Source organism: Streptomyces sp. 2114.4 (genome assembly GCF_900187385.1).
In the GTDB taxonomy this organism is placed as follows: domain Bacteria; phylum Actinomycetota; class Actinomycetes; order Streptomycetales; family Streptomycetaceae; genus Streptomyces; species Streptomyces mooreae.
This window is the reverse complement of sequence record NZ_FYEY01000001.1, coordinates 1606689-2529434: the sequence shown is the minus strand read 5'-3', so window position 1 is coordinate 2529434 and position 922746 is coordinate 1606689. Positions and strand designations below refer to the sequence as shown.

The following is a 922746-nucleotide window of genomic DNA, read 5'->3' as shown; positions in this document are numbered from 1 at the left end:
CCGCCGACGCCGCGGGCCACGACGGCGGACGGCACGCACTGCAGGGCACCAAGCCCCTGTGGGCCACCCGGCAGGCCGACCGGGGCGACACCTCCGCTTCTGCGGGCGTCACCGCCCGCGTCTACCTGGCGGGCCGTGACGCCAAGGGGCTCGCGGACTACGCCAGGGCCGTGTCCGACCCGCACTCCGCCGCGTACGGGAAGTACCTGAGCCCCGGCCAGGTGCGGGCCCGCTTCGGTGCCACGCACGAGCAGATAGCCAAGGTGACCGACTGGCTGAAGAAGTCCGGCCTGACGGTCACCGGCACCACCAACCGGTATGTGACGGTCAAGGGCGATGCGGCCGCCGCCGAGCGCGCCTTCGCCACCGACCTGCACAATTACCGCAAGAGCGGCCATATTTACCACGCCCCGTCGACCACCGCGTCCGCGCCCGCCGCGCTGGCCGACGCGGTGCTGACGGTCACCGGCCTGGACAACGCACCGCGGATGGCCAAGCACCACTCCAGCGAACTGCCGCCGCCGGAGGGCGTCTTCCGCAACTCCGGCCCGTTCTCCTCGTACTACGGCTCCAGGACGGACAAGAAGCTGCCGTCCGCTTACGGGAACAAGGCCCCGTACGCGATCAAGGGCTACACCGGCAAGCAGCTGCGCGCCGCCTACGGGGCGAAGAAGTGGACCGGCAAGAACGTCACCGTCGCGATCACCGACGCCTACGCCTCGCCGACCATCGCCCAGGACGCGGACACGTACGCCGCCCGTAACGGCGACCCCCGCTACCGCCGCGGCCAGCTCTCCCAGGTGCTGCCCAAGGACTACACGCACATCGAGGGCTGCGGCGCGGCCGGCTGGTACGGCGAGGAGACCCTTGACGTCGAGGCCGTCCACGCGGTCGCTCCCGATGCCGGCATCGTCTACGTCGGCGGCGCCTCCTGCATGGACGACGACCTGATCGACTCGCTCGGCAAGGTCGTCGACGGGCACCTCGCCGACATGGTCTCCAACTCCTGGGGCGACCTGGAGGCGAACGAGACCCCGGATTCGGCGGCCGCCTACGACCAGCTCTTCCAGCAGGGCGCGGTGCAGGGCATCGGCTTCTACTTCTCCTCCGGCGACGACGGTGACGAGGTCGCCAAGACCGGCACCAAGCAGGTCGACAGCCCGGCGAACTCCCCCTGGGTGACCGCGGTCGGCGGTACCTCCCTGGCCGTCGGCAAGTACGACGCGTACCAGTGGGAGACCGGCTGGGGCACCCAGAAGGCGCTGCTGTCCAAGGACGGCAACGACTGGACCGGCTTCCCCGGCACCTTCAACGGCGGCGCCGGCGGCGGCACCAGCAAGAGCGTGGCGCAGCCCTTCTACCAGCGCGGAGTCGTCCCGGACGGGCTCGCGAAGGCGAACGGCGGCGGCGCGATGCGCACCGTCCCGGACATCGCCGCGGTCGCCGACCCCAACACCGGCTTCCTGGTCGGCCAGACCCAGACCCTGCCGGACGGAAAGCTCGGCTATGACGAGTACCGCATCGGCGGCACCTCGCTGGCCGCGCCGGTGATCGCCGGCGTCCAGGCGCTGGCCCAGCAGGCCCGGCACGGCGTCGCCATCGGCTTCGCCAACCCCGCCATCTACCAGCGCTACGGCACCGCCGCGTACCACGACGTCACCGACCACCCGCTGGGTGCCGGCCGTGACCTGGCCGTCGTCCGCGTCGACTACGTCAACGGCGTCGACAGCAGCAAGGGCACCACGACCTCGCTGCGCAGCCTGGGCAAGGACAGCTCGCTGCACGCGGGCGTCGGCTACGACGACGTCACCGGCGTGGGCTCGCCGGGCGCCGGATACGTGAGCTCCTACCGCCCCTGACACGGGCGCGCGGCACCGCCGGCCCGCGCCGTCCGTGACCCCGGTGGGACGGCGGCGGGAGTGAGGCGTCACGGGGGCGGGGCCCGCGTTGGGGGAATCCTCAGCGCGGGCCTCGTACGCCCTGCGGTACCCTGACGCCATGCGTGCCGTACGCCTTCTGCTTAGCGGGCCGCGCTGATCAGTACCGACGGATGACAGAACCCGTCGGAATCGGCGCGGCGTCCCCTCCTGTGCGAGGGGTCTTTTTGTTTCCGGCGTGCCGGGATTGTGGCGCGTTTCCGCAGGCAGAGACGATCGATGGAGCTTTGAGGACGATGAGCGAGACGACCACTGCTGCCGAGGTGGCAGCACCGCACCGCTATACGGCAGCGCTGGCCGCCGACATCGAGGCCCGCTGGCAGGACTTCTGGGAGACGGACGGGACCTACGAGGCCCCGAACCCCGCTGGGGAACTGGCCGGCGACGCCGCGGTGGCGGCCCGCCCCAAGAAGTTCATCATGGACATGTTCCCGTACCCGTCGGGTGCGGGCCTGCACGTCGGCCACCCGCTGGGCTTCATCGCCACCGACGTATACGCCCGCCACCAGCGCATGACGGGTCACAACGTCCTGCACACCCTGGGCTTCGACGCCTTCGGCCTGCCCGCCGAGCAGTACGCGGTGCAGACCGGCACCCACCCGCGGGTCTCCACCGAGGCCAACATCGTGAACATGCGGCGCCAGCTGCGCCGCCTGGGCCTGGGCCACGACCAGCGCCGCTCGGTCGAGACGATCGACCCGGCGTACTACAAGTGGACCCAGTGGATCTTCCTGCAGATCTTCAACTCCTGGTACGACCCGGAGGCGGACGCGGCCCGCCCGATCGACACCCTGGTCGCGCAGTTCGAGGCCGGCACCCGCCCGACCCCGGACGGCCGGGACTGGAGCGCCCTGAGCCCCATCGAGCGCGCCAACATCCTGGGCGAGTACCGCCTGGCGTACGCCTCCGACGCGCCGGTCAACTGGTGCCCCGGCCTGGGCACCGTACTGGCCAACGAGGAGGTCACCGCGGACGGCCGCTCCGAGCGCGGCAACTACCCGGTCTTCAAGGCCAAGCTGCGCCAGTGGAACATGCGCATCACCGCCTACGCCGACCGGCTGCTGAACGACCTGGACGCGCTGGACTGGCCGGAGGCCATCAAGCTGCAGCAGCGCAACTGGATCGGCCGCTCCGAGGGCGCCCGGGTCGACTTCCCGGTGGGCGACGACAAGATCACCGTCTTCACCACCCGCCAGGACACCCTGTTCGGCGCGACGTACATGGTGCTGGCGCCCGAGCACCCGCTGGTCGCCGGCTCCGATAACGGCACCGGCACCGGATCGATCGTCCCGGACGCCTGGCCCGAGGGCACCCACGACGTCTGGACCGGCGGGCACGCCACTCCGGCCGACGCCGTCGCCGCCTACCGCAAGCAGGCCGCCTCCAAGTCGGACGTCGAGCGGCAGGCCGAGGCCAAGGACAAGACCGGCGTCTTCACCGGCGCCTTCGCGACCAACCCGGTCAGCGGCGCGCAGGTCCCGGTCTTCATCGCCGACTACGTCCTGATGGGCTACGGCACCGGCGCGATCATGGCCGTGCCCGCGCACGACAGCCGTGACTTCGCTTTCGCCCGTGCCTTCGAGCTGCCGATGCGCTGCGTGGTCGAGCCGTCGGACGACCGTGGCACCGACCCGTCCACCTGGGACGACGCCTTCGCCTCGTACGATGCCAAGATCGTCAACTCGTCGGGCGCAACGATCTCGCTGGACGGCCTGGGCGTGACGGCGGCCAAGGCGAAGATCACCGACTGGCTGGCCGCCGAGGGCATCGGCGAGGGCACCGTCAACTTCCGGCTGCGCGACTGGCTGTTCAGCCGACAGCGCTACTGGGGCGAGCCGTTCCCGATCGTCTACGACGAGGACGGCGTGGCACACGCGCTGCCCGCGTCGATGCTGCCGCTGGAGCTGCCCGAGGTCGAGGACTACTCCCCGCGCACCTTCGACCCGGACGACGCCGACACCCAGCCGGAGACCCCGCTGTCCCGTAACGAGGACTGGGTCCATGTCGACCTGGACCTGGGCGACGGCAACGGCATCAAGCGCTACCGCCGCGAGACCAACACCATGCCCAACTGGGCGGGTTCGTGCTGGTACGAGATGCGCTACCTGGACCCCCGCAACACCGAAGCGCTGGTCGCCCCGGACATCGAGCAGTACTGGATGGGCCCGCGCGAGGGTCAGCCGGCCGGCGGCGTCGACCTGTACGTCGGCGGCGCGGAGCACGCCGTGCTGCACCTGCTGTACGCCCGCTTCTGGTCCAAGGTGCTGCACGACCTGGGACATGTCTCGTCCTCCGAGCCGTTCCACAAGCTGTACAACCAGGGCATGATCCAGGCCTTCGTCTACCGGGACAGCCGCGGCATCGCCGTCCCGGCCGCCGAGGTCGAGGAGCGCGACGGCGGCTACTACTACCAGGGCGAGAAGGTCAGCCGCGTCCTGGGCAAGATGGGCAAGTCCCTGAAGAACGCCGTCACTCCCGACGAGATCTGCGCGGAGTACGGCGCGGACACCCTGCGCCTGTACGAGATGGCGATGGGCCCGCTGGACGTGTCGCGGCCGTGGGACACCCGGGCCGTCGTCGGCCAGTACCGCCTGCTGCAGCGCCTGTGGCGCAACGTCGTCGACGAGGCGACCGGCGAGGTCACCGTCGTCGACACCGAGCCGGACGAGGCCACCCTGCGGGCCCTGCACAAGGCGATCGACGGTGTCGGCCAGGACCTGGCGAACCTGCGCTTCAACACCGCCATCGCCAAGGTGACCGAGCTGAACAACCACCTGACCAAGACGGGCGGCCCCGTTCCGCGCACGGTCGCGGAGCGGCTGGTGCTGTTGATCGCCCCGCTGGCCCCGCACATCGCCGAGGAGCTGTGGCGCAAGCTGGGCCACACCGACACCGTGGTGCACGCGGACTTCCCGGTGGCCGACCCGGCGTATGTCGTCGACGAGACCGTCACCTGCGTCGTGCAGATCAAGGGCAAGGTCAAGGCCCGTCTGGAGGTCTCCCCGTCGATCTCCGACGCGGACCTGGAGGCCACGGCACTGGCCGAGCCCGCCGTGGTCGCGGCGCTGAACGGCGCGGGCATCCGGAAGGTCATCGTCCGGGCGCCGAAGCTGGTGAACATCGTCCCGGCGTAGGCCGGTGGCGGGCGCCCGGGAGTGGTTCCGGGCGCCCGGGTGGGGGGCTTGCACGTGGTGCCGCCCCTTGGCCGGGGCTTTAGGTCGTGTGCGGTGCCGCTGCTGTTGCCGCGCCGGTGCCATGGGTGGTTTCCCCTACGGGCAGGTTGGGGGTTCGTCCGGAACCCGTGACCTGCCCGAGCCGTTTACCGTGGAGGGACAAGGGCGCGGGCGAGGAACCGGCGCCGCCGACACGTCTGGAGAGCGCCCATGGAAGCTGCTGTCGCCATCGTCGGGCTGCTCTTCGTGTTGTTCGTCCTGGCGGGCGTGTTCGTCACGGTCAAGGCGGTGACGGCGGCCAAACGCGGCGTCGACCGCACGGTCGCCCAGGCCCGCAGAACCGTCGAGGACACCAGCCTCCGCGCCCGGCAGCTCGCCCAGCCCGGTGTGGTCGGCGAACTCGCACAGCTGCGTCTCTCGCTGCGGATGTCCATGCGCGCCACCCAGGAGGCGCTTCGCGGCGGCTCCTCCGACGACGCCTCCCTGAGCGAGGCGATCGGGCTCTTCGAGCGGCTGAGCGCCCATGGCCATGAGCTTGACGACGAACTCAAGCGGCTCGAACGCGAGCCCGACCGGGCCACCATCGCCGCGCGCCTCCCGGAGCTCAGGGAGCGCACGGAACGGATCACGCACTCCGCGGAGTCGCTGCGCTGGGCCGCCCGGGACCGCGCCCGCAAGTTCGCGGACGACGATCTGGCGGCGCTGAGCGACCAGATCGATGTCGAGGCGGGGGCACTGCGCCACTGGACCCGGGTCGAGGACGCCGCGGACCCACTGCGGGAGCCCGTACAGCCGCCTGTGGACGGGGCGTCAGGGGCGCGTGCCGCCGACGGGGCCCCGGACGACGGCGTCCGTACGGGCCGGCCTTCGGCGTCCGAGGGCGGCCACCCCGCGGGGCAGGTCCCCGAGGGCCCGCAGGCGCTGACCGCCCGTGACCCGCGCACCCAGCCGTCCTACCCGTGGGAGAAGGCACCACGGACACGGACGTCGCGGCCCTCACGGGCGCCACGGACGGAGGGCACGACCAACGGAGGGCACGACCAGGTGAGGCCGTAAGAAGACCTCGGTGAGGTGAGGGGTGGGCGGGGGCGGGGCCCGGGGGAGACGGAGAAAAAGCCCGGAGCGTCAGCGGCGTCGCGCGGATCCCGGGTCCGCGGACGGGGACGAGGGCGTGGACGGGGACGGGGACGGGGACGGCATGCTCCGGCGCCCTCTTGGCAGAGCCTTGGGGAAACCTGGAAGATCTTGGGGAGGGGCCCGCACTGTGCGGCGTCCGGATCCCCGGATAACCTCCCATTCATGTCCCGCCATGTCGCGATCGTCACCGATTCCACGGCCTACCTGCCGCGGACGGCTGTCGAGCGTCACCGCATCACGGCCGTTCCGCTGACCGTCGTCCTGGGGGACCAGGCCTTGGAAGAGGGCACCGAGATCTCCGCGAGATCCGTCGCCCAGGCACTCCAGAAGCGCCGGCCGGTGACCACTTCCCGGCCCGCCCCCACGATGTTCGCCGACACCTACCGCAAGGTTGCGGCGGCCGGCGCGAGCGGCATCGTCTCGCTCCATCTGTCCTCGGAGATCTCCGGTACGTACGACGCGGCGGTACTGGCGGCCAAGGAGGCGCCGGTACCCGTACACGTCGTGGACACCGGCATGGTCGCGATGGCCCTCGGCTTCTGCGCTCTCGCCGCCGCGGAGACGGCGGAGGCGGGCGGGGACATCGACGAAGCGGTGGCCGCCGCGGAGAAGCGTGCCGCTGCCACCTCCGCCCACTTCTACGTCGACACCCTCGACTATCTGCGCCGCGGCGGCCGTATCGGTGCCGCCCAGGCGCTGCTCGGCTCCGCGCTCGCCGTCAAACCGCTCCTGCAACTGGCCGACGGGCGGATCGAGCTGCTGGAGAAGGTCCGTACGGCGTCCAAGGCGATCGCACGGCTGGAGGAGCTTGCCGCGGAGCGGGCCGGCGAGGGCCAGGTCGATATCGCGGTGCACCATCTCGACGCGGCGGAGCGCGCGGATGCGCTGGCCCAGCGGCTCCGGGAGCGGGTGCCGGGACTCAACGAGCTCCTGGTGAGCGAGGTGGGCGCGGTGATCGGCGCGCATACGGGTCCGGGGCTGCTGGGGGTCGTGGTTTCGTCGCGGTGAGGGGGAGCGGGGGCATCTCCTGTGGGTGACGGAGTTGTCCACAACTCGGCCTTCGTCCACCGGAATTGCGGCAGCTCGGCGAGATCCGCGGGACGTGCTTAGCGTCGATCGGTATGAACTCCTTTCGAACTGTGTGGGTGGCTTCCCCGGCCTCATCAGCTGCTTCCGGATCTGCTTCCGTCCCGTCGCTTTCGCCGGCCTTGCCGGCCCCTTGGGCCTCGCCGCGTCCGGCGTTCTCGGTCGGGGCTTGGGGTCCTCCGGGGCTTCCGGGGCCTTCGGGGCCTCCGGGGCCTTCGGGGCCGGTGCCGTCGCTCTCGGCGTCCTCGGGCTTGACCTCTTCGGGTGTGACCGTTGCCTCCGTTTCCCCGTTCACCGCCGCTGGTTTGCTGGCTCCGTCCGGTGCGTCGGAGCGGCGGGAGCCGGAGCGCGAGCGGGTACGGGACCGGGTCGCGGCAATCTTCGGTGACGTGGGCGCGGGCGCGGATGCGAGTGCGGGGTCGGCGGGGCCGGGTGCCGGGCCTGGGCCGGGTGGGGAGGGGGCTGCGGTGGCCGGGGGTGACCCGCCGCCTCCGGGGCACGGTCCGCCGCCTCCTGGGGGCGATCCACCGGGGCCGCGACGACGCGAACGGGTGTGGCCGGCCCTACGCGAACGGCTGCCGCTCTGGGTGCAGTTACGGTGCGGCGCCGACCCGAAGACGCTCGCCGCCCTGGTGCTGGTGCTCGTGCTGGCACTGGGATGGGCCGTACAGCACTTCTGGGCCGGCCGCCCCGAACCGGTACGGGCCCCGGCGGCCGAACGGCCCGCGGCGTCCGGACCCGCGCCGCACCCGCCGGCGCTGCCGTCGTCGTCCGCCGCCGCCATGGCGCACGGACCGTCGGGCGGCGCGGGCCGGCAACTGGTCGTCGATGTCACGGGCAAGGTCCGGCACCCGGGCATTCACCGGATGCCGCCGGGGTCGCGGGTGATCGATGCGCTGCGGGCCGCCGGCGGGGTGCTGCGGGGAGCGAGCACCGGTGGGCTGAACCGGGCACGCCTGCTGACCGACGGCGAACAGATCGTGGTCGGCGCGGCCGGTGGCGCAGCGGGTAGCGGGGGCGCTGCCGGGCCCGCCGGCCCGGGGGCATCCGGGCCGGGAAGCGGGTCGCCAGGGGCCGGAGGCGGCCCGGCCGGACCGGTCAGCCTCAGCACGGCGACCGAGCAGCAGCTCGATTCGCTTCCCGGAGTGGGGCCCGTCCTGGCCCGGCACATCGTCGAATTCCGTACCCGGCACGGCGGGTTCACCTCGGTGGACCAGCTCCGTCAGGTGACCGGCATCGGTGACCGCCGCTTCGCCGATCTGCGCCCCCTGGTTCAGCCGTGACCGGTCTCCGCGCCACCGTGCACGCCACGGCGTCGTCGTCGCACGGGGCCTCGGACCCGCATCAAGAGGGCCCGGCCGATCTGCGGCTGGTCGCGCCCGCGCTGGCCGCCTGGGCGGGGGCGGTGATCGGCCTGGGCGCCCCCGGCGGGGCAGCGGCGGTGGTCTGCGGTGCGGCCGTGGCGCTCGCGCTGTGCGCATGGCGGATGGCTGTGGTCCGGCGCGGGGCGGAGGGCGCCCCGGAGCGGGCCGGGCTGCCCTCCGCCGGGTCCGAGGCGGGAGCTGCCCGCCGAGGGCCGGGGCCGCTCCGGCCGCGCTCTCCCCGCGGCTGGTCCGCCGGGGCGTTCGTGGCCCTGGCCGGGGTGCTGCTGTGTGGTGCGGCGGGGGTCGCGACCGCGGCGCTGCATGCGTCGGATGTGCGCCGCGGACCCTTGCCGGCCTTGGCGGAGCGCTACGCGGGACTCACGGCAGAGCTGGAGGTGAGTGGTGATCCACGACTGACCCGCCCCAAGGTGCGAGGCTCCCAACGGACGCCCCCGGTACTGGTGTTCACGGCCAATGCCGTCCGGGTCACGGCACCGGGCGGTGCGGTCACCACCGTACGCACCCCGGTGCTGGTGGTCGTACAGCAGCGTGGAAGGGGAGACGAAGCGCACGGCCCCGGGGCGCGCGAGAGCCTGTCGTCGGCGTGGCGCGGGCTGCTGCCGTCGACACGCATCCAGGTGATGGCGCGCGCCGCGCCACCGCTCTCGCCGGCCGACCAGGTTGCCGCCGTGCTCCGGGTCACCACCGAGGCGCCACCGGTCAAGGTCGGTGCCCCGTCCCCCTTGCAAAGGCTGGCAGGGCACCTGCGTGCCGGGCTGCGCGAGGCCACCGACGGGCTGCGCCCCGATGCCCGCGCCCTGCTGCCCGGCCTCGTGGTGGGTGACACCTCACGTGTGCCGCCGGATCTCGACGACGCCTTCCGTGCCACCGACCTCACCCATCTGCTGGCCGTCTCCGGCAGCAATCTGACGATTGTGCTCGCCCTGCTGATCGGGCCGCCCCACCTCGCGACGCGCGCCGAGCGCCGCGGGCTGGCACCACGCCTGGGACTGTCGCTGCGTGGCACGGCTGTCATCGGCGGTGCCCTCGTCCTGGCCTTCGTCGTGGTCTGCCGCCCGGACCCGAGCGTGCTGCGGGCCGCCGCCTGCGGCCTGATCACACTGCTGGCCATTGGCACCGGCCGCCGTCGCTCGCTGCTCCCCGCCCTCGCCGCCGCGGTGCTGCTGCTGCTCCTCTACGACCCTTGGCTCGCCCGTAGTTATGGCTTTCTGCTGTCCGTCCTGGCGACCGGCGCACTGCTGCTGCTCGCGCCACGCTGGAGTGCCGCCCTCCAACGGCGCCGCGTACCGCCCCGGATCGCCGAGGTGATCGCCGCCGCGGCGGCTGCCCAGGCGGTCTGTGCACCGGTGGTCGCCGTGCTGGCGGCCCGGGTGGGCCTGGTCGCGGTGCCCTGCAATCTGCTGGCGGAAGTGGCCGTGGCACCCGCGACGGTGCTGGGCTTCGCGGCCCTCGCCGCCGCCCCGGTCGCGTTGCCGGCCGCGCAGGTGCTGTCGTGGTGTGCGGGCTGGCCGGCCGAATGGATCGCCGACGTCGCCCGTACGGGGGCGACGCTGCCGGGGGCGGAGTTCGACTGGCCGGGCGGCTGGGGCGGCGGGTTGGTGCTGGCGGCTGCCCTGGTGGCCCTGGTACCGGTCGTCCGCGGAGTGCTGCGCCGTCCCTGGCTGTGTGTGCTGTGCGTGCTGGCAATGATCTTGGCGGTGTGCCGCCCCGCCCCGTTCACCCGCGTCCTCACCGGATGGCCGCCGCCGGGATGGCGGGCCGTGGTGTGTGACGTGGGGCAGGGCGACGGCCTGGTGCTGGCAGCCGGGGACGGTACGGCGCTGGTGGTGGATACCGGCCCCGAGCCCCGGGCCATCGACCGCTGCCTCACCGACCTGGGTATCCGCCGTATCCCGCTCCTGGTCCTGACGCATTTCCACGCCGACCATGTGGACGGGCTCCCGGGGGCGCTCCGCGGCCGTGCGGTCGGTGCGATCGAGACCACGACGCTGCAAGACCCTCCGGGTCAGGTGCAGTTCGTACGCACCGCGGCAGCGGCGGCACGGGTGCCGGTCATCCGCGCCGCACCCGGGGAGCGGCGCCACCTGGGCCCCCTCACCTGGGAGGTCCTTTGGCCACCGGCTCCCCCCGCTGCCCCCGGCCCCTCCAGCCCCTCTGGCCCCTCTGGCCCCTCCGGCCCCGACGATCCCACCGGCCAACCGGTCGGTGCCGACGACCTCGACGGCCCCAATGACGCCAGCGTCACCCTGCTCGTCCGTACGGGCGGCCTGTCCCTCCTGCTGTTGGGTGACCTCGAACCACCCGCGCAGCGCGCACTGCTGGCGGCCCACCCGGAGCTGGGCGGCGTCGATGTCCTGAAGGTGGCGCACCACGGCTCCGCCTATCAGGACCCGCCGCTGATGCATCGGCTGGCGCCGCGCCTGGCGCTGATCTCCTGCGGTACCGGCAATCCGTACGGCCATCCGGCGCCCCGCACCATCGCGGCGCTGCGCGCCCAGGGCGCCCGGGTGCTGCGCACGGACACCGACGGAGCCATCGCGATCCTGGGCACCACGGCCAGGCTGTCGGCGACGGTCAACGGCCACCGGAGCAAGGCCGGTCCGGTCCCCGGCCGGAGAACCCGGTCCCGCCCGGTAACGCACCGGAGAGCCCCGGCACGTCCAGGCGGCGGCGGTCCACCCGGCGGCCGTCTGCCCCGCGGAGGTCCATCCGGTGTCCGCCTGCCCGGCCGCCGTCGATCCGGTGGCTATCGGCCCCGCCCCCGAATACACGGCCTTCCGGGGGCCGCCACGCCTCAGGAGTCCGCGCCCGCGCCGGACCGCGACCCCTCCCTGCCCCTCCCCGAACCCAGCCCTGCCCCTCCCCGAACCCAGCAATGAAGCCACGTGGGCGGCGGCAGCGGAGAAGGCCGTGCAGGCGGCGGCCGGTGGGGCATGGCGGTGCACGAGGCCATGGGGTGAGCAGGTGGCGCAGGCCGGGCGTAGCGCGAATGCTGCTGAATCCGGATCTGTAGGATCCGGGGCATGAGGACGAGGACTCACCCCTGATGGACACTGCTGCTGCCGACGCCTACCTCGACCGGATCGGTGCCGTCCGCGCCGCGGCCCCGGACGCCGAGGCGCTGCGTGCGCTGCACCTCAGCCATCTGCGGACCGTCCCCTTCGAAAACCTCTCCATCCACCTCGGCGAAGAGATCGTGCTCGCGGAGCAGCCGCTGCTGGACAAGATCGTCCGCGCCCGGCGGGGCGGCTTCTGTTACGAACTCAACGGCGCTTTCGCGCTGCTCCTGGGCGCGCTCGGCTATGAGGTCGAGGTGCTTTCCGCCCGCGTGTTCGGCGCCGACGGGCCCGGAATCCCGTACGACCACCTCGCGCTGCGTGTACAGACGCCGAGCGGGCCATGGCTGGCGGACGTCGGCTTCGGCAGGCACAGCCACTTTCCGCTGCGCTGGGACAGCCGCGCCGAGCAGGCCGATCCCGGTGGGGTGTTCCGGATCGAGGAGACGCGGGAGGGAGACCTCGATGTCCTGAGGGACGGCGACCCGCAGTACCGCCTCGAACAACGACCGCGCGCCTATGCGGACTTCGAGGCCGGCTGCTGGTGGCACCGGACCTCGCCCAAGTCGCACTTCACCCGGTCCCTGGTGTGTTCACGGCTGACCGAGAGCGGTCGGGTCACGCTCTCCGGTCGTACGCTCGTGACCACCGGGGCGGATGGTGCACGGGACGAGCGCGAGCTGGGCGAGGGAGAAGTCCTCGCCGCCTACCGGGAACACTTCGGGATCGTTCTGGAGCGGGAGCCCCGGGTCGGAGCGGTGCGGGTGCCCGGAGGCAGCGGCACTTAGGCGCGCGGCCCCCGCGGGCCCTGGGCCCCACGGTCTCCGGCCCCACGGCCCCTGGCCGACACGGGCCCTGTCGTTACTCGGCCTCGCGCCAGCCCTCGTACTCCGCAGCGAGGTCGTGCAGCCGCGCCGGGTCGTGGGCGGCGTCCGGGTCTTCGACCACCACCAGCCACTGGGCGTCCTCGGCGTCGTCCTCACCGGCCAGGGCGTCCCGTACGAGCTGGGGATCCTCGGCGACACCGAAGCGTTCGGTCAGGGCCTCGGCCACCTCCTCCGCGGCATCGCGGTCGGGCAGTACCAGGACGTGCCGGAGGTGCGGTGGGTGTGGGGCAGCATCATTCACCCGGCCATTGTCCGACATGGCGATGGCGCCACTGTCAGGCAGGGGCCGAGAGCGGCCCGGCGCAGGCACCGGAGCGGGGTCAGGGCCGGGGCGTCAGAGCGGACCGGGCCGGGCCGGGGTGTCAGTGGGGCGTGGGATGCTGGACGCGATGGCCAGGAAGACAGCTCAAGACGACCCGCTCGCCCCCGTCACGATCGCGGTGGGCCAGGAAGACCTGCTGCTGGATCGCGCGGTGCAGCAGGTGGTGGCGGCTGCCCGGGCGGCCGATGCGGACACCGATGTGCGCGACCTCACTCCCGATCAGCTCCAGCCCGGCACCTTGGCCGAGCTGACCAGCCCCTCGCTCTTCGCCGAGCGCAAGGTCGTCGTGGTACGCGCCGCCCAGGACCTTTCCGCGGACACCATCAAGGACGTCAAGGCGTATCTCGGTTCGCCCGCAGAGGAGATCACGCTGGTGCTGCTGCACGCCGGCGGCGCCAAGGGGAAGGGGCTGCTGGACGCCGCCCGCAAGGCCGGGGCGCGGGAAGTGGCCTGTCCCAAGATGACCAAGCCGGCCGACCGGCTGGCCTTTGTGCGGGGCGAGTTCCGTGCGACCGGGCGGTCGGCGACGCCCGAGGCCTGCCAGTCGCTGGTCGACGCCATCGGCAGCGACCTGCGTGAGCTGGCCTCGGCCTGTTCGCAGCTGGCCGCCGATGTCGAGGGCACCATCGACGAGGCCGTCGTCGCGCGCTACTACACGGGCCGGGCCGAGGCATCGAGCTTCACCGTCGCGGACCGTGCCGTCGAGGGCCGGGCCGCCGAGGCGCTGGAGGCACTGCGCTGGTCCCTCGCCACCGGCGTCGCCCCCGTCATGATCACCAGCGCGCTCGCTCAAGGCGTCCGCGCCATCGGCAAACTGGCCTCCGCCCCGCGCGGCGCCCGCCCCGGCGACCTCGCCCGCGAACTGGGGATGCCGCCCTGGAAGATCGACCGGGTACGGCAGCAGATGCGCGGTTGGTCGGCGGACGGCGTGGCCACGGCGCTGCGCGCGGTGGCAGCGGCCGACGCGGGGGTGAAGGGCGGCGGGGACGATCCGGCCTACGCCCTGGAGAAGGCCGTCGTGGCAATCGCCCGGGCGGCCCGTTCGCGGTGACAGCCGGCTCCTCGCTGTGGGCGAGGGCGTTCAGCAGCGCGATCAGATTCAGTGCGGTGCCGGCGGCGGCGATGGCGTCGGGGCCGGCACCGGCGTCGGTATGGGCGTCGGCGTCCGCGTTGGTGTCGGCGTCCGCGTTGGTGTCGGCATTGGCGTCGGCGTCGGCCCGTGGGCAGGCCAGACCTTCACCGAAGAAGGTCGTCGGCGTGATCAGCGCCCTGGGCGCAGCCGCCTGAGAGTTTCCGTCGCGCTGCTCTTCAGCATCGTGGCCACGTCGGTGGCGGTCGGCTGCTTGCCGCTGTCGCTGCCACTGCCGCTGCTCGCCGTATAGCTCGACCACGTCGACTGGTACGTCATCCAGCCGTCCCGGACGCCGAGGATCACATACGAGCTGCTGCTCGTGCTGCTGTCGTCCTTCCGGGTCACCAGATAGGCCTCGTCGCCGAGTCCCGGTACGGCCTCGACCCTGTAGCCGACCGAGGTGTCCTGCTTCTCGTACGAGCGGTAGCCGTCGGCGAATTCCCGCGTCGGGTCGGTCTGCTTGTGCAGCGTGGCGGTGTTGTAGAGCCAGGTGGAGGAGTAGGCGGAGGTGCTTGCGCCGTCCTGCTCGAACGAGATGTTGCACGTCATCGTGTCCAGCGACTTCAGCTGGGCGCCGCTGTGCTGCGGATTGGCGTCCTTCGAGGCCGTTCCGGTGCTCACCTTGGTCTTGTAGCGGGCGTCCTCGAAGGGGGCCATCGCGGTGTCCGCACAGAGATCGCTCGTGTAGGCGTAGCCCGCGAGGTCGGGGCTGGGCTCGGAGGAGAAGCCCCCGGTGGCGAACAACAGCGAGGCCCAGATCGCGGACGCGGCGACCACCCCGCCGACGGCCCAGAGCCAGCCGGACATGCCACGGCCCGCGCCCCCGGGTGTGTCGACGGATGCCCCCGCGGGTGGCCGTGTGGGCGGTGCGGGTACGCCGGGCGCGGGATAGCCGTATCCGCCGGTCTGCCCCGGAGGTATGGCCTGCTGTGGGTAGGGAATCTCCGGTGCGTGGGGATTCCGCGGTGCGTAGGGATTTTGCTGTGCGGGCACCGGATTCTGGGGTGCGGGCACCTGGCCGTATGGGTTCGGCTGCGGTTGGGCGTACGGATTGTTCTGGTCCCCCGAAAAAGACATGGACGCAGCGTAGCGGACCCCGCGGAAAGCGAACCCGGTTCTGCGGCACCGGAATTTCCCCCGTGGTGAGCGGACCGAAATGCTGCCCATCCGCCCCCATCCGTAAGCTCACCCCGCCTTCGCCCCTGCCGCGAGCCGGGTAACTGCCGCCTCAACTGCCCCAAAGCGATATCCCCGCAACAATGGCGCCGCAGTAATGCAGCAATCGCACAGCAGCAATCACGCGGCAGCAATGGCCCCACAGCAATGGCCCCACAGCCGGAGCCCGGCGAGGGAACACCGCAACACATTCCGCCGTCCACGCCTCTTCGCAACAGAACCCCACAAGAACCCCCGCGAAAGAACCACGTGAAAGAACCCCCGTGAAAGAACCCCCGTGAAAGAACCCCAGTAAAGACCCCCGAAGAAACCTCGAAAGAGAACTCCACAACGGAGGCCCCACGAGAAAGCCCCGCACCAAAAGCCCCCACCACCACCGAACGAAAGAAAGCCCCGCCTCACCCCCGGGGAAGGGGTGAGGCGGGGCCTCCATATCAAGCTGTTGCGGCCTGGTCGGCGGAGTGCGCCGAGTGGGCCGGGTGTGCCGCACCCGCGTGGCGAACGCAGGCCGTGTGCGGCACGGTGGTGCATCGGTCAGGGAGCGGAGAGAGGGGCCGCTGGGTCCCTGCCGACAAGGGTGCTTCGGGTACTGCGGGTGGAGGAAGATCAGGCCTGGACCGGCCGGTGACCTCCTCCGGAGGAAGATCAGGCCTTGAGGGACGCGACCTTCTTCGCCAGCGCCGACTTCTTGTTGGCGGCGGCGTTCTTGTGGATGACACCCTTGCTGACGGCCTTGTCGAGCTTCTTGGCAGCCGCGGCCTGGGCGGTGGCGGCCTTCTGCAGGTCACCGGCCTCCACGGCCTCGCGGGTGCGACGGATCGCGGTCTTCAGAGTGGACTTGACAGCCTTGTTGCGCTGACGAGCCTTCTCGTTGGTCTTGATCCGCTTCATCTGGGACTTGATGTTCGCCACGAAAGAGCCTTTTCAGGTTCGTTGGAGTTTCGAGTGGCGCCTCGTACGAGAGAGGGCACGAAGCGCAGTGGACCAGGCTACCAGCAGGGTCTACGGCCACCCAAACCGGGCCGCTGCCCTCGCCCGAACCGGACCGGGCCCCTCGGTCATGGGACCATGGGGGAGACGTCATATACCCGAGTCCCGCCTACCCGCGTTCACTGAATGGACCCTGCGTGCCCGCGACCCCTACGAACGTGCCGGAGCCGAGCCGTACCGATCCGGCCCTCCTCCGTAACTTCTGCATCATCGCGCACATCGACCATGGCAAGTCGACGCTCGCCGACCGGATGCTCCAGATCACCGGTGTCGTCGACCAGCGGCAGATGCGCGCGCAGTACCTCGACCGCATGGACATCGAGCGCGAGCGTGGCATCACGATCAAGTCCCAGGCGGTCCGGCTGCCCTGGGACCCCACCGAGGGTGAAGAGGGAAGTGGGACGACCCACATCCTGAACATGATCGACACCCCGGGCCACGTCGACTTCACCTACGAGGTGTCGCGCTCGCTCGCCGCGTGCGAGGGCTGCATCCTCCTCGTCGACGCCGCACAGGGCATCGAGGCCCAGACCCTCGCCAACCTCTACCTGGCGATGGAGCACGACCTCACGATCATCCCCGTCCTCAACAAGATCGACCTGCCGGCCGCCCAGCCGGAGAAGTTCGCCGCCGAGCTGGCCAATCTGGTCGGCTGCGAGCCCGAGGACGTGCTGCGGGTCTCCGCCAAGACCGGCGTCGGCGTGGCCGAGCTGCTGGACAAGGTCGTCCGCGAGGTGCCGGCCCCGGTCGGCGTCAAGGACGCCCCCGCCCGCGCGATGATCTTCGACTCGGTCTACGACGCCTACCGCGGTGTCGTGACCTACGTGAAGGTCGTCGACGGCACGCTCGGCAAACGCGAGCGCATCAGGATGATGTCGACCGGCGCCGCTCACGAGCTGCTGGAGATCGGCACGAACTCACCCGAGATGAAGGCGGCCGACGGGCTCTCCGTCGGTGAGGTGGGCTACCTGATCACCGGCGTGAAGGACGTCCGGCAGTCCAAGGTGGGTGACACGATCACCCAGCTGAACAAGGGAGCCGAGGAGCCGCTGGGCGGCTACAAGGACCCCAAGCCGATGGTGTTCTCAGGGCTGTATCCGCTGGACGGCTCGGACTACCCCGAGCTGCGCGACGCCCTCGACAAGCTGCAGCTCAACGATGCCGCGCTGGTCTACGAGCCCGAGACCTCCGCGGCCCTGGGCTTCGGTTTCCGCGTCGGCTTCCTGGGCCTGCTGCACCTGGAGGTCATCCGCGAGCGCCTGGAGCGCGAGTTCGGCCTCGATCTGATCGCCACCGCACCCAACGTGGTCTACCGCGTCGACATGGAGGACGGGGCCGAGCACGAGGTCACCAACCCGAGCGAGTTCCCGACCGGCAAGATCGACAAGGTGCACGAGCCGGTCGTCCGGGCCACGATCCTGGCGCCCAGCGAGTTCATCGGCGCGATCATGGAGCTGTGCCAGAACCGCCGCGGCAACCTCCTCGGCATGGACTACCTCTCCGAGGACCGGGTCGAGATCCGCTACACCCTCCCGCTCGCCGAGGTCGTCTTCGACTTCTTCGACCAGCTCAAGTCCAAGACCCGCGGCTACGCCTCGCTGGACTACGAGCCCACCGGCGAGCAGATCGCCGACCTGGTGAAGGTCGACATCCTGCTGCACGGCGACAAGGTCGACGCGTTCTCCGCGATCTGCCACAAGGACAAGGCGTACGCGTACGGCGTGCGGCTGGTCGCCAAGCTGCGGGAGCTGATCCCGCGGCAGAGCTTCGAGGTGCCGATCCAGGCCGCCATCGGCAGCCGGGTCATCGCCCGTGAGACGGTCCGCGCCATCCGCAAGGACGTCCTCGCCAAGTGCTACGGCGGTGACATCTCCCGTAAGCGGAAGCTGCTGGAGAAGCAGAAGGAAGGCAAGAAGCGGATGAAGATGGTCGGCAGCGTGGAGGTCCCGCAGGAGGCCTTCATCGCGGTGCTGTCCTCGGACTCCGACGGCGACGCGAAGTCGAAGAAGTAGGAAGAGCAAGCGGAAGAAGGCGGAAGGCAGGGCGCGGGTCCCCGGGCAGGGGGGTCGGTGCCCTGTCGGCTTTCCTCCGGAGCACGGCTGCCGGCCGGTCCGGTTCCCGGTCCCCGGCGCTCCGCTGCGGACGCGCGCCGCGGCCCCTATCGGACATTGCGCGTGCTACGTACACCTATCGCACCGGTCACATCCTTAACCAGTCGGTCGTAGCCTCTTACGCGTCGGCGCCTCGCGCTCTAGTCTGATCACTGCTCAAAGGTTACTCGCGAGTCACCAGCATCGAAGCGGGCCCCGGAGGACGCCGTGACGGACACCCACACGCTGATCGAAAACCGGCCGCCTTCGGTGGCGCACCTCTTCCTGGAGCGGGTCGCGGCCACGCCCGATATCGAGGCCTATCGCTATCCCGTCCCGGCCTCGGGACCGGGACCGGACGACTGGAAGTCGATCAGCTGGGCGCAGGCCGCGGAACGGGTCTACGCCGTGGCCGCCGGGCTCATGGCGCTCGGCATACTGCCCGAGGAGCGGGTGGCGCTGGCCGCCGGTACCCGCGTCGAGTGGATCCTCGCCGACCTCGGCGTGCTCTGCTCCGGCGCCGCCACCACCACGGTCTACCCCAGCACCAACGCCGAGGAGACCGCCTACATCCTGGCCGACTCCGGCAGCCGGGTGCTGATCGCGGAGGACGCCGGACAGCTCGCCAAGGCGCGCGAGCGGCGCGCCGAGCTGCCCGAGCTGGCGCATGTCGTCGTCATCGACGAGGCGGGCGCGGAGCCCGCCGAGGGCGATCCGGAGGGCTGGGTGCTCACCCTGGCCGAGCTGGAGAAGCGCGGCACCGCCTATCTGGAGGACCACCCGGACTGCGTCAGGGAGCGGGTCGCCGCACTGCGCGCCGACCAGCTGGCCACGCTGATCTACACCTCCGGGACCACCGGCCGCCCCAAGGGCGTACAGCTCCCGCACGACTGCTGGGCGTACATGGCGCGGGCGATCCCGGCCACCGGCATGGTCACCGAGGAGGACGTGCAGTACCTCTGGCTGCCGCTGGCGCACGTCTTCGGCAAGGTGCTCACCGCGGGCCAGATCGCGGCCGGCCATGTGATCGCCGTGGACGGCCGGGTCGACAAGATCATCGAGAATCTGCCGGTCGTCCGGCCCACGTACATGGCGGCGGTGCCGCGGATCTTCGAAAAGGTCTACAACGGTGTCGCGGCCAAGGCCCGGCAGGGCGGCGGCGCCAAGTACAAGATCTTCCAGTGGGCGGCGGAGGTGGCCCGCGAGTACGCCAAGGTCTCGCAGGACAACTTCCGCCGCACCGGCAACGCCTCGGTGCCGTTCGCGCTCGCCGCCAAGCACCGGATCGCCGATGCCCTCGTCTACGCCAAGCTGCGGGAGGCGTTCGGCGGCCGGCTGCGCGCCGCGGTCTCCGGCTCGGCCGCGCTCTCCCCGGAGATCGGCTACTTCTTCTCCGGCGCCGGTATCCACATCCTGGAGGGCTACGGCCTGACGGAGTCCAGCGCCGCCAGCTTCGTCAACCCCGGCGAGGCCTACCGCACCGGCACGGTCGGCAAGCCGCTGCCCGGCACCGAAGTGCGGATCGCCGAGGACGGCGAGATCCTGCTGCGCGGCCCCGGCATCATGCAGGGCTACCACGGCCTGCCGGACAAGACCGCCGAGGTGCTGGAGGAGGACGGCTGGTTCCACACCGGTGACATCGGCGAACTCTCCCCGGACGGCTATCTGCGGATCACCGACCGCAAGAAGGACCTGATCAAGACCTCGGGCGGCAAGTACATCGCGCCCGCCGAGGTCGAGGGCCAGTTCAAGGCGGTCTGCCCGTTCGTCTCCAATGTGCTGGTGCACGGCGCCAACCGGAACTTCTGCACCGCCCTGATCGCCCTCGACGAGCCGACGATCATGACCTGGGCCAAGGAGCACGGCCTGGAGGGCAAGACGTACGCCGAGGTCGTCGCGACCGAGCAGGCCCGCGAGCTGATCGACGGCTATGTCGAGCGGGTCAACGAGGGGCTGCAGCGCTGGCAGCAGATCCGCAAGTTCCGGCTGCTGCCGCGTGACCTGGACATCGAGCACGGCGAGGTGACCCCCAGCCTCAAGGTCAAGCGGCCGGTGGTGGAGCGGGTGTTCAAGGACCTGCTCGACGAGATGTACGCGGGGACGCGCGAGGCGTAGCCGCAAGGAGGACACGGCGGTACGGGGCGGGTCGGCGCGTTCCGTACCGCCGCGCTCGTACGGGCCGGCGGGTCGCGGTGGCGGGGCGTCGCGCTCGTACGGGACGGCGCGTTCTCGCCCGTACGGGGGTGTCGCATGCCGCCGCGCCCGTACGGGTGAAGACGGCGGCCGGCGGGAACCGTGGCCGCCGCCGGGGGCCTTCCTGCAGGTACCCCCGGGCGCCGCTTGGTGCGCGTCGGCCAACTCCCTCGGCGCGTCAGCCGAATTGGACGCCGTGACCACCCACTTCTGTGACTCCGTGCTTATGGCTGCGCTCGTTCTGTCACTCTGTCGTTGGCGCATCCGGCGCTGTAGCGGAGCTGGTCGGGAGTTGCTCAATGCGGACGACAACTTCGTCGCCACGGGACGACGGTGTCACGGCGACGCGCATGGCGAGGGCGGGCGGGTCCCGTGGCGGACCCGCGGCCGGGCCTGCCGAGGGGGCCGCGGCCCGTTCCCGGTGGGCCAGTCTGCCCGGTGATCCGCAGGCCGCTGCCGCCGCCCGCCGCTTCGTCCGGGCCGCCTTCGCCGACTGGGCCGACCAGGGGCTGGCCGGCGCGGAGAGCCTGACCGGCCGGCTCGCGGACGAAGCGGTGCTGCTGGTCAGCGAGTTGGTGACGAACGCGGTGGTGCACGCGGGCACCACCGTCGAGCTGCGCTGCCGCCTGGAGCCGGAGCGGGAGCCGGGCGCGGAATCCTCGGGGAGCCGGAGCGGGGAGCCCCATGAGGGCCGGAGCGGGGAGTCCCGCGGGAGCCGGAGCGGGCAGCCGTACCCGGCGCCGCTCGCGTACGCCCCCGGCGCGGGCCTCGACGGCACACCCGGCACCGGCCTCGTCATCGAGGTCTCCGACCACCACCCCGCCCAGCCGGTCCGCGCCCACGAGGACAGCGCCGCCTCCGAGAACGGCGGCCACGGCCTCCAGCTGATCAGCGCCGTCGCCGAATCCTGGGGCATCACCTACCGCCGGGCCATGAAGACCGTCTGGTTCCGGCTGCCCGTCGGCGCCCGCGACGGCGCCGGGCCCGAGCCGGAGCTCGCCTTCGACGGCCAGCTGCTGCGGCACGGGCTGCGGGCCGCCGAGCTCCTGGCCCCGGCGCCGCGCCGCTCCGCCCGGCCCGACCACGACGCCGGCTGGGTCGACAACGGCGCTCTCTCCTTCCTCGCCGAGGCCTCCGACCTGCTCTCCGGCCAGCTCGACGCCGATCAGGTCGCCTCGCTCGCCGCCCAGTTGATCGTGCCGCGGCTCGCCGAATGGTGCGCGGTGTGGCTCTACGACGGCGACAGCGGCGCCCCCGGCCGGGGCATCGCCGCCGACGGCGAGGAACAGCGGCTCGCCCGCGTCTGGCACGCCTCCGAGAGCCGGATCGACGCGCTGCGCACGGCGCTGGAGAAGCAGCCGCCGGAGCTGCCGGACGGCGCCGCGCCCAGCGGTGCGCCCGGCGCGGTCCCCTGGCCCTGGCCGTACGAACCGGGCGGCTACGGGCCGGGCGGCGCCGCGCTCGCCTGCCCCCTGGTCGCGGGAGGCCGCCGCCTCGGCACCCTGCTGCTCGGCCGGAGCGGGCTGCTGCGCTTCCCCGACGAGGTGGTCGGGCTGATCGAGGACCTGGGCCGCCGGGTCGCCCGCGCCGTCGCCACCGCCCGCGCCTACAGCCGCCAGGAGCGCATCAGCCAGGTCCTGCAGCGCCGGCTGCTGCCGCGCGGGCGGGCGCAGGTGCCCGGCGTGGAGTCGGCGGTGGTCTACGAACCGCGCGAGGGTGCCTGGGCGGGCGGTGACTTCTGGGACCTCTTCGACGCCGGGGACGGCCGCTGGTGCTTCGCCCTCGGCGACGTCTGCGGCAGCGGCCCCGAGGCGGCCGCGGTGACCGGGCTGGCCCGCCCGGTGCTGCGGCTGCTGGCCCGGGACGGCTTCGGGGTGGCCGCGGTGCTCGACCGGCTCAACAAGACCATGGCGCGGGAGGCCGCCGACTCGGTCGCGGCGGTCGCGGCGGCGGTGGCGGCGGCCGGTGCCGGTGCGGAGGCCCCGGTCGAGATCCGCGAGGAGGGCGAACAGGCCCGCTTCCTGTCCCTGCTCTACGGCGAGATCGTCCCGTACCCCGGCGGCTCCGGCGGCGCCCGCTGCACCCTCGCCAGCGCCGGCCACCCGCTGCCGCTGGTGCTGGGCACGGACGGCCGGGTCCGGGTCGTCGCGGCGCCGCAGATGCTGCTGGGAGTGGTGGAGGACGCCGCGTACGTCAGCGAATCGTTCGACCTCTGCCCGGGTGAAACGCTTCTGTGCGTCACCGATGGGGTGACCGAGCGGCGCTCGGGAAGGCGGCTCTTCGACGACGAGGACGGTCTGGCCCTCACCCTCGCCGCGGGCGCCGGCCTGGGCGCCACCGCCCTCGCCGACCACATCCGCAACACCGTCCACGCCTTCGGCCCGGTCCCGCCCGACGACGACCTGGCCCTGCTGGTCCTCCAGGCGGCCGGGCCGGGGGAGCCATAGGCCCGAGGCGGCGTAGGCCGGGGGAGTCATAGGCCCGGGGTGCCGTAGGCCGGGGGGCGGCGCAGTTCCGGGGTGCCGTAGGGCACACCGCGCCGGGACCGCCACCGCCCCGCCATGACGGACAATGGTTCCCATGCCTTCCGCACTGCCCGATGGTGAGCCGATGCCCGAGGACGGGGCGCTGCCCGGTCATACGCCGGCGGCCGCCGCCGGCCGGCCCCTGGGCTTCTATCTGCATGTGCCGTACTGCGCGACCCGCTGCGGCTACTGCGACTTCAACACCTACACCGCGAGCGAGCTGCGCGGCTCCGGCGGCGCCCTGGCCTCCCGCGACAACTACGCCGACACCGTCGTGGACGAGATCCGGCTGGCCCGCAAGGTCCTGGGCGAGGACCCGCGCCCCGTCGAGACGGTCTTCGTCGGCGGCGGCACCCCGACCCTGCTGCCCGCGGCGGATCTCGGCCGGATGCTGGCCGCGATCCGCGAGGAGTTCGGCCTGGCGCCGGGCGCGGAGATCACCACCGAGGCCAATCCGGAGTCCGTCGACCCCCGCTACCTCGACGGGCTGCTCGCGGGCGGCTTCAACCGGGTCTCCTTCGGCATGCAGAGCGCCCGGCAGCACGTCCTGAAGATCCTCGACCGCACCCACACCCCCGGCCGCCCCGAGGCCTGCGTCGCCGAGGCCCGCGCGGCCGGCTTCGATCACGTCAACCTCGACCTGATCTACGGCACCCCCGGTGAGACCGACGACGACTGGCGGGCCTCCCTCGACGCCGCGCTCGGGGCCGGCCCCGACCATGTCTCCGCCTACGCCCTGATCGTCGAGGAGGGCACCCAGCTGGCCCGCCGGATCCGCCGCGGCGAGGTCCCGATGACCGACGACGACGTCCACGCCGACCGCTACCTCATCGCCGACGAACGCCTCGCCGCGGCCGGTTACCGCTGGTACGAGGTCTCCAACTGGGCCACCACCGACGCCGCCCGCTGCCGCCACAACGAGCTGTACTGGACCGGCGCCGACTGGTGGGGCGCAGGCCCCGGCGCCCACAGCCACGTCGGCGGCGTCCGCTGGTGGAACGTCAAACACCCCGGCGCCTACGCCCAGGCCCTTACCGAAGGCCGCTCCCCGGGCGCCGGCCGCGAACTCCTGACGGACGAGGACCGCCGGGTCGAACGCATCCTCCTGGAACTGCGCCTGGCGGACGGCTGCCCCCTGGACATCCTCGCCCCGGCGGGCGCGCGTGCGGCGGCCCGCACACTGGCCGACGGCCTGCTGGAGCCCGGCCCGTACGAGGCGGGCCGCGCCGTCCTGACCCTCCGGGGGCGGCTGCTGGCGGATGCGGTGGTGCGGGATCTGGTGGACTGAGATGCCGCTGTGCTCGAATGAGTGAACCAATGCGAGCCCGGTGCCTGCCTGCCTACGCTCTCCCTAGGCTGCTGCCAAATGCACGCGGCGTGATGTGGAGGACCACGGAGATGACCGCTGTGGATGACCGACCGACCACGGGCAACGTGGATATCGAGCCGACCACGAGCAACATGGTGAAGTTCTTCGAGAGCCTGGAGGTTCCCGAGGACTTCAAGGTGGAGCTTCTGCGGGGGGAAATCGTGATGATGGCGGGGCCGGATCTGGTCCACAACCGGATCGTGCTGAGGGTTCTGCGTCAGATTCCGGACCAGAAGTGGGACTGTCTCCAGACCCAGGACATCGATCTGCTGAGCGAGACCAGTGAGCCCCAGCCTGACCTCGTCGTGTTGGAGCGCGATGCGGGGCCGGAGTCGGGTCGGCTGCTGCCGGCCCAGTTGATCACGATGCTGGTCGAGGTCGTCTCCAAGAACAGCGTTGACCGTGATTACGGCGTCAAGCGCTCGATCTACGCGGCGGGAGGGATTCCCGCCTACCTCGTCGTCGACCCCATCATGGCTCAATGTGTCCTGTTCACCGAGCCTGTCGGCAGCGGTGAGGATGCTGACTACCGGGCTCAGCGGATCGGTAAATTCGGCGAATCCGTGCCGTTGGCGCTGCTCGACGTCGACTTGGACACCAGCGAATTCGGCACCCTCCCCAACGTCAGGCCGCACCGCCGGCCGTGACGAAGTCGATCAGCTCCTCCACCCGCCCCAGCAGCGCCGGCTCCAGGTCCTTGTAGGAGCGCACGCAGGACAGGATGCGCTGCCAGGCGGCGCCCGTGTTCTCCGGCCAGCCCAGCGCCCGGCACACCCCGGTCTTCCAGTCCTGCCCGTGCGGAACGGACGGCCAGGCCGCGATCCCGACCGAGGACGGCTTCACCGCCTCCCAGATGTCGATGTAGGGGTGGCCCACCACCAGCGCATGGTCCCCGGTCACCCCGGCCGCGATGCGCGACTCCTTCGAGCCGGGCACGAGGTGGTCGACGAGGACGCCGAGGCGGGCGTCCGGGCCGGGGGCGAAGCCGCGGACGATCGTCGGCAGGTCGTCGATGCCCTCCAGGTACTCCACGACCACGCCCTCGATGCGCAGGTCGTCGCCCCACACCCGCTCCACCAGCTCGGCGTCGTGCCGGCCCTCCACATAGATGCGCCCGGCGCGGGCGACCCGTGCGCGGGCGCCGGGCACGGCGAGTGATCCCGATGCCGTACGCGCCGGCGCGGTGGCCGCCGGCCGGTCATGGGGGCGTACGAGCGTGACCACCCGCCCCTCCAGGAGGAAGCCGCGTGGCTCCATGGGGAAGACCCGGTGCTTGCCGAAGCGGTCCTCCAGGGTGACCGTCGGGCCCTGTGCCGTCTTCTCGCAGCGGATCACGGCGCCGCAGAAGCCCGAGGTGACCTCCTCGACGACCAGATCGGGCTCGGCCGGCACCTCGGGCGCGGGCCGCTGCTTCTTCCACGGTGGGGTGAGGTCGGGGCTGTAGCGCTTGCTCTGCATCGGGTGGGCCTGTTCCGTCGGGGAGGGCGGGCGGTGGTGTGTGGAGGCCGGAAGCGGTGGTGTCGAGACCGGAAAGGGGCGGCGGGCCGGCGGGCAGTGGTCAGGAAGGCGCCACGCCGAAGCGGGCCGCCAGGGCGTCGCGTTGGGCGCGGACGAAGCGGGCGTCCACCACGGCGCCATGGCCGGGAACGTACCGTGCCTCCTCGCCGCCGAGGGCCAGCAGCCGGTCCAGCGCGCCGGGCCACTGCCGCGGCAGAGCGTCGGGGCCCGCCTGGGGCTCGCCGGACTCCTCGACCAGATCGCCGCAGAAGACGATCTCCGGCTCGCCGCCCCGGCCCGGTACCAGGACCGCCAGATCGTGGGCGGTGTGCCCGGGGCCGACGTTGGCGAGCAGCACCTGCCGGTCGCCCAGCTCGACGGTCAGCTGGCCGTGCACCTGGTGGTGCGGGGCGACGAGCAGATCGGCGGCCTCCGCGGCGGCGTCCCGCGCGACACCGTGCCGGATCGCGTCGTGCCGCAGCTCGTCCTTGCCGCGGCGCAGCAGCTCGCCCAGGCCGGCCGCCCCGAACACCGCGACGCCCGCGAAGGCGGCGGTGCCCAGCACATGATCGAAGTGGGGGTGGGTGAGCGCGATATGCGTCACGTCCCGGCCCAGCACCCCGCGGATCGTCCGGCGCAGCTCCGCACCGTCGCGCAGGGTCGCGCCGGTGTCGACGACGATGACCCCGGTGCTCCCCGCGATCACCCCGACCGTCTCGTCCCAGCCCGGCATCCGGCGCCTGGCGACGCCGTCACCGAGTCGTTCCCAACCGGCCTCTTCCCAAGCTGTACGCATACCGAGACGCTAGCGCCATCGCGATAGCGTTGCCCGACAGATCGGCCGAACACGGTCATCCGGCGAGCACTCCGCGCGCCCGCCCTTGCCGCGCCCGTGCTACCCGGCCGTACACTGGCTCAAGGTCTGGCACTCGGCCCGTGTGAGTGCCAGGAGAAACGAAGCGGCGGACGGCCGGACTGGAGGTGCGCGGGATGCTCAGTGAACGCAGGCTGGAGGTGCTGCGCGCCATCGTCCAGGACTACGTCGGGACGGAGGAGCCGGTCGGCTCCAAGGCGCTCACCGAACGCCACCGGCTCGGGGTCTCCCCGGCCACCGTCCGCAACGACATGGCGGTCCTGGAGGACGAGGGGTTCATCGCCCAGCCGCACACCAGCGCCGGGCGGATCCCGACCGACAAGGGCTACCGCCTGTTCGTCGACAAGCTGGCCGGCGTCAAGCCGCTGTCCAGCCCGGAGCGGCGGGCGATCCAGAACTTCCTGGACGGCGCCGTCGACCTCGACGACGTGGTGGGCCGCACGGTCCGGCTGCTGGCGCAGCTGACCCGGCAGGTCGCCGTCGTGCAGTACCCGTCCCTGACCCGGTCCACGGTCCGGCACGTCGAGCTGCTGGCCCTGGCCCCGGCCCGGCTGATGCTCGTACTGATCACGGACACCGGCCGGGTCGAGCAGCGGCTCATCGACTGCCAGGAACCGTTCGGCGAAACCTCCCTGGCGGATCTGCGGGCCCGGCTCAACAGCCGGGTCGTCGGCCGCCGGTTCGCGGATGTGCCGCAGTTGGTGCAGGATCTTCCGGAGTCCTTCGAGCAGGACGACCGCGGCACGGTCTCGACAGTGCTGTCGGTGTTGCTGGAAACTCTGGTGGAGGAGACCGAAGAGCGCCTGATGATCGGCGGCACCGCCAATCTCACGCGCTTCGGGCACGATTTCCCCCTGACCATCCGGCCGGTGCTGGAGGCCCTTGAGGAGCATGTGGTGATGCTCAAGCTGCTCGGGGAGGCCAAGGACTCGGGCATGACCGTACGCATCGGGCATGAGAATGCCCATGAAGGCCTGGCGTCCACATCGGTCGTCACGGTCGGCTACGGTTCGGGCGACGAGGCAGTCGCCAAACTCGGCGTGGTCGGACCGACCCGCATGGACTACCCCGGAACGATGGGAGCGGTACGCGCAGTGGCACGTTACGTCGGACAAATCCTCGCGGAGTCGTAAGTGGCCACGGATTACTACTCGGTCCTCGGCATCGGCCGCGACGCCTCGCAGGACCAGATCAAGAAGGCCTTCCGCCGGCTGGCGCGCGAGCTGCACCCGGACGTGAACCCGGATCCGAAGACCCAGGAGCGGTTCAAGGAGATCAACGCCGCTTACGAGGTGCTGTCGGACCCGCAGAAGAAGCAGGTCTACGACCTCGGCGGGGACCCCCTCTCGCAGGCCGGCGGCGGCCAGGGCGCGGGCGGCTTCGGCGCGGGCTTCGGCAACTTCTCCGACATCATGGACGCCTTCTTCGGCACTGCGTCGCAGCGCGGACCGCGCTCGCGCACCCGCCGTGGCCAGGACGCCATGATCCGGCTCGACATCGAGCTGAACGAAGCCGCCTTCGGCACCACCAAGGACATCCAGGTCGACACCGCCGTCGTCTGTACGACCTGCAGCGGTGAGGGCGCGGCCCCCGGCACCTCGGCGCAGACCTGCGACATGTGCCGCGGCCGCGGTGAGGTCTCCCAGGTCACCCGGTCCTTCCTCGGCCAGGTCATGACGTCCAGGCCGTGCCCGCAGTGCCAGGGCTTCGGCACGGTCGTGCCGACGCCGTGCCACGAGTGCGCCGGCGACGGCCGGATCCGCTCGCGCCGCACGCTCACCGTCAAGATCCCGGCCGGTGTCGACAACGGCACCCGCATCCAGCTCGCGGGCGAGGGCGAGGTCGGCCCCGGCGGCGGCCCCGCCGGTGATCTCTATGTGGAGATCCACGAGGTGGCGCATCCGGTCTTCCAGCGGCGCGGCGACGATCTGCACTGCACGGTCACCATCCCGATGACGGCGGCGGCGCTGGGCACGAAGTGCCCGCTGGAGACGCTGGACGGGGTGGAGGAGATCGATGTCCGGCCCGGTACCCAGTCCGGCCAGTCGATTCCGCTGCACCAGCGCGGCGTGACGCATCTGCGCGGCGGCGGCCGGGGCGATCTCATCGTCCACGTCGAGGTGATGACGCCGTCCAAGCTCGACGCCGACCAGGAGGACCTGCTGCGGCGGCTGGCCAAGCTCCGCGGGGAGGAGCGGCCCACGGGGCAGTTCCAGCCGGGGCAGCAGGGTCTCTTCTCGCGTCTGAAGGATGCGTTCAACGGGCGATAGCCCCAGGTGAGCCCGGGGGCCGGAGCCGTTCCCCGGGCGGCGCTGCGGCCTCGGACCCGGTTCGGAACGGCGCGGTGGGCGTGACACGATGTGCTCATGCCCACCGCACTGACCGATCTCTGCCGCCATCCGATCGTGCAGGCCCCGATGGCGGGAGGCGGCTCCGGACCCGAGCTGGCCGCCGCCGTCTGCGGGGCCGGCGGTCTCGGCTTCCTCGCCGCCGGCTACAAAACCGCCGACGGCATGTACCAGGAGATCAAACAGCTGCGGTCGCTGACCGACCGGCCCTTCGGCGTCAACCTCTTCATGCCGCAGCCCTCGCTGGCCGACGGCTCCGTCGTCGAGGCCTACCGCGAACAACTCGCGGGCGAGGCCGCCTGGTACGAGACCGAGCTCGGTGACACCGACGGACCCATCGACGACGGCTACGAGGCCAAGCTCGCGACCCTGCGGGACGATCCGGTGCCGGTGGTGTCCTTCACCTTCGGCTGCCCCTCGCGCGCCGTCCTCGACTCCTTCGCCGCGGTCGGCACGTACACGGTCGTCACGGTCACCACCGCCGCCGAGGCGCAGGCCGCCCAGTGGTCGGGCGCCGACGCGGTGTGTGTGCAGGGCGTGGAGGCCGGCGGCCACCAGGGCACCCACCGGGACGATCCGCATGCGGACGGGACCGGCTCGGGGCTGGGGCTGCTGGCGCTGCTCGGCCAGGTCCGTGAGGCCGTGCAGATCCCGGTGATCGCCGCGGGCGGGCTGATGCGCGGGGCGCAGATCGCGTCGGTGCTGGCCGCCGGGGCGAGCATGGCGCAGCTGGGCACCGCTTTCCTCGCCACCCCCGAATCGGGCGCCAACCCGCTGCACAAGCAGGCGCTGACCAACCCGCTGTTCACGCATACCGAGCTGACCCGGGCGTTCTCCGGGCGGCCCGCCCGCGGACTGGTCAACCGCTTCCTGCGCGAGCACGGCCCGTACGCCCCGGCCGCCTACCCCGCCGTCCACTACCTCACCTCCACGGTGCGCAAGGCCGCGGCCAAGGCGGGCGACGCGCAGGGCATGAGCCTGTGGGCCGGACAGGGGCACCGGCTGGCGCGGGAGCTGCCCGCCGGGCAGCTCGTGGACGTACTGGCGGTCGAACTGGACGCGGCGCGCGCCGCGTTGAGCCGCCCGCGCGCCGGCGGTGCCGCATGACCGCTCCGGTGTTCCTCGTCGATTCGCTCGCGGACGTACGGGCCGGCGGCACGCTGACCCTGGACGGCCCCGAGGGCCGGCACGCGGTGTCGGTGCGCCGGCTGCGGGCCGGTGAGGAGGTCGTCCTGACGGACGGCCACGGCACCGGCGCGCACGGCACGGTCGCCGCCGTCGAGGGCAAGGACCGGCTCACCGTCGCGGTCGCTGAACTGCGCACCGAGGCGTCGCCGGAGCCCACCATCACCGTCGTCCAGGCGCTCCCCAAGGGCGACCGCGGCGAGCTGGCCGTCGAGACGATGACCGAGACCGGTGTGGACGCCATCGTGCCCTGGGCGGCGGCGCGTTGCGTCACCCAGTGGAAGGGCGAGCGGGCCGCCAAATCGCTGGGCAAATGGCGTGCCACGGCCCGTGAGGCGGGCAAGCAGTCGCGCCGGCTGACCTTCCCCGAGGTCGCGGACCCGCTGACCACCAAGCAGGTGGCCACCCTGCTCGCCGACGCCGACTTCGCGGCCGTCCTCCACGAGGAGGGCAGCTCCCCGCTCGCCACCGCCGAACTCCCCGCCGAGGGCCGGATCGTGCTCGTCGTCGGGCCGGAAGGCGGGGTCTCCCCGGAGGAGCTGTCCCTCTTCGCCGAGGCGGGCGCCAGGCCCTACCGCTTGGGGACGACCGTGCTGCGCACCTCCACGGCGGGCACCGCGGCCACGGCGCTGCTGCTGGGGCGCACGGGGCGCTGGAGCTAGGGGGGCTCCCCCTAGGGAGACGCGGTCCCCGTCCGGGTCCTCGGGGTGACGGGCGCTCCCGTGCGGTGTGCGGCCCGGCCGGCGCGGGGACCGCGCGGCGGGGGGTGGGGTGGGCGCCCCGGTACGGCCTGCCCGGTAGCATCCGAGGCCGTGCGCACCGTGCGCAGGACGGATGACCCGGGAGGAGCCACCGGTGGCGGGAGAACCGCAGGCCGACTGCCTGTTCTGCAAGATCGTGGCGAAGGAGGTTCCGGCGACGATCGTCCGGGAGACCGACACCACCGTCGCGTTCCGCGACATCAATCCCCAGGCGCCCACCCACGTCCTGGTGATCCCCAAGGTGCACTACCCGGACGCGGCGAGCCTGGCCGCCGCCGAACCGCAGATCATCGCCGACATACTGCGCGAGTCCCGCGAGATCGCCGCCGAGGACAAGGTCGAGGACCGGGGCTACCGGGTCGTCTTCAACACCGGCGCCGGAGCGGGCCAGACCGTCTTCCACGCCCACCTGCACGTGCTCGGTGGCCGCGGCCTGCAGTGGCCCCCCGGATAACGCACCGTGTCCGTACGTGAATTGGTGGTCCTCGGCACCGCGAGCCAGGTCCCCACGCGGCACCGCAACCACAACGGCTACCTGCTGCGGTGGGACGGCCAGGGGCTGCTCTTCGACCCCGGCGAGGGAACGCAGCGGCAGATGCTGCGCGCCGGGGTCGCCGCCCACGACCTCCACCGGATCTGCGTCACGCACTTCCACGGCGACCACTCGCTCGGCCTGGCCGGGGTGATCCAGCGGATCAACCTCGACCGGGTGCCGCACCCGGTCACCGCCCACTACCCGGCCAGTGGGGAGCACTTCTTCGACCGGCTGCGCTATGCCACCGCGTACCGGGAGACGGTCCGGCTGGTCCAGCGGCCGGTGGCCGTGGACGGGGAGCTGGAGCGCTCGGCGGCGTACGTCCTGGAGGCGCGCAAGCTCTCGCACCCGGTCGAGTCGTACGGCTACCGGCTCATCGAACCGGACGCGCGCCGGATGCTGCCGGAGCGGCTGGCGGCGCACGGCATCGCCGGACCGGACGTCGGGCGCCTGCAGCGGCTCGGCGAGCTGAACGGCGTCACCCTCGACGAGGTGAGCGAGCGGCGCCCCGGCCAGCGCTTCGCGTTCGTCATGGACACCCGGCTGTGCGACGGCGTCCATGCGCTCGCCGAGGGGGCGGACATGCTGGTGATCGAGTCGACGTTCCTGGACGAGGACGTCCGGCTGGCCACCGACCACGGACACCTGACCGCCGGGCAGGCGGCGCGGGTCGCGGCGTCGGCGGGGGTGCGGCACCTCGTGCTGACGCATTTCTCGCAGCGCTACGACGACCCCACCGAGTTCGAGCGGCAGGCCCGCGAGGCGGGCTTCACGGGCGAGCTGACCATCGCCAAGGACCTGATGCGGGTGCCGGTGCCCAAGCGGCGCTGAACGCCCGGCGGAGGTCCGTCCGCCGGGCGTGCGCCGTGCCACGGGGAGCGTGCGCCGCGCCCCGCCGGGGTGGAACCCCTGCCTACGGCAGGAAGTACATCGGGTTCGGCAGCTTGAACGTCCGGTCCCCGGCGCCGCCGTTCAGATCGCTGTACTGGTCACCGAAGTTGGCGACGACGCGGTAGCCGAGGGATTCGATGTGCTTGCGGGTGCCCGACTTGTACTCGACCGTCGTGCAGGTGGCGCCGCAGGGCAGGTAGGCCGGCGGGTGCTCCTTGTTCTTCAGGTAGACGTGCCCGGCGTCCAGGGGCACGTCGTAGCCGACGTTCTTGAGGTTGCGTACGCTCCAGTCGCGCTGCGCCTCCTTGCGCCCGGTCAGGAAGAACACCTCGGCGCCCTTGGCGTGCGCCCAGTTGACCAGCCGGTTCATGCCGAAGACCGGATCCATGTCGTGGTGGGCCAGGTACTTGTCCTGGCTCTCCTCGGTGTAGTGGAAGCCGACCTGGAGCTCGTAGTTGTAGGTGAGCAGGGTCGTGTCGTCCATGTCGAGGACGATGGCCGGCTTGGGCTGCTTGCCCTGCTTGCCCGTCCGGCCCTGCTGCGCAAGGGCCTTGGACAGGTAAGTGCGGGCCTTGGCCTCGATGCCGCGGACCTGGCGGGCGTAGTTGCTGTGCGGGGAGGCGTAGTGCTCGCCGTCCGCCGTCACCGTGTCGCCGTAGTACGCCTTGATCTTGTCCTGCACCTGCGTGAGGTTGGGGATCTCCTTGTCGGTGCGCGGCACGGAGTGTTCGGCGGTGGCCTGGCCTATGCCGAAGACCGCGGTGCCGGTGACGAGAGCGGCGACCGTCGCGGCGCCGAGCCGGGCCTTTCGGGTGAGGGCGGGGCGGAAACGGGCGGGGCGGGGCATGCGCGGCTCCTTGGGAGGCATCAGTGGACTTCGTAGGTCTAACAGAGCATCAAGTCGGTATCTACGCGCGAAGATTCAACGCTTGGTAAAGGCTCATGGGCGCTGGCCGTGGAGATCGCCGCGGTCCGGACGCCGGCCTGGCGGCGGAGGGCACCCGAGAGGGCGCGCGGCCGGCGGCCCCGGACCGGAGATCACGGACCGGCCGTGGTCCTGTGCGGGGTGGCCCGGCACGCGTACGGTGAGGCACGGATCGGTGGCGGTGCGCCACAGTGGTCCCGTACGTGATCTTTGAAAGGGGCTGTTCCGATGGCACAGGAAGTGCGCGGCGTGATCGCGCCGGGGAAGAACGAACCGGTCCGGCTGGAGACTGTCCTGGTGCCGGATCCGGGCCCCGGCGAGGCCGTGGTGAAGATCCAGACGTGCGGGGTGTGCCACACCGATCTGCACTACAAGCAGGGCGGCATCAACGACGACTTCCCGTTCCTGCTCGGACACGAGGCCGCCGGCGTCGTGGAGTCGGTCGGCGCCGGGGTCACCGATGTGGCGCCGGGGGACTTCGTCGTCCTGAACTGGCGGGCGGTGTGCGGCCAGTGCCGCGCCTGCCTGCGGGGCCGCCCCCAGTACTGCTTTGACACCCACAACGCCCGGCAGAAGATGACGCTGAAGGACGGCACGGAGCTGTCCCCGGCGCTGGGCATCGGCGCCTTCGCCGACAAGACGCTGGTGGCCGCCGGACAGTGCACCAAGGTCGACCCCCGGGTGGCGCCCGAGGCGGCCGGACTGCTGGGCTGCGGGGTGATGGCGGGCATCGGCGCCGCGATCAACACCGGAGGCGTCGGGCGGGGCGACTCGGTCGCGGTCATCGGCTGCGGCGGCGTCGGCAACGCGGCCGTGGTGGGCGCGCGGCTGGCCGGTGCGGTCACGATCGTCGCCGTGGACATCGACGACCGGAAGCTGGAGACCGCGCGCTCCATGGGCGCCACCCACACGGTCAACTCCCGTACCGCCGACCCCGTCGAGGCGATCCGCGAACTGACCGGCGGCTTCGGCGCGGATGTCGTCATCGACGCGGTCGGCCGCCCCGAGACCTACCGGCAGGCGTTCTACGCCCGCGATCTGGCCGGGACCGTCGTCCTGGTCGGCGTCCCCACCCCGGACATGACCCTGGAACTTCCCCTCCTGGACGTCTTCGGCCGCGGCGGCGCGCTCAAGTCCTCCTGGTACGGCGACTGTCTGCCCTCCCGCGACTTCCCGATGCTGGTCGATCTGCATCTGCAGGGCCGGATCGACCTGGGGGCGTTCGTCACCGAGACCATCGGCATCGCGGACGTGGAGCAGGCCTTCGCGCGGATGGAGTCGGGCGATGTCCTGCGTTCGGTGGTGACGCTCTGATGGCGGCCCGCATCGACCACCTGGTCACCTCCGGAACCTTCTCCCTCGACGGCGGCACCTGGGACGTCGACAACAACGTATGGATCGTCGGCGACGACGACGAGGCGATCGTCATCGACGCCTCCCATGACCCCGACGCCATCCTCGAAGCCCTCGGCGGCCGGACACTGCGCGCGATCGTCTGCACCCATGGGCACGACGACCACATCGACGCGGCCCCGGCGCTGGCCTCCCGCACCGGCGCCCGGATCCATCTGCACCCCGCCGACCTGCCGTTGTGGAAGATGACCCACGCGGACACGGCGCCGGACGCGGAGCTGGCGGACGGCCAGGTGCTGACCATCGCCGGTACGGATCTGACCGTGCTGCACACCCCGGGCCACGCGCCCGGCGCGGTCTGCCTCCACGCCCCCGACCTGGGCACCGTCTTCACCGGCGACACCCTCTTCCAGGGCGGCCCCGGCGCCACCGGCCGGTCCTTCTCGGACTTCCCGACGATCGTGGCCTCGATCCGGGACCGGCTGCTGACCCTGCCGCCCACGACCCAGGTCCGCACCGGACACGGCGACTCCACGACGATCGGGGCGGAGGCCCCGCATCTGGACGAGTGGATCAAGCGGGGGCACTGAGGGGCGAGCGGGGCACCGAGGCCGCGAGGGCCGAACGGCGGCGCGCGGGGCCATTAAGGGGAGGGGCGGCCGTATCCCGTAAGGGTTGCGGGCGCCCCTTGCGGGCCACAACGCGGCGGAGGCGGAGGGTATTCCGGCGGAGGACGAAGGGCGGCGACGCCACCTCAGGGGCCCCTTCAGGAAGCCCCCTCACGCCTCCCTGGCCGCCCGTTCCAGGATGCGGGCGGCCACCGCGGGGGAGTCCACCAGCGGATGCAGCGCCAGCGCCCGCAGCGCGGCGTCCCTGTCCTTGTAGACCGCCGCCTCCACCGTCGCCCGCTCCACCGCCTTGACCTGCAGCATCAGCCCCAACTGGTCCTCGGGCAGCGGCGCGCAGGGCAGCGGCCTGGCGCCCTGCGACGTCACCTCGCACACCGTCTCCACGATCGCGTCCGGCGCCAGCTGCGGCACCGTCGTCCCGTTGCGGACGTTGAGGATCAGCCGGGTCCCGCTGTCGCCCACGATGGCGTGCATCAACGCCAGCGCCACCCGGTCGTAGCCACCGCCCTCCAGGTCGTGGCTGTCGCGCTGCCAGCCGCCACTGGCCGCCCTGCTGTGCGCCATATACGTCTCCTCGCGCTCCAGCCGGGTGCGCTCCCACAGCTCGTACGCCCCCTCCGGACCGCCGGCTGACGCGGCCCGCTCGAAGAAGCCGCCCTGCTGCTGGTCGAGGAATTCACCGCGGGTCTCGGCGGTGTCCCGTACGGAGCCGAGGGTTTCGCGGCGGAAGTAGTAGTAGTGCAGGTACTCGTTGGGCAGTGCGCCCAGGGTCCGCAGCCAGTCGGCGCCGAAGAGCCGGCCCTCCTCGAAGGAGCCCAGCGCGGCGTCGTCGGCGAGCAGCCCCGGCAGCAGCTCGGTGCCGTCCAGTGTCAACGACCGCAGCCAGCCGAGGTGGTTGAGCCCCACGTAGTCGTAGCCGACCCGGCCGGTGTCGTCGAAGGCCGCCGGGTCCACGCCGGCCGCCCGTGCCGCCCGGCGCACCAGCCCCACCGGCGAATCGCAGATCCCGATGACCCGGTCGCCCAGCACCTGGGACATCGCCTCGGTGACCGTGCCCGCCGGGTTGGTGAAGTTGATGACCCACGCCTCGGGGGCGAGAACCGCGATCCGCTCGGCGATGTGCAGGGCCACCGGGACCGTCCGCAGGCCGTAGAGGACACCGCCCGCGCCGACCGTCTCCTGGCCGAGCACCCCCTCGGACAGCGGGATCCGCTCGTCGCGGATCCGGCCTGCCGTGCCGCCCACCCGGATCGCCGAGAAGACGAAGCCGGCCCCGGCCAGCGCATCGTCCAGCCGGTTCTCGACCCGTACGGGCACCGGCGCCGGATGCCCCCGCGCCAGCCGCGTCAGCACCTCGGCGATCACCGCCACCCGGCGCGGATCGGTGTCGTGCAGCACCACCTCGGAGACGGCGTGCGCCGGGTCGTCCAGCAGCGCGCGGTAGACCAGCGGCACCCGGAAGCCGCCCCCGCCCAGAATCGTCAGCCTCATGGGGCGGAACGTACCGCAGCATCAGGCACACTGGCGGCACGTGCCGATACGAGAGGAGCGAGCACGGTGAGCAGCCGACGCGATGACCTTTTGCCCGCGGGACCGGCCGCAGTGCCACCGGCCCTCGATCCGCTCGCCGCGGTGCGCGCCGACGGCGATCCGTACACCGACGTCTATCTCACCGGCACCGTCTTCCTGGACATCATCTTCACCGGCCTGGACAGCGCCCCCGTCCGCGGCACCGAATCGTGGGCCCGCGGTATGGGCTCCAGCCCCGGCGGCGTCGCCAACATGGCCACCGCGCTGGCCCGGCTCGGCCTGCGCACCTCCCTGGCCGCCGCGTTCGGCGACGACCACTACGGCGAGTACTGCTGGGAAGCGCTCGAACAGGGCGAGGGCATCGACCTGGCGCTGTCCCGCACCGTCCCCGGCTGGCACTCCCCGGTCACCGTCTCCATGGCGTACGAGGGCGAGCGCACGATGGTCTCGCACGGCCACGAGGCGCCGCCGCCCGACTTCGCCTTCGACGGCAAGCACGCCCCGGGCTGCCCGCCGCCGTCCCGCGCCTGCATCGCCTCGCTGGTACCGGGCCGCCGGGAGGGCTGGCTGGGCTGCGCGGCCGGCCGCGGCAGCCGCATCTTCGCGGACGTGGGCTGGGACGACACCGGCCGCTGGGACCCGGCCGACCTCGCCGACCTCGAACACTGCGAGGCGTTCCTGCCCAACGCCGAGGAGGCGATGCGCTACACCCGCACCAACTCCCCGCGCGACGCCGCGCACAAGCTCGCCGACCGGGTGCCGCTGGCGGTGGTCACGCTGGGTGCCGAGGGCGCCTACGCGGTGGACGGGCGGACCGGGGAGAGCGCCGAGGTGCCCGCCATCGCCGTGGAGGAGCTGGATCCCACGGGCGCCGGCGATGTCTTCGTGGCCGGATTCGTCACCGGCACCCTCGCCGACTGGCCGCTCGCCGACCGGCTCGCCTTCGCGGGGCTGAGCGCCGCGCTGTCCGTCCAGGAATTCGGCGGCTCGCTGTCCGCACCGGGGTGGGCCGAGATCGCCGGCTGGTGGCAGCAGGTGCGCGCCTACGAGGCGGGTGCGCCGGGCGCGCTGCGCCGCCAGTACGCCTTCCTCGACGAGGTGCTGCCCGCGGCCTACCGGCCCGCTCCGCTGGCCCGCGCCGTCCCCACGATCGGCTTCCGCCGCCCGGCCTGAGCGGCCCCCGGGCCGGACCGGACGCGCACCGGCCATCCCCTGGGCAGCTCACCGGCCCCCCGGCAGCGCACCGGCCCCCCGGATGCGCACCGGCCGCCCCCGGCAGCGCCCCGGCCGCCCCCGGCAGGAAAAGACCTCAGGCTTGTCAGTGCCCCGTCGTACTCTTGTATCCCAAGGAGTCGAGTGCAGGTCATTGCAGGCAGGCACCTCATACGAGCAAAGGATGGGGGTTGAGCAGGCCACCGAGCCGCCCCATGACGCAGACACCCATGCAACCGCCCGCGCGCGCCCAGTTCACCGTCCCGGCCAAGCACCCGATGGTCACGGTCCTGGGATCCGGAGACTCCCTTCTGCGCGTGATCGAAAAGGCCTTCCCGGCGACCGACATCCATGTCCGGGGCAACGAAGTCAGTGCGGTCGGCGACGCCGCCGAGGTCGCTCTGGTCCAGCGCCTCTTCGACGAGATGATGCTGGTGCTCCGCACCGGACAACCGATGACGGAGGACGCAGTGGAACGCTCCATCGCCATGCTGCGCGCGGCGGAGGACGGCGAGGGAGCGGTGAGTGAGACACCCGCCGAGGTGCTCACCCAGAACATCCTGTCCAACCGCGGCCGCACGATCCGGCCCAAGACCCTCAACCAGAAGCGCTACGTCGACGCCATCGACGAGCACACGGTGGTCTTCGGCATCGGCCCGGCCGGCACCGGCAAGACCTACCTCGCGATGGCGAAGGCCGTGCAGGCGCTGCAGGCCAAGCAGGTCAACCGCATCATCCTGACCCGCCCCGCGGTCGAGGCCGGCGAACGGCTCGGTTTCCTGCCCGGCACCCTCTACGAGAAGATCGACCCGTATCTGCGCCCGCTCTACGACGCGCTGCACGACATGCTCGACCCCGACTCCATCCCGCGCCTGATGGCCGCGGGCACGATCGAGGTCGCTCCGCTGGCATATATGCGCGGAAGAACGCTCAATGACGCGTTCATCATCCTCGACGAGGCACAGAACACGAACCCCGAGCAGATGAAGATGTTCCTCACCCGCCTCGGTTTCGACTCGAAGATCGTCATCACCGGCGATGTCACCCAGGTCGACCTCCCCGGCGGCACGAAGAGCGGTCTGCGCCAGGTCCGGGACATCCTGGACGGCGTCGACGATGTGCATTTCTCCCTGCTCACCAGCCAGGACGTGGTCCGCCACAAGCTGGTCGGCCGTATCGTCGACGCCTACGAGAAGTACGACAGCCGCAACGGCAAGTGAGTGCGGGCCGGCCGGGACCACCGGCCGGCCCGTGCCCGGCACACAGAAGCGAGAAGCGACTCCCCCATGTCCATCGACGTCAACAACGAGTCCGGCACGGCCGTCGACGAGCAGGCCATCCTGGATGTCGCCCGCTACGCCGTCGCCCGGATGCGTATCCACCCGCTCTCCGAGCTGTCCGTGATCGTCGTGGACGCCGAGGCCATGGAACAGCTCCATCTCCAGTGGATGGACCTGCCGGGACCGACCGATGTCATGTCCTTCCCGATGGACGAGCTGCGTCCGCCGGCGAAGGACGACGAGGAGCCCCCGCAGGGTCTCCTCGGCGACATCGTGCTGTGCCCCGAGGTCGCCAAGAAGCAGGGCGAGGAGGCCCCGACGGGGCACAGCATGGACGAAGAGCTCCAGCTGCTCACCGTCCACGGCGTGCTCCACCTCCTCGGCTACGACCACGAAGAGCCGGACGAGAAGGCCGAGATGTTCGGCCTGCAGGCGGCGATCATCGACGGCTGGCGGACCGAACAGGGCCTGACCGGGCCCTCGCCGGCCCCCACTGTGACCTGACGGGACGCCGTGATGACCACCCAGCTGATCGCGGTCGCGGTCCTGCTCGTCGTGATCGCCTGGCTCGCCGCCTGTGCGGAAGCCGGTCTGGCCCGTACGACGAGTTTCCGGGCCGAGGAAGCCGTCCGCTCCGGCCGCCGCGGCAGCGCCAAGCTCGCCGCGGTCGCCGCCGACCCCACCCGCTACCTCAATGTCGCCCTGCTGGTGCGGGTCGGCTGCGAGATGGCCGCCGGTGTCCTGGTCACCTACGCCTGTCTGCGCTCCTTCGACAAGACGTGGCAGGCGCTGACGGTCGCCATCGCCGTGATGGTGCTGGTCTCCTATGTCGCCGTCGGCGTCTCGCCGCGGACCATCGGCCGCCAGCATCCGCTGAACACCGCGACCGCCGCCGCCTATGTGCTGCTGCCGCTGGCCCGCGTCATGGGCCCCGTCCCGCAGCTGCTGATCCTCCTCGGCAACGCCCTCACCCCGGGCAAGGGCTTCCGCAAGGGCCCGTTCGCCTCCGAGGCCGAGCTGCGCTCGCTGGTCGACCTCGCGGAGAAGGAGTCGCTGATCGAGGACGAGGAGCGCCGGATGGTGCACTCCGTCTTCCAGCTCGGCGACACCCTCGTCCGCGAGGTGATGGTGCCGCGCACGGACCTGGTCGCCGTCGAGCGCTTCAAGACCATCCGCCAGGCGCTCACCCTGGCCTTGCGCTCCGGCTTCTCGCGCATCCCGGTGACCGGCGAGAACGAGGACGATGTCGTCGGCGTGGTCTACCTCAAGGACCTCGCCCGCAAGGTCCACATCAGCCGCGACGCCGAGAACGAGCTGGTCTCCACGGCCATGCGCCCCGCCGTCTTCGTCCCCGACACCAAGAATGCCGGTGATCTGCTGCGCGAAATGCAGCAGGACCGCAATCATGTCGCGGTGGTCATCGACGAATACGGCGGCACCGCCGGCATTGTCACCATCGAGGACATCCTGGAAGAGATCGTCGGCGAGATCACCGACGAATACGACCGGGAACTGCCGCCCGTCGAAGATCTCGGCGACGGGCGCTATCGCGTCACCGCCCGGCTGGACATCGGCGACCTCGGCGAGCTGTACGGGCTGGCCGAGCTGGACGACGAGGACGTCGAAACGGTCGGCGGGCTGCTCGCCAAGCTCCTGGGCCGGGTGCCCATCGCCGGCGCCACCGCTGAGGTCGACCTCTCCGAGGACGCGTCGGACCCGGGCCTGAAGGCGCTCCGGCTGACCGCGGAGTCCCCGGCCGGCCGCCGCAACAAGATCATCACGGTGGTCTGCGAACCGGTGCGCAGCGAGGGTGCGGACGTGTCCGAGGAGCCTTGGGCGGGCGGCCGTTCCGCCGGCTGAACGGATGCGGAATTCACCGCGTAATTCTTTGTGGCGACGGGAATGATTCTCGCCATCGAATCCACAAGGCTACTTATCTCCAGTGCACCGGAAATGTTCTGCAAGCCATCTCCGGTGGGGCTGGATTCTTTCGTGTGCCGCATGGAAAGATCTTCGGGCGGTCGCTGGAAGCGCGGCCGTCACGCGTGAGAGAAATCGTCACAGAGATCTTCCCGCGCGGGCTGCCCCGGAGCGGGGGACCGGGGCAGCCACCTCTCCCTTCCGCCGCGGCGCCGCGCGCGCATCGTCCGCGGCGCCGGACCGGCCGCCCCCTTTCCCGCCGCCGTCCGCGGTCCCGCATATGCTCGCCCGTATGAGCGAAGCCGCACCGCTGGACCCGGAAGACCGCAAGATCATCACGCTTGCCCGCTCGGCGCGGGCCCGTAACGGAGTGCCCGAGGGCGCCGCCGTCCGCGACGAGACCGGCCGCACCTATGTCGCCGGCACCGTCGCCCTGGACTCGCTGCAGCTCAGCGCGCTGCAGACGGCCGTGGCGATGGCCGTCGCCAGCGGGGCCACGTCCCTGGAGGCCGCGGCCGTGGTCACCGACGCCGAGCGCGCGGCCGACGCGGACCGTGCGGCCGTACGGGACCTCGGCGGGCCCGCGACGCCCGTCCTGGTCGCCGGCCCCGACGGCACCCTGCGCAGCACCGTTCCGGCGGGCGACGCACCGGCCTGAGCGCGGGGCGGTACGGGCGGACGGGGCACGGGTGCCGTACGGGCGGAGCGCGGACGGCGTGCGGGGGCCACGGGTTGCGGCCCATCGGCCGCGGCGGGCCGCCCCGTCCCGGCCGTCCCCTCCCGGCCGCCCCGTCCCGGCCGCCGCGGCCGTTTGGTCGGAGCCGCGTCCGGCATCGGGGAGAATGGGCGCCATGAGCGTTCGTACAGAGTCCTCCGCCGCGCACCGCGCCGGCTTCGCCTGCTTCGTCGGCCGCCCCAATGCGGGCAAGTCCACCCTCACGAACGCTCTCGTCGGCACGAAGGTGGCCATCACCTCCAACCGCCCGCAGACCACCCGCCACACGGTCCGCGGCATCGTGCACCGCCCCGAGGCGCAGCTGGTCCTCGTCGACACCCCCGGTCTGCACAAGCCGCGCACGCTGCTCGGTGAGCGGCTGAACGACGTCGTGCGGACCACCTGGGCCGAGGTGGACGTGATCGGCTTCTGCCTGCCCGCCGACCAGAAGATCGGCCCCGGCGACCGCTATATCGCGGCGGAGCTGGCGGGCATCAAGAAGACCCCCAAGGTCGCCATCGTCACCAAGACCGACCTCGTCGACTCCAAGGCGCTGGCCGCCCAGCTGATCGCCATCGACCAGCTCGGCAAGGAACTGGGCATCGAATGGGCCGAGATCGTTCCGGTCTCGGCGGTGGCATTGGAAGAGGCGGGGCGCAGCCCCTCGGACAAGGGCGGTGGCGGGCGAGGGGCCGGCCAGGTGGCGCTCCTCGCCGACCTGCTCGTGCCGATGCTCCCGGAGAGCCCGCCGCTCTACCCCGAGGGCGATCTCACCGACGAGCCCGAGCAGGTCATGGTCGCCGAGCTGATCCGTGAGGCCGCGCTGGAGGGCGTCCGCGACGAACTGCCGCACTCCATCGCGGTGGTCGTCGAGGAGATGCTGCCGCGCCAGGACCGCCCCGCCGAGAAGCCCCTCCTCGACATCCACGCGAATGTCTACATCGAGCGCCCCAGCCAGAAGGGGATCATCATCGGCCCCAAGGGCAAGCGCCTGAAGGAGGTCGGCATGAAGTCGCGCAAGCACATCGAGGCGCTGCTCGGCACGCCGGTCTTCCTGGATCTGCACGTCAAGGTCGCCAAGGACTGGCAGCGCGACCCGAAGCAGCTGCGCAAACTGGGCTTCTGAGCCCGGCCGGCTCCCGGCCGCTGGGCGCCGCGGCCCTCAGAGGCCACGCCCCGGATGCCGCGCACCGCTCAGGCCACGCCCCGGATGCGGCGCACCAGCAGCGCCCCCACCAGCCCGACCGCCGCCGCGACGGCATACAGCATCCGGTAGCCGCCGAGGTGATGGACGATCGGCGCGGCCAGCGCGGGGGCGGCCACCTGCGGCAGCGCGTTGGCGATGTTGATGACGCCCATGTCCTTGCCGCGGTGCGCGGCGGCCGGCAGCACCTGCGTCATCAACGCGAAGTCGACGGCGGTGAAGACGCCGAACCCCACCCCCAGCAGCGCCGCGGCGCACAGCGCACCCGGCCAGGTCTGCCAGCCGGCCAGCAGCCCGGTCGCCACCGTCATGATCACCCCGGACCACAGCACGAACGGCTGCCGCCGCCCGGCCCGGTCCGACCAGAAGCCCCCGACGACGACCGTGCCCAGCAGGGTCACGCCGTTGACCGCGGTCAGGATCAGCACCCCGCCGCCCGGGTCGGGACGGTGCAGCACATCGCGCAGGTAGTACAGCAGGTACAGCAGGGCCAGTGCGTTGCCCAGGTTGATCAGGAAGCGGGTCAGCCAGGCCCATCCCAGATCGGGATGGCGGCGCGGACTGATCCAGAACCCGGCGGCCAGTGCCCGGACGCTCAGCCGCGGGCGCCGTCCGGCCGGCAGCACCGGGTCCCGGTGCCCCAGCACGTACGGCAGGGTGCCCAGCACCACGAAACCGGCGCAGGCCAGATAGCCCGCGGTCACTCCTCCCGTGGCCCCGCCTCCTTCCGCCGCACCTCCGGCGGCCACGCCCCCCGCCACCGTCGCCAGGCCCGTCCCGGCCACCACGCCCAGGATCTGCGCGGCACCCAGCCAGCCGCCCACCGCCCCACGCTGCCGACGCGGCACCCGGTCGGGCACCGCCGCGGTGATCGCCGCGAAGGCCGCATTGAGGGTGAGCTGCACCAGACACCACCCCAGCACCATCACCGCCACCGAGCGCGCCCCGGCCAGCAGGGCGAGCGCGCCGGCCCCGCCCGCGACCCCCGCGGCGATCCACGGCGTACGCCGCCCGAACCGCGAGGCCGTACGGTCCGACAGCGCCCCGAAGAGCGGGTTGGCCACCATCGAGACGACGGCGCCCGCCCCCGTCACCCACGCCAGCACCGACTCCTTCGGCGTCCCCGGCGGCGCGAGCTCGGCGGCCTGCAGCGCCAGCAGGATCTGCAGCGGCCCGTACCACCCGACCCAGATCGCCCCGTTGGCCAGCGACAGCGCGGCGGTCCACGCCCGCCCTGCCGGCTGTGACGGCTCCGCAAGCGCCTCGGGAGCCGCCGGGCCGCTCATCCCCGTGCCTGCTCCCGCAGCACGCCTTGCAGCCAGCGGTACGAGGCCTTGGGCGTCCGCTTCAGCGTCGCGTAGTCCACGTGCACCAGGCCGAACCGCCGGGCGTACCCCTCCGCCCACTCGAAGTTGTCCATCAGCGACCACACGAAGTAGCCCCGCACGTCCACCCCGGCCGCCATCGCCGCGTGCAGCGCCCGCAGATGCCCGTCCAGGAACGCGATCCGCTCCCGGTCCTCGATCCCCTCGTACGAGCACCCGTTCTCGGTGATCACGACGGGCGGCAGCCGGTCCCCGTACCGCTCCCGGAACGACACCAGCAGCTCGGTCAGCGCCTCCGGTACCACCGGCCAGCCGAAATCGGTGCGGGGGTAGCCCTCGATCTCCCGTGGAGCGAAGGGAAGTTCGGGCGGCAGCCGGATCCCGCCGAAGTCGGTCCCCGCGGCCTTTCCCGCCCCCGTGGCCTCATCCGTCCCCGCGGCCCCCTCCGCTGCCGGGGCTCCCACCAGCGTCGGCTGGTAGTAGTTGATCCCGTACCGGTCCACCGGCTCCGCGATGACCTGCAGATCCTCCGCGACCGGCCCCGGCAGCAGCGCCGCCAGCTCCTCGTCCGGATACCGGCCCAGCAGCACCGGCTCCGCGAACAGCCGGTTGAGCAGCAGGTCGTAGAGGCCGGCCGCCGCGGTGTCCGCCTCCGATGCGCTCGCCGTCCAGGTCGGCCCGTGCGAGTTGGCGATCCCGATGTCCGTCGCCCCGCGGGCCCGCAGGGCCTGCACGGCCAGCCCGTGTCCCAGCAGTTGATGGTGCGCGGCCGGCAGCGCGTCGAACAGCAGCTGCCGCCCCGGCGCATGCTGTCCCAGCCCGTAGCCCAGCAAGGTCACCTCGGCGGGCTCGTTGAGCGTGATCCACCGCTCCACCCGGTCCCCGAGCCGCCCCGCCACCACGTCCGCATACGCCGCGAAGCGCTCGGCGGTCTCCCGCCGGAGCCAGCCGCCGCGCTCTTCCAGCGCCTGCGGGGTGTCCCAGTGGAAGAGCGTCGGCACCGGTGCGACGCCCGCCGCCAGTAACGCGTCCACCAGCCGGTCGTAGAAGTCCAGCCCCGCGCCGTTGACCGCCCCGTCCCCGTCCGGCACCACCCGCGGCCAGGCCACCGAGAACCGGTACGCCCCGACCCCGAGCTCCCGGAGCAGCCCCACGTCCTCCCGGTAACGGTGGTAGTGGTCGGTCGTCACCCGGGCGTCCGACCCGTCCTTGATCCGCCCTGCCCCCGCCGCGAAGACATCCCAGACGGAGCGCCCCCGCCCGTCTTCCTCCACCGCCCCCTCGATCTGCGGGGCGGACGTGGACACCCCCCATAAGAAGTCACGGGGGAAGCGGGGCAGCGGGGCGGGCACCGGTTCGGTCGTCATGCGCCGGATCTTTGTAACCGGCGGTAACGGTGTCAAGGGGGTGGGCGGCGACGGGTAGTTGGGACGCCGCGCAGACTGCCCCCGGCGGGTGGTGGGACGCCGCGCAGACCGCCCCCGGCGGGTGGTGGCGCCCCGGCGGCTACGCCCCTTCCTTCATCACCTTGGTGATCAGCTTGCGCTGTTCGTCCGTGAGCCGGGGGTCGGAGCAGTAGACCGTCCTGCCGTCGACGGTGATCTGGTAGCTGAAGCCGTCCGGTACTCCGACCGGGGGCTCGGTGCGGCCGGTGGCGACGGCATCCTTGGCCAGGTTCTGCCAGTCCTCGGCGTCCGGGCGGCCCGCGGTGTCGACCTCGGCGCGGCGGTCGACGCCCGCAAAACCGCCGGTGCGATGAACGTGAATGCGCATAACGACTCCTCCGACGTCACGACTCCTCCGACGTCCTGCGACGGACTTCTACCCCGTACGGCCACGCTAACCGTGCGCGGGGCGGGCGCGCCTGCGGGCGGCGCCCGCCCCGCGGACCTCGTGGCGCCGCTACTTCGGGGTCACACCGACCTGCGTCCAGGCCTTGACCACGGCCTCGTGCTCGTCGCCGGCCCCGAAGCGGGCCTGCGCGGCCTTGATGGTGAGGGCGGCGAAGTCCGCGAACTGTGCGTCGGTGGAGAGCTTGCCGCCGGTCAGGACGTCGTACCAGACCTGCCCCGCCCGCTCCCAGGCCTTGCCGCCGAGGGCGGTGGCGGCCAGGTAGAAGGCGTGGTTGGGGATACCCGAGTTGATGTGGACGCCGCCGTTGTCGTCGGTGGTGCGGACGTAGCCCTTCATCGTGGCGGGCTGCGGGTCCTTGCCCAGGACGTCGTCGTCGTACGCGGTGCCCGGGGCCTTCATCGAGCGCAGCGCCTTGCCGGTGACGTTCGGGCCGAGGAGGTCGGCGCCGATCAGCCAGTCCGCCTGGTCGGCGGTCTGGCCGAGGGCGTATTGCTTGATCAGCACGCCGAAGACATCGGAGACGGACTCGTTGAGGGCGCCGGGCTGGCCCTCGTAAGTGAGGTTGGCGGTGTACTGGGTGACGCCGTGGGTGAGCTCGTGGCCGATGACGTCGACGGGGATGGTGAAGTCCTTGAACAGGTCGTTGTCGCCGTCGCCGAAGACCATCCGCTCGCCGTCCCAGAAGGCGTTGTCGTACTTCCGGCCATAGTGGACGGTGGCGTTGAGCGGCAGGCCGGCGCCGTCGATGGACTTCCGGCCGTAGATCTTGAGGTAGAGCTCGAAGGTGGCGCCGAGGCCGGCGTGGGCGCGGTTGACGGAGGCGTCCTTGACGGGGCCGTCCTTCTCCGTGTGCACCTTGTGACCGGGCAGGTTCTCCGTGTGCCGGGCGTCGTAGACGGTGCGGTCCGGCTTGTCGGGGGAGGCGCCGGGCTCGCCCGGGGTCAGCCCGCCGCGGGCGGCGAGCTCGCGGCGCTCGGTGCGCCGTACGTGGTCGTGCTCCAGGGTCCGGCGGGCGGGCTCGTGCCGCTCCGGGTCGTCGGACTGTGCCAGGTTGTCGAGGATGTGCGGCGGGATGATCGTGCAGAAGACCGGGGTGTGGCCGGTGGCGTGATCTGACTGCGCGTCGTTGAGGTCCATGAACAAACGGTGGCACTGTGTGATGCGGCTGTCACTCCCCGCGTCCAAGATTCCTGAAAAAGTGTGGTTGGTCGCATTTGGGGAACAAAGTCCGCCCGGTCCCGCATACTGATACGCGACCGCCCTCCAGGGCCGACCTCGGCTAAGGTGCTGTGCATCATGCGTTTCGGGCTGCTTCTCCTTAGCTGCCGCGGTGAGGGCCTGTAGTCGTAGGCCGACCCCCTCCCCGCGGAGTTCGGTGTTGCGATCTTTTCGCCCCGTCGGCCCTCCCTGACTCCCCAGGAGCAGGGGGACCCCAGCGGACACACGAGGAGCCCCACGCACCATGACGAATCCGTCGAGCCCCGCAGGCCATCCCGTCGGCCGGCCCACCCCGGTCACCAACGCGACGCAGCTGCAGCGGCCCTCGGGCATGCCGGTCCACAAGTACGGCCGCTACGAAGCCGTCGACATCCCCGACCGCACCTGGCCCGACAACCGCATCACCGCCGCGCCCCGCTGGCTCTCGACCGACCTGCGCGACGGCAACCAGGCGCTGATCGACCCGATGTCACCGGCCCGCAAGCGCGAGATGTTCGATCTGCTGGTACGCATGGGCTACAAGGAGATCGAGGTCGGCTTCCCGTCCTCCGGTGAGACCGACTTCGCCTTCGTCCGCTCCATCATCGAAGAGGGCGCGATCCCCGAGGACGTGACGATCTCCGTCCTGACGCAGGCCCGCGAGGAGCTGATCGAGCGCACCGTGGAGTCGCTGCGCGGCGCCCACCGGGCCACCGTGCACCTGTACAACGCCACCGCGCCCACCTTCCGCCGGGTCGTCTTCCGCGGCTCGAAGGAGCAGGTCAAGCAGATCGCGGTGGACGGCACCCGGCTGGTGATGGAGTACGCCGACAAGATCCTGGGCGACGAGACGATCTTCGGCTACCAGTACAGCCCGGAGATCTTCACCGACACCGAGCTGGACTTCGCACTGGAGGTCTGTGAGGCGGTGATGGACGTCTGGCAGCCCGAGGAGGGCCGCGAGATCATCCTGAACCTGCCCGCCACCGTGGAGCGTTCGACGCCGTCCACCCACGCCGACCGCTTCGAGTGGATGTCGCGCAACCTGTCCCGCCGCGAGCACGTCTGCCTGTCGGTGCACCCGCACAACGACCGGGGCACCGCCGTCGCCGCCGCCGAGCTGGCGGTCATGGCGGGCGCCGACCGTATCGAGGGCTGCCTGTTCGGGCAGGGCGAGCGCACCGGCAACGTCGACCTGGTGACGCTGGGCATGAACCTGTTCTCCCAGGGCGTCGACCCGCAGATCGACTTCTCGCAGATCGACGAGATCCGTCGCACCAGCGAGTACTGCAACCAGATGGAGATCCACCCGCGCCACCCCTACGCGGGCGATCTGGTCTACACCGCCTTCTCCGGCTCCCACCAGGACGCCATCAAGAAGGGCTTCGACGCCATGGAGGCCGAGGCCACCGCCGCCGGCAAGACCGTGGACGACATCGAGTGGGCGGTCCCCTACCTGCCCATCGACCCCAAGGACGTCGGCCGCTCCTACGAGGCCGTCATCCGCGTCAACTCGCAGTCCGGCAAGGGCGGTATCGCCTACGTCCTGAAGAACGACCACCACCTGGACCTGCCGCGCCGGATGCAGATCGAGTTCTCCCGGATCATCCAGGAGAAGACCGACACCGAGGGCGGCGAGATCACGCCCACCGCCATCTGGTCCGCCTTCCAGGACGAGTACCTGCCCAACCCGCACAACCCGTGGGGCCGTATCCAGGTCAAGAACGGCCAGACCACCACCGACAAGGACGGCATCGACACCCTCACCGTCGAAGCCGAGGTGGACGGTGCGGAAACGGTGCTGGTCGGCACCGGCAACGGCCCGATCTCCGCGTTCTTCCACGCGCTGCAGGGCATCGACATCGACGCTCGGCTGCTCGACTACCAGGAGCACACCATGAGCGAGGGCGCCTCCTCGCTGGCCGCCTCGTACATCGAGTGTGCGATCGGCGACAAGGTGCTGTGGGGCATCGGCATCGACGCGAACACCACGCGTGCCTCGCTGAAGGCCGTCGTCTCCGCCGTGAACCGCGCGGGTCGCTGAACCGGCAGCCGCACCGTCCCGCACGCGCCCCCGTCGCTCTCCCCGAGCGGCGGGGGCGCCGTTGTACGACCCCGCCACCTGAAGGTGGGGTTTGAACCCCCTCCACGTCACGGTGAGTAAAAACGTCAGTACTTTTGGTGACTCGGCGCTCGTCGGACAGGCCGCGACGCCGGACACCAAGGACGTGCAGATGAGCAGACACGGCATGCCCGTACTCTCCCGGCTCCTCGTGGCGGCGGCCGCCTCGCTGGCCGTGGTGGCCTCGGCCCTCGCCCCGGCGGCCGCGGGCGCACCGGCTCGCGCGGCGGACCGTCCGGAGTATGTGGCGCTCGGCGACTCCTACAGCGCCGGGGTGTTCGTCCGCCCCTGGGAGGAGGACGACGGCTGCGGCCGCTCCGCGCGCAACTATCCGCACCAGGTCGCCCGTCAGCTGGGGTTCCACCTGACCGATGCGACCTGCGGGGCCGCCGAGGTGGTCGACGGGGTCCTGGGGCCCCAGCCGGCCGCCAAGATCTACGGTCCGCCGTCGGTCCCGCCCCCGGGCGGCTGGTCCGATCTGCCCCCGCAGGTGGAGGCGCTGTCCCCCACCACCGACTACGTCACCGTCGGCATCGGCGGCAACTCCCTCGGCTTCGGGTCCATCGTGAGCACCTGCCTCGAACTGGGCATCACCAAGCCCCTGCAGACCAAGCCCTGCACCAACCACTACACCGGCACGGGTGCGGGGGCGAGCTGGCTGGAGGAGCGGTTCGCGCAGCTCGACGCCGACTTCGACCGCATGATGACGGTGATCCACCGGCGCGCACCACAGGCGAGGATCGCGGTCGTCGGCTACCCCGCCATCGTCCCGGACGGCTCCGGCTGCTCGTTCCTGCACTGGAACCAGCTCGGCAGCGTCAAGAAGGGCGACATGCCCTGGCTGGACGGGCTCGAAAAGCGCCTGAACGGGCTGCTCCACCGGCACGCCGAGGAGCACGCCGCGCTCTACGTCGACACCTACGGGCCCAGCCTGAACCACGGGGTGTGCCACAGCGGGGACGCGAAGTGGATGTACGGGGTCCGGGACAACCTCACCGGTGACGGCGACCAGACCGACACGCCGTCGGAGCTGTGCAAGACCATCCCCGGCTCCGGCGAGGCCTGCACCTTCGTCCCCCCCAACGCCCGCGGCCTGGACAACCAGGCGCACCAGGTGACCCGCGCCCTGACGACCTCGATGGGGTGACGGGAAGCCCGGTGCGCTCCCGCACTGCCCTCACCGTTTTGGCCAAGCCCGGCCCGCGGCACCACCGGGGCCCGCGGCCGCCTCACCCGCCGTCCGCCTCCTGACAGCCACGCAGTTCACGGCGCCCACAGGCCTCTGCCCCTCCCGTGCAAGGGGCAGAGGCCTTCGTCATCCGGCCAGTTGTCCGGTACGAGGTGCTGACGCCACATCATGTATGTGGCTAACATCACGTCCCATACGGCGAGGGCGCCATGGGGTACTCCCTGGGAACCCCACCCGTACCCGGAGGGCTACGGGGGAGTTACGGAGGGCTGACGTGAGGCACAAGGTGTGTGTGATGGGTGTGCGCACGTCCTGGCGCACCGTCGCCGATGGCGAGTTCTTCTGTCCGGACTGCGGCGGGGACCGCAACTACCTCCGCCGGACCGGCCGTCGCCGTCTCACCGTCCTCGGCGTCCCGCTCCTGCCCCGCGGTGCCACCGGCCCGGTCCTGGAGTGCTCGGCCTGCCGCGGCCACTTCGGCCCGGACGCCCTCGACCACCCCACCACCGTCCGCTTCTCCGCGATGCTCAGGGACGCCGTCCACACCGTCACCCTCGCGCTGCTGGCCGCCGGGGGCACGTCCTCCCGCGCCGTCCGTGACGCGGCAGTCGACACGGTCCGCGCGGCCGGCTTCGCGGACTGCTCCGAGGACGAACTGCTGACCCTGCTCGCCGCCCTCGCCGCCGACACCGGCCGGCTCACCGGCACCTACGACGCGGTGACCGGCGGCCACTGCGCGCCCCAGGGTCTGGACCCGTGCGGCACCGCGCTGGCCATAGAGCTCCACGAGGCGCTGGAACCGCTCGCCCCGCACCTCGCCCCCGCCGGCCGGGAGGCGATCCTCCTCCAGGGCGCCCGTATCGCTCTCGCGGACGGCTCCTACACACCCGCCGAGCGCGAGGTGCTGAGCACCGTCGGCAGCGCCCTGACGCTCCGCCCCGCCGACACCAGCCGGCTGCTCGAGGCGGCGCGCACCCCGTCCTGAGGGGCACGGCGGCCGGCCCGATGCGCCGGCACCCACGTGACCGGCCGCGACGCGACGGCCGCACGGGAGCCGGAACGACCCCGCCACCACAGCAGGGCGACGGGGTCGGACACCAGCAGCGGCCGGGCGGTTCAGGCCGGCGTCAGACGCACCGGCAGGCTGCGCAGACCGCCCGAGATGAAGCCGTCCGTCGGCGCCAACTCCTCCGGTGACACGGCCAGTTGAAGCCCCGGGAAACGGGCGAAGAGGGCCGGCAGCGCGATCCGCGCCTCCATACGGGCCAGCGGAGCGCCCAGGCAGTGGTGGACGCCGTGGCCGAACGCCAGGTGCTCCTGACGGGTGCGCCGGACGTCGAAGCCGTCGGCCCTCTCGCCGTGGAACGCGGGGTCACGGCCGGCCGCCGCGTACGCCGGGAGGATCGCCTCGCCCTTGCGGATGGTGGGGCCGTCCGGGATCTCGATGTCCGCCACGGCGAAGCGCAGCGGGAGCGCGGCGATGCTCGGGGCCCAGCGCAGCGTCTCCTCGATCACGTCGTTCCAGTGCACCTCGCCCGACAGCACCAGCCGGAGCTGTTCGGGGTGGGTGAGCAGGGCGTGCACGGCGTTGCCGAGGAGGTCGACGGTGGTCTCGTGACCGGCCCCGATGACGAGCAGGAGGGTGTCGAGCAGTTCCTGCTCGGTCATCCGCTCGCCCTCGTCGTCCCGCGCGGAGACCAGCAGGCTCGTCAGGTCGTCGGCCGGGTGCTCGCGCTTGGCGGCGACCAGGCCGGACAGCAGCGCATGGACGGCCGCGCCGGTGGCGGCGGCCTGCTCCGGGGTGGCCGTGGTGTCCATGATGGCCGCGACGAGGCGGGCGAGTTCGGCGCGCTGCTCGCCCTCCGGGAAGCCGAACAGCTCGCAGATCACCTGCATCGGCAGCGGGTGGTTGAAGCGGGCGCGCAGGTCCACGGGTTCGCCCGCGGGGTGCCCGGCCAGGTCGTCCAGGAGGGCCGCGGTGATGGCCTCCACGCGCGGGAGCATGGCGTCGGTGCGGCGGGCGGTGAACGCCGGGGCGATCAGCTTGCGCAGCCGCCGGTGGTCGGCGCCGTACGCGGTGAACATGTTCGTGACGCCGATCCACGACTGCAGCCAGCTGCCGCGGATGTCCTCGCGCTGCCACAGGGGCCAGTGCTCCCGTGGGTTCTTGGAGACCCGGTCGTCGGTCAGCAGCTGCTTGAGCAGGGTGTGGCTGGTGACCGACCAGGCCTCGATGCCGCCGGGGAGCTCGGTGCGCGCCAGTGGGCCTAGCGCGCGGAGACGGGCGGCCTCTCCATGGATGTCGCTTCCGACCGGGTCGATGACGTAGGGCTGCTGTCCCTGTTGTGCCATGGAGTGGCTCCTGCCTGGTCGGGGGTGATCGGGGTGAAGCGGGCCGGGAGCGCGGCCAGCGCCCTATGGAACGCACCGTTGCGCCACTGCAACTCGCTCGCGTCCACGGCGAGTTCGATGTCCGAGAGCCAGGCGGTCAGCCGCTCGATCGCAGTGGTGGCGATCAGCAGCGCATGCCGCTTCACGGGGCAGGCGTGCGGGCCTGCCGCCCAGGACAGGTGCGAGCCGCCGCCCGAGCCCGGGCCCGTCTGCCCGGTGGTGTCGAACTGGCTGTTGGCGGCCGCGTACGACACCATCACCAGCTGCCCCTTGCGCACCCAGGTGCCGTGGAAGAAGACGTCACGGACCGGGAAGTGCGCGGAGTAGTTGGCCAGCGGCGGGTCGTTCCACAGCACCTCGTTGAGCGCGTCGTGCGCGGTCAGCGCGCCACCGGAGAGGGTGTGGTAGTAGCGGTCGTCGGAGAGCATCCGCGACAGCGCGTTGCCGATGAGGTTGGCGAGCGGTTCGTTGCCCGCGCCCATCGTGAGGATGACGTTGTGGATCAGTTCCTCGTCGTTGAGCGCGTTGGGGTGGTCCATGAACCAGGAGGTCAGGTCCGGCCCGCGCTCGGCCTTCTTCATACCGACCAGCTCCATGATGTAGCTGGTGTAGGCCTCGTTGGCGGCCGCGGCCTCCTCGGGGGAGTTGCCGTCCAGCATGCCCCCGATGGCCGTGATCAGCCGGTCGCTGTACGAATCCGGCATCCCGAAGAGGTTGTTGAACATCAGCAGCGGGATCAGCCGCGCGTAGTCGGCGATCAGGTCGACCTCGCCGTGCGCGCCGAAGCGCCGGATCAGGGAGTCCGCGGCGTGGTGGACGCGGGCGCGCAGCTCGTGCGGCTCGACGAGCTTGAAGCTGTCGACGACCACGTCCCGGTAGCGGACGTGCGCCGGCCCGTCGGCGTAGAAGATGTTGGGGCGCCACATCAGCATCGGCATGACCGGCGAGTCCGCCGGGACCGTGGTCATCCACTCACGGGAGTCCTTGGACCAGGTGGCGTCGTCGTGCAGCAGGTCGAGGGCGGCCCGGTAGTCGGTGACCAGCATCGCGGTCACCTCCGGCGCGATCTCGACCGGCGCCAGCGCACCGTACTGGCGCAACTGGTCGTAGATGCGGTGCGGATCGGCGGCGAAGTCCGGTCCGTAGAGCTTCACCGGGGTCTGTGCGTCGGGCTGCGCCGGCGGGTACTGCTGCGCGGGGGCGGCGTGCGCCGGGCAGCCCGGTGGCGGTGCGGCTCCCGGCTGGTGCGGGGAAGTCACGGGTTCGGGTTCTCCTCGGGGGTGTGGGCCAGGACGTGCCCGACCAGCGAGATCAGCGCGTCGACGGACTGCTCCCGGTCGCGGGCGTCGCACAGCACCAGCGGCGTTTCGGGGTGCAGATCGAGCGCTTCGCGGAGCTTTTCGACGCCGTACTGGGGCGCGTCGGGGAAGGTGTTGACCGCCACCGCGTAGCGCAACCCGGCCTCCTCGACGATGTCCATCACCTCGAAGGAGTCCGCTAGGCGGCGGGTGTCGGCGAGGACGAGGGCGCCCAGCGCGCCCCGGGCGATGTCCTCCCACAGGGGGCGGAACCGTTTCTGCCCGGGGGTGCCGAACAGATACAGCACCAGGTCCCCGGGCAGCGTCAGCCGCCCGAAGTCGATGGCGACGGTGGTGGTGGTCTTCTCCCGGACGCCGGCGAGGTTGTCGACGCCCGCGCCCGTCTGGGTCATGACCTCTTCGGTGTGCAGCGGCGGGGTTTCGGACAGCGCGCGGATGAGCGTGGTCTTGCCGACGCCGAACGGCCCCGCCACCAGGAGTTTGACCAGGGTCTGGTGCTCGCCGGAGAGGTACATGCTGCCGGTGCTCGCGTCGGCGTGGGCGCTAGGACTTGAGAGAGCGGAGTCCATCGAGAACCCTCTCCAGGATCTGTCGGTCGAATTGCTCGGCTTCGGGAATGGGGACACGGGCGTGCAGCCGCCCGGCATCGACGAGGTCGGCCACCAGCACCTTCACCACGCTCACCGGCAGGTGAAGGTGGGCGGCGACCTCGGCCAGAGACAGCGCCCCGGGCTGCAACAGCTCCAGGATGCGGTGCTCCTCCGGGCGTACCTCGCTGGTGATCGGCATCCCGACGCTGTGCAGCAAGGTGAGCCGGTCCAGGGTGTTGCGGCTGGGGCGGGCGCGTCCGCCGGTGGCCAGATAGGCCGGTACGAGGCGCCTGCCGCTGCTCTGGCGCGGGGTCATACGGGGTTACCCGAATCCCGTGCCGGGCTGTTCATGACCTTGTTGCCCAGGGTCGTCACCTGGATCTGCATGTGGTGGGCGACGACGCCCATGTTCACCTCCGGACCGGCGAAGACGGCGAGGCAGGTGTTCTCACCGGCGGGTATCGCGAAGACGAAGCCCTCGTCGGACTCGATGACCGTCTGCCGCAGCCGGGTGTCGTCCTTCCCGGCGAACGCCGCGGTCACGGCACGGCCCGCGCCCTGGAGCGCGGACATCATCGCGGCGACACCCTCGCCGGAGTCACGCTGCAGGCCCGGTGAGGCGCCCTCGATGAAACCGTCACCGGAGATCACTGCTGCGTGAATAACATGCGGCAACTCCATGAGGGGCGCCAGCACCCAGGACTTGTCCTCGGCGACGCGGCGGCGGGTGGGGCTGTTCATGACTGAGCGTTCCCTTCGGGACTGCGAGGGGGTTCTGACTGGGCGGCTGCCCGGCCGGTTTCGGTACCGCGCTGGAGCGCGGCCCAACGGGTTCCGGTCTCTTCCGGGGAGCGCGGGGGAGCCGACTCGGTGCGCGGGGCACTCTCGTCGAGTTCGGAGACGGGCTTACGGCGGCGCCGGCGCGGGAGTTCCCCGTCGGCCTGCTGGGCGGGTGCCTCGTAGGAGGGGGCGGGCTGCGCGGCGGGTGCGGGCTGCGCGGCGGCCGGGGGCGGCGTCGCGGAACCGGTGGGCAGTGCGGAGGAGGAACGATCCGGCACCCCGGAACGGTGCGGCAGGGGAGCCATCACGGACATCGGCTGGGCGCTCTCGTCGAGGACGGTGAGGAGGGGGTCACCCGGGATGTACACGACCGCCCGCACACCGCCGTACGGCGACGGCTCGACGTGCACCCCGAAGCCGTACTGGCGCACCAGCTGTCCGGCCGCCGCGAACCCGGACCGCGGCGGGTCGCCGAGCTGGGTGAGCAGCAGGTCGTCGTCGCCCGACAGCAACACCATCGCGGCCTTGATCTCGTCGTCGTGCATACCGACGCCGTAGTCGTCGACGATGACCGAGGCGCCGCGGTTTCCCTGCTGCAGCGTGATGGTGACGGGAAGTTCACGGTGCGAGTGGTGCAGCGCGTTGGCCAGCAGCTCGGTCACCACGATCGCGACCGGCTCCACGGCCCGCGCCACCACGGCGACCGGGTCGCGCAACTGGTTGCTGACCTGCACCCGCTCGTAGCCGCGCAGCCGGGAGGTGGCGCCGACGACCAGCTCGGCGAGGTAGGAGTCCTCACGGGTCAGCCCCGGCCACGCGCCGCAGACGACACCGGTGGCCTGGATGCGCCGCAACGCCTGCTCGTTGAGGAAGTCGGCGTTCAGCAGGTCCTGGGCGACGTTCGGGTCGTCGTAGCGGTGCTGCATCTCCTGCAGCGCCGACTGGAGCTGGTAGAGCAGCGCCTGGATGGTGGTGGTGGCGCCGCGCAGGGTGGACTGGGCGGCGGCGTCGACGCGCGCCCGCTCCTTGGTGATCGCGTCGCTGACCTGCTCCAGTACGGCGTTCAGCGCCTGGTCGGTCTCCGTCCCGGCGAACCGGGCGTCCAGCAGCCCCGGTACGGGCACATGCGGGTGGGCCAGCGCCAGCGTCAGGTCGGGGAGCCGAGTTTCGGCCAGGTGCCGGATCTCGGCCTCGGTGGCGCGCAGCCGGGCCGACAGCTCCGTATTGCTGTGGAGCGTGGCGCTGTTCTGTTCCTCAGCGGCGGACAGGCGCGATCTCAGACCGGCGCGCTGCCCGCGCGCGCGGATCGAGAGCGCCGCCAGGACCACGGCGGCGGCCGTACCTGCGCTGAGGCACCACAACAGCGCCTCCGGTATGGATGTCATCGAGATCCTCAATTGGGGGTACTGACGGGGTCGGCCGGCCTTCACGGCGTTGTGCTGCCGATCATCACGGGATGCTACCGGGCTGTTGACGTGCCGTGAGGGCCACTTCCCCCGGGGGACGGAGAAGTGCGGAAGGTCGCCTTCCGCCCGCGATGCCCCGGACGATAACGTGATGTGGCCCCGTCATCCAGTGGGACGGCGGGGCCTTTGTGTGCCTGGTGTGTACGCCTGGTGAAAGACAGTCAGGCGGCTGCGAATTGCCCGTCCTTGACGGCGTCGATGAACGTGGTCCAGCGGGTGGCCGGGACGGTGAGCACCGGGCCGGGCGAACTCGCGCATCGTCGGAAGCCTTCCGCCGCCGGTTCGGTCAGGGACAGGGGGCCTCCGGCGACAGCGTGGCGGCCCTGAACAGATCGTAAGCCGCCTGTGCCCGCTTCACCACGGCAGGATCGTCCGGCGGCGTCTCCAATACACGCCCTTTGTATAGCGGTTGGCGGTGTGTCATCGAATGGGATGAGATCCAGGGGGCTCGACCCGTGGGATTCCCGCCCCGGTTGGTGTGGCGCGTCGGCCATGCGACTCCCTTTTCTCCGCCTTTCCTCCGCGAGCTTCCCTGCGGCTTCTCTGCAAGGCGGCTGTAGAGCTCATCTCATTGCGCAGCCCGGATCCGCAGCGTCACGCTCTGAACGCGAACAGTGAAAGCGGTGAAAGGCGGGGACGAGATGAAGCGGATCAACGAAACGGGAAGTGCGACGACCGCCGCCCGGCGGCTGGCCGATGCCCGGCGAGGCGACGCCGCGTACGAGGCCGCAGTCGGGCCCGGCGCCCGGCACGAGCGCCGCGGTGGGCCGGAAGGCGGCGGCCCCGCCGCCATGCGCGAGAATGGCGCCATGAGTCTGTTCCGCGACGACGGCATCGTGCTGCGCACCCAGAAGCTGGGTGAGGCGGACCGGATCATCACGCTGCTCACCCGGAGTCACGGCCGGGTCCGTGCGGTGGCGCGTGGGGTGCGGCGGACGAAGTCGAAGTTCGGGGCGCGGCTGGAGCCGTTCTCGCACGTCGATGTGCAGTTCTATGCGCGCGGCAGCGAGCTGATCGGGCGCGGGCTGCCGCTGTGCACGCAGAGCGAGACGATCGCGGCGTACGGCGGCGGGATCGTCACGGACTACGCCCGCTACACGGCCGGCACGGCCATGCTGGAGACCGCCGAGCGCTTCACCGACCACGAGGGCGAGCCCGCCGTACAGCAGTATCTGCTGCTGGTCGGCGGGCTGCGGACGCTGTCCCGCGGCGAGCACGCGCCGCATCTGGTGCTGGACGCCTTCCTGCTGCGCTCGCTCGCCGTCAACGGCTATGCGCCGAGTTTCGACAGCTGCGCACGGTGCGGGATGCCCGGTCCCAACCGGTTCTTCTCCGTGGGGGCGGGCGGGGTGACCTGCGGTGACTGCCGGGTGCCGGGGAGCGTCGTACCCTCCTCTGAGGCCATCGGGCTCCTCAGCGCGCTGCTGACCGGCGACTGGGAGACCGCGGACGCCTGCGAGGCCCGTCATGCCCGGGAGGGCAGCGGGCTCGTCACGGCGTATCTGCACTGGCATCTGGAGCGGGGCCTGCGTTCCCTCCGGTACGTAGAGAAATAGCGAACACCACCCTCAAGACGCATACACCCCTCAAAACACATACGCCCCTCAAGGCAAAAACGCCCTCAAGACACATAGGAGACGTGGGCCGCATGGCACGACGCGGGATTCTGGGCCGTAATCGACGTGAGTACGTGACGCCCGAGCCGCACCCTTCCGGTGCGCGGCCGCCGAAGATCCCCGGTGAGCTCGTCCCGAACCATGTGGCGGTCGTCATGGACGGCAACGGCCGGTGGGCCAAGGAGCGCGGGCTGCCGCGCACCGAGGGCCACAAGGTCGGCGAGGGTGTCGTCCTGGACGTCCTCAAGGGCTGCATCGAAATGGGCGTGAAGAACCTTTCGCTGTACGCCTTCTCGACGGAGAACTGGAAGCGGTCGCCCGACGAGGTGAAGTTCCTGATGAACTTCAACCGCGATGTGATCCGGCGGCGCCGGGACGAAATGGACGCGCTGGGCATTCGCATCCGGTGGGTCGGCCGGATGCCGAAGCTGTGGAAGTCGGTCGTGCAGGAGCTCCAGATCGCCCAGGAGCAGACCAAGAACAATGACGCCATGACGCTGTATTTCTGCGTGAATTACGGCGGGCGGGCCGAGATCGCCGATGCGGCGGCGGCCATCGCGGCGGATGTGCGGGCCGGAAAGCTGGACCCGTCGAAGGTGAACGAGAAGACCGTCGCGAAGTACATGTACTACCCGGACATGCCGGATGTGGATCTCTTCGTCCGGCCGTCCGGTGAGCAGCGGACCTCGAATTACCTGATCTGGCAGAGCGCGTATGCCGAGATGGTCTTCCAGGACATTCTGTGGCCGGATTTCGACCGCCGGAACCTGTGGCAGGCGTGCCTGGAGTACGCGAAGCGGGACCGCAGGTTCGGCGGCGCGCAGCTGGCGGAGGGCGAAACCGCGACGTAGGGGCGGCGGACAGACGCCCAAGGGCCGCCTCCGGTCGTCGGAGGCGGCCCTTCGCGCTGGCGTGTGCGTGCTGTCTGCCGCTACTGCTTCTCGGCGGCCCGCTCGGCGCACTCCCCGCAGGTCCCGAAGATCTCGATGGTGTGCGCGACGTCCCGGAAGCCGTGCTCCGCGGCGATCTGGTCGGCCCACTTCTCCACCGCGGGGCCCTCGACCTCGACGGCCTTGCCGCAGGCCCGGCACACCAGATGGTGGTGGTGATCGTCGGTGCTGCACCGGCGGTAGACGGCCTCGCCCTCGCTGGTGCGCAGTACGTCGACCTCACCGGCGTCGGCGAGGGACTGCAGCGTCCGGTAGACGGTGGTCAGCCCGACCGAGTCGCCCTTGTGCTTGAGCATGTCGTGCAGCTCCTGCGCACTGCGGAACTCGTCGACCTCGTCGAGTGCGGCCGACACCGCGGTCCGCTGCCGCGTCGACCGGCCGCGTACCGGAGATCCCGCGCTCGTCGCCACCGTTGCCTCCCTAGGACGTCAGGACTTCCCCCTGCACGTGCGTCCCGCCATTGTGCCAGGTGATGGCCGGACCAACGGGGGGACGCTTACGCGTACGCCGCTGTGTTCACGCTACCTGCCGACACCTGCCTGCCCGCGCTCATCCGGCCACGCTCACATCGTCCGGGGCGGCGCGGCCGCCGGGTACCTCCAGGGTGCACCCCTCGGAGCCCTCCGCGGCAGCCCTGACGCGCTTTTTCGCGAGCGGCGCGGCGAGCGCCGTGAAGAGCACGAACAGTCCGATGGCGAACAGCACGATCGTGGCGCCGGAGGGCACGTCCACGTAGTACGAGGTGGCGGTGCCCGTAAGGGTGACCGCGACACCGATCGCGACGGCCACCGCGAAGGTGAGCGCGAAGCTGCGGCTGATCTGCTGGGCGGCCGCGACCGGGATCACCATCAGGGCGCTGACCAGCAGCAGTCCGACGACCCGCATGGCGACGGTGACGGTGACCGCGGCGGTGACGGCGACCAGCAGATTGAGCAGCCGCACCGGCAGTCCGGTCACCCGGGCGAACTCCTCGTCCTGGCAGACGGCGAACAGCTGGCGGCGCAGGCCGATCGTGATCGCCAGCACCAGGGCGGCCAGGATGTAGATCGTCGTCATGTCCTGGGGCGAGACGGTGGTGATCGAGCCGAAGAGGTAGGTGCCGAGGTTGGCGTTGGAGCCGGCGTCGGAGAGGTTCATCAGCATCACGCCGCCCGCCATGCCGCCGTAGAACAGCATGGCCAGCGCGAGGTCACCGCGGGTCTTGCCGTACCAGCGGATCAGCTCCATGACGACGGAGCCGGCGATGGCCACGGCGGTGGCCACCCACACCGGGCTGGTGTTGAGCAGGAAGCCGAGGCCGACGCCGGTGAGCGCGACATGGCCGATGCCGTCGCCCATCAGGGCCTGGCGGCGCTGGACGAGGTAGATGCCGATGGCGGGGGCGGTGACGCCGACGATCAGGGCGGCGATCAGGGCCCGTTGCATAAAGGCGTAGTCGAGGATTTCCATCAGCTCAGCAGCCCCGTCCGGATCGGTTCCGCCGCCGCATCGGCGTGCGGGTGGACATGGTCATGGCCGGGCAGCGCATGCTGGCCCACGGCCTCGGGCGGCGGGCCGTCGTGGACCACGCAGCCGTCGCGCAGCACCACCGCGCGGTCGATCAGCGGCTCCAGCGGGCCCAGCTCGTGCAGCACGAGCAGGACGGTGGTGCCGCGGCCGACCTGTTCGCGCAGTGCGGAGGCGAGCACTTCCTGGCTGGCCAGGTCGACGCCTGCCATCGGCTCGTCCATGATCAGCAGGTCCGGTTCGCCGGCCAGCGCGCGGGCGATCAGCACCCGCTGGTGCTGTCCGCCGGAGAGCGCGTTGACGGAGTCCTTGGCGCGGTCCGCCATGCCGACCAGTTCCAGGGCGTGGTGCACCGCGGCGCGGTCGGCCTTGCGCAGGATCCCCAGCTTCGTACGGGCGAGCCGGCCGGCCGTGACGACCTCGCCGACGGTGGCGGGGACGCCGCCGGCCGCCGTGGTGCGCTGCGGTACGTACCCGATCCGGGCCCAGGCCCGAAAGCGCCGGAACGGCGTGCCGAAGAGGGCCAGCTCGCCGCCGGTGAGCGGGACCTGGCCGATCACCGAGCGGACGGCGGTGGACTTGCCGGAGCCGTTGGCGCCGAGCAGTGCGACGACCTCGCCGGTGTGCACCGTCAGGTCGACGCCGCGCAGCACGGGCCGGGCGCCCAGGGAGGCGGTGGCCCCGCGCAGGTCGATGACCGGCTGGCCGGGCGACTGGTTCATGGTGACCTCCGTCACGTGTGGTGCGGTCTCCGTCACTTGCCGGCGTCCGTCACTTGCTCCGGTGTCCGCCGTTCGTCGGGTGTCCGTGGCTCGTCCGGTGTCCGTCACTTGCTGCCGAGCGCCTTCTGGAGCGCGGCGAGGTTGGCGCGCTGCACCCCGAAGTAGTCCCTGCCGCGGGACTTGCCGTTGATCCCCTCGAGCGGGTCGAGGACGTCGGTCTTCAGGTGCAGGTCGCCGGCCAGGGCCTTGGCGGTGGCCGGGTTGGCGATGGTCTCGAAGAAGACGGTCGAGACGTGGTGCGCGGCGGCGAGGGTGTGCAGGTCCTTGATGCGGTGGGCGCTGGGCTCGGACTCGGGGTCGAGGCCGCTGATGGCCTCCTCGGTCAGGCCGTAGCGCTCGGCGAGGTAGCCGAAGGCCGCGTGGGTGGTGAGGAAGGTGTCCGAGGACCGCTTCTTCAGCCCGGCCCGGAACTCCTGGTCCAGCCCGTCCAGCTTCTTCACCAGCGCGTCGGTGTTCTTCTGGTAGGCGGCCCGGTGGTCCGGGTCGGCCTTGGCGAGGGTCTTGTTCACGCCCTTGGCGACCTCGGCGTACTTCACGGGGTCCAGCCAGATGTGCGGGTCGGCGCCGCCCTCGGCCTCGGAGTGCGAGTGGTTGTCGCCGGTGGTGTGGTGGTGGCCGTCGACCTCGGTGCCGTGCTTTTCGAGGGAGGTGAGCGCGGCGGCGTCGGCGACGTGCTGGTTGCCGGACTGCGCGACGGCGTCGTCCACGGCGGGCTGCAGGCCCTTGAGGTAGACGATCGCGCCGGAGTCGCCGAGCTGACCGGTCTGCTTCGGGGTGAGCTCAAGATCGTGCGGCTCGACGCCCGGCTTGGTGAGGTCGGTCACCTCGACGTGCTTCCCGCCGATCTGCTGGGCGAGGAATTCCATGGGGTAGAAGGACGCTGTCACCCGCAGCCTGCCGTCCTCGGTGCGGGCCCCGCCGGCGGGGGAGCAGGCGGAGAGGGCCAGCAGGCCGAGCACCGAGACTCCGGCGAGGGCCGCGGTGGATATGTGACGGCGTATGTTCATGACACTCATTTTCAACAAAGTTGGAAACGATTGTCAACAACAGGTGCATGGGTGTGAGCGGGGCGACAACGGGGCCGGAACCGATTTGATCCAGAGGGTGCGGCCGCCGGTACCCTGAACTATTCGCCCACCCGTCTCCCGGCCTGCACCCCCCAGCGAGACGTTCGGGCGCCGCCCATCCATCGTTCGTCGTCGTAATGAAGAGAGCACCGTGGCCGCCGACAAGATCGATACCATCGTCAGCCTGAGCAAGCGCCGTGGCTTCGTCTACCCCTGCAGTGAGATCTACGGCGGCTCCCGCGCTGCCTGGGACTACGGTCCGCTGGGCGTCGAGCTCAAGGAGAACATCAAGCGCCAGTGGTGGCGCGCCATGGTCACCTCCCGCGAAGACGTGGTCGGTATCGACTCGTCGGTGATCCTGGCCCCCGAGGTGTGGCAGGCGTCCGGCCACGTCGCCACCTTCACCGACCCGCTCACCGAGTGCACCTCCTGCCACAAGCGCTTCCGCGCCGACCACCTGGAAGAGGCGTACGAGGCCAAGCACGGCAGGCTTCCGGCGAACGGCCTCGCCGACGTGAACTGCCCGCACTGCGGCAACAAGGGCGGCTTCACCGAGCCCAAGCAGTTCTCCGGCCTGCTCTCCACCCACCTCGGCCCCTCGCAGGACACCGCCTCGGTCGCCTACCTGCGCCCCGAGACCGCGCAGGGCATCTTCACCAACTTCGCCCAGGTGCAGCAGACGTCGCGCAAGAAGCCGCCGTTCGGCATCGCGCAGATGGGCAAGTCCTTCCGCAACGAGATCACGCCCGGCAACTTCATCTTCCGGACCCGCGAGTTCGAGCAGATGGAGATGGAGTTCTTCGTCAAGCCGGGCGAGGACGAGAAGTGGCAGGAGTACTGGATGGCCGAGCGGTGGAACTGGTACCGCGACCTGGGCATCCGCGAGGAGAACATCCGCTGGTACGAGCACCCGGCGGAGAAGCTTTCGCACTACTCCAAGCGCACCGCCGACATCGAGTACCGCTTCAACTTCGGCGGCACCGAGTTCTCCGAGCTGGAGGGCGTGGCCAACCGCACCGACTTCGACCTGTCCTCGCACGCCAAGGCGTCCGGCCAGGACCTCTCGTACTTCGACCAGGAGGCCGGCGAGCGCTGGACTCCGTACGTCATCGAGCCGGCGGCCGGTGTGAACCGCGCGATGCTCGCCTTCATGCTCGACGCGTACATCGAGGACGAGGCGCCCAACGCCAAGGGCAAGATGGAGAAGCGCACCGTCATGCAGCTCGACCCGCGCCTGGCGCCGGTCAAGGTCGCGGTGCTGCCGCTGTCCCGTAACCCGCAGCTGTCGCCCAAGGCGAAGGGGCTGGCCACGGACCTGCGCAAGAACTGGAACATCGAGTTCGACGACGCGGGCGCGATCGGCCGCCGCTACCGCCGCCAGGACGAGATCGGCACGCCGTTCTGCGTCACGGTCGACTTCGACACTCTCGACGACAATGCGGTGACCGTGCGCGAGCGCGACACCATGAAGCAGGAGCGGGTCAGCCTGGACCAGATCCAGGCCTACCTGGGCGCGCGGCTGCTCGGCTGCTAGTCCCTCACGGGGCGGGCCGCTTTTCGCGGGGCTGCGCCCCTGCGCGTGACCTCAAGCGCCGGCCGGGCTCGGATTCTTCCGGGGCCGGCCGGCGCTTTTGTGCTCTCACGTCCGCCGCGACGTGAGCCAGGCGCACAGGCCCGCCAGGGGGAGTTCCGCCCCGACGGCCATGGCGAGGGCGGTGGCCAGCTCCGTGCCGGGGGCCGCGGTGGCCAGGTCGAGGCAGGCGTCGGCGAGGAGCAGGACCGCCGCGGCGGCCGCGGGCGCGCGGTGGCGCGAGTCACCGCGCAGCAGCCGGGTGCCGGCGGTGAGGAGGGCGGCAGCCTCCAGGGCGTCCAGGACGACCCAGGCGGCGGCCTCGGCGGGCGGGAGGGTGCCGGCGAGATAGCCGAGCCAGGGGAGGAGGGCGAGCCCGGCGCCGGTCAGGATCCTGCCCTGCAGGCGGCGCGCCGCGGTGAGCCGTACGGGGCCGCCGGCGCCGCCGACGGCCGGGCAACTGCCGCTCTTGAACGGGGCGTTGAAGGCGGTCAGAGTCATGGAAAGGGTCGCTTTCGAAAGTCGTGAACCCGGCCCTCGGGCTCGTGATCAACACTCCGGTTTTCGCGGGCCACCGTCAGTAACGTCGCTGTCCGACTTGGGGTGGCACCAGCTACACCCCCGATGCGGACCCTGCTGTCATGGCCGCCGGGCGAACCCGCCCCCTACGGTTGGATCATGACCGTCCCGCCCCGGCTGCGCCGGGCTCTCGTCCGTATGCGGCGTGACATCGCCTTCATAGCCGCCGGGATGACCCTGCATCTCATCCCGCTGGCGCTGCACGTCTGGGTGGTGATGCTGGCCCTCGGCACCGCACTCGACCCGGACCCCGGGACGCCGGTGGTGCTGGCGTTCACGCTTCCCCTGCTGGTCGTCGCGGGCTGGGGGCTGACCGAGCCGCAGCGCCGGCGGTTCCGGGCGCTGTGCGGGGTGGAGCTGCCACGGCTGCGGTTCAAGGAGCTCAAGCGGCAGTTCGGCTACAACTTGCTGATCGGCCCGCTGTTCGGGGTGCTGGAATTCCTGCTGCTGGCACTGCTCTTGGCGGCGCTGGTGGCGTCGTCGGTCCTGGTGTGGGTCTGGGCGGTGTCGTGGCGGTGGCGGGCCGGCCACCCCGGCTACCTCACCACGGCCTCCTTCCTCACCGTGCTGGGTCTGGTGGCGCTCGCCGCGGTCCCGGCGCTGGCCGTCGGACTCGTCCGGCTGGAGATCCTGGCCGGGCAGGCGCTGCTGGGCGTGAGCCGGTCCGACCAGCTGGCGCGCCGGGTCGAGGACCTGACCGAGAGCCGGGCCGGTGCCGTGGACGCCGCGGATGCCGAACGGCGGCGTATCGAGCGGGATCTGCACGACGGCGCGCAGCAGCGGCTGGTGTCGCTGGCGTTGAATCTGGGGCTGGCCAAGGCCACGCTCACGGATCTGCCACCGGAGGCGCGGGAGGTCATCGACGCCGCGCACCGCGAGGCGAAGGACGCGATCGAGGAGCTCAACAGCCTGGTGCGCGGGCTGCATCCGGCCGTTCTGGACGAGCTGGGGCTGGACGCCGCGCTGTCCGGACTCGCGGCCCGCGCCCCGCTGCCCGTCCGGCTGCGGGTGGACCTGCCGCCCGGCCTGCCGCAGCGCGCGGCACCGGCCGTCGAGACGGTCGCCTACTTCGTCGTCTCCGAGGCGCTGACGAATATCGCCAAGCACGCACGGGAGGCGACCCGGGCGGACGTGACGGTCACCCGGCTCGGCGGGATACTGCGGGTGGTGATCGCCGACGACGGTGTGGGCGGCGCCGATCCGTCCAAGGGGAGCGGTCTGAAGGGGCTCGCCCAGCGTGTGCGGTCCGTGGACGGAACTTTCCGGATGAGCAGCCCCGTGGGGGGCCCGACCGTGATGAACGTGGAGCTGCCGTGCCCGATGTGAGGCGTGCCGTGATCGCCGAGGACTCCGTGCTGCTGCGGATCGGGCTGGTCAAGGTGGTGGAGATGGCCGGGTTCGAGGTGGCGGCCGAGGCGGGGGACGCGCAGGAGCTGCTGGCGGCGGTCGAGGAACACCGGCCCGGCCTCGCGGTGGTGGACGTCCGGATGCCACCCGGCTTCACCGACGAGGGTGTGCGTGCCGCACTGTCGATACGTCAGAAGTATCCGCAGACAGCGGTGTTGATGCTCTCCCAGTACGTCGAGGAGCGCTACGCGGCCGATCTCCTCGCGACGAACACCAGCGGCGTCGGCTATCTGCTCAAACAACGGGTCGCGGATGTCGAGGAATTCATCGAGGCGCTGCGGAGGGTGGCGGCCGGCGGGACGGCGCTGGACCCGCAGGTCGTCGCCCAGTTGCTGGTGCGGCGGTCCAGCGATCCACTGGAGCGGCTGACGGCCCGCGAACGGGACGTGCTCGCCCTGATGGCCGAGGGCCGCTCCAACGCGGGCATCGCCGCACAGCTCGTGGTGAGCGAGAGCGCGGTGGCCAAGCACATCAACAACATCCTCGCCAAACTGGACCTGCCCAGAGCGGACGCCGATCACCGCCGGGTGCTGGCGGTGCTGCGCTTCCTCGGGGTGGGCGGTTAGGGAGACATCCCCTGGGGGCGGCGAACGTCCGGTAGTTGCGTGCGGTGGGGCATCTAGTAGGTGAGCGAGGCGAACCAGTTGCCCCGGCCCTGGCGGGTGAGGTCGAGCAGGTGCCATACCGGGCTGAGCAGGTCGATGCCTCGCTGGTCGATGTCGTCGGACATCCGCGGGTGCACCGAGTAGACGTGGCGGACCGACCCGGTGTCGTCGCGGGTGAACACGGACACCGTCGAGTCCTGGTTGCCCTCGGCGTCCTCGCTGCCCAGGTCGTATTTGAAGGTGCCGGCCCCGGCGCTGAGCAGACGCAGATTCGTCCACTTCCGGTCCCGGGCGTGCGCGCGGAGCGCGGGCAGGCCGGCCGCGGCGACGATCGCGAGGTCGAGGTTCTGCGCGAGGTGGCGGGCCACGCCGTTGAATCCGTCGAGCCACATCGTGCACATGGGGCACGGCTCGGTCTGCTTCTTGCCGTACATGAGGTGGTAGACGACCAGGTCACGCCCGGACCGGGTGAAGAGTTCACTCAGCCGCACGGTCCGTGCCGGCGCGTCACCGGCCTCCAGATCAGCAGGGCCCTCCTCGAACACATAGTCATCGACGGCCGGGCCCAGCGGCAGTCGCCGGCGCAGGTCGGCGACGCGTTCACGATGGCGCATCAGCTCGATCTCGGCTTGCCGCAGCTCCTCGCGGGCGCTGACGTAGTCGGCCGTCTCCCCGGTGAGATTGGTCTGGCGCATCGCTACCCCTGGCTCAGCGGCTGTCTGGTTCTGGTGGGCACCCTCTGCTCCGGCGCCTCCGGCTCACCAAACGTATGTCTGCGCACCGGTTCACGAGGCTGCGAAACGACAAGGACCGGGGCGGTGCACTCCTACGGATCAACCGAGGTCCACCGGGCGCGGCCTCGCTGCGGGTGGGTGGGCGCGGCGCCTGGCGGGTGGACGTGGCGGCCTCGTGGGCGGGCGCGGGGTCTCGTGGGCGGGCGCGGCGCCTGGCGGGCGGGTGCGGTCCGGCCCTGGGCGGTGGCTGTCCGGAGCGGCCATTGCCTCGACCCGTCGTGATCAGTAAGGTCATCCGGGTGACTACCGGGTCGGCCATGGGCCATGCACGAGTGGGGTCCCCGGCCTCGGCGTGAGCGCGAGGCGGGCCAGAGCCCCGCCCCCTTCTTCGAGTCTTTCGCCTGGCGCCCCTGCGCGGCGCCTCCTTTCCAGCGGATCCCAAGACCGGAGACACCCACCCCTTATGCCGCACGAGCTGAACGAACCGCACGAGCTGAACGAGCTGAACGAAGCAACCGAGCAGCAGTACCCGCAGGAATCCGAGCCGCCGACGACTTCCGTGCAGCTGAACCACACCGCCGTGTACGCCAGGGACCGGCAGCTGTCGGCCGAGTTCCTGGCCGTGATACTGGGGTTGACGGTCGGCGCTCCCTTCGGGCCGTTCCTTCCCGTGGACCTCGGCAACGGCGTGACGCTCGACTACTACGAGAAGCGTGACGAGCCGGTCCAGTCACAGCACTACGCCTTTCTCGTGCCTGACGAGCAGTTCGACCACATGATCGCCCGTCTGGAAGCGGTCGGGGTCACCTACTTCGCCGACCCAAGCCACACCGAACCCGGCCGGATCAACCGCCTGTTCGGCGGCCGCGGTGCGTACTTCGCCGACCCGGACGGCCACAACATGGAGATCATGACCCGGCCGTACCTCCGGCCCTAGGGGGAGACACCCCCTAGCTCGAAGAGGTACGGGAATCCTCTTGCTGAGCCAGGCCTGGGCCTGGCCCGGTCACCTCAGGAAAATGCGTTGCCCGGGTGTGGGGCGGCGGGGGAGGCTTCCGGCATGTCTGACCATCAGTCGAGTGGTTCGCAGGGGGTGGCCTCCCTCTTTTCCCGGGGGCGGCTGACGGCGATCCCGCGGAAGGCGGCCCGCCGCGAGCAGTTGCTCGTACATCTCGCGGGGACGCTGTTCGAGCGGGACCGGGAATACAGCGAGCGCGAGGTCAACGAGGCGCTGCTGACGGTGCACGAAGACTGCTCGGCGCTGCGCCGCTACCTCGTCGTGGCGGGCTTGCTGGCCCGGCCCAAGGATGGCAGCAGCTATCGGAGGGCCGGGTAGCACCTCTCCCGCCGGGCCGGGTATCCCGGGGGCGCCTGCCATTGCGTCCCCGGGCCCTTGCAGACAGGTGACAGGTCCTCCGACAGGCTCTCCGACAGGTCCTCGCGGGCCCCGAAGCGGCGGCCGGTGTCGATAGGGTCGTTCCACGTACGGATCCGGAGGAGCAATGAGAGCCCTGCAGACCGTCACGCTCCTGGTCGCGACCCTCGGCGCGGGCCTGATGGCCGGCCTGTTCGCCGCCTTCGCCTATGCCGTGATGCCCGGCCTCGGCCGGTCCGCCGACCGCACCTTCGTGCAGGCCATGCAGAACATCAACCGGGCGATCATCAACGGCTGGTTCCTGCTTCCCTTTCTGCTGCCGGTCCCCCTGCTTGTCCTCGCCACGGTCCTGGCCTGGAGCGGGCCCGGGCAGGTGGCCCTGCCCTGGATCCTCGCGGCGCTGGTGCTGTATTTGGCGGGCTTCTTCGTGACCGGCGGTGTCAACGTCCCGCTCAACAAACAGCTCGACAACCAACTCGACCACGTGCCGGACGACGCTCTCGACCACGCGGCGTCGGAGGGGAGCCCTCCTGGTGCCCCGGCCGGCCGCCCCGGTGCGCTCAAGGCCGCGCGGGAGAGCTTCGAGGGGCGGTGGGTCACCTGGAACATCGTGCGCGCCCTCGCCCACACCGCCGCCTTCGGCACGCTCACCTGGGCCCTCTTCCTGCACGGCACGGCCGGCACGGGGTGAGGTAGCCGCCCGAGGGCCGTGCCTTTGGACAGTCGACGGGCACCAGCAGGCGGGCCCCACCCTCTTGCGGCACGCCTGGCGGCGCGGCCTCATGCCCTTGCCCTGACCCTTGCCTTTGCCGTGGTGCTTGATCAACTGCCGGCGCGTCCACCGTGGCGCCCGCGCCGCCCGGATCATCCCGCGCCGACCGGCGGTAAGTTCGGGCCTTATGACTTGGCTGCCTGACGACTTCGTCCACCCCGTCCACGTGCCCGTGCCCGGCACCACGGTTCACCTGCGGCCGATCCGGGAGGCGGATACCGCGCTCGACTACCCCGCCGTGATGGGCTCCCGCGAACGCTTGTGGGAGATCTTCGGCCCGGCCTGGGGCTGGCCCGCGGAGACGATGACCTATGAAGCGGACCGCATCGACTTGCTGCGGCACGAGAAGGAGATAGCCGCGCACCAGTCGTTCAACTACGCGCTGTTGGACGAGGAGGAGACGGCGATCCTCGGGTGCGTCTACATCGACCCGCCCGAGCGCACCGGTTCCGACGGAGAAGTCTCCTGGTGGGTGGTGGACCACCTCGTCGGCAGCGAGGTGGAGCGCGCGCTCGACGCGTTGGTGCCGCAGTGGATCGCCGCCGACTGGCCCTTCCAGCAGCCTCGTTACCTGGGCCGCGACATCACCTGGCAGGACTGGCTCGCGCTGCCGCCCGCCTCGTGACACGCCCGAGGCGGGAGCGGCTGAACCCACTGATCCCACAGACAGGCGCTAGCCGCGCAGGCCTCGGAGGACCAGGTCGCGGACGGCCTCGAAGTCGGCGGTGATCCCGGGGCGGGACCACTCGGGGGCGTAGCACGGGTCGTGGAAGCGGCCGGTGGCGTCGAAGACGGCGCGGGCGGTGGTGGCGGGGGAGGGGGTGTGGAAGGTGCCCTGGCTGACGCCGGCTTCGATGATGGTGGTGAGCTGGGCTTCCAGATCGGTGACGTGCCGGTCGACCACGCCGCCGCTCTCGCCGATCAACGTCATGTAGGTGGCGAAGAGTTCGGGATCGTCACCGGCCTTGTGCCGCTTGGCCTCGAACAGGGCGGTCAGCCAGCGGTCCAGCCGCTCCGGAGCCGGCCCTTCCGTCGCGACGATGACCGAGAGTTCCTTGCTCGTACGGTCCAGCCAGCGCTCCGTGACCGCCTCCCGCAGCGCCGCCTTCGTACGGAAGTGGCGGTAGACGCTGCCATGGCTGACGCCCAGGGCGCGCGCCACATCGACGACCGTGGCCTTGGCCGGGCCGTAACGGCGCAGTACCTCCTCGGTGGCTTCGAGGATGCGCTCAGGTGTCAACGTCTCGGGCGGCATGGGGCGGTCGGCCTTTCGGGAGGGGCGGGGTGGGGCGGGCTGGGCCTGCGAGCGGTCCCGGTGGCGCACCAGGTGGGTGCGCCGGTTCCGGCACCTGCGCCGGTCCGTAGGTGCTTGGGTACCTCGGATCCGCGGGCCCCTACGGATCCGTGCGCCGGGTCCTTAGGGACGGTACCTGTCCCTGCCCCGTACCCGCTCCGTCGGTCACGCTGCCGCCCCCGGGGTCAGCGCTCGCTGTCCAGGTGGGCCATCTGGTCGGTGGGGTAGCGGTCACCGGCGGCGGCGTTCGGGGGGACGGCGCGTTCGATGGCGGCAAGATCGTCGGCGTCGAGCGTGACCTCCAGTGCGCCGAGCGCTTCGGTCAGCCGGTCGCGGCGGCGGGCGCCGACCAGCGGAACGATGTCCTCGCCGCGGGAGAGCACCCAGGCGATGGCGGTCTGCGCGACCGAGATGCCCTTCTGCTCGGCGATCTTGCGCAGTGCGTCCACCAGGTCGAGGTTGCGGTCGAGGTTCTCGCCCTGGAAGCGCGGGCTCCTGCCGCGGAAGTCGTTCGCGGCGAGCTTGCGGTCCCGGCTGAAGTGGCCGCTGATCAGGCCGCGGGACAGGACGCCGTACGCGGTGACGCCGATGCCCAGTTCGCGGGCGGTCGGCAGGATCGCCTCCTCGATGCCGCGGGAGATGAGGGAGTACTCGATCTGGAGATCGGAGATCGGGGCGACGGCGGCGGCCCGGCGCAGGGTCTTCGCGCCGACCTCGGAGAGGCCGATGTGCCGGACGTGTCCGGCCGCGACCAGCTCGGCGATGGCGCCGACGGTCTCCTCGACCGGGACATCCGGATCGATCCGGGCGATCCGGTAGATGTCGATGTGGTCGGCGCCCAGGCGCTGGAGGGAGTACGCGGCGAAGTTCTTTACCGCGTTCGGCCGGCCGTCATAGCCGGTGAAGCCGCCTTCGACCGTGCGCAGCGCGCCGAATTTGACGCTGATCTGCGCCTTTTCGCGGGCCGCCGCGGGGGCGGTGCGCAGGGCTTCGTTGATCAGCAGTTCGTTGTGGCCCATGCCGTAGAAGTCGCCGGTGTCGAGCAGGGTGATGCCCGCGTCGAGGGCGGCGTGAAGGGTGGCGATGGACTCGCTGCGGTCGCTGTCGCCGTAGAGGGCGGACATGCCCATGCAGCCGAGGCCGAGGGCGGAGGTCTGCGGGCCGGTGGTGCCCAGGGTGCGGGTCTGCACTGCGTGCTCCTGGAGGGCGGGAGGGATGGGGGAGAGGCGAGGAGGGGTGCGGATGAGGGCGGTTGGCTGCCCTGCAATCACTATGACATGACGGCTGACAGATTTCAATATTTGTCAGCCGTCACGTGAAAGGTTGCGTCCCGTCCCTGTCGTTCCCTCCCGCTTCAGTCCAGGTCGGCCCAGGTCAGACCAGGTCAGACCAGGTCAGCGCACCTGGCGGGGCAGGCGCAGGGCGAGCGCCGTCGTGCCCGCGACGATCGCCAGTTGCGTCAGCAGGGCGGCGAGCATCGCGTCGCGGATGCCGAGGGACGGCATCAGGGCGAGGAAGAGAGTGCCGAGGGTGGCCACGCCCAGCGCGAGGCCGGACTGCTGGGTGGTGACCATGACGCCCCCGCCCACACCTGCCTGTGCCACCGGCAGTTCGCTCAGCACGATGCGCATCAGCACCGGCAGCACCAGGCCCTGCCCGAGGCCCAGCACGGCCATGCTCGACGCGAGGGCGGCCACCGATATCCCGGGCCAGCCCGTGTGCACGGTGAGTGCCAGGGCGATCAGGCCGGCGCCCTGGATCAGCGAACCGGCGATCACCACCCGCCGCCCGAACCGCATCACCAGCCGCGGACCGGCCAGCGAGGCGAAGAAGAACGTGACGCACAGCGGCGCCAGGGACAGCCCGGCCGCGAACGGGCCGTAGTGCAGCCCGTTCTGGAGGGCGACGGCGACGACGAACATAAAGCCGCCGAATCCCAGCGTGAACGGGATGATCATGGTGAGTCCGCTGTTCACGGAGGGGATGCGCAGCAGTGAGGGCGGGACGAGCGGGGTGCGGCCGGCGCGTTCGGCCCGGTGCTCGACGAGCAGGAACGCGGCGGCGGCGAAGGGGAACACGGCCAGCAGGACCCAGGACCACACGGGCCAGCCGGCCGCCCGGCCCTCGGTCAGCGGCAGCAGCAGGGTGATCAGGGTAGCGGCGAGCAGCGCGGTACCGGGGCCGTCCACCCGGCTCGGGTGCGGCGACCGGGTCTCCGGGACCGTACGGGCGGCCAGCAGCCAGGCCGCGACGGAGAACGGGACGTTCACCAGGAAGACCGCGCGCCAGCCGGTGCCCGCCAGGTCGGCGGAGACCAGCAGGCCGCCGAGTACCTGGCCGAGGGCGCTGGCGATACCGGCGGTGCCCCCGTACAGGCTGACGGCCTTGGCGCGCCGCTTGCCCGTGGTGGTGGCCTGGATGGTGGCCAGCACCTGCGGCAGCAGCAGCGCGGCCGCGGCGCCCTGGGCGACCCGGGCGGCCACCAGCGTCCCGGCATCCGGCGCGAGACCGCAGGCGAGTGAGGTGAGGCCGAAGGTGGCCAGGCCCCACAGGAACAGCCGACGGCGGCCGATCATGTCGCCGAGCCGGCCGCCGAGCACCAGCAGCATGGCGTAGGCGACGCCGTAGCCGGCCACCACCATCTCCAGCATCGCGGCCCCCGCGTGGAGGTCATGGTCGATGGTCGGCAGCGCGACGTTGACGATAAAGAAGTCGATCATGGGTAGGGCCGCGCCCAGCAGCACGGTCAGCAGGCCGAGCGGGGTCAGCACGGTCGTGGCCGGCTGCGGCTGCACGGCGGGGCCGGGGGCGGCCGGTACCGCTGGGGCCTCCCGGGTCTCCGGGGCGGTCGGTGCCATCGGTGCGGCTGTGGCCCCCGGGGCCTTCGGGATCGCGGCATCCGCAAGGGCGGCCGGGGCTCCAGAGGGCGCGGCCGGGGCTTCCGCAGTGGTCGTCAGTGCTCGGGTATCGCTCACGGAACCGACGATCGTCGACCGCTCAGGCTGGTACCAGAGTGTTCTTATCCTGGTACCGGTGCTACCTGGCAACCGGCTCCGGACTGCGGCACCCTGGAGCCATGACCGTGGACACGCCCCTGACGCAGCCTGCCACAGGCCCGGCCGGCCACACCGCCTCGCGGCCCGCCGCCCCACGGCCCGCCGCCGCCCCGCGCGACGACGCCGCCCGCCGGGCCGAGTTGGCCGCGTTCCTGCGCAGCCGCCGGGAGCGGATCACACCCGAGCAGGTGGGGCTGCCGCGGGGCACCCGCCGTCGTACCCCCGGACTGCGCCGCGAAGAGGTCGCGCACCTGGGCGCCGTCGGGGTCACCTGGTACACCTGGCTCGAACAGGCCCGGGACATTCACGTCTCGCCGCAGGTCCTGGACGCGGTCGCCCGTGCGCTGCTGCTCGACCGCGCCGAGCGCAGTCATCTGTTCGCGCTGGCCGGGGCGATCGACCCGACACCGGGCACGGAGTGCACCGGGGTCACGCGCGAACTGCGGCAGATGCTGCGCCAGTTGGAGCCGTTCCCGGCCGTCCTCCAGAACAGCCGCTTCGACATCCTCGCCTACAACGCCACATACGGCCGTCTGATGTGCGACCTCGACGCGCTGCCCGAAGAGGACCGCAACTGCATGTGGCTGGCGTTCACCCACGCCGAGTGGCGGGCGAGCGTGGTCGACCTGGACGCCACGATGCGGGTGATGGCCGCCAAGTTCCGGGCGTCGATGGCCGAGCATGTCGCGGAGCCGGCCTGGAAGGCGCTGGTCGCGCGGCTGACGGAGGCGTCGTCCGAATTCCGGGAGATCTGGGCACAGCATGAAGTCATCCGCCCGATGAGCGCCGTCAAGCTCTTCCGGCACCCCCGGGTGGGCACGCTGCAGCTGTCCGCAACGAGCCTGTGGACGGGGCCCAATCCCGGCCCCAAGCTGCTGTCCTACACACCGGTCGACGAGGTGACCCGGGAGCGGCTGGAACTGCTGGCGGCGGAGGCGGCGGAGGCGGCGCGGTCGGCCCGGTCGGCGGAGCCTCCGGCACTCGTCACGGTCTGAGGGGCACCCGGAGAGGCACCCCCGGGCCACAGCCCCCGGCCACAGCCCCCCAGCCCCCTGCCCGGCCCCCGGCACCCCGGCCATCCGCCCTACGGCTACGACCGTGCGTCCGCCGCCTGCTGCCCCCGTGCCCCGTCGCCGAACAGCGTCGCCGTGCGGTCGGCCGTTGCCTTCGCCCACCGGCCCGTGGTCAGGGCCCCGAGCAGCAGCACGGCCGCACCGCAGCCGGCGATGATCCACCACGCCGGGCGGCCGGCCGCGACGAAGGCGTCCGCGGAGGCGGCGGCGTGGGCCCCGCCCGCCAGTACGGCGCCGATCACCGCGACGCCGAGCGACTGCCCGACCTGCCTGCTGGTGGAGGCGACGGCGGCGGCCACGCCTGCCTGGGCACGCGGCATACCGGACACCGCGGTGTTGGTGATCGGCGCGTTGACCAGGCCGAATCCGATGCCGAACAGGACATAGCCGGTGAACAGCAACGCATTCGTGGCCTGTGCGTCGAAGGCCGCGAAGAGCAGCCCGCTCGCCCCCATCGCCATACCGGCGAGGAGCAGCGGCAGCCGGGGCCCCCGGTTGCCGACCAGCCGCCCCGATACCGGCGCGAAGATCAGCGTCATCCCGGCCATGGGGAGCATGTAGAGACCGGCGTCCAAAGCGGACAGACCGCGGATGTTCTGCAGATACAGCGTGTTGATGAAGAGGAAGCCGGCGAGCGCGGCAAAGGCGCACACCGCCACTACCGTGGCCCCGCTGAACGGCACGCTGTGGAAGAACCGCAGGTCGATGAGGGGTTCACGTCGGCGCCGCTCGTAGGCGATCAGACCGGCCAGGGACGCCAGCGCCACCACGACGAACACCAGGATCTCGGGGGACGTCCAGCCGGCATCCGGGGCCTCGATGATCGCGTACGTCAGCGAGCCGAGCAGCGCGATCACCAGCAGCTGGCCGACCGGGTCGACACGGCGCGGCTGGGGAGCGCGGGATTCCGGGACGTAGCGCAGGGTCAGGAAGAACGCCAGCGCCCCGATCGGGACGTTGATCCAGAAGACCGAGCGCCAGCCGACGCTCTGCACCAGCAGCCCGCCGATCACCGGCCCGGCCGCCATGCTGATGCCGACGACCCCGCCCCACACCCCGATCGCGCGGGCCCGCTCCCGCGGGTCGGTGAAGGTGTTGGTGATGATCGACATGGCGACCGGGTTGAGCATCGAGCCGCCGACCGCCTGCACCATCCGGAAGACCACCAGCCACCCCAGCCCTGGCGCCAGGCTGCACAGCAGCGAACCGACCGCGAAGACCACCAGCCCCACCAGGAAGATCCGGCGCCGGCCGAGCCGGTCGGCGGTGGAACCGGACAGCATCAGCAGCGCCGCCAGGACCAGCGTGTAGGCGTCGATGGTCCACTGCATACCGGCGACCGAAGCGTGCAGCTCGTGCTGAATGGACGGCAGGGCGACATTGAGGATGGTGTTGTCGAGGCTGACGATCAGCAGGCTCATGCAGCAGATCGCCAGCACCAGGAGACGCCGACGGCGGCTGAGATCAGGCATGGTTGAACGCTACAACGATCGCGGGTGCCCGGTCCCGGCAGGGCCGCTCCCGCGGTGCGGGACAATGGGAGATCGCGGTGGCCGGACCGCCCGTACGGCCGCGGCCCGCCCGTCCCGCCGAAGGAAGCCGAAGAAAGCCGAAGGTATCGCCGTCATGACTCTGCTGCAGATCGGTCCGCATGCGGTGCAGCCGCCCGTGGTGCTCGCGCCCATGGCCGGGATCACCAATGCCCCGTTCCGGACGCTGTGCCGGGAGTTCAGCGGCGGCAAGGGCCTGTTCGTCAGCGAGATGATCACGACGCGGGCGCTGGTCGAGCGCAACGAGAAGACCATGCAGCTGATCCACTTCGACGAGACCGAGAAGCCGCGCTCGATCCAGCTGTACGGCGTCGACCCGGACACCGTCGGCAAGGCCGCCCGCATGATCGCGGAAGAGGACCTTGCCGATCACATCGACCTGAACTTCGGCTGCCCGGTCCCGAAGGTGACCCGTAAGGGCGGCGGCTCGGCGCTGCCGTACAAGCGGAACCTGCTGCGCTCGATCCTGCGCGAGGCGGTGGCGAACGCGGGGACCCTGCCGGTCACGATGAAGATGCGCAAGGGCATCGACGACGACCACATCACCTACCTCGACGCGGGGCGGATCGCCGCCGAGGAGGGCATCACGGCGATCGCCCTGCACGGGCGGACCGCGGCCCAGCACTACGGCGGCACCGCCGACTGGGACGCCATCGCGCGCCTCAAGGAGCACGTCCCCCAGATCCCGGTGCTCGGCAACGGCGACATCTGGTCGGCCGACGACGCACAGCGGATGATGCGGGAGACCGGCTGCGACGGGGTGGTCGTGGGGCGCGGGTGCCTGGGGAGGCCGTGGCTGTTCGGCGATCTGGTCGCCGCCTTCGAGGGCACGGGTACCGGGGGCGACGCCTCCGAGGGGTACGCGCAGCCCACCCTCAAGGAGGTCGCGGCCGTGATGCTGCGGCACGCCACCCTGCTCGGCGAGTGGATCGGCGACGAGACCCGCGGAGTGATCGACTTCCGTAAGCATGTCGCCTGGTACACCAAGGGCTTCTCGATCGGCTCCGAGATGCGCCGCAGCCTCGCGGTGACCTCCTCGCTCGACGAGCTGGACGCGCTGCTGTCGGAGCTGGACCTGGACCAGCCGTGGCCGGTGGGCGCGGACGGCCCGCGTGGCCGAAGCTCCGGCCGCAACCGCGTCGTCCTGCCGGACGGCTGGCTGGACGACCCCTACGACTGCGCGGGCGTGGACGCCGACGCGGAGCTGGACACGTCGGGCGGCTGACGCCGGACCCTGGTGCACGGAGCCCGGCACCTCCCCCATACGGCGGAGGTGCCGGGCTCACTTTCGTGCTGAAGGCCGAGGCGCCCCCACTGGCGTGCGGTGCACCCTTGCCGCAGGTACTCACGGGGTACTGACCGGCGCCTCACCGGCCGGGGCTTGACCCTGACGTTACGTCAGGCAGCAGCCTGAGTGCGGCGCGCCCGTGGCCGCCCGGAGGAACCGGTGACCCTCCGCCGGGCCCGTACGGGGGACGGGCCCGGCGGAGCAGCGGCGCCACTTCCCCCTCGTACCGGACAGGGGGCACCGGGAGGCACCCGGGGCGGCGTGCGGGGCGTGTCGGCGGGCGGACGACCACCACCCGCCGCTACCGTTTGAGTCCATACCGGCACTGGGTGTCACGGCTCGGGCGCATGCGGGCGCCGGGCCATATGGACCGGGCGGAAGCCGAGGGAGCTGTTGTGGTGAGCGGGCACCGTTCCCTCGCGGACACGGAGAAGGCGGTCCAGGCCAGACTCGGCGACACCCCCGTCCCCGTCTGTCACGAGCGGATGGCCGCGGTCGCGAGCATCTATCGCGCCGCGGCCGCCGTGCGGCAGTACTTCGAGAACTCCGTACTGCGCGACGCCGGGCTGACCTGGACCGCCTTCGTCGTGCTGTGGGTGGTCTGGATCTGGGGCGAGCGGGAGACCCGGCGGGTCGCCGAGGACGCGGGCATCTCCAAGGGCACGCTCACCGGCGTCGCCCGCACGCTCCAGGGTCGCGGCCTGCTGGAGCGCAGGACCCATCCGGCCGACGGGCGGCTCGCCCTGCTGTCCCTGACCCCCGAGGGCGAGCGGCTGATGATCAGGGTCTTCCCGGAGTTTCACACCGAGGAAGCCTTTGTCACCGAGCCCCTGAGCGATGACGAGGCGCTGGATCTGGCGGATCTGCTGGGCCGGATCGTGTTGCAGGTCGGGACCCGGGGCGCGGACCGGCGTCTGGAGCTGCTGGACGGCCAGGACCCCCGGCCACGACGGAGCGGACGCCGGGCCAAGGGGTAGGGCGAAGGGGGAGAGGGGGAGAGGGGTGGTGGGCAACCAGGGGTCGAGAACTTGGCCCGATGGCGATGCTCGGATCCGCCGGCCGCAGGGGATCGGGTGCGCGTCCCGGCGGATGTCTTCCGTGGACAGGCCGTGGAGCGAGAGACTGAAGAGGGTCCAAATGATGGGACCGGGTCACACATGAGCGCGTGATTCTCGCCACCCCTGATAGGGGTTGCGCTCAGATGAGCACCCCTAGCGGGGCTCCACCTCTCCAATGGTGGCACCGGGTGCCATGCGTCATGCGTTCGAGTGATTACGCCATTCGTTGCCCTGAGTAGCACATGGTCGCCATTTCGACTACGTAGCGGAGTGATGCATTCAGGTAATGAAGCTACGTCCAAATGCATGATCACTTTCGATCCAGTGGCGGACGGCTGGTTACGCACGCATGTCGACCAAGTGGACGTACCCATGCGCCTTCGATCTGGGTATGTTCCTCGCCGTCAGGGCAGCCCGTCGGCGAGGAGTCAGTGCCGTGCCGGAAACGCAAGATCCCCACGTAACCCAGCCTTCGTCCGTGAAGTTCGTCTACGACTTCACCGAGGGCAACAAGGAGCTCAAGGACCTCCTCGGCGGCAAGGGTGCGAACCTCGCCGAGATGACCAACCTGGGACTTCCGGTCCCTCCCGGCTTCACGATCACCACTGAAGCCTGCAAGGTCTACCTCGAGAGCGGCGCCGAGCCCGCGGCACTGCGTGCCGAGGTCTCCGAGCACTTGGACGCCCTTGAGCAGCAGATGGGCAAGAAGCTCGGCCAGGCCGACGACCCGCTGCTCGTATCGGTCCGTTCCGGGGCGAAGTTCTCCATGCCCGGCATGATGGACACCGTCCTCAACATCGGCCTCTCCGATGCATCGGTTTCCGGCCTCGCCGCGCAGGCCGGTGACGAGCGGTTCGCGTGGGACTCCTACCGCCGCCTGATCCAGATGTTCGGCAAGACCGTGCTGGGCGTGGACGGCGAGCTCTTCGAGGAGGCGCTGGAGGAGGCCAAGCAGGCCAAGGGCGTCCGCGTCGACATCGAGCTCGACGCCGCCGACCTCAAGAGCCTGGTCGCGCACTTCAAGGACATCGTGTCCAAGGAGACCGGCCGGGACTTCCCGCAGGAGCCCCGCGAGCAGATGGACCTCGCGGTGCGCGCGGTCTTCGACTCGTGGAACACCGACCGCGCCAAGCTCTACCGCCGCCAGGAGCGCATCCCCGGCGACCTCGGCACCGCGGTCAACGTCTGCTCCATGGTCTTCGGCAACCTCGGCCCGGACTCCGGCACCGGCGTCGCCTTCACCCGCGACCCCGCCAGCGGCCACCAGGGCGTCTACGGCGACTACCTGCAGAACGCGCAGGGCGAGGACGTCGTCGCCGGTATCCGCAACACCGTGCCGCTCGCCGACCTCGAGAACATCGACAAGGCGTCGTACGACGAGCTGATGCAGATCATGGAGACGCTCGAAACGCACTACAAGGACCTGTGCGACATCGAGTTCACCATCGAGCGCGGCAAGCTGTGGATGCTGCAGACCCGGGTCGGCAAGCGCACCGCCGGTGCCGCCTTCCGGATCGCCACCCAGCTCGTCGACCAGGGCCTGATCGACGAGGCCGAGGCCCTGCAGCGGGTCAACGGCGCGCAGCTGGCGCAGCTGATGTTCCCCCGCTTCGACCTGGGCGCGAAGTCCGAGACGATCGGCCGCGGCATCGCCGCCTCCCCGGGCGCGGCGGTCGGCAAGGCCGTCTTCGACTCGTACACCGCCGTCAAGTGGTCGCGCTCCGGCGAGAAGGTCATCCTGATCCGCCGCGAGACCAACCCCGACGACCTCAACGGCATGATCGCCGCCGAGGGCATCCTCACCTCCCGCGGCGGCAAGACCTCGCACGCCGCCGTCGTCGCCCGCGGCATGGGCAAGACCTGTGTCTGCGGCGCCGAGGAGCTGGAGGTCGACACCAAGGCCCGCCGGATGACGACCCAGGAGGGGACCGTCATCGAGGAGGGCGACGTCGTCTCCATCGACGGCTCCACCGGCAAGGTCTACGCCGGCGAGGTGCCGGTCGTGCCGTCCCCGGTCGTGGAGTACTTCGAGGGCCGGATGCACGCCGGCGCCGAGGACGCCGACGAGCTGGTCAAGGCCGTCCACCGGATCATGGCCTACGCGGACCGGGTCCGCCGGCTGCGCGTACGGGCCAACGCCGACAACGCCGAGGACGCCGGCCGCGCCCGCCGGTTCGGCGCCCAGGGCATCGGCCTGTGCCGCACCGAGCACATGTTCCTCGGCGAGCGCCGCGAGATGGTCGAGCGCCTGATCCTGGCCGACACCGAGACCGACCGTGACGCCGCGCTCAGCCAGCTGCTGCCGCTGCAGAAGGCCGACTTCATCGAGCTGTTCGAGTCGATGGACGGGCTGCCGGTGACCGTCCGGCTGCTGGACCCGCCGCTGCACGAGTTCCTGCCCGACATCACCGAGCTGTCGGTCCGGGTCGCGCTCGCCGAGGCCCGCAAGGACGCCAACGAGAACGACCTGCGGCTGCTGCAGGCGGTGCACAAGCTGCACGAGCAGAACCCGATGCTGGGCCTGCGCGGTGTGCGCCTGGGCCTGGTCATCCCCGGTCTGTTCGCGATGCAGGTGCGCGCCATCGCCGAGGCGGCCGCCGAGCGGAAGAACGCCAAGGGCGACCCGCGTGCGGAGATCATGATTCCGCTGGTGGGCACCGTCCAGGAGCTGGAGATCGTCCGCGAGGAGGCCGAGCAGGTCATCGCCGAGGTCGAGAAGGCCCACGGCGTCAGCCTCAAGCTCACCCTCGGCACGATGATCGAGCTGCCCCGCGCCGCCCTCACGGCCGGACAGATCGCCGAGTCGGCCGACTTCTTCTCCTTCGGTACGAACGACCTCACGCAGACGGTCTGGGGCTTCAGCCGCGACGACGTCGAGGCCAGCTTCTTCACCGCGTACCTGGAGAAGGGCATCTTCGGCGTCAGCCCGTTCGAGACCATCGACAAGGACGGCGTGGGCTCCCTGGTCCGCAACGCCGTCGCGGCCGGCCGGGCCACCCGCCCGGACCTCAAGCTCGGGGTCTGCGGCGAGCACGGCGGTGACCCGGAGTCCGTCCACTTCTTCCACGAGGCCGGACTGGACTACGTCTCCTGCTCCCCGTTCCGTATCCCGGTCGCACGGCTGGAGGCGGGCCGCGCGGCCGCGGAGTCCAAGGGCAGCGACAGCCGCTGACCGCGCCGGGGGCGGTGAGCGCCACTGCCCCCACCGGTCACCGTGGGCGCCGAGCGCGCCCGCGGTGGCGTGAAAGACCCACCGGAGCCCGGCAGTACGGGCACCGACCCTCAGCCGCCCGGCTGTCGGCTCCGGCACCCCAAGAGGGCGGCACCTGTGCGGAGGTGCCGCCCTCGGTCTTTGGTCCGCGGACGCCCGTTCGCCGTGGCCCCGGTGCCGCCGCGGTGCGGCGTACGCAACGCCCCGGCACCGGTAGGAAGGTGAAGGACGGCCGAAGGGCAGCCGAAGGCCGGTGGCGGGCCGGCCGCAGGCCGGTCGGAAGGTCCCGTTGGTTAGATCACAGAAAAACCCGCGGCAAAGAGGGCAACTGCCGGGTATTGCCCCGTTTTACCTGCTGCGGGTGAGGTGGGAGCACTCGCGAGAAGTAATTTTTTCCTTGTTCTTAGGCCTTATATCGGTCATAAGATCCCAGGTATCCCGCACGTCTGAGCGCCACGCTCACGCGGCGGATTCCCTTCTCTTTGACCAGAAAAGGTCTCTAGTGAACCTTCGCCGTACCCTCGCGACCGCCGCTGTCGCCGCCGTCACCGCACCTGCGGTCCTGCTCTCCGCGAGCACCGCCTTCGCCACCCCGAAGGCCCCGGCACAGACGCAGCAGAAGCCGACCTACGCGGAACTGAAGAAGGCCGCCGACGACGCGAAGAAGGCGTACGAGGACGCGGTTGCCGCCGAGAAGGCCGGCCGCGAGAAGATCAAGACCACCATGGAAGCCCTGGACCAGGACTCCCACCCGCTCAAGGCGGCCTACCTCGCCGCGGACAAGGCGGCCAAGGCCGCCGACGCCGACAAGACCGCCGCCGACAAGGCCGTCACGGACGCCAGGGCCGCGCTGGACGAGGCCACGGACGAGGACGGGAAGGCCAAGGCTCAGGAGGCGCTGAGCGCCGCCGAGGCACAGGCCAAGACCGCCGCCGACGCCAAGGCGAACGCGGACGCCGAGCGCAGGGTGGCCAAGGACGCATGGGACGACGCCAATGTCGCGGCGTTCCGGGAGTGGAACAAGGTCCTGACCGCCTCGGCCGAGGCCCGCAAGGCCAAGGACGCGGCCGACAAGGCGCTCGCCGCTGCCGCCGAGTGCGTACGCGTGCCGGGCCTGACCGTCCTCGCGAACCGCCTGCCCGCGAAGGTGGTCGCCGGGACCACGGTCGGCTTCTCGTTCACCGTGGCCAATGCCACCGACCGCACGCTGGACGTGGACCCGCTGGTGTTCTTCCGTCTGAACGCCAAGGACCAGGAGCAGCACTTCATGAAGGTGCAGTGGGCCGATGGTGCCGGCTGGCACGAGCTGGACTCCAACAGCCCCTCCCACCCCATGCACCTCAAGGGCATGAAGCCCGGGGCCCGCACCGAGGTGAAGATGCGGATGACGCTCGAAGCGGCGGCCCCGGCCATTGATGGCTTCGCCCTCCTCGCGGGTGACGCCTCCGACGCGTACCACCCGTGTGTCCTCGGCCCCATGAACAACTACCCCTTGAAGGTGCTGCCGGCCGGCAGCAAGCCCGGCACGGTTGGCGACGCGAAGCCCGGCAAGGTCGAGGACAAGGACCGCCCGAAGCCGAAGTCGACGCCGGCCGCGCAGGCCGGTTCCCCGGCCTCCGCCGGCTCCACCGCCTCCGCCCAGCCGGCGTCGGCAGCCACCGGCGGCAGCCTCGCCTCGACCGGTGCGTCGCCCGCCGTGCCGCAGCTCGCCCTCGTCGGCGGCGGCGCCGTGCTCCTCGGCACCGGGGCGGTCTTCGCCGTACGCCGTCACCGCGGGGCCCGGGGCACCCACTGATCCCGGGCAGCAACCGCCCCGGGCGTCGTCAACTGCCCCCGGGCATCGACTGATCCCGGGCGCCAACTGATCCCAGGCACCGAAGAGGGCCCGCATCCGAGTGCTGGATGCGGGCCCGTGCGGCTCCTGCCTGTGTGGCGTCTTCGCAGGTCAGACTTACGAGGGCGGCACCTGTGCGGAGGTGCCGCCCTCGCTCTTTCCGGACTCCCCCCTCGGGAGCTGCCGTCACCCCGGTCGGCGCGGGGTGCGGCCTTCAGCGGGGCTGGCGAGCGGCCGGGTGGTTGCCCATCACCCCCCACGGGATCGAGCAATCCGGTCCGTTCGCACCGCCGCTGAATTGAGTACAAGCTTTCCTCCACCCGGCCCGGTGGCGCGACCACTTTCAAGTCTGGCCAAAAGGGCATGGTGACCGCACGTGTTGGCGTGCATACTCAGGCGTGCCGGGGGCCGACTGAGGAAACCAGAGGTGGGGGTTTCGGTGTTACGCGTCCATTTCAGTGGACTCGATCTGGCCCGTGTGCGCATTGCGGCACGCCCGGACGCACTGTGGGAGACCGTCTTAAGCTTTCACCGGCTGCGCGACCGACGGGACGATTCGGCGTTCGGCAAATGGCGATCGGAAACGCGCGGAAGGTTGAATGGCGAAGCGCGACTGCTGGCGCCGCTCGTGCCCACCCGCGGGTATTTTCCCGATTTCCTGACGCCCGCCGAAGGGCTCCTCGGCATGACCGACGCGCTCGCCGCGCTGCGCGAGACGCCGTCCGCCCGGCTGCACGAGGAACTGTCCCGGCTCTCCACGGCCACCCGCCCGTTCCCGTCGTGGATACGGGCGATGGCCGAGGGCGACACCCGTGCCCTCGGCCGGCTCGCCGGGATCCTCCAGCGCTATTACGAGGCGGCCGTCGCCCCGTACTGGCCGCGCGTCCAGTGCCGTATCGAGGCCGACCGGGCCGCCCGTGGCAGGGCGCTGCTCGACGGCGGCGCGGACCGGCTGCTCGCCTCGCTCCCGCCGATGATGCGCTGGCGCCCGCCCGTACTGGAGGCCGACTATCCGGTGGACCGCGATCTCCACCTCGGCGGCCGGGGGCTGTTGCTGCTGCCGTCGTACTTCTGCCGCCGCACCCCGGTCACCTTCCACAACACGGATCTGACGCCCGTGCTGGTCTATCCGGTGGAACACCCGGTGCCGCGGATCACCCCGCCGGTGCCGCCGGAACGTTCCCTCGGCCGGCTCGTCGGCCAGACCCGCTCCGCGATACTCCAGGGCATCGGCGTCGGCTGCACCACCAGCGAACTCGCCCGCCGGGCCGATGTCTCGCTGGCCTCCGCCAGCCAGCATGCGACGGTGCTCCGCGATGCCGGCCTGCTGGTCACCCTGCGGCAGGGCAACGCGGTGCTGCACACCCTCACCCCGCTGGGCGCGGCCCTGCTGCGTGGTGCGCGTCCGGCGGAAGCGGCGGCGTACGAACGGCTGGGGTGAGCGGCGCCGGGCACACCTGCGGGCGCGTGCGGGACGCCGTGCCGCGCGACGGGTACGCCATGCCGCCTGCCGGGGATGCCGCGTCGCGCGCCCGGTGTGCCGTGCCGTGCGCCCGGGGCCTCCTGCCGCACGTCGGACTCCTGCCGCATGTCGGGCTCCGGGGGCCGGTCCGGCTCCGGCTGTCGCCCCTCAGGTGCATCCTGACGGGCGGCGCAGATACCGGGCGCGCGGTCAGTAGGGGCGGTCGCCCGCGATGGCGACCCGCTCCGCGACTCGGCGGTGCGTTCCGTAGTCGTTCACCGCGTAGTGCTGGGTGGCACGGTTGTCCCAGAACGCGAGGTCCCCCGCCTGCCAGCGCCACCGCACCTGAAACTCCGGCACCTGCGCCTGCTGGAACAACACGCGCAACAGCCGGTCGCTCTCCACCTCCTCCAGGCCCACGATCCGGGTGGTGAAGGAGGCGTTGACGAACAGCATCCGCCGCCCGGTCTCCGGGTGCCGGCGCACCACGGGATGCTCGACCGGAGGGAACTGCTCCTGAAATGGCGCCAGTTGAACGGTGGAGTAGAAGCGCGAGAAACCCGGGAGATAGTCGTGCACCGCCCGCGCCCCATTGACCCGTGCGCGGATTTCCGGAGGCAAATTGTCGTATGCCGCGGCCATATCGGCCCACAGGGTGTCCCCGCCCGCGGGGGGCACCTCCCGCAGTTGCAACACCGCACCCAGCGCCGGGCGTTCGCGGAACGTGACATCCGTGTGCCATACGTTCTCGAACGTCGGGGCCCCGCCTGCCGCCTTGTCGAACCGCACCACATCCTTCGAATCGCCCCACGCCAGCAACGGGTTGGTCTCCAGCTCACCCCAATTGCGCGCGAATTCGCGCTGAGCCGCGGAGCTCAGATGCTGCCCGCGGAAGAACAGCACCTTCCACTCCAGCAACGCCCGGTTCAGCTCCGCGCGCAGGCCGTCGGACAGCGGACGGGACAGGTCCACCCCACGGATTTCGGCCCCGATGGTGGCCGCCTGCGGCACGACCTCGAAGCGCTCATAGGGCCGGTCCTCCCAGTGGTCGGGAGTGCGGCGCAGGACGCGGTGCCCTTCGTAGAGGCCGTCGGCGGGGATGCGGTGGGGGCGCAGGACGGGGGTGGGCACGGGGGCGGGGGAAGCCGCGGAATCGGCGAGCGTCGTCAACTGATCCTCCTGATCGGGAGAAGGGGAGGCGGGTGGGGGAGGAAGGGAGAGGGGAGCCATGTGCCTGGCGGCCGGGGGGTGGGGGTGCGGCCACGGCGGACGCGGTCGTCGGACGGACCACCGCCCGCCGCACGTCAGGGCAGGAACCCGTCAGTGCAGGTGGCCGTCAGCCCGTGAACCCGTCGGTGCATGACGCCGGCAGCGCCTGAAGCTGCTGATGCGGGAAGCCGTCACCGCGGAAAGCCGTCAGGCCGTACAGGAACAACCGGCCGGGGGAGATCCCACCCGGCCGCGGCGGCGCAGAAAGCTCAGGCCGCGGGGCGCGCACTCGCCGTGGGGGCCGCTCTCGCGCGGGGCCACCTCACGGACGGTCGGGTGCGTGCTCATGCCATGCACCGTACCCCCTCCTGACGGGCGGGCTCAATGCCTCAGTCGTCGATCCCGCTGCGCTCCACCCCCGCCACGATGTACCGCTGGAGCAGCAGGAAGACCACCACCAACGGGGCGATCGAGACCGCCGCGGCCACGAACAGCTCGTGCAGATTGAGGTTCTGCGCGGTGGTGAACGTCGACAGTGCCACCTGTACCGTCCAGGCCTCCTGGTCCTGCCCGATCACCAGCGGCCACAGGAACGCGTTCCAGGCACCGATGAAGACGATGGTGGCGACGGCGGCGAAGACCGGCCGGGCGTTGGGCACCACGATGCGCCAGTACGTCCGCCAGTAGCCGAGCCCGTCGACCCGTGCCGCGTCCTCCAGCTCCTTGGGGAAGCCCAGGAAGTACTGCCGGAAGATGAAGCAGGCGAACGCGCTGAACAGCGTGGGAATGACCAGGCCCCGCAAAGTGGAGATCCAGCCGAGCGTCGACACCAGCACGAAGCTCGGCACGAACGTCACGGCCGCCGGGACCATCAGCGTCCCCAGGATCGCGTAGAAGACGACATGGGCGTGCCGGTAGGGGATCCGGGCCAGACCGTACCCCGCGAGCGAGGCCAGCAGGACCGTACCGACGGTCGTCGAGACCGCGATCAGCGTGGAGTTGAGCAGCGCCCGGCCCAGGGGGAGGTTCGGATCCCGGAAGACCTCGGTGAGATGCGACCACTGCAGCTCGTGCGGGAAGAACGTCCAGTCAGGGGAGGTGATCTCCCGCTCGGTGGCCAGCCCGTTCCGCACCAGCAGGTAGAAGGGGATGAGAAAGAGCAGCGCGAGGGCGATCACGGTGACGACCCGCAGCGCGCGCCCGGCTCTGGTCAGCGCGTCATGCATCGGTGCTCACTCCTCCTTGCGGCCGAGGCCGAACCAGCGGGCCTGGACGACCGTCGCCACCGCGATGATCAGCGCCAGGATCACCGCACCCGCGCTGCCCAGTCCGAGATTCTGGTCCTGTCCGAGCGCCGTGTAATACAGATAGACCAACGGTGGCCGGGCGTAGGGCGGATAGCCGCGCGCATCGCTCAGCAGGTTGTAGAACTCGTCGAACGCCTGGAACGCGTTGATCACCAACAGCAGCACCACCGCCACGGACGTGGCGCGCAACTGCGGAAAGGTGATGTGCCGGAAGACCTGCCAGCCCGGCCGCGCCCCGTCCATCGCCGCTGCCTCGTACAACTGCGGTGAGATCCGCTGCAGTCCGGCCAGGAACAGGATCATGTAGAACCCGGCCTGCAGCCACAGCCGTACGGTCACGATGACCAGCCAGTACCAGGGCGGATCGGTCGTCGACAGCCAGGCGGTCTGGTCCGCGCCGAACCACCCCAGCACGGTGTTGGCCAGCCCGAACCGCACCCCGTTGAAGACCGACAGCTTCCAGATCACCGACGCGACGACATAGGAGCAGGCCGTCGGCAGGAAGAACACCGACCGGAAGAACGCCTGGGCGAAGCGCAGCCGGTTCACCATCAGCGCCAGTGCGAGCGACAGCGCATAGGTCGCCGGCACGATGAACACCGTGAACAGCGCAAACGTGCCCAGGCTGCCCAGGAATGCCGGATCGCTCAGCATCGTGCCGTAGTTGCCCAGCCCGACGAAATCCGAGCCGGACGGACTGACGGTGTTGTGCGCGTCGAAGAAGCTCAGGTAGACGCTCCACACCAACGGCACGTACGTGAACATCCCCAGCCCGATCGCGAACGGCCCGACGAAGACCCAGAACCAGAGGTTCCGCCGCTGTGGGCCGAGCCACCGGGCGCCGGGCGAGCGGGGCTCGGCTTCCGGCCCCGCCGCGGCACGGGGGGCCGGTACGTCTGTGACCGCCTCTTCGGTCCCGCCCGCGGTCACTTCTTCTTGACCCGCTGGAGCTCGGCATTGACCTTGCGCACCACGCTTTTCAGCTCGCTCTCCGGGTTGGCGCCGTCCTTGATGATCCGGCTCAGCGCGTCCTGATAGGCGGTACGGTCCGCGGTCGTCCACAACAGCGGCTCGGCATAGCCGTGATCGGTCGAGAGCCGCACCGCGTCCGCCGCCGGGCCGGACTGCAGCTGCCGGGCCTTCTTCGCCAGTGAGATCCGCGCCGGGATATGGAATCCGTACGACAGCGCGAAGTCCTGCTGGAAGTCGGTGCGGTCCACCCACAGCCACTTCGCGAAGGCCTTGGCCGCCGCCTTGCGTGCGCTGCGCGCGCTGACCGCGGAGCCATAGGCACCCACCTGAACGGAGGGTTTCCCTCCGCTCCCGTCCTTCGGGAACGGCAGCACCCCGAAGTCGTCCCCCAGCGCCTTCTTGATCTGCGGCAGCGCCCACAGCCCCGACCACTGCATCGCGGTCAGCCCCTGGATGAAGGCGGCCGGATCGGACCAGTCCGTGGGCGCACCCAGCAGCAACGACTTGTCCGCGTACAGCTGCCGGATCTTGCCGAGGGTGCGCGCCGCGGCCGGATCGTCGAACCCGACCTTGCCGTCCGGGCTGATCAGGCTCAGCCCGGCGGCGAACAGCGGCGTCCCGCCGAGCACGCCCACCCCGCCGTCGTTCCCCAGGAACAGCCCCTTGGACTTCTTGCCGCTGAGCTTCCTCGCCCCGTCCACCAGCTCGTCGAGCGTCTGCGGCGGCTGCACCCCGGCCTTCTTCAGCAGGCTCTTGCGGTAGTACAGCAACTGCATGTCGACGACCTGCGGGATGCCCCAGATCTTGTCCTGCCAGATCTTCGGCGCCAGCACGGCCTGATGGAAGTCGTCCTTCACCGGCTCGATCTCGGCGGTCAGATCGACCACTTGACCGCCCTGGATCTGGTCCAGCAGCGGCCCGTTGGCCTCGAAGACGTCCGGCCCCGAGTCGGTGAGCAGCGCGGCCGCCGTCTGCCGGTCGTAGTCACCCGGCCGCCACTGCACCGAGACGTCCGCCTTCCGGTACGCGGCGGCGTACCGCTTCACGGCCTGCTGGGTCCCGGGCTCCCCGTACTGGTGGTACCACTGGCTGAGCGCGGGCCCCGAACCGCCGCCGCCCCGCCCGGTGTTGGACCCGCACGCGGTCGCAAGTCCCGCGGCAAGGGCCACCCCGCCGCCGGCCGCCAACAGCCGCCGCCTGTTGATCTCCGTCATGGCACGTCGCCCCCTGCGCTCGTAACCTATCGGTGATCGACGATCACCGACGGTGCGACCGTCCACTCTGCCGCACGACGGTGAAGCGCGCATGGCATCTACACGAAACGGGGGCGGGGCGGGGGCTGGACGGGGCCTCCAGCACGGGTGGCAGCCCGCAGTCTGGCAGCCCGAGGGTCTGGTACCGCCCCTTACGGAGGGGCCTGGCGCTGCTTGCGGTAGAGCTCGATGGCCGCCTCGGTGGGGAAGTTGGGCACGGTGACGGTTTCGCCGGTGTCCTTGGCGACGATGATCTTTGACCCGCCGGGCGGGGCCGGCTGCGGGGGGCCCGATGCGTCCGGTGTGCGGGGGGAGGCGGCGTAGACGAGGTAGCCGATGTCGAATGCGTGGACGTGCAGGGGGGCGGGGGAGCCGTCCGGCAGCTTGGGCTCGGCATAGCGGCTGCGGACGATGGCGAGCGCTTCCTCGGGGGTGGTGGGCGGCGTGTGCTGGTCCTGCGAACTGGTCATTTTCTGCTCCCGTCGCGCCCCGTCTTGCCTGAGCACCGGTGGGTGTCAGGTGAGAAATGCGCCGACCCATTCCGGATCATCTGAAACGCCCTCAATCTTCCGCGGGAGCCTCAGGAGGTCCGGCGCCTGTAGTGGCGGTGGTAGAGCTCCACCGCCGATTCCGGAGGGAAGTTGGGCACGGACGACACCTCGCCGTCGATCTTGGAGATGACGACGTGACTGCCGCCGGGCTCCGCGGGAGGCGCGGTGGGGTCCTCGGGGCACGGCCAGCTCGCGTGGATCAGGTAGCCGATGTCGAACTCATGGACGTACAGGCCGGTAGGACCGCCGGGCGAGCCGACCTCGGGGAAGTGTTTCCGGCCGATCGCCAGTGCCTCGGCCTGGTTCGTCGGCAGAGGCTCGGGGCCGAGCCGCGGACGGTACGGGGGAGGCGGGGGAGGCAGGCCGGGAGTGCTGCCCGGCGGCTGGTCGGACTCGGTCATGGGGCTCTCTCCTCGGGTGGGTCGGGTCGTGTGGGCCGTGCCTGGGGGCGAGGCCAACTTAATCCACGCGCCGGTGGTCTGATGGGGGCGTCTCCGGGGTGGGGCACGGCGGGGCGAGGTGAGCGGGGTGAGGTGAGGTGGGTGCCGGCCGGGGCCCCGGTTCTCAGCCGAACAGCACGCGTGCCAGCCAGAACTCCAGCAGTTCCGCGTCGCCGGTGATCTCGAAGGTGTCGTGGTCGGCGGGGGTACGGCCGTAGATGAGGAGCAGGAGGTCGGTCAGCGGGGCGCGGACGGAGACGGCGGCCGGCTCCTGGACGCGGCGCCAGGCGAGGGTGTCGCCGGTGAGGTCGACGAGCCAGTCGGCGGCGGCTTCCGGCGGGGTGTCCGTGGCGTGGAAGTGGAGGGTGCGGCCGGGGCCGAGGAGTTCGCGCCGGTCGGGGTGGAAGTCGAACATCTCGGGGAGGGAGCCGAGTTCCATCCATTCGTCGAGGGTGTCGAGGGCGAGGCGTGGGTCGACGGTGAAGTCGCTGCCGAGCGCCAGCGTGACGTCGGCTCGGTGCATGACCGTCTCGTGGGCCATGCGGCGGGCGAAGAAGCGCGGGGAGCCGGAGGGGAGCGGGGTCCAGATCCGGACGTCGGGGCCCGTGGAGCGCAGTGTGTCCGCAAGGCGCCGGGCGCCCTCGAGGAGCCAGGCGGCGGCCTCGGCCGGGGACTGGGTGGTGTCGCGGGGCAGGACGCGCAGGGCGGTCTCGGGCGGGGGTTCGGTCGCCCGGGTCCGTACCAGGTCCTCGACCCAGCGATGGGCCTCGCCCAGATGCCGGAGCAGCTGGGCGAGGTTCCAGTCCGGGCACGAGGGGACGGTGGTCGTCAGGTCGGCGTCCCGCTCCGTGAGGCAGGACGCCAGGAGTGCGGCCTGGTCGACGAGGGCGGCGCAGTGACCGTCGTAATCCATGCTCATGGCGGGGTGTGCGGAGTTCATGACCTCACGGTAGGACGCACCACTGACAACGGAGCGTCACGACGAGCGGTTCCGTGTCACGAGCAGTGAGCAGTCCCGCATCACGAGCGGTGGCCCCGACAGGAGCAGTTGCGCATCACGAGTCGTTCCTCTTCCCGAGTCGAGCTGTTCCCCTCCCGCTCAGTGCGGTGTCACGAGCGGGCGCTCTGTTGCTCCAGGCGGAACCGCAGCCGGCAGATGACCGCGTCCGTGTCCCGGCGCACCGCGCGGGCGACGACCGCGCCGCGCTGGTTCTGCAGCAGGCGCTGCCAGAGGTGGGCGGGCTCGGCCTCCGGGATCAGGACGGTGATGCGGGTGGTGGGGCGCCGTGCCGCCAGGCCGGTGACGCAGGCGGCTATGGGACGGCCGAGGGAGCGGGTGGCGGAGGGCAGTTCGAGGAGTTCCACGCCGGGGTTCCACAGTTCCCAGTCGCGGCGCAGGGCCTCGGCGGCCGGGCGGTCCTCGGGGGCGTCGTGGGTGACGGTGACCGCCACCACCTCATCGCCCAGGGACACCGCCGCGTTCAGGGCCTCGCAGGTCAGCCGGGAGAGGTACGAGACGGGGACGATGACGAGGGAGGGGGCACGGTGCAGGGGGCCGGGGACGCGGCCCAGGCCGAGGCGTTCGCCGATACGGGCATAGGCACGGTGTACGGCTTCGAAGGTGAGGACCAGCAGCGGCAGGGCGATGACGAGGAGCCAGGCGCCCTCGGTGAACTTGGTGGCGGTGACGACGAGTGCCGAGACACCGGTGAGCAGGGCGCCGAAACCGTTCAGCAGGGCCTTGCCGCGCCACCCGGAGGAGCGGTGGCGGCGCCAGTGCCGGACCATGCCGATCTGGCAGAGCGTGAAGCCGACGAAGACACCGATGGCGAACAGCGGGACGAGGGTGTTGACCTCGCCGCCGGAAACGAGCAGCAGCGCCGCGGCCACGGCGGCGAGGGCCAGCACGCCGTGCCGGTGGACCTGCCGGTCCGCCTTGAGGCCGAAGACGTGCGGCAGGTAGTTGTCCCGGGCGAGCAGGCCCATCAGGACGGGCAGCCCGCCGAAGGAGGTGTTGGCGGCGAGGGCCAGCAGCACCATGGTGGCGAACTGGACCACGTAGAAGGCCCCGTTGTGGCCCAGGGAGGCGTCCGCGAGCTGCGCGAGGACGGTCACGCCCGCCACCGGCTGGAGGTGGAAGCGGCCGATCAGGACGGACAGCCCGATCAGCATCACGCCGAGCAGGGCGCCGAGCGCGACCTCGGTGCGCTGGGCACGCCTGGCCGCCGGCGCCCGGAAGGACGGCACCGCGTTGGCCACCGCCTCGACACCCGTCAGCGCCGAGCAGCCGGACGCGAAGGCCTTGAGCAGGAGCAGGGCGCCGACGGCGGTGGCGTTCTGGGCGAGAGCGGAGGGGTGACCATAGGTGGTGACGGTCGAGGCGGGGGCGTCGCGGAGGAGGCCGGCGACGATCACCGTCAGGATGGCGCCGATGAAGACGGCGGTGGGGACGAGGAACGCCTTCGCCGAGTCGACGATGCCGCGCAGGTTGATGCCGGTGATCAGCAGCAGCACCGTCAGGCAGATCGCCGTCCGGTCGTCGTAGAGCGCGGGGAACGCCGAGGTCAGGGCCGCTGCACCGGCCGTCACGGAGACCGCGACATTGAGGACGTAGTCGAGGAGGAGGGCGGCGGCGGCCACCAGGGCGGCCCGGCGGCCGAGGTGCGTCCTGGCCACCGCGTACGAGCCGCCGCCGTCGGGGAAAGCCGCGATCACCTGGCGGTACGACGCGACCAGGACGGCCAGCAGCGTGGCGATGGCGAGTGTGACGGGCAGCGTGAAACCAAGGCCGTAGCTGCCTGCCGCGGCCAGGACCAGCACGATCGACTCGGGGCCGTAGGCGACGGACGCCAGGGCATCGAGGGAGAGGGCGGCCAGGCCCTGGAGTGTGGTGAGCCGGTGGCGGGGATCGGGCTCGGCGGCGGGCTCGCCAGTGGATTCACCAGCGGGCTCGCCTGTGGGTTCACCCGTGGGCTCACCGGTGGGCGTACGAGCGGGTTCGCCGGCGCCGGTGGGGGCGCTGCCGGTGCGGGTGGTGGTATCCGGCGGTTCCTCGGGCCGGCCACCGGGCCGGGACACCATCGGCATTGTGCGTCGTACCTCCGTGCGGCACCGTGTGGGACCAGACCAGCGTGCGGGGCAGGGCGGCGGCCGCCCCTGGGCCTTGGCGTCCCCTTGGCGGGCAACGGGGTGATCTTCACGGGGTCTTGACGCGGGGGGCGCGGCCGGCGCGCCCACGCGGGTGAACGGGACCAGTGGGCAGGCGGATCGCCAGTACAGGGAACGGCCGGCACGGGAACGGCCGGTACAGGGAACGGGCGGCTCGGGGGGCCAGTACAGGGATCTGCCAGTACAGGGAACGGCCCACCGCGCCGCACCCGTCGGTCAGAATGCCGCGGCCGGCCGTGAGAAGTCGTAGTGGACGCCGGTGAGCTCTTCCGACGCGGCCCACAGGCGCTCGCCGGCTGCGTCCTTCTTGGTCCAGGGGGCGCGGAAGGACTGGGCGGGGGCGCCGCGCAGCCCGTTGCGCGGCCCGATGAAGGAGTCCGGCCGCATATGGGGCGCGGTGGCCGCGCAGAGGGTGCCCAGGGCGCCGCCGTCCGGGGACTGGCCGATGAGGCCGGTCCCGAAGTCGATGATCCGCTCGGCGGAGGTGCGGCCCTCCATGCGGACGCCCGCGGTCATGAGGTTGGTGGAGGCGTATCCGGGGTGCGCGGCGGCCGCGACGACCTGGGAGCCGGCCGCGGCCAGCCGCCGGGCCAGTTCGTGGGTGAAGAGCAGGTTGGCGCTCTTGGAGCGGCTGTACGCGATCCAGCGGCGGTAGGAGCGCGCGCTGTTGAGGTCGGTGTAGTCGAGGTCGGCGAGGACGTGCAGCATGCTGGAGACGGTGACGACCCGGGCGCCGGGCGTGGCGAGGAGCTTGGGCAGCAGCAGCCCGGTCAGCGCGAAGTGGCCGAGGTGGTTGGTGCCGAACTGCATCTCGAAGCCGTCGGCGGTGGTCAGGTACGGCAGTGCCATCACGCCGGCGTTGTTGATGAGCAGGTCGAGGCGGTCGCCGTCGAAGTCGTCGAGGGCGGCGGCGAAGTCCCGTACGGAGGAGAGATCGGCCAGGTCGAGGGGCCGGAACTCGGCCTCGGCGGCGGGGACGTCGGCCCGCAGCCGGTCCAGGGCGGCCATGCCCCGCGCCTCGTTGCGGCAGGCCAGCAGTACGCGGGCGCCGTGCCGGGCCAGTTCACGTGCCGTGGCGTAGCCGAGTCCGCTGTTGGCGCCGGTGACGACCGCCGAGCGGCCGGTCTGGTCGGCGATGTGGCTGGTGTTCCACCGGGTCACGCCTGTGCTCCTCCGTACGGGGGCGACCAGAGTACGTGGGAGGGGCGGCCGGGACCGGAGAGGGCTGGAGGAGGGCCCGCTGCCCGCCCTCCGTCGTCCTCCGCGCTCCGTCCTCGCCTTTGCCCCCGGGCGTCGCGCCCGTGCTCACTCCTCCTCGGCGAGGCGCTTGATCGCCGAGAGACGGGTGTCCCAGACGGCGGCCACCCGGTCCATCCACCGGGCGGTGATCCCCAGCCGCTCCGGTATGACCCGGTAGCGCGCTTCCCTGCCCTCCCGGTGTCCTGCGACCAGACCGGCGCGGTCCAGGATCCCCAGGTGTTTGACGATGGCCTGGCGGCTGACCGGCAATTCGGCCGCCAGGACCGTGGCGGTCGCCTCGCCGTGCGCGGCGAGGGCGTCGAGTATCCGGCGGCGGGTCGGGTCCGCCAGCGCGGAGAAGACCTCCGCCACGGCGTCCGAGCCCGCCCCCGAGCCTGAGCCCGCCCCCGAGCCCGGACCGGCGCCCTTGCCGCCCCGGCCCGAGCCCTGACCGGCGCCCCCGCCCGGCCCCCCGCCCGCCTCTCCAGCCCTCGTCATGCCGCGAGCTGCTCCGTGTACCGCCGGATGTTCTCCACCTGGCCGGTCCAGCCCGCGGAGTGGCTTTCGTACCCCGCGGTCTTCTTCCGGTCCTCGGGGATGCGGAGGCCGGCGAATCCGCTCTCCACCACGCGCAGGTGGGTGCCGTCGCCCTCCTCGGTGAGGGTGAATTCGACGAGGGTGGAGTTGCCCTCGACCGCCACCTCACCGGGGTGCGCACTGGCCCAGCGGTACGAGAAGTGGTGCGGCGGGTCCACCTTCACGATCTTGGTCAGGAACTGGCCGTACTCACCGTGGTCGAGCTCCATGATCCCGCCCGGCCGCAGATCGACCGGCGCCGGCTCGCCCTGGCCGAACCAGGAGCCGACGTGCTCCGGCTCGGTGAGCACGGCCCAGACGCGCTCCACGGGCGCGGCGATGCTGATCTCCCGCTCGATGCGGTCGTGGGCGCCGCCCGCGCCGCCGTCCTTGTGCTGATTGCTGCCGGTGCTCATGGGGGTGCTCCTCCTGTCGTGCCCTTCCGATGCTCACGTGCTACCTGATGGTTGCACGTGAGGCCAGGAGGTGCAACCGGTGGGTTGCGCTTATGTCTCCCTGTGCCAGGGGCGGGGGAGGGGCGCGGCGGGCCTCAGGAGTCGCGCTTCCCGCCCCGCGTCCGTACGGGATAGGCCGCCACCGCGACCTCCGGGTCGTCCAGGCAGTCCCCGGATGCCAGGTCGAAACGCTGCTTGAGCAGCGGCGATGCCACGAACGCCCGGCCGTCGGCCGAGCCGGTCAGGCCGCGGGAGAGGACTTGGGCGCCGGTGAACGGATCGCGGTTGGCGATCGCATACGTCTGCCCGGCGCGGTCGGCGAAGAGCGCGGCCTGGGTGCCGTCCGGGAGGAGGGCGGCGACCCCGCGCCCCGGGGTGAGGTCGTCCGTCGTGCACACCGCGACCCAGCCCTGGGGGCAGCGGATCTCGACCGTGGCGGCCGTGGCGGATGCGGCGGTCGTGGCGGAGGCAGTGGCCGCGGCGCCGGTGGCGGGATGGGTGAGGGAGGTGAGGGAGTCGAGAGGGGTGATCGCGGTGGCCATCAGACGGAAGTCCCTTCCAGAGTGCGAACGGGCAGAGTGGGGCCGGCCAGCAGCGTCAGATCCGGCTTGACCTGGTCGCGCTCCGGTACGAAGCGGACCGACGGATCCGGTGCGCCGGGCGCATTGACGAAGGACACGAAGCGGGCCAGCCGTTCGGGATCGGCGAGGGTTTCGGCCCACTCGTCGCGGTAGTGGGTGACATGGGCGGCCATCAGGGCCTCCAGCTCGTCGCACAGCCCCAGGGAGTCGTGGACGACGACATCCCGTACGTGGTCGAGCCCGCCCTCGATCCGCTCCAGCCAGGCCGAGGTGCGCTCCAGGCGGTCGGCGGTGCGGATGTAGAACATCAGGAAGCGGTCGATCAGGCGGATCAGCCCGGCGTCGTCCAGGTCCTGGGCGAGCAGGTCGGCATGGCGCGGATCCGCGCCGCCGTTGCCGCCCACGTACAGGTTCCAGCCCTGGGAGGTGGCGATGACGCCGAAGTCCTTGCCGCGGGCCTCCGCACACTCCCGCGCGCAGCCCGAGACCGCGGACTTCAGCTTGTGCGGGGAGCGCAGGCCCCGGTAGCGCAGCTCCAGTTCGATGGCCATACGGACCGAGTCCTGGACGCCGTAACGGCACCAGGTCTGGCCCACACACGACTTCACGGTGCGCAGCGCCTTGCCGTACGCATGCCCCGACTCGAAGCCGGCGTCCACCAACCGGGCCCACACCTGCGGGAGTTGATCCACCCGGGCGCCGAACAGGTCGATCCGCTGGCCGCCGGTGATCTTGGTGTAGAGGCCGAAGTCGCGGGCCACCTCGCCGATCACGATCAGCTTCTCCGGGGTGATCTCCCCGCCGGGGATGCGCGGCACGATGGAGTACGAGCCGTTGCGCTGGAGGTTGGCGAGGAAGTGGTCGTTGGTGTCCTGGAGGGCGGCCTGCTCGCCGTCGAGGACATAGCCGTCGGCGCCGACGGCCGGCGCGAGGGAGGCGATGATCGAGCCGACGGTGGGCTTGCAGATCTCGCATCCGTCGCCGTGGCGTGCCTCCGGGCGGCCGTGCGAGTCCAGCAGCTCGGCGAAGGACGTCAGCCGCAGGGTGCGCACGATCTCGTACAGCTCGGCGCGGGTGTGCGGGAAGCAGCCGCACAGCCCGGTGTCGAGGCTGACGCCGGACGCGGCCAGTTCGTCGTTCATCACGGCGGTCAGCGATTTGACGCAACTGCCGCAGCCGGTGCCGGCCTTGGTGCACTTCTTGATCTCGGGGAGGGTGCCGCAGGAGTGCTCGGTGACCGCGGCCCGGACCGTCCCCTTGGTCACGTTGTGGCAGTTGCACAGCACCGCCTCGTCCGGCAGTGCGGACGGGCCGAGCGCGCCGCCGCCCCCGGCAGCCCCGGCGGGCAGGACCAGCTGCTCGGGTGCCAGCGGCGGCACGGTGCCGGTCAGCGGCCGCAGCATGCCGTACGCCTCGGCGTCGCCGACCAGCACCCCGCCCAGCAGCTCGCCCGTGGCGTCGATCACCAGCTTCTTGTAGACGCCGCTGCGGGAGTCGGCGTAGACCACGTCCAGCGCGCCGTCCGTCGCACCGTGCGCATCGCCGAAGGACGCGACGTCCACGCCGAGCAGCTTGAGCTTGGTGGACAGATCGGCACCGGTGAAGCCGTCGGGCTGCCCGGTGTCGTCACCGAGCCGGGCGGCGATCTCGCCGGCCGTCACCCGCGCCATGTCGTAGCCCGGGGCGACCAGGCCGTAGACCCGGCCGTCGGCGGCCAGCGCGCACTCGCCGATCGCGTACACGGCCGGGTCGACGGTGCGGCACTGCTCGTCGACGACGATGCCGCCGCGCTCGCCGACCGGCAGTCCGCAGTCCCGGGCGAGTTGGTCACGGGGGCGGACGCCGGCCGAGAAGACGACCAGATCGGTGTCGATCCGGGAGTCGTCCGAGAGCCCCATGGCGGCCACCGCGCCGCTGCCGTCCGCGACGATCTCCTTGCCGCCGACACCGGTGTGCACCTCCAGGCCCATCTCCTCGATGGTGCGGCGCAGCGCCCGGCCGCCGCCCTCGTCGACCTGGAGGGCCATCAGCCGCGGGGCGAACTCCACGACGTGGGTGTGCAGCCCGAGCCCCTTGAGCGCACCGGCCGCCTCCAGGCCGAGCAGCCCGCCGCCCACCACCACACCCGTGCGGGCGTTCTTGGCGTACTCCTCGATGGCCAGCAGGTCGTCGATCGTGCGGTAGACGAAACAGCCCGCGCTGTCCTTGCCGGGCACCGGCGGCACGAACGGATACGAGCCGGTGGCCAGCACCAGGGTGTCGTAGCGGACGGTCAGCCCGGAGCGGGAGGTGACCGTGCGGGTGGTGCGGTCCACGGCGGTGGCCGGGTCGCCGAGGTGCAGCTCGATGCCGTGCCGGGCCAGGAATTCCGGGTCGGCCAGGCTCAGGTCGTCCGGGGTGCGGCCGGCGAAGTACGACGTCAGCTGGACGCGGTCGTAGGCCGGGCGGGGCTCCTCGCACAGCACGACCACCCGCATCCGCTCGGTGACACCGCGGTCGGCCAGCTCCTCCAGGAAGCGCTGGCCGACCATGCCGTGGCCGATCAGGACGAGGGTGGGTGTGGTGCCGGGCGCGGCATCTGTGGTGGCATCCGGGTGCGGCGGCATCGAGGTCATGCCCCTCACACTGGGGCGTGGCTGTTACCCGCCCGCATCTGCTCTGTTTCCCGGGCGGAACGCTGCCCTCAGTGGCGCGGCGGCCGCCGTGTGAGGGCGGCCGCCGCGCGGGCGGCCGCCCTCCGGCAGATCAGCAGGTCAGCCAGGATGCCGGCCGGTCAGCCGTTCAGCTGCGCCGGGCACAGCCGCCGCGGCTGCCGGTCGGTGGCCAGCTCGGCATCCACACAGCCGCCCGGCAGGCCGCCGTGGGCCTTGCTGCCGAAGTTGGCGGTGACGGTCAGCGCGCCCTTGCCGAAGACCGTGCGCTGGACGCTGCGATCCGCGGTCAGCCACCGGAACGAGGTCAGCTGCTGCGTGCCGGCGGCGCGGTGCAGCGGCGAGAAGAACTTCTGCAGCGCGGCGAGCTGTGGCCCGTCCTTCTGCAGCGTCGGGCCGTCGAGAACGAAGTTCAGCGGGGTGTTGTAGAGCATCGCCAGCAGCGCCCGGGTGGTCTTCTGGGCCGGCAGCTTCTGGTACGACAGCTCCCAGCGCTCCACGTTCACCAGCGAGCCGTGCAGCGCGGTCTCGTAGAGCGGCGCGCGGTACTTGGGGTCGTACATGGCGGTGGCCATCCGGGCGGGCAGCCGGACCGGCTTGAAGAAGGCGCCGGGGGCCTTCTCCGGCGCGTAGCCGCCCCACGTCTTCTTGTCCCGCTCCAGGGCCCACAGGCCGTCGTCGACCGGGGTGCCCGAGCCGTGGTTGTAGGCCAGCACCTTGTTGGCCCACGCCTGGGCGCCCTCCGACCCCAGGACGAGGTTCTTCGACAGCCGCACCATCCGGGCCAGCCGGCTCGCGCGGTCGCCGGCCTTGGTCATCTCATGGCCCTTGCCGTGATCGCGGAACAGCTCTCCCGTCGCATCCACGTCGAGGAAGTAGCTGTCCGCGCCGTTGGCGACCATCGTGCGGGTCCGGTCGGCGAGGTAGTGCTTCGCGGGCTCGGCCTTCTCGAAGGCGCGCGAGCTGAGGTAGCAGCCGCGCTTGCCGAAGCCCGGCTGCGGGGTGCCGTCGGCCCGGCGGACGCAGAAGTCGGGATAGACCCGGTCCGGCCAGACGGAGGTGGGGCTGTCGGCCTTCTCGGGGTCCTGGCCGTTGGCGAAGGTGTCGTACGGGCCGACGAGGTAGCCCGCCTTCTTGGCGGCCCGCACCGCCGGTCCCTTCATCGGGTCGGGACCGGAGTCGTAGCCCAGCCACATCCGGTCCACGCCCAGCTTCTTCAGCGCCTCGACCCCGGGGGCGGTGCGCGCCTCGCCCCACACATAGGCGTGGAACGCACCCAGCAGCTTTTCGGTGGCCGGGTTCTGCCGGATCTTCTTGCGCAGGCTGCCGAGCCGGCCGTGCTGCGCGAGGTAGGAGCGGTAGTCGGCGGCCGGGGCGACCGGATTGCCGTCGGTGAGGGCGAAGGAGACCTCGTAGTCGCGGGTGCCCTCACCGGCGTCGAAGGCATGCTGGGCCGTGGTGCGCAGCCGGCCGCCGGCGGAGGCGAACCGCAGCGAGGTGCCGAGGTCGGTCGGGGTGAGGTAGCTGACGCCGCTCCCGCCGCCCGCCCCGCCCATGGAGTAGCCCCACAGCGGCAACGAGAGGGCCTCGCCCATGTCGACGGTGCTGCCGGCCAGCCCGCCCTTCTCCGGAGAGGCGTTCCAGAACGCGTCCCGCACCGGGATGTCCAGCCCCTCGCCGCGCGGTACCTGGACGGCGGAGGCGGCCCGGTCGGTGCCGGTCACCGGCCAGTCGACCGACCCGTCACGGTCCGACCGCAGCTTGATCCGCAGCCGCCCGCGCTCCGAACTCGCCGTGACCTGAAGGCCCTTGTCGGGGTAGCTCCACCGCGCCCCGTCGGCCGTCTGCGTCACCGGACCGGGCTTGCCCAGTCCGCCCGCGGCCCCGTCGGACAGCACCAGCTGCCGCCCGCCACCGGTGTGCGCGGTCACCGCGAGGGAGTCGGTGTCGACGACCGCCGTGCCGCCGGATACGGGGAGTTGGAGATGGCTGCCCTCCAGCGTGCCGGCGGCGGCGCGGTCACATCCGACGACGCCGAGGGTGGTCGCGGTCAGCGCGAGCGAGGCGGCCAGCACGCGGGTGGGACGGCGGTGTCCCGCGGTCTTGTGAGGGTTGGAGTTCATGAAGAACTGAATACGCATCAGGTGTAAGAGAGTTCTAAGAACCGTGTTCCACGTACCGAAAATTACGTGCCGAGTTCCACGTCGTATGTCGACGCCCCCGGATGTGACGGGGAACTCCGCTCTCCACGCCTGCCCCGGCGCCTCAGCTCACCTGCGTGGTCGCCCCCGGCGCCCAGCTGTCAGCGCAGGGCGACCGCGGCGCCCGTTCGTTCGGTGGCGATCCTGACGGCGAAGCCCGCCAGCGCGGTGCCCATCACATAGCGGTGCAGGCGCTGCCAGAGCGGGTGCCGGGCGAAGAACCCGGCGACGGAGCCGGCCGTCACGATGAAGAACGCGTTGCCCGCGACCCCCACCGCGATCTGGGTCAGCCCCAACAGCAGCCCCTGCAGGCCGACATGACCGCGTGCCGGGTCGACGAACTGCGGCAGCAGCGAGATGTAGAGGATGGCCACCTTGGGATTGAGCAGGCAGGTGAGGAAGCCCATCAGGAAGAGCTTGCGGGCCCCGGCCTGCGTCAACTCCTGGGGCGCGACAGGGGATCGGCCGCCCGGCCGGATGGCCTTCCAGGCCAGCCAGAGCAGGTAGCCGGCTCCGGCCAGCTTGATCGCCAGGTAGATCTCCGGCACCAGCGCGAAGACGGTGGCGATACCGGCGGACACCGCGAAGAGATAGACCAGGAAGCCGAGGAAGACCCCGGCCAGCGAGGTCAGCCCCGCCCGGCGGCCCTGGGCGATCGAGCGGGAGACCAGGTAGATCATGTTCGGCCCCGGCGTCAGCACCATGCCGAGCTCCACCATCGCGATCCCCGCTATTGCTCCCAGCCCGATCACAACACTGCCTCCGTACGCACGTTCGCCGAAGCGCAACCTAGCAGCCCACGGCCGTGTGCGGCTCAGTGCGCCGAGCAAGAACGGGGCGGCCCTCCGAGCTCTGAGAACCGTCCCGGCGCGCCAGCCGCGCCCGCTCCTCCTCGGGCGTGAACCCCGCCGTCAGCGGCGGCTCGCCGCGCGCCCGGTCCCAGGCCAGGACGTCGGCCGCGGTCACCTCCAGCGGGGTCGCGGGCAGCCCCGCCGCCCGCGCGCGGGCCGGGCTGCGCTGCTGCGTCGCCCAGTCGTCCCGTACCAGCGGGAAGAACAGCGGCAGGTCGTCGTCCGGCACCCGTACGAGCTCGATCCGGCTGCCGGCCACCCGCGCACAGGTCTCGATCAGCCCGCCGAGCGTGACCGGCTCGGCCGGCCCCACCGCGTGGAAGGCGCCCGGACGGTCGTCGACGAGCAACTGCACGACGAGGCGGGCCAGATCCCGCGAGTCGATGACCTGCACCGGCTGCCCGGGATCGGCGGGCAGCGCCACGCGTCCGCCCCGGGCGGCCCGGCGCACCCAGTACGTGAAGGTGTCCGCCGTATCGTGCGGCCCGGCCACCTTCCCGGCCCGCACGATCGTCGCCCGCGCGCCGTACCGCGCCAGCACATCGTCCTCGCAGGCCACCTTGCACGGACCGTAGGTGGCCTCGGTCAGCTCCTCGGTGTCCCGTACGGGCGGGCGGCGCGGGGTGTCCTCGTCGGAACCCGGACCCACCCCCTCCCGCTGGTAGACCGCATGGCTGGAGAGGAACAGATACCGGCCGACCCGGTCGCCCAGTGCGTCCATCGCCTGCCCGACATGCCGCGGGACATAGCCGCTGACATCCACGACCGCGTCCCAACTGTCCTCGCCCAGCGCCCCGTAGTCGCCGGTGTCCCGGTCACCGATCAGCCGGGTCAGCTCCGGGAACAGCTCCACCCCGGTCCGGCCCCGGCCGAACAAGGTGACCTCGGCCCCGGAGCGCAGGGCATCTTCCACGATGGCGCGGCCCACGAAGGACGTACCGCCAAGAACGAGAATGCGCATGGGAGTTGACGCTATCGGCGGGGCCTGCGGGGCGGCACAGGTTTTCCGCGTCAGGCGGAGAACTCCCCGCCTTTCACAGCAGCTATGAATGACGACCAGCCGTCGGCGGGGAAGACGAGGGCCGGGCCGTCGGGGTTCTTGGAGTCGCGGACGGGGACGACGCCGTGGACCTGGGTGAGGGCGGGGGAGAACTCGATGCCTTCCCCGCCGTTGGCGTCGCTGTACGAGGACTTGACCCACGCGAAGTCGCGGGAGAACAGCCCGGGGCGCGCCTGCGCTGCCGCGACGATCAGTCGAGCCAGCGCGAAGCGAGCCCGGCGAGGTAGGAGAGCGACAGGGCGGTGGTGGTGAGCTGCAGGGCGACGGTTCCGCCGGCCCATTGCGTGAGGGCGGTCATGGCGGCGGCCACCCAGATGCTCGTACACCAGCTGCAACTGACCAGGTAGGAGGGTTTGGAGTCATCGCCGAAACGGTCGGCGATCCAGGAGCGGAATCCCCCGGCGAGAGTGTCCTTCGTAATGAATCGGGTGAGGCGGCACGTGGCGCCGAGGGAAAGCAGGAACTCCAAAAGGCTCATGGGGGAGTGCGTCCTCTCACCGTGAGTGGCCCGAGGCGGAGTGGTGGTCGTCTCTCGGGTCGGCGCATGGCGTTCATTGAGGGCCGAGGCCGGCCGTTTTCCCGGTCCGCTGGAGGGGAAGACGGCGGCCTCGGTAGGCGAATTCCGCTACTGATTGATGATGACGATGCTGCCGCCGCCGCCCGCTCGCTGGTTGGCGGCCTCGGCCTCTTGCCAGGTGTAGAACTGGCGCGCGGTGCCGTCGGGCAGGTTCAACTGGTAGACGGTGACGGTCGGACGGGCACCGCCGCCGCAATTGCAGCCCATGTCGCACTCCTTCTGTGTCTCTCTTTTGCGAGGGGTCCCTCGTCGCGTGACCCGTGGGCCCGAGGCGCGTCCCGGGCTCAACCCGGCGTGCCACCGTGCCGCAGGGCCTATCCTTGTGGCCCTGCAGCCGTCCCCCGTAGTTGCGTTACGGGGGACGGCTGTGTTGCCGGGCCGCTCAGCAGCCCTGGGCCGGTTTCACGGGTTCAGGCGGGCGACGGCACGCTGTTGACTGTGCCGCATGCGCGCCGGTGGGGTCAGGAGAGGCAGGGCCCCAGGGTGCTGGTGGAGGCCTGCGTCCCGCTGGTCGCGGTGTAGGTGACGAAGACCAGCTGGAAGAGGCTGAGGGTGGCCGTGCAGGTGGCGGTGCCGCTCGCGTTGGCCACGGCGGTGCACGCCACGGGTCCGTTGGGCCCGGTGCCCAGGTGGAACGTGACCGTCGAACCCGGCGTCGCGCCCGTCGCAGTGAACGTGGCCTGGGCGGTCAGTGTGGTGAGGTCCAGCCGGTAGCAGGCCGGCTGCGCCGTGAGCACCGCCGCCGAGCCGACGGTCACGGTCGTGGTCGCGCTCACGCCGATGCAGGAGCAGGTGGTGGTGGCAGCAGCAACCGTGGCCGTGACGGTGGTGGTGCCGGGGGGCAGCAAGCTGGTGGTCGTGGTCGCGGTGCCGGTGGCACCGGTGACGCCGACTCCGATCGGGCCGCCGGGGGTGGTGAACAGGACTGCCGCGCCCACGACGGGGGCGCCGCCGCAGGTGACGGTGGCGGTGAAGGTCACCGGCGTGCCGGCGGCGACCGGGCTGGGGGGCGCGGAGGTCAGCGTGACCACGCAGCTCGGCGGCGCGGTGACGGTCACGGTCGTGGTCGCGGAGCCCCCGATGCAGGTGCAGGTGGTGGTGGCAGCAGCAACCGTGGCCGTGACGGTGGTGGTGCCGGGGGGCAGCAAGCTGGTGGTCGTGGTGGCGGTGCCGGTGGCACCGGTGACGCCGACTCCGATCGGGCCGCCGGGGGTGGTGAAGAGGACTGTCGCGCCCACGACGGGGGCGCCGCCGCAGGTGACGGTGGCGGTGAAGGTCACCGGCGTGCCGGCGGCGACCGGGCTGGGGGGCGCGGAGGTCAGCGTGACCACGCAGCTCGGCGGCGCGGTGACGGTCACGGTCGTGGTCGCGGAGACGCCGATGCAGGTGCAGGTGGTGGTGGCGGCGATCACGGTGGCCGTGACGGTGGTGGTGCCGGGGGGCAGCAAGCTGGTGGTCGTGGTGGCGGTGCCGGTGGCACCGGTGACGCCGATTCCGATCGGGCCGCTTGGGGTGGTGAACAGGACCAGCGCGCCCACGACGGGGGTGCCGCCGCAGGTGACGGTGGCGGTGAAGGTCACCGGCGTGCCGGCGGCGACCGGGCTGGGGGGCGCGGAGGTCAGCGTGACCACACAGTTCGGTCCCGCGCTGACGGTCAGCGTCGCTACAGCTGCCCCACTGAGCGTACCGACGGCAGCCACCGGTCCCGTGGTGGTCGCCGTGAAGGTGGCGGACGCATTACCCGCGCCGTCAGCGGCCACTACTACTGGAACTGCCGCGTCGTAGGTGAAGGTGATCAACTCTCCCGATGTGGCACCGGCGGCCGTTGCTGTGAAGGTCCCGCCCGCCGCTACGGTTGACGGGGTGAGGGTGAGGGTGAGTGCCATGTTGGACAGCCCCTTTCGAAGGCTCCACGAAGGAGGTGGGGGCTGCGGCACGCCGGAGAAAAGGAAACCTCCGCACATGCTCACCTGTCGGGGGTGCCCTGAAGAACAGGACGGAATTGCCGCATGACGGCTAGTCGTCCCTGGTCCCCCGACAGGGGATGGGCACCCCACCGTCGGTAGCACCGATTGAAGTGACCGGCCGGACGACGCACCACAGTTGGCGCGCCAATTCGCCCGATCGGCGCAGCGCACTTCGGTTGCGGATTCCAGCCCGCGCCCGTATGCGGCGGGCAACGTCGCAGGCACGCCCGGTAATTGGTGGCATGTTTCCGCGGCCCGGCGGCCGGAAATCCCCCCGGCACGGGCGCGCGCGGTCCTTAAGATCACCTGGTGCCCGCTGATATATCGCTGTTCACCCTGACCCTGCTCGCCCTGGCAGCCCTCGCGGCGGGCTGGATCGATGCCGTCGTGGGCGGTGGTGGACTGCTGCTGCTCCCGGCGCTGCTGGTCGGCCTCCCGCACACCCCGGCCGCCTACGTGCTCGCCACCAACAAGTCCACCGCCATCGTCGGCACGACCGCGGCCGCGGTCACCTACGTCCGCAAGGCCCCGATCGATGTCCGGACGGCACTGCGGATCGGCCTGGCCGCGATGGCCGGTTCACTGGGCGGGGCGTTCTTCGCGGCGGGCATCAACAGCGCGGTGCTGCGCCCGCTGATCATGGCCGTCCTGCTGGGGGTGCTCGCCTTCGTCCTCTTCCGCCCGGCCTTCGGGACCGCGCCCGCGCCCTCGGGCCCGGTCTCCCGTCGGCGCGTCGTGGCGGCCGTCCTCGTCGCGGGCCTGGGCATCGGCTTCTACGACGGCCTGATCGGGCCCGGGACCGGTGCTTTCCTCGTCGTCGCGCTCACCGCGATCCTGCACATGGACCTGGTCAGCTCGTCGGCCACCGCCAAGGTCGTCAACGTCTGCACCAATGCCGGCGCGCTGGCGATGTTCGCGGTCCAGGGCACCGTGCTGTGGCAACTCGGCGCCCTGCTGGCGCTGTTCAACCTCGTCGGCGGCCTGGTGGGCGCCCGGATGGCGCTCAAGCGCGGCGCCGGCTTCGTACGGGGCGTCCTGGTGGTGGTCGTCGTCGCCCTGCTGTGCAAGCTGGCCTACGACCAGTGGCTGGCGGCCTGACTCCGGCACCGGGTGCCGGTGCGGTTCCGCCACCGGCATGGTGTGGGCCCCCGGGGAGGGCCGGTGATCAGCCGGCGGATCCCGGGAAGGGCGAAGGGGCCACGTCTGGCGTTCGATGGGCCCGGCCCCTGTTGCGTTACTGGCGCACGGCTCCGGCCGCGCGTACTTCGGCGAGCGCTTGCCGTGCCAGCGGGCCGAAGTCCTCGCTGTTGTCGGTGTCGATCCACTGATCGAAGGCGATCTCCCAGACGAGCGTGCCCAGTTTCGCGGCCACCCGCGCGGTCAGGCTCGGGACTCCGCGGTGGTGGAGGGCCTCGATCATCGAGGCGGTGAGGTCGATCCTTTTCAGGGCTTCGCGTTCACGCAGTTCCGTATGGGCGTTCAGCACGGCCTGGCGCCGGCGGCTGAACTCGCGGCGGTCGGCGGTGAAGAACGTCCGGCCGAGCCCATCGAGGGCGTCCGCCACCGCGTCGAGCGGACCGGCCGCCGGCGGCGCCGAGGCGATCCCTTCGACGAGCAGACCGGTCACCGTGCCCCTGCCGAAAAGCACCTCACGCTTGTCCGGGAAGTACCGGAAGAACGTGCTCTTGGTGAGCCCCGCGCGCTCCGCGATCTCGATCACGGTCGTGTTCTCGTAGCCGTGCTCCTCGAAGAGGTCGAGGGCGGCGGCGGCGAGTCGTCCTGGTGCGTCGGGTTGCCAGCGAGCCATGGGAGCAGTGTACGGGACTTGGTCCCATCACTGAGGTAGGGTCGATGAGACCAAGTCCCATCACTGGCCAGGAGAGGTCACCGATGAGTAGAGCTGTCCGTTACCGGCGATTCGGCGGTCCCGAAGTACTCGAACTGCAGGAGATACCCGAGCCGCACGCCGCACCGGACGAGGTGCGCGTCCGGGTCACGGCAGCCGGGCTGAATCCGATGGACTGGCAGATCACCACCCAGCCCGACATGGCGGCGCGGTTCGGCATCACCTTGCCGGCCGGGTTCGGCAGCGACTTCGCCGGAGTGGTGGACGAGGTGGGCGCCGACGCCACGGGATTCGCGACCGGCGACCGGGTGTACGGGGCTGCGATCGGCCGGTCCGTCGCCGATTTCGTGCTGGTCAAGACACCCGCGGCAACGCTGTGGCCCACCCCGGAGGGCATCGGCGACGAGGTGGCGGCCACGCTTGTGGTGTCCGGTCTGACGGCCTCCGCCGCGCTCGCCGCGATCGGGCTCCGCGCCGGGGACACCGTCCTGATCGGTGGGGCGGCGGGTGGCGTGGGCGTCTTCGCCGTGCAGTTGGCGAAGCTTGCGGGTGCCCGGGTGCTCGGCACCGCCTCCGAGAGCACGTTCGGATTCCTGCGCGGGCTCGGCGCCGAACCCGTGGCGTACGGCCCCGGCCTGGCGGACCGGGTGCGGGCCCTGGCGCCCGAGGGGATCACCGCCGCAACCGACCTGTTCGGAAGGGAGGCGGCCGAGACCGCGCTCGAGCTCGGCGTGGCACCCGAGCGGATCACCGTCGTGGCCGACGGCCCCGCCCCGCCGCCCGGCGTGCGCACGGCGGGTGCCCTCGATGCGGGTCCGGGCGCCCTGCAACGGATCGCCGACGCGATCCATTCCGGCGAGATCACGGTGCCGATCGCGGCGACCTTCCCGGTCGAGCAGATTCGCGCAGCCGTGACGACGCAGGCCGAGAGGCATGTTCACGGCAAAATCGTGGTCGCACTGTGAACCGGCACAGGGTGGACTCGGCGACCAGGATGACGGCTCGACCCCTCGGACAGACCCCGGCCCGGGGTCACGGCTGCGCCCCTACCCCGGTGCCCCCGCCGCGGCCGCCGTACGGCGCTCGCTCAGCGGGACTCCGGTGACGGCCGTCAGCACCACCGCCGCGTTCTCCAGGGCCAGCAGCCCGTGCCGTTCGCGCGGGAGCATCGCGACCTGACCGGCCTTCAGCTCCGGACCGCCACCCTGCCCGGTCAGCCGGACCCGGCCGTACAGGACGTGCAGGCTCGCTGCCGGGGGAGTGTTGTGCTCGTCCAGCTCGGTGCCCGCGGTCAGGGCGATCACGGCCTGCCGCAGCGGGCCGTCGTGCAGGAAGAGGTGGGCGCTGCGTCCGTGCGCGGAGGTCCTGGCTTCGTCGAGCAGGTGACGGGCGAGTGCATCGAGATCGTCCATGAGGCCGGCCTTTCGCGTGCGGACGCGGCGGAGCTTCCTTTCCATCGTTGCCGGTGCGCCCCGGGACGCAACCGGGGAGCGCGACCACGGGCCGGGGGCCGGCCGGAAACCGTCCGGGAGCCGGCTCGTGGAGGGGGCGGCGTCCGGGTGCATACCCGCTGCCGGGCGGGCCGGTCCCTTCCGGGATGATCATCTCGGTCCGTACGATGCGGAGCGGTTCCGTGGCCGCCGGGCGAGCCGGTTCGGCGGCGGCGCGGACCCACCGTCCCGTCTGTCCCGATCCCTCCCGCCCCCCACCGCGAAGGATGCACCTGTGGCCGACCCGACCGAATCGACCCGACCACCCGGATCCGCCGGGCACCCGGACGCCCGGTTCCTGACCGTCATGACCACCGTCGACAGCGAGGCCAAGGCCGTGGGCCTGGCCCGCGGCGCGATCGAGCAGCGGCTCGCCGCCTGCGCGCAGATCAGTGCGCCGGTGACCTCGGTGTACCGCTGGGACGGCGCGATCGAGACCGGCCAGGAATGGCAGGTGCTGTTCAAGACGGCCCAGGCGCGCTACCCGGCCCTGGAGGCCTACCTCCTGCAGGCGCACGACTACGACACCCCCGAGATCATCGCCACGCCGGTCACCCACGGTGGCGCCGGCTATCTGTCCTGGGTCGCGAAGGAGACGAGCTGACGTGGAACGCAATACCACCGGGCGCGGTGCGGCGACGCGGCACGCGCAGAAGCGGCCGGTCCGGCGGCGCTGGATCGCGGCCGGGACCGCGGTGGCCGGTGTGGCGGCGTGTCTGACCCTCGCCTCCGTGGGCCATGCCGCCCAGGACGCCCCGCACACGGCGGCGCACGGTGACGGGCCGAGCCCCAGCCCGCGCCCCGGTGCCACCTGGACCAGCCGGGACGCCGCCGCCTACTGGACGCCGGACCGGATGGCGGCCGCCGCGCCGGCCGACCCCGGGCGCGGCACCTCGGACCGGGCCGCCCACGCCCGGTCCGCGCCCGCCACCAAGGCCGCCCCCGCCGCCAAGTCGGCCGCCACCGCGCGGCACTTCGACGGTGTGCCGTCCGTCGGCGTGCTGTTCTCCGTGGACGGGGACGCCCGCGCGCACCACTGCACCGCCAGCGTGGTGCACAGCCCGCACCGCAATCTGATCCTGACCGCCGGGCACTGCAATCCGGGCACCAGGGCGGCTTTTGTCCCGCAGTATCGTTCCGGCGCGGACAAGCAGCCGTACGGTGTCTGGGCGATCGAGGACACCTTCGCCTACCCCGGCCGTGGCACCACCGGCGCCGGGGCGGACCTCGACTTCGCCTTCGCCACCGTGGCACCCGGCGAGGACGGCCGGCCCGTCGAGGAGACCACCGGCGGCAACACCCTCTCCCCGACGCCCGGTTACGCCAATGACGTCACCGTCGTCGGCTACCCGAACGTCCGTCACGACCCCCAGGACAAGGCCGTACGCTGCGCCACGCGCACCAGCCGGCTGTCCGGCACCCATGAACTGCGCATGGACTGCGGCGGGTTCTACGGCGGCACCTCCGGCAGCCCCTGGCTGGCCGACTTCGACGAGGACAGCGGGACCGGCCGGGTCATCGGCCTGATCGGCGGCCTCAACGGCGGCGGCCCCACGGGCCCGGACAGCGACCGCGTCTCCTACAGCCCGTACTTCGGCGAGAAGGTCCTCAACCTCTACGCGCGGGCGTCCCAGGCGTGATCGTGCTTGAGGGGGTGGCGGGGCGCTGACGCAGCGCCTCCGCCACCCCCTTCTCGTGCGGTCCGAGGAAGTGCGGATCGGGCCGCAGCAGCGCGTCCGCCGCTGCCTTCCCGGCCGCGAAGATCTCCCGGACACCGCCGTAAGCCCAGGTCACATCGTGCTTCGCGGCCACCCCGACGCCGTACGAGTCGACCCCGGCCGCCGTGCACAGCGCCAGCGCGCGCCGGATGTGGAAGCCCTGGCTGACCAGTACCGCCCGGTCCACGCCGAAGACCCGGTGCGCACGGCTGCAGGAGTCCCAGGTGTCGAAGCCCGCGTAGTCGCTGACGATCTTGCGGGCCGGGACGCCGTGCCGCAGCAGGTAAGCGCGCATCGCATCCGGCTCGTCGTAGTCGTCCCGGCTGTTGTCGCCGGTGACCAGGACCGCGCGGACCGTGCCCCGGTCGTACAGCGCGGCGGCCGCGTCCAGCCGGTGGGCGAGGTACGGGGACGGCGCGCCGTTCCACAGTCCCGCGCCGAAGACGATGGCGACGGGTGCGGCGGGCGCGTCCGCGACACTGCGCACCCGGGGGCCCGCCGATGCGTTCATCCAGGTCGCGGGCGCCAGCGCCAGCACCGTCAGGGCGACGACGGCCTGATAGGCGCGGCGCCGGTCACGCCGGGTCCGCGGCAGCCGTATCCGGCGTATTCCGCTCTGTGCGCGCTGCCGTACGCGCAGCCCTGCGCGCCGCACCGGCCCCGGTTCCTGCCCTCGCATCCGTGCCCCCGTTTCCGATCTCGCCTGTCGTGATCGATCTCGCAGGCTGCGACGCCTGCCGCGCCGTGTTGGTTGCGCCGGCGGCCTGGCATCGTGGCAGAGGGAGCACCCCGGCACGGAGAGGAAGCACCGCCATGACCACCGAGCCCGAGCGGCTGCCGTTCTTCGTCTACGGAACGCTGCGCCCGGGTGAGGCCAACCACGCCTGGGCCCTGCGCGGCCGGACCGCGGCCGAGGAACCGGCCCATATCGGCGGCGCGCTGCTCTACGACGGCCCCGGCTACCCGTATGCGACAGCCGGACCGGCCGGCGCGGTGGTCCACGGCGACCTCGTCCTGCCCCACGACACCGACTACGACGAGGTGTGCGCCACCCTGGACCGGCTGGAGGACTACGCCCCCGGCGACCCGGAGAACCTGTACGAGCGGGTGCGCACCGACGCCGTGTGCGCGGACGGCAGGACCGTACGGGCCTGGGTCTACCTGGCCGCCGACCGTCTCGCCGCCCGGCTGCGCGCCACCGGCACCCCCATCGAGGGCGGCGACTGGCCGGCGTCGAGAGCGGCGGCGGCTGACGGCTCCGCCGCAGAACGCACCCGTCCTCCGCCGCTGGGACGCAACCGGCGCGCGGGCGGGCAGGGCGCCGCCGCGGCACCGGCCACCGGCCCGGATAACCTGGCGCCTCCTCGCCGGACGGGCCCCTTCCGGTCACCGGCCGAGGCCCCCGTAACCGCTGACCGCTGACCGCAACCCTTCCCGTACCGCTACGACTTCCCGGACCGCAGAAGACTTCGAACCGCAGAACACTTCCGAACCGTAGAACCCTTCGAACCGCAGAACACTTCCGAACCGCAGAACAGGTGTGACCCGCGTGGCTTCCTCCCCGTCCTCCCCCTCCGCCGCAACCGCCCCCGCGCCGCTGCCCAAAGCGGAGCTGCATCTGCACATCGAGGGCACCCTGGAGCCCGAACTGGCCTTCGCGCTCGCCGAGCGCAACGGCGTCGCCCTGCCGTACTCCACCGAGGACGAGCTGCGCCGCGCCTACTCCTTCGACGATCTGCAGTCGTTCCTGAACCTCTACTACGCGCTGATGGCCGTACTGCGCACCGAGGACGACTTCGCCGACCTCGCCCACGCCTACCTCGCCCGCGCCCGGGAACAGGGCGTACGGCACGCCGAGATCTTCTTCGACCCGCAGGCGCACACCGCGCGCGGCGTCCCGATCGCGACGGTCATCAACGGCCTGGCCCGCGCGCTCGACAGCGCCCAGGAGACCTACGGCATCAGCACCCGCCTGATCATGTGCTTCCTGCGCGACGAGAGCGCCGATTCCGCCCTGGCGACGTTCGAGGCTGCCCGCCCCTTCCTCGACAAGATCACCGCCGTCGGCCTGGACTCCGCCGAGGTGGGGCACCCGCCGTCGAAGTTCAAGGAGGTCTTCGCGCTGGCCCGGGAGGCCGGGCTCAAGTGCGTGGCGCACGCGGGGGAGGAGGGGCCCCCGGCGTATGTGTGGGAGGCCCTGGACGTCCTCGGCGTGGACCGGATCGACCACGGGGTGCGCTCCCTGGAGGACGAGCGGCTGGTGGCCCGACTGGCGGCCGAGCAGGTGCCGCTCACCGTCTGCCCGCTGTCCAACGTCCGGCTGCGGGTCATCGACGACCTCGCCGACCACCCGCTGCCCGCGATGCTGGACGCCGGACTGCTGGTGACCGTCAACTCCGACGACCCGGCCTACTTCGGCGGCTACGCGGGCGACAACTTCACCGCCGTACGCGACGCCCTCGGCCTCGATGCCGAGACGCTGCGTACCCTCGCCCGCAACTCCTTCCGCGCCTCCTTCCTCGACGAGGCGGACCGCGCGGCGTATCTGCGGGAGGTCGACGCGCACGGGGCGTAGCGCGGGCGGGAAGCGGGCGGGAAGCCGGCGGCGGGGCCCGAACGGCCGGGACCCGAACGGCCGGGGCCCGTGCGGGGCGAGCCCTGCCCGGGACCCGGCCGCCGGCCCCGCCCGTCCGCTCAGCCCGTCCTTCCCGCGCGGCCGGGGCCGCCGCCGGCCGGAAGGAACACGGAGTTCGCCGCGGGGAAACGGCACCGCAACGCGCGCCTGCCACGCTCACGGCATGACGGCGCCGATACCGCACCCGCCCTCCGCATTCCCCGGCCCCCTCGGCGCGGGAGACCTCGCCGCCGAGATCAGTGCACAGCTCGGCACCCGGCTCGGCCGGGTCCGGCTGCACGGCTTCCGCCGCCCGGCAGCGCCGCCCCCCACCCTTGTCGCCGTGGCGCACGGCAGCCGGGACCCCCGCGCCCTGCCCACCGTCCGGGCGCTGCTCGACCGGGTCCGTGCGCTGCGCCCCGGGCTGCCCGTACGGCTCGGGCACATCGAGCTGAACCGCCCCCTGCTCGCCGACACCCTCGCCGAGCTGGACGGTGCGGCCGTCCTCGTCCCGCTGCTCTTCGGCCGGGGCCACCACGTCACCCACGACCTGCCCGCCGCTCTGACCGGCGCACCCCACCTGACCGGCCGGGTCGCCGAACCCCTGGGGCCGCACACCCTCCTCGCCGAGGCGCTGCACGGCCGCCTCCTGGAGGCCGGATTCCCCGACGGCCGCTGCCCGCGCGGCGCCGTGGTCCTGGCCGCCGCCGGCTCCCGTGCCCCGCGGTCCGCCCAGGACACCGAGCGCACCGCGCAACTGCTCTCGGCCCGCCTCGGCGGCATGCCCGTACTGCCCGCGTACGCCTCAGCGACCGCGCCCACCGTCCCCGACGCGGTCGCCGCGCTGCGTGCCCGCGGCCATGACCGGATCGCCGTCGCCTCCTGCTTCACCGCCCCCGGACGCTTCGCCACCCAGTGCGCGGCCGCCGCCCCCGGGCCCGCCTCCGCACCCCTGGGCGACCACCCCGCACTGGCCCGTCTCGTCCTGCACCGCTACGACCAGGCGCTCCTCACGCGCAGCGGATCCGGCCCCGAGAGCACCAAGGCGGCTACCGTCGCGGTATGACGGGCACCTCGACGGGCACCTCACCCACCCTCCCCGGCTACACCACGGCCGACACCGAGCGCTGGGTTTCCGAGCCCGACAAGCGGCCGGGACGCACCGCCTTCCAGCGCGACCGCGCCCGGGTGCTGCACTCCGCCGCGCTGCGCCGGCTGGCCGGCAAGACCCAGGTCGTCACCCCCGGCGCCCACACCCCCGCCTGGGACGCCAGCCCGCGCACCCGGCTGACCCACTCCCTGGAGTGCGCCCAGGTCGGCCGGGAGCTCGGTGCCGCCCTCGGCTGCGACCCGGACCTGGTCGAGACCGCCTGCCTGGCGCACGATCTCGGCCACCCGCCCTTCGGGCACAACGGCGAGCAGACGCTCAACGAAGTCGCCGCGCCCTGCGGCGGTTTCGAGGGCAACGCCCAGTCGCTGCGGCTGCTGGCCCGTCTGGAGCCCAAGCGCTTCGTGCCCGCCGCGGACGGTTCGGCGGTCAGCGTCGGGCTGAACCTCAGCCGTGCCGCCCTCGACGCGGCCACCAAGTACCCCTGGCCGCGCGGCGCCCACCCCACCGACCCCGCGTCCCCGAAATTCGGGGTCTACGAGGACGACCTGCCGGTCTTCGAGTGGTTCCGGAGGGATGCGCCGGCCGGTGCGCAGAGCTTCGAGGCGCAGGTCATGGACTGGTCCGACGATGTGGCCTACTCGGTGCACGACGTCGAGGACGGGCTGCACGCCGGACACCTCGACCCCAACCTCCTGCTCGCGGACGCCGAACGCGCCGAGATCTTCGCGGTCGCCGGCGAGCGCTATGCGCCCGGCGCCGGACCCGAGGAGCTGGCCGCGGCGCTGGACCGCCTGCTGGATCAGGAGTGGTGGCCGCACGGCTACGACGGCTCCGCACTGGCCCAGGCCCGTCTGAAGGACGCCACCAGCCAGCTGATCGGCCGCTTCTGTCTCGCCGCCGAGGCCGCGACCCGGGCCAGGTGGGGGACCGGGCGGCTCACCCGCTACGGCGCCGAACTGGTGGTTCCGGCCGAAACGCGGTGGGAATGCGCCGTTTTGAAAGCCGTCGCCGACCGGTACGTCATGCAGCGCCCCGACCAGGAAGCGCTCCGTGCCGAGCAGCGCATCGTCATCGCCGAACTGGCCGAGGTGCTGCTCGCCCGCGCCCCCGACGGCCTTGATCCGCAGTTCCGTTCACTGTTCGACGCCGCCTCCGACGACACCGCACGGATGCGTGCGGTCATCGACCAGATCGCGGCGCTGACCGACACGTCGGCCCGCTCCCTGCACGTCCGCCTCACCCGTCACCCTGGTCACGCGCCGGGCAACCGAGGGTGACCCTAGGGGGAAGCCCCTCATCCCCCTCATGCTCTTCCCCCCTCATGCTCCGTGCGGGACGCTCGAACCCGACCGCTTTCGAACGGAGCACCCTGACAACAGTGAACAGAGAACCCTGACGACGGCGAACGGGAACCCTGACCACCGCGAACGGGAACCCCGGCGGCACCGAGGGCATCAAGAGGGGGAGCAACCGGGGGCACAACAGGGGGGGCGTTTACGGACGCGGACGCGGACGTACGGCACCGCAACGAGGAGGAAAACAAGTGGTCGACGCACACCAGACGTTCGTCATCGTCGGGGGTGGCCTGGCCGGCGCAAAGGCCGCGGAAACTCTCCGCGCGGAGGGATTCACCGGCCGGGTGATCCTCATCTGTGACGAGCGCGACCACCCGTACGAGCGCCCCCCGCTCTCGAAGGGGTTCCTGCTCGGCAAGGAAGAGCGCGACAGCGTGTTCGTCCACGAGCCCGCCTGGTACGCCCAGGCCCACATCGAGCTGCACCTCGGCCAGCCCGCCATCCGCCTGGACCCCGGGTCCAAAACGGTCCGCCTCGGCGACGGCACCCTGATCGCCTACGACAAGCTGCTGCTGGCCACCGGCGCCGAACCCCGCCGCCTGGAGATCCCCGGCACCGGCCTGGCCGGCGTGCACCACCTGCGCCGCCTCGCCCACGCCGAACGGCTGCGTGGCGTCCTGGCCTCCCTCGGCAGGGACAACGGCCATCTGGTCATCGCCGGGGCCGGCTGGATCGGCCTGGAGGTCGCCGCGGCGGCCCGTTCCTACGGCGCCGAGGTGACCATCGTCGAGGCCGCCCCGACCCCGCTGCACGGCATCCTGGGCCCCGAACTCGGCGGTCTGTTCACCGATCTGCACCGTGAACACGGCGTCCGCTTCCACTTCGGCGCCCGTTTCACCGAGATCGTCGGGCAGGACGGCGTGGTGCTCGCGGTGCGCACCGACGACGGCGAGGAGCACCCCGCCCACGATGTGCTCGCCGCGATCGGCGCCGCCCCGCGCACCGCGCTCGCCGAACAGGCCGGGCTGGACCTCGCCGACCCGGAAGCCGGCGGCGGGGTGGCCGTCGACGCGGCGCTGCGCACCTCCGACCCGTTCATCTACGCCGCCGGGGACGTCGCCGCCGCCGATCACCCCCTGCTGGACACCCGGTTGCGGGTCGAGCACTGGGCCAACGCCCTCAACGGCGGCCCGGCCGCCGCGCGCGCCATGCTCGGCCAGGACATCAGCTACGACCGCATCCCGTACTTCTTCTCCGACCAGTACGACATCGGCATGGAGTACTCCGGCTACGCCCCGCCCGGCTCGTACGCCCAGGTCGTCTGCCGCGGCGATGTCGCCAAACGGGAGTTCATCGCCTTCTGGCTCGGCGCGGACGGCCGGCTGCTCGCGGGGATGAACGTCAACGTCTGGGACGTCGCCGAATCCATCCAGCAACTGATCCGCGGCGGGGCACGGTTGCGGCCCGAGGCACTGGCCGATCCGGAGGTTCCGCTGGCCTCGCTGCTCCCGTAGCGTGCGCGTATGACGCAGAACCACCATGGTTTCACCGGCTCCGACTCCGGCGCTGCTTCTGGCTCCGGCTCGGGCTCCGACCCCGGCAGCGCCGGCGTCCCGGCCGTCACCTTCGACGACGTCCGGGACGCCGCCCGGCGGCTGGCAGGCGTGGCCCACCGCACACCGGTCCTGCGCTCCCGCACCCTGGACGCGCTGACCGGCGCCGAGGTCCACCTCAAGTGCGAGAACTTCCAGCGGGTCGGCGCCTTCAAGTTCCGCGGCGCCTACAACGCCCTCTCCCGGCTCTCCCCGCAGCAACTGGCCCGCGGCGTCGCCGCCTACTCCTCCGGTAACCACGCCCAGGCCGTCGCCCTCGCCGCCCGGGAGCTGGGCAGCCACGCCGTCATCGTGATGCCCGAGGACTCCCCGAAGTCCAAGCAGGACGCCACCGCCGGATACGGCGCCGAGATCGTCACCTACGACCGGTACACCGAGGACCGTGTCGCCCTCGGCCGCAAGATCGCCGAGGAGCGCGACCTCATCCTGATCCCGCCGTACGACCATCCGCACATCATCGCGGGCCAGGGCACCGCCGCCCTGGAACTGATCGAGGAGACCGGCCCGCTCGACGCCCTGCTCGTCCCGGTCGGCGGGGGCGGCCTGATGGCCGGCGCCGCCACCGCCGCGACCGCCTTGGTCCCCGGCATCCGGATGATCGGCGTGGAACCGGAGGCCGGCGACGACACCCGGCGCTCACTGGCCGCCGGCCACCGCGTCACCGTGCCCGTCCCGCGCACCATCGCCGACGGCCAGGCCGTCGAAACCCCCGGCGAGCTGACCTTCTCCCTCAACCGGTGGCTGCTCGACTCGGTCGCCCTGGTCAGCGACGACGAGATCCGCGAGGCCATGAAGCTGGCCTTCGAACGCCTCAAGATCGTCACCGAGCCCAGCGGCGCCACCGCCCTGGCCGCCCTGCTCGCCGGGCGCATCGACCTTCCACCGACGCCTGAACGGCCGGGACGGCTTGGGCGGCCTGGGCGGTCCCCCCACCCGCCCCGCGTCGGCGTGATCATCTCGGGCGGCAACGTGGGCCTGCAGAGGTTCCTGGAACTACTGGGGTGAACGGCGATGCGGCCTGGTGGGCGGTCTCCGGGGGTGGGGGCCGGGGGGCCGGGTTCCCCGGCCTTGGGCGCTTCCGGCCTTCCGGCCTTCCGGCCTTCCGGCCTTCCGGCCTTCCGGCCTTCCGGCCTTCCGGCCTTCCGGCCTTCCGGCCTTCCGGCCTTCCGGCCTTCCGGCCTTCCGGCCTGCTCCGCTCCAGTCCGCTCCCCCGCCCCCTTCCCCCTCCTCCCCCTTCGGGGGAGGGGGCGGGGGTGGGTTCGGGGGTGGGGGGAGAAAAACGATCAGCGCTCGCGGAACCTCCAGGCCACTCGCCGACGCGTCCGGGCCACCCGCGGAAGATCTCCCGGCCACCCGCCGACGTCCCCCGACGCCTCCGGCCAGGAGTGTCCGACCCCGGCCGTAGAATTCACGCGTGGCAGGCAGGATCAACGATGACGATGTGAAGGCGGTGCGGGACGCGGTCCCGATCGACGCCGTCGTGTCCGAATACCTCCAGCTCCGCAACGCCGGCGGCGGCAACCTCAAGGGCCTGTGCCCGTTCCACGACGAGAAGTCCCCGTCCTTCCACGTCAGCCCGGCCAAGGGGCTCTACCACTGCTTCGGCTGCCAGGAGGGCGGCGACACCGTCGACTTCATCATGAAGCTCGACCACCTCTCCTTCGCCGAGACCATCGAGCGACTGGCCTCCCAGGCCGGCATCACCCTGCGCTACGAGGAAGGCGGCTACACCCCCGGCCGCCAGCAGGGCGAGCGCACCCGCCTGGTGGAGGCCCACAAGGCCGCCGCCCAGTTCTACGTCGAGCAGCTGGACGGCCCCGAGGCCGAGATCGCCCGCAAGTTCCTCGCCGAGCGCGGCTTCGACCAAGCAGCCGCCCAGCACTTCGGCGTCGGCTACAGCCCGGCCGGCTGGGACCACCTCACCCGCTTCCTGCGCGGCCGCCGCTTCAGCGACCAGGAGCTGGTGCTCTCCGGCCTCTCCCAGGAGGGCCGCCGCGGCCCCATCGACCGCTTCCGCGGCCGCCTGATGTGGCCGATCCGCGATATCGCCGGCGAGGTCGTCGGCTTCGGCGCCCGCAAGCTCCGCGACGACGACAACGGTCCCAAGTACCTCAACACCCCCGAGACCCCCATCTACCGCAAGTCCCAGGTCCTCTACGGCATCGACCTCTCCAAGAAGGAGATCGCCAAGACCAACCGCGCGGTCGTCGTCGAGGGCTACACGGACGTCATGGCCTGCCATCTGGCCGGAGTCACCACCGCCATCGCCACCTGCGGCACGTCCTTCGGCGAGGGCCACATCAAGATCCTCCGCCGCCTCCTGATGGACAACGCCGGCTCCGAGGTCGTCTTCACCTTCGACGGCGACGCCGCGGGCCAGAAGGCCGCCCTGCGCGCCTTCGAGGACGACCAGAAGTTCGCCGCCGAGACCTCCATCGCCATCACCCCCGGCGGGATGGACCCCTGCGACCTGCGGCTCGCCAAGGGGGATGCGGCCGTCGCCGACCTCGTCGAGGCCCGCACCCCGCTCTTCGAGTTCGCGCTGCGCCATGTCGTCTCCCGGCACAACCTCGACACCACCGTCGGCCGCGCCGCCGCCCTCGACGAGGCCGCCCCCATCGTCGCGAACATCAAGAACAGCTCCATCCAGCACGAATCCGCTGTCCAGCTCGCCGGCATGCTCGGCATCCTGGACACCCAGTTCGTCGTCCGCCGGGTCAGCCAGCTCGCCCGCTGGGCCCGTGAGCGCGGCCGCGACGGCGGCCCCGAACAGGGCCGTCAGCAGCGCCGGGGCCAGCCCCCGGCCGCCGAGCAGCCCCGCCCCGCGCCCGGCCCGCGCGGCCCGGCGCTCAACCTCCGCAGCCCCGCCCACCGCGTCGAGCGCGAGCTGCTGAAGCTCGCGCTGCAGCGCCCCGACCTGGTCTCCCCGGCCTTCGACGCCTACGGTGCCGACGAGTTCACCGCCCCGCCCTACGCCGTGGTCCGCCAGTGCATCGAGGCCGCCGGCGGCGCCGCGGCCGGCGCCGCCGACAACGCGTATGTCCCCCGGGTGCGGGAGGCCGCCCCCGACGACACCGTCCGCGCCATGGTCACCGAGCTCGCCGTCGAACCGCTGCACACCCGCCGCGATCCCGACGAGGCCTATGCCGGCGTCCAGTTGGTCGCCGTCCGCCTCGCCGCCGTCAACCGGCGCGTCACCGAAATCCGCGGCACCCTCCAGCGTCTCGGCCCCCGCGCCGACCCCGAGCACCTCGCCGCCGTACAGAACGAACTCTGGGTCCTCCAGCAGTACGGCCAGTCCCTGCGCGAACGCGGCTACGCCGCCCTGTAGGACGTCCTGTCGGGGGCGCGTCCGGGGGCGTCCGGGACGCGTCCGGGGCGACCCCTCAGGGCACACCGTGAGGCCTCCTAACACCCCCGGACACTCCCCGCGGTAGCCGTCCGGTCACGGACCGGACTCAAAAAGTGGTCGCACGCCCCTCGTGGCGGGGGTGTGTCGTACTCCACACTGAGAAGCGGTGCCTGAGTCCTCGGAGCGCGGCGGGCCCGGTCGCACCGCGCCGGAATCCCCCGCACAACCGCTTGTGACGTACGGGACGGACAGCGGCTCGGCCGCAACCGTGCCCGACCTTTCTGCCGCCTCAGCAGCGATCACCCTGGAGGTCGCCCCCGTGCAGACCCAGACCCTCGCCGACGCGCCGCCCGCAGCAGAGCCGGTCACGGAACCGGACGCGGAACGGGATGCGGAACCCGACGCCGAACCGGACGCGGAATCGTTCCCGGCACAGCTCCCGGAACAGGCCCTGGACCCGCTCACCGTGCCGCAACAGGCAGAACCGCCCGCCGCCGAAATGATCATCGAGGAGATCATCCCGGAGCCGGCACCGCGCCCCGAGGCCGGCAGCCCGTCCGCCGATCTCTTCCGCCAGTACCTCCGCGAGATCGGCCGGATCCCCCTGCTGACCGCCGCCGAGGAGGTCGAGCTGGCCCGCCGCGTCGAGGCCGGCCTCTTCGCCGAGGAGAAGCTCACCACCACCCCCGACCTGTCCTCCCAACTCGCCCACGACCTCGACCGGTTGGTGGTGCTGGGCCGGATGGCCAAGCGCCGCCTGATCGAGGCCAACCTGCGTCTGGTGGTCTCCGTCGCCAAGCGCTATGTCGGCCGCGGGCTGACCATGCTCGACCTCGTCCAGGAGGGGAACCTCGGACTGATCCGCGCCGTCGAGAAATTCGACTACGCCCGCGGCTACAAGTTCTCCACCTACGCCACCTGGTGGATCCGCCAGGCGATGTCCCGCGCGCTGGCCGACCAGGCCCGGACCATCCGCGTCCCGGTCCATGTCGTCGAGCTGATCAACCGCGTGGTGCGGGTCCAGCGCCGGTTGCTCCAGGAACGCGGCCACGAGCCCACCCCCGAGGAGGTCGCCGCCCACCTCGACCTGACGGGGGAACGCGTCAGCGAGGTGCTGCGGCTGGCCCAGGAACCGGTCTCGCTGCACGCACCCGTCGGCGAGGAGGAGGACGTCGCGCTCGGCGACCTCATCGAGGACGGCGACGCCGCCTCACCCGTCGAATCCGCCGCGTTCCTGCTGCTCCGCGAACACCTCGACGCGGTCCTGTCCACCCTCGGCGAACGCGAACGCAAGGTCGTCCAGCTCCGCTACGGCCTCGCCGACGGCCGCCCCCGCACCCTGGAGGAGATCGGCCGGATCTTCGGTGTCACCCGCGAACGCATACGGCAGATCGAGTCCAAGACCCTCAACAAGCTCCGCGACCACGCCTTCGCCGACCAGCTCCGCGGCTACCTCGACTGAGGCAACCCGGGCCGCGGGACCGCGGGGCTGTGGCGCCGTGGGACCGCCGGGCCGCCGGAGCACTCGGGCGCCGGAGCACTCGGGCGCCGGGCCACGAGCCCCGGCCGCCGGACCGCGGGCGCACCCCGCCGCCGGGCCGCGCGAGGGCCGGGCCGCGCGAGGGCCCGACCACTGGGCTCCCGGACTATTGGCCCGGCGGCTCCCGCCCCCGCTCACGCCGACCGCTGGAACGCCCCCGGATGGGCCTCGTCACGCACCGTCGTGTACTGCTGGCGCACGGCCTGTCCGACCGCCAGCTCCTCACCGGGCTCGAAGACCTGGCTCGCGGCGGCCGGCCACTGCGGCGGATCGACCCAGGCGGCCCCGCCGCCCGGGCCCGTCTCCGCACCGGGTGCCGGGGTGAGCGTGCCGTGCGCCACCCCCCACGCCCAGGCCGCCTGCCGCGCCGCGCCCAGCGCCGCGTAGTCGGCCGGCTGCGGCACCACGACCGGCACCCCGAACAGCCCCGGCGCCACCGCCTGCACGGCACCCAGCTCGGCGGCCGCCCCCAGCAGGAACACCCGGCGCACCGCCACGCCCCGCCCGCGCAGCACATCCAGCGCGTCCGCCAGCCCGCAGAGCATGCCCTCCACGGCCGCCCGCGCCATGTGCTCCGGCTTCATGCTCTCCCGGCGCATCCCGTGCAACGACCCGGCGGTGTGCGGCAGATGCGGCGTCCGCTCGCCCTCCAGATACGGCAGCAGCACCATGCCGTACGCACCGGGCGAGGACTTCAGCGCCAGCTCGGACAGGCCCTCCAGATCCGTCCCCAGCATCTCCGCCGCACCGCGCAGCACCCGCACGGCGTTGCTGGTGTGCACGACGGGCAGATGCCGGCCGGTCGCGTCCGCGAACGAGCTGATCGTCCCGGTCGGGTCGGCCAGTGCCTCGTGATGGATCCCGAACACCGACCCCGAGGCGCCCAGCGACACCACGGCGTCACCCACCCCGACACCGAGCCCGAAGGCCGCCGCCATCGTCTCGCCCGTACCCGCCGAGATCAGCAGCCCCTCCGGGGTGAACCCGGCCGTCCCCGACGGGCTCAGCACCTCTGGCAGCCGCACCTGATGGCCCAGCGCCAGCTCCACCAGATCCGGCCGGTAGGTCTCGGTCGCCGCCGACCAGAAGCCCGTCGCCGAGGCCCCGCCGCGGTCCGTCGTACGCCGCGCGGGACGCCCCAGCAGCTGCCATGCCAGCCAGTCGTGCGGCTGCATGATCTCCGCGATCCGGGCCGCATGCGCCGGCTCCGTACGCGCCAGCCAGCGCATCTTCGTCACCGCATGCGTCGCCTGCGGCACCGCCCCGACGGCCTGCGCCCACGCGCTGCGCCCGCCCAGGGCGTCGATCAGGTCCGCGGCCGCGCTCTGTGCCCGCTTGTCATTGCCCACCAGCGCCGGGCGTACGAGATTGCCCTCGACATCCAGCGGGACCAGGCCGTGCGGCTGCGCGGAGACACCGATCGCCTGCACCCCTTCGAGCAGCCCCCGGCCCGCCGCCTCGCCGAGTGAGATCAGCCACGCCTGCGGATCGGCCTCGGGCCCCTTCTCGACAGGGTGCGGCGCATACCCCTGCCTGATGACGGCACCTGTGTCCGCATCGCAGACGACGATCCGTGTGCTCTCGGACGAACTGTCCAATCCGGCGACTATCCCCATGCACCCAGATGATGCCCCATACGACGCATAGGAGCAGCGTCAGGGTTTGCCGCCGGGGGCCCCGGCTCAGGTATTGCTCGTGCCCCAGTCGTCCTCGTCGGGGGAGCGCTGCTCGCGCAGCGAGCGGACCCGCGCGCTGACCGAGTCGGGCAGCCGGTCGCCGACCTTGGCCGACACCGTCCCGAACGCCTTCGACGCCGCCTCGCGCCCGGTCAGCGCGGCGGACTCCGCGGTGTTCCGGACCGCCGGATTCTGCGTGACCCGCTGGGCGGCCTTGCGGAGCTGTTCGTACCGTTCCCGGCCGGCCCGTGCGCCGAGCACATACCCCGTGGCCAGTCCCGCGATGAACGTGAGCCGGTAGCGCATTGCTCCACCTTCCTGTCGTCGGACCCCTCCGGCGCCGGTACGCACCGGAGTGTCTGGCTGTGACGCGCGCCTACCCTCCGGGGCCGGAGATCACCCGAGGTGACCTGAGGCGATACCGATTGGCGGAGCACCCCCCTGCTTGCGCTAATGTATGTGTCGCAGCGAACGCGCGCCGTCCGGAACCCCGGACTGCGGTGCATTCGAGGCACACAGAGCAATCCCCTGTAGCTCAATTGGCAGAGCAGCCGGCTGTTAACCGGCAGGTTACTGGTTCGAGTCCAGTCGGGGGAGCTCGGTCCCCTGTAGCTCAATTGGCAGAGCATTCGGCTGTTAACCGGAGGGTTACTGGTTCGAGTCCAGTCGGGGGAGCAGAGAGAAGAGGGCCCCGCAAGGGGTCCTTTTTCTTGTGCCGTGGAACCGAACGACCCGTGATCGAAGTCCTCTTGGGCGTGCGTGGTCGCGCGACGGCAGCCCTCACGGGCAACAGATCGTATGAGCGGCTATGCTGCGGCAGACGGCGCGCACAAATGTGCGCGACGCGCCGTGGGGGGCGGTAGCTCAGCCGGTTAGAGCAGCGGACTCATAATCCGTCGGCCGTGGGTTCGAGTCCCACCCGCCCCACCGCAGCACCCAGGGCGAAGCCCCTTTCTACCTGGGGAAACGTCAGAACGGGGGCCACCGCCACAGTGCGGCGGCCCCCGTTCAGCCGTTCAGACCAAGATCCAGTGGACGCGCAGGGGACGCGCAGGGGCCATGTAGGGGACACCGACACCCAGGGCCCGCCGGGTCGCACGGAGGCCCGGGGCTGCCTTCCCTCACCCATGGGGGAGTTGGGAGAGCGCGCTGCCCCTCGCCGACTGCCCGGCCTTCAGATCCTCGCCCCGCAGGGCCCCGGCCTCGACTGGCGCAGCGGCCGCGCACCCCCTTGAGAACCGAGCCGGCCGCGAGCTCCTGGCGCCGGCTTCCGCCGGAGAAGGGGCGTCAGTGCGTTCAGCCGGTCGGCCAGAAGAAGCCGGCGCGGATGTGCTCCGTGAGGCTGTCGAGGATTTCGCGCAGCCACGGGCTGCGGACGGCCGGCAGCCGGACCAGGGCGTGCCGGAACGCTTCCGCGTCGGCCCGGAACGGGTGACGGGGGCGTGGCGCGGGCGGGTCGTCGCGGAGGACGCCGTCGGGCATGCCGCCCGACGCGGGGACGGGCAGGTGCGGTTCGGGGAAGGCCAGCCACAGCCACACCCCGAACGGCAGCGGCACCGGGTACGTCGAGGCGGCCGGGCCGGCCGGGGCCCATGCCTCCCCCGTCTGTGGGTGGGTCGGCACGAGGAGGATGTCCGCGTCCGCGTCGGGGGCGGGCCGCCCCGGTCCCGCCAGGACGGCGTGCCGTGCCGGTGGACCCACGGGCAGCAGGGCGTCGAGGGCGCGTTGGAACACGTCCGCGATCAGGCCGTCCGGGACCGTCACCGGCCGGCCTTCCGAGGCCGCCAGCAGGTGGGCGAGCGCGCGGCCGGCTGCCGCCTCCCACTGCGGGCTCCATAACCACAGGCGGTCCGACCCCGGCCGCGATCCCCACATGGCGATCGGCTCGAACGGAGGTGTGCCGGTCCCTTTCGCCGTCAGCTCCGCCCAGGAGAGCGGTGCGGCGTCGGCGTCGTCGACGGGGCAGCGGCGCACGGCGTTCGGGTCGAGCCACACCGCCTGCCAGAGCGAACAGTCGTCGATCCTGCTCGCCACGGGCAGCCCGCACGCCTCGCAGGCCACGTTGGGGCCCTCGGCCCCGTCGAGGCCGCAGCAGTAGCCGCCGCCTTTCTCCGGGATCAGCCGGGTGCCGCGTGCATCTCCGGGGGCGATGACGATCGCGCCGGACGCGCCGTCGGACAGGGCGTGGACCGGCGCATGGATGCCGCGAGCCGCCGCCTCGTCCTGACCGATCTCCTCCCACGCCCGCCATGGCGGCCCCGAGGGCTCCGGGTCCACGGCGAACGTGCCCGACTCCATGAGTACCGGGAGCTGAAGCCCGTTCCCGTACTTCTGATGGGCGTGCACCGGCAGGGCAACCTGGGACAGCGGGGTGGTCAGCCTGGCGCCGCACCCCCCACACACGAAAGCGAACACATGTCCTCCGCTGAGAAGTAGGGGCATCGTCGCAGCCCGGCGACTGCCGGCCCACGTGTTTTCCGCCCGCCGCGGGGCCGGAGCGCCGCCATGGAGTGGAGCATCAGCTCCCACGCGAACGGGTACCGGCTGTCGCCCACGTCGGCGGTGAGCGGGGGCAACGTCACCCGTCCCGCGTCAAGGGGTCGGTGACGTGAGTTGACGGCAGATCAGCTCATGGGCGAGGCGCGCCGTCGTCAGCAGGTCCTCGCGGGAGGTGCCGAGGTTGGCTCGCACGGACAGTCCGTGCACGACGGACTGGACGAGTCCGGTCAGGGCCGCCACGTCGGTCCCGGCGACGAGTTCGCCGTCCTGGGCCGCTCGCTCGATGCGTGCGTGGAGGGCGCGCTCGTTCCAGCCGTGGAGTTCGGCGTAGTGGGCGCTGGTGTCGAGCGTGTTCGTGCTGTCGGTCATCGCGGCGCTGCTGAGAAGGCAGCCTGGATGAGCGTCGCTTGGCTGGGTGAACTCGTGGACCGAGTTGATGAGGATCTGGTCGATGACGGTCCGGAGGTCCTTCTCGGCGACGGCCTGCCGGTAGATCTCCCGGTAGCGCTCGGCGTAGGTCCGCACCGCTTCCTCGAACAGCCCGGCTTTGCTGCCGAAGGCGGCGTAGAGGCTGGAGGTGGAGAGTCCGAGGGCCGCGGTGAGGTCGCGGGTCGACGTCCCGGAGTAGCCGCGTCGCCAGAAGAGGCGGGCGGCGTCGAGGATCGCGCGGTCGCGGTCGAAGGCTCGTGGGCGTCCACGGATTGGCTGAGGCACCCTTGCATTGTAGAGCGTTTGCTCCATAATGGCTTTATGGAGCAAACGATTCAGAAAAGGCTGTCGGTCGGCGGAGGCAGTTGGGTGACGGTCGAGGTCCACGGGGAGCCTGACGCTCCGGGTCTCGTGGTCGTCCCGGGCGCGATGAGCGACGCTCACGGGTGGCGTCGTGTCGCGGCCGCCGTCGACGCCTGGCCGTCGGTGACGGTCGTCAACCGCCGGGGCCGTGCCCCCTCGGGGCCGTTGACCAGCGCTTACTCGCTGCAAACGGAGGTCGAGGACCTCGGCGTGATCCTCGACGAGTGCAAAGGCGCGCAGGCGCTCTTCGGCTGGAGCTACGGCGGCCTGATCGCGTTGCTGGCCGCCAATGATCGTCCGCTGCGCCAGGTGATTGCCTACGAGCCGGTGATGCGGCCGTTCGGCGCTCACGTGCTGCCGGAGCTGCGGGCCGCTGAAGAGGCGGCGGACCGGGAAGCCACCGTCGAGATCGTGAGCCGGCGGATCGCCGGCCTCGACACGGCGCAGGTCGAGGCCCTACGGGCCGACCCTCAGGAATGGGCGGCCCTACGGGACTTGAGCGGGCCGGCGCACGCCGAGCTCGCCGCGCTCAACTCGGCGCCGCCACCGGATGAGATGGCACGGCGGGCGGGCCGTGTCGACCTGATCATCGGCCAGTGCAATCACGGAACGGCCCCCTACGGGACGTCGTTCGACGACGTCCGGCGGCGCGTCACCCGTGCCGAAGTCCATGTGCTCCCCGGTCAGGGGCACCTGGCCCATATCCAGGCGCCTGAAGAGCTCGGCCGGCTGATCAATGGCCTCGCCGCTGACCGCTGACCGCTGACCCCTGACCGCTGTCCACCCGGCGAGCCCCCTCCCGACCCCTCCCGCCGACACGGAACCAAGAAGGTCCGCTACCCCGGTACGACACCGGTACGCCACCGGTACGGCACCGGCGCGACGCACCAGGACGGCGGACCTTCCGCTTCACGGGCCCCTGTCGGGCGTGTCTGCTTTTGCGCCGCCTCCCGCCGGAGTCGCGCGGAGCAGGGGCGGCGCCGTCGCGGTCGGTGCCCCTGCCCGCGGCGCCGCCGCCGGCCGACTCCGACCCGCCAGAGCGCTATGTCCTCTTTGCGTAGATATTCTGTGAAGTGTGATCGAGTCTGAACGGCCGCGGCTTCGTCGTCGCCGCGGCCGGGGGAGTCTGGTGCGGCTGTCGCCGGTGATCCTGACCGTCGTCATCGCCAGCCTGGCATATGCCACTCCCCCGGAGATGGCCTTCAGTCGCCTCCTGCCCGCGGCACCGGCCCTCGCCGCCGCCATGTGGCCGGTGCTCCCCACCGTCCTGCTGGGGACGGTCTGCCTCTTTCTGATGATCGGCCTCAGCATCGTGTTCCCCGGTCTGGGGACGTGGTGGACGGCTGCCGGGATCATCGCGGTCACCGTGGCGGCCGCATACGGCAGCCACGTCCGGCTCCAGCGGGAGCGGACCCTCTTTCAGGTGCGGCTCGTCGCCGACGCGGCGCAGCAGGTGGTGCTGAGCCCGATGCCGCGCCGCTTCGGAAGCGTCGAGATCGAGTCGCTGTATCTCGCGGCCGCCGCGGAGGCCCGTATCGGCGGGGACTTCTACGAGGTGGTCGACACGCGATACGGGGTCAGGCTGCTCATCGGCGATGTGCGGGGCAAGGGCCTGCCGGCAGTGGGGGCGGCCGCGGCGATCGTCAACTCCTTCCGGGAAGCCGCATACGGCGAGGCCGATATGGTCAGCGTCGCGCGCCGGCTGGACGCGAGCAGCGCCCGCTACAACGCCGCCTTTCCCCCCGAGGGGCCGATGGAGCGCTTCGCCACCGCTCTTCTCGTCGAGATCCCGCACGACGGCGGGCGCATCGAGATCCTCAACTGCGGACACCCCCCGCCGCTGCTCAGGAACCGCGGGGAACTCCGGGCCCTCGAGCCCACCACCCCCTCGCCGCTGCTCAACCTCGCCGAGCTGATCGGCGATCACTACACCATCGACACCTTCGACTTCGCCCCCGGCGACCTGCTTCTCCTCTACACCGACGGGATCGCCGAGGCCCGCGCCCGCGACGGCGGGTTCTTCCCGCTGGCGGCCTGGATGCGCCGACAGCCCCCGACGCCGCCCCACGAGCTGCTGGCGGCTCTTCACCGCGACCTCCTCCGCTACAGCAAAGGACGCCTGGACGACGACATCGCCGCCCTCGCGGTACGCCTGCGGGAACCCTCGGAGTAAACCCGGCCCGGACCGGAGGGCGGCGCTGCGCGGTCTTGGGTTGGCCGGGTGGTGTTGTGCGTCCAGGTAGGGGTGTTGCGGGGAGGCGGCACGCCGTTGGGCCCCCGCGTGGCCATCATGGGCACCCGGTCCGCCCGGCCTCAGGAGCGCGGGGCGGGAAGGGGAAGGTGATGACGGTGGAGTTGTTCCCGCCGATCCCGTTCGCCGAGTGGCGGGACACCAAAGAGACGCTGCATCGCTTCGCTCAGATCGTGGGGAAGGTCCGGCTGGCGGCCGCTCCGCGGCGCAACCACTGGTGGAACGTGCCGTTCCACCTCACCGGACGCGGCATCACCAGCCGGCCGATGGGGCAGGTCGACGGTAATCCGGTCTTCACGGTCGATTTTGACTTCGTCGGTCATCAGCTGGTCGTCGCGGCGCTGGACGGCCGGTCGTTCTCCATTCCGCTCATCGGTCAGTCCGTGGCGTCTTTTTACGCCGCGGTCATGGAGGCGCTGGCCGCGCTGGGCGTCCGGGTGGAGCTCGCCGTCCCCCGGCCGTTCGACCTGCCCGATGCCGGCCGGCCGTTCGCCGAGGACACCGAGCATGCGACGTACGACGCCGGGCATGCCACCCGCTACTGGCAGGTCCTCAGCCAGGTGGCGTCGGTGCTGGAGGAGTTCGCCGCGGGCTATGCGGGGAAGGTCAGCCCGGTGCATCACTTCTGGCACACCTTCGACATCGCCCACACCCGGTTCTCCGACCGGCACATCGACCAGCCCGCGAAGGTCGACCCGGTGACCCGGGAGGCGTACTCCCGGGAGGTCATCAGCTTCGGTTTCTGGTTCGGCGACGACTCCTTCGCCGCGCCCGCGTTCTACTCCTACACCGCTCCGGAGCCCGCCGGCCTGGCCGAGGAGCCGCTGGAGCCCGCGGCGGCACAGTGGGCCGACCGCGGCGGCAGCCACTTGGCGGTGCTGCCGTACGACGAGGCCCGCGCCGCGGCCGATCCCCGTGCCGCCGTGCTCGGTTTCTACGAGAGCGCGTATCGGGCCGGGGCCCGCCGTGCCGGATGGGACCGTGAACGGCTCGCCTGCCCGGGCGGGGTGACGGACCCGTGTCTGCGGGGGGAGGACACGGGAGGGGCGGCCCCGTAAGGGACCGGGAGGAGTCCCTGAGGGACGCAGGGGAGACTCCCTAGATGACCGGAGGCCGGCCCAGCCTCGTCATGCGCCAGACGGTGCGCCAGCGCATCGGCCGCCGCCGTCCGCACGGGGTCCGTACCCCCTCGGCGAAACCCGCGGCCCAGGCGCGCAGGCCCGCCGCCGAGGGGCTGCGGACGGTCGTCAGCGCGGCCCATACGCCGAGGTAGAGCGGCACCAGGAGCGCGGGGAGATGCCGCTTGGCCAGCCAGACGCGGTTTCTGGCGACCATGCGGTGGTAGACGGCGTGCCGGGTGGGCGAGGTGTACGGGTGCTGGAGCACCAGTTCCGGTGCGTAGCGGATGTGCCAGCCGTCGTCCAGGGCCCGCCAGGCCAGGTCGGTTTCCTCGTGCGCGTAGAAGAACTCGTCCGGCCAGCCGCCGATTCTGTCCAGCATCGGGACGGACAGCGAGTGCCCGCCGCCGAGGAACGTGGTGACCAGACCGCCACGTGCCGGGTCGCCGACGCGCAGGCGGGGGACGTGCCGGCGCTGGGTGCGGCCCCGCTCGTCGGCGACGCGGAAGCTCACGATCCCCAACTTCGGGTCGCCGGTGTGCAGTTCCGCCAGCCGGCTGAACACATCCGGGCTGATCAGCAGGCCGTCGTCGTCCAGATCGACCACGAGGTCGAGGTCCCCGAGCTTGCGCAGTTCGTCCAGGGCGACGTTCCGGCCGCCGGACACTCCCAGGTTGTCGCTCAGCTCGATGCCCACGGCACCGTGCGGCAGCGGGGGGAGCGGCGAGCCGTTCCCGATGACCACGATGTGGGCCGGCGGGAGGTCCTGCTTGGCGACCGAATCCAGCAGCGCCTGCAGTTCGGCGGGACGGTTTCCCATGGTCAAGATGGCGACGCCTACGCGCAGATGACGCACAGAAGAATGCTCCGTTCTTGGCGGTCCTTTCGCGATGCTAGCCGCCGGGGGAGGCGATTGCGTGCTACGGCACCTGCCCGGCGACATCCCGTCGGAGGGCCGTGGTGGAGCTTTGCGGAGCTCTTCCCGCGGCCCGCCGGTCCCGGTGGCCGGGGGTTCCGGTGCGGCGCACCATGGAAGGACCGGGGGTATGCCCGGATGGCCAGGTGGTCCGCATGGCCAGGTGGCCGGATGACCAGGGGGGTGGATGGAGGAAGCCCTCATGATGGAAGTCAAGACGGTCGACAAGCCGGATGAACGGCGCGACTTTCCCCGGGGCCACCTCGAAGCCCTGCACCTCACCGGACTGGACTTTGCCGTGGCCACCTTCGAGCCCGGCTGGCACTGGACGGAGTCGGTGGGGCCGATCGTCGGGACGAAAAGCTGCGAGGTACACCACAACTGCTACATGGTCCAGGGCCGGATGCGTCTGCGGATGGACGACGGCGCGGAGTCCGAGGTGGGCCCCGGCGATGTCTTCGTCTGCCCGCCCGGTCACGATGCCTGGGTCGTGGGGGACGAACAGGTGATCCTGTACGACTTCGCGGGCGGTATGGCGACCGACTACGCCAAGCCGAAGAGCTAGGAAGAGCTGGGGGTGTCTCCCCGGGTGGTGGCGAGGGTGCGCTTCGGGGACGGCTGCGGGTGCGATGCGGTGTTCCCCGGGGCGCGCCGGAAGGGGAGATCCAGTGGGGGCGGGGGTGCCCCGGGGGCCGTGGTGAGCCCGGTGGACGGCGTGGCGATTCCCACGTGCATCGCGATGTCTAGGAACGCGATCGTTGGGCAGGGGTGCGGGACGGTCCGGCGTGCGGAATACGTCACGGGTTGTGCCCGTTACCGCAGCCGGAGACCGACTGGCAATCGTCGACAGATCCGGAAGCAGGGAAACACGCATGAGCACCATCGAGCTCACCAAGGACAACTTCGACGAAATCGTCTCCGGCAACGATTTCGTCCTCATCGACTTCTGGGCCGAGTGGTGCGGGCCGTGCAAGCAGTTCGGCCCGGTCTTCGAGAAGTCGTCCGAGACGCATGACGACCTGGTCTTCGCCAAGGTCGACACGGAGGCGCAGCCCGAGCTGGCCCAGGCCCTCCAGATCCAGTCCATCCCGACCGTGATGATCGTCCGCGAGAACATCGCGGTCTTCGCCCAGCCGGGCGCACTGCCCGCCGAGGCCCTGGAGGACGTCATCGGTCAGGCCCGCGCACTGGACATGGACGAGGTCCGCGCCTCGGTCACCGAGGACCGGCAGAACGAGCAGGCCGAGGCCGCCGAGCAGGGGCAGCAGGCGCAGGGCTCGTGAGCGACCTCCTTCTGGTCCGGCACGGCGAGACCGAGTGGAGTCGGGACGGCAGGCACACCAGCTGGACCGACCTGCCGCTGACCGCGGCCGGTGAGGAGCAGGCCCGCGCACTGCGGCCGCTGCTGTCGGACCGGAAGATCGGGCAGGTGTACGCCAGCCCGATGAAGCGGGCGCTGCGCACCGCCGAGCTGGCGGGCCTCGCCCGTCCGCAGACCGATGCCGACCTGCGGGAATGGGACTACGGCGGCTACGAGGGCATCGCCACCGCCGAGATCCACCGCAGCCGTCCCGGCTGGTATCTGTTCACCGACGGTGTCCCCGAGGGGCCCGACGGGCACCCCGGGGAGTCACCGGAGCAGGTCGGGGCACGTGCGGACCGGGTGCTGGCGCGGATCGTGCCGCAGCTGGCCGCCGATGAGGGGGATGTGGCGTTGGTGGCGCACGCCCACTTCCTGCGGGTGCTGGCCGCCCGCAGGCTCGGGCTGCCGCCCGGCGCCGGCGGGCTGTTCACCTTCGAGACCGGGGCGGTGGGCGTCCTGGGCACGGAGCACGACCGGCCCGCCGTGGTGGCCTGGAACGCCCGGAGTCTGTAGGCGGCCGGGGGCTGTAGGTTCCGGTAGCGGGCTGCCCGGCCCGGCCTGGCCCGGGAGACGGAAGGCTGACCGGCGCGGCCTGCCCGGCGCGTGCGCGTCCCCCTACGGGTCCATCGCAGCCCCCTACGGGTCCATCGGAGCCCTTACGGGTCCATCGGATCGAGGTGCAGGGGTTGCACCTTGCCCTCGATCATGGCGCCGAGCCCCATGACGGCACAGGTGGCGGGGCGGTCCGCGGTGTGCACCGGCATGGTGGTGGCCTGATGGATCATCGGCTCCAGTCCGGGGATCAGCGCGCTGCCGCCCGCGAGCACGATGCCGCGCTCCCCGAGGTCGGCCACCAGATCCGGCGGGCAGCGGCGCAGCACCGACCCGATGGCGTCGAGGATCGCGGTCAGCGGGGTGGTGATGGCGTCCCGGACCCGTTCGGTGTCGACGTGCACGGAGCGCGCCATCCCGCTGACCACATCCCGGCCGTGCACCTCGGTGGAGCCGGGGGTCATGCCGTCGCCGCCGGAGAGGATCAGCTGCAGTGGACGTACCGCCTGGCCCGCCAGCATCAGCTCGTGGTGCAGCCGCAGATGCTGGATCACCGCGTGGTCGATGGCGTTGCCGCCCACCGGGACGGTCTCCGCCGCCACGATCGAACCGAGCGAGAGCACCGCGACCTGCGTGGTTCCCGCGCCACACACCACGATCATGGTGGCCTCGGGCTGCTCCACCGGCAGCCCGGAGCCCACCGCGGCGGCGACCAGGGTGTCGACCAACTCCACCCGCCGTGCCCCCAGCCCCGTCATCGTTTCCACCGCCGCCCGCTGAGCCAGCGGCTCGCTGCCGTACGGGAGGCAGACCGCGGCCCGCGTCGTGGGGCGGCGCCGCCACGTCTTGCGCAGCTTGTCGCCGACCAGGGTGCGCAGCAGCCGCTGGGCCATGTCGATGTCGACGATGGTGCCGTGGGAGACCGGGCGCACCACCCGGATGTAGTCGGGGGTGCGCCCGTCCATCACCTCGGCCTGGGCGCCCACGGCCAGCAGTGCCCCGGTACGGGTGTTGATGGCGGCGACGGTCGGTTCATCGACGACCAGCCCCTGGTTCTTCACGTACACCCTGGTCCGGGCCGCTCCGAGGTCGACGGCGGCCGAGCACCGCCGCAATTGGGCGAGGCTGATGGTCATGGGTGATTCCTCCCCGACGGGCCGGTATGGACGAAAGCGCTCGTGCGGCCTGTTCGCAGGGACCGCTCGTGCGCCATCCTCCGGTCGCGCGCGGCCGCCCGCCCGCTGGAAAGGTCCGCTCGGGGGACGGGCGGAGGACGGACCCGGGGCGGTTACGGCGAAGGAGTGAGGTCGCGGCCGCCGGCCGGTGTGGCGGGGGCCGAACCGGTCAGCCGCTGGTAGAGCCCCCAGGTGAATTCCGCGACGATGTCCTGGGGCGTGCCGTCGGGGCCGGGGGCGGTGCAGGCCAGCTGCCAGCGGGTGGGGGCGCTGCCCTCTCGCGGGCGGGCCGGTGCGAAGGCGCGGGCGACCTCGTCGACCGTGCACGACCAGGGCATCAGATCCTCGGTCGTGCGCAGGTCAGGGGCCCTGGCGCCGGGTGCCCGGACGAGCCAGGCGTTCCACACGGCCCCCCGGGTGCCGGTGAGGACTTCGAAGCGCAGATCGGGCCAGAGCGGAACGGTCCAGGCCAGGGCCTCGCAGGTCAGGTCGCCGATCCGGCGGGCGGTGACGGTCTCGGGGGTGCCGAGCAGCGCACGATACGGCCAGGCGCCGCCACGCGCCCGCGGGGCGTGCATCCGTGCCTGCCAGCGGCGGTTGGCCTCGCGCATATCGGCGCGGGAGGCCCGCAGGGTGCGCAGGGCGTCCTCGACCAGGCCGGGGTGGTGGTCGGCCATCCGGCGCAGCAGGACGAGCTGGAAGGCGACCGGTCCCGGCAGGCCGGAGGGGACTCCGGAGCCGGCGGGCGGGTCGGTGTCAGCGGTGCCGTTCATGAAAGACATGGTGGTGGACGGGGCGGGATCCGGGGGAGGGGCCGGGGCCCGATCCGGGATCGGGGGGGCGGGAGGCGCGGGGCCCGGGGCCGGCCGCCGGGCGGGGCACTCAGCCGGCATCGCCGGCATCGCCGGTATCACCGCCGTCACTGCTGTCACCGCCGTCCCTGGCCCCGTCGCCGGCCGCCCCGCTCCCGACGAGCGCTTCCATGCCGTCCAGCAGACGGGCCAGTCCGAACTCGAAGAGCGAGTCCTGGTTCACCACGTCCTCACCCATCGCCGAGACCCCCGCGTACATGGGGTAGGAGCCCGAGGTGAGGATCCCCTCGAACGTCGGCTCCATCGTGGCCATCCACTGCGCCTGGTCCATGCCGGTCTCCTGCTCGGCCTCCAGGTCGTCCTCGAATCCGGCGGCGGTGGACAGCACGAAGCCCAGCAGTGTCAGCGCCATGTGGATCAGCGTGACCGGGTCCATCCCCCGGACCCGCGCCATGGTCCACTCGACCAGCGCCATCGCCCGCGGCATCGGCTGCGGCCGGGTGATCGACAGGTACTGCGCCAGCCAGGGGTGCCGCCGGTAGAGCTCCCACTGCAGCCGCGCGCCCGCCTCCATCCGTGCGCGCCAGCCGTCCGGCGCCGGTTCGGGCAGCTCGACGTCGAGGAACGCGGCGTCCGCCATCAACAGCACCAGCTCCTCCTTGCCGGCCACATGACGGTAGAGCGCCATCGAGGACACCCCGAACTCGGCGGCGACCCGGCGCATCGACAGCGCCCGCAGTCCCTCGGCATCGGCGACCTTGATCCCGGCCCGTACGACGCTCTCGCGACTCAGCCCGCTGTCCGTCTCGCGCGGCCGCCGCTCTCGCGCGAGAGCGCCGCTGCGGCCGGTCCGCTGCGGCTCGGCCACGACCGTGCCCACCCCCGGTACGACCCGTACGAGTCCTTCCTGCCGCAGCGTCGTCAGCACCTTGGTGGCGGTCGCCATCGCCACCCCCCACTCCTGGGTGATCCGCCGGGTCGAGGGCACCCGGTCGCCCGGCGTCAGCTCGCCGGTGGCGATACGGCGCCGGATCGCGTCAGCGATCTTGCGGTAGGGCGGTGGGGGCGACTGCTCCACGGTCACGGGAGACCTCCGTACTAGTGCACCAGGGGAATTCAGGGTAGCTCTGCGGGGCGCGAGGGGAGCAACGTGCACTCCACCAGGGCAGTGCACCAAGACTGGTGCACTAGTGTGACGCATCGCCAATTCCCTTGTCAGGGCTATTGTTTGCACCGTAAGCGCAACCTGCTTACCGTGTCATCCATGTCGTTTACTCCGTACACATCCAAGCCGGTGGCCGGCCGCCGGGAGTGGACCGCCCTGGGCGTCCTCCTGCTGCCCTGCCTGCTCGTCTCGATGGACGTCTCGGTGCTCTACTTCGCGGTGCCGTTCCTGACCGCGGAGCTGAAGCCCAGCAGCGTCCAGCAACTGTGGATCCTCGACGTCTACGGCTTCGTCCTGGCCGGGCTGCTGATCACCATGGGCGCGCTGGGCGACCGCATCGGCCGCCGCAAGCTGCTGCTGTCCGGCGCCCTGCTCTTCGGACTCGCCTCCGGGGTCGCCGCCTACGCGCGCAGCGCCGAAATGCTCATCGCCGCACGGGCGTTGCTCGGCATCGGCGGTGCGACGCTGATGCCGTCCACCCTCGCGCTGATCCGCAACCTCTTCCACGACGCCAGGCAGCGCGGCAAGGCGGTCGCGATCTGGTCGGCGGCGGTGACCGGCGGCATCGCGGTCGGCCCGGTGCTCAGCGGGGCGCTGCTGGAGCACTTCTGGTGGGGTTCGGTGTTCCTGGTCAATGCCCCGGCGATGGTGCTGCTGCTGGTCTGCGGGCCGCTGCTGCTGCCGGAGTTCAAGAATCCGGCGGCCGGGCGCTTCGACCTGCCCGGCTCGCTGCTCTCCCTGCTCGCCATGCTGCCGGTGGTCTACGGCGTCAAGGAGATCGCCCGCGACGGCCTGGCGGCACTTCCCGTCCTCGCGCTGGTGACCGGCCTGATGGCCGCCGCGGCCTTCGTCCACCGTCAGCGCACCGCCCGTCATCCGATGCTCGATCTGGAGCTCTTCCGGCACCGCGGATTCAGCGTCTCGGTGCTGATGAACCTGCTGGCGATGTTCGCGATCGTCGGCTGCGCGGTGTTCTTCACCCAGTACCTGCAGTCCGTACGAGGCATGAGCCCCATGGAGGCGGCGCTGTGGAATCTGCTGCCGACCCTCGCGGTGGGCGGGATGGCGCCGGCCGCCACCGCGCTCGCCCAGCGGATGGACCGGGCCTATGTCATCGCCATGGGCTGCGGCATCGCGGCCGGCGGTTTCGTCTGGCTGTCCTGGCTGAAGCCGGGCTCGGCCCTGTGGTTCGTCCTGGTGGCCTCGGCGGTCTACGCCTCGGGCCTGGTGATGGTGATGTCGCTCGGCAACGAACTGGCCATCGGCCTCGCGCCGCCCGAGCGGGCGGGCTCCGCCTCGGCCGTACTGGAGTCCGGCACCGAACTGGGCGGCGCGCTGGGCATGGCGGTCCTGGGCAGCATCGGGAGCGCGATCTATCGCGGTGACATCGGTGAGGCGTTGCCCTCCGGCCTTCCGGCGGGCGCGGCGGACGTGGCCCGGGAGACGCTGGCGGGAGCCGCCGTGGTGGCGAGTCAACTCCCGGGCCGGGCCGGGGAGATGCTGCTGACCGCGGCCCGGACGGCGTTCACCGACGGGCTGCGGACGGCGGTGCTGGGTGCCGCGGGCGTCATGGTCGTGGCCGCGGTCCTGGCGCTGACGCTGCTGCGGGGGCTGCGGACAGCGGGAGTTGCGGGGGAGCCGGACGTTTCGGGGGCGGCGGACGTTTCGGGGGCGGCGGCCGGTGGTCGGTCGTCGGTCCGCCATCGGCCGTAGGCCGGCTCACTCGGGCGCGACGCCCAGCATCCGCTGGAGCAGTTCCTTCAGCAGCGTCCGCTCGGCGACCGTCAGACGGCCGAGGGGTTCGCGGGCGAAGTGGAGCGAGGTGCGCAGCGCCTCGGCCGTGCGCGCGCCCTCGGCGGTCGGGGCGGCGAGCTTGACGCGGCGGTCGGACGGATCGGGGCGGCGCTCGACCAGACCGCGGGACTCCAGGCGGTCCACGATGCCGGTGACGTTCGACGGCTCGCACTTCAGGCGCTCGGCGACCTTGCGCATGGGCAGCGGTTCAAGGCTGAGCAGGCTGAGCACCCTGGCCTGGGCGCCGGTGAGGGAGTGCTCGGCCGCGGCGAGCTCGTACTCCTCGTAGTAGCGGGCGACGACGGTGCCGATGAGGTCGACGACCTCGACGGTCAGGGAGTCTGCGCGGGGGGTCATACGCACGAGGATACCCATTTACTTGACAACATGAAATATCGAGGAGCATGGTTGTTTCAGCACCTGAAGCTTTAGGAGGATCGCGCTTATGTCCGCACTGCCCACGACCAGCCGCGAATGGCACCTCGTCGCCCGCCCCCACGGCTGGCCCACTCCGGAGGACTTCGCGCTGCGCGAGGCCGCGGTGCCCGAGCTCGGCGAGGGCCAGATCCTCGTCCGTACGCAGCACTTCTCCGTCGACCCGTACATGCGCGGCCGGATGAACGACGTGAAGTCCTACGTCCCGCCCTTCCAGCTCGACCAGCCGATGGACGGCGGCGCGGTCGGCGAGGTCATCGCCTCGCGCGACGATTCCCTCGCCGTCGGCGACCATGTGCTGCACGGTCTCGGCTGGCGTGAGTACGCGGTGCTGGACGCCAAGCGCGCCGCCAAGGTGGACCCGTCGCTGGCTCCGCTCACCGCCTACCTGGGCGTGCTGGGCATGCCGGGCCTGACCGCCTACGCGGGCCTGCTGGAGGTCGCGTCCTTCCAGGAGGGCGACGCCGTCTTCGTATCCGGCGCGGCCGGTGCGGTCGGCAGCGAGGCCGGCCAGATCGCCAAGCTCAAGGGCGCCTCCCGCGTCATCGGCTCGGCCGGCTCCGACGACAAGGTCAAGCTCCTGGTCGAGGAGTACGGCTTCGACGCCGCCTTCAACTACAAGAACGGCGACGTCGCAGGGCAGCTCAAGAAGGCCGCGCCGGACGGCATCGACGTCTACTTCGACAACGTCGGCGGCGACCACCTCGAGGCGGCCATCAGCTCCCTCAACGTCCACGGTCGTGCCGCCATCTGCGGCATGATCTCCATGTACAACGCCACGGAGCCGAGCCCCGCCCCGCGCAACCTCGCGATGGTGATCGGCAAGCGGCTGCGCCTCCAGGGCCTGTTGGTCAGCGACCACGCCGCGCTGCAGCCGCAGTTCGTCGAGGAGGTCTCCGCCTGGATCCGCTCCGGCGAGCTCAAGTACAGCGAGACCAAGGTGGCCGGCATCGAGAACGGCGTCGAGGCCTTCCTGGGCCTGCTGCGCGGCGAGAACACCGGAAAGATGATCGTGAGCCTCGACAGCTGACGACGGCTCGACGTCTCCGGCTCCCGGGTGACCGCCAAGGTCGGCATCGGCAAGATCCCGGACGGCGGCTTCGGCCTCACGGTCGAGATCTCCGCCGCGATCCCGAACGTCGACGCGGTCACCGCCCGCGACCTCGTGGAGAAGGCGCACCAGGTGTGCCCGTACTCCCACGCCACCCGCGGCAACATCGAGGTCACGCTGACCGTCGTCTGACACCCGGCGCCGGAGGCCGCGGCGTCGCAGAGCGAGGGCACCGGAGGCCGCGGGCGCCGGGGGCGAGGGCGCCGGGGGCGAGGGCGCCGAAGGTCGCCGAACGCCGCGAGCGCCGAAGGCCGCGGTACCGGAAAAGTGAGCCGGGGAAGCAAGGAAGGCCAGGGGCCGCATCCCGTGAACGGGGTGCGGCCCCTGGTGCGTGGTGCGTCCGCCGGTTCCCCGCCGACGCGGCGTCAACTCGCGCTATTCTGGCGGGGCTTCACCACGTTCCTCCCCACAGCTCCGTCGGCGGCCGGCCGGCGGGGGCCCTGGCCTCCGGGGCCTGTCCGGAGGAGCGAGGAGGAGCGATGGACGATCAGGACACGGAGCAGCAGAGCGACCGGTGGGCGCCGTCTGACAGATGGCAGGTGGTCATCGGGGTGCTGGGTCTGCTGGTGGCGATCGTCGCGTGTGTGGGGCAGTTCGCCCGGTAATCGCCGGCGGGGCCCCGTGGGTCCGGACACGGCCGGTGTCCGCCGTCGAGGCGGGACGGCCAACGGGGGAGTGCCCGGGCTCGACAGGCCCCGCGCCCTCCCGTCCTGCGAGTTGACGCATGGCGTGACGTACGACGTGATGACGTACGACGTGTTGGCGACTACGTGACGACGACGTTCCGCGTGATGTGACGCAGCCAACATTCACGCCGTCTTGACGCACGCCCCGTGTAATCGATTTCGTAGCCCCCGCGAATCCCTCACGAAATCGATTACACATCGATCACGCGAAGCCGCTCCCCGCACCGGAAGCGCTCGCACGGACAGAACGGCAACGGCGCCATGGCGAACATCAAGGATGTGGCAGAACGGGCAGGGGTCTCCGTCGCCACGGTCTCCCGGGTCCTCAACGGGCACAGCCCGGTCGCGGAGACCCGTGAGCGGGTGCTCGCCGCCGTACAGGAGCTGGGCTACCGCCCCAACAACGTCGCCCGCGCGCTGCGCACCGCACGGACCGGCGCGCTCGGCCTGATCATCAGCGACCTCACCAACCCCTTCTTCACCGAGCTGGCCGACGCCGTCGAGGACGAGGCCCGCAGCCTCGGCTACAGCCTGGTGATCGGCAACGCCGGCGAGCGCCCCGCGCAGCAGGACGACTACATCCGCACCCTGCTCGACCGCCGGATCGACGGCCTGCTGGTCAGCTCGGCCGGCACCGGCTCGGCGATGCTCCGCGAGGTCGTCGCCTCCGGCACCCCGCTGGTCCTGCTGGACCGCGCCGTGCCCGGCATCGACGCCCCCTGCGTACGCGCCGACGGCCGCGCCGCCCTCACCGAGCTCGCCGCCCATCTCGCCGCCCTCGGCCGCCGCCGCCCGGCGATCATCGTCGCCCCGGCCGGCACCCCGACCGGTGACGAGCGCCTCGCCCTCTTCCGTACGGCGCTGGCCGGATACGGCCTCACCCTGCCCGACGAGCGGGTCGGCGCCACCCCCGACCTCCAGCACACCGGCGGCCGGCAGGTGATGAGCGCCTTCCTCGACCTCCCCGAACCGCCGGACGCGGTGCTGGCCACCGACAACCTGATGGCGCTGGGCGCGATGGACGAACTCCGCGCCCGCGGCCTGCGGGTCCCCGACGACGTGGCGCTGGTGGTCTATGACGACGTGCCGTGGTTCACCCACACCGATCCGCCGCTGACCGCCATCGCCCAGCCCACCCGCGGACTCGGGCGCGCCGCCGTCCACACCCTGCTGGAGCGCATCGAGGGGCGGCACGCCGACTCGGTGCTGCTGCCCGCCCGGCTGGTCACCCGCCGCTCCTGCGGCGAGGCGCCCGCCCCCTGAGCAGGCCCGCCCGGCGCCCGGGACCGGCACCCCGGTCCCGGCTCCCCCGGCCGGGCGGGCCACCTAAGTCAGTCACCGCACCACCCACCCGAGGAAGAGAGGGGCAGCGCATGACCGGCGTCAACGACGACGAACCGGGCGGCCGCGAACTGCTGCGCGTGGAGGGGGTGACGAAGTCGTTCCCGGGCGTCCGCGCGCTGGACGGCGTGGACCTGACCCTGCGTACCGGTGAGGTGCATGTCCTGCTCGGCGAGAACGGAGCGGGCAAGAGCACCCTCATCAAGATGCTCTCCGGCGCCCACCGCCCCGACGAGGGCCGCATCCTCGTGGACGGCGACGAGGTCACCATCCGCTCGGCGCAGGACGCCGAACGGCACGGCATCGCCACCATCTACCAGGAGTTCAACCTCGTCCCCGGGCTGACCGTCGCCGAGAACATCTTCCTGGGCCGCCAGCCGCGCACCGCGCTCGGCCTGGTCGACCGGAAGACGATGCGGGCACGGGCCGCCGAGCTGCTGCGGCGCGTACGGCTCGACGTCTCCCCGAACACCCCGGTCGCCGAACTCGGCATCGCCCGCCTCCAGATGGTCGAGATCGCCAAGGCCCTCAGCCTGGAGGCGCGCGTCCTGATCATGGACGAGCCGACCGCGGTCCTGACCTCCGAGGAGGTCGAAACCCTCTTCGCGATCGTCCGCGAGCTGCGCGACTCGGGCGTCGGCATCATCTTCATCACCCACCACCTGGACGAGATCGGCGCACTCGGCGACCGGGTCACCGTCCTGCGCGACGGCCGCTCCGTCGAGGAGGTGCCGGCCTCGACAAACGAGGACGAGCTGATCCGCCTCATGGTGGGCCGGGACATCGCCGAGCAGTATCCGCGGCAGCGGCCCGAGGAGCCGGGCGCGCCTCTGCTGCGCGTCCGCGGTCTGACCCGCAACGGCACGGTGGCCGGACCGGTCTTCGAGGACATCGGCTTCGAGGTGCGGGCCGGTGAGGTCGTGGGCCTCGCGGGGCTGGTCGGCGCGGGCCGCACCGAGGTGGTCCGGGCGATCTTCGGCGTGGACCGCTACGACGCGGGGACGGTCGAGATCGACGGCAAGGAGCTGGCCCGCGGCGACGTCCGTGCCGCCATGCGCGCCGGGCTCGGCCTCGTACCGGAGGACCGCAAGGGCCAGGGCCTGGTCATGGACGCCTCCCTCCAGGACAACCTCACCCTCGCCCGCCTCGACCGCGACACCCGCGGCGGGCTGGTGGACCGGGGTGCGCAGCGGCGCGAAGCGGCCACCGTCGCCGGGCAGTTGAAGGTCCGGATGAGCGGGCTGGGACAGAGCGCCCGCACCCTCTCCGGCGGCAACCAGCAGAAGATCGTCATCGGCAAGTGGCTGCTGGCGGACACCCGGCTGCTGATCCTCGACGAGCCGACGCGCGGAATCGACGTCGGAGCCAAGGTCGAGATCTACCAGCTCATCAACGAACTGACCGCGTCCGGCCGCGCGGTGCTGATGATCTCCAGCGATCTGCCCGAGGTGCTCGGCATGAGCGACCGGGTGCTGGTGATGTCGCAGGGCCGGCTGGCCGGAGAGCTGTCGGCCGACGAGGCCACCCAGGACGCCGTGATGGAGCTGGCGCTCCAGTCCCCGCACGGCACGAGCACGAGCACCGAGCACAACGACGAGAGCGCGATGGAGGGCTCCGATGTCCACTGAGGTGAAGACGGGAGCCGCCGCCGAGGCGGTGGGGCGGGCACCGGACCGCGACGGCGCGGGAGCGTGGTTCTCCCGGGCGGTGCTCAGAAACGGCCCGCTCGGCGGACTGATCGCCCTGGTCGTGGTGATGGCGGTGCTGTCCAGGGACTTCCTCAACGGCCAGAACCTCCTCAACGTCGGCGTCCAGGCGTCGGTCACCGCGATCCTCGCCTTCGGCGTCACCTTCGTGATCGTCTCGGCCGGTATCGACCTCTCCGTCGGCTCGGTCGCCGGTCTCTCCGCCACCGTCGTCGCCTGGGCGGCCACCAACGAGGGCCTGCCCGTCTGGACGGCGGTCCTGCTCGGCCTGGCGGTCGGCGCGGGGGCCGGTCTGGTCTCCGGCGCGCTGGTCGCCTACGGCAAACTGCCCGCCTTCATCGCCACGCTGGCGATGCTCTCGGTCGGCCGAGGTCTGGCCCTGGTCATCTCCGGCGGCACGCCGATCGCCTTCCCCGGCGCGGTCGGCGCGCTCGGTGACACCCTCGGCGGCTGGCTGCCGGTGCCCGTCCTCGTCATGATCGCCATGGGGCTGATCGCCGCGCTGGTCCTGGCCCGTACGTACACCGGCCGGGCGATGTTCGCGATCGGCGGCAACGAGGAGGCGGCCCGGCTCTCCGGCATCCACGTCAAGCGCCGCAAGCTCGTCATCTACGCGCTGTCCGGGCTGTTCGCCGCGGTCGCCGGCATCGTGCTCGCGGCCCGGCTCACCTCCGCCCAGCCGCAGGCCGCCACCGGCTACGAGCTGGACGCGATCGCCGCCGTCGTCATCGGCGGGGCCAGCCTCTCCGGCGGCTCCGGCAAGGCCTCCGGCACCCTCATCGGCGCGCTGATCCTCGCCGTCCTGCGCAACGGCCTCAACCTGCTGAGCGTGTCGGCGTTCTGGCAGCAGGTGGCCACCGGCCTGGTCATCGCGCTGGCGGTGCTCCTGGACACGCTGCGCCGCCGGAGCGCGCGATGAGCGCCCGGAGGACCGAGGAAAGGACCGAGGGGATGACCGTGCGCCGGACCGCCCGGCTCCGGATGCCGCTGGCGGCCGGGCTGGCCGCGACCGTCGCCCTGGGGCTGACCGGCTGCGACCGCGGAGGCAACACCGACCTGGGGCTGGCGCTGTCCACGATGAACAACCCCTTCTTCGTCGGCATCAAGAAGGGCGCCCAGGCCGAGGCGGACGCCCGCCATCTGCACCTCAACATCACCGACGCGCAGAACGACCCGACCCAGCAGATCAACCAGATGGAGACGTTCACCAGCCAGAACGTCAAGGCGGCCATCATCAACCCGGTCGACTCGGACGCCGCCGTCCCGGCCGTCGGCGTCGCCAACCGGGCGAAGGTGCCGGTGATCTCCATCGACCGCGGCGTCAACGGCGGCAAGGTCGGCTCGACCATCGCCTCCGACAATGTCGCGGGCGGCCGGCTCGCCGCGAAGACGCTGGCCGAATCGCTCGGCGGCAAGGGCAAGGTGGCCTTCCTGGAGGGCCAGGCCGGCACCTCGGCCGCCCGCGAGCGCGGCCAGGGCTTCGAGGAAGGCATCAAGAAATACCCCGGCATCCAGGTCGTCGCCCGGCAGCCCGCGGACTTCGACCGCACCAAGGGCATGGACGTGATGACCAACATGCTGCAGGCGCACCGCGACATCGGCGGGGTGTTCGCCGCCAACGACGAGATGGCGCTGGGCGCGTCCAAGGCGCTGGGCGGCCGCTCGGGCAAGGACGTGAAGGTGGTGGCGTTCGACGGCACCCCGGACGGCGTCACGGCGGTCCGCAAGGGCACACTGACCGCCACCGTCGCCCAGCAGCCGGAACTCCTCGGCAAGCAGGCCGTGGACTGGGCGCTCAAGGCATCCCGCGGTGAGAAGCTGCCCCGGTCGGTCCGAGTGCCGGTGGTGCTGGTGACGGCGGAGAACGCCGCGAAGTTCGACGGCTGAGAATGCGGCCCGGCGGGTCGCCTGGCCACGACGGAGGAGAGAAATGGGAGAGCGGCGCATGTATGACGTCCTGGTGGTCGGCTCGGCCAACGCGGATCTGACGGTGCGGGTCGAGCGCCGGCCCGGCGCGGGCGAGACCGTGACCGGCACGGATCTGGTCGAGTCGGCCGGCGGCAAGGGCGCCAACCAGGCGGCCGCCGCGGCCCGGATCGGCGGACGCACCGCGCTGCTGGCGCGGGTCGGCGGCGATGCCTACGGCGAACTGCTGCTCGGCGCCCAGCGCGACGCGGGCACCGATGTCACGCCGGTGATCGTGGACGACGGGGCCCGCACCGGCACCGCCATGATCCTCGTCGACCCGGACGGCGACAACAGCATCGTGGTCTCGCCCGGCGCCAACGCCGCCCTCACCCCGCAGGACGTGGCGGCGGCGAAGGACACCATCGCCGCCGCCTCGGTGGTCTCCCTCCAGCTGGAGATCCCCATGGAATCCGTACGTGCCGCCGCCGCGGCCGCCGAGCAGGCCGGCACCCGCGTCGTCCTCAACCCCTCCCCGGCACCCGAGGCGGCCGCCCTGGTCCCCGAACTCCTCGCGGCGGCCGATCCGCTGGTGGTCAACGAGCACGAGGCGCGGCAGCTCTCCGGGCTCGCCGACGGCACGCCCGCCGGGTGGGCGCAGGCGCTGCGCGAGCGGGGCGCCCGCTCCGTGGTGGTCACCCTCGGCGGCGACGGCGCGCTGGTCCTGGACGCCTCGGGGACCACGGACGTCCCGGGCGTACGGGTCAAGGCCGTGGACACCACCGGTGCCGGCGACGCCTTCACGGGCGCCCTCGCCACCCGCCTGGCCCGTGGCGACTCGCTGCCCGAGGCGGCGCGCTTCGCCGTACGGGTGGGCGCCGCGGCCGTCACCAAGCCGGGCGCCCAGCCGTCCTACCCCACCCCGGCCGAGTTGGACGTGCTGGCGCCCGAGGCGGCGCAGGGCTGAGGCCGGCCCCGTCCGGCCGGAAGGACGGCCGGACGGGGCCGGCCGGGCAGGTAGGGGGGAAGGCTGGTCCGGGAAGCGTTCCACCGGGAGGAGCGCCGAACCGTAGGCGCCGGACTGCGAGGCGCCGGACTGCGAGGCACCGGACCGCGAGGCACCGGACCGTCAGGCGCCGGACCGCGAGCCGATCCGTTGCTTACTGCCGGTTTATGGGTCCTTTGGGCAGGATGGGTGCTGTGGGGCAACTGTCGTGTGCCTTACGGGATCTGAGGAAGGACCAGCAGTGCGCCTAACCCCCGTCCCGGTATCGGTCGCCGTGCCCGCATCACCGGGTCTCCGGGGCTGATGACCGTGACCGTCTCCACCCCGCCGTCCCCGTCCTCCCCTTCCTCTTCGTCGCCCCCGCCGGTGGCCGCGCCTCCGCAGCCCACCCGGGCTCCCCGGCCGCCGGACCACCGTCCGGCACCGTGGCTGCGGCCCACCATCCGGATACGGCTCGCCCTGCTCTACGGCGGCATGTTCCTGATGGCGGGGGTCGTCCTGCTCGTCATCATCTACTTCCTCGCGGCCAGGACCCTCAAGGAGGGCACCCCGGAATTCAGGGTGTTCGGCAGCAACGTCCGGCTGGGCAACATCAGCTGTCCCGATCTGCCGTCGGTCGCCTCGCTCGACGAGATCAACTCGGCGCTCGGCCGCTGCCTCCGCAACCAGCGCGCACAGGCCCTGCACGCCTTCCTGAACAGCTCCGTGCTGGCTTTGCTGGGTTTGACGGTGGTGGCGTTCGCTTTCGGTTATGCGATGGCGGGGCGGGTGTTGTCGCCGTTGGGGCGTATTACGCGGACGGCTCAGCGGGTGGCGGGTTCGGATCTGCACCGGCGGATCGAGTTGGGGGGTCCTGATGACGAGCTGAAGGAGCTTGCGGACACCTTTGACGAGATGCTGGACCGGCTGGACCGGGCGTTCGAGTCGCAGCGGCGGTTCGTGTCGAATGCGTCGCACGAGTTGCGGACGCCGTTGGCGATCAACCGGACGTTGCTGGAGGTGCAGCTGGCGGATCCGGGGGCGTCGCCGGAGCTGGCGCAGTTGGGCAAGACGCTGCTGGCGACCAATGAGCGCAGTGAGCAGTTGGTGGAGGGGTTGTTGCTGCTGGCGCGCAGTGAGAACAAGGTCGTGGACAAGAAGCCGGTGGATGTGGCGGAGGTGGCGTCGCAGGCGGTGGAGCAGACCCGTGAGGAGGCGCAGGCCAAGGGGGTGGCGCTGCGGGGGGTGCGTGAGCAGGTGTTCGTGCAGGGTAACGGGGTGCTGCTGGAGCGGATCGCGCTGAATCTGGTGCAGAACGCGGTGCGCTACAACGTGCCGGAGGAGGGCTGGGTGGAGGTGACGGTCCAGCCGCAGCCGGGGTGTGCGGTGCTGGTGGTCTCCAATACCGGTCCGGTGGTTCCGGCGTATGAGGTGGAGAACCTTTTCGAGCCGTTCCGGCGGCTGCGGACCGAGCGGACCGGGAGTGACAAGGGGGTCGGGCTGGGGCTGTCCATCGTGCGTTCGGTGGTGCGTGCGCACGACGGCACGATCACGGCTCGGCCCCGCGAGGGCGGCGGACTGGTGATGCGGGTCGTCCTGCCGCTGTAGGCGCGGGACCGGGACGGGGTGGGACGGGGCGGGACGCGATGCGCCGGGCCGTCGCCCCCCGCTCGCAACGTGGTTGATCTACCAGCCGGCCGATTCGTGCGGGTTGGCCTCGGCGCCCTCGGTGTTGAGCAGCACGACCGTGCGGGTGCTGTGCTCCGCCAGTGCCGCGCGGCGTTCGGCGGCGGAGGTCAGGGCGGCCCGGGCACCGGCCAGCGAGGCGGCGCCGCAGGGACCGGAGGAGAGTCCGAGCGCTGCCAGGTCGCGGGCCGCGCGGGCGCTTTCGGCGTCGGTGACGGCGACAGCGGCGTCGAGCCCGTCGCGCAGCAGGGGCCAGGCGGAGCTGGAGGGCGTGCCGCAGTTGAGCCCGGCCATGATGGTGGCGCCGGTCCCGACGGTGGTCGGGCGGCCGGCGGTGAGGGACGTCAGGACACCCGCGGCGGTGTCCGGTTCGACGCTCAGCAACGACGGCGGCGGGGCGTCCCGCGGGGCGCGGTAGTGGCTGACGGCGGCCTGCGCCAGTGAGCCGACGCCGACGGGGACGGCCACCAGCCCGGCGGGTCCGGCGCCCAGCGCGCGCAGTTGCGCATCGGTCTCGTCGAACAGCGTGGCGTAGCCCTCGATGATCCAGCCGGGTATCCGGGTGTAGCCGGGCAGGGCGGTGTCCTGGACGAGGACGGCGCCGGGTGCGCGCGCGGCGGCGTCGGCAGCCCGGTGTACGGCGTCGTCGTACGCCCCGTCGACCCGCGTCACCCGGGCGCCCTCACGCGCGATGGCGGCGGCCGCCGCCGGGTGCACCGCGGTGGGTACGAAGACCTCGGCGGTCAGGCCCAGCAGCCGGGCGGTGCGGGCCACGGCGCGACCGTGGTTGCCGTCGGTGGCGGTGACGAGTCGGCCGCCCGGCGTTTCGGCCAGGGCCCGGTGGATCGCCCAGGACGCCCCCAGGATCTTGAACGCGGGCAGGCCGAGCCGGGCGGACTCGTCCTTGACGAACACCCGGTGGACTCCCAACTCCTCGGCCAGCACGGGCATTTCGCGCAGCGGCGTCGGAGCGTAACCGGGCAGGGTGGCGTGGAATCCGATCGCCTCACGCGGCGCGGGCTGACAGGTCCAGGAACGGGCGGACGGGCGTGCGTACCAGTCAGTGGTGGGCATGGGATGCACGCTGCCGTACCGCCGTCCCAACGGTCCAGCGCATCTTTTCGAGCGATAATCGTCGGAAAATCCGAATGGTTGCGAAGGGAAGGGCGCGGGACCGGACATGCTCGATCTTCACCGGCTGCGGCTGCTGCGCGAGCTCAAGCACCGCGGCACCCTCGCCGCCGTCGCGGCGGCCCTCTCGTACAGCCCTTCCTCGGTCTCGCAGCAGCTCTCGGTGCTGGAGGCCGAGGTGGGCGTCGCGCTGCTGGAGCCGGTGGGGCGGCGGGTACGGCTGACCGAGCAGGCCGAGATCCTGGTGGCGCACACGGAAGTTCTGCTGGAGCGCCTGGAGCGGGCCGAGGCCGATATCGCCGCCTCGCTGGCCGCCGTCACCGGCACCCTGCGGGTCGCCGCCTTCCAGACGGCCGTGCTGGCGCTCGTCCCGCCGGCGCTCACCCTGCTGCGCGAGGAACACCCGGGCCTGCGCGTCCACGTCGTACAGGCGGAGCCGGAGGCGGCGCTGCCCGCCCTGCTCGCGCGGGATGTGGACCTGGTCGTGGCGGAGGAGTACCCGGGGCACGCGGTAGCCCGCCCCGCCGAGGTGGACGCGGTGGAGCTGTGCGGCGACGAGATGCGGCTCGCCCTGCCGCCCGACAGCGCCTCCCCGGCGGATGAGCCGGCGGCGGCGCTGCGCGCGCTCTCCGGACGGCCGTGGGTCATGGAGCCGGCGGGTACCGCGTCCCGGCGGTGGGCGACGGCCGTGTGCCGCCAGGCCGGTTTCGAGCCCGACGTACGGTTCGAGTCGCCCGATCTGCTGGTGCAGCTGCGGCTGGTGGAGCAGGGGCACGCCGCGGCCCTCCTGCCCGACCTGCTGTGGGGCGGGAGCGCACCGACCGTTCCGCTGCTGCCGCTGCCGGACGGCGGCCGCACCCGGCGGCTCTTCACGGCCGTACGGCACGGCAGTGAAGGCCACCCGGCGGCCCGGGCCTGCCGTGCGGCGCTGCGACGCGCCGTCGAACGTGCCCGCTGCCTGCCCTGAGCACCCGGCAGGCCCGGTCTGCCGTCCCCGGAACCCGTGACGGGAGTACTACCTCCGCGCGCCCCGCGCCGCCGCCGTCTCCGAGGCCGCCACCGTCAGGATCGCCCGTACCTGCTCGGTGATCGCGACCCGGTGGTGGACGAAGTCCGGGTCGGTGACCTGGCCGTGCGCCGGGTCCGTGTTGCCGGGGCCGAACTCCAGCACCGGGGTGTGCAGATGTCCGCCGGGGAGCGCCGGGCGCACCGCGTCGCGCAGCAGGGTCGCCCGGTAGGCGATCTCGTTGGAGAGATAGTCCCCGCCGCCCCCGGCCCGGGCCGTCGACCCGGGAGTGGGGCCGTCCGGCCGGTCGACCGGCCCGGTGCCGCCCGCCGGGATCTCCGTGACCTCGGTGTCGTCGACCACGGGGAAGGGCCCGGTCCCGGCCGCCACGATCCGGGCGTACGGGAGGCTGGTGGTCGTCCACTGTGGCTGCGGCCGCACGGTCGGCACCCCTGCCGGAATCGGCACGGTCTCCGTACGGGATTCCCGCGCGTTGTCCGGATAGCCGCCCCGCCAGGCCCCGTTGGTCCGCTCGACATCGAACCGGCCGGGCCGCCCCTGGCTGATCGTCGTGAACAGATCGGCCTGCCGCGGCCCGCTCCGGAAGTGCGGGAGCAGGGTGCGCTCCACCGTGCCCTCCGCGAAGTCGGCCCACCGTACGGGGAAGACCGCGGTCTCGATCCGGGCCGGCTGTCCGGAGGCGGTGCGTACCGTCGTCCCGTCCAGCGCGAGCGCCGCCGCCCCCGACGGGTTGCTGCGCCGTGCGTCGGCGTCCAGCTGGAACGGGTCGAATCCGGTCACCACGATCCGCAGGACGTGCTGGTCCGCGGGCAGTTCGACCGAGTCCTGGCCGCGCGAGCCCCGCTCCAGTGACCCGAGGAGGGCGGCGCGCGCGGACTCCGTCAGTCCGAAGTCCGGCTGCCACTGCCGTAGTTGTCTGGTCATTCCCAGCCGCGCCCAGTACAGCGGCCGGTCGTCATCCCGGCTCAGGTCCCCGCGGCCGGGCCCGCGTCCCTGCGCCCGGTCCACGGCCCGCCGCCACAGCGCCCGCCCCTCGGCGGCGACATAGCGCCGGGCTTCGCCGTAGGTGGTCACCCGTGCGAGCCCCTGCCCGAACTCCCGCTCCACCGCGTCGAATCCGCTGCGCCGCAGGACCTCCTGCGGCGCGGTCTGTGTCAGCCGCCCTTCCTCCACCGTGACATCCGCCGGGGCGGCCGCGGTGGCCGGTGCCGGGAGGGACAGTGGGGCGGCGGCCAGCAGCGCGACGGCGAGCGCGCCCATCCTGGTGCGTATGCGAGTCATGGGGGCGAGTAAAGCGGTGTGCGCGCAGGGGCGGTAGAGGGAGGGGGCGATGGCCTACCCCGGGGCGCCCTGCCTCTTGCCTCTTCCGCTTGCCTCTTGGCCCCTGTCCCCCGTCCCTTGCCTCTTCCTCTTTGCTCCTGCCCCTGCCCCCGCCCGCCGAGCGGCCGCGGATAGGGTTTCTGATTCGGTCCGGTCCGGCTCACCACCGCGTCCGGCGACAGGCACGAGACTCAGGGGGATCTCTGTGGCCACCCCGCCACCACCGCACGGCCCGTACCCGTACGCTCCGCCGCCCGCGGAGCCTTATGCGCAGCAGCCCGCCGGCCCGTATGCCTCGCAGCCGTACGGCCCGCAGCCGTACGTTCCGCAGCAACCGGGGCACCCGGCACAGGCTCCGCACCCGTACGCGCAGCAGCACCCGTACCCGTACCCGTACCCGCAGCCGCAGCCGCAGTCGCCTCCGCACCCGTACGCGCAGCCGTACGCCGCTGCCCCGGGTTGTTGTCAGCTTTGCGGTGCCCAGCCCGCCGTGCAGGCCACCGTGCGCGGGCACCAGGGCATCCTCTACGTGATGCGGTTCCTCAGCCGCAAGGGGATGTTCTGCCGCTCCTGCGGGCTGGCCACCTACCGCGAGATGTCCGCGAAGACGTTGTGGCAGGGCTGGTGGAGCCCGCTGTCCGTGGCCATCACCCCGCTCACCCTGCTGATGAACCTCGGTCCCCGGGGCCGCTTCCGCAAACTGGCCGCCCCCGCGGGCGGCTTCCGGCCCTCGCTCGACCCGGGCAAGTCGCTGCTGCGCCGGCCGGAGGCGATGCTGTTCCTGGTGCCGATGGCGCTCGTGGCGGTGACGGTCCCGGCCCTGCTCGCACTCGGCCTGTTCGTCGACGGGGCCGGCATCGGGAAGGCGCCCACCCTCGCCGTCGGTGACTGCGTGCGCAACGAAGGTGACTGGCAGGACCAGGACCTGGAGATCGTGGACTGCGGTTCGGCCGACGCGCAGTACAAGGTGACCCGCAGGCTCGACACCTCGAAGGCCCACTGCGCCGGCGGTGACATGCTCGCCGATCCCGAGTACAGCCCGGACAAGGCGACGATTTCCTGCCTTTCCCCCGCCCGGTAGAGGCGCCGGAAAGGTCACTCCACGCCCGGCTCCACGCCCGGCTCCTCGCCGGATCCGCCGCCGCCCTGCCCCTCCGTTCGCCCCAGGAGCGCCAGGAAGTCCCGGAACGCCGCCGGCATGTCCACCTCCTCCGGGTCCAGCAGCCACTGCAGTTGCAGGCCGTCCATCACGGCGGCCAGCAGCGGCGCCGCCCGCTCGGCGGACAGGCCGCCGGGCAGCGTGTCGCCGTACTCGGCCCGCAGCACCTCGGCCATCGAGGCCCGCACGGCGCGGAAGCGGGATTCGAAGAAGGCGCGGGCGGGGTGGTCCTCGGTGACGCTGTCGGCGGACAGCACCGTGTAGGTCTGGACGATGCCGGAGCGGGTGGCGTTGTAGTCGACGAGCTGGGCGAGGGCGTCGGTGCGCAAGGTGCCGGACGCCGCGGCGGCCGAGGCCAGGTCCCAGCGGTCGCGCGCCTCCAGCACGCCGACCAGCAGCAGCTGCTTCGTCGGGAAGTGGTGCAGCAGCCCCTGCTGGGTCAGTCCTGCACGCTCGGCGACGGCGGCGAGTGAGGTACGGCGGTAGCCGCGCTCGGCGATGAGCTCCATGGCGGCCTGCAGGATGGCCTCGCGCCGCTGCGCGCGACGCGCCTCCCGCCCGCCACCTCCGAGCCGGGCGCCCGCTCCGCCACCGTGGGATCTGTCCTGGTCTGGTGCACTCACCGGCCGAGCGTAACTCCCGCGTGGAGATCCCGTACGGCTGGTGTATCGGAAAAGTAACGACGCCTACCAGCCGGGAGGTAGGACGGCGAGAATCGCGGCGAGGGGGGCCGCACGTCCATTCAGGGAGCACCGGAGAACCGCATGACCGACACCCAGCCCCACCACCCCACCGACGCCGGCCACCGTGCCCGCGGCGAGGCGCACGACTACACCGCAGTGGTGGAGCGGGCGCTCGCCGCGCTCGACCTCGACACCAAGGTCCGGCTGCTGTCCGGCCAGGACATGTGGACCCTGCCGGCCGTGCCGGCGATCGGGCTGCGGTCGCTGGTGATGTCGGACGGCCCGGTCGGTGTGCGGGGCCGGGAGTGGAACGCCGAGGACCCCTCGGTCACGCTGCCCAGCCCCACGGCGCTGGCCGCCACCTGGGACCCCGCGCTCGCCCGCCGGGCCGGCCACCTCCTCGCCCAGGAAGCCCGCCGCAAGGGCGTGCACGTACTCCTCGCGCCGACCGTCAACCTGCACCGGTCACCCCTGGGCGGCCGCCACTTCGAGTGTTATGCGGAGGACCCGCTGCTCACCGGCGCGATCGGCGCCGGGTATGTGCGCGGGGTGCAGGAAGGCGGCGTCGGCACGACGGTCAAGCACTTCGTCGGCAACGACGCCGAGACCGACCGGTTCACCGTCGACAACCGCATCGGCCCGCGCCCGCTGCGCGAGCTCTATCTCGCGCCCTTCGAGCACATCGTCGAACACGCCCGCCCCTGGGGCGTCATGACCGCCTACAACCGGGTCAACGGCGCGACGATGACCGAACACCGGGCGCTGGTGCAGGACGTGCTGCGCGGCGAGTGGGGTTTCGACGGCGTCAATGTCTCCGACTGGACGGCCGCCCGCGACACCGTGCGCGCCCTGCGCGGCGGCCTGGACGTGGCGATGCCGGGGCCCCGTACGGTCTACGGCGCGCCCCTCGCCGAGGTCGTCCGTGCGGGTGAGGTGGCCGAGTCGGAGGTGGACGACGCGGTGCGCAGGGTGCTGCTGCTCGCCGCCCGGACCGGTTGCCTGGAAGGGGTGCCGGCCGCGGTCGGTCCGGCCGGTGTCCCGCAGGCCATCGACGGCCCGGCGATGGCCCGCGAGATCGCCCGGCGGGGGTGTGTCCTGCTGCGCAACGAGCCGGTGGGCGGGGCACGGCGGGCCCTGCCGCTGGACGCCGCGGCTCTGCGCAGGGTCGCCGTCATCGGGGCGGCCGCCCGCGAGGCCAGGGTCCTCGGCGGCGGCTCCGCGACCGTCTTTCCCGACGCGGTCGTCTCCCCGCTGGAGGGGCTGCACGCGGCGCTCCCCGACGACGTCGAGGTGACCTTCGCCGTCGGCGCCGATCCGCGCACCCGGGTCCCGCACGCCCGCGACGGCTTCACGCTGCGCGCCCGCTACCTGGCCGCCGACGGCAGGGTGCTGGCGGAGGCACCGCAGGCCGACGGCAAGGTGCAGCTGACCGGCCGCCTGCCCGGGGGCGTCACCCGGCAGGACCTGAGCGCCGTCGAGCTGACCGGGAGCTACCTCCCGCGGCTCACCGGCAGCCACACCCTCGCGGTCTCCGGCACCGGCGAGCTGCGGCTGACCATCGGCGGTGCGGTCCTCTTCGACGGCCGTCTCACGCCCGAGGGCAGCGATCCCTTCGAGGCGTACCTGCGCCCCGCCCAGCGGTGCATGACGGCGGAGCTGAGGGCGGGCGAGAGCGTCGAGGTCACCCTGCGGTGCGCGGCGGACGAGCCGCAGACGGGCGACAGCCCGGCCTGGCCGGCCTTCGCCCTCGGCCACGGCGAACCGCAGCCGGACGCCGATGCGGAGATCGAGGAGGCGGTCCGCGCCGCGGCCGGCGCCGATGTCGCGATCGTGGTCGTCGCCACCACCGAGGAGACCGAGTCCGAGGGCTTCGACCGTGGCGATCTGCGGCTGCCCGGCCGTCAGGACGAGCTGGTCACCCGGGTCGCCGCCGCCAACCCGCACACGGTCGTGGTCGTCAACTCCGGCTCCCCGGTGGAGCTTCCGTGGCGTACCGAGGTCCCCGCCGTGCTGCTGAGCTGGTTCCCCGGCCAGGAGGCCGGTGCGGCGCTGGCCGACGTCGTGCTCGGTGCCCATGAGCCGGGCGGCCGGCTCCCCACCACCTGGCCGGCCCGGCTCACCGACGCCCCGGTCACCACCGTGACCCCCGCCGACGGTCAACTCACCTACTCCGAAGGGGTGTACATCGGCTATCGCGGCTGGCAGCGCTCCGCCCCCGCGCCCGCCTACCCCTTCGGCCACGGTCTCGGCTACACCGACTGGGAGTACGAGTCGCTGGACACCACCCCCGACTCGGTGCGGGTGCGGATCCGCAACGCGGGCGACCGGCCCGGCCGCGAGGTCGTCCAGATCTACCTGGCGCCCACTGCGGACGCCGCCCCTGACGCTCCGGAGCGCCCGGCCCGCTGGCTGGCCGGCTTCGCGGTCGTCGAGGCCGGTCCCGGTGAGAGCGCGGAGGCCGAGATCCCGCTGCCGGACCGGGCCTTCGCGGTCTGGGAAGCGGGCGACGGCGGGGAAGCGGGCGACGGTGGGGGAGCGGCGGACGGCGGCTGGCGCCGGGTCAAGGGCGTCTACCGCGTGGAGGCGGCGCACAGCGTGGCGGACCGCAGGCTGACGGCGGAGGTCACCGTCGGCTGACCCGGCCGGGGACGGGGGCGCTCCGGCCCGAGAACGCCCCCGGCGGTTCTCCCTCATGAGGTCATCACGGACACATCACCGCCGCTCGTCCGTGCCGTCACCTTGTGCGGGGAGCCGTCGTCCGTCGGGACGGAGACCTTGCGGGTGCCGCCGCTCGTCGAGGCGTCCACGGCGTAGGAGCCGCCCTTCGGCAGGCGGATGGTGACGCTGCCCCCGCTGGTCCGGCCCGACACCTCGTCGGGTGCCGTGGACAGCGCAAGGTCCACGTCTCCGCCGCTGGTCTTCGCCTTCGCCGTGCGGGCCGCGGAGTCCGTGACGGTGATATCGCCGCCGCTGGTCTCCGCGGCGATGCCGCCCGAGGCGCCGCGGACGATGATGTCCCCGCCGCTGGTCCGCAGATCGACCGAGGCGTTGCGCGGAAGCAGGACCCGGTAGTTCACCGCGCACTTGCGCCCCATGCCGCACTCCTCGGCCTTGAGCGTCAGCCGGCCGTCCTTGACCCCGTGCTCGGGGGACGGCTTCTCCTTGTTGTACTCGTACTTCTCCGTCACCTTGACCGACCCGCCGGCGTCGATCGGCACCACCTCGATGTCCCCGCCGTGCGTCGTCGCCGAGAGCGCGGTGACCTTGCCCGGCACGGAGTACGTCCGCGCCGCCTCCTTCGTCGGGCCGAAGCCCGAGAGCGAGCAGCCGGTCACCAGCACGGTCAACGCCGCACAGGACAGGACGAGATGGGGAACGCGAAGGCGGGCCATGGCGAGAGTTCTCCCGGGGCAGACGGCGGACGAGGTGACCGGATCTCCGGTCACTCCTCATCGTTCCTGCTCCGCCGCCCCAGCGCGTCAGCGCACAGGATGACCTCTTCCGGCCCCCGCCCTTAAGGGTTTCCCGCACTCCTGGGGCCTGACGACAGGCCCGAGGGGCCGCCTGCCTCAGGCCCGAGGGGCCGCCTGCCCTCAGGCCCCAGGCCGCACCGAGAACGCGTAGACCGTCTGTGAGCGGTAGGTCTCGCCGGGCCGCAGCACCGTGCCGGGGAAGTCCGGGCGGTTCGGCGAGTCCGGGAAGTGCTGGGTTTCCAGGGCCAGGCCGGCCGCGGGTCCGTAGGGGACGCCCGAGGTGCCGGTCAGGGTGCCGTCGAGGTGATCCGCGGTGTAGAGCTGCAGACCGGGCTCGGTGGTGGCCAGTTCCAGGACGCGGCCCGAGCGCCGGTCGTACAGCTCCGCGACGGTACGCGGCGCGGCGCACACACCGCCGTCCAGCGCGAAGTTGTGGTCGTAGGAACCCGCCACCGCACGCGCCGCCCGGAAGTCGAAGCGGGTGCCGGTGACGTCGGCGGGCGCACCGGGCACCGGTATGCCGGTGCCGTCGACGGGCGTGTACCGGGACGCCGTCAGCCGCAGCTCGTGGCCGGTGGCGCTGCCGCTGCCATCGCCCCCCAGATGGAGGTAGGTGTGGTTCGTGAGGTTGACGACGGTCGGTGCGTCGGTCGTCGCGTACGAGGCGATGCGCAGCGCGCCGGCCGAGAGGGTGTACGTCACGCGGACGTCCAGGGCGCCGGGGAAGCCTTCCTCACCCGCCGGGCTGACCCGGTGCAGCTGCACACCCCCGTCGACCTCCCGGGCCTCCCACACCACCCGGGAGAATCCCCCCGGCCCGCCGTGCAGACTGTGCCGCCCGTCGTTCGGCGTCAGCGTGTGGACCTCGCCGTCGAGCGTGAAGGATGCCCCGGCGATCCTGTTGGCGTACCGCCCGACCAGCGCGCCGAAGTACGAACCGCCGTGCGCGGCGTACGACGCGAGGTCGGCGAAGCCCAGTGCCAGCTGCCCCCGCGCCCCGTCCCGGTCCGGCGCCTCCACCGTCTGGATGATCCCGCCGTAGGTGAGGATGCGGACCCGCAGCCCGCTCGGGCCCGACTCCAGGGTCCAGCGGTCGACACGGGTGCCGTCGTCCAGTGTGCCGAAGGATTCCCTGCTGACCTGCGTCGTCATACGCATGAGCCTATGCCCGGCGGCTACGGCTGCGCCCGGGTGATCACGCGCAACGCCAGCGACGCCAGCTCCTTCTGGCCGCGGGTGCCCGGGTGGAACCAGTCCCAGGTGCTCAACTGGTGCCCGGTGAAGCGGTAGTCGAAGACCGACTTGTCGAAGCGGCACAGCGGATCCCTGCCGCACACCTCGGCCAGCGCCGAGTTGTAGGCCACCACCCGTTCCCGCACCGTCGCCCGGCGGTCCTGCGCCGCCTTCGTCAGATCGTCCGGATCGCGCAGCATGGACCCGCAGATGCCCAGCTTCCACACCTGCTTCCCGAGCGGGTTCTTGCGCCCCTCGGACCACAGTCGCAGCAGGTCGGGGACCGCCGCGACATACACCTGGGTGTGCGGCAGGGCGCGCCGCAGCCGCTTCATGGCGCGCGCGAAGTCGGCGCGGAAGGCGGCCGTCGGGGTCATCGCCCCGACATCGCGCCGGCAGGCGTCATTGGCGCCGATCAGGACCGTGACCAACTCGGGTTTGCGGTGGACGGCCGCGGTCATCTGGTCCGGCAGGTCGCTCATCAGCGCACCGGTCCTGGCGAAGTTCCAGCTGTGGGTGGCGGGGTGTTTGACGAGCCGTCGGGCGACGCTGCCGACCTTGGGGTCGGTGCCGGTGGCCCAGGAGACCCGGGGGCATTCGGAGAGCAGCGTGCAGGCGTCGAAACCGACCGTGATCGAGTCCCCGAGCGCCGCGACCGAGCCGGGATCGGTGTGCCATACGGGCGTCGGCTTGGGGTGCGGCTTCTCCGGGTGCCCGCCGCCACTACAGGCGGTGAGGGTAATCACCAGGGCGGAAGCGGCGGCGACGGTGCGTGAGAAGCGGCGTACGGAGCGGCTGCGCCGGGGGCGAACAGGCCGGCCGATCTGCTTCATCCCCTGTCCCCTCCGGCGTGCGAGTGATATCTCTTCGGGTACCGACGGTACGTCACCCCCGGGCCGGCACCGCACGGTAGCTTTGCCCCGTGCCTTCCGGGCGGTGACCCAAAGTGGCTGGTGCAGTCGGCACAGACCAAATTACATCACGTCATTTCCTGTCCCTTTTGCGGCAAATTCCGCCTAATGGTGTTTACTGTAGGTCACCAGCATGCTGGTGCCGAAGTGGTCACTGGGGCAGAATGACGACTGTCCCGGCCGCAACCGGAACGGGCACGAGGCCGCTGGGGAAGGCGAACCTCGAACCGCACTGGAGGTCCCGGTGACGACACGTGGAGTTCTGTACGTCCACTCCGCTCCGCGCGCGCTGTGCCCGCATGTCGAATGGGCCGTCGCGGGCGTCCTCGGTGTGCGCGTCAATCTCGACTGGATCCGCCAGCCGGCGTCCCCGGGCACCTGGAGAGCCGAGTTCTCGTGGCAGGGGGAGGCCGGCACGGCCTCCAAGCTGGCCTCCGCGCTGCGCGGCTGGCATCTGCTGCGCTTCGAAGTGACCGCGGAACCCTGCTCCACCGCCGAGGGCGAGCGCTACAGCTCCACCCCCGACCTGGGCATCTTCCATGCCGTCACGGGCATCCACGGCGACATCCTCATCCCCGAGGACCGGCTGCGCGCCGCGGTCGCCCGCTCGGCGCGCGGCGAGACCGAACTCGCCGCCGAGGTCGACAAGCTCCTCGGCAAGCCCTGGGACGACGAACTGGAGCCCTTCCGGTACGCGGGCGAGGGCGCCCCGGTCCGCTGGCTCCACCAGGTCGTCTAGAGGCGCCGGAGCCGTCCGACACGCGGCAGCAGTTGCCCTGGAGTGCGCTCCACGGCCTAGCGTGCCGTCATGGCCGACAACAACTCTCCCGACGCCCCGTCAGTAGCGGTGCTCGGCACCGGAATCATGGGCGCGGCGATGGCCCGCAACCTCGCCAGGGCCGGTCTGGACGTCCGGGTCTGGAACCGCACGCGCGCCAGGGCCGAGCCGCTGGCCGCTGACGGGGCCCGCGTCACCGGCACGCCCGCCGAGGCGGTGGACGGCGCCGATGTGGTCCTCACGATGCTCCTGGACGGGGAGGCCGTCCTGCAGGCGATGCGGCAGGCCGCGGGCGCGCTGCCGTCCGGCGCGCTGTGGCTCCAGACGAGCACGGTGGGCACCGAAGCCCTCCCGTCGCTCGCCCGGTTCGCCGACGAGCACCGCCTGCGGTTCGTGGACGCCCCCGTACTGGGCACCAGGGCGCCCGCGGAGAAGGGGGAGTTGACGATCCTGGCGGCCGGCCCGCGGGACGTCAGGGAAGGCGCCGAGCGGATCTTCGGCATCGTCGGGAGCCGCACCCAGTGGGTCGGTGAGGACGCGGCGGGCGGGGCGGCAAGTCATCTCAAGCTCGTCGTCAACAACTGGGTGCTGACGGTCATCAACGGTACGGGTGAGTCCCTGGCGCTCGCCAGGGCGCTCGGCGTGGACCCGCGCGACTTCCTCGGTGCGGTCGCCGGCGGCGCGCTCGACATGCCGTATCTCCGGCTGAAATCCGAGCTGATCCTGTCCGGGAACTACCCACCGAGCTTCACGGTGTCCGCGGCCCGCAAGGACGCCCGGCTGATCCTGGAGGCCGCCCGGGACGGCGGTGTGCGCATGGACCTGGCCCAGGCCTGTGCCGAACGCTTCCGGAGGTCCGAGGAGCAGGGCCACGGCGAAGAGGACGGCGCGGCCGCCTACTTCGCGAGCTTCGGGAGCTGAGCGGCACGCGGGAGGAACGCCGAGGGCCCGTCCGGTGAAGTCTTCACCGGACGGGCCCTCGGTACGTGCGTCAGACCGTCCGGAAGGCCAGGACCACGTTGTGGCCACCAAAGCCGAACGAGTCGTTCAGGGCCGCGATCCGGCCCTCGGCGGGCAGCTTGCGGGCCTCGCCGCGGACGATGTCCGCGTCGGCCTCCGGGTCGAGCTGGTCGATGTTGATCGTCGGCGGGGCGATCCGGTGCTTGAGCGCGAGGACCGTGGCCACCGTCTCGATGCCGCCCGCGCCGCCCAGGAGGTGGCCGGTCATCGACTTCGTGCTGGTGATGGCCATGTGGTCGACGTCGTCACCGAACGCCTTGCGCAGTGCCCGGAGCTCGCCGACGTCACCGGCGGGCGTCGAGGTGGCGTGCGCGTTGACGTGCACGATCTCGGCGGGCTGGAGGCCGGTGTTGTCGAGCAGGTTCTGCAGCGCCGCGGCGATGCCGTTGCCGGACGGCTCGGGCTGTGTGATGTGGTGGGCGTCGGCCGAGATGCCCTGGCCGACGGCCTCCGCGTAGACGCGTGCGCCGCGGGCCTTGGCGTGCTCCTCGGACTCCAGGACGATCACGCCCGCGCCCTCGCCGAGCACGAAGCCGTTGCGGTCGACGTCCCAGGGGCGGGAGGCGCCCTGCGGGTCGTCGTTGTTCTTGGACATCGCCATCATGTTGCCGAATGCCACGATCGGCAGCGGGTGGATGGCGGCCTCGGTGCCACCCGCGACGACGACATCGGCGCGGCCCGAGCGGATCATCTCGATCGCGTAGCCGATGGCCTCGGCGCCCGACGCACACGCCGAGACCGGCGTGTGCACACCGGCGCGGGCGTTGAACTCGATGCCGACATTGGCGGACGGCGAGTTCGGCATCAGCATCGGCACGGTGTGCGGGGAGACGCGGCGTACGCCCTTCTCCTTGAGCACGTCGTACTGGTCGAGCAGGGTCGTCACACCGCCGATGCCGGAGGCGATGACGGCGCCCAGACGGTCGGGGTTGACCGCCGTGTCCTCGCCGGCCTTGGCGGTGAAGCCCGCGTCCTTCCAGGCCTCCTGGGCCGCGACGAGCGCGAACTGCGCCGAGCGGTCCAGCTTGCGGGCCTGCGGACGCGGAATGGTCTCGGTGGGCTCGACGGCGATCTGCCCGGCGATACGGACGGGCAGCTCGGCGGCCCAGTCCTGTTCGAGGGTGCTGACACCGGAACGTCCGGCGAGCAGGGCCTGCCAGGTCGAAGCGCTGTCGCCACCCAGCGGTGTGGTTGCGCCGATACCGGTGACGACCACGGTGCGATTGGTCGCGTTCACGGGAATTCTTACTCCACGGGTAGAGGGGTCTGAATCGACGGCGCCACCGCGGGGTGGCGACATGCGCGGGAGCTGGATCAGCTCTGGTGCTTGAGGATGTACTCGGTCGCGTCGCCGACCGTCTTGAGGTTCTTGACGTCGTCGTCCGGGATCTTCACGTCGAAGCGCTCTTCGGCGGCGACGACGACCTCGACCATGGACAGCGAGTCGACGTCCAGGTCGTCGGTGAAGGACTTGTCCACCTGGACGTCCTCGGTGGGGATCCCGGCGATCTCGTTCACGATCTCGGCGAGACCGGCGACGATCTCTTCCTGAGTGGCGGCCATGATGGCGCTCCTTCGGTCATTTTATGGGGAACTGCGTTACTTGCGGTGAGGATCCGTGCGACGGCCGAGACATCCGGGGACGTACGGCCCTGCGCAGATCTTGCCTAGGGGAGGGTAACGACCGTCGCGGCGTAGACGAGACCCGCCCCGAAGCCGATGACCAGCGCGGTGTCGCCGCTCTTGGCCTGCCCGGTCGCCAACAGCCGCTCCATGGCGAGCGGAATGGAAGCGGCCGAGGTGTTGCCGGTGGTCTCCACATCGCGGGCGACCGTCACGCTCTCCGGCAGCTTCAGAGTCTTCACCATCGAGTCGATGATCCGCATGTTGGCCTGGTGCGGGATGAAGACGTCCAGGTCGTCCGGGCTGACGCCGGCCGCGTCCAGCGCCTGCTGGGCGACCTTCGCCATCTCGAACACCGCCCACCGGAAGACCGACTGGCCCTCCTGCGTGATGGCGGGGTACCGGATCTCCTCCGGAGCCGGGCGGCCCTCGGGGGCGTCCCCTCCGGGGAGGGGGGTGGAGCGGTAGACGTCCCAGCCCAGGGTCTGCTTGATGGTCTCGGACTTGTCGCCCTCCGAGCCCCAGACGGTCGGGCCGATCGCCGGCTCGTTGGCCGGGCCGACGATCACCGCGCCGGCGCCGTCACCGAAGAGGAAGGCCGTCGCGCGGTCCTCCAGGTCGGTGAGGTCCGAAAGCCGCTCGACGCCGAGGACCAGGACGTACTCCGCCGAGCCCTCGGTCACCAGGCCCTTGGCCAGGGTCAGGCCGTAGCCGAAGCCCGCACAGCCCGCCGAGATGTCGAACGCGGCCGGCTTGCCGGCACCGATACGGTGCGCGATCTCGGTCGCGATGGCCGGAGTCTGCTTGAAGTGCGACACGGTGGAGACGATCACGGCGCCGATCTGCTCGGGCGTGATGCCCGCGTCGGCGATCGCCTTGCCCGACGCCTCGACCGACATGGTCGCCACGGTCTCGTCCGGCCCCGCCCAGTGGCGGGTCGCGATACCGGACCGCGAGCGGATCCACTCGTCGGACGAGTCGATGTGCTGGAGGATCTCCTCGTTGGGCACCACACGGGTCGGGCGGTAGCCGCCGACACCCATGATCCGCGCGTACGGGGCGCCCTTCGAGGGCTTGATCTTCGAGGTCATGCGCTTCGGACTCCTATTCGGCCGGTGCAGCGTTGTCGGCGTGTCCGGCGATCAGCGTGCGGGCCGCGTCGAGGTCGTCGGGCGTCTTGAGGGCGAGGGTCCGCACGCCGGGCAGCGCGCGCTTGGCCAGACCGGTGAGCGTGCCGCCGGGAGCCGCCTCGATGAGCGTGGTGACCCCGAGCTCCTTGAAGGTCTCCATGCACTGGTCCCAGCGCACGGGGTTGGCCACCTGGCCCACCAGCCGCTGCACCAGTTCCCGGCCGTCGGAGACCAGCCGCCCGTCCTTGTTGGAGACGTAGCGCGTGTGCGGATCGGCGACCGACACCTGAGTGGTCGCCGATTCCAGAGCCGAGACAGCGGGTGCCATGTGGTGAGTATGGAACGCGCCGGCCACCTTCAGCGGTACGACCCGGCGAGTGCCCTCCGGCTTGTTCTCGACCAGTGCGGCGATCTGCTCGGTGGTGCCCGCGGCGACGATCTGTCCGGCGCCGTTCACATTCGCCGGGGTCAGGCCCAGCTGCTCCAGATGCGGGATGACGACGGCCTCGTCGCCGCCCAGCAGTGCGGCCATACCGGTCTCGGTGACGGCGGCGGCCTCGGCCATCGCCTGGCCGCGCCGGCGCACCAGCGTCATCGCGGCCTCGTCGGAGATCGCGCCGGTCAGCGCGGCGGCGGCGAGCTCACCGACGCTGTGGCCGGCTGCCGCGCCGACCTGCGCGGCGATGTCGTCGGCCGTCGCGAACAGCTGCCGGGCGGAGATCAGGGCGGAGGCCACCAGCAGCGGCTGGGCCACCGCGGTGTCGCGGATCTCCTCCTCGTCCGCCTTGGTGCCGTAGTGGACCAGGTCCAGGTCGATGGCGTCCGACCAGGCACGGAGCCGGTCCTCGACACCGGGGAGGTCGAGCCAGGGAGTCAGGAAGCCGGGCGTCTGAGCGCCTTGGCCGGGAGCGACGAGTACGAGCACCCTCACACTCTCTCTTGTGGGTGGTTCCGCCCGCCCGTGGGGACAAGGACGAAGAACCATCGGGGGAATTGTTGATGTCCGACAAAAGTCTAGGGCTGGGCCTCACCGTCAGCCAGGCGTCCCAGAATCAACGCGATACGGAGGGTGAACGCCGAGCGCACATCGGAGGGTGACCAGCCGGTGACGTCGGTCACACGTCGGAGCCGATAGCGCACGGTGTTGGGGTGCACGAACAGCATCCGCGCGGCACCCTCCAGGCTGCTCGCCTGCTCCAGGTAAACGCTCAGCGTTTCCAGAAGTGCCGACCCCGCCTCCTCCAGCGGTCTGTAGATCTCCTCCACCAGCTGCTCGCGGGCGACCGGGTCCGAGGCCATCGCGCGCTCCGGCAGCAGGTCGTCGGCGAGCACCGGCCGCGGCGCGTCGGGCCAGGCGGCGCAGGCCCGCAGGCCGGCCGCAGCGGCCTGCGCCGAGCGGGTCGCGGCCAGCAGATCGGCGACCACGGGGCCGGCCACCACGGCACCGGCGGCATACGGACCGATCAGCGCCTTCGCGGCCTTCAGGGGGTTGTCCGAGCCGCCCGCGATCACCACCAGGCGGGAGCCCAGCACACCGGTCAGCACCTGGAGCTTGGCGTGCCGGGCGGCCCGCCGGATCGCCTCCACGGTCAGTTCGCTGTCCCCGTCGGGGGCGGTGCCCAGCACCACGCACACATGCTCGGGGGAGTTCCAGCCCAGCGCCGCGGCACGGGAGACCGCGCCCTCGTCCGCCTCGCCCGACAGCACCGCGTTGACCACCAGCGACTCCAGCCGGGCGTCCCACGCGCCGCGGGCCTCGGCGGCCTGGGCGTAGACCTGGGCGGTGGCGAAGGCGATCTCCCGGGCGTAGACCAGCAGCGCCTCGCGCAGTACGGACTCGTCGCCCGGGGCCGCGACCTCGTCGATCGCGGACTCCATGACCTCGATGGTCGTCCGCACCATCTCCACGGTCTGCCGCAGCGTGATCGCCCGGGTCAGCTCGCGCGGCGCCGTGCCGAAGACGTCGGTACTGATCGCCTGGGGGGTCTCCGGGTGCCGGAACCACTCGGTGAACGCGGCGATACCGGCCTGGGCCACCAGGCCGATCCAGGAGCGGTTCTCCGGAGGCATCGCGCGGTACCACGGCAGGGTGGCGTCCATGCGGGCGATGGCGGCGGCCGCCAGTTTGCCGGACGAATTCTCCAGACGCCGGAGGGTCGCCGAGTGCGGGTGCGCGTCGCGCGATGCGGGTTCAGACACGGGACAAGCCTGCACTATCGGGGCGGAGAGGTGAGGGGGCGGGGCTACGGTGGGCCCATGATTCAGGTGCGCAGAGGCCATGAACGGTATCCGGGCGGGGACGCGGAGGCCGGGATCGAGTCACTGCACGCGTTCTCCTTCGGGCCTCATTTCGACCCGGACAATCTGCGCTTCGGCGCACTGATCGCCTGCAACGAGGAGCGGCTGGCGGCGGGCGCCGGATTCGACGAGCATCCACACCGCGACACGGAGATCGTGACCTGGGTGGTCGAGGGCGAGCTGACCCACCGCGACTCGGCCGGCCACGAGACCACCGTACGCCCCGGTGATCTCCAGCGGCTCAGCTCGGCCGGCGGCGTACGGCATGTGGAGCGCAACGACGGCGCGCGGCCGCTGCGCTTCGTCCAGATGTGGCTGGCGCCGCGGGAATTCGGCGGCGAGCCGTCGTACGAGGTGGTGCGCGGCATCGCCGACGGCACGCCGTACGCCGTCCCGCGGGCCGGGGCCCTGCTGCATCTGCGCCGCCTCGCCGAGGGGGAGCGCACCGCGGTCCCGGATGCCGCACGGGCGTATGTGCAGGTGGTGCGCGGCGCCGTACGGCTCGGCGCGGAGCGCCTGGAGGCCGGCGACGCGGCGCGGATCACCGACGGGTCGGGCCTGGAACTGCGGGGGCTGACGGCGGCGGAGTGCCTGGTGTGGGAGATGGAGGCGGAGCCGGCGTACGGGTGAGGGCGGCGGGTCCGGAGCCGGCGCGGGCCCGGAGCCGGTGGTGGCGTGCCACGCCGGTGTGTCGCGCGTCCGGCTCCGGTTCCGGCTCCGGCGCGTCCGCGTGCCGCCCGCGCCCCCGTCAGGCGGTCTGCGCCAGCTCGGCCAGCACCGCGTCGGTCAGCGGCGGCCAGGCCTCGACGGCCCACGGCCCGAAGGCCCGGTCGGCCAGCGCCACACACGCCGCGCGCGCGTCCGGGTCCACCCACAGGAACGTCCCGGACTGGCCGAAGTGCCCGAAGGTGCGGGGCGAGGACGCGCTGCCCGTCCAGTGCGGTGACTTGCCGTCGCGGATCTCGAAGCCCAGCCCCCAGTCGTTCGGCTTCTGATGGCCGTAGCCCGGCAGCACCCCCGTCAGCCCGGGGAAGGCCACCTGCGTCGCCTCCGCGAGCGTCTGCGGTGCGAGCAGCCGCGGCGCCTGCAGCTCGGCGGCGAACCGGACCAGGTCGGCGACGGTGGAGACGCCGTCCTTGGCGGGCGAGCCGGGCAGTTCCGTCGCGGTCATCCCGAGCGGTGCGAGGACCGCCTCGTGCAGATACTGCGGGAAGGGGATGTCCGTGGCCTTGGCGATGTGGTCGCCCAGCGCCTCGAAACCGGTGTTGGAGTAGAGCCTGCGGGTGCCCGGCTCGGCCATCGTGCGCTGCTCGTCGAAGGCCAGCCCCGAGGTGTGGGCGAGGAGGTGACGGACCGTGGACCCCTCGGGTCCGGCCGGTTCGTCCAGCTCGACGGCGCCCTCCTCGATGGCCAGCAGGGCGGCGTACGCGGCCAGCGGCTTGGTGACGGACGCCAGCGGGAAGCGGTGCTCCTGGGGGCCGTAGGATCCGGCCACCGACCCATCGGCTCGTACGACGGCGGCCGCTGCGGTGGGCACCGGCCAGTTCTCGATCATCCGCAGGCTCTGCATGCCCACGAGCCTAGGCGGTGTCCCCTCCGCGCTGTCCGGGAGGTCCCTGGGTCCCCAAATCCCGGTCAAGTCTTCCCGTGATCCGCACTTGCCTGGAGTGCACTCGAAGTCTCTAGCGTTGAGGACGTCGAGAGGCACCCGGCGAAAAGGCCGGGGGACATCCGGCGATCCAGGGGAGACGGGGCATGACGGTAACGCAGAGCGAACCGGTCACGAGCGGGGCAGCGGCCGGGAGGCTGCCGGCGAGGCCGCGCGGATGCGCCCCGACGCTCACGCACCCGCGGCCCGCCGGCCGGGACCAGTACACGATCAGCGAGGTGGCGGCACACACCGGACTCAGCGCGCACACCCTGCGCTGGTACGAGCGCATCGGTCTGATGCCGCATGTGGACCGCACCCACACCGGGCAGCGGCGCTTCACCAACCGCGATCTGGACTGGCTGAGCCTGGTGGCCAGGCTGCGGCTGACCGGTATGCCGGTCGCGGACATGGTCCGCTACGCCGAGCTGGTGCGGGCCGGGGAGCGCACCTTCGCCGAGCGCGAGGAGCTGCTGACCGCGCACCGCGAGGACGTACGGCAGCGGATAGCCGAGCTGCAGAGCACGCTGGACGTCCTCGACTACAAGATCGACATCTACGCCGACGCCCGCCGGGCGTCCGAGAGATTCTGAGGGCTCCATGGGTAACAACAAGATCGAGACGGTCGAGCTGGGCACCGGCGGGCCGCGGGTCGGGGTGCAGGGCCTCGGCTGCATGGGCATGAGCTTCGCCTACGGCCCGACGGACGCCGACGAGGCGCGGGCCACGCTGGAGCGGGCCCTGGAGCTGGGCGTGACTCTCTTCGACACGGCCGACATGTACGGCCTGGGGGAGAACGAGAAGTTCATCGCCCCGTTCATCCAGGCCCACCGCGACGAGGTCGTGGTGGCCACCAAGTTCGCGATCTCCCCCGACCCGGACCACCCGGACGACCCGTTCAAGCGCGTCATCCGCAACGACCGGCCGTACATCCGCCAGGCCGTCGAGGGCAGCCTGAAGCGTCTGGGCGTCGACGAGATCGACCTGTATTACATGCACCGGCGCACGGCGGACGTCCCCCTGGAGGAGTCGGTCGGCGCGATGGCCGAGCTGGTGGCCGAGGGCAAGGTCAAGCACCTGGGGCTGAGCGAGGTGACCGCCTCCGAGCTGCGCGCGGCGCAGGCCGTACACCCGATCGCGGCCCTGCAGTCCGAGTGGTCGCTGTTCAGCCGGGACATCGAGGACGGCGTGGTACAGGCCGCGGCCGAGCTCGGCGTCGGCCTCGTCCCCTACTCGCCGCTCGGCCGGGGCTTCCTCACCGGTGCGTTCGTCAGCGCCGACAAGGAGCTCACGGAGGGCGACTTCCGGCGGACCCAGCCCCGCTTCACCGGCGACAACGCCGCCGCAAACGCCGCGCTGCTGGAGCCGGTCCGCACGATCGCCGACGCCCATGGCGCGACGCCCGGCCAGATCGCGCTGGCCTGGGTGCAGCACCAGGCCACGGCCCGCAAGATCGCCGTCGTGCCGATCCCCGGCACCCGTAAGCGCAGCCGCGTCGAGGAGAACACCGGCGCCACCCGGATCTCGCTGACCGAGCAGGACCTGGCGCTGCTGGAGCCGATCGCCGGACAGGTCGCGGGGGCGCGCTACGCGGACATGACGCACACCTCGGCGGGACGGCCGTAAGGCCCGCGGGGCGGCGGGGCCGGTGGTGCGGTTCTCCGTACCGCCGGCCCCGCCGCCCTGCCGGGTGCTCACGTCAGCCCCAGCGCAAAGGCGGCGAACCCGGCGGCCAGGAGCGCCGCGGCGGCCCGGCCGGCCCGGGTGACGCCGGTCCACGGTGCCTCGAAGCGGCGGGCGGTGCGCCCGATGAGGAGCAGCGCCACGCCGAACACCGGCAGCCAGGCCAGCCGGACGAGAATCCAGCCGGGGGTGTCGGGCCGCGTGGTCAGCCCGGCGATCTCGCCCAGGAAGGACGCGGGCACGGCCGCCGAGAGCATCGCCGTCTGATGCCAGCACAGGACCGTCATCGCCGAGAGGTTGACGATCGTGACCGGCGCCCACAGGGCCGGCCGGCGCAGGAGACGGGCGAGCCGGTCGCGGAGCAGGACGGCGGCGCCGGACTGGGCCGCCGCCAGCGCCAGGACCAGCAGCGACGGCGGGTGGGAGTTCGTACGGTCCTGACCGGGGACGCCGACCATGCTCATCGGGTAGTGGAAGAACAGCAGCAGCGCGGCGAAGAGTGCGGCGCCCCCGAGCAGCAGCGACCAGGCGGTGCGCCCGCCGAGCCGCCGCTCGCCCCAGGACACCCCGAGCTGATAGGCGAACAGCCAGCCGGGCAGGAGATTGACCAGGCCGATCCACCCCGGCATGACATCGGCGAACGGCCCGTAGCGCAGGAAGTCCACCGTCGCGACGGCGGCCGCCAGCGGTGCCGCGGACCAGGCGCCCCACCGCCGGGCGGCCCGCAGGCAGTACGGCGTGAGCGCGGTCACCGCCGCATACACGCCCACGAACCACAGCGGCTGGATCACCAGCGTCGCCCCGGTCCGCAGGGTCGCCTCGGGCACCCCCAGGCCGTACACGACGGGGAGCAGCACCGCCCACACGGCCGTCACGCCGAGCACCGGGCGGCCCAGCCGGAGGATCCGGCCGCGCAGCCAGACGCCGGCCAACTCGCCCCGCTCGGTGGCGCGCCGGAGGGAGCGCACCGACGCATGGCCGCCGACCAGGAAGAAGATGCCGAGCAGCTGCAGCACCCAACTGGCGGGCGCGAGCGCGCCGAAGGTGGTCAGCAGGCTGGTGTTGTGCAGTGCGCCCCCGGCATCGAGGGTGAATCCCCCGATCAGCCAGTGGCCGAGGGGCACGGCGAGCAGGGCCAGCGCGCGCAGCCCGTCGAGGGCGCGGTCGCGGTCCGCCGGCGTGCGGTCCTCGATGGTGCGGACCGCTTTGTGGGCGGCGCTTCTGAGAGGCGGGAGGAAGGCGATGTCCATGAGGCGTCCTTGAGTGGTGGAGCCGAAGGGTGAGGAGCGGTCGGAGCGCGGGCGCCAGGCGGCCGGTGAGTCGGCGCCCCGGCCCTCCGGGCGCACCGGCGTCAGCGCACGGCGCCGTAGCGGCCCAGCACGATGGCCGCGAAGTTCCGCAGGGAGTCCGTACCGGGGGCGAGATAGCCGGCGTGCCCCACGGCCCGCACGGCGGAGACCCGGCGGGCGCCGAAGGCGGGGTCGGTGGGGTCGGTGCCGTGCCCCAGGCCCCACAGTTCGACGTTCGGGACATCGCTGATCCAGTCGGACGCGTCCCGCGCCGCCCAGACCCGGGCCGAGGTGTGCAGCTGTGCCACGTTGTCCCGGCGGACGCCGGGGGAGCCGAAGAGCACCAGGTCGGCGATGTCGCCGCGGGCCGACTGCGAGGCGGCCAGCCCGCAGACCACCGAGCCGTAGCTGTGGCACAGCACGGCCGGGGCCGGGGCCCCCACGGCGGCCAGCCCGGACAGGAACCGGGCCAGCCGCGGCGCGCCGGCATCGGCGAGCCGGCCGGTCATGGCATCCGGGCCGAGACCGACCGGCGTGGTGTATCCGGCCCAGGCGATGACCGCGGTACGGGTCCCGGGTGCGTCGGCGGCCAGCCGGGTCCGCAGTGACCTGGCCATGCCCGCCGGTGTGCCGTACGGCTGGTGGTCGCGGTCGAAGGAGGTCAGGTCGATGTCCGACCCCGGCACGATCACGGCGGTGCGCTCGGCGGTGGCCAAGTCGCCGTAAACCTCGGCCACTTGCCCTCGGCCGCGCGGATCGTAGGCGAGGATGTGACGACCGGGGGAGAGCAGCGAGGCACAGCGGGCGGCCGCCTGCCTGGCCTGCCGGTGCTCCTGGAGGGTGCCGGCCGGATCGGCGGCGCGGGCCAGCCGGCGGTCCCGTTCCGCCGTCAGCGCACGGGAGTTGGCCGCGTACCGCACGGCGGGCGGCACCCCGTCGAGATTGCCGACGGTGAGCGGGTGCCGGGCCACCAGGGCCTGCCGCTGCCCGCCGGTCAGCGAGGCGAAGAAGCGGGTGACGTCGGCGGGCCGTGCGGTCGCCGGGTCCGGCAGCCGGACGCCGAGGGAGTGGTCGGCGCGCCAGGCGGCGGCGCCGGGCGCCGGGCCCGTGACGGCGCTCTGTGCGGTGCCGGCCGCCCAGCCGCCGGTGCCGGCGGCCACGGTCAGCGCGAGCGCGGCGCCGAGGAGCGTGCGCCGGCCGCGTTGAACGATGCTTCGCAGCCTGGACATGGTGGTGTCTCCCTCTCCCGTTGGTGTGGCGGAGGGAAACCTAGGAAGCGGGCGTATGACGCGGCGTCACACCGCGGAGCCAACTGCCGGGTGATACCCCGGTAGGGGGGAGGCGTCTTTCTCCTCCTCAAGGAGGGGCAGCGCGGGAGGTCACGCCCGGGGACCCTCCGGCCGCTGCTGCTCCCGGCCGGCTACTGCTCCCCGGGCGTGACCAGTCCCGACTCATACGCGAAGATCACGGCCTGGGCGCGGTCCCGCAGCGCCAACTTGGCCAGCACCCGGCTGACATGGGTCTTCACGGTCTGCTCGGCGACGATCAGTGCGGCGGCGATCTCCTGGTTCGACAGACCGCGGGCGATCAGTTCCAGGACCTCCGTCTCGCGCGGGGTGAGGCCCTTCAGCTGCAGCGCCGCCCGGCCCTTGCGGGGCGCGGGCCGTCGGCGGGCGAAATCGGCTATCAGCCGCCGGGTCACGGACGGGGCGAGCAGCGCCTCCCCGGCCGCCACGACCCGGACCGCGGAGATCAGATCACCCGGCGGCGCGTCCTTGAGCAGGAAGCCGGACGCCCCCGCCCGCAGCGCCTCGTAGACGTAGTCGTCGACATCGAAGGTGGTCAGCATCAGCACCCTCGGGCGGTGCAGCACACCGGGGGGCGGATCGAGCAGCTGCCGGGCCGCCTCCAGCCCGTCCATCTCGGGCATCCGGACATCCATCAGCACCACATCGGGGTGCGTCCGGCGGCTCAGCTCCACTCCCCGCACCCCGTCCGGCGCATCGCCCACCACCTCGAGGTCGCTCTGCGCGGCGAGCAGCGCGGCGAAGCCCGCGCGCACCATGGCCTGGTCGTCGACGATGATCACGCGCGTGGTCATACGGAGTCGGAATCCTTCGGTCCAAGGGGAGCCGCCGGGGCGGGCGGCGGCGAAAGGGGGAGCTGTGCGGCCACCCGGAACCCGCCGTCGGGCAGCGGCCCGGTGTCGAGCGAACCGCCCACCAGCCGCACTCGTTCCCGCATGCCGATGAGGCCGTGGCCGGTGCCGTTGGTCTCCAGCGGCGCGGCGGGCGCGGGCGGCGGGGAGTTGACGACGAGAACGGTCAGCCCGGAGCCGTCCGCCGCCGTCGTCACCGACACCCGGGTCGGTGCGCCCGGGGCGTGCCGTACGACATTGGCCAGCGCCTCCTGCACGATGCGGTAGGCCGACAGATCCACCGCCGGTTCGAGCGGTATGCGGTCCCCGGGCAGCGACAACTCCACCGGCACACCCGCCCGTACGGTCCCCTCGACCAGCTTCGGCAGCATGCCGATGCCGGGCTGCGGAGTCTTCTCCGGGCCGCCGTGCCGCTCCGCCTCCTCGCTGCGCAGCACCCCGAGCAGCCGGCGCATCTCCGCCAGCGACTCCCGTGCGGTCGCCGCGATCGAACCGAACTCCTCCTGCGCCTCCCGGGGGATCCCGCCGATGCGGTACGGGGCGCTGTCGGCCTGGACAGTGATCACCGACATGTGGTGGGCGACGACATCGTGCAGCTCGCGGGCGATACGGGTGCGCTCCTCCAGCAGCGTCCGACGGGCCCGCTCGGCCTCGCTGATGGTCTCCTGCTCGATCAACTTCCGCCGGGCGTCGCCGCGTTCCCGCAGGGTGGCGCCCATCATCAGCACCACTCCGGTCAGCACGAACAGCAGTACCCAGGTGCTGTTGATCCGGTCCGGGGGGGCCGGGGAGCCCGGGGTGACCGGGGTGACCGGGGTGACCGCCTCGGAGAGGATGCCCGCCACCCCGGTCGTCAGCCAGACGGCGATCAGGGTGCGGCCGCGCTCGCGCAGGGACAGTGCCAGCATCAGCACGAGATAGCCGACGATCGCCGTGGGCGGCCAGGGCCAGGAGCGGCCCGCGACACCGTCCGCGCCGGTGAGCGCCAGGGCGCAGACCACGTCCGCCGTGAAGATCACCCACCAGGCCTGCAGCGGCCGGGTCACCGCGAGCAGCAGTGGCGCGGTCTGTGCGGTGGCCAGCGCGCCGGACAGTCCGCCGGCCAGGCCGTAGTCGTGGCTGAGGAGGGTGATGGTCGTCGGCAGCAGGGACACCGCGCACACGAACGCGACCAGATACGGCAGTCGGCGCAGCCAGGCGCTCCGCACGCTGGCGAACAGCGGGGTGCCGGGTTCGGTCGGCGTGCCGAGCTCGACGGCGAGCAGGTGCGGCGCCTGCCGTACGGCGCGCAGCACCCGCCGACGGGCCGGCTCGGGTGCGGGGAGGGAAGAGGGTCGGGTCATCGCACCCCCCATCCAAGCGGAGCACGGCGGCCGTGACGTCATACCCGGGGCCGGACTTCCACCCCCTACCACGGTATGAGCCCCCGGATCCCGCCTCCGGGTCGGACCCTGAGCCGCTACAGCTCCGCCAGCAGCTCGGCCTTCTTCGCGCTGAACTCGTCGTCGGTCAGCAGGCCGGCCCCGTGGAGCTCGCCGAGGTGCCGTATCCGGTCCGCGATATCCGCGGGGTCCCGCCGCGCGTCCCCGGTCCGGCGGCGCGGTTCGCTCTCCGCCGTCTCCGGCGCCGGCTCGGCGGCGCGTACGGCCTGCAGCACCGAGGCCGCGAACGGCAGCGACTCGTGAACGGGGCCGTACCCGAGCCCGAACACCACCGTGGCCGGATCCTGGTCCGGCTCGCCGGTCCCCGGCTCACGGGCACCGCGCTCCAGCAGACGCAGATACCCGTTGAGGATCTCCGGCGACCGCCACTCCACCCCGGCCAGTTCGCCGACCGGGAAGGTCTGGTCGCCGCACTTCCACTTCGCCGAGCTCGCACCCGTCCAGAACCACCGGAAGGCGACCGCACGGCCGTCGAAGGACGCCTTGCCGTCGTACGCCTTGAAGTGCAGCGGCGGCTCCGGCGCGGCCACCAGGTGGCGGTCGGCGGGTTCCTTCGCATCGGGGCCGAGCGCCGTGCGCAGCTCGTCGGCGTAGTACTCGGCCAGCGTCCCGCGCTCGGCCGGCAGCACCAGCCGGTACGGATCGGCGTCCTCCTTGAGCTGCCCGTCCGCCGCCTCCATCAAAGGATCGGCACCGGGCCGGGGCACGGCATGCAGCACCACCGTGCCGCGTCTGCCTCCGGCCACCTCGACGGAGCTCAGCGCCTCGTACGGAATACGTCGCTCGCCGAGCGCCTGGAACAGCTTCGGCCTGCGGATCCCCCGTTCGAAGCGGATGAGTACGGAGTCCGTGTCGAACTCCCAGACGGCATGAAAACCGGCCAGCACATCACCCATGTGGCTCATCGTATGCGGGCGGTCGCCCGCCCGTCCCCCTTCCGGACACCTCGGGGGCGTCCGCCGAAGCTACGCGCGTCACTCCGGCCACCCGCTGCGTTCCCTGTCTGGTGGACGTCCCCGGCGCGGGGTGCGGTTCCCGCGGGCACGGCCCGTCCCCGGGCGCCGGGCCGTGCCCGCGGAACCAGTCGTACGGGCCGACGGCCCTCAGGCCAGCCCCGAACTGCAGTGCGGGTCATCGGTGGCGCAGGAGACGGTGCTGGTCGCGCCCACCCCGACCAGGGCGAAGTTGCGCAGGCTGCGGGTGCCGGGCGCGAAGTAGCCGGCGTGCCCGACCGCGCCGTCGGCCGACAGGACCCGTGAGCCGAAGGACGGATCGACGGGGTCGGCGCCGTGGCCGAGCCCGCCGACCTCCAGGTTGGGCACGTCCGCGATCCAGTCGTCGGCGTCCCGCATGGCCCAGACGCGGGCATGGGTGCCCAGCCCGGAGAGGTTGCCGGCCCGCATGCCGGGGCTGCCGGCCACCGCGATGTCCTCGACGTTGGACGGCAGGTCACGGGCCGCGACGCCGCAGACCACGGACCCGTAGCTGTGGCAGAACAGCGAGACGGCGTCGGAGGAGGGCAGCGAGCCCACCAGGGCGCGCAGCCGGACCGCGCCGTCCGCGGCGAGCTTCCCGGTGGCGGCCTCGACGCCCATCCCGGCCGGGGAGGTGTAGTCGGCCCAGGCGATCACGGCGGTACGGGTGCTCGGCCGGGCTTCGCGCTCGGCGCGGTAAAGGGACCGCGCCATGCCGACGGGGGCGGTGTTCGCCCGCGCGGTGCGCTCGAAGGTCGACAGGTTGGTGTCCACGCCGGGCACCACGACCGAGACCCGCTGCGCCGCCGGGAGGTTGCCGAAGACCTCGGCGGCCCGGCCGTCGCCGGCCGGATCGAAGGCCAGGATCTGCCGGGCGGGGCTCATCATCGACTCGAAGCGGTGCATCAGCCGGCCCGCCTCCTGGCGGCCGACGGGGGTGAGCCGGCGGTCGCCCATCCGCTGTTTCTCGATGCCGCGGGCATCGTCGATGGCCATCCGGTTGGCGCGGTAACGCAGCGGTACCGGGGCGCCGTTCATATTGCCCACGACCAGCGGAAAGCGGTCGGCGAGCTGCTGCTTCTCGGCACCGGTGAGCTTGGTGAAGAAGCCCCGGAGCGCGGCCGGCGAACCGTCGGGGTCGGGCAGCGGGCGGCCGTGGAAGGTGGCGTGCTGCCAGGCGGCCTTGGCGGTGGCCAGCGGATGGGCGTCTTCCTTGGTGCCTCTGACGGCCGTCCAGCCGGTGAGGGCAAGCATCACGAACACCACCGCCAGGGCGAGCGCGGCACGCCAGGCGGAGGACTGCAGGAAGCTGGAGGAGGGGCCGAGGCTGCCCGGAAAAGAAGTCACCGCGTGCCACCCTAGGAGACGCGGAAGGGTGCTTGCTGTGACCGTGAGTGAGATCACGTTTCACGGTGGGTATTTCGACCAAATCGGACACTTGTCATCCGTTTTCGGTGCTCAGTCGTGCAGACGTGGCCTCAGGGGACGCGCGGAATGATCGCGTAAAGATGGATTCCCGTTACGGGGAGTAGCGCATGGTGCGGGCGCGCTCACCTCGCCCGCCAGTCGCCCTCCATCGCCGGCCCGATGTGGTCCAGATAGGACTGGGTGAGCTCGCGGATGGACGCCACGCTGCAGTCCTGCCCCTCGCTCCACACCTTGCCGGCCACCCGCATCACCCCGCTGAACGCGGCAACCAGCACCCGTGGCCGCGGATCCGTTTCGACGTCCAGCCCCTCGCGCCGGGCGATCAACCGCGCGATCTGCTCCTCCAGTTCGGACGAGCGCCGCAGATGCGCGGCGACCAGCGCGGGCGTCGACTCGATCATCTGGAACGAGCGCATGTGCAGCTCCACCGGGATCACCGACTCGATGGCGCTGCCGATGTCGTCCCAGGCCACCATCACGGCGGTGCGCAGTGCGGTGAGCGGTGCCTCCGCCGCGGGCCGTGCGTTCAGCTCGTCGAGGAAGCGGGCCTCGACCATCTCCTGGACGGCGAAGGCGACGTCCTCCTTATTGGCGAAGTAGCGGAAGTACGTCCGCTGGGAGACGTCCACCGCCTCCGCGATCTCGTCGATCGTCGTCGCCTCGTACCCCTGCTCCGTGAAGAGTTCGAGTGCCGCGCGGATCAGCGCGTCGCGAGTGCGCTGCTTCTTGCGTTCCCGCAGGCCCGTGGGTGCCGTGTGCGGCGTCGGGTCCGCCATCCTGAGCCGCCTTTCCGTGGTGTTCTCGCTGCTCAGGTTACCTGTGAGCGAAATGACAGTTACCGACTCATGATTTGCTTTGTCAACTGTCAGTGGCTGACATTAGCCTCGTCGTATGAGTTCTCAGACGCCGGTCGCCGTCGCTGCGCCGGACCTTCCCGCACCAGAGCCCTCGAAGGGGCTGCGCGGCCATCCGTGGCTGACCCTCTTCTCCGTCGCGATCGGCGTCATGATGGTCGCCCTGGACGGCACGATCGTCGCCATCGCCAACCCGGCCATCAAGGAAGACCTCGGCGCCTCGCTCGCCGACGTGCAGTGGATCACCAACGGCTACATGCTCGCGCTGGCCGTCTCGCTGATCACGGCCGGCAAGCTCGGCGACCGCTTCGGCCACCGCCAGACCTTCCTCATCGGCATCCTCGGCTTCGCCGCCGCCTCCGGCGCCATCGGGTTCTCCCACGAGGTCGCGCTGGTCATCACCTTCCGCGTGCTGCAAGGCCTGTTCGGCGCGCTGCTGATGCCCGCCGCGCTGGGGCTGCTGCGCGCCACCTTCCCGGCCGAGAAGCTCAACATGGCGATCGGCATCTGGGGCATGGTCATCGGCGCCTCCACCGCCGGCGGGCCGATAGTCGGCGGACTGCTGGTCGAGCACGTCAACTGGCAGTCCGTGTTCTTCATCAACGTCCCGGTCGGTGTGCTGGCGCTGGTCCTCGGCCTGGTGATCCTCAAGGACCACCGCGCGGTGAACGCCCCGCGCTCGTTCGACATCCCGGGCATCGTGCTGCTCTCCGGAGCGATGTTCTGCCTCATCTGGCCGCTGATCAAGGCGTCGGAATGGGGCTGGGGCGACATGAAGACCTGGGGCTTCCTGATCGCCGCGGTGGTCCTCTTCGCGCTGTTCGCCGTCCTGGAGACCAAGGTCCGCGAACCGCTCATCCCGCTGCGGATGTTCCGCTCCCTGCCGCTCACCGCCGGCACGGTCCTGATGGTGCTGATGGCCTTCGCCTTCATGGGTGGCCTGTTCTTCGTGACGTTCTATCTGCAGAACGTCCACGGCATGACCCCCGTGGACAGCGGACTGCACCTCCTCCCGCTCACAGGCATGATGATCGTCGGCTCGCCGCTCGCCGGCGCCCTGATCACCAAGCTCGGCCCGCGCATCCCGCTGGTCGGCGGCATGGTCCTCACCGCCGTCGCCATGTACGGCATGTCCGGGCTCGACACGGACAGCACCACCGGCCCGATGTCCCTCTGGTTCGCGCTGCTCGGCCTGGGCCTCGCGCCCGTCATGGTCGGCGCCACCGAGGTCATCGTCGGCAACGCCCCGCTGGAGCTCTCCGGCGTCGCCGGCGGCCTCCAGCAGGCCGCGATGCAGGTCGGCGGCAGCCTCGGCACGGCCGTGCTCGGCGCGGTGATGGCCTCCCGTGTCGACAACGAACTCCCGGGCAACTGGAAGTCGGCCGGCCTCCCGCCGGTCCCGCCCGGGCAGGCGTCCCAGCTCTCCGACGCGGTCTCGGCCGGTATCGCCCCGGTCCCGAAGGGCACCCCGCCGGCGTTCGCCCAGAAGATCGTTTCCGTCGCGCACGACACCTTCGTGTCCGGCATGGGCCTGGCCTTCACCGTCGCCTGCGGCGTGGCGGTCGTCGCCGCCCTCGTCGCCGTCTTCACCAAGCGCGGCGCGAACGCCGAGGCGGGAGCCGGGGTCGGCCACATCTGACCCCGCACCCCGGCTCACGGCGCGCGGCAGGCGCGAGGCTCGTCCTCGGCCGGCCGCGCGCTGTTGCGTGGTGCCGGTGCGCGGCCCGCGTGCTGTCGTCAACGGCGGGCGTCAACCGGCCTCCCCGGCCCCCGCCCCGCCCCTCCCGTCATGTGCCGGGCGGGAGTTGGCCCCTGCCGGCGGGCCGAATCCCTCATCCGGATGAGCCGACCGGGGAACCGAACCGGCCACCGGCCTCCTCCGGGACGTCAGCCGCCTCCCGGACCCCGGCAGGCCAGGGGGCGAACGGTTTCCGCACCCCCACCCCGCCGGTCCGTCCCACGTCAACGCCGTGCACCGAAGGCACCGCGCCGGGCCGTTCCGGCTGTCCACATCCCTGATCCGGGTGGCCGTGCCGCCACGGCCTTGGCAACCGCGCCGCGCCCTCGCGAAGCTCGACACCGCAGCACCCGCCGCGGGCAACCCGCCCACGGCAATCACCATCGTCGTACTTCACGGGGGAGAGATTCCTATGCGTCTGCGTCTGCGTACGTCCCACACCACCGCGCTCCTCACCGGCCTCGCCGCGCTCACCGCCGCCCTCGCCGTCCCGCCGGCCCTCGGCACTCCGGCTGCGCACGCGGCCCCGGGCGGCCGTGCCGGTGCCGCCTCGGGCCCCTGCGCGGCAGGACAGCTGTGCCTGTGGCCGAAGGCGGACTTCGGCGGCACGCGGCGGACCTACGAGCTGTCCGACACCGATATCGAGAGCTGCACCCCGCTGCCCAAGGGAACCAGCGCCGCCGCGCTCGCCAACCGGACCGGCCGGCCGGTGACCACCTACCAGAGCGAGGAATGCGCCGAGACCGCCGAGTTCGACACCTACCCGGGCGGCGGCAGCTGGGTGCCCCGGTCTCCGTACCAGGTACGGGCGTTCAAGGTATGGGAACGCTGACCATGCCACGCCGCCGCACCCGCCCTGCGCACCGGTACCCCGCGTCCGCACCACAGCGCCCCCCGGCCGGCGAGGAGCGCTGGTCGGGGGGCGCGGCGGAAGCGGTGCGGCAGTCCGCCGCGGAGAGGTCAGGCGTCGCCGCCGGCCTCCCCGGCCTCGGCGGCCGTGACGTCCAGGAGCTGGTAGCGGTCGATCGCCTGCTTCAGCAGCGACCGGTCGACCTTGCCCTCCTTGGCGAGCTCGGTGAGCACGCCGAGGACGATGGACTGCGCGTCGATGTGGAAGAAGCGACGGGCCGCGCCACGGGTGTCCGCGAAGCCGAAGCCGTCGGCGCCCAGCGACTGGTACGTGCCGGGAACCCAGCGCGCGATCTGGTCGGGCACCGCCCGCATCCAGTCCGAGACCGCGATCGTCGGACCCTCGGCACCCTGGAGCTTCTGCGTCACGTACGGGACGCGCTGCTCCTCCTCCGGGTGCAGAAGGTTGTGCTCCTCGATCTCCACCGCGTCGCGGCGCAGCTCGTTCCAGGAGGTCGCCGACCAGACGTCGGCCTTGACGTTCCACTCGTCCGCGAGGATCTGCTGGGCCTCGACGGCCCACGGCACCGCGACACCCGAGGCGAGGATCCGGGCCGCGTGCTCGCCCTTCTCGCCCGCCTTGATGCGGTGCAGACCCTTGAGGATGCCCTCGACGTCGACGTCGGCCGGCTCCGCCGGGTGCTGGATCGGCTCGTTGTAGACGGTCAGGTAGTAGAAGATGTCCTCGGCGTTCTCGCCGTACATCCGCCGCAGACCGTCCTTGACGATGTGCGCGATCTCGTAGCCGTAGGCCGGGTCGTAGGAGACACAGGCCGGGTTGGTCGAGGCCAGCAGCTGGGAGTGGCCGTCGGCGTGCTGCAGACCCTCACCGGTCAGCGTCGTCCGGCCCGCGGTCGCGCCGAGCACGAAGCCGCGCGCGAGCTGGTCGGCCATCTGCCAGAACTGGTCGCCGGTGCGCTGGAACCCGAACATCGAGTAGAAGACATAGACCGGGATCAGCGGCTCGCCGTGCGTGGCATAGGCGGAGCCCGCCGCGATCAGGGAAGCGGTACAGCCCGCCTCGGTGATGCCGTCGTGCAGCATCTGGCCGGTCGGCGACTCCTTGTACGCGAGGAGCAGTTCGCGGTCGACCGACTCGTACTGCTGGCCCAGCGGGTTGTAGATCTTGGCCGACGGGAAGAACGCGTCCATACCGAAGGTGCGGTACTCGTCGGGCGCGATCGGCACGAAGCGCTTGCCGATCTCCTTGTCCCGCATGAGGTCCTTCAGGACACGGACGAACGCCATGGTCGTGGCGATCTTCTGCTGGCCCGAGCCCTTCTTGGCACCCGCGTAGGCCTTGTCGTCCGGCAGCTTCAGCGGCTCGGCGCGCACGACACGGGTGGGCACGTAGCCCCCCAGCCCCTTGCGGCGGTCGTGCATGTACTGGATCTCTTCGGAGTTCCGGCCCGGGTGGTAGTACGGCGGCAGGCCGTCCTCCAGGTCCTTGTCCGGGATCGGCAGGTGCAGCCGGTCGCGGAAGCCCTTGAGGTCGTCGACCGTCAGCTTCTTCATCTGGTGGGTCGCGTTGCGGCCCTCGAAGTTCGGGCCGAGCGTCCAGCCCTTGACGGTCTGCGCGAGGATCACCGTCGGCTGGCCCTTGTGGGCCTTGGCCGCCGCATACGCCGCGTAGATCTTCTTGTGGTCGTGACCGCCGCGGCCCAGGTGCAGGATCTGGTCGTCGGTCATGTTCTCGACCATCGCGCGCAGCCGCTGGTCGTCGCCGAAGAAGTGCTCGCGGATGTACGCACCGGTCTCGGTGGCGTACGTCTGGAACTGACCGTCGGGCGTGCTGTTGAGCTTGTTGACCAGGATGCCGTCGCGGTCCTGCGCGAGCAGCGGGTCCCAGCTGCGGTCCCACACCAGCTTGATGACGTTCCAGCCGGCGCCGCGGAACTGCGACTCCAGCTCCTGCATGATCTTGCCGTTGCCGCGGACCGGGCCGTCCAGGCGCTGCAGGTTGCAGTTGACGACGAAGGTCAGGTTGTCCAGGCCCTCACGGGCGGCGATGGACAGCTGGCCGAGCGACTCGGGCTCGTCCATCTCACCGTCGCCGAGGTAGGCCCAGACGTGCGACTTGGAGGTGTCGGCGATGCCGCGCGCCTCCATGTAGCGGTTCATCCGTGCCTGGTAGATCGCGCCGAGCGGGCCGAGGCCCATCGAGACGGTCGGGAACTCCCAGAAGTCCGGCATCAGCCGCGGGTGCGGGTAGCTGGACAGGCCGTTGGGGGCCTTGGACTTCTCCTGCCGGAAGGCGTCGAGCTGGGCCTCGGACAGCCGGTCCAGGAGGAAGGCGCGGGCGTAGACACCGGGCGAGGCGTGGCCCTGGAAGAAGATCTGGTCGCCGCCGTCGCCCTCGTCCTTGCCCCGGAAGAAGTGGTTGAAGCCCACGTCGTAGAGGGAGGCGGAGGAGGCGAAGGTGGCGATGTGCCCGCCGACGCCGATGCCCGGGCGCTGGGCACGCGAGACCATGACCGCGGCGTTCCACCGGGTCGCGTTCAGGACCTTGCGCTCGATCTCCTCATTGCCCGGGAAGAACGGCTCGTCCTTGGTCGCGATGGTGTTCACGTAGTCCGAGCTGCGCATCTCGGGCACGGCCACCCGCTTCTCGCGCGCGCGCTCGATCAGGCGGAGCATGAGGTAGCGGGCACGTTCCCGGCCCCGCTCGTCGACGGCCGCGTCGAGCGAGTCGAGCCATTCCTGGGTCTCTTCGGGATCGAAGTCCGGGACCTGGCTGGGAAGGCCGCCAATGATGATCGGGTTTCGATCGGATCCGGAAGCCACGCTGTTCCTTCGTGTTCGGTTCGTTTCGTGCTCTGCAAGTGATTGCTGCGGTGCACGGGACGAATGCTGTCGCTGCCTTGGTGTCGCGCCGTCTTCCATCGTGTACCGAGCCACTGGGATACGTCACCTCTACCGATGGGTAACCCATCCGTAGAGAGATGGCGCTGAAAAGGCCGATTTCTCGGGTCGGCCAAATCGCAACCATACGCCCATGTCGAAAGTGCTTCGCGTACGGACGTGCGGGCCCCGGAACCGGGTCCGGGGCCGGCCGCCGCCCCTCGAAGGGACCAGTCCCGCGCAAGTACCCGATAAACTTCACAGAAAGCTGTGGCGTGAATCACTACAGCCTGGCCTGCGGGGGTCGTGCTTGCGGCGAGACGCCTCGAAACGTCACCGTTTCGGCGGTCTGGACCGCCGGGTACTTGCGCGATCCGCCCGGCCCGTGTGGACTACGCCCAATGCTCCGCGCACGCGCGGGGTCCCCGAGCATTTCCGAAACATGACAGGAGGCAATCCGTGAGCGCGACCGCGGACCACGCGGAGGAGCGGACCAACCCTGCCGCCAGGCTGGGGTTCGAGCCCGGACAGGTGGTCCAGGAGATCGGCTACGACGACGACGTCGATCAGGATCTCCGCGAAGGCATTGAGACCGTGATCGGCCAGGATCTCGTCGACGAGGACTACGACGACGTGTGTGACGTCGTGCTGCTGTGGTTCCGCGACGAGGACGGCGACCTCACGGACGCGCTGGTGGACGCCATCGGGCTGATCGACGAGGGCGGGCAGATCTGGCTGCTGACCCCGAAGACCGGCCGTGACGGCTACGTCGAGCCCAGCGACATCAATGAGGCCGCGCAGACCGCGGGTCTGTCCCAGACCAAGAGCATCAACGCGGGCAAGGACTGGGCAGGCAGCCGACTGGTCACGCCCAAGGCCGGCAAGCGCTGAGCCGCAGGGTCTCACCGTCCGCCACCGAGCCCCCTCCGCCTGTTCCGGAGGGGGCTCGGCCCTGTTCAGGACGGGTTCCCCGGACGTGCACCGCGGCGCGTAGGGTTGGCCGCGTCCTGTTGAGCGTGAGCGGAAGGGAACCACCCATGGCGATCGAGGTCGGCACGAAGGCTCCGGATTTCGAGCTGAAGAACCAGCACGGCGAGCTGGTCAAGCTCTCCGACTTCCGCGGCGAGAAGGCCGTCGTCCTCCTCTTCTACCCCTTCGCCTTCACCGGCGTCTGCACCGGCGAGCTCTGCGCGCTCCGTGACGAGCTGCCGAAGTTCGTCAACGACGACGTCCAGCTGCTGGCGGTCTCCAACGACTCCCCGTTCTCGCTGCGCGTCTTCGCCGAGCAGGAGGGGCTGGAGTACCCGCTGCTGTCGGACTTCTGGCCGCACGGCGAGGCCTCGCGGGCGTACGGCGTCTTCGACGAGGAGAAGGGCTGCGCGGTGCGCGGCACCTTCATCATCGACAAGGAGGGCGTGGTGCGCTGGACGGTCGTCAACGGCCTGCCCGACGCCCGTGACCTGAACGAGTACGTCAAGGCGCTCGACACCCTCTGAGGCGGCGCACTCTCCCAGGCGCCCCCTCGTGCCTCCTGCGCCCACCGGGCCGAATCCGCGCTGATCCAGGTGCGATATCTGCAATCGGTGGGAACCGGTCACTAGGATCAATTCGTTGATCCGATGCCATGCACGATGGGGGCGCAAATCTTTACGTACCCCTCGAATCTATGGGAGGACTCGTGGGAGTCAGCCTCAGCAAGGGCGGCAACGTCTCGCTGACGAAGGAAGCCCCCAATCTGACCGCCGTCGTCGTCGGTCTGGGCTGGGACGCGCGTACGACTACCGGTACGGACTTCGACCTGGACGCCAGTGCCCTGCTGACGAACGACCAGGGCAAGGTGGCCAACGACCAGAACTTCGTGTTCTTCAACAACCTGAAGAGCCCGGACGGTTCGGTCGAGCACACCGGTGACAACATCACCGGTGAGGGCGAGGGCGACGACGAGCAGATCAAGGTGAACCTGGCCGCGGTGCCGGCCGATGTCTCCAAGATCGTCTTCCCGGTGTCGATCTACGACGCCGAGACCCGCCAGCAGAGCTTCGGCCAGGTGCGCAACGCCTTCATCCGCGTGGTCAACCAGGCCGACAACAACGAGCTGGCGCGCTACGACCTGAGCGAGGACGCCTCGACCGAGACCGCCATGGTCTTCGGCGAGCTGTACCGCAACGGCGCCGAGTGGAAGTTCCGGGCCATCGGCCAGGGCTACGCCTCGGGGCTGCGCGGCATCGCGCAGGATTTCGGCGTCAACGTCTGACCGACCGGAGCCGACGGGACCCGTGGGGATCCGACGGGATCTGTCATCGGACCGTCGACGTCCGGACCGGGCAGCACCACCACAGGGGCTGCCGGGTCAGGAGTGACCGCGACCGGCGCCGTACGCCCCGCCCGGGGAGTGCGGCGCCGGACGTGCAAGGGACGCGGGCCGCGCCGGACACGGCCCGCACGGACACAGGGGAGGAAGCGCACGATGAGCGTCACGCTCGCCAAGGGGGGAAATGTCTCCCTTTCCAAGGCCGCTCCGGATCTCACGCAGATCATGGTCGGCCTCGGCTGGGACGCACGGTCCACGACCGGGGCACCCTTCGACCTCGACGCCAGCGCGCTGCTGTGCCGGTCGGGCCGGGTGCTGGGGGACGAGTACTTCGTCTTCTACAACAACCTCAAGAGCCCCGAGGGCTCCGTCGAGCACACCGGGGACAATCTCACCGGCGAGGGAGAGGGCGACGACGAGTCGGTCCTCGTCGATCTCTCGCAGGTGCCCGAACAGGTCGACAAGATCGTTTTTCCGGTCTCGATCCATGAGGCCGAGGCGCGCGGCCAGAGCTTCGGCCAGGTCAGCAACGCCTTTATCCGGATCGTCAATCAGGCCGACGGCAGCGAACTCGCCCGTTACGACCTCAGCGAGGACGCCTCCGCCGAAACCGCAATGATCTTCGGCGAGGTGTACCGCCACAACGACGAATGGAAGTTCCGGGCGGTGGGACAGGGGTACGCGTCGGGTCTGCGGGGCATCGCTCTAGACTTCGGGGTCAACGTTTCGTAAAGCGCCGCGCGCTGCGCGCGGGGGACCCCATACAGCGAGGGATTGGGTAGGCAGTGCTCCTGAAAACCTTTGGCTGGTCGTTCGCCATCACGGTGATAGGCCTCGCCTTGGCGGGCGTGCTCTGGGGGTGGCAGGGGCTCGCGATCGTCGGGATCCTGTCCGTCCTGGAGATCTCGCTCTCGTTCGACAATGCCGTGATCAACGCAGGCATCCTGCGCAAGATGAACGCCTTCTGGCAGAAGATCTTCCTCACCGTCGGCATCCTCATCGCGGTGTTCGGCATGCGGCTGGTGTTCCCGGTCGTCATTGTCGCGATCACCGCGAAGCTGGGACCGATCGAGGCGGTCAGCCTCGCCATCAATGACAAGGCGCAATACCAGGAACTGGTCACCAGCGCGCACCCGGCCATCGCGGCCTTCGGCGGAATCTTCCTGCTGATGATCTTCCTCGACTTCATATTCGAGGAGCGCGACTACAAGTGGCTTTCCTGGATCGAGAAGCCCATGGCCAAGATGGGCAAGCTCGACATGCTGTCGGTCATCATCGCGCTGGTCGTCCTGCTGGTGAGCGCGATGACGGTGGCCACCGACGCCGCGCACGGTGCCGGTGACAAGAGCGCCACGGTCCTGCTGTCCGGGGTCGCGGGCATGATCACCTATCTCGTCGTCGGCGGCATCTCCGGCTACTTCGAGGACAAGCTCGAGGACGACGAGGACGAAGAGGGCGAGGAGGCCGCGGCGGCTCCCGCGAAGCAGGGCACCGGCGCGGCCGTGGGCCTGGCCGGCAAGGCCGCGTTCTTCATGTTCCTCTACCTCGAGGTCATCGACGCGTCCTTCTCCTTCGACGGCGTCATCAGCTCCTTCGCCATCACCAACGACATCTTCATGATGGCGCTGGGCCTGGGCATCGGCGCGATGTACATCCGCTCGCTGACCGTCTTCCTGGTCCGCAAGGGGACCCTGGACGACTACGTCTACCTGGAGCACGGCGCCCACTACGCGATCGGCGCGCTGGCCCTCATCCTGCTCGCCACGATCAAGTACGAGATCCCCGAGGTCGTCACCGGCCTGGTGGGCGTCGCGCTGATCGGCCTCTCCTTCGTCTCGTCCATGGTCCGGAACCGGCGCGAGGGCAAGCCGGGAGATTCCTCCGAGGCACCGTCGGAAGTCGCGCACCGCGTGTGACGCGACGCTGATTGAGGAACGCTCTTGGCGGGGCGGCTGCGAGGTGCGGACCTCGGGCCGCCCCGCAGCGATGTGGGGCCGAGCTATGGGGTGGGCAGAGTGTCGTTCCTGGGGAATCTGTGGCGCGGTGGCGCCGCGAAGTTCGACTTCGACAGCGGCGGAGCGTCGTACGTCGTCGAGCTGACGAAACGCAATCCGGCCGTCTCCCTGACCAAGCAGGGGGCGGCCACCGGACATCTGCGGGTCAATCTGCACTGGCAGATGCGGACCTCGGACCTGCACGAGCGGAGCGGGCAGGGCAGGGGCGGCCTGCTGCGGCATCCGGGCAAACTGTTCAAGCCCGAGATAGTGCAGGCGCAGGGGCCGGCCGTGGTCAATGTCGACCTGGATCTGGCCTGTCTGTACGAGCTCACGGACGGCACCAGGGGCGTGGTGCAGCCGCTGGGAAACTTCCTGGGCGATCTCAACGGGGCGCCCTTCGTCAAGCTCAGCGGTGATGACCGCTTCGGTTCGGGATCCGGCGAGACGCTGTACATCAACCTGGACCACCGCGACGAGATCAAGCGCATGCTGATCTTCGTCTACATCTACGACGGCACACCGGCCTTCGACCGTACGCATGCGGTCGTGACGCTCTATCCGAGCAGCGGACCGCGGCTGGAGGTCAAGCTGGACGAGCGGGCGCCACAGGCGCGCTCCTGCGCCGTCTTCATGCTGGAGAACGTCAAGGGCGAGCTGACGGTGCGCCGCGAGGTGAAGTACGTCTACGGCTTCCAGGCGGAGCTCGACCGGCTGTACGGCTGGGGGCTGCAGTGGGGGCGGGGCTACAAGACGAACGCCTGAGCCGGGCGCGCCGCGGCCCCGCCGCCGGTGCGGCGCGCCGCTGGTTCCGGCTCCGGCCCCCGCGGCCGCCGGTCCGTGCCGCGCCCCCGCGGGCTCGCGTCCGTCCGCGCCCCCACGGCTATACGTCCGTGCCGTGCCCCCGCCGCCGGGGGCATCCGCCCGGTCTCCCTACCGGCGCTGGAACTGCGGGCCCTGGGGCGGCAGGACGAAGGACGGGTCCGGCACGAAGGGCTGCTGCACCGGGTAGCCGTACGTCGACGCCGGCGGATGCTGCGTCGGGTGCGGAGCGCCGTACGGGGACGGCGGCTGCTGCGGCTGGTGCTGGGGCGGCGGTCCCGGGTAGCCGTAGGCGGGCTGGGCCGGGGGTTGCGCCGGCGGTGGCGGAACGTTCTGCGGATAGCCGTAGCCGCCGCCCGTGGGCGGAGTCCCCGGCGGCTGGGGCGCCACGGTGGGTGGTGGGGGCAGCGGTGCGGACGAAAGGGGCTCCGGCATGGCGTCCGGCACATGCTGGGTGACCGCCTCCGGGTCCGATGCCGAAGAGGCCTGGGGGGCCGCCGCGGACGGGGGGCCAAAGGCCTCCTCGGGCCAGGTGCTGGGCGGCGGGGTCGCGGCGGAGGCGGCGGGGCCGGTCACCGCCGGGCCGGGGCCGGGCTGGGCGGGGACGGTCGGGTCGCCGGACGGGCCGGGCTCGCTCCCGGGGGCCGGGGCGGTGGCCGCCGCCGGCTCCGGGCCGGGGGGCGCCGACACCGGGGCTTGTGAGGCCGGCGGAGCGTCGGCGGCGGCTTCGTTCTCCTCCACCGAGATCCCGAACTCCGTCGCCAGGCCGACCAGTCCGCTCTCGTACCCCTGCCCCAGGGCGCGGAATTTCCAGCTGTCGGCGCGCCGGTACAACTCCCCGCAGATCAGGGCCGTTTCCTCGCCCGTTTCGGGAACCACATCGAAGACCGCGATCGGCTCGCCGTCGCTCTGCGCCGCGTCGTACAGCACGACCCGCAGGTCCGTGACGCCCGCGAACGCGCCACCGTCCGACGAGGCGGCCAGCACGACCCGGTCCACCGACGCGTCCAGCGCCGACAGATCCGCCTCGATGGTGTCGGTCAGGCTCTCCGCGAGCCGGGTCTTGGGCAGGTGCCGCACCAGCCCACTGGGGTGCCGCGGTTGGTTGTAGAAGACGAAGTCCTCGTCGGAGTTCACACGCCCCTCGGGTCCCACCAGCAGGGCCGAGGCATCGACATCGGGGACACCGGCGCCGGGGGTCCAGCGCAGGACGGCCCGGACCGCCGTGGCATCGAGGGGTACGTTCGACCCTTTCAGCATCGCGTGCGTCATGCCGCAATCCTGCCTTCCCGGAGGTCGCAGCGACAACGCGGGGGGCCGCGATCCGTTCCCGGGGCGCGGCAGCGGACACCCGGGCGCCTCGTGGGGGTTAGGTGATTTTCCTGCACGCGGGAACTAACCGTGCCCCCACACACGTACGATTACCGGCTGGATCCAGACAGCGAGACGCAGCGGGGGTGCCGGATCCCGCAGGGAGACGGGGAGTTATATGCGCCATTTTGGGCACCTTCCGCCCGACAGTCGGAAGGCACTGTTCCACCAGGAGCCGGTGGAGTTCACCGCCGGCTCTCCGGCCCGCACGCTCGCGGTCGCCCTGGGGGCGACGCTCTACAGCCCCGCCACCCGCCCGCGACTCGCCGCCGATGTCCTCAAGCAGGCCGCGCGTGGCGTGACCTCCATGGTCCTGTGCCTCGAGGACTCCATAGGTGACGGGGATGTCGAGGCCGGCGAGGAGAACCTGGTGCGGCAGCTCGGCGTTCTCGACGAGGCGGCCACCGCGGGCGCCGGTCTTCCCCTGCTGTTCATCCGCGTCCGCACCCCCGGCCAAATACCGGATCTGGTCCGCCGGATGGGCACTGCCGTGCACAGGCTGTCCGGATTCGTACTTCCGAAGTTCACCGAGGAGCGTGGCATCCCGTTCCTCGAGGCGCTGAACGAGGCCGAGGGCGACTGCGCCCGGCGGCTGTTCGTGATGCCGGTACTGGAATCGCCGGAGCTGCTGCACCTGGAGAGCCGCGCCGACACCCTTGCGGGCATCGCCCGGACCGTGGACAAATACCGGGACCGGGTGCTTGCCCTGCGGCTCGGCGTCACGGACTTCTGCTCCGCCTATGGCCTGCGCAGAGCCCCCGACATGACGGCCTACGACGTCCAGATCGTCGCCTCCGTGATCGCCGACGTGGTGAATGTGCTGGGGCGGGCGGACGGCACGGGGTTCACGGTCACCGGCCCGGTGTGGGAGTACTTCCGGCTGCAGGAGCGGATGTTCAAGCCGCAGCTGCGCCGCAGCCCGTTCCTCGGACGCGCCGAGGAGTTGCGCACGGCCCTGATCGAGCACGACATGGACGGCCTGCTGCGGGAGATCGAACTCGACCGCGCGAACGGTCTGCAGGGCAAGACCTGCATCCACCCCTCGCATGTCGCGCCGGTCCACGCCCTTTCGGTCGTCAGCCACGAGGAGTTCAGCGACGCGGTCGACATCCTGCGGCCCGAGCAGGGCGACGGCGGGGTGCTGCGCTCCTCGTATACGAACAAGATGAACGAGGTGAAGCCGCATCGCGCCTGGGCCGAGCGGACCCTGCTGCGCGCCGAGGCGTTCGGGGTGGCCCGGGAAGGCATCGGGTTCGTGGAGCTGCTGACGGCGAGCCTGCCGCAGACGTGAGCGAGCGGGCGTGGGCAACATGAACAGAACTGAACAGACATGAGCAGGACTGACCTGCGGGAAAACAGATGAACGGTACGACCGAGGAGACGGAACACGTGGTCTGGACGGGAGAATGGGTCGCCGGCCGGCTCGGGGTCTCGCTGAGCGGCGGGGACGAGCTGCCGGAACTGCTGGGGCTGGCGCTGCGGCGTAACCCCAAGCGGGCCCATTTGCTCGTGTCGAACGTGCTCGGCAAGCACGTGCCCCAGCGGCCGGATGTGGTCCACGGCGCAGGCGTCGGGCTGGGGCGCCGGGTGCGGAAGCTGCTGGGCGACGAGGCCGCTGCCCGCTCCGTCGTCCTCGGCTACGCCGAAACCGCCACCGGCCTGGGGCATTCGGTGGCCGACGGCCTGGCCCTCGCGCCGTATCTGCACTCCACCCGCCGGCCGGTCGCGGGCGTGGCGCAGGTGGGCGGGTTCGAGGAGGAGCACAGCCACGCCACCTCACATCTGCTGCTCCCGGAGGACCGTGCACTCCTCGCCGGGGACGGGCCGCTGGTGCTCGTCGACGACGAGTTCTCCACCGGCCGGACCGTCCTGAACACGATCACCGCGCTGCATGCGCACTTCCCGCGCGAGCGGTACGTGGTCGTCGCCCTGGTGGACATGCGCTCCGACGAGGACCGCGACCACCTGGAGAAGTTCGCGGCGGAACTGGGCGCCCGCGTCGACCTCGTCACACTGGCCGCGGGCGGCGTACACCTGCCTGCGGACGTCCTGACCCGCGGACAGGAGATCGTCGCCGCGCAGGAGGGCCTTGCGACGCGGGCGGCCGCAGACCTCCCGGCGGCGCCCGGCGCGGACGTCGTACGGGTCGGTCTCGACTGGCCCGCCGGGCTGCCCGACGGCGGCCGGCACGGCTTCACACCGGCGCACCGCGCCCGGCTGGAGGCCGCTCTGCCCCACATGGCGGCCCGGATCGCCCGGCAACTGGACGGCGCCCGCCGCATCCTCGTCCTCGGCAACGAGGAGTTGATGTACGCGCCGCTACGGATGGCCGAGGCCCTGGACACCCTCCTGGCCGAGGAGGCGCGCGGCGCCGAGCCGGCGCCGCAGGTCTTCTTCTCCACCACCACCCGGTCGCCGGTGCTCGCCGTCGACGACCCCGGATACGCGATACGGACCCGGCTGTCCTTCCCCGCTCACGACAGCCCGGCCGACGGGCCGGGGGAGCGGTACGCCTACAACGTGGCGGCCGGAGCCGACCCGGAACGCGGCTTCGACGCCATCGTGGCCGTCGTGGACTCGCACGGGGACTGCCCGGAACTGCACGCCACCGACGGCCTGCTGCACCGGCTCGCCGAGCACACCGACCGGCTGCTGCTCGCCGTCATCCCCTCGTACGCCCCGCAGCCGCAGCAACGGCCCCACCCTCATCCCGTACCGCAGGCCCGTTCCCTGCCCCTCCCCGAACCGCTGCGCGGCCCCGCCTTCTCCTCCTACACCGCTGACGAGGTCGGCTGGCTGCTGCAGGACCTCTCCGACGTCACCCTGGAAGCGCCGACCGAGGAACGCGAGGAGGCGATTCAGCGCGGCGGAGCCCACTACGCCGAGTCGCTGCCGGTCGAATACCAGCCGAGCGAGCGGTACCAGGAGCTGTTCCACAGCGCCCTGCGGACCTCCGCGAGCCGGATCGCCCGGGCGGTCGGGACCGTCACCGGGACCGTGCTCGCCGAACGCGGCCCACGCCCCGTGCTGGTGTCGCTGGCACGGGCCGGCACCCCCGTCGGGGTGCTGATGCGCCGCTGGGCGCTGCACACCCACGGCGTGGAGCTGCCGCACTACACCCTCTCGATCGTCCGCGGCCGGGGCATCGACACCACCGCGCTGCGCTGGCTGGCCGACCGTCACGATCCGGCGGATGTCGTCTTCGTGGACGGCTGGACCGGCAAGGGCGCCATCACCCGCGAACTCGCCCAGGCCCTGGCGGACTTCCCGGGCTTCGACCCGCGGATCGCCGTGCTCGCCGACCCCGGCGGCTGCGTCGAGACCTATGGCACCAGGGACGACTTCCTCATCCCGTCCGCCTGCCTCAACTCCACCGTCTCCGGCCTCATATCCCGTACCGTCCTGCGCGACGACCTCGTGGGGCCGGACGACTTCCACGGCGCGAAGTTCTACCGCGACCTGGCGGCGGCGGATGTCTCGCACGCGTTCCTGGACGCGGTCACCGCCCGCTTCGACGACGTGGCCGCGGAGGTCGCGGCGGAGGTGAAGGAGCTGGCCGCCGCCGACCGGAGGCCCACCTGGGAGGGCTGGGCGGCCGTCGAGCGGATCAGCGAGGAGTACGGCATCCACGACATCAATCTCGTGAAGCCCGGTGTCGGCGAGACCACACGTGTCCTGCTCCGCCGGGTCCCCTGGAAGATCCTGGCCCGGCAGGGAGCCGGGGCCGATCTCGATCATGTGCGCCTCCTGGCGGAACAACGGGGCGTGCCCGTCGAAGAGGTGGGCGAACTTCCCTATACCTGTGTGGGGTTGATCCACCCCCGCTTCACCCGTGGGGCCACGGGCGCCGACGGCAAGGCGGTGGCCTCCTGATGAGCGGCCGGCCCCTCGCCCACCACCCTTCCCTGGAAGCGCTGCGCGCTGCCCCTCTTTTGGTCGCCAGCGACCTCGACCGCACCCTGATCTATTCGGCCGCCGCCCTGGGGCTGGCCATGCCGGACGCCGAGGCTCCGCGGCTCCTGTGCGTCGAGACCTATGAGCGCAAACCGCTGTCCTATATGACGGAGACGGCCGCCGCCCTGCTCGCCGAACTGGCCGGCACCACCACCTTCGTCCCGGCCACCACCCGCACCCCCGAGCAGTACGGCCGTATCCACCTCCCCGGGCCCGTCCCCGAGTTCGCCGTCTGCGCCAACGGCGGCCATCTGCTCGTACGGGGCGAGTCCGACCCGGACTGGCAGCGCACCGTCGCCGGACGCCTCTCCGCGCAGTGCGCACCCCTGGACGAGATCCGTGCGCACCTGGTCCGCACCGCCGACCCGGCCTGGCTGCTCAAGGAACGCGTTGCCGAGGACCTTTTCGCCTATCTCGTCGTGGAGCGGCGGCTGCTGCCCGACACCTGGGTGAAGGACCTGACCGGCTGGGCGGACGAACGCGGCTGGACCGTGTCCCTGCAGGGCCGCAAGATCTACGCCGTGCCGCGGCCGCTGACCAAGAGCGCAGCCGTGGCGGAAGTGGCCCGCCGCACCGGGGCGTCCCAGATCCTCGCGGCCGGCGACTCCCTCCTCGACGCCGACCTGCTGCTGGCCGCGGACCGCGCATGGCGGCCCGGACACGGCGAACTGGCGGACTCCGGCTGGCACGCCCCTCATGTCACCGCGCTCGACGAACGAGGCGTCGCCGCGGGCGAGGAAATCGTGCGGGCCTTCCTTCGCGGGTGAGGCCGGGGAGAAGAGGAGGCACGAGAGGAGGGAGCGACCGGAAAGCGGACGGTGAAGGGGGCGGCTCGGTTAGTCTCGCCGAGGCGGTTGGCTGCATCGTCCGGTGATCGCCCGAGACCGCGATCCTTGACCCAGGGGAGAGCCAGTGACCGAGTCCAAGAGCACGCCGATCACGGCGGAGATGTATGACTACGTCCTCGCCCACAACCCACCGTTGAACGCCGCGCAGCGGGACATCGTGGAGCTCACCCGGCAGCAGTTCCCCGAGGCGGCGGGGATGCAGTCAGCGGAGGAACAGGGGCCCCTGCTGGCGTTCCTGGTGCGGCTGACCGGGGCTCGGCATGTCGTCGAGGTGGGCACGTTCACCGGGTTTTCGGCGCTGTCCATGGCCCAGGCGCTGCCCGCGGACGGCACGCTGATCGCCTGCGACGTCTCCGAGGAGTGGACGGCGTACGGCCGGGAGGCATGGGAGAAGGCCGGTGTCGGGGACCGCGTCGAGCTGCGGATCGCGCCCGCGCTGGAAACGCTGCGGGCGATGCCGGCCGAACCGCATATCGACCTCGCCTACCTCGACGCGGACAAGGGCGGCTACATCGCGTACTGGGAGGAGCTGGTGCCCCGGCTGCGGCCGGGCGGCCTGATCGTGGCGGACAACGTCCTGTACCACGGGGAGGTCGCCGACCCGGCGGCGACCGGGTCGGCCCTGGCGATCAGGGCCTTCAACGACCACGTCGTGGAGGACTCCCGTATGGAGGCGGTCATCCTCACGGTGGCGGACGGCGTGACCCTGGCACGCAAGAGGTAGCCGCCGGGGCCCCGCCCCCCCGCAGTTGCCGTCAGTATGAGCCGCCGCAGCAGCCGCCCCCGCAGCAGCCGCCGCCCCCGCCTCGCGGGGCGGCAGCGGTCGCGGAGCCGCCGACGGCGACCGTGGAGAGGAGCTTCACGGTGTCCGCGTGGCCCTCGGGACACACGGCCGGGGCGGAGGACTCGGCCATCGGCCGGTTCAGCTCGAAGGTGGAGCCGCAGGGGCGGCACCGGTATTCGTAACGAGGCATGGGCACAGGTTAGCCGCGCCGCCGCTCAGCGGACGACGGTGCCGGGCGGCGCGCCCAGCATGCCCAGCTCCGCACGGGTCGGCGCGCCCTCCCAGTCGCCCGGGGACGCGACCGCGAACGCTCCCGTGGTGACGGCCCGCTCCAGGCAAGCGGCCGGCCCGTCACCGTCCAGCAGCGCCGACAGGTAGCCCGCCACGAAGGCGTCGCCGGCCCCCACGGAATCGACGGCCCGTACGGCCTTGGCGGACCGGTGCAGGGAGCCGTCGTGGGTGAAGGCCATTGCCCCCTCCGCGCCGAGTGTGACCACGATCTCGCCGACGCCCAGCTCCCGCAGCCGCCCGGCCTGCGAGGCGATGCCGGCGGCGGAGCCACCGCCCGCGTCCCGGGGCGGCAGGCACAGCAAAAGCTCGTCATCGGAGGCGATGAGGAGATCCACGGAGGGGAGCCACTCACCCAGGACCGCGGCGGCCTCCTCGGCCGTCCACAGCCGGGCGCGGAAGTTGACGTCGAGGCAGACCGAAGAGCCGTACTCGCGGGCCAGTCGGAGGGAGTGCAGAGCTGCCGAGCGAGCCGTGGAGCTCAGGGCCGGGGTGATGCCCGTCAGGTGCAGGATGCGGGGCGGGGCGGCGCGGAAGGCGCGCTCGATCCCGTCTGCCGTGAGCCGCGAGCCGGCCGATCCCGCACGGTAGTAGTGCACCCGGGTGACGTCGGGCAGCCGCGGCTCGAAGAGGAGCAGCCCGGTCGGGGCACCCGGGTCGGCCGAGGCACCGGACACCTCGACGCCCTCGGCGCGCAGCGTACGCAGCACCAGCTCCCCGGCCTCGTCCTCACCGACCGCACCCGCCCAGTGGACCTCGTGCCCGAGCCGGGCCAGCCCGATCGCGACATTGCTCTCCGCTCCGGCGATGGAGACCTGCATCGTGCCGCCGAGCTTCAGCGGGCCGCTGCCGCGCAGCGCGACCATGGTCTCGCCGAAGGTGAAGACGTCCGGACGGCCCGGTTGCCGGGGAGCCCGTGGACGGCCCGGGGCCGTGGTCCCGGGGCGGGCATCGGCGCCGCCGCAGCGCTGCGGGTCCCCGTCCCCGCCCTCCTGCCCGTCCCCGTGATCGTCCCCGTCCCGCTGAGTTTCGCCGCCCCCGGCGGCCGACTGCCCCGTCATCGTGCGCACACCGCCCTGAACTCCGCCGCGCGCTTGCGCAGCCCGTCCAGGTCACCGCCGTCCGCCGCGTCCCCGACCAGCGGCGAGCCGACACCCACCGCCACCGCCCCGGCGGCGAAGTACTCCTGCGCGGTGGCCGCGTCCACGCCTCCGACCGGCACGAACGGCAACTCGGGGAAGGGCGCACGCAGCGCCTGCAGATACGCCGGTCCGCCGGCCGACGCCGGGAACAGCTTCAGGGCCGAGACGCCCAGCGCGTCCGCCGCGATCACCTCGGACGGCGTCATCACCCCGGCGAGCGTCGGCAGCCCCTGGCGTACGGACTCCTCCAGGCCGGCCCCGAGGCCGGGGGTGACGATGAGATTCGCCCCGGCCTCGGCGGCGCGGCGGGCGTCCGGTGCGGTCAGGACGGTGCCGGCGCCGAGCCAGGCGGCGTCGCCCAGCTCGGCGCGTGCCCGTCGGATCACGGTGAGGGCGTCCTTCCCGCTCAGCGAGATCTCGATCAGCGGAAGACCCGCCTCCACAAGCGCCATGACGGTACGGAAGGACGCCTCCGCATCTCTGCCCCGGATGATGGCGAGCAGCCGCTCGGTCCGGAGCGCTGTGCTGAGGTCCATGGCGTTTCCTGCTTTCTCCTGCACCCCGCCGCGTGGATGACTGCGCTGCTGGGTCGTTCGGGCGCGCGAGTGACACCCTCGATTATTCCGGGCCGCGCCGACAGGTGTATCGGGCGTGCCGGATGTACCGGGTGGCGGATGTGCGGTGCCTGCCGTGCCGTCCGTGGCTGCCGTGCGTGCCGGATGCGCCGGGGCTGCCGGGGGGACCTCCCCTCACCATTCGGCGAACGACCCGTCGTCCTGGCGCCACACGGGGTTCCGCCAGGCGTGACCCCGCTCATCCGCCGCCCGCACCGCGGCCTCGTCCACCTCCACACCGAGCCCGGGACGCTCGGTCCGCAGCAGTGACCCCCCGTGGAAGCGGAACGGCTCCGGATCCGCCACGTAGTCCAGCAGCTCGGCGCCCCGGTGGTAGTGGATCCCGAGGGACTGCTCCTGGATGAGGAAGTTCGGGGTGGTGAAGGCGACTTGGAGGCTGGCGGCGAGCGCGACCGGACCGAGCGGGCAGTGCGGGGCGAGCTGCGCCCCGTACACCTCCGCGAGCGCGGCGATCCGGCGCAGCTCGGAGATGCCGCCCGCATGCGAGATATCGGGCTGGAGGATCGCGATGCCGGCTTGGAGGGGAGCCAGGAACTCTCGCCGGGTGAAGAGACGTTCACCGAGTGCGAGGGGGATGTTGGAGGCGTTGACGAGGTCAGGGAGGACTTGCGGGTAGTCGGAGAGGACGGGCTCCTCGACGAACATCGGCGCGTAGTCGGCCAGCAGGGGGAGGAGCCTGCGGGCGTTGGCGGGCGAGACCCGGCCGTGGAAGTCGAGGCCGAAGTCCCGTGCGTCGCCGAGGACTTCGCGGGCGGTCTCGGCGCGCAGCAGGCATGCCCGTACCTCGGCGCGGGTGGCCACCGGCGTCATCCGGCCGCAGCCGTTCATCTTGACGGCGGTGAAGCCCGCCTCGATCTGGGCGGTGACCGCGTCGCGGACGGCGTGCGGCTCGTCGCCGCTCACCCAGGCGTAGGCGCGGATCTTCTCGCGGACCGGCCCGCCCAGCAGCTGGTGGACGGGGACACCGTGCCGCTTCCCCTTGATGTCCCACAACGCCTGGTCCAGGCCGGCGACGGCGGACGACAGGACGGGCCCGCCGCGGTAGAAGCCGCCTTTGGTCATGACCTGCCAGTGGTCCTCGATGCGCGCCGGATCCTGGCCCAGAAGGTACTCGGACAGCACCTCCACCGCCGCCCGTACCGGCTCGGCCCGCCCTTCGACCACCGGCTCACCCCAGCCGACGACGCCCTCATCGGTCTCCACCCGGACGAACAGCCAGCGCGGTGGCGCCAGGAACGTCTCGATGCGGCTGATCTTCATGGTCCGGCTCCGTCCTGTCGGGGTGCGGGGCGGCCCCCCGCCCACGAGCGGAGTCCGCTCCACCGGACCGACGACTTCCCGCCCAGCCCCTGCGGATGCTTCCGCCCCAGCCCTGCGGATGCTCCCGCCCCAGCCCTACGGATGCTCCCGCATCAGCCCCTACGGATGCTCCCGCGCCGACAGATCGAGCAGTTCGAGCATCGCCATATAGGCCCCGTCGACGTCCCGGCTCCGTACGGCCTCGACCACCGCGGCATGGGCAGCATGAGGATTTTCGAACGCGCCGTCCGCGGCGAGCACGGCCCGGTCGCGCTGGACGATCACCGGCACGATCACCCGGTGCATCTGCGCGTAGAAGCGATTGTTCGAGGCGATCAGCATCGCCGTGTGGAACGACGCATCGGCGCGTATGCGCAGCGCCGGATCGGTGTCGGTCGTGGCCATCGCACCGAGCGCGGTGTCCAGTGCCGCCAGATCCTCCTCCGTGCGGCGCTCCGCGGCGAGCGCGGCCGCCGCGGGCTCGATGGAACGGCGCAGTTCGAGCACATCGGCGAAGAAATCGGACGAGACACCGGCCGCGAGCTTCCAGCGCAGGACGTCCGGATCCAGCAGGTTCCAGTCCGCCCGGGAGCGGACGAACGTGCCTCGCTCCTTGTCGGCATCGAGGAGACCCTTCATGGTCAGCACCTTGACCGCCTCACGCAGCACGGTCTGGGTCACGTCCAGCTGCGCCATCACCTCCGGCAGGACGAGGCTGTCGCCCTCACCGTAAGTGCCCTCGACGATCCGCCCGGCGAGCGCTTCGACCGCCTCGTGCTGCACCCCGTGCCCGCCGGCGGGGGAGGCGGTGTGCTCCGAACGGCTCATCGTGTGCTCCCTGCTCTCCCCGTGTCCGCCGACCTGCCGCCCCCGGCGACCCACGCGGTGCCACCGGGCCGCCGTACCGGCCTGCCCCCTCCCGCCCCGCACACCGCTGCTGCCCCCCGCGTGCTTGCCGGCCTGCCGGCATGCCCGCCGCTCGGACGGCACAGCGCACCTGCCCTGCCGTCCGGTTCCCGTCATCAGCCGTCAGGGCGTACCGAGCACCCCATTCCCACCTCGGTACGCCCTGACGTCTCTCCTCGCCCCGGCTCAGGGCCTCTTGCCGGCCGTACCGGCGTCCGTGCCGGTGCCGCCGGAGCTCGTGTGGGTGCCGGAGCCCGCACCCACACCCCTGGGACCGGAGGAGGCAGTACCCGTTCCCGTGCCCGTACCCACGCCCCTGCGGGATCTGCTCCCGCTGGTGCCGGCGCCGAACGAACCGCGCCCGGCATGCGAGGCGCCTTGGACATTGAGCCGCGCCGCCTGCCGTGCGGCGGTCATGCCGGAGACGGGACGCAGCTGGCCGCGGTCGAACCGTTCCGCTTCCTCCGGGTGCCGGGCGCGCCAGTACGGATTGTCGTGCGAGAGGCCGCCGCTCACCCGTCCGTACATCCCGAAGACCAGCAGCATCAGTCCGACCACAAAGCTGAAGAGGACGTTCTGGAGCCGGAAGGCGAGGAAGTTCGCGCCGGTGTCCAGCAGCGCCAGGTTCACAAAGCCGCTCAGGAGGAAGAGGACGCCGAACACGATGTTGAGGGTCGAGGCGAAGTTCCCGCCGATCACCATCCCGGCGGCGAGGATCGCGCCGACGACGATGGAGAGGATGCTCAGGGAGCCGTTGGTGTTCAGCCCGGCAACGGTGTCGCCGCCGGTGTCGAAGAAGCCGATGTGGTGGGTCAGCCCGAGGATGCCGAAGGCGATCAGCACCAAGCCCATCAGCCCCGCGCCGATGCGGTAGACCTTGCTGAGACGGTGGTCCACGGGCAGATGCTCATCGAGCCGGGTGTGAGGCGTCTTCGTCCGGTGAAAGGGGTTCGAGGGCCCGTGCAGGGTCTGGCCAGTAGCCCCAGTAGCCATCTCCGGCCTCCTTCGCGCAGGTGTGCCGCCTGGGCCGTACTTCCCTCCAGGATCCGCCCACGTGCGACATCACGCCATTGCACCCGGGGTGACGGGCGGGTGGCCGCGGTGATGAGCGCATACGTGGCATCCGGGCTGGGGACCGCCCGCCGGCCTGCTCCGGAGCCTCAGCCACCCTCGGAGCCTCAGCTGCTTCGTCTCTCTCCGCAGTCCCAGCCGTGGCCCGGAGGCATCAGCCGCCCCGAAGCCTCAGCTGCCCCCCGCGCCACCCCTGGCCCCCCGGATCTCCTGCACCACCCGGGCCGCCGTCTCCCGTACCGCCTCGGTCTCCGTCAGGAAATGCCACCAGTCCGGATGCCGCCCCTCCAGGCCCGCGACCGCACGGTCCAGCCGCGCCACCGCCTCGTCCAGGGGGCCGGCATGCCGCGGATCGGGGGTGCTGCGCCCGGCCATCGCCAGTCGCTGCGCATCCCGGACCGCGAAGCGCGTCCGTTCGACCTCCTTCTGCCGGTCGAACGACACCGCATCGAGCCGCTGCAGCCGGTCACCGGCCGCCGAGACCGCCTCGTCGGTGCCGTCCAGCAGCGCCCGTACGGTGGCCAGCAGGCTCGTGGCATCCGCCCAGCGCTGCTCGTCCCGCGCCTGCTGGGCCTCCCGCAGCTTGACCTCGGCCTGCCGGACGGACTGCGCGGCCTGTTCCGGTACCTGCTGCAGGTCCTGCCAGCATGCCGCGCTGTACCGCCGCCGCAGCTCGCTGAGGACCGGGTCGACCTTCCCGGCCCGCGTCGTGATCGCCTGCGCCCGGGTCCGCAGCGACACCAGCCGCTTGTCGATCTCCGCCGCTTTCTCCGGCAGCCGCTCGGCCTCGGTCCGCACGCCCTCGGCCTTGCGCAGCATGTCGTCGGCGCGCCGGATCGTCTCCTGTACGCCGTGCTGCCCGGCGCCCTGATTGAGCCTGGTCAGCTCGGGCCCGAGCGCCGCCAGCCGGGTCGCGAGATCATCGGCCCGCAGCCCCCGCGCACGGACCGCGTCCAGCGCATTGCTCGCCGCCAGCAGCGCCTGCCGCGCCCGCTCCACGGCAGGGGCCAGCCGCGCCAGCTGTGTCTCGGCGGTCTGCAGCAACGGCCCGAGCCCTTGCGCGAACCGCTCCAGCTCGCTCCGGACGCGATCCAGCTCCTCCCTGGCCCGCGTCAGATCCGCTCGCGCCCGCGCCACCGCGGCACCGTCGAGATCGTCACGGTCCAGATCGTGGGAGTCGACCGCGGTGATGTACTGCTGGCTCACCTCGTCGATCCGCCGGCCGAAGCCCTCGTAATCCTCCGCGGCCTTCCGCGCGGCCGGCGAATTGTCGACCGCGGTGATCGTCTCTATGGAGATCCGCAGGTCACGGTGTGCGGTGTCCAGCTCGTAGAACGCCGCCGCCGCGGCATCCTTCGCGGCCTGCGCATCGGCCCGCTGACTCTCCCCGCGCCCGAACCAGCGACGGGTCCCCCCACCCGCGAACGACACCGGCACCATCGCCACCAGCAACGGCAACGGCAACAACACGAGCCCCACCACATCCCGGAGCGGACCCCCACGGACGCGACGGCGTTCTCGCTGCTCATGCGGCTGCGTCTCTGTCGCCGTCACTTCCCTCTCCCGATCGGATCGCCCCAGGACCGAATATCATTCTCCCACTCACCGGAAACGAACACACCGGCCGGTAAGTTCGGACTTCGCGTACGGGTTTGCCGTTCAGCCCCGAAGGCAAGGTAGTCTGTCGGCTCGACCAGGGCGCATAGCTCAGCGGTAGAGCGCTGCTCTTACAAAGCAGATGTCACAGGTTCAAATCCTGTTGTGCCCACAGAGAAATAGCAGGTCAGAGGGCCCTTTGCGTCGACACGCCGAGGGCCCTCCGCCTTGCGGTGCACATGCAGTACACCGTGGCCGGTACCCCTCGGCGAGATCAGGCCGCCGGAGACGGGCGGCTGTCAGTGATCTTGCGAAGGGATCATGCCGCGGGAGCTTGGTGCATGTGAACGGAGGCGGGTGGCTGCATGCAGCCACCCGCCTCCTCGCTTTCTCCGGCGGCTATCGACCCTTGGCGCAGGCGCGCGTCCAGTCGATCAACTTCTGCAATACCTCGATCATGACCCTCTGCTTCCGTTCCGGCATGAAGGGCCAGCAAATCCACGCCGGCGCCGACAGCAAGACGAACAGCAGCAGGGGCAGGAGCGAGAGCGCAGGGAGAAAGATCCTCAACACACCAGGAGTGGGCACGACGTGTCCTTTTACTCGAAGGATTCGAAGTGCGACACCACGGCCCACCCCTTACCAACTACCTTGCCGCAGCACCATTTTGGCGCTCCTGACCAGGAGAGCGCTGCGAACTTGGGCGCATTGCAGGCGGGTTGGAGACTGCATGGCTGAGGGCGGCAAGTCCGTGCAGGTGCTTGGGTCCTGGCCGACTGCCGCCGACGACGCCACGAGCGCGCCGACGGGGGCGCTCCTTTCGCTGCCCGTCCAGCAATCCGCCTGCGGCAGGCGGGGGAGGATCCGAAAAGCGCGCCCCTCAGCAGTCCTTCCTAGTCCTCGCCGGTGGCGACGATGACCACGGCATGGCCGTTGCCGATGCCGACCACGGCCGCGTCGAAGGTGGCCTCGGTGACCGAAGCCCAGGAGTATCTGGGCTGTCGGGCCTCCCGGTACGCGGCGTAGCCGTTGGCGCGCCAGTCTGCGTCCGGACCGAGCAACGTGATCAGTCCGTTGGCGAGGGCGTCGGCCACGGGGCGCATCGGGCCGCCGTCGCTCCAGTAGACGAGACTGCGGATGAGCGTGGCGGATATCCAGGGCGACAGCTCGTCCGGGGGGATCCGGATGCCCAGGGCGGATTCCATCTTCTGCGGGTTTCGTGGGCCGCCATGTCCGTGCTTGCAGTGCCCGCAGTGCGGTGCGAGCAGTGCGGTGGGTGCCAGGGTGTCCCAGCACAGCTGTCCGTGGCTTCGGCCGTCGTCCGGCCCCAGGTGAACGATCCGGTCCGCGTACTCGGCCCATTCCGTCAGCCACATGCCGAGGTCCGGATCCGGCCCCAGGTCGTACGGCGGTGGTGGCTCGAACGACAGATTCATGATTTTTCCTCCCCCTGTGCGGCCACCCTAATCGAGCTGGTGGCAGCCACAGGGGGCCCTCGTGAGGGCGGGCCTGTGTGCTGCGTCTCTCTACCTCCGTATCAGCGAGTTGCCGGATCAAGGCGGTGCGCTGTCGGATCAGGTGGACGGGGAATGTGACGGTCGCTGCTGAGAGTTGACGTGGCGGCGGCCGGTTCGGCCACCTGAAGGGGTGGCGGTGTCCCGGCGCCACTACGGGCGCCGGGGACGTCTGCGGGGCATGGAGCCCACGCGCCTCAGGAGTTTGGCGTGGCAGGCTCGGCCGAGTCCGCCTGCTCCGTCGGCCGGGTTCGCTCTGACCGCTCTGCCCGTTCTGCCCGCTCCGCCCAGCGCTTTTCGACGCCGGCCAGTCGCCAGTACGCCAGTGCAGCGGCCCACACCACCACGAACAGGCCGACGATGAGGAAGCCGACATTGTCGAGGTCGAGGCCGGAAATCCAGCCGGTCAGCGGGTCGTTGAGGGCAAGTTTCTCGTGCAGCACGGTCACCAGCTCGATCGTGCCGATGAAGAAGGCGACGGCGATCGACAGTCCGGTGATGGTGAGGTTGTAGTAGACCTTGCGCACCGGGTTGGAGAACGCCCACTGGTAGGCGAAGTTCATGAAGGTGCCGTCGAGGGTGTCGAAGAGGCTCATGCCGGCGGCGAAGAGCAGCGGCAGGCACAGCACGGCGTACCAGGGCAGGCCGGCCGCGGCGCCGCTGCCCGCCATCACCATCAGCGTCACTTCGGTCGCGGTGTCGAAGCCGAGCCCGAAGAGGAAGCCGAGCGGGAACATCTGGCCGGGACGGGAGATCGAGCGGGTGAACCGCCCCAGGAAGCGGTTCATGAAGCCGCGCGAGTCGAGGCGCTGCTCCAGCTCGGCCTCGTCGTAGTGGCCGTTGCGCATACCGCGGAAGACCCGCCAGATCCCGGCCAGCGCGATCAGGTTGAGGGCGGCGATGAGGTAGAGGAAGCTCCCCGAGATCGTGGTGCCGATCGTGCCGAGGATCTGGTGCGTACGGGACTCGTTGTTGAGCAGAGCGCCGGCGAGCTGGGCGCCGCCCGCCACCAGGGCCGCCATCACGACGACCACGCTGGAGTGGCCCAGGGCGAACCAGAAGCCGACCGAGACCGGCCGCTTGCCGTCGGCCATCAGCTTGCGGGTGGTGTTGTCGATGGCGGCGATGTGGTCGGCGTCGAAGGCGTGCCGCATCCCGAGGGTGTAGGCGGTGACGCCGAGGCCCACGCCGAAGACCTGGCTGCCCACGGCGTAGTGGTACGGCACCACGAGCAGGAAGAGCACGCCGAAGGCGATGACGTGGAGGCCGGCTATGACGGCCATCAGGCCCGCGGTGCGGACGGTGTCCTGCCGGCGCCAGCGGAACGCCGCGGAGGCAGGGGTGGTCGGGGTATCGGTGGACAGGGCCATCCGGCGGTCACGCTCCAGCACCTCGTGGATCACTTCGTGAGATGCCGTGGCCGGTCTCCTGGCTTACGGGTGCACGCGCCCGCCCCGCCTTCCCGGCCGCGGGTCGCGGTCAGTGGCGCCGCAGGCGCACCGTGCGCCTGCGGAAGGGGCGGAAACTCCCCGATCACAGTGGCGAGGGCCGCTCCGGCCTGGGACCCCAAGGTCCGTCACCGGCTTCCCGAACACCACGGCCCGGTCACTCTAGCTGCCAAGGGGTGGTCGCTGCGGCCCCGGTCGCCTTTTGTGCCGGCGGCCCCGGGGGCGGGGGCCGTGGTCCGCGGCGGCGCAGTAGACCGCGGCAGTCCTTCAGCAGTCCTCAGCAGGCCGCAGTGGTCCCCAGTGGTCCCCAGTTGGTCCCCAGTGGTTCACAGCGGCCCTCAATAGCCCTCAGTAGTCCAGGGAGGAGAGGAAGGCGTGGAGTTCGTGGTCGAAGAGTGCGGTGTTCTCCAGATTGACCATATGCGCCGCGCCCGGTATCCGGACTCGTCGGGCGCCGGGAACGGTCAGCGTGATCGCATGGGCATTGGCGGAGATGTCCCTGCTGTCGAGGTCGCCGTCGAACACGACGGTGGGCACCCGTATCTCGCCCAGGCGGTCGGCGGCACCGGCTTCCAGGGGCATACCGGCACCCGTACCCTCGGCATGGACCTCCACATTGGCCTCGGCCGAGGCGCGCATCCGCGCACGGAATCCCGGGTGCACCGCAAAGGGCTCGCGGTGCGGTCCGTCCACCCACATCCGCAGGAAGTGCTCGACATAGCGTTCCGCGCCGTCCGGTGCGCCGATCGCCGCCACCTGCGCCTTGATGTGTTCCAGGAGGAAGGGGTCGGTGAAGGCGCGGCCGCTGATGCCGGGGGAGGCGAGCGCGAGGGCCGTCACCCGCTCAGGGCGGGCTATGGCCGTGTCGAGCGCGACCCGCGCGCCATGGGAGAGGCCGACGAGGACGGCGTCGGGAACATCGAGGGCGTCGAGCAGGGCGCAGAGGTCGTCGTGGTTCGCGTAGTCCCCGGTGACGGTGGAGGACAGGCCGTGGCCGCGGAAGTCATAACGGATCGCGCGCAGGCCGGAGTTCACCAGCCAGGCGAACTGCTCGTCCCACATGTGCTGGTCGAGCATGCCGCCGTGGAGCAGCACCACCGCGGGGCCCGAGCCGGCCGTTTCGTAGAACAGCTCACCGTCGTCGACCGGCACGAGCCCGTTGTCGATCTCGGACCAGTCGGTGATTCCTCGGGTCATCTTGCGGGCCGTCCTTTGTGTACCGGATGCGATGAGGTGGGCGTGATGCCATTGTCGTCGCTCTTGCCGCTGCTGCCGCAACTGCCGGTTTTCTCCGGTGTCACGCGTGAGCCGTCCGCCAGCTGCCGGAACTCCTCTCCGAGTCGGTCCAGGACGTGCAGCGTCGTACGGACGTCCTCGGCGGACAGGTCGGTCAGTCGCTGCCGCAGTTCGGCCGCCTCGGATTCCCGGACGCCGCGTATCGCCTCCGTGCCGTCGTCGGTGAGCCGGATCAGGGACGAGCGGCGGTGTGCGGGGTTCGGGGCGGTCACGACCAGGCCCAGCTCCATGGCGTGGTTCACCCAGCGCTGCACCGGCTGCCGGTCGAGCCCCATCCCGCGCGCCAACTGCGGCACGGTGCACGGGCCTTCGGCGCGCAGCGCGTCCAGCAGCGCGTGCTCGCCGGCGGTCATGCCCGTGCCCGCCAGCTCGTGTTCCACCGCGCGGGCGACCGTGCGATGCAGCGGCCACAGGCGGCGGAGGACGCCGTACAGCAGGTCTTCGGTGGGCGACGGCTCTCCGCCGTCGGCGTCTTTCGCGTCTCCCGCAGGCTTCTCACTGACACTCATGATGTCATGATGACATCACTGATGTCGTTTGGGAAGGGGGCCTTCGCGGAAAGAAAGGGAAAGGAAGGGAAGGGGAGAAGGCAGCGGGGGTGACAGGGGCTCGTGCGGCCGGTCGACGGGAGCAGTCGCCGAGAAGCGACGAGAGAAAGAGAAGGGGACGGTGGATGAAGGTCGGTTTGTTGCGTGCGGTCGGGGTGGCCACGGCCGTGTACGGAGTGGCGGTGGCGGCGCTGCCCGATCTGCTGGCCCGGCCCTCCGGGCTGGCCGACGCCCGAGGGCGGACCGGGCCGGCGACTCGTACCGCACTGCGTCCGCTGGCCTGGCGGGACGCGGTGAGCGGGCTGGCGATGACGCTGGCTCCGGAAGGGCCGGCTCTGCGTACCGCCGCGTATGTGCGGATCGCGGCGGACTTCGGGGACGCCGTCCTGCTCGGTGCGACGCTGCCGGGGCGCGGCCGGAAGCTGTCGGCGGTGGCGGTGTCCGTCGGGTGGGGTGCGCTGTCGGTGGCCGGGCTGCTCGCCGACCGGCGGCGGTGGGGGAGCGGGGTCATGCGCTCGGTGGAGGTGGGGCCTCTTCGGGTGCGAAGGTGATGACGAGGTCGGCGCGGTCGCGGGTGGCCGCCACCACACGGGCGTTGGCCTCGTCCGAGGTGTGCACGAACCGCTCGGCGTCGGCGCGCGGACGTCCGAACCGCTCGTGCCGGCCGACCAGCCGCCGGATCCGTTCCGGGGTCTCCAGCTCCACGTACCAGACCTCGTCGAGCAATGCCCGGACCCGCGGCCACGGGGCGGAGTCGAGGAGGAGGTAGTTGCCCTCGGTGACGATGAGGGGAATGTGGGGCGCCACGGGGATGCTGCCGGCCACCGGTTCCTCGATACGGCGGTCGAACGCCGGGGCGTAGACGGCGGTGTCCGGTTCCGGGGAGCGCAGACGCGCCAGCAGCGCGGCGTAGCCGGCCGGGTCGAAGGTGTCCGGCGCGCCCTTGCGGTCCGTACGGCCCAGGCGGCGCAGCTCCGCCTCGGCGAGATGGAAGCCGTCCATCGGGACGAGCGCCGCCTGACCGGCCAGCTCCGCCACGAGGTGGGCGGCGAGAGTGGACTTGCCCGCGCCGGGCGGGCCGGCGATGCCGAGCAGCCGCCGCCGGCCGGGGGTCGCGGAGGCGGCGAGCCGGCGGGCGCGGGAGAGGAGGAGCCGGGGATCCATGGTGCGTCCATCGTGCCTGACGGGGCGCGTTCCGGTGCCTGACGGGGTGTGTCCCGCGTTCCTGACGGGGTGGCCCACAGGTCCTGACGGCGGGGGTGCGTTTCTCGTGCCCGGGACGGGGTGCCGATTCGGACTTGCGGTTTCCGCCGCGTCAACTTCTACGGTCATTCGTGGGGCCGGAAAGACCGGCCCGGCGAGGGGAGGCACGGCAATGGCCTGGTCGATCGCGGAAGTGGCCCGGATGTCCGGGGTGACGTCCCGGACACTGCGGCATTACGACGAGATCGGTCTGCTGCCCCCTGCGGGGACCGCCAGTAACGGGCACCGCTACTACGAGGAGGCCGATCTGCTGCGGTTGCAGCAGATTCTGCTGATGCGGGAGCTGGACCTGGGACTGCGGGAGATCCAGGCGGTTCTGGACAGCCAGGTCGACCGGGTGGCCGTACTGCGCGAGCACCACCGGCGCCTGCTGAAGGAACGGGACCGGCTGGAGACGCTGGTCCGCACGGTCGGGCGGACCCTCGCCGAACTGGAGGAAGGCAAGGACAACGAGATGGCAAAGATCAACAGGCCGGAGAACCTGTTCGAGGGCTTCGAGACCTCGGACGCCGAGGCCGAGGCCGAGGTGCGCGAACGGTGGCCGGAGCAGTGGGAGCAGGCCCGGCAGGCCAAGGAGGCCATGACCCCCGAGGAACAGGAGCGGTGGCAGCGTGAGGTGACGGCGCAGATGATCCGCATAGCGGAGTTCATGATGGCCGGCACGCCGGTTGCCGATGCCGCGGTGCAAGCCGAGATGCACGCCCACTACCAGGGCGTCTGCCGGTTCTGGACCCCGAACGCGGTCGCCTACAAGGGTCTGGCCCAGACCTACGTCGACGACCCGCAGATGCGGGCGAACTACGACTCGATCGCCGAGGGGCTGGCCGTCTACCAGCAGCAGGCGATGGTCGTCTACGCCGAGGCCCGGCTGAGCTGAGCCGGCCGAGCAGGCCGAGCTGACCGGGCCGGCCGAGCTGACCGGGCAGGCCGAGCCGGTTGAACCGGCCGACGGCTCGCACTGCCGGGGGGCTGCAGACCCCCGGCGGCAAGCGGCTCTCGTCCCCGAGCGGCTCTCGTCTGCTCCCCGCGCTCGGACCGTGCGGCCCGCCGGACGTCCTCAGGGAGTGCCGGACGTACCCCGGTCCGCGGTGCCCAGGCGCCACAGGGAGGTGACCTCGGCCGCGCGGGCCACGTGGAGCGGGTCGGCGGTGTCGCGGGCACGCGGATGGCGCGGGGTGATGTCGTGCCGGCCCAGGATCGTCAGGCCGGCCTTGGCGAAGGCGTCCAGCAGCTCGTCGTGCGTGCGCAGGCCGAGGTGTTCGGCCAGGTCGGAGAGGATCAGCCAGCCCTCGCCGTCCGGTGTCAGATGGTCCGCCAGACCGCTCAGGAAGCCGTACAGCATCCGGTTTCCCGGGTCGTACACCGCGTACTCGACGGGTGAGGTCGGCTTCGCGGGCACCCACGGGGGGTTGCAGACGATCAGCGGGGCGCGGCCGGCCGGGAAGAGATCGGCCTCGACCACTTCCACCTGTCCGGCGACGCCCAGCCGTTCGGTGTTCTCACGGGCACAGGCCAGCGCGCGGGGGTCCTGGTCGGTGGCCACGACCCGGCGGACGCCGCGCCGGGCGAGGACCGAGGCCAGTACGCCGGTGCCGGTGCCGATGTCGAACGCCAGCTCGTCGCCGGGCAGCGGAGCCTCGGCCACCAGGTCGACGTACTCGCCGCGGGCCGGGGAGAAGACGCCGTAGTGCGGATGGATGCGGTCGCCGCCGAGCGCCGGGATCTCGACGCCCTTCCTGCGCCATTCGTTGGCGCCGATGAGAGCGAGGAGTTCGCGCAGCGAGACGAGTGAGGCGGTCGGAGCCGTGCCCTCGGCGGCGGTCGCGGTGGCCTCGGTCTCCCCGGCGGTCTCCCCGGTGGCGGGCTCGACGGGGCCGTACGCCCTGGTGCAGGCCTCGCGGACATCGGGGGCGCGGTGCAGCGGGACGGCGAGCGTCGCATCGAGCGGGACCAGCAGCATGCCCAGGATGCGGGCGCGGTGATTCTGCGCGGCGCGGTGCACATGGAACGCCTGGGTGACATCGGCGGGCGGCGCCTTGCGGGGGCGGCGGTCGATGCGGCGGGCCAGCGCCGTCAGCAGCTGGCGGGCGTTGTGGAAGTCGCCGCGCCACAGCAGCGCGGTGCCCTCGCAGGCGGCTCTGTACGCGTCGTCGGCCTTCGTCCGGTCGTCCGCGATGACGACGCGGCGGGGTGGCGGGGTGCCGTTCTCGGAGCGCCAACGGGCGGAACGGGGCGTGTCGGCCTCGGTCCATTCGACGACCGGCGGTTGGTTCACCGAAATGTGCCTCTGTGTGTGATGCGGGCCCGTCCCAGGGGTGCCGCTGGGGTGCGGCGCCGGTCCGGCGCCGGAGGGAGCGGCCAGGCGCTCGCGGGAGACGGTGGGCGGGGTGGTGGACGGTCGACTTTACTCCGTATCGGCCTCGGGACCTGGCCAGGGCCGGGGTCAGGCGATGCCGAACGCCGCGGCGTAGCGCACCGTGCCGCGCGGGGGCGGGGAGCCGTCCAGGGACAGCGCCATGAAGGCCTCGTCCGGCCAGGGCTGCGGGGGCAGGATGCCGAACCGGGTGGCGGCCGGTGCGAACCCGAAGCGTGGGTAATACGGCGGATGGCCGAGCACGATCGCGGTCCGCTCGCCGGTGTCCCGCGCCGCCTGGAGGAGCGCCCTGATCACCGCGCCGCCCGCACCGCACTTCTGATACCCGGGCAGCACCGCGCACGGGGCCAGCGCCACGGCCGGGACGTCGTCGATGTGACAGCGCGTCAGCAGCGCATGGGCGACGGGGGTGCCGTCCGGTGCCTCGGTGACGTAGGACAGCCCCGGCAGCCAGGCCGCCGGGTCGCGGCGCAACGCGTCGACGAGGTCCGCCTCCCCGGCGGTCTCGAAGGCGGCGAGGTTGATCCGGCGGACGGCCGGTATGTCGCGGGCGGTTTCGGGGCGGGGATGCCAGGTGCCGGGGGCCGGGGCGCGAGGGGTGGTGGCGCCGGGGGAGGTGGCGCCGGGGGTGGGCGAGCCGTCGCTGTCGTGGGTGCCGCTCATGTGCTTCATCGTCGCACCGGGGTCTGACAGCGGGCCAAGGATTTCCGCTCCGGCGGGCGGTGGCCGGTGGCCGGCGCGTGGCGGTCAGTCCAGGCCCCCTCCCGGTCTGTCGGGCTGTTGGCCTGTCGGTCTCCGGGTCTGCCGGCCGCGCATCGTCCCCGTCAGTCCGCGGCCCCGTGTTCCGGACGGCGTATCAGGAAGGCGGCCGCGGACCCGGCGGCGAAGAGGGCCATCACGGAGAGGGCGGTGCCCACCCAGGACGTGCCGAGCCATCGCCCGCCGAAGTAGCCGAGGCTGACGCTGTAGGCGGCCCAGGCGAGGGAGGCCAGGGCGGACCAGGGAAGGAACTCGCGGACCGTACGGTGCGCGACGCCGGCCCCGAGGCTGACCACGGAGCGCCCGGCGGGTGCGAAGCGGGCCAGGACGACGATGCCGCCGCCGCCTCGCGTCAGCGCCGCGCCGAGTCGTTTCTGCGCCGCCGTCAGGCGGCGGGAGCGGCTGACGGCGCGGTCGAAGCGGTCGCCGCCGCGCCAGGCGAGCCGGTAGGCGGCCAGGTCGCCGAGCACCGAGGCGGTGGCCGCGCACAGCATCAGGGAGAACATCTCGGCCGGGTGCGTACCGGTGTGGACGGATGAGGTGACGTCGACACCGCCCACCGCCTCCGCCGCGGTGCTGGTGCCGGCGGCCGTGGTGGCCGCGGCGATCACCAGGACTCCGCTGGGCAGGATCGGCACGAACACGTCGAGCACGATCGACAGACTGACGATCACATACACCCAAGGGGTGCCGCTGAGGGACCCCAGCTTCTCCAGCAACGCCCTGCTCCCGGTCCGAACCCGCCGCGACGTCGCTCGGTGCGGCAGGGGCGGCCCTACAGCCATACAGCGTACGCCTGGGCTCCGGGGAGGTCCGGCGGGGGTGGACGGGCGCTGTCCGTGGCCCGTACGGCGCGGCAATGCCGCACCGCCGGTACCGCTGAGACGCCGCGCGGCCCGTACGACGGAGATGCCGTACGGACCGAGGGGGAGGGGCGGAGCCGGGGTCCGCCGGCTCCGCCGGTGCGTGCGTCAGGCGGCGGAAGGCTCCTGGCGCGCGGTCGAAGGCTGCTCCTGCCGGCCCTCGCCGAAGAAGACCCGGTCGAGTGCCCACGTTCCGGGGCCGGAGAAGAAGATCAGCAGGAAGGCCCAGCAGAACATCACGGAGGCCTCGCCGCCGTTCTGTATCGGCCACAGCGCGGAGCCCTGGTGCATGGAGAAGTACGCGTACGCCATCGAGCCGGAGCTGATGAACGCCGCGGGGCGGGTGCCCAGGCCGAGCATGACGAGGATGCCGCCCGCCAGCTGGATCACGGCGGCGTACCAGCCCGGCCAGGCGCCGGTGGGGATGGTGCCGCCCTGGCCCATGGCGCCACCGAGGACGCCGAAGAGGGAGGAAGCGCCGTGGCAGGCGAAGAGCAGGCCGACGACGATGCGGAAGAGCGCGTGCACGTGCGGGGCTGATCTCTGGATGAGCGAGGACACGGGCGTGGACATGTGGGGACTCCTACGGTTTCTGGGGACGAGGTAACCGCCGGAGACAGAGGTTAGGGACACCTAAGCAGTGCTTGCAAGTTCAACTTCTGGCCGAATCGGACCTTTGGCTGGAAACCGCCGCGCCGGCCACGGTGACCGCGCCCGTCCCCGTCTTTGTTCGCCTGGCCGCGCCCTCCCCCGTGACCGGGTCCGACCCCCTTCCCGACCCCGTTCCCGCCCCCGTCACAGCCGCCCGCAGTGCCGCCCGTGCCACGGCGTCCGTGTCCGCCAACGTGACCGATCCCACCCCGGGACGGGCCCCGGCCGCCGTCACCCAGTGCACGCCCTCCGTGGGCACCCCGACCGCGAAGCGCCGCGGGTGGCGCGCGCCGTCGGCCGCGACGAGGTGGTACGGGCTCGGCGACACATCGAGGCCGCCGGTTTCGTAGCCGTCCGCGGTGTGCGGCCGGCAGCCGCCCTCGGCCAGCAGCCGGGCCAGCAGCGGGTCCGCGGTGTGCCGCAGACCGGGTTCCGGCAGCCGCGCCTCGATCAGCGCCGTCGCCGTCACCTCCGAGCCCGCGACGTCCGGCGAATGGGCCGTGAAACCGGGCCCGCGGCCGTCGGCGCCGCCGAGCCGGACGGTCATCCGGGGGCCGATCACCTCCAGCACCCCCGCCTCGATCAGCGCGGTCATCTCCTCGATCCGGCGCCGCGGCGGCCCGATGGACAGGAACGCGTTGAGCGGGGTGTACCAGCGGTCCAGGTGCCGGTGGCGGGAGGCGCCGGCCAGCCCGCCGTGGTCGACGATCTGCCGCAGCTCGTTGCGCAGATCCCGCAGCACGTCGAGGGCCGCCTTGAGCGGGCCGGACACATTGTCCTGCCGGGCGTGTGCGACGTCCTGGCGCAGATGTCCCAGCAGCCACTCCCGGAACGCGGCCCGGTCGGCGAACGACCGCTCCGCGTGCGGCCGGGCGACCCGGTCCCAGTCCCAGCGATCGGCCGGTGCGATCCCGGAGGCGTCCAGGGTGGCGGCCTCGTCGGTGCCGCGGTGTGCGTTGCTCAGGAAGCGCTCCCGGAAGCGGCGGCGCGGCTCCCCGCCCGCACCGCGCCGCCTCAGCAGCGCCTCGTAGTAGACCGCTTCCACCTCCTTGGCCACCAGGGGCCAGACCTCCGTCAGGAAGTCGGGCGGATCGCCGGAGTCCGCGCGCTTGCGGAAGGCCGCTATCACGTCCGGCGTCAGCAGCAGCGGCAGATGACGGCCGTGCGCGCCCTTCGCGTTGTCGCCGCGTGCGTGGTACGGGATGCCACGGCGGGAGCCCGCGTACAGCCGTGGCTCGCGGCCGGACGGCAGATAGGTCAGTGCCCCGTCCCCGCCGTTGACGAACCGGCCGCCACGGGCCGTGGTCAGCAGTGCCATGTGATCGAAGAAGTTGAGACCGAGACCGCGCAGCAGTACCGGGCGGCCCGGGGCCAGTTCCGCCAGAGGGGCGGAGAGATCGGCGGGGTTGGCGGGCGGGAGGTAGTGCAGGCCGTGCCCGGCGGCGTAGTCGGCCAGGCGCTGTTGCTCGGGGCCGGCCACGGCCGGCAGATGGCCCTGGGCGAGCACCACCGCCCCCAGCCCGTGCAGCGTCCGCCCGTCGTCGAGGGTGAGCGACTGCGAGCCGTCGGCGGCCTCGGCCAGGTGCACCGCGCGGGCCCGGTGCACCACCACCGTCACCTCGTCGGGAGCGGTGCGCACGGTACGGCCGAAGACCCACTCCAGATAGCGGCCGTACAGCGCGCGCCCCGGATAGTCGTCCGGGCCGACCTCACAGCCCTCCCAGGCGTACAGGCTCGGCCCGGTGCGTATCGGCCCCGCGCACTCGACGCTGTTGTCCGTGAAGAGCGTGACCTGCGAGGCCACGGTGTTCATCAGCAGCTCGGGGGGCTGGGCGGTGCGCCACACCTGGCCGGCGCCGGGCGGGGCGGGGTCGACGACATGGACGGTCAGCCGGGCGCCCGGGGCCAGTTCGGCGGCCGAGGCGCAGATCCGCTCCAGCACGCTCGTCCCGCGCGGCCCCGCACCGACGAGGGCGAGAGCGGGCCGGGGCTGGCGGTCGAGATGGTCGGCGGCCAAAAGGGGCTCTCCCTGGGGCGGCGGACGGCCGGCCGCGCGGGCGCGGCCGCCCGAGAGTGCGGGCGACGGGCAAAGGTGCGCCCCATCATCACCGCCCGATCCGCCGTTGCAGCACCCGGGGGTGGGCAAAAAATACGCCGGAACCCCGGGGTGATCGCCCGGCCGCCCCGCCCTGCCGGACACCCGCCGAACGGCTACCGGAACCGGAGCGTCCGGATCATCCGGCCTTCGGTCGTTCGGTCCCCGGGGCACGCCCGCCCGCACCACCCGATTTCCCGGCAACCCGCGCATCGGACAACGCCGCCCGCCAGACCGTGACGAGCCGGACGCCGCCCCGCTTCTCCCGGCGGGCCTGGTCCAGGGCGAGGCGCGCCGTCCGGCCCGCCAGGGTCAGCGTCATCAGCTGATTGCCGAACCACGGGCCGCCCGTACGCCGCCACTTCACCGCCGGCCGGGTCAGCCGCCCGTGCCGGGCCAGCAGCTTCCCCAGCCAGCGGCCCGACCGGCTCCAGCCGAAGCGGAAACCGGCCTGCAGCGAGCCGGGGATGCTGTTGTGAACGGGGGAGCAGGTCAGTTGCAGCACCCGGCTCGTGGGGTGCGGTCCGGCGCCGCGCCAGCGCGGCTCGGCCACATAGGCGTGGTGCACATCCCCGGACAGCACACAGACCGTCGCCGGAGCGTCCGCGCCGCCACCGGCCTCGGCGATCAGCTCGGTGAGCGCGGTGAACGAACCGGGGAAGGCCGCCCAGTGCTCCAAGTCGGCGCGCTGGCGCAGGAATTCGCTCCTGCGGGCCCAGCGGGGGCCGCGCTCGCCGGCGCACAGCGCGGCGTTCCAGCCCTCCGCGGCGTGGATGAGATGCGGCAGCAGCCAGGGCAGCGAACTGCCCAGCAGCAGATGGTCGTAGCCGCCGCGCCCCTCCAGCACCGCCTGCCGCAGCCATTCGCCCTCGGTCTTGTCGAGCATCGCGCGGTTGCTCTCGTCCAGCACGCGGGTGGCCCGGGTGTCGATCATGACCAGCCGCACCCGGCCGAAGTCGCGGCGGTAGCTCCAGCGGGCGCAGGCCGGATCGGCATCCGCGCCGGCCGCGAACTCCCGCACCGCCTCCGTCGCGTCCGGCACCGCCCGCACCCGCGCGTACAGCTCGTCGGCGGCCAGCTCGGCGGGCGAGAGATTGCCCAGGTGCTGGTGGACCCAGTACGACATCAGGCCGCCGAGTATCCGCTCCCGCCACCAGGGGGTCGCCCGCATCCGGGCCACCCAGGCCGCCGAGGTGTTCCAGTCGTCGATCACATCGTGGTCGTCGAAGATCATGCAGCTGGGGACCGTGGACAGCAGCCAGCGGACCTCCGGGTCGAGCCAGGACTCGTAGTAGAGGTGGGTGTACTCCTCGAAGTCCGCGACCTGCTTCCAGGGCGGCTCGCCGAGGTCGCGGCGGCCGGCCAGCACGCGGGCGGTCGCCTCGGAGGTCTGGTCGGCGTAGACCTGGTCGCCCAGCAGGAGCAGCACGTCGGGGCGCGGCCGCCCGGGATCGGCGGCCAGCGTGGCGGCGAGGGTGTCCAGGGCGTCCGGGCCCACCGGGTCGTGCGCCGCGTTCGAGGGCGTCGCCGACCAGCGGCAGGAGCCGAAGGCGAACCGCAACGGCTCGTCGGGGGAGGCGGGCAGCGTACGGATGGCGCTCGCCGGGAAGCGGCTGCCGGGCGGCGGCCAGACCTGCTCCCCGCCCTCGCCGGGAGAGGCGTCCGGCTCGTCCAGCAGGACCTGGTAGGGCGTCTCGGTGCCGGGGGTGAGGCCGGTCACCGGGACCAGCGCATAGTGGTGCCCGGCCACCTGCCAGGTCCGTTCCGCGCCGGCCGTCCCGTCGTCGCAGCGGATGTGCACCACGCACGGCTCATCGGTCTCCACCCACACCGTCGCACTCCGTGCGTCGACGTAGCGCAGCAGCGGCCCCAAGCGCAGTCCGGCCATCGGTGTCTCCCCACTCGTCGTGGTCAGAGGATAGGAGCACACCGGGCGCTGCGGGGGGCCGGGGCGGCGGCGCGCCCGCCGGCCGGCGGTTCCGGCCGGGGCGGGCGCGCAGGACCTCTCCCGCGGGCCTCCGCGGGACCGGGTCGCTCAGCAGCCGTCCAGGATCTTCTTCAGCGCGGCCTTCTCCGCCGAGTCCGCGGTCATGCCGTACTCATGCTTCACCGACACCCACATCCGGGCGTACTCGCAGTGGTACGAGGCCTTCGGCGGCAGCCACTTCGCCGGGTCCTTGTCGCCCTTCTCCTGGTTGAGGTTGTCGGTGACGGCGATCAGCTGGGAGTGCGTGAGGTCGTTGGCCAGCTCCTGGCGGCGCGCGGTGGTCCACTGCGCGGCGCCCGACTTCCAGGCCTCCGACAGCGGTACGACGTGGTCGATGTCCAGGTCGGCCGGGTCGGTCCAGGTCGCGCCGTCGTAGGCGGAGACCCACTTGCCGCTGGTCGTCGTGCAGCTGTCGTCCTGCTTGACGTCCGTGCCGTCGCGCTTGAGCACCACTTCGCGGGTGTTGCAGTTCTTGCCCTGGTCGATCCAGTGCGGGAACTTGTCGCGGCTGTAGCCGTCCTGCGGGCCCTCGGGCTGTTCCTTGATCTGGGTGAGGTACGTCCGTGCGGTGGCCGCATCCGGCGGGCTGGGCGGTGCCGCCTGGGCGGTCTGGCCGCTGAGTGCCAGTGTGCAGACCAGCGCCGCCGCCGATCCCGCGGCGAGGGAAACTCGACGCGCGTAGACCTTTTTCATCGAAACTCCCGGATTGTGGGGGGAAGTTACCGTGCGGTGCCGCCTCATCGTGGCGACGTGGGGTTTCCACGAGATGGGCACCAGGTAACAGAGTGGCGACATGCCCACGTCAGTTCAAGGGGATCTGACGGGGCACCACAAATGCATCACGGCACTCCGGTTGACCTGCTCCCGCGTGTGCGCCCCGGTCGCCGCCTTACAGTGAGCGCGTGCTGCTGCCGGTCAACGTCACCCTCGGGGTCGTCCTCGCCGTCCTGCTGGCCGCCGCGGTGGCCGTTGCCGCGCTGGCGCGCCTCGGCCATGCGCGGGCCATCGCCGTCGCCGGACTGCGCGCCGCCGCCCAGCTCGCCGCCGTCTCCTACCTCATCGGCTGGGTGGTGCACGCCCTGCCCTGGCTGCTGAGCTTCCTCGCGCTGATGTTCGCGGTGGCGGTGCGGACCGCGGGCCGCCGGATCACCCGGAACCGCACCTGGTGGTGGGCCGCCGCACCGATCGCCGCCGGGGTCGTCCCGGTCGTCGCTCTGCTGCTGCTCACCGGTCTGGTGCCGCCGCGCGGACTGACCCTGATCCCCGTCGCGGGCATCCTGATCGGCGGCGCGCTGACCGCCACCGTCCTGGGCGGGCGGCGGGCACTGGACGAGCTGACGATGCGGCACGGGGAATTCGAGGCGGGACTCGCGCTGGGGCTGGCGGACCGCGAGGCCCGGATGGAGGTCGCCCGCCCGGCCGCTTCGGACGCTTTGCTGCCGGGGCTCGACCAGACCCGGACCGTGGGATTGGTCACGCTGCCCGGAGCCTTCGTCGGCATGCTGCTGGGCGGTGCCTCCCCCGTACAGGCGGGCGCGGTGCAGCTGTTCGTGCTGGTCGCGCTGTTGGCGGTGCAGGCGGCGGCCTGCGCGACGGTGCTGGAGCTGGTCGCGCGCGGACGGCTGCACCGCGTACCCTTGACGGCAGCAGAAGGGGAGTAGCTCTCTGCCGGACCGTCGACATACTGCCCTCCCGTTGCCCGCCCGCCCTTCCAGGCGGAGCGCCTGACCGGCGCTGGGACGACGGGGGAGCCGGCGCCCGGAGCCAGGTACGCACGCGTACCGGGCCAGCGAGACCTTCGGCCGCAGTGTCTGACGCTGCCGTGCCGAAGCGACCCCTCTCCCGGGCCCCTTTGGTGCGGCCCGACCGATCGAGGTATCCCACCCCGTGTTCAGCCTTACCGTCGCCGCAGTCGTCTTCGGCGTCGTCTTCCTCGCCGAACTACCCGACAAGACCGCCCTCGCCGGCCTGATGCTCGGCACCCGCTACCGCGCCTCGTACGTCTTCGCCGGCGTCGCCGCGGCCTTCCTGGTGCATGTGGCGCTCGCCATCGCCGCGGGCAGCGTGCTGACGCTGCTCCCGCACCGCTGGGTCCAGGGTGTGGTCGGCGTCCTCTTCCTGGCGGGCGCCGCCGTGCTGCTGTTCAGGAAGGACGACGACGAGGAAGAAGTGAAGAAGCCCGCCGACCAGAGCTTCTGGAAGGTCTCCGGGGCGGGTTTCATGATGATCCTGGTCGCCGAGTTCGGTGATCTGACGCAGATCATGACCGCCAACCTCGCGGCCCGTTACGACGACCCGCTCTCGGTCGGCACCGGCGCCGTCCTGGCCCTGTGGGCGGTGGCCGGACTGGGCATCCTGGGTGGCCGGACGCTCATGAAGTACGTGCCGCTGAAGCTCATCACCAAGATCGCGGCGGGTGTGATGCTGGTACTGGCGGGCTTCAGCCTGTACGAGGCGGCTTCCGGCTGAGCCGTGTGCGGGACGGGGCGGGCGGGGGCTCCCGGTGAGTGCTCCCGCTTCGCCCGCTCGTCGCTCCGCGTTTCTCGTCCGGCGAGGGGCTCAGACCGTGAGATGCACCGCGATCATGCCGTCCGCCAGCGCCTCGACGCGGATGCCGGTGAGGTCGCGCACCTGCACGGTGGGGGCGAAAGCGGCAGCCCGGTCGCCGACGCCGACCACCCGCATACCGGCCGCCCGGCCCGCCTCGATGCCCGCCTCGGAGTCCTCGAAGACCAGGCAGTCCTCCGGCGCGTAACCCAGCTCGGCCGCGCCCTTGAGGAACCCCTCCGGGTCGGGCTTGCTGGCGCTCACGCTCTCCGCCGTGATCCGCACGGCGGGCATCGGCAGCCCGGCCGCGCCCATCCGGGCGTCGGAGAGCGGGATGTCGGCGGAGGTCACCAGGGCGTGCGGGACGGTGGCGAGGGCGGCCATGAAGGCGGGCGCGCCGGGTACCGGCACCACGCCGTCCGTGTCGGAGGTCTCCTGTGCCAGCATCCGGCGGTTGTCGGCCAGGTTGAGTTCCATGGGACGGTCCGGCAGCAGCGCGGCCATGGTGGCCCAGCCCTGCCGGCCGTGGACGACCTTGAGGACCTCGTCCGCGTCCAGCCCCTGCTCGTCGGCCCAGCGGCGCCAGCAGCGCTCGACGACCGCCTCGGAATTCACGATCGTGCTGTCCATGTCCAGCAGCAGGGCGCGGGCGGTGAGCGTGGTGGTGGCCGGCATCGGCGGGCTCCTGGGCGCTACGGGCATACGTACGGATGGTGCCGCGGTATGCGGACGGTCATACGGATGGTGCCGCCGCTTGCGGACGGGTCATGCGGACGGTGCGGATCGCACGGTGAACACAAGTGGCTCCGCCCGCCGGTCAGGGAGTGCGGGCGGAACCACTTTGTTTCTTCACGATACAAAACGCATCCGGGTGCCGACAACCGGGCCTGGTCAGCGCCTCGCGCCGGGGCCGGTCCACCGGGTCAGGACGGGGCGCCCGCCAGGTCAGGGCGGGCCGCCCGTCGGCTCGCGGGTGCGGGACTCCAGGGACGCCCGGGTCGGCGCGCCGTAGACGCCGTCCGGGTCGCCCGTCACCCCGTAGGCCCGCTGGTAGCGGGATACGGCGGCCCGCACCGCCGTGCCGTAGCGGCCGTCGTCCGGGCGCGCGTAGAAGGCCAGCTGCCGCAGCCGCTCCTGCAGCTCGGTCACTTCCGGGCCGGCCGCCCCTTGGCGCAGCACGAGCGGCCCCGTGGGCGGGGCGCTGGGGACGGCGCTCCCGGGGGAGGGCGTCGGGGAGCGGGTGACGCTGCCGGCGGCCCGGGTGGGAGCGGGGGCCGGTGCCCCGCCGGACCGGTAGCGCTTCCCGCCGGCCGTGGGGCGGGGGATGCCGGTCGCGCCCGGCGACGGCGAACGGACCGCGGACCGGGAGGGGGCGGCGCTGCCCCGCGCGGGGGTGGAGGCGTCGCCGCTGGGGAGGCCGGCGCTGGGGGAGGCGGTGCCGCGGTCGGGCGCCGCCGCCCGGTCCCGGGGACCGACGGACAGGGCATCGGTGGTGATCAGGACCGCGGCGGCGGCCAGCGCGGCCCCGGCGGCCGCGAGTACGGCGGGGAGGGCACGCCGGCGGCCGGGAGTGGCGGGGGAGGCGGAGGCACCGGCGGGTGCGAAGCCTTCCGCGGGTACCGGGCCTTCCGCGGGCGCGAAGCCTTCCGCAGCTACGGAGCCTTCCGCGGGTACGGGACCTTCCGTGGGCGCGAAGCCTTCCGCAGCTACGGAGCCTTCCGCGGGTACGGGACCGTCGGCCCGGTGCACGGCGGCGTCCACCCCGGGTAAGTCGTCCAGCCGGTCGCCCCGGCTCGCAAAGAGGGTGTGCGACCCGCCGTAGACCTCCCGCGCGCCGCTGTACGCACCCTCGCCCTCGCCCCCGTCCCGGCCCGAGCCGTCACCGGTGTCCTCCTCCGCGTCGCCGGGCAGTGACACGTACGGCCGAACGCGCAGCGGATCAAAGTCGTCCGCATCGACCGCCGCACACAGACAGGCCGGCCGGCCGTCGCCGCGTACGGGCGCGGAGCAGTGCGGGCACAGCGGTGCCGTCACGAGCGGTCCCCTCCCTGGAGGCATCGAACCGGCAGCGATTATCCAAAGAGCGCCCCCGTTCGCGCAGGCGCTCGAAGACATCCGTACGGCATACCCCGGGTGTCCCCCGGACGGCCCCGGATACCGGACGCCGTCCGGCGCGCCACATCCGACCGAACCGCCCAGGATGGGAGGAGCTCGAAGGGCGCTCCGCGACGGAAAGGGCGAGCCGTCTGACCTGGCGAAGTGAACCTGCCCGAAGCCGAGTTGACGGCTCGGGGCCGCCGACTCGACGGCTCAGGCCGCCGTCGGGGCCGGCGCCTGGCTGATGCGTGCGCACACCCGTCACGGAGTTGACGGCCCCGGAGCCTCCCGGCCGGTCAACGCCCCTCGTCCAGCCGCTTCTCGAAGAAGACCTCCGCGTACGGGTCCTCGTGGTACGGATCGATCTCCACGAAGCCGTGCCGCCGGTAGAGCGCGACGGCCTCCACCAGATCCCGCCGGGTGTCCAGCCGGAGCCGCTCGGCGCCCAGCTGAGCCGCGACCCGCTCGGCGGCCGTGAGCAGCACGCCCGCACCACCCCGGCCGCGCCGGTCGGCCCGTACGAACATCTGCTTGAGCTCCGCGGTCCGTGCGTCCAGCATCCGCACGCCGACGCAGCCCGCCGCCACCGCGCCGTGACGGGCCACCAGCAGCCTGCCGTGCGGCGGCGTCAGATCGGTGCTGGGGTACTCGGCCACCCCCTCGTCGATCTCCTGCGGAGTCGAGCGGCGGCCCTCGTGCAGGACGAAGTAGCGGTCCGCCACCTCGGTGTAGTACTCGCGCAACAGCGCCTCGGCATCCGGCGAGCCGACCGGCTCCGCGGAGACGGCCCAGGGAAGGCGGAGGGCGGCGGCGTCACTCATGCCGTCATTGTGGCGGCCGGTGCGGCACATGGCGCAACGGTTTTCCGGGTGACGCCGCCGAGAGCACTCACCCCTGCTTCGGGCCGGTCTGCTGCACCACCTCGAAGGACCACAGGGTGGACCCGGACGCGGCAGGCTTGGGCCGCTCGCCGCCCGCGGTGCCGCCCTGCTGGTGCGCCCAAGCCGCCATTCAGCTATAAGGCGGTGGCCGACGGCGAGCAGATTCCCAGCCGCCTCTGGCATGCCAACTTGCGGACAGTCGGTGAGAAGCATGGAAATGAAGTCACCTACCACGTGGAAGTTCAGAAGCGGTACGACTGGGGAATTCCCAGCGAACACCGCAAAACTCAGGAAGCATTTGGCGGACCGTTCAAGATGTCATTGGAGCAGGCGGATCTCGCGCACCTCAACACCACTGGACTGGGCCGGGACTTCGATGTGAAAGGGAGTTCAGGGCAGATGAGGACAACAGTATGAAACCTCTATACGTTGGCCGTCACACGGGTAATCCGCGGGAGCCACGGGATCCGAATCGCTCGAAACAGTCTGCGCCTCAGATGAGGAAAGGGCGTCTCGCCGCCATCAAGCGACACAAGGGCGCAAAAATAGCATTTTGGGTAGGAATGTTCGCCTGTCTTGTGTTTTCGCTCGTGGTGATCGCGGGCCTTGTCCAGGGCTATTACGAGATGGGCCATCCGCCCGGCGGCTGGTGTCAGGACAATTCCCCCAAGTGTGTGAAGCCCTGACCAGGGTCAGCCTGGCCGGTCTGGCAGATATGGGGCGCACGCTCGCGCCCATGTCGCATGAGCTGGCCAGGACGAACCTGGTCTTCCTTTCCGGGTCTGTGAGATGGCGGCGCGTACGGCTGCACCTTGACGCAGCCGTTGATGCAAGCGTGGTGGTCAGTCTCTGCTGAATGGCCGGATCTTCTCGGACTCGCGGCCGCCATCTGCTGCTACAAGCGGCTCGACCACCTCACGGAAGGCTTCCGCTCTGCCTGGGGCGCGGCGGAATCGCCGAGTGGTTCCGTCACCGCGCATCGGAACCCGGTGTGTCCGGTACGCCCTGCATGCCGCAGGCACCACACGTCCTGCCCCTCGGCTTCATCCGCCGCACCCGAGTTGTCACCGCAGGGCATGCACTCCTGCATGCAGATCGGTCCGCTGCCCGAGGTGCCGACCATCAGGACCCAGTCGGTGAACCACCAGACCGACCGCGCCGGCGTCACCGGAGCTCCCGGTCACCGCGCCAGACCGCCAGCTCATCCCGGTACTCACACGCAGCGGTCGCCCCGATTTGAAGACCAGCGTTAAGGTCGGCTGGCCTGCTCCGCGCTGGCCGGAACGCATCGCCTTCACCTCTCGTCGTTCGCCACGCAGACTCACTACGTCGCCGCGCCGCACGCGCGCTGCCAAAAGGCGTCCCATTGCCACGCATCACCCTTCATTGCCTGCCGTGTCAGATCGGCACGCTTGCCTTGTGGATGCGCGCGCCGGCCCTTCAGCCGTCAAGGGAGCGTGAGCCAAGGGGCCGCGCCCGGCCAGACATGGTGGTGCTCCATGCCTGGCAGTGGGCCCGCCCGCGGCCCTACAAGGTCGAAGCGGCAGAACACTGTTCTTCCCCCCGCCTCTTCCAGCGACCCCCACAAGGTTGTCCGCCAGCACCCGAACGATCTTCAGATCCCGCCCAGAGTCAAATAGCGCCGCCTTGGGCGGATTGCTCACCAGCTCAGGGAAGGAGGTCTCCCCGAGTGAGAACATCGGTGGGGAGGAGTTCTCATCGGTCACCCCGAGGAAAGCCACTTGGGTCATTTCGTGAGAGTGACATCGAAACGGCGAGGAGCAGCCGGCACAGCCAGGCCGTCGTCAGGAACAGCGTGGTGGACCTCGTTGCTCACAAGCCCGGACGTGCAGAGCATGACATCGTCGACGAGAGCAACCAAAGCCCAGTCTTCGAGCGCTGAGCGGACCATCTTTCGCGTTGCTTGCACGGTGTTCGATGACTCCGCGAACACGGTCAGCGCTCGGAACTGCTCCACTGCGTGGCGCCATATGGAAGAGCCATGACCCACGGCCTCAAGGCCGAGCGAACCACTCTCCGAACGCCCATCGTATTCCCTCTCGTTACCGACAGCGCGCCCTCGCTGCCGTGAGAACAGTCAAGGGCAGGCCGGGCGGAAGCGGGAGTGTTCACCAGGGGGTTCACGTGAACACCACTCTTCCCGACGGGCCACGCGCACGATCACCGGCGTCGACGCTAGCCGAAAGAGTCCGTTCTCCCCGAAGCGGATCAGCTTCGCCCCTCTATCTTTGAGCCCCGCAGCTCGGCACGCGGCAGCCATCACCCGCGCCGCTCCCGCCGATGTGGACCCCTCTTCCGACCCCTAACAGCATCAACTGCCATGCCCGAACCAGCTCCCTAATCGCGCGCGATCAACCGGCACACGCTATGGCGACCAACCTGCCTGTGCCGGACACACCAGACGGTACCCACCAACAAGCTGCGAAGCGACGAGACGGCGCACCAGCCAAATCCAGCCATCTGGCGGACGGTTCGCACGAAGTCGGGGACACCTGGAACCACGGACTCCTAGGATCACAGCACGGGGCGAGAAGGAGTATCACGTTGCTGTCGGCTGGAATGTTTCGAGGCATCACTGATCTGAGTGGACGCCTGCTAGAGATCTACAAAATGAAGCGGGATGGCTCGTACTTCGATCAGCAAGCGTTCGCACATCTCTTGCGTGAAGATGAAGCGGCTGTTGCCGAGGTCAGAAATGCTGAGCGAGAAGAGCGCGCCGCTGCAATTAGAGCCGAAGAGGCGAGCCGTAATAACCAATATGAAGTCGACAGGGACTGGCGTCAGGCGCAGATTAGCATCCAGGTCAAAGCTGCTCAAGACAAGTTCGATCGCGATATGGCGAACGCTCCTTTCTCGTACTCGCCTGAGGAGCTTCGGGAGCTCGTTCGCGAGTCAACAAATGATGGATCTCGTCCAGCGCTCTTGGTTGCTCCGTTTTTCCACGATGAACTAAACAGAGAAGGGAATGACGACGGTCCTCACGCTTTTCGAGTTGCAATTCGACGAGCTTGGGTAAACTCGCCTTGGGCGGCTGATGTTTGCTCTATGGATGGCACCATGAATCGCCCTCTGAGGCAAACTGATCTTGATGTCGCACTTCTCCAAAGAGCTCTTGGTGACCTTCCGGTAATCCTCATCTACGGAGATGTTCAAGCTGGCAGGAGAGTATGGCCTACTCTCACAGCTTGGAACATAGTAAGTTCCGCGGAATTGCAATCCGTGCAAGTGAATTTTCCCCCGCTGTCCCTCCCGCCGGGTAGTTCAGACGAAGAGATTCAGCGTTCAAATCGTCTAGCTTTTGAGGACGAACTAGGTTACTCAACAGCCCTCACAGTCGGGCTGCTGGGAGAATGGTTTCATTTGGCTAACTACGGGCGCCCCCCGTACATCCATAGAACGCTTCCAGATAATATGGGACTTGAGCGACGGGCAATGGCGCTTGGACTGGTTGCTGCCTACGAAGTCGCAATTCAGAGAGGTAGAGTTGAAGGAGCTCACGGACGTATCCAACAAGCGGCTTTGTATAGGGATGCGCAATTCGTGAATGAGGCGAGAAGTTTTGCGCTCAACGCCTTGAATACGCTCGAAGGGCGTAATTCCCCTTGCGTTGACACATCCAACATTCGACTTCTCTTTGATGTGCTAACAGGTGTGGGGGATCCGTCGCAGGTCGCGAGGGCGTCCAGTCTCTTGGAATCCGTTGCGCACCGTTCAACTATGCGATCTCTGGGGTGGTGACATCTGTGAAGAAGCAGAAGGTTGCAGTTGCCGTTGACTTTGGTACACACGGCACGGGATATGCGTGGACGATCATTGATGAGGTTAAGAGCGGGAATCAGCGGCGAGACATCCACCCTCGGATGCAGTGGCCCTCGCATCCGATTCCCTATCCGAAGAACCTGACTGCGCTATTCTTTAGCGAGAAGGGTGAATTGCAGGCTTGGGGTTATGAGGCACGCCGGCAATTTAACTCGCGTTCTGCTGGTGACGGCACTCGTTACGTCAATTCCTTCAAGATGTCACTGGCCCCGACATCTTCAAAGGAGCCGGGGCGGCCTGAGCTCCCATCCGAGGCAATTTCTTCGGAAGAGGCGAAGGAACTGGTCGCCCTCTACCTCAAGAAGATCTTCCAAGAGGCTATGGCTGAGATCACGCGGAGCGGGTTTTCGGAGGATGAAATCCGTTGGTGTGTGACCGTCCCTGCTATTTGGGGTGACTACGAGAAGCAGCTGATGCGTGAAGCTGCAGAAACCGCCGGGTTGCCGAAAGACCCCAAGCGTCTACTGCTGGCTTACGAGCCAGAAGTGGCTGCCCACTACGCGCGCGTCTCTGGCGTACGTACAGCCAAGTTGACGGGAAAACGTGCCAACTTGCTATCCCCTGGCTCGCGATTTCTGGTTGCAGATTGCGGGGGTGGGACGGTCGATATTACTGCCTACCGGGCGATCTCTGGCGATAGCCTTGAGGAGATCGGGCGAGAGTGCGGCGGAAAATTTGGCTCAGAGTATATCAATCGTGCATTCGTGGAAGATATCCTTGTGTCGCGATTTGGGTCTTTCGATGCTCTTGATCGTATTAGGGAGCAGCAGCCTACCGCCATCATCGATCTGATTGATGATTGGGAGAAGGCGAAACTTCACTTCGCCATGGGCCAGAATGAAGAGATAAATATCCAGATTTCCTTGGCTCTCGACCGATGCCTTGATGAAAGTGCTCGCGCCGCGCTGGCGAAGTCCCAGGATGGGTTTACGGACGCCATTGTCATCTCGCCGGATGAAGCGCGTAGTGCGTTCGAGGTTGTAGTACCCGGAATTCTTGAGTTGGTCGATCGGCAACTAGATGAGATGAAGCGGCAGCGACGGAACGCTCGCGGCAAGGAGCTAATAGTTCTCGTTGGAGGGTTCGGTAATTCTCCCTACCTTAGGAGCAGGCTAGAGCAGCACTTGGAAGGTCGAGCGGAGGTGATTACACCTCCGGATCCACAGGTTGCCGTTCTGTATGGAGCAGTCTATTTCGCCTGCAACCCGCAAGTACGGATTAGGCGAGCCCGGCTGACGTACGGATGCAATACGTCCAGGACGTTTCGACCGCGAATCGATCCTCCAGAGTTCAAGTTCACTGGGCCTGAAAATAGGGATAGGTGTAGAAATCGATTCTGCGTCTTCGTAACTCACGGCCAGAAGGTAAGGGTGGATGAGGTAGTTGAGCATTCGCTGGCCCCAGTCTGGGATACGCAGCGGGACATCGTCATTGAGGTATATGGCACGCGTAGCGTGTATCCGCAATACGTCACAGAACAGGATTGTCAGAAGATCGGGAGCGTCACTGTCGACCTTTCTAATGTGATGCATCTAGACTTGGGTGAACGTGGGGTAAATGTTGCTATGCAGTTCGGCGAGACCGAGATAAAGGTAACAGCGACGGTCAAGGAGACCGGAGACGTCGTGCAGGCAGACCTGGACTTTGTTCCGTTGTCGTGAATGGGTGACGAGCGCTATGGCAGATGAACCTGATTACATGGGCGACGAAATTTTTCCCGATGGCGAGTTCGAAGATCCGGACGCTGCCCAGCCCGGCGCAGTCATGGAAGATGGCACTTCTGAGCTGGAGTGGGAAGTTAGATTACTTCAAGAGGCGATTCAAGAAGCACAGAGGGAGATAGCCGCACTTCGGGTTTCTGTGGAGGAGTCAGATGCTCGAATCGATCGCATGTTGTCGCAATGGACGCGACACCGGGACGACCTTGACTCTCTGCAGTCTGAGGGGCATCGGCTGCTCGCGGAGAAATATGTAGGATTTGTCGAGCAAGCTTTGTTCGGGCTGGCGCGAAAATCGGTTGCGCTACACCCTAAAGAGGATTCTGGGGACGCCATTTCTCGGACCGTCCAGAAGCTCTGTCTTGAGATTTTTGGAAGAGCTGACGCCAGCGAGGTTCGGCTTAGGCGCATTGTAAAAGCCCGGTCGACTGATGCATTGGCCTCGCACGTGAGTAATGTCTTCCATCAGGGCATTGCTTTGCTTAGGGAGGCTCGATCGATGAGGGCGAGAGGGTACTGGGACTTCGAATGCTCCGAGGGTGAGCTAGTAGAGGCTGATCGGCATCAGGTCTGGGGTAAGTCGGACCCCGACGGGCTGGTGCGTTACGTCGTCGCACCTGCGTACATGGCCAATGGGGTGCGCTATTGCCTGCAACGGGTTGTCACGGTCGAACGTGCGTAGTCTCGTTGCCGGAGGACTGGGCAGAAACATGGGCACGTGCCCCGTACCCAATGGGGATACGGGGCACGTTCCGTTCGTGCATGATTATTTCGGGCTACGTTGACAGCCTGGGCTCGATGCGGGAGCTATTAGCCCTTAGGAGCTGCCTGCTGCACGACCTCGAACGACCACACCGTGGAGCCGCTGGCGGCGGGCTTCGGCCGGTCGCTGCCGCCCTGGTGGGCCGTCTTCATGGGGCCCTCCATCCACGCCTGGAACGACTCTTCGTCGCGCCAGCGCGTGTACACCAGGTAGTTGTCGGTGCCTTCGACCGGGCGGAGGAGTTCGAACCACTCGAAGCCGTCGGAGTTTTCCACCGCGTGGGCGCGCGACGCGAAGCGCTTCTCCAGCACCTCGCGCTGCTCGGCGGGCACGGTCAGTACATTGATCTTGACTACGCTCATGGCTTCATCTTGCCGCACGGCCGCCCCGCGGCAACGAGCGAGGCGCGCCGGCTCCGCGACGGCGATTCCACGGGCAACTTCGCGGCAAGGCCCGCAGGCTCGGTTGTTCGGTTGTTCAGTCGTGCAGTTTCAGGCCCTTGGTGATTTTGTCGATGATGCCGCGTGGGCCGTGGACGGCGAGTCCCACCAGGTCGAGGTCGGCGACAGCCACCGCCCGTACCGCTGCCCGGTTGTCGTCGTCGTTTCCCGTGCGGAACATGTCGGCGGTGTACAGCGCGGTCGGTACGCCGCGGCTGAGGGCACGGGCGTGGGTACGGGACAGCGCCCGGGAATCGGCGGTGTAGCACAGCACCGGCTCGCGGAACAGCGCCAGGTAGTCCTGTCCGGAGGCGTCCTCGTAGGGCTTGCCCATGATGTCGTCACGGGCGTGTGCGATACCGCTGGCGAGGAAGGCGGTGACGTTCAGCTTCTGCCAGACGGCGAGTTCGTCCCGGACGATCACGGCGATCTTGGTGTCGAAGCGGGCCGGGGCCGGGGCAGTGTCGGGGGATGCGGTCGGGGTCGTGCCGGGGGATGCGGTCGGTGCAGTCGTCATACGGGGAGTGTCGTCCGGCATCCGGACGGCCGTCTTGAACGCTGGTGCGGCGCGGCAGACTGGCGTGATGAGCAGGCAGCACGGCGGGGACTGGGCGCGCTACTGGCGCGACCCCGAGCGGCCCCTGGAAGCGATGCATGCGCACTTCGTCCGCCATGTCTTTCACCCGCACAGTCATGACGCCTACTCGTTCGCCGTGACGGAGACCGGCGCCCAGCGCTTCACCTGCCGCGGTGCGGGCCACACCAGCGCGGCCGGCATGGTGATGGCGTTCAATCCGGACGACCCCCACGACGGCGAGTCCGCCGTCGAACTCGGCTTCACCTACCGGATCATGCACATCGGCCCGGACGTGGTCCGCGACGTTCTCGACGATGTCACCGACGGCCGGGGCGCCATGCCGCTGTTCGCCCGTCCGGTCGTCGACGACCCGGTGCTGGCCCGCGCCCTGCGCCGGCTGCACCCGGCACTGGTCGGCGGCGCGGACCCGTTGGTGCGGGAGGAACGGCTCACCGCGGCCGTCGAGGCCATGGTGCGGCGCAACGCGTCCCGCGGCACACCCGCCGGACCGCGCGAACTGCCCCCGGGCGCACAGGTACCGGCGGCGCGCCGCGTCCGCGAGCTGCTGAGGGCGGCCTACGACCAGCCGCTGTCCGCGCAGGATCTCGCCGATGCGGCGGGCTGCAGCCGCTTTGCGCTCTACCGGGCGTTCCGGGCCGAGTACGGCATGGCGCCCAGCGACTTCCAGCGGCTGCTGCGGCTGCGCCGCGCCCGCACGCTGCTCATCGACGGCCGGCCGGCCGTCGAGGCGGCCACCGAGGCCGGCTTCGCCGACCAGGCGCACTTCCACCGTTGGTTCGTGCGCTGCTTCGGTGTCACGCCGGGTGCCTTCCAGGGGGCCGGCGCGCGGACGTGAGGCGCCTGACGTGAGGCGCCTGACGTCAGGTCGCAGGCGTGTGGTCGCGGGCGTGAGGCCGTACACGTGAGGCAGCAGACCTGGGGCCGTAGACCTGGGGCCGTAGACCTGAGGCCGTACACAGCACTCCGCCCCGCCGGCTGGACCGGCGGGGCGGAAGGAAGCGGCAGTGGTGAAGGACCCGATCGGGCCGTCGTCTGCCGGGGCGCGCGGTGCGCTCGTGCGGTGTGCGGTCAGGCTGCCGAACCGGCCGTGGCCGCGCTGCGGACCTCGCGTGCCTCCGCCTCGGTCTCGACGGCCGGCGGGGAGCCGGGCAGCGGCTTGCGGGCGCTCTCCGTCATGAGCAGGACGGCGATGCCGCCGATCACGGCCGCCGCCATCATGTAGTAGGCGGGCATCATCTTGTTGCCGGTCGCGCCGATCAGGGCGGTGACCACCAGCGGCGTCGTGCCGCCGAAGAGCGACACGGACACGTTGAAGCCGATCGACAGCGAGCCGTAGCGCACCTTGGTCGGGAACAGGGCGGGCAGCGCGGACGGCATGGCCGCGGTGAAGGTGACCAGCAGCAGTCCGAGGGCGGCCATGCCCAGCGCGATGGCGGCCAGCGAACCCTGCCGGATCAGCAGCAGGGCCGGCACGGACAGCACCAGGAAGCCGACGCAGCCCGCGCCGATGACCGGACGGCGGCCGAAGCGGTCGGTGAGCCGGCCCGCGAACGGCTGGACGCCCATCATCAGGACCATCACCGCGAGCACGACCAGCAGTCCGTGCGTCTCGTCGTACTTGAGCTCCGAGGTCAGGTAGCTCGGCATGTACGACAGCAGCATGTAGTCCGTGACGTTGAAGACCAGGACCAGTCCGACGCAGAGCAGCATCGACCGCCACTGACCGAAGATCATCTCGCGGATGCCGATCCGCTTCTCGGCCTCGCGGCGCGCCTTCTCCTTGGTCCGCGCCTCCTTCTCCAACTGGGCGAAGGCCGGGGTCTCTTCCAGCCGCATCCGCAGGTAGAGGCCGATGATGCCCATCGGTCCGGCGATCAGGAACGGGATGCGCCAGCCCCAGGAGTTCAGGTCGTCGGTGGACAGCAGCGCGGTCATCAGCGTGACCAGGCCGGCGCCGCCGACGTAACCGGCCAGGGTGCCGAACTCCAGCCAGCTGCCGAGGAATCCGCGCTTCTTGTCGGGCGCGTACTCGGCGATGAAGGTGGAGGCGCCGCCGTATTCGCCGCCGGTGGAGAAGCCCTGTACCAGGCGGGCGACGAGCAGCAGGATGGGTGCCCCGACGCCGATGGAGGCATAGGACGGGATCAGGCCGATGGAGAAGGTGCCGGCGGCCATCATGATCATGGTGATCGCCAGGATCTTCTGCCGGCCGATCTTGTCACCGAGCGGCCCGAAGACCATGCCGCCGATGGGGCGGACCAGGAACGCCGCCGCGAACGCCCCGAACGTCGACAGCAACTGCGCGGTCGGATTCCCGGACGGGAAGAAGACGTGTCCGAGGGTGACCGCGATGTAGCTGTACACGCCGAAGTCGAACCACTCCATCGCATTGCCGAGCGCGGCCGCCGACACGGCACGTTTGACCATCGCGGGATCGACGACGGTCACCTCGCCCGATGGCTGCTGTGCCGAATCTCCGGCCCGCTCACGCTGCGGATCGGATGCGGTATCGGCTCGGCTGCCGACGGGGTTACGGGGCCCGGGGGCGACGGTGGAATGCGTCGGCACGTGCTCGCTCGCCTGCGCTCTCTTTGGACGACAACATGACCTGGCCCGCCACGGAGCGGCGGGCCCAAGCCCACCATGGAGCGGCGGGCAAAGGTCGACCATAGGGGCAGACCGGATCATCACGGACAGTGCGCGGACGACCGCGCAGGTGGCCGTATACCCGCTCCTTGCTGGGTAAACGTCCTGTCGCGCAGCAATCCACGGCACTTATGTCTGTGATCCATATCGCGATGATCCGCTGCAACCTTCGGTGGATTGTGAGGTGTGCCACGTGTAGGTGTGCCATGTATACGCGTGGAGGAGGGGTGGGACCGGACGGTCGGACAGAGGGGCGCCGCGGCGGGCAGGAAGGCGGTGCGGGCCGGCAGAGGAGCGGCACGGCCGGTGGGAAAAGCGGCACGGCCGGTGGGGAAGCGGCACGGCCGGTGGGTAGCGGCGCGGGCCGACATGGAAGCGGCGCGGCGGCACACTTCCGACCGCCGCGCCGATGTGGATCGTCGCGTTCCCTCAAGGATCAGCCATGCCCCCCGGCCCCGCCACTCGGGCGCGGGCCCGGCCCCCCCCCGCCACGGCCCGCGGCCGCACCGCCACACCTCCTGGCAGCCACCGTCCCGGACAGCCGCGCCTCACGGCATCCACGCCTCGTACGACATGACCTCCCCCGACTTGATCCTGAACTCCGGCACGTCCTTGGTGAAGGTGATCTCCAGCCCCAGGAGTTCGCCGGTGCGCGGATCGAGGATCACCATCTGGCGGGTGGAGTTCGCGGCGCCGTCGGGCCCGTCGTACACATACGCCTGCCCGCGCCGGCCCAGCCGGTCGGTGACCACGCCGGCCTGCCGCAGCCCGTCCGCATCGGCCAGCATCCGGACGATGGCGGCCGTCTCGCGCCGCCCCGGCGTCCACTGCTGGCGGAGGGAGGAGAGCGCCGACAGGAGCTCCGGAGTCGTACGGGTGCCGCCCGGACCGCCGTACAGCCACGACAGCTGTTCGCGCAGTGCCGCGGGGTCGGTCGACGGCCTCGTACGGGAGGCGAGGCCGCTGTGCTGGGCCTCCGAGCCCGCCGGATAGGTCTTGCGGTGCAGCACCTTGCCGTCGCTGACGGTCTGCCAGTGCCCGTCGTTGTCGTGGATCACCGGACGGCCCGGGTGCCGCGGGTCGGTGGCCACGACCAGTTCCGAGCCGCTGCCGTCGTCGTGCCAGCGGGTGATGCGCTCCTCGGGCACGGTGACGGGCGGATCGGCGTCGGGGCCCGACTCCATGCTCATGTACCAGCTCTGCAGATGGCTGCCCCGGCTCGGCCCGTCCGAGGAACCGGCCGCCCGGGCCCTGGCCTCCGCCCTGCGGGCGAGGACGTCCAGGGAGACGGACGGCGCATCGGCGTGCAGGGCGAGGGCGACGGGCGCCGCGACGGCGGGGCCGCTGCCGGCGCCGGAAAAGGTGAGTACGAGCGCGGCGACGACGGCCGACGACACGGCGGTCAGGCCCAGTACCAGACGGCGACGGCGGACGGGACGCGGACGGCCGGGGGGGATCGCGCTCGCGCCGGCCGTCAGTGCCTGCAGACGGGCCTCGGCCGACGCGGTCAGCGGGCGGTCGCGCCAGGGCCCCTCATCGGCGGCGACGGGGTCGGCCTGCCGCAGCAGCTCCAGTTCCTCAGTCATGGCGGCGGCCTCCGGCTCGGGTCGGTACGGGGTGGTGGGTCACTCTGGGCGGCGTGGCTGGTGCGGGGACCTGCGCGGCCGGGGAGGGGGGCTGCGCAGGGGGAGACGGTGGCTGTGCAGGGGGAGAGGGTTGCTGCGCAGGAGGCGCGTCGAGTCGTGACGGGGGCGCGTCGGGCCGGGCAGCGCCTCTCTGCCGCATGCGCTCGATCTGCGTACGGAGCCGGCCGCGCGCCCGGTGCAGCCGCATGGCCGCCGCGCTCCGGCCGCAGCCGAGCGTCACCGCCAGCTCCTCGACGGTCAGTTCCTCCCAGGCCGTCAGGCGCAGCACCTCCCGGTCGGCGGGGGAGAGCCGGGCCAGCGCCTCGTGCACCCAGGAGCCGGGCCGCTCCGCGTCCGGGCTCTCCACGGTCTGCCGCTGGTGCGCCGCCTCGTGGTTGCCGAGCCGGTGCAGCAGCCGCCGGTAACGGCCCAGCCCCCGCACCGTATTGGCGAGACAGTTCCGGGCCACCCCGTACAGCCAGGGCAGTGGCGCGTCGGGGAGATCGGTGCGGCGTCTCCAGGCTATGGAGAAGACCTCCGCCACCACTTCCTCGACCTCGTGTGCCTGCCCGTCCAGCCGTCGCGCGACGAAGCGGCTGACCGCCCAGTAGTGCGCGCGATAGGCCTCGGCGAAGGCGTCGTCCGTGCTCATGGCCCCTTGGTGTCCGGCATGGCTTTGATCGTCACACCTCCCCGGGGTGAGACTTGCCACCGGCCGTCAGGGCCCGTCGTTCCCCGCGCTCTGTGACGTCCGCTGCGGCTGCGGACACCTACGGGGCATGAGATCCCCCGTGAAGTGGCTGACGACCACCGACCACAAGACGATCGGCACGCTGTACCTGGTCACCGCCTTCGCGTTCTTCTGCGTCGGCGGAGTGATGGCGCTGCTGATGCGCGCCGAGCTCGCCCGTCCCGGCCACCAGCTCCTGTCGAACGAGCAGTTCAACCAGGCGTTCACGATGCACGGCACGGTCATGCTGCTGATGTTCGCGACGCCGCTGTTCGCCGGCTTCGCGAACTGGATCATGCCGCTGCAGATCGGCGCGCCCGATGTCGCCTTTCCCCGGCTGAACATGTTCGCGTACTGGCTCTATCTCTTCGGTTCGCTGATCGCGGTGGGGGGATTTCTGACGCCTCAAGGGGCGGCGGACTTCGGCTGGTTCGCGTATGCGCCGCTCTCCGACGCCGTGCATTCCCCCGGTATCGGCGGCGATATGTGGATCATGGGTCTGGCCTTCTCGGGCTTCGGCACGATCCTCGGTTCGGTCAACTTCATCACGACGATCATCTGCATGCGGGCTCCCGGCATGACGATGTTCCGGATGCCGATCTTCACCTGGAATGTGCTGCTGACCGGTGTGCTGGTCCTGCTGGCCTTCCCGGTGCTGGCGGCGGCGCTGTTCGCGCTGGAGGCGGACCGTAAATTCGGGGCGCATGTCTTCGATGCCGCAAATGGCGGCGCATTGCTCTGGCAGCACCTCTTCTGGTTCTTCGGCCATCCAGAGGTGTACATCATCGCCTTGCCGTTCTTCGGGATCATTTCCGAGGTCATTCCGGTGTTCTCCCGGAAGCCGATGTTCGGTTACATGGGTCTGATTGCGGCGACGGTGTCGATTGCCGGTCTGTCGGTCACGGTGTGGGCGCACCACATGTATGTGACGGGCGGTGTGCTGTTGCCGTTCTTCTCGTTCATGACGTTCCTGATCGCGGTGCCGACCGGTGTGAAGTTCTTCAACTGGATCGGCACGATGTGGAAGGGCTCGCTGTCCTTCGAGACGCCGATGCTGTGGACGATCGGCTTCCTGATCACCTTCACCTTCGGTGGTCTGACCGGTGTCATCCTGGCGTCGCCGCCGATGGACTTCCACGTCTCGGACTCGTACTTCGTGGTGGCGCACTTCCACTACGTGGTGTTCGGCACGGTCGTCTTCGCGATGTTCGCCGGCTTCCACTTCTGGTGGCCGAAGTTCACCGGCAAGATGCTGGACGAGCGGCTGGGCAAGATCACCTTCTGGACGCTGTTCGTGGGCTTCCACGGCACCTTCCTCGTCCAGCACTGGCTGGGCGCCGAGGGCATGGTGCGGCGTATCCCCGACTATCTCGCCGCGGACGGATTCACCGCCCTGAACACCGTCTCCAGCATCTTCTCCTTCCTCCTCGGGCTCTCCTTGCTGCCGTTCTTCTACAACGTCTGGAAGACGGCGAAGTACGGCGAGAAGGTCGAGGCCGACGACCCGTGGGGCTATGGCCGCTCGCTGGAGTGGGCGACGTCCTGCCCGCCGCCGCGGCACAACTTCCGTACCCTGCCGCGCATTCGCTCCGAATCCCCGGCGTTCGACCTGCACCACCCGGAGATCGCCCAGGAGGCCGGTGCCCTGACCGATACCGGTAAAGCGCCCGTCGCCGGAATCGGAGCACGCATATGAACGAGGGCACACGGAGGCGTGAGGACATGCCACTCGATCAGGACCGGGCCATCAACGAGATCGAGGGATTCCTGCTCCGGGAGGCGGAGAAGGACCGTGCGCGCAGCCGTGCGCGGGCCTTCTGCGACGGCCTGCCCTGGCTCACCGATTCCCAGCGGCGGGAGGTGGAACGGAGCTATTGCCAGGACCAGCGCGACACCTCCCGGGCGTACCTGGAGCGCATCGCGGTCCGCAGCGCCGCCCTGCGGACCGAGTACGAAGGCGTCTACCGGGCCCTGCGGCGACGGCTTCTCACCGCATTCCTGAGCGGCACGGTGGCGGTGGTGGCGCTGCTCACCGTGGCGGCCGTCGGCCTGGTCGTCCGCTGAGCGGACGGCGGCCCACCCGGGAACGGGGCGGTCGGCCGGCCGACCGCCGGCCGGCCGGTCGGTCGCTCAGCCCGTGACGGTGATCTGCGAGGCGGGATCGGTGGTGTCGGCCACCTTGTAGGTGGCGTTGAAGGTCGAGGTGGTGGCGCTGGTCGGGCAGCCGAAACCGCCCGTCACCTTCACCGGCACCTGCGCGTTGGTGAAACCGAGGGTGGAGGGCGCGCCGTTGGTCCAGGTGCCGTTCACCGTTGCCGCCGAGGCGGGGGCCGCGGCCACCGTGCAGGACGCCAGGCCGCTGGTCTTGAGGACGAAACCGCCGACGGGGATGGTCAGTCCGGCGGTCACCGGCGCCCCGTTCTGCATGGCCACGCCCCAGGTGCCGCCGGTGGTGACGCTCGCGCTGACACCCGGCATGCTCGTCGAGCAGGAGCTGTAGGTGGCCGGAGTGATGGAGCTGCTGACCGGGCCGGCCGGGTTGTGGTTGCCGGGCGCGGCCGGAACCTGTCCGCTGGAGGAAGAGACCGTACAGGTGACGGTCACCGAACCTGCCTTGAAGGTGGCCTTGCCGCTGAGCGCGGCGGTGAAACCGTGGCCCGCGGGACTCACGGTCGTGGACGCTGCCAGGGCGGACGGTGCGGCGGCGGGCTGTGCCGCCGCCGAGCCCGTCATGGCGAGCGACAGACCGAGGGCCGCGACGACCCCGGTACCGGCGGTGAGTAAGGCGCGCTGACGGGGTGTGTGCCGGGCAGGCTGCGTCATGGTCATCGTGGGTCTCCTTCGAGGGGTGGGGTGCCGGGGGGATGCGGATGGGTGCCGGAGGGGGCGGTGCGACGGGTGGTGCGAGGCAGCGCTCCGGTTCCGTACGCGGGCAAGGCATGGGGATGTGCGTACGGGGGTGCGCTTACGGGCGGACGCCGACGGGGGCGGCGGGCTTACGGTTCGCTGGGGGCGGGCGCGCTGCCGCCGGGCTCGGCAAGGGCCCCGGGTTCGGCAACGGTCCGGGGTTCGGCAACAGTCCCGAGTTCGGAAACGGTCCCGGGTTCGGAAACGGCCCCGGACTCGGCAACGGCCGTGGGAGCAACGGCGGTTGCGGTGGTGGCGGCCATGGCGGTGTCGGCGGCGGTTGCGGGTTCCGTCGGGGTGACCGGCTGCCAGGCAAAGATCATCGAGCCGCCGAGAATCCCGATGATGGTGCCGATCAGAAAGCCGCCGAGGTTGGACATCACCAGCGCGGCCGCCGCGCACAGCACGGTGAGCACACCCGCGAGGCCGCGGTAGTGCGGCGCGAACCACGCCGAGAGCCCCATCACGATCATCACCAGCCCCATCAGCACCGACGGGATACCCGCGATGCCCTGCTGCAGCATGATCTTCAGCGGTGCCAGCGGGATGGCGCAGATCTCGGCGCCGGCGAGGACGGCCGCCAGGCCGCCCCAGAAGGGCCGCCCCCTCCGCCAGCGCCGCCAGGTCAGAAGCATTCCTTCTTGCCCTTGGAGATCTTCATATTGAGGCCGGACAGCTTGAAGGTCCCCGCGTTGGTGGCCCACGCGGTCTGCCGGAGGCTGCTGATGTTGATGTCATCGGCCTGCTGGGCGAAGAGGTCCTGCATGCCCTGGGCGCTGTCCGGCCCCTTGTCGAGGGTGGAGGCGTCCCGGCCGATCTCGATCTGGTGGAAGGTCGCATTGCCGGAGAGCTGGGTGGCGTCCACGAAGAGATTGGTCGCCTCGACGGGCTTGCCGCCCGTACCGGCGCTGAGGTTGAGCGAGATATCGCCGATGACCGGCAGGTGGGTGACGACCGACTGGCACAGGTGGTTCATCCGGGCCGACTTGATGGCGGTGACGGCGACCGGCAGGAGATCTCCCCTGGCGTTCGCGTCCACACCGCCGTACTGGGCGAACCCCTCGCCCGCGAGGCTGTCGGCGGAGACCTTGAACTGCTGCCCCGAGACGGCGAATGATGCCGCCAGCGCCCCGTTGGCCAGGGCGATGCCCAGGGCGGCGGTGCCGGCGAGGGCCGGAACGGACAGCACGGCGAACTTCCGCCAGCTGATGCGTCCCGTGACAGGTCTGCCGTGTGCGTCCTTCATGATGGTATGTCCCCTTCGGAGAGCGGTGGAGCGCACTGTCGAACGTGTGGGGGTGCGGGTGCGCGAGGTGCGGGTGGTGCTGGAGTCGCGTGGGGAGCCGGTCTGGGCATCCATGGGGGACGTCGTGCGGCTCGGGGTGCGCGGTGTCGAGCGGTGCGCGAAAAGGATGAACTGCCAATTGTTACTGGCGAGTTGAATGTAAGTCTGCCCATGGCGGCTGGCAAGGTTGAGGGCGGAACCGTTTTCGGACATACCGCCGGTCCGGCTTTCGCCGCTCGCCGCCGGCCGTTGGCTGCCCGCCACCGGCCGTTGCGCCCGTCGTCCGTTGCACCCGTCAGCTCAGCCGTAGTGAACCTGAAGCTCCTTGACCCCGTTGATCCAGGCCGAGCGGAGCCGGCGCGGGTCGCCTGCCAGGCTGATGTCGGGCATGGCGTCGGCAAGGGCGTTGAAGATCAGGTTGATCTCCAGGACCGCAAGGGACTTGCCGAGGCAGAAGTGCGGCCCGCCGCCGCCGAACCCCAGGTGGGGATTGGGGTCGCGGGTGATGTCGAAGGCCTCGGGGTGGTCGAAGACCTCCGGGTCGTGGTTGGCGGAGGAGTAGAAGATCCCCACCCGCTGGCCCCTCTTGATCTTCGCCCCGCCCAGTTCGGTGTCCTGGGTGGCGGTGCGCTGGAAGGAGACCACTGGCGTCGCCCACCGCACGATCTCCTCGGCCGTCGTCCCGGGGCGCTCGCGCTTGTAGAGCTCCCACTGGTCGGGATGGGTGAGGAAGGCGTGCATCCCATGGGTGATGGCATTGCGCGTCGTCTCGTTGCCGGCCACCGCCAGCAGCAGCACGAAGAAGCCGAATTCGTCCGAGCCGAGATTCCCTTCGTGCTCCGCCGCGACCAGCCGGCTGACGATGTCCTTGGCCGGGCACTCCTTGCGCGCCGCGGCGAGGTTCATGGCGTACGAGATCAGCTCCATGGCCGCGTTGACGCCGACCTCTTCGGTGATGGCCAGTTCGGGATCGTCGTACGCGATCATCTTGTTCGACCAGTCGAAGATCCGGGCCCGGTCGCCCTGGGGGATGCCGATGAGTTCCGCGATGGCCTGGAGGGGCAGTTCACACGCGATATCGGTGACGAAGTCACCGGAGCCCTTCCGGCGCGCCTCGGCGACGATACGCGCCGCCCGCTCGCGCAAGGCGTCCTCCAGGGCGCGGATGGCGCGCGGGGTGAAACCGCGCTGGACGATCTGGCGGACCCGGGTGTGCTCGGGCGGGTCCATGTTCAGCATGATCAGCTTCTGGACGTCGATCTGGTCGCGGGTCATGGACGCCTGGAAGCGGATGATCGAGGTGTTGAGGTTCGCGGAGAAGAGCTCCGGCTTGGTGGACACCTCTTTGACGTCCTGGTGACGGGTGACCACCCAATAGCCGTCGTCACCGAAGCCGGCGATGCCGTGCGGCTGGGCGTTCCACCACACGGGTGCGGTCTGCCGCAACTGCGCGAACTCCGGGAGCGGAACGCGGGACTGGTAGACGTCGGGGTCGGTGAAGTCGAACCCTTCGGGCAACGCGGGGCATGGCATCGGCGACTCCTGGTCCATCCGGCGGCCGGCGTCCGGTGTATCGATGTCTGACGGAGCGTCAGATATGGGTCGCGGTGAAGGTAGTGACGAGTTCCGCAACTGGCAAGGGCCGTGGCGACTCCCTTTCCGGACAACAGCGTTGCATGCCCCTTGCGCCCCGGGGGGTGGCTCATAAGACTGTGGCAGAACTAGAACGCGTACTAGTTCTTCTTTCCGTGGGTGCCGGGACGCCCCGCGGACGCGAGGAGAGGACGAGTCAGTCATGGCCGCGGAACCCGTCATCGTCGAAGCAGTACGCACCCCGATCGGCAAGCGCCAAGGCGCGCTCGCCAACCTCCACCCCGCCTATCTCCTGGGCGAGACCTACCGCGAACTCCTCGCCCGTACGGGCATCCAGCCCGACTGCGTCGAACAGATCGTCGGCGGCACCGTCACCCACGCCGGTGAACAGTCCATGAACCCGGCACGCAACGCCTGGCTGGCGATGGGCCTCCCGTACGAGACCGCCGCGACCACGGTGGACTGCCAGTGCGGCTCCTCCCAGCAGGCCAACCACATGGTCGCCAACATGATCGCGGCCGGCGTCATCGACATCGGCATCGGCTGCGGCGTCGAGGCTATGTCCCGGGTGCCGCTGGGCAGCGGCTCCAAGCACGGTCCCGGCAAGCCCTGGCCCGACGAGTGGAACGTCGATCTGCCCAACCAGTTCGAGGCGGCCGAACGCATCGCCCGCAAGCGGGGGCTGACCCGCGGGGACGTCGACTCGCTCGGCCTGCGCTCCCAGGAGCGGGCGGCCGCGGCCTGGGCCGAGGAACGCTTCAAACGGGAGACGTTCGCCGTCCAGGTCCCCACCACCGAGGACGAACAGGCCGCGGGCCAGGGCATGTGGCGGCTGGTCGACCGCGACGAGGGGCTGCGCGACACCAGCCTGGAGGCCCTGGGCGGCCTCAAGCCCGTGATGCCGACCGCCGTCCACACGGCGGGCAACTCCTCGCAGATCTCCGACGGCGCCGCCGCGGTGATGTGGGCCTCCAAGCGCATGGCACGCGCCCTCAAGCTCAAGCCGCGGGCCCGCATCGTGGCCCAGGCGCTGGTCGGCTCCGATCCGCACTTCCATCTGGACGGCCCCATCGACGCCACCCGTGCCGTGCTCGGCAAGGCCGGGATGTCCCTCAGGGACATCGACCTCGTCGAGATCAACGAAGCCTTCGCCTCCGTGGTGCTCTCCTGGGCGCAGGTTTTCGAGCAGGACCTGGGGAAGGTGAACGTGAACGGCGGCGCGATCGCCCTGGGCCACCCGGTCGGCGCCACCGGCGCGCGGCTCCTCACCACCGCACTCCACGAACTCGAACGCCGGGACAAGGAGTTCGCCCTGATCACCATGTGCGCGGGCGGGGCACTGGCTACGGGGACGATCATCCAGCGGCTTTAGGGGGCGTCTCCCCGATCTCCGTGGGCCTGCGACGCTCCCCCAGCTAACGCTGGGAGGTGCCCCCAGGCACCGCACCTCGCCGCGTTGTCGGACCATCCCCGTACACCCAGTACGGGGACGATCCTCCGCCTTGCCATGCACGGCACCGGACGCCGCTCAGCCCCAGGTGAGCGGGTCGAGATGGAGGTAGAAGCGCAGGCGGTCCTGGTCGATGGCAATGCCGTACCTCTCGGCGAACGCCGCGTCCGCAGCCCGCGCCCCCTCCTCATCCGGCCATGTCTCCCGCGCGTTGGTGAGCAGGAGCGCCAGGTCGGCGTAGCGGTCGGCCAGCCCAAGGCGTCCCAGATCGATGAAACCCGACACGTCCAGGGTCTGCGGGTCGAGGACGATGTTGGGCAGGCACAGGTCTCCGTGGCAGACGACCGTGTCGGCGGCCTCCTGGCCCTGTCGCCGCGCGACCTGAGGGACGAGGCGGGCCAGCAGCTCCGAGGCCGGCGTGTGCTGCTGCTCGACAGGGAGGAACTCCGGGTTCACCGCGCCACGGGTCACCACGTCGCGCGCCACGGCGACCATCTTGTCCAAGTCCCGGCGGAACGGGCACTGCTGTACGGGCACCTCGTGCAGCCTGCGAACCGCATCCGCGATGCGTTCCCAGGAGGCTCGCAGGTCCGCAGGGGACACTTGGTCGGCGGGTATGCCGGAGACGGCACCGGTCACAAGGCAGGCACCCGCATCACCGCAGTGCCAGTCAAGCACTCGTGGCCCCGGGACACCCTGGTCGCTCAGCCATGCGACCCGGTCACGCTCAGCCTTCAGATCGGCTGCGTCCGCTGCCACTACACACTTGGCGTACCGGGTGCCGTCCGCGCTGCGGAAGACGGCGGCATCCGACTCGCCCGCGGTGACGGGCAGCCAGTCACCCAAGTCGCCACCCCCACCCAGCAGCACTGGCGACACAGTCCGAGGTCCGGGACGATCCCTCATAGCGGCCACTCTAAGCGAATGGATGCAGCACCTGACTTCGCCGTAACCGCTCAGGGGGAGACACCCCTAGGGCTGTTTCCCGCCTGCGGGCTCGGAAGGGAAGGAGACGGGGACGTCGAAGGCTGCGCGGCGGGTGGCGCGGCGCAGGGCCTTGAGGACGGTGCCGCCCAGCGTGCAGGTGAGGAGCACGGTGACCAGGGCCCGGGGGACGTCCCAGCCGAGGGACGTGGCGAGGCAGTAGGCGAGGTAGCGGGCGAGGTTCTGGTCGAGCGGGTCTCCGGGGACGAAGGAGACCCCCGAGGCCATGCCGCCGATGTAGGGCCAGCCCTGAAGGTTCATGACCAGGCCGTAGAGGAGGGCGGAGACGGCTCCGTAGGCGGCGAGCACGGCCAGTTCACGGCGGCCGCGCAGCCTCCCCCAAGCTCTCGGCTTCGCTCGAGCAGGGGGGTCCCCCATGGCCCCCGGCAGCAGGCCGGCGCCCATCGACACCCACCCCATCGACAGCATCTGGAACGGCATCCACGGGCCGACACCGCCGGTCAGCAGCGCGGACGCGAACATCGCCACCGACCCCAGCACGAACCCGAAGCCGGGGCCGAGCACCCGCCCCGACAGCACCATCAGAAAGAACATCGGCTCGATACCGGCCGTCCCCGCGCCCAGCGGGCGCATCGCGGCCCCGGCCGCGGCCAGGACGCCGAGCATCGCGATGGCCTTGGCGTCCAGGCCGGTGTCGGCGATGGTCGCCACGACCACGGCGAGCAGCATCGGCAGCAACGCGGCGAACAGCCAGGGCGCGTCCCGGGAATGGGCGAGCCCGGAGGCGGAGTCGGCGAGCAGCGGCCATCCGAAGGCCATCACGCCGATGGCCGAGACGAGGACCAGCGCGGCGACGGAGCGGGGGCCGAGCCGTACGGCACGGGCCTGGCGGCCGGGCCCGGTGCGCGGCTCGTCGCCCTCCGGCAGGTGCGGGTGTGCGCTCATGCGGGGCCTCCAGGGCGTGGGCTCACGTGGCGGTCTCCAGGGCGTGTGCTCACGTGGCGCTCTCCAGGGCATGCGCTCACGTGGCGGTCTCCAGGGCGTGTGCCACCTGGGGAACGGTCAGCCAGGGCAGCGGGGAGAGCACCTTGGCGACCTGCGGTGCGAAGGAGGGAGAGGAGACCACGACCTCATCGGTGGGACCGTCGGCGACGATCTCACCGTCGGCCAGGAGGACGACCCGGTGGGCCAGTTCGGCGGCGAGTTCCACGTCATGGGTGGCCAGGACGAGGGCGTGGCCCTCGGCGGCCAGTGCCCGCAGCACCTCGATCAGACGGGCCTTGGCGGCGTAGTCCAGGCCACGGGTGGGCTCGTCGAGGAGGAGCAGCGGAGGCCGGGCGGTCAGCACGATGGCCAGGGCCAGGGCGAGGCGCTGGCCCTCGGACAGATCGCGGGGGTGGACGGAGTCGGGGACGTCCGGCAGCAGCCGGGTGACCAGGGCCCGGCAGCTGCCGGGGGCGGCGTCCGCGTCCTGGTCGGCCGCGGTGCACTCGGCCGCGACGGTGTCGGCGTACAGGAGGTCGCGAGGCTCCTGCGGGACGAGGCCGGCATGCCGCAGGAGGGCCCGCGGGCTGGTGCGGTGCGGGGTGACGCCACCGACCCGCACCGTCCCGGAGAACGGTGCGTGCATACCGACGAGGGTGGCGAGCAGGGTGGACTTCCCCGCGCCGTTCCGCCCCATCAAGGCCAGCATCTCGCCGCCCCGCACGGTCAGGTCCACGTCGTGCAGCGCCTCGGTCCGCCCCCGGCGGACACTGAGCCCACGGACGACCGCGGCGGCACCGGCGGGGGAGCCCGCGGAGGCCGGCGTGGCCCCCAGGCCCGCGCCCGTACCCGTGCCCCCGCCCGTACCCGTACCCGTCTCCCGCGCCGGCGGCCTGACTCCCGCCAGCCGCTCGCGCAGGGGTGCGGCCTTCCGGCGGGCGTCACGTACGGACAGCGGGAGCGGCGACCAGCGGGCCAGGCGGCCCAGAGCCACCACCGGGGGGTGGACGGGGGAGACGGCCATGATGTCGGCGGGGGTGCCGATGACCGGGGGCGCGCCGGGGGACGGGAGCAGGATGACCTGGTCGGCGTACTGGACCACCCGCTCCAGGCGGTGTTCGGCGAGCAGGACCGTGGTGCCGAGGTCGTGGACCAGGCGCTGGAGGACGGCAAGGACCTCTTCGGCGGCGGCGGGGTCGAGTGCCGACGTCGGTTCGTCAAGGACCAGGACCTTGGGGTGGGTGGTGAGGACCGAGCCGATCGCCACCCGCTGCAGCTGGCCGCCCGAGAGGGTGGTGAGGGCGCGGTCGCGCAGTTCGGCCAGGCCCAGCAGATCCAGGGTCTCCTCGACACGGCGGCGCATCACGTCGGGCGCGAGGCCCAGCGACTCCATCCCGTAGGCGAGTTCGTCCTCGACGGTGTCGGTGACGAAGTGCGCCCGCGGGTCCTGGCCCACGGTGCCGACCACATCGGCCAGTTCACGCGGTTTATGGGTACGGGTGTCCCGTCCGTCGACGCTGACCCGGCCGCGCAGGGTGCCGCCGGTGAAGTGCGGGACGAGGCCGCACACGGCGTTCAGGACGGTGGACTTGCCGACGCCGGAAGGGCCGACCAGGAGACAGAGTTCGCCCTCGGGGACGGTCAGGTCGATGCCCTGGACGGCGGGCGCCGCGGCGTCCCCGTAGGTGACCGAGACCTGCTCGAACCGGATCACTGGGTGGGCTCCTTCGTGTGCGGATCGCCATCGGGGGCACGGCCACGGGACGCGGCCCCGGCTGCCCCGCTTGCCTTGCTTGCGCTGCTCGTCCCGTCGGTTCGGTCCGCCCGGTCCGTCCCGTCGGTTCGGTCCGGCCGGTCCGCCCTGCCGGTTCGGTCCGCCCGTTCCGTCCGGTCCGCCCGGCCCGTGCCCGGCGGGAGCGGGGCGACGAACGCGGGCAGCAGCCCCAGGAGAACGGAGGCGGCCGGCCAGAGCGGGAGGACGGGGGCGGTGAGCGGGACCGCGGGCGGGTGGAGGGCGGTGGCCGCGTAGTCGTTCGCCCAGATCATCAGGGCGGCGACGGCGATACCGGAGCCCGCGACCAGCCAGGCGCGGGCGCCCCACCGGTCGGGCCGGTAGCGGCTGCGCACCGACCGCCGGCCGCCGAGCCACAGCCCGGCGAGCGCCGCCGCCAGCCCGGCCAGCAGCAGCGGCAGCCCGTAGCCGCCGCCGGCGTCGCCCAGCAGCCCGTACGTCCCGGCGCAGATGCCGAGCAGCCCGCCGAGCGTGAGGACGGAGGTGAGGTGCCGTACCGCGGGTGGCACTTCGGCGCTACGGCCGTAGCCGCGCGCGTCCATGGCCGCGGCCAGCGCCACCGAGCGCTCCAGCGCGCCCTCCAGGACCGGCAGTCCGACCTGGAGCAGCGCCGTGACACCCCGGTCCGGGCGGCCGCGCAGCCGGCGCGCGGCCCGCAGCCGCTGAACATCGGCGACCAGGTTCGGTGCGAAGGTCATCGCGACGACGACCGCGACGCCCGCCTCGTAGAGCGCGCCTGGCAGCGACTTCAGCAGCCGGGCAGGGTTGGCCAGCGCATTGGCGGCGCCCACGCAGATGAGGAGAGTGGCCAGTTTCAGCCCGTCGTACAGCGCGAAGACCATGCCTTCGGCGGTGACCCGGCCGCCGATCCGGACGCCCTTCGCCCAGTGGGGCAGCGGCACTTCGGGCAGCGTGACCAGCGTGTGCGTACCGGGGATCGGCGAGCCGAGGACGAAGGCGAAGACCAGCCGGACGGCGATCACGACCAGCCCGAGCTTGACGAACGCCCCGTACGAACGGGCCCAGGGCGCGTTGGTGCGGCGGGCCGCGACGACATAGCCGGCCACCCCCACCAGCAGCCCCAGCAGCAGCGGATTCGTGGTGCGGGAGGCCGCGGTGGCCAGTCCGAGCGCCCACAGCCACCAGGCGCCGGCGTGCAGCGCGGTGGTGCGGGTCGCCTGCGGGGCGCTCATCCGCGTCGGCGGCGCGCCTGCCACACCGCCGCCGCGCCCAGTACGACGACGGCCGCGACCCCGCCGACCAGCCCGGCCGACGGGCCGCCGTCGCCCGCACCGCTCGCGTCACCGCCGCTGCCCACGTCACTCCCGTCCGCCGCCGCGCCCGAAGACGGCGCGGTGGGCGACGCGGGCTCCTTCGCGCCCTCCTTCGCGCCCTCCACTTGTTCCGCGCACCCCGCCTCCGGATAGCCGGCGATGGCGCACAGCAAGGCGCGGGAGTCATAGCGCAGCGGCCGGGCGACCGCCGCCAGCGCCTCGCCCGCCGAGGCGTCCCGTGCCACCTGGGCGCACTCGGTCCGGGGCTTCGGCGGCCGCTCCCCGCCGGGCGCATCCGCCGCGGTGCCGAAGTCGATGACGATGCCGACCCGCTTGCGGCCGTCCTTCGCGGGGGTGCCGTGGCAGATCGCGTCGAAGCCCGCGGCCGTACGGGGCTTTCCGGCCGCGGCCGAATCGGCGCTGACGGCGAAGCGGAAGCCCTCCACCGCGCCGTCGGCCGGCCGCAGCGTGGCCGGCCCTTCGGTGGCATACGCCCAGGAGCTGCCCTTGCCCTGCCAGAAGGACCAGTAGCGGTACTCCTGCGCCTGGGCGGGCCCGGCGGCCAGGCCGGTGACCGCACCGGCCAGCAGCGCCGCTCCGGCGATCCTGGTACGCCGCATCGGACGGGACCGCCGCAGGGGACGAGGCCGCCGCATCAGAGCTGGGTCTTCTTACGGCTGCTCAGCAGGAAGCCGATGCCGGCACCGATGGCGAGGCCGATGCCGATGATCCACACCAGGCCGAAACCGCCGCCCTTGGAGCCGTCGGCGTCCTTGCTGTCCTTGCCGTCCTTCGTCGCCCCGGCGGCCGGCTCGGGGCCGGTGGCGTTGAGCGAGGCCACCAGATCGGTGCCGCCGAAGGAGCGCGGATCGGTGCCGGTGGCGTGCGCGGCCAGCACCAACTGGGCATACGCGGCGGGGCCGTTCTGCTTGGCCCAGGACGCCGCGTTCTTCTCCAGCCACTTCAGCGGCTTCGCGGCGGCGGTGGGGTGCGCGCCGGCCGCCAGCGCCACCACGGCGTCGGCGGTGTTGCCGACATCGGGCTGCTCCTTCGCGCCCGGCATCGCGGAGAGCAGATGCTGCCCGTTCTTGTCGAGCTGGGCGACGAGGTAGCCGGCACCGCCCTGGGCCGCCGCTGCCACATCGCTGCCGCCCGTCTTCTCGTCGTCACCGTCCTTGCAGCCCAGCGGCTTGACGGGAGTGTCCGCGCCCTTGCCGGCCGGCTCGACGACAAAGCCCTTGCCGAGCGCTCCGGTCGCGGCGGCAGCGGTGGCGTCCGCATTGGGGGCCGCCCCCTTGAGCTGGAAGGTGAACGCACCGCGCGCGTCCGCCTTCGCCTCGCAGCCCAGCCGGAAGGTGAGCAGCGCGTCGTAGGGGGTCTTACCGCCCTTCTTCGAGGTCACGGACCGCGGCTTCTCACCGGCGGCGGCGAGCGCGCCGATGACCACGGAAGTGGAGTTGGCGTCGCTGGCCGCGCCGGCCATCGAGCTCCAGCCGCCGTCGTCGTTCTGCACCGATTTCAGCCAGCTCACGGCCTTCTTCACGGTCTCCCCGTGCCCGCCGAGCGCGGCCAGCGCCTGCACCGCGGCGGCCGTCTGATTGGTGTCCCGCGAGGTCTTGGCGTCGCAGGGCGTGCCCGGCTCGGCCCGGAAGGCGGTGAACGAGCCGTCGGCGCACTGCTGTCCGGCCAGCCACCGCACGGCGGACGCCGCGGGGCGTATGCCCACGGTGTCCTGGGCGAGCAGCGCGAGGGACTGCCGCCAGACCCCGTCGTACTGCGGGTCCTTGGTGCCGTACAGCCCGGCGGGCAGCTTCTTGGGGGAGGCGGAAGCGGAGCCGGCGTACGCGGCGGGGGCAGCGGCAGCGCCCAGCACCGCCACGGCCGCCAGCGCCGCGGCGGCGCGGCGCGCCAGGAAGGCGGCGGAGTGCGTCAAAGGGGCCGGTTGAGCCATGGAAGCCATGGGGGCCATCGGGTCGGTGCCTCTCGGGTCGGGTCGCGGCGATGCTACGCAGCCGCGCTCGGCCGGCCACTCGCGCGCCGATGCGCACATCGGCCGCGGTGGCACCGGGCTCAGCTCCGTATACCTCGACGGTGCCGCGCACCGGACTTCCGCACGGGCGGGTGGTTCGGTGGCGGGAGCCTTGGTCGTGCCCGGTCGGGTGCTCCGGCTCGTACGGCCCGCCACGCCGGGCCGGGGGCACGGTGCGGGCGGGGCGTCCTCACGGTTGCGGGTCAGCGCCGGATTTCCACCGGCTTCCCCCGATCGGGTACGGATGAAGTTGTCCCGCACACCTTAACCGGCGCCCGCCGGACCACTCGCTCGCCCGTACGAGCCGGCCCCGCGCCGGGGAGCGCCGGGAGCGCCGGGAGCGCCCCTGAGCCTGCCGCTGCCGCTGCCCTGAGTCCGCCCCTGCCTCCGCCCTGACCCGGACCCTGCTTCTGCCCCTGAGCCCGTCTCCCTCACACCGCCTGGTACCGCACCGGACCGGACCCCGGCACCTGCTCCGCCCGCCCCTGTTTCACCAGTCGGCGCAGATGGGCCTCGGCCTCCGAGACGGCGATATTGCGGGAGGCGTAAGGGAGCTGTTCCCAGGGACGGTTCCACTCCATGGCCATGGCGAGCTGCCAGGGGGTGCGGGGCTCGCGGAGCAGTTCCCGCAGCCGGCGGAGCCGTTCCTCGTGGTGCGCGATGAGCTCGCGTACCCGCCCGGTGGCGTCGGTGAAGGCGTGCTGATGGGCGGGCAGCACCTCGGCGGGGGCGAGCTTGCCGACGCGTTCCAGGGAGTCGAGATAGTCACCCAGGGGGTCGTGGATGCCGGCCCCCTCCGGGCCCTCAGGCTCCTGCGCGCCCTTCGGATCCTGCGCGCCCTTCGGATCCTGCGCGCCCTTCCGGTCCTCCGTGCCCTTCGGATCCTCGTACAGGCCGATGTGCGGGGTGATGCCGGGGAGGAGGTGGTCGCCGGAGAAGAGCCGGCCGAAGCCGTCGGCCCGCCCCGAGGGGTGCTCCTCCTCCAGGTGGAGGCACACATGCCCCGGGGTGTGTCCCGGTGTCCAGAGGGCGCGCACCCGGCGGCCGGGCAGGTCGAGCAGTTCACCGGGGCCGATGTCGCGGTCGGGCAGGGCGGCTCCCTGTCCGGGGTACGTCCGGCCGCGGCCCTGCGCGCGGGCCTCCCGCAGCGGTGCCAGATGCTCGTCGGGCGCGCCCGCCGCCGCGAGCCTGGCGGTCAGGTGGTCGAGCCACCGGCCCGGTTCGGCCTCGCGGGTGCGGCGGACCACGGTGGTGTCCGCGGCATGCATCGCGATCCACGCGCCGGAGGTCTCCCGCACCTTGCCCGACAGGCCGTGGTGGTCGGGGTGGTGGTGGGTGATCAGGACGCCGTGGAGCTCGGCGGGCGCGAAGCCGCAGGCGGTGATGCCGGCGACGAGTGTCGTCCAGGAGTCCGGGTCGTCCCAGCCGGTGTCGATGAGCACCGGTCCGCGGCCGGTCTCCAGGAGATGGACGAGGGTGTGTCCGAGCGGGTTGTCCGGGATGGGGACGGCGATGCTCCACACCCCGCCCTTGTGGTCGGTCACCTGCGGCGTCATCCCGGTCCCCTCTCGGTGTGCCGTACACCCGGTACCCGGCCTCACTATAACTAGAACTGGTTTCAACGTGACTGCCCTGCGGGTGAACCCTCCCTCGTCCTCTCGCGAAGTAACCAGCGCTGCTGCGGGAGTGGGGATTCGGCCTCGCGCCGTGGACTCCTGCAACTAGAACTGGTATCAGTTCCTGGGGTGATGGGCAGTCCTGACGCGGCGTGCTGTGTGCGGTATCCCGCACGCGGCATCCGGCAACGGAAGAACCCCCGGAAACCTCTGGAGCTCCAGAAGCCTCAGGAGCTCCAGAAGGCCCAGGGACTCCAGAAGGCCCAGGGGCTCCAGAACTCCCAAGAACCCCACGAACTCCCGAAACTCAAGGAACCGCGAAGAGCGCCCAGCACCCCCGAAACCGTCAGGGATCGCCGAACAGGCGGCCAACCCGCAGGAGGCGGCAGCGATGAGTGACCTCGTCGAGCACGGAAAGCTCTACATAGGCGGTGAGTGGGCCGATCCGGCCGGCCAGGACGTGATCGAGGTCGTCTCGCCCCACACCGAACAGGTCATCGGCCGGGTGCCGCACGCCTCGCGGGCCGATGTCGACCGTGCGGTGGCCGCGGCGCGTACGTCCTTCGACTCCGGGGTGTGGGCGAATGCCCCGCTGGCGGACCGGATCGCGGTGGTCACCCGTATCAAGGACGCTTTCGCGGCCCGCAGCGAGGAGATCGCCAAGGTCATCAGCTCCGAGAACGGCACGCCCGTCACCTCCGGCGTCATGGTGCAGTCGCTGGCCGCGATGCTGGCGTGGGACGCGGCGCTGACGGTGGCCGGTGACTTCCCGTTCGAGGAGCGGCGGGCCGGGGTGCTGGGGCCGCTGCTGGTGCGGCGGGAGCCGGCCGGGGTGGTCGCGGCCGTCGTGCCGTGGAACGTCCCGCAGTTCACCGCCGCCGCCAAGCTCGCACCGGCGCTGCTGGCCGGCTGCTCGGTGGTGCTGAAGGTGTCGCCGGAGACCCCGTTGGACGCGTACCTCCTCGCGGAGATCGCGGCCGAGGCCGGGCTGCCGCGGGGCGTGCTGTCGATCCTCCCGGCGGACCGCGAGGTGAGCGAGTACCTCGTCGGGCACCCCGGCGTGGACAAGGTGTCGTTCACCGGATCGGTGGCGGCGGGCAAGCGGGTCATGGAGGTCGCGGCCCGGAACCTCAGCCGGGTCACGCTGGAGCTGGGCGGGAAGTCCGCCGCGGTGATCCTGCCGGACGCGGATCTGGACGCCGCGGTGGCCGGCATCGTGCCGTTCGCCTGGATGATCAACGGCCAGGCGTGTGTGGCCCAGACGCGGATCCTCGCCCCGCGCAGCCACTACGACGAGATCGCCGAACGGTTCACCGCGGCGGCGTCCGCGCTCACCGTCGGCGACCCGCTGGATCCGGCCACCGAACTCGGCCCGCTGGTCGCCCGCCGCCAGCAGCAGCGCTCGCTGGACTACATCGAACTCGGCCGGAAGGAGGGCGCCGAGGTCCTCACCGGCGGCGGCCGCCCCGAGGGGCAGCCGACGGGCTGGTATGTCGAGCCGACCCTCTTCGGCGAGGTCGCCAACTCCATGCGGATCGCCCGCGAGGAGATCTTCGGCCCGGTCATCTGCCTGCTCCCGTACGACGACGAGGCCGAGGCGGTACGGATCGCCAACGACTCCGACTACGGGCTCTCCGGCTCGGTGTGGACGGCCGACGTCGACCACGGCGTCGACCTCGCGCGGCAGGTGCGCACCGGGACGTACTCGGTGAACACCTTCAGCATCGACATGCTCGGCCCGTTCGGCGGCTACAAGAACTCCGGTATCGGGCGGGAGTTCGGGCCCGAGGGCTTCGGTGCCTACCTGGAGCACAAGATGATTCACCTGCCGGCCGGTGCCTGATGGGGGACCGCTGGCAGGTGGAGGTGGACCGCGGCGTCTGCATCGGGTCCGGGATGTGTGCCGCGGCGGCGCCGGACGGCTTCCGCCTGGACTCGGCCCGGCAGTCGCACCCGGTGGCGCCGGAGACGGAGGCCGGTGAGGGCGTGCTGGCGGCGGCCGAGGGGTGCCCCGTGGAGGCGATCACCCTGACCGTGGCCGGCAGCGGCGAGGCGGTCTTCCCGCCGGAGGAGTGAGCGGGCCGGGTCGGGGCGAGGGGGAGGGGCCGTAACGGGAGAGGTCCCGTAAGGGGCGGGGGCGGCGGTCCCGTAGGGGTGTGGAAGGCCCCCTACGGGCCAACTACCCAGGTGGCGGGCGGGGTTAACGCTCCGCGCCGGGCACGCCGGGGGCACCGGAAGCACCGGGCGCGCCGGAAGCACCGGGTGTACCCGGGCCACCGGAAGCACCCGGCGCGGTGAGACCGATCAGCCGGCACACCGTCTCGATGTCTATTTTCACCTGGGCGATCGAGGCCCGTCCCGACAGCCAGGTGATCAGTGCCGAGTGCCAGGTGTGCTCGATGACCCGGACCGCGGAGAGCTGTTCGGGGGTGGGCGAGAGGGAGGGGCGCGCCGGCTCCTGCGAAGGGTGGTGGTGGGCGACGGGCGGGGCCATCGCGTCGAGGATGATCGCGGTGGTCAGCCGGGAGACGGTGTCGACCTCGGGGCTGACGGAACGGTCGGCGAAGGTCAGCGCGCGCACCATCGCGTCCGCGAGATGCGGTTCGCGCTGCAGTGCGCGGAAGGCCCGCATCAGGGTCTGGGCGACCCGGGCGCCTGGGTCCTGCTCCGACGGGGGGCGCTTGCGCAGCGTTTCGTGCATGTGCTGGAGCTGGTCCTGCATGGTGGCGACCAGCAGATGCACCTTGGAGGGGAAGTAGCGGTAGAGGGTGCCGAGCGCGACGCCCGAGGACTCCGCGACCTCGCGCATCTGCACGGCGTCGAAGCCACCACGGGACGCCAGCTTGGCGCTGGTGTGCAGGATGCGGCGGCGCCGCGCCTCCTGACGCTCGGTCAGGGGAGGACTCGCGGGAAGGGTCGGTCTGGCCGCCTTGGATTCCGTAGTCATATTTCCCATTCCATGGCATTCCGTCCGCGATGCGGTGAGTGCCGGTGGTGTGCTCGGCACAGCATGGCAGGGGGGCGGGTGGTGGCGCGAATCACCTGGTGCGGCTCTTTTCGCCTCGTTCTCGGCCGGTAGATTCGAAGCTGGTTGAACTGATGAGTAGCTAATCAGTTCTGAAACTTGTTCTAGATTACCGCCAGCGGTTACGCTCCGGCGAAAGTCCAGTGAGAAGGGGGCCGAGCGTGACCGCAGAGGCCGTCCAGGCAGCCGCGCTTCGCCCCGCAGAGGCCTTCCCGGCCTCCGCCCCGTCGAACGGTGAGCGTCCCCTGCGCATCGCGATGCTCACGTACAAGGGGAACCCGTTCTGCGGCGGCCAGGGCGTCTACGTCCGCCACCTCTCGCGCGAACTGGCCCGCCTCGGCCACACCGTCGAGGTCATCGGCGCCCAGCCCTACCCCGTCCTCGACGACGGGGTGACCCTGACCGAGCTGCCCAGCCTGGACCTCTACCGCCAGCCCGACCCGTTCCGCACGCCGAAGCGCGGCGAGTACCGCGACTGGATCGACGCGCTGGAGGTCGGCACGATGTGGACCGGCGGCTTCCCCGAGCCGCTGAGCTTCTCCCTGCGGGCCCGACGCCACCTCGCCGCCCGCCGCGGCCAGTTCGATGTCGTCCACGACAACCAGACCCTCGGCTACGGCCTGCTCGGCGGGCCCGGCGCGCTCGGCGCCCCGCTGGTCACCACCATCCACCACCCCATCACCGTCGACCGCCGGCTCGACCTCCAGGCCGCCGACAGCTGGCGGCGCCGCGCCTCCGTCCGCCGCTGGTACGGCTTCACCCGCATGCAGAAGCGCGTCGCCCGGCGGCTGCCGTCGGTGCTGACCGTCTCCGGCTCCTCCCGCCAGGAGATCGTCGACGACCTCGGGGTGTCCGCGGCACGGATCCATGTGGTCCCTATCGGCGCCGACACCGACCTGTTCTCGCCGGATGCCTCGGTGGCCGAGGTGCCGGGCCGGATCGTCACCACCTCCAGCGCGGATGTGCCGCTCAAGGGCCTGATCCACCTGGTCGAGGCGCTCGCGAAGGTGCGCACCGAGAACCCCGACGCGCATCTGGTGGTCGTCGGCAAGCGCGCCGACGACGGGCCGGTCGCCGCCGCCATCGAACGGCTCGGGCTGTCCGGTGCCATCGAATTCGTCAAGGGCATCACCGACGGCGAACTCGTCGACCTGGTGCGCAGCGCCCAGATCGCCTGTGTCCCCTCCCTCTACGAGGGCTTCTCACTGCCCGCGGCCGAAGCGATGGCCACCGGAACCCCGTTGCTGGCGACCACCGGCGGCGCGATCCCCGAGGTCGCCGGGCCGGACGGCGAGACCTGCCTCGCGGTGCCGCCGGGCGACCCCGGTGCGCTGGCGGGCGGACTGCTCCGGCTGCTGGGCGACGAGACCCTGCGCCGCCGGCTCGGCGCGGCCGGCCGGGAACGGGTGCTGGCCCGCTTCACCTGGCGCCAGGCCGCCCTCGGCACCGCCGAGCGCTACCGCGAGGCCATCGCCCTCCAGGGCGGCCGGGACGCCGCCCGTTCCTCCTTGCGGGCCCCGTCCGGCAAGGCCGCCGGCGCCGCGCCCGCGCCGAGCACCGCCGGGCACGTCTAGCGGCCCGGCCGGCCCCGCCCTCTTTCCGCAGCCACACCGCCACCAACCGCCGGACGAAAGCAGAACGCCGTGCTGACCGTCGACTTTTCCCGCTTCCCGCTCGCCCCGGGCGACCGCGTGCTCGACCTGGGGTGCGGCGCCGGCCGGCATGCCTTCGAGTGCTACCGGCGCGGCGCGCAGGTCGTCGCCCTCGACCAGAACGGCGAGGAGATCCGCGAGGTCGCCAAGTGGTTCGCCGCGATGGAGGAGGCGGGCGAGGCCCCGGCGGGCGCCTCCGCCACCGCCATGGAAGGCGATGCGCTGAACCTGCCGTTCCCCGACGACAGTTTCGACGTCGTGATCATCTCCGAGGTCATGGAGCACATCCCGGACGACAAGGGTGTGCTCGCCGAGATGGTCCGGGTGCTGCGCCCCGGCGGCCGGATCGCCGTCACCGTCCCGCGCTACGGCCCCGAGAAGGTCTGCTGGGCGCTCAGCGACGCCTACCACGAGGTCGAGGGCGGCCACATCCGCATCTACCGCGGCGATGAACTCCTCGGCAAGATGCGGGAAGCCGGACTGGAGCCGTACGGCACCCACCATGCGCACGGGCTGCACAGCCCCTACTGGTGGCTCAAGTGCGCCTTCGGGGTCGACAACGACAAGGCGCTGCCGGTGCAGGCGTACCACAAGCTGCTGGTCTGGGACATCATGAAGAAGCCGCTGGCCACCCGGCTCGCCGAGCGGGCGCTCAACCCCGTCATCGGCAAGAGCTTCGTCGTCTACGCGACCAAGCCGCACCTTCCGAAGGCGGCCGCCGCCGAGCCCGCCGCCACCGCGGAGAGCGAGCCCGCCGAGGCCGCCGCCCCCGGCCGTAAGCCCGCCCGGAGCACCAAGGCCGGCGCCAAGTCCGGCGCCAGGAAGACCGCGGGTGCCGAGACGGCCGCCAAGTCCGCCGCCAAGAACTCCACCGGGGCCGCCAAGTGACCAGTCCCGGGCGTACCGAACGGCTGGTCCTGCCGGGGGTGCTCACCGCCGAAGAGGCGGCCCGCACGGTGGCCGGCATCCTGGCGGTCCAGCGGCCGGACGGCGCGATCCCCTGGTTCCGGGGTCACCACCTCGACCCGTGGGACCACACCGAGGCCGCCATGGCCCTGGACGCGGCCGGCGAGCACGAGCGTGCCGAGGCGGCGTACGACTGGCTGGTACGGCATCAGAACCCGGACGGGTCCTGGTACGCGGCCTACGCCGACGGTGACTCCGAGGCGCCCACCGACCGCGGCCGGGAGACCAACTTCTGCGCCTATATAGCGGTCGGCGTCTGGCACCACTACCTCTCCACCGGCGACGACACCTTCCTGGACCGCATGTGGCCCGCGGTCCACTCGGCGATCGAGTACGTCCTGGAGCTGCAGCAGCCCGGCGGCGAGATCGGCTGGAAGCGCGAGGACGACGGCACACCCGTGGGCGACGCGCTGCTGACCGGCTCGTCCTCCGTCTACCAGGCGCTGCGCTGTGCGCTCGCCCTGGCCGCACAGCGCGAGGAGCCGCAGCCCGGCTGGGAACTGGCGGTCGGCAGCCTCGGCCATGCGATACGCAGCCACCCCGAGCGGTTCCTCGACAAGGCCCGCTACTCCATGGACTGGTACTACCCGATCCTGGGCGGGGCGGTCCGCGGTGCGGCGGCCAGGGAGCGTATCGACGCGGAGTGGGAGCGCTTCGTGGTGCCCGGTCTGGGCGTGCGCTGTGTGCTGCCCAACCCCTGGGTCACCGGCGGGGAGAGCGCGGAACTGGCGCTCGCGCTGTGGGCGATGGGGGAGTCCGAGCGGGCCGTACAGATCCTCAAGTGGATCCAGCACCTCCGCGCCGAGGACGGCATGTACTGGACCGGTTACGTCTTCGACGACGACGCGATCTGGCCCCGCGAACGCACCTCCTGGACGGCCGGTTCGCTGCTGCTCGCGGTGGCCGCCCTGGGCGGCGACGAGGCCACCACCTCGGTCTTCGGGGGCGAGTGGCTGCCGACGGGGCTCGACCCGGACTGCTGCCGGACGGCGGCCCCGTAGGACGGCGCGCCCCCCGGAAAGGGAGCGAGGGGAGGGGGAGGGCGCACTACTGTTCGCCGCATGACACTCCAAGGATCCCTCACCCACGAGGAATACTGCACCCAACTCCTCGCCGAGACCGACGCGTTCCGGACGATCGTACGGACCGCCGACCTCTCGGCGACCGTGCCGACCTGCCCCGACTGGACGCTGGCCGATCTCGCCCGGCATGTGGGGGGCGCGCACCGCTGGGCCGGCGCGCTCGTCGCCACCCGCGCGGCGGAGAGCGTCGACCCCGCGGACGTCCCCGAGGGCGCCGGGCCCGGGGGCGAGGACGCGGCGGCGCTCGACGCCTGGCTGGCGGCGGGCGCCGAGCGGACCGTCGCCGCCCTGCGGGATGCCGGTCCCGATGCGGAGGTCTGGAGCTGGACGACGGCGCGCAACTCCGGGTTCTGGGCCCGCCGGATGACCCATGAGACGGTCGTCCACCGGGCCGATGCGGCACTCACCGCCGGTGTCCCCTTCGAGGTCCCCGCGCCGGTCGCCGCGGACTGTCTGGAGGAGTGGCTGCAGATCTCCGAACTGCCGATGGTGGTGGCCCGCTTCGCCGAGCGCGGCACGTCGCTGCTCGGCCCCGGCCGGACGATGCACGTCCATGCCACCGATGCCCCGCCCGGTGTGGACGCCGAGTGGCTGCTCGACCTCACGGGGGAGGCGCCCACCCACCGCCGCACCCATGAGAAGGCGGCGGTCGCGCTGCGCGGCCCCCTGACCGATGTGCTCCAGGTCCTCTACCGCCGGCTGCCTGCCGACAGCGACCGGGTCGAGGTGCTGGGCGAGCGCGCCCTGCTCGACCAGTGGCTGGAGTGGGCGTCCTTCGGGTGAGCGGCCGGCCGGGGTCAGGAGTTGAGCTCGGCCAGTACCCGTAGCGTGTGCGGGTCCGGGGCGGTGACCAGCAGATCCGTGACCGGGCCCGCGCGCCACAACTCCAGCCGCTCGGCGATCCGTTCCCGCGGGCCGACCAGGGAGATCTCGTCGGCGAAGGCGTCCGGAACGGCGCGGACGGCCTCCTCCTTACGGCCGTCGAGGAAGAGCCGCTGCACCCGCCGGGCCTCTTCCTCGAACCCCATCCGCGCCATGAGATCCGCGTGGAAGTTCCTGGCGGCGTGCCCCATCCCGCCGATGTAGAAGCCGAGCATGGCCTTCACCGGCAGCAGCCCCTCGGCGAGGTCGTCACAGACCACGGCGCGGGCCATCGGGGCGATCAGGAAGCCTTCCGGTGCGTCGGCGAGCGAGGCCCGGTAGACATCGGGGCGCTGCGGTGACCAGTACAGCGGCAGCCAGCCGTCCGCGATCCGGGTGGTCTGGGCGATGTTCTTGGGGCCCTCGGCACCGAGGAGGAGCGGAATGCCCGCCCGGAGCGGGTGGGTGAGGGACTTGAGCGGTTTGCCGAGGCCGGTGCCGTCCGCGCCGCGGTACGGGTGCGGGTGGAAGCGCCCGTCCGAGGCCACCGGCTGTTCGCGGCGCAGGACTTGGCGGATGACGTCCACGTATTCGCGGGTGGCGGTCAGCGGGCTCTTGGGGAAAGGCCGGCCGTACCACCCCTCGACGACCTGTGGTCCGGAGAGCCCCAGGCCCAGCAGCAGGCGTCCGCCGGAGAGATGGTCGAGGGTCAGGGCGTGCATCGCGGTGGCGGTGGGCGTGCGGGCCGCCATCTGCGCGATACCGGTGCCCAGTTTGATGCCGGAGGTGTGGGCGGCGATCCAGGTGAGCGTGGTGAAGGCGTCCGACCCCCAGGCCTCCGCGGTCCACACCGAGTCGTACCCCAGCCGCTCGGCCTCGCGGGCGAGTTCGAGGTGCCGGGGGTCGGGGCCGCGGCCCCAGTAGCCCAGTGCCAGCCCCAGTCGCATGCCGATCGCCCCTCCCGGACGCGGTGACCGCTCCGCCCTGACGGTGTGTCAGGTCTCGTGCGTCCGGTGACTGTACGGGCGGGGCGCGGACATGGCAACGGCCCCCCGCCCGCAAGGGTGAGGGGCCGCGAAAGGACCGGTGCGCGTCCGGTGTCAGCCGCGCTGGATGCCGGTGGTGTCCTGCAGCACGCCGCGACGGCCGTCCTGGGTCTGGGCGATCAGGGCCTGGCCGCGCTGCTCCACCGCGAGGTACCAGGTGCCGGGCGCCAGTTCGGCGATCGGCGCCGGCGAACCGTCCTCGCCGTACAGCGGGCGGGCGACGGGCACCGCGAACCAGAACGGGGCGAAGTCCGTGGGGGCACCGGCCGCGGGAGCGGCCCCTGCGGGGGCGGCTGCCGCCTGGCCGCCGGCCGTGGCCTCGGCCGGAACCTGCTGGCCGTAGGGCTGGCCGGGCTGCGGCTGCTGCTGGCCGCCCGGGTAGCCGTAGCCGTGGCCCGCCTGCTGCTGGGCGCCGGGGTAGCCGTAACCCGGGTTGGGGCCCGCGCCGTACGGGGCGGCCTGCGGCTTCGGGGCGCTGATCAGGGCGGCCTGGAGCGGCGGCACGAGCGGCGTGGCGACGGCGCCGCCGGCCAGGACCAGGGCGGAGATCAGGCCGAGGATCAGGCCGGCGCCGACGCTGGGGAAGGAGAAGAGGGTCCACAGTTCCGTCCAGGCCGCGAAGACGGTGAGGGCGACGCCGAACTGGGCGAGGTCGAGACCGGCCACCTTGCGCGGCTGCGACTGCGGCAGCGCACGGCCGACGACGATGATCGCCGCGCCGATCACTCCGGCCAGGTACACGCTCATGAGGAGACTCAGCGATTCCCAGGCGTTGACGCCGGAGTAGCTGGAGAGATCGAGGAACGAGGCGATGAACAGCAACACCGCTGCTCCGATCACCACGCCGTCGCCTCGAGTGAGGGAGCGGATGTTCACGTAAGGGTCCTTTGTCGGTTTCGTGGGTCCGGTCGTCGCTGTCGCGGTGCGCAGTGCGAGGCACGGCGGTGGCCACCCATCGTAAAGGGGAACCTATCGCCGAATCCTGTGGGCCGTCCTCTTCGTTGGCCGCGCTATCGGTGCGGCGTATCCGAGCCGGTATCGGGTGGGTTTCGCGGGCGCGGCCGGCGCTGCGGTCAGTGCGTCAAGAAGTCCGTAATGCCCTCGGTGATCCCGCGGGCCGCTTTCTGCCGCCACCGGGGGTCGGTCAATTGCGCGGCGTCCTTCGGGTCGCGCATATTGCCGCACTCGAGGAAGACCTTCGGCACCGTGGAGAGGTTGAGACCGCCGAGATCGGAACGCACGTCGAGCCCGGTGCCGTGGCCGATGTAATTGGAACGCGCGCTTCCGGTGACCGTGTGGAACCGGTCGGCGAGCCGTTCGCCCAGCTTCCGCGAGGGCGCCACGATCGCGGCGGTGTCGGCCGGGCCGTCCGTGACGCGCGCGGGGAGGATGACGTGGAAGCCGCGGTTGCCGGCGCCCGAGCCGTCGGCGTGGATCGAGAGCGCGGCGTCGGCGTGTGCCGTGTTCCCCAGGGCGGCGCGCTTGTCCACGCACGGCCCGTACGGGCGGTCGCCGTCCTGGGTGAACACGACCTTGGCGCCCGCCTTCTGGAGGAGGGTACGGGCGCGGCGGGCGACGTCGAGGGTGAAGGAGGCCTCGGCGTAGCCGTCGTTGGTGGAGGTGCCGGTGGTGTCGCACTCCTTGCGGTCGTTGCCGATGTCCACCTGGCGGGCGATCTCCCGGCCGTGATCGTTGTTGTGCGGATTGTGGCCCGGGTCGATCACCACGACCTTGCCCTGCAGGCTGTCGTGACGCTTCTTGTCCGCTTCGCCGCCCCGCGCGCCGTGGCCGCCGTCCTCGCCGGCCGGGCCGTGGCCGCTGCCGTGCCCGGATATGCCGCCGGTCCGTGGTGGCGCGCCGCCGGCGCCCGCAGACCGCCAGACCAGCCAGCCCCCCAGGCCGACGACCGCCACGGCGGCCACCACGACGAGGAGGGTGCCGCGCAGGCGGCGGGGCGGAGAAGGAGTACTGCCGTTCGACACGTCGGCGATGGTAGCCCGCTCAGATGCCGGCGCCGGTGCGCCGCAGTACGCGCAGCGACCGGTGGGCCGATATCTCGCTGAAGGCGCCGGACTCCAGGGCCCTGCGGTAGATGCGGTACGGGGCCTGGCCCGTCCACTCGTCGACCGGGTCGGGGAACACGTCGTGGATCACCAGCAGCCCGCCGGGCGCGACATGCGGCGCCCAGCCCTCGTAGTCGGCGGTGGCGTGCTCGTCGGTGTGCCCGCCGTCGATGAAGACCAGGCCCACCGGCGCCTGCCAGACGGCCGCGGCCTGCGGGGAGCGGCCCACCAGGGCGATCACCTGGCCCTCCAGGCCCGCGGCGTGCAGGGTGCGGCGGAAGGTGGGCAGGGTGTCCATCCGGCCGACCTCGGGGTCGACCACGGTCGGATCGTGGTACTCCCAGCCGGGCTGCTGCTCCTCGCTGCCCCGGTGGTGGTCGACGGTGACGGCCATGACCCCGGCGGCGCGGGCGGCGTCCGCGAGCAGGATCGTGGACCGGCCGCAGTAGGTGCCGACCTCCATCAGCGGCAGCCCGAGCGCCGCCGCCTCTGCCGCCGCCGCGTACAGCGCAAGGCCTTCGTCCACGGGCATGAAGCCCTTCGCCGCCTCGAACGCGGCGAGGATCTCCGGCTGCGGAGCGGTCGGAGCCGTGGGAGCGGACATGGCTGCCTCCTGATGGTGCGGTCAGGGCCTCATCGTGCCGTACGGGCCGGGACGGGCGAGGCGCGGGTCTCCCTTATGGACATTCGGATATCGGAACGGCGATCCTCCTTTCCGCGCGTCGGGGGTTCTCGCTGGTTTCTGCTGGTTCCCCTCGGCTTTCCGCCGGTGTCCTGTCCGTTCCCGGCGTTTTATCGCCGGTCGTTTCCCCGATGCCGGAAAGCGGGCGAATGCGACGGAGAACCGGGCGGAGGGAATGGCGGCCCTCCCCGTGTCATCCCGCGAAGAGCAAGTACCGGAATTCACCGGGCCGATTCCTGTGCGCCTCCCCTTGGATCCCCGTGGGTCCCCTTGCATCCCCGTGGGCCCCTGAGGAATCCCGGCGGTGGAGTGGCGCATCAGCTGTCCCGCAGGAAGCCCAGCGGTCCGCGGAGGTCGGCAGGCTCGCGGTGGTGCACGCCGGTCATCCCGAGCCCGGCCGCGGCTTCGATGTTCTCCAGCCGGTCGTCCACGAAGAGGCACCGGTGCATGGCGGCCCCCGCCCGCTCGGCCGCGATCTCGCAGATCGCACGCTCCAGGCTTGCCGGCTCCGTCATGTCGTAGAAGCGGGTCACGTTGTCGAGGTCGCACCTGTTTCTGACCTACCGTCAGAATGTAACGTGTTCTAGTCTGTTGCGTATGGGCATCGGAATCACCGCAGACCACCGTGACCTGGCCGAGGCGGCGGGGGGATGGGCCGCGCGGGCCGTGCCGCCCGAGGAGGTGCGCAAGCTGCTCGATGCCGCGCACGGACCGCAGGGGCGGCCCGCTTACTGGGGCCAGCTCGCCGCCCAGGGCCTGCTGGGGCTCCACCTCCCCGAGGCCGACGGCGGTGGTGGCGGTGAACTGCTCGATCTCGCCGTCGTGCTGGAGGAAATGGGCCGCGCCGCGCTCCCCGGCCCCTACCTGCCCACCACCCTCGCCGCCGAGCTGCTGCACCGCGGCGGCGGCCACCGGCCCCTCGTACGGGCCCTGGCCGAAGGGGAGCGCATCGCCGCCGTCGCCCTGGGGCCCGGCTCCCTCACCGCCAGGGCGCACGCCGACGGCTACGTCCTGGACGGCACCGCGCCCCCGGTCCTGGCCGGCGCCGACGCGGATCTGCTGGTGCTGGCCGCGCGGACCTCCACGGACACCGTCTGGCTCGCCGTCGACGCCGGGACCCTGTCCGTACGCGTCCAGGAGAGCGCCGATCCGACCCGGCCGACCGCCGAGGTGAGCGCGGACGCCGTGCCGGTGCCCGGCGACCGGTTGCTGGCCGTCGACAGTGACCTCGTCCGCGACACCGCCGGGGTGCTGTTCGCCGCGGAGAGCTGCGGAACGGCCGCCTGGTCGCTGCACACCGCAGCCGAATACGCCAAGGTACGCGAGCAGTTCGGCCGTCCGATCGGCCAGTTCCAGGCGGTCAAACACCTCTGCGCCGATATGCTCGTCCGCTGTGAGCAGGCCCGCGCCCTGGTCTGGGACGCGGCCCGCGCGCTGCACGAGCCGCCCGCGGTCCGCGCGCTGGTCGCGGCGCTGGCCACCGCGACCGCCCTGGACGCCTCCTTCAGCTGCGCCAAGGACTGCATTCAGGTGCTCGGCGGGATCGGCTTCACCTGGGAACACGACGCCCACCTCCATCTGCGGCGGGCGACCGTGGCCCGCCAGCTGCTCGGCAGCGGCGACACCCACCTGCTGCGCGCCGCCCGCCACGGCGCCGACGGTGCCCGCCGCGCCCTGCACCTCGAACTCCCCGCCGCGGCACAGGAGTACCGGGCCGCGGCCCGCACCGTCGTCGACGGCGTCCGCGGCCTCGACCCCGCGGCCGTACGGCGCGCACTCGCCCCCTCCGGCTATGCCGCGCCGCACCTCCCCAAGCCCTACGGACTGGGCGCGGGCCCCGTACAGCAACTGGCCATCCAGCAGGAGTGCGCCGCGGCCGGCGTCCGCATCAGCGATCTGGGCATCGCGACCTGGGTGGTCCCCTCGCTGATCGCCCACGGCACCCAGGAGCAGCAGGAGCGCTACCTGCTGCCGTCGCTGCGCGGCGACCTGCTGTGGTGCCAGCTGTTCTCCGAGCCCGAAGCCGGCTCGGACCTGGCCTCCCTGCGCACCCGCGCCGAGCGGACGGACGACGGCGGCTGGCGGATCAACGGCCAGAAGGTGTGGACCTCGGCCGCCCAGGGGGCGAGCCACGGCATCCTGCTCGCCCGCACCGACCCCAAGGCCCCCAAGCGCAAGGGGCTGACCTTCTTCGTCGTCGAGATGAAGACCCCCGGCATCGGCGTCCGTCCGCTGAAGGAGATCACCGGCGACGCCCTCTTCAACGAGGTCTACTTCGACGATGTGCTGCTGCCGGCCGACGCGGTGGTCGGCGGGGTCGACGACGGCTGGAAGGTGGCCCGTACCACCCTGGACAACGAACGCGTCCACATGGCCGACCAGTTGACCTTCGACACCGGCCTGGAGGCGCTGCTCGACCGCGCCGCGGGGCTGGACGCGACGGTGCGGGCGAAGGTGGGCGCGCTGGCCGCCGAGGCGCACGCCCTGGGCTGCATCGGGCTGCGCACCACGCTCCAGCAGGTATCGGGCCTGGAGCCGGGGGCGGGCGCCAGTATCCGCAAGCTGGTGCAGACCCCGCACCAGCAGAAGGTCGCCGAGCTGGCGCTGGAACTGCTCGGACCGGACGGCGCGGTGCGGGAAGGGGCCGGCGGACGGGCGCTGCACGGCTTCTTGATGTCGCGCTGTCTGACCATCGCCGGCGGCACCACCCAGGTGCAGCTGAACGTCGTCGCGGAGCGGCTGCTCGGCCTGCCCCGGGACCCGGAGCCCCGCCCGCTGATCTGAGACTTCCCCGTATCCGGCCGCTTCCAGGAGGACATCCATGGCTGGCAAGGCGTACGTCGTAGGCGTCGGGATGACGAAGTTCGAGAAGCCCGAGACCCGCGCATGGCAGTACTGGGACATGGCGAAGGAAGCGGGCTCCAAGGCGCTCGCCGACGCCGGGATCGGCTACGAAGCGGTCGAGCAGCTACCGGTCGGCTTCTGCTACCAGGCCTCGACGGCAGGCCAGCGCGCCGCCTACGAACTGGGCCTGACCGGCATCCCGGTCTACAACGTCAACAACAACTGCGCGACCGCCTCGACCGCGCTGATGATGGCGCGCCAGTTCGTCGAGGCCGGGATCAATGACTGCGTCATGGCGCTCGGCTTCGAGAAGATGAAGCGGGGCGCGCTGGGCGGCGGCGCGGACGGCGGCGATTTCCAGACCTCGCCGGTGGCCCGCCACTACGGCGTGATGGCTGCCGCCCACGGCTTCGAGATGACCCCGCCCACCGCCCAGATCTTCGGCAACGCGGCCCGCGAACACATGGAGCGCCACGGCACCACCGCCGAACAGCTCGCCGCGGTGGGCGCCAAGAACCACCGGCACTCCGCCCACAACCCCCACGCCCAGTTCCAGGACGTCTACACCGTCGAGGAAGTCCTCGCCGCCAGGACCATTCACCGGCCGCTGACCAAGCTGCAGTGCTCTGCGACCTCCGACGGAGCGGCCGCGGCCGTGGTCGCCTCCGAGCGGTTCGTCCGCGAACACGGCCTGACCGACCGGGCGGTGGAGATCGTCGCGCAGGCCATGACGACCGACACCGAGGAAAGCTTCTCCTCCGGTTCCTGCATCGATGCCGTCGGCAAGCCCATGACACGGGCCGCGGCCCGGCAGGCCTTCGCGGCCGGTGGCCTCGGCATCGAGGACGTCGACGTCATCGAGCTGCACGACTGCTTCTCCATCAATGAGCTGCTGACCTACGAGGCCCTGGGTATGTGCGCGGACGGGGAGTCGGGAAAGCTGGTCGCCGACGGTGCCACGACCTACGGCGGCCGCTGGGTGGTCAATCCGTCCGGTGGCCTGATCTCCAAGGGGCATCCACTGGGCGCGACGGGCCTGGCCCAGACCGCCGAGCTGGTCTGGCAGCTCCGCGGCACGGCGGGCCAACGCCAGGTCCCCGGCGCCCGCGTGGCCCTGGCGCACAACATCGGCCTGGGCGGCGCCGCGGTGGTGACCTTGCTGCGCAGGTGACCGGGTAGCTGGGTGATCAGGTGGCCGGGTGATCGGGTGGCCGGGTGACCGGGTGGTCTTTGCGACCGGGGCGAGGCGGACGGAGGCGATGTGCCCGGGGCGATGTGCCCGGGGCGATGCGATCGGAGCGACGTGATCGGAGCGACGTGATCGGAGCGACGTGATCGGAGCGATGTGATTGCGCCGGTGTGATCGTTTCGGTGTGCTTGCGTCTGCGTGGTAACTGGGCCCCTAGCATGGGTAGTTGGTCTGCTGGGGGCCTTCCCGCCCCTTAGGGGCCCGCCCCTACGGCCCCGGCCTCCTGCGGCCTCACCCCGCCGCCCGCCCCTGAGCCCTCCCCTCTGCCGTGCCCCTCCTCCCCCCCCCAGGCCCTCCGCCTCGCGTCCTAGGTCTCCAGTCAGGTGGTCCATGCACCGATATACCGATGCGGGAGCCAAGGGGTGAATGCGAGCATGGGCGGCATGCCGCCGATAGCCGCCTCCGCGACCATGCCCGAAACCACGCGCCGGACGGCCGCACCGGCGTGGCTGGTGATGCTGCTGGTGTGTGCGGGGCAGTTCCTGGTCGTCCTGGACGTTTCCGTCGTGAACGTCGCCCTGCCCGCCATGCGGACCGGCCTGGGCCTGAGCGAACTGGGCCTGCAGTGGATCGTCAACGCGTATGTGATCACCTTCGCCGGCTTCATGCTGCTCGGCGGCCGGGCCGCCGACCTCTTCGGCCGTAAGCGGGTTTTCGTCCTCGGGCTGGCGCTGTTCACCGTCGCGAGCGTGGGCGGCGGGCTGGCCCAGCAGCCCTGGCAGCTGATCGCGGCCCGGACGGTCCAGGGCGTCGGCGCCGCCGTGCTCTCACCGGCCACCCTCACGATCCTGACCACGTCGTTTCCGCCCGGTCCGGCCCGTAACCGGGCCATCGCCACCTGGACGGCGGTCGGTGCCGGCGGTGGCGCGGTGGGCGGCCTGGTCGGCGGGGTGCTCACCGAATACCTGTCATGGCGCTGGGTGTTGCTGATCAATGTCCCGGTCGGGGCGCTGGTGCTGACCGGTGCGGTGTGGTGGCTCACCGAGAGCCGGCAGGGCACCGGGCGGCGGCTGGACGTGCCCGGCGCGGTGCTGGTGACCGCCGGGCTCGCGCTGGTGGCGTACGGGATCGTGCAGACCGAGACGGACGGCTGGACCTCGGCCTCCGCGCTGCTGCCGCTGGCCGCCGGACTGGTCGTGATCGCGGTGTTCCTGGCCGTCGAGGCGCGCGCCAAGGCTCCGTTGATGCCACTGGTGCTCTTCCGGGTGCGCTCGGTCTCCTCGGCGAACGGGGCGATGGTGCTGGCCGGCGCCGCGATGTTCTCCATGTGGTACTTCCTGTCGCTGTACGTGCAGAACGTGCTGGGCTACCGGCCCCTGCAGGCCGGGCTCTCCTTCATCCCGCACTCCCTCTCCATCGTGCTGGGCTCCAAGATCGGGCCGCGGCTGATGAACCGGGTGGGCGCCAAGACCCTGGCCGTCACCGGTGCGGTGATCTCCGCGTCCGGTATGGCGTGGCAGGGGGCGATGGACGTCCACGGCACCTACCTCGGCACGATCCTCGGCCCCGGCATCCTGATGGCCCTGGGGGCGGGGCTGACGGCGACGCCGATCGCGGCGATCGCCACGTCCGGCGCCGACCCCGCCGACCAGGGGCTGGTCTCCGGCCTGATCAACACCTCCCGCCAGATGGGCGGGGCGCTGGGCCTGTCGGTCCTGTCGACCATCGCCGCGGCCCGCATCGCGGCGGGTCACGGCGGTCCGAAGGCTCTGGCGGACGGCTACGGTCTGGCCTTCCAGGTCGGCTCCATGATCCTGCTGGGCAGCATCGTGCTGATGGTCCTCGCGCTGCCCCGGCGACGCGAGGACGCCGCCCACGGCTGAGTTGCGCACGGCCGAGCCGGCTACGGCTGAGTTGCGCACGGCGAAGCACGGCTACGGCTGAGCCGCCCACGACCGAGCCGGCCACCGCCGAGCCGCCCACGGCCGAGTCGTCCGCGGTGCCTCAGGTCCGCTGCCTCCCCGTTACAACCAACCGTTCCGCCGCGCCGCCCGCACCGCCTCCATGCGGTTGCGGGTGCCGGTCTTGCCGATGGCAGCGGAGAGGTAGTTGCGGACGGTGGCTTGGGAAAGGTGGAGTTTGGCGGCGATATCGGCGACCGTGGCGCCGTCCACGGCGGTGCTGAGGACGTCGCGTTCGCGCTGGGTCAAGGGGTTGGGGCCGGCGCTCAGCGCTGCCGCGGCGAGGCCGGGGTCGATGACCCGCTCGCCGGCGAGCACCCGGCGGATCGCCGCCGCCAGTTCCTCCACCGGGCCGTCCTTCACCAGGAAACCGGACGCCCCGGCCTCCATCGCGCGGCGCAGATAGCCGGGGCGGCCGAAGGTCGTCACGATCAGCACCTTGCAGGACGGCAGCTGTTCGCGCAGGTCGGCCGCGGCGTCCAGGCCGCTGCGGCCGGGGAGTTCGATGTCCAGGAGGGCGATGTCGGGGCGGGCGTCCAGGGCGGCGGCGACGATCTGATCGCCCGCCGCGACCTGGGCCACGACCTGCATGTCCTCCTCCAGGTCGAGCAGCAGCGCCAGCGCGCCCCGCATCATCCCCTGGTCCTCCGCCAGCAGGACCTTGATCACCTGGTCAACTCCTCCACGTCCGCTATATCACCCGTGCCGACCGGCAGCTCCGCCGTGACACGGAAGCCGCGGCGGCCGTCCGGGCCGCTGCGCAGGGTGCCGCCCGCCGCGGCCAGCCGCTCGGCCAGTCCCTTCAGCCCGGTGCCGCCCACCGGTCCCGAAGGGCCGGACGGCGCCGTGCTGTCCGGCTCCCCGGAGCCCGGCGCAGCAGGTTCCGGGCGGCCCGTGCCGTCCGGTCCCTGTGCCCTGCCCGTAGCGCTCAAGCCGTCCCTCACCCCGTAACCGCCCGGACCGCCGTCGCCGGGACCGCCGCCGCCCGGATCGTTCCCGCCCGGATCGCCGCCGCGCCCGGGGACGCGGTCGCGGAGCCAGGCCAGGCCGGGCGCCGGGGCAGCAGCACCGGAGCTTACGGGACCGCGGCCGTCGTCCGTGAGCGTCAGCCGGACCCGCTCCTCGTCGGCGTGGACGTCGATCTCGCAGCGGGTGGCGCCGCTGTGCCGGACGGTGTTGGTGACGCCCTCGCGGACCACCCAGCCCAGCAGCGCTCCGGCCTGCGGGGGCAGCGGCGGTCCCGCCTGCCGTACGACGGGTTCAATACCGGCCGCCTCCAGCACCGAACGGGCCCGGTCCAGCTCGGTGGTCAGACTGCCCTCGCGGTAGCCGGTGACCGCCTCACGGATCTCGGTCAGCGCCTGCCGTCCGACCGCCTCGATGTCGGCGGCCTGGTCGAGCGCCGCATCCAGATTGCGCGGGGCCAGCCGGCGGACCGCCTCGGCCTTGACCACCACCACGGACAGGGTGTGCCCCAGCAGGTCGTGCAGATCGCGGGAGAAGCGCAGCCGCTCCTTCTCGACGGCGCTGCGGGCCAGCTCCTGGCGGGTGGTGTTCAGCTCCTGGATGGTGTCGAACAGGCTGAGGACCGTGGCCGTCACCATGCCGGACAGGAAGGTGCCGTACCCGATGCCGAACGAGCCCCACGGGTCGGGACCGTGCCGGCCGACCAGATACCCGGCCGTGCCGCTGAGTGCGATCAGCCAGAGGGCGAGCTTCTTGCCGCGCAGCGCGCGCACCGTGCCCGAGGCCAGCGACAGCAGCGGGAAGAACAGGAACCAGTTGCCGCCGAACCCGAGCGCGATGGCGAAGGTGACGGCGGTCAGCAGGCCGAGGGCGTACACCGGGTGGCGGGAGTCCCGCAGCCGTGGGTTGAAGGAGGACCAGATGACGGTGAGGTAGAGGGAGTTGAAGGCGAGCAGCCCGAGGCCGGCCAGCCACGGATTGCCCGTCTTGCCCTGGATGATGTTGGAAAAGGCGCCCAGGCCCATCAGCAGCCACGGCAGGAAGGCGTACTTGCCCGGCCCCCGGTCCGTCTTCCTGCCCGGCCGCTTCGGCCGGCACGAGGGCTCGCCGGCGCCTTCCGCGCCGCCGGGCCCGCCGTCACCCGCGGCCCGCTGCTTGCTGTGCTGCACTGTCACTTCCCCGGTCTGCACCATCGTCGATCACACCGTTCGTGCGGCCCGACGGTACGCGTACACGGCATATCCGCCGAAGAGTGCCAGCCAGGCGGCCAGCACCGCTACTGTGCCCGGGCCCGGAGCGCTGCCCTGGGTGACGCTCTGGCCGAGTTCGGCGAAGCGGTTGCCGGGCGTCCAGGAGGACAGCGAGCGCAGCCAGGCGGGGAACAGCTCGGCCGGGAACCACAGGCCTCCGATGATCGACAGCAGCAGCATGCAGCCCGTGTTGACCATGCCGGTGGACTGCGCGGAGAGGCGGTAGCCGTTGCCGAGGCCGAGCAGGGTGAAGGGGGCGGTGCCGATCCACAGCAGCCCGGCCAGCGCGGCCCACTGCCAGGCCGGCATCCGGACGCCGTTGACCAGCGCGCCCACCAGTAGTACGGAGGCGATGGCCGGCAGTACCGTCACCGAGCCGGTCAGCCCACGGCCCACGACCACCCGTATCGGGCTCAGCGGGGTGATGCGCAGCTGCCGCAGCCAGCCCAGCTGCTTGTCCTCGGCGACGCCCGTGCCCGTGCCGATCGCCGCGCCCAGCGCGCCGTATGCGGCCATGCCGACCATCGACGCGGTCTTCCACTCCATACCGGCGCCACCGGGACCCGCACCGATGTTGGTCATCAGCACATACATCAGCACCGGCATTCCGATGCCGAAGATGACGAAGCTCCGGTCGCGCAGGGTGCGACGCACTTCGAGGCGGATGTAGTCGAGCATCACGCAAGCTCCTTCGCGGACCGGGTGGCGGTGGTGTGCGCCGGGGTGTGGCCGGCGGCGTTGCCGGAGGTGAGGGTGAGGAAGGCGTCCTCCAGGCCGGTGGGGGTGACCTGCAGTGCGCGGACGAGCCCGAGTCCGGCGAGGGCCACGACGGTCGCGTCGGAGTCCGTCGTCCGCAGCAGCGCGCGGTCGCCGCGCACCTCCACGGCGCTCACGCCGGGCAGGGCGGCCAGCGGCTCGGTCGCCGCGCCCGCGAGGTCGAAGGAGACCAGCGTGCCGCCGGCCCGCCGCTTGATCGCCTCGCCGCTGCCGTCGGCGACCACCCGGCCGCCGTCCATCACCACGATCCGGTCGGCGTGCTCATCGGCCTCCTCCAGATAGTGGGTGGAGAACACGATGGTGTTGCCGCGGCGGGCGTACGCGCGCATCGAGCGCCAGAAGGCGCGGCGCGCCTCGACGTCCAGCGCCGCGGTCGGCTCGTCGAGCACCAGCAGCTCGGGGTTGCCGGCCAGCGCCACCGCGAAGCGGACCCGCTGGGCCTGCCCGCCGGACAGCCGGTCCACCCGCCGTCCGGCGCATTCGCTCAGGCCCGCCAGCTCCAGGGCTTCGGTGACCGCCATGGGGCGGGGGTAGGTGGCGGCGACGAACGTGACCAGTTCGCGGACGGTGACCCGCGGCAGGGGCTTGCCGTCCTGCAGCATGGCGCCCACCCTGCCCGCCCGTACCGCCGTCTCCGGGGTGCCGGCGAACAGGCGCACCGATCCCGTACCGGGCGGCAGCAGCCCCAGCAGCATGGTGAGGGTCGTGGACTTCCCCGCACCGTTGCGCCCGAGCAGCGCCACCGTCTCGCCCGCCGCGATCTCCAGGTCCAGCCCGTCCACGGCCCTGACCGCGCCGTAACTCCGGGTCACCCCGGAGAATGCCACCGCCGCGGCGCCGCCTGTCGTGTACGCAGTGCTGACCGGCTCTTTCGTCCGTGCCATTCCCACCCCCGCCTCTCGTTCGATGTCTTTGACATTACGGAGAGTTGCTGCAGGGCGTTAGAGGCGAATGTATGTGATCCGCCCTGACAAATGTCACGGCGGGGCGCGACGGGGGCCGGGTCGCCGGCACGCCGGCGCAGGTGATCCGGGGGAGATCCGACGGGAGCCGCGGGGATCAAGGCGCATCCGAACAGAACTGACGCGGCGTCAGGGGGCTTCCGGGCGTGGGGCGGATCGGCTATACATGAGGGCCATCGGCTAGAACGCGTTCTAGAAGTGCGAAAGGTATGCCGACGGAGCGCGGCCGCGCCGACCAGGTACGACCCCGGCACGGTCGACGGTGCGGACGGCCGGGCCGGGGTCTTCGCAACGTGGTGAAGGAGCAAGCAGCCCCATGCCCATCGACGCCGCCAAGGCCACCTCCGCCGAGCCGCGGACCACCGAACTCGCCTGGGACCACAAGGACGTCCAGCTCTACCACCTCGGCATCGGGGCCGGCGCGGCCACCCCGGAGAAACCTCACCCCGCCACCGACCCGGACGAACTGCGCTACACCCTGGAGAGCGCACTGCACGTCCTGCCCTCCTTCGCCACCGTCGCGGGCGGGGGAATGGCCCTCGCCGGCGGGCTCTCCGCCCCGGGGATCGACGTCGACCTCGCCGCGGTCCTGCACGGCGGCCAGACCGTCACCGTGCACCGCGCCCTCCCGGTGAGCGGTCGCGCCACCCAGACCTCGTCCGTCCCCGCGGTGTACGACAAGGGCAAGGCCGCCGTCATCGTGCTGCGCTCCGAAGTCGCCGACGACGACGGGCCCTTGTGGACCTGCGACACCCAGATCTTCGTCCGCGGCGAGGGCGGCTTCGGCGGCGACCGCGGCCCCTCCGCCCGCCTCGACCTCCCCGACCGCGCCCCCGACCTGCGCACCGAACGCCATATCCGCCCGGACCAGGCGCTGCTCTACCGCCTCTCCGGCGACTGGAATCCGCTGCACGCCGACCCCGGGTTCGCCAAGCTCGCCGGCTTCGACCGGCCGATTCTGCACGGGCTGTGCACCTACGGGGTCACCCTCAAGGCCGTGGTCGACACGCTGCTCGGCGGCGACGTGGCCCACGTGCGGTCGTACACGACCCGTTTTGCCGGGGTGGTCTTCCCGGGGGAGACGCTGCGGCTCGGCCTGTGGCAAGAGCCCGGCCGGATCCAGGTCTCGGTCACGGCCGCCGACCGCGACGACGCGCCGGTACTGGCCGACACGGTGGTGGAGCACAGCTAGCGAGACACCCAGCAGCGAGACACCCAGTGGGAGACACCCGGTAGCGAGTGCCGTCCGGGGCGCGTCGTCGCCCCGGGCGGTCCGGGCGGGGGCGGGATTGCCGTACGTACGAGAGGAGTCGTGACATGCGCGCAGCCGTACAGCACGAGAGTGGGCAGGACAAGCTCGAAGTCCTCGATGACGTCGAGGCGGTGGGGTTTGGCCCCGGCAAGGTCAGGATCCGGATCCGGGCGACCGGTCTGTGCCACTCCGACCTCTCGGCGATGAGCGGGGTACTGCCGCAGCCCGCCCCCTTCGTCCCCGGGCACGAGGGCGCAGGGGAAATCCTCGACGTCGGCGACGGCGTCACCGGGCTCGACCAGGGCGACCGCGTCCTGATGTGCTGGCTGCCCGCCTGCGGCAGCTGTCCGTCCTGCAAGCGCGGCCAGACCCATCTGTGCCTGGCCGGGTTCATGAACGCCGGCACCCCCAACTTCCGGCGCGCCGGCGGTGACGTGTTCGGCTTCGCCGGCACCGGTACCTTCACCGAGGAGGTCGTGGTCGCCGCCAACTGCGCGGTCCCCATCCCGGACGACGTTCCCTACGAGATCGCCGCGCTCATCGGCTGCGGCGTCACCACCGGGCTCGGCGCCGCCCTCAACACGGCCGAGGTGGAGGCGGCTTCCTCGGTCGCGGTGATCGGCTGCGGCGGCGTCGGCATCTCCGTCATCCAGGGCGCGAAGGTCTGCGGTGCGGCCCAGATCATCGCCGTCGACCCGGTTCCCGCCCGCCGGGAGGCCGCGCTCCGCTTCGGCGCGACCGAAGCCGTCGCCCCGGAGGAATTCGCCGACGCCAAGGCCCGGATCACCGCGGGGGAGGGCTTCGACTACGTCTTCGAGGTGGTCGGCAAGTCCGCCACCGCCCGCACCGCCTACGAGATGACCCGGCGTGGCGGCACCCTGTGCGTGGTCGGCGCGGGAGCCATGGACGACACCTTCCAGGTCAATATGTTCGAGCTGTTCTTCGACGAGAAGCGGATCCTGCCGTCCCTGTACGGGGGCGCGGATGTGCTGCGCTCCTACGAGCGGACCATCGCCCTGTGGCGGGCCGGCCGGATCGACCTCGAAGGCCTGATCACCCATCGCGTCCGGCTCGCCGAGATCAACGACGCGCTCGACCAGATGCGCTCGGGGACCTCGCTGCGCACCTGCATCGAGATCTGACGCCCGAGCTCACGACGGTCACGACGCTCACAGCGCTCACGGCACTCACGGCGTGCACCCCGCGCACCGGACCCACCGCACCGCACCCCACCGCACCCCACCGCGCTCCGAGAAGACTGGAGAGGACAGGAATGGCACAGCCACTGGAGGGCCTGACCGCGATCGTCACCGGTGCCGGGCGAGGCCTGGGCCGCGCCGAAGCCCTCGAACTCGCCCGCCTCGGCGCATCCGTCGTGGTCAACGACTACGGACAGCCGGGCCGCGACGGTTCGGGCGAGGCCTCGGCGGCGCCCGCCGAGGACGTCGTCGCCGAGATCCGTGCGGCGGGCGGCCGGGCGGTCGCCCACCTCGGTGACGTCGCCGACCACGACGATGCCCGCGCCCTCGTGCAACTGGCGGTCGAGACCTACGGACGGCTCGACATCCTGGTCAACAACGCGGGCATCCTGCGCGACCGGATGGTGTTCTCGATGACCGAGGACGAGTGGGACTCGGTCATCCGCGTCCACCTCAAGGGCCACTTCAACACCACCCACTTCGCCGCCGCCCACTGGCGTGAGCGTGCCAAAGCGGCCGGTGGCCCGGTGCACGGCCGGATCATCAACACCTCCTCCGAGGCGTTCCTGGCGGGCTCGGCGGGCCAGCCCAACTACGCGGCGGCCAAGGGGGGAATTGTCGGCCTGACCACCTCCACGGCCCTGGCGCTGGGCAAATACGGCGTGACCACCAATGCGATCTGCCCGCGGGCCCGTACCCGTATGACGGAGGACGTCTTCGCCGGCTTTCCCGCACATCCGGGGGGCGGGGAGTCCGGGGAGGGGCGCGAGGGCAAGGGGGGCGGGCTCGATGTGCTCGCGCCCGAGCATGTCGCACCGCTCGTCGGCTATCTCGCCTCGCCGGCCGCGGCCCGGGTCAACGGCCAGTTGCTGGTCGTGCACGGCGGCATGGTCGCCATCGCCGAACGCCCGCGGATCGCCGCCAAGTTCGACACCGGCAAGGATCTCTTCAGCTTCGAGGAGCTGGATGAACTGCTGACCCCGTACTACGCGCAGCGCCCGCCGGACGAGACCTTCGCGGCGGCCGAGGTGCTGGCCCTCAAGCACGACTGACCCGCCGCGCGGTGCGCCGTGCACCACGGCCGTGGCCGCCGCCCGCGATGATGCGGTGCGGCGGCCACGGCCGTTCGTACGGTCGGCGGGCGGGGCGCGCCGGACCGGCCTTACGCGTCCTGCGGCTGCTTGTCCCGGCGGTGCCGGCCATGGGGGGCGGAGTGGGACTCCTCGGCGGCGGCCGGGCCACGGTGCTTGCCGGAGCTTGCGGCCGCGGCGGCCTGGGCGGATGCCTCCTGGGGGCGCGCCTGGGTCGTGTCGGTTCGGGCTTCGGACATGGAAAGAGTCACTCCGTCAGATTGCTTACAGCTGTACGCGTCGGGACCTCGCCCGACGACCGCCAAGGCTGACCCGAGCGGCACTGTCGGTGGCCGGTCAACCGGCTGCGTAGCCCCCGCCCGAAATTCTAACGGGGCCGGAAATCGCGCTTCACCGGGTCTACCGGGCCGCCTGAGGTGCCTGTTGCAGGGGAACTGGCCTGCACATTCCAGGATGTGGGGGAAGGCACCGCGGTTCCGCGGGTGCGGGCCGGGGTTGTGCAGATGCTGTGGAGCGGTTGTCGGTATCCGCCGCATCCGGGACAATCCCCCCGCCGCTCCCGGCGGCCGCCACGGGCACCGCCCCGGAAGGCGCCTCCCGCATCTCCTGCACCTCCGGTGCCTCCTGCACCGGCTGTTGTGGCGGCACCGGCTGCGCCTCCTGCACCGGGGGCTTCTGCTGTACCGGCTGCGCCTCCTGCACCGGGGGGTGCTGCCGCACCGGCTGCACCGCTTGCTCCGGCGGCTCCACCAGCCGCTCAGCCATCACCGCCGCCACCGGCTCCACAGCCCCCACCGGCTCCACCGGCACAAAGGCCCGCGCCACCCCGCACGGCTCCGCCCCCGTCGCGTACGGCAGCAGCAGTTCGCCGTCCGCCGTCCACAGCCCGGCCCCCGCCAGCCACCCCGCCGGCGCCGGATGGTGCCGCAACTGCCGCTCCGCGGGCCGCCAGACACCCAGCCATGTCCCGTTCGCCGCGGCCACCCGGAACGCCACCGCACAGCTCTCCGGCGCCAGCATCCGTCCCGGCTGCATCGCGAACGGGGTGAGAGCCGCCTGCGCGGGACGCAGGCACTCCGGGAAGCGCACCGGCAGACTGCTGCCCAGTACGCACCAGCCCAGCCGGTCGTGCCCCGGGGCGTCCGACCGCAGGAGCAGCAGCCCGCTGTCCGGATCGGCGAGCAGCAGCCGATCGTTGCTCTCCTCGGTGATCTGCAGCAGCGGACCGGTCTCGCCGCCCCGCTCCAGATCGACCACCACGGTCTTCGTCCGGCCGTCCGTCTCCCGGTCCAGCGCCAGCAGCCGGCCGCCGCGGTCCAGCCAGACGCCTCCCGTACAGCGTCCCGGGATCCTGGCGACCCGCTCGGGCCCTTCCGCGCCGCCGTGCAGCAGCCACAGGGTGGTGCGGTGCTCCTCGGGGGCCAGGGCGTAGCCCCGTTTCCCGCCGGGGGCGGGCGGCAGCAGGGTCAGCTCGGGCGCGTGCACAGCGCCCAGCAGGAGTTCACCGGTGCCGGGGCCCGCCGGGTAGAGCAGGGAGACGGCGAAACGGCCGGCGACCCGACGCAGGATCAGCACCCGTCCGTCCGCGAGCGGCAGCAGCGCACTGTCCGGCTCCTCGGGCTGGTTGCCCTGCAGTGGCACGGCGTACGGCTCGGGGCCGCTCAGCGTCCAGCGCTCCGGAAACCAGCTCCCGGCGGCGTCGTGACGGGCGAGCCGGGCGGCGTACGAACCGTCCGCGGCGATCGTCAGCGCCGCACGGTGCGTGCGGTCCCGCACGTCCCGCATGTCCCGCGCACTGGCGTCCTCAGTGGCACAGATCGTCATCGCAAGGTCACCTCCAGTCGGCAACCGAAGCTAGTTTTCGCACGTCCGGCCGATCGCCGGGAGGTGCCACACTTCACGCATAAGGGTGGCGATTGTCCGGTTCGCCGGTTCCCGGTGGGAGGGTTGTGCTTCGGATCTCCGGCCCGGGCGGTGCGGATCTCCGGCCCGTGCCGGTGCGGATTTCCGGCACGGGCGGTACGGATTTCCCGCATGGGCCGGGCGGCAAAGGGGCAGGGGCGGAGGAGACGACCCGAGGGCCCCGCGCCATGTCACAGCTGGGAGGTAATCTTCCACCCGTGCCCGTACTGTCTGAAGTCCTCACCGCGCTCGACGCCCTCTGGCCCCCCGAGCGGGCCGAAGGGTGGGACGCCGTCGGCACGGTCTGCGGAGATCCCGGCGCCGAGGTCCGCCGGGTGCTGTTCGCCGTCGACCCGGTCCAGGAGATCGTCGACGAGGCGGTGAAGCTCGGCGCCGACCTCCTCGTCACCCACCACCCGCTCTATCTGCGCGGGACGACGACGGTCGCGGCCTCGACCTTCAAGGGCAAGGTCGTGCACACGCTCATCAAGCACGACATCGCCCTGCACGTCGCGCACACCAACGCCGACACCGCCGACCCCGGTGTCTCCGACGCTCTGGCCGGCGCGCTGGACCTGCGCATCCTCGGCCCGCTGGTGCCGGACCCGAGCGATCCGGCGGGCCGCCGGGGCCTGGGCCGGATCTGCGAGCTACCGCATCCGATGACGCTCGCCGAGCTCGCCGCATACGCCGCGGAACGGCTGCCCGCCACCGCCCAGGGCATCCGGGCGGCCGGCGACCCGGACCGCGAGATCCGGACCCTCGCCGTCTCCGGCGGCTCCGGCGACAGCCTCTTCGATGACGTACGGGCGGCCGGTGTGGAGGCGTTCCTCACCGCCGACCTGCGCCACCACCCGGCCTCCGAGGCCACTCAGACCACCGGGCGGAACAGCCCGCTGGCGCTGCTCGACGCCGCCCACTGGGCCACCGAATGGCCGTGGTGCGAGCAGGCCGCGGCCCAGCTCGACGCGGTCTCCGACCGGCACGACTGGGGACTGCGCACGCATGTCTCCCGTACGGTCACCGACCCCTGGACCGCCCACGCGGCGTCCACCCCCTTCTTCGCCCCGACCCACACCACAGGAGCCCCACGCTGAACGCCGCGCCCGCCGACCAGATCCGCCTCCTCGACGTCCAGGCCCTGGACGTGAGGCTCACCCAGCTCGCCCACCGGCGTAACAACCTGCCCGAGCTGGCCGAGCTGCAGACCCTGGAGGCCGACCTCATCCAGCAGCGCGACCTGCTCGTCGCCGCGCAGACCGAGGAGAGCGACACCAGCCGCGAGCAGACCAAGGCCGAGCAGGACGTGGACCAGGTGCGCCAGCGTGCCGCCCGCGACCAGAAGCGCCTGGACTCCGGTGCCGTCACCTCCCCCAAGGACCTGGAGAACCTCCAGCGCGAACTGACCTCGCTGGCCAAGCGCCAGGGCGACCTGGAGGACGTCGTCCTGGAGGTCATGGAGCGCCGCGAGAGTGCCCAGGAGCGGGTGACCGAGCTGACCGGCCGGGTCGACGCCATCCAGGCCAAGGTCGATGACGCCGCCGCCCGCCGGGACGCCGCCTACGCCGAGATCGACGCCGAGCGCGGCACGGTCGCCAAGGAGCGCGAGCTGACCGTCGCCGACATCCCGGCCGATCTGCTGAAGCTCTACGACAAGATCCGCGCGAAGGAGGGCGGCGTCGGTGCGGCCCGCCTCTACCAGCGCCGCTGCGAGGGCTGCCGCCTGGAGCTGAACATCACCGAGGTCAACGACGTCCGTGCGGCCGCCGCCGATGCGGTGCTGCGCTGCGAGAACTGCACCCGCATCCTGGTCCGTACGCCCGACTCGGGTCTGTAGGCCGTGTCGCGCGCGCTGATCGTCGAGGCGGACGGCGGCTCCCGGGGCAACCCGGGACCGGCCGGCTACGGCGCGGTCGTCCTCGACCCGGAGTCGGGCGAGGCATTGGCCGAGGCCGCCGAGTTCATCGGCACCGCCACCAACAACGTCGCCGAGTACAAGGGCCTGGTGGCCGGTCTGCGGGCGGCGCATGCGATCGATCCGCAGGCCCGCATCCGGGTGCGGATGGACTCCAAGCTCGTCGTGGAGCAGATGTCGGGACGCTGGAAGATCAAGCACCCGGACATGAAGCCGCTGGCGGCCGAGGCCGGTTCGGTCTTCCCGCCCGGCCAGGTCACCTATGAGTGGATCCCGCGCGCGCAGAACAAGCACGCGGACCGGCTCGCCAACGAGGCGATGGACGCCGGGAAGATCGGCCGGCAGTGGGAGCCGGGCAACTCCACGGCGGCGCTCGCCACCGCGGCCGCGCCCGCCCGCAGCGCCGCCGCCCGGGCAGCCGACGAGGCGGTGGCGACGGCGGAGGAGGCCGCGTCCTCGGCCGTCCCGGCGGTCGGCTGGGGGTCCCCCGACCTCGGTCCGCCCGCGACCTTCGTCCTGCTGCGGCACGGCGAGACCCCGCTGACGCCCGAGAAGCGGTTCTCCGGCAGCGGCGGCACCGACCCCGCGCTCTCCGCCGCCGGCCGCCGCCAGGCCGAGGCGACCGCCGCCGCGCTCGCCGCCCGGGGCACGATCCAGGCCGTCGTCAGCTCTCCGCTGCGGCGCTGCCGGGAGACCGCCGGTGCGGTCGCGGACCGGCTCGGCCTGGAGGTCCGTATCGAGGAGGGCCTGCGCGAGACCGACTTCGGGGCGTGGGAGGGGCTGACGTTCGCCGAGGTGCGCGAGCGCCACCCCGACGACCTCGACGCCTGGCTCGGCTCCGCCAAGGCGGCGCCCACCGGAGGCGGCGAGTCCTTCGCGACGGTCGCCCGCCGGGTCGCCGTCGCCCGCGACAAGCTCCTCGCGCGGTACGCGGGCAAGACCGTCCTCGTGGTCACCCACGTCACCCCCGTCAAGACACTGGTCCGGCTGGCGCTGGGCGCCCCGCCGGAGTCGCTGTTCCGGATGGAGCTGTCCGCGGCGTCGCTCTCGGTCGTCGCGTACTACTCCGACGGCAACGCCTCGCTGCGGCTGCTGAACGACACCTCGCATCTGCGGTAGCGGCCGTGGCGCGACAGCGCGGCCTCGGCCCCATGGCGACGGCGACCGGGCCCGGCACCTCGTGGACCGAGGTGCCGGGCCCGTCGTCTACGCGACCGCCTCAGGCCGCCAACGCCGCCGCCTCCCGGGCGAGTCGGCGCACCCGGGCCCAGTCCCCGGTGGCCAGCGCCTCGGCCGGCAGCATCCAGGTGCCGCCGACACAGCCGACGTTCGGCAGCGCCAGATAGGACGGCGCCGAGGCCAGGCCGATGCCCCCCGTCGGACAGAAGCGGGCCTGCGGCAGCGGCGCGGCCAGCGCCCCGAGATACGCGGTGCCGCCCGCCGCCTCGGCCGGGAAGAACTTCATCTCGGTGACGCCCTCCGCCAGCAGCGTCACCACCTCCGAGGCCGTGGAGACCCCCGGCAGGTACGGCACTCCGGAGTCCTGCATCGCACCCAGCAGCCGCGGCGACCAGCCGGGGCTGACCAGAAAGCGGGAGCCGGCCGCCAGGGCCGCCTCGACCTGGCCGGGGGTGAGCAGGGTGCCTGCGCCGATCACCGCGTCCGGGACCTCGTCGGCAACGGCCCGGATCGCGTCCAGCGCGGCGGGCGTCCGCAGGGTCACCTCGATCGCGGGCAGCCCGCCCGCGACGAGCGCCCGGGCGAGCGGTACGGCATCGGCCGCGTCGTCCAGCACGACGACCGGGATGACGGGGGCGAGCCCGAGGACCGAGGAGGGGGCGGCGCGAGTCACGCCGCCCATAGTGGGCCCGCTCGCCCACTCTCCGCAACGAGCGTTGCACATGCTGCAACCATGGCCCGCTCGCTGTCCGCCGGGCGCTCTTGCAGCCGGCCCGCCCCGCCCGTCCGCCCCTGTCCTGCCCGGCGCCCGCCCTACAGCTCCGTCACGATCACATCGACGGCCCAGGCCTTGCCGTCCTTCGCCGGAGGCTCCGCCTCCACCGCATACCCCAGCCCCCGCAGCGCCTCCACCAGCTCCGCCGGATCCGCCGGCGCCAGGCCCGCCGACAGCAGATCCCGCACCAGCCGCCCCTTGGTCGCCTTGTTGAAGTGGCTGACCACGGTCCGCTTCTCCACGCCGGCCACGGTCTTCGACTGCAGCACCCGCACCGTCGCGGTCCGCCCGGCCACCTCGCCCTTGGGCTTCCAGGCCGTCGCATACGCCGCCGAGCGCAGATCGAGGACCAGGCCGTCCCCGGCGGCCTCGGGCATCACCTCGGCCATCGGCGCCCGCCAGTACGCGCCCAGCGCGCCGAGCCCCGGCAGCTTCACGCCCATCGAGCAGCGGTAGGACGGAATCCGGTCGCCGATCCGTACGGCGCCCCACAGCCCTGAGAACACCAGCAGGGACCGCTCGGCCCGCTTCCGGGCCGCCGCGTCCAGGGACGCCAGGCCGAGCGCGTCATAGAGCACCCCGGTGTAGATCTCCCCGGCCGGCCGCGTCCCTGCCGTCCGCAGGCCCGCGTTCTTGGCGATCTCGCCCTTGAGGCCGTCGCTGAGTCCCAGCACCTCCTGGGCCTTGGCCTCGTCCGCCGCGCACAGCCCGACCAGCTCCTCCAGCACCGCCTCACGCGCGTCGGTCAGCGCGGGCAGCGACAGCGCACCGGCATCCAGCGGCGCCCCGGCCGCTCCCGCGGCCTTCCCTTCGGACGGCGGCAACAGCACGAGCACGGTGGTTCTCCCTCACGGCGGTACGGGCGGTACGGCGGGGCGCGGCCCCGGCACAGGGTATGGCCTGCGGCGGACGGGCCGAGAACCCGCGAGGCGCCGTCACCCGGGCCCGGCCCCGCACGTCACCCCGGGCCCGGCCCCGCACGTCGCCCCGGTTCCGTTTCCGCCCGCTCCCGGCCCGGCACCCGCACGCCGCGCCGGGAGCGGCCGCCCGCCATACGCTCGATGACATGCCCCGTCTCCATATGCATGTGACCGACGCAGCCGAGGCCCCGCTGCGGGTCGCGCTGCATGAGCTGCGCGAAAGGCTGGAGATCCCGGACCACTTCCCGCCCACGGCCCAGGCCGAGGCGGAGAGCGCCGCCCGCGCCCCGCGCATACCGGCCGCCGACGGCGCGGTGGCGACCGAGCACACCCTGGAGGACGCCACCGACCTCCCCCTCTTCACTCTCGACCCGCCCGGCTCCCTCGATCTCGACCAGGCCATGTTCCTGTCCCGGCGCCCCGGCGGCTATCGCGTCCACTACGCCATCGCCGATGTCGCCTCCTTCGTGACCCCCGGCGGCGCCCTGGACGCCGAGGCGCACCACCGGGTGATGACCCTCTACTTCCCCGACGAGCGGGTGCCGCTGCACCCCCATGTGCTGAGCGAGGGCGCCGCCAGCCTGCTGCCCGACCGGGACCGTCCGGCCGTCCTGTGGCAGCTCGACCTCGACGCGGACGGCGCCCTGACCGCTGCGTCCGTACGCCGCGCCCTGGTCCGCTCCCGCGCCCGGCTGGACTACGCCGGCGTCCAGCGGATCCTGGACGACAAGACGGCCGAGGAGCCGCTTGCCCTGCTCCGCGAGATCGGCCTGCTGCGCGAGGAGCTGGAGGTCGCCCGGGGCGCGATCTCCCTCAACGTCCCCGAGCAGGAGATCGTCGAGCGGGACGGCCACTACACCCTCGAATACCGTGCCCCGCTCCCGGCCTACGGCTGGAACGCGCAGCTCTCCCTGCTCACCGGCATGGCGGCGGCCGACCTGATGCTGGCCTCCGGCACCGGCATCCTGCGTACCCTCCCCACTGCCCCTGACGGCTCGGTCGCCCGGCTCCGCCTGACCGCCCGCGCGCTCGGCGTCGACTGGCCGCACCACACCTCGTACGCGGCGCTGATCCGCACTCTCGACCCGCGGCGCCCCGCCCACGCCGCGTTCCTGCAGGAGTGCACCGCCCTGCTGCGCGGCGCCGGCTACACCGCCTTCGACGGCACCGCGCCACGGGCCTCTGAGGCGCTGCACGCCGCGGTCGCCGTCCCGTACGCGCATGCCACCGCGCCGCTGCGGCGGCTGGCCGACCGCTACACCTCCGAGCTCTGCCTGGCCGCCTCGGCCGGCGCCGAACCGCCCGGCTGGGTGCGCAGCGCGCTGCCCGCCCTGCCCCGCGAGATGCAGACCGGTGCCCAGCGCGCCCACCTGGTGGAGCGCTCCTGCGTCGACCTGGTGGAAGCGGCGCTGCTACGGGACCGGGTCGGCGAGATCTTCGAGGCGCTGGTCGTCGACATCTGGGAGAAGGACCCCACCCACGGCACCGTCCACCTCTACGACCCGGCCGTCATCGGCACCGTCGAAACCGCCCCGGAAGGCCCCGCGCTGCCCCTGGGCCACCGCATCCCGGTCCGCCTCGCCGAAGCCGAACCGGGCCACCACCCCGTCCGCTTCACCCCTGCCTGACCGCGGCCCCGCCCCTCTCCGGCGCCGTGCCTTCTCCCGGCGCCGTGCCTTCTCCCGTCCCCGGCGCCGAGCACCCTCCGGACCCCGTCCCCGGCCCCGTACCCTCTCCCGCCCCCGCGTGCAGCGCCGCCAGTCGCGCCCGCAGGGCCGTCACCGCCACCCGCGGGTCATCGGCATGGAACCGCACCGTACGCACCGTCTCCCGCCGCCCCAGCAAGCCGACGGCCACGACCGGTTCGGACAGCTCGACGGTGACCGAGGTCTGATCGCCGACCACCAGCTCCACCACCTCGCTGCCGTCCTTCGCCGGCTCCCGGACGAACCGGAGGTCGTGACGCACGGAGGTGATCAGCTCCAGCGGGATCCGTATGTCCCGGCGCGCACCGGCCCGTAGCCACAAAATCTCCGCCCCCAGCACATGCGGCCGGGTGACCGCCGCCGCCTGCAGACCCAGTACCACCAGCACCGTGTAGACGTCGAGCACCAGCATCACCGTGTGCGCCACCGGACGGTCCGCCAGCAGCACGCTGACCCCGACCGACTCCACCACACACACGAACGCCAGCCCGTACACGAACGCGGCCTGCGCCCCCGCATACTTCAGAGCCCGCTCACCCGGCGCCACCCCGATCCGCCGCCGCGCCACCCACCAGCCCAGGCTGACCAGCCACCGCGCCTCGTAGGCGGCCAGCCGGCGCAGCGCGGCCCCCCGGCTCACCGCGCACCCTCCGCGACCAGCCGGATCGCCCGGCGTACGGCCTGGGCCTGCGCGGGCGCGAAGTGCGCGTAGTACGCCGCCGTGAACGCACCACCGGACTCCGTGGCCGCGCGCTCCCAGTGCTCCTCCCCGCCGACCGCGGCGACCACCGCCTCCGGAATGCAGTCCGCCAGCGCCCGCGCGGCCGCTTCCACCCGCGGATCGTCCGCCGCGGCCTCCGCCAGCGCGTCGAGCAGGCCGTACACCTCGTACATCTGCTGCATCGCCCCGGGCGCCGCGATCGCCTCCCCCAGCAGAGCCATCATCCGCTTGTTCCCCTCCGCCTCGCCCGTCGATTCGAGCAGCGCCAGCACCTCCCGCTCCTTCGCCGCCATCGCGGGCTCCGGCCCCGGGTGCGCGGCGGACGCGCGGGCCATCTCCGCGAAGAGCGCCGCCAGTTCGTCCGACACCGGCCCCTCCGCGGGCAGCCCGCCGTGCTCGTCCGCCTGCCGCCGCACCGCCGCCAGCCGGGCCCGCCGCGACCGGATCTCCTCCTCCTGGCGGGCCAGATCCGCGTCGAGCTCGGCCAGCACCTCGTACAGCTCACGCCCCGCGTCGTCGGCGAGGACGTCCCGCACCTCGTCCAGCCCCAGCCCCAGCTCCGTCAGCCGGCGCACCCGGGCGAGCGCGACCGCGTCCCGCAGCCCGTACTCCCGGTAGCCGTTGGCGCGGCGCTCCGGCTCGGGCAGCAGCCCGAGGTGGTGGTAGTGGCGTACGGCGCGGGTGCTGACGCCGATCAGCCCTGCGAGCTCTCCGATTCTCATGCGCCCAGTACAAACGTTGCCGCTGCGACAAGGTCAAGGCCCGGACATGGAGGGAAACGGGGAAGCCCGAGGGGACGGGGAAGCCCGGGGTGGAACCGGGAAGCCCGGCGAGGACCGCCTTCCCCTACGGGTAGCATGGTCACCACGGCGGACGAGCCGGCCGGACGGCCGCGTGGGGATCACTGATCCCCCCGAGGAACGTCCGGGCTCCACAGGGCAAGGTGGTGGGTAACGCCCACCCGGGGTGACCCGCGGGACAGTGCCACAGAAAACAGACCGCCGGAGGCTTCGGCCTCCGGTAAGGGTGAAACGGTGGTGTAAGAGACCACCAGCCTCCGAGGTGACTCGGAGGGCTAGGTAAACCCCACCTGGAGCAAGGTCAAGAGGAGGCATCGGCTGATGCCTCTGCGCGGACGACCGAGGGCTGCCCGCCCGAGTCCGCGGGTAGACCGCACGAGGCTGCCGGCAACGGCAGCCCTAGATGGATGGCCGTCTCCCCCCGGCCCGCAAGGACCGGAGGCGACAGAACCCGGCGTACAGGCCGACTCGTCCGCCCTTACGACCCTGTACAGGGCCGTGATGCGTCATGGCGCTCCGCCGAGGCATCAGGGCGCGGGCTCCCGGCGGGGGCAACCGTCCGAAGCCAACGATCAACGGGTCTGCGGCGGTTGGAGCACGGCGGGCGCGACGCGGGGGGCTTTGATGGACATCACGGGATATTCCAGCGAATTCATCACCGATCACGCCTTCCCGGAGGCGGTGAAGAGGTTCGCCCTTCGCCAGGCCCGTCGGTGGCCCGGGTTGCTTCTGGACGGTCGGTGGGTGGCCGCGGAATCACTGGGGGATTGGCACCTTCCAGAGAATGCGGAAGATGACTACTCCAGCATTGTCACCTTCTCCGGGAGTCGCGCCATGGAGGAATTCTGGGAGTGTCACGGGTACGCGCTGAATGACCAGGGTGAGGGTCCGTTCTCCGTTCTTTACAAGCGTTACCCGGGCGCACTCCGCGCCCACCGGGTGTCCGGAGCCCAGCTCGCCGATCCGGAGAATTCAGCGGTGGTGGAGGGCGCTTCGCTTCTCTTGTCCGAGTGTTTTGCCGTCAGCCTGGTCACTCCCGAAGATCCCGGAACTGATCCGTTCTCCGGTGGCGTCCTTCGTGATTTCCTCGATTCGTTCAGCCGGTGATCGGGTCCAGGCGTACCGATGAGTGTTCTCTGACTGACTCACTGACTGGACTGCCTGCCGGCGAGCTCCATCAACCGCCGGTGTCGCCATGTGAGGAGAGCCGGGGCACCATTCCTCGTTCCCGTATGTGGTGGGAGTGCAGGAGGTAGCCGAGGTGCAGCCGGTTTCTTGCTCCCAGCCTTCGCATGAGGTCGGAGACATGGCGCTGGCAGGTCCGTAAGGACATGCCCAGGCGGCGGGCGATGACCTTGTCCTCGAGACCCTCTGTCAGCAGATGGGCAATCGTGGTCTTGATGTCGTCCAGGACTTGGTCGGCGGTCACCGGGTCGTACCTGGAGGGAAAGGGAATGGCCGTGCTCCAGGCCGGTTCGAACGAAGTCCGCATGAAATCGACCACATGGGGATCCCGGACGATCAATGCGCCGTACCGGTCGTCGCACAGCGAGGTCACCGCCACCTTGCCGTCGAAGAGGAGCAGCTTCATGAATCCGTCGCTGCGGGTGCGGACTTCGGCTCCCCGCCCGGTGACGTGATGGACGAATTCCGTGGTCGCGGGGCTGAATCGCGCGGTGTGCTGGTAGAGGGTCCGCAGCCGGATGCCCCGGTCCAGTAACTCGTCGGTGCGCTCCAGCGATTCCTTGAGCGCTTCGGCCGGCCGCGCTCCGCCCGGCTGAGCGGTGATCACTTCCTCGGTGGCCTCGGCGGCGAGCTGGGTGAGGGCCCGGCGGACCGAGGGGAGGTCCGGAATGATCTCCAGCGGGCTCGACCCGGCCTCGTGCAGCGTGGCGCTCTCGTAGACCTGCGAGAGTTCGGAGTACACCTCGCGGATGGCGTCCACCTCACGCTGACGACGGGTGAGTTCCCTGACGATCGGCCAGACGAACTGCACCCTGGCGCTTTCGGGTGAGAGGGCCCGCAAGGTGCCCTTTTCCCACGAGGACCTGCACAGCAGCCTGAGCGTCATCAGCTGGTCTATTGCCCGGTCCAGGCACTCGTCGGACATCCGCGTCCGGGTACGCACCTCGTGGGTCGCGATGCCTTCGGGGGCCTCGGCCAGGAACCGGTACACAGCCCGGACTTCCTCGCTCAGAACAGGCCCTTCCCCTGTGGCATGAAGGCCGGATACCTCCACGTTGCACACCCCCGGTGTGTCTGAGCCGCGCGGCACATCGATACCTGGCACGCCGGAGGCCGACTCCGGAGGCGGAGCACCCGGGAGCGGCCTCGATTACCCCATCACTCATACTTTATGCCGAGTTAAGGAATTCTCAGTACTCGCTTCGATGTTCGCCACAATTGGCTGGTTTCAGCGGAGTGGCGAGGTAGCGGAGGAGCGGACAGGACGGCCCGGTGCGCGGACCGGATCGCTCCGTTCCCCGACCCCAGCTCCGTTCACCGCCCCTTGACGTATCTGCGCCAGACGCAGACACGACACCCCGTGTGTGTGTACGCACCGCCCGTTGTCACGCAGGCTCATTACGGTGCCGGTCCCCTGAAGACACGGAGTGGTCATGACGCTCACCGCACGATGTCCGGCTGTACCCGTACACCACGCCCTGACCAGCGGCCCGTCGGCTCTCGGCCTTGGCATGACCGCCGACCTCGGCTGGGGAGACTGAACGTTCCTCCTCCCCGGCAACCGTCCGCTGACAGGAGTTCCGTCCGTGAACGCAAGGCGCTATTCGCTGACCCCGCAGATGGCCCAGTACGACGACTTCGTCGACCGCGGGGAGACCCGCTGGGTGCCCTACCTGATGTACTTCCACCGCGCGGACTACCGCTCCGGCGTGGTGAACACCGACCGTCTCGGATTCCGAATCTCCCACGGCGCCACCGGCACCGCCTCCGTTGCCGACGCACCCGCCGACGGCACGGTCAACGTACTGGCGGGCAGCTCCACCGCATTCGGTGTGGGCACCACCACCGACGCCGCCTCGATCCCGTCGCGTCTGTGGACCCGGCACGCGACCTCCGCGCCCTGGCTGAACCTCGGCGCCCGCGGATACTGCTCCACGCAGGAGATGATGCTCTACCTGCTGCACCGCGAGATGCTGCCGCCGGTCGACCAGCTCGTCATCCTCTCCGGGCTGAACAACCTTGCGCTGGCCGGCCTGCCCCGGGCCCTGCAGGGCGATTACGGGGCCTTCTTCTTCTCCGGCGAGTACTACCAGCAGATGGAGGAGCTGCGCGCGCGCCACCGCAAGGCCAAGCGCACCGGCCGGTTCGGGCGCGGCGAACGCCGGTCCGCCGAGCCGCCGCCGGCCCCCGCCGACGAGGCGCCGTTGACGCTCGACGAACGGCTGACGACCGCCATCGAGCGCACGGCGCTCGACCTGGAGCGCTTCAAGCTGCTGGTCGGCACCTCCGGCACCCGGATCTCGTTCGCCCTCCAGCCGCTGGCCACCTGGGTACGGGAGACCCCCTCGTCCGAGGAGGCCGAGCTCTTCCGTGAACTCGACGGCAAGCAATCGACGTTCTGGCAGCTCTTCGGCGAGATCGCCCCCGCCGAGGTCGGCCGCCGTTACGCCGAGGGCATCGCGCAGGCGTGCGCCAAACACGACGTGGCGTTCCTGGATCTCAACCCGCTCGTGGCGGATGCCGCAGATCCCGGACAGTGGCTGTTCGTGGACCGCGCGCACTTCACCGACGAAGGCTACGACCTGGTCTCCGGTCTGCTGGCCACGGGCCTGGGCCTGTCCTGACCACGGGCCCGGCAACACCGCAGCGGCCGGCCCTGTCCTGGCCACGGGCCCGGCGCACCCGGCGGCCGGTCGTCTCCTGACCGCGCCGACGGACCCCCGCATCGCACCCGCCACTCCTGAAGGGAACCTCCCATGGCACTGCTGCGTAAAGTGCTCGGCTTCTTCCAGCGCAAGCGCAAGACCAAGTCCAAGGACGACGCCTCCATCTACCCGATGTTCTGACACCCCGGACCCGGAACCGGAACCACAGGAGGAGCGTCGATGCAACGCCAGCAGGCGGCGGCCGGCACCGCAGGCCGCCGGCCCCGGGCTGTCGCGGAGGAGTGCCGCACGCTGTACGTAGAGGCCGCGGACCCGGAGGGGTTCCCCCCGAGGGTGGCGCTTCCCGACGAGTACTCCCGTGCGCTGACGGCATCCGCGCGGACCCTGGAGGACTGGGAGCGCCGGGCCGGCGCATGGTCGGCCCGGGCCGGCGACGACTACCGGGCGCTGGCGGCCCGCGCCGCCGACCAGGAGTCGCGTGATGCCCTGGTCCGTCGGGCGGCCCTCGGCGCGGCCCCGCTCGCGCTGGTCTCGGGCGCCTGGCTGCAGTGGCTGAGCAGTCCCGGCAACGGCGACAGCGAGCTGACGATGCGTACGCTCGCGCTCTACGCCCAGGACCTGGGCGCCGGGCATCCCGGCGCCGACCGGGGCAGCGCGTACCGGGCCCTGCTGCACCACCTGCGGCTCGCGGAGCACGCCGCACCCGCCACCCGGCTGACCCAGGACCCGCAGGTGTCGGACCTGGCCTTCGCCCTGCCCGGCCCGCTCCTGGCCATGAGCCGACGGCCCGACGAACACCGCGCGGAGCTGGTGGGTGCCGATCTGTGCCTGCGGGCGGTCGGGCTGCTCCCGCCCCTTGCCCTGGTGCGTGCACTCCTCCCGGCGGCGGCCGACTGGGCCGCCCTGGACCCCGGGGCCGCCCGCCGGGCGGATACGCCGACCGGCCTCGCGCTCGCCCGTGCTGCCGCCGCCGCGCTCCCGGCCAAGAGCCCGGATGCGCCGGGGCTGATCGCGGGATTCCGCTGGGCCCTGGACATGCTGCAGCGGTGGAGCAGCGGCCTGTACGAGGAGGTGTCGGCGGCCCTGGACCCGGCACATGACATGGCGGAGCTGCTGAGGCTCAGGGCCCGCGAAGCGGCCCTGTACCACCAGGAGTTCAAGGTCGAGGGCCGTCCGCTCGGCGACTGGTTCGCCGAGGCCCGTACCGCACCCCACGGGCTGCTCCGGGCACTCGCGGCCAGCCGGCTCGTCAGGCCGGGGAGCCCCGAGCGCAGCCCTCTGCTGCGCGGCCTGATCTCCGAGAACGGTCCGATGTTCCGGATCTTCTCCCCTGCGGACGAGGCCGTGATCCGGCGCTGGATCCGCTCGCTGCCCACGGCCGTGGTTGCGGCTGCGGACCGCGACGGACAGGCGACGGGCGCGGACGCGGACGTCCCGGTCACGACCACGGACACGGCGACGGACAGGGACACCGTCACGGTCACGAACACGGCCATGGACACGGACACAGCCATGGACACCGTCACGGCCATGGACACCGTCACGGTCACCGCGACCGTGACGGACCCGGACCCGGCCCCGGCCACCACGCGGCCCCTCCCCGCCCCGGCGGGCGCAGGAGCCCCGGCCGCGCGGCGCGACCGGGCCCCCGGCACCCTGCGCGAGGCGTACCACCTCCTGCTCAGCCGCGGTGACACACCCGCGCTGCGCCGGTACGCCACGGGGTACGTACACGGCTGGCTGGCGCGCTCCCGCGTGGACTGGGACACGGCCGGGCATCTGCCCCCGGACCACTGGGATCCGCGGGGACTGCGCCCGTGGCTCCAGGAACAGCACGACCGGCACGGCCGGGAATTCGAGCAGGGCGCGGACGCACCCGTGCCCGCCAAGGAGGCGCTGGTCGACGCCACCGTGCAGCTCGCGCCCCTGACCCTGATAGACGGCAGCTGGCTGCAGGGCTTCACGGACTACGGCCATGCCTCCTCGGACGTCGGCCATCTGCTGTTCTCCACCTACTGGGACGAACTCGGCAACGGGGACCTCGGCCTCAACCACCCCCTGATCTACCGCGAGGTGCTGCGGGAGATGGGCGTCGAACTGCCGCCCACCGCCTCCCGCGAGTTCGCGCAGTGGCCGGGGTTCCGCGAGGAGTCGTTCGAGCTGCCGGTGTACTGGCTGTGCATCGGCCGGCTGCCACGCACCTTCCTGCCGGAGGTGCTGGGGCTGAACGTGGCGATGGAGCTGTCCGGCGTCGGCGGCGGCTACCGGCGTGCCCGCATCGGCCTGGAGGCGTACGGGTTCAGCACCCGTTTCGTCGACATCCACAACACCATCGACAACGTCGCCACGGGTCACTCCGCCTGGGCGGCCGACGCGGTGGACGCCTATATGGCCACCGTGCCCTCCGTGCTGGGTCCGGGGTGCGAACCGGGGATCTGGGAGCGCGTCAGAACGGGCTACCGGTCGTTGAACCCCCCGGGCGGACGGCGCGCCAGAAGGGCCGCCCGGCATGCCATGCGCGTATATGAGAACAAACGGCCCTACAGAAACAAGGGAGAGGTTCATTGAGTCACGTCCTGGCCTTCATCGCCATCGCCCTGGTGGTGAATCTGACACCGGGGCCGGCGATGCTCCACTGCGTCGCGAGCAGCGTCAGCAGGGGGCCGCGGGCCGGTATCAGGGCAGCTCTGGGCGTGGAACTCGGGGTCTTCGTCTACGTCGTGGCGACCGTGACCGGGCTCGCCGCGCTCCTGGTCTCGGCCCCGACCGCCTACACCGCGGTGCAGCTCATCGGTATCTGCTTCCTGGCCTACATGGCCTGGACGAGCATTCCCCGCGGCAAGCAGGGCGACGGGGAGGACGACGTCACCCAGCGGGGTTCCGGTGGCCGCCCGTTCGTCAAGGGCTTCCTGCTCAATGTGTCCAATCCGAAGATCGCCTTGTTCTTCCTGACCATCCTTCCCCAACTGGTGCCCTCCGGAGCGAGTTCCTGGCAGCTCCTCGCCTTCGGCCTGGGCTTCAACCTCTCCGGATTCACCGTCAACACCCTGGCGGGCCTGCTCGGCCACCAGCTCGCCCCGGTCACCGACCGGCTCGGCCCCGTGCGCAACGTCCTGCCCTGGATTCCTCCCGCGGTGTTCCTCGCCCTCACCGCGGCCGCGCTGTGGAGTGTGATCACGTGATGCGAGAACGGCTGGCGGCCCTGCGGGCCCGAATAGATGCCGCGGCCACGGCCGCGGGCCGGCGCCCCGAGACGGTGGAATTGCTCGCCGTCTCCAAGGGACACCCGGCCTCCGCGATCCGCGAGGCCCACGCCCTCGGCCTGAACCGTTTCGGCGAGAGCTATGCCGGCGAGGCCCTGCCCAAGACGGCCGAACTCCGTGGCTCGGGTGTCCAATGGGTGTACCTGGGACCGATCCAGAGCAACAAGACCAGACTCCTGGCGGAGAATTTCTCCTGGGTGCTCGGGCTCTGCTCGCTGAAGGCGGCCCGACGGCTCGACGCGCAGCGCCCCGACGACCTGCCGCCGCTCCAGGTGTGCGTCCAGGTCAACGCCGACGGCGATCCTGCCAAGGCAGGCCTCGCCCCGGATCAGCTCGATCCGTTCCTGGAGTCGCTCCAGGACCTGAAGCGCCTGACCGTCCGCGGCCTGATGACCATTCCCCGCAAGGCGGTGCCCGCCGCCCCCGTGACCGGCCCGCCCGCCTTCGAGGTACTGGCCGAACTGTTCGCCAAGCAGGTCGCGGCCGGGCACCGGTGGGACACCCTCTCCATGGGGATGAGCGGTGACTTCGAGGCGGCGATCGCCGCCGGATCGACCCAGGTGAGGCTGGGGACCGCACTGTTCGGCCCCCGGCCCGCCAAGCCCGGCACAGGCACCGACACAGGCACCGGCACCGGCACCCCAGGAGTGGACGCTCACCATGACTGACCTCGTTCTGGGTATCTCCGCCTACTACCACGACAGTGCGGCAGCCCTCGTCGACGGCACGGCCATCGTCGCCGCCGCGCAGGAGGAGCGCTTCACCCGTCGGCGCCACGACCCGTCCTTCCCGGCCCACGCGGTGTCGTACTGCCTGGCCGAGGCGGGCGCGACACTGCGGGACGTCAGCGCAGTGGCGTACTACGAGGATCCGGCGCTCAAGTTCCGCCGCGTGATGGCCTCGTACGCCGGGGCCGCGCCGTTCGGCTTCCGCTCGTTCCGGGACACCCTGCCGGAGTGGCTGCGCTGGAAACGGCGGGCCGAACAGACCGTCCGGCGGGAGCTGGCGGCACTCGGGCTGGGGGCGGTGCCGGACATCATCTGCCGCCGCCACCACGAGTCCCACGCGGCCTCCGCGTTCTTCCCGAGCCCCTACGAGTCCGCGGCCGTGCTCTGCATCGACGGGGTGGGGGAGTGGGCGACCACCTCGCTCTGGCACGGACGCGCGGACCGGCTCGCGCCACTGGCCGAGCTGCGCTTCCCGCATTCACTCGGCATGCTGTACTCCGCGTTCACCTACTTCTGCGGATTCAAGGTGGACTCCGGGGAGTACAAGCTCATGGGGCTGGCGCCCTACGGCACGCCCCGTTACGCGGACCTGATCCGCGAACGGCTGATCGATCTCAAATCCGACGGCTCCTTCCACCTGGACATGCGCTACTTCGCGTACCTGCGGGGTCAGGTGATGACCGGCCGTCGCTTCGAGGAGCTGTTCGGCGGGCCGCGCCGTCGTCCCGAAAGCCCCCTGACGGAGCGCGAGTTCGACCTGGCGGCCTCCGTGCAGCAGGTGACCGAGGAAGCGGTCCTGCGCCTGGCCAGGACCGCGCAGCGGCGGACCGGAGAGACCCGGCTGTGCCTGGCGGGCGGGGTGGCGCTCAACTGCGTTGCCAACGGCCGGGTGATCCGCGAGGAGATCTTCGACGGGGTGTGGGTGCAGCCGGCGGCCGGTGACGCGGGCGGCGCCCTGGGCGCGGCGCTCGCCGTCGCGATGGAGGGCGGCGCCGAGCGCACCCACCTCGGGAGCGGCGGGGACGCCATGTCCGGTGCCCTGCTGGGCCCCGCCTACGGGGACGAGGAGATCCAGGCGTACCTGGACGGCGCCGGTGTGCCGTACACCCGGTTCCAGGCGGACGCGCTCGCGGCCAGGGCGGCGGCGGAGCTGGCGCGGGGCAAGGTGGTCGGCTGGTTCCAGGACCGGATGGAGTTCGGGCCGCGCGCTCTGGGCGCCCGGTCGATCCTGGGCGACCCCCGCGACACCGAGATGCAGTCCGCGATGAACCAGAAGATCAAATTCCGGGAGTCCTTCCGCCCCTTCGCGCCGGCCGTCCTCGACACCGACGCCGAGGACTACTTCGAACTCAAGCAGGAGAGCCCCTACATGCTGGTGGTCGCGGACGTGGCCGCCGCCCAGCGGCTGCCCGCCGAGGACTCGGGCGCCCGCGGACTGGAGCGGCTGAAGGTCCACCGCTCGACCATTCCGGCCGTCACCCACGTGGACATGTCGGCCCGCGTCCAGACCGTGAGCCAGGAGGCCAACCCGGCGTTCCACCGCCTGCTGACCGCCTTCAAGGCCGAAACCGGCTGCCCGGTCCTGGTGAACACCTCCTTCAACGTGCGGGGAGAACCCATCGTCCGCTCGCCCGAAGAGGCCTACCGGTGCTTCATGCGCACCCGGATCGACGTCCTCGTCCTCGGCAGCTTCCTGCTGCTCAAAGAGGACCAGCCGGCCTGGAGCGAGGACGGCGACTGGCGTGACGAGATCCCCCTCGACTGACCCTCCACCGGACCAAGGAGAACCGTCCATGACCATGAGGAACCTCGCACTCCTCCTGCTCTACTGTCTGGTCGTCGTCCCCGCGGGCATCGTGGCGGGCCTGGGCCGCGACCCCCTTCGCCGCGGCATCGACCGCACCGCCGCGACCTACTGGATCGACGCCGGGGGAGCGCGCACAAGCACGAAGGGATGAGGGGCGGGCCCGTACGGCCCACCGGACCCGGCACGCATGGCGGCCCCCTCGCCATTAAGATCGCTTACTCATTCGCGAGGGGGAAGCATGCGCAAGCTCATCATTGGCACGGCTCTGGTCCTGACCACGTCTCTGCTGACGGGATGCGGCAGCAACGGCAAGCCTGCGCCGGCCGGCAAATCCGCGCACGTGCAGGCCGACGCGGGCGGCAAGCCGGGAGCGGACAGCGGAAGCGGCGAGGTCAAGCACAAGGTCACGCTCGAAGTCCTCGGCACCGGCACGTCGAAGGTCTACTACAGCCTCGACACCAACAAGATGGTGACGGTGCCGCTGCCCTGGAAGAAGACCTCAACCATCGCCCTGACCACCGACGCCGAGAAGAGGACCGGCATCGGGGTGAACGTCGTTCCCGGCTCCGTGCCCGCCTCCGACGGCACGCTCCGCCCGGCGGCCTGCGTCATCACCGTCGACGGGAAGAAGGTCTCGGACAACAAGGGGGGCAAGTCCGACAAGATGTGCAAGTACACGGTGAAGTGAGGCCGGCCGGTCAGCCGCTGCGTGTGGGGGAGATGTCAGGCGGTTGTGGCGCCGGGCTCTCCCCTGTGGAGCCCGGCACCACCGCTCGGAAGGCGGCAGTTGCGAGGCACGGAAACCGTGCGATCGGTCCCCACGTGCACGGTGAATCCAGGTTGCACAGCGGCACCGCCCTGGCGAGGATCCTTCAACAACAACGCGTTGTCAACAATCGTTTAATCCGGGGGCGCGGGTTGCGGGCTTCCGGGCCGCCGAGCGGTCGTACCCGACACAATTGTGGTGCCGTTCATGGCGTACGGTGCTGACGACCGTTAATCTCGGAGCGGCTGCGAGTGCGCCGCCGCCCCCGCCAGTCCACCGACCAGGAGACCGCCCCTCGCCATGGATGCCTCCCACGCGCACCCGGCGGATGGTCTCCCCACCGTCGTCGCAGCGATTGACGAACTCCTCCGGGACCTGGGCCTGGGACGCGACGTCATCGATATCGACCACCTCTCGCACCGGACGGGCATCACGGTCCCCCGCGTCCAGGCGTTGCTCGACGACACCGGCCAGGAGTCCGGGAACGTGCAGGACTCGTTCCAGGACCGCCTCGTCTTCCTGCGGGACACCCGTCGCAAGCCCGACGGGAAGAGGTACACCCTCGACGAGATCGGTGCGGGGGCCGGCATCTCCCACGGTCAGGTCGGCTACCTCCTGAACGGGAAGCGGAAGAGCCCCGGGCTGGACGTCACCCGGAAGCTGGAGAAGTTCTTCGGCGTCGAGCCCGGCTTCTTCACCGCCACCGAACGGCAGGCGCTGTACCGGGCCCTGCAGTCGACGCACGAGCAGCTGACCCATCTCGCGCTGCTCCGGGGCAAGGGCATCGACCGGCTGGCGATGCGCAGCGGCACCAGCGGTGACAGCAAAATCGACCGGGAGCTCCGGGAGGCGCTTTCCGAGGCCTTGAGCCGGCCGGAGCGCGAGGATCCCGAAGTGCGGGAGCTGACGGACCGTATGCGCTCCCTGCCCACCAGAAGCAGGAGGCGGGTCTTTCCGCTGATCCAGGGGCTGTTGGGGCTGGCGCGGCCCGAGAGTGACGACGGCCCGCCGCCCGGCCGGCGCGGCACCTGAACGGCTGCGAAACGCGTGCACCCGCGGTACCTGAACGGCACGTGAACCCCGCGGTCTGCGTGGTCTTCGAGGCGGTGGGGTTCAGCTCCTGCCGACCGCGTCCGGCGCGGTGTTGCCGGCTGCCGGAGCCGCGTCGCGACGGCGGCGCGCTGCCACGTACTCCCGGCCCAGAAGCCGGAGCGCCGCGGCCACATCCGGCCGGGCGGGCCCGTCGAGCAGTGCGGTCCCCTTCCTCGCCACTGCCCGCAGGGTCAGGCCCTGGATGCTGATCAGGGCGCGGACGAACGGCCGGCTTCGGGCGTGCACCAGCTTCACGAGCCCGTAGGACGCGGTCAGCCCCGTACGGATCTGCCGGGCCTGGTCGCCGACCAGTCCCCGGAAGCCCTCGGGGGCGCTGCCCTTGCGGGGCGGGCCGGTGCGCGTCAGGTCGGCGCGGGTCAGGCCGTGCCGGGCGAGGAGTTCTTCCGGGAGGCCCAGCCGCCCGTTGCCCAGGTCCTCGGCGAGGTCGTTCAGGAAGTCGAGACGCTGACTCGCCTCGATGAAGCTCCGGCAGCCGGCCAGGTACGCGTCCGCGGGTGCCCCCGCGTCGAGCAGGCCGGCGATGAGCATGAAGGCGGGCAGCGAATAGCCGTCGATGTAGTGCTGGAAGTCGCTCTCCGAGGCAAAACCCTGCGTCCGTACCTCCAGGGGCGCGCCGGCGAGGAAGTCTTCGACGTACTGCCGGAGCCGGGGATGCCTGGTGAGGGTGTCAAGAAGCGTCCGCAGCACGGGTTCGTCGGCGTCGCCGCTCTTGAGGGCGGCGTGCACCCTGCCCTCCCAGTCGGCGAGCGCGGCGATCCGCTCGTCGGCCGGCCCTTGGTCGATGAGGTTGTCGCTGTGGTGCATGAACGCGGTCGCGGCGATGACGTCGGGCACGAGCTCGGCGGGAAGGAGCAGGCGCACGGCGGTGTACTCGGCGCGGGCGTACCCGGCCACCAGCCGGCGCTGCTCGCTGTAGTCGCGACGCAGCGAGGGGTCCGTGATCCCGGCCCGGTCGAGCGTCTTCGGCCACGTGGCCATCGTCAGCTCTCCTCCATGTTGGCGGTGCACTTCACCTTAGGTGATCGCGGTTGCGGGGCCTGACGGGCCTGACCTGATCCGTCCCGGTACCGCCGGCCGCGCCGGGTGGTGTGCCGCCCACCTGAACGTGACGGCAAGACGCCCCGGCCGAAAGGGGGTTGACGCTTCCGGCCGGGGCGCCCTACGGGGGAGAGGCGGCGGTGTGCGGAGGGAGGTGCGGACGGGCCTCAGCGGGCAGTGGCCAGGACCCGTGCCGTTCGGGCCAGCACGCGGGGGTGGGTCAGCGCTTTCGGATGCCGGCGCATGTGTACGACGTCCATGAACGCCTGGTTGACGCCGGAGTCGAGGACGGACGCTGCCGCGATCTTGTCGCCGGCCCAGCGGGCGAACCGGTAGCCACGGGGGTACGGGCCCTGCACATGAGGCTGGGCGAGGTCCGCGGTCGCCGACACCTGCCAGGCCGCATCGACCACGACGGCGGCCCGCCGGAAGTACTCCCAGGCCGGATCGTGCGGAGGCGACCCGGCGCGCAGATACGCCGACAGGCACGAGGCCTGCAGCGCGGCAAGGGTGAGACCCTGCCCGTAGATCGGGTTGACCGAGGCAACGGAGTCTCCCACCGCCACCAGCCCGCCCGGGAACCGCCGCAGCCGGGTGAAGTCGCGGCGGCGGCTCTCCTGGAAGGCGAAGGTCCGGACGTCGCCGAGCAGGGTGCACCGGTCCGCCACCTCGTGCAGCGGGGAGACGCAGCGCCGCATCCGGGCCAGGAAATCGGCCGGATCTCGCCCCGGGCGGTGATCCGTGTAGCCGGCCAGAACCACCATCCAGCGGTTGTCCTCCACCGCCACCACCGCCCCCGGTTCGCTGAGCGTGGGCTGGTATCCACTGGCAGGGCCCGGGGAGGCGTGGGCGACGACCGTGGAAGGGAGTTCGTCCCCGCGGCGGAAGACGGCCGTGGCGTAGCCGAGGTCGATCCTCATCCGGTGCAGCGGGGCGTGGTCCCACCCGCCGCGGAGCAGCCAGGTGCCGAGGCGGCTGGACCGCCCCATGGCGTCGACCACCAGGTCGGCGTCGAGTTCGTCCGGCCGGCCGGCGTGCGGTGACGTGGCCTCAGCGGTCGAGTACCGCACGCCGCGGACCCGGCCGGCGCTGAAGCGCAGATCCTCGGCGCGCCCCTGCACGACACGGACATTCGGCAGGGCCGTGACCCGCCGGCGGACCCGGCTTTCGATGAACGGCCGGCTGGCGCCCAGCATCCGGAGGTCGGGAACCGGCGCCTTGAGTGCTCCGTCGACGTAGAACTGCACCTCCGGGCCGGTCCCCCAGCGTGCCCCGCCCGCGACGAGTTCCCCGGTGATGCCCGGGAACCAGCGTTCGAGGTGGGCGTGCCCCATGGACAGCAGCGCATGCAGTTGTTGCCGGTGCGGAGCGCCGCGCCCGGTGCCGTCTTCCTCCAGGTCGTCCGCTTCGAGGATGACGACGTCGTCGGCATGGTCGCTCAGCACGCGAGCGGCGTACAGGCCGGCGATGCTCCCGCCCAGGACCACAGCTCGTTTCATAAGTCCCCCCAGGTGATTCGGTGGTGCCCCGCGGCACGGGGCGCCGGGCATGGTCAGGCGCCCGGGGCCGGCACGGGAGCGATCAATTCTGCCGCAGCCGTCCGGCGGGTCAGGCGGGCGGCGGGGCAGGCGTCCGGCAGGTCAGGCCGGGCGCGGGCGGGCGCGGGGCTCCCTCCCCGGCATGCCGGGGCCGCGCCGGGCAGGGGAGACACCCCTACGGCCGCTCGGATACCCCGGTCGCCTCAGATACTTCGGACACTTCGGTCACCTCCGCCGCCTCGGACACGTCGCTCCCGGACCGCTGTACGCGCACCGCCCGCAACGCCGTGGCGACCAGCGGGGCGGTGAGCGCCTGGGCGACGCGCAACAGCCGTTGGCGTTCGTCGGAGGCGGGGGTGTCCTCGCCGGGCAGCGCCACCGGCGGGCCCCCGGGCACCTGGGGGCGCCCGGGACGGCCCCGCAGCGCCGCTTCGCGCCGGGCGGCCTGCAGGCGCTGGGCCGCGTCCCGCAGGGCAGCGGCCGTGGCGGCCGCCTCCAGGTCCCGCTCCGAGAGGCGGCGGGCATCCGTCTTCCCCCGGGACGGCTCGTGCTCGTACGCGGCGTATACGGCGGCCGCGGGCAGCGGCGACACCCAGGGACGCAGCGCGCGCATCCCGTCCAGGATCTCGATCACGCGGCGGTGCAGATTGAAGCCGACGTTCCATGCCAGGCGATGGCTGCGGGCGCTGTCCACGCTGAAGGCGAGGTCTTCGTCGACCCCTTCGACGACGAGATCCCACAGCGGCTGCAGGGCCTTGATGTCACGCCGTTCGCGCAGCCATGCGCCCACCGCGGCTCCCGAGAGGCCGTAGCTGGTGATCAGGGCGCCGATCGAGCCGAAGGTGGAGCCGAGCACCCCCACCGTGTCCAGGGTGTGGTTGCCCAGGGCGGCCAGCGTGATGGCGGGGGCGCAGCACACCACATAGCCGAAGACGAACAGCATGGCGATGCCGAAGGAGCGCAGTGCGCGCTGGAATCGGGGGTCGTCGAGCTTCACCATGCGGCACTGCCGGTAGGTGCTCAGGGTTCCGCAGGCCAGCGTGGCGAGGAAGACCGCCAGGAACACTTGGATCAGCGGCTCACTCGCGAAGTTGGTGTTGAATTTCAGGGGGTCCGTCGGGCCGGACAGGTCGGCGGAACAGAACGCCACGATCATGACGGCCGGCGCCGCGACGTACGCCGCGGACCACAGCGTGACCCTGCGGCGCAGCACCGCGGGACGCTGCCGCAACCGGGGATCCCACAGCATCGTGAGCAGATGGAGGAGGGAGAAGCAGGTCAGGATGCCGATGTAGACGGGAAGGGTGGCGAAGCTGGGGACGCCGGTGAGTTCGCCCAGCCACCGGTACCCCATCGGAGCGGCCATGGTGAACACCAGGCCGGACGTCACGAAGTTCACCGTGATCAGGGACAGCGTGGGGGTGGGATCGCGCAGCAGCGCCAGGCACTTCCACCCGGCGATCACGAAGTCGAGGAGCGCGATGGCCAGGTAGACGACGTTCGACGTGCTCTCAGACACCGGACCTCCGGTGGGAGAGCGCCGAGGAGAGGAAGCCGTTGGTGTGCTGATCGCGCCGCAGTTCGAGGTGGCGCTGAAGCATCACGGTGGCGAACGCCTCGGCCCGTCGTTCATGGGCGCTGTCGTAGTGCGACCGGTTCAGGACCTGCAGCACCGGGCCCGTCTTCAGGCCGGGGAGGAGCTGCCGCACGGTTTCCTCGGTCATGAGCTGGTCGGCAGAGCCGTCGTCGGCCGGATGCTCCTCCCACAGGTGGAACAGCTCGTGGAGGCTGGCGTGCAGGCGGGTCAGTTCGTTCGCGGTGGAATCGACCACGATGAAGTCACGGTCCTTGCCGCGGGCGCAGAATCCGGACACCTGCTGAGGAAGCGGCACTTCAGTGATCGTGATCGGCTTGTTGCGCCGCACGGCCACCGCGTCGACGAGGCCCTGCATGTCCCGTACACCCGACAGCCGGAGATCGCGGTGGACGAGACGGGTGACGGACCAGGTGGCGAAGAAGACCGCCGACTGCTCTCGGAGCGAGGTCCACGGGGAGCTGGGAGGCCGGTGCTGAGGGGGCTGCGGCAGCACTGCTCGCTGCGCTGGACCATGACGGCGGGGCCACCACATGAACGGATACTCCTACGGCTGTTGCTGCGCTCGGGGGGAAGAGGGGACGGGAGGAGAGGGGACGGTACGGGGCGGGGGAAGACGTCGGGCTCGGCGGGTGTCGGACGGTCGGGGGCGGTGCGGTCTCAGCCAGAGTGACTGTAGGGCTACCGAGGGATACCGCACGGCATGTTTCCGGCGGGACGAGACGGAGGAAGGCCTTCTTTGGCCAAAGACGGGGCAGGTCCGGACACGGTCCACCCTTCCCGCGGGGGCTCGGAGGGCGCCCCCTTGCCTGCCGGAACGCCCGCACCGCCCCGCAATTCGCTGCATGTCCAACCCATTTCGACTGGCGAGAGTGTAGTGCAGCTCCCTGCCCTTGGTGAGGACACGTAACCCGGCGCTTCCGGGCCGCATCAGGAGCGGGATACCTGCTGGTCAGAGAGGTGCGCCGGGGTGAACCGGCGGGCCCGGCCGCCCTCGCCCGCAGGCCGCGGCCGTCCCTGCCCTCCCGGCCGGCGCCCTGCCTCGTGGCGCCCCTCCGGCGTCCCCTGGCCCGCCCTGCGTCCCGCCCCGCACGCCATGGCGCCCCCGCGGATCCCCGCGGACAATGGGAGGCGGGAGCGGTGCCGGCCGTCCGCCCGGACGGTGGGCGCCGCGGCAGTGCTCAGTGCTTCGGGGGGTTGCTCCGAGGACGGTGTGATGCTCGTCGACTGGGATGCGCCGATCACGATGGACGACGGGGTCGAGCTCCGCGCCGATGTGTTCCTGCCGGACGACGGTGCGACCCACCCCGTGATCATGAGTCATGGGCCGTACGCCAAGGGCCTCGCCTTCCAGGAGGGGTTCGCGCCGATGTGGCGCACCCTGGCGGACGAGCACCCGGATGCCGTCGCCGGGTCCTCGAACCGCTACCAGAACTGGGAGACGGCCGATCCGGAGAAGTGGGTGCCCGACGGGTACGTGGTGATCCGGGTCGACTCGCGCGGTGCCGGCCGGTCACCGGGCTACCTGGACATCTTCTCGCCGCGCGAGACGCGGGACTACTACGAGTGCATCGAGTGGGCGGGCGCCCAGCCCTGGAGCAACGGCAGGGTGGGGCTGCTCGGCATCTCGTACTACGCGGTCAACCAGTGGCAGGTCGCCGCGCTGCGGCCGCCGCACCTCGCGGCCATCTGCCCCTGGGAGGGCGGCACCGACTTCTACCGCGAACTCACCCATCACGGCGGGATCCTGCACACCTTCCTGCAGCAGTGGTACCCGGCGCAGGTCGCCTCGGTGCAGCACGGGGTGGGCGGCAGTCCCTGGCACCGGATCACGGGTGTTCCGGTCACCGGCCCCGGGGTGCTGAGCGACGAGGAGCGGGCGAAGAACGCGGCCGACCCGGTCGGCGCGGTGCACGATCATGCGCTGCTCGACGCGTACTACCGGGAGCGGACCGCGGACCTGTCGCGGATCACCGTCCCGGTGCTGGCCGCGGTCAACTGGGCGCATCACCTGCACACACGGGGCGGCTTCGAGGGATACGAGAGGGTCGCCAGTGACCGGAAGTGGCTGGAAGTGCATGGGCTGCAGCACTGGGTGGAGTTCTACACGGACTACGGGGTCGGCCTGCAGAAGCGGTTCTTCGGACACTTCCTCCAGGGCCGCGACACCGGCTGGGACGATCAGCCGCCGGTCCTCCTCAACATCCGGCGGGCCGACGGCGGCTTCGCGCAACGGCCGGAAGCGGAGTGGCCGTTGGCGCGCACCCAGTGGACGGCGTTCCACCTCGATCTCGACCGTCTGGCGCTCGCGCCGGCGGCGGCCCCCGGCGAGCGGAGTGCCGGGTTCGACGCGCTCGGCGAGGGCCTGACGTTCTGGACCGAGCCCCTGACGGACGAACTGGAGCTGACCGGCCCCGCCTCCGCGTCGCTGCGGGTGGCCTCGTCGACCACGGACGCCGATCTGTTCCTCACCCTCCGGGTGCAGGACCCCGGCGGCCGCGAGGTCACCTTCGTCGGCGCGACGGACCCGCACGGGGCGATCGGACTGGGCTGGCTGCGGGCCTCGCTCCGCAAGCTCGACCGCGCGCGCAGCGAGCCCTACCGGCCCTGGCACACCTTCGACGAGCGGCAGCCGCTCACCCCCGGCGAACCGGTCGACCTGCACGTCGAGATCTGGCCGACGTCGGTGGTCGTCCCGGCCGGCTACCGCCTCGGCGTCTCGGTCCAGGGCCGGGACTTCGAGCTTCCGGGGGAGGGGCCGTGGCCGTCGGCGTCCGGGGTCGCGATGCGGGGCAGCGGCACCTTCCTGCACACCGATGCCGAGGACCGGGGCTCGGACGTCTACGCGGGCCGGACGACGCTGATCAGCGGGGGGAGGCATCCGTCCTTCCTGCTGCTGCCGGTCGTTCCGGAAAAGGACGGCGGGTGAGGGGGCCGCACGCGGTCCGGCCGTACGGCCCCCGGGGCACGGGGTGGGAGATCAGGAGGACTGGGCCGTGGTGTAGAGGTTCTTGGCGTCGTCGCCGAAGTACGGGCCGAACATGGTGTTGGCCCAGAACTGGTAGCCGAAGCTGTTCACCGAGGACTGCAGGCCGGTGCCGGTCTTCTCGTCGAAGGCGGTGAACCAGGGGCCGCCGCTGGAGCCGCCGGTCATGTTGCAGGCCAGACCGTGGTCACCGGAGAACAGCGGGTCCTTGAAGGCGGTGCCGCTGCAGTAGATCAGCTTGCTGCCGTCGTACGGGGCGGCCGCGGGGAAGCCGAAGGCGTACATCGCCTTGCTGTAGCCGGAGTTGAAGGACAGGCCCTGGCCGCCGACGACATCGGTGAGCTTCTTGCCGTCGAGCGGGGCGACCACCGCGGCACCGACGTCGTAGTTGATGTCCTCGTTGGCCGTCCACTGCGGGGTGGAGAGCGTCTTGGCCGCCGCCCACTTGCCGTACGGCGCCTCGCCGTCGTGGTAGCCGGGGACGAAGATCCAGTCGGTGTGCCAGACGCCGCCCAGCTTCACACAGTGCCCCGCGGTGAGCACGGTGCTCTTGTTGCCGCTGGTCACGGCGTCACCGGAACAGGCTGCGGTGCGGCCCTGGTAGGTGAAGAACACCCGGCCGGTGGTCTTGGTGACCGCGCCGCCGCCGGTCCAGGGCCCGCCGGCCTGGGGGAGCGTACCGGGGAGCAGCGGGCCGATGGAGGGCGCCTTCGGGGCCTGCGGGAGCCGTGGGAGCGTGGGGGCCACCTTCAGCGGGGCGCTGCGCGGGACCGTGATGGCGCGCGCGTGCTTCGCGGGTGCGGTGAGGTCCAGGGGAACGGCGCTGCGCATCCGCTCCGCGGTCCAGAAGGCGGCGGCATGCGGGGCGGGGGAGCGGTGGGAGGGGGAGCTGTGCCCGGTGGCGGCGGCCGAGCCGGTGGGGAGCAGCAGGGCGAGCAGCGTACCGGCAGCGGTCAGGGTGCCGAGGGCGGCCCGGGACCTGCGTACACGGTGTGGCGCGGGTATGCCGTGAACTGCCGGTATGCCGCGAACGGTTCGTCTCACGCGTAACTCCTTCTGCGGGGGCCGCGCGCGCCGGGGCGCGCACGGCCGCGGGGGATCGGGGCCGCGCGCGGGCGGCCCCGGCAGATGAGTGGTGCGGATCCGAGGCAAGGGTGCCACCGGAAGCGACAGGAGGGCAGGGGTCGTACGGGGATTCGACGCGCCGGGCCGGTGCGGCGGACCGGCCCCCGGCGGCGAGCGCCGCCCTCAAGGCCGGCGCCCCGGCCCGCCTTCAGCCTCCGCTTCCTCGCCCCGGCCCCACCCTCTGTCCATCCCTCAACCCCGCCCGATGTAGGGCATGTTGGTCGCCATCACCGTCGCGAACTGCACATTGGCCGTCAGCGGCAGCTCCGCCATGTGCACCACCGTGCGGGCCACATCCGCCGCGTCCATCACGGGCTCCACCGTCAGTTGGCCGTTCGCCTGCAGGATGCCGGTCTGCATCCGGCCGGTCATCTCGGTCGCCGCATTGCCGATGTCGATCTGGCCGCAGGCGATGCCGTACGGACGGCCGTCCAGGGAGAGCGACTTGGTCAGGCCGGTCATCGCGTGCTTGGTGGCGGTGTACGCGACGGAGTGCGGGCGCGGGACGTGCGCGGAGACCGAACCGTTGTTGATGATGCGTCCGCCCTGCGGCTCCTGGGACTTCATGGCGCGGAACGCGGCCTGGGCGCAGAGGAAGGAGCCGGTGAGGTTGACGTCGACGACCGCGCGCCAGTCGTCGTAGGCCAGATCCTCCAGCGCCGCCGCCCGGCCGAACGTGCCCGCGTTGTTGAAGAGCAGATCGACCCGGCCGAAGCGTTCGCGGACGGTGGCGAAGAGGGCGTCGACCTCATCGGGGCGGGTGACATCGGTCGGCACCGTCAGCACCGCGGGGCCGCCGGAGTCCAGCGGGCCCGCCAGCCGGGAGGTCTCCGCCAGTGCCTGCGCGCGCCGCCCGGCCAGGACCACCGTCCAGTGGGCGGCGATCAGCGCATGGGCGACCGCCCGTCCGATGCCGGACCCGGCGCCGGTGACCACGGCCACCTTCCGGTGCGGTGCCCCGTCCTGCCGTGCCTCCTGTGGCGTAGGTGCCGTCTGCGTCCGCTGTCCGCCCCGCGAGGTCGGTGCCGGCAGCGTGGGCCGGTCCGCGGTCGCCGTGCCGCCCACCTGCCCGGCCCGTGCCCTCGGCGTCGTCCCCGTGGTCCGTGCCGGCTCTGTGTTCTCTGCCATGGCGGCAGCGTAAACGGCGTACGGCGGGCGGACGGGCAGCCGCCGCGCCTCAGCCCGTGGTGTGGAAGCGCTGCAGCACCGCGGCCTTCGCGGCGGTGAACTCCTCCTCGGTGAGGACACCGTCCCGGCGCAACTCGCCCACTTCGCGCAGCCGGCGCAGCAGGGCGTCATGGTCGTCGGCGGGGGCCGTGCCGGATGCCGGGGGAGCGGCCGGGGCGGGTGCCGGGGCGGCGGGCAGGGCCGGGGAGGCAGGCCGTGCCGGGGTGCCCGCCGTCAGGGCCTTGCCACCGAGGGTGCCGTGATTGTCCGACGGCGTCCGTTGCGGGACCGGTCCTCATCCACCTGTCATGCCTGCGTCGTGCACGGGACAGCGCCGCGCCGTCCCGCGGCCCTGCAATCACTGGGACAACCGCCGCCAGGGGAGGGCCAGATGACGCACCACGCGCCGCACGAGCAGGAGATCCGGGCAGCCGCCGCACATGTCGGCCGCCGCCGCTTTCTCACCGTCACCGGAGCCGCCGCCGCGCTCGCCTTCACGACCAACCTCCCGGGCGCCGGCGCCTTCGCCGCCGAGGCCGACGCGCGGAAGATCGCCGAGAACCCCTTCACCCTCGGCGTGGCCTCCGGCGACCCGCAGCCCGGCTCCGTGGTGCTGTGGACCCGGCTCGCACCGCGCCCGTACGAGCCGGACAACGGCATGCCGGACGCCAGGGTCACCGTCCGCTGGGAAGTCGCCTACGACGAGCGCTTCCAGCGGCTGGCCGGCCAGGGCCGCGCCGAGGCGCACCCGGAGTTCCACCACTCCGTGCACATCGAGCCCACCGGCCTCGCACCCGACCGCGTCTACTACTACCGCTTCCGCGCCGGCAACTGGATCAGCCCGGTCGGCCGCACCCGCACCGCGCCCGCCCGCGCCGCCCGGCTCTCCGAGCTGAAGCTCGCCGCGGTCTCCTGCCAGGCCTACCACGACGGCTACTTCACGGCCTACCGGCACCTGGCCGAGGAAGACCTCGACGTCGTCTTCCACCTCGGCGACTACCTCTACGAGTACCCGGTCGACGCGGCCGGCGGCGTCCGCCACTACACCGACCGCACGCTGCCCGCGGTCTTCAACCGGGAGACGGTCACCCTGGAGGACTACCGCCTGCGCTACGCCCTGTACAAGTCCGACCCGGACCTGCAGGCCGCGCACGCCGCGCACCCCTTCATCGTCACCTGGGACGACCACGAGGTGGAGAACAACTACGCCTCCGACATCAGCGAGGACGACCTCCCGCCCGCCGCGTTCCTCGTCCGCCGGGCCGCCGCCTACCGGGCGTACTGGGAGAACCAGCCGTTGCGCCGCCCGCAGCGGCCCGACGGTCCCGACGCCCGGCTCTACCGCCGCGTCCAGTACGGGCAGCTCGCCCAGTTCGACATCCTCGACACCCGCCAGTACCGCTCCGACCAGGCCTACGGCGACGGCTGGCACGCCCCGGGCCCCGAGTCCCTGGACCCCGCGCGCACCCTGACCGGCGCCGCCCAGGAGCGCTGGCTGATCGACGGCTGGCGGCAGTCCTCCGCGCGCTGGAACGTCCTGCCGCAGCAGGTCACCTTCTCCGAGCGGCGCAACGCCACCGGCCCCGGCTACCAGCTGAGCATGGACGCCTGGGACGGCTACGCGGCCTCCCGCGACCGGGTCCTTGCGGGCGCGGAGTCGGCGGGCGTGGACAACCTCGTCGTGCTCACCGGCGATGTGCACGTCCACTACGCCTTCGACATCAAGAAGGACTTCAAGGACCCCGGCTCGCGCACCGCCGGGGTGGAGTTCGTCACCACCTCGATCGCCAGCGGCAAGGACGGCGCGGACAAGCCCGCCAACTGGGCCACGTACCTGGCCGCCAACCCGCACATGAAGTTCTACAACGGCCGGCGCGGCTATGTCACCGTCACCCTCGGCCAGGACACCGCCCGCGGCGACTACCGCACGGTGTCCGCCGTCACCACCCCCGGAGCGCCGGTGCGCACCGCCGCCTCCTTCGTCTCCGAGGCGGGCGATCCCGGGCTGAAGCCCGCCTGACCGGGCCGGCCGGGGCCTTGGTCCTAGGACCAAGGCCCGTCCGGTTTCCGTCCAAGGGACCGGTCCGGAACCTGCCGGGAGCCGCCTTGTGCATGACACCATGGTGCCGCCCTCGACGACCCATGGAGACACCGATGACGGAGCCCGGCGCGGCCGATTCCGCGGACCTACCCGCCATAGCCGAGCGGGGCGCGCCGGCAGCGCCGGGCGCACCGGTCCCGCTGCCCGCGTCCCGCCGCACCGGCCTCCTCGTCACCCTCGTCCTCGGCGGCCTCACGGCGGTACCGCCGCTCTCCATGGACATGTATCTGCCGGCCCTGCCGCAGGTCACCGCCGCTTTGCACAGCCCGGCCGCCACGGTCCAGCTCACCTTGACGACCTGCCTGGCGGGCATGGCGCTGGGCCAGATGATCGTCGGCCCGATGAGCGACAAGTGGGGCCGCCGCCGGCCGCTGCTGGCCGGCATGGTGGTCTACATCCTGGCGACCGCGCTGTGCGCGTTCGCCCCCACCGCCGAACTCCTCATCGGCTGCCGCCTGTTGCAGGGCCTGGCGGGCTCCGCCGGGATCGTCATCGCCCGGGCGGTGGTCCGCGATCTGTACGACGGCGTGGCGATGGCCCGGTTCTTCTCCACCCTGATGCTGATCTCCGGAGCGGCGCCGGTGGTCGCCCCGCTCATCGGCGGCCAGATCCTCCGGATCACCGACTGGCGCGGCGTGTTCGTCGTCCTCACCGCCGTCGGGATCGCGCTCACCCTCCTGGTGTGGCGCCGGCTCGACGAGACCCTGCCGCCCGCCCGCCGCCACCCCGGCGGCCTCGGCCAGGCCCTGCGCACCATGCGCGATCTGCTCGCCGACCGCGCCTTCTCCGGCTACCTCCTCGTCGGCGCCTTCGCCTTCGCCGCCCTCTTCGCCTACATCTCCGCCTCGCCGTTCGTCATCCAGGAGATCTACGGCGCCTCCCCGCAGACCTTCAGCCTGCTCTTCGGCCTCAACTCGGTCGGCCTGGTGTGCGTCGGCCAGTTCAACGGCAAGGTCCTGGTCGGCCGGGTCAGCCTCGACAAGGTGCTCGGCACCGGACTGGCCGTGATCGCGCTCGCCGCCGCCGGGCTGCTGGTGATGTCCTCCGGCGTCCTCGGCCGCCCCGGCCTGGTCCCGGTGGCGGCCGGCCTCTTCGTCCTCATGTCGGCGATGGGCCTGGTCATGCCGAGCACCAACACCCTCGCGCTGCTGCGCACCCCGCATGCGGCCGGCTCCGCCTCCGCGCTGCTGGGCACCTCCACCTTCCTGCTCGGCTCGGTGGCCTCGCCGCTGGTGGGCATCGCGGGCGAGCGGACGGCCCTGCCGATGGCCCTCGTACAGCTCTCCTGCGCCATATTGGCGCTCGTGAGCTTCCTGGGGATGTGCCGCCCGTGGCAGCGTAGGGGGGAGAGCAACGGGAGCACGGCCGGCGAGAGGACCAGGCCCTGAACGCACCGAGACTCACCTACGGCACGCCGTCCCGGGCGGGACTGGACCCCGCCTCCATGGAGCGGCTGGTCCGCGGCGTGCGGGCGCTGCCCGAGGGCCGTCCGCCCTGGGCACCCGGAGTCGTCGTCCTGGCCGGCCGCGGCCCCGTCGTCGCCGCCGAGGCCGCCGCGGGCTGGGCGCTGCGCTACCGGGCCTGGGACCCCGAGCGCGAGCGCGGCCTCGATCTGCCCCGCGACCTGTGGGAGCCGATGCGGGTCGGCACCGTCTTCGACCTCGCCTCGCTCAGCAAGCTCTTCACCGCCATCGCCGCGGTCCAGCAGATCGAGCGCGGCCGGCTGGCCCTCGACGACGAGGTCCGCGCCGATCTGCCCGCCTTCGCCCCCGGCATCACCGTCCGCCGGCTCCTCACCCACACCTCCGGCCTCGCCCCCGAGCTGCCCTTCCACGACCACCGGACCCGCGCCGCCCAACTGGCGCTCCTGTGGACCGAGGCAGCGGCCCCCAGCGGCCGCCCCGGCGCCGCACACCGCTACTCCGACCTCAACCTCATCGCCCTCCAACTGCTCCTGGAGCAGCGCACCGGACACCGGCTCGACGCCCTGATCCGCGACGGCATCACCGGCCCGCTGGACATGTCCAGCACCACCTACGGCCCGCTGGCGCCGCAGGGCGTGGCGGCGACCGAGGACCAGCGGCGGCCCTGGGCCAAGGCGGACCGCGGCCTGGTCCGCGGCGAGGTGCACGACGAGAACGCCTGGGCACTGGGCGGCGTGGCCGGCCACGCGGGCCTCTTCTCCACCGCCCAGGACCTGGCCGTGCTGTGCCGCACGCTGCTCAACGGCGGCGCCTACGGCACGGCCCGGATCCTCGGCCCCGACGCCGTCGCCGCCCTCCTCGACCCGCCGGGCCTGGGCTTCGGCGTCGACCAGCCGTACTTCATGGGCGAGTTGGCGGGCCGCGGCGCGGCCGGGCACACCGGCTTCACCGGCACCAGCCTGGTCCTCGACCGGGCCACCGACACGTTCCTCGTCCTCCTCGCCAACACCGTCCACCCCCGCCGCCACAATGGCGGCAGCGCCCCGCGCGCCGCGGCCGCCACCCGGCTGGCCCGCGCGGTGTCCCGCGCCACCTGACCGGGCGGGGCACCGGGCCGGGCAAGGTCCCGTGCTCAGGCGCGGCACCCCACGACCAGGCAGGGCACCCCACCCGCCCCCGTAGAATTTCCCCCATGCACGAGGAACTGCGCGCCGCGCTGGCGGGCCTGCTCGACGGCCTGCCGCCCAAACAGGCCGCGCAGGCCGTCGAGCGGCTGATCGCCAACTACCGGGGACGTACCCCCACCGACGCCCCGGTCCTGCGCGACCGCGCGGATGTGGCCGCGTACGCCGCCTACCGCATGCCGGCCACCTTCGAGGCGGTACGGGCGGCGCTGGCCGCGTTCGCCGCCCGGGTCCCGGACTGGTCCCCGGCCACCCACGTCGACATCGGCGGCGGCACCGGCGCCGCCACCTGGGCCACCGCGGCCACCTGGGAAGGCTCCCGCAGCACCGTCCTGGACTGGGCACAGCCCGCCCTCGACCTCGGCAGGGAACTGGCCGCCAAGACCCTCCCCGACACCACCTGGCAGCGGGCGACCATCGGCGAGGGCCTGTCGGTCCCCGCCGGCACGGACCTGGTCACCGTCTCCTACGTCCTGGGGGAGCTCCGCCCCGAGGACCGCCACGCCGTCGTCGCCGCGGCGGCCACCGCGGCCCGCACGGTCGTCCTGATCGAACCCGGCACCCCCGAGGGCTACCTCCGCATCCGCGAGGCCCGCACCCAGCTCACCGAGGCCGGGCTGCGTATCGTCGCCCCCTGCCCGCACAGCGACACCTGCCCGATCGTCCCCGGTCAGGACTGGTGCCACTTCGCCGCCCGGGTCAACCGTTCCTCCCTCCACCGCCAGGTCAAGGGCGGCTCCCTCCCGTACGAGGACGAGAAGTTCAGCTACGTGGCCGCGACCACCCTCGACGCCACCCCCGCCCCCGCCCGCATCATCCGCAAACCCCAACTCCGCAAGGGCCAGGTCCTCCTGGACCTGTGCACGGCGCAGGACGGTCTGCAGCGCACCACGGTGACCAAGCGGCACGGCACCCACTACCGCGACGCCCGCGACGCCTCCTGGGGCGACGACTGGTCCTGAGCCGGCCCACGGGGGTTCACGCCCCGTTCGGGTGGTCCGCGGTTCACTTCCCCTGCGCCCGGTCCTGGAACTTGCGCAGCAGTTCACTGCGCCGTTCCCGGGCGTCGGACCGTCCCCGGCCGGCGCGGTCCGTGGCGCCGCCGCCGCGCAGCGCGCCGCGCGAGAGTTTGGCGCGGGTGCCGCCGACCCCGAGCATCCCGTCGGCATGTCCCTTGCTCATGGAATTCCCCTTCCTCTTCCCCGTCGCTTTCCTCCGGAGCCTTTTCTTCTGCGGCTCTTCCTCCGCAGCCTTGTGCTCCGCAGCGAACGAGACGAAGCGTCTCGCTTGCCCCTCCACTATGCGCGAGACGCATCGTCTCGTCAAGACGATACGTCTCGCCTCCCCCTCGCTAGACTTCGCCGCATGGCCGACAAACCAGCCCCCGACTCCACCCGCCGCAGCGAACGCTCCCGCCAGGCGATCTTCGATGCCGCCCTCGCCCTGGTCGGCGAGGTGGGCTACGACAAGCTCACGATCGAAGGCATCGCCTCCCGGGCCGGGGTCGGCAAGCAGACGATCTACCGCTGGTGGCCCTCCAAGGCCGCCGTCCTGCTGGACGCCTTCACCGCCGGCGTCGACGACTACTCCGCGCAGGGGCTGCCGGACACCGGTGACCTGGCCGCGGATCTGAAGTCCGTGCTGCGTGCCACCGTCGACGAATTCAACGATCCGGCGTTCCAGGCCCCCTATCGCGCCCTCGCGGCCGCCGGCGCCGGCGACGAGGAGCTGTCCCGCACCTTCGTCGCGCGGTTGATGGAACCCGGCATCCAGGTCTACACCGACCGGCTGCGGGCGGCGCAGGAGGCGGGTGAGGTGGCCGACGGCGTCGATGTGCGGATCGCCACCGAGATGATGCTGAGTCCCTTCTCACAGCGCTGGCTGATGCGTACCGGTGAATTGACCTACGACTTTGTCGACACCCTTGTCGACCAGGTGCTGCACGGCCTGCGCCCCCGCGGCTGAGCGCACCGGGCGGCCGGGTGCGGGGGCGGCATCCTGTCGTCGATGACCTGAATTGCCGGTATTGGTCCGCGCTTCGTTCACCCCGGATCCCCACACCGGTCACCCGAGGAGCAGGATGGTGGCAGCATTGATCCCAGACCACCGCTCGAAGTGAGGGGATAGATGGAACGCAAGAGCAGGTTCTCCCAGTGGCTGCGCCGGCCGAAGAGCGGATCGGACGGCGGCGATACGGACACGGGATCAGCGGCTGCGCGCAGCCGCGAGGACCTGCTGCTGGCCGCGGCCGACGCGGGCTTCCCGGTCGCTCCGGCGGCGCACCCCTCCGGCTACGGCTGTTCCTGTGAACGCATCGGCTGTCCCACCCCCGCCCGCCATCCCCTCTCGTTCGGCTGGCAGACCGTCGCCACCACCGACCGCGACAAGGTCGCCGCCTGGGTCCGCACCCTCCCGCAGGCCAACTTCATCACCGCCACCGGCATCACCCACGATGTCCTGGACGTTCCCGTCGAGGCGGGCCGCAGCGCCCTGGGACGGCTGGACGCGGCGGGTATCGACGTCGGGCCGATCACCCTCAGCGGCGCCGGCTTCAACGGCCGGATGCTCTTCTTCACCGCCACCCGCGGCACCCCGGACGACGAGGACGAGTGGTGGCCGTGCGAGCTGGACTGCCACCCCGAGACCATGGACGAGCACCCGGGGCTGCGCTGGCACTGCCGCGGCAGCTATGTGCTGCTGCCGCCCTCGGCGCTGCCCGGCGAGCAGCCCGCGGTGACCTGGCTGCGCGGCCCCGAGCTGGCCCTGCCCGACCCGCTGACGCTGCTGGAATCGCTCACCGACGCCTGCGCCGAGTTCAACGACCGCGAACCGCACCACCACGAGGCGCCGGCCTGGCCGATCGGCCGCTGAGCGGGCCCCGTCACCCCTGCGCTCACCCCGTACGCACGCACCCGCACCGAAGGGCCGCCGGGTCACCCCGACGGCCCTTCGCGTACGTACGGCTTCGCTGCCGGCTACAGCGGCTTCACCGCGGTCTTCGCCTCGATCCGGTTGAGGACCGCGACCTTCCCCCCGGCGCTCTTGGCGGGCACCTTGACCGTCTGACCGGAGACCGTGGTGAACAGCATCCGGTTGGTCTTCTTCGGCGGCCCCTCCATGAGGCCCTTCAGCTTCCCGACCGAGATCGTCGCCCCGGCGAACAGCGTCTGCTGCTGGTGGTAGACGGTCGAGAAGAACACCAGCGCACCGCCGTCCGTCGTCCGCAGCGCCACCGGCGGGTAGGTCGCGGGCGAGTCCTCCCACATGATGCGCTGGCCGGCCCGGTTGGCGTCCTTGGCGCGCCGCGCCCGCCAGCCGTCGGTCTGCGGGCCGGAGGCGAAGGTGCTGCCCTTGCCGGTGTTGAGGTAGTCCGCGTAGGTACTGCTCAGCTTGCCCGGATCGACCACCAGACCGGACTTCGCGCCGGTGGGCACCGCCTCCGCGTAGCCCTTCTTGTCCGTCTTCAGCTCCGGGGCCTTGTTGTCCGCGAACGTCGCCAGATACACCGCGCGCCACTGTTCGTCGATGCCGTTGCGGCTGAACACCAGGAACCAGCGGGTGTTCTGGCCGCGGGCGTTCTTACGGTTGCTGGCCGCGTCCGCGATGAAGTATTTCGGCCAGCCCGCCTGCTGGGGCACGGTGAAGTGCGGATCCGTGAACGCCAGGTCCCTGAAGCCCGGATTGCCCTGTGGCCGCAGGGCCTGCGCCGCCTTCACCCCTGCCTGGTCGATGGCCAGCAGCGCGCCCCCCTCGAACGAGGGGTTCAGCGCCGGATCGAGCTGACGGTTGGTCTTGTTGAAGTTCTCGGTGAAGTGCGTGAGCGCCTTGGTGCCCTCAGCCGTCGACACCGCCGGCAGCATTACCCTCTCGCCGTGCACCGTCATGCACCCGCTCACTATCACCATCGCCGCCACTGCCGACGTCAGTGTTGCGGGCACCCGGAACGGCGACCTGCGTGTCATGGGGCTCGGGCTCCTTCGGGGCGACCGGGGCGGACGGGGCGGCCGCCGGGGTGGCACGATTCGGCGCCACCCTACCGGGGGCGAAGAAGATCGTGAGCGTGGGGATCAGATACAGAGCCCACACCGTGACCTGAAGAACGGTCGGGTCCGGCTGGAAGTTGAAGATGCCCTTGAGCAGGGTGCCGTACCAGCTGTCGGCCGGGATCTGAGCGCTGATGTCGAACGCCTGCGAGGCCAGCCCCGGCAGCAGGTCCGCCTCCTGCAGATCGTGGAAGCCGTACGCCAGCACGCCCGCCGCGACCACCACCAGCATGCCGCCGGTCCAGGTGAAGAACTTCGCCAGGTTGATCCGCACCGCACCGCGGTAGAACAGCCAGCCCAGCGCCACCGCCGTCAGCAGGCCCAGCAGCGCCCCGATCAGCGGCCGTACCCCGTCGTTGGCGGACTGGGCTGCGGTCCAGATGAACAGCGCGGTCTCCAGGCCCTCCCGGCCGACCGACAAGAACGCGGTGACCACCAGCGCCACGGTGCCCATCTGCAGCGCCGCGTCCAGCTTGCCGTGCAGCTCCTTCTTCAGATGCCGCGCGGTGCGCCGCATCCAGAAGACCATCCACGTCACCAGGCCGACCGCGATGATCGACAGCGAACCGCCCAGCGCCTCCTGGGCCTTGAAGGTCAGGGTCTGCGACCCGAACTGCAGCGCCGCACCGAACGCGAACGACAGCACCACGGCGAGCGTGATCCCGAGCCAGACCGGACGCAGCGCCTCCCGCCGCCCGGTCTTGACCAGATAGGCGATGAGGATGCAGACGACGAGGCTGGCTTCCAGGCCCTCGCGCAGACCGATCAGGTAGTTGCCGAACACGTCGGTTCCTTCCCTTCCTTCATGGTGCCGACGGCCTTCTTTCCGGCGTCGGCGGTATCGATGGTGCCGGCGGTGACGACGGCGTCAGGCGAACAGCTCCCGGCCCCACCAGTCGTCCACGTTCCGGACGCCCGGCGGCACCGCGAAGACCGCTGAACCCACGTGCTGGATGTATTCGTTGAGCGCGTCGTTGGCCGCCAGCCTCTTCTGGAGGGGGACGAAGCCATGGCGCACGTCCCGCTGGTAGGCGAGGAAGAACAGTCCCGCGTCCAGCCGCCCCAGGCCGTCCGTACCGTCGGTGAAGGAGTAGCCGCGGCGCAGGATGCGTATCCCGCCGTTGGAGTCCGGGTGTGCGAGGCGGACATGGGCGGTCGGCAGCATCGACTTCAGATGCGGGGTGTCCCGCTCGTGCTTCTTGCCCACCGGCGCGCCCTCGCCCTTGTCGCGGCCGAAGATGTCCTCCTGCTCCTTGCGCGAGGTGCGGTCCCAGGTCTCGATGTGCATCCGGATGCGGCGCGCGACGAGGTAGGAGCCGCCGGCCATCCAGCTCTCCTTGCCCTTCGCCTCGCCGTCCGCGACCCAGACGTGCTTGTCGAGCGCCGCGGTGTCGGTGCCCGCCAGGTTGTGGGTGCCGTCCTTGAAGCCGAACATGTTGCGCGGGGTCTGCGCGTCCGGCGTCGTCGAGGAGGTCTTGCCGAAGCCCAGCTGCGACCAGCGGATCGCGACCTTGCCGAAGCCGATCCGGGCCAGGTTGCGGATCGCGTGCACCGCCACCTGCGGGTCGTCCGCACACGCCTGGACGCACAGATCGCCGTTGCTGCGCGCCTTGTCGAGGTTGTCGCCGGGGAACTGCGGCAGATCGATCAGGGCATCGGGCCGCCGGGCCTTAATGCCGAACCGGTCCTTGCCGTCCTTCTCGAACAGCGTCGGGCCGATGCCGAAGGTGAGGGTGAGCCGGGACGGCGGCAGCCCGAGCGCTTCACCGGTGTCGTCCGGCGGGGCCTCGGCGAGCTGGCCGACCGCGCCGTCCCCGACCGGGTCCCCGGCCGTCATCCGCGCCGCCGCCTTCGTCCACTCCTTGAGGAGCGCGATCAGTTCGGCGCGGTCGTCGGTGGTGACGTCGAAGGAGGCGAAGTGCAGCCGGTCCTGGACGGCGCTGGCGATGCCCGCCTGATGCCTGCCGTGGAAGGCGATCGCGGAGCGCGAGGTCGCGTCCGCGCCGGCCGGCTGGGCGTCGCCGCCGGTGCGCAGCGCCGCCGCCGTACCGCCGGCCGCGACCGCGCCCAGCGCCAGGCCCGCGCCTCCCCAGCCGAGCAGGGAACGCCGGGACGGGGCGCGCCCGTCGGCGGCCCTCGCGGCCGTGCCGTCGTCGCTTGCCGTGCTGCCCGCGGTGGCCGTGCCGTCCTCGGTGGTGGTGTGGCCCTCGGCCCTCGTGCCGTCCGTGCCGGTCATGCCCTTCTCCTGCGTCATCGTGCTCCCTCGCCCGCGGCGGACTACTTGGTGGTGGCGACGGCGGCGGCCAGCTTCGACAGCGGCTCGGCCAGCGCGTTGACGCCGTCGGAGAGCTTCTTGCGGTCGTCCTTGCCGACCGTGTCGTAGGAGGCGAAGCCGTCCGCGGACTTGCTGTCGCGGTGGTCGTCGAGCAGTGCGTGGATCGCCTTGAACTGCTTGTCCAGCTCCTTGGCGAGCGCCGGGTCGTTCTTGCCGACGACCGGCTTCAGCAGCTCGTACGCCTTCTCGGCACCCTCGACATTGCCCTGGAAATCGACCAGGTCGGTGTGGCTGTAGCGCTCTTCCTCACCGGTGACCTTGCCGGTGGCCACCTCGTCGAGCAGTTCCTTGGCGCCGTTGGCCATGCTGGTCGGGGTGATCTCGGCCTTGCCGACCCGCTTCTGCCAGTCCTTCAGGTCGGTGATGAGCTGATCGGCGAGCTTCTTGTCGTCCCCGGAGATCTTCTTCTCCTCCCACAGGGACTTCTCCAGCTTGTGCCAGCCGGTCCACTTCTGGCCCTTCTCCACACCGTCGGCGCGCACATCGACCTTGGGGTCGATGTCACCGAACGACTCGGCGACCGGCTCGGTGCGCTCCCAGCCCACCCGCGAGAGGGCGTAGGCCTTCTTGGCGGCCTCGACATCGCCGTCCTTGACCGCGTCGGCGAACTTCTGTGCCGCCGGAAGCGTCTGGTCGGCCTGCTCCTGGACGTAGGTGCGGTACGCCGCGACCGCGGCATCCAGCTTGGGGTCGCGCTTGGCATTCGCGCCCTTGCCACTGGCGGTCACCTTCTGGCGGATGCCGTGGCCCTTCATGCCGGGCTTGCAGGCGACCTCGTACGCACCGGCCTTGATCTCCGCGGTGATCTCCGCGTGGGTGCCGGGGCCGATGTTCTCCCGCTCGGTCACGATCCGGTCGCCGGGCGCGTAGACGTACACCTCGGTGACCTTGGAGCCCTTGTTCTGGACCGCGAACCGGACATGTCCGGCGGGGAACTCCTTGGCGGAGAGCTCGCAGCTGGAGTCGGTCGCGGTCACCTCGATGGCGCCCTTGCCGCCGCCCTTGCCCTCGTTCTTCGCGGCGCAGCCGGCGACGGCGGTGACGGCCGTGGCCGCGGCGAGGGCGACGGCGACGGAGGAGCGATGGGCTCGCATGCGGGGCTCCAGGCGGGCTCGGTGGAACGGATAAGGACTACGCGAACGATAAACAGTCAAGAAGTTCGCCACTAAGGCGGCCCTAACTTATCTGAGGCTTACCTGTTTTCGCCCGCCCCGTCCAGTGATCCCGCTCTCATTGACAACGGCTGGATCACGGCTTGGTCCGCACCTGGTCACGGAACCGTCATGCGTCGGTCAAGGTAAAGGTCACGCTGTGCGACGGGTGATGACGGCGGAGTTCGCCGGCCGGCTGCCCCTTTCCGGGCGGCGGCCTCTCGGCGGCGGCCCCGCTCGCCTCTGCCGCGCCGCCCCGCGCTTCACTGTCCGGATGACCGAACTCGATGTGCTCCGGGTGTTCTGCGGGCCCGACGGCGCCGGCGGCAATCTGCTGGGCGTCGTCCGCGACGGGGCGGCCGTCCCCGGCGCCGCCGAGCGGGCCGCCCTCGCGGCCGAACTCGGCTTCAGTGAAACCGTGTTCCTCGACGACGCGGACCGGGGCACCGTGGACATCCATACCCCGAGCGTCCGGCTCCCCTTCGCCGGACACCCGTTGGTGGGTCTGGCCTGGCTGCTGCGGAGCCTGGGGCGGCCGCCGTGCACCCTGCGCCCGGCGGCCGGTGAGGTCGCGGTCCGCTTCGAGGGGGACGTGGTCTGGGTGCACGGGCGCGCGGAGTGGGTGACCGCCCGCACCACCCGGCGGTACGCCTCGGCGGCCGAGGTCGACGCGCTGCCCGCACCGCCGCCGGGGGAGGGCTGGCTCTACGCCTGGGCCTGGCAGGACGAGGCCGCGGGCGTGGTCCGGGCGCGGGCCTTCCCGCGGCGCGGCGATACTGTCGTCGAGGACGAGGCCACCGGCGCCGCCGCCCTCCTGCTGACGCACGAACTGGGGCGCCCGCTCGACATCCGGCAGGGCGCCGGCTCCCGGATCCTCACCCACCCGTATCCGGACGGCACCATCGCCGTCGGCGGACGGGTGCGTCCCGATACGCGCCAGCGGTCACGGGTGTGTCCCGATGCGCGCTAGCGGTCAGGGGCAGAGCCCGTAGGGGTGGCCGCTACGCGCTCAACGGGAACTGCGCGCCCAGCTCCCGGAAGACCGCGCTGTTCAGCCGGAAGGCGCGCTTGCACTCGTCGACCACCCGCTGCTTCTCCAGGTCGTCCACCGGCAGGGCGTCCAGCAGCGCCCGGTACTCGCGTTTGAAGGCGGCCGGGTTGGCGATGTCCTCGAAGACGTAGAACCGCACCCCGTCGCCCTTGCGGGCGAAGCCCCAGGTCTTCTCGGCCGTGCCGCGGATGATCTGGCCGCCCGAGAGGTCGCCGAGGTAGCGGGTGTAGTGGTGGGCGACGAAGCCGCCCGGCCAGTCGTGGGCGCAGGCCGCCACCCGGTCGGCATACGCGGCGGTGGCGGCCAGCGGCTCCAGGCCGGTGCGCCAGGACGGGCCGCCGAGGTGGGCGAGGTCGCGTTCCAGTGCGGCGGTGCGGGCCAGCTCGGGACGGACGAAGGGGCCCGCCACCGGGTCGTCGGCGAGCGGTCCGGAGGCGTCCTCCAGCGCGCGGTAGACGAACCACAGCTGCTCGGTGTAGCGCCGGTAGGCGGCGACGCCGAGCCTGCCGCCGAGCAGGTCGCTCATGAAGGAGGAGTTCTCGGCCTCGGTGTGCTGCTCGTGGGACGCGGTGCGGATGACCGTCGAGAACGGGGTGCCGGGGGCGGAGGGAGCGGGCGGGGTCGGGCTGGACGCTTCCAAGACGGACCTCCGGGGGCCGAGGGGAGCCGACGGGAACAGGCCGGCTCCACCGAGCCGCCGACCCTGGGCCACCCAACTGCTTAGGCTTACCTAAGTCAACCCGTTCCCGACGTCCTGTCGGTAACGAGCCTACGCCTGTTCCCGACGCCCTGTCGGTAAAGTTCCGGCCGCTTTCGTCAGGGCAGCGTGAGGATCTCCGCCCCGGTGTCCGTGACCACCAGCGTGTGCTCGAACTGCGCGGTCCGCTTGCGGTCCTTGGTCACCACCGTCCAGCCGTCGTCCCACATGTCGTAGTCGTGGGTCCCCAGCGTCAGCATCGGCTCGATCGTGAACGTCATGCCGGGCTTGATGTCGGTGGTGTGGTGCGGGCTGTCGTAGTGCGGAACGATCAGGCCGGAGTGGAAGGAGGAGTTGATGCCGTGACCGGTGAAGTCGCGGACCACTCCGTAGCCGAAGCGCTTGGCGTACGACTCGATGACCCGGCCGATGATGTTGATCTGACGGCCCGGCTTGACGGCCTTGATCGCGCGGTTGAGCGCTTCCCTGGTCCGCTCGACCAGCAGCCTGGACTCCTCGTCCACGTCGCCGCACAGGTAGGTGGCGTTGTTGTCGCCGTGCACACCGTTGAGGTACGCGGTGACGTCGAGGTTCACGATGTCGCCGTCCTTCAGGACGGTCGAGTCCGGGATGCCGTGGCAGATGACCTCGTTGAGCGAGGAGCACAGGGACTTGGGGAAGCCGCGGTAGCCGAGCGTGGACGGGTAGGCACCGTGGTCGCACATGAACTCATGGGCGACCCGGTCCAGTTCATCGGTCGTCACACCGGGTGCGATCAGCTTGGCGGCCTCCTCCATCGCCTGCGCGGCGATCCGGCCGGCGATCCGCATCCGTTCGATCGTTTCGGCGTCCTGCACCTCGGGCCCGGTGTACGGGGTGGGTGCGTCCTTCCCGACGTATTCGGGGCGCGGGATCGAGGCGGGGACGGGGCGGGTGGGGGAGATCTTCCCCGGGACAAGAAGCGACTGGCCAGACATGCCAGCGAGTGTATCCGCGGGCCGTCGGGCAGGATGGGGGCACAGAGCATCCACAGGAGGCGGCAATGGCGCTGTTCAAGAGGCGTACGGTCGGCAAGCCCGGCGAGTGGTTCTACTGCCTCGAGCACCGGACGGTCGAGGAGGGGCCCCAGTGCCGCGCCGCCGACCGCCTCGGCCCGTACCCCACCCGCGAGGAGGCCGAGCACGCCATGGAGACGGCCCGCGAGCGGAATGTGGAGTGGGAGACCGACCCGAAGTGGCACGACGGCCAGGGTCGGGGGAACGGGGGAGAGTGACGGGGAGGGCCGGACACCTTCCGGGGGCTCCTGCCTCCTTCCGGCCTCCCGGGCGCGCCTGAGGCTTTCCGGTGCTTATGGGCCTTGAGGGGCCTTGACGGGCTTTATGGATCTTATGGGTCTTTCCGGGGATTTATGGGTTTTCTCCGGCTCCTGCTGGTCGGCTCCATCAGACCTCATGGGCTACCAGCGAGGCGGCGGCGGGGCGGTCAGGCCGTCCGCCAGGCGGGCCAGGCGGTCGCGGAAGCGGCGGTGTCTGCGGGGTGCGGGCAGGCTGTTCTCGCCGGCGGCCGCGCTCACCAGATGCTGGACCGTGTCGAGGTCGAGGTCGGCCGGCGCCCCGTCCGTGCCGTCGGGCGGGGGCGGGGGTGCGGCGAGCGCGTCATGCGCCAGGGCATGCAGATCGCGGTCGCCGCCGTCCAGGGCGAGCACCGTCGCGCCGTTGCGGCGGGCGTCGTGCACCCGCTCCAGCAGCCCGGCGCCCGGCTGCTCGGGCGTCACGACCAGCAGCGTCTCGCCGCGTCCGGCCGCCGCCAACCGGCCGAGGCCCACTGCCAGATGGGCCGGCGCCCCGCCGGGGACGCGGTGGCGCACCAGCGTCGGTGACAGCTCGGGCAGGCCCGACCAGGCGGCCTCGTCGTCGAGGTGGGCGGCCAGGTGCCAGGGCTCGTACGAGGCGCTGCCGACCAGCAGGAGCCCTCCGCCGTGCGGGGTGACGGCGCCGCGCAGCGTCCCCGCGAAGCGGCGGGTGGCCTGGACCCACTCGGTCCCGGCGAGAACTTCGCGCAGCAGGGCGACCCGTACGGCATCCATGGCCCGGCATCCTGCCGCGGCACGGCGCTGTCCGGGGGCGGTTTACGCGGGTGTCACCCGTACGGGATGGGGCCCTGCCGGACGGGCTGCAGGCCCGCGTCGGTGAGCCGACGTCCCACCTCCGCCACGGCCTCTTCGCTCAGCGGGCGCTGCGGAAAGGCGGTGGCGCCCCCGTCGATCACGCCGAGGAGGTGCAGCGCCGCCTTGAACGCACCCAGCGCGGAGGAGCTGCGGCCCATCTCGGGCTCGGGGCCGGCGTCGACCATGGCGAACAGGGTGACCAGGCGTTCCTGTTCGGCGGCCGCCCGCTCCCAGTCGCCGGACCGGGCGGCGTCGTAGAGGCGGACGTAGGCCGCCGGGTCGACGTTGCCGATGCCGGGGACGGCCCCGTCCGCGCCCGCCAGCAGGGCGGCGTCCACGGTCAGTTCGGAGCCGGTGAGGACCGAGAAGCCGGGGGCGGGGCCGGTGTGCCGGGCGGTGCGGCCGCCGAGCGCGGTGAGCAGGCGGCGCAGCGAGCCCTCGTCGCCGCTGCTGTCCTTGAGCCCGGCGAGCGTGCCGTCCGCGGCCAGCTCCCGCACCAGCGACGGGGACAGCTTGCTGTGCACGGCGACGGGGATGTCGTAGGCGAACAGCGGGAGGTCCACGGCCGTGCGCAGGTGGCGGAAGTGCGCGGCGATCTCCCGTGGGTGGGTGCGGGTGTAGAAGGGCGCGGTGGCGACCAGGGCGTCGGCGCCGAGGGCGGCGGCGGTCCGGGCGTGGTCGAGCACCCGCGGGGTGGTGGTGTCGATGACCCCGGCGAGCACCGGGACCCTGCCGTCCGCGGCCTTGAGGACGGTCTCCAGCGCGGTGCCGCGCTGGGCGTCGGTGAGGTAGGCGGCCTCGCTGGTGGAGCCGAGGGCGAACAGTCCGTGGACGCCGCCGTCGAGGAGGTGGTGCACCAGGCGGGTCAGCGAGGCGGTGTCGATCTCGCCGCGCGGGCCGAGCGGGGTGCAGACCGGCGGGATGACGCCGTGCAGGGAGGCGGGCAGTGCCATGGGGGCTCCGGGGTCTCCGAGTCCGACATAGGACATCCCATGTCCTATGTCGAGCACAATAGACCTGTTCGCAGGCGGTCGGTCAAGGAACCGCGGCCCGGTGGGGCGGGCGACGGACGGCGGCGGGCCGTATGGCAGACGCGGGAGCGGGAGAGGGAGTTTCCATGGCGCGAGGGACGATGGCCGAGGATGTGCAGGCGCAGATCAAGCAGTTGATCCTGCAGCGCGGACTGACCCCGGGCGATCCGCTGCCCACCGAGGCCGAGCTGGTCGGCCTGCTCGACGTCAGCCGCAACTCGGTGCGCGAAGCGCTCAAGGCGCTGCAGGCGATGCGCATCGTGGAGATCCGGCACGGCTTCGGCACCTACGTCGGCCCGCTCACCCTGGAGCCGTTCGTCGAGGGCGTCGCCTTCCGCGCCGCGGTCCGCCACCACCAGGGCGAGTCCAGCCTGTACGAGCTGATGGAGGTCCGCGAGGCGCTGGAGGCGGGCCTGATCAACACCGTCGCCCGGAAGCTGCCGGCCGAGGATCTTGCCGTCCTCAGGGGGCTGGTGCAGCGGATGGCGGAGGAGGCGCGGGGCGGGCAGGTGCAGAGCGCCACCGACCGGGCCTTCCATCTCGCCCTGTACCGCTCGCTGGGCAACCACTTGCTGAGCGAGGTGCTGGACGCGTTCTGGGCGGCGCTGCGCCGGGTGCGGCAGGACCTTTCCGACGACGGCCCCGACCCGGAGGTGACGCACCGCCAGCACCAGGAGATCGTCGATGCGTTGGAGGCGGGCGACGGCGACCGCGCCGTGGAGGCGATGCACCGGCACTTCGACGGCATCCGGCGCCGGCTGACGGAGCGGTGAGGGGCCCCCGCTGACGGAGTGGTGAGGGAGCCGGGCCGGCAGAGGTGCGGCAGGGGCGCGGCAGAGCTGTGGTGAAGGTGCCGCTGCGGGCGTCGCCGTCCTCGTTCACCGGGATGTCACCCCGTGTCGGCGGTGCCTTTGCCGATACGGGAATGCCCCATGTGCGGTGTCTTGACGGCAAGTTGGGCACTCCCTATGGTCGCCGCAGGACGAGGGACATCCTACGTCCCCGCCCGTGGGGGCGCCCGACCGCTCCACGGGGCGGGCGACTGCAGCGCGTGCTCGACGATCACCTTTCGCCGCATCCGCATCCGCATCCTCGTGGGGGAGCCGGTATGAGCAACCGCACCGTGCACCGCAGAACGGTCCTGGGCGGGGCGGCCGCCGTCGCCGCCGGCTGGGCGCTCACCGGCTGCGGCGAGGGCGGGGACGGCGACGGCAGCCCACCCCGGGAGCGCAAGAAGGGACAGCGGATCCAGCTGACCTTCTGGTCCTGGGTGCCGGGCATCGACAAGCCCGTCGGCCTCTGGAACCGCAAGCATCCCGAGGTCCAGGTCAAGGTCGAGAAGGTGTCGGCCGTGGGCGGCCAGCAATACGCGAAGATGCACGCCGCCATCAAGGCCGGCAACCCGCCCGACCTGGGCCAGATCGAATTCCCCGTCCTCCCCGGCTTCCTGCTCGACGACGGACTGCTCGACCTCGCCCCGCTCGGCGCCGCCCGTCACCGGAGCGAGTTCTTCGGCTGGCAGTGGCAGCAGTCCGTCTTCGGCAAGGGTATCTACGCCATCCCCCAGGCATCCGGGCCGATGGGGCTGTTCCTCCGCCAGGACCTCTTCGACACCTGGGACGTGCCGACCCCGCGGACCTGGGACGAGTACGAGGCCGCCGCCAAGGCCGTCCGGAAGAAGGGCGCCTGGATCGAGACCTTCGCCCCCACCAACGGCAACCGCTTCGCCGGCCTCGCCTGGCAGGCGGGCGCCAGGTGGTACCGGACACACGGCGACACCTGGATCGTGCACCTCGACGACGAACCCACCCGTAAGGTCGCCGACTACTGGGAATCCCTCGTCAAGCAGAAACTCGTCAAGACCATCCCGGACCGGCAGAACGCCTGGTACAAGGATCTGCAGACCGGCGCCATCCCGGCCTGGGTGGGCGCCAGTTGGGGCGATGCGCTGCTGGCCGGCAACGCACCGGGCACCAAGGGGACGTGGCGGGCCGCGCCGCTGCCGCAGTGGAAGGCGGGCGAGCAGGCCTTCGCCAACTGGGGCGGCTCGACCACCGCCGTCTTCGCCAAGGCCCGCTACCCCAAGGACGCCCTGGACTTCGCCGTCTGGCTCAACACCGACCCCGAGTCGATCGCGCTGCTGATCGACGGCGGCTACGGCTTCCCCAGTGCCAAGAAGGGCTATGCCGCCACCGATCTCGACGTCGACAAGGAATTCTTCGGCGGCCAGGCGTACAGCAAGGTCTTCGCGGCCGCCGGGGCGCATGTGGACACCAGCTGGCGGTGGGGGCCCGGGGTGGACACCCTCTACCAGCGGCTCGGCGACGCCTTCACCGACGCGCTCGCGGACGGCGGCTCCTTCCGCTCGGTCCTGACGAAAGTGCAGGCCCAGACCGTCGCCGACCTCAAGGGCAAGGGCCTGAAGGTGGAGAGCGGGTGAGCCGGGACACGCCGCTGCGGCCGGACCCGGTCACCCGCGGCGCGTCCCGCCGGGGCACCGGCCGCCGCCCGCGCCGCGTCACCCGCACCGAGGCCCGCAACGCCCGCGCCGCCGCCGGATTCGTCCTGCCGTTCCTCGCCCTCTTCGCTCTCTGCTTCCTCGCCCCCATCGGCTACGCCCTCTACGAGAGCCTGCAGAAAACCCAACGCACCGGCCCGCTCGGCCTCGGCGGTCAGGCACACCAGGCCTTCGCCGGCCTCGCCAACTACGCCCACGCCCTCTCCGACGACCGGTTCCTGGCCGGTTTCGGCCGGGTGCTGCTCTTCGGCGCCGTCCAGATCCCGCTGATGACCGTGCTGGCCACCGCCCTCGCACTGCTGCTGGAGAGCGCGAGCGCCCGCGCGGTCCCGTTCTTCCGCAGCGCCTTCTTCCTGCCGTACGGCGTGCCGGGAGTGATCGCCTCGATCCTGTGGGGATTCCTCTACGTGCCGGGCATCAGCCCGCTGGTGAAGATCGCCGAATCCATGGGCTGGAGCGTCGACTTCCTCTCCCGCGGCACCGTCCTGTGGTCCGTCGCCAACATCGTCACCTGGCAGTTCACCGGCTACAACATGCTGGTACTGATCGCCCAGCTCAAGGCCGTACCGGGGGAGCTGTACGAGGCGGCACGGATCGACGGGGCGAACGCCTGGCAGGTCGCCCGGCACATCAAGATCCCGCTGCTCCGCCCCGCGCTCGTGCTCACCGGTGTCTTCAGCATCATCGGCACCCTCCAGCTGTTCGCCGAACCCATGGTGCTGCGCCCGCTGGCCTCCTCCATCGACTCCGGCTTCACGCCCAACCTGCACGCCTACAGCGAGGCGTTCGTCGGCGACAACCAGCAGGTGGCGGCGGCCGAGGCGGTACTGCTCGCGCTGGTGGCGTGCGCGGTGTCCTTCGGCTTTCTGCGGCTGGCCGGCGGGCGCGCCGGGGAGCACACCGGGGAGCGCGGATGACACCGCCCCCGGTCCGCCACCGGATCATCACCGCCTCGCTGCTGACCGTCGCCGCGCTCTACTTCCTGATGCCCGTCTACTGGCTGGCGGTCTCCGCCACCAAGAACAGCGCCGACCTCTTCGGCACCTTCGGCTTCTGGTTCTCCGGCCATCCGCACCCCGTCGACCACCTCGTCGACGTCCTCACCTACGACCACGGCATGTACGCCCGCTGGTTCGCCAACTCCCTCTTCTACGCCGGGACCGGAGCGGTCTGCGCCACCCTGCTGTCCGCCGCGGCCGGCTATGCGCTGGCCACCTTCCCGTTCCGCGGCCGGGAGGCGGTCTTCAACGTGGTGCTCGCCGGGGTGCTGATCCCCGGCACCGCGCTGGCCCTGCCGCTCTACTTCCTCTTCAGCGCGCTGGGCCTGTCCAACACCTACTGGGCGGTGCTGATCCCCAGCACGGTCAGCCCGTTCGGCGTGTATCTGTGCCGGATCTACGCCGCCGCAGCGGTGCCCGGCTCGCTCCTGGAAGCGGCCCGGATCGACGGCGCGGGCGAGGCCAGGATCTTCGGCGGGCTCGCGCTGCGGCTGATGACCCCGGCGCTGGTGACCGTCTTCCTCTTCCAGTTCGTCCACATCTGGAACAACTACTTCCTGCCGCTGGTGATGCTCTCGGACTCCGACCTCTACCCGGTCCAGCTCGGCCTGACCTCCTGGACCGGCTACGCCGACCGCCAACCGGTGCTCTACCAGTACACGGTGGGCGGGGCCTTCCTGTCCGTGGTGCCGCTGATGGTGCTGATGACGGTGCTCCAGCGGTACTGGCGCACGGGCCTGACCGACGGCAGCGTGAAGGCGTGACGGTCCGAGGTGACGGCGTGACCGGTTCGCCGTGACGCCACGACGGGGTCGCCGTAACGGCCTGACCGGCTCCGCGCCGAGTGCCTGACCGGCTCCGCGCCGAGTGCCTGACCTGTTCCGTGCCGAGGGCCCGCCCGGTTCGTGGTGGGCGCGTGACAGGATCGCTGTCATGACTACTCCTGATGATGACCGGTTCTCCCCGAACGCCGCGACGCGTGCGAAGGCCGCCCTCAAGCGTGACCCCTGGGACCTCCCGGACGTCTCCGGCCTGGTGGTCGGCGTCCTCGGCGGCACCGGCGACCAGGGCCGCGGCCTGGCCTACCGGCTGGCACGGTCCGGCCAGAAGGTGATCATCGGCTCCCGGGCCGCCGAGCGCGCCGAGACCGCCGCCGGTGAACTCGGCCTGGGCATCGAGGGCGCGGAGAACGCCGTGTGCGCCCGGCGCAGCGATGTGGTGATCGTCGCCGTGCCGTGGGAGGGCCACGCCAAGACCCTTCAGGCGCTGCGCGAGGAGCTGGCCGGCAAGCTCGTCATCGACTGCGTCAACCCGCTCGGCTTCGACAAGAAGGGCGCCTACGCGCTCAAGCCCGAGGAGGGCAGCGCCGCCGAGCAGGCCGCGGCCCTGCTGCCCGAGTCCCGGGTCACCGCCGCCTTCCACCACCTGTCCGCGGTGCTGCTGCAGGACCCGGAGACCGAGCGGATCGACACCGACGTGATGGTCCTCGGTGAGTCCCGCGCCGATACCGACCTGGTGCAGGCGCTGGCCGCCCGTATCCCCGGTATGCGGGGCGTCTTCGCCGGCCGGCTGCGCAATGCCCACCAGGTCGAGTCGCTGGTCGCCAACCTGATCTCGGTCAACCGGCGCTACAAGGCACACGCGGGGCTGCGCCTCACCGACGTCTGAGCCGGCCGGCCGCGGCGACAGCGGCCGCTGCCGGACCGCCGACCGGCGCACACGGGGCATGGGGGACACTGGGGAGGACCGCACCACTCCCGACAGGAGCCGCTTCCATGCCCCTCTTGCCCCCGTCCGGCCCGGCCCGCCGGCTCGCTCTCATGGCCGTCGCCGTGTGCGTCCTCTCCGTCGCCGCGGCCGTGGTCGCGTTCGTCCAGGGCAGCTTCGTCGGCATCGTCTGGATCCTGCTGGCGGGCATCTCCAGCAACATGGCGTGGTTCTACCTGCGCAGGGCGAAGCTCCAGCGGGCGCAGCAGGCCGGCTGAGCCCGGCGCATCGCGCCCTCCTGCGAGCCCGGCCCCTCGAAAGGGCCGGCCGGGCCCCCGTCCTCAGAAGAGACCGCCGCCCTGCGGCAGCGGCGGCTCGCCCTGCCAGAAGCGGAAGAGCTGCTGGCCGAGGTAGCTGTCGAGCGACGAGACGCCGAGGCCGTGCAGGATCATGTCCACCAGGCCGAAGAAGGCCTGGTTGATCTCCGGTACCCACAGCAGCCCGAAGACCGCCAGCAGCCCGAACGGCGCGAACGGCTCCACCTGCCGCCGCAGCTTGTACGACAGCCACGGCTCGATCACCCCGTAGCCGTCCAGCCCCGGCACCGGCACAAAGTTCAAGATCGCGGCGGTCACCTGCAGCAGCGCCAGGAACGCCAGCGCGAAACGGAACGGGGCGGGCACCCCGTCCAGCCCGTGCAGCCAGAACGGCGCCGTGCACACCGCAGCGAACACGATGTTGGTCAGCGGCCCGGCCGCCGAGATCAGGCTGTGCCGCCAGCGCCCCTGGATCCGGCCCCGCTCGATGAACACCGCGCCGCCCGGCAGCCCGATCCCGCCCATGATCACGAAGATCACCGGCAGCACGATGCTGAGCAGCGCATGGGTGTACTTGAGCGGGTTCAGCGTCAGATAGCCCTTGGCCTCCACCGAGATGTCGCCGCTGTGCAGCGCGGTCCTGGCGTGCGCGTACTCGTGCAGGCACAGCGACACCACCCAGCCGGACACCACGAACAAGAACACCGCGAAGCCGGTGTTCGCCGCGAGCGTTTCGCTCCACACCGCCCAGCCGGACACCGCCATGACGGCGACGAGCGCGAGAAAGACCGGGCTGATACGGCGGTCGGCGCGTCGGATTGCTGTGGTCATGGTGCAAGGCTCCTGGATGTCTGGTGTGGGCAGCCATGACCGTAACCGCGTCACGGCGGCCGGCGCACGGCGGAAGGCCTGCGGGCTCGTGCACGGACCCCTGCCCAGGTCCCGTGCACCCGAAAACGACGCTCGGTGCCTGGGGAGTTGTGGCCTTCGACGACAATGGGCCGGTGCGCTACGGAATTCTCGGCACCACCCAGGCCGACCGGCCCGACGGCACCCCCGTCGCGATCGGCGGACCACGCCTGCGCGCGCTGCTCGCCGCCCTCGCGCTGCGCCCCGGCCGGGCACTCTCCCCGGACGTGCTGATCTCCGACATCTGGGGCCTGGACCCGCCCGCCGACGCGGGCGGGGCACTGCAGGCGCTGGTCGGCCGGCTGCGCCGTGCCCTGGGGCATGCCGCGGTCGCCTCGGCCGACGGCGGCTACCTGCTGTGCGCCGAGCCCGACGCCGTCGACCTGCACCGTTTCGAGCGGCTTGCGGCGGAGGGCGGCCGGGCGCTGACCGCAGCGGACCCGGCCGGCGCCGCCGCCCTGCTCGACGACGCCCTGGCGCTCTGGCGCGGTCCGGCCCTCGCCGATCTGCCGGACGCGGGTGCCGAGGCCTCCCGCGCCGAACGCCGCCGCCTGGACGCCCAGCGCACCCGCCTCGCCGCCGACCTCGCCCTCGGCCGGGCCGACCGCGCGCTGCCCACCCTCCTCGCGCTGTGCCAGGACCATCCGCTGGACGAACCCCTCCAGGCCCTGCGGCTGCGCGCGCTGCGTGCCGCGGGCCGTACGGCACAGGCACTGGCGGCCTACGAGGAGATACGCACCGGCCTCGCCGACCGCCTCGGCGCGGATCCGGGCCCGGAGCTGCGCGCCCTGCACGCGGAACTGCTCCGCCCGCCGGCGGAGACGGCCCCGCCGCCCGCGCACCCCCACGCTCCCGGCACCGCACACCCGCCCGCCGGCCCCGGCGCCCCCACGACAGCCCCCGTCCCCTCGGCCGTCCCCGCCCCCTACCTCACCCCGCCCCGCCCCCGCCCCGGCAACCTCCGTGCCCGGCTCACCTCCTTCGTCGGGCGGGACACCGACCTGGCGGCGATCCGCGCCGATCTGGCCGAGCACCGGCTGGTGACGCTGCTGGGCCCCGGCGGCGCCGGCAAGACCCGGCTGTCGCAGGAGGGCGCGGAGGCCGCCGCGGCCGCGCTGCCGGACGCCTGGCCGCACGGCGTATGGCTGGCCGAGCTGGCACCGGTGGACGATCCGCAGACCGTGCCCGAGGCGGTACTGACCGCGCTCGGGGCCCGGGAGACGGTCGTCCGCGGCACCACGGCGGAAGGACTGCGGGCCGCCGCCGATCCGACCGCCCTGGACCCGCTCGGCCGGCTCGCCGAGCACTGCGCCGGCCGCCGGATGCTGCTCGTCCTCGACAACTGCGAGCATGTGATCGGCGCCGCCGCCGAGCTCGCCGAGCGGCTGCTGGCCGACTGCCCGGGGGTGACGGTGCTGGCCACCAGCCGTGAGCCGCTGGCCGTACCGGGCGAGGTGCTGCGGCCGGTCGAGCCGCTGCCCGCCCCCGTCGCGCTGCGGCTGCTGGCCGACCGCGGGGCCGCCGCCCTGCCCGGCTTCCGTATCGAGGCCGACGAGGAGACCACCGCCGCCTGCACCGAGATCTGCACCCGGCTGGACGGGCTGCCGCTGGCCATCGAACTCGCCGCGGCCCGGCTGCGGTTGCTGACGCCGCGGCAGCTCGCCGACCGGCTCGACGACCGTTTCCGGCTGCTGACCAGCGGCAGCCGGACCGTGCTGCCCCGCCAGCAGACGCTGCGCGCGGTCGTGGACTGGTCCTGGGACCTGACCGACGAGCCCGAACGGGCGGTGCTGCGCCGGCTGTCCGTCTTCGCCGGCGGCTGCGACCTGGCCGCGGCCGAAGAGGTGTGCGCGGGCGACGGTGTCGACCGGCGCGAGGTGGCCGGGCTGCTCGGCTCGCTGATCGACAAATCGCTGGTGGTCGCGGCCCCGGCCGGCCAGTCGCCGGGCGGCAGCCGCTCCGGCGGCGGAGAGATGCGCTACCGGCTGCTGGAGACGGTGGGGGAGTACGCCGGCGAGCGGCTGGACGAGGCCGGGGAACGGGCCGGTGCCGAGCGCCGCCACCTCGTCGCCTACCGCGAACTGGCCCGTACCACCGACCCGTTGCTGCGCGGGCCCGGCCAGCGCGCGGGCATGGAGCGGCTGGAGCTGGAGCACGACAACCTGCGCACCGCGCTGCGCCGCGCCCTCGCCGCACGGGACGAGCACGAGGCGCTGTGCCTGGTGCTGTCCCTGCAGTGGTTCTGGTCGCTGCGCGACCACCGCGGCGACGCCCGCCACTGGGCGACGGCGGCTGCCGCGCTCGGCCCCAACCCCTTCACCCCGCCCGCCGAACCGGCCCCCGACCTGCACGAGAGACCCATCGACGCACCCCCGCCGATGGCTTTCGAGCAACTGCTCGAGGCCCGCCGCGAGGTCCGGCTGGTCGCGCTCTCCAGCCGGGACAGCGATATCGAGGCGCTGCTCGATCCGGCGATGCAGGAAGAGCTGGCCGGGATGCTCACCGTCTACCGCACCGGCATGCCGCAGACCTGCAAGGTGCCCGGCGCGCTGTGGTACTACGCGGTGCTGATCACCGGACGGTTCGACGAGCTGGCCGAGCTGGTCGAGGGCGCGGTGCAGGCCTGCCGCGACCTCGGCTACGAATGGGAGCTGGCCTACATCCTGCAGTTCCGCTCGAAGATCCTCAACGACCGCGCCGGCGGGCTGGCGCAGGCGACCCGCGATGCCGACGAGGCGCTGCGCTCCTTCCTGCGGCTCGGCGACGCATGGGGCGCGGCCGAGGCGCTGGCGGGACGCGCCGAAACCCATGAGAAGCGGGGTGCGTACGCGCAGGCGGCGCGCGACTACCGGGCGGCGATGGTGCACGCCGAGAACCTGGGGGCGCACGGCCAGACCCTGCTGCTGCGCTGCCGGCTGGGTGCCGTACTGATCGAGGACGGCCAGGCGGAGACCGGCGAGCGGATGCTGCGCGAGGTGCTGGCCGAGGCGGCGAAGGGCAACAGCGGCCGGGACACCGAGCCGTTCGCCCGGCTGACCCTCGCGATGTGGCTGACGCTGAAGGGGGATCACCAGGAGGCGCGGGCGGAATTGCACGTGGTGCGTGAGCTCTTCGCCCCGCGCGCCCCGGACCTGTTCGCCGGGATGCTGGAGTCGTTGCTGATCTCGCTGGACCTGGACGAGGGTCACCGCGAGGAGGGCCTGCTGCCGAGGTTCCGGACGGCCATGGACCGCATGCAGGACTCCCTGACGCAGATGATCGCGCCGGACCTCCCGGTGGTGCAACTCCTCACCGGTGCAAGGGTGTTGATGGCGGTACGGGGCGAGGCCGCGGGGCGGGACGCGGCGCGCCTGGTGGGGGCGTACGACGCGCTGCGGGCGACCGGCCATGTCCCGCCGCGGCTCATCCGCGACGACCGGGCCCGCACCGAGGCGGCCGCGCGGACGCTGGTGGGCGGTACGGCCTATGCGCAGGCGTACGCCGAAGGCGGCGGCCTCTCCCTCGAAGAGGCCGCCGCCCTCATCTGACGCGAGCCGGGCGAAGGGCCGTCCCGCAGGGAAACCCCCTGCGGGACGCGCGTCAGGTCTTCTTGCGGAACTTCGCCACCGCGAGGGGCATGGTGACGGCCGTGATGGCGACCGCCCAGCCGAGGGTGACCAGCGCCGGATGGGCCACGGCGCCCTGGTTGTTGATCAGTGCACGGGACGCGTCCGCCAGGTTGGAGAGCGGGTTGACCTTGGTGAACCCCTCCAGCCAGCCGGGCATCGAGGTCGTCGGCGCGAAGATCGACGAGCCGAACTGCAGCGGCATCAGCACCAGCATCGCCATGCCCTGGACCGCCTGAGGGGTCTTCACGGTGAGCCCCAGCAGGATGAAGATCCACATCAGGGCGGCGCCGAAGACGGTGGACAGCGCGACCGCGGCGAGGAACGCGAGCATGCTGCCCTTGATCTCCAGGCCGAGCAGGAAGCCCATGCCGAGCAGGATGGCGGTGGCGATCAGCATCCGGCCGATCTCGACGACGATCTTGGCGATGAGGACCGAGGACCGGGCGATGGGCATCGTCCGGAAGCGGTCCATCACGCCCTTGCGGAAGTCCTCGTTGACGCCGCTGCCCACCGCCATGGCGATGTTCATGCCGAGCATCGCCATCATGCCGGGCACCAGGCGCTGGATGTATTCGTGCTGGTTGCCCTTGCCGGCGATCGCGCCGCCGAAGACATAGGTGAACAGCAGGATGAAGATGATCGGCATCAGCAGGACGTCCATCATGGACTCCGGATCCTGCTTGATCTGCAGGGCGTTGCGCCGCACCAGCGCCCCGATGTGCCGCAGATTGGCCCGCAGACCGACCCGGCCCTCATCGGCGCCGGCCTTCACCCGTGGCGCCGTCATCGTTGCCGTACTCATGCCGATACCCCCGCGTACTGCTCGTCCCTGGCGTCCTCGGACCCGGCCCCGGACCCGGTCCCGGCCTCGGAGGTCTTCTGGCCGGTGATGGCCAGGAACACCTCGTCCAGGCTGGGCAGATGGGTGCTGATCCCGGCGAGCGCGATGCCCTCGCGGCCGAGCACACCGACCACCGCGGTCAGCTGCTCGTCGCTGGTGATCGGCACGTTGACCACACCCCCGTCGTGGTCGGCGGTGGCACCCGCGATGCCGTCCAGACCGGCCCGGCCGACGGCCTCGGCCGTCCGGTCCAGCTCGCCGGGGTCCGACGGCCGGATCTGCAGCGTCCGCCCGCCGACCTTGGCCTTGAGCTCGTCCACCTGCCCCTCGGCGATCACCCGGCCGCGGTCGATGACCGTCAGCTCGTTGGCCAACTGCTCGGCCTCTTCCATGTACTGGGTGGTCAGCAGCACCGTGGCACCCTCGCGCACCATCTGCTGGACCTCCTGCCACACCTCGTTGCGGGTGCGGGGGTCCAGACCGGTGGTCGGCTCGTCCAGGTAGAGGACCGCCGGCCGGCCGATCATCGAGGCGGCGAGGTCGAGCCGGCGGCGCATACCGCCGGAGTACTTGGCCGCGGCCCGCTTGGCGGCCTCGGTCAGCGAGAACCGCTCCAGCATCTCGTCCGCGCGGCGGCGGGCGTCCTTGCGGGACAGATCGAGCAGCCGCCCGATCATGTAGAGGTTCTCCCAGCCGGAGAGCTTTTCGTCGACCGAGGCGTACTGGCCGGTCAGGCCGATGGTGCGGCGCAGCGCGCGGGGCTGGCGCACCACATCGAAGCCGGCCACGACGGCGCTGCCGGCATCCGGCACGAGGAGGGTGGACAGGCACCGCACGAGGGTCGTCTTGCCGGCGCCATTGGGGCCGAGCACGCCGAGCACGGTGCCTTCTTTCACGTCCAGGTCCACCCCGTCGACGGCCTTGACCGCGCCGAAGTGCTTGACCAGACCGCGCACCTCCACGGCGTTGCCGCCCTTGGTGGATATCGTCTGTCGCGTCATGTCCCCAAGGTGTCAGCCGCCACCGACAGCGTGCCGACAAGTCGCCGACAAGGCCTGGCGCTTGCTTCGGCCTCCCACGTTGTCGGCCTCCCCGCCGCGGTGGTTTCTCACCGTTCCGCCTGCGGCGGGCGTGGTGTGTCGGGTGCGGTGCCGCTCCTCCGGACTTCGTCCTGCGGCGCGGCACCTCCCGTGAGTGGGTGGAAGAGCGTGAGTGGGGGCGCACGTGGTCATTTACGTGCACCCCCACCGGCCTTCAACGCTTCCCCCCACCACAGCCCCGCGCAGCGGACCCGCCCGCCGCTGGGGCACCTCCCACGCCCCTTAGGCAGTGGGGGAGCTACGGCGAGAAACCCCTACGGCGGGTCAGCCGACCTGAACGGTTCAGTGAAAGAGATGCGGCTCCGCCGGAAACGCGCCGCCAATGACATCCTCCGCGAACGCCTTCGCCGCCCCGCCGAGCTGCGCCCGCAGGTCCAGGTACTGCTTGACGAACTTCGGGACCCGGCCGGCCGTCATGCCGGCCATGTCGGTCCATACCAGCACCTGGGCGTCGCAGTCCGGGCCGGCGCCGATGCCGACGGTCGGGATGTAGAGCGAACGGGTGACCTCGGCCGCCAGCTCGGCGGGTACCGCCTCCAGGACGACCGAGAACGCACCGGCGTCCTGCACCGCCTTGGCGTCTCGCAGCAGCTGCTGGGCCGCCTCCTCGCCGCGGCCCTGGACGGGGTAGCCCCCGTAGGCGTGGACCGACTGCGGGGTCAGCCCGACATGCGCCATCACCGGGATGCCGGACGAGACCAGCAGCTCCACCTGGTCGGCGGAGCGCTCACCGCCCTCCAGCTTGACGGCGCCCACGCCCGCTTCCTTCACCAGCCGGGTGGCGTTGCGCAGCGCCTGCACCGGGCCTTCCTGGTACGAGCCGAACGGCAGATCGCCGACGACGAGCGCGCGCTTGGTGCCCCGGACGACCGCCGCGGACAGCAGGGTGGTCTCGTCCATGGTGACCGGCACGGTGGATTCGTAACCGAGGTGGCAGTTGCCCATCGAGTCACCGACGAGCAGCACGGGGATGCCGGCCTCGTCGAAGACGGAGGCGGTCATGGCGTCGTAGGCGGTGAGCATCGGCCACTTCTCGCCGCGCTCCTTGGCGGCGGCGATGTCCCGGACGGTGATCCGGCGCGACCCCGAGCCCCCGTACAGAGACTTGGCAACCGGCTTCTGGGCAGGCGAAGGCTGCGTCATGGTGACGGCTCCTGTTCGTCATCTCGAGGCACCCTGACGGTGTCCCCGGACTCCTGACCATGCTGGCACGGCCCGCGCACAAAGGAAAAGGGGAACGGACGTGACCGCCCACGCTTCGGCCGGAAGCCACCCTTGTCCGGCCCGGACGACCGGTCTCGCCGCCCGGACGACCGCCCTCGCTTCGGCCGGAAGACGACTACCGCTTCGCCCGGAAGAAGGGCCCCTCCGCGCGGCTTCCCGATACGGAACAGCCTCGTATCGGAACGACCCTAGGGTGCCGGACATGGCCTCCTCCTCCAGCACCCCGGGCGCTCCGCCGGCCCGACAGATCCCGGAACCCGTCCACCGCCGCCGCTGGGCGATCCTGTCCACCCTCATGCTCAGCCTGCTGATCGTGGTGCTGGACAACTCGATCCTCAATGTCGCCATGAAGACGATCGCGACTCCGGCCCCGCTCGGCCTCGGCGCCACCCAGAGCGAGCTGGAGTGGGCGATCAACTCCTACACGCTGGTCTTCGCCGGTCTGCTGTTCACCGCGGGCCTGCTCGGCGACCGGCTGGGCCGCAAGAAGATGCTGCTCTTCGGCCTGGCCGTCTTCGGCGTCGGGTCGGTGCTCGCCGGGGTGTCCGGATCGCCGGCGGAGCTGATCACCTTCCGTGCGCTGATGGGGCTGGGCGGCGCCTTCGTGATGCCGTCCACCCTCGCCATCCTGATGAACGTCTTCGAGCGGGAGGAGCAGCCCCGGGCGATCGGCATCTGGGCCGGCGGGGTGGGGCTGGCCATCGCGGTCGGCCCGATCGCCGGCGGGCTGCTGCTCGCCCACTTCTGGTGGGGCTCGGTCTTCATGATCAACGCCCCGGTCGTGGTGGTCTCGCTGATCGCGATGGTGATCCTGGTGCCCGACTCCAAGGACCCCGGCCCCGGCCGGCTGGACCCGTTCGGGGTGCTGCTGTCCGTCGTCGGACTCGTCCTGCTGGTCTACGGCATCATCAAGGGCGGTCAGCTCGCCGACTTCACCGACCCGCAGGTGGCCGGCACGATCGCCGGCGGCCTGGCGGTGCTGGTCGCCTTCGTGCTGCACCAGAAGCACAGCGACCACCCGTCCATCGACATCGGCTACTTCCGCAGCCCCGCCTTCTCGGCCGCCATCGCCGCCATCGCGCTGGTCTTCTTCGCGCTGATGGGCGTCGCGTTCTTCACCGTCTTCTACATCCAGAGCGTGCGCGGCTACACCCCGCTGCAGGCCGGGATGCTGTTCCTGCCGCTGGCCGCCGCCCAGACGATCTTCGCGCCACGGGCCCGGCTCGCCGTCGACCAGTACGGCGCCCGCGCGGTGTGCACCTTCAGCATGTTCGTGGTGGCCACCACCATGTCGGGCATGCTGCTGCTGGACACCGACACCCCGATCTGGGTCCTGGAGGCGCTGTTCTTCCTGCAGGGCGCCGGGATGGCGCACATCATGCCGCCGGCCACCGTCGCGGTCATGCAGGCGCTGCCCCGGGAGAAGGCCGGCTCCGGCTCGGCGCTCAACAACGTCTTCCGGCAGGTCGGCGGCACCCTCGGCGTCGCCGTCCTCGGCTCGCTGCTGTCGACGAGCTACCGCGACCGTATGCAGGACATCCTGGACCGGCTGCCGGGCGTACCGCCGGCCGCCCGGCACGCGGCCGGGGAATCCATCGAGGCGACGCACGGGCTCGCGGACCGGATGGGGCCGGCGGGCCGGCGGCTGACCGCCGTGGCCGACGACGCCTTCATCCACGCCATGCACATCACCGCGCTCGGCTCGGCCGCCATCGCGCTGCTGGGGCTCGTCGTGGCCGCGGCCTTCCTGCCGGGCAAGAGGGCACCGGTGCCGCAGCCGGCCAAGCCGCAGGAAGAGCGGAAGGCGGGCGCGGAGCGATGAGCCGGGCGGCGGCGGACTCCGGGGCGGCGGCCGGGGAGCGGCCGGGCCCGGCGTCCCCCGGGCGCCGCGGCCGGCCGCGCAGCGCCGCGGCCGACTCGGCGATCATCGAGGCCGTGCTGCGCCTGATCGAGGACGGGGCCTCCATAGGTGAGCTGTCCATGGAGCGCATCGCCCGCGAGGCAGGCGTCGGCAAGGCCACGGTCTACCGCCGCTGGCCGGGGAAGAGCGCGCTGATGCTCGACGTCATGCGGTCCCTGGACGTCCCGGGCCCGCTCCTGGACGGCACCTCGGTGCGCGACGACCTGGTCTCGCTGCTGGAGTTCCTGCGCCGCCGCGGCCTGGGCAAGCGCAGCTCCGCGCTGCTGCGTACCCTCGTCAGCCACGTCCGGGCACAGCCCGAGCTGTGGGCGGAATATCACGACACCGTCGTACGGGCCCGCCGCGAGGCGCTGCTCGGGGTGCTCCGGCGCGGGGTGGCGAACGGCGAGATCCGCACCGACCGGGACCTGGAGACCGTCGCCGACCTCTTCGTCGGGCCGCTGCTGGCCCGCGCCCTCCTCCACGAGTGGCAGGAACTGCCCGAGAGCCTTCCGGCGGACATCGTCGACATGGTCCTGGAGGGCGTACGGCCGGCGGCACCGGAGGCGACGGCACCGGAGGTGACGATGGTGGAGGTGACGGTGGCGGATACGAGGACGGCGGAGAATGCGGTGCCGGATACGAGGGCGGCGGATACCGCGGCGGGCCGAACTCCGCGGCACGGCAAGGGCCTTGGAGTCAAGGACGCCCGCCCCGGCACGCCGTGTGCACACGGCCCCGTATGACCGGCGCATGCCTGTTCTGTCACAGCCGTTGTCACGAATCCCGGTACCGGAACCCCGACCCGCCACCATGCCGTCCTCACTTCTAAGAAAGCGCATTACGGACCATCGCCTAGGGTCGGGGACCACAGGTCAGGCGCGGCGAGGCAACGCAGTGAGGACAGCTACATGGCGCAGGCATACATGACGGAACCGGGACAGGGGCGCAACCCCGGGGAGGCCGGTTCCCGGGCCGAGCGCCTGCGGAGCTGGTGGCGTCCCGAGGGCATGTGGCGGCGCGGCCTCGTGCTCGCGGTGCTCGCGGTCCTGGTGGGCCTGCTGATGATGCTGCACTCCCAGATCCCCAACACCGTGGGGAACCTGGGCAGTCTGCTGGAGACCTTCCTGCCGTGGCTGGGGCTGTGCATCCCGCTGCTGCTCGTCGTCGCGGTGCTGCGCCGCTCGGCGACCGCGCTGGTGGCGCTGGTGCTGCCGGTGTTCGCCTGGATCAGCCTCTTCGGCGGGCAGATCACCGACAAGGCCGGCAACGGCGGCAATCTCACGGTCGCCACCCACAACGTCAATGCCGACAACCCCGACCCGGCGTCCACCGCGCGGGACATCGTGGCCTCCGACGCCGATGTGGTGGCCCTGGAGGAGCTGACCGGCGACGCCCTGCCCGTCTACCGGCAGGGGCTGGCGAAGGCGTATCCGTACCACACGGTCGAGGGCACCGTCGGGCTGTGGAGCAAACGCCCGCTGTCCGAGACGAAGCCGGTGGACATCAAGATGGGCTGGACCCGCGCGCTGCGGGCCACCGTCACCGCGGCCGACGGCCAGAAGTTCGCCGTCTACGTCGCGCATCTGCCGTCGGTACGCGTCAAGGTCGAGGCGGGCTTCACCGCAGGCCAGCGCGACGGCAGCGCCGCGGCGCTCGGTGAGGCGATCGCCGCCGACCCGGAGAAGAAGGTCATGCTGCTCGGCGACCTCAACGGCACCATGAACGACCGCTCGCTGGCCCCGGTCACCTCCCAGATGCGCTCCGCCCAGGGCGCGGCGGGCGACGGCTTCGGCTTCAGCTGGCCGGCCGCGTTCCCGATGGCCCGAATCGACCAGATCATGATGAAGGGGATGGACCCGGTCAAGGCCTGGGTGATGCCCGAGACCGGCAGCGACCACCTTCCGGTCGCGGCGACGGTGAAGATCTGACCGGCGCACGGACGCACTGCCGAGGGTGACCGCGGGTTGCCGGCGGTGACCGGGGACGGGTTGCCGGCGGTGACCGGGTCGGACTGCCGACGGGGATCCGACGCGGGTTCGTCACGCCCCGTTCCCCTGTGGGAATACTGCGCCTGAGAGACTTTGTTCCGTAAGGGAACTTAAGTACGTACGGTCCGCGCGCTGCGTGCCCGCCGCACGCACAACCCCGAAAGGTCTTTCATGCCCTTGGCTCTGCTCGCCCTCGCGGTCTCAGCTTTTGGCATCGGCACCACGGAATTCGTGATGATGGGCCTGCTGCCCGACGTCGCGGACGATCTGGGCACCTCCGTGCCCACCGCCGGCTACCTCGTCTCCGCCTATGCCCTCGGCGTCGTCATCGGCGCCCCGCTCCTGACCGCCCTCGGCTCCCGTATCCCGCGCAAGCGGATGCTGGTGGGCCTGATGGCGGTCTTCACGGTCGGCAACCTCGCCTCCGCCCTGGCTCCCACCTTCGGGCTGCTGATCGCCGGCCGGCTGCTGGCCGGGCTCCCGCACGGTGCGTTCTTCGGCGTCGGCGCGGTGGTCGCCGCCCGGCTGGTGCGCGAGGGCCGCCAGGCCCGTGCGGTCGCCACGATGTTCCTCGGCCTGACCGTCGCCAACATCATCGGCGTCCCCGCGGCCACCCTGCTGGGCCAGCAGCTCGGCTGGCGCGCCACCTTCCTCGTCGTGGCCGCCATCGGGCTGGCCGCCATGGCCTCCCTGGCCCGGCTGATCCCCCCGCTGCCGGCCGAGGAGCGCACCGGCCTGGTCAGCGAGCTGCGGGCGCTGGGCAACCGCCAGGTGCTGCTCGGCCTGCTCACCACCGTCTTCGGCTTCGCCGGGATCTTCGCCGTCTACAGCTACCTCGCGTCGATGATGACCGAGGTCACCGGCTTCGCCGCGGGCTCCGTGCCGCTGGTCCTCGCCCTCTTCGGTATCGGGATGACCCTCGGCGCGCTCGCCGCGGGCCCGCTCACCGACCGGGCCCTGCGCCCGACCCTCTACGGCTCGCTGGCCGCCCTGGCCCTCGTCCTGACGGCCTTCCACTTCACCGCCCAGGTGAAGTGGGCGGCGCTGGTGACGGTGGTCCTCATCGGCGCGGTCGGCTTCCTGACCACCACGCCCCTGCAGATGCTGGTCATGCACAAGGCCCAGCAGGCCCCGACGCTGGCCGCCGCCTCCAACCAGTCCGCCTTCAACCTCGCCAACGCCGGTGGCGCCTGGGTCGGCGGCCTGGCCCTGGCGGCAGGCTGGGGCTGGACCTCCCCGACCCTGGTCGGCGCGGTGCTGGCCGCCCTGGGCCTGGCCGTCGCCGTCGTGGCCGGTCTCCTGGACCGTGGTGCTCACGACGCCTCACGGATCGTGGCCCGCAGCGGCGAGACCCACGGTGGCGAGACCCGCAGCGGTGAGAGGGAGGCCGGGCCGGCCGCGGGTGCGCCGGTCGCGGCCGAGGGCCAGGCCGGCTGACCGCCCACGCCCTGTCCGGCCGGACGTCCCGCCCGGCCGTGCAGGCCCCGCCGCCCGGAAGCCGGCGCCCCGTCAGCTCCCCTCCCGCCAGTGGTTGGTGATCGGCAGCCGCCGGTCCTTGCCGAAGCCCTTCGCGGAGATCTTGGGGCCCGGCGGGTACTGGCGGCGCTTGTACTCGGCGTGGTCGACCATCCGCAGGACCCGCGTCACCAGGGCCTCGTCGAAGCCCTGGGCGACGATGTCCTCCCGGCCGCGGTCGTGGTCGACGTACAGCTCCAGGATGCGGTCCAGGATGTCGTAGTCGGGCAGCGAGTCGGTGTCGACCTGGCCGGGGCGCAGTTCGGCGCTCGGGGGCTTGGTGAGGGTGTTCTCCGGGATCGGCGGGATCCGGCCGCGGTCGGCGGCGGCCTGGTTGCGCCAGCGGGCCAGCTGGTAGACGACCGACTTGTAGACGTCCTTGATCGGGCCGTAACCGCCCACCGAGTCGCCGTAGAGGGTCGAATAGCCGCAGGCCAGCTCGGACTTGTTGCCGGGGGCGAGGACCAGGTGGCCTTCCTGGTTGGAGAGGGCCATCAAGGTGGTGCCCCGCAGCCGCGACTGCAGATTCTCCTCGGCCAGCCCGGTCAGCGGCAGCGCCGCCATATAGGCGTCGAACATCGGGCCGATCGGCACCGTGCGGAAGGCCAGGCCCGTACGGCTCGCGAGTTCGGCGGCGTCGGTGAGGGAGTGCTCCGACGAGTAGCGGGAGGGCATCGCCACGGCGTGCACGTGCTCCGCCCCCAGGGCGTCGCAGGCGAGCGTGGCGACCAGCGCCGAGTCGATGCCGCCGGAGAGGCCGAGCGCCACGCTGCCGAAGCCGTTCTTGGCGGCGTAGGCGCGCAGGCCGACGACCAGCGCGGTGTAGATCTCCTCCAGGTCCGTGAGGCGTTCGGCCTCGCCGCCGGGCGTCTCGGGCGGGTAGGGCGGCAGCGGGTCGGGCGACAGGACGCGGTGGTCGACGCGCAGCCCGTCGTCCAGCACGCCCGACGGGGGCACCGGCGCCGCCGCGGGCAGGTCCAGGTCGACCAGCACACAGCCCTCCGCGAACTGCGGCGCCCGCGCGATCACGGTGCCGTGCCTGTCGACGACGATCGAGTCGCCGTCGAAGACCAGCTCGTCCTGCCCGCCGATCATCGCCAGGTAGGCGGTGGTGCAGCCGGCCTCCTGGGCCCGCTTGCGGACCAGCTCCAGCCGGGTGTCGTCCTTGTCCCGCTCGTAGGGCGAGGCGTTGACCGACACCAGGAGCCCGGCGCCCGCGCTGCGCGCCGCCGGCACCCGTCCGCCGTCCTGCCACAGGTCCTCGCAGATGGCGAGCGCGATATCCACCCCGTGCACCCGCACGACGGGCAGGGTGTCGCCGGGGACGAAGTAGCGGAACTCGTCGAAGACGCCGTAGTTGGGAAGGTGGTGCTTGGCGAACGACAGCGCGACCTCGCCGCGGTACAGCACGGCGGCGGCGTTCTGCGGGGCGCCCGCGGGCCGGCCGTAGCGCGGCTTGGCCTGTGCGCCGCGGTCGAGGTAGCCGACGATCACCGGGAGGTCGCCCATGCCCTGCGACGCCAGCCGGCCGGCCAGCGTCCGCAGCGCCTCGCGGCTCGCCTCGACGAACGAGGGGCGCAGCGCCAGGTCCTCGACGGGATAGCCGGTCAGCGCCATCTCGGGGAAGGCGACGAGGTGCGCGCCCTGGTCGGCGGCGTGCCGGGTCCAGCGCAGGATCGTCTCGGCGTTCCGGTCGAGGGCGCCGACACAGCTGTCGGTCTGGTTGAGGGCGAGACGAAGTTGAGGCACCCCGCCAGTGTAATCGTCTTTCTGACGCAATGGGGGTGGGAAAGGACCAGGAGAAGCCCTTCCCCACCCCCGGGCCGCTGCTTCCGCTAATTCCGGTACTTCTTGCGGTACCCGATGACCGTCATCATCCCGGACTCCGAGTGGTAGATGTTGTGGCAGTGGACCATCCACAGACCGGGGTTGTCGGCGTGGAAATCGACGTCCACCCTGCGGCCGGGCAGCAGGATCGTGGTGTCCTTGCGGGGCCCGCCGTTGGGCAGGGTGAAGGTGTGGCCGTGCACATGCATCGGGTGCCACATCCTGGTGTGGTTGCGGAAGATGATCCGGACCCGCTCCCCGGCCTCGACGGGATACCGCTGGGAGGGCGTGTACGGGCTCCCGTTGATCGCCCAGTCGTACTTCTCCATGGTGCCGGTGAGGGTCATTTCGAGGGTGCGGTCGGGGCGGCGCGCCATGGACCGTACCGACTCGGCGGCGATGAGCCGGTCCGCCGTGATGATCCGTCCGTACAGGCTCTTGGGCCGGGCGGACGGGCCGGGTGCCTCGCCGCTCCCGGTGCGCAGCAGGCCCAGCGCGGAGCGCCCCTTGCCCTCGGCGAGCACGGTGAGCGGGAAGACGCCGTCCCGGGCCGTGACCAGGACGTCATAGCGTTCGGCCATCCCGATGAGCAGCGCATCGGTCTCGGCGTGCTCGACCGGCAGGCCGTCGGTGTGCGTCACGGTCATCCGGTGGTCGCCGAGTGCGACGCGGTAGGCGGTCTCGCTGCCCGCGTTGATGAAGCGGATCCGGATGCGGTCGCCGGGCCTGGCGCGGAAGGTCCGCGGGTCCTTGGCGGTGCGGCCGTTGACGAGGTGGTAGGGGTGGTCCACATCCCCCGCGTCGTGGCCGAGCAGCCTGCTCCGGGCGCCCTTGAGGAGACGCGACGGGCCGTCGGAGGGGACGGCCGCTCCGCGCATGGTGTGGGCGCCACGACCGCTGTCCCGTGCGTGGCCCGAACCCATCTCGCCATGGCTCATGGGCCCGCGGTCCTCGCCCCCGTGCAACTGCTTGAGCACGTTCTCGGGTGTGCTGCCGTCGACTCCGTCGACCCAGTCGTCCAGCAGGACGATCCACTCCTTGTCATAGGAGAGCGGTTCCCTGGGGTCGTCGACGATCAGCGGCGCGTACAGCCCGCGGTCCAACTGGAGACCGTAGTGCGGATGCACCCAGTGGGTGCCGGGGGTGGTGACCGCGAAGTGGTAGTCGAACGTGGCGCCGGGCTTGATGGACCGCTGGGTCAGTCCGGGTACCCCGTCCATGTCGTTGCGCACCGTCAGCCCGTGCCAGTGCAGCGTCGTGGGCTGCGGGAGGTCGTTGGTGAGGGCCAGCGCGATCCGCTCGCCCGAGGTGACGCGCATGATCTTGCCGGGCAGTGCATCGCCGTACGCCCAGGTCTCGACGGTACGGCCGCCCAGGTCGAACCGGCTGACCCCGGCGGTCAGCGCGAAGCGGCGCACGGGGCCCGCACCCCGCCTGCGCTCGGCCTCGGCGACCTCCGGGCCGTCGGGGGACACATAGCCGGACGGGGGGCGGCCGTCCGGACGGGCGGAAGGGACGGTGCCGTTCATGCCGTCCATACCGGAGTGCGGGCCGGCGCCGGTCTTGCCGGTGGCGCAGGCGGACAGCAGGCCGCTGCCGGCGGCGGCGAGACCTGCGCCGAGCAGGGCGCGGCGGGAGTGCGTACGCATGGGAGGAACACCTCGAGACGATGTCGGTGGTGATCTGGGCGGGGTGAGGGCACTGCCGCGGGCTCCGGTGGGCGTCGGCGGCGGGGCGCGCTCCTGCACGCGCGGTACCGACGGTCAGGCGGGGAGTGGGGGGCGCGGCGGTCCGGATATCGGCCAGCGGCCGCGCGGCGGGCCGGTGCGCGCTGCCGGGCACCGGCCGGGCTCCCGCCACCCGGCCGGGGCGCCGGGGCCGGGGTGTCCGGGCGTCCGGACGGGGGTGGCGAGGGCGGCAGGTACCGCGGTGAACAGCAGCAGACGGCCGCACCACGCGGCGGTCTTGCCCTGTTCCTGCATCGCGGACCTCTCGACGGGCGGCGAACCGGCGGACGCGGGAGGAGGTCCGCTTGACGCAATCTAACCCCGAGGGGTATGGGTCTCGCGGTGGCCCGCCGTACGGAGTGCCGTTGCGCGGTCCGGCGGGTGAGCCGGAGCGCTCCGGCGGGGCACGGCGGCGCCGTCCAGGTCCCGCGAGCCCGACATGATCGGGGAGACACCGCCTGGGCCGGAGGGTTCTCCGCCGCGGGGTCCGACCGCTGATCAGCGTGGGAAGGGCAGGGAACGGAGCCTTCAACGCCGGGTCAAGGACCGCTCAGGCCCGCTTCAAGACTCCGCCAAGCCCCCCGTTTGCCCCCGTCCGCTGCGCTGAGCCCGCTCGCCGCGGGAAGGATGCGGGGTGAGGGTTACGGGACAGCGGTTCTGATTCAGGCCAAGGGTGCGTAATGTGACGGTAACCCCCTCACGTGATACTGGTGTGCCACGTCGCGTGATCCGGCGCGTGTGGACAGGCCGATTGACCTGCAAGGATTGGTGACCCATGGACAAGCAGCAGGAGTTTGTGCTCCGCACGCTCGAGGAGCGCGACATCCGCTTCGTACGGCTGTGGTTCACCGATGTCCTCGGTTTCCTCAAGTCCGTGGCGGTGGCTCCCGCGGAGCTGGAGCAGGCCTTCGACGAGGGCATCGGCTTCGACGGCTCGGCCATCGAAGGGTTCGCCCGGGTGTACGAGTCCGACATGATCGCCAAGCCGGACCCCGGCACCTTCCAGATCCTGCCCTGGCGCGCCGAGGCCCCCGGCACCGCCCGGATGTTCTGCGACATCCTGATGCCGGACGGCTCCCCCTCCTACGCGGACCCGCGCTACGTCCTCAAGCGCATCCTGGCCAAGACCTCCGACCTCGGGTTCACCTTCTACACCCACCCGGAGATCGAGTTCTTCCTGCTCAAGGACAAGCCCGTGGACGGCCAGCGGCCGACCCCCGGCGACTCCTCGGGCTACTTCGACCACACCCCGCAGAACGTCGGCATGGACTTCCGCCGGCAGGCGATCACGATGCTGGAGTCGATGGGCATCTCGGTGGAGTTCAGCCACCACGAGGGCGCCCCCGGCCAGCAGGAGATCGACCTGCGCTACGCCGACGCCCTCTCGACCGCCGACAACATCATGACGTTCCGGCTGGTCATGAAGCAGGTGGCCCTGGAGCAGGGCGTCCAGGCGACGTTCATGCCCAAGCCGTTCTCCGAATATCCGGGCTCGGGCATGCACACCCACCTCTCCCTCTTCGAGGGCGACCGCAACGCCTTCCACGAGTCCGGCTCGGAGTACCAACTCTCCAAGGTCGGGCGCTCGTTCATCGCCGGCCTGCTCAAGCACGCCGGGGAGATCTCCGCCGTCACCAACCAGTGGGTCAACTCCTACAAGCGCATCTGGGGCGGCGCCAACCGCACCGCGGGCGCCGGCGGCGAGGCCCCCTCGTACATCTGCTGGGGCCACAACAACCGCTCCGCGCTGATCCGCGTGCCGATGTACAAGCCCGGCAAGATGGGCTCGACCCGGGTCGAGGTCCGCTCGATCGACTCCGGCGCGAACCCGTATCTGACGTACGCGGTGCTGCTCGCGGCCGGTCTCAAGGGCATCGAGGAAGGCTACGAGCTGCCGGCCGGCGCCGATGACGACGTCTGGGCGCTGTCCGACTCCGAGCGCCGGGCGATGGGCATCGAGCCGCTGCCGCAGAACCTCGGCGAGGCCATCGAGCTGATGGAGCGCAGCGAACTGGTCGCCGAGACCCTGGGCGAGCACGTCTTCGACTTCTTCCTGCGCAACAAGAAGCAGGAGTGGGAGGAGTACCGCTCCGAGGTCACCGCCTTCGAGCTGCGCAAGATGCTGCCCGTGCTCTGAGCCACCGCGCCACCGAGAGGCTGCACCCATGGCACTTCCCGCTCCGCAGGGCCGGCGGAGCAGCACCTACACCCGGCTGCTGAGGCACGGTTTCACCGACCCCTCGGCGGCGGGGGAGCTGCTGGACGCCCCCGAACTCGCCTCCGTACGTGATGACTCGGTGCTGCTCGAAGCCCTGGGCGCCACCGCCGACCCGGACCTGGCACTGCACAGCCTGGTCCGGCTGGTGGAGGCGCAGGAAGGGGACGAGCAGCAGACGCTGCTGAGCACCATCGTCGCGGCGAAACCGCTGCGCGACCGGCTGCTGGGGGTGCTGGGCGCCTCCGAGGCGCTTGCCGACCATCTCGTCCGGCACCCGCGCGACTGGCAGTCGCTGGTCACCTACGAGTCGGTCGACCTGCACCCCACCACCCCGAGTTCGAGCTGGCGCTCGCCGAGGGGATCTGGGGCGGAGAGAACGCCGAACGGCCCCGCGCCGACGCGCTGCGCACCGCCTACCGCCGCTCCCTGCTGGGCATCGCCGCCCGCGACGTCTGTGGCACGACCGATGTCGCCGAGGCCGCGGCCGAGCTGGCGGACCTGGCCACCGCCACGGTCCGGGCCGCCCTGGAGGTCAGCTACGAGGAGGCGCCCGGCGACGCCGCGGTGTGCCGGCTGGCCGTCATCGGCATGGGCAAATGCGGCGGCCGGGAGCTGAACTACGTCTCGGACGTCGATGTCATCTTCGTCGCCGAGGCCAAGGAGGGCGTGGACGAGGCCCAGGCGCTGCAGGCCGCGACCCGGCTCGCCGCCCGCATGATGCGGCTGTGCTCGGACAACACCGCCGAGGGCACGATCTGGCCGGTGGACGCCAATCTGCGCCCCGAGGGCCGCAACGGACCGCTGGTGCGCACCCTCTCCAGCCATCTCGCCTACTACCAGCGCTGGGCCAAGACCTGGGAGTTCCAGGCGCTGCTCAAGGCCCGCCCGATGGCCGGTGACCTGCAGCTGGGCCAGGAGTACGTGGACGCGCTGGCGCCGATGGTGTGGGAGGTCGCCGAGCGGGAGAACTTCGTCGCCGATGTGCGCCAGATGCGTCGCCGGGTCGTCGAGAACATCCCCGCCGCCCAGGTCGAACGGGAGCTCAAGCTCGGCCCCGGCGGCCTGCGCGACGTCGAATTCGCCGTCCAGCTCCTGCAGTTGGTGCACGGCCGCAGCGATGCCACCCTGCGCAGCGCCACCACCCTCGACGCCCTCGCGGCACTGGCCGCCGGCGGCTACGTCGGACGCCAGGACGCCGCGGCCCTGGACGCCGCCTACCGCTTCCTGCGCACGCTGGAGCACCGCATCCAGCTCTTCCGGATGCGCCGTACCCATCTGATGCCCGAGGACGAGGGCGAACAGCGGCGCCTGGCACGCTCGCTGGGCCTGCGGACCGAACCGGTCGACACCCTCCGCAAGGAGTGGAAGTGGCACGCCCGGGAAGTGCGCCGGCTGCATGAAAAGCTCTTCTACCGTCCGCTGCTCGATGCCGTCGCCACCCTGGAGCCCGGCGAGACCCGGCTCTCCGCCCGGGCCGCCGGCCACCGCCTCGAAGCGCTCGGCTACGCCGACCCGGTGGCCGCGCTGCGGCATCTGGAGGCGCTGGCGTCCGGCGTGACCCGCAAGGCCGCCATCCAGCGGACACTGCTGCCGGTGCTGCTGGCCTGGTTCGCGGACTCCGCCGACCCGGACGCCGGACTCCTCAACTTCCGCAAGGTCTCCGACGCGCTCGGCAAGACGCCCTGGTACCTGCGGCTGCTGCGCGACGAGGGCGCGGCCGCCGAAAACCTCGCCCGGGTGCTGTCCGCCGGCCGGCTCGCCCCCGACCTGCTGCTGCGCGCCCCCGAGGCGGTCGCGCTGCTCGGTGCCCCCGACGGGCTGCAGCCACGCGGCCGGGCCGCGCTGGAGCAGGAGGTGCTGGCCGCCGTCGGCCGTGCGGACGGCGCGGAAGCGGCGGTCGCGGCGGCCCGCGGAGTGCGCCGCAGAGAGCTGTTCCGCACGGCCGCCGCGGACGTCATCGGCGCGTACGGCACCGAGTTCAGCCCGGCGGACACCGACCACGGCCGCTCCGTCGACGCCGTCGGCTCCGCGGTCTCCGACCTCAACGCCGCCACCCTCGCCGGCGCCCTGCGCGCCGCGGTCCGCCAGCAGTGGGGCGACACCCTGCCCACCCGCTTCGCCGTGATCGGCATGGGCCGCTTCGGCGGCCGTGAGCTGAGCTACGGCTCGGACGCCGATGTCCTCTTCGTCCACGAGCCGCGCGAGGGCGCCGACGAACAGGAGGCCGCCAAGGCCGCCCACGCCGTCGCCAACGAGATGCGCCGGCTGCTCGAACTCCCCTCCTCCGACCCGCCGTTGCCCATCGACGCGGACCTGCGCCCGGAGGGCCGGTCGGGCCCGCTCGTACGGACCCTCGCCTCGTACGCCGCCTACTACCGGCGCTGGTCGCTGGTGTGGGAGTCGCAGGCCCTGCTGCGCGCCGAACCGGTCGCGGGCGACGTCGAACTGGGGGAGCGGTTCATCGAGCTGATCGACCCGCTGCGCTATCCGGCCGAGGGCCTGGGCGACGACGCGGTCCGCGAGATCCGCAAGCTCAAGGCCCGGATGGAGGCCGAGCGGCTGCCCCGCGGCGCCGACCCCACCACCCACGCCAAGCTCGGCCGCGGCGGCCTCAGCGACGTCGAATGGACGGTCCAACTCCTGCAGATGCAGCACGGCTGGGAGGTCCCCGGCCTCCGCACCACCCGCACCCGCGAGGCGCTGGCGGCCGCGCACGCCGCCGGGCTGATCGACACCGAGGACGCCCAGACTCTCGACGAGGCCTGGGTCTTGGCGGCCCGGGTACGCAACGCCGTCATGGTCGTCCGCGGCCGCCCCGGCGATACGTTCCCCGTCGACGGCCGCGAGGTGGCAGCCGTGGGCCGCTACCTCGGCTACGAGGAGGGCCACATCGGCGAGATGATCGACGACTACCGCCGCGTGACGAGGCGGGCGCGGGGCGTCGTGGAGCAGCTGTTTTACGGGGCGTAGTCGCCTCCCACGTTGTCGGCCGCCCCGCCGTGGGGGTTGTTCGCCGTTTCACGCCCGCTGCGCGGGGCTGTGGGCCCGTCGCCTCCCGAAAGTGAACGTGGGGGCATCGTGGCGGCCGGCCCCACGGCATCATCACCGCGTCCCTTGAACGACAGGACCGAGAGGAGGGGGCATGGAGCACACGCCGCGTGGCGGCTCACATGTGAGCCAGTGGTTCGGGCGATTTCAGCGATCCCTGGAGCTTTCCCTGCCGGAGAGCCTGGCCTCGGAAGAGGATCAGGGTTCCTTACGGGACATGAGGGTCGACCGGAGAGAGAAGGGGATCTGGGTAACTGTCGCCTTCTCCATGGCGAGCCGCCCCGGGGTGGTCTTTGAGCGGAACCAGAACGTGGTGCCCGATCTGAGCGCGGACTGGGACCCGGAATTCGCTGCCATGCTGTTCCGTACTCACCTCATCGAGTGGTACCACACGGAGGCCAAAAGGCGGCCGCCCGCTGCTGACGGCGTCGTCCGGGACTGACCCGGTGGCCGCGCGGTGCGAGCGGCCGGCCCGGCTCACGCCGTCACGGGCGACACACGCGACAGCCGATGCGGCAGCTTGCCGTACCACACACACGCCACCACGAACCCGAAGGCGAGGCACAGCACGCCCCCCATCGCGTCCAGCCAGAAGTGGTTGGCGGTGGAGACGATGACCAGGAGGGTCGTGGCGGGGTAGAGGAGGCCGAGGGCGCGGCACCACAGGGGCCTGGCCAGCAGGGCGATGGTGATGCCGCACCACAGGGACCAGCCGATGTGCATGGACGGCATCGCGGCGTACTGGTTGGACATCGAGGCGAGGTTGCCGGACGCCAGGGAGCCCCAGGTTCCGTGGTTGACGAGGGTGTCGATGAAGCCGCCGTCCGGCATCAGCCTCGGTGGCGCCAACGGGTAGAAGTAGTAGCCGATCAGGGCGATGCCGGTGGTGGCGAAGAGTGCCAGCCGGGCGGCGGCGTAGCGGCCGGGGTGCCAGCGGTAGAGCCAGACCAGCACCCCGATCGTCACGATGAAGTGCAGCGTCGCGTAGTAGTAGTTCATCGTGACGATCAGCCATGTCACGGAGTTCACGGCGTGGTTGACGGTGTGCTCGACGGCGATGCCGAGGGAGTGCTCCGCCTGCCAGATCCAGTCGGCGTTCCTCAGGGCCTTGGCCTTCTGTTCGGGCACCGCGTTGCGGATCAGCGAGTAGGTCCAGTAACTGACCGCGATCAGCAGGATCTCGAACCGGAGCCGGGGGGTGCGAGGAGCACGCAGACGGGCCATCCGCCTCTCGGCCACGGGGTGGTCCGCGCGTTCCCCCTTGGGTGGCGGGGTGGTCGGCAGGCCGTCCAGCGTCCTCGTATTCGCTTCACCCATAGGCAGACAGTCTGCCAGAAAGGGGCGTACCGGCGATCATCCTTCGGTCGGGTATTCGAAGCCGCATATCGGTCTCAAGAGGGACGCGCGACCCCCGTAATTCTGGGGGAAGCAGCCCTCAGGCAGCCCTCAGGGAGTCCGCAGCGGATTCGGGAGCCGGGCCGGTTTCGGGGCCGAGGCGGTCGAACCGCGTACCACCAGCTCGGGGTGGAAGACGAACTCGCTGTGCGGGGCCGGGGTGCCGCCGATCTCCTCCAGCAGGGCGCGCACCGCCGCCTGCCCCATGGCCGTGACGGGTTGCCGGATGGTGGTCAGCGGCGGATCGGTGAAGGCGATGAGCGGGGAGTCGTCGAAGCCGACCACGGAGATGTCGCGCGGGACGTCGAGCCCGCGCTGCCGGGCCGCCCGGATCGCGCCGAGCGCCATCATGTCGCTGGCGCAGACGAGGGCCGTGGCGCCCCGCTCGATCAGCGCGCCCGCCGCGGCCTGGCCGCCCTCCAGGGTGTAGAGGGAGTGCTGGATGAACGGCTCCGTCTCGGCCGGGCCGGTCTGCAGCCGCTCCTGCATGGCGCGTACGAAGCCCTCGATCTTGCGCTGCACGGGCACGAACCGCTTGGGACCGAGCGCCAGCCCGATCCGCCGGTGGCCGAGCGCGCTGAGGTGGGTGACGGCCAGATCCACCGCGGCCCGGTCGTCGGGGGAGACGAAGGGCGCCTGCACCTTGTCGGAGAAGCCGTTGATGAGGACGAACGGCACGCCCTGGCCGCGCAGCTGCTCGTAGCGCTGCATATCGGCGGAGGTGTCGGCGTGCAGCCCGGAGACGAAGATGATGCCGGCCACCCCGCGGTCGACCAGCATCTCGGTCAGCTCGTCCTCGGTGGAGCCCCCCGGCGTCTGGGTCGCGAGGACCGGGGTATAGCCCTGGCGGGTCAGCGCCTGTCCGATGACCTGCGCAAACGCCGGGAAGATCGGGTTCTCCAGCTCCGGTGTGATCAGCCCGACCAGCCCCGCGCTGCGCTGCCGCAGCCGCACCGGGCGCTCGTAACCCAGCACGTCGAGGGCGGCGAGCACGGACTGGCGGGTGGTGGCGGAGACACCGGGTTTCCCGTTGAGAACCCGGCTGACGGTGGCCTCGCTGACACCCGCCTGTGCTGCGATATCGGAGAGCCGGGCGGTCATGGGTGGGACTGTACCGGTCTGCTGTCAGATTGCCCACCAGGTGCAGCTGTCCCCGGGGAGGCGGGCGGCGGCGCCGTCGACGGTCACCGGGGCGCTGGAGAGCAGCGGTGTTCCGGGGGTGGGGAGTTCGATGTCGTGCCCCAGGGTGTTGATGGTGCACAGCACGCCGGGGCGGGTGAAGGCGAGCACCCCGTCGGGGGCGGGCGCCCAGCTCATCGCCCCGTCGCCCAGTCCCGGCAGCCGGCGCCGCAGATCGAGGGCGGTGCGGTAGAGCTCCAGGGTGGAGGCGGGGTCGCCGGTCTGGGCCGCGACGGTGAGGCCGGCCCAGTCGGCGGGCTGCGGCAGCCAGCTGCCGCCGGGCCCGAAGCCGTACGGCGGCGCCTCGCCGGACCAGGGCAGCGGCACCCGGCAGCCGTCGCGGAAGCCGTCCTGGCCGCTGGTGGAGGCGACACCGTCCGGGGCGGACTCGGTGTCGGTGCCGGGTCCTGCCGCGCCGGTCGCCCGGCCGCCGCGGAAGAACGCCGGGTCCTGGCGGACCTCGTCGGGCAGGTCGGTGACCTCGGGCAGGCCCAGCTCCTCGCCCTGGTAGAGGTAGGCGGAGCCGGGCAGGGCCAGCATCAGGAGGGTGGCGGCGCGGGCGCGGGCGAGGCTGCCGCCGAGGCGGGTGGTGTGGCGTACGACGTCGTGGTTGGACAGTACCCAGGTGGTGGGGGCGCCGACGGAGGCGGTGGCGGCGAGGGAGGCGTCGATCACCGCGCGGAGGGCGTCCGCCTGCCAAGCAGCGTTCAGGAACTGGAAGTTGAAGGCCTGGTGGAGCTCGTCGGGGCGTACGTACAGGGCGAGGCGTTCCGGGGTGGGGGCCCAGGCCTCGGCGACGCCGATGACCTGCCTGCCGCGGGCGTCGCCGTAGCCGTCCAGCAGCCGGCGCCAGGCGCGGTGGATGGCGTGCACGCCGTCCTGGTCGAAGAACGGCAGGACCTGGCTGCCGATGAGCTGGGCCTGGGCGCCGTGGCCGATGTCCGGCAGGCCGGGGGCCTTGATCATGCCGTGTGCGACATCGACCCGGAAGCCGTCCACCCCGAGGTCGAGCCAGAAGCGCATGATGGCCTCGAATTCGGCGTGCACCTCCGGGTTCTCCCAGTTCAGGTCGGGCTGCTCGGGGGCGAAGAGGTGCAGGTACCAGTCCCCCCGGTCGGTGCGGGTCCACGCCGGGCCGCCGAAGACCGACTCCCAGTCGTTGGGCGGGAGTTCGCCGCCCTCGCCCCGGCCGGGGCGGAAGAGGTAGCGCTGCCGGGCGAGCTCCGGGTCCGTGAACCACGGGTGCCGGTCGGAGGTGTGGTTGGGGACGATGTCGACGATCACCCGGAGGCCCAGGTCATGGGCGTCACGCAGGAGTTCGCCGGCGTCCTGGAGGGTGCCGAACAGCGGGTCGACGGTGCGGTAGTCGGCGACGTCGTAGCCGCCGTCGGCCTGGGGCGAGGCGTAGAAGGGGGTGAGCCAGACGGCGTCCACCCCCAGGTCCTTGAGGTACGGCAGCCGCTCGCGGATTCCGCGCAGATCGCCGATGCCGTCGCCGTCGCTGTCGGCGAAGGAGCGGACGTAGACCTGGTAGATGACGGCGTCGCGCCACCATCCGGGACCTCGGCCCGGTCCGGGGGCCTGGGGGGCGGGGCTGGGGGAAGTGAGCTCCTGGGTCATCTGCCGTCCCTGTCGAGGTCAAGAGGCGTCGGTGCCTTCACCGGATAAACGCTCGGCGGGGCGCGGGGTGACGGTGCCGGGAGTGCCCCGAGGGTCCCGTTCCAGCCATCTCGTTGCAGTTCGTTCCCGCAGTCTTGCAGAAAATTGCCGCAAGGTCTTTCGGTTTGTTTTCCGCGCTGTTACGTTCCTGACCGCCATCTGAGGCATTTCCCTAAGGAGTTCACATGCGGCGTGGCATACGGGGCGCAACCGCCACCGCGCTGGTAGCGGGCCTGGCGCTGGCGGCAACGGCGTGCGGCGGAGGTGACGGCGGCAGCGGCGGCAGCAGCGGGGGTGAACTGTCCGGAACCGTTACCTTCTGGGACACCTCCAACGACGCCGAGAAGGCGACGTACCGCAAGCTTGCCGAAGGTTTCCAGAAGGAGCACCCGAAGGTCCACGTCACGTATGTGAACGTGCCGTTCGGCGACGCCAACGCCAAGTTCAAGAACGCGGCCGGCGGCAACTCCGGCGCCCCCGACGTGATGCGCACCGAGGTCGCCTGGGTCGCCGACTTCGCGGGCCTCGGCTACCTCGCGCCCCTCGACGGCACCCCCGCCCTCGACAAGACCGACGACTACCTCCCGCAGGCCGTCGGCTCCACCAAGTTCAAGGGCAAGACCTACGCCGCACCCCAGGTCATCGACACCCTGGGCCTCTTCTACAACAAGAAGCTCCTCAAGGACGCCGGCGTCGAGGTGCCCAAGACCTTCGCCGAACTGGCCACCGCCGCCAAGAAGATCAAGGCGAAGACCGGCGCCACCGCCCTCTACCTGCGCGGCGACGACCCCTACTGGTTCCTGCCCTACCTCTACGGCGAGGGCGGCGACATGGTGAACGCCCGCGACAAGGTCGTGGAGATCGACGACGGTGCCGGCGTCAAGGCGTTCAAGACGATCAAGGCTCTGGTCGACTCCAAGGCCGCCGTCACCGACGCCACCGACGGCCAGGAGAACCAGCTCAAGGCCCTCAAGGACGGCACCGTCGCGATGGCCGTCGACGGCCCCTGGGACATCGAGGGCGCCCGCGCCGGCAAGGCCTTCACGGGCCCGGCGAACAAGGACAACCTCGGCGTCGCCCCCGTGCCCGCCGGCAGCACCGCCCAGGGCTCCCCGCAGGGCGGCTGGAACCTCTCCGTCTACGCCGGCAGCAAGAACCTCCAGGCCTCCTACGCCTTCGTCAAGTACATGAGCTCGGCCAAGGTCCAGCAGCAGACCAACGAGAAGCTGAGCCTGCTGCCCACCCGCAAGTCCGTGTACGAGGTGCCGGCCGTCAAGAACAACGAGATGGTCCAGTTCTTCAAGCCCGCCGTCGACGGAGCCGTCCAGCGCCCCTGGATCGCCGAGGGCAACTCGCTCTTCGAGCCCATCAAGGTGCAGATGAACAAGGTGCTCACCGGCGCCTCCTCGCCCGAGCAGGCCGCCAAGGCGGCCGGCGACGCCTACCGGAAGCTGCTCAAGGACTACAAGTGACCTTCGCCGTACGGGTGCGCCGGGCGCTGGGCACCCACTGGTACGCATGGACGATGGTCGCCCCGGTGGTGCTCGTCATCGGGGTGATCATCGGCTATCCGCTGGTGCGCGGCGTCTTCCTCTCGCTCACCGACGCCAACGAGGCCAACGTCGAACGGAACATCGGCGTCAACCACCTCCCCGCCACCTACAAGTTCACCGGTCTGGACAACTACAAGGCCGTGCTGAGTGACGGCGTCTTCTGGGACCGCCTCGGCTGGACCGTCCTGTGGACCGTCGGCTGCGTCTCGCTGACCTTCCTGACCGGTCTCGCCCTGGCGAACATGCTCAACCGCACGCTGCGCGGCCGCACCTTCTACCGGCTCGCGCTGATCCTGCCGTGGGCCATCCCCGCCTTCATCTCGGTCTTCACCTGGCGGATGCTCTACAACGAGAAGAACGGCATCCTCAACAAGCTGCTGGCCGGCGGCGGTATCGACGCGGTCCCGTGGCTCAACGACCCGACCTGGGCCAAGCTCTCGGTCATCGCCGTCAACGTCTGGCTGGGCGTGCCCTTCATGCTCGTCGCGCTGCTCGGCGGACTGCAGTCCATACCCGGCGAGCTCTACGAGGCCGCCGAGATGGACGGCGCGGGCGCCTGGCAGCGGTTTTGCCACATCACCGTCCCCGGCCTGCGCGCCGTCAGCAGCACGGTGATCCTGCTCTCCACCATCTGGACCTTCAACATGTTCCCGGTGATCTTCCTGCTGACCCGGGGCGGCCCCGGCGACGCCACCGAGATCCTGGTGACCTACGCCTACCGGCTCTCCTTCCTCGACAGCCCCCGCAACTTCTCCGAGTCCGCGGCCTGGGGCGTCCTGATCCTGGTCCTGCTCTCGGTCGTCGCGGTGGTCTACCGCCGGGCGCTGCGCAAGCAGGGAGAGGTGTGGTGACTATGACCCTGACCCGTACACGGAGCAACCGTGCCTCCGCGACCCGGACGCGCGCCCCGCACCGGCCCGCGCCCCGGGGGCGCCACCAGCGGTCCCGTCGGGCCTCGATCGCCCTGCACACGACGCTGATCATCGCCGCGATCGTGGCCGTCTTCCCGCCGCTCTGGCTGCTGGTGACGTCCTTCAAACCCACCAACGACGCCTTCTCCACCAGCATCGTCACCCACTTCACCCTCGCCAACTACACCCACGTCCTGGCCGGTACCGAGTTCCTGACCTGGTTCAAGAACTCCGTGATCATCGTCGGGCTGACCACCGTCCTGGGCGTCTTCATCGCCGCCACCACCGGCTACGCCGTCAGCCGCTTCCGCTTCCCCGGGATGCGCCCGCTGATGTGGCTGCTGCTGATCACCCAGATGTTCCCGGTCGCGGTGCTGATCGTGCCGCTGTACAACCTGCTGGCGAGCCTGGGCCTGCTCAACCAGCCGGCCGGCCTGGTCATCACCTACCTGACCATCGCCGTCCCCTTCTGCGCCTGGATGATGAAGGGCTTCTTCGACACCATCCCGGTGGAGATCGACGAGTCCGGACGGGTCGACGGCCTCAACCCCTTCGGCACCTTCTGGCGTCTGGTCCTGCCGCTCGCCAGACCGGGCCTGGCCGTCACCGGCTTCTACACCTTCGTCACCGCCTGGGCCGAGGTCGCCTACGCCTCCGCCTTCATGACCGGCGAGGAGAACCTGACGCTCGCCGGCGGCCTGCAGACCTTCGTCAACCAGTACACCAACGACTGGGGTTCGATGACCGCCGCCGCCGTGATCATCGCCGTGCCGGCCGCCCTCGTCTTCGCCTTCGCCCAGCGCCACCTCGTCGCCGGACTGACCGCCGGCACCACCAAGGGTTGACATGACTTCACAGCACACCACCACTCCCGCCACCGACTGGTGGCGCCACGCGGTGATCTACCAGGTCTATCCGCGCAGCTTCGCCGACGGCAACGGCGACGGCATGGGGGACCTGCCGGGCATCCGCAGCCGGCTGCCGTACCTGCGCGACCTGGGCGTGGACGCCGTCTGGCTCAGCCCCTTCTACGCCTCCCCGCAGGCCGACGCCGGTTACGACGTCGCCGACTACCGCACCATCGACCCGATGTTCGGCACCCTGGCCGACGCCGAGGCCGTCATCGCCGACGCCCACGCCCTGGGCCTGCGCATCATCGTCGACCTCGTCCCCAACCACTGCTCCGACCAGCACGAATGGTTCCGCCGCGGACTGGCGGAGGGCCCCGGCTCGGTACTGCGCGAGCGCTTCCACTTCCGCAAGGGGCGCGGCGAGAACGGCGAGGAGCCGCCCAACGACTGGGAGTCCCTGTTCGGCGGCCCGGCCTGGACCCGGGTCCCCGACGGCGAGTGGTACCTCCACCTCTTCGCCCCCGAACAGCCCGACTTCAACTGGGACCACCCCGCAGTCCAGGACGAGTTCCGCTCCATCCTCCGCTTCTGGCTCGACCTGGGCGTGGACGGCTTCCGGGTCGACGTGGCCCACGGTCTGGTCAAGGCCCCCGGCCTGCCCGACATGGGCCACGGCGAACAGCTGAAACTGCTGGGCAACCAGGTCCTGCCGTTCTTCGACCAGGACGGCGTCCACGACATCTACCGCTCCTGGCGCACCGTCCTCGACGAGTACTCCGGCGAACGGATCGCGGTCGCCGAGGCCTGGACCCCCACCGCCGACCGCACCGCCCTCTACCTTCGCCCCGACGAGCTCCACCAGGCCTTCAACTTCCATTACCTGAACGCGGAATGGGACGCGGCCGCCCTCCGCGAGGCGATCGACTCCTCCCTCGACGCCATGCGCCCGGTGGCGGCCCCCACCACCTGGGTGCTGTCCAACCATGACGTCGTACGCCACACCACCCGCCTCGGCGGCAGCCTCGCCCGCGCCCGCGCCGCCACCCTCCTGATGCTGGCCCTGCCCGGCTCCGCCTACCTCTACCAGGGCGAGGAGCTGGGCCTGCCCGAGGTCACCGACCTGCCCGACGAGGTCCGCCAGGACCCCTCCTTCTTCCGGGACACCGGACAGGACGGCCTGCGCGACGGCTGCCGGGTCCCGCTCCCGTGGAGCGGCGACGCGGCCCCTTACGGCTTCGGCGACGGCGGCAGCTGGCTGCCGCAGCCCGCCGACTGGGGCGGCCTCACCGTCGCGGCCCAGACCGGTGACCCCGTCTCCACCCTGGAGCTCTACCGCACCGCCCTGACCCTGCGCCGCGCCCACCCCGGCCTCGGCGCGGGCGACGCGGTCGAGTGGCTGGACGCCCCCGACGGCGTCCTGGCGTTCCGCCGCCCCGGCGGCCTGGTCTGCACGGTCAACACGACGGAGGCTCCGGTCCGCCTGGCCGTCCCGGGCCGCGTGCTGCTCTCCTCCCGCCCACTGGACGTGCCTGAGGGCGACTTCATCCTGTCCGCCGATACCACCATCTGGTGGGAGGAATGACCCTGTCCGATCCCACCGGCGCCCCGGCCACCCCCCGGCTGTCCGATATCGCCGCCCAGGCGCAGGTCAGCGAGGCGACCGTCAGCCGGGTCATGAACGGCAAGGCGGGCGTCGCGGCGGGCACCCGACGGCGGGTGCTCGCCGCGCTCGACGTCCTCGGCTACGAGCGCCCGGTCCGGCTGCGGCGACGCAGCGCCGGGCTGGTCGGCCTGGTCATCCCCGAACTGACCAACCCGATCTTCCCGGCCTTCGCCCAGATCATCGAGCAGTCACTGGCGGGCCACGGCTACACCCCGGTCCTCTGCACCCAGATGCCCGGCGGTGCCACCGAGGACGAACTCGTCGAGCAACTGGAGGAGCGCGGCGTCACCGGCATCGTCTTCCTCTCCGGACTGCACGCCGACACCCGCGCCGACCCGTCCCGCTACGCCCGCCTGGCCGCCCGGGGCGTCCCCTACGTCCTCATCAACGGCTACAACGAGCACATCGACGCGCCGTTCGTCTCACCCGACGACGGCGCGGCGGCCCGGATGGCCGTGCGCCACCTGGCCGAGCTGGGACACGAGCGGATCGGGCTGGCCGTCGGCCCGGCCCGCTATGTGCCCTCCCGCCGCAAGGCCGAGGGCTTCGCGGCGGCGCTGTTGGACTCGTTCGGCCTGTCGAGGGGGCAGGCCGAACGGCGCGTCCGGCACACCCTGTTCAGCGTCGAGGGCGGCCACGCGGCCGCCGCCGCACTCCTCGACGACCAGGGCTGCACCGGCATCGTCTGCGGCAGCGACCTGATGGCGCTCGGCGTGGTCCGCGCGGCCCGCCAGCGCGGCCTGGCCGTCCCGGCGGACCTCTCGGTCGTCGGCTTCGACGACTCCCAGCTCATCGCCTTCACCGACCCGCCCCTGACCACCGTCCGCCAGCCGGTCCAGGCCATGGCGACGGCCGCGGTCGGCGCCCTGATCGAGGAGATCCACGAACGGGCGGCGGGCCGCCGCGAACCGCCCCGCCGCACCGAGTTCGTCTTCCAGCCGGAACTGGTGGTGCGGGGGTCGACGGGGGCGGCGCGGAAGTGAGGTCCGAAGCTTCCGTCAGTGTCGGCCGATCTGCTGATCGACCTGGTAGATGGTCTCCCACGGCACCTGCTGCCAGGGGCTTTCACCGTTCGCGGGATCCAGCAGGCTTCGCACCGCGCTGACGGTGTCCTCCTGCGTTCCGGACCATTCGCTGCCCGCCGAGCGCATCCACAGCTCCCGCCCGGCCACGAAGTCGTCGGCGAACTGCTGCCAGGACCGGTAGGTCTGGGCCACGGGCGCCACGGCATTGCCCAGCAACTGCCAGGCACCCGGTTCGTCGACGTACCCGGCGGCGAACCCCGCGCGGACGATCCAGACGTAACGGCCGAAGTCCCACGCCACCGGCGGGCGCCCGAGCGCCGGAGCCATCTGCATCCGGTGGCCCTCGGTGGCCAGCCACTGCAGGGTCGAGTGGAAACTCTCGGGCGAGGTGACACCCCAGCTGGTCTTCAGACTCACACGGGATTGCAGGGGGTTGATCCGCTTCAACGGATAGAGCGCAAGATGGCGATGGCCCCAACTGCGCTCCGCGAGTATCGCATCGAGCGAGACGATCCACTTTTGATGGCCGGTCAGGACGCCGGGATAGCGCTTGTGAGCCGGCCGTCCGATGGCCATCTTCACCAGCGTGACCGCAAGAATCCACATGTTCATGACGCCTATCCTCACAGGCACCGAACCGTCGGGACCATGACGGGCCGACGGCCGTCCAGGGAGAGGGCGACCGCCACACCGCTGTCGCCCGAGTCCGCGTTGTAGCTGCTCTTGAAGCGCCAATAACCCGTGAACAGCGGTCAATAGGTGAAAAATAACGCCGGTGCGTAGCGTCCCTTCCCGGACGAGTTGTCATTCCGGAAGGAAGAGAACGACGTGAAGATGCGCAGGAACGCGGGACGCACTCTGGCCATGGGTGCCATGGCCGCTTCCCTACTGATACTGGGAACGGGTGCCGCAAACGCCGCGACCGGCACGCTCGAATTCTCCGGGAACGGTGAGCGGACGCTGACCAACCCCAAGAACGGGAACTGCTACAAGCTCGCCAAGAGCTCGCCGGCGGGCTCGCGGGGCTACAAGACGATCACCAATCACACCGACAAGAAGGTGACCTGGTACACCACGGACAACTGCCAGGGAGACGGCTCGGCCGTCGCCCCCGGGGAGACCTCGGAGGCCAGCGGCACCTGGTGGCCATTGGTCTCCATCAGGTACGTCAAGATCGGCTGACCACCCGGGGCCGGCCGCCGCCCGCAGCACTGCGTATGCGGGTCCCCCGTTTGTCGCCTGCTTGTTGGCGTGGTCGGGGATCAGCCTAGTGCGGCCCGGAGCGGTGCGGCCGAGGGGCGTGAAGCGCCGGGGGACACCGACCTGGCGAGGCGTCAGGCAGAAGTCGTCACGGCGTACGACACGAACTCCGCCCAGGCACCGCTCGGCACGGCGAGCTGCGGGCCGGCCTTGTCCTTGGAGTCGCGGATGTGGACGGTGGCGGGGCAGGCGGCGATCTCGACGCAGTCGTCGCCAGAGTCGCCGCTGTAGCTGGACTTGTACCAGGAGAGGGCGACCTCCACGCAGCTGTCGCCGTCGCTGCCGCTGTAGCTGCTCTTGAACCAGGCCAGTTCGGTGCTGCTCATAGCGCTCCTCGCATCTGCGTCAGCAGGCTCCGGGAGTCCTCCGGCGTGAGGGCCTGCGAACGCAGTTTCGCATAGCGCATGTGCAGTGTGCTGATGCTCTTTGAGTCAGGGATGAGTTGGCCGCTTCGTTGTCCCTCGCAGTAGGCGTACCACCGGTTGTTCGACGTCTCCAGAAGCTGCAGCGGACCGTCCATCCCGGCATGAACTCCCCTCGCCAACGGCATGACTTGCAGCTCGACATTCCGGAGGCGCTGGACGGTCTCCAGCACATGGTCAAGGAGCTCCCGGGCCACGTCCGGCCCACCGGTCCGCCGCAGAAAGACATGCTCGTCGACGATGAAACTGAACGCGGTGTTCGGCCGGTCCCGCAGCAGCTTCTGCCGGTCCAGCCGGGCGGTCACCTTGGTCTCGGTCTCCTCATCGGTCAGCAGCGGAATGCGGTGCTCGAACAGCTCCCGCGCGTACGCCTCCGTCTGCAACAGTCCCGGCATCAACCGGCATTCGTACGTGTACAGACTGATCGCCTGCTCCTCCAGCCGGGCCCACTGCCGGAACCACGCGGCTAATCCCGGCTGCCGGGCCAACTGCGCCGCCATCGCCCGCAGTACCCCGAACGAGTCCAGCACCCGTTCGGCCCGCTCGATGAACTCCGGTGGCGGGAGCCTGCGCCCCTGCTCGATCGAGGCGATGGTCCCGGCGGAGAATCCCACCCGCCGCGCCAGTCCCTCCTGCGTCAGCTTCGCCCGCTTCCGGAACGCCTTCACCACGGCTCCGAAGGCCCTGAGGCTGTCGGTGGTTTCGGGCTCGCTGGTGCCCGCTTTGCCGGCCATACCGGCCACCTCCCATGCGTCTGTCGTGCCACGCGCACAACTCGTCCATGGGTACGGTCCGTCATCGCCGATGTCTACCCTTTGTACTCGTACGCTGACGCTGCGTACGAGCTCTGTAGGGGCGGAAACCCTGGCCACGGCCGCTGTACGGGCGCCACCGTAGGGCGCATGTCAGTCCAAGCAACCTCCCGGGCTCCCCAAGCCCCCGTCACCGTACGTGTGTTCACGATGCGCTTCAGCGCGACCCGCCTCGGTGCCCGTCTCGCCCGCCGCCTTGCCGTCCACCGGCTCGATCAGTGGGGCTTCCCCTACGGCAGTGAGCTGTCCGACACCGTTGCCGTGATCGTCGCCGAACTCGCCGCGAACGCCGTGACGCACGGCCGGGTCCCCGGACGGGACTTCGAACTGCGCCTCGCAATCCTGTCCTGCGCCCACCCCGGCGCTGCCGCCGCACGCCCCGCCACCCTTCGGGTCGAGGTCGCCGACACCCGCACGGAGAAGCGCCCACCGTCCCCCGACGCGCTCACGCTTCCGCCCCCGGACTGCGAAACGGGGCGCGGTCTCCCGCTGGTGGCCGCGCTCGCCGACCGCTGGGAGATCGTCGAGCGGGTTCCGGTGGGCAAGACGGTCCGCGCCGAACTGGACCTGTAGCGTCTCCGGGCTCTGGATCTGGAAGATGTCGACCGCACCTGGGCCTACTCTGTCCGCAGAGTGACCGGCGCTTGACGGGCCGTCAAACGACTGCTGGGCTGGCTGTTCCAGTCAGCCAGTCGGAGGTTGCCCAGGTGTCCAGGTCGGATCTTCGCGCGTTATTCCGGTCGAATGATCGTGAGCTGAAAGCCGTTGACTACTTCGCCGACCGACGTGACGAGTGGGCCACGGTGGTGGAGAGCCTCGTTCGTCATACCCAACGGGTGCGCGAAGCCGGGTTCGATGTCGAGGATCTGGAGACCCCGCGGCGCAATGTACTCGTCTTCTACGGGGTCGGCGGCATCGGCAAGTCCACGCTGTCGCGGGGCGTCGCCGAGCATCTGGTGGACGGCGAAGCACGCCGCGCCGACTGGCCTGCGCTGGACCCCGGAGTGGGGCGGGTGGCCCCGGTGCGCATCGACCTGTCGCGTGATTCCGGCAGTGACTTCGAGTCCCTGATGCTTGCCTTGCGGCTCGCGGTGGTCGAGCTGGGGGAGCCGATGCCGGCCTTCGACCTTGCGTTCCAGCGCTACTGGGAGCGGAACCATCCCGGAGAGCCGCTTGAGGAGTATCTGCGGCGCCGCACATGGTTCAGCCGGTTTCCGGGGTCGCTGTCACTGTCCGGGCAGATGCAGTCGGTGCTGTCGGACGTCGCGCAGGCGGCGTCCTTGCCCGGAACCGCGGGCGCGCTCGTCGGAAAGGGGCTTCGGTCGCTTGTCCGTGCCTTGCGGGACCGGCGTCACCAGGTCCGCTCGCTTGCCGAGTGCCGCCGTTTGGCCGATCTGCTCGAAGCTGAACCGGACGTGGAAGCACTCAGCTACTACGCGCATCTGCTCGCCTGGGACCTCAGCCGGGTCTCTGCCAAGCGCCGGGCCACGCTTGTCGTCCTGCTGGACACCTTCGAGGATGTCGGGGATCGCGTGCACCGCGACCTTGAGCGGCTGATCCAGCGGGTGGCGTGGCTGATGCCGAACGCCCTCTTCGTCATCACCGGTCGCAACCGTCTGCAGTGGGACGATGCGGAACTGGAGGGGCAACTGGACTGGGCGGGGCCGGATTTCTGGCCGCTGCTCGTCGGCGGAGCGGTGGAGGAACCGCGCCAGCACACCGTGGGGTACCTCTCCGCGGAGGACTGCGAGAGGTACCTTTGCGAGCGGCTGACAGTCGGCAGCCAGCCGCTGATGGATGACAGTGCGCGGCACCTGATCACCGCCAACTCGCACGGACTGCCGCTGTACCTGGACCTCGCGGTGATGCGCTTCTTGGACATGTACCGCAAGAACGGCCGGGCCCCGGTGGCGAGCGAGTTCAATCTGGACTTCCCGGCGCTCGTGGCGCGGACCTTCCGGGATCTCACGCCGAGCGTGCGGCAGGTTCTGAGGGCGGTGAGCCTGCTTGACTCGTTCTCGGTCGAGTTGGCCGCGGCCGGTGCCGGACTCGATCATGATGCCCCTGCGCTGGAACTGGTCGAGCGTCCCTTCGTGGATCTGGATCCAGGCGCCCCTTGGCCCTACCGGCTGCACAATCTCGTACGCGACGCCATGCGGGAGGCGGACTCGACGAGCGAGGACCGCTGGAGCCCGGCGGACTGGCGGCGGGCTGCTCAACGTACGCTCGATGCCTTGGAACGTGAGGCGGACGGAGACCGAAGGCGTCTGGTCGCCGCCCTGCGGCAGGGATTGACGCTGGCCCGCGATTACGGGCTGGAGCTCGGATGGCTGCAGGACGCGGCGTTCCGCTACGTCGACGACTTCGTGTGGGAGCCCATCGAACTGCCGGCGCCGACGGCGCAAGCGAGCCACCACGCCCGGACCGGCAGCGCGGCGGAAGCACTGGCCGTCACGTTGTCCGTGATCGCGCGGCGGCAGCGGCGTCACCGGAGTGAAACCGCCGAGCAATTGCGCGAGGTGCTGGCCTCCGGGCAGTTGCCCGACTCGCTGGTGGAGCTGCCGCGTTACTTCCTTGCGGAGTGCGACCGCGATCTCGGGAACTTCGCGGCCTCGCTGGACGGGATGCGGCATGTCGTCGACGCCGGCGGGCGACTTGCCCCCACTGCGGCCCGTGGCCTGGTACATCTCGCGCGCCGCGTGGGCCGGTTCCCCCAGGTGCATGCCGCGGCCGCGGCCCTTGGGGTGGAGGGCCGCAGGGACCGGGCGCTCGGCGACCTTTGGTGGACCCAGGGGAACATGGCGCTGGCCTGTTCCTCGTACGCGGTCAACCGGGACGAAGCACTGCGGTTCGGCCAGCCGGGCGAGGCCGCGCTGTCACAGGCATGCCTGGCCTTCGCCGCCGCGTTCCGGGACCGTCCTCGCGCCAGGGAGGAGATCGCGCGGGCGCAGGATGCCCTGGGCACGGTGTCGATCCGATGGGCGGAGCTTCAGACGAAGATCGCATCGCTCGTGCAGGATGCGGGTGTCAGCACCGATCTGCCGGCCCGCGCCGAGGCAGTCATCGAGGAGGCGCGTGAGGCGGGACTCACCTCGTCTGTCGCGTATGTGCGCTTCGCAGTCTGTCTCCATGCCGCGGTGCTGGGCGAGTCGGCCATGCGCGACGAGGCGCGTGCAAGGCTGCACGAGTGTGTACGGGGCGAGGAATTCGCCTACCTGGCCGAACTGTCGTACCTGATGGCGGGCGAAGAACCGCCCGCAGATCTGCCGCGCGCCGAGTGGGTGGACGAGCGAAGCCGCGTACGGGCACGCTGGGCCGCGATTGTCGATGACCGGCGCCGAGAGGCCGCCGCACACAGAGGAGACTGAGCCGCGTGGCCACGTACACCAAGCTGGACCAGATCGACCTGCCCGCTGTGTCTGAGCGCTACGGGCTGCAGGACCCGCAAGTGGAACCCCTCAAGGGCGGCGCGGCGAACTCCAGCTTCCACGTGTCCAGTCCATCCGGCGACTTCACGCTGACCATCCTCGACAACCACGACATCGTGAGCGCCCAGAGCCTGGCGACGTACACGCAGGCCGTGTATCGGCTGGGCGTGCCGACGACCGAGGTTGTTCCCGCCCTCGACGGAGCGCTGATCACCACCTTCGACGACGACCGCCCGGTCATCCTCAAGAAGTGGATCCAGGGGGAGGTGCGCCAGCCGCTTCCGATTCCATTGCTGCCCGAGGCGGGGCGCATCCTTGCGCAACTGCATGCCCTGAAGCCGGAGTCGGAAGGGCTCGGCGACCTTCCACTCGGGACGCGCCGCCTTTCGGCTGAGCAGTTGAACGTGATTCCGCAGTTCGCCGACCGGGAGTTTGCGGCGTGGCTCGCCGCACGCCTGGAGCGGGTTCGCAGCGCCGAAGCCGACAGCGAGCGTCCTCGGAAGGTCGCGCACGGGGACCTTTTCGCCGACAACGTGATCGTGCGTGACGATGGGGCGCTGTCCGTACTGGACTGGGAAACGGTCTCGCTTGACGATCCCCTGCTGGATCTCGGCATGGCCGCGGTCGGACTGGCGGCGGAGGACGACGTCCTGGTGCCCGAACGGCTGAGTGCTCTGGTGACGGGGTATCAGGCTCTTGCGCCCCTTTCGGAGGCAGATGCGGCCGCATTGCCCCTGGAGATCGAGCACGCGGCGTGCATTATCGCCTTCCATCGCTACTACCGGCACAACGTCCGGTTTCCTGACCCGAGCAAGAGCACCTACCACTTGAAGATGATCAAGTTCGTGGAATCCGTGGGAGTCGCGACTGGACCAGCCAAACTTGAGGTGGTGAGCTGACGAGAACCCTCCCCCTTCACCTGGACGAAGAGCGCCGACGAGATCTTCGATCGCCTCCTCGCATATCTTGATCGAATTCCCAGCGGAGGACGCCTGGATGATGGATTCCAAGGGGGATTGGTGGCGATAGGCCATCAGTTCCCGCATCACGGGTCTAAAGTCCTCGCTGACTGACCGGTGGCCGGTGGTGAGCCCGGGGTGCAGGGGCGTGGAGTGATCGAGCTGGCCAGTGTGATCGGAGATTTGCGGGAGGAGCTGGAGCAGGCGGTTGCCGCGGCGGAGGGTGCGGAGCTGCGCTTCGAGTTGGGGACGATCGAGCTGGAGGTGTCGGTCGCTCTGGAGCGAACCGGCCACGCGGGGGCGAAGGTCCGGTTCTGGGTGGTGGAGTCCGGGGCGGACGCGACGGTGGGCGCCGACCCAGCGCCTCCCCCTGACCTTGCAGCCGACCCTCACACGGTCCGGCAACCCGCCGTTCGTCTCCGGAATCACCGGCATCAACGTGGGCTGGTCCTCGTGACCGCGCTCGCGACCCGTTGGGGCGTCCTCGACCGGCCCCCCGTCGGCAAGACCATCCGCGCCGAACTGGACCTCTAGCGCCGGGAATGCCCACGGCATCGGCCAGGACGGGGCGCGGCGGGCCGAACCGGTAGCCGAAGCCGCGCACGGTTTGGACGTATCAGGGGAGGGGGCGTCCCGCTGGCTCATGCAAAGCAGCGGAAACGTGGCACACCGGGCGAAATTGGCGTACGCACCATGCCTTTGCGTGTGACCGGTTCTCGCCTGTGACGGAACGGCCGCTACTGCGAGGCTCATGGCTTCGCATGAGCGGCCATGCCGCTTAAATCGCCTTTATGGGAAGGAACCCTCATGCGCGCCAAATTCGCCACGACCGCCGTGGCCCTCGCCGTCGCCCTCGGTGGCATCACCCTCGCCCCCGCCGCCCAGGCCGCGGGTCACCGGTCCTCCGTGGCGCCGATGACCAAGGCGTCCGCCGGTTTCAACGTCGGGGGCATCTGGACCATCTATCAGAGCAACTCGTCCAACGCCACGCTCTCCGTGACCCAGGACGCCCAGGGGAGACTCACCGGCATAGCCAGATCGGGAAGTACGACGACGGGCACCATCGAGGGCTTCGTGGACGGAACGTACCTCTCCTTCGTCATCTCCTGGAGCGACGGCGCGAAGGGTCGCTACATCGGCTCCCGCGGCTCCGACGGCCGCCTCAGCGGAGTCACCACCGACCTGACCCATCCCACCAGCCAAGCGACGTGGTACACCACTTGGTCATTCTGAGACCGGGCGCGGCCGGCGCCCCGGCTACCGGGCGTCGGCCGCCTGGCCGGTCAGCCGAGCGGTATCGCAGCGGTGACACAGAACAGAGGCGAGCCGGTCGGCCGCTCAGGGGCGGGTGTCGGGCCGGGACGCCAGCGAGGCGGTCACCACCACCTGCTCCGCGCATTCGAGTGCGCGGAGCGCTTCGCCCACGACCTCGACCAGCCACACAGCGACATCCGGTGACCACTCCGGCGCACGGCACGCGAACCGCAGCACGCCCCGCTCACGCCCCTTGTTGTAGCCGTGCTCGCCGTCCACGTCCGCCATGCCGGACAGGTCGAGCTGTCCAGCGGCGACGTCGACGTCCGCGAGGTCACCGAGTCGCTCTCTGACGGCGTCGCACACGGCCGTCTCCTTGCCCCACCCGGCGGGGCCGGTGGCGGCGGTGACGCTCACCGGCGCCGACGCGGACGGGTCGGCGAGAGCGAACCACTTCCGCATCGCCTCCAGGGCGTCGGAGGCATCGCCGACGAGCTCATGCAGCGGGAGGACGGCATGCAGCCCGGTGAACCGGACGCGCCCGAGCCGGTGCACCGCGTCCGACAGGATGCGTGCGATGTGAAGGACCGGGAGCCGCGGCTCCCGGACGTCGTCCGGGATGTCCGCCGACATCCAGGCCAGCTCCCGGACCTGCCCGTCCGGTGTCCAGTCCCCGCCGGCCAGGCAGTCGGCCCAGCGTCCCGGGTCCTGGACGATGCGGGCCTCGCTCCACCCCTCGTACTTGTAGGTCCAACCGCCGGTGGAGTACCAGCCGTAGGCCTCCGATCTGCGCATGGCGAGGTCGTACAGTTCGCTACCGGTGTCCCCGCAGGTGAGGTGCGACGTCCACGGGTACCGGTCGAGTACTCCGTGCAAGGCAACAAGCGTCTCGTAGTACACGCCAAGGGCCTTTCTGTACCCGACACGGTGTCCGAGCGCGACCGGGTGTTGGCGGGGGGCTCTGGGGAGTGTCCCCTCGCCGGCCCCGTGCGGGGGCGGTCCGGGCTTCTGTGTTGGGGGCCGGTCCGGGCGGCCGGGCGCGTTGGGCCCGTGGAGACGGGTCTCCGGCCGGCCGGACCGACTGTTACGGGAAGGAACGTAACACCCTTGCAATGTCTTGCGTAAGGCCTTGCATCGAGGAATCGGCGCGGATAGAACCATGACCCATGTCCTCCACCATCCGTCGGTTCCGTCGGCGTCGGGCCGCCGCCCTCGTTCTGTCCCTCGGCGCGGCGGTCCTGCCGGCCTCGGTCCCGCAGCAGCCGGCACAGGCGGCCGCTCCGCCCCGCGCGGACCAGGCCCTGGCCCAATGGATCGACCGCGACACCGTCGTCTGGAAGGGCGCGGAACACACCACCTCTCAGCTGGAGTTCGGGGCGCACGGCAAGCGGATACGGCTCACACCCGGCGCCCTCAGCCCGTCCGAACGGCTCGCCTATCCGCATCTGACGGGCTACCCGGCCTTCACCGTCGACCCCCGCGACCGCCAACTCGCCCGTGGCGCCCTCCGCGGCAGACTCCTCGCCACCCAGCGCACGGCCGACGGCAAGCGCACCACCACCGGGGTCCAGATACCCGGCGTCCTCGACGACCTCTACGGCGCCCGCGCCCAACACGCCACCCTGGGCCCGGTCTTCCACCACGGCCGCCCCACCCTCTCCGTCTGGGCGCCCACCGCCCGCACCGTCGCCCTCGAACTCGACGGCCGCAGGGTCCCGATGCGACGCGAGGACACCACCGGCATCTGGCGCGCCACCGGTACCCGCGACTGGGCCGGAAAGCCGTACCGCTACCTCGTCACGGTCTGGGCGCCCACCGTCGGCAAGACCGTCACCAACAAGGTCACCGACCCCTACTCCGCCGCGCTGACCGCCGACTCGGCCCGCAGCCTGGTCACCGACCTCGACGCCCCGGACCTCGCCCCGCACGGCTGGTCACGGCTGACGAAGCCCGCCGCGGTGCCGCTGCGCCGCGCCCGCATCCAGGAACTGCAGATCCGCGACTTCTCCGTCGAGGACCGCACCTCCCGCCACCCCGGTCGGTACCTCGCCTTCACCGACCGCCGCTCGGACGGCATGCGGCACCTGGCCTCCCTCGCCCGGTCCGGCACCTCCTACGTCCACCTCCTGCCGGCCTTCGACTTCGCCACCACGCCCGAGCGGCGCGCCGACCAGGCCCGCCCCGGCTGCGACCTCGCCTCCTACGCCCCCGACTCCGACCGCCAGCAGGACTGCGTCACCAAGACGGCCGGCCGCGACGCCTACAACTGGGGCTACGACCCGCTCCACTACACCGTCCCGGAAGGGTCCTACGCCTCCGACCCCGAGGGCACCGCCCGCACCGTCGAGTTCCGCCGCATGGTCCAGGGGCTCAACGGCGCCGGGCTGCGCACCGTCATGGACGTCGTCTACAACCACACCGCAGCGAGCGGCCAGGACCCGCACTCCGTACTGGACCGCATCGTCCCCGGCTACTACCAGCGGCTCATGGACGACGGCGGCGTCGCCACCTCCACCTGCTGCTCGGGCACCGCGCCCGAACACACCATGATGGGCAAGCTCGTCGTCGACTCCGTCGTCACCTGGGCCAAGGAGTACAAGGTCGACGGCTTCCGCTTCGACCTCATGGGCCACCACCCCAAGGCCAACATCCTGGCCGTCAGGAAGGCCCTCGACGCGCTGACCACCGAGAAGGACGGCGTCGACGGCAAGAAGATCATTCTCTACGGCGAGGGCTGGAACTTCGGCGAGGCCGCGAACGACGCCCGCTTCGTCCAGGCCACCCAGCGGAATATGGCCGGGACCGGCATCGCGACCTTCAGCGACCGGGCCCGCGACGCGGTACGCGGCGGCGGCCCCTTCGACACCGACCCTCGCGTCCAGGGCTTCGCCTCGGGCCTCTACACCGACCCCAACTCCTCGAAGAGGAACGGGAGTCCCGCCGAGCAGCGCGCCCGGCTCCTCCACTACCAGGACCTCATCAAGGTCGGCCTCACCGGCAACCTCGCCGACTACACCTTCACCGACACCACCGGCCACCGCGTCAAGGGCTCGCAGGTCGACTACAACGGCGCCCCGGCCGGCTACGCCGCCGCCCCCGGCGACGCTCTCGCCTACGCCGACGCCCACGACAACGAAACCCTCTACGACGCCCTCGCCTACAAACTCCCGCAGCACACCGGCCCCGCCGACCGCTCCCGTATGCAGGTACTCGCCCTCGCCACCGCCGCCCTCTCGCAGGGCCCGGCGCTCTCCCAGGCCGGCTCCGACCTCCTCCGCTCCAAGTCCCTGGACCGCAACTCCTTCGACAGCGGCGACTGGTTCAACGCCCTGCACTGGAAGTGCGCCGACGGCAACGGCTTCGGCCGCGGACTGCCCCCGGCCGCCGACAACAAGGACAAGTGGTCCTACGCCCGGCCCCTCCTCGCCGACCCCGCACTCCGCCCCGGCTGTGCCGCGATCGACCATGCCTCCGCCGCCTACCGTGACCTGCTGCGCATCCACGCCACGGAACCGGCCTTCGGCCTGCCGACCACCGCCCGGGTCCAGTCGGCGCTGTCCTTTCCGCTCTCCGGAAAGGAAGAGACCCCCGGGGTGATCACCATGCGCCTCGGCAACCTCGTCGTCGTCCTCAACGCCACCCCGCACCGCCAGAACCAGACCCTCCACGCCCTCGCCGGCGAGCGTTACGCCCTGCACCCCGTCCAGGCCCACGGTGCGGACCCGACCACCGCCACCGCGTCGTACGCACGGCCGTCGGGTACCTTCACCGTCCCGGCCCGGACGGTGGCGGTCTTCCGCCGCGGCTGAGGCTCGGCTGCGCGTGGCCCCGGCCCACGTTTTCGGCCTTCCCGCCGTAGTGGTTGCTCGCCGTTTGCCGCCCGCTGCGCGGTGCGCCCGCCGTTGCTCCCCCCCTGCCTGAAGGGCGTGGGAGGTGGCCCCAGCGGCGGGCGTTGCCGCTGCGCGGGGCGAAAAACGTGGGAAGACAGCCAAGCGCAGCGTCACCGCACAGCCCAGGACGCGCGCTCGTTCAGCAGGTCCGGATCGAAGCCCGCAGTGCGCTTGTACGAAGCGGCGATCTCCGCTCGTTCCGCGAGCGGGACGACCTGTTCGATGTCGTCGAAGCCGCCGGGAGCCCGTTCGTGGGCGAGCCGCATGACGATCTCGGGCCCCTGGCGCCGGTTGGCGAGCTGCAGCGCGGTCGTGGCCGGCCTGCGGATGTCCTCGTACGCGGCGGCGGAGCCGGTCGTGACGAGCGAGTGGGCGAGCACCCGGGCGTCGATGATCGCCTGGGACGCCCCATTGGACCCGACGGGGTACATGGCATGCGCGGCGTCGCCCAGCAGGACGACGTCGTCCCTGGTCCAGCAGGGCAGGGGATCGCGGTCCACCATCGGGTACTCGAAGGCCGCCTCGGCTCCCGTGATGATTCCGGGCACGTCGAGCCAGTCGAACTTCCAGTCGGCGAAGTGCTCGGCGACCGTGGCCGGGTCCGCGGGGCGATTCCAGTTTCCCCGTTCAAGCGGTTCGTCGCCCAGCGGCCGCTCGGCGATCCAGTTGATCAGCCCTCCGTCCCCGATCGGGTAGGCGACGAACTTCTGCGAGCCGTCGCCGGCCATGATCATGGACCGGCCGGTCAGGAACGGCTCGGCACGGGTCGTGCCCCGCCACAGCACGAGCCCGTTCCACGGCGGTGCCCCTTCGCCGGGGAAGAGCGCGGCCCTGACGGCCGAGTGGATCCCGTCGGCGCCGACGAGCAGATCGGAAGCGTGGCGCAGGCCGGTGATCCGGCTCCCGGTCCGGACCGCGTGCGCACCGAGGCGTTCGCGGACGGCGTCCAGCAGCAGCATTTGCAGCCTGCCCCGGTGCGCCGAGTACTGCGGCCACCGGTAGCCGGCGCCGAGCCCGCGCGGTTCGGACCAGATCGCCTGGCCGTACCGGTTGTAGTAGGCCAACTCGGCCGTGGGGACGGCGATCGCGGCCAGCCGGTCGGCCAGACCGAGCTCGGTCAGCTCCCTTACCGCGTGCGGAAGGAGGTTGATCCCGACGCCGAGCGGACGGATCACCTCGGCTGCCTCGTGTACGACCACGTCGTCGAATCCGGCCGCATGCAGGCTGAGCGCGGTGGCGAGACCGCCGATACCGCCTCCAGCGATGGTGATCCGCACAGCATCCTCCGGGTCGTTGGAGATTGTTACGGCCATAACAATCTCTCGGCAGGGCCGCGATGCGCAAGACTCTGTCCCGTGGAACGACCAGATCTCAGCTACGCCGCCTACGCGCGCGACCGGCTTGCGGGCATGCCGTCACCGGCCGACCCGGAAGCCTTCTCGCTCGCCTACCACCTGCTGCACCTTTCCTACCTGGTCATCGCCGACCTGGAGAGCCACATCCACCGCCCGCGCGGCTGGACGCTCCCGGGCTTCCGGCTGATGTTCAAACTGTGGCTGCTGGGCCCCACCCAGCCCGCCAGGCTTGCCGAGATCTCGGCGATGTCCCGTTCGTCGGTCACCAACGCCGTCAACACCCTCGAACGGGACGGCCTGGTGGAGCGCCGACGACTCCCCGACGACGGTCGCGCGATCGCCATCGGCCTCACCGCCGCGGGCGCGGAAGCCGTCCAGGAGGCGTTCGCCGAGCAGTCCCGCCGCGAGCAGCAATGGTTCACCACGCTCGACGCCGAGGAGCGGGCCACCCTCACCGACCTGATCATCCGCGTCCTCACGGCACGCCCCGAGGACGCGGCTTGAGGATGCGGTGAGGACGGGCGGCTGCCCGTGTCCGGATCTGAGTCATCGTCCGGCGGCCCGGACCGCGCCGGGTCTCGGCGCGGGCGGAGCGGAGGGACGAGGATGTGAGGATGACCGCCGACTCACGCGCTCACGCGTTCAACGCGGCCGCTGACCAGTACGCGGCCGGCCGCCCTTCGTATCCGCCCGCGCTCTTCGATTTCGTCGCACAGGTCATGTGCCGGCCCCTGGCGGGTGCCCGGGTCGCCGATGTCGGCGCGGGCACCGGAATCGCCACCGCGCTGCTGCGTGCGCGCGGTGCCGACGTGATCGGTGTGGAGCCGGGCGAGGCCATGGCCGCCCGGTTCCGCCGCGGGCTCCCGGACGTACCGGTCGTGAGGGGTGACGGCAATGCCCTCCCGCTCGCGGACGCCTCCCACGACCTCATCACCTACGCACAGTCCTGGCAGTGGACCGACACCGCCCGCTCCGTCCCGGAGGCGCTGCGGGTCCTGCGGCCGGGCGGTGCGCTCGCGGTCTGGTGGAACACCACCGCCTTTGACGTGCCCTGGATCCGTGAACAGCACGAGCGGATCGCGCGCCACTGCGGAGTGACGCCGACTTCCCGGACGCGTCCCGACGACAGCGACGCCATCCGGCTCGCGGGTCTGTCGGGGCTCCGGGCCGCGCGCCGCCAGGTGCCGTGGAGCCGCAGAGTCCCACTGGACACGCACCTCGCCAACATCACCAGCCGCTCGGCGTTCCTGGTCCTTGCCGAGGACGACAGGCGGGCCTTCCTCCGCGAGGAGCGCAGGCGGCTGCACGAGATGTTCCCCGACGCGACGGTGCAAGAGGCCTATGTGGTGGACCTGTTGGTGGCGACTCGTCCCTGATCCGCACAGAGACCGAGGGGGCGCTCCGGGGGCTGTGGGCCAAGCCCCCTAACCCACCGCCCCCACCGCCTTCCCGTTCGCCAGGTGCCCCTTCAGCTCTGCCCGGTCGCCCGACTTCGCCGGGAGGGTCAGCAGGCGGCCGGGGGCCTGGCCGTGGACGTCGCCGGTGGTGGTGATCGAGGTGACTTTTTTGCTGCCCGCGGCCAGGAGCCACCACTGGCCGGTGGCGGACTTCCACAGCACTCCGGCCAGGGCCCGTGGTGCCCGGGGGCCGCAGGCCGTACCGCCCTCGGCGCGGGCGGCCACCGTGCCGGGCGGGTAGTGGCGGCCGCCGGCTGCCGGTGTCTGGATCTGGGCCATCGTCCGGCTGCCCGGACCGCGCCAGGTCTCGGCGCGGGTGCACAGCCAGGCCGCGCTGCCCGCGCTCCCGGGCAGCGGCTGGCGGGCGAACTCCCAGGCGTTCACCGCTCGGACGCCCTGGCCGCGTACCGCGGCGAGCTGGCAGGCGGTGCGCGCCCAGGCCGTCCTGGCGCGCGGCGCGGTCACCTCGCCCGGCTTGCGGGGGGTGCCGTACGTCAGGCGGGCCGGGGTGAGTTCACCGAGGTCGGTGAACAGACGGCCGCCCATCCGCAGCGCCGGCCAGGTCGTGCAGGTCGCCGCCGCGGGCCGCGGTGTGGGCACGGGATCGGTGGTGCCGTCGGGCCTGATCCGCAAGCGGCTGCCCGGCGCGTCCGGCGTGACCAGGTCCACCAGCCGCGCCGACGTCACCCAGGGCGCGGTCAGATAGCGGACGTTTCCCTGCGTACGGCTCACCACCAGCGCGCTCGCCGAATCCGCCGCCGCGCCGTCGGTCCGCGCGAAGTCCATCGCCGCGCCGGTGCCGTCGCTCTGCCCCTCGCCGTCCGCCGCCTCCGCGTAGCGCACCACCCGCAGCCCGTCGTGCAGGAGCACCACCACGACGTGGTCCACCACGCCCGCGAAGAGCAGTTGGGCCGGGCCGGCGGCCGGTCCGGTCGGGGTGCCGGGCGTCGCCGAGACCGGCACCCCGGCACCGGGCCTGGCCCACACGGCCAGCGCCCGCCGTAGCAGCGCCTTGTCGTGGATCCGGTCGCCGCGGGCGGGCCAGGCGGAGAAGTCCTGCCGGGCGGCGTTCTTCCAGGCGGTCGCGGAGGTCACCGCGAGCTTTCCGGGGTCCAGGGCCGCTTCGGAGGCCGCGTTGCGTGCGTACGGCGGGGCGGCGGCGCCGTCCGGGCCCCAGCCGTCGCCCGGCATCCCCAGCAGCGCCCCGCACACCAGCACCGCCACTCCGGCGGTCAGCACCGCCCGGCCGTGCTGCCGCCGCCGGATCAGGTCCGTGGGCCTGGCCTGCAGCGCGCACGGATCGAACTCCGGTGACTCCAGCAGCGACCGGTCCCGGCTGCCGGCCGGCGTCGTGGCCCGCTCCGCCTCGTCCAGCGCCGCACGGGGGTGCGCCACCCCGGCGGCCTCCAGCACCCGGCGCGTCTCGGGCGCGCTCAGCCGCTCCAGATCGCGCAGCACGAACGCGGCCCGCCCCGGGCCGGACAGCGCCGACAGCGCCTGGTCCAGCGCGAGTTCATCGGCCCCGCCGGAGCGCGGGAACAGCCGCAGGCCCCAGACCTGGGGGAACGGGTGTGGCGGCACCGGCAGCCACCGGCGCGAGCGGCCGGCGGCCAGGGCGGCCCGCAGGACCCGCAGCCGGACGAAGGCATAGCCGGGGTCGATCGCCGCGTCCGCGCCGGCGCGCTGGGCGGGCAGTCCCAGGCCGCGGGTGGAGCTGCGCTGGCGCGGCAGGGTCCGCTGTACGACGGCATGGGCGGCCAGCACCCGCCGGCCGCGGCTGGGGCCCGGCGGCAGGACGAGGTAGGCCAGCCGGACCAGCCGCGGGTAGTGCTCGACCAGCGCCGCCTCGGCCTGCTCGACGTCGATGACGTCACCGATGTCCTCAAGGCTGCCGGGGGAGGTGCGGTCCGGACGCTGGGGTGTCGCTTGCTGCTGCTTCACGTTCGGTGAAACGAGTGATTCCTGTGATGGTCACCGGCCCTCCCGGGCGCCCCGACGGGTGACGCGCACACGGCCGCGGCCACCGCGGTGGGTGGACCGCGGTGGCCGCCGTGACTGCCGGACGGGCCGGCTTGCGTGCTGTGGGCCGGACGTCAGCGCTGCAGGTCGAACTCGCCGTCCCGCGCGCCGAGGACGAATGCCCGCCACTCCCCTTCGGTGTAGCGCAGTACCACATCGGGGTCCGTGGAGTTGCGCATGGCCACCGCGCCCCGCTCCAGGAAGGCGATCTCCACGGCCTCCTCGGCGTCTCCGGGGGCGCGCTGCCAGGTGGCGTCGGAAATGTCGAGGGCGTAGAGCCACTCCTTCTCAGCTGCGGCACTCATACCGTGATCCCCTCGCTCGTGGTGCGTTCCCGGTCAGGGTACGCGGCGCTCAGGCGAGCTTCCAGCGGCGGAATTCCGCCGTCCCGCGGTCCCCCGTCGCGGAGTTGGCGGCACACTGGTGCAGACCGGTGTCCTGCCGGGCGGCGGCCCCGGGGACGGTGACGGTGGCGATCTCGCGCCAGGTCGCGCCGTCGTCGGTGGAGCAGGAGCCGGTGTAGGTGCCCGCGGCCCCGGCGTCCTTCCCGCGGGTGAGGCGGAGCAGGACGGGCGCGGTGATGCCGGTGAGCCGCCGGTAGGTGTCCAGGGTGCCGTCGCCGTTCGCGTCGTAGGAGAGCACGACGCCGTTGGCGGGGGTCACGGAGAGGTTGAGGAAGCCGAGGGCGTCCGCGGCGTCTGCGGCTGAGGGGGCGCCCGGGGTGGAAGGTGCGGAGGGTGAGGAGAGTGCGGCGAGGCGGTTGCGGACGACGAGGCCGGCGCGGGCCCAGGGGCCGGTCGGGTCCTGGGAGGTCACCTCGACGGTGACCGAGCCGCCCGCGGTGAGCGCGCCCGGCCGGTAGACCGCGCCGAACTCGGCGGTGGCCTTCCACAGGTCGGCGCCCCCGCCGTTGACGGCCAGCCGGTCGCCCAACTGGCCGAAAACCGCCGCATTGGTGGTGACGGTCCGCAGGTCGTCGTCCAGCGGCCCCGCCACGTACAGGGTGCCGTGCCGCGCCGCGCGGACCCGTGGCTCGCCCTTCGGGCCGTAGTCGACGGTGAGGTCGTAGGGGAGCGGGTGCAGGGGGGTGTTCAGGGGACCGGCGGGGGCGGTGACCTGCCAGCGGGCGCGGCCGGTGCCGCCGGGCGGGAGCGACGGCAGCGACGCCGGGCCCGAGGCGGTGGCGTCGACGCCGCTCAGGGCGAAGTCCACCCGGCCGGTCGCGCGCAGCCCGTTGACGTTGCGCAGCGCCGCGGTGACGGTGGCCCGGCCGCCCGGCGGCAGCCCGGACGGGTCGGCGGTGACCGTGACGGTGCCCTGGTAGGGGGCCTTGGCGAGGGTGTCGTGGACCCGCCGCGCGGTGCGGTACGCATCGGTCGTCGGGCGCAGCGGATGGGCGGTGCGCGCGCGGGTCCAGGGCTCTTCCAGGGAGTACCAGTCGAAGGTCTTCGGCGGCCGGTCCGCGGCCAGCGCGTCGGCCAGTTCGTCCAAGTACGCCTGCCACTGCGGGAGATGGACCTCGCGGATCAGGCCGTGCCAGTCGCGGTTGGCGTAGTTGGCCAGCGAACCGCCGTCGGCGGTGGCCCGGTCCGCCCAGGTGGTGAGCAGTGCACGGGCGCTGTGCTCCAGCCGCGCCTGCTCCTCGGCGCCGGTCGCCATGGCCTTCGCCTGTGCCAGCCAGGGCCCGAGCAGGAACAGCCGGTGCGCCCCGGTGACCTCGTCGCACAGCCGCATCAGCCGCAGCCACAGCTCCGACAGCGCACGGAAGGTCGTACGGTCCTTGCGCCGGTAGGCCTCCTGGAGCTGCCCGATCAGCTGCCAGGACCGGTTGGCGAGGGCCTGCCGGGCGGCGTCCGTCAGATCGTGGCGGTAGGCGTCGCTGCCGCGCAGCGCGGGGCGGACCGTCAGCAGCGCGGCGAAGGCGGTGTCGAACGCCGCCGGGTCGAAGGCCGGGGTGTGGGTGGCGTAGACCGTGCCGGAGCGGGCGGCCAGCGAGGGGCGGGCGGCGAAGACCGAGTCGTGCGGCCGGCCGTCCTTGCTGGAGATCTCGTACGCGCTGGTGCGCAGTGCGGCATATGCGGCGCGGGCCCCGTCGTCGCGGGCGCCGTAGCGCAGGTCGGCATAGCCGTCGAACCAGGCGGCGCGGTCCACCGGGCGCTCCCGCCAGGCCAGTTCGCAAAACAGCTCGAACGCGGCCGGGTCGCGTTCGGCGGCCTCCGGCATGTACGCGGTCCCGGCGAGCTTGCTGCCCGGCTTGTCGCGCCAGGCGGTGAAGCGCTCGGCCCAGATGTGGGTCTTGGCGCCGAGGGTGGTGCGGCCGCCGAAGTTGGGGATCGAGCCGAAGGCGTACGGCACCCCGCCCCAGTCCCGCTCCCGGTCGGTGACGGTGTCCAGGTCGCTGAGGCCGTCCACGATCAGCATCCGGTCGTGGTCGACGGCGTCCAGCAGATCGCGCCGGGGATTGCCCTGCCAGCCCAGGATCACCCAGGTGGCATCGGGGTGGGCGGTGCGCAGTGCCTTCTCGACGGCGCGGGCGGCGTCCGGCACGGGCACGTCGCCGGGGTCGCCGCCCTCGTGCAGCAGATCCATCTTGAAGTGGTCGGCGGGGCCGAGGAGTTGGTGCTGATGGCGGTAGAAGGAGGCGGCGGCAGCGGCGAACGCGTCGGTGCGCGGGTCGAGCCAGTCGGGGCGTTTGAGGCCGGACCAGGTGCCCTGCGGGACGGTGCGCGCGCCGGGGTTGCGGGCGGCGAAACCGTCCGGGACGGTGCCGAAGTAGCCAGGGAGGACGGGGTGCATGCCGAGCTCGCGCAGCCGGCCGGTGATCCGGCGGCCCAGCTCGGCGCGCTTGTCGATCAGCTCGCGGCTGAGCGGGCCGCCGTAGCCGCTCATGTTCTGCAGCAGCCACCACGGCTGGTGCGAGGGCGCGGGGAGCCAGGCGCGGGCCTCGGCGTCGGAGTAGCCGGAGTCGGTGAGCAGCCGGTGGTAGACGGCCTCGGCGCCCGGGGTGACCAGCACCTCGTTGACGCCGTGCAGTGCCAGCACATCGATCAGCCGCTCCCAGTGCGGCCAGTCGGCGTACGGGGCGGTGTAGCCGTCGTGGGTGTCGTTGAGGGCGAAGCGGTGGCGCAGCGCGGTGGACCGCTCGGCCGGCGAGGCCGGGGCGGGCAGCCGGCCGGGGAGCTCCACCTGGTCGCCGGCCCAGGACACATGGGCCCGGCAGGTGTATTTGAGGTACCAGTGGACGCCGGTCAGCAGGACGGCGGGGGTGGTCCCGGAGACCGTGATCCGGCCCGCCCGGCCGTCCACCCGGAAGCGGTCGGTGCCGCCGCCGCGGGCGAGCGGCACCAGCTGGAACTGGTCGGCGTGCCGGGGCAGCAGCCGGGTCAGTGCCGCCCGCGCCGGTGCGGTGTCATACGCGGCTCCGGTCTCGTCCGCCGGTGCCCGCTCCGTGCGGCGGGCCAGCCGCCCGGAGGCCGCGGCGGCGGCGGGAGCGGCCCCGCCGAGCGCCGCCCCGGCCCCGATCGCTCCGGCGGTTCCCAACAGTGCGCGTCGTGACGGTCGGCTCATGTGTGCTCCCACTGCTCGGTGGTAACAAACAGTCTCCGTGCGCGTGGCACGCTAACGGGCGCCCGGCCTCAGTCCAAGACGGTAGGCGACGGGACCCGGACACACCGGGCTGCGCGATCGGCTCGCCGGGGCCACGCGCCCCCGGCTCCGGAGCGCGGCGACCAGTGTTCCGCGGACCCTCACCCGTTCGCTCCCTGGGCTTCACGCGCCCGGCCGGCGGGCCCGGGAACAGTCTGCCGCGTAGAGAAGGGCCAGGTCATCGGGTTACGCCCGTACCCAGGGCGGATCCGGACCACCGCGGGGCGCCGGAGCAGCCGAGCAGTGCACCGGCTGCTCGCTCCGTACGGCCCGCCGGCCCCGCTGACTCACCGTCCGTCGACTCGCACAGCCTCCCCACTCCCCACGGAGGGCTCTCATGAGCATGGCATCGACCGCGTCCGCTGCCGTTCGACGCACCGCTTCCTCTTCCGCATCCGCTACCGCTTCCGTCCCCACGGTCGTTCCCGGCCCGGCACCCGCTCCCGCCCTCACGGGGGCCGCCTCCGCCGGTCACGCTCCCGCCGCCGACCCCGGCTACACCGCCAAGATCGCCGGCACCCACGAGCAGATCCGAGCCGCGCAGCGGCTGCGCCACCAGGTCTTCGCCGGCGAGATGGGCGCGACCCTGCACTCTCCGCTGCCCGGCCACGACATCGACGCCGTCGACGACCTCGCCGACCACCTCGTCGTCACCCACACCGCCACCGGCGACGTCGTCGGCACCTACCGGCTGCTGCCGCCCGGCCGCAGCCCGCGGCTCTACTCCGACGGCGAATTCGACCTCGGCGCGCTGGCTGAGCTGCGCCCCTCCCTCATCGAGGCCGGCCGCTCCTGTGTCCATCCCGACCACCGCAGCGGCGCCGTCATGACCCAGATGTGGGCCGCGCTCGCCCGCTACACCCTGCTCTCCGGCCACCGCTACCTCGCCGGCTGCGCCTCCGTTCCGCTCGCCGACGGCGGTATCGCGGCCGCCCACGCCTGGGGGCTGGGCCGCACCCGCTACGCCGCCCCGCACGGGCTGCAGGTCACCCCGCACCACCCCTGGCACCCCACCGTCCCCGTCCCCGCCCGCCCCACCCTGGCCCAGCTGCCGCCGCTGCTCCGCGGCTATCTGCGCATCGGCGCCTTCATCTGCGGCGAGCCCGCCCACGACCCCGAGTTCGACGTCGCCGACTTCTTCGTCGTCCTGGACATGGAACGGCTCGGCGACCGCTACCGCCGCTACTTCCTGGGCGCGCGGTGAACGGCCCCTGGGACGTGTGGTCCGACTGCACTCCGGACTGCGCCGCGCACGCCCTGCCGCGTGTACCGGCGACCCGCATCGCCCGGCGCGGCGCCGCGTTCGCCCGCGGGGTACGGCGGGCGCTGACGGACGGTGAGCGGATGGCCGATCCGGTACGGCTGCGGGCTCACGCCGCTTCGCTGCTCGATGCGCTCGGAGTCCGCGTCGAGGGCGCGGCCGCGCTCACGGCGGGTGGCCGCGACGGTGCCGGCGACGGCTCCGGCCTCGGTCCCGGCACCCTCATCGTCATCAACCACATCTCCTGGCTCGACATCCTCGCCCTGCTGGCCGTCGAACCGGTCACCCTGCTCGCCAAGCGCGAGGTCGGCACCTGGCCGGTCGTCGGCGGCCTGGCCCGCAGAGCCGGTACGCACTTCATCGACCGTACGAGCCCCCGCCGGCTGCGCCACACCGTCCGGGAGGTGTCCGAACTGCTGGGCTCCGGGCGGTCGGTGGCGGTCTTCCCGCAGGCCACCACCTGGTGCACCGCCGACCGGGGCAGCTTCCGCCGGGCCACCTTCCAGGCCGCCCTCGACGCGGGCGCGCCGGTCCGCCCGGTGACCCTCCACTACACCCAGCAGGGCCTGCCCAGCACGGTGGCCGCGTTCTGCGGCGAGGACACCTTTGCCGCCTCGCTGCGCCGGGTGCTCGCCGCCCGGGCGCTGACCGTTCGCGTCACGGCACATCCGGTGCTGAACGCGGCGGACGGGTTCTGGGACCGGCGGGAGCTGGCGGACCGGGCGGCGCGCGCGGTGCTCGGCGGCCGGCCGCAGCCGGGCGTGGTGACAGTACCGGAGCCGGTCGCGGTGGCGGTGCCGGCGTTCCCCGTGCCGGAGTTCCCCGTGCCGGAGGTTGCGGTACCGGCGGGGCCCGGCACACCGGAGACTCCGGCCCGTGTTTGAGCAGCTGGACCAGCTCACCGAGCCCCTGCAGGGCATGCTGGGCTCGCCCTGGCTGTGGCTGGTCATCCTGTTGGTGTCCGGACTCGACGCACTGCTGCCGTTCATGCCGAGCGAGACCACCGTCGTCCTGGTCGCCGTGCTCATCGGCCCCGACCTGCCGCTGCTCGCCCTGCTGGCGGGTGTGGCGGCGGCCGGGGCACTGGCCGGTGACTGCCTCGGCTATGCCGTGGGACGGTACGCGGGCCCGCGAGCGGTCGCCCGGCTGCTGCGGGGGGAGCGCGGCCGGGCCCGGCACTCCAGGGCCCGCGCACGGGTCGAGCGGCACGCCGCCCTGCTCATCATCGCCGGCCGCTTCCTGCCCGGCGGCCGGGTGATCGCCGCCCTGTCCACCGGGAGCGTCCGCTTCCCGTTGCGCCGCTTCGTCGCGCTGGACGCGGTGGGCGCGGGCATCTGGGCGGTGGGCAGCGCGGCGCTCGGCGGCCTGGGCGGTACGGCGCTCACCGATTCCCCGGCCGAGGGGATGCTGCTGGCCTCCGGGACCGGCCTGGTGGTGGCGGGCTGCGTGGGCGCTTTGCACCGCCGGTCCGCACCACGGGACGGGGAACGGCCCGCACCGAAGCGGTGCGGGCCCCGGATACGCGCGCTGTGAGGCCGGGCGGGGGAACGGTTCCCCCGCCCGGCCGCAAGGCCTGTGGGCCTCAGATGCCCGGCACGTACTTGTAGCCGACCCGCCGCACCGTCACGATCGACGACCGGTGCGCGGCGCCCAACTTGCGCCGCAGCCGGGCGACATGGACATCGACCGTACGGCCGTCGCCGACGTGCCCGTAGCCCCACACCGTGGACACCAGGTGGTCGCGGGTGTGCACCCGGTGCGGATGCGCGACCAGATGGGCCAGCAGCTCGAATTCGAGGTACGTCAGGTCCAGCGGCCGGCCCTGGACCTGCGCGGTGCGCTGTTCGGGGTCGATCCGCACGGTCTCGTCGCCGGTCGGCGCGCTCACCCCGGGACCGGCGGTGGCCGGCGGCGGGGCGGTCGCGACCTGCTCGGCCGGTACGAGGACGAGGTAGCCGACCATCGGCGGCCGGCCGGGAAGCGCCGGCAGGCTGTGCTGCGGGGCCGGAAGCCAGGTGGCGCCGGAGTCCAGCAGTTCGGCGACCGAGGGGACACCGAGGGGCGGGGCGCCTTCGCCCGGGGGCGTGGCGGGCGACGCGTGGGCCTCGTCCGGCGCCACGGCGCGCAGCCGGTGGCGCGGGGGATGCGGGGGGTGCGAGGCGGGGTGGGCGGGGAGGGGAGCCGTGGCGGAACCGGCGGTCAGGGTACGGAGGTTCGTCATCGGAAGTCAGCTCTTTCGCGCAGAGGGGCGTCGGGGACGTCATGCGCGCGGGCAGGGCGTAAAACGCCGGTCAACGGCGTCGACGAGGGGTGTGCGGGCCCGCGCTCAGTGCGCGCGGCAACACAGACGGTCGAATGCGTGCGCCTGCCGGGACGGCCAGAAAGGCTCGAGGTCGCTGCGACCTGTCGCGGTGTCGATGAGGCTGGCCATGGGCCTATTGAACCAGACGGCCGGTGATCTGTCCCTCGTGCGGCGGGCCCTGTGACGGGATTTGCCGCACACCGGCCACGCAGGCGCCGGGACCGGGACCGGGAGCGCTCCGCGCCCGCCTCAGCCCCCTCCCGTCCGTCTCCCCTTTACGGCCCGCATCCCCGTCCCCGTCGCCACCCCGAGCGCGAGCGCCGCCAGATGTCCGGCGTCGGTGAACGTCCGTCGGCGGCGCAGCACGGGCCAGGTCCCCAGCGCCAGCAGACCGGCCGTTGCCGCGGTGCGCACGCCACGGTGCGGGACGGTGGCGGCGAGGGCGCCCACCGTGGCGTTGAAGCCGTAGCTGGCTCCGACGTCGATGGCCCGCGCGGTCGCGTCCGGCGGGCCATCGACCGTGGCCTCGGGGGCGTGAACGGCGCGGGCTCCGGGGTCGGTTGGGGGAGTGCCGGGAGCAGCCGGAGCAGCGGGAGCACTGCCCGGGAACCGGCCGCGCAAGGCCGCGTAGACCAGCAGACTGGCCCCCACATGACCGGCCGCGAACACCCCTGCCGTGCGCCAGGGGCCCCAGCGCGCCTCGGCCGTGCCGAGAGCGGCGAGCAGCGCGGCGCCGTAGGCCACCGGCAGCGGCTCCTCCACGAACACCGCACTGGTGACCAGCGTCTGCCACTTTCCGGCCCGCAGATTGGCGACATTGGTGGAGTGCGCACGCAGCAGTTCCGTGCGCCGGTGGCCGGGGAGCCGCGCGGTGGCGTACGCACCGAGCTGTACGGCACCGACATAGAGCGGCGCGGCCCAGGGGACGGCGACCGGCAGACCACGAGAAAGGCGGGCGGTCGTCAGGACGCGCGACGCCGCCCGTGACACGGGACCAGCGGACACGGGGCCACCCGGCACAGGACCACCCGGCACAGGGCCACCCGGCACGGGACCTCCGGACAGGAGACCACGGGACGCCCTCCGCGATGCGGCCGTCGGCATCTCAGGCTCCCATGCCCGTCGTTCCCGTACTCGGCAGCCGCTTGCGCCAGTCCAGCGGGGCGACCTCGATGACCCGGTCCGGGGAGCCGTCCCACTGAGCCGGCAGGCCCGCCCCGGTGAGCGCCGCCACCACCGTCCGCCCGACCGCGGTGCGCTCCTCGGCGGAGGCCTCGCCGGCCTCCGCATAGGCGCCGTAGCGCACGGCCAGCCCATGGCCTTCCGCTGCCGCCTCGGTGTCCTGGAAGTGGAAGAAGACGAAGCCCCGGTCCCCTTCGGCGCGTTCGTGGGCTATCTCGCCCATCGCGCAGTTGCTGCAACAGCTGTAGTTCATCCGGGCGGTCAGCCCCTGGGCGCCCAGGGCCTCGAAGGCCCGCGCCACCCGGTCGGCGTCGGTCACCTCGGGCCATTCGGCCTGTTCGGCGAGCCGTTCCTCCCACAGGCCGCCGACGATCCGGCGTGCGTCGTCCAGTGAGACCGGCGGGTCCTCGGGGCCGAAGGCCTCGCAGACGCCCTGGGCGACCTCATGGAAATTCCGGAAACCGCCATGGATCTGCTGACGCGCCCGCTGCTCGGCGACGGCGCGGGTTTCCGGAGCCAGACCGGGGGTGGAGTACAGGTCCGCCCCCTGCCAGTCGAGCGCCGTACGCCAGGCCTCCCCGCCGCGCGCCCAGTCCAGGAAGACCTCCACGACCCGCTCGGCGTCGCCGCTCTCCGCGCGGAAGTGCCGCTCCGGCGCGCCGTCGCGGTACTCGACCGTGAACGGCCCGTCGTCGTCCCGCCAGGCCTGTACGAATGCCTGGGCCTCCTCGGGGCACCGCTCGACGACCACGAAATGGTCGTCGTCGGCGCCGATCCGCCGCAGCAGCTCCGTGAGTTCGGCTTCGCCGGGGCGTGATCGGTCCGGGCCGGACTCGGTCTTGACGCTGATCTCAAGCATGACCCCAGCCTGCCAGCCGCCACTGACAATCGGCCCCCGATCTGCTCCTCGCGCGACCATACGACCACGCGGCCACACCGCTACGCGACCGTACGGCCACCGACCGCACGCACCCACGTGCGCGCGGGACAGCGGGACGGGCCGAGGGGCCGGACCACACCGGACACCGTGGGTCCCCCCAGTGTCCGCAGTGGTCCGGCCCCTCGCCCTCGCCCACGCTCCCGCAGGCGTCAGATCTGCTCGCGCCGCGCCAGCTCCGTGCAGCAGGTGTCCACCATCAGCCGGGTGACCACATACGGGTCGACGTTGGCGTTCGGGCGCCGGTCCTCGATGTAGCCCTTCTTCTCGACCTCGACCTGCCAGGGGATGCGCACCGAGGCGCCGCGATCGGAGGCGCCGTAGGAGTACGCGTCCCAGGGGGCGGTCTCGTGCGCGCCGGTCAGCCGGTCCTCGATGCCGGTGCCGTACTGGCGGACGTGCTCCAGCGGCTTGTCGTCCTGGCCCAGCGCCTCGCAGGCGGTGATGATCGGGTCGTAGCCCTCCCGCATCGCGCGGGTGGAGAAGTTGGTGTGCGCGCCCGCGCCGTTCCAGTCGCCCTTGGCCGGCTTGGCGTCCAGCGACGCGGTGACGCCGAACTCCTCCGCCACCCGGTGCAGCAGCCAGCGCGCCACCCACATGTGGTCCGAGACCTCCAGCGGCGGCAGCGCGCCGACCTGGAACTCCCACTGGCCGGGCATGACCTCGGCGTTGATGCCGGACAGGCCCAGACCGGCCGCCAGGCACAGGTCGAGGTGCTTCTCGACGATCTCCCGGCCGAAGATCGCGTCGGCGCCCACACCGCAGTAGTAGTCGGCCTGCGGGGCCGGGTAGCCGCCGCCCTCAGGGAAGCCGAGCGGACGGTCCCCCTTGAGGAAGGTGTACTCCTGCTCGATGCCGAAGATCGGCTCCTGGCCGGCGAACCGCTCCGCGACCGGGCGCAGCAGCGCCCGCGTGTTGGAGGGGTGCGGAGTGAGGTCGGTGTGCAGCACCTCGCACAGCACCAGCAGGTGGTCACCGCCGCGGATCGGGTCCGGGCAGCTGAACACCGGCTCCAGTACGAGGTCCGAGGCGTGGCCTTCGGCCTGGTTGGTGCTGGAACCGTCGAAGCCCCACCGCGGAAGCCGGCTGCCGTCGGACAGGATCCTGGTCTTGGAGCGGAGCTTGGCGGTCGGCTGCGTGCCGTCGATCCAGATGTATTCGGCCTTGATGCTCACGGGGTCCTCTTCACGGTCGGTGCGGGTACGGTGCGGGCGTACCTCCGCACTCTCGCAACGCGCCATTTCTCGTCCGTTGCCCGTTTGTGAACCACAGGTTACCGAGCCGGACATCCGGCCGTTTCCAAGGAATTCTGTCCAGTAGGCCTGGGATTCCAGGCCTCGATGTGGGTGTCTTCGCATCATTCCCATATGGCGCAGGCCTCAGGACGCCCGTGCGGCGTGCGCTCGGGCGCCCCGCACCCCGCGAGACACTGCCCCCATGACGACCCCGCGCATCGGACTCCTCGGCACCGGCCCCTGGGCGCGGCGCGTCCACGCCCCTGCCCTCGCCGCCCACCCGGGCGTCGAGCTCACCGGCATCTGGGGGCGCAGGGCGGCGGCCGCCGCCGCGCTGGCCCAGGTCCACCGCACCCGCCCGTACGAGAGCCCCGACGAGCTGTTCGAGGCCTGCGACGCCGTCGCGATCGCCCTGCCGCCGTCCGTCCAGGCCGCGTTGGCGCTCCGCGCCGCCGGGGCCGGCTGCCATCTCCTCCTGGACAAGCCGGTGGCCACCGCCGTGCCCGAGGCGCGCGCCCTCGTCGCGGCCGCCGACCGGGCGGGTATCGCCTCGGTGGTCTTCTTCACGGCGCGCTTCGGGGCGCAGGAAGGGGAGTGGATCGCGGCCCAGGCCGCGGCCGGCGGCTGGTTCACCGCCCATGCCGACTGGCTCGGCTCGGTCTTCGCCGACGACAGCTCCAGCCCGTACTCCGACTCGTCCTGGCGCCGGGAGAAGGGCGGGCTGTGGGACGTCGGCCCGCATGCGCTGTCGGTGCTCCTGCCGGTCCTCGGCGACGCGGAAACGGTCACCGCGACCCGCGGCCCCGCCGATGCCGTGCTGCTGGCGATGCGGCACAGCAGTGGCGCGGCCAGTTCGGCGACGCTCGGCCTGACCGCGCCCGCCGCGGCGTCCGGCGTCGAGATCACCCTCCGCGGCACCGCCGGCATCACCTCCCTGCCCCGACGCCAGGACGGCCCCGAAGTGGCCTACCGCCACGCGGTCGACGCCCTGCTGGCCGCCGTCGAGACCGGTCTGCCCAACGCCTGCGACCTCCACTTCGGCCTCCGGGTCACCGAAATCCTGGCCGCGGCGGAGGAAACCCTCCCGCCTCTCGTACCTGACAGGCCATGACCACGAGTCGCAGCTGACGAGTCATGACCTGTGTCATGCCTCACGGGCCATGACCACATGGCGGAATTGGTCGTGGAGGGCATCAGTGAACGTCCGTAGCGTCAAGGCGTGACCGCTTCCTCACACACCCCGTCACCGGACCAAGGGACCCACCGCCATGACACCCGCCACCGGCTTCACCAGTTACGCCGACGCTCTCCTCGCCGCCCTCGCCCGTGACCCCTCCCGCACCGCGGTGACCGTGGGGGAGGACGGCGAGGAGATCACCGCCGGCGCCCTGCACGCCACCGTCCACCGCATGGCGGCGGTGCTCGCCGCCCACGGCACCGGCCCCGGCCAGACCGTCTGCCTCCTCAGCGGCAACCGCCCCGAGGCGCTGGCCGCCCGCTACGCCGCGAGCCTCCTCGGCGCCCGGGTGGTCTTCCTCTACGACGGCATGGCCGCCGAGACCCTGGCCCGGATCGCCGCCGGCGTGGACACCACCCTGCTCCTGGTCGACCCGGCCCTCCACGACACCGCGCGCACGCTGCTCCACCACCTCCGGGGCCCGGTCCCTGAGGTCATGACCCTGGGGGAGGACACGACCGCTCCGGACACCGCCGGTCCGGGCGCCGATCCGGGCACCGGCCCGGTCCCCGACCTGCTCGCCGCCGCTGCCGCGCTGCCCGCCACCCCCGAGGTGCCGAGCGCGGCACGCCCCGAGGAGGACTGGTGCATCCGGCACACCGGTGGCACGACCGGCATCCCCAAGGGCGTCCGGATGAGACACGCCCCGTATGCCCGGATGGTGATCCAGCAGCGCATGGAGACCGCCGGCGATCCGCCGCGCTTCCTGGCCTGCACCCCGCTCGCCCACCTCGCGGGCATCCTGGCCGATGCCGCGCTCGTGGCCGGCGGCACCGTCGTGCTGCACCGCGCCTTCGACCCCACCGCCGTACTGGCCGCCGTTGCCCGCCACCGCATCACCCACCTCTGGCTGCTGCCCCCGCTCCTCTACCGGCTCCTCGACGACCCCACCCTCCGCACCACCGACCTCAGCTCCCTCACCCGCATCTCCTACGGCGGCTGTGCGGCCTCACCCACCCGGCTGGCACAGGCCGCCGAGGCCTTCGGCCCGGTCCTGTTCGGGATGTACGGCCAGGCCGAGGCGATGTCGATCACCGAGGCCCGCCCGGAGGACCACCTCCGCACCGGCCCCGGCGGACGGATCACCGTCGGCCGCGCCCTGCCCGGAGTGACGCTCGCCGTGCGCGACGCGGACGGGCGGGACCTGCCGGCGGGGGAGCGGGGCGAGGTCCATGTGCGCTCCGCCGCGGTGATGAACGGCTACTGGAAGCAGCCCGACGAGACGGCGCAGGTCCTGGGGGCCGACGGCTGGCTGCGCACCGGCGATGTCGGCGTGCTGGACGAGGAGGGGCGCCTCTACCTCGTCGACCGGGTCAAGGACCTGATCATCGTCGTGGGCGGGCACGTCCACCCGGCGGAGATCGAAGACCTGCTGCACACCCATCCCGCGATCGCCCACTGCGCCGTCTACGGGGTGCGCGGGGCGGACGAGGCCGAGGAGGTGCACGCCGCGGTCGTCCCCGCCCCGGGCCACCGGGTGGACGCCGACGCCCTGCGGGCCTTCGTCACCGAGCACAAGGGCACCCTGTACGCCCCGGCCGCCGTCCGCGTCCTCGACACCCTCCCCCTCACCCCCGTGGGCAAGCCGGACAAGGCGCTGCTGCGCGCCACGGCCGCCACGGCCGCGACGGCCTGACGAACGGCCCTCCGGAAGGCTCCCGCGGAAGGCCCTTCCGCGGGGCTCTTCCGCGGGGCCCCGCAAGGCTCGCTCCGGCCGCCAAATCCCCCCTGGCCAGGGGCTTTTGTCAGTGCCCGGCAGTAGAATGGGAACCAGTCAGTGAGGGTTCATCCACGCTCCAGGAGGTCGCCGATGGCCGCTGCCACACTCATGACGAAGCCTCTCCCGGCCCACCCACTGCCCAAGAAGCCGCTGCCCGCCGGATGGCCGCGCGAACGGTACGAATCGCACAACCGCCGCCTGAAGGCCATGCGGCTCGCCATAGCCCTGCTCGACACCGGCGTCTACCGCCCCGAGCAGGCCCACAACCGCAAGATCCGCAGCACCGCGGCCGAGATCGGGGTCCACGCCCCGTCCGAGACGACCTGCCGTCTGGTGCGCGCCCTCCTCTACGACCACTGCTGACGGCCGGCCGGCACACCCACAGCAACACAACAGGGCGGCCGCCCCCGGGACTTCCCCGGGGCGGCCGCCCCTGCCGTACGGGCACGGCTCACCCGGCCGGGCCGCCGTCCGCCGGCCCCCCGCTCCGGTCCTCCCCGGCGGCATCCAGCTCCGTGACCTCCGCCAACGCCTCCTCCAGCCACTGGACCCAGAAGGTCTCCAGGCCGATCCCGGCCCGCAGCACCAGGCGCCGCAGCCGGTCCTCCGGATCCGCCGCGGCCCCGAAATCGCGGTCCTCGATCTCCTGGTACTCCGCCAACTGCCGCCGGTGCAGCGTCAGATGCCGCCGCAGTTCCTCGTCGAGCCCGGCCCGCCCCACCACCGCCGAAGCCCGCAGCCGCAGCAGCAGCGCGTCCCGGATGGGCTTGGGGTCCTGCTCGCCGCCGGCCCAGCGGGTCAGCTCGGTCCGTCCCGCGGGCAGTACCTCGAACTCCTTCTTCTGCCCGCGGGACGGCTGCGCGCTCGGCAGCGCCCGGATGAACCCGGCCTGCTCCAGCTTCCCCAGCTCCCGGTAGATCTGCTGATGCGTGGCCGACCAGAAGTAGCCGATCGACCGGTCGAACCTGCGGGTCAGCGCCAGCCCCGACGACGGCTTCTCCAGCAGGGCGGTGAGGATGGCGTGCGGGAGTGACATGCCGCCATCCTAGGCAGCCGGCGGCAGGTCACAGCGCCGCCGCCAGCTCCGTTCCCTGTGCGATGGCGCGCTTGGCGTCCAGCTCCGCGGCGACGTCCGCACCGCCGATCAGGTGCACCGCGCGCCCCTCGGCCCGCAGCTCCTCGTACAGGTCCCGGCGCGGCTCCTGCCCGGTGCACAGCACGACGGTGTCCACGGGAAGGGTGCCGGCCGTACCGTCGACGGTGAAGTGCAGGCCCTCGTCGTCGATCCGGTCGTACGCCGCCCCGGCGACCGTGGTCACGCCCCGGTGCCGCAGCTCCGCACGGTGGATCCAGCCGGTCGTCTTGCCGAGGCCGGCGCCGACCTTCGACGTCTTGCGCTGCAGCAGATGCACCTTGCGCGGGGCCTTGGGACGCTCGGGCGCCCGCAGCCCGCCGCGCTCGCCGTACGTCGTGTCGACGCCCCAGGAGCGGAAGTACGTCTCCGGGTCCTGGCTCGCCGCGTCGCCGGCATCGGTCAGGAACTCCGCGACATCGAAGCCGATGCCCCCGGCCCCGAGGATCGCCACCCGCTCGCCGACCTGCGCGCCGCCGCGCAGCACATCGAGGTAGCTGACGACGCTCGGATGGTCGACGCCCTTGATCTCCGGGGTGCGCGGGGTGACCCCGGTGGCCACCACGACCTCGTCGTACCCGCCGAGGTCCCCGGCCGTCACGGGGGTGTTCAGCCGGACCTCCACCCCCTGCCGCACCAGCTGCGTACGGAAGTAGCGCAGGGTCTCCTCGAACTCCTCCTTGCCCGGCACCCGCTTGGCGAGGTTCAGCTGCCCGCCGATCTCGTCCGCGGCGTCGAACAGCGTGACCTCGTGCCCGCGTTCGGCGGCGGACACGGCACAGGCGAGCCCGGCGGGCCCGGCGCCGACCACCGCGAGGCGCTTGCGCCGCCGGGTCGGGGAGAGGACCAGCTCGGTCTCGTGGCACGCCCGCGGATTGACCAGACAGGACGTGATCTTCCCGCTGAAGGTGTGGTCGAGGCAGGCCTGGTTGCAGCCGATGCAGGTGTTGATCTCCCCGGACCGGCCGTCCTTCGCCTTGGCGACGAAGTCCGGGTCGGCGAGGAAGGGCCGGGCCAGCGACACCATGTCGGCCCGCCCGTCGGCCAGCAGCTCCTCCGCCACCTCGGGCGTGTTGATGCGGTTGCTGGTCACCAGGGGGATGGTGACCGAGCCCATCAGCCGCTTGGTCACCCAGGTGTAGGCGCCGCGCGGTACCGAGGTCACGATGGTGGGGATCCGGGCCTCGTGCCAGCCGATACCGGTGTTGATGATGGTGGCGCCGGCCGCCTCGATCTCCTTGGCGAGCGTCACCACCTCCTCCAGCGTCGAGCCGCCCGGAACGAGGTCCAGCATCGAGAGCCGGTAGATCAGGATGAAGTCCGTGCCGACCCGTTCGCGGGTACGGCGGACGATCTCCAGCGGGAAGCGCACCCGGTTCTCGTACGAGCCGCCCCACCGGTCCGTGCGCTGATTGGTCGCGCCCACGATGAACTCGTTGATCAGATAGCCCTCGGAGCCCATGATCTCGACACCGTCGTAGCCGGCGGACTTGGCCAGCTCCGCCGCCCGCACATAGTCCTCGATGGTCTGCTCGACCTCGTCGTCGGTGAGCGCATGGGGCGCAAAGGGGCTGATGGGCGCCTGGAGCGCGCTGGGGGCCACCAGATCGGCGTGGTACGCGTACCGCCCGAAGTGCAGGATCTGCATCGCGATCCGGCCGCCCGCGGCGTGCACCGCATCGGTCACGGTCCGGTGCTGCGCCGCCTCCTCCTCGGTGGTGAGCTTGGCCCCGCCGTCATAGGGCCGTCCCGCCTCGTTCGGCGCGATACCGCCGGTCACCATCAGGCCGACGCCGCCGCGCGCGCGGGCGGCGTAGAAGGCGGCCATCCGGTCGAAGCCGTTCTCGGCCTCCTCCAGGCCGATGTGCATCGACCCCATCAGCACCCGGTTGGGAAGGGTCGTGAACCCGAGGTCGAGCGGGCTCATCAGGTGCGGGTACGGACTCATGGGGTGCCTCCTGGCGCGGTGGTCGTGACAGCAGTTGTAGACCAGCCGAGAACCTTATGCAACAAGTTGCATAAAACGTGATGCAGGCGACGCCGACGAGCCCACGTGCGCCCCCCGGCGCCCCTTCGCGCCGCCCCTCCTCGCCGCACTCCGCACCGCACTCCTCGTCGCGCTCCTCACCGCGCGCACCGGCCGCATCGGCGCAGTGTGACGTATCACAGACAACACAGGGGCCCTGTGGGAACTTCAACTGTGCTACTCCTCAATGGAGTTGCCGAAGAGCCGAAGGTGCGGGCCAAACGGCGCGCGGACCGCACGGATCGCCTGGTGGGGGCGTCCGGGGCGGGGCCGCGGGTCAGCGGCGTGCATCCGGCTCAGGACGGTCTGCCCGTACGTGGAGAGGGTCGCATGAGCACTGTGCAAGCCATCACGCCCGACCAGGTGGTCGACACCGCCCGGTACCCCCTGTCGCAGCTCGACAGCGCCGAAGGGCGGGCCGTGATCGCCCGTGCCCGGCGCGACCTCGCGGCGTCCGGCTGCACCGTGCTGCCGGACTTCATCCGTCCGTCGCTCCGCGAGGCGCTGGAACAGGAGTGCGCGGCCCTCGCGCCCCACGCGCACTACGACGTCGAGACCGTCAACGTCTACAACATCGCGGTGGACCAGGAGCTGCCCGAGGACCACCCCGGCCGCCGGACCTTCCAGCGCGGCAATGCGTTCGTCCCCCGCGACCGCGTCCCCGCGACCTCCCTCATCGGCAGCCTCTACGCCCACACCGCGTTCCAGGACTTCATCGCCCGCTGCTTCGGACTGCCCCGGCTGCACGAGCTGGCGGACCCGCTCTCCGGGTTGGTCCTCAACGTCGTCGCGCCGGGCATGGAGCACCCCTGGCACTTCGACACCAACGAGTTCACGGTCAGCCTGCTCACCCGCCAGGCACAGGACGGCGGCGTCTTCGAGTACTGCCCGAACATCAGGTCCGCCCAGGACGAGCACTTCGACGACGTCCGCGACGTCCTGGACGGCCGGGGCGAGCGGCTGACCCGGCGCCTCCCGCTGCACCCCGGCGACCTCCAGCTGTTCAAGGGCCGCTACTCGCTGCACCGGGTGAGCCCGGTGCGCGGCGAACTCGCGCGCCACTCCGCGATCTTCGCCTACAGCGAGCGCCCCGGTGTCATCGGGAGCGTGGCCCGCACCCGGCAGCTCTTCGGCCGGGTGCTGCCCGAGCATCTGGCGGCCGAGGGCCGGGCCGTACGGGGTGACCAGCTGCTGGATTAGCGGCCGGCCGGCGAGGACACGCCGTCGCCGTGCGACGCCGCCCGCCCCGCACTCCCCGCAGTGGTGGGCACGGTGGGTGACGGCGCGACCATGGACGAGTGACATCACAGGCCCACAGGTCCCCACGACCGGAATCGAGAGAGCAGAATTGAACACCCGTCAGGAAAGGCCCGCAGTCATGACGACTTTCGCCCACGAGGACAGCCTGCCGCGGGTGCCCCTGCCCACGCTGGAGGCCAGCGCCGAGCGGTTCCTCGCCTGGTGCGCACCGCTGCTGACCGCCGACGAGCTGGCGGCGACCGAGGCGGAGGTGGCCGCCTTCCTCCGGCCCGGCGGCCCCGGCCGGGCACTGCACGCGGCGCTGGAGGAGTACGACGCCACCGAGGGCGTCCACAGCTGGCTCGACACCTTCTGGCCCTACCGCTACCTGGGCCGCCGCGACCGGATCGCGCTCAACGCCAACTTCTTCTTCCTCTTCCAGGACGCCGTACCCCAGCCGTCGCAGGTGGAGCGGGCCGCCGGTCTCATCGCCGGGGCCGTCGACCACAAGCGGCAGCTCGATGCGGAACTCATTCCTCCCGTGGTGCAGCGCGGCGTACCCCAGTCGATGATCCAGAACAAGTACCTGTTCTCCGCCACCCGCATCCCCGGCGCCCAGCAGGACACCGTCCGCAGCCCCTACACCGACGCCTGGCCGGGCCCCTCCCGCGCCCGGCACATCGTGGTGTTCTTCCGCGGCAACATGTTCCGGATGGAGGTGCTCGGCGCCGACGGCGTCCCGCACAGCCTCGACGACCTCGAAGCGGGCCTGCGCGCCGTGCAGAAGGCCGGCGCCGAACCGGCCCCCGAGGGCACCTCGGTGGGCCACCTCACCACCATGGCCCGCGCCGAGTGGGCCGCGGCCCGGGAGTCCCTGCGCGCCGTCCACCCCCGCAACGCGGACGCCCTCGACGACATCGAGACCGCCCTGTTCTGCGTCTGCCTGGAGGACTTCGCCCCCGAGGACACCCAGCAGGCCTGCGACCAGCTGCTGTACGGCGACCGCGGCAACCGCTGGTTCGACAAGGCCGTCTCCCTGATCGTCTTCGCGGACGGCCGGGCGGGCATCAACGTCGAGCACTGTGAGCTGGACGGCACCACCATCCTCAGCTTCACCGACGCCCTGCTCAGCACCCCCGCCGAGGAACACTCCCGCCGCTCCGGAGCCCGCCCCCAGGGGCTCCCCTCCGTGGAACCGGTCGTCTTCGAACTGGACGACGCCCTCCGCTCTCAGGTGCGCTCCGCCGCCGAGGCGTTCGCGGCCTACGGGGAGAGCACCGCGACCCGGACCGTCTCCTTCGACGACTTCGGCAGCACCACCGCCAAGGCCCTCGGCTCCTCGCCGGACGCCTTCGTCCAGCTCGCCTACCAACTCGCCCACCAGCGCGCCAAGGGGCACCTCGGCGCCACCTACGAGTCGATCGCCACCCGCCAGTGGCGGCACGGCCGCACCGAGGCGATGCGGGTGGTCACCCCGGAGATCCAGGCGTTCGTCGCCGCGATGGAGGACCCGGCGGCCGACGCGGACACCCGACGGGCCGCCTTCCGCGCCGCCGCCGCCAAGCACGTCGCCCGCGCCAAGGAGTGCCAGGCCGGCGACGCACCCGAGCAGCACCTGTGGGAGCTGGAACTGATCCAGCGCCGCCGCGGCACGGAACTCGGCGTGACCGAGCAGCCCGCCCTCTACCGCACGCCCGGCTGGCTGACGATGCGCGACGACTACCTGAGCACCAGCTCGGCCCCGTCCGCCAACATCCAGTACTTCGGCTTCGGCTCCACCAGCAGCCGCTGCATCGGCGTCGCCTACGTCCTCCTGCCCGACCGTTTCCACCTCTACCTGAGCACGCCACTGGCCGTGGCCGACCAGATGCACACCTTCGCCGACCGGCTCCGCGAGGCGGTGGCGGAACTCCGGGAACTGCTGTCCACGGGGGAGGGCGGGGCCTGATTCAGCCCCCGCCACCGGGCCGCGGTCCGGTGGCGGGGAGCGGGCCCCAGCATGCGCCCCGCCTACTTCAGCAACCGGGACATCCGCCGGTCCGCAAGAACCTTGCCCCCGGTCTGACAGTGAGGGCAGTACTGCATCGACGAGTCACTGAACGACACCTCGCGGATCGTGTCCCCGCACACCGGACAGGGCTCCCCCTTCCGCCCGTGCACCCGCAGCCCGCTCTTCTTCTCCGCCTTGAGATCCTTGAGCGCCAGCCCACGCGACCGCCCGACCGCCTCCCCGAGCGTGCTGCCGATCGCCTCATGGACCCGCGCCACCTCCTCCCCGGAGAGCTTGGCGGCCAGCTTGAACGGCGACATCCGCGCCACGTGCAGAATCTCGTCCGAGTAGGCGTTCCCGATCCCGGCGATCACGCTCTGGTCCCGCAGTACCCCCTTGATCTGCCGGTTTTCCCCCGCCAGCAGCCCTGCGAAGGCCTCCAGGGTGAAGCCCTCCGCCAGCGGATCCGGCCCCAGTCGCGCGATCCCCGCCACCTCCTGCGGATCCCGCACCACATACACCGCCAGATGCTTCTGAGTCCCGGCCTCGGTCACGTCGAACCCCGCCCCGTCCGCGGGCTCCGCGAGCCGCACCCGCAGCGCCAGCGGCCCCTTCCCGGGCCGCGGCGGCACCTCCGGCAGCCGGTCCCTCCACCGCACCCACCCAGCCCGGGCAAGGTGCATGACCAGGTGCAGCTCCCCGACCCGCAGATCCAGAAACTTCCCGTGCCGCGCCACCCCCTCGACCCGGCCGCCTTCGAGCGCCTCCAGCGGCGGATCGTATGTCTTGAGCGCATGCACGGCCACCGCATACACCCGCCCCACTCCCCGCCCGACCAGCCGCTCCTCCAAAAACCGGGCCAGCGATTCAACTTCCGGCAATTCAGGCATATGCCCAGTCTGCCTCGAAGGGGGCGGGAGGGGGGACTGCCCGCGCGGCGCCCACCGAAGGACCGCCTGCCCTGTCGCGTGATCATCTTCATCGCGGTGACCAGCGGGCAATATTTAGATCTTCGGGGAAGAGCTCACGGTGGAGAGGATCGTTTGTGGAAGCCCAGAGCACACTGACCTGACGCTTCGCGTCAGCGTGCCGGGGTTGACCTTGCCGGTCTGGTCAAGCCGACCAACGAGCCAGGCCGCTATGCGCTACCGGCTGACAAGATCGATGAGTTCAACAAGTACGTGGAGAAGACGACCGTCCAGCCGCTCGACTCAGGCGGCGGCCGTAGAAGGAGACGATGAATCCGTCATCGCCGCGCGGACGCCTGCGCGAGGCCCTGCTGTGTGTCGGCGAAAGGGGCGACGTAGATGAGGCCTGCCTCAGTACGGCAGTCACCACCGCGCTGCGCGAACTGGCTTCGGAGGCGCTGGGCGAGCGCTCGTGTGTCGAACTGGTCACCGTTGGCGCTGAGGGCCACCCCTGGGGGCGAAGCCTCGGTCTTCGGCTTGCGGACTATGACGTAGAGCTGCCGGACGTGCTCTTGTACGCAGACCAGAGCGACCTTCCGCCCCAGGTGCAGGAGAGTTGCCCGACTTTGCGCTAGGAGGAGTGGGAGGTCGTACTGCTGGTCTCCAAGCTCATCTTCATGGGTCTTCAGCCGGAACCTGAGCCTGTGCGCGACGATGCCGGCCAACATCGGCAGGCCACCCCGAGACCGCCCCGGTCGGTAGCGAGAGAGCGATTCTGCCAGGCGCCGGCCGCCATTTCGGAACGCGCTGACCTACACCAGGACGAACTCAGCGAATCCAGCTGGGCTATGGATGCCTATGACAGACAACGAGCGGTTGCCTCCACCTGGGTGGAGGCAACCGCTCTGAGCTTTTCCGTCGGCTTGCCGAGTTCGAGCTCTACTTTTTAGATGTCGAAGTAAAGCTCGAACTCGTGCGGGTGCGGCCGCAGCTGGATCGGGGCGATTTCGTTGGTGCGCTTGTAGTCGATCCAGGTTTCGATCAGGTCGGAGGTGAAGACGCCGCCCTGCTGGAGGTACTCGTTGTCGGCCTCGAGGGCGTCGAGGACGGCCGGGAGGGAGGTGGGGACCTGGGGGACGCCCGCGTGCTCCTCGGGGGCGAGCTCGTAGAGGTCCTTGTCGATCGGCTCGGCCGGCTCGATCTTGTTCTTGACGCCGTCCAGGCCCGCGAGGAGGAGAGCGGAGAAGGCGAGGTACGGGTTCGAGGACGGGTCCGGGGCGCGGAACTCGACGCGCTTGGCCTTGGGGTTCGAGCCCGTGATCGGGATACGCATGGCCGCGGAGCGGTTGCGCTGCGAGTAGACCAGGTTGACCGGGGCCTCGAAGCCGGGGACCAGGCGGTGGTAGGAGTTCACCGTCGGGTTGGTGAAGGCCAGCAGCGACGGGGCGTGCTTGAGGATGCCGCCGATGTAGTAGCGGGCGGTGTCCGAGAGGCCCGCGTAGCCCTGCTCGTCGTAGAAGAGCGGGCTGCCGCCCTGCCACAGCGACTGGTGGACGTGCATGCCGGAGCCGTTGTCACCGAAGATCGGCTTGGGCATGAAGGTCGCGGTCTTGCCGTTGCGCCAGGCGACGTTCTTCACGATGTACTTGAAGAGCATCAGGTCGTCGGCGGCGGCGAGCAGCGTGTTGAACTTGTAGTTGATCTCCGCCTGGCCGGCGGTGCCGACCTCGTGGTGCTGGCGCTCGACCTGCAGGCCGGCCGCGTCCAGCTCCAGGGAGATCTCGGCACGCAGGTCGGCGAAGTGGTCGACCGGCGGGGCCGGGAAGTAGCCGCCCTTGTAGCGGACCTTGTAGCCGCGGTTGTTCTCCTCCGACCCGGTGTTCCAGGCGCCCGCCTCGGAGTCGATGTGGTAGAAGGACTGGTTCGCGCCGGTCTCGAAGCGCACGCTGTCGAACACGTAAAACTCGGCCTCGGGGCCGAAGAACGCGGTGTCGGCGATGCCGGTCGAGGCGAGGTAGGCCTCGGCCTTCTTGGCGATGTTCCGCGGGTCACGGCTGTACTGCTCGCCGGTGATCGGGTCGTGGATGAAGAAGTTGATGTTGACGGTCTTGTCGCGGCGGAACGGGTCCACCCGAGCCGTCGACAGGTCCGCGCGCAGCGCCATGTCCGACTCGTGGATGGCCTGGAAGCCGCGGATCGAGGAACCGTCGAAGGCGAGTTCCTCGGCGGGGTCGAACGCCTTCGCCGGGATGGTGAAGTGCTGCATCACACCGGGCAGGTCGCAGAACCGGACGTCGATGAACTTCACGTCCTCGTCGGCGATGAACTTCTTGGCCTCGTCGGCGTTCTGGAACATCCAACTCCTCCTAGCCCGGTCACCGGTCGGCGGACGCGGGATTGCTACTCGGAACGCGACCATGTGCGGTGGCGCGTTGCCCGACCATAGGCAGGCGGGATTTCCCAAGCATGACCCATTTGTTTCGCCGAGGTTAACCGGCGCACGCCTGCCTTTATTCACCAGTGTGACCCATAAAGGGGCATTTTAGCCCGGGGCGGCGGTCGTTCGTTGCGGCGCCGTGCCGAGTCGTTCCGCCCTTGGCGGCACGCCCCCGTGGCCCGGCCCGGAGGGCGGACCCGAGCCGCCGTGCACCGGACCTGGGCGCTGTGAATGTATGCGGTCGCAGTACCGTGGTCGGGTGGACAACAGGCAAGCAATCGGATCGTGGATCTCCGGGCCCCGCGCGGCAGCCGAGGACATGGGTGTCGAGTTCGGGTACCGCGGGCAGCAGCTCGGGCTGCCGGAGACGGGGCCGGGCTCGATCGCGCGCCCCGGGCGCCGCTTCGCCGCGCTCTTCCTCGACTGGGCGCTGTGCATGCTCATCGCCTACGGCCTGCTCAGCGGCGGCAAGGCCCAGTCGGCGAGCAACTGGGCGCTGCTGGTCTTCGCGGTGCTCAGCGTGCTGACGGTGGGCACGGTCGGATTCACGCCGGGCAAGCGGCTGCTGGGCCTGCGGGTGGTCGCCGAGGGCGGTGGCCGGATTTCGCTGCCGCGGGTCGTGCTCCGCACGGTGCTGCTCGTCGTGGTCATCCCGGCCGTGGTCTGGGACCGGGACGGGCGGGGGCTGCACGATCGCCTCTCGCGCGCCGTGCAGGTCCGGATCTGAGCCCGGGGCGAGCCCTGGACGGCACCCCGACGGCCCCCGGCGGCACCTGAGCCTGTACGCCCCCTGTCCCTCCCCGTATACGGCGCTTCCGTCCGCCCGCCCCACATACACCCCCCACATACACCCCACCCCCCACACACACGACGAAACGCCCCGGAGTCACAAGCCCCGGGGCGTCATCGTTCGGTCAGAGTGTCGGGTCCGTCGGCCGGACGAGGGTGCGGCCGGCCGTCACGGTCAGCGGGTCTTGCCGCCGCCCTTGGGCATGCGCATGCCCTTCGGCATCGGGCCCTTCGGAACCGGCATGTTGCTCATCAGGTCGCCCAGCGCCTTGAGCCGGTCGTTGACGGCGGTGACCTGGGCGCCGGGGAGCACGCGCGGCAGCTTCAGCAGCGTCGTACGGATCTTCTTCAGCGGCACCTGGCCCTCGCCGTCGCCCACGATGATGTCGTGGACCGGGGCGTCGGCGACGGTGCGCGCCATCCGCTTCTTCTCGGCGGCCAGCAGGCCGCGCAGCCGGTTCGGGTTGCCCTCGCCGACCAGCACGATCCCGGCCTTGCCGACGGCGCGGTGGACCACGTCCTGGCTGCGGTTCATGGCCACCGCGGGGGTCACCGTCCAGCCGCGGCCGACGTTGTCCAGCACGGCGGCCGCCGCGCCGGGCTGGCCTTCCATCTGCCCGAAGGCAGCCCGCTCGGCGCGCCGTCCGAAGACGATCGCCATGGCGAGGAAGGCCAGGACGAAGCCCAGGATCCCCGCGTAGATTTCGTGGCCGATCGCGAAGCCGACGGCAAGGAGAACGCCGAATACGACGATGCCTACACCAGCGACGACTAGACCGACCTTGGAGTCGACCCGACGGGTCATCTTGTAGGTCAGGGCGATCTGCTTCAGCCGCCCGGTGTTCTCAGCGCCGGCAGCGCCGGCAGCGCCCTCAGCATTTACCTTCCTCGCCATACAGCGCAGTCTACGTGGCGTGCGGGCGCTGGGTCGCCGCGGCCTCCAGTACGTACCCGGCCTCGTGACGGTCCTTGGCGCGGCGACGGTCCTCCAGGACCGATGTCCAGGCGTTACGACGGGCGGTGCGCTGTCCGCCGCGCATCAGAACGGCCTCGACGGCGCGCAGCGCACCGGTGACCGAAGGGATGGGGAGGGCGGGATTGGCGCGGAGCGGCGCGGCCTGCATGGTGGGTGACTCCCTCTGATTCGTTCGGAGAAGCAGGAGTAGGTGCGGGAGCGGTACGTGCATCCATCGTCACGGAAAGGTGTTACCAACGGATGACCTGCCGGTCAAACACCGATGAAACGTTGACGCGGCCCCCACGCCCCCCGGAAGGAGGAGTGCGGGCCGCGTCCCCAGCATGTGCCACGATTCACAAGACGGCGCGCCGGGGAAGTCAAACCGCCTGACTGGACGCCTCGGCCTCGCGCCGCTCCATGGCCTGCTGGTAGAGGCGGCCGGCGCGGTAGGAGGAGCGGACCAGCGGGCCGGACATCACGCCGGCGTAGCCGATCTCCTCGGCCTCCTCCTGGAGCTCCACGAACTCGGCGGGCTTGACCCAGCGCTCGATGGGGTGGTGGCGCACGGAGGGGCGCAGGTACTGGGTGATCGTGATCAGCTCGCAGCCCGCGTCGTACAGGTCCTGCAGCGCCTGGCTGATCTCCTCGCGCTCCTCGCCCATGCCCAGGATCAGGTTGGACTTGGTCACCAGACCGGCCTCGCGGGACTTGGAGATGACCTCCAGCGAGCGCTCGTAGCGGAAGCCGGGGCGGATCCGCTTGAAGATGCGCGGGACGGTCTCGACGTTGTGCGCCAGGACCTGGGGGCGGGAGGAGAAGACCTCGGCCAGCTGCTCGGGGACCGCGTTGAAGTCGGGGATCAGCAGCTCGACGCCGGTGTCGGGCATCGCGGCGTGGATCTGCCGGACGGTCTCGGCGTAGAGCCAGGCGCCGCCGTCGTCCAGGTCGTCGCGCGCGACGCCGGTGATCGTGGCGTACTTCAGGCCCATGGTCTGCACGGACTCGGCGACCCGGCGGGGCTCGTCGCGGTCCAGCTCCTGCGGCTTGCCGGTGTCGATCTGGCAGAAGTCGCAGCGGCGGGTGCACTGGTCACCGCCGATGAGGAAGGTCGCCTCGCGGTCCTCCCAGCATTCGAAGATGTTGGGACAGCCCGCCTCCTGGCAGACCGTGTGCAGACCCTCGCTCTTGACCAGGCCCTGGAGGTGGTTGTACTCGGGACCCATCTTCGCCCGGGTCTTGATCCACTCGGGCTTGCGCTCGATGGGGGTCTGGCTGTTCCGGACCTCCAGGCGCAGCATCTTGCGTCCGTCGGGTGCGACTGCGGACACGACCGGCGCCCCTTCCTGCTTACGCAGCATTCGTTTCTTCGGCGTACACCAGGGTACGCCCGTTGATTCGCACGTCTTTACGTGCGGAGCAACCCCGTATGGCGGGGTGGCATTCCCGGCGGCCCCGGAGAGGGTGCCGGCCGGGCGGCCGTCCGGCCCCGTACGGCCGGGCCGGCGACCGTGCGGTCAGACCGCGCGGGGGAGCAGTTCGGCGCCCTCCAGGACGTCCCGCAGATGTTTCTCGGCGACGGGCAGTACCTCGGCGATGGTGATCTCGCGGCCCAGCTCGCCCGCGAGCGAGGCGACGCCGGCGTCCCGGATGCCGCACGGCACGATCTTGTCGAACGAGGTGTTGTCCGGATTCACGTTCAGCGCGAAGCCGTGCATCGTGACGCCCTTGGCGACGCGGATGCCGATCGCGGCGAGCTTGCGGTCCTCGCGGCGCTGGCCGGCGTTGGACGGTGCGTACTCCGGCCCGCTGAGCCGCGGGTCGAACAGCTCGTCCGTCAGCCGCGGGTCGAAGTCGAGGTTCAGCCCGCCCAGGGCCGCCCGCTCCTCGACGGGGTCGCCCAGGACCCACACCCCGCTGCGGCCCTCGATCCGGGTGCCCTCCACGCCGAACTCGGCGCAGACCCGGATCAGCGCCTCCTCCAGGCGGCGGACATGGGCCACGACGTCCACCGGGCGCGGCAGCTTCTGGATGGGGTAGCCCACCAGCTGGCCGGGCCCGTGCCAGGTGATCTTCCCGCCGCGGTCCACGTCGACGACCGGTGTCCCGTCCAGCGGACGCTCCTCGTCGGCCGTACGGCGTCCCGCGGTGTAGACGGCCTGGTGCTCCAGCAGCAGGCAGGTGTCGGGCAGCTCGTCGGCGAACCGGGCGGCGTGCACCCGGCGCTGCTCCTGCCATGCCGAGGTGTACTCGACGGCGTCGGCGCCGAAGCCCAGATGCACAAAGCGCAGCCCCTCGGGTACGGGGGTCTCCCCCCGAGAGATCGCAGTCACGGCAGCTCCTCTTCGAACCTCTGTTGCACTTTGCTGCAACGTTGATGCCACTTCGCGCCCATGCCACTGTACGGCCGCCCCTCCCGGTCCCCGCAGGCGGCCGGTGTCCGCCCCTCCCGCCCCTGCTCACACGATCGGATGAACGCGGGAAGGAGGCGGTGATCGGGGCGCCGAAGGCCGTTACATTCACGCCGTTCCACAAGGGCGAATGAGCATGCCGGACAGGGTCCGCCGAACCCGGCAGCGGCCCGGAAGGCAGGAGACCGGTAAAGCTGATGACGGAACGACCCCCGCACCACACCCCCAACCGCCAGCTCGCCGCGCTCATCGCCGAGGCGGGATTCTCCAATGCCGGGCTGGCCAGACGGGTGGATCAGCTCGGCATCGAGCACGGCCTCGATCTGCGGTACGACAAGACGTCGGTGACCCGCTGGCTGCGCGGCCAGCAGCCCAGAGGCACCACCCCCGCCCTGATCGCGGAGGTGTTCACCCGCCGGCTGGGGCGCCGGCTGTCCGCCCAGGACCTCGGCCTGGACGCCTGTGCGCCGGTGTACGCCGGGCTGGAATTCGCCGCGAGTCCCAGCGAGGCGGTGGACATCGTCAGCGGCCTGTGGCGCAAGGACTCCGGCAGCCACGCCGAGCTCCGCAAGATCGCCTTCACCCCGGCCGGGCTCGTGGTGCCCAGCCGGGACTGGCTGATCGGCCGCGCCGACGAACGGGTCGCCCGCGGCGAGACCAACGGCGACGGCGCGGGCCGGGTACCCGCACAGGGCCGGGTCACCGTGCCCCGGCAACGCCGCACCGACCGCGTCGACCGCACCCAGGGCTCCAAGGTCACCTCCGGCGACATCGCGGCGCTGCGCTCGGTCGGCGAGCTGTTCCGGGCGCTGGACCACGCCTACGGCGGCGGCCACGCCCGCCAGGCCCTGGTGCGCTATCTGGAGCACGAGGCCGAGCCGATGCTCCGCGGCAGCTACGGCGAGGCCACCGGCCGCCGGCTCTTCGCCGCCGCCGCCGATCTGACCCGGCTGGCCGGCTGGACCTCGTACGACATCGCGGCCCATGGGCTGGCCCAGCGGTACTTCGTCCAGGCCCTGCGGCTGGCCCAGGCCGCCGGGGACCGGGCGTACGGGTCCTACGTCCTGGTGACGATGAGCAGGCAGGCCGTCTACCTGGGGCACGGCAGGGAAGCCGTGCAGCTGGCGCGGGTCGCCCAGCAGGGCATCGGCGGCAGCGCGCCGCCCGCCGTGCAGGCGCTGCTGCACTCCGCGGAGGCCCGCGGCCACGGCGTCCTGGGCGAGGTCCGGGCCTGCACCACGGCGCTGGCCCGTGCCGAACGGGCGCTGGAGGCCGTCCGCCCCAATGACGACACCCCGTACTGGGCGCGCTTCTACGACGAGGCGCAGCTCGCCGACGAACTGGCGCACTGCCACCGCGACCTCCAGCAGTACCGCGCCGCCTCCCAGCACGCCGAGCGCTCCCTCCAGCTGCGCGCGGCCGGATTCGCCCGCAGCAGGCTTTTCTGCCGGGTGGTGCTGGCGACCGCGCGGCTGGGCCTGGGCGAACTGGAGCAGGCCTGCACGCTGGGTGCCGAGGCGGCGCTCCAGGCCTCCGAGATGCGCTCCGTACGGGCCCATGAGTACGTCAGGGAGTTCGAGCGCCGCCTGGAGCCCTACCGGGACGCTGCGGCGGTACGGGGATATCGCGAACGGGTGGCGGCGCTGGGGTGAGGGCGGGCCCGGCCGCCCGGCCGCCTGGGTGAGGGCGGGCCCGGCCGCCCGGTTCAGGCCGCCGTGGGCAGGGCGTCCGGTTCCGTGGTGAAGGCCGGCAGCCCGAAGTCCTGGAGGAGCGCGCGGGCGGCCCGGCGGCCCGAGTTCAGCGCGCCCTGGAGCGTGCTGGTGTCACGGTGATCGCCGCACACATACAGGCCGGAGAGCACCCGCACCGGCCGCTCCGGGTCGTGCGGCGCCGGCATCGCGGGGACCGCATACGGGTCGTGATGGGCGGTCAGCAGCTGCCAGTCGTCGGTGCGCGCACCGTAGATCCGGTCGAGCTGGGGGCGGACCGTCTTGTCCAGTACGGACAGCGGCAGCATCGCGGCGGCGCCGAGCACGGTCGTGGTGATCAGCGACCGGCCCGGCGGCGTACGGGAGGGGTCGATGGCGCCGGCGGCGTAGCTGTAGGCGACCGGACCGTCCGTCGGGAGGATCAGGGCCGTGTCACGCAACGGCGCGCCGCGGCCCCCGTCCGCCGCGGTGTGGTGCAGGACGGCGACCGGGTGGAAGGCCGGCACCCGCAGCCCCGGCAACAGCTCGGCCGCCTCCCGCGCGCCGGTGGCCACCAGTACCGCCCGGCAGGGGATACGACCGTGCTCCGCGGTGCTGACGCCGGTGGTGGAGACGGCGGTGACCTGCACGGACGTGCGGACCGTGCCGGGCGGCAGAGCGGCGGCGAGCAGGTCGGGGACGGCCGCGGCGCCGCCGGCCGGCAGCCACAGCCGGCCCTGGGCGTAGGCGCGCAGCGCCGCCGCCGCGCCCCGGCTGGAGCCGCGCAGCTTTGGATCGCACAGCAGCGCGGTCAGCAGCGGCCGCAGGAGCGCGTCATGACCGCGGTGCGGGAAGGCGGGACGGCTCGCCAGGGCGTCGTGGATCGGACGGTCGGCGGGCGGGGCGTGCGGGGCGAAGGCGGGGGAAGCGGCGGCGGTGTCGGCGGCGCGGCGGTCCGTCCGGCGGTCGATACGGCGGACCGGGCGGCCGTCCGGGGGTGGCGCGGTCCGCCGATCGGTGAGGCGGACGGTCTGACGCTCCGTCCGGCGTTCCGTGCGGCGGTCGGCGCGCGAGAGGGCGCGGGCCGCGGACAGCGCAGCCTTCGCGCTCCGGGGCGCGCTGACGCGCTGTGCCCGCTGCCCGTTATGGAGGCTCAGACCGGGCGCGAACGGACGGAGCGTCAGTTCGCCGAGGCCCGGGGTACGGCACAGCTCTGCGGCGGAGACGGCCAGCGGCCGGCCGTAGCGGTCCAGCCGGAAGCCGTCGAGGTGGTCGGTGGCGGACCGGCCGCCGATCCGTGGCGCGGCCTCCAGGACCGTGACGGACACCCCCGCCCCGGTCAGATGACGGGCGGCGGCGAGTCCGGCCGGACCGGCCCCCACGATGACGACGTCCACGGCCGATGCGGTACGCAGCACATGCCCCTCCCGAGGTCGGTCCCAACGGCGGCGCGCCCCTGTCGTGCCCGGTGCCGCCATGGGGGATACCGAGATGAGGCGTGCGAGGTCGGCAGGAGGCGGCGGTGCGTTCGAGGGGGCGTCCAAGGGGCGCGTCGACGCGCCCCTTGGCCAAAGCTTCCCGTGTGGCCCCGCGGCTATGCCGCCCGGACGACGGTGTGACGCGGACGACTTCGCGGTGCGGATGACCGCAGGACGCGAATGCCCCCGCCGCGGACGGCTGCGCGACCCAGCCGCTGCGCGGCCCGGAACGCTACGCGGCCCGGACCGCCTCGATGATGCGCGGATGGGCGAACGTGAACCCGGAGTCCAGCAGCCGCCGCGGAATGACCCGCTGACTGCCCAGCACATCGTCCGCGAACTCGCCCAGGGCGGCCCGCAGGACCGGCGCCGGCACGGTGAAGAGCGTGGGCCGGCCCAGGACATGGCCCATCACGGCGGTGACCTCACGGTTGGTGACCGGCTCCGGGGCCGTGAGGTTGACCGGACCGGCCAGGTCCTCGGTGTCGATGAGGTGGCGGAGCGCCCGGATGTGGTCCTCCAGGGAGATGAAGCTCCAGTACTGGCTGCCGTCGCCGAGCCGGCCGCCCAGACCGAGCCGGAAGACGGGGAAGAGCCGGCCCCAGGCGCCGCCGGAGCGTGCCACGACCAGACCGGTGCGGGCGAAGACGGTACGGATGCCCGCGTCCTGGGCCGGCTTCGCGGCGTCCTCCCAGGCCACGCAGACCTCCGGCAGGAACCCGCGGCCGGCCGGCGCGCTCTCGTCCGTCCGCCGGTCGCCGGTGTCGCCGTAGTAGCCGATCGCGCTGCCGCACACCAAGACGCGCGGCGGGGTGTCCATGGCGGCGAGGGCCGAGGCGAGGGCCCGGGTGCCCAGGACCCGGCTGTCGCGGATCTCCTGCTTGTAGGCGGCCGTCCACCGGTGGTCGCCGACCCCGGCGCCGGCCAGGTGGACGACGGCCTCGCAGCCGGCCAGCCCGGCCGTGTCGACCTCCTGGCGCCCGGGGTCCCAGCGCACCTCGTCGGCGGCCCTGGGCGCGCGCCGTACGAGCCGCACGACGTCATGGCCTCCCCCTGGGCCTTCGGCCCGGGAGGTGCCCCCAGCCCTCAGAGACCGTACGAGCGCCGTGCCGATGAGTCCGGTCGAGCCGGTGATCGCGATCCGCATGAGGCCATACTGCCCGCAGCGACGGACCGGCGGTGGCACCCCGTGGGCCCGGCCCGCCGCGCCCCGGTGCGAACGGCCCCGTGGCTACGGCCTGAAACGGTCCCAGAGGGTGGGGAAGCGCTCCGCCATGGTCCGGTCGTCGTCGAAGTCCAGGTACGTGCCGACCGGTTCGCGGGGCGGCGGGGGCAGCCCCAGGTCCGGCATCACCCCGCCGGTCAGCTGCTCGTACGCCTCGTCGGCCGCATAGCCCAGCTCCTCGGCGTCGCCGTCCACCGCCTCGTCGAAGTCGTCCAGCAGCTCGGCGAGCTGGTCGGGGTCGTGCAGCGCGCCCTCGAAGACCTCCCGGCCCTGGGCGATCAGCCAGCAGCGGAAGTAGTCGAAGGCGTCGTCACCGGCGCCGCCGAGCAGCACCGAGGCCGCGGCCCACAGATCCCAGGAGTACGCCCGGTTGTAGCGGGCCTCGAAGTGGCGGGCGAAGTCCACGACGGCATCCGGGTCGAGCCCGAGGAGCCGCTCGACCAGCGCGTCGGCCTGCTCCTCCGGGTCGCCCGCGGCGGCCTCGCGGGAACCGTCGATCAGTTCCCAGAACTCCGTCTCGTCCATCACCGCTCCAGCATCTGCCCTGCCGGCGCCCGTCGCATGCGGAGTACCCCGGATGCGACGGGGCGTTATCCGGATCGGTGACGTGGCGGGCGCGGCGGTGACGGGGTGTTCGGACCGGGTTCGCTCACCGGGCCGGCCCGCCGTGTGACCGTCCCAAGAATCACTCGTTGGACGGCGTGCAACGACCGAACGACGGCATATCCACCATTTCGCGAAGGGCTGTTCCAGGCCATGCCCATGGACGAACGCACCCGGGCCGACGTCGAACGGGCCGAGGCGGCCCTCGTCGAGCACTATCCACGGCTCGTCCGCCTCACCTACCTCGTCCTGTCCCCGTCGACGGGCCGCCACCGCCGGGTCCTGACCGCACACGGCCTGGTCCAGCGGGCGCTGCCGCGGGCGCGGCTGCGCCGGCCGGACAGCGGACTGCCGGCCCAGCGCGGCCCGGCGGCCGAACCGGGCTACGACGTGGTGCGGCTGCGGGCCCTGCGGCTGGCGCTGGCGTACGAGGGACGGCCCCTTCGGGGACCGGCGGCCCTGCCCCAGGTCTGGGGCCTGCGGCTCTTCCCGCGGGTCGGCGGCGCCGAAGGACTCGCCCTGGACCAGGCGCTGTCCGCGGTGCCGGCGCCGGTACGTGCCGCCCTCGGGCTGTGGCATCTGGAAGGGCTGGACGAGGACGCCGCACGCGGCGTGCTGGCACGGGCCGGGGTCGAGGACCCCGATGCGGCACGACGCGCGGCGGCGCAGCTGGACCGGGAGACGGAGACGGGCGCCGCGGCACTGCTGAACTCGGCGGAGTTCGACCCGTGCACGGTGCAGACCCGGCCGACCGACCTGCTGCGCCGCCGGCAGCGGGTACGGGCGGCGATCGCGCTGGTGGCCGTACTGGCGGTCGGCAGCGCGGTGGCCGGGCTGTCGAGCGGCGACGGCGACCGGAGGGGGCGCCCACCGACCACGGCGGAGCAGGCGCTGGACCCGGGCCGGCTGCTGCGCACCCCCAACGAGGCGTGGACGGACACCTCCCGGGTGGACTTCACCGCCTGGCCCGTCCGCGGCCGGCAGGCCGGCGACCGGGAGCTGCTGGGGCGGGCGCTGCGGGTCTGGGCGGCGCCACCCGCCGACGCCCGGATCATGACGTCCGCGGGCACCTCCACCCGGCCGCCCGACCACCCGCCGCAGCTGCTGTACGCGGGCCAGATCGACGCCGTGACGGTCGTGGTCTTCTACGACGGCGAGCGGCTGGTGCGCTACGCCGAGCCCGAAGGCGCCACGCCCACGCTGCACTTCGCACGGGTCGACGACGCGGATCTGACCACCGGCGCCGCCCTGGTGATCGGCCGCGGCAACGGCTGGATGCGTTATCTGCTGGCGCCGTGGGTCTCCGACGTCGGCGTCCGCGACCTGCTGGCACCGGCCGCCCCGGTGCACGGACTGCACGTCACCCCGGACGGGGTCACCGACCGCATCCCGGTACCGCCCGAGGGGGGCACCGGCTGCGGGCACTGGCCGGCGGCCCAGTTCCGGCCCTCGACCCGGATCGCGGGCACCGGCGTGAACCCTCCCTTCCTGCTGACCGACCTCAACGACCTGGTCCCCGTCCACCTCACCTCCGTGCCACCCGGCGGCGCACCGGCCGCCCGGGCGGGCGAGGCGACCGGCACCCCGGCCCTGCAGGGCTGGGCCCGTACGGCCTGCGCGCTCGGGTCGCTGCGGGGCGCCGGCGTACGGTCCGTCGACAACTGGGCGTTCGCCGGCCAGCGGCTCCCGGAGGGCGGCGGCAGCGCGACCTGGGTGTGCAGCCGTGCCGACACCTGGCGCGGACCCGGCAGCGTGACTCTGCACTTCCTGCCGCCCGCCACACGCCCGGCCGAGCCCGGCCGGATCGCCGGACGGGCCCGGAACACCGCCGCCTGCAGCCCCTTCGGAGCCCCCGTGGTCGGGAACGTCCACTGGCGGGCGCAGTCCGGCACGTGGTATCTGCTCGCGGCCGGCAGCCAAGGGATCGGCGGCATCGACGCCACCGGCGGGGTACGGGTCTTCGCCCACACGAACACGCTCGCCGCGCCCGCCGGGCAGAACGCCCCCGACGAGGTCGTCGGACGGCTGCGGAGCGGGGGGACGGTGCGCGCACTCCGTCCGTAGGCGAGGGCGGGGCGCTGTACGGCGGCCGGTGAATCCGGACGGGTGGCCGAGGAATCCTGACAGAAGATGTCGGGTATCGCTGCCACGGTCGCCGTGTACGGATGCGAGGCACCTGACAGCGAGGAGTGGCGTACATGACGGGACAGCGGGAACTGGCGGGACGGGTGGCGCTGGTGGCCGGGGCGACCCGCGGGGCCGGGCGGGCGATGGCGGTCGAGCTGGGGCGGGCCGGCGCCCTGGTGTATGTGACGGGCCGGACGACCAGGGAACGGGTCAGCGAGGTCGGCCGGCCCACGGAGACGATCGAGCAGACCGCGGAGCTGGTGAGCGCGGCGGGCGGCACCGGGATCGCCGTACCGACCGATCACCTGGACCCCGCGCAGGTCAAGGCGCTGACCGAGCGCATCGACCGGGAACAGGGGCGACTGGACGTACTGGTCAACAGCGTCTGGGGCGGCGACCGGCTGATCGAGTTCGACACCAAGCTGTGGGACCTCGACCTGGAGAACGGGCTGCGGATGTTCCGCCTGGGCATCGACACCCACGTCATCACCAGCCATTACGCCCTGCCCCTGCTGATCAGGCGGCCCGGCGGTCTGGTGGTCGAGGTCACCGACGGCACCGCCGCCTTCAACCGCGCCTACCGGGGCAACCTCTGCTTCGACCTCACCAAGAACGCGCCGCACCGCATCGCCTTCGGGCTCGCCGCCGAACTGAAGGAACACGGGGGCACGGCGGTCTCGCTCACCCCCGGCTTCCTCCGCTCCGAGGAGATGCTCGACCACTTCGGGGTGACGGAGGAGAACTGGCGCGACGCGGTGGCCGAGGAGCCGCACTTCGCCATCGCCGAATCGCCGGCCCTGATCGCCCGCGGTCTACGGGCGCTCGCCGCCGACCCGGCCAAGGAGCGCTGGAGCGGCCGGTCGCTCTCCAGCGGGCAGCTGGCGAAGGAGTACGACTTCACCGACACGGATGGCTCGCGGCCCGACTGCTTCGGTTACTTCGAGGAGGTCGTCTTCGGCGGGAAGGAGGGCGGTGCGGAGGACTACCGCTGACGGGTACTGCTGACGACTGCCGCTGACGCGGGCCGGTTTCGGTAGGGGCGCCCGCCCGCGCCCGCGCCCGCGCCTCCGGCGGATCACGGGCCGCTGTGGTCCGGTCCGTCCGCGCCTGGTCGGTCCGCGTCCGGTCGGTCCGCGGCCGGTCCGGCTCCTGCCGCGGCCCCCTCCGGATACAGCGCGGCCATCCGGCGGGCTGCCGAGGCGAAGCGCTCGCGCAGCTCGGGGGGCGCGAGGATGTCGCCCTCCGGGCCGAGCGCCAGCAACTGGGCGTAGGCGACCTCGGCGGACTCCACGGCGAGTGTCACGGTCAGCCGGCCGTGCTCGTCGGGACCGTCCGCGGTCTGTGCCCGCGCGATCGCCTCGCGGGCCGCGGCGCGTTCGGTGACGTAGGGCAGCTGGCTGACACCGCGCGGGGACAGCCGCAGTACCACCTCCTCGCGCAGGATCGACCGGGCGAACTGGGCCGCCCGCTGTGCCCAGAACTCCGGGAGGTCGAAGGAAACATCACGGGTGAATCGCCCGCCGGCGTTGTCGGTGTTGTGGGCGTCGTCGGCGGTGTCGGCCCTGGAGGTGTTGCCGTTCCCGGCGGTCGCCACGGTGGTGAACCGGTCGACACGGTAGACGCGGTAGTCGCCCTGCGTACGCGCCGCCAGATACCAGACGCCCGCCTTCAGCACCAGGCCGTAGGGCTCCAACTCCCGTTCCACCTCGGTGTCCTTGCGGAGGTAGCGGGCGGTGATCCGGCGGTCGTCCCAGACCGCGTCGGCGATCTCGGGCAGCAGGGCGGGCGTCTCGGGCTCCTGATACCACCCCGGTGCGTCGAGGTGAAAGCGCTGGGCGGCGCCGGTCGCGGCGTCCCGCAGCTCGGGCAGCAGGGCGGCGGAGACCTTCAGCCGGGCGGCGGACGCGGCGTCGGCAAGGCCCATCTCACGCAGGGCGGAGGGCACGCCGGACAGGAAGAGGGCTTCCGCCTCGCTGCGGCCGAGGCCGGTGAGCCGCGTGCGGTAGCCGCCTATGAGGCGGTAGCCGCCGGCTCGGCCGCGGTCCGCGTAGACGGGCACGCCGGCCTCGGAGAGCGAGAGGACGTCGCGGGCGACGGTACGCTCGGAAACCTCTAGCTCCCGCGCCAGCTCGGCGGCCGTCATCGACGGTCGGGCCTGGAGCAGGAGCACCATTTTGATCAGGCGGGCAGCGCGCATGGGTCCATGATGCGGGTCGTTGTCTGGCGCTGCGGGTGCGTTGTGGCTGGGCGCGCAGTTCCCCGCGCCCCTTTGGGGCGCCGTCGTTGTGCCGACCGTTGTTCGGTGCGGGGGCGTTTGGGCTGGCGCCTTTGCGGGGTTGGTGGATGCCGCGGGGGCCGGAGGGGACGCACCGGAACCCTCCCCCAGCCTTCGGCCGTGGGGGCACCTCCCGGCCGAAGGCTGGGGGAGGGGTACCGGGCGTCCCCTCCGACCCACCACCCACAGGCATGGGCGAAACGGCGCCAGCCACACGCAACCCGCACCCAGCCCACGCAGCCAAGCGAATACGCCCCCGGCGTCAGCCACACGCAACCCGCGCGCCGAGCCCAAGCGCGAAGCGACCCCGCGCCCGGCCCCGGCCGCAGACACAAAGACAGCCCGGCCCGGCCGTAGTCAGGGCGTGGTCGGCCGGGCCGGTGGTGGGTTCCCGTGTGGAGGCCCCGGGCGCGGGAAGGTGGCCTCCACACGGGAGTTGGGGGTGCCCCAGAGGGCGGGCGGCGCCCGGTGCGGGCCCGGGGCCGCCGACGAGGCACGGGCCGCAATGTGGCGGCGGCCCGTGGCTCACAGGCCGTAGCGCTCCCTGGCCTCCTTGACCGCCTCCGGCTTGACCTGGCCGCGACGGGCGAGGGCGGCGAGCGCCTGGACGACCACCGACTGCGGGTCGACGCCGAAGTGGCGGCGGGCCGCCTCGCGGGTGTCGGACAGGCCGAAGCCGTCGGTGCCGATGGAGGTCCAGTCCTGCTCGACCCAGGGGCGATCTGGTCGGGGACCGCCCTCATCCAGTCGCTCACCGCGACGACCGGGCCGGGGGCGCCGGCCAGCGCACGGGTGACGTACGGGATACGGTCCTCGCCCTCCAGCCGGGCGGCATCGCACTCCAGGGCGTCGCGGCGCAGCTCCGTCCAGGACGGCGCCGACCAGACGTCCGCCGCCACGCCCCAGTCGTCGGCCAGCAGCCGCTGCGCCTCCAGGGCCCAGTGGATGGCGGTACCGGACGCGAGGAGCTGCAGCTGCGGGCTGTCGGCCTCGGGCCTGGTGCCCTCGTTGAAGCGGTACAGGCCCTTGAGGATGCCCTCCTCGACGCCCTCGGGCATGGCCGGCTGGACCTTGGTCTCGTTGTAGACCGTGAGGTAGTAGAAGACGTCCTCGGCGTCCGGGCCGTACATCCGGCGCAGGCCCTCCTTGACGATGACCGCGACCTCGTAGGCGAAGGCCGGGTCGTAGGAGAGCGCCGCCGGGTTGGTGGAGGCGATCAGGTGGGAGTGGCCGTCGGCGTGCTGAAGGCCCTCGCCGGTCATCGTCGTACGGCCCGCGGTGGCGCCGATGACGAAGCCGCGGCCCAACTGGTCGGCCAGCGCCCAGAACTGGTCGGCGGTGCGCTGCCAGCCGAACATCGAGTAGAAGATGTAGAAGGGGATCATCGGCTCGCCGTGCGTCGCGTACGACGTCGCGGCGGCGGTGAAGTCGGCGAGCGAACCGGCCTCGGTGATGCCCTCGTTGAGGATCTGGCCGTCCTTGGCTTCCTTGTACCAAAGGAGCTGGTCACGGTCGACCGGGTCGTAGGTCGCGCCCTTGGGGGAGTAGAGGCCGGCGGTCGGGAAGAGCGATTCCATACCGAAGGTGCGGGCCTCGTCGGGAACGATCGGGACCCAGCGCTTGCCGGTCTCCTTGTCCCGCATCAGGTCCTTGACCAGCCGGACGAACGCCATGGTGGTGGCGATCTCCTGGCTGCCGGAGCCCTTCTTCAGGGCGTCGAAGGCCTTGTCGGCGGGCATCGGCAGCGGCTTGGCGACGACCTTGCGGCGGGGGCCGGGCCGTCGAGGGCGGCGCGGCGCTCGCGCAGGTAGACCATCTCGGGGGAGTCGTCGGCCGGGCGCCAGTACGGCACCTGGTCGCCCTCCAGCGCGCTGTCCGGGATGGGGAGTTCGAGGACGTCACGCATGGTGCGGAACTCCGCCATGGTGAGCTTCTTCATCTGGTGGTTGGCGTTGCGGGACTCGAAGCCCGCGCCGAGGGTGTAGCCCTTGACGGTCTGCGCCAGGATGACGGTCGGCGCGCCCTGGTGTTCGACGGCGGCCTTGTAGGCGGCGTACACCTTGCGCGGCTCGTGGCCGGCCCGGGAGGTCTGGAACAGCTCCAGCAGCTTGGCGTCGGAGAGCGTGGCGGCGAGGGCCCGCAGGGACTCGTTCGCGCCGAAGAAGTGCTCGCGCAGGTAGGCGGCGTCGCGGGTGGCGTACGTCTGGAACTGCGCGTCGGGGGTCTCGCCGAGGCGGCGGATCAGCGCGCCGTCGGTGTCGAGCGCGAAGATCTCGTCCCAGGCCTGGCCCCACAGCGACTTGACGACGTTCCAGCCGGCCGCGCGGAACTGGGCCTCCAGCTCCTGCACGATCTTGAAGTTGGGGCGGACCGGGCCGTCGAGGCGCTGCAGGTTGCAGTTGATGACGAAGGTCAGGTTGTCCAGGCCCTCGCGGCCCGCGAGCGCCAGTGCGGCGGTCGACTCGGGCTCGTCCATCTCGCCGTCGCCGAGGAAGGCCCAGACGTGGGAGTGGGCGGTGTCCTTGATGCCGCGGTGCTCCAGGTAGCGGTTGAAGCGCGCCTGGTAGATGGCGGAGAGGGGGCCCAGGCCCATGGAGACGGTGGGGAACTCCCACAGCCAGGGCAGCCGCCGCGGGTGCGGGTAGGAGGGCAGGCCCTCGCCGCCGGCCTCCTGGCGGAAGTGGTCGAGGTGGTCCTCGGTGAGGCGGCCTTCGAGGAAGGCGCGGGCGTAGATGCCGGGGGAGGCGTGGCCCTGGATGTAGAGCTGGTCGCCGCTCCCGTCGCCTTCCTTGCCGCGGAAGAAGTGCTGGAAGCCGGTCTCGTAGAGCCAGGCGGCGGAGGCGAAGGTGGCGATGTGGCCGCCGAGGCCCAGGGCGGAGCCGCGGGTCACCATCGCGGCGGCGTTCCAGCGGTTCCAGGCCGTGATCCTGGCCTCCATCGCCTCGTCGCCGGGGAAGGCGGGCTCGGCGGAGGTCGGGATGGTGTTGACGTAGTCCGTCTCCAGGAGGGACGGCAGGGCGGTGCCTTCGGTGCGCGCGGTGTGCTCCAGGGCGCGGCGCATCAGGTACGCGGCGCGCTGGGGGCCCGCTGCCTCGGTGACGGCGTCAAGCGACTCGCGCCACTCGGCGGTCTCCTCGGGGTCGCGGTCCGGGAGCTGGTCGAGCTGGCTGTACGGCAGGCGCACGGGATCGGGCATGGGTGGCCCCTTTCCGGACGGGAGGTAGCTCGGGGGTGCCGTCGTGACCGGCCGCGTCCTTCAGGGTGGACCGCGGCCTTGACGACACCCCCTACGAGATCGGCAGGCAGGGTTGTCGCGCCCCGACGGGAGACGATACGCCTCTGATCGATGATCGATCAACGGTCTCCGGACGAATAACCGCAGGTCGGCACGGGGTGCCGCAATTTTGGGCACCGCGTGCCAGGCGGGGGAGGGTTCGCCGGGCCCCTCCCGAGGCCTCCTCAGACCCGAGGCGCGCAGCTCAGCACGTGTGACTTGAGCAAGGCGCCGATCTTCGGGTCGCGCCGCCGGAACGCGTCCACGATCTCCTGGTGGTCCTGGGCGTGCGAGCGCGGCTCCGGGCTGAACCAGCGGATCGACAGCGTCGTCCAGACCTCGATGCCCAGCGACTCCCAGGTGTGCAGCAGCACGGCGTTCCCGGCGGCTCCCACGATCTCCCGGTGGAAGGCCACCGTGTGCCGCACCTGCGCCTCCCCGTCACCGGCCAGCTCCGCCTCGCGCAGCGCCGCTACCTCGCGCTCCAGCGCCACGGTGTCCTCGGCCAGTCGCCCGGCGGCGAGTTCGGCGGCCACCTGCTCCAGTCCGGCCCGCACCGGATAGCTCTCCTTGAGGTCGTCCGCGGTCAGATTCCGTACCCGTACGCCCTTGTTCGGTGCCGACTCGATCAGCTGCAGCGACTCCAGCTCCCGCAGCGCCTCCCGTACGGGCGTCTGGCTGACCTCCAGCTCCACCGCGATCCGCCGCTCCACGATCCGCTCGCCCGGCTGCCAGCGGCCGCTGACGATCCCCTCGAGGATGTGCTCGCGGATCTGCTCGCGCAGCGAATGGACGACGGGCGGGGTCATGAGGTGCTCCTTCAGAGCGCGTGGTGACGAGGGGGCCATTATCCGGGACGGCCGGAAGGCCCGGCGCAAAGATGCTCACGGGTGCGCAAAGGGGCCGGCCCCGGCTCGTACGAGCCGGGGCCGACCCCTGTTGCACACCTATGGCGTGACTGCCGGAATCAGAGACCGATCTCGGTCTCGAACTCGGCGGCCTCCAGGATCTGCTTGACCGTGGTCAGGTAGCGGGCGGCGTCCGCGCCGTCCACCAGACGGTGGTCGTAGGAGAGCGCCAGGTAGGTCATGTCGCGCACCGCGATGGTCTCGCCGAGGTCCGGGTGGTTGATGACCACCGGGCGCTTGACGGTCGCACCGATGCCCAGGATGCCGACCTGGTTCGGGGGCACGATGACGGTGTCGAACAGGGCGCCGCGCGAACCGGTGTTGCTGATGGTGAAGGTCGCACCGGACAGCTCGTCCGGCGTGATCTTGTTCGCGCGGACCTTGCCCGCCAGGTCCGCCGTCTTGCGGGCGATACCGGCGATGTTGAGGTCACCGGCGTCCTTGATGACCGGGGTCATCAGGCCCTTCTCCGCGTCCACCGCGATACCGACGTTCTCGGTGTCGAAGTAGGTGATGGTGCCCTCGTCCTCGTTGATCCGGGCGTTGACGACCGGGTGGGCCTTCAGCGCCTGGACCGCGGCCTTGACGAAGAACGGCATCGGGGAGAGCTTGACGCCCTCACGCTGCGCGAACGCGTCCTTGGCCTTGTTGCGCATCCGCATGATCGCGGTGATGTCCACCTCGACCACGGAGGTCAGCTGCGCCTGGCCGTGCAGGGCCTTCATCATGTTGTCGCCGATGACCTTGCGCATCCGCGGCATCTTGACGGTCTGGCCGCGCAGCGGGGACGCCTCGATGACCGGGGCCTTGGAGGCGGCGGCCGGGGCGGCGGCCGGAGCCGGCGCGGCGGCCTTGGCGGCCTCGGCGGCGGCGATGACGTCCTGCTTGCGGACCCGGCCACCGACGCCGGTGCCCTTGACCGTGGACAGGTCGACGCCGTTCTCCGCGGCGAGCTTGCGCACCAGCGGGGTGACGTAGGCGCCCTCACCGGCGGCCGGGGCCGGAGCGGGGGCAGCGGCCGGCTTGGCGGCCGGGGCGGCCGGGGCCGGTGCCGGGGCGGGAGCCGCCGGAGCCGGAGCCGGGGCGGGTGCCGGGGCGGCAGCGGCCGGAGCGGGCGCCGGAGCCGGTGCGGGGGCCGGTGCCGGGGTGGGCTCCGGAGCGGCGGCCGGGGCAGGCGCGGCCGGGGCCGGGGCGGCGGCCGGAGCGGCACCGGCGGCACCGATGACGGCGAGCTTGGCGCCGACCTCGGCGGTCTCGTCCTCACCGACGACGATCTCCAGCAGGGTGCCGGACGTCGGGGCGGGGATCTCGGTGTCGACCTTGTCGGTCGAGACCTCCAGCAGCGGCTCGTCGGCCGAGACCTCCTCGCCGACCTCCTTCAGCCAGCGGGTGACGGTGCCCTCGGTGACGCTCTCGCCGAGCGCGGGGAGGACGACGTCCGTGCCCTCGGCGCCGCCCGCGGGGGCAGCGGCGGGGGCCTCAGCGGGGGCCTCGGCAGCAGGAGCCGCGGCGGGCTCGGGCTGCGGCTCGGCCGCGGGCGCCTCGGCGGCGGCCGGAGCCGCCTCGGCCGCGGGCGCACCGCTGCCGTCGTCGATGAGGGCCAGCTCGGCGCCGACCTCCACGGTCTCGTCCTCGGCCACCTTGATGGCGGACAGGACACCGGCGGCCGGGGCGGGGATCTCGGTGTCGACCTTGTCGGTCGACACCTCGAGCAGCGGCTCGTCGGCCTCGACGCGCTCACCCTCGGCCTTGAGCCAGCGAGTGACGGTGCCCTCGGTGACGCTCTCGCCGAGCGCCGGCAGGGTTACGGAAACCGCCATGGTTTCAGTTGCTCCTTACAAGTGTGGTGCGGATGTGGTCGCGCCCGGGACTGGGGTCAGTCGTGGGAGTGGAGAGGCTTGCCGGCCAGGGCCAGGTGGGCCTCGCCGAGGGCCTCGTTCTGCGTCGGGTGCGCGTGCACGAGCTGCGCAACCTCGGCCGGCAGGGCCTCCCAGTTGTAGACCAGCTGGGCCTCACCGACCTGCTCGCCCATACGGTCACCGACCATGTGGACGCCGACCACGGCACCGTCCTTGACCTGGACGAGCTTGATCTCGCCCGTGGTCTTCAGGATCTTGCTCTTGCCGTTGCCCGCGAGGTTGTACTTGAGAGCGACGACCTTGTCGGCGCCGTACAGCTCCTTGGCCTTGGCCTCGGTGATGCCCACCGAAGCGACCTCGGGGTGGCAGTACGTGACGCGCGGCACGCCGTCGTAGTCGATCGGCACGGTCTTCTGACCGGCCAGCCGCTCCGCCACCAGCATGCCCTCGGCGAAGCCGACGTGGGCGAGCTGGAGGGTGGGAACGAGGTCACCGACGGCCGAGATGGTCGGCACGTTGGTCTGCATGTACTCGTCGACGAGGACGTAGCCGCGGTCCATCGCGACGCCCTGCTCCTCGTAGCCCAGGCCCGCCGAGACCGGCCCGCGGCCGATCGCGACCAGCAGCACCTCGGCCTCGAAGGTCTTGCCGTCGGCGAGGGTGACCTGCACGCCGTCGGCGGTGTACTCGGCCTTGTCGAAGAAGGTGCCGAGGTTGAACTTGATGCCGCGCTTGCGGAAGGCCCGCTCCAGCAGCTTGGAGCTGTTCTCGTCCTCGACCGGGACGAGGTGCTTGAGGCCCTCGATGATGGTCACGTCGGTGCCGAAGGAATTCCACGCGGAGGCGAACTCGACGCCGATGACGCCGCCGCCCAGCACGATCGCGGACTTCGGCACGCGGTCCAGGGTGAGCGCGTGGTCCGAGGAGATGATGCGGTTGCCGTCGATCTCCAGGCCCGGCAGCGACTTCGGCACGGAGCCGGTCGCCAGCAGGACGTGGCGGCCCTGGACACGCTGGCCGTTCACATCGACGGAGGTCGGGGAGGACAGCCGGCCCTCGCCCTCGATGTAGGTCACCTTGCGGGAGGCGATCAGGCCCTGCAGGCCCTTGTACAGGCCCGAGATGACCTCGTCCTTGTACTTGTGGACCGCCTTGATGTCGATGCCCTCGAAGGTGGCCTTGACACCGAACTGCTCACTCTCGCGAGCCTGGTCGGCGATCTCACCGGCGTGCAGCAGAGCCTTGGTGGGGATGCAGCCGTTGTGCAGGCAGGTACCGCCGACCTTGCCCTTCTCGATCAGGGCGACGTCCAGGCCCAGCTGCGCCCCGCGCAGGGCAGCGGCGTAACCACCGCTACCGCCTCCGAGGATCACTAGGTCGAAAACGGTGCTGGCGTCGTTCGCCACGTCACGTCCTCCATGCATGGGTACGCCGGAGCCGGTCTCCGATGACCGGGCGGCGGCTGTGGTTCGGCCGCTTTTACTTCGGCCCTGGGTAAGGGGGGCCCTGTCCTGCCGAGAACCCATCTTCGCACTTGTTCCACGAAGCCGGGACGGCGGGCCGGTCTCAGGGCGGACGATCAGCCGCCCCGTAAGGGTTACCGGCGCGTACTGGCGTACGGATTTCGTTGAGGGCGAACACGGGACGCGGACGCGCCTACGGCCCCGGGTGGTATGCCCGGGGCCGTACGGAAATGACGGGCAAGGGGGAGGAAACTCCCCGGGCCGGCCGTCAGCCCAGGTCGCCCGCGGCGGTGCGCTCCGCCAGCCGCACCAGGGTGCGCACCGCGGATCCCGTGCCGCCCTTGGGGGTGTAGCCCCACGGCGCGCCCTCGTGGAACGCCGGGCCCGCGATGTCCAGGTGGGCCCAGGTGATGCCCTCGCCGATGAACTCCTTGAGGAAGAGCCCGGCGACCAGTCCGCTGCCCATCCGCTCACCCATGTTGGCGATGTCGGCAACCGGGGAGTCCATGCCCTTGCGCAGCTCGGACGGCATCGGCATGGGCCAGGACTGCTCGCCGACCTCCTCCGCGATCTCGTGGATCGAGGTACGGAACGCGTCGTCGTTGGCCATGATCCCGAAGGTGCGGTTGCCCAGCGCCAGCACCATCGCGCCGGTCAGGGTGGCGACGTCCACGATCGCGTCAGGGTTCTCCTCCGAGGCGCGGGTGAGCGCGTCGGCCAGCACCAGGCGGCCCTCGGCGTCGGTGTTCAGCACCTCGACGGTCTTGCCGCTGTACATGGTCAGCACGTCACCGGGACGGGTGGCGGAGCCGGACGGCATGTTCTCGGCGAGCGCGAGCCAGCCGGTGACGTTCACCTGCAGGCCCAGCCTGGCGGCGGCCACGACGGCGGCGAACACCGCGGCGGCGCCGCTCATGTCGCACTTCATGGTCTCGTTGTGGCCGGCCGGCTTGAGCGAGATACCGCCCGAGTCGTAGGTGATGCCCTTGCCGACCAGGGCCAGGGTCTTGTCCGCCTTGGGGTGCGTGTGCGCGATCCGCACCAGCCGCGGCGGGGTCTCCGCGCCCTGGCCGACGCCCAGCAGGCCGCCGTAGCCGCCCTTCTTGAGCGCCTTCTCGTCCAGCACCTCGACCTTGAGGCCGAACTCCTTGGCCGCGGCCTGCGCCTCGGCCGCGAAGGACTTCGGGTCGAGGTCGTTGGGCGGCATGTTGATCAGGTCGCGGGCGCGGTTGATCTCCGCGGCCAGCGCCTGGGCGCGCTCGGCGGCGGCCTTGAACTCCTTGTCACGCGGCTTGCCGCCCAGGAGCGCGACCTCCGCGAGCGGCGCCGACTTGGCGTCGTTCTTCTTGCCGCCCTTGGCGTTGGGCCCATTGCCGTTGCTGCGGTAGGCGGTGAAGGTGTACGTGCCGAGCAGCGCGCCCTCGCTCACTGCGGCGGCCGCCTCGGCGTCCTCGAGGGGCAGCGCGAAGGCGGCCTTCTTGGTGCCGGTCAGGGCGCGGGCGGCGCTGCCCGCGGCGCGCCGCAGCGCCTCGGTCCCGTAGCCGTCGTCCTTGCCCGGCGCCTCGCCGAGGCCGGCCGCCAGCACGACCGGCGCCTTGAGGCCGTCGGCGGCGGGCAGCTTGGTCACCTCGCCCTCGGCACCACTTGCGCCGAGGGTCTCCAGCACAGCGGCGAGCTTGCCGCCGAAGGCCTTGTCCACGGCCTCCGCGCCGGGGGCCACCACGACGCCCTTGGCGCCCTTGGCCACGCCGACGACGACGGCATCCGCACGCACCGTTGCGGCGGAAGAAGTACTGAGGGTCAGTGCAGTCACGGTGATGAAGGTCCTGTTCCGTCCGGGGAATCCGTCTGCGCGCAGCGCGCTGCTGCGGCCGAGCCTACGCTCGGCGGCGCCACAAGGCCCGTCCGATACCACACCGGCACATAACGGGGCCGGGGGAGTTACTGGTATGCGGGGTGAACTGCCCTTCTTTGTCGGTGAGTTGAGGGATACGGGAGACGCGCCCGGGAGGGGCCCGCGAGCTACCCGAGAGCCAGCGCCACCACTGCCGTGAGCCCCGCGCTCTCCGCGAGCGCCCCGAACACATCGCCGGTCACCCCGCCCAGCCGCCGCCGGCAGTGCCGCAGCAGCAGCTCGCCCAGCCCGAGCCCGAGCAGCGCCGCGAGCCCGGCGTGCAGCGCGCCGTACGCACCGAACGCGGCGCCGGCCGCCGCGCATCCGGCCACCACCGCCCCCGCGCACAGCAGCGCCGCCCGCACCGGGACGGTGCCCGCGACCGCCGCGCCGAGCCCTTCCGGACGGGCGGCCGGCACCCCCGCACGGGAGGCGAGGGTCAGCGCGCAGCGCGCGGTGACCGCACCGACGGCCGCCGCGACGGCGCCGCGTGCCCAGCCGTCCGCGTACAGCGCCGCCAGCGCGGCCACCTGGGCCAGCAGGGCGAACAGCAGCGTGATGACCCCGAACGGGCCGATGTCGGACTGCTTCATGATGCGCAGCGCCTCGTCGGCGGGCTTGCCGCTGCCCAGCCCGTCGGCGGTGTCGGCGAGTCCGTCCAGGTGCAGCCCGCGGGTCAGGACGGCGGGCACCACGGTGGTGGCGACCGCGGCGAGCAGCGGACCGCCGCCGAGCAGCAGCAGCGCCGCGCCGAGCGCGGCCGCGCACAGCCCGGCCACCAGTCCGGCCAGCGGCGCGCAGAGCATGCCGCCGCGCGCCGCCTCCCGGTCCCAGCGGGTGAGGCGCACCGGCAGCACGGTCAGCGTCCCGAACGCGAAGCGCAGGGCGTCGAGGGGGGCCGGGGGAGCGGGGGTGTCGGTCACCGCGGCAGGCTATCCGGGCGCCTGCCGCGTCCGGCCGCCGGTACGGACCGTCACCCGTCAAACCGGCCCGCAGGGTGGTGAAGTGTCCCTACCCGACAAATGGGGAGCGTGTGGGATGGGCCACTGGTGGTACCGCAATATCGTCGAGCCGGGGAAGCTGCCGCTGCTGCTCGCCCTCGCCTCCTTCGTGCTGACCTTCCTGGTGACCCGGGCCGTCACCCGGCTCATCCGCGCGGGCAAGGGGCCGTTCCGCAACCTCACCCCCGGCGGTGTGCACGTCCATCACGTGGTGCCCGGCGTGATCCTGCTGGTCCTCGGCGGGTTCATCGCCCTCGCGGGCGGCCGGCGCGGCTTCGGTTCCGGGGTCGCCGCGGTGCTCTTCGGCATCGGCGTGGGCCTCGTCCTCGACGAGTTCGCGCTGATCCTCCACCTCGACGACGTGTACTGGAGTGAGGAGGGGACCAAGAGCGTCGAGATCGTCATCCTCACCGTCGCCCTGGTGGCCCTGACCCTCGCCGGCTTCCTGCCGTTCGGCGTCAACGAGATCGGCCCGCAGGAGAGCACCGACCGCTTCACGGTCGTGCGGACCGTGGCCGTCAACTTCCTCTTCGCGCTCGTCGCGCTCACCAAGGGCAAGGGCCGGATCGCGGTCATCGGGGTCTTCGTGCCGTTCGTCGCGCTCTTCGGCGCGGCCCGGCTGGCCCGCCCCAACTCGCCCTGGGCCAGGCGCTTCTACCGCCGCCGCCCGAAGGCGCGGGCCCGCGCCCGGGCCCGCGCCCACCGTCACGACCGCCGCTGGTCGGCCCTGCGCCGCAAGGTCGAGCACGTCATCGGGGGCGCCCCCAGCCGCTGACCCGCGGTGCCTCCCCCGGCCCGCGCGGGCGCCCCAGCTCCCACAGCGCGCACACCACGAGCACCGCCAGCACCGCCGCGACATGCTCCTTGCCCGCCAGGTTGTTCTTGATGGACACCACCTCGACGACCATCGCCACGGCGACCGCGGCACAGGTGAACCATGCGCGGTAGCGCCAGCACACGAACACCGCCAGCCCCACCACGGCCGCCGACGGCCCGGTGTCGATGACGAACTTGTCCGAGTCGGGCAGCCCGAGCGGGCTCACCGGGCCGAGCCAGATGCCGATCCGCGCGTACATCGTCCCGGCGAGCGTGGCGACATAGGCGATCAGCAGCGTCTGCCGCCGGCCCACACAGATCTCCGCGATCCCGAAGACCACCAGGATCTGCGCCAGCGCCCCCCACACCGGAAGGTCCAGCGCCGGGACGAACAGCGACAGGGGGGTGCGCAGCAACGCCACCCACAGGTGCTCCCAGGCCTGTACGGAGCCGATGTCCTGGACCGTTTGATAGCCCCAGGCCTGGTTCTGCACGAACTGGAAGACCAGGGTCAGGCACACCGCGGTGAGCGTCAGCGGAATGGCCCGCAGCTTCGCCGTGACCAGCGAGGACCGCACCGTCCGCAGGAGCGGGCCCCACTCGCGGCGCGCGGCGCGGGCCAGGGCGGACAGCTCCGGCCGCCCCGGAGTGGGGCCCTCCCGCGGCCCCGGCACCGGCCCGCCCTGCTGCCCCGCACCGGCCGCGCTCACCTCGCATGTTCCAGGTGCGTGCGGTTCAGCCACTTGGGCAGACCGGGGGCTTCCAGAAAGCCTTCCGCGCGGCCGGCGGCGATTCCGATCCGCAGCAGATCGGTGCTCTTTTCGAAGAGCATGTACCGCGGCTCCCAGATCGGCCGGTATTTCGCATTGGCGCGATAGAGCGATTCGATCTGCCACCACCGGGAGAAGAAGCTGAGCAGTGAGCGCCACAGGCGCAGCACCGGGCCCGCGCCGAGCCGCGATCCACGTTCGAAGACGGAACGGAACATCGCGAAGTTCAGCGAGAGCTGAGTGACCTCCACCTCCTTCGCCCGCTGGATCAACTCCAGCACCATGAACTCCATCAGACCGTTCTCGGAGTTCCGGTCCCGCCGCATCAGGTCCAGCGAAAGGCCCTTTTCGCCCCAGGGCACAAAGCTGAGCAGCGCCCGCAGCTCGCCCGTTTCCTCCCCCGCGCCGCCGTCGCGGCATTCGAGCATCACGCAGCGCCCGTCTCCCGGATCGCCGAGCCGGCCCAGCGCCATCGAGAAACCGCGCTCGGTCTCCCCGTCCCGCCAGTCGTCGGCCAGCCGCAGCAGCTCCGACATCTCCTCGGCCGGGATGTCCTCGTGACGCCGGATACGGACGGTGTAGCCGGCCCGCTCGACGCGGTGGTAGGCCTGCCGTACGGTCCGCATCGCGCGGCCGCCGAGGGTGAACTCCGCGGTGTCCACGATCGCTTCGTCGCCCAGCTCCAGCGCGTCCAGACCGTGCCGGGCGTAGATCGTGCCGCCCTCCTCGCTCGCGCCCATCACCGCGGGCGCCCAGCCGTGCTCCCGGGCCTCGGCCAGCCACACCTCGATCGCCCCGGGCCAGGCCTCGGGGTCCCCCAGCGGATCGCCGGAGGCCAGCGACACCCCGCCCACGACGCGGTAGGTGACCGCGGCCTTGCCGCTGGGGGAGAACAGCACGCTCTTGTCGCGGCGCAGCGCGAAGTAGCCCAGCGAGTCACGGTCGCCGTGCCGCGCGAGGAGCGCACGCAGCCGCTCCTCGTCGTCCTCGGTGATCGCCTCGGTGCTGCGGACGGACCGGAACGCCGCCCACAGGACCGCGACCAGCAGCAGCGTGCTGAGCACATTGATCGTGACGTTGACCCAGTTCGGGGTGGCGATCCCCGGGAAGGCACGGTCGTCGGCGACCAGCGACACCAGCCGCATCAGGCCGTAGCGCCAGCGCTGCACCCACGTCGAGGCGCCGTCCCCCGCGGTGTTGGTGACGGTCACCAGCAGGGCCGCCAGCAGCGAGGCGACCAGCAGACCGCCGGCCGCGACCGTCGCCGCCAGCTTCGGGTTCGCGCGGTCGCCCTTGGCGGAGAACTCGCGGCGCCCCACCACCAGCGCCGCGGCGAACAGTACGGTCACCCCCAGCGACACCCAGTTCTGCGCATGCCCGCGGAACTCCGGGGCCACCACCATCCCGTATCCGAAGAGCACCGCCAGCAGCCCGGACAGCAGCAGATTCAAAATCCAGGCCGCCCGCTTGCGCCGCCGCAGGGTCACCGACAGGAAGAGCGAGAAGGCACCGGAGGCGAAACCCGCCGTCAGCAGATACGGAGTAAAGAATTCCGCGATGTTGTGCCGGCGGATGTCATTGCCGAACGACACCCATACCGCGCTCAGCAGATTGATGAAGGTGACCGTGCGCAGATACCAGATGCCGAATGCGGCACCACGCCGTGACCACGTGCCGCGAGGGCGGTCTTCGTCCGGACTCAAAGCGATGTCTCCCATAAAACGTGTAAAGCGCGATCTTATGGGGAGCCGCCGGCGGTCCGGCACGGGCATGGCGTGATGAGCGCCCGGGCCGGGCGCTCGTCCGCTCGCTTCCCGCGGCGGCCGGCCGGGGTGGGCCGGCGCCGGGTCAGTCGCGTACGGGCAGCTCTGCCGCCAGGGCCGCGGCCGCCCGTACCAATGGCAGGGCCAGCAGCGCCCCGGTTCCCTCTCCAGCAGTGACGCCGTGGTCGAGCAGAGGGTTGAGTGCGATCCGGTCCAGCGCCTTCGCCTGGGCCGGCTCCCCGCTCGCCTGCCCGGCCACCCACCAGTCCGGTGCCCGGAATGCCACCCGCTGCGCCACCAGCGCACAGGCCGCCGAGACCACCCCGTCCAGGATCACCGGGGTACGGCGCACCGCGCTCTGCAGCAGGAAGCCGGTCATCGCGGTCAGATCCGCGCCGCCGACCGTGGCCAGCAGCTCCAGCTGGTCGCCGAGCACCGGACGGGCCCGCCGCAGCGCGTCGCGGATCGCCGCGCACTTGCGCATCCAGGCCAGATCGTCGATGGGGGCGCCGCCCCGCCCGGTGACCACCGAGGCGTCCGTACCGCACAGCGCGGCGATCAGCGTGCTCGCCGCGGTCGTCCCGCCGACGCTCAGATCGCCCAGCACCACCAGGTCGGTGCCCGCGTCCGCCTCCTCGTCCGCGACCGCCGTCCCGGCCCGGAACGCCGCCTCCGCCTCCTCGGCCGTCAGCGCGTCCTCGATGTCGATCCGTCCCGAACCGCGCCGCACCCGGTGGCGGGTGACGTCCTCCGGCAGCTCCTGCGGGTCGCAGTCCACCGCCAGATCCACCACCCGCAGCTGCGCCCCGGCGCCCCGGGCCAGCACCGCGGCCGGGCTCGCCCCGTCCAGCACGGCCCGTACGAGATCCCTGGTGCCGCCGGCCGGCCGGGCCGACACCCCCAGCTCGGCCACCCCGTGATCGCCCGCGAACAGCAGCACCCGCGGCCGCTCGACGGGCCGCACCGGCACCTGCTGCTGCGCGGCGGCCAGCCACTCGCCCAGCTCGTCCAGGCGGCCGAGCGCACCCGGCGGCACGGCCAGCCGGGCCCGCCGCTCCTCGGCGTCACGGCGTGCCCCGCCATCGGGGCGCTCGATCAGGTGGGCGAAGTCGTCGAGGTTCAAGGCGCTCATTGGGCGCAGATTACCGTCAACTCACCGCTGACGAAGCGCACCGGGGGGAACGGCCCGGGGTGAGGTGGCCGAAGCGAACCGGACCTCGCACACCAGCGGCGTCAGCGCGCGCAGCACCGGCACGCGGCGGCCGCGCCACACCAGCCGGGACCACAGGCCGCCCGCGGCCGCGCCGCCCGGCACGGCCGGCACCGGACCGAGTTCGCGCACCGCGACGATGCCCGGGTGCAGGCAGGCCACCCGCGGCAGTTGGGCACGGTCCAGCCCCCAGCGCGGGGCCGGCCACCGGCCGCCGGCCGCGGCGGCCCGCCGCGCCAGCGCGGTCGCCCGCCCTGGCAGCGCGTCAAACACCAGCACACCGCCGGGAAACCGCTCCGCGCACGCCACCAGCAGCGCGCGCACCGCGGGCGGCGGCAGCCGCATCAGCACCCCGGGAGCCGTGACGACGACCCCGCGCCACGGCTCCGGCACCGCGTCCAGCCAGGCGTGATCGGTCACCGCACGGGCCACGGTCCGCCGCCGCGCGCCGTCCGGGAGCAGCATCCGGCGGGCCGCCGCGGTCTTCGGGGGCACCACCGTCAGCCAGGTCAGCCGCCCGTTGTCCAGCCGCCAGAAACCGGTGCCCAGCCCCTCGCCGAGCGCGACCACCGTCGCCTCCGGATGCCGCTCCAGATAGGCGCGCACGGCCGCGTCGAAAAGCCGCCCGCGCCCCCGGGGTTCCCGCACGGGCCCCGCCGCCCACCCGGCCGGCGCTTCGGATTCGGTCCGCTCGGATTCGGTCACGGGTCAAGAGCACCCGGCGCCGCGCCCCCGGGCAAGCGGACACGGGCCGCGCCGGGCCCGTGTCATCCACGCAGCGCAAGCGCCTGCCCCGCGACGACCAGCAGCACCTGCTCGCACTCCGCGGCGAACGCGGCGTTCAGCCGCCCCAGTTCGTCACGGAACCGACGGCCCGCCGGGGTCGCCGGGACGACCCCGGACCCGACCTCGTTGCTCACCGCCACCACCGGCCTGCGCGTCTCGCGCAGCGCCGCCACCAGCGCATCGGTCCGCTTCCGCAGCGCCTCCCGGCCGCCGGCCTCCCAGGTCGCGTCGTCCCACGCCCCGACGTCGTCCATGACATGCGTCAGCCACAGCGCCAGACAGTCGATCAGCAGCGGCGAGGTCCCGGCCGGGCGACCGGTACCGGGGCCGGGGCCCGCACCGGGCCCACCGTCCTCCGCGCCCGGCACGCCACCCTCCCGGCCCGGCCCGGCGGCTTCCGCCCCCGCCCCGGCGGCCTCCGTGTCCGGCCCGGCCCCCAGCAGCGGCAGCAGATCGCAGGTCTCGACGGTGCGCCAGCTGCCGGGGCGCCGCTCACGGTGCAGCGCGACCCGCTGCGCCCAGTCCTGGTCGCCGTCCCGGGTCCCCCCGGTGGCCACGTACACCACCTCGGGGAAGGCCGCGAGCCGCCGCTCCGCCTCCACCGACTTGCCGCTGCGCGCCCCGCCCAGCACCAGGGTCCGCCGCGGCAGATCCGGCACCGCGTGAAACTCGCCGACCACCAGCGTGCTGCCGTCCGCCACCGCGCGGGCCCCCACCGCCGCGAGCCTGCGGTGCAGTTCGGGCCCCGGCGGCACACCGTGGTCGAGGTGCACCGCCACCACGTCCGTCGCCGCGTCGACCGCGCCGCTCGCCCGCAGCCTGGCCAGCGCATCGGGCCGCTTCACCACGTCGAGCAGCACCAGGTCGTAGGGCCCGGCGCCGCCGGTGCCCTCCGCACCGCCGCCCGCCGCCCGGCCGTTCCCGTTGCCCAGTCCGGCCGGCGCCGCGCCCGGCGGCAGATACAGCAGCCGCTCGCCGTCCGCGCCGGAGATCTCGTAGCCGGTACCGGGGATGTCCACCGCGACGGCGCGTACTCGGTGCCCGTCGAGCAGCGCCAGCTCCCGCCCGTCCGCGACCCGCCCCGGCTGCGGCATCCCGGCCGGCACCTCCAGCGCCGGGCCGTCGTGGGGATGGGAGAGCAGCACCTGCCGGACGCCCGCCAGGGACTGCCCGGCACGGGCGGCCGCGAAGGCCGGGCCGGGCGTCAGGTCGATCATCAGCGCGCCGTCGACGAGCAGCGCGGTCGCCGCCCGCGCCTCGTCGCCGACGGCGGTCGCACAGGCGGCACACGGGCAGGTGGGGCGCGGCAGCCCCTGCGGGGCCCCGGTGCCAAGGAGAGTCACATCCACACCGCCGAGTTTCCCGCGTCCGCGGCGGGCGGGCGCGGCGGGGGCGGACTCGACACGGCCGTTAGGCTGCCGATCAGCACGGAAGCACGGCACCGGGGGTGCGTCAGGACGCGCCCGCGGTGGCACAGATTCGTACTCGGTGGGATCCAGGAGGCGCACATGGCGTGGACGTGGCGGTTCGAGAAGGCCGACGGTTCGGAGACGGCGCCGGCCGTGCAACCGGAGGAGTTCACCACCCAGGGCGACGCGGAGTCCTGGATCGGCGAGGAGTGGAAGGCCCTCCTCGAAGGCGGCGTCGACCAGGTCAGGCTCTTCGAGGACGACACCGAGATCTACGCGGGCCCGATGAGCCTGCACGCGGCCGCGGAGGGCTGAGCCCCGACGACGCGGCGGGGCCCGGCCGGCCGCAAACGATGCTTGGCCGGGCCCGCACGGGCCCGGCCAAGCATCCACATCAGTCCCGCCGCGACGGCGCGCGACCACAACGGCGAGGGTCCGGCGGAACAGGGGACGTCCCCAGCCACCGCGTACGACGCCCTTAAGGCCGCTGCCCCCGCTTCACCTGCGGCTTCGGCAGCCGCAGTCGCCGCATCTGCAGCGTCCGCATCACCGCGTACGCCTTCACGCCCTTGAGGTTCTCGTTCGGGAAGCGCTCCTGCAGCCGCTTGCCCAGACGGAACCAGATCATCACCGAGTCGAGCACGATCAGCACGATGATCACGAGCCACAGCAGCAGCGCGATGCTCTGGATCGACGGCACCCGGATCATGGTGAGCACCAGGATCACCACGGCCATCGGCAGGAAGAACTCGGCGACGCACCAGCGGGAGTCGACGTAGTCGCGCGCGAAGCGGCGCACGGGACCCTTGTCGCGCACCGGCAGATACCGCTCGTCGCCGCTGGCCATCGCCTCGCGCTGGCGGGCCATGTCGACGCGGCGGGCCTCGCGCTGGGCCTTCGCCGCGTCCTTGCGGTTCGTGGGCGTATGCGCACGGGAGCGGCGCTGCGTCTGGGCTTCGCTGCGTTTGGGCGTCGGGCGGCCCTTGGGGGCCTGCGGATCGCGGGGCTGCTGGGGCTGGTCCGCGGTCACCTTGGCGGTCGCGGCCTGCTCATCCTTCGAACGGCTTCGGAACACAACACCCAAGGGTACGTGCTCGCCGCGGGTGAGCCACGGTCCGACGGGCACGATCCGGCAACGGCGCTCCCGGAAGCCGGCGTCCGACCAGGCCGGAACCCATGCACTACCGGGACAGAGCGGACATCGTGCCGGTTGTCCCGACTCTCCCTACTCCTTGCGCGGGAGAAGAACGCGTACCGATCGTCCTGGAGGAGGAGCGCATCCGGGCGCGAACAGTGCGGTAATGGAACCAGGGCCCGTACTGTGGGGTCTGTAGATGTGCTGGAGCCTAAGCCCGAGGTGACTCGGCCAGAAGGGGGCGCGCGAGGCCCATGAGCGATGGTGTCATGAAGCGGATGGGGATGATCTTCCGCGCGAAGGCCAACAAGGCCCTGGACCGGGCCGAAGACCCGCGCGAAACCCTCGACTACTCGTACCAGAAGCAGCTGGAGCTGCTGCAGAAGGTGCGCCGCGGCGTCGCCGACGTGGCGACCTCCCGCAAGCGCCTGGAGCTGCAGCTCAACCAGCTCCAGGGCCAGTCGTCCAAGCTGGAGGACCAGGGCCGCAAGGCGCTGGCGCTCGGCCGCGAGGACCTGGCCCGCGAGGCGCTGAGCCGGCGCAGCGCGCTGCAGCAGCAGGTCACCGACCTGGAGACGCAGCACCAGACGCTGCAGGGCGAGGAGGAAAAGCTCACGCTCGCGGCGCAGCGGCTGCAGGCCAAGGTCGACGCCTTCCGTACGAAGAAGGAGACGATCAAGGCCACCTACACGGCCGCCCAGGCCCAGACCCGGATCGGCGAGGCCTTCTCCGGCATCTCCGAGGAGATGGGCGACGTCGGCATGGCCATTCAGCGTGCGGAGGACAAGACCGCACAGCTGCAGGCCAGGGCCGGTGCCCTGGACGAGCTGATGGCCTCCGGCGCCCTGGACGACCCGACCGGTATGGCCAAGGACGACATCACCGCCGAGCTGGACCGGCTCTCCGGCGGCAGCGACGTCGAGCTGGAGCTGCAGCGGATGAAGGCCGAGCTCGCGGGCGGCTCGTCCGGCCAGCAGGCCATCGAGGGCGGCCAGAACGGCGGGGACCGGTCCGCCCCGCAGCAGGACCGGCCGCGTTTCGACAAGCAGTGACGGCCGGCGGCGGATAGCCTCGCCGGAGATCGTCGGACCGGACCAAGGGAGACCGTCGTGATCGTACGGATCATGGGGGAGGGCCAGGTGAAGCTGGACGATGCCCACTTCACCGAGCTCAACCGACTGGACGATGAGCTGCTGGCCGAGATGGAGAGCAACGACGAAGCAGGTTTCCAGCGCACTCTCGATGCCCTGCTGGACGCGGTCCGCCGGCTCGGTACGCCGCTTCCCGACGATGCCCTCGAACCGTCCGAACTCATCCTGCCGTCCGCCGACGCCTCTCTCGAAGAGGTCCGGGACATGCTCAGCGACGACGGCCTCATTCCGGGCTGAACCCCGGTCCGGTCCCGGCCCGGCTCGGTCCGGCCCCGGTCCGGGCACTCCACTCCAGCGCACGGCGCCCCGGTCCCTCGGCGGACCGGGGCGCTACCGTTTGCTCTTGTGAGCCACCTCGATCCCCGCCCGGACACGCCCCGCGCCGGCCGCTTCCCGTGGCAGCGGGCCCACCCGTTCGCCTTCGACACGGTCCTGGCGGTGGCGGTCTTCGCGTGCATCCTGTGCGGCGCGGTGGTCGGCCCGCACGGACCGAACGGTCCGCGGTTCGGCGCTCACCACCTCTCCGCCACGACCGTGGCCTTCGCCGCGCTGGCCTGCGCCGCCCTGGTCCTGCGCCGCCGGCTGCCCCGTACGGTCCTGGCCGTCACCGGCGTCTGCACCATCGTCGAACTGCTCGCGCGCTCCAGCGACCCGCGCGCCCCCGTGGCCGCCGCCGCGGTGATCGCCCTCTACAGCCTGGCCTCGCGCACCGACCGGCCCACCACCTGGCGGGTCGGCGCGCTGACCGTCGTCGTCCTGACGGCCGCCGCGATGCTCTGCGGACCCCGCCCCTGGTACGCACAGGAGAACATCGCGATCTTCGCCTGGACGGGCATGGCCGCGGCGGCCGGCGACGCGGTCCGCAGCCGCCGGGCCGTCGTCGACGCCATCCGCGAGCGCGCCGAACGCGCCGAGCGCACCCGCGAGGAGGAGGCCCGGCGCCGGGTCGCCGAGGAGCGCCTGCGCATCGCCCGTGAGCTGCACGATGTCGTCGCCCACCACATCGCCCTGGTCAACGTCCAGGCCGGGGTCGCCTCGCATGTCATGGACAACCGCCCCGACCAGGCCAAAGAGGCGCTGGCGCACGTCCGCGAGGCGTCCCGCTCGGCGCTGGAGGAACTGCGCGCCACGGTCGGCCTGTTGCGGCAGTCCGACGACCCCAAGGCGCCGACCGAGCCCGCGCCCGGCCTCGGCGTCCTCGACCAGCTCGTCGACGGGTTCGTCCGCGCCGGGATCCCCGTCGATCTGGAGATCCCGCACGAGCCCCGCCCCCTGCCGGCCTCCGTCGACCTCACCGCCTACCGCGTGGTCCAGGAAGCGCTCACCAACGTCCACAAGCACGCCGGCGAGGGGGCCCGCGCCACGGTGCGGATCCTGCACTCCGAGACCGCGCTGACCGTGACCGTCCTGGACGACGGCGCGGGCCGGGCCGGCATCCCGCGGCAGAAGGGCGGCGACCGGCCGCCCGTGGAGCCGGGCGGGCCCGGCGAAGCGGAGGACAGGAGCGGCGGCCACGGCCTGATCGGGATGCGCGAGCGGGTCTTCGCGCTGCGCGGCACTGTCGTGACCGGCCCGCGCGCGGCCGGCGGCTTCCAGGTGCGGGTCACCCTTCCATTGCAGACCGTCCGTACGGGGGAGTCGATATGACGATCAAGGTGTTGCTCGCCGACGACCAGGCGCTGCTGCGCAGCGCCTTCAAGGTGCTGGTCGACTCCGAGCCGGACATGGAAGTGGTGGCGGAGGCCTCCGACGGTGCCCAGGCGTACGAGCTGACCCGGGCGCAGCGCCCCGACGTCGTCCTGATGGACATCCGGATGCCCGGGGTGGACGGCCTGGCGGCCACCCGCATGATCAGCGAGGACCCGGAGCTCACCGGTGTCCGGGTGGTCATCCTGACGACCTTCGAGGTCGACGACTATGTGGTGCAGTCGCTGCGGGCCGGCGCCAGCGGCTTCCTGGGCAAGGGCGCCGAGCCGGACGAGATGCTGGGCGCGATCCGGATCGCGGCGGCCGGCGAGGCGCTGCTGTCGCCCGTCGCGACCAAGGGACTGATCGCCAAGTTCCTCGCGCAGGGCGGCAGTACGGGGGACGGCGGGCCCGGCGGCCGCGGCACCGAGCGGCTGGCGACGCTGACCGGCCGCGAGCGCGAGGTGCTGACCCTGGTGGCGGGCGGGCTGTCCAACGACGAGATCGCCGAGCAGCTGGCGGTCAGCCCGCTCACCGTCAAGACGCATGTGAACCGCGCGATGGCCAAGCTGGGCGCCCGCGACCGGGCCCAGCTGGTGGTCATCGCCTACGAGTCCGGACTCGTACGCCCACGGGTGCAGTGAAGGGGGAGGGGCCCGTACTCCCAACGCGGTACGGGCAGCGGCCGGAAACCGACCTGCGAGCGAGGAAAACCGGCCAGGGCATGGCGGAAGGTGTAAGTGGGCCCGGGAAAGGCCCCGCCGACCGTTTCAGAACAGAAGAGAGACCCCACCCATGTCCTGGCTGTCCCGACTCAGCCTCGTACAACGGGGCCTGATAGCGCTGATGTCGATCGTGGCGATCGCCTTCGGCGCCATCGCGATCCCGCAGCTCAAGCAGCAGCTCCTGCCGTCCATCGAACTCCCGATGGTGTCCGTGCTGGCCCCCTACCAGGGCGCCTCCCCGGACGTCGTCGAGAAGCAGGTCATCGAACCCCTCGAGGACGGCGTCCAGGGCGTCGACGGCATCAAGTCCGTCACCTCGACGTCGAGCGAGGGCTCGGGCGTCATCATGGCGCAGTTCGACTACGGCAACGACTCCAAGCGCCTGGTCGCCGATGTCCAGCAGGCCGTGAACCGCGCCCGCGCGAAGCTGCCGAAGGACGTCGACCCGCAGGTGGTGTCCGGTTCGACCGACGACATCCCCACCGTGGTCCTGGCCGTCTCCTCGGACTCCAAGGACCAGCAGACGCTGGCCGACCAGCTCAACCGCAGCGTGGTGCCGGACCTCAAGAACATCGACGGCGTCAGCCAGGTCAGCGTGGACGGCGTCCAGGACCGGATCGTCGCGGTCACCCCCGACGACAAGAAGCTCGCCGCCGCCGGGCTGAGCGCCCAGTCGCTGGGCCAGGCGCTGCAGAACGGCGGGACGTCGGTGCCCGCCGGCTCGTTCTCCGAGGACGGCAGGAGCAAGACCGTCCAGGTCGGCGCCGGCTTCACCTCCGTCGCGCAGATCAAGGACCTGCGGCTCGCCCCGTCGGCGGGCGGTGGCGCGTCCGCCGGCGCCGGTGCCTCCTCGGGCGAGGGTGCGTCCGCCGGCGGTGCACCCTCCGCCGGCAGCGGTCCGTCCGCGGGCGGGGGGCCGGGCGGCGCGGTCCGCCTCGGCGATGTCGCCACCGTCAAGGAGGAGCAGGCCACTCCGACGTCCCTGACCCGCACCAACGGCAAGCCCAGCCTCGCCGTGAACGTGACGATGGACAAGGACGGCAGCGCGGTCGCCATCTCCGACGCCGTCAAGGACAAGCTCTCCACGATCCGTCAGGACCTGGGCAAGGGCGCACACGTCACGGTCGCCTCCGACCAGGGCCCGCAGGTCTCCAAGTCGATCGACTCGCTGACCACCGAGGGCCTGCTCGGCCTCGCCATGGCGGTCATCGTCATCCTGGTCTTCCTGCTCAGCCTGCGCTCCACGCTGGTGACCGCGGTCTCCATCCCGCTCTCGGTCGTCATCACCCTGATCGTGCTGTGGACCGGCGACCTCTCCCTCAACATGCTCACCCTCGGCGCGCTGACCATCGCGATCGGCCGCGTCGTGGACGACTCCATCGTCGTCCTGGAGAACATCAAGCGGCACCTGGGCTACGGCGAGGAGCGCCGCGAGGCCATCCTGAGCGCCGTCAAGGAGGTCTCCGGAGCGGTCACCTCCTCCACCCTCACCACGGTCGCGGTCTTCCTCCCGATCGGTGTGGTCGGCGGCATGGTCGGCGCCCTGTTCGGCTCCTTCTCGGTGACGGTGACCGTCGCCCTGCTCTCCTCCCTGATCGTCTCCCTGACCGTCGTCCCGGTGCTGTCCTACTGGTTCCTGCGGGCCCCGCAAATCCCCGAGGGCACCACGGTGGACGACCTGCGCCGGGCGGCCGAGGAGAAGGAGGCCAAGAGCCCCCTCCAGCGCTTCTACGTCCCGGTCCTGCGGTTCGCCACCCGCCGCCGGCTCACCAGCCTGGTCATCGCCGTGGTGGTCCTCCTCAGCACTTTCGCCATGGTCCCCCTGCTCAAGACCAACTTCCTCGACCAGGGCGCCCAGGACACCCTCACCCTCAAGCAGGAACTCAAGCCCGGCACCAGCCTGGGCGCGGCCGACAAGCAGGCCGAGCGGGTCGAGAAGGTGCTCGCGGCGAACGACGACATCGCCAATTACCAGGTCACCGTCGGCTCCTCCGGCTTCATGGCGGCCTTCGGCGGCGGCACCGGTGCCAACCAGGCCTCCTACCAGCTCAAGCTGACGGACTCCGCGGACTCCGACAAGGTCACCGACGCGCTCCGCGCCGACCTCGACAAGCTCGGCAAGTCCATCGGCGACACCAGCTTCAGCACCGGCGGCGGCTTCGGCAGCCAGGACCTGAGCGTGGTCGTCAAGGCCGGCGACGCCGGTGTCCTGAAGACGGCCGGCGAGCAGGTCCGCAAGACCGTCGCCGGCCTCGACGACGTCACCGACGTCCAGAGCGACCTCTCCCAGAGCGTCCCCCGGATCTCCGTGAAGCCCAACGCCAAGGCGGCCGCGGCCGGTTACGACCAGGCCTCGCTCGGCGCGGCGGTGACCCAGGCGGTCCGCGGCACCACCAGCGGCAAGGCCGTCCTCGGCGACACCGAGCGGGACATCGTCCTCAAGTCGGCCCACCCGGCCACCACCGAGGACGAGCTGAAGAACCTGACCGTCCCGACCCCGTCCGGCCCGGCGAAGCTCAGCACCCTCGCCACCGTGCGGACCGTCCCCGGCCCGGTCCAGATGACCCGGATCGACGGCGCCCGCTCGGCGACCATCACCGCCAAGCCGACCGGCGACAACACCGGCGCGGTCAGCGCCCAGCTGAAGCAGAAGATCGACGCGCTGAAGCTGCCGGACGGCGCCACCGCGACCATCGGCGGCGTCTCCCAGGACCAGTCCGACGCGTTCTCCTCGCTCGGCCTGGCGATGCTGGCGGCCATCGCCATCGTCTTCATGCTCCTGGTGGCCACCTTCCGCTCGATGATCCAGCCGATCATCCTGCTCGTCTCGATCCCCTTCGCGGCGACCGGCGCGATCGGCCTGCTGGTCGCCACCGGCACCCCGCTGGGCGTCCCGGCGATGATCGGCATGCTGATGCTGATCGGCATCGTGGTCACCAACGCCATCGTGCTGATCGACCTGATCAACCAGTACCGGGCGCAGGGTCACGGCGTCGTCGAAGCCGTCATCGAGGGCGGCCGCCACCGGCTGCGCCCGATCCTGATGACGGCACTGGCCACGATCATGGCGCTGCTCCCGATGGCGCTGTCCATCACCGGTGACGGCGGCTTCATCTCCCAGCCGCTCGCCGTGGTCGTCATAGGCGGCCTGATCACCTCCACCCTGCTCACCCTCCTCCTCGTCCCGACGCTCTACGCGATGATCGAGCTCCGCAAGGAGCGCCGGGCGCAGAAGAAGGCCGCGAAGCGGTCCGCCGTGGACGGCTCGCGGCCCGAGGAGAGCGACCGCACACCGGAGCCGGCGAGCGTGTGACGCCGGCCTGACCGGCGGAGCCCGGTGAAGAAACGATGCCCCCGTGAGCAGGTGCTTGCGGGGGCATCGTGCTGGGCATCCGCTCACGGGGCGGCCCGGGGCCGCCCCGGCACCACTCGCCGACGAAGGGGGACCACAGTGGGAAAGCACGGTGACGGCAAGGGCGGCGCGGACGGCGACTGGCAGCAGAGCCCGAAGGAATCCGACGGCCGGTGGACCAAACCGGTGACCGACCCGCCGAAGAAGAAGTAGGGGCGGCGCCGTGTCCTCGCCGGGCCGGCTGGTGGAAATCCTGCACAACAAGGGCGAGTTGCCCCCGGAATGGGCCCCGACGGTCGCCGCCGTCGACCGCGCGCACTTCGTCCCGGACACCTTCGAGGTGGCCGACCGCACGGTCTCCCGCTCCGCGGACGAGGCCGAGTGGCGCCGGATGGTCTACGCCGACCTGCCCCTGATCACCCAGCACAACGACGGCCGGCGCGCGGCGGGCGAGGTGGCCTTCCCCACCTGCTCGACCTCCATGCCCTCCCTCATGCTGGCGATGGCCGCGGTCGTCCGGGACGGCGACGCGGTCCTGGAGGTCGGCACCGGCACCGGCTACTACGCCGCCTGGCTCGCCCACCGCCTCGGCGGGGACCGTACGACCACGATCGAGACCGACAAGGCCCTGCACGACATCGCCCGGGACAACCTCGCCCGGGCGGGCCTGCACCCCCACACGGAGTGCGGCGACGGCCTGGCGGGCGTCCCCGCGCGGGCCCCCTTCGACCGGATCATCGCGACCTGCACGGTCCGCGACATCCCCTACGCCTGGGTGGAACAGACCGCACCGGGCGGCACGATCCTCACCCCGTGGGGCTCGTCGTTCCACTCCTACTCGTTCGCCACCCTGACCGTCCGCGACGGCCGGGCCACCGGCGGCTTCTCCGGCCGCCCGGCCTTCATGTGGGCCCGCCAGCAGCGCCGCTCCTACGGCCGCATCCGCGACTGGTACCACGGCGAGGAGGGCGACCACTCCACGACCACGCTCGACCCCCGGGTACTGGAGTACGACTCCCACGCCCGCTTCGCCGTCGGCCTCCGGGTACGCGACGCCTGGCCCCTGCTGTGCCACGCCGACGACGGCAGCGACGAGGCCACGTACTGGCTCTTCGACGACGCCCGCACCTCATGGGCCACCGCCGAATACGTCCCCGGCCGCACGGCGTACGACATCGAACAACACGGCCCCCGCCGCCTGTGGGACGAGGCCGAATCCGCCTACCGCACCTGGCACTCCCAGGGCAGCCCGCCCCGCGACCGCTACCGCATCACCGTCACCGCCGAGGGGCAGCGCGTGTCGCTGTGACCGGCCCCGTCCCGGCAGCGCGCCGGGACGGCCCGAACCGCGTCTCTAGTCCTGGTCCTTGAGGGATTCCACGAAGGTGCCCCAGGCCGCGTGGGGGATGAGGAGCGCGGGTCCGTGCGGGTTCTTGCTGTCCCGTATGGGCACCAGGCCGGGGAAGCCCTCGGCGATCTCGACGCAGCTCCCGCCGTTGGTGTTGCTGTAGCTGCTTTTGCGCCAGCGAGCCGCGCTCAACTCGGTTGTGTGTCGCATGGCTTGTAGTCCTCCATTGCCTTTCGGATCAGGTCTGCCGACTCCGCCAGCGAGAGGGCATTTGCACGCAGCACCTCGTACCGGCGCCGCCACTTCTTTACGGCTTCCGGACCCTCGTGGAGATGCGCGGCCTCGATGCCCTCTTCGTAGGCCATGGTGGAGCCGTCGGGAAGCGTCAGCAGATTCAGGGCGCCGCCCATCAGCGGGTACGGACCCGCGCTGAACGGCATGACCTGCACCTTACTGTCGGGAGTATCCACCTGTTCGAGCAGTCGAGCCAGTTGTTTGTGCATGCACTCCCTGCCGCCCGCGTGCCGCCGGAGCACAGCCTCGTCGATGATCACCCATCGGTATGGCCGGGCGGCCGAGTGCAGACGCTCCTGACGGGACATCCGGGCGTTGACACGCTCTTCGACCTGTTCCTTGGTCAAGTCCTCCTGGCAGCCCAGAGAGTCGCGGGCGTACTCCATGGTCTGCAACAGCCCAGGCACGGCCTGCGGTTCAAAGACCTCGATCACCTCGGCACGTGCCTCGAAGTCCATGAAGCGCCGGTACTGATCCGGATGCGCCTCTCTCTTCGCGAGCTGGTACAGGCCGTGGAAGTGCTCCTCCGTGCCGAATGCCGCATCGAGTGCGGCGGGTAGTTCCGGGGGTGGCATCAGCTCCGCCGCCTCGACGCGCGCCAGTGTGCTCTTGCCGAAGTTGACGATCTCCGCCAACTGCACCAGCGACAGCTTCGCGCGCTCGCGGTGGCGGCGCTGTTCGGCTCCGAAAAAGTGGCGTGCGGACAGGTACGGGGTCAGTTCCTTCGACGTGAACTTCATATCCGTCAGCTCTCGGTCGTCCCAGCTCAACAGGCGGACGAGACACCTGCGTTGAGGCCATGTCCCACAGTGTGGCGATGGCGATACACACGGTAGTGAGAAGGGTCGATGTGAAGGAAGCGAGTCATATGTACGAGAGTTCGCCGTCACGGTGTTCGCCTCCGCGGCTGCTGCCGTGGACCAGGCCGGACGGTGGCCCGTGCTACCTGAGCACGGATAACCCCGACAGCCCCCTGTCCCTGCTGGCCGACCAGGCCGAGGACGACCTGATCGCCGCCGCCGAGGCCCTGCTGGACGAGACCGGGCCCCTGCCCGCCGTACGGGGCACTGATACCCCGGAGCTGTGCCGGACGGCCGCCGCACTCCACCAGGCGCTGCGGGACGTATTACGGATCGCCGTCAGCCGGGGCGACCGCCTGCCGGAGCCGTGCGACCACGGCGAGACCAGATTGTGCGAGGGCCGGACCTGCTGCCGGGCCTGCCGGCAGCAGATCTATCTCCAGAGCGGTCCGTGACGATCCGTCTGAGGGCCGGACGGTACACGCAATTGGCGGCACACGGGGCGGCAGGGCACGCATTTGGCGGTGCATCTCTCGCCGACCCCGGAGGCCGGTGGTTTCGTGGCGGGTGGAGCTGGACCGACGAAAGGTGAGCAACCGTGCCGTCCGCGCTGGCCCGCAGGGCCACCCCCGTCATCGCGCTCGGGCTGGGCCTCGCCCTGGCTCTCGCGGTGCCACCGCCCGCCCTCGCTTCCCCGGGAGACGTCCGGGTCCGCGTCGGCGTCACCGGCGGCCCCTACACCGCGAGCGTGGGACTCGTCATCACGGGACCGCGCACACTCCTGGGCGGTTTCTACTGCGCCGCCGACGGCCTCTCGCCCACGCCCCTCACGGCCCTGGTCGACGCCGACGAACAGTACGGCCTCGGCGGCGTCAAGGCGCGCTGGGACACCAAAGCCCAGGATTTCGTCGTCACCGAGATCCACGGCGACGTCGCCGAGGGCAAGAAGAAGTGGAACGCGTACGTGAACGAGGAAAAGATCAAGAAGGGCCCCTGCCACACCGCCATCAAGGGCGGCGACAAGGTCCGCTGGACCCTGGAGTAGCCACCCAGCCACCAAGTGGCACCAATGGCCCGCCCCCACCCACCGTCACTTACTCCCCCACGGGAGGGGGCGGGCCGGAGGGGCAGGGTGTCCGGACGTAAAGCGAAGCAGTCCGGACACCCTGCCCCGGAGGCCCGTCACCGCACCCCAGCCCCGCGCAGCGGACCCGGCCCGCCGCAGGCGCCACGGCGAGAAGCCCCCACGGCGGGAAAGCCGAAAACGCACCCGCACCGCAAGCGCTACGGCAACGCCAGCATCCGCTCAAGAGCCAGCTTCGCAAAGCTCTCGGTCTCGTCGTCGACCTGAATACGGTTGACGACCTTCCCCGCGGCCAGCGACTCCAGGGCCCACACCAGGTGCGGGAGGTCGATGCGGTTCATCGTCGAGCAGAAGCAGACCGTCTTGTCGAGGAAGACGATCTCCTTGTCCTCCGCGGCGAAGCGGTTGGCCAACCGGCGGACCAGGTTGAGCTCGGTGCCGATGGCCCACTTCGAGCCGCGCGGGGCGGCCTCCAGGGCCTTGATGATGTACTCCGTCGAGCCGACGTAGTCCGCCGCCGCCACGACCTCGTGCTTGCACTCGGGGTGGACCAGGACGTTCACGCCGGGGATGCGCTCCCGCACATCGTTCACCGAGTCCAGCGAGAACCGCCCGTGCACCGAGCAGTGCCCGCGCCACAGGATCATCTTGGCGGCCCGCAGCTCCTCGGTGGTCAGGCCGCCGTTCGGCTTGTGCGGGTTGTAGACCACGCAGTCGTCCAGGGACAGGCCCATGTCGCGGACGGCGGTGTTGCGGCCCAGGTGCTGGTCGGGCAGGAACAGCACCTTCGTCGCACCGGGCTCGCCCTGTTCGAACGCCCAGTCCAGTGCCCGCTTGGCGTTGGAGGACGTACAGATCGTGCCACCGTGCTTGCCGGTGAAGGCCTTGATGTCGGCCGAGGAGTTCATGTACGAGACGGGGACGACCTGCTCGGCGATACCTGCCTCGGTGAGCACATCCCAGCACTCGGCGACCTGCTCGGCGGTGGCCATGTCGGCCATCGAGCAGCCGGCGGCGAGGTCGGGGAGGATGACCTGCTGGTCGTCGCCGGTGAGGATGTCCGCGGACTCCGCCATGAAGTGCACACCGCAGAAGACGATGTACTCGGCGTCCGGCCGGGCGGCGGCGTCCCGCGCGAGCTTGAAGGAGTCGCCGGTCACATCGGCGAACTCGATGACCTCGTCGCGCTGGTAGTGGTGCCCGAGGACGAAGACCTTGTCCCCGAGCTTCGCCTTGGCCGCGCGGGCGCGCTCGACGAGGTCGGGGTCCGACGGGGCCGGCAGATCGCCGGGGCACTCCACACCGCGCTCGCTCTTCGGGTCGGCCTCACGGCCGAGGAGGAGCAGGGCCAGCGGGGTCGGCTGGACGTCCAGGGGCTGGGCGGTGGTCACAACACGCACCCTCTCTTTTCTTCGATGAGCTCTTCGATGAGCGCGGCGCAGCCGCATCCGTGGGAGCCGGTGGGGCCACCGGGAGCCTTTTCGTCTATATGACGCTATCTATCATAGCCGCTTCACGTCACTTTGACGATGGCCATCGTGTCGATGTGACGCATCAGCACCCCCGGCCTCCGCCGTGTGCGGTCGGCCACGTGTTCCCGGCGGCCGGTGTGCGAGCATGAGGAGAGAACAAGGCGAGAGGCTCATCCGGACGGCGTCCGGAAACCGGCTTCTCGGCAATTCGCGCCCAGCCGGAATTAATCCGGGACGTCGCCGGTTGCAGCTGGTTGCATCCGATGACAAGCGGTCCGTACAACCCGGGAGAGATGTAGATGAGCGTTCAGGACGAGACCACCGTCAGCGACGGCATCATCCTGTCCGACGCGGCCGCGTCGAAGGTCAAGAGCCTGCTGGAGCAGGAAGGCCGGGACGACCTCGCGCTGCGGGTGGCCGTTCAGCCCGGCGGCTGCTCCGGTCTGCGCTACCAGCTCTTCTTCGACGAGCGTTCGCTCGACGGCGATGTCGTCAAGGACTTCGACGGTGTCAAGGTCGTCACCGACCGGATGAGCGCCCCCTACCTGGGCGGTGCCTCCATCGACTTCGTCGACACCATCGAGAAGCAGGGCTTCACGATCGACAACCCGAACGCCACCGGCTCCTGCGCCTGCGGCGACTCCTTCAGCTGAGGAGTGCGGGCTCCGGCTGAAGAGCACGGACTCCGGCCAAGGAGTACGGGCCCCGGCCGAGGAGCACGGCAGCTCGTCGAAAGGCGGCGCCCCCCCGAGTGGGGGAGCGCCGCCTTTCGTTTTCCCGCCTCCGCCGCGGCCGGCCGCACCGCGTCCGGTCACCGCTCGGGCACGGACTCACCGCGCGGGCGCGGACTCACCGCTTGGGTACGGACTTACCGCTTGGGCACGGACTTCCCGGTCGACACATCGACCACCTTCCGGCCGTCCAGCGGCTTCTGCAGCGTCACGGTCTTGGTGAACTCCTTGGCGATCTTCACGCAGACCTGGCCCGGCTTCTTGTCCTTGCCGGTGACCTTGGTCTTCACGGCTGCACCGGATTCCTCGGCGCTCACCGAGTAGGTGCTGCACACCCCGCCCCAGAAGTGCACCGTCAGCTTCTTGCCGCCGTCGCCCACGTCGTACGACTCCAGGGCCATCGCCCCGGGCTTGCCGGACGGCTTCGTCGCGCTCGGCGACCCGCCGCCCCGGTGGGCCAGGTACTTCGGGTTCACCGCCGGGTGCGCGATCGTCGAGGTGGCGTCCGGGCCGGGGCCGGTGCCCGGCTGGCGCACCTTGTACAGCCACGACGGCACCAGCGCCTGCCCGCCGTCCACGTACTGCACCGAGAGGCCGAAGACGGCGCCGGTCACCTCCGACGGCTGCTGCGCCTTCGTCGGATCCGGCTCGCACGGCGCTATCCCGCCGCCCTTGCCCCCCTTGTCGTCCTTGCCGCCCTTGTCACCGGGCGTCGAGGGGCAGCCGGCCGGCGTGCGGCCCTCGCCCTCGTTCAGCCGGTCCAGCGTCCTGTCGGCGTTCAGCACCGGATAGACCGCGCCCTTGGCCGGGTTCGCCAACTGGCCGCTGCCGCCGACGACCTGGCCGTCCGAGCCGACCTGGAGATCGCTCTGCCAGCCGTACGTCGGCAGCCCGCCGAGCACCGGATTCGCGCTGACGATCCGCACCGCGCCGGAGAGCCCGCCCGCGTCGAGCCGGGCGTTCTCCTGGCCGAGCGCCTTCAGCACCGGCCGCACGGCCTTCTCGGCCTTCTCCGGCGACACCGCGCCCTTGCTGTCGTCCTCGGTCGTGACGTCCCCGCCGCCGCGGTACGAAGGGCAGCCGGGCCGGCCGGACGGCGCCGCGCCGTCGGCCTGGTCCTGGCCGCCCTTGCCGCCCTTCGGGGAAGCGGGCAGGGCGCAGTTCGTGCCGCCCGGCGTGCCGTACTGCGAGTACGTCCAGGCGCCCGAGCCGGACTTCTTCACCTCCAGGACGGGGCTGCGGGCGTCCCGCGTCAGCCCGCCGACCTTCCAGGAGGTGCCCTCCGAGCGCACCTTTCCGGACACGTCCAGCGCCTTCGCCAGCCGTTCCACCGACTCGCGGCTGATCTCGCCCTTGGGGCGATACACCGGCGCGGACGCCGGACCGCCGGGCAGCTTCTTCACCGCCCGGTACTTCGCGCCCTGGGGATTGGGCTCGCCGGCCGCGATCGAACCGCCGCCGGTGTAGCCGTCGAGCGCCAGCGGTGGCGGGTCGCCCTTGGCCGCTGAACCCGCGCCCTCGCTGCTGGACGCGGACGAGACCCAGTACGCCGCGCCGCCCCCGGCGAGAAGTACCGCCGCGGCCATCGAGGCGACCACCATGGGGGTGCGCCGCCTGCGCTCCTTGGGGCTCGGGGTGTCGGTGGTGCCCTCGGTGTTCACCGCATCGCTCCTTCGGCTCCGCTGAACATCTGACGTGCCATCCTCCGTGAGGTGACGTCGATGGGACGGAGCGGGGGTGGATACGGTTCCGGCCGGGCGGCCGGTCAGCCGCCGTACCCGGACATTTCAGTCGCCGTACTCGGACATTCCGTCCACGAGTGCGGCCGAGCGGGAGGGAACCTCGACGCCGTGCAGATCCGCGGCGCGCCCCGGCGCGGGCGCGGACCGCCGTCCGGTCGGCCACCGGTCCGCCATCCGTGCGCAGTCGCCGCGCAGCTCGTCGAGCGATTCGGGGTCCTGCGCGGTGGGCGAGACGCCCTCACGCGGTGTGACGGCTTTCACAGGTTTGGTCATAGGGGCACCGTACGCAGCCATATAGCGACGAGAAAGACCTACTATTGGGTAGTTTCAGCCATTCCAAGTGTCCGGGATGACCGGGTGGCACGCGACCCCGGCGGGTAGCGTGGCTCCACGTCAGCCCGCCCCTACGCCTTCCGCAGGAGCAGACCCGTCGTGCGTATCGCAGTCACCGGCTCCATCGCCACCGACCACCTGATGACCTTCCCCGGCCGTTTCGCCGATCAGTTGGTCGCCGACCAGCTGCATACGGTCTCCCTCTCGTTCCTGGTCGACCAGCTCGACGTCCGCCGCGGCGGCGTCGCCGCCAACATCTGCTTCGGCATGGGCCAGCTCGGCACCGAGCCGATCCTGGTCGGTGCCGCCGGCAACGACTTCGAGGAGTACCGCGCCTGGCTCGACCGCCACGGCGTCGACACCCGCTCCGTCCGCATCTCCGAGGTGCTGCACACCGCGCGCTTCGTGTGCACCACCGACGCCGACCACAACCAGATCGGCTCCTTCTACACCGGCGCGATGAGCGAGGCCCGGCTGATCGAGCTGCAGCACGTGGCCGAGCGGGTCGGCGGCCTGGACCTCGTCGTGATCGGCGCGGACGACCCCGAGGCGATGATCCGGCACACCGAGGAGTGCCGCAGCCGCGGTATCCCCTTCGGCGCCGACTTCTCCCAGCAGATCGCCCGGATGGACGGCGACGCCATCCGCACCCTCCTGGCGGACGCGGCCTACCTCTTCTCCAACGAGTACGAGAAGGGCCTGATCGAATCCAAGACCGGCTGGAGTGACGAGGAGATCCTGGCCAAGGTCGGCACCCGCGTCACCACCCTCGGCGCCAACGGAGTCCGCATCGAGCGGGTCGGCGAGCCCACCATCGAGGTCGGCGTCCCGGAGGAGAATGCCAAGGCCGACCCCACCGGCGTCGGCGACGCCTTCCGGGCCGGTTTCCTGTCCGGTCTGGCCTGGGGCGTCGGCCTGGAGCGCGCCGCCCAGGTCGGCTGCATGCTGGCGACGCTGGTCATCGAGACCGTCGGCACCCAGGAGTACGAGCTGCACCGCAGCCACTTCATGGACCGCTTCACCAAGGCCTACGGCCACGAGGCCGCGGCCGAGGTCCAGCAGCACCTGGCCTGATCTGCCCGGTTTCAGGCGCGGCGCCGCACGACGTACGCGGCGCCGCGCTCGGCCGCCCGCTCGCCCACGTACTCCTGGTCGCGCATGGTGCACCAGGCGGGGATGTCCTGCCGGGCGGCCTCGTCGTCGGAGAGCACCGTCACCGTCCCGCCGACCGGGACCTCGCCGATCACCTTCGCCAGCTCGATGACCGGGACGGGGCAGCGCTTGCCCAGCGAGTCGACGACCAGCCCGGCGGGCTCGGCGGCTTCGGCGGGCTCGGAGGCATCCCCGGGCGCGGCGGCCTCCGCGGCTTCCCCGGCCCCCGCCGCCGGGACGCCCAGCCGCTCCCGCACCGCGCGCACCACCCGCGGCAGCACCTCCAAGAAGCGCTCCACGTCCGCCTCGGCCGTGCCGTACGGCAGCGAGACCCGTACATTCCCCTCGGACAGCACGCCCATCGCCCGCAGCACATGGCTCGGCGTCAGGGTGCTGGACGTGCACGACGACCCGGACGACACCGAGAAGCCCGCCCGGTCGAGCTCGTGCAGCAGGGCCTCTCCGTCGACATAGAGACAGGAGAAGGTGACGAGATGGGGGAGGCGGCGCACCGGATCGCCGACCACCTCCACGTCCGGGACCAGCTGAGGCACCCGTGTCCTGATCCGGTCCACCAGTCGCCGCAGCCGCGCCGCCTCGTCCCCGGTCTCCGTCCCCGCGCGCAGCGCCCGCAGGGACGCCGCCGCGGCCACGACGGCGGGGATGTTCTCGAAGCCCGCGCTGCGGCCCGACTCCCGCTCGTCCCGCGGCCCCTGGGGCGCGAACCGGGTCCCCTTGCGGACCGCGAGCAGCCCCACGCCGGGCGGCCCGCCCCATTTGTGGGCACTCGCCGTCAGCAGCGACCAGGCGCCGGGCACCGGCCCCCACGGCAGTGACTGCGCGGCGTCCACCAGGAGGGGGACGGCCGCCTCCCGGCAGAGCGCGGCCACCTCCTCGACCGGCTGTGCGGTTCCCACCTCGTGGTTGGCGGACTGCAGAGCGACCAGCGCGGTGTCCGGGCCGAGCGCGGCGGCCACCTCGCCGGGTGCCACCCGGCCGGTACGGTCGACGGCCAGCTCCGTGCGGCTGCCGCCGGCTGCCTCGTGGACCTCGGCGGCGTGCAGGACACAGGAGTGCTCCACGGCGGAGTACAGCAGCCGTCGGCCGGCCCGCCGGCGGGCCGCCAGCGCCCCGGAGATTCCCGTGTGCACCGCCTGCGTCCCCGAAGGGGTGAAAACCAATTCGTCGGGGCGACAGCCCACGGCCTCGGCCGCGGCCTCCCGGGCGGCGTCCAGCAGCAGCCGGGCGCGCCGCCCCTCCCGGTAGAGGCGGGCCGGGTCGGCCCAGCCCTCGTCGAGCGAGGCGAGCAGGGCCTCGCGGGCGACCGGATGCAGGGGGGCGGCCGACGCCGCGTCGAAATAGGGCACGTACGAGACGTTAGTCCTCCCGCTCGCGACCGGGGACGGCCCGGCCCCGCCGTGCGGCGCCGCGCGGCTCCCGGGGGCGGCCGGCGGGCGGGAGCGCCCCGGTCGGCGTCCAGGGGAAAGCCCAGGGGGACACTCCGGGGAAGGCCCCGGCCAGCGGTGCCGGAGTCCGTCCGGGCACGGCGTCAGATGCCTGGTGGAAGCGGGTATTCGGCGGGAATCCGGGGGCCCGGCGGGCGCCTCCCGGAAGCCCTGGCCACCCCTTAGGGGTGCGCCGCGGCGCGTTGGGCACCCTCCCCGCGCGACCCCAAATAGCGTCCAGTAAGGTTTGGCCCGCATAAACATCCAAACCCCTGCCCGACGCAGGGCGGCGACCGACCAGCGAGTAAGGCCGCAGCCGACCGCGCGGGCGAGACTCTCGGGAAGGCGCTACGTGAGTCCCAACGGCTCCGACCGCTCGTCGCGGCGCCCGATGCGGCGGAAGCTGCCGCAGGTGCTTGCTGCGGGCCTGGTCCTGGCGACCGCGACTGGTTGCACATATAAGGACTTCCCCCGCCTCGGCATGCCAACGCCCGTCACCGACGAGGCGCCGCGGATCCTCTCTCTTTGGCAGGGCTCCTGGGCCGCCGCCCTCGCAACGGGCGTGCTGGTCTGGGGCCTGATCATCTGGAGCGTGATCTTCCACCGCCGCAGCAGGTCCAAGGTGGAGGTCCCCCCGCAGACGCGGTACAACATGCCGATCGAGGCGTTGTACACGATCGTCCCGTTCATCATCATCGCGGTGCTGTTCTACTTCACCGCGCGTGATGAGAGCGCAATCCTCAAGACCTCCAAGAAGCCCGACCACATCGTCAACGTGGTCGGCTTCCAGTGGAGCTGGGCGTTCAACTACCTCGAGAACGTGGACGGCAAGAAGTCCACCTCGAACATCAACTCCCCCGCTCTGGACGCGGTCCCGCCCAAGTGGAAGAAGGGCGCTCCGGCCGGTGCCGACGGCGTCTACGACGCGGGCACCCCGGGCGAGCGCAACCCGCAGACCGGCAACCCGGGCCCGACCCTGTGGCTGCCGAAGGGCGAGACCGTCCAGTTCGTGCTGACCTCCCGTGACGTCATCCACTCCTTCTGGGTGGTGCCCTTCCTGATGAAGCAGGACGTCATCCCGGGCCACACCAACGTCTTCGAGGTGACCCCCAACAAGGAGGGCACCTTCATGGGCAAGTGCGCCGAGCTCTGCGGAGTCGACCACTCCCGGATGCTCTTCAACGTCAAGGTCGTCTCCCCCGAGCGTTACCGGGAACACCTGAAGGACCTGGCGAAGAAGGGCCAGACCGGATACCTGCCGTCGGGCATCAAGCAGACGGATCACGCCAGGAATGCGGAGACCAAGAACCAGTGAGCATCCTCAACGAACCTCAGGGTGCCGCCGCCGATACGGCTCCGGCAGCACCGCCCGTACGCAAGAAGCAACCCGGCATCGCCGTGGTGAAGTGGCTGACGACCACTGACCACAAGACCATCGGCACGATGTACCTGGTCACGTCGTTCGCGTTCTTCTGCGTCGGCGGACTGATGGCGCTGCTGATGCGCGCCGAGCTCGCCCGTCCCGGCACGCAGATCATGTCGAACGAGCAGTTCAACCAGGCGTTCACGATGCACGGCACGATCATGCTGCTGATGTTCGCGACGCCGCTGTTCGCCGGCTTCGCGAACTGGATCATGCCGCTGCAGATCGGCGCGCCCGACGTGGCGTTCCCGCGGCTGAACATGTTCGCCTACTGGCTGTACCTCTTCGGCTCGCTGATCGCGGTGGCCGGCTTCCTCACCCCGCAGGGTGCGGCGGACTTCGGCTGGTTCGCGTACTCGCCGCTCTCGGACGCGGTGCGTTCGCCGGGCGTCGGCGCGGACATGTGGATCATGGGTCTGGCCTTCTCGGGCTTCGGCACGATCCTCGGTTCGGTCAACTTCATCACGACGATCATCTGCATGCGGGCTCCCGGCATGACGATGTTCCGGATGCCGATCTTCACCTGGAATGTGCTGCTGACCGGTGTGCTGGTCCTGCTGGCCTTCCCGGTGCTGGCGGCGGCGCTGTTCGCGCTGGAGGCGGACCGTAAATTCGGGGCGCATGTCTTCGATGCCGCAAATGGCGGGGCATTGCTCTGGCAGCATCTCTTCTGGTTCTTCGGCCATCCAGAGGTGTACATCATCGCCTTGCCGTTCTTCGGGATCATTTCCGAGGTCATTCCGGTGTTCTCCCGGAAGCCGATGTTCGGTTACATGGGTCTGATTGCGGCGACGGTGTCGATTGCCGGTCTGTCGGTCACGGTGTGGGCGCACCACATGTATGTGACGGGCGGTGTGCTGTTGCCGTTCTTCTCGTTCATGACGTTCCTGATCGCGGTGCCGACCGGTGTGAAGTTCTTCAACTGGATCGGCACGATGTGGAAGGGCTCGCTGTCCTTCGAGACGCCGATGCTGTGGACGATCGGCTTCCTGATCACCTTCACCTTCGGTGGTCTGACCGGTGTCATCCTGGCGTCGCCGCCGATGGACTTCCACGTCTCGGACTCGTACTTCGTGGTGGCGCACTTCCACTACGTGGTGTTCGGCACGGTCGTCTTCGCGATGTTCGCCGGCTTCCACTTCTGGTGGCCGAAGTTCACCGGCAAGATGCTGGACGAGCGGCTGGGCAAGATCACCTTCTGGACGCTGTTCGTGGGCTTCCACGGCACCTTCCTCGTCCAGCACTGGCTGGGCGCCGAGGGCATGCCGCGGCGTTACGCGGACTACCTCGCGGCCGACGGCTACACGACGCTGAACACCATCTCGACGATCAGCTCGTTCCTGCTGGGCCTGTCGATCCTGCCGTTCCTCTACAACGTCTGGAAGACGGCGAAGTACGGCGAGAAGATCGAGGTCGACGACCCGTGGGGCTACGGCCGCTCGCTGGAGTGGGCGACGTCCTGCCCGCCGCCGCGGCACAACTTCCTCACCCTGCCGCGCATTCGCTCCGAATCCCCGGCGTTCGACCTGCACCACCCGGAGATCGCAGCCCTCGACGCGCTGCACAACGGCCGCGCCTCCGAGGATGACAAGGCCCTCGCCGGCGGCAAGGAGGCGGGCAAGTGAAGATCCAGGGCAAGATGTTCATCTGGCTCTCCGTCTTCGTCCTCGCCATGGCGATCGTCTATGGCGTCTGGTCGAAGGAGCCCGCGGGTACCACCGCACTGTTCCTCGCCTTCGGCCTGTGCATCATGGTGGGCTACTACCTGGCCTTCACGGCCCGGCGGGTCGACGCGGGTGCCCAGGACAACGAGAACGCCGAGGTCTCGGACGACGCCGGTGAGCTGGGCTTCTTCAGCCCGCACAGCTGGCAGCCGCTGTCCCTGGCCGTCGGTGGCGCGCTCGCCTTCCTGGGCGTGGTCTTCGGCTGGTGGCTGATGTACTTCTCGGCTCCGGTGATCCTCGTCGGCCTCTTCGGCTGGGTCTTCGAGTACTACCGCGGCGAGAACCGCACGCAGTAACCACGGCGCAGGACGCCACGGCGGGCCCGGACACCTCAACAGGTGTCCGGGCCCGCCTCGTTTGGCGGCCGGGAGCAGACCCGTTTGCACTCCTCCAGCGCGCTGGGACAGGTGATTCTTCATATTTTTGGGGCATGAGTCACAGACCTCGAACCCGGACGGTGCTGAGCTGCGGCCTCCTGCTCGTGCCCCTTGCGGTGAGCGCCACCGCGTGCGGGGGCTCGGATTCGGAAGCGCTCTCCGGCACTCCCTACGACGCGGCCGGCCAGATCACGGCCAACCCCCCGGGCGGCACCCAGAAAGCGGACCCCGACAAGCCGCTCGAGGTGTCCGTCAAGGGCGACGACGCGCGGATCACCGATGTGACCGCCACCGACACCACAGGACGCTTCGTACGCGGCGAGCTGAGCGCCGACGGCAGGCACTGGCGCACCACGGCGCCGCTGGCCGCCGGCAGCCGCTACACGGTGCGGGTGAGCACCGAGGAGGAGGACGGTTCACCCGGCCGTAAGACGCTCGTGGTCAACACCCGCGGCGCCGACGGCCAGTTGACCGCCACCTTCGGCCCGAAGGAGGGGGAGTACGGCGTCGGCCAGCCGGTCACCGCCGAGCTGAGCCAGCCGGTCAAGGACCCCCAGGCGCGGGCCGTCGTCGAGAGCGCCCTGAAGGTCGACTCCATGCCGCGGGTGCAGGGCTCCTGGCACTGGGTGGACGACAAGAAGCTGCACTTCCGCCCCAAGGAGTACTGGCCCGCGCACGCCACCATCTCGGTGCACAGCAACCTGGCGGGCCTGAAGGTCGCCAAGGGGCTCTACGGCGGCCCGTCCAAGCCCGTGAAGCTCACCACCGGCGACCGCGTGGAGGCCATCACCGACGCGGCGGCCCACCGGATGACGGTGCTGCGCAACGGTGAGTCGATCAACACCATCCCCGTCACCACCGGCAAGCCCGGCTTCTCCACCCGCAACGGTGTCAAGGTCGTCCTGGGCAAGGAGAGCTTCGTACGGATGCGCAGCTCGACGGTCGGCATCGCCGCCGGCAGCGGGGACTCCTACGACCTGCCGGTCCACTGGGCCACCCGGGTGACCTGGAGCGGGGAGTACGTCCACGCCGCACCCTGGTCCGTCGGATCGCAGGGCGCGGCGAACGTCAGCCACGGCTGTACGGGCATGTCCACCAGCAACGCCCAGTGGTTCTTCAACCATGTGCGCATCGGTGACATCGTCAAGGTCGTCAACAGCAGCGGCGACACCATGACGCCGTTCGACAACGGCTTCGGTGACTGGAACATGCCCTGGCAGGAATGGCGCGAGGGCAGCGCGCTCAAGAACAAGGCCGACACCACCACGGGAGCCGCCGGGCGCGTCCAGGACCCCGCGGACAACGCCCGGCTGCGCCCCAAGTTCTGACACCGCCCGGCGGGCTTTGGGGCGGCCTGAGCGGCCGCTCAGGCCTGTACGAGGTTCCTGCGGCGCAGCAGGCCGGCCAGGGCGTCCGCGAAGGCCACCGGGTCCAGCGGATGCGTCACCGCGGCGTCCGCCCGGCTCCAGGTCGCCAGCCAGGCGTCCTGGGGGCGGCCGATCAGCAGCAGCACCGGCGGGCAATGGAAGATCTCGTCCTTGATCTGCCGGCAGACGCCCATCCCGCCCGCGGGCGCGGTCTCGCCGTCCAGCACGCAGACGTCGATACCGCCCTGCTCCAGGGCCGTGAGGACAGCGGGCGCGGTGGCGCACTCCAGGATCTCGATCTGCGGCACATCGGCGGCGGGGCGCCGGCCGGCCGCCAGCCGGACCTGCTCGCGGGTGCCTGCGTTGTCGCTGTAGACCAGCACCGTGGCAGTCGCCTGCATCGTTCCTCCACGCTTCGTAGCGGCACAGCATCGGGTGGGGCGGATGCTACTCCCGCGGCGGGTGTCCGCAGGAGGGGTTGAACGGATCCAAGATCTGCCCGACGGGCCGTCAGGACCGGTCCGGGACGGGCCGGCGGGCGACGGGCCGCCCGGCGCTTCCCCCCTTCGGGCGACCTCCGGAATTGGGCCTTACGAGCAGGGCATACGTCCTTGACACACCGAACGGCACCCCCCGGAGTGAGGGCGGGATAAGCGACCGACATAATGTCGGTCGTGGCGACAGCAACGACAGTAGAAACCGGGCACGCGCACCCGTCGGTCAATCGGCCGAACCTCACCAGCGTCGGAACCATCATCTGGCTGAGTTCCGAGCTGATGTTCTTCGCGGCCCTCTTCGCGATGTACTTCACCCTTCGATCGGTGACCGGCGAGGCGTATTGGAAGGAATCCGCCAGTGCGCTGAATCTTCCGTTCTCCGCGACCAACACCACGATCCTGGTGCTCAGCTCTCTGACCTGCCAGCTCGGCGTATTCGCCGCCGAGCGCGGCGACGTCAAGAAGCTCCGGGCCTGGTTCGTGGTCACCTTCATCATGGGTGCGATCTTCATCGGCGGTCAGGTCTTCGAGTACACGGAGCTGGTCAAGCACGAGGGCCTGTCGCTCTCGTCCGGCCCGTACGGCTCGGTGTTCTACCTGACCACCGGCTTCCACGGACTGCATGTGACGGGCGGCCTGATCGCCTTCCTGCTGGTCCTGGGCAGGACGTACGCGGCCAAGAGGTTCACCCACACGCAGGCCACCGCGGCCATCGTCGTGTCCTACTACTGGCACTTCGTCGATGTCGTCTGGATCGGCCTCTTCGCCACGATCTACCTGATCCGGTAACCGGTCCGACCGATACCGCATATCAGACAGACATAGCCAAAGCATCGACGCAGAAGATCCTGACACCGGGGTAATCCGTGAAAAAGCTCTCCGCACGACGGCGCCATCCGCTGGCGGCGCTCGTCGTCCTACTCTTCGCGCTGGCGGTCACTGGGGGGCTGTACGCCGCGTTCGCGCCGGCGGACAAGGCTCAGGCCGATGACACCGCCCAGTCTCTTGCCGTCAAGGAGGGCAAGAAGCTCTTCGCCGTGGGCTGCGCCAGCTGCCACGGCACCGGCGGTCAGGGCACCTCCGACGGCCCGAGCCTGGTCGGCGTCGGCGCCGCAGCCGTGGACTTCCAGGTGGGCACCGGCCGGATGCCGGCCCAGCAGCCCGGCGCCCAGGTGCCGCGGAAGAAGAACATCTACACCAACGCCCAGATCGACCAGCTCGCGGCCTACGTCGCGTCGCTGGGCCCCGGCCCGAGCGTGCCCTCCAAGGAGCAGTACAGCGCCGACGGTGCCGACATCGGCAAGGGCGGCGAGCTGTTCCGCACCAACTGTGCGCAGTGCCACAACTTCACCGGTAAGGGCGGCGCCCTGACCGACGGCAAGTTCGCACCGACGCTCGAAGGCGTGGACCCGAAGCACATCTACGAGGCCATGGAGACCGGCCCGCAGAACATGCCCTCCTTCGGCGACGGCTCGCTGTCGAAGGAGAACAAGAAGGACATCATCGCGTACCTCGGCGCCGTCAACGGCGATGAATCCGAGAGCCCCGGCGGCCTTGACCTCGGCGGTCTCGGTCCGGTCAGTGAGGGTCTCTTCGGCTACATCTTCGGCCTGGGCGCGCTGATCGCGGTCGCCATCTGGGTCGCAGCCCGGACTACGAAGGCCAAGAAGTCATGAGCGAGACTGGACGACACGAAGACGTGCCAGAAGAAACCCTTCCCACTGAGCGGGAGACGGCTCACGAAGGTGCGGTGGCCACGGCGGAGAACCCGTTCGCCGACCCGGGCCTGCCGCCCCACGAGCACCGCGCCCAGGACATCGACGAGCGGGCCGCCAAGCGCTCCGAGCGCACCGTCGCGCTGCTCTTCGTGGTGTCGATGGTGGCGACGGTCGCCTTCATCGCCTCCTATGTGGCGATCCCGATCGACAAGATCGTCTACATCTGGCCGATCGGTCACATCAGCGCGCTGAACTTCGCGCTCGGTCTGACCCTCGGCGCGGCGCTCTTCTGCATCGGCGCCGGTGCGGTCCACTGGGCCCGCACGCTGATGTCGGACGAGGAGGTCGCCGACGAGCGTCACCCGATCGAGGCCGCCCCCGAGGTCAAGGCCAAGGTCATGGCGGACTTCGCGGCGGGTGCCAAGGAGTCGCAGATCGGCCGCCGCAAGCTGGTCCGCAACACGATGTTCGGTGCGCTGGCCCTGGTGCCGCTCTCCGGCGTCGTCCTGCTGCGCGACCTCGGCCCGCTGCCCGGGAACAAGCTGCGCACCACGAACTGGAAGAAGGGCGTCCGGCTCGTCAACCAGTCCACCAACCTCCCGCTGCGTCCCGAGGACATCGCGGTCGGCTCCCTGACGTTCGCCAAGCCCGAGGGCCTGGAGGAGAACGACGAGGAGTTCGCCGAGAAGATCGCCAAGGACGCCCTGATGCTCGTGCGGATCCAGCCGCAGGACATCAAGGACAAGCACGAACTCTCCTGGTCGCACGAGGGCATCGTGGCGTACTCGAAGATCTGCACCCACGTGGGTTGCCCGATCAGCCTGTACGAGCAGCAGACGCACCACGTGCTCTGCCCGTGCCACCAGTCGACGTTCGACCTCTCTGACGGTGGTCGGGTGATCTTCGGTCCGGCCGGACACGCCCTGCCGCAGCTGCACATCACGGAGAAGGACGGCTTCCTGGAGGCCGCAAGCGGCTTCGAGGAGCCCGTCGGCCCGAGCTTCTGGGAGCGCGGATGAGTAACGAGACAACCGCGACCAGCACACGCCGTGGCCCGGCGCCACGGGGCGAGCGGATCGCGGACTGGGCGGACGGACGGCTGGGCATCTACAGCCTCGCCAAGTCCAACATGCGCAAGATCTTCCCGGACCACTGGTCCTTCATGCTGGGTGAGGTCGCGCTCTACAGCTTCATCATCATCATCCTGACCGGTGTCTACCTGACGCTGTTCTTCCACCCGAGCATGGCCGAGGTGACCTATCACGGTTCCTATGTGCCCATGCAGGGAATCCGGATGACCCAGGCCTTCGAGTCGACGCTGGACATCAGCTTCGACGTGCGCGGCGGCCTGCTCATCCGGCAGATCCACCACTGGGCCGCGCTGGTCTTCCTGGCCGCGATGATGGTCCACATGATGCGGGTGTTCTTCACCGGCGCCTTCCGCAAGCCGCGCGAGGTCAACTGGCTGTTCGGCTTCCTGCTGTTCGTGCTGGGCATGTTCACCGGCTTCACCGGCTACTCGCTCCCCGACGACCTGCTCTCCGGCACCGGTGTGCGGTTCATCGAGGGCGTCATCCTGGCGATGCCGCTGGTCGGCTCGTACCTGCAGTTCTTCATCTTCGGCGGGGAGTTCCCGGGGCACGACATCATCCCGCGGTTCTTCACGGTGCACGTCCTGCTGCTGCCGGGCATCATGCTCGGCCTGCTGGTGGCGCACCTGATCCTGGTCTTCTACCACAAGCACACCCAGTTCCCGGGTGCCGGCAAGACCAACAACAACGTCGTGGGCATGCCGCTGCTGCCGGTCTACATGGCCAAGGCCGGAGGCTTCTTCTTCCTGGTCTTCGGTGTGATCGCCGCCATCGCCGCGATCGCCAGCATCAACCCGGTGTGGGCCATCGGCCCGTACCGCCCCGACCAGGTGTCCACCGGCGCCCAGCCCGACTGGTACATGGGCTTCGCCGAGGGTCTGGTGCGTGTCATGCCGGGCTGGGAGTGGAACTTCTGGGGCCACACCCTCAACCTGGGCGTGCTGGTCCCGATCCTGATCTTCCCGCTGGTACTGGTCGCGATCGCGGTCTACCCGTTCGTCGAGTCCTGGGTCCGCGGCGACAAGCGCGAGCACCACATCCTGGACCGCCCGCGCAACGTCCCGACCCGTACCGGCTTCGGTGTCGCCTGGCTGGTCGCGTACTTCGTGATGCTGATCGGTGGCGGCAACGACCTGTGGGCCACCCACTTCCACCTGTCGATCAACTCGATCACCTGGTTCGTCCGGATCGCGTTCTTCGTCGGACCGGTGCTGGCCTTCATCGCCACCAAGCGGATCTGCCTGGGTCTGCAGCGCCGCGACAAGGACAAGGTGCTGCACGGCCGCGAGTCCGGCATCATCAAGCGCCTGCCGCACGGTGAGTTCATCGAGGTCCACGAGCCGCTCGACCAGGAGCAGCTGCACGTGCTCACCCAGCACGAGCAGCCCGCCCCGATCGAGCTCGGCCCCGAGGTCGACGAGAACGGTGTGGCACGCAAGGTGTCGCGCTCGCAGAAGCTGCGGGCCAAGCTCTCCAAGAGCTACTACGGCGAGGACAGCGTCATCGCCAAGCCCACGGTCGAGGAGTACAAGGAGATCACCAGCGGCCACGGCCACCACTGATCACCGCGGCGCCTCATAGCGCACCACGCCACCCAGAGGGCCCCGTCCGTTCCCCAAGCTCTTAAGGAGCAGGGGAGACCCCAATCGGACGGGGCCCTCCGGCCTGCCCGGCGGCTCGATAGGGTGAACGCACAAGCAGGAGACAAATCAGGAGTGTGGACCATGAACGTTGCGACCCCCCTCGGCGGCGACAGCGTGGCGGCCCACACCTGGCCGGGCATCCTCAACGCCCTGCTCGACGGCCGGGACCTCGCCGCGGAGGACACCGCATGGGCGATGGACCGGATCATGCGGGGCGAGGCCGGCGACGCGCAGATCGCCGGCTTCGCGGTGGCGCTGCGGGCCAAGGGCGAGACCGTCGCCGAGATCTCCGGGCTCGTCCGGGCCATGTACGAGCACGCCCGGCTGATCGAGGTGCCGGGACCGAGCGTGGACATCGTCGGCACCGGCGGCGACGGCGCCAAGACGGTCAACATCTCCACGATGTCCTCGATCGTGGTGGCCGGCACCGGCGCCAAGGTCGTCAAGCACGGCAACCGCGCGGCGTCCTCGGCCAGCGGCGCCTCCGACGTGCTGGAAAAGCTCGGCGTCAACCTCGACCTCACCCCCCAGCGGGTCACCGAGGTCGCCCGGGAAGCGGGCATCACCTTCTGCTTCGCGGTGAAGTTCCACCCCTCGCTGCGGCACGTCGCCAACGCCCGGGGCCAGCTCGGCATCCGGACGACGTTCAACGTGCTGGGCCCGCTGACCAACCCCGCGAAGGTCCGCGCCCAGGCGACCGGCGTCGCGGACGCCCGGATGGCGCCGATCCTCGCCGGAGTGCTCGCCGAGCGCGGCTCGTCGGCGCTGGTCTTCCGCGGCGACGACGGCCTGGACGAGCTGACCACCACCGCGACCTCCCGGGTCTGGATCGTCCGGGACGGCACGGTGCGCGAGGAGGCCTTCGACCCGCGCGACGTGGGCATCGACCTGGTGCCGGTGGAGGCGCTGCGCGGCGCCGACGCGTCGTACAACGCGGAGGTGGCCCGCCGGCTGCTGGACGGGGAGACCGGTCCGGTGCGCGATGCGGTGCTGCTGAACTCCGCGGCGGCGCTGGTCGCGCTGGAGCCCTCCGACGCCCCGCTGGCCCAGCAGCTCCGGGCCGGTATCGACAGGGCCGCCGCCGCGATCGACTCGGGGGCGGCCCGGCAGGCCCTGGAGCGCTGGGTGACCGCCAGCAACACCTGAGCGCCCGGTGACGCAGCGTGTGACGCAAGCCCCGGTCCGGTATACGGACCGGGGCTTGCGTGATGTTGCCCGTATGGCATGATTCTGCGCAGGTCACGAGTGACAGCGATGCAGGCCCCGGCCCGCTGTCCGGCAACCCTCCTTCCGTGGCGGGGTGCCCCGGGTGATGACCAGGCCGTAGGCAGCGAGGTCTGCGGCAAGCGCGGATCCCTCGCCAGGGATCCTGGTCCCCGAGGGAGAACTTCCGTGAATCAGCGAATGCGATAGGGCTCGACGGCCCCTTTTCCGCATCCCTTTTTCCTTTCCGCTGCGGCGCCCTGCCGTGCGCTGTGCGCACACCCGACGCGCTCCGCCCCGCAGCGAATTCACCTGCCTCTTACGGGAGTTCGCCATGTCCGTTTCCGCCGTTGCCGCCAACCGCTCCGTCTGTGCCCCGCTGCCCGTCCTCGGCCGGGACGTCCGCGTCCCGCTGGTGACCGGCGGCGAGGTCGACTACGCCGCGCTGGACTACGCCGCCAGCGCCCCCGCCCTGCAGCGGGTCTGGGACGACGTGGCGGCCTACGCCCCCTACTACGGCAGCGTGCACCGCGGCGCCGGGTACCTCTCGCAGCTCTCCACCGACCTCTTCGAGAACAGCCGCCGGACCATCGCGGAGTTTTTGGGCTGTGGAGCCGAAGACCAGGTGGTCTTCACGCGCTCGACCACGGACTCCCTCAACCTGCTCGCCTCCGTCCTCCCGCAGGCCACCCGGGTCTTCGTCTTCGAGACCGAGCACCACGCCTCGCTGCTGCCCTGGGAGCAGCGCCCGGATGTCGCGGTGACCTACCTCAACGCGCCGCGCACCCCGCGGCAGGCGGTGGACACCCTGGAGAAGGCGCTGGCCGAGCGCGACCCCTACGGCCCGGCGCTGGTCTGTGTGACCGGTGCGTCCAACGTGACCGGTGAGCTGTGGCCGGTGCGGGAGCTGGCGGCCGCCGCGCATGCGCACGGCGCGCGCATCGTGCTGGACGCGGCGCAGCTCGTCCCGCACCACCCCGTGAACATCGCGGAGCTGGACGTCGACTGGGTCGCCTTCTCCGGGCACAAGCTGTACGCGCCCTTCGGCGCCGGTGTCCTGGCCGGCCGCGCGGACTGGCTGCAGGCCGCCGCACCGTATCTGGCCGGCGGCGGCGCCAGCCGCAAGGTCTCCCGGCGCACGGACGGCGGAGTCGACGTCGAGTGGCACACCACCGCCGCCCGGCACGAGGCCGGTTCGCCCAACGTCATCGGCGCCTACGCCATCGCCTCGGCCTGCCAGGCCCTGACCGAGGCCGGCTTCGACGGCCTGGTCGCCCGCGAACAGGAGCTGATCGCCCGCCTCCGCGCCGGCCTGGCCGAGGTGCCCGAGGTCAACGTGCTCTCCCTCTTCGGCGAGGACGCGGCACGGGTGGGCGTCTTCTCCTTCGTCGTCGAGGGCTGGAACAGCTCGCACTTCGCCGCGGCACTCTCGGCGGAGTACGGCATCGGCGTCCGCGACGGCCTGTTCTGCGCCCACCCGCTCGTACGGACCCTGCTGGGCAGCGAGCCGCAGGACCCCGGGGAGTGCGGCGCCCCGGAGGCAGCCCCCGGCGAGCGCTCGCTGAACGCCATCCGCGTCAGCTTTGGCGTTGGCACGCCGGATGAGCATGTTGACCGCTTTCTCCGAGCGGTCAAGGAACTGGTGACGGACGGCGCCACCTGGAACTACCGCACTGAGGACGGCCGTTGCGTTCCCGCGCGTAGCGCGGGTTGATTCCCACGTTCCGCTGCGCTTTGCTTCGGGCCCACGTTTTTGTCTTTCCCGCCGTGGTGGTCTGTCGCCGTTGCGCGTTGCGGCGCGCCGCACGTTGTCGGCTTTCCCGCCGTGTTTCGTCTCGCCGTTGCGCCTGCGGCGGGCGTGGGTTGTCGGGTGCGGTGCCGCTCCTCCGGACTTCGTCCTGCGGCGCGGCCCCTCCCGTGAGTGGGTGGGAACAGGCCGGTGGGGGCGGGCACCGGCGGTCGTCTGCGTGCAGTCGAGGGATGAGGCCCGCCCCCACCGGTCTTCTTCCACCCCCAACGGGAGGGGCCGGACCGCAGGACGGAGTCCGGAGGGCCGGTCCCGCAGCCGAACAGCCAGCGCAGCGGCACCAGCCCGCCGCAGGCGGAACGGCGAGTAGCCCCGCGGCGGGTCAGCCGACAACGTGCGCCGCGCCGCAACGCGCAACGGCGAGAAACCACCACGGCGGGAAAGCCAAAAACGTGGGGCGCAAGCTAAGCGCAGCGCCTACGCGTCGAGCCCAATCGCAAACGCGGCCTCGAGGTCATGCTGCGAATACGTGCGGAACGCGATGTGCGTCTCGGTGGAGGCGACGCCGGGGACCTTGCTGATGCGGCCGGGGATGACGTCCGCGAGGTCGTCGTGGGCGGCGACCCGCACCATCGCGATCAGGTCGTGGGCGCCGGTGACCGAGTAGACCTCGCTGACCCCTTCCAGCGCGGCGATCTTCTCGGCGATCTCCGGGATCTGGTCCACGTTGGTCTTGATGAGCACGATCGACGTGATCACGGCTGGCTCTCTCCCTCGGTCGCCCGGTCATCTCCGCCGGTGGCCCCCACACTATCCCTCCGGTAGCGGGCCCAGGCGTACAGGAAGCCGAGCGTGAAGCCGATGACGTGGGCGAGGTAGGCGACGCCGGGACCGCGGGGGTCGTCCTGTGCGGCCTGCCACTGCAGGAAGAACCAGAACAGCAGCACGATCCAGGCGGGGAAGCGCAGCGGCAGGAAGAAGAGGAACGGGAAGAGGCTGGTGACCCGGGCCGTGGGGAACAGGAAGAGGAAGGCGCCGAGGACGCCGGAGATCGAGCCGGAGGCGCCCACCAGGGTCTGCCCCGAGGTGGCGTGCGCGGCCGCGTAGCCGAGCAGCGCCAGGTAGCCGATGATGAGGTAGAAGGCGGTGAACGGCAGCCTGCCCATACGTGCCTCGGTCATGGCGCCGAAGACGTACAGGAACAGCACGTTGCCGAGCAGGTGCAGCCAGCTGCCGTGCACGAATAACGCGGTGAGCGGGGTGACCAGCGCGCGCAGCGAACCGCTCCACAGCTCCAGCGGGATCACGCCCCACCGCTCGAAATAGGCGGTCTGGGCCTTGAGCAGGGCCTCGCCGGTGCCGTATATCCGGTTCAGGCCGGAGGCGGGGCCGAGCACGAAGACCGCGCAGCACAGGCCGATCAGCACATTCGTCATCCGCGAGAACACCGCGGCCAGCGACCGGGTGGGGTGCGGAGGGCGGGGGAGGAGACCGGACGAGCGGGGTGAACGGGGTGAGGGGGCCGGCGCCGTCATGAGGTGATCATGGCCCAATGCGGGCAATCGGGACAGAGTGCCTCGCCGCATCCCGGCACCTGGGCGGGCCCGCACCGGCCCCCCATCAGGCCGTAGGGTTACAGGCAGTACTTTGCGTACTTCCGCGATCCGACGGCGCACCGCGTGAACCGCGCAGCAGCACGACACCGATGAGCACGAAAGAGGACGACACGATGGCTGTTCCCCTGCCGACGGACGGGACCCGGTGGCGCTGCACGCTGTGCGGCAACCTCACGCGGTTCGACGTGACGCGCCGTTCCAAGGTCGTGGAGTACGTCCACCTGGACCTGGCCGGGGCGCCGACGGTGGAGGAGCGCGAGGTCCTCAGTGAGAGCATCGAGTCCGTGCGCTGCCGCTGGTGCAACGCGGTCGACCAGATCGAGCTGGTCGACCGTCCGGGCGCGAACGCCTGAGATCGGAGCGAGGCAGCCGTGGTGGACCGTCCAGAAGGGGAGCCGGGGGGTCGGCGTGACGACGCACCCGAGAGTGCGGCGGACGACGTGCTCGACCGTCCGCTGCCCGAGGGCGTACGGCGCCGGGTCGTGGCGCTCACCGCGGAGTCGTTCGGCGCGCTGACCCTCGCCGAACTCCCGCCCCCGCTGCGGCAGTATGCCCGGTTCACCCCGACCCGTCGGGCCAAATTCGCCGGAAACGCGATGGCCGCGGCGCTGGAGAGCGACGCGGTCTTCCGGCAGCGGATCGCGGGCAAGCTGCGCGAGGCGCAGTCGGAGCTGGCCGAGGCGCTGGAGCACGGCACCCCGCCGGCGGCCGCGGATCCGCTCGATGTGGCGGCGGCCGCCTATGTGCTGCGCCCCGAGGGCTGGGTCAAGCTCGTCGCGGCGGCCGGTGAGGAGGCGCAGCGGGCGCGCGCCGAGCGGGCCGGCGAGGAGGCCGAACGCGAGCTGGCCCGGCTGCGCGAGGAGCTGGCGCAGGCGCGCGGCGAGGCCCGTACGGAGGCCGACCGGATCCGGGTGGACCTGGACGCGGCCCGCAAGGAGAACGAGTCCCTGCGGCGCAAGCTGCGCAGCGCGCTGAGCGACGTCAAGCGCGGTGAGGCCGCGGTGCGCAAGGCCGAGGCCGCCGTGACGGACGTACGGGACCGGGCGGCCACGGAGAAGGCCGCGGCGGACAGCGAGGTGCGCCGGCTCAAGGCCCGGATCGCCGAGGCGGAGACGGCGTTGGAGACCAGCCGGCGCTCCGCCCGCGAGGGCCGCAGCGTCGAGGACATGCGGCTGCGGCTGCTGCTGGACACGGTCCTGGACGCGGCGCAGGGGCTGCGCCGCGAGCTGGCCCTGCCGCCCGCCAGCGTCCATCCGGCGGACACCGTCGAGGCGGTCGCGCCGGGGCGGATGACGCCCAAGGACATCGCGACGCGGGCGCTGTCGGAGATGGACCCGGCGCTGCTCGACCAGCTTCTGGCGCTGCCGCAGGCGCATTTGGTGGTGGATGGCTACAACGTCACCAAAACCGGCTATCCGACCATGCCGCTCGACAAGCAGCGGCTGCGGCTGCTGGGCGGCCTCGCGGTGCTGGCGGCGCAGACCGGCGCGGAGATGACCTGTGTCTTCGACGGTGCGGAGCTCGCGGCGCCGGTGCTGCTCGCGCCACCACGCGGAGTCCGGGTCCTGTTCAGCAAACCGGGCGTAACGGCCGATGAGTTGATTCGTCAGCTGGTTCGGGCCGAACCGCCCGGCCGTCCGGTCGTCGTGGTCTCCACGGACCGGGAAGTGGCCGACGGAGTGGCGAAGGCCGGGGCCCGGCCGGTGGCATCGGCCCTGCTCCTCAAACGACTTGCCCGGACCTGACAGGCTGCCCGCTCCGGCGGCCGGAACACCGGAAAACGCCGACGATCCGTCTCTGAGTGTCAATTGGCGCTCACTGCCTGTGCGATGTTGGTAAAGGATGGGGCTGGTGGCGCAGAATTTTTCCCTGAGGATTTGAAGCGATCACAGCTCGGTTACTAAGGTCAGGGCCCGAACCTTCATGAATCCGATCATCCAACCGGGATGAACCGTGAAGGTACCGCCGAGTCCGCGGCGTTCACGCGGAGCCGGGGTCTCACCCCCCCCACTTCCCGGTAGGCGGCTGGAGGAAGAAGGAGCTCGCCCCCGTGGCGTCCCACCGTCGACCCAAGCAGCCGAGCCGTACTCGCGTGACCGTGCTCACCGCCACCGCCGCGGCGGCCGTCGCCCTTTCGTCCCAGGCCGCCCAGGCCGACCCTCACCAGTCGAAGAAGGACGTCAAGTCCGAGGTCGACAAGCTGTACAACGAGGCCGAGCAGGCCACCGAGAAGTACGACGGGGTCAAGGAGCAGCAGGACAAGCTCCAGAAAGAGGTCGACGACCTCCAGGACAAGGTCGCCCGCGGCCAGGGTGAGCTGAACCAGATGCGCAAGGGCCTCGGTGCCGTTGCCTCCGGCCAGTACCGCAGCGGCAGCATCGACCCCTCGGTCCAGCTGTTCCTCTCCGGCGACCCGGACACCTACCTCGAAAAGGCCGCCACGCTCGACCAGTTGAGCGGCAAGCAGGCCGATCAGCTCAAGACCGTCGCGGACAAGCAGCGCCGGCTCGCCCAGGAGCGCGCGGAGGCCTCGGCCAAGATCAAGGACCTCTCCGAGACCCGTAAGGCGCTCGGTGACAAGAAGGACGAGATCAAGGGCAAGCTGGCCGAGGCGCAGCAGCTGCTCAACAAGATGACGGCCAAGGAGCGGGCGGCCATGCAGGCCGAGGAGAACCGCGCCAACCGCAGCAACTCGCGGGTTAACCTCGGCGATGACGTGCCGGCCTCGCAGCGCGGTGCGGCCGCCCTCGCCGCCGCCCAGTCCAAGATAGGTTCGCCGTACGTCTGGGGCGCCACCGGCCCGTCGTCCTTCGACTGCTCGGGTCTGACCTCCTGGGCGTACCAGCAGGCCGGCCAGTCGCTGCCGCGTACCTCGCAGGCCCAGGCCAACGCCGGTACCCGGATCGCCTCGCAGAGCGACCTCAAGCCCGGCGATCTGGTGCTCTTCTACAGCGACCTGCACCACATCGGCCTCTACGCGGGCAACGGCCAGGTGCTGCACGCACCCAAGCCCGGCGCCTCCGTGCGCTACGAGCCCATGAGCAACATGGAGTTCGCGTTCGGCGTCCGGGTCTGACACGTCCGGGCCTGACGCGTCCGGATCTGAAAAGCCTCACAAACCGCTCAACCTGCCGCCCGAACGGGCGAATTGCGGCTTCGGCCGCTGACTTACCGCCCCGCCGGTGACCTGCACAGTCACCGGCGGGGCGGCTTTTTGCGGGCGAAAGGGCGGCTTTGGCCGGATCGCACCGGCGCCGTACTGTCTGCCCTCGCAGCTTCCGGTTCACCGGCCGTCCTCCCGGGGCGGCAGGGGCTTGCCCCGGGCTCGGCTGCGCTCAAGCAGGGGGTACCCCCGTCGGAAGGAGTTCGGCTCTCGTGGCGTCCCACCGCCGTACCTCGCAGCAAGGCCGGACCACCCTCGCCTCGGTCACCGTGGTGTCGGCCGCCCTGACGGCCGCGGCCGCCGGGCTGTCGGCACCGCAGGCCGTTGCCGACCCCGCCGGCCGCACCGCCGCCCGCGACGCGGCGGCCTCGCGGGTCGACCGTCTCTACGAACAGGCGGAGCGGGCCACCGAGAAGTTCAACGGCGCGGACGCCCGGACCAAGAAGCTGCGCCGCCAGGTGGCGGCACTCCAGGACCGCACCGCCCGCGCCCAGGAGCGGGTCAACCGGCTGCGCGGCAGGCTGGGCGCGCTCGCGGCCGCCCAGTACCGGGCCGGCGGGATGGACCCCACCATCCGGCTGATGCTCTCCGAACGCCCCGACACCTACCTGGAGAAGGCCTCCGCCCTCGACCGGCTGGGCGCGGGCCAGGCCCGCGAGCTGCGCGGGCTGCGGGCCGCACAGCGCTCCCTGGAGCAGCAGCGCAGGGAGACCGTACGCAAGCTGGCGGAGCTGGAGGCCGGACGCAAGGAGGTCGTGCGCCACAAGAAGGACGTCCAGCACAAGCTGGCCACGGCGCGGCGGCTGCTGAACGCGCTGCCCAAGGACGCCAGGGCGGCCTACGCACGGGCTTCGCGGAGCGACGGGCGCCACGAGGCGGTCCCGGACCTGCGGGGGGCCGTACCGGCCTCCGGGCGGGCCGCGGCGGCCGTCGCCGCGGTGCGGGCCGCGGTCGGCCGACCCTACGCGTGGGGCGGCAACGGCCCCTCGGCCTTCGACTGCTCCGGACTCACCCAATGGGCCTACGGGCGGGCCGGCGTCTCCCTCCCGCGTACCTCACAGGCGCAGCGCGGCGCCGGCCGGCAAGTGCCCCTGAGTCAGGCGCAGCCCGGTGACCTGGTCATCTACCGTTCGGACGGCAGCCATGTCGGGATGTACGTCGGCAACGGCCACGTGGTCCACGCGCCCTATCCCGGCGCACGGGTCCGCTACGACCCCGTCGGGATGATGCCGATCTCCGCCGTCACCAGGCCCTGAGGCGGGGCGCAGCGTTTTTGCCCCGGCCGGGCCGGATCTACGATCGTCCGCATGTCACACCAGTGGGCAAGGCGACGGCTGCCGCGGGCCGGGGCGGCGGGCTGTGCCGCCCTGCTCCTCGCGCTGCTCGTCCCGCTGACCGGCTGTGCGCCCACGAACTCCACCCCGGCCCGCTACCCGGACGTCCAGCGGATGCTCGACACCCGTGCGCGGGCCGTCCAGCACCGGGACGCGGCGGGCTTCCTGGCCACCGTCGACCCGCGGGCCACCGGCTACCGGGACCGCCAGCGCGCGATGTTCGCCCACCTCGCGGGCGTGCCGCTGGCCGAGTGGCACTACGAGCTCGACGCCACCGGCGCCTTCCCGCTCGCGGCCGGCGAGACCGACGCGCGCCTGGCGGCGAAGGTGCAGCTGCGCTACCGCTTCCGGGGCTATGACACCTCGCCGGTGCACGCCGTCCAGTACCTCACCCTGACCCGGCGGGACGGGCGCTGGCTGATCTCCTCCGACACCGACGGCGCGGCGGCGGGCAAGAGCGGCACCCGCCAGCTGTGGGACCAGGGCCCGGTGCGGCTGGTCCGCGGCCGGTACAGCCTGGTCCTGGGCGACGCCGCGCACCTGGCGCGGCTGAAGGACCTGGCGCACCGGGTGGACCGGGCGGTGCCCGCGGTGTCGGCCGTCTGGAAGGGGAAGTGGTCGCGGAAGGTCGTGGTGGAGGCGCCGGATTCGGTTGAGCGGATGGCGCAGCTGATGGGCAGCGACGACGCGTCCGGCTATGCGGGGATCGCGGCGGTCACCACGGGGGAGGCGGGGGTCTCCACCCCCGCGCCCGCGGACCGCGTGATCGTCAACCCCGAAGCCTACGAAGAACTCAACGACCTGGGCCGCACGGTGGTCCTCACGCACGAGACCACCCATGTCGCCACCCGCACGGCCACCACGACGGCGACTCCGCTGTGGCTCTCGGAGGGCTTCGCCGACTGGGTCGCCTACCGGGGCAGCCACCGCAAGCCCGCCGCCACCGCCCCCGAACTGACCCGTGCCGTCGCCCGGGGCACGGTCCCCGCCCGCCTGCCGACCGACGCGGACTTCGGCTTCAAGGCAGGCGCCGACCGGCTGGCCAAGGCCTACGAGGGCAGCTGGCTGGCCTGCCGGATGATCGCCGGCAAGTGGGGCGAGGACCGACTGGTCGCCTTCTACCGGGCGGCGGGCCAGAGCGCGCTCGGTGTCTCGTCGGGGAGCGCGGGGGCACCGATGGAGGCGGCCACGGCGGCCACGGCGGCCGCCGCGGGCTCCCCCACGGCCGCACGGGCCGCCGGCCCCGGACACCGGCCGCCGGTCCGCGCCGACCGGACGGACCGCGCCCTGCGTTCCCAACTGGGCATCGGTATCGCGGAGTTCACCCGGCTGTGGCGGGCCTATGTGAGGGCACAGTTGCGGCGGTGAGGGCGCCCGCCGGGCTCAGCGTCCCGGTGCCGGCGATCCGTCCGCCGGGGTCTGCGTCCGCTGCGCGGAGCCCGTGAGCCGTGGGGGAGCGGCGGTGGTCTCGCCGGCCGGCCGGCGTGCGCGCACCACGTCCGGCGGCGCCGTACGCCCGGCCCCGCCGTCCCGCGTCGCGACCCACAGCCGGCGGCAGGCGAGCAGCGACGCGGCGACCAGCAGACCGTTGCGCACGGCCAGCAGCACCACGGCCGGCAGATCGCTCGCCACGATGTGCGCGAACCAGACGGGGAACTCCAGCTGGGTGAGCCCGGTGGCCAGCAGGACCAGCACGGCCGGCAGCGTCTGCCGGCCCGCCCGGACCGTCACACACACCGCGGCGAGCCCCACCAGCCAGAGCATGTACTGCGGGCTGATCACGCGGCTGGTGGTCGTGAACAGCAGGGTGGCGGTGAAGGCGGCGTCGCACAGAGTCGTGGGGCCCGGCTCCCCGGCGCGCAGCCGCCACAGGAACAGCCAGCCCACGGCGGCGAGGCTCAGGGTGAGTGCCACGGTGCTGACGAGCGGGACGCCCGGCCCGAGGAATTCCAGCGAGCCGTAATGCAGCAGCACCTGCCCGTCCCACCCGTACTGCCGGGCGATGTGGAAGACCAGCGCGCCGAGCGATTCGACCTCCGTCCCGCGGTCGCGCTGGAAGGTGAGGAAGGCCAGCGCGCCCGGTGCGGCGGCCACGAAGCACAGGGTCAGTCCGGCCGCGGTGCCGGCCGCGCTCCACCACAGGGCGCGGGCCCGGCGCCCGCGCACCGCCGCCCCCGTCAGCAGCAGCACCGGCCAGACCTTCAGCAGCGCACCGAAGGCGACCAGGGCGCCCGCCACCCGTGGCCGGCGGGCGGCCGCGAACAGCGCGGCGACGGCGACGGCGGTGACCATCAGGTCGTAGCGGGCGTAGGCGGTCGGTCCCAGCAGCGCCACGCCCGCGATCCACACCCAGGCCCCCGCCGGGCGGTGGCCGGGGCGCCGGCCGGCCCGCAGGAAGAGCACCAGCGCCGCCGCGTCCGTGAGCAGGATCAGGGTGTAGAACGCGGGGACGTAGTCCAGGAACGGCAGCAGACCGGGGGAGAGGATCGCCAGCGCCGCGGCCGGCGGGTACTGCCAGGTCACATCGGCCAGCGGGAAGGTGCCGGTCTTCAGGACCTCGGACCAGTTCTGATAGATCACCGAGACATCGGTGGAGACATCCGGCCCCGGCAGCACCAGCACCCTCAGGACGCAGAGCAGGATCACGGCCCGGGTCACGGTCCAGGCCGCGACCGGGAGCCACACCCCGCGCGCTCTGCTGATGCTGCTCATCGTCACCTCATCGCTCCTCGGCCGTGGCCCTCCGGCGCCGCCCGCGGCCCCGCGGACCCGGTGCCCGGTGCACCGCGGACCGCTCGTGCCCTCTGCATGATGCCGGTAGTGGCCGGTCACGACCGTAGACGAGAAGGGGCGTGGTGGGGCGGGCCGCCCCCGGCCCGGCGCCGACCGGTACTGTCGGGCCGAAACCGCCGCGACCGACCGCCGCGACCGACCGCCGAGACCACCGCCGAGAGACCATCGTGCACAAGACCTTGATCGTCACGAACGACTTCCCGCCCCGGCCCGGCGGCATCCAGGCCTTCCTGCACAGCATGGCGCTGCGTCTGGACCCCTCCCAGGTCGTCGTCTACGCCTCGACCTGGAAGCGCGGCGCCGAGGGCCTTGCGGCCACCGCCGCCTTCGACGCCGAGCAGCCGTTCCCGGTGGTGCGCGACCGTACGACGATGCTGCTGCCCACCCCGCGGGTGACCCGCCGGGCCACCGGGCTGCTGCGCGAACACGGCTGTTCCTCGGTGTGGTTCGGCGCGGCGGCGCCGCTCGGGCTGATGGCGCCGGCGCTCCGCTCGGCCGGTGCCCGCCGCATCGTGGCCACCACGCACGGCCACGAGGCGGGCTGGGCGCAGCTGCCGGCCGCCCGGCAGCTGCTGCGCCGGATCGGCGAGGGCACCGACACGCTCACCTACCTCGGCGAGTACACCCGCTCGCGCATCGCCGGTGCGCTCACCCCGCAGGCCGCGCGGCGGATGGTCCAACTCCCGCCCGGCGTGGACGAGAAGACCTTCCACCCCGGCTCGGGAGGCGACGCCGTACGGGCCGCACTCGGGCTCACCGGCCGGCCGGTGGTGGTCTGCGTCTCGCGGCTCGTCCCGCGCAAGGGCCAGGACACCCTGATCGAGGCGATGCCTGCGGTCCTCTCCGCGGTGCCCGATGCCGTCCTGCTGATCGTCGGCGGCGGCCCGTACGAGAAGGAACTGCACGCGCTGGCCCGGGAGAAGGGCGTCGGGGACGCGGTGCGCTTCACCGGCCCCGTCCCCTGGGAGGAGCTGCCGGCCCACTTCGGCGCCGGCGACGTCTTCGCGATGCCCTGCCGCACCCGCCGCGGCGGGCTGGACGTCGAGGGCCTGGGCATCGTCTACCTGGAGGCCTCCGCCACCGGACTCCCCGTGGTGGCGGGCGACTCGGGCGGCGCCCCCGACGCCGTCCTGGACGGCGAGACGGGCTGGGTCGTCCCCGGCGGCTCCCCGGCCCCCACCGCGGACCGCCTCGTCACCCTGCTCCAGGACCCGGACCTGCGCCGCACCATGGGCGCACGCGGCCGCGCCTGGGTGGAGGAGAAGTGGCGCTGGGACCTGCTGGCGGAACGGCTGAAGGAACTGCTCTAGGGGACCGGCCGCCCGGAAGGCATCCGCCCAGGCCGCCCGCCCCGTACGGCGCGGGCATGCGGCGTCCCGGGCAACGGAAAACCGCCGCCGTGGCGTGCGGCCACGACGGCGGATCACAGCGGCAGCGGACCGGCCCCGGGCCTGATCCGGGGCCCCTACGCCCGGTAAAGCGCCTCGATGTCCTCCGCGAAGTCCTTGGCCACCACGTTCCGCTTGAGCTTCAGCGAAGGCGTGACATGGCCCGACTCCTCGGTGAACTGGGTCGGCAGGATACGGAACTTGCGCACGGACTCGGCCTTGGAGACGGCCGCGTTGCCGTCGTCGACGGCGCGCTGGACGGCGGCCAGCAGCTCCGGGTCCCCGGAGATCTGAGACGGCGTCACATCGGCGGGGTGGCCGTGCTCCTCGGCCCAGCGGGGCAGGAACTCCTCGTCGAGGGTGACCAGTGCGCCGATGAACGGCCGGCCGTCGCCAACGACCATGCACTCGGCGATCAGGGCGTGCGCCCGGATACGGTCCTCGATCACGGCGGGGGCGACGTTCTTGCCGCCCGCGGTGACCAGGATTTCCTTCTTGCGGCCGGTGATGGCGAGGTAGCCGTCCTCGTCGAGGGTGCCGAGGTCGCCGGTGTGGAACCAGCCGTCGGACAGCGCCTCCTTGGTGGCCGACGGGTTGTTCCAGTACTCGGTGAACAGGTGCTCGCCGTGCAGCAGCACCTCGCCGTCGTCGGCGATCCGTACCACCGAACCGGGCAGTGGCTGGCCCACGGTGCCGATCTTCTGCCGGTCCCAGGGGTTGAAGGCGGTCGCCGCACAGGACTCCGTCAGGCCGTAGCCCTCGAGGGCGGTGAAGCCGATGCCGCGGTAGAAGTGGCCGAGGCGTTCACCGAGCGGGGCGCCGCCGGAGATGGCGTGGGTGGCGCGGCCGCCGAGGACGGCGCGCAGCTTGCTGAAGACCAGCCGGTCGAAGACCTTGTACTTCAGCTTCAGCCCGAGCGCCGGGCCCTGGGGGGTGTCCAGCGCGCGGCTGTAGGCGATGGCGATGTCCGCCGCCTTGTCGAAGATCTTGCCCTTGCCGTCGGCCTGCGCCTTGGCCCGCGCCGAGTTGTAGACCTTCTCGAAGACCCGGGGCACGCCCAGGACCAGCGTCGGCCGGAACGAGGCGAGGTCGTCGGTGAGGTTCTTGATGTCGGGAGCGTGGCCCAGCTTGATGGGCGCCATCACCGCGGCGACCTGCACCAGCCGGCCGAAGACGTGCGCGATGGGGAGGAAGAGCAGCACCGAGGAGTCGCCGGTGCGGAACAGCGGCCGCAGCCGTTCGACGATGTTGCCGCACTCGGCGAAGAAGCTGCGGTGGCTGAGCACACAGCCCTTGGGGCGGCCGGTGGTGCCGGAGGTGTAGACGATGGTGGCCGGCGAGTCCGCGTCGGCGAGCGCGCTGCGCGCGTCCACCTCCTCATCGGAGACGCCGGCGCCCGCGGCCCGCAGCCGCGCGATGGCGTCCCGCTCGATCTGCCAGATGTTCTCCAGCTCCGGCAGCCGGTCGCGGACCGATTCGACGGTCGCCTCGTGGGTGGGGGACTCCACCAGGCAGGCCACCGCGCCGGAGTCGCCGAGGATCCACTGGATCTGTTCGGCCGAACTGGTCTCGTACACGGGGACGGTGACGGCTCCCGCGCTCCAGATGGCGAAGTCCAGCAGCGTCCACTCGTAGCGGGTGCGCGACATCAGGCCGACCCGGTCGCCGGGCCGCACGCCCGAAGCGATCAGACCTTTGGCAGCGGCGCGGACCTCGGCGAGGAAGGTGGCGGCGGTGACGTCCTGCCACCCGCCGTTCACCTTGCGTCCCATGACGGCAACATCCGGGTGCTGCGCGGCATTTCGGCGGATGAGATCCGTCAGATTGCCGTCCGCGGGGACCTCGTACAGGGCCGGAAGGCTGAACTCGCGCAAGACTGCTGCTCCTCAAAAGCGCCGGCGCCACGACGCTGTGTGTACACCGACGGCGGTCCATGGTGATGCAAGGGGGATTGGACTGCCCGGACGTTACCCATGGGTATTGCGTTGGGGATAGAGGGGATGGCCAGATGTTCGATGCGTCACACGCCGTGGGGCACGCCATGGAGTACTTTCCCGCGCAGACTAGACCAGCGGGTCGGTGACCCGAAAGTAACCCGGGGTACCGGCCCCCTCCCCGTGCCCGCCCGCGCGATCTAGGGTGACGCCATGCGTGTGCATGTGGTCAGTGACGTACACGGCAACAGCCGGGACCTCGCGGCGGCCGGAACCGGTGCCGATGCCCTGCTCTGCCTCGGTGACCTGGTTCTCTTCCTCGACTACGCCGACCATTCGCGCGGCATCTTCCCCGACCTCTTCGGCGCCGGGAACGCGAGCGCGCTGGTCGAACTGCGCACCGCCCGCCGCTTCGAGGAGGCCCGCGCACTGGGCCGCCGGCTGTGGGGCGAGCTCGACGCCACGGGCGCGAGCCGGGAGTCCGTCATCGAGGGCGCGGTCCGCAAGCAGTACGCCGAACTCTTCGCGGCCTTCCCCAGTCCCACGTACGCCACCTACGGCAACGTCGACATCCCGCGCCTGTGGCCCGAGTACGCGGGAGACGGCGTCACCGTCCTGGACGGCCAGCGGGTGGAGATCGGCGGCCGGGTCTTCGGCTTCGTCGGCGGCGGCTTGAGCACGCCGATGCGGACCCCTTACGAGATCAGCGACGAGGAGTTCGCCGCGAAGGTCGAGGCGGTCGGCGAGGTGGACGTGCTGTGCAGCCACATCCCGCCCGAGGTCCCCGAGCTCTGCTACGACACCGTCGCCCGCCGCTTCGAGCGCGGCAGCACCGCCCTGCTGCACGCCATCCGCACCACCCGGCCGCGCTACGCCCTCTTCGGCCATGTGCACCAGCCGCTTGCCCACCGGGTCCGGGTCGGGGCCACGGAATGCATCAATGTCGGCCATTTCAATGCGACCGGGACGCCCTATGTCATGGAGTGGTGAGACCGGCCGTACCGGGGCGTGAACCCGGGCCGTCCCGGGTCGCGGACCCCGGCGGCCCCCGGTCGTGAACCCGGTGGCGGGCGGCCGGGAGGCGCCCCGCCCCGTCGTGCCGGGCCTGCTGGTGTCCGCCCGCGGGTTCCCGCGCGGTAGCCTCAGAGCCGGTAGCAGCACAGACACCGCGCAAGGGGTCTCCCCGGCTCATGGGGGCGCCACCGCTCAGGCGAAGCCGGGAGCGGGGGAGGAGCCGAGAGCTCGGGGAAGGTCGGCGGACCGGCATGAATCGGCATGATGGAGGAGTCACGGCGATGGCCGAACACACCAGCTCGAGCATCACGATCGAGGCGGCACCCGCCGAAGTGATGGGAGTGATCGCCGACTTTGACCGCTACCCGGAATGGACCGGCGAGGTCAAGGAGGCGGAGGTCCTGGAGAAGGACGACCACGGCCGCGCCGCGCAGGTGCGCCTGCTGCTGGACGCCGGAGCGATCAAGGACGACCACACCCTCGCCTACACCTGGACCGGGGAGAGGGAGGTCAGCTGGTCCCTGGTCAAGTCGCAGATGCTGCGCGCCCTCGACGGTTCCTACCGCCTGGCCGCGCTGGGCAACGGCGCGCGCACCGAGGTGACCTACCAGCTCACCGTCGACGTCAAGATCCCCATGCTCGGGATGATCAAGCGCAAGGCGGAGAAGGTCATCATCGACCGCGCGCTGGCCGGGCTGAAGAAGCGCGTCGAGAGCGGTCCCGCCGAGCACGCCGCAGGGTCCGACCACGCCGCCGGGTCCGCCGACGAGGCCAAGAAGCTCTGAGCGTGCGCACCGTCCTCGTCACGGGCCCCGGCGGCGCGGGCCGCACCACGCTCGCCGCCGCGACCGCCCTGGCCGGCGCCCGCCGGGGCGCGCGGGCGCTCCTGCTCACCACCGAGAGCAGCGCCCCGGAGGCGGTGCTCGGCACCCCCCTCGGTGCCGACGCCCCCACCCCGATAGCGCCGGGCCTGCACGCCCTGCGGATCGACCCCGGGGACCGCTTCCGCCAGGAATTCCTCGCCTTCCAGGAGCGGGCCGGCGCGGCCCTCGACCTGCTCGGCGCCAGCCCCCTCGACGAGGACGAGCTCACCGAACTCCCCGGCTGTGAGGACTTCGCGCTGCTGCACGCGCTGCGTGCCGAACACGCCTCGGGCGACTGGGACATGGTCGTCGTCGACATGCCCTCGGCCGCCGAAACGATCCGGCTGCTCGCCCTGCCGGCCCAGGTGCGCCGCTATCTGCGCCGCCTGCTGCCGCCCGAACGCCAGGCGGCCCGCGCCCTGCGTCCGGTGCTCGCCCAGCTCGCCGGTGTCCCGATGCCGGCCCAGAAGCTCTACGACGCCGCCGAGCGCTGGGAGAGCGAACTCGCCGCCGTCCAGCGGGCGATCGACGACCCCGGCACGTCCGTACGCCTGGTCACCGACGCCGGACCGGTCGCCGCCGCCAACCTGCGCACCATCCGCGCCGGCCTGGCGCTGCACGGCCGGCGCACCGACGGTGTGGTCGTCAACCGGCTGCTGCCCACCGGCTCGGCCGACCCGTTCCTCGCCGCGCTCTCCGGCAGCCAGCAGAGCGCCCTCAAGGCGCTGCGCGAGGAGTTCCCCGACCTCCCGGTCCACGAGGTGGCGCACCTGGGCCGCGACCCGCAGGGCGTCGACGAGCTGGACGAGCTGATCGACGGGCCGGCCGCCCGGATCGGCACCGAGGGACCCGACGACGGGCCCCGCCCCGACCCCTGGACCGTCGAGGACCGGCTGGCCACCGACGGCATCCTCGTCTGGCGGGTGCCGCTGCCCGGCGCCGAACGCAAGGGCCTCGGCCTGGTGCGCCGCGGCGACGAGATCGTGGTCAGCGTCGGCCGCTTCCGGCGGATCCGTACGCTCCCCTCCGCGCTGCGCCGCTGCACGGTCTCCGGCGCCGGACTGCGCGACGGCTCCCTGGAGATCCGCTTCACCCCCGATCCGGACCTGTGGCCCAAGAGCGACTGAACGCGCTACCACCGTTCGGGTACCGTCGAAGGTGGGCCCCACCCGGGGTGCCTCGCACCCCTTCGCCGTACCGCTTCGCCGCAGGAGTCACGGAGTTCCTCATGAGTGATGCCACCGAGCGCCCCGCCGACCGCAGGGCCGAGCCCGATGCCGACGCCTGGGAGACGGCCTGCGCCGAGGACCTTGCGGCGGAGAAGGCCCGGCACCGTGCCGCCCACGGCCCGCAGCCGGGCAGCGCGGCGGAGGAGCTGCGCAAGCTCGCCGACGCGGTGACCGACAAGCTTTCCGGCATCCAGCTGCCCGGCGCGCTCGGCGGCATCGCGGCGCAGGGCGCCGTCAGCCAGCTGTTCAAGCAGGCCAAGGCGGCCGTCGAGCCGGTCATCGAGCGCAACCCCGACCTCTTCGACCACCTCGCCGCGGCCGGCTCCGAACTCCTCGCCGCCTACCGCTCCGCCGTCGAGAGCAGCGAACGCCGCTGGACCCGTGACGACCTCGACGACGGCCCCGCCGCCCGCCGCGGCGACGACCCCCGCGACGACGACGGCCCCACCGGCACCGAGCGGATCGACCTCGACTGAGTCCCCGCAGCCTCGCACCACGGGGCGGCCGCCCGGCCCGCCGCTCGACGGGCGCGGTCGGCGCCCCCGCCTCCGGTACGGTGGGGCCTGGCGGGGTTCGAGCGAAAAACTGAGGGACACATGGGACTCACCATCGGCGTCGACATCGGCGGCACGAAGATCGCGGCCGGCGTGGTCGACGAAGAGGGCTCGATCCTTGAGACGTGCAAGGTTCCGACTCCGCATGCCACCGCAGCGCTGACCGAGGCCATCGCGGACGCGGTGCGGACCGTCGGGGCCGGCCACCGTGTCGAGGCCGTCGGCATCGGTGCCGCCGGCTATGTCGACGAGAAGCGCGCCACGGTCCTGTTCGCACCGAACATCGACTGGCGCCACGAACCGCTCAAGGACAAGGTCGAGCAGCGTGTCGGCCTCCCCGTGGTCGTCGAGAACGACGCCAACGCCGCGGCCTGGGGCGAGTACAAGTTCGGCGCCGGCCAGGGCCACAGCGACGTCATCTGCATCACCCTCGGCACCGGCCTGGGCGGCGGCATCATCATCGGCAACAAGCTGCGCCGCGGCCGTTTCGGCGTCGCCGCGGAATTCGGGCACATCCGGGTGGTGCCCGACGGTCTGCTCTGCGGCTGCGGAAACCAGGGCTGCTGGGAGCAGTACGCCTCCGGGCGCGCCCTGCTGCGCTACGCCCGCCAGCGCGCGTTCGCCACCCCCGAGAACGCCCAGATCCTGCTGTCGCTCGGCGACGGCACCTCCGAGGGCATCCAGGGGCGGCACGTCAGCGAGGCCGCCCGCCAGGGCGACCCGGTCGCCATCGACTCGTTCCGTGAGCTGGCCCGCTGGGCCGGCGCCGGCCTCGCCGACCTCGCCTCGCTCTTCGACCCGTCCGCCTTCATCGTCGGCGGCGGCGTCTCGGACGAGGGCGAGCTGGTCCTGGGGCCGATCCGCAAGTCCTTCCGCCGCTGGCTGGTCGGCAACCAGTGGCGGCCGCACGCCCAGGTGCTCGCCGCCCAGCTCGGCGGCAAAGCCGGTCTGGTCGGCGCGGCTGACCTGGCGCGCCAGGGCTGAGGGCCCGCGGGCCCGCACGCCTGCTCATCCGTACGGCACCGCCCGCCGCGTCCCCCAGGGGTGCGGCGGGCGGTGCTCTATGTTGGCCCGCGTGACGATCCCGGTGAGAGGACCCGCCGCCGTGCTCCGGCTTCCCGACTCCCGTACCGAGCCGGACGGTACGGCCGTGATCCGGGTGCTCAGCTACAACATCCGCTCGATGCGCGACGACCGGGCGGCGCTGGCCAGGGTCATCCGGGCCTGCGCTCCCGATCTCGTGCTGATCCAGGAGGCGCCGCGGTTCTTCCGCTGGCGCAAGGCCGCCGAGAAGCTGGCCCGCGCGGCCGGTCTGGTGTACGTCACCGGCGGCGCCACCGCCGCCGGACCGATGATCCTGTCCACCCTGCGCGCCCGGGTGGAGCGCACGGAGGACATCCTGCTGCCCCGCACCCCCGGCCTGCACCAGCGCGGTTTCGCCACCGCCGTGGTGCGGATCGGCGGTGCCCGGCTCGGCGTGCTCAGCTGCCATCTCAGCCTCGCCGCCCGGGAGCGTGACGCGCAGGCCGGGCTGCTGCTGGAGCGGCTGGCGGCCCTCGGCGTGCCGCACGCCGTGGCCGGCGGCGACCTCAACGAGCGGCCGGACGGCGGGAGCTTCCGGCGGCTGGCGGGGGCGCTCACCGATGCCTGGGCGGCCCGGCCGTGGGGCGGGGAGCTCACCTCCACGCCCCGTGACCCGCATCAGCGGATCGACGCGATCTTCACCACGCCGGGCGTGGAAGTCCTCGGCTGCGGTGTGCCGCACGGCCTGCCGGGGGTACGGGAGAGCGACCTCACCGCCGCGACGGACCATCTGCCGGTGCTGGCCGCGCTGCGGGTGCCGGCCGGGGGCTGACGCACACCACCGCCGACTCACTCCACCGCTGACTCACACCACCGCGCCGCTGCCCGGCAGATCGTCGTCGTCCTCGTCGTCGTTCTTCATCCGGGCCACCAGGGTGGCGAACCCGCCGAGGAAGCCGCCGATGCCCAGGACCGTGATCCACCAGGTCACCGGCTGCTGCAGCAGCACCATGGCCACCAGCAGCAGCGGACCGCCGATCACCGCGATCCAGGCGAACTTGGCGGTGACATCGGCCTGCGGCAGCGGGGGCGGCTCGGGCGGGGTGAAGTGGCCCTCGTCGGTCTCGTCGAAGTCGTCGTCGGACGGCTCGGCGGGGGACCAGTTGCGGGGGCCGACGCCCGGCGCGAAGACGACGAAGCTGCCCGGGCGGGGGGCGTCGCCCCTGCCGTCCCCGGGCCCGTCCTTCCCGGAGTCGTCCGGGGGGTCCGCCGGGGAGACCTTTTCGGAGCCCGTCGAGCCCGTCGAGCCCGCAGAGCCCGCCGTGGAGTCCTTCCCGGTGTCCCCCGCGGCGCTCTCCCCCGCGTCTTCCGGAGGGTTCGCCGCGGTCCTCTTCGTGCCGCCGTTCCCGGCCGGTTCGTCCGTGCCGTCGGCGCCGTCTTCCGGGGGGAACGACGGCTGGTCGCCGTAGCCCGCCACGATCTGGGCCCAGGCGGCCTCTTCGTCCAGCGGGTCCCGGGGGTCGCGGGGGCTACGCTCCGCCACTGGCCGCCGTCCCCTCCGAAGCCGCGTCCGCCCGCCGCGCGGGTGCGAGGCGGGTGATGAAGGCGGCCGTCTCCCGGAAGATCTGCTCCGCGTCGTGGTCGAGGGTGGCGACGTGGAAGCTGCGCTCCAGGAGCGTCTGGCGGACGTCCGTCGAGGACACCCGGCTGAGGATGCGCTCGGAGTCCGCCGGCGGGACGACATGGTCCTGCGGGCTGGTCATCACCAGCAACGGCTGGGTGACACCGGGGAGTTCGGAGTCGACCTGCTGGAAGAAGCGGCGCACCGAATACGCGGCGTGCAGCGGCACCCGGTCGTAGCCGACCTCCTCGGCGCCGGGCTTGGCGATGTCGCTCGTCAGCCCCTTGGTCGTCCGGACGAGATGGCGCAGCACCGGCAGCAGCGGCCCGGCCGCGTCATGGACCTTGTTGGCGGGGTTGACCACGGCCACCCCGCTGATGGCGTCGCCGTGCTTGGCGGCCAGCCGCAGCGCCAGCGCGCCGCCCATCGACAGGCCGCAGACGAAGACCGAGGTGCAGCGCTCGGTCAGCGCCCGCAGCTCGCGGTCGACCTCGGCGTACCAGTCCTGCCAGGTCGTGATCTGCAGATCCTGCCAGCGGGTGCCGTGACCGGGCAGCAGCGGCAGACTGACCGTGAGCCCCTGGTCGGCCAGGTATTCGGCCCAGGGGCGTACGGACTGAGGGGAGCCGGTGAAGCCGTGGCACACAAGGACGCCGACCTCTCCGCCGTCACGGCGGAACGGCTCGGCTCCGGGAAGGAGCGGCACCGGGGGACTCCGATCGATGAGGGGGGCTGGCGAGTTACCTCAGGGTACGCAAAGTGACGGCGGGCGGATAGGTCCGGCGGCAGCCGCGGCGCGAGGGGGCCACCGTGGCAGGTTAAGGTCTTTGCGTCACACACAGGAGGCAGTCGGTTGATCTACGGCGCAATGAAGTTTTCCATCGGCGGGTCGCTGAAGCTTGCCTTCAGGCCCTGGGTGGAAGGCATCGAGAACATCCCCGCCGAGGGCCCGGCGATCCTCGCGAGCAACCACCTGTCCTTCTCGGACTCGTTCTTCCTGCCCGCGGTGCTCGACCGCAAGGTCACCTTCATCGCGAAGTCCGAGTACTTCACCTCCCCGGGGGTCAAGGGCAAGCTGACCGCCGCGTTCTTCAAGGGCGTGGGCCAGCTGCCGGTGGACCGCTCGGGCGGCCGGGGCGCGGGCGAGGCGGCGATCAAGAGCGGTATCGAGGTGCTGGAGCGCGGTGAGCTGTTCGGCATCTACCCGGAAGGCACCCGCTCCCCGGACGGCCGGCTCTACCGCGGGAAGCCGGGCGGTCTGGCGCGGGTGGCGCTGGCCACCGGGGCGCCGGTCATCCCCGTGGCGATGATCGACACCGAGAAGGTGCAGCCACCCGGCAAGATCGTGCCGAAGATGATCCGGCCGGGCATCCGCATCGGCAAGCCGCTGGACTTCACCCGCTATCAGGGCATGGAGGGCGACCGCTTCATCCTGCGGTCGGTCACCGACGAGGTCATGTACGAGATCATGAAGCTCTCCGGCCAGGAGTACGTCGACATCTACGCGACGGCGGCCAAGCGGCAGATCGCCGACGCGGCGAAGGCGGAGGCGGCACAGGCCGAGGCACAGAAGAAGGCCGAGGCGGAGCGGGCCAAGAAGGCGGCCGCCGAATAGACGGGCAGGGCCGAGACCGGGCGTGAGCACGCCCGGCGAGGGGGACGGCAATGACGGTTACGGGCACGGATACGGGCACCGGCACGGCGGGCGCCGCCGCCATGGCCGCCAGGCGCCACGGCAAACGCCCTCCCAAGGTGCTGCGGATGTCCGTCGAGCTCCCGCTGTGGCGCGCGCTCACCGGCTACCGGATCCTCACCCTCGTCTACACCCTGTGCCTGGTCGCGCTCTCCTACCGGCAGTACGCCCATCCGCTGGGCGCCGCCGCCTACATGGGCGCGCTGACCGTCTGGACGGCGCTGACCTGGCAGCGCACCACCTCGGCGGAGCGCTGCACCCGGCACTTCCTCGTCGCCGACCTCGGCTTCGCGATCGGCGGCATCCTGCTCACGCTGGTGGTCGACACCCACGCCCGCATCATGGGCGGCGGGCCGACGCTGCCGTCGATCTGGACGGCGGGCGCGGTCCTGGGCTTCGCGATCAAGGGCGGCTGGCGCTGGGCCGCGGTGGCCTCCACCATCGTGGCGGTGGCCAATCTCGTCGAGCGCCAGGAGCTGGCCCGCGACACCATCCACAACGTGGTGCTGGTGTGGGTGGCCAGCGTCGGCCTCGGCTATGTCGTCGAGGTGGCCCGTTCCAGTGAGCGCACGCTCGCCCGCGCCCTGCAGATCGAGGCCGCCACCCGGGAGCGGGAGCGGCTGGCCCGCGACATCCACGACAGCGTGCTGCAGGTGCTGGCGATGGTGCAGCGGCGCGGCGCCGAGATCGGCGGCGAGGCGAGCGAACTCGGGCGGATGGCAGGTGAGCAGGAGGTCGCGCTGCGGACCCTGGTTGCCGGCGGGCTGGTGCCGCCGCCCGCGCTCCGGGCGCTGGTGCCGCACCAGGCGGGCGAGCGCGCGGAGGAGCCGGCCGCGGCGTCCGCGGTGGCCGTGCCGGCGCCGCCCGGTGACGGACCGTGCGACGTCCGGGCGCTGCTCGCGCCGTACGCGGGCGCCGGTGTCACCTTCTCCGAACCCGGTGCCCCGGTCGCGCTGCCGCCCGCCGCGGCGGCCGAGCTCGCGGCAGCTGTCAGTGCCACGCTGGACAATGTACGGGTGCATGCGGGGGCGAAGGCCCACGCATGGATCCTGGTGGAGGACGAACCGCACGCGGTGATCGTGACGGTCCGCGACGACGGCCCCGGCATCCCCGAGGGCCGGCTCGCGGACGCCGAGCGCGAGGGCCGTCTGGGGGTGGCCCTGTCGATCCGCGGCCGGCTGCGGGACCTGGGCGGCAGCGCGGAGTGGATCTCGGTCCCCGGCCAGGGCACGGAAGTGGAGTTGACGGTCCCCAAGGGCGCTGCGCCCGAGGGCGGAAAGCGGGGGAAGGGCGGAGCGTGAGCGAGCAGGGGCTGAAGGTCATGGTGGTCGACGACCACCCGATGTGGCGGGACGCGGTCGCACGGGACCTGGCGGAGGCCGGGTGCGAGGTGGTCGCGACGGCCGGTGACGGGCTCCAGGCGGTGCGCAGGGCGCAGGCCGCGGGGCCCGATGTGCTGGTCCTCGACCTCAACCTGCCGGGGCTGCCCGGTGTACGGGTGTGCCAGGAACTGGTCGGCGCCAATCCGGCGCTGCGGGTGCTGGTGCTCTCCGCGAGCGGGGAGCACGCCGATGTCCTGGAGGCGGTCAAGTCCGGGGCGACCGGCTATCTGCTGAAGTCGGCGAGCACCGACGAACTGCTGGACGCGGTGCGGCGCACGGCCGCCGGTGACGCGGTGTTCACCCCGGGCCTGGCCGGTCTGGTACTCGGCGAGTACCGCAGGCTGGCGACCGAACCGGCCCCGGCGGCGCCGGACGAGGTGGGCGCACCCCAGTTGACGGACCGGGAGACCGAGGTGCTGCGCCTGGTCGCCAAGGGGCTCTCGTACAAGCAGATCGCCGAGCGGCTGGTCATCTCGCATCGCACGGTGCAGAACCACGTCCAGAACACCCTCGGCAAGCTCCAGTTGCACAACCGCGTGGAGCTGGTGCGCTATGCGATAGAGCGCGGCCTCGACGAGGGGTGAAGCCGCGGCCTCGACGAGGCGTCACGCCACGGTTTCGACGAGGCGTGGCCGGGGCGCGCACGATCCGCCCCGGCCGCCACCCGGAGGAAGCCGCCCGTACGGGTGAACACCCCCTGCCAACTCCCCGGTAAATCACGGACTTCGCCGTTTGTCCCATCCCGGAGTGACCCAGATCACCATTAGCGTGACCGGCGTCGGCTCACACACGGCCGTGCGCGGCCACTGTCGGGAGGTAGGTGAAGCAGCGATGCGGGTCGGAGTACTGACCGGCGGCGGCGACTGCCCGGGTCTGAACGCAGTGATCAGGGGGATCGTCCGCAAGGGCACCCAGGAGTACGGATACGAGTTCGTCGGCTTCCGGGACGGCTGGCGCGGGCCGCTGGAAGGCGACACGGTCCCGCTGGACATCCCGGCGGTGCGCGGCATCCTCCCCCGTGGCGGCACCATCCTCGGCTCCTCGCGGACCAACCCCTTCAAGGAGAAGGACGGCGTCCGCCGGATCAGGGAAACGCTCGCCAAGCAGGAGGTCGAAGCGCTGATCGCGATCGGCGGGGAGGACACCCTCGGCGTCGCCGCCCGGCTCTGTGGTGAACACGCCGTCCCCTGCGTCGGCGTCCCCAAGACCATCGACAACGACCTGTCCGCCACGGACTACACCTTCGGCTTCGACACCGCCGTCGGCGTCGCCACCGAAGCCATCGACCGGCTGCACACCACCGCCGAATCCCATATGCGGGTGCTGGTCGTCGAGGTGATGGGCCGGCACGCCGGCTGGATCGCGCTGCACTCCGGGCTCGCCGGCGGTGCGAACGTCATCCTCATCCCGGAGCAGCGCTTCGACGTCGAGCAGGTCTGCCGGTGGATCGACTCCCGCTTCAAGGTCCGCTACGCCCCGATCGTGGTCGTCGCCGAGGGCGCGATGCCCAAGGACGGCCAGATGGTGCTCAAGGACGACTCCACCGACTCCTTCGGCCATGTCCGGCTGTCCGGGGTGGGGGAGTGGCTGGCCAAGGAGATCGAGGCGCGGACCGGCAAGGAAGCGCGGACGACGGTCCTGGGGCACACCCAGCGCGGCGGTACCCCCAGCGCCTTCGACCGCTGGCTGGCCACCCGCTTCGGGCTGCACGCCATCGACGCGGTACGCGACGGCGACTTCGGGAAGATGGTCGCGCTGCGCGGCACGGACATCGTCCGGGTGCCGATCGCGGAGGCGACCGCCCGGCTGAAGACCGTCGATCCGGCGCGCTACGCCGAGGTCGGGGTGTTCTTCGGCTGAGCCGGCGCCGGGCCTCCGGGCGGCACCCGCAGGCGAGGGGCCGTATATTCGCCGTATTCGCCCTGTATGTCGCATGCGGCACACGCGCGATATCGCGATATCCGGCCCCTCGCCCCTGGGCGGGGCGCACCACCGGCGGGAGAGACGGGAGAGCTCGTGGAGATCGTCGCCTTCGGGGTGCAGGCCGATGAGCGGCCGTATCTGGCGAAGGCCTTCGCCGGCCGCCACCAGGTCCGCAGCCTGGATGTCTTCCTCAACCGCGACACCGCACCCATCGCCCGCGGCTACGAGATCGTCAGCTCCAGCGTCAACGCCGATCTGGGCGCGGACGTCCTGCAGGCCCTCGCGGCCGGCGGGACGAAGCTGATCGCCCAGCGCTCCACGGGCTTCAACAACATCGACCTGGAGGCCGCGGCCGACCTCGGGATGAGCATCGGCCGGGTCTCCTGCTACTCCCCCTACGCGGTCGCCGAATTCGCCTGGGCGCTGGCGCTGGCCGTCAACCGGCGGATCGTCCGGGCCACCACCCGCACCCGTAACTTCGACTTCCGGCTGGACGGCCTGATGGGCCGCGATCTGCGCGGGCGGACGGCGGGGGTGCTCGGCACCGGCAGGATCGGCGAGGCGTTCACCCGGATCGCCCACGGCTTCGGGATGAACCTGCTGGGCTGGGACCTCGTCGAGAACCCGCGCTGCGTGGAGCTGGGCATGCGCTACGTGCCCCGGGAACGGCTGCTGGCCGAGGCGGACCTGATCACCCTCCATCTCCCGCTGGTGGATGGAACCCGGCGGATCGTCGACGCCGCCGCGCTGGCCGCGATGAAGGACGACGCGATCCTGGTCAACTCCAGCCGCGGCGGGCTCATCGACACCGAGGCCCTGGTCGACACGCTCAAGGCCGGCCGGCTCACCGGTGTCGGCCTGGACGTCTACGAGGAGGAGGCCAGGTTCTTCTTCGTCGACAAATCCCTGGACGTCATCGACGACGACACCCTCGCCCGCCTGATGACCTTCGGCAATGTGCTGGTCACCTCGCACCAGGCGTACTTCACCGAGGACGCGGTCGGCCAGATCGTCGCGGCCACCGTGGCCAACGTCGAGGACCACCTGGCCCACCGCACCAACGAGAACATGCTGGTCACACGAGGACAGCTGCCAGCAACTGCGCGGTGACCGAGGCACCGTCCAGGGTCAGCACCGACTCCGGGTGGAACTGCACACCGGCGAAACCCGGGCCGCGCAGCGCATGCACCTCGCCGCTGTCCGCGTCCCGGCTCAACTCCACCCGATGCATGGCGAGTTCGGCCGCCGTGGTGTCGTCGCAGCGGGCCGTGAAGGTGTTGTAGAAGCCGACGGTCTCCGGGCGGCCGAAGAAGTCGATCCGCTCCTGCGCGCCCTGGCAGGGCACCTCCTTGCGGACGATCTCCAACCCCAGCTCGGCGGCGAGCAGTTCATGCCCCAGGCAGACCCCCAGCAGGCCGTCCCGGTGCCCGGCGACCAGCTCGGCGGTGAGCGACCGCAGGAAGCGCATCTTGGGGTCGGCGGCGTCCGACGGGTTGCCCGGACCCGGGCCCAGCACGACCGGGCCCCGGTGCGCGCGGGCGGCCTCGCGCAGCCCCGGCTCGTCGAAGCGGCGCACGGTGACGTCCAGCCCCGAGGTGCGCAGCAGGTGCGCCAGCATCGCGGTGAAGGTGTCCTCCGCGTCGATGACCAGCGCGTGCCCGCTCAGCTCGGCGATCGGTGCGGTGGTCTGCATCCGCAGCCAGAAGGGCGCGAGGCCGGCGCGACGGGCGTCCAGCGCGGCCCGCACCCGGGGGTCGTCGGCCAGCCGCTGCCCGCGGCCTGCGGCCGCCGCCCGTGCGGGCGCCGGCCGTACCCCCAGCGCGCTGAGCACCCCCGCGGCCTTGGCGTGCGTCTCGGCGACCTCGCTGCGCGGGTCGGAGGCGCGGACGAGCGTGGCGCCGACCGGCACCCGCAGTCGGCCGTCCGCGGAGATGTCGGCGGTACGGATCAGGATCGGCGAGTCCAGCGTCTGCGCGCCGCCCGCGTCCCGGCCGATCAGCGCCAGCGCCCCCGCGTAGTAGCCGCGGCCCGGCCCGTCGGCGTCCGCCGGCTCGTACCGCTCGATCACCCGGCAGGCGTTCTGCACCGGCGATCCGGTGACGGTCGCCGCGAACATCGTCTCCTTCAGCACCTCGCGCACATCGAGGGTGGACCGGCCGCGCAGCTCGTACTCGGTGTGCGCGAGGTGCGCCATCTCCTTGAGCCGGGGCCCGATCACCACCCCGCCCTTGTCGCCGACGGTGCACATCATCTTCAGTTCCTCGTCCACCACCATGGACAGCTCCTCGGCCTCCTTGCGGTCGTCGAGGAACGCCAGCAGGCTCTCGGCGGTGGGGCCGCCCTCCGGGTAGCGGTAGGTGCCGCTGATCGGGTTCATCACGACGGTCCCGGCCGCCCGCCCGCCGTCCCCGGGCCCGCCGGTCATCCGGACGTGCACCTCGGGGCTGGCGCCGACCAGGGTGTGCACCCCGGGGCGGTGCACCACATACGTCCAGTACGCGCCCCGCTCACCGGCCAGCAGCCGCCGGAACAGCGCCAGCGCACCGGCCGCCGAGAAGTCCTCGACCGTGCCCTCGAAGGTCCTGCGGATGACGAAGTTCGCGCCCTCGCCGGTGCCGATCTCGTCCCGCACCACCCGCCCGACGATCTCGGCGTAGGCGTCGTCGTCCACGTCGAACGCCCCGTCCGTCACCCGCACCTCCTGCACGGGCAGCGCCGCCAGCACCTCGTCGAGCGGCAGCTCCGCGCATTCACGGGGGCGCAGTACGGCCAGCGGTGTGCCGTCGTCATGGGCCCGGAAGCCGCGCTCGCGGATCTGCCGGAACGGGATCAGCGCGAGCGCGTCGGTCACCGGCGCATCCGACGCCCCCTCGCCCAGCGGGATGTCGGCCAGCCGCCCGACCTCCTCGACCTCACCGATCAGCACCTCGACGAGGGGGGCGCCTCCCGCTGCGGCGGAGCCGAGAGCGGGGGAGGCCGCCTCCCGGCCGGGCGTGCGGCGGTGCAGCAGGGCGAACGGCGGGCAGGCGGGGTCGAGCAGCCGCCGGACGAGTGCGGCGGCGTCCGTCCGGGCGGGCGGGGGCTCGTGGTGCATGACGGGTTCCTTCCGGGGAGGAGGAACGGCCGCCGCAAAAGGCTGAAGGCCGCCCCTCGGGCGGCCTTCGCGAAGTGTGTGGATGCGCGCGAATCAGTGGGCCGCCGGATGAGCGGTCCACCACCAGTTCATGTTCATGGCCGGTCGCGTGCACATGGGTGGCACCCTACCGGACCGTCCGGGTGCCGTGCGTCTCACAGTCCGGATGCCCGGACGGACACCCTCACGGGACCCCGTAATGTGGGACTTGTGACCGTGAACGCTGAAACCCACGCCGGTGGCCACACCTGGCGAGACCTGCCCGCGGCGCAGCAGCCTGACTGGCCGGACCAAAAGGCTCTGCGCGATGTGATCGCGGAGCTCGAGTCCTATCCGCCGCTCGTCTTCGCGGGCGAGTGCGACCAGCTGCGCGAGCGCCTGGGAGCGGTCGCCCGTGGTGAGGCGTTCCTGCTTCAGGGCGGCGACTGCGCGGAGGCCTTCGACGCCGTATCCGCCGAGCACATCCGTAACAAGCTCAAGACGCTCCTCCAGATGGGCGCCGTCCTGACCTACGCCGGGTCCGTCCCGGTGGTCAAGGTCGGCCGGATCGCCGGCCAGTACAGCAAGCCGCGCTCCAAGCCCACCGAGACCCGCGACGGGGTGACGCTGCCGACCTACCGCGGCGACTCCGTCAACGGCTTCGAGTTCACCGAGGCGGCCCGGATCCCGGACCCCGAGCGGCTGAAGCGGATGTACCACGCCTCCGCGGCGACGCTGAACCTCGTGCGCGCCTTCACCACGGGCGGCTACGCCGACCTGCGGCAGGTGCACGCCTGGAACCAGGACTTCGTGAAGTCCTCGCCCTCCGGGCAGCGCTACGAGGCGCTGGCCCGCGAGATCGACCGCGCGATGAACTTCATGAACGCCTGCGGGGTGGACCCGGAGGAGTTCCGCACCGTCGAGTTCTACGCCTCCCACGAGGCGCTGGTCCTGGACTACGAGTCGTCGCTCACCCGTGTCGACTCGCGCACCGGCAACCTCTACGACGTCTCCGGCCACATGGTCTGGATCGGCGAGCGCACCCGTCAGCTCGACGGCGCGCACATCGAGTTCGCCTCGCGCATCCGCAACCCCCTCGGCGTCAAGCTGGGCCCGACGACGACTCCCGAGGACGCGCTGACGCTCATCGAGCGCCTCGACCCGGAGCGGGAGCCGGGCCGGCTGACCTTCATCACCCGCATGGGAGCGGACAAGGTCCGCGACAAGCTCCCCGAGCTGGTCGAGAAGGTCACCGCCTCCGGTGCGCAGGTCGCCTGGATCTGCGACCCGATGCACGGCAACACCTTCGAGGCGGCCTCCGGTCACAAGACCCGGCGCTTCGACGATGTGCTGGACGAGGTCAAGGGCTTCTTCGAGGTCCACAAGAGCCTCGGCACGCACCCGGGCGGCATCCACGTCGAGCTGACCGGTGACGACGTCACCGAGTGCGTGGGCGGCGGCGACGAGATCTTCGTCGACGACCTCCACCAGCGCTACGAGACCGCCTGCGACCCGCGGCTCAACCGCAGCCAGTCGCTCGACCTGGCGTTCCTGGTGGCGGAGATGTACCGCGACCAGTGAGCCGGTCGGCCGCTGACCTGCGCTGACGGTCCAAGGCACAACGCAGTGGGGCGCGGATCCTGTGATCCGCGCCCCACTGCGTTGTGCAGCCCCCGCCGAGCCAGGTAAGGTAAGGGTTACCTCACTCAAGATCAGCCGGATGGGTGAGGTGACTCCACGGAAGGTGAAGCCGCGTGTACGTCTGCTCCTGCTTCGGGATCACCGAGCAGCAGGTCCGTGAGCACGCGGACACGGGCGCCTGCACGCCCCGGCAGATCGCCTCGGCCTGCAAGGCCGGCACCGACTGCGGTGGCTGCGTCAAGCGCATCCAGTCCCTGCTCGGCCGGGGCGCCTGCCCCCGCCGGGAGCTCATCGACAGCGGTGCGCCCGAACCGCTGGGCGTGGAGGCGGACGCCGTGGAGCCCGCGGCGCTCTCGGAGGCCGCGTAGTCCTGAGGGGTGACGGGGGTCTCCCGCCGCCGGTGCGGACCGCGCCGAGGGGTGGCATCCGGCCGCTCGCTCAGCTCGGCTGCTCGATGACCTGGGCGATGTAGAGCGCTTCTCCCAGCTTCTCCACCAGCTCCAGCTGGGTGTCGAGATAGTCGATGTGGTGCTCCTCGTCCGCGAGGATGTCCTCGAAGATATTCGCCGAGGTGATGTCGCCCTTGGTGCGCATGAGCTCGATACCGCGCTTGAGACGGTCGATGGCCTCGACCTCGATCTGCCGGTCGGCCTGGAACATCTCCGTGACGGTCTGGCCTACCCGTACGTGGAACAGCCGCTGGTAATTCGGCAGCGCTTCCAGGAAGAGAATCCGGTCCGTCAGGATCTCTGCGTGCTTCATCTCGTCGAAGGACTCCGAGCGGGTGTACTTCGCGAGCTTCGTCCAGCCGAAGTTCTCCTGCATCTTGGCGTGCAGGAAGTACTGGTTGATCGCGGTGAGCTCGGCGGTCAGCTGCTCATTGAGGAATTCGATGACCTCGGGGTCGCCCTGCATGGCTGCGGGCTCCTTCCACGCGAGAACTGGGCAGGTGCCGCATCCTCGCACCGCCCGGAGCGGGGCGTCCAGTAAGTGCACGCTTAGTGCGAGTTGCCCGAATCCCTCCCTGCCTGGTCATCGGCACCCCTTCCGGTCTGACACCATGGAGGGCATGGGTCAGCCGGAAAGCCGCGAAGAGGAGCAGCCTCAGCTGCCTCCGGGGCAGCGGTTGCAGCGGGGCTGGCCGGTGACGCATTACGGGCCGGTGCCGAAGTTCCGCGCCGAACGCTGGGAGTTCCGGGCTTTTGGCGCCACCGCCGACGGCGCGAAACACTGCTGGTCGCACGAGGAATTCACGGCGCTGCCGTACACCACGGTTGTTGCCGATATGCACTGCGTAACGAAATTCAGCATGCTGGGAGCCGAATGGGGCGGAGTGCGCACCCGAACGATCCTCGAACTCGCACCGCCGGCGCCCGATGTCACCCATGTCATGGTGTGGGCCGAGTACGGCTTCAGTTCGAATGTGCGGATCGAGGATTTCGCCGCGGAGAAATGCCTCTTCGCCACACACCGCTCGGGTGAACTCCTCACCGCGGAGCACGGCTTCCCGGTCCGCTTGATCGTTCCGCACCTGTACGCCTGGAAAGGCCCCAAGTGGGTCCGCGGCATCGAGTACATGCGGGCCGACCGCCGCGGCTTCTGGGAGGAACGCGGCTACCACAACCTGGGCGACCCCTGGCGGGAGCAGCGCTACTCGTACCAGGAGGAGCCCGGGGACGGCCCCGAGCTCTGATCCCGGCACCCGGGACGGGCTCAGGTTCCGCGCAGCTCCTTGAGCCGGGCCACGTCCGCCGCGTGCCCCTCCTTGCCCCCCGGGGTCTCGACCACCAGCGGCACACCCTCCGTCGCCGGGTGGCGGAACAGCTCGCCGAACGGCTCCGCACCGATGTGACCCGCGCCGATGTTCTCGTGCCGGTCCTTGTGGGCGCCGACGACATCCTTGGAGTCATTGGCGTGGATCAGCTTCAGCCGGCCCTCGCCGGCGACCTCCACCAGCTCGTCCAGCAGCGCCTTCGTGCCGCCCGGCGCCGCCATGTCGTGCCCGGCCGCGAACGCATGACAGGTGTCGAGGCAGATCCCCAGCTTGGGGTGCCGGTCCAGCGCGTCGAAGTACGGACCGAGATCTTCGGCCAGCGCGCACAGCGACGCCCCCTGCCCGGCCGTCGGCTCCAGCAGCAGCCAGGGGTCGTCCGGGTGCGTCAGCTCATCGAGCAACGGCCGCATCCGCTCTCTGACCTGCGCCATCGCGGTCTCACGCGGCCGCCCGCCGGTCGCCGAACCGGTGTGCACGACCACGCCCAGCGCGCCGATCTCCCGGCCGCGGCGCAGCGAGTGGCGCAACGAGTCCACGGACTTGTCGACGGTCGCCTCGGTGTGCGAACCGAAGTTGATCAGATACGGCGCATGGACATACGCCGGAATCCCCTCCTCGGCGCAGGCCGCCCGGAACGCCTCGTCCTGTCCGGGACTGCCGGGCAGCGTCGCCCAGCCGCGCGGATTGGCCACAAAGACCTGGACGACCTCATCGCCCATCTCCCGGGCGTAGGGAAGGCCGGTCTTGGCCAGGCCGCCGGCCACCGGAACATGGCCGCCGACCGGGTTGCGTGCACGGGCGCGCTGCGCGGTGCCCTCGGGGAAGGTACTCACCCTCCCAGGGTGCCAGGTGCCCCACGCCCGCCGGACGGCAGCCGTGGGGCACGGACGGCGGGGCTTACAGTCCGCCCTTGAGCTCGATGGTGATCGTGCCGCCCTTCGGCGCCTTCTTCCCGGGCTCGACGGACTGGCTGTCGACCGTGTCCTTCGGGAAGAAGAACGGCTTCTTCACCTCGACCTGGAAGCCCAGGTCGGTCAGCTGCTTCTTGGCGTCATCGACGTTCTTGCCGGTGACGTTCGGGACGGCGATCATCTCCGGCCCCTTGGAGAGCGTGAGAGTGACCGGGTCGCCCTTGCCGAGCTGCTTGCCCTCGGCCGGGGTCTGCCGGGCGACGGTGCCCTTGTCCTGGGTGGAGAACACCGGCTCGCCGGCGAAGCGCACCTGGAAACCGGCCTCGCGCAACGTGTTCGCCGCGTCCGCGCGGTCGCTGCCGAGTACGCCGGGCACCTCGACCGCGCTGCCGCGGCTGACCGTCAGCCCCACGCCCGTATCGGGCCGCCGCTTGGTCCCGGCAACCGGGTCCGTACGGATCACCGAGCCCTTGGCCACCTCGTCGCTGAACTCCCGGGTGACGGTGGCCGGCACCAGCCCGCGGTCGCGCAGCTTCCGCTTGGCGTCGGCGACCGGGGTGCCCGACAGGTCCGGGACCTCGACGATCTCCGGTCCGCGGGAGATGGTGACGGTGACCGTTCCGGTGCCGCGGATCTGCTTGCCGGTCGCCGGATCCGTCTTCATGACGTGCCCGCGCTCCACGTTCGAGCTGAAGCCGCGCACCACCTTCACGCCCAGCCCGTCGTCCCGCAGGGTCTTCTCGGCCTTGGCCTGTGTCATCTCCAGCACCGCGGGAACGGTGGTGAACTGGCCTTCGGTGATGTACCAGACGCCCGTGCCGACCCCGAGGATCAGCAGCACGGCCGCGATGACGGTGACGAGCGGCCGCCGCCGGAGCCCGCGGCGGGGTGCCTCCTCGGCGGGCACCGGCCGCAGCCGGGTGGTCTGCTCGGCGGCCGCCGGCACCTCCAGCCGGCTGGTGCGGTTCAGCTCCGCCGCGCCGTCGGTGCGGGGTATCACGTCCGTCCGCGCGAAGTCGTCGACCGCGCTCCCCGAGGCCAGGTCCCTCGCCTCCGGCGGTACGACATCCAGCTGGGCGTCGGTCAGCTGTGCGCGGGCCTCCTGCGCCCGGGACAGCAGCACCACCGCGTCCTGCGGCCGCAGCTGCGGCTCGCGGGCACAGGCCAGCGCGACCAGCTCGTCCAGCTGCGGTGCGAGACCGGGCACCAGCCCGGACGGCGGCAGCACGTCCTCGTGCAGATGCTGGTAGAGGATCTGCGCCACGGTGCCGCCGGTGTGCGGCTTGCCGCCGGTCAGCATCTCGTAGAGCACCACACCGCAGGCGTAGACATCGACCCGGGCGTCCGCGGTGCCGTGCTCCAGCTGCTCGGGAGCGAGGTAGGAGACGGTGCCCAGCACGGAGCCGGTCGACGCGGTGGTGTTGGTGTCCACCGCCCGCACCAGACCGAAGTCGGCGACCTTGACCCGGCCGTCGTCGCCGATCAGGACGTTCTCCGGCTTCATGTCGCGGTGCACCAGCCCGGCACGGTGCGCGGCCCCCAGGGCGGCCAGGATCGGCTCCAGGATGTCCAGCGCGGCCCGCGGCTGCAGGGCGCCCCGCTCGCGCAGCACATCGCGCAGCGTGCAGCCGGCGACGTACTCCATGGCCAGATACACGTACGTACCGTCCGTGCCCTGGTCGAAGACACCCACCACATTCGGATGCGACAACCGCGCGACCGACTTCGCCTCGCGGATGAAGCGCTCGACGAACGCCCCGTCCGTGGCGAGGCCCGGGTGCATCACCTTCAGCGCGAGCACGCGGTCGAGCCGGGTGTCCATGGCCTGGTAGACCGTGGCCATACCGCCTGCGGCGATGCGCGCCTGGACGCGATAACGGCCGTCGAGCAGCTGGCCCACGAGCGGGTCCTGAAGGGTGGTATCCACGGGAGACGAGTCTATCGTTCCGCTGCGCTCGGCTTTGGGCCCCACGTTTTCGGCCTGCCCGCCGTGGGGGTGGCGCCTGCAGCGGACCCGGCCCGCCGCAGGCGCCACGGCGAGCGCACCCGCGCAGCGGGCGACAAACGGCGAGGAACCCCTACGGCGGGGAAAGCCAAAGACTCAGAACGCCGGCCGCTCAAGGTCGAGCAGGCCCTCCGCCGGCGAAGACGCCAACGCGAAGTGACGCCGTGGGATGCGCCCCGCGCAGAACGCCAGGCGGCCCGCCGTGACGGCATGGCGCATGGCGGAGGCCATCAGTTCGGGTTCCTGGGCGCGGGTCACCGCGGACGCCAGCATCACCGCCGCGCAGCCCAGCTCCATGGCCAGCGAGGCGTCCGACGCCGTGCCTGCGCCCGCGTCGAGGATGACGGGGACGCCGGCCCGCTCGGTGATCAGCTGGAAGTTGTGGGGGTTGCGGATGCCCAGGCCGGAGCCGATCGGCGAGCCCAGCGGCATGATCGCGGCGCAGCCCACGTCCTCCAGCTTGCGGGCCAGCACCGGATCGTCGTTGGTGTAGGGCAGCACGGTGAAACCGTCGTCGACCAGGGTCTCGGCGGCGTCCAGCAGCTCGATCGGGTCGGGCAGCAGGGTGCGCTCGTCGGCGACCACCTCCAGCTTGACCCAGTCCGTGCCGAGCGCTTCCCGGGCGAGCCGGGCGGTGAGCACCGCTTCGCCCGCGGTGAAGCAGCCCGCGGTGTTCGGCAGCACCTTGATCTTGTGGCGTTCCAGTACGGACAGCACCGAGCCCTGCACGGTCGGATCCAGCCGCCGCATGGCGACCGTGGTCAGCTCCGTACCGGAGGCGAGCAGTGCCCGCTCCAGGACGTCGAGGCTGGGTGCGCCACCGGTGCCCATGATCAGGCGGGACGTGAAGGTGGTGCCGGCGAGGGTGAGGGGGGCGGGGTCGCTGCCCGTGGCGAAGCCGCCGTCGGATGCGGGGGCCGTTCCCCGGAGCGCTGCGGTGTCGGTCATGTCTGCGGATCAGCCTCCCTGGACCGCGGTCAGCACCTCGACGCGGTCGCCGTCGGCGAGCAAAGTGGCGGGCCACCGGGTACGGGGCACCACGGTCTCATTGACCGCCGCGGCCACCCCGGCGGGCGCCTGGGACAGCGTCGCGACGAGCCGGTCGAGGGTCAGGCCGGCGGGGACCTCACGGGGCTCCCCGTTGACGGACACCGAGACGGTGGGGGCGGGTGGGGCGGCGTTCATACGGGCTGCTCCTGTGGGGCACGGGTGCGCTCGGTTCCCGGCGCGGCGCTCGGGGTCTCCCCGGACCGTTCCGGCGTGGGGGAGAAGCGCGCGGGGGAGAAGGGGCGGGCCTCTTCGGGAAGGAGGCCGGTGGCCAGTACCTCGGCCATCGCGTCACCGGTGACGGGGGTGAGCAGCACTCCGTTGCGGAAGTGGCCGGTGGCGAGGTGGAGGCCGGGCAGTGCGGTCGGCCCGAGCATCGGGGCGTTGTCGGGGGAGCCGGGGCGCAGTCCGGCGCAGGTCTCGACGAGCGGGAGCTCGGTGATGCCGGGGACCAGCTCGTGGGCGTCGCGCAGCAGCTCGTAGACCCCGCCGGCGGTCACGGTGGTGTCCCAGCCCAGCTCCTCGCTGGTGGCGCCGACGACCAGTTCGCCGCTCTCGCGCGGGACCAGGTAGAGCGGGCCGCCGCGGACGACCGCCCGTACGGTGCGGGAGAGGAAGGCGGGGCTGCCGGCGGGCATCTCCGGCAGCCGCAGCCGCAGTACCTGGCCCTTGACGGGGCGCACCCGCGGCAGGATCTCGTCGGGCACGCCGTCGAGCCGGCCGCTCCAGCTCCCCGCGGCCAGCACGACCTGGCCGGCCGCGATCCGGGTGCCGTCGGCGAGTTCGGCGCCGGCGGCCCGGCCGCCGTCGACCGTCAGCCGTACGGCCCGGCTCCGGTGGAAGGCCACCCCGGAGCGCTCGCAGGCGGTCGCCAGTGCGCTCGCCAGCCGGCGCGGATCGACCTGGTGGTCGCCGTCCACCCGCAGACCGCCGCGCACCCCGGGGGCCAGCATCGGCTCCAGCCGCCGGCACTCGCGCCCCGTGAGCCACTGCGACTCCAGCCCCGAGCGGGTCTGCAGGGCGTGCAGGTCGCGCAGGTGGGCGCGGTCGTCGGCGTCCAGCGCGACGGCCAGGGTGCCGCACCGCCGGTAGCCGACGGGCAGTCCCGCGGCCTCCTCCAGCTCCTCGACGAAGCGGGGGTAGCGCCGGGCGGAGGCGAGGTTGAGGCCCAGCAGGGTCTGCTCGCCGTAGTGGAGCTCGGTGACCGCGGCCAGCATCCCGGCCGCGACCCGGGCGGCGCCGCCCCCGGGCGAGGGGTCGGCCACCGCGGCGCTCAGCCCGCGGACGGCCGCCCTCCAGGCCGTGACCAGACCGATGATGCCGCCGCCGATGACCAGCACATCAGGGCTCCGCGGGGTGGGTCGTGAGCATGTGGCGGTTGCGTGCATGGGCGTCCAGCCCCTCCCTTCGCCGGCATGACCCGGATCAGGTTCGTACGGTCGGAGGCCGGCCAGCCTCCCTCTCAGCCCGGTGCGTCCGGGCTCCCGCGAGTGCGTGTATCCGTCACCCTAATACGAGGCCGCGAGGCACGGTAAGACAGCGCCCCCGGCCTCCCGGGGGCCGCGCCCCGGGCCGCCCGGACGGTGACGCTGTGTCAGAGATCTCCTTGCGCGCTGCTGCGAGCCGCCTCACACCCCGTCCTAGAGTGATCGGGTGAGCGAGCAGAGCAAGTCCTCCCAGGCCCCTGACCGCACGCCGCACGTCGTGATCGCCGGCGCCGGAATCGCGGGTGTGCAGACCGCGGTCGCCCTGCGCGAACACGGCTGGCCCGGCGCGATCACGCTCCTCGGCGACGAGCCCCACCGGCCCTACGACCGTCCGCCGCTGTCCAAGGCGGTACTCCTGGGCAAAGCCGAGGGCTCCGCCTTCGACGTCGACTTCGCAGCGCTCGGCATCACCCTCCACCTCAGCCGCCCGGTCACCGGGCTGGTGCCGGACTCCCGTGTGATCGAGACGGCCGAGGGCCCGGTCCCCTACGACTACGCGGTCCTGGCGACCGGCGCCGAACCGGTCGTGCTGCCCGGCAGCGAGGGACTGCCCGGCGTCCATCTGCTGCGCACCCTGGACGACGCCGAGCGGCTGCGGCCGGTGCTCGCCGCCCAGCACGAGATCGTGGTCGTCGGGGCCGGCTGGATCGGCGCCGAGTTCGCGACCGCGGCGCGCGAGGCGGGCTGCGCGGTCACCGTCGTCGAGGCCGCCGACCGCCCGCTGGCCGGTGCGCTGCCCGCCGAGGTCGCCGCCCATATGACCGGCTGGTACGCGGCCGCGGGCGCCGAGCTGCGCACCGGGGCCCACGTCGCCTCCGTCACGGCGGGCGCGGTCACCCTCGACGACGGCACGGTGCTGCCCGCGGACGCGGTGGTCATCGGGATCGGCGCCCGCCCCGCGACCGGCTGGCTGGCCGGCTCGGGCGTCGAGCTCTCGCCGCGGGACGGCTCCGTACTGGCCGACGAGCAGCTGCGCACCTCCGTGCCCGATGTCTACGCGGTCGGTGACTGCGCCTCCTTCCCGTCGGCCCGCTACGGCGCCCGCCTGCTGATCCACCACTGGGACAACGCCCTCCAGGGCCCGCGCACGGTCGCCGAGAACATCGCCCGCGGCGAAGCGGAAGGGGTGGTCTACGACCCCGTCCCGTACTTCTGGTCGGAGCAGTTCGGCCGGTTCGTGCAGTACGTGGGGCACCACGGGGACGCCGACGAGCTGGTCTGGCGCGGTGACCCGGCCGGGGCCGCCTGGTCGGTGATCTGGCTGCGGGACGGACGGCTCGTCGCGCTGCTGGCCGTCGGGCGGCCCCGGGACCTCGCACAGGGGCGCAAGCTGATCGAGCGGGGCGTCGCCCTGGACCGGGAGCGGGCCGCGAATGCGTCGGTGCCGCTGAAGGCCGCGGCGCTGTAGCCGGGCGCCGGAGCGCGGTGACCGACGGTGGCCGGCCGGGCGCCGGCCGTCACCCTCCGGTGTGCAGCGGGCCTCTGATGGCGATGCCCGGCTACCGGCTGTCAGTGGGAGGTGGCAGGCTTGTCCTGTGACCGAGATTGACGCAAACATCGATGGACTCGTCCCCGCCTGGCTCACCCTCCCCGACATCGCCGAACAGCTCGGCGTCGAGGTGACGCGGGTCCGGCAGCTGGTCAAGGAGGGCCAGCTGATCGCGGTGCGCCGCGGCGAGAACCGGGCGCTGCACGTGCCCGCCGATTTCATCAAGGACGACAAGGTGGTCAAGGGCCTCGTCGGCACCCTCACCCTCCTCAAGGACGACGGTTTCACCGACGAGGAGATGCTGGAGTGGCTGTTCACCCCGGATGAGACCCTGCCCGGCACGCCCGCCCAGGCGCTGCGCGAGAATCGCGGTACGGAGGTGAAGCGCCGGGCCCAGGCGCTCGCCGTCTGACGCCATGACGCGGCCCGCACTGCGCCGGCAGCCGCGCCAGCACCCGTAACCGCACCCGCGGGGCGTACGGACCGGAAGGCCCGGACCGTACGCCCCCGACCTGGGGGGAAGCCGCCCGATGACCACCGCACGCCCGGCTCTGTCCGATGCCCGGCTCTATCTCTGCACGGACGCCCGCCGGCGCCAGGGCGATCTCCCGCAGTTCCTGGACGCGGTGCTCTCCTCGGGTGTGGACATCGTCCAGCTGCGGGACAAGGGCATGGAGGCCGGCGAGGAGCTGCGGCAGCTGGAGGTCTTCGCGGACGCCTGCCGGCGGCACGGCAAGCTGCTCGCGGTCAACGACCGCGCCGATGTCGCCCATGCGGCGGGCAGCGAGGTCCTGCATCTCGGGCAGGGCGATCTGCCGGTCCCGGCCGCCCGCGCCCTGCTGGGCCCGGACGTCCTCATAGGCCGCTCCACGCACGCCGAGGCCGAGGTGGACGCCGCGCTCACCGAACCCGGTGTGGACTACTTCTGCACGGGCCCGTGCTGGCCGACCCCCACCAAGCCCGGCCGTCACGCCCCCGGCCTCGACCTGGTCCGTTACGCCGCGGCCCGCGCCCCCGAGCGCCCCTGGTTCGCGATCGGCGGGATCGACGCCCGGAATCTGGACGAGGTGTTGCAGGCGGGCGCCCGCCGGATCGTGGTGGTCCGCGCCCTCACGGAGGCGGACGATCCGGGAGCGGCGGCCGCCGCGCTGGCCCGGCGCATCCGGACCTGGGACGCCCCGGATGCCCCGGATGCCCTGGACGCCCCGCATGCCTTGGCGCCGTCGCGTCCGGTCCGCGAGGCCGGGTGCGCGAGTGGCGGGTGACCGGGTGACCGGGTGACCGGCGTCGCTGTGCGCGGTGTCGGGAGCCGGGCGGTTTCCTGACCTCCGGGCGACCGGAAAATGTCCACCCAGTGGACATCAACCCGGCCAACCAGGCATTACGCCCGACGCGGTTGGTGTGGGCCCGGCCGGTGGTTAACCTGCCGGTATGGCCCTAGGTACAGCTTCCACCAGGACTGATCGCGCACGCACGGTGCGCGACCTGCTTGCTTCCGGCAAGCAGTCGTATTCTTTCGAGTTCGCCGCCCCCAAGACGGAGAAGGGCGAACGGACCCTGTGGAACGCCATTCGCCGCATCGAGGCCGTCTCGCCGACGTTCGTCTCCGTGACGTACGGCGCCGGCGGCACCTCCCGTGACGGCACGGTGCGCGCCACCGAGCGCATCGCCACCGACACCACCCTGACCCCGGTCGCCCACCTCACCGCGGTCAACCACTCCACGGCCGATCTGCGCAACATCATCGGCCAGTACGCCGACGCCGGGATCCGCAACATGCTCGCGCTGCGCGGCGACCCGCCCGGTGACCCGATGGGCGAGTGGGTCAAGCACCCCGACGGCATCGGCTACGCCGCCGACCTGGTCCGGCTGATCAAGGAGTCCGGCGACTTCTGCGTCGGCGTCGCGGCCTTCCCCGAGATGCATCCGCGCTCGACGGACTGGGACACGGACGTGGCACACTTCGTCGCCAAGTGCCGGGCCGGTGCGGACTTCGCCATCACCCAGATGTTCTTCTACCCCGAGGACTACCTCCGGCTGCGGGACCGCGTTGCGGCGGCGGGTTGCTCGACGCCGATCATTCCGGAGATCATGCCGGTCACGAACGTGCGCCAGATCGAGCGGTTCGCTCAGCTCAGCAATGCGGCCTTCCCGCCCGAGCTGGCCGAGCGGATCCTCGCCGTCAAGGACGACCCGGCGGCGGTACGCTCCATTGGTATCGAGTACGCAACGGACCTGTGCGCACGCTTGATGGCCGAGGATGTTCCCGGGTTGCACTTCATTACCCTGAACCACTCCACGGCGACCCTGGAAATCTACGAGAATCTGGGGCTGCACCAGCAGTCCTGATCACGGTGGCCGGCGAGCGGCGGAAGAGGGGCGTATATGGGCTGGGCGGTCCTCTACATCGCGTTCGGCCTGGTGGCGCTGTGGCTGTTGGGTGAGGTCCTGCTCCAGAACAAGGCGCGGCTGCGCTGGCGGCTGCTGGCCTTCGCCGGCTTCATCGGTGTGGTCGTCGGGGTCATCCTCCCGTCAATACTCGTGATCGGGCTGGGACTTGTCGCCTTCGCCATCGGGCAGACGAATGTGACGCTCTCCTTCCGTCGCGGCTTCACCACCGGCTGGGCCCTGCGCAGCAAGCCCGCGGCCGGGGCGTCCGGCGACAGTGGCCGGCGCCGCCGGGCCCGCCCGTCCGGACCGCCCCCCGCCGAACCGACCCTGGAGGTCTCCGGCCTGGAGGCGGTGGCGCCCACCGAGGCGCCCGCACGGTCCGGCGACGGGGGCCCGGACACCTTCGAGAGCACCGGCGGCTTCCAGCGGGTGGACCCCTACGCCGCACAGGACACCGTCGCCGGGCAGGGCTCCTACGGCGGGCCCGGTACCCCCGCGGGGCAGGACGGCTTCGCCGCGCAGGACACCTTCGTCGCGGGGCAGGAGGCCTTCGCCGCGCAGGAGACCGTGGTCGGGCAGGGCTTCTACGGCTACACCCCCGGCGACGACTACCGCGGCCAGGACCCGTACCAGGGGCAGCAGCAGGATCAAGACGCCTACGCCACCCAGGCGTTCGCCGCCCCGGACGACTTCGCGCGGGCCGACGCCACCGCCGTCTACGCCCCCCAGCCGATGCCCGAGGAGACCGGCCAGTACGGCGTCTACAGCCCCGACGCCCGTGGCCAGCAGCCCGGTTACCAGGGTTACGGCGGCTACGACGTCTACGACGCCGCTGCCGCCAACGGCAGCAGCAATGGCAACGGCTATGCGTACGGCGGCGGTTACGACCAGACCGGAGCCGGCCAGGCCCCCTACGCCGACCCCTATGCGGCCTACGGCGACGGCCAGGGCCAGCAGGCGGCCTACACCGACCCGTACCTCGGCGGTCAGCAGTACGCCGGGTCCTACGACCCCTACCAGCAGGCGGACCCCTACGCCTCCTCTCCCTACGCGGCGCAGCAGTACGACGCCCAGGGACAGCCGCTCGGCCAGGGCTACGGCGAGACCCCGCCCGGTGGCGTCTGGGTCCCCCAGCAGCGCGACGCCGAACTCCCGCCCGAGCAGCAGCCCTACCCGCCCTACCAGCAGCCGGGATACGACGGGCAGCAGTACCGCTACTGAGCGGACGGACCGACGCCCGGCCGGCGGTGCCGCGCGCCGCGACGGCCCCGGCCCGCCGGGTGCCCGCCCGCCGAGGCAGCCCCGCCCCTCAGGTGGAGCCGTGCCAGTCGTCGCCGTTCACGATCAGGCCCGCGACGATCGCGCCGGACATGCCGGCATGCGCCGGGCCGCCGCCCGGATGCGACCAGCCGCCGACCGTGTAGAGCCCCGGTATCCGGGTGCGGTTTCCGGGCCGCAGAAACCGGCCTTCCCGGCCGGCCAGCGCCGGTCCCGGCACCAGTCCGTCCGGCGCCGGCGGCAGCACCTCCCGCCACAGCACCCGCTCCCGCAGCCCGGGAACGGCGGCCTCGGCGCTCTCGGTCATCCGCTCCGCGCAGGCCTTGGCGGCCTCCCCGCCCGACCAGGCGACCGGGCCGGGCGCGGCCACCGTCGCGGTCAGGGTCACCGCCTCATGGGCCTCGTCCGGCCGGGTCGCCGGATCGTCCGGGCGCAGCACCGTCACCGTGGGCCGGGCGCACGGGGTCCGCGGCCCGGAGCCGTCGCCGAACACGCCCGCCAACTCGGCCTCGCGGTCCGGGGCATGGACCACCGTGCGGTGCACGGCATCCGCGGGGCGCGCACCGCGCAGGGCCAGACAGACCGTGAGCCGTCCGGTGGCCCCGCCCTCCGGGCCCAGGGCGGGACGCACCTCGTCGGCGGCCCACGGCTCCCTGCCCCCGCAGAGCTCCACCAGCCGCACCGGATCGATGCCCGCGACAACGAATTCGGCCTCCTCCACCCGGCCGTCGGCCAGCTCCACGCCCGCCGCCCGGCCGTCCTTCTCCACGATCGCGGTCACCGCCGTGCCGAAGCCGAACTCCACCTTGCGTGCCAGGCACCGCTCGTACAGCGCCTCGGCCAGCGCCCGCATACCGCCGCGCGGATACCAGCTGCCGAAGGTCTGCTCCATGTACGGCAGCACCACGGCGCTCGCCGGGGCGCTGCGCGGATCGAAGCCGTACGCCAGCGCATGGCTCTCCAGCAGCGCGGTCAGCCGGGGGTCGGCCAGCTCGCGGCGGGCCACCTCGGCGAGCGTGGCGGTGGTGGGGCCCTTGCCCCGGCCGAACAGCCCGCGCCTGCGCACCGCCGGATACGGATCGCGCCCCAGCACCTGCCAGTCCTGCCACAGCGGCTCCTCCAGGAGCGGGCGGCGGGTGGCGTCCCAGGCCTCGCGGGCGCGGCCCATCAGGTCGCTCCAGCGTGCACCGCGGCCCGTGCCCAGCGCCTCGTCGAGAGCCGCCAGCACCCCGGCCCGGGAGGCGTTCGGCAGCGAGACGGCCGTTTTGTCGGCGAAGACATGCCGGCTCGCGGGGTCGACCTGGGACAGCTCGACGCAGCTCTCCAGCGGCTCGCGGCCGGTCTTGAGGAACAGATCGCGGTAGACGGCCGGCAGATGCAGCAGACCGGGGCCCGTATCGAAGGCGAAGCCGTCCCGCTCCCGCCGTTGCAGCGCGCCGCCATGGGTCGCGCCGCGCTCGAACACCGCCACCCGGTGGCCCGCGACGGCCAGCCGGGCAGCGGCTGCCATCGCGCCCATCCCGGCGCCGATCACCGCAATCCGTGCCATGCCTGCGACTTTATCCGGACCCACTGACAACGCCCGCACGGCCGGGGCCCCGGCCCGGCAGCGGCCGTGCCGCCGCCGGGACGGCAGGCCGTCAGAACGCCGGAGGCAGTGCCTCGCCCGCCGCGGCCGACCGTTTCTCCTCGCGCCGCTGCCGGCGGCGCCGCAGGTACCGGCGGATCCGCGACCACAGGAACACCACCAGGGCGATGCCCGCGGCCAGCAGCGCCGCCGCGATGACCGCCGCGGCCACCGGATGGAACACCGCGAAGGCGATGATCCCGGCGACGCCCAGATCCTCGGCGAGGCTCAGCACGATGTTGCTGGCCGGCTCCGGCGAGGTGTTGACCGCGATCCGGGTGCCGGCCTTGACCAGATGGCTCAGCAGCGCCGTGGAACCGCCCACCGCGCCCGCCGCCAGCTCGGGCAGCGAGCCGTTGTGACCGGCCAGCAGCGCCGCCACGACGGCGCCGGCCACCGGCCGGATCACCGTGTGCACCGTGTCCCAGACCGAGTCGACGTACGGGATCTTGTCGGCGACGGCCTCGCACAGGAAGAGCACCCCGGCCACGATCAGCACATCGGGGCGCTGCAGCGCCGCGGGCACCTCGTCGGTGACGCCGGTCGCGCCGAGCACGCCGAAGAGCAGGACGACGGCGTAGGCGTTGATCCCGCTCGCCCAGCCACTGGTGAACACCAAGGGAAGTACGGACACGCGGGAAAGCGTAGGCCCCGGCCGGTGGCCGGTGCGCAGGAACGCAGGCTCCGGCTGGGGGCCGGTGCTCAGGGTTGAGTATCCGTACTCAGTCGCCGAGATGAGTAGGTACGCGGATGGGCCGGTACCCGCCCGGAAGGAAGAGTGGGGACCACGGAAGGGAAGCGGCGCCGCACCGCCGACACGGGGCGGCGGAGCGGCGCGGCTCCCGGACGTGACGGGGGAAGCACGGGGGAACACGGGGGGAGTACGGGGGAGTACGGGGGAAGCGCTGTCCTGGTCGGATCGATGGGGGAACGATCCGCGCCAGGGCAGCGCACTCTTTTGTGCGGGCCCCGGGGGAAAGGCGGTGCGCGCCGTACCCGACCACTGCGGCGCGCATCCGCTGCCTCTTCCGGGAGACCCGCCCCGGGCTACGAGGGAGGGCCGCTGACCCGCCCCTGGAGCAGTCGCGACAGCGCCGCGTGCACCTCGTCGATCGACCGGTCCGGCTGGTAGGACTGCCAGTCCAGGGCGGCCACCAGCACCATTCCGAACAGCGCCGACGCGGTCAGCGGGATGTCGATCTCCTCGCTCAGCTCCCCGCCCGCGACCGCCTCGCGCAGCACGTCCTCCACCACGGTGATGGCCCGCTCGCGCACCCCCATCAGCGTCGACTGCCAGGCCCGGTTGGTGCGCCACAGCTCGGCCACGTAGAGCTGGGTGAGGGCCGGGTAGCGGGAGATGAAGTCCAGCCCGGCCCGGATCATCGCGTCCAGCGCGTCGATCCGGCTGCCGCCCCGGCCGGTGACCTCCTCGGCGGCCGCCTGCAGGGAGGTCGTCAGCATGTCGATGCCGTGCACCAGCAGCTCTTCGAAGAGCACGTTCTTGCTCGCGAAGTTGTAGTAGACCGTGCCCTTCGCGACACCCGCCCGCTCGGCGATCTCGTCCACCGTGGTGGACGAGAAGCCCTGTTCGGCGATGAGCGTGACCGCGGCATCGAAGAGCTTGCGCCGGGTGGCGTCGCGGCGTGTATTGGAGCTGTCCATGGGGGCGATTGTGCCGGTCCCCGCGGATCGGTGCGCGGCGCGGTGAGGCGGCCCCCAGGCGGGTGGCTCCGGGGGAGCCGCCCGCCGGGCGGGGACGGGCGCCGGGCCGGGCGGTGACGGCGCCGGACGGGCGGCTGTGGCCGACGGGCCGGCGCTCACAGGCTCAGCTCCGGGTGCAGGTCCTTCATCCGCACCACCTGCCGGCCGCGCGCCGTCAGGGACGTCAGCACGAGCGCCCCCGCGGTGAACGCCACCAGCACCACGCTGCCCTGCCACACCGGCGCGAGCTCCCCGCCGGTGATCAGCCGGCGCAGCCCCTCCACGACGTAACTCATCGGCAGATACGGGTGGATGGCGGCGAAGAAGCCCGGACTGGTCTGTACGGGATAGGTGCCGCCCGCGGAGGTCAGCTGGAGCATCAGCAGCGCCAGCACCAGGATCCGGCCGGCCGGGCCGAACTGTGCGTTCAGCCACTGCACGATCGCCGAGAAACAGGCCGTGACCAGTACGAGGAAGCCGATCGTGCCGGCCGCCCGCACCATCTCCAGGCCGATCGCGAAGTGCAATACGGCCATCAGGGCGGCGGTCTGCAGCACCCCCACACCGAACACCGGCAGCCATCCGGACACCGCCACCCGCCAGGAGGGCGCGCCCATCGCCAGCGCCCGCCGGTTCAGCGGCTGGATCAGCATGTACGCCACCATCGCGCCGACCCACAAGGACAGCGGGATGAAATACGGGGCGAACCCGGTGCCGTAGTTCGGCGCCTTGTGGGCGGCGTCCGAGGCCAGCTGTACGGGGTCGGACATGACCTGGGTGCGTGCGTCGCGGTCCTTCCTGCCGTAGTCGGGGATCTGCTTCGCCCCGTCGTGCAGCCCCCCGGCCAGCTTCTGCGAGCCGTCGGAGAGCTTGAACATGCCGCCGTTCAGGGTGTGGGCGCCGTCCTTGAGCCTGCCCACACCGGAGTCGAGGTCGCCCATACCGGCCGCGGCGCGGCCCGTACCGTCGTGCAGCTGGTGCGCACCGTCGTCGAGCCTGTCCGCGCCGGCGGCCAGCCGGGCGTTGCCCGCGGCCAGCTTGCGCGCCCCCGCGGACACCTTGTGCGCCCCGTCGTTGAGATCGTTGATCTTCTTGACGGCGGCGTCCATGTCGGCGCCCAGGGTCGGCCCGTGCCGCGCCAGCTCGCCCGCCAGGGAGTGCAGCGTGTCCAGGTCCCGGCCCAGTTGGTCGAGGTTCTTCTGGTCGTGGACGTACTCGCTGACCTCCTCGGCCCGGTCCGCCGCGGTGGCCGCCTCCTCCTTGAGCTGCTTCAGCTCCGTGCAGGACGTGTCGAGCCGCACCGCGCCCTCGCAGCGCAGCCGGTAGTAGGCGGCCAGATGATCGGAGATCCCCCGGGAGAGCTTCGCCCCGTCGGCGGCCGCGGCGGGGAGCCTGCCGAGGTGGTCACGGACCGCCTGCGAACCGTCGGCGACGAGCTGCGCCGCCTCGCCGATCTCCTTGCCGTGCGCCCGGATGAAGGGCCCCACCTTGCCGACGACTCCGTTGACCTTGTCGGCCAGCTGCTGGGTCCCCTGTGCCACCTGCCCGGAACCGTCGGCCAGTTGGCGCGAGCCGTGGGCGGCACTTCCGGCTCCCCGGGCGAGGTCGGAGCTGCCCCGGGAGAGCCGCCCCGCGCCCGCGTCGAGGTCGCCCAGGCCGGTGACCAGCTTGCCGCTGCCGTCCTTCGCGGTGCCCAGGCCGTCGGCCAGTTCGCCCGCGCCGTGCCGGGCCTGCCCGATGCCGTCGTGGAGCCGGTCGGCGCCGTCCGCGGCCTGCTCGGTCTTGCCGTGCAGCGTCGAGAACGAGACGAAGATCTTGTCGAGGAAGGTACGCGCCGACTTCGTGGAGGCCGCGGAACGCACCTCGGAGAACACCGTCCGGGAGATCTGCCCGACGATGTAGTTGTTCGCGTCGTTCGTGCGTACCTTGAGCGCGCCGGTCTCCGGGTGGTCCCCGGAACTGGAGGCGATCCGCCGGCTGAAGTCCGTCGGGATCGTCAGCGAGAGGTAGTACGAGCCGTCCTCGACGCCCCGGGCGGCCTCCTTGGCGTCCACGGGGCGCCAGTCGAAGGTGTGGCTGTCGGCCAGGCCGTCGACGATGCTGTCGCCGGCCGAGAGGTGCTTGCCGTCGATGGCCGCACCCTTGTCCTCGTTGACCAGCGCCACCGGAATCTTGTCCAGCCGCCCGTACGGGTCCCAGAAGGACCACAGGTACAGCGCGCCGTACAGGAGCGGCAGCAGCAGAAGGGCGGCCAGCGCGGCGCGCGGCAGCTTCCCCCTCCCGAACCGCTTCAGCTCAAGCGCGGCCAGCTTCGGCGAGCGCATCGGCCGCCCCCTCCTCGTCGTCGGGCCCGTCGTGCTTGCCGGCCGTGCCCTTCGGGGTGTGCCGCTCCGGGCGGGCGCCCGTGTGGACCAGCACCACGCCCTCGCCGTTCTCCGGCGGCTCGCTGCACACCGCCAGCACGGTGGTACCGGCCGCCGCCAGGCCGCGCAGCAACGCCCAGGCCGCGGCGCGCTCATCGTCGGACAGCTTCAGATCGGTGTCGTCGACGGCCAGCAGCCGCGGGCCGCCGATCAGCGCGAGCGCAACGGACAGCCGCAGCGCCTCCAGCCGCTCCAGGTCGCGGACGGACGTACGGATCCCCTTGGGCAGCGCCTCCGGGGCGAGTCCCGCCGCCGCGAGGGCAGTGTCCACCAACGCGCGGGCTTCGGCCCGGCGCTCGTGCCGCGGCCGCAGCAGTGCCCGCAGCGAACCGCCGAACCGGCCCTGCAGCAGGGCGCGTTCCCGCAGATGCTCGCCCACCGTGAGGGCGGGATCGAGCTCGGCGACCCCCGGCACATGGGCGAGCGCGGTGACGGACCGGACGGCGGCCCTTTTCTTCGGCAGTGGCAGTCCGCCGACCTCGGCGGTGCCGGCGGCGGACTTCATCCGGCCGGTGAGCGCGAGCAGCAGACACGTACGGCCCGAGCCCGAAGGGCCCTGTACGGCGATCAGTGAGCCGGGTCCGGCGGTGATGTCGATGTCCCGGAACGCCCATCCACGGGGGCCCTTGACTCCGAATCCCGTGGCCGCGACCGCCGCCCCGTGCGGGGTGCTGTCCACGATCCCCTCCTTTGAACTGACTGGTCAGTTCAAAAGTATGCGGTATCCCACCCCCCGTTCCGCAAGGGGGTGTTGCGAATCCGCCACGGAAATTCGCCCGGGAATCCGGCCCGGGAACCCGCCCCGCGAATCCGGCCCGGAAACGCGCCCCGGCGCATGTCCCCTTTCCAACGAAAGTGCAGGTCAGCGTCGATTGTCAGTGGCGTACGTCACGATGGCTTCATACGGTCCGAATCGTCTTCGGTCCCGAACCGGCATGCGACGACAGGAGGTTCGTCATGGCAGCTCGTCCCAGCGGGGGCAGCTCCGCTGCGTACGGTCCCCCGAGTGATGTCCACCCCGTTCTGCGGCGGGCGGCCGCGCCACCCGCCGCCCTCACCTTGCTCGCCCAGGCCCAGCAGGGCCTCGATGAGGCACAGACCCTGGAAACCCCCAACGAGCAGTTCGCCACGGCTCATCTGGCCGCGCTGCGTACCGCCGCCGCCGTCCTCGCCGTCCGTGGACGGCCGGAGAGCACCCTGCGTCGCAGGCAGCGTATCCGCAGCGCCTGGGAGGTTCTTCCCGAGGTCGCGCCCGAACTCTCCGAGTGGAGCGCCCTCTTCGCCGCCGGCGCCGCCCGCCGGGCGAAGGCCGAGGCCGGTATAGCCGGCGCGGCCGGCCGCCGGGACGCCGACGATCTGCTGCGCGACGCCGCCATGTTCCTGCGCCTGGTGGAACGGATGCTGCTCCTCCAGCCGTCGCTGCCACCACAGCGGGCGGGGTAGGAGCGCCGCGATCACGGCGGTGGGCCGGGGGCCGGCCGGGGCGACATACCGGCACGCAGGCACGCCGGGGTGGCGGGGCGGCGGCCGGCGGGGAGCCGACGATGGGGGAGTGGGGTGGGGTGGGAGGGGGCGGGGCCCCGGGGGGAAGGAGGAAAGGTGAAGCACGGCGCCCGCCCCACGTCCCCCAGCGCCCCGCGCCCCCCGGCGGCCTCCCCCGGCGCCTGCCCCCCGGCGTCCTGCCCCGCCCCCGGCGCCCGGCCGGCTGCGCGGACGGCGGACGCTGGACGGCGCGGGACGGAATAGGGTGGTGGACGCCTAGACGTTCATGCCCCCGCCGAGGAGCCACCCGCCGTGTCTGACCCGCTGCGCCCCCGCGCCTCCCTTCGTACCGCCGTGGTCTGGGACGTCCTCAAGGACGCCCTGGAGCGCCGGGTCAAGGCCGCCGGGCGCGACGCCCTGGACGTCCTCGACACCGGCGGCGGCACCGGCAACTTCGCCGTGCCGGTCGCCCGCCTCGGCCACCACGTCACGGTCGTCGACCCCAGCCCCAACGCCCTCTTCGCTCTGGAGCGCCGGGCCGCGGAGGCGGGCGTCGCCGACCGGGTACGCGCCGTGCAGGGCGACGCCCACGGTCTGTTCGACGTCGTCGAGCGCGGCGGCCATGACGTCGTGCTCTGCCACGGCGTGCTGGAGTACGTCGACGACCCGGCCGAGGGCATCCGCAACGCCGTCGACGCGCTGCGCCCGGCCGGCACCCTCAGCCTGCTCGCGGCCGGCCTGGGCGGCGCGGTCCTCGCACGCGCCCTCGCGGGCCACTTCACCGAGGCCCACCAGGCCCTCACCGACCCGTCCGGGCGCTGGGGCGAGGGCGACCCGATGCCGCGCCGGTTCACCGCCGACCAGCTCACCGAGCTGGTGTCCGGCACCGGTCTGCAGGTCGGCGCGGTGCACGGCGTGCGGGTCTTCGCCGACCTCGTCCCCGGGGTGCTGGTCGACACCGAGCCGGGCGCCATGGACGCCCTGCTGAAGCTCGAAGCGGCCGCGGCCGAACAGCCCGCCTTCCACTCCGTGGCCACACAGTTGCACGTCCTCGCCGAGCGCGACTGACCCACCCGGCACACCCGGCTACCGCGTGCAGTCGGCCACAGACCACCCGATCAGCCCCTTCGCCCCGTATGATCGGGGTACGACGTTCCGGCATGGCGGACAGGCGGGTGGGGAATGCAGGCAGCATCACCACCGGTCGCCGCGGCGGCCCGGACAGTGAATTGGCGTCGAGGGGCGGGTTTCACGGGGACGATTCCCTGCCTATCCTGAAAGGGTCGCACCCCGGTCGCCCCCGCGACCGACGAGTAGGAGGACTCCGTGCCGCTCTCGGAGCACGAGCAGCGCATGCTCGAGCAAATGGAGCGAGCGCTGTACGCCGAAGATCCCAAGTTCGCGACAGCGCTTGAGGGAAGCGGGCTGCGTACGTACACCCGGCGACGGGTCTACCAAGCGGTCGCGGGCTTCCTGGTGGGTATCGCCCTGCTCATGGCCGGCATGGTCGCGCAGCAGATCTGGATCAGCGTGGTGGGATTTCTCGTCATGCTCGGCTGCGCAGTGCTGGCGGTCACGGGCTGGCGCAAGGCCCCCAAGCCGGGTGAGCAGCGGTCCGGTGCGGGTTCCGGAGGTGGTGCGCCGGCGCGCCGACAGGCCCGGCAGCGGCGCTCGATGATGAATCGCATCGAGGACCGCTGGCAGCGGCGCAGGGACGAACAGCAGGGCCACTGACGAACAGCGGGGTCACCCAGCAACGGCAGGGCCGCTGAGGAACAGCAGGGCCTTTGAGCCGCCGGGGCGAGCGAGGAAGCGAGCCCACGGGACTGTCTGAAGTGGGTCCGAAGCCCCATTGAGCTCGTTCCGGCGAGTTCAATGGGGCTTCAGCAGTTACGCCGGTATTTCTTTTCCGGATCCATTTCTCCTGCTGCTTTTCCGGCATTTCTTCCGGCTGTTTCTCCTTGCTCTGTGCACCGCTCTGTGCGCCGTTCTTTCCCGCCGGGACTTCTGCACTTGCCGAAGGCCGGGCTCTTTGCTTCCGCGCTGAGCCCGGCCTTCCGGTACTTCGGGAGGTATCCGCCCCGGGCCGTGTGGCTATGCCCGCTGCCGGCCCGGCCGGAGGGCGGCCGCCGCACGCCGTACCGAGGTCACAGAGCGGCTGCTGCGGCACCGGACCAGCCAGGCCGTCCACCGCGCTGACCAGGCCCAACGGAGGCGGGCCACCGAACGCGGGGCGAGCTGGGCACGCAGCCGCAGCCCACGGGGCGCGGCATCCCGCAACCCGGCCCGTACCTGTTGCACCTCCGCGGCGAGTCCGGCCACCGGCTGCGGTTGCGGTGCGTACAGGACCTGCTCCACCGCCGCCGCAACGCGCCGGGCGGCCGCGGCGGGCTCCGGTTGCAGTTCTCCGAGACCGATGATCCGCGCGGCCGCCTTACGCGGAGTCAGCGACTCGTCCGGCAGGATGCCGAAGTCCCAGGCGGTGTCCTGCAGCTCCCGCCAGGCGGCGAGGGTGCCCGCAGCCAAGTCCCCGTCCCGGCCGGCGGCCGCCAGCCGTCCGGCCCGCGTCCGCAGACGCCACAGCAGCGGGGCCACGGGCAGCAGCAGGACGAGCAGGACCGCCAGCGCGATACCGGCGGCCGCCCAGGGGGACGAGCCGTCCTCCGGGGGGCGGACGCCCCCGTTCTGAGCGGGCAGCGTGAGACACCCCGAACCGGAGCCCGAGCCGGACCGCTGTTCGCCGGGGCCGCAGGACGGGTCCGCGGAGGGGCCCTCCGAGGGGGCCGCGGACCGGGAGGGCCCCGGGTCCGGGCTGCTGGGTCCGGTCGTTCCCGGCGTGGCGGGGTACGCGTAGTCGGGGATGCTGCCGCGGCTCGGGGTCGGCTCGAAGCGGGTCCACCCGACGCCCTGGAAGTACAGCTCGGGCCAGGCATGCGCGTCCTTGAGGCCGACCGAGGTCGTGCCGTCGGGCTGCTTGGTGCCCGGGGTGAAACCGACCGCGACCCGGGCCGGGATGCCCAGGGTCCGGGCCATCGCCGCCATCGAGAAGGAGAAGTGGACGCAGAATCCCTCCTTCTGCCTCAGGAACCGCGCAATGGCCTGGGAACCGCTGCCCGCCCGGACGTCGGTGTTGTAGCTGAAGCCGCCGTTGAGCGCGAACCAGTCCTGCAGCTTGACGGCCTTGGCGTAGGTGGTCGGTGCGCCGCGGGTGACCCGGCGTGCGGTGTCGCGTACGACGGAGGGCAGCGAGTGAGGGACCTTGGTGTACTCGCGCAGCAGGTCGGCGGGCGGCGCCGGCGCGGCGGCCAGCTGCCCGGAGGTGGGCCGCACCTGCAGGCTCTCGACCTGGTACTGCAGGCCGTGGGTGTTCTGCCCGCGGTCCCCGACGAGCGTGCGGCCCTGGGGCTCGAAGCGCCAGCGCCCGGAGATGTCCACCTTGGACGCCGGATAGGGGAGCGGCAGCCAGTTCTGGGCGTACCACCCCGCGGTCGAGATGGAGGTGTTGATCCGGTTGAGGTCGACCGCGGAGCTGAGGCCGGGCGGCCGCGGCAGCTGCTCGGGGACGTCCGTGACCGTGCGCTCGGACGGCTTCCAGGTCGTGCCGTCGAACTGGTCGAGCGCGACGATCCGCAGATACAGATCGCGGGTGTCGGAGGCGGTCGTGCGGTAGTTGAGGACTTCCTTGTCCTCGGGCTGGTTGAGGCTGTCCTGCAGCGACACCAGCGGGTTCACCGCGGAGATGGTGCCACCGCCGCCGGGTCCCGTGCCGTTGCCGGAGGTGCCCAGCAAGCCGCTGCCGAGGGAGGGCAGCACGGCGGGCACCACTACGGCGAGCCCGAGCGCCATCGCGCCGATCCTGCGGCCCGTACGGACCGGGGCGGACGCCGGCGCGCCGGTGCCGGCCGCGAACCCCCGTCCGCCGCGCGGCCGGTCCGCTCCGGCGCCCGGCCCGCCGAACACCCGGCCCCACTGGGAGAGCCGGTCGCGGCCCTCGGCCAGCAGAAGCAGCAGATAGCCGGCCGCCGCGATCAGGAACAGCAGCCAGCCCGCGCCGCCCTGGGACAGTCCCGCCGCCACCGAATACAGCGCGAGCAGCGGCAGCCCGGCGGGCGCGGCGCTGCGGTAGGTGACCGCCAGCGCGTCCACCGCCAGGCCGATCACCAGCACGCCCAGGACCAGCAGCAGCCGGATGCCGGGGGTGAGCGGGGCGGGGATGGCGTACCGGCCGACGTCGCTTACGCCGTCCTGCAGCAGCCGGCCGAATTCCGCGAGGGCGTCCGGTCCCGGCAGCAGTCCGAGGACCGCCTCGTTCCTGACGAACAGCAGGGTCATCAGCAGCACGGCGGCCAGGGCCTGGACGCCGATGATCAGCGGTCCGGCGAGGGGCGCCCGGCGGGCCGCCGCGCCCACGCCGCTCATGAGGGCCAGCAGGATCGCCGCCTCGACCATCCAGGTGATCGGATCCACCAGCGGCAGCAGCGCGCCGGCGGCACACAGGGTGGCCACCGCCGCGCACACCGCCAGCCGCGCCCGGCCGCTCATGCCCGTGCCTCATTTCCCTCGGGACCCGGGCATGGCCCGTACGGTCCGCCGACCCGGCCACGGGGCGCACCCGGCCACCCGCCCCCGGGCAGCTCGTCCGTCACCCGTACGATCTCCACGCCCCCGTTCACGACCGGCCCCCGCCCACCGTCTCCGGCGCGCTCGCGTCCGCCGTCCGCCCGGGCTCCGCCCCGGCGCCGTCCGCGGCCGCCCGCCAGAGGTCGGCGAGCGCGTCGCCTGGAGTCACCGGCAGTGCCGTCCAGCCCGCCCGGCGCAGCAGCTGCACCCGTTCGGCCACCGGGACCTGGCCGGCGGAGAATCTGATCCCCCCGGGGCCCCGCGCCCAGGCGTCGCCGTCCAGGACGAAGGCGACGGCCGCGCCGCAACGCTGCCGTATCCGTCCGGCGACCGCCGCCTGCTCCTCGTCCAGATCGCCGAAGAAGGCGATCAGCACGCCTTCGTCGCCGCCGCGCACGGCGTCGTACGCCGCCGACAGCCCCTCCGCCTCGGAGTGGTCCACGACCGCGAGGGTGTCCAGCAGCAGGCCCACGGCGTCGGCGGATTCGGTGCCGCCCGCGAAGCCGCCGACGCCGTCGGGACCGGGCACCGAGGTGCCGGTGTCGGTCAGCAGCCGCACCGAGAAGCCGCGCTCCAGCAGGTGCACCGCGGCCGAAGCGGCGCCCGCCACTGCCCACTCGAAGGCCGAGTCGGGACCCGCTCCCGGGTGGGCGACGGCGCGGGTGTCGAGCAGGACCGTGCAGCGCGCCTTCTGCGGCTGCTCCTCCCTGCGGACCATCAGCTCGCCGTGGCGCGCGGTGGACCGCCAGTGGACCCGGCGCAGATCGTCGCCGTGCCGGTAGTCGCGGGGAATGAGGTCGTCCTCACCGGCCAGCGCCAGGGAGCGCCGGCGTCCGTCGCCGTATCCGGCGGCCTCCCCGCCCAGCCGCACCGGCGGCAGCGGTTCGACCCGCGGCACCACCGTCAGCGTGTCGACGGTGCTGAACGAACGGGTCAGCTCGCACATCCCGAAAGGATCGGAGAGCCGTAGTTGCAGCGGCCCCAGCGGATAGTGTCCGCGCAGGTCGGCGCGGACACGGTAGGAGACCTCGCGGCGGCCGCCGGGCTCGACGCGGTCCAGGACGAAGCGCGGCCGGGGGCCAAGGACGTACGGCACCCGGTCCTGGAGCATCAGCACGCCCGTCGGCAGCCGCGAGACGTTCTCCATCCGCAGCCGGACCCGGGACTCGGCTGCCGCGGGCACCCGGGCGGGGGAGAGCGTACGGCTGCCCGCGACCCGGTAGCGGGTGCGGTGCAGCACCAGGACGCACACCAGCGGGAGGGCCGCGAGCAGCAGACCGACCCGCAGCAGATCCGGCTGTCCCAGGAGGTAGGAGCACGCCACCGCCGCCAGCCCGGCCGCCAGGAACGATCTGCCCCGTGTCGTCAGCCCCCCGAGGGCCGCCCGCAGTCCGCGGTGCTCCGCCGTCCCCTCGCCGCCCCCCTCGGACATCACAACCCCCGTACGCCGGGCGGCTGCTGGCCGGGTGTCCGCCAGGCCTGCGCGGACGGATCGGGGACCGGGACGCGCCGCAGGATCTCCAGCACGATCTGTTCGGCCGTCCGGCGGTTCAACTGGGCCTGGGCGGTGGGCAGCAGCCGGTGCGCGAGCACCGCCACCGCCAGCGACTGGACGTCGTCCGGGAGGACGTACTCCCGCCCCAGGAGCGCGGCCGAGGCCTTGGCGGCGCGCAGCAGATGCAGGGTCGCCCGCGGTGAGGCGCCGAGCCGCAGCTCGGGGTGGCTGCGGGTGGCCGCCACCAGGTCCACGGTGTATCTGCGCACGGTTTCGGCGACATGGACCGTGCGCACCGCCTCGATCAGCTTCACGATCTCGTGGGCGTGCGCCACCGGCTGGAGGTCGTCGAGCGGTGAGGCACCGCCGTGCACATCCAGCATCTGCAGTTCGGCCGACGGGCTCGGATAGCCGATGGACACCCGCGCCATGAAGCGGTCCCGCTGGGCCTCGGGGAGGGGGTAGGTGCCCTCCATCTCGACCGGGTTCTGGGTGGCGACCACCATGAACGGGTTGGGGAGCTCGTAGGTCTGCCCGTCCATCGTGACCTGGCGCTCCTCCATGGACTCCAGGAGCGCCGACTGGGTCTTGGGTGAGGCGCGGTTGATCTCGTCGCCGATCACGATCTGGGAGAAGATCGCGCCGGGCTTGAACTCGAATTCCCGCTGCTGCTGGTCGAAGATGCTGACGCCCGTGATGTCGGAGGGCAGCAGGTCGGGCGTGAACTGGATGCGACGCACCGAGCAGTCGATCGAGCGGGCGAGTGCCTTGGCGAGCATGGTCTTGCCGACGCCGGGCACATCCTCGATCAGCAGGTGCCCCTCGGCCAGCAGCACGGTCAGCGCGAGCCGTACGACCTCCGGCTTGCCCTCGATCACGCCCTCCACCGACCGGTGCACACGCTCCGCGGTGGTGATCAGATCTCCCCCTACGCCCGGCTGTTCCCCCACTCTCGGCTCCGCTCGGGCGGGGGGACCCCCGTACGCGGGGGGACCCCCAAGGCTCGCTCGTTCGTCATACGCCGTCACTCGGCCCTCCTCGGCCCCGCACTACGGGCCGGTGCCCCCTTGCGGACCGGCCCACCCCGAATGTGGCGTCGCACCCGGCCACCGCCGGAACGACGTCACCCCCGCATTCTTGCCGCCCGCGCGGCTTCGCGTCATGACCTGTGGATAACTCACAAGGATAGGCCCCGACCTTCGTGACGAATGCGACTTTTCGTTCCCGTTCGCACGTCAGGGAGGCCGGGGCCGGGGTGTGTCAGCGCTGCGGATCGATCTCCCGCAGCAGTCCGGTGGTCACGTCGAAGACAAAGCCGCGGACATCGTCGGTGTGCAGGAGGAAGGGCGAGGTGCGCACCCGCTCCATGGACTGCCGTACGTCCTCGTCGAGGTCCTTGAAGGCCTCGACCGCCCAGGTGGGACGCTGTCCGACCTCGGCCGCCAGGTCGTGGCGGAAGTCCTCGGTCAGGCTGAGCAGACCGCAGCCGGTGTGGTGGATGAGGACGACCGAGCGGGTGCCCAGGGCACGCTGGCTGATGGTCAGGGACCGGATGATGTCGTCGGTGACCACCCCGCCGGCATTGCGGATGGTGTGGCAGTCGCCGAGTTCGAGGCCGAGTGCCTTGTGCAGGTCGAGTCGGGCGTCCATACAGGCCACGACGGCGACCTTTTGGACGGGCCGGGCGTCCATCCCGGGGTCGGTGAAGGCTTCGGCGTAGCGCCGGTTCGCCTCGACGAGACCGTCCGTGACGGTGTCACCGGCACGGTCGCCGGCACTGTCGGCGGACGAGGGCAGCGGCTGCGATGCAGGTATGGGCATGGATTCACGGTAATCGCCGCCTGCCGCTCCGCCCGCATGAGAGGCCGGGCATAGGGGGCAACGTCACTCCATGTGAGGTAATCCACAGGGTCGTCCGGGGCGCCGCCGTCCGGGTGAGAAGCCCGCGGCGAAGGCGGCGCGAAAGCCGTCGCAGGACGCGCGGAACCGGTTGATTGACCGGGGCGACCGGTGGACTAAAGTGGCGCGAAGTGGGAGGCGTGACGCTCTCCTTGGATACCGGAATTCCTCGCGTGCGCGCGTCGTACGTACGGCTCGGCCTCCTCCCGCTCCCATGGTCTTCCGACGTCACTTCCCCGTCGCCGGAGGGCCACTTCCCCTTCAGAGCGGGCGGGGACCAAGCGGTACGTGCGGCATCCCCCAGCCAGCGGCCGGGGCCCCACCTGCCGCCCAGCCCATCGGAAGGCACATGAGCGAGCGTAGCGAGCGATTCAGGAAGCGGTGCGCACACGGCGCCCGCAGGCGGGCCGAGCGCAGCGGGGCCGTCGCATGACCAACAGCACTCGCCACGTCCCCGTCATGCTCCAGCGGTGCCTGGACATGCTCGCCCCCGCCCTCGCCGAGCCCGGCGCGGTCGTCGTCGACTGCACGCTCGGCCTCGGAGGACACAGCGAGGCGCTGCTCGCCACCTTCCCGGCCGCCCGGCTGATCGCCCTCGACCGTGACCCCTCGGCCCTGAAGCTCGCCGGCGAACGGCTCGCCCCCTACGGAGAGCGCGCCACCCTGGTGCACGCCGTCTACGACGAGCTCCCCGAGGTCCTCGACCGTCTCGGCACCCCCCGCGTCCAGGGCGTCCTGTTCGACCTCGGGGTGTCCTCCATGCAGCTCGACGAGGCCGACCGCGGCTTCGCGTATGCGCAGGACGCCCCGCTGGACATGCGGATGGACCAGACGACCGGCATCAGCGCAGCGGATGTCCTCAACACCTATGCGCCCGGTGAGCTGGTGCGGATCCTGCGCTCCTACGGGGAGGAGAAGCAGGCCAAGCGGATCGTCGAGGCCGTCGTCCGGGAGCGCGCCAAGGAGCCGTTCACCAACAGCGCGCGGCTGGTCGAGCTGATCCGGGACGCGCTGCCGCAGGCCGCCAAGCGCACCGGCGGCAACCCTGCCAAGCGCACCTTCCAGGCGCTGCGCATCGAGGTCAACGGTGAGCTGGCCAGCGTCGAGCGCGCCGTCCCGGCCGCCGTGAAGGCGCTCGCCGTGGGCGGCCGGATCGCCGTACTCTCCTACCACTCGCTGGAGGACCGGCTGGTCAAACAGGTCTTCGCGGCCGGAGCGGCCAATACGGCGCCCGCCGGACTGCCGGTCGTCCCCGAGCGCTACCAGCCCCGGCTCAGGCTGCTGACCCGCGGCGCCGAACTCCCCACGGAGGAGGAGGTCGCCGAGAACCGCCGGGCCGCCCCCGCCCGGCTGCGCGGCGCGGAGCGTATCCGCGAGAACGTCGAGGACACCGCATGAAAGGCCAGGGGCGGCCGCGCGGCAGGCAGAAACGCCTGGCCGCGCTGTTCCCCTCCGGCGCCGGGTCCGCCGGCACCGCGGCCCGCACGCCCTTCGTGGTCCTCATCGTCGTCCTGCTCGGCTCCGGCCTGATCACCCTGCTGCTGCTCAACTCCGCCCTCAACCAGGGGTCGTTCGAGCTGAGCAAGCTGGAGAAGAAGACCGACGAGCTGACGGACGAGCAGCAGGCGCTGCAGCAGGACGTGGACGCGTACTCCGCCCCGGGCGCGCTGGAGCGGCGGGCCCGCCGACTGGGCATGGTGCCGGGCGGCAGCCCCGCCTTCCTGCTCCCGGACGGCACCGTCCGCGGCAGGACGGGCCCGGCCACCTCGAACGGGGCGCCGCTGAGCACGTCCGCCGAGCCGTCGGCAACGAGCGCGGCCGGCCACCGGGCCCCGGCCGCCCCGGCCGCCCTCCCCCCGACGACCTCCGGCAGGTGAGCGCGGCATGACCGAGCCCAGGGACCCCCGCCGGGTGCCGCGCCCCGCACAGCGCGGCGGCCAGGCCGGTGGCCGGGGCGGCCGCCCGCCCGCCGGACGCCCCGCGCCCCGGCCGGGCCCCCGGCCCCCCGCCCGCCGCCCCGTGCGCCCCCGCCCGGGGTCCCCGGCGCTCCGCCTGGGCAGCCCGCGCCCCCGGCTGCGGCTGGTCTCCCTCGCGCTGACGCTGGTGATGCTGGTCTTCGTCGTACGCCTCTTCCAGGTGCAGGCCGTGGACGCCGGGGCGTTCGCCGCCAAGGCCAACGAGAACCGCTATGTACCGGTCAAGCTGGCCGCCGAGCGCGGTGCGATCACCGACCGCAACGGCGTGGACCTCGCCACCACCGTCGACGCGTACGACATCACCGCCGACCCGAGCCTGCTGGCGCCCGCCAAGACCAAGATCCACGACGCCCCGCAGCGGGCCGCCGCGCTGCTCGCGCCGATCCTCGGCGAGGACAAGGCCACCCTCGCCGCCAAGCTCGACCAGCCCACGGCGCGCTACGTCCTGCTCGCCCGGCAGCGCACCCCGCAGGTCTGGAAGCGGATCAAGGACCTGCGCGCCGGCCTCGACGCCAAGGCGGCCGCCGCCCCCAAGAGCGCGCCCCGCCCCGACGTCCTGGTCGGGATCTTCGCCGACAAGCACAGCAAGCGTCTCTACCCCAACAAGGACCTCGCCTCCGGCGTCCTCGGCTTCGTCAACGGGGCAGGCAAGGGCGGCGGCGGCCTGGAGGCGCTGCTGAACAAGCAGCTGGCGGGCAAGGACGGCAAGCTCGTCTACGCCCAGTCCGGCGGCCGCCGGGTGCCCACCGCCGACACCCAGGAACACCCCGCCGTCCCCGGCAGCGACGTCGAGCTCACCCTCGACCGCGACATCCAGTGGGCCGCCCAGCAGGCCATCACCGAGCAGGTCGCCAGGTCGAACGCCGACCGCGGCTACGTCGTCGTCCAGGACACCCGTACCGGAGAGATCCTGGCGCTCGCCAACGCGCCCGGGTTCGACCCCAACGAGGTGTCGAAGGCCGATCCGGAGGCACTGGGCAACGCCGCGCTGTCCGACGCCTTCGAGCCGGGGTCCACCAGCAAGCTGATGTCGATGGCCGCCGTCCTGGAGGAGGGCGTCGCCACGTCCGCCACCCGCGTCACCGTGCCCAACCGGCTGCACCGCGGCGACCGGCTGTTCGCGGACGACGTCGACCACGCCACCTGGCATCTGACGCTCAACGGCGTGCTCGCCAAGTCCAGCAACATCGGCACGATCCTCGCCGCCGGCCAGCTCGGCAAGACCCAGGCCCAGGCCAACCAGGTCCTCTACTCCTACCTGCGGAAGTTCGGTATCGGGAAGCCGACCGGCCTCGGCTTCCCCGGGGAGACCGACGGCATCCTGGCCAAGCCGCAGGACTGGAACACCTCACAGCAGTTCACCATCCCGTTCGGCCAGGGACTGTCCCTCAACGCCGTACAGGCCGCCTCGGTGTACTCCACGATCGCCAATGGGGGCGAGCGCATCGCCCCCACACTGGTCCGCGGCAGCACCGGACCCGACGGCCACTACGCACCGGCGCCCAAGCCCGGCAGGGACCGCGTGGTCAGCCCCAAGACCGCGCGCACCCTCGCCACCATGCTCGAATCGGTGGTCGACGACGAGGAGGGCACCGGAGCGAAGGCGAAGATCGACGGCTACCGCGTCGGCGGCAAAACCGGAACGTCCAACCGGGTGGACCCCCAAACCGGCCGCTACCACGGCTACACCGCGTCCTTCGCCGGCTTCGCACCCGCGGACAAGCCCCGCATCACGGTCTACTGCGCCGTGCAGAACCCCACCACGGGCAGCTACTTCGGCGGCCAGGTCTGTGGCCCGATCTACCAGCAGGTCATGGCCTTCGCGCTGAAAACCCTCCAGGTCCCGCCGACCGGTGCCAAGCCCCCGCGGCTGCCGGTCACCTTCACGCCAGGCCAATGAAATCGAGGCAATTCCGCCGTGACGACCATCACTCCCGACGGCACCCCCGACGGCACCCCCGTCGCGGGAAACTGCTCCTCCCCACGGCCCTCACTTCGCCCCGGGCCGGTGGTGCCCGGTACGCTCACCGCCGTGTCACACGCTGATCAGTCCCCGAAAGCCCAGCACGCCGAGAAGGGCGGGCCCGGCACGTATCCGGGAGCCCCGCGCCCTGAAACGGTCCGCCCCACCCCCCTGGCGGACCTCGCCGAGCAGCTGGGATGCCCCGCCCCGGAACCCGGCCAGCCCGGTGCAGGCACCGGCTCCACCGGAGCGGCTGCCGCCGCGCAGCCAGTGATGGTCACCGGCATCACCCATGACTCCCGTGCGGTCCGCCCCGGCGACGTCTATGCCGCGCTGCCCGGCGCCCGTCTGCACGGCGCCGACTTCGTCGCCCAGGCCGCCGACCTCGGCGCCGCGGCGATCCTGACCGACCCGTCGGGCGCCGAGCGCGCCGCGGCGACCGGCCTGCCGGCCCTCGTCGTCGAGAACCCGCGCGCCCGGATGGGCTCCCTGGCCGTCTCGATCTACGGTGCGCCGGGCGAGGACCTGCTCCAGATCGGCATCACCGGTACCTCCGGCAAGACCACCACCGCCTACCTCATCGAGGGCGGGCTGCGGGCGGCCGCCGCGAAGCGCGCCGACGGGGGGCTCACCGGCCTGATCGGCACCGTCGAGACCCGTATCGGCGACGAGCGGATCAAGTCCGAGCGCACCACCCCCGAGGCCACCGACCTGCAGGCGCTGTTCGCCGTGATGCGCGAGCGCGGCGTCCGCGCCGTGGCCATGGAGGTCTCCAGCCATGCCCTGGTCCTCGGCCGGGTCGACGGCTGCGTCTTCGACGTCGCGATCTTCAACAACCTCAGCCCGGAGCACATGGAGTTCCACTCCGGGATGGAGGACTACTTCCAGGCCAAGGCCCAGCTGTTCACCAAGGCCCGCAGCCGGGCCGGCGTCGTCAACCTCGACGACGAGTACGGCAAGCGGCTGGCCGAGGGCGAGTCCGAGGTACCGGTCACCACCTTCTCCGCCGAGGGCCACCCGGACGCCGACTGGCGGGCCTCGGACGTCGAGGTCGGCGCGCTCGGCTCGACCTTCACCGTGCACGGCCCGGACGGCCGGACCCTGCGCGCAGCCTCGCCGATCGCCGGCCCGTTCAACGTCGCCAACGCGCTCGCCGCGATCGTCTCGCTGGTCGTCGCCGGCATCGACCCGCAGACCGCGGCCGACGGCGTCGCCGCGGTGCCCGGTGTCCCCGGCCGCCTGGAGCGCATCGACGCCGGCCAGCCCTACCTGGCGGTCGTCGACTACGCCCACAAGACCGACGCCGTCGAATCGGTTCTGCGCGCGCTGCGCAAGGTCACCGACGGCAAGCTGCACGCCGTCCTCGGCTGCGGCGGCGACCGCGACCCGCACAAGCGCGGCCCGATGGGCGCCGCGGTGGCCCGGCTCGCCGACACGGCCATCCTGACCTCCGACAACCCGCGTGGCGAGGACCCGCTCTCGATCCTCGCCACCATGCTCGCGGGGGCCGCGGAGGTCCCCATCCACGAACGCGGCACGGTGCTGGTCGAGGAAGAGCGGGCCACCGCCATCGCTGCCGCCGTCGCCCGCGCCGAGCCCGGCGACACCGTGATCGTCGCGGGCAAGGGCCACGAGCAGGGCCAGGACATCGCCGGAGTGGTACGCCCCTTCGACGACCGCCAGGTGCTGCGCGATGCCATCGAGGGCTCGCTGAAGTCACAGCAGTCGCAGCAGTCACCGCAGCCGAACCACCAGGGATGACACACCGCCATGCGCGCACAACCCCTTTACCGTCACCGCCCGTCCCTCCCCGGGGGTGACCTGTGATCTCCCTGTCGCTCGCCGAGATCGCGAGCATCGTCGGCGGCCGGCAGCACGACATACCGGACGACGGCCGCCGGGTGACCGGACCGGTCGTGGCGGACTCCCGCGCGGTACGCCCCGGCGCGCTCTTCGTGGCCTTCGCCGGTGACCGTGCCGACGGCCACGACTTCGCGGCGGGTGCCGTCGAGGCGGGCGCGGTGGCCGTCCTGGCCGCCCGCCCCGTCGGTGTCCCCGCGATCGTCGTCGACGACGTGGTCGCCGCCCTCGGCGCGCTCGCCCGCGCCGTCGTCGAGCGGCTGGGCACCACCGTCGTCGGCCTGACCGGCTCGGCCGGCAAGACCAGCACCAAGGACCTGATCGCCCAGCTGCTGCAGCGCACCGGCCCGACGGTCTGGCCGGAGGGCAACCTCAACAACGAGATCGGGCTGCCGCTGACCGCGCTGCGCGCCGATGAGACCACCCGTCACCTCGTCCTGGAGATGGGCGCCCGCGGCGTCGGCCACATCCGCTACCTCGCCGGGCTGACCCCGCCGAGGATCGGTGTGGTGCTCAACGTCGGCAGCGCGCACATCGGCGAGTTCGGCGGCCGGGAGCAGATCGCCCTGGCAAAGGGCGAACTCGTCGAGGAGCTGCCCGCGGCCGAGGACGGCGGGGTCGCGGTGCTCAACGCCGACGACCCGTATGTGCGTGCCATGGTCCCCCGGACAAAGGCCCGCACGATCTTGTTCGGTGAGGCCGCGGACGCCGCCGTACGTGCCGAGAATGTCCGGATCACGGAGTCCGGACAGCCCTCCTTCACGCTTCACACACCCTCCGGGTGCAGTGATGTGACCATGCGGCTGTACGGTGAGCACCACGTGTCGAACGCGCTCGCCGCGGCCGCCGTCGCCCATGAGTTGGGCATGTCCGTGGACGAGATCGCCACCGCGCTCTCCGAAGCCGGCACGCTCTCCCGCTGGCGTATGGAGGTCACCGAGCGCGCGGACGGCGTGACGGTCGTCAACGACGCCTACAACGCGAACCCCGAGTCCATGCGAGCGGCGCTGCGAGCGCTGGTCGCCATGGGCGCAGCCGCCAAGGCGAAGGGCGGTCGCACGTGGGCGGTGCTCGGTGAGATGGCCGAGCTCGGCGGGGAGTCGCTCGCCGAACACGACGCGGTCGGGCGGCTGGTCGTCCGGCTCAACGTCAGCAAGCTCGTGGCAGTCGGCGGCAGGGAAGCGGCCTGGCTCGACATGGGCGCCAAGAACGAGGGTTCGTGGGGTGAGGAGTCGGTGCACGTGTCCGACGCGCGGGCGGCGGTCGACCTGTTGCGCAGCGAGCTGCGACCGGGAGACGTCGTGCTGGTGAAGGCGTCCAGGTCGGTGGGGCTGGAGCGGGTGGCCGCAGCATTGCTGGACGACGGGGGCATTGCGGGCGCTGAGGGCGCCGCCGGCGCCGAGGGTGGAGCCGCGTCCCGATGAACTCGATGAAGCAGATCCTCTTCTCCGGAATGATCGGGCTCTTCCTGACCCTGATTGGCACCCCGCTGCTGATCAAGCTGCTGGCCAAAAAGGGATACGGGCAGTTCATCCGCGATGACGGCCCGCGCGATCACCACAGCAAGCGCGGTACGCCCACCATGGGTGGTATCGCCTTCATCCTGGCCACGATCATCGCCTACGTGCTGACCAAGGTCATCACGAGCAGTGACCCCACCTTCTCCGGTGTGCTGGTGCTGTTCCTGATGGCGGGCATGGGCCTGGTCGGCTTCCTCGACGACTACATCAAGATCGTCAAGCAGCGTTCGCTGGGCCTGCGGGCCAAGGCCAAGATGGCCGGCCAGCTGATCGTCGGCATCGCCTTCGCCGTGCTCTCCCTGCAGTTCGCCGATCTGCGCGGGCAGACCCCGGCGTCCGACCGGCTCTCCTTCACCCAGGACTTCGGCTGGCAGATCGGCCCGGTGATCTTCGTGATCTGGGCCCTGTTCATGATCCTGGCGATGTCCAACGGCGTGAACCTCACCGACGGCCTCGACGGCCTCGCCACCGGCGCCTCGGTGATGGTCTTCGGCGCGTACACGTTCATCGGCATCTGGCAGCACCAGGAGTCGTGCGCCAACCAGATCACCGCGGGACCGGGCTGTTACGAGGTCCGCGACCCACTCGACCTCGCGGTCGTCGCCTCGGCCCTGATGGGCGCCTGCTTCGGCTTCCTGTGGTGGAACACCTCGCCCGCCAAGATCTTCATGGGGGACACCGGTTCGCTGGCCCTGGGCGGCGCACTGGCCGGTCTGGCCATCTGCTCCCGTACGGAGCTGCTGCTGGCCATCCTCGGCGGTCTCTTCGTCCTGATCACGATGTCCGTGGTCATCCAGGTCGGCTCGTTCCGGCTCACCGGTAAGCGGGTCTTCCGGATGGCGCCACTCCAGCACCACTTCGAACTCAAGGGGTGGTCCGAAGTCCTTGTGGTGGTCCGGTTCTGGATCATCCAGGGCATGTGCGTCATCGTGGGACTCGGCATCTTCTACGGCGGCTGGCAGGCGGCAAAGTGACCATGCAGAGCCCGGCGGACTTCGCGGGCCGGCGCATCACCGTCGCCGGCCTGGGCGTGAGCGGCGTTCCCGCCGCCCGCGCCCTGGCCGGCCTCGGCGCCCGCGTCACCGTCGTCAACAGCAGCGACGGTGAGCGCGAGCGTGCGCAGGCCGCCGAGCTGGAGAAGCTGGGGGTCACCGTCCGCCTGGGCGACGGCGACACCCTCCCCGAGGGCACGGAACTGGTCGTCACCACCCCGGGCTGGAAGCCGGCCAGCCCGCTCTTCGCCGCGGCCGAGAAGGCGGGCGTCGAGGTGTGGGGCGATGTCGAACTGGCCTGGCGGCTGCGTGGCCCGGATGCCGCCGACTGGCTGGCGGTCACCGGCACCAACGGCAAGACCACCACCGTCCGGATGCTGGCCTCGATCCTGCAGGCGGCGGGGCTGCGGACCGCCGCCGTCGGCAACATCGGCGTCCCGCTCGTCGATGTGGTGCTCGGCGAGGGGCAGCCGGACGGCACGTCGTACGACGTCCTCGCCGTCGAGCTCTCCAGCTACCAGCTGCACTGGGCGCCCTCCGTACGGGCGCACTCCGCGGCCGTCCTCAACCTCGCCCCCGACCACCTGGACTGGCACGGTTCCATGGCGGCCTACGCCGCCGACAAGGGCCGCATCTACGAGGGCAACACCGTCGCCTGCGTCTACAACGCCGCCGACCCGGCGACCGAGGAGCTGGTCCGGGCGGCCGACGTCGAGGAAGGCTGCCGCGCCATCGGCTTCACCCTCGGCACCCCCGGGCCCTCCCAGGTGGGCGTCGTCGAGGGCATCCTCGTCGACCGCGCCTTCGTGGAGAACCGGCAGCAGCAGGCCCAGGAGCTCGCCGAGGTCTCGGACGTCACGCCCGCGGCCCCGCACAACATCGCCAACGCCCTCGCGGCCGCGGCGCTGGCCCGTGCCTACGGGGTGGCCCCCGCCGCCGTACGCGACGGGCTGCGCGCCTTCCACCCGGACGCCCACCGCATCCAGCACGTCGCGGACCTCGGCAACGTCCGCTACGTCGACGACTCCAAGGCCACCAACACCCACGCCGCCGAGGCGTCGTTGGCGGCGTACGAGCACATCGTGTGGATCGCCGGCGGCCTCGCCAAGGGCGCGACCTTCGACGAGCTGGTGCAGAGGTCGGCGGCCCGGCTGCGCGGTGTGGTGCTGATCGGTGCCGACCGGGCGCTGATTCGCGAAGCCCTGGCGCGACACGCCCCCGATGTCCCGGTGGTCGACCTCGACCGGACCGACACTGGGGCGATGTCCGAGGCGGTCCGGGAAGCGAGCCGCCTGGCCGAGCCCGGCGACACCGTCCTGCTGGCTCCGGCCTGTGCCTCGATGGACATGTTCGTCAATTACAACAAGCGGGGCGAGGCCTTCGCCGACGCGGTCGGCGAGCTGACCGCACGGGATCACTAGACGTTTCTCCCCGCTGTCGTCGTCAGCCGGCGGCGAGCGCACCTGTGGAGGGGACGAGGATGACGGCCCGATCGGCGAAGCCGGCCCCGTCGCGTCCGCGCCGGCCCTCCGCGGTGCGCACACCGCGCGCCGGCCGCACACCGGGCGGCCCCCGGGGGCTCCACACCCGCCTCAAACGGGCCTGGGACCGCCCGCTGACCGCCTACTACCTGATCCTCGGCGGCAGCCTGCTGATCACCGTCCTGGGGCTGGTGATGGTCTACTCGGCGTCCCAGATCAAGGCGCTGCAGTCCGGCCTCGCCCCGACGTACTTCTTCCGCAAGCAGCTGCTCGCCGCCGTCCTCGGCGGCGGGCTGCTGCTGGCCGCCTCCCGGATGACCGTACGGCTGCACCGCACGCTGGCCTATCCGCTGCTCGCCGTCTCCGTGTTCCTGATGTGCCTGGTGCAGATTCCGGGCATAGGGGTCGCGGTCAACGGCAACCAGAACTGGATCAACCTCGGCGGCCCCTTCCAGATGCAACCGAGCGAGTTCGGCAAGCTGGCGCTGGTGCTGTGGGGCGCCGATCTGCTGGCCCGCAAACAGGACAAGCGGCTGCTGGTGCAGTGGAAGCATCTGCTGGTGCCGCTGATCCCGGTGGCGTTCCTCCTGCTCGGGCTGATCATGCTCGGCGGCGACATGGGCACCGCGATCATTCTCACGGCGATCCTCTTCGGGCTGCTGTGGCTGGCCGGTGCGCCGACCCGCCTGTTCGTGGGGGTACTGGGCAGCGCCGCGCTGATCGGGGCGCTGCTGATCAAGACCAGCGCCAACCGGATGTCCCGGCTGGCCTGCATCGGCGCGACCGATCCGGGCCCCGGCGACCAGTGCTGGCAGGCCGTGCACGGCATCTACGCACTGGCCTCCGGCGGATTCTTCGGTTCGGGTCTCGGCGCCAGTATGGAAAAATGGGGAGAACTCCCCGAACCGCACACCGACTTCATCTTCGCCATCACCGGGGAGGAACTGGGTCTGGCGGGGACGCTGTCGGTGCTCGCCCTCTTCGCGGCTCTAGGCTATGCGGGTATCCGCGTGGCCGGACGCACGGAGGACCCCTTCGTACGGTACGCCGCGGGAGGCGTGACCACCTGGATCACGGCTCAGGCCGTGATCAACATCGGTGCGGTGCTCGGCCTGTTGCCGATCGCCGGTGTCCCGCTCCCGCTGTTCTCCTACGGAGGTTCGGCCCTGCTGCCGACGATGTTCGCCATCGGGCTGCTGATCGCCTTCGCGCGTGACGAGCCCGCTGCGCGGGCGGCGTTGTCGGCCCGGTCGGCGCGGAAGCCGGTCTTCGGCAGAAGGCAGGCTGGGGTGAGATGGAAGACGATGAGACGGCGCGTCAAGAAGCGGCCGTCCGGAGAGCGGTGAATTTCGGTGCATGTCGTACTCGCCGGTGGGGGGACCGCCGGCCACATCGAGCCCGCGCTCGCCCTCGCGGACGCACTGCGGAGGCAGGACCCCACCGTGGGGATCACGGCACTCGGTACGGAGAAGGGCCTGGAGACCCGCCTCGTCCCGGAGCGCGGCTATGAGCTGGGTCTGATCCCGGCCGTGCCGCTGCCGCGCAAGCCCACCCCCGAGCTGATCACCGTCCCCGGGCGGCTGCGCGGCACGATCAAGGCCGCCGAGCAGATCCTGGAGCGCACCAAGGCCGACTGCGTCGTCGGCTTCGGCGGCTATGTGGCGCTGCCCGGCTACCTCGCCGCCAAGCGCCTCGGGGTGCCGATCATCGTCCACGAGGCCAACGCCCGCCCCGGCCTGGCCAACAAGATCGGCTCGCGGTACGCCAAGTTCGTCGCCGTCAGCACCCCCGACAGCAAGCTGCGCGGCGCCCGCTACGTCGGCATCCCGCTGCGCCGCACCATCGCCACCCTGGACCGTGCCGCGGTCCGCCCCGAGGCGCGGGCCGCCTTCGGGCTCGACCCCAACCTCCCGACCCTGCTGGTGTCCGGTGGTTCGCAGGGTGCCCGCCGGCTGAACGAGGTCACCCAGGCCGCCGTCCCGGCCCTCCAGCGCGCGGGGATCCAGGTGCTGCACGCGGTCGGCCCGAAGAACGAACTGCCGCACGCGGACAACATGCCCGGGATGCCCCCCTATGTCCCGGTACCGTACGTGGACCGGATGGATCTCGCGTACGCCGCGGCCGACATGATGCTCTGCCGCGCGGGCGCGATGACCGTCGCCGAGTTGTCCGCCGTCGGGCTGCCGGCCGCGTTCGTCCCGCTGCCCATCGGCAACGGCGAGCAGCGGCTCAACGCCCAGCCGCTGGTCAACGCCGGCGGGGGCCTGCTGGTCGATGACGCCCAGTTGACGCCGGAGTGGGTGCAAAGCAGCGTGCTCCCGGTCCTGGCCGATCCGCACCGGCTGTACGAGATGTCCCGCGCGGCCTCCGAGTTCGGCCGCCGCGACGCCGACGAGCTGCTGGTCGGCATGGTGTACGAGGCGATCGCGCAGCACAACAAGTAGCGCACGAGAGAAGGCAGGGAGCGTGGCCGGACCGGCAACCGCCCGACGCGGCGAGAAGAAGTCACCGTCCGGCCCGCCCTCCGCCGCGCCACCCCGCGCGACGGGATGGAGGCGGGTGCGCATCCCCTTTCGCGCGCCGGGCCGCCGCAGTCTGATCATCATCTCGATCGTCGCGGTGCTGCTCGGCGCGTTCGGCGTCTGGGCGCTCTACGCCTCGAACTGGCTCCGGGTGACACGCGTCGAGGCCACCGGCACCCGCGTGCTGACGCCGCATGAGGTCGTCGCCGCGGCACGCGCCCCGATGAATGAGCCGCTGGTCTCCGTGGACACGGACGCGCTCGCCCGGCGGCTGCGCGCGCGGCTGCCGCGCATCAAGACCGTGGACGTCGAGCGGTCCTGGCCGCACACAATCGGTCTGAAGGTGACCGAAAGAATGCCAGAACTGCTGATGCGAACGGGCGGAAAGTTTGTCGAAGTGGACGCCGAGGGCGTCCGGTTCGCCACCGTCCGCACCGCCCCCCGGGGCGTTCCGGTTCTGGAAATGACCGTTTCCGACTCCTCGAGTCTGCACCAGTTCGGAACCGACCGGTTGCGGCGCGCCGCGGTCGAGGTCACCCGGGATCTGCCCGCGGCCGTGCGCAAGGACGTGCGCAAGGTCCGTGTACGGTCCTACGACGCCGTCACCCTCGAACTGACCGGCGGCCGCACGGTCGCGTGGGGCAGCCGCGAAGAGGGCGCCGAAAAGGCAAAGGTGCTGACCGCGCTGCTGAAAGCGGCGCACGGCGGGCGCCACTTCGACGTCTCGGTCCCCAGTGCCCCTGCGGTATCCGGGAGTTGACGTGTGCAGCCGCAGGCCAGCACCCTGGATGGCTACGACTATGGGTGATCACATAGGGTGAAAAGAAAAACGGGAGGTTCGGCGTGTTCGTTGAACGCGCGCGCCTTGTCGACTTAGTGTCTCGTTCCAAAGGGACTTTGGAACCAAGGAACACAGGCACAGGTAACCCTAAACTTCAACGTTAGGGTTCGGGTCGGCGATACGAACCGTCCCATCGGCATCAGTCGGCGTCCACACGCAGTGCGGCGACGACACGTAACTCGAGGCGAGAGGCCTTCGACGTGGCAGCACCGCAGAACTACCTCGCAGTCATCAAGGTCGTCGGCATCGGCGGCGGTGGCGTGAACGCCATCAACCGGATGATCGAGGTCGGGCTCAAGGGCGTCGAGTTCATCGCGATCAACACCGATGCGCAGGCGCTGCTGATGAGCGACGCCGACGTCAAGCTCGACGTCGGCCGCGAAATGACCCGCGGACTCGGCGCCGGCGCCAACCCGGATGTGGGTCGCAAGGCGGCCGAGGACCACCGCGAGGAGATCGAGGAGGTCCTCAAGGGGGCCGACATGGTCTTCGTGACCGCGGGTGAGGGCGGCGGCACCGGCACCGGCGGCGCACCCGTCGTCGCCAACATCGCCCGCTCGCTGGGCGCCCTGACGATCGGTGTGGTCACCCGCCCGTTCACCTTCGAGGGCCGCCGGCGCGCCAACCAGGCCGAGGACGGCATCGCGCAGCTGCGCGAAGAGGTCGACACCCTCATCGTGATCCCCAACGACCGGCTGCTGTCCATCTCGGACCGTCAGGTGAGCGTGCTCGACGCGTTCAAGTCCGCGGACCAGGTGCTGCTGTCGGGTGTCCAGGGCATCACCGACCTGATCACCACACCGGGTCTGATCAACCTCGACTTCGCCGACGTCAAGTCCGTGATGTCGGAAGCCGGTTCCGCGCTCATGGGCATCGGCTCGGCACGGGGCGACGACCGTGCGGTGGCCGCCGCGGAGATGGCGATCTCCTCGCCGCTCCTGGAGGCATCCATCGACGGCGCCCGCGGGGTGCTGCTCTCCATCTCCGGCGGTTCCGACCTCGGTCTTTTCGAGATCAACGAGGCCGCACAGCTGGTCAGCGAGGCCGCCCACCCGGAAGCCAACATCATCTTCGGCGCGGTCATCGACGATGCGCTGGGCGACGAGGTCCGGGTGACGGTCATCGCCGCGGGCTTCGACGGCGGCCAGCCGCCGGCCCGCCGCGATGCCCAGTCGGCGCTGTCGTCCCCCAAGCGCGAAGAGCCCGCCCCGGCCCCGAGCCGTCCGGCCACCCCGCCGGAGCCGCGTTCGTCGTCCTTCGGCGGACTGGGTTCGGTTCCGGTGCGCGACGAGGAGCCGGCCCCGGCCGAGTCCTCCTCTTCCTCCTCGCTGGGCGAGGTCCCGTCGCCCCCGGCGAGCGCTCCGCAGGTTCCCCCGGCCCGTCCGTACTCGGACTCCGCGGCCGAGGAACTGGACGTTCCCGATTTCCTGAAGTGACGTAAAGCACCGAAGTGATAGGGCAACAGCACCACGAGAGCGGCGCGCACTTCGCCTTCACCGACAGGTGGGGCGGGGTGAGCGCCGCTCCGTACGATCAGCTCAACCTGGGCGGCGCGGTCGGCGACGACCCGCAGGCCGTATACGCCAACCGCGCGCGGACCGCCGCGGAACTCGGCCTCGACCCGGCCGCGGTGGTCTGGATGCACCAGGTGCACGGCCGCGAAGTCGCGGTGGTCGACGGGCCGTGGCACGGCGACGACGTCCCCGGTGTCGACGCGGTGGTGACCGGCCGCCGGGGCCTCGCGCTCGCCGTGCTGACCGCCGACTGCACCCCGGTCCTGCTGGCCGATCCGGTCGCCGGGATCGCGGGGGCCGCGCATGCGGGACGGCCCGGTCTGGTCGCCGGGGTGGTCCCGGCGGTCGTCGAGGCCATGGTGCAGCAGGGGGCGGTGCCGGCGCGGACCGTCGCGTACACCGGACCGGCGATCTGCGGACGGTGTTACGAGGTGCCCGAGGCGATGCGCTCCGATGTCGCCGCGGTGGTGCCCGAGGCCCGCGCGGTGACCGGCTGGGGCACTCCCGCGGTGGACGTCACCGCAGGGGTACGGGCCCAACTCGCCGCGGCGGGCGTACGGGTGCGTGAGGATTCCCACATCTGCACCCGCGAATCCGCCGACCACTTCTCTTACCGGCGCGACCGTACGACCGGACGGCTCGCGAGCTATGTATGGCTGGGGGAGGCCGAGCTGTGACCAGCGACCGCAAGACGCAACTGGCCGAGAACCTGGCCCGGGTGGAGGAACGTATCTCCGCCGCATGTGCCAGGGTCGGCCGGCCGCGTGACGAGGTGACCCTGATCGTGGTCACCAAGACCTACCCCGCGAGCGATGTCCGGTTGCTCGCGGAGCTGGGGGTGCGCCAGGTCGCGGAGAACCGCGATCAGGAGGCCGCGCCCAAGGCCGCTGAATGCGCTGATTTGCCCCTTACTTGGCATTTTGTTGGACAGCTCCAGACCAACAAGGTGCGCTCCGTGGCTGGTTATGCCGGAATTGTGCAATCGGTCGACCGGGTCCGGCTCGTGACCGCACTCTCCAAGGAGGCGGCGCGTGCCGGGCGTGAACTGGGCTGCCTGATCCAGGTGGCGCTCGATGCGGAGGCGGGGGAGCGCGGTGAGCGCGGCGGGGTGGCGCCCGACGGGGTCGGGGCGCTGGCCGAGGCGGTCGCCGGGGCCGAGGGTCTGCGGCTGGACGGGGTGATGACCGTCGCCCCGCTGGCCGGGCCGTACGCCGGACGTGAACTCGCCGCATTCGAGCGGCTCATGGAAATCTCATCCGACCTGCGCGCGGGTCATCCTGCTGCCACCATGGTGTCCGCAGGCATGAGCGCGGACCTCGAGGAGGCCGTGGCGGCCGGGGCGACACATGTGCGCGTCGGCACTGCGGTACTCGGAGACCGACCACGGCTCCGGTAACGTCGCCAAGCAAGTCGGACCACAGCACAAAATATGGTCATTCCCGCAAAAAGCGGGCAGGCCGCGTGGATCCAAGGCCCCTGGTGACGGAGCCGATCCACCACAGAGCGGAGGACGCAGAGAATGGCCGGCGCGATGCGCAAGATGGCGGTCTACCTCGGCCTCGTGGAGGACGATGGGTACGACGGCCGGGGGTTCGACCCCGATGACGAGTTCGAGCCCGAGCTTGACCCGGAGCCCGACCGGGGGCGGCGTCAACAGCACCCAGTGCAGGCCGAAATTCCACCCGAAAGGGAGGAACCCGTCCGTGCCGTGACACCTCCGGCGCAACGTGAACCGGCCCCGCTCACCGCGGAAAACGGACGACCCGCGCGAATCGCCCCCGTGGCATCCATCACACCCGAACGTCCAAATCTGGAGAAGAACGCACCGGTGATCATGCCCAAGGTTGTGTCCGAGCGGGAGCCCTACCGCATCACCACACTCCACCCCCGGACCTACAACGAAGCCCGTACCATCGGGGAACACTTCCGCGAGGGCACTCCGGTGATCATGAATCTCACGGAGATGGACGATACTGACGCGAAGCGACTTGTCGACTTTGCGGCCGGTTTGGTGTTTGGCCTTCACGGCAGCATCGAGCGGGTGACGCAGAAGGTGTTCCTGTTGTCGCCTGCTAACGTCGATGTCACGGCGGAGGACAAGGCCCGTATCGCAGAGGGCGGGTTCTTCAACCAGAGCTGAGACGCAACACCGGGCACACCGCGGCCGTGAGGCCAACACACGAGCAAGGCAAGGGGAGAGGGACTGCGCGAGATGAGTGTCTTTGGTCAGGTGATCTACATCGCGCTGTACTGCTTCCTGATCGTGTTGATCTTCCGGCTGGTGATGGACTATGTCTTCCAGTTCGCCCGTTCATGGCAACCCGGCAAGGCGATGGTGGTCGTTCTTGAGGCCGCCTACACTGTCACTGATCCGCCACTCAAGCTTCTGCGGCGGGTAATCCCGCCGCTGCGTCTCGGGGGCGTGGCGCTCGATCTGTCCTTCTTCGTATTGATGATCATCGTGTACATCCTGATCACCGTCGTGAGGTCGGTGTTGTTGGTGTGAACGATACGGTCTTGCCGATTGCCGACGACTACGTTGAGGTGAAGTAGAGATGCCGTTGACCCCCGAGGACGTGCGGAACAAGCAGTTCACGACCGTCCGCCTCCGAGAAGGCTATGACGAGGACGAGGTCGATGCCTTCCTCGATGAGGTCGAAGCCGAACTGACCCGGCTCCTGCGGGAGAACGAGGACCTTCGCGCCAAGCTGGCCGCTGCCACCCGCGCCGCCGCGCAGAACCAGCAGCAGCAGGGGCTGCGCAAGGGACCGGACCAGCAGCAGGAGCAGCAGCAGCGACCCGGGTCTCCGGTGCCCGCCGCCATATCCGGTCCGCAGCCGGTCCCGCCGCAGCAGCAGCAGGGGATGGGTGGCCCTCCCCAACTGCCTGGTGGTGCACCGCAGCTGCCTCCTGGTCCCGGTGGCCACGGCCCCGGCCCGCAGGGCCCGCACGGCCCCGGTCCGATGGGTCCCGGCGGTCCCATGGGCGGCCCGATGGGCGGTCCCGGCGGGCCGCAGCTGCCCGGCCCCGGTGGCCAGCAGGGCGGCCCGGGCGGTGACAGCGCGGCGCGCGTGCTGTCGCTGGCACAGCAGACCGCCGACCAGGCGATCGCGGAGGCCCGTTCCGAGGCCAACAAGATCGTCGGTGAGGCGCGCAGCCGTGCCGAGGGCCTGGAGCGGGACGCCCGCGCCAAGGCCGACGCGCTGGAGCGGGACGCGCAGGAGAAGCACCGCGTGGCGATGGGCTCGCTGGAGTCGGCCCGCGCGACGCTGGAGCGCAAGGTCGAGGACCTGCGCGGCTTCGAGCGCGAGTACCGCACGCGGCTGAAGTCCTACCTGGAGAGCCAGCTGCGTCAGCTGGAGAACCAGGCGGACGACTCGCTGGCCCCGCCGCGGACCCCGGCTGCCGCTTCGCTGCCGCCGTCCCCGTCGATGGCGTCGGCCGGTGCCGGCAGCATGGGCGGCGGCAACCACACCATGGGTGGCGGCCAGCAGATGGGCGGCAACCACTCCATGGCCGGTCCGTCCAACGGTGGTCCGTCCTACGGCGGTCAGCAGCAGATGTCGCCGGCGATGACCCAGCCGATGGCTCCGGTGCGGCCGCAGAGCCCGCAGCCGATGCAGCAGACGCCGTCGCCGATGCGCGGCTTCCTCATCGACGAGGACGACAACTGACGTCCGCGTAGCGCGCAGAGTCGGCAATCAGGGCCGGGCCCCGAGGGAACACTCCTTCGGGGCCCGGCCCTTTTGTGTGTACTTGCGCGGGGCCGGGCGTCCATGCCGGGGTGTCCTCGCCGGGGTGTCCTCGGGGACGGCGAAGCCCCCCGGTGCGGGTGGCACCGGGGGGCTTCGGCAGGTCGTATGACCGCGGGTGCGGTTACGCCTTGCGCAGCTGGAACGTGAGGGCCAGGCTCTCGTCGGTGAACGCGGGGCCGTAGGAACCGTCCGCCTCGCCGGCGGTGAAGTCGTCGGCGAGCACTTCGTCGGAGATCAGGCCGGCGTGGTCGGTCAGCGCCGTGCGCACCTCCTCGTCGGTGGACCGCCAGCGCAGCGCGATCCGGTCGGCGACGTCCAGACCGCTGTTCTTACGGGCCTCCTGGATCAGCCGGATCGCGTCGCGGGCCAGGCCCGCGCGGCGCAGCTCGGGGGTGATCTCCAGGTCGAGGGCGACCGTGGCACCCGCGTCGGACGCCACCGACCAGCCCTCGCGCGGGGTCTCGGTGATGATGACCTCGTCGGGGGCGAGGGAGACGGTCTCCCCGTCGACCTCGACGCTCGCCGTGCCGTCGCGCAGGGCGAGCGAGAGGGCGGCGGCGTCCGCCGCGGCGACGGCCTTGGCGACCGCCTGGACGCCCTTGCCGAACCGCTTGCCCAGGGCACGGAAGTTCGCCTTGGCGGTGGTGTCGACCAGGGAGCCGCCCACCTCCGACAGTGCGGCCAGCGAACTGACGTTCAGCTCCTCGGTGATCTGTGCGCGCAGGTCCTCGGGCAGGCCCGCGAAGCCGTGGGCCGCCACCAGCGCACGGGACAGCGGCTGGCGGGTCTTCACCCCCGACTCGGCGCGGGTCGCCCGGCCCAGCTCGACCAGCCGGCGCACCAGCTGCATCTGGCCGGACAGCGCCGGGTCGATGAGCGTCCGGTCGGCGACCGGCCAGCCGGAGAGGTGGACGGAGTCCGGCGCCTCGGGGGTGACCGGGACGACCAGGTCCTGCCAGACCCGCTCGGTGATGAACGGGGTGAGCGGGGCCATCAGCCGGGTGACCGTCTCGATGACCTCGTGCAGGGTGCGCAGCGCGGCCGCGTCGCCCTGCCAGAAGCGGCGGCGCGAGCGGCGGACGTACCAGTTGGAGAGGTCGTCGACGAAGGCGGAGAGGAGCTTGCCGGCGCGCTGGGTGTCGAAGGTCTCCAGGGACTCGGTGACCTGCTCGACCAGGGTGTTCAGCTCACCGAGCAGCCAGCGGTCCAGCAGCGGCCGGTCGGCCGGGGCCGGGTCGGCGGCGGAGGGCGCCCAGTTCGACGTACGGGCGTACAACGCCTGGAAGGCGACGGTGTTCCAGTACGTCAGCAGCGTCTTGCGGACGACTTCCTGGATGGTGCCGTGGCCCACCCGGCGGGCGGCCCAGGGGGAGCCGCCGGCCGCCATGAACCAGCGGACCGCGTCGGCGCCGTGCTGGTCCATGAGCGGGATCGGCTGGAGGATGTTGCCGAGGTGCTTGGACATCTTCCGGCCGTCCTCGGCGAGGATGTGACCGAGGCAGACCACGTTTTCGTACGAGGACTTGTCGAAGACGAGCGTGCCGACGGCCATCAGGGTGTAGAACCAGCCGCGGGTCTGGTCGATGGCCTCCGAGATGAACTGCGCCGGGTAGCGCTTCTCGAACAGCTCCTTGTTGCGGTACGGGTAGCCCCACTGCGCGAACGGCATCGAGCCCGAGTCGTACCAGGCGTCGATGACCTCGGGGACGCGGGTCGCGGTGCCCTGGCACGTCGGGCAGGCGAAGGTGACCGCGTCGATGTACGGGCGGTGCGGGTCCAGGTCCGACTGGTCGGTGCCGGTCAGCTCGGTCAGCTCGGTGAGCGAGCCGACGCAGGTGAGGTGGTTCTCCTCGCAGCGCCAGATAGGCAGCGGGGTGCCCCAGTAGCGGTTGCGGGACAGCGCCCAGTCGATGTTGTTGTTCAGCCAGTCGCCGAAGCGGCCGTGCTTGACCGACTCGGGGAACCAGTTGGTGTTCTCGTTCTCCCGCAGCAGGGCGTCCTTGACCGCGGTGGTGCGGATGTACCACGACGGCTGGGCGTAGTAGAGCAGCGCGGTGTGGCAGCGCCAGCAGTGCGGGTAGCTGTGCTCGTAGGCGACGTGCCGGAAGAGCAGGCCGCGGGCGTCGAGGTCGGCGACCAGTGCCTCGTCGGCCTTCTTGAAGAACTGGCCGCCGACCAGGCGCAGTTCCTCCTCGAAGGTGCCGTCCGGGCGCACTGGGTTGATCACCGGCAGGTCGTACGCCTTGCAGGTCCTGAGGTCGTCCTCACCGAAGGCCGGGGCCTGGTGGACGAGGCCGGTGCCGTCATCGGTGGTGACGTACTCGGCGTTGACGACGATATTGGCGCCCTCCAGCTCGACGAGGCCGAAGGGGCGCTCATAGGCCCAGCGCTCCATCTCGCGTCCGGTGAACGACTCGCCGGTGGCGGTCCAGCCCTCGCCGAGGGCCTTCTCCAGCAGCGGCTCGGCGACGACCAGCCGCTCGTTGCCGTCGGTGGCGACGACATAGGTGACGTCGGGGTGCGCGGCGACCGCGGTGTTGGAGACCAGGGTCCAGGGGGTGGTCGTCCAGATCAGCAGCGCGGCCCGGCCGGCCAGCGGGCCGGACGTCAGCGGCAGGCGGACGAAGACCGAGGGGTCGACGACGTTCTCGTAGCCCTGGGCCAGCTCGTGGTCCGACAGGCCGGTGCCGCAGCGCGGGCACCAGGGGGCGACGCGGTGGTCCTGGACCAGCAGGCCCTTGGTGAAGATCTCCTTCAGCGACCACCACACCGACTCGATGTAGTCGGGGTCCATCGTGCGGTACGGGGCGTCCAGATCGGTCCAGTAGCCCATACGGGTCGTGAGCTCGGCGAAGGCGTCGGTGTGGCGGGTCACCGACTCGCGGCACTTGGCGTTGAACTCGGCGATGCCGTACGCCTCGATGTCCTTCTTGCCGTTGAAGCCCAGCTCCTTCTCCACGGCCAGCTCGACCGGGAGGCCGTGGCAGTCCCAGCCGGCCTTGCGGTCGACGTGGTAGCCCTGCATCGTGCGGAACCGGGGGAAGACGTCCTTGAAGACGCGCGCCTCGATGTGGTGCGCGCCGGGCATGCCGTTGGCGGTCGGGGGGCCCTCGTAGAAGACCCACTCGGGCCGTCCCTCGGACTGCTGGAGGGTACGGGCGAAGATCTTCTGCTCCTGCCAGAACTCGAGCACGGCGTGCTCGAGGGCGGGGAGGTCTACCTGGGCGGGTACCTGGCGGTACTGGGGCTGCGGACTCATCGGGGGCTTCCTCCGGCGGACACCTGCTGCGTTCTCCGTCCGGAGGGACGAGAGCCTGCGCTCCCGCGGTACCACCCTCCTTGGCGGTGCCGCTGCACCGCCCCCTCATTGGGGTCGCGCTGCCGGTTCTACTCACCTTGGGTGGCCCGGGGGCCGTGGGGGAGCCCACTGCCCGAACCCGTGGGCGGAGCCCACTGTCCAAGCCCGTGGGCGGAGCCCACTGTCCAAAGCTTTCTTCCGGCGGCTCCGGGGTGATCTTCACATCGTGCACGCCCCCGGGCTTCCACCGTCCCCGGGTCGCTGCTGGCTGCGTACGGCGCTACTCGTCCCGTCAATGCCTCTCGCTCGGCCCAGTGTACGGGGCCGCACCGACAGTGGCCGACCGGATATACGGCAGCCGGGGGAGGCGGCCGCTGCCGGCTCCGTACGGGAGGGTGCCGGGCCGTGCGGGACGGGTCCGGGCCGCCCGGCGCGAGAGCGGTGCCGGGGCCGTTCGCCGCCACGGGCACCGGGCGCACGCCGTGACCCGAATGGCGAGCGGACGGGCGCCGCGCCGGTGGGCGGATTACCGGCCGGACAGCGGGGCACAAACGAGGCAGACCGGACGTCCGGGCCGGGTGGCAGGTCCCGAAGGGCGGTGCGTCCCGTTGCCGCGTGGCGTGCAGCGATTTATCGTTCCCGTCACGATTCGCGAACAAAGTCACATATGTGAAGGGGTCGCGGCCATGGTGGCGAAAAAGACCGCCGCGGAGAAGAGCACGACGCCTGCCGACGAGGCCGTCGCGAAGCAGCCTGCGACGAAGAAGACGGCCCCGGAGAAGGCAGCTCCGAAGAAGGCCGCGGCCAGGAAGACGGCGGCCGGTACGACCACGCCCGGGAAGACCACGGCCGAACGGGCGGCGCCGAAGAAGGCGGCCGCGAAGAAGCCGGCGGCCAGGAAGACCGCGGCGAAGAAGACCGCGAAGAAGGCTCCGGCCAAGACGGCCGCGGTGCCCGCTAAGAAGACGGGAGCCAAGACGGTGGTGGCGAAGAAGACTGCGGCCGCAACGGCCAAGGCCCACGGCAACGACTCCGCGGTGCCCATGGCCCGGGTGGCCGCGGCGCCGGGGGAGCTTGCCGTACGGCCCGGCGAGGACCCCTGGACGCCCGAAGAGGTCACCGAGGCACGGACCGAACTGATGGAGGAGACGGCGCGGCTGCGGCTGGAGATCGTCTCGGCCGAGGACGCCATCGCCGGGCTGATGCGCGACTCCGGTGACGGAGCGGGCGACGACGAGGCCGACACCGGCACCAAGAACATCACCCGCGAACACGAGCTGGCGCTCGCCTCCAACGCCCGCGAGATGCTCCACCAGACCGAGCGCGCCCTGGGCCGGCTGGACGCGGGCACCTACGGCCTCTGCGAGAACTGCGGCAACCCCATCGGCAAGGCGCGGATGCAGGCCTTCCCCCGGGCGACGCTGTGCGTGGAGTGCAAGCAGAAGCAGGAACGCCGTTGAGCGGCCGGCAGGCGTCGCCGACGGCACCCGGTCCGCCCGCGCCCGTACGTGTGTGCCGTACTCTCGTGGTTCAGCCGGGCATGGCCCGGCCGTGGACACGACGGGCTGAGGGACTCACACGTGGCTAAGGCCGAACGCATCACCGGTACGCCGGAACCCGAGCCGGGTGCCGGAGCGGATTCCGCCGAGGAATCCGAGGGGAGTAAGACGGTGAAGCCGGAGCAGGGCACCGGACAGCGCAAGCGGCGGATCACCGCGCTGCTGCTGGTCGCGCTCTGCGTCTACCTGCTCGACCTGGGCAGCAAGCTCCTGGTGGTCGCGAAACTGGAGCACCATGAGCCCATCCAGGTCATCGGGACGCTGCTGCAGTTCACCGTGATCCGTAACCGCGGCGCCGCATTCAGCATGGGCGAGGCGCTGACGATCTTCCTCACCCTCATCGCGGTGGCCGTGATCGTGGTGATCGCCCGGATCGCCCGCAAGCTCTACAGCCTGCCCTGGGCGATCGCGCTCGGGCTGCTGCTCGGCGGCGCCTTCGGCAACCTCACCGACCGGCTGTTCCGCTCGCCGGGGGTCTTCGAGGGCGCGGTGGTCGACTTCATCGCCCCGGCGCACTTCGCGGTCTTCAACCTCGCCGACTCCGGGATCGTCTGCGGCGGCATCCTGATCGTGATCCTGTCCTTCCGGGGACTGGACCCCGACGGGACCGTGCACAAGGACTGACACCCCGAGACGGGGCCGGCCGGGGCAGGAGCCGTTGGCGGCGCCGGCAACGGGGCTGTGGGGCCGGGCCCCGGCCCCGGGCAGGGCACCGTGACGGGACTGCCATACTCGTGGGGTGAGCACCATTCCCGAGATCCGCACCCTGCCCGTACCGGACGGCCTGGAGGGCGAGCGCGTCGACGCCGCGCTGGCCCGGATGTTCGGCTTCTCCCGTACGAAGGCGGCCGAACTCGCCGCCGCCGGCAAGGTCCGGGTCGACGGATCCGAGGTGATGAAGTCCGAGCGGGTGACCGGCGGCGCCTGGCTGGAAGTCGAGATGCCGCAGGCCGCGGCGCCCGTGGAGATCATCGCCGAGCCCGTCGAGGGCATGGAGATCGTGCACGACGACGACGACATCGTGGTGATCGTCAAGCCCGTCGGCGTGGCCGCGCACCCCAGCCCCGGCTGGACGGGCACCACCGTCATCGGCGGTCTGGCCGCGGCCGGCTACCGCATCTCCACCTCCGGCGCCGCCGAGCGCCAGGGCATCGTGCACCGCCTCGACGTCGGCACCTCCGGCCTGATGGTGGTCGCCAAGTCCGAGCGCGCCTACACCCTGCTCAAGCAGCAGTTCCGTGAGCGCACCGTCGACAAGCGCTACCACGCCCTGGTCCAGGGCCACCCGGACCCGATGAGCGGCACCATCGACGCCCCCATCGGCCGGCACCCCCAGCACGACTACAAGTGGGCGGTGACCGCCGAGGGCAAGGCGTCCGTCACGCACTACGACCTGATCGAGGCGTTCCGCGCGGCCAGCCTGCTCGACATCAAGCTGGAGACCGGCCGCACCCACCAGATCCGGGTGCACATGTCCGCGCACCGCCACCCCTGCGTCGGCGACCTGACCTACGGCGCCGACCCCACCCTCGCCAAGCGCCTCGGCGTCACCCGGCAGTGGCTGCACGCCATGCGGCTGGGCTTCGAGCACCCCTCCGACGGCCGCTGGGTCGAGTTCGAGAGCGCCTACCCGGAGGACCTGCAGCGCGCCCTGGACACCGTCCGGGACGAGAGCGGCTGACGCGCAGAACACCGGGCGGGCGCCGACACGGCGGGCACATGTCCGTGTCATGGCACGCTGGGGTCGGAAAATGACCGCATCCGACCCCGGAGCGTAGCCACCGTGGACCAGCTGGCTCTGATGTTCGTCCTGCTGCTCGGAGCCGTGGTCATGGTTCCGGTCGGCGACCGGCTGAGGCTTCCGTCGCCGGTGCTGATGACCCTCGTCGGCGCCGTGCTGGCACTGCTGCCGTTCGTGCCCAACGTCGAGGTGCCGCCCGAGTTCATCCTGCCGGTGGTGCTGCCGCCGCTGCTCTACGCGGCCGTGCAGCGCACCTCCTGGCGGCAGTTCACCGCCAACGTCCGGCCGATCTTCCTGCTTGCCGTGGCGCTGGTCTTCGCCACCACCGCCGCGGTCGCCGCCGTCGCCCAGGCGGTGGTGCCCGGGATGCCGGTGGCCGCAGCGGTGGTGCTCGGCGCGCTGGTCGCCCCGCCCGACCCGGTGGCCGCGACGGCCGTCGCGGGCAAGCTCGGGCTGCCTCGCCGGCTGGTGTCGATCCTGGAGGGCGAGGGGCTGTTCAACGATGTCACCGCCATCGTGCTGTACCACGTCGCGCTCGCGGCGGCGGTCAGCGGAACCTTCTCGGTGCCCGCCGCGGTCGGCTCGCTGGTGCTCTCCGCGGTGGTCGCCATAGCGGTCGGCCTGGGGCTCGGCTGGGTCACCAACAAGCTGATGGGGCTGCTCGGTGACCCGACCCTGCAGATCGGTCTGACGCTGCTGGTGCCGTTCGTCGCGTACGTCCTGGCCGAGAACTTCCGCGGGTCCGGGGTGCTGGCGGTGCTGACCTGCGCGCTGTTCCTGGCCGAGTACGCGGTCGACCCGGACGATGTGATGGGGCGGCTCGCCGGCTACACCTTCTGGGAGGTCGTCGACACCCTCGTCACCGGTGTCGCCTTCGGGCTGATCGGCCTGGAGCTGCACAACATCTTCGGGGCGGCCTCTCACCGCTGGGGCCAGCTGCTCGGCGCCGGCGCCGCCGTCGTCGGGGTGGTCGTCGGCGTCCGCCTGCTGTGGCTGCTGCCCGCCGCCTGGCTGGCCAGGCGGATGCACAAGCGCCGCGACTACGACGAGGAGATCCCGATGAGCTGGCGGGAGACGCTCATCATGTGGTGGGCGGGGATGCGCGGGGTGGCCTCGGTGGCGCTGGCGCTGGCCATTCCGTACAGCGTCGACGGCGGCGAGGACTTCCCGGTCCGCGACGACATCCTCTTCATCGCCTTCGCGGTGGTGCTCAGCACGCTCCTCGTCCAGGGCCTCACCCTGCCCTGGCTGGTGCGCCGGCTGCGGGTACGGGCCGACACCGATGCCGTCGACGCGCTGGAGCGGGAGCTGGCGATCCGGGTGATCAAGGCGTCCAAGCGGCGGCTGAAGGAGATCCTGGAGGTCGAGGAGCTGCCCGACGAGGTCAGCGAGCAACTGGCCCGCCGCGCGCACGACATCGGTGCCCGGATCGCGCCGGACATCGTCGACGACGAGCGGCGCGAGCTCTTCGACAAGCGCATCACCCGGCTGAAGAAGGTGCACCGCATCCAGGGCGAGATGCTGTCGGCCGCCCGGCACGAGGTACTGGCGGCGCGCAGCGAACCGGGCGCGGACCCGGAGATCGTCGACCGGGTGCTGCGCCATCTGGACATGCGCAGCCTGCGGGGCGCGCCGTAGGGGGTGTCTCCCTCCAGGGACAGCCCTTAGGGCCTGTCCGGCGGCGCCGTCGCCGTGGTGATCCGCGGCAGTGCGTAGGCGTGTTCGGCCCGCAGCCACTCCAGCAGCCGCTCGCGGACCTCGCAGCGCACCGTCCACAGGGTGTCCGAGTCCCGGGCGGTCACCAGCGCGCGCACCACGATCGTGGACGGTGTGGTGTCGGTGACCACCAGACTCCAGGACCTGCCGTCCCACTCCGGGCACTCCTGGAGGACTTCCAGCAGCCGCTGACGCATCTTCTCCACCGGCGCGCTGTGGTCGAGGTGGAAGAGGACCGTGCCGGTCATCTGCGCACCGCCGCGCGACCAGTTCTCGAACGGCTTGCCGGTGAAGTACGACACCGGCATGGTGATCCGGCGCTCGTCCCAGGTCCGCACGGTCAGAAAGGTCAGCGTGATCTCCTCGACCGTGCCCCACTCGCCGTCCACGACGACGGTGTCCCCGATCCGCACCATGTCGCCGAACGCGATCTGCAGCCCCGCGAAGAGGTTGCCGAGGGTGGACTGGGCGGCGATACCGGCGACGATGCCCAGCAGACCGGCCGACGCCAGCATGGAGGTACCGACCGCCCGCATCGCCGGGAACGTCAGCAGCATCGAGGCGGCCGCGACGACGATCACCACGGCCGTCACCACCCGCTGGATCAGCGTCACCTGGGTCCGTACCCGCCGCACCCGTGCCGCGTCCCGGGCGCCCGCCGCATAGCGCGAGTACGAGGACTCGACGATGGCCGCCGCGGCCCGGACGACCAGCCAGGCGGTCGCCGCGATCAGGACCAGGGTCAGCGCCTGCCCGATGCCCGCCGCGTGCTTTTCGACGGACTCCAGGCCCGTATGGTCGAACGAGCCGCGCAACAGGGCCGCGCAGAGCACCACTTGCAGCGGTATCCGGCAGCGGCGCAGCAGGCCCCACAAGGGGGTCTCCGGGTGGCCGGCGTCGATCCGGCGCAGTGCCCGGTCGGCGAGCCAGACCAGAATGAGCGCGAGCAGGACGGCGCCGCCGATGACGACGACCGGACGCAGGACGTCCTCCAAGGACACGAGACTCCTCCTCCGTGGGGTGCGAGGGGCTGTGGTGTGCTGGTACCCGGTCCCCGTGACCGTAACTGGCAGGATGGGGCGAGATCGATCCAACCCCAGGGAAGTGATGTCAGTGCCGGCCGCCTCCGAGTCCCCGACCAGCGGACTTTCGACGATTGTGCTGTTCCATTCGGTGTGCGGGCTGCGTCCCGCGGTGCATGCCGCGGCGGACCGGCTGCGCGCCGCGGGGCACGAGGTGATCGTCCCCGATCTGTTCGACGGCCGGACCGCCGACTCCGTCCCGGACGGCATTCTCATCAAGGACGAGATCGGCAAGGAGGAACTGCTCAAGCGGGCCATCACGGCCGTCGCGCCCTACTCCGACCGCGGGCTGGTCTACGCCGGCTTCTCCTTCGGCGGCTCGGTCGCGCAGAACCTCGCGCTCGGCGACGAGCGGACCCGCGGGCTCCTTCTGCTGCACGGCACCTCGGACATCGCGGACGGCACCGTCGCCGACGACCTGCCGGTGCAGCTGCATGTCGCCGACCCCGATCCGTACGAGCCGCACGACTGGCTGAACGCCTGGTATCTGCAGATGCGCCGGGCCGGCGCGGACGTGGAGGTCTTCCGCTACGCCGGCGCCGGCCATCTCTTCACGGATCCCGATCTGCCCGACTACGACGCGGAGGCCGCTGAGAGCGCCTGGAAGGTGGCGCTGGGCTTCCTCGCCGAGCTGTGAGCCGGCAGGCCGGGCGGACCGGGGCGGGCTTACCCTCGGGGAGACACCCCTAGACGAGCGGCTGGTCCGCGCGCTCCACCTGCTGGCTGCCGGACCGGGTCAGGTACGAGCGCAGCAGGGTGCTGGTGGCGTTCGGATCGGTCTTGTCGGAGATGCCGAAGTAGTCCATCTGCGTCCGCTCGGCGTCGATGTCCAGGACCCCGTAGCCGTGCGAGTCCATGTCCAGCCACTTCACATGGCGGTTGGCGGCCTTGATGGCGGCGACCCCGGCCAGCGAGACCGTGTGCGGGGCGACGTGCAGGAAGTCGTCCACGTTGTCGGAGGTGACGGAGGTGACCACGAACTCCGTCGCCACCGCGCGGTCGGCGGGGTAGGTCGCCGCCTGGAGCGGCACCTCGTTGGCCCAGGCCATGTGGATGTCGCCGGTCAGGAACACCGTGTTGTCGATGCCGCGGTCGCTGAGGTGGCTCAGCAGCTCGCGTCGGTCGTCGGTGTAGCCGTCCCACTGGTCGGTGTTGATCGCCAGGCCCTCCTTGGGTATCCCGAGGATCTCGGCGAGCGGGCCCAGCAGCTTCGCGGGGACGGCGCCGAAGGCGACCTGCGAGATCATCACCGAGGTGCCGACCAGCCGCCAGGCGGTGTCCGAGCGCTCCAGTCCGGACTTGAGCCAGTCCAGCTGCGCCCGCCCGGTGATCGTACGGCTCGGGTCGTCGACCGCCCCGCTGCCCGGCTTGACCTGGGCGTCGCGGAACGACCGCAGGTCCAGCAGGTGCAGATCGGCGAGGGTGCCGAAGCGCAGCCTGCGGTAGGTGGTGCCGGCGATCGAGGGGCGCACCGGCATCCACTCGAAGTAGGCCTGCTTCGCGGCGGCCACCCGCGCGGACCAGGGGCCCTCGGTCTCCGGGGTGTGGTTGACCGCGCCGCCCTTCCAGGCGTTGTCGGCGAACTCGTGGTCGTCCCACATGGCGATGACCGGGTGCGTGGCGTGCATGGCCATCGCGTCCGGGTCGGTCTTGTGGACGCCGTGGCGGATGCGGTAGTCGGCGAGCGTCAGCAGCTCGTGGGCGGGGGTGTGCGGGCGGACGACGTACTTGAACTCCGGGTACTCGCCGGACTTGTACTCGTAGAGGTAGTCGCCGACGTGGAGCACCGCGTCCAGCTCGGTGCGGGCGGCCAGGTGCCGGTAGGGGGAGAAGTAGCCGGACTCCCAGTTGGCGCAGGAGACCACGCCGAAGCGGATGTTGCCGGCCGCGGTGTCGGGGGCGGGCGCGGTACGGGTCCGGCCGACGGGGGAGTGCTGTCCGTCGACGGTGAAGCGGTAGTAGTAGTGGGTGGCCGGGTGCAGGCCGCGGACGTCGGCCTTGACGGTGTGGTCACTGGCGGCAGAGGTGGTCAGGTTCCCCCGGGCGACAACGGACGTGAAGTTCTTGTCGCTCGCCACCTGCCAGCTCACCTTGGTGGCCGGTCCGCGGCCGGAGCCGGGGGTCGCCGACGCGGTCGGCGTGACCCGGGTCCACAGCAGTACGCCGTCCGGGAGCGGGTCCCCGGAGGCGACGCCGTGCTGGAAGAACGAGCCCTGGTCCGCGGCCTCTTGGGCGTGCGCGGTGGCGGCGCCGGCGAACGGCAGAAGGGCGGCGGTGGCGGCTACGGCCGTGACGGCAGTGCGGCGCGAGATCTGGTCATGATCGGTCACGGCCGATCACCTTACTGGCCGGTAAACGAACCCGGGAGGGCGAATTCCGATAACTCCGGGAATTCGCCCGCCCGTTGTCCGAAAGGCACTCAGTGGGAGCCCGAGGGATCCTTTTCGCCCTCGCGGATGCCGTTCGTGCCACCTTCGCCCGTGCTGCCGCCCTTGCCCCCGCCCCCTCCGGCCGGCTTCTTCGCCGGGCCGAACTCCTTGTCGATCATCTTCTTGAAGTTGGCCTGCGCCAGCTGGTTGTACTGCGCCTGCGTCATCTGCTGCTGCGGGACCTGCGGCATGACCAGTTTCTTGTCGCCGTGCATGAACGCGGGCGTGCCCTTGACGCCCTTGCGTCCGAACAGCGCGGTCATCTCCATCGCCCAGCGGTCGTAGGTGCCCTTCTTGACCGCCGTGGCGAACGCCTTGTCGTTCTTCAGCGCCGGCACCTCGCCGGCGACCTTGAGCAGTTCCGCGTCCTTGGCGTACAGGTCCTCGCGCTCGTCGGGGTGGTACTTGGCCGAGTACAGCGCCGACTTGTACTGCAAGAAGGCCTCCGGGCTGACGTTCAGCGCCGCGCCGAGCGCGCTCAGCGCGTTCTTCGAGCCCTCACCGCCGCCGGCACCGTCGATGAAGGTGTACATCGTGAAGCGGACCCGGTACCGGCCGTCCTCGATGTCCTTGGCCAGGGCCTTGCCGCTGCTCTGCTCGAAGGCCGCACACGCCGGGCAGCGGACGTCCTCGAAGACCTCCAGGGTCTGCTTGGCGTTCTTGTCGCCTATCAGGATCTCGGTGCCGTTCTTGCCCTGGGTGTGCGCGGGCGTGACGAGCTTGGCCTCCTTGGCGGCCTCCCAGCCCTTGGGCTCGTTGGCCTTCATCACGGCGTAGCCGATGCCGCCGGCCACCGCCAGGACGCCGATCACCGCGCCCGTCGCGGTCAGTTGGCGGCGCAGCTTGTCCTTCTTCTTCTGGCGTTCCCGCTCGGCCCGGATGCGTTCGCGGGCCGCGGTCTTGTTGGCGAGGTTGTTGCGGTTGCTCATGGGTGGTGGGGTCCCCTCGAGGTCGTGCCGGCTTCGGTGTGCTGGTCAGGCGCTGGCCGGGCGGGGCGGGCCGCGGCGCCGTACGCAGTGCACGAGGAGGGGGAGCGGGCGGGGCGGCGGCAGCGGGTGCAGCGGCCGGATCCGCCGGCGGGGCGGGGCGGGGGTGGTGGTGCGCACCGCGACCGCGGTGCGCAGCGGGCGGAAGGCGCCGGCCGCGGCGGCGCGCAGCAGGGCGTCCAGGGCGGCGTCCCCGCGGTGCAGCCAGGCCGCGGCGAGCAGGCCGACCGCGACATGGGCGGCGAGCAGCAGCCAGGGGGCCGCCGCCGGGACGGCCGGCGGCAGCGGCGCGCCCGGACGGACGGCCGCGCGGGCCAGCGGTGTGCCCCATTCGCCGCCCCGGCACAGCATTTCGACGCCGACCGAGCGCAGCGGGCCGGTGACCGGGCCGCCGGCCGGCCCGTAACAGGTGTGCTGCCCGGTGGTGAAGACGGTGTCGGCGGCCAGTTCGAGCGGCACCAGCAGCGCGGCGACGGCGCCGAATCCGCGCTCCCGGCCGGTCAGCGCATAGGCCGCGGCGAAGACCCCCGCGCAGGTCGCGAGGACCGGAGCGGGCGGTAACGGGTGGTGCGAGAGCAGCACATGGGAGGCCGCGGACAGGGCGGTGCACAGCGCGGTGAACAGTGCCGCCCGCAGCGCCCTGAGCTGGACTCCCGGCGCGGCCGCCGGCCGGGCCCCGGGGCGTATTCCCGTCGCCTGCATGACGGGAGTCTGCCATGTGCACGGCACGAGCCCGGGTCAAGATTTGGCATCGGCCGGCGCGCACGGAGCACGCCGGCCGCGAGGTACGGGACGCGGCCCGGCCGGTGACCGGGCCGCCCGCGTCACTTCTTCAGGGCCTTGTCCACCATGGAGTTGAAGGCGGCCACGCTGGACGGCGCCACCTTGCCCTGCGGGCTGTCCGTGCCCAGCACCGTGTCGTTGAGCTTGATCGTCGGGGTGCTGGTGACGTCCTTGACCGCGCTGAAGGCGTTGGACATCTCCATCGCCCACCGGTCGTACGTGCCCGACTTGACGGCCTTCTGGAAGGCCGCGTTGCCCTTGAGTGCCGGGATGGTGTCGGCGACCTTGATCAGGTAGCTGTCGTCGGCGAACTTGTCCGGGCCGGTCTCGTCCGGGTGGAACTCCTTCGAGTACAGCGCGTACTTGTACTTCAGGAAGGCGTCGGGGCTGACGTCGAGCGCGGCGCCCAGTGCGCTCAGCGCGTTCTTGGAGCCGGTGCCCTTGAGGTTGGCGTCGAGGAACGTGCCCAGGTGGTAGGACGCCTTGTACTTGCCGTCCTTGATGTCCTTCTCGACGGTGGCGCCCACGTTCTGCTCGAAGGCCGCGCAGCCGGGGCAGCGCGGGTCCTCGAAGAGGTTCAGGGTGTTCTTGGCGTCCTTCTTGCCGACGACGACCGTGGTGCCGTTCTTGCCGCTGGTGTTGTGGGGCTTGGTCAGCGGGGCCTTCGCGGCCTTCGCCCAGTCGGTGCTGTCCCCGGAGGCGGAGCTGCTGCCGCCGTCCATGGAGGAGACCGCCACCCCGATGCCACCGGCGATCGCCAGGACGCCGACGATCGCACCGCCGACGATCAGCTGCCGGCGGATCTTGTCCTTCTTCGCCTGCCGCTCACGCTCGGCGCGCAGCCGCTCGCGGGCTGCCTGCTTGTTGGCCTGGTTGTTGCGGTTGCTCATGGCTGTTCCTGCTCTGTGAAGATCCGTGAGGCGGGAGATATGTGCGGTCGGCGGCGTACGCACGCGGTGCGGGCGCACGCGGGCCGCGCGGCCGAAGGCCTACGCGGCCAGTGCGCAGGGCGGTCCACGGCGCACGACGCAGTGCACGAGCAGGGGGACGGCGCGGGCGGGGCGCCCGGGCCGTACGGGGGCGGGCACCGGGCGGCGCGGTGCGGCGCCGGCGACGATGACCGCGACGGCGATCAGCAGCGGGCGGAAGGCGAAGCCCGCCATCGCGCCCAGCAGCTGGTGCAGCGCTCGCTCGCCGCGGCGCAGCCAGCCCGCCGCCAGCAGCCCGGTGCACACATGCGCCGCGAGCAGGACGAGCCAGGTGATCACGGGCGCGGTGTCCTGTGGGGACAGCCGCGTCAGCGGTGCGCCGACGGGGTCGCCACCGCACAGCAGATCCACGCCCAGTGAGCGCAGCGGGCCGGCGACCGGGCCGCCGGCCGCTCCGTAACAGGTGTGCTGTCCCAGGCTGAAGGCCAGATCGGCGGCCAGTTCCAGGGGGACCAGCAGCGACGCGATCCGCCAGAAGCCGCGCTCCCGGCCGGCCAGCGCGTAGGCGAGGGCGAACACGGCGGCACTGAGCGCGCTGACGAGGCTCAGCGGCAGCGGCATACGGGACAGCAGGACGTGCGAACCCGCGGAGAGCGTCACGCACAGCGCCGTGAAAAGCGCTGCGCGCAGTGCCCGCAGGTGTGCCGCCGAGATGTCCATTACAGCCGAGTGTGCCATGGGCCGGGGTAAGCGGCGGCTAAGGGGGTCCGAAGCCGTACGCACCGGTGCATACGGTGCGTACGGCATGCGGCGGCCCTCTCGTCCTGACCGCCCTACAGCCCCGGGATCCGCCCGTTGCGGAAGAGGTCCACGAAGATCTGGTGGTCACGGCGGGCGCGGGCGCCGTAGGAGTGCGCGAAGTCGACCAGCAGCGACGCGAAGCCGTCCTCGTCGGCGGCGATGGCCGCGTCGATGGCCCGCTCCGTCGAGAACGGCACCAGCGAGTGGCCGCTCTCGTCGTCCGCGGCGGCGTGCATGGTCGCGGTGGCCCGGCCCAGGTCGGCCACCACCGCCGCGATCTCCTCCGGGTCGTCGATGTCCGACCAGTCCAGGTCGACGGCGTACGGCGAGATCTCGGCGACCAGCTGGCCCGCGCCGTCCAGTTCGGTCCAGCCCAGCCACGGGTCGGCGTGGTCCTGCAGGGCGCGCTGCGAGATCACCGTGCGGTGGCCCTCGTGCTGGAAGTAGCCGCGGACCGCGGGGTCGGTGATGTGCCGGGAGACGGCCGGGGTCTGCGCCTGCTTCATGTAGATCACGACGTCGTTCTCCAGGGCGTCGCTGTTGCCCTCGAGCAGGATGTTGTACGACGGCAGACCGGCCGAGCCGATGCCGATGCCGCGGCGGCCCACCACGTCCTTGACGCGGTAGGAGTCCGGGCGGTCCAGGCTGGACTCCGGAAGCGTCTCCAGATAGCCGTCGAAGGCGGCGAGGACCTTGTAGCGGGTCGCCGCGTCCAGTTCGACGCTGCCGCCGCCCGCCGAGAAGCGGCGCTCGAAGTCGCGGATCTCCGTCATGGAGTCCAGCAGCCCGAACCGGGTCAGCGAGCGGGCCATGCGCAGCGCGCCCAGCAGCGGCCCGTCGGCCGTGTCCAGGGTGAAGGGCGGCAGCTCGTCCCGGTCGGAGCTCTTCGTCCCCGAGGCCAGCGCGTGGATGCGCTCCCGGTAGGCGGCGGCGTAGGTGCGCACCAGGTCGGTGATCTGCTTGTCGCTGAGCGCCTTGGCGTAGCCGATCAGCGCGACCGAGGCGGCGAACCGCTTGAGGTCCCAGGTGAACGGCCCGACGTACGCCTCGTCGAAGTCGTTGACGTTGAAGATCAGCCGGCCCGTGGAGTCCATGTACGTGCCGAAGTTCTCGGCGTGCAGATCGCCGTGGATCCACACCCGGCCGGTCTGCTCGTCCAGATACGGGCCGCCGTCCTTGCCGCCGTCGTCCTGCGCGGCCTCCAGGTCCCGGTAGAACAGGCAGGCCGTGCCCCGGTAGAAGGCGAAGGCGGAGGCGGCCATCTTCCGGAATTTCACACGGAAGGCCGCGGGGTCGGCGGCGAGCAGCTCCCCGAAGGCGGTGTCGAAGACGGCGAGGATTTCCTCGCCGCGCTGCTCGGCGTCCTGCGCCGGGGCGTGCTGGGACGGCATCGCTGGGTGCCTCCTGAGGTGCGGAAGGGGTACGGAGAGCCGTGGCGGAACCCGTCGCGGATCTGCCACTGACAACGCGCGAGGCTACTCGTCGGTGCCCGCCGATTGTCAGTGGGGAGTCGTAGACTTCGAGACCGTCTCACCCATCCGTCGCCGACCGTGCACCGGCCGTCCGACCGCCGTCCCGCGCCGAGGCGCTTCGCGCCGTTTCGTACTTTTGGAGGTCCCCCGCCGTGGCAGCCCCGTCCAGGCCCCCCTTCACGCACCTGCATGTCCACACCCAGTACTCACTGCTGGACGGTGCGGCGCGGCTGTCGGACATGTTCAAGGCGTGCAACGAGATGGACATGACGCATATCGCCATGTCCGACCACGGCAACCTCCACGGCGCGTACGACTTCTTCCACTCGGCGCAGAAGGCCGGGGTGACGCCGATCATCGGCATCGAGGCGTATGTGGCGCCGGAGTCGCGGCGGCTCAAGCGCAAGATCCAGTGGGGCCAGCCGCATCAGAAGCGCGACGACGTCTCCGGTTCCGGTGGTTACACCCACAAGACGATCTGGGCGGCGAACAAGACCGGTCTGCACAACCTCTTCCGGCTGTCCTCGGACGCCTACGCCGAGGGCTGGCTGCAGAAGTGGCCGCGGATGGACAAGGAGACCATCGCCCAGTGGTCCGAGGGCCTGATCGCCTCCACCGGCTGCCCCTCCGGTGAGCTGCAGACCCGGCTGCGGCTCGGCCAGTTCGACGAGGCGCTGAAGTCCGCCTCCGAGTACCAGGACATCTTCGGCAAGGACCGGTATTTCCTGGAGCTGATGGACCACGGCATCGAGATCGAGCGCCGGGTCCGCGACGGCCTGCTGGAGATCGGGAAGAAGCTCGGCATCCCCCCGCTGGTCACCAACGACTCGCACTACACCTACGCCCACGAGTCCACGGCGCACGACGCCCTGCTGTGCATCCAGACCGGCAAGAACCTCTCCGACCCGGACCGCTTCCGCTTCGACGGCACCGGCTACTACCTCAAGTCCACCGACGAGATGTACGCCATCGACTCCTCGGACGCCTGGCAGGAGGGCTGCGCCAACACCTTCCTGGTGGCCGAGCAGATCGACACCAGCGGGATGTTCGAGAAGCGCGACCTGATGCCGAAGTTCGACATCCCGGAGGGCTACACCGAGGTCACCTGGTTCCAGGAGGAGGTCCGGGCCGGCATGCAGCGCCGCTACCCGGACGGGGTCCCCGAGGACCGGCAGAAGCAGGCCGAGTACGAGATGGACATCATCATCCAGATGGGGTTCCCCGGCTACTTCCTCGTCGTCGCCGACTTCATCATGTGGGCCAAGAACAACGGGATCGCGGTGGGCCCCGGCCGTGGCTCCGCGGCCGGTTCGATCGTGGCGTACGCCATGGGCATCACCGACCTCGACCCGATCACCCACGGACTGATCTTCGAGCGGTTCCTCAACCCCGAGCGCGTCTCCATGCCCGATGTCGACATCGACTTCGACGAGCGCAGGCGCGTCGAAGTGATCCGGTATGTGACGGAGAAGTACGGCTCCGACAAGGTCGCCATGATCGGCACCTACGGCAAGATCAAGGCCAAGAACGCCATCAAGGACTCCGCGCGCGTCCTCGGCTACCCCTATGCGATGGGCGACCGCCTCACCAAGGCCATGCCCGCCGACGTCCTCGGCAAGGGCATCGACCTCAGCGGCATCACCGACCCCAAGCACCCGCGCTACAGCGAGGCGGGCGAGATCCGGGGGATGTACGAGAGCGAGCCGGACGTCAAGAAGGTCATCGACACCGCCAAGGGTGTGGAGGGCCTGGTCCGTCAGATGGGTGTGCACGCGGCCGGCGTGATCATGTCCAGTGAGCCCATCGTCGACCACGCCCCGCTCTGGACGCGGCACACCGACGGCGTGACCATCACGCAGTGGGACTACCCCCAGTGCGAGTCGCTGGGCCTGCTCAAGATGGACTTCCTGGGCCTGCGCAACCTCACGATCATGGACGACGCCGTCAAGATGGTGAAGGCCAACAAGGGCGTCGACCTGGAGATGCTCTCCGTACCGCTCGACGACCCCAAGACCTTCGAGCTGCTCTGCCGCGGCGACACCCTCGGCGTCTTCCAGTTCGACGGCGGCCCGATGCGTTCGCTGCTGCGGCTGATGAAGCCCGACAACTTCGAGGACATTTCCGCCGTCTCGGCGCTCTACCGTCCCGGCCCGATGGGCATGGACTCGCACACCAACTACGCGCTGCGCAAGAACGGCCTCCAGGAGATCACCCCGATCCACCCGGAGCTGGAGGAGCCCCTCAAGGAGGTCCTGGGCCTGACCTACGGCCTGATCGTCTACCAGGAGCAGGTGCAGAAGGCCGCCCAGATCATCGCCGGGTACTCCCTCGGCGAGGCCGACATCCTCCGCCGCGTCATGGGCAAGAAGAAGCCCGAGGAACTGGCGAAGAACTTCGTCCTCTTCCAGGAGGGCGCCCGCAAGAACGGCTTCTCCGACCAGGCCATCCAGGCCCTGTGGGACGTCCTGGTCCCCTTCGCCGGCTACGCCTTCAACAAGGCGCACTCCTCCGCGTACGGCCTGGTCACCTACTGGACCGCCTACCTCAAGGCCAACTACCCGGCCGAGTACATGTCCGCGCTGCTGACCTCCGTGCGCGACGACAAGGACAAGTCGGCGGTCTACCTGAACGAATGCCGCCGCATGGGCATCAAGGTGCTGCCGCCGAACGTCAACGAGTCCGAGGCCAACTTCGCCGCCCAGGGCGACGATGTGATCCTCTTCGGTCTCACCGCGGTCCGTAACGTCGGCCAGAACGTCGTCGACTCGATCATCCGCTGCCGCAAGGCGAAGGGAAAGTACCTCTCCTTCCCCGACTACCTCGACAAGGTCGACGCGGTCGTCTGCAACAAGCGCACCACCGAATCGCTGATCAAGGCCGGCGCCTTCGACGAGATGGGCCACACCCGCAAGGGCCTGACGGCGCACTACGAACCGATGATCGACAACGTCGTCCAGGTCAAGCGCAAGGAGGCCGAGGGGCAGTTCGACCTCTTCGGCGGCATGGGCGACGACAGTGCGGACGAGGGCCCCGGCTTCGGTCTGGACGTGGAGTTCTCGGACATCGAGTGGGACAAGACCTATCTCCTCGCCCAGGAGCGCGAGATGCTGGGCCTCTACGTCTCCGACCACCCGCTCTTCGGCCTGGAACACGTGCTGTCCGACAAGGCGGACGCCGCCATCGCCCAGCTGACCGGCGGCGACTACTCCGACGGTTCGATCGTCACCATCGGCGGCATCATCTCCGGCCTGCAGCGCAAGATGACCAAGCAGGGCAACGCCTGGGCGATCGCCACCGTCGAGGACCTGGCCGGCTCCATCGACTGCATGTTCTTCCCGGCGACCTACCAGCTGGTGTCCACCCAACTCGTCGAGGACACCGTGGTCTTCGTCAAGGGCCGCCTCGACAAGCGGGAGGACATCCCGCGGCTGGTGGCCATGGAGATGATGGTCCCCGACCTCTCCGAGGCCGGCACCAACGCCCCCGTGACGATCACCATTCCCACGGTCAAGGTCACCCCGCCGATGGTCGAGAAGCTGGGCGAGGTGCTGAGCAGCCACCGCGGCTCCACGGAGGTGCGGATCAAACTCCAGGGGGCACGCAAGACGACCGTGCTCCGGCTCGACCGGCACCGGGTCACGCCCGACCCGTCGCTGTTCGGTGACCTCAAGGTGCTGCTCGGCCCGTCCTGCCTGGCGGGCTGACCGCCGGCCGCGGGCCTGCAGACGCCGCGCGACAGCCGGGCCCTTGAGGACAGACCCTGGATGACAGGCCCTTGGCACCACGCCCTACCCCGAGGGGCGCGCCCGAAGTGGACGCGCCCCTCAACCACTGTGCGGCGTGGCTCAGTTGAGATCAGTTGTGACCGAAGCGCCGCTGGTGCTTACGTGCAACATCTGCCGGGCTGCCCTGGGCCTGCGACCGCGCCTGGGACTGTGCCTCCAGGCTCGCCTTCTGGGCTTCCTGCTGGCCGCGCTCGGCCGCGGATGCCGTCTTCTGCTGCTGACTGCGGTCCTGCTTCTTGTCCTTGGCCATGATCGTGCCTCCTGAGGGGGGAATCCGGGATCGGGGCCGGAACCAGACTTACACGCCGGACAGAGCGCTGCATTTCGGGCAATTACCCTGTGTTAAAGGGTTGATCACACGCTGTGCTCAAGATTCTTGCCGAATCCGCCACGCCGAAGATCGAGTTCGGGCAGTTAACGCCCGCAGGGTCGGGCAGACTCGAAGGACAACCGAAGAAAAACTCGTGCCACGGGCCGAGCCGGGGGGCGACCGGACATCAGCACCTCAGGGAAGAGGGTGGATCGTGGATCGCTGTGTCGTCCTGGTGGACGCCGGGTATTTGCTCGGCGCCGCGGCGAGCCTGCTCGCCGGAGAGCCCGCCCGTTCCCGGATCACGGTGGATCACGCCGCCCTCATCCAGGGACTGCGGCAGCGCGCCGAGGCGGACACCGAACGCCCGCTGCTGCGGATCTACTGGTTCGACGGCGCCCCCGACCGCGTCCCGCAGCCCGAGCACCGCCGGCTGCGGGTGATGCCCCGGGTCACCGTCCGGCTCGGCGCCCTGACCCGCAGTGACGGACGCTGGGCGCAGAAGGGCGTGGACGCCGCCATGCACGCCGAGCTGACCGAACTCGCCCGTAACCGCGCCTGCTCCGACATCGTCCTGGTCACCGGCGACGGTGACCTCCTGCCCGGCCTGATGTCCGCCAAGGAGCACGGCGTCGCGGTCCACCTCTGGGCCGTCCAGGCCGCCGACGGCGACTACAACCAGTCCGAGGACCTGGTTGCCGAGGCCGACGAACGGCGGGTGCTGGACCGGACCTGGATCACCCGCGCGGTCCGCGCCAAGGAACTCGGCGGCCCCTGCGCCCCGCCGCCCGTGCCGCGCCCCGAGATCGCCGCGATCCTCTCCGCCCCGCTGCCCGAGTCCGCGGTCGCTGCCGCTGCCGCCGCGGCAGCCGCCGCCTCCGGCCCGGAAGCCGCCGAGCACGCCCACGAGCGCAACGGCGCCAATGGCGTCTCCCGGCCGCCGGCCGGTACCGCGAGCGCCCCGGCCGCCGCGGACGACCCCGGGGCCGCGGGCTCCCGGGGCGTCCCCACCCCCAAGGACCTGGCCGGACTCGGCCGCGCCCACGCCGCCGGCCAGGGCACCGCAGGCCAGGGCGCCGCCGGCCCGGGCGGCTCCGCCCCGCAGGCACCCACGACCGGCGCCACCCTGCGCTGGTCGTCCGACAAGGGCTGGGTCGAGCGCGGCGGCCCGGTCGGCGAACCCTCCGAGACCGCGGCCCTGCCCACCCTCGCCCAGCTCACCAGCGCCGAGCAGCGCTGGGCGGACCGCGAGGAGGACATCACCGCCGTCAGCGGCGACCCCTTCGAGGTCGGCCAGGTCTTCGCCCGCCGCTGGACCGACCGGCTCTCCGACACCACCCACCTCCAGCAGCTGTCCACGGAGTACCCGCGCATCCCGCACCGCATCGACGGTGAACTGCTCCGCTACGCCGCCCGGTTCGGGCTGCTGGCCCACAAGGACGACCAGATCGACGAGCACGACCGCTATGCGATCCGGGCCGGATTCTGGCGCGAGGTCGATCTGCGGACGGCCGCCGAACACGCCCCGGCCGGGGACTGACCGGCCCCGGAGCCCCCGCCCCGGCCCGCTCGCCGAGCCCCGCGGCCCGGCGGCGGGCCGGGGACGCGTACCCTCATAGCTCGTGAGGACGGGCGCAAAACAGGTGGAGCGCGGGGTGCCGGTGTGCGCCGTGCGGGACCTGGTCAAGACGTACCCCGCGATGCGCGGGCGCCGCGGGGCGGTACGGGCGTCCGCCGTACGCGCCAACGACGGCATCACCCTGGACGTGCACCGCGGCGAGATTTTCGGACTGCTCGGCCCCAACGGAGCCGGCAAGTCCACCCTGGTCCGCCAGCTGACCGGGCTGCTGCGCCCGGACTCCGGCAGCATCTCCGTACTGGGCCACGACCTGGTGCGCCACCCGGAGCGGGCCGCCCGGCTGCTGGGCTACCTGGGGCAGGAGTCCACCGCCCTGGACGAGATGACCGTCGCGCTGGCCGTGGAGACCACCGGCCGGCTGCGCGGCCTCGGCGCCCGTGAGGCGCGCGCCGAGCGGGACGCGGTGATCGGCGAGCTGGGCCTCGACGGCCTCACCGGACGGGCGCTGAAGAAGCTCTCCGGCGGGCAGCGGCGGCTGGCCTGCCTGGCCACCGCGCTGATCGGCGAGCGTCCGCTGCTGGTCCTGGACGAGCCGACCACCGGGATGGACCCGGTCGCCCGGCGCGCCGTGTGGGCCGCGGTGGACCGGCGCCGGGCCGAGCGCGGCGCCACGGTGGTGCTGGTGACCCACAACGTGCTGGAGGCCGAGAGCGTGCTCGACCGGGTCGCGGTGATCGACCGCGGCCGGGTCATCGCCTGCGACACGCCCGGCGGGCTGAAGGAAATGGTGAGCGAGGAGGTCCGGCTGGAGCTGGTGTGGCGCGACCGCCCGCCGCTGGAGGTGCCCGAGGTCGCCGCCCTCGAAGCCGCCGCGCACATCTCCGGACGCCGTTGGACCCTGCGCCTGCCCGCCGACCGGGCCCGGTCCGCCGTCGCCGCGGTCACCGCGGGCCCCGCCTTCGCGGCCCTGGACGATTTCACGCTGGCCACGCCCAGCCTGGAGGATGTGTACCTCGCCCTGGGCGGCCGGGCGGAGGGACTGGTCAAGGCGTGACGGACGTGAACGGGGACCGGTGCGGCGGACGTATGGAGTACCGCGGGGGCAGCGAGGAAGGCGTGGTGACGGCGTGAGTGTGGTTCCCGTGCAGGCGGCGGCCGGGGCGGTCCCGGAAGCCGGGGCACGGCCCGAGGAGGCCGCCGCGCCGCTGGCGCCGCGCGCCCGCCTGGTGCCCGCGCTGGCGGCCGTCTACCGCGCCCAGCTCTCCCGGGCCCGGGTCGCTCGGATCCCGCTGCTGTTCGTCGCCACCTTCCAGTCCATCGGGATCATGGTCCTGCTGCGCGGGGTGGTCGACGGCGGCGATCCGGCCCGGTCCGTGGTGTCCGGCTCCAGCGTGCTGGTCGTCGCCTTCGTGGCGCTCAACCTCCTCGCCCAGTACTTCGGGCAGCTGCGGGCCGGGGGCGGGCTCGACCACTACGCGACGCTGCCGGTGCCGCCGGCCGCCGTGGTGCTCGGCGCCGCCGCCGCGTACGCCTCGTTCACCGTGCCGGGGACGGTGGTCACCGCGGTCACCGGCTGTGTGCTCTTCCAGCTGCCGATGGCCCACCTGTGGGTGCTGGCCGCCGTGCTCCCGCTCGCCGGGGCGGCGCTGGCCGGTCTGGGCGCGGCCCTCGGACTGCTCGCCCCCCGTCCCGAACTCGCCACGCTCTGCGGCCAGTTGGGCATGTCGGCGGCGCTGCTGCTGGGCGTGCTGCCGGCCGAACGGATGCCCGCGGTGATCGGCTGGGCCCGCGATCTGCTGCCCTCGACCTACGGTGTGGAGGCGATGGCACGCAGCTTCGACCCGCATCCCGACTGGGTCGCGGTCTGTGCCGACCTGGGCGTCTGCGCGGCCGTCGGGGTGCTCTCGCTGGCCGTCGCCACCTGGGCGTACCGCCGGGCGGCGGCCCGATGACGGGGCCCACCACACCGAACGGCCGTCCTGCTTCCGGTCCCAGCGGCCCCACCTGGCACGATGACGGGGTGACCGCACCGCTGACGCCCCCCGACAACCAACCGCCCGACGAGCCGCAGCACCCCGAGGCCGCGCCCGTCGCCGACCACGGCGGCCTCGGCGGCCCCGAGCTGGCCCGTGAACTGCGCGAGGGCGCACTGATCGCGCTGGTGGTCGCGGTGACCGGGGTGCTGCTCGGCCTGCTGTGGAACTGGCTCGCCCCGCACATTCCGCTGATCGCGGACACCCGCAACGTCTACCTCAAGAACACCGAGGGCGAAGAGGCGATCGGCGCGGACGGCACCTTCGTCCTGCTGTCCCTCGGCTTCGGTGTGCTCACCACCGCCGCGGTCTTCCTCTTCCGCCGGCGCGGCGGGATTCCGCTGGTCGTGGCGCTGGTCGTGGGCGGACTGCTCGGCGCGGTGCTGGGCTGGCTGACGGGCATGTGGCTGGGCCCCACCCCGGACGTGGCCGCGCACGCCAAGCAGGTCGGCCCCGGGGTGTCCTTCAGCGGCCCGCTGCGGCTGCAGGCCAAGGGCGCGCTGCTGGCCTGGCCGATCGCCGCGATGCTCACCCAGCTCGCCCTGACCGGGCTGTTCGGGCCGCGCGACCCGGAGCCGGAGGCACCGCACTGGCCCGGGGAGCAGCACGAGGACCACCGCGACGCCCGGCACGGTGACGATCACCGCGACGACCACCGCAATGGCCGGCACGGTGACGACCACCGCAACGGGCATCTTGGTGACGACCGCCGCGACGATCACCACGACGCTCACGGGAACCACCCCGGACAGCAGCCGCCCGCCGCGGGCTGACCTGCGCGGATCTCCGGGGCGGCCGTCCGTCCGGCCGCCCCGCCTGCGTTCGTGCCGTCAGCCGCGGTGCCTTCTGCCGAGGCGCCTTCAGCCGCGGTCCCGTCAGCCGCGGTGCCGTCAGTCGCGGGCGATCGGCGCGAGGCGCGCCCCCGTGAGCGCCACCAGATCCTCCGGCGACAGCTCGACCTCCAGGCCCCGCCGCCCCGCCGACACACAGACCGTCGGCCGGCCCTCGGCCGAGGCGTCCACGACCGTGGGCAGCCGTTTGCGCTGTCCCAGCGGGGAGATCCCGCCCCGGACGTAGCCCGTGCTGCGTTCGGCCGCCGCCGGGTCGGCCATCGTGGCCCGCTTGCCGCCGACCGCCGCCGCCAGCGCCTTGAGGTCCAACGACCCCGACACCGGGACCACGGCCACCGTCAACGCGCCGTCGACATCCGCCAGCAGCGTCTTGAACACCTGGTCGGCCGCGACGCCGAGGGCCTGGGCGGCCTCCTCGCCGTACGACGGGGCGGCCGGGTCGTGCTCGTAGGAGTGCGTGGTGAACGGGACGCCCGCCGTGGTGAGGGCGACCGTGGCAGGGGTGCCGACGGATTTCCTGGACTTCTTCGCCACCGTCTTCGTGCCTCGCGTGGGGTCGGGCCGGGCGGAGCGGACACTGCGGTCGTCCGGGTGCGGCCGGTCGGTCAGTTGGGGCTCGTCGGCTGCCGGGTCAGGTCCACCGCCGGCAGCGACGGGAGCTTACCGAGCAGCGCCGACTCCTGGCGAAGGAGTTTCAGCTCCTGCCCCAGCCGGGACGCGGTGTCCGGCGCCTCCAGCAGCCGCTGCTTGGCGGGGACGTCCAGCACGGCCGCCGCGGCGACGAGGTACGACAGCACCGACGGATCGGCGGGCAGGTCCTGCCCGCTCGACAGGGTCCGCTCGTTCGCCCAGGCCAGCCGCTTCTGGTAGGTACGGAAGGCCCGCACGACGCCCGAGGCGAGCGCGCCCGCGCCCTCTCCCTCGCCGTCCTCCAGCTCCTCCAGCTCACCGGTCAGGTACGGCCCCGAGGCGTCCACCGACAGCAGCCGGAAGCGGGTGGTGCCGGTGGCCAGGACCTCGTAGCCGGTGTCGTCGTCGGACGACTTCTCCCGGATGGTCGCCGCGTCGGCGATACAGCCCACGGCGTGGAACGCCTGCATCGGGTCGTCGCCGAAGCCCGCCGCGGGGCCGTCGGCGGACGGCAGGGTGACATCGTCCGGCATGCCCTGCGCGGTGGGGGCGACCTCGCGGCCGTCCCGGATCGCGATCACGGCGAAGCGGCGGTCGTCCTCGGACACCGCGCTCAGATCACGCATCATCGCCCGGTACCGCGCCTCGAAGACGTTCAGCGGGAGCACGAGTCCCGGGAACAGCACCGAGTTCAGCGGGAAGAGCGGTAGGCGCAGGGAGGTCACAGCCCGTAAGCCTAGACGCTGCGCTTGGCTGTGCTCCTATGCGGGCGGGTATTCCGCCGCGACCGAAGCTTCCCCGACGGCGGGAGCGCTTCGGTCGCGGCCGCGCGGTTCGGTGTGTTGGACCCGGCCCGCCGCCTGGCGAAACGGTGGCAAGCCCCCACGGCGGGAAAGCCGAAAACGTGGGAAGCCTCAGCCTCCGCTACTGCCGACGCAGGAGGCGCGACGCACCGGCGGCCACCGTCGTGGCCAGGATCCAGCCCGCCAGGATCAGGACGGCGGCCACCCACTGCGCGCCGCCGCCGGGCTTCCAGGCGGCGCTCTGGTTGAGGTCGATCACCGGGAGGAGGAGGTCCAGGGAGTAGAGGTAGGGGTTCCAGGGCGGGGCCTCGCCCGCCTTGAGGGGCGGAGGCGGGGACATCGAGAAGTAGGCCGTGCCGATGGCCCACAGGATGGCCATCCACACCGCGGCCCGCCCCGGGCGGTAGCCGTAGGCCACCGTCCAGTCCTGGAGGAACCCCCAGGCCTTGGCCGCCAGCGGCAGCGTCTCGCGGCGGCGGCGCTGTTTGGCCAGCAGCACCTCGCGGGCGTCCGCGTCCTCGCCGGTGGTGCGCAGCGAGGCGGCCAGCATCTCGTACGGCTCGGGCGCGTACTCCGGAGTCGCCGCGGCCACCCACTGCAGCCGCAGCGCCAGCGGGAAGGGGCCGCGCGGGATCAGCGTCTCGTAGGCGAAGCCGGCCATCCACAGCCCGCCGAGGCCCGGCCAGCTCGCCGACTTGTCGATGAGATTGACGACCCGGGCACCGGAGAGGATCACCCGGCCGCGCTGTGGCCGGTCGCACAGGAAGCGCAGCTCGGGCGTCTGGATGCGGCGCAGCGACAGCTCCTGGTCGGACTCCATGATGAACCGGGCGTGCTCACAGTCGACCGCGTCGCCGAACCGCCCGTCGTCCAGCCGCATCCCGCCCTCGCACTCGAAGCGCTGCATACGGGTGCCGCGCGAGGGGGTGTGGGCGATGCCGTACGGGGGAGTGGCGCTGCTGGAGAACGGCGAGTTGGCCAGGCCCGCGGCGGTCAGATAGAGGGTGCGCTCGACGGTCAACTGCGGGGCGTTCAGCGCCCGCCGGCCGAAGGGGTTGCGCAGACGGCTGCCCCGCAGGCTCAGCGACACGCCGACGGTGGCGCCACGCAGCGACAGCTCTCCGTAGGACTCCATCATCTCGGCCTGCAGGTCCTGGGCGACGGTCATCCCGTCCGCCGTGATGGACCGGCCCTGCCGGTCCTTGTGCACCACGGTCTGGTTGAGCATCAGGTCCGTGCCGATGTGCGCGTCGGTGAGCCGGACGCCGGAGTGCACCACACAGCGCGGCAGATGGAGATCGCCCTCGGTGTGCAGCCGGGCCGCCTCCAGCCGGGGTATCGCACAGTTCACCATCCGCAGCGTGGTGAACCGGCTCTCCGGCAGCACCACCTCGGTCTCGAAGCGGCAGTCCCGCAGCTCCACGAATGGCTTGATCGTGCCGCCCGCAAGGTCGAGAGTGTCCGTGATGTACGCGCCGGTGAGCTGGAGCGCGGAGACCCGGCCCGGCTGCGCCGGCGGCCCGTCGAGCAGCAGTAACGCCACGACCCTGGCCCGCACCCGGCGCTCCGGGCCCCACAGATGCTGCCCGTGCGGATCGTCGCGGGCCGGGTCGCCGATGTGCAGATCGCAGGTGCTGCCGTTGCGGAAGGCCTGCCACATGCTCCATTCCGCCGACGTCAGCTGCAGGTCGGCGGGCGCGTCGCCGTCCGCGGGCTCGGTCACAGTGGATCCCCCTTGCTCTCCCGTGGTGTGTCGCAACCTGTTCGGACGCATGGCGTGCACCGGTCGTGTGGCGTCCCACAGGCGTCCCCGTACGCCGTCACGTGACCCTTGCCCGCCCCGTGACCGCTTGAACACGCGTGGTCAGGGCCAACTCCGGTCAACTTCAGCGGGCCCGGTCACGGGGTGTGGGGAGCGTGTGCCGCTGTGTATCACTGAGTGATACGGCCGCTCGGGCCCAGGAGCGGGTCTGAGACACTGGGAGGGTGATCTCCCGAATCGATCTGCGCGGTGACGCCCTCCCCGAGGGTGGCGCCCTGCGCGACCTGCTGCCCCGTGCCGAGTTCGACGTGGAAGCCGCCCTGGAGAAGGTGCGGCCCATCTGCGAGGACGTACGCCATCGCGGCACCGCGGCGCTGATCGATTATGCGCGGCGGTTCGACGGCGTCGAGATCGAGCGCGTGCGGGTGCCCGCCGAGGCACTGCGCGGGGCCCTCGACGCGCTGGACCCGGCCGTGCGCGCCGCCCTGGAGGAGTCCATCCGGCGCGCCAGGATCGTCCACCGCGAGCAGCGCCGCACCGACGTCACGACCAAGGTCGTCCCCGGCGGCACGGTCACCGAACGCTGGGTCCCCGTCGAGCGGGTGGGCCTCTACGTCCCCGGCGGCCTCGCGGTCTACCCGTCGTCCGTGGTCATGAACGTCGTCCCCGCGCAGGAGGCCGGCGTCACGGGCATCGCCGTCACCTCCCCGCCGCAGAAGGAGTTCGGCGGCCGGCCGCACCCGACCATCCTCGCCGCCTGCGCCCTGCTCGGCGTCGACGAGGTCTACGCCGCCGGCGGTGCCCAGGCCATCGCGATGTTCGCGTACGGCACCGAGGAGTGCCTGCCGGTCAACCTCGTCACGGGCCCCGGCAACATCTTCGTCGCTTCCGCCAAGCGCCTCCTCAAGGGCCGGATCGGCATCGACGCCGAGGCCGGGCCCACCGAGATCGCGGTGCTCGCGGACGCCACCGCCGACCCCGAGCACGTCGCCGCCGACCTGATCAGCCAGGCCGAGCACGACACCCTCGCCGCCGCCGTCCTGGTCACCGACTCCACCGAACTCGCCGACGCCGTCGAGGACGCGCTGGGGCGGCAGGTCGCGGCCACCAAGCACATCGAGCGGATCACCGAGGCGCTGGCCGGACGGCAGTCCGCCGTCGTCCTCGTCGACGGCATCGACGAAGGCCTCAAGGTCGTGGACGCCTACGGCGCCGAACACCTGGAGATCCAGACCGCCGACGCCTCCGCCGTCGCCGCCCGGGTCCGCAACGCCGGCGCGGTCTTCGTCGGCCCCTGGGCCCCGGTCTCGCTCGGCGACTACTGCGCCGGCTCCAACCACGTCCTGCCCACCGGCGGCTGCGCCTGCCACTCCTCCGGCCTGTCCGTGCAGTCCTTCCTGCGCGGCATCCATGTCGTGGACTACTCCCGCGACGCGCTGGCCGAGGTCGCCCACCATGTGGTGACCCTCGCCGAGGCCGAAGACCTCCCGGCCCACGGCGCCGCGCTGAAGGCCAGGTTCGAATGGAAGGTCCCGCAGAGCAAGTGAGCAGGCACGTGACCAGGATCGACGACCTCCCCATCCGGGACGAGCTGCGCGGCAAGTCCCCCTACGGCGCACCGCAGCTGGACGTCCCGGTGCGTCTGAACACCAACGAGAACCCCTACCCGCTGCCCGAGCCGCTGATCGAGCGGATCGCCGAGCGGGTGACCGAGGCCGCCCGCCGGCTCAACCGCTACCCCGACCGGGACGCGGTCGAGCTGCGCACCGAGCTGGCCCGCTACCTGACCCGCACCGGCGGCCACGAGGTCGGCGCCGACCAGGTATGGGCCGCCAACGGCTCCAACGAGGTCATCCAGCAGCTGCTGCAGACCTTCGGCGGCCCCGGCCGCAGCGCCCTCGGCTTCGAGCCGTCGTACTCCATGCACGGGCTGATCTCCCGGGGCACGGGCACCGGCTGGATCTCCGGCCCGCGCAACGACGACTTCACCATCGACGTCGAGGCGGCCACCCGCGTCATCGCCGAGCAGCGGCCCGACGTGGTCTTCATCTGCTCGCCGAACAATCCCACCGGCACCGCCGTCGCCGAGGCGACCGTGCTCGCGCTGTACGAAGCGGCGCAGGCGGCCCGGGCCGACGGGGCCGGCGCCCTGGTGGTGGTCGACGAGGCCTACGGCGAGTTCAGCCACCGGCCCTCGCTGCTGCCGCTGATCGAGGGCCGGCCGAATCTGGTGGTCTCCCGGACCATGTCCAAGGCCTTCGGCGCCGCCGGACTGCGGCTGGGCTACCTCGCCGCCGACCCCGCCGTGGTGGACGCGGTGCAGCTGGTCCGGCTCCCGTACCACCTCTCGTCCGTCACCCAGGCCACCGCGCTCGCCGCGCTGGAGCACACCGACACCCTCCTGAAGTACGTCGCGCAGCTCAAGACCGAGCGGGACCGCCTGGTCACCGAGCTGCGGGCGGCCGGCTGCCAGGTCGTCGACTCCGACGCCAACTTCGTGCAGTTCGGCCTCTTCGAGGACGCGCACGCCACCTGGCAGGCGATCCTCGACCACGGCGTGCTGGTCCGGGACAACGGCGTACCGGGCTGGCTGCGGGTCACCGCCGGCACCCCGGCCGAGAACGACGCGTTCCTCGACGCGGTTCGCGCAGTACTGAAGGAGAGCAAGCGATGACCCGCGTAGGACGCGTGGAGCGCACGACCAAGGAAACCTCCGTCCTCGTCGAGATCGACCTCGACGGCAGGGGCGAGGTGGACGTGTCGACCGGTGTGGGCTTCTACGACCACATGCTCGACCAGCTCGGCCGGCACGGCCTGTTCGACCTCAAGGTCAAGACCGACGGCGATCTGCACATCGACACCCACCACACCATCGAGGACACCGCGCTGGCCCTGGGCGCCGCGTTCAAGCAGGCCCTCGGCGACAAGTCCGGCATCTACCGCTTCGGCAACTGCACCGTCCCGCTGGACGAATCGCTCGCCCAGGTGACCGTGGACCTCTCCGGCCGCCCGTACCTGGTGCACACCGAGCCGGAGAACATGGCGCCGATGATCGGCAGCTACGACACGACCATGACCCGGCACATCTTCGAGTCGTTCGTCGCCCAGGCCCAGATAGCGCTGCACATCCACGTCCCGTACGGCCGCAACGCCCACCACATCGTGGAGTGCCAGTTCAAGGCGCTGGCCCGCGCCCTGCGCTACGCCAGCGAACGCGACCCGCGCGCGGCCGGGATCATTCCTTCCACCAAGGGAGCCCTGTAGCCCGTGAACGGTCTGTCCACCGTCTTCATCCTGCTCGGGCTCTTTCTCCTCGGCGGTGTCTACTCGTTCTGGAAGCAGCAGCTGCCCAAGGGCCTGATCGTGCTGCTGTCCGTCGGTTCGGCGCTGTGCCTGCTCGCCGGCGTGCTGCGGCTGGAGGTATGGAATTGACCCCCTCGGCATCCCGTAAGAACGTCGTCGTCTTCGACTACGGCTTCGGCAACGTCCGCTCCGCCGAGCGCGCCCTGGCGCACGTCGGCGCCGAGGTGGAGATCACCCGGGACTTCGACCGGGCGATGAACGCCGAGGGCCTGCTGGTCCCCGGCGTCGGCGCGTTCGCCGCCTGCATGGCCGGGCTCAGGCAGGCCCGCGGCGACTGGCTCATCGGACGCCGGCTGGCCGGCGGCCGCCCCGTGATGGGCATCTGCGTCGGTATGCAGATCCTCTTCGGCCGCGGCATCGAGCACGGCGTCGAGACCGAGGGCCTGGACGAGTGGCCCGGCACGGTCGGCCCGCTCAAGGCCGAGGTCGTCCCCCACATGGGCTGGAACACCGTCGAGGCCGCCGGGGACTCGCAGCTCTTCGCCGGGCTGCCGCCCGACGCCCGCTACTACTTCGTGCACTCCTACGCGGTGCACGACTGGGAGCTGGAGGTCGGCAACCCCCACCTCACCGCGCCGAAGGTCACCTGGGCCACGCACGGCGAGCGGTTCGTGGCCGCGGTCGAGAACGGCCCGCTGTGGGCCACCCAGTTCCACCCCGAGAAGTCCGGCGACGCCGGTGCCCAGCTCCTGACCAATTGGATCGAGACCCTGTAATGCCGAACGCCGCAAAGCTCGAACTCCTCCCCGCCGTCGACGTCCGCGACGGCCAGGCCGTGCGCCTGGTGCACGGCGAGTCCGGCTCCGAGACCTCCTACGGCGACCCGCTGGAGGCGGCCCTCGCCTGGCAGCGGTCCGGCGCCGAGTGGCTGCACCTCGTCGACCTCGACGCGGCCTTCGGCACCGGCGACAACCGGGCGCAGATCGCCGAGGTCGCCCGCTCCATGGACATCAAGGTCGAGCTGTCCGGTGGTATCCGCGACGACGACACGCTCGCCGCCGCCCTGGCCACCGGCTGCCGCCGGGTCAACCTCGGCACCGCCGCGCTGGAGACCCCCGAGTGGGTCGCCAAGGTCATCGCCGAGCACGGCGACAAGATCGCGGTCGGCCTGGACGTCCGCGGCACGACGCTGCGCGGCCGTGGCTGGACCCGCGACGGCGGCGACCTCTACGAGACGCTGGCCCGCCTCGACTCCGAGGGCTGCGCCCGCTACGTCGTCACCGACATCAACAAGGACGGCACCCTCCAGGGCCCCAACGTCGAACTGCTCAGGAACGTCTGCGCGGCGACCGACCGGCCCGTGGTCGCCTCCGGCGGTGTCTCCTCGCTCGACGACCTGCGGGTGCTGGCCTCGCTGGTACCGGAAGGTGTCGAAGGCGCGATTGTCGGCAAGGCGCTCTATGCGAAGGCGTTCACCCTCGAAGAGGCGCTGGCCGCAGTGTCGTAAATGTCGTAACGGCGAACGAAAGGCCGCATGATGACCATCGAGCGCGTACGGACCCCCAACCCCTGGGAAGAGAAGATCGGCTTCGCACGCGCCGTGGCGGCCGGCGACCGGGTCCTGGTCGCCGGCACGATGCCACTGGTCGACGGCGTCCTTGTGGGCGAGGGCGACCCGTACGAACAGACCAAGGCCGCCTTCACCCACGCGCTGGATGCGCTCAAACCCTTCGGCCTCGGCGCCGACGCGGTCCTGCGCACCCGTGTGTACCTCACCCACCTGCGCGACGTGGACGCGGCCGGCCGTGCCCACCGGGAGCTCTTCGAGGCCGCGCCGCCCGCTTCGAGCCTGGTCGTGGTCTCCGGCTTCGTCGACCCCCGCGTCCTGGTGGAAGTGGAACTGGAAGCTTTCCGAGAACTGTCAGAGAGGCCTGAACCGACATGACCCTGGCGGTCCGAGTCATCCCTTGCCTGGACGTCGACAACGGCCGGGTCGTCAAGGGCGTCAACTTCCAGAACCTGCGCGACGCGGGCGATCCCGTCGAGATGGCGAAGATCTACGGCGAGGAGGGCGCCGACGAGCTGACCTTCCTCGACATCACCGCCTCCTCCGGCAACCGCGAGACCACCTACGACGTGGTCCGCCGCACCGCCGAGCAGGTCTTCATCCCCCTCACGGTGGGCGGCGGCGTCCGCACCCCCAAGGACGTCGACAAGCTGCTGCGGGCCGGCGCGGACAAGGTCGGCGTCAACACCGCCGCCATCGCCTGTCCCGACGTGATCCGCGAGATCGCCGAACGCTTCGGCAGCCAGGTCCTGGTCCTCTCGGTCGACGCCCGCCGCACCGACGCGGGGACGCCGTCCGGCTACGAGGTCACCACCCACGGCGGCCGCCGCGGCACCGGCATCGACGCCGTGGAATGGGCGCACCGCGCCGCCGAACTGGGCGCCGGCGAAATCCTCCTCAACTCCATGGACGCCGACGGCACCAAGGACGGCTACGACGTCGAGATGATCGAGGCCGTCCGCAAGCACGTCACCGTCCCGGTGATCGCCTCCGGCGGCGCCGGCAAGCTGGACGACTTCTCCCCGGCCGTCGCGGCCGGCGCCGACGCGGTCCTGGCCGCCTCCGTCTTCCACTTCGGGGACCTGCGCATCTCCCAGGTCAAGGACGCCCTCCGGGAGGCCGGACACCCCGTGCGCTGACCGCCTTGCGCCCGTAGGCTCGCCCCATGAGCCGTGTCAACGATGTGGGTGGCCAGGCCGGGTTCGGGCCGCTGGAGATCGAGGCGGACGAGCCGCCGTTCCACGCCGACTGGGAGGCGCGAGTGTTCGCGCTGAACTCCGCACTGGTACGGAACGGGGTCTACCGGCTCGACGAGTTCCGGGACGTGGTCGAGCGGATGGCCCCGCAGGAGTATCTGGCGACGTCGTACTACGAGCGGTGGCTGCAGGCGATCGAGACGCTGCTGGCCGAGCGGGGGCTGCTCGGTGAGGGCTGAATTCCGGCCGGGGGAGCGGGTGCGGGTGCGCGCCGTCGACCCCGTGGGGCACACCCGGGTGCCGCGGTACGTGCGCGGACACGTGGGGCGGATCGTCGAGTGCCAGGGCCGCTGGGCGCTCGCCGACGAGAGCGCGGCGGGCGTTGCCGAGCCGCGCGTGGAGCCCGTCTACACCGTGGCCTTCGCCGCGGCGGATCTGTGGGGCGAGGGCGGTCACGAGGTCACCGTCGACCTCTGGGAGTCGTACATCGAGCGGGTGCGGAAGGACGGGGCATGAGCGGCGAGCACACGAGTGTGCCGGTGGCGGCGCGGGTCAGGCTGCTGGAGGAGCGGCTGATCGAGGCCGGGGTGGTGGCGCAGGAACAGCTGGACGCGGCCCTCGCCGCGATGCTGGAAGGGGCCTCGCCGGTCAACGGGGCGCGGATCGTCGCGCGGGCCTGGAGCGACGAGGGGTTCCGGGAGCGGCTGCTGGCCGAGGCGAACGCGGCGCTGCCCGAGGTGGGGCTCTCGATGGCGGGCGGCATCCAGGAGCAGCGGCTCAAGGTCGTCGAGAACACCGCCACCACCCACCACGTCCTCGTGTGCACCCTGTGCTCCTGCTACCCGGTCGGGCTGCTGGGGCCGTCGCCGTCCTGGTACAAGAGCGAGGCCTACCGCTCCCGGGTGGTGCGCGAACCGCGCGCGGTGCTGGCCGAGTTCGGGCTGGAGCTGCCGGACGACACCGTGATCAAGGTCTGGGACTCCAGCGCGGAGAGCCGCTACATGGTCCTGCCCCGGCGGCCCGACGGCACCACGGGGATGAGCGAGCCGGAGCTGGCCGCGCTCGTCACCCGGGAAGGGCTCATCGGGACCGCCGCGGTCTGACAGGGCGTTCCTGCCCGCTCAGCGTTCTTGCCCGCTCAGCGGCCCGTCCGTGCCGCCCGGGAGCTGGAGCGCATCCTGATGGACCACCCGGAGGCGGGCGGGGCCTGAGCGGGCGCGGCCCCACCGGGCGGGGGAGTCCGGCCGGGGCCGGACGCGGCCCCGTGGCAGGGGGCCGCAGCCGGTCGTAGGCTGGCCGCATGTCGACCCATGCGAAGCGTGAACGGCTCCTTCTCGCCGACCTGTTGGAGAGCGCCGGCCCCGAGGCGGCGACGCTGTGCGAGAACTGGAGCGCGCGGGACCTGGCCGCGCATGTGGTGGTGCGCGAGCGGCGCGCCGACGCGGCCGGCGGGCTGCTCGTCAAGCCGCTGGCCGCCCGGCTGGAGCGGGTGCAGGCGGAGTTCGCCGGCAAGCCGTACGAGGAGCTGATCCGGCTGATCAGGACCGGGCCGCCACGGCTGTCGCCGTTCGCGCTCAAGCCGCTCGACGAGGCGTCCAACACCGTCGAGTTCTATGTCCACGCCGAGGACGTACGGCGGGCGCAGCCGGACTGGACCGCGCGGGAGCTGGACCCCGTGTTCTCGGACGCGCTGTGGTCCAGGATCGAGCGGATGGCCCGGGTGCTGGGCCGGAAGTCGCCGGTGGGCCTGGTGCTGCGGCGCCCGGACGGGCGGACGGCGGTGGCCCATCGCGGCACCCCGGTGGTCACGGTCGTCGGCGAGCCGGGCGAGCTGACGATGTTCGCCTTCGGCCGGCAGGACGCGGCCGATGTGGAGCTGGACGGCGACAAGGACGCCATCGAGCGGCTGCGGGCGGCGAAGCTGGGGGTGTGAGCCCGTCCCCGCCGCGGTCGCATGGCCGGGGGACGCCCTCTCACCAGCGGAACACCACCGCCACGACCACCACGCCGACCACCACCGCCGCCGCGAACACCGCCCCCAGCACCCGCGCCGCCACCCGTGCGGCGCGGTCCGGGTCCGGCGGCGGTGGCGGCGCGGGCGGCTGCTGAGGATGCATGCCTGCAGGATGCCGCACGGCACAATGGACACCATGAGCAGCCGCGCCGCCACCCCGGACAGCACCCCCGCCCTGGACCCCGCCATCGCCGCCCGCCTCAAGCGCGGCGCCGACGGCCTGTTCCCCGCCATCGCCCAGCAGTACGACACCGGCGAGGTGCTGATGCTCGGCTGGATGGACGACGAGGCACTGCACCGCACCCTCACCACCGGCCGCTGCACGTACTGGTCCCGCAGCCGCCAGGAGTACTGGGTCAAGGGCGACACCTCCGGCCACGTCCAGCACGTCAAGTCCGTGGCACTGGACTGCGACGCCGACACCGTCCTGGTCCGGGTCGACCAGGTCGGCGCCGCCTGCCACACCGGCGAGAGGACCTGCTTCGATGCGGACGTACTGACCCCCCAGGCCGGTCAGGACCAGTAGGCTCCGCTGCCATGACCACGGGAACCACCGGCACCGCCACTCCGGACCTCGACACCTTCCGCACCCTCGCCAAGGACCGGCGGGTCATCCCCGTCACCCGGCGCCTGCTGGCGGACGGCGACACCCCGGTCGGCCTCTACCGCAAACTCGCCGCCGAACGCCCCGGCACCTTCCTCCTGGAGTCCGCCGAGAACGGCCGTACGTGGTCGCGCTACTCCTTCATCGGCGTCCGCAGCGCCGCCACGCTCACCACCCGCGACGGACAGGCCCACTGGCTCGGCACCCCGCCGGTCGGCGTGCCCACCGACGGCGACCCGCTCGCCGCGCTGCGCGCCACCGTCGAGGCGCTGCACACCCCCCGCGACCTCATCGAGGGCGAGGGCCTGCCGCCGTTCACCGGCGGCATGGTCGGCTACCTCGGCTACGACATCGTGCGCCGCCTGGAGAAGATCGGCGAGCAGACCGAGGACGACCTGCAGCTGCCCGAGCTGACCATGCTGCTCACCTCCGACCTCGCCGTCCTCGACCACTGGAACGGCACGGTCCTGCTGATCGCCAACGCGATCAACCACAACGACCTCGACACCGGTATCGACGAGGCCTACGCGGACGCGGTGGCCCGCCTCGACGCCATGGCCGACGACCTCTCCCGGCCCGCGCCGCCCAGCGCCGCCGCCCTCCCGCCGTCCGAGGTCCCCCCGTACACCGCCGAGTGGGGCGACGCCGCCTTCCGGGAGGCCGTCGAGGACATCAAGGAGCGCATCCGGGCCGGCGAGGCGTTCCAGGTCGTGCCCTCCCAGCGCTTCGAAACCCCCTGCTCGGCCAGCGCACTGGACGTCTACCGGGTGCTGCGGGCCACCAACCCCAGCCCGTACATGTACCTCTTCCGCTTCGAGGGCGAGGACGGTGTGCGGAACGGCTTCGACGTCGTCGGCTCCAGCCCCGAGGCGCTGGTGAAGGTCGAGGACGGCCGGGCCATGGTCCACCCCATCGCCGGCACCCGTCCGCGCGGCGCGACCGTCCAGGAGGACCAGGCCCTCGCCGACGAGCTGCTGGCCGACCCCAAGGAACGCGCCGAGCACCTGATGCTGGTCGACCTGGGCCGCAACGACCTGGGCCGGGTGTGCGAACCGGGCAGCGTCGAGGTCGTCGACTTCATGTCCGTCGAGCGCTACAGCCATGTGATGCACATCGTCTCGACGGTCACCGGGCAGGTGGCCGAGGGCCGCAGCGCCTTCGACGTGCTCACCGCCTGCTTCCCCGCCGGCACGCTCTCCGGCGCCCCCAAGCCGCGCGCCCTGCAGATCATCGAGGAGCTGGAGCCGACCCGGCGCGGTCTGTACGGCGGCTGCGTCGGCTACCTCGACTTCGCCGGCGACTCCGACACCGCCATCGCGATCCGTACCGCCCTGCTGCGGGACGGCACCGCCTACGTCCAGGCGGGCGCCGGGATCGTCGCCGACTCCGACCCGGTGGCCGAGGACACCGAGTGCCGCAACAAGGCGGCCGCCGTGCTGCGCGCTGTGAACACGGCCAATCACCTGGGGGCGTAGCCCGCCGTTGGTGGTCCACCGGGCGGGACCACCGACGGCTCCTGCCCCGGCCCGCCTCGCCGCGGGGTGCCCGGAGTGCCCAACAAGGCGGCCGCGGTGCTGCGCGCCGTGAACACGGCCAATCACCTGGGCGGGTAGCCCCCGCGCCTGAGGTGCCACCCCCGCGCGCCGGGCCCCGCCGGCCGGTGCGCGATAGTGGTACCCGTGAGTGCCGTACCCCAGACCCCTGCCGAGACCCCGCCCTCGGTCACGCCCGGGCCCCCGCCGGCCAGGTCCGCGTCCCGTGCCAAGCGCAGTCTCGCCCTGGCGCTGCCGGCCGGCGCGGTCGGCGCCGCCCTGGCGCTGCTGGCCTCCGGCCGCACCTGGGCCAAGGGCACCGCGGTGCTGGCCCAGGGCGAGCTGCCGCGCAGCGTGACCGGCGCCGATGTGACCGGTGTGCCCGGCGCGCTGGCCGTCGTCGGGCTGGCCGCGCTGGTCGCCGTCTTCGCGGTGCGCAAGGCCGGCCGGATCGCGGTCGCCGTTCTGCTCACGCTCAGCGGCGTGGGCATCGCCGTCGCCGCGGTGCTGGGCAACTCCGACACTTCGGCGCTGCGCGAGAAGGCCGCCACCGCGGTCGGACTGACCGACGCCGGTGTGCATCACGTCACGCACACCGGATGGCCGTGGGTGGCCGCCGCCGGCGGTCTGCTGCTGCTGCTCGCCGGGCTGCTGGCACTGGTCTGCGGGCGCCACTGGCCTGCCATGTCGGGCCGCTACGAGCGCACGCCGGGGGGCGGCCGCGGCCCGCGGCGGACGTCGCCCGCGCCGGATCTGGACCGCCCCGAGGAGATCTGGAAGTCCCTGGACCGCGGTGAGGACCCCACCCGGTAACGGTGCTCCACCCGGCATCGGTGACAATGGGCGCTGAGGATCACCGCGCCCCGACCCCGGCGCGAGAGAGCAACGAGGAGCATTCATGTCGAGCAGTGGCCACGGACACACCCCCGCCGCCTGGACCGGCGTCATCATCTCGTTCATCGGCTTCTGTGTCTCCGGAGCCTTCATCGTGCTGGGGAACGTGCCCGGCTTCTGGGCCGGCATCGTGCTGATCGGCCTCGGCGCCCTGGCGGGCGGTCTGATGCGCGCGGCCGGCCTGGGCCAGGAGCCCAAGCGCTCGGCCAAGCCGCGCACCCAGGCGCAGGCGCAGCCGCAGGAGGGCTGAGCCGGCCGCAGGAGGGCCGAGCCCTCCGCTCCCGTGGCGCCGCGACCCGGCGCCACCCTCGTGGCACCCCTCGAAGGCGCCGCTTCCCGGTCCGTACGCACCCCAGGTGCCGTACCAGCCGTCCGTGCCCCTTCCGTACGGCGGCCGAGAAGCTGCGCCTTCGCGCGCATGGCCGCACAATCGGCACGTGAGCGAACCCGCGGCGCGGCCCCGGCCCGAAGCCCGACTCCCCGGCGGGCTGCCCCGCCGTCTGGCAACGCCCCTGGGCGTCCTGGCCGCCGCCACCGCCGCCTTCGCCTGCCTCGGCGTCGTCGACCCGAACGAGCCCGGGCACTACCCGGTGTGCCCGCTGCTGCACCTCACCGGCCTCTTCTGCCCGGCCTGCGGCGGGCTGCGCAGCGCCCATGCCGTCGCCCACGGCGATCTCGTGGCAGCACTGGGCGCCAACGCCCTCGCGGTGGCCGGGTACGCCGCCTGTGCGGTCCTCTGGGCCCGCTGGCTGGGCCGTGCGGCGCGCGGACGCCGTACGCCGGGCCCGCGGCCGCGAGCCGTCCACTGGTGGGCGCTGGGCGCTCTGCTGCTGGTCTTCACGGTCGTCCGCAATCTCCCCTTCGGCAGCGGGCTGGCCCCGTGATCCGCAGGCCGCGCGGGCCGGCCGCGCCCGCCCGCGCGGGGTGCCCGGATGTCCGGGTCGTGGGATCACGGTCCACCGGATGTGAGACCTGGATCCTTTGGCGGATACCATCGGAGTGCCGGATGGGGCAGCTCGTCCCGGCGGCCACTGTCCACCTCCACCGCTCAAGAAGGAGGCCGCTCGCGTGAGTGTGCTCGACGAGATCATCGACGGCGTCCGTGCCGACCTCGCAGAGCGGCAGGCGCGCGTCGGCCTCGACGAGCTCAAGGAGCGGGCCCAGAAGGCGCGCCCGGCCAAGGACGGCGTCGCCGCGCTCAAGGGCGAGAGCGTCACGGTGATCTGCGAGGTCAAGCGCTCCAGCCCGTCCAAGGGCGCGCTAGCCGCGATCGCCGACCCGGCCGGACTGGCCGCCGACTACGAGGCGGGCGGCGCGGCGGTCATCTCCGTCCTGACCGAGCAGCGCAAGTTCGGCGGTTCGCTGGCCGACCTGGAGGCCGTCCGCGCCAAGGTCGACATCCCCGTGCTGCGCAAGGACTTCATCGTCACCGCCTACCAGCTGTGGGAGGCCCGTGCCTACGGCGCCGACCTCGCGCTGCTGATCGTCTCCGCGCTGGAGCAGGAGGCCCTGGTCTCGCTGATCGAGCGGGCCGAGTCGATCGGGCTGACGCCGCTGGTCGAGGTGCACGACGAGGAAGAGGTCGCCCGTGCGGTGGACGCCGGTGCCAAGATCATCGGTGTCAACGCCCGCAACCTGAAGACCCTCGAGGTCGACCGCGGCAACTTCGCCCGGGTCGCCCCCGAGATCCCCGACCACATCGTCAAGATCGCCGAGTCCGGGGTGCGCGGACCGCACGACCTGATCGCATACGCCAATGACGGCGCGGACGCGGTGCTGGTCGGCGAGTCGCTGGTGACCGGCAAGGACCCCAGGACCGCGGTCGCCGACCTGGTCGCCGCGGGCTCCCACCCGGCGATCCGGCACGGCCGGTCCTGAGCGCCGGGGAACGGCACACACCGACATGACCGCCACTGCCGTGAGGCTCAGCTGCCGGGCCCGGGTTCCGTACCCGGGGCCGGCCGGCGCGCGCGCCGCGGCGGGGGCCACCCACCTCCCGCGCCCGGCGCTGGTCCGCGGCTTCCCGCCCGCCGCCCACCACCCCGAGCCGCAGCGCTGCGCGCTGCCGCCGTGGCACCGCGGCTGCCGGGCGCCCGCACGACGGGTCCACGGGCGCAGGGTCAGGTATCACATCGGATCCGAGCCGGGACAGATCAACGGCAGGCGATGGCGACCGGGGCCCGCGCGCTGACGCGTCGGCCCCGCCCGGGCGCCGGGGTGCGGGTGGGTGCGGCGGTCGTCTGACCGCTTGCTCCCCCCCACCCCCGAACCCACCCCCGCCCCCTCCCCCGAAGGGGGAGAGGGGGGAGGGGGCGGGGGAACGCCGCGGCCGGGTTCCACGGGTCTGCGGCTGGGTTCCACGGCCGGGTCTCACGACCCTCGACCGGCGCCCCACGGGCCTGCCGGCCGGACCCCACGGGAGACCGTCACCGTGGGGAGTTGCGCCGTCCGCTCCGGCCACGGGTTCCACGACCGGGTCTCACCGCGACCGGTTCCAGGTTCCGCGACCAGCCCCCACGACGCCGTCTGCCCGAATCCCGAATCCCGAATATCTCCGACACAACCGGACCTCCGGGGCAGCCCGCCCCGGCCGAGGAGTGCGTCTGATGTCCTCCGATTTCTTCCTTCCCGACCCCGAGGGGCGCGTCCCCAGCGCCGAAGGCTATTTCGGCGCCTTCGGCGGCAAGTTCATCCCCGAGGCGCTGGTCGCCGCGGTCGACGAGGTCGCCGCCGAGTACGAGAAGGCCAAGGCGGACCCCGCGTTCGCCGCCGAGCTCAACGACCTGATGGTCAACTACACCGGGCGTCCCAGCGCGCTCACCGAGGTGCCGCGCTTCGCCGAACACGCCGGCGGGGCCCGGGTGTTCCTCAAGCGCGAGGACCTCAACCACACCGGCTCGCACAAGATCAACAACGTGCTGGGCCAGGCGCTGCTCACCAAGCGGATGGGCAAGACCCGGGTCATCGCCGAGACCGGCGCCGGCCAGCACGGTGTCGCCACCGCCACCGCCTGCGCCCTCTTCGGTCTCGAATGCACCATCTACATGGGCGAGATCGACACCCAGCGGCAGGCCCTCAACGTCGCCCGGATGCGGATGCTCGGTGCCGAGGTCATCGCCGTGAAGTCCGGCAGCCGCACCCTCAAGGACGCCATCAACGAGGCCTTCCGCGACTGGGTGGCCAACGTCGACCACACCCACTACCTGTTCGGGACCGTCGCGGGACCGCACCCCTTCCCGGCGATGGTGCGCGACTTCCACCGCGTCATCGGCGTCGAGGCGCGCCGCCAGATCCTGGAGCGCGCGGGCCGCCTGCCGGACGCGGCCGTCGCCTGCGTCGGCGGCGGCTCCAACGCCATCGGCCTCTTCCACGCCTTCCTCCCGGACGCCGGCGTACGGCTCGTCGGCTGCGAGCCGGCCGGTCACGGCATCGAGACCGGCGAGCACGCGGCGACCCTGAGCGCCGGTGAACCGGGCATCCTGCACGGCTCCCGGAGCTACGTCCTCCAGGACGAGGAGGGCCAGATCACCGAGCCGTACTCCATCTCGGCCGGCCTCGACTACCCGGGCATCGGGCCCGAGCACGCCTACCTCAAGGACAGCGGCCGCGGTGAGTACCGTGCCGTCACCGACGACGCCGCGATGCAGGCGCTGCGCCTGCTCTCGCAGACCGAGGGCATCATCCCGGCCATCGAGAGCGCCCACGCGCTGGCCGGCGCCCTGGACCTCGGCAAGGAGCTCGGTACGGACGGCCTGATCGTCGTCAACCTGTCCGGGCGCGGCGACAAGGACATGGACACCGCCGCCCGCTACTTCGACCTGTACGACACGGACGCCGCCGTCGAGGCGGACAACGCCGCCGCCGACGCGGAGATCGAGGGGGACGTCAAGTGAGCGGGAACATCAAGCTGTTGAGCGATACCCTCGCCGCCGCCAAGGCAGAGGGCCGCTCCGCCCTCATCGCCTACCTGCCGGCCGGGTTCCCGACCGTCGACGGCGGCATCGAGGCGGCCAAGGCCGTCTTCGACGGCGGCGCGGACGTCGTGGAGGTCGGGCTGCCGCACAGCGACCCGGTCCTGGACGGCCCCGTCATCCAGACCGCCGACGACATCGCGCTGCGCGGCGGCGTGAAGATCGCGGACGTGATGCGGACGGTGCGCGAGGCACACGAGGCCACCGGCAAGCCCGTCCTCGTCATGACCTACTGGAACCCGATCGACCGCTACGGCATCGAGCGGTTCACCGCCGAGCTCGCCGAGGCGGGCGGCGCCGGCTGCATCCTGCCCGACCTGCCGGTCCAGGAGTCCGCGACCTGGCGGGAGCACGCCGACAAGCACGGCCTCGCCACCGTCTTCGTCGTCGCTCCCAGCAGCAAGGACGCGCGACTGGCCGAGATCACGGCCGCGGGTTCCGGCTTCGTCTACGCCGCCTCGCTGATGGGCGTCACGGGCACCCGTGAGTCGGTGGGCGCGCAGGCGCAGGACCTCGTACGGCGCACCAAGGCGACCACCGCCCTGCCGGTCTGCGTCGGCCTGGGCGTCTCCAACCCCGAACAGGCCGCCGAGGTGGCCCGGTTCGCGGACGGTGTGATCGTCGGCTCGGCGTTCGTCAAGCGGCTGCTGGCGGCGGACGGCGATCTGGCGGAGGGTCTCGCCGGGATCCGCGCCCTGGCGGCCGAGCTGGCCGAGGGCGTGCGACAGCGGGCCTAGGGGGCGCGCCGCCGGTCCCCCAGGGACGGGAGGACCGGCGCGCTGTCCCTCGATAGGGCGAACATCGGTGCGGAGGGGTGCGGCGGCACCCCTCCGCTTCGTTGTCCAGGGGCGTGAACCACGTGAACCAGAAGAACCATGAGGGTAAGAGAACCGCCCGCGAGCGGCTGCAGGAACAGCGGGAAAAGGAGAAGGCGCGCGCCCGGCGCGGCCGGCAGGCCATCGCCGCCGGAGCGGTGGCGGTGGCGCTGGTGGTCGCCGGCGGCATCGCCCTCTGGGTGACCTCGGCCGGCAGCGGCAAGAGCGGTTCCGGCAACGAAACCGCCCGCCCGAGGCAGGTCGGCGGCGGCAGCAGCCCCGCCATCCCCGTCGGCGCTGCCCACGCCCCCTCCACACTCACGGTGTGGGAGGACTTCCGCTGCCCCGCCTGCCAGCAGTTCGAGACCGGCTTCCGCCCGGCCATCCACGAGTTGCAGGACTCAGGCCAGCTCAAGAACGAGTACCACCTCGTGACGATCATCGACGGGAACGCCGGCGGCAAGGGGTCCCTCAACGCCGCCAACGCCGCCCTCTGCGCCCAGGACGCGGGGAAGTTCCGCGAGTACCACGACGTCCTCTACTCCCACCAGCCGCCCGAGGAGGAGGACAAGTTCTCCGACAAGCAGTACGTCCTCCAACTCGCCGGCAAGGTCAAGGGACTGGTGACCCCCGCCTTCACCCGGTGCGTCAACGACGGCAGGTACGACCGCTTCGTGCAGAAGTCCACCGACGCCTTCGCCAAGTCCGGATTCCGCGGCACCCCGACCGTCCTGCTCAACGGAAAGGACCTCTCGAAGGAGAAGGGCGGCCGCGTCACCCCCGCGGACCTGAAGAAGATGGTGCAGGACGCGAACAAGGGCAAGCAGCCGGGGAAAAGCGCCTCGCCGCACGCCGGGGCTTCGCCCCACTCCGGCGCCTCGCCGCACCCGACCACCTCGACCCGGGGGAAACAGGCCCACCGGAGCACCCCGCCCCGGGGAGAACACGCCGCCCGGAGCGCTTCGCCCCAGGGGAAGCAGCACGGCATGAGCGCCACGCCGGGGACCTAGGGGACTCGGGGCCCTGGGGGACCGGCGGCTCAGGGGACCGGCGGACCAGGGGACCGGCGGACCAGGGGACTTCGCCGGGGTCCTGGGGGGACTCGGGGGAAGCCCCCTTACGGTCCTGGCAGTCCTGGCGGTCCCGACGGGCTCCGCCACGGGGGCGCCGCGGTCCTCTCCCGGACACACAGTGTCATCGCACGACAACGGGGTCGTTACGCAGCCGTTGCCGGGCGGGTTGTCGCCGACCCGGCCCGGCGCGGTAGCGTCGACCTTGCCATGGACCTCGCATTCATTCCCAGCCCGTCGGTCGGCGTCGTGCATCTCGGCCCGATCCCGCTGCGCGGCTACGCATTCTGCATCATCATCGGCGTCTTCGTCGGCGTCTGGCTCGGCAACAAGCGCTGGGTACAGCGCGGTGGCCGCTCCGGCACCGTCGCCGACATCGCCGTGTGGGCCGTGCCCTTCGGGCTGGTCGGCGGCCGCCTCTACCACGTCATCACGACGTACGAGCCGTACTTCGGCCCGAACGGCCACCCGCTCGACGCCTTCAAGGTGTGGGAGGGCGGCCTCGGCATCTGGGGCGCGGTCGCGCTCGGTGCCGTGGGCGCCTGGATCGGCTGCCGCCGGCGGGGCATTCCGCTGCCCGCGTACGCCGACGCACTGGCGCCCGGTCTGGCCATCGGGCAGGCGATCGGCCGCTGGGGCAACTGGTTCAACCAGGAGCTGTACGGCAAGCCGACCGATGTCCCGTGGGCGCTGCAGATCAGCTCCGACCCGGCGATCGGACGGATCGGCGGCACCTACCACCCGACCTTCCTCTACGAGAGCCTGTGGTGCCTCGGCGTGGCAGCGCTGGTGATCTGGGCCGACAAGCGCTTCCGGCTCGGCCACGGGCGGGCCTTCGCGCTGTACGTCGCCGCCTACTGCACCGGACGCGCCTGGATCGAGTACATGCGGGTCGACGAGGCGCACCACATCCTGGGCCTGCGGCTCAACGTCTGGACCGCGCTGATCGTCTTCGTTCTGGCCGTCGCCTACCTGGTGATCTCCGCCAAGAAGGCACCCGGCCGGGAAGCGGTCGTCGAACCGGGGGCGCAGCTCGCCGAGGGTGAGGGCGCGGACGAGGGCGGCGAAGGCGCCAAGGACGCCAAGGACGCGGACGGAGCCAAGGGCGCTGAGAGCGTCAACGACGACGCCGGTGCCACCGCCGATGCTGACGCGACGAAGCCCGGCGCCGACGAGAAGCCCGCGGAGTCGGAGAAGTCCGCGGAGCCCGCGGAGTCGGCGAAGGACGAGCCCGCGGACGCGAAGGCCGAGGACGCGGCCAACGCCCCCGCGGCGGACGCCGCCAAGACCGCCGGCAGCGGCAGCACCAAGAAGTCCTGAGGCGGCCACCGACCACCGGCCGCGCCGGGCGGACCCGACACGTCGGGTACGCCCGGCGCTGTGCTGTCCCGGGGCGTTGCCGCGCCGTCAGCGCGGTTTTGCCCGTCCGGCTCCCGCACCCGCCGGGCCCCCGCCGGCCGGGGGAGCCGCCGTCACAGCACACCCGCCGCGCGCAGCGCGTCGATCTCGGGACCGGTCAGGCCGATCCCGGTGAGCACTTCGTCCGTGTCCGCGCCGTGCGGGCGCCCCGCCCACCGGATGGCGCCCGGCGTTGCGGAGAGCCGGAAGAGGACGTTCTGCATCCGGACCGTGCCGAGTTCGTCGTCCGGGACCTCGGTGATCGTTCCCAGCGCCTGGTACTGCGGATCCGCCATCACCTCGCGGATGTCGTAGACGGGCGCCACCGCCGCTTCGGCCTTCTCGAAGGCGGCCAGCACCTCGGCCCGGTTGTGCCGGGCGATCCAGTCGGCGACCGCCGTATCGAGCTCGTCGGCGTGCCGGGCACGCCCCTCGCCGGTCGCGAACCAGGGCTCGTCGATCACCTCGGGCCGGCCGACCAGCCGCATCACCCGCGCGGCGACCGACTCGGCCGACGTGGAGACCGCCACCCAGGAGCCGTCGGCGGTGCGGTAGGTGTTGCGCGGCGCGACATTGGGGGAGCGGTTGCCGGTCCGCGGCTGGAGGTGACCGAGCTGGTCGTACCAGAGCGGCTGGGCGCCGAGGACGGTCAGCATCGGTTCGATCAGCGCCAGGTCGATGACCTGGCCGCGCCCGGTCGCCGTCCGTGCGTGCAGCGCGGCCATCACGGCGTACGACGTGGTCAGCGCGGCGATCGCGTCGGCGAGGCCGAACGGCGGCAGGGTCGGCGGGCCGTCCGGCTCACCGGTGATCGCGGCGAAGCCGCTCATCGCCTCGGCCAGGGTGCCGAACCCGGGGCGGCGGGCGTACGGGCCGAACTGCCCGAAGCCGGTGACCCGGGCGAGCACCAGCCCCGGACGGCGTGCGGACAACTCGTTCCAGCCCAGCCCCCAGCGCTCCAGGGTCCCGGGCCGGAAGTTCTCGATGACGACGTCGGCGCCGGCGGCCAGCCGCAGCAGGACCTCCCGGCCGTCCGGGTGGGAGAGATCGAGCGTGACGGTCTTCTTGTTGCGGCCCAGCAGCTTCCACCACAGCCCGATGCCGTCCTTGGCGGGCCCGTGGCCGCGTGACGGGTCGGGGCGGTGCGGATGCTCGACCTTGATCACCTCGGCGCCGTAGTCCCCCAGCAGGGTGGCGGCGAGCGGACCGGCGAACAGCGTGGCGAGATCGAGCACGCGCAGCCCGGCGAGCGGCCCGGGGGAGGGAGCCGCACCATCGGGCCGGGCGCCGGCCGTGGCCGTCACCGTCCGCCCGCCTCCGTCATCGCCGGGATGGCCGAGATCGCGGTGAAGGCCTGCTCGTGGGTGCGGGCGCGCGCCCGGTCACGGGTGAAGATCTCGCGGGCGACGGTGGCCAGCGCGGCCCCGGGCGCCTGCAGATCGAGACGGCTGGCGCGGGCGACCTCCTCGCTCCACTCGGCCGGTACCGCCGCCGCGCCGCGCAGCGCGCCGACGAGCGCGCCGCACATCGTGGCGATCGAGTCGCAGTCGCGGCCGTAGTTGACCGCGCCGAGGACCGTGGCCCGGAAGTCGCCGCCACCGGTCAGCAACATGCCCAGGGCGATGGGAAGTTCCTCGACGGCGTGCAGCCGGGAGGGGCGCCGGGCGCCGAGCGACGGGTTGCGGTAGTCCGGGCCCACCGTGTCGAAGGGGGCGACGGCCGCCCGCAGCGGTGCCGTCGCCGACGCGGTGTCGGTGAGCGACGACGCGGCCTCGCAGACCGCCTCGATCGCGGCCCGGGTGCCGTCCTTGGCCAGCCGCAGCGCCTGGACGACGACCGAGGACGGGGTGGCGTCCGGCAGGAACGCGGCGGCCACCGCCGCGGCGAACACCCCCGCCGCCTCCCGTCCGTAGGAGGCCTGGTGCGCACCGGCGATGTCCAGCGCCTCGGCGTACGCCCGGTCCGGGTTGCCGGCGTTGACGATGCCGACCGGAGCCATGTACATCGCCGCACCACAGTTGACGATGTTGCCGACGCCCGCCTCGCGGGGGTCCGCGTGCCCGTAGTGCAGCCGCGCCACGATCCACTTCTCGGCGAGGAAGATCCGCTGCAGTGGCAGCGCCTCGGTCTCCAGTTCCGGGATCCAGCGCGGGGTGCCGATCAGGTCCGGGACGAGGTGGTCGGCGATGTCATAGGCGTCGAGGTGGTCGCGCACCGTTTCGTAGACCCGCACCAGCGCATGCGTCATCAAGGTGTCGTCGGTGACGTGGCCGTCGCCCTTGTGGTACGGCGTGAGCGGGCGGGCGGTGCGCCAGTTGTCGTGGAACGGTCCGACGATGCCCTCGACCCGGCCGCCGTGCCGCTTGACGATCTCCTCCGGCGACCAGCCCTGCACGGGCCCGCCGAGCGCATCGCCGACGGCGGCGCCGACCAGGCATCCGGCCGCCCGGTCCTCCAGGGACGGCGGGGCGGAGACGGCGGGCGGCACCGGCCCCGCGGGCGACGGCTCGGCGACCGGGGGGACCGCGCGGGCCGGGAGGGTCCGGACGGCCCCCGCTTCGGAGGCGTCCGGTGCGTCCGGCGCATCCGGCGCCTCCGGGGCCGCGGCCGGCATCGCCTCCGGCGCCGCGGCCGGTGTCTGCTCGCTTGCGTACGTCATCTGCGGGGGAGTCCTTCCACGGTGGGGGAGGGGAGGCGGCCGGCGGGGCGGTGGGGACGGCATCGGGGAGGGCCGGCGGGGCGGCCGTCCCGGTGGCTTGGGGCCGCCGGGACAGCTTCGGACTGCTGCGCTGTATCCGTGCCACGCGGCGGCCCGGCTCTCCTGCCCCGGGCGGCAGGGTCACCCGGTCGACTCCCCCGGACGGCGCCCGGCACCGGACCGCCCGAGGGCCCGAAAACGGGGTGTGACCCGGATCTCATCGCCGACCTCGGGGAAAAACCGCAGGTCAGCGCGGTAAGTTCGGCCTTCCTTGCTAGCGGCGGAGGGTGCTGCGCGCCTAACTTCGAGGTGTTGGAGGGGGAAGCGCCGCCATCGGCCCACACCTCGCTGCAGGGAGTAGGTACCGATATGTCCGTCATGGAGATCATGGATGCCGCGGCGCCGACGCATGTGGCCCACCGCGACAATCACACCCACCGCGATGTGAACGGCGGCTGGCTGCGCCCCGCCGTCTTCGGCGCGATGGACGGGCTGGTCTCGAACCTCGCCCTGATGACGGGCGTCGCCGGCGGTGCGCTTTCGCAGCAGACGATCATCATCACCGGCCTGGCGGGGCTGGCCGCCGGTGCCTTCTCGATGGCCGCGGGGGAGTACACCTCGGTCGCCTCGCAGCGTGAGCTGGTGCAGGCCGAGCTGGACATCGAGCGGTCCGAGCTGCGCAAGCACCCGAAGGACGAGCTGGAGGAGCTGGCGGCGCTCTACGAGTCCCGCGGGGTCGAGTCGGCGCTCGCCCGGCAGGTCGCGGCCCAGCTGTCCCGGGACCCGGAGCAGGCCCTGGAGATCCACGCCCGCGAGGAGCTGGGGATCGACCCGTCCGACCTTCCTTCGCCCACCGTCGCCGCGGTCTCCTCCTTCGGATCGTTTGCGCTGGGCGCGCTGCTGCCTGTCCTTCCCTATCTGCTGGGGGCGTCCGCGATCTGGCCCGCGGTGCTGCTCGCGCTGGTCGGGCTCTTCGCCTGCGGCGCCGTCGTGGCGCGGGTGACGGCCCGCTCCTGGTGGTTCAGCGGTCTGCGGCAGCTGGCCCTCGGCGGCGCGGCCGCGGGTGTGACGTACGCCCTGGGAGCATTGTTCGGAACCGTCGTAGGCTGACGTGTCATACGGGTGACTGCATAATTACCGCGTTACCCAGCGGTTTCGGTTTGTTGACGACCGGGCATAAGGCCCAGGCGTCGCGGGCAACGTCGCTCGCCGAACGCCGCCTTGTGGGACGGCCTGGATCCCGGCCGTGCACTGACTCACCGCCCGTGCGGTGTCCGCATGTTGGAAGCCCCTTTTCGCTTTTTGAGAAGGGAGTCATCCTGTAACCTGCACGAAATTTCGCGGAGGGCCAACGTCGTCCCTCGGCAACGCCTATGCCACGACGACGTTGGGAGAGCCGATGCGTTTCGCGTCCACGCACTCCGCGACCACCAGCAGCGCCAGCGCCGCCGCCTGGTCGCCCATGGACGGCCGCCCTGCCCAGCAGGGCATGTACGACCCGCGCAACGAGCACGACGCCTGTGGCGTCGGCTTTGTGGCCACCCTCACCGGCGAGGCCAGCCACGCACTGGTCGAGCAGGCACTCACCGTCCTGACGAATCTGGAGCACCGCGGTGCCACCGGCTCCGAGCCCGACTCGGGTGACGGCGCCGGCATCCTGCTCCAGGTGCCGGACGCGTTCCTTCGCGAGAACGTCACCTTCGAGCTCCCCGAGGCCGGCGCCTACGCCGTCGGCATCGCCTTCCTGCCGTCCGATGCCCAGGAGGCGGCCGACGCCGTCTCGCGCATCGAGACGATCGCCGGCGAAGAGGGCCTGGACGTCATCGGCTGGCGGGTGGTCCCGGTCGCCCCGCAGCTGCTCGGCAACGGCGCCCGCGCCACCATGCCGGCCTTCTCCCAGATCTTCGTGAGCGACGGGGTGAACACCGGCCTGGCGCTGGACCGCAAGGCCTTCGCGCTGCGCAAGCGCGCCGAGCGCGAGGCCGGGGTCTACTTCCCCTCGCTGTCCGCCCGGACGATCGTCTACAAGGGCATGCTGACCACCGGCCAGCTGGAGCCCTTCTTCCCGGACCTGTCCGACCGCCGCTTCGCCACCGCCGTCGCGCTGGTCCACTCGCGGTTCTCCACCAACACCTTCCCGAGCTGGCCGCTCGCCCACCCGTACCGCTTCGTCGCGCACAACGGCGAGATCAACACGGTCAAGGGCAACCGCAACTGGATGCGCGCCCGTGAGTCGCAGCTGGCCACGAAGCTCTTCGGCGAGGAGAACGCCGAGAATCTGGAGCGGCTGTTCCCGGTCTGCACCCCGGACGCCTCCGACTCCGCCTCCTTCGACGAGGTCCTGGAACTGCTCCACCTCGGCGGCCGCTCGCTGCCGCACTCGGTGCTGATGATGGTCCCCGAGGCGTGGGAGAACTCCCCCTCCATGGACCCGGCCCGGCGCGCCTTCTACCAGTACCACTCCACGATGATGGAGCCCTGGGACGGCCCGGCCTGCGTCACCTTCACCGACGGCACCCAGGTCGGCGCGGTCCTCGACCGCAACGGTCTGCGCCCCGGCCGCTACTGGGTCACCGACGACGGCCTGGTCGTGCTCTCCTCCGAGGTCGGCGTCCTGGACATCGACCCCGCGAAGGTGGTCCGCAAGGGCCGTCTGCAGCCCGGCCGGATGTTCCTCGTGGACACCGCCGAGGGCCGCATCATCGAGGACGACGAGATCAAGGCGCAGCTCGCCGCCGAGCACCCCTACCAGGAGTGGCTGGACTCCGGCCTGATCGAGCTCGCCGACCTGCCCGAGCGTGAGCACATCGTGCACACCCACGCCTCGGTCACCCGCCGCCAGCAGACCTTCGGCTACACCGAGGAAGAGCTGCGCGTCATCCTCGCCCCGATGGCCAAGGCCGGCGCCGAGCCCATCGGCTCGATGGGCACCGACTCGCCGATCGCCGCGCTCTCCGAGCGCCCCCGGCTGCTCTTCGACTACTTCACCCAGCTCTTCGCGCAGGTCACCAACCCGCCGCTGGACGCCATCCGCGAGGAGCTGGTCACCTCGCTGATCTCCTCGCTCGGCCCCCAGGGCAACCTCCTGGAGCCGAACGCGGCCTCCTGCCGCAGCGTGACCCTGCCCTTCCCGGTCATCGACAACGACGAGCTGGCCAAGCTCGTCCACATCAACGCCGACGGCGACATGCCCGGCATGAAGGCCGTGACCCTCTCCGGCCTCTACCGGGTCTCCGGCGGCGGCGAGTCGCTGGCCGCCCGGATCGAGGAGATCTGCGCCGAGGCCGACGCCGCCATCGACGACGGCGCCCGGCTGATCGTGCTCTCCGACCGGCACTCCGACGCCGAGCACGCGCCGATCCCGTCGCTGCTGCTCACCGCCGCGGTCCACCACCACCTCATCGGCACCAAGGAGCGCACCCAGGTCGGTCTGCTCGTCGAGGCCGGCGATGTGCGCGAGGTGCACCACGTCGCGCTGCTCATCGGCTTCGGTGCCGCGGCCGTCAACCCGTACCTGGCCATGGAGTCGGTCGAGGACCTGGTCCGCGCCGGCACCTTCCTGCCGGGCGTCGAGGCCGAAACCGCCATCAAGAACCTGATCAAGGCGCTCGGCAAGGGCGTCCTGAAGGTCATGTCCAAGATGGGCATCTCCACCGTGGCCTCCTACCGGGGCGCGCAGGTCTTCGAGGCCGTCGGTCTGGACGAGGAGTTCGTCGCCAAGTACTTCCACGGCACCGCGACCAAGATCGGCGGCGCCGGTCTGGACGTCATCGCCAAGGAGGTCGCGGCGCGGCACGCCAAGGCCTACCCGGCCTCCGGCATCGCCGCCACGCACCGCGCGCTGGAGATCGGCGGCGAGTACCAGTGGCGCCGCGAGGGCGAGCCGCACCTCTTCGACCCGGACACCGTCTTCCGGCTCCAGCACTCCACCCGCTCGCGTCGCTACGACATCTTCAAGCAGTACACGGACCGGGTGAACGAGCAGTCCGAGCGGCTGATGACGCTGCGCGGCCTGTTCTCCTTCGCCTCCGAGCGCCCCTCGATCCCGATCGAGGAGGTCGAGCCCGCGTCCGAGATCGTCAAGCGCTTCTCCACCGGCGCCATGTCGTACGGCTCCATCTCCCAGGAGGCGCACGAGACGCTGGCCATCGCCATGAACCAGCTGGGCGGCAAGTCCAACACCGGTGAGGGCGGCGAGGACCCGGAGCGCCTTTACGACCCGGCGCGCCGCTCCTCCATCAAGCAGGTCGCCTCCGGCCGCTTCGGTGTGACGTCCGAGTACCTGGTCAACTCCGACGACATCCAGATCAAGATGGCCCAGGGCGCCAAGCCCGGCGAGGGCGGCCAGCTGCCCGGCCACAAGGTCTACCCGTGGGTCGCCAAGACCCGGCACTCCACCCCGGGCGTCGGCCTGATCTCCCCGCCGCCGCACCACGACATCTACTCCATCGAGGACCTGGCTCAGCTGATCCACGACCTCAAGAACGCCAACCCGCAGGCCCGCATCCACGTGAAGCTGGTCTCCGAGGTCGGCGTCGGCACGGTCGCCGCGGGTGTCTCCAAGGCGCACGCGGACGTGGTCCTGATCTCCGGCCACGACGGCGGTACGGGCGCCTCGCCGCTCACCTCGCTCAAGCACGCGGGCGGCCCCTGGGAGCTGGGCCTGGCCGAGACCCAGCAGACCCTGCTGCTCAACGGCCTGCGCGACCGCATCGTGGTGCAGACCGACGGCCAGCTCAAGACCGGCCGCGACGTCGTCATCGCCGCCCTGCTGGGCGCCGAGGAGTACGGCTTCGCGACCGCACCCCTGGTCGTCTCCGGCTGCGTCATGATGCGCGTGTGCCACCTGGACACCTGCCCGGTCGGCATCGCCACCCAGAACCCGACGCTGCGCGAGCGGTTCAACGGGAAGGCCGAGTACGTCGTCAACTTCTTCCAGTTCATCGCCGAGGAGGTCCGCGAGATCCTCGCCGAGCTGGGCTTCCGCAGCCTGGACGAGGCCATCGGCCACGCCGAGCTGCTGAACACCTCCCGCGCCGTGAACCACTGGAAGGCGCAGGGCCTGGACCTGGCCCCGCTGCTGCACGTCCCCGAGCTGGCCGAGGGCGCGGTGCGCCACCAGGTCATCGAGCAGGACCACGGCCTGGAGAAGGCGCTCGACAACGAGCTGATCAAGCTCGCCGCCGACGCGCTGTCCGCGGACACCGCCGAGGAGGCCCAGCCGGTCCGGGCGCAGATCGCGATCCGGAACATCAACCGGACCGTCGGCACCATGCTCGGCCACGAGGTCACCAAGAAGTTCGGTGGCGCGGGCCTGCCCGACGACACCATCGACATCACCTTCACCGGCTCGGCCGGCCAGTCCTTCGGCGCGTTCCTGCCGCGCGGCATCACGCTGCGCCTGGAGGGCGACGCCAACGACTACGTCGGCAAGGGCCTGTCCGGCGGCCGGGTCGTGGTCCGCCCGGACCGCGGCGCCGACCACCTGGCGGAGTACTCCACCATCGCCGGCAACACCCTCGCCTACGGCGCCACCGGCGGCGAGCTGTACCTGCGCGGCCGGGTCGGCGAGCGCTTCTGCGTCCGCAACTCCGGTGCCACGGTGGTCTCCGAGGGCGTCGGCGACCACGGCTGCGAGTACATGACCGGCGGCAACGCGGTCGTCCTGGGCGAGACGGGCCGCAACTTCGCGGCCGGTATGTCCGGCGGCTTCGCCTACGTCATCGACCTCGACCCGGCCAACGTCAACAAGGAGCTCGTCGACGCGGTGAACCCGCTGGACGACGCCGACAAGCAGTGGCTGCACGACGTCGTGCAGCGCCACCAGGAGGAGACCGGCTCGACCGTCGCCGCCAAGCTCCTCGCCGACTGGGATGCCGCGGCCGCACGCTTCAGCAAGGTCATCCCGCCCACCTACCAGGCAGTGCTCGTCGCCAAGGACGCCGCTGAGCAGGCCGGACTCTCCGAGTCCGAGACCCACGAGAAGATGATGGAGGCGGCGACCAATGGCTGACCCCAAGGGCTTCCTGAACCACGAGCGCGAGGTCGCCAAGACCCGCCCCGTCGAGGAGCGCGTCAAGGACTGGAACGAGGTCTACCAGCCCGGCTCCCTGCTGCCGATCATCAGCAAGCAGGCGTCGCGCTGCATGGACTGCGGCATCCCGTTCTGCCACAACGGCTGCCCGCTCGGAAACCTCATCCCCGAGTGGAACGACTACGCCTACCGCGAGGACTGGACCGAGGCCAGCGAGCGGCTGCACGCGACCAACAACTTCCCGGAGTTCACCGGTCGCCTCTGCCCCGCGCCCTGTGAGGCCGCCTGTGTGCTGGGCATCAACCAGCCGCCGGTGACCATCAAGAACGTCGAGGTCTCCATCATCGACAAGGCGTGGGACAACGGGGACGTCACCCCGCAGCCGCCCGAGCGCCTGTCCGGCAAGACCGTCGCCGTCATCGGCTCCGGCCCCGCGGGCCTGGCCGCCGCCCAGCAGCTGACCCGGGCCGGCCACACCGTCGCCGTCTACGAGCGCGCGGACCGTATCGGCGGTCTTCTCCGCTACGGCATCCCCGAGTTCAAGATGGAGAAGCGCCACATCAACCGCCGCATCGAGCAGATGCGCACGGAGGGCACCAAGTTCCGCACCGAGGTGGAGATCGGCCGGGACCTCGACGCGAAGAAGCTGCGCAAGCGCTACGACGCCGTGGTCATCGCCGCCGGCTCCACCACCTCCCGCGATCTGCCGGTGCCCGGCCGCGAGCTGAACGGCATCCACTTCGCGATGGAGTACCTGCCGCTCGCCAACAAGGTGCAGGAGGGCGACCTGACCGTCGCCCCGATCAGCGCCGAGGGCAAGCACGTGGTCGTCATCGGCGGCGGCGACACCGGCGCGGACTGCGTCGGCACCGCCCACCGCCAGGGCGCGGCCTCGGTCACCCAGCTGGAGATCATGGGCAAGCCGGGCGACGAGCGGAACGCCAACCAGCCCTGGCCGACCTTCCCGATGCTCTACAAGGTCACCTCCGCGCACGAGGAGGGCGGCGACCGGATCTACTCCGTGTCCACCACCCACTTCGAGGGCGACGAGGACGGCAACGTCCAGTGGCTGCACCTGACCGAGGTGGAGTTCAAGGACGGCCGCCCGGAGCCGAAGCCCGGCACCGAGCGGAAGATCCCGGCCCAGCTGGTCACCCTCGCCATGGGCTTCACCGGCACCGACAAGGAGAACGGCCTGGTCGAGCAGTTCGGCCTGGAGCTCGACGAGCGCGGCAACATCGCCCGCGACGCGGACTTCGCCACCAACGTCCCCGGTGTGTACGTCGCCGGTGACGCCGGCCGCGGCCAGTCGCTGATCGTGTGGGCCATCGCCGAGGGCCGTTCCGCGGCCAAGGGCGTGGACCGCTTCCTGACCGGAGCCAGCGCCCTGCCGGCTCCCATCAAGCCGACGGATCGCGCACTGACCGTGTGATCCGTCCCCCGATGTCCCGTACAACGTCGTGCGGAACAAACCGCGGCGCCTGTCCCCCTCCCCCGACCGGGAGGGCAGGCGCCGCGGGCCTGTGCGGGCACACCCGGTGCCCGGACCCGGTACCCCGGGCGTCCTAAGCGCCACCGCTCCCGGCCGGAAAGCGCCGCTCCCACTGCTGCGCCATCTCCCGCGCGGGCGCCGGCACGGCCTGCGGCGGGGGAGTGCCCGACGGCCGGAAGTCGTGCACCGGCGGATGCCACGCCGCCGGCCCGGTCCCCGGACCGCTCAGCGGCACCATCCACCGCGGATCGGCATGCACCCGCAGCACCTGCGCCTCGATCTGCGTCCACGCCCCGTCGGTGACCGTCCGCTCCCCGAGCCGGCGGGCCTCCAACTGCACCGGGCAGTGCGCCAGTCGGGGCGGCCGCACCAATTCGGACGGCTCCGCCCACGGCGCATCCGCGGCGCAGGGCATGCTGCCCGGCGTCCCCTCCTCGGCCCCCGCTCCGTCCGGCGGCAGATTGAAGACCACGTCCGGGCGCACCGCGAGATTCCGCGCGGTCCGGCCGCGGGCCGGCAGCCAGACGCTGACGACCGGCCCGAGCTCCCACCGGATGCGCAGCTCGACCAGCACAAATGTCCCGTCGTCGTTCTCCGTGGACAGCAGCGCCGGGGCGACCGAACTGCTCTTCTCCAGCGCGACTTTCATGGCCTTGAGGATAGAAGCCGGTTGATTCGGTGCTCACCGAAATGTTATCAGAGGTTACTCTGTGTACATGAAACGATGGGACGCCGATCAGGAAAGCCTCGCGGAGACCCCCGATCTGGCCGCCCTTGCGGCGCTGCTCGCGGACCGCACCCGTGCCGCCATCTGCATGGCCCTGCTCGACGGCGGCGCCTGGACCGCCGGTGAACTGGCCGCATACGCCGCGGTGGCACCCTCCACCACCACCGAACACCTCAACCTCCTGGTCGCCGGGGGCCTGCTCGCCGAGGAACGGCGGGGGCGGCGCCGCTACGTACGCCTGGCCGGACCGGAGGCCGCGGAGACCCTGGAGAACCTGGCCGGCCTCGCCCCCTACCGCCGGGTCCCGGTCCGCTCCCTGGCCGAGGCCAACCACCGCAGGGCCCTGCACCACGCCCGGACGTGCTACGACCACATCGCCGGTGCGCTCGGCGTCGCCATCGTCGAGGCGATGACCGAACGCGGCCTGCTGGGGCGGGATCACGGCCCGGTGCTGACCGTGGACGGGGCCGGCTGGCTGACCGCCCTCGGCATCCCCGACGCCGGCCCCTCGGCGGCCCACCGGGCTCATGTCCGCACCTGCCTCGACTGGACGGTGCGCCGCCGGCATCTCTCCGGCGCGGTCGGCGCCGCCCTCTACCGGCACGCCCTGGAGCGCGGCTGGGTCGTCAAGGCCGTCGCCACCCGCATCCTGACCGTCACCGCGGCGGGCCGTACGGCCTTCCGTGCGCAGCTCGGACTGCCCGACGAGGCGCTGTTCCCCTCCCTCACCTTCGCCCCGCCCCCGCCCGGCGGCCCCGGGACGCTCAGCCCTCGCCGACCTGGCTGATCCGGTCGTCGCCGAGCTTGCGCTGGGTGTCCTGGAGCAGGATCCGCAGCAGCCCGGCGAGCTGCTTCTGCTGTGCGGGAGTCAGACCGTCGATCAACTCGGCCTCGCGGTGAAGCACTTGGCCGACCGTGGCCTCGACCTTCTCGTGGCCGGCCGGGGTCAGCTCGACCAGGACCGTGCGGGGGCGGCCCTCGCCGGGCCGCCGGGTGACCAGCCCCTCGCGCTCGGCGCGGGTCAGCCGCTGGGAGATCGCGCCCGCGGTGACCAGGGAGCGGCGGCTGAGTTCGCGGGTGGTCAGGGTGTACGGCGCGCCGCTGCGGCGCAGCACGCTGAGCAGGTCGAGGGTGGCCGGGTCCATCCCGGCGCCGGCCAGCACCCGGCGCCGGTCGTCGCCCAGCAGCTTCGCCAGCTGCCAGATCGGCGTCACGATGCCGATGGAGGAGACCGGGGTGCCGGGGCGCTCCCGCTCCCAGGCGGCGGCGATCTCCTCGACGGGGTACGGGGGGTGGGGGGCGCCGGGTGGCCGGAGCCGTACTTCGCCTCGGAGTCTCTTGCCACGGGCCCTCCTGCGGATGGTACGTTCAGCTCTAAATTTAGACCTGAACGTGATGGACGGAGCCCAGCATATGTCACGCACCATCCTGGTCACCGGCGGCGGCACCGGCATCGGACGCGCCGTCGCCCACCACTTCGCGGACGCCGGGGACGAGGTCATCGTCACCGGCCGGCGCCCCGGCCCGCTCGACGAAACGGCGGCCGGCCGCCCGGCCGTCCGCCCCCTGGTGTGCGACCACACCGACCCCGCGGCGCTCACCGCGCTGCTCGCCGAACTCCCCGAGCGGATCGACGTCCTGGTCAACAACGCCGGCGGCAACACCGACCTCGACGCGGACGACGCCACTGACCTGGCGGCCTATGCCCGCGCTTTCCGTGCCAACCTCGACGCCAACCTGCTCAGCGCCGCGCTGACCACCAGGGCGCTGGACGACCGGCTCGCGGCCGGCGGCGCGGTCGTGCACCTCGGATCGATCGCCGCCGACCACGGCAACGGCGCCTACGGAGCGGCCAAGGCCGGCCTCGCCTCCTGGAACATCGGGCTGTCCCGGACGCTCGGCCCCCGCGACATCACCGCCAACGTCGTCTCACCCGGCTATATCGCCGGCACCGACTTCTTCCGCGACCAGCTCACCGACGAGCGGCGCGACCACCTGGTGGCCGCCGCGGCGGTGGGCCGCGCAGGGTCTCCCGCCGACATCACCGGCACGGTGGCCTTCCTGGCCTCACCGGCGGCCCGGCACATCACCGGTCAGGTGCTGAACGTCAACGGCGGTACCCGCGGGACACGTTGAGGCCCCCGCCCAGGCCGCCCCGGCCCGCGCCGGCCCACGCGCCGGGCCGCGGCGGGACGGGCTACGCGTCGTCACCGTCCTCCGCGCCGTCCTCCGCGAGCCGGGCCGGGAAACCGCCGGTCGCCACCGGCCCCCAGCGCAGCGGGGTCACCCGGATCAGCGACTTGCCCTGGGTGCGCATCGCCTCCCGGTACTCGTCCCAGTCCGGGTGCTCCCCGGCGATGTTGCGGTAGTACTCGACAAGCGGCTCGACCGAATCCGGGGCGTCGATGACCTCGGCCTCGCCGTCGATCTGCACCCACGGGCCGTTCCATTCGTCGGACAGCACGATGACGCTGACCGACGAGACCCGGCGGACATTGCGGACCTTGGCGCGTTCCGGATACGTCGACATGACCAGCCGTCCGGAGTCGTCCACCCCGCAGGTCAGCGGCGAGCCCTGCGGGGTGCCGTCGCTGCGGCGGGTGAGCAGGATCGCGCGGTGCCGGGGGCGGACGAACTCCAGCAGTTCGGGCAGTTCGACACGGGTGTTGCGGGCGATGGAAGGGCTCATACGGGCGAGCCTAGGGGGTGGATGTGCGGAGTGCGCGCGAACCGCGGAGCGGGCGCGCGCACTCCGCACCCGCCCGTCAGCCCTTGACGAGCTGCTTGCCGGTCGCCGCGTCCACGACCTTGCGGCCGTCCAGCGCACTCTTGAGGTGCACGGTCACCTTGTCGGTGGCCAGTTGCTCGGTGCACATCCCCTTGGCGCTCTTCCGCTTGCCCCAGCCGGTGATCACCACCAGGTCCTTCGACTCATGGCTGCGCGCGCCGAAGCGGACATCGCAGGCGCTGTGCCCGACGGTGACGGTGATCTCCCGTGCACTTGTCTTCGCCGGGCGCTCCGCCTTCACCAGCGGCAGCAGCGCCTGCTGCCGGCCGTGCACGGGGGAGACCTTCGGCCAGTCCCGCACGATCTGATCCGCGCGCTGCTCGAACGCGTCCTGCTTCTTCGGCGGTGCCGCGGGGGTCACCTTCTGCTCGTTCTGGCCGCAGCCGGACAGCGTGACGGCGCCGGCCGCCGCCAGCGCGAGCACGGCGGTGAAGGTACGGGTGCGGGAGAGGTGGGATCCTCGCATGACATTGCCTCCTTGTGTCACGGATGGGACGTGCCAGGCGCAAGACAGGTTCCGGCCGCTTTCCGACGATGCCGCGGATGCCGCCGGGGCCGTGGATGCGGCCGATGCCGTGGATGCCGACGGCGCCGGGGAGACGCTTCTTCGCCGTCCGGTCGGCTCACGGTGAAACCCGGTCCGCCCACGGTGAAACAGCGGCGGCGGCGGACCGCCCGCCCGCTAGCGTCCGGGCCATGGACACCCTCACCGAGCTCACCCCCACCGTCTGGCAACTCCCGTTCCCCGTAGGGCACGTGTACCTCGTCGCCCTCCCCGACGACGGCTACGCGGTGGTCGACACCGGCGTCCCCGGCTCGGCCCCCGCCATCCTCGGCGCCCTCGCCCGGCTCGGCGGCCGGCCACAGCAGCTGCGGCAGATCGTGCTCACCCACTCCCACCTGGACCACATGGGCTCCGCCGCCGACCTGGCCGCCGCCACCGGCGCCCGCGTCCTGGCCGGCGCGCTGGACGCCCCGTACATCCGTGGCACCGCCCCCGAGCCCCCGCCGGTGCCCACCCCCGCGGAACGGTCCCTGCACGAAGGGATCATGGCGGGCCTGGCGGCCGCCGGTGTCCCGCCGCTGCGCCATACGGAGGTCGATACCGTCCTGCACGACGGGGACACCCTCGACGGCTGGGGCGAAGAGGTGCGGGTGCTGCACGTCCCCGGCCACACCCCCGGCGGGATCGCCCTGCACCTCCCCGCGAGCCGGGTGCTCTTCCCCGGCGACCTCATCGCCACCGACCCCGAGGGCCGCCGCGCGGTGCTCGGCCCCTTCAACGTCGCACGCGAGGAGGCCATCGCGTCCTTCCGGCGGCTCGCCGCCCTCGAAGACGTCGACACGGTCTGCGTACCGCACGGCGTACCCCTGCGCACCGGCGCCCGGGACGTACTGGCCGCGGCCACACCGGAGAAGGACTGGCTCTGAACGGTGCCCGCGCGGGGCGCGGCGCGTCCCCCACGCCTGCTGACCCGGGTAATCTCGCGCGGGTGTTCGCCGGACCGGCCAACCGGTTCGGGGAACACCAGCAGGCGGGCGAGCGCGGGATGCGAGGAGAGACACCGGCATGCAGTTGTACACGCACGAGTGGGGCACCGGCGAGCGGACCGCGGTGCTGGTCCACGGGCTGATGTCCGATCACCGCACCTGGCACCGCGTCGCTCCGGCACTCGCCGACCGGGGCTACCGCGTCATCGCCGTCGACCTGCGCGGCCACGGCCGCAGCCCGCGCGGCGACTACGCCCCCGAGCTGTACGCGGAAGACCTCGTGGAGACCCTGCCCGCCGGCCCCGAGGTCGTCATCGGACATTCACTGGGCGGCCTGGCACTGTCCCTGGCGGTGGAGCGGCTGCAGCCGCGACGGGCCGTCTACAGCGATCCAGCCTGGCAGTTCCCCAGGTTCCAGGAGCCCGTCGACCCCGCCCTGTTCGTCACCTTCAAGCGGGCCGACCGGGCGATGCTGCGCACCTTCAACCCGCGCTGGAACGACACCGACCTCGACATCGAACTGGCCACGATCGCGCAGTGGGACACCGCCACCGCCCTCGCCCTGTCCGCCGTGCACCGGCAGGACCATGTGCCCGAGAAGCCCGTCGTCCCGTCGCTGGTGCAGTTCGCCGGGGAGGGCTTCCTCTTCTCCGAGCAGGCGGCACACGAGCTGACCGGCCGCGGCTTCGAGGTCCGTACGGTGCCCGGCGTCGGACACACCATCCACCGTGACGACTTCGACGCTTTCATGGCGGGGCTGGAGGGGTGGGTCTGAAGACAGGCCCTGGGGGAGCACGCCCCGGGCGGCGGGTCCCGGAGGAACGCATCCAGGAGAAACGCGTCCCGGGGCGCCGAGCCCAGCGGAACCGGCCGCCGCTCCGTCACGTATCGCAGTCCAGCAGTGTCTTGCACAGCCCGCAGCGGGCCTGCAGCCGGCCTCGGACCGGGACCCGGATCCGCTGGTGGCAGGCGGGGCAGGGGAAGGACACCCGCAGGGGTGGCGGGCCCTCGAAGGCGTAGTCGCCGGTGGCGGGCGGGCGGCCGGTGCGCCGCGGATCCTGCGCTGCCCGGCGGTCCTTGGCGTAGCGCAGCCGGGCGGCCCAGCCGGCGGCGGCGAGCGGCGGCCGGCGGGCGTCCCGGCGGGCCCGCGCCGCGCCCGCCGTGTACGCGTCGTACGCCTGCGGGCTGGTGAACCACGGCGACGGGTCCTCGCCGAAGAAGTCGGCCCGCTGGGCCAGGACATACCCGAACTCCTCCGGCGTCAGGTAGCCGAGCTTCTGCGAGAACGGGCCGTGCTCGCGGTAGGCGTCCAGCAGCAGCCAGCCCGCGCCGAGGTACGCGGCCGCGGTGTCGGTGAGGATCTCGTTGTCCCGGGTGCCGGGGAACGACAGGTCCAGACGGTGCAGGAACAGGTGCGTCACCTCATGGGCCAGCGCGGCGCCGATGTCCTTGCGGTGCTTCCTGAAGCGGTCGTTGAGCTCGATGAAGTACTCGGGTCCCGCGGTGAGTTCGACAGCGGCGGCGTGTTCCATCTCCCGGAACGTGATGACCGTCCGCGCGTCCGGCAGATGCAGCTGCCGGAGCATGGCCCGGGCGACCCGCTGCGCCCCCAGGTGCAGATCCTCCGTCTCGTCGAAGGCCACGTCGACCGGCAGCACGCTGGTGGCGAAGGTGCTCACCGTGTCGTACGACAGGCGTTTGAACAGCGCGTGGACTGCCGCACGCACCGTGTCGAGATGAGGGTATCCGTGCTCGATCTCACTGCCGTCCGTGGTCACCCGGCCACTGTACGGGGGGCCGGGAAGGTCCGGTATGGGCCGTACGGGGCCTGTGGGGCACGCGAGTTGGCCGGATGCGCACTCTTGTCACCCCGATCGGCCACTCCACATAATCACAGGGCGCTTTACGGACTCATCCCCCACTGGGTCCGGTCGCCTTGCGGCGTGCGGCCGTCCTCCACACACCTTCTGCGGCGGCCACGTCCGGCTCCCGGTGTTGGCATGGGCTCGTCATCGACGTGCAACCCCCCACGAAAGGAAGCCCGTTGCGCAGCTACCGGAAGCCCCTCAGAAGATCCCTTGCCCTCGGCGCCGTCGCCCTGGCCGCCGTCAGCCTCCAGCCCGGCTCGGCCTCGGCCGCCCCCTCGGCCGCCCCGTCCGGCTCCGTCCACCATCAGGTCGTCGGCGGCACCAAGGCCGGTCAGGGTGAATTCCCGTTCATGGTCCGGCTGTCGATGGGCTGCGGCGGCGCCCTGTACGCCAAGGACATCGTGCTCACCGCCGCGCACTGCGTCGACGGCAGCGGCGACAACACCTCCATCACCGCCACCGCCGGGGTGGCCGACCTGGAGGACTCGCACGCCGTCAAGGTGAAGTCCACCAAGGTCCTGCAAGCCCCCGGCTACAACGGCAAGGGCAAGGACTGGGCGCTCATCAAGCTCGCCAAGCCGATCGACCAGCCCACGCTGAAGATCGCCGAGGACGGCAAGCTCAACAACGGCGACTTCACCATCGCCGGCTGGGGCGCCGACAAGGAAGGCGGCGACCAGCAGCGCTACCTCCTCAAAGCCACCGTGCCGTTCGTCGACGACGCCGCCTGCCAGAAGGCCTACGGCGACCAGCTGACGCCCGGCGACGAGATCTGCGCCGGCAAGCTGGACACCGGCGGCATCGACACCTGCCAGGGGGACTCCGGCGGCCCGATGTTCCGCAAGGACGACGCCGGGCAGTGGCTCCAGGTCGGCATCGTCTCCTGGGGCGAGGGCTGCGCCCGCCCCGGCAAGCCCGGTGTCTACAGCGAGGTGAGCACCTTCGCCGCGAACATCAAGAAGGCCGCGGGCGAACTGGGCGGCTGACCGCCTCGTCAGTGAGCCGCGCTCACGAAGGGCCCGGGGATCCGTGGTGGATCCCCGGGCCCTTCGCCGGGTCAGGAGTCCCCGGCCCCGGTCCGGGACCTTGGTCCCTTCGCGCCACGGCCCTTGGTCCGTCCGCCGCGGGACCAAACTCGTGCGCGCGGCCGGGCCTTGTGCCGTCAGGGATGACCGGACGGCCTATGGGCCGCCCCGTGACGGCTTCCTACCGTGAACGGTATGAGCACCGAGCCCCGCCCCCGACCCCCGGCACGCGACCGCGGCCACCGAGCGACGGTCCTCGCCGCGCTGCTCCTCGCCGCCTCCGCTGCGACCCTCGCCTATGTGCTGCTCGGCGGCCCGGACGAGCCCGTGAAGCTGCCGGCCGACGACCACCCGAACGCGGCCCAGGGCTGATCGCCAGGCCCCCGCCGCCGGTGCACCGGGCCGTCTCCGGCCGCGGCGCGGCGGCGGCCCGCACGCCGCCCCCGGGGAGAGGGAGACGGTTGACGCCGTCCGGAGGAAGACGGTCACGCCGCCGGGAGGAAGACGGCTACGCCGCCGGGGGAGACAGACACGGCCCCGCGACCCCGAGGGCGCCCAGGAGGAACGACATGCCGATCAGTGTGGTGATCGCGGACGACCACGAAGTGGTCCGGATGGGCTTCCGGACGGTTCTGGAGAGCCTGCCCGACATCGAGGTCGTCGCCGAGGCCACCGACGGCGAGGCCGCCCTCGCGGCCGTCGAACGGCTGCGCCCCGATGTGCTGCTGCTGGACATCCGGATGCCCGGGACCGACGGGCTGGAGGTCACCCGGCGGCTGACCGGGCGCGCAGCCGGCCGCCCCGAGGGCCGGCCCACCCCTGGGATCGTCATCGTCACCACCTTCGACCTGGACGAATATGTGCACGCCGCGCTGTACGGCGGCGCCTCGGGCTTCCTGCTCAAGGACGCCGGCCCCGCGCTGCTCGTGGAGGCCGTACGGGCCGCCGCCGTAGGCCACTTCGTGCTCTCGCCCTCGGTCGCCGCGCGGCTGCTGCGCGAGCTGTCCCCGGCCGGCGGCAAGGGGCGGGCGGCGGCCCGCGCCCCGTCCGAGCCGCTGACCGGACGCGAACGCGACGTCGTCCGCGCGCTGGCCGGCGGCCGGACCAACGCCGAGATCGCCGGCGCCCTGTATCTGTCGCTGTCCACGGTCAAGTCCCATCTGGCGAACGTGCAGATCAAACTGGACGCCCGCAACCGGGTCGAGATCGCCTTCTGGGCCTGGGAGAGCGGTCTGTCCTCCGGCGGCCCGTGAGCGAGCACGGCGAGCGCACCGGGACGCGGCCCGGGATACGGCGCCTCCCGGGCCGTGTCCCGGTGCGTGCCCGGTGGACCGCGCTCGGCAGCCGGCCGACACGGTGGGCGAAGACCCCTCCGCTGCAGGCCGTCGCAGCCCGGGCCGCCCTCGCGGTGGCGCTGCTGCTCCTCGTCGGGTTCGAGGCACTGGCGACGGCCCCGCAGCCCGCCCGGCCGCACCTGATCGTGGTGGCCGCCGGCCTCGTGGTCTGTCTGTGTGCGGTGCCCTCCGAACGGATCCCGCTGACCGGCCGTGGGTGGACCGCGGCCACGGTCTCCCTCACCGCGTCGGCAGCGCTGATCGCCGGGCAGCACGCACGGGAGGTGTGGGGCCTGGGCGAGAGCATCGCCCTGCTCGTCCTGCTCACCGCCGTGATCCGCCGGGCGCCCGGCCGCACCGCCGCCGTCCTCGGCCCGCTGCTGGGCCTGGCCTGTGTGTCCGCCCCGCTGCGGGACGTCCGGCCGGGGCTGTTCACCGTGGTCCCCGCCGTGCTCACCGTGGTCGTCGCCGCGTATTCGGCGATCCTGCGCCGGCAGGACGCCCGGCGGCTGCGCGATCTCGCCGCCGTGCGGGCCGCCGAGCGCCTGGAACTGGCGCGGGAGCTGCACGACCTGGTCGCCCACCATGTCACCGGCATCGTCGTCCAGGCCCGCGCCGCCCGCTTCACCGCTCTCGAAGGCCGGCCGGCCGGTGCCACCCTCGAACGGATCGAGGCATCCGGCAGCGAGGCGCTGGGCGCGATGCGCCGACTGGTGCGGGTTCTGCGCGAGGACGGGGCACACCCGCATCCGGTCGCCGGGCTCGCCGAGGTCCGGGCGCTGACCGAGGCGTTCGCCCGCACCGGCCCGCCGGTCGTCCTCTCCGTCGACACCGGCCTGGCACAGACGCTGCCGGACGATGTGGCCGCGGCGGTCTACCGCATCGTGCGCGAGGCGCTGACCAACGTCCGCAAGCACGCCGCGGACGCCACGGCGGTACGGATCGGCCTGCGGTCCGTACCCTTCGGGGCGGAGCTGCGCATCGCCAACGACGGCGGCCGCCCGGCCCGCCTCGGCGAACAGGCCCGCGGCGGCGGCTTCGGCCTGGCCGGCCTCACCGAACGGGCCGAGGCCATGGGCGGACGACTCCTCGCGGGCCCCGCGGCCGAGGGCGGCTGGGAACTCACCGCCGTACTGCCCCTGGACAGCGGGGCGACGGCCTGAGGCACCCCGGGGCGCACCGGCCGTACGGGCGTACGGGCTTTCCGCCGCGCCGGCCACCCTCCCGCTTCCTGCTGCACCCGCCCCGCCCCACATCTGTCCAACACCTGCCCCTCCTTTGTCCATAGGCGCACCACTCGCACGCGCAGCACGCTGTCCGCCGACAGGCAGTGCAGGCACGAAGGAGGACAGTGCGCGTGAACGAACAGACCGGCGCCCCACGCGGGCCCAGCCGCAGGAACGTCGTCGCCGCCACCGCGCTCGCCGGAGCGGCGGGCGCCCTCCCGCTCGGCGCGCACCCCGCCGGCGCCGCACCCCGTGGAGGCGAGGCGGTGCTCCGGTCCGACGCGCTGGAGGTACGGGTCGACACCGCCTTCCCCCGGGTCGTCTCCTACACCGACCGCGGCACCGGCGCCGTCCTGCACGGCCAGGACGCCCCGGTCACCCAGGTCCTCCTCGACGGCACCGCCCACACCCCCCGCGTCACCCACCGCACCCGCGCCGACCGCGCCACCTACACGCTCGGCTTCGACGGTGGCACCAGGATCACCGTCGAGATCGCCGTCCGGGACCGGTGCACGACCTGGCGGGTCACCGGCATCGCCGACACCCCGGCGCTGCGCATCGGCACCCTGGAGATCCCCGGCCTGGCCCTGCTGAGCGTCCGCAGCGACCAGCCCGGCGCCGCCCTGCTGGCCGCCCGGATCGAGCTGGACAAGGCCAAGAGCGGCGACACCCTGGTGCAGGTCACCGAGGACACCCCCGCCGACGCCGCACCCACCGGATGCGCCTACGCCGTCGTCGCCACCGACGCACTGGCCGGCGCCATCGAGAACAACACCTGCCACGACAAGCCCACCGGGGCCACCACCTGGGAGAACGGCCGCCTCTGGCGGCAGACGGTCAAGGGCGACGGCTTCGTCAAGGCCCAGCTGTCCTGCGGCCAGTGGACCCACCGGGCGGCCGGGCAAAGAGTGGACGCCACCGACCCGCTGCCGTACGCGACCGTCATCGTCACCGGCGACCGCAACGGCGACGGGCGGACCGACTGGCAGGACGCCGCCATCGCGCTGCGCGACATCATGGTCATGCCGCTGGGCGCCGGGGAACAGCATCTGCGGGTTGTCCCGCACATCCCGTTCAACTTCGCCAGCCAGGCCACCAATCCGTTCCTCGCCACCCTCGACCACATCAAGCGGATCGCCCTGGCCACCGACGGGCTGCGGCAGTTCACCCTCCTCAAGGGCTACCAGTCCGAAGGCCACGACTCCGCCCACCCCGACTACGGCGGCAACTACAACACCCGGGCCGGCGGCCTCGAAGACCTCAACACCCTGCTCCGCGCCGGCAAGAAGTGGAACAGCGACTTCGCGGTGCACGTCAACGCCACCGAGTCCTACCCCGTCGCCCACGCCTTCTCCGAGCAACTGGTCGACAAGGACGACAAGCAGTGGGACTGGCTCGACCAGTCCTACCGCATCGACGCCCGCCGCGATCTGCTCTCCGGCGACATCGCCCGGCGCTTCGCGCAACTCCGCAAGGAGACCGACCCGGCCCTCACCACCCTCTACCTCGACGTCTTCCGCGAGTCCGGCTGGAACTCCGACCAGCTGCAGCGCCATCTGCGCGACCAGGGATGGCAGATCGCCACCGAATGGGGCCACGGCCTGGAGCGCTCCGCCCTCTGGTCGCACTGGGCGAACGAGACCGACTACGGCCCCGACACCTCCCGCGGCATCAACTCCCGGCTGATCCGCTTCCTGCGCCACCACCACAAGGACGTCTTCGCCGACAAATGGCCCACCCTGCTAGGCAACGCCCGGATGGGCAACTTCGAGGGCTGGGTCGGCAAGACCGACTGGAACGCGTTCCACACGATCATCTGGACCGACGCCCTGCCCGCCAAGTACCTCCAGGCGTACCCGATCAGCACCTGGGGCGCGCACGAGATCACCTTCGAGGGCCCTACCAAGACCTCCGTCAGCGACGCCGAGGGCACCCGCAAGATCACCACCGACGGCCGGCTGGTCTACGACGACGGCACCTACCTGCTCCCCTGGGAACCCCGCCGGGCCACCGACCCGCACCGGCTCTACCACTACAACCCCCGTGGCGGCACCACCACCTGGACGCTGCCGCGCGGCTGGACGGGCACGGCCGCCGTCCACGCCTACCGGCTCACCGACCAGGGCCGCACCGAGGAAACCCGGCTCCCCGTCAGCGGCGGCAGGATCACCCTCACCGCCCGGCCCGGCGTCGCCTACGTCGTCCACCGCGCCAAGGCCCCGGTACAGCGCGACCCCGGCTGGGGCGAGGGCACCCCCCTGACCGACCCCGGCTTCCACTCCGGGAACCTGGCCGGTTGGCAGGTCACCGGCCCGGCCTCCGTCCGGATCGGCAAGCTGGGCGACTACGAGCTGGTCATCGACGCCGGCGCCGCCGCCACCGTCGCCCAACGCCTCGCCCGCCTCGCCCCCGGCAGTTACGCCGCCTCCGTACAGGTCGAGGTCGGCGTCACGGCGGGGGAGCGGCGGCGGGCCGCCCTGGAGGTCCGTACCGCCGACGGCGTCACCGCCGCCAACTGGACCGACACCTCCACCGCCGGCAACTACGTCGCCGCCGACCGGAAGTCCGGCACCCGCTTCCAGCGCCTCTTCACCCACTTCACCGTCCCCGAGGGCGGCGGCCCGGTCATCCTCGCCCTCACCGCGGCGGCCGGCCGGGCCCGGGTCCGGTTCGACAACCTCCGCGTCGTACCGGCCCGGCCCACCACCAAGCCGGGCACCCTGGCCTACGAGGACTTCGAGCACGTGCCCCAGGGCTGGGGCGTCTTCGTCAAGGGCGACGCGGGCGGCAGCACCGACCCCCGCACCCATATCGCCCAGCGGCACGCCCCGTTCACCCGGCGCGGCTGGAACGGCAAGGCCATCGACGACGTCATCGACGGCGGCCAGTCGCTCAAGTCACGCGGCGAGAACACCGGACTCGTCTACCGGACGGTCCCGCACACCGTCCGCTTCACCCCCGGCCGCCGCTACCGCGTCACCTTCCGCTACGAGAACGAGCAGGCCGGCCAGTACGCCTGGGTCACCGCCGCCGACACCCCCGCACCCCGCGAACTGCACCGCACCCCGCTGCCCGTCGCCCTCCAGCCCGCCATCCACACCTACGAGTTCACCGCACCGGCCGACGGCGAGGCATGGGTGGGGCTGCGCAAGGTGGCCGACGACGCGACCGCGGAGTTCGTCCTGGACTCCTTCGAGGTACGCGAGATCTGACGCGCCCCGGGGCAGCGGGCCCGCCGCCGGCGGACCGCTCAGCGCCCGCCCGCGCACGGATACAGACCGGGCGCCCCCGCCTCGTCCCCCACCAGGGCCGGGGCGCCCTCCCACTCCCACAACAGCAGCTCATTGGCGCCCTCGCGCAGCACCGGGCCCGGCACATACAGGGTCCGCTGCGGCCCGAGATCCCAATAGCGCCCCAGACAGAAACCGTTGATCCAGGCGAAACCGTGGCGCCACCCCGGCAGCGCGAGATCGGCATCCCCGGGCCGCCCGGCCACCGTCACCGTCCCCCGGTACAGCCCAGCGGCCCCGCCCGCCTCCTCCGCGGCCCGGAACGGCACCCTCGCCAGCGCCCCGGCATCCTCCATCGCATCCAGCCGCAGCCCCCGTGACCGTACGCCGTGCAGAAACTGCCGCTCGTGCAGCAGCCCGCCCGTGATCCCCTTGGACTCACCGAGCCGCGGCCCGTAGTTGACCCGCCCCAGCGACGCCACCCACAACTCCACCGACGCCGGCCCGGCCACCTCCCCGAGCACGGCGTCCTCGGTGTCCACCACGGGCCCGCGCACCCCGTCGACCCACACCACCGCCCGGTCCCGCAGCCCGCGCACCCGCAGCGGACGCGGACCACGCGGCCCCGGCACCTCGACCCGGTAGCGGACCACACCCCGGTCCACCCCCAGTTCCTCGAACGTCGCCGGCGCGCCCCCTTCGGTCTCCGCACCCCCCAGCACCTCCATCACGTCCCCGGCACACGCCCACTGACCGACCACCGCACGCACCGGCTCCGCCAGCACCCGCAGCGGCTCCGGCACCCGGGGCAACGGCCCGTCCGCCCACGCGGCCAGCACCTCCCGGAACCGCCAGAACTTCTCCGTGGGCCGCCCGCGTTCATCGACCGGCGCCCCGTAGTCGTAGGAGGTGACCGTCGGCCGCAGCGCCCCGTCATGCAGCGCGCCCGCACGGTTCGCCCCCGCCCACCCGCCGAAATTCGTCCCGCCGTGCGCCATATAGACATTGACCGACGCCCCGCACTCCAGAATCTCGCGCAGCGCCGCCGCGGCATCCTCCGGAGCGCGCGGCACCTGCTCCTGCCCCCAGTGCGCGAACCACCCGCACCAGAACTCCATGCACATCAGCGGCCCCCGAGCCTGGCGCCGCCGCAGCGCCGCCAGCGCCTCCCCGGCCCCCGCACCGAAGTTGACGGTGGCCGGCAGGCCCGGAACCGCACCACCGCTGAGCATGTGGTCCTCGGGCCCGTCCGAGGTGAACAGCGGCACCCGCACCCCCAGCGCCCGCAGCCGCTCCACGAGGTGCGCCAGATACACCCCGTCGCTGCCGTACGAGCCGTACTCGTTCTCCGCCTGCACCATGATCACCGGCCCGCCGCCCGCGCCACCGGGCCCCGCCGCCGTGCACTGCCGCGCCACGACCTGCGGCAGCAGCCGCGCGAACCAGGCGTCCACGGCCCGCAGATACGCCGCGTCCCGCGTCCGCACCCGCCGCCCCAGCGGCCCGGTCAGCCACTGCGGCAGCCCGCCGTTCTCCCACTCCGCGCAGATGTACGGTCCCGGCCGGACGATCGCCCACAGCCCCGCCGCCCGCACTGCGTCCAGGAACCGCCCCAGCGCCTCCGGGTCCCTGAACTCGCCGGGCCGCGGCTCGTGCAGATTCCACGGCACATAGGTCTCCACGCAGTTCAGGCCCATCGCCCGGAGCATCGCCAGCCGGTGATCCCACTGCGCCTCGTGCACCCGGAAGTAGTGCATCGCCCCGGACAGCAGCCGCACCGGCCGCCCGTCCAGCATGAAGTCCCGCTCGCCCGCCTCGAACTGCGTCACGTCACCCGCCCTGTGTCGTCTCCCGTGCGCCACCGGCGGGGCGCACCCGGTCACCCTTGCCCTCTGGCGGTGTGACGGTCCATGGACAAAGATCGGATCTGTTTGGACGGTTCGACGGTCCGACCAAGCGGTACGGAGCGACGGGAGGCCCGGACGTGTACCACACCTGGATGCGCTACTTCACCCCGAGCCCGGTCCACCACCGGCTCGGCCTGGTGTGCCTGGGAGTCGGCCTCCAGCACGGCACCCTGCCCACGGTCGGCCCGCGCACCCTCGACCACCACGTCGCCATCGTCATCAGCGCCGGCCGCGGCTGGTTCACCGCTCCCGACGGCCGACGCCGCGCGGTGACCGCCCCCGCCCTGCTGTGGATCGTGCCGGGGGTGTTGCACCACTACGGCGCCGACCCGGAGACCGGCTGGGACGAGAGCTTCGTCGACTTCACCGGGCCGGCCGCCGCGACCTACACCGAACTCGGCTACATCGAACCGGACCGCCCGCTCGTACCGCTCGCGGACACCGGGCCGGCCCGCACCGCCATCGGCCGGATCGCCCGCGCGGCGCGGCGGGGCAACCCCCTGCTGGAGGTGGAGACCTCGGCCGCGGTCCACGAACTCCTCGTCGCCCTGCGCAGGGTACGCGCCGACACCGACGCCGACGGGGACCCGGTCCTCCAGGCCCTCGCCCGGGACGCCTTCCTCCCCCTCTCGGTCGCCGAACACGCCGCCCGGCACGGCATGACCCCCGCGGAACTCCGCACCGCCGTACGCCGCGGGGCCGGCTGCAGTCCCAAGGACTACCTGCTGGGCATACGCCTGGGCCGCGCCAAGGAACTCCTGGTGGGAACCGAACTCCCGGTGGCCGCGGTGGCCCGCCGGGTCGGCTACGACGACCCGGCCTATTTCAGCCGCCTGTTCACCCGCCGGGTCGGCACCGCCCCCGTACGCTTCCGCGACCGCCAGGTCCGCAACGTACCCGGCGGCTGGTCCACCCAGGTCCCGGACCCGAACGACCCGCCACTGGTCAGCGGGTGCAACGGCTGAGGTTGGGGTTGGGGCCGCTGCGGCTCGGTTCAGTCCGGGCTGGGTGCGGGTGGTCTGTGGCTGTGGCCGGTGCGCCTTTTCGTTGGGGGTGGTGGGTCGGAGGGGACGCCCGGTACCCCTCCCCCAGCCTCCGGCCGGGAGGTGCCCCCACGGCGCGGGCGCATCTGGTACGTGGCATAGACCGGCCCGGCGTTCGCTCCGGTCCTGCGGGCGGGGCACCGGACATCCCCTCCGACCACCGCACGTCGGCGGCCGTCCCGCCGTACCAATGACCGTTACGGCCCAGAGTTCACCCCTTGGCAGGGCGCCGGCCGGGCGCACCGGCTTTGGCTACCGAGCAGTCGTCACCCGGCCGTGCTTGCTCCGGTGCGTCCCCTCCGGCCCCAGCGGCACTCACCGCCCCCGCAACGGCGCCAGCCCCCACGACCCAACCTGCGACACGGCGGCCCGGCCTAACGGCGCCCCCACAGGGGCGCGGGGAACTGCGCGCCCAGCCCCAACGCCCCCGCAGACAAACCACGCCCCCAGAACACGGATGCACCGCCCACCGGCCGTACGGCAGCATGACGTCATGCCCGCACTGCAGCGCGACGAGGCGCAGACCCGAGCCCGGCTCATCGACGTCCACCGTTACGAGGTCGCCCTCGACCTCACCCGAGGCGAGGACCACTTCGCCTCGCGTACGGTCATCCACTTCACCGCGCACGCCCCCGGCGACACCTTCGTCGAGGTCAAACCCGCCGAGCTGCACTCCGCCACCCTCGACGGCCACCCCCTCGACCCCGCGGCCCTCGACGACAACCGCCTCCCGCTCACCGGCCTCACCCCCGGCGCCCACGAACTGCGCCTGGACGCCACCATGCGGTACTCCCGCACCGGCGAAGGCATGCACCGCTTCACCGACCCCGCCGACGGCGAGACCTACGTCTACACCCAGCTGTTCATGGAGGACGTGCAGCGCGTCTTCGCGGCTTTCGACCAGCCCGACCTCAAGGCCGTCTTCGCCCTCACCGTCACCGCCCCCACCGACTGGACCGTCCTCGGCAACGGCATCGCCACCCAGGGCGACCCCGGCCACTGGACCCTCGCCCCCACCCCGCTGATCTCCACCTACCTGGTCGCCGTCGCCGCCGGCCCCTGGCACTCCGTACGCACCGCACACGCCGGACTGCCCTTCGGCCTCCACTGCCGCCGCTCCCTGGCCCCGTACCTCGACGCCGACGCCGACGAAATCCTCGACCTCACCCGGCGCTGCTTCGACCGCTACCACCAGATCTTCGAGGAGCCCTACCCCTTCGACTCGTACGACCAGGCCTTCGTCCCCGAGTTCAACGCCGGCGCCATGGAGAACCCGGGCCTGGTCACCTTCCGCGACGAATTCGTCTTCCGCTCCGCCGTCACCGACACCGAACGCCAGACCCGCGGCATGGTCGTCTCCCACGAAATGGCCCACATGTGGTTCGGCGACCTCGTCACCCTCCAATGGTGGGACGACATCTGGCTGAACGAGTCCTTCGCCGAATACATGGGCTACCAGGTCCTGTCCGAAGCCACGCGCTTCAAGGACACCTGGACCGACTTCGCCATCGCGCGCAAGGGCTGGGGCTACGACGCCGACCAGCGCCCCTCCACCCACCCCGTCGCCCCCGCCCCCGAGGACGTCCCCGACACCACCTCGGCGCTCACCAACTTCGACGGCATCTCCTACGCCAAGGGCGCCTCCGCCCTTCGCCAACTCGTCGCCTGGATGGGGGAGAAGGACTTCCTCGCCGGTATCAACGACCACTTCGCCCGGCACCGCTTCGGCAACGCCACCCTCGCCGACTTCATCGATTCGCTCTCCCGCGCCACCGACCGCGACGTCCACGCCTGGGCCGAGCGCTGGCTGCGCACCACCGGGGTCGACACCCTGACCCCCGTCGTACAGGACGGCACGGACGGCCACTGGAGCGTGTCCGTCGAGCAGACCGGAAGCCAGGACGGCACCCGCCCGCACCGGCTCACCATCGGCCTCTACGACCACGACCACACCACCCCGGGTCGCCTCGTCCCGCGCGAGCCGCTGTCCTGGGACGTGCCCGACGGCGGCGGCCACTCCGGCACGGGCGGCCGCCCCGCCCTGCTCCTGCTCAACGACCAGGACCTCAGCTACGCCAAGGTCCGTCTCGACCCCGTCTCCTGGGACACCGCCCTCGGCGCACTGTCCGGACTCCCCGAACCGCTGACCCGCGCCGTGGTGTGGAACGCCGCCCGCGACATGGTGCGCGACGGCGAACTCGCCCCCGCCGCCTACCTCGACGCCGCCCGCACCCACCTCCCGTACGAAACCGACCTCGCCGTCGTCCAAGGCGTCCTGGCCTTCGCCCGCACCCAGATCGCCGACCGCTACCTCCCCCGCACCGAACGCCACACCGCCCTCGGCACCCTCACCTCCCTCAGCCGCGACATACTCCGCCGTACCGAAGGCCCCGAACACGGTGCGGAAGCGGGACTGCGGCTCACCGCCGTCCGCACCTTCATCGACAGCGCCACCACCCCCGAGGGCATCCAGGACTGGCTCGACGACGGCAGCGTCCCCGGCGGCCCCCGCCTCGACCCCGAACTGCGCTGGCGCATCCTCGGCCGGCTCGCCACCCTCGGTGCGGCGCCGCTCGACGCACTCCGTACCGCCATCGACGCCGAACTCGCCCGCGACCCCAGCGCCACCGGCCGCGAAGGCGCCGCCCGCTGCCACGCCGCCCTCCCCGACCCGGCCGCCAAACAGGCCGCCTGGGACGCCCTGTTCACCACCGACGGCAAGGCCGCCCTGTCCAACTACCTCTTCACCGCGACCGCCACCGGCTTCTGGGCACCCGAACAGCACGACCTGCTCCGCCCCTACGTCGCCCGCTACTTCACGGAGGTCCCCGCCCTCGCCGCCGCCCGCGGCCCCGCCCTCGCCGACGCCGCCGGCCGCTACGCCTTCCCCGCCGTCTTCGTCGAGGAGGACACCCTCCGGCGCGGCGAGGCCTGCCTCACCGACGGCGACCCGACACCCGCCCTGCGCCGCAAGCTCGTCGATCAGCTCGACGATCTGCGCAGGGCACTGAAGGTACGCACCGCGGCCGGGGGCGCCTAGCGTGTCGAGGCCCGGCCCTCCCGTTCCTCCTTAAGCTCGATGGGGCATACCAGGCAATTCGCCCCACGACTTCAGGAGTGATCATGACCGGCTCTGTCACCCAGGGAATCAAGACCGTCCTGCACCCCGTCTCCGACCTGGCGACGGCCAAGGCGGTGTACGCCGCCCTGCTCGGCGTACCGCCGCAGGCCGACGAGTCCTACTACGTCGGCTTCGAGGCCGGGGGACAGCACATCGGGCTGGTGCCGGGCGGCGGCCCGCAGGGCATGACCGCACCGGTGGCCTACTGGCACGTGCCGGACATCGAGGCGAAGCTGGCCGAGGTGACCGCCGCGGGCGCCACCGTGAAGGAGCCCGCGCACGAGGTCGGCGGCGGCCGCCTGGTGGCCACCGTCACCGACCCCGACGGCAACGTCCTCGGGCTGCTCCAGGACCGATGACGCCCGCCCCCTCGCTCCCCGCCGCCTCCGGGCCGGGCGTGAGCTGAACCGGATGCCCGGCCGCGAGCCGCCGCGCGACGGCCGCCGGCCGGGCTGTTGCACGACCCCTCCGGCACAGCAGAATCAGACGTTACGCTCGGAGCCGGTCAGACCGACCCCGGCGACACCGACGGAGACTGCGAAGGCGGCCGTCCGCACAGAGGGAGACACGATGAGCAAGGTCACGAGGACGGACCCGCAGTCGCCCGCGCCGCACGCCGCCGACAGCCACGATCTGATCCGTGTGCACGGCGCGCGCGAGAACAACCTCAAGGACGTCAGCATCGAGATCCCGAAGCGCCGGCTGACGGTGTTCACCGGCGTCTCCGGCTCGGGCAAGAGCTCGCTGGTCTTCCACACCATCGCCGCGGAGTCGCAGCGGCTGATCAACGAGACCTACAGCGCCTTCGTACAGGGCTTCATGCCGACCCTCGCCCGGCCCGAGGTCGACGTCCTCGACGGGCTGACCACCGCGATCATCGTCGACCAGCAGCGGATGGGGGCCGACGCCCGCTCCACCGTCGGCACCGTCACCGACGCCCACGCGATGCTGCGCATCCTCTTCAGCCGGCTCGGGAAGCCGCACATCGGCCCGCCCGGCGCGTACGCCTTCAACGTCCCCTCGGTCCGGGCGAGCGGCGCCATCACCGTCGAACGCGGAGCCCGCAAGGCGGTGAAGGCGACCTTCACCCGCACCGGCGGCATGTGCACCCGCTGCGAAGGCCGCGGCACGGTCTCCGACATCGACCTCACCCAGCTCTACGACGACTCCAAGTCGATCGCCGAGGGCGCGTTCACCATCCCCGGCTGGAAGTCCGACAGCTTCTGGACCGTACGGGTCTACGCCGAGTCGGGCCTGCTCGACCCGGACAAGCCGATCCGCACGTTCACCAAGAAGGAGATGCACGACTTCCTCCACCGGGAGCCGACCAAGGTGAAGGTCGAGGGCGTCAACCTCACCTACGAAGGGCTGATCCCCAAGATCCAGAAGTCGTTCCTGTCCAAGGACAAGGAAGCGCTGCAGCCGCACATCCGGGCGTTCGTGGAGCGGGCGGTCACCTTCACCACCTGCCCCGAGTGCGACGGCACCCGGCTCAGCGAGGGCGCCCGGTCCTCGAAGATCAAGGGGATCAGCATCGCCGACGCCTGCGCCCTGCAGATCAGCGACCTGGCCGCCTGGGTCCGTGGCCTCGACGAGCCGTCGGTGGCGCCCCTGCTCACCGCGCTGGGGCAGACACTCGACTCGTTCACCGAGATCGGCCTCGGCTACCTCTCCCTCGACCGGCCGTCGGGCAGCCTGTCGGGCGGCGAGGCGCAGCGCGTCAAGATGATCCGCCACCTCGGCTCCTCGCTCACCGACACCACCTACGTCTTCGACGAGCCCACCACGGGCCTGCACCCCCATGACATCCAGCGGATGAACAACCTGCTGCTGCGGCTGCGGGACAAGGGCAACACGGTGCTCGTCGTGGAGCACAAGCCGGAGACGATCGCCATCGCCGACCACGTCGTCGACCTGGGCCCCGGCGCCGGTGCGGCGGGCGGCACGGTCTGCTTCGAGGGCACCGTCAAGGGGCTGCGGGCCGGCGGCACCGTCACCGGCCGCCATTTCGACGACCGGGCCGCCGTCAAGAAGTCCGTGCGCACCCCCACCGGCAGGCTGGAGATCCGCGGCGCGACCACGCACAACCTGCGCGGCGTCGACGTCGACATCCCGCTCGGGGTGCTGACCGTCGTCACCGGCGTCGCCGGCTCCGGAAAGAGCTCGCTCGTCCACGGGTCGCTGCCGGAACGGGCCGGAGCCACCGGCGAGGGCGTGGTGTCGGTCGACCAGGCCCCGATACGCGGCTCACGACGGAGCAACCCGGCGACGTACACCGGACTGCTCGACCCGATCCGCAAGGCGTTCGCCAAGGCCAACGGCGTGAAGCCGGGACTCTTCAGCTCCAACTCCGAGGGCGCCTGCCCCACCTGCAACGGCGCCGGCGTCATCTTCACCGATCTGGCGATGATGGCCGGCGTCGCCTCCCCCTGCGAGGAGTGCGAGGGGAAGCGGTTCCAGGCATCCGTCCTGGACCACCACCTCGGCGGCCGCGACATCAGCGAGGTGCTTGCGATGTCGGTGACCGAGGCCGAGGAGTTCTTCGGCGACGGCGAGGCACGCACACCGGCCGCGCACCGCATCCTCGGCCATCTCGCCGACGTCGGACTCGGCTACCTCGGCCTCGGCCAGCCGCTCACCACGCTGTCCGGCGGCGAGCGGCAGCGGCTCAAGCTGGCCACCCACATGGCCGAGAAGGGCGGCGTCTACCTCCTCGACGAACCGACCGCCGGCCTCCACCTCGCCGACGTCGAGCAGCTGCTCGGCCTGCTCGACCGGCTCGTCGACTCCGGCAAGTCGGTCATCGTCATCGAGCACCACCAGGCGGTCATGGCGCACGCCGACTGGATCATCGACCTCGGCCCCGGCGCCGGCCACGACGGCGGCCGGATCGTCTTCGAGGGCACCCCCGCCGACCTCGTCGCCGCCCGCTCCACCCTCACCGGCGAGCACCTCGCGGCCTACGTCGGCGCCTGACCGGGGCAGGGCGGCCGCCCTGAGACGGGTGCCGCCCCGCCCCGGACGGAAGCCGCCGCGGCCGGCCGGCGGCACCCGAACACCTGCGGTACACCCGTACCACTTACGGGTGGTATGACCGCGCAACCAGTGGATACAGGCTGTACAGGGAAAGTAACTTAGCGCTGCCTGAGGGCTCGTCCGCACGGGATCGACGCCCCAACTCCCCTGACAGAAAAGCACATTGATGCCTGTGCCCCCTGCCGGCACCGCCCTCGCAGGCGGCACCAACGGCCCCCGCGCCCTCCGCCCCTTCCTCGACACCGTCCTCGACGCCCTCACCACCGGAGCCGAGGACCGCGCCGGCCCCCTCCCGCCCGGCGGCCCCGCCACCGTCACCCGCGCCGTACGCGAGGCCTGCCACCCCCTGCTCCCCGACCACGGCACCGGCCCGCACACCGCCCTGCGCACCCTCGTCCACACCCTCGCCGCCGGCGCCGCCGACCCCGCCGACCCCCACTGCGCCGCCCACCTGCACTGCCCGCCGCTGGCCCTCGCCACCGCCGCCGACCTCGCCGCCGGCGCCCTCAACCCCTCCATGGACTCCTGGGACCAGGCCCCCGCCGCCTCCGCCCTCGAAGCCCTCACCAGCCGTGAACTCGCCGCGCTGGTCTACCCCCGGGCCACCCGCCCCGACGCCCTGATCACCACCGGCGGCACCGAATCCAACCAGCTCGCCCTCCTCCTCGCCCGCGAAACCACCACCCCCGCCGGCACCGCGACCGACCCCCACCGGCCCGCCCCACCCCTCCAGATCGTCTGCGGCGCCAACGCCCACCACAGCATCCACCGCTCCGCCTGGCTCCTCGGCCTCCCCGAACCCCTCACCCTCCCCACCCCCGACGGCATCCTCACCCCCGACACCGTCCACACCTGCCTCGCCAGCCTCGCCGGCCGCACCGGCCCCGTCCTCCTCACCGCCACCGCCGGCACCACCGACTCCGGCGCCCTCGACCCCCTCCCCGCACTCGCCGACCTCGCCGACCGGCACGGCGCCCGCTTCCACGTCGACGCCGCCTACGGCGGAGCCCTCCTCTTCAGCGACACCCACCGCAGCGCACTGAACGGCCTCGCCCGCGCCCACACCGTCGCCCTCGACCTGCACAAACTCGGCTGGCAACCCGTCGCCGCCGGCCTCCTCGCCGTCCCCGACCCCGCCACCCTCGCCCCCCTCACCCACCAGGCCGACTACCTCAACGCCGACGACGACACCGAAGCTGGCCTCCCCGACCTCCTCAGCCGCTCCCTGCGCACCACCCGCCGCCCCGACATCCTCAAAATCGCCGTCACCCTCAAAGCCCTCGGCCGCCACGGCCTCGGCGAACTCGTCGACCGCACCCTCGCCGCCGCGCAGACCCTCGCCGACCTCATCGAGGCCCACCCCCGCTACGAACTCCACTCCCGCCCCACCCTCAGCACCGTCCTCTTCCGCCCCACCGGCGCCGACGACACCACCCTCGCCACCATCCGCCGCACCCTCCTCACCGACGGACAGGCCGTCCTCGGCCGCGCCACCACCCCCACCGGCCTCTGGCTCAAAGCCACCCTCCTCAACCCCCACACCCAACCCGGAGACCTGACCACCCTCCTCAAACTCGTGGAAGGCCACACGCCTCGATGAGCGCCACCCCGCACCCGGAAAACCTCCTCACCACCCACACCACGAGCCCCGGCGAACCCCTCGACCTCGCGGGCATCGGCATCGGCCCCTTCAACCTCTCCCTCGCCGCCCTCGCCCACCCCCTCACCACCCTCCGCACCGCCTTCTACGACCAGCGCCCCGCCTTCCACTGGCACCCCGGCCTCCTCATCGACGGCGCCACCCTCCAAGTCCCCTTCCTCGCCGACCTGGTCACCCTCGCCGACCCCGCCAGCCCCTGGACCTTCCTCAACTACCTCAAAACCCGCGAACGGCTCTTCCCCTTCTACTTCGCCGAACGCTTCCACCTCCACCGCGCCGAATACGACGCCTACTGCCGCTGGGTCAGCGAAAACCTCCCCAGCCTCCACTTCGGCCACCAGATCGACGCCGTCCGCTGGAACCCCGAACACGAAGTCTTCGAAGTCGACTTCACCCAGCTCGACGCCGAAGGCGAAGCCGAAGCCCTGGGCCGCACCCACGCCCGCAACCTCGTCCTCGGCATCGGCACCACCCCCCACATCCCCGTCCCCCTCCGCCCCCTCGCCGAGGCCCCCGCCGTCCCCGTCATCCACTCCGCCGACTACCTCGACCACCGCGACACCCTGCTCGCCGCCGGCCACGTCACCGTCATCGGCGCCGGCCAGTCAGGCGCCGAAATCTTCCTCGACCAGCTCCGCGCCCGCCCCGCCGGCCGCGAACGCCTCCACTGGCTCGCCCGCACCCCCGCCTTCGCCCCCATGGAATACAGCAAACTCGGCCTCGAACACTTCACCCCCGACTACACCCGCTACTTCCACGCCCTCCCCGAACGCGTCCGCGACGACCTCGTCCCCGGCCAGTGGCAGCTCCACAAAGGCATCGACCACACCACCCTCGGCGCCATCCACGACGAGCTCTACCGCCGCACCCTCGACGGCGGCTGGCCCGACGCCACCCTCACCCCCGGAGTCTTCGTCCGCACCGCGGGCCGCGTCGGCACCACCAAGGTCGAACTCCACCTCGACCACACCCAGCAAGGCACCCGCTCCCGCCTCACCACCGACGCCGTCATCCTCGCCACCGGCTACCGCGAACGCCGCATGGACACCCTGCTCGCCGCCATCGACCCCTACCTACGCCGCGACTCCGGCGCCCGCCCCCGCATCGACGCCGACCACCGCCTCGTCCTCGACCCCGCCATCACCGGCTCGGTCTACGTCCAGAACGCCGAAACCCACACCCACGGCGTGGGCACCCCCGACCTCGGCCTCGCCGCCTGGCGCAGCGCCACCATCCTCAACTCCCTCACCGACAACACCCCTTACCCCCTCCCCAGCCGCACCGCCTTCACCAGCTTCGGCCTCCCCCAGCCGTCGGCCGGGCGCACCGGCATGGTCCCCCGCCAGGGCTCCACCCTCGTCCCCCGCCGCTGACCCCGCCCCACCCACGTCCGCCCGCCCGACGCCACCAGAACCACGGGAACCGGGGGAGCGCCGCGCCCCGGAAGAGACCACGGCCCCCCGGACGGCGCCCCACCGCCCCCGCGGCCCGGCCTTCCACCGGACATCAGAACACCGGAACCCCGTCCCGCGTCAGCCTCCAGTCCACCGAAGCGAACCGGGCAGGATCGATCTGCCCACTCTCCTGCACCCACCCGATGATCAAATTACGGATCTCGTCGGACGTCGACCACACCTGCTCCGCGGCCGCCACATGCGGAAAATTACCGCCACCACTCGCCCGGTAATTGTTCACCGCCAACACGAACCGCGCCGCATCATCCAACGGCTCACCGCCGAACATCAGCTTCCCGATCCGCTGCCCCGCCGGCTTCGCGATATCGATCTCGTACGAGACACCGCTCACCACGTCATAGTTGTAATCCGGCGTACCGTCCGCATTCGTGACCTTCGATGGATCCACTGGACCACCGGCCGCCGTCCGCACGTAATACCGCGCCGAAAACTCCAAATACGCCCGCACCTGCGCACCCGTCAACACCCGCGCCTCCAGCGTGTTGTCGAACGGATACAACGCCGCCATCGACCGGATCGTCACATCCCCCTCCGGCACCCTCGCGGCCCGCGAAAAACACGACGCCTGCGACAACACCGGCAACGACGCATACGCCGACCCCGCAAGCGCCTTACGCACCACCTCCGCCTGCACAAACGCAATGAAGTCCACAACCGGCGTGTCCTTCACCGGCGCCTCGGCCGCCGTCATCTCCGCCTTCGACCGGCCGATCACCCGGTTCACATACGCCACGACCCTCCGGTGCTCCGCCCGCAACAACCCCGTGATCCGCGCATCCTCCGCCACCGCATTCGAGTTCAGGACCCGCGAGGCGACCGACGCCACCTCCCAGCGCCCCCGATGCCACTCCACCGCCACATCGAAAAGCGTCAGCCGCTGCCCCCACTTCAACGGCTCGGAGAGCACCACCTCCCGGCCCGACTCCTTGTTCACCACCCGCCGCTCGGCAACCTCCACATGCGCATGGCCCACCAAGATCGCATCGATCCCCGGCACCTGCTCCGCCACCAACGCCGCCGCATTCTCCACATACGGCAACTGATCCCCGTACGACGACGTACCGCTCATCCCCGAATGCGCCGCCACGATCACCACATCCGCGCCCATCGACCGCAGCTTCGGCACCCACTTCGCCGCCTGCTCCACCAGCCCCGGAAAAGCCAGCCTCCCCTGCACATGCGCCTTGTCCCAGATCGCGATCCCCGGATTCGTCAAACCCAGCACCGCCACCGTCACCTCCCGCCCGCGCGGTGACCGCAAACGCTTCAGCACATACGGACGAAACGCCGGCCGCAGCGACTTCGCATCCACCGCATTCGCCCCCAGCAGCGGAAAATCACAGCTCTCCTCGAACTTGCGAAGCACCGGAATGCCGTAATTGAACTCATGATTCCCCAGCGCCGCGGCGTCATAGCCAATCGCATTCATCGCCCGCGCCATCGGATGCACCGGCCCGTCCGGATCCGTGATCGGATCCACCTTGGCGTAGTAATACGCCAGCTGCGTGCCCTGAATCGTGTCACCCGCATCGATCAGCAGCGTGTGCCGCCGGCCCTTCTCCCGCCGCACCTGCGTCACCAGCGTCGAAATCTTCGCCAGACCGACGTCGTTGTGCGCCGCATCGTCGAACTCCGCGTCGGTGGTGTAGTCCCAGTTGAAGACATTGCCGTGCAGATCCGTCGTGCCCATGACCGTGAAGGCATACCGCTCCCGCCGGTGACCGCGGCCACCCAGGTCACCGGCGCCCCGGTCCTCCACCGCCCCGGCCGCCGGCGCGCCCGCCGCCCCCGCGAGCGCCACCCCGGCCCCCGTCACCACGGAACGCCCCAAGAACTTCCTACGGTCGAGCGACATGCCAACTCCCTTGGATGAACGCCAAAACGCCGATGCGCGCCGCCACACAGCGGGACAACGCGCGTAGATTCTGGCGCAGCCGCACCCCGTGCAACACCCCTCACCCGGCCCCGCCGAACGCCCCACCCCGCCGCACCCCGATATGCGACCCTGCACCACCCACGCCCCACGTCCCACGCCCCACGTCCCGCACCCCGCGGCCCGCCCACCGAACACACCGGACGCACCGAACACACCGGACACACCCCCCACCGACCCCGACCCCCGGGAGCCACCATGACCGACCCCACCGCCACGACCGCCGACCCCACCCCCGCCACCGCCGCCCTCCCGTACGGCACCCCCGACACCCCCCGCCTCGCCGTACGCGGCGAAGCCCGCCTCGACGTCGACCCGGAAATCGCCCGCATCGCCGTCACCGTCAGCGCCCGCGGCACCGACCGCACCGCCGCCCTCACCGACCTCACCCGCCGCAACGAACAAGCCCTCACCCTCATCAAGAGCTACGGCAGCGCCATCGAAAAACTCGAAACCGGCACCTTCAGCCTCACCCCCCAGCTCACCGAGAAAGGCCGCCACGAACGCATCCGCGCCTACCACGGACGCGTCACCCACACCGCCACCCTCAACGACTTCACCACCCTCGGCGAGCTCACCACCCGCCTCGCCGACCTCGACCTCACCCGCGTCGACGGCCCCTGGTGGGCACTGCGCCACGACTCACCCGCCCACCGCGCCGCCCGCACCCAGGCCGTCCGCGAAGCCGTCCAGCGCGCCCGCGAATACGCCGAGGCCGTCGGCGCCCGCCTCGACGCCCTCCTCGAAATCGCCGACCTCGGCGCCGAGAACACCGCCCCCGCCCAAGCCCCCGGCAAGCGCGGCTTCGCCGGCTACGGCCGCGCCCCCGTCCAGGAATCCGCCCCCGCCCTCGACCTCGAACCCCAGCGTCAGGCCGTTTATGCCCATGTCAACGCACGCTTTACGATGACCCGCCCCGTACTGTGAGACCGTGCGGACGGAATGAATTTCCGCTCATCGGAGCGCCGTCGCGCCCATTCCATTACTTGTCAACAGCCTTTCACCAAGCGCTCGTTGAGCAGTCACTTCCCTACCGTTCCCTACCGCCCGGTAAGTCATAGGGTCGAAGCATGCGCCGAGCAAAGATCGTCTGCACACTGGGACCCGCCACCGACTCGTACGAGCAGATCAAAGCCCTCGTCGACGCCGGAATGGACATCGCCCGCTTCAACCTCAGCCACGGCACCTACGCCGAACACGAGGCACGATTCGACCGGGTCCGCAAAGCCTCCGAAGAAACCCGCCGCAGCGTCGGCATCCTCGCCGACCTTCAAGGCCCGAAGATCCGACTCGGCCGATTCCGCGAAGGCCCTGTACTTCTCGAACGCGACGACGAGTTCACCATCACCGTGGAACCCGCCGTCGAAGGCGACCGCCAGATCTGCGGCACCACCTACCACGGCCTCGCCGCCGACGTCACCACCGGCGAACGCATCCTCATCGACGACGGAAAAGTCACCCTCGAAGTCACCGACGTCGACGGACCCCACGTCCGCACCAGGGTCGTCGAAGGCGGCATGGTCTCCGACCACAAGGGCCTCAACCTCCCCGGCGTCGCCGTCTCCGTCCCCGCCCTCTCCGACAAGGACCAGGACGACCTCCGCTGGGCCCTGCGCTACGGCGCCGACATCATCGCCCTCTCCTTCGTCCGCAGCGGCCGCGACATCGAAGACGTCCACCGCATCATGCGCGAGGAGGACCGCTTCCTCCCCGTCATCGCCAAGGTCGAAAAGCCCCAGGCCGTCGACAACATCGACGACATCGTCGCGGCCTTCGACGGCATCATGGTCGCCCGCGGCGACCTCGGCGTCGAAATGCCCCTCGAAACCGTCCCGATCGTCCAGAAGCGCGCCATCAAACTCGCCAAGCGCAACGCCAAACCGGTCATCGTCGCCACCCAGATGCTCGACTCGATGATCGACAACTCCCGCCCCACCCGCGCCGAAGCCTCCGACGTCGCCAACGCCGTCATCGACGGCACCGACGCCGTCATGCTCTCCGGCGAAACCAGCGTCGGCAAATACCCCACCGAAACCGTCAAGACCATGAGCCGCATCGTCGAGGCCGCCGAGGAAGACCTCCTCGCCAAGGGCCTCCCGCCGCTCACCGAGGCCAACAAGCCCCGCACCCAGGGCGGCGCCGTCGCCCGCGCCGCCGCCGACATGGGTGACTTCCTCGGCGCCAAGTTCCTCGTCGCCTTCACCCAGTCCGGCGACACCGTCCGCCGCCTCTCCCGCTACCGCTCACCCATCCCGCTCCTCGCCTTCACCCCCGACCCGGCCACCCGCTCCCAGCTCAACGTCAGCTGGGGCGTGGAGACCTTCCTCGGCCCGACCGTCAACTCCACCGACGAGATGGTCGCCCAGGTCGACGAGCAGCTACTGCGGCTCGGCCGCTGCCAGAAGGGCGACGTCGTCATCATCACGGCCGGCTCCCCGCCCGGAGTCCCCGGCTCCACCAACCTCGTCCGCGTCCACCACATCGGCGAGGACGACTCCCCGAAGTAACCCCACCCGCACCGCGATTCCGCTGGGCCGAGGTGCCTGATTGCCGTCCCCGTCAGTACTTCGGCCCGATGTGTTTGTCCATGAGAGCGACGGAGGCTTTGCGGGCCACGGAGATGTTCTGTGCCCTGCGGGATTGCCGCGCCGGCTGCCACTCGATGCCGAGTTTGTCGAGCGTGTCCGTGTAGAGCCGGAGGATGTCGGTGGACATGTTGGTGAAGAAGTACCGCGGGTATTCGTAGCGTTTGCGCTGTCCGGCGACCGTGCGGGTGGCCCAGTTGGTGACGCGGCAGCCGTCGGAGTGGATGAGTCCGCGGAGGAAATCCCAGGGGTGAGCATCCACGATTTGCTGCTGCCAGGGCTCGAGGACGATGGGCCGGTCATGCTTCTTGCCGGGACCGTGCTGGGGGAACACGCAGGGCCAGTGTTGGCTGTAACTGGTCACCATGACGCATCCCTTGCGCCGGATGACGCACACGCTGTTTGCGGGGCGGACCGCTTTGACCGCGTCACGGCATGCCGCGATAAGGCCCGGCCAGGCATCCGCACACGCGATACGCAGCGCGTACCCACGCCGTCGCGGCTGTTTGCTGATGCAGCCGTCGCCGAGGTAGAGGCCGAGTAAGTACGCGTACGCCTCGGCATCCGTCGGCGGCTGTGGTACCTGCTCGCATCGCGGGCACTCCGCCTTGTACGAGACCGGCTCGATCCTGGTTTGCCAGGAGCGGATTGCATACCGGGATATGCCTGTCTGCTTGCTCACGGCATTGAGGCTGCGCCCTTGGGCGACGAGCGATAGGGCATGTGCACGCGTTGAGATGTCGTACATGCATGCGATCGTGGCGGGAAATGCGCCAAGCGACGTGAATTCGATAGCACCGTCACCGGAAAGGGTGACGATAACCGCTTGTCTTGCCATCTTCGAATCGAAGAGAAAGTGCCCCAGGTGGGATTCGAACCCACACTTTCGGCTGTTTGAGAGCCGCCTCTCTAACCAGTTGGAGTACTGGGGCCTTAGAAAGGGAGGATACCTGCTGCCCTGCGTGGTCCTACCCTACAGGAGCTAGGTAGGCTCATGGGGCACCACCTGCCTGGAATGAGGAGTCCCGTGAGCGCCGCCGAGCCCGAGCAGCCCGTCGCCGATGACGATCAGTCGCACGTCCCGCCGCTGACCACGCGCGTGGTGATCGCCGAGGACGAGGCCCTCATCCGTCTCGACCTCAAAGAGATGCTGGAGGAAGAGGGCTACACCGTCGTCGGTGAGGCCGGGGACGGGCAGACCGCCGTGGAGCTGGCCCGGGAGCACCGTCCCGATCTGGTGATCCTGGACGTGAAGATGCCGGTGCTGGACGGTATCTCGGCGGCCGAGAAGATCGCCGAGGAGAGCATCGCGCCGGTGCTGATGCTGACCGCGTTCTCGCAGCGTGAGCTGGTGGAGCGGGCGCGGGACGCGGGCGCGATGGCGTATCTGGTGAAGCCGTTCTCGAAGACCGATGTGGTTCCGGCGATCGAGATGGCGGTGAGCCGGTTCACCGAGCTGAGGACGCTGGAGCAGGAGGTCGCGGACCTCACCCAGCGGCTGGAGACCCGGAAGCTGGTGGACCGGGCGAAGAGCATTCTGCAGACGCAGTACGGGCTGACGGAGCCGGCCGCGTTCCGGTGGATCCAGAAGACGTCGATGGACCGCCGGCTGTCGATGCAGCAGGTGGCCGAGGCGGTCATCGAGGATGCCGAGGAGAAGAAGCAGCAGAAGGACCAGTAGTCGGCGGCAGCCGGGCTCGTCCGGAGCGTACGAGCGGCCCCGTACCGATCTTCATCGGTGCGGGGCCGCTCGCGTGGGTGCGGGTGGGTCAGTCCTCGCCGAGGTAGGCCTTGCGGACGGATTCGTCGTGGAGGAGGGATGTGCCGCTGCCGGAGAGGACGATGTGGCCGGTTTCCATGACGTGTCCCTGGTCGGCGAGGGAGAGCGCGGCCTGGGCGTTCTGTTCGACGAGGAGGATGGTGGTGCCTTGGGAGCGGAGTTCGCGGATGGTTTCCATGATCTTCTGCATCATGATCGGGGAGAGGCCCATGGAGGGTTCGTCGAGCATGAGGAGTTTGGGGCGGGACATCAGGGCGCGGCCCATGGCGAGCATTTGCTGTTCGCCGCCGGAGAGGGTGCCGGAGGCTTGTTTGCTGCGTTCGCCGAGGATGGGGAAGAGTTCGTAGACGCGTTGGATGTCGGCGGCGATGCCGGCGGTGTCCTTGCGGAGGAAGGCGCCGAGCTGGAGGTTTTCGGCGATGGTGAGGCGGGGGAAGAGGCGGCGGCCTTCGGGGGAGTGGGCGAGGCCGCGTTCGACGATCTTGTGGGCGGGGACGCCGTCGAGTGGTTCGCCGTCGAAGGTGATCTTGCCGGTGAGGGGCTTGAGGAGGCCGGAGAGGGTGCGCAGGGTGGTGGTTTTGCCGGCGCCGTTGGTGCCGATGAGGGTGACGGCCTGCCCTGCTTCGACGGTGAACGAGATGCCTTTGACGGCTTCGATCTTGCCGTAGGCGACGCGGAGGTCCTCGACTTGGAGCAGTGCGGTCATGGGGTGTCTCCGGTCTGTCCCTGGGCCGGCTGGTCTGCTGGGGTCGCCGCGTCTGCTGCGTCGGGTTCTCCTGGTCCCTCGGGCTTTTCCGGCCCGTCGGGTTTTTCCCTTACCGGGCTTGCTGTGTCGTCCGGCGTCGTGGTGTGGTCCGGGGTTGTTGTGCCGTCCGGGTCCGTGGTGTCGTCCGGCGTCGGCATGCCTTCGACGGGGGTGCCGAGGTAGGCGGCGATGACGCGTTCGTCGGCCTGGACGGTCTCGGCGGTGCCCTCGACGAGTTTCTGTCCCTGGACGAGGACGGCGACGCGGTCGCAGAGGTTGAAGATGAAGCGCATGTCGTGCTCGATGACGAGGACGGCGGTGCCCTGGGCGCGGATGGCGAGGACGAGGTCCTGGGTGGCGCGGGTTTCCTGGGGGTTCATGCCGGCGGTGGGTTCGTCCAGGAGCAGCAGTCCGGGTTCGCTGGCGAGGGCGCGGGCGATTTCGAGCTTGCGTTGTTCGCCGTAGGGGAGGTTGCGGGCGAGGTGGTCGCGTTTGTGGGCGAGGCCGGTGAACTCCAGGAGTTCCATGGCGCGTTGTTCGCTGGTGCGTTCGGCCTTTTTGAAGCCGGGGCCGCGCAGGAGGGCGGACCAGAGGCCTTCTTTGGTGCGGGTGTGGCGTCCGACGAGGACGTTTTCGAGGACGGTCATGTTGGCGAAGAGGCGGATGTTCTGGAAGGTGCGGGCGACGCCGGCCTGGGTGACGAGGTGGGGTTTGCGGGAGAGGCGGGTGCCTCGGTAGCTGACGGTGCCTTCGGTGGGCACGTAGAGGCCGGTGAGGCAGTTGAAGAAGGTGGTTTTGCCGGCGCCGTTGGGGCCGATGAGGCCGACGATTTCGCCGGTGCCGACGGTGAGGCTGACGTCACGTACGGCGGTGAGCCCGCCGAAGCGCATGGTGACGCCGTCGGCGCGCAGGACGGTGTCGGTGTCAGTGCCGGGTGCGAGGCTGGTGGGTGTGGTCATGGTCGTCACGCCTTTGCCTGGGTGGCGCCGAGGGTGGCGTCTGCGTCGGGGAGGCGCTGGTCGGGCACGTCGAGTTGGCCGGTTTCGTGGAATTCGAGCTGTTTCCTGCGGTCGGGGATGAGGCCTTCGGGGCGGAAGCGCATGAGGAGGACGAGGGCGATGCCGAAGAGCAGGAGTTGGTAGTCCTGGATGAAGTCGAGCTTGGCCGGGATGAGGAAGAGCAGGGCGGCGCCGACGAGGGGGCCGCTGAGGGTTCCCATGCCGCCGAGGATGACGGCGGCGAGGAGGAAGGCGGAGTTGGGGGGCTGGGGGCCGGCGAACTGGAACTGTTCGGGGGTGGCGGTGGTGACGACGTGGGCGTGGACGGTGCCGGCGAGTCCGGCGAGGGCCGCGCCGAGGGCGAAGGCGAGGAGGCGGAGGCGGAAGCTGTTGATGCCCATGGCGATGGCGGCGGTTTCGTCTTCGCGGATGGCGATCCAGGCGCGGCCGATGCGGGAGGCCGCGGCGCGCCGGAAGACGAGGACGACGAAGGCCGTCACGAGGATCATCAGCAGGTAGTAGTTGCCGTAGGTGGCGAGGGGGATGCCGAGGAGGACGTGGGGTTCGCCGAAGTTGAAGCCGAAGATCTCGAGGTTGGGGATGTTGGGGATGCCCATGGCGCCGTTGGTGATGTCGGGGCCGGTGGTGCCGTTGAGGTTGAGCATGGCGATGCGGAAGATCTCACCGAAGCCGAGGGTGACGATGGCGAGGTAGTCGCCGCGTAGGCGCAGTGTCGGTGCGCCGATGAGGACGCCGAAGACGAGGGAGGCGGCGGCGCCGGTGAGGAGGGCGGCCCAGAAGGGGAAGTGGAGCCCGAAGGCGGATTCGGGGGAGCCGGAGACGAGGGCGGCGGCGTAGGCGCCGACGCCGAGGAAGGCGACGTACCCGAGGTCGAGGAGGCCGGCGAGGCCGACGACGACGTTGAGGCCCAGGGCGACGGTGGCGAAGATCAGGATGTTGGCCCCGATGATCGTGTACTGGTCGGTGTCCTGGGTGAAGGGGAAGCAGGCGGCGGCGAGGAAGGCCGCGCCGAGGGCGACGGTGCGGTGGGTGTGGGTGAGTGCGGTGAGGCGGGCGATGAGTCCGGCCCGGTGGAGGGCGGGGACGGCGAGTGCCATGAAGATCAGGTAGCCGACGAAGGGGGCGCCGTCGTCGGTGTCGATGCCGTAGGTGAAGGCGAGGAGCCCGGCGGCGAAGGCGGCGGCGATGATCAGGATCTCGGCCCAGGAGGGGAGTGCGCGGGTGGGGCGCCGCAGGGGGCCGGCGGTGAGGGTGGCGGTGAAGCGCTGCCAGGGGCCGGAGGGTGGCCGGACGGCGGCTCGGTCGGGGGGCAGGGCCAGGGCGCCGGCCAGGGTGAGCAGGGAGGTGACGGCCGCGAGGGCGCCGCCCGGTTCGAGGTTGATCAGCCCGCCGAGCTGGACGGCGATGGCGAGGAGGGTGAACCAGGTGGCGGCGAAGGTGGCGAGGGCGGCGAGGAGGGTGGGGGCGTTTCGTCCTGCGGGGGTGAGCCACTGCAGGCCGCGGATGCCGAGTGCCGCGAGGGCGAACAGGAGGGTGAGGAGGCCGCCTGCGAGGGTGATGACCTGCAGTCCGGCGGGGGAGAAGTAGTAGGTGAGGTCGCCGGGGAAGTCGCTGCTCCAGGTCCAGGCGAGGCCGGTGGTGGCAGCGGTGGCGAGGGCGCCGGCGGCGGTGAGGAGGCGCGCGGTGCGTTCCGGGAGGGGGAGCAGGCCGCGGGCGGGGGGTGTGGTGGTGTGGGTGGTCATCGCTATCACGCCCGATCCGCGACGCGTTCGCCCAGGAGGCCTTGTGGTCTGAGCAGGAGTACGAGGATGAGGAGGACGAAGGCCCAGACGTCCTTCCAGGCTCCGCCGCCGAATTGCTCCATGCCGGGTATGTCCTCGATGTAGGCGGTGGCGAGGGCTTCGGCGATGCCGAGGACGACGCCGCCGAGCATGGCTCCGTAGATGTTGCCGATGCCGCCGAGCACGGCTGCGGTGAAGGCCTTGAGGCCCATGATGAAGCCCATACGGAACTGGACCTCGCCGGTGCGCAGTCCGTAGGCGACGGCGGCGACGCCGGCGAAGGCGGCGCCGATGGCGAAGGCGAGGACGATGATGCGGTCGGTGTTGATGCCCATGAGCTTGGCGGTGTCGGGGTCCTGTGCGGTGGCCTGCATGGCGCGGCCGCTGCGAGTTTTGGCGACGAAGAAGCCGAGGGCGATCATGCAGGTGGGGGCGGCGATGAGGACGAAGAGGTCGCCGCGCTGGACGGTGGCGCCCAGGATGTCGAAGGCGTGGCCCTTGAACTGCGGGAAGACGCGGGCCTGTTTGCCGTCGGGGTACCACTTCCAGATGGCTTGCTGGAGGGCGATGGACAGGCCGATGGCGGTGATGAGAGGGGCGAGGCGGGGTGCGCCGCGCAGGGGTCGGTAGGCGAATCGTTCGGCCGCGATGCCGACGAGGACGGATACGGCGATGCCGCCGAGCAGCATGACCGGCAGGGCGAGGGCGAGAGAGGTGCCGGCGGGGAGAGCGAGGAAGACGCTGAGCGCTCCGAAGCCGCCGACCATGAATATCTCGCCGTGGGCGAAGTTGATGAGCTGGACGATTCCGTAGACCATCGTGTAGCCGATCGCGATGAGTCCGTACATCGCGCCGAGGATGAGTCCGTTGGCCAGCTGTTGCGGCAGTTCGCTCACCGCGGGGCCTCCGTTGGGGTGGGATTGAGGGATCAGAACCAGCCGGGTGTGAGGGGTCCGGAACGGCTGGTTTTGAGGGGTCCGAAACGGCTGGTTGTGAGGGGTCCGGGTCGGCTGGGTGTGAGGCGTCCGGGCCGGTGGGGAGGGAGGGTTCGGAACCAGCCGGGTGCGAAGGATCCGGAACGGCTGCGGTGAGGGGTCCGGGCCGGCCGGCAACGACGGATCAAGGCCGGGCCGGGACCGATTCCGGCCCGGGAGCGCGGCTCCCGGACCGCCCGGCGGAGCGAGATCCGGGCCGGGGGCGCAGGAGCGACCGGTGCGGACTCCGGTGTGTCCCGGAGTCCCGGGTGGTGTGCCACGGGCCGCGCCAGGGTCATTGGTGCGTCCTGGCGCGGCCCGGGGTGAGGTGGTGCGGTGCGGTCGGTCAGCTCTTGTCGAACTTCTTGAACTCGGCGCTGAAGCGGGAGGCCCAGGCGCCCTTTTCGACCTGGTAGGCGGTGATCATGGTGTTGGTGGTGTCGCCGTATTTGTCGAAGGCGACGGGGCCGGTGACGCCGTCGAAGGTCACCTTGTTCATGGCGTCGGCGACCTTTTTGCGGGCGTCGTCGGGAAGCTTGCCGCCGCCTGCTTCGACGACCTTTTTGACGGCCTGGATGACGGCCCAGGTGGCGTCGTAGGTGGAGCCGCCGTAGGCCTCGTAGCCCTCCTTGAAGCCGGCTGCCTTGTAGTCGGCGATGAACTTCTTGGCGGAGGGGAGCTCTTCGACGGGCTTGCCGACGGAGGAGGCGTAGTCGCCTTGTGCCTTCTTGTTCAGCTTGATGTAGTCGCTGCTGTACATGCCGTCGCCGCCCATCACGGGGGCGGTGACGCCGCCGTCCTTGAGCTGCTGGCTGAGGGGGCCGGAGGCGGGGTATTCGCCGCCGTAGAAGACCATGTCGGGTTTGGCGGACTTGACCTTGGAGACGACGGCCTTGAAGTCGCGGTCGTCGGGGCTGACGTGCTCGGTGCCGACGATCTTGCCGCCGAGTTTGGCGAACTGGTCCTTGAACGAGGAGGCGAGGCCGACGCCGTAGGTCTTCTGGTCGTCGATGACGTAGGCCTTCTTGGCCTTCATCTTCTCCCAGGCGTACTGGCCGTCGAAGGCGCCCTGGACCTCGTCGGTGGTGGCGGTGCGGAAGTAGGTGGGGAACTGGCGGACGCGCTTGTTCTGCTTCCAGTCCTTGCCCTGGGTGAGGTCGGGGGTGGTGTTCGCCGGGGAGATCAGCGTGAGGTTGTTCTGTTTGGAGACCTGCTGCATGGACTGGGCGACGCCGGAGTTGAGGGGGCCGATGACGCCGAGGACGTCCTTGTCGCCGGCGAGCTTGGTGGCGTTCTGCTGGCCGACGTTGGGCAGGGCCTTGTCGTCGAGGGCTTCGAGTTTGAAGCTGACGCCCTTGACCTCGCCGGTCTTGTTGGCGGTGTTGACGGCGAGCTGGGCGGAGTTGCGGATGCCCAGGCCCAGCGCGGAGAGTTCGCCGGTGGTGGGGGCGTCGAGGCCGATGACGACCGTGGACTTTCCTTCGCCGCTCTGGTTGTCGTCGCCGCGCGAGCCGCACGCGGAGAGCGTGAGGGCGCCGGTGGTGACTGCGGTGGTGAGGATGAGCAAGGAACGGTGACGCACGATCAGTCCTTTCCCTGGCGCGGCCACGACTGTCGCATGGCCGATTCGCTCGCCGGGCTGTACGGGCCGTACAGGGTCCGTGCTGCAGCGCGCCCGGCGGCGCGGTGACTGGCCGTGACTCTAGAGCGGTGTTCGTCGCACCGGCAGAGGCGCTGAGCAGGATGTGACGCTCTTGTTATGACCTTCGATGAGCGTTTTGCCGTTATGGTCCTTACACCGGGGGGCGAACGCGGTGCGGAGGGTGAACTCGCACTTCCACGGGGGGATGGGCCGTGCGGTGACGGAAGAGCGTCCGGATAGCGGATGCGGTGTGCGCGGGGGCGCCGGGGGCCGTACGGGGGCCGGGAGTTGCTGCCGTCGCCGAGGGGCGCGCGTGTGACGCAGGGTTACGGCAAGACGTACGGCCCCGCACCCGGGGTCCGGGTGCGGGGCCGTTGAGAGCGGCCGGCGGTCCGCCGGCCGGTGCGGGTCAGCTGCGGTAGATGTCGGCGTCCGTCTCGCGCAGCATGCAGGTCAGGCGGGCGGTGCAGACCCGCTTGTCGTCTTCGTCGGTGATGACGATCTCGTAGGTGGCCGTGGACCGGCCGCGGTGTACGGGGGTGGCGACGCCGGTGACCAGGCCGGAGCGGGCGCCGCGGTGGTGGGTGCAGTTGAGGTCGACGCCCACGGCGATCCTGGTGGGGCCGCCGTGCAGCATGGAGCCGACGGAGCCGAGGGTTTCGGCCAGGACGGCGGAGGCGCCGCCGTGCAGGAGTCCGTAGGGCTGGGTGTTGCCCTCGATGGGCATGGTGCCGACGACACGCTCGGGGGCGGCTTCGGTGACCTGTACGCTCATCCGCTCGCCGAGGTGCCCGGCGGAGAAGAAGGAGGGCAGGTCGAGGCCGAGGCCGGCCCACTGGTCGAGGACTTCCTGCGGAAACTTGGTCGTGCTCTGCTCACCCATGCCTACGGCTCCGTTCGCTCGCCCGTGATCGTCGTCGATCCGTGCCTGTTCCTATCAGGCCCCTGAGCAAGCGCTCAGCGCGGGGTTGTTGTTCCCGCCGGCCGGCCCGGTGGCGGTCAGTCCTCGCGGGGGCTCTCCAGGCGGATCACGAGCGACTTGGCGGCGGGGGTGTTGCTGGTGTCGGCGGTGTGGTCGAGCGGGATGAGGACGTTGGTCTCGGGGTAGTAGGCGGCCGCGCAGCCGCGGGCCGTCGGGTAGTGCACCACCCGGAAGCCGGGCGCGCGCCGCTCGCTGCCGTCCGTCCACTCGCTGACCAGGTCGGTGTACGCCCCGTCGGCCAGGCCCCGTTCGCGGGCGTCGTCGGGGTGGACGAGGACCACGCGGCGGCCGTTTTTGATGCCGCGGTAGCGGTCGTCGAGGCCGTAGATGGTGGTGTTGTACTGGTCGTGGGAGCGCAGTGTCTGCAGCAGCAGCCGTCCCTCGGGGACGGTGGGGCAGGTGACGGGCGCGGCGGTGAAGTTGGCCTTCCCGGTGGCAGTGGGGAAGCTGCGGCTGTCCCGGGGGGCGTGCGGGAGGGCGAAGCCCCCGGGGCGGGCGATCTTGGTGTTGAAGTCCTCGAAGCCCGGGATGACGCGGGCGATGCGGTCGCGGATCGTCGCGTAGTCCTTCTCGAACTCCTCCCAGGGGGTGTGGCTCTCCTCGCCCAGGACGCGGCGGGCCAGGCGGGCGACGATGGCGGTCTCGGACAGCAGCTGAGGGCTCGCGGGTGCCAGGCGGCCCCGGGAGGCGTGCACCATGCCCATGGAGTCCTCGACGGTCACGAACTGTTCCGTGCGCTTCCCGTCCGGGCCGGTCTGTACATCGCGTTCGGTGCGGCCGAGGGTCGGCAGGATCAGCGCGCGGGCACCGGTGACCGCGTGCGAGCGGTTGAGCTTGGTGGAGACGTGGACGGTCAGCCGGGCGCGGCGCATGGCGGCCTCGGTGACGTCGGTGTCGGGGGTGGCGGCCACGAAGTTGCCGCCCATCGCGAAGAACACCTTGGCCTGCCCGTCGCGCAGTGCGCGGATGGCGCGGACGACGTCGAGTCCGTGCTCCCGGGGCGGGGCGAAGCCGAACTCCTTCTCCAGGGCGTCGAGGAAGGCGGGGGCGGGGCGCTCGAAGATGCCCATGGTGCGGTCGCCCTGGACGTTGCTGTGGCCGCGTACGGGGCAGACGCCGGCCCCGGGGCGCCCGATGTTGCCGCGCAGCAGGAGGAAGTTGACGACTTCCTGGATGGTGGGGACGGAGTGCTTGTGCTGGGTCAGGCCCATCGCCCAGCACACGATGGTGCGGCGCGAGTCGAGGATCATGGCCAGGGCGCGGTCGATCTCCGCGCGGGTCAGGCCGGTGGCGCGCAGCGTCGCGTCCCAGTCGTCGTCGGCGCGGGCCTGCTGGGCGAACTCCTCGAAGCCGTGGGTGTGGGTGCGGATGAAGTCCTCGTCGAGGGCGCCGTCGGTGTCGAGGAGGAGGCGGTTGAGGGCGCGGAAGAGCGCCTGGTCGCCGCCGAGACGGACCTGGAGGAAGAGGTCGGTGAGCGCGGTGCCGCCGCCGGCCAGGCCGCGCGGGGTCTGCGGGTTCTTGAAGCGTTCCAGGCCGGCTTCGGGCAGCGGATTGATCGAGATGATCTTCGTGCCGCCGGCCTTGGCCTTCTCCAGGGCGGTGAGCATCCGGGGGTGGTTGGTGCCCGGGTTCTGTCCGGCGATGATGATCAGGTCGGCCTGGTAGAGGTCCTCCAGGAGGACGCTGCCCTTGCCGATGCCGATGGTCTCCGTCAGCGCGGAGCCCGACGACTCGTGGCACATGTTGGAGCAGTCGGGGAGGTTGTTGGTGCCGAATTCGCGGGCGAAGAGCTGGTAGAGGAAGGCGGCCTCGTTGCTGGTGCGGCCGGAGGTGTAGAAGACGGCCTCGTCGGGGGAGCCGAGGGCGGTCAGCTCCTCGCCGACGATGTCGAAGGCCCGCTCCCAGGTCACCGGCTCGTAGTGGTCGGCGCCCTCGGGGAGGTACATGGGGTGGGTGAGGCGGCCCTGCTGGCCGAGCCAGTAGCCGCTGCGGGTCGCGAGGTCGGCGACGGAGTGGTCGGCGAAGAAGTCCGGGGTGACACGGCGCAGGGTGGCTTCTTCGGCTACGGCCTTGGCGCCGTTCTCGCAGAATTCGGCGGTGTGCGGCTTGTCGGGCTCGGGCCAGGCGCAGCCGGGGCAGTCGAAGCCGTCGCGCTGGTTGACGCGCAGCAGGGTGAGGGCGGTACGGCGGACGCCCATCTGCTGCTGGGAGATGCGCAGGGCGTGGGTGATGGCCGGCAGTCCCACGGCGGAGTGCTGGGGTTGGCTGACCTGGGGCGCGTCCTGGACGGGGTCCGACGCGGGCGGCTTGCCTGCCATGGCGCTCTCCCTTGAGCCTGAGCTGCTGCTCGCTCCGCCGGGTGTGGCGGATCGTTGCTGTACACAGCGGATCGTTGCTGTACGCATCCGATCCTGTCACGGACGCGGGGGGTGGTGTAGGGGCGAGTGGGGGCCGCGGCTGCGGTGGGGCGGCCGGGGCGGGCCGGGGTGGTGTGCGGAGGCGGCCGGGGGCGGTGTCCGTGACGGTCAGGGGAGGTGCGCGGGCCCGGTCCGGCGCGGTCCGGGGCCGGGCCGCGGCGAGGAGCCGTGACCGTCGCGGCGGGGATTGTCAGTGGGGCGTGGCAGGATCGGGGGCGTGGCAGCAAAGGCAGCGAAGAAGAGCGAAGCGACCGGCACCGAGGCGGCGGCGGGGGGTCGTCCCCGCCTGCTCCTGATGGACGGGCATTCCATGGCATACCGGGCGTTCTTCGCCCTGCCCGTGGAGAATTTCACGACCGTCACGGGACAACCGACCAATGCGATCTACGGCTTCGCGTCGATGCTCGCGAACACCCTGCGCGACGAGGCGCCCACGCACTTCGCGGTGGCCTTCGACGTCTCGCGCAAGACCTGGCGGTCCGAGGAGTTCGCCGACTACAAGGCGAACCGTTCCAAGACCCCCGACGAGTTCAAGGGCCAGGTCGAGCTGATCGGCGAGCTGCTCGACGCGATGCGCGTCAAGCGGTTCGCGGTCGAGGGCTTCGAGGCCGACGACGTCATCGCCACGCTCACCGAGCAGGCCACCGCCCAGGGCTTCGAGGTCTCGATCGTCACGGGCGACCGCGACTCCTTCCAGCTGGTCTCCGACGACGTCACGGTCCTCTACCCCACCAAGGGCGTCTCGGAGCTGACCCGCTTCACCCCGGAGGAGGTCTTCGCGAAGTACGGCCTGACCCCCGCCCAGTACCCGGACTTCGCCGCGCTGCGCGGCGACCCGTCGGACAACCTCCCCGGCATCCCGGGCGTCGGCCCGAAGACCGCCACGAAGTGGATCAACGAGTTCGGTTCGTTCGCCGAGCTGGTGGAGCGCGCCGAGGAGGTCAAGGGCAAGGCGGGCGTCAACCTCCGCGAGCACCTGGAAGCGGTGAAGCTCAACCGCCGGCTCACGGAGATGGTGCGCGATGTCGCGCTGCCGTGCGGCCCGGCGGAGCTGGTCCGCGAGGCGTACGACCGCGATGCGCTCACGGTGTTCCTCAACGGTCTGGAGATCCGCAACCAGGGTCTGCGCGACCGGCTGCACGCCGTCGATCCCGGAGCCGCCGAGGCCGCCGAGGAGGCCGCCCCGGCCCCGGGCGTCGAGGTGGACGGCACGGTCCTCGGCACCGGCGAACTCGCTCCGTGGCTGGCCGAACACGGCACGGGCCCGCTGGGTGTGGCCACGGTCGACGTCTGGACGCTGGGCAGCGGCAGCGTCGCCGAGGTGGCGCTGGCGGCCCCCGCGGGACCGGCCGCCTGGTTCGACCCCGCCCAGCTCGACGAGGCCGACGAGCGGGCCTTCGCCGCCTGGAGCGCGGACGCCGCCCGTCCCAAGGTGATGCACAACGCCAAGGGCCTGATGCGGGTCTTCGGCGAGCACGGATGGCGCATCGAGGGCGTCTCCATGGACACCGCCCTGGCCGCCTATCTGGTCAAGCCCGGCCGCCGCTCCTTCGCGCTGGACGCGCTCTCCCTCGAATACCTGGGGCGCGATCTCGCCCCGGCCGCGGCCGGCGACGGCCAGCTCGCCTTCGGCGCGGACGAGGAGGCCGCGGCGGACGCCCTGATGGGGCAGGCCCGTACGGTCCTCGACCTGGGGACGGCGTTCGAGGCGAAGCTGGCGGAGGTCGGCGCGGCCGATCTGCTGCGCGAGGTGGAGCTGCCGACCAGCGAGCTGCTGGCCCGGATGGAGCGGGCCGGTATCGCCGCGGACCGGGGCTGGCTGGAGCGGATGGAGCAGCAGTTCGCGGGGGCGGTGCAGCAGGCCGTCAAGGAGGCGCATGCCGCCGCGGGCCATGAGTTCAACCTCGGCTCGCCCAAGCAGCTGCAGGAAGTCCTCTTCGGCGAGCTGGGCCTGCCCAAGACCAAGAAGACCAAGACGGGCTACACGACCGACGCCGATGCCCTGGCCTGGCTGGCGTCGCAGACCGACAACGAGCTCCCGGTGATCATGCTCAGGCACCGTGAGCAGGCCAAGCTGCGCACGACCGTCGAGGGCCTGATCAAGACCATCGGCGCCGACGGCCGGATCCACACCACCTTCAACCAGACCGTCGCGGCCACCGGACGGCTGTCCTCCACGGACCCCAACCTCCAGAACATCCCGGTGCGCACGGACGAGGGCCGGGCGATCCGCCGCGGCTTCGTGGTCGGTGAGGGCTTCGAGTCGCTGCTGACCGCCGACTACAGCCAGATCGAGCTGCGGGTGATGGCGCACCTCTCCGAGGACGAGGGCCTGATCGAGGCGTTCACCTCCGGCGAGGACCTGCACACCACCGTCGCCTCCCACGTCTTCTCGGTCGACAAGACCGAGGTCGACCCGGAGATGCGCCGCAAGATCAAGGCGATGTCCTACGGCCTGGCCTACGGCCTGTCGGCGTTCGGCCTCTCCCAGCAGCTGGGCATCCAGCCCGACGAGGCCCGCAAGCTGATGGACAACTTCTTCGAGCGCTTCGGCGGGGTGCGCGACTACCTCCAGCGTGCGGTGGAAGAGGCCCGCGCCACCGGCTACACCGAGACGATGCTCGGCCGCCGCCGCTACCTCCCCGATCTCAACAGCGACAACCGCCAGCGCCGCGAAATGGCCGAGCGGATGGCGCTGAACGCCCCGATCCAGGGCACCGCCGCCGATATCGTCAAGATCGCGATGCTACGGGTCGACGCGGCGCTGCGGGCCGCCGAGCTGCGGTCGCGGATGCTGCTCCAGGTCCATGACGAAATCGTCGTCGAGGTCGCCCCCGGCGAACGCAAGAAGGTCGAGGAACTGCTCCGCCGGGAGATGGCCGCGGCGGTCCAGCTGAGCGCCCCGCTGGACGTCTCGGTCGGCTCCGGCAAGGACTGGGAGTCGGCGGCGCACTGAGGCGGGGAGCGGGCCGGGTGTGGCGCGGGCGCCCCGCGCCCACCCGGCCAGGCGGTCCGGCCGCAACCCGGCCCGCACCGCACCGAGTTGCGGCCAATTCCGGCCCGCTCGACGGTGGCCCGAAAGCGGTCGTCGCCCGGCGCGTCATGGATCCGGTTCATTCGGAAGCGCTCTGCTTTGATCACTCCGTGATGCGTCGCGCGGCCCGAGCCCTGGGCACCTATGTCTCCCGCAGCCCGGTGACGGCCGGATATGCCGGACTGCTGTTGTCGACGCATCTCTGGTGCACCGCGGTGCTGTCCACCGCGGAGGCACAGCGTGTGGTGCTCGGCGTCAGTACGAATCTGGACAACCTGCAGGACCATCCGGTCCGTGTCCTGGCCGGCAGCATGCTGTTCTTCGACGGCACGCTGACCGAGGTCACCTCGGAGGCCTTCGCCGGCACGCTGATCACGCTCGGTCTCGGCGTCGTGGTCTGCCTGGCGTGGCTGGAGCGACGGTACGGAGCGGGGCGTGCCTACGCCCTCTTCGTCCTGGGGCATCTCGCCGCCACGCTGCTGACCGTGCCGTTGATCCACGTGGCTCTCGCCCACGGCTGGTACCCGGACGGCGTCCGGCACTCCACCGACTTCGGCATCAGTTACGGGGCCGAGACGGCGCTTGCGACCGGGGCGCTCCTGCTGCGCCGGGCGCGGTGGCCCGCGGCGGCCGGTGTCGTCGCCTGGCCGGTGCTCGGCGGCGACTGGAGCGGGGAGCTGCCCGACTTCACCACGGTCGGACATCTGCTGGCGGCCGCCATCGGCTTCGTCTGCGGAGTCTGCCTGCTGCGGGCCGCCCGGCGCGCCGCCCCGGCCCCGGCCCCGGTGCCGCAACCCGGCCCGGCACTGGCCGAGTAGCCCGACGGGTGCCGCGGGCGCGGGCACGGGGCAGGCGCCCGGTCACGAGCGCCGAGGAGAGCAACGGACCGCGCGCCGCACCGGTCCGCCGGAGGTCTGGGAGCACGGCCGCGGCATGACTGAGCGTAAACGGCAGGGCGCCTTGCCTGGATCGATTCGGATCATTATGTGTCCGATGTTGGTGGTAGATGCCGGGCCCGACTTGTCGTAGTGTCACCTGAGTTGGAGCGCTGGGGAGCGCAACACCGCGTCAGGGACGCGGTAGGGCAACGCGGAGGGGAACCACGTATGGCAGCCACATTCCGAAGGCGGCTCCGGAGGGGAGCGGCCTCGACAGCGGTGGCGGCCGTGGTGCTCGCCGCCCTGACGGCCTCTCAGGCACCCGCCGCCACCGAGGACTCGGCCGCCAAGGGGCAGCAGCCCACCCCACCCGCCGACACCCCCATCGACGGTGGTTCGGCGTACTTCACCGACCGGCCGCCCGTCCACAGGCCGGCACCACCGCACGGTACGCACCACACCGGCCAGGGTCCCGTCCTCGGCACCGGGCCCGCCGAAGCCGGTCTGCCCGCCACCGTCCTGGCCGCGTACAAGAAGGCCGCCTCGGCGGTCGGTGCGTCCGATCCGGGCTGCCGGCTGCCCTGGCAACTGCTCGCCGGAATCGGCAAGGTCGAGTCCGGCCAGGCACGCGGCGGCGCCGTCGACGCCGAGGGCACCACCCTTCAGCCGATCCTCGGCCCGCAGCTCAACGGCCACGGCTTCGCCCTGATCAAGGACACCGACGGCGGCCGCTACGACGGCGACCTCACCCACGACCGTGCCGTGGGCCCGATGCAGTTCATCCCCTCCACCTGGTCCAACGGCGGCACCGACGGCACCGGTTGGGGCGCCGACGGCAACGGCGACGGCAAGAAGGACCCCCACAACGTCTTCGACGCGGCCCTCGCCGCGGGCCACTACCTCTGCGCCGGCGGCCGCGATCTGTCGGTCCAGGACGACCTGGACCGGGCGATACTCGGCTACAACGCGTCCGAGGACTACCTGCGGACGGTGCTGTCCTGGTACGAGTTCTACCGCAAGGGCACCCACGAGGTCCCGGACGGCCGGGGCGTCCTTCCGGTGCACCGCGACGGCGCGGGCCGGACCGGCAGCCATGGCGGCCGCACCGGCGGCGGTACGCAGCACCAGCACGGCTCCGGCGCCCCGGGCCGCCACCCGGGCTCCGGCAAGACCGGCAAGCCGAACCACCCCGGCAAGCCCGGCCCTTCCCACGGCACCGACCCCACCCCGGGCGGCACGGGCACGCCTTCCCCGAAGCCCACCCCGACGCCGCCCGCCCCGAAGCCGCCGACCGAGCCCACCCGGCTCACCGTCCTCGAACGGGTCGGCGACGAGGACCTGAGCGCCACCGCCGGCGGCGAGTTCGTCACGTCGCCGCGGGTACGCGCCAAGGACGCCGCCGGCAAGGCGGTCGCCGGCGCCCCCGTCCGCTTCACCCTGCCCGCGTCCACCGGCGCCCGCTTCCCCGGTAACGCCACCTCTGTCACCGTCCTGACGGACAAGGACGGCCTCGCCACCGCTCCCACGCTGCACGCGGGCGACAAGGCCGGCGCCTTCACCATCCGGGCCACCGCCGTGGGCCGTACCGCCCCCGCCGTCGCCTTCGGCGCCACCGTCAAGGCCAAGCCTGCCCCGAAGGCCGACAAGATCGCCCGCACCTCGGACAAGGAGCTGACGGCGACCGCCGGACAGCCCTTCGCCGAGGACGCGGTCGAGGTCGAGGCCACCTACCAGGGCGAGGCCGCGCCGGGCGTGGCGATCACCGCGACCATGGTGACGGCAGGACCGAAGCCCGAGGAGAACGACAAGGGCCCCTACTTCAAGGACCCCGCGGCCACCGGCGGCGCCAAGGACAAGCCGGTCCGCACCCTCACCGGGCTCACCACGGACGCCAACGGCCTGCTGAAGCTCCCGAAGATCTACACCGACAAGCACGCCGGCACGTTCCTGCTGCGGCTGACCACCGCCGACGGCGCCGTCCTCACCGTCAAGCTGAAGGTCGCCCCGGCCGGTTCCTGACCACACCGCGGCCCGCACCCCGGCCGGGCCCCGACCGCACCCCGGCCGGTTCCCGAGCCCGCCGGTCCGCCACCGGTCCGGTACCGCGCCACCCGGTCCGCCACCGGTCCGGTACCGCGCCACCCGGTCCGCCACCGGTCCGGTACCGCGCCACCCGGTCCGCCGCCACGGCCGGCCGGTCAGCCGGGCCGGCCGCCGCGCCGGCCCGACACCGCCGTCCTGCCCTCCGTCCAGGGCAGGACGGCGGTGTCACGTGTTCTCATCTCGGCCGCCCGTTGCTACGGTGCCCCCGCCCTGACGCTGTATCAGCTACCGGGAGGCCGACCATGCGCGCCCTGACAGCAGCCGCGGCCGGACTGGCCGCCGCGCTCGCGCTCGTCCTCACCCTCACGGCGACCGGCGCACCCCGCGGCACGACCTCGCCCAAGCCGCTGCTGACCACCGTCCCCAAGCACCCCTGACGGAGGGACGCCACCGCCATGCGCCGCACCGAGCCCCCAGGGAAGCCCGCCCGCACGCCTCCGGCCGCCCCCCGCACCGCCGGCCCCGGCCGGCGCGGAGAAGCGCGAGGGATGCGCCGCCCGGCGAGCCTGGTGCTGCTCGCCCTCGCCGTCTTCTTCACCGCGCTGTCCCCGCTGATGCGGTGGTACGCCTTTCCGCGGCTCGCCAAGATCCCGCCCGGTCAGTACCAGGACATGGTCCTGGAGGCCAGGCCCGCCACCCTCCTCAACTACGGGACGATGAAGGCCGAGCGCGTCCCCAAGGTCACCATCGTGCAGACCCTCAAGGGCGATGTCGCCGCCTCCGAGCGCATCGAGCGGTCCGCGGGCCACGATGTCGTCGTCTGGAACGCGCTGTCCTACGTCGTGGGCCCCGACGGCAAGATGGTCTCCGAAATCCCCGAGCGCTACCTCTTCGACGCACACTCCCAGGAACCCGTGCACGCCACCGGCGAGATGGTCGACGGCGACCCGGTGCGCCGCGAGGGCATCGAGTACAAGTGGCCGTTCCTCACCGAGAAGCGCGACTACGCCTACTTCGACGCCCAGACCCGCAGCTCGGCCCCCATCCACTACAGGGGCACCCGCACCTTCCACGGCCTGGAGGTCTACTACTTCGAGCAGACCGTCCCCTGGACCAAGGTCGCGTTCCCCAAGAAAATGCCGGTCAAGGGCATCACCCCCGAGTCCGTCGAGAAGATGGGCACCACCCGCTGGTACACCACCAAGCGGATGTTCTGGGTGGAGCCGGTCACCGGCGCGCCGGTCAACGGCCAGGAGATCCATCGGGAGGAGCTGCGCGGCGGCCAACTGCTGCCCAAGGGCGGCAAGGTCACGGCGTTCGCCGGCGAGGTGAAGATGCGCGACGACTACATCGACTCCACCGTGGCCCTGGTGACCTCGCAGCGCACCCTCGTCCTGCTGCTCACCCGCTACCTCCCCTGGGGATGCCTGCTCCTCGGCGCCGCCCTGCTCGCCCTGAGCCTGCACCTCGAAGCGCGCGGCCGCCGCCCCGCGCGGTGGCCGGCAAGGCGCCCGCCCCCGCGCCGCCGTCGTCCGGCGACGGCGTTGTCAGTGCCGGCCCGTAACGTGGACACATGACGTCAGCGAGCCGCCTCCGCGCCCCTCCGGGCCCGCGCTCAGTCCCGCCCCCGCCGCGCCGAGGTGTGCCGGGTCGGCTCGGCCGCCGAAGGGTCCTGTGGCCAGGGATGCTTGGGGTAGCGCCCGCGCAACTCCGCGCGCACGGACCGGTACCCGTCCCGCCAGAAGGAGGCGAGATCCGCCGTGACGGCAGCCGGACGCCCCGCGGGGGACAGCAGATGCACCAGCACGGGAACCCGCCCGCCGGCCACCCGCGGCGACTCCTGCAGGCCGAACAACTCCTGGAGTTTGACGGCCAGTACGGGCTGCTCACCCTCGTAATCCACCCGCACCCGCGAACCACTCGGCACCTCGATGCGCTCCGGTGCCAGCTCGTCGAAGCGCGCCGCGTCACCGGTCGTCCAGGGCAGCAGCCGGGCCAGCGCCTGCCCCGCATCGACCCGTGCCAGGTCGGCCCGCCGCCGCGCCCGGCCGAGCTCCACCCCCAGCCACTCCTCGACGCGCTCCAGCAGCGCCGCGTCCGAGACATCGGGCCACGGCGCGCCCAGCTCCCGGTGCAAAAACGCCAGCCGCTGCCGCAGCGAGGCCGCCCCCGGCGGCCACCGCAGCAGACCGAACCCCTCCCGCCGCAGGCCCGAGATCACCGCATCCCGCAGCAGCCCGGGGTCGGGCGCGGCCAGCGGCCGGGACGCCAGCTCGATCGCCCCCAGCCGGGTCACGCTCCTGGCCACCACGTCACCGTCCGCCCAGCGCACCTCCTCACCGGTGGAGTACAGCGCCCGCGCCGCGGCGCATGCCGTGTCCTCATCGATCACCGCCGCGAGCCGCACCCGCGCCGACACCGCCGCCACCGGCCGGTCCGCCACCGCAACCGCCAGCCACCCCGCATCCCGCAGCCCCGATCCGCCGCCCCCGTCCGAAGGACCCGCGTGGTGCCCCCGTCCTGCCTGCGCCCCCGGGCCCGGCCCTGCCCCCGCCAACTCGGCGCCGGTCCCCGACGCCATGAGATAACTCCCGCCCCCGCGGGCGCGTGCCACCCGCTCCGGGAAGGCCAACGCGGCAAGGAGGCCGGCGACCGCATCGTCGGTGACCGCTGCCGCCGTGCCGCCCCCGCTCCCGGCTCCGCTCCGCCTGCCGCCGGTGACCGCAGCGGCCCGGCCGCCCACGCCCTCGGCGGCGCTCCGGCTTCGTCCGACACCGGGCCCCGCGCCCGCTCCTGTGCCGACGGGCTCCGCGCCCGCTCCTCCGCCGACGGGCTCCGCGCCCGACCCGGCCCACGGCTCCCCGGCCGCCGACGCCAGGCGCCGCGCCTCCTGCCGCCACCGCGCTGCGTACGCATCGCCGCCCCGCCGCGCGGTGCGCCACGCGGCCGCCAGATCGTCCCCGTACGCCCGCGGCGGTTCCTCGCTCAGCAGGGCGACCACCTCCGCGGCGCGGCGCAGGCCGACCTCCGGTGCGCCGTCCAGCAGGGCGCGCGCCAGCCGGGGATGCAGTCCGAGCCGTGCCATCCGCACACCCCGCGCCGTTGCCCGGCCGCTCTCGTCCGCGGCACCGATCGCCGTCAAGACCTCCCGTGCCACGGCCAGCGCACCGGCCGGCGGCGCGTCGAGCAGGGCGAGACCGGCGGCTGCCGGATCGCCCCAGCAGGCCGCCTGCAGGGCGAACGCCGTCAGATCGGCGACCTTGATCTCCGGATCGGGGAACGCCGGCAGCCGCCCGTCCTCGCCCTGCGCCCAGCAGCGGTACACCACCCCCGGCGCCTCGCGCCCCGCCCGGCCGGCGCGCTGACGGCCCGCGGCCCGGGAGGCCCGCACGGTCGTGAGCGCGCTGAGCCCCCGCGCATGATCCGTCCGCGGCACCCGCGCCAGCCCGCTGTCCACCACCACCCGCACGCCCGGCACGGTCAGGCTGGACTCCGCCACCGAGGTCGCCAGCACCACTCTGCGCAGGCCGTCCCCGCCCGCCAGTACGGCGTCCTGCACCTCGGCCGGGGCCCGCCCGTGCACCTGCAGCACCTCGGCGTCCACCCCGGCCAGCTCCCCGGCGACCCGCCCGATCTCCCCGACACCGGGGAGGAAACACAGCACATCACCTGTCTGCTCGCGCAGCGCCCGCCGCACCACCGCCGCCACATGCGCCAGCAGCGCCGGATCGACGCGCATCCCGTGCGCCGGCCGCACCGGCCGCTCCGGTGGCGCCCACACGACCTCCACCGGATGCGACACACCCGCCGCCTCGACCACCGGCGCCGGGCCTTCCGAGCCGCCCAGCAGCCGCGCCCAGCCCCCGGCATCCGTCGTGGCCGACGCCGCCACCAGCCGCAGGTCGGGCCGCAAGGTCTCCCGTACGTCCAGGAGGAACGCCGCGGAGGTATCGGCGTCGAGATGCCGCTCATGACACTCGTCGAGGACCACCACATCGACGTCCGCCAGCTCCGGATCGCGCTGCAGCCGCTGCAGCAGCACCCCGGTCGTCACCACTTCCACGGTGGTACGGGGCCCGGCCCGGCGCTCCCCGCGCACCGTGAACCCGACCCGGTCCCCGGCCTTCTCGCCCAGCAGCCAGGCCATCCGCCGCGCGGCCGCACGCGCCGCGATCCGGCGCGGCTCGGCGACCAGCACCCGCCGCTTCGGCCCCTCGCCGGTCAGGCCCGCCAGCTCCAGCGGCACCAGTGTCGTCTTGCCGGTGCCCGGCGGCGCGCACAGCACCGCGGCACCGGGCCCGTCGAGGGCGGCGCGCAGCGCGGGCAGCGCGGTGCGCACGGGCAGCTGGTCAAGGGCGTCACGGCGGATCACGCCCCCAGTCTGCCGCCCCGGCCGGGCCCGCCGGCCCGCCAGGGAGCCGACGCGGTCCGCTGAGGAGCCACCGCCGAGCACACGAAGATCGCCGTCCCCGGGATCAGATGGCCGCGCAGCGGGGACCAGCCGCCCCACTCCTGGGTGTTCCATTCGGGCCATTCCGGTTCGACGAGATCCTCCAGCCGGAATCCGGCCGCGACCACGTCCCGCACCCGGTCGCCCAGCGTCCGGTGGTGCTCGACGTACACGGCCCGGCCGGATTCGTCCTGCTCGACGTACGGCGTGCGGTCGAAGTAGGACGCACCCACCGACAGCCCCTCCGGCCCCGGCTCATCGGGGAAGGCCCAGCGGATCGGGTGCGAGACGGAGAAGACGAACCGGCCACCCGGCCGCAGCACCCGGCGCACCTCGCGCAGCACCCGCACCGGATCGGCGACGAACGGCAGCGCCCCGTACGCGGAACAGGCGAGGTCGAAGCTGCCGTCGCAGAACGGCAGCGCCCCGGCGTCCGCCTCGACCAGACCGAGGGCGTCCTCGCCCGGCCCGCCGGCGATCCGCAGGGCGTGCTGCAGCTGCCGGTGGGAGATGTCGAGCGCCACCGGGAGCGCGCCCTGCGCCGCCAGCCAGCGGGAACACTGCGCCGCACCGGCTCCGATCTCCAGGACCCGGCGGCCCTTCAGCTCGGCCGCCGGCCCGAGGAGCGCGGCGTCCGCCTCGTCCAGTCCCTCCGGGCCCCAGATGAACCGGTCGTCCCCGAGGAAGGCACCGTGCTCGCTCTGGTACTCGTCCGCGTTGCTGTCCCACCAGCCCCGGCTGGCCCGGCTGCTTTCGGTGTCCGAGGCGTTACGGCGAGTCGCCTCCGGCTCGTGCTCTTGGTTCATCGCGCCCGTCGTCGTAAGGTTCGCTCTGCTTGTTGCTGCAGGGACTGTGAGGCCTTTCGACCTCGCGGAACATCGTGTGTGCCGGTTATGGGGCGTTTGCCCCCGGTGTGCGCGTTCGCGCATTGACCGGGTCCGGCTGCCCCCGTATGCTACAAGTTGCGCTGCGGGCTTGCGCGCCTCAGACGTAGCAGGCCGCGCTCGCATCTGTATGTATGTCCCCTCGGTTTTGAGGCGATCTCGGGTCGCTCAGGATGCTCAGGCATCCGCGGGCTTCCGGCGAAGGCGCCTTTGACACTGTCCGGCTTATGCAGAGGCGATACGGGCTCTCGGCGTAGCAGTACCTACGACTTCAATGTCCGCACCGGAGCCTTTACCCACATGACGAGCAGCACCGAGACCACCGCCACCACCCCGCAGGTTGCGGTCAACGACATCGGTAACGAGGAAGCCTTCCTCGCCGCGATCGACGAGACGATCAAGTACTTCAACGACGGCGACATCGTCGACGGCGTCATCGTGAAGGTCGACCGGGACGAGGTCCTGCTCGACATCGGTTACAAGACCGAAGGTGTGATCCCGAGCCGCGAGCTCTCGATCAAGCACGACGTCGACCCCAACGAGGTCGTTGCCGTCGGCGACGAGATCGAGGCCCTGGTCCTCCAGAAGGAGGACAAGGAAGGCCGCCTGATCCTCTCGAAGAAGCGTGCCCAGTACGAGCGCGCCTGGGGCACCATCGAGAAGATCAAGGAAGAGGACGGGATCGTCACCGGTACCGTCATCGAGGTCGTCAAGGGTGGTCTCATCCTCGACATCGGCCTCCGTGGCTTCCTCCCGGCCTCCCTGGTCGAGATGCGCCGCGTCCGCGACCTCCAGCCCTACGTGGGCAAGGAGCTCGAGGCCAAGATCATCGAGCTGGACAAGAACCGCAACAACGTGGTCCTGTCCCGCCGTGCCTGGCTGGAGCAGACCCAGAGCGAGGTCCGCCAGACCTTCCTCACCACCCTCCAGAAGGGTCAGGTGCGCTCCGGCGTCGTCTCCTCCATCGTCAACTTCGGTGCCTTCGTGGACCTGGGCGGCGTCGACGGTCTCGTCCACGTCTCCGAGCTGTCCTGGAAGCACATCGACCACCCGTCCGAGGTCGTCGAGGTCGGCCAGGAGGTCACGGTCGAGGTCCTGGACGTCGACATGGACCGCGAGCGCGTGTCCCTGTCGCTCAAGGCGACCCAGGAAGACCCGTGGCAGCAGTTCGCCCGGACCCACCAGATCGGTCAGGTCGTCCCGGGTAAGGTCACCAAGCTCGTTCCCTTCGGTGCGTTCGTGCGCGTCGACGAGGGCATCGAGGGCCTGGTCCACATCTCCGAGCTGGCCGAGCGCCACGTCGAGATCCCGGAGCAGGTCGTCCAGGTCAACGACGAGATCTTCGTCAAGGTCATCGACATCGACCTCGAGCGTCGCCGGATCTCGCTGTCGCTGAAGCAGGCCAACGAGTCCTTCGGCGCCGACCCGTCGGCCGTCGAGTTCGACCCGACCCTGTACGGCATGGCCGCGTCCTACGACGACCAGGGCAACTACATCTACCCCGAGGGCTTCGACCCCGAGACCAACGACTGGCTCGAGGGCTACGAGACCCAGCGCGAGGCCTGGGAGAACCAGTACGCCGAGGCGCAGCAGCGCTTCGAGCAGCACCAGGCTCAGGTCATCAAGTCCCGCGAGGCCGACGAGCAGGCTGCGGCCGAGGGTGCTGCGGCGCCGGCGGCGCAGGGTGGCGGCCAGGCCGGCGGCGGCAACGCCGGTGGCGGCGGCTCCTACTCCTCGGAGTCGGCGGACAACTCCGGCGCCCTGGCGTCGGACGAGGCCCTTGCCGCGCTCCGCGAGAAGCTGGCCGGCGGCCAGAGCTGAGCTCTTGCCGGTAGGCACTAGCCGATAGACGAAGGCCCGTTCCCGTAAGGGAGCGGGCCTTCGTCGTGTCCGGGGGCAGGCGCGGGGGTGCGGGCGGTGCGTGCCGCGCGGCAGGCGCGTGGGCGGCCAGGGGCGGCCAGGGGCGGCCGGGGGCGGTGGCGGCGCTCCGGCCGGGGATGTGGTGGGTGTGTGGAGGTGAATCCGCCCGGTGCGGCGGTGAGTTGAGGTTCCTTCAGGCGCGTGCGGGTTTCTGAAGCGGTGGGGGAGCGGGAACGGGAGCGGGGCCGGATCGGGAGCATGGGCCGGGCCGGTGCCGGGGCATGCGCGAGGCAGGGGGCTTCCCTCTCATCGGGAACCGGGAATGCCCGCGCCGGATCGTGCGTTGCCGCTGAGGAGAACGAGGAGGAGCAGTCACTGTGTTGGATCCCCAGGGTATGTACGAATGGGAGCCGAGCGGGCTCGCGGAGGTGGAGGCGATAGCCTCCAGGGACTCCGCCGGACTGGTGCTGCTGTACCACTTCGACGGGTACATCGACGCCGGCGAGACCGGCGACCAGATCGTTGAACGGCTTCTCGACGGCTTGCCGAACCAGGTCGTCGCCCGCTTCGACCACGACCGCCTCGTCGACTACCGCGCCCGCCGCCCCCTACTCACCTTCGAGCGCAACCGCTGGACCGCCTACGAGACCCCGGGTATCGAGCTGCGGCTCGTACGGGACACCACCGACGCGCCGTTCCTGCTGCTGTCCGGACCCGAACCGGACGTCGAGTGGGAGCGCTTCGCGGCCGCCGTGAAGGGGATCGTGGAGCGCCTCGGTGTACGCCTCTCGGTGAACTTCCACGGCATCCCCATGGGCGTGCCGCACACCCGCCCCGTAGGCATCACCCCGCACGGCAACCGCACCGATCTGATGCCCGGGCACGGCGGCTTCTTCGACGAGGCACAGGTGCCCGGCAGCGCGGAGGCGCTGATCGAGTTCCGGCTGGCGGAGGCGGGACACGACGTTCTGGGCGTGGCGGCGCACGTTCCGCACTACATCGCCCGGTCCGCCTATCCGGATGCCGCGCTGACAGCGCTGGAAGCCGTGACGGCCGCGACCGGGCTGGTGTTGCCGGGCGCCGCGCATACGCTGCGTACGGAGGCACTGCGGACGCAGGAGGAGATCGAGCGGCAGATCTCGGAGGGCGATGAGGAACTGGTCGCGCTGGTCCGCGGGCTGGAGCACCAGTACGACGCGGTGGCCGGGGCGGAGAGCCGGGGGAACTTGGTGGCCGAGCCGGTGGACCTGCCGTCGGCCGATGAGATCGGCAGGGAGTTCGAGCGCTTCCTGGCGGAGCGCGAGGGCGACGGCGGCGCCGGCGGGGCCTGAGCGAGCCGGAACCTGCCGGGGGTGAGGGGGAGGGGCATGTGTGAGCCGGGACGTGAGTGAAGCCGGGCATGAGGGAGGCCGGGCATGAGGGAGGCCGGGCATGAGGGAGGCCGGAGGGGAGCAGGCCGGAGCTGTCTCCTGCACTCCTGCCGTCCGCGCGCAGCGTATAGCGTGGGCCCATGGTGAAGGTGGGGCTGACCGGCGGAATCGGTGCGGGCAAGAGTGAGGTTTCGCGCTTGCTGGCGTCGTACGGCGCGGTGGTGGTGGACGCGGACAAGATCGCACGCGAGGTCGTCGAGCCGGGTACGCCGGGACTGGCGGCAGTGGTCGAGGAGTTCGGCAGCGACGTACTCGCGCCGGACGGCACGTTGGACCGGCCGAAGCTCGGCCGGATCGTGTTCTCCGACCCCGGGAAGCTGAAGGCGCTGAATGCGATTGTGCACCCGCTGGTGGGGGCGCGGTCGGCCGAACTCGAAGCCTCGGCCGGGCCGGACGCGGTGGTGGTGCACGATGTCCCGCTGCTGACGGAGAACGGCCTGGCACCGCTCTACGACCTGGTGGTCGTGGTCGACGCCGCGCAGCAGACCCAGCTGGACCGCTTGGTGCGGCTGCGCGGCATGGCGGAGGAGGAGGCCACCTCGCGGATGGAGGCCCAGGCCACCCGCGAACAGCGGCTGGCCGTCGCGGATCTCGTCATCGACAACGACGGGCCGCTGGACGCGCTGGAACCCCAGGTCCGCGCCGTATGGGAGCGACTGCGGAGCGACTGAGGCCGGAGGGTAACCTCGCCGCCATGACTGCTGCTTCCGATCTTGACGCCACGAACTCCGCGACCGGGCCCGCCGGTACCACGGAGCCGGGCTCCGGCCCCGGCTCGGTTGCCGAGTCCGCCGCGCCGCCCGTTGCCGGTGACCCGGCGCCCGCCTCGTTCGTGGTCAACATCCCCGGCATCGCGGATGCCGATCTGGAACCTGACCCGTTGGACCCCTCGCAGATCGTCGCGGGTGAGCCGGTGGTGACGGGCAAAGTGTTGTGGGAATCCCCCGACGGGCGGCAGCTCCGCGGAATCTGGCAGATCACACCGGGTGTGGTGACGGACACCGAGGCCAATGAGCTGTTCGTGGTCGTCAGCGGGCGCGCCACCATCGAGGTCGAGGGCGGCTCCGTGCTGGAGGTGGGACCCGGCGATGCCTGCGTGCTGCGCGAGGGCGACCGCACGCGGTGGACCGTACACGAGACGTTGCGCAAGGCGTACCACATCAGTCTGTAGGGAAGCGGACCGGTAGCGAGCGCCGGACCGGTAGTGAGCGGTCGGCGGTGCTCCTCCGCCGGCCCGGTCGGCTGTGCTCGCACAGGGGGCCGGAAGCCCCCCGGTTGAAGCCGTGCCGGCCAGGGAATGCCGCGGCCGACGGGAATGTTGTGCAGCAGGTAACGCCGGACGGTCCGTGGACGGTGCATGCGCCGACGGCGACGGAGAGGAGCAGCCGTGCCCGAGACCAGCCCCGAGACGCATGTCATCGACTTCCGCGCCGCGGAGCAGCTGTTGGCGGCCCGCGACCCACGCGGGGCGATCCGGCTGCTGGACTCGGTCATCACCGCGCACCCCGAGAACACCGCGGCCCGGCTGCTGCGCGCCCGTGCCTTCTTCCTCGCCGCTCAACTGCGGCCCGCGGAGCTCGAGTTCCAGATCGTGCTGGAACGCGAGCCGGACAACGCCTTCGCGCATTTCGCGCTCGGACGCACCCTGGAGCGTGCCGACCGCGCCGAGGAGGCGCTGCGCCACTTCCGGCTGGCAGCGGCTCTCGAACCGCGCCCGGAATTCATCGAGGCCGCCCGCTTTCCACTGGGTACGGGCAACGGCGACGGTGGCAACAACGGCGACCATGATCGGGGACACCCGGACGCCGGTCCGGAGTAGTCACGCCGTCCGCGACCCCCCGCACGGTCCACGCCGTCCGCGCCGTCCGCGCCGATCGCGGCCGGCGCGGCGCCCCGCCTTCGCCGCAAGCGTGACGTCGCGTCCCGCGCCGCGGTGACTACGGTCTGCTGTCCCGTCTCCGGCCGGGGCCGTTCCGTATGCCGAACGCGTCGTTGCGCCCTCGGTCGGGGGCGTACGGCGGTATGTCCCTTCCCGGCTGGTAGTGCGGTCCCTGGTGGATGTGGCGGATCACCACGGCCAGGTCGGTGGCCGCCACCAGGGCCAGCGCGGCACAGGCCGCCGCCCACTCAGGTCGCCCGGTATCGATGAAGGCCACGGTTCCGGCGATCGCCCACAGCAACCCCCACAGCGCCAGTCCGCAGCGGATTCTCAGCGGGCTACGTGCCTGAAGGGGCTCATTTCCCGTACGCATCGGCACCCATCTCCCACCTCCAGCATCCTCCCGATCGGCCGGCCCGTCACCTGTCTTTGGCGCCTCTTTCCCAGCTGTGCGCTGTTCCTTCCGCTCCTCTCGCCGGCCGTTCGGCGGGCTTTCCTCCGGTAGGGCACGGGTCGGGGAGCGGGGCAGGGGGCGGGTCGCCGGCGGGGTGGCTGTTGATCCAGGACAGTCCGCCGATGTCGAGGAGCGAGCGGGCACGGGTGACGGCAACGTAGGCCAGGCGCGCCTCGTCGAGATCGACCGGGCCGGGCAGCGGGGTCCCGTCCTCGCCGGGCTCGTCGAGGTCGTCGGGCCCCGTGAAATCGTCCGCGACGCGCACGCTTGCCCACTCCCGGCCCTTGGCCCGGTGTGCCGTCGACACCGTCACCTCGGCGGAGTCCTCGGGTGAGAGCTGATCCAGGGCTTGCAGCAGCGCCTCCGTGCCGTGTGCGTCGACGAGCTCCGCCAAGGGGAGCAGATCGCGTCCGGCCGGGTCGGACTCCGCGTACTCGCGCAGTTCGGCCCAGGTCTCGAAAAGCATCAGCTCGGGGTGGCCGGTGCGGCGGCCGGCCTCGAGGTCGTATGCGGCGCGGGCGAGGGCGCTGAGTGCTTGGCCGCCGCCGGCGAGGGCGACCCGGCGGCCCGCCTCCAGCTGCCCGATGACCTCCGCCATCGCTCCCACATTCGTCCGGCACAGGATCGCCTCCGGCACGGGAACCCTGCGTAACTCCGTCTCCCGGCAGGGCGATCCGGTGAGCCGGATCGGCGCGCTGGCGATGGTGAGCCAGCGGTTGGCCTCCGCCGCAAGAGCCGGGCCGAAGCGGAACGACCGGGAGAGGCTGAGCTGTCTGCCGTCGAACCCGGTCATGACGTCGCGGGCGCCGCGCCAGCCGTAGATGGCCTGGGCCGAGTCTCCTACCAGCACCAGTTGTGCGTGGTCGCGCTGGGCCGTGAAGACCTGCTCGACCACAGGGCTGGTGTCCTGCGCCTCGTCCAGGAGCAGGAAATCCCCCGGGATGACGGGCTCGCTCAGCGCCCACATCTTGAGGTAGTGGTCGTGCTCGAAGCGGACGACGCCGTGGTCCGGATGCTGCAGGTCGGCCCAGGCCTTGCGCGCGTAGGGCAGGACGAGAGCGGCGAGTTGTGCGTGCAGCGGCGCGGATTCGGCTCCGCGCGGCGGTGGGACATGATGGGACGCGATCTCCTGGTCGGCCGACTGGCAGAAGCGGGTGACGGTGCGCAGGACCGTGTAGGAGAGCGCCTTGTGGGTCACCTTGCGTGCGCCGATGGGGACGGTCATGTCCTCGTTGATGCCCAGGGCGGCGCCCGTGCGCCATCCTGCTCGCCGGGGGGCGTTCATACGTGCCTGGTAGCGCTTGCCCACGGCGGTGTAGGCGAGGGAGTGGGCGGTTCCGCAGGACACTTCGGCGGGGAAGGTCCGCGCGGCATGGCGCGCGACCGCTCTGTTAAAAGCGATGTACCGGCCTGATCGGACCTCCCGTCGCGCGGTGCGGGCGAGCATCGCGAGGGTGGTCGTCTTGCCGGTCCCGGCGCCGGCCTGGATCACCAGATGCGCGCCGGTCGCAAAGGCCTCCGCCGCGGCGGATTGTTCGGGCGTGGGGATGTGCATGCCGTGCTCCTCATCGACGCGGATTGATTACTGAGAGTGACGATGTCGCTCACCGTAGCGGATTTCGGGCCGAGGGCGAGAGCGATTCCTCCGGCCTGTGGATAACCTCCGGCCCGCGCGCGGAAGGCCTGGTCGGGACGCATTGTCAGTGCTGTCTGCTTCCATCGATCGGGAAGGGCCGGGACCGCGGCGGGGCGAGACGTGCCGTGCGTTCACCGCCCGCGGCCGGGGCTTCGGTGCCCGGCGCTTCGAGGGAGGTGTGAACGCTGGGGAGGGAAGCGGAAGACGTGGTGCGTGCGACCGTAGACTCGCAGGCCGGGGGCGCCGGACCGGGCCGTTCGCGGCAGGTTCCGCGAGCTCCGCGGCCGGGGTGGAACGACCACGCGGTGCACGATCGAGCAGTGCACGGCCACGCCGTGAATCATCGAGCCGCGCACGACCACGCGGCGAATGATCAAGCCGTGGACGACCACGCGGCGAATGATCAAGCCGTGCACGACCACGCGGCGAACGATCAAGCGGTGCGCGACCGTGCAGTGAACGAACGAGCAGTGAGGAATGGCATGACCAGGCGGCGGGAGGCGGCAGGGGAGGCCCGGCCGTTGCACGACCCGCCCGCGGCCGGGTCCGGGGGCGCGGGGCAGAGCGGGGAAGCCGGCGCTGCGCCGGCTCGCTGCGCCGCGGTCTTCCTGCCCGCCCTGCCCGGCCGGCCGCCGCGCGCCGGGACGATCGCTCTGTGGCGGCCCGATGGCGGCCCCCTCCCGGACGTCGGAACGGGGGCCGTCGGAACCGGGGAGGACGGCGGGGCCGCGCCGGGCGGCGACGGGGCCGTCGGGCCGGGGCAGCTGACCGTCGCCTGCCGCCATGGGAACGGCGCCCGTAGCCGCACGGTCCCCGCCGTGCTGCTCTCCCTGGCCGAGGCGGTCCCCCTGCTGGTCCGTGCCCGGCACGACCCGGCCGCCCACCCGGCCGCCGCCTGCTGGGGCGCGGCCACCCTGCATGCGCTGCATCTCGCCGCCCGCGGCAGGCTGCTTCCCGGGCTGACCGCCGAGGACACCGACGCCTGGCGCGCCGGGCCGCTGGACCCCGACGACATCGCGCATCTCCGGGCCGTCGCCGCGGCGATGCCCGCCGAAGCCCACGCCGTGCCCATTGCCGGCAGCCGCCCGCTCCAGGTGTACGACCCGGCGGCCCTGGTACGGCTCTACGTGGACGCGGTCGCCGATGCGCTGCCGCGTACCCCTGCCGCCGGACTGGTCGCCGGCGCCCCGTTCGCCGCGACCGGGTCCCAGCACCTTCCCGGCGCCCGGGACTGGGCCGCCGAGGTCGCGGCCGGTGCCGACGCGGGCGTACGCCTCTCCCTGCGCCTCGATCTCGCCCCGCACAAGCTCTTCGACCGGGGTCAGGAGAGCGGGGCGGGCGGAGCCGAAGAGCGCAGTGCGGCGGCCGCCGTCCTCCAGGTGCACAGCCTCACCGACCCCACCCTGGTGACGGACGCCCGCGAATTGTGGGACGGCGAGGAGCCCGCGCATTTCGGGCCGCGCTCCCGTGTCGACACCCTGCTCGCCCTGCGCCGCGCCGCCCGTATCTGGCCCCCGCTCACCCGCCTCCTGGAGCAGCCCGTTCCCGACGTACTGGCGCTCAGCGAGGACGAGTTGTACGCACTGCTGGGGGAGGCCGCACCCCGCCTGGGCGCCGCGGGAGTGACCGTCCACTGGCCCAGGGAACTGGCCCGCGGCCTGACCGCGACGGCGGTGCTGCGCCCGGCGCCGGGCTCCGCCGCCGACGGCTTCGGCTTCTTCGACACCCGTGAACTCCTGCAGTTCCGCTGGCAGGTGGCGATGGACGGGGTGCCGCTGAGCGAGGCGGAGATGGATGCCCTCGCCGAGGCGCACCGCCCCGTTGTCCGGCTGCGCGACCAGTGGGTCCTGGTCGACCCAGGGCTCGTCCGCAAGGCCCGCAAACGCGAACTGGGCTACCTGGACCCGGCCGAGGCCCTGGCCACGACACTCGACGGCACCGCCGAGGTGGACGGCGAGGAGGTCGACGTCGTGCCCGAGGGTGCCCTCGCCGCGCTGCGCGCCCGGCTCACCGCCGAGGCCCGGCCCCTGCCCCAGCCGCCGGGGCTGCGGGCCACCCTCCGTGACTACCAACTACGGGGCATGGCCTGGCTCGACACCATGACCTCCCTCGGCCTCGGCGGTTGCCTCGCCGACGACATGGGCCTGGGCAAGACCCTCACCGTCATCGCGCTCCATCTGCACCGCCGGCCCGCCGCACCGGTCCTCGTCGTCTGCCCGGCCTCCCTGCTCGGCAACTGGCAGCGCGAGATCGAACGCTTCGCCCCCGGTCTCCCCGTACGCCGCTTCCACGGCACCGGCCGCAGCCTCGACGGCCTGGCGGGCGGCTTCGTGCTGACGACGTACGGGACGATGCGCAGCAGCGCCCCCCAGATGGCCGGGCACCCGTGGGCCTGGATCGTCGCCGATGAGGCCCAGCACGTGAAGAATCCGCGCTCCTCGACGGCCAAGGCGCTGCGCAGCATCAAGGCACCTGCCCGGATCGCCCTCACCGGCACGCCCGTGGAGAACAACCTCTCCGAGCTGTGGGCTCTCCTCGACTGGACGACCCCCGGACTCCTCGGTTCCCTCAAGACGTTCCGTGCGCTGCACGCCCGGGAGGTCGAGGGCGGCGAGGACGCGCGGGCGGCCGAGCGGCTGGCCAGGCTGGTGCGCCCGTTCGTCCTGCGCCGTAAGAAGTCCGATCCGGGCATCGTCCCGGAACTGCCGCCCAAGACCGAGACGGACCACCCGGTGGCGCTGGGACGCGAACAGGCCGCGCTGTACCGGGCCGTCGTCCGCGAGACCCTTTCCCGGATCGAGAACGCCGAGGGCATCGCCCGCCGCGGCCTGGTCATGAAGCTGCTCACCGCCCTCAAGCAGATCTGCAACCACCCCGCGCAGTACCTCAAGGAGGCCGCGCCCGGTCTCGCCGCCCGCTCCGGGAAGCTCGAACTCCTCGACGAACTCCTGGACACCATCCTCGCCGAGGGCGGCGCCACCCTGGTCTTCACCCAGTACGTGGGCATGGCGCGGCTGCTCGAACACCACCTGACCCACCGGGGCATCCCGGTACAGCTCCTGCACGGCGGCACCCCCGTCGCGGAACGGGAGAAGATGGTCGACCGCTTCCAGTCGGGCCACGCCCCGGTCTTCCTGCTGTCCCTGAAGGCGGCGGGCACCGGCCTGAATCTGACCCGCGCGGGACACGTGATCCACTACGACCGCTGGTGGAATCCGGCGGTGGAGGAGCAGGCCACCGACCGGGCCTACCGCATCGGCCAGACCCGGCCCGTCCAGGTCCACCGGCTGATCGCCGAGGGCACGGTCGAGGACAACATCGCCCAACTCCTCAGCGCCAAAAGGGCACTCGCCGACGCCGTGCTCTCCGGTGGCGAGAGTGCACTCACCGAACTGTCCGATGCCGAACTGGCCGACCTCGTCTCCCTCAGGAGGCCCGGATGACCCCCCGCCCCGCCTCCGGGCGCGCCGCCGCCGCGGACCGGCTGGCCCGCGCGGACCGCTCGCGCACCTTCCCGCCCCTGCCGGCCCGGGCGGGAGCCCGCGGGCTGTTCGCCGAATCCTGGTGGGGCAGCGCCTGGCTGGAAGCGCTGGAGACCACGGCCCTCGACAGCGCCCGGCTCGCCCGCGGCCGGACCTACGCCCGCGACGGCCATGTCGACACCATCAACGTCACCCCGGGCCGCATCGTCGCCACCGTACGCGGCAGCAGACCCCGCCCCTACAGCGCGGAAATCCGCCTCAGCACCCTCACCGACCCGGAGTGGGACGGACTCCTGGACGCCGTCGCCGCGGAGCCCGGACAGCTCACCGCCCTGCTGGCCAAGAAGCTGCCCCAAGCCCTGGCCGAAGGCGGGGTGCGCCTTCTGCCGGGGCCGGGCGACCTCGTCCCCCGGTGCTCCTGCCCCGACCACGGCAGGCCCTGCAAGCACGCCGCCGCGCTCTGCTTCCAGGTCGCCCGCCTCCTGGACGCCGACCCGTTCGTCCTGCTGCTGATGCGCGGCCGCGGTGAACGCGAACTCCTCGACGCGCTCTCCCGCCGCAACGCCGCCCTCACTGCCCGAGAGGCCCGCGCCCACCGGCCCGCCACCCACCGGCCGCCCCCGCGCCGCCCCGCGCCCGAAGGCGGAACCCCCCACACCGGCACGGCACCGAGCGCCGCGGCGGCCACCGGCGCGGCCCCCGGGGAGGCCGCGGCAGCGGCCGGGCCGAAGGCTCTCCCCGGTGTCCTCGCCAGGGCGGCGCTCGCCGACCGTCCCCGCCCGCCGCTCCCTCCGCCGCTGCCGGCCCCGCCCCGGCCCGGCCACCCCCCGGCCCTTCCGGACGCCGACCACCTCCCCTTCGACCCCGCGGCCCTCGAATTCCTGGCAGCCGACGCCGCGGCCCGTGCCCATGCCTGCGTGTCCGCCGCCGGATCCGCAGGGCCCGGCGACGGGCGGCGCCCCGAAGACGGGCGGTATCCCGGGGGCGGGTGGCGCACCGGCGACGGGCGGCCGCCCGTCCCCAGCCCCTTCCCGGCGCTGCCCGTATGGGAGGACGCCGTCCGCCTGGCGGCCACCGCCCATCCCACCGCCGGCCTGACGTCCGCCACCCGGGCCCTCTACCGCGACCTCGCCGCGGCAACCGGCCGGACGACTACGGACGTGGCCCGCTCCGTCGCCGCCTGGCGGCAGGGCGGCCGCGAAGGCCTTGCCCTCCTCGAAGCCGTCTGGAACCCGCCGGCCGGCGACTTCGACCGGGCCCGCAGCGCCCTCCTCGCCGCGGACCTCCCGGCCCTGCGCCCGCGCCACAACCACCTCACCGACGCCGAGCGCGGCATCCAGCTCCGTTTCGGCCACGACCACCGCTGGTATCCGTACGAATCCGAGCCGGGCGCCGAGGACTGGTGGCCCACCGGCCCCGCGGACCCCGACCCCGTGGGCGCCCTCACCACGCTGCTCGCGCGATGACTAACCTCGACGCCGTGGAAGGTCTCGATGCTGTCACCCGATCCCTCGCCCGGCGCACCCCCGAGCAGCTCGCCGCGCTCCTCACCCGGCACGCCGAACCGCTCGCCCGCCGGCCCGCCCCCACCGAACTGCGCGGCCTGGCCCAGGCGTTGTGGTCCTACGAAACCCTCCACCACCTCGTGCTGCACCTCGACCACCCCCGGCTCCAGGTGCTCGCCACCACCGCCCGCATCAGCCAGGAGCGGGCCGGGCGGGACGCCCCCGGCCCCGCCGCCCCAGCCCCGGGCGCCGACTACCAGTCCCTGATGGCGCACCGGCTGTCCTTCGCGCATCTGGCCACCGAACCCGTCCCGCCCGAAGACGTCTACGCCGCCCTCGGGGCCGCCGCACCCGGCCCCGCGCGCAGCGCCGCCGAATCCGCACTGCGCCACCTCTGCGACGACGGACTCGCCGCGCCGGCCGAGGACGGCACGATCGTCGTGCCGCCGCGCGCCCCGCAGCTCCTGGCCGCGTACGACCTCGGCCCGTTCCTCGCGCACGCCCCGCAGCCCGTGCCGGACGACACCGCCCCCGGAGCGCCCGCCGCCACCGTCCCCCCGACCTCGCCGCACGACGAATCCCGGGCCGCCGCGGCGACCCTCGCCGCCACCGTCGACCGGCTGCTGGCCGCCCTGGCGACGCAGCCCGCCGCGCTGCGCAAGTCCGGCGGGCTGGCCGTACGGGAGATCAAGCGGCTGGCCAAGGCGGCCGGCGCCACCGAACCGCACACCCGCCTCCTCCTCGACCTCGCGCTGGCAGCCGACCTGATCGCGCTGACCCGCAGCCCCTCCGGCATCACCGCACTGCCCACCGGCGCCTACGACGACTGGCTCGCCCGCCCGCCCGGCGCCCGCCTCGCCCCGCTCCTGGCCGCCTGGTCGGGACTGTGGGACATCCCCACCCACACCCCGGCCGGCGAGACCCCGACCGCGCTGGTCCGTGGCCACGACCGGCACGCCCCCGCCCTCCGGCACGCGCTCCTCGCCGCCCTGGCTGCAGTCCCGCTCGAGGGGGGAACCCCTCTACCGCCGTTGCCGTTCACGGAGCCCCCACGGCAGGAAACGGGCACCCGCACCCCGTGGGAGGACCTGCTCGGCGCCGCTGACTGGCATCGCCCCCTCGCCGTCACCCGCCAGCCGATGGCCGGGGAACGCGCCGCCCACACCCTCCACGAGGCCGCCTGCCTGGGGCTGGTCGCCCACGGCACCCTCACCCCCCTCGGCCGGGCGCTGCTCGCCGACCCGCGCTCCCTCGACGAGCCGCTGGGCGATCTGCTCCCGCCGCTCCTCGAACAGGCCCACTTCCAGGCCGACCTGACCGCCGTCGTGCCCGGCCGCCCCACCGCCGCGCTCCAGGCACTGCTCACCGCCGCGGCCGACCGGGAATCCGAAGGCCACGCCGTGACCTGGCGGTTCACCCCCCGCTCCGTACGCCGTGCGCTGGACGCCGGCCACCGCGCCGAAACCCTCCTCGACGACCTCGCCCGCGCCTCGGCGACCGGCACCCTGCCGCAACCGCTCGGCTACCTCGTCCGGGACGCCGCCCGCTCCCACGGCCGGATGCGTGTCCTGCCCGCCGCCTGCTGCATCCGCTCCGACGACGAGGCCCTGGTCGACGAGCTTGCCGCGCACCGTGACCTGCGTGACCTCGGACTGCGGGTCATCGCCCCGACCGTCCTGGTCAGCAGCCGGGAGCCGGCCGCCACTCTGGACGCGCTGCGCGCCGCGGGCTACGCGCCGGCCCTGGAATCCGACACCGGCACCACGACCGTCGAACGCCTCCCCGCCCACCGGACCAAGGCCCCCGCCCCGCCCCGCAATTCCCACGCACCGCTCGCCCTCGCCCACCGCCTCCTGGGGCTGCCGGCACCCTCCCAGGAGGCGTCCACGACCGGTGCCCCGTGACCCGTTGCCGGGGCAGCGGAGGGCTGCCCCGGCACCAGCGGCGCGTCGGATAAACGGTGAAGGCCTCAGCCGTCCGCCGGTTTCCGCCGGCCGGCCCCGCCGATACGGCGCAGGGCGGTCGGGCGGAAGCCGAGGCGCGGGAGGCGCTTCGGGGCGGTCGGTGAGCCGCGGGGCGGTGCCGACGGCTGTCCCGGGGCGGACGACGCGGCGGAGAGCCGGGTCGCGGGCGTCGCCGCGAGGGCGGAGGCGGCACCGGCCGCTGCCGGGGGAAGCGGGGCGGCGGACGGCGCGGGGCCGCCCGTCGCCGGCCGCGGGGGCGGGAGCGCCTGGGGTGAGACCGGCCCGCCCGCCGCACCACTTGCCGCCGGTCCGGTCCGTGCCGCGTTCCGGAGCAGACCGAGTACGGCGAAGGGGCGCAGGACCGGGGCCGCCGGAGCGAAGGGCGTGACGACATCGAGGTAGGCGCGGCTGACGGCGGGCCGGCCGGCGGCGGGGGAGGGGAGCACCGTGCCGGTGGCCAGGGACCAGGGTGTCCGGGCGAGGCGTCCGAGGCTCCGCTGCACCTTCCGGGCGAGCGCCGGCTCGTCGATCCCGTGCCGCCGCAGTGCCCCGCGCAGCACGGCGGCACCATGGGCGGCGAGGGCCAGGCCCTGACCGCAGTCGGGGGCGAGCGAGACCACGGCACCGCCGAGGGCGATGAACCCCGTAGGCCAGGACGGCAGTTGTTCATAGCGCCGCCGTCGGCTGGTGGTGTCCCGGGACAGCCGCACCTCGCTCAGCGGCTCGGCGTCCGCGATGAGGTCGCCGATGACGCCGTTACCCGTGCGGCGCGCGAACGGCACGAAACGGCCCGCGTGTTCGGAGGGCCGGTCGTCCCCGGTGCCGGTGAGCGTGACCAGCCAGCGCCCGCCCTCGATGGGGATCAGCGTCGCGGTCTTGCCGGGAACCGGGCGCCGCGGCACGAGAGCCCCGGGGGCCGGGGTGGTGAACGCCGAACGGGTGGTGAGCACCGGACAGTTCTCCATGCCGTCGGGGGCCCGGAAGATACGGGTCGCCGAGACGATGTCGCAGTCCGCGCGGTCTTCGCGTGCGGTGGGCAGCCCCAGCGCGGCCAGCCGGTCCCGGGTGGTGGAGTGCCGGCCGGTGGCGTCGACGACGAGGTCGGCGTCCAGACGGTACGTGGCGCCGGTGGTGGTGTCCCGGACGCGCACGCCGGTGATGTGTTCCGCGGTGCCGGTGAGCCCGGCCGCTTCGGTTCCGTCGAGGACGCTCACCCCCGGGAGGGCCGCCGCCTGTTGGCGGACGACCCGGTCGAGCAGATCGCGGGAGCAGGCGATCAGATGCTCACCACGTGCCCGCCGGACCGACCGGCCCGCCGGCCGCCGGTCGGCGGACTCCGCCGGTTTCGGCATCCTGCGGGCGCCCTCGGCCAGCCAGCGTTCGAGGCTGCCGGGCAGCAGCGCGTCGATCAGCCGCGCGCCGTGCGCGGTCAGCAGATGGGCGTGCCGGGCCCGCGGAAGGTCCGTGGGCAGGGCGGGCGTCCGGGGCAGCCGGTCGCGCTCGACGACGATGACATCGGCGTGTTGGGACAGCGCCGCGGCGGCGAGCATGCCCGTGAAGCCGCCGCCGAGCACCACGGCGAGGTAAGGGTGGTGGAACTGGAGCCCGTTGCTGCTCGTCGTGCTCGATCCGTTCATGGGCAGTCCCTTTCTCGGCGGCGGAGCACGGATCCCCGGCGGGTGCGGGCCACGTCCAGAAAGGGCGGTGCCGCATACGGTCGGGAACGCCGGCGCGCGGCGGCGATGACGGCGTCGGTGACGGCGGTGAACGAAGCCGTCAACGAGAACGGCAGGGACGCGGATGCGGTCCGCAGTATGCGCAGAGGTGCCGGTGGAAGCGGTTGCGCTCGTTGTGGGTCCCGGCAGGCCGACGCGAACGCCGGCCTGCCGCCCCCCGATTTCCCCATCATGATTCCCCCTCAGGCCGTGCCCGCGCCGCCCCGCGCACCGCCACGTCCTCCGCCGCCACCCGCCCGTATCACCGGGTGGGGCGGGCGAGCACAACTGCCTCGTGGAGTGAGCTCTGCCCCGGGGGACGCAGCCGTCACATCCGGTCAACGGCGGACACCCTTCCGGATCGTAGGCGGCGGCGATCACATCCGACAGCCGGGTGTGAGAGAGCGGCGCGTGGTGGCCACCCCGGAGATACCGATGGGTAGATCTGCAGCAAAACGGTGCAATGGGCGGAAACCGCTGCGGCGTTTTCTCACGACGCGAGAAAGACGGGCCGGAATATCTCGTGCGGGGAGGGACGGCGGCGCGCGGAGCCCCGCAGGTTGGCGGGAAATGATCGGGTACCGACGGACCGCCGACGGGCCTGCCTACCCTGTGCGGGCACCGCACTGGAGAACCCGAGGGAGAGTCGTGCGCGCGATTGTGATGCGAGAATTCGGCGGCCCGGACGTGCTGCGGCTCGAGGACGTTCCCGAGCCCGCGCCCCGCGCCGGCCACTCGCTGGTCGAGGTGTCCCTGGCCGGCATCAACTACGCGGATGTGCACGTCCGCGGGGACTCCTACCTCGCACCCGTCGAGCTGCCGTACGTACCCGGGAACGAGGTCGTGGGGACGGTGGACGGCGGACGGCGCGTCGTCGGGCTGTGCCGCGGCGGCGGATACGCGGAGCGAACGCTGCTGCACCGCCGCGTGACCTGGGACGTCCCCGACGCCATCAGCGACGCACAGGCCGTTGCGCTGGCGCTGCAGGGCAACAGCGCCTGGCATCTGCTGTTCACCTCGCTGCGCCTCACCGAGGGCGAGACCGTCGTCGTACCGGCCGCGGCGGGCGGCGTCGGTTCGCTGGCCGTCCAGCTCGCCGCGCACGCCGGGGCCAGGGTCATCGGCCTCGCGGGCTCCCCGGAAAAGCGCAAACTGGCCGAGGAACTGGGCGCCCACGCGGTGGTCGACTCGACCGCCGAGGACCTGACCGAGCGCATCCTGGACGCGGCCGGCGGACCGGTCGCGGCGGCGCTGGAGATGACCGGCGGGCTCACCTTCGAGCGGACCCTCGCCGCCGTCGCACCGCGCGGCCGCCTCGCCGTCTACGGGTTCGCCGGCGGCGACCTGGCGAGCGTGCCCACCCGGGAGCTGATGGCGCGGAGCATCACCGTCTCCGGCTTCTGGCTGCCGCAGCTCTACGCGGACCGTACGGCCCTGCCGACGTCCATGCGGGCGCTGTTCGGCGCGGTCGCCGACGGCACCCTCAAGCCGCTCACCGGCACCGCCTATGCGCTCGGCGAGGCGGCACGGGCGCACCACGATCTGGCCGCACGCACCCCGACCGGAAAACTGGCCCTCGACGCCGCCCGGTAATCCGGGTGACCCGGGGTGCCGGACGGGCACCACGCCTGCGGGAGCGGGCCCCGGGACCGGCCGCGGGGAGGCGCGGCCTGCGGGGGCACCGGCCCGCGGCGCACCTGCCGTACGCCTTCGGGCGCCAACCACTGCCAGGGGAGAGAGCACACGATGGGCAACAGCACCGCAGCCACGGGAGCGTCGGACTCGGCCGCCGTGCCCGCCACCGGCACGGCGCCGCGTTCCGCGGGCCCCGCCAAGAAGGCGCGCCAGGCAGCCAAGGGCACGTCGTCCACGGGCTCCCGGGCGTCGGGATCCGGCCATGCCGAACGGGTCTTCCTCGTCCAGACGGCCTTCGCCGAACTGGGCGGATCCGCCCACGGCCCGGGTGAGATCGCGGAGTTCACCGGCCTGGACGACTCCGTCGTCTACCGCATCCTGCAGTCCGGCATCTACCAGCGCATCTTCGAACGGGTGGACCGCGGCCTCTACCGGCTGCGCACCTCGGCGGCCCAGCTGGCCTTCACCGCGCTCGACCACCGCCTCGACGGCGCGGCCTCGCAGACGGTGCTGAGCGAACTGCGGACGGCCACCGACGACGGGCTGGCGTTCCTCTACATGGTGGCGCCGTTCTCCGGCGCGCAACGACAGTGCGTCGACATGGCGGTTGGCGACTCCGACCTCGCGGAGCTGGGGATGACGCCGCGCGACGTGCTGTCCGTGACGCGGTCGCTGCGCACCGGTGCCTCCGGGCGGACGATCCTCGCCTACCTGCCGGAGGTGCTGCAGCAGCGGGTGCTGGCCGAACCCGTCCCCGACCAGGCGGGACCCGGTGTCTACCGGGACAACGAGGCGCTGAGGGAGTCCCTGGCCGAGGTGCGCGACCTCGGACACGCCCTCGGGTACGAGGAGTGCATGGCCGGCTGGAACTCCTGTGCGGCGCCGATCATGTGGGACGGCTCCATCATGGGAGCGGTGCTGCTCCTCAAGCTCAAGTCCGTGATGCCGGTGGCCCCCGACGGCGTCATCGAGGCGACGAAGGAGGCGGCGGCCGAACTGAGCCGCCACGGCGCCGCCCGGCCGTCCTGAGCGGCGGCGACCGGCCCCCGGCCGCGCGGCGTCCCGCGCCGGGCTGCCGGGCACAATGGCGGGGTGCGGCTCGAAGCGATCACCTGGGAACGGCTCACCGACGCGCTCGCCGAGCGCATCGTCACGATGCCGGCGAAGGACGGGAGCCCCTGGCTGCGGGTGGCCCTCGACGGGGCGCCCGCGGCCGCGCCGGGCGAGCTGGCCGGGCGGCTCAGCCAGGCGCTGCGGATCCGGGGGCGGGCGGTGCACCGGGCCGGCACCTTCGGCTTTCTGCGCCCCGCCTCGCTGCGGCTGGAGTACGGCCGTGAGGATCCCGACGCCTACCACGACGAGTGGTTCGACCGGCAGGCCCTGTGGCGTGAGGTGTTCCAGCCGCTGGACGTGGGCGGCACCGGGTGGGTGCTGCCCGACCTGTGGGACCCCGCGGCGGACCGGGCGACGCGCAGCGCGTACGTGCAGCTGCCGCCCGGCGGCGTCCTGCTGTTGCACGGCCCTCTGCTGCTCGGCCACTGGTTCCCCTTCGATCTCTCCGTGCATCTGAAGCTGTCACCGGCCGCGCTCGCCCGCCGCACCCCGCAGGGCGAGCGCTGGACCCTGCCCGCGTTCGCGCGCTACGAGGCCGAGACCCGGCCCGAGGAGGTGGCGGACGTGGTCGTACGAGCCGACGACCCCCGCCGGCCGGCCTGGAGCGGCCCGCTCTGAACGTCCGCGCACAGGCTGCGTCCTCGGCCACGGGCTGCGTCCTCGGCTCCCACGAATGCCCCCTTCATCGGAAAAAGCCGTCGGAAAAACCGTACGGCCGACCACTGACAATCGAGCCCGGACCGCTGCACGCGGACCGCTGATCACCGCGCCGGCGGCGGCGGTTAGCGTGACTGCGTGACCACTTCATTCAATGCATCCGACGAGTCCGCCGTGCTGCCCGGCAGCCAGGGGCCCACCGCGACCGTGGAAGCCCGTCCGCAGTCCGTCGGCACCGTGACGATGACCTATGCGCCCGACCCCGACGGCGACCCGGACCCCGGCGAGATCGTGTGGACCTGGGTGCCCTACGAGGAGAACGACGGCCGGGGCAAGGACCGCCCCGTGCTGGTCGTTGCCCGCGAGACCGGCGGAACGCTGCTGGCCGTGCAGCTGTCCAGCAAGCGGCACCAGAACGACCGGGAGTGGGTGCCGCTCGGGGCCGGCCCCTGGGACCGCGCGGGGCGCGACTCGTGGGTGGCCGTGGACCGGGTGCTGCGGGTGCACCCGGCCGGGATGCGGCGCGAGGCCTGCGCGCTGGACCGGGGCCGCTTCAACCTGGTCGTCAACCGGCTGCGCGAGCGCTACGGCTGGCGCTGACGGCGGGACTCCTGGACGCCGGAGCTCCGGGGCGCAAGCTCCGGGGCGCCGGACTCCGCGGCTCCGGGGAGCGACCGTGGGACTCAGGCGTCGGCCAGGGCCAGGAGCTTGGTGACGGTGTTCCAGTTACGGGCCGTCGCCGTCACCCCGAGCCGGGCGCGGCTCACCACCGCGGCGAGCTTGGAGCGGCCGATGCCGCCGGGGCACCACAGATACAGTTCGCGTCCGGTCAGCCGGTACTGATCGGGCGCGAACGCGGCCGGGTCGAGCCCGTCCAGCCGGGAGGTGTCGGCCGGCACCGCCGACAGGAACGTGACATGCAGGCTCTTGGGATCCGCTACGGCCTGGGGAAACGGATTCGCGGCGACGGCGGCGGCCAGCTCGTCGCGGGTCCGGACGATGATCGGCACCGTCAGGCCGAGTTCGGCGGCGATCCGGTCGTGGAGCATCCGGGCCGTCTCCTGCGGGGGGATACCGGGGTCGGCGAAGACGATGTTGCCGGTCTGCAGGAGCACCGAGACCTCGCCAAAGCCCAGGGACTCGGCGAGTTCCAGCTGCTTCGCCTTGGGGAAGGAGTTGTGGCCGCCGACATTGATGCCGCGGAGCAGAGCGATCTGACGGGACATGGGCTGCCCTTCGTAGGAGCCGGCCTCGGCGAGGGCGGACGACGGTCACGATCAGAAGAGCGGAGCGGGCAGCACCCCTTCGAGGGCCAGCAGCAGACGCTTGGTCTCCAGACCACCGCCGAAGCCGCCGATGCCGCCGTCACTGGCGACGACACGATGGCAGGGGACGACGACCGGAAGCGGATTGGCGCCCATCGCGGCGCCCACCGCGCGGGCGGCACCCGGTTCCCCGACCCGGTCGGCGAGGTCCTGATAGCCGACGACGTCGCCATAAGGGACCCCGGCGGCCAGGGCCTGCAGGACCCGGCCGGTGAAGCCGGCGGACAGCGACCAGTCCAGCGGGACGGTGAAGGACTGCAGCTCTCCGGCGAAATAGGCGGTGAGCTCGGCCGTGGCCGTCGCCAGATGAGGAACCGCTGCCGTCGGCGGCCCGCCGAAGAACTGCTCCAGACGGGTCAGCTCCCGGCGGGCCGTCTGCCCGTCGGCATGGAAGACGACACGGACCAGGCCCTCCCGGGTCGCGGCGAGCAGCAGCGGGCCGATCGGTGTCTCCAGCCGCGTCCAGGCCCAGTCGCGCCGGGCCGCCGTCCCTGTCTCCGGTGCGGTGTGAGGCGGCCCCTCCGGACGCGGAGCCTGCTCGGAATTCGTCACCTGATCAGGGTAGGACGCACCACTGACAATGCCGCGGGAAACGGACCGGCTGCCGCCCTGAGCCCGTTCCCCACCGTCTCCGGATCCGGCTCAGTCGTCGTCGCCGCCCACCGCGTCGCGCACCACGTCGGGCTTGTTGGTGATGATGCCGTCGACGCCCAGACCGGCGACCTTCACCGCGGTTGCCGCGTCGTCGACGGTCCAGGTGTACAGGTCCAGCGGTCGTCGGTGCGGGCCCTTCAGACCGTGCACGGCGGCGACGTACTCCGGGGTGACCGCGGTGTGGACGGGGTTGATCTGATCGCAGTACCGCGCGAACTTCGGGAGGTCGGCGACGGACGGGTTGCCGAGAAAGCCCGTCGTGAGGTCCGGCCGCAGGCGGTGCACGGTCTTGAGGGCGTCGGCGTTGAAGCTCTGGATGATCAGACGGCCCTTGACGTGCCCCTTGTCCAGCCAGCCCGCGCGACGCAGCTCGTTGAGGGTCTGCCGCTCGATGCCGGGGTAGAGCTCCGGCGATTTCAGCTCCATCAGCAGGCTCTGGTCGTTGTGCTCGACCTCGTCCATGTAGTCCTCGAGGGTCGGCACCCGCTCCCCGCGGAACTTCCGTCCGAACCAGCTGCCCGCGTCCAGCTTCTCGATCTCGCGGAGCGTGAAGTCCGATACGTTCCACGGGGAGCGGCCGGGAAAGACCTGCTCGACGTTGGTCGTCCGGGCGAGCGAGTTGTCATGGAGGATGACCAGCTCGCCGTCCTTGGTGCGCTGGACGTCGTTCTCGACCCACTCGAAGCCCAGCCGGTCGGCCGCGTCGATCGAGGCGAGGGTGTTCTCGGGCGCGTACGTCGAGGCGCCGCGGTGAGCGATCGTCACCGGAGGGCGTCCGCCCGGTGCGGCCTGGACGACGGTTGTGGAGAGGGCGAGCGCGGACAGACCCATGAGCGCACCGGCGGCAACGGTGGCGACGGGGCGAATACGCATACGGACTCCTCGTGACGTCGTGGACGTGAGCTGACGTGAAGTGACGTGAACCGGGTCGGACGGGCAGAGGCTCGCAGCTGTGCCGTAGCGGGAGGCGGTCGTGTGGTGGCCGGGCGCTGAACGGGGAGTGGCCGGTTTTCCGGTGCGGAGCGACACGCAGTTGCAGGGTGACCGGATTGGCCGTGCCACGGACGTACGACCCGACGCCGTCCAACTTGCCGGAGCCTCGGCATCCGCGCATCTTGACCGATGATGCGTCACCCGTCGTGCGCCTGAACGGTTTTGGTCGAACACACCTCGCGGGGTGGTCCGCCGCGCCGGCTCCGTGCGTGGGCGCGTCGCGCTCCCGGGCCCGGTCACGGAACCGGGCCCGGGACCCGGCCGCGGAGGGGAGCAGGGCCGCTTTCCCGCGTGTCCCGGGTGCCCCACGTGTTCCGCACGTCTCCCGCACGCGAGGGCCACGGCCGGTCTGCGGCGTCACGCGCTCCGGTGCGGCCCACCGGTTCGCCGGCCCTCCGGCCCACCGGCCTGTCGGCCCGCCGTCCCACCGGCCCGCCGCTCCGTGGCGCCCGTCGCCCCCGGCCGCCCCGCCCTCCGTCGCGCCCCGCCCGGCGCCCGGAAAACGACCCCGTCACAGCCCCGAAACCGCAGGTCAGAGCACTGGTCACGTCGATTGTCAGTGCTGAGTCGTACCGTGGATGCCATGCGGCCCGTATCAAACATCGAACGCACGGTGGCGCCCTTCGAGGTCGTCAGCCCCTACCAGCCCAACGGCGACCAGCCCGCGGCCATCGCCGAACTCGACCGGCGTATCCGCGGGGGTGAAAAGGACGTCGTCCTGCTCGGTGCGACCGGCACCGGCAAGTCGGCGACCACCGCGTGGATGATCGAGAAGCTGCAGCGCCCGACGCTCGTCATGGCGCCCAACAAGACCCTCGCGGCCCAGCTCGCCAACGAATTCCGCGAGCTGCTGCCGAACAACGCCGTCGAGTACTTCGTCTCCTACTACGACTACTACCAGCCCGAGGCCTACGTCCCGCAGTCCGATACGTACATCGAGAAGGACTCCTCCATCAACGAGGAGGTCGAACGGCTGCGGCACTCCGCGACGAATTCGCTGCTCACCCGGCGTGATGTCGTCGTGGTCGCCTCGGTGTCCTGCATCTACGGCCTCGGTACGCCGCAGGAGTACGTCGACCGGATGGTGCCGCTGAAGGTCGGCGACGAATTCGACCGCGACGCGCTGCTGCGCCGCTTCGTCGACATCCAGTACACCCGCAACGACGTCGCCTTCACCCGTGGCACCTTCCGGGTGCGCGGCGACACCATCGAGATCTTCCCGGTGTACGAAGAGCTGGCCGTGCGGATCGAGATGTTCGGCGACGAGATCGAGGCGCTGTCCACCCTCCATCCGCTCACCGGCGAGGTCATCAGCGAGGACCGGGAGCTGTACGTCTTCCCGGCCAGCCACTACATCGCCGGCCCGGAGCGCATGGAGCGGGCGATCGCCGGGATCGAGGCCGAGCTGGCGGACAGCCTCGCCACGATGGAGAAGCAGGGCAAGCATCTGGAGGCCCAGCGGCTGCGGATGCGCACCACCTACGACATCGAGATGATGCGTCAGATCGGCTCCTGCTCGGGCATCGAGAACTACTCGATGCACATGGACGGCCGCGAGCCCGGCTCCGCGCCCAACACCCTCCTCGACTACTTCCCGGACGACTTCCTGCTGGTCATCGACGAGTCGCATGTCACGGTCCCGCAGATCGGTGCCATGTACGAGGGCGATGCCTCGCGCAAGCGCACCCTCGTCGAGCACGGCTTCCGGCTGCCGTCCGCCATGGACAACCGGCCGCTGAAGTGGGAAGAGTTCCTGGGGCGCATCGGCCAGACCGTCTACCTGTCCGCGACACCCGGGAAGTACGAGCTCTCCCGGGGCGACGGCTTCGTGGAGCAGATCATCCGCCCGACCGGTCTGGTCGACCCGGAAGTGGTGGTCAAGCCCACCGACGGACAGATCGACGACCTGGTGCACGAGATCCGTACGCGCACGGAGAAGGACGAGCGCATCCTGGTCACCACCCTCACCAAGAAGATGGCCGAGGACCTCACGGACTACTTCCTCGAGCTCGGTATCCAGGTCCGGTACCTGCACAGCGATGTGGACACCCTGCGCCGGGTGGAGCTGCTGCGGGAGCTGCGCTCGGGTGAGTACGACGTCCTGGTGGGCATCAACCTGCTGCGGGAGGGCCTTGACCTGCCCGAGGTCTCCCTGGTGGCCATTCTGGACGCCGACAAGGAGGGCTTCCTGCGGTCCGGTTCGGCGCTCATCCAGACCATCGGACGTGCGGCGCGCAATGTCTCCGGACAGGTGCACATGTACGCCGACAAGGTCACCCCGGCGATGGCGAAGGCCATCGACGAGACCAACCGCCGCCGGGAGAAGCAGCTGGCGTACAACAAGGAGAACGGCATCGACCCGCAGCCGCTCCGCAAGAAGATCGGTGACATCGTCGCCACCCTCGCCCGCGAGGAGATCGACACCCAGGAGCTGCTGGGCTCGGGGTACCGCAAGGGCGCCGCTGCCAAGGAGACCCAGGGCAAGGCGCCGGTCCCGGCGCTCGGCGGCAAGGCCGCGAAGGGCAAGGGCGGCAAGGCGGGCGCGGACCTGACGGACCGTCCCGCCGCCGAACTGGCCGCGCTCATCGAGGAGATGACGGAGCGGATGCGGGCCGCCGCGGCGGAGCTGCAGTTCGAGGTCGCCGCCAGGCTGCGCGACGAGGTGAGCGAACTGAAGAAGGAACTGCGGCAAATGAGGGAGGCCGGGGTGAAGTAAGGGGGGAGCGGCACGGGCGGAGCGGCACGAGCTGCAGCGGCCGGAGCTGAGGGGAGTACCGGGGCGGTGCGGGACCGCCCGCCGGGCCGGCCGCCGAGCCCGCCCCGGCCCGGCATCGCCGCATGTGAACGGGGGTCGGCCGGCGGCGCCCGGGTGTGTTGCAGAAGCGCCACAAACGCGGGTCCGGCGCGCCCTGGGCCCGTCGTCGTGCGTAGGGTCGAAGGGGCCGCCGGAAAGCTGGGCGGGGACAGTACAGAGAGGGGACGGGCGTGTCGGTCAATTTGTCCAAGGGGCAGGGCATCAGCCTGCAGAAGTCCGACGGCGGGAGTCTGACCGCGGTGCGGATGGGGCTGGGGTGGCGTTCCGCGCCGCGCCGTGGCCTGTTCGGCCGGCGGACCAGCGAGATCGACCTCGACGCCTCGGCGGTGCTCTTCGCCGACAAGAAGCCGATAGACGTCGTGTTCTTCCAGCACCTGGTCAGCGACGACGGCGCGGTCCGGCACACCGGCGACAACCTGGTCGGCGGGGCGGGTCAGGGCGGCGACGACGAGGCGATCCTGGTCGACCTGGCGCGGGTGCCGGTGCACATCGACCAGATCGTGTTCACCGTCAACTCCTTCACCGGCCAGACGTTCGCCGAGGTGCAGGACGCCTTCTGCCGCCTGGTCGACGAGACCACGGGCCAGGAGCTGGCCCGGTACACCCTCACGGGCGGCGGCAACTACACCGCACAGGTCATGTCCAAGGTGCACCGCGCCGGCAACGGCTGGCAGATGACCGCCATCGGTGAGCCCTCCGTCGGCCGCACGTTCCAGGACCTCGTGCCGGCGATCCTGCCGCACCTGTAGCCGGCACCACCCTCCGGCCACCGCCGCGGCGGCGCGTACCGGGCCGCGCCGCGAACCCCTGGGCCCGCGCCCGGGGCAGGACCCGGGCATGCCACAACCACCAGGGGGAACCACGATGACGGCCGAGCTGGTCCGGGGGCAGAACCATCCACTGGACCGGACGCGGGTCGAGATCCGGGTGACGGCGGGCTCTCCCGTCATGGCCGGGGTCGCCCTCGGCGACGAGCAGGGCAGGCTCGCCGGCGCCGAGGCGGTGGCCCACCCGGGCGCGCCGCGGCGCACCGGCATCGAGGTCCCCCGTCAGGCGGCCGCCGAGCACCGCATCGCGGTGGACCTCGACGCGCTGCCCGCCGCCGTCCACCGGGTGAGCGTGCTGCTGGCGCTGACCGGCGGGACCGGCCTGACCACCTTCGGCCCGGCCGCCGCACCCGCCGTCACGGTCACCGGTCTCGACGGCACCGCCCTCGCCCGCTACACCGTCACCGGCCTGGGCGCCGAGTCCGCCGTCGTCGCCGTGGAGCTCTACCGCAGGCAGGGTGGCTGGAAGGTACGCGCCGTGGGCCAGGGCTACGCCGGCGGTCTCACGGCCATGCTGGGCGACCAGGGCCTGCCGCAGGCGGCGGAGCTGGCCGCGGAGATCGAGGAAGCGGTCGGCCGGGGGCAGGCCCGTGCGGTCCCGGCGCCCGACCCCGTGGCGGTGAGCCGGTCCGAACGGCCCGGGGCCGGCCCGGCCGCCGCGGCCCGGCCGTCCTCCCCGCATCCTCCCGCATCTGACGGCCCGGCAGCCTCCGGGACCCGACCCGGAACCGGCCCCGGAACCGAACCCGAAAACGTCCCCGGGACCGCTCCCGGGGCCGGAGCGCAGGCCGGAGCCGGGACCCCCGGCAGCGCGGCGCCCGCGCCCGTGGGCGGCGCCCGCGTCGACTACCGTCACCCGAAGCGCCGCAGCACCCTCGCCCCGGCCGGTCCGGTCCCGGCCGCCCCCGCCCCGGCCGCAGGCCCCGCGTCGCCCGCCGGCCCCGCGTCGCCCGTGGCCGGTGACGCCGCCGGCTGGAGCATGGAGGAGCGGCTCTACAACCAGGTCTGGGGGATGTTCGAGGATCTGGCCCGCTCGGTCGCGGCCTACCGCAGCGCCTCGGGCTTCGCCGAGTCGCGCCTGGAGCAGGAGCTCGACCAGGCCCTGTCCGACCCGCGCAACCGCCTCGGCACGGCCGCCGACGAGGCCCGTGCCGCCGCCCGCGACAAGCACGCCGCCCTCGTCACCCAGGCCCGCGCCGCCCTCGACCGTGACCTCGCACAGCTCGCGGCCGAGTCGGCGGTCGTCGAGCCCGCCCTGCCGCCCGCCTTCGCCCGCTGGGACCACCCCGTCTGGCAGGGCCACCACGCCCCGTCCACGCGTCCGATGGCCTTGCGCCTGGGCGATCTGCACCTCCCCGAAGTGCTGGACCTGCGCATTCCCATGCTCGTACGCCTCCCCCTGGAGCGCGGGCTGTGGGTCGACAGCGGGCCCGATTCCTATGCCGCGGGCAGCGGCCCCGACCCCGGGCGCGACATCCCCCGGCGGGAACTGGGCAGCGCACTGACGGACGGGCCGCCCGACGAGGCCGACCTGCGCCGGCTGGCCATGGAGACGGCTGTGGCCATCGCCGCCCGGCTGCTCGCCATCCACCCCGCCGGTGACTTCTCGGTCCAGGTCATCGACCCGGGCGGCACCGCCGCGCCCGCCCTCGCGCCCTTGGTGGAGAGCGGTGTGCTGCCCGCCGCTCCGGTGCCCGGTGTCCAGGGCGTGACCGCGGTGCTGGAGGCGCTGACGCGACGGGTGGACCTCGTCCAGATGGCCGTGCGCCACCGCGCGGCGGACTCGCTCCCGCCGGATCTCGACCCCGCCGACCAGCTGCTGATCGTGCACGACTTCCCGCACGGCTTCGACGACCGCGCGCTCACCCGGCTGCGCTACCTGGCCGATGAGGGGCCGGCCGTCGGCGTGCATCTGATGCTGGTCGCCGACCGCGCCCAGGCCCGGGACCATGGCCCGGTCCTCGACCCGCTGTGGCGCTCGCTGCTGCGGATCACACCCGTGCCCGATGCCCATCTCGCCGACCCCTGGGTCGGTCATGCCTGGACGTACGAGCCGGCGCTCGCCCCGAAGGGGAGTCAGGTGGTGCGCCAGGTGCTGAGCCGGGTAGCGGCCGCTCGCCGACCATCCTGACCAGGCCTTTTGCCTTTTTCTTTACTATCTATTGCCTTTCCTTTACGCTTCTTGGTGCGGAGGGGAGTATTCCCGCTACGACGTACCCGTCATCACGGACCGGGAGTGTGCTGCGGTCCCGGGGCGTCGGCCCCGTTCCTCCATGCGGCGGAGCGGGGCGGAAGAGACCTCCGGCAGCGACGACGCTGTAAGTGCCGTACGACTCTGCCGGAGGAGCAGTGGACGTTTCCCTGAACCTGTGGGTGCTGACCATCCTTGGTCTGTGCGCCCTGATAGCCGCCGATTTCTTCATCGGCGGACGCAAACCCCATGAGGTCTCCCTCAAGGAGGCCGGCATCTGGACCGGCGTCTGGATCGCGCTCGCCGCGCTCTTCGGGCTCGGGCTGCTGGTCCTCGGCGGCACCGCGCCCGCCGGTGAGTTCTTCGCGGGCTTCATCACCGAGAAGTCCCTGAGCGTCGACAACCTCTTCGTCTTCGTACTGATCATGGCGAAGTTCGCGGTCCCGGCGATCTACCAGCAGCGGGTGCTGATGGTGGGTGTGCTGATCGCGCTGGTGCTGCGGGCCGGCTTCATCGGCGCGGGCGCCGCGATCATCGCCAACTTCTCCTGGATCTTCTACCTCTTCGGCGCGTTCCTCATCTGGACCGCGTGGAAGCTGATCAAGGAGGCCCGCGCAGAGGAGGAGGACGAGGAGTTCGAGGAGAACCGCTTCCTCAAGCTGGTCGAGAAGCGCTTCCCGTCGACCGACGCGTACCACGGCACCAAGCTGTTCGTCGTCGAGAACGGCAAGCGGCTGATGACGCCGATGCTGATCGTCATGCTGGCGATCGGCACCACCGATGTCCTCTTCGCGCTGGACTCCATCCCGGCGATCTTCGGTCTCACCCAGGACCCGTACATCGTCTTCACCGCCAACGCCTTCGCCCTGATGGGTCTGCGGCAGCTGTACTTCCTGATCGGCGGCCTCCTCAAGAAGCTGGTGCACCTCTCGTACGGCCTGTCGGTCATCCTGGGGTTCATCGGCGTGAAGCTGGTGCTGCACGCCCTGCACGAGTCCGCGGTGCCCGTTCCGGAGATCAGCATCCCGGTGTCGCTGGGCGTCATCTGTGCCGTCCTGATCGTCACGACGGTCACCAGCCTGCGTGCCTCGAAGAAGCAGGCCGCGGCCGACGCGGCGGCCAAGGAGCGCATCGACGCCTGAGGCCGGTCCGCACGGCGCACGCGCGCCCGGTTCCGCTCCTCACCGGAGCGCGAACCGGGCGCCGTCGTTCGTGGTGGAGGCCCCTGGGGGAGTACCCGCGGGACCCCGCGCTGTGCCGTTCCCGCGTTACCAGCCGCGCTGGTGCCACGCGGCGAGGTGCGGCCGCTCCGCGCCGAGCGTGGTGTCGGCGCCGTGGCCCGGATACACCCAGGTCTCGTCGGGAAGCTCGCCGAAGAGCTTGCGCTCCACGTCGTCGATCAGGCGGGTGAAGTTCTCGGCGCTGCCGAAGGTGTTGCCGACGCCACCGGGGAACAGGCAGTCCCCGGTGAACAGGTGCGGGGCACCGTGCGGGTCGTCGTAGACCAGCGCGATGCTGCCCGGTGTGTGTCCGACCAGATGACGCGCGGTCAGCTCGACCCGGCCGACGGTGAGGGTGTCGCCGTCCTCGACCAGCACATCCGTGGGGACGGGAATGCCCTCGGCGTCGTACCGCCCCGCGTAGGTCCGCGCCCCCGTCGCGTCGACGACCTCGCGCAGCGCGCCCCAGTGGTCGCCGTGCCGGTGTGTGGTGACCACGGATCCGATGCCGCTGTCGCCGATCAGCGCGAGAAGGGTGTGCGGTTCGGCGGCCGCGTCGATCAGCAACTGCTCATCGGTCGCCCGGCACCGCAGCACATAGGCGTTGTTGTTCGTCGGACCGACCGCGACCTTCGAGATCATCAGGTCGGTCAGCTCGTGCACGTCGGCCGGTCCGCCGACCTTCACTGCTCCGCTGTAGCCCATGGGACCACTCTAGAGCGGCGGCACCACGGGCAGGACGGAGCCGTGACTGTCGAGTTTGCCGCTCTCGCCACGGCCGGTGAGCCAGCCCACCAGCGCGACCGCGGAGCCCGTCACCACCACGGGCCGGTCCCCGGCGCCCGGCCCGGTGGCGAGGCGGCCGGTGTGCCACCGGCGGCCGTCGTCGGACCGCAGCTCCAGCGGGGGCAGCTCCGGGTGACCGGCGAACTTGACCGTGGCCAGGAAGGCCAGTTGGCGCTCGACGAAGTCGGGGGAGAGCTGGTCGAGGGTGTGGCCCACGCCGAGGTCGACATGGTGGAGTTCGAGCTCGGCCAGCCGGCGCAGCGGCAGCCGGTCGGCCCGTTCGACGACGTTGTTGCGCATCTCGACCTGGTAGGCGCGGCGGTCCCGCGGCAGGGCGTCCATCGCCTTGTCGAACCGCGCCGCGGACTCCCTGAGGTCGTCCAGATGCGCCGCCAGCGGGCGGTCGGCGCCCCGCTCGATATCGGCGGCACGCGCCTCGGGGCCGGCGTACATCGGCGTGGGCACATCCGTCCGCGCCCAGGTGAGGAGGTTGCCCAGGGCGTCCGCGTTGCGGGCCAGATGGGCAAGGACATGGCCGCGGGTCCAGCCGGGCAGCAGCGACGGTTCGCCGATCGCCGCGTCGTCGAGTGTGCTCACCGAGACGAGGAGCCGGTCGGTGGCCTCTCGGACCGCTGCCACATCGTGCGGGAAGTCGGGCGGGGTGAGGGTCATGGTCCGACGCTAGCGCCGCCGGGGCGGGTTCGGGAGTGGGCCGGCTCCGATCGAGGGGTACGCGGGCGGAGCGGGCGGCGCACGGCAGCCGGAAGGATCCGCCGGTCCGCGTCGCCCGCCAGACGCAGGGATCACGAGCGGGGTCAGCGGCCGTGATCCCTGCAGCCAGGGCCTGTCTTCACCGTCCCGTCGTCCGCCCGGAGGTCAGGCCGCCGCTTCGGCGGGCGTCCCGAACCAGAGCCGGAGCGCGGCGTCCAGCCCGTCCGGACCGCCGGGGGTGTCCACCGCCCAGGCGGTGGTGCCGTCGGGACGCACCAGCAGGCCGGCCAGACCGGGCCGCCCCGGGCAGTCCACCGTGAGCACCCGTATCCGGTCGCCGTATCCGGCGGCCCTCCTGCACAGCTCGGCGTCCCCGGCGAGGTCGAGCAACAGCCCCTGCCCGCCGTGCAGCTGGTCCGCGAGCCGGGTGCCGTCACCGAGCTCCAGGTCGGGCGCGCTGCGGCCGGTCAGCGGATGGTCGCCGGGCAGGTCGTAGCGCTGCCGGACGCCGGAGATCTTCTTGGCGAAGAAGGTGGTGGCGGCGACCGTTTCGGTCAGTTCGGCGATCACCCCGCGCAGCGCCATGGCGTGCGACTCCGGCCGCATCAGCGCCACTTGGGCCCGGGTCCACTCCAGCACCCATGCCCCCAGGGGGTGCCGCTCGGCCGTGTAGCTGTCGAGCAGGCCCTCCGGCGCCCAGCCGTGCACCGTGGCGGCCAGCTTCCAGCCGAGGTTCATGGCGTCGCCGATGCCGAGATTCAGCCCCTGGCCGCCGAACGGCGAGTGGACGTGCGCCGCGTCACCGGCGAGCAGCACCCGCCCCGACCGGTAGTCGGGCACCTGGCGTGCGTTATCGGTGAACCGGGTCGCCGAGTGCACCGCGTGGATCGTGACGTCCTCGACCCCGGACACCTTCCGCAGGGAGGCCTGCAACTCCTCGGCGGTGACGGGGGCTTCGCGGTCCGCCGGCGGTCCGTCGAACTCCACGGTGAGGATCCGGCCGGGCACCGGCCCGTGGGCATACGTCCCCGTCCGGGTGAAGTTCCAGCCGGCGCCCAGGGCCTCGGCGCCGGTCATCTCGACGAGGGCCTGACGGCCGGTGATCTCCGGGGCCGTACCGGGGAAGGGGAAGCCGGCGAGCCGGCGGACGGTGCTGCGGCCGCCGTCGCAGCCGGCCAGCCAGCCGGTGCGCAGCGACCCGTTCGAGGTGTGGACGTGCACACCGTCCTCGCCGGCGTCGAAGCCGGTCAGGGTCACCCCGCGGCGCAGGTCGACGCCCAGCTCGGCGGCGCGGGCGCCGAGCAGCCGCTCCAGGGCCTCCTGGGGTACGAGGCCGACCTCGGCGGCGGGCCCGGGGCCGTCGAAGTCCGGGTCCGCCTCGTCCAGCAGGTCACCGCGCAGCATGAGGCCCGCGAAGTGCCCGGCGAACCTCGGTGGCTGCTTCACCCCGGTGGCGCCGGCGGCCTGGCGCTGCCGCATGAACGAGCTGACCCTGTCGTAGGCGTCGCGCTGCGCCGCCGCCAGGCCGGGCAGCATCCCGCGCCGGTAAAGGGCCTCTGCCGTGGGGGAGTTGACCGACCCCGCCTTGATGGTCGTGTCCACGCCGGTCAGTCGCTCCAGGACGACGACCGACACGTCTGCCAGTGCGAGTTCGCAGGCGAGCATCAGCCCCACCGGACCGCCCCCTGCCACCACTACGTCTGCGTCATGCTTCATGGACGTAAGTGTAGTCACTATAAGTTTGTTGTGACTAAAAACAGGTCTAACATTCCGGCCATGAAGGATGGCGTGACGAGTGAGGTGCCGGGTGAAGAGCGGCACGGCGGAGACGAGGCGGGTCCTCGCGGCCGGTGGGAGGAGACCGGTTTCACCGAGGACGACGGGCGGCTGACGCTGCGCGAGCGCAAGAAGCTGCGCACCCGGCAGCGGATCTCCGGCGAGGCCACGCTGCTGTTCATCCAGCGAGGCTTCGACAACGTGACGGTCGCCGAGGTGGCCCGCGCCGCCGAGGTGTCCACGATGACGGTCTTCAATTACTTCCCGCGCAAGGAGGACCTGTTCCTCGACCGGATCCCCGAGGCCCGGGAGTTGATCATCCGCGCCGTCCGCGAGCGCGGTGCGGACGAGTCACCGCTCGCCGCGCTGCGCCGGCTCGCTCTCGGGCTGCTGGCGGAGCGGCATCCGCTGGCCGCCGTGGGGGAGGGGTTCGAGCACTTCTACCGGACGGTGCTGGACTCGCCGGCGCTGCGCGCGCGGGGCCGGGAGGCGGTCGAGGAGATGGAGAGCACACTGGCCGCGCTGCTGGCCGAGGCCGCGGGCGGCGAGGCGGACCGTCCCGGCCCGGACGCCCGGCTGGCCGCGGCGCTGATCGTCGCGGGGATCCGGGCGGCGGGCGCCGAAGCGGTGGCCCGGCAGCTCGGGGGTGACCCGGTGGACGAGGTGGCCGTTGAACAGGCGGAGGTGCTGCGGCGCACCTTCGATGCGCTGGAGCGTGCGCTGCCCGGTGTCTCCTGAGGGGACTCCCCGCGGTGTGCGGGGCCGCGGGGGGTGTACGGGGCGTGAGAGTCGTACGGGGAGTACGGCGGGCGCGGGGTGTATGGCGGCGCGGGAAGATTGTGGGGCCGCCACACGTTCGGGTGAAGAGGGCTTGCGAACCCCTAAATCGAATGCGCGTGCTATAGGCTCGTGTGTGGCATCCCCAAGACAGTGCCGCGGCGGGCCCCATACCCTGGGGCGGGGGCTCCGCTCCGCTCCGTCGCCTCTGCTCACCCACCGCGCGGCGGACGCAGAGCCGCGGCCCCCGCCCCCTCCAAGAAAGGTGCCGACCGGCGTGGCCGACCGTCTCATCGTCCGTGGCGCTCGCGAGCACAACCTCAAGAACGTCTCGCTCGACCTCCCCCGCGACTCCCTCATCGTCTTCACGGGGCTCTCCGGGTCGGGCAAGTCCTCGCTCGCCTTCGACACGATCTTCGCCGAGGGGCAGCGGCGCTATGTCGAGTCGCTCTCCTCCTATGCCCGGCAGTTCCTCGGGCAGATGGACAAGCCCGATGTGGACTTCATCGAGGGCCTGTCCCCCGCGGTGTCGATCGACCAGAAGTCGACGTCGCGCAACCCCCGCTCGACGGTCGGCACGATCACCGAGGTCTACGACTACCTCCGTCTGCTCTTCGCGCGGATCGGCAAGCCGCACTGCCCCGAGTGCGGGCGGCCGATCGCCCGGCAGTCGCCGCAGGCGATCGTCGACAAGGTGCTCGAACTCCCCGAGGGCAGCCGCTTCCAGGTGCTCTCCCCCCTGGTGCGCGAGCGCAAGGGCGAGTTCGTCGATCTCTTCTCCGACCTTCAGACGAAGGGCTACAGCCGGGCCCGGGTCGACGGGGAGACGATCCAGCTCTCCGAGCCGCCGAAGCTGAAGAAGCAGGAGAAGCACACCATCGAGGTGGTCGTCGACCGCCTCACGGTCAAGGAGTCCGCCAAGCGCCGGCTGACCGACTCCGTCGAGACCGCCCTCGGGCTCTCCGGCGGCATGGTCATCCTCGACTTCGTCGATCTGGACGCCGACGACCCGCAGCGCGAGCGGATGTACTCGGAGCATCTGTACTGCGCCTACGACGATCTCTCCTTCGAGGAGCTGGAGCCCCGCTCCTTCTCCTTCAACTCGCCCTTCGGCGCCTGCCCGGACTGCACCGGCATCGGCACGCGCATGGAGGTCGACCCCGACCTGATCGTCCCCGACGAGGACCGCTCCCTCGACGAGGGCGCCATCCACCCCTGGTCGCACGGCCACACCAAGGAGTACTTCGGCCGTCTGGTCGGCGCGCTGGCGGACGCCCTCGGATTCCGTACGGACATCCCCTGGGCCGGGCTGCCGGCCCGCGCCAAGAAGGCGCTGCTGAACGGCCACAAGACCCAGATCGAGGTGCGCTACCGCAACCGGTACGGCCGCCAGCGGGCCTACACCACCCCCTTCGAGGGCGCCGTCCCGTTCGTCAAGCGGCGGCACTCCGAGGCGGAGAGCGACAGCAGCCGGGAGCGCTTCGAGGGCTATATGCGCGAGGTGCCCTGCCCGACCTGCGAGGGCACCCGGCTGAAGCCGATCGTGCTCGCCGTGACGGTCCAGGAGCGGTCGATCGCCGAGGTCGCGGCCATGTCGATCAGTGACTGCGCCGACTTCCTGCGGGACATGAAGCTCACCGCCCGCGAGAAGAAGATCGCCGAGCGGGTCCTCAAGGAGGTCAACGAGCGGCTGAAGTTCCTGGTCGACGTCGGCCTGGACTACCTCTCGCTGAACCGCGCGGCCGGCACCCTCTCCGGCGGCGAGGCCCAGCGCATCCGCCTCGCCACCCAGATCGGCTCCGGCCTGGTGGGCGTGCTCTATGTCCTCGACGAGCCGTCGATCGGCCTGCACCAGCGCGACAACCACCGGCTGATCGAGACCCTGGTGCGGCTGCGCGACATGGGCAACACCCTCATCGTCGTCGAGCACGACGAGGACACCATCAAGGTCGCGGACTGGGTGGTGGACATCGGCCCCGGCGCGGGCGAGCACGGCGGCAAGGTCGTGCACAGCGGCCCGATGAAGCAGTTGCTGGCCACCAAGGAGTCGATCACCGGCCAGTACCTCTCCGGCAAGAAGGCCATCGCGACCCCGGACATCCGGCGGCCGGCCGACCCGTCGCGGCAGCTGACGGTCCACGGCGCGAAGGAGAACAACCTCCGCGACATCGACGTCTCCTTCCCGCTCGGAGTGTTCACCGCCGTCACCGGCGTCTCCGGATCCGGAAAGTCGACGCTGGTCAACGACATCCTCTACACCCACCTGGCGCGCGAGCTGAACGGCGCCAAGTCGGTCCCGGGCCGGCACACCCGGGTGGCCGGCGACGACCTGGTGGACAAGGTCGTGCATGTCGACCAGTCGCCGATCGGCCGGACCCCGCGTTCCAACCCGGCCACCTACACCGGCGTCTTCGATCATGTCCGCAAGCTCTTCGCGGAGACGATGGAGGCCAAGGTCCGCGGCTATCTGCCGGGGCGCTTCTCCTTCAACGTCAAGGGCGGCCGCTGCGAGAACTGCTCCGGCGACGGCACGATCAAGATCGAGATGAACTTCCTGCCGGATGTGTATGTGCCGTGCGAGGTCTGCCACGGTGCGCGCTACAACCGGGAGACCCTGGAGGTCCACTACAAGGGCAAGTCCATCGCCGAGGTGCTGGACATGCCCATCGAGGAGGCGCTGAGCTTCTTCGAGGCGGTGCCGACCATTTCCCGGCATCTCAAGACGCTCAACGAGGTCGGCCTCGGGTACGTCCGGCTCGGCCAGTCCGCGCCGACGCTCTCCGGCGGTGAGGCGCAGCGCGTCAAGCTGGCCAGCGAGCTCCAGAAGCGCTCGACGGGCAGCACGGTCTACGTCCTCGACGAGCCGACCACCGGTCTGCACTTCGACGACATCAGCAAGCTGATCAATGTGCTGTCCGGCCTGGTGGACAAGGGCAACACGGTGATCGTCATCGAGCACAACCTCGATGTGATCAAGACGGCGGACTGGGTCGTCGACATGGGCCCCGAAGGCGGCAGCGGCGGCGGCCTGGTCGTCGCCGAGGGCACCCCGGAGGGCGTCGCGTCGATCCCGGCCAGCCACACCGGCAAGTTCCTGCGGGAAATCCTCGGCGACCGCGTCAGCGATGCCGCGCCGGTGGGGACCACCGCGAAGAAGACGGTGGCCAAGAAGGCCGCGGCACAGAGGCCGGCCGCCAAGAAGACCGCGGCCGCGGCCAAGAAGACGACGGCCCGGTCCCGCAAGGCCACCTGATACCGCCGGACGTCTCCTGCCGGGCCGTCACCGCTCTCCGTACGGGGACGCGGTGGCGGCCCGCTGCTGCACTTCCTACGCCGCCAACTCCGTGGCGAACGGCGGTTCTGCCCCCGCGCGGGAGCAGGTGACGGCGGCCGCGCGGGCGGCGAAGCGCAGGATGTCGCGCCAGTCGTCGTCGCCGAGGGCGGCTACGGCGGCGTACGAGAGGGCGTCATGGGCGTCCAGGCGGTGCAGGAGCGCGGCGTTGACCGTGTCGCCGGCTCCGATGGTGTCGACGACGGTGACCCGCTCGCCGGGGACCGTCAGCTCACCGCCGCCGCGCCTCAGCACCGTCAGACCGTCGCCCCCACGGGTCAGCACGATCGCGGCCGGCCCTGCCGCCAGCCACTCCTGCGCCGCCGCGACGACCGCCTCCCCTGTGCCGCCCGGCGCCGCGCCGTCCCCGGCCCCGGCCAGCCACAGGGCATCCTCCTCCGACAGCTTCAGCAGGGCGAGGTCGGGGAGCCAGGAGAGGAAGCGGGCCCGGTAGGCGTCCGGATCCGGGATCAGACCGGACCGGATGTTGGGGTCGAGCGCCGTGAAGACACCGCGCCGGGCCTCGCGCCGCAGCAGGGACTCGTACGCACTCGCGCCCGGTTCCAGGACGAGCGAACAGGTGCCCAGGGAGAGCGCACGGACCCCGGCGGGCAGCGCGGGCGGCAGGGTGAAGAGCCGGTCGGCGGTGCCGTCCGCATAGAAGCCGTAGCCCGCCGACCCGTCCGCGCTGATGTCCGCCACGGCGAGGGTGGTCGGCTCGCTGCCGCGCTGTACCAAGGAGGTGTCGACACCGCCGCGGGCCAGCCCCTGGAGCAGCGCCTCGCCGAAGCTGTCGGTTGAGATCCGGGAGCAGAACGCGGCCGGCGAGCCCAGCCGTCCCAGCGCGACCGCGGTGTTGTACGGGCCTCCGCCGCGCCGCGGCAGCAGCGCCGGCAACCGGCCGTCCGGGGCGGGGGCCGCTCCCGTGCCCTCCAGCGAGGGGGGCGTGTCCTGCGGGCTGGGGACGAGGTCGATCAGCGCCTCGCCGGCGACGACGATCACGGGAGGGGGTTCCTTTCCTGGGCGGCCGGGGGCGTGGCCGGGGCGGTTTCGGCGCAGCCGCACGACGTACGGTGCACAAAGGTGCAGGGGAGGCGGACGGTGCGCGGGGGCCGGTCCGGCTGTGCCAGGCGCTCCAGCAGCAGCCGGACCGCCGCCGCCCCGATGTCCTTGCTGGGCTGGGCGATCGCGGTCAGCCGGGGCGTGAAGAGATCGGCCCACGAGAAGTCGTCGAAGCAGGCCAGCGCGATATCGCGGGGCACGTCCAGGCCGAGTTCGCGCAGCGCCCGGAGGGTGCCGATGGTCATCGCGTTGTTGGCGGTGATGAGCGCGGTGGGCGGTTCGGGGGCGGCCAGCAGCTGGCGGGTGGCGTCCTGGGCGCCCGCCGCCTCGGAGTTGCCGCCGGCGAGGAGTTCGGGCGCGAAGGGCAGGCCGCAGGCGCGCAGCCCCTCGCGGTAGCCCTGGACCCGCTCGGTGGTCGTGCTCAGGCCGGGCAGGCCGGCGACCAGACCGATCCGGGTGTGCCCCAACGCGGCCAGATGCTCCACCAGTTGACGCACCGGGCCGGTGTTCTCGGCGCACACCTGGTCGTGGTCGTCGCCGACCAGCCGGTCCAGGAACACCGTGGGGACCTCACGGCGGGCCAGGTACTCCACCATCCCGGCGGGCTCCGCGGACGGCGCCACGATCATGCCGTCCACGCGTCGCTCGTGGAGCAGCTGGACGACCTTGCGCTCGTGCCGCGGGTCGTCGTGCGGATCGGTGATCAGCAGGCTGTAGCCGGCCTCCAGGGCGCCGGCCTCGACACCCTGGAGGATCTCGGTGAAGTACGGGTTGCTGATCGCGGAGACCGCCAGGCCGATCGAGCGGGTGCGGGAGGTGACCAGGGAGCGGGCCAGGGTGTTGGGGGTGTAGCCGAGCTCGTCGATCGCGCCGAGCACCGCGGCACGGGTGTCGGGCTGCACCGGACGGGTGTCGTTCAGCACATGCGAGACCGTGGCGACGGAGACCCCCGCACGCCGTGCCACATCCGTCATCGTCGTCATCCGGCTCTTCCTCCCCGAGCGTGCGGCACCCCGTCGGCACCGCGGCCTGCCACGGCCCCGTCCCGCGAAGTCCACCACATTACGAGCACTCGACCGCAAACGTAAACGCTTGCGTAAGCGTTTACGTCCAAGCTGCCTTCCCGGCATCGCCATCCCGCACGACGTCGTGAGGAGGCGCCGATGCGCGCTCTCGTGGTCACCGCCCCGGGCAAGGGGGGCAGCACCGCTGTCACCGAGCTGCCCGATCCCCGCCCGGAGCCCGATGAGGTGGTCGTGCGCGTCACGTCCTGTGGGCTGTGCGGCACCGATATGCACCTGCTCGGCGGTGAGCTGCCCGCCGCGGTCTATCCACTGGTGCGGGGACGCCCGGCCCGGCCGGAAGCGGAGCGGTCTGTGCCGGTATCGTCGGGAGCCGCCCCCCACTGATGCCGTGACCTCTGGAGCAGCCATGAGCCAGCCCCCCGCCCGACGGACCGTGCTGCGGGGGGCCGCGCTCGCCGGCGCCGCCGGCTTCGGCCTGGCGGCCTGCTCGCCGGGGGACTCGGGCGCGAACGCCCCGGCGAAGCCCGCCGAACCGGTCGACCTCGGGTCCGCCGCCGCGGTGCCGGTCGGCGGCGCCAAGCTCTACCGCGAGGACCGGCTCGTCGTCTCGCAGCCCGCCAAGGGCACGTACAAGTGCTTCAGCGCCAAGTGCACCCACGCCGGCTGCATCCTGGCCGAGGTCGAGAAGAAGGAGGGCAGCTGCCCCTGCCACGGCAGCCGCTTCGACGTCACCACCGGCAAGGTCATCCAGGGGCCGGCGGCCGAACCGCTGCCCGAGGTCCCGGTCAAGGCCGAGGGCGGCAAGCTGATCGCGGGCTGAGGCTTGGGCCCGCCGGCGCCGCCGGGGCTCACCCCCGCTCGTGATGGCCCACGGTGCGCAGCCCGCCGTCCGGGGGGCCTCCAGCTCGGCGAACAGCCGCTGCAGGGCGGTGGCGGGCGCCACCAGCCAGCGGTACGACCGGGCGGGCGGCCGACCGGCCTCGGGACGGGCGCCGTCCGCCGGGATCAGCAGCCGGTGCAGCGAGTACGCCGGCCGGTCGAGGACTTCCTCCAGCGCCCGCACCGCCCGCAGCGACTCGGGGCGCCGCGGCCGCCGTGCGCCCTGCTGCCGGTAACTCACGCTGGTCACCCCGATGGTGACGCCGCGCTGGGCGAGCTTGTGCCGGACGCGGGTGAGGGCGAGCCCCCGTTCGGTGAGCGCGGAGCGCAGCGCGATGCGCCCGGGCAGCATCCGGGCCGCAACTCCGTCTTCGGCCGCGCGCAGGGCACCGCCGGTCCCCACGGCCGAGCCACCCTCGGCACCGTGCCGAACGCCTCCGGCTGGATGGGTGTCAACTCCGGTTCGTACGCCCGTGGTTGGCTCCGTCGCGACAGCGCGCGGGGCGGCATCGACGCCGGCCGGTCCGTCGGAACCGGGACCCCATGGCCTCCGGCAGTGGCCCCCTGCATGTGATCTACGGATATGACACGGATCGCCACCGGGTGTACCGGGATGATCCATGATCGACCAACAATCGCTATAACTAGGGCGATTTCGACTACTACGTGAACGGCAGTGCCTTCTCCTGGACACACTCCCCGTACCGGATAGGAGCCTGGGGGCATGACGAAGCGCACCGCCGTCCGCACCACCCTTCGCGCCGTCGCCACCGGCACGTCCCTCATGGTTCTCCTCGGCCTCACCTCGCCCCTCGCCCTGGCCGCCCCCGTCCCCGCGCTCCGGGCCCCGGCCCCGGCGAGCGTCACCGCCGCCCGCGCGGCGGCCACCGCCCCCGCAACCCTGGACGCCCTCGCCCGATTCTTCGCGGCCGGACGCCGGCGCGGCGGCGGACGCGCCCTGGCCCCCGGCACCGCGCAGGCCGCACCGCACCTCGAAGGCGCCGCCGTCCCCGTTCACGTCCTGTCACCGGACTTCGTCCGCGGCCGGCCCGGCGCCCCGGTCGCCCGCCTGCAGTTCTTCGCCCACAAGGCCGTAGCGGGCGACGGCCGCACGGCTTCGGTGTGGACCGCGCGGCGGGGTGCCGCCTGGAAGGTCGTCACCCTCACCACCGGTGACGACGCGGCCCGCTACACCGCGGCCGGGGCCGCGCGGGCGAAGGGCGACACGGTCTTCAACGAGCCGCGGGCCGACGCCTGGTACGTGCAGCACGGCGACCGGATCGAGCCACTGGACGCGGACGCCCGCAGGGCCGTCGGGGCGCACGGGACCACCGTCGCCGCCTACCGAGAGAAGGTGGCGCGGGCTTACGAGGGCACGCTCCCCGGCTCCGCGGACGACCGGCGGGGCGCGGCCGGCGGCTACGGGCCGGCGGCCGCCGCCCGGGCCGAGGACCGGGAGTCCCGCGCACCGCGTCCCGTCACGGCGGGTGCGTTCGCGGGCGAGAGCCTGCCGGTGACCGCCGCCACGAGCGTGGCGGGCGGCGCCGCCCTGCTCGCGCTGGGGCTGTCCGCCTCGGCGGCGCTGCGCAGGCGGCGCAGCTTCTGACCGGCCCGTGTGACCGGCCCGTCCGACCGCTCCGCCTGACCGTCACATGCCGTCGGTGCGGCGGCATGGGCCGCCTCCCGTCCGGTCGTGCCCCTGCGGCCCTCCGGTCTGCCGCCCGGCGCCCGCGCCGCCGGGCCGGGACCGGGGTGGCCGGGGAGCGGTGATTGTCGGTCCCGGTCAGTAGGGTGGTGTGCATGGCAGACCCCAGCAGCTATCGACCCAAGCCGGGACAGATCCCCGACTCGCCGGGGGTCTATAAGTTCCGCGACGACCACGGCCGGGTCATCTACGTCGGCAAGGCCAAGAGCCTGCGCCAGCGCCTGGCCAACTACTTCCAGGACCTGGCCGGCCTCCATCCGCGTACCCGCACGATGGTCACCACCGCGGCCTCCGTGGAGTGGACCGTCGTCTCCACCGAGGTCGAGGCGCTTCAGCTCGAATACAGCTGGATCAAGGAGTTCGACCCGCGCTTCAACGTCAAGTACCGCGACGACAAGAGCTATCCGTACCTCGCGGTGACCCTCAACGAGGAGTTCCCGCGCGCCCAGGTCATGCGCGGCGCCAAGAAGAAGGGCGTGCGCTACTTCGGTCCGTACGGCCATGCCTGGGCCATCCGCGAGACCGTCGACCTGATGCTGCGGGTCTTCCCCGTACGGACGTGCTCCGCCGGTGTCTTCAAGCGCTCCGCCCAGATCGGCCGCCCCTGTCTGCTCGGCTACATCGGCAAGTGCTCGGCACCCTGCGTCGGACGGGTCACCGCCGAAGAACACCGCGAACTCGCCGAGGAATTCTGCGACTTCATGGCCGGCCGGACCGGCGCCTACCTCCGCCGCCTGGAGCGGCAGATGCAGGAGGCCGCCGAGGAGATGGAGTACGAACGCGCCGCCCGGCTGCGTGATGACATAGGGGCGCTCAAGCGGGCCATGGAGAAGAGCGCCGTGGTGCTCGCCGACGCCACCGACGCCGATCTGATCGCCCTCGCCGAGGACGAACTCGAAGCCGCCGTCCAGATCTTCCACGTCCGCGGCGGCCGGGTACGCGGCCAGCGCGGCTGGGTGACGGACAAGGTCGAGGCCGTCACCACCAGCGGTCTCGTCGAGCACGCCCTCCAGCAGCTCTACGGCGAGGAGCGGGGCGACGCCGTCCCCAAGGAGGTCCTGGTCCCGGCGCTCCCCGAGCCCGTCGAGCCGATCGCGCAGTGGCTCTCCGAGCGCCGCGGCTCCCAGGTCTCGCTGCGCATCCCGCAGCGCGGCGACAAGAAGGACCTGATGGCCACGGTCGGCCGCAACGCCCAGCAGGCCCTGGCGCTGCACAAGACCAAGCGCGCCTCCGACCTCACCACCCGCTCCCGCGCCCTGGAGGAGATCGCCGGGGCCCTGGGCCTGGATGCGGTGCCGCTGCGCATCGAGTGCTTCGACATCTCCCACCTCCAGGGCGATGACGTGGTCGCCTCGATGGTGGTCTTCGAGGACGGTCTCGCCCGCAAGAGCGAATACCGCCGCTTCCAGATCAAGACCTTCCAGGGCCAGGACGATGTCCGGTCCATGCATGAGGTCATCGGCCGCCGCTTCAAGCGCTATCTCCAGGAGAAGCAGAAGTCCGGTGAGTGGACCCAGGAGCCGTCCGCCGACGCCCGCGTGGACGACAACGGCGTCACCGCCGGCACCGGGGCCGTGGACCGCACCGGAATCACGGACGGCACCGGGGCCACGGACACCGCAGGAGTCACGGACGGCACCGGCAGTATCACCCACAGCACCGTCACCGGCCCCGGCGCCGTCACGGCGCACCCCGACGAGCCGGAGCCGGACCCCATGGCCGGCCGCCCGACCGACGAGGACGGCCGTCCCAAACGCTTCGCCTACCCGCCCCAGCTCGTGGTCGTCGACGGCGGCGCCCCGCAGGTCGCGGCCGCCCGCCGGGCCCTGGACGAGCTCGGCATCGACGATGTCGCCGTGTGCGGCCTGGCCAAGCGCCTCGAAGAGGTCTGGCTGCCCGAGGACGACGACCCGGTCGTGCTGCCGCGCAGCAGCGAAGGCCTGTACCTCCTCCAGCGCGTCCGCGACGAGGCGCACCGCTTCGCGATCACCTACCAGCGCAGCAAGCGCGGCAAGCGGCTGAAGTCCTCACCGCTCGACGCCGTCGCCGGCCTCGGCGACACCCGCCGCCAGGCGCTCCTCAAGCACTTCGGCTCGGTGAAGAAGTTGCGGGCCGCGACCGTCGACGAGATCTGCGAGGTCCCGGGCGTCGGCCGCAAGACCGCGGAGACGGTCGCCGCGGCGCTGGCGGGAGCGGCGCCGTCCGCCCCCGCGGTGAACACCGCCACAGGAGAGATCATGGAAGATGACGGGGCCCCACCGGCCGCGTTGTCGGCAGAACGGGGGCAGGAACGATGAGTACACCGCACGAAGCGCAGGAAACCGAGAGAGACGGTGCACAGGTGAGCACGGGCACGACCGACCAGGGCGAGAGCGCCGCGATCCCCGAGTTGGTGATCATCTCCGGGATGTCCGGTGCCGGCCGCAGTACGGCCGCGAAGTGTCTGGAGGACCTCGGCTGGTTCGTCGTCGACAACATCCCGCCCGAGCTGATCGCGCCGATGGTCGAGCTGGGCGCCCGCTCGCAGGGCAATGTCGCCCGGATCGCGGTCGTCGTCGACGTCCGCGGCCGCCGCTTCTTCGCCAACCTCAAGGAGTCGCTGGCCACCCTCGACGCGCAGAACGTCAAGCGCCGCATCGTCTTCCTTGAGTCTTCCGACGAGGCCCTGGTGCGCCGCTTCGAGTCGGTGCGCCGCCCGCACCCCCTCCAGGGCGACGGACGGATCGTCGACGGCATCGTCGCCGAGCGGGATCTGCTGCGCGAGCTGCGCGGCGACGCCGACCTGGTCATCGACACCTCCAGCCTCAACGTCCACGAACTCCGCGCCAAGATGGACGCCCAGTTCGCCGGCGAAGAGGTCCCCGAGCTGCGCGCCACGGTCATGTCCTTCGGCTTCAAGTACGGCCTGCCGGTCGACGCCGACATGGTCATCGACTGCCGCTTCATCCCCAACCCGCACTGGGTCCCCGAGCTGCGCCCCTTCACCGGCCTCAACGACGAGGTCTCCAGTTACGTCTTCAGCCAGCCGGGCTCCAAGGAGTTCCTGGACGGCTACGCCGAGCTGCTGCGGATCGTGGCCGAGGGCTACCGCCGTGAGGGCAAGCGCTATGTGACCATCGCCGTGGGCTGCACGGGTGGCAAGCACCGCAGTGTGGCGATGTCCGAGAAGCTTGCCCGCCGGCTGGTCTCCGAAGGGGTGGAAACCGTCGTCGTCCACCGGGACATGGGGCGCGAGTGAGCGGGCGGGCGCCACGGCTGCGCAAGGTCCGGCGCTTCGTTCCCAGCGGCCGTATGACGAAGGGGGCCACCCCCAAGGTGGTGGCACTGGGCGGCGGCATGGGCCTGTCCGCCTCGCTGACCGCGCTGCGCCGGATCACCGGTGACCTGACCGCCGTGGTCACGGTCGCCGATGACGGTGGCTCCAGCGGGCGCCTCCGCGATGAACTGGGCGTCCTGCCACCCGGCGATCTGCGCAAGGCGCTGGCCGCGCTGTGCGGCGACGACGACTGGGGCCAGACCTGGTCCCGGGTGATCCAGCACCGCTTCACGAGCGAGGGCGAGCTGCACGACCACGCGGTCGGCAATCTGCTGATCGTCGCGCTGTGGGAACAGCTCGGCGACCATGTCCAGGCGCTCGACCTGGTCGGCAGGCTGCTCGGCGCGCACGGCCGGGTACTGCCCATGTCCGCGGTGCCCCTGGAACTCCAGGCCCAGGTCAAGGGCCATGAGGAGGGCCGGCCGGACGCGATCACCACGGTCCGCGGCCAGGCCACCGTCGCGCTCACCCGCGGCGAGGTGCAGTCCGTCCACGTGGTCCCCGAGGACCCGCCGGCCGTCCCCGAGGCGGTCGCCGCCGTACGTGACGCCGATTGGGTGGTGCTCGGACCGGGCTCCTGGTTCTCCTCCGTGATCCCGCATCTGCTGGTGCCTGAGCTGCGCGAGGCGCTGGAGGAGACCAAGGCCCGAAAAGTCCTTTCGCTCAACCTTGCGCCCCAACCGGGCGAAACCGATGGCTTCTCCCCGCAGCGTCATTTGGAGGTTTTGGCCCGACACGCCCCTAAACTCGCCTTCGACGTGGTGCTGGCCGACAAGGCCGCCGTGCCCGACATCGAAGGTCTGACGGTTGTCGCGAAGCAGCTGGTCGGCAGCGAGGTCGAGCTGGCGGCGGTCGCCGCACAAGGAGACGACGCCCGGTCGAGCGCCGGGGGAGCCCCCGACCGGCACGACCCGGAGCTGCTGGCAGCCGCGTACGACCGTATTTTTCGGATGCATGGAAGGATCGGCCCATGGCGATGACGGCAGCGGTGAAGGATGAAATCTCCCGGCTCCCCGTCACCCGGACCTGCTGCCGGAAGTCGGAGGTCTCGTCGATCCTGCGGTTCGCGGGCGGTCTGCACCTGGTCAGCGGGCGCATCGTGATCGAGGCGGAGCTGGACACGGGCATCGCCGCCCGGCGGCTGCGCAAGGACATCCTGGAGATCTTCGGGCACAGCTCCGACCTGGTGGTGATGGCCCCCGGCGGCCTGCGGCGCGGCAGCCGCTATGTCGTACGGGTCGTGGCCGGCGGTGATCAGCTGGCGCGCCAGACCGGGCTGGTCGACGGCCGCGGGCGCCCCATCCGCGGGCTGCCGCCGCAGGTGGTCTCCGGCGCGACCTGCGACGCCGAGGCGGCCTGGCGCGGCGCCTTCCTGGCCCACGGCTCGCTGACCGAGCCCGGCCGCTCCTCGTCCCTGGAGGTCACCTGCCCCGGTCCCGAGGCGGCGCTCGCCCTCGTCGGCGCCGCCCGCCGGCTCGGCATCGGCGCCAAGGCCCGTGAGGTACGCGGCGTGGACCGCGTCGTCGTCCGTGACGGTGACGCGATCGGCGCGCTGCTGACGCGGCTCGGCGCGCACGAGTCGGTGCTGGCGTGGGAGGAGCGGCGGATGCGCCGCGAGGTGCGGGCCACCGCCAACCGTCTGGCCAACTTCGACGACGCCAACCTCCGCCGCTCGGCGCGCGCCGCGGTCGCCGCGGGCGCCCGGGTCCAGCGGGCCCTGGAGATCCTGGGCGAGGAGGTCCCCGAGCACCTTGCGGCGGCCGGCCGGCTGCGCATGGAGCACAAGCAGGCGTCCCTGGAGGAGTTGGGTGCCCTCGCCGACCCGCCGCTGACCAAGGACGCCGTCGCCGGCCGGATCCGCCGGCTGCTGGCGATGGCCGACAAGCGCGCCCAGGACCTCGGCATCCCCGGCACCGAATCCAACCTCACCGAGGAACTCGCCGAAGGCATGGTGGGCTGAAAAGGAAGCCCGGTCCTGCTTCGTCTGCGCCCCCGGCGCCCGTATCGGGCGCCGGGGGCGCCTCTTTGTACAGGGGCGCTGAGGGGCGCATAACGGCGCGCGTCAGAGGGGCTGAAGGGCGCTCACTTGAGCACCTTTCGGCCTCGATGTCAATGTCACGTACGTCTCTTACAGGGGGTAGGGTCGGAGGCGGTCGGGGACATCCCATACAGCTCGCCGGTAACTGCGCCGGCGTACCAACGAGGAGATCGGTTCGTGACGATCCGCGTAGGCATTAACGGATTCGGCCGCATTGGTCGCAACTACTTCCGCGCGCTCCTGGAGCAGGGCGCGGACATCGAGATCGTCGGTGTCAACGACCTGACCGACAACGCCACCCTGGTTCACCTGCTGAAGTACGACACCATCCTGGGTCGTCTCAAGCAGCCCGTCAGCCACACCGACGACAGCATCACGGTCGGCAACCAGACCTTCAAAACGATGGCCGAGCGCGACCCGGCCAACCTCCCGTGGGCCGAGCTCGGCGCCGACATCGTCATCGAGTCGACCGGCATCTTCACCAAGAAGGCCGACGCCGAGAAGCACCTCGCGGCCGGCGCCAAGAAGGTCCTGATCTCCGCGCCCGCCAAGGACGAGGACATCACCATCGTGATGGGCGTCAACCAGGACAAGTACGACGCCGCCCAGCACCACGTCATCTCCAACGCCTCCTGCACCACCAACTGTGTGGCGCCGATGGCGAAGGTTCTCGACGAGAACTTCGGCATCGTCAAGGGCATGATGACCACGGTCCACGCCTACACCAACGACCAGCGCATCCTGGACTTCCCGCACAGCGACCTGCGCCGCGCCCGCGCCGCCGCGGAGAACATCATCCCGACCTCGACGGGTGCCGCCAAGGCCACCGCCCTGGTCCTCCCGCAGCTCAAGGGCAAGCTGGACGGCATCGCCATGCGCGTGCCCGTCCCCACCGGCTCGGTCACCGACCTGGTCCTGGAACTCGACCGCGAGGTCACCAAGGAAGAGATCAACACCGCCTTCCAGAAGGCCGCCGAGGGCCAGCTCAAGGGCATCCTCGAGTACACCGAGGACCCGATCGTCTCCTCGGACATCGTGAACTTCCCGGCCTCCTGCACCTTCGACTCCCAGCTGACCATGTCGCAGGGCAAGCAGGTCAAGGTCGTCGGCTGGTACGACAACGAGTGGGGCTACTCCAACCGCCTGGTGGACCTGACCACCTTCGTCGGCGGCCAGCTCTGATCCCTGGCTGACGCCCGGGACACCGAGATGTGGGGACGGGGCTCGTGTGACGCGATGAGGCGTCGCACGAGCCCCGTTCCGCGACCGACCGACCCATGTGATGGAGTCATTCCTCATGAAGACGATCGACGACCTCCAGGTAGCCGGTAAGCGGGTCTTTGTCCGCGCCGACCTGAACGTGCCGCTGGACGGCACCACCATCACCGACGACGGCCGGATCCGCGCCGTTGCCCCGACGATCGCCAAGCTCGTCGAGCGCGGCGCCAAGGTGATCGTCGCCTCCCACCTGGGCCGCCCCAAGGGCGCCCCGGACCCGGCCTTCTCGCTGGCCCCCGCGGCCGGGCGGCTGGGGGAAATCCTCGGGCAGGCCGTGGCGTTCGCGACCGACACGGTCGGTGAGTCCGCCGCGTCCGTGACGGCCGCGCTGGCCGACGGCCAGGTGGCCGTGCTGGAGAACCTTCGCTTCAACGCGGGCGAGACCAGCAAGGACGACGCCGAGCGCGCCGCCTTCGCCGACCGTCTCGCCGCCCTCGCGGACCTGTACGTGGGCGACGGCTTCGGTGCCGTGCACCGCAAGCACGCCTCCGTCTACGACCTGCCCCGGCGCCTTCCGCACGCCGCCGGCGATCTGATCGCCACCGAGGTGCGCGTCCTGAAGAAGCTCACCGAGGACGTCCGGCGCCCCTACGCCGTCGTGCTCGGCGGCGCCAAGGTCTCCGACAAGCTCGCCGTCATCGACCAGCTGATCGAGAAGGCCGACCGCATCCTGGTCGGCGGCGGGATGGCGTACACCTTCCTCAAGGCCAAGGGCCACGAGGTCGGCATCTCGCTGCTCCAGGAGGACCAGGTCCCGGCCTGCCTGGAGTACCTGGCGCGGGCCGAGAAGCGCGGTGTGGAGTTCGTCCTCCCCGTCGACGTGCTGGTCTCCGGCGAGTTCCCGGACCTGAAGACCAAGGCCCCGGCCCACCCCGACATCGTCGCCGCGGACGCCATCCCGGCCGACAAGGAGGGCCTGGACATCGGCCCGAAGACCCGCGAGCTCTACGCCGCGAAGCTCGCCGACGCGGCCACCGTCTTCTGGAACGGCCCGATGGGCGTCTTCGAGCACCCCGACTACGCCGGCGGCACCGAGGCCGTCGCGAAGGGGCTGCTGGACTCGGACGCCTTCACCGTCGTCGGCGGCGGTGACTCGGCCGCCGCCGTGCGCCTGCTGGGCTTCGACGAGAATGCATTCGGCCATATTTCGACCGGCGGCGGCGCCAGCCTCGAATACCTCGAAGGCAAGACGCTGCCCGGCCTCGCCGCTCTGGAGGACTGAACAACGTGACTGACCGCACCCCGCTGATGGCGGGCAACTGGAAGATGAACCTCAACCACCTCGAGGCCATCGCCCACGTCCAGAAGCTCGCCTTCGCCCTCGCCGACAAGGACTTCGACGCCGTGGAGGTCGCGGTCCTGCCGCCCTTCACCGATCTGCGTTCGGTGCAGACGCTGGTCGACGGCGACAAGCTCAAGATCAAGTACGGCGCCCAGGACATCTCCGCGCACGACTCCGGTGCCTACACCGGCGAGATCTCCGGCCCGATGCTGGCCAAGCTCAAGTGCGCGTACGTGGCGATCGGCCACAGCGAGCGCCGCCAGTACCACGGCGAGAACGAAGAGATCTGCAACGCCAAGGTCAAGGCCGCCTTCAAGCATGGCATCACCCCGATCCTGTGCGTCGGTGAGGGCCTGGACGTACGCAAGGCCGGCAACCAGGTCGCGCACACCCTCGCCCAGGTCGACGGTGGTCTGGCGGACGTCCCGGCCGAGCAGGCCGAGACGATCGTGATCGCGTACGAGCCGGTGTGGGCCATCGGCACCGGCGAGGTCGCCACCCCCGAGGACGCGCAGGAGGTCTGCGGTGCCATCCGCGGCCGCCTCGCCGAGCTGTACAGCCAGGAGCTGGCCGACAAGGTCCGCATCCAGTACGGCGGCTCGGTCAAGTCCGGCAATGTCGCCGCGATCATGGCGCAGCCCGACGTCGACGGCGCGCTGATCGGCGGCGCGGCGCTGGACGCGGACGAGTTTGTGAAGATCGTCCGCTTCCGCGACCAGTAGCAGCTATGACGAGGGGGAGCCCTCGTCGTACCCTGTCGGGGCCGGGACCGGTGCAGCAGCACCGCCCCCGGCCCCGCACCATTTGTTACCGATATCGTGATCCATACCTCCGTCCGTCAGTCCTAGAGAGTTGGTCCAGCCGTGGTCATCGGGTTCTCGATCGCCCTCATCGTCTTCAGCCTGCTGCTGATGATGCTGGTGCTCATGCACAAGGGAAAGGGCGGCGGCCTGTCCGACATGTTCGGTGGCGGCATGCAGTCCTCGGTCGGTGGCTCCTCGGTCGCCGAGCGCAACCTCGACCGCATCACCATCGTGATCGGTCTGCTGTGGTTCGCCTGCATCGTCGTGCTCGGCATCCTGATGAAGCTCGGCAACTGACAATGCGTCGGAGGCGCGGCCTATCATGAGGCAGGCGTCCTCGGACGGGTAACTCCAGCCACTGGACGCGCGTTGGGCCTTACGTAGACTGGGGCGTTCCGCAGCCCAGCTGCTGCGAGAGGCTGTGCAGCACCATGACGCAGGGAGTTACGACCGTGGCAAGTGGCAACGCGATCCGAGGAAGTCGGGTCGGGGCGGGGCCGATGGGGGAGGCCGAGCGCGGCGAGTCCGCGCCGCGCACCCGCATCTCCTTCTGGTGCTCCAACGGGCACGAGACGCAGCCCAGCTTCGCCGGCGACGCGCAGGTTCCGGACACCTGGGACTGCCCGCGCTGTGGTTTCCCGGCAGGCAAGGACCGGGACAGCCCGCCGGACCCGCCGCGCACCGAGCCCTACAAGACCCACCTCGCCTACGTCCGGGAGCGCCGCAGCGACGCCGACGGTGAGGCGATCCTCGCGGAGGCGCTTGCCAAGCTCCGCGGCGAAATCTGACGGATCAGCCAGCTCATCTCGGTCGGCCCGGCCGGAGGGGACACCTCCCCTCCGGCCGGGCCGTCCGCGTTGGTACGCGCATCTGAGGCAGCGGATGGGGAAGTTGCCCGAGGGCCGCTGTCAGTGGTCGCCCGTACCGTTTCCGTACGTGAACGATGCGGGCGACGCGGACGGGGGCGGCGGCATGACGGACAGCGGAGCGGGCACGAAGGCGGGCTCAGCGGTGGGCACGGGCGGGCCCGTCCGGGGCGGCGGCTTCGGCCGGCTGTGGGCCGCCGCCGCCGTCTCCCGTTTCGGTGACGCCCTGCGCGGCACGGCACTGCCGCTGCTCGCCTATTCCCTGACGGACGATCCCCTGCTGATCTCGCTCGTCACGGCCTGTGGCTTCGCCCCCTGGCTGCTCTTCGGGCTGCTGGGCGGTGCGGTGGCCGACCGGGTGGACCAGCGGCGGGCGATGTGGGCGGTCGATGTGCTGCGCGGGCTGCTGATGGCCGGCTTCGCGCTGGCCGTGGCGCTCGACCGGGCGGGCATCGCTCTGCTGCTCGCGCTGTCCTTCGCGCTCACCACCCTCCAGACCCTGTTCGACAACGCCGCCACGGCCCTGTTGCCCGCGGTGGTGCCCAAGGAGAAGCTGGCTGCCGCCAACGCCCGGCTGATGACTGGTCAGGAGCTGGCCGGCCGGTTCGCCGGCGGACCGCTGGCCCCGGTGCTGATCGCGCTCGGTGCCGCCCTCCCGTTCCTGGCCGACGCGGCCACCTATCTTGTCGCGGCCGTCCTCGTCGCCTCCTTGCGCACCGCCCCGCCGGCCGGGCGGCCGGCCACCGCAGGGCGCACCGTCCGGCGCGAAATCGCCGAGGGGATACGGCAGTTGTGGCGCGACCGGGTGCTGCGCGCGTTCTGTGTGTCGGTGGCGCTGGGCAATATCGGCATCGGCGCGCTGATCGCGACCCTGGTGGTGGTCGTCAAGGGCTGGCTGGGTGCCGGGGACTTCGGCTATGCCGTCGTGACCACCGGCTACGGCATCGGGATGGTGCTGGGCGGTCTCCTCGCGGACCGGACGATCGCCGCGGTCGGCGGCACCGGCCGCACCCTGCTGCTCGCCGGAGTGCTCCAGGCGGTGACCCTGGTGGGCTTCGGTACGCTGCGCTCGGTCTGGCTCGCGGCGCTGCTCCTGGGGCTGTTCGGCTTCGCCGGCATGGTGTGGAACGTCCTGGAGACCACGGCCGTGCAGCGGCGCAGCCCGGCCGGGATGCTCGGAAGGATCAGTTCCGCCTTCCGTACGGTCTCCGTCGCCGGGACACCGCTCGGCGCGCTGTGCGGCGGTGCGGCCGCCACGGCCTTCGGGCCCAACGCCCCCGCGCTGCTGGCCGCCGCCCTGCTGGCCCTGGGAGCCGTCGCGTTGACACCCGTTCTTCAGCTCCCCGACGGCGCCTCGTCCGACAGCGGACAGATACCTCCTACCGCGCCCTGATCAATTAGGTTGGGAGATGGCGGGGCCGGTACGAGATGAAGAAGGCTGATGTCCGAGATGAACGCAGAAGGCCGCAGCAGGCTCGATCAGTTGCCTGAGTGGACGGCGCTGAGCAAGCACCGGGAGCAGCTGGCGCAGGTGCAGCTGCGCGAGCTGTTCGAGCGGGACCCGGGGCGCGCCGAGCGCTACACCCTCCAGGTCGGCGATCTGCACCTGGACTACTCCAAGCATCTGGTCACCGACGAGACGCTGGGGCTGCTGCGCGACCTGGCCGCGGTGCGCGGGGTGGCCGAGCTGCGGGACGCGATGTTCCGCGGGGAGAAGATCAACATCACCGAGCGGCGTTCCGTGCTGCACGTCGCACTGCGTGCCCCCGCCTCCGAGGCCATCAAGAGCGACGGCGAGAACGTCGTCCCCGGGGTGCACCACGTCCTGACGCGGATGGGGACCTTCGCCGACCGGATCCGCTCCGGCGACTGGAAGGGTCACACCGGCAAGAGGATCAAGACCGTCGTCAACATCGGTATCGGCGGCTCGGACCTGGGCCCGGCGATGGCGTACGAGGCGCTGCGCGCCTTCACCCACCGGGACATGCAGTTCCGCTTCGTCTCCAATGTGGACGGCGCCGATCTGCACGAGGCGGTCCGCGACCTGGACCCGGCCGAGACGCTGTTCATCGTCGCCTCGAAGACCTTCACCACCATCGAGACCATCACCAACGCCACCTCCGCGCGCGACTGGCTGCTGACCGGTCTGGGAGCCGGCCAGGAGGCCGTCGCCAAGCACTTCGTGGCGGTGTCGACCAACGCAGGGAAGGTCGCGGAGTTCGGTATCGACACGGACAACATGTTCGAGTTCTGGGACTGGGTCGGCGGCCGCTACTCCTACGACTCCGCCATCGGCCTGTCGCTGATGGTCGCGATCGGCCCGGAGCGCTTCCGCGAGATGCTGGCCGGCTTCCACCTCGTCGACGAGCACTTCCGCAGCGCCCCGCCGGAGGAGAACGCCCCGCTGCTGCTGGGTCTGCTCGGCATCTGGTACGGCAACTTCTGGGACGCCCAGTCGCATGCCGTGCTGCCCTACAGCCACTACCTCTCCAAGTTCACCGCCTATCTGCAGCAGCTGGACATGGAGTCCAACGGCAAGTCCGTGGACCGCGAGGGCCACCGGGTCGGCTGGCAGACCGGCCCCGTCGTCTGGGGCACGCCCGGCACGAACGGCCAGCACGCCTACTACCAGCTGCTCCATCAGGGCACGAAGATGATCCCGGCCGACTTCATCGGCTTCGCCCGGCCGGTCGACGACCTGCAGCCGGGCCTGGTCGCCCAGCATGACCTGCTGATGGCCAACCTGTTCGCCCAGGGCCAGGCGCTGGCCTTCGGCAAGACGCCCGAGGAGGTGCGAGCCGAGGGCGTGGCCGAGGAACTGGTGCCGCACAAGACCTTCCCGGGCAACCGCCCCACCACCACCGTCCTGGCCGGTGAACTCAGCCCGTCCGTGCTGGGCCAGTTGATCGCGCTCTACGAGCACAAGGTGTTCGTCCAGGGTGCGGTCTGGAACATCGACTCCTTCGACCAGTGGGGCGTGGAGCTGGGCAAGGTCCTGGCCAAGCGCGTCGAACCGGCCCTGACGGACGGCGCGGAGGTGCCGGGCCTCGACGCCTCCACGGCCGGCCTGGTCGCCAAGTACCGGGAGCTGCGCGGGCGTTGATCGCCGGGGGCACCGGGGGTGTCGGGATCACCGACACGGCCGGGACCACCGGCAGCGCCGCCCGGTGACCACGGCAACGCCGAAGGCCCCGCACCCTTCAGGGCGCGGGGCCTTCGGTATGGGCTCCTGCTGCGGCGGCGTTCAGGCCGACGCCGGCGGGTAGAGGCCGCGCGGCAGTTGCGCCGCCGCCGCCCCGTCCAGCAGCCACAGGGTCCGGCTGCGGCCCCGTGCGCCGGCCGCCGGAGCCTGGACCTCCCCGGCGCCGGAGAGGGCGATGGCCGCGGCGTTGGCCTTGTCCTCACCGGCCGCCAGCAGCCAGACCTCCCGTGCCGCGCGGATCGCGGGCAGGGTCAGCGAGGTGCGGGTGGGCGGCGGCTTGGGGGCGCCGTGCACCCCCACCACCGTCCGCTCCTGCTCGTAGACGGCAGGCAGCTCGGGGAAGAGCGAGGCCACATGGGTGTCCGGGCCGACGCCCAGCAGCAGGACGTCGAAGGAGGGCACCGGTCCGTGGTCCTCGGGCCCTGCCACGGCGGCCAGTTCGGCCGCATACGCCTCGGCGGCGGCGTCGGCGTCCTTGCCGTACGGGCCGTCCGACGGGGGCATGGGGTGCACCCGTGCCGGGTCCAGCGGGACGCTGTCCAGCAGCACCTGCCGGGCCTGGGTGTAGTTGCGCTCCGGATCGCCGTCCGGCAGGAACCGCTCGTCGCCCCACCACAGGTCGAGCCGGGACCAGTCCACGGCGTCGCGGGCGGGCGCCTCGGCGAGGGCCGCGAGCAGCCCGTTGCCGTTGCGCCCGCCGGTCAGGACCACGGAGGCGAAGCCGCGGGCGGCCTGGGCATCCACGATCTTCGTGATCAGCCGGGCCGCCGCGGCCTTGGCCATCAGCTCCTTGTCGCGGTGGACGACGACCTGTGGAGCGCTCACTTGGCGGCTGCCTTCTTGGCTGCCTTCTTCGCCGTGGGCTTGGCCGGGGCATCCTTACCTGCCTCCGGCTCGCCGGCCGCCGGTTCGCCGGCCGCCGGCTGCCCGCCGGCGGTGTCACCCAGCCGGTCCACGCCGTACTTCAGGGCACCGGCGTAGATCTCGTCCGGGTCGAGCCGGCGCAGTTCCTCGGCCAGCAGCTCGGCGGTGTCCCGCCGCTTGAGCGCCACCGCGCGGTCGGGCTGGCCGTGTATCGAGAGCGTGGCCAGCGAACCGTCCGGGCGGTCCAGCACGATCGCACCGGTGCTGGACTCCATCCGTGCGGCCGTCAGCCCCGGGCCGTCGGACACCTTGCGGGTGACCGGGACCTGCAGCCGGTCGGCCAGCCACATGGCGAGCAGCTCGCAGCTGGGGTTGAACTCCTCGCCGGTGACCTCGGCCGAGGTCACCGTGCAGGGGGCCTGGTCGAGCGCCGCCGCCAGCATCGAGCGCCAGGGCGTGATGCGGGCCCAGGCCAGATCGGTGTCACCCGGGGTGTAGGTGTCAGCGCGCGCCGCCAGCTCCTCGATGGGCTGCTCGGCGGCGTAGGCATCGGTCACCCGGCGCTGGGCCAGCGCGCCGAGCGGGTCCTTGGCCGGGTCCAGCGGGGCGTTCACCGCCCACCAGACCACGACCGGTGCGTCCGGCAGCAGCAGCGGGAGCACCACCGACTGGGCGTGGTCGATCACATCGCCGTAGAGGCGGAGTATGACCGTCTCGCCGGTGCCGGCGTCCGTGCCGAGCCGGACCTCGGCGTCGAGGCGGGCCTTGGCGCGGTCGCGCGGCGACCGGCTGACCCGCTTGATGACGACGAGGGTGCGCGAGGGGTGCTCACGGGACGCGTCGTTGGCCGCCTTCAGGGCGTCGTAGGCGTTCTCCTCGTCGGTGACGATGACGAGGGTGAGCACCATGCCTATGGCCGGGGTGCCGATCGCGCGGCGTCCCTCGACCAGCGCCTTGTTGATCTTGCTGGACGTGGTTTCCGTCAAATCGATCTTCATGGCCGACGCCAGCTCCGTCCGTCTCGTGCGAGCATTTCGTCCGCCTCGGCGGGGCCCCAGCTGCCCGCCGGGTACTGCGCGGGCCTGCCGTGCTTCTCCCAGTACGTCTCGATCGGGTCGAGGATCCGCCAGGACTGCTCCACCTCCTCCACACGCGGGAAGAGGTTGGCGTCGCCGAGCAGCACATCGAGGATCAGCCGCTCGTAGGCCTCGGGGCTGGACTCCGTGAAGGACTCGCCGTAGGCGAAGTCCATCGACACGTCCCGTACCTCCATCGAGGTGCCCGGGACCTTGGAGCCGAACCTGACGGTCACGCCCTCGTCCGGCTGCACCCGGATGACCAGGGCGTTCTGCCCCAGTTCCTCGGTGGCGGTGCGGTCGAAGGGGGAGTGGGGCGCACGCTGGAAGACCACCGCGATCTCGGTGACGCGGCGGCCGAGGCGCTTGCCGGTGCGCAGGTAGAAGGGGACGCCCGCCCAGCGGCGGTTGTCGATCGACAGCTTGATCGCGGCATAGGTGTCGGTCTTCGACTTGGGGTCGATGCCGTCTTCCTGGAGGTAGCCGACGGCCTTCTCGCCGCCCTGCCAGCCCTCCGCGTACTGCGCGCGGACCGTCTCCTTGCCGAGGTCCTTGGGCAGCCGGACCGCGCCCAGCACCTTGGTCTTCTCCGCGACCAGCGCATCCGCCTCGAAGGAGGCGGGCTCCTCCATGGTGGTCAGCGCGAGCAGCTGGAGGAGGTGGTTCTGGATGACGTCACGGGCGGCGCCGATGCCGTCGTAGTAGCCGGCCCGGCCGCCGATGCCGATGTCCTCGGCCATCGTGATCTGGACGTGGTCGACATAGCTGCGGTTCCACAGCGGCTCGAACATCGTGTTGGCGAACCGCAGCGCCAGGATGTTCTGGACCGTCTCCTTGCCCAGGTAGTGGTCGATCCGGAAGACCTCGTGGGGCGGGAAGACCTCGTGGACGATCCGGTTGAGCTCCTGGGCGCTCTTCAGGTCGTGACCGAAGGGCTTCTCGATGACCGCGCGCCGCCAGGAGTCCTCCTTCTGGTCGGCCAGCCCGTGCTTCTTCAGCTGCTGGACGACCTGGGGGAAGAACTTCGGCGGTACGGACAGGTAGAAGGCGAAGTTGCCGCCGGTGCCCTGGGCCTTGTCGAGTTCGCTTATCGTCTCCTTCAGCGTCTCGAAGGCCTCGTCGTCGTCGAAGTTGCCCTGGACGAAGCGGCAGCCCTGGACCAGCTGCTGCCAGACCTCCTCGCGGAACGGCGTACGCGAGTGCTCCTTGACCGCCGCGTACACCTCCTGCGCGAAGTCCTCGTGTTCCCACTCGCGGCGGGCGAACCCGACGAGCGAGAAACCCGGCGGCAGCAGACCGCGGTTGGCCAGGTCGTAGACGGCGGGCATCAGCTTTTTACGGGACAAATCGCCCGTGACGCCAAAGATCACCAGGCCCGACGGCCCCGCGATACGCGGGAGCCGTCGGTCCAGGGCGTCACGAAGCGGGTTGGCTCCGTGTGCATCAGACAAGGGAGATCAGCCCTCCGAGGGAGCGAGGCGCTTGAGCTCCGCCTCCGTGGACTTGAGCAGGTCGTTCCAGGACGCCTCGAACTTCTCCACGCCCTCGTCCTCCAGGACCTGTACGACCTCGTCGTACGAGATCCCGAGCGCTTCGGTCGCCGCCAGGTCGGCCTTGGCGGCGTCGTAGCCGGCGCGCACGGTGTCACCGGTGATCCGGCCGTGGTCGGCGGTGGCCTCCAGGGTGGCCTCCGGCATGGTGTTGACCGTGCCCGGGGCGACCAGGTCCTCGACGTACAGGGTGTCCTTGAACGCGGGGTCCTTGACGCCGGTCGAGGCCCACAGCGGACGCTGCTTGTTGGCGCCGGCCTTGTCGAGGGCGGCCCAGCGCTCCGAGGAGAAGACCTCCTCGTACGCCTGGTAGGCCAGCCGGGCGTTGGCCAGCGCGGCCTTGCCCTTGAGGGCCTTGGCCTCGTCCGTGCCCAGCTTCTCCAGGCGCTTGTCGATCTCGGTGTCCACCCGGGACACGAAGAACGACGCGACCGAGCGGATCAGGGACAGGTCCAGGCCTGCGGCCTTGGCCTTCTCCAGGCCCGCCAGGTAGGCGTCCATGACCTCGCGGTAGCGCTCCAGCGAGAAGATGAGCGTGACATTGACGCTGATGCCCAGGCCGATGACCTCGGTGATCGCCGGGAGGCCCGCCTTGGTGGCCGGGATCTTGATCAGCGTGTTGGGGCGGTCCACCAGCCAGGCCAGCTGCTTGGCCTCGGCGATGGTCGGGACGGTGTGGTGTGCCAGGCGCGGGTCCACCTCGATGGAGACCCGGCCGTCTTGGCCGCCGGTGGCGTCGAAGACCGGGCGCAGGATGTCGGCGGCGTCGCGGACGTCCGCCGTCGTGATCATGCGGATGGCTTCCTCGACGGTGACCTTGCGGGCGGCGAGGTCGGCGAGCTGCTGCTCGTAGCCGTCGCCCGAGGAGATCGCCTTCTGGAAGATCGACGGGTTCGTCGTGACACCGACGACATGCTGCTGGTCGATCAGCTCGGCGAGGTTGCCGGACGTGATGCGCTTGCGCGACAGGTCGTCCAGCCAGATCGCGACGCCTTCGTCGGAGAGGCGCTTGAGTGCGTCTGTCATGGGTTCTGCATCTCCTACTTGTCGTGTACGGGCGTCGTCAGCGCGCGGCGGCTTCGAGAGATTCGCGGGCGGCGGAGGCGACCGCGTCGGCGGTGAAGCCGAACTCGCGGAACAGGGTCTTGGCATCGGCCGAGGCACCGAAGTGCTCCAGGGACACGATGCGCCCGGCGTCACCGACGAAGCGGTGCCAGGTCAGACCGATGCCGGCCTCGACGGCGACCCGGGCCCTGACGGACGGCGGGAGCACGCTGTCGCGGTAGGCCTGGTCCTGCTGGTCGAACCACTCGACCGACGGCATCGACACCACGCGGGTGGGCACGCCCTCGGCCTGCAGCTGCTCGCGCGCCTCGACGGCGAGCTGCAGCTCCGAGCCGGTACCGATCAGCACGACCTGCGGCGTGACGGTCTTGCCGTCGGCGTCCTCGGCCTCGAACCGGATGTAACCGCCCTTGGCCGTGTTCTCGTCGGCCGGGTACGTCGGCACGCCCTGACGGGTCAGCGCGAGGCCGTGCGGGGACCCCACGCCGTACTCCTTCGTCCAGCGCCGCAGGATCTCGCGCCAGGCGATGGCGGTCTCGTTGGCGTCGGCCGGGCGCACGAGGTTCAGGTTCGGGATGGCGCGCAGCGAGGCCAGGTGCTCGATCGGCTGGTGGGTCGGGCCGTCCTCGCCCAGGCCGATGGAGTCGTGCGTCCACACGTAGGTCACCGGCAGGTGCATCAGCGCGGACAGCCGGACGGCGTTGCGCATGTAGTCGGAGAACACCAGGAAGGTGCCGCCGTAGACCCGGGTGTTGCCGTGCAGCGTGATGCCGTTCATCTCCGCGGCCATGGAGTGCTCACGGATACCGAAGTGGATCGTGCGGCCGTACGGGTTCGCGCCCGGCAGCGGGTTGCCCTCGGGCAGGAACGACGAGGTCTTGTCGATCGTGGTGTTGTTCGAGCCCGCCAGGTCGGCGGAGCCGCCCCACAGCTCGGGGATGACCGCACCGAGCGCGTGCAGCACCTTGCCGGACGCGGCGCGGGTGGCCACGGCCTTGCCGGTCTCGAACGACGGGAGGTGGTCCTCCCAGCCCGCGGGCAGCTCGCCCGCGGCGACCCGGTCGAACTCCGCGGCGTGCCCGGGGTTCGTGGTGCGCCAGTCGGCGAACCTCTTGCCCCACTCCTTTTCGAGGTCACGGCCGCGGTCGAGGGCGGCGCGGGTGTGCGCCAGCACCTCCTCGGGGACCTCGAAGGACTTCTCCGGGTCGAAGCCGAGGACCCGCTTGGTGGCCGCGACCTCCTCCTCGCCCAGCGCCGAGCCGTGCGCGGCCTCGGTGTTCTGGGCGTTGGGGGCCGGCCAGGCGATGATCGAGCGCATCGCGATGAACGACGGGCGCCCGGTCTCGGCCTTGGCCGCCTCGATGGCGTGGTACAGCGCCTCGGGGTCCAGGTCGCCGTTGGCCTTCGGGGCCACCCGCTGGACGTGCCAGCCGTAGGCCTCGTAGCGCTTGCAGGTGTCCTCGGAGACCGCGGTCTCGGTGTCGCCCTCGATCGAGATGTGGTTGTCGTCCCACAGCATGATGAGGTTGCCGAGCTTCTGGTGGCCCGCGAGCGAGGAGGCCTCGGCGGAGATGCCTTCCTGCAGGCAGCCGTCACCGGCGATGGCGTAGATGTGGTGGTCGAAGGGCGAGCTGCCCTCGGGCGCCTCCGGGTCGAACAGACCGCGCTCGTAGCGGGCGGCCATCGCCATGCCCACCGCGTTGGCGACACCCTGGCCCAGCGGGCCGGTGGTCGTCTCCACGCCGGTGGTGTGGCCGTACTCGGGGTGGCCCGGCGTCTTCGAGTCCCAGGTGCGGAACGCCTTCAGATCGTCCAGCTCCAGGCCGTAACCGGCGAGGTAGAGCTGGATGTAGAGGGTCAGGCTGGAGTGGCCGGCGGAGAGGACGAACCGGTCGCGTCCGGTCCAGTTCGCGTCCGCCGGGTCGTGCCGCAGCAGCTTCTGGAAGAGAAGGTAGGCGGCCGGAGCCAGGCTCATGGCCGTACCCGGATGGCCGTTACCGACCTTCTGCACGGAATCCATGGCCAGGACACGGACCGTATCCACTGCCCGCTGATCCAGTTCGGTCCACTCGAGGTCTGTGGTGGTCGGCTTGGTGCTCACCCTGAGTCAGGGCTCCTCTCCACATGTCGAATGCCGCGGACGGTATGTCCGCCAGGCGGTGTCGAGCCTACCCCCGCAAGTGCGTGCGTCTTTTCGACGCTCAGTCGGTGTTTTCGGCGCTCAGTCGGTACGTGGGCGTCACGGCTGTCGCTTTGGGCAACCACCTCACCACCGGGGGCATTCCCGGCCCCGAGGCGAGGCCTTAGGACCAGACTGCCGGGCGGCGGTCGCGTTCGCCTCCCGAACGCCGGGCGGCCACCGGCCCGTGGATACCGTCGCCGCCCGTGCCCCGACGCCCAACACGACCCCACCCCCGCGAAGATCGCCATATGGCCAACGTCTAAAGTGGCGTGGTACGCGCAAGCCCTTCACCGGGTATTCACGGCCGGACGGGCTTGCAGGCCTTATCTCTTCCGCGGCAGAGGCCGCTGATGTTACTTCCAGGGGTGTGCGTGACGGCCGTCGAATCCCGTCCTGTGGGGGCGCTTTCTCCGGTCCCCGGGAGTCCTGGCGACCGGCCGCTCGGGGCCCGCGTCAAGGCGTTCGTGGCGCTGACCAAGCCGCGGGTCATCGAGCTGCTGCTGATGACCACGGTGCCGGTGATGTTCCTGGCGGCCAAGGGCGTGCCGGATCTGATGCTGGTGCTGGTGACCTGCATCGGCGGTTACCTCTCCGCCGGCGGCGCCGCCGCGTTCAACATGTACCTCGACCGCGACATCGACGCGCTGATGGACCGTACGTCCCAGCGTCCCCTGGTCACCGGCATGGTGAGCCCCCGCGAATGCCTGGTCTTCGCGACCGCGCTCGCGGTGGGCTCCACGGCCCTGTTCTGGTTCCTCGTCAACCCGCTGTCGGCGATGCTGTCGCTCGGTGCGCTGCTTTTCTATGTCGTCGTCTACACGATGATCCTCAAGCGGCGTACCTCCCAGAACATCGTCTGGGGCGGCATCGCGGGCTGTATGCCGGTCTTCATCGGCTGGTCGTCGGTGACGAACTCCGTCTCCTGGGCCTCGTTCATCCTCTTCCTCGTCATTTTCTTCTGGACGCCGCCGCATTACTGGCCGCTGTCGATGAAGGTCAAGGACGACTACGAGCGCGCCGGGGTGCCGATGCTGCCGGCCGTCGCGGGCAACAAGGTCGTCGCGCGCCAGATCGTCGCCTACAGCTGGGTGATGGTGGCCGTCTCGCTGCTGCTGCAGCCGCTGGGCTACACGGGCTGGTTCTACACCGCCGTCGCGGTCGTCTGCGGCGCCTTCTGGCTCAAGGAGGCGCACGGTCTGCAGTCCCGCGCCAAGGCCGGGATCACGGGCGCCAAGCTCAAGGAGATGCGGCTGTTCCACTGGTCCATCACCTATGTGTCGCTGCTGTTCGTCGCCGTCGCCGTGGATCCCTTCCTTCGTTGATTACCGATGGGTAGCATGTCGGTATGGCAGACACCCAGCAGGCGGACGAGCAGACGGAGACGGCGGCCGACGTGAAGGCCGCGGCACGCACCGACAAGAGGGCCGGCAAGCACGCGGACCGGCTCGCCAAGCAGATCCGCGCCTTCGCCGCCACGCACGGCGGCAGCGCCGAGGGCCAGCTCGCGCACATCGGCCGGGGCCGCACCCGGATCGCGCTCGTCGGGGCCGACGGCGAGTGGGGCAACCTCGTCGCGGACACCTTCGGCTCCGCCAAGGACGCCGCCGCCAAGGCCGGCCTCACGCTCCAGGACGACTTCGACGGCGACCTTGCCGCCAAGGTCCGTACCGGCCGCTACGAGTGGTCCCGGATGGCGGGCATCCAGGTGGGCGGCCCGTCCAACGGCTGACGGCCCGGAACCCGCGCGCCGTGCGCCGGAGCGCACGCCGGAAGCGGAGCCCGCTACCTCACCACCTCCTCGCCCGTTAAGCCCACCAGGTGTGGCGCTCCGGCCGCGCCCGGCGGGCCTACGGCGAGGAGGAGCGGATGGACGGCCTCGTGCCGCTCATCGATCAGCACAGCCATGGCGCGGTGCACGGTGAGCTCGGACTCGGCTCCTTCGAGACGCACCTCGCCGCCGCGGTCGGTGCCCACGGCCCGGCCCCCGCGGGCACCAGCTACTTCGACAGCTTCACGGGCCTTGCGATACGCCGCTGGTGCCCCCCGCTGCTCGGCCTGGAACCGCAGTGCCCGCCCGCCAGCTACCTGGCCCGCAGGCGCGAGGTCGGCGCCTACCGGGCCGGCCGTCTGCTGCTGCGCGGCTCCGGCATCGGCACGTTCCTGCTGGAGACCGGCACCCCCGACGCCCTGACCTCGGCCGGTGAACTCGCCACCGCAGCCGAAGCCGGGGCCCACGAGGTCGTCCGGCTCGAACCCCTCGCCGAGCAGGTCGCCGACACCTCCGGCAGCGTCGACTCCTTCCTCGGCTACACCTCCGAGGCCCTGTACGCAGCGGCCCAGCACACCACCGCCTTCGCCTCCGGCGCCACTTACTGCGACGGGCACGCGCCCGAAGCGGGAGAGGTACGGCGTGCGGCGGACCGCTGGCTGCGCGGGCGCCGTCCGGGGGAGCGGCTGGGGGAGCCCGTGCTCGTACGGCATCTGCTGTGGAGCGCGGTGGCGACCGGCCTCCCGGTGCAGCTGCACTGCCCCGATCCGCGGCCGCTGGCGGCCTTCCTGCGCGCCACGGCCGGCACCGGCTCGGCTCTCGTCCTGCTGCCGCGGGCGCCGCACCACCGGTGGGCGGCGGAGCTCGCCGCGGTGCACGCCCATGTGTACGCGGACGCCGGGCCCCGCCCTGGGGACACGCTCGGCCGGGCACCGTTCGGCAAGCTGCTGTTCTCCTCGGGCGCCCGCGGGCTGCCCGAGCTGTATGTGACCGGCGCCCGGTGCTTTCTGCGGGCCATGGGCCGCCTCGTACGGGAGTGGGCCGACGAGGGGCTGTGCGGCGCCGAGGACGGGCGCCGGATCACCGAGATGGTCGGGTCGGGGACCGCGCGCCGGATCTACCGGCTGAGTGCGGAGGCCGGCTGAGGCTCCGGTGCCTCCTGCGCGGCGGAGGAGGGAGCGGACTCGTCGGGGTCCCCTTCCGGGAGCGGCCCGCGGTCGCGCAACGACAGGCAGACCCGCAGCACCCAGATCCACACCAGGGACGACCCCAGCATGTGGAAGCCGATGACGATTTCGGGCAGGCCCATGAAGTACTGGACGTAGCCGATGACGCCCTGCAGGGCGAGGCAGGCGAACAGCTCCAGGACCAGCCGCCGCGGGGCGGCCGGCGCCTTGACGGCGCGCAGCGTGAACCACAGGGCGACGGACAGGCCGACGACGATGTAGACGAAGTCCACGTGGAGCTGGGTGATCTCCTGCCAGTCCAGCGGGATGCGGTGCACCTTCCTGGCGTCGCCCGCGTGCGGGCCCGCGCCGGTGACGACCGTGCCGATGACGGTGAGCGCGGCGGTCGCCCCCACCAGCAGCCAGGCCAGCTGCCGCACCGGCCGGGCGACCACATCACGTGGCGTGTCATCGCCCTCGCACGCGCGCTTCCAGGACAGCACGGCGACCGTGAGCAGCGCCGTGGCCGCGAGGAAGTGCGAGCTGACGATGTACGGGTTGAGTCCGGTGAGGACGGTGACGCCGCCGACGACGGCGTTGCTCATGACGAGCCAGAACTGCGCCCAGCCCAGGCGGGTGAGCGAACGGCGCCGGGGGTGACGGGCGCGGGCGGCGATGATGAACACCCCGACGACCGCGCACAGCACATAGGTCAGCATGCGGTTGCTGAACTCGATGAGCCCGTTGATGCCCATCGCGGCGGTCGGCGTCAGGCTGTCCGGCGTGCACTTGGGCCAGGTCGAGCAGCCCAGTCCGGACTGGGAGAGCCGGACGGCGCCCCCGGTGACGACGATGATCACGGCCATCACCACGGTGGCCAGCGCGGCCCGTCGTACCAAGGCCGCGGACGGCTGCCAGCGGCGGGCGATCAGCTCAAGGGGGTTCAGCGATTTCGGCACGGGAGACATCGTAAGCGGGCCCTTGTGCAAGTTTTCACGAGGGGTGTGCCGGGCGACGGTCCGCACGCGGAACCGCTCGGAGGCACGGCCGCCCGGCGGCTCACTCCCAGCGGAAGAAGCGGGCCGCCGTGCCCAGCCCCAGCACCGACCAGACCGCCAGGATGCCCAGGTCCCGCCAGGGGATCTGGGCGCCGTGCTGGAGGACGTCGCGCAGCCCGTCCGACAGCGCCGCGATCGGCAGCAGCCCGAGCACGCTCTGAGCGGCCTCGGGGAACTTGTCCAGCGGAACGATCACGCCGCCGCCGACCAGCAGCAGCAGGAACACCAGGTTGGCCGCCGCGAGGGTGGCCTCCGCCTTGAGCGTGCCGGCCATCAGCAGGCCCAGGCCCGAGAAGGCGGCCGTGCCCAGCAGGAGGAGCAGCAGCACCGAGAGCGGGTTGCCGTGCGGGGACCAGCCCAGCGCCAGCGCCACGGCCGTCAGCAGCACGGTCTGCAGCACCTCGGTGACCAGCACCGCGCAGGTCTTGGCGGTCATCAGCCCCCAGCGCGGCAGCGGCGAGACGGCGAGCCGCTTGAGCACGCCGTAGCGCCGTTCGAAGCCGGTCGCGATGGCCTGGCCGGTGAAGGCGGTCGACATCACGGCGAGCGCCAGGATGCCGGGCGCCAGGAAGTCCACGGCGCTGCCCTTGCCGCCGGCCGTGCCGGTGGGCACCGCGATGATGTCGACGGCGGAGAACAGCACCAGCAGCAGCGTCGGGATGATGACGGTCAGCAGCAGCTGCTCGCCGTTGCGCAGCAGCATCCTGGTCTCCAGGGCCGCCTGCGCGCGGATCATCCGGGGCAGCGGGGCGGCACCGGGGCGCGGGGTGAACGTACCGGTGCCGGCGGCGGTGCCGTTTCCGGCCTCCAGGGCGGTCATGCGCGCAGCTCCTTGCCGGTGAGCTCCAGGCTGTGCTTACCCGGGGGGCGCCCCCCGGACCCCCGACCGAAAATCGTGTGGCCGTGATTCATGAGCGCAGCTCCTTGCCGGTGAGCTCCAGGAAGACGTCCTCCAGGGTGTGGCGCTCGACGGCTATCGCGTCGGGCATCACGCCGTTCTGGGCGCACCAGGAGGCGACGGTGGCCAGCAGCTGCGGGTTGACCTTGCCGTGGACGCGGTAGACGCCGGAGGCCGGTTCCGTGGCGGCGCTGTCGGCGGGCAGCGCCTTGAGCAGCGAGGCGATGTCGAGGCCGGGACGGCCGGTGAAGCGCAGGCTGTTCTCCGCGCCGCCGCGGCACAGCGCGTCCGGGGTGCCCTGGGCGATCACCCGGCCGCCGTCGATGATCGCGACATCGTCGGCCAGTTGCTCGGCCTCGTCCATGAAGTGGGTGGTCAGCACGGTGCTGACGCCGTCGGCGCGCAGCTCCCGCACGAGGTCCCAGGTGGCGTGCCGGGCCTGCGGGTCAAGGCCGGCCGTGGGCTCGTCGAGGAAGACGAGTTCGGGGCGGCCGACCACGGCCATCGCCAGCGCGAGGCGCTGCTGCTGGCCGCCGGACAGCCGCCGGTAGGGCGTCCGGCCGCAGCTGCCCAGACCGAGCCGGTCGATGAGCCCGCCGACGTCGAGGGGGTGGGCGTGCAGGGTGGCGGTGTGCCGCAGCATCTCCTCCGCCTTGGCGCCCGCGTAGACGCCGCCGGACTGCAGCATCACGCCGATCCGCGGCCGCAGCGCCGCGGCGTCGGCGACCGGGTCCAGGCCCAGGACCCGGACGTGGCCGGCGTCCGGGCGGCGGTAGCCCTCGCAGGTCTCGACCGTGGTGGTCTTGCCGGCGCCGTTGGGGCCGAGCACGGCGGTCACCGCGCCGCGTGCGACGGTCAGGTCGAGGCCGTCCACGGCGGTCTTGGTCCCGTACCGCTTGACCAGGCCGACGATCTCGACGGCAGGCTCTCGTCCGGGGGGCCGGGGGTCGCCCCCCGGGGAGGTGCTGGGCATGGCGGGCAGTCTACGGAGAGTGGCGGGGGGCTCTTCAACGGGGGCGCCGGTGCTTTTCCGCGCCCGGGTACGCAATCCGGCGGTATGCGGGCCTGTCGGTTCCACCGCCCCGCGCGCCCGGTGCGCCGCACCGGGCGGGTCCGTCCCGTCGCAGGTCGGCAGCGCTTTCGGGCTCGGAAGGTACTTGAATTTAGGGCAGCCTAAGTGATAGAGGCCACCCGTCCGTGATCCGGACGAGGCTTGTACAGCTTCGACGAATTACGCAACAATGACGTTGTGAAATACGCGAGCGAGGATCAGGAAGGGCCCGCGGTCGACCCGACCGCAGGGCCGGCCGCCTCCGCGCCCGAGCAGGCTGAGCAGCGCGCGGCGGCCGCCGCGCCCGCCCCGGCGCCGCACGACGAACAGCAGGGCACCCGCAACCGGGTCGCCCGCTCCATCCTCGACCACGGTCCGTCCACCGCGGCCGAGCTGGCCCTGCGGCTGCGGCTGACCCAGGCCGCGGTGCGCCGGCATCTGGACGCGCTGGTCGCCGAGGGCGTCGTCGAGCCCCGCGAGAAGCGGGTCTACGGCGCGCGTGGCCGCGGCCGCCCGGCGAAGTCCTTCGCCCTCACCGACTGCGGACGGGACGCCTTCGACCAGGCCTACGATCAGCTCGCCTCCGATGCGCTGCGCTGGATCGCGCAGAGCGCGGGCGGCGGCGAGCAGGGCGAGGCCGCCGTCGCGGCATTCGCCCGCGCCCGGCTCGCGGCCCAGGCCGAGGGCTACCGCAGGGCGGTCGAGAGCGCGGAGCCGCAGGCCCGTACCGAGGCCCTGGCGAAGGCATTGACCGCGGACGGGTACGCTGCTACGGCGCGCAGCGCCCCCAATCCCCAGCTCGGTGAACAGCTCTGCCAGCACCACTGCCCGGTCGCCCATGTCGCCGAGCAGTACCCGCAGCTGTGCGAGGCGGAGACCGAGGTCTTCTCCCGATTGCTCGGGACCCACGTACAGCGGCTTGCCACCATCGCCCATGGCGACGGGGTGTGCACGACCTTCATCCCGAAGGCCGGTGCCGGCAAGGCCGCGCACAGCACCGCACGCACCAGCAAGACCACCACAGCATCTGCAAGCACGGCCGGGAGGAACCCCGCATGACGCTCCCCACGGAGACTGCTCACCCCGAGCTCGAGGGTCTGGGCAAGTACGAATACGGCTGGGCCGACTCCGACGTGGCCGGCGCTTCCGCCAAGCGCGGTCTCTCCGAGGCCGTCGTCCGCGACATCTCGGCGAAGAAGAACGAGCCGGAGTGGATGCTCAAGCTCCGTCTCAAGGGCCTGAAGCTGTTCGACAAGAAGCCCATGCCGAACTGGGGCTCGGACCTGTCGGGCATCGACTTCGACAACATCAAGTACTTTGTCCGCTCCACGGAGCAGCAGGCCGCCTCCTGGGAGGACCTGCCCGAGGACATCAAGAACACCTACGACAAGCTGGGCATCCCCGAGGCGGAGAAGCAGCGCCTGGTCGCCGGTGTCGCCGCGCAGTACGAGTCCGAGGTCGTCTACCACCAGATCCGCGAGGACCTGGAGGCGCAGGGCGTCCTGTTCCTGGACACGGACACCGCGCTCAAGGAGCACCCGGAGATCTTCCAGGAGTACTTCGGCACGGTCATCCCGGTCGGCGACAACAAGTTCGCGTCGCTGAACACCGCGGTGTGGTCCGGCGGCTCGTTCATCTACGTCCCCAAGGGTGTCCACGTCGACATCCCGCTGCAGGCCTACTTCCGGATCAACACCGAGAACATGGGCCAGTTCGAGCGGACGCTGATCATCGTCGACGAGGACGCCTACGTCCACTACGTCGAGGGCTGCACCGCGCCGATCTACAAGTCCGACTCGCTGCACTCCGCGGTCGTCGAGATCATCGTGAAGAAGGGCGGCCGCTGCCGCTACACGACCATCCAGAACTGGTCGAACAACGTCTACAACCTGGTGACCAAGCGCGCCGTCGCCTACGAGGGCGCGACCATGGAGTGGGTCGACGGCAACCTCGGCTCCAAGGTGACGATGAAGTACCCCGCCGTCTACCTGATGGGCGAGCACGCCAAGGGCGAGACCCTGTCCATCGCCTTCGCGGGCGAGGGCCAGCACCAGGACGCCGGCTCCAAGATGGTCCACATGGCGCCGAACACCTCCTCCAACATCGTCTCCAAGTCGGTGGCGCGAGGCGGCGGCCGGACCTCCTACCGCGGTCTGGTCGAGATCGGCGAGGGCGCCGCGGGCTCCAAGTCCAACGTGCTGTGTGACGCCCTCCTGGTGGACACCATCTCGCGCTCGGACACCTACCCCTACGTCGACGTCCGCGAGGACGATGTCTCCATGGGCCACGAGGCGACCGTCTCCAAGGTCAGCGAGGACCAGCTCTTCTACCTGATGGCGCGTGGCCTGTCCGAGGACGAGGCCATGGCGATGATCGTGCGCGGCTTCGTCGAGCCGATCGCCCGTGAGCTGCCGATGGAGTACGCGCTGGAGCTGAACCGGCTGATCGAGCTGCAGATGGAAGGCGCGGTCGGCTGACGGCCCCGGCACACTCAACGACCGACGCGGCGGCCGTCCTGCGGGCAGGCCGAGGATCGCAACCAGAAAGCGAGCACTACAACAGCCATGGCTGAGGCTCAGAACATCCCGGCCGGTTCCACGACCACCGGATCCCTTGCGGTGGCCGCGGAGTCCACCGTCGCCACCCGGATGAGCGCCCCGCCGTCCTACGACGTGGCGGACTTCCCGGTGCCGCACGGCCGCGAGGAGGAGTGGCGCTTCACGCCCCTCGCGCGCCTCAAGGGCCTGCACGACGGCAGCGCCGAGGCGGGCGGTCCCGACCTGAAGATCGACATCACCGCTCCGGAGGGTGTCACCCACGAGCTGGTCGACCGCGACGACCCGCGGGTCGGCAAGGCCGGCACGCCCGTCGACCGGGTCGCCGCGCAGGCGTACAGCTCGTTCGAGAAGGCGTCGGTGATCTCGGTCCCCAAGGAGGCGCAGCTCTCCGAGCCGATCCGGATCACCGTCCACGGTGAGGGCGGCACGGCCTACGGCCACCAGGTCATCGAGCTCGGCGCGTTCGCCGAGGCGGTCGTGGTCATCGACCACACCGGTGACGCGGTGCTCGCCGCCAATGTCGACTACCTCCTCGGGGACGGCGCCAAGCTGACCGTCGTCTCCGTCCAGGACTGGGACGACCACGCCGTCCACACCGGGCAGCACAACGCCCTGGTCGGCCGGGACGCCGGCTTCAAGTCCGTGATCGTCACCTTCGGCGGCGACCTCGTCCGGCTGCACCCGCGCGTCACCTACGCGGGCCCCGGCGGCGAGGCCGAGTTCTACGGTCTGTACTTCACCGAGCAGGGCCAGCACCACGAGCACCGGCTCTTCGTCGACCACGAGGCGTCCAACTGCCGCTCCAACGTCGTCTACAAGGGCGCGCTGCAGGGCGACGACGCGCACGCCGTGTGGATCGGTGACGTGCTGATCCGCGCCTCGGCCACCGGCACCGACACCTACGAGCTCAACCGCAACCTCGTCCTCACGGACGGCGCGCGGGTCGACTCGGTCCCCAACCTGGAGATCGAGACCGGCGAGATCGTCGGCGCCGGCCACGCCTCCGCGACCGGCCGTTTCGACGACGAACAGCTCTTCTACCTCATGGCCCGCGGTATCCCGGCCGACGAGGCCCGCCGGCTGGTCGTGCGCGGCTTCTTCGCCGAGCTGGTCCAGCAGATCGGCCTCCCGGACGTCGAAGAGCGTCTGATGAGCAAGATCGAGGCCGAGCTGGAAGCGTCCGCGGCATGACGTACGTACGCGCAGCGGCGCTGAGCGAGCTGGAGGAGGACACCCCCAAGCGGGTGGAGCTCGACGGCACGCCCGTTTCCCTGGTCCGCACCGAGGGCGAGGTGTTCGCGATCAACGACATCTGCTCGCATGCGAACGTCTCCCTCTCCGAGGGCGAGGTCGAGGACTGCTCGATCGAGTGCTGGCTGCACGGTTCGAGCTTCGACCTGCGCACCGGCAAGCCGAACGGCCTTCCCGCGACGCGCCCCGTCCCCGTATACCCCGTCAAGATCGAAGGGGACGACGTGCTCGTCTCCGTCACCCAGGAGTCCTGAGTTCCCCATGGCAACGCTTGAGATCCACGACCTGCACGTCTCCGTCGAGGCCGAGAACGGCCCGCGCGAGATCCTGAAGGGCGTCGACCTGACCGTGAAGCAGGGCGAGACGCACGCCATCATGGGCCCCAACGGCTCCGGCAAGTCGACCCTCGCCTACTCCCTCGCGGGTCACCCCAAGTACACGATCACCGGTGGCACCGTCACCCTCGACGGCGAGAACGTCCTGGAGATGTCCGTCGACGAGCGCGCGCGGGCCGGCGTCTTCCTCGCCATGCAGTACCCGGTCGAGGTGCCCGGCGTCTCGGTCTCCAACTTCCTGCGCACCTCCGCGACCGCGATCCGCGGCGAGGCCCCCAAGCTGCGGCTGTGGGTCAAGGAGGTCAAGGAGGCCATGGAGCGCCTGCAGATGGACCCCGCCTTCGCCGAGCGCAACGTCAACGAGGGCTTCTCCGGCGGTGAGAAGAAGCGCCACGAGATCCTCCAGCTGGAGCTGCTGAAGCCCGCCATCGCGATCCTCGACGAGACCGACTCCGGTCTGGACGTCGACGCGCTGCGCACCGTCTCCGAGGGCGTCAACCGCGTCCGCGAGACCGGCGAGGTCGGCACCCTGCTGATCACCCACTACACGCGCATCCTGCGCTACATCAAGCCCGACCACGTCCACGTCTTCGCCAACGGCCGGATCGCCGAGTCCGGCGGCGCCGAGCTCGCCGACAAGCTGGAGGCCGAGGGCTACGAGGCTTACACGAAGGGTGGCGCAACCGCGTGACACAGCTGCCGGGCCTCCTCGACACAGAGGCGATCCGTAAGGACTTCCCCATCCTGGATCGTCAGATCCACGACGGCCGGAAGGTCGTGTACCTGGACAACGCGGCGACCTCGCAGAAGCCGCGTCAGGTCCTCGACGCCCTGAACGCCTACTACGAACGTCACAACGCCAACGTCCACCGCGGCGTGCATGTGCTCGCCGAGGAGGCCACGGCGCTGTACGAGGGCGCGCGCGACAAGGTCGCCGCCTTCATCAACGCGCCGAGCCGCGACGAGGTGATCTTCACCAAGAACGCCTCGGAGTCGCTCAACCTCGTGGCCAACATGCTCGGCTGGGCCGAAGAGCCCTACCGCGTGGACCGCGAGACCGAGATCGTCATCACGGAGATGGAGCACCACTCCAACATCGTCCCGTGGCAGCTGCTCTCGCAGCGCACCGGCGCGAAGCTGAAGTGGTTCGGCATCACCGACGACGGACGTCTCGACCTGTCCAACATCGACGAGATCATCACGGAGCAGACGAAGATCGTCTCCTTCACGCTGGTCTCCAACATCATGGGCACCATCAACCCGGTCGAGACGATCATCCGCCGTGCCCAGGAGGTCGGCGCGCTGGTCTGCATCGACGCCTCGCAGGCCGCCCCGCACATGGTGCTGGACGTCCAGGCGCTGCAGGCCGACTTCGTGGCCTTCACCGGCCACAAGATGTGCGGTCCGACCGGTATCGGTGTGCTGTGGGGCCGCCAGGAGCTGCTGGAGGACCTTCCGCCGTTCCTCGGCGGCGGTGAGATGATCGAGACCGTCTCGATGCACTCCTCGACCTATGCGCCCGCGCCGCACAAGTTCGAGGCCGGTACGCCCCCGATCGCCCAGGCCGTCGGCCTCGGCGCGGCCGTGGACTACCTCGCCTCGGTCGGCATGGACAACATCGCCGCGCATGAGCACGCGATCACCGAGTACGCCGTCAAGCGGCTGCTGGAGGTCCCCGACCTGCGCATCATCGGCCCGAGCACGGCCGAGGACCGCGGGGCGACGCTCTCCTTCACGCTCGGTGACATCCATCCGCACGATGTCGGCCAGGTGCTGGACGAGCAGGGCATCGCGGTCCGCGTGGGTCACCACTGCGCACGGCCGGTCTGCCTGCGCTTCGGAATTCCTGCGACCACGCGAGCGTCGTTCTATCTGTACTCCACGCCCGCCGAGGTCGACGCCTTGGTCGAGGGCCTGGAGCACGTCCGCAACTTCTTCGGTTAAAAAGACCCAGCCGGTTAACAAGCACAGCGGATGAGGACGAGGACTGACTGAGCCGTGAAGCTGGATTCCATGTACCAGGACGTCATCCTGGACCACTACAAGCACCCGCACGGGCGCGGTCTTCGGGACGGCGACGCCGAGGTGCACCATGTCAACCCCACGTGCGGTGACGAGATCACGCTGCGCGTGCGGCTCGACGGCGCGACGATTGAGGATGTGTCCTACGAGGGCCAGGGCTGCTCCATCAGCCAGGCCAGCGCGTCGGTGCTCAACGACCTCCTGGTCGGCAAGGAGCTCGGCGAGGCGCAGAAGATCCAGGAGACCTTCCTGGAGCTGATGCAGTCCAAGGGACAAGTCGAGCCGGATGACGCCATGGAGGAGGTGCTGGAGGACGCGGTGGCGTTCGCCGGCGTCTCCAAGTACCCGGCGCGTGTGAAGTGCGCGCTGCTCAGCTGGATGGCCTGGAAGGACGCCACGGCCAAGGCCCTCTCCGAGGAGGCGAAGACCGCATGACCGAGACTCCGACCACCACCAAGCCGGCCTCGGAGGAAGAGGTCCGCGAGGCGCTGTACGACGTCGTCGACCCCGAGCTGGGTATCGATGTCGTCAACCTGGGGCTGATCTACGGCATTCACGTCGACGACGCCAATATCGCCACCATCGACATGACGCTGACCTCCGCGGCCTGCCCGCTGACCGACGTCATCGAGGACCAGGCGAAGTCCGCCACGGACGGCATCGTCAGCGAACTGAAGATCAACTGGGTCTGGATGCCCCCGTGGGGCCCGGACAAGATCACCGACGACGGCCGCGAGCAGCTGCGCGCGCTGGGCTTCAACGTCTGACGAGATCTCCTGAGCGATACGGCCGTGCCCGCCAGTCACCACTGGCGGGCACGGCCGTATCGCGTGCCGGGCGAAGAGGCCCCGCACGCATATGTACGCCCGTACGCAACGTTGTGTACGCTCGTACACATGGTCTGTCTGACGCTCGCCGGCGCGATCCTCTCCGAGGTGCTGGCGACCACCGCGATGAAGTACAGCAACGGCTTCAGCAAGCTGTGGCCCTCGCTGGCCACCGCGCTGGGCTATCTGCTCGCCTTCGCGCTGCTCGCCCAGACGCTCAAATCGATGAGCGTCGGCACCGCGTACGCCATCTGGGCCGGTGCCGGAACGGCGCTGATCGCCGCGATCGGGATGGTGTTCCTGGGGGAGAGCACCAGTGCGCTGAAGATCCTCGGCGTACTGCTGGTCATCGCGGGTGTCGTGGTGCTCAATCTGGACGGGGCGCACTGATGGCCCGGCGCTACGACCCGGACCGGCGGCAGCGGATCATCGACGCGGCGATCGCCGTGGTCGGTGAGCGCGGGATCGCCGGGCTCAGCCACCGCGCGGTGGCCGCCGCGGCGGATGTCCCGCTCGGCTCGACCACGTACCACTTCGCGACCCTGGACGAGCTGCTGGTCGCCGCGCTGCGGCAGTCCAACGTCGTGTGCCTGGCCGACTTCGCGCGCTGGGTCGACGGCATCGACCCGGCGGCACCGCTCGCCGAGGAGGTCGCGAGGCTGGTCGAGGAGACACTGAGCGGCGACCGCAGGCGGATGGAGCTGGAGTACGAGCTGTATCTGGCGGCGCTGCGGCACGAGGCGGTGCGGCCGATCGCTGCCGAATGCCTGGACGAGATGGTGCGGCTGCTCGGAGCGCGGATCGGCGACCTGCGCACGGCACGGACGGTGGTGGCCCTCACCGACGGGCTGGTGCTGCAGCATCTGCTGACCGGGCAGCCCTTCGACCCCGAGGCGGTACGGGCCGGGCTGGCCGGGGTGCTGGGCTGAACCGGCCCGGCCGTCGGGCGGGCTTCGGCGGACCGGTGGAGGAGCCCCACGGACCGGCCCGTCCGCTGAGACCGGTTCGCCTCGGCGGGCGCCCTCCGGTTAGGTTTCGGACATGACCGATGCTGCTGTTTCCGCTCCCCGTACGACCGGCGCCGTCGCCGCCGGGCTCGCCACCGTCACCTCCGACGGCACCGTTCTCGACACCTGGTTCCCGGCGCCCGAGCTGGTCGGTGCGCCCGGCCCGGCCGGCACCCAGCACCTCGACGACGAGCGCGCCACCGAACTGCTGGGCGCCGCCGTGCTCAAGGCGATCGGCCCCGACCCGGTCCGTGGCGTCGAGGTCGTCGCCGTCCGTACGGTCATCGCCTCCCTCGACGACAAGCCGCTGGACGCGCACGACGCCTACCTCCGCCTCCACCTGCTCAGCCACCGGCTGGTCAAGCCGCACGGACAGAACCTGGAGGGCCTTTTCGGGCTGCTGTCCAACGTCGCCTGGACCTCGCTGGGCCCGGTGGCCGTCGACCAGGTGGAGACGGTGCGGCTGAACGCCCGCGCCGAGGGCCTGCATCTGATGGTCACCAGCATCGACAAGTTCCCCCGGATGACCGACTACGTCGCGCCCACCGGGGTGCGGATCGCGGACGCCGACCGGGTGCGCCTGGGTGCGCACCTCGCGGCCGGCACCACCGTCATGCATGAGGGCTTCGTCAACTTCAACGCCGGGACGCTGGGCACCTCCATGGTCGAGGGCCGGATCAGCGCGGGCGTGGTCATCGGCGACGGCTCCGACATCGGCGGCGGCGCCTCCACCATGGGCACCCTCTCGGGCGGCGGCAAGCAGATCATCTCCATCGGCGAGCGCTGCCTGCTGGGCGCGGAGTCGGGCATCGGCATCGCGCTCGGCGACGAGTGCGTGGTCGAGGCCGGGCTGTACGTGACCGCCGGTACCCGTGTCACGCTGCCCGACGGCCAGATCGTCAAGGCCCTGGAGCTCTCCGGCGCGGACAACATCCTCTTCCGCCGCAACTCCACCACCGGCACCGTCGAGGCCCGCCCGAACAAGGCGACCTGGGGCGGCCTCAACGAGGTGCTGCACAGCCACAACTGAGCATCGGCGGTCGTGACCTGCGGCCGCGTCATCGATCAATGCCCTGATCTGCTGCTGCGTGGTCGGCAGTGGTCGACGTTGATCATCGTTGAGCGCCCTTCCGCGGCCCGAGGACGGCCCCGGGAGGGCGCTCACGCGATGGGGAACCTGCTTTTGCCTTGGAGGCGACGCGGCTGCCCAAAGGTGTGGAGCCGACCAGCATGAGCGGCCCGGCGGCAGATCCGCCGGGCCGCTTCCCGTTGCCGCCTCCGCAGGCCTCGGCAGGGCTTCCGCACGCCCGGGCACCGCCCCCGTCCCCGCCCCGGCCGGACGCCGCTAGGCTTTGCGCTATGCGTGATCTTGCAGCGGGGATGCGGTATCTGGGTAAGGGGCAGCGCTGGGTCGCCCAGCACGGCCGGTGGTGGGGATTCGGGCTGATCCCGGCGCTGATCGCGCTGGTGCTGTACGCCGTGGTGCTCACCGTGCTCGCCCTCTGGTCCGGCGATATCGCGGCCTGGGCGACGCCGTTCGCCGACGACTGGGGCTCGCCCTGGCAGGGGCTGCTGCGCGGAGTCTTCGTGGCGCTGCTGTTCGCCGGCGGGCTGATGCTGTCGGTGCTGACGTTCACCGCCGTCACCCTGCTGATCGGCGACCCCTTCTACGAGTCGCTGTCGGAGAAGGTCGAGGAGTCCGAGGGGCACTGCCCGCCGTCCCCGGACCGCCCGCTGTGGCAGGAGATCTGGATCGCCCTGCGCGACAGCGTCCATGTGCTGCTGCGGGCCGCCGGGTTCGGGATCCTGCTGTTCGCCCTCGGGTTCGTGCCCTTCCTCGGGCAGACGGTGGTGCCCGCCGTCGGCTTCTGCGTCTCCGGCTTCTTCCTCACCGTCGAGCTGACCTCGGTGGCCCTGCAGCGCCGGGACATACCGGTGCGGGAGCGGCTGCGGCTGCTGCGGGGCCGTAAGGCGCTCGCGGTCGGCTTCGGCACTCCGGTCGTGCTGCTGTTCCTGATCCCGTTCGTCGCGGTGGTGCTGATGCCGGGCGCGGTGGCCGGCGCGACGCTGCTCGTACGGGACCTGGTGGCGGACGAGGAGGAGCCGCCCGCGCCGGACCGGGACGCGGTCGCGGCGGGGCACGACCCGGCCGCCGGCGCGGCGTACGGACAGCCGGGCGCGCCGTACGCGCAGCCGGGCGGCTTCGGGGCGGCGCCTGCGCCCTACCCCGCTAACCAGGGACAGCCGCGGGCACCGCAGCAGTATCCCCGTCCGCAGTCCGGTCCAGGGTCGTCTGCAGCGCGTCCGCCAGCCGCCTGGTGAGCTCGGCGTCCGCCGCCAGCAGGGGGCCGCGGACCGGGCCCGCGGGCAGGCCGAGGTGGTTGAGCAGCGCCTTCACGGTGACCGCGCCGGGGTGCTCGCCGCCGGTCACCGCCTCGATGAGCGGGATCAGCGCGAGCTGACGGCGGGTCGCCCCGGCCGTGTCGCCGGCGTCGAAGGCGTCCAGTACGGCGCGCACCGCCCGGGGTGCGGCATTGCCGGCGGTGCTGACGCAGCCGGCACCGCCGAGCGCACGGAGCGGCAGGATCTGTTCGTCGCAGCCCGCGTAGTAGGCCAGGCCCGTCGCGGCCAGCACCTTCGCCGACTTCAGCGGGTCGTAGGCGCAGTCCTTGACCGCCGCGATCCGCGGATGGGCGGCCAGCCGCAGCAGCGTTCCGGCGGCCAGCGCGGTGCCGGTGCGGCCCGGGATGTCGTAGAGCATCACCGGCAGTCCGGTGGCGTCCGCGGCCGTCCGCAGATGGTGGGTGACGGCCTCCTGGGTGGGCCGTGAGTAATAGGGCGTGACCACCAACAGGCCATGGGCGCCCGCCCGTTCGGCGCTGCGGGCCAAAGCGGTGGAGTGGCGGGTGTCGCTGGTGCCGATCCCGGCGGTGATCCGGGCCCGGTCGCCGACGGCCTCGACCACGGCCCGCAGCAGGGTCTCCTTCTCGGCGTCCGAGGTCGTCGGGGACTCCCCGGTGGTGCCGCTCAGCACCAGGGCGTCGCAGCCGCCGTCGTCGACGAGATGGGTGGCGAGCCGCTGAGCGCCGTCGGCGTCGAGCGCGCCGTCGGCGGTGAACGGAGTGATCATGGCGGTCACGACGCGGCCGAAGGGTGGTGCGGCCGCCGGGGGTCTGCGGGGAGTGGTCATGGTCTCCGTGCCAGGAATCTGGGGGCGCCTCATGTTTCACGTCCACTGAGTTGTGCCGGCTGAGGTGTGCAGCAGCGCCGCGCCCGGCCCAAGGGCCGGAACGCGAAGCGGCCGCCGCGCCTTCCGGTGCGACGGCCGCTCGGGCATCACAGGCCCATCACGCGCCAGTCAGGCCATTCCGCGAACGCTTCAGGTCCTGGGTCCGCTCGGAAGCGGACTCCTCCGACGACTTCGGCTTCCGCTGGTCGGTGCGCCGCTCGGCGGCACGGTCCTTGTTGCCCGACTTACGGTTCTGGGACTTCGGCATGATGACTCCCTATGTCTCGCCGAATTTTTCTTACATGCCCAGTACCGCACCCCCCGCGGCAGTTGGCCCCCCGGCGTGGGCCAGGCGGGTGACGGGAGGGTCACACGGGGTGACATGCCGCGGACTACGGCTTGATGCGCAGCACCTGCGGATCGTGGTCGCTGGCCTGGTCGGCGTACTCCGCGTTGAGGTGCACGATGTCGTAGTCGGACCGCGTCAGCGGACGGCTGGTGAGCATGTGGTCCAGCACCTGTGAATTGCCGCTGTAGACATAGCCGTAGCGCTCGGCGGCCGGCAGGCGGCGCACCTGGTCGGTGAGCACACCGCCGGCGGTGAGGTCCTTCAGGGCCGGCGAGAACTGGTAGTCGTTGAGGTCACCGGCCACCACCACACCGGCCTTCGGGTCCTTGGCCAGCAGATCCTTGACGAAGGAGTTGACCAGGCGGGCCTGGGCGGTGCGCTGGGTCTCGGAGCTGCGGGCCGGGGGCTGGAAACGGCTGTCCAGACCCTGGTCGCCGCCCTTGGAGTTGAAGTGGTTGGCGATCACGAAGACCCGGCTGCCGGGACGGCTCTTCGCGGAGAACTGGCCGACAAGAGGCTTGCGGCTGGTCTTCCACGCCTCGTCGGCGGGCGCGATCCGGCCCGGGGACGCGGACAGCGAGGCCTTGCCGTGGTCGTCGACCACCTTCACCGGGGTGGTGGCGTCGCCGCCCTTGATGTCCGTGAAGGACGCCCGCTCGGGGTTGAACAGGAACGCCGTGCGGATGTTGCCGCCGGGCTGGCCGCCGTCCTGGTCGTTGACCGGGTCGATCTGCCGCCACTCGTACGCCGGACCGCCGGCCGCCTTGATCGCGTCGGTCAGCTTCTTGAGGGTTTCCCCGGCGGTGACCACGCCGTTGTCCTTGGGGCCGCTGTCGTCCTGGACCTCTTCCAGTGCCACGACATCGGGGGAGGACAGGTTCTGCACCAGCGCCTTCGCCAGCCGGTCGAACTTGGCCTGCGGGGTGGCGGGGGACAGGTTCTCGACGTTGTAGGTGGCCACCGCCAGCTCATCGGACTTCTGCTTGCGGGTGGTCTCCGGCGTGGGGCTGTCACCGGTGACCTTGCCCAGCTCGGTGGCCTGCAGGGTGTAGCCGCCGAAGTTGTCGTAGTCCAGCGGCCCGGCGGTGGTGCCGGACAGCGCCTGGCCGACGTCGGCGACCGGGAACGGCTCCGGTGCTTGCGCCGGGGGGATCAGGGACGCCACCTTGACCCGGCCGCCGTTGGGGTCCGCGTACGAGCCGTAGAGCGTCCCGCCGCGGGCGGTGCGGTGGTGGCCGGGCTCGGCGGTCACCCACAGCTCGTGGTAGCTGCTGGTCGGGCCGACGACCGGGGCGTTCGAGACGGAGACCCGCATGCCCTCCAGGGACTCGTAGCGGTCCAGGGCGTACGACGAGGGGCGCAGCTTCAGCGACTCGATGCTGTTGCCGCCCGCGGAGGGGGCGTAACGATTCGGCAGCGAGGCCGGGTTGAGCTTGAAGGCGGCCGGCAGCGGGGCGCCGGAGGAGGTGGTCTTCCAGGTCGCGCCGGTGATCTCGGTGACGGACTGCAGACCGGCGTCCTTGCCGCCCGGGTAGTACTCGCTGACCGTGCCGGAGAAGGTGATCGCGTCGCCGACGGCGACCTTCGGCGTCTCCTTTCCGGTGAAGACGAAGACCGCCTCGCTGGTGGCGGGGTTCTTGTCCGGGTGCGGGTCCTGCACCCAGAAACCGCGCGCCGAGCCGAACGAGCGGATCGCGGTGACGGTGCCGGGCACCTCGCTGACCTGCTGTCCGGCCAGCGGGGATATGCGGGTGCTGCCCTGGATGTCGTGGATCCGGGTGCCGGCGGCGGAGGCGGACTGCGTGGCGGTCAGCAGTCCGCCGGCCAGGGCGGCACAGATCACCGCGCCGAGCGTGACCGGTCTGCGGAGTGAACGACGGGACGGCATGGATGCCTCCGAGGTGTATGGGGGGTGGCCGGAAAGGTGCGTGCGGAGCCGGACCGGCGCGCGCTACGCGCGTCGATCTGCGTCAATCTCTTGCGCACACAGGGGAGTTGTCAAGCTTCTCCCGGTGACCGGCAGGGGGCGAGCGGGTGAAGCGTCCGGGTTACGGCGAATTCCGTCTACGCTTGGGCGGCGCGTTCCCCCAGCTACCGCTGGGAGGCACCCCAGCCGTAGTCCGTCCGAGGAGCTGAGCACCCGATGTCCGCAGACCGCCCCACCCTGCCGCCGGTGCGGCTGCACTCCGAAGCGGAGCTGGCCAGGGACGCGCTGAGCGCCCCCCTGCTGGCCCGGGCGGCGAAGCTCGCCCGCTGGGCCGAACGGGGTGTCCCGGTCGGCGTCGGCGGCCAGATCCTCGACGAGCCGCTGGCCGCCGCCACCGAGCACCTGGGCCTGGCCGGCGACGAGGACGGCGCCGCCTATACCGCCGAGGCCTGGCAGCTTGCCGTGGACACCGGCCTCGTGGAGATCGAGGAGAGCGCCGACGGCGAGGACGGCGACGACCTCCCCGACGATGCCGCCGCCGGCCTCGCCACCCCCGGCGAGGAGCTTGCCCAGCTCACCTCCGGCAGCCCGCAGGACATCCTCGACATCTGGCTGGGCGGCATGGAGACCGTGCTCGCCGATGCGGCCGCCCCCGACCTCGCCGATCTCGCCGACCAGCTCACCGAGGGCGGCGAACTCGACCTGGACGCGATCGACTGGAACCCGGAGGAGGAGGCCGAGCTGCTGGACGGCATCCTCGGCAACCTCTATCTGCTCACGGCCCTGAACGAGAGCCCTGACCAGGACGTTCCGCTGCCCGCGCTGGCCGCCTCCATGATCGTCCCGGAGGATATGGACGAGCCCACCGACGACGTCCTCGAAGAGGTCTCCGAGGCGATGATGCGCCTGGACGACCAGTTCCGGGTGCTGGAGCCGATCGGTCTGGTCGCCTACCAGCCCGTCGACGAGGCGCTGATCGAGGAGCTGGACGAGGACGGCGAGACGGTCCTTGCCCAGGGATCCGCCGCGGGGACCTCCGCCGCGGGGCCGCTGACCGACGAGGACGTCTCCCGCTACGGCCTGGTCCGCCTCACCCCGCTCGGCGTCTACGCGGTACGCGCCCGGATGCTGGATGCCGGGGTGGACGCCCCGGCGGTCGGCGACCTCGCCGACAAGGACGCCGATGTCCTCCTGGAGGCGCTGCCCGACTACCCCGAGGCACTGGCCCAGGCCGAGTCCGAGCTGTGGCTCGCCGCCCGTACGCCCCTGGACGCCGCGCGGGACCTGCTCACCGCCGCCCGCGGCGACGACGACCGCGCCCCGCGGCGCCGGCTGGCCGCCCAGCAGACCCTCTCGCTGGTCTCGCCGGACGCCGAGGCCGCGCTGCGCGAGGTGCTCGACGACCGGCAGCTCGGCGGCCTGGCCCGGGTCTGGCTCGCCGAGCGGGCGCTGCCCGGCATCCCCGAGCCGTCCCAGGAGATGATCTTCTGGCTGACGGTCGACACCATCGCGGCGCAGCTGGAGAGCGCCGAGGAGGACGCCACGGGCGAGCTGCGCGACCTGCTGCAGGGCCTGACCGAGCAGCACAGCGGGTTCTTCGACACGGCCTGGCGGGTGGACCACCCGGCCACCGCCGACGTCCTGGAGGCCATGGGCCGGCTGCACCCGGACAAGAAGGCGGCCAAGGAGGCCCGCAAGGCGGCCTTCAAGGCGCGCTCGCGGCAGTCCGGCTGAACCACCGGGCACCGCCGGGGCGGGCCACCTCGCGGGCAGACACCCCCGCGTCCGGGGCCGGCCGGCGGATCAGGACCTCTCCCGGCCCTGATCCGCCGGCCGGCCCCAACTGCTTCCTGGATGTCGCACCGCGTTCAACTGGAGTTCGACGACGCACGAGAGCGTGTGCGGCGCAGGCACAGGGGATGCAGAAACCGGCCATCCAGGAGATGACAATGCCGCTCACCCGCAGAGACTTCGCCAAGCGTTCCGCCCTCGCCGGCGCGGGGGTCACGCTGGCCGGGAGCGTCGGGGTGCTGGCCACCGCGCCCGGGGCCCTGGCCGAGGAGGCGCCGGACGCCGGCCCGGGCGGTGCGGCGGACGGCCACGGCATCGGCTACGGCCCGCTGGTCCCGGACCCCGACGGCATCCTCGCGCTGCCCGCCGGGTTCTCGTACAAGATCATCACGCGGACCGGCGTCACCAAGCTCGACAGCGGCGAGTCCACCCCCTCCAACCACGACGGCACCGGCACCTTCGCCGGCCACCGCGGCACCACCCTCCTCGTCAACAACCACGAGCTGAAGGGCCCGCGCGCCGACTGGCCGCACCCGGTGCCGCTGGCCGAGGGGCTGGTCTACGACCCGGCGGCGGCCGGCGGCTGCACCGTGGTCGAGGTCGCCAAGGACGGTACGCCGGTCGGCGAGTGGGTCGGCATCGCCGGTACCTCCACCAACTGCGCCGGCGGCACCACTCCTTGGGGCACCTGGCTCACCTGCGAGGAGAACGAGGACAAGGCCGGCCAGCACGGCATGACCAAGGACCACGGCTACGCCTTCGAGGTCGACCCGCACGACCTCCGGGCCGGCCGCAACCCCAAGCCGGTCAAGGCGCTGGGGCGCTACGCCCACGAGGCCGTGGTCGTCGACCCCCAGCGCGGCCACCTCTTCCTGACCGAGGACGCCGACACCCCCAACGGCCTGTTCTACCGCTGGACCCCGCCGCACGGATTCCGGCACGGCCGCGGGCAGCTGCGCACGCTGGCCGATGACGCCGGCGTGCTGGAGGCCTTCAAGTGCTTCGACTCCGGCGGCCGGTTCGTCGACGACCTCTCGCGCGCCACCAAGGCCGGCACCGTCTACGGCGTCGACTGGGTCGAGGTCCCCGACCGCGACGCCCGCAAGGTCTCGGTGCGCAAGCAGTTCAAGGACGGTGAGGTCACCCGCGCCCGCAAGCTGGAGGGCCTGTGGTGGGCGGACGGCGGCGCGTACGTGGTGTCCTCGTACGCCCGCGACGAGAGCCCCGTCCAGCACGACGGCCAGGTCTGGTTCTACGACCCGCGGCGGCGGACCCTGACGCTGAAGGTGCTGCTGGGCGTCAACAAGGAACCGTCGAAGGACGGCGCCCTGGACGGCCCCGACAACATCACCGTCTCGCCCTACGGCGGGCTGATCATCGCCGAGGACGGCGAGGGCGTCCAGCACCTCTTCGGGGCCACCGAGGACGGCCGGACCTACCCGATCGCCCGCAACGACCTCAACATCGGCACCGCGGACGAGCCGGAGTTCAGCGAGTTCACCGGGCCGGTGTTCTCCCCGGACGGGCGCACGCTGTTCGCCAACATCCAGGAGCCCGGCATCATGCTGGCCATCACCGGTCCCTGGAAGCGGCAGCGTCGTCAGCGGTAGTGCCAACGGCGGTGGTGCCGTCAGCGGTGGCCGTACCCCGGCGGCCACGGGGCGGGGGGCTCAGTCCGCCCCGGCCGTGAGCACGTAGTAGTCCAGCAGCCCGGTCTCATACGCCGTCAGGTAGCGGCGCGGCCACTCGTCGCGGAGTTCGGGCTGCTGGGACATATAGCGGTCGTAGGACTCCCAGACGCCGTCGCCGATGGAGCGGACCCGGACCTCGCGCAGACCCGCGGCGGTCAGCGTCGCGGCGACCTCGTCGACCACGTGCGGGACGTCCAGGCCGTCGGCGAAGGGGGGCAGCACCGTGGGCAGCACTCGTGCCGCCTCCCGGGTGCGGGCGAAGAACGTCGTCAGCGCCAGCCGGCCGCCCGGGCGCAGCACCCGCGCCGCCTCCCGGGCGAAACCGGCCGGATCGCGGAAGTGCTGCGCCGCCTCGACGGAGAACAGGCAGTCGACACCGCCGTCGGGGAGCGGGATGCGTTCGGCCGCGCCCAGGAGGAACGTCAGCCGCCCGGAGGCGTCCGAGGAGGGGGCGAGCAGCGCGGCATTCGCCTCCCGGGCACGGGCGATCTGGTCGGGGTGGGCGTCCATGCCGAGGACCGTGCCCAGGCCGAACTCCCGCAGCGCCAGCGCGGAGCCCAGCCCGCGTCCGCAGCCGACCTCCAGCGCGGTCCGGCCCTGCGGGCGGTCGAAGGTGCCGAGCACCAGGCGGTAGAGGTCCTGCTCGCTGCGCACCCGGTCGGCCTCGGTCAGCGGCCGGCCGGCGGGGCCGGGCAGGCCCGTCCAGTAGCCGAAGTTGATGAAGCCGCCGGCGAAGGCGGGGACGGTGCTGAGATCGAGCTCGCCGTAGGTCAGCGCGACCCGGTCGGGAAGGTCCGGGGGCGCCGGCCCGTCCGGGGGATCCGCGGGGCCGGCCGGTGGCGGCTGCTGCGTCATCGAACGCTCCTCGTGTGTGCCGTGGGGGACGCGCCGCAACGGGCCGGACGGGGCGGCCGTGACGGGGCGGCCGTGACGGGGCGGGCCAAAGGGCGTGGCGGGAAGAGGGACGGCACAATCTTCTGTCCTGGGCCCGTCCCCGCACCAGGGGAGTTTTCGGTCCGGGGACGTTCCCGCGGCAGGGGCGACGGCTGACGGGCCACCCACCGTCGGGCCGTCCCTGACGGTGGGTGGCCCGTCAGGGACGGTGGGCGTCAGCGGCTCACAGGGCCTGGGCGGCGGGTTTGACCATGCCGCGCACCGTACGGGCGTCGACGAACTCGCCCAGCGCGGTCATCTCCCACTCGCCGGAGAACTGACGGATGAGCTTCGCCATCATCACGCCCGTGCGCGGTTCGGCGTGGGTGAGGTCGAAGCGGACCAGCTCCTCGCCGCTCTGGGCGTCCACCAGGCGGCAGTACGCCTTGGCGACGTCGGAGAACTTCTGGCCGGAGAAGGAGTTCACGACGAAGACCAGGCCACTCACCTCCTGGGGCACCCCGCCGAGGTGGACGGTGATCGCCTCGTCGTCGCCGGCGCCCTCGCCCGTGAGGTTGTCGCCGGAGTGCTGGATCGCACCGCCCAGGATCATCAGCTTGCCGAAGAAGCAGTTGTCGACCTTCTTGCGGTCCGGGCCGTAGGCGATGACCGAGGCGTCCAGGTCGATGCTCTTGCCGCGGAAGGCCGGCTCCCAGCCGAGGCCCATCGTGACCGAGGTCAGCAGCGGACGGCCGCCCTTGACCAGCGAGACGGTCTGGTTCTTCTGCAGGCTGACCCGGCCCTTGTCGAGATTGACCTTGCCGGAGCCGGGGGCCTGTGCGGCGGGTGCCGGTGCCGCCGCGGCCGGCGGCGGGGCGACCGGGGCCGCGGTGCCCGCGGGCGGTCCCCACTGGCCTGCGGGGGCCGGGGGAGCCGGCGGCGCCGGGGGAGCGGCCGGTGCCTGCGGGGCGGCGGCGGGTGCGGCCGGCTCCGCCACGCTGACGCCGAAGTCGGTGGCGATCCCCGCCAGGCCGTTGGCATAGCCCTGGCCGACGGCCCGGACCTTCCAGACGCCGCCGCGGCGGTAGATCTCGACGACCACCAGCGCGGTCTCGGGGCCCAGTTGCGGCGGGGTGAAGGAGGCGATGACGCTGCCGTCGTCGGCGTTGCGGACCGTGCCGGTCGGCTCGGTGCCGGCGAAGGTCGCGCCGGGGGCGTCCGGACTCGCGGTGACCACGATCTTCTCGATGCCCTCGGGCACCGCGGCGGTGTCCACGGTGATGGTGTCGCCGCCGGCCGCCGAGGAGTGCGTCACGCCCGGTCCGCTGGGCTGGTTGTAGAACACGAAGTCGTCGTCGGAGCGCACCTTGCCGTTGGCGGCGAGCAGCAGGCCCGAGACGTCCAGCCGCACGGGGGCGGTGACGTCCACCGCCACCCGCACGGCGTTGAGCGGGAGGTTCGAGCCAGGAGTCATAGCGGTCATGCCGGGCTCAACGATCGGCCCGCCTTTGCGGTTCCATTACCTGCCCTCCGATGGCCGCCGGGCCCGGTCACCGGCGTTCGCGGGAGTTGCCGAACAGCAGCCGGTAGGCGATCAGCAGGACCAAGGCCCCGGCGACCGAGGCGATCCACATGGACGGTTCGCCGAAGTCCTTGGGGATCGGGCGGTGCAGGAACTTGGTGGAGAGCCAGCCGCCGAGGAAGGACCCCACGATGCCGATCAGGGTCGTGCCGACGATGCCGCCCGGGTCCCGCCCCGGCAGCAGGACCTTCGCGATGATGCCCGCGATCAGCCCGAGTACGAGCCAGCTGACGATGCCCATGATGCGTTCCTCGTTCCTGCGCGGTGGGTGGGTACACAGACCAGGACGCCACCCGGGCGGCGGGGGTTCCGCGGCGTGGCGGGGGCCACGTGCGTACGGCCGGGCGGCTCGGTGGCGGTACGGCACCGGGCGGGGCTCTCGGGGTGCCGGCCGGGCGGTCCTTCGCCGGGGTCGCGTGCGGGACCCTCGGGGCGACCTCCGTGCGGGACCGTCAGTGCGGCCACCGCGGCGGGTCGGTGCAGAAGGCGCCGCCGAGAAAGGCGTGTGCGGGGTTCTCCGGGTCCAGGGCGCCCTGCGCGGCGATCAGCCGTTCCGCGTACGGCTCGGAGTCGTCCTGCGGCGCGTACCCGAGGGCGCGGGCGGCCGACAGGTCCCACCACAGGCGGGTGTTGGCGGAGGAGCCGTAGACGACGGTGTGGCCCACGTCCGGCGCGGTGAGCGCGGCGTGCAGCAGCCGTGCGCAGTCGGCCGGGCTCAGCCAGATGGACAGCATCCGCACCGAGGTCGGCGCGGGACAGCACGAGCCGATGCGGACCGAGACGGTCTCGATGTCGTGCAGGTCCCAGTAGAGCGAGGCCAGATCCTCGCCGAAGCCCTTGGACAGCCCGTAGTAGGTGTCGGGGCGGCGGGGTGTGCCGACGGGTATGGCGCCGGAGCCGTCCGTGGGGCGCGGGGTGAAGCCGACGGCGTGGTTCGAGGAGGCGAAGACGATACGGCGGATGCCTGCCTCGCGCGCCGCCTCGTACAGGCGGTAGGTGCCCTCGATGTTGGCACGCAGGATCTGCTCGAAGCCGGCCTCCAGGGAGATGCCGGCGAGGTGGATCACCGCGTCGACCCCGCGCACCGCCTCGCGCAGGGCCTCCGTGTCGGCCAACTCGGCAGTGATCGCGTCCGGTTCGCCGACGGTGGTGTCGACGGGCCGCCGGTCGAAGAGGCGCAGCCGGTACCCGTAGGGCGGCAGCAGCTCACGCATCAGGGTGCCGAGCCCGCCGGCGGCGCCGGTGAGCAGGACAGTGCGGGGCGCGGTGCGGGGCGCGGTCATGGGCAAGGACTCCTCCGGCTGAACAGCGGGGCTGTATGCGCGGACAGCATGCAGATGGGTGGACACGCTAAGGGAGCTGGTCCACGGCCGGTCAAGACGCTTGACGGGGCCTGTGAATCCGCTTGCGGCACGGCGGTCGTGGGCCCTTGACCGGCCCGGAACGGCCACTCCGGCGTGGCCGCGCATCGCCCCGGCCGTACGTGCCACCCCGGTCGTACGTGCCACCCCGGCCGGACACCTCACCCAGGCCGGACGAACCCGCACTCATACGCGGCGATCACCGCCTGGGTCCGGTCCCGCACCCCGAGCTTGGCCAGCACCCCCGCCACATGCGTCTTGACCGTGGCCGGGCCCACCCCCAGCCGGTCCGCGATCTCGGCGTTCGTCAGTCCGGCCGTCATCAGCCGCAGCACCGCCCGCTCCCGGCCGGACAGCCGGGCCCGCAGCGTCCGCGCCGCGTCGGCCACCGCCCGCTCCCCGGCGTGCCGGGCGGCCAGCCGCCGCACCGCGGCGGGGAACAGCAGCGAGTCGCTGCGCGCCACCAGCCGTACGGCCTGGACCAGGTCCTGCGCGCCGGACCGCTTGAGCAGGAACCCGCTGGCGCCGGCCCGCAGCGCGTCATAGACGTACGAGTCGTTCTCGAAGGTGGTCACCACGATGACGCGGGGCGGCTCCGGCATCCCGGCGAGCACCTGCTCCGTCGCGCGGATGCCGTCGATCTCCGGCATCCGGACATCCATCAGCACGATGTCCGGGCGCAGTGCCCGGATCAGCGGCACCGCCTCGGCGCCGGTCGACGCCTCGCCGACGACCTCCATGTCCGCCTCGGCGCCCAGGATCGCGCGCAGCGCCGTGCGCACCATCCGCTCGTCGTCGGCGAGGACGATGCGCAGCGGGCGGATGAGGCTCCCGTCGCCCCCGTCGCCCCCGTCGCCGGACCGCCGGCCGTCGTCCTGACGCGTGGTCATACGCCGCTCACTCCGCCCCGGCTCACTCACCCTGCCCCCACTCCTCGCCCTGTAGCCCCGTAGCCCCCGCCGATGGCAGCCGGGCGGTCAGCCGCCACACGCCGTCCCGGGCCCCGGCCGTCGCCTCGCCGCCCAGCAGCCGGGCCCGCTCGGCGATGCCCCGCAGCCCGCGGCCCCCGAACGGACGGCCCCCGCCCGCAGGGTCCGTCGCCGCGGGGGAGCCGTCCGCCGGCCCGGTCACCGGATTCTCCATCCGGATCGTCAACTCCCGCTCGTCACACCGCAGGTGAAGCCGTACCGGTACCGGACCGGCATGCCGCAGCGCATTGCTGAGGCCTTCCTGCACGATCCGGTAGGCCTCACGCGAGACCACCGGCGCCGGCCCCGTGCCCCGCCCCTCGACCGTCGCCTCGACCGCCAGGCCCGCCGCCCGGGTCCGGGCGAGCAGCGCGTCCAGGCCGTCCAGGGCCGGTGCGGGCGCGGCCGGATCGGCGTCGTCCTCCTCACGCAACAGGCCCAGTACGGTGTCGAGTTCGGCGACCGCCTCGCGGGTGGTCTCCTCGATGGCGGCCAGTGCCCGGCGGGCGAACTCCGGGTCCGCGTCCAGCACCCGGCGGGCCGCGCTCGCCTGGAGGGTGACCGCGCTCAGCGCATGTCCGACGGCGTCGTGCAGCTCGCGGGCCAGCCGGTTGCGGGACGCCAGACCGGCCGCCCGGCGTTCGGCGGCGGCCAGCCGGTCGGCGGGCGTCGGCCCCAGCAGCACCGGGGCGCAGCGGCCCAGCAGCGCCCCGGCACCCCAGGCGGTGCCGGCCACCAGCGCCAGCAGCGCCAGCCCCGTGAGCGGCCCCAGCGCACCGTGGAAGGCGTCCGGCCACCCCGCCGAGGCCTGCCGCAGGCGGGCGGAGAGCGGCCGCACCAGCAGCAGGACGGCGGCCGGCGGGGCGGCCAGCGTCATCCCGCTGACGATCCCCCCGGCCAGCAGATGCGCCACGAACCACAGCGCCGTCCGCCGCCGGGCCGCCCAGGAGAGGGCCGGCCCCTCGGCCAGCCGCTCCGCCGGCACCGCGCACAGCGACCGTACGGCGGCCACCTCCAGCGGCCGCAGCAGCGGGGAGAGCAGCGCGGCCAGGGCGGCCAGGGGCAGGGCACCACCGAACGCGACGAACTGCCAGCCCGCTCGGCGCAGCGGGTCGGCCCCGTCCACGAGCAGCGGGAGCACGACCGACGCCAGCAGGTAGAACGGCATCAACAGTGCGCCGCCCAGCACCAGATGGACCCAGCGCCGGCCGACCCGTCGCACCGGGCGGCCGGTGTGGGTGTTCATGGCGCCCAGCCTTCCGCGAGCGGCCCCCGGTGCGCCTCCGCCCCGATGACGATCCCCCTCCGCCGTACGGGGGAGGCGGACGCGTAAGCGGGTCGGCACAGGCGGCTCACAGCCGCCGGGTGGCCAGCGTCAGCCGGTCGCGGGCGTCGAACAGGGTGTCCTTGATCATCTGCTCATGCGCCGGGGTCAGCCGGGCCACCGGCACCGAGCAGCTGATCGCGTCCCGGGCCGGGGTGCGGTACGGGACCGCGACGCCGAAGCAGCGCAGGCCCAGGGTGTTCTCCTCGCGGTCGACCGCATAGCCCTGCTCGCGCACCGCGTGCAGCTCCTCGATCAGCTGCTCGCGGTCGGTGAGGGTGTGCTCGGTCAGCTGCGCGAGCGTCGGCGGCAGCATCGCCCGCACCTGGTCGTCGGTGTACGTGGCGAGCAGCGCCTTGCCCAGCGAAGTGGAGTGCACGGGCAGCCGCCGGCCGACGCGGGTGAAGGGGCGCAGATAGTGCTGCGACTGACGGGTGGCGAGGTAGACGACGTCGGTGCCGTCCAGGCGGGCGAGGTGGATGGTCTCGGTGGTGTCGTCGGAGAGCCGGTCCAGCGTCGGCCGGGCCGCGGCCACCACCTCGTCGCCGTCGACGTACGACGTGCCGACCAGCAGCGCGCGGACACCGATACCGTAGCGGGTGCCGGTGCCGTCGGTCTCGACCCAGCCCAGGTCGGCCAGGGTGCGCAGCAGCATGTAGAGGCTGGACTTCGGGTAGCCGACGGCTTCCTGGACGGAGGACAGACTGTGCATACCGGGGCGATGTGCGAAGTACTCGAGCAACTCCACCGTCCGCACCGCGGATTTGACCTGAGATCCACCGGTCTCGGCAGCTGACATCGCCCTTGACCCCTCTGTTCGGACCGCCATAGAGTCCCGCTTGTTCACCATGTGGGACAGTGTTCAGCATAGAGAACGCCATCCGAGGTGCGGCAGGACTCGGAAAGACTCGGCAGGCACGCCCGGGAGGAATGCACGGTGGCAACAGCAGCACCAGTCTGGAGTGTCGACCCCCGAACCGGGAAGCAGCGCGAACAGGTTGCGGTGGAGGCCACGGCCGACGAGGTGGACACCGTGGTCCGCGCCGCCCACGCGGCCCAAGGCGCGCTCGCCGACCGCGCCGTACGCGCCGCGCTGTTGCGCCGCGCCGCCGAACTGCTCGACGACGCGGGCGAGGCGGTCATCGAGGCCGCCGACGCCGAGACCGCGCTCGGTCCCGGCCGGCTCACCGGCGAACTCGGCCGCACCACCTACCAGTTGCGGGCCTTCGCGGACCTCGTACAGGAGGGCGCGTTCCTCGACGTACGGATCGACCACGCCGACCCCGGCCTCACCCCGCCCCGGCCCGACCTGCGCCGTTACAAGATCCCGCTGGGCCCCGTCGCGGTCTATTCGGCCAGCAACTTCCCGCTCGCCTTCTCGGTGCCGGGCGGCGACACCGCCAGTGCCCTCGCGGCCGGCTGCCCCGTCGTCGTCAAGGCGCACCCGGACCACCCGGCCACCTCCGAACTGTGCGCCGCGCTGCTGCGCCGCGCCGCCGCCGAGGCCGGCCTGCCGGAGGGCGTGCTGAGCCTGGTGCACGGCTTCCAGGCCGGTATCGACCTGGTGCGCCATCCGCTGATCACCGCGGCCGGGTTCACCGGCTCGGTGCGCGGCGGCCGCGCCCTGTACGACGCGGCCGCGGCCCGCCCGCAACCCATCCCCTTCCACGGCGAGCTGGGCAGCCTCAACCCCGTTGTGATCACCGAGGCCGCGGCCGCGGAGCGCGCCGAGCAGATCGGCGCCGGGCTGGCCGGTGCGATGACGCTCGGCGTGGGCCAGTTCTGCGTCAAGCCGGGCCTGGTCCTGGCGCCCGCCGGCGAAAGCGGCGAGCGGCTGCTGACGGCGCTGACCGACGCCGTCAGCGACACCGAGGCCGGGGTGCTGCTCGACCACCGGATGCGGCAGGCGTTCCTCGACGGTGTCCGCACCCGCGCCGAGCTCCCCGGCGTCGAGGCGCCGGTGACCCCGGGCGCGGGCAGCGAGCACACCGTCAGCGCCGGCTTCCTCTCGGTGCCGGCCGCCCGCCTCGCCACCGAAGGACCGCACGACCTCCTCCTGGAGGAGTGCTTCGGCCCGGTCACCGTCGTCGCCCGCTACACCGACGAGGCCGAGATCGGCGCCGTACTCGCCCGGCTGCCCGGCAACCTCTCCGCGACCCTGCAGCTCGGCGACGCGGAGAGCGCCGGCCGCGACGACGGGGGCCGCGGCGCCCGGCTGCTGGCCGAGGTCACCCCGCTCGCCGGCCGGGTGGTCGTCAACGGCTGGCCGACCGGAGTCGCCGTCGCCCCCGCCCAGCACCACGGCGGCCCCTACCCGGCGACGACCTCCACCTCGACCTCCGTCGGCGGCACCGCCGTCGAGCGCTGGCTGCGCCCGGTCGCCTACCAGAACACCCCGCCCGCGCTGCTGCCGCCCGAGCTGCGCGAGGACAACCCGCTCGGTCTGCCGCGCCGCGTCAACGACCGCGCCGAGGGGGCGTAAGCGTAGACACCGCGCTCCCGGCGACCGGCGAGGCCGCCTGCCACCTCACCCTGACGCCGGCCCCGGCGACGGCTCCGGCCCCGCCGCGACCGGCTCCCGCAGGGCAATGATCTGCAGCCGCTCCGCCGTCCGCCCGTCCAGCGTGCCCACCACACCGGCCCGCTCCTTCCGCACCGAGAAACCGGCCTCCCGCAGCAGCCCGCGCAGCCGCTCCGGCGGATGGTGCCGGAACACCCCGCCATCGGGCGTCTCGAAGACCCCGTACGTCCCGTAGCGCTCCGCGAACCGCGCATACCGCTCCCGGTTGAGCGCATCGCGCTGCAGCGGCACATCGCTCAGGTACACCACCCCACCGGGCCGCACCAGCCGCCCCAGCTCCCCGGCGATCGCCGTCTGGTCCGCGTCCCCGGGCACGCAGGTGAGCACCGCGAACAGCAGCGCCGCGTCGAAGCTGCCGTCCCCGAACGGCAGCGGGAATCCGGGACACCGCATGAGCGCCAGCTCCGGATGCTCCCGCCGGCCCCGCGCGATCAGCGCCGCCGAGACATCCACCCCGCTGACCGCCCCGTACCCGAGCCCGGCCAGCTGGGCGGTCAGCCGCCCGTAGCCGCAGCCGTAATCCAGCACCCGCGCGCTCCGTGGCACCCAGGCGTCCAGCAGCGCCGGATCGAGCGGATGGGTGAAGGTCTTGGCGGACCCGGTCGTCTCCCAGAACCCGAGAAATCCCTGTGGCGAGGTCATGCCGGGACGCTACCCACGAAACAGCCGGCCGGCCCCCGGGGAAACCGGTGGGACGGGCCGCTGAAGCGGGACGGCCCCGGCGGCCATGACCAGGCACGACGAAGGTCTGCCCGTGCGCCACGGGGGCAGCGCACGGACGGGGCCGATCAGGAGCCGCCTACGCGGTCAGGATGGTTCGAAGTAGCCAGGGGAACGGAACAGTCCCATGAAGGTTCCAGGGCCGTGCCGATCGTCCAGCCACATGCCCAGCGCCCTCACGTCACCGCTGATGATGGCCGTGAGAAGGATGGCATGGAAGTCGTCTTCTTCCCCGGGGGCGTAGTCCCCCAGGAACACCGCGTACCGGCGATTGACGCCACTCTCGTAGCCGTTAAGGGCCGCCGCATACCGCGTCTGCTCTGTACTTTCCAGCAGGTCCACCACGCGCCCGGTGTCCACCTCGGTCAGCGTCCCCGTCACATCCCGGAACGCGAGTGCGCCGAGAACGTCCGAGGGTTCCGTCACGCCGAAGCGTTCGGCCGTCTGCCGGGTGAGGTCGCGCGCCTCTCTGTCGCACGCGCCTTCCATAACGACCCCGAGGTTTCGCGTGTGGCGGCTTCCGTGCTTGTCAGCAGCCGAGTAGCACTGTCCTTTTGTCCGGCGGTAGTTAATCCCGTACTGAGTGCGGACCGGCGCGCCTGCCACTTCCACATACCGCCGACGCGACCCGTAGTGAAGGCAGTCATGGGCGTACGCGCGCAGCAGGTCGAGAAGTGCCAGCGCAGGGCATTCGGGATTCCGGCGTTCCATGGGTCCGAACATGGTGATGACGGCCACCATTTGAAGGTGCCGGTATCCCTGGTCCGGGTGGTGGAAGCCGCCGAAGGCCCCGGCGCGCGAGGATTCGCAGCCGACCAACACGCGGTCAAGTGGCAGCATCACCGCCAGCCCATGCCCGGCGTACCGTCGTTTGGCGTTTTCGACGCCGGCATGGAAAGACGTGATGTCGATTCCGTCGGCCGCCCACCGGCTGAGCACTTCCGAGAGGGGACGGAACACGTGGGCGGGGTGCTTGCCCGTGAGGGGCGACGTGTCGGCACGCATAGCCGCCAGCGCCGCCATTGCCTTAGCGCCGTTCACGGACTCATTCGGGGCGAGTTCCGTTAAGTCGGCGTGCCCGCCTTGATGAGCTGAATGTGGGAATCTTGCATCCCGTCCGGGAGCGCATTCGGGCTGAACCATTTCGCCTCCAGAATCTCGAAGTTGTCGAGCTTGAGAGTTCCACCCACGTGAAGTGCCTCGTACGCGATTTCCACGCGAAGCTTGTAGCCACTGGTTACCTGCACCAGTCGCCCCGGCACAACTACAAGACCGGTTTCCTCCCGGACCTCCCGAACGATGGTCTTCGGGAATTCCTCGCTCTTGACCGCGTAGCCGGTCGGAAGTCCCCATGGCCGGTCAGCGGGCCACATCCGGTGTTTGAGAAGCAGGACTTCGCCCGCCTCGTTGCGTACGACGCCCGTTACGCCAATCATGAACTTGGCGTGAGCGAACCATAGGACGCGCCATTGCAGAGGGCCGCGAATGAGTTTCCACATTCGGGCAATGATTCGCTTCATACGCACCCTTTCGACAGGGCAAGCGGGTTAGACGCTTGCGACGCTGGCACAACCTATGTCTTGGGGTACGGGTCACGCTCAGGCTTCTACGGACCCGACCGAGCGGGCCGGCCAACGCGAACAACTGGCCCCGCACTCGATGCACGAAATTCACACACACACCGCCAAGTCGGGACGCAGTTCGGGCAGTCCTCGGGGTGGAACGGCGACGGGGGATGTGTCGGGCCCGGGAGGCAGACCACCCCAGAGGCCACGTCCAGCGCTCCGCCGTACTGGTCCCACCAACCGGCCGGAGAGGCCGCGTACTGGCTGTCCGGATCGCCTATAAGGATGACCAGTTCCGGGGCCGGAGCGGGCGCGTGGGGCGCTCCTGGTGCCGCGCGGGCATCGTGGCCATCAGTGTGCGTCCGAGAGGTGCCGACGCATACGGACGTTGCAATCACTCACGCTGCTACCGTCGCCGTTCGCCTTGGCCCGGTCCCGGTCTATGGCCACCTTGTCGCAGTGGGCGCAACCGGGGATGGGCTTTGGGCCGGGCTCCAGCGTCAACGGGAGATCGACAGGCTTCTCCTGCACGGTGTTCGTCTGCGCTGTGGTCTGGCTTGCCATGGTCACAACCCCGCTCATCCTCTCAAGTCTGTGTCCGTTGTTGGGCGTTGACCCACAAAAGCGCCACCAGCCGTCTATCGCCACAGCAGAAAGGCCGCAGTCCTGCCGCACCCTGGCCTCACTGGCTACGCTGGCCAGGGAAGACGCACCGGGCGCGAGAGGGGACGGGCCACGATGACTAGTCGACGGCGGAGGCTGGCGGAGCGCCGGAAAGCATGTGGGCTCAATCAAGAGGAATTCGCGGAAGCAGTCGGCGTTGACCGCTCGACCGTCCAGCGCTGGGAGAACGGGAAAAACGACCCTCAGCCTTGGCAGCGCCCGAAGATCGCAAAGGCGTTGTCGATCACATCGGCAGAACTTGACGCACTACTGGTGCCCGACGCTTACGCCCCGCCGTCACGTAATGGGTGGCTCGCTCCCCAATCGCCAAACAACGACGATGAATTCGATGCACTCGAACTGGCGCGGCGAGTAGCAGCTAGCGATGTAGGCAAAGAGACATTGCATCGCCTCGAAGGTACATTCGATGAACTCGCCATGAAATACCCTACGTCCCCTCCGCAAGATCTGCTCGAACGAGTGCGCAAGCATTCTGCATACGTGGCCCACCTCATGTATGCACGCATGACTCTTGCAGAACAGCGCCGCCTTTATGTGGTCGGAGGCTGGTTTCAGCTATTGGGCGCCACGCTGCATATCGACCTGCACCAGGACCACGCAGCGACGGCCCGCTTGCAGACAGCCGCCAATCTCGCGCAGCATGCAGAGCACCGGGAGATTGAGGCGTGGTGCTACGAGACCGATGCTTGGCGAGTCCTTACGGAAGGCGATTATGCCCGTGCTCTAGAACTCTCGCTGATTGCACAACAATTGGCGCCGGCCGGAACCTCCGCTGCCATTCAAGCCACAGCGCAAGAGGGGAGGGCCAGGGCGCGGCTCGGAGAGGGGCGGGAAACCTACGCGGCCATAGAGCGAGTCCATCGAATGTCGGCCGGGATGGTCCCGCGTAAGGGCACTGAGCATCATTACCAATACGATCCTGGTAAGGCCCTGGCTTACACAGCGACGACGCTTGCGTGGGTCGGTGATCCCGCAGCGGAAGACTACGCACGTCAGGTAATCGCCAGACTCGCACCCGCTGACGATGTCGAAAAATGGCCGCGCCGGGTGGCCTCAGCAAACATTGATTTGGCGCTGGCCTTGCTCGGAAGCGATCGGCTTGATGAGGCTTGCAACGCAGCGCAGCGGGCCATACTATCCGGCCGCGTCGTTCCGTCGAATCACTGGCGCGCTCTTGAAGTTGTTATGGCTGTGGAGCGGCGTCAGCTTCCGGAAGCATCCGACCTGCGAGAGGCTTACCAGGGATTAAAGCACTCCCGAAGAAGTAACTGAACAGTGAGCCCGGTGCCAATACACTTGGCAGACCCCGCGGCGTACGCGCAGGAGGTGCGGGCCGATGAGCGTGCGGCCGCGGAGCCCGGCGCGGGCCTCGCCCCGTGCGGCCCCGGAAGGCGCGTTGGCGGGATACGGCCCGGGTCATGGACGCGCCGGGGGATCACCGCGCACAGTGGGGGCATGCAGCGACGTGACGCACTCGGCGGGTCGGAATTCGCGCCCCGGACGACCTATCTGAACTCCGCCTCCAGCGGGCTCCTCCCCGCGCGCAGTGCCGCCGCCCTGCGCGCCGCCGTCGAGGAATCCGTCTCCTACGGCACCATGGGCCGCGACTACTTCGCCGCCGCCCATGCCTCCCGTGCCGCCTTCGCCCGGCTGCTGGACGTGCCCGCCGAGCGGGTCGCCGTCGGCAGCTCGGTCGCGGTGCAGTCCGCGTTCGTCGCCGGCTCGCTCCCGGCCGGTGCCGAAGTGCTCGCCCCCGAGGGCGACTTCAGCTCCCTGCTCAATCCGTTCGCCGCCCACCCGGGGATCAAGCTGCGCACCGTGCCGCTGGAGGCGCTTGCCGACGCGGTACGCCCCGGCACCGCGCTGATCGCCTTCAGCGCCGTCCAGTCACTGGACGGGCGGATCGCCGACATGGCGGCGGTCCGCGAGGCGGCGCGGGCCCACGGGGCGCGCACCTACCTCGACATCACCCAGGCCGCCGGCTGGCTGCCGCTGCGCGCCGCCGACTTCGACTTCGTCGTCGCCGGGGCCTTCAAGTGGCTGCTGTGCCCGCGCGGGACGACCTTCATGGCGTTCGGCGGGGACCTCGGGCGGGGCGGGGAGTGGCCCGCCGCCCTGCACGCCGGCTGGGTCGCGGGCGAGGACCTGGGGGCCTCCAACTACGGCGTGATCCGGCCGGCGGCCGACGCCCGGCGCTTCGACGAACCGCACGCTCACCTCTCCTATGCGGGCGCCGAGCAGTCCCTCGGCCTCCTTGAGGAGCTGGGGGTGGCGGCCGTCCACGCCCACAACACCGCCCTCGCCGACCACTATCGCGCGGGCCTGGCCGACCGCGGTCTGACGCCCTGCCCCGCGCCCGGTTCGGCGATCGTCTCCACCCCCGGGATCGCGGACGCGGAGCAGCGGCTGACCGAGGCGGGGGTGCGGGTCTCGGTGCGCGGCGGGCTGCTCCGCGCGGCCTTCCACCTCTACAACTCGACGGACGACGTGGACCGGTTGCTGGACCTGCTGGGGTAGCCCGGACCGGGGCCCCGCTCACACAAAAGCGCGGCCGCCGCACAGACCCTGCTGTGCGGCAGCCGCGCCACCCGTACTGCGCCGTGCCTACTTCACCGGCGTGAAGTCCCGGGCTCCGATGTACTCGGGGCGCCGGACCGGCGCCGCGAACGGCTCCACCGCTTCGTTGTCCACGCTGTTGAAGACGATGAAGACATTGCTGCGCGGGTACGGCGTGATGTTGTCACCCGAGCCGTGCATGGCATTGCAGTCGAACCAGGTCGCCGAGCCGGCCTTGCCGGTGAAGAGACGGATGCCGTGCTTGTCCGCCATCTTCGTCAGCACCTCGTCCGACGGGATGCCCGCGTCCTGCATCTGCAGGGACCGCTTGTAGTTGTCCTTCGGCGTCTCGCCCTCACAGCCCACGAAGTGCTGGTGCGAGCCGGGCATGATCATCAAGCCGCCGTTGGTCTCGTAGTTCTCCGTCAGGGCGATCGAGACCGACACGGTGCGCATGTTCGGCAGACCGTCCTCGGCGTGCCAGGTCTCGAAGTCCGAGTGCCAGTAGAAGCCGGAGGCACCGAAGCCCGGCTTCACGTTGATCCGCGACTGGTGGACGTAGACGTCCGAGCCGAGGATCTGACGGGCACGGCCGACCACACGCGGGTCGGAGACCAGCTTGGCGAACACCTCGCTGATCTTGTGCACCTCGAACACGGTCCGGACGTCCTGGGACTTCGGCTCGACGATGGAGCGCGGGTCGGCGCGCATCGTCGGGTCGAGGACGAGACGGTCCAGTTCGGCGCGGTACACCGCGACTTCTTCCGCGGTGAGCAGTTCCCCGATGGCGAAAAAGCCGTCGCGTTCGAAGTCGCTCAGCTCGGACGGCGCGAACGGGCCGGCCGCTCCGGGCTGCGACCACACCACCGGATCCTTCCGCGGGGTGATGACCTCAGCGGTCCCACGGGTCGGGTACAGGTCGGCGGTGCGCTCGGGTGCGGTGGTCATGGTGTTGCCTTCCTCTCCTCTCGTACGGGCTCTGGCTTCCGTGCGTGTGGGCGTGCCTTCCTCATCTGCCGGACGGGGCAGGCGGGTGCCGATGCCTCAGACCGTCTCGGCCTCGGGCTCCGGCTCGGTGAGCAACGGGTAGACCCCGTTCTCGTCGTGGTCCTCGCGGCCGGTGACCGGCGGGTTGAAGACGCAGACGCAGCGGAAGTCCTTCTTGATCCGCATGGTGTGCTTCTCGTGCCCGTCGAGCAGGTACATCGTGCCCGGCGTGATGATGTGCTTCTCGCCGTTCTCGTCGTTCGTGAGCTCGGCCTCGCCCTCTACGCAGAGTACGGCTTCGATGTGGTTCGCGTACCACATCGAGGTCTCCGTACCGGCGTACAGGGTGGTCTCGTGCAGCGAGAAGCCGACGCGCTCCTTGGCGAGCACGATGCGCTTGCTCTCCCAGGTGCCCGACTTGGCCTTGACGTGGCGGTCGGTGCCTTCGATGTCCTTGAAGGATCGGACGATCACGGTGACTCGGTGCCTTTCTGTGGAACGGTAAGGGGCTCTGGAGTGGTCAGACGCAGTCGCGGACCGCGCGGGCGAGGATCCGAAGGCCCTCGTCCAGCTCCTCGGGGGTGGTCGTCAGCGCGGGCAGCAGCTTGACGACCTCGCTCTCCGGGCCGGAGGTCTCGATCAGCAGACCCAGCTCGAAGGCGCGCTTGGCAATCTTGTCGGCGACGGGCTTGTCGTTGAGCTCCATGCCCCACACCAGACCGCGGCCGCGGTACTCGGCGATGGCGTCCGGGTGCTCCTCGGCAATGGCCTTCAGGTGTGCTTCGACGATCTCACCGCGGGCGAGAGTCTGCTTCTCCATCTGGCCGTCGGCCCAGTAGGTGTCCAGCGTCGCGGCGGCGGTGACGAACGCCGGGTTGTTGCCGCGGAAGGTGCCGTTGTGCTCGCCCGGCTCCCAGATGTCCAGCTCAGGCTTGAACAGGGTGAGCGCGAGCGGCAGGCCGTAGCCGCTGATGGACTTCGAGACGGTGACGATGTCCGGCACGATGCCCGCCTCCTCGAAGGAGAAGAAGGCACCCGTACGGCCGCAGCCCATCTGGATGTCGTCGACGATGAGCAGCATGTCCCAGCGCTCGCACAGGTCGGCGAGGGCGCGCAGCCACTCGGGACGGGCGACGTTGATGCCGCCCTCGCCCTGGACCGTCTCGACGATCACGGCGGCGGGGGTGTTCAGGCCGGAGCCCTGGTCCTCCAGCAGCCGCTCGAACCACAGGAAGTCGGGGTAGGTGCCGTCGAGGTAGTTGTCGAACGGCATCGGGGTGCCGTGCACCAGCGGGATACCGGCACCGGCCCGCTTCATGGAGTTACCGGTGACGGCGAGGGCGCCCAGCGACATGCCGTGGAAGGCATTGGTGAAGGACACGATCGATTCGCGGCCCTTGACCTTACGGGCCAGTTTGAGCGCGGCCTCGACGGAGTTGGCGCCCGTCGGGCCCGGGAACATGACCTTGTAGGGCAGGTCACGGGGCCGCAGGATGATGTTCTGGAACGACTCCAGGAACGCCCGCTTGGCCGTGGTGGACATGTCCAGGCCGTGGGTGACGCCGTCCCGCTCGATGTAGTCGATCAGAGCGCGTTTGAGCACGGGGTTGTTGTGGCCGTAGTTGAGCGAGCCGGCCCCTGCGAAGAAGTCGAGGTAGGTGTGGCCGTCCTCGTCGGTCATGCGGCTGCCCTGCGCGCGGTCGAAGACGGTGGGCCAGCTACGGCAGTAGCTGCGGACCTCCGACTCCACGGTCTCGAAGACGCTCAGATCGGGCTGGGTGATGGTCACAACATGCTCCTGGGAGATGAGTGGCGAAAAGGGTCAGGAAGTCTGTGGGGCTGGGCGGTGCCGGCGGTGTCGCGGGGGTGTGGTGCCGGGTCCCGCATGGCCGCTGCGGCGCGGTGGCCGCGCGGTCCTGGGTGGCGTCAGTGCTCCGGGCGGGCCGGTGGCCCGAACGGGCCGATGAGGTGCAGCACCTCCGGCTCGTGGCCCTGCTCGGGGAACAGCCCCGCGTCGAAGAGCACCTCGCGCTTGATCGGCACTGAGTGCCGCTCGGCGAAGGACGCGAACAACCGGTTGGATGCGGCGTTGTCGGGGGTGATGGTGGTCTCGACGAAGCGCATGCCCAGCTCGTCCCTGGCACGGGCGGCGAGCCCGTCCAGGAGTGCGGCCGCCAGCCCCTGGCCACGGTGCGCGTCGTCGACGGCTACCTGCCAGACGACGAGGGTCTCCGGGCGCTCGGGGCGGATGTATCCGGTGACGAAAGCGGCCGGCTCGCCCTCCGTGTCGCGGGCGACGACGGAGGTGGCGGCGAAGTCGCGACACCACAGGAGGTAGCTGTACGAGGAGTTGAGGTCCAGCGTCTTCGAGTCGCGGGCGATACGCCAGATCGCGGCTCCGTCCTCCACGCGTGGGGTGTCGAGCTTGAAGCCCTCCGGCAATTCTCTGATATCGCTTCGGGCACCTGCATGGTCTGCTTGTGCGGCGGTCATAGAAATTAAATTTACCCAGGGAAAAAGGAAATTGCATCGTGGGCAGGGGTTACGCAAGCGCCGAAGATGTGTTATCGCGCGAGGGCGCCCGTACGCGCGATCCCCCCGCCCGATGTCCCGATTTGACCGGGATGTTCGGGGCGAAACGGACACGTTGTGTAGTCGGTCACAGCTCCGTAACACCCCTGAGATCCGTCCGAATTGCGGAACTTGCCACTAGCGAAATCTTGGCGTTTGGGGTGCGGAAAAGCGGGCAGAAGAATACGGGAAGCTGTACGCACGGGTAATTGGGAATTCGCCCCCGGAAGGCTGGGCGTAAGGCCCATCGAAACCTGCCCGGCGCATCGATGGCAAGACCCGTAAGAACATGCGCGAGACCATGTCCGCAAGCGCGCGGAGAACGCCGGCGGAAGTGTGCGCAGAACGTGCGGAAGGTATACGGAGAGCGACCGGGACGAAAAGCGCGGCGCGGCTGTGGCAATCCCGGGAAACGGCGGCTGAATGCCGCCTTGCGGCCGGTGTGACCGTACGGGTCACAGCAGCGGTGGCGCCGCCTACAGTGCCCCTATGACGTCCATGAGCGAAGGTGCGGTGCTGCACCTCAAGGGGAGGGTCCTCGTCGGGCCCGACGACGTGCGCGACGAGCTGTGGGTGGTCGGCGGCCGGGTCACCTTCGACCGGCCGGTGATGGCACGGGATGCCATCACCGTGACGGGCTGGGCGCTGCCCGGCCTGGTCGATGCCCACTGCCATGTGGGCCTGGACGCGCACGGCCCGGTGGACGACGCCACCAGCGAGAAGCAGGCGCTCACCGACCGTGATGCCGGCGCGCTGCTGATCCGTGACGCCGGCTCCCCGTCCGACACCCGCTGGATCGACGACCGCGAGGACCTGCCGCGGATCATCCGGGCCGGCCGCCACATCGCGCGCACCAAGCGCTACACCCGCAACTACGCGCACGAGATCGAGCCCGAGGACCTGGTCGCCTATGTCGCCCAGGAGGCCCGCCGGGGCGACGGCTGGGTCAAGCTCGTCGGCGACTGGATCGACCGCTCCACGGGCGATCTGGGGACCTGCTGGCCCCAGGGGGCGGTCGAGGCGGCCATCACCGAGGCCCACCGGCTGGGCGCCCGGGTGACGGCCCACTGCTTCGCCGAGGACTCCCTGGCCCCGCTGGTGGAGGCCGGCATCGACTGCATCGAGCACGCCACCGGGCTCACCGAGGAGACCATCCCGCTGTTCGCGGAGCGTGGCGTGGCCATCGTTCCCACCCTCGTCAACATCGCCACCTTCCCGCGGCTCGCGGCCGGCGGCGAGGGGAAGTTCCCGCGCTGGGCGGATCACATGCGGCGCCTGCACGCACGCCGCTACGACACCGTGCGGGCGGCCTACGACGCCGGCGTGCCCGTCTTCGCCGGCACGGACGCCGGCGGCGCGCTCGCCCATGGCCTGGTCGCCGACGAGGTCGCCGAGCTGACCAAGGCCGGTCTGTCCGCCGTGGCGGCCCTCTCCGCCACCACCTGGGGGGCCAGGGACTGGCTGGGCCGTCCCGGCCTCACCGAGGGCGCTCCGGCGGATCTGGTGGTCTACGACAGCGATCCACGCGAGGACGTCCGGGTGCTGGCCGCTCCGCGGCGGGTGGTGCTGCGCGGGCAGGTCGTGGGGTAGCCGGCAGCGGGTGGTGCCGGGGTGGCGAGCGGGTGCCCCGGCATCATCCGGCCCGGTCAACCCGGGTCACCCGGACGGTGGGGCCGCTGGGGCGAGGGTGGTGCCGCGTGCCGCAGGAATCGAATAAATACGCGAAAACCACCCATTGGGATGAACTGACGTCACGTGGCTCCCTGTTCACCCTCCGTGCGGACACGATGTGCGGGTCGAGGTCGTCGGCCCGCGTGATGTCCCCCATGGCGCGGCCGGCGGCTCCATTTCTCCTGTGAGGGTTCCACACACGTGTCCACCAGTCCCGCCCGCTCCTTCGGCATGCCCCGACGCCTCGCCGCGACCTTCGTCGCCACCGCGCTCACGGCCGGCCCCGCCCTCCTGCTGGGCGCCGTGCCCGCGCATGCCACCGGAGACCACGGCCCGGCCCGCGGCACCGCCGGCGCGGTCGTGCTGCGCACCGGCCTGAATGTCGGGCTGCTCCACAAGACGCTCGACGTCCCGCTGAACGCCGTCCTCAACGAGGTGCACGCCCCGGCCTCGGCCTCCAAGACCGCGCTCACCGTCCGCCTCGACGGCATCGACCACGGCAAGCCGTTCAGCGTGCTGCGCGCCGATGCCGCCACCGCACGGGCCACCGCCGACCGCCACAAGACCGAGGGCTACGCCAACCTCGTGAAGGCGAAGGTGCGGGTGCCCGGTCTGGTGCTGCGGTCCCTGGTCGAGGTCCGGCAGGTCACCGCCAAGGCGGTGTGCGAGGCGGGCGAGCGGCCCCGGGCCGAGGCGAACGTGCTGGGTGACGTCCTCGTCCTGGGCAAGCGGGTCGGGCTCACGGCGGGCGGGACGACGAACGTCAAGGTGCCGGGCGTGGGCGAGGTGCGGCTCGACCTGTCCCGGAAGAACGTCCTGTCCAAGAGTGCCGCGGCCACCGCGCTCGACCTCAACGTCTCCCTCAACCCGTTGACGCTCGGCGTCGCCGAGGTGCGCGGCCAGGTCACGCTGGCCCGGGCCACCTGCACCACACCGGGCGTCAAGGCGCCCGAGCACAACGGCTCCGGCGGCACTGACGGGGGCCAGACCGGCGGCACCAAGCCGGACGGTGGCACGAAGCCGGCCGGGGGCAAGGGCACCGAGGTGCAGCAGGCCGGCTCGAAGCCCAGCACCCAGAACCTCGCGGAGACCGGCGGCAGTTCGGCCACCCCGTATCTCGCCGGGGGTGCGGCCCTGCTGGTCGCCGCGGGCGCCGGGGCGGTCGGCTACGCCCGGCGCCGCCGCAACGCCGCGCAGGGCGGCCGCGGCTGACGGACCCCGTACACCGCGCCGGTGCTGTGGGGGCGTCGCGCGCGGAGTACGGCCCGAGGTGCGCCGTGCCGGGCCGGAAACGGCCGGGTACGGCGCACCTCACTTTTGCCGGCTACCGCCGCGGTCCGTGTCTCATCTCCCACGGCTCCGGCCGAATTACCACCACCCCTGAGGAACGAGATCAACCGTCCCTCACTGGCAAAGTAATTGACGCTTTGTCAGTTTCCAGGCCCCGGTTACCATGATCAGTTGCGGTCACGCCGGCGGCCTCGGGAAAGGGAGTCCCCCCCATGTCAACGATCAGCATAATTACCTCCGTGCACGACGGCGGCCATCACTATATTGATGAGGCGTACCAATCCCTGCGAGAGCAGAAACTGCCCGGCGACTGGGAATGGCATTGGTACGTCCAAGAGGACGGCCACACCGGAATCACCGACGGCATCCTCCCCCGGGATTCCAGGATATCGATCGAGTCGGGCCTGCCGGCGCGCGCCGCGGTGGGGCGCACGCACGCCCTCGCGCGTGCGACCGGCGAGTTGGTCCGGACACTGGACGCGGACGACGTATTGCTGCCGGGAGCCCTCGAGCGCGACATCGAGACATTGGAACGAGTTCCGTGGTGTGTATCCGCGTGCCTCGACCTCCACCAGGACGGCAGCACGTCACCGGGCCCGTACGACCCTCCGGGCGGCCCTGTCGAGCCCGGCAGGTTCTTCGACGAGGTGGTCGAACAGCGGCTGTCCGTGCAGGCTGCGACGTTCGCCGCGCGCCGCCCTCTGGTGCTCGCGCTGGGCGGTTGGCATGCGCTGACCGGAGCCGAAGGGGTGGCCCTGCTGCTGGCCGCGGAGGCTGTCGCACCCGGTGAATTCATCGCGGAGCCGAGCATCCTCTACCGGAAGCACCCCGACCAGACCACCGCGGCGGATCGCTACTGGGAACCGGCAGAGACAGCGACGCGACGAGAAGCAGGAATACAGCGCGCCCGGGCGATGCGGGAAGTGGGCTGGACGTGGCCGTGAGATCCCCGGCACTCAGGGAGCGGCGCCCCGCATCCGAGGCGCAGTAAAGGGAAATGGCCGCACGCGGAAGCCGGTAACTGTGAGGGGTGCTGTTGGCTCATTCGGGCCGTGTGTGACGCCGGTTCCCAAGAACTGGTGGTGGCCTGTGGAGCCTCCGCTGATATACGGGAAGAGTATCGCTGTCGATATGACCGAGGGGCCGCGGGAGAGCGCGGCAGCGTCCAATTCTTTGTATAAGACATTGCCTTGACGGTCATATGGGCGAAGGTTATCCCTATCGCAAGGCAAAGACGGGACTTTGACGACAGGTCCTAGCGGAGCACCTCGCCCAGTGCCGCCGCGAACCGGTCCGTCGTGGCCCGGTCCCGTACCGCCAGACGCAGCCAGCCGGGGCCCAGGCCGGGGAAGGTGTCACCACGGCGTACCGCGAAGCCGCGGGTCCGCAGCGCGGCGCGTACCGCGTCCGCGCCGGGCAGCCGGATCAGCACGAACGGGCCCGCCGCCGGGCCGGCCGCCCGGATCTGCCCGAACTCGCCCAGCCGGGCCAGCAGATGCGCCCGGTCCACGGCGATCTCCCCGGCTGCTGCCGCCGCCTCCGCCAGCGCTCGCGGCGTACAGCACGCCTCGGCGGCGGCCAGCGCGGGACTGGAGACCGGCCACAGCGGCTGCGCGCGCTCCAGGGCGGCGACGGTGTCCGGGGCCGCCAGTACGTAGCCGATCCGCAGCCCGGCCAGCCCCCAGGTCTTGGTGAGGCTGCGCAGCACGACCAGCCCCGGCAGGTCGGTGCGCCCGGCCAGCGCCTCCCGCTCACCGGGCACCGCGTCCATGAAGGCCTCGTCCACCACCAGCGTCCGGCCGGGCCGTGCGAGGGAGGCCAGCGTGTCCGCCGGGTGCAGGACCGAGGTGGGGTTGGTGGGGTTGCCGACGACGACCAGATCGGCTTCCTCCGGAACGGCCGCCGGATCCAGCCGGAAGCCGTCGTGCGCGTCGAGCAGCACCCGTCCGACGTCGTGCCCCGCGTCCCGCAGCGCCGCCTCGGGCTCGGTGAACTGCGGATGCACCACGACCGGCCGGCGGGCCCGTACGGCGCGCGCGATCAGTACGAACGCCTCCGCGGCCCCCGAGGTCAGCAACACCCGTTCCACGGGCAGACCGTGCCGGGCCGCGACCGCCCGGCGTGCCGCGCGGCCGTCGGGGTACGCGGCCAGACCGTCCAGGGAGGCGGCGATCTCGGCCTTGAGCCAGGCCGGGGGAGTGCCGGTACGGACATTGACCGCCAGGTCCGTCAATCCGCCGTCCGCGCCCCGTACTTCGGCATCGCCGTGGTGGCGCAGGTCGGGCTCGTGGTCGGGTTCGTGGTGCCCCGGGCCGGGCCCGGGGGAGGGGGTGTCCCGGCCGGGCGGTGGTGGTGTGTCCCGGCCGGGCGGCCGGAGCGGGGCGGGCCCGGTGTGTGCCGGCATGCTCACCGCTCCCCGGCGTCCGCCGCCACCGCAGCGGTCCGCAGCGCCGTGCCGTCCGTCCCCCGGGCGTCCTCCGCGGCCCGCCAACCGCCCGCCGCACCGCCGCGCAGCGGCTCGCCCGCCACCATCGCGCGGTAGCGCTCCATGACCGCGTCGGCCACCTCGGCCGCGGGGCCGATCGCCGCCGCGCCGAACACCTCCGTGCCGGGATGTGCCGCGGCCCAGCCCTCGGCCTGCAGGTGCAGCCGCTCCAAGAGGCTGCCGGGGAAGAAGAAGTAGGGCAGCACCACGATCCGGCCCGGCCGGCCCGCCGGCGCCGCGGCCGTCAGCGCCAGGCACCGGTCCAGGCCCGCCGGCACATCGGGCGCCGCCTGGGAGACGAACGCGGTCTCCACGCCCGCGAAGCCGCGCCCCTCCCACAGCAGCCGCGCGGCCCGTGCCACCTCGGCGTTGGCGTACGGATCGGCCGTGCCGCGCCCCACCAGCAACACCGTGGTGCGCGCCCGGTCCTCGGGCCTGCGGGCGCCGGCGGCCAGCGCCTCGTCCAGCCGTCGTTCCAATACGTCGAGCACCTTGGGGTGGGGCCCCAGTTCGGCGTCGCAGGCGTAGCCGAGCCCCGGGTGCCGCGCCGCCGCCCGCTCCAGTGCCGAGGGCAGCGCGTCCGGCAGGGGGCCGGTCGGCGCCGGCAGCAGGGGTATGACGGCGAGCCGGGCCGCGCCCCGCGCGACGAGCCCGTCGACGGCGTCGTCCAGCGGCAGGGGAGAGGCCGGGGCGCCGAAGAACCCGCCGGCGACGGGCACGTCGGGGTGGCGCTCGCCGAGCATGCGCACCAGTGTGCGCAGCGCCTCGGCGCCGCCTTCGTCACGGGTGCCGTGACCGGCGATGAGCAGTGCGGGAGGAGTGGTCACTGGGTCTCCTTGCTACCGGGGGTTGCGCTGCCGGGCGCCGGGTCGCCGGCGTCCGCCGTCCGCCGATCCGGGCCACGGCGGGGCGGGTTGGGGGAGGCCATGACGATAACCGTCCCGGTGGAAGGCACGACGGGCGCTCCCTCCCTACCAGCGGTAAGGGCACCGCTGTCCGTTACAGCCGGCCCGGCGCGTCCTGCCGGTACGGCGAGCGCACAGGTCGCCCGGGCAGGCGGCGGCGACTTCCGCTTGCCGGCGGCCAGTGCGGCACCCGGCCCCGCCGCCAGCAGTGCGGCCGCCTCGGCCACGCTCGGCGTTCCGACGGCAGCCGCCGCGGCCGCGGACGGCTCCGGTACCGGTACGGCCGCCAGGGCCGCCGCCGGGAACGACCGCAACGGCACCCCCAGCTCCCGGGCCGCCCCGGTCAGCCCCGGCTCGTCCGCCTTGGCCGCCGCCGTTGCCAGGGCGACGACTTGGCGGACGGCGTACCCCGCCGCCGCGCAACTGGCCGTGATCAGCTCCAGCACTTCCGACACCGGGACGCCACGGCGCGCGCCCACGCCGGCGACCAGTGGCACGAGCGGCGGCGGGAGCGGCGCCCCGGCCTCCTCGTCGGCCGCCCGGCCCCTCATGCCGCGACAACTCCCCGGCCGGCGGCTCCCAGGACGACAGCGACCGGCCCGAGTCGGTCCGTCGGGACCGCGGTGAGGGCGCCGGGCCCCCAGGGCTCCCCGCTACCGCTCCCATGGGTCCTCACCCGGGTCCTCACCCGGCCCTCCCGCGGGCCCTCACGCCGAGCTCCGGGCCACGGCGCCACGTGCCGCGCTCGCCACCAGACGCCCGGCCAGCGACGGTTCGGCGGCCCAGTGCACATGCAGGTACGAGGCGTGTACCCCGCCGGACACAAAGCCCTCCACCCGCCGCTCCGGGTGGGTCAGTCCCCACGCCGGGCCGGCGCCCGCGCCCGGCTCCAGCACCGTGCGGTGGAACTCGTGGCCGCGCACCCGGGTCCCGGCCGCCGCCAGCGCGTTGTCCCGCAGCGCCACCGCCTCGCGGTAGCCGAGGGTGAGCCGTTCGGTCATCCGGGACTCGGCGGGCAGCACCCCGCACATCGGCTTCCCGTCCAGCGACCGGGAGAGGTAGAGCAGCCCGGCGCATTCGGCGGAGACCGGCGCCCCGGACGCGGCCAGGGCGGCCACCGCGGCGCGGAGCGGCGCATTCGCCGACAGATCCGGCGCGTACATCTCCGGGAAGCCCCCGCCGATCACCAGCCCCCGGGTGCCGGGCGGCAGTTGTTCGTCCCGCAGCGGGTCGAAGGCGGCCACCTCGGCGCCCGCGGCGGCCAGCAGCTCGGCGTGTTCGGCGTACGAGAAGGTGAACGCGGGGCCGCCCGCGACGGCGATCAGCGGCCTCTGAGGGGCGGTGACCCCCTCGGCCACGGACAGCTCCGCCGCCGGGTCCCAGGGGGCGTCCGGCAGCTCGGGCACCGTACGTGCCAGTGCCAGCAGCGCTTCCAGGTCGCAGCCCTCGCGGACCCGTGCGGCCAGTTCGGCCACCGACTCCACCGCCTCGGCCCGCCGTTCGGCGACCGGCACCAGGCCCAGGTGACGCGACGGCGTACCGGCCCGCCCGTCCCGGCGCAGCGCGCCCAGCACCGGCACCCCGGAGGACTCCATCGCCTCCCGCAGCAGCTCCTCGTGGCGGTCCGAGCCGACCTTGTTGAGGATCACCCCGGCCAGCCGCACCTGTGGATCCCAGGAGGCGAAACCGTGCACCAGCGCCGCCACCGACCGCGACTGCGAGGAAGCGTCCACCACCAGCACCACCGGTGCCCGCAGCAGCTTCGCCACCTGCGCCGTCGAGGACAGTTCGCCCATCCCGGACGCCCCGTCGAACAGCCCCATCACGCCCTCGACGAGCGCCAGATCGGCACCCGCCGCGCCGTGCAGGAACAGCGGCGCGATCCGGCCGGGCCCGCACAGATAGGCGTCCAGGTTGCGGCCGGGACGGCCGGTGGCCAGGGAGTGGTAGCCGGGATCGATGTAGTCCGGGCCCACCTTGTGCGGCGACACCACGAGCCCGGCCTCGGCGAACGCCGCCATCAGGCCCGTGGCCACCGTCGTCTTCCCCGCGCCCGAGGACGGCGCGGCGATCACCAGCCGGGGGATCGCACCGCCGCTCATGCCGCGCTCACCCGGCTCACCATTCGATCCCCCGCTGGCCCTTCTGGCCGGTGTCCATCGGGTGCTTGACCTTGGTCATGTCCGTCACCAGATCGGCGAAGTCCAGCAACGCCTCGGGGGCGTTCCGGCCGGTGATGACGACATGCTGGGTGCCGGGACGGTCGCGCAGCGCCGCCACCACTTCCTCGGTGTCGATCCAGCCCCACTTCAGCGGGTACGCGAACTCGTCCAGCACCAGCAGCTTGTACGTCTCCGCGACGAGATCCCGCTTGACCTGCTCCCAGCCCTCGCGCGCCGCCTCCTCGCTGGAGGCGATGTCGCGCTGGACCCAGGACCAGCCCTCGCCCATCTTGTGCCAGGCGACGGTGCCGCCCTCGCCGGACTCCCCGAGCACCTTCAGCGCCCGCTCCTCGCCGACCTTCCACTTCGCCGACTTCACGAACTGGAACACCCCGACCGGCCAGCCCTGGTTCCAGGCGCGCAGCGCCAGCCCGAAGGCCGCGGTGGACTTGCCCTTGCCCTGGCCGGTGTGGACGAACACCAGCGGGCGGTTGCGGCGCTGGCGGGTGGTGAGCCCGTCGTTCGGTACGACGGACGGCTGTCCTTGCGGCATTACGCGGCCTTCCTGTTGCCTTGTACGGTCCGTACGAGCGCGGAGACGCTGTCCGCGCGCAGTTCGTCGAGGGTGACCGCGGTGCCCTGCAGGTCACGGGCCAGCTCGCCCGCGAGACCCAGCCGCACCGGGCCCGCCTCGCAGTCCACGACCACCGAAGCGGTGCCCTCGGCCGCCAGCAGGCGGGCCGCGCGGGCGGCGCGCACGACGGGCTCCGGGCCGCCGGTCGCCCGGCCGTCGGTGACGACCACCAGCAGCGGCCGCCGCGAGGCATCCCGCATCCGTTCCACCCGCAGCACCTCATGGGCCTTCAACAGGCCCTCCGACAGCGGCGTGCGGCCGCCCGTCGGCAACTGCTCCAGCCGCGCCGCGCCCGCCTCCACCGACGAGGTCGGGGGCAGCGCCAGCTCGGCGCCGGTGCCGCGGAAGGTGATCATGCCGATCTTGTCGCGCCGCTGGTAGGCGTCCAGCAGCAGCGAGAGCACCGCGCCCTTGACCGCGCTCATCCGCTTGCGGGCCGCCATCGAACCGGAGGCGTCCACGACGAACAGGACCAGATTGCCCTCCCGCCCCTCGCGTACCGCCTCGCGCAGATCGTCCCTGCGCACCACCAGACCCCGCCCGTGGCGGCCGCGCGCCCGCTGGTGCGGCGCCGCGGCCTGCACGGTCGCCGCCAGGTGCAGCTTGCCCAGGGCGCCGTGCGGACGCCGCGCCCCGGTCGTCCGGCCGTGCGCGGTCCGCGCCCGCGACCTGCGGCCGTCCGCGCCCTCGCCCAGGCCCGGCACATCCAGCCGCCGGGTACGGAACGGCTCACCGGCGCCGACCGCGGCCTTCTCGCCGCCCGCGGCGGCCCCTTCCTCGGACTGCTCCGGGGCCGCGGGCTGCTCCCGAGGCCGCTCGGGGCCCTCGGCGCTCTCCCGCTCCTGCTGGTGCGGGAGTTCGGGGCTCTGCGCCGGGGGCGCCTCCTGCGGCCCGCCGTCCCCGCCGTCCTGAGGGGGCGCTCCGCCGCCCTCCGGACCGCCCCCGCCGGGGCCGCCGTCCGGGCCGTCCGGGTCCGGATCGTCCTCGCCGTCCGTGCCCTGGCCGTCCGCGTCCTCGTCCGCCCCGCCGAACTCCTCCAGCGTTCGGTCGAGCTTGTCCTCGTCCAGGCCGGGCGCGTCGAAGGGGTTGCGGCGCCGGCGGTGCGGCAGCGCCAGCAGCGCCGCCTGCCGCACGTCCTCCTCCAGGACGTCCGTCCGGCCCGCCCAAGCGGCCAGCGCGGTGGCGGTACGCGCCATCACGATGTCCGCGCGCATCCCGTCCACCTCGAACGCCGCGCAGGTCGCGGCGATCTGCCGGAGGGCACCGTCGCCCAGCGTCACCCGCGGCAGCAGCTCCCGGGCGGCGGCGATCCGCCCGCGCAGCGCGTCCTCCTCGGCCGCCCAGCCCGCCGCGAAACCCGCCGGATCGGCGTCGTAGGCCAGCCGGCGCCGGACCACCGACACCCGTTCGCCGGGCTCCCGGGAGGCGGCGACCTCGACGGTGAGCCCGAACCGGTCCAGCAACTGCGGCCGCAGCTCGCCCTCTTCGGGGTTCATGGTGCCGACGAGCAGGAAGCGGGCCGCGTGCCGGACCGAGACGCCCTCGCGCTCCACGTACGAGGCACCCATGGCGGCCGCGTCCAGCAGCAGGTCCACCAGGTGGTCGTGGAGGAGGTTGACCTCGTCGACGTAGAGGATGCCGCGGTGCGCGTCCGCCAGCAGGCCCGGCTCGAAGGCCTTCACGCCCTCGGACAGCGCCCGCTCGATGTCCAGCGCGCCCACCAGCCGGTCCTCGGAGGCGCCGACGGGCAGTTCGACCATCCGCGTCGGGCGCTGCTCGGCGGCAGCGCTCTCGTGCGGCCCGTCGGGGCAGCCGGGGTCGGGCGCGGCCGGGGCGCAGGCGAAGCGGCAGCCGCTGACCACGTCCACCTGCGGCATCAGCGCCGACAGCGCCCGAACGGCGGTGCTCTTGGCGGTGCCCTTCTCCCCGCGGACCAGCACGCCGCCCACCGCGGGGCTCACCGCGTTCAGCAGCAGCGCCAGCCGCAGATCGTCCATGCCGACCACCGCCGTGAAGGGGTACTGCGGGGCGGTGTGGTGAGCGGTTGTCATACGGTGTCGTCCTCCAGGTCGTCGGGCGGCTGTGTCGTCCGTGCCGGTCGCGGTCTTCCGTTGCCTACCCTCATGGCGCCCCCGGAGGCACGAACGGCAGCCCCTCCGGTACTCCCTCCTCGATCAGCCGCAGCAGCGCGCCGGTGTCCGCGTGCTCCTCGATCAGATCGCCCAGCCGGTCGAGCTGTTCCTCGCGCAGGGCGGCGAAGGCGGTGTCGGGGGCCGGGACGAACGCCCGGCCCGCGTCCGCCGCGACGCGCCGCAGGAAGGCCCGCCGGAAGCCGTCGCTCTCCAGCGAACCGTGCCAGTGCGTGCCCCATACGGAGCCGGCCCGGCACCCGTCCAGGCTCCGCCCCTGGCCGTCGGACATGAATGCCTCGTCCCCGCCGGTCACCTCGGCGACCCCGTGGTGGATCTCGTAGCCCGCCACCGGCTCGCCCAGCGCCTCGCCGACCGGCCGCGCCAGGGTCTTCTCCGCCGCGAACCGTACGCGCACGGGCAGCAGCCCCAGCCCGTCGACCGTGCCGGCCTTGGACTCCACGTCGTCCTCGATGCGCTCGCCCAGCATCTGGAAGCCGCCGCAGATGCCCAGCACCGGGCGGCCCTCGGCGGCCCGCCGGACGACCGCGTCCGCCAGCCCGCGCTCGCGCAGCCACGCCAGCGCCCGGACCGTGCCCCGGGTCCCCGGCAGCACCACCAGGTCCGCATCGGCCAGCTCCTCGGCCCGGTCCACGAACCGCACCACCACGCCCGGCTCCGCGGCCAGCGCGTCCACGTCCGTGAAGTTCGACATCAGCGGGACGGCACAGACCGCCACCCGCAGCACCTGGGCGCCGTGCGGCGGAGCCACCACGCTCTCGCGCACCGCACCGCGCAGCGACACCCTCAGTCCGTCCTCCTCGTCGATGCCGAGACCGTGCGAGAAGGGCAGCACGCCCAGCGTCCGCCGCCCGGTGAGGCCGCGCAGCATCTCCAAGCCCGGCTCCAGCAGCGTCACATCACCGCGGAACTTGTTGACGAGGTACCCCGCGACCAGCGCCTGGTCCTCCTTGGACAGCAGCGCGGTGGTGCCGAAGAAGGAGGCGAACACCCCACCGCGGTCGATGTCACCGACCACCACCACCGGGATCCGGGCGGCCCGCGCCAGCCCCATGTTCACGAGGTCGGTGCGCCGCAGGTTGATCTCGGCCGGACTGCCGGCGCCCTCGCAGATCACCGCGTCATGGGTACGCCGCAGCTCCGCCAGGCAGTCGGTGACCGTGCCGAGCAACTGCTCCTGGCGGCCCTCGTGGTAGCCCCGGGCACTGAGCTCGCCCACCGGCTTCCCCAGCAGCACCACCTGGCTGCTGCGGTCGCTGCCGGGCTTGAGCAGGACGGGGTTCATCAGCGCGGTCGGCTCCACCCGCGCGGCGGCCGCCTGCATCGCCTGGGCCCGTCCGATCTCCGCGCCCTCGCGCGTGACGAACGAATTCAGCGACATGTTCTGCGCCTTGAACGGCGCCACCCGCACGCCCTGCCGGGCCAGCCAGCGGCAGATGCCCGCCGTCACCACGCTCTTGCCCGCGTCGGACGTCGTACCGGCCACCAACAGGCCACCGCCGACGGCCCCGCCCGATGCCTTCAACCGCCCGTTCACCGGGTCCTCCTCATACGCCGGGACTCCGGCTGTCGTGAGCCGTACGCGCCAGTGCCCGCACGGTCCTGCGCGATACCGCACCCGCGGCCGGGCGGACGGCACTCCCCGGGGCCCGCCGCAGCGCCCCGGCCGCCAGCCGCGCCGCCACCGTCGTCGCCAGCGCCAGGACGCTCACCCGGCGCGAGAGCCGCACCGCCCGTTCGATGTCGGGCACCGCGACCGGCGGCGCCCCGCCGTTGAGCTGCGGCCGGTGCTCCACCCGCCCGCCGTAGGCCAGCGTGCCGCCCAGCCGGACGCCCAGCGCGCCCGCGAACGACGCCTCCACCGGGCCCGCGTTGGGGCTCGGATGGGCGCCGCCGTCCGCCCGCCAGGCCCGCAGCGCACCGCGCCGGTCGGGGCCCGCGAGCACGGTCAGGGCGGCGGTCAGCCGGGAGCCGGGCCAGCCGGCGAGGTCGTCGAGCCGGGCCGAGGCCCAGCCGAAGCGGCGGTGGCGCGGCGACTTGTGCCCCACCATCGCGTCCAGGGTGTTCACCGCCCGGAACGCCACCAGACCGGGCACCCCGCCCAGCGCGCCCCACACCAGGGCGCCGACCACGGCGTCCGAGGTGTTCTCGGCGACCGACTCCACCACCGCGCGGGCCATCTGGGGCCCGTCCAGGGCCTGCGGATCGCGGCCGCACAGATGCGGCAGCCGCTCCCGCGCCACGTCCAGGTCACCCGCCGTCAGCGCACCGCCGACGGCCCGGGCCTCCCGGCCGAGCGACGTGCCGCCCAGCACCGCCCAGACCGTCGCCGCGGTCAGCGCGATCCGGGCGCCGTCGCGCAGGGGAGCGGGGGCGGCGGCCCGTACGGCGCGCTGCAGCAGCGCGGCCCCGGCGGCGGCACCGCCCGCGCACAGCACGGCGTGCGCCGCCCCGTATCCGCGGTGATCGCGCCACAGCCGGCGTTCGACGGCGCTCGCGGCCCGTCCGAAGGCGGCCACCGGATGGCCGCGCCGCGGGTCCGCCGCGATCAGATCGCCGAGAAAGCCGAGGGCCGCGCCGCACGCATATCCCGCGTGTTCGCCGCGCACCGGTCAGACCGCCGCTGCGGCGTGTCCAACGGGCCCTGTGGCGGCGGGCAGTGAAGATCTCGAAGGGCGGCCGGGCATGGCGGTGTGTCCTCACTCAGGGTCCGCGCCCTGGCTCGACGTGACGGCGACAAGAGTCTCCTGGCTCCCGGATCGGCGAGTCCTCCGGCCTTCCAGTCCCTGCGTACGTCATCGGACGTACGCGAGGCGGACCGTGGCCTTCGCTGGAGGAACGCTCCCCGGTGACAGTGGCGGGACCGCGCCGGATTCGCACCGGACTTCCTCAGCTGTCGCCGAATGGCTCCGGCAGTCCACCACGCCCCGCGATGCCCGTCAACTCGCCCTTGACCTGCAACGCTGCCCCGTGGCACGCGCTGTGGTGCACGCCACAGCGTGGCAGGAAGGTCACAGACGGTTGCCCGGGCCCCTGATCTCACGTCACTATCTGGTGGTGCACGGTGGCGACGGTGCCGCCGGAAGGGGGCCGGGGGATGCCGCAGAGCGCTGACCGCCACGAGATCCGCCTCAGGATCACGGGCACCAACAATCCGGACCAGGACCTCGAAGACCTCAGGGCCTGGCTGGAGCGAGAGCCGTGGCTGGACCGGCACGGCCACGACTGGCTGCTCCGGCCGCGGCCGGCGGACGAGAGCGACGACGGCCCCGGTGACATGGCCGCCGGCCTCGACGAGCTGATCCTGGTCATCATCGGCGCCGTCACCGGCGAGATCACCAAAAGTCTCACCATCGCCCTGCAGGAGTGGCTGCGCCGGCGCCGGGAGGAACGCGACACCGGCGAGCGGCCCGCCGTCGCGGTCGGGGCCGGTGACGGGGACCTGCACGAGCTCGGCGACACGGGCCCGGCCACCGCGGCCCCCGAACACCCCGATCCCGGCAGCCCGGCGGACGGGAGCGGCAGCACCCCCGGGGACTGAGCCGGATGTCCGAATACGACGCACGGGGCAAGGTCAACCGGGCGCTGCTGATCAGCGTCGACGACTACCGCACGCTGCGCCCGCTGCCCGCGGTGAAGGACAACGTCCACAAGCTGGAGCAGGCCCTGCTCGCCCCCGGCACCGATCTGTTCACCAAGGGCGAGGTCGTCACCTGCCGGCCCCAGGAGCCCTGGGAGGTGGAACAGGCGCTGGACACCGTCGTCCAGGAGGCGCGCGGGCTGCTGCTGGTGTACTTCTCCGGCCACGGCCGGGTGGGCAGCGACGGCGGCAATCTGCACCTCATGGTCGGCGCCTCGGAACGGCGGCACAAGACCGTCTCCTGGCAGGACACCGTGCTGTCCTATCTGGACAACGCACGGGCCGACCGCATCGTGATCGTCCTGGAGTGCTGTTACGCCGGCAACGCGAGCGAGGCCTTTTACTCCTGCCGCAACCCGACCTCGCTGCTGATGGCCGCGCAGCCCAACCGCCGGATCTTCAGCGGCGAGGAACCCACCGGGGGCAGCGTCTTCAACCGTGCCCTGGTCCAGATCCTGGAACAGGGCATCCCCGGCAAACAGTTCGTCACCTTCGAGGACCTGGTCCAGGCGCTGCGGGAACAACTGGCCGGTGAACGGACCCCGATGGGCGACGTCTGGGAGCCGCGCTCGGCGAAGCAGAACACCGTCGACGACGTCATCCTGTCCTTCGCCACCCCCGAGGCCCGCCCGCCGACCCCGCTGCGGATCCGCTTACGCCGCCGGCTGAAGTCGTCCTTCCGGCGCTGGACCGGACTCCTGCTGATCCTGGCGATCATCTTCGTACCGGCCGTCACCGGCGTCGTCCTGCTCCAGCTCCCGAACGACCAGGCGCCCTGCCCGCCCGCCCTCGAACTGCGGCTGCTCACCGCCCCCGAGGCCGAACCCGCGCTGCGCCAGGCCGCCTTCGACTACGAGCTGTCCGAGACCAACACCCGGCCCCTGACCGGCGAGGGCAACCTCCCCGACGGCTGCCGGCGGGCCCAGATCACCGTCTACTCCGCCGCCCGGGACCAGGTCGACCAGGGCTTCGCCGCCGCCGGACGCTGGCAGGGCGAGGCCCTGGGGACCGGGCAGGCCCGGCCGGCCGACAAGGGCCTCGACCCGCTCAACCGGCCCGGACCCCAGCCCGACATCTGGATCCCCGAGTCCACCGCCGACTACTACGAGGCCCGCCGCGGTATGCCCGCCACGGCCTCCCCGGCGACCCTCCACTACAGCGCCCCCGTCGCCTACACCCCGCTGGTCGTCGGCATCCCGGAGAGCCGGCGGCTGGTCGACGTCGACCCGGCCGACGCCTCCTGGCCGGATCTGCTCACCCAGACCGACGGCAGCCACCACGACCTCTCACTCCTGCGGCCCAGCCCGGTGCTGTCCGGCACCGGGCTGCTGCACACCCTCGGCCTCTACCTCGCCCACGACGGCCCGGACGGCACCTCGACGGGAGCGCCCGACCTCACCCTCGCCCGGCAGGCCGAGGAGCGGCTGTCCGCCCCGGGCAGTCAGTACGCGGGCAGCACCGAGCTGCTGTGTTCGCTGCGGCCCGACACCGGCACCGACGCCGCCGGCTCCGTCGACCGCGCGAAGTCCGCGCCCCTGGTGTCGGAGAAGTCCCTCGCCGACTACAACCTCGGCCACGCCATCGGCAGTTGCCCGGCCCGCCCGTCCGCGCTCCCGTACCGCAACCGCTACCTCGCCTACTACCCCCGAAACGTCCCCGCGCTCGACCACCCCCTGGTCCGCGTCGACTGGCAGGGCGCCACGGACGCCACCGTGCGGCAGGCCGCCGTGGCGAGCTTCGCCACCTGGCTGCGCGCCCCCGACGGCGGGCAGCGCACCCTCACCGCGCAGGGCTACCGCGGGGTGCGGGAGGCGAGCCCGCCACCGGGCTCACCGCTGCGGGACAGCCGCGCGGACGTCAACCCCGTCGGACGGATCGTGCCGTTCACAGCCGGCCCGGAGCAGGTCTCGCAGGTGCTGGACGGCTACGACAAGGCACAGAAATCCAGCCAGGTGCTGATCCTCATGGACACCTCCACCTCCATGGCGGACGGCGGCAGGCTCCCGGTCGCCCTGAGCGCGGCCGGACGCGCCCTGGAGATGGCCGGCCCGCGCCACACCTACGGCCTGTGGGCCTTCCCGGACCGCGAGCACCCCGCCGACCCCGACGCGGTGGGCGAGCTCGTCCGGCTGGGCAGCGCCGACCCGGCCCAGGGCAAGGCGGCGCTGGACCGGATCGCCGGCGGCGAACTGGTCGAACACGGCGCCGCGATGGAGGAGGCGCTGACCCGTGCCCTGCGCACGATGAAGAAGTCCCCGGCCACCAACAAGGCCATCGTGCTCCTGCTCGACCAGGACGACGGCGCGGGCCGCCGTGCGGCGAGCGTGGAACGGACGCTCGGCGCCCTCCTCGAGGAGAAGCCCGACGTGCCCATCCTGGCGCTGGTGCTGGGCCGGTCCGGCTGTGACACCTTCGCCTTCCGGCAGCTGGCCGGCGCCTCGCACGGACAGTGCGTGCCCGCAGGACCGCAGGCCGTCGACACACTGGCCGGCCGGATCGCCTCCATCGGCACGGCTGCCAAGGGGGACCGATGACTACCGTGCGCACCACCACGCCCGCCGCCGCGCTGTGTCTGCTGCTGACGCTGGCGGTGAGCGGCTGTACACCGGGGGAGCAGGACGTCCCGGAGAAGGGCGCGATCGTCTTCGCCACCGGCAGCGACCTCAGCAGCTCCGGCATCCGCCAGGACCTGATCCACGCCTGGGAGAAGGCGCACGACCGCACGGTCCGGATCGTCGAACTCCCCGACACCGCCGACGGCCAGCGCAGCCAGCTGCTGGCCGCGGGCCAGTCCGGCATCGGCGGGTACGACGTGCTCAACCTGGATGTGGCCTGGACCGCGGAGTTCGCCGAGGCGGGCGTGATCCGCCCCTGGCCCGCGGGCCTGGACGGGGACTTCCTCGGCAGTGTGGCCAAGACCGTGGAGTACGACGGCAAGGTGTGGGGCGTGCCCTTCAACACGGACGCCGGGCTGCTCTACTACCGCAAGGACATCCTGGACGCGTACCACCACGGCGCCCCGTCCACCTGGGACGAACTCAAGAAGGTGGCGGCCGAGGTGACCAAGGACTACAACCTCAAGGCGGCCCACGACGCCGCCGCCGGCAAGAAGAAGCGGCCCACGATGTACGGCATGGTCGCCCAGCTGCGGCCCTACGAGGGGCTGACCGTCAACACCCTGGAGTCGGCCTGGGTCTACGGCGGCGACCCGGAAGCCACCAGCTTCACCAAGGGCGAGCAGGTCGGCGCGCTGCAACTGGGCGTCGCCGAGCTCAAGAACCGGCTCGATTCGATCATGCCGCACGAGGCCACGGCCATGGACGAGACGGAGAGCCGCCGCTGGTTCGCCGACGGCCGCGCGCTGTTCATGCGCAACTGGCCGGTCGAGTACGCCTCCGTCGCCCGGAAGCTCACGCCGGGCAAGGAGTTCGACGTCACCCAGCTGCCCGCCCGTCCCAGCGACGGCAAGCGGATGTCCGTGCTGGGCGGGCAGAACCTCGCGATCTCCGCGGGCAGCAAGCGGCCGGCCGGCGCCCGGTCCCTGATCGAGGCGCTGACCGGGGCGGGCAGCGAACGCTGTCTGCTGGAGCGGGGGTTCGCGGCCACCCGCACCTCGGCGTACCGCGACGGGCCCACGGCACCGCGCTGCCCGCTGCCGCCCCGGGATGCGGAGCGCGGCGGCCCGGGAGCGCCGGAGCCGCGCCCCGACCCCCGCACCCTGCACGAGGCGCTGCTGGCGGCCGAACCGCGCCCGCGCAGCGCCCACTACCAGACCTTCAGCAAGGTGGTTCAGCTCGGGGTGTCCGCCTTCCTCAACGGCCGCGGCGACACGGCCATCGCCGACCGGCTGGCCCGGGAGGCCGATGACGCGCTCGGCGGACGGGGCGCACCGACGACGAAGCGCCCGGCGGACGACGGCTGATGCCGTGTGGTCCGCCGGGCGCCTCGCGCTGTCCGGTGCCGCCTTCGGTGGAGGTCAGGCGGCGACGATCAGATAGATGCCGTAGGCCACCGCTGCCGCGCACAGGGCGAAGGCGGCCACCGCGCCGGCCCGCGCCCCCGCACCCGGTGCGGCGACCGCGGCCGCGGCGCCTTCCGGCTGCGGCCGGCGGGAGGTACCGACGATGCCGACGGTGAACAGGCCCACGATCCCCACCGTGACCGCGAGGGTGACGCCGAAGACCTGGCCGAGAGCTGCCCAGTCGATGCTCATGGAGTTCCTTATCAGGTGATGACAGCTAGCGGGAGACCGTCGCGGCCTTGGGGCGCGGGGCGGGTGCCGCGGGGGTGCCGGGGCCGGACGGCTGGGCCGGGATCCCGGCGGCCTCCGGGGCGTCGGCCGGCTGGGCGTCCGCCACCGGGACATCGGTCACGGGGACATCCGCCACCGGGGCGTCGGCCGCCGGAACGTCGGTCGCCGGGGCCGGCTGGCCCGCCGGGGGAGGGGAGACGGCGCGCAGCGCGGCGGTCACCACGCCCACCGGCTCCGCGGCCGGGCCTTCGTTGACATTGGTGTGGTCGATCGGCTTGCGCCGGGAGGCGGCCCAGATCGCGCCGCAGATACCGAGCGCGAGCACGGCCACCGCGGCCACACCCCAGTCGCCCTGCCCCGCGAGGAACGCGGCGCCCGCCGCGACCAGACCCGCGGCCGGCAGCGTCAGGCCCCAGGCCAGGACCATCCGGCCGGCCGTGGACCACCGCACCACGCCGCCCTTGCGGCCCAGGCCCGAACCCATCACGGAGCCGGAGCAGACCTGGGTGGTGGAGAGCGCGAAGCCGAGGTGCGAGGAGGCCAGGATGGTGGCCGCCGCGCCGGTCTGGGCGGCGAAGCCCTGCGGCGGCTGGATGTCGGTGATGCCCTTGCCCATCGTGCGGATGATCCGCCAGCCGCCCAGGTACGTACCGAGCGCAATGGCGAGACCGGCCGAGGCGATGACCCACAGCGGCGGGTCGGCGTGCGGGGCGACCACACCGCCGGTGATCAGCGCCAGGGTGATCACACCCATCGTCTTCTGGGCGTCGTTGGTGCCGTGGGCGAGGGAGACCAGGGCGGCGGAGGCGATCTGCCCCGCGCGGTAGCCCTTGGCGGTGTCCGCCTCGGCGCGGTTGCGGGTAAGCCGGTAGGTGAGCCGGGTCGCCGCCATCGCGGCCAGGCCGGCCACGACCGGGGCGGCCACCGCCGGGATCAGGACCTTCATCACCACGGCCTCGCCATGCACCCCGTGGGTGCCGACCGACACCAGGGTCGCGCCGATGAGACCGCCGAAGAGAGCGTGGGAGGAGCTGGAGGGGAGTCCCGCGAGCCAGGTCAGCAGGTTCCAGACGATGGCGCCGACCAGGCCGGCGAAGATCACTTCAGGTCTGATGCCGGCGCTCTCGTCGATGATCCCGCCGGAGATGGTCTTGGCCACCTCCACGGACAGGAACGCACCGACGAGGTTGAGCCCTGCCGACATCGCCACCGCGGTCTTGGGTCGCAATGCCCCGGTGGAGATGGTGGTGGCCATTGCATTGGCCGTGTCGTGGAAGCCGTTCGTAAAGTCGAACACCAAGGCCGTGACGATCACGATCCCGATGAGAAGCGTGATGTGTTCCATTCACCCAGGCAATCAGTTCGTCGGTCAGTGTCGTTGGGACCGTACGGAGAGTGGGTGAACGGAAAGTGAACTGGGACGGGCGCGGTGATGACACCCCCGCAGTGTTCACACGGAGGAGTCTCCCGCGTCACTTCCGCCTCACCCGTTGGCGAACTTGATGAGTTGGGCCGGTGAGCCGTCCCCGCGAGGGCGTCGCGCGCCGGCTCCCCGGTGACGTTAACGGACAACCAACGCAAGGTGACACATCACCGGTCAATTCTCGCCATGGAGCAGATATCCCTATATGGCGGATTCCGGACGGTTGGGCCCCGTCGTACTCTGCCCCGGCCTGCTCGTACGGTGTCGCGCACCGCAATCCGCCACTCGCCGCACCGCGCCGGAGGACCCATGAAGGACCACGCCGACCGCCTCGCCGAAGCCTGGGGCGAACTGGTCGCCACCGCCCGCAGAACCGTGACCGACCAACTGGTCGTCGGCACCTCGGGCAATGTCTCGCGCCGCCTCAAGGACCTGATCCTGGTCACCCCCAGCGGCGTCCCCTACGACCGGCTCGGGCCGGGCGACACCACGGCGGTCGACCTCGAAGGGCGCCAGATCATCGGCACGCTCCGGCCGACCAGCGAACTGCCGATGCACCTGGCGGTCTACCGCAGCACCACGGCCACCGCCGTCGTCCACACCCACGCTCCGTACGCCACCGCCGTCTCCACCCTCGTCCCCGAACTCCCGCCGGTCCACTACATGACCGCGGCGCTCGGCGGCCCCGTGCGTGTCGCCCCCTATGCCCTGTACGGCAGCGACGAGCTCGCCGCCCACATGCTCGACGCACTCCGCGACCGCACCGGCTGCCTGCTGCAGAACCACGGCACCCTCACCCACGGCGACAGCCTCGACCAGGCGCTGGACCGCACCGCCCAGCTGGAGTGGATGTGCCGGGTCTGGCTGACCGCGAGCTCCGTACCGGGGCACACGCCCAACCTGCTGTCGGCCGCCCAGCTCGACGCGGCCGCCGCACAGCTGCGGGGCTACGGCCCGCAGGGCTGAGCACCCGCCGTGGACGGCGGCGCGGCCCCCCCGCTCGCCGTCCGCCCGCTCGCCGTCCGCCCGGCCGCCGTCAGCCGCCCACCTGGCCCCCGGTCACCCGCCCGGCACCGCCAAGTGGCCGCCCCCGCCGCCGCTGCGCACACTGAACAGGTGCGCCTGGTTACCGCGGCGGCCGTGGCCGCCACCACCGTGATCGGTGCCGGGGCGGCCGCCGTGGCGGTCGGCCGGTACGCCGGCGACATTGCCCTGAAACCGTCGCCCGACGACCCCTTCCCGGGCGACTCCCGCCTCACCGTGCACTCCGCCACCGAGAGCCGCATCGCCCTCACCCGCAGTCTGGCGACCCTGCGGCCCGGCACCTACGGGCTCACCGGCTCCGGCTGCCACGCGGTGGTCGGCGATGTCATCCACGGCGTACCGCACCCCGCCGACGCGGTCGTACGGCGCCTGGTGCGGGTCACCCACGGCACCCTCAAACCCGGCAACCGGATGCGGCTCACCCCGCAGGTGCACGTCGGCAACCCCCGTGACGCCCTCGGCCTGGACTGCGCCGACGTCGACATCCCCGGTGAACTCGGCGCCCTCCCCGCGTGGTTCCTCCCCGGCGTACGGGACACCTGGGTCATCACCGTCCACGGACTGGGCACCACCCGTGCACACCCCATGGTGGTGATGCCGTTCCTGCACCGTCACCGGCTGCCGGTCCTCGACCTGGCCTACCGCAACGACATCGGCGCCCCGCGCACCGCCGACGGCCTGAGCCACCTCGGCGACACCGAATGGCGCGACCTCGACGCCGCGATCCGCTACGCGGTCCGCTACGGCGCCCAGGACATCGTCCTCTACGGCTGGTCCACCGGCGCGGCCATGGCGCTGCGCGCCGCCGCCCACTCCGCACTGCGTGCCCGGATCAGCGGCCTGGTCCTGGACTCCCCGGTCCTCGACCGGGGCGCCACCATCCGGGCGCTGGCCGCCGCCCGGCGGGTTCCGCGCGTCCTGCTGCCGCTGGTCGTACGCGCCGCCGAGGGCGCCACGGGCATGCCCGTCGACCGGCCCGACGCTGTCGACCCGGACGGGCTGAACGTCCCCATCCTGCTCTTCCACGGCCCCGACGACCTCATCGCCCCCTGGTCGGCCTCCCGCTCCCTCGCCGCCCGCCGCGCCGATCTGGTCACCCTCCAGCCGGTTCCGCACGCACCGCACGCCGCGATGTGGAACGCCGACCCTACGGGCTGCGAAGAGGCGCTGCGGCGCTTCCTCACCCCGCTCATGTGACACCCGCCCGCCGGTCCGCCGCCCCGCCGGGAGCCGGCGCCCGATGACGTCCGGGCCTGCGGGGCGACAACTCCCCTCATCAGGGACGGGCCGGCCCGATGACATGGCCCCGGCAGGTCGCAGGCGGGGTTCCGATTGGGCTTTCGGGCCGACAGCCGTAACACTGCTCCTGTGACGTCCCGTACCCCGCGCGACTCCCGGCTCCGCATCGTCCCCCGTCAACCGGTTGCGGCCGCCCGCCGGGCGGTGACAACCCGGACCAAGCGTCCGGCGCCCCGCCCGCCCGAGGGCACGCCGCCGCCCGCGGAACTGGCCCGGCAGGCCCGGGCCGTGCTGGCCGGCGCCGCCCGCCTCGCCCGCTGGGCCGACGGCGCCGCGCTGCGCGCCGGAGCGGACGGGGCACTGCCGAAGGCCGCGGCACAACGCGCCGCCGAAGCGCTTCGCCTGACGCCGCAACAGGTCCGCACCGACTGGGACCGGGCCCGGCTCGCCGGCCTCGTCGAGCTCCACGACGGCCTCGCCCGCCCCGGCTGGCGGCTGCGCGCCTGGGACCGCGACGACACCGCCGTGCTGCGCGGCTGGGTCGCGCTCTTCGACGCCTGGTCGCTGGCCCGCCCCGCCCCGGCCACGGCCGGCCCCACGATAGTCGCCGAAGTCGTCGAGGCGCTGCCCCAGTTGCTGTCCCTGCTGCACCTGTCGGCCGGACCCGTCCGGCTGCCGGTGCTGCTGGACATGCTGGACCAGCGCGTCGCCGAGCTGCGCACGGAGCGCTGCGAGGTCCCCTACGGCCAGGACCCGTCCCCGGGCAGCGCCGACCATGCCGCGCCGACGGCCGACGACGCCGCGGGGGCGTCGCTGGCCGAGCTGCTGGCCTGGGCGCTGGACGCCCTGCTGACCGTCGGCGCCCTGGTACCGCCGGATGGCGCGCACGACGGCATCCACGAGGCCTTCCACGACGCGTCCGAGGCACAGCTGACAGCGCTCGGCAACTGGTCGGTATGGGTCAAGCTGGAACAGATCTGCGTCGCCGCACAGAGCCCGGCCGGCCACATCGAACAGTCCGCGGAGGCCATGCTGCGCGGCTGCGCCCGCCTCACCCCCGGCCCGGCCCGCGCCGAGTACCGCGCCTGGCTCGCCGCCCGCTCGGTCGGCGCGGCCGTCGAGGAACTGCTGACCGTGGCCCGCGGCGAGGACGCGCTGCTGCGCGGCCTGGCCTTCGAGGCACTGCGGGCGGTCGGTGCCCCCGCCGAGGCCGCCGTACGCGCCGCGGCCGACGAGCCGGCCCTGCGCCCGTACGCCCTGCTGTGGCTGGTCGAGCACGAGGGCGGCGACCCGGAGACCGCCCCCGATGTGCTCACCCGTGAGGAGTCGACCTGGCTGTGGGTGGACACCGCGGCGGCCGTCGCCGACCACGGCGAGACCCAACTGCTGGTGCGCCACCTCGACTCGGCGGTCCAGGGCTCGGTCCCCCGCCTCCTGGAGGAGGTCCGTGCAGTAGGGCACCCCCGTACGGTCCAGGTCCTGGTGGCGCTTGCCGCGGCCCACCCCGATCCGGCACTCGCCAAGGCGGTACGCCGCGCGGCGTTCCAGGTCCACACGGGCGGGGTTTGATCTCCACGTTTTCGTCTTTCCCACCGTGGTGGTTGCTCGCCGTTTTTCGCCCGCTGACGCGGTGCGCCCACCGTTGCTCCCCCACCGCCTAAAGGACGTGGGAGGTACCCCCAGCGGCGGGCGCACCGCGCAGCGGGCGAAGAACGGCGGGGACCCCCACGGCGGGACAGCCGACCACGTGGGAGGAAAATCAACTTGCACGGGGCCGTTAGACTGCCTCCCATGGCAGTTCTCCCCCGGGTTCATTAGACGGCGCAGCCCGCTCTCGGACCGTCCGTCCAATCCGCCGTCTTCCTGCCCTGGAGTTTTTCCGTGATTACCGCCTCCGGCCTTGAGCTGCGCGCCGGCGCCCGCATCCTCATCGAGTCCGCTTCCTTCCGTATCGCCAAGGGCGACCGCATCGGCCTGGTCGGCCGTAACGGCGCCGGCAAGACCACCCTCACCAAGGTGCTGGCGGGCGAGGGCATCCCCGCCTCCGGTTCGGTCACCCGCGCCGGCGACGTCGGCTATCTGCCGCAGGACCCGCGCACCGGCGACCTGGACGTGCTGGCCCGCGACCGCATCCTGTCCGCCCGTGACCTCGACAGCGTGCTGCGCAAGATGCGCGAGAACGAGGACCGGATGGCCAACGGCAAGGGCGCCACCCGCGAAAAGGCGATGCGGAAGTACGAGCGCCTGGAGACCGAGTTCCTGACCAAGGGCGGGTACGCCGCCGAGGCGGAGGCCGCGACCATCGCCGCCAGCCTCGGTCTGCCCGACCGCATCCTCGGCCAGCCGCTGCACACCCTCTCCGGTGGTCAGCGCCGCCGCGTCGAGCTGGCCCGGATCCTGTTCTCGGACTCCGACACCCTGCTGCTCGACGAGCCCACCAACCACCTCGACGCCGACTCCATCGTCTGGCTGCGGGACTACCTCAAGACCTACCGCGGCGGCTTCATCGTGATCTCCCACGATGTCGACCTGGTCGAGACCGTGGTCAACAAGGTGTTCTACCTCGACGCCAACCGCTCGCAGATCGACATCTACAACATGGGCTGGAAGCTCTACCAGCAGCAGCGCGAGGCCGACGAGAAGCGCCGCAAGCGCGAGCGCGCGAACGCCGAGAAGAAGGCCGCGGCGCTCAACACCCAGGCCGACAAGATGCGGGCCAAGGCCACCAAGACCGTCGCCGCCCAGAACATGGCCAAGCGCGCCGACAAGCTCCTCGCCGGGCTGGAGCAGGTGCGCGCCGCCGACAAGGTCGCCAAGCTGCGCTTCCCGGACCCGGCACCGTGCGGCAAGACCCCGCTCACCGCCGAGGGCCTGTCGAAGTCCTACGGCTCCCTGGAGATCTTCACCGATGTCAACCTGGCCATCGACAAGGGCTCCCGGGTCGTCATCCTCGGTCTGAACGGTGCCGGCAAGACCACCCTGCTGCGGCTGCTGGCCGGCGTCGAGACGCCGGACACCGGTGAGGTCCGCCCCGGGCACGGCCTCAAGCTCGGCTACTACGCCCAGGAGCACGAGACCCTGGACCCGGACCGCACGGTCCTGGAGAACATGCGCTCGGCCGCCCCGGACATGGACCTGGTCGCCATCCGCAAGACGCTGGGTTCCTTCCTCTTCTCCGGGGACGACGTCGACAAGCCCGCCGGGGTGCTCTCCGGCGGCGAGAAGACCCGGCTCGCCCTGGCGACGCTGGTCGTCTCCTCGGCCAATGTGCTGCTGCTCGACGAGCCCACCAACAACCTCGACCCGGCCAGCCGCGAGGAGATCCTCGGCGCGCTGCACACCTTCACGGGCGCGGTGGTCCTGGTGTCGCACGACGAGGGAGCGGTGGACGCGCTGGAGCCCGAGCGCATCATCCTGCTGCCCGACGGCGTCGAGGACCTGTGGGGCCAGGACTACGCGGACCTGGTCGCGCTGGCCTGATCACGGCGTATGGATCATGCCGTATGGATCATTCGGCCGATGTGTGATCCATCATCTGAGTGAGAACGGCTCGTACACCGGCGAGTCTGCGGCATCCGGCCGGGCCCTTGGGGCCCGGCCGTCACCATTTCGTCGGCATACCGCCTGACCTGCCCCTTCTCGCGCAAAGCCGGGGACGGGCGGCCTTCCGCAGAGGCGGAATATGGCATTCCGGCCCGTGAGAGCGCCCGCTGGACGGCAAAGGATGTCGTACTGACCCTGCGGAATGGGTGGCCAGGAAGCCGGGGAGGGGTGATCATGAGAGTCCAGAGCGCACTTCCCACGAGGAGGCACGGGTGGCCGAGACTCTGAAGAAGGGCAGCCGGGTAACCGGCGCCGCGCGCGAGAAGCTCGCGGCAGACCTGAAGAAGAAGTACGACTCCGGTGCGAGCATCCGGGCGCTGGCCGAGGAAACCGGCCGCTCCTATGGATTCGTGCACCGGATGCTCAGCGAATCCGGTGTGGTCCTGCGCGGTCGAGGCGGAGCCACAAGGGGCAAGAAGGCCGCATCGGCCTGACGGCTGCGACTCCGGGTGCAGCGGTGTCCCCCCGGTCGACCGAGCAGTCGGCCGGGAGGTTACCGTTCAGTCACTTACGCACGCAGGTGCGGATGGCTGACTCGGAGGCGCTGATGACTCTGCTCGACAAGGACGGTGTGCGACTCGCCGTTGACGGTGCGGTCGCCACGGTGACCCTCGCCAACGCAGCGAAGCGCAATGCGCAGTCGCCGGCCATGTGGCGGGCGCTCGCCGAGGCGGGTTCTCTGCTGCCGGGAAACGTGCGGATCGCGGTGCTCCGTGGTGAGGGCCAGTCCTTCTCCGCGGGCCTCGACCGTCAGGCGTTCACGCCCGAAGGCTTCGACGGCGAGCCGTCGTTCATCGATCTGGCCCGCGGCACGGACAGCGAGCTGGACGCCACGATCGCCGAGTACCAGGAAGCGTTCACCTGGTGGCGGCGCAACGACCTGGTGTCCATCGCCGCCGTGCAGGGCCATGCCATTGGCGCGGGCTTCCAGCTCGCCCTGGCCTGCGATCTGCGGGTGGTCACGCCCGACGTCCAGTTCGCCATGCGCGAGACCAGCCTGGGACTCGTACCGGACCTGACCGGTACCCACCCCCTGTTCGGACTGGTGGGCTACGCCCGGGCGCTGGAGATCTGCGCCACGGGCCGCTTCGTGCATGCCGAGGAGGCCGAGCGGATCGGCCTCGCCAACCTCGTGGTGCCCGCGGACGAACTCGATGCCACGGCGGCCGACCTGGCCGCCGCGCTCACCGCCCCGCCGCGGGACGCCGTCATCGAGACCAAGGCCCTGCTGGCCGGCGCCGCGGGCCGTACGTACGAGGAGCAGCGCACCGCCGAACGGGCCGCCCAGGCACGCCGCCTGCGCGACCTCGCGGGCGTGGGGGAGTAACCCCCCGCTGCACTCCGTCATCGACGGGCGTCCCGTCCGGCCGGGGCGCCCGTCAGCTCCGTTCGACGGCGGTGACCAGCACGGCAACCGTCGACGGCGCCGCCGGTGCGGCGGCCACCGCCCGCCGTACGGCACTGGAGACGTCCAGGGCCCGGTAGCCGGGCGCGGTCGCCAGCTGGATCAGCACATGGCCGTCGGTGCAGCGCACCGCACGGGACGCCCCGCCGAGCACCGGTGCCAGCCGGGCCACCCCCGGTACGCCCCGCGCGACGGCGGGGATCCCCGCCGGGCCCTCCGGTGTCGCACCGCTGCCCTCATCCGCCGCGGGCGGGGCAGGCGGTTCCTGGGCACGGCCGGCGGGCGGCGGCGACGGTGCCTCGCCCTCCTCCAGCAGCTCGCTGACCTGCAGATCCACCACACCCACCACCAGCCCCAGCTCCCGGACCGCGGCCTCCAGCAGCGCGGTGCGCACCTGGTCGGCGACGGTGGGCAGCGGCCGGCCGGCGACCGCGGCGAAATCCGCCTCGATCCGCAGCGGGCCGGGCGGCAGCGCGCTCGGCGGGGCCGGCACCGCGGGCCGGGGGGCCCGGTCCGGGTCGGCGACGGACAGCCGCAGCGAGCCGAGGTGCACCCCGGCCGGGGTTCCGGCGGCCGCTCGCAACGCCCCGGCGGCCGCCTGCTCGGTGATCCATGCTCCGTCCCCGGGCCCGCCGAGCGGCAGCACCCGGCCGATCCCGAGCTGTACCCGCACCGCCTGCGCCCACTGGTTCGCGGCCACCGCGTCACCCCTTTCCCGGCGGTCCCCGGACCCGTTCCGGACACTTCCCGCACCACTCCACCAGCCTGCCGCAGACCCGGCCCCACGGCCCGCACGGCAGGGCGGTGTGCCGGGCGTCGCCGTGCGGAGCACTCCGCTGCCACGTCCCCGGAGCGGTCCGGGGGATGTGGACCTACGGTGGGCAACGGAGCGGACAAACCGCTTCTCCTCGCGGAAGCGGACCGCTTCTCCTCGCGGAAAGGGACGACGGCGATGAGCGAGAGCCAGCAGCATGCGGAAGGGCCCCGGACTCCTGCCAAGCGGGGTGGCGGCGACCCCGCTACCCGTGGGCGGACCACCATCGCCGACGGTGTGGTCGAGAAGATCGCCGGTCTGGCGGCCAGGGACGTCCTCGGCGTGCATGCCATGGGCAGCGGCCTCGCCCGTACGCTCGGCGCGGTACGCGACCGGGTGCCCGGCGGCGGCGGCAGGTCCGCGACCGCTACCCGCGGGTCAAGGCCGAGGTCGGCGAGGTGCAGACCGCGCTGGACCTGGAGATCGTGGTCGACTACGGCGTCTCCATCGCCGATGTGGCGCGCTCCGTACGGGAGAACGTCATCTCCGCGGTGGAACGGATGACGGGCCTGGAGGTCGTCGAGGTCAATATCGCGGTCAGCGACGTCAAGCTGCCCGATGAGGAAGACGAAGAAGAGGGAGCGGAGCCGCGGCTCCAGTAGCCGCATCCGTCCGGAGGGGTAGCGAAGGAGCGCACGATGAGCATGGCCGTGGTCGGCCTCTTGGCCGGTATGGCGCTGGGCTTCGCCGGATACTTCGGCGGCTTCGGCGCCTTTGTCCTGGTGGCGGCGCTGGGCGCCATCGGGTTTGTGGCCGGCAGACTCCTGGACGGGGATCTGGAAGCCGGCGATTTCTTCCGTCCGCGCCGCGGCGACCGCGACGAACGGCGGCGGTGAAGCCGGGTGGCGACGGTGTCCCCGGCCGCCGCTGCCGCCGGCGTGGCGGCGGGTGAGCGGGGCGCGACCAGCATCGCGGACCGGGTGGTGGCGAAGATCGCCGCACAGGCGGCCCGGGAGGCGCTGCGCCGGCAGTCCCGGCAGGCCCGCCCACAGGCGCATGCGACGGTGACCGTGCACCGGCGCGAGGACCGCAGGCACTTCGGCGAGGCGCGGGTGCGGATCGCCGTGGAGCTGGGCTACCCCTCCGACATCGGCGCCCAGTGCCGGGTGGTACGCCGTCACGTCACCGAGCGGGTCAAGGCGTTGGCGAGCATGGACGTGCCCGAGGTCGCCGTGGAGGTCGAGCGGCTGCACTCCCCGCTGGAGGAGCGTACGGGCCGCGGGAGGGTGCGATGAGCGACGACGCGGAGCAGCCGGACACCCGGCGGATGCCCACCCTCGACAAGACGCCCGGCGCCACGGACGGGCGGAGCGATTCCGCCCCGGGCCCGGCCGCGGCGGACGGGAGCGGCGACGGCCGCACCGGGCGCTTCTGGTCGGCCCGCCGGGTCCCGGCCGCGGTGGTCGCGCTGGTGCTGCTGGCCGCCGCCGGACTGCTGCTCTACGACGTGGTCGCGGTGCGCGCCGACCACCCCGCGATGGCCTGGCGCCGGTGGCTCGCCCGCGAACTGGCCACCCGTCACCTGGACAACCCCTGGGTGCTGGCCCCCGCCGCTCTCGCGGTGGTGCTCGGCATCTGGCTGATCGTGCTGGCGCTCACCCCCGGACTGCGCCAGGTGCTGCCGATGCGGCCGACGGCGCCGGACCTGCGGGCCGGGCTGGACCGGGCGGCGGCCGCGCTGGTGCTGCGCGACCGCGCCATGGAGGTGGCCGGCGTCCAGTCCGTACGGATGAAGGTCGGCCGCCGCAAGGCGAAGGCGCATGCCGTCTCGCACTTCCGTGAGCTGGACGAGGTCCGCGCCGACCTCGACGTCGCGCTGGGCGAGGGCCTGCGGCAGCTGGGGCTGGCGCACCGGCTCGGCCTGACCGTGCACGTCCGGCGCCCGAAGAAGGGATGAGGCAGCGATGCGCAGGGTCGGCAGAACGATCAACCGGGTACTGCTCGGCGTGACCGGTGTGGTGCTGCTGGGCACCGGTGGCCTGGTGCTGTTCGGCGGTCTGGACCTGCCCGCGAGATGGCGGCTGCGCCTGCCCGCCCACTGGCCCTGGTCAAGCCCCGGCGATGTCCTGCTCTCCGCGCGGCAGCGCACCCGCTGGAGTGGCCAGGGCTGGTTCTGGCCCGCCGTGATCGCCGCCCTGGCCGTCTTCGTGCTGCTGATGCTGTGGTGGCTGCTGTCCCAGCTGCGGCGGCACCGGCTGAACGACATCCTCGTCGACAGCGGCGACGGCGAGGGCGCCACCCTGCGCGGCCGGGCGCTGGAGGGCGTCCTCGCGGCCGAAACCGAGTCGCTGGAAGGCGTCGACCGGGCCGGGGTGCTGCTGACCGGCCGCCGGCGCGAACCGCGCATCCGGGCCCTGCTGTCCCTCGCCCCGCACGCCGACCCGGGCACCGTGGTCCGCCGCCTGTCGGACGAGGCGGTGACCCACGCCCGCCGCTCGGCCGGGCTCGACCGGCTGCCGGGGGACGTCCGGCTGCGCGCGGTCAAGCACCGGCCCGAGCGGGTCAGTTAGGGGGTGTCTCCCCGAGGGCCAAGAAGACCAGTGAGGGCCGGGGGACTCCCCGTCAGAAGCCGTGCCGGGCCCCGCCGTCCACCGGCACCATCACCCCGGTGACGTACGACGCGGCCGGCGACAGCAGGAACGCCGCGGCCCGGCCGAACTCCTCCGGTGTGCCGTAGCGGCCCAGCGGGATCGCCGCGGAGTTACGGGCGCGGGTGCCCTCCGGGTCGCCGGAGAGCGCGTCGAGCTGGGTCATCCGGTCGGTGGCGATCCGGCCGGGCAGGACGCCGAGGACCCGGATGCCGCGCGGGCCGAGCTCGACCGAGAGCGACTTGGCGAAGCCGGCGAGGCCGGGGCGGAGCCCGTTGGAGACGGTCAGCCCGGGGATCGGCTCATGGACCGAGCCGGACAGCACAAAGCCGATCACGCCGCCCTCCGCCAGCTCGGCGGCGGCCGTGCGGGCCAGCCGTACCGCGCCCAGGAAGACCGACTCGAAGGCCTGCTGCCACTGGTCGTCGGTGTTGTCGAGGGCGCCGCCGGGCGGCGGGCCGCCCACGCTGATCAGCACGCCGTCCAGGCGGCCGAAGCGCTCCCGGGCCGCGGCCACCAGGCGGCGTGGGCCCTCGGGGTCGGCGTTGTCGGCCGCCACCCCCAGGGCGCGTTCGCCGAGCGAGGCCGCGGCCGCCGCCGCGCTCTCCTCGGTGCGTCCGGTGAGCACGACGTTGGCGCCGTCGGCGACCAGTTCACGGGCGGTGGCGAAACCGAGGCCGCGGGTCGCCCCGGTGACGAGGTACGTCCGGTCGGTGAGTCCAAGATCCATGGCCCTAGTCTGCCCCGGCCCCGTCCTGCAGCCCGAAGGCGGTGCCCACCAGCCCGATATGGCTGAACGCCTGCGGATAGTTGCCCAGCTGGCGGCCGGCCGCCGGGTCGTACTCCTCGGAGAGCAGCCCCACATCGTTGCGCAGGTCCAGCAGCCGCTCGAACATCTCCCGGGCCTCGTGCCGCCGTCCGCTCATCCGCAGTGCGTCGACGAGCCAGAACGAGCAGGCCAGGAAGGTGCCCTCGTCGCCGGGCAGCCCGTCGACCGAGCCGCCCTCGGTGCTGTAGCGGCGGACCAGACCTTCGTGGCTCAGCTCCCGGCGCACCGTGTCGATGGTGCCGGCGACCCGCGGGTCGTCCCCGGGCAGAAAGCCGACCCGGGGGATCAGCAGGGTTGCCGCGTCCAGTTCCGCCGACCCGTAGAACTGGGTGAAGGTGCCGCGTTCGGCGTCATAGCCCCGCTCGCACACCTCCCGGTGCACCTCGTCGCGCATCGCCCGCCAGCGGTCGACGTCCCCGCCCAGCTTCGGATTGGCCTCCAGCGCCCACACCACCCGGTCGGCCGCCACCCAGGCCATGACCTTGGAGTGCACGAAGTGCCGGCGCGGCCCGCGGATCTCCCACAGCCCCTCGTCGGGGTCGCGCCAGGTGGACTCCAGATAGTCGACCAGCGCGCGCTGGATGCTCCAGGCGTGCGGCTCCGACGGCAGCCCGGCCGTGCGCGCGATGTGGAAGGAGTCGAGCACTTCGCCGTAGACGTCGAGCTGACGCTGTTCGACGGCGGCGTTGCCGATGCGTACGGGCACGGAGTCGGCGTATCCGGACAGCCACGGCAGCTCGGTCTCCGGCAGCCGCCGCTCACCCGCCAGCCCGTACATGATCTGCAGGTCGTCGGGGGCACCGGCCACCGCGCGCAGCAGCCAGTCCCGCCAGGCACCGGCCTCCTCCAGGTATCCGGCGGAGAGCAGCGAGTTCAGGGTGAGGCTGGCGTCGCGCAGCCAGCAGTAGCGGTAGTCCCAGTTGCGTACCCCGCCCAGCTCCTCGGGCAGCGAGGTGGTGGGGGCGGCGACGATGCCGCCGGTGGGCGCGTAGGTGAGCGCCTTGAGGGTGATCAGCGAGCGCATCACGGCCTCGCGGTAGGGCCCGTGGTAGCGGCAGCGCCCGGCCCAGGTGTGCCAGTCGTCCAGGGTGTCCTGAAGCGCCTCGAACGGGTCGATCTGGACCGGCCGGGGTTCGTGGGAGGGGTGCCAGGTCAGCACGAACGCGGCGCGTTCACCCGCGGCGACGGTGAAGTCCGAGCGGGTGCTGAAGTCCTTGCCGTAGGTGGTGCTCCGGTCCGGGGTGCGCAGCCATACCGAGTCCGGCCCGGCGACCGCGACCCGGCAGCCTTCGGTGGCCCGCACCCAGGGCACCGCCCGGCCGTAGTCGAACCGCAGCCGCAGCACCCCCCGCATCTCGACGCTGCCGCTCAGGCCCTCGACGATCCGTACGACATCGGGCTGGCGGTCGCGCTGCGGCATGAAGTCGATGACCCGGACGCTGCCCGTGGGGGTCTCCCACACCGTGTCGAGGATCAGCGAGTCACCGCGGTAGGAGCGCACCGCGCGGGCCTCGGAGGAGCGGGGGGACAGCCGCCAGTGGCCGTTGTCCTTGTGGCCCAGGAGCGCGGCGAAGCAGGCCCCGGAGTCGAAGCGGGGCAGGCACAGCCAGTCGATGGAGCCGTCGCGGCCGACGAGGGCGGCGGTCTGCAGATCGCCGATGAGCGCATAGTCCTCGATATGTGGGTGCACTCAGCGGTTTTTCCCGCACGGCGCGGGCGCCACGCGCTGTCGCGGCTGTACGGGCTACGACGTGGCCGGCACCGACGCCGTGTCGTCCGCCTCCGGAGCCTCGGCAGTATCGGCAGCCTCAGGAGTCTCCGGGTCCGGTCCGGCCGCGGCTGCCTCCTTCTCCTTGGCGGCGGCCTCCACCCGGTCGCGGTGTTCCCGGCGGACCAGGATCACCCAGCCGACCGGCACCGCCGCCGCGAACAGCCACCACTGGACCGCATACGCCATGTGCGGCCCGATGGAGTCGTGGTCCGGCTCGGGGACCAGCTCCGGCTTGCCGCCGGGCGGCTTGGGCCCGGTCTGTTCGATATAGCCGCCGAGCAGCGGCCGGCCGACCCGCTTCGCCTGCTCCTCGCTGTTGATCAGCATGATCTGGCGGGCGGGCAGGCCCTTGGTGTCCTTGATACCGCTGACCGCGGTGGTCTCGTCGGCCATCATCCGGCCGGTCACGGTGACCTTGCCCTGGGGGGCGGGTGGGACGTCCGGGAACTTGGTGAGGTCGTTGCCCGCCGAGATCCAGCCGCGGTTGACCAGCACGGCCCGGCCGTCGCCGAGGACCAGCGGGGTCAGGACGTAGTAGCCGATGCTCTGCTCGTCGGCGGCGGTGCGCTGACGGACCACGACCTCGTGCGCCGTGTCGAAGGTGCCGGTGGCGGTGACCGTGCGCCACATGTCGTGGCGGGGCAGGCTCCGGCCGGGCGCGGTCAGCTCGGTGACCGGGACCGGCCTGGCGGCCAGGCTGCTCGCGATCAGCTGGTTCTGCGCCACCTTGTGTTCATGACGGTGGAGCTGCCAGAAGCCCAGCTTGATCATGACGGGGATCAGCACGAGACCCACGAGGGTGAGGATCACCCACTGCCGGGACAACAGGAAGCGGTACACGGCTTCGACGGTACCCGGGCCTCCACCGCCCCCGAGCCGGGGGTCCCCGGAAGCGGCCGGGGGAGGGGCCGGAGGGGCGGCCACCCGGCCCGGACCGGGCGGGCCCTCCGGCTCAGACCCGGTCGACGATGCCCACCCTCCCGTCCGACCGGGCGCAGTGCGCACCGCAGTACCACTGTCCGTCGGCTTCCACGCCCTGGCCGATGATCTGGCACCGGCAGTGCTCACAGATCGGCGCCATGCGGTGGATGGCGCAGGCGAAACAGTCGAAGACGTGCACCGCGCCCTGCGCGTGCACCTCGAATGTCATGCCGTATTCGTTTCCGCAGACCTCACAACGTGCCATGCGCCACAGGGTGCGGGCGGCGCCCCCGCGGGGCGAGGTGCCGACGGGTGTGTTGGACGGGCTTCACCCGGACGCAGGCGCCGCTGACGCCGGCTCGACATCCTGCAGCAGCTGCATGAAGGCCGCCTCATCGATCACGACCGTGCCGTACGAGGCGGCCTTGGCCGTCTTGGAGGTCCGGGCGTCGGGGTCGTTGGTCACCAGCAGGCTGGTCAGCCGGGACAGGCTCGTGGCGACATGGAGCCCGGCCTCGATGGCCCGGTCCTCCAGCAGCTCGCGGTCCACGGAGGTGTCGCCGGAGAAGGCGACCCGCATCCCCTGGACGAGCCGGCCACCCGCCTCGTAGCGCCCCGGGTTGGGGTACGGGCACGCCGGGCGCTTACGGGAGGGCCGCCAGGACGTGGGGCGGTAGGCCGATGCCGAGGCGTGCTGCCGGGGCGCGGGGGCGTCCGACCACTCCGTCAGCGGCTGACAGGTCATCAGCGGCAGCCGCAGATTCTCCTGCGCGGCCCGCCGCAAACCGGGACGGAACGCCTCGGCCAGCACCCGGGCGTCGTCCAGCGCGTGGTGGGCGCGCTCCTGCACCACGCCGTAATGGGCGGCGAGGGATTCCAGCTTGTGATTGGGCAGCGGGAGCCGCAGCTCCTTGGACAGGGCGATGGTGCACAGCCGCTGCTGGACCGGTGCCGTCGCCGCGGCGCGCGCGTACTCACGGGCGATCATCGACCAGTCGAACATCGCGTTGTGCGCGACCAGTACCCGGTCCGCCAGGCGCCGGGACAGCTCCGGGACGATCTCCGGGAAGAGCGGGGCATCGGCCAGCACGGCGCTGGTCAGACCGTGGATCCAGACCGGCCCCGGGTCCCGCTGCGGGTTGACGAGGGTGTACCAGTGGTCCTGGACCTCGCCCTGTGCGTCGAGTTGGTACACCGCGGCGGAGATGATCCGGTCGTCTCTGGCCAGGCCCGTGGTCTCGACGTCGACCACCGCGTACCCCTGGGGATACGCGGACGGCCAGGGAGCCGGTGGCGTCTGCGGGCCCGGCTGCTGCCCGATCTTCGGCGCGATCGGGTCGGCTGCTGCCATACGGTCTTCGAGCATGGTCACTGAGGATACGGGCCACCACTGACAGCCACCGAACCGGCGTGGCGCGCGCGGGGGTAGTCGCACGGCCCCACGCGCCCCGGGGGCCGGCACCACGGCGGACAGCGGGGAGGCCGACAACGCCCCTCTTTCCGTGGTCGGCAGCGAAGTTGACGGCGGGCCGGAAGCCGGTCACCAAAGCCGCGGGGAGGCACCCCTTACGCCCCCAGTTGCCGCGCCGGCTGCGCCTCCTCCGCCACCGAGCCGTCCCCGCCGACGCTCACCCGGCGGAGCGTGGCGCCCGGTCTGCGGGTGACGACCTCCACCAGACGGCCGTCGGCGAACACCCCGGCGGCGCCGTCATCGACCGCCCAACCCCCGGGCAGCGCACGGTCGTTGACCGCCGCGAGATAGCCGGGCCTGCGCTCCGGTTCGCCGTCGTAGTGCGGGCACAGGCTGCCCGGCAGCAGTCCCAGCCCGTCGGCCAGCGGCACGGGCGGGCCGAAGGAGTCGGAGAACGCGCTCTCGAACCAGCAGCAGGCCCCGGCGCTGATGCCGCACAGCACCACCCCTGCCGCGTACGCCTCGCGCAGGATCGCGTCCAGGCCGTGCACCCGCCAGACGGCAAGCATGTTGGCGGTGTTGCCGCCGCCGACATAGACGATGTCCTGGGCGAGGACGAAGGACCGCAGATCGGTCACGGTGCGCCGGAACAGCTCCAGATGACTCGGCTCGCACCCGCGCCCGGCGAACGCCGCGTGGAACTTCTCGATATATCCCGGTGCGTCACCGCTCGCGGTCGGCAGGAAGTAGACCTTCGGCCGGGGCCGGCCGGCCCTCTCCAGGACGACGTCGTCCAGCAGGGTGTCGGGGTCGTCGGAGAAGCCGCCGCCGAGCAGGGCGATCGTGGGTGTGCGGGTCATGGGACCTCGATTCCGGGCGTCGGGGGACCTGCCGCCGGGCCGTCGTCGCGGCGCAGCTGACGGCACGTCTTACATACTTCTCAGTAACAACCCCTAGCGGCACCGCCGTCCACGCCTTTATGGTGCGGGACATGCCGCACCTGCCCGATGTCCTGTTGTGGTCCATACCGGCCTTCGTCCTGCTCGCCGTGATCGAGATGGTGAGCTACCGCCTCCATCCCGACGAGGAGGCGGCGGGCTACGAGGCCAAGGACGCCGCCACCAGCGTCGGCATGGGCCTGGGCAGCCTCGTGTTCGACGCGCTGTGGAAGATCCCCATCGTGGCGATCTACGCCGCGGTGTACGCCCTCACCCCCCTGCGGATCCCCGTGCTGTGGTGGACGCTGCCCCTGATGCAGCTCGCCCAGGACTTCTTCTACTACTGGTCGCACCGTGGCCACCACGTCATCCGTGTCCTGTGGGCCTGCCACGTGGTGCACCACTCCAGCGAGAAGTTCAACCTCAGCACCGCCTTGCGGCAGCCTTGGACGACCTGGACCGTCTGGCCTTTCTACGTGCCGATGATCGCGCTCGGCGTCCATCCGGCCGTGATCGCCTTCACCTCCGGCGCCAACCTCGTCTACCAGTTCTGGGTGCACACCGAGCGGATCGACAAACTGCCCCGGCCCTTCGAGTTCGTGCTCAACACCCCCTCCCACCACCGGGTCCACCACGCCTCGCAGGGCGGCTATCTGGACCGTAACTTCGGCGGGATCCTGATCATCTGGGACCGGATGTTCGGCTCGTTCGTGGCCGAAACCGAGCGGCCGGTCTACGGACTCACCAAGAACATCAAGACCTTCAACCCGCTGCGGGTGGCCACCCATGAGTACGCCGCCATCGCGCGCGACCTACGGGCCGCGGACAGCTGGCGCGAGCGCGCCGGGCGGGTGTTCCGCGGGCCGGGCTGGCAGCCGGCCGGGCGGGCCGCCGCGGGGCAGGCCCCGACGGCCGGGCGGCCGGAGGCCGAGGCGCGCGCCTCCGTCGGGGAGCCGGCCGCATGAGGGCACGGTGGCCGCGGGCCGTCCGGCCCCTGCTGTGGGTCTTCGCCGCACTGGCCGTCGTGCACCTGGGCGCGCTGCTCGGCGGCGTCCCGGCCGTCGGGCAGCTCACCAAGCCCGCGCTGATGCCGGTGCTCGCCGCCTACGCGCTGGCGCGCGGCGGTCCCCCGCTGCTCGCCGGTGCGCTGCTGTGCGGCTGCGGCGGGGACACCTTCCTCCAGATCGGCGGGGACGTCGCCTTCCTGGTGGGGATGGGCTCGTTCGCCGCCGGACACGTCTGCTATCTGCTGCTGTTCGCCCGGCACGGGGCGGCGCCCGGGGCCGGACGGCGGGGGCGTACGGTCGCCGTTGCCGCTGCGTATGCCGCGCTGCTCGCCGGCACGGTGGTGCTCCTGTGGCCGGACCTCCCGGCCGGCCTGCGGATCCCGGTCGCCGGCTACAGCCTGCTGCTCACCGCGATGGCGTTCGGCGCGCTCCGGGCGGGCCTGCCGGCCGCCGCCGGCGGACTGCTCTTCCTCCTCTCCGACACCCTGATCGCCAGCGGCATCGCCCACTGGCCGCAGTTGCCCGCCCCGCAGTTCTGCATCATGTTCACCTATCTTGCGGCCCAGTACGCGCTGGCCGGCGGTGTGCTGCGCGCGGCCGGCACCGCTCCCCGGCCCGCACCGGAGACCGGTGCGGCGCGGGCCGAGGTGGCCGGCGGCACCGCCGCTTGAGTCTCCCCCCGTGGGAGACCCGAGAGTGGACGGCATGTACGAGGACGGCACGGGCCTGCTCACCATCGGCGCGCTGGCGCGCCTGACCGGCGTTCCGGTCAAGACCATCAGGAGTTGGTCGGACCAGGGCCTGCTGCCGCCCGCCGCCCGCACCCCCGCGGGCTACCGGCTGTACGGCGCGGACGCCCCGGCCCGCCTGGAGATCGTGCGCAGCCTGCGCGACCTGGGCATCGGACTGGCGGCGATCCGCTCCGTGCTGCACCGCGAGAGCACCGTCGCCGAGACGGCCGCGCAGTGGGCGGACGCCCTGGACGCGCAGATCGGCACCCTGCAGTTGCGGCGCGCCGTGCTGCGGTCGGTGGCCAGGCGGGGGAGCGCAGCAGAGGAGGAGCTGCCGACCATGACCGAACTGGCCCGCCTGTCGGACCCGGAACGCCGCCGCATCCTCACGGATGTCATCGAGGACGCCCTCGACGGTGTGCACGCCCCCGACTACCGCAGCGGTCTGCTGGCCGCCGTCCCCGACCTGCCGGACGACCCCACCCCCGAGCAGGTCGACGCCTGGACCGCACTGACCGCCCTGGTCCGGGGGCCGGAACTACGGGCGGCGCTGCGCCGGCTGGCCGAGTACAGCGCGCGTACCGGGCCGGCGGCGAGCGGGGCGCGCCCCGCGGGGGAGGCGACCGCCGCGGGGAAGGCGGCCCCGGCCGCACAGGAACAGGCTGCACAGGAACAAGCCGCGCAGCAACAGGCCGCCGTGCGCGTCGCGGAGCTGATGCGGCTGCGCGGCGAGGAGGCCGTCACGGCCGGCATCGCCCCCGATTCCCCGGCCGCCGAGCCCTTCCTCGCCGAGCTGATCGCCGCCTGGCTTCCCACCCAGGCCGGCACCCCCGACCCGCCCGCCGAGGACGGCCCGCAGGCCCGCGGCCGGCTGCTGGAACAACTGGAGACCGCCGCCGAGCCGGCCGTCGAGCGCTACTGGCAGTTGCTGTGCACCGTCACCGGCCGGCCCGCCCCGGGCCGCCCGCACCACCCGCACGGCAAAGGGCCGGGTGGCACACCACCCGACCCTCCCCCGCACCTTCCCGAAAAAGTCCGGGAGTTACTTCTTCACCGCGTCCAGCGCATCGACGATGCCGTAGCCGAAGTGGCTGTTGACATGCTTGGTGCCGGTGCAGGTCGCGTCACCCGTGGAGCAGCCGGGGTTGTCCGCCTGCTCCTTGAGGAGCCACTGGATCTCCTGCGGGCTGGACTTCGGGTGGGTGCTCTTGAGCAGTGCCGCGACGCCCGCGACGTGCGGGGTCGCCATGGACGTGCCGGCCAGGTAGGCCCAGTCACCGCCCGGCATGGTGGAGAGGATGTTGCCGTTCTTGGCGGGCAGTTCGGGCACCTGCCGCGAGTCGCCGCCCGGTGCGGACACATCGATCTGGCCGAGGCCGTAGTTCGAGTAGTACGACTTGAGCTTGTTGACGCCCGCCGCCGCGACCGTCACCGTGCCCGGCAGCTGGGTGGGAACGTCCCAGCAGGTCTTCGGGTTGATGGTGCGCTCGACCGGGGTGGAGTCGTTCGGGCTGGAGGTGTCCGGCAGCTGGGGGGCCGCCAGGTTGAGGCCGGAGTTGCCCGCCGCGGCGATGTTGAGCACGCCCTTGCGCTGGGCGTAGCTCGCCGCACGGCCGACCGCGTCGATGATGGCGGCCTGGTCGGCGTCGTCCTTGCAGTTGAACATCCACGGGTCGACGTAATAGCTGTTGTTCGTGACCGCGACGCCGTGATCGGCCGCGAAGACGAAGGCGCACACCACGCTCTCGGCGTAGAAGAGGCTCGTCTCCGGCTCGCTGACCTTGAGGGCGGAGATCTTCACGCCCGGCGCGACACCCGCCACGCCGACACCGTTGCGGGCCGCGGCGATCGTGCCCGCGACATGGGTGCCGTGGTAGTCCTCGTCCGGGTTCCAGGGGCGCCAGGCGCCCTTGGTGGTGTCGGCCACGCCGCCCACGCAGTTGGCGGACTGCTTCGCCGAGAAGTTGGCCTTCAGATCGGGGTGGGTGTCGTCCACCCCGGTGTCGATGATGCCGACGGTGACCTTCCTGCTGCCCGGGTTCACCTTCGCGGCCTGGTCGGCCTTGATGGCGGGCAGGTCCCACTGCAGCGGTTCGAGCGGCTCCTCGCCGTTCGCCTTCGCCGCCTTGCCGGCCGCCGCCAGCTGGGATTTCGGCAGGTCGATCTTCTGCGGCTTGCCGATGTCGGTGGTGCCCTGCGCCTTCAGCGGCGCGGTGCGGGTCGCGCCCGCCGACTGCACACCGGGCACCGTGCGCAGGGTGGTGGCGAACTGGGGGTTGGCCGAGTGGACGACGATCACGCCTATTTGTTCATGGGCGATGACCACCTTCCCGCCGGCCTTGGCTATCGCCTTCTCCACCTTGCCGACCACGGCATGGCCGGGCGTGGTGTTCACGACGTACGACAGCAGCGGGCCGTCGGCCGGGGCCGCTGCGGCCGGGGCGGAGTCCTGGGACGCGGCGGTGGCCGTGTTCGGGAGAAAGCCGAGGGACGCGGTCAGAGCCAGGCCGAGCGGTACGGCCAGCGCCCGCATGCGTCTGGATCGGGGATGTGCCATGGATACTCCACATCATCCGTGAGACCGCCCGGGCGCGGGTTGCGCACGGGCGGTTGCAATGAGAAGTGAAGTTATCGGCGACCACTCGTGTGCAGCAATGGACTTCGGAGAAAAAACGGGGAGAAAACCCGCCAGGAGTGTGAAATTGATGGCGCGTCAGCCGATGTCGGCCGTCTTGGACGCCTTCCGGCCCGGTCAGCCGTCGCGTCGCAGGGTGGTGATGCTCAGCGGGGGCAGCGCGATCCGCGGTCCGTACCAGCGGCGCGCGGCGGCGGCCGTCCCCGGCCGCGGCTCCGACGGGGCGAGGGGGAGCGGCGCCGGCAGCCGGATGCTGCCGTAGGGGCGCCGGTGGGGAACGGGGGGCTGCGGGGCCTGCTGTGGCGGCGGATTCACACCGGGCTCAACGAAGCGCCCCGCGCGCGGTGGCGGTCCGGCGCGGGCATTCCCCCGGTTTCTTCTGGGATTCAACCAACGGACCCCTGTCGTATCGTCTGATGCGCCTCTACGATGCGTGATCCAGATCACTTACGTGAGCTTTACCGCCGGCCGGGCTCCTCCCGGGCCGATCCGCCGGACCGGCCCGGGCCCGCCCCTTCGCGTCAGGAGATTCCGTGAGCGCCGCACCGACCCTCGACCCGGGGACGCATGAGCCGCCCGACTACATCCAGGTGCAGTCGAGTGCGGAATTCGATGAACTCCGCCGCGCACACCGCTCGTTCGCCTTCCCGCTGACCGTCGCCTTCATCCTCTGGTACCTCGGGTACGTGCTGCTGTCGAGCTACGCCGGCGGCTTCATGGGCACCAAGGTGCTCGGCCATATCAATGTGGCCTTCGTCCTCGGCGTCGCCCAGTTCGTCACGACCTTCCTGATCGCCTGGTGGTACTCCCGGCACGCCGCCACCAAGCTCGACCCCAAGGCCGAGGCCATCAAGTCCCGCCTGGAAGGTGAGGCATGAGCCCCCTGCGCACTCCCCTCGCGCTCGACCTCGCGGCCGGCGGCGCGGGCGAGCACCGCGCCCTGATCGTCACCCTCTTCGCGGTCTTCGTCGCCGCGACCCTCGGCCTCACCGTCTGGGCGGGCCGGCAGACGAAGGGCGCGGAGGACTTCTACGCCGGCGGGCGGCAGTTCAGCGGCTTCCAGAACGGCCTGGCCATCTCCGGCGACTACATGTCCGCCGCGTCCTTCCTGGGCATCGCCGGCGCCATCGCCCTCTTCGGCTACGACGGTTTCCTCTACTCCATCGGCTTCCTCGTCGCCTGGCTCGTCGCGCTCCTCCTGGTCGCCGAACCGCTGCGCAACTCCGGCCGCTTCACCATGGGCGACGTGCTCGCCTACCGGATGCGCCAGCGCCCGGTCCGCACCGCCGCCGGCACCTCCACCATCATCGTCTCGATCTTCTACCTGCTCGCCCAGATGGCGGGTGCGGGCGCCCTGGTCACCCTGCTCCTGGGCATCACCAGCGAGGCGGGCAAGATCCTCGTCGTCGTCCTCGTGGGTGTGGTGATGGTCCTCTACGTCACCATCGGCGGCATGAAGGGAACGACCTGGGTCCAGATGGTCAAGGCGGTCCTGCTGATCGCCGGCACCCTCCTGATCACCTTCCTGGTGGCGCTCAAGTTCCACTTCAACCTCTCCGACCTGCTGGGCGCGGCCGCCGAGAACAGCGGCAAGGGAGCCGCCTTCCTGGAGCCCGGCCTCAAGTACGGCGCCACCGCCACCTCGAAGATCGACTTCATCTCGCTGGGCATCGCTCTCGTCCTGGGCACCGCGGGCCTGCCGCACATCCTCATCCGCTTCTACACGGTCCCCACCGCCAAGGCCGCCCGGAAGTCCGTGAACTGGGCGATCGGCATCATCGGCGTCTTCTACCTGATGACCATCGCCCTCGGCTTCGGCGCCGCGGCCCTGATCAAGCCCGGGACGATCACCGCGTCCAACAAGGCGGGCAACACCGCGGCCCCGCTGCTCGCCCAGGAGATCGGCGGCGGCGCGGGATCCACCGGGGGCGCGATCCTGCTCGCCGTCATCTCCGCGGTCGCCTTCGCGACCATCCTCGCGGTGGTCGCCGGCCTCACCCTCGCCTCGTCCTCGTCCTTCGCGCACGACCTGTACGTCAACGTCCTGCGCAAGGGCAAGGCCACCGAGAAGGAAGAGGTCGGCGCGGCCCGCTGGGCGACCGTCGGCATCGGTGGTGTCGCCATCGTCCTGGGGGTCTTCGCCCGCGGCCTGAACGTCGCCGGCCTGGTGGCGCTCGCCTTCGCGGTCGCCGCCTCCGCCAACCTCCCGACCCTCCTGTACAGCCTGTTCTGGAAACGCTTCACCACCCGGGGCGCCCTGTGGTCCATCTACGGAGGCCTGGTCTCCTCCGTCCTCCTGGTCCTCTTCTCCCCGGTCGTCTCCGGCAAGGAGACCTCGATGTTCCCCGGCGCCGACTTCGCCGTCTTCCCCCTGGAGAACCCGGGCCTGATCTCCATCCCGCTGGGCTTCCTGCTCGGCTGGCTCGGGTCCCTGCTGTCCAAGGAGGAACCGGACGTGAAGAAGTACGCCGAACTGGAGGTCCGCTCGCTCACCGGCACCGGAGCGCACTGAGGCGGCCCGGCTGAGCCGTCCCTGCAGGGCCCGGGCGGGGTGGCGTCGTAGATCTCTACGACGCCACCCCGCCCACCTCGTGCTTCTCCTCCCTGCTCGCTGTCACACCCATCGCGTAGGCTCGAAGACGTACTGATCCACCGGAGGAGAGGTACCGAGCCGACACTCTTGGGGAGGGGGCCCAGTGCTCATCGACACCTACGGTCGTGTGGCCACCGACCTGCGCGTTTCACTCACCGACCGGTGCAATCTGCGGTGCACGTACTGCATGCCGGAAGAGGGGCTGCAGTGGCTGGCCAAGCCCGACCTGCTCACCGACGACGAAATCGTCCGGCTGATCGGCATCGCCGTGCGGGACCTGGGCATCGAGGAGGTCCGCTTCACCGGCGGTGAACCGCTGCTCCGCCCCGGCCTGCCCGGCATCGTCGAGCGGGTCGCCGCCCTCGCCCCGCGTCCCCAGATGTCGCTGACCACCAACGGCATCGGCCTGCAGCGCACCGCCGCCGCACTCCGCGACGCCGGCCTGGACCGCGTCAACGTCTCCCTCGACACCCTGCGGCCGGACGTCTTCCAGGCCATGACCCGCCGCAAGCGGCACGACGACGTCCTGCGCGGTCTGGAGGCGGCCCGCGCGGCCGGTCTGACCCCCGTCAAGGTCAACACCGTCCTGATGCCGGGGCTCAACGACGACGAGGCCCCCGACCTGCTGGCCTGGGCCCTCGCGCATGACTACGAGCTCCGCTTCATCGAGCAGATGCCGCTGGACGCCCAGCACGGCTGGAAGCGCGACGGCATGATCACCGCGGGCGACATCCTCACCTCGCTGCGCACCCGCTTCACGCTCACCCCCGAGGGCGAGGACGAGCGGGGCTCCGCGCCCGCCGAACGCTGGATCGTCGACGGCGGGCCGCACCGAGTCGGTGTGATCGCCTCCGTCACCCGTCCGTTCTGCCGGGCCTGCGACCGTACGCGACTGACCGCCGACGGCCAGATCCGTACCTGCCTCTTCGCCACCGAGGAGACGGATCTGCGTACCGCCCTGCGCTCCGGTGCCCCGGATGACGAGATCGCCCGCATATGGCAGCGCGCGATGTGGGGCAAGAAGGCGGGCTCCGGCCTGGACGACCCCTCGTTCCTGCAGCCGGAGCGCCCGATGTCCTCGATCGGCGGCTGAGCCGGGCCGGCGTCAGCGGTTCGATGCAGCGACCGGCGTCGGCGATCGGAGCCGACGGCCGTCGCCGGTGACCGGCGTCAGTGACCGGCGGCCGACGCCTCCCACTCCTCCAGCGTCACGACATCCTTGAGGAAACCGCGCACGCCGAGGAACTGCGACAGATGCTCCCGGTGCTCCTCGCAGGCCAGCCAGGTCTTGCGCCGGTCCGGGGTGTGCAGCTTCGGGTTGTTCCAGGCCAGCACCCATACGGCGGCGGCGCGGCAGCCCTTCGCGGAACAGATGACGGTGTCCTCGGCGGGGCCCTGGGGATTCGGGGAGTTCACGGCCTCAACCCTACGTCCTGCGCTCACGACCCCGGGCCCGGCTACCGCACCCCGCGGACCTGCGGACATGACGACGCCGGGCAGCCACGGGGGGAGCCGCCCGGCGTCGGTCCGTCGCTCCGACGGGGGATGCGGAGCGCGTACGCAGTATGTCACGGGGGAGGGTGCCTGGTGCACCGGAACTCCATGATTGATCTGAGCTTTTCTTGAGCTTTGCAGACCGGCTGATGATCAGCTGGGGTCGTGTGGCGAGGCGGAGGAGCCCGCCGCCGGCCGCTCCGGAACGGATTCCGCCGGAGCACCGTCGGCTCCCGGCGTCAGCATCGGCCGGGTCGGGCCCGCGACAAAGGTCTTCGGGAGTGAAGGGGCGTTCTCCCGGCCCGCGTTGGCGATCACCACCGCGATATAGGGCAGCGCCAGACCGAGCACCAACGTCGCGATGGCGATGGGCCGTTCGATGTTCCACAGCACGACGGTGAGCACGACGGCCACCGTCCGCACCGCCATCGAGATCACATACCGCCGCTGCCGTCCGCGCACATCCTCGGACAGGCCTTGCCGTGCCCCGGTGATCCGGAAGGCCTGGCCGCTGCTCTGCTTCCGCATCACGTTCCACCGCCTGCTCAGTCATGCCGGATTTTCCCCGGTATCCGGTCGGTTTCCACGGTACGCCGCGGCCGCGCCGCCTTCGAGACCGGGTCATGCCCCGTTCCGGCGGGTCTGTCATCGCCACCAGGGGGGCCGCCCCCCCCAGTGCGTACGGCAGGTTCCCGGCGTGCGCCGTAGCCGGTGCGGGGCGACACTTACGGGGCGAGTGTCCATCTGCACCGTGCCGCAGGAGGAGTCGACATGACGTGGTTGTGGGCCATCATCGTGGGCCTGGTGCTCGGCCTGATCGCGAAGGCCATTATCCCCGGCAAGCAGCAGATCCCGCTCTGGCTGACGGTGATCTTCGGCATGCTTAGGGGCGTCTCCCCCCTGGACGCGGATGACACGGGCGGCCGGTGCGCATCGCTGCGCGCCGGCCGCCCGTGTTATCCGCCGTCTCAGCGGCCGTCGAGCTGAGCCAGCTTCCGTCCGGCCTTGAGGTACGCGACCCCGGCCGTGTCCGCCAGCTTCTCGGCCAGCACCTCACCCAGCGGCCGGACCGAATCGGCCTCCGCGAGCGTCACGGTCTGCTGCCCGTCCTCGCCCTCCACGACCAGCCGCAGCGCATTCTGCTTGGCCAGTCGCCGCGCCGCCGAGGCGCTGGGCGTGAACTCCAGGATCTTGGTCAGCACCGTCGCCACCGTCTCCGTGCCGTGCGCGGCGACATCGACGACCGGGAGCGAGTCCACATCGGAGAACGACTTCTTGGAGAACTGCGCGACGAATCCGGCCCGCGCGGCCATCGCCGCCTCCATGCCGTACAGCGCCGCCACGACCTCGCCCGCCAGGACCTTCTTGAGGTCCATCGGGTGCAGCGAGCGGTCGGTGACCCGGCCCAGAGCGAGCGCGATCTCCGCGTCCGTCCACTCCGTCCAGGCCTTCAGGTACGGCTCCATCAGCCGGTCGGGCACCGACATGATCTTGCCGAAGACATCGTCGGCGGGGGCGCTCAGTCCGACGTAATTGCCCTTGGACTTGGACATCTTGGCGCCGGTTCCGTCCGTGCCCTCGATCAGCGGCATGGTCACCACCAGCTGCGGCCGCTGCCCGCGCAGCTCCATCAGCTTGCGGCCCATCTGCAGATTGAGCAGCTGGTCGGAGCCGCCCAGCTCCACGTCACACTCCAGCGCCACCGAGTCCAGGCCCTGCGCGATGGGGTACAGCAGCTCCGTCATGGTCAGACCGGAGCCGGCCGCCAGCCGGTTGCGGAAGTCCTCGCGTTGGAGCAGCTGGGAGGCCGGCACCTGGGCGAGCAGCGTGAGCAGTTCCGGGAAGGTGTACGGCGCCAGCCACTCGCTGTTCTGCCGGAAGCTGACCTTCTCGAAGTCGAAGAAGGGCCGCACCTGTTCGCGGTAGGTGGCGAGGTTGTGCGCGATGTCCTCGTCGGTCAGCGGCGGGCGCTCGGCCGTACGGCCCGACGGGTCGCCGATCTTGGCCGTGAAGTCACCGATGATCAGGGTGACGTCATGGCCCAGCCGCTGGAACCGGCTCAGGACGATCAGCGGCACCGCATGGCCCAGGTGGACATCGGTGGCCGTCGGGTCGATGCCGAGCTTGATGTGCAGGCCCCGGCCGGCCGCCCGGCGCTCCTCGATCCGCTCGGCCAGCTTCTCCACGCCCGGCAGGACCTCGACCGTACGGGCCGCGATCAGCTCGGCCTGCTCCTTGGCGGGCAGGTCCGTCAGATCCAGAGAGCGCCGGGCGCCCGTCTCCTGAAGCAGCTCCCGGACCGTGGCGTCCGAGGAGAGGTCGGCGGAGAGCAGGGTGGTGGCGCGGGCGACGGATTCGCCGAGGCGTGTCATGGCGTTCCTGATCGATCGTGGTTCCCGAACGGGTGGACAAGCGGACAGTCTATTAGCCCCGGAGGACGCGCCTGCGCCGTCCGTGTCTGCCCGCCGCCCGCCGTCCGCCGCCCGCCGTCCGCCCGCCGCCGTCCGCCCGGCTCGCCGCCACCGCCCGGCCCGACACCGGCCGGGCGGTGGCAGGCGGCCCCCGGCCTCACACCCCGCGGCTGACCGAGCTCATATGGAAGTCCGGGATCCGCAACGCCGGCATCGCGGCCCGGGTGAAGTAGTCGCCCCACTCCCGCGGCAGGGTCCGCTCCGTACGGCCCGCCTCCACCGCCCGGGACAGCAGGTCCACCGGCGACTCGTTGAACCGGAAGTTGTTCACCTCGCCGACCACCTCACCCTGCTCCACCAGGTAGACCCCGTCCCGGGTCAGCCCGGTCAGCAGCAGCGTCGCCGGATCGACCTCGCGGATGTACCACAGGCAGGTCAGCAGCAGCGCCGGGCCGTCGTGCCCGGCGGCGGCCACCATCTCCTCCAGCGAGCGGGAACCACCGCCCTCCAGAAGGAGGTTGTCGATGCCCGGCGCCACCGGAAGGCCGGTCAGTGCGGCGCTGTGCCGGGTGGTCGGCAGCCGGTGCAGCACGCCCTCGCGCATCCACTCGGTGGCCGTCAGCGGCAGCCCGTTGTCGAAGACCGACGCATCGTCGCCGGAGGAGTGCGCCAGCACGAACGGTGCGCACTCCAGACCGGGCGCCCGCGGGTCGCTGCGCAGCGTCAGCGGCAGCTCGCTGAGCCGTTCGCCCAGCCGGGTCCCCGCCCCGGGCCGGTCGGCCGCGCCGCCGTCGGCCGGCCGGGAGAAGACCGTACGGCCCTCGACGGCGTCCCGGGCCCCGGAGGACCACATCTGGTAGACGAGCAGGTCGGCGACGGCGGTCGGCGGCAGCAGGGTGTCGTACCGCCCTGCGGGCAGCTCGATCCGCCGCTCGGCCCAGCCCAGCCGCCGCCCCAGCTCCCCGTCCATTTCCCGCGGATCGACATCGGCGAAGTCCTGGGTCGCCCGGCCGGCCCAGGCGGAGCGGGGTCCGGCCGCGCCGGTACCTGCGGACTTGGCGTTCAGCTCCAGCGTCCCGGTGGGCTGGTCGTGCCGCAGCCGCAGCCCGGTCGAGGTGCCCAGATACGACGAGACGACCTCGTGCCGGGCGAAGCCGTACAGCTCACGGCCGCCCGCGCGGGCCTGCCGGAAGGACTCACCCAGCGCCGGGGCGAACGCCGCGAACACCTCCGAGGAGGTCTCGGCGGGTGCCTCGGTGAAGTCGGGGGACATCTTCTCGCCGCCGACCAGCGGCTGGGCGTCCTCGGCGGGCCCGGCGTCCCGGGCGGCCGCCTCGGCGGCCCGCACCAGCGGCTCCACGTCGTCCGCGGTCACCGCGGAGCGCGAGACGACACCGGACGCCGTGCCCCGGCCGCCGTCCACGGTCGCCACGACCGTCAGGGTGCGCCCACGGGTCACGCCGTTGGTGGTGAGCGCATTGCCCGCCCAGCGCAGATTGGCGCTGGAGTGCTCATCGGCGATGACCACACAGCCGTCTCCGCGCGAGAGCTCCAGGGCCCGCTCGACGATCTCGTGCGGCCTGTTCCTGCGCGGTGTACGCGTGCTCATCGACCGGCCTCCTGCGTGGTGTTCAGAATGTTCACGCCCTCGAAGAGAGCCGACGGGCAGCCGTGCGAAACGGCGGCCACCTGGCCCGGCTGGGCCTTGCCGCAGTTGAAGGCACCGCCCAGGACGTAGGTCTCCGGGCCGCCGACCGCGGTCATCGAGCCCCAGAAGTCGGTGGTGGTCGCCTGGTAGGCGACGTCACGCAGCTGCCCGGCCAGCCGTCCGTTCCGGATCGCGTACGCCCGCTGCTGTGTGAACTGGAAGTTGTACCGCTGCATATCGATCGACCAGGACCGGTCGCCGACGACATAGATGCCGCGCTCCACCCCGGAGATCAGCTCCTCGGTGGACGGGCCGTCCGGGGCCGGCTGCAGCGAGACGTTCGCCATCCGCTGGACCGGGACATGGCCGGGAGAGTCCGCGTACGCGCAGCCGTTGGAGCGGTCGAAGCCCGTCAGTTTCGCGATTCTGCGGTCGAGTTGGTAGCCGACCAGGGTCCCGTCCTTCACCAGGTCCCAGGACTGGGCGGCCACCCCCTCGTCGTCGTAGCCGATGGTCGCGAGCCCGTGCTCGACGGTCCGGTCGCCCGTGACGTTCATCAGCGCGGAGCCGTACGCCAGCTTCCCGAGCTGGTCGAAGGTGGCGAACGAGGTGCCCGCATAGGCCGCCTCGTAGCCCAGGGCCCGGTCCAGCTCCGTCGCGTGCCCGACCGACTCGTGGATCGTCAGCCACAGATTGGACGGGTCCACCACCAGGTCGTACCTGCCGGCCTCGACGTGCGGCGCGCGCATCTTCTCGGCGAGGTGATCCGGGATACGGGCCAGCTCACCGTCCCAGTCGTAGTGGTCGCCGGTCAGGTACTCCCAGCCGCGCCCGGCCGGCGGGGCGAGGGTGCGCATGGAGTCGAAGTCGCCGGTCACCGGGTCCACCGCGACCGCGGTCAGCTCGGGGTGCAGCCGCACCCGCTGCTGGGTGGTGCCGGTGCCCGCACTGTCGGCGTAGAACTTGTTCTCCTGGACGGTCAGCAGCGAGGCGTCCGCGTGGGCCACGCCCGCGGCGCCCAGCAACCGGGCGCTCCACTCGGCGAGCAGCCCGCTCTTCTCGGCGTCCGGTACGTCGAACGGGTTGATCTCGTACGAGGAGACCCAGGTGCGGTCCGGGTGGGCGGGCTCGTCGGCCAGCTCGACCCTTTCGTCGGAGCCGGCGGCCCGGATGACCTTGGCCGACAGCTTGGCCATCGCCACCGCCTGCGAGGCCACCCGCGCCGCCGCGTCCATGGTCAGATCCACGCCGGAGGCGAAGCCCCACGCCCCGCCGTGCACCACCCGGACCGCGTACCCGAGGTCGGTGGTGTCCGAGGTCCCGGACGTACGGGCGTCCCGCAGCCGCCAGGATGCGCTGCGGATCCGCTCCAGGCGGAAGTCCGCATGGTCGGCGCCCAGCGCGCGGGCGCGGGCCAGCGCCGCGTCGGCCAGCGCATGCAACGGCAGCGCCAGGAATGTTTCGTCAACGGCATGGGGTGCAGGCAAGGAGTCCTCCCGTGGTCGGCGCCTGCATCATGCCCTGCCGGGCGCCCGTGGCCCAGAGCGCGGCGCTGCGCGGCGGTGTGCGGCGCCGGGAGTCGGCCAGGGCGTGCGGCAGGTGCCGGGCGCCGGTGCGGGCACGGGCGGTGGCCGCCGGAGGCGCGCCGCGGGCACGCACGGTGGCTGCCGGGGGGCGCGCCGTGGTGGTGGTTCTGTGGAGACCCGACAGTGACCGGCGCTCGTGCCTGTCCGTGCTGGATTCCACCTCAAGGCTCCGTGACCGATAGTTTCGTATCGAACGCAGGACGGACAGGAAACGGAAAGGGTGATCTCTTGAGCCGCTCGGTTCTGGTCACCGGAGGTAACCGCGGCATTGGCCTCGCCATTGCCCGTGCCTTCGCCGAGGCAGGCGACAAGGTCGCCATCACCTACCGCTCGGGCGAACCGCCCGCGGGGTTTTTGGCCGTGAAGTGCGACATCACGGACAGCGAGCAGGTCGAGCAGGCGTACAAGGAGATCGAGGAGAAGCACGGTCCGGTCGAGGTGCTGGTGGCCAACGCCGGCGTCACCCGTGACCAGCTGCTGATGCGGATGTCCGAGGAGGACTTCACCTCGGTCCTGGAGACCAACCTCACCGGCACGTTCCGGGTGGTCAAGCGCGCCAACCGCGCGATGCTGCGGGCCCGCAAGGGCCGCGTCGTGCTGATCTCGTCCGTGGTGGGCCTGCTGGGTGGCGCGGGCCAGGCGAACTACGCCGCGTCCAAGGCCGGCCTGGTGGGCTTCGCCCGCTCGCTCGCCCGGGAGCTGGGCAGCCGCAACATCACCGTCAACGTCGTCGCCCCCGGCTTCGTCGACACCGACATGACCCGTGTGCTCACCGACGAGCAGCGGGAGAGCATCGTCAAGCAGGTGCCGCTCGCGCGGTATGCGCAGCCCGAGGAGATCGCCGCCTCGGTCCGCTTCCTGGCCTCCGACGAGGCCGCGTACATCACCGGAGCCGTCATTCCTGTCGACGGCGGATTGGGCATGGGTCACTGATCAGTATGAGTGGAATCCTTGCAGGCAAGCGCATCCTGGTCACGGGTGTCCTGACCGAGTCGTCGATCGCCTTCCAGGCGGCCAAGGTCGCCCAGAACGAGGGCGCCGAGGTCATCCTCACCGGCTTCGGCCGGCTCTCCCTCGTCGAGCGGATCGCCAAGCGGCTTCCCAAGGAAGCCCCGGTCATCGAGCTGGACGTCACCAACCAGGAGCACCTGGACGGCCTGGCCGACAAGATCCGCGAGCACCAGGGCGAGGGCGCCCGTCTCGACGGCATCGTGCACTCCATCGCCTTCGGCCCGCAGGGCGCCTTCAACTTCCTGGAGGCCGAGTGGTCGGACGTGGGGACCGCGGTGCAGGTCTCCGCGTACTCGTACAAGTCGCTGACCATGGCCTGCCTGCCGCTCATGGAGCACGGCGGAGCGGTCGTCGGCCTCACCTTCGACGCGCAGATCGCCTGGCCCAAGTACGACTGGATGGGCGTGGCCAAGGCGGCGCTGGAGAGCACCAACCGCTACCTCGCCCGTGACCTCGGCCCCAAGGGCGTCCGCTGCAACCTGGTCTCGGCCGGCCCCATCAAGTCGATGGCCGCCAAGTCCATCCCCGGCTTCGAGGAGCTGGCGGACGTGTGGAACCACCGCGCCCCGATCGGCTGGGACCTGGCCGACCCGGAGCCGGCCGGCCGCGGCGTCGTCGGCATGCTGTCCGACTTCTTCCCCCGTACGACGGGCGAGATCGTCCACGTCGACGGCGGTGTGCACATGATGGGCGCCTGACGCACCGGCGCCTTTGCGCTGCCCGTCCGTGCTGCTCCTCCGTACTGCCCGTTCCGGTCCGCCGGGGCGGGCAGTACGCGTTCCCGGGCGAGGTCGTGCGCGTTTGCGGGCGGGCAGCGCGGGGTCACGGGGCGTGAGTCGGCGGGGGAGGCCGGGAAGTGGTGCGTGCGGTGTCCTGCGGGTCAGCCGTGGTCCGGGAGGCCGGGCCGGCAGCCGAAGGGGTGGGTGCTCGCCTCGGCGGCGGCCCGGTCGCCGTCGCCCGCCCGGATCGCCTCGACCAGCCGGGCATGGTCCATATGTGCCTCGGGCCGCAGCTCCTCGCCCACATCGGCCCGCAGGAAGTCGCGCAGCACGCCCCCGAGGTCGGCGTAGATCTCGGCCAGCACCTCGTTGTGCGAGGCCGACACGATCGCCATGTGCAAGGTCGCGTCCGCCTCCACGAAGGCCTCCGCCGCGCCGGACTCCCAGGCCCGCTCGCGCCGTTCCAGCAGGGCGTCGATCTGCCGCAGGTCCTGCGCGGTGCGGCGCTCGGCCGCGAGCCGGGCAGCTGACGCCTCCAGGGCACTGCGCAGCTCGGCGACGTGTCCCGGCGCGGCCGAAGCGAACCGGCGGTTCATCACCCCGGCCAGTTCACTGGTCGCCACCACGTAGGTGCCCGAGCCCTGCCGGATGTCCAGCAGCCCGTTGTGCGCCAGCGCCCGTACGGCCTCGCGGACGGTGTTACGGGCCACCCCGAGCTGTTCGACGAGCGCCGGCTCGGTCGGGATACGGGAGCCCACCGGCCACTCGCCGGACGTGATCTGGGCGCGCAGCTGCGCGATCACCTGGTCGGCCAGCGCGGACCGGCGGGGCGAGGTCAGAGGCATGGCTGCACTCCGGGGTGAGGGGGACGACGGGCGGGGGCGGCGAGGGGCCCGGCGAAGCCTTGCCGCCGTCGGCGCCGGCCGGGACAGCAGAGGCTATCGATATCGACTGGACACGCATTCATCCCATGATTCTATGATGGCGCCCATGGCAGACGACGACCTCGCGACCCTCGGCCCCGCCGCCGAGCCCCACACGACCCCCGCCGACCGGCCCGCCCACGGCACCAAAGGCCCGCAGCCGGGCCTCGGGGAAGCCGCTCCGGCGAGCCGCCACCAGGCGAGCGGACAGGCCGGTCACGGGCTGCGGTGGATCGTGATCGCCGGTCTCGTCCTCGCCGCGCTCAACCTCCGCCCGGCCATCACCAGCCTCGGCGCGCTGCTGGAGGAGGTGCGCGACGGCCTCGGCATGAGCGGCACCGTCGCCGGCCTGCTGACTTCCGTGCCCGCGCTGTGCTTCGCCGCCTTCGGTATCGCCGCACCCCGCCTGGCCAGGCGCTTCGGGCCGGGTGCGGTCGTCTGCGCCGGTATGGCCGCGATCACCGTGGGTGTCGTGGTGCGCCCGTACGCCGGTGGCACCGGCGGCTTCCTCGCCGCCAGCGGGCTCGCCCTGGCCGGCATCGCGGTCAGCAACGTCCTGATGCCGGTGGTCATCAAGAGCTGGTTCGCCGACCGGGTCGGCCCGATGACGGGGCTCTACTCCATGGCCCTGGCCCTGGGCACCTCGCTCGCCGCGGCGCTCACCGTGCCCATGACCGATGCGCTCGGCGGGAGTTGGCGGACCGGTCTGGCGGTGTGGGCGGCGCTCGCGGCGGTCGCCGTGCTGCCCTGGCTCGTGGTGGTACGGCAGCGCAGGGCCGCCGCCGGGCCGGCCACGGGCAAAGCGGCACACACCGGGGAGACCACCCTGCGGATCACCTCCTCGCCGACCGCCTGGGCGCTGGCCGTCTTCTTCGGCCTGCAGGCCACCGCCGCGTACATCACGATGGGCTGGATGCCGCAGATCTTCCGGGACGCCGGGGTCTCGGCGGGCACCGCGGGAGTGCTGCTGGCGGTCACCATGGCGATGGGCGTCCCGCTCTCCTTCGTCCTGCCGCGGCTGGCGGCCCGGATGCGGCATCAGGGTCCGCTCGCGGTGCTGCTCGGCCTGTGCGGCCTGGCCGGTTACGCCGGGCTGTGGCTGGCACCGGCCGCCGGCGCCTGGGCCTGGGCGCTGCTGATGGGCATCTCCAACTGCGCCTTCCCGCTGGCCCTGACGATGATCGGGATGCGTTCGACCAGCTCCGCCGGGGTCGTCAAGCTCTCGGCCTTCACGCAGAGCGTCGGCTATCTGATCTCCGTTCCCGGACCGCTGCTGGTCGGCACGCTCTACCAGCACAGCGGCGGCTGGGGGCTGCCGATCGCCCTGATGGCGGGGCTGATGGTGCCGCAGATCGTGGTGGGTGTGCTGGCCGGACGGGACCGCCGGATCGAGGACGAGACCTGAGTGCGACACTGGGCGCATGCCAGTGCTCGAACCGAATCCGCAGGGCAGCCAGAAGAAGCTGCTCCTCGTGCTGGGCGTCATGCTCGGCGTGACCGTTCTCGTCGCGATCATTGCGAGTATCGCGGCGCCGTAGGGCAGACCCCCTGGGGGTACTCGGCCGAGGCCGCCCCGGCCGGGGGGGACGGGCCGTCGGCCGAGGCCGGCCCGGGGCGCGGGAGACACCCCTAGGGGCCGGCGTCAGGGTCGAGCAGGGGGCTTCCCGGATAGGAACGGCCGCCGGGAATCCGTAGCTTCGAAGAACACCGCACACAGCGGTGGGCGTGCCGCGGCCCGCGGTGGCGCCGCCCTTCGATGTGCCACGGAGGCGATGCGCATGTCCGCCGCGTCCAGCCGGCCGGCCACCGCCAAGGCCCGCCGCCCCCTCCTGCGGATGCGCCTGCCGTGGTGGGCACTGGCCCTGCCGGTGATCTCCTTCGTGGCCCTGCTGACAGTCGTCACCGCTCCCGCCGAGGCGAGGGCCGCGAGCGCCCCGCAGGGCCTGGTCGCGCTGCTGCTGCTCCTGGCCCGGATCGTGCGCGACGGTGTCTGACGCCGGCCCGGCGCCCGCGTCCCACCTCGTGGAGGGAGCACTTCAACACCCCGCGCCCCGTGCCGCCTTTCGTGCGAAGCTGGGACGCATGAGCGCCGATACACCCCGCCGGATTGTCCTCCTCCGACACGCCAAGGCCGAATGGTCGGAGACCAGCGATCATGAGCGTCCGCTCGCCGAGCGCGGCCGCAAGGATGCCCCGGTCGCCGGCCGCTGGCTGGCCGGAGCCGGGATCACCCCCGATCTGACCCTGTGCTCGACCTCAGCGCGTACCCGTGAGACCTGGAAGCTCGCCGTCCACGAGCTCCCGCAGCGACCCAAGACCGTCTATGAGGAGCGGATCTACGAAGCCTCCCTGGGCGAGCTCATCGCGCTGCTGAACGAGACCTCCGACGACGTCACCGACCTGATGCTGGTCGGGCACAACCCCGGCGTGCACGCCCTCGCCGACGCGCTCTCCGGCGACGCCGAGGGCGATCTGCTGCCCCGGATGAACCGCAGCGGCTTCCCGACGGCCTCGCTCGCGGTGCTCTCCTTCGACGGCTCCTGGAAGTCCGTCGAGCACGGCGTCGGACGCCTGGTCGCCTACTGGACCCCCCACGGGTAAGGCTGAGGACCCCGCGCGCCGGGAGCGCGGGGGAAGCGTGACGCACGCGAGAGGGCCCCGGCACACAGGTGCCGGGGCCCTCTTCTGTCCGTCGTTGCCCTTTGCCGGGCGGCGGTCCCTGCCGCGGCCGTGCCGACCGGGCGTGTCGACCGGGCCGGGCCGATCAGGAGGGGCCGGGCCGGACCACCGGACCGGGCCGCTCAGCCGACGAGCGTGTCCGCCGCCTCGACCTCTTCGCGGGTGATCCCCAGCAGATACAGCACGGTGTCCAGGAACGGCACGTTCACCGCGGTGTGCGCCGCCTCCCGCACCACCGGCTTGGCGTTGAAGGCGACACCGAGCCCGGCCGTGTTGAGCATGTCGAGGTCATTGGCACCGTCCCCGATCGCCACGGTCTGCGCGAGCGGCACCCCGGCCTGCTGCGCGAACTCCCGCAGCAGCCGCGCCTTGCCGGCCCGGTCCACGATGTCGCCGGTGACCCGGCCGGTGAGCTTCCCGCCGACGATCTCCAAAGTGTTGGCCGAGGCGAAGTCCAGCCCCAGCTCCTCCTGGAGCGCGTCGGTGACCTGCGTGAAACCGCCCGATACGACGCCGACTTGATAGCCGAGCCGCTTGAGGGTCCGTACCAGGGTGCGGGCCCCGGGGGTGAGCCGCACCTCCTTGCGCACGGCCTCGACCACGGACGCGTCGAGCCCGCCGAGCAGCTCGACCCGGGCGTGCAGCGACTGCTCGAAGTCCAGCTCACCGCGCATCGCGGCGGCGGTGACCTCGGCGACCTCGGCCTCACAGCCGGCGTGCGCCGCGAACAGCTCGATGACCTCGTCCTGGATGAGCGTCGAGTCGACGTCCATGACCACCAGCCGCTGCGCCCTGCGCTGCAGCCCGGCCGCCACCACCGCGACATCCACGCCGAGCCGCGCGGCCTCGGGAGCCAGCACACTGCGCAGCGCCTCGGTCGCCGCACCGGACACCGCGAACTCGACGGCGGTCACCGGATACTTGGCAAGCCGGAAGATGCGGTCGATGTTGCCGCCGGTGGCCGTTATGGCGGCGGCGATCGCGGCGGCGGTCTCCGCGGTGAGCGGATGCCCGAGCACGGTGACATGCGAACGGCCGGTGCCGCGCGGGCGGTTGTCACCGCGGCCGGAGATGATCTCCGCCTGGAGGTTCAGCGACTCGGCCCAGCTGTGCACGGTGGCCCGCAGGTCGCCTTCGGAGGTGCCGGAGGAGCCCTCGGCGGGGGAGGGGGCGGTGACCAGCGCGCACAGCGTGATGCGCCCCCGGGTCACCATCTGTTCGATGTCCACGACATCGACGGAGTAGGCGGCGAGGGTGTCGAAGAGACCTGCGGTGATGCCGGGCCGGTCCTTCCCGAAGATCTTCACGAGAAGGGTCGGTAGGTCATCGCCCGGTACGGCGGTGGCAGGCGGGATCTGCGATGCGCTCATGGTGCCCTTACGGTAACCGCCGGGCGGTCGCGGCCGTACGGGTGTCCGGGGTTCGGACCCGTGCGGCCCGGTCCCGCCGCGCCCCGCACCCCTGTGCCTCTGGCCCCGGCTGCCCGTCGATCGTTATCGAGTCGTGTCCGGCTCACCCCGCGTCGCCCGACCAGGGCATCTGCCCCGGCGCGCCAACCCGCCTGCCGGGGCGACGGGTTCGGTACGCCGGCGGTGCACGGACGCGACAGACCGAGCGGTCGGTCAGGTACGTATCTCCGCTTCCTCCCATCATGCGGCCTCCACCCCGGACGTGCAGGGCGCCGACGGCGGGCCGTGCCGCTCCCGCCGGAGCCCCTTCCGTCCGGAACACCCGCTATCCGGTGATCTCTGGGTGTCCATGGGTGCTTCCCGCGCTCCGGGGGTCTTTGACGGGCACCGGCACACGCAACCTGCACCCCGGCGCCGTCCCGGTTACCGGTCCACGGGCCGAGCCTGAAATAGTTCCTCACGATGTTCACCATCCCTGGACTTCCCATACAGGGCGTCACTCGGGGGACTATGTAATGGGGCGTGGAGTGCCTGAACTCGTACTCGAATTGAACGGAAGGACCTGGACGCTCGACCCGTCCCGGTCCTACAACGTGGGCCGTGATCCGCAGGGCGACATGGTGCTCGACGACGCCAGGGTCTCCTGGCGGCACGCCACCGTGCGCTGGGCCGGCCACAGCTGGCTCATCGAAGACCAGGGCAGCACCAACGGCACGTATGTCCAGGGCCGGCGGATCCACCAGATGGAGATAGGCCCCGGTGTCACCGTGCATCTGGGCAACGCCACCGACGGTCCCCGGGTGACCCTGTCCGGCGGGGCGCAGGCCGCCGACGCGTTCGGTGCGCAGGCCGCGCAGGCCGCGAGGGCGCCGCAGCAGCAGCCCGCGCAGGGCTGGCAGGCACCCCCCGCGCAGCAGCCGCCGGGCCACCACCAGCCGCCCGCCCAGCAGGGCTGGCAGGCGCCGCAGGACCAGCAGCAGCCGTACGTCCCACCGCAGCAGGCCCAGCAGGCCCAGCAGCCCTCGCAGGCCGTGCCCCCGCAGCAGGCCCGGCAGTCCCCGCAGGCCGGCGCCCCGGTCCACGGCGACCGCAGCCCGACCACGTTCCACCGCCTCGACTCGGGGCGGGTGATGCGCATCGGCCGTGCGCTGGAGAACGAGCTGGTCGTCTCCGACCTCCAGGTCTCCCGTCACCACGCCGAGTTCCGCGCCACCCCCGACGGCCGGTTCGAGATCCACGACCTCGGCAGTCACAACGGCACCTACATCAATGGCCAGCCGGTCCCCAAGTCCGGCAAGGCGCCGGTCGGGCCGAACGACATCATCGGCGTCGGCCACTCCACCTTCCGGATGGTCGGCGACCGCCTCGAGGAGTTCGTCGACACCGGTGAGGTCTCCTTCTCGGCCCGCCACCTCACCGTCACCGTCGACGGCGGCAAGCAGATCCTCAAGGACGTCTCCTTCGGCGTCCCCGAGAAGTCCCTGGTCGCGGTCATCGGCCCGTCCGGCTCCGGCAAGTCGACGCTGCTCAAGGCGCTGACCGGCTACCGCCCCGCCAACCAGGGCGATGTCCTCTACGACAACCGGAACCTCTACAAGCAGTTCGCCGAGCTGCGCCAGCGCATCGGTCTGGTCCCGCAGGACGACATCCTGCACAAGGAGCTGACCGTCGAGAAGGCCCTCCGGTACGCGGCCAAGCTCCGCTTCCCCGGGGACACCGCGGACGCCGAGCGCAAGGCCCGGATCGACGAGGTGCTGCACGAGCTCAAGCTCCACGTCCACAAGGACAAGAAGGTCACCTCGCTCTCCGGCGGCCAGCGCAAGCGGGTGTCGGTGGCCCTGGAGCTGCTGACCAAGCCGTCACTGATCTTCCTGGACGAGCCGACCTCCGGTCTCGACCCGGGCATGGACCGCGATGTCATGCAGCTGCTGCGCGGCCTCGCCGACGACGGCCGTACGGTCCTGGTCGTCACGCACTCGGTGGCCGAACTCGCGCTGTGCGACAAGCTGCTGGTGATGGCCCCGGGCGGCGGCGTGGCCTACTTCGGCCCGCCCGAGGAAGCGCTCAACTTCTTCCAGTACGACACCTGGGCGGATGTCTTCTCGGCGTTCGAGAACTACCGCGACTACGACTGGATGGGGCGCTGGCGCGGCTCCCCGCACTACCAGATGTACGCCGCTGACATCGACTCCGTCGCCCCGCAGTCGGTCAATGTCCAGGTGCCGCCGACCCGGATACACAAGTCGCAGAGCTGGGGCTCGCAGCTGTGGACGCTGATGCGCCGCTATGTCTCGGTGCTCGCCTCCGACCGGGGCTTCCTGGGCCTGATGGTCGTCCTGCCCGCGGTGCTCGGTGTGGTCTCGATGCTGATCCCCAGCGACTACGGCCTCGGCTACGGCCCGCTGGCCAAGGGCCGCACCAACCGCGACGCGAGCACCATCATGCTGATCCTCGCGGTCGGCATGTGCTTCTCGGGTGCCGCCAACTCGGTGCGCGAACTCATCAAGGAACGGGTGATCTACGAACGCGAACGGGCCACCGGCCTGTCGCGGTCGGCGTATCTGATGTCCAAGGTGATCGTGCTCGGGGTGGTCACGGCCTTCCAGGGCGGGATCATTGCGACGATCGGCTTCTGGACCCGGAATCTGCCCTCCGAGGGCCTGATCGTGGCGAAGGCCCCGGCGATCGAACTGGCGCTGGCGATCATCGCGCTCGGCTTCACCTCGATGATGTTCGGCCTGATCATCTCGGCGCTGGTGAAGACCGCGGAGAAGACCATGCCGCTGCTGGTCATGTTCGCCATCGTCCAGGTGGTCTTCACCGGTGTGCTCTTCCAGCTCTTCGACACCCCGGGTGTCGCACAGTTCGCCTGGCTGATGCCTTCGCGCTGGGCCGTCGCCGCGATGGGCGCCACCGCCGATATGAACACCCTGCTGCCCTGGGAGCCGGGAAATCCGGACCCGCTGTGGAAGCACCAGACCGGCGTCTATGTGATGGACATGATCATCCTGATCAGTCTGGGCGTCGGGCTCGCCTTCGTCGTCGCCCGGCTGCTGCGCCGCCACGAACCCGAGGTCATGCGCAAGTAGTACCGCGCACCGCACGCCCGAGGGGCGGCACCCGAGACCGGGTGCCGCCCCTCGGCGGTGTGCGCGATGGCGGACTGCCTGAACCGGTGGCTCAGTACGCCGAGTTGACGTTGTCCATCGAGCCGTACTTGGCGGCCGCGTAGTTGCAGGCGGCGGTGATGTTGGCGACCGGGTCGTACAGGTTCCAGGAGGTGCCTTCGACGTGGTACGCCTTGAAGGTCGGCGCGATGACCTGCAGCAGGCCCTTGGACGGGGTGCCGTTGATGGCGTTGATGTCCCAGTTGTTGATGGCCATCGGGTTACCGCTGGACTCGCGCATGATGTTGCGGTGGATGCCCTCGTACGAGCCGGGGATGCCCTTCTTGGCCATGATGGCCAGGGACTCGCGGATCCAGCCGTCCAGGTTGTCCGGGTAGGTCTTGGCGGCCGGCTTGGCGGCGGTCTTCGCGGCGACCGGCTTCACGGCCGGCTTCGCCGCGGCGGGGATCGCGGTGCGTACGGCGGACCGGCTCGCGGCGGCCTTCGTGGCGCGCGCCTTCTCGGCCTGGGCCTTCGCCACGGCGGCGGCCTTCGCCTTGGCGGCCTTGACGGCCGCGGCCTTCTTCGCGGCCGCCTCCGCCTGGCCCTTGGCGGCCGAGCTGTTGGCCTGCTGGGCGATCGTGGCCTGCTGGGCCTTGGCGGCGGTACCGACCGCACTGAAGGCGACCGGCTTCACGTTCTCGACAGTGGTGGCCTGCGCCGCGCCCTGATCGGCGTCGGTGCCCGGAACGGTGGTGAAGACCAGAGCTGCGGCACCGGCGGTGGCGACACCGGCGACGGACAGCTTCTGCATCCGGGTCAGGCGGCGGAGACCAGAAGTGGCGTGCTGAGGCATGGCGGGACAGACCTTCCGATGGGGGGACGCCGCACGGGCCCGGAATGGTGGCGAACGCCGTAATTCCCTTCACGGCGCCGAGCGACGGGGCCATTCTTAGCGGCCGGAAATTCCCCCGGCAAAGGTGTGACGTACGATCCGGCTTAGTGGAACCCTGGCGGCGGATATTGCGTCCCGAAGAGGACTTTCCCAGCTCACGCAGTAATGAGAGGTCCACTAACCCGGCTCGTAAGTGACCTGCGTCCTATGTGCGGCGTCACAGTGCGACGGTGTTTGTCTCGCCGGACGTAATTGCAAACGCACAGTCCGTATGCGTCACATCCCCGCCCGAACCCTGCGACGGAATCCTGGATTACCCCGGCCACCCGGCCCGACCGGGGCGCCGCTTCTGCACAGCCTCCGCACCCGGAATTCAGTCGGGCAGCACGAGATGCAGATCGCCGAATTCATGCCACAGATAGCGCCGCCGCACCGCCGCCGCGTAGGCCCGGCGCAGCGCCTCCCCGTCGTCCGCCACCGCCTGAAGCATCAGCAGATGGGAGGCGGTGGGCTCATGCAGCCCGGTGAGCAGGCCGTCCACCGCCCGCACCCCGCGCTCCGGCGTGACCACCAGTTCCGTCCACCCGGCCGCGGCCCGCACCCGCCCGTCCGCACCGGTCGCCGACTCCAGGGCCCGTACGGCCGTGGTCCCCACCGCCACGATCCGCCCGGCCGGGGTGCCCGGACGCTGCCGCCGCGCCGCCGCCCTGCGCCGGGCCCGCGCGGCGTTCACCAGCCACGCCGTGACCGGCGGCACCACGAACCGCTCCGCATACGGCGGCTCGAACGCCTCCGCCGAGGCGACCCCCGTATGCAGCGAGACCGGCGCGAACTGCACCCCCTTGCTGACCAGCCGCGCCACCAGCGCGGCGGTGAAGGGCCGGGCGGCACTCGGCATCTCCGCGCTGCCGGCGCCGGGGGAGTCCACCGCGAACACCGTCTGGTACGCCTCCAGCGGCTGGTCCCGGTCCGTGTAGCCGTAGCGGATCGGCCGCCCGTGGCGCCGCAGCAGCCCGTGCACCTCCGCGCCCGCCACCCGCGCCCACCACAGCCGGGCGCTCCCGGGGTCCAGCGGGGCCTGAAACGCCAGCCGCGCCCCGCCGGGCAGCCGCACCACCGTGCCGGCCGGGCCGCCCGCCCGCGGCACGGTGCTGCCCCGCCCATCCGGACTCCGCAGCTCCACCGCCCAGCAGCCGTCCACCGCCCGGCCCGCCGGGTGCCACCGGTCCGCCCGCGTGGAGAAGTGCACCACCACCGGCTCACCGCGCCCCCGGCCGTCGCCGACCCGGCCGTCCACCGCGGCCGGCAGCGTCCGCGAGGTGTTCACCACCAGCACGTCCCCGGCCGCCAGCAGATCCGGCAGCTCACCGAAGCCGTGGTGGCCGGGCTCCGCCGCACCCCGGCTCACCATCAGCCGTACGGCGTCCCGGCCGAGACCGGGCCCCCGCTGCTCGGCCGGCACCCCGGCCGACAGCTCCGACGGGACCTGTACCGCCTCCGTGATCACCGGGAGCTCCCCCCGTCGGACGCGGGCACCCCGCCGGACGGGCCCGCCCCGGCCGCCGCGTGATACCGCCCGCTGGGTGCCCGGTCGTCCAGCAGGCGCAGCAGTCCGGGGACCACGGTCCGGGGCAGCGGCCGCCCGGACGTGTCCTCGTCCGGTACGGCGGCCGCATACAGATCGGTCCGCATGTCACCCGGGTCCACCCACCACACCCGCAGCTCCGGCTCCTCCACCGCGAGCACTGCCGACTGCTGGTCCAGCGCCGCCTTCGTGGCGCCGTACCCGCCCCAGGCCGGGTACGCCTCGACGGCCGCGTCCGAGCTGATGTTGAGCACCGCCCCGCCCGTACGGGCAAATGTCCCTTTCGCCCCGATGGTCGCACCGCTTACTGCCTCATAGGTGGGTGAATCGGACGTTCCGGCATTTCGGGCATTCTCGATGTAAGGGTGTGAATCGTATGACGCTTCATTTTCGACATCCTCTATATAAGGAGTGTTCCCCGTGAAAGGGATAACTTCCTCGTACGAGTGCAGGTAGGAGGAATTCCGCAAGAGCGGCAAAGCCTCCTGGACGAGTCCGAGCGGTGCCACCACATTCACCTCCAGCGCCGCCCGCAGCCCGTCCAGCGGATGGTCCGCCAGCCGTGCCAGCGGCTCGGCCCCCAGTGCGCTCGCGTTGTTCACCAGCAGATCGAGCCCGCCCAGCGCACCGGCCGCGGCCACCAGCGCCTCCCGGTGCCCCTGGTCCGTCACATCCCCGGGCAGCGCGACCACCCGCACCCCCGCCCCGCGCAGCTCCCCCGCCGCGTCCTCCAGCGGCCCGGCCGACCTGGCGTCCACGACCAGGTCCCACCCCCGTGCCGCCAGCGCCGCGCCGAGCGCCCGGCCCAGTCCCTTCGATGCCCCCGTGATGACCGCCACCGGCATGATCGCGTCCCCTTTCGGTCCGGACCGGGATCCCGGCCCCGTCCTCACCGTAGGAACGCCGCGAGCCCCCGGACGTCGGCCGCCGGACCGGCCGTGGCCAGGGCATTCGGCCTAGGCCGGGCGGCGTAGGCGGGGGCCGCCGCCGGACCGATACGCGCTGGTCGCGCCGCCGGTACGGTGAGCCCATGACCAACGGACCGGGAGCCGGAATCCCCGCGGTGAGCACCGCGATCCTGGCGATGAGCAGGCATCTGGAGGTGCGCGACGTCCTCAAGACGATCGTGGCCTCGGCCCGCGAGCTGCTGGACGCCGAGTACGCCGCCCTGGGCGTGCCCGATGACCACGGCGGCTTCGCGCAGTTCGTGGTGGACGGCGTCAGCGCCGAGCAGTGGAAGGCCATCGGCCCGCTGCCCCGCCAGCACGGCATCCTCGCCGCGATGCTGCACAACGCCACCCCGGAACGGCTCGCCGACGTCCGTGCCGACCCCCGCTTCGGCGGCTGGCCGTCGGCCCACCCGGACATGTCCGACTTCCTCGGCCTGCCGGTCGCCGACGGCGACGAGATCCTCGGCGCCCTCTTCCTGGCGAACAAGCGCTGCCCGAAGGAGGACGGTCGCTGTGGCTTCACCGAGGAGGACGAGCGGCTGCTCGGGATACTCGCCCAGCACGCCGCCATCGCCCTGACCAACGCCCGCCTCTACGAGCGCAGCCGCGAACTGACCATCGCCGGCGAGCGCGCCCGGCTCGCCCACGAACTGCACGACGCGGTCGCCCAGAAGCTCTTCTCGCTCCGCCTCACCGCCCAGGCCGCCACCGCCCTGGTCGACCGCGACCCGGCACGCGCCAAGGACGAGCTGCACCAGGTCACCGCGCTGGCCGCGGAGGCCGCCGACGAACTGCGGGCCGCCGTCATCGAACTGCGCCCCGCCGCCCTGGACGAGGACGGCCTGGTCGCCACCCTGCGCTCCCAGGCCCAGGTCCTGGACCGGGCCCACTGCGCGCGCGTCACCTTCGCCGCCCACAGCGTCCGGGCGCTGCCCGCCGCCCAGGAGGAGGCGCTGCTCCGGGTCGCCCAGGAGGCGCTGCACAACGCCCTGCGGCACTCCGGCGCCGAGCTGGTCGAGGTGACCCTCACCCGCAACGGCCAGGGCGCGCTGCTGCGGATCGCCGACGACGGCTGCGGATTCGACCCCGGCGCGGTCCGCCGGGCCGGCCGCCACCTGGGTCTGGTCTCGATGCGCGACCGCGCGAGCGGCGTCGGTGGAAAGCTCACCGTGGAATCGGAGCCCGGTAAGGGCACCACTGTCGAGATGGAGGTGCCCGGTGGCTGACACGGACAGGAGCGGCGCGATGGGGATTCCCGCGGACGGATCAGGGGCGGCCGCCGGGCGGCGGACCGCGGGCGGCGGCCCGGCGATCCGCGTACTGCTGGTCGACGATCACCAGGTCGTGCGCCGCGGGCTGCGGACGTTCCTGGAGGTCCAGGACGACATCGAGGTGGTGGGGGAGGCCTCCGACGGCGCCGAGGGCATCGCCGCCGCCGAAGAGCTGCGCCCGGACGTCGTCCTGATGGACGTCAAGATGCCCGGCATGGACGGCATCGAGGCGCTTCGCACGCTGCGCGAACTGGACAACCCCGCCCGGGTGCTGGTGGTCACCAGCTTCACCGAACAGCGCACCGTCGTCCCGGCGCTGCGTGCGGGCGCGGCCGGCTACGTCTACAAGGACATCGACCCGGACGCGCTGGCCGGCGCCATCCGCTCGGTCCACGCGGGCCATGTCCTGCTGCAGCCCGAGGTGGCCGGCGCACTGCTGTCCCAGGAGGAGAACAATGGCGGCCAGGGGCGCGGCACTTCCCTCACCGACCGGGAGCGCGAGGTCCTGGGCCTGATCGCGGACGGCCGCTCCAACCGCGAGATCGCCCGCGCGCTGGTGCTGTCCGAGAAGACCGTCAAGACCCATGTCTCCAACATCCTGATGAAGCTCGACCTCGCCGACCGGACGCAGGCCGCACTGTGGGCCGTACGGCACGGCATCGGGGCCTGAACGCCCGTGGGGGAGCGCCGGGTACGACGGTGCTCCTCTACCGCCGACACAAGCGGAATGTCGTCTTCAGATCCGAGATTCATACTGTCGTGTAGCCATAGCCCATTCGGCGTATCCCTTCTCGGTCCGTGCCGTTGTCCAGTGCAGTCGTGGCGGCTGGCCACGGCAACGGCAACGAGGAGCTAGAGAAGTGAAGAACATCAAGCGCGCAGCGGCCATCACGATGGTGGCGAGCGGTCTCGCCCTCGCGGGCGCCGGTGTCGCCTCGGCGCAGTCGCAGGCCGCCGGCGGTGCGGACCACTCCCCGGGCATCGTCTCCGGCAACTCCGTCCAGGCTCCGGTGCACGTTCCCGTGAACGCCTGCGGTCTCACCGTCACCGCCATCGGTGCGCTCAACCCCACCTTCGGCAACCCCTGCCTCAACCACTGAGCGCAGTCCCGCCCGCAGCATCCGCCTGACCCGCCTGACGCCATGGTCCGCGCGGGTCACGCCGGACCGGCCCCGTCCGCCCATGGACGCGCGGCCGGTCCCCTCCCTCAGACACTGTCCTTCCGGCACTGTGCCACCACGTGAGGAACACGTCCCATGAACACCGCCAAGAAGGCCGCCCTCGTCCTCGCCACCACCGGACTCGCCCTCGGTGCGGCCGCCGGTTCCGCCTTCGCCGCCGGCGAGGCCGCCGGTGCGGCGACGCAGTCCCCCGGCATCGGTTCGGGCAACCTCGCCCAGGTCCCCGTGCACGTCCCGGTGAACGCCACCGGTAACACGGTCAATGTCATCGGTGTGCTCAACCCCGCCGTCGGCAACTTCACTGCGAACAACTGAGGTTGTCCGACCCGGGCCGAACGGCTTCGCCTGCCCAGAGGCATTCGGCCCCGGTCGGCAAGGGCCCCGCCGGACCACACAATGGTCCGGCGGGGCCCGTCCCGTTCACCCCCGGTGCCGCTCCCGCTCCTCCACCGCGGAGTTGTACGCCGCCACCTGCGCCCGCCGGGCCGTCCGCTCCACCGGCCGCAGCGCCTCGGCGCGGGCCGCGATCTCCGACGAGCTCACCGCGCCACCGTGCTCCCCGCCGGCCTGCTGCGCGATGTCGATCAGCGCACCGACGCGCTGCGCCAGCTCCAGCACCCGCACCGCACGCGGCGGGTACCCGGGAGCCAGCACCTGCCGGCCGGCCTCCGCCCGCGCCCGGTACGCAGCCAGCGCAGCCTGCGCCACCGGACCGGCCCCGGCCACATCCAGCGTCGACAGCAGCTCGGTCGCCTCCCGCAGGGCCTCCGCCAGCTCCCGCTCCGCCTCACCCAGCGACGGCACATCGGCCGGCGGCGCCTCGCGCACCGGCAGGCAGCGCCAGACCACCTCCACATGCACATCGGGTCCGGTGCCGCCCTCCGGCCCGGCCTCGTACCTCTCCGGAATCAGTCCCAGCCCGGCACCCGGAGCGAGCACCGCCTCCTCGGCCTCCAGCGCCCGCGCATTGAATTCCGGCGGCCCGCACAGACCCAGCGGATGCCCGGGAGCCGGCAGGGCCACCCACAGGCCCCTCGCCCCCAGCGTCCGCAGCCGCCCCAGCGCGAGGGTCAGGCCGACCGGCGCCTCCTCCCCGGGCAGGCCCTCCACGCGGTGCACCGCATCGTCGTCCGCGATCCGATGCGCGGCTTCATCAGGTGAGACAAGTCCGGCCAAAAGGGCATTTCCCCATGCCGCGAGCCGTCCTGAACGTGGTTCATCGAGCATGGCCCCCAGCCTAGGGAAGAGCACCGACAACGAGTGGCGTAGGTTTGCAGGGGGGCTGCGCCTACAGGTGTACGCGACGACCGAGAAGCAATGGGAGACAACGCGCTCATGAGCGATGTGCTGGAGCTGGTGGACGTATCCGTGGTCCGCGAAGGACGGGCTCTGGTGGACCAGGTCTCCTGGTCGGTGAAGGAAGGGGAGCGCTGGGTGATCCTCGGCCCCAACGGCGCCGGCAAGACCACCCTGCTCAACCTCGCCTCCAGCTATCTCTTCCCGAGCTCTGGCAGCGCCTCGATCCTCGGCGAGCAGCTCGGCCGGGTCGACGTCTTCGACCTGCGCCCGCGCATCGGCATCGCCGGCATCGCACTGGCCGACAAGCTGCCCCGCAGTCAGACCGTCCTGCAGACCGTGCTCACCGCCGCGTACGGCATGACCGCGCACTGGCAGGAGAACTACGAGGACGTCGACGAGCAGCGCGCCCGCGCCTTCCTCGACCGCCTCGGCATGAACGACTACCTCGACCGGAAGTTCGGCACCCTCTCCGAGGGCGAGCGCAAGCGCACCCTGATCGCCCGCGCCATGATGACCGACCCCGAGCTGCTGCTGCTGGACGAGCCGGCCGCCGGTCTCGACCTCGGCGGCCGCGAGGACCTGGTCCGCCGCCTCGGCAGGCTCGCCCGCGACCCGTACGCCCCCTCGATGATCATGGTCACCCACCACGTCGAGGAGATCGCCCCCGGCTTCACCCACGTCCTGATGATCCGTCAGGGCAAGGTGCTGGCCGCCGGCCCCCTGGAGCTCGAACTCACCTCCAGCAACCTCTCCCACTGCTTCGGCCTCCCGCTGGTCGTCGAGCGCAACGGCAACGACCGCTGGACCGCGCAGGGCCTGCCCCTGACCTGACCGCCCGTCGCCGGACCGCCTTCCCCAACGGGCCGTCCCCCGGCCTTTGTCCGGGGGACGCGGTCGCGGCACCGCGCGCTTTCGGCCGCTCCCCGGTCGCGCCCTGTCCCGGGCCGCCGCGCGGATCTACCATGAAGCCGTGGATCCATGGGTGTGGTGGCTGATCGCCGCCGTAGGACTGGGTATTCCCCTCGTCGTGACCGCGATGCCCGAATTCGGGATGCTCGCGGTCGGTGCCGTCGCCGGTGCCGTCACCGCAGGCCTCGGTGGCGGCACCGTCCCGCAATTCCTCGTGTTCGTCGCCGTGTCGGTGGCGCTGATCGCCGTCGTACGCCCCCTCGCCAACCGACACCGTGGTCAGAGCCCCCAACTGGCGTCCGGCATCGACGCGCTCAAGGGCAGGAGCGCCACGGTCCTGGAGCGGGTCGACGGCGGGGTCGGCGGCCGGATCAAGCTCGCCGGTGAGGTCTGGTCCGCCCGCTCCCTGGACGGCAGCCAGGTCTACGAGCCCGGCCAGCAGGTGGACGTCGTCGAGATCGAAGGCGCCACCGCCGTCGTCATCTGACCCGAACACGCTGCGCGACGAGCCAGGACTCTGGAAGACTGATCAATGGCAAGCCGGTCACCGGCCGGCGCGGACCAGCAACGAAGGGCACGGGAGCCGCTGTGGAACCGATCATCATCGTCCTGATCATCCTGGTGGTGCTCGTGTTCATCGCACTCATCAAAACGATCCAGGTCATTCCACAGGCCAGCGCCGCCATCGTCGAACGCTTCGGCCGCTACACCCGCACCCTCAACGCGGGCCTGAACATCGTCGTCCCGTTCATCGACTCCATCCGCAACCGCATCGACCTCCGCGAACAGGTCGTGCCGTTCCCGCCGCAGCCGGTGATCACCCAGGACAACCTGGTCGTGAACATCGACACCGTCATCTATTACCAGGTGACCGACGCCCGCGCCGCGACCTACGAGGTCGCCAGCTACATCCAGGCCATCGAGCAGCTGACCGTCACCACCCTGCGGAACATCATCGGCGGCATGGACCTGGAGCGGACCCTGACCTCCCGCGAGGAGATCAACGCGGCGCTGCGCGGCGTGCTCGACGAGGCCACCGGCAAGTGGGGCATCCGCGTCAACCGCGTCGAGCTGAAGGCCATCGAGCCGCCGACCTCCATCCAGGACTCGATGGAGAAGCAGATGCGCGCCGACCGTGACAAGCGCGCCGCCATCCTCCAGGCCGAAGGTGTCCGGCAGTCCCAGATCCTCACCGCCGAAGGTGAGAAGCAGTCCTCGATCCTGCGCGCCGAGGGCGAGGCCAAGGCCGCGGCCCTGCGCGCCGAGGGCGAGGCCCAGGCGATCCGGGTGGTCTTCGAGTCGATCCACGCCGGCGACCCGGACCAGAAGCTGCTCTCCTACCAGTACCTCCAGATGCTCCCGAAGATCGCCGAAGGCGACGCCAACAAGCTCTGGATCGTGCCGAGCGAGATCGGCGACGCCCTCAAGGGCCTCGGCGGCGCCCTCGGCAACTTCACCCCGCCGACCGGCGGCGGCTCCATCCCCAAGCCCAGCTCGCCGAACCGCGAAGCACCCCCGATCGACTGACACCCCCGATCGACCGACACTGCCGGGCCCTGGTGCATGATCGGGCGAAACCGCACCGCTCATGCACGGGGGGATCCGCGTGACCATCTGGGAAGCCGTCGCCATCTTCGCCGCCGGAATCGGCGCCGGCACGATCAACACCGTCGTCGGGTCCGGCACCCTGATCACCTTCCCGGTGCTGCTCGCCTTCGGCGTGCCACCCGTCACCGCGAACGTGTCCAACACCCTCGGCCTGGTGCCCGGTTCGATCAGCGGCGCCATCGGCTACCGCCGCGAGCTCGCCGGCCAGCGCCGCCGGATCCTCCGCTTCGGCGTCGTAGCCCTCATCGGGGGCCTGGCCGGCGCGATCCTGCTGCTCGCACTGCCCTCGAAGGCCTTCGACGCGATCGTCCCCGCCCTGATCGCCGTCGCGCTGGTCCTGGTCATCGTCCAGCCCAAGCTGGCCGCCGCGCTCCGCGCCCGCCGCGAGCGCAACGGCACCACCCCCCACCGCGACGGCGGCATCGTCCTGCCGGCCGGACTCCTGCTCGCCAGCGCCTACGGCGGCTACTTCGGTGCCGCCCAGGGCGTGCTCTACCTCTCCCTGATGGGGCTGCTGCTCCCCGAGGACCTGCAGCGCCTCAACGCCCTCAAGAACGTCCTCGCCGCGATCGTCAACGGCGTCGCCGCGGTCTTCTTCCTCTTCGTCGCGCACTTCGACTGGGCCGCCGTCGGCCTGATCGCGGTCGGGTCCGCCCTCGGCGGCCAGGTCGGCGCGAAGGTGGGCCGCCGTCTGCCGCCCACCGCCCTGCGCGCCGTCATCGTCATCGTCGGCCTGCTGGCCATCGCCCAACTCCTCCTCAAATGAGGCGAGTCGGGCGAGGGCCCGGCATCCGACGGCCCGGCCGGCCGCGCCCTACGCAGGCAGCGCCAGCCACTCCGGCAGCCCCTCCCGCACCGACACCCCCAGCGTCGACAGCAGCGCATCGGCCGGCGTCGGCTCGAACGGCCGCCGCAGCAGCTGCATCCCCGCCTGCTCGGGCGTACGGTCCGCCTTGCGGTGGTTGTCCTCCGCACACGAGGCAACGGTGTTCAGCCAGGTGTCCCCACCGCCGTGCGACCGCGGCACGACATGGTCCACGGTCGTCGCCCGGCGCCCGCAGTACGCACACCGGTGCTGGTCACGCACCAGTACCCCGCGCCGCGACCAGGCCGCCCGTTGTCGGAACGGCACCCGTACGTACCTGCAGAGCCTGATCACCCGCGGCACCGGTACGTCCACCGCGGCGGCACGGATCCGCAGCCCCGGGTGAGCGTGCTCGATGACCGCTTTGTCCTGCATGACCAGCACCACCGCACGCCGCAGCGACACCGTCGACAGCGGCTCGAAGCTCGCATTGAGCACCAGCGTCTCGCGCATCCCGCCCACCTCCCGGACCCGCTCCGCCCCCGCGGCGAAGCTGCTCCACTGTGCAGCGGCAGGTATTCCCCGAACAACGCAATTTCCGCATGCCACAAGGGAAATGGAGGGCGATCAGCAGATGAAAAAGAAGGACCGGCGGTACCCCGCGGACCGCGGAAAAGAGTGCGCTCCGGGTCCCACCCCCGTGAATTACCGGGACCCGGAGCGAACGGCAGCCGATGAGGACACCCGAGACGCATACGGGCCCCGGCGAACAGCGGGCGACACACCTGCGCCCCGCCGCTCCCGCCACTGCGGTACCTGCTGCCCGCCGCTCCTTTCACGGGGCGGCGGCACGGCAACCACTGTCGTGTGGGAAGCGCCGGGGCGCAACGGAATTACGGCGCTCAGCCCGCCGCGGGAATCTCGTACTCGGCGATCAGCTGAGCCCGCCCGAGCGTGTGGAACCGCAGATTGAAACCCACCACCGCCGGCGAGGCATCCCCGTCCGGACCGAGCTTTTCCTGGTCCACCGCGTAGACCGTGAACACATAACGGTGCGGACCGTCCCCGGGCGGCGGCGCCGCGCCCCCGAAGTCCCGCGTCCCGTAGTCGTTACGGACATGCACGGCGCCCTCGGGTAGCCCCTTCATCTCCCCGGACCCGGCACCGGCCGGCAGCTCCGTCACCGACGCCGGAATGTCGAACAGCGACCAGTGCCAGAACCCACTGCCCGTCGGCGCGTCCGGGTCGTAGCAGGTGACGGCGTAGCTCTTCGTCCCCGCGGGCGCACCCTCCCACCGCAGCTGCGGCGAACGGTTCCCCTCGGCGAACACCTGCTCCGGCCGCAGCGTCCCGCCCGGCTCCACCTCGTCGCTCAGCACCGTGAACTCCGGCACCGGCGGATGGAAATCGTGCGGGAGCGGCCGCCGCTTCAGCTCGGACACTGCAACACCTCCTGGTCGCTTGCTGACACCTGTCCGGCCAGGTTAGAGCCAGTTCCGCTTACCGCCGACCTCCGCCAGCCACTGGTTGAGGTAACCCGCCCAGTCGGTCCCCTCGAAGTCGTTCAGCCCGACCGTGAACGACCGGTAGGTGTCCGACCCCGCGCTGAACAGACCGGGCTTCTTGTCCATCTCCAGGACGACGTCCATCTCCCGGTCGTCCGCCACGAACGACAGCTCGACCTGGTTCAGGCCCCGGTACTGCTGCGGCGCGTAGAACTCGATCTCCTGGTAGAAGGGGAGCCGCTGTCGCGTTCCCCTGATGTGCCCCTGCTCGAGATCGGCGGCCTTGAAACGGAACCCCAGCCGCCCGAACGCGTCCAGGATCGCCTGCTGCGCCGGCAGCGGATGCACATTCACCGGGTCCAGGTCACCGGAGTCCACCGCCCGCGCGATCGCCAGCTCCGTGGTCACCCCGACGTTCATCCCGTGCAGATGCGTCCCCAGGAACGTGGTGATCGGCGTCTCCCACGGAATCTCCAGCCCGAACGGCACGGTGTGCGCCGCCCCTGGCTGCACCGCGAAGGCGCCGCCCAGCTGCACCTTGGTGAACTCGATGTTCCGCTTGTACTCCTCGTCGCCGCTCTCGACCTCGACCCGCGCCTGCAGTCCGACGGACAGCCCCTGGACGTCCTGGGCCACGGACCCGCCCTGGATCCGCACCTCGCCCTGTACGACCCCACCCGGGACGACGTTCTCCTCGAAGAGCACCGTCTCCACCGACGCACCCCCGGCGCCCAGGCTCGCCAGCAGCTTCTTGAATCCCATGCTCGTCCTCCCCAGGCGGAACGCCTGTGCTGTGTATTGCACGCCGAGCTCTCGGCTTGATCCCTACGAACGCGAAACCGTACGACCCGGTTCCACGGCCCACACTTTCCCAACCCCGGCGTCCCCATGGCCAGCCGACCTCCCCAATGGCTGCACTACTCTCGATCCGCATGACCGACGTACCGGAACGTATGCCGCTCACCCACGACTTCTTCGACCGTCCCGTCCTGGACGTGGCCCCCGACCTGCTGGGCCGCATCCTCCGCCGCAACACACCGGACGGTCCGATCGAACTCCGTCTCACCGAGGTCGAGGCGTACGACGGCGAAACCGACCCCGGCTCCCACGCCTACCGCGGCCGCACCGCGCGCAACGCCACCATGTTCGGCCCGCCCGGACATGCGTACGTCTACTTCATCTACGGGATGTGGTTCAGCCTCAACGCGGTCTGCGGACCCGAGGACAAGGCGAGCGGTGTCCTCCTGCGCGCCGGCGAGATCCTGACCGGCGCGTCCCTGGCGGCCACCCGCCGCCCCAAGGCCCGCAACACGCATGAACTGGCGAAGGGCCCGGCCCGCCTGGCCGCCGCCCTCGACATCGACCGCACCCTCGACGGCACCGACCTGTGCGGCGAAGCCACCGCCCCCCTCTCGGTCCTGCACGGCCGCCCGCCCGCCCCCGAGCTGGTACGCAGCGGCCCGCGCACCGGCGTCGGCGGCGGCGGAGCCGACCACCCCTGGCGCTACTGGATCGCCGACGACCCCACGGTCAGCCCCTACCGCCCCCACACCCCCCGGCGCCGCACCACCACCGCTACTTGACTCTGTGTCGCCGACCGCCTAACGTAGCCCGAGCCGCTGGAGACGGGCAGCGCTATTCGCGCAGACCGCCAGGCGGCACAACCAACTACTTCGATCGACTCCCTGACGGGTCCTATTTCGCGTTGCCGAAATTCGACCCGGCGCCTCGATTATGAGTCGCCAGGGAAAGCCGCTAAAGTAGTAACCACGCCGAAAGGGCAGCAGCAAATAACTGCCCGCGGTGGACCTCCGACGAATATCGGACCCGGAATCGAAAGAAACCGGATCTGCTAGAGTCGGAAAGGCCGGAAAGCGAAAGCCGAACGGCCGACCCGCTCCAACAGGGCGCCAGACACGGAAACGGATCTGGTACGGTTGGAAACGCAAGACCGAAGGGAAGCGCCCGGAGGAAACCCGAGAGGGAATCCAAAGGAAGCGTCCGTTCCTTGAGAACTCAACAGCGTGCCAAAAGTCAACGCCAGATATGTTGATACCCCGTCTCCATCATGGAGATGAGGTTCCTTTGAAAGTCCACCACGGCCCGAGCGGTCGGGGTGGCACACACAGCGAGGACGCTGTGAACGACCGGACCTATTCCGTCCGCTCGTTCCGCTCTCGTGTGTGTTCACCGGATTACCGGTAAACATTCACGGAGAGTTTGATCCTGGCTCAGGACGAACGCTGGCGGCGTGCTTAACACATGCAAGTCGAACGATGAACCTCCTTCGGGAGGGGATTAGTGGCGAACGGGTGAGTAACACGTGGGCAATCTGCCCTTCACTCTGGGACAAGCCCTGGAAACGGGGTCTAATACCGGATACGACCTCCGACCGCATGGTCTGGTGGTGGAAAGCTCCGGCGGTGAAGGATGAGCCCGCGGCCTATCAGCTTGTTGGTGGGGTGATGGCCTACCAAGGCGACGACGGGTAGCCGGCCTGAGAGGGCGACCGGCCACACTGGGACTGAGACACGGCCCAGACTCCTACGGGAGGCAGCAGTGGGGAATATTGCACAATGGGCGAAAGCCTGATGCAGCGACGCCGCGTGAGGGATGACGGCCTTCGGGTTGTAAACCTCTTTCAGCAGGGAAGAAGCGAGAGTGACGGTACCTGCAGAAGAAGCGCCGGCTAACTACGTGCCAGCAGCCGCGGTAATACGTAGGGCGCAAGCGTTGTCCGGAATTATTGGGCGTAAAGAGCTCGTAGGCGGCTTGTCACGTCGGATGTGAAAGCCCGGGGCTTAACCCCGGGTCTGCATTCGATACGGGCAGGCTAGAGTTCGGTAGGGGAGATCGGAATTCCTGGTGTAGCGGTGAAATGCGCAGATATCAGGAGGAACACCGGTGGCGAAGGCGGATCTCTGGGCCGATACTGACGCTGAGGAGCGAAAGCGTGGGGAGCGAACAGGATTAGATACCCTGGTAGTCCACGCCGTAAACGTTGGGAACTAGGTGTGGGCGACATTCCACGTCGTCCGTGCCGCAGCTAACGCATTAAGTTCCCCGCCTGGGGAGTACGGCCGCAAGGCTAAAACTCAAAGGAATTGACGGGGGCCCGCACAAGCAGCGGAGCATGTGGCTTAATTCGACGCAACGCGAAGAACCTTACCAAGGCTTGACATACACCGGAAAACCCTGGAGACAGGGTCCCCCTTGTGGTCGGTGTACAGGTGGTGCATGGCTGTCGTCAGCTCGTGTCGTGAGATGTTGGGTTAAGTCCCGCAACGAGCGCAACCCTTGTTCTGTGTTGCCAGCATGCCCTTCGGGGTGATGGGGACTCACAGGAGACTGCCGGGGTCAACTCGGAGGAAGGTGGGGACGACGTCAAGTCATCATGCCCCTTATGTCTTGGGCTGCACACGTGCTACAATGGCCGGTACAATGAGCTGCGATACCGCGAGGTGGAGCGAATCTCAAAAAGCCGGTCTCAGTTCGGATTGGGGTCTGCAACTCGACCCCATGAAGTCGGAGTTGCTAGTAATCGCAGATCAGCATTGCTGCGGTGAATACGTTCCCGGGCCTTGTACACACCGCCCGTCACGTCACGAAAGTCGGTAACACCCGAAGCCGGTGGCCCAACCCCTTGTGGGAGGGAATCGTCGAAGGTGGGACTGGCGATTGGGACGAAGTCGTAACAAGGTAGCCGTACCGGAAGGTGCGGCTGGATCACCTCCTTTCTAAGGAGCACTTCTTACCGACCTCTGGTCGGTCAGAGGCCAGTACATCAGCGAGTGTCTGATGCTGGTTGCTCATGGGTGGAACGTTGACTATTCGGCACACTCGGTTGGTTGTCACTAGTACTGCTTCGGCGTGGAACGTGGGGATTGACGGGGTGGGCCGGGCACGTTGTTGGGTATCTGAGGGTACGGACTGTGGTCTGGACCTTCGCGATGCCGGCCCCAGTGAACTCAGCCTTCGGGTTGGGGTGGTGGGTGGCTGGTCGTTGCTTGAGAACTGCACAGTGGACGCGAGCATCTGTGGCCAAGTTTTTAAGGGCGCACGGTGGATGCCTTGGCACCAGGAACCGATGAAGGACGTGGGAGGCCGCGATAGGCCCCGGGGAGCTGTCAACCGAGCTTTGATCCGGGGGTGTCCGAATGGGGAAACCCGGCAGTCGTCATGGGCTGTCACCCGCTGCTGAACACATAGGCAGTGTGGAGGGAACGCGGGGAAGTGAAACATCTCAGTACCCGCAGGAAGAGAAAACAACCGTGATTCCGGGAGTAGTGGCGAGCGAAACCGGATGAGGCCAAACCAGTCACGTGTGATACCCGGCAGGGGTTGCGTGGTTGGGGTTGTGGGATCTCTCTTTCACAGTCTGCCGGCTGTGAGACGAGTCAGAAACCGTTGATGTAGGCGAAGGACATGCGAAAGGTCCGGCGTAGAGGGTAAGACCCCCGTAGCTGAAACATTAGCGGCTCGTTTGAGAGACACCCAAGTAGCACGGGGCCCGAGAAATCCCGTGTGAATCTGGCGGGACCACCCGTTAAGCCTAAATATTCCCTGGTGACCGATAGCGGATAGTACCGTGAGGGAATGGTGAAAAGTACCGCGGGAGCGGAGTGAAATAGTACCTGAAACCGTGTGCCTACAAGCCGTGGGAGCGTCGCACAAGGACTTGTCCTTGTGTCGTGACTGCGTGCCTTTTGAAGAATGAGCCTGCGAGTTTGCGGTATGTTGCGAGGTTAACCCGTGTGGGGAAGCCGTAGCGAAAGCGAGTCCGAAGAGGGCGTTGAGTAGCGTGCCCAAGACCCGAAGCGGAGTGATCTAGCCATGGGCAGGTTGAAGCGGAGGTAAGACTTCGTGGAGGACCGAACCCACCAGGGTTGAAAACCTGGGGGATGACCTGTGGTTAGGGGTGAAAGGCCAATCAAACTCCGTGATAGCTGGTTCTCCCCGAAATGCATTTAGGTGCAGCGTCGTGTGTTTCTTGCCGGAGGTAGAGCACTGGATAGGCGATGGGCCCTACCGGGTTACTGACCTTAGCCAAACTCCGAATGCCGGTAAGTGAGAGCGCGGCAGTGAGACTGTGGGGGATAAGCTCCATGGTCGAGAGGGAAACAGCCCAGAGCATCGACTAAGGCCCCTAAGCGTGTGCTAAGTGGGAAAGGATGTGGAGTCGCAGAGACAACCAGGAGGTTGGCTTAGAAGCAGCCATCCTTGAAAGAGTGCGTAATAGCTCACTGGTCAAGTGATTCCGCGCCGACAATGTAGCGGGGCTCAAGCACACCGCCGAAGTCGTGTCATTGCAGCAATACTCCTAACGGAGGCTGTGATGGGTAGGGGAGCGTCGTGTGCCGGGTGAAGCAGCCGTGGAAACGAGTTGTGGACGGTTCACGAGTGAGAATGCAGGCATGAGTAGCGATACACACGTGGGAAACGTGTGCGCCGATTGACTAAGGGTTCCTGGGTCAAGCTGATCTGCCCAGGGTAAGTCGGGACCTAAGGCGAGGCCGACAGGCGTAGTCGATGGACAACCGGTTGATATTCCGGTACCCGCTTTGAAGCGCCCAATATCGAATCCATTAATGCTAAGGCCGTGAAGCCGCCCTGGATCCTTCGGGTGAAGGGGAGTGGTGGAGCCGCTGACCCAAGGTGGTAGTAGGTAAGTGATGGGGTGACGCAGGAAGGTAGTCCAGCCCGGGCGGTGGTTGTCCCGGGGTAAGGGTGTAGGGCGTTGTCCAGGTAAATCCGGACAGCATGAAGCCTGAGACCTGATGCCGAGCCGATTGTGGTGAAGTGGATGATCCTATGCTGTCGAGAAAAGCCTCTAGCGAGTTTCATGGCGGCCCGTACCCTAAACCGACTCAGGTGGTCAGGTAGAGAATACCGAGGCGTTCGGGTGAACTATGGTTAAGGAACTCGGCAAAATGCCCCCGTAACTTCGGGAGAAGGGGGGCCATTGCTGGTGATGGAATTTTCTTCCTGAGCTGGTGGTGGCCGCAGAGACCAGCGAGAAGCGACTGTTTACTAAAAACACAGGTCCGTGCGAAGCCGTAAGGCGATGTATACGGACTGACGCCTGCCCGGTGCTGGAACGTTAAGGGGACCGGTTAGTCGACCTTCGGGTCGGCGAAGCTGAGAACTTAAGCGCCAGTAAACGGCGGTGGTAACTATAACCATCCTAAGGTAGCGAAATTCCTTGTCGGGTAAGTTCCGACCTGCACGAATGGCGTAACGACTTCTCGACTGTCTCAACCATAGGCCCGGTGAAATTGCATTACGAGTAAAGATGCTCGTTTCGCGCAGCAGGACGGAAAGACCCCGGGACCTTTACTATAGCTTGATATTGGTGTTCGGTTCGGCTTGTGTAGGATAGGTGGGAGACTGTGAAACTCTAACGCCAGTTAGGGTGGAGTCATTGTTGAAATACCACTCTGGTCGTGCTGGATGTCTAACCTGGGTCCGTGATCCGGATCAGGGACAGTGTCTGGTGGGTAGTTTAACTGGGGCGGTTGCCTCCTAAAGGGTAACGGAGGCGCCCAAAGGTTCCCTCAGCCTGGTTGGCAATCAGGTGTTGAGTGTAAGTGCACAAGGGAGCTTGACTGTGAGACTGACGGGTCGAGCAGGTACGAAAGTAGGGACTAGTGATCCGGCGGTGGCTTGTGGAAGCGCCGTCGCTCAACGGATAAAAGGTACCCCGGGGATAACAGGCTGATCTTCCCCAAGAGTCCATATCGACGGGATGGTTTGGCACCTCGATGTCGGCTCGTCGCATCCTGGGGCTGGAGTCGGTCCCAAGGGTTGGGCTGTTCGCCCATTAAAGCGGTACGCGAGCTGGGTTTAGAACGTCGTGAGACAGTTCGGTCCCTATCCGCTGTGCGCGTAGGAGTCTTGAGAAGGGCTGTCCCTAGTACGAGAGGACCGGGACGGACGAACCTCTGGTGTGCCAGTTGTCCTGCCAAGGGCATGGCTGGTTGGCTACGTTCGGAAAGGATAACCGCTGAAAGCATCTAAGCGGGAAGCCTGCTTCGAGATGAGGACTCCCACCCCCTTTGAGGGGTTAAGGCTCCCAGTAGACGACTGGGTTGATAGGCCAGATATGGAAGCCCGGTAACGGGTGGAGTTGACTGGTACTAATAGGCCGAGGGCTTGTCCTCAGTTGCTCGCGTCCACTGTGTGGTTCCCGGGTTGCGAACAGTCGCAATCGCTGGTTGAACCAAGTTTCACTTCAATTAACTGAAGAGTGTGCTTGTTCGCTCGAACCCGATAGGGTTTCGGTGGTCATAGCGTTAGGGAAACGCCCGGTTACATTCCGAACCCGGAAGCTAAGCCTTTCAGCGCCGATGGTACTGCAGGGGGACCCTGTGGGAGAGTAGGACGCCGCCGAACAATCTTTCAGGACCCTTGGTCCCAGCGTTCACGCTGGGACCAAGGGTCTTTTTTGTTTTTATTGCCGAAGCGCGCCGAAGTCATCGGTGCGTGAGAATGAATGCAGTACCGAAGACAGGAGTCACGTCGATGTCCACCAACTCTTCCGACGATCGTTCGGAGCGCCGGCCGCAGCGGCGCGACGACGGTGACCGCGGTGGTTTCCGGCGTGACGACCGGGGGCCGCGTCGTGACAACGACCGCGGCGGTCGCCCTGCCGGTGGCGGTGGCGGTTACGCGGGGCGGGACAACCGGGGTGGGGACCGTGGTGGTTTCCGTCGCGATGACCGTCCGTCCGGTGGCGACCGGGGTGGCTTCCGTGGGGGAGACCGTCGTGATGACCGGCCGCGTGGGCCGCGTCGCGATGATGAGCGCGGCGGTGGCTTCCGGCGTGACGACCGGGGTGGAGACCGTCCGTCGGGTGGCGACCGTGGTGGCTTCCGTGGGGGAGACCGCAGGGATGACCGGGGCGGTGACCGTGGTGGGTTCCGTCGTGATGACCGTCCGTCCGGTGGCGACCGCGGTGGCTTCCGCGGGGGAGACCGCCGTGACGATCGCGGTGGGGACCGTGGTGGGTTCCGTCGTGATGACCGTCCGTCCGGTGGCGACCGTGGTGGATTCCGGCGTGACGAGCGGCGCGACGACCGGGGCGGTGACCGTGGTGGGTTCCGTCGTGATGACCGCCCGTCCGGTGGTGACCGCGGTGGCTTCCGCGGGGGAGACCGCCGTGACGATCGCGGTGGGGACCGTGGTGGGTTCCGCCGTGATGACCGTCCGTCCGGCGGCGACCGTGGCGGGTTCCGTAGGGATGACCGCCGTGATGACCGCCGTGATGACCGTGGTGGGGACCGTGGTGGGTTCCGTCGCGATGACCGTCCGTCCGGTGGTGACCGCGGTGGCTTCCGCGGGGGAGACCGCCGGGATGACCGTGGCGGGGACCGTGGTGGGTTCCGTCGTGATGACCGTCCGTCCGGCGGCGACCGTGGCGGGTTCCGTAGGGATGACCGCCGTGATGACCGTGGTGGGGACCGTGGTGGTTTCCGTCGTGATGACCGTCCGTCCGGTGGTGACCGTGGTGGTTTCCGTCGTGATGACCGTCCGTCCGGTGGTGACCGGGGCGGGTTCCGTCGGGACGACCGGCCGTCGGGTGGCGACCGTGGTGGGTACCGCGGTGGCGACCGGCGGGATGAGCGTGGGCCGCGGCGGGATGACCGTGGTGGGTTCCGTAGGGACGAGGAGCGTGGGCGTCGGCCGTATGGTGCGGGGCGCGGGCGGGATGACCGCCGGGACGACCGGCGCGATGACCGGCGGGACCGGGACCGGGAGCCGATCAAGCGGCTGCCGATTCCGGAGGATGTCACCGGTGAGGAGATCGACAAGGATGTGCGTCAGGAGCTGCTGAGCCTGCCGAAGACGCTTGCCGATGATGTCGCCAAGAACCTGGTGATGGTGGCGAAGCTGCTGGACGAGGACCCGGAGAAGGCGTACGGGTACTCGCGGGTGGCGCTGCGGCTGGCGTCCAGGGTCGCGGCCGTGCGCGAGGCCGCGGGCTTCGCGGCGTACGCGGTCGGCAAGTACAGCGAGGCGCTGGCGGAGTTCCGGGCGGCACGGCGGATGACCGGCAGCGTGGAGCTGTGGCCCGTGATGGCGGACTGTGAGCGTGGTCTGGGGCGGCCCGAGAAGGCGATGGCCATGGCCGGTGAGCCCGAGGTCCAGAAGCTGGACCGGGCCGGGCAGGTCGAGATGCGGCTGGTCGCGGCGGGTGCCCGGCGGGACATGGGGCAGGCGGATGCCGCGGTGGTGACGCTGCAGAGCCCGGAGCTGGCGTCGAGTGCGGTGCACCCGTGGACGGCGCGGCTGCGGTATGCGTACGCGGATGCGCTGCTGGCCGTCGGGCGCGAGGACGAGGCGCGCGACTGGTTCGCCAGGGCGCTGGAGGCCGACCAGGGCGGCACCACGGATGCCTCGGACCGGCTCGCTGAGCTGGACGGGGTGGAGTTCACCGATGCGCTGGAGGAGGCCGACGACATGGAGGAGATGGCGGAGGCCGACGAGAGCGCCGGGGCCCGCGAGGGCGACGGTGGTGCACGGGACGCCGATGGTGCACGGGACGGCGACGGTGTACGGGACGACGAGGGGCCGGCGAAGGGCTGAGTCGGCTGGTCGCCTCGTGACGAGCTGAGGTGAGGAGAAGAGCGGGTCCCCGTGCGGGGCCCGCTCTTCTTTCTTTTGCGGGGTGGGGGTCAGGGGGCAGTCGGCGCGTAAGGGGCGAGGGGGTTGCGGAGGGTGCCGACGAGCTGGAGGGCGCCGGCGGGGTCCTGGAGGTCGACCATCTGCTGGTTGTTGCGCAGCTGGAGGCGGTTGAGGCAGGAGAGGGCGAACTCGTCGGTGAACAGGTCGTACTGCCGGAACTTGTCGGCCAGGTGGGGAGCCGTGGCCTGGTAGTCGGTGACGCAGGCGGCGACCGTGCGCCAGAAGGTGTCCTCGTCGAGGACGCCGCGGTCGGCGAGGGTGCCGCTCAGGAAGCGGAAGAAGCAGTCGAAGACGTCGGTGAAGACGGAGAGAAGTTTTTTGTCCTCGGGGACGTCGGTGCGGATGCGTTCGACGGCGGGGGGCAGGACCGCGTGCGGATCCATGACGGCGATCTCTTCGGCGATGTCCTTGAAGATCACCCGGTCCACGGCCCCGTCCTCGAGGACCAGGATGGCGTTCTCGCCGTGCGGCATGAAGACCAGGTCGTAGGCGTAGAAGGCGTGCAGGACGGGGGTGAGGTACGCGTCGAGGTAGCGGCGGAGCCAGATGGCGGGCTCCAGGCCGGACTCCTCGATCAGGGCGGCGGCGAACGAGCCGCCCTCGTCGTCGAGGTGCAGCAACGAGGCCATGGTGGCCAGCCGCCGGCCCGGTTCGACGGTGGGCACCGGGCTTTCGCGCCACAGGGCGGCGAGCATCTTCAGATACGGAGAGCCCTTGGCGGTGGCGGCCTCGTACTGACGGTGGTGGTAGCCGAGGGCGGCGCGCTCGCGGATGATCGAGAAGCGGGCGGCGCGGAAGGTGTCATCGGCGGCGATCAGGCGGGCCAGCCAGTCGTTGATGGCCGGGGTGGCTTCCATGTAGGAGGCGGACAGGCCGCGCATGAAGCCCATGTTGAGGACGGAGAGGGCCGTTTTGACGTAGTGCTTGGTGGGGCTGGTGGTGTTGAAGAAGGTGCGGATGGACTGCTGGGCGAGATAGTCGTCGTCGCCGGGGCCCAGGCACACCAGGCGCTGCCGGGCGATCTCGGCGGCGAAGGTGACGGAGAGCTTGTTCCACCACTGCCAGGGGTGGGTGGGGAAGAAGTAGTAGTCGTCGGGGTCGAGGCCGAGGCCGGTGAGGGTGGCGGTGAAGCGGGTGCGGGTGGTGTCGCCGAGTTCGTCGCGTATGAGGGTGTCGTAGTCCAGGCCGGCGCCGGCGGTGAAGGTGGCGTGGTCGCGGTGAGCGGCGAGCCAGATCAGCCGGAGCGGGCTCGCGGTCTCCGGGGCGTAGGCGTGGTACTCGTGGATGCCGAAGCCGAGGCGGCCGTTGTTGGCGACGAAGCAGGGGTGGCCCTCGGTCATGCCGGTCTCGATGGCCTGGAACGGCGATTTCGCGAGCTCGGCGGCGCTGGGCAGGCCGGCGGCCAGTTTGTAGGCGGTGCCGGACAGGGTGGAGCTGATCTCCTCCAGATAGACCGGCAGGATGTCCTCGCCGAGGCCCAGGGCTTCGCGCAGTTCGATGAAGAACTCCAGTGCGTCCAGGGGGAGTTCGGTGTCACCGCGGTGGCGGGTGATGCTGTCGGCGTCGACCTGCCAGTGGTCCAGCGCCTGTCGGCGGGCGGCGAAGCGGTAGGCGGTGGTGCCGTCGTCGCTGCGGACGGTGTAGTGGTCGTCCTGCGACAGGCGCCGGGGGGTGAGCAGCCGCTCGTGGGCGAACTCGGCGAGTCCCTTGCGGATCAGCAGGCGGTTGGCGCGGGCCCACAGCGCGGGGGTGAGGTGGGCGACGGCGTCCTGGGCGTTCGGCCCGTGGCCGGCGGTCATCGGTGGTCTCCCTTGGGTGGCCAGGAACTGTTCGCGGGTGCAGGTGCTGAGGTAGGCGTCTTTGGAGGGGAGCGAGACGGTGCGCCGGATCTCGAAGCCGACGGCCTTGTTGAGGGCGTGGACGGCGGTGTTGCCGGCGTCGGGTTCGACGACCACCCGGCGGGTGTCCGGGTCGGCGAAGAGCATCTCCATGACGGTGGTGATGACGGCCCGGGTGAAGCCGTGCACGGGAGTGTCGGTGGGGGCCGCCAGGAAGTGCATGCCGACGTCGCCGGGGGCTGCGGTGTGGATGCCGACCAGCTCCCGGTGGGCGGGGTCGTAGCGCTCCATCAGGAAGGCCGGGGTGCCGTTGTGCAGGCCGAGGAAGGCGTCGTGGAAGGGGTCGGCGGCTATCCGCGTGAACTCCTTCTCGACCGCGGCGAGGTCGCACTCCTGCATCAGCCAGAAGACGGCCTTGGGGTGGGTGACCCAGCCGTGCAGCAGCTCGGCGTCGGCGGACGGGTCGACCGGGCGCACGGAGAAGTCCCCCAGTGCGGGGTCGGTGCGGGTGAAGAGCACAGCGCTCATGCCGGGACCTCCATGAGGTGGTGCGGGCCGGCCGGGGCGGCGAATTCCTGGAAGGCGATGGCCTTTTCGACCGGGTAGTACTCGCGGCCGAGCAGTTCGCGGATGATGCAGGCGTTGCGGTACGCGGCCATGCCGAGGTCGGGGGTGACGAAGCCGTGGGTGTGCAGTTCGGCGTTCTGCACGTAGATGCCGTGGCCGGTGGTGTCGATGCTGTAGTTGCGGGCCACGTCGTAGCGGCCGGCGCCGTCCCAGGCGATCCGGTCGTGGACGGGGGCGAGGAAGTCCGGTACGCGGTAGCGGTAGCCGGTGGCGAGGACCAGGCCCTGGGTGTCGAGGGTGAAGTCGGTGCCCTGTTCCTCCTGGCGCAGGCCGAGGGTGTAGGTGACGCTCGCCTCGTCGTAACCGGCGTGGTTCAGGGCGGTGTTGGTGAGCAGCCGGGTGGGGACGGGGCCGGCCAGGTTCTTCTGGTAGAGCAGGTCGAAGATGTCGTTGATCAGGGCGGAGTCGATGCCCTTGTAGAGGTGTTTCTGGGTGGCGTTGAGGTGGTCGCGGGTGGCCGGGGGGAGGGCGTGGAAGTAGTCCACGTACTCCGGTGAGGTCATCTCCAGCGTGAGCTTGGTGTATTCGAGGGGGAAGAAGCGCGGGGAGCGGGTGGCCCAGGTCAGGTGGTAGCCGTGGCTGTCGATGTCCTGGAGGAGGTCGTAGTAGATCTCCGCGGCGCTCTGGCCACTGCCGATGAGGGTGATGCTCTCCTTGGCCTGGAGGGCGGGCTTGGCGTCCAGGTAGCCGGCGTTGTGCAGCAGGTCGCCGCCCAGGCCCTGGCAGGCGTCGGGGAGGTAGGGCGGGGTGCCGGTGCCCAGGACGAGCTTGCGGGCGCGGTGGGTGGTGCGCTCGCCGGTGGGCAGGTGATCGGCGTGGACGACGTACAGCTCGGCGGCCCGGTCGTACTCGACGCGGGTGACCCGGTGGGCGAAGCGGACGTTGTCGAGTTTGCCGGCCGCCCAGCGGCAGTAGTCGTTGAACTCGGCGCGCAGCGGATAGAAGCTCTCGCGGATGTAGAACGGGTACAGCCGCCCCGATTCCTTGAGGTAGTTCAGGAAGGAGAAGGGCGAGGTGGGGTCGGCGAGGGTGACCAGGTCGGCCAGGAACGGCACCTGGAGGTGGCTGCTGTCCAGCAGCATGCCGGGGTGCCAGTCGAAGGACGGCTTGTCGTCCAGGAACAGGCCGTCGAGTCCGTGGATCGGCTCGGTCAGACAGGCCAGGCCCAGGTTGAACGGGCCGAGGCCGATGGCGATGAAGTCGTGAGGGGCGGACACGAGGTCTCCGATGGGGGAGGTCTGCGGTGGGGAGGGCCGGCGCGCGCTGAGCGCAGGGCGGGGCCTCAGCGCGCGCTGAGTGCCGGCTGGGGCTGCTCGGCGAGGAAGGTGCCGGCGTGTTCGGCGATCAGGTCGAGGACGGTGGCGATGTCCTCCACGGTGGTCTCCGGGTTGAGCAGGGTGAACTTGAGGTGGTGGCGGCCGTCGACGACGGTGCCCGCGACGATCGCGTCACCGGAGGCGGACAGGGCCTCGCGGGCGTGCAGATTGACCCGGTCGCCGAGTTCGGGGTCCTGGTCGGTGCCGGGGACGTAGCGGAAGACCAGGGTGCTCAGCTGGGGCTGGACGACGACGGAGAAGCGGGGGTCGTCGTGGAGGAGCTTCCAGGCCTCCGCGGCGCGGTCGATGACGTCGTCGAAGAGCTCCCCGACGGCGTGGGCGCCCATGATGCGCAGGGTGAGCCAGAGCTTGAGGGCGTCGAAGCGGCGGGTCGTCTGGATCGACTTGTCGACCTGGTTGGGGATGCGCGCTTCCGTCATCCGGCGCGGATTGAGGTAGTCCGCGTGGTAGGTGACGTGCTGCAGCGTGGCGCGGTCGCGGACCAGGACGGCGCTCGAACTGACCGGCTGGAAGAAGGACTTGTGGTAGTCGACGGTCACCGAGTCCGCGCGTTCGATGCCGGTCAGCAGGGCGCGGCGGCGGGAGACCAGCAGGCCGCAGCCGTAGGCGGCGTCGACATGCATCCAGGCGCCGTAGCCGGCGCACAGGCCGGCGATCTCGGGGAGCGGGTCGATGGAGCCGAAGTCGGTGGTGCCGGCGGTGGCCACGACAGCCATGGGTATCAGGCCGTCGCGGTGGCAGCGCGCCAGTTCCGCGGCCAGGCTGTCGGTGCGCATCCGCTTGTGCTCGTCGACGGGGACGGTGATGACGGCCTCCGCGCCCATGCCGAGCAGGGTGGCCGATTTGCGGATGCTGAAGTGGCTGCACTCGGAGGCGAGGATCCGCAGCCGGGGCAGGACGTCCGTGCGGCGGGCGGCTGGGGGCCCTCCCCGCTCGAACGGAGTGGGGAGCTTGGGGGACGGTGCGCCGTCGGCGGTCAGCGCGCGGCGGCAGGCCTCGTCGCGGGCGAGCAGCATGGCCTGGAGGTTGGACTGGCTGCCGCCGCTGGTGAAGATCCCGTCGGCCGCGTCGCCCAGGCCGATCCGCTCGGCCGTCCAGCCGATGAGCCGGCGCTCGATGAGGGTGCCGCCGGCGCTCTGGTCCCAGGTGTCCAGGGAGGAGTTGACGGCGGACAGCACGGCCTCGCCGACGAGGGCGGGAATGACCACGGGGCAGTTGAGGTGCGCCAGGTAGCGCGGGTGGTGGAAGTAGACGGCGTCGCGGAGGTAGACCTCTTCGAGCTCGTCGAGCGCGGCGGCCGCGTCGTGCAGCGGGGCGTCGAGGTCGACGCCCATGACGGCGGGGGCGAGGTCGTCGACGGTGATGCCGGTGAACGGGCGGGTGGTGCCCGCGATTTTGGCGCCGATCCGTGTGACGCTCTCGGTGACCGCGCTGCGGTAGCGCTGGGCCGTCTTCTCGTTGAGCAGGTATCTCCGGCTGTCGGCCGGGTCCTCGGCGGGGCGCGCGAGGAGATCCATGAAGGTGTCCTCCCTGGTGCGGACTTGACCACGTCCAGCGCAGGCTGTGCGCGCAGGGGCAGGGAGACCCACCCGTGGCGACGTGGTTAGGTAAGGCTAGCCTAACTTTGCCTCGGGAGGGGTGGGAGGTGCCGTGGAGGGGCGGCGGCCCGGAAAGTTCAGTTCCGGTGGTCGTCCAGGGTGCGCAGGACCAGACCCGTGGCGGGCTTGGGGCCGAACGAGGTGGACTTCCGCGGCATCGTCACGCCGTGCTCCGCGAGTTGACGGACCGTCTCCTCGGAGGTGGCGCGCATCAGGACCGCGGTGCCGCCGTGCCGGGCGGCCTGCTCGACGGCGGCCGCGGCGTGATGGATATAGCTGATGTCCGACGGGTGGTCGGGGATGTGCCAGACCTCGTCCAGCAGGACGGAGTGCAGCACCGTGGCGTCCAGCCGCCGCCAGGCCTCGGGCCGGTCCCGGCGGATCGTGCGGTCCAGCAGGGAGGGGTCGGGGCGGTCCAGGAGGTGGAAGGAGTCCGGCCCGCCGGCGAGGACGAAGGCGGTGCCGGGCGTCTCCTCCAGGGTCTCCAGGGCGGCGGACAGCTCGCCCGGCAGGGTGCGGGCCCGGAAGGCGCCGGCCAGATCCGCCAGCGCCTTGGCGGGCGGCAGATGCGGCAGTACCCGGTGGATGGCCCGGACCTGGAGCGGGTAGCGGGCGGTGTCCACGAGCAGCACCAGGCCGGACGCCCACGGCGAGGCGGAGGTGGCGCCGGGCTGCTGCTCGTACAGCCGCTGATAGGTCGCCCAGCGGTGGTGGCCGTCGGCGATCAGCGCCTGCCGGCCGGCCAGGTCGTCGTCGACGGCGGTGAGATCGGCGGGATCGGTGACCGCCCACAGCCGGTGCGCGAAGCCGTCCTCGGTGGTGGTGGCGAGCAGCGGATCGCGCTCCACCGTGCGCTCGATGACCGCGGCGGCGCCGGTCGAGGTGCCCTGGGTGCGGTAGGAGAGCAGCAACGGCTCGAAATTGGCGGCCGCCGCGCGCATCAGGGCGGCCCGGTCCTCGACCACCTCCGGGATGACGCCCTCGTGCGGCAGCACCGGGCCGTCCAGGCCCAGCGCCCCGATCAGTCCGCGCTGCAGCACCTCGCCGGAACGCTGCTCGTAGACGTACAGCGCGGGCTCGGCGTCCTGCCGCAGCACGCCCTCGGCGCGCCAGTGGCGCAGGGTGTCGGCGGCCTGGCGGTGGCGGGTGGTGGGGTCCGCGGCGTGCGGCAGGATCAGCCGGACGATGTTGTACGGGTCGGCGGTCTCCAGGTGGCGCACGCCATCCGGCCGTACCACCACGTCGTACGGCGGGGACATCACAGCGGTCAGGCTGCTGACCCGCTCGCGGTCGTATCGCAGTCCGCGGAACGGGTGGAGGCGGAGGCCGTCGGTACTGGTCATTGAAGAATGCTATGCCGCCGGGCCGATGAGGGAAGATCGGGGGACAGCCCGTGTGTGGCTGGAAATATCGGTAGGCGCGAGGGGGGAAACGGGGTATCAGGCGGCGCGGTGAGCGTGCGCCCGGTACCCGGCGGATCTCTTCGTGCGGTGTGTGGGAGCGAGGAGCGAGACGGCATGAACGAGCAGGTTCGCAGGCGGCCCGACGGGTGCCGGCGCCCGCTGAGCGAGGCGTACGACACGGCGCTGCTGGATCTGGACGGGGTCGTCTACGCCGGCGGGCAGGCCATCGCCCACGCCGTGGAGTCGCTGACGCACGCACGGGTCGGCGGGATGCACCTCGCCTATGTGACCAATAACGCCGCCCGCACCCCGCAGGCCGTTGCCGACCAGTTGTCCGGTTTCGGGCTGCCGACCGGCCCGGCCGATGTGATCACGTCGGCGCAGGCGGTGGCGCGGCTGATCTCCGAGCAGGTGCCGGCGGGCGCGCGGGTGCTGGCCGTCGGGGGCGAGGGGCTGTGGGTGGCGCTGCGCGAGCGCGGTCTCGTACCCGTCCGCTCCGCGGACGACGACCCGGCGGCGGTGGTGCAGGGATTTGACCCCACGCTGGACTGGGAGCGGCTGGCGGAGGCCGCGTACGCGGTGCAGCGCGGGGTGCCGTGGTTCGCGTCCAACACCGATCTGACGATCCCCAAGGAGCGGGGGATCGCACCCGGCAACGGTGCGCTGGTGGAGGTGGTGCGGACCGCCGCGGGCGGCTCGCCGCAGGTGGCGGGCAAGCCGCAGCCGCCGATGCACCGGGAGACGGTGCTGCGCACCGGTGCGCAGCGGCCGTTGGTGATCGGCGACCGGCTCGACACCGACATCGAGGGCGCGTGCAACGGCGAGGTCGACTCGCTGCTGGTGCTCACCGGCGTCACCACCCCCGCCGACCTGCTGGCCGCCCCGCCGCGGCACCGTCCCGCGTATGTGGCCGAGGATCTGCGCGGGCTGCTGGCACCGCAGCCGGAGGTGACCGTGGACGGCGGCGGGTTCCGGTGCGGCGGCTGGCGGGCCGAGGTGGCCGGTGGCGCGCTGGCCGTGACGGGCGAGGGGACGTCGCTGGACGGGCTGCGGGCGCTGTGCGCGGCGGCCTGGACGGCTGCCGGGGACGGCAGTTGCGGGGCGGAGGCGGGGAAGGCGCTGGGGCGGATCGGGAGGTGAGGCGGGCCGGGCCGTGCGGTCCGGGCCGTGCGGTCCGGGACTTTCGCCGCAAGGCCCCGGCGGGTTCGCCGGTCCTCACGGCGGGCCTCGCCGTCAGTTCTCCCCGGCCGCCGTCGTCGCCGCGGCCGCGGCGGTCAGCTCCGCGATCAGATCCTCCTCGGTGGCGCCGCGGCGCCAGTAGCCGGTGAACTTCACCGCCCTGCGGTCGATGCCGCGCTCGCGGACGAGGTGCCTGCGCACCGCCTTGACGGTCCCGGCCTCACCGGCGATCCAGGCGTACGGGGTGCCCTCGGGCAGCTCGGCGGTGCGCAGCGCGTCGAGCACCGGCTCGCCGCGCCCGGCGGCCGCCTCGTCCCGGACGAGCCAGCGGATGTCGGCGTCGGCGAAGGTCGAAAGCCGCTGCCGGTCGTCCTCGTGCGCGATCTCGAGCCAGACCTCGGCCCGGGTGCCGGGGGAGAGCCAGGACAGGATGCCGGCGATCGCGGGCAGCGCCGTCTCGTCGCCGGTGAGCAGAATCCAGTCGGTGCCGGCAGGTGGCCGGAAGTCGACGCCGCCGTTGTCCTCGACGGCGGGGGCGAGGACGGTCAGCCGGTCGCCGGGCCGGGCCCGGGCGGCCCAGCGGGAGGCGGGGCCGCCCGCCGTGACGGCGCTGTCAGGACCGGCGCCGTGCAGCGCGAAGTCGACATCGAACTCCGCCGGTTCGTGGCGCTGTTCGCGGATCGTGTACGAGCGCATCACCGCACGCTCGGCCGGATCCTGTGCCCGCCAGGCGGTGTACCAGTCGTCGCCGGTGTCGTCGAAGACCGGCCGGTCCTGGTGGGGCTGCGGGAGGAAGAGCTTGAAGCGCTGGTCGCGGCCGCCGGAGGCCAGTTCCGCGAGCCGTTCGCCGCCGAAGGTGATCCGCACCATGGAGGGGCCCAGCCGCCTGGACCGGACGACGTGCACATCGAAGAAGCGGAACGGTGCGGTGGACGGGGCGACGGTCGTGGTCATACGGGAACCTCCGGGAACGGTGGTGGGGGCGGGGGAGACCGCGGCGGGCGGCGAGGGCCGGTCGTGAGCGTCCCGTTGTTCGCCCGTAGAGCCCGTAGAGCCCGTAGAGCCCGTAGGGGCGGACGGGGCGGTGAGGGCGGGCCCTGCGGCCGGTGGGCGCCGATCGCCGCGGCCGTACGTCAGTTGGCCTTCTTGGCGCCCTCGATCGCCCTGGCGAGCGCTTCGATGAGCGGCGCGGCGCCCGCGTAGGAGAAGCGCGGCTCGCTCGACCAGGGGGTGATCTGGCCGGCCTTGACGGCGGGCAGCTTGGACCAGGAGGGCTTGGCGGCCAGGTCCTTGGGCTGGAGGGTCGCGGTCCGGTTGTCCAGCAGGAGGACGTCGGCCTTGTACTTGTCGGCGTTCTCCCAGCTCAGGCTCTCGAAGTAGCCGCCCTTGTCCAGATGGTCGGGGACGATCAGATCCACGCCGAGGGACTTGTAGTACATGAGGTCGGCGTTGATGCCGGGGTTGGAGGCGTAGAAGAGGTCGGGGCTGCCGGAGCAGGCGAGCACCTTGACCGGGTGGGACCTCGCGGCCTTGCGCAGTGCCTCGGACGCCTTCTCGAAGCGGGCCTTGGCGTCGGTGACCTTCGTGGCCTTCAGATCGGCGCCGAGCGACCCGGCCAGCTCGGCGTAGCGCTCGATGATCTTGATGAGCGGGACGCGGGAGGAGGTGAGGGCGACGGACTGGGCGAGCTTGGTGATCTTGTCCTTGCTGTCGTCCGGTACGAACCACAGCGCGCCCGGCTCGTACATGTTGGTGACCAGCAGATCGGGGCGCAGCGCCGCGTACTTCTCGACGTTGAACTGGTTGTAGGCGTTGCCGATGATGGTGAGCTTGTCGACGTCCAGGTCACCGGCCTGCGGGTCGGGCTTGCCGTTCTTGAGCTCGGTGGGGCCGAAGACGCCGACGATCTGGTCGTCGATCCCGAAGTCGTGCAGGGCGGCCGCGGTGCCGGTGAAGGCAACGATGCGCCGGGGGGTGTTCTTCAGGGAGGCTTTCTGCTTACGGTCGTCGGTGAACGACCAAGGGCCCGTAGGGGCACCGCTGTTGGTGCCGCCCGAGTCCTTGTTCCCGCCGCAGGCGGCGAGCAGGGCGCCGATGCCGAGGGCACCGCCCGTGGCCAGGAAGCCGCGACGGGACGGGGTGACGCTACGGAACGTGCTCATGATGGCGGTGCTTCTCTCTGGGAGGGCAGCTGGTCGACGTGAGGGTAGGCTAACCTAACTAACGTGTTGGTTGACAGTCCCCCCGAAGCGGCAGCGGCCCCGGCCCCCGCGCCCCCCGGAAGACGGCATCTCCTGCGCTCCGCGGGGCTGGTGGCCTCCCTCGCCGTACTGGCCGTGGTCGCCGTCCTCGGTATCGCCGTGGGCGCGAAACAGATCCCCCTCGACCAGGTGTGGCACGGGGTGTTCCACTACTCCGGCTCCGACACCGATGTGGTCATCCGCGATGTCCGTGTTCCCCGCACCCTGCTCGGCCTGATCATCGGTGCCGCGCTCGGCCTGGCCGGCACGGTCATGCAGGCGCTGACCCGGAACCCCCTGGCGGACCCGGGAGTTCTCGGCATCAACGCCGGCGCCTCGGCCGCGGTCGTCTCCGCCATCAGCTTCTTCGGCGTCACCTCGCTGAGCGGCTATGTGTGGTTCGCGTTCGCCGGCGCCGCGGTGGTCTCCGTCGCGGTGTACGTCCTCGGCGGCACCCGCGGCGCCACACCCGTACGGCTCGCCCTCGCCGGCACCGCGCTGACCGCCGTCCTCGTCGGCTACATCAACGCCGTCAATCTGATGGACACCGCGGCCCTGGACAAGATGCGCTTCTGGACGGTGGGTTCGCTGGCCTCGGCCACCCTGCCGACGGTCGGCCGGATCGCGCCATTTCTCGCCGTGGGGGGTGTCCTCGCGCTGCTGCTCGCCCGGCCGCTGAACGCCCTTGCGCTCGGCGACGACCAGGCGCGGGCGCTGGGCGCCCGGCTGACCCGCACCCGGGTGCTGGCGATGCTCGCGGTCACCCTGCTGTGCGGCGGGGCGACCGCCGCCTGCGGCCCGATCGTCTATGTGGGCCTGATGGTGCCGCATGTCGTACGGGCCATCACCGGGCCCGATATGCGCTGGATCCTGCCGTACTCCGCGGTGCTGTCGCCGGTCCTGCTGCTCGGCGCCGATGTGCTCGGCAGGGTGGTGGCCCGGCCCGGTGAGCTGCAGGTCGGCATCGTCACGGCCGTCGTCGGCGGCCCGGTCTTCATCTATCTCGTACGGCGTCGGAGGATGGCCCAGCTGTGAGCGCGAGTATGCGGCCCGGGAAGGGCACCGAGGAGAACATCGAGCCGGGCGCCGAGGAGAACCCCGAGCCGGGCGCCGAAGAGCACGCCGGGCCGGGCGCCGGGGCGGTGGTGGCGGGCGGTGCCGCGCGCGGCCGGGCGGGGCGGGCCCGGCGGGTCACGGTGGTGCGCACCAGGGGCGGACTTTCGGTGCGCCTGGACGTGCCCGCCGTGGTGGCCGGGCTGGTGCTGCTGGCCGTCGCGCTGGCGGCCGCCGTCGCCCTGATCGGCTCCGGCGACTACCCGATGACCCCGGCCGAAGTGATCGCCACCCTGACCGGCGGCGGCGATGCCGGCCAGGAGTTCATCGTGCAGGACCTGCGGCTGCCGCGGGTGCTGGTGGGGTTGCTGGTCGGCGCCGCGTTCGGGATCGCCGGGGCGGTCTTCCAGACCGTTTCGCGCAATCCGCTGGGCAGCCCGGACGTCCTCGGCTTCGCCCAGGGGTCGTCCGTCGGCGCGCTGGTCGCCATCGTCTACTTCCCAGGCGGGACCTTCGCGGTCGCCGCCGGAGCGGTCGTCGGCGGCGTGGTCACCGGCGTCGCCATCTTCCTGCTCGCCTGGAAGCGCGGTATCCACGGCTACCGCTTCGTGCTCGTCGGGATCGGCGCGAGCGCCATGCTGTACGCGATGGTGCTCTACCTCCTGACCAAGGCGAACATCGTCGACGCGACCCGGGCCACCACCTGGATGACCGGTTCCCTCAACGGCCGCGACTGGGACCAGCTGTGGCCGCTGGCCGCCGTCTGCGTCGTCCTCGTCCCGCTGCTGCTGCTCCACGGGCGTCGGCTGCGCATGCTGGAGATGGGCGATGACGCCGCGAGCGCCCTGGGCGTACGCGTCGAGCGGGTCCGTATCGTCGTGCTGCTGGCGGCGGTCGTGCTCGTCGCCGCCGCCACCGCCGCGGCCGGGCCGATCTCCTTCGTGGCGCTGACCGCACCCCAGCTGGCCCGGCGGCTCTCCCTCCCGCGCTTCCTCAGGGGCGCGGGCAGCGGCGCACCCCTGCCCGGCCCCAATCTGCTGCTGTCCGCCCTCATGGGTGCCGTGCTGCTGGTCGCCGCCGACTGGGCCGCCCAGCGGGTCTTCGGCGCCGACCAGCTGCCGGTGGGCGTGCTGACCGGTGTCCTGGGCGGTGGCTATCTGCTGTGGCTGCTGGCCACGGAGCGCAGGGCGGGACGGATATGAGACGGCGGACGCGACGGACCGACGCCCCGCGCACCAGCATGGATACGACAACCTCAGGAGTTCCGAAGTGAGCCGTCTTACGGCTGAGAAGGTCACCCTCGCCTACGACCAGCGAGTCATCGCCGAGAACCTCTCGGTGGCCATCCCCGACCACTCCTTCACGGTCATCGTCGGCCCGAACGCCTGCGGTAAGTCCACGCTGCTGCGCGCGCTCTCGCGGATGCTCAAGCCGGCCACGGGATCGGTGCTGCTGGACGGCTCCGCGATTTCCTCCCTGCCGGCCAAGAAGGTCGCCAGGACGCTCGGGCTGCTGCCGCAGTCCTCGATCGCCCCGGACGGGATCACCGTGGCGGACCTGGTGGCCCGTGGCCGCTATCCGCACCAGGGGCTGCTGCGGCAGTGGTCGGCCGACGACGAGCGGATCGTTCAGGAGTCGATGGCGGCCACCGGGGTCGGCGAGCTGGCCGACCGCTATGTCGACGAACTGTCCGGCGGGCAGCGGCAGCGGGTGTGGATCGCGATGGCGCTCGCCCAGCAGACGCCGTTGTTCCTGCTCGACGAGCCGACTACCTACCTGGACATCCAGCACCAGATCGAGGTCCTGGATCTGTGCGCCGAGCTGCACGAGGAGCAGGGGCGGACGCTGGTCGCGGTGCTGCACGACCTCAACCACGCGGCCCGTTACGCGACCCATCTGATCGCCATGAAGGACGGCGCGGTCCTCGCCGAGGGCGCGCCGGGCGACATCGTCACGGCGGAGCTGGTGGAACGGGTCTTCGGGCTCAGCTGCCAGATCATCGAGGACCCGGAGACCGGCACCCCGCTGGTCGTCCCGGCCGCGCGCAAGCCCCGTAACGGCAAGAGCGGAGCGGGCCGGGAGCCGGCGCGGACGCCGCACACGGAGCAGGACGGGGGCCGGGCCGACGGGAACGCCACGGGCGGGGCTCCAGCCGCCGGAAACCCGGCCGACGGAAACCCGGCCGCCGGAAACCCGGCCGCCGGGAAGGCGAAGGGCGAGACGGCGACTACAGCAGCGTCCTGAGGCGCAGCAGGTCGCGCAGGCCGGCCTCCAGCTTGACGCGACCGCTGCCCCAGGCCTTGGCGAAGTTCAGCTTCCCGTCCACCAGGGCGACCAGATCGTCACCGGCCATGGACAGCCGGATCTCGGCTTTGTGCGGAGGCGGGCCGGGGACATGGGTCACCTCCTGGATGGAGCCGTCGGACAGCCGCCCGAGGAAGGTCACATCGAGGTCCGTGATGCGGCAGCTGAGCGAACGGTCGAACGCGGCCGCGCGCCGGACGTTGCCGTCCGCCGAGGACAGATTCTGGGCCAGCCGGTCGAGAGCGGCGCGGCACTGGTCAAGGGTTGCCATCGTGAGCGACGATACGCCAGGTCGGGGACGGCTCGTTCGTCCTTGTCAGCCTTCGCCAAGGTAGCGTCGGGGGCATGGAAGAGCCGATGCCCGGACCGGAGCCGGAGGCGCCCGCACAAGCCGCGCAGCCGGAGCCCGTGCCGTCCGGGGAACAGCAGGAGGGCCACGGGGGCGCAGGGGGAGCTGCGCCGGCCGGTGATGCCGAGCCGCAGCCGCTCGGGGTGGGGACGACGCCGACCGGTCAGGCCGCGGTCGACTCCACGCTGCGCCGCCTCGCCGATGCCGACCACCTCCCGGCGAGCGGACACCTGCGGGTGTACGAGGATGTGCACCGTGGGCTGCGCGACGTGCTGGCCGGTCTCGACCAGCACCCCGGGCCGCCCGCCCCTTCCCCGACGACGCACGACACGTCGCACGACAACAGGAGCTGAACCACAGGTGGCAGGAGTGGCACGACGCCGACTCGACGCGGAGCTGGTGCGTCGCAAGCTGGCCCGTTCCCGTGAGCACGCGAGCCAGCTGATCGCCGCGGGCCGGGTGACCGTCGGCGGCGCGACCGCAACCAAGCCGGCCACTCAGGTGGAGACCAGCGCGGCCGTGGTCGTACGCGAGGACGAGAGCGATCCGGACTATGTCTCGCGCGGCGGGCACAAGCTCGCCGGAGCCCTCGCCGCCTTCGTACCGCTCGGCCTGAAGGTCGAGGGCCGGCGGGCGCTGGACGCGGGCGCCTCGACCGGCGGCTTCACCGATGTCCTGCTGCGGGCCGGTGCCGGTCACGTCGTGGCCGTCGACGTCGGATACGGACAGCTCGCCTGGTCGCTGCAGAGCGATGAGCGGGTCACCGTGAAGGACCGCACCAACGTGCGCGAGCTGACCCTCGAACAGATCGACTCACAGCCCGTCGATCTCATCGTCGGCGACCTCTCGTTCATTCCGCTGGGGCTCGTCCTGCCGGCGCTGGCCCGCTGTGCGGCGCCCGACGCGGACCTGGTGCTGATGGTCAAGCCGCAGTTCGAGGTCGGCAAGGAGCGGCTGGGCAGCGGCGGGGTGGTGCGCAGCGCGGAGCTGCGCGCCGACGCGGTACGAGCCGTCGCGCAGCGCGCCGCGGAGCTGGAATTTGGCGTACTTGGCGTAACTGCGAGCCCGCTGCCGGGACCGTCGGGGAATGTCGAGTACTTTCTGTGGCTCCGCGCCGGGGCGCCTGCACTCGACCCGGCGGATGTCGACCGTGCAGTGGCGGAGGGGCCTCGTTGACCACTACCCAGGCAGTTGAAGGCAGCGCAGCACACGGGAACACCGGAGCCGGGCGGACGGTCTTCCTGCTCGCCCACACCGGCCGCCCCGCGGCCATCCGCAGCGCCGAGCTCGTCGTCCAGGGGCTGCTGCGCTGCGGCATCGGTGTGCGGGTGCTGGCGGAGGAGGCCGCGGATCTGCCGCTGCCGCCGTCGGTCGAGCGCGTCGAGTCGGAGCAGTGCGCGGCCGAGGGCTGCGAACTGCTGGTGGTCCTGGGCGGGGACGGCACGCTGCTGCGCGGTGCGGACTTCTCCAGGACGTCCGGTGTCCCGATGCTCGGCGTCAACCTCGGCCGGGTCGGCTTCCTCGCGGAGGCCGAACGCGATGACCTCGACAAGGTCGTCGACCGGGTCGTCACCCGCGCGTACGAGGTCGAGGAGCGGATGACGCTCGATGTCCTCGTCCGCAACAACGGCAGTGTCGTCCACACCGATTGGGCCCTGAACGAGGCGTCGGTGGAGAAGGCCGCCCGGGAGCGGATGCTGGAGGTCGTGACCGAGGTGGACGGCCGGCCCGTCTCGCGCTTCGGCGGCGACGGGGTGGTCTGTGCGACGCCGACCGGCTCCACCGCCTATGCCTTCTCGGCCGGCGGCCCGGTGGTCTGGCCCGAGGTCGAGGCCCTGCTGATGGTCCCGATCAGCGCTCATGCCCTGTTCGCCAAGCCGCTGGTCACCTCGCCGCGCTCCGTCCTGGCGGTCGAGGTACAGCCCAAGACCCCGCACGGCGTTCTGTGGTGCGACGGCCGCCGCAGCATCGAACTCCCGGCCGGCGCCCGGGTCGAGGTCCGCCGCGGCGCCGTGCCCGTACGCCTGGCCCGCCTGCATCATGCCTCCTTCACGGACCGTCTGGTCGCCAAGTTCGCCCTCCCGGTGGCGGGGTGGCGGGGAGCACCGCACTAGGGACTGCCGGCGGGGTCTTCACCTGAGAGACGGCTCTTCACCTGAGAAACAGGGGGCGGCGCGGCGGGGAATGCCCCCGTGTCGCCCCTTGCCGGGGACCTGGGCGGTACTTCGCCCCCGGCCGTGCCCGGCACCCTTCCCGCCTTCGCCCGCACCGCTCACACGGCCCGTCACGGCACCCGGCCACACCTCTGGATCCGGCCCCTGGTGACATCCGGTCCTATGATCTGCGAAAGGGGAAAACGGGGCGGAAAGGGCAGGGGACGGGGATGACGAAGGGGGAGCGCATGGACCGGAACATCCGCAGCGTGGAGGACGTACTCAAGCTCCTGGACGGCCTGTTCGCGCCGGAGGCCGACCGCTGGACGGCCTCTGGGGCCTCTTGGTGGGACGGCTTCTACGCGGACCGCTCCAAGCCGGTGCCGTTCTTCGTGGCGAAGCCCGACGAAAGCCTGGTCTCCTACCTCGCACGCGGACTGATCAGCCCGGGACGCGCCCTCGACCTCGGGTGCGGCCCGGGCCGCAACACACTGCACCTCGCCTCCGCGGGCTTCGCGGTGGACGCCGTGGACCTCTCGCCGGCCGCCCTCGCCTGGGCCGAGGGCCGGGCCCGCGAAGCGGGGGCCGACGTCAGGTTCCTGTGCGGCGACGCCTTCGCCCTTGCGGACACCGAGCTGGCCGGCCCGTACGACCTGATCTACGACTCCGGCTGCTTCCATCACCTGCCGCCGCACCGCCGCATCAGCTACCTCGCCCTCCTCGACCGGGCCCTGGCACCCGGCGGGCATCTCGCCCTCACCTGTTTCGCGGCGGGCGGGATGGGCTCCGAACTCGGTGACACCGACTTCTACCGCCAGGCCCGCCTCCACGGCGGCCTCGCCTACACCCCGGAGTCCCTGCGCTGGATCTTCTCCGGTCTGTCGGAGGTGGAACTGCGCCGCATGCACGACGAGGGACCGGAGTCGGCGTGCTTCGGCGAACCGTTCCTGTGGACGGCCTTGTGGCGCCGCCCGGTCCGGTCGTAACCGGCACCGGGCGCCCGGCTCCGGGCGGCCCCTCGTCGAGGCGAATGCGCGCCCCGTCCCGGTGAATGCGCGCCCCGTCCCGGTGAATGCGGGCCCTGTGCCAGTGAGGGCGGGCCCTGTGCCAGTGAGGGCGGACCCCGTGCCAGTGAGGGCGGGACGCCGGCCATGCAGCGCCCCCTGCGCCGCCGCTCTCGTCATGAGCGCACCTTTCGTTCCGTTCTGTGACCCGCCCGGCGGCGGAGCGTGAGCGCGCGCCTTGGGGATTTCCCCCGCTTTGCCCGGAGAGTTTCCGCGGGGCGGGCGGCAGGAGTGAGGGGAGGCCGTCGCGGGGCGGCCCCCGGACCTCGTAAGGTCGTATCCGTGTTGGAGGAGATGCGGATCCGGTCCCTGGGTGTCATTGACGACGCCGTTGTCGAGCTGTCCCCCGGCTTCACGGCGGTGACCGGCGAGACGGGCGCGGGCAAGACCATGGTCGTCACCAGCCTCGGCCTGCTGCTCGGCGGCCGCGCCGACCCCGCGCTGGTGCGGATCGGCGCCAAGTCGGCGGTCGTGGAGGGCAGGATCGGCGTCGGCCCCCGGGCTCCCGCTGCCGTACGGGCGGAGGAGGCCGGCGCGGAGCTGGACGACGGCGCGCTGCTGATCAGCCGCACGCTCTCCGCCGAGGGTCGTTCGCGCGCCCATGTCGGCGGCCGCTCCGTACCGGTCGGCCTGCTGGCGGAGTTGGCCGACGACCTGGTCGCCGTGCACGGCCAGACCGACCAGCAGGGCCTGCTGCGGCCGGCCCGCCAACGCCAGGCGCTGGACCGCTACGCCGGGGACACGGTCGCCGTCCCGCTCGCCAAGTACACCGCCGCCCACCGCCGGCTGCGCGGCGTCGCCGCCGAGCTGGACGAGCTGACGACGCAGGCCCGTGAGCGTTCACAGGAGGCCGACCTGCTGCGCTTCGGCCTCGATGAGATCGCGGAGGCCGAGCCGCAGCCCGGGGAGGACACCGACCTCGCCGCCGAAGCCGAGCGGCTCGGCCACGCCGAGGCGCTGGCCTCCGCGGCGAGTGCCGCGCACGCCGCGCTGGCCGGCAACCCCGAGGACCCCGAGGGCGTCGACGCCACGACCCTGGTCGCCGGCGCCCACCGTGCGCTGGAGGCCGTACGCAGTCACGACCAGGAACTTTCCGCGCTCGCCGAACGGCTCGGTGAGATCGGCATCCTGATGGCGGACGTGGCGGGTGAGTTGGCCAGTTACGCGGACGGTCTGGACGCCGACCCGTTGCGGCTCGCCGCGGTCGAGGAACGCCGCGCCGCCCTGAACCATCTGACCCGCAAGTACGGCCAGGACATCGCGGCCGTGCTGGCCTGGTCCGAGGAGAGTGCCGCCCGGCTCGCCGAACTGGACGGCGACGACGACCGGATCGGCGAACTGGCCGCCGAGCGGGACGCATTGCGCGCGGAACTGGGCGAACTGGCGCAAACATTGACCGATGCCCGCACGGCGTCGGCGAAGCGCTTCGCCGACGCGGTCACCGCCGAGCTCGCCGAACTCGCGATGCCGCACGCCCGGGTGACCGTCGAGATCCGCCAGACCGAGGTTGCCGAGGACGCCGACGGCATCGAGGTCGGCGGCCGCACCGTCGCCTACGGGCCGGCCGGTGCCGACGAGGTCGAACTTCTGCTGGCCCCGCACCCGGGCGCACCGCCCCGGCCGATCGCCAAGGGGGCGTCCGGCGGTGAGCTCTCCCGGGTGATGCTCGCCGTCGAGGTGGTCTTCGCCGGTTCCGACCCCGTACCGACCTACCTCTTCGACGAGGTCGACGCGGGCGTCGGCGGCAAGGCGGCCGTCGAGGTCGGCAGGAGGTTGGCCAGGCTCGCGAAGTCGGCGCAAGTCGTGGTCGTCACGCACCTCCCGCAGGTCGCGGCCTTCGCGGACCGCCAGCTGCTCGTGGCGAAGACGGACGACGGGTCGGTCACCAGGAGCGGTGTCACGGTCCTGGAGGGTGAGGAGCGGGTCCGCGAGCTCTCCCGGATGCTGGCCGGCCAGGAGGACTCCGAAACGGCCCGCGCGCACGCCGAGGAACTGCTGGAAACGGCGCGCACGGGGAACTAGGGGGTGTCTCCCCGAAGAGGCATCCTCCGGTAGGGCCTCTCCGTGACCGAGGCCGGTGCCGGCCGCTGAGCCGACGCCCGGCCCGCCGAGTGGCATCGCTCACGGCGCGGCCGCCGCGGCGTCCGCCGCCCGCTCTCTCCGCGCCGCCGTTTGCGCTGGTCAGGAGCCCCCTGCGGCGGACCGGGCGCGATGATCTTCGCGGCGTAGCCCCCTTCGGCCGTGACTACACTCGCCCACCATGTACGGGCCCAGACGGTATGCAAACCGGCACAAGATACGCGACGGCCGACCGTTGGCCGACGTATCCGCCGGGCGCGCGGAGGGCGCGCGAAACCCGCTCGCTACCGTCACAGTCGCCCCGTACCGGACCTCCGCCGTCCGTGGCCGCACCCCCTCGACATCGGTCTGCCGCACCCCGGGGGCCGTGTGAGACGCCGCGCGAACCGGGCCCGGCACCGGCGGTCCCGCGACCCGCGCGGGCACTGGCTGTTGCTGCTCCTGATCCTCCCGGTGATGTTCGGCGCCCTGCTCTTCGAGGGCTGGACCACCCATGAGGTGGACGCCGCGAAGACGCGCAAGGCCTGCACCAGCCCCGTGCCCAGGTCCGTGGACAAGGGCGGTCCGGTGCTCCGGTTCCATGACGGCAAGGCGGTCTCGTCCGCGGTGCCGGCCCGTACGGTGGCGCTCACCTACGACGGCGGGCCCGACCCCGTATGGACACCCCGGCTGCTCGACCTGCTGCGCAAGTACCACGCCCACGCCACGTTCTTCCTCCGCGGCGCGCAGGCGGCCCAGTACCCGGACCTGGTGCGGCGGATCAGGGACGAGGGCCATGAGATCGGCTCGAACACCTACACCGGCGCCGCCATGGGCGCCTCCTCGCCGTTGCGCGCTTCACTGGAGCAGTCGCTCACGCAGAAGGTGCTGGCCGGCAGCGCGGGCCTCCACACCAAGCTGCTGCGGCTGCCGCAGACCACCGGGGTGGACACCATGTGCGGCGCCGAATGGAAGGCCGCCCGGAAGGCCGGCGCGGAGGGGTACACCCTGGTCGCCGCCGACCGGTGGTTCCGCAATCCGTCGCAGGGCGTGATCCGGCAGTTCGGCCAGAACGATCTCGCGTACCTGGGCACCAAGGAACTGCTCGACAACCCGAAGGCCGACAGGTTCACCACCGTGACGGCGGGGGTCGGGCAGCCCTCGCCCGACGAGCCGGCCTCCGGTGTCGAGCGCTGGTCGGGTACGGCCCTGATCTGGGCCAAGGCCCTGGGACACGCCTTCATCAGCGCGATGGCCTGGGTGCTCGCCGTTGCGGGCGGACTGGGGCTGCTGCGGCTGGCGATGCTGGTGTTCTTCGCCCGTACCCACGTCCGGCGGCTGACCCGCATCCGTCCCGGATCGACCGTGCTGCGGGAGGTCACCGACCCGGTGACGGTGCTGGTCCCCGCGTACAACGAAGCGGCGGGTATCGAGTCCACCCTCCGTTCGCTGCTCGCCTCGACCCACCGGCAGCTGCAGATCATCGTGATCGACGACGGGTCGTCGGACGGTACGGCGGACATCGCGGCCCGGATCGGCGATCCGCGGGTGCGGGTGATCCGCCAGGCCAATGCGGGCAAGGCGGCCGCCCTCAATACGGGACTGGCCCATGCGCGGTACGAGATCGTGGTCATGGTCGACGCCGACACCGTCTTCGAACCGGACGCCATCCACCACCTCATCCAGCCGCTCGCCCACCCGGCGGTGGGGGCGGTCAGCGGCAACACCAAGGTCGGCAACCGCCGTCGCCTGCTGGGCAGGTGGCAGCACCTGGAGTATGTCTTCGGGTTCAACCTCGACCGGCGGATGTTCGAGGTGCTGGAGTGCATGCCGACGGTCCCCGGAGCCATCGGGGCCTTCCGCCGGGATGCGCTGATGGGCGTCGGCGGCGTCAGCGAGGACACCCTCGCCGAGGACACCGACCTGACGATGGCCCTGTGGCAGGCGGGCTGGCGGGTGCTGTACGAGGAGTCCGCGATCGCCTGGACCGAGGTGCCCACCTCGCTGCGGCAGCTGTGGCGGCAGCGCTACCGCTGGTGCTACGGCACGATCCAGGCGATGTGGAAGCACAGAGGGGTCGTCGTGCAGAGGGGTCCGGCCGGGCGCTCCGGCCGCCGCGGACTGAGCTACCTCGTCCTGTTCCAGGTCGCGCTGCCGCTGTTCGCGCCGGTCGTCGACGTCTTCGCGCTGTACGGGCTGCTCTTCCTCGGTCCCTGGCAGTCGGCCGGCGTCTGGTGCGGCTTCCTGCTCGTGCAGTTGCTCTGTGCCGGATATGCGCTGCGACTGGACGGGGAGAAGCTGCGGTCGCTGTGGGCAATGCCGTTCCAGCTCCTGGTCTACCGGCAGCTGATGTATCTCGTCGTGATCCAGTCCGTGGTGGCCTTCCTGCTCGGCACCCGCCTGAAGTGGCACCGGATGCACCGCTCGGGCACGGCCGCACAGCAGCTCGGGCAGCCGGTAGCGTACCGGAGGCTGAAGTCGAGGTGACCGCAGAGTCCGCTTTCTCCCCTCTGGATGCCATTCCGGTGGTGCGGAATGGCGGAATATTTGGTGAAGGTCACGTGAGCATGCAGACTGTCCGCCCATGAGTGACTGGCCGCCCGGGGTTCCTGACGCCCACCGTTACGGTGGTGCGGGGCAGCCGGGGCATCCCGCCGCGGGGCGGGTGCGGCAGCACGACCCGTCTCCACCGCAGCCGGTCACCGAGCCACGGCTGCCCGGCCCGTACGGCAGGCGCGGTGGGCCCGTACGCAGGAGCACCCGGCCCGCGGCCACCCGCCCCACCTGGCGCCGCCGCATCCTGCGGCTCTCGGGCCTCCTGATCGCCGTGACCCTGCTCGCCTCCGTCGGCACCTACACCTGGGCCGACACCAAGCTGGAGCGCGACGTCGACCTCGGCAAGCTCGCCGACCGGCCGGCGCCGGGCAAGGGTGTCAACTATCTGATCGTGGGCTCCGACAGCCGCCAGGGCCTGTCCGGAAAGCAGCTCAAGGACCTGCACACCGGCGGCTCGGCCGACGCGGGCCGCCGCACCGACTCGATGATCCTGCTGCACACCGGCGCCCACGGCACCACCATGATGAGCCTGCCCCGCGACTCCTGGGTGACCATCCCGCCCTACACCCGCCCCGAGACCGGCAAGCACTACGCCGCGTCGAAGGACAAGCTGAACGCGGCGTTCTCCCGTGGCGGCCCCGAACTGCTCGTACGGACCATCGAGCACAACACGGGCCTGCAGATCGGGCATTACACGGAGATCGGCTTCGCGGGCTTCGTCGGCATCGTGGACGCGGTCGGCGGAGTGCCGATGTGCCTGGACAAGGCCGTCAAGGACGAAAAGTCCGGCGAAAACCTCACCAAGGGCTGCCACAGGCTCGACGGCCGCGCCGCGCTCGCGTTCGTCCGCCAGCGCCACCAAGAGGCCCAGGGCGACCTCGGCCGCAGCCGGAACCAGCAGAAATTCCTGGCCGCACTCTCCCGCAAGGCGGCCACCCCCGGCACCCTGCTCAACCCGTCCAAGATCTACCCCACCATGAACGCGGGCCTCGACACGCTCATCGTCGACAAGAGCATGAGCCTGTGGAACCTCACCTCGCTCTTCGAAGCGATGAAGAGCGTTTCGGCCGGCAACGGCGCCCGCGTCCGTGTGCCCGTCTCCAGCCTCAGCTTCAAGACCCCCAAGGGCAGTGCGGTGAAGTGGGACGTACCGCGGGCGAAGAAGCTCTTCGCGGCACTGCACGACGATCAGCCGGTGACGGCCGGGGCGAAGGGCCGGCAGGGGCCGTCCCGTCCGCCGGGTAACGGGTGAAGCGCTCTAGGGTGACGGCAGTTGAGCGCGGCACGGTGCCGGGCGGAGGGGAGCGGCATGGTGGCGGTGGCAGGTACCAGGGTGCGGGGGCGGATCTCGGTCCTCCTGGGGGCGGCAGGGGTGAGCAGGGCCGCGTATACGGCACTCCGGAAGCGGCCGCCGGGTGGTGCCGCCCGGTGGGAGCGGAAGAACTACGCCGGCCGGATCGTCGATCTGCACGCCGGGCTCGCCACGGCCACCGGTACCGCGCTCGCCGCCGCCACCGCACCGGGGCTGCCCGCCCGGACCCGGGCCGCCACGGCGCTGGCAGTACTGGCCGCCGGGGGCTGCGGGGCGTACGACGACGTGTTCGGCGCGGAGGACCCCCGCCGAGGATTCCGGGCGCATCTTTCGGCACTCCGGGACAAGGAAGTCACCAGCGGCGCCGTGAAGCTGTTCGGGATCGGCGCCGCGGGGCTCGCGGCGGGGGCCCTCCTCAAGGAACGTCCGGCCGACAAGCTCCTGGCCGGTGTGGTGATCGCGGGCTCGGCCCACCTGGTGAACCTCCTGGACGTCCGGCCGGGCCGGGCGGCCGGCGCCGTCTTGGCCATCGGAGCGCCCGGACTGCTGCGCCGCGGTCCGGCGGGTCCGCTGTCGGCGGCGCCCATGGGGGCCGCGGCGGCCGTCATCGGCGATGACCTCGGGGAGCGCACGATGATCGGGGACTCCGGGGCGCACGCCCTCGGCGCGGCGCTCGGCCTCGCCATCGTCACGGGCAACGGCCGCCGGGGACTGGCCGCACACGCCGCGGCGCTGGTCGCCGCCGCGGCCGCGGGGGACCGCGTCAGCCGGGCGGCAGCGGCGGTCTGAGTCCGCGGGGGAGGGGCCGCCGGGGAGGAGGGGCCGGAGCCCCCGGACCTCCCGAGCGCCACCACCTCCGTCAGCTCGCCGATCCGGCCACACCCCATGCGCTCCGGCCGACGGCGTACGCGCCCCTTGCCGTGGCGCAGGCGCACTACGGGAAGCGGACTCACTCGAACGAGCCGTTAATCCGCGCGGGCAGTTTGTCGCCCATGTGGGTGATCTGGTGGGTGCCGGGGTGAGACTTCCCACCGGAACGGCGGGCTGACGGTGCCGAATTGACATCGCCGGGCTGGCATCCTGGGCGCGGTGCGCAGGCGCGGGTGTGCTCGCCCGTCCTGTCGGGCGTGCTCGACCCGTCCTGCCCGTCCGCCGGACAGGCGGGCGGCCGCTCGTCCGCGTCGCGGCACCCCGCAGCACACGGACCGACTCGCCGGTACGGCCCGTCCCGCCCCCGACCCAGGAGCCCCGACCACGTGATCAGCACCCCGACCTCGGCGCACGGGCTGTCGCCGCTGCGCACGGTCCAGGTGCTGGGGCACGGCAGCGCCGGCAGCGCCGCGCACGTCCGCTCGCTGGCCGAAGGGCTCGTCGCCCGCGGGGTGCGGGTGACCGTCTGCGCCACCCCGGAATCCGAGGAGGCCTACGACTTCACCGGCGCGGGCGCGCGGTTCGTGCATGTCCCTCCGCGCACGGATCCGGCGAGCGTGGCCTCGCTGCGCAGCGCCTGCTGGGATGCCGACCTCGTGCATGCGCACGGTCTGCGGGCCGGACTGCGTGCCTCGATGGCGTTGCGCGGACTGCGCGGCCCCCGGGGCGGGCGGCGGGTCCCCCTGGTCATCACCTGGCACACCAAGGCCCACATCGAGGGCGCGCGGGCCGGGCTGACGCATCTGATGGAGCGGAGGGTGGCGCGGGCGGCGGCCGTCGTGCTGGGGGTGTGCTCCGACCTGGTGGACCGGGCGCGTGAGCGGGGCGCGCGTGATGCACGGCTCGCGCCGGTCGCGATTCCCCGCCCCCGGTCGGCCGGCGCTCCGGACGAGCCCGGGAACCACGACCGGATGTTCCGCAAGGAGCGGGCCGAACTGGGCGCGGTGGACCGCCCGTTGCTGCTCGCGGTCGGCCGTCTCGACCCGAGCCAGGGGCATGACCTCCTGTTGGACGCGGCGCATGCCTGGTGCGCGCTCGACCCGCAGCCGCTGGTCGCCATCGCGGGGGAGGGCGAGCAGCGGGCGGCACTGCAGCGGCGGATCGACGCCGAGCAGTTGCCGGTCCAGTTGCTCGGGCGCCGCGACGATGTGCCCGAACTCCTCGCCGCCGCCGACCTGGTGGTGCTGCCCAGCAGGTGGGAGGCCCGCTCGCTGATCGCCCAGGAGGCGCTGCGCGCCGGGGTGCCGCTGGTCGCCACCGACACCGGAGGCACCCGCGAACTGGTCGGCCGCGCCGCGGAACTGGTGCCTTACGGCGATGCCGCCGCCCTGGCCCGTACGGTGCTCGCGCTCCTCGCCGACCCGGTGCGGCGGGAGGCACTCGTCGCGGCGGGCCGTACCCAAGCCGCCGGCTGGCCCAGCGAGAACGACACCGTCACCCAGGTCCTCAGCGTCTACGACGAACTGACCCAGCCGAATCAGCCGGCGTAGCCGAGGCGTCGCGGCATCGAGGTATCGCGGCGGCCGGGCACGGCCGGGCGCCGCCGGATGTGTCCGGGCCCGCCGCCCGTTACGGCGTGTCCGTATGGCGCCTGGCGCGCAGGGCCAGGCGCAGGCCCAGGACCGTCTGCGGATCGTCCAGGTCCGTGCCCAGCAGCTGAGCGATACGGGCCAGCCGGTCGTACAGCGTCTGCCGGTTCACATTCAGGTCGCGGGCCGTTTCCGCCTTGCGGCCCGCGCTGGCCAGATAGGCCTCCAGCGTCGGCAGCAGCGGCTGACGGGCACCACGGTCGTGGGCGAGCAGCGGCCCGATGGCGCGCTCCACGAAGTCGCTGAGCACCCCCTGCTCGCCGTGCTCACGCATCCGCCACAGCAGCAGCTCGATGTCCAGGCGGCGCGCGTCGTACCAGGGCGCTTCCGGCAGCCCCTGGGCCGCGGCCGCCGCCTCCGTGACATGCCGCAGGCCGGGGCCCGCCGCCGCCCAGTCGCCCGGTGTGCCGACCACGACCACCGGACGGTGTGCGGCCGGCCGGTCCAGGCCGGTGCGGACGACTCCGGCGCGCAGCGCGTCGGCGATCCGGTCGGCGAGCGCATCGCGGTCCTGGCCCGCGCGCAGCGCGATGAGCATCGGGACCCGGCCCTCCACGGGGCGTACGCCGAGGAGCACGGGCACTCCGAGGGCGGCAAGTTCCTCGCGCAGCGCCTGGGCGAGCAGCGCCCAGCTGCCGGGGGAGGGGAGGCCGGCGGGCAGCCGCATCACCACCGGGAGCACGGGGTCCGTGCCGGGGCGGAAGCCCAGCAGACGGGCCTGGCCGGGCGCCTCGGCGGCGGAGATCCGGCCCTCCGCCAGGTCGGCGAGGAAGTCGCCGCGGCCACGGGCGGCGAGCACTTCCTCCTGGCGGGACTGGAGCATGACGACGGCCAGCAGGTCGGCCGCGCGCTCGGCGGCGATCCGGTGCACCGGCGCCAAGGGCGCGTTGACGGGCAGCAGGACGAGCCGGGCGCGGACCGCGTCCGGGCCGGGGCCTCCCCCACTCTCGGCTCCGCTCGAGCGGGGGGACCCCCATCCGGGAACGTCGATGCGTACGCCGGTGTCGCGCAGGCCCTCCCAGGCCAGCAGCGGGTCGGCGTCCGCCGGGCCCTCGTCGGCGTCCGGCCCCGCCGCGTAGAGCGGGCTGCCGTCGGGGGCCTCCAGGCAGAGCGGGTTGCCGGTGAAGACGGCCAGCAGCCGCAGCACCTCGGGAGCGCCGCCGCCCCGCAGCAGCACATCCGTGCAGCGTCGCAGGACCTCGTCGGCGCGCCGCAGCAGCGCATAGTGGCTGTTGATGATCTCGGTGTGGATCGCTTCGGTGACCGTGACGTACGGGACCTCGCGGTGCAGCTGGATCAGCGGCAGTCCGCAGTCCCGCGCGGCGTCGACCAGCGCGGCCGGCAGGGACGCGAAACGGGAGCCCAGCTCCACGACGAGAGCGGCGATCTCGCGGTCCGCGAGCTTACGGATGAAGGCGCGCTGTTCGGACGGCCGGGCCCCCAGTCCGAGCCCGGTGGTCAGCAGCAGCTCGCCGCCCTTGAGCAGCGAGGCGATATGCGGCACCTCGCCCGCGTGCACCCAGCGCACCGGACGGTCCAGCCGGTCCTCGCCTGCCAGGACCTCCGGCAGACCGCGTCGCAGCGCGGGCAGCTCCAGTGCCCTGCGCACCGTGATCTCGGCTTCGATCTTCGCTTCCGGCCCCATGACCTGGAACGGTACCCGTATTCCGTGGTGCGGAGCAGCGCGGTCCGGACGGCGGTGCCGCGCCGCACGGGGCAGAGCGGGGCAGGGGCACGGTCCCGGCGAGGACCGCGCCCACCGCCGCCCTCATGCCGACTCCCGCACCACCAGCCGCGCCTTGGTGATCACCGGCGCGAGCTCCGCCGGACCGGCCCCGGGTCCGTGCCCCCCGCCCGGCGCCCCGTCAGCGCCCTCCGGCCCGTCCGCTCCGTCTGCACCATCCACCCCCGCGGACTTCCGCGGATCCAGCAGCCTCAGCAGCAACCGAGCCATCAGCTGCCCCATCTCCTCCACGTCCTGCCGCACCGTGGTCAGCGGTGGGTCCGCCCAGGCCGCCGGCTCCAGATCGTCGTAGCCGACCACTGCCACCTCGTCCGGCACCCGCCGCCCGCGGGCGCGGAGCGTGCGCAGCGCGCCGCTCGCCATCAGGTCGGAGCAGACGAAGACGGCGTCCAGGTCCGGTACGGCATCGAGGAGCCTGCCCATGGCCCGCTCACCGCCCAGCGCCGTGAAGCCGCCGTCCGCGATCAGCCGCGGGTCCGGCTCCGGTGTGCCGAGCGCATCGCGGTAGCCGTCGAGCCGGTCCACCGCGGATGTCTGGTCGAGCGGTCCGGTGATCACGGCGATCCGGCGGCGGCCGCGGCCGAGGAGGTGGCGTACGGCCTGGCGGGCGCCGTCGCGGTTGTCGGTGTCGACGTACAGCGGCCGGGGGTCGCGGTCGGCGCCCGCCCAGCCGGGCCGGCCGCCGTAGACGGTGGGCAGCCCGGCGCGCTCGGCCATGCCCGGCAGCGGGTCGTCGCGGTGCAGCGAGAACATCAGCGCGCCGTCGACATGCCCGGCCGACAGATAGCGGCCGATGCGGCCGTAGCCGGCGGGCCGCTCGACGAGCATCAACAGGAGCTGGGTGTCGGCCGCGGCCAGTTCGCGGCCGATGCCCCGCAGTTGGCGTCCGAAGAACGGGTCGCTGAAGACCCGGGCCTCGGGCTCGGCGATGACCACCGCGACCGCTCCCGTGCGGCGGGTGACCAGGGAGCGGGCCGCGCTGTTCGGTACGTACCCCAGCGCGGCGACCGCCTCGTGAACCCGTTCGCGGACCGCGGCCCGTACGCCCGCACCGCCGTTGACCACGCGGGACACCGTGGCGCGGGAGACCCCGGCGAGCGCGGCGACCGCCTCCAGCGTCGGGCGCGGCCCCGGACCGTTCGGATCGGCCACCCTCCACTCCTCTCCACTTCTCTCCATTTCTCCAACTCCTTTTTCCCCGCGATGACTTGACGGTGTCCCGTCGAGTCGGCAGGGTTCACTGCGCACGATATGAGAGCGCTCTCACGCTGGATGGCCCAAGGAACTCCCCACCCCCCACTGCCGGAAAGAGTGTCATGAGCATGAGATATCGGCCCGGGAAGTCCTGTGTACGAGCGGCGGCAGGGCGGCAAGATCCCGCCCTGCAGGGAGCCGCCTCGTGATCACTCGTCGCAGCCTGCTCGGCGGCCTCGCCGCCGGTGCCGCCACCGCCTCCGGAATCGCGTCGGCCGCCCGTGCCTTCGGCGCCCCCGCCCCTGTGCCGTCCGCCCGGACCGCCGCCTCGATGCCTCTGCACGTGGTCAACCGCTCCGGCGCCTATGCCAACTCCTCGGTCTGGCTCTACGTCGTCGGCAACGACGGCACCCAGCAGGTGCACGTCACCCCGGACGGCGTCCTCCGGCCCGTCGCGCTCGCCGACAACGGCGCGGACGGCTACACCGACTACGCGATACCGCTCGCCGCGAGCGGCACCACCACCCTTCGGCTGCCGCAGATGTCCGGCCGGATCTACACCGCGCTGGGCGGCAAGCTCAAGTTCAAGGCGGTCGAGGACGGCAACGGCAAGGCCGCGCTCGCCTATCCGGCGGGCTGGGTCGCTTCCGACCCCAACTACGACGTCCTCCACGATTGCGCCGAGTTCACGTACAACTCCGGCGGGATGTTCTGCAACACCACGATGGTCGACATGTTCAGCGTCCCGCTGGCGATCGAGCTCACCGGCGCCAAGGAGCAGACCACCGGCGAGCTCAAGGACGGCGCCCGTGCCACGGTCTTCTCCGACATCCGGGCCGCCGAGGGCTTCGGCCGCCTGGTCATCGGCGACCGGCGCGTGATCGCCCCCGGCCACGGCCTGGACAGCGGGCTGTTCGCCGCGGACCACCTCGCCCCGGCGATCGACGAGGCCTGGTCCGTCTACGCGGGCAAGGACCTGACCGTCACCACCGACGCGGGCACCTTCACCGGCCGGGTCAGGGGCGGAAAGCTCTCCTTCACCGTCCCCCAAGGCATCGAGCGCCGGGGTGGGGGCGCCCCCGGAGGGACGGTCTCCTTCGACAAGCCGTCCACCCGCGACGTCCTCTTCTGCGACGGCACCCTCGCGGCCCCCGATGACGGCACCCGCGGCCCGGTCGCCGCCGTCCTGGGCGCCGCCCTCAACCGCTCCACCCTCGCCTCGCAGGCGCGGCAGCCCACCACCGATCCGGCCGCCTTCTACCGGCAGCACCTGACCAACCACTACGCCAAGGCCATGCACGCCGCCACGAGGGACGGCAAGGCCTACGGCTTCGCCTTCGACGACGTCGCCGGCTTCGCCTCCTACCTCGAGGACGGCGCCCCGAAGGAGATCACCCTCACCCTGACCCCCTTCTGACTTCCGGCAAAGAAACCGGCAAAGAGAATCTGACAAAGAGAAGGTGCCGCCCGAAAGCCGGACGGCACCACAGAACTCCGGGAGAGACCCTAGCCTCCGTAGGCCCCGCTGGCCGTCAGCCGCAGCGCCGTGTCGATCAGCGGAACATGGCTGAACGCCTGCGGGAAGTTGCCGACCTGCCGCTTGGCCTTGGGGTCCCACTCCTCGGCGAGCAGTCCCAGGTCGTTGCGGAGCGAGAGCAGCTTCTCGAAGAGCTTGCGGGCCTCGTCGACCCGGCCGATCATCGCGAGGTCGTCGGCGAGCCAGAACGAGCACGCGAGGAAGGCGCCCTCCTCACCCTCCAGGCCGTCCACCCCGAGATCGTCCGCACCGGACGTCGGGTAGCGCAGCACGAAGCCGTCCTCGGTGGACAGCTCCCGCTGGATCGCCTCGATCGTGCCGATGACGCGCTTGTCGTCCGGTGGCAGGAAGCCCATCTGCGGGATCAGCAGCAGCGAGGCGTCCAGCTCCTGTGAGCCGTAGGACTGGGTGAAGGTGTTGCGCTCCTTGTCGTAGCCGTTCTCGCAGACGTCCCGGTGGATCGTCTCGCGCAGGTCCTTCCAGCGCTCCAGTGGCCCGTCGACGTCCCCGGACTCGATCAGCTTGACCGTGCGGTCGACCGCGACCCAGGTCATGACCTTGGAGTGCACGAAGTGCCGGCGCGGACCGCGGACCTCCCAGATCCCCTCGTCCGGCTCGTCCCAGTGCTTCTCCACCCACTGGATCAGCTTGAGCTGGAGCAGCGAGGCGTAGTCGTTGCGGGCGAGCCCCGTCATGTGCGCCAGGTGCAGCGCCTCGGTGACCTCGCCGTAGACGTCGAGCTGGAGCTGTCCGGCGGCGCCGTTGCCGACCCGCACCGGACGGGAGTTCTCGTACCCGGGAAGCCAGGTGAGGTCGTTCTCGCCGAGTTCGCGCTCACCGGCGATGCCGTACATGATCTGCAGGTTCTCCGGGTCGCCGGCCACCGCCCGCAGCAGCCACTCCCGCCAGGCCCGCGCCTCTTCGCGGTAGCCGGTGCGCAGCAGGGAGGACAGGGTGATCGCCGCGTCCCGCAGCCAGGTGAAACGGTAGTCCCAGTTGCGCACGCCGCCGATGCACTCCGGCAGCGAGGTCGTCGGCGCCGCCACGATCCCGCCGGTCGGCGCGTACGTCAGCGCCTTGAGCGTGATCAACGAGCGCACCACCGCGTCGCGGTAGGGGCCGTGGTACGTGCAGTGCTCGACCCACTCGCGCCAGAACTCCTCGGTCGCCTCCAGCGACGCCTCGGGCTCCGCCACGGCCGGCGGCGGCTTGTGGGAGGGCTCCCAGCTGATCGTGAACGCGATCCGCTCACCCGGGGAAACGGTGAAGTCGGAGAACGTCGTCAGATCCTTGCCGTAGGTCTCCGCCTCGGTGTCCAGCCACACCGAATCGGGGCCCGCCACCGCGACCGTACGGTCGTCGATCTTGTGCACCCAGGGCACGACCCAGCCGTAGGAGAACCGCATCCGCAGCTCGGAGCGCATCGGGACCCGGCCGCTGACACCCTCCACGATGCGGATCAGCTGCGGCGCCCCGTCACGGGGCGGCATGAAGTCGATCACCCGGACGGTGCCGCGCGGGGTGTCCCACTCCGATTCCAGGACGAGCGAATCGCCCCGGTAGCGCCGGCGGTCGGCCGGCGCGGGCCGCCCCCCGGGGCCGTTGACCGGCCCCATCCGCCAGAATCCGTGCTCCTCCGTGCCCAGCAGCCCTGCAAAGACCGCCGGGGAGTCGAAGCGCGGCAGGCACAGCCAGTCGACCGTGCCGTCCCTGCACACTAGAGCGGCGGTCTGCATATCGCCGATAAGTGCGTAGTCCTCGATGCGCCCGGCCACGTGCATCTCCCGTCGAACTGGAGTCACGCCCCCCATGGGACGTTGTGATCTGTCCGTCCTGCCCATGAAACGTCGCCGAGCAGCGGGACCGGAAATCGGGCTGGGGGCACCGTCCAGCGGTAGCTGGGGGAGGGTGCTGCCTTCCCGGGCGGCTCGTCGCGAGTGTCCGAGCAGGATACGACGCACGTGGGTGATCCGCGCGACCCTCGCGACGAGTGAATGCGGTCCAAACGGGTGGCCTCCGTCACGTGACAGCGTCATCCGGAACCGCCGCCGCCGGATTCCCTGTGCGGCCGGACACGACCATGCCCGGTCGCTGATAGCCTGGTACCCCGTGGACCGGTGGGACGCAGATAGATGTCACGGCAGAAGTCACGGCACCCCCGAACCGCAGCGACGGCACCTGAATCCCAGGCCCCACGCCGCTTCGCACCTCTCCACCTCGCGACCACGGGAGCTCCCTCTTGGCCATGCCGCCCAAATCCACGACGACCAAGCACCTCTTCGTCACCGGGGGCGTCGCCTCCTCGCTGGGCAAGGGGCTCACCGCCTCCAGCCTGGGTGCTCTCCTCAAGGCGCGGGGCCTGCGGGTCACGATGCAGAAGCTCGACCCGTACCTGAACGTCGACCCGGGAACGATGAACCCGTTCCAGCACGGTGAGGTCTTCGTCACCAACGACGGCGCCGAGACCGACCTGGACATCGGCCACTACGAGCGCTTCCTCGACGTCGACCTCGACGGCAGCGCGAACGTCACCACCGGCCAGGTCTACAACACCGTGATCGCCAAGGAGCGGCGCGGCGAATACCTCGGTGACACCGTGCAGGTCATCCCGCACATCACCAACGAGATCAAGCACCGCATCCGGCGGATGGCGACCGAGGACGTCGACGTCGTCATCACCGAGGTCGGCGGCACCGTCGGCGACATCGAGTCGCTGCCGTTCCTGGAGACCGTCCGCCAGGTCCGCCACGAGGTCGGCCGGGACAACGTCTTCGTCGTGCACATCTCGCTGCTCCCCTACATCGGCCCCTCCGGTGAGCTGAAGACCAAGCCGACCCAGCACTCGGTCGCGGCGCTGCGCAACATCGGTATCCAGCCCGACGCGATCGTGCTGCGCGCCGACCGCGAGGTGCCGACCGCCATCAAGCGCAAGATCTCCCTGATGTGCGACGTCGACGAGGCCGCGGTCGTCGCCGCGATCGACGCCCCGTCGATCTACGACATCCCCAAGGTCCTGCACACCGAGGGCCTGGACGCCTACGTCGTACGCAAGCTGGACCTCCCGTTCCGCGACGTGAACTGGACCCAGTGGGAGGACCTGCTCGACCGGGTCCACAACCCCGACCACGAGGTCAAGGTCGCACTCGTCGGCAAGTACATCGACCTGCCCGACGCCTACCTCTCGGTCACCGAGGCGCTGCGGGCCGGCGGTTTCGCGAACAAGACCCGCGTGAAGCTGAAGTGGGTCACCTCCGACGACTGCAAGACCCCGGCCGGCGCCGCCGCGCAGCTCGACGACTGCGACGCCGTCTGCATCCCCGGCGGCTTCGGCGACCGCGGTGTCGACGGCAAGGTCGGCGCGATCACCTACGCCCGGGAGCACAAGCTCCCGCTGCTCGGCCTGTGCCTGGGCCTGCAGTGCGTGGTCATCGAGGCGGCCCGCAACCTGGCCGGTATCGAGGGCGCGAACTCCACCGAGTTCGACCCGGCCGCCGCCGACCCGGTGATCTCCACGATGGCCGAGCAGATGGACATCGTCGCAGGTGAGGGCGATATGGGCGGCACGATGCGACTGGGTATGTACCCGGCCAAGCTCGCCGAGGGCTCCATCGTCCGCGAGGTCTACGACGACCAGCCCTACGTCGAGGAGCGCCACCGCCACCGCTACGAGGTCAACAACGCCTACCGCGGTGAGCTGGAGAAGAAGGCCGGGCTGCAGTTCTCCGGCACCTCTCCGGACAACAAGCTCGTCGAGTACGTCGAGTACCCGCGCGAGGTGCACCCCTACCTCGTCGCCACCCAGGCGCACCCCGAGCTGCGCTCCCGTCCGACCCGCCCGCACCCGCTCTTCGCCGGGCTGGTGAAGGCCGCGGTCGCGCGCAAGACGGGCACCGCGAAGTAAGGAACACCGCGGCGGATACGGTTGCCGGGGTACGGCCTCTTCGAGGTCGTGCCCCGGTTTCTGCGTTGGCACAGGCAACACACAGGAGGACGCGCCATGGCGATCAAGGACACCCCCGAGGAGTGGACGGTCACCGCGACCACGACGCCGTTCACCGGGAACAAGACCAGCGTGCGCACCGACACGGTCGTCATGCCGGACGGCTCCACCGTCACCCGCGACTACCAGGTCCACCCCGGTTCCGTGGCCGTCCTCGCCCTCGACGACGAGGGCCGGGTGCTGGTGCTGCGCCAGTACCGCCACCCGGTACGCCAGCGACTGTGGGAGATCCCCGCGGGGCTGCTCGACGTCCCCGGTGAGAACCCGCTGCACGCCGCGCAGCGCGAGCTGTACGAGGAGGCGCACGTCAAGGCCGCGGACTGGCGGGTGCTGACCGATGTCTACACCACGCCCGGCGGCTGCGACGAGGCCGTACGGATCTTCCTCGCCCGCGGTCTGTCCGAGGCCGAGGGAGAGCGGTTCGAGGTCTCCGAGGAGGAGGCCGACATGGAGCTGGCCCGGGTGCCGCACGACGAGCTGGTCCGCCTCGTCCTCGCCGGTGAGCTGCACAACAACTGCCTCGTCGTGGGGGTGCTGGCGCTGACCGCCGCCCAGGGCGGCGAGGGCCTGGACGCGCTGCGGCCGGCCGGTGCCCCGTGGCCGGCCCGCCCCTTCGAGGCCTGAGCCGCCGCGCCCGCCGCCCCGTCCCGCCACGAGCCGGTCGGATGATCCACCGATCCGATCGGGTGACGCAACCGCCCTGCTCTGCAGGGGAGGTGACGGCCCGTGAACTACGCTCGGCAGCGTTCCGTCCCAGCGGCGGACACGTACGCGCAGGTGGACGGGAGCGTGACCGGTGACGGATCAGGCGGTGGGCGGGGGGCACCTCCCGCCGGAGATGGCGGACGGGTCTGCCACGGCGGCACCCGGACAGCGGGCGCCGGGGGCCCGCAGAGACGGCGCCGCCGCCCGCCAGGCCGCCCGTGCGACCGCCACCACCCCCGCCACCGGCGCCTTCGCCGGCCGCCGCCGCGAGCTCAAGGCGCTGCACGCCGATATCGCGCGGGCCGGCCTGGACACCCTCTCCGGCCGCAAGGGCGCCCGCAGCCGGGTGCTGCTGATCGCCGGCCGTCCCGGCTCCGGACGGACGGCCCTGGCCGAGGAGCTGCTGCACGAGCTGGCGGACGACCATCCCGACGGGGTGCTGCGGGCCACGCTGACCGGGCCGGGCGGCGAACCGGCCGACACCGGCCGCACCGCGCGGGAGCTGCTGGCCGCGCTCGGCCTCGATGCCGCGCCGGGCGCCGCCGAGGACGAGCTGACCGAGCAGCTGCGCGCTGCCCTCGCCGGGCGTCGCGCGCTGCTCTTCCTGGATGACGCACCGGGCGCCGAACAGGTCGAACCGCTGCTCCCGGACGCCCCCGGCTGCCTGGTCGTGGTGGTCTCGCAGGGGCCGCTGACCGGCATCTCGGACGTCCGGCCGTGCGCCCTGGGCGGCCTGGACAGCGCGGCCGGTGTCGACATGCTCAGCCGGTACGCCGGGCCGACCCGGATCACCGTCGACCCGCGCACCGCCGACAGCGTCGCCGAGGTGTGCGGCGGCCAGCCCGCCGCGCTGGTGCTGGCCGGTGCCTGGCTCGCCGCCCGGCCCATGTCCTCGGTCGCCGATCTGTACCAGGCGCTGCACGCCGTCCCGCTGCCCGAGGCCCTGCCCACCGGCGCCCGCCCGCTGTACCGCGCCTTCCGGCTCGTCCATGACGCCCTGCCGCCGCCCGCCGCCCGCATACTGCGGCTGATCACCCTGGCGCCGGCCGGTCTCGTGGACGCCCATACCGCCTCCGCCCTGGCCGGCTGCTCGGTGGCGTCGGCCGCCACGACGCTGGGCGACTTCACCGCGCTGGGCCTGCTGCGGCCGGCCGACGCCGAGGACGACGGGGCCGCCGCCGGCGACGGTGCGCCCGACCCGGCCCTGCGCCCGCAGTACCGCCTGCCCGGCTGCCTCGCGCCGCTGGCGCGCGACCTGCTCCCGGAACACGAGCGCCCGGCCGACATCCAGCTGGCCCGCGCCCGGATGCTGGAGCGGACCGTACGGCTGCTCCAGTCCTGCCGGGCGATGGCCGAGCCGGCCGACTCCCCCGCGCGGCACAAGGTCGCCGGGCTGCCGCGCTCGCTGCGCTTCTCCTCGAAGGCCGCTGCCGCGCACTGGCTGCACACCCGCCGCGGTGCGCTGCTCGACGCCGCCGCCATCGCCGTCGCGGACGGTGAACTCGACACGCTGGACCGCCGGTTGATGGCCGCGCTGACCCGCACGCTGCTCGCGCACCAGGGCCCCGAGGCCGCCGCACCGGACCTCTATGCGCTGCACACCCTCGTGCTCCAGGTCGCCGAGCGGCGTGGGCTGCCGCGGGAGAAGGCCGCCGCCCTGCTGAACCTCGCGGACCTGGACGGGCAGGCGGGCCGCACCGCCCAGGCACTCACCCGCTACCGGGGTGCGCTGGAGGCCGCCCGCTCGGTGCAGGACCCGGTGGCGACCGGCCGGGCGCTGGAGTCGCTGGGCGGTACGTACACCACGCTGGGTGACTGGCAGCGGGCCGCCGACTGGTACGGCCGGGCGCTGGAGCTGCGGCTGGCCCGCGGCGAGAGCGGGGATGCGGCGCGGCTGCAGGGCCGGATCGGCGGGGCGCACACCTATGCGGGCCGGTGGGGCGAAGCGCTCAAGGCCTGGCGGGCGGCGGTCGGCACGTACCGCAGGACCGGCGATGTGGCCGGCCAGGCGCGGGCGACCGGTGAGCTGGCCCGGGTGCAGGAGTACGCGGGGCGGCCCGAGGAGGCGCTGCGGACCTGTCTCGAAGCCCTCGGCATCGCCAGGAAAGCGGGCGACGGACGACTGGAGGCGGCACTGCAACTACGGATTGCGGACACCCTCGAACGCCTCGGGGACCCGGCAGCGGCACGGCTCCATCGGGCCGTGGGGGAGCGCCTTCTCGAAGATCACTCCCAGTAGCCTGCGAAATCGGTGGTGCTTCTCGCAGAAATTAATGCTTTGCAAGGCTAGACAACGAGAGCTCCTTCAATAGACTGGCCGGGCCGCGTTCGGCGCGGTCAGTTCCGTCATGCAACGCATGAGGGGATAATTCCTCCTGCACCCTCTCTTTCAAGGACCGTGATCGACGTGAAGGTCGGCATCCCCCGCGAGGTCAAGAACAACGAGTTCCGCGTGGCTATCACGCCCGCCGGAGTGAACGAACTCGTCCGCCACGGCCACCAGGTCTTCATCGAGAAGGACGCCGGCGCCGGCTCCTCCATCACGAATGAGGAGTACGTCTCCGCCGGTGCCTCCATCCTGGACACCGCCGATGAGGTCTGGGGCACCGCTGACCTGCTGCTGAAGGTCAAGGAGCCGATCGCGGAGGAGTACCACCGCCTCCGCAAGGACCAGACGCTCTTCACCTACCTGCACCTGGCCGCCTCCCGGGAGTGCACCGACGCGCTGCTGGAGTCCGGCACCACCGCGATCGCCTACGAGACCGTCGAGACGGCCGGCCGCCAGCTGCCGCTGCTCGCCCCGATGTCCGAGGTCGCGGGCCGGATCGCCCCGCAGGTCGGCGCCTACCACCTGATGCGCCAGGCCGGCGGCCGCGGTGTGCTGCCCGGCGGTGTCCCCGGTGTCCACGCGGGCAAGGCCGTCATCATCGGCGGTGGCGTCTCCGGCTGGAACGCGCTGCAGATCGCCGTGGGCCTCGGCTTCCACGTCACCCTGCTCGACAAGGACATCAACAAGCTCCGCGAGGCCGACAAGATCTTCGGCACCAAGGTGCAGACGATCGTCTCCAACGCCTACGAGCTGGAGAAGGCCGTCGTCGAGGCCGACCTCGTCGTCGGTGCCGTCCTGATCCCCGGCGCCAAGGCGCCGAAGCTGGTCACCAACGAGCTCGTCGCCAAGATGAAGCCCGGAAGTGTTCTTGTCGACATCGCGATCGACCAGGGCGGCTGCTTCGAGGACTCCCGTCCCACCACGCACGCCGAGCCGACCTTCGCGGTCCACAACTCGGTCTTCTACTGCGTCGCCAACATGCCCGGCGCGGTGCCGAACACCTCCACCCACGCGCTCACCAACGCCACGCTGCCTTACATCGTGGAGCTGGCGAACCGCGGCTGGGTCGAGGCGCTGCGCCGTGACCCGGCGCTGGCCAAGGGTCTGAACACGCACGACGGCAAGGTGGTCTACGGCCCCGTCGCCGAGGCGCACGGCCTGGAGCACGTCGAACTGCGCACGCTCCTCGGCTGAGACGTCAACGAAGCGCGTCAACGCCGCATAACCGGCCGGGCCTTGCCGACAAGGCCCGGCCGGTTGCATGTGTGGCGAGCGGAACGCCGCGTTCCGGAACGTCGGCCCCCAACTCGCCGCGAACGTGACCCTTTAGCCGTTTCGCGCACCCCGGAAACTTCGGTCCGACGCCACGTGCGCCCTTGACATCAGGGGTCCGGTTACCGACACATCGTGCCGGGTCCGGCGGATTGTGTTGCTGCGGACGCCCGACACGCCATAGAGTCGCCAACCGTCGGCATGGTGCCACGCTGACCTATCGATAAAGTTTCCTGGTCACATCCAAGGAGGTAAGACGACTTGTGAATGAGTCGACATTTACTCCCGGAGGTGGTCAACCAGGAGCGGTTGCAGGGGACCAGGGTCCCTCGGGGCGCGAGGCTGTCGGCTCCGTTGCGGTCCACACCTTCGCAGCCCATCAGAGCATTTCCACGACAGCCCACCAGAGCATGGACGGCCATCACGTGAACGCCATGGCCGGCGACCGGGGCAGTGGAGAACCCGCCCGTCTCGCCGACTACGACGACCTGCCCGAGGGGCACTTCTACGATCCGGACGCGGAGTACGAGCCCGACCCCGAATACGCCGCGACGCTCGCGCCGGACGCCGCGCGCCAGCGCCGGGAGCGCGTCGGCCCGACCGGACGCCCGCTTCCCTATTTCCCCATCCCGGGACCGCTGTCCGACCACGGCCCCGCCAAAATCATCGCCATGTGCAACCAGAAGGGCGGGGTCGGCAAGACCACCTCGACCATCAACCTGGGTGCCGCGCTTGCCGAATACGGACGACGGGTGCTGCTCGTCGACTTCGACCCGCAGGGTGCCCTGTCGGTCGGACTCGGCGTCAACCCGATGGAGCTCGAGCTGACGGTCTACAACCTGCTCATGGAGCGGGGCATGGCGGCCGACGAAGTGCTCCTGAAGACCGCGGTCCCCAACATGGACCTGCTGCCCAGCAATATCGATTTGTCAGCTGCCGAGGTGCAGTTGGTCAGTGAGGTCGCGCGCGAGTCGACCCTGCAGCGCGCCCTGAAGCCGCTGCTGGCCGACTACGACTACATCGTCATCGACTGCCAGCCCTCCCTCGGTCTGCTCACCGTCAACGCCCTGACGGCGGCTCACAAGGTCATCGTGCCGCTGGAGTGCGAGTTCTTCGCGCTGCGCGGTGTCGCGCTGCTCACCGAGACGATCGAAAAGGTCCAGGAACGGCTCAACCCCGAACTGGAGCTGGACGGCATCCTGGCGACGATGTACGACTCCCGCACGGTGCACAGCCGTGAGGTGCTGGCGCGCGTCGTCGAGGCCTTCGACGACCACGTCTACCACACCGTCATCGGCCGTACGGTCCGTTTCCCCGAGACCACCGTCGCGGGCGAACCGATCACCACGTACGCCTCCAACTCCGTCGGCGCCGCCGCCTATCGTCAGCTCGCCAGGGAGGTGCTCGCCCGGTGTCACGCCGAGTGAGTCTGCCGGGAGCCGACGAACTGTTCCGCACCACCGGGGGAGGGGGGCTGCAGCCCTCCAGCCCCCGCCGTTCGGCGAACGGCTCCACGGCCGGCGGCGAGGCGCCCCGGGTACCCGCACCGGCCGGTGAGCCCGATACGGCGGAGGAGGAGCCGGAGACGGCCACCGCGGTACGGCAGCGACGGTCCGGAGGCGGCGGCTGGGACGCCCCGGCGGCGACGGCCGGCGACGGCGGACCGGCCACACCGCCCCGGGTACCCGCCGTCGGCCCCCCGGCCGAGCACGGCGGCCGGGAGAACGACGGCGACGCCGCCAAGGGCCACCGGGCGCAGGCGGGCCAGAGTGGCCAGGCGGCCTCCGACGCGGCCGCGGCGACGGCACAGGCCGGTGGCCAGGGCCGCCGGCGCGGCGGCTCCCGCGGCGCCAACCGCCGCCCCAGCGGCCGGGAGCGGCACGACGAGAAGATCACTGTCTATGTCTCCGCCGAGGAGCTCATGGACCTCGAACACGCCCGGCTGGTGCTGCGCGGTGAGCACGGTCTCGCCGTCGACCGCGGCCGGATCGTCCGCGAGGCGGTCGCCGTCGTCCTCGCCGACCTGGAGTCGCGCGGCGACGCCAGCATTCTGGTGCGGCGGCTGCGGGGGCGCTGACGCCCGGCCCCGGCGCATGCGTGGGGCGCGGGTGGCGTGGTGCCCTGGTGCCGAAGCGGTGCGGAAACGTCACGCCGCGTGGGACCGGCCGCGTCGGGACCGGCGCTCGCGCGGTGCCGCGGGATAGCCTGCCTCTTCGGCGGGTCGCCCCGCCCGTGACCAGCCCGTCGCCCCCGGCGCGGGACCACAGCACCATGGACCGACCGCGATGCCGACGACCCACGACGATGCCCCCGCGCCCCGCGCCCGCAGACCTCTCGGGCGCGGGGCCGCCGCGGGGCCGGTGGCACCCGATGTGCCGGCGGCACCGGACGGCGCCCCCGGGGACAGCCCCGAGAACACCCCCGAAGAGGCCCCTGAGGGCACCCCCGAAAACGCCCCCGAGGACACCCCCGAGGACACGCCTGATACCTCTCCCGGCGGGACGTCCCCCGGGGCCGGCGACGGCACCTTCACCCTCCGGCTGGAGAACTTCGAGGGCCCCTTCGACCTCCTCCTGCAGTTGATCTCCAAGCACAAGCTGGACGTCACCGAGGTCGCGCTGTCGAAGGTGACCGACGAATTCATGGCGCACATCCGGGCCATGGGGCCGGACTGGGATCTGGACCAGACCACGGAGTTCCTGGTCGTCGCGGCGACGCTGCTGGATCTGAAGGCGGCCCGGCTGCTGCCCGCGGCCGAAGTGGAGGACGAGGCCGATCTCGCGCTCCTGGAGGCCCGTGATCTGCTCTTCGCCCGGCTGCTGCAGTACCGCGCCTACAAGCGCATCGCGGACATCTTCAGTGGCCGGCTGGCCGACGAGGCCCGGCGCTATCCCCGTACGGTCGGGCTGGAGCCGTACCTCGCCGAGCTGCTGCCCGAGGTGGTCATCAGCACCGGGGCGGAGGGATTCGCCAAGCTCGCGGTGAAGGCGATGCAGCCCAAGGCCCGGCCGCAGGTCTACGTCGACCACATCCATGCGCCGCTGGTGAGCGTGCGGGAGCAGGCCGAGGTGCTGATGGCGCGGCTGCGGGAGGCGGGCGAGGCCGGCTTTGCGGATCTGTGCGGCGACGCACCGGACACCCTCACCGTCGTGGCGCGCTTCCTGGCCCTGCTGGAGCTCTACCGGGAGCGGGTGGTGGTCCTGGAGCAGGAGGAGGCCCTGGGGGCGCTCACGGTCCGGTGGACGGGCGCGGAGGGGGCCGAGCCGGTGGTCACGGACGAGTTCGATAAGGAACCGGGGCAGCGCGCCGCCGGGGCGGAGCAGGGAGAGCACACAGCGAAGGAGCGGGCATGAGCGGCGTGGCCGGCAGCGGGGCGTACGACATCACGGAGGCGGCGTCCGGCCCGGGCGAGGTGCCGGGCGAGGCCCCCGGGGAGCGGTCCGAGGCACCGGCCGGGGCGCTGGGCGTGGCCGAGCTGGCGCTGAAGCCCGCGCTGGAGGCGGTCCTCATGGTCGTCGACGAGCCCGCGACCGAGGAACACCTGGCCAGGGTGTTGCAGCGGCCCCGCCGGGCGGTCGCGCTGGCGCTGCGCGAGCTGTCCGAGGACTACGCCCGCCAGGGGCGCGGGTTCGACCTGCGGCTGGTGGCCGGGGGCTGGCGGTTCTACTCCCGTGCCGCGTACGCGGACGCGGTGGAGAGCTTCGTCCTGGACGGGCAGCAGGCCCGGCTCACGCAGGCGGCTTTGGAGACTCTGGCCGTGGTCGCGTACCGTCAGCCGGTCAGCCGTTCCCGTGTCTCGGCCGTACGCGGCGTGAACTGTGACGGTGTGATGCGCACGCTCCTCCAGCGCGGCCTGGTGGAGGAGGCGGGGACGGAACCTGAAACAGGTGCGATCCTGTACAGGACGACGAATTACTTTCTGGAGCGGATGGGCCTGCGCGGCCTGGACGAGCTCCCTGAGCTCGCACCGTTCCTCCCGGAGGCGGAGGCGGTCGAGGGTGACTCCCCGGAAGGTATCCCGTCGTTCGACGTAGACGACAGCGGCGACTCTCAGACGGATCATTGATGCGAAGCAGCGGCAGGAACAACAGGGACAGCGGGCGGGGCAACTACCGCGGCGCGGGCAACCAGCGGGACGAGAAGCAGCAGCGCGCTGGCCGCCCCCGTCCTGAGGAGCGCCGCTACGACGTCGGCGGAACCAGTGGCTCCGGCGGCTCGTCGGACCGCAAGGACGAGCGCAAGGACGAGCGCAGGGGCGGCGGCCCCAAGGGCGGCGCCCCCAAGAGCGGCGCCCCCAAGTCCGGCGGCAGCCGGGGCGCGGCGGCCCGCGGCGGTGCCAAGGGCGGTCCCCGTACGGGCGCCGCCGCGAAGGGACGCCCGGGCGGCAAGAGCGGCGGCCCGCAGCGCGGCCGCGGCCAGGCGCCCGCGCGGCCCCGTGAGTACGACGCCCAGGTGGAGGAGCGCAACCGCGCCCGCCACGACAAGCCGCAGGTCAAGACGCCCAAGACGTTCGGCGACCAGGAGGGCGAGCGCCTGCAGAAGGTGCTGGCCAGGGCCGGTATGGGCTCGCGGCGGGCCTGCGAGGAACTGATCGACCAGGCGCGGGTCGAGGTCAACGGCCAGATCGTCATGGAGCAGGGCGTCCGGGTCGATCCGGAGAAGGACGAGATCAAGGTCGACGGCCTGACGGTCGCCACCCAGTCGTACCTCTTCTTCGCGCTGAACAAGCCGGCCGGTGTGGTCTCCACCATGGAGGACCCGGACGGCCGCCAGTGCCTGGGCGACTACGTCACCAACCGTGAGACGCGGCTCTTCCACGTCGGCCGGCTGGACACCGAGACCGAGGGCATCATCCTGCTCACCAACCACGGCGAGCTGGCCCATCGTCTGACGCACCCGCGCTACGGCGTCAAGAAGACCTACCTGGCCGCGATCCAGGGCCCCCTCCCGCGCGACCTGGGCAAGCAGCTCAAGGACGGCATCCAGCTGGAGGACGGCTACGCCCGCGCCGACCACTTCCGGGTCGTGGAGAACACCGGCAAGAACTACCTCGTCGAGGTCACGCTCCACGAGGGCCGCAAGCACATCGTGCGCCGGATGCTGTCGGAGGCCGGCTTCCCGGTCGACAAGCTCGTGCGGACGAGCTTCGGCCCGATCGCCCTGGGCGACCAGAAGTCGGGCTGGCTGCGCCGGATGACCAACACCGAGGTCGGCATGCTGATGCGCGAGGTCGAGCTCTAGACGCCGCACGGCAGGGAAAGGCCTTGCGGAGGCGTCGTACCACCCCTTAGTGTCACTGTGACATTAAGGGGTGGTTCTTTGATGGTGTCCACGGGGTCCGCCGCTACCGGCTCGCTGATCGGGCTCGCTCTCGGCGACGCGCTCGGCTTTCCCACCGAGTTCCACGCTGTGCCGTCGATCCTGGCCAAGAGCGGCCCGTGGCGGCAGATGGCGCTGCCCGATCCCGCCTTCGTCACCGACGACACCCAGATGACGCTGGCGCTGGGCCGCGGGCTGCGCACCGCCATGGGGCACGGCGACCTCACGCCGGCCGCTCTCGAGGGTCCCGTGCGCGAGGAGTAAGTCGCCTGGTGGCGCTCGCCCGACAACAACCGGGCACCGGGCTGGACGTGCCTGAGGGCCTGTGAACTGCTCAGCGACCGGGACCTGCCCTGGGCCGGGGCCCCCAGATGAGGTCGAAGGGCTGCGGCGCCAATATGCGGGTCGCGCCGATCGGGCTGGCACCGGGGCTGAGCCCCGAGCAGCGCTCCGGCGCCGCACAGCTGCAGTCCGCACTGACCCATGGGCACCCCACCGCGCTGGCCGCCAGTGATCTGACCGCCTACGCCGTACGCGCCCTCGCCGACGGCACACCGCCCGCCGAGCTGCCGGGCCGGCTGCGGGCGTACGCCGAGGACCACCGCACCGTCTACCGGGAGGACTGGCTCGGCGACCTGTGGCGGCAGAGCCAGGAGCCCTCCGCGACGGCCTTCGCCGCCCGCGGCTGGGACGAATGCCTCGGTGTCCTGGACCGGCTGGACGCGGCGCTCGGCGCCCCGGACCCGGAGGCCGACCCCTGCCTGGCCACCGGCGCCGGCTGGATCGCCGAACAGGCGCTGGCCACCGGCCTGCTGTGCTTCCTGCTCTTCCCCGGCGAACCGCTCACCGCGCTGCGCCGGGCCGCCTGCACCTCCGGGGACTCCGACTCGATCGCCTGCCTCACCGGCGCCTTCGCGGGTGCCCACCTGGGCGCCGGCGCCTGGCCCGGGGCGTGGGCCTCCCGTATCGAGTACCGCGGGGAACTGCTGGCACTGGGGGAGGCCTGGGATGCCTGAGGACCCGGCAGCGACCGGGACGGCCACCGAAGCGGCCCCCACAACAGCTCCCGCAACGGCTCCCGCAACGGCCACCGCACGGGAGGCCGTCCTCCGCGCGGCCGGGCTGCCCGCCGTCGACCTGGGTGCCGTGGTGGCCGAGCAGGACGACCCGCTGGTCTTCGCGACGGTCTCCGGCGCGCACCTGTACGGCTTCCCGTCCCGGGACTCCGACGTCGACCTGCGCGGCGCCCACCTCCGGCCGCCGCCCTCCTCGGCCTGTACGAGCCCGAGGAGTCCAGGACCCGGATGTGGGAGCAGGACCGCACCGAGCTGGACCTGGTCTCGCACGACCTGCGCAAGTTCGCCCGGCTTTTGCTCCGGCGCAACGGCTACGTACTGGAGCAGCTCGTCTCGCCCCTGGTCGTGCACACCACTCCCGTGCACGACGAACTGCTCGCGCTGGTGCCGGACCTGCTCACCTCCCACCACGCCCACCACTACCGGGGCTTCGCCAGGACCCAGTGGCGGCTGTTCGAGAAGACCGGCGAGCTCAAGCCGCTGCTGTACACGCTGCGGGTGCTGCTCACCGGCATCCACCTCATGGAGAGCGGCCGGGGGCAGCCCCATCTGCCCACGCTGGCGGGCGAGTCGGCCGCGCCCGCCTACCTGCCGGAGCTGATCGCGGCCAAGGAGGCGGCCGAACACGGCACGGCTGGTGGGGTGGTGGACCCGGAGCGGCTGCGCGGGGACGTCGAGGCGCTGCACGCCCGGCTCGACGCCGCGCAGGACGCGACGGCCCTGCCGCGCTCCCGGTGCCCGCGAGGCGCTGCACGACCTCGTCGTCCGGGCCAGGACCCACCGTCCGGGCCCGGGTTGGCCGTCCTGGCGGGACACCTCGTCCGGACCGGGACACCTCGTCCGGACCGGGACGGCCGGGCCTCAGCCGAGCGCCGATGCCCGCCGGGCCCGGAACAGGAAGTCGGCCACCCGGCCCCGGTCCGGCTCGGCCGGCAACGGCGAGCCGGACACCGCGGCCTCCGCCTGCTCGGCCAGCCGCGCCATCCGGCGCTCCACGGTGTCCCAGGCCACCTCGCCGCGCCGGACCGCCAGCAGCTCCTCCCGGTCCTGCCCGACGTCCAGCGTGAGCCTGCCGGTACGGAGCAGATCGCGGGACGAGGCCAGCAGCCGCAGCAGATGCATGGCGTGCTTCCAGCGGGGGGCGCCGTGCTGGCGCACATCGGCCCGCAGCTGCTTGAGCTGACCGCCGGCGTAGCCCGTGAAGGTGCGGTGGGCCTGCCGGGACAGGAAGGCGTCGCGCAGCGCGAGCAGTTCCCGGCCGGTGGCGTCGACCCGCTCGACCAGGGGGGAGTGCAGACACTCCAGGATGGTGGGGTTGGCGCGCAGGGCCAGATGGCAGAACCGCTCCAGCTCCCAGGAGAACTCCTCCTCGCGCGGCCCCTCCACATGGGTCGGGGGCTTCTCGAAGCCCCAGAAGAGCGGGGTGGGCGCGAGATACACCCCGCGCCGGTCGGTGTCACTGGTCTCCGTGGCCAGACCGAAGGCGCGCGAGCCCATCACACAGGAGTAGACGGTGTGCTCGGCGACCAGGGTGTGACCTTCGGCGGCTTCGGACATGGCGGCGATTGTCGCTGGTGGGATGGTGAATGTCACCAGGTTTTGGAAGCGGAATGTCGAACTCCGCAGCGCGCTCACTGCCGGTGGGCGGCCGGTCGCGACGTGCAGGCGTGCCCGGCCGCGACGTGCGGGGACCGCCGCCCGTGCGCCGCCGGCCGTCTCGCCGGCCGGCCGCCGCGTACGGATTGTCGGTGCGGCTGGTTACGCTGATCAGTGCGCGCACAGGTGCGTGACGCGGCACAGAACGCAAGGGGAGCAGCGACGTGGCGGTACGAGCGGTCCGCGGGGCCGTCCAGCTGGAGCGGGACGACGCGGAGCATATGCAGCAGCAGGTCGGCGAACTGCTCACCGCCCTCCTCGAACGCAACGGCCTGCGCGCGGACGACCTGATCAGTGTGTGGTTCACCGCCACCCCCGATCTGCACAGCGACTTCCCGGCCGCCGCCGCGCGCGCCCTGGGCATCACGGACGTGCCGCTGATCTGCGCCCAGGAGCTGGACATCACCGGTGCCATGGAGCGCGTGGTGCGGGTGCTCGCCCATGTCGAGACCGATCTGTCCAAGGCCGGGATCGCCCATGTCTACCTCGGCGCGGCCGGGGCGCTGCGAAAGGACATCGCGCAGTGAGGAGCGCACTCGTCATCGGAACGGGCCTGATCGGCACCTCCGCCGCGCTGGCGCTGAGCGCCCGCGGCGTCCAGGTCTTCCTGGAGGACCACGACCAGGCCCAGGCCCGCACCGCCGCCGCGCTCGGCGCGGGCACCACCGAGCCGCCCCCGGGCCCGGTCGACCTGGCCGTCGTGGCCGTGCCGCCGGCCCATGTCGCGACGGCGCTGGCCGATGCCATACGGCGCGGGGCGGCCCGCGCCTACCTCGACGTCGCCAGCGTCAAGGGCGGCCCGCGCCGTGAGCTGGAGGCGATGGGCTGCGAGCTGTCCGGCTACCTCGGCACCCACCCGATGGCCGGCAAGGAGCGCTCCGGCCCGCTGGCCGCCACCGCCGACCTCTTCGAGGGCCGGCCCTGGGTGCTCACGCCGACCCGCGACGGCGACACCGAAGTGCTCAATCTCGCACTGGAGCTGGTCGCCCTGTGCCGGGCCGTCCCGGTGGTGATGGACGCGGACGCGCACGACCGCGCCGTCGCCCTGGTCTCGCACACCCCGCAACTGGTCTCCAGCCTGGTGGCCGCCCGGCTCAAGGGCGCCGACGAGACCGCCGTACGCCTCTGCGGCCAGGGCATCCGCGATGTGACGCGGATCGCGGCCTCCGATCCGGCGATGTGGCTCGACATCCTCTCCGCCAACCCGGGCCCGGTCGCCGATGTGCTGGGCGAGATCGCCGCCGACCTGGACGAGACCGTACGGTCCCTGCGCGCCCTGGAGTCCGCCGACGACGCGAAGCGCGGCGGCGGCGCCGGCGGCATCGAGGACGTGCTCCGGCGCGGCAACGCCGGGCGGGAGCGGGTGCCCGGCAAGCACGGCGCCGCCCCGGCCACCTATGAGATCGTCTCCGTGCACATCGGCGACCAGCCCGGCGAGCTGGCGCGGATCTTCGCCGACGCCGGCCGGGCCGGGGTCAACATCGAGGACGTCCGCATCGAGCACGCCACCGGCCAGCAGGCCGGCTTCATCCAGCTCATGGTCGAGCCGCAGGCCGTTCCGGGACTGACCGCGGAGCTGCGGGAGCGGGGCTGGTCGATCCGGCAATGACACCGTGGACGGCGCCGTGCGGGTGAGCCAGTAACCTTGTCCGGGGCCATTGTGGCCCTTGGACCCCCGCCCCGTGTACAAGAAAGGTGTTCGTCACCGTGGAAACCGCCGCTCGGACCGCCCCGGCAGCAGTGATTGTCGCCATCGACGGCCCCGCAGGCACGGGCAAGTCCAGCACGTCCAAGGCCGTCGCCGCCAAGCTCGGCCTCGGCTACCTCGACACCGGCGCCCAGTACCGCGCGATCACCTGGTGGATGCTGAACAACGGCATCGACGTCAATGACGCGACCGCGGTGGCCGACGCCGCCGCCAAGCCCGTGATCGTCTCCGGCACCGACCCGGCCGCCCCGACCATCACGGTCGACGGCCTGGACGCCGCGGGCCCGATCCGCACCCAGGAGGTCACCGCCGCGGTCAGCGCCGTCAGTGCCGTGCCCGAGGTGCGGACCCTGATCACCGATCTGCAGCGCAGCATCGCCGCCGAGGCCCCCCACGGCATCGTCGTCGAGGGCCGGGACATCGGCATCACCGTCCTGCCCGACGCCGACCTCAAGGTCTTCCTCACCGCCTCCCCGGAGGCGCGGGCGGCCCGCCGCAGCGGTGAGCTCAAGGGCAAGGACCCCCAGCAGGCCACCGACCTGGCCGCCACCCGCGAGGCGCTGATCAAGCGGGACGCCGCCGACTCCGGCCGCAAGACCTCCCCGCTGGCCAAGGCGGACGACGCCGTCGAGGTCGACACCACCGAGCTCACGCTGGAGCAGGTCATCGAGTGCGTGGTCACCCTCATCGAGGGCGCCGGCGCCGAGAAGGCAGGGCGGGTCGCCCGGTGACCGACAGCGGCGGAGCCCCGAGCGAGGCGGGCGCCGCGGTCGGCCGGCGGATCGGCATCGGCCTGATGTACGGGCTGTGGCGGCCGCGGGTGCTGGGCTCCTGGCGGGTGCCCCCGTCCGGCCCGGTGATCCTGGCCGTCAACCACTCGCACGGCATCGACGGCCCGATGCTGATGGGCACCGCGCCGCGGCCGGTGCACTTCCTGATCAAGAAGGAAGCCTTCGTCGGCCCGCTGGACCCGTTCCTGCGGGGCATCGGGCAGCTGAAGGTGGACCGCGAGACCGCCGACCGCAAGGCGATCACCGACGCCCTCGGGGTACTGGACCGGGGCGGAGTGCTGGGGATCTTCCCGGAAGGCACCCGCGGCGAGGGCGACTTCGCCTCCCTGCGCGCGGGCCTGGCGTACTTCGCGGTGCGCTCAGGCGCCCCGGTGGTGCCGGTGGCGGTGCTCGGCAGCACGGAGCGGCACAGCCGGCTGACACCGGCCGTGCCGCCGCTGCGCTCCCGCGTCGATGTCGTCTTCGGGGACGCCTTCGCGGCGGGCGACGGCAGCGGGCGGCGCACCCGTAAGGCGCTCGACGAGGCGACCGTACGGATCCAGGAGCGGCTGACCGCCCACCTGGCACAGGCCAGGCGCCTGACCGGGCGCTGAAGAGACTTGAGTAGTGGGCCGCGGACGAGCGGCCCACCGATCACGATGATGAACGAGGAACGGACTTCATGAACGACCAGATCCCCGCCGGCGACGAGCACGGTGCGCTGGGCGACGCCGAGTACGCGGAGTTCATGGAGCTCGCCGCGGAGGAGGGCTTCGACCTCGAGGAGGTCGAGGGCGACATCGCCGCGGCCGGCCACGGCCCGCTGCCCGTCCTCGCCGTCATCGGCCGCCCCAATGTCGGCAAGTCGACCCTGGTGAACCGCATCATCGGCCGCCGGGAAGCGGTCGTCGAGGACAAGCCGGGCGTCACCCGCGACCGTGTCACCTACGAGGCCGACTGGAACGGCCGCCGCTTCAAGGTCGTCGACACCGGCGGCTGGGAGCAGGACGTCCTCGGCATCGACGCCTCCGTGGCGCTGCAGGCCGAGTTCGCCATCGAGGCCGCCGACGCGGTGGTCTTCGTGGTCGACGCCAAGGTCGGCGCCACCGACACCGACGAGGCCGTCGTCAAGCTGCTGCGCCGGGCCGGCAAGCCCGTCGTCCTGGTCGCCAACAAGGTCGACGGCCCGTCGGGCGAGGCCGACGCCGCCATGCTGTGGTCGCTGGGCCTGGGCGAGCCCTACCCGGTCTCCGCGCTGCACGGCCGGGGCACCGGCGACATGCTCGACGCCGCGCTGGAGGCGCTGCCCGAGGCCCCCGCGCAGACCTTCGGCACCGCCCTCGGCGGCCCCCGCCGGATCGCGCTGATCGGCCGGCCGAACGTCGGCAAGTCGTCGCTGCTGAACAAGGTCGCCGGCGAGGAGCGGGTGGTCGTCAACGAGCAGGCCGGCACCACCCGCGACCCGGTCGACGAGATGATCGAACTGGGCGGCAAGACCTGGAAGTTCGTGGACACCGCCGGTATCCGCCGCCGGGTGCACCTCCAGGAAGGCGCCGACTACTACGCCTCGCTGCGCACCGCGGCGGCCGTCGAGAAGGCCGAGGTCGCGGTCGTCCTGATCGACGCGTCCGAATCCATCAGCGTCCAGGACCAGCGCATCGTCACGATGGCCGTGGAGGCCGGACGCGCCCTGGTCATCGCCTACAACAAGTGGGACACCCTCGACGAGGAGCGCCGCTTCTACCTGGAGCGGGAGATCGAGCGGGACCTCGTGCAGATCCCCTGGGCGATGCGGGTGAACGTCTCCGCGCGCACCGGCCGGCACATGGAGAAGCTGGTCCCGGCGATCGAGACCGCGCTGGAGGGCTGGGAGACCCGGATCCCCACCGGGCGGCTGAACGCCTTCCTCGGTGAGATCGTCGCCTCCCACCCGCACCCGATCCGCGGCGGCAAGCAGCCCCGCATCCTCTTCGGCACCCAGGCGGGCACCAAGCCGCCGCGCTTCGTCCTGTTCGCCTCCGGCTTCCTGGAGGCCGGCTACCGCCGCTTCGTCGAGCGGCGGCTGCGCGAGGAGTTCGGCTTCGACGGCACGCCGATCCACATCTCCGTGCGGGTGCGCGAGAAGCGCAGCAAGAAGAAGTAGCGGCGGACCGGGCCGCGCTGACCGCTCAGTGTCCGTGCGGCCGGGCGTCCCGCTGCGCCGGTGGCAGCGCCGCCGGGACATGGCCCCGCGGGTGGTACGGCTGCCGGCTCACGACCTCCCAGTGGCCCGCGGACGCCGCCGTACGGTTCCAGTTCACGGCACCGCGCAGCGACTCCGGGAGCTCCGGCTCGTCCGTACGGTCCCCGGGCAGGGCCCGGAAAGCGCGGCGGTACTCGGCGTACAGCGCGTCATAGATCGGCGTGGCCGAACCATGGTCCGTGGTGTGCGTCGTCCGGTGTTCGTAGGACGGGCGCATGCCGGGGATCGGGTGGGCGTACGGGGCGCGGGAGGAGGGGTCGTATGCGTGCACGTCTGTGCCAACGACCCCGACGGCCGCGGGATGCGGCTTTCGTGCGGAAATGGCTGATCGCGAGGGCGTGACCGTCCGGAATGGCGGTCCCGCCCCCGCGATCGGGTGCCGGGGGCTGTCAGGTGCCGGCCAGCGGCATCTCCGCGGCGACCAGGGTGCCCTTGGCCGCGGCCTTCTCCAGCGCCTCGCGCATCAGGTCCTCGCGGGGCTGGTGGCCGATGGAGCCCGCGGGCGCCGCGTACATCAGCACCGACTGCGCCTTGTTGGCCGCGGCGCGCCAGCCGTCGGAGACGGCCAGCGGCTGGTGGGCCTGCCACCAGGCGGCCTGCTGGCCCACGCCGCCCGGCTGCAGGACGGCGTGCAGCTTGCCCATGGCCAGCAGCGCGGACCAGCCCGGGTTCGGGCCGGGGAGCTGGTCCACGTCCGTCACCGGGTGGAAGCCCTGCTCCAGGAGCAGCGGAAGGAAGGCGTCGTCCGGGCCGGCCGAGCCGGGGCGGGCGATCGGGCCGTCCGGCTCGACCACCAGGGCCGGGCGCAGGTCGCCCTCGACCAGCACCAGACCGCAGGTGATCCCGAGGGTCGCCTGGCGCGGGGTGGTGGGGAGCGGGACGGCCGGGGCGGGAATCTCGGGGGCGGCGTCCTCGCCGGTGATGGAGCGCACGGCTCCCTGAAGCTGCTCCTCCGACACCGGGACGACCTGCGAGGGGATGCAGGTGGCGTGGGCGAACGCGAGCACCGCGGTCTCCTCGCCCACGAACAGGACGGTGCTGGTGCGCTCCTGCTCGCTGTCCCCGGGGGTCCGGCAGGAGGTGCAGTCGTAGCTGCCGGGGGCGTCGCCACCGGCCAGCAGGCGGTCGGCTTCTTCGTCGCCGATCTCGGCGCGAACGTCGTCGCTGACGTCGAGCATGCGCGGCACGGGTGGCTCCTCGATCTCTGTGCGTCTGCCGGGTGGTCTCCCGGCTCGTACAAGGACAACGGGTGACCTGCGGCAGGAGTCACGCGAGGGCGGGAACGGAATCGAACCAATCCCCGCACAGCGGAAAACCGTGGAAAGCCGCCTCAGAAGCGGTCACATAACGCCAACTCTTGCGCAGAACCTGGCGCAGTCGGCGGTGTTCCGTACACCGGACCGGGTGGGGGCGGGGTCCTGAGGGCGTGGCGCGCTGGTCAGCGGCCGACGGCTGCTTACCGTCACCGGCTATGTCGGACAACTCTTCGGCGCCCCGGCGCTTCGTGGGATCCGTCGGGCTGCTCACCGCGGCCGCAGCCTTGGTGCTGTGCCTGCCCGGCGACGCCGCCGCCGACGGGACCGGCGGCGGCCCCGGCGGCAAGGCCACGCACGCCTGCGCCGCCGACCAGTGGCCTTGGGGCTGCCTCGCGGAGTGCGAGAGCAGCGGGGACTGGCACGTCAACACCGGCAACGACTTCTACGGCGGGCTGCAGTTCTGGCAGCCCACCTGGGAGGCCTTCGGCGGCCTCGACTTCGCGGAGCGGGCCGACCTCGCCACCCGCAAGGAGCAGATCAAGATCGCGAAGCGGGTGCAGGCCGCCCAGGGATGGGGCGCCTGGCCGGTGTGCGCCCGGCGTTACGGGCTGCTTCCCCCGCGCGGACCCATGTCGTACGGAGCGGGGAGACGCTTGGTGAGATCGCCGAGAAGTACCAGGTCAAGGGCGGCTGGCGGGCGCTGTACAGCGCCAACCGGTCGACCATCGGACCGGATCCCGGCAAGCTCATGGCCGGCACCAAGCTGCGGCTCCCCGAGAGCCCGAAGAAGCACTCCCGTCCGGCGGACGACGACTGACGGGCGGGCGGCGGGAGTCCGGCGACGGGAGTTCAGCGGCGCGAGCGGGGCGCCGGAAGGCCTGGTGAACGCGGCGGAGGGGATCCGGGTCCGGGAGGTTCCCTGCCGCGGCTACCGATGACCTAACTTTTGCGGAACAAGTTGGCGAAAGGCCCAACCAGGAACCGGCTTTCGCGGTCCTACCGTTCGCAGGGGGATGTGTCGCGCCATCGGGAGGGGGGCGCGACGCATCCCACGGGGAGACCGGAACGGAAGACCAGGGGACACGGGGACGGATGCACATCTCATTCCTGATTCACAATGCCTACGGCATCGGGGGGACGATCCGGACGACGTTCAACCTCGCGCGTACGCTCGCCGAGCAGCACGAGGTCGAGATCGTGTCCGTACTGCGCCACCGCGACGCCCCGGTCTTCGACCTCGGCCCGCGCGTCGCGCTGCGGCACCTCGTGGACCTCAGGGAGAACAGCCCCGCCTACGAGGGCGCGGACCCCGCGCACGCCCGCCCGGCCAGGATATTTCCCGCCGCCGAGAACCGGTTCGGCCAGTACAGCGAGCTCACCGACGGCCGGATAGCCCAGCATCTGCGCCGGATGGAGACGGACGTGGTGGTCGGCACCCGGCCCGGTCTCAATGTGCACATCGCCAAGCAGGCGCGCCGCGGCCCGGTCCGGATAGGCCAGGAGCACCTGACCCTGGACACCCACAGCAAGGCGCTCAAACTCGCACTGCGCAGCGCCTATCCGCGCCTCGACGCGGTCACCACCGTCACCGAGGCCGACGCCCGTGCCTACCGCCGCACACTGCGGCTGCCCGGTGTGCGGGTCGAGTCGGTGCCCAACAGCGTGCCGGCGCCCGCTCTCGCGCCCGCGGACGGCAGCGGCAAGTGGGTCGTCGCGGCCGGCCGGCTCACCCGCGTCAAGCGCTATGACGTCCTCATCCGCGCCTTCGCCCATGTCGTCGCCGAGCGCCCCGACTGGCGGCTGCGGATATACGGCGGCGGCGCCGAGAAGGCCGCGCTGCGCGCCCTGATCGACGAACTCGGCCTGTACAACCACGTCTTCCTGATGGGCCCGGCCAACCCCCTGGAGCCCGAGTGGGCCAAGGGCTCGATCGCGGCGGTCTCCTCCAGCCTGGAGTCCTTCGGGATGACCATCGTCGAGGCCATGCGCTGCGGCCTGCCGGTCGTCGCCACCAACTGCCCGCACGGCCCCGGCGAGATCATCGACGACGGGGTGGACGGCAAGCTGGTCCCGGTCGGCAACCCGGAGGCGCTGTCCGCCTCGCTGCTCACGCTGATCAACGACGATGACGCCCGCAAGCGGATGGGCGCGGCCGCGCTGGCCTCATCCGCCCGCTTCGACCCCGCCACGGTCGCGGAACGCCATGAAGAGCTCTTCGCCGAACTGCTCGCCCGCAGGCGGGGCCACCGGCTGCGCGGCAGCCTGCACCGCGCCCGGGGAGCCCTGCTCGGCGGCGCATACGCCACCAAGGATGCGGCCCGCGCCGCGATGAGAGGGGTGCGGACGGTATGACGGCGTCGAGCCAACTGACCGTGACCGGAGACGAGATGAAGGAGCCCGCTGCCATTGATCAGAAACCCGGAGTTCCGGTGAGCGCGCACACCCCGGGCCCCGAGCGGACGGGGGAGCGGGCGACGGAGGCGGAGCCGGTCGCACTGCGGGCCGACTGCATCGCGGACTCCGCGGGCGGCCTCACCTTCGACCTGAACGTCCCCCACGACACCCCCACCGCCTGGAGCGCGGCGCTGGTGCTGCGGCTGCGCGGCGGCGACGGTGCGGACGACGAGGTACGGCTGCCGCTCGGCCCGAACGGCGCCGGACGCCTGCGCGCCGTGCTGCCCAGCACCGTCTCCCTCGCCGAGGGCCGCTGGAACGCCTACGCCGACCTCGGCGACGGCCGGGACCCGCGGCGCCTGCTGCCGGGCCTCAACGACCTGCGGTCACTGGTCGACCGCAGGCCGCTGGCGGGCATCGGCCGGCTCGGTGTGCGCATCCCGTACGCGACCAAGTTCGGCAACCTCGCGCTGCGCAGCTGGCTGCGCGGTCCGCACGCCGAAGCCGGTGACATCCTTGTCGCGCCCGACGGCCTGACGGTCTCCGGCCGGCTCTACGGCACCGTGCCGGGCTCCGGTGCCCGCGCCGAGGCGCGGTCGCGCCGCGCCCCGGGCACCCCGGACGCCGCACCGGTCACGGTCACCGTCCCACTGACCGTCGAGGGTTCCGGGTTCACCTTCACGCTGCCCTATGAGGAGCTGGCCGGCCGGTGGCAGCAGGGCAGCGAGCCCTGGGACCTGTGGCTGCGCCCCGCCGAGGGCGCCCGGCCGGTGCGCATCGCCCGACTCCTGGACGATGTGGCCGACAAGAAGCAGGTCTTCAGCTACCCCGCGCTACCGGTGCCGGCCGCGGCGGAAGAGCTGCGGATCGGCCCGTATTACACGCTCGACAACGACCTGGCCGTCCGGGTCGCGGGGCCTGCCGGGAACTGACGGAGCGGCGCCCGCGGTCCCGGTGACGCATCGAGGACCGCGGCTGTCCGCAAAGGCTGCGAAACTCGGGCCATGTTGGAGACCTCGGCACGTCTGCTCCGCCTGCTCTCGCTGCTGCAGGCCCACCGGGAGTGGTCCGGCGCGGAGCTCGCCGACCGGCTCGACGTCACCCCGCGCACGGTGCGCCGGGACATCGACCGGCTGCGCGAGCTGGGCTACCCCGTCCACTCCGCGCCGGGGACGGCCGGCGGCTACCGGCTCGGCGCCGGTGCCGAACTCCCGCCGCTGCTGCTCGACGACGAGGAGGCGGTGGCGGTCGCGGTCGGGCTGCGCACCGCCGCGGTGGGCGGCGTCGAGGGCATCGAGGAGTCCTCCGTACGCGCGCTGGCCAAGCTGGAGCAGGTGCTGCCGCACCGGCTGCAGCGCCAGATCGGTGCGCTGAACGCCTTCACGGTCCCGCTGCCCGGCAGCGGCGGCCCCCGGGTGGACCCGAACCTCCTCACCGAGCTCGCGCACGCCTGCCGCGACTGCCGGCAGTTCCGCTTCGACTACACCACCCACGACGGCACCTGCTCCCGCCGCATCGTGGAGCCGCACCGCCTCGTCTGCGCCCGGCGCCACTGGTACCTCGTCGCCTGGGACGTGGACCGTGCGGACTGGCGCACCTACCGGGTCGACCGCCTCACCCCCACCCCGCCGCACGGGCCGCGCTTCACGCCCCGCCCGCCGCCGGCGCCGGATCTCGCCGCGTATGTCTCCCGGGGCATCTCCACCCGGGTCTACGCCCGGCAGGCCACCGTGCTGCTGCACGCCCCGCTGGAGCGCGCCGCGGAGCGCATCGGCCCGGCCGCGGGGACGCTCGAAGCCGTCGACGAGCAGTCCTGTCTGCTGCGTACGGGGGCGCACAGCCTGGAGCTGATGGTGCTCCACATCGTGCTGACCGGATTCGACTTCGAGGTCCGCGAGCCGCCGGAGCTGCAGAGCCGTATACGGGAGATCAGGGACCGGCTCTCCCGGGCACTGGCGGCGCCGCCGTCGGCTGCTTCCCCACCTCCGGATGGTGCAGATCGAAGGCGGGGGCCTCGGAACGGATCTTCGGAAGAGTCGTGAAGTTGTGCCGCGGCGGCGGCGAGGAGGTCGCCCACTCCAGGGAGCGGCCGAAGCCCCAGGGGTCGTCCGCGGTGATCCGGGAGCCGTGGCGGGTGGTCTTCCAGACGTTGTAGAGGAACGGCAGCGTGGACAGGCCCAGCAGGAAGGAGCCGACGGTGGAGAGGGTGTTGAGGGCCGTGAAGCCGTCGGCGGCGAGATAGTCGGCATAGCGCCGCGGCATGCCTTCCACGCCCAGCCAGTGCTGGACGAGGAACGTGGTGTGGAAGCCGACGAACAGTGTCCAGAAGTGGATCTTTCCCAGTCGCTCGTCGAGCATCTTGCCGGTGAATTTCGGCCACCAGAAGTAGAAGCCCGCGTAGGTGGCGAAGACGACCGTTCCGAAGACGACGTAGTGGAAGTGGCCGACGACGAAGTAGGTGTCGGTGACGTGGAAGTCCATCGGCGGGGAGGCGAGGATGACGCCGGTCAGCCCGCCGAACAGAAAGCTCACCAGGAATCCCACCGACCACAGCATCGGCGTCTCGAAGGACACCGAGCCGTGCCACATGGTGCCGATCCAGTTGAAGAACTTCACCCCGGTCGGCGCCGCGATCAGGAACGACATGAGGGAGAAGAACGGCAGCAGCACCGCCCCCGTCGCGAACATGTGGTGTGCCCAGACCATCACCGACAGGGCCGTGATGGCCATCGTCGCCCCGATCAGCATCACGTAGCCGAAGATCGGCTTGCGGGAGAAGACCGGGATGATCTCCGTGATGATGCCGAAGAACGGCAGCGCGATGATGTAGACCTCGGGATGGCCGAAGAACCAGAACAGGTGCTGCCACAGCAGCGCACCGCCCCACTGCGCCTCGAACACCACCGACCCGAACTGCCGGTCCGCCTCCAGCACCAGCAGCGCCGCCGCCAGCACGGGAAACGCCATCAGCACCAGGACCGAGGTGAAGAGGATGTTCCAGGTGAACACCGGCATCCGGAACATCGTCATCCCGGGCGCCCGCAGCACGATGATCGTGGTGATGAAGTTGACGGCACCGAGGATGGTGCCGAAGCCGGTCAGCGCCAGCCCCATGATCCACATATCGGCGCCGACGCCGGGGGAGCGGACCATCGAGTTCAGCGGGGCGTAGGCCGTCCACCCGAAGGCCGGGCCGCCGAACGGGGTGAGGAAACTGCCCAGCACGATCAGGCCGCCGAAGAGGAAGAGCCAGTACGAGAACATGTTCAGCCGTGGGAAGGCCACATCGGGCGAGCCGATCTGCAACGGCATGATCTCGTTGGCGAAACCGGCGAATGCGGGGGTGGCGAAGAGCAGCAGCATGATCGTGCCGTGCATGGTCACCGCCTGGTTGAACTGCTCCGCGTCGATGATCTGCAGCCCCGGCCGGGCCAGTTCGGCGCGCATCACCAGCGCCAGCAGACCTCCCACCAGGAAGAAGCCGAACGCGGTGATCAGATAGAGGTGCCCGATCTTCTTGTGGTCGGTGGTCGTCAGCCAGTCGACCAGCACCGACCCGCGGCGCCGCGCCCCGGGGGGCCGCAGGTCCGCCCGGCCGGTGTCGGTAACCATCCGCTGCGCCCCGTTCGTCGAAGGTGTACTGGGCCCGGCACATGATGCTCGCGCGGGGCGCGCAGAGCGAGGTGGCGCTCCGGTCCGTTCCGGTGGGATCAGGCGGCCCGGTGGACGGCCCGGTGGCCGCTCCGGCGTACGGCAGGCGGAAGGGGCCGGAGCGGGCGCGGAGGCGGCAAGCGGGGCGATGTGCGGGAAATGTGTGCGGAGTGTGTCTCGTTGGACAATTTCCCGGCGGCCGATAAAGAACGTCAGGCACGGGTAATCCGAAACTCACCGGGGATTATTTTCGGACGGCTCGCCGCGATGCGCGGAGTTACCCATCCCGTTTCGCATTTGATCAAGGCGGAATTCCGGCCGCTTAATTTTCCACCCGGTTGCGCCGTCACGCGGCGCGTAAGGGTGACGGAGTTCCGGCGAACGCACCAGCGTTCGCTGTGACACAAGTGTGACGAAGGCCGGACCGGGAGGTCACCGAGGTGTGCGGGGGCCGGGCTTCCGCGGGCCGGCCCGGACGCCTACGGTGGCTGTCATGGCTGACGTACCGAACCTTCCGGACAACCCTCAGGACGACATCGAGGCGTATGTCGGCCTTGCCCAGCAGGACGCCGAAGAGCAGGCCAGAGGGCGCGGCTGGACCACAGTCCGCTCGCTGCCGCCGGGCGCGATCATCACCATGGAGTACCTGGCCGGCCGCCTCAATTTCGAGGTCAAGGACGGCACGGTGCACCGCACCTGGCAGGGCTGAGCGCCGTACGCACGACGAGGCCCCGGCCGCTCCGTGGGGAGCGGCCGGGGCCTCGGTGCGGGGCGGGGGTGTGCGTACCGGCCCCGCCGCCTGCGCCGTGTCAGCCGTTCGCGTTGCGGCCGCGCCCGGAGATCGGGCTGAGCGGCGTGGTGCGCGAACGGTCCGCGTGCGGCGGTCGCCGGCTGCCCGCCGGGGTGACCGGGGCGCGCTCCGAACGGATGGTGTACGGGCGCGAGGAGTGGTGCGGCCAGGTGTCCGGGTTGTGGGCGGCGGACCGGCCGCCCGTGCCGGCGGAGATCGTCTCGCGGACCAGCACCTCGCCGTCGGGGGCGATGCGCTGCCGGGACACCTCGGGAGCCATCGAGCCGACCGGCAGCGGGCCGCGCAGCGAATCGGGGCGCAGCCGCAGCCACAGCCGCAGCAGGATGCCCATGAGGCGGTCCTCGAACCAGGTGATGCCGGGCTCCAGCCAGGGCATCGCCAGCAGCACCAGCAGCCCCGCGGCCCAGCCGAGCAGCACATCGCTGACCCAGTGGGTGCCGAGGTAGACGGTGGTCATGCCGACGCCCAGCGCGCCCAGCGCGGCGATCACCGACAGCGTGCGGCGGCGCAGCGAGGTGGTCGCCAGGTAGGCCAGCACACCCCAGGTGACCACGGCGTTCGCGGTGTGACCCGAGGGGAATATGTCGCCCCCGAGCCCCATCTCGTTGGCGCCCACCACGGTCGCGTAGTGCGGGCCGAGCCGCCCCATGCCGAGCTTGGCGGCGCCCACGGTGATGTTCAGCAGCAGCAGCGAGGCGCCGAGCACCAGCAGCGGGTGGAGGTTGCGCTGGCGCCAGCAGCGCCAGCCCAGCCATGCCGCCACCGCCACCGCGGTCGGTCCGCGCTGCCCCAGTACAACGAAGTAGTCGAGGAAGGCATGGATCTCAGGCCACTGCTTGTACGGCCTGAAGAACATGACTTGCCAGTCGAACGTGACCAGCCATGTAGTAGCCAGCACCCCGGCCACGATCGCGAGGTACACCGCCAGCGTTCCCCAGAACAGCCACAGGCGGGTCCGGGTCATGCGGGGCGGTCGGACGCGATCGGTCGGGCGCTGCTCCTCCATCTGGTCGAGCTTGTCATCGGTACGCACTCAATCGACGTTACCGCGTGTGATGTAGGTGCTTGGTCAAACTGTGCGCTTTGTAATGACGATGTGATGTGGAATGTGTCTCAATCGGGGCTTCGGAGCTGGGATTTGGCGGGGAATTCCTGGCGATTCTCAATCGCTTCCCGGGGCCCGCGTGTCGTCACCATGAGCGCCTTATCTGCTTTTCTCCCGGCAGGGTTTATCCGTCCGCCGCCCGGTGGCGCGCGTCGCTCCCCCGGAGGAGTGTCACGCAAAGCGTTTGTTCGATCACGCAGGGTCGTGGCTCGTCACGGTGGGCCCGAACCGTTCAGCCAGAACGCCCCGTACACCGCGGAGCCGGCCGCCACCAGGCCGACGACCAGCCAGGACCGGACCGGGTTCCGGCGCGCGAGCCCGGCCGCCAGCGGCAGCAGCAGCGGATAGGCCGGCAGCATCAGCCGCGGCTTGGACCCGAAGTAGCCCTTGGCGGTCAGCGCGAGCAGCAGCACCGTGCCGCCGTAGACCGCCAGCGGCAGCGGCTGGCCCTGCCGTACGCCGCGCAGATACAGCCAGATCAGCAGCCCGACGCCGAGGAGCAGTCCGAGGCCGGCCGCGAACGAGGGGCCCGACAGCAGCTCCCCGAGGAAGGCACCGAAGGCGATCCCCCCGTCGAAGCCGTTGCCCCAGCCCGCCTGGACGTCCAGATATCCGGTCAACGAGCCCTGCCGCGCCGCCACCCACAGGAAGTACCCGCACCAGCCGAGCGGGGCGAGCAGCACGCCGGGCAGCAGGCCCGGCTGCGCGCGCAGCGCCGCGCGCCCCCGGACGCCGCCGGTCCGCTGCCGCCCCAGCGTCACCGCCGCGGTGACCCACACCGCCGCGACCACCGCCGCACCCACCGGCCGGGTCAGCCCGGCCAGCGAGGCCAGCACCCCCGCCCACACCCAGCGCCCGGTCAGCACGGCATACAGGGCCCAGGCCGCGAGCGCGGTGAACAGCGACTCCGAGTACGCCATCGACTGCACGATCCCGACCGGCACCGCGGCCCACAGCGCCGCCAGGGCGACCCCGGCCCGGTGCCCGTGCAGCCGCTCGCCGGTCGCGTACAGCGCACAGGCGGCAGCCAGCGACGCCAGCCAGGACACCACCAGCCCGGCATCGGCGGGCGACAGCGGCACCACGGCCGGCAGACCCCGCTCCAAAGACGGCAGCAGCGGGAAGAACGCCAGGTCGGAGTGGACAGCGCCGTGCGGCAGCTGAACCGTGTAGCCATAGCCCTGCTCGGCGACCCGGGTGTACCAGAGCGCATCCCAGCGGCCGGCCAGCAGCGTGTGCCAGTCCTTGCCGTTGACCGTGGACCAGGCCCCGAGGACGACGAGACCCAGCAGCCGGATCGCCGCGAAGGCCGCCAGCGCGGGTGCGGCCCGGCGCAGCGCGGCCCGTGCGGCGGGCACGTCGCACAGGGGCCGGCCGGGAACGGCCGCGGAGGCAAGATCGTTCATCCGGAAGATTATCCAGGTGGCCGAAGAACGATTGCCGACGGCGGGGTGGGGAACGCACGGCGCTGCGATGTGCGTCTCTTCGTGAGGTGAGCCACGCGGCACTCACCGGGACTCGCGTAGTCTGACGTCTCTACTCGCTTGTGCCGCCGGTTCCACCGGGGCGTTTTCGCGCCCTGATCCGTGGCCGCGAGAGCATGACTGGAGGTGCTGCATGTCCGGGACGACCGCGTCCGGCAGTGGACGGACGGCTGGTGTTCCCCGGCTCACAGGCGGCGGCGCGAACCGCTGGACCGTGCTGATCGTGCTCTGCGTCAGTTTGCTGTTCGTCGCCCTGGACACCACGATCCTGTACGTCGCCGTGCCCTCCGTCACCGAGGACCTGCGGCCGGGCCCGGTGGAACTCCTCTGGATCGTCGACGTCTACCCGCTGATCGCGGCCTCGCTGCTGATCCTGTTCGGCACCCTCGGCGACCGGGTCGGCCGCCGCCGCATCCTTCTTCTCGGCTACGGCCTCTTCGGCCTGGCCTCGGCCGCCGCCGCGCTCGCGCCCAACCCGCAGATCCTGATGGTGGCCCGCGCCCTGCTCGGCATCGGCGGCGCCATGATCATGCCGGCCACGCTGTCGATCCTGCGACAGGTCTTCCCCGACCGGCGCGAGCGCGCGGTCGCCATCGGCGTGTGGAGCGCGGTGGCCGCGGTCGGTGCCGCGGTCGGTCCGGTCCTCGGCGGCTTCCTCGTCGAGAACTTCTGGTGGGGCTCGGTCTTCCTCATCAACATCCCGATGATGGCCGCGATGCTGCTGATAGGCCGGTGGCTGCTGCCCGAGTCGCGCGGGGAGCGCAACGGCCCCTGGGACGTGATCGGCGCGGTCGTCGCGGCGCTCGGTGTGCTGGGCATCGTCCTCGGCGTCAAGCGGATCGGCAGCGGCGCGGCCGTGCTGGGCCCGACCACGCTCCTGCCCATCGTCCTCGGCATGCTGTTGCTGGTCCTGTTCGTACGCCGCCAGCGCCGGCGCACGCACCCGCTGATCGATATGCGGCTGTTCGCCAGGCCCGCCTTCGGCACCTCCGTCGGCTGCATCGTGCTGGCCATGCTCGCCCTGGTGGGCCTGCAGCTGATCGCCGTCCAGTACCTCCAGCTCGTACTCGGACTGAGCCCGCTGCAGACCGGTCTGCGGATGCTGCCGCTGGTCTTCGCCGCGATGGCCGCCGGCCTGACCGGCTCGAAGATGCTGCAGGCCCTCGGCCCGCGCGCGATGGTGTCCCTCGGCTTCGTGCTGACCGCCGTCGCGGTGCTCTGTCTGACCGCGATGAGCAGCCAGGACCGCCCCTGGCTGCTGTCCGCGGGCTTCGTCCTGCTCGGCTTCGGCTTCCAGTCCACGCTGTTCGGGGCGTACGAGTCGATGCTCAGCGAGGCGCCCGCCGAACAGTCGGGCGGGGCCGCCGCGATCGGGGAGACCTCCTACCAACTCGGCGCGGGGATCGGCGTCGCCCTGCTCGGCAGCGTCATGAACGCCGCCTACGCCCCGGGCCTGGCACATGTGGACGGCGTTCCCGAGCGGGCCTCCGCCTCGGCCGCGCACTCCCTCGGCGAGGCCTACAAGGTGGCCGCCGGACTGGGCGAGGGCGCCAAGGTGACGCTGCGTGAGGCCGCCCGGGAGTCCTTCGTCCACGGGCTGCACGTCACCCTCGTCGCCAGCGCCGTGCTGCTGCTGGTCGGTGCGGGGATCGCGCTGCGGCTGCCGCGCCGGGCGGCGGAGTCCACGGAGCGGGCGGAAGCGGACGGGGAGCCTGCGCCGGGCGGCGGCACGGCCGGTGCCGGCCGCGGCAGCGGCGAGCCCGCCCCGGCGAGTTCCGGCCGCTGACCGGCGCTTCTCCCTGCGGGAGTCGCTGCCCCGCAAGGCGCGTGCCTGCCCCGACCGGTGCCTGCCCGCCCCGCCGCGCGGCGGTGACCCTTGCCGCGCGGCACCGTGGGCCGTACCGTCGGAAGCGAATAACTACCGCTGCTAGTTTTTCGCGAGCGCTGAACCCGCCGGAGGCCCCGCCATGCCCGCAAAGCCGTCCGCCACGTCCCCGGTGTCCGCAGCCCCGGTGGTCCCGCCGTTCGACCCCGGTGACCCGCTGGGCCTCGACGACCTGCTGACCGACGAGGACCGTGCCGTCCGGGACACCGTCCGCGGGTGGGCTGCCGACCGCGTCCTGCCGCACATCGCCGACTGGTACGAGCGCGGCGAGCTGCCCGGCATCCGTGAACTCGCCCGCGAACTCGGCTCCCTGGGCGCCCTCGGAATGTCCCTCACCGGCTACGGCTGTACGGGCGCCTCCGCCGTCCAGTACGGCCTGGCCTGCCTGGAGCTGGAGGCCGCCGACTCCGGAATCCGCTCCCTGGTCTCCGTCCAGGGCTCGCTCGCCATGTACGCGATCTGGCGCTTCGGCTCCGAGGAGCAGAAGCAGCAGTGGCTGCCCCGGATGGCGGCCGGCGAGATCATCGGCTGCTTCGGCCTGACCGAACCGGACATCGGCTCCGACCCCGCCGCGATGCGGACGCACGCCAAGCGCGAGGGCGGGAGCGGCGGCGACTGGGTGCTCAACGGGCGCAAAATGTGGATCACCAATGGCTCGGTGGCCGGCGTCGCGGTGGTCTGGGCCCGTACCGACGACGGCATCCGCGGCTTCCTGGTCCCCACCGGCACTCCCGGGTTCGCCGCCTCCGAGATCAAGCACAAGTGGTCCCTGCGGGCCTCGGTGACCAGCGAACTCGTCCTGGACGACGTACGGCTGCCGGCCGACGCGGTGCTTCCGGAGGTCACCGGGCTGCGCGGCCCGCTCGGCTGCCTCAGCCACGCCCGCTACGGCATCATCTGGGGCTCCATGGGGGCCGCCCGCACCAGCTTCGAGACGGCGCTGGACTACGCGACGACGCGGGAGCAGTTCGGCAAGCCCATCGGCGGCTTCCAGCTCACCCAGGCCAAGCTCGCCGACATGGCCGTCGAACTGCACAAGGGGATTTTGCTGGCCCACCATCTGGGGCTGCGGATGGACGCGGGGCGGCTGCGTCCCGAGCAGATCAGCTTCGGGAAGCTGAACAACGTACGGGAGGCGATCGAGATCTGCCGTACGGCCCGGACGATCCTCGGGGCCAACGGGATCTCGCTGGAGTACCCCGTCATGCGGCATGCGACCAACCTGGAATCGGTGCTCACCTACGAGGGCACCGTCGAGATGCACCAGTTGGTGCTCGGCAAGGCGCTCACCGGTCTGGACGCCTTCCGGTGAGCGGTCCCGCCCGCTCAGGCCGGTCGCTGTGTGATCCGGGGGCCGGCACACCGGCGGCTGCCGCCGCGAGTCCCCGGACCCCCGGCGAAAAGCACGCGGGTCGCGCTCAACTCTGGTTGAAGAAACCGCCGTTGCGGTGGGCGCGGGCCTCACCGCTGACGACCTGGTAATCGGCGGGGGTCAGCAGGAACACCCGGGTGGCGACCCGCTCGATCGAACCCCGCAGACCGAACGTCAGACCGGCCGCGAAGTCCACCACCCGCTTGGCGTCGGAGGGCTCCATGGCCGTCAGGTTGACGATCACCGGGACCCCGTCCCGGAAGAGTTCGCCGATGCCGCGGGCGTCCCGGAAGCTCTCCGGGGTGACCGTGGCGATGCGGGTGCCCTGGTCCTGGGCGGTATCGTCGGCCACCCGGACCCGGGGGTCGGTGACCCAGGGGCCCTCGCCCGAGTCGCCGGCATCGGGTCCCTCGGCGTAGTCGTCGTCGTAGTAGCGCTCGTCATCACTGTCGTCGACGAGGCCAAGCCAGGCGCTCGCCTTGCGCACCGATCCCATTGACGCCTCCTCTCACCCGCGGTGTCTGTGTGTGTACCCCTATCGTCGTCCATCAGGCCGACAGTGTGCCAAGTGGATAGCCGCCGCACGGGGGGTTCGTGACACATCTGGTGCAAAGAGGGTGGCGTGTCATCACCTTTCGCGCCCCGTAAGGAAACTGACAGTATGAAGAGCCTCACGGTCGGTACCTGACCCTCCCCGGGCGGGAAACGGTCAGCGGCAGGCGGACCGGACCGGCGGGTAGGTTCATACGCGGGACCAGCGCACATGTCCCGTCGTCCGACGGCCCTGGGTCAGCGGATCTCCGGCGGGTTGATCCGCGATGCGGTCAGGGCCCAGGGCCCGGTGCCCCACTTCTTGAGGATCCGGCCGCAGGTGCCGTCCTTCTGCGGCCGGCCCACCGCGGCCTGCGCGGCGGGCGCCGGCGAGGTGCCCTTCCTGAACGCGAAGCCGACGTCCAGCCGCTTGAACTCATGGAGGAACCGCGGGTCCGGCTGTCGATGTCCTGGCCTGCCAGGGCCTTGCCGTCGGCCCGACAGGTCGCGCCGGGCGGGGTGCCGACACCGGCGGCGACGGAGAGGCTGCCCCGTGCGCGGACGTCGGCGGGGTAGTCGGGCCGTATCGACGGCCTCTTCGGCCCGAGCCCGACCGCGGACCACCCTGCCCGTCGCTCCGCCGGGCCGGCGGGCGGAACCGCGTCGTCCGCTGATCCGTCGCACCTCCGACCGAGGGGGTCAGCGCCGCCCCGGCAGCCGTCAACGAGGCTGCCGGGGCGGAGTGTTGCGGCGGTGCGGCCATGAAGCACGTGTATCCGGCACAAGACAAGCGTGTGGACCTCTTGCGCTGCGGGGGTGGCGCGCCCGAAACTCCGCTCAGCGCTTGTCAGGGGCACGCTGAAAATGAACGTGCGGATTCTCGGGTGCCCTTCGGCTGCGCCTCACGGGCTGCCCACCGGCGGCCCCCCGATCCCCCTCGGAGGAATCAGTGAGGAACGAGCGCACCACCCCCCGCAGCGGCGTAGCGAGACGCACCCGGCTGATCGCCGTGGCGTCCGGACTGGTGGCCGTCGGTGCCATCGCCATCCCCACCGCCAACGCGCAAATCCCCGCCCCTACAAGGACGTTCAGCGCCACCCAGCTCACCGCCGTCGGCCAGGCGATCCGCGGCGCGGATGTCGCGGGCACCGCCTGGCGGGTCGACAGCAAGAGCCACACCCTGGTCGTCACCGCCGACCGCACGGTCTCCCAGGCGGAGATCGCCAGGATCGAGCGGGCCGCCGGCAGCAACGCCGATGCGGTCCGCATCGACCGGATCGCGGGCACCTTCCGCAAGTTCATCTCCGGCGGCGACGCCATCTACGCCCCCAGCTGGCGCTGCTCGCTGGGCTTCAACGTCCGCAGCGGCAGCACCTACTACGCCCTGACCGCCGGTCACTGCACCGACGGCAACCCGCCGTGGACCACCGGCTCCGGTGCGAGCATCGGCCCGACCGCGGGCAGCAGCTTCCCCGGCAACGACTACGGCATCATCAAGTACACCGGTTCGGTCTCCCACGAGGGCACGGTCGGCAGTCAGGACATCACCAGCGCCGGCACCCCCTCCGTCGGCCAGTCGGTCACCCGACGGGGCTCCACCACCGGCATCCACAGCGGCAAGGTGACCGCGCTGAACGCCACCGTCAACTACGGCGGCGGCGACATCGTCTCCGGACTGATCCAGACCACCGTCTGCGCCGAGCCCGGCGACAGCGGCGGCCCGCTCTACTCCGGGACCAAGGCGCTCGGCCTCACCTCCGGCGGCAGCGGCGACTGCACGTCCGGCGGCACCACGTTCTTCCAGCCGGTCACCGAGGCGCTGAGCGCCTACGGGGTGAGCGTCTACTGACGCCGGCCGGCTGACCTCCGTACGGCCCGGCCCGCGCGCACCGGGTCCGTACGGCGGGGCAGCAACCGTACCGATCGCCGGGTCCGGTTCCAGCGGCACACCGGACCCTTCTCCGGCAGCCCAAGGGCCCCCGTCCACCGGTGGACGGGGGCCCGGCCGCGCCCGGTAGCGCCTGGCATGGGCTTCCTCGCCCGCCCTCCCTGGCCGGGCATACCATAGTAAAAAGCGCGATTCGGACGGCGCGCGGCACATGTCAGGGAGCCGTGATGGTCGAAGAACTGGTGACGGCCGGGGTGGCGCTGGCCTCCGTGGGGGCCGTCTATCTCGTGGCCGCGGCGCGGGTGGTCAAGCAGTATGAGCGGGGTGTGGTGCTCCGGCTGGGCCGGCTGGCCTCCCAGGTGCGCGGGCCGGGGTTCACCATGATCGTTCCGGGCATCGACCGGATGCGCAAGGTCAACATGCAGATCGTCACGATGCCGGTGCCCGCCCAGGAGGGCATCACCCGGGACAACGTGACCGTCCGGGTCGACGCGGTCGTCTATTTCAAGGTCGTGGACGCCGCGGACGCGGTCATCCGGGTCGAGGACTACCGTTTCGCGGTCTCGCAGATGGCCCAGACCTCACTGCGGTCGATCATCGGCAAGAGCGAACTGGACGACCTGCTGTCCAACCGGGAAAAGCTCAATCAGGGCCTGGAGCTGATGATGGACAGCCCGGCCATCGGCTGGGGGGTGACCGTCGACCGGGTCGAGATCAAGGACGTCTCGCTGCCGGAGACGATGAAGCGGTCGATGGCCCGCCAGGCGGAGGCGACCCGGGACCGGCGGGCCCGGGTGATCAACGCCGATGCCGAGCTGCAGGCGTCCAAGAAGCTGGCCGAGGCGGCCCAGGCGATGTCCGACCAGCCCGCGGCGCTGCAACTGCGGCTGCTGCAGACCGTGGTGGCGGTCGCCGCCGAGAAGAATTCCACCCTTGTCCTGCCTTTCCCGGTCGAACTGCTGCGGTTCCTGGAGCGCTCCGGGCTGCAGGCCCAGGCGCAGACCGTGGCGGCCGAGGCGGAGCGGGCCGCCGGGCGGCGCCCGGATGGTCCGGCGCGGTCCGGGACCTCGGGTGCGGCCGTCGAGGGCGGCGAGGAGGGCGGCGAGGAGGGCGCGCCACCCCCGGAGCTGGAGGACCTTCCGGACGCCGAGGAACTGCCGTAGCGGTGGAGGGGGAACTGCGTTCCTGATGTCCGTCTCATCGCCGTATATGCCTGCTTATGTAGTCGCTTACGGCGTTCTCTGCTGTACGGGGGCCGGTTCCCGGCCGCCGTTTTCCGGCCAGCTATAGTCCTCACACGTTGCCGTCCGCCGGGTGCCCGGTGTGCCTGCTGATGTCCGCACTCGGCGTCGAGGTATGCGGACACCGGCGTGACCCTCGTGTGGCGAAATCGTGAACTCCCGTATGTGAGACCGGAACCCGGTCTTGTGCGCGAGTGAGGCGGATGGCGATACTCGGCTCCGCACGTGGGCATGGGCGCGCCTCCCGGGATCCGCTCCCCGGGCCGTCCCTGCCCTGACTCCTCACTCTCCGGGCTCGGACAACTCCCCACGGTTTCCGGGCTCTTCCCCCCACGGAGGCTCTGACTTGAAGCACCGTCGCATACCCAACCGGCGTGTCATCGTCGCAGGTGCCGGAGCCCTTGCGCTCGCCGCCACCGCCACTGTCACCCTCGCCAACGCCAACGCGTCCACGGCCCCCGCGCGCACCCCCGCGCTCGCCAAGCTGACCTCCACCGCGGCGTCGGCCCTCGCCTCCCACCTCAAGACGGACACGGCCGGTTCCTTCTACGACGCCAAGGCCAAGAAGCTGGTCGTCAATGTGGTGAACAAGGCCCAGGCCCGGGCCGTGCGGGCGAAGGGGGCGGAAGCCAGACTCGTCAAGCACACCTTCGCCCAGCTCGACTCGGCCCGGCGGACGCTGAAGTCGAAGGCGACCATCCCCGGCACGTCCTGGGGCATCGACCCGCAGAGCAACAAGGTCGTGGTCACCGCCGACCGCACGGTCAAGGGCACCAAGCTGGACCGGCTCACCAAGGTCGCCAAGGCCCTCGGTGACAAGGTCGAGGTGCGCCACAGCAAGGGCGAGTTCACCCCCTTCATCGGTGGCGGCGACGCGATCTGGGGGAGCGGGGCCCGCTGCTCGCTCGGCTTCAACGTCGTCAAGGACGGCAAGCCGTACTTCCTGACGGCCGGCCACTGCGGCAACGAGATCAAGAGCTGGTCCGACAAGCAGGGCGGCTCGGCGATCGCGACCACCGAGGACTCCAAGTTCCCGGGCGACGACTTCTCCCTCGCCAAGTACACAGGTGACACCCCGCACCCCAGCGAGGTCGACCTCTACAACGGCAGCACGCAGAAGATCACCAAGGCCGCGGAGGCCACCGTCGGCGAGAAGGTGCAGCGCAGCGGCAGCACCACCCAGGTCCACGACGGCACCGTCAAGGCGCTGAACGCCAGCGTCAACTACCAGGAGGGCACGGTCGAGGGCCTGATCCAGACCGATGTCTGCGCCGAGCCCGGTGACAGCGGTGGCGCGCTCTTCGACGGCGATGCCGCGATCGGCCTCACCTCCGGCGGCAGCGGCGACTGCTCCAAGGGTGGCGAAACCTTCTTCCAGCCGGTCCCGGAGGCCCTCAAGGCCTACGGCGCCCAGATCGGCTGACCTCCGCGCGGCAGCGCACCCTCCCGGCGCACGGCACCGCTCCTGGCGCACGGCACCGGCTCCCGGATGCTTCGGCTTCCGGGGGCGGGCGCCGGCCCCCGGTGCCCGCCGCACACGACGATCCCCGGGCACCACCCTCCGGTGCCCGGGGATCTGAAGCAGCTCAGCCGAGCTCAGATCGGATCGGCTCAGAACGCGAAGACCACGTCGCTGTCGTTGCGCATCGCGCAGGGGTTGGCGAAGGTGTGGCTGTACGAGACCCGCTTGCCCTGCCACACGCCGTCCGCGGTGACCACGAAGGGGTTCCACTCCTTGGTGCACAGGCGCTCCGAGGAGGCGCCGGTTATCGCGTTGAAGTCACCGGCCACCGCCCGCAGCTGGGTGCAGGCGGCCTTCGGGTCGGGGTGGCTGCCCCTGGCCCCGGGCATACAGCTGAGCGTCACGGCGCGCTGCACCGTGGCGGTCGCACGGCTTTCGCCCTGGCCCACCGTCAGCACCAGTTCCGTCGGGGCGTACAGACCACCGGTCCGCGACGGCTGCGCCGGTGCGGCGGCCTGTGCGGTGGTGGCCAGCGTGCCCAGGACCAGTGCCGCGCCGAGCGCGACCGCCCCAGTGATGTACCGCATGACGAACACTCCCTTGCTCGAAGGTGCAGATACCGGACGGGAGTCTGGCCCAACCGCATCCCGAAAGCATCTTGAGTGGGCATAAGGCGATCGCTTTTAGTCATTAGGTGAAAGCTGAGAGTAATGGCGCGAACGTAACCGGAGGTGGTGCGGGTCGCGCGAAGGAAAGGCGGGCTCGGCCAGTGCGGATGCGGTGCCGGTCATGCCCCTGGCAAAGGTCACCCATACCCGGAAGGAAGGGATCCGGCCGCCGACCGGCCGTTCGGGCGGGTTTCGATCTCCGGCGATTGGCCGAAGAGGGGGGCCTGAGGCGCCCTCCGGGTCGCCCGGAGTGCCCACTGAGGTAAGAACCGGCCATCGCCGGCTCGGCTTACCCGGCCGGCGGCCGGTGTTCCCGGTCGTGCGCCCCGTCGAGCTGCGGCAGCCCGGCCGTCAGCGCCCGCAGGCACCGCACCACCAGCTTGCCGGGCCCCCGCGGGCCGTCCGGCGCCCCGTCCCCCGCCGCCCACTCCTCCACCGCGACCCGCATCGCGGTATTCGCGGCGGCCGCGGCCAGCCGCACCTCCAGCCCTCCCGCGCCGGTCAGCCGCGCCAGGAGCGGCACCAGTGCCTCCTCGGCGTCGTGGTGGACCCGGTGCCAGACCGCACGCAGCGCGGGATCGTCCGGCATCGCCCGCAGCAGCCCGCGGGTCCAGCGCAGCGCCTCCGCGGCCGGTTCGTCGGCGGGGGTCAGCGACCGGCGGGCCGACCGCTCCAGCACCTCGCGTACGGGAGGTGCGCCCGGCCCGGCCGGTGCGGCGGCCAACTCGTCGGTCCACTGCCGCACCCCGTCGGCGAGCAGCGGCCTCACCGCCTCCTCCTTGGTGCGGAAGTAGCGGTAGAAGGTGCGCAGCGCGACTCCCGAGGCGCGTGCGATGTCGTCGGCGGTGACGGCGGTGCCGCGCTCGGCGAAGAGCGCCGCCGCGGTACGGGCGATCTCCAGCTGGGTCTCGGCCTTGCGTCGTTCGGTGAGCGAGGTGCGGGGGAGCGGGGCCGGGCGGGGCGGGGTCGGCATGGCGTCAGCCTACGGAACTTCGCGCCGTAGTGGCACGTAACGCGTGATTGGCACGATGTGCCAGTCAGACGTACTGTGCCAATGCGCCGACGTGCCGACGCACCAGCACACCAGCGCGCGAGCGAGCCAACGCGCCAGCGCATCACCGCGCCAACGCACATCGAGAACGGAACCGGACCATGAACCGCTTTGACGGCCGCCGCACCCTGATCACCGGAGCCGGCTCGGGCATCGGCCGGGCCACCGTCCACCGGATCCTCGCCGAGGGCGGCCGGGTGGTGGCGGCGGACATCGACGCGGCGGGTCTGCGGGCCACCGCCGACCGTGCGGCCGCGGACGGCGTCGCCGGCCGGCTGGAGACCACGGTGCTGGACATCGCCGACGAGGCGGCGGTCCGCGCCGCCGTCCCCGCCGCGGCGGCCGGCCTCGGTGGCCTGGACGTCCTGGTCAACGCGGCCGGCATCCTGCGTGCCTCGCACACCCACGAGACCACCCTGGCCGACTTCCAGCAGGTCATCTCGATCAACCTGACCGGCACGTTCCTGATGATCCGCGAATCGCTGCCCGCGCTCCTGGAAGGCCGCGCGCCGGTCGTGGTCAACTTCAGCTCCACCTCCGCCGCGTTCGCGCACCCGTACATGTCGGCGTACGCGGCGAGCAAGGGCGGCATCCAGTCCATGACGCACGCCATCGCCGCCGAGTACGGCAAGCAGGGGCTGCGCGCGGTCTGCGTGGCGCCCGGTTCCATCGCCAGCGGCATGACCAGCGGCGGCGTCCCGGGCCTGCCCGAGGACGCCGATACGAGCCTGTTCGACAAGCTCACCCCGGCCCTCGGCGAGGGATTCGCCAGCCCGGACACGGTCGCGGGCGTCATCGCGATGCTCGCCTCACAGGACGGCGCGTTCATCACCGGCACGGAGATCCGGATCGACGGCGGCACGCATATGTGAGCGCTGGGGCGGCGGGCGGGCCGGCGTCACCGTACGGAAGGTGTGATCACGCGAGGGGCACCGTGCTCTTCGGCGTGACGAGCACGGTGCTCTTCGGCGTGACGGGCACTGTGCTCTTCGGTCCAGTGGATGCCGCCCGGGCTAGCCGGCCCTCTTGGCCTGGACGTCTTCGGCCGTCAGGGCCTTACCGCCGATGGCCCATGCGCCGCTGGGCGTTTCGGTGACCACGACATGTGTCACCGGTCGCAGTGCCTCGCCTTCGATGGCGATCAACGCCTCGGAGACATCTTCGACCATCTTCTGCTTCTCTTCGGGGGTGAAGACCCCTGCGATCACCTTGATGTCGATGAAGGGCATCGGATACCTCCCACGTGAGGGTGAGATCCGGCCGTCATGCCGCTGATTTCCGCGGAGCCGTGACGCTGATGACGTCAACGCCTGCTTGTGCAGGCATGTTTCTACCAGTGTCGCAGATCGACTCCGGTGACGTGCGGGAGCGCGGGCCCCTGCGTCCCGCCGGGCGTCACGCCTGCCCCGTTTCGAACCGGCTCACCTTTCCGTCCTCCACCGTGAAGTGCAGGCGGGTGCGCATTGCGCCCCAGGTGTCGTTGCGGTGGTCCGCCACGAGGGAGCGGGTGGGGCTGATCGGTGGAGGGCGGAGGCGGCCCCCGGGGTGCGTGTTCGTACGAATGTTCGATGGGCGGGTTATGGTGGAGGGGAGGAGCGAGGGACACGAGAGATGCAAGGTCAGCCGGGGGCGGGTGAGGTGCAGGAGGTGCGGATGTCCGGGTTCACGCATCTGCACACCGCTTCGGGGTTCTCCCTGCGCTATGGCGCCTCCCATCCGGAGCGGCTGGCCGAGCGTGCCGCCGAACGCGGGATGGATGCCCTCGCGCTGACCGACCGGGACGGGCTCTCCGGGGCCGTACGGTTCGCCAAGGCCGCCGCCGAGGCCGGAATCCGTCCGCTGTTCGGGGCCGAACTCGCCGTGGCGGAGTACGAGGCGGGCCCCGTCGGCACCGCTACCGCGCGGCGGCGCGCCCCGGTGCGCGGCGGCGCCTTCCTCGACGAGTCCGCCGCCCGCGCCGTCTTCCTGGCCCGTGACGGAGCGGCCGGCTGGGCCGCCCTGTGCCGGCTGGTCTCCGCCGCCCACGCCGGCCGGGCCGAGCGGCCCGTCCTCCCGTGGAGCGCCCTGGAATCCGCCACGCACGGGCTGACCGTGCTGCTCGGGCCGGACTCCGAGGTCGGCCGGGCGCTGTCCGCCGGCCGCCCGGACCGCGCCGCCCGGCTCCTCGCTCCCTGGCGCGAGCTGTACGGCGAAGCGCTGCGCCTGGAGGTCGTCGACCACGGGCGGCCCGGCAGCGGCCCCGGCTCCCCGCGGCTGGCCGCCCGCACCCTCGGCTTCGCCGTCGACCAGGGCGTCCGCGCCGTGCTGACCAACGCGGTCCGCTATGCCGATCCCGGTCAGGGGCCGGTCGCCGACGTCCTGGACTCCGCCCGCCGCCTGGTGCCGGTGGACCGGCACCGGCCCGAGTCCTGGGACAGCGGCGAGCGCTGGCTCAAGGACGCCGCCACCATGCGCCACACCGCCGAGCGGATCGCCGAGGCGGCCGGATTCCGGCGCGGCCTGGCCCACCGGCTGCTCACCATGACCGAGGAGACCGCCGGTGCGTGCCTGGTCGACCCGCAGGACGACATCGGGCTCGGCCGGGTCCACTTCCCCGAGCCCCGGCTGGTCGGGGCCGGCCACCGCACCGCCGCCCGGGTGCTGCGCTCGCGCTGCGCCGCCGGGATGGTGCTGCGCGGCTACGACCGCGACCGCGGGCGCTGGGCGCGGCTGGACGACGAGCTGCGCACGATCGAACGGCTCGGCTACCCCTCGTACTTCCTGACGGTCGCTCAAGTGGTGGACGACATAAGGGAGATGGGCATCCGGGTCGCGGCCCGCGGGTCCGGCGCCGGGTCCCTGGTCAACCACCTCCTCGGCATCGCCCACGCCGATCCGGTCGAACACGGGCTGCTGATGGAGCGCTTCTTGTCCGAGCGCCGGGCGGCGCTGCCGGATATCGATATCGACGTCGAGTCCGCCCGCCGGCTGGAGGTCTACCGCGCGATCTTCGACCGCTTCGGCGCGGAGCGGGTGGCGACCGTCTCGATGCCCGAGACCTACCGCGTACGGCACGCCGTACGGGATGTGGGCGCCGCCCTGGGCATGGACCCGGCGCAGGTGGACCGCCTCGCCAAGGCCTTCCCGCACATCCGCGCCCGCGACGCACGGGCGGCGCTGGCCGAGCTGCCGGAGCTGCGCGGGGTGCGGGAGGCCGGCGATGAGCGGCTGTGGCAGCTGGTCGAGGCGCTGGACGCGCTGCCGCGCGGGATCGCCATGCACCCGTGCGGGGTGCTGCTCTCCGACGCCACGCTGCTGGACCGCACGCCCGTCGTGCCCACCAGCACCGAGGTCCCCCACGCCGGGGGCGGGGAAGCGGGGCCGCCCGCCATGTCCCCGCTCGCCATGTCCCAGTTCGACAAGGAGGACGTGGAGGACCTGGGGCTGCTCAAGCTCGATGTGCTGGGCGTACGGATGCAGTCCGCGATGGCGCATGCGGTCGCCGAGATCGGCCGGGCCACCGGGCACCGGATCGACCTCGACGACCCCGCGCAGGTGCCGCCCGGTGACCGGGCGACCTACGACCTGATCCGCTCGACCGAGACGCTCGGCTGCTTCCAGATCGAGTCGCCGGGCCAGCGCGACCTGGTCGGCAGGCTGCAGCCCGCCACCTTCCACGATCTGGTCGTCGACATCTCCCTCTTCCGGCCGGGGCCGGTCGCCGCCGATATGGTGCGGCCCTTCATCGAGGCCCGGCACGGCCGCAGGCCGGTCCGCTACCCGCACCCGGATTTGGAGGAACCGCTGCGCGAGACCTACGGGGTGGTGGTGTTCCACGAGCAGGTCATCGAGCTGCTGCGGATCATGACGGGCTGCGCCCGGGACGAGGCGGACGAGAAGCGGCGCGCCCTGTCGCACCCCGAGCTGCAGGGCCGGCTCCGCGCCTGGTTCGCCCGCTGCGCCGAGCGGCGCGGCTATCCGCCCGACGTGATCGCGCGTACCTGGGAGATCGTCGAGGCCTTCGGCTCGTACGGCTTCTGCAAGGCGCATGCGGTGGCCTTCGCGGTGCCCACCTACCAGTCCGCCTGGCTCAAGGCGCACCACCCCGCGGCCTTTTACGCCGGGCTGCTCACCCATGACCCCGGGATGTACCCGAAGCGGCTGCTGCTCGCGGACGCGCGGCGGCGCGGGGTGCCGGTACTGCCGCTGGACGTGAACCGGTCGGCGGTCGCTCACCGGATCGAACTGGTGTCCGGGTCGGAGGGATCCCGGGACGCGCTCTGGGGACTGCGGCTCGCGTTCTGCGATGTGCACGGTATGAGCGAGGCCGAGGCGCGGCGGATCGCGGCCGGCCAGCCCTACCACTCCCTCCAGGACCTGTGGCAGCGGGCCAGGCCGAGCCGCCCGGTGGCCGAACGCCTCGCCCGGGTCGGCGCGTTGGACGCCTTCGGCGCCAACCGGCGGGATCTGCTGCTGTACCTCGCCGAGCTGCACCGCCACGGACGGCAGACGTCCGGCGGTCAGTTGACGCTGCCGTCCGGGGCCCTGGACGGCGCGGGCGCACAGCGGGCGGCACCGGCCGACCAGGTCGAGCCGGCGGGGCTGCCCGACCTCAGCGATGTCGAACGGCTCAGCGCCGAGCTGGGCGTCCTCGGCATGGACACCTCCCGCCATCTGATGGCCGACCACCGGGATTTCCTCGCCGAGCTGGGCGCGCTGCCGGCCCGGCTGCTGCGCGGCGCCCGGCACGGCGAGACGGTGCTGGTCGCCGGGGCCAAGGCGGCCACCCAGACGCCGCCGATCCGCTCCGGCCGCCGGGTCATCTTCACCACCCTCGACGACAGCACGGGCCTGGTCGACTGCGCCTTCTTCGACGATCCCCCGGGCCCTGGGGGCCCGGGAGGTACCCCCACCCCCCTTGCGGCGTGTGCGCACACCGTCTTCCACTCCTGGCTGCTGCTGGTGCGCGGTACGGTCCAGCGGCGCGGGCCGCGCAGCCTCAGCGTGGTCGGCGCCGCCGCCTGGAACCTCGCCGAACTGGCCGAACTCCGTCGCGAGGGCGGGCTGGAGGCGGTCGCCGCCCGCCTCGCGACGGGACCGGAGAAGCCGGAGGGGCAGGAGGGGCAGGACGAGCCGGCGGCCGGGACGGACGACGGGCGGGGCGGAGCGGATGACGGGGCGGGCAAGGGGCCGGGGGAGGGGCACGGGCCGGGCCGGGAGTCCGTGCCGGCGGACGCCGCCCCGGGCCGCACCATCCGGCTGGAGACCGGCTATGAGCTGCACCCGTGGGCCGATCTCCAGCCCGCGGGCGAACGCGCCGCCACCGGACGCAAGTTGTGGCACTCCAGCCCGGGGAGCGCGGGATGACGCCCGCACCGAGGCCGCCCACCGCACCGCCGGACCCGCCCACCGCACCGACGGAGCCGTCCGGCGCCCCGCGGCAGCCGGGCATGCTCCACATACGCTTCCGGGCCGCCGACGACGCCCCCGTGAGCGCCGGAGAGTTCGAGCAACTGCTGCGGCTCCTGGCGCGGTTCACCCCGGTGATCGAGGCGCTGCCGCCGGACGCCGCGCTGGCGGATGTGCGCGGTGCGCTGCGCTACTTCGGCCGGGATGCGGCAGGCATCGCCGAACTGGTGCGGCTGCGCGCGCTGGCCTGGCACGGCGTACGGTGCACGATCGGGATCGGCGCCAACCCGCTGCTCGCCCGGCTGGCGGCGCAGGCGGCGGCACCCGGGGAGATCCGGGCCGTCCCCGAGGACACCGGGGCCGTCGCCGCCTTCCTCGACCGCCGTCCGGCCTCGGCGCTGCACGGCGTCGGCCCGGCCACCGCCCGCGCCCTGTGCGCGTACGGGCTCGACAGCGTCGGCCGGATCGCCGCCGCACCGCCCGCGACCCTGCAGCGGATCCTCGGCGCGAAGACCGGCCGCCTCGTGTACGAGCGGGCCCGCGGCATCGACCCGACGCCGGTGACGCCCAACGCCGCGGCCCGCTCGATGGGCGCGGAACACCGCTTCGCCCACGACGAACTGGACCCGGCCAGGCGCCGCCGGGCACTGCTCTCGCTCGCCGACGACCTCGGTGCCCGGATGCGCGCGAGCGGGCAGGTGGCCCGTGCGCTCACCCTCACCGTCCGCTACGCCGACCGCTCCACCACGACCCGCACCCGGCGGCTGGACGGGCCGACCGCGCACGGTCCCGCGCTGACCGGGGCGGCCTATGCGCTGCACGCCGCGCTCGGGCTGCAGCGGGCGCGGGTACGGTCCGTGGCGCTGCGCGCGGAGGACCTGTGCCGTGCCGAACTCGCCGCGCGACAGCTGACCTTCGACCCCTCCGACGACAAGGCGCACCGCATCGAGGCGGCCGTCGACCGGGCCAGGGCGCGCTTCGGCACCGGGAGCGTACGCCCCGCGGCAACCCTCGGCCCGCACGGCCGTACGCCCCCGCCCCCGGGCACCAAGCCCCTCGGGCCCGGGGCCGTCCGGCCGTAGGGGCCCGCTCCCCGAGGGGGAGCCGGTGCCTCAGCCGTAGAGCTTCTTCGCGTACTCCGGGCCGTAGTGCCGCTCCAGTTCCTCCAGCGGCACGTCCTGGAGCTCGACGCCCTTGACGATCCGGGCCCGCGAGGGCAGGGCGTCGGGCTGCCAGGTCTCCGGATTCCACAGCTCCGAGCGCAGGAACGCCTTGGAGCAGTGGTAGAAGACCTCCTCGACCTCCACCAGCAGCGCCAGTCGCGGGCGGTTGCCCTTCCTGATCAGCTCGTCGAAGAACGGGGCGTCGCGCAGCAGCCGGGCGCGGCCGTTGATCCGCAGGGTGTCACCGCGCCCGGGGAGGAAGTAGTCCAGCCCGACATGCGGGTTGCCGAGGATGTTCCTCATGCCGTCCAGGCGCTTGTTGCCGGGGCGGTCCGGGATCACCAGGGTGGTGTCGTCCAGGACATGGGTGAAGCCCGCCGGGTCGCCCTTGGGCGAGACATCGCACCGGCCCTGCGCATCCGCGGTGGCGATCACGCAGAACGGTGAGCGGGCCAGCCACCGCCGGTCCAGGTCGTGCAGCCGGTGGCGGGTCTTGTTCGCCGCATGGGAGCTGGGCTCGCCGATCAGCTCGCGCAGTTCCCCCTCCGACGAGACCTCCACCATGCCGGTCAGATCCGCTGTCCCCGCCGTCTCCATCGGTGTCATCGGTGTCCCCTCATGCCCTTCGTGCCGCGGTCACTGGTCAAGGCGCTGTTGGCTGTGATGTCACTGGTCAAGGCATTACTGACTGTACGGGACGGCTCCTGTCCCCGGCGGCCGTCCCGTACGGAACCGGGCACCGGCACACCGCGGCGCGCCGCGTCCCGGACGTCCGGTGAGGGTCGTGTGGGGCTTCCTTCACCGTCACGCCGCTGGCACTCCGTGCTTACCCAGCCGTAACTTACTTGTCAGTCAACTGCGTTGGCCCTTGCGATCCGGATCGCGTGAACGGCTCACCGAGCACTTCGGAGTCCCCTCACCCCGCAAGGAGCATCGTATGAAGCTGCACTGGTCAAGAGCGCTCACCCTCCTCCCCGCCCTCGCGCTGGCCCTCGGTCTCACCGCCGCGCCCGCCGCCGCTGATGCCCACCCGTCGCCCGCCACCACCCCGGCCGGAGACGCTGCGCGCCGCCCCTCTGATGCGGCCGTACGCAGCGGCTGGAACAACTACTCCTGCAAGCCCTCCGCCGACCACCCGCGGCCGGTGGTCCTGGTGCACGGCACCCTGGGCAACGCCATCGACAACTGGCTCGGTCTCGCGCCCTACTTGGTGGCCCGCGGCTACTGTGTCTTCTCCCTGGACTACGGGCAGCTGCCCGGCGTCCCGTTCTTCCACGGGCTGGGCCCGGTCGATGCCTCCGCCCAGCAGCTTGCCGACTACGTCGACCGGGTGCTGGCCGCCACCGGCACCTCGAAGGCCGATCTCGTCGGCCACTCGCAGGGCGGCATGATGCCGCGGGTCTACATGAAGTTCCACGGCGGCGCGGACAAGGTGAACGCGCTGGTCGGGCTGGCCCCCGACAACCACGGCACCGACCTGGACGGGCTGACCCGCCTGCTGCCCTACTTCCCCGGTGCCAAGCAGTACCTCGACAAGGCGATCCCGGGGCTGTCCGACCAGATCGTCGGCTCGGACATCCTCAACCGCCTCAACGAGGGCGGCGACACCGTGCCCGGGGTGCACTACACGGTGATCGCGACCAAGTACGACGAGGTCGTCACCCCCTACCGGACGCAGTTCCTGAGCGGCCCCGACGTGCACAACGTCGTGCTCCAGGACCTGTGTGCCGTCGACCTCTCCGAGCATGTGGCCATCGGGCTCGCCGACCGCGTCGCCTTCCACGAGACGGCCAACGCCCTCGACCCGGCGCACGCCACCCCGACCACCTGCGTGTCGGGCTGACCGGGAGCGGGTGCGGCCCACCGCCCGTAGGGGTGGTGGGCTCGTCCCGTACGGCGGTGGACCGCTGCCGTCAGCCGCCCTGTGCGGAGGGTGGACCGCTGCCGTCAGTCGTCCCGTACGAAGGGTGCACCGCTGCCGTCAGTCGCCCGCCAGCAGGGCGTCGGTGCACTGTTCCGCCAGGTCCTCGGCGTGCGGCGGCAGCGGGCAGCCGCCGTGCAGATGGCGGCGCACCAGCGACAGCGGGAGGTCGATGACGGCGAGCATCACCCGGTCCAGGCCCGCCCTGCCGTGCAGTCCCAGCGCCCCCGCGAGCGCTGCCATGGCCGCCCGCACCTGGATGTTCCCCTCCTCCGCACGGAGCAGATGCTCGTCGGACCAGTCGTCCCACCCGAAGTCGTGCTCCCCGTACAGGAGCAGCGCGGCCTGTGCCGGGTGGGTGCGGCTCCACGCCACGATGTGGCGGGCGGCCGCCCGGCCCCCCGCGCGCGGGTCCTTCGACGATTCAAGGGCCTCGAAGTAGCCCACCTGGAAGTCCTCTACGGTACGCAGCCACACCTCGGCGAGCAGTGCCGGGCGGCCGGCGAAGCGGTGGTAGAGCGAGCCGCTGGGTGCGCCGACGGCCGCCGCGACCGCGGACATGGTGACCCCCGACGGCCCGGACTCGGCTGCCAGCCGTACGGCGGCGTCGAGGAGCTGCGGGGTAGCGAAGCGGGACGGCCTGGCCATGTTCTAGAGGCTACTCTCCACTATGGGGGAGGGCATCCTCCGGAGCGGGGCGGGGCGGACGGCCCGGCGCGCGGCGACGCCGCCCCCGGGGCGAAGGGGGCGGCGTCGTTTCCAAGACGGCCGCGGTGCGGTCGTCAGCGCCGGCGTGGCCCTCAGCCGCGGTGCCGGGCAGCCTTGCGGCGGGTGGTGGCGAGCAGCGCCCCGGCGCCCATGGCCAGGACGGCGGCGCCGCCGATGGCCAGCGGGGCGGTGGAGCTGTCGCCACCGGTCTCCGCCAGCTGCTGCCCGCCGGCCGGCTTGCCGCCGCCCTGGGCCTGCGGGGCGTTGCCGCCGACCTGCGAACTGCCGCCCGGCGCGGGGGCATCGGCGTCCGCCGGAGTGCCGGCACCGGTGTGGGTGCCGGCACCGGTGTGGGCGCCGGAGCCGCTGCCTCCGTGGTCGTGCCCGCTCATGTCCATCGACGACTTGCCGGCGCCCGCCGCGAGCCGGCGGGCGGTCGGCGCCGAGGCGGTCGGCGCGGGCTTCGCCGCCGCCTGGCCGCTGTCCTTCCCGAAGACGACGTCCGAGCAGGTGTAGAACGCCTCGGCGCTGTCCGACCGCTGCCAGATGCTGTAGATGAGATGGCGCCCGGACCGGGCCGGCACCTTGCCGTTGAAGACGTACTCCCCGTTGGTCAGCTTCGGGTCGGTGACCTTCGCGAACGGCTTCGACTCCAGGTCGGACCACTTCAGCGGCTTGGCCGGGTGGTAGCTGCTCTTGGTGAGGTACAGCTCGAAGTACCCCTTGTGGGGCGCGGTGGCCTTGTAGCGGAAAGTGTGGCTGCCCGCCCGCATCCTGGAGGAGGGCCAGTCGGCACGGGGCAGGTCCAGGCCCTTGTACTCGGGGTTGTTGGCGCTGCACAGCTTGCCGTCGGGGATGCGCGATTTGGACCGGCCGCCTGCCTCGCCGTCCCGTACACCGTTCCAGTCGTAGAAGGCCTGGGTGCCGCCGGCCTGCACGGCCGCCTTGCACGCCGCGGACTTCGGGCTCTCGGGCCCCTCCGCGTAGCATGCCGACACCCGGCTGACCGGGTCCGTCATCGAACCGTGCGCGGCGGCCGGGCTCGCGGTGAGCACGGTGAGCGCGAGCGGGCCGATTCCGGCCAGTGCGATTCCGGTGGCCTTGCGACGAGCGGTCATCGTGGGGGTCTCCTTCATCCGTTGCATCGAGCGGGGTACGAGGCGGCACCATGGTGGGGGGCGGGACACGGGCCACGGCCTCTCCCCCGGAGAGCGGCGCCGGCGGCCCGCAGGGCCGCCTTACGAGAAGCACGCTAGCCCCGCTGAACAGCGGATTTGCCCCTGGAGAGCGGTTCCTGAGGATCTTTAGGGCGGGCTTAAGGAGCGGCTAAGCGGGGGCACAGGCAGGCGGGAGGAAACGGGCATCGCCCGTCCTCCCGGCTCCCCGGACCGCCGTCTCCCCGTTGCCCCGGCTCCCCGTCCTCACCGCCCCTCCGCGCTCGTGAAGTCCGCCTGGTCGTCGAGGTCTTCGAGGAGCGTGCCGAGGTCGGCCGGCGGGGCGGTCCCGGTGGTGGGGCCGAGCGGCAGTTCGGCCCAGATGATCTTCCCTTGGGCGGTGTAGCGGGTGCCCCACCGCTGGGCGTAGCGGGCGATGAGGAACAGCCCGCGGCCGCCCTCGTCGGTGGTCCGCGCATGGCGCAGGTGCGGGGTGGTGCTGCTGGCGTCCGAGACCTCGCAGATCAGTTCCCCCGCGCGGATCATCCGCAGGCCGATCGGCCCGGAGGCGTGCCGGATGGCATTGGTGACCAGTTCACTGACGATCAGCTCGGTGGAGAAGCCGAGTTCTTCCAGACCCCATTCGCGCAGCAGGCGGGCCGCGGTCCGGCGGGCCTCGCCGACCGCGGACGGGTCGGCGGGAATCTCCCACGTGGCCAGCCGGGTCCGGGGCAGGGCCCGGGTACGTGCCAGCAGCAGCGCCACATCGTCGACCGGCCGCCCGCCCGGCAGACCGCCGATCACCGTCTCGCAGAGGTCCTCCAGCGGAGCCTTGGGATCGGCCAGCGCCTGCCGCAGCCTGGTGATCCCTCCGTCGAGATCGAGGGCCTTCCCCAGCAGCAGCCCGTTGGTGTACAGGGCCAGCAGACTCCCTTCCCGCAACGGCAGTTCGACGGATTCGAAGGGCATGCCGCCCAGCCCGAGCGGCGGGCCGGTCGGCAGATCCAGCAGCTTGCCCGCGCCGTCGGGGCCGACGAGCAGCGGCGCGGGGTGGCCGGCGCGGGCCAGGGTGCAGCGGCAGCTGACGGGGTCGTAGACGGCGTACAGGCAGGTGGCTCCGATGACCCCGTCGTCGGCGTTCGCGTCGTGGGCGACCCGGTTGAGCATGTCGTCCAGATGCGCCAGCACCTCTTCCGGGGACAGGTCCAGGTCAGCGAGCGCCTGCACCGCGGCGCGCAGCCGCCCCATGGTGGCCGCGGCATGCATCCCGTGGCCGACCACATCACCGACCACCAGCGCGACCCGGGCCCCGGACAGCGGGATCACATCGAACCAGTCGCCGCCTACCCCGCTCAGTGAATCGGCCGGCAGATAGCGGTAGGCGGCCTCCACCGCGCACTGCTCGGGCAGCGCGTGCGGCAGCAGGCTGTGCTGGAGGGTGAGGGCCGCGGTGTGCTCGCGCGTGTACCGGCGGGCGTTGTCGATGGATATCGCGGCGCGGGCGACGAATTCCTCGGCGAGCACCAGGTCGTCGGACTGGAACGGCCCGGTGGCCTGCCAGCGGGCGAACGTGGCCGCTCCCAGGAAGACGCCCCGCGCCCGCAGCGGCACCACCATCAGCGAGTGGAAGCCCCCGGCCCGCAGCTGCGCCGCCCGGACCGGGTCCTCGTCCCACGGGTCGCCGTCGGCGGTATCCAGCGTTCGGAGCAGCGTGGAATCGCCCTTGGTGAGGCTCGCCACCACGGGCGCCGACGGGGGATAGGCGGCCGGCTCCCCGATGGCGACCACCGCCTCGGGGCAGCCCTCGTGGACGGACTGCGCTCCCGCCCGGCGCATGGTCAGCAGATCCGCCGCGTCCAGCGGGTCGGCCGCCTCCTCCCCGGAGAGCAGCGCATCGAGCAGATCGACGGTGACGAAGTCGGCGAGATCCGGCACCGCGGCATCGGCGAGTTCCTGTGCGGTTTGCCAGACGTCCAGCGAGCTGCCGATGCGTTCCCCTGCCTTGTTCAGCAGCGCCATCCGCTGACGGGCCCGGTAACCCTCCGTGACATCGAGGACCATGTAGCAGACGCCGAGCACCTGCCCCGCCTCGTCCTCCAGCCGGAAGAACGACGTGGAGTAGGCGTGCTCCCGCTCGGGATCGGACTGCGGGCGCCCCAGGTACTCGTAGCCGACCGAGGGGGTGCCGGTACGCAGCACCCGGCGCATCTCCGTCTCGATGGCCTCCACGGCCAGGCCCGGCTGCACCTCCGCCAGACGCTTGCCGAGCCGCTGCTCGCGGCTGGTACCGCCCATCTGCTCCAGGGCGTCGTTCAGCCAGACGAACTGCAGCTCGGCGTTGACCATGGCCACACCGATCGGCGACATGCCGAGAATGCCCTCCAGAAACGACCGGCTCGCCCCTGACCACGGCGTCCGGGCCATCTCGGCGGCAAGGACCAGACGCGAGAAACCGCTGTGGGCATCCATCACCGGCAGCACGCGGAACTCCAGGTCGAGCCGGTGCCCGTCCTTGTGGCGTACGGCCTCCAGCCCGCTCCAGCCGTCCGCCGACGCCAGCCGGCTCTCCCACCTGCTGTCCTGCTCCGAGCCGGCGCCCACCCCGGCGAAGAGGTCCGCCAGCGGCCGGCCGACGGCCTCGGACACCCGATAGCCGAGAAGCCGCTCGGCGCCCGCGGTCCAGCCCTGCGCCACCCCTGCGCGATCGGCCATCACCACGGCCGTCCGTGTGAGGTCGAAGACCCCGTCTCCGGAGAGACGGCTGCTCTGGGAAGCGCTCATCTGACCGGTCCAATGCCGGTCCCACCATGCGGCAGGCGCTCTGTCCGGGGCGGCGCCGCCGCATCCGACCGGCGCCTACAACGGTACTCCCTCACCCTGTCCGGGCGCTCTTCCCGGCGCCCGCCGCAGGGCGCCCCCGGCCCGGCCGGAACGCGTCCGCCCGGCGTTGTCAGTGGTCCCTGGCACCATCGGCTCATGTGTACCGAAGCGCCCGCCGACCCGGTTCCCCAGCCCTCCGCCGACCTCCCCAACCCCCCTGCCGACCAGGGGAAATCGACCTTGCCGACCGCCGACGCCGCCTACTGGGAAGAGGCCGCCGCCTCCTTCGACGACGAGCCCGACCACGGCCTTCGCGACCCCGCCGTCCGCTCCGCCTGGGCCGCCCGGCTGCGCTCCTGGCTCCCGTCCGCTCCCGCCGCCGTCCTCGACCTGGGATGCGGCACGGGAAGCCTGGCCCTGCTCGCCGCCGAGCAGGGCCACCAGGTCACGGGCGTCGACCGCTCCCCGCGCATGATCGCGCAGGCGCGCGGCAAGCTCACGGGCCACGACGCCGCGTTCCTGGTCGGGGAGGCCGCCGAACCACCCGTGGGGGAGCATCGGTTCGATGCCGTCCTGGTGCGCCATGTCCTGTGGGCGCTGCCCGATCCTCCGGCCGTCCTGCGCCACTGGGCCGGACTGCTCGCTCCCGGCGGGCGGCTGGTGCTGGTCGAGGGCCGCTGGGGCGAGGCCGAGCCGATCGGCATCCCGGCCGCCGAACTCGCCGCCCTGGTCGAGCCGTTGGCGGCCCACACCCACGTCGAGGACCTTTCGCACGACCCGGTGCTGTGGGGCAAGGAGGTGACCGACGAGCGGTATGCGCTGATCGCCGGGTTCCCGCCCGGCATACCGACGTGACCGGGCGGCGTGTCAGGGCGGGTCAGTCCGCCGCCCTTTCCCGCACATACCGCCACGCCGCGGCGAACGGCCGGTAGCCGAAGGCGCGGTTGACGGCGAGCATCGCCGTGTTGCCGGCGTCGTTGTGGGTGAAGGCCTCGGTGCATCCCGCGTCGCGGGCGCGGTGGAGGGAGAAGGCCTTGGCCAGCCCCGCCAGGCCCCGGCCTCGGAAGGCGCGGCGGGTGCCGGTCATCGCGGAGGAGTAGCGGGTGTCACCGTCCGTCGCGGCCAGGGCGAAGGAGGCGATCTCCCCGTCCACGGTCACCACCGAGGTCAGGTCAGGATCGAGATGGGGGTGTTCCCAGACATGCAGCAGCCAGTCCTCGTAGGCCATGGCGTCGAGGGTCACCTCGCCCGGTTCGTCGGCGCTGATCTCGGTATCCGCGGCGTACAGCAGGCGCGGGTCGGCCTCGAAGTCCGCGCCGGTGTGCAGCCGGACGCCGGAGGGCAGCGCGGAGGGGAGCGACGGCAGGCCGCCCGCCGTGAGGTCGAGGCGCAGGTAGTGGGCCGGGCGGGCACGGCGGTAGCCGTGGCGCTGCGCGAAGGCCGCTGTGCCGGGCTCGTCGGTCGCCCAGACGAAGATCCGGTCGGCACCGGCCGCGAAGAGGTGGTCCTCGGCCGAGGTCAGCAGGGCATGGCCGACACCCCGGCCGCGGTGCCCGGGATGGACCTGAAGGGACACCGCGGCCTGGCCGGGGACCTCGGCGTCGTGCAGCACCCCTGCCTGGACCGCGCCGACGATCCTGCCGTCCCGTTGCGCGACGCTCAGTCGCAGGCGCTGCGCCGCGGGGGCGGCGGAGACCTCCCAGGCGATGCCCCGCGGGGTGGCGAGCCGGTAGGGCAGGACGGCCCGCCGCAGGTCGGCGACGGCCTTGGCATCGGCGGGGCGGTAGTCGCGCACGGTAACGGTAAGTGTCATGACGGCGGACGGTACGCGCCGGTGCGCCGTTGTGCCGCCTCTTTTTCCGCGCCCTCGATGGCTCTCCCGAGCGGCGCGGTCCCGGCCGATGCCGCTCCGGATCGGTGCCACCCCCGATCCGTGTCATCCCTCCGAGGAGTGCCACCTTCCCGCACGCCCCGCACTCCTGACGCACAATGGATGCGACAAAACCGCGCACCGACGGACGGGTGCGAGCACGGCACGTGTCCCGGGGCCGAGACCCCCGGGGGCGGGCCGCCACGTATCCGCCCGCCCCACCCACCGCACCAGGAGCGCCACCGTGTCCCCGCAGACCTTGACCCTCACCATCGATCCGGCGGCGGCCGCCGCGCCGTTCGAGCAGGTACGCACCCAGATCGCGGACCAGGCCAGGGACGGCGGCCTCCCGGTCGGCTACAAACTCCCCACCGTCCGCGGCCTGGCCGAAGAACTCGGCCTGGCCGCCAACACCGTCGCCAAGGCCTACCGCGCCCTGGAGACCGACGGGGTGATCGAGACCCGGGGCCGCAACGGCAGCTTCATCGCGGCGGCCGGGGAGGCCGCGGACAAGGAAGCCGCCGCGGCCGCCGAGAGTTACGCCCACCGCGCCCGGCGCCTCGGCCTGGACCACCGTGCCGCCCTCGCCGCCGTCGAGAACGCCCTGCGCGCCGCCTACCCCGACGCCTGAGCCGCAGCCACCACGGCCCACGCCCCACGCCTCACGCCCCACGCCCGAAAGGATCCGCATGCCCAGCAAGCACGCGCTCGTCCGCCGTCCAGGACCCCGCCTCGCCGAGGGTCTGGTCACCCACATCGAACGGCATCCGGTCGACCCCGTGCTCGCCCTGCGCCAGTGGGAGGCCTATGTCCAGGTGCTGCGCGACCACGGCTGGCACACCGTCGAGGCCGACCCCGCCGACGACTGCCCCGATGCGGTCTTCGTCGAGGACGCCGTGGTGATGTTCCGCAACGTGGCGCTGCTCGCCCGCCCCGGCGCCGGGGTCCGCCGGGCCGAGGTGCCCGGCGCCCGCGCGGCCGTGGAGGCGCTCGGCTGCTCGGTCAACGAGATCCGGGAGCCCGGCACCCTCGACGGCGGTGATGTCCTGAAGGTCGGCGACACCCTCTACGTCGGCCGCGGCGGCCGCACCAACGCCGAGGGCATACGTCAACTCCGCGCCGTCTTCGAACCGTTGGGCGCCCGCGTGATCGCCGTGCCGGTGAGCCGGGTGCTGCACCTCAAATCCGCGGTGACCGCCCTCCCGGACGGCACCGTCATCGGCCATCCGCCCCTGGTGGACGACCCCGCCGCGTTCACCCGCTTCCTGCCCGTCCCTGAGGAATCCGGCTCCCATGTCGTACTGCTCGGCGGCGGCACCCTGCTGATGGCCGCCTCCGCACCCAGGAGCGCGGAACTCTTCACCGACCTGGGGTACCAGCCGGCCGTCGTCGACATCAGCGAGTTCGAGAAGCTGGAGGGCTGCGTGACCTGCCTGTCCGTACGGCTGCGCGAGCTGTATGCCTGACGGAGCGTCACTCCGGGCCGCTCGTGTGCCTGCCCGGGCCGCACCCCCGGCCGTGCCTATCGTGGCGCCATGAGCAACCTCGACCTCAGACCCGCGCCCCGTCCGTGCGGCGGCAACGGCCGTACGGGCCCGGTCCGCGACGTCCAGCCCGGCAAGCAGGTGCCGCTCGGCGAGAGCACCGTCGTCCGCAGACTGCTGCCGAACCTCGGCCGGCGGATGGTCGGCGCCTGGTGCTTCGTCGACCACTACGGTCCCGACGACATCGCCGGTGAGCCCGGGATGCAGGTGCCGCCGCATCCGCACATGGGCCTGCAGACGGTCAGCTGGTTGCGCGAGGGCGAGGTGCTGCACCGCGACAGCC

At 71.8% G+C, this 922746-nt stretch carries 787 protein-coding genes, 5 tRNA genes, 3 rRNA genes, 1 other RNA gene, 20 pseudogenes and 5 riboswitches (2 of these 821 running past the window's edge); of the genes and pseudogenes, 453 read left to right on the top strand and 363 right to left on the bottom strand.

What is annotated here, in order from left to right:
* From CFW40_RS11020 to CFW40_RS10990, 7 genes are all read left to right on the top strand, one after another.
* Positions 1-1859: the 3' portion of a protease pro-enzyme activation domain-containing protein gene (locus tag CFW40_RS11020; RefSeq protein WP_088797622.1), read on the top strand. It extends 100 nt beyond the left edge of the window; the window shows 1859 of its 1959 coding nt (coding positions 101-1959); its start codon lies beyond the left edge, outside the window; its stop codon occupies positions 1857-1859.
* A 314-nt stretch (positions 1860-2173) separates the two neighbouring features.
* Positions 2174-5071: a leucine--tRNA ligase gene (locus CFW40_RS11015; RefSeq protein WP_088797621.1), complete on the top strand. Its 2898-nt coding sequence runs from the start codon at positions 2174-2176 to the stop codon at positions 5069-5071.
* 249 nt (positions 5072-5320) lie between these two features.
* Positions 5321-6166, top strand: a complete 846-nt coding sequence (locus tag CFW40_RS11010; protein ID WP_088797620.1) for a hypothetical protein — start codon at positions 5321-5323, stop codon at positions 6164-6166.
* Positions 6167-6409: 243 nt separating this feature from the next.
* The gene (locus tag CFW40_RS11005) at positions 6410-7255 is read left to right on the top strand and encodes a DegV family protein (RefSeq protein WP_088797619.1); all 846 of its coding nucleotides are present in this window, start codon (positions 6410-6412) and stop codon (positions 7253-7255) included.
* Between the two features lie 629 nt (positions 7256-7884).
* A complete protein-coding gene (locus CFW40_RS11000) occupies positions 7885-8616 on the top strand; it encodes a ComEA family DNA-binding protein (protein ID WP_256331511.1) in 732 nt (243 codons plus the stop codon).
* Positions 8617-9044: 428 nt separating this feature from the next.
* The gene (locus CFW40_RS10995; RefSeq protein WP_373433768.1) at positions 9045-11597 is read left to right on the top strand and encodes a ComEC/Rec2 family competence protein; all 2553 of its coding nucleotides are present in this window, start codon (positions 9045-9047) and stop codon (positions 11595-11597) included.
* A 167-nt stretch (positions 11598-11764) separates the two neighbouring features.
* Positions 11765-12562, top strand: coding sequence for an arylamine N-acetyltransferase (locus CFW40_RS10990; RefSeq protein WP_088797618.1), 798 nt, complete (start codon positions 11765-11767; stop codon positions 12560-12562).
* Between the two features lie 73 nt (positions 12563-12635).
* Here CFW40_RS10990 and CFW40_RS10985 read toward each other — a convergent pair whose 3' ends face one another.
* A complete protein-coding gene (locus CFW40_RS10985) occupies positions 12636-12920 on the bottom strand; it encodes a hypothetical protein (RefSeq protein WP_088797617.1) in 285 nt (94 codons plus the stop codon).
* A gap of 130 nt (positions 12921-13050) precedes the next feature.
* Between CFW40_RS10985 and holA the strand changes: the two genes are divergently transcribed.
* Complete coding sequence (gene holA / locus CFW40_RS10980) at positions 13051-14034, top strand: DNA polymerase III subunit delta (protein ID WP_088802042.1); 984 nt, start codon at positions 13051-13053, stop codon at positions 14032-14034.
* Positions 14035-14244: 210 nt separating this feature from the next.
* Here holA and CFW40_RS10975 read toward each other — a convergent pair whose 3' ends face one another.
* Both CFW40_RS10975 and rpsT read right to left on the bottom strand, forming a co-directional pair.
* A complete protein-coding gene (locus tag CFW40_RS10975; RefSeq protein ID WP_088797616.1) occupies positions 14245-14922 on the bottom strand; it encodes a hypothetical protein in 678 nt (225 codons plus the stop codon).
* 1014 nt (positions 14923-15936) lie between these two features.
* Entirely contained in the window at positions 15937-16203 is a 267-nt protein-coding gene (gene rpsT / locus CFW40_RS10970) for a 30S ribosomal protein S20 (RefSeq protein WP_088797615.1), read from the bottom strand.
* 215 nt (positions 16204-16418) lie between these two features.
* Here rpsT and lepA point away from each other — a divergent pair, with 215 nt between their 5' ends.
* From lepA to CFW40_RS10945, 5 genes are all read left to right on the top strand, one after another.
* Positions 16419-18293, top strand: coding sequence for a translation elongation factor 4 (lepA, locus tag CFW40_RS10965; protein WP_088797614.1), 1875 nt, complete (start codon positions 16419-16421; stop codon positions 18291-18293).
* 306 nt (positions 18294-18599) lie between these two features.
* Positions 18600-20486 (top strand): long-chain fatty acid--CoA ligase, encoded by a 1887-nt coding sequence (locus tag CFW40_RS10960; protein WP_088797613.1) that lies wholly within the window; start codon positions 18600-18602, stop codon positions 20484-20486.
* Between the two features lie 377 nt (positions 20487-20863).
* Positions 20864-23011 (top strand): ATP-binding SpoIIE family protein phosphatase, encoded by a 2148-nt coding sequence (locus CFW40_RS10955; RefSeq protein ID WP_088797612.1) that lies wholly within the window; start codon positions 20864-20866, stop codon positions 23009-23011.
* 133 nt (positions 23012-23144) lie between these two features.
* A complete protein-coding gene (gene hemW / locus CFW40_RS10950; protein WP_088797611.1) occupies positions 23145-24377 on the top strand; it encodes a radical SAM family heme chaperone HemW in 1233 nt (410 codons plus the stop codon).
* A gap of 110 nt (positions 24378-24487) precedes the next feature.
* Positions 24488-25105: a Uma2 family endonuclease gene (locus CFW40_RS10945; RefSeq protein WP_088802041.1), complete on the top strand. Its 618-nt coding sequence runs from the start codon at positions 24488-24490 to the stop codon at positions 25103-25105.
* On the opposite strand, the gene CFW40_RS10940 is transcribed toward CFW40_RS10945, so the two are convergent.
* Positions 25083-25916, bottom strand: a complete 834-nt coding sequence (locus CFW40_RS10940; protein ID WP_088797610.1) for a DUF3097 domain-containing protein — start codon at positions 25914-25916, stop codon at positions 25083-25085. The two genes, CFW40_RS10945 and CFW40_RS10940, sit on opposite strands and share 23 nt — an antisense overlap.
* A 100-nt stretch (positions 25917-26016) precedes the next feature.
* Entirely contained in the window at positions 26017-26751 is a 735-nt protein-coding gene (locus CFW40_RS10935; RefSeq protein ID WP_088797609.1) for an MBL fold metallo-hydrolase, read from the bottom strand.
* A 194-nt stretch (positions 26752-26945) separates the two neighbouring features.
* Between CFW40_RS10935 and hrcA the strand changes: the two genes are divergently transcribed.
* The 6 genes from hrcA to CFW40_RS10905 all read left to right on the top strand — a co-directional run bounded on the left by hrcA (position 26946) and on the right by CFW40_RS10905 (position 32489).
* Positions 26946-27962: a heat-inducible transcriptional repressor HrcA gene (gene hrcA, locus CFW40_RS10930; RefSeq protein ID WP_088797608.1), complete on the top strand. Its 1017-nt coding sequence runs from the start codon at positions 26946-26948 to the stop codon at positions 27960-27962.
* A complete protein-coding gene (gene dnaJ / locus CFW40_RS10925) occupies positions 27963-29099 on the top strand; it encodes a molecular chaperone DnaJ (RefSeq protein ID WP_088797607.1) in 1137 nt (378 codons plus the stop codon). It begins immediately after the preceding gene.
* Positions 29100-29195: 96 nt separating this feature from the next.
* Positions 29196-30284, top strand: coding sequence for a nitronate monooxygenase (locus CFW40_RS10920; protein WP_088797606.1), 1089 nt, complete (start codon positions 29196-29198; stop codon positions 30282-30284).
* Positions 30281-31024, top strand: coding sequence for a 16S rRNA (uracil(1498)-N(3))-methyltransferase (locus CFW40_RS10915; RefSeq protein ID WP_088797605.1), 744 nt, complete (start codon positions 30281-30283; stop codon positions 31022-31024). The genes CFW40_RS10920 and CFW40_RS10915 overlap by 4 nt, the downstream gene beginning before the upstream one ends.
* A 193-nt stretch (positions 31025-31217) precedes the next feature.
* Positions 31218-31577 carry a histidine triad nucleotide-binding protein gene (locus CFW40_RS10910; protein ID WP_088797604.1) on the top strand — a complete coding sequence of 120 codons (360 nt, stop codon included), beginning with the start codon at positions 31218-31220 and terminating at the stop codon, positions 31575-31577.
* A 6-nt stretch (positions 31578-31583) separates the two neighbouring features.
* Positions 31584-32489 (top strand): ribonuclease Z, encoded by a 906-nt coding sequence (locus CFW40_RS10905; RefSeq protein WP_088797603.1) that lies wholly within the window; start codon positions 31584-31586, stop codon positions 32487-32489.
* Positions 32490-32571: 82 nt separating this feature from the next.
* Here the strand turns inward: CFW40_RS10905 and CFW40_RS10900 are convergent, their stop codons facing one another.
* On the bottom strand, positions 32572-33396 hold the full coding sequence (locus CFW40_RS10900; protein ID WP_088797602.1) for an HAD family acid phosphatase: 825 nt from the start codon (positions 33394-33396) through the stop codon (positions 32572-32574).
* Between the two features lie 306 nt (positions 33397-33702).
* On the opposite strand from CFW40_RS10900, the gene CFW40_RS10895 reads away from it, so the two are divergent.
* Both CFW40_RS10895 and CFW40_RS10890 read left to right on the top strand, forming a co-directional pair.
* Entirely contained in the window at positions 33703-34788 is a 1086-nt protein-coding gene (locus CFW40_RS10895) for an S-(hydroxymethyl)mycothiol dehydrogenase (protein WP_088797601.1), read from the top strand.
* Positions 34788-35417, top strand: a complete 630-nt coding sequence (locus tag CFW40_RS10890) for an MBL fold metallo-hydrolase (RefSeq protein ID WP_088797600.1) — start codon at positions 34788-34790, stop codon at positions 35415-35417. The genes CFW40_RS10895 and CFW40_RS10890 overlap by 1 nt, the downstream gene beginning before the upstream one ends.
* Before the next feature lie 189 nt (positions 35418-35606).
* Here the strand turns inward: CFW40_RS10890 and CFW40_RS10885 are convergent, their stop codons facing one another.
* The gene (locus CFW40_RS10885) at positions 35607-36947 is read right to left on the bottom strand and encodes a 6-phospho-beta-glucosidase (RefSeq protein ID WP_088797599.1); all 1341 of its coding nucleotides are present in this window, start codon (positions 36945-36947) and stop codon (positions 35607-35609) included.
* 66 nt (positions 36948-37013) lie between these two features.
* Between CFW40_RS10885 and CFW40_RS10880 the strand changes: the two genes are divergently transcribed.
* The 6 genes from CFW40_RS10880 to CFW40_RS10855 all read left to right on the top strand — a co-directional run bounded on the left by CFW40_RS10880 (position 37014) and on the right by CFW40_RS10855 (position 43239).
* Complete coding sequence (locus tag CFW40_RS10880) at positions 37014-38159, top strand: carbohydrate kinase family protein (protein WP_088797598.1); 1146 nt, start codon at positions 37014-37016, stop codon at positions 38157-38159.
* Between the two features lie 254 nt (positions 38160-38413).
* Positions 38414-39418: a PhoH family protein gene (locus CFW40_RS10875; RefSeq protein ID WP_088797597.1), complete on the top strand. Its 1005-nt coding sequence runs from the start codon at positions 38414-38416 to the stop codon at positions 39416-39418.
* Between the two features lie 66 nt (positions 39419-39484).
* Positions 39485-39982: an rRNA maturation RNase YbeY gene (ybeY, locus tag CFW40_RS10870; protein ID WP_088797596.1), complete on the top strand. Its 498-nt coding sequence runs from the start codon at positions 39485-39487 to the stop codon at positions 39980-39982.
* 12 nt (positions 39983-39994) lie between these two features.
* Entirely contained in the window at positions 39995-41338 is a 1344-nt protein-coding gene (locus tag CFW40_RS10865) for a hemolysin family protein (RefSeq protein WP_088797595.1), read from the top strand.
* A 352-nt stretch (positions 41339-41690) separates the two neighbouring features.
* On the top strand, positions 41691-42056 hold the full coding sequence (locus CFW40_RS10860; RefSeq protein WP_088802040.1) for a cytidine deaminase: 366 nt from the start codon (positions 41691-41693) through the stop codon (positions 42054-42056).
* Between the two features lie 184 nt (positions 42057-42240).
* Positions 42241-43239: a GTPase Era gene (locus CFW40_RS10855; protein WP_371127300.1), complete on the top strand. Its 999-nt coding sequence runs from the start codon at positions 42241-42243 to the stop codon at positions 43237-43239.
* Positions 43240-43307: 68 nt separating this feature from the next.
* Here the strand turns inward: CFW40_RS10855 and CFW40_RS10850 are convergent, their stop codons facing one another.
* From CFW40_RS10850 to CFW40_RS10835, 4 genes are all read right to left on the bottom strand, one after another.
* Entirely contained in the window at positions 43308-44603 is a 1296-nt protein-coding gene (locus tag CFW40_RS10850; protein ID WP_088797593.1) for an MFS transporter, read from the bottom strand.
* Positions 44600-46009, bottom strand: coding sequence for a glycoside hydrolase family 1 protein (locus CFW40_RS10845; protein ID WP_088797592.1), 1410 nt, complete (start codon positions 46007-46009; stop codon positions 44600-44602). Before CFW40_RS10845 ends, CFW40_RS10850 begins: the two co-directional genes overlap by 4 nt.
* Positions 46010-46148: 139 nt before the next feature.
* Positions 46149-46415, bottom strand: a complete 267-nt coding sequence (locus CFW40_RS10840; protein ID WP_088797591.1) for a protealysin inhibitor emfourin — start codon at positions 46413-46415, stop codon at positions 46149-46151.
* Positions 46416-46544: 129 nt separating this feature from the next.
* Entirely contained in the window at positions 46545-47633 is a 1089-nt protein-coding gene (locus CFW40_RS10835; protein ID WP_088797590.1) for a M4 family metallopeptidase, read from the bottom strand.
* A gap of 325 nt (positions 47634-47958) precedes the next feature.
* Between CFW40_RS10835 and leuA the strand changes: the two genes are divergently transcribed.
* The 3 genes from leuA (at position 47959) to CFW40_RS10820 (ending at position 51989) form a co-directional block, all read left to right on the top strand.
* Positions 47959-49737 carry a 2-isopropylmalate synthase gene (leuA, locus tag CFW40_RS10830; protein WP_088797589.1) on the top strand — a complete coding sequence of 593 codons (1779 nt, stop codon included), beginning with the start codon at positions 47959-47961 and terminating at the stop codon, positions 49735-49737.
* Positions 49738-49849: 112 nt separating this feature from the next.
* Positions 49850-50962 carry an SGNH/GDSL hydrolase family protein gene (locus tag CFW40_RS10825; protein WP_256331513.1) on the top strand — a complete coding sequence of 371 codons (1113 nt, stop codon included), beginning with the start codon at positions 49850-49852 and terminating at the stop codon, positions 50960-50962.
* 337 nt (positions 50963-51299) lie between these two features.
* Complete coding sequence (locus tag CFW40_RS10820; protein WP_088797587.1) at positions 51300-51989, top strand: TerB family tellurite resistance protein; 690 nt, start codon at positions 51300-51302, stop codon at positions 51987-51989.
* Positions 51990-52120: 131 nt separating this feature from the next.
* Here the strand turns inward: CFW40_RS10820 and CFW40_RS10815 are convergent, their stop codons facing one another.
* The 6 genes from CFW40_RS10815 to CFW40_RS10790 are packed head-to-tail and all read right to left on the bottom strand — an operon-like array spanning position 52121 to position 57469.
* Positions 52121-53356, bottom strand: a complete 1236-nt coding sequence (locus tag CFW40_RS10815; protein WP_088797586.1) for a cytochrome P450 — start codon at positions 53354-53356, stop codon at positions 52121-52123.
* Positions 53272-54654 (bottom strand): cytochrome P450, encoded by a 1383-nt coding sequence (locus CFW40_RS10810; protein ID WP_088797585.1) that lies wholly within the window; start codon positions 54652-54654, stop codon positions 53272-53274. Before CFW40_RS10810 ends, CFW40_RS10815 begins: the two co-directional genes overlap by 85 nt.
* The gene (locus CFW40_RS10805) at positions 54651-55229 is read right to left on the bottom strand and encodes an ATP/GTP-binding protein (protein WP_088797584.1); all 579 of its coding nucleotides are present in this window, start codon (positions 55227-55229) and stop codon (positions 54651-54653) included. The genes CFW40_RS10810 and CFW40_RS10805 overlap by 4 nt, the downstream gene beginning before the upstream one ends.
* 28 nt (positions 55230-55257) lie before the next feature.
* A complete protein-coding gene (locus CFW40_RS10800; protein ID WP_030413708.1) occupies positions 55258-55620 on the bottom strand; it encodes a DUF742 domain-containing protein in 363 nt (120 codons plus the stop codon).
* Positions 55617-56045 (bottom strand): roadblock/LC7 domain-containing protein, encoded by a 429-nt coding sequence (locus CFW40_RS10795; protein ID WP_088797583.1) that lies wholly within the window; start codon positions 56043-56045, stop codon positions 55617-55619. The genes CFW40_RS10800 and CFW40_RS10795 overlap by 4 nt, the downstream gene beginning before the upstream one ends.
* Positions 56042-57469: an ATP-binding protein gene (locus CFW40_RS10790; RefSeq protein WP_088797582.1), complete on the bottom strand. Its 1428-nt coding sequence runs from the start codon at positions 57467-57469 to the stop codon at positions 56042-56044. Before CFW40_RS10790 ends, CFW40_RS10795 begins: the two co-directional genes overlap by 4 nt.
* Positions 57470-58359: 890 nt before the next feature.
* On the opposite strand from CFW40_RS10790, the gene recO reads away from it, so the two are divergent.
* A complete protein-coding gene (gene recO / locus CFW40_RS10785) occupies positions 58360-59106 on the top strand; it encodes a DNA repair protein RecO (RefSeq protein WP_088802038.1) in 747 nt (248 codons plus the stop codon).
* 92 nt (positions 59107-59198) lie between these two features.
* On the top strand, positions 59199-60017 hold the full coding sequence (locus CFW40_RS10780) for an isoprenyl transferase (protein WP_088797581.1): 819 nt from the start codon (positions 59199-59201) through the stop codon (positions 60015-60017).
* Positions 60018-60097: 80 nt separating this feature from the next.
* Here the strand turns inward: CFW40_RS10780 and CFW40_RS10775 are convergent, their stop codons facing one another.
* The 4 genes from CFW40_RS10775 to CFW40_RS10760 all read right to left on the bottom strand — a co-directional run bounded on the left by CFW40_RS10775 (position 60098) and on the right by CFW40_RS10760 (position 63411).
* Positions 60098-60526, bottom strand: coding sequence for a Fur family transcriptional regulator (locus tag CFW40_RS10775; RefSeq protein WP_088797580.1), 429 nt, complete (start codon positions 60524-60526; stop codon positions 60098-60100).
* 139 nt (positions 60527-60665) lie between these two features.
* Positions 60666-61565: a metal ABC transporter permease gene (locus CFW40_RS10770; RefSeq protein WP_088797579.1), complete on the bottom strand. Its 900-nt coding sequence runs from the start codon at positions 61563-61565 to the stop codon at positions 60666-60668.
* Entirely contained in the window at positions 61565-62344 is a 780-nt protein-coding gene (locus CFW40_RS10765) for a metal ABC transporter ATP-binding protein (protein WP_088802037.1), read from the bottom strand. Before CFW40_RS10765 ends, CFW40_RS10770 begins: the two co-directional genes overlap by 1 nt.
* 104 nt (positions 62345-62448) lie before the next feature.
* Positions 62449-63411: a metal ABC transporter substrate-binding protein gene (locus tag CFW40_RS10760; RefSeq protein ID WP_088797578.1), complete on the bottom strand. Its 963-nt coding sequence runs from the start codon at positions 63409-63411 to the stop codon at positions 62449-62451.
* A 211-nt stretch (positions 63412-63622) separates the two neighbouring features.
* Here CFW40_RS10760 and CFW40_RS10755 point away from each other — a divergent pair, with 211 nt between their 5' ends.
* On the top strand, positions 63623-65005 hold the full coding sequence (locus tag CFW40_RS10755) for a glycine--tRNA ligase (protein ID WP_088797577.1): 1383 nt from the start codon (positions 63623-63625) through the stop codon (positions 65003-65005).
* Positions 65006-65110: 105 nt separating this feature from the next.
* Here CFW40_RS10755 and CFW40_RS10750 read toward each other — a convergent pair whose 3' ends face one another.
* A complete protein-coding gene (locus CFW40_RS10750) occupies positions 65111-65542 on the bottom strand; it encodes a hypothetical protein (protein WP_088797576.1) in 432 nt (143 codons plus the stop codon).
* Between the two features lie 177 nt (positions 65543-65719).
* Between CFW40_RS10750 and CFW40_RS10745 the strand changes: the two genes are divergently transcribed.
* Positions 65720-66946, top strand: a complete 1227-nt coding sequence (locus tag CFW40_RS10745; protein WP_088802035.1) for a sensor histidine kinase — start codon at positions 65720-65722, stop codon at positions 66944-66946.
* Between the two features lie 8 nt (positions 66947-66954).
* Positions 66955-67593 carry a response regulator transcription factor gene (locus tag CFW40_RS10740; protein WP_088802034.1) on the top strand — a complete coding sequence of 213 codons (639 nt, stop codon included), beginning with the start codon at positions 66955-66957 and terminating at the stop codon, positions 67591-67593.
* 53 nt (positions 67594-67646) lie between these two features.
* On the opposite strand, the gene CFW40_RS10735 is transcribed toward CFW40_RS10740, so the two are convergent.
* Positions 67647-68327 (bottom strand): DUF899 family protein, encoded by a 681-nt coding sequence (locus CFW40_RS10735; RefSeq protein ID WP_088797575.1) that lies wholly within the window; start codon positions 68325-68327, stop codon positions 67647-67649.
* A gap of 502 nt (positions 68328-68829) precedes the next feature.
* Here CFW40_RS10735 and CFW40_RS10730 point away from each other — a divergent pair.
* The 4 genes from CFW40_RS10730 (at position 68830) to CFW40_RS10710 (ending at position 71138) form a co-directional block, all read left to right on the top strand.
* Complete coding sequence (locus CFW40_RS10730; protein ID WP_256331514.1) at positions 68830-69303, top strand: VOC family protein; 474 nt, start codon at positions 68830-68832, stop codon at positions 69301-69303.
* 123 nt (positions 69304-69426) lie between these two features.
* Complete coding sequence (locus CFW40_RS10725) at positions 69427-69702, top strand: DUF2087 domain-containing protein (protein WP_088797574.1); 276 nt, start codon at positions 69427-69429, stop codon at positions 69700-69702.
* Positions 69703-69868: 166 nt separating this feature from the next.
* Positions 69869-70432, top strand: coding sequence for a DUF1772 domain-containing protein (locus CFW40_RS10715; RefSeq protein ID WP_088797572.1), 564 nt, complete (start codon positions 69869-69871; stop codon positions 70430-70432).
* Between the two features lie 208 nt (positions 70433-70640).
* Entirely contained in the window at positions 70641-71138 is a 498-nt protein-coding gene (locus CFW40_RS10710; protein ID WP_088797571.1) for a GNAT family N-acetyltransferase, read from the top strand.
* 48 nt (positions 71139-71186) lie between these two features.
* Here the strand turns inward: CFW40_RS10710 and CFW40_RS10705 are convergent, their stop codons facing one another.
* The 3 genes from CFW40_RS10705 to CFW40_RS10695 all read right to left on the bottom strand — a co-directional run bounded on the left by CFW40_RS10705 (position 71187) and on the right by CFW40_RS10695 (position 74665).
* Positions 71187-71768, bottom strand: coding sequence for a TetR family transcriptional regulator (locus CFW40_RS10705; protein WP_088797570.1), 582 nt, complete (start codon positions 71766-71768; stop codon positions 71187-71189).
* 224 nt (positions 71769-71992) lie between these two features.
* Positions 71993-72997 (bottom strand): aldo/keto reductase, encoded by a 1005-nt coding sequence (locus CFW40_RS10700; protein ID WP_088797569.1) that lies wholly within the window; start codon positions 72995-72997, stop codon positions 71993-71995.
* Positions 72998-73201: 204 nt separating this feature from the next.
* Positions 73202-74665 (bottom strand): MFS transporter, encoded by a 1464-nt coding sequence (locus CFW40_RS10695; RefSeq protein ID WP_088797568.1) that lies wholly within the window; start codon positions 74663-74665, stop codon positions 73202-73204.
* A 218-nt stretch (positions 74666-74883) separates the two neighbouring features.
* On the opposite strand from CFW40_RS10695, the gene CFW40_RS10690 reads away from it, so the two are divergent.
* The gene (locus tag CFW40_RS10690; RefSeq protein WP_088797567.1) at positions 74884-75858 is read left to right on the top strand and encodes a helix-turn-helix transcriptional regulator; all 975 of its coding nucleotides are present in this window, start codon (positions 74884-74886) and stop codon (positions 75856-75858) included.
* Between the two features lie 95 nt (positions 75859-75953).
* Here the strand turns inward: CFW40_RS10690 and CFW40_RS10685 are convergent, their stop codons facing one another.
* Positions 75954-77408 (bottom strand): DHA2 family efflux MFS transporter permease subunit, encoded by a 1455-nt coding sequence (locus CFW40_RS10685; RefSeq protein ID WP_088797566.1) that lies wholly within the window; start codon positions 77406-77408, stop codon positions 75954-75956.
* Positions 77409-77562: 154 nt separating this feature from the next.
* Here CFW40_RS10685 and dusB point away from each other — a divergent pair, with 154 nt between their 5' ends.
* The 5 genes from dusB (at position 77563) to CFW40_RS10660 (ending at position 86318) form a co-directional block, all read left to right on the top strand.
* Positions 77563-78711: a tRNA dihydrouridine synthase DusB gene (gene dusB, locus CFW40_RS10680; protein WP_088797565.1), complete on the top strand. Its 1149-nt coding sequence runs from the start codon at positions 77563-77565 to the stop codon at positions 78709-78711.
* Positions 78712-79172: 461 nt separating this feature from the next.
* The gene (locus CFW40_RS10675) at positions 79173-79751 is read left to right on the top strand and encodes a MarR family winged helix-turn-helix transcriptional regulator (protein ID WP_176956527.1); all 579 of its coding nucleotides are present in this window, start codon (positions 79173-79175) and stop codon (positions 79749-79751) included.
* A gap of 559 nt (positions 79752-80310) precedes the next feature.
* On the top strand, positions 80311-83004 hold the full coding sequence (gene ppdK, locus CFW40_RS10670) for a pyruvate, phosphate dikinase (RefSeq protein WP_088797563.1): 2694 nt from the start codon (positions 80311-80313) through the stop codon (positions 83002-83004).
* Between the two features lie 541 nt (positions 83005-83545).
* Positions 83546-84838 (top strand): hypothetical protein, encoded by a 1293-nt coding sequence (locus CFW40_RS10665; protein WP_088797562.1) that lies wholly within the window; start codon positions 83546-83548, stop codon positions 84836-84838.
* 634 nt (positions 84839-85472) lie between these two features.
* Positions 85473-86318, top strand: a complete 846-nt coding sequence (locus CFW40_RS10660; RefSeq protein WP_088797561.1) for a helix-turn-helix transcriptional regulator — start codon at positions 85473-85475, stop codon at positions 86316-86318.
* Positions 86319-86549: 231 nt separating this feature from the next.
* On the opposite strand, the gene CFW40_RS10655 is transcribed toward CFW40_RS10660, so the two are convergent.
* The 21 genes from CFW40_RS10655 to CFW40_RS10565 form a co-directional block, all read right to left on the bottom strand.
* Positions 86550-87509 carry a TauD/TfdA family dioxygenase gene (locus tag CFW40_RS10655; RefSeq protein ID WP_256331515.1) on the bottom strand — a complete coding sequence of 320 codons (960 nt, stop codon included), beginning with the start codon at positions 87507-87509 and terminating at the stop codon, positions 86550-86552.
* 246 nt (positions 87510-87755) lie between these two features.
* The gene (locus CFW40_RS37040) at positions 87756-87896 is read right to left on the bottom strand and encodes a hypothetical protein (RefSeq protein ID WP_176956528.1); all 141 of its coding nucleotides are present in this window, start codon (positions 87894-87896) and stop codon (positions 87756-87758) included.
* A gap of 41 nt (positions 87897-87937) precedes the next feature.
* Positions 87938-88774, bottom strand: coding sequence for a carbohydrate ABC transporter permease (locus CFW40_RS10650; RefSeq protein WP_088797559.1), 837 nt, complete (start codon positions 88772-88774; stop codon positions 87938-87940).
* 6 nt (positions 88775-88780) lie between these two features.
* The gene (locus CFW40_RS10645; protein WP_256331516.1) at positions 88781-89785 is read right to left on the bottom strand and encodes a carbohydrate ABC transporter permease; all 1005 of its coding nucleotides are present in this window, start codon (positions 89783-89785) and stop codon (positions 88781-88783) included.
* Positions 89782-91041: an ABC transporter substrate-binding protein gene (locus tag CFW40_RS10640; RefSeq protein WP_176956529.1), complete on the bottom strand. Its 1260-nt coding sequence runs from the start codon at positions 91039-91041 to the stop codon at positions 89782-89784. Before CFW40_RS10640 ends, CFW40_RS10645 begins: the two co-directional genes overlap by 4 nt.
* A 191-nt stretch (positions 91042-91232) precedes the next feature.
* Positions 91233-91550 carry a hypothetical protein gene (locus tag CFW40_RS10635; RefSeq protein ID WP_088797558.1) on the bottom strand — a complete coding sequence of 106 codons (318 nt, stop codon included), beginning with the start codon at positions 91548-91550 and terminating at the stop codon, positions 91233-91235.
* 110 nt (positions 91551-91660) lie between these two features.
* Positions 91661-92032 carry a hypothetical protein gene (locus CFW40_RS10630; RefSeq protein WP_088797557.1) on the bottom strand — a complete coding sequence of 124 codons (372 nt, stop codon included), beginning with the start codon at positions 92030-92032 and terminating at the stop codon, positions 91661-91663.
* Between the two features lie 163 nt (positions 92033-92195).
* Entirely contained in the window at positions 92196-93011 is an 816-nt protein-coding gene (locus tag CFW40_RS10625) for a maleylpyruvate isomerase family mycothiol-dependent enzyme (RefSeq protein WP_088797556.1), read from the bottom strand.
* A 170-nt stretch (positions 93012-93181) separates the two neighbouring features.
* On the bottom strand, positions 93182-95158 hold the full coding sequence (locus CFW40_RS10620; RefSeq protein ID WP_256331517.1) for an amino acid permease: 1977 nt from the start codon (positions 95156-95158) through the stop codon (positions 93182-93184).
* Positions 95159-95455: 297 nt separating this feature from the next.
* Entirely contained in the window at positions 95456-96400 is a 945-nt protein-coding gene (locus CFW40_RS10615; RefSeq protein ID WP_088797555.1) for an oxidoreductase, read from the bottom strand.
* Between the two features lie 144 nt (positions 96401-96544).
* Complete coding sequence (locus CFW40_RS10610) at positions 96545-96850, bottom strand: helix-turn-helix transcriptional regulator (RefSeq protein ID WP_088797554.1); 306 nt, start codon at positions 96848-96850, stop codon at positions 96545-96547.
* Positions 96851-96972: 122 nt separating this feature from the next.
* Positions 96973-97470: an SRPBCC family protein gene (locus CFW40_RS10605; protein WP_088797553.1), complete on the bottom strand. Its 498-nt coding sequence runs from the start codon at positions 97468-97470 to the stop codon at positions 96973-96975.
* Between the two features lie 134 nt (positions 97471-97604).
* Complete coding sequence (gene nirD / locus CFW40_RS10600; protein ID WP_088797552.1) at positions 97605-98051, bottom strand: nitrite reductase small subunit NirD; 447 nt, start codon at positions 98049-98051, stop codon at positions 97605-97607.
* A complete protein-coding gene (gene nirB, locus CFW40_RS10595; RefSeq protein WP_088797551.1) occupies positions 98051-100705 on the bottom strand; it encodes a nitrite reductase large subunit NirB in 2655 nt (884 codons plus the stop codon). Before nirB ends, nirD begins: the two co-directional genes overlap by 1 nt.
* A gap of 158 nt (positions 100706-100863) precedes the next feature.
* Positions 100864-102864, bottom strand: coding sequence for a glycoside hydrolase (locus tag CFW40_RS10590; protein ID WP_088802028.1), 2001 nt, complete (start codon positions 102862-102864; stop codon positions 100864-100866).
* A gap of 179 nt (positions 102865-103043) precedes the next feature.
* Positions 103044-103694, bottom strand: a complete 651-nt coding sequence (locus CFW40_RS10585) for a LysE family translocator (RefSeq protein ID WP_088797550.1) — start codon at positions 103692-103694, stop codon at positions 103044-103046.
* 37 nt (positions 103695-103731) lie between these two features.
* The gene (locus CFW40_RS10580; protein ID WP_088797549.1) at positions 103732-104754 is read right to left on the bottom strand and encodes an NAD-dependent epimerase/dehydratase family protein; all 1023 of its coding nucleotides are present in this window, start codon (positions 104752-104754) and stop codon (positions 103732-103734) included.
* Positions 104755-104804: 50 nt separating this feature from the next.
* The gene (locus tag CFW40_RS38675) at positions 104805-105134 is read right to left on the bottom strand and encodes a DUF397 domain-containing protein (protein ID WP_088797548.1); all 330 of its coding nucleotides are present in this window, start codon (positions 105132-105134) and stop codon (positions 104805-104807) included.
* Positions 105044-105331, bottom strand: a complete 288-nt coding sequence (locus tag CFW40_RS10570; RefSeq protein ID WP_088797547.1) for a hypothetical protein — start codon at positions 105329-105331, stop codon at positions 105044-105046. The genes CFW40_RS38675 and CFW40_RS10570 overlap by 91 nt, the downstream gene beginning before the upstream one ends.
* A gap of 147 nt (positions 105332-105478) precedes the next feature.
* The gene (locus tag CFW40_RS37035; protein WP_006605773.1) at positions 105479-105637 is read right to left on the bottom strand and encodes a hypothetical protein; all 159 of its coding nucleotides are present in this window, start codon (positions 105635-105637) and stop codon (positions 105479-105481) included.
* Positions 105638-105891: 254 nt separating this feature from the next.
* Entirely contained in the window at positions 105892-107316 is a 1425-nt protein-coding gene (locus tag CFW40_RS10565; RefSeq protein ID WP_088797546.1) for an Ig-like domain repeat protein, read from the bottom strand.
* A 390-nt stretch (positions 107317-107706) separates the two neighbouring features.
* Here CFW40_RS10565 and CFW40_RS10560 point away from each other — a divergent pair, with 390 nt between their 5' ends.
* Positions 107707-108495 (top strand): TSUP family transporter, encoded by a 789-nt coding sequence (locus tag CFW40_RS10560; RefSeq protein ID WP_088797545.1) that lies wholly within the window; start codon positions 107707-107709, stop codon positions 108493-108495.
* A gap of 136 nt (positions 108496-108631) precedes the next feature.
* Here the strand turns inward: CFW40_RS10560 and CFW40_RS10555 are convergent, their stop codons facing one another.
* On the bottom strand, positions 108632-109204 hold the full coding sequence (locus tag CFW40_RS10555) for a TetR/AcrR family transcriptional regulator (protein ID WP_088797544.1): 573 nt from the start codon (positions 109202-109204) through the stop codon (positions 108632-108634).
* Between the two features lie 83 nt (positions 109205-109287).
* On the opposite strand from CFW40_RS10555, the gene CFW40_RS10550 reads away from it, so the two are divergent.
* Complete coding sequence (locus CFW40_RS10550) at positions 109288-110208, top strand: NADP-dependent oxidoreductase (protein WP_088797543.1); 921 nt, start codon at positions 109288-109290, stop codon at positions 110206-110208.
* An 81-nt stretch (positions 110209-110289) separates the two neighbouring features.
* Here the strand turns inward: CFW40_RS10550 and CFW40_RS10545 are convergent, their stop codons facing one another.
* The gene (locus CFW40_RS10545) at positions 110290-110655 is read right to left on the bottom strand and encodes a cupin (RefSeq protein WP_088797542.1); all 366 of its coding nucleotides are present in this window, start codon (positions 110653-110655) and stop codon (positions 110290-110292) included.
* Positions 110656-110968: 313 nt separating this feature from the next.
* Between CFW40_RS10545 and cutA the strand changes: the two genes are divergently transcribed.
* A complete protein-coding gene (gene cutA / locus CFW40_RS10540) occupies positions 110969-111337 on the top strand; it encodes a divalent-cation tolerance protein CutA (RefSeq protein WP_371127139.1) in 369 nt (122 codons plus the stop codon).
* Position 111338: 1 nt separating this feature from the next.
* Positions 111339-112373, top strand: coding sequence for a serine protease (locus CFW40_RS10535; RefSeq protein ID WP_088797541.1), 1035 nt, complete (start codon positions 111339-111341; stop codon positions 112371-112373).
* Here the strand turns inward: CFW40_RS10535 and CFW40_RS10530 are convergent.
* On the bottom strand, positions 112342-113130 hold the full coding sequence (locus CFW40_RS10530) for a vancomycin high temperature exclusion protein (protein WP_256331518.1): 789 nt from the start codon (positions 113128-113130) through the stop codon (positions 112342-112344). The genes CFW40_RS10535 and CFW40_RS10530 overlap by 32 nt on opposite strands.
* A 134-nt stretch (positions 113131-113264) precedes the next feature.
* On the opposite strand from CFW40_RS10530, the pseudogene CFW40_RS10525 reads away from it, so the two are divergent.
* From CFW40_RS10525 to CFW40_RS10485, 8 genes and pseudogenes are all read left to right on the top strand, one after another.
* Positions 113265-113690, top strand: a pseudogene (locus CFW40_RS10525) (gamma-glutamylcyclotransferase family protein); the annotation flags it as partial.
* A gap of 310 nt (positions 113691-114000) precedes the next feature.
* The gene (locus CFW40_RS10520; protein ID WP_176956530.1) at positions 114001-115026 is read left to right on the top strand and encodes an adenosine deaminase; all 1026 of its coding nucleotides are present in this window, start codon (positions 114001-114003) and stop codon (positions 115024-115026) included.
* Positions 115027-115249: 223 nt separating this feature from the next.
* Entirely contained in the window at positions 115250-116131 is an 882-nt protein-coding gene (locus CFW40_RS10515) for a sirohydrochlorin chelatase (RefSeq protein ID WP_088797539.1), read from the top strand.
* Positions 116128-117453, top strand: a complete 1326-nt coding sequence (locus CFW40_RS10510) for a deoxyguanosinetriphosphate triphosphohydrolase (protein ID WP_088797538.1) — start codon at positions 116128-116130, stop codon at positions 117451-117453. Before CFW40_RS10515 ends, CFW40_RS10510 begins: the two co-directional genes overlap by 4 nt.
* A 266-nt stretch (positions 117454-117719) precedes the next feature.
* Positions 117720-118985: an NAD(P)/FAD-dependent oxidoreductase gene (locus CFW40_RS10505; protein ID WP_088797537.1), complete on the top strand. Its 1266-nt coding sequence runs from the start codon at positions 117720-117722 to the stop codon at positions 118983-118985.
* A gap of 9 nt (positions 118986-118994) precedes the next feature.
* Positions 118995-120089, top strand: coding sequence for a pyridoxal-phosphate dependent enzyme (locus CFW40_RS10500; RefSeq protein WP_088797536.1), 1095 nt, complete (start codon positions 118995-118997; stop codon positions 120087-120089).
* 409 nt (positions 120090-120498) lie between these two features.
* Entirely contained in the window at positions 120499-122415 is a 1917-nt protein-coding gene (gene dnaG / locus CFW40_RS10490; protein ID WP_088797534.1) for a DNA primase, read from the top strand.
* A 187-nt stretch (positions 122416-122602) separates the two neighbouring features.
* Positions 122603-123898, top strand: coding sequence for an RNA polymerase sigma factor (locus CFW40_RS10485; RefSeq protein ID WP_088797533.1), 1296 nt, complete (start codon positions 122603-122605; stop codon positions 123896-123898).
* Between the two features lie 212 nt (positions 123899-124110).
* Here CFW40_RS10485 and CFW40_RS10480 read toward each other — a convergent pair whose 3' ends face one another.
* Together CFW40_RS10480 and CFW40_RS10475 are read right to left on the bottom strand one after the other, a co-directional pair.
* A complete protein-coding gene (locus tag CFW40_RS10480; protein WP_176956531.1) occupies positions 124111-125592 on the bottom strand; it encodes an FGGY family carbohydrate kinase in 1482 nt (493 codons plus the stop codon).
* 66 nt (positions 125593-125658) lie between these two features.
* The gene (locus CFW40_RS10475; protein ID WP_088797531.1) at positions 125659-125958 is read right to left on the bottom strand and encodes a hypothetical protein; all 300 of its coding nucleotides are present in this window, start codon (positions 125956-125958) and stop codon (positions 125659-125661) included.
* Positions 125959-126176: 218 nt separating this feature from the next.
* Here CFW40_RS10475 and CFW40_RS10470 point away from each other — a divergent pair.
* From CFW40_RS10470 to CFW40_RS10460, 3 genes are all read left to right on the top strand, one after another.
* Positions 126177-126249 (top strand) — tRNA-Asn (locus tag CFW40_RS10470).
* 5 nt (positions 126250-126254) lie between these two features.
* Positions 126255-126327 (top strand) — tRNA-Asn (locus tag CFW40_RS10465).
* A 178-nt stretch (positions 126328-126505) separates the two neighbouring features.
* Positions 126506-126579 (top strand) — tRNA-Ile (locus CFW40_RS10460).
* 369 nt (positions 126580-126948) lie between these two features.
* Here the strand turns inward: CFW40_RS10460 and CFW40_RS10455 are convergent.
* A complete protein-coding gene (locus tag CFW40_RS10455) occupies positions 126949-128067 on the bottom strand; it encodes a hypothetical protein (RefSeq protein WP_088797530.1) in 1119 nt (372 codons plus the stop codon).
* Positions 128068-128244: 177 nt separating this feature from the next.
* Entirely contained in the window at positions 128245-128865 is a 621-nt protein-coding gene (locus CFW40_RS10450; RefSeq protein ID WP_088797529.1) for a TetR/AcrR family transcriptional regulator, read from the bottom strand.
* Positions 128866-128901: 36 nt separating this feature from the next.
* Here CFW40_RS10450 and CFW40_RS10445 point away from each other — a divergent pair, with 36 nt between their 5' ends.
* The 3 genes from CFW40_RS10445 to CFW40_RS10435 all read left to right on the top strand — a co-directional run bounded on the left by CFW40_RS10445 (position 128902) and on the right by CFW40_RS10435 (position 132252).
* Positions 128902-129702: an alpha/beta fold hydrolase gene (locus tag CFW40_RS10445; RefSeq protein WP_088797528.1), complete on the top strand. Its 801-nt coding sequence runs from the start codon at positions 128902-128904 to the stop codon at positions 129700-129702.
* A gap of 316 nt (positions 129703-130018) precedes the next feature.
* Positions 130019-131116, top strand: coding sequence for a PP2C family protein-serine/threonine phosphatase (locus CFW40_RS10440; protein WP_256331520.1), 1098 nt, complete (start codon positions 130019-130021; stop codon positions 131114-131116).
* Positions 131117-131292: 176 nt separating this feature from the next.
* Positions 131293-132252 (top strand): DUF5996 family protein, encoded by a 960-nt coding sequence (locus tag CFW40_RS10435; protein ID WP_176956697.1) that lies wholly within the window; start codon positions 131293-131295, stop codon positions 132250-132252.
* 40 nt (positions 132253-132292) lie between these two features.
* On the opposite strand, the gene CFW40_RS10430 is transcribed toward CFW40_RS10435, so the two are convergent.
* Positions 132293-133168 carry a glycosyltransferase family 2 protein gene (locus CFW40_RS10430; protein WP_088797525.1) on the bottom strand — a complete coding sequence of 292 codons (876 nt, stop codon included), beginning with the start codon at positions 133166-133168 and terminating at the stop codon, positions 132293-132295.
* A 262-nt stretch (positions 133169-133430) separates the two neighbouring features.
* On the opposite strand from CFW40_RS10430, the gene CFW40_RS10425 reads away from it, so the two are divergent.
* The 3 genes from CFW40_RS10425 to CFW40_RS10415 all read left to right on the top strand — a co-directional run bounded on the left by CFW40_RS10425 (position 133431) and on the right by CFW40_RS10415 (position 135104).
* Entirely contained in the window at positions 133431-133793 is a 363-nt protein-coding gene (locus CFW40_RS10425) for a cupin domain-containing protein (RefSeq protein WP_088802023.1), read from the top strand.
* 307 nt (positions 133794-134100) lie between these two features.
* The gene (gene trxA / locus CFW40_RS10420; RefSeq protein WP_088797524.1) at positions 134101-134511 is read left to right on the top strand and encodes a thioredoxin; all 411 of its coding nucleotides are present in this window, start codon (positions 134101-134103) and stop codon (positions 134509-134511) included.
* Positions 134508-135104, top strand: coding sequence for a histidine phosphatase family protein (locus CFW40_RS10415; RefSeq protein ID WP_088797523.1), 597 nt, complete (start codon positions 134508-134510; stop codon positions 135102-135104). Before trxA ends, CFW40_RS10415 begins: the two co-directional genes overlap by 4 nt.
* Before the next feature lie 143 nt (positions 135105-135247).
* On the opposite strand, the gene CFW40_RS10410 is transcribed toward CFW40_RS10415, so the two are convergent.
* From CFW40_RS10410 to CFW40_RS10400, 3 genes are all read right to left on the bottom strand, one after another.
* A complete protein-coding gene (locus CFW40_RS10410; protein ID WP_088797522.1) occupies positions 135248-136279 on the bottom strand; it encodes a rod shape-determining protein in 1032 nt (343 codons plus the stop codon).
* Between the two features lie 152 nt (positions 136280-136431).
* Positions 136432-137091, bottom strand: coding sequence for a hypothetical protein (locus CFW40_RS10405; protein ID WP_088797521.1), 660 nt, complete (start codon positions 137089-137091; stop codon positions 136432-136434).
* A 109-nt stretch (positions 137092-137200) separates the two neighbouring features.
* Positions 137201-138208, bottom strand: coding sequence for a TetR/AcrR family transcriptional regulator C-terminal domain-containing protein (locus CFW40_RS10400; RefSeq protein WP_088802021.1), 1008 nt, complete (start codon positions 138206-138208; stop codon positions 137201-137203).
* A gap of 186 nt (positions 138209-138394) precedes the next feature.
* Between CFW40_RS10400 and CFW40_RS10395 the strand changes: the two genes are divergently transcribed.
* Positions 138395-140008 carry an MFS transporter gene (locus CFW40_RS10395; protein ID WP_256331521.1) on the top strand — a complete coding sequence of 538 codons (1614 nt, stop codon included), beginning with the start codon at positions 138395-138397 and terminating at the stop codon, positions 140006-140008.
* Between the two features lie 6 nt (positions 140009-140014).
* On the opposite strand, the gene CFW40_RS10390 is transcribed toward CFW40_RS10395, so the two are convergent.
* The gene (locus CFW40_RS10390; protein ID WP_088802019.1) at positions 140015-140446 is read right to left on the bottom strand and encodes a MarR family winged helix-turn-helix transcriptional regulator; all 432 of its coding nucleotides are present in this window, start codon (positions 140444-140446) and stop codon (positions 140015-140017) included.
* 88 nt (positions 140447-140534) lie between these two features.
* On the opposite strand from CFW40_RS10390, the gene CFW40_RS10385 reads away from it, so the two are divergent.
* The 8 genes and pseudogenes from CFW40_RS10385 to CFW40_RS10350 all read left to right on the top strand — a co-directional run bounded on the left by CFW40_RS10385 (position 140535) and on the right by CFW40_RS10350 (position 149866).
* Complete coding sequence (locus CFW40_RS10385) at positions 140535-141554, top strand: NADP-dependent oxidoreductase (RefSeq protein ID WP_088797520.1); 1020 nt, start codon at positions 140535-140537, stop codon at positions 141552-141554.
* Between the two features lie 3 nt (positions 141555-141557).
* A pseudogene (locus CFW40_RS10380) lies at positions 141558-141767 on the top strand (organic hydroperoxide resistance protein); the annotation flags it as partial.
* A 347-nt stretch (positions 141768-142114) separates the two neighbouring features.
* Positions 142115-142240: a hypothetical protein gene (locus tag CFW40_RS37980; protein WP_256331522.1), complete on the top strand. Its 126-nt coding sequence runs from the start codon at positions 142115-142117 to the stop codon at positions 142238-142240.
* Positions 142241-142582: 342 nt separating this feature from the next.
* A complete protein-coding gene (locus CFW40_RS10375) occupies positions 142583-143584 on the top strand; it encodes a LacI family DNA-binding transcriptional regulator (RefSeq protein ID WP_088797519.1) in 1002 nt (333 codons plus the stop codon).
* Positions 143585-143694: 110 nt separating this feature from the next.
* Positions 143695-145290, top strand: coding sequence for a sugar ABC transporter ATP-binding protein (locus CFW40_RS10370; protein ID WP_088797518.1), 1596 nt, complete (start codon positions 143695-143697; stop codon positions 145288-145290).
* Positions 145280-147255: pseudogene (locus CFW40_RS37975) on the top strand (substrate-binding domain-containing protein). The gene CFW40_RS10370 and the pseudogene CFW40_RS37975 overlap by 11 nt, the downstream one beginning before the upstream one ends.
* Before the next feature lie 58 nt (positions 147256-147313).
* Complete coding sequence (locus tag CFW40_RS10355; protein ID WP_088802016.1) at positions 147314-148240, top strand: ribokinase; 927 nt, start codon at positions 147314-147316, stop codon at positions 148238-148240.
* A gap of 342 nt (positions 148241-148582) precedes the next feature.
* Positions 148583-149866 carry a cell wall metabolism sensor histidine kinase WalK gene (locus tag CFW40_RS10350; protein WP_088797516.1) on the top strand — a complete coding sequence of 428 codons (1284 nt, stop codon included), beginning with the start codon at positions 148583-148585 and terminating at the stop codon, positions 149864-149866.
* A gap of 78 nt (positions 149867-149944) precedes the next feature.
* Here CFW40_RS10350 and CFW40_RS10345 read toward each other — a convergent pair whose 3' ends face one another.
* Entirely contained in the window at positions 149945-151018 is a 1074-nt protein-coding gene (locus tag CFW40_RS10345; RefSeq protein WP_088797515.1) for a pyridoxal-phosphate dependent enzyme, read from the bottom strand.
* A gap of 106 nt (positions 151019-151124) precedes the next feature.
* Here CFW40_RS10345 and CFW40_RS10340 point away from each other — a divergent pair, with 106 nt between their 5' ends.
* Entirely contained in the window at positions 151125-152042 is a 918-nt protein-coding gene (locus CFW40_RS10340; RefSeq protein WP_088797514.1) for a LysR substrate-binding domain-containing protein, read from the top strand.
* Positions 152043-152090: 48 nt separating this feature from the next.
* On the opposite strand, the gene CFW40_RS10335 is transcribed toward CFW40_RS10340, so the two are convergent.
* Together CFW40_RS10335 and CFW40_RS37970 are read right to left on the bottom strand one after the other, a co-directional pair.
* On the bottom strand, positions 152091-153383 hold the full coding sequence (locus tag CFW40_RS10335) for a pyroglutamyl peptidase (RefSeq protein ID WP_088797513.1): 1293 nt from the start codon (positions 153381-153383) through the stop codon (positions 152091-152093).
* A gap of 199 nt (positions 153384-153582) precedes the next feature.
* Complete coding sequence (locus CFW40_RS37970) at positions 153583-153936, bottom strand: hypothetical protein (protein WP_256331523.1); 354 nt, start codon at positions 153934-153936, stop codon at positions 153583-153585.
* On the opposite strand from CFW40_RS37970, the gene CFW40_RS10330 reads away from it, so the two are divergent.
* Positions 153925-154503 carry a hypothetical protein gene (locus tag CFW40_RS10330; protein WP_256331524.1) on the top strand — a complete coding sequence of 193 codons (579 nt, stop codon included), beginning with the start codon at positions 153925-153927 and terminating at the stop codon, positions 154501-154503. The genes CFW40_RS37970 and CFW40_RS10330 overlap by 12 nt on opposite strands.
* 14 nt (positions 154504-154517) lie before the next feature.
* Here the strand turns inward: CFW40_RS10330 and CFW40_RS10325 are convergent, their stop codons facing one another.
* Positions 154518-155204, bottom strand: coding sequence for a TetR/AcrR family transcriptional regulator (locus CFW40_RS10325; RefSeq protein WP_256331525.1), 687 nt, complete (start codon positions 155202-155204; stop codon positions 154518-154520).
* Between the two features lie 141 nt (positions 155205-155345).
* Between CFW40_RS10325 and CFW40_RS10320 the strand changes: the two genes are divergently transcribed.
* Complete coding sequence (locus tag CFW40_RS10320; protein ID WP_088797510.1) at positions 155346-157901, top strand: beta-glucosidase; 2556 nt, start codon at positions 155346-155348, stop codon at positions 157899-157901.
* Between the two features lie 53 nt (positions 157902-157954).
* Here the strand turns inward: CFW40_RS10320 and CFW40_RS10315 are convergent, their stop codons facing one another.
* The 3 genes from CFW40_RS10315 to CFW40_RS10305 form a co-directional block, all read right to left on the bottom strand.
* Positions 157955-158656, bottom strand: coding sequence for a DUF4097 family beta strand repeat-containing protein (locus CFW40_RS10315; protein WP_088797509.1), 702 nt, complete (start codon positions 158654-158656; stop codon positions 157955-157957).
* A gap of 201 nt (positions 158657-158857) precedes the next feature.
* Entirely contained in the window at positions 158858-159889 is a 1032-nt protein-coding gene (locus CFW40_RS10310; RefSeq protein ID WP_088802015.1) for an aldose epimerase family protein, read from the bottom strand.
* A gap of 23 nt (positions 159890-159912) precedes the next feature.
* Positions 159913-160803 carry an SGNH/GDSL hydrolase family protein gene (locus CFW40_RS10305; protein ID WP_088797508.1) on the bottom strand — a complete coding sequence of 297 codons (891 nt, stop codon included), beginning with the start codon at positions 160801-160803 and terminating at the stop codon, positions 159913-159915.
* A gap of 322 nt (positions 160804-161125) precedes the next feature.
* Between CFW40_RS10305 and CFW40_RS10300 the strand changes: the two genes are divergently transcribed.
* The gene (locus CFW40_RS10300; protein WP_088802014.1) at positions 161126-161620 is read left to right on the top strand and encodes a DUF3145 domain-containing protein; all 495 of its coding nucleotides are present in this window, start codon (positions 161126-161128) and stop codon (positions 161618-161620) included.
* A gap of 69 nt (positions 161621-161689) precedes the next feature.
* A complete protein-coding gene (locus tag CFW40_RS10295) occupies positions 161690-162580 on the top strand; it encodes an NAD(P)-dependent oxidoreductase (protein WP_088797507.1) in 891 nt (296 codons plus the stop codon).
* Between the two features lie 70 nt (positions 162581-162650).
* Here CFW40_RS10295 and fabF read toward each other — a convergent pair whose 3' ends face one another.
* The 5 genes from fabF to CFW40_RS10270 form a co-directional block, all read right to left on the bottom strand.
* Positions 162651-163916, bottom strand: a complete 1266-nt coding sequence (gene fabF, locus CFW40_RS10290; protein ID WP_088797506.1) for a beta-ketoacyl-ACP synthase II — start codon at positions 163914-163916, stop codon at positions 162651-162653.
* 77 nt (positions 163917-163993) lie between these two features.
* Positions 163994-164242, bottom strand: a complete 249-nt coding sequence (locus CFW40_RS10285; protein ID WP_030991425.1) for an acyl carrier protein — start codon at positions 164240-164242, stop codon at positions 163994-163996.
* Positions 164243-164346: 104 nt separating this feature from the next.
* Entirely contained in the window at positions 164347-165393 is a 1047-nt protein-coding gene (locus CFW40_RS10280; protein ID WP_088797505.1) for a ketoacyl-ACP synthase III, read from the bottom strand.
* 13 nt (positions 165394-165406) lie between these two features.
* The gene (locus CFW40_RS10275; protein WP_088797504.1) at positions 165407-166357 is read right to left on the bottom strand and encodes an ACP S-malonyltransferase; all 951 of its coding nucleotides are present in this window, start codon (positions 166355-166357) and stop codon (positions 165407-165409) included.
* A gap of 89 nt (positions 166358-166446) precedes the next feature.
* Entirely contained in the window at positions 166447-167631 is a 1185-nt protein-coding gene (locus CFW40_RS10270; protein WP_088797503.1) for a CdaR family transcriptional regulator, read from the bottom strand.
* A 57-nt stretch (positions 167632-167688) separates the two neighbouring features.
* Here CFW40_RS10270 and CFW40_RS10265 point away from each other — a divergent pair, with 57 nt between their 5' ends.
* On the top strand, positions 167689-168360 hold the full coding sequence (locus CFW40_RS10265; protein ID WP_176956532.1) for a pirin family protein: 672 nt from the start codon (positions 167689-167691) through the stop codon (positions 168358-168360).
* Between the two features lie 118 nt (positions 168361-168478).
* Here the strand turns inward: CFW40_RS10265 and CFW40_RS10260 are convergent, their stop codons facing one another.
* Positions 168479-169300: a serine hydrolase gene (locus CFW40_RS10260; RefSeq protein WP_088802012.1), complete on the bottom strand. Its 822-nt coding sequence runs from the start codon at positions 169298-169300 to the stop codon at positions 168479-168481.
* A 185-nt stretch (positions 169301-169485) separates the two neighbouring features.
* Here CFW40_RS10260 and CFW40_RS10255 point away from each other — a divergent pair, with 185 nt between their 5' ends.
* Both CFW40_RS10255 and CFW40_RS10250 read left to right on the top strand, forming a co-directional pair.
* On the top strand, positions 169486-169971 hold the full coding sequence (locus tag CFW40_RS10255) for a MerR family transcriptional regulator (RefSeq protein WP_088797501.1): 486 nt from the start codon (positions 169486-169488) through the stop codon (positions 169969-169971).
* A 7-nt stretch (positions 169972-169978) separates the two neighbouring features.
* A complete protein-coding gene (locus tag CFW40_RS10250; protein WP_088797500.1) occupies positions 169979-171004 on the top strand; it encodes an aldo/keto reductase in 1026 nt (341 codons plus the stop codon).
* 68 nt (positions 171005-171072) lie between these two features.
* Here the strand turns inward: CFW40_RS10250 and CFW40_RS10245 are convergent, their stop codons facing one another.
* The 7 genes from CFW40_RS10245 to CFW40_RS10215 all read right to left on the bottom strand — a co-directional run bounded on the left by CFW40_RS10245 (position 171073) and on the right by CFW40_RS10215 (position 179128).
* Entirely contained in the window at positions 171073-172311 is a 1239-nt protein-coding gene (locus CFW40_RS10245; RefSeq protein ID WP_088797499.1) for an acyltransferase, read from the bottom strand.
* A 101-nt stretch (positions 172312-172412) separates the two neighbouring features.
* Positions 172413-173579: an alpha/beta hydrolase gene (locus CFW40_RS10240; RefSeq protein WP_088797498.1), complete on the bottom strand. Its 1167-nt coding sequence runs from the start codon at positions 173577-173579 to the stop codon at positions 172413-172415.
* Positions 173580-173770: 191 nt separating this feature from the next.
* Positions 173771-174451, bottom strand: coding sequence for a response regulator transcription factor (locus tag CFW40_RS10235; RefSeq protein ID WP_088797497.1), 681 nt, complete (start codon positions 174449-174451; stop codon positions 173771-173773).
* Positions 174448-175851 carry a sensor histidine kinase gene (locus CFW40_RS10230; protein WP_088797496.1) on the bottom strand — a complete coding sequence of 468 codons (1404 nt, stop codon included), beginning with the start codon at positions 175849-175851 and terminating at the stop codon, positions 174448-174450. Before CFW40_RS10230 ends, CFW40_RS10235 begins: the two co-directional genes overlap by 4 nt.
* A gap of 116 nt (positions 175852-175967) precedes the next feature.
* A complete protein-coding gene (locus CFW40_RS10225) occupies positions 175968-176846 on the bottom strand; it encodes a DUF4429 domain-containing protein (RefSeq protein WP_088797495.1) in 879 nt (292 codons plus the stop codon).
* A gap of 207 nt (positions 176847-177053) precedes the next feature.
* Positions 177054-178271, bottom strand: coding sequence for an alpha/beta hydrolase (locus CFW40_RS10220; RefSeq protein WP_088797494.1), 1218 nt, complete (start codon positions 178269-178271; stop codon positions 177054-177056).
* 203 nt (positions 178272-178474) lie between these two features.
* Positions 178475-179128, bottom strand: coding sequence for a TetR/AcrR family transcriptional regulator (locus CFW40_RS10215; RefSeq protein ID WP_088797493.1), 654 nt, complete (start codon positions 179126-179128; stop codon positions 178475-178477).
* 115 nt (positions 179129-179243) lie between these two features.
* Between CFW40_RS10215 and CFW40_RS10210 the strand changes: the two genes are divergently transcribed.
* Together CFW40_RS10210 and CFW40_RS10205 are read left to right on the top strand one after the other, a co-directional pair.
* The gene (locus CFW40_RS10210; RefSeq protein ID WP_088797492.1) at positions 179244-180845 is read left to right on the top strand and encodes an MFS transporter; all 1602 of its coding nucleotides are present in this window, start codon (positions 179244-179246) and stop codon (positions 180843-180845) included.
* A 511-nt stretch (positions 180846-181356) separates the two neighbouring features.
* Entirely contained in the window at positions 181357-181776 is a 420-nt protein-coding gene (locus tag CFW40_RS10205; protein WP_088797491.1) for a peptidase inhibitor family I36 protein, read from the top strand.
* 128 nt (positions 181777-181904) lie between these two features.
* Here the strand turns inward: CFW40_RS10205 and aceE (CFW40_RS10200) are convergent, their stop codons facing one another.
* Positions 181905-184637 (bottom strand): pyruvate dehydrogenase (acetyl-transferring), homodimeric type, encoded by a 2733-nt coding sequence (gene aceE / locus CFW40_RS10200; protein WP_088797490.1) that lies wholly within the window; start codon positions 184635-184637, stop codon positions 181905-181907.
* A 516-nt stretch (positions 184638-185153) separates the two neighbouring features.
* Between aceE (CFW40_RS10200) and CFW40_RS10195 the strand changes: the two genes are divergently transcribed.
* The 6 genes from CFW40_RS10195 to CFW40_RS10170 all read left to right on the top strand — a co-directional run bounded on the left by CFW40_RS10195 (position 185154) and on the right by CFW40_RS10170 (position 189764).
* Positions 185154-185585, top strand: a complete 432-nt coding sequence (locus CFW40_RS10195; protein WP_030081424.1) for a DUF3052 domain-containing protein — start codon at positions 185154-185156, stop codon at positions 185583-185585.
* A 146-nt stretch (positions 185586-185731) separates the two neighbouring features.
* On the top strand, positions 185732-186190 hold the full coding sequence (locus CFW40_RS10190) for a peroxiredoxin (RefSeq protein ID WP_033268712.1): 459 nt from the start codon (positions 185732-185734) through the stop codon (positions 186188-186190).
* Positions 186191-186372: 182 nt separating this feature from the next.
* Positions 186373-186948 (top strand): TerD family protein, encoded by a 576-nt coding sequence (locus CFW40_RS10185; RefSeq protein ID WP_086721103.1) that lies wholly within the window; start codon positions 186373-186375, stop codon positions 186946-186948.
* A gap of 213 nt (positions 186949-187161) precedes the next feature.
* Positions 187162-187737: a TerD family protein gene (locus tag CFW40_RS10180; protein WP_088797489.1), complete on the top strand. Its 576-nt coding sequence runs from the start codon at positions 187162-187164 to the stop codon at positions 187735-187737.
* Positions 187738-187790: 53 nt separating this feature from the next.
* Positions 187791-188921 carry a DUF475 domain-containing protein gene (locus tag CFW40_RS10175; protein WP_088797488.1) on the top strand — a complete coding sequence of 377 codons (1131 nt, stop codon included), beginning with the start codon at positions 187791-187793 and terminating at the stop codon, positions 188919-188921.
* Positions 188922-189020: 99 nt separating this feature from the next.
* Positions 189021-189764 (top strand): Tellurium resistance, encoded by a 744-nt coding sequence (locus tag CFW40_RS10170; RefSeq protein ID WP_088797487.1) that lies wholly within the window; start codon positions 189021-189023, stop codon positions 189762-189764.
* Positions 189765-189932: 168 nt separating this feature from the next.
* Here CFW40_RS10170 and CFW40_RS10165 read toward each other — a convergent pair whose 3' ends face one another.
* On the bottom strand, positions 189933-191093 hold the full coding sequence (locus tag CFW40_RS10165; RefSeq protein ID WP_088797486.1) for a TerD family protein: 1161 nt from the start codon (positions 191091-191093) through the stop codon (positions 189933-189935).
* A 217-nt stretch (positions 191094-191310) separates the two neighbouring features.
* Between CFW40_RS10165 and CFW40_RS10160 the strand changes: the two genes are divergently transcribed.
* The 4 genes from CFW40_RS10160 to CFW40_RS10145 all read left to right on the top strand — a co-directional run bounded on the left by CFW40_RS10160 (position 191311) and on the right by CFW40_RS10145 (position 196718).
* Positions 191311-192483, top strand: a complete 1173-nt coding sequence (locus tag CFW40_RS10160) for an HpcH/HpaI aldolase/citrate lyase family protein (RefSeq protein ID WP_088797485.1) — start codon at positions 191311-191313, stop codon at positions 192481-192483.
* 68 nt (positions 192484-192551) lie between these two features.
* Positions 192552-195065 (top strand): phosphoribosyltransferase, encoded by a 2514-nt coding sequence (locus CFW40_RS10155; RefSeq protein WP_088797484.1) that lies wholly within the window; start codon positions 192552-192554, stop codon positions 195063-195065.
* The gene (locus CFW40_RS10150) at positions 195065-195913 is read left to right on the top strand and encodes an HAD family hydrolase (protein ID WP_088797483.1); all 849 of its coding nucleotides are present in this window, start codon (positions 195065-195067) and stop codon (positions 195911-195913) included. Before CFW40_RS10155 ends, CFW40_RS10150 begins: the two co-directional genes overlap by 1 nt.
* A 181-nt stretch (positions 195914-196094) precedes the next feature.
* Complete coding sequence (locus CFW40_RS10145; protein WP_371127202.1) at positions 196095-196718, top strand: O-methyltransferase; 624 nt, start codon at positions 196095-196097, stop codon at positions 196716-196718.
* Between the two features lie 31 nt (positions 196719-196749).
* Here CFW40_RS10145 and CFW40_RS10140 read toward each other — a convergent pair whose 3' ends face one another.
* From CFW40_RS10140 to CFW40_RS10110, 7 genes are all read right to left on the bottom strand, one after another.
* Complete coding sequence (locus CFW40_RS10140; RefSeq protein WP_088797481.1) at positions 196750-196968, bottom strand: zinc ribbon domain-containing protein; 219 nt, start codon at positions 196966-196968, stop codon at positions 196750-196752.
* A 25-nt stretch (positions 196969-196993) separates the two neighbouring features.
* Complete coding sequence (locus CFW40_RS10135) at positions 196994-198127, bottom strand: sugar kinase (protein WP_088802011.1); 1134 nt, start codon at positions 198125-198127, stop codon at positions 196994-196996.
* Positions 198124-198744, bottom strand: coding sequence for a bifunctional 4-hydroxy-2-oxoglutarate aldolase/2-dehydro-3-deoxy-phosphogluconate aldolase (locus CFW40_RS10130; RefSeq protein ID WP_088797480.1), 621 nt, complete (start codon positions 198742-198744; stop codon positions 198124-198126). The genes CFW40_RS10135 and CFW40_RS10130 overlap by 4 nt, the downstream gene beginning before the upstream one ends.
* Positions 198745-198957: 213 nt before the next feature.
* Entirely contained in the window at positions 198958-200103 is a 1146-nt protein-coding gene (gene dgoD, locus CFW40_RS10125; protein ID WP_088797479.1) for a galactonate dehydratase, read from the bottom strand.
* 159 nt (positions 200104-200262) lie between these two features.
* The gene (locus CFW40_RS10120; RefSeq protein ID WP_088797478.1) at positions 200263-200970 is read right to left on the bottom strand and encodes a FadR/GntR family transcriptional regulator; all 708 of its coding nucleotides are present in this window, start codon (positions 200968-200970) and stop codon (positions 200263-200265) included.
* 264 nt (positions 200971-201234) lie between these two features.
* On the bottom strand, positions 201235-202041 hold the full coding sequence (locus CFW40_RS37965) for a DUF4383 domain-containing protein (RefSeq protein WP_256331527.1): 807 nt from the start codon (positions 202039-202041) through the stop codon (positions 201235-201237).
* A 249-nt stretch (positions 202042-202290) separates the two neighbouring features.
* A complete protein-coding gene (locus CFW40_RS10110) occupies positions 202291-203673 on the bottom strand; it encodes a hypothetical protein (RefSeq protein ID WP_371127301.1) in 1383 nt (460 codons plus the stop codon).
* A 142-nt stretch (positions 203674-203815) separates the two neighbouring features.
* Between CFW40_RS10110 and CFW40_RS10105 the strand changes: the two genes are divergently transcribed.
* A tRNA-Val gene (locus CFW40_RS10105) sits at positions 203816-203887 on the top strand.
* A gap of 721 nt (positions 203888-204608) precedes the next feature.
* On the opposite strand, the gene CFW40_RS10100 is transcribed toward CFW40_RS10105, so the two are convergent.
* The 4 genes from CFW40_RS10100 to CFW40_RS10085 all read right to left on the bottom strand — a co-directional run bounded on the left by CFW40_RS10100 (position 204609) and on the right by CFW40_RS10085 (position 208482).
* On the bottom strand, positions 204609-205151 hold the full coding sequence (locus tag CFW40_RS10100) for a hypothetical protein (protein ID WP_088797476.1): 543 nt from the start codon (positions 205149-205151) through the stop codon (positions 204609-204611).
* A gap of 275 nt (positions 205152-205426) precedes the next feature.
* A complete protein-coding gene (locus CFW40_RS10095) occupies positions 205427-206599 on the bottom strand; it encodes a HoxN/HupN/NixA family nickel/cobalt transporter (RefSeq protein WP_256331801.1) in 1173 nt (390 codons plus the stop codon).
* 30 nt (positions 206600-206629) lie between these two features.
* Positions 206630-206843: riboswitch (cobalamin riboswitch) on the bottom strand.
* Between the two features lie 182 nt (positions 206844-207025).
* Positions 207026-207874, bottom strand: coding sequence for an alpha/beta fold hydrolase (locus tag CFW40_RS10090; RefSeq protein WP_088797475.1), 849 nt, complete (start codon positions 207872-207874; stop codon positions 207026-207028).
* Positions 207871-208482 carry a MarR family winged helix-turn-helix transcriptional regulator gene (locus CFW40_RS10085; protein WP_088797474.1) on the bottom strand — a complete coding sequence of 204 codons (612 nt, stop codon included), beginning with the start codon at positions 208480-208482 and terminating at the stop codon, positions 207871-207873. The genes CFW40_RS10090 and CFW40_RS10085 overlap by 4 nt, the downstream gene beginning before the upstream one ends.
* A 164-nt stretch (positions 208483-208646) precedes the next feature.
* On the opposite strand from CFW40_RS10085, the gene CFW40_RS10080 reads away from it, so the two are divergent.
* Complete coding sequence (locus CFW40_RS10080; RefSeq protein ID WP_088797473.1) at positions 208647-209072, top strand: hypothetical protein; 426 nt, start codon at positions 208647-208649, stop codon at positions 209070-209072.
* Here CFW40_RS10080 and CFW40_RS10075 read toward each other — a convergent pair.
* Positions 209029-209685, bottom strand: coding sequence for a nucleoside/nucleotide kinase family protein (locus CFW40_RS10075; RefSeq protein WP_088797472.1), 657 nt, complete (start codon positions 209683-209685; stop codon positions 209029-209031). The genes CFW40_RS10080 and CFW40_RS10075 overlap by 44 nt on opposite strands.
* A 211-nt stretch (positions 209686-209896) precedes the next feature.
* Here CFW40_RS10075 and CFW40_RS10070 point away from each other — a divergent pair, with 211 nt between their 5' ends.
* The gene (locus CFW40_RS10070) at positions 209897-210661 is read left to right on the top strand and encodes a MerR family transcriptional regulator (RefSeq protein WP_088797471.1); all 765 of its coding nucleotides are present in this window, start codon (positions 209897-209899) and stop codon (positions 210659-210661) included.
* A 180-nt stretch (positions 210662-210841) separates the two neighbouring features.
* Here the strand turns inward: CFW40_RS10070 and CFW40_RS10065 are convergent, their stop codons facing one another.
* From CFW40_RS10065 to CFW40_RS10035, 7 genes are all read right to left on the bottom strand, one after another.
* The gene (locus tag CFW40_RS10065; RefSeq protein ID WP_088797470.1) at positions 210842-212059 is read right to left on the bottom strand and encodes a class I SAM-dependent methyltransferase; all 1218 of its coding nucleotides are present in this window, start codon (positions 212057-212059) and stop codon (positions 210842-210844) included.
* Positions 212060-212227: 168 nt separating this feature from the next.
* A complete protein-coding gene (locus CFW40_RS10060; protein ID WP_088797469.1) occupies positions 212228-212821 on the bottom strand; it encodes a GNAT family N-acetyltransferase in 594 nt (197 codons plus the stop codon).
* A 161-nt stretch (positions 212822-212982) separates the two neighbouring features.
* Positions 212983-213636, bottom strand: a complete 654-nt coding sequence (locus CFW40_RS10055; protein WP_088797468.1) for a DedA family protein — start codon at positions 213634-213636, stop codon at positions 212983-212985.
* A gap of 252 nt (positions 213637-213888) precedes the next feature.
* Positions 213889-214353 (bottom strand): DoxX family protein, encoded by a 465-nt coding sequence (locus tag CFW40_RS10050; RefSeq protein WP_088797467.1) that lies wholly within the window; start codon positions 214351-214353, stop codon positions 213889-213891.
* Positions 214354-214432: 79 nt separating this feature from the next.
* Positions 214433-216448, bottom strand: coding sequence for an FAD/NAD(P)-binding domain-containing protein (locus CFW40_RS10045; protein WP_088797466.1), 2016 nt, complete (start codon positions 216446-216448; stop codon positions 214433-214435).
* Positions 216449-216665: 217 nt separating this feature from the next.
* Positions 216666-218414 (bottom strand): alkaline phosphatase D family protein, encoded by a 1749-nt coding sequence (locus CFW40_RS10040; protein ID WP_088797465.1) that lies wholly within the window; start codon positions 218412-218414, stop codon positions 216666-216668.
* A 147-nt stretch (positions 218415-218561) separates the two neighbouring features.
* Positions 218562-219206 carry an HNH endonuclease family protein gene (locus tag CFW40_RS10035; protein WP_088797464.1) on the bottom strand — a complete coding sequence of 215 codons (645 nt, stop codon included), beginning with the start codon at positions 219204-219206 and terminating at the stop codon, positions 218562-218564.
* 209 nt (positions 219207-219415) lie between these two features.
* On the opposite strand from CFW40_RS10035, the gene CFW40_RS10030 reads away from it, so the two are divergent.
* Both CFW40_RS10030 and CFW40_RS10025 read left to right on the top strand, forming a co-directional pair.
* Positions 219416-220174, top strand: a complete 759-nt coding sequence (locus tag CFW40_RS10030) for an ABC transporter permease (RefSeq protein WP_088797463.1) — start codon at positions 219416-219418, stop codon at positions 220172-220174.
* A gap of 226 nt (positions 220175-220400) precedes the next feature.
* Complete coding sequence (locus tag CFW40_RS10025) at positions 220401-220982, top strand: TMEM165/GDT1 family protein (RefSeq protein ID WP_088797462.1); 582 nt, start codon at positions 220401-220403, stop codon at positions 220980-220982.
* 90 nt (positions 220983-221072) lie between these two features.
* Here the strand turns inward: CFW40_RS10025 and CFW40_RS10020 are convergent, their stop codons facing one another.
* The 4 genes and pseudogenes from CFW40_RS10020 to CFW40_RS10005 form a co-directional block, all read right to left on the bottom strand.
* Positions 221073-221735: an HAD-IA family hydrolase gene (locus tag CFW40_RS10020; protein WP_088797461.1), complete on the bottom strand. Its 663-nt coding sequence runs from the start codon at positions 221733-221735 to the stop codon at positions 221073-221075.
* A 270-nt stretch (positions 221736-222005) separates the two neighbouring features.
* Complete coding sequence (locus tag CFW40_RS10015; RefSeq protein ID WP_256331528.1) at positions 222006-223094, bottom strand: peptidoglycan-binding domain-containing protein; 1089 nt, start codon at positions 223092-223094, stop codon at positions 222006-222008.
* A gap of 359 nt (positions 223095-223453) precedes the next feature.
* On the bottom strand, positions 223454-223978 hold the full coding sequence (locus CFW40_RS10010; RefSeq protein ID WP_088802008.1) for a GNAT family N-acetyltransferase: 525 nt from the start codon (positions 223976-223978) through the stop codon (positions 223454-223456).
* A 67-nt stretch (positions 223979-224045) separates the two neighbouring features.
* Positions 224046-224156, bottom strand: a pseudogene (locus CFW40_RS10005) (antibiotic biosynthesis monooxygenase); the annotation flags it as partial.
* Positions 224157-224182: 26 nt separating this feature from the next.
* Here CFW40_RS10005 and CFW40_RS36610 point away from each other — a divergent pair.
* Positions 224183-224455 (top strand): hypothetical protein, encoded by a 273-nt coding sequence (locus tag CFW40_RS36610; RefSeq protein ID WP_143034575.1) that lies wholly within the window; start codon positions 224183-224185, stop codon positions 224453-224455.
* A gap of 1735 nt (positions 224456-226190) precedes the next feature.
* Here the strand turns inward: CFW40_RS36610 and CFW40_RS37960 are convergent.
* Both CFW40_RS37960 and CFW40_RS09990 read right to left on the bottom strand, forming a co-directional pair.
* Positions 226191-226381, bottom strand: a pseudogene (locus CFW40_RS37960) (aminoglycoside phosphotransferase family protein); the annotation flags it as partial.
* A 273-nt stretch (positions 226382-226654) separates the two neighbouring features.
* Positions 226655-226876 carry a hypothetical protein gene (locus CFW40_RS09990; protein ID WP_088797458.1) on the bottom strand — a complete coding sequence of 74 codons (222 nt, stop codon included), beginning with the start codon at positions 226874-226876 and terminating at the stop codon, positions 226655-226657.
* Positions 226877-227802: 926 nt separating this feature from the next.
* Here CFW40_RS09990 and CFW40_RS36070 point away from each other — a divergent pair.
* Positions 227803-229539, top strand: a complete 1737-nt coding sequence (locus CFW40_RS36070) for an Hsp70 family protein (RefSeq protein ID WP_143034576.1) — start codon at positions 227803-227805, stop codon at positions 229537-229539.
* Between the two features lie 16 nt (positions 229540-229555).
* Complete coding sequence (locus CFW40_RS36605) at positions 229556-230278, top strand: hypothetical protein (protein ID WP_143034577.1); 723 nt, start codon at positions 229556-229558, stop codon at positions 230276-230278.
* A 128-nt stretch (positions 230279-230406) separates the two neighbouring features.
* Here the strand turns inward: CFW40_RS36605 and CFW40_RS09980 are convergent, their stop codons facing one another.
* The gene (locus tag CFW40_RS09980; protein ID WP_088797456.1) at positions 230407-230721 is read right to left on the bottom strand and encodes an antibiotic biosynthesis monooxygenase; all 315 of its coding nucleotides are present in this window, start codon (positions 230719-230721) and stop codon (positions 230407-230409) included.
* 115 nt (positions 230722-230836) lie between these two features.
* Positions 230837-231316, bottom strand: a complete 480-nt coding sequence (locus CFW40_RS09975) for a DUF2000 family protein (protein WP_088797455.1) — start codon at positions 231314-231316, stop codon at positions 230837-230839.
* A 67-nt stretch (positions 231317-231383) separates the two neighbouring features.
* Here CFW40_RS09975 and CFW40_RS09970 point away from each other — a divergent pair, with 67 nt between their 5' ends.
* Positions 231384-232232 carry an AraC family transcriptional regulator gene (locus CFW40_RS09970; protein ID WP_088797454.1) on the top strand — a complete coding sequence of 283 codons (849 nt, stop codon included), beginning with the start codon at positions 231384-231386 and terminating at the stop codon, positions 232230-232232.
* 233 nt (positions 232233-232465) lie between these two features.
* Here CFW40_RS09970 and proP read toward each other — a convergent pair whose 3' ends face one another.
* The 3 genes from proP to CFW40_RS09955 all read right to left on the bottom strand — a co-directional run bounded on the left by proP (position 232466) and on the right by CFW40_RS09955 (position 236320).
* On the bottom strand, positions 232466-233965 hold the full coding sequence (gene proP, locus CFW40_RS09965; protein WP_088797453.1) for a glycine betaine/L-proline transporter ProP: 1500 nt from the start codon (positions 233963-233965) through the stop codon (positions 232466-232468).
* A gap of 626 nt (positions 233966-234591) precedes the next feature.
* Positions 234592-235629 (bottom strand): CU044_5270 family protein, encoded by a 1038-nt coding sequence (locus tag CFW40_RS09960; protein WP_088797452.1) that lies wholly within the window; start codon positions 235627-235629, stop codon positions 234592-234594.
* The gene (locus CFW40_RS09955; protein WP_088797451.1) at positions 235622-236320 is read right to left on the bottom strand and encodes an RNA polymerase sigma factor; all 699 of its coding nucleotides are present in this window, start codon (positions 236318-236320) and stop codon (positions 235622-235624) included. The genes CFW40_RS09960 and CFW40_RS09955 overlap by 8 nt, the downstream gene beginning before the upstream one ends.
* Positions 236321-236447: 127 nt before the next feature.
* On the opposite strand from CFW40_RS09955, the gene ctaD (CFW40_RS09950) reads away from it, so the two are divergent.
* Both ctaD (CFW40_RS09950) and CFW40_RS09945 read left to right on the top strand, forming a co-directional pair.
* Positions 236448-238094 carry a cytochrome c oxidase subunit I gene (gene ctaD, locus CFW40_RS09950; RefSeq protein WP_088797450.1) on the top strand — a complete coding sequence of 549 codons (1647 nt, stop codon included), beginning with the start codon at positions 236448-236450 and terminating at the stop codon, positions 238092-238094.
* Between the two features lie 26 nt (positions 238095-238120).
* A complete protein-coding gene (locus CFW40_RS09945) occupies positions 238121-238462 on the top strand; it encodes a hypothetical protein (protein ID WP_088797449.1) in 342 nt (113 codons plus the stop codon).
* A gap of 66 nt (positions 238463-238528) precedes the next feature.
* Here the strand turns inward: CFW40_RS09945 and CFW40_RS09940 are convergent, their stop codons facing one another.
* From CFW40_RS09940 to CFW40_RS09925, 4 genes are all read right to left on the bottom strand, one after another.
* Positions 238529-239227: a hypothetical protein gene (locus CFW40_RS09940; RefSeq protein WP_088797448.1), complete on the bottom strand. Its 699-nt coding sequence runs from the start codon at positions 239225-239227 to the stop codon at positions 238529-238531.
* A 167-nt stretch (positions 239228-239394) separates the two neighbouring features.
* On the bottom strand, positions 239395-239940 hold the full coding sequence (locus CFW40_RS37955) for a DUF6114 domain-containing protein (RefSeq protein WP_256331529.1): 546 nt from the start codon (positions 239938-239940) through the stop codon (positions 239395-239397).
* Positions 239931-240551: a DUF6230 family protein gene (locus CFW40_RS09930; RefSeq protein WP_088797447.1), complete on the bottom strand. Its 621-nt coding sequence runs from the start codon at positions 240549-240551 to the stop codon at positions 239931-239933. Before CFW40_RS09930 ends, CFW40_RS37955 begins: the two co-directional genes overlap by 10 nt.
* Positions 240552-240890: 339 nt before the next feature.
* Positions 240891-242123, bottom strand: coding sequence for a cytochrome P450 (locus CFW40_RS09925; RefSeq protein ID WP_088797446.1), 1233 nt, complete (start codon positions 242121-242123; stop codon positions 240891-240893).
* A 262-nt stretch (positions 242124-242385) separates the two neighbouring features.
* Between CFW40_RS09925 and CFW40_RS09920 the strand changes: the two genes are divergently transcribed.
* Positions 242386-243555 carry a steroid 3-ketoacyl-CoA thiolase gene (locus tag CFW40_RS09920; protein WP_088797445.1) on the top strand — a complete coding sequence of 390 codons (1170 nt, stop codon included), beginning with the start codon at positions 242386-242388 and terminating at the stop codon, positions 243553-243555.
* Positions 243556-243711: 156 nt separating this feature from the next.
* Here the strand turns inward: CFW40_RS09920 and CFW40_RS09915 are convergent, their stop codons facing one another.
* From CFW40_RS09915 to CFW40_RS09885, 7 genes are all read right to left on the bottom strand, one after another.
* Positions 243712-244539, bottom strand: a complete 828-nt coding sequence (locus CFW40_RS09915) for an APH(3'') family aminoglycoside O-phosphotransferase (RefSeq protein ID WP_088797444.1) — start codon at positions 244537-244539, stop codon at positions 243712-243714.
* Positions 244540-244605: 66 nt separating this feature from the next.
* Positions 244606-245523, bottom strand: coding sequence for an ECF transporter S component (locus CFW40_RS09910; protein WP_176960230.1), 918 nt, complete (start codon positions 245521-245523; stop codon positions 244606-244608).
* A 76-nt stretch (positions 245524-245599) separates the two neighbouring features.
* A complete protein-coding gene (locus CFW40_RS09905) occupies positions 245600-247276 on the bottom strand; it encodes an ABC transporter ATP-binding protein (RefSeq protein ID WP_088797443.1) in 1677 nt (558 codons plus the stop codon).
* Positions 247273-248547 (bottom strand): energy-coupling factor transporter transmembrane protein EcfT, encoded by a 1275-nt coding sequence (locus CFW40_RS09900; RefSeq protein ID WP_256331530.1) that lies wholly within the window; start codon positions 248545-248547, stop codon positions 247273-247275. The genes CFW40_RS09905 and CFW40_RS09900 overlap by 4 nt, the downstream gene beginning before the upstream one ends.
* On the bottom strand, positions 248544-249248 hold the full coding sequence (locus tag CFW40_RS09895; protein ID WP_088797441.1) for an SCO2322 family protein: 705 nt from the start codon (positions 249246-249248) through the stop codon (positions 248544-248546). The genes CFW40_RS09900 and CFW40_RS09895 overlap by 4 nt, the downstream gene beginning before the upstream one ends.
* A gap of 35 nt (positions 249249-249283) precedes the next feature.
* A complete protein-coding gene (locus CFW40_RS09890) occupies positions 249284-250597 on the bottom strand; it encodes a prenyltransferase/squalene oxidase repeat-containing protein (RefSeq protein WP_088797440.1) in 1314 nt (437 codons plus the stop codon).
* A gap of 188 nt (positions 250598-250785) precedes the next feature.
* A riboswitch (cobalamin riboswitch) is annotated at positions 250786-250888 on the bottom strand.
* Positions 250889-251088: 200 nt separating this feature from the next.
* Positions 251089-252213 carry an MBL fold metallo-hydrolase gene (locus CFW40_RS09885; RefSeq protein ID WP_088797439.1) on the bottom strand — a complete coding sequence of 375 codons (1125 nt, stop codon included), beginning with the start codon at positions 252211-252213 and terminating at the stop codon, positions 251089-251091.
* Between the two features lie 451 nt (positions 252214-252664).
* On the opposite strand from CFW40_RS09885, the gene CFW40_RS09880 reads away from it, so the two are divergent.
* Entirely contained in the window at positions 252665-254116 is a 1452-nt protein-coding gene (locus CFW40_RS09880; RefSeq protein ID WP_088797438.1) for an aldehyde dehydrogenase, read from the top strand.
* Positions 254116-254349: a ferredoxin gene (locus tag CFW40_RS09875; RefSeq protein ID WP_088797437.1), complete on the top strand. Its 234-nt coding sequence runs from the start codon at positions 254116-254118 to the stop codon at positions 254347-254349. The genes CFW40_RS09880 and CFW40_RS09875 overlap by 1 nt, the downstream gene beginning before the upstream one ends.
* A 124-nt stretch (positions 254350-254473) precedes the next feature.
* Here the strand turns inward: CFW40_RS09875 and CFW40_RS09870 are convergent, their stop codons facing one another.
* Positions 254474-255220, bottom strand: a complete 747-nt coding sequence (locus CFW40_RS09870; RefSeq protein WP_256331532.1) for a TetR family transcriptional regulator — start codon at positions 255218-255220, stop codon at positions 254474-254476.
* 239 nt (positions 255221-255459) lie between these two features.
* Between CFW40_RS09870 and CFW40_RS09865 the strand changes: the two genes are divergently transcribed.
* The 4 genes from CFW40_RS09865 to CFW40_RS09850 all read left to right on the top strand — a co-directional run bounded on the left by CFW40_RS09865 (position 255460) and on the right by CFW40_RS09850 (position 259781).
* Positions 255460-256872, top strand: coding sequence for a glycosyltransferase family 4 protein (locus CFW40_RS09865; protein WP_088797436.1), 1413 nt, complete (start codon positions 255460-255462; stop codon positions 256870-256872).
* A gap of 69 nt (positions 256873-256941) precedes the next feature.
* Complete coding sequence (locus tag CFW40_RS09860; RefSeq protein WP_088797435.1) at positions 256942-257838, top strand: class I SAM-dependent methyltransferase; 897 nt, start codon at positions 256942-256944, stop codon at positions 257836-257838.
* Positions 257835-258917, top strand: coding sequence for a prenyltransferase/squalene oxidase repeat-containing protein (locus CFW40_RS09855; protein WP_088797434.1), 1083 nt, complete (start codon positions 257835-257837; stop codon positions 258915-258917). The genes CFW40_RS09860 and CFW40_RS09855 overlap by 4 nt, the downstream gene beginning before the upstream one ends.
* Before the next feature lie 60 nt (positions 258918-258977).
* On the top strand, positions 258978-259781 hold the full coding sequence (locus tag CFW40_RS09850) for a maleylpyruvate isomerase family mycothiol-dependent enzyme (RefSeq protein WP_088797433.1): 804 nt from the start codon (positions 258978-258980) through the stop codon (positions 259779-259781).
* Between the two features lie 14 nt (positions 259782-259795).
* Here the strand turns inward: CFW40_RS09850 and CFW40_RS09845 are convergent, their stop codons facing one another.
* The 5 genes from CFW40_RS09845 to CFW40_RS09825 all read right to left on the bottom strand — a co-directional run bounded on the left by CFW40_RS09845 (position 259796) and on the right by CFW40_RS09825 (position 264183).
* Positions 259796-260806: an LLM class F420-dependent oxidoreductase gene (locus tag CFW40_RS09845; protein ID WP_088797432.1), complete on the bottom strand. Its 1011-nt coding sequence runs from the start codon at positions 260804-260806 to the stop codon at positions 259796-259798.
* Between the two features lie 153 nt (positions 260807-260959).
* On the bottom strand, positions 260960-261781 hold the full coding sequence (locus tag CFW40_RS09840) for a hypothetical protein (RefSeq protein ID WP_088797431.1): 822 nt from the start codon (positions 261779-261781) through the stop codon (positions 260960-260962).
* Positions 261782-261978: 197 nt separating this feature from the next.
* Complete coding sequence (locus CFW40_RS09835) at positions 261979-262887, bottom strand: N-acetylmuramoyl-L-alanine amidase (protein ID WP_088797430.1); 909 nt, start codon at positions 262885-262887, stop codon at positions 261979-261981.
* A 19-nt stretch (positions 262888-262906) separates the two neighbouring features.
* Positions 262907-263572, bottom strand: a complete 666-nt coding sequence (locus tag CFW40_RS09830) for a class I SAM-dependent methyltransferase (RefSeq protein WP_088797429.1) — start codon at positions 263570-263572, stop codon at positions 262907-262909.
* Between the two features lie 395 nt (positions 263573-263967).
* Entirely contained in the window at positions 263968-264183 is a 216-nt protein-coding gene (locus CFW40_RS09825) for a hypothetical protein (RefSeq protein WP_371127302.1), read from the bottom strand.
* A 64-nt stretch (positions 264184-264247) separates the two neighbouring features.
* On the opposite strand from CFW40_RS09825, the gene CFW40_RS09820 reads away from it, so the two are divergent.
* The 3 genes from CFW40_RS09820 (at position 264248) to CFW40_RS09810 (ending at position 269566) form a co-directional block, all read left to right on the top strand.
* A complete protein-coding gene (locus CFW40_RS09820; RefSeq protein WP_088797428.1) occupies positions 264248-266434 on the top strand; it encodes an acyl-CoA dehydrogenase in 2187 nt (728 codons plus the stop codon).
* A gap of 37 nt (positions 266435-266471) precedes the next feature.
* A complete protein-coding gene (locus CFW40_RS09815; protein WP_088797427.1) occupies positions 266472-267665 on the top strand; it encodes a lipid-transfer protein in 1194 nt (397 codons plus the stop codon).
* A gap of 452 nt (positions 267666-268117) precedes the next feature.
* Positions 268118-269566: an MFS transporter gene (locus CFW40_RS09810; RefSeq protein ID WP_088797426.1), complete on the top strand. Its 1449-nt coding sequence runs from the start codon at positions 268118-268120 to the stop codon at positions 269564-269566.
* 141 nt (positions 269567-269707) lie between these two features.
* On the opposite strand, the gene CFW40_RS09805 is transcribed toward CFW40_RS09810, so the two are convergent.
* Genes CFW40_RS09805 through CFW40_RS09790 form a run of 4 tightly spaced genes read right to left on the bottom strand, consistent with a single transcriptional unit; the run spans position 269708 to position 273521 of the window.
* Positions 269708-270313 (bottom strand): response regulator transcription factor, encoded by a 606-nt coding sequence (locus CFW40_RS09805; protein ID WP_088797425.1) that lies wholly within the window; start codon positions 270311-270313, stop codon positions 269708-269710.
* Positions 270310-271803 (bottom strand): sensor histidine kinase, encoded by a 1494-nt coding sequence (locus CFW40_RS09800; protein WP_088797424.1) that lies wholly within the window; start codon positions 271801-271803, stop codon positions 270310-270312. Before CFW40_RS09800 ends, CFW40_RS09805 begins: the two co-directional genes overlap by 4 nt.
* Positions 271804-271809: 6 nt before the next feature.
* Complete coding sequence (locus CFW40_RS09795; RefSeq protein ID WP_088797423.1) at positions 271810-272538, bottom strand: ABC transporter permease; 729 nt, start codon at positions 272536-272538, stop codon at positions 271810-271812.
* Entirely contained in the window at positions 272538-273521 is a 984-nt protein-coding gene (locus CFW40_RS09790; protein WP_088797422.1) for an ABC transporter ATP-binding protein, read from the bottom strand. Before CFW40_RS09790 ends, CFW40_RS09795 begins: the two co-directional genes overlap by 1 nt.
* Positions 273522-273915: 394 nt before the next feature.
* Between CFW40_RS09790 and CFW40_RS09785 the strand changes: the two genes are divergently transcribed.
* The 3 genes from CFW40_RS09785 (at position 273916) to CFW40_RS09775 (ending at position 277102) form a co-directional block, all read left to right on the top strand.
* Positions 273916-274791, top strand: coding sequence for a MaoC/PaaZ C-terminal domain-containing protein (locus CFW40_RS09785; RefSeq protein ID WP_088797421.1), 876 nt, complete (start codon positions 273916-273918; stop codon positions 274789-274791).
* A gap of 125 nt (positions 274792-274916) precedes the next feature.
* The gene (locus CFW40_RS09780) at positions 274917-275993 is read left to right on the top strand and encodes a Zn-dependent alcohol dehydrogenase (RefSeq protein WP_088797420.1); all 1077 of its coding nucleotides are present in this window, start codon (positions 274917-274919) and stop codon (positions 275991-275993) included.
* A gap of 131 nt (positions 275994-276124) precedes the next feature.
* Positions 276125-277102 (top strand): 3-oxoacyl-ACP reductase, encoded by a 978-nt coding sequence (locus CFW40_RS09775; protein WP_088797419.1) that lies wholly within the window; start codon positions 276125-276127, stop codon positions 277100-277102.
* 110 nt (positions 277103-277212) lie between these two features.
* Here the strand turns inward: CFW40_RS09775 and CFW40_RS37030 are convergent, their stop codons facing one another.
* Together CFW40_RS37030 and CFW40_RS09770 are read right to left on the bottom strand one after the other, a co-directional pair.
* Positions 277213-277380, bottom strand: a complete 168-nt coding sequence (locus tag CFW40_RS37030; protein WP_176956534.1) for a hypothetical protein — start codon at positions 277378-277380, stop codon at positions 277213-277215.
* 160 nt (positions 277381-277540) lie between these two features.
* Positions 277541-278965 carry a hypothetical protein gene (locus CFW40_RS09770; RefSeq protein ID WP_088797418.1) on the bottom strand — a complete coding sequence of 475 codons (1425 nt, stop codon included), beginning with the start codon at positions 278963-278965 and terminating at the stop codon, positions 277541-277543.
* Between the two features lie 296 nt (positions 278966-279261).
* On the opposite strand from CFW40_RS09770, the gene CFW40_RS09765 reads away from it, so the two are divergent.
* Genes CFW40_RS09765 through CFW40_RS09755 form a run of 3 tightly spaced genes read left to right on the top strand, consistent with a single transcriptional unit; the run spans position 279262 to position 282077 of the window.
* Positions 279262-280140, top strand: coding sequence for a Nif3-like dinuclear metal center hexameric protein (locus CFW40_RS09765; protein ID WP_176956535.1), 879 nt, complete (start codon positions 279262-279264; stop codon positions 280138-280140).
* Positions 280137-280880, top strand: a complete 744-nt coding sequence (locus CFW40_RS09760; RefSeq protein WP_179265983.1) for a zinc ribbon domain-containing protein — start codon at positions 280137-280139, stop codon at positions 280878-280880. The genes CFW40_RS09765 and CFW40_RS09760 overlap by 4 nt, the downstream gene beginning before the upstream one ends.
* 3 nt (positions 280881-280883) lie before the next feature.
* Positions 280884-282077: a bifunctional RNase H/acid phosphatase gene (locus CFW40_RS09755; RefSeq protein ID WP_088797415.1), complete on the top strand. Its 1194-nt coding sequence runs from the start codon at positions 280884-280886 to the stop codon at positions 282075-282077.
* A 100-nt stretch (positions 282078-282177) separates the two neighbouring features.
* On the opposite strand, the gene eda is transcribed toward CFW40_RS09755, so the two are convergent.
* A complete protein-coding gene (gene eda / locus CFW40_RS09750) occupies positions 282178-282819 on the bottom strand; it encodes a bifunctional 4-hydroxy-2-oxoglutarate aldolase/2-dehydro-3-deoxy-phosphogluconate aldolase (RefSeq protein ID WP_088797414.1) in 642 nt (213 codons plus the stop codon).
* Positions 282820-282950: 131 nt separating this feature from the next.
* Positions 282951-283748, bottom strand: coding sequence for a peroxide stress protein YaaA (gene yaaA, locus CFW40_RS09745; RefSeq protein ID WP_088797413.1), 798 nt, complete (start codon positions 283746-283748; stop codon positions 282951-282953).
* A 230-nt stretch (positions 283749-283978) separates the two neighbouring features.
* On the opposite strand from yaaA, the gene CFW40_RS09740 reads away from it, so the two are divergent.
* On the top strand, positions 283979-285460 hold the full coding sequence (locus CFW40_RS09740; protein WP_088797412.1) for an RNB domain-containing ribonuclease: 1482 nt from the start codon (positions 283979-283981) through the stop codon (positions 285458-285460).
* On the opposite strand, the gene CFW40_RS09735 is transcribed toward CFW40_RS09740, so the two are convergent.
* Positions 285447-286178 carry a hypothetical protein gene (locus tag CFW40_RS09735; RefSeq protein WP_088797411.1) on the bottom strand — a complete coding sequence of 244 codons (732 nt, stop codon included), beginning with the start codon at positions 286176-286178 and terminating at the stop codon, positions 285447-285449. The genes CFW40_RS09740 and CFW40_RS09735 overlap by 14 nt on opposite strands.
* On the bottom strand, positions 286175-286981 hold the full coding sequence (locus CFW40_RS09730; protein WP_088797410.1) for a MerR family transcriptional regulator: 807 nt from the start codon (positions 286979-286981) through the stop codon (positions 286175-286177). Before CFW40_RS09730 ends, CFW40_RS09735 begins: the two co-directional genes overlap by 4 nt.
* Positions 286982-287133: 152 nt before the next feature.
* Here CFW40_RS09730 and rnpB point away from each other — a divergent pair.
* Both rnpB and CFW40_RS09720 read left to right on the top strand, forming a co-directional pair.
* Positions 287134-287534: RNase P RNA component class A (rnpB, locus tag CFW40_RS09725), an RNA gene on the top strand.
* Positions 287535-287683: 149 nt separating this feature from the next.
* Positions 287684-288166: a hypothetical protein gene (locus CFW40_RS09720; protein WP_088797409.1), complete on the top strand. Its 483-nt coding sequence runs from the start codon at positions 287684-287686 to the stop codon at positions 288164-288166.
* A gap of 70 nt (positions 288167-288236) precedes the next feature.
* Here the strand turns inward: CFW40_RS09720 and CFW40_RS09715 are convergent, their stop codons facing one another.
* Positions 288237-289235 (bottom strand): helix-turn-helix transcriptional regulator, encoded by a 999-nt coding sequence (locus CFW40_RS09715; protein WP_088797408.1) that lies wholly within the window; start codon positions 289233-289235, stop codon positions 288237-288239.
* Between the two features lie 595 nt (positions 289236-289830).
* Here CFW40_RS09715 and CFW40_RS09710 point away from each other — a divergent pair.
* The 8 genes from CFW40_RS09710 to CFW40_RS09680 all read left to right on the top strand — a co-directional run bounded on the left by CFW40_RS09710 (position 289831) and on the right by CFW40_RS09680 (position 298506).
* Positions 289831-290868, top strand: a complete 1038-nt coding sequence (locus tag CFW40_RS09710) for a GDSL-type esterase/lipase family protein (protein ID WP_088797407.1) — start codon at positions 289831-289833, stop codon at positions 290866-290868.
* Positions 290869-291129: 261 nt separating this feature from the next.
* Complete coding sequence (locus CFW40_RS37950) at positions 291130-293478, top strand: iron-containing redox enzyme family protein (RefSeq protein ID WP_256331533.1); 2349 nt, start codon at positions 291130-291132, stop codon at positions 293476-293478.
* Positions 293475-294092: a LysE family translocator gene (locus CFW40_RS09700; protein WP_088797406.1), complete on the top strand. Its 618-nt coding sequence runs from the start codon at positions 293475-293477 to the stop codon at positions 294090-294092. The genes CFW40_RS37950 and CFW40_RS09700 overlap by 4 nt, the downstream gene beginning before the upstream one ends.
* Positions 294092-294841 (top strand): YggS family pyridoxal phosphate-dependent enzyme, encoded by a 750-nt coding sequence (locus tag CFW40_RS09695; RefSeq protein ID WP_088797405.1) that lies wholly within the window; start codon positions 294092-294094, stop codon positions 294839-294841. Before CFW40_RS09700 ends, CFW40_RS09695 begins: the two co-directional genes overlap by 1 nt.
* Positions 294834-296666, top strand: a complete 1833-nt coding sequence (locus CFW40_RS09690) for a carbamoyltransferase (protein ID WP_088797404.1) — start codon at positions 294834-294836, stop codon at positions 296664-296666. The genes CFW40_RS09695 and CFW40_RS09690 overlap by 8 nt, the downstream gene beginning before the upstream one ends.
* A gap of 28 nt (positions 296667-296694) precedes the next feature.
* The gene (locus tag CFW40_RS37025) at positions 296695-296859 is read left to right on the top strand and encodes a hypothetical protein (protein WP_176956536.1); all 165 of its coding nucleotides are present in this window, start codon (positions 296695-296697) and stop codon (positions 296857-296859) included.
* Positions 296860-296946: 87 nt separating this feature from the next.
* Positions 296947-297396 (top strand): hypothetical protein, encoded by a 450-nt coding sequence (locus CFW40_RS09685; RefSeq protein ID WP_088797403.1) that lies wholly within the window; start codon positions 296947-296949, stop codon positions 297394-297396.
* A gap of 378 nt (positions 297397-297774) precedes the next feature.
* A complete protein-coding gene (locus CFW40_RS09680) occupies positions 297775-298506 on the top strand; it encodes a helix-turn-helix transcriptional regulator (protein WP_088797402.1) in 732 nt (243 codons plus the stop codon).
* Positions 298507-298587: 81 nt separating this feature from the next.
* On the opposite strand, the gene CFW40_RS09675 is transcribed toward CFW40_RS09680, so the two are convergent.
* The 4 genes from CFW40_RS09675 to CFW40_RS09660 all read right to left on the bottom strand — a co-directional run bounded on the left by CFW40_RS09675 (position 298588) and on the right by CFW40_RS09660 (position 303253).
* On the bottom strand, positions 298588-299565 hold the full coding sequence (locus CFW40_RS09675; RefSeq protein WP_088797401.1) for a squalene/phytoene synthase family protein: 978 nt from the start codon (positions 299563-299565) through the stop codon (positions 298588-298590).
* A gap of 227 nt (positions 299566-299792) precedes the next feature.
* Positions 299793-301124, bottom strand: coding sequence for an NAD(P)/FAD-dependent oxidoreductase (locus CFW40_RS09670; RefSeq protein WP_088797400.1), 1332 nt, complete (start codon positions 301122-301124; stop codon positions 299793-299795).
* Between the two features lie 214 nt (positions 301125-301338).
* Positions 301339-302682, bottom strand: a complete 1344-nt coding sequence (locus CFW40_RS09665; RefSeq protein ID WP_088797399.1) for an MAB_1171c family putative transporter — start codon at positions 302680-302682, stop codon at positions 301339-301341.
* Complete coding sequence (locus CFW40_RS09660; RefSeq protein ID WP_088797398.1) at positions 302675-303253, bottom strand: hypothetical protein; 579 nt, start codon at positions 303251-303253, stop codon at positions 302675-302677. The genes CFW40_RS09665 and CFW40_RS09660 overlap by 8 nt, the downstream gene beginning before the upstream one ends.
* A 720-nt stretch (positions 303254-303973) precedes the next feature.
* Between CFW40_RS09660 and CFW40_RS09655 the strand changes: the two genes are divergently transcribed.
* Positions 303974-305686: a CocE/NonD family hydrolase gene (locus CFW40_RS09655; protein WP_088797397.1), complete on the top strand. Its 1713-nt coding sequence runs from the start codon at positions 303974-303976 to the stop codon at positions 305684-305686.
* A 51-nt stretch (positions 305687-305737) separates the two neighbouring features.
* Here CFW40_RS09655 and CFW40_RS09650 read toward each other — a convergent pair whose 3' ends face one another.
* The 3 genes from CFW40_RS09650 to CFW40_RS38895 all read right to left on the bottom strand — a co-directional run bounded on the left by CFW40_RS09650 (position 305738) and on the right by CFW40_RS38895 (position 308138).
* Entirely contained in the window at positions 305738-306787 is a 1050-nt protein-coding gene (locus tag CFW40_RS09650; RefSeq protein WP_256331534.1) for a serine protease, read from the bottom strand.
* A 273-nt stretch (positions 306788-307060) separates the two neighbouring features.
* The gene (locus tag CFW40_RS09645; protein ID WP_088797396.1) at positions 307061-307996 is read right to left on the bottom strand and encodes an SDR family oxidoreductase; all 936 of its coding nucleotides are present in this window, start codon (positions 307994-307996) and stop codon (positions 307061-307063) included.
* Positions 307997-308045: 49 nt separating this feature from the next.
* Entirely contained in the window at positions 308046-308138 is a 93-nt protein-coding gene (locus CFW40_RS38895) for a hypothetical protein (protein ID WP_371127303.1), read from the bottom strand.
* Positions 308139-308426: 288 nt separating this feature from the next.
* Here CFW40_RS38895 and CFW40_RS09635 point away from each other — a divergent pair, with 288 nt between their 5' ends.
* The 4 genes from CFW40_RS09635 to CFW40_RS09620 all read left to right on the top strand — a co-directional run bounded on the left by CFW40_RS09635 (position 308427) and on the right by CFW40_RS09620 (position 313706).
* On the top strand, positions 308427-310055 hold the full coding sequence (locus CFW40_RS09635; RefSeq protein WP_088797395.1) for an alkaline phosphatase: 1629 nt from the start codon (positions 308427-308429) through the stop codon (positions 310053-310055).
* A gap of 134 nt (positions 310056-310189) precedes the next feature.
* Positions 310190-311524: a multidrug effflux MFS transporter gene (locus CFW40_RS09630; protein WP_088797394.1), complete on the top strand. Its 1335-nt coding sequence runs from the start codon at positions 310190-310192 to the stop codon at positions 311522-311524.
* A 56-nt stretch (positions 311525-311580) separates the two neighbouring features.
* Positions 311581-312657, top strand: coding sequence for a serine hydrolase (locus CFW40_RS09625; RefSeq protein ID WP_176956537.1), 1077 nt, complete (start codon positions 311581-311583; stop codon positions 312655-312657).
* Positions 312658-312752: 95 nt separating this feature from the next.
* The gene (locus CFW40_RS09620) at positions 312753-313706 is read left to right on the top strand and encodes a small ribosomal subunit Rsm22 family protein (protein WP_088797392.1); all 954 of its coding nucleotides are present in this window, start codon (positions 312753-312755) and stop codon (positions 313704-313706) included.
* 43 nt (positions 313707-313749) lie between these two features.
* Here CFW40_RS09620 and CFW40_RS37020 read toward each other — a convergent pair whose 3' ends face one another.
* On the bottom strand, positions 313750-313926 hold the full coding sequence (locus CFW40_RS37020; protein WP_176956538.1) for a DUF6243 family protein: 177 nt from the start codon (positions 313924-313926) through the stop codon (positions 313750-313752).
* Between the two features lie 183 nt (positions 313927-314109).
* On the opposite strand from CFW40_RS37020, the gene CFW40_RS09615 reads away from it, so the two are divergent.
* Positions 314110-314709 (top strand): TetR/AcrR family transcriptional regulator, encoded by a 600-nt coding sequence (locus tag CFW40_RS09615; protein WP_088797391.1) that lies wholly within the window; start codon positions 314110-314112, stop codon positions 314707-314709.
* 162 nt (positions 314710-314871) lie between these two features.
* On the top strand, positions 314872-315615 hold the full coding sequence (locus CFW40_RS09610; RefSeq protein WP_088797390.1) for a bifunctional DNA primase/polymerase: 744 nt from the start codon (positions 314872-314874) through the stop codon (positions 315613-315615).
* A gap of 104 nt (positions 315616-315719) precedes the next feature.
* On the opposite strand, the gene CFW40_RS09605 is transcribed toward CFW40_RS09610, so the two are convergent.
* The 4 genes from CFW40_RS09605 to efeO form a co-directional block, all read right to left on the bottom strand.
* A complete protein-coding gene (locus CFW40_RS09605) occupies positions 315720-316592 on the bottom strand; it encodes a hypothetical protein (RefSeq protein WP_256331535.1) in 873 nt (290 codons plus the stop codon).
* Positions 316579-317571, bottom strand: a complete 993-nt coding sequence (efeU, locus tag CFW40_RS09600; protein ID WP_088797388.1) for an iron uptake transporter permease EfeU — start codon at positions 317569-317571, stop codon at positions 316579-316581. Before efeU ends, CFW40_RS09605 begins: the two co-directional genes overlap by 14 nt.
* 84 nt (positions 317572-317655) lie before the next feature.
* The gene (gene efeB, locus CFW40_RS09595; RefSeq protein ID WP_256331536.1) at positions 317656-319041 is read right to left on the bottom strand and encodes an iron uptake transporter deferrochelatase/peroxidase subunit; all 1386 of its coding nucleotides are present in this window, start codon (positions 319039-319041) and stop codon (positions 317656-317658) included.
* A 23-nt stretch (positions 319042-319064) separates the two neighbouring features.
* Positions 319065-320216 carry an iron uptake system protein EfeO gene (efeO, locus tag CFW40_RS09590; protein ID WP_088797387.1) on the bottom strand — a complete coding sequence of 384 codons (1152 nt, stop codon included), beginning with the start codon at positions 320214-320216 and terminating at the stop codon, positions 319065-319067.
* Positions 320217-320547: 331 nt separating this feature from the next.
* Here efeO and CFW40_RS09585 point away from each other — a divergent pair, with 331 nt between their 5' ends.
* On the top strand, positions 320548-321243 hold the full coding sequence (locus CFW40_RS09585) for a PhzF family phenazine biosynthesis protein (protein ID WP_088802002.1): 696 nt from the start codon (positions 320548-320550) through the stop codon (positions 321241-321243).
* A gap of 31 nt (positions 321244-321274) precedes the next feature.
* Here CFW40_RS09585 and CFW40_RS09580 read toward each other — a convergent pair whose 3' ends face one another.
* Both CFW40_RS09580 and map read right to left on the bottom strand, forming a co-directional pair.
* The gene (locus CFW40_RS09580; RefSeq protein WP_088797386.1) at positions 321275-321964 is read right to left on the bottom strand and encodes a heme oxygenase (biliverdin-producing); all 690 of its coding nucleotides are present in this window, start codon (positions 321962-321964) and stop codon (positions 321275-321277) included.
* Positions 321965-322140: 176 nt separating this feature from the next.
* A complete protein-coding gene (map, locus tag CFW40_RS09575; RefSeq protein WP_088797385.1) occupies positions 322141-322998 on the bottom strand; it encodes a type I methionyl aminopeptidase in 858 nt (285 codons plus the stop codon).
* A gap of 65 nt (positions 322999-323063) precedes the next feature.
* On the opposite strand from map, the gene CFW40_RS09570 reads away from it, so the two are divergent.
* Positions 323064-323294, top strand: a complete 231-nt coding sequence (locus CFW40_RS09570) for a hypothetical protein (protein WP_088797384.1) — start codon at positions 323064-323066, stop codon at positions 323292-323294.
* A gap of 183 nt (positions 323295-323477) precedes the next feature.
* On the opposite strand, the gene CFW40_RS09565 is transcribed toward CFW40_RS09570, so the two are convergent.
* Positions 323478-324107 carry a hypothetical protein gene (locus CFW40_RS09565; RefSeq protein ID WP_088797383.1) on the bottom strand — a complete coding sequence of 210 codons (630 nt, stop codon included), beginning with the start codon at positions 324105-324107 and terminating at the stop codon, positions 323478-323480.
* Between the two features lie 53 nt (positions 324108-324160).
* On the bottom strand, positions 324161-325141 hold the full coding sequence (locus tag CFW40_RS09560; RefSeq protein WP_088797382.1) for a dihydrodipicolinate synthase family protein: 981 nt from the start codon (positions 325139-325141) through the stop codon (positions 324161-324163).
* Positions 325142-325305: 164 nt separating this feature from the next.
* Here CFW40_RS09560 and CFW40_RS09555 point away from each other — a divergent pair, with 164 nt between their 5' ends.
* The 6 genes from CFW40_RS09555 (at position 325306) to CFW40_RS09530 (ending at position 330720) form a co-directional block, all read left to right on the top strand.
* Positions 325306-325992 carry a FadR/GntR family transcriptional regulator gene (locus CFW40_RS09555; protein ID WP_088797381.1) on the top strand — a complete coding sequence of 229 codons (687 nt, stop codon included), beginning with the start codon at positions 325306-325308 and terminating at the stop codon, positions 325990-325992.
* 335 nt (positions 325993-326327) lie between these two features.
* A complete protein-coding gene (locus CFW40_RS09550) occupies positions 326328-327659 on the top strand; it encodes an ABC transporter substrate-binding protein (protein WP_088797380.1) in 1332 nt (443 codons plus the stop codon).
* A 14-nt stretch (positions 327660-327673) separates the two neighbouring features.
* Positions 327674-328654, top strand: a complete 981-nt coding sequence (locus tag CFW40_RS09545) for a carbohydrate ABC transporter permease (RefSeq protein WP_256331805.1) — start codon at positions 327674-327676, stop codon at positions 328652-328654.
* A complete protein-coding gene (locus CFW40_RS09540; RefSeq protein WP_088797378.1) occupies positions 328651-329499 on the top strand; it encodes a carbohydrate ABC transporter permease in 849 nt (282 codons plus the stop codon). The genes CFW40_RS09545 and CFW40_RS09540 overlap by 4 nt, the downstream gene beginning before the upstream one ends.
* Positions 329500-329668: 169 nt before the next feature.
* A complete protein-coding gene (npdG, locus tag CFW40_RS09535; RefSeq protein ID WP_088797377.1) occupies positions 329669-330403 on the top strand; it encodes an NADPH-dependent F420 reductase in 735 nt (244 codons plus the stop codon).
* A gap of 107 nt (positions 330404-330510) precedes the next feature.
* Complete coding sequence (locus CFW40_RS09530; protein WP_088797376.1) at positions 330511-330720, top strand: hypothetical protein; 210 nt, start codon at positions 330511-330513, stop codon at positions 330718-330720.
* Between the two features lie 63 nt (positions 330721-330783).
* Here the strand turns inward: CFW40_RS09530 and CFW40_RS09525 are convergent, their stop codons facing one another.
* Entirely contained in the window at positions 330784-331590 is an 807-nt protein-coding gene (locus tag CFW40_RS09525; RefSeq protein WP_088797375.1) for a site-2 protease family protein, read from the bottom strand.
* Positions 331591-331763: 173 nt separating this feature from the next.
* Between CFW40_RS09525 and CFW40_RS09520 the strand changes: the two genes are divergently transcribed.
* Complete coding sequence (locus CFW40_RS09520) at positions 331764-335195, top strand: BTAD domain-containing putative transcriptional regulator (protein ID WP_088802001.1); 3432 nt, start codon at positions 331764-331766, stop codon at positions 335193-335195.
* Between the two features lie 52 nt (positions 335196-335247).
* Here CFW40_RS09520 and CFW40_RS09515 read toward each other — a convergent pair whose 3' ends face one another.
* The 3 genes from CFW40_RS09515 to panB form a co-directional block, all read right to left on the bottom strand.
* Complete coding sequence (locus tag CFW40_RS09515) at positions 335248-336078, bottom strand: ABC transporter permease (RefSeq protein ID WP_088797374.1); 831 nt, start codon at positions 336076-336078, stop codon at positions 335248-335250.
* Positions 336075-337118 (bottom strand): ATP-binding cassette domain-containing protein, encoded by a 1044-nt coding sequence (locus CFW40_RS09510; protein ID WP_088797373.1) that lies wholly within the window; start codon positions 337116-337118, stop codon positions 336075-336077. The genes CFW40_RS09515 and CFW40_RS09510 overlap by 4 nt, the downstream gene beginning before the upstream one ends.
* 381 nt (positions 337119-337499) lie before the next feature.
* Positions 337500-338360, bottom strand: coding sequence for a 3-methyl-2-oxobutanoate hydroxymethyltransferase (gene panB / locus CFW40_RS09505; protein WP_088797372.1), 861 nt, complete (start codon positions 338358-338360; stop codon positions 337500-337502).
* A 283-nt stretch (positions 338361-338643) separates the two neighbouring features.
* Here panB and CFW40_RS09500 point away from each other — a divergent pair, with 283 nt between their 5' ends.
* From CFW40_RS09500 to CFW40_RS09485, 4 genes and pseudogenes are all read left to right on the top strand, one after another.
* Positions 338644-340263, top strand: coding sequence for an MFS transporter (locus CFW40_RS09500; protein WP_088801999.1), 1620 nt, complete (start codon positions 338644-338646; stop codon positions 340261-340263).
* Positions 340260-340901 (top strand): annotated as a pseudogene (locus tag CFW40_RS09495) (TetR/AcrR family transcriptional regulator); the annotation flags it as partial. The gene CFW40_RS09500 and the pseudogene CFW40_RS09495, both read left to right, overlap by 4 nt.
* Before the next feature lie 366 nt (positions 340902-341267).
* Positions 341268-342272, top strand: coding sequence for an endonuclease/exonuclease/phosphatase family protein (locus tag CFW40_RS09490; protein ID WP_371127204.1), 1005 nt, complete (start codon positions 341268-341270; stop codon positions 342270-342272).
* Between the two features lie 231 nt (positions 342273-342503).
* The gene (locus CFW40_RS09485; RefSeq protein WP_256331537.1) at positions 342504-343769 is read left to right on the top strand and encodes an MFS transporter; all 1266 of its coding nucleotides are present in this window, start codon (positions 342504-342506) and stop codon (positions 343767-343769) included.
* 72 nt (positions 343770-343841) lie between these two features.
* On the opposite strand, the gene CFW40_RS09480 is transcribed toward CFW40_RS09485, so the two are convergent.
* The gene (locus CFW40_RS09480) at positions 343842-345596 is read right to left on the bottom strand and encodes an NAD+ synthase (RefSeq protein ID WP_176956541.1); all 1755 of its coding nucleotides are present in this window, start codon (positions 345594-345596) and stop codon (positions 343842-343844) included.
* Positions 345597-345682: 86 nt separating this feature from the next.
* A complete protein-coding gene (locus CFW40_RS09475) occupies positions 345683-347323 on the bottom strand; it encodes a multicopper oxidase family protein (protein ID WP_088797369.1) in 1641 nt (546 codons plus the stop codon).
* 853 nt (positions 347324-348176) lie between these two features.
* Between CFW40_RS09475 and glnA (CFW40_RS09470) the strand changes: the two genes are divergently transcribed.
* The 3 genes and pseudogenes from glnA (CFW40_RS09470) to CFW40_RS09460 all read left to right on the top strand — a co-directional run bounded on the left by glnA (CFW40_RS09470) (position 348177) and on the right by CFW40_RS09460 (position 353109).
* A complete protein-coding gene (glnA, locus tag CFW40_RS09470; protein ID WP_033270759.1) occupies positions 348177-349538 on the top strand; it encodes a type I glutamate--ammonia ligase in 1362 nt (453 codons plus the stop codon).
* A gap of 28 nt (positions 349539-349566) precedes the next feature.
* Positions 349567-352589 (top strand): annotated as a pseudogene (locus tag CFW40_RS09465) (bifunctional [glutamine synthetase] adenylyltransferase/[glutamine synthetase]-adenylyl-L-tyrosine phosphorylase).
* A gap of 172 nt (positions 352590-352761) precedes the next feature.
* Entirely contained in the window at positions 352762-353109 is a 348-nt protein-coding gene (locus tag CFW40_RS09460) for a hypothetical protein (RefSeq protein ID WP_088797368.1), read from the top strand.
* 35 nt (positions 353110-353144) lie between these two features.
* Here the strand turns inward: CFW40_RS09460 and CFW40_RS09455 are convergent, their stop codons facing one another.
* From CFW40_RS09455 to CFW40_RS09445, 3 genes are all read right to left on the bottom strand, one after another.
* Positions 353145-353984 (bottom strand): phosphatase PAP2 family protein, encoded by an 840-nt coding sequence (locus CFW40_RS09455; RefSeq protein ID WP_088797367.1) that lies wholly within the window; start codon positions 353982-353984, stop codon positions 353145-353147.
* Between the two features lie 129 nt (positions 353985-354113).
* Complete coding sequence (locus CFW40_RS09450) at positions 354114-355163, bottom strand: LacI family DNA-binding transcriptional regulator (protein WP_088797366.1); 1050 nt, start codon at positions 355161-355163, stop codon at positions 354114-354116.
* Between the two features lie 24 nt (positions 355164-355187).
* Positions 355188-356861, bottom strand: coding sequence for an alpha-amylase family glycosyl hydrolase (locus CFW40_RS09445; protein ID WP_088797365.1), 1674 nt, complete (start codon positions 356859-356861; stop codon positions 355188-355190).
* Between the two features lie 224 nt (positions 356862-357085).
* On the opposite strand from CFW40_RS09445, the gene CFW40_RS09440 reads away from it, so the two are divergent.
* The 5 genes from CFW40_RS09440 to CFW40_RS09420 are packed head-to-tail and all read left to right on the top strand — an operon-like array spanning position 357086 to position 362861.
* Entirely contained in the window at positions 357086-358372 is a 1287-nt protein-coding gene (locus CFW40_RS09440; protein WP_088797364.1) for an extracellular solute-binding protein, read from the top strand.
* Positions 358373-358425: 53 nt separating this feature from the next.
* Positions 358426-359304, top strand: a complete 879-nt coding sequence (locus tag CFW40_RS09435; RefSeq protein ID WP_371127205.1) for a carbohydrate ABC transporter permease — start codon at positions 358426-358428, stop codon at positions 359302-359304.
* A 2-nt stretch (positions 359305-359306) separates the two neighbouring features.
* Positions 359307-360209: a sugar ABC transporter permease gene (locus CFW40_RS09430; protein ID WP_176956703.1), complete on the top strand. Its 903-nt coding sequence runs from the start codon at positions 359307-359309 to the stop codon at positions 360207-360209.
* Between the two features lies 1 nt (position 360210).
* Entirely contained in the window at positions 360211-361797 is a 1587-nt protein-coding gene (locus CFW40_RS09425) for a glycoside hydrolase family 13 protein (RefSeq protein WP_088797362.1), read from the top strand.
* The gene (locus tag CFW40_RS09420) at positions 361794-362861 is read left to right on the top strand and encodes a LacI family DNA-binding transcriptional regulator (RefSeq protein WP_088797361.1); all 1068 of its coding nucleotides are present in this window, start codon (positions 361794-361796) and stop codon (positions 362859-362861) included. Before CFW40_RS09425 ends, CFW40_RS09420 begins: the two co-directional genes overlap by 4 nt.
* A gap of 15 nt (positions 362862-362876) precedes the next feature.
* On the opposite strand, the gene CFW40_RS09415 is transcribed toward CFW40_RS09420, so the two are convergent.
* Positions 362877-363515, bottom strand: a complete 639-nt coding sequence (locus CFW40_RS09415) for a DUF1266 domain-containing protein (protein WP_088797360.1) — start codon at positions 363513-363515, stop codon at positions 362877-362879.
* Positions 363516-363731: 216 nt separating this feature from the next.
* Here CFW40_RS09415 and CFW40_RS09410 point away from each other — a divergent pair, with 216 nt between their 5' ends.
* Positions 363732-364085 carry a hypothetical protein gene (locus CFW40_RS09410; protein ID WP_088797359.1) on the top strand — a complete coding sequence of 118 codons (354 nt, stop codon included), beginning with the start codon at positions 363732-363734 and terminating at the stop codon, positions 364083-364085.
* A 152-nt stretch (positions 364086-364237) separates the two neighbouring features.
* On the opposite strand, the gene CFW40_RS09405 is transcribed toward CFW40_RS09410, so the two are convergent.
* Both CFW40_RS09405 and CFW40_RS09400 read right to left on the bottom strand, forming a co-directional pair.
* On the bottom strand, positions 364238-364489 hold the full coding sequence (locus tag CFW40_RS09405; protein ID WP_088797358.1) for a DUF397 domain-containing protein: 252 nt from the start codon (positions 364487-364489) through the stop codon (positions 364238-364240).
* Complete coding sequence (locus CFW40_RS09400) at positions 364486-365319, bottom strand: helix-turn-helix transcriptional regulator (RefSeq protein ID WP_088797357.1); 834 nt, start codon at positions 365317-365319, stop codon at positions 364486-364488. The genes CFW40_RS09405 and CFW40_RS09400 overlap by 4 nt, the downstream gene beginning before the upstream one ends.
* 168 nt (positions 365320-365487) lie before the next feature.
* On the opposite strand from CFW40_RS09400, the gene CFW40_RS09395 reads away from it, so the two are divergent.
* From CFW40_RS09395 to CFW40_RS09375, 5 genes are all read left to right on the top strand, one after another.
* A complete protein-coding gene (locus CFW40_RS09395) occupies positions 365488-365970 on the top strand; it encodes an ATP-binding protein (protein ID WP_088797356.1) in 483 nt (160 codons plus the stop codon).
* 134 nt (positions 365971-366104) lie between these two features.
* The gene (locus CFW40_RS09390) at positions 366105-368765 is read left to right on the top strand and encodes an ATP/GTP-binding protein (protein WP_088797355.1); all 2661 of its coding nucleotides are present in this window, start codon (positions 366105-366107) and stop codon (positions 368763-368765) included.
* 5 nt (positions 368766-368770) lie between these two features.
* Positions 368771-369724, top strand: coding sequence for a phosphotransferase (locus CFW40_RS09385; protein ID WP_176956542.1), 954 nt, complete (start codon positions 368771-368773; stop codon positions 369722-369724).
* Positions 369725-369937: 213 nt separating this feature from the next.
* The gene (locus tag CFW40_RS37945) at positions 369938-370318 is read left to right on the top strand and encodes a trypco2 family protein (RefSeq protein ID WP_107446768.1); all 381 of its coding nucleotides are present in this window, start codon (positions 369938-369940) and stop codon (positions 370316-370318) included.
* Between the two features lie 273 nt (positions 370319-370591).
* Positions 370592-371017 (top strand): hypothetical protein, encoded by a 426-nt coding sequence (locus CFW40_RS09375; RefSeq protein ID WP_088797353.1) that lies wholly within the window; start codon positions 370592-370594, stop codon positions 371015-371017.
* 105 nt (positions 371018-371122) lie between these two features.
* Here CFW40_RS09375 and CFW40_RS09370 read toward each other — a convergent pair whose 3' ends face one another.
* Positions 371123-371833 carry a hypothetical protein gene (locus CFW40_RS09370; protein WP_143034578.1) on the bottom strand — a complete coding sequence of 237 codons (711 nt, stop codon included), beginning with the start codon at positions 371831-371833 and terminating at the stop codon, positions 371123-371125.
* 371 nt (positions 371834-372204) lie between these two features.
* On the opposite strand from CFW40_RS09370, the gene pulA reads away from it, so the two are divergent.
* The gene (gene pulA, locus CFW40_RS09365; protein WP_088797351.1) at positions 372205-374847 is read left to right on the top strand and encodes a pullulanase-type alpha-1,6-glucosidase; all 2643 of its coding nucleotides are present in this window, start codon (positions 372205-372207) and stop codon (positions 374845-374847) included.
* A gap of 191 nt (positions 374848-375038) precedes the next feature.
* Here pulA and CFW40_RS09360 read toward each other — a convergent pair whose 3' ends face one another.
* Positions 375039-376241 carry a flavin-dependent oxidoreductase gene (locus CFW40_RS09360; RefSeq protein ID WP_256331538.1) on the bottom strand — a complete coding sequence of 401 codons (1203 nt, stop codon included), beginning with the start codon at positions 376239-376241 and terminating at the stop codon, positions 375039-375041.
* A 42-nt stretch (positions 376242-376283) separates the two neighbouring features.
* On the opposite strand from CFW40_RS09360, the gene CFW40_RS09355 reads away from it, so the two are divergent.
* The gene (locus CFW40_RS09355; protein WP_256331539.1) at positions 376284-376787 is read left to right on the top strand and encodes a MarR family winged helix-turn-helix transcriptional regulator; all 504 of its coding nucleotides are present in this window, start codon (positions 376284-376286) and stop codon (positions 376785-376787) included.
* Positions 376788-376897: 110 nt separating this feature from the next.
* Entirely contained in the window at positions 376898-377659 is a 762-nt protein-coding gene (locus tag CFW40_RS09350) for a class I SAM-dependent methyltransferase (RefSeq protein WP_088797349.1), read from the top strand.
* Positions 377660-377707: 48 nt separating this feature from the next.
* Here the strand turns inward: CFW40_RS09350 and CFW40_RS09345 are convergent, their stop codons facing one another.
* The 3 genes from CFW40_RS09345 to CFW40_RS09335 all read right to left on the bottom strand — a co-directional run bounded on the left by CFW40_RS09345 (position 377708) and on the right by CFW40_RS09335 (position 383326).
* Positions 377708-379681 (bottom strand): sigma-70 family RNA polymerase sigma factor, encoded by a 1974-nt coding sequence (locus tag CFW40_RS09345; RefSeq protein ID WP_088797348.1) that lies wholly within the window; start codon positions 379679-379681, stop codon positions 377708-377710.
* Between the two features lie 152 nt (positions 379682-379833).
* Positions 379834-380064, bottom strand: a complete 231-nt coding sequence (locus tag CFW40_RS09340) for a DUF397 domain-containing protein (RefSeq protein WP_088797347.1) — start codon at positions 380062-380064, stop codon at positions 379834-379836.
* 49 nt (positions 380065-380113) lie between these two features.
* Positions 380114-383326 (bottom strand): alpha-N-acetylglucosaminidase TIM-barrel domain-containing protein, encoded by a 3213-nt coding sequence (locus CFW40_RS09335; protein WP_088797346.1) that lies wholly within the window; start codon positions 383324-383326, stop codon positions 380114-380116.
* Positions 383327-383747: 421 nt separating this feature from the next.
* Here CFW40_RS09335 and CFW40_RS09330 point away from each other — a divergent pair, with 421 nt between their 5' ends.
* From CFW40_RS09330 to CFW40_RS09320, 3 genes are read left to right on the top strand one after another with little or no spacing between them, the layout of a single operon-like run.
* The gene (locus CFW40_RS09330; RefSeq protein ID WP_371127332.1) at positions 383748-384608 is read left to right on the top strand and encodes a GNAT family N-acetyltransferase; all 861 of its coding nucleotides are present in this window, start codon (positions 383748-383750) and stop codon (positions 384606-384608) included.
* Positions 384605-385549 (top strand): 1-acyl-sn-glycerol-3-phosphate acyltransferase, encoded by a 945-nt coding sequence (locus CFW40_RS09325; protein ID WP_095889142.1) that lies wholly within the window; start codon positions 384605-384607, stop codon positions 385547-385549. The genes CFW40_RS09330 and CFW40_RS09325 overlap by 4 nt, the downstream gene beginning before the upstream one ends.
* A complete protein-coding gene (locus tag CFW40_RS09320) occupies positions 385542-386198 on the top strand; it encodes a DedA family protein (protein ID WP_218136802.1) in 657 nt (218 codons plus the stop codon). The genes CFW40_RS09325 and CFW40_RS09320 overlap by 8 nt, the downstream gene beginning before the upstream one ends.
* A 49-nt stretch (positions 386199-386247) precedes the next feature.
* Here CFW40_RS09320 and CFW40_RS09315 read toward each other — a convergent pair whose 3' ends face one another.
* The 4 genes from CFW40_RS09315 to glnII form a co-directional block, all read right to left on the bottom strand.
* Positions 386248-386886: a winged helix-turn-helix domain-containing protein gene (locus CFW40_RS09315; protein ID WP_088797344.1), complete on the bottom strand. Its 639-nt coding sequence runs from the start codon at positions 386884-386886 to the stop codon at positions 386248-386250.
* A 330-nt stretch (positions 386887-387216) separates the two neighbouring features.
* On the bottom strand, positions 387217-387972 hold the full coding sequence (locus tag CFW40_RS09310) for a rhomboid-like protein (protein WP_256331540.1): 756 nt from the start codon (positions 387970-387972) through the stop codon (positions 387217-387219).
* Between the two features lie 100 nt (positions 387973-388072).
* A complete protein-coding gene (locus CFW40_RS09305; RefSeq protein ID WP_088797343.1) occupies positions 388073-389008 on the bottom strand; it encodes a hypothetical protein in 936 nt (311 codons plus the stop codon).
* Positions 389009-389238: 230 nt separating this feature from the next.
* Positions 389239-390261 (bottom strand): glutamine synthetase, encoded by a 1023-nt coding sequence (gene glnII, locus CFW40_RS09300; RefSeq protein ID WP_088801992.1) that lies wholly within the window; start codon positions 390259-390261, stop codon positions 389239-389241.
* A 262-nt stretch (positions 390262-390523) separates the two neighbouring features.
* Here glnII and CFW40_RS09295 point away from each other — a divergent pair, with 262 nt between their 5' ends.
* The 3 genes from CFW40_RS09295 to CFW40_RS09285 all read left to right on the top strand — a co-directional run bounded on the left by CFW40_RS09295 (position 390524) and on the right by CFW40_RS09285 (position 393641).
* Positions 390524-391432 (top strand): Gfo/Idh/MocA family protein, encoded by a 909-nt coding sequence (locus CFW40_RS09295; protein ID WP_088797342.1) that lies wholly within the window; start codon positions 390524-390526, stop codon positions 391430-391432.
* A gap of 157 nt (positions 391433-391589) precedes the next feature.
* Positions 391590-393194, top strand: a complete 1605-nt coding sequence (locus CFW40_RS09290; protein ID WP_088797341.1) for an AMP-binding protein — start codon at positions 391590-391592, stop codon at positions 393192-393194.
* Positions 393195-393368: 174 nt separating this feature from the next.
* Positions 393369-393641 (top strand): hypothetical protein, encoded by a 273-nt coding sequence (locus CFW40_RS09285; RefSeq protein WP_088797340.1) that lies wholly within the window; start codon positions 393369-393371, stop codon positions 393639-393641.
* 88 nt (positions 393642-393729) lie between these two features.
* Here the strand turns inward: CFW40_RS09285 and CFW40_RS09280 are convergent, their stop codons facing one another.
* Together CFW40_RS09280 and CFW40_RS09275 are read right to left on the bottom strand one after the other, a co-directional pair.
* Positions 393730-394314 (bottom strand): PadR family transcriptional regulator, encoded by a 585-nt coding sequence (locus CFW40_RS09280; protein WP_088797339.1) that lies wholly within the window; start codon positions 394312-394314, stop codon positions 393730-393732.
* Positions 394315-394342: 28 nt separating this feature from the next.
* A complete protein-coding gene (locus CFW40_RS09275) occupies positions 394343-396358 on the bottom strand; it encodes an NADPH-dependent 2,4-dienoyl-CoA reductase (RefSeq protein ID WP_088797338.1) in 2016 nt (671 codons plus the stop codon).
* A 408-nt stretch (positions 396359-396766) separates the two neighbouring features.
* On the opposite strand from CFW40_RS09275, the gene CFW40_RS09270 reads away from it, so the two are divergent.
* On the top strand, positions 396767-397636 hold the full coding sequence (locus CFW40_RS09270) for an arpA protein (RefSeq protein WP_088797337.1): 870 nt from the start codon (positions 396767-396769) through the stop codon (positions 397634-397636).
* Between the two features lie 178 nt (positions 397637-397814).
* Positions 397815-399623, top strand: coding sequence for a choline/carnitine O-acyltransferase (locus tag CFW40_RS09265; RefSeq protein WP_088797336.1), 1809 nt, complete (start codon positions 397815-397817; stop codon positions 399621-399623).
* A gap of 62 nt (positions 399624-399685) precedes the next feature.
* Here the strand turns inward: CFW40_RS09265 and CFW40_RS09260 are convergent, their stop codons facing one another.
* Positions 399686-400555 (bottom strand): Fpg/Nei family DNA glycosylase, encoded by an 870-nt coding sequence (locus CFW40_RS09260; protein ID WP_088797335.1) that lies wholly within the window; start codon positions 400553-400555, stop codon positions 399686-399688.
* Positions 400556-401519: 964 nt separating this feature from the next.
* Complete coding sequence (glnA, locus tag CFW40_RS09250; RefSeq protein WP_086715079.1) at positions 401520-402929, bottom strand: type I glutamate--ammonia ligase; 1410 nt, start codon at positions 402927-402929, stop codon at positions 401520-401522.
* A gap of 340 nt (positions 402930-403269) precedes the next feature.
* On the opposite strand from glnA (CFW40_RS09250), the gene CFW40_RS09245 reads away from it, so the two are divergent.
* A complete protein-coding gene (locus CFW40_RS09245; protein ID WP_176956543.1) occupies positions 403270-403737 on the top strand; it encodes an RDD family protein in 468 nt (155 codons plus the stop codon).
* A 237-nt stretch (positions 403738-403974) separates the two neighbouring features.
* Here the strand turns inward: CFW40_RS09245 and CFW40_RS09240 are convergent, their stop codons facing one another.
* From CFW40_RS09240 to lipB, 4 genes are all read right to left on the bottom strand, one after another.
* Positions 403975-404694 (bottom strand): DUF4191 domain-containing protein, encoded by a 720-nt coding sequence (locus CFW40_RS09240; RefSeq protein WP_088797333.1) that lies wholly within the window; start codon positions 404692-404694, stop codon positions 403975-403977.
* A 10-nt stretch (positions 404695-404704) separates the two neighbouring features.
* Positions 404705-404923 carry a hypothetical protein gene (locus tag CFW40_RS09235; protein ID WP_088797332.1) on the bottom strand — a complete coding sequence of 73 codons (219 nt, stop codon included), beginning with the start codon at positions 404921-404923 and terminating at the stop codon, positions 404705-404707.
* A 211-nt stretch (positions 404924-405134) separates the two neighbouring features.
* Positions 405135-406085, bottom strand: a complete 951-nt coding sequence (gene lipA / locus CFW40_RS09230; protein ID WP_088801991.1) for a lipoyl synthase — start codon at positions 406083-406085, stop codon at positions 405135-405137.
* Between the two features lie 186 nt (positions 406086-406271).
* A complete protein-coding gene (gene lipB / locus CFW40_RS09225; protein ID WP_256331541.1) occupies positions 406272-407087 on the bottom strand; it encodes a lipoyl(octanoyl) transferase LipB in 816 nt (271 codons plus the stop codon).
* 275 nt (positions 407088-407362) lie between these two features.
* On the opposite strand from lipB, the gene CFW40_RS09220 reads away from it, so the two are divergent.
* Positions 407363-408817, top strand: a complete 1455-nt coding sequence (locus CFW40_RS09220) for a regulator (protein ID WP_088797330.1) — start codon at positions 407363-407365, stop codon at positions 408815-408817.
* A 53-nt stretch (positions 408818-408870) separates the two neighbouring features.
* Here the strand turns inward: CFW40_RS09220 and CFW40_RS09215 are convergent, their stop codons facing one another.
* From CFW40_RS09215 to CFW40_RS09205, 3 genes are all read right to left on the bottom strand, one after another.
* Positions 408871-410271, bottom strand: coding sequence for an FAD-dependent oxidoreductase (locus tag CFW40_RS09215; RefSeq protein ID WP_088797329.1), 1401 nt, complete (start codon positions 410269-410271; stop codon positions 408871-408873).
* Positions 410272-410563: 292 nt separating this feature from the next.
* Positions 410564-411478: a TIGR01777 family oxidoreductase gene (locus CFW40_RS09210; protein WP_088797328.1), complete on the bottom strand. Its 915-nt coding sequence runs from the start codon at positions 411476-411478 to the stop codon at positions 410564-410566.
* 84 nt (positions 411479-411562) lie between these two features.
* A complete protein-coding gene (locus CFW40_RS09205) occupies positions 411563-412081 on the bottom strand; it encodes a DUF4240 domain-containing protein (protein ID WP_088797327.1) in 519 nt (172 codons plus the stop codon).
* 237 nt (positions 412082-412318) lie between these two features.
* Here CFW40_RS09205 and CFW40_RS09200 point away from each other — a divergent pair, with 237 nt between their 5' ends.
* Positions 412319-414223 carry a hypothetical protein gene (locus CFW40_RS09200; protein ID WP_088797326.1) on the top strand — a complete coding sequence of 635 codons (1905 nt, stop codon included), beginning with the start codon at positions 412319-412321 and terminating at the stop codon, positions 414221-414223.
* A gap of 134 nt (positions 414224-414357) precedes the next feature.
* The gene (locus CFW40_RS09195) at positions 414358-415278 is read left to right on the top strand and encodes an SDR family oxidoreductase (RefSeq protein ID WP_088797325.1); all 921 of its coding nucleotides are present in this window, start codon (positions 414358-414360) and stop codon (positions 415276-415278) included.
* An 83-nt stretch (positions 415279-415361) separates the two neighbouring features.
* On the opposite strand, the gene CFW40_RS09190 is transcribed toward CFW40_RS09195, so the two are convergent.
* The 7 genes and pseudogenes from CFW40_RS09190 to CFW40_RS09160 all read right to left on the bottom strand — a co-directional run bounded on the left by CFW40_RS09190 (position 415362) and on the right by CFW40_RS09160 (position 426882).
* Positions 415362-416483, bottom strand: coding sequence for a YafY family protein (locus tag CFW40_RS09190; protein WP_088797324.1), 1122 nt, complete (start codon positions 416481-416483; stop codon positions 415362-415364).
* A 603-nt stretch (positions 416484-417086) separates the two neighbouring features.
* Positions 417087-419757, bottom strand: a pseudogene (gene aceE, locus CFW40_RS09185) (pyruvate dehydrogenase (acetyl-transferring), homodimeric type).
* 263 nt (positions 419758-420020) lie between these two features.
* The gene (locus CFW40_RS09180; protein ID WP_088797323.1) at positions 420021-420644 is read right to left on the bottom strand and encodes a GntR family transcriptional regulator; all 624 of its coding nucleotides are present in this window, start codon (positions 420642-420644) and stop codon (positions 420021-420023) included.
* Positions 420645-420802: 158 nt separating this feature from the next.
* Positions 420803-422563 carry a 2-oxoglutarate dehydrogenase, E2 component, dihydrolipoamide succinyltransferase gene (gene sucB, locus CFW40_RS09175; protein WP_088797322.1) on the bottom strand — a complete coding sequence of 587 codons (1761 nt, stop codon included), beginning with the start codon at positions 422561-422563 and terminating at the stop codon, positions 420803-420805.
* A gap of 56 nt (positions 422564-422619) precedes the next feature.
* Complete coding sequence (gene lpdA, locus CFW40_RS09170; RefSeq protein WP_088797321.1) at positions 422620-424008, bottom strand: dihydrolipoyl dehydrogenase; 1389 nt, start codon at positions 424006-424008, stop codon at positions 422620-422622.
* Between the two features lie 325 nt (positions 424009-424333).
* Complete coding sequence (locus CFW40_RS09165) at positions 424334-425878, bottom strand: leucyl aminopeptidase (protein WP_088797320.1); 1545 nt, start codon at positions 425876-425878, stop codon at positions 424334-424336.
* Positions 425879-426087: 209 nt separating this feature from the next.
* Positions 426088-426882 carry an adenosylcobinamide-GDP ribazoletransferase gene (locus CFW40_RS09160; RefSeq protein WP_088797319.1) on the bottom strand — a complete coding sequence of 265 codons (795 nt, stop codon included), beginning with the start codon at positions 426880-426882 and terminating at the stop codon, positions 426088-426090.
* Positions 426883-426997: 115 nt separating this feature from the next.
* On the opposite strand from CFW40_RS09160, the gene CFW40_RS09155 reads away from it, so the two are divergent.
* Positions 426998-427735 carry a hypothetical protein gene (locus CFW40_RS09155; protein ID WP_088797318.1) on the top strand — a complete coding sequence of 246 codons (738 nt, stop codon included), beginning with the start codon at positions 426998-427000 and terminating at the stop codon, positions 427733-427735.
* Here CFW40_RS09155 and CFW40_RS37015 read toward each other — a convergent pair.
* The 5 genes from CFW40_RS37015 to CFW40_RS09130 all read right to left on the bottom strand — a co-directional run bounded on the left by CFW40_RS37015 (position 427710) and on the right by CFW40_RS09130 (position 433654).
* Positions 427710-428486: a hypothetical protein gene (locus CFW40_RS37015; RefSeq protein ID WP_371127304.1), complete on the bottom strand. Its 777-nt coding sequence runs from the start codon at positions 428484-428486 to the stop codon at positions 427710-427712. The two genes, CFW40_RS09155 and CFW40_RS37015, sit on opposite strands and share 26 nt — an antisense overlap.
* Positions 428483-430264 carry a phosphatidylglycerol lysyltransferase domain-containing protein gene (locus tag CFW40_RS09145; RefSeq protein WP_088797317.1) on the bottom strand — a complete coding sequence of 594 codons (1782 nt, stop codon included), beginning with the start codon at positions 430262-430264 and terminating at the stop codon, positions 428483-428485. Before CFW40_RS09145 ends, CFW40_RS37015 begins: the two co-directional genes overlap by 4 nt.
* Positions 430265-430394: 130 nt before the next feature.
* The gene (gene cobT / locus CFW40_RS09140) at positions 430395-431441 is read right to left on the bottom strand and encodes a nicotinate-nucleotide--dimethylbenzimidazole phosphoribosyltransferase (protein ID WP_088797316.1); all 1047 of its coding nucleotides are present in this window, start codon (positions 431439-431441) and stop codon (positions 430395-430397) included.
* A gap of 21 nt (positions 431442-431462) precedes the next feature.
* Positions 431463-432224 (bottom strand): methyltransferase, encoded by a 762-nt coding sequence (locus tag CFW40_RS09135; protein ID WP_088797315.1) that lies wholly within the window; start codon positions 432222-432224, stop codon positions 431463-431465.
* A 62-nt stretch (positions 432225-432286) separates the two neighbouring features.
* Complete coding sequence (locus CFW40_RS09130; protein WP_088797314.1) at positions 432287-433654, bottom strand: bifunctional adenosylcobinamide kinase/adenosylcobinamide-phosphate guanylyltransferase; 1368 nt, start codon at positions 433652-433654, stop codon at positions 432287-432289.
* A 159-nt stretch (positions 433655-433813) separates the two neighbouring features.
* On the opposite strand from CFW40_RS09130, the gene CFW40_RS09125 reads away from it, so the two are divergent.
* Positions 433814-434029 (top strand): hypothetical protein, encoded by a 216-nt coding sequence (locus tag CFW40_RS09125; protein WP_088797313.1) that lies wholly within the window; start codon positions 433814-433816, stop codon positions 434027-434029.
* A gap of 163 nt (positions 434030-434192) precedes the next feature.
* Here the strand turns inward: CFW40_RS09125 and CFW40_RS09120 are convergent, their stop codons facing one another.
* Positions 434193-434789 (bottom strand): DUF3043 domain-containing protein, encoded by a 597-nt coding sequence (locus tag CFW40_RS09120; protein WP_088801989.1) that lies wholly within the window; start codon positions 434787-434789, stop codon positions 434193-434195.
* Positions 434790-435103: 314 nt separating this feature from the next.
* On the opposite strand from CFW40_RS09120, the gene CFW40_RS09115 reads away from it, so the two are divergent.
* The 6 genes from CFW40_RS09115 to CFW40_RS09090 all read left to right on the top strand — a co-directional run bounded on the left by CFW40_RS09115 (position 435104) and on the right by CFW40_RS09090 (position 443072).
* Complete coding sequence (locus CFW40_RS09115; RefSeq protein WP_088797312.1) at positions 435104-435901, top strand: PspA/IM30 family protein; 798 nt, start codon at positions 435104-435106, stop codon at positions 435899-435901.
* Between the two features lie 57 nt (positions 435902-435958).
* Positions 435959-436237, top strand: coding sequence for a hypothetical protein (locus CFW40_RS09110; RefSeq protein ID WP_088797311.1), 279 nt, complete (start codon positions 435959-435961; stop codon positions 436235-436237).
* 108 nt (positions 436238-436345) lie between these two features.
* Positions 436346-437647, top strand: a complete 1302-nt coding sequence (locus tag CFW40_RS09105; RefSeq protein WP_088797310.1) for a sensor histidine kinase — start codon at positions 436346-436348, stop codon at positions 437645-437647.
* Positions 437644-438330 (top strand): response regulator transcription factor, encoded by a 687-nt coding sequence (locus tag CFW40_RS09100; protein ID WP_088797309.1) that lies wholly within the window; start codon positions 437644-437646, stop codon positions 438328-438330. The genes CFW40_RS09105 and CFW40_RS09100 overlap by 4 nt, the downstream gene beginning before the upstream one ends.
* Before the next feature lie 151 nt (positions 438331-438481).
* Positions 438482-441724: an efflux RND transporter permease subunit gene (locus CFW40_RS09095; RefSeq protein ID WP_088797308.1), complete on the top strand. Its 3243-nt coding sequence runs from the start codon at positions 438482-438484 to the stop codon at positions 441722-441724.
* Between the two features lie 262 nt (positions 441725-441986).
* Positions 441987-443072 (top strand): methyltransferase domain-containing protein, encoded by a 1086-nt coding sequence (locus tag CFW40_RS09090; protein WP_088797307.1) that lies wholly within the window; start codon positions 441987-441989, stop codon positions 443070-443072.
* Between the two features lie 45 nt (positions 443073-443117).
* On the opposite strand, the gene CFW40_RS09085 is transcribed toward CFW40_RS09090, so the two are convergent.
* Together CFW40_RS09085 and CFW40_RS09080 are read right to left on the bottom strand one after the other, a co-directional pair.
* Complete coding sequence (locus CFW40_RS09085) at positions 443118-443321, bottom strand: DUF397 domain-containing protein (RefSeq protein ID WP_088797306.1); 204 nt, start codon at positions 443319-443321, stop codon at positions 443118-443120.
* Positions 443300-444145, bottom strand: coding sequence for a helix-turn-helix transcriptional regulator (locus tag CFW40_RS09080; protein WP_088797305.1), 846 nt, complete (start codon positions 444143-444145; stop codon positions 443300-443302). The genes CFW40_RS09085 and CFW40_RS09080 overlap by 22 nt, the downstream gene beginning before the upstream one ends.
* A 77-nt stretch (positions 444146-444222) precedes the next feature.
* Here CFW40_RS09080 and CFW40_RS09075 point away from each other — a divergent pair, with 77 nt between their 5' ends.
* Complete coding sequence (locus CFW40_RS09075) at positions 444223-444660, top strand: hypothetical protein (RefSeq protein ID WP_176956544.1); 438 nt, start codon at positions 444223-444225, stop codon at positions 444658-444660.
* Positions 444661-444803: 143 nt separating this feature from the next.
* A complete protein-coding gene (locus CFW40_RS09070; protein ID WP_088797304.1) occupies positions 444804-445250 on the top strand; it encodes a hypothetical protein in 447 nt (148 codons plus the stop codon).
* Positions 445251-445489: 239 nt separating this feature from the next.
* Here CFW40_RS09070 and nadA read toward each other — a convergent pair whose 3' ends face one another.
* Positions 445490-446689, bottom strand: a complete 1200-nt coding sequence (nadA, locus tag CFW40_RS09065) for a quinolinate synthase NadA (protein ID WP_088797303.1) — start codon at positions 446687-446689, stop codon at positions 445490-445492.
* Between the two features lie 371 nt (positions 446690-447060).
* Here nadA and erpA point away from each other — a divergent pair, with 371 nt between their 5' ends.
* Positions 447061-447414, top strand: a complete 354-nt coding sequence (gene erpA, locus CFW40_RS09060; protein WP_006606077.1) for an iron-sulfur cluster insertion protein ErpA — start codon at positions 447061-447063, stop codon at positions 447412-447414.
* A 215-nt stretch (positions 447415-447629) separates the two neighbouring features.
* Here the strand turns inward: erpA and CFW40_RS09055 are convergent, their stop codons facing one another.
* Positions 447630-449153 carry a hypothetical protein gene (locus tag CFW40_RS09055; RefSeq protein WP_088797302.1) on the bottom strand — a complete coding sequence of 508 codons (1524 nt, stop codon included), beginning with the start codon at positions 449151-449153 and terminating at the stop codon, positions 447630-447632.
* Between the two features lie 126 nt (positions 449154-449279).
* Positions 449280-449507 carry a hypothetical protein gene (locus tag CFW40_RS09050; RefSeq protein ID WP_088797301.1) on the bottom strand — a complete coding sequence of 76 codons (228 nt, stop codon included), beginning with the start codon at positions 449505-449507 and terminating at the stop codon, positions 449280-449282.
* Between the two features lie 159 nt (positions 449508-449666).
* Between CFW40_RS09050 and CFW40_RS09045 the strand changes: the two genes are divergently transcribed.
* Entirely contained in the window at positions 449667-450641 is a 975-nt protein-coding gene (locus tag CFW40_RS09045) for a carbohydrate kinase family protein (protein ID WP_088797300.1), read from the top strand.
* Positions 450642-450652: 11 nt separating this feature from the next.
* Here the strand turns inward: CFW40_RS09045 and CFW40_RS09040 are convergent, their stop codons facing one another.
* On the bottom strand, positions 450653-452086 hold the full coding sequence (locus tag CFW40_RS09040; protein ID WP_088797299.1) for a cysteine desulfurase/sulfurtransferase TusA family protein: 1434 nt from the start codon (positions 452084-452086) through the stop codon (positions 450653-450655).
* 430 nt (positions 452087-452516) lie between these two features.
* On the opposite strand from CFW40_RS09040, the gene coxB reads away from it, so the two are divergent.
* From coxB to CFW40_RS09020, 4 genes are all read left to right on the top strand, one after another.
* Positions 452517-453479 carry a cytochrome c oxidase subunit II gene (gene coxB, locus CFW40_RS09035; protein WP_176956545.1) on the top strand — a complete coding sequence of 321 codons (963 nt, stop codon included), beginning with the start codon at positions 452517-452519 and terminating at the stop codon, positions 453477-453479.
* Positions 453476-455212, top strand: a complete 1737-nt coding sequence (gene ctaD / locus CFW40_RS09030) for a cytochrome c oxidase subunit I (protein WP_088797297.1) — start codon at positions 453476-453478, stop codon at positions 455210-455212. Before coxB ends, ctaD (CFW40_RS09030) begins: the two co-directional genes overlap by 4 nt.
* Positions 455209-455607: a cytochrome c oxidase subunit 4 gene (locus tag CFW40_RS09025; RefSeq protein ID WP_086717028.1), complete on the top strand. Its 399-nt coding sequence runs from the start codon at positions 455209-455211 to the stop codon at positions 455605-455607. The genes ctaD (CFW40_RS09030) and CFW40_RS09025 overlap by 4 nt, the downstream gene beginning before the upstream one ends.
* Before the next feature lie 134 nt (positions 455608-455741).
* Entirely contained in the window at positions 455742-457016 is a 1275-nt protein-coding gene (locus CFW40_RS09020) for an Ig-like domain-containing protein (RefSeq protein ID WP_176956546.1), read from the top strand.
* Between the two features lie 38 nt (positions 457017-457054).
* On the opposite strand, the gene CFW40_RS09015 is transcribed toward CFW40_RS09020, so the two are convergent.
* On the bottom strand, positions 457055-457456 hold the full coding sequence (locus CFW40_RS09015) for a hypothetical protein (protein WP_088797295.1): 402 nt from the start codon (positions 457454-457456) through the stop codon (positions 457055-457057).
* Between the two features lie 264 nt (positions 457457-457720).
* On the opposite strand from CFW40_RS09015, the gene CFW40_RS09010 reads away from it, so the two are divergent.
* The 6 genes from CFW40_RS09010 (at position 457721) to CFW40_RS08985 (ending at position 464921) form a co-directional block, all read left to right on the top strand.
* Positions 457721-458341, top strand: a complete 621-nt coding sequence (locus CFW40_RS09010; RefSeq protein WP_006606088.1) for a heme-copper oxidase subunit III — start codon at positions 457721-457723, stop codon at positions 458339-458341.
* Positions 458342-458418: 77 nt separating this feature from the next.
* Positions 458419-459228 (top strand): c-type cytochrome, encoded by an 810-nt coding sequence (locus CFW40_RS09005; protein ID WP_088797294.1) that lies wholly within the window; start codon positions 458419-458421, stop codon positions 459226-459228.
* On the top strand, positions 459225-460289 hold the full coding sequence (locus CFW40_RS09000) for a ubiquinol-cytochrome c reductase iron-sulfur subunit (RefSeq protein ID WP_088797293.1): 1065 nt from the start codon (positions 459225-459227) through the stop codon (positions 460287-460289). The genes CFW40_RS09005 and CFW40_RS09000 overlap by 4 nt, the downstream gene beginning before the upstream one ends.
* Complete coding sequence (locus CFW40_RS08995; protein ID WP_088797292.1) at positions 460286-461923, top strand: ubiquinol-cytochrome c reductase cytochrome b subunit; 1638 nt, start codon at positions 460286-460288, stop codon at positions 461921-461923. Before CFW40_RS09000 ends, CFW40_RS08995 begins: the two co-directional genes overlap by 4 nt.
* A 162-nt stretch (positions 461924-462085) precedes the next feature.
* On the top strand, positions 462086-463150 hold the full coding sequence (gene trpD / locus CFW40_RS08990; RefSeq protein WP_088797291.1) for an anthranilate phosphoribosyltransferase: 1065 nt from the start codon (positions 462086-462088) through the stop codon (positions 463148-463150).
* A 91-nt stretch (positions 463151-463241) separates the two neighbouring features.
* A riboswitch (SAM riboswitch) is annotated at positions 463242-463359 on the top strand.
* 182 nt (positions 463360-463541) lie between these two features.
* A complete protein-coding gene (locus CFW40_RS08985; RefSeq protein ID WP_088797290.1) occupies positions 463542-464921 on the top strand; it encodes an aminotransferase class V-fold PLP-dependent enzyme in 1380 nt (459 codons plus the stop codon).
* Between the two features lie 510 nt (positions 464922-465431).
* Here CFW40_RS08985 and CFW40_RS08980 read toward each other — a convergent pair.
* Both CFW40_RS08980 and CFW40_RS08975 read right to left on the bottom strand, forming a co-directional pair.
* Entirely contained in the window at positions 465432-465713 is a 282-nt protein-coding gene (locus CFW40_RS08980) for an Lrp/AsnC family transcriptional regulator (protein ID WP_086716532.1), read from the bottom strand.
* Positions 465710-466390, bottom strand: a complete 681-nt coding sequence (locus CFW40_RS08975) for a rhomboid family intramembrane serine protease (RefSeq protein WP_088797289.1) — start codon at positions 466388-466390, stop codon at positions 465710-465712. Before CFW40_RS08975 ends, CFW40_RS08980 begins: the two co-directional genes overlap by 4 nt.
* A 293-nt stretch (positions 466391-466683) precedes the next feature.
* On the opposite strand from CFW40_RS08975, the gene CFW40_RS08970 reads away from it, so the two are divergent.
* The 5 genes from CFW40_RS08970 to CFW40_RS08950 all read left to right on the top strand — a co-directional run bounded on the left by CFW40_RS08970 (position 466684) and on the right by CFW40_RS08950 (position 472435).
* Positions 466684-466923: a hypothetical protein gene (locus CFW40_RS08970; protein ID WP_030086623.1), complete on the top strand. Its 240-nt coding sequence runs from the start codon at positions 466684-466686 to the stop codon at positions 466921-466923.
* Between the two features lie 18 nt (positions 466924-466941).
* The gene (locus CFW40_RS08965) at positions 466942-468315 is read left to right on the top strand and encodes an NYN domain-containing protein (RefSeq protein WP_176956547.1); all 1374 of its coding nucleotides are present in this window, start codon (positions 466942-466944) and stop codon (positions 468313-468315) included.
* A gap of 305 nt (positions 468316-468620) precedes the next feature.
* Complete coding sequence (locus tag CFW40_RS08960; protein WP_088797287.1) at positions 468621-469646, top strand: NlpC/P60 family protein; 1026 nt, start codon at positions 468621-468623, stop codon at positions 469644-469646.
* Positions 469647-469945: 299 nt separating this feature from the next.
* Entirely contained in the window at positions 469946-470989 is a 1044-nt protein-coding gene (locus CFW40_RS08955) for an NlpC/P60 family protein (protein WP_088797286.1), read from the top strand.
* Positions 470990-471040: 51 nt separating this feature from the next.
* A complete protein-coding gene (locus CFW40_RS08950; RefSeq protein ID WP_088797285.1) occupies positions 471041-472435 on the top strand; it encodes a hypothetical protein in 1395 nt (464 codons plus the stop codon).
* A gap of 15 nt (positions 472436-472450) precedes the next feature.
* Here CFW40_RS08950 and CFW40_RS08945 read toward each other — a convergent pair whose 3' ends face one another.
* Complete coding sequence (locus tag CFW40_RS08945) at positions 472451-473779, bottom strand: glycosyltransferase family 87 protein (protein ID WP_088801988.1); 1329 nt, start codon at positions 473777-473779, stop codon at positions 472451-472453.
* Between the two features lie 248 nt (positions 473780-474027).
* Between CFW40_RS08945 and CFW40_RS08940 the strand changes: the two genes are divergently transcribed.
* Complete coding sequence (locus tag CFW40_RS08940; RefSeq protein ID WP_088797284.1) at positions 474028-475170, top strand: glycosyltransferase family 4 protein; 1143 nt, start codon at positions 474028-474030, stop codon at positions 475168-475170.
* Between the two features lie 155 nt (positions 475171-475325).
* Here the strand turns inward: CFW40_RS08940 and CFW40_RS08935 are convergent, their stop codons facing one another.
* Positions 475326-477122, bottom strand: a complete 1797-nt coding sequence (locus CFW40_RS08935) for a long-chain fatty acid--CoA ligase (protein WP_088797283.1) — start codon at positions 477120-477122, stop codon at positions 475326-475328.
* 273 nt (positions 477123-477395) lie between these two features.
* Between CFW40_RS08935 and CFW40_RS08930 the strand changes: the two genes are divergently transcribed.
* The 6 genes from CFW40_RS08930 (at position 477396) to CFW40_RS08905 (ending at position 482697) form a co-directional block, all read left to right on the top strand.
* Complete coding sequence (locus CFW40_RS08930) at positions 477396-478172, top strand: metallophosphoesterase (protein ID WP_088797282.1); 777 nt, start codon at positions 477396-477398, stop codon at positions 478170-478172.
* 305 nt (positions 478173-478477) lie between these two features.
* Positions 478478-478981 (top strand): SRPBCC family protein, encoded by a 504-nt coding sequence (locus CFW40_RS08925; protein WP_088797281.1) that lies wholly within the window; start codon positions 478478-478480, stop codon positions 478979-478981.
* A gap of 2 nt (positions 478982-478983) precedes the next feature.
* The gene (locus CFW40_RS08920; RefSeq protein ID WP_088797280.1) at positions 478984-480186 is read left to right on the top strand and encodes an ArsA family ATPase; all 1203 of its coding nucleotides are present in this window, start codon (positions 478984-478986) and stop codon (positions 480184-480186) included.
* Positions 480187-480287: 101 nt separating this feature from the next.
* The gene (locus CFW40_RS08915) at positions 480288-480764 is read left to right on the top strand and encodes a DUF5304 domain-containing protein (protein WP_088797279.1); all 477 of its coding nucleotides are present in this window, start codon (positions 480288-480290) and stop codon (positions 480762-480764) included.
* A gap of 120 nt (positions 480765-480884) precedes the next feature.
* The gene (locus tag CFW40_RS08910; protein WP_088797278.1) at positions 480885-481826 is read left to right on the top strand and encodes an ROK family glucokinase; all 942 of its coding nucleotides are present in this window, start codon (positions 480885-480887) and stop codon (positions 481824-481826) included.
* A 121-nt stretch (positions 481827-481947) separates the two neighbouring features.
* On the top strand, positions 481948-482697 hold the full coding sequence (locus CFW40_RS08905) for an endonuclease/exonuclease/phosphatase family protein (protein WP_256331807.1): 750 nt from the start codon (positions 481948-481950) through the stop codon (positions 482695-482697).
* Positions 482698-482730: 33 nt separating this feature from the next.
* Here CFW40_RS08905 and CFW40_RS08900 read toward each other — a convergent pair whose 3' ends face one another.
* Both CFW40_RS08900 and CFW40_RS08895 read right to left on the bottom strand, forming a co-directional pair.
* Positions 482731-483408, bottom strand: coding sequence for a hypothetical protein (locus tag CFW40_RS08900; RefSeq protein ID WP_088797276.1), 678 nt, complete (start codon positions 483406-483408; stop codon positions 482731-482733).
* Entirely contained in the window at positions 483395-484192 is a 798-nt protein-coding gene (locus CFW40_RS08895) for a carboxylesterase (protein WP_088797275.1), read from the bottom strand. The genes CFW40_RS08900 and CFW40_RS08895 overlap by 14 nt, the downstream gene beginning before the upstream one ends.
* 162 nt (positions 484193-484354) lie before the next feature.
* On the opposite strand from CFW40_RS08895, the gene CFW40_RS08890 reads away from it, so the two are divergent.
* From CFW40_RS08890 to CFW40_RS08870, 5 genes are all read left to right on the top strand, one after another.
* The gene (locus CFW40_RS08890; RefSeq protein ID WP_088797274.1) at positions 484355-485101 is read left to right on the top strand and encodes a 1-acyl-sn-glycerol-3-phosphate acyltransferase; all 747 of its coding nucleotides are present in this window, start codon (positions 484355-484357) and stop codon (positions 485099-485101) included.
* Positions 485102-485202: 101 nt separating this feature from the next.
* Positions 485203-486480 carry a MacS family sensor histidine kinase gene (gene macS / locus CFW40_RS08885; RefSeq protein ID WP_371127206.1) on the top strand — a complete coding sequence of 426 codons (1278 nt, stop codon included), beginning with the start codon at positions 485203-485205 and terminating at the stop codon, positions 486478-486480.
* 20 nt (positions 486481-486500) lie between these two features.
* Positions 486501-487145 carry a response regulator transcription factor gene (locus CFW40_RS08880; protein WP_328391451.1) on the top strand — a complete coding sequence of 215 codons (645 nt, stop codon included), beginning with the start codon at positions 486501-486503 and terminating at the stop codon, positions 487143-487145.
* A gap of 247 nt (positions 487146-487392) precedes the next feature.
* Positions 487393-488421, top strand: a complete 1029-nt coding sequence (locus CFW40_RS08875; protein ID WP_088797272.1) for a 6-phosphofructokinase — start codon at positions 487393-487395, stop codon at positions 488419-488421.
* A gap of 156 nt (positions 488422-488577) precedes the next feature.
* Complete coding sequence (locus CFW40_RS08870; protein WP_088797271.1) at positions 488578-489594, top strand: 2-hydroxyacid dehydrogenase; 1017 nt, start codon at positions 488578-488580, stop codon at positions 489592-489594.
* Here CFW40_RS08870 and CFW40_RS08865 read toward each other — a convergent pair.
* A complete protein-coding gene (locus CFW40_RS08865) occupies positions 489560-491578 on the bottom strand; it encodes an anthranilate synthase family protein (RefSeq protein ID WP_088797270.1) in 2019 nt (672 codons plus the stop codon). The genes CFW40_RS08870 and CFW40_RS08865 overlap by 35 nt on opposite strands.
* Before the next feature lie 249 nt (positions 491579-491827).
* Here CFW40_RS08865 and CFW40_RS08860 point away from each other — a divergent pair, with 249 nt between their 5' ends.
* Together CFW40_RS08860 and CFW40_RS08855 are read left to right on the top strand one after the other, a co-directional pair.
* Positions 491828-493177 carry a class II 3-deoxy-7-phosphoheptulonate synthase gene (locus CFW40_RS08860; protein WP_088797269.1) on the top strand — a complete coding sequence of 450 codons (1350 nt, stop codon included), beginning with the start codon at positions 491828-491830 and terminating at the stop codon, positions 493175-493177.
* A 173-nt stretch (positions 493178-493350) separates the two neighbouring features.
* On the top strand, positions 493351-493605 hold the full coding sequence (locus CFW40_RS08855) for a bacterioferritin-associated ferredoxin (RefSeq protein ID WP_088797268.1): 255 nt from the start codon (positions 493351-493353) through the stop codon (positions 493603-493605).
* 70 nt (positions 493606-493675) lie between these two features.
* On the opposite strand, the gene bfr is transcribed toward CFW40_RS08855, so the two are convergent.
* Positions 493676-494152 (bottom strand): bacterioferritin, encoded by a 477-nt coding sequence (gene bfr / locus CFW40_RS08850; protein WP_088797267.1) that lies wholly within the window; start codon positions 494150-494152, stop codon positions 493676-493678.
* Between the two features lie 145 nt (positions 494153-494297).
* Here bfr and CFW40_RS08845 point away from each other — a divergent pair, with 145 nt between their 5' ends.
* Positions 494298-494930, top strand: a complete 633-nt coding sequence (locus tag CFW40_RS08845) for a sulfite oxidase-like oxidoreductase (RefSeq protein WP_088797266.1) — start codon at positions 494298-494300, stop codon at positions 494928-494930.
* Positions 494931-494950: 20 nt separating this feature from the next.
* Here CFW40_RS08845 and CFW40_RS08840 read toward each other — a convergent pair whose 3' ends face one another.
* The 5 genes from CFW40_RS08840 to thiO form a co-directional block, all read right to left on the bottom strand.
* Entirely contained in the window at positions 494951-495844 is an 894-nt protein-coding gene (locus tag CFW40_RS08840; protein ID WP_088797265.1) for a deoxyribonuclease IV, read from the bottom strand.
* A 64-nt stretch (positions 495845-495908) separates the two neighbouring features.
* Positions 495909-497849, bottom strand: coding sequence for a Stk1 family PASTA domain-containing Ser/Thr kinase (gene pknB, locus CFW40_RS08835; RefSeq protein ID WP_088797264.1), 1941 nt, complete (start codon positions 497847-497849; stop codon positions 495909-495911).
* A gap of 174 nt (positions 497850-498023) precedes the next feature.
* The gene (locus CFW40_RS08830) at positions 498024-498875 is read right to left on the bottom strand and encodes a thiazole synthase (RefSeq protein WP_088797263.1); all 852 of its coding nucleotides are present in this window, start codon (positions 498873-498875) and stop codon (positions 498024-498026) included.
* A 9-nt stretch (positions 498876-498884) separates the two neighbouring features.
* The gene (thiS, locus tag CFW40_RS08825; protein ID WP_088797262.1) at positions 498885-499112 is read right to left on the bottom strand and encodes a sulfur carrier protein ThiS; all 228 of its coding nucleotides are present in this window, start codon (positions 499110-499112) and stop codon (positions 498885-498887) included.
* On the bottom strand, positions 499109-500362 hold the full coding sequence (thiO, locus tag CFW40_RS08820) for a glycine oxidase ThiO (RefSeq protein WP_176956548.1): 1254 nt from the start codon (positions 500360-500362) through the stop codon (positions 499109-499111). The genes thiS and thiO overlap by 4 nt, the downstream gene beginning before the upstream one ends.
* Positions 500360-500472, bottom strand: a riboswitch (TPP riboswitch). (Overlaps the previous gene by 3 nt.)
* Positions 500473-500627: 155 nt before the next feature.
* On the opposite strand from thiO, the gene CFW40_RS08815 reads away from it, so the two are divergent.
* From CFW40_RS08815 to CFW40_RS08795, 5 genes are all read left to right on the top strand, one after another.
* The gene (locus tag CFW40_RS08815) at positions 500628-501869 is read left to right on the top strand and encodes an NAD(P)/FAD-dependent oxidoreductase (RefSeq protein ID WP_088797260.1); all 1242 of its coding nucleotides are present in this window, start codon (positions 500628-500630) and stop codon (positions 501867-501869) included.
* Between the two features lie 127 nt (positions 501870-501996).
* A complete protein-coding gene (locus tag CFW40_RS08810; protein ID WP_042162000.1) occupies positions 501997-502362 on the top strand; it encodes an Rv2175c family DNA-binding protein in 366 nt (121 codons plus the stop codon).
* 118 nt (positions 502363-502480) lie between these two features.
* Positions 502481-503215 (top strand): thiamine phosphate synthase, encoded by a 735-nt coding sequence (thiE, locus tag CFW40_RS08805; protein WP_256331542.1) that lies wholly within the window; start codon positions 502481-502483, stop codon positions 503213-503215.
* Positions 503216-503381: 166 nt separating this feature from the next.
* Positions 503382-504299: a methylenetetrahydrofolate reductase [NAD(P)H] gene (gene metF, locus CFW40_RS08800; RefSeq protein ID WP_088797259.1), complete on the top strand. Its 918-nt coding sequence runs from the start codon at positions 503382-503384 to the stop codon at positions 504297-504299.
* Between the two features lie 36 nt (positions 504300-504335).
* Entirely contained in the window at positions 504336-505562 is a 1227-nt protein-coding gene (locus CFW40_RS08795; RefSeq protein ID WP_088797258.1) for a hypothetical protein, read from the top strand.
* Positions 505563-505650: 88 nt separating this feature from the next.
* On the opposite strand, the gene CFW40_RS08790 is transcribed toward CFW40_RS08795, so the two are convergent.
* The 5 genes from CFW40_RS08790 to CFW40_RS08770 form a co-directional block, all read right to left on the bottom strand.
* Entirely contained in the window at positions 505651-507168 is a 1518-nt protein-coding gene (locus tag CFW40_RS08790; protein ID WP_088797257.1) for an NAD(P)/FAD-dependent oxidoreductase, read from the bottom strand.
* Positions 507169-507259: 91 nt separating this feature from the next.
* The gene (locus CFW40_RS08785; protein ID WP_088797256.1) at positions 507260-507880 is read right to left on the bottom strand and encodes a DUF4126 domain-containing protein; all 621 of its coding nucleotides are present in this window, start codon (positions 507878-507880) and stop codon (positions 507260-507262) included.
* Positions 507881-508293: 413 nt separating this feature from the next.
* Positions 508294-508908: a TetR/AcrR family transcriptional regulator gene (locus CFW40_RS08780; protein WP_088797255.1), complete on the bottom strand. Its 615-nt coding sequence runs from the start codon at positions 508906-508908 to the stop codon at positions 508294-508296.
* 155 nt (positions 508909-509063) lie between these two features.
* Positions 509064-511271 carry a YhgE/Pip domain-containing protein gene (locus CFW40_RS08775; protein WP_088797254.1) on the bottom strand — a complete coding sequence of 736 codons (2208 nt, stop codon included), beginning with the start codon at positions 511269-511271 and terminating at the stop codon, positions 509064-509066.
* Positions 511243-512049 (bottom strand): ATP-binding cassette domain-containing protein, encoded by an 807-nt coding sequence (locus tag CFW40_RS08770; protein ID WP_088797253.1) that lies wholly within the window; start codon positions 512047-512049, stop codon positions 511243-511245. The genes CFW40_RS08775 and CFW40_RS08770 overlap by 29 nt, the downstream gene beginning before the upstream one ends.
* Positions 512050-512327: 278 nt before the next feature.
* Between CFW40_RS08770 and CFW40_RS08765 the strand changes: the two genes are divergently transcribed.
* From CFW40_RS08765 to CFW40_RS08755, 3 genes are all read left to right on the top strand, one after another.
* Entirely contained in the window at positions 512328-512813 is a 486-nt protein-coding gene (locus CFW40_RS08765) for an SAV_6107 family HEPN domain-containing protein (protein ID WP_088797252.1), read from the top strand.
* A gap of 351 nt (positions 512814-513164) precedes the next feature.
* On the top strand, positions 513165-513920 hold the full coding sequence (locus CFW40_RS08760; protein WP_088797251.1) for a methyltransferase: 756 nt from the start codon (positions 513165-513167) through the stop codon (positions 513918-513920).
* Between the two features lie 258 nt (positions 513921-514178).
* Entirely contained in the window at positions 514179-514586 is a 408-nt protein-coding gene (locus CFW40_RS08755; RefSeq protein WP_088797250.1) for a DUF3040 domain-containing protein, read from the top strand.
* A gap of 360 nt (positions 514587-514946) precedes the next feature.
* Here CFW40_RS08755 and CFW40_RS08750 read toward each other — a convergent pair whose 3' ends face one another.
* From CFW40_RS08750 to CFW40_RS08735, 4 genes are all read right to left on the bottom strand, one after another.
* Positions 514947-517394, bottom strand: a complete 2448-nt coding sequence (locus CFW40_RS08750) for a DUF3488 and transglutaminase-like domain-containing protein (RefSeq protein WP_088797249.1) — start codon at positions 517392-517394, stop codon at positions 514947-514949.
* Positions 517395-517521: 127 nt separating this feature from the next.
* Positions 517522-518904, bottom strand: coding sequence for a DUF58 domain-containing protein (locus tag CFW40_RS08745; RefSeq protein ID WP_088797248.1), 1383 nt, complete (start codon positions 518902-518904; stop codon positions 517522-517524).
* A complete protein-coding gene (locus CFW40_RS08740) occupies positions 518904-519917 on the bottom strand; it encodes a MoxR family ATPase (RefSeq protein ID WP_088797247.1) in 1014 nt (337 codons plus the stop codon). Before CFW40_RS08740 ends, CFW40_RS08745 begins: the two co-directional genes overlap by 1 nt.
* 310 nt (positions 519918-520227) lie before the next feature.
* Positions 520228-520788: a carbonic anhydrase gene (locus tag CFW40_RS08735; RefSeq protein ID WP_088797246.1), complete on the bottom strand. Its 561-nt coding sequence runs from the start codon at positions 520786-520788 to the stop codon at positions 520228-520230.
* A 507-nt stretch (positions 520789-521295) separates the two neighbouring features.
* On the opposite strand from CFW40_RS08735, the gene rsmH reads away from it, so the two are divergent.
* From rsmH to CFW40_RS08655, 16 genes are all read left to right on the top strand, one after another.
* Entirely contained in the window at positions 521296-522264 is a 969-nt protein-coding gene (gene rsmH, locus CFW40_RS08730) for a 16S rRNA (cytosine(1402)-N(4))-methyltransferase RsmH (protein WP_088797245.1), read from the top strand.
* Entirely contained in the window at positions 522261-522743 is a 483-nt protein-coding gene (locus tag CFW40_RS08725) for a septum formation initiator family protein (RefSeq protein WP_107440505.1), read from the top strand. Before rsmH ends, CFW40_RS08725 begins: the two co-directional genes overlap by 4 nt.
* Positions 522744-522750: 7 nt before the next feature.
* The gene (locus CFW40_RS08720) at positions 522751-524742 is read left to right on the top strand and encodes a penicillin-binding protein 2 (protein WP_088797244.1); all 1992 of its coding nucleotides are present in this window, start codon (positions 522751-522753) and stop codon (positions 524740-524742) included.
* 18 nt (positions 524743-524760) lie between these two features.
* A complete protein-coding gene (locus tag CFW40_RS08715; protein ID WP_371127144.1) occupies positions 524761-526566 on the top strand; it encodes a UDP-N-acetylmuramoyl-L-alanyl-D-glutamate--2,6-diaminopimelate ligase in 1806 nt (601 codons plus the stop codon).
* A 62-nt stretch (positions 526567-526628) separates the two neighbouring features.
* Positions 526629-528089: a UDP-N-acetylmuramoyl-tripeptide--D-alanyl-D-alanine ligase gene (gene murF / locus CFW40_RS08710; protein ID WP_088797243.1), complete on the top strand. Its 1461-nt coding sequence runs from the start codon at positions 526629-526631 to the stop codon at positions 528087-528089.
* 5 nt (positions 528090-528094) lie between these two features.
* Positions 528095-529159, top strand: coding sequence for a phospho-N-acetylmuramoyl-pentapeptide-transferase (mraY, locus tag CFW40_RS08705; RefSeq protein ID WP_088801983.1), 1065 nt, complete (start codon positions 528095-528097; stop codon positions 529157-529159).
* Between the two features lie 2 nt (positions 529160-529161).
* A complete protein-coding gene (gene murD / locus CFW40_RS08700; protein ID WP_088797242.1) occupies positions 529162-530598 on the top strand; it encodes a UDP-N-acetylmuramoyl-L-alanine--D-glutamate ligase in 1437 nt (478 codons plus the stop codon).
* 59 nt (positions 530599-530657) lie between these two features.
* Positions 530658-532004, top strand: coding sequence for a putative lipid II flippase FtsW (gene ftsW / locus CFW40_RS08695; protein WP_088797241.1), 1347 nt, complete (start codon positions 530658-530660; stop codon positions 532002-532004).
* A gap of 6 nt (positions 532005-532010) precedes the next feature.
* Positions 532011-533102 (top strand): undecaprenyldiphospho-muramoylpentapeptide beta-N-acetylglucosaminyltransferase, encoded by a 1092-nt coding sequence (murG, locus tag CFW40_RS08690; RefSeq protein ID WP_088797240.1) that lies wholly within the window; start codon positions 532011-532013, stop codon positions 533100-533102.
* A gap of 22 nt (positions 533103-533124) precedes the next feature.
* Complete coding sequence (locus tag CFW40_RS08685) at positions 533125-533940, top strand: cell division protein FtsQ/DivIB (RefSeq protein ID WP_088797239.1); 816 nt, start codon at positions 533125-533127, stop codon at positions 533938-533940.
* A gap of 281 nt (positions 533941-534221) precedes the next feature.
* Entirely contained in the window at positions 534222-535457 is a 1236-nt protein-coding gene (gene ftsZ / locus CFW40_RS08680) for a cell division protein FtsZ (RefSeq protein ID WP_088797238.1), read from the top strand.
* A gap of 14 nt (positions 535458-535471) precedes the next feature.
* Complete coding sequence (gene pgeF, locus CFW40_RS08675) at positions 535472-536212, top strand: peptidoglycan editing factor PgeF (protein ID WP_088797237.1); 741 nt, start codon at positions 535472-535474, stop codon at positions 536210-536212.
* Positions 536188-536931, top strand: a complete 744-nt coding sequence (locus CFW40_RS08670; protein WP_088797236.1) for a YggS family pyridoxal phosphate-dependent enzyme — start codon at positions 536188-536190, stop codon at positions 536929-536931. The genes pgeF and CFW40_RS08670 overlap by 25 nt, the downstream gene beginning before the upstream one ends.
* Positions 536932-537054: 123 nt before the next feature.
* Positions 537055-537675 (top strand): cell division protein SepF, encoded by a 621-nt coding sequence (locus CFW40_RS08665; RefSeq protein ID WP_086719191.1) that lies wholly within the window; start codon positions 537055-537057, stop codon positions 537673-537675.
* Positions 537676-537747: 72 nt separating this feature from the next.
* Complete coding sequence (locus tag CFW40_RS08660) at positions 537748-538041, top strand: YggT family protein (protein WP_006606159.1); 294 nt, start codon at positions 537748-537750, stop codon at positions 538039-538041.
* Positions 538042-538090: 49 nt separating this feature from the next.
* Complete coding sequence (locus tag CFW40_RS08655; RefSeq protein WP_088797235.1) at positions 538091-539209, top strand: DivIVA domain-containing protein; 1119 nt, start codon at positions 538091-538093, stop codon at positions 539207-539209.
* 202 nt (positions 539210-539411) lie between these two features.
* Here CFW40_RS08655 and ileS read toward each other — a convergent pair whose 3' ends face one another.
* Positions 539412-542549, bottom strand: a complete 3138-nt coding sequence (gene ileS / locus CFW40_RS08650; protein ID WP_088797234.1) for an isoleucine--tRNA ligase — start codon at positions 542547-542549, stop codon at positions 539412-539414.
* Between the two features lie 725 nt (positions 542550-543274).
* On the opposite strand from ileS, the gene CFW40_RS08640 reads away from it, so the two are divergent.
* The 4 genes from CFW40_RS08640 to CFW40_RS08625 all read left to right on the top strand — a co-directional run bounded on the left by CFW40_RS08640 (position 543275) and on the right by CFW40_RS08625 (position 547526).
* A complete protein-coding gene (locus tag CFW40_RS08640) occupies positions 543275-544048 on the top strand; it encodes a TraR/DksA C4-type zinc finger protein (RefSeq protein WP_088797233.1) in 774 nt (257 codons plus the stop codon).
* 120 nt (positions 544049-544168) lie between these two features.
* Positions 544169-544771 (top strand): signal peptidase II, encoded by a 603-nt coding sequence (gene lspA, locus CFW40_RS08635; protein ID WP_088797232.1) that lies wholly within the window; start codon positions 544169-544171, stop codon positions 544769-544771.
* A gap of 115 nt (positions 544772-544886) precedes the next feature.
* A complete protein-coding gene (locus CFW40_RS08630; protein WP_088797231.1) occupies positions 544887-545828 on the top strand; it encodes an RluA family pseudouridine synthase in 942 nt (313 codons plus the stop codon).
* 102 nt (positions 545829-545930) lie between these two features.
* On the top strand, positions 545931-547526 hold the full coding sequence (locus CFW40_RS08625; RefSeq protein WP_088797230.1) for a Na+/H+ antiporter: 1596 nt from the start codon (positions 545931-545933) through the stop codon (positions 547524-547526).
* A 26-nt stretch (positions 547527-547552) separates the two neighbouring features.
* Here the strand turns inward: CFW40_RS08625 and CFW40_RS08620 are convergent, their stop codons facing one another.
* Positions 547553-548599, bottom strand: a complete 1047-nt coding sequence (locus tag CFW40_RS08620) for a mechanosensitive ion channel family protein (protein WP_088801982.1) — start codon at positions 548597-548599, stop codon at positions 547553-547555.
* A 112-nt stretch (positions 548600-548711) separates the two neighbouring features.
* Between CFW40_RS08620 and CFW40_RS08615 the strand changes: the two genes are divergently transcribed.
* Positions 548712-549323: a dienelactone hydrolase family protein gene (locus tag CFW40_RS08615; RefSeq protein WP_176956549.1), complete on the top strand. Its 612-nt coding sequence runs from the start codon at positions 548712-548714 to the stop codon at positions 549321-549323.
* Between the two features lie 49 nt (positions 549324-549372).
* On the opposite strand, the gene CFW40_RS08610 is transcribed toward CFW40_RS08615, so the two are convergent.
* The 6 genes from CFW40_RS08610 to CFW40_RS08585 all read right to left on the bottom strand — a co-directional run bounded on the left by CFW40_RS08610 (position 549373) and on the right by CFW40_RS08585 (position 556005).
* Positions 549373-551016, bottom strand: coding sequence for an alkaline phosphatase (locus CFW40_RS08610; RefSeq protein ID WP_088797228.1), 1644 nt, complete (start codon positions 551014-551016; stop codon positions 549373-549375).
* Positions 551017-551105: 89 nt separating this feature from the next.
* Positions 551106-552044, bottom strand: a complete 939-nt coding sequence (locus CFW40_RS08605) for a thioredoxin domain-containing protein (RefSeq protein ID WP_088797227.1) — start codon at positions 552042-552044, stop codon at positions 551106-551108.
* A 45-nt stretch (positions 552045-552089) separates the two neighbouring features.
* Entirely contained in the window at positions 552090-552803 is a 714-nt protein-coding gene (locus CFW40_RS08600) for a hypothetical protein (RefSeq protein ID WP_088797226.1), read from the bottom strand.
* Positions 552804-552925: 122 nt separating this feature from the next.
* Positions 552926-553774 (bottom strand): thioredoxin domain-containing protein, encoded by an 849-nt coding sequence (locus CFW40_RS08595; RefSeq protein ID WP_088797225.1) that lies wholly within the window; start codon positions 553772-553774, stop codon positions 552926-552928.
* 99 nt (positions 553775-553873) lie between these two features.
* On the bottom strand, positions 553874-554533 hold the full coding sequence (locus CFW40_RS08590) for a hypothetical protein (RefSeq protein WP_088797224.1): 660 nt from the start codon (positions 554531-554533) through the stop codon (positions 553874-553876).
* A gap of 113 nt (positions 554534-554646) precedes the next feature.
* A complete protein-coding gene (locus CFW40_RS08585; RefSeq protein ID WP_088797223.1) occupies positions 554647-556005 on the bottom strand; it encodes a DUF2252 domain-containing protein in 1359 nt (452 codons plus the stop codon).
* Between the two features lie 233 nt (positions 556006-556238).
* Here CFW40_RS08585 and dnaE point away from each other — a divergent pair, with 233 nt between their 5' ends.
* On the top strand, positions 556239-559790 hold the full coding sequence (gene dnaE, locus CFW40_RS08580) for a DNA polymerase III subunit alpha (RefSeq protein ID WP_088797222.1): 3552 nt from the start codon (positions 556239-556241) through the stop codon (positions 559788-559790).
* Between the two features lie 151 nt (positions 559791-559941).
* On the opposite strand, the gene CFW40_RS08575 is transcribed toward dnaE, so the two are convergent.
* Positions 559942-560121 (bottom strand): hypothetical protein, encoded by a 180-nt coding sequence (locus CFW40_RS08575; protein ID WP_088797221.1) that lies wholly within the window; start codon positions 560119-560121, stop codon positions 559942-559944.
* Positions 560122-560395: 274 nt separating this feature from the next.
* Here CFW40_RS08575 and CFW40_RS08570 point away from each other — a divergent pair, with 274 nt between their 5' ends.
* The 4 genes and pseudogenes from CFW40_RS08570 to CFW40_RS08555 form a co-directional block, all read left to right on the top strand.
* Positions 560396-561721: an NYN domain-containing protein gene (locus CFW40_RS08570; protein WP_088797220.1), complete on the top strand. Its 1326-nt coding sequence runs from the start codon at positions 560396-560398 to the stop codon at positions 561719-561721.
* A gap of 160 nt (positions 561722-561881) precedes the next feature.
* The gene (locus CFW40_RS08565) at positions 561882-562814 is read left to right on the top strand and encodes an ABC transporter ATP-binding protein (RefSeq protein ID WP_256331810.1); all 933 of its coding nucleotides are present in this window, start codon (positions 561882-561884) and stop codon (positions 562812-562814) included.
* A gap of 79 nt (positions 562815-562893) precedes the next feature.
* A complete protein-coding gene (locus CFW40_RS08560) occupies positions 562894-563712 on the top strand; it encodes an ABC transporter permease (RefSeq protein WP_088797218.1) in 819 nt (272 codons plus the stop codon).
* Between the two features lie 68 nt (positions 563713-563780).
* Positions 563781-564389 (top strand): annotated as a pseudogene (locus tag CFW40_RS08555) (ABC transporter permease); the annotation flags it as partial.
* A gap of 294 nt (positions 564390-564683) precedes the next feature.
* Here CFW40_RS08555 and ybaK read toward each other — a convergent pair.
* The 3 genes from ybaK to CFW40_RS08540 all read right to left on the bottom strand — a co-directional run bounded on the left by ybaK (position 564684) and on the right by CFW40_RS08540 (position 567800).
* Positions 564684-565178, bottom strand: a complete 495-nt coding sequence (gene ybaK / locus CFW40_RS08550; protein WP_088797217.1) for a Cys-tRNA(Pro) deacylase — start codon at positions 565176-565178, stop codon at positions 564684-564686.
* A 71-nt stretch (positions 565179-565249) separates the two neighbouring features.
* Positions 565250-565999 (bottom strand): LON peptidase substrate-binding domain-containing protein, encoded by a 750-nt coding sequence (locus tag CFW40_RS08545; RefSeq protein WP_088797216.1) that lies wholly within the window; start codon positions 565997-565999, stop codon positions 565250-565252.
* Positions 566000-566198: 199 nt separating this feature from the next.
* On the bottom strand, positions 566199-567800 hold the full coding sequence (locus CFW40_RS08540) for an oxidoreductase (RefSeq protein WP_088797215.1): 1602 nt from the start codon (positions 567798-567800) through the stop codon (positions 566199-566201).
* A gap of 263 nt (positions 567801-568063) precedes the next feature.
* Between CFW40_RS08540 and hisD the strand changes: the two genes are divergently transcribed.
* From hisD to CFW40_RS08485, 12 genes are all read left to right on the top strand, one after another.
* Positions 568064-569386, top strand: coding sequence for a histidinol dehydrogenase (gene hisD, locus CFW40_RS08535; RefSeq protein ID WP_088797214.1), 1323 nt, complete (start codon positions 568064-568066; stop codon positions 569384-569386).
* 8 nt (positions 569387-569394) lie between these two features.
* Entirely contained in the window at positions 569395-570513 is a 1119-nt protein-coding gene (locus tag CFW40_RS08530; protein WP_088797213.1) for a histidinol-phosphate transaminase, read from the top strand.
* A complete protein-coding gene (gene hisB, locus CFW40_RS08525; protein WP_086716854.1) occupies positions 570510-571103 on the top strand; it encodes an imidazoleglycerol-phosphate dehydratase HisB in 594 nt (197 codons plus the stop codon). The genes CFW40_RS08530 and hisB overlap by 4 nt, the downstream gene beginning before the upstream one ends.
* A 3-nt stretch (positions 571104-571106) precedes the next feature.
* Positions 571107-571271, top strand: a complete 165-nt coding sequence (locus CFW40_RS37010) for a hypothetical protein (RefSeq protein ID WP_167392733.1) — start codon at positions 571107-571109, stop codon at positions 571269-571271.
* Positions 571262-571918 (top strand): imidazole glycerol phosphate synthase subunit HisH, encoded by a 657-nt coding sequence (gene hisH / locus CFW40_RS08520; RefSeq protein ID WP_088797212.1) that lies wholly within the window; start codon positions 571262-571264, stop codon positions 571916-571918. The genes CFW40_RS37010 and hisH overlap by 10 nt, the downstream gene beginning before the upstream one ends.
* Positions 571918-572649: a bifunctional 1-(5-phosphoribosyl)-5-((5-phosphoribosylamino)methylideneamino)imidazole-4-carboxamide isomerase/phosphoribosylanthranilate isomerase PriA gene (gene priA / locus CFW40_RS08515; protein ID WP_088797211.1), complete on the top strand. Its 732-nt coding sequence runs from the start codon at positions 571918-571920 to the stop codon at positions 572647-572649. The genes hisH and priA overlap by 1 nt, the downstream gene beginning before the upstream one ends.
* A gap of 30 nt (positions 572650-572679) precedes the next feature.
* Positions 572680-573087, top strand: coding sequence for a Rid family hydrolase (locus tag CFW40_RS08510; RefSeq protein WP_088801980.1), 408 nt, complete (start codon positions 572680-572682; stop codon positions 573085-573087).
* A complete protein-coding gene (hisF, locus tag CFW40_RS08505) occupies positions 573084-573848 on the top strand; it encodes an imidazole glycerol phosphate synthase subunit HisF (protein ID WP_088797210.1) in 765 nt (254 codons plus the stop codon). The genes CFW40_RS08510 and hisF overlap by 4 nt, the downstream gene beginning before the upstream one ends.
* 26 nt (positions 573849-573874) lie before the next feature.
* Positions 573875-574144 (top strand): SH3-like domain-containing protein, encoded by a 270-nt coding sequence (locus CFW40_RS38890; protein ID WP_088797209.1) that lies wholly within the window; start codon positions 573875-573877, stop codon positions 574142-574144.
* Entirely contained in the window at positions 574134-574421 is a 288-nt protein-coding gene (locus CFW40_RS38885; RefSeq protein WP_088797208.1) for an SH3-like domain-containing protein, read from the top strand. Before CFW40_RS38890 ends, CFW40_RS38885 begins: the two co-directional genes overlap by 11 nt.
* The gene (locus tag CFW40_RS08490; RefSeq protein WP_088797207.1) at positions 574418-575008 is read left to right on the top strand and encodes a nitrile hydratase subunit alpha; all 591 of its coding nucleotides are present in this window, start codon (positions 574418-574420) and stop codon (positions 575006-575008) included. Before CFW40_RS38885 ends, CFW40_RS08490 begins: the two co-directional genes overlap by 4 nt.
* 197 nt (positions 575009-575205) lie before the next feature.
* Positions 575206-575838: a TIGR03085 family metal-binding protein gene (locus tag CFW40_RS08485; RefSeq protein ID WP_088797206.1), complete on the top strand. Its 633-nt coding sequence runs from the start codon at positions 575206-575208 to the stop codon at positions 575836-575838.
* A 40-nt stretch (positions 575839-575878) separates the two neighbouring features.
* Here CFW40_RS08485 and CFW40_RS37005 read toward each other — a convergent pair whose 3' ends face one another.
* Positions 575879-576022 (bottom strand): hypothetical protein, encoded by a 144-nt coding sequence (locus tag CFW40_RS37005; protein ID WP_176956550.1) that lies wholly within the window; start codon positions 576020-576022, stop codon positions 575879-575881.
* A gap of 24 nt (positions 576023-576046) precedes the next feature.
* Here CFW40_RS37005 and hisI point away from each other — a divergent pair, with 24 nt between their 5' ends.
* From hisI to lgt, 11 genes are all read left to right on the top strand, one after another.
* Positions 576047-576445, top strand: coding sequence for a phosphoribosyl-AMP cyclohydrolase (gene hisI / locus CFW40_RS08480; RefSeq protein ID WP_088797205.1), 399 nt, complete (start codon positions 576047-576049; stop codon positions 576443-576445).
* An 11-nt stretch (positions 576446-576456) separates the two neighbouring features.
* Positions 576457-577998: an anthranilate synthase component I gene (locus CFW40_RS08475; protein ID WP_088797204.1), complete on the top strand. Its 1542-nt coding sequence runs from the start codon at positions 576457-576459 to the stop codon at positions 577996-577998.
* Between the two features lie 204 nt (positions 577999-578202).
* Positions 578203-578868 carry a TIGR02234 family membrane protein gene (locus CFW40_RS08470; RefSeq protein WP_088801979.1) on the top strand — a complete coding sequence of 222 codons (666 nt, stop codon included), beginning with the start codon at positions 578203-578205 and terminating at the stop codon, positions 578866-578868.
* Positions 578869-578953: 85 nt separating this feature from the next.
* Positions 578954-579199: an HGxxPAAW family protein gene (locus CFW40_RS08465; protein WP_088797203.1), complete on the top strand. Its 246-nt coding sequence runs from the start codon at positions 578954-578956 to the stop codon at positions 579197-579199.
* Positions 579200-579386: 187 nt separating this feature from the next.
* A complete protein-coding gene (locus CFW40_RS08460) occupies positions 579387-579833 on the top strand; it encodes a DUF2752 domain-containing protein (RefSeq protein WP_088797202.1) in 447 nt (148 codons plus the stop codon).
* Between the two features lie 184 nt (positions 579834-580017).
* Positions 580018-580827: an indole-3-glycerol phosphate synthase TrpC gene (gene trpC, locus CFW40_RS08455; RefSeq protein ID WP_088797201.1), complete on the top strand. Its 810-nt coding sequence runs from the start codon at positions 580018-580020 to the stop codon at positions 580825-580827.
* A 25-nt stretch (positions 580828-580852) separates the two neighbouring features.
* Entirely contained in the window at positions 580853-581140 is a 288-nt protein-coding gene (gene trpM / locus CFW40_RS38880) for a tryptophan biosynthesis modulator TrpM (protein WP_371127146.1), read from the top strand.
* A gap of 415 nt (positions 581141-581555) precedes the next feature.
* A complete protein-coding gene (gene trpB, locus CFW40_RS08445; protein WP_088797200.1) occupies positions 581556-582842 on the top strand; it encodes a tryptophan synthase subunit beta in 1287 nt (428 codons plus the stop codon).
* Complete coding sequence (gene trpA / locus CFW40_RS08440; protein WP_088797199.1) at positions 582839-583657, top strand: tryptophan synthase subunit alpha; 819 nt, start codon at positions 582839-582841, stop codon at positions 583655-583657. Before trpB ends, trpA begins: the two co-directional genes overlap by 4 nt.
* 122 nt (positions 583658-583779) lie before the next feature.
* On the top strand, positions 583780-584745 hold the full coding sequence (locus CFW40_RS08435) for a thioredoxin domain-containing protein (RefSeq protein ID WP_088797198.1): 966 nt from the start codon (positions 583780-583782) through the stop codon (positions 584743-584745).
* A gap of 270 nt (positions 584746-585015) precedes the next feature.
* Positions 585016-586125: a prolipoprotein diacylglyceryl transferase gene (lgt, locus tag CFW40_RS08430; RefSeq protein WP_088797197.1), complete on the top strand. Its 1110-nt coding sequence runs from the start codon at positions 585016-585018 to the stop codon at positions 586123-586125.
* A gap of 152 nt (positions 586126-586277) precedes the next feature.
* Here the strand turns inward: lgt and CFW40_RS08425 are convergent, their stop codons facing one another.
* Together CFW40_RS08425 and CFW40_RS08420 are read right to left on the bottom strand one after the other, a co-directional pair.
* Positions 586278-587507: a CaiB/BaiF CoA-transferase family protein gene (locus tag CFW40_RS08425; RefSeq protein ID WP_088797196.1), complete on the bottom strand. Its 1230-nt coding sequence runs from the start codon at positions 587505-587507 to the stop codon at positions 586278-586280.
* Complete coding sequence (locus CFW40_RS08420; protein WP_256331544.1) at positions 587504-588862, bottom strand: ADP-ribosylglycohydrolase family protein; 1359 nt, start codon at positions 588860-588862, stop codon at positions 587504-587506. The genes CFW40_RS08425 and CFW40_RS08420 overlap by 4 nt, the downstream gene beginning before the upstream one ends.
* A 417-nt stretch (positions 588863-589279) precedes the next feature.
* Between CFW40_RS08420 and CFW40_RS08415 the strand changes: the two genes are divergently transcribed.
* The 3 genes from CFW40_RS08415 (at position 589280) to CFW40_RS08405 (ending at position 596367) form a co-directional block, all read left to right on the top strand.
* Entirely contained in the window at positions 589280-590011 is a 732-nt protein-coding gene (locus CFW40_RS08415) for a VIT1/CCC1 transporter family protein (RefSeq protein ID WP_088801976.1), read from the top strand.
* Between the two features lie 289 nt (positions 590012-590300).
* The gene (gene gltB / locus CFW40_RS08410) at positions 590301-594914 is read left to right on the top strand and encodes a glutamate synthase large subunit (protein ID WP_088797195.1); all 4614 of its coding nucleotides are present in this window, start codon (positions 590301-590303) and stop codon (positions 594912-594914) included.
* Positions 594907-596367, top strand: a complete 1461-nt coding sequence (locus CFW40_RS08405; protein WP_088797194.1) for a glutamate synthase subunit beta — start codon at positions 594907-594909, stop codon at positions 596365-596367. Before gltB ends, CFW40_RS08405 begins: the two co-directional genes overlap by 8 nt.
* Before the next feature lie 133 nt (positions 596368-596500).
* Here CFW40_RS08405 and CFW40_RS08400 read toward each other — a convergent pair whose 3' ends face one another.
* Complete coding sequence (locus tag CFW40_RS08400) at positions 596501-597076, bottom strand: hypothetical protein (RefSeq protein ID WP_088797193.1); 576 nt, start codon at positions 597074-597076, stop codon at positions 596501-596503.
* A gap of 67 nt (positions 597077-597143) precedes the next feature.
* Here CFW40_RS08400 and CFW40_RS08395 point away from each other — a divergent pair, with 67 nt between their 5' ends.
* Positions 597144-597941, top strand: coding sequence for a winged helix-turn-helix domain-containing protein (locus CFW40_RS08395; protein ID WP_088801975.1), 798 nt, complete (start codon positions 597144-597146; stop codon positions 597939-597941).
* On the opposite strand, the gene CFW40_RS08390 is transcribed toward CFW40_RS08395, so the two are convergent.
* Positions 597919-598425 carry a MarR family winged helix-turn-helix transcriptional regulator gene (locus CFW40_RS08390; protein WP_256338898.1) on the bottom strand — a complete coding sequence of 169 codons (507 nt, stop codon included), beginning with the start codon at positions 598423-598425 and terminating at the stop codon, positions 597919-597921. The two genes, CFW40_RS08395 and CFW40_RS08390, sit on opposite strands and share 23 nt — an antisense overlap.
* A gap of 142 nt (positions 598426-598567) precedes the next feature.
* Here CFW40_RS08390 and CFW40_RS08385 point away from each other — a divergent pair, with 142 nt between their 5' ends.
* Entirely contained in the window at positions 598568-599290 is a 723-nt protein-coding gene (locus tag CFW40_RS08385) for an SDR family NAD(P)-dependent oxidoreductase (protein WP_088797192.1), read from the top strand.
* Positions 599291-599351: 61 nt separating this feature from the next.
* Here the strand turns inward: CFW40_RS08385 and CFW40_RS08380 are convergent, their stop codons facing one another.
* Together CFW40_RS08380 and CFW40_RS08375 are read right to left on the bottom strand one after the other, a co-directional pair.
* Positions 599352-599843, bottom strand: coding sequence for a PPOX class F420-dependent oxidoreductase (locus CFW40_RS08380; protein ID WP_088797191.1), 492 nt, complete (start codon positions 599841-599843; stop codon positions 599352-599354).
* 76 nt (positions 599844-599919) lie between these two features.
* Positions 599920-600408 (bottom strand): hypothetical protein, encoded by a 489-nt coding sequence (locus CFW40_RS08375; RefSeq protein ID WP_088797190.1) that lies wholly within the window; start codon positions 600406-600408, stop codon positions 599920-599922.
* Positions 600409-600638: 230 nt separating this feature from the next.
* Here CFW40_RS08375 and CFW40_RS08370 point away from each other — a divergent pair, with 230 nt between their 5' ends.
* Positions 600639-601373 carry an MBL fold metallo-hydrolase gene (locus CFW40_RS08370; protein WP_088797189.1) on the top strand — a complete coding sequence of 245 codons (735 nt, stop codon included), beginning with the start codon at positions 600639-600641 and terminating at the stop codon, positions 601371-601373.
* A gap of 139 nt (positions 601374-601512) precedes the next feature.
* Positions 601513-602208: an alpha/beta fold hydrolase gene (locus CFW40_RS08365; RefSeq protein WP_088797188.1), complete on the top strand. Its 696-nt coding sequence runs from the start codon at positions 601513-601515 to the stop codon at positions 602206-602208.
* 106 nt (positions 602209-602314) lie between these two features.
* Here the strand turns inward: CFW40_RS08365 and CFW40_RS08360 are convergent, their stop codons facing one another.
* Positions 602315-603211 carry a hypothetical protein gene (locus tag CFW40_RS08360; RefSeq protein WP_088797187.1) on the bottom strand — a complete coding sequence of 299 codons (897 nt, stop codon included), beginning with the start codon at positions 603209-603211 and terminating at the stop codon, positions 602315-602317.
* 266 nt (positions 603212-603477) lie between these two features.
* Here CFW40_RS08360 and CFW40_RS08355 point away from each other — a divergent pair, with 266 nt between their 5' ends.
* The 5 genes from CFW40_RS08355 to CFW40_RS08340 all read left to right on the top strand — a co-directional run bounded on the left by CFW40_RS08355 (position 603478) and on the right by CFW40_RS08340 (position 610098).
* A complete protein-coding gene (locus CFW40_RS08355; protein WP_088797186.1) occupies positions 603478-604287 on the top strand; it encodes a trypsin-like serine protease in 810 nt (269 codons plus the stop codon).
* A 234-nt stretch (positions 604288-604521) separates the two neighbouring features.
* Positions 604522-604698 carry a hypothetical protein gene (locus tag CFW40_RS37000; RefSeq protein WP_176956551.1) on the top strand — a complete coding sequence of 59 codons (177 nt, stop codon included), beginning with the start codon at positions 604522-604524 and terminating at the stop codon, positions 604696-604698.
* A gap of 197 nt (positions 604699-604895) precedes the next feature.
* Positions 604896-605579: a response regulator transcription factor gene (locus CFW40_RS08350; protein ID WP_088797185.1), complete on the top strand. Its 684-nt coding sequence runs from the start codon at positions 604896-604898 to the stop codon at positions 605577-605579.
* A gap of 122 nt (positions 605580-605701) precedes the next feature.
* Positions 605702-606823, top strand: coding sequence for a sensor histidine kinase (locus CFW40_RS08345; RefSeq protein WP_256331812.1), 1122 nt, complete (start codon positions 605702-605704; stop codon positions 606821-606823).
* Positions 606824-607017: 194 nt separating this feature from the next.
* Positions 607018-610098 (top strand): endo-alpha-N-acetylgalactosaminidase family protein, encoded by a 3081-nt coding sequence (locus CFW40_RS08340; RefSeq protein WP_088797184.1) that lies wholly within the window; start codon positions 607018-607020, stop codon positions 610096-610098.
* A gap of 38 nt (positions 610099-610136) precedes the next feature.
* On the opposite strand, the gene CFW40_RS08335 is transcribed toward CFW40_RS08340, so the two are convergent.
* Positions 610137-611945, bottom strand: coding sequence for a beta-galactosidase (locus CFW40_RS08335; RefSeq protein ID WP_371127147.1), 1809 nt, complete (start codon positions 611943-611945; stop codon positions 610137-610139).
* Positions 611946-612100: 155 nt separating this feature from the next.
* On the opposite strand from CFW40_RS08335, the gene CFW40_RS08330 reads away from it, so the two are divergent.
* The 6 genes from CFW40_RS08330 to CFW40_RS08305 all read left to right on the top strand — a co-directional run bounded on the left by CFW40_RS08330 (position 612101) and on the right by CFW40_RS08305 (position 622256).
* A complete protein-coding gene (locus tag CFW40_RS08330; RefSeq protein WP_088797183.1) occupies positions 612101-612988 on the top strand; it encodes an AraC family transcriptional regulator in 888 nt (295 codons plus the stop codon).
* A gap of 571 nt (positions 612989-613559) precedes the next feature.
* A complete protein-coding gene (gene pepN / locus CFW40_RS08325) occupies positions 613560-616106 on the top strand; it encodes an aminopeptidase N (RefSeq protein ID WP_088797182.1) in 2547 nt (848 codons plus the stop codon).
* An 83-nt stretch (positions 616107-616189) separates the two neighbouring features.
* Entirely contained in the window at positions 616190-616546 is a 357-nt protein-coding gene (locus tag CFW40_RS08320) for a VOC family protein (protein WP_088797181.1), read from the top strand.
* Positions 616547-616757: 211 nt separating this feature from the next.
* Positions 616758-619163: an excinuclease ABC subunit UvrA gene (locus CFW40_RS08315; RefSeq protein WP_088797180.1), complete on the top strand. Its 2406-nt coding sequence runs from the start codon at positions 616758-616760 to the stop codon at positions 619161-619163.
* A gap of 226 nt (positions 619164-619389) precedes the next feature.
* Positions 619390-620823, top strand: a complete 1434-nt coding sequence (locus CFW40_RS08310) for a pyridoxal-dependent decarboxylase (protein ID WP_088797179.1) — start codon at positions 619390-619392, stop codon at positions 620821-620823.
* Entirely contained in the window at positions 620820-622256 is a 1437-nt protein-coding gene (locus tag CFW40_RS08305; RefSeq protein WP_088797178.1) for a lysine N(6)-hydroxylase/L-ornithine N(5)-oxygenase family protein, read from the top strand. The genes CFW40_RS08310 and CFW40_RS08305 overlap by 4 nt, the downstream gene beginning before the upstream one ends.
* 133 nt (positions 622257-622389) lie before the next feature.
* On the opposite strand, the gene CFW40_RS08300 is transcribed toward CFW40_RS08305, so the two are convergent.
* Entirely contained in the window at positions 622390-624213 is a 1824-nt protein-coding gene (locus CFW40_RS08300) for a bifunctional UDP-sugar hydrolase/5'-nucleotidase (RefSeq protein WP_088797177.1), read from the bottom strand.
* Between the two features lie 276 nt (positions 624214-624489).
* Here CFW40_RS08300 and CFW40_RS08295 point away from each other — a divergent pair, with 276 nt between their 5' ends.
* Both CFW40_RS08295 and pyk read left to right on the top strand, forming a co-directional pair.
* A complete protein-coding gene (locus tag CFW40_RS08295; protein ID WP_088797176.1) occupies positions 624490-625218 on the top strand; it encodes an SIMPL domain-containing protein in 729 nt (242 codons plus the stop codon).
* Between the two features lie 143 nt (positions 625219-625361).
* Positions 625362-626798 carry a pyruvate kinase gene (pyk, locus tag CFW40_RS08290; protein ID WP_088797175.1) on the top strand — a complete coding sequence of 479 codons (1437 nt, stop codon included), beginning with the start codon at positions 625362-625364 and terminating at the stop codon, positions 626796-626798.
* Positions 626799-626850: 52 nt separating this feature from the next.
* On the opposite strand, the gene CFW40_RS08285 is transcribed toward pyk, so the two are convergent.
* Both CFW40_RS08285 and CFW40_RS08280 read right to left on the bottom strand, forming a co-directional pair.
* Positions 626851-627624 carry a helix-turn-helix domain-containing protein gene (locus CFW40_RS08285; protein WP_088797174.1) on the bottom strand — a complete coding sequence of 258 codons (774 nt, stop codon included), beginning with the start codon at positions 627622-627624 and terminating at the stop codon, positions 626851-626853.
* Between the two features lie 109 nt (positions 627625-627733).
* Positions 627734-627808, bottom strand: a tRNA-Leu gene (locus tag CFW40_RS08280).
* An 83-nt stretch (positions 627809-627891) separates the two neighbouring features.
* On the opposite strand from CFW40_RS08280, the gene CFW40_RS08275 reads away from it, so the two are divergent.
* Positions 627892-628557 (top strand): response regulator, encoded by a 666-nt coding sequence (locus CFW40_RS08275; protein WP_088797173.1) that lies wholly within the window; start codon positions 627892-627894, stop codon positions 628555-628557.
* Positions 628558-628645: 88 nt separating this feature from the next.
* Here the strand turns inward: CFW40_RS08275 and CFW40_RS08270 are convergent, their stop codons facing one another.
* The 7 genes from CFW40_RS08270 to CFW40_RS08240 form a co-directional block, all read right to left on the bottom strand.
* Positions 628646-629362, bottom strand: a complete 717-nt coding sequence (locus tag CFW40_RS08270; protein WP_088797172.1) for an ABC transporter ATP-binding protein — start codon at positions 629360-629362, stop codon at positions 628646-628648.
* Positions 629359-630360 carry an ABC transporter ATP-binding protein gene (locus CFW40_RS08265; protein WP_088797171.1) on the bottom strand — a complete coding sequence of 334 codons (1002 nt, stop codon included), beginning with the start codon at positions 630358-630360 and terminating at the stop codon, positions 629359-629361. The genes CFW40_RS08270 and CFW40_RS08265 overlap by 4 nt, the downstream gene beginning before the upstream one ends.
* A 5-nt stretch (positions 630361-630365) precedes the next feature.
* Positions 630366-632162 (bottom strand): branched-chain amino acid ABC transporter permease, encoded by a 1797-nt coding sequence (locus tag CFW40_RS08260; RefSeq protein ID WP_088797170.1) that lies wholly within the window; start codon positions 632160-632162, stop codon positions 630366-630368.
* 5 nt (positions 632163-632167) lie between these two features.
* Positions 632168-633097: a branched-chain amino acid ABC transporter permease gene (locus tag CFW40_RS08255; RefSeq protein WP_088797169.1), complete on the bottom strand. Its 930-nt coding sequence runs from the start codon at positions 633095-633097 to the stop codon at positions 632168-632170.
* 424 nt (positions 633098-633521) lie between these two features.
* Positions 633522-634742: a branched-chain amino acid ABC transporter substrate-binding protein gene (locus tag CFW40_RS08250; RefSeq protein WP_088801971.1), complete on the bottom strand. Its 1221-nt coding sequence runs from the start codon at positions 634740-634742 to the stop codon at positions 633522-633524.
* 484 nt (positions 634743-635226) lie between these two features.
* Entirely contained in the window at positions 635227-635700 is a 474-nt protein-coding gene (locus CFW40_RS08245; protein ID WP_088797168.1) for a PaaI family thioesterase, read from the bottom strand.
* A 116-nt stretch (positions 635701-635816) separates the two neighbouring features.
* Positions 635817-638117: an FdhF/YdeP family oxidoreductase gene (locus tag CFW40_RS08240; protein WP_088797167.1), complete on the bottom strand. Its 2301-nt coding sequence runs from the start codon at positions 638115-638117 to the stop codon at positions 635817-635819.
* Between the two features lie 316 nt (positions 638118-638433).
* Between CFW40_RS08240 and polA the strand changes: the two genes are divergently transcribed.
* Together polA and CFW40_RS08230 are read left to right on the top strand one after the other, a co-directional pair.
* A complete protein-coding gene (gene polA, locus CFW40_RS08235) occupies positions 638434-641172 on the top strand; it encodes a DNA polymerase I (protein ID WP_088797166.1) in 2739 nt (912 codons plus the stop codon).
* 191 nt (positions 641173-641363) lie between these two features.
* The gene (locus CFW40_RS08230; protein ID WP_088797165.1) at positions 641364-642068 is read left to right on the top strand and encodes a rhomboid-like protein; all 705 of its coding nucleotides are present in this window, start codon (positions 641364-641366) and stop codon (positions 642066-642068) included.
* A 37-nt stretch (positions 642069-642105) separates the two neighbouring features.
* On the opposite strand, the pseudogene CFW40_RS37935 reads toward CFW40_RS08230, so the two are convergent.
* A pseudogene (locus CFW40_RS37935) lies at positions 642106-642204 on the bottom strand (DUF4184 family protein); the annotation flags it as partial.
* 152 nt (positions 642205-642356) lie between these two features.
* Here CFW40_RS37935 and CFW40_RS08225 point away from each other — a divergent pair.
* The 3 genes from CFW40_RS08225 to CFW40_RS08220 all read left to right on the top strand — a co-directional run bounded on the left by CFW40_RS08225 (position 642357) and on the right by CFW40_RS08220 (position 645748).
* Positions 642357-644147 (top strand): lytic transglycosylase, encoded by a 1791-nt coding sequence (locus CFW40_RS08225; protein ID WP_088797164.1) that lies wholly within the window; start codon positions 642357-642359, stop codon positions 644145-644147.
* A 326-nt stretch (positions 644148-644473) separates the two neighbouring features.
* The gene (locus CFW40_RS36055) at positions 644474-644608 is read left to right on the top strand and encodes an SPW_0924 family protein (RefSeq protein WP_107440506.1); all 135 of its coding nucleotides are present in this window, start codon (positions 644474-644476) and stop codon (positions 644606-644608) included.
* A 111-nt stretch (positions 644609-644719) separates the two neighbouring features.
* Positions 644720-645748, top strand: coding sequence for a DUF3068 domain-containing protein (locus tag CFW40_RS08220; protein ID WP_176960228.1), 1029 nt, complete (start codon positions 644720-644722; stop codon positions 645746-645748).
* A 38-nt stretch (positions 645749-645786) separates the two neighbouring features.
* Here CFW40_RS08220 and CFW40_RS08215 read toward each other — a convergent pair whose 3' ends face one another.
* Positions 645787-648543: an ATP-dependent RNA helicase gene (locus CFW40_RS08215; RefSeq protein WP_088801970.1), complete on the bottom strand. Its 2757-nt coding sequence runs from the start codon at positions 648541-648543 to the stop codon at positions 645787-645789.
* Complete coding sequence (locus CFW40_RS08210; protein WP_088797163.1) at positions 648540-649427, bottom strand: class I SAM-dependent methyltransferase; 888 nt, start codon at positions 649425-649427, stop codon at positions 648540-648542. Before CFW40_RS08210 ends, CFW40_RS08215 begins: the two co-directional genes overlap by 4 nt.
* Before the next feature lie 378 nt (positions 649428-649805).
* Here CFW40_RS08210 and rpsA point away from each other — a divergent pair, with 378 nt between their 5' ends.
* From rpsA to CFW40_RS08185, 5 genes are all read left to right on the top strand, one after another.
* Positions 649806-651326 carry a 30S ribosomal protein S1 gene (gene rpsA, locus CFW40_RS08205; RefSeq protein WP_033271630.1) on the top strand — a complete coding sequence of 507 codons (1521 nt, stop codon included), beginning with the start codon at positions 649806-649808 and terminating at the stop codon, positions 651324-651326.
* 416 nt (positions 651327-651742) lie between these two features.
* Complete coding sequence (locus CFW40_RS08200) at positions 651743-652696, top strand: PAC2 family protein (protein ID WP_088797162.1); 954 nt, start codon at positions 651743-651745, stop codon at positions 652694-652696.
* 179 nt (positions 652697-652875) lie between these two features.
* Positions 652876-653466 (top strand): dephospho-CoA kinase, encoded by a 591-nt coding sequence (coaE, locus tag CFW40_RS08195; protein WP_088797161.1) that lies wholly within the window; start codon positions 652876-652878, stop codon positions 653464-653466.
* Between the two features lie 161 nt (positions 653467-653627).
* Positions 653628-653966, top strand: a complete 339-nt coding sequence (locus tag CFW40_RS08190) for a cupin domain-containing protein (protein ID WP_088801969.1) — start codon at positions 653628-653630, stop codon at positions 653964-653966.
* A 216-nt stretch (positions 653967-654182) separates the two neighbouring features.
* Positions 654183-654614, top strand: a complete 432-nt coding sequence (locus CFW40_RS08185) for a tetratricopeptide repeat protein (RefSeq protein ID WP_088797160.1) — start codon at positions 654183-654185, stop codon at positions 654612-654614.
* Between the two features lie 118 nt (positions 654615-654732).
* Here the strand turns inward: CFW40_RS08185 and CFW40_RS08180 are convergent, their stop codons facing one another.
* Together CFW40_RS08180 and CFW40_RS08175 are read right to left on the bottom strand one after the other, a co-directional pair.
* Complete coding sequence (locus tag CFW40_RS08180; protein ID WP_088797159.1) at positions 654733-655047, bottom strand: DUF6343 family protein; 315 nt, start codon at positions 655045-655047, stop codon at positions 654733-654735.
* Between the two features lie 46 nt (positions 655048-655093).
* On the bottom strand, positions 655094-656683 hold the full coding sequence (locus CFW40_RS08175) for a UvrD-helicase domain-containing protein (protein WP_088797158.1): 1590 nt from the start codon (positions 656681-656683) through the stop codon (positions 655094-655096).
* 563 nt (positions 656684-657246) lie between these two features.
* On the opposite strand from CFW40_RS08175, the gene CFW40_RS08170 reads away from it, so the two are divergent.
* From CFW40_RS08170 to CFW40_RS08160, 3 genes are read left to right on the top strand one after another with little or no spacing between them, the layout of a single operon-like run.
* On the top strand, positions 657247-660207 hold the full coding sequence (locus tag CFW40_RS08170; protein WP_088797157.1) for a DEAD/DEAH box helicase: 2961 nt from the start codon (positions 657247-657249) through the stop codon (positions 660205-660207).
* Positions 660204-661712, top strand: coding sequence for an SWIM zinc finger family protein (locus tag CFW40_RS08165; RefSeq protein WP_088797156.1), 1509 nt, complete (start codon positions 660204-660206; stop codon positions 661710-661712). The genes CFW40_RS08170 and CFW40_RS08165 overlap by 4 nt, the downstream gene beginning before the upstream one ends.
* Positions 661709-663655 (top strand): helicase-associated domain-containing protein, encoded by a 1947-nt coding sequence (locus CFW40_RS08160; protein WP_176956552.1) that lies wholly within the window; start codon positions 661709-661711, stop codon positions 663653-663655. The genes CFW40_RS08165 and CFW40_RS08160 overlap by 4 nt, the downstream gene beginning before the upstream one ends.
* A 65-nt stretch (positions 663656-663720) precedes the next feature.
* Here the strand turns inward: CFW40_RS08160 and CFW40_RS08155 are convergent, their stop codons facing one another.
* A complete protein-coding gene (locus tag CFW40_RS08155; protein WP_088797154.1) occupies positions 663721-665352 on the bottom strand; it encodes an FAD-dependent monooxygenase in 1632 nt (543 codons plus the stop codon).
* Between the two features lie 726 nt (positions 665353-666078).
* Here CFW40_RS08155 and CFW40_RS08150 point away from each other — a divergent pair.
* The 4 genes from CFW40_RS08150 to CFW40_RS08135 all read left to right on the top strand — a co-directional run bounded on the left by CFW40_RS08150 (position 666079) and on the right by CFW40_RS08135 (position 669435).
* A complete protein-coding gene (locus CFW40_RS08150; protein ID WP_088797153.1) occupies positions 666079-667023 on the top strand; it encodes a zinc-binding dehydrogenase in 945 nt (314 codons plus the stop codon).
* Positions 667024-667176: 153 nt separating this feature from the next.
* The gene (locus tag CFW40_RS08145) at positions 667177-668094 is read left to right on the top strand and encodes an IclR family transcriptional regulator C-terminal domain-containing protein (RefSeq protein WP_088797152.1); all 918 of its coding nucleotides are present in this window, start codon (positions 667177-667179) and stop codon (positions 668092-668094) included.
* Positions 668095-668157: 63 nt separating this feature from the next.
* Positions 668158-668796: a uridine kinase gene (locus CFW40_RS08140; protein WP_088797151.1), complete on the top strand. Its 639-nt coding sequence runs from the start codon at positions 668158-668160 to the stop codon at positions 668794-668796.
* 177 nt (positions 668797-668973) lie between these two features.
* Positions 668974-669435 (top strand): type II toxin-antitoxin system PemK/MazF family toxin, encoded by a 462-nt coding sequence (locus tag CFW40_RS08135; protein WP_088797150.1) that lies wholly within the window; start codon positions 668974-668976, stop codon positions 669433-669435.
* Positions 669436-669518: 83 nt separating this feature from the next.
* On the opposite strand, the gene CFW40_RS08130 is transcribed toward CFW40_RS08135, so the two are convergent.
* The 3 genes from CFW40_RS08130 to CFW40_RS08120 form a co-directional block, all read right to left on the bottom strand.
* Positions 669519-670061 (bottom strand): DUF1697 domain-containing protein, encoded by a 543-nt coding sequence (locus CFW40_RS08130; RefSeq protein WP_088797149.1) that lies wholly within the window; start codon positions 670059-670061, stop codon positions 669519-669521.
* A 51-nt stretch (positions 670062-670112) separates the two neighbouring features.
* Positions 670113-670712 (bottom strand): methylated-DNA--[protein]-cysteine S-methyltransferase, encoded by a 600-nt coding sequence (locus CFW40_RS08125; RefSeq protein ID WP_088797148.1) that lies wholly within the window; start codon positions 670710-670712, stop codon positions 670113-670115.
* Between the two features lie 90 nt (positions 670713-670802).
* Positions 670803-671687, bottom strand: coding sequence for a glycerophosphodiester phosphodiesterase family protein (locus CFW40_RS08120; protein ID WP_088797147.1), 885 nt, complete (start codon positions 671685-671687; stop codon positions 670803-670805).
* A 703-nt stretch (positions 671688-672390) separates the two neighbouring features.
* Here CFW40_RS08120 and uvrB point away from each other — a divergent pair.
* The 4 genes from uvrB to CFW40_RS08100 all read left to right on the top strand — a co-directional run bounded on the left by uvrB (position 672391) and on the right by CFW40_RS08100 (position 678782).
* The gene (uvrB, locus tag CFW40_RS08115; protein ID WP_088801968.1) at positions 672391-674523 is read left to right on the top strand and encodes an excinuclease ABC subunit UvrB; all 2133 of its coding nucleotides are present in this window, start codon (positions 672391-672393) and stop codon (positions 674521-674523) included.
* 269 nt (positions 674524-674792) lie between these two features.
* Positions 674793-675371 (top strand): TerD family protein, encoded by a 579-nt coding sequence (locus tag CFW40_RS08110; protein WP_088797146.1) that lies wholly within the window; start codon positions 674793-674795, stop codon positions 675369-675371.
* Between the two features lie 115 nt (positions 675372-675486).
* Positions 675487-677580: a TerD family protein gene (locus CFW40_RS08105; RefSeq protein ID WP_088797145.1), complete on the top strand. Its 2094-nt coding sequence runs from the start codon at positions 675487-675489 to the stop codon at positions 677578-677580.
* A 218-nt stretch (positions 677581-677798) separates the two neighbouring features.
* A complete protein-coding gene (locus tag CFW40_RS08100; protein WP_088797144.1) occupies positions 677799-678782 on the top strand; it encodes a TerC family protein in 984 nt (327 codons plus the stop codon).
* Between the two features lie 126 nt (positions 678783-678908).
* Here the strand turns inward: CFW40_RS08100 and CFW40_RS08095 are convergent, their stop codons facing one another.
* The 3 genes from CFW40_RS08095 to CFW40_RS08085 all read right to left on the bottom strand — a co-directional run bounded on the left by CFW40_RS08095 (position 678909) and on the right by CFW40_RS08085 (position 682073).
* Complete coding sequence (locus CFW40_RS08095) at positions 678909-679565, bottom strand: MBL fold metallo-hydrolase (protein ID WP_088797143.1); 657 nt, start codon at positions 679563-679565, stop codon at positions 678909-678911.
* A gap of 9 nt (positions 679566-679574) precedes the next feature.
* Entirely contained in the window at positions 679575-680318 is a 744-nt protein-coding gene (locus CFW40_RS08090; RefSeq protein WP_088797142.1) for a maleylpyruvate isomerase family mycothiol-dependent enzyme, read from the bottom strand.
* 204 nt (positions 680319-680522) lie between these two features.
* The gene (locus CFW40_RS08085; RefSeq protein WP_088797141.1) at positions 680523-682073 is read right to left on the bottom strand and encodes an FAD-dependent monooxygenase; all 1551 of its coding nucleotides are present in this window, start codon (positions 682071-682073) and stop codon (positions 680523-680525) included.
* A 60-nt stretch (positions 682074-682133) separates the two neighbouring features.
* On the opposite strand from CFW40_RS08085, the gene CFW40_RS08080 reads away from it, so the two are divergent.
* Positions 682134-682871 carry a TetR/AcrR family transcriptional regulator gene (locus CFW40_RS08080; RefSeq protein WP_088797140.1) on the top strand — a complete coding sequence of 246 codons (738 nt, stop codon included), beginning with the start codon at positions 682134-682136 and terminating at the stop codon, positions 682869-682871.
* Positions 682872-683187: 316 nt separating this feature from the next.
* Complete coding sequence (uvrA, locus tag CFW40_RS08075; RefSeq protein WP_088797139.1) at positions 683188-686163, top strand: excinuclease ABC subunit UvrA; 2976 nt, start codon at positions 683188-683190, stop codon at positions 686161-686163.
* A 75-nt stretch (positions 686164-686238) separates the two neighbouring features.
* On the opposite strand, the gene CFW40_RS08070 is transcribed toward uvrA, so the two are convergent.
* Together CFW40_RS08070 and CFW40_RS08065 are read right to left on the bottom strand one after the other, a co-directional pair.
* Positions 686239-687243, bottom strand: coding sequence for a carbohydrate kinase (locus CFW40_RS08070; RefSeq protein WP_088797138.1), 1005 nt, complete (start codon positions 687241-687243; stop codon positions 686239-686241).
* Positions 687240-688286 (bottom strand): LacI family DNA-binding transcriptional regulator, encoded by a 1047-nt coding sequence (locus tag CFW40_RS08065; RefSeq protein ID WP_088797137.1) that lies wholly within the window; start codon positions 688284-688286, stop codon positions 687240-687242. Before CFW40_RS08065 ends, CFW40_RS08070 begins: the two co-directional genes overlap by 4 nt.
* Before the next feature lie 180 nt (positions 688287-688466).
* Here CFW40_RS08065 and CFW40_RS08060 point away from each other — a divergent pair, with 180 nt between their 5' ends.
* Together CFW40_RS08060 and CFW40_RS08055 are read left to right on the top strand one after the other, a co-directional pair.
* The gene (locus CFW40_RS08060) at positions 688467-688712 is read left to right on the top strand and encodes an alcohol dehydrogenase catalytic domain-containing protein (RefSeq protein WP_371127305.1); all 246 of its coding nucleotides are present in this window, start codon (positions 688467-688469) and stop codon (positions 688710-688712) included.
* Positions 688713-688734: 22 nt separating this feature from the next.
* Positions 688735-689148: a Rieske (2Fe-2S) protein gene (locus CFW40_RS08055; protein ID WP_088797136.1), complete on the top strand. Its 414-nt coding sequence runs from the start codon at positions 688735-688737 to the stop codon at positions 689146-689148.
* 34 nt (positions 689149-689182) lie between these two features.
* Here the strand turns inward: CFW40_RS08055 and CFW40_RS37930 are convergent.
* Positions 689183-689559 (bottom strand): annotated as a pseudogene (locus tag CFW40_RS37930) (hypothetical protein); the annotation flags it as partial.
* 372 nt (positions 689560-689931) lie between these two features.
* Here CFW40_RS37930 and CFW40_RS08045 point away from each other — a divergent pair.
* The 12 genes from CFW40_RS08045 (at position 689932) to pgi (ending at position 703598) form a co-directional block, all read left to right on the top strand.
* Positions 689932-690813 (top strand): hypothetical protein, encoded by an 882-nt coding sequence (locus tag CFW40_RS08045; RefSeq protein WP_088797135.1) that lies wholly within the window; start codon positions 689932-689934, stop codon positions 690811-690813.
* A 194-nt stretch (positions 690814-691007) separates the two neighbouring features.
* On the top strand, positions 691008-693209 hold the full coding sequence (gene uvrC / locus CFW40_RS08040) for an excinuclease ABC subunit UvrC (RefSeq protein ID WP_088797134.1): 2202 nt from the start codon (positions 691008-691010) through the stop codon (positions 693207-693209).
* Positions 693206-694150, top strand: a complete 945-nt coding sequence (gene rapZ, locus CFW40_RS08035) for an RNase adapter RapZ (RefSeq protein WP_088797133.1) — start codon at positions 693206-693208, stop codon at positions 694148-694150. Before uvrC ends, rapZ begins: the two co-directional genes overlap by 4 nt.
* Positions 694147-695208 carry a uridine diphosphate-N-acetylglucosamine-binding protein YvcK gene (yvcK, locus tag CFW40_RS08030; protein ID WP_088797132.1) on the top strand — a complete coding sequence of 354 codons (1062 nt, stop codon included), beginning with the start codon at positions 694147-694149 and terminating at the stop codon, positions 695206-695208. The genes rapZ and yvcK overlap by 4 nt, the downstream gene beginning before the upstream one ends.
* Positions 695199-696188: a DNA-binding protein WhiA gene (whiA, locus tag CFW40_RS08025; RefSeq protein ID WP_018091880.1), complete on the top strand. Its 990-nt coding sequence runs from the start codon at positions 695199-695201 to the stop codon at positions 696186-696188. The genes yvcK and whiA overlap by 10 nt, the downstream gene beginning before the upstream one ends.
* Before the next feature lie 255 nt (positions 696189-696443).
* Positions 696444-697448: a type I glyceraldehyde-3-phosphate dehydrogenase gene (gene gap / locus CFW40_RS08020; protein WP_088797131.1), complete on the top strand. Its 1005-nt coding sequence runs from the start codon at positions 696444-696446 to the stop codon at positions 697446-697448.
* Between the two features lie 115 nt (positions 697449-697563).
* Entirely contained in the window at positions 697564-698766 is a 1203-nt protein-coding gene (gene pgk, locus CFW40_RS08015) for a phosphoglycerate kinase (RefSeq protein WP_088797130.1), read from the top strand.
* Between the two features lie 5 nt (positions 698767-698771).
* Positions 698772-699548 carry a triose-phosphate isomerase gene (tpiA, locus tag CFW40_RS08010; protein ID WP_088797129.1) on the top strand — a complete coding sequence of 259 codons (777 nt, stop codon included), beginning with the start codon at positions 698772-698774 and terminating at the stop codon, positions 699546-699548.
* Positions 699549-699689: 141 nt separating this feature from the next.
* Positions 699690-699926, top strand: coding sequence for a preprotein translocase subunit SecG (gene secG, locus CFW40_RS08005; protein WP_006606295.1), 237 nt, complete (start codon positions 699690-699692; stop codon positions 699924-699926).
* A gap of 155 nt (positions 699927-700081) precedes the next feature.
* Positions 700082-700417: an RNA polymerase-binding protein RbpA gene (locus tag CFW40_RS08000; protein ID WP_006606296.1), complete on the top strand. Its 336-nt coding sequence runs from the start codon at positions 700082-700084 to the stop codon at positions 700415-700417.
* A gap of 184 nt (positions 700418-700601) precedes the next feature.
* Positions 700602-701888 (top strand): MFS transporter, encoded by a 1287-nt coding sequence (locus tag CFW40_RS07995; protein ID WP_371127333.1) that lies wholly within the window; start codon positions 700602-700604, stop codon positions 701886-701888.
* A 57-nt stretch (positions 701889-701945) separates the two neighbouring features.
* Entirely contained in the window at positions 701946-703598 is a 1653-nt protein-coding gene (pgi, locus tag CFW40_RS07990) for a glucose-6-phosphate isomerase (RefSeq protein WP_088801966.1), read from the top strand.
* A gap of 141 nt (positions 703599-703739) precedes the next feature.
* On the opposite strand, the gene pgl is transcribed toward pgi, so the two are convergent.
* The 5 genes from pgl to tkt are packed head-to-tail and all read right to left on the bottom strand — an operon-like array spanning position 703740 to position 710353.
* On the bottom strand, positions 703740-704522 hold the full coding sequence (pgl, locus tag CFW40_RS07985; RefSeq protein ID WP_088797128.1) for a 6-phosphogluconolactonase: 783 nt from the start codon (positions 704520-704522) through the stop codon (positions 703740-703742).
* The gene (opcA, locus tag CFW40_RS07980; protein WP_088797127.1) at positions 704519-705559 is read right to left on the bottom strand and encodes a glucose-6-phosphate dehydrogenase assembly protein OpcA; all 1041 of its coding nucleotides are present in this window, start codon (positions 705557-705559) and stop codon (positions 704519-704521) included. Before opcA ends, pgl begins: the two co-directional genes overlap by 4 nt.
* Positions 705556-707088: a glucose-6-phosphate dehydrogenase gene (gene zwf, locus CFW40_RS07975; RefSeq protein WP_088797126.1), complete on the bottom strand. Its 1533-nt coding sequence runs from the start codon at positions 707086-707088 to the stop codon at positions 705556-705558. Before zwf ends, opcA begins: the two co-directional genes overlap by 4 nt.
* Before the next feature lie 6 nt (positions 707089-707094).
* Positions 707095-708213, bottom strand: coding sequence for a transaldolase (tal, locus tag CFW40_RS07970; protein ID WP_088797125.1), 1119 nt, complete (start codon positions 708211-708213; stop codon positions 707095-707097).
* 37 nt (positions 708214-708250) lie between these two features.
* A complete protein-coding gene (tkt, locus tag CFW40_RS07965; RefSeq protein ID WP_088797124.1) occupies positions 708251-710353 on the bottom strand; it encodes a transketolase in 2103 nt (700 codons plus the stop codon).
* Positions 710354-710799: 446 nt separating this feature from the next.
* Here tkt and CFW40_RS07960 point away from each other — a divergent pair, with 446 nt between their 5' ends.
* From CFW40_RS07960 to CFW40_RS07950, 3 genes are all read left to right on the top strand, one after another.
* On the top strand, positions 710800-711756 hold the full coding sequence (locus CFW40_RS07960; protein WP_088797123.1) for a heme o synthase: 957 nt from the start codon (positions 710800-710802) through the stop codon (positions 711754-711756).
* 23 nt (positions 711757-711779) lie between these two features.
* Positions 711780-712163 carry a hypothetical protein gene (locus tag CFW40_RS07955; protein WP_088797122.1) on the top strand — a complete coding sequence of 128 codons (384 nt, stop codon included), beginning with the start codon at positions 711780-711782 and terminating at the stop codon, positions 712161-712163.
* 137 nt (positions 712164-712300) lie between these two features.
* Positions 712301-713347 carry an amidohydrolase gene (locus CFW40_RS07950; protein WP_088797121.1) on the top strand — a complete coding sequence of 349 codons (1047 nt, stop codon included), beginning with the start codon at positions 712301-712303 and terminating at the stop codon, positions 713345-713347.
* On the opposite strand, the gene CFW40_RS07945 is transcribed toward CFW40_RS07950, so the two are convergent.
* The 3 genes from CFW40_RS07945 to CFW40_RS07935 all read right to left on the bottom strand — a co-directional run bounded on the left by CFW40_RS07945 (position 713320) and on the right by CFW40_RS07935 (position 716297).
* Positions 713320-714327 (bottom strand): heme A synthase, encoded by a 1008-nt coding sequence (locus CFW40_RS07945; protein ID WP_088797120.1) that lies wholly within the window; start codon positions 714325-714327, stop codon positions 713320-713322. The two genes, CFW40_RS07950 and CFW40_RS07945, sit on opposite strands and share 28 nt — an antisense overlap.
* Before the next feature lie 100 nt (positions 714328-714427).
* On the bottom strand, positions 714428-715246 hold the full coding sequence (locus CFW40_RS07940; protein WP_088797119.1) for an ABC transporter permease: 819 nt from the start codon (positions 715244-715246) through the stop codon (positions 714428-714430).
* An 88-nt stretch (positions 715247-715334) separates the two neighbouring features.
* A complete protein-coding gene (locus CFW40_RS07935; protein WP_088797118.1) occupies positions 715335-716297 on the bottom strand; it encodes an ABC transporter ATP-binding protein in 963 nt (320 codons plus the stop codon).
* A 276-nt stretch (positions 716298-716573) separates the two neighbouring features.
* Here CFW40_RS07935 and CFW40_RS07930 point away from each other — a divergent pair, with 276 nt between their 5' ends.
* From CFW40_RS07930 to CFW40_RS07875, 12 genes are all read left to right on the top strand, one after another.
* Complete coding sequence (locus CFW40_RS07930; protein WP_088797117.1) at positions 716574-717434, top strand: metalloregulator ArsR/SmtB family transcription factor; 861 nt, start codon at positions 716574-716576, stop codon at positions 717432-717434.
* Complete coding sequence (sufB, locus tag CFW40_RS07925) at positions 717431-718852, top strand: Fe-S cluster assembly protein SufB (RefSeq protein ID WP_086718023.1); 1422 nt, start codon at positions 717431-717433, stop codon at positions 718850-718852. The genes CFW40_RS07930 and sufB overlap by 4 nt, the downstream gene beginning before the upstream one ends.
* An 87-nt stretch (positions 718853-718939) precedes the next feature.
* Positions 718940-720124, top strand: a complete 1185-nt coding sequence (sufD, locus tag CFW40_RS07920) for a Fe-S cluster assembly protein SufD (protein ID WP_088797116.1) — start codon at positions 718940-718942, stop codon at positions 720122-720124.
* On the top strand, positions 720121-720438 hold the full coding sequence (locus CFW40_RS07915; RefSeq protein ID WP_018091858.1) for a non-heme iron oxygenase ferredoxin subunit: 318 nt from the start codon (positions 720121-720123) through the stop codon (positions 720436-720438). The genes sufD and CFW40_RS07915 overlap by 4 nt, the downstream gene beginning before the upstream one ends.
* Before the next feature lie 7 nt (positions 720439-720445).
* The gene (gene sufC, locus CFW40_RS07910; RefSeq protein ID WP_006606314.1) at positions 720446-721210 is read left to right on the top strand and encodes a Fe-S cluster assembly ATPase SufC; all 765 of its coding nucleotides are present in this window, start codon (positions 720446-720448) and stop codon (positions 721208-721210) included.
* On the top strand, positions 721207-722463 hold the full coding sequence (locus CFW40_RS07905; RefSeq protein ID WP_088797115.1) for a cysteine desulfurase: 1257 nt from the start codon (positions 721207-721209) through the stop codon (positions 722461-722463). Before sufC ends, CFW40_RS07905 begins: the two co-directional genes overlap by 4 nt.
* A 54-nt stretch (positions 722464-722517) precedes the next feature.
* Complete coding sequence (gene sufU, locus CFW40_RS07900) at positions 722518-722976, top strand: Fe-S cluster assembly sulfur transfer protein SufU (protein ID WP_030411905.1); 459 nt, start codon at positions 722518-722520, stop codon at positions 722974-722976.
* Positions 722973-723308 carry a metal-sulfur cluster assembly factor gene (locus tag CFW40_RS07895; protein ID WP_088797114.1) on the top strand — a complete coding sequence of 112 codons (336 nt, stop codon included), beginning with the start codon at positions 722973-722975 and terminating at the stop codon, positions 723306-723308. The genes sufU and CFW40_RS07895 overlap by 4 nt, the downstream gene beginning before the upstream one ends.
* A 129-nt stretch (positions 723309-723437) precedes the next feature.
* Positions 723438-723758 carry a multidrug efflux SMR transporter gene (locus tag CFW40_RS07890; protein ID WP_088797113.1) on the top strand — a complete coding sequence of 107 codons (321 nt, stop codon included), beginning with the start codon at positions 723438-723440 and terminating at the stop codon, positions 723756-723758.
* Positions 723758-724297 (top strand): TetR/AcrR family transcriptional regulator, encoded by a 540-nt coding sequence (locus CFW40_RS07885; RefSeq protein WP_088797112.1) that lies wholly within the window; start codon positions 723758-723760, stop codon positions 724295-724297. Before CFW40_RS07890 ends, CFW40_RS07885 begins: the two co-directional genes overlap by 1 nt.
* Positions 724298-724409: 112 nt before the next feature.
* Complete coding sequence (gene dapD, locus CFW40_RS07880) at positions 724410-725405, top strand: 2,3,4,5-tetrahydropyridine-2,6-dicarboxylate N-succinyltransferase (protein WP_088797111.1); 996 nt, start codon at positions 724410-724412, stop codon at positions 725403-725405.
* A 329-nt stretch (positions 725406-725734) separates the two neighbouring features.
* On the top strand, positions 725735-726697 hold the full coding sequence (locus tag CFW40_RS07875) for an EI24 domain-containing protein (protein WP_256331546.1): 963 nt from the start codon (positions 725735-725737) through the stop codon (positions 726695-726697).
* On the opposite strand, the gene dapA is transcribed toward CFW40_RS07875, so the two are convergent.
* The 3 genes from dapA to CFW40_RS07865 form a co-directional block, all read right to left on the bottom strand.
* Positions 726606-727565 carry a 4-hydroxy-tetrahydrodipicolinate synthase gene (dapA, locus tag CFW40_RS07870; RefSeq protein ID WP_088797109.1) on the bottom strand — a complete coding sequence of 320 codons (960 nt, stop codon included), beginning with the start codon at positions 727563-727565 and terminating at the stop codon, positions 726606-726608. The two genes, CFW40_RS07875 and dapA, sit on opposite strands and share 92 nt — an antisense overlap.
* A 157-nt stretch (positions 727566-727722) precedes the next feature.
* Positions 727723-727872: a hypothetical protein gene (locus tag CFW40_RS36995; RefSeq protein WP_176956553.1), complete on the bottom strand. Its 150-nt coding sequence runs from the start codon at positions 727870-727872 to the stop codon at positions 727723-727725.
* Positions 727873-727996: 124 nt separating this feature from the next.
* Entirely contained in the window at positions 727997-729841 is a 1845-nt protein-coding gene (locus CFW40_RS07865; RefSeq protein ID WP_088797108.1) for an endonuclease/exonuclease/phosphatase family protein, read from the bottom strand.
* 255 nt (positions 729842-730096) lie between these two features.
* Between CFW40_RS07865 and CFW40_RS07860 the strand changes: the two genes are divergently transcribed.
* Complete coding sequence (locus CFW40_RS07860; protein WP_088797107.1) at positions 730097-731614, top strand: hypothetical protein; 1518 nt, start codon at positions 730097-730099, stop codon at positions 731612-731614.
* A 215-nt stretch (positions 731615-731829) separates the two neighbouring features.
* Positions 731830-733281, top strand: a complete 1452-nt coding sequence (locus CFW40_RS07855) for an alkaline phosphatase PhoX (RefSeq protein WP_088797106.1) — start codon at positions 731830-731832, stop codon at positions 733279-733281.
* 60 nt (positions 733282-733341) lie between these two features.
* On the opposite strand, the gene CFW40_RS07850 is transcribed toward CFW40_RS07855, so the two are convergent.
* The 7 genes from CFW40_RS07850 to CFW40_RS07820 form a co-directional block, all read right to left on the bottom strand.
* Positions 733342-734217 carry a class I SAM-dependent methyltransferase gene (locus CFW40_RS07850; protein WP_088797105.1) on the bottom strand — a complete coding sequence of 292 codons (876 nt, stop codon included), beginning with the start codon at positions 734215-734217 and terminating at the stop codon, positions 733342-733344.
* 262 nt (positions 734218-734479) lie between these two features.
* Positions 734480-735709: a TerD family protein gene (locus tag CFW40_RS07845; RefSeq protein WP_088797104.1), complete on the bottom strand. Its 1230-nt coding sequence runs from the start codon at positions 735707-735709 to the stop codon at positions 734480-734482.
* Positions 735710-735785: 76 nt separating this feature from the next.
* Positions 735786-736058 (bottom strand): GlsB/YeaQ/YmgE family stress response membrane protein, encoded by a 273-nt coding sequence (locus CFW40_RS07840; RefSeq protein WP_088797103.1) that lies wholly within the window; start codon positions 736056-736058, stop codon positions 735786-735788.
* Positions 736059-736269: 211 nt separating this feature from the next.
* Complete coding sequence (locus CFW40_RS07835) at positions 736270-737100, bottom strand: NAD(P)-dependent oxidoreductase (protein ID WP_088797102.1); 831 nt, start codon at positions 737098-737100, stop codon at positions 736270-736272.
* Between the two features lie 239 nt (positions 737101-737339).
* Positions 737340-738068 carry a response regulator transcription factor gene (locus CFW40_RS07830; RefSeq protein WP_305523543.1) on the bottom strand — a complete coding sequence of 243 codons (729 nt, stop codon included), beginning with the start codon at positions 738066-738068 and terminating at the stop codon, positions 737340-737342.
* A gap of 22 nt (positions 738069-738090) precedes the next feature.
* Positions 738091-739392 (bottom strand): sensor histidine kinase, encoded by a 1302-nt coding sequence (locus tag CFW40_RS07825; protein WP_088797101.1) that lies wholly within the window; start codon positions 739390-739392, stop codon positions 738091-738093.
* A 106-nt stretch (positions 739393-739498) separates the two neighbouring features.
* Positions 739499-740269 carry an IclR family transcriptional regulator gene (locus CFW40_RS07820; protein WP_088797100.1) on the bottom strand — a complete coding sequence of 257 codons (771 nt, stop codon included), beginning with the start codon at positions 740267-740269 and terminating at the stop codon, positions 739499-739501.
* A 138-nt stretch (positions 740270-740407) separates the two neighbouring features.
* On the opposite strand from CFW40_RS07820, the gene CFW40_RS07815 reads away from it, so the two are divergent.
* The gene (locus CFW40_RS07815) at positions 740408-741952 is read left to right on the top strand and encodes an aldehyde dehydrogenase (NADP(+)) (RefSeq protein WP_088797099.1); all 1545 of its coding nucleotides are present in this window, start codon (positions 740408-740410) and stop codon (positions 741950-741952) included.
* 45 nt (positions 741953-741997) lie between these two features.
* On the opposite strand, the gene CFW40_RS07810 is transcribed toward CFW40_RS07815, so the two are convergent.
* The 3 genes from CFW40_RS07810 to CFW40_RS07800 form a co-directional block, all read right to left on the bottom strand.
* On the bottom strand, positions 741998-742693 hold the full coding sequence (locus CFW40_RS07810) for a bifunctional 2-polyprenyl-6-hydroxyphenol methylase/3-demethylubiquinol 3-O-methyltransferase UbiG (protein ID WP_088797098.1): 696 nt from the start codon (positions 742691-742693) through the stop codon (positions 741998-742000).
* Positions 742694-742858: 165 nt separating this feature from the next.
* On the bottom strand, positions 742859-743812 hold the full coding sequence (locus tag CFW40_RS07805) for a hypothetical protein (protein WP_256331547.1): 954 nt from the start codon (positions 743810-743812) through the stop codon (positions 742859-742861).
* Positions 743813-743835: 23 nt separating this feature from the next.
* Positions 743836-744291 (bottom strand): NUDIX domain-containing protein, encoded by a 456-nt coding sequence (locus CFW40_RS07800; protein WP_088797096.1) that lies wholly within the window; start codon positions 744289-744291, stop codon positions 743836-743838.
* 783 nt (positions 744292-745074) lie between these two features.
* Here CFW40_RS07800 and CFW40_RS07790 point away from each other — a divergent pair.
* Positions 745075-746292: a helix-turn-helix transcriptional regulator gene (locus CFW40_RS07790; RefSeq protein WP_088797095.1), complete on the top strand. Its 1218-nt coding sequence runs from the start codon at positions 745075-745077 to the stop codon at positions 746290-746292.
* A gap of 183 nt (positions 746293-746475) precedes the next feature.
* Positions 746476-747537 carry an aminotransferase class V-fold PLP-dependent enzyme gene (locus CFW40_RS07785; protein WP_088797094.1) on the top strand — a complete coding sequence of 354 codons (1062 nt, stop codon included), beginning with the start codon at positions 746476-746478 and terminating at the stop codon, positions 747535-747537.
* 87 nt (positions 747538-747624) lie between these two features.
* Here CFW40_RS07785 and thpD read toward each other — a convergent pair whose 3' ends face one another.
* The 4 genes from thpD to ectA form a co-directional block, all read right to left on the bottom strand.
* Positions 747625-748524 (bottom strand): ectoine hydroxylase, encoded by a 900-nt coding sequence (gene thpD / locus CFW40_RS07780; RefSeq protein WP_088797093.1) that lies wholly within the window; start codon positions 748522-748524, stop codon positions 747625-747627.
* A 96-nt stretch (positions 748525-748620) separates the two neighbouring features.
* On the bottom strand, positions 748621-749037 hold the full coding sequence (locus CFW40_RS07775; protein ID WP_088797092.1) for an ectoine synthase: 417 nt from the start codon (positions 749035-749037) through the stop codon (positions 748621-748623).
* Positions 749038-749083: 46 nt separating this feature from the next.
* Positions 749084-750352, bottom strand: a complete 1269-nt coding sequence (gene ectB / locus CFW40_RS07770; RefSeq protein ID WP_088797091.1) for a diaminobutyrate--2-oxoglutarate transaminase — start codon at positions 750350-750352, stop codon at positions 749084-749086.
* Positions 750353-750489: 137 nt separating this feature from the next.
* Positions 750490-751056 carry a diaminobutyrate acetyltransferase gene (gene ectA, locus CFW40_RS07765; RefSeq protein ID WP_176956554.1) on the bottom strand — a complete coding sequence of 189 codons (567 nt, stop codon included), beginning with the start codon at positions 751054-751056 and terminating at the stop codon, positions 750490-750492.
* A 576-nt stretch (positions 751057-751632) separates the two neighbouring features.
* Here ectA and CFW40_RS07760 point away from each other — a divergent pair.
* From CFW40_RS07760 to CFW40_RS07750, 3 genes are all read left to right on the top strand, one after another.
* On the top strand, positions 751633-752724 hold the full coding sequence (locus CFW40_RS07760) for an amidohydrolase family protein (RefSeq protein WP_088797089.1): 1092 nt from the start codon (positions 751633-751635) through the stop codon (positions 752722-752724).
* A 312-nt stretch (positions 752725-753036) separates the two neighbouring features.
* Positions 753037-754017 carry an SCO1860 family LAETG-anchored protein gene (locus tag CFW40_RS07755; protein WP_088801963.1) on the top strand — a complete coding sequence of 327 codons (981 nt, stop codon included), beginning with the start codon at positions 753037-753039 and terminating at the stop codon, positions 754015-754017.
* 290 nt (positions 754018-754307) lie between these two features.
* The gene (locus tag CFW40_RS07750) at positions 754308-755039 is read left to right on the top strand and encodes a glycosyltransferase family A protein (protein WP_088797088.1); all 732 of its coding nucleotides are present in this window, start codon (positions 754308-754310) and stop codon (positions 755037-755039) included.
* Positions 755040-755350: 311 nt separating this feature from the next.
* Here the strand turns inward: CFW40_RS07750 and cobC are convergent, their stop codons facing one another.
* The 8 genes from cobC to CFW40_RS07710 form a co-directional block, all read right to left on the bottom strand.
* Positions 755351-756499, bottom strand: coding sequence for an Rv2231c family pyridoxal phosphate-dependent protein CobC (gene cobC, locus CFW40_RS07745; protein WP_088797087.1), 1149 nt, complete (start codon positions 756497-756499; stop codon positions 755351-755353).
* Positions 756500-756501: 2 nt separating this feature from the next.
* Positions 756502-757407: a sirohydrochlorin chelatase gene (locus tag CFW40_RS07740; protein ID WP_088797086.1), complete on the bottom strand. Its 906-nt coding sequence runs from the start codon at positions 757405-757407 to the stop codon at positions 756502-756504.
* On the bottom strand, positions 757404-758036 hold the full coding sequence (locus CFW40_RS07735; protein WP_088797085.1) for a cobalamin biosynthesis protein: 633 nt from the start codon (positions 758034-758036) through the stop codon (positions 757404-757406). The genes CFW40_RS07740 and CFW40_RS07735 overlap by 4 nt, the downstream gene beginning before the upstream one ends.
* Positions 758037-758192: 156 nt before the next feature.
* The gene (locus CFW40_RS07730; RefSeq protein ID WP_088797084.1) at positions 758193-759587 is read right to left on the bottom strand and encodes a cobyrinate a,c-diamide synthase; all 1395 of its coding nucleotides are present in this window, start codon (positions 759585-759587) and stop codon (positions 758193-758195) included.
* Positions 759588-759603: 16 nt separating this feature from the next.
* On the bottom strand, positions 759604-760200 hold the full coding sequence (gene cobO / locus CFW40_RS07725) for a cob(I)yrinic acid a,c-diamide adenosyltransferase (protein ID WP_088797083.1): 597 nt from the start codon (positions 760198-760200) through the stop codon (positions 759604-759606).
* Positions 760200-762332 carry a putative cobaltochelatase gene (locus tag CFW40_RS07720; protein ID WP_088797082.1) on the bottom strand — a complete coding sequence of 711 codons (2133 nt, stop codon included), beginning with the start codon at positions 762330-762332 and terminating at the stop codon, positions 760200-760202. The genes cobO and CFW40_RS07720 overlap by 1 nt, the downstream gene beginning before the upstream one ends.
* Positions 762333-762402: 70 nt before the next feature.
* Positions 762403-763968, bottom strand: coding sequence for a cobyric acid synthase (locus tag CFW40_RS07715; RefSeq protein WP_088797081.1), 1566 nt, complete (start codon positions 763966-763968; stop codon positions 762403-762405).
* Positions 763969-763978: 10 nt separating this feature from the next.
* Complete coding sequence (locus tag CFW40_RS07710; RefSeq protein WP_256331548.1) at positions 763979-765040, bottom strand: cobalamin biosynthesis protein; 1062 nt, start codon at positions 765038-765040, stop codon at positions 763979-763981.
* Between the two features lie 131 nt (positions 765041-765171).
* Positions 765172-765323, bottom strand: a riboswitch (cobalamin riboswitch).
* A gap of 205 nt (positions 765324-765528) precedes the next feature.
* On the opposite strand from CFW40_RS07710, the gene CFW40_RS07705 reads away from it, so the two are divergent.
* From CFW40_RS07705 to CFW40_RS07695, 3 genes are read left to right on the top strand one after another with little or no spacing between them, the layout of a single operon-like run.
* Positions 765529-765972 carry a hypothetical protein gene (locus tag CFW40_RS07705; RefSeq protein ID WP_088797080.1) on the top strand — a complete coding sequence of 148 codons (444 nt, stop codon included), beginning with the start codon at positions 765529-765531 and terminating at the stop codon, positions 765970-765972.
* Positions 765973-765977: 5 nt separating this feature from the next.
* Positions 765978-768605 carry a VWA domain-containing protein gene (locus tag CFW40_RS07700; protein ID WP_088797079.1) on the top strand — a complete coding sequence of 876 codons (2628 nt, stop codon included), beginning with the start codon at positions 765978-765980 and terminating at the stop codon, positions 768603-768605.
* Positions 768602-769993, top strand: coding sequence for an extracellular solute-binding protein (locus CFW40_RS07695; RefSeq protein WP_088797078.1), 1392 nt, complete (start codon positions 768602-768604; stop codon positions 769991-769993). Before CFW40_RS07700 ends, CFW40_RS07695 begins: the two co-directional genes overlap by 4 nt.
* 54 nt (positions 769994-770047) lie before the next feature.
* Here the strand turns inward: CFW40_RS07695 and CFW40_RS07690 are convergent, their stop codons facing one another.
* Positions 770048-770284 (bottom strand): hypothetical protein, encoded by a 237-nt coding sequence (locus CFW40_RS07690; protein ID WP_088797077.1) that lies wholly within the window; start codon positions 770282-770284, stop codon positions 770048-770050.
* A 25-nt stretch (positions 770285-770309) separates the two neighbouring features.
* A complete protein-coding gene (locus CFW40_RS07685) occupies positions 770310-771668 on the bottom strand; it encodes an inorganic phosphate transporter (RefSeq protein ID WP_088797076.1) in 1359 nt (452 codons plus the stop codon).
* 387 nt (positions 771669-772055) lie between these two features.
* On the opposite strand from CFW40_RS07685, the gene CFW40_RS07680 reads away from it, so the two are divergent.
* The 6 genes from CFW40_RS07680 (at position 772056) to CFW40_RS07655 (ending at position 778959) form a co-directional block, all read left to right on the top strand.
* Positions 772056-772712, top strand: coding sequence for a class II aldolase/adducin family protein (locus CFW40_RS07680; protein ID WP_088797075.1), 657 nt, complete (start codon positions 772056-772058; stop codon positions 772710-772712).
* Positions 772713-772862: 150 nt separating this feature from the next.
* On the top strand, positions 772863-773987 hold the full coding sequence (locus CFW40_RS07675; RefSeq protein WP_088797074.1) for an alpha/beta hydrolase: 1125 nt from the start codon (positions 772863-772865) through the stop codon (positions 773985-773987).
* 171 nt (positions 773988-774158) lie between these two features.
* On the top strand, positions 774159-775598 hold the full coding sequence (locus tag CFW40_RS07670; protein ID WP_088797073.1) for a hypothetical protein: 1440 nt from the start codon (positions 774159-774161) through the stop codon (positions 775596-775598).
* Between the two features lie 312 nt (positions 775599-775910).
* Positions 775911-777509, top strand: a complete 1599-nt coding sequence (locus CFW40_RS07665) for an ABC-F family ATP-binding cassette domain-containing protein (protein ID WP_088797072.1) — start codon at positions 775911-775913, stop codon at positions 777507-777509.
* 335 nt (positions 777510-777844) lie between these two features.
* A complete protein-coding gene (locus CFW40_RS07660) occupies positions 777845-778066 on the top strand; it encodes a helix-turn-helix domain-containing protein (protein WP_006606369.1) in 222 nt (73 codons plus the stop codon).
* Between the two features lie 92 nt (positions 778067-778158).
* The gene (locus CFW40_RS07655; RefSeq protein WP_371127306.1) at positions 778159-778959 is read left to right on the top strand and encodes an enoyl-CoA hydratase/isomerase family protein; all 801 of its coding nucleotides are present in this window, start codon (positions 778159-778161) and stop codon (positions 778957-778959) included.
* A gap of 52 nt (positions 778960-779011) precedes the next feature.
* Here CFW40_RS07655 and CFW40_RS07650 read toward each other — a convergent pair whose 3' ends face one another.
* Positions 779012-779737, bottom strand: a complete 726-nt coding sequence (locus CFW40_RS07650; RefSeq protein WP_088797071.1) for a hypothetical protein — start codon at positions 779735-779737, stop codon at positions 779012-779014.
* A gap of 252 nt (positions 779738-779989) precedes the next feature.
* On the opposite strand from CFW40_RS07650, the pseudogene CFW40_RS07645 reads away from it, so the two are divergent.
* The 5 genes and pseudogenes from CFW40_RS07645 to amaP all read left to right on the top strand — a co-directional run bounded on the left by CFW40_RS07645 (position 779990) and on the right by amaP (position 782361).
* A pseudogene (locus tag CFW40_RS07645) lies at positions 779990-780453 on the top strand (Asp23/Gls24 family envelope stress response protein).
* A 36-nt stretch (positions 780454-780489) separates the two neighbouring features.
* A complete protein-coding gene (locus CFW40_RS07640) occupies positions 780490-780687 on the top strand; it encodes a hypothetical protein (protein WP_088797070.1) in 198 nt (65 codons plus the stop codon).
* Positions 780688-780693: 6 nt separating this feature from the next.
* Positions 780694-781086 carry a hypothetical protein gene (locus CFW40_RS07635; RefSeq protein WP_176956555.1) on the top strand — a complete coding sequence of 131 codons (393 nt, stop codon included), beginning with the start codon at positions 780694-780696 and terminating at the stop codon, positions 781084-781086.
* Positions 781083-781748, top strand: coding sequence for a DUF6286 domain-containing protein (locus CFW40_RS07630; protein WP_088797069.1), 666 nt, complete (start codon positions 781083-781085; stop codon positions 781746-781748). The genes CFW40_RS07635 and CFW40_RS07630 overlap by 4 nt, the downstream gene beginning before the upstream one ends.
* A gap of 7 nt (positions 781749-781755) precedes the next feature.
* On the top strand, positions 781756-782361 hold the full coding sequence (gene amaP / locus CFW40_RS07625) for an alkaline shock response membrane anchor protein AmaP (RefSeq protein ID WP_088797068.1): 606 nt from the start codon (positions 781756-781758) through the stop codon (positions 782359-782361).
* Between the two features lie 52 nt (positions 782362-782413).
* On the opposite strand, the gene CFW40_RS07620 is transcribed toward amaP, so the two are convergent.
* The 6 genes from CFW40_RS07620 to CFW40_RS07595 form a co-directional block, all read right to left on the bottom strand.
* Entirely contained in the window at positions 782414-783169 is a 756-nt protein-coding gene (locus CFW40_RS07620; RefSeq protein WP_088797067.1) for an SDR family oxidoreductase, read from the bottom strand.
* Between the two features lie 4 nt (positions 783170-783173).
* Positions 783174-784958 (bottom strand): glycoside hydrolase family 15 protein, encoded by a 1785-nt coding sequence (locus CFW40_RS07615; protein ID WP_088797066.1) that lies wholly within the window; start codon positions 784956-784958, stop codon positions 783174-783176.
* Positions 784959-785012: 54 nt separating this feature from the next.
* Entirely contained in the window at positions 785013-785879 is an 867-nt protein-coding gene (locus CFW40_RS07610) for an SURF1 family protein (RefSeq protein WP_088797065.1), read from the bottom strand.
* Between the two features lie 112 nt (positions 785880-785991).
* Entirely contained in the window at positions 785992-786225 is a 234-nt protein-coding gene (locus CFW40_RS07605) for a hypothetical protein (protein WP_030087516.1), read from the bottom strand.
* 63 nt (positions 786226-786288) lie between these two features.
* Positions 786289-787326 carry a DEDDh family exonuclease gene (locus tag CFW40_RS07600; RefSeq protein WP_256331549.1) on the bottom strand — a complete coding sequence of 346 codons (1038 nt, stop codon included), beginning with the start codon at positions 787324-787326 and terminating at the stop codon, positions 786289-786291.
* A gap of 200 nt (positions 787327-787526) precedes the next feature.
* Entirely contained in the window at positions 787527-788231 is a 705-nt protein-coding gene (locus CFW40_RS07595) for a peptidase E (protein ID WP_088797064.1), read from the bottom strand.
* A 131-nt stretch (positions 788232-788362) separates the two neighbouring features.
* Here CFW40_RS07595 and CFW40_RS07590 point away from each other — a divergent pair, with 131 nt between their 5' ends.
* The 3 genes and pseudogenes from CFW40_RS07590 to CFW40_RS37920 form a co-directional block, all read left to right on the top strand.
* On the top strand, positions 788363-789274 hold the full coding sequence (locus CFW40_RS07590) for a sterol desaturase family protein (protein WP_088797063.1): 912 nt from the start codon (positions 788363-788365) through the stop codon (positions 789272-789274).
* Positions 789271-789987 carry a lysoplasmalogenase gene (locus CFW40_RS07585; protein ID WP_088797062.1) on the top strand — a complete coding sequence of 239 codons (717 nt, stop codon included), beginning with the start codon at positions 789271-789273 and terminating at the stop codon, positions 789985-789987. The genes CFW40_RS07590 and CFW40_RS07585 overlap by 4 nt, the downstream gene beginning before the upstream one ends.
* Positions 789988-790021: 34 nt before the next feature.
* Positions 790022-790237: pseudogene (locus CFW40_RS37920) on the top strand (MerR family transcriptional regulator); the annotation flags it as partial.
* 348 nt (positions 790238-790585) lie between these two features.
* Here the strand turns inward: CFW40_RS37920 and CFW40_RS37915 are convergent.
* From CFW40_RS37915 to CFW40_RS07570, 3 genes are all read right to left on the bottom strand, one after another.
* On the bottom strand, positions 790586-791017 hold the full coding sequence (locus CFW40_RS37915) for a hypothetical protein (RefSeq protein WP_256331550.1): 432 nt from the start codon (positions 791015-791017) through the stop codon (positions 790586-790588).
* A gap of 72 nt (positions 791018-791089) precedes the next feature.
* A complete protein-coding gene (locus CFW40_RS07575; protein ID WP_088797061.1) occupies positions 791090-792604 on the bottom strand; it encodes a S8 family serine peptidase in 1515 nt (504 codons plus the stop codon).
* A 195-nt stretch (positions 792605-792799) separates the two neighbouring features.
* The gene (locus CFW40_RS07570; RefSeq protein ID WP_088797060.1) at positions 792800-792997 is read right to left on the bottom strand and encodes a hypothetical protein; all 198 of its coding nucleotides are present in this window, start codon (positions 792995-792997) and stop codon (positions 792800-792802) included.
* Between the two features lie 218 nt (positions 792998-793215).
* Here CFW40_RS07570 and CFW40_RS07565 point away from each other — a divergent pair, with 218 nt between their 5' ends.
* The 3 genes from CFW40_RS07565 to moaA all read left to right on the top strand — a co-directional run bounded on the left by CFW40_RS07565 (position 793216) and on the right by moaA (position 796368).
* The gene (locus CFW40_RS07565; protein WP_088797059.1) at positions 793216-793560 is read left to right on the top strand and encodes a DUF485 domain-containing protein; all 345 of its coding nucleotides are present in this window, start codon (positions 793216-793218) and stop codon (positions 793558-793560) included.
* Positions 793557-795194: a cation acetate symporter gene (locus tag CFW40_RS07560; RefSeq protein ID WP_088797058.1), complete on the top strand. Its 1638-nt coding sequence runs from the start codon at positions 793557-793559 to the stop codon at positions 795192-795194. The genes CFW40_RS07565 and CFW40_RS07560 overlap by 4 nt, the downstream gene beginning before the upstream one ends.
* 184 nt (positions 795195-795378) lie before the next feature.
* On the top strand, positions 795379-796368 hold the full coding sequence (moaA, locus tag CFW40_RS07555; protein WP_088797057.1) for a GTP 3',8-cyclase MoaA: 990 nt from the start codon (positions 795379-795381) through the stop codon (positions 796366-796368).
* Between the two features lie 77 nt (positions 796369-796445).
* On the opposite strand, the gene CFW40_RS07550 is transcribed toward moaA, so the two are convergent.
* Complete coding sequence (locus tag CFW40_RS07550) at positions 796446-796691, bottom strand: hypothetical protein (RefSeq protein WP_088797056.1); 246 nt, start codon at positions 796689-796691, stop codon at positions 796446-796448.
* A gap of 231 nt (positions 796692-796922) precedes the next feature.
* Positions 796923-797297 (bottom strand): DUF3099 domain-containing protein, encoded by a 375-nt coding sequence (locus CFW40_RS07545; protein WP_088797055.1) that lies wholly within the window; start codon positions 797295-797297, stop codon positions 796923-796925.
* Between the two features lie 243 nt (positions 797298-797540).
* Here CFW40_RS07545 and CFW40_RS37910 point away from each other — a divergent pair, with 243 nt between their 5' ends.
* The gene (locus CFW40_RS37910) at positions 797541-797756 is read left to right on the top strand and encodes a GlsB/YeaQ/YmgE family stress response membrane protein (protein ID WP_256331551.1); all 216 of its coding nucleotides are present in this window, start codon (positions 797541-797543) and stop codon (positions 797754-797756) included.
* Here CFW40_RS37910 and tyrS read toward each other — a convergent pair.
* From tyrS to CFW40_RS07525, 3 genes are all read right to left on the bottom strand, one after another.
* Entirely contained in the window at positions 797738-799141 is a 1404-nt protein-coding gene (gene tyrS / locus CFW40_RS07535; protein ID WP_088797054.1) for a tyrosine--tRNA ligase, read from the bottom strand. The genes CFW40_RS37910 and tyrS overlap by 19 nt on opposite strands.
* Positions 799142-799337: 196 nt before the next feature.
* Positions 799338-800789, bottom strand: coding sequence for a metallopeptidase TldD-related protein (locus CFW40_RS07530; protein ID WP_088797053.1), 1452 nt, complete (start codon positions 800787-800789; stop codon positions 799338-799340).
* Positions 800786-802315 carry a TldD/PmbA family protein gene (locus tag CFW40_RS07525; RefSeq protein ID WP_088797052.1) on the bottom strand — a complete coding sequence of 510 codons (1530 nt, stop codon included), beginning with the start codon at positions 802313-802315 and terminating at the stop codon, positions 800786-800788. Before CFW40_RS07525 ends, CFW40_RS07530 begins: the two co-directional genes overlap by 4 nt.
* A 327-nt stretch (positions 802316-802642) precedes the next feature.
* On the opposite strand from CFW40_RS07525, the gene fabG reads away from it, so the two are divergent.
* Together fabG and fabI are read left to right on the top strand one after the other, a co-directional pair.
* On the top strand, positions 802643-803347 hold the full coding sequence (gene fabG / locus CFW40_RS07515; protein ID WP_088797050.1) for a 3-oxoacyl-[acyl-carrier-protein] reductase: 705 nt from the start codon (positions 802643-802645) through the stop codon (positions 803345-803347).
* A 5-nt stretch (positions 803348-803352) separates the two neighbouring features.
* Positions 803353-804123, top strand: a complete 771-nt coding sequence (gene fabI, locus CFW40_RS07510) for an enoyl-ACP reductase FabI (protein WP_088797049.1) — start codon at positions 803353-803355, stop codon at positions 804121-804123.
* A gap of 182 nt (positions 804124-804305) precedes the next feature.
* Here fabI and CFW40_RS07505 read toward each other — a convergent pair whose 3' ends face one another.
* A complete protein-coding gene (locus tag CFW40_RS07505; protein ID WP_088797048.1) occupies positions 804306-804989 on the bottom strand; it encodes a FadR/GntR family transcriptional regulator in 684 nt (227 codons plus the stop codon).
* Positions 804990-805134: 145 nt separating this feature from the next.
* On the opposite strand from CFW40_RS07505, the gene CFW40_RS07500 reads away from it, so the two are divergent.
* The 4 genes from CFW40_RS07500 (at position 805135) to CFW40_RS07490 (ending at position 807668) form a co-directional block, all read left to right on the top strand.
* Positions 805135-806472 (top strand): MFS transporter, encoded by a 1338-nt coding sequence (locus CFW40_RS07500; RefSeq protein WP_088801959.1) that lies wholly within the window; start codon positions 805135-805137, stop codon positions 806470-806472.
* Between the two features lie 16 nt (positions 806473-806488).
* A complete protein-coding gene (locus tag CFW40_RS37905; protein ID WP_256331552.1) occupies positions 806489-806605 on the top strand; it encodes an SGM_5486 family transporter-associated protein in 117 nt (38 codons plus the stop codon).
* Positions 806606-806845: 240 nt separating this feature from the next.
* Positions 806846-807061: a hypothetical protein gene (locus CFW40_RS07495; protein WP_088797047.1), complete on the top strand. Its 216-nt coding sequence runs from the start codon at positions 806846-806848 to the stop codon at positions 807059-807061.
* Between the two features lie 88 nt (positions 807062-807149).
* On the top strand, positions 807150-807668 hold the full coding sequence (locus CFW40_RS07490) for a histidine phosphatase family protein (protein WP_088797046.1): 519 nt from the start codon (positions 807150-807152) through the stop codon (positions 807666-807668).
* A gap of 200 nt (positions 807669-807868) precedes the next feature.
* Here CFW40_RS07490 and serB read toward each other — a convergent pair whose 3' ends face one another.
* Entirely contained in the window at positions 807869-809116 is a 1248-nt protein-coding gene (serB, locus tag CFW40_RS07485; protein WP_088797045.1) for a phosphoserine phosphatase SerB, read from the bottom strand.
* A 554-nt stretch (positions 809117-809670) separates the two neighbouring features.
* Between serB and CFW40_RS07480 the strand changes: the two genes are divergently transcribed.
* Complete coding sequence (locus CFW40_RS07480; RefSeq protein WP_088797044.1) at positions 809671-812244, top strand: FHA domain-containing protein; 2574 nt, start codon at positions 809671-809673, stop codon at positions 812242-812244.
* Between the two features lie 91 nt (positions 812245-812335).
* Here CFW40_RS07480 and CFW40_RS07475 read toward each other — a convergent pair whose 3' ends face one another.
* The 3 genes from CFW40_RS07475 to CFW40_RS07465 form a co-directional block, all read right to left on the bottom strand.
* Positions 812336-813118: a transglycosylase SLT domain-containing protein gene (locus tag CFW40_RS07475; RefSeq protein WP_088797043.1), complete on the bottom strand. Its 783-nt coding sequence runs from the start codon at positions 813116-813118 to the stop codon at positions 812336-812338.
* A 412-nt stretch (positions 813119-813530) separates the two neighbouring features.
* Positions 813531-814661 (bottom strand): S-adenosylmethionine:tRNA ribosyltransferase-isomerase, encoded by a 1131-nt coding sequence (locus CFW40_RS07470; RefSeq protein WP_176956706.1) that lies wholly within the window; start codon positions 814659-814661, stop codon positions 813531-813533.
* Positions 814661-815587 carry an SDR family oxidoreductase gene (locus CFW40_RS07465; RefSeq protein WP_088797041.1) on the bottom strand — a complete coding sequence of 309 codons (927 nt, stop codon included), beginning with the start codon at positions 815585-815587 and terminating at the stop codon, positions 814661-814663. Before CFW40_RS07465 ends, CFW40_RS07470 begins: the two co-directional genes overlap by 1 nt.
* Before the next feature lie 185 nt (positions 815588-815772).
* Between CFW40_RS07465 and CFW40_RS07460 the strand changes: the two genes are divergently transcribed.
* The 4 genes from CFW40_RS07460 (at position 815773) to CFW40_RS07445 (ending at position 818459) form a co-directional block, all read left to right on the top strand.
* A complete protein-coding gene (locus CFW40_RS07460; protein ID WP_088797040.1) occupies positions 815773-816918 on the top strand; it encodes a GAF domain-containing sensor histidine kinase in 1146 nt (381 codons plus the stop codon).
* Complete coding sequence (locus tag CFW40_RS07455; RefSeq protein ID WP_256331553.1) at positions 816911-817633, top strand: response regulator transcription factor; 723 nt, start codon at positions 816911-816913, stop codon at positions 817631-817633. Before CFW40_RS07460 ends, CFW40_RS07455 begins: the two co-directional genes overlap by 8 nt.
* A gap of 190 nt (positions 817634-817823) precedes the next feature.
* A complete protein-coding gene (locus CFW40_RS07450) occupies positions 817824-818063 on the top strand; it encodes a chaplin (protein ID WP_088797039.1) in 240 nt (79 codons plus the stop codon).
* Positions 818064-818219: 156 nt separating this feature from the next.
* The gene (locus tag CFW40_RS07445) at positions 818220-818459 is read left to right on the top strand and encodes a chaplin (protein WP_088797038.1); all 240 of its coding nucleotides are present in this window, start codon (positions 818220-818222) and stop codon (positions 818457-818459) included.
* Positions 818460-818564: 105 nt separating this feature from the next.
* On the opposite strand, the gene CFW40_RS07440 is transcribed toward CFW40_RS07445, so the two are convergent.
* Positions 818565-819371, bottom strand: coding sequence for a hypothetical protein (locus CFW40_RS07440; RefSeq protein WP_088797037.1), 807 nt, complete (start codon positions 819369-819371; stop codon positions 818565-818567).
* 90 nt (positions 819372-819461) lie between these two features.
* Here CFW40_RS07440 and CFW40_RS07435 point away from each other — a divergent pair, with 90 nt between their 5' ends.
* From CFW40_RS07435 to CFW40_RS07420, 4 genes are all read left to right on the top strand, one after another.
* Positions 819462-820274 carry an ABC transporter ATP-binding protein gene (locus tag CFW40_RS07435; RefSeq protein ID WP_088797036.1) on the top strand — a complete coding sequence of 271 codons (813 nt, stop codon included), beginning with the start codon at positions 819462-819464 and terminating at the stop codon, positions 820272-820274.
* A gap of 151 nt (positions 820275-820425) precedes the next feature.
* Positions 820426-820839, top strand: a complete 414-nt coding sequence (locus tag CFW40_RS07430; RefSeq protein WP_088797035.1) for an NfeD family protein — start codon at positions 820426-820428, stop codon at positions 820837-820839.
* A gap of 101 nt (positions 820840-820940) precedes the next feature.
* Positions 820941-821879, top strand: a complete 939-nt coding sequence (locus tag CFW40_RS07425) for an SPFH domain-containing protein (protein WP_030087611.1) — start codon at positions 820941-820943, stop codon at positions 821877-821879.
* 79 nt (positions 821880-821958) lie between these two features.
* Positions 821959-822726, top strand: coding sequence for a sulfite exporter TauE/SafE family protein (locus CFW40_RS07420; protein WP_088801957.1), 768 nt, complete (start codon positions 821959-821961; stop codon positions 822724-822726).
* A gap of 48 nt (positions 822727-822774) precedes the next feature.
* Here CFW40_RS07420 and CFW40_RS07415 read toward each other — a convergent pair whose 3' ends face one another.
* From CFW40_RS07415 to CFW40_RS07405, 3 genes are all read right to left on the bottom strand, one after another.
* Positions 822775-823278 carry an HNH endonuclease gene (locus CFW40_RS07415; protein ID WP_088797034.1) on the bottom strand — a complete coding sequence of 168 codons (504 nt, stop codon included), beginning with the start codon at positions 823276-823278 and terminating at the stop codon, positions 822775-822777.
* A gap of 389 nt (positions 823279-823667) precedes the next feature.
* Positions 823668-824207, bottom strand: a complete 540-nt coding sequence (locus CFW40_RS07410; protein ID WP_088797033.1) for a YbhB/YbcL family Raf kinase inhibitor-like protein — start codon at positions 824205-824207, stop codon at positions 823668-823670.
* Positions 824208-824249: 42 nt separating this feature from the next.
* Positions 824250-825032 carry a sporulation protein gene (locus CFW40_RS07405; RefSeq protein ID WP_088797032.1) on the bottom strand — a complete coding sequence of 261 codons (783 nt, stop codon included), beginning with the start codon at positions 825030-825032 and terminating at the stop codon, positions 824250-824252.
* 170 nt (positions 825033-825202) lie between these two features.
* Here CFW40_RS07405 and CFW40_RS07400 point away from each other — a divergent pair, with 170 nt between their 5' ends.
* The 6 genes and pseudogenes from CFW40_RS07400 (at position 825203) to CFW40_RS37530 (ending at position 833855) form a co-directional block, all read left to right on the top strand.
* Positions 825203-825853, top strand: coding sequence for a DNA-3-methyladenine glycosylase (locus tag CFW40_RS07400; protein WP_088797031.1), 651 nt, complete (start codon positions 825203-825205; stop codon positions 825851-825853).
* 625 nt (positions 825854-826478) lie between these two features.
* Positions 826479-828007: ribosomal RNA gene (locus tag CFW40_RS07390) — 16S ribosomal RNA — on the top strand.
* Positions 828008-828309: 302 nt separating this feature from the next.
* Positions 828310-831430: ribosomal RNA gene (locus CFW40_RS07385) — 23S ribosomal RNA — on the top strand.
* A 116-nt stretch (positions 831431-831546) separates the two neighbouring features.
* Positions 831547-831662 (top strand): 5S ribosomal RNA (gene rrf, locus CFW40_RS07380).
* The 16S, 23S and 5S rRNA genes sit together here, the layout of an rRNA operon.
* A 588-nt stretch (positions 831663-832250) precedes the next feature.
* Positions 832251-832949: pseudogene (locus tag CFW40_RS38875) on the top strand (hypothetical protein); the annotation flags it as partial.
* A 90-nt stretch (positions 832950-833039) separates the two neighbouring features.
* Positions 833040-833855 (top strand): tetratricopeptide repeat protein, encoded by an 816-nt coding sequence (locus CFW40_RS37530; RefSeq protein ID WP_218136825.1) that lies wholly within the window; start codon positions 833040-833042, stop codon positions 833853-833855.
* Positions 833856-833944: 89 nt separating this feature from the next.
* Here the strand turns inward: CFW40_RS37530 and CFW40_RS07370 are convergent, their stop codons facing one another.
* The 5 genes and pseudogenes from CFW40_RS07370 to CFW40_RS07355 form a co-directional block, all read right to left on the bottom strand.
* Positions 833945-835753, bottom strand: coding sequence for an IucA/IucC family siderophore biosynthesis protein (locus CFW40_RS07370; RefSeq protein WP_093649455.1), 1809 nt, complete (start codon positions 835751-835753; stop codon positions 833945-833947).
* An 84-nt stretch (positions 835754-835837) separates the two neighbouring features.
* Positions 835838-836320: pseudogene (locus tag CFW40_RS37895) on the bottom strand (GNAT family N-acetyltransferase); the annotation flags it as partial.
* Positions 836317-837636, bottom strand: coding sequence for a lysine N(6)-hydroxylase/L-ornithine N(5)-oxygenase family protein (locus tag CFW40_RS07365; RefSeq protein ID WP_088797027.1), 1320 nt, complete (start codon positions 837634-837636; stop codon positions 836317-836319). The gene CFW40_RS07365 and the pseudogene CFW40_RS37895, both read right to left, overlap by 4 nt.
* A 65-nt stretch (positions 837637-837701) precedes the next feature.
* The gene (locus CFW40_RS07360; RefSeq protein WP_088797026.1) at positions 837702-839273 is read right to left on the bottom strand and encodes an aspartate aminotransferase family protein; all 1572 of its coding nucleotides are present in this window, start codon (positions 839271-839273) and stop codon (positions 837702-837704) included.
* 158 nt (positions 839274-839431) lie between these two features.
* Positions 839432-840697, bottom strand: coding sequence for a DUF1015 family protein (locus CFW40_RS07355; protein ID WP_088797025.1), 1266 nt, complete (start codon positions 840695-840697; stop codon positions 839432-839434).
* 174 nt (positions 840698-840871) lie between these two features.
* Between CFW40_RS07355 and CFW40_RS07350 the strand changes: the two genes are divergently transcribed.
* A complete protein-coding gene (locus tag CFW40_RS07350; RefSeq protein WP_088797024.1) occupies positions 840872-841897 on the top strand; it encodes an HAD-IIA family hydrolase in 1026 nt (341 codons plus the stop codon).
* 93 nt (positions 841898-841990) lie between these two features.
* On the opposite strand, the gene CFW40_RS07345 is transcribed toward CFW40_RS07350, so the two are convergent.
* Together CFW40_RS07345 and CFW40_RS07340 are read right to left on the bottom strand one after the other, a co-directional pair.
* Complete coding sequence (locus CFW40_RS07345) at positions 841991-842890, bottom strand: siderophore-interacting protein (RefSeq protein WP_088797023.1); 900 nt, start codon at positions 842888-842890, stop codon at positions 841991-841993.
* Between the two features lie 179 nt (positions 842891-843069).
* Positions 843070-844098, bottom strand: coding sequence for an ABC transporter substrate-binding protein (locus CFW40_RS07340; RefSeq protein WP_088797022.1), 1029 nt, complete (start codon positions 844096-844098; stop codon positions 843070-843072).
* A 63-nt stretch (positions 844099-844161) separates the two neighbouring features.
* On the opposite strand from CFW40_RS07340, the gene CFW40_RS07335 reads away from it, so the two are divergent.
* The 3 genes from CFW40_RS07335 to CFW40_RS07325 all read left to right on the top strand — a co-directional run bounded on the left by CFW40_RS07335 (position 844162) and on the right by CFW40_RS07325 (position 847473).
* Positions 844162-845211: an iron ABC transporter permease gene (locus tag CFW40_RS07335; RefSeq protein WP_176956556.1), complete on the top strand. Its 1050-nt coding sequence runs from the start codon at positions 844162-844164 to the stop codon at positions 845209-845211.
* Complete coding sequence (locus CFW40_RS07330) at positions 845208-846431, top strand: iron chelate uptake ABC transporter family permease subunit (protein ID WP_256331555.1); 1224 nt, start codon at positions 845208-845210, stop codon at positions 846429-846431. The genes CFW40_RS07335 and CFW40_RS07330 overlap by 4 nt, the downstream gene beginning before the upstream one ends.
* Before the next feature lie 67 nt (positions 846432-846498).
* Positions 846499-847473, top strand: a complete 975-nt coding sequence (locus CFW40_RS07325; RefSeq protein ID WP_256331558.1) for an ABC transporter ATP-binding protein — start codon at positions 846499-846501, stop codon at positions 847471-847473.
* Here the strand turns inward: CFW40_RS07325 and CFW40_RS07320 are convergent.
* A complete protein-coding gene (locus CFW40_RS07320; RefSeq protein WP_088797020.1) occupies positions 847457-847804 on the bottom strand; it encodes an SCP2 sterol-binding domain-containing protein in 348 nt (115 codons plus the stop codon). The two genes, CFW40_RS07325 and CFW40_RS07320, sit on opposite strands and share 17 nt — an antisense overlap.
* A gap of 74 nt (positions 847805-847878) precedes the next feature.
* Here CFW40_RS07320 and CFW40_RS07315 point away from each other — a divergent pair, with 74 nt between their 5' ends.
* The 9 genes from CFW40_RS07315 (at position 847879) to CFW40_RS07275 (ending at position 859445) form a co-directional block, all read left to right on the top strand.
* Positions 847879-848235, top strand: coding sequence for a hypothetical protein (locus CFW40_RS07315; RefSeq protein ID WP_088797019.1), 357 nt, complete (start codon positions 847879-847881; stop codon positions 848233-848235).
* 7 nt (positions 848236-848242) lie between these two features.
* The gene (locus CFW40_RS07310) at positions 848243-849058 is read left to right on the top strand and encodes a TlyA family RNA methyltransferase (protein WP_088797018.1); all 816 of its coding nucleotides are present in this window, start codon (positions 848243-848245) and stop codon (positions 849056-849058) included.
* Positions 849055-849996, top strand: coding sequence for an NAD kinase (locus CFW40_RS07305; RefSeq protein WP_088797017.1), 942 nt, complete (start codon positions 849055-849057; stop codon positions 849994-849996). The genes CFW40_RS07310 and CFW40_RS07305 overlap by 4 nt, the downstream gene beginning before the upstream one ends.
* Positions 849997-850283: 287 nt before the next feature.
* Positions 850284-851021 (top strand): class I SAM-dependent methyltransferase, encoded by a 738-nt coding sequence (locus CFW40_RS07300; RefSeq protein WP_088801955.1) that lies wholly within the window; start codon positions 850284-850286, stop codon positions 851019-851021.
* Between the two features lie 372 nt (positions 851022-851393).
* Complete coding sequence (gene recN, locus CFW40_RS07295; RefSeq protein WP_088797016.1) at positions 851394-853121, top strand: DNA repair protein RecN; 1728 nt, start codon at positions 851394-851396, stop codon at positions 853119-853121.
* Positions 853122-853547: 426 nt separating this feature from the next.
* The gene (locus CFW40_RS07290) at positions 853548-855644 is read left to right on the top strand and encodes a bifunctional polysaccharide deacetylase/glycosyltransferase family 2 protein (protein ID WP_088797015.1); all 2097 of its coding nucleotides are present in this window, start codon (positions 853548-853550) and stop codon (positions 855642-855644) included.
* Between the two features lie 97 nt (positions 855645-855741).
* Entirely contained in the window at positions 855742-856965 is a 1224-nt protein-coding gene (locus CFW40_RS07285) for an LCP family protein (RefSeq protein WP_088797014.1), read from the top strand.
* A 57-nt stretch (positions 856966-857022) separates the two neighbouring features.
* Positions 857023-857814, top strand: a complete 792-nt coding sequence (locus CFW40_RS07280; RefSeq protein ID WP_088797013.1) for a hypothetical protein — start codon at positions 857023-857025, stop codon at positions 857812-857814.
* 467 nt (positions 857815-858281) lie between these two features.
* Entirely contained in the window at positions 858282-859445 is a 1164-nt protein-coding gene (locus CFW40_RS07275) for a glycosyltransferase family 4 protein (protein ID WP_088797012.1), read from the top strand.
* Positions 859446-859524: 79 nt separating this feature from the next.
* Here CFW40_RS07275 and CFW40_RS07270 read toward each other — a convergent pair whose 3' ends face one another.
* Together CFW40_RS07270 and CFW40_RS07265 are read right to left on the bottom strand one after the other, a co-directional pair.
* A complete protein-coding gene (locus CFW40_RS07270; protein ID WP_088797011.1) occupies positions 859525-861189 on the bottom strand; it encodes a PucR family transcriptional regulator in 1665 nt (554 codons plus the stop codon).
* A 123-nt stretch (positions 861190-861312) separates the two neighbouring features.
* Positions 861313-862467, bottom strand: coding sequence for a LacI family DNA-binding transcriptional regulator (locus CFW40_RS07265; RefSeq protein WP_088797010.1), 1155 nt, complete (start codon positions 862465-862467; stop codon positions 861313-861315).
* A gap of 220 nt (positions 862468-862687) precedes the next feature.
* Here CFW40_RS07265 and CFW40_RS07260 point away from each other — a divergent pair, with 220 nt between their 5' ends.
* On the top strand, positions 862688-863899 hold the full coding sequence (locus tag CFW40_RS07260; RefSeq protein ID WP_088797009.1) for a beta-1,3-glucanase family protein: 1212 nt from the start codon (positions 862688-862690) through the stop codon (positions 863897-863899).
* Positions 863900-863988: 89 nt separating this feature from the next.
* Here CFW40_RS07260 and CFW40_RS07255 read toward each other — a convergent pair whose 3' ends face one another.
* Positions 863989-865800, bottom strand: a complete 1812-nt coding sequence (locus tag CFW40_RS07255; RefSeq protein WP_088797008.1) for a glycoside hydrolase family 15 protein — start codon at positions 865798-865800, stop codon at positions 863989-863991.
* A gap of 464 nt (positions 865801-866264) precedes the next feature.
* On the opposite strand from CFW40_RS07255, the gene CFW40_RS07250 reads away from it, so the two are divergent.
* From CFW40_RS07250 to CFW40_RS07200, 11 genes and pseudogenes are all read left to right on the top strand, one after another.
* Positions 866265-867920 carry a CTP synthase gene (locus CFW40_RS07250; protein WP_088797007.1) on the top strand — a complete coding sequence of 552 codons (1656 nt, stop codon included), beginning with the start codon at positions 866265-866267 and terminating at the stop codon, positions 867918-867920.
* Between the two features lie 96 nt (positions 867921-868016).
* Positions 868017-868643 (top strand): NUDIX hydrolase, encoded by a 627-nt coding sequence (locus CFW40_RS07245; protein ID WP_088797006.1) that lies wholly within the window; start codon positions 868017-868019, stop codon positions 868641-868643.
* A gap of 172 nt (positions 868644-868815) precedes the next feature.
* Positions 868816-870963 carry a tetratricopeptide repeat protein gene (locus tag CFW40_RS07240; protein WP_256331559.1) on the top strand — a complete coding sequence of 716 codons (2148 nt, stop codon included), beginning with the start codon at positions 868816-868818 and terminating at the stop codon, positions 870961-870963.
* A gap of 168 nt (positions 870964-871131) precedes the next feature.
* Positions 871132-872247 carry an alanine dehydrogenase gene (gene ald, locus CFW40_RS07235; RefSeq protein WP_088801953.1) on the top strand — a complete coding sequence of 372 codons (1116 nt, stop codon included), beginning with the start codon at positions 871132-871134 and terminating at the stop codon, positions 872245-872247.
* A 488-nt stretch (positions 872248-872735) separates the two neighbouring features.
* A complete protein-coding gene (locus CFW40_RS07230) occupies positions 872736-873752 on the top strand; it encodes a ParA family protein (protein WP_088797005.1) in 1017 nt (338 codons plus the stop codon).
* A complete protein-coding gene (locus CFW40_RS07225) occupies positions 873737-874402 on the top strand; it encodes a hypothetical protein (protein WP_256331560.1) in 666 nt (221 codons plus the stop codon). The genes CFW40_RS07230 and CFW40_RS07225 overlap by 16 nt, the downstream gene beginning before the upstream one ends.
* 208 nt (positions 874403-874610) lie before the next feature.
* The gene (locus CFW40_RS07220) at positions 874611-875678 is read left to right on the top strand and encodes a ScpA family protein (protein ID WP_088797003.1); all 1068 of its coding nucleotides are present in this window, start codon (positions 874611-874613) and stop codon (positions 875676-875678) included.
* Complete coding sequence (gene scpB, locus CFW40_RS07215) at positions 875675-876391, top strand: SMC-Scp complex subunit ScpB (protein ID WP_088797002.1); 717 nt, start codon at positions 875675-875677, stop codon at positions 876389-876391. Before CFW40_RS07220 ends, scpB begins: the two co-directional genes overlap by 4 nt.
* Complete coding sequence (locus CFW40_RS07210) at positions 876391-877566, top strand: pseudouridine synthase (protein ID WP_088797001.1); 1176 nt, start codon at positions 876391-876393, stop codon at positions 877564-877566. The genes scpB and CFW40_RS07210 overlap by 1 nt, the downstream gene beginning before the upstream one ends.
* 81 nt (positions 877567-877647) lie before the next feature.
* Positions 877648-878660: pseudogene (locus CFW40_RS07205) on the top strand (ADP-ribosylglycohydrolase family protein).
* A 106-nt stretch (positions 878661-878766) separates the two neighbouring features.
* Positions 878767-879495: pseudogene (locus tag CFW40_RS07200) on the top strand (DNA polymerase beta superfamily protein); the annotation flags it as partial.
* Positions 879496-879581: 86 nt separating this feature from the next.
* On the opposite strand, the gene CFW40_RS07195 reads toward CFW40_RS07200, so the two are convergent.
* A complete protein-coding gene (locus CFW40_RS07195) occupies positions 879582-880277 on the bottom strand; it encodes a DNA polymerase beta superfamily protein (protein WP_088797000.1) in 696 nt (231 codons plus the stop codon).
* A 263-nt stretch (positions 880278-880540) separates the two neighbouring features.
* Here CFW40_RS07195 and aroH point away from each other — a divergent pair, with 263 nt between their 5' ends.
* The 5 genes from aroH (at position 880541) to der (ending at position 884997) form a co-directional block, all read left to right on the top strand.
* On the top strand, positions 880541-880903 hold the full coding sequence (aroH, locus tag CFW40_RS07190; protein WP_088796999.1) for a chorismate mutase: 363 nt from the start codon (positions 880541-880543) through the stop codon (positions 880901-880903).
* A complete protein-coding gene (locus tag CFW40_RS07185; RefSeq protein WP_088796998.1) occupies positions 880900-881985 on the top strand; it encodes a prephenate dehydrogenase in 1086 nt (361 codons plus the stop codon). The genes aroH and CFW40_RS07185 overlap by 4 nt, the downstream gene beginning before the upstream one ends.
* 86 nt (positions 881986-882071) lie before the next feature.
* Complete coding sequence (cmk, locus tag CFW40_RS07180) at positions 882072-882815, top strand: (d)CMP kinase (protein WP_088796997.1); 744 nt, start codon at positions 882072-882074, stop codon at positions 882813-882815.
* Positions 882812-883468, top strand: coding sequence for a 1-acyl-sn-glycerol-3-phosphate acyltransferase (locus CFW40_RS07175; protein ID WP_088796996.1), 657 nt, complete (start codon positions 882812-882814; stop codon positions 883466-883468). Before cmk ends, CFW40_RS07175 begins: the two co-directional genes overlap by 4 nt.
* Positions 883469-883536: 68 nt before the next feature.
* The gene (der, locus tag CFW40_RS07170; RefSeq protein ID WP_088796995.1) at positions 883537-884997 is read left to right on the top strand and encodes a ribosome biogenesis GTPase Der; all 1461 of its coding nucleotides are present in this window, start codon (positions 883537-883539) and stop codon (positions 884995-884997) included.
* 25 nt (positions 884998-885022) lie between these two features.
* Here the strand turns inward: der and CFW40_RS07165 are convergent, their stop codons facing one another.
* Together CFW40_RS07165 and CFW40_RS07160 are read right to left on the bottom strand one after the other, a co-directional pair.
* Positions 885023-885367 carry a hypothetical protein gene (locus tag CFW40_RS07165; protein ID WP_176956557.1) on the bottom strand — a complete coding sequence of 115 codons (345 nt, stop codon included), beginning with the start codon at positions 885365-885367 and terminating at the stop codon, positions 885023-885025.
* 118 nt (positions 885368-885485) lie between these two features.
* Positions 885486-886283: a hypothetical protein gene (locus CFW40_RS07160; RefSeq protein ID WP_088796994.1), complete on the bottom strand. Its 798-nt coding sequence runs from the start codon at positions 886281-886283 to the stop codon at positions 885486-885488.
* Positions 886284-886567: 284 nt separating this feature from the next.
* Between CFW40_RS07160 and CFW40_RS38870 the strand changes: the two are divergent.
* From CFW40_RS38870 to CFW40_RS07140, 5 genes and pseudogenes are all read left to right on the top strand, one after another.
* Positions 886568-886885 (top strand): annotated as a pseudogene (locus CFW40_RS38870) (transglycosylase family protein); the annotation flags it as partial.
* A gap of 38 nt (positions 886886-886923) precedes the next feature.
* Complete coding sequence (locus CFW40_RS38865) at positions 886924-887169, top strand: LysM domain-containing protein (RefSeq protein WP_256992059.1); 246 nt, start codon at positions 886924-886926, stop codon at positions 887167-887169.
* 275 nt (positions 887170-887444) lie between these two features.
* Positions 887445-888704 carry a glycosyltransferase family 4 protein gene (locus CFW40_RS07150; protein WP_088796993.1) on the top strand — a complete coding sequence of 420 codons (1260 nt, stop codon included), beginning with the start codon at positions 887445-887447 and terminating at the stop codon, positions 888702-888704.
* Positions 888701-889678 (top strand): hypothetical protein, encoded by a 978-nt coding sequence (locus CFW40_RS07145; RefSeq protein ID WP_088796992.1) that lies wholly within the window; start codon positions 888701-888703, stop codon positions 889676-889678. The genes CFW40_RS07150 and CFW40_RS07145 overlap by 4 nt, the downstream gene beginning before the upstream one ends.
* Before the next feature lie 72 nt (positions 889679-889750).
* Complete coding sequence (locus tag CFW40_RS07140; RefSeq protein ID WP_088796991.1) at positions 889751-890788, top strand: YafY family protein; 1038 nt, start codon at positions 889751-889753, stop codon at positions 890786-890788.
* Here the strand turns inward: CFW40_RS07140 and ctaD (CFW40_RS07135) are convergent.
* Entirely contained in the window at positions 890676-892358 is a 1683-nt protein-coding gene (ctaD, locus tag CFW40_RS07135) for a cytochrome c oxidase subunit I (RefSeq protein ID WP_088796990.1), read from the bottom strand. The two genes, CFW40_RS07140 and ctaD (CFW40_RS07135), sit on opposite strands and share 113 nt — an antisense overlap.
* 532 nt (positions 892359-892890) lie before the next feature.
* On the opposite strand from ctaD (CFW40_RS07135), the gene CFW40_RS07130 reads away from it, so the two are divergent.
* Positions 892891-893106, top strand: coding sequence for an I78 family peptidase inhibitor (locus CFW40_RS07130; protein WP_088796989.1), 216 nt, complete (start codon positions 892891-892893; stop codon positions 893104-893106).
* A 100-nt stretch (positions 893107-893206) separates the two neighbouring features.
* Here CFW40_RS07130 and CFW40_RS07125 read toward each other — a convergent pair whose 3' ends face one another.
* Together CFW40_RS07125 and CFW40_RS07120 are read right to left on the bottom strand one after the other, a co-directional pair.
* Complete coding sequence (locus CFW40_RS07125) at positions 893207-894241, bottom strand: phosphatase PAP2 family protein (RefSeq protein WP_176956558.1); 1035 nt, start codon at positions 894239-894241, stop codon at positions 893207-893209.
* A 284-nt stretch (positions 894242-894525) separates the two neighbouring features.
* Positions 894526-895719 (bottom strand): glycosyltransferase family 39 protein, encoded by a 1194-nt coding sequence (locus tag CFW40_RS07120; RefSeq protein WP_088796988.1) that lies wholly within the window; start codon positions 895717-895719, stop codon positions 894526-894528.
* 211 nt (positions 895720-895930) lie between these two features.
* On the opposite strand from CFW40_RS07120, the gene CFW40_RS07115 reads away from it, so the two are divergent.
* Both CFW40_RS07115 and CFW40_RS07110 read left to right on the top strand, forming a co-directional pair.
* A complete protein-coding gene (locus CFW40_RS07115) occupies positions 895931-897583 on the top strand; it encodes an MFS transporter (protein ID WP_088796987.1) in 1653 nt (550 codons plus the stop codon).
* Between the two features lie 181 nt (positions 897584-897764).
* Positions 897765-898994 carry an acyl-CoA dehydrogenase family protein gene (locus tag CFW40_RS07110; RefSeq protein WP_256331561.1) on the top strand — a complete coding sequence of 410 codons (1230 nt, stop codon included), beginning with the start codon at positions 897765-897767 and terminating at the stop codon, positions 898992-898994.
* A gap of 106 nt (positions 898995-899100) precedes the next feature.
* Here the strand turns inward: CFW40_RS07110 and CFW40_RS07105 are convergent, their stop codons facing one another.
* Positions 899101-899550, bottom strand: coding sequence for a cell division protein SepF (locus CFW40_RS07105; RefSeq protein ID WP_088796986.1), 450 nt, complete (start codon positions 899548-899550; stop codon positions 899101-899103).
* Positions 899551-899843: 293 nt separating this feature from the next.
* Positions 899844-900050 (bottom strand): annotated as a pseudogene (locus CFW40_RS07100) (ABC transporter substrate-binding protein); the annotation flags it as partial.
* A 484-nt stretch (positions 900051-900534) separates the two neighbouring features.
* Between CFW40_RS07100 and CFW40_RS07095 the strand changes: the two are divergent.
* The 3 genes from CFW40_RS07095 to CFW40_RS07085 all read left to right on the top strand — a co-directional run bounded on the left by CFW40_RS07095 (position 900535) and on the right by CFW40_RS07085 (position 904137).
* Positions 900535-901434: a S1 family peptidase gene (locus CFW40_RS07095; protein ID WP_088796985.1), complete on the top strand. Its 900-nt coding sequence runs from the start codon at positions 900535-900537 to the stop codon at positions 901432-901434.
* 266 nt (positions 901435-901700) lie between these two features.
* Complete coding sequence (locus CFW40_RS07090) at positions 901701-902636, top strand: slipin family protein (protein WP_088796984.1); 936 nt, start codon at positions 901701-901703, stop codon at positions 902634-902636.
* A gap of 424 nt (positions 902637-903060) precedes the next feature.
* Positions 903061-904137 (top strand): S1 family peptidase, encoded by a 1077-nt coding sequence (locus CFW40_RS07085; protein ID WP_088796983.1) that lies wholly within the window; start codon positions 903061-903063, stop codon positions 904135-904137.
* Positions 904138-904325: 188 nt separating this feature from the next.
* Here the strand turns inward: CFW40_RS07085 and CFW40_RS07080 are convergent, their stop codons facing one another.
* Together CFW40_RS07080 and CFW40_RS07075 are read right to left on the bottom strand one after the other, a co-directional pair.
* The gene (locus tag CFW40_RS07080) at positions 904326-904763 is read right to left on the bottom strand and encodes a subtilase-type protease inhibitor (RefSeq protein ID WP_088796982.1); all 438 of its coding nucleotides are present in this window, start codon (positions 904761-904763) and stop codon (positions 904326-904328) included.
* A gap of 370 nt (positions 904764-905133) precedes the next feature.
* Positions 905134-905817, bottom strand: coding sequence for a TetR/AcrR family transcriptional regulator (locus tag CFW40_RS07075; RefSeq protein ID WP_088796981.1), 684 nt, complete (start codon positions 905815-905817; stop codon positions 905134-905136).
* A 179-nt stretch (positions 905818-905996) separates the two neighbouring features.
* Between CFW40_RS07075 and CFW40_RS07070 the strand changes: the two genes are divergently transcribed.
* Positions 905997-906767 carry an SDR family NAD(P)-dependent oxidoreductase gene (locus CFW40_RS07070; protein ID WP_088796980.1) on the top strand — a complete coding sequence of 257 codons (771 nt, stop codon included), beginning with the start codon at positions 905997-905999 and terminating at the stop codon, positions 906765-906767.
* Between the two features lie 141 nt (positions 906768-906908).
* On the opposite strand, the gene CFW40_RS07065 is transcribed toward CFW40_RS07070, so the two are convergent.
* Positions 906909-907124 (bottom strand): tautomerase family protein, encoded by a 216-nt coding sequence (locus CFW40_RS07065; protein ID WP_088796979.1) that lies wholly within the window; start codon positions 907122-907124, stop codon positions 906909-906911.
* A gap of 166 nt (positions 907125-907290) precedes the next feature.
* Positions 907291-907401: pseudogene (locus tag CFW40_RS37875) on the bottom strand (nuclear transport factor 2 family protein); the annotation flags it as partial.
* 147 nt (positions 907402-907548) lie between these two features.
* Between CFW40_RS37875 and CFW40_RS07055 the strand changes: the two are divergent.
* Positions 907549-911241, top strand: coding sequence for a DNA polymerase III subunit alpha (locus tag CFW40_RS07055; RefSeq protein ID WP_088796977.1), 3693 nt, complete (start codon positions 907549-907551; stop codon positions 911239-911241).
* Positions 911238-912365: a helix-hairpin-helix domain-containing protein gene (locus tag CFW40_RS07050; RefSeq protein ID WP_088801949.1), complete on the top strand. Its 1128-nt coding sequence runs from the start codon at positions 911238-911240 to the stop codon at positions 912363-912365. Before CFW40_RS07055 ends, CFW40_RS07050 begins: the two co-directional genes overlap by 4 nt.
* A gap of 30 nt (positions 912366-912395) precedes the next feature.
* Here the strand turns inward: CFW40_RS07050 and CFW40_RS07045 are convergent, their stop codons facing one another.
* On the bottom strand, positions 912396-913043 hold the full coding sequence (locus tag CFW40_RS07045; RefSeq protein ID WP_088801948.1) for a pyridoxamine 5'-phosphate oxidase family protein: 648 nt from the start codon (positions 913041-913043) through the stop codon (positions 912396-912398).
* A 340-nt stretch (positions 913044-913383) separates the two neighbouring features.
* Between CFW40_RS07045 and CFW40_RS07040 the strand changes: the two genes are divergently transcribed.
* Positions 913384-914289 (top strand): triacylglycerol lipase, encoded by a 906-nt coding sequence (locus CFW40_RS07040; protein ID WP_088796976.1) that lies wholly within the window; start codon positions 913384-913386, stop codon positions 914287-914289.
* 138 nt (positions 914290-914427) lie between these two features.
* Here CFW40_RS07040 and CFW40_RS07035 read toward each other — a convergent pair whose 3' ends face one another.
* The 3 genes from CFW40_RS07035 to CFW40_RS07025 all read right to left on the bottom strand — a co-directional run bounded on the left by CFW40_RS07035 (position 914428) and on the right by CFW40_RS07025 (position 919010).
* Positions 914428-915015 (bottom strand): TetR/AcrR family transcriptional regulator, encoded by a 588-nt coding sequence (locus CFW40_RS07035; RefSeq protein ID WP_088796975.1) that lies wholly within the window; start codon positions 915013-915015, stop codon positions 914428-914430.
* A gap of 152 nt (positions 915016-915167) precedes the next feature.
* Complete coding sequence (locus tag CFW40_RS07030; protein WP_088796974.1) at positions 915168-916193, bottom strand: lytic polysaccharide monooxygenase; 1026 nt, start codon at positions 916191-916193, stop codon at positions 915168-915170.
* A 303-nt stretch (positions 916194-916496) separates the two neighbouring features.
* Positions 916497-919010, bottom strand: a complete 2514-nt coding sequence (locus CFW40_RS07025; RefSeq protein WP_088796973.1) for a SpoIIE family protein phosphatase — start codon at positions 919008-919010, stop codon at positions 916497-916499.
* Between the two features lie 195 nt (positions 919011-919205).
* On the opposite strand from CFW40_RS07025, the gene CFW40_RS07020 reads away from it, so the two are divergent.
* Complete coding sequence (locus tag CFW40_RS07020) at positions 919206-919904, top strand: bifunctional 2-polyprenyl-6-hydroxyphenol methylase/3-demethylubiquinol 3-O-methyltransferase UbiG (protein WP_088796972.1); 699 nt, start codon at positions 919206-919208, stop codon at positions 919902-919904.
* Between the two features lie 22 nt (positions 919905-919926).
* Here the strand turns inward: CFW40_RS07020 and CFW40_RS07015 are convergent, their stop codons facing one another.
* On the bottom strand, positions 919927-920862 hold the full coding sequence (locus tag CFW40_RS07015) for a GNAT family N-acetyltransferase (RefSeq protein WP_088796971.1): 936 nt from the start codon (positions 920860-920862) through the stop codon (positions 919927-919929).
* Positions 920863-921163: 301 nt separating this feature from the next.
* On the opposite strand from CFW40_RS07015, the gene CFW40_RS07010 reads away from it, so the two are divergent.
* From CFW40_RS07010 to CFW40_RS07000, 3 genes are all read left to right on the top strand, one after another.
* The gene (locus CFW40_RS07010) at positions 921164-921550 is read left to right on the top strand and encodes a GntR family transcriptional regulator (RefSeq protein ID WP_088796970.1); all 387 of its coding nucleotides are present in this window, start codon (positions 921164-921166) and stop codon (positions 921548-921550) included.
* A gap of 58 nt (positions 921551-921608) precedes the next feature.
* Complete coding sequence (ddaH, locus tag CFW40_RS07005) at positions 921609-922385, top strand: dimethylargininase (RefSeq protein WP_088796969.1); 777 nt, start codon at positions 921609-921611, stop codon at positions 922383-922385.
* 69 nt (positions 922386-922454) lie between these two features.
* Positions 922455-922746: the 5' portion of a pirin family protein gene (locus tag CFW40_RS07000; RefSeq protein ID WP_088796968.1), read on the top strand. Its footprint extends 671 nt past the window's final position; only the first 292 of its 963 coding nucleotides appear in the window; it begins with the start codon at positions 922455-922457; its stop codon lies beyond the right edge, outside the window.

Coding starts and splice junctions, on each gene's coding strand:
- CFW40_RS10370 (WP_088797518.1), top strand. CDS start 143,695: ATGACCGGCGTCAACGACGACGAACCGGGCGGCCGCGAACTGCTGCGC.
- CFW40_RS10010 (WP_088802008.1), bottom strand. CDS start 223,978: ATGAGTGACGCCGCCGCCCTCCGCCTTCCCTGGGCCGTCTCCGCGGAG.
- CFW40_RS07435 (WP_088797036.1), top strand. CDS start 819,462: ATGGGAGACAACGCGCTCATGAGCGATGTGCTGGAGCTGGTGGACGTA.
- CFW40_RS10935 (WP_088797609.1), bottom strand. CDS start 26,751: ATGCGTACAGCTTGGGAAGAGGCCGGTTGGGAACGACTCGGTGACGGC.
- CFW40_RS08950 (WP_088797285.1), top strand. CDS start 471,041: ATGTCACACCAGTGGGCAAGGCGACGGCTGCCGCGGGCCGGGGCGGCG.
- CFW40_RS09265 (WP_088797336.1), top strand. CDS start 397,815: ATGACGACTTTCGCCCACGAGGACAGCCTGCCGCGGGTGCCCCTGCCC.
- CFW40_RS08485 (WP_088797206.1), top strand. CDS start 575,206: ATGTCGACCCATGCGAAGCGTGAACGGCTCCTTCTCGCCGACCTGTTG.
- CFW40_RS07830 (WP_305523543.1), bottom strand. CDS start 738,068: ATGACCACGCGTCAGGACGACGGCCGGCGGTCCGGCGACGGGGGCGAC.
- CFW40_RS09455 (WP_088797367.1), bottom strand. CDS start 353,984: ATGGGTGAAGCGAATACGAGGACGCTGGACGGCCTGCCGACCACCCCG.
- CFW40_RS10580 (WP_088797549.1), bottom strand. CDS start 104,754: ATGCGCATTCTCGTTCTTGGCGGTACGTCCTTCGTGGGCCGCGCCATC.
- CFW40_RS10095 (WP_256331801.1), bottom strand. CDS start 206,599: ATGGCCCTGTCCACCGATACCCCGACCACCCCTGCCTCCGCGGCGTTC.
- CFW40_RS37955 (WP_256331529.1), bottom strand. CDS start 239,940: ATGCTTCTGACCTGGCGGCGCTGGCGGAGGGGGCGGCCCTTCTGGGGC.
- CFW40_RS09270 (WP_088797337.1), top strand. CDS start 396,767: ATGAGCACTGTGCAAGCCATCACGCCCGACCAGGTGGTCGACACCGCC.
- CFW40_RS10070 (WP_088797471.1), top strand. CDS start 209,897: ATGGCCTGGTCGATCGCGGAAGTGGCCCGGATGTCCGGGGTGACGTCC.
- CFW40_RS10710 (WP_088797571.1), top strand. CDS start 70,641: ATGACTTGGCTGCCTGACGACTTCGTCCACCCCGTCCACGTGCCCGTG.
- CFW40_RS08350 (WP_088797185.1), top strand. CDS start 604,896: ATGCCGATCAGTGTGGTGATCGCGGACGACCACGAAGTGGTCCGGATG.
- CFW40_RS08640 (WP_088797233.1), top strand. CDS start 543,275: ATGGTGGCGAAAAAGACCGCCGCGGAGAAGAGCACGACGCCTGCCGAC.
- CFW40_RS09370 (WP_143034578.1), bottom strand. CDS start 371,833: ATGCGCAGATCGGAGGCCTACGGCTGGTACTCCACCGGCGGTTGGACC.
- CFW40_RS07230 (WP_088797005.1), top strand. CDS start 872,736: ATGGACGGCCATCACGTGAACGCCATGGCCGGCGACCGGGGCAGTGGA.
- CFW40_RS09800 (WP_088797424.1), bottom strand. CDS start 271,803: ATGGTGCAGACCGGGGAAGTGACAGTGCAGCACAGCAAGCAGCGGGCC.
- CFW40_RS10530 (WP_256331518.1), bottom strand. CDS start 113,130: ATGCGAGGGCAGGAACCGGGGCCGGTGCGGCGCGCAGGGCTGCGCGTA.
- CFW40_RS10900 (WP_088797602.1), bottom strand. CDS start 33,396: ATGCCCCGCCCCGCCCGTTTCCGCCCCGCCCTCACCCGAAAGGCCCGG.
- CFW40_RS10725 (WP_088797574.1), top strand. CDS start 69,427: ATGTCTGACCATCAGTCGAGTGGTTCGCAGGGGGTGGCCTCCCTCTTT.
- CFW40_RS10845 (WP_088797592.1), bottom strand. CDS start 46,009: ATGACGACCGAACCGGTGCCCGCCCCGCTGCCCCGCTTCCCCCGTGAC.
- CFW40_RS09115 (WP_088797312.1), top strand. CDS start 435,104: ATGAGCGATGGTGTCATGAAGCGGATGGGGATGATCTTCCGCGCGAAG.
- CFW40_RS10085 (WP_088797474.1), bottom strand. CDS start 208,482: ATGAGTGTCAGTGAGAAGCCTGCGGGAGACGCGAAAGACGCCGACGGC.
- CFW40_RS09340 (WP_088797347.1), bottom strand. CDS start 380,064: ATGAGTGCCGCAGCTGAGAAGGAGTGGCTCTACGCCCTCGACATTTCC.
- CFW40_RS07270 (WP_088797011.1), bottom strand. CDS start 861,189: ATGGGGCCGGAAGCGAAGATCGAAGCCGAGATCACGGTGCGCAGGGCA.
- erpA (WP_006606077.1), top strand. CDS start 447,061: ATGAGCGTTCAGGACGAGACCACCGTCAGCGACGGCATCATCCTGTCC.
- CFW40_RS09435 (WP_371127205.1), top strand. CDS start 358,426: ATGGTCGCCCCGGTGGTGCTCGTCATCGGGGTGATCATCGGCTATCCG.
- CFW40_RS08210 (WP_088797163.1), bottom strand. CDS start 649,427: ATGAACCAAGAGCACGAGCCGGAGGCGACTCGCCGTAACGCCTCGGAC.
- CFW40_RS37025 (WP_176956536.1), top strand. CDS start 296,695: ATGACCATGAGGAACCTCGCACTCCTCCTGCTCTACTGTCTGGTCGTC.
- CFW40_RS09900 (WP_256331530.1), bottom strand. CDS start 248,547: ATGAGCGCCCCGCAGGCGACCCGCACCACCGCGCTGCACGCCGGCGCC.
- CFW40_RS08260 (WP_088797170.1), bottom strand. CDS start 632,162: ATGACCACCCACACCACCACACCCCCCGCCCGCGGCCTGCTCCCCCTC.
- recO (WP_088802038.1), top strand. CDS start 58,360: ATGAGTCTGTTCCGCGACGACGGCATCGTGCTGCGCACCCAGAAGCTG.
- CFW40_RS09775 (WP_088797419.1), top strand. CDS start 276,125: ATGGCACAGCCACTGGAGGGCCTGACCGCGATCGTCACCGGTGCCGGG.
- CFW40_RS10795 (WP_088797583.1), bottom strand. CDS start 56,045: ATGAACAGCCCCACCCGCCGCCGCGTCGCCGAGGACAAGTCCTGGGTG.
- CFW40_RS09530 (WP_088797376.1), top strand. CDS start 330,511: ATGCCCCTCTTGCCCCCGTCCGGCCCGGCCCGCCGGCTCGCTCTCATG.
- CFW40_RS07265 (WP_088797010.1), bottom strand. CDS start 862,467: ATGGAGAGAAGTGGAGAGGAGTGGAGGGTGGCCGATCCGAACGGTCCG.
- CFW40_RS07595 (WP_088797064.1), bottom strand. CDS start 788,231: ATGACCCGCACACCCACGATCGCCCTGCTCGGCGGCGGCTTCTCCGAC.
- thiE (WP_256331542.1), top strand. CDS start 502,481: ATGACCACCGCACGCCCGGCTCTGTCCGATGCCCGGCTCTATCTCTGC.
- murD (WP_088797242.1), top strand. CDS start 529,162: ATGCAGAGCCCGGCGGACTTCGCGGGCCGGCGCATCACCGTCGCCGGC.
- CFW40_RS10230 (WP_088797496.1), bottom strand. CDS start 175,851: ATGACCCGACCCTCTTCCCTCCCCGCACCCGAGCCGGCCCGTCGGCGG.
- CFW40_RS10975 (WP_088797616.1), bottom strand. CDS start 14,922: ATGTCCGGCTGGCTCTGGGCCGTCGGCGGGGTGGTCGCCGCGTCCGCG.
- CFW40_RS07115 (WP_088796987.1), top strand. CDS start 895,931: ATGTCCGGGACGACCGCGTCCGGCAGTGGACGGACGGCTGGTGTTCCC.
- CFW40_RS08875 (WP_088797272.1), top strand. CDS start 487,393: ATGCGGGTCGGAGTACTGACCGGCGGCGGCGACTGCCCGGGTCTGAAC.
- pyk (WP_088797175.1), top strand. CDS start 625,362: ATGCGCCGAGCAAAGATCGTCTGCACACTGGGACCCGCCACCGACTCG.
- CFW40_RS07825 (WP_088797101.1), bottom strand. CDS start 739,392: ATGAACACCCACACCGGCCGCCCGGTGCGACGGGTCGGCCGGCGCTGG.
- CFW40_RS09675 (WP_088797401.1), bottom strand. CDS start 299,565: ATGGCCACGTGGCCGAAGACGCTCGACCGGGCCGGGATCACGGACCCC.
- CFW40_RS10255 (WP_088797501.1), top strand. CDS start 169,486: ATGACGGTAACGCAGAGCGAACCGGTCACGAGCGGGGCAGCGGCCGGG.
- CFW40_RS09945 (WP_088797449.1), top strand. CDS start 238,121: ATGCCACTCGATCAGGACCGGGCCATCAACGAGATCGAGGGATTCCTG.
- CFW40_RS08590 (WP_088797224.1), bottom strand. CDS start 554,533: ATGGACATCTCGGCGGCACACCTGCGGGCACTGCGCGCAGCGCTTTTC.
- glnA (WP_086715079.1), bottom strand. CDS start 402,929: ATGTTCCAGAACGCCGACGAGGCCAAGAAGTTCATCGCCGACGAGGAC.
- CFW40_RS36605 (WP_143034577.1), top strand. CDS start 229,556: ATGGCAGATGAACCTGATTACATGGGCGACGAAATTTTTCCCGATGGC.
- fabI (WP_088797049.1), top strand. CDS start 803,353: ATGAGTGGAATCCTTGCAGGCAAGCGCATCCTGGTCACGGGTGTCCTG.
- CFW40_RS07705 (WP_088797080.1), top strand. CDS start 765,529: ATGCCGCAGAGCGCTGACCGCCACGAGATCCGCCTCAGGATCACGGGC.
- CFW40_RS08305 (WP_088797178.1), top strand. CDS start 620,820: ATGAGCGCCACCCCGCACCCGGAAAACCTCCTCACCACCCACACCACG.
- CFW40_RS07145 (WP_088796992.1), top strand. CDS start 888,701: ATGACGGCGTCGAGCCAACTGACCGTGACCGGAGACGAGATGAAGGAG.
- hrcA (WP_088797608.1), top strand. CDS start 26,946: ATGCTCAGTGAACGCAGGCTGGAGGTGCTGCGCGCCATCGTCCAGGAC.
- CFW40_RS09405 (WP_088797358.1), bottom strand. CDS start 364,489: ATGAGCAGCACCGAACTGGCCTGGTTCAAGAGCAGCTACAGCGGCAGC.
- CFW40_RS09280 (WP_088797339.1), bottom strand. CDS start 394,314: ATGTCACTCCCGCACGCCATCCTCACCGCCCTGCTGGAGAAGCCGTCG.
- CFW40_RS09585 (WP_088802002.1), top strand. CDS start 320,548: ATGACCGAACTCGATGTGCTCCGGGTGTTCTGCGGGCCCGACGGCGCC.
- CFW40_RS07750 (WP_088797088.1), top strand. CDS start 754,308: ATGTCAACGATCAGCATAATTACCTCCGTGCACGACGGCGGCCATCAC.
- CFW40_RS08180 (WP_088797159.1), bottom strand. CDS start 655,047: ATGCGTACGGGAAATGAGCCCCTTCAGGCACGTAGCCCGCTGAGAATC.
- CFW40_RS07735 (WP_088797085.1), bottom strand. CDS start 758,036: ATGAGGGGCCGGGCGGCCGACGAGGAGGCCGGGGCGCCGCTCCCGCCG.
- CFW40_RS08275 (WP_088797173.1), top strand. CDS start 627,892: ATGAGGAGTCCCGTGAGCGCCGCCGAGCCCGAGCAGCCCGTCGCCGAT.
- coaE (WP_088797161.1), top strand. CDS start 652,876: ATGGTGAAGGTGGGGCTGACCGGCGGAATCGGTGCGGGCAAGAGTGAG.
- CFW40_RS09730 (WP_088797410.1), bottom strand. CDS start 286,981: ATGAGAATCGGAGAGCTCGCAGGGCTGATCGGCGTCAGCACCCGCGCC.
- CFW40_RS07120 (WP_088796988.1), bottom strand. CDS start 895,719: ATGAACGATCTTGCCTCCGCGGCCGTTCCCGGCCGGCCCCTGTGCGAC.
- CFW40_RS09350 (WP_088797349.1), top strand. CDS start 376,898: ATGACCGCCGACTCACGCGCTCACGCGTTCAACGCGGCCGCTGACCAG.
- CFW40_RS10820 (WP_088797587.1), top strand. CDS start 51,300: ATGGGTGTGCGCACGTCCTGGCGCACCGTCGCCGATGGCGAGTTCTTC.
- CFW40_RS10635 (WP_088797558.1), bottom strand. CDS start 91,550: ATGACCAGTTCGCAGGACCAGCACACGCCGCCCACCACCCCCGAGGAA.
- CFW40_RS37000 (WP_176956551.1), top strand. CDS start 604,522: ATGAGCACCGAGCCCCGCCCCCGACCCCCGGCACGCGACCGCGGCCAC.
- CFW40_RS10250 (WP_088797500.1), top strand. CDS start 169,979: ATGGGTAACAACAAGATCGAGACGGTCGAGCTGGGCACCGGCGGGCCG.
- CFW40_RS09085 (WP_088797306.1), bottom strand. CDS start 443,321: ATGCGACACACAACCGAGTTGAGCGCGGCTCGCTGGCGCAAAAGCAGC.
- CFW40_RS07895 (WP_088797114.1), top strand. CDS start 722,973: ATGACCGAGACTCCGACCACCACCAAGCCGGCCTCGGAGGAAGAGGTC.
- CFW40_RS08615 (WP_176956549.1), top strand. CDS start 548,712: ATGTCAGTGCCGGCCGCCTCCGAGTCCCCGACCAGCGGACTTTCGACG.
- CFW40_RS10355 (WP_088802016.1), top strand. CDS start 147,314: ATGTATGACGTCCTGGTGGTCGGCTCGGCCAACGCGGATCTGACGGTG.
- CFW40_RS10130 (WP_088797480.1), bottom strand. CDS start 198,744: ATGGACCTCAGCACAGCGCTCCGGACCGAGCGGCTGCTCGCCATCATC.
- CFW40_RS08775 (WP_088797254.1), bottom strand. CDS start 511,271: ATGCGCTCGCCGAAGCTGGCCGCGCTTGAGCTGAAGCGGTTCGGGAGG.
- CFW40_RS08510 (WP_088801980.1), top strand. CDS start 572,680: ATGACCATCGAGCGCGTACGGACCCCCAACCCCTGGGAAGAGAAGATC.
- CFW40_RS07245 (WP_088797006.1), top strand. CDS start 868,017: ATGGCGATCAAGGACACCCCCGAGGAGTGGACGGTCACCGCGACCACG.
- CFW40_RS09330 (WP_371127332.1), top strand. CDS start 383,748: ATGGCATCGACCGCGTCCGCTGCCGTTCGACGCACCGCTTCCTCTTCC.
- CFW40_RS09400 (WP_088797357.1), bottom strand. CDS start 365,319: ATGGCCGGCAAAGCGGGCACCAGCGAGCCCGAAACCACCGACAGCCTC.
- CFW40_RS09940 (WP_088797448.1), bottom strand. CDS start 239,227: ATGACCATGACGCAGCCTGCCCGGCACACACCCCGTCAGCGCGCCTTA.
- CFW40_RS08165 (WP_088797156.1), top strand. CDS start 660,204: ATGACCCCCCGCCCCGCCTCCGGGCGCGCCGCCGCCGCGGACCGGCTG.
- CFW40_RS07050 (WP_088801949.1), top strand. CDS start 911,238: ATGACGCCCGCACCGAGGCCGCCCACCGCACCGCCGGACCCGCCCACC.
- npdG (WP_088797377.1), top strand. CDS start 329,669: ATGACTACTCCTGATGATGACCGGTTCTCCCCGAACGCCGCGACGCGT.
- CFW40_RS10770 (WP_088797579.1), bottom strand. CDS start 61,565: ATGGAAATCCTCGACTACGCCTTTATGCAACGGGCCCTGATCGCCGCC.
- CFW40_RS09260 (WP_088797335.1), bottom strand. CDS start 400,555: ATGCCTGAATTGCCGGAAGTTGAATCGCTGGCCCGGTTTTTGGAGGAG.
- CFW40_RS08665 (WP_086719191.1), top strand. CDS start 537,055: ATGGCCGGCGCGATGCGCAAGATGGCGGTCTACCTCGGCCTCGTGGAG.
- CFW40_RS07025 (WP_088796973.1), bottom strand. CDS start 919,010: ATGAGCGCTTCCCAGAGCAGCCGTCTCTCCGGAGACGGGGTCTTCGAC.
- rpsA (WP_033271630.1), top strand. CDS start 649,806: ATGACGAGCAGCACCGAGACCACCGCCACCACCCCGCAGGTTGCGGTC.
- CFW40_RS07490 (WP_088797046.1), top strand. CDS start 807,150: ATGAGCGCCGATACACCCCGCCGGATTGTCCTCCTCCGACACGCCAAG.
- CFW40_RS08090 (WP_088797142.1), bottom strand. CDS start 680,318: ATGACCCTCACCCCGCCCGACTTCCCGCACGATGTGGCAGCGGTCCGA.
- CFW40_RS07700 (WP_088797079.1), top strand. CDS start 765,978: ATGTCCGAATACGACGCACGGGGCAAGGTCAACCGGGCGCTGCTGATC.
- CFW40_RS09830 (WP_088797429.1), bottom strand. CDS start 263,572: ATGTCCGCTCCCACGGCTCCGACCGCTCCGCAGCCGGAGATCCTCGCC.
- CFW40_RS08910 (WP_088797278.1), top strand. CDS start 480,885: ATGGGACTCACCATCGGCGTCGACATCGGCGGCACGAAGATCGCGGCC.
- CFW40_RS09190 (WP_088797324.1), bottom strand. CDS start 416,483: ATGCGCGCTGCCCGCCTGATCAAAATGGTGCTCCTGCTCCAGGCCCGA.
- CFW40_RS10340 (WP_088797514.1), top strand. CDS start 151,125: ATGCTCGATCTTCACCGGCTGCGGCTGCTGCGCGAGCTCAAGCACCGC.
- CFW40_RS07350 (WP_088797024.1), top strand. CDS start 840,872: ATGAACGAGCAGGTTCGCAGGCGGCCCGACGGGTGCCGGCGCCCGCTG.
- CFW40_RS08060 (WP_371127305.1), top strand. CDS start 688,467: ATGCGCGCTCTCGTGGTCACCGCCCCGGGCAAGGGGGGCAGCACCGCT.
- CFW40_RS38890 (WP_088797209.1), top strand. CDS start 573,875: ATGAGCCGTGTCAACGATGTGGGTGGCCAGGCCGGGTTCGGGCCGCTG.
- CFW40_RS09740 (WP_088797412.1), top strand. CDS start 283,979: ATGCCCCGTCTCCATATGCATGTGACCGACGCAGCCGAGGCCCCGCTG.
- CFW40_RS09235 (WP_088797332.1), bottom strand. CDS start 404,923: ATGCAGGCCGCGCCGCTCCGCGCCAATCCCGCCCTCCCCATCCCTTCG.
- CFW40_RS09780 (WP_088797420.1), top strand. CDS start 274,917: ATGCGCGCAGCCGTACAGCACGAGAGTGGGCAGGACAAGCTCGAAGTC.
- CFW40_RS09880 (WP_088797438.1), top strand. CDS start 252,665: ATGAGTGACCTCGTCGAGCACGGAAAGCTCTACATAGGCGGTGAGTGG.
- CFW40_RS07935 (WP_088797118.1), bottom strand. CDS start 716,297: ATGCCCAGCACCTCCCCGGGGGGCGACCCCCGGCCCCCCGGACGAGAG.
- CFW40_RS36055 (WP_107440506.1), top strand. CDS start 644,474: ATGCGCGCCCTGACAGCAGCCGCGGCCGGACTGGCCGCCGCGCTCGCG.
- CFW40_RS10855 (WP_371127300.1), top strand. CDS start 42,241: ATGGGCGCCATGAGCGTTCGTACAGAGTCCTCCGCCGCGCACCGCGCC.
- CFW40_RS37040 (WP_176956528.1), bottom strand. CDS start 87,896: ATGAGCACGCACCCGACCGTCCGTGAGGTGGCCCCGCGCGAGAGCGGC.
- efeO (WP_088797387.1), bottom strand. CDS start 320,216: ATGCGAGCCCATCGCTCCTCCGTCGCCGTCGCCCTCGCCGCGGCCACG.
- CFW40_RS08045 (WP_088797135.1), top strand. CDS start 689,932: ATGACGAAGCGCACCGCCGTCCGCACCACCCTTCGCGCCGTCGCCACC.
- CFW40_RS10815 (WP_088797586.1), bottom strand. CDS start 53,356: ATGGCACAACAGGGACAGCAGCCCTACGTCATCGACCCGGTCGGAAGC.
- CFW40_RS07495 (WP_088797047.1), top strand. CDS start 806,846: ATGTCCGCCGCGTCCAGCCGGCCGGCCACCGCCAAGGCCCGCCGCCCC.
- CFW40_RS07195 (WP_088797000.1), bottom strand. CDS start 880,277: ATGTCCGAAGCCGCCGAAGGTCACACCCTGGTCGCCGAGCACACCGTC.
- CFW40_RS08750 (WP_088797249.1), bottom strand. CDS start 517,394: ATGAGCGGCCGGGCGCGGCTGGCGGTGTGCGCGGCGGTGGCCACCCTG.
- CFW40_RS09655 (WP_088797397.1), top strand. CDS start 303,974: ATGCTCGTCGACTGGGATGCGCCGATCACGATGGACGACGGGGTCGAG.
- CFW40_RS10780 (WP_088797581.1), top strand. CDS start 59,199: ATGGCACGACGCGGGATTCTGGGCCGTAATCGACGTGAGTACGTGACG.
- CFW40_RS10135 (WP_088802011.1), bottom strand. CDS start 198,127: ATGACGGGGCAGTCGGCCGCCGGGGGCGGCGAAACTCAGCGGGACGGG.
- CFW40_RS10140 (WP_088797481.1), bottom strand. CDS start 196,968: ATGCCTCGTTACGAATACCGGTGCCGCCCCTGCGGCTCCACCTTCGAG.
- CFW40_RS10120 (WP_088797478.1), bottom strand. CDS start 200,970: ATGAGCCGTTCGGAGCACACCGCCTCCCCCGCCGGCGGGCACGGGGTG.
- CFW40_RS08660 (WP_006606159.1), top strand. CDS start 537,748: ATGAGTGTCTTTGGTCAGGTGATCTACATCGCGCTGTACTGCTTCCTG.
- CFW40_RS07445 (WP_088797038.1), top strand. CDS start 818,220: ATGAACACCGCCAAGAAGGCCGCCCTCGTCCTCGCCACCACCGGACTC.
- CFW40_RS10735 (WP_088797575.1), bottom strand. CDS start 68,327: ATGCGCCAGACCAATCTCACCGGGGAGACGGCCGACTACGTCAGCGCC.
- CFW40_RS07255 (WP_088797008.1), bottom strand. CDS start 865,800: ATGCACGTGGCCGGGCGCATCGAGGACTACGCACTTATCGGCGATATG.
- eda (WP_088797414.1), bottom strand. CDS start 282,819: ATGGGCGGCGTGACTCGCGCCGCCCCCTCCTCGGTCCTCGGGCTCGCC.
- CFW40_RS08985 (WP_088797290.1), top strand. CDS start 463,542: ATGTCCGTTTCCGCCGTTGCCGCCAACCGCTCCGTCTGTGCCCCGCTG.
- pgi (WP_088801966.1), top strand. CDS start 701,946: ATGAACGCAGAAGGCCGCAGCAGGCTCGATCAGTTGCCTGAGTGGACG.
- CFW40_RS09565 (WP_088797383.1), bottom strand. CDS start 324,107: ATGGATGCCGTACGGGTCGCCCTGCTGCGCGAAGTTCTCGCCGGGACC.
- glnA (WP_033270759.1), top strand. CDS start 348,177: ATGGACAAGCAGCAGGAGTTTGTGCTCCGCACGCTCGAGGAGCGCGAC.
- CFW40_RS08655 (WP_088797235.1), top strand. CDS start 538,091: ATGCCGTTGACCCCCGAGGACGTGCGGAACAAGCAGTTCACGACCGTC.
- ctaD (WP_088797450.1), top strand. CDS start 236,448: ATGAGATCCCCCGTGAAGTGGCTGACGACCACCGACCACAAGACGATC.
- ileS (WP_088797234.1), bottom strand. CDS start 542,549: ATGAGTCCGCAGCCCCAGTACCGCCAGGTACCCGCCCAGGTAGACCTC.
- CFW40_RS10690 (WP_088797567.1), top strand. CDS start 74,884: ATGACCGTGGACACGCCCCTGACGCAGCCTGCCACAGGCCCGGCCGGC.
- CFW40_RS10850 (WP_088797593.1), bottom strand. CDS start 44,603: ATGAGCGGCCCGGCGGCTCCCGAGGCGCTTGCGGAGCCGTCACAGCCG.
- CFW40_RS10885 (WP_088797599.1), bottom strand. CDS start 36,947: ATGAGGCTGACGATTCTGGGCGGGGGCGGCTTCCGGGTGCCGCTGGTC.
- CFW40_RS09220 (WP_088797330.1), top strand. CDS start 407,363: ATGACGGAACGACCCCCGCACCACACCCCCAACCGCCAGCTCGCCGCG.
- metF (WP_088797259.1), top strand. CDS start 503,382: ATGGCCCTAGGTACAGCTTCCACCAGGACTGATCGCGCACGCACGGTG.
- CFW40_RS07075 (WP_088796981.1), bottom strand. CDS start 905,817: ATGCCGACCCCGCCCCGCCCGGCCCCGCTCCCCCGCACCTCGCTCACC.
- CFW40_RS07280 (WP_088797013.1), top strand. CDS start 857,023: ATGGTGGCGGTGGCAGGTACCAGGGTGCGGGGGCGGATCTCGGTCCTC.
- CFW40_RS37980 (WP_256331522.1), top strand. CDS start 142,115: ATGGACGATCAGGACACGGAGCAGCAGAGCGACCGGTGGGCGCCGTCT.
- rsmH (WP_088797245.1), top strand. CDS start 521,296: ATGACCAACAGCACTCGCCACGTCCCCGTCATGCTCCAGCGGTGCCTG.
- CFW40_RS08085 (WP_088797141.1), bottom strand. CDS start 682,073: ATGAAGCATGACGCAGACGTAGTGGTGGCAGGGGGCGGTCCGGTGGGG.
- CFW40_RS10320 (WP_088797510.1), top strand. CDS start 155,346: ATGACCGACACCCAGCCCCACCACCCCACCGACGCCGGCCACCGTGCC.
- CFW40_RS09440 (WP_088797364.1), top strand. CDS start 357,086: ATGCGGCGTGGCATACGGGGCGCAACCGCCACCGCGCTGGTAGCGGGC.
- CFW40_RS37005 (WP_176956550.1), bottom strand. CDS start 576,022: ATGCATCCTCAGCAGCCGCCCGCGCCGCCACCGCCGCCGGACCCGGAC.
- CFW40_RS11010 (WP_088797620.1), top strand. CDS start 5,321: ATGGAAGCTGCTGTCGCCATCGTCGGGCTGCTCTTCGTGTTGTTCGTC.
- panB (WP_088797372.1), bottom strand. CDS start 338,360: ATGACGCAGCCTTCGCCTGCCCAGAAGCCGGTTGCCAAGTCTCTGTAC.
- CFW40_RS07500 (WP_088801959.1), top strand. CDS start 805,135: ATGGCAGACGACGACCTCGCGACCCTCGGCCCCGCCGCCGAGCCCCAC.
- CFW40_RS10510 (WP_088797538.1), top strand. CDS start 116,128: ATGACGGGCACCTCGACGGGCACCTCACCCACCCTCCCCGGCTACACC.
- CFW40_RS07015 (WP_088796971.1), bottom strand. CDS start 920,862: ATGACACTTACCGTTACCGTGCGCGACTACCGCCCCGCCGATGCCAAG.
- CFW40_RS10445 (WP_088797528.1), top strand. CDS start 128,902: ATGGAGCAAACGATTCAGAAAAGGCTGTCGGTCGGCGGAGGCAGTTGG.
- CFW40_RS10190 (WP_033268712.1), top strand. CDS start 185,732: ATGGCGATCGAGGTCGGCACGAAGGCTCCGGATTTCGAGCTGAAGAAC.
- CFW40_RS10860 (WP_088802040.1), top strand. CDS start 41,691: ATGAGCGAAGCCGCACCGCTGGACCCGGAAGACCGCAAGATCATCACG.
- CFW40_RS07790 (WP_088797095.1), top strand. CDS start 745,075: ATGACTAGTCGACGGCGGAGGCTGGCGGAGCGCCGGAAAGCATGTGGG.
- CFW40_RS07080 (WP_088796982.1), bottom strand. CDS start 904,763: ATGCGGTACATCACTGGGGCGGTCGCGCTCGGCGCGGCACTGGTCCTG.
- CFW40_RS07640 (WP_088797070.1), top strand. CDS start 780,490: ATGAGCATGGCCGTGGTCGGCCTCTTGGCCGGTATGGCGCTGGGCTTC.
- cobC (WP_088797087.1), bottom strand. CDS start 756,499: ATGCCGGCACACACCGGGCCCGCCCCGCTCCGGCCGCCCGGCCGGGAC.
- CFW40_RS09850 (WP_088797433.1), top strand. CDS start 258,978: ATGACACTCCAAGGATCCCTCACCCACGAGGAATACTGCACCCAACTC.
- CFW40_RS09485 (WP_256331537.1), top strand. CDS start 342,504: ATGCCCTTGGCTCTGCTCGCCCTCGCGGTCTCAGCTTTTGGCATCGGC.
- CFW40_RS10945 (WP_088802041.1), top strand. CDS start 24,488: ATGACCGCTGTGGATGACCGACCGACCACGGGCAACGTGGATATCGAG.
- CFW40_RS07605 (WP_030087516.1), bottom strand. CDS start 786,225: ATGGCACGTTGTGAGGTCTGCGGAAACGAATACGGCATGACATTCGAG.
- trpD (WP_088797291.1), top strand. CDS start 462,086: ATGAACGTTGCGACCCCCCTCGGCGGCGACAGCGTGGCGGCCCACACC.
- CFW40_RS09645 (WP_088797396.1), bottom strand. CDS start 307,996: ATGGCAGAGAACACAGAGCCGGCACGGACCACGGGGACGACGCCGAGG.
- CFW40_RS10090 (WP_088797475.1), bottom strand. CDS start 207,874: ATGACCCGAGGAATCACCGACTGGTCCGAGATCGACAACGGGCTCGTG.
- CFW40_RS08380 (WP_088797191.1), bottom strand. CDS start 599,843: ATGAGCCCTTCCATCGCCCGCAACACCCGTGTCGAACTGCCCGAACTG.
- CFW40_RS08880 (WP_328391451.1), top strand. CDS start 486,501: ATGGTGGTCGACGACCACCCGATGTGGCGGGACGCGGTCGCACGGGAC.
- CFW40_RS37020 (WP_176956538.1), bottom strand. CDS start 313,926: ATGAGCAAGGGACATGCCGACGGGATGCTCGGGGTCGGCGGCACCCGC.
- CFW40_RS07400 (WP_088797031.1), top strand. CDS start 825,203: ATGACCGACGTACCGGAACGTATGCCGCTCACCCACGACTTCTTCGAC.
- CFW40_RS09720 (WP_088797409.1), top strand. CDS start 287,684: ATGGACATCACGGGATATTCCAGCGAATTCATCACCGATCACGCCTTC.
- CFW40_RS09020 (WP_176956546.1), top strand. CDS start 455,742: ATGAGTCACAGACCTCGAACCCGGACGGTGCTGAGCTGCGGCCTCCTG.
- CFW40_RS10155 (WP_088797484.1), top strand. CDS start 192,552: ATGAACGGTACGACCGAGGAGACGGAACACGTGGTCTGGACGGGAGAA.
- CFW40_RS10180 (WP_088797489.1), top strand. CDS start 187,162: ATGAGCGTCACGCTCGCCAAGGGGGGAAATGTCTCCCTTTCCAAGGCC.
- dusB (WP_088797565.1), top strand. CDS start 77,563: ATGACTCTGCTGCAGATCGGTCCGCATGCGGTGCAGCCGCCCGTGGTG.
- CFW40_RS09195 (WP_088797325.1), top strand. CDS start 414,358: ATGACGGGACAGCGGGAACTGGCGGGACGGGTGGCGCTGGTGGCCGGG.
- CFW40_RS10940 (WP_088797610.1), bottom strand. CDS start 25,916: ATGCAGAGCAAGCGCTACAGCCCCGACCTCACCCCACCGTGGAAGAAG.
- sufC (WP_006606314.1), top strand. CDS start 720,446: ATGGCAACGCTTGAGATCCACGACCTGCACGTCTCCGTCGAGGCCGAG.
- CFW40_RS09975 (WP_088797455.1), bottom strand. CDS start 231,316: ATGACGACTGCACCGACCGCATCCCCCGGCACGACCCCGACCGCATCC.
- CFW40_RS10425 (WP_088802023.1), top strand. CDS start 133,431: ATGATGGAAGTCAAGACGGTCGACAAGCCGGATGAACGGCGCGACTTT.
- CFW40_RS08400 (WP_088797193.1), bottom strand. CDS start 597,076: ATGAAAGTCGCGCTGGAGAAGAGCAGTTCGGTCGCCCCGGCGCTGCTG.
- CFW40_RS09420 (WP_088797361.1), top strand. CDS start 361,794: ATGACCCTGTCCGATCCCACCGGCGCCCCGGCCACCCCCCGGCTGTCC.
- CFW40_RS07370 (WP_093649455.1), bottom strand. CDS start 835,753: ATGACCGCCGGCCACGGGCCGAACGCCCAGGACGCCGTCGCCCACCTC.
- CFW40_RS07835 (WP_088797102.1), bottom strand. CDS start 737,100: ATGACCGCGCCCCGCACCGCGCCCCGCACTGTCCTGCTCACCGGCGCC.
- CFW40_RS10260 (WP_088802012.1), bottom strand. CDS start 169,300: ATGCAGAGCCTGCGGATGATCGAGAACTGGCCGGTGCCCACCGCAGCG.
- CFW40_RS08595 (WP_088797225.1), bottom strand. CDS start 553,774: ATGAGCAACCGCAACAACCAGGCCAACAAGCAGGCAGCCCGCGAGCGG.
- CFW40_RS07480 (WP_088797044.1), top strand. CDS start 809,671: ATGGGGCGTGGAGTGCCTGAACTCGTACTCGAATTGAACGGAAGGACC.
- CFW40_RS10035 (WP_088797464.1), bottom strand. CDS start 219,206: ATGAAAAAGGTCTACGCGCGTCGAGTTTCCCTCGCCGCGGGATCGGCG.
- CFW40_RS10315 (WP_088797509.1), bottom strand. CDS start 158,656: ATGGCCCGCCTTCGCGTTCCCCATCTCGTCCTGTCCTGTGCGGCGTTG.
- CFW40_RS08145 (WP_088797152.1), top strand. CDS start 667,177: ATGGGCAACAGCACCGCAGCCACGGGAGCGTCGGACTCGGCCGCCGTG.
- CFW40_RS07785 (WP_088797094.1), top strand. CDS start 746,476: ATGCAGCGACGTGACGCACTCGGCGGGTCGGAATTCGCGCCCCGGACG.
- recN (WP_088797016.1), top strand. CDS start 851,394: ATGCGGATCCGGTCCCTGGGTGTCATTGACGACGCCGTTGTCGAGCTG.
- CFW40_RS07720 (WP_088797082.1), bottom strand. CDS start 762,332: ATGACAACCGCTCACCACACCGCCCCGCAGTACCCCTTCACGGCGGTG.
- CFW40_RS09795 (WP_088797423.1), bottom strand. CDS start 272,538: ATGCTCGACTACATCCGCCTCGAAGTGCGTCGCACCCTGCGCGACCGG.
- pepN (WP_088797182.1), top strand. CDS start 613,560: ATGCCCGCACTGCAGCGCGACGAGGCGCAGACCCGAGCCCGGCTCATC.
- CFW40_RS08915 (WP_088797279.1), top strand. CDS start 480,288: ATGAGTGATGCCACCGAGCGCCCCGCCGACCGCAGGGCCGAGCCCGAT.
- CFW40_RS09555 (WP_088797381.1), top strand. CDS start 325,306: ATGGCGCGAGGGACGATGGCCGAGGATGTGCAGGCGCAGATCAAGCAG.
- CFW40_RS10920 (WP_088797606.1), top strand. CDS start 29,196: ATGCCCACCGCACTGACCGATCTCTGCCGCCATCCGATCGTGCAGGCC.
- CFW40_RS07065 (WP_088796979.1), bottom strand. CDS start 907,124: ATGCCCTTCATCGACATCAAGGTGATCGCAGGGGTCTTCACCCCCGAA.
- CFW40_RS10895 (WP_088797601.1), top strand. CDS start 33,703: ATGGCACAGGAAGTGCGCGGCGTGATCGCGCCGGGGAAGAACGAACCG.
- CFW40_RS10020 (WP_088797461.1), bottom strand. CDS start 221,735: ATGCCGGCCACCACCACGCTCACCGCCCGCGCCCTGCTGCTGGACATG.
- CFW40_RS10295 (WP_088797507.1), top strand. CDS start 161,690: ATGGCCGACAACAACTCTCCCGACGCCCCGTCAGTAGCGGTGCTCGGC.
- CFW40_RS09275 (WP_088797338.1), bottom strand. CDS start 396,358: ATGAGTCCGTACCCGCACCTGATGAGCCCGCTCGACCTCGGGTTCACG.
- CFW40_RS09315 (WP_088797344.1), bottom strand. CDS start 386,886: ATGACGAACCTCCGTACCCTGACCGCCGGTTCCGCCACGGCTCCCCTC.
- CFW40_RS07020 (WP_088796972.1), top strand. CDS start 919,206: ATGTGTACCGAAGCGCCCGCCGACCCGGTTCCCCAGCCCTCCGCCGAC.
- CFW40_RS09790 (WP_088797422.1), bottom strand. CDS start 273,521: ATGGCACGGACGAAAGAGCCGGTCAGCACTGCGTACACGACAGGCGGC.
- CFW40_RS08565 (WP_256331810.1), top strand. CDS start 561,882: ATGCGCGGGCGCCGCGGGGCGGTACGGGCGTCCGCCGTACGCGCCAAC.
- CFW40_RS10685 (WP_088797566.1), bottom strand. CDS start 77,408: ATGCCTGATCTCAGCCGCCGTCGGCGTCTCCTGGTGCTGGCGATCTGC.
- CFW40_RS10955 (WP_088797612.1), top strand. CDS start 20,864: ATGCGGACGACAACTTCGTCGCCACGGGACGACGGTGTCACGGCGACG.
- CFW40_RS09695 (WP_088797405.1), top strand. CDS start 294,092: ATGCGAGAACGGCTGGCGGCCCTGCGGGCCCGAATAGATGCCGCGGCC.
- CFW40_RS08830 (WP_088797263.1), bottom strand. CDS start 498,875: ATGACCGACACCGCAGCGCTCCGGGGAACGGCCCCCGCATCCGACGGC.
- CFW40_RS37035 (WP_006605773.1), bottom strand. CDS start 105,637: ATGGGCTGCAATTGCGGCGGCGGTGCCCGTCCGACCGTCACCGTCTAC.
- CFW40_RS10500 (WP_088797536.1), top strand. CDS start 118,995: ATGACGCAGAACCACCATGGTTTCACCGGCTCCGACTCCGGCGCTGCT.
- CFW40_RS08465 (WP_088797203.1), top strand. CDS start 578,954: ATGTCGAGCAGTGGCCACGGACACACCCCCGCCGCCTGGACCGGCGTC.
- nirD (WP_088797552.1), bottom strand. CDS start 98,051: ATGGCCACCGCGATCACCCCTCTCGACTCCCTCACCTCCCTCACCCAT.
- cobO (WP_088797083.1), bottom strand. CDS start 760,200: ATGCCGCAAGGACAGCCGTCCGTCGTACCGAACGACGGGCTCACCACC.
- CFW40_RS38675 (WP_088797548.1), bottom strand. CDS start 105,134: ATGGGCCGGCGGAACCGTCGCCCTGCAGCTCACCACCACCGCCCTGTC.
- CFW40_RS08055 (WP_088797136.1), top strand. CDS start 688,735: ATGAGCCAGCCCCCCGCCCGACGGACCGTGCTGCGGGGGGCCGCGCTC.
- CFW40_RS10375 (WP_088797519.1), top strand. CDS start 142,583: ATGGCGAACATCAAGGATGTGGCAGAACGGGCAGGGGTCTCCGTCGCC.
- CFW40_RS07695 (WP_088797078.1), top strand. CDS start 768,602: ATGACTACCGTGCGCACCACCACGCCCGCCGCCGCGCTGTGTCTGCTG.
- CFW40_RS07950 (WP_088797121.1), top strand. CDS start 712,301: ATGGACGGCCTCGTGCCGCTCATCGATCAGCACAGCCATGGCGCGGTG.
- CFW40_RS09785 (WP_088797421.1), top strand. CDS start 273,916: ATGCCCATCGACGCCGCCAAGGCCACCTCCGCCGAGCCGCGGACCACC.
- CFW40_RS10150 (WP_088797483.1), top strand. CDS start 195,065: ATGAGCGGCCGGCCCCTCGCCCACCACCCTTCCCTGGAAGCGCTGCGC.
- CFW40_RS08945 (WP_088801988.1), bottom strand. CDS start 473,779: ATGAGCAGCATCAGCAGAGCGCGCGGGGTGTGGCTCCCGGTCGCGGCC.
- CFW40_RS09895 (WP_088797441.1), bottom strand. CDS start 249,248: ATGCGGCGTACCAGGATCGCCGGAGCGGCGCTGCTGGCCGGTGCGGTC.
- CFW40_RS10630 (WP_088797557.1), bottom strand. CDS start 92,032: ATGACCGAGTCCGACCAGCCGCCGGGCAGCACTCCCGGCCTGCCTCCC.
- CFW40_RS08220 (WP_176960228.1), top strand. CDS start 644,720: ATGCGCCGCCCGGCGAGCCTGGTGCTGCTCGCCCTCGCCGTCTTCTTC.
- CFW40_RS09525 (WP_088797375.1), bottom strand. CDS start 331,590: ATGACCACAGCAATCCGACGCGCCGACCGCCGTATCAGCCCGGTCTTT.
- CFW40_RS08245 (WP_088797168.1), bottom strand. CDS start 635,700: ATGGGTGAGCAGAGCACGACCAAGTTTCCGCAGGAAGTCCTCGACCAG.
- CFW40_RS07730 (WP_088797084.1), bottom strand. CDS start 759,587: ATGAGCGGCGGTGCGATCCCCCGGCTGGTGATCGCCGCGCCGTCCTCG.
- CFW40_RS07845 (WP_088797104.1), bottom strand. CDS start 735,709: ATGACTCCTGGCTCGAACCTCCCGCTCAACGCCGTGCGGGTGGCGGTG.
- CFW40_RS08415 (WP_088801976.1), top strand. CDS start 589,280: ATGGAGATCATGGATGCCGCGGCGCCGACGCATGTGGCCCACCGCGAC.
- ectA (WP_176956554.1), bottom strand. CDS start 751,056: ATGACCGCCGCACAAGCAGACCATGCAGGTGCCCGAAGCGATATCAGA.
- hisB (WP_086716854.1), top strand. CDS start 570,510: ATGACCCGCGTAGGACGCGTGGAGCGCACGACCAAGGAAACCTCCGTC.
- CFW40_RS07995 (WP_371127333.1), top strand. CDS start 700,602: ATGACGGACAGCGGAGCGGGCACGAAGGCGGGCTCAGCGGTGGGCACG.
- trxA (WP_088797524.1), top strand. CDS start 134,101: ATGAGCACCATCGAGCTCACCAAGGACAACTTCGACGAAATCGTCTCC.
- CFW40_RS09770 (WP_088797418.1), bottom strand. CDS start 278,965: ATGACGATCTGTGCCACTGAGGACGCCAGTGCGCGGGACATGCGGGAC.
- CFW40_RS07090 (WP_088796984.1), top strand. CDS start 901,701: ATGGTCGAAGAACTGGTGACGGCCGGGGTGGCGCTGGCCTCCGTGGGG.
- dapA (WP_088797109.1), bottom strand. CDS start 727,565: ATGACCACTCCCCGCAGACCCCCGGCGGCCGCACCACCCTTCGGCCGC.
- CFW40_RS07530 (WP_088797053.1), bottom strand. CDS start 800,789: ATGAGCACGCGTACACCGCGCAGGAACAGGCCGCACGAGATCGTCGAG.
- CFW40_RS09560 (WP_088797382.1), bottom strand. CDS start 325,141: ATGGCACTGCCCGCCTCCCTGCACGGCGTCATCCCGCCGGTCTGCACC.
- nirB (WP_088797551.1), bottom strand. CDS start 100,705: ATGACCTCGATGCCGCCGCACCCGGATGCCACCACAGATGCCGCGCCC.
- CFW40_RS08395 (WP_088801975.1), top strand. CDS start 597,144: ATGAAACGATGGGACGCCGATCAGGAAAGCCTCGCGGAGACCCCCGAT.
- CFW40_RS07320 (WP_088797020.1), bottom strand. CDS start 847,804: ATGGCAACCCTTGACCAGTGCCGCGCCGCTCTCGACCGGCTGGCCCAG.
- CFW40_RS07560 (WP_088797058.1), top strand. CDS start 793,557: ATGAGCCCCCTGCGCACTCCCCTCGCGCTCGACCTCGCGGCCGGCGGC.
- CFW40_RS09625 (WP_176956537.1), top strand. CDS start 311,581: ATGGAGCGGCTGGTCCGCGGCGTGCGGGCGCTGCCCGAGGGCCGTCCG.
- CFW40_RS09430 (WP_176956703.1), top strand. CDS start 359,307: ATGACCCTGACCCGTACACGGAGCAACCGTGCCTCCGCGACCCGGACG.
- CFW40_RS07475 (WP_088797043.1), bottom strand. CDS start 813,118: ATGCCTCAGCACGCCACTTCTGGTCTCCGCCGCCTGACCCGGATGCAG.
- CFW40_RS09920 (WP_088797445.1), top strand. CDS start 242,386: ATGGCCGCGGAACCCGTCATCGTCGAAGCAGTACGCACCCCGATCGGC.
- CFW40_RS10620 (WP_256331517.1), bottom strand. CDS start 95,158: ATGCCGATGGTGTCCCGGCCCGGTGGCCGGCCCGAGGAACCGCCGGAT.
- CFW40_RS10265 (WP_176956532.1), top strand. CDS start 167,689: ATGATTCAGGTGCGCAGAGGCCATGAACGGTATCCGGGCGGGGACGCG.
- CFW40_RS09080 (WP_088797305.1), bottom strand. CDS start 444,145: ATGAAGTTCACGTCGAAGGAACTGACCCCGTACCTGTCCGCACGCCAC.
- CFW40_RS37030 (WP_176956534.1), bottom strand. CDS start 277,380: ATGTCCGAAGCCCGAACCGACACGACCCAGGCGCGCCCCCAGGAGGCA.
- macS (WP_371127206.1), top strand. CDS start 485,203: ATGGCCGCCAGGCGCCACGGCAAACGCCCTCCCAAGGTGCTGCGGATG.
- hisH (WP_088797212.1), top strand. CDS start 571,262: ATGGAATTGACCCCCTCGGCATCCCGTAAGAACGTCGTCGTCTTCGAC.
- CFW40_RS10335 (WP_088797513.1), bottom strand. CDS start 153,383: ATGACTCGCATACGCACCAGGATGGGCGCGCTCGCCGTCGCGCTGCTG.
- CFW40_RS09450 (WP_088797366.1), bottom strand. CDS start 355,163: ATGACCGCCCGGCTCTCCGATATCGCAGCACAGGCGGGTGTCAGCGAG.
- CFW40_RS08930 (WP_088797282.1), top strand. CDS start 477,396: ATGCGTGTGCATGTGGTCAGTGACGTACACGGCAACAGCCGGGACCTC.
- CFW40_RS09295 (WP_088797342.1), top strand. CDS start 390,524: ATGACGACCCCGCGCATCGGACTCCTCGGCACCGGCCCCTGGGCGCGG.
- whiA (WP_018091880.1), top strand. CDS start 695,199: ATGGCGATGACGGCAGCGGTGAAGGATGAAATCTCCCGGCTCCCCGTC.
- CFW40_RS10550 (WP_088797543.1), top strand. CDS start 109,288: ATGAGTAGAGCTGTCCGTTACCGGCGATTCGGCGGTCCCGAAGTACTC.
- CFW40_RS09000 (WP_088797293.1), top strand. CDS start 459,225: ATGAGCGAGACTGGACGACACGAAGACGTGCCAGAAGAAACCCTTCCC.
- sufD (WP_088797116.1), top strand. CDS start 718,940: ATGGCTGAGGCTCAGAACATCCCGGCCGGTTCCACGACCACCGGATCC.
- CFW40_RS37905 (WP_256331552.1), top strand. CDS start 806,489: ATGCCAGTGCTCGAACCGAATCCGCAGGGCAGCCAGAAGAAGCTGCTC.
- CFW40_RS10805 (WP_088797584.1), bottom strand. CDS start 55,229: ATGTACCTCTCCGGCGAGCACCAGACCCTGGTCAAACTCCTGGTGGCG.
- CFW40_RS10835 (WP_088797590.1), bottom strand. CDS start 47,633: ATGGACCTCAACGACGCGCAGTCAGATCACGCCACCGGCCACACCCCG.
- dgoD (WP_088797479.1), bottom strand. CDS start 200,103: ATGAAGATCAGCCGCATCGAGACGTTCCTGGCGCCACCGCGCTGGCTG.
- CFW40_RS09615 (WP_088797391.1), top strand. CDS start 314,110: ATGGCCGACAAACCAGCCCCCGACTCCACCCGCCGCAGCGAACGCTCC.
- trpM (WP_371127146.1), top strand. CDS start 580,853: ATGACCGCCACTGCCGTGAGGCTCAGCTGCCGGGCCCGGGTTCCGTAC.
- CFW40_RS09980 (WP_088797456.1), bottom strand. CDS start 230,721: ATGAGCGTAGTCAAGATCAATGTACTGACCGTGCCCGCCGAGCAGCGC.
- CFW40_RS09145 (WP_088797317.1), bottom strand. CDS start 430,264: ATGGGAGACATCGCTTTGAGTCCGGACGAAGACCGCCCTCGCGGCACG.
- CFW40_RS10730 (WP_256331514.1), top strand. CDS start 68,830: ATGCCGCACGAGCTGAACGAACCGCACGAGCTGAACGAGCTGAACGAA.
- CFW40_RS09475 (WP_088797369.1), bottom strand. CDS start 347,323: ATGCGTACGCACTCCCGCCGCGCCCTGCTCGGCGCAGGTCTCGCCGCC.
- CFW40_RS09845 (WP_088797432.1), bottom strand. CDS start 260,806: ATGCGACTGGGGCTGGCACTGGGCTACTGGGGCCGCGGCCCCGACCCC.
- CFW40_RS08725 (WP_107440505.1), top strand. CDS start 522,261: ATGAAAGGCCAGGGGCGGCCGCGCGGCAGGCAGAAACGCCTGGCCGCG.
- CFW40_RS09180 (WP_088797323.1), bottom strand. CDS start 420,644: ATGACCCCGCCCGTCGTCCATTCGCTGCGCGAGCAGATCCGCGAGCAC.
- CFW40_RS07600 (WP_256331549.1), bottom strand. CDS start 787,326: ATGCTCGAAGACCGTATGGCAGCAGCCGACCCGATCGCGCCGAAGATC.
- CFW40_RS09335 (WP_088797346.1), bottom strand. CDS start 383,326: ATGAGCCGACCGTCACGACGCGCACTGTTGGGAACCGCCGGAGCGATC.
- CFW40_RS10695 (WP_088797568.1), bottom strand. CDS start 74,665: ATGGCACCGACCGCCCCGGAGACCCGGGAGGCCCCAGCGGTACCGGCC.
- CFW40_RS07405 (WP_088797032.1), bottom strand. CDS start 825,032: ATGGGATTCAAGAAGCTGCTGGCGAGCCTGGGCGCCGGGGGTGCGTCG.
- CFW40_RS09125 (WP_088797313.1), top strand. CDS start 433,814: ATGGCGTGGACGTGGCGGTTCGAGAAGGCCGACGGTTCGGAGACGGCG.
- CFW40_RS10590 (WP_088802028.1), bottom strand. CDS start 102,864: ATGAACTCCAACCCTCACAAGACCGCGGGACACCGCCGTCCCACCCGC.
- CFW40_RS08080 (WP_088797140.1), top strand. CDS start 682,134: ATGAAGGATGGCGTGACGAGTGAGGTGCCGGGTGAAGAGCGGCACGGC.
- CFW40_RS10410 (WP_088797522.1), bottom strand. CDS start 136,279: ATGACCATCAGCCTCGCCCAATTGCGGCGGTGCTCGGCCGCCGTCGAC.
- hisF (WP_088797210.1), top strand. CDS start 573,084: ATGACCCTGGCGGTCCGAGTCATCCCTTGCCTGGACGTCGACAACGGC.
- CFW40_RS07130 (WP_088796989.1), top strand. CDS start 892,891: ATGGCTGACGTACCGAACCTTCCGGACAACCCTCAGGACGACATCGAG.
- CFW40_RS08310 (WP_088797179.1), top strand. CDS start 619,390: ATGCCTGTGCCCCCTGCCGGCACCGCCCTCGCAGGCGGCACCAACGGC.
- CFW40_RS10555 (WP_088797544.1), bottom strand. CDS start 109,204: ATGGCTCGCTGGCAACCCGACGCACCAGGACGACTCGCCGCCGCCGCC.
- CFW40_RS08890 (WP_088797274.1), top strand. CDS start 484,355: ATGAAGTTTTCCATCGGCGGGTCGCTGAAGCTTGCCTTCAGGCCCTGG.
- ftsW (WP_088797241.1), top strand. CDS start 530,658: ATGACGGCCCGATCGGCGAAGCCGGCCCCGTCGCGTCCGCGCCGGCCC.
- CFW40_RS08995 (WP_088797292.1), top strand. CDS start 460,286: ATGAGTAACGAGACAACCGCGACCAGCACACGCCGTGGCCCGGCGCCA.
- CFW40_RS08095 (WP_088797143.1), bottom strand. CDS start 679,565: ATGGGCTACAGCGGAGCAGTGAAGGTCGGCGGACCGGCCGACGTGCAC.
- CFW40_RS07865 (WP_088797108.1), bottom strand. CDS start 729,841: ATGCCGTCCCGTCGTTCACTCCGCAGACCGGTCACGCTCGGCGCGGTG.
- CFW40_RS10760 (WP_088797578.1), bottom strand. CDS start 63,411: ATGAACATACGCCGTCACATATCCACCGCGGCCCTCGCCGGAGTCTCG.
- CFW40_RS08230 (WP_088797165.1), top strand. CDS start 641,364: ATGCGTCGCGCGGCCCGAGCCCTGGGCACCTATGTCTCCCGCAGCCCG.
- CFW40_RS07035 (WP_088796975.1), bottom strand. CDS start 915,015: ATGGCCAGGCCGTCCCGCTTCGCTACCCCGCAGCTCCTCGACGCCGCC.
- CFW40_RS08925 (WP_088797281.1), top strand. CDS start 478,478: ATGGCCGAACACACCAGCTCGAGCATCACGATCGAGGCGGCACCCGCC.
- hisI (WP_088797205.1), top strand. CDS start 576,047: ATGGACACCATGAGCAGCCGCGCCGCCACCCCGGACAGCACCCCCGCC.
- CFW40_RS09490 (WP_371127204.1), top strand. CDS start 341,268: ATGACGGAACCGGGACAGGGGCGCAACCCCGGGGAGGCCGGTTCCCGG.
- CFW40_RS10480 (WP_176956531.1), bottom strand. CDS start 125,592: ATGGGGATAGTCGCCGGATTGGACAGTTCGTCCGAGAGCACACGGATC.
- CFW40_RS07460 (WP_088797040.1), top strand. CDS start 815,773: ATGACCAACGGACCGGGAGCCGGAATCCCCGCGGTGAGCACCGCGATC.
- thiO (WP_176956548.1), bottom strand. CDS start 500,362: ATGCACGCAACCGCCACATGCTCACGACCCACCCCGCGGAGCCCTGAT.
- CFW40_RS07465 (WP_088797041.1), bottom strand. CDS start 815,587: ATGCCGGTGGCGGTCATCACGGGGGCATCGAAGGGACTGGGCCGGGCG.
- CFW40_RS08320 (WP_088797181.1), top strand. CDS start 616,190: ATGACCGGCTCTGTCACCCAGGGAATCAAGACCGTCCTGCACCCCGTC.
- CFW40_RS09815 (WP_088797427.1), top strand. CDS start 266,472: ATGGCTGGCAAGGCGTACGTCGTAGGCGTCGGGATGACGAAGTTCGAG.
- CFW40_RS09925 (WP_088797446.1), bottom strand. CDS start 242,123: ATGCCATGCCCCGCGTTGCCCGAAGGGTTCGACTTCACCGACCCCGAC.
- CFW40_RS08365 (WP_088797188.1), top strand. CDS start 601,513: ATGCAGTTGTACACGCACGAGTGGGGCACCGGCGAGCGGACCGCGGTG.
- CFW40_RS07150 (WP_088796993.1), top strand. CDS start 887,445: ATGCACATCTCATTCCTGATTCACAATGCCTACGGCATCGGGGGGACG.
- CFW40_RS08735 (WP_088797246.1), bottom strand. CDS start 520,788: ATGCCCATACCTGCATCGCAGCCGCTGCCCTCGTCCGCCGACAGTGCC.
- CFW40_RS07585 (WP_088797062.1), top strand. CDS start 789,271: ATGAGGGCACGGTGGCCGCGGGCCGTCCGGCCCCTGCTGTGGGTCTTC.
- CFW40_RS07105 (WP_088796986.1), bottom strand. CDS start 899,550: ATGGGATCGGTGCGCAAGGCGAGCGCCTGGCTTGGCCTCGTCGACGAC.
- CFW40_RS07940 (WP_088797119.1), bottom strand. CDS start 715,246: ATGACCGCCCTGGAGGCCGGAAACGGCACCGCCGCCGGCACCGGTACG.
- CFW40_RS08790 (WP_088797257.1), bottom strand. CDS start 507,168: ATGGCACGGATTGCGGTGATCGGCGCCGGGATGGGCGCGATGGCAGCC.
- CFW40_RS07850 (WP_088797105.1), bottom strand. CDS start 734,217: ATGACGCAGCAGCCGCCACCGGCCGGCCCCGCGGATCCCCCGGACGGG.
- ctaD (WP_088796990.1), bottom strand. CDS start 892,358: ATGGTTACCGACACCGGCCGGGCGGACCTGCGGCCCCCCGGGGCGCGG.
- CFW40_RS09205 (WP_088797327.1), bottom strand. CDS start 412,081: ATGGACGAGACGGAGTTCTGGGAACTGATCGACGGTTCCCGCGAGGCC.
- CFW40_RS09970 (WP_088797454.1), top strand. CDS start 231,384: ATGAGCAGGCAGCACGGCGGGGACTGGGCGCGCTACTGGCGCGACCCC.
- CFW40_RS10345 (WP_088797515.1), bottom strand. CDS start 151,018: ATGCCCACCACTGACTGGTACGCACGCCCGTCCGCCCGTTCCTGGACC.
- CFW40_RS10235 (WP_088797497.1), bottom strand. CDS start 174,451: ATGACCACGCGCGTGATCATCGTCGACGACCAGGCCATGGTGCGCGCG.
- CFW40_RS09875 (WP_088797437.1), top strand. CDS start 254,116: ATGGGGGACCGCTGGCAGGTGGAGGTGGACCGCGGCGTCTGCATCGGG.
- CFW40_RS10050 (WP_088797467.1), bottom strand. CDS start 214,353: ATGTCCACGCCCGTGTCCTCGCTCATCCAGAGATCAGCCCCGCACGTG.
- CFW40_RS07860 (WP_088797107.1), top strand. CDS start 730,097: ATGTCCGCAGACCGCCCCACCCTGCCGCCGGTGCGGCTGCACTCCGAA.
- CFW40_RS10625 (WP_088797556.1), bottom strand. CDS start 93,011: ATGAACTCCGCACACCCCGCCATGAGCATGGATTACGACGGTCACTGC.
- CFW40_RS07755 (WP_088801963.1), top strand. CDS start 753,037: ATGCCCCGACGCCTCGCCGCGACCTTCGTCGCCACCGCGCTCACGGCC.
- uvrC (WP_088797134.1), top strand. CDS start 691,008: ATGGCAGACCCCAGCAGCTATCGACCCAAGCCGGGACAGATCCCCGAC.
- CFW40_RS09685 (WP_088797403.1), top strand. CDS start 296,947: ATGCGCAAGCTCATCATTGGCACGGCTCTGGTCCTGACCACGTCTCTG.
- CFW40_RS10350 (WP_088797516.1), top strand. CDS start 148,583: ATGACCGTGACCGTCTCCACCCCGCCGTCCCCGTCCTCCCCTTCCTCT.
- CFW40_RS10750 (WP_088797576.1), bottom strand. CDS start 65,542: ATGACTCTGACCGCCTTCAACGCCCCGTTCAAGAGCGGCAGTTGCCCG.
- CFW40_RS09015 (WP_088797295.1), bottom strand. CDS start 457,456: ATGCAGGCGACTGCCACGGTGCTGGTCTACAGCGACAACGCAGGCACC.
- CFW40_RS08970 (WP_030086623.1), top strand. CDS start 466,684: ATGGCTGTTCCCCTGCCGACGGACGGGACCCGGTGGCGCTGCACGCTG.
- efeB (WP_256331536.1), bottom strand. CDS start 319,041: ATGACGCAGGAGAAGGGCATGACCGGCACGGACGGCACGAGGGCCGAG.
- thiS (WP_088797262.1), bottom strand. CDS start 499,112: ATGAACGCCGCCCCACCCGCCCCCACCGTCTCGGTGTCCGTCAACGGG.
- sucB (WP_088797322.1), bottom strand. CDS start 422,563: ATGGCGGTTTCCGTAACCCTGCCGGCGCTCGGCGAGAGCGTCACCGAG.
- CFW40_RS09240 (WP_088797333.1), bottom strand. CDS start 404,694: ATGGCGAGGAAGGTAAATGCTGAGGGCGCTGCCGGCGCTGCCGGCGCT.
- CFW40_RS10545 (WP_088797542.1), bottom strand. CDS start 110,655: ATGGACGATCTCGATGCACTCGCCCGTCACCTGCTCGACGAAGCCAGG.
- CFW40_RS10840 (WP_088797591.1), bottom strand. CDS start 46,415: ATGCGCATTCACGTTCATCGCACCGGCGGTTTTGCGGGCGTCGACCGC.
- CFW40_RS08175 (WP_088797158.1), bottom strand. CDS start 656,683: ATGCACATCCCCACGCCCGAACAATCCGCCGCGGCGGAGGCCTTTGCG.
- map (WP_088797385.1), bottom strand. CDS start 322,998: ATGTCTGGCCAGTCGCTTCTTGTCCCGGGGAAGATCTCCCCCACCCGC.
- CFW40_RS08475 (WP_088797204.1), top strand. CDS start 576,457: ATGACCACGGGAACCACCGGCACCGCCACTCCGGACCTCGACACCTTC.
- CFW40_RS08130 (WP_088797149.1), bottom strand. CDS start 670,061: ATGTCCCGTCAGATCGCTCTGCTCCGCGGCATCAATGTCGGCGGCCAC.
- CFW40_RS10280 (WP_088797505.1), bottom strand. CDS start 165,393: ATGACCTCGAAGATCAAGCCCTCGAAGGGCGCCCCGTACGCGCGGATC.
- CFW40_RS10745 (WP_088802035.1), top strand. CDS start 65,720: ATGACCGTCCCGCCCCGGCTGCGCCGGGCTCTCGTCCGTATGCGGCGT.
- CFW40_RS08490 (WP_088797207.1), top strand. CDS start 574,418: ATGAGCGGCGAGCACACGAGTGTGCCGGTGGCGGCGCGGGTCAGGCTG.
- CFW40_RS07890 (WP_088797113.1), top strand. CDS start 723,438: ATGGTCTGTCTGACGCTCGCCGGCGCGATCCTCTCCGAGGTGCTGGCG.
- CFW40_RS09820 (WP_088797428.1), top strand. CDS start 264,248: ATGGGCATCGGAATCACCGCAGACCACCGTGACCTGGCCGAGGCGGCG.
- CFW40_RS09540 (WP_088797378.1), top strand. CDS start 328,651: ATGACACCGCCCCCGGTCCGCCACCGGATCATCACCGCCTCGCTGCTG.
- CFW40_RS09630 (WP_088797394.1), top strand. CDS start 310,190: ATGACGGAGCCCGGCGCGGCCGATTCCGCGGACCTACCCGCCATAGCC.
- leuA (WP_088797589.1), top strand. CDS start 47,959: ATGACGAATCCGTCGAGCCCCGCAGGCCATCCCGTCGGCCGGCCCACC.
- CFW40_RS07285 (WP_088797014.1), top strand. CDS start 855,742: ATGAGTGACTGGCCGCCCGGGGTTCCTGACGCCCACCGTTACGGTGGT.
- CFW40_RS08375 (WP_088797190.1), bottom strand. CDS start 600,408: ATGCGAGGATCCCACCTCTCCCGCACCCGTACCTTCACCGCCGTGCTC.
- CFW40_RS07685 (WP_088797076.1), bottom strand. CDS start 771,668: ATGGAACACATCACGCTTCTCATCGGGATCGTGATCGTCACGGCCTTG.
- CFW40_RS09955 (WP_088797451.1), bottom strand. CDS start 236,320: ATGAGCACGGACGACGCCTTCGCCGAGGCCTATCGCGCGCACTACTGG.
- CFW40_RS08405 (WP_088797194.1), top strand. CDS start 594,907: ATGGCTGACCCCAAGGGCTTCCTGAACCACGAGCGCGAGGTCGCCAAG.
- CFW40_RS07590 (WP_088797063.1), top strand. CDS start 788,363: ATGCCGCACCTGCCCGATGTCCTGTTGTGGTCCATACCGGCCTTCGTC.
- CFW40_RS09915 (WP_088797444.1), bottom strand. CDS start 244,539: ATGAGGGATCGTCCCGGACCTCGGACTGTGTCGCCAGTGCTGCTGGGT.
- CFW40_RS07620 (WP_088797067.1), bottom strand. CDS start 783,169: ATGGATCTTGGACTCACCGACCGGACGTACCTCGTCACCGGGGCGACC.
- CFW40_RS10240 (WP_088797498.1), bottom strand. CDS start 173,579: ATGTCCAGGCTGCGAAGCATCGTTCAACGCGGCCGGCGCACGCTCCTC.
- CFW40_RS07655 (WP_371127306.1), top strand. CDS start 778,159: ATGGCTGACTCGGAGGCGCTGATGACTCTGCTCGACAAGGACGGTGTG.
- CFW40_RS10205 (WP_088797491.1), top strand. CDS start 181,357: ATGCGTCTGCGTCTGCGTACGTCCCACACCACCGCGCTCCTCACCGGC.
- CFW40_RS09500 (WP_088801999.1), top strand. CDS start 338,644: ATGGCCTCCTCCTCCAGCACCCCGGGCGCTCCGCCGGCCCGACAGATC.
- CFW40_RS09460 (WP_088797368.1), top strand. CDS start 352,762: ATGGAGCACACGCCGCGTGGCGGCTCACATGTGAGCCAGTGGTTCGGG.
- CFW40_RS07440 (WP_088797037.1), bottom strand. CDS start 819,371: ATGCTCGATGAACCACGTTCAGGACGGCTCGCGGCATGGGGAAATGCC.
- CFW40_RS07875 (WP_256331546.1), top strand. CDS start 725,735: ATGCGTGATCTTGCAGCGGGGATGCGGTATCTGGGTAAGGGGCAGCGC.
- CFW40_RS10640 (WP_176956529.1), bottom strand. CDS start 91,041: ATGACGGAGATCAACAGGCGGCGGCTGTTGGCGGCCGGCGGCGGGGTG.
- CFW40_RS07045 (WP_088801948.1), bottom strand. CDS start 913,043: ATGGAGACGGCGGGGACAGCGGATCTGACCGGCATGGTGGAGGTCTCG.
- CFW40_RS07030 (WP_088796974.1), bottom strand. CDS start 916,193: ATGACCGCTCGTCGCAAGGCCACCGGAATCGCACTGGCCGGAATCGGC.
- CFW40_RS09680 (WP_088797402.1), top strand. CDS start 297,775: ATGGATGCCTCCCACGCGCACCCGGCGGATGGTCTCCCCACCGTCGTC.
- CFW40_RS09510 (WP_088797373.1), bottom strand. CDS start 337,118: ATGACGCGACAGACGATATCCACCAAGGGCGGCAACGCCGTGGAGGTG.
- dapD (WP_088797111.1), top strand. CDS start 724,410: ATGACCGATGCTGCTGTTTCCGCTCCCCGTACGACCGGCGCCGTCGCC.
- CFW40_RS07505 (WP_088797048.1), bottom strand. CDS start 804,989: ATGCCTCTGACCTCGCCCCGCCGGTCCGCGCTGGCCGACCAGGTGATC.
- CFW40_RS07680 (WP_088797075.1), top strand. CDS start 772,056: ATGAAGGACCACGCCGACCGCCTCGCCGAAGCCTGGGGCGAACTGGTC.
- CFW40_RS08845 (WP_088797266.1), top strand. CDS start 494,298: ATGGAGGGCATGGGTCAGCCGGAAAGCCGCGAAGAGGAGCAGCCTCAG.
- CFW40_RS07855 (WP_088797106.1), top strand. CDS start 731,830: ATGCCGCTCACCCGCAGAGACTTCGCCAAGCGTTCCGCCCTCGCCGGC.
- CFW40_RS07250 (WP_088797007.1), top strand. CDS start 866,265: ATGCCGCCCAAATCCACGACGACCAAGCACCTCTTCGTCACCGGGGGC.
- cobT (WP_088797316.1), bottom strand. CDS start 431,441: ATGAGCGCCTTGAACCTCGACGACTTCGCCCACCTGATCGAGCGCCCC.
- CFW40_RS09870 (WP_256331532.1), bottom strand. CDS start 255,220: ATGACTACGGAATCCAAGGCGGCCAGACCGACCCTTCCCGCGAGTCCT.
- CFW40_RS10075 (WP_088797472.1), bottom strand. CDS start 209,685: ATGGATCCCCGGCTCCTCCTCTCCCGCGCCCGCCGGCTCGCCGCCTCC.
- CFW40_RS09100 (WP_088797309.1), top strand. CDS start 437,644: ATGACGATCAAGGTGTTGCTCGCCGACGACCAGGCGCTGCTGCGCAGC.
- CFW40_RS08315 (WP_088797180.1), top strand. CDS start 616,758: ATGAGCAAGGTCACGAGGACGGACCCGCAGTCGCCCGCGCCGCACGCC.
- CFW40_RS07300 (WP_088801955.1), top strand. CDS start 850,284: ATGGACCGGAACATCCGCAGCGTGGAGGACGTACTCAAGCTCCTGGAC.
- sufB (WP_086718023.1), top strand. CDS start 717,431: ATGACGCTCCCCACGGAGACTGCTCACCCCGAGCTCGAGGGTCTGGGC.
- CFW40_RS07040 (WP_088796976.1), top strand. CDS start 913,384: ATGAAGCTGCACTGGTCAAGAGCGCTCACCCTCCTCCCCGCCCTCGCG.
- tyrS (WP_088797054.1), bottom strand. CDS start 799,141: ATGACACGCCTCGGCGAATCCGTCGCCCGCGCCACCACCCTGCTCTCC.
- CFW40_RS11015 (WP_088797621.1), top strand. CDS start 2,174: ATGAGCGAGACGACCACTGCTGCCGAGGTGGCAGCACCGCACCGCTAT.
- CFW40_RS08670 (WP_088797236.1), top strand. CDS start 536,188: ATGGCTGGGGGAGGCCGAGCTGTGACCAGCGACCGCAAGACGCAACTG.
- scpB (WP_088797002.1), top strand. CDS start 875,675: ATGAGCGGCGTGGCCGGCAGCGGGGCGTACGACATCACGGAGGCGGCG.
- CFW40_RS10305 (WP_088797508.1), bottom strand. CDS start 160,803: ATGAAGCAGATCGGCCGGCCTGTTCGCCCCCGGCGCAGCCGCTCCGTA.
- CFW40_RS09425 (WP_088797362.1), top strand. CDS start 360,211: ATGACTTCACAGCACACCACCACTCCCGCCACCGACTGGTGGCGCCAC.
- CFW40_RS08065 (WP_088797137.1), bottom strand. CDS start 688,286: ATGACGACGATGACGGATGTGGCACGGCGTGCGGGGGTCTCCGTCGCC.
- CFW40_RS37950 (WP_256331533.1), top strand. CDS start 291,130: ATGCAACGCCAGCAGGCGGCGGCCGGCACCGCAGGCCGCCGGCCCCGG.
- der (WP_088796995.1), top strand. CDS start 883,537: ATGAACGACCAGATCCCCGCCGGCGACGAGCACGGTGCGCTGGGCGAC.
- CFW40_RS09375 (WP_088797353.1), top strand. CDS start 370,592: ATGCGCGCCAAATTCGCCACGACCGCCGTGGCCCTCGCCGTCGCCCTC.
- CFW40_RS10475 (WP_088797531.1), bottom strand. CDS start 125,958: ATGCGCTACCGGCTCACGTTCATCGCGGGACTGGCCACGGGGTATGTG.
- CFW40_RS08745 (WP_088797248.1), bottom strand. CDS start 518,904: ATGTCCGAGGGGGGCGGCGAGGGGACGGCGGAGCACCGCGGACTGCGG.
- CFW40_RS07340 (WP_088797022.1), bottom strand. CDS start 844,098: ATGAGCACGTTCCGTAGCGTCACCCCGTCCCGTCGCGGCTTCCTGGCC.
- ddaH (WP_088796969.1), top strand. CDS start 921,609: ATGCCCAGCAAGCACGCGCTCGTCCGCCGTCCAGGACCCCGCCTCGCC.
- CFW40_RS07345 (WP_088797023.1), bottom strand. CDS start 842,890: ATGACCACGACCGTCGCCCCGTCCACCGCACCGTTCCGCTTCTTCGAT.
- CFW40_RS07210 (WP_088797001.1), top strand. CDS start 876,391: ATGCGAAGCAGCGGCAGGAACAACAGGGACAGCGGGCGGGGCAACTAC.
- CFW40_RS07415 (WP_088797034.1), bottom strand. CDS start 823,278: ATGCGCGAGACGCTGGTGCTCAATGCGAGCTTCGAGCCGCTGTCGACG.
- gltB (WP_088797195.1), top strand. CDS start 590,301: ATGCGTTTCGCGTCCACGCACTCCGCGACCACCAGCAGCGCCAGCGCC.
- CFW40_RS09445 (WP_088797365.1), bottom strand. CDS start 356,861: ATGACCCAGGAGCTCACTTCCCCCAGCCCCGCCCCCCAGGCCCCCGGA.
- CFW40_RS08420 (WP_256331544.1), bottom strand. CDS start 588,862: ATGACGTACGCAAGCGAGCAGACACCGGCCGCGGCGCCGGAGGCGATG.
- CFW40_RS08240 (WP_088797167.1), bottom strand. CDS start 638,117: ATGGCAGGCAAGCCGCCCGCGTCGGACCCCGTCCAGGACGCGCCCCAG.
- CFW40_RS09155 (WP_088797318.1), top strand. CDS start 426,998: ATGGGCCACTGGTGGTACCGCAATATCGTCGAGCCGGGGAAGCTGCCG.
- CFW40_RS09305 (WP_088797343.1), bottom strand. CDS start 389,008: ATGCTTGAGATCAGCGTCAAGACCGAGTCCGGCCCGGACCGATCACGC.
- CFW40_RS10990 (WP_088797618.1), top strand. CDS start 11,765: ATGGACACTGCTGCTGCCGACGCCTACCTCGACCGGATCGGTGCCGTC.
- CFW40_RS10385 (WP_088797520.1), top strand. CDS start 140,535: ATGTCCGCACTGCCCACGACCAGCCGCGAATGGCACCTCGTCGCCCGC.
- CFW40_RS10145 (WP_371127202.1), top strand. CDS start 196,095: ATGTATGACTACGTCCTCGCCCACAACCCACCGTTGAACGCCGCGCAG.
- CFW40_RS10395 (WP_256331521.1), top strand. CDS start 138,395: ATGTCGTTTACTCCGTACACATCCAAGCCGGTGGCCGGCCGCCGGGAG.
- CFW40_RS37965 (WP_256331527.1), bottom strand. CDS start 202,041: ATGGCTACTGGGGCTACTGGCCAGACCCTGCACGGGCCCTCGAACCCC.
- CFW40_RS37910 (WP_256331551.1), top strand. CDS start 797,541: ATGACGTGGTTGTGGGCCATCATCGTGGGCCTGGTGCTCGGCCTGATC.
- CFW40_RS10890 (WP_088797600.1), top strand. CDS start 34,788: ATGGCGGCCCGCATCGACCACCTGGTCACCTCCGGAACCTTCTCCCTC.
- CFW40_RS08795 (WP_088797258.1), top strand. CDS start 504,336: ATGGGCTGGGCGGTCCTCTACATCGCGTTCGGCCTGGTGGCGCTGTGG.
- CFW40_RS08600 (WP_088797226.1), bottom strand. CDS start 552,803: ATGCAGGCGACGGGAATACGCCCCGGGGCCCGGCCGGCGGCCGCGCCG.
- rapZ (WP_088797133.1), top strand. CDS start 693,206: ATGAGTACACCGCACGAAGCGCAGGAAACCGAGAGAGACGGTGCACAG.
- serB (WP_088797045.1), bottom strand. CDS start 809,116: ATGAGCGCATCGCAGATCCCGCCTGCCACCGCCGTACCGGGCGATGAC.
- CFW40_RS10915 (WP_088797605.1), top strand. CDS start 30,281: ATGACCGCTCCGGTGTTCCTCGTCGATTCGCTCGCGGACGTACGGGCC.
- CFW40_RS10285 (WP_030991425.1), bottom strand. CDS start 164,242: ATGGCCGCCACTCAGGAAGAGATCGTCGCCGGTCTCGCCGAGATCGTG.
- lgt (WP_088797197.1), top strand. CDS start 585,016: ATGGACCTCGCATTCATTCCCAGCCCGTCGGTCGGCGTCGTGCATCTC.
- CFW40_RS07820 (WP_088797100.1), bottom strand. CDS start 740,269: ATGTCAGCTGCCGAGACCGGTGGATCTCAGGTCAAATCCGCGGTGCGG.
- CFW40_RS07055 (WP_088796977.1), top strand. CDS start 907,549: ATGTCCGGGTTCACGCATCTGCACACCGCTTCGGGGTTCTCCCTGCGC.
- CFW40_RS09415 (WP_088797360.1), bottom strand. CDS start 363,515: ATGAACATGTGGATTCTTGCGGTCACGCTGGTGAAGATGGCCATCGGA.
- CFW40_RS07070 (WP_088796980.1), top strand. CDS start 905,997: ATGAACCGCTTTGACGGCCGCCGCACCCTGATCACCGGAGCCGGCTCG.
- CFW40_RS09285 (WP_088797340.1), top strand. CDS start 393,369: ATGGCCGCTGCCACACTCATGACGAAGCCTCTCCCGGCCCACCCACTG.
- CFW40_RS09690 (WP_088797404.1), top strand. CDS start 294,834: ATGACTGACCTCGTTCTGGGTATCTCCGCCTACTACCACGACAGTGCG.
- CFW40_RS10210 (WP_088797492.1), top strand. CDS start 179,244: ATGAGTTCTCAGACGCCGGTCGCCGTCGCTGCGCCGGACCTTCCCGCA.
- mraY (WP_088801983.1), top strand. CDS start 528,095: ATGAAGCAGATCCTCTTCTCCGGAATGATCGGGCTCTTCCTGACCCTG.
- CFW40_RS08265 (WP_088797171.1), bottom strand. CDS start 630,360: ATGACCACACCCACCAGCCTCGCACCCGGCACTGACACCGACACCGTC.
- opcA (WP_088797127.1), bottom strand. CDS start 705,559: ATGAAGATCGATTTGACGGAAACCACGTCCAGCAAGATCAACAAGGCG.
- CFW40_RS10705 (WP_088797570.1), bottom strand. CDS start 71,768: ATGCCGCCCGAGACGTTGACACCTGAGCGCATCCTCGAAGCCACCGAG.
- trpB (WP_088797200.1), top strand. CDS start 581,556: ATGTCCTCCGATTTCTTCCTTCCCGACCCCGAGGGGCGCGTCCCCAGC.
- CFW40_RS09570 (WP_088797384.1), top strand. CDS start 323,064: ATGGCGCTGTTCAAGAGGCGTACGGTCGGCAAGCCCGGCGAGTGGTTC.
- CFW40_RS09200 (WP_088797326.1), top strand. CDS start 412,319: ATGGACGAACGCACCCGGGCCGACGTCGAACGGGCCGAGGCGGCCCTC.
- CFW40_RS07760 (WP_088797089.1), top strand. CDS start 751,633: ATGAGCGAAGGTGCGGTGCTGCACCTCAAGGGGAGGGTCCTCGTCGGG.
- CFW40_RS09210 (WP_088797328.1), bottom strand. CDS start 411,478: ATGCGGATCGCGATCACCGGCTCGACCGGACTCATCGGCACGGCGCTC.
- CFW40_RS07220 (WP_088797003.1), top strand. CDS start 874,611: ATGCCGACGACCCACGACGATGCCCCCGCGCCCCGCGCCCGCAGACCT.
- CFW40_RS08225 (WP_088797164.1), top strand. CDS start 642,357: ATGGCAGCCACATTCCGAAGGCGGCTCCGGAGGGGAGCGGCCTCGACA.
- CFW40_RS10715 (WP_088797572.1), top strand. CDS start 69,869: ATGAGAGCCCTGCAGACCGTCACGCTCCTGGTCGCGACCCTCGGCGCG.
- CFW40_RS38865 (WP_256992059.1), top strand. CDS start 886,924: ATGGGGCGCCTGGCCGGTGTGCGCCCGGCGTTACGGGCTGCTTCCCCC.
- CFW40_RS09890 (WP_088797440.1), bottom strand. CDS start 250,597: ATGGCCCCCATGGCTTCCATGGCTCAACCGGCCCCTTTGACGCACTCC.
- CFW40_RS09885 (WP_088797439.1), bottom strand. CDS start 252,213: ATGACGCCGCAGGTGACCGACCACAAGGGCGGGGTGTGGAGCATCGCC.
- CFW40_RS07315 (WP_088797019.1), top strand. CDS start 847,879: ATGGAAGAGCCGATGCCCGGACCGGAGCCGGAGGCGCCCGCACAAGCC.
- CFW40_RS10390 (WP_088802019.1), bottom strand. CDS start 140,446: ATGACCCCCCGCGCAGACTCCCTGACCGTCGAGGTCGTCGACCTCATC.
- CFW40_RS10405 (WP_088797521.1), bottom strand. CDS start 137,091: ATGAACGGCACCGCTGACACCGACCCGCCCGCCGGCTCCGGAGTCCCC.
- CFW40_RS07355 (WP_088797025.1), bottom strand. CDS start 840,697: ATGACCAGTACCGACGGCCTCCGCCTCCACCCGTTCCGCGGACTGCGA.
- CFW40_RS10225 (WP_088797495.1), bottom strand. CDS start 176,846: ATGGGTGATGTGCTGGCCGGTTTTCATGCCGTCTGGGAGTTCGACACG.
- CFW40_RS10040 (WP_088797465.1), bottom strand. CDS start 218,414: ATGGCCGGACTGCGCTTGGGGCCGCTGCTGCGCTACGTCGACGCACGG.
- CFW40_RS07955 (WP_088797122.1), top strand. CDS start 711,780: ATGGCAGACACCCAGCAGGCGGACGAGCAGACGGAGACGGCGGCCGAC.
- priA (WP_088797211.1), top strand. CDS start 571,918: ATGCCGAACGCCGCAAAGCTCGAACTCCTCCCCGCCGTCGACGTCCGC.
- CFW40_RS08765 (WP_088797252.1), top strand. CDS start 512,328: ATGGCAGCTCGTCCCAGCGGGGGCAGCTCCGCTGCGTACGGTCCCCCG.
- CFW40_RS10605 (WP_088797553.1), bottom strand. CDS start 97,470: ATGAGCACCGGCAGCAATCAGCACAAGGACGGCGGCGCGGGCGGCGCC.
- CFW40_RS08370 (WP_088797189.1), top strand. CDS start 600,639: ATGGACACCCTCACCGAGCTCACCCCCACCGTCTGGCAACTCCCGTTC.
- CFW40_RS07140 (WP_088796991.1), top strand. CDS start 889,751: ATGTTGGAGACCTCGGCACGTCTGCTCCGCCTGCTCTCGCTGCTGCAG.
- CFW40_RS10565 (WP_088797546.1), bottom strand. CDS start 107,316: ATGGCACTCACCCTCACCCTCACCCCGTCAACCGTAGCGGCGGGCGGG.
- CFW40_RS09670 (WP_088797400.1), bottom strand. CDS start 301,124: ATGAAACGAGCTGTGGTCCTGGGCGGGAGCATCGCCGGCCTGTACGCC.
- CFW40_RS08780 (WP_088797255.1), bottom strand. CDS start 508,908: ATGGACAGCTCCAATACACGCCGCGACGCCACCCGGCGCAAGCTCTTC.
- CFW40_RS10865 (WP_088797595.1), top strand. CDS start 39,995: ATGACCACCCAGCTGATCGCGGTCGCGGTCCTGCTCGTCGTGATCGCC.
- CFW40_RS08105 (WP_088797145.1), top strand. CDS start 675,487: ATGACGGCCGAGCTGGTCCGGGGGCAGAACCATCCACTGGACCGGACG.
- CFW40_RS10310 (WP_088802015.1), bottom strand. CDS start 159,889: ATGACGACGCAGGTCAGCAGGGAATCCTTCGGCACACTGGACGACGGC.
- CFW40_RS08285 (WP_088797174.1), bottom strand. CDS start 627,624: ATGTACGACATCTCAACGCGTGCACATGCCCTATCGCTCGTCGCCCAA.
- CFW40_RS09290 (WP_088797341.1), top strand. CDS start 391,590: ATGACACCCGCCACCGGCTTCACCAGTTACGCCGACGCTCTCCTCGCC.
- holA (WP_088802042.1), top strand. CDS start 13,051: ATGGCCAGGAAGACAGCTCAAGACGACCCGCTCGCCCCCGTCACGATC.
- CFW40_RS09960 (WP_088797452.1), bottom strand. CDS start 235,629: ATGACTGAGGAACTGGAGCTGCTGCGGCAGGCCGACCCCGTCGCCGCC.
- CFW40_RS08170 (WP_088797157.1), top strand. CDS start 657,247: ATGACCAGGCGGCGGGAGGCGGCAGGGGAGGCCCGGCCGTTGCACGAC.
- CFW40_RS09395 (WP_088797356.1), top strand. CDS start 365,488: ATGTCAGTCCAAGCAACCTCCCGGGCTCCCCAAGCCCCCGTCACCGTA.
- CFW40_RS08605 (WP_088797227.1), bottom strand. CDS start 552,044: ATGAGCAACCGCAACAACCTCGCCAACAAGACCGCGGCCCGCGAACGC.
- CFW40_RS09930 (WP_088797447.1), bottom strand. CDS start 240,551: ATGAAGGACGCACACGGCAGACCTGTCACGGGACGCATCAGCTGGCGG.
- CFW40_RS07360 (WP_088797026.1), bottom strand. CDS start 839,273: ATGGATCTCCTCGCGCGCCCCGCCGAGGACCCGGCCGACAGCCGGAGA.
- CFW40_RS07690 (WP_088797077.1), bottom strand. CDS start 770,284: ATGAGCATCGACTGGGCAGCTCTCGGCCAGGTCTTCGGCGTCACCCTC.
- CFW40_RS36995 (WP_176956553.1), bottom strand. CDS start 727,872: ATGCCGAAGTCCCAGAACCGTAAGTCGGGCAACAAGGACCGTGCCGCC.
- pulA (WP_088797351.1), top strand. CDS start 372,205: ATGTCCTCCACCATCCGTCGGTTCCGTCGGCGTCGGGCCGCCGCCCTC.
- CFW40_RS07630 (WP_088797069.1), top strand. CDS start 781,083: ATGAGCGACGACGCGGAGCAGCCGGACACCCGGCGGATGCCCACCCTC.
- CFW40_RS09910 (WP_176960230.1), bottom strand. CDS start 245,523: ATGAGCGCACACCCGCACCTGCCGGAGGGCGACGAGCCGCGCACCGGG.
- CFW40_RS10570 (WP_088797547.1), bottom strand. CDS start 105,331: ATGAGCCTTTTGGAGTTCCTGCTTTCCCTCGGCGCCACGTGCCGCCTC.
- CFW40_RS10515 (WP_088797539.1), top strand. CDS start 115,250: ATGACGGCGCCGATACCGCACCCGCCCTCCGCATTCCCCGGCCCCCTC.
- CFW40_RS08385 (WP_088797192.1), top strand. CDS start 598,568: ATGTCACGCACCATCCTGGTCACCGGCGGCGGCACCGGCATCGGACGC.
- amaP (WP_088797068.1), top strand. CDS start 781,756: ATGCGCAGGGTCGGCAGAACGATCAACCGGGTACTGCTCGGCGTGACC.
- CFW40_RS07915 (WP_018091858.1), top strand. CDS start 720,121: ATGACGTACGTACGCGCAGCGGCGCTGAGCGAGCTGGAGGAGGACACC.
- CFW40_RS09515 (WP_088797374.1), bottom strand. CDS start 336,078: ATGAGTACGGCAACGATGACGGCGCCACGGGTGAAGGCCGGCGCCGAT.
- CFW40_RS07840 (WP_088797103.1), bottom strand. CDS start 736,058: ATGGGCATCGTCAGCTGGCTCGTACTCGGGCTGATCGCGGGCATCATC.
- CFW40_RS08975 (WP_088797289.1), bottom strand. CDS start 466,390: ATGACGAATGTGCTGATCGGCCTGTGCTGCGCGGTCTTCGTGCTCGGC.
- ybeY (WP_088797596.1), top strand. CDS start 39,485: ATGTCCATCGACGTCAACAACGAGTCCGGCACGGCCGTCGACGAGCAG.
- CFW40_RS10800 (WP_030413708.1), bottom strand. CDS start 55,620: ATGACCCCGCGCCAGAGCAGCGGCAGGCGCCTCGTACCGGCCTATCTG.
- CFW40_RS10790 (WP_088797582.1), bottom strand. CDS start 57,469: ATGACATCCATACCGGAGGCGCTGTTGTGGTGCCTCAGCGCAGGTACG.
- CFW40_RS07575 (WP_088797061.1), bottom strand. CDS start 792,604: ATGGCACATCCCCGATCCAGACGCATGCGGGCGCTGGCCGTACCGCTC.
- CFW40_RS08295 (WP_088797176.1), top strand. CDS start 624,490: ATGACCGACCCCACCGCCACGACCGCCGACCCCACCCCCGCCACCGCC.
- CFW40_RS09635 (WP_088797395.1), top strand. CDS start 308,427: ATGACGCACCACGCGCCGCACGAGCAGGAGATCCGGGCAGCCGCCGCA.
- CFW40_RS10165 (WP_088797486.1), bottom strand. CDS start 191,093: ATGACGCACGCGATGCTGAAAGGGTCGAACGTACCCCTCGATGCCACG.
- tal (WP_088797125.1), bottom strand. CDS start 708,213: ATGACAGACGCACTCAAGCGCCTCTCCGACGAAGGCGTCGCGATCTGG.
- CFW40_RS08300 (WP_088797177.1), bottom strand. CDS start 624,213: ATGTCGCTCGACCGTAGGAAGTTCTTGGGGCGTTCCGTGGTGACGGGG.
- CFW40_RS09610 (WP_088797390.1), top strand. CDS start 314,872: ATGGAACGCAAGAGCAGGTTCTCCCAGTGGCTGCGCCGGCCGAAGAGC.
- CFW40_RS11005 (WP_088797619.1), top strand. CDS start 6,410: ATGTCCCGCCATGTCGCGATCGTCACCGATTCCACGGCCTACCTGCCG.
- CFW40_RS09620 (WP_088797392.1), top strand. CDS start 312,753: ATGCACGAGGAACTGCGCGCCGCGCTGGCGGGCCTGCTCGACGGCCTG.
- CFW40_RS08865 (WP_088797270.1), bottom strand. CDS start 491,578: ATGCACCACGAGCCCCCGCCCGCCCGGACGGACGCCGCCGCACTCGTC.
- CFW40_RS09810 (WP_088797426.1), top strand. CDS start 268,118: ATGGGCGGCATGCCGCCGATAGCCGCCTCCGCGACCATGCCCGAAACC.
- CFW40_RS09360 (WP_256331538.1), bottom strand. CDS start 376,241: ATGGCCGTAACAATCTCCAACGACCCGGAGGATGCTGTGCGGATCACC.
- CFW40_RS07885 (WP_088797112.1), top strand. CDS start 723,758: ATGGCCCGGCGCTACGACCCGGACCGGCGGCAGCGGATCATCGACGCG.
- pgk (WP_088797130.1), top strand. CDS start 697,564: ATGAAGACGATCGACGACCTCCAGGTAGCCGGTAAGCGGGTCTTTGTC.
- CFW40_RS07545 (WP_088797055.1), bottom strand. CDS start 797,297: ATGCGGAAGCAGAGCAGCGGCCAGGCCTTCCGGATCACCGGGGCACGG.
- CFW40_RS10080 (WP_088797473.1), top strand. CDS start 208,647: ATGAAGGTCGGTTTGTTGCGTGCGGTCGGGGTGGCCACGGCCGTGTAC.
- CFW40_RS09010 (WP_006606088.1), top strand. CDS start 457,721: ATGTCGGTCGTGGCGACAGCAACGACAGTAGAAACCGGGCACGCGCAC.
- uvrB (WP_088801968.1), top strand. CDS start 672,391: ATGCGGCCCGTATCAAACATCGAACGCACGGTGGCGCCCTTCGAGGTC.
- CFW40_RS10100 (WP_088797476.1), bottom strand. CDS start 205,151: ATGAATCTGTCGTTCGAGCCACCACCGCCGTACGACCTGGGGCCGGAT.
- CFW40_RS08720 (WP_088797244.1), top strand. CDS start 522,751: ATGACCGAGCCCAGGGACCCCCGCCGGGTGCCGCGCCCCGCACAGCGC.
- CFW40_RS09095 (WP_088797308.1), top strand. CDS start 438,482: ATGTCCTGGCTGTCCCGACTCAGCCTCGTACAACGGGGCCTGATAGCG.
- thpD (WP_088797093.1), bottom strand. CDS start 748,524: ATGACCACCGCACCCGAGCGCACCGCCGACCTGTACCCGACCCGTGGG.
- CFW40_RS10245 (WP_088797499.1), bottom strand. CDS start 172,311: ATGGACATCGCCTTCCTCCCGCCTCTCAGAAGCGCCGCCCACAAAGCG.
- hemW (WP_088797611.1), top strand. CDS start 23,145: ATGCCTTCCGCACTGCCCGATGGTGAGCCGATGCCCGAGGACGGGGCG.
- CFW40_RS08160 (WP_176956552.1), top strand. CDS start 661,709: ATGACTAACCTCGACGCCGTGGAAGGTCTCGATGCTGTCACCCGATCC.
- CFW40_RS10060 (WP_088797469.1), bottom strand. CDS start 212,821: ATGAGCGGCACCCACGACAGCGACGGCTCGCCCACCCCCGGCGCCACC.
- CFW40_RS10875 (WP_088797597.1), top strand. CDS start 38,414: ATGACGCAGACACCCATGCAACCGCCCGCGCGCGCCCAGTTCACCGTC.
- CFW40_RS10765 (WP_088802037.1), bottom strand. CDS start 62,344: ATGAACCAGTCGCCCGGCCAGCCGGTCATCGACCTGCGCGGGGCCACC.
- CFW40_RS09550 (WP_088797380.1), top strand. CDS start 326,328: ATGAGCAACCGCACCGTGCACCGCAGAACGGTCCTGGGCGGGGCGGCC.
- CFW40_RS08585 (WP_088797223.1), bottom strand. CDS start 556,005: ATGCCGTCCCAGCACGCCCCGGCGCAGGACGCCGAGCAGCGCGGCGAG.
- CFW40_RS07110 (WP_256331561.1), top strand. CDS start 897,765: ATGCCCGCAAAGCCGTCCGCCACGTCCCCGGTGTCCGCAGCCCCGGTG.
- CFW40_RS07800 (WP_088797096.1), bottom strand. CDS start 744,291: ATGAAGCGAATCATTGCCCGAATGTGGAAACTCATTCGCGGCCCTCTG.
- CFW40_RS10650 (WP_088797559.1), bottom strand. CDS start 88,774: ATGCATGACGCGCTGACCAGAGCCGGGCGCGCGCTGCGGGTCGTCACC.
- CFW40_RS08155 (WP_088797154.1), bottom strand. CDS start 665,352: ATGAACGGATCGAGCACGACGAGCAGCAACGGGCTCCAGTTCCACCAC.
- CFW40_RS08575 (WP_088797221.1), bottom strand. CDS start 560,121: ATGGCCAAGGACAAGAAGCAGGACCGCAGTCAGCAGCAGAAGACGGCA.
- CFW40_RS10160 (WP_088797485.1), top strand. CDS start 191,311: ATGCGCCATTTTGGGCACCTTCCGCCCGACAGTCGGAAGGCACTGTTC.
- CFW40_RS08120 (WP_088797147.1), bottom strand. CDS start 671,687: ATGCGTATTCGCCCCGTCGCCACCGTTGCCGCCGGTGCGCTCATGGGT.
- bfr (WP_088797267.1), bottom strand. CDS start 494,152: ATGCAGGGCGACCCCGAGGTCATCGAATTCCTCAATGAGCAGCTGACC.
- CFW40_RS09075 (WP_176956544.1), top strand. CDS start 444,223: ATGGCGATACACACGGTAGTGAGAAGGGTCGATGTGAAGGAAGCGAGT.
- CFW40_RS10985 (WP_088797617.1), bottom strand. CDS start 12,920: ATGTCGGACAATGGCCGGGTGAATGATGCTGCCCCACACCCACCGCAC.
- CFW40_RS07810 (WP_088797098.1), bottom strand. CDS start 742,693: ATGACCTCGCCACAGGGATTTCTCGGGTTCTGGGAGACGACCGGGTCC.
- CFW40_RS09050 (WP_088797301.1), bottom strand. CDS start 449,507: ATGACCAAACCTGTGAAAGCCGTCACACCGCGTGAGGGCGTCTCGCCC.
- CFW40_RS10215 (WP_088797493.1), bottom strand. CDS start 179,128: ATGGCGGACCCGACGCCGCACACGGCACCCACGGGCCTGCGGGAACGC.
- CFW40_RS08270 (WP_088797172.1), bottom strand. CDS start 629,362: ATGACCGCACTGCTCCAAGTCGAGGACCTCCGCGTCGCCTACGGCAAG.